Source organism: Rhizobium sp. BK377 (assembly GCF_014193935.1).
Classification (GTDB): Bacteria; Pseudomonadota; Alphaproteobacteria; order Rhizobiales; family Rhizobiaceae; genus Rhizobium.
On the sequence record NZ_JACIAC010000002.1, the window covers coordinates 53731 to 951553 of the forward strand.

At 60.8% G+C, this 897823-nt stretch carries 928 protein-coding genes, 2 tRNA genes, 2 other RNA genes, 13 pseudogenes and 4 riboswitches (2 of these 949 running past the window's edge); of the genes and pseudogenes, 430 read left to right on the forward strand and 515 right to left on the reverse strand.

All coding sequences use genetic code 11. The annotated features are described in order from the left end of the window. A protein-coding gene (locus tag FHT92_RS08815) for a hypothetical protein (protein WP_183823966.1) crosses the window boundary here: on the forward strand, nt 1-574 show its 3' portion. It extends 191 nt beyond the left edge of the window; the window shows 574 of its 765 coding nt (coding positions 192-765); the start codon falls outside the window, past its left edge; it ends in the stop codon at nt 572-574. 21 nt (nt 575-595) lie between these two features. Here FHT92_RS08815 and FHT92_RS08820 read toward each other — a convergent pair whose 3' ends face one another. From FHT92_RS08820 to FHT92_RS08830, 3 genes are all read right to left on the reverse strand, one after another. Then, nucleotides 596-1399, reverse strand: coding sequence for a class I SAM-dependent methyltransferase (locus FHT92_RS08820; protein WP_183823968.1), 804 nt, complete (start codon nt 1397-1399; stop codon nt 596-598). Nucleotides 1400-1481: 82 nt separating this feature from the next. Next, nucleotides 1482-2120, reverse strand: a complete 639-nt coding sequence (locus tag FHT92_RS29720) for a TspO/MBR family protein (RefSeq protein ID WP_312858755.1) — start codon at nt 2118-2120, stop codon at nt 1482-1484. A gap of 96 nt (nt 2121-2216) precedes the next feature. After that, the gene (locus tag FHT92_RS08830; RefSeq protein WP_183823970.1) at nt 2217-3092 is read right to left on the reverse strand and encodes an NmrA/HSCARG family protein; all 876 of its coding nucleotides are present in this window, start codon (nt 3090-3092) and stop codon (nt 2217-2219) included. Between the two features lie 111 nt (nt 3093-3203). Between FHT92_RS08830 and FHT92_RS08835 the strand changes: the two genes are divergently transcribed. The 3 genes from FHT92_RS08835 (at nt 3204) to FHT92_RS08845 (ending at nt 5864) form a co-directional block, all read left to right on the forward strand. Further along, the gene (locus FHT92_RS08835; protein WP_183823972.1) at nt 3204-4121 is read left to right on the forward strand and encodes a LysR family transcriptional regulator; all 918 of its coding nucleotides are present in this window, start codon (nt 3204-3206) and stop codon (nt 4119-4121) included. An 80-nt stretch (nt 4122-4201) separates the two neighbouring features. Beyond that, entirely contained in the window at nt 4202-4960 is a 759-nt protein-coding gene (locus FHT92_RS08840) for an adenylate/guanylate cyclase domain-containing protein (RefSeq protein ID WP_183823974.1), read from the forward strand. Between the two features lie 106 nt (nt 4961-5066). Beyond that, nucleotides 5067-5864: a class I SAM-dependent methyltransferase gene (locus FHT92_RS08845; protein ID WP_183823976.1), complete on the forward strand. Its 798-nt coding sequence runs from the start codon at nt 5067-5069 to the stop codon at nt 5862-5864. A 47-nt stretch (nt 5865-5911) separates the two neighbouring features. Here FHT92_RS08845 and FHT92_RS08850 read toward each other — a convergent pair whose 3' ends face one another. The 3 genes from FHT92_RS08850 to FHT92_RS08860 all read right to left on the reverse strand — a co-directional run bounded on the left by FHT92_RS08850 (nt 5912) and on the right by FHT92_RS08860 (nt 8266). Further along, complete coding sequence (locus tag FHT92_RS08850; RefSeq protein WP_183741766.1) at nt 5912-6256, reverse strand: hypothetical protein; 345 nt, start codon at nt 6254-6256, stop codon at nt 5912-5914. A gap of 183 nt (nt 6257-6439) precedes the next feature. Continuing rightward, entirely contained in the window at nt 6440-7186 is a 747-nt protein-coding gene (locus FHT92_RS08855) for an SDR family oxidoreductase (protein WP_409527152.1), read from the reverse strand. A 180-nt stretch (nt 7187-7366) separates the two neighbouring features. After that, entirely contained in the window at nt 7367-8266 is a 900-nt protein-coding gene (locus tag FHT92_RS08860) for a helix-turn-helix domain-containing protein (RefSeq protein ID WP_183823980.1), read from the reverse strand. A 208-nt stretch (nt 8267-8474) separates the two neighbouring features. Between FHT92_RS08860 and FHT92_RS08865 the strand changes: the two genes are divergently transcribed. Together FHT92_RS08865 and FHT92_RS08870 are read left to right on the forward strand one after the other, a co-directional pair. Further along, nucleotides 8475-8759 carry a hypothetical protein gene (locus tag FHT92_RS08865; protein WP_183823982.1) on the forward strand — a complete coding sequence of 95 codons (285 nt, stop codon included), beginning with the start codon at nt 8475-8477 and terminating at the stop codon, nt 8757-8759. 29 nt (nt 8760-8788) lie between these two features. Next, nucleotides 8789-9184: a hypothetical protein gene (locus FHT92_RS08870; protein ID WP_183823984.1), complete on the forward strand. Its 396-nt coding sequence runs from the start codon at nt 8789-8791 to the stop codon at nt 9182-9184. 155 nt (nt 9185-9339) lie between these two features. On the opposite strand, the gene FHT92_RS08875 is transcribed toward FHT92_RS08870, so the two are convergent. Together FHT92_RS08875 and FHT92_RS08880 are read right to left on the reverse strand one after the other, a co-directional pair. Then, entirely contained in the window at nt 9340-10344 is a 1005-nt protein-coding gene (locus FHT92_RS08875) for a hypothetical protein (protein WP_183823986.1), read from the reverse strand. A gap of 178 nt (nt 10345-10522) precedes the next feature. Beyond that, nucleotides 10523-11560: an MBL fold metallo-hydrolase gene (locus tag FHT92_RS08880; RefSeq protein WP_183823988.1), complete on the reverse strand. Its 1038-nt coding sequence runs from the start codon at nt 11558-11560 to the stop codon at nt 10523-10525. 591 nt (nt 11561-12151) lie between these two features. Between FHT92_RS08880 and FHT92_RS08885 the strand changes: the two genes are divergently transcribed. From FHT92_RS08885 to uvrB, 3 genes are all read left to right on the forward strand, one after another. Next, complete coding sequence (locus FHT92_RS08885; protein ID WP_183823990.1) at nt 12152-12352, forward strand: hypothetical protein; 201 nt, start codon at nt 12152-12154, stop codon at nt 12350-12352. Between the two features lie 373 nt (nt 12353-12725). Then, nucleotides 12726-14516: a glycoside hydrolase family 15 protein gene (locus tag FHT92_RS08890; protein WP_183823992.1), complete on the forward strand. Its 1791-nt coding sequence runs from the start codon at nt 12726-12728 to the stop codon at nt 14514-14516. A gap of 732 nt (nt 14517-15248) precedes the next feature. Further along, nucleotides 15249-18185 (forward strand): excinuclease ABC subunit UvrB, encoded by a 2937-nt coding sequence (uvrB, locus tag FHT92_RS08895; RefSeq protein WP_183823994.1) that lies wholly within the window; start codon nt 15249-15251, stop codon nt 18183-18185. Nucleotides 18186-18216: 31 nt separating this feature from the next. Here uvrB and FHT92_RS08900 read toward each other — a convergent pair. After that, nucleotides 18217-18321: pseudogene (locus FHT92_RS08900) on the reverse strand (GIY-YIG nuclease family protein); the annotation flags it as partial. Nucleotides 18322-18597: 276 nt separating this feature from the next. Here FHT92_RS08900 and FHT92_RS08905 point away from each other — a divergent pair. Together FHT92_RS08905 and FHT92_RS08910 are read left to right on the forward strand one after the other, a co-directional pair. After that, nucleotides 18598-19773 (forward strand): MFS transporter, encoded by a 1176-nt coding sequence (locus FHT92_RS08905; protein ID WP_183823996.1) that lies wholly within the window; start codon nt 18598-18600, stop codon nt 19771-19773. Nucleotides 19774-19823: 50 nt separating this feature from the next. Further along, the gene (locus FHT92_RS08910; RefSeq protein ID WP_183823998.1) at nt 19824-20216 is read left to right on the forward strand and encodes a GNAT family N-acetyltransferase; all 393 of its coding nucleotides are present in this window, start codon (nt 19824-19826) and stop codon (nt 20214-20216) included. A gap of 3 nt (nt 20217-20219) precedes the next feature. Here FHT92_RS08910 and FHT92_RS08915 read toward each other — a convergent pair whose 3' ends face one another. Together FHT92_RS08915 and FHT92_RS08920 are read right to left on the reverse strand one after the other, a co-directional pair. Continuing rightward, nucleotides 20220-20828 (reverse strand): exonuclease domain-containing protein, encoded by a 609-nt coding sequence (locus tag FHT92_RS08915; RefSeq protein ID WP_183824000.1) that lies wholly within the window; start codon nt 20826-20828, stop codon nt 20220-20222. 192 nt (nt 20829-21020) lie between these two features. Beyond that, a complete protein-coding gene (locus FHT92_RS08920) occupies nt 21021-21344 on the reverse strand; it encodes a hypothetical protein (protein WP_183824002.1) in 324 nt (107 codons plus the stop codon). A gap of 292 nt (nt 21345-21636) precedes the next feature. Here FHT92_RS08920 and FHT92_RS29210 point away from each other — a divergent pair. Beyond that, nucleotides 21637-21830: pseudogene (locus FHT92_RS29210) on the forward strand (pyridoxamine 5'-phosphate oxidase family protein); the annotation flags it as partial. A 9-nt stretch (nt 21831-21839) separates the two neighbouring features. Here FHT92_RS29210 and FHT92_RS08925 read toward each other — a convergent pair. After that, nucleotides 21840-22439: a J domain-containing protein gene (locus tag FHT92_RS08925; protein ID WP_183826165.1), complete on the reverse strand. Its 600-nt coding sequence runs from the start codon at nt 22437-22439 to the stop codon at nt 21840-21842. Between the two features lie 843 nt (nt 22440-23282). On the opposite strand from FHT92_RS08925, the gene FHT92_RS08930 reads away from it, so the two are divergent. Further along, complete coding sequence (locus FHT92_RS08930; protein WP_007818490.1) at nt 23283-23495, forward strand: cold-shock protein; 213 nt, start codon at nt 23283-23285, stop codon at nt 23493-23495. Nucleotides 23496-23786: 291 nt separating this feature from the next. On the opposite strand, the gene FHT92_RS08935 is transcribed toward FHT92_RS08930, so the two are convergent. Then, complete coding sequence (locus FHT92_RS08935) at nt 23787-24155, reverse strand: helix-turn-helix domain-containing protein (RefSeq protein ID WP_183824004.1); 369 nt, start codon at nt 24153-24155, stop codon at nt 23787-23789. A gap of 47 nt (nt 24156-24202) precedes the next feature. Between FHT92_RS08935 and FHT92_RS08940 the strand changes: the two genes are divergently transcribed. Then, on the forward strand, nt 24203-25012 hold the full coding sequence (locus FHT92_RS08940) for an SDR family NAD(P)-dependent oxidoreductase (protein WP_183824006.1): 810 nt from the start codon (nt 24203-24205) through the stop codon (nt 25010-25012). Nucleotides 25013-25084: 72 nt separating this feature from the next. Here the strand turns inward: FHT92_RS08940 and FHT92_RS08945 are convergent, their stop codons facing one another. The 6 genes from FHT92_RS08945 to FHT92_RS29215 form a co-directional block, all read right to left on the reverse strand. Next, a complete protein-coding gene (locus FHT92_RS08945; protein WP_183824008.1) occupies nt 25085-25585 on the reverse strand; it encodes a hypothetical protein in 501 nt (166 codons plus the stop codon). Nucleotides 25586-25932: 347 nt separating this feature from the next. After that, nucleotides 25933-26250: a hypothetical protein gene (locus FHT92_RS08950; RefSeq protein WP_183824010.1), complete on the reverse strand. Its 318-nt coding sequence runs from the start codon at nt 26248-26250 to the stop codon at nt 25933-25935. After that, the gene (locus FHT92_RS08955) at nt 26247-26456 is read right to left on the reverse strand and encodes a hypothetical protein (protein WP_183824012.1); all 210 of its coding nucleotides are present in this window, start codon (nt 26454-26456) and stop codon (nt 26247-26249) included. Before FHT92_RS08955 ends, FHT92_RS08950 begins: the two co-directional genes overlap by 4 nt. Before the next feature lie 86 nt (nt 26457-26542). Continuing rightward, nucleotides 26543-27097 (reverse strand): alpha/beta fold hydrolase, encoded by a 555-nt coding sequence (locus FHT92_RS08960; protein WP_183824014.1) that lies wholly within the window; start codon nt 27095-27097, stop codon nt 26543-26545. Nucleotides 27098-27217: 120 nt separating this feature from the next. After that, the gene (locus FHT92_RS08965) at nt 27218-28099 is read right to left on the reverse strand and encodes an NAD(P)/FAD-dependent oxidoreductase (protein WP_246735180.1); all 882 of its coding nucleotides are present in this window, start codon (nt 28097-28099) and stop codon (nt 27218-27220) included. Then, on the reverse strand, nt 28042-28359 hold the full coding sequence (locus FHT92_RS29215; RefSeq protein WP_246735182.1) for an FAD-dependent oxidoreductase: 318 nt from the start codon (nt 28357-28359) through the stop codon (nt 28042-28044). Before FHT92_RS29215 ends, FHT92_RS08965 begins: the two co-directional genes overlap by 58 nt. Nucleotides 28360-28436: 77 nt before the next feature. Between FHT92_RS29215 and FHT92_RS08970 the strand changes: the two genes are divergently transcribed. Then, entirely contained in the window at nt 28437-29153 is a 717-nt protein-coding gene (locus FHT92_RS08970; protein ID WP_183824016.1) for a TetR/AcrR family transcriptional regulator, read from the forward strand. 62 nt (nt 29154-29215) lie between these two features. Here FHT92_RS08970 and FHT92_RS08975 read toward each other — a convergent pair whose 3' ends face one another. The 4 genes from FHT92_RS08975 to FHT92_RS08990 form a co-directional block, all read right to left on the reverse strand. After that, nucleotides 29216-30403: an arabinose transporter gene (locus FHT92_RS08975; protein WP_183824017.1), complete on the reverse strand. Its 1188-nt coding sequence runs from the start codon at nt 30401-30403 to the stop codon at nt 29216-29218. Between the two features lie 202 nt (nt 30404-30605). Further along, a complete protein-coding gene (locus FHT92_RS08980) occupies nt 30606-31088 on the reverse strand; it encodes a GNAT family N-acetyltransferase (RefSeq protein ID WP_183824019.1) in 483 nt (160 codons plus the stop codon). Nucleotides 31089-31320: 232 nt separating this feature from the next. Next, nucleotides 31321-32112: a glycosyltransferase family 25 protein gene (locus FHT92_RS08985; RefSeq protein ID WP_183824021.1), complete on the reverse strand. Its 792-nt coding sequence runs from the start codon at nt 32110-32112 to the stop codon at nt 31321-31323. A gap of 124 nt (nt 32113-32236) precedes the next feature. Then, nucleotides 32237-33022, reverse strand: a complete 786-nt coding sequence (locus FHT92_RS08990; protein WP_183824023.1) for a YdcF family protein — start codon at nt 33020-33022, stop codon at nt 32237-32239. Between FHT92_RS08990 and FHT92_RS08995 the strand changes: the two genes are divergently transcribed. Continuing rightward, complete coding sequence (locus FHT92_RS08995; RefSeq protein WP_183824025.1) at nt 33021-33179, forward strand: hypothetical protein; 159 nt, start codon at nt 33021-33023, stop codon at nt 33177-33179. The genes FHT92_RS08990 and FHT92_RS08995 overlap by 2 nt on opposite strands. A 93-nt stretch (nt 33180-33272) precedes the next feature. After that, complete coding sequence (locus FHT92_RS09000; RefSeq protein ID WP_183824027.1) at nt 33273-35654, forward strand: calcium-binding protein; 2382 nt, start codon at nt 33273-33275, stop codon at nt 35652-35654. Between the two features lie 158 nt (nt 35655-35812). On the opposite strand, the gene FHT92_RS09005 is transcribed toward FHT92_RS09000, so the two are convergent. Then, nucleotides 35813-36976 carry a M20 aminoacylase family protein gene (locus tag FHT92_RS09005; RefSeq protein ID WP_183824029.1) on the reverse strand — a complete coding sequence of 388 codons (1164 nt, stop codon included), beginning with the start codon at nt 36974-36976 and terminating at the stop codon, nt 35813-35815. Between the two features lie 283 nt (nt 36977-37259). Between FHT92_RS09005 and FHT92_RS09010 the strand changes: the two genes are divergently transcribed. Beyond that, nucleotides 37260-38180 (forward strand): ornithine cyclodeaminase family protein, encoded by a 921-nt coding sequence (locus tag FHT92_RS09010; protein ID WP_183826168.1) that lies wholly within the window; start codon nt 37260-37262, stop codon nt 38178-38180. 137 nt (nt 38181-38317) lie between these two features. On the opposite strand, the gene FHT92_RS09015 is transcribed toward FHT92_RS09010, so the two are convergent. After that, entirely contained in the window at nt 38318-38899 is a 582-nt protein-coding gene (locus FHT92_RS09015) for a DUF308 domain-containing protein (protein WP_183824031.1), read from the reverse strand. Nucleotides 38900-39053: 154 nt separating this feature from the next. Here FHT92_RS09015 and FHT92_RS09020 point away from each other — a divergent pair, with 154 nt between their 5' ends. Beyond that, nucleotides 39054-39626, forward strand: coding sequence for a TetR/AcrR family transcriptional regulator (locus tag FHT92_RS09020; protein ID WP_183824033.1), 573 nt, complete (start codon nt 39054-39056; stop codon nt 39624-39626). 86 nt (nt 39627-39712) lie between these two features. On the opposite strand, the gene FHT92_RS09025 is transcribed toward FHT92_RS09020, so the two are convergent. Next, complete coding sequence (locus FHT92_RS09025; protein ID WP_183824035.1) at nt 39713-41473, reverse strand: adenylate/guanylate cyclase domain-containing protein; 1761 nt, start codon at nt 41471-41473, stop codon at nt 39713-39715. Nucleotides 41474-41634: 161 nt separating this feature from the next. Here FHT92_RS09025 and FHT92_RS09030 point away from each other — a divergent pair, with 161 nt between their 5' ends. Further along, the gene (locus FHT92_RS09030) at nt 41635-42765 is read left to right on the forward strand and encodes an aromatic alcohol reductase (RefSeq protein WP_246735184.1); all 1131 of its coding nucleotides are present in this window, start codon (nt 41635-41637) and stop codon (nt 42763-42765) included. A 62-nt stretch (nt 42766-42827) separates the two neighbouring features. Here the strand turns inward: FHT92_RS09030 and FHT92_RS09035 are convergent, their stop codons facing one another. After that, nucleotides 42828-43253, reverse strand: a complete 426-nt coding sequence (locus tag FHT92_RS09035) for a winged helix-turn-helix transcriptional regulator (RefSeq protein ID WP_080801765.1) — start codon at nt 43251-43253, stop codon at nt 42828-42830. A 384-nt stretch (nt 43254-43637) separates the two neighbouring features. Here FHT92_RS09035 and FHT92_RS09040 point away from each other — a divergent pair, with 384 nt between their 5' ends. Next, entirely contained in the window at nt 43638-45524 is a 1887-nt protein-coding gene (locus FHT92_RS09040) for a heavy metal translocating P-type ATPase (RefSeq protein WP_183824037.1), read from the forward strand. Between the two features lie 10 nt (nt 45525-45534). On the opposite strand, the gene FHT92_RS09045 is transcribed toward FHT92_RS09040, so the two are convergent. The 3 genes from FHT92_RS09045 to FHT92_RS09055 all read right to left on the reverse strand — a co-directional run bounded on the left by FHT92_RS09045 (nt 45535) and on the right by FHT92_RS09055 (nt 47593). Beyond that, complete coding sequence (locus tag FHT92_RS09045; protein ID WP_183824039.1) at nt 45535-46011, reverse strand: nucleoside deaminase; 477 nt, start codon at nt 46009-46011, stop codon at nt 45535-45537. Nucleotides 46012-46247: 236 nt separating this feature from the next. Further along, on the reverse strand, nt 46248-47081 hold the full coding sequence (locus tag FHT92_RS09050) for a universal stress protein (RefSeq protein WP_183824041.1): 834 nt from the start codon (nt 47079-47081) through the stop codon (nt 46248-46250). 92 nt (nt 47082-47173) lie between these two features. Further along, a complete protein-coding gene (locus FHT92_RS09055) occupies nt 47174-47593 on the reverse strand; it encodes a hypothetical protein (RefSeq protein ID WP_183824043.1) in 420 nt (139 codons plus the stop codon). Between the two features lie 247 nt (nt 47594-47840). Here FHT92_RS09055 and FHT92_RS09060 point away from each other — a divergent pair, with 247 nt between their 5' ends. Then, entirely contained in the window at nt 47841-48467 is a 627-nt protein-coding gene (locus FHT92_RS09060) for a cysteine hydrolase (RefSeq protein ID WP_183824045.1), read from the forward strand. A 19-nt stretch (nt 48468-48486) separates the two neighbouring features. Here the strand turns inward: FHT92_RS09060 and FHT92_RS09065 are convergent, their stop codons facing one another. The 3 genes from FHT92_RS09065 to FHT92_RS09075 form a co-directional block, all read right to left on the reverse strand. Continuing rightward, nucleotides 48487-50481: an ABC transporter ATP-binding protein/permease gene (locus tag FHT92_RS09065; protein WP_183824047.1), complete on the reverse strand. Its 1995-nt coding sequence runs from the start codon at nt 50479-50481 to the stop codon at nt 48487-48489. Nucleotides 50482-50615: 134 nt separating this feature from the next. After that, entirely contained in the window at nt 50616-50969 is a 354-nt protein-coding gene (locus tag FHT92_RS09070; RefSeq protein WP_183739075.1) for an antibiotic biosynthesis monooxygenase, read from the reverse strand. A 99-nt stretch (nt 50970-51068) separates the two neighbouring features. Further along, nucleotides 51069-52010, reverse strand: a complete 942-nt coding sequence (locus FHT92_RS09075) for a LysR family transcriptional regulator (RefSeq protein WP_183824049.1) — start codon at nt 52008-52010, stop codon at nt 51069-51071. Nucleotides 52011-52138: 128 nt separating this feature from the next. On the opposite strand from FHT92_RS09075, the gene FHT92_RS09080 reads away from it, so the two are divergent. The 5 genes from FHT92_RS09080 to FHT92_RS09100 all read left to right on the forward strand — a co-directional run bounded on the left by FHT92_RS09080 (nt 52139) and on the right by FHT92_RS09100 (nt 56088). Then, entirely contained in the window at nt 52139-52618 is a 480-nt protein-coding gene (locus FHT92_RS09080) for a carboxymuconolactone decarboxylase family protein (protein ID WP_183824051.1), read from the forward strand. Nucleotides 52619-52702: 84 nt separating this feature from the next. After that, nucleotides 52703-53620 carry an MBL fold metallo-hydrolase gene (locus FHT92_RS09085; protein ID WP_409527148.1) on the forward strand — a complete coding sequence of 306 codons (918 nt, stop codon included), beginning with the start codon at nt 52703-52705 and terminating at the stop codon, nt 53618-53620. A gap of 160 nt (nt 53621-53780) precedes the next feature. Continuing rightward, a complete protein-coding gene (locus tag FHT92_RS09090; protein WP_183824055.1) occupies nt 53781-54533 on the forward strand; it encodes an SDR family oxidoreductase in 753 nt (250 codons plus the stop codon). Between the two features lie 62 nt (nt 54534-54595). Further along, complete coding sequence (locus FHT92_RS09095) at nt 54596-55012, forward strand: cupin domain-containing protein (protein ID WP_183739089.1); 417 nt, start codon at nt 54596-54598, stop codon at nt 55010-55012. A 74-nt stretch (nt 55013-55086) separates the two neighbouring features. Further along, nucleotides 55087-56088, forward strand: a complete 1002-nt coding sequence (locus tag FHT92_RS09100; protein ID WP_183824057.1) for a mechanosensitive ion channel family protein — start codon at nt 55087-55089, stop codon at nt 56086-56088. Nucleotides 56089-56095: 7 nt separating this feature from the next. Here FHT92_RS09100 and FHT92_RS09105 read toward each other — a convergent pair whose 3' ends face one another. The 3 genes from FHT92_RS09105 to FHT92_RS09115 all read right to left on the reverse strand — a co-directional run bounded on the left by FHT92_RS09105 (nt 56096) and on the right by FHT92_RS09115 (nt 58383). Further along, entirely contained in the window at nt 56096-56584 is a 489-nt protein-coding gene (locus FHT92_RS09105) for an Rrf2 family transcriptional regulator (protein WP_183824059.1), read from the reverse strand. A gap of 150 nt (nt 56585-56734) precedes the next feature. Further along, nucleotides 56735-57643: an RNA polymerase sigma factor gene (locus tag FHT92_RS09110; RefSeq protein WP_183824061.1), complete on the reverse strand. Its 909-nt coding sequence runs from the start codon at nt 57641-57643 to the stop codon at nt 56735-56737. After that, complete coding sequence (locus FHT92_RS09115) at nt 57640-58383, reverse strand: SDR family NAD(P)-dependent oxidoreductase (protein ID WP_183824063.1); 744 nt, start codon at nt 58381-58383, stop codon at nt 57640-57642. The genes FHT92_RS09110 and FHT92_RS09115 overlap by 4 nt, the downstream gene beginning before the upstream one ends. Nucleotides 58384-58462: 79 nt before the next feature. Here FHT92_RS09115 and FHT92_RS09120 point away from each other — a divergent pair, with 79 nt between their 5' ends. The 3 genes from FHT92_RS09120 (at nt 58463) to FHT92_RS09130 (ending at nt 60297) form a co-directional block, all read left to right on the forward strand. After that, nucleotides 58463-58879 carry a hypothetical protein gene (locus FHT92_RS09120; RefSeq protein ID WP_183824065.1) on the forward strand — a complete coding sequence of 139 codons (417 nt, stop codon included), beginning with the start codon at nt 58463-58465 and terminating at the stop codon, nt 58877-58879. Between the two features lie 39 nt (nt 58880-58918). Beyond that, complete coding sequence (locus FHT92_RS09125; RefSeq protein ID WP_246735185.1) at nt 58919-59884, forward strand: MBL fold metallo-hydrolase; 966 nt, start codon at nt 58919-58921, stop codon at nt 59882-59884. A gap of 62 nt (nt 59885-59946) precedes the next feature. Then, on the forward strand, nt 59947-60297 hold the full coding sequence (locus FHT92_RS09130) for a DUF2200 domain-containing protein (RefSeq protein WP_183824067.1): 351 nt from the start codon (nt 59947-59949) through the stop codon (nt 60295-60297). A 283-nt stretch (nt 60298-60580) separates the two neighbouring features. Here FHT92_RS09130 and FHT92_RS09135 read toward each other — a convergent pair whose 3' ends face one another. Continuing rightward, nucleotides 60581-61198 (reverse strand): TetR/AcrR family transcriptional regulator, encoded by a 618-nt coding sequence (locus tag FHT92_RS09135; protein ID WP_183824069.1) that lies wholly within the window; start codon nt 61196-61198, stop codon nt 60581-60583. Nucleotides 61199-61303: 105 nt separating this feature from the next. Here FHT92_RS09135 and FHT92_RS09140 point away from each other — a divergent pair, with 105 nt between their 5' ends. From FHT92_RS09140 to FHT92_RS09155, 4 genes are all read left to right on the forward strand, one after another. Next, on the forward strand, nt 61304-62380 hold the full coding sequence (locus FHT92_RS09140) for an efflux RND transporter periplasmic adaptor subunit (RefSeq protein WP_183824071.1): 1077 nt from the start codon (nt 61304-61306) through the stop codon (nt 62378-62380). Beyond that, on the forward strand, nt 62377-63447 hold the full coding sequence (locus FHT92_RS09145) for an efflux RND transporter periplasmic adaptor subunit (RefSeq protein WP_183824073.1): 1071 nt from the start codon (nt 62377-62379) through the stop codon (nt 63445-63447). Before FHT92_RS09140 ends, FHT92_RS09145 begins: the two co-directional genes overlap by 4 nt. Nucleotides 63448-63458: 11 nt before the next feature. Further along, nucleotides 63459-66500, forward strand: coding sequence for an efflux RND transporter permease subunit (locus FHT92_RS09150; RefSeq protein ID WP_183824075.1), 3042 nt, complete (start codon nt 63459-63461; stop codon nt 66498-66500). Nucleotides 66501-66668: 168 nt separating this feature from the next. Next, on the forward strand, nt 66669-67853 hold the full coding sequence (locus tag FHT92_RS09155; protein WP_246735191.1) for an alpha/beta hydrolase: 1185 nt from the start codon (nt 66669-66671) through the stop codon (nt 67851-67853). 130 nt (nt 67854-67983) lie between these two features. Here the strand turns inward: FHT92_RS09155 and FHT92_RS09160 are convergent, their stop codons facing one another. Then, nucleotides 67984-68874 (reverse strand): LysR family transcriptional regulator, encoded by an 891-nt coding sequence (locus FHT92_RS09160; RefSeq protein ID WP_183824079.1) that lies wholly within the window; start codon nt 68872-68874, stop codon nt 67984-67986. A 106-nt stretch (nt 68875-68980) separates the two neighbouring features. Between FHT92_RS09160 and FHT92_RS09165 the strand changes: the two genes are divergently transcribed. Beyond that, nucleotides 68981-69454, forward strand: coding sequence for an AtaL-like protein (locus FHT92_RS09165; RefSeq protein WP_183824081.1), 474 nt, complete (start codon nt 68981-68983; stop codon nt 69452-69454). A gap of 66 nt (nt 69455-69520) precedes the next feature. Then, on the forward strand, nt 69521-70174 hold the full coding sequence (locus FHT92_RS09170; protein ID WP_183824083.1) for an NAD(P)-dependent oxidoreductase: 654 nt from the start codon (nt 69521-69523) through the stop codon (nt 70172-70174). Between the two features lie 9 nt (nt 70175-70183). Here FHT92_RS09170 and FHT92_RS09175 read toward each other — a convergent pair whose 3' ends face one another. The 3 genes from FHT92_RS09175 to FHT92_RS09185 are packed head-to-tail and all read right to left on the reverse strand — an operon-like array spanning nt 70184 to nt 72369. Next, nucleotides 70184-71086: a dihydrodipicolinate synthase family protein gene (locus FHT92_RS09175; RefSeq protein WP_183824085.1), complete on the reverse strand. Its 903-nt coding sequence runs from the start codon at nt 71084-71086 to the stop codon at nt 70184-70186. Nucleotides 71087-71099: 13 nt separating this feature from the next. Next, nucleotides 71100-71732 (reverse strand): LysE family translocator, encoded by a 633-nt coding sequence (locus FHT92_RS09180; RefSeq protein WP_183739134.1) that lies wholly within the window; start codon nt 71730-71732, stop codon nt 71100-71102. A 28-nt stretch (nt 71733-71760) separates the two neighbouring features. Further along, entirely contained in the window at nt 71761-72369 is a 609-nt protein-coding gene (locus FHT92_RS09185) for a LysE/ArgO family amino acid transporter (protein WP_183739137.1), read from the reverse strand. A gap of 99 nt (nt 72370-72468) precedes the next feature. On the opposite strand from FHT92_RS09185, the gene FHT92_RS09190 reads away from it, so the two are divergent. From FHT92_RS09190 to FHT92_RS09205, 4 genes and pseudogenes are all read left to right on the forward strand, one after another. After that, nucleotides 72469-73365, forward strand: coding sequence for a LysR family transcriptional regulator ArgP (locus FHT92_RS09190; RefSeq protein WP_183824087.1), 897 nt, complete (start codon nt 72469-72471; stop codon nt 73363-73365). 66 nt (nt 73366-73431) lie between these two features. Then, nucleotides 73432-73851 carry a GNAT family N-acetyltransferase gene (locus FHT92_RS09195; RefSeq protein WP_183824089.1) on the forward strand — a complete coding sequence of 140 codons (420 nt, stop codon included), beginning with the start codon at nt 73432-73434 and terminating at the stop codon, nt 73849-73851. Nucleotides 73852-73883: 32 nt separating this feature from the next. Further along, nucleotides 73884-74678 carry a metallophosphoesterase gene (locus FHT92_RS09200; protein ID WP_183824091.1) on the forward strand — a complete coding sequence of 265 codons (795 nt, stop codon included), beginning with the start codon at nt 73884-73886 and terminating at the stop codon, nt 74676-74678. A gap of 139 nt (nt 74679-74817) precedes the next feature. After that, nucleotides 74818-75276: pseudogene (locus FHT92_RS09205) on the forward strand (transposase); the annotation flags it as partial. Nucleotides 75277-75660: 384 nt separating this feature from the next. Here the strand turns inward: FHT92_RS09205 and FHT92_RS09210 are convergent. The 4 genes from FHT92_RS09210 to FHT92_RS09225 all read right to left on the reverse strand — a co-directional run bounded on the left by FHT92_RS09210 (nt 75661) and on the right by FHT92_RS09225 (nt 78534). Continuing rightward, nucleotides 75661-75894 (reverse strand): DUF2188 domain-containing protein, encoded by a 234-nt coding sequence (locus FHT92_RS09210; RefSeq protein WP_183824093.1) that lies wholly within the window; start codon nt 75892-75894, stop codon nt 75661-75663. Between the two features lie 685 nt (nt 75895-76579). Next, nucleotides 76580-77197 carry a hypothetical protein gene (locus tag FHT92_RS09215; RefSeq protein WP_183824095.1) on the reverse strand — a complete coding sequence of 206 codons (618 nt, stop codon included), beginning with the start codon at nt 77195-77197 and terminating at the stop codon, nt 76580-76582. Between the two features lie 54 nt (nt 77198-77251). Continuing rightward, nucleotides 77252-77524, reverse strand: coding sequence for a hypothetical protein (locus tag FHT92_RS09220; RefSeq protein ID WP_183824097.1), 273 nt, complete (start codon nt 77522-77524; stop codon nt 77252-77254). A 110-nt stretch (nt 77525-77634) separates the two neighbouring features. Next, entirely contained in the window at nt 77635-78534 is a 900-nt protein-coding gene (locus FHT92_RS09225) for a LysR substrate-binding domain-containing protein (RefSeq protein ID WP_183824099.1), read from the reverse strand. Between the two features lie 179 nt (nt 78535-78713). Between FHT92_RS09225 and FHT92_RS09230 the strand changes: the two genes are divergently transcribed. Then, entirely contained in the window at nt 78714-80048 is a 1335-nt protein-coding gene (locus FHT92_RS09230) for an MFS transporter (RefSeq protein WP_183826177.1), read from the forward strand. A gap of 39 nt (nt 80049-80087) precedes the next feature. On the opposite strand, the gene FHT92_RS09235 is transcribed toward FHT92_RS09230, so the two are convergent. Continuing rightward, the gene (locus FHT92_RS09235; RefSeq protein ID WP_183824101.1) at nt 80088-81053 is read right to left on the reverse strand and encodes a LysR family transcriptional regulator; all 966 of its coding nucleotides are present in this window, start codon (nt 81051-81053) and stop codon (nt 80088-80090) included. Between the two features lie 43 nt (nt 81054-81096). Between FHT92_RS09235 and FHT92_RS09240 the strand changes: the two genes are divergently transcribed. Continuing rightward, nucleotides 81097-81687: a DUF4440 domain-containing protein gene (locus FHT92_RS09240; protein ID WP_246735192.1), complete on the forward strand. Its 591-nt coding sequence runs from the start codon at nt 81097-81099 to the stop codon at nt 81685-81687. A 98-nt stretch (nt 81688-81785) separates the two neighbouring features. Here FHT92_RS09240 and FHT92_RS09245 read toward each other — a convergent pair whose 3' ends face one another. Beyond that, nucleotides 81786-82679 carry an alpha/beta fold hydrolase gene (locus FHT92_RS09245; RefSeq protein ID WP_183824103.1) on the reverse strand — a complete coding sequence of 298 codons (894 nt, stop codon included), beginning with the start codon at nt 82677-82679 and terminating at the stop codon, nt 81786-81788. Between the two features lie 77 nt (nt 82680-82756). On the opposite strand from FHT92_RS09245, the gene FHT92_RS09250 reads away from it, so the two are divergent. Beyond that, nucleotides 82757-83353: a TetR/AcrR family transcriptional regulator gene (locus FHT92_RS09250; protein WP_183824105.1), complete on the forward strand. Its 597-nt coding sequence runs from the start codon at nt 82757-82759 to the stop codon at nt 83351-83353. Nucleotides 83354-83387: 34 nt separating this feature from the next. Here the strand turns inward: FHT92_RS09250 and FHT92_RS09255 are convergent, their stop codons facing one another. Then, nucleotides 83388-83552, reverse strand: a complete 165-nt coding sequence (locus tag FHT92_RS09255) for a hypothetical protein (protein WP_183824107.1) — start codon at nt 83550-83552, stop codon at nt 83388-83390. Nucleotides 83553-83589: 37 nt separating this feature from the next. Then, nucleotides 83590-84828: an alpha-D-ribose 1-methylphosphonate 5-triphosphate diphosphatase gene (locus FHT92_RS09260; protein WP_183824109.1), complete on the reverse strand. Its 1239-nt coding sequence runs from the start codon at nt 84826-84828 to the stop codon at nt 83590-83592. A 187-nt stretch (nt 84829-85015) separates the two neighbouring features. Between FHT92_RS09260 and FHT92_RS09265 the strand changes: the two genes are divergently transcribed. Continuing rightward, complete coding sequence (locus FHT92_RS09265; protein ID WP_183824111.1) at nt 85016-86182, forward strand: MFS transporter; 1167 nt, start codon at nt 85016-85018, stop codon at nt 86180-86182. 83 nt (nt 86183-86265) lie between these two features. Then, on the forward strand, nt 86266-87000 hold the full coding sequence (locus FHT92_RS09270) for a phosphotransferase enzyme family protein (protein WP_183824113.1): 735 nt from the start codon (nt 86266-86268) through the stop codon (nt 86998-87000). Between the two features lie 187 nt (nt 87001-87187). Here FHT92_RS09270 and FHT92_RS09275 read toward each other — a convergent pair whose 3' ends face one another. Beyond that, nucleotides 87188-87667 (reverse strand): Lrp/AsnC family transcriptional regulator, encoded by a 480-nt coding sequence (locus tag FHT92_RS09275; RefSeq protein ID WP_183824115.1) that lies wholly within the window; start codon nt 87665-87667, stop codon nt 87188-87190. 84 nt (nt 87668-87751) lie between these two features. Between FHT92_RS09275 and FHT92_RS29220 the strand changes: the two genes are divergently transcribed. From FHT92_RS29220 to FHT92_RS09285, 3 genes are all read left to right on the forward strand, one after another. Continuing rightward, a complete protein-coding gene (locus FHT92_RS29220) occupies nt 87752-88114 on the forward strand; it encodes an EamA family transporter (RefSeq protein WP_246735194.1) in 363 nt (120 codons plus the stop codon). 38 nt (nt 88115-88152) lie between these two features. Then, nucleotides 88153-88698 (forward strand): DMT family transporter, encoded by a 546-nt coding sequence (locus FHT92_RS29225; protein WP_312858756.1) that lies wholly within the window; start codon nt 88153-88155, stop codon nt 88696-88698. A gap of 209 nt (nt 88699-88907) precedes the next feature. Beyond that, nucleotides 88908-91523, forward strand: coding sequence for an autotransporter outer membrane beta-barrel domain-containing protein (locus FHT92_RS09285; RefSeq protein ID WP_246735196.1), 2616 nt, complete (start codon nt 88908-88910; stop codon nt 91521-91523). 404 nt (nt 91524-91927) lie between these two features. On the opposite strand, the gene FHT92_RS09290 is transcribed toward FHT92_RS09285, so the two are convergent. Beyond that, a complete protein-coding gene (locus tag FHT92_RS09290) occupies nt 91928-93409 on the reverse strand; it encodes a PLP-dependent aminotransferase family protein (protein WP_183824117.1) in 1482 nt (493 codons plus the stop codon). A gap of 180 nt (nt 93410-93589) precedes the next feature. Between FHT92_RS09290 and FHT92_RS09295 the strand changes: the two genes are divergently transcribed. Together FHT92_RS09295 and FHT92_RS09300 are read left to right on the forward strand one after the other, a co-directional pair. Beyond that, a complete protein-coding gene (locus tag FHT92_RS09295; protein ID WP_183824119.1) occupies nt 93590-94210 on the forward strand; it encodes a C39 family peptidase in 621 nt (206 codons plus the stop codon). 23 nt (nt 94211-94233) lie between these two features. Next, nucleotides 94234-95301 (forward strand): D-alanine--D-alanine ligase family protein, encoded by a 1068-nt coding sequence (locus FHT92_RS09300; RefSeq protein WP_183824121.1) that lies wholly within the window; start codon nt 94234-94236, stop codon nt 95299-95301. A 783-nt stretch (nt 95302-96084) separates the two neighbouring features. Here the strand turns inward: FHT92_RS09300 and FHT92_RS09305 are convergent. Both FHT92_RS09305 and FHT92_RS09310 read right to left on the reverse strand, forming a co-directional pair. Beyond that, entirely contained in the window at nt 96085-96972 is an 888-nt protein-coding gene (locus tag FHT92_RS09305; RefSeq protein ID WP_183824123.1) for a Hint domain-containing protein, read from the reverse strand. 226 nt (nt 96973-97198) lie between these two features. After that, nucleotides 97199-97393, reverse strand: a complete 195-nt coding sequence (locus FHT92_RS09310; protein WP_183739195.1) for a hypothetical protein — start codon at nt 97391-97393, stop codon at nt 97199-97201. A gap of 59 nt (nt 97394-97452) precedes the next feature. On the opposite strand from FHT92_RS09310, the gene FHT92_RS09315 reads away from it, so the two are divergent. Both FHT92_RS09315 and FHT92_RS09320 read left to right on the forward strand, forming a co-directional pair. Beyond that, nucleotides 97453-97845, forward strand: coding sequence for a hypothetical protein (locus tag FHT92_RS09315; protein ID WP_183739198.1), 393 nt, complete (start codon nt 97453-97455; stop codon nt 97843-97845). A 211-nt stretch (nt 97846-98056) separates the two neighbouring features. Further along, complete coding sequence (locus tag FHT92_RS09320; RefSeq protein WP_183824125.1) at nt 98057-98497, forward strand: hypothetical protein; 441 nt, start codon at nt 98057-98059, stop codon at nt 98495-98497. A gap of 258 nt (nt 98498-98755) precedes the next feature. Here FHT92_RS09320 and FHT92_RS09325 read toward each other — a convergent pair whose 3' ends face one another. Further along, entirely contained in the window at nt 98756-98965 is a 210-nt protein-coding gene (locus FHT92_RS09325) for a hypothetical protein (RefSeq protein ID WP_183824127.1), read from the reverse strand. A 127-nt stretch (nt 98966-99092) separates the two neighbouring features. Here FHT92_RS09325 and FHT92_RS09330 point away from each other — a divergent pair, with 127 nt between their 5' ends. From FHT92_RS09330 to FHT92_RS09340, 3 genes are read left to right on the forward strand one after another with little or no spacing between them, the layout of a single operon-like run. Beyond that, nucleotides 99093-99404 (forward strand): PadR family transcriptional regulator, encoded by a 312-nt coding sequence (locus tag FHT92_RS09330; RefSeq protein WP_183824129.1) that lies wholly within the window; start codon nt 99093-99095, stop codon nt 99402-99404. After that, the gene (chrA, locus tag FHT92_RS09335; protein WP_183824131.1) at nt 99376-100605 is read left to right on the forward strand and encodes a chromate efflux transporter; all 1230 of its coding nucleotides are present in this window, start codon (nt 99376-99378) and stop codon (nt 100603-100605) included. The genes FHT92_RS09330 and chrA overlap by 29 nt, the downstream gene beginning before the upstream one ends. 13 nt (nt 100606-100618) lie before the next feature. Continuing rightward, nucleotides 100619-101002 (forward strand): VOC family protein, encoded by a 384-nt coding sequence (locus tag FHT92_RS09340; protein ID WP_183739212.1) that lies wholly within the window; start codon nt 100619-100621, stop codon nt 101000-101002. 15 nt (nt 101003-101017) lie between these two features. On the opposite strand, the gene FHT92_RS09345 is transcribed toward FHT92_RS09340, so the two are convergent. The 5 genes from FHT92_RS09345 to FHT92_RS09365 all read right to left on the reverse strand — a co-directional run bounded on the left by FHT92_RS09345 (nt 101018) and on the right by FHT92_RS09365 (nt 106239). Continuing rightward, complete coding sequence (locus FHT92_RS09345) at nt 101018-102835, reverse strand: methyl-accepting chemotaxis protein (protein ID WP_183824133.1); 1818 nt, start codon at nt 102833-102835, stop codon at nt 101018-101020. 363 nt (nt 102836-103198) lie between these two features. Then, entirely contained in the window at nt 103199-104428 is a 1230-nt protein-coding gene (locus tag FHT92_RS09350) for an MFS transporter (RefSeq protein WP_183824135.1), read from the reverse strand. Between the two features lie 34 nt (nt 104429-104462). Further along, nucleotides 104463-105221: an alpha/beta hydrolase gene (locus FHT92_RS09355; protein ID WP_183739220.1), complete on the reverse strand. Its 759-nt coding sequence runs from the start codon at nt 105219-105221 to the stop codon at nt 104463-104465. Nucleotides 105222-105239: 18 nt separating this feature from the next. Further along, complete coding sequence (locus FHT92_RS09360) at nt 105240-105536, reverse strand: putative quinol monooxygenase (protein ID WP_183824137.1); 297 nt, start codon at nt 105534-105536, stop codon at nt 105240-105242. 28 nt (nt 105537-105564) lie between these two features. After that, nucleotides 105565-106239, reverse strand: coding sequence for a type 1 glutamine amidotransferase domain-containing protein (locus FHT92_RS09365; protein ID WP_183824139.1), 675 nt, complete (start codon nt 106237-106239; stop codon nt 105565-105567). 573 nt (nt 106240-106812) lie between these two features. Between FHT92_RS09365 and FHT92_RS09370 the strand changes: the two genes are divergently transcribed. After that, nucleotides 106813-109692, forward strand: a complete 2880-nt coding sequence (locus tag FHT92_RS09370; RefSeq protein ID WP_183824141.1) for an ATP-binding protein — start codon at nt 106813-106815, stop codon at nt 109690-109692. A 166-nt stretch (nt 109693-109858) separates the two neighbouring features. On the opposite strand, the gene FHT92_RS09375 is transcribed toward FHT92_RS09370, so the two are convergent. Together FHT92_RS09375 and FHT92_RS09380 are read right to left on the reverse strand one after the other, a co-directional pair. Beyond that, a complete protein-coding gene (locus FHT92_RS09375) occupies nt 109859-110356 on the reverse strand; it encodes an SRPBCC family protein (RefSeq protein WP_183824143.1) in 498 nt (165 codons plus the stop codon). Then, entirely contained in the window at nt 110346-110699 is a 354-nt protein-coding gene (locus tag FHT92_RS09380; RefSeq protein ID WP_183739235.1) for an ArsR/SmtB family transcription factor, read from the reverse strand. Before FHT92_RS09380 ends, FHT92_RS09375 begins: the two co-directional genes overlap by 11 nt. Nucleotides 110700-110987: 288 nt before the next feature. Here FHT92_RS09380 and FHT92_RS09385 point away from each other — a divergent pair, with 288 nt between their 5' ends. The 3 genes from FHT92_RS09385 to FHT92_RS09395 all read left to right on the forward strand — a co-directional run bounded on the left by FHT92_RS09385 (nt 110988) and on the right by FHT92_RS09395 (nt 113043). Continuing rightward, nucleotides 110988-111743 (forward strand): SDR family oxidoreductase, encoded by a 756-nt coding sequence (locus tag FHT92_RS09385; protein WP_183824145.1) that lies wholly within the window; start codon nt 110988-110990, stop codon nt 111741-111743. A 57-nt stretch (nt 111744-111800) separates the two neighbouring features. Further along, entirely contained in the window at nt 111801-112205 is a 405-nt protein-coding gene (locus FHT92_RS09390; protein WP_183824147.1) for a cupin domain-containing protein, read from the forward strand. 109 nt (nt 112206-112314) lie between these two features. Next, the gene (locus FHT92_RS09395) at nt 112315-113043 is read left to right on the forward strand and encodes an SDR family oxidoreductase (RefSeq protein WP_183824149.1); all 729 of its coding nucleotides are present in this window, start codon (nt 112315-112317) and stop codon (nt 113041-113043) included. Between the two features lie 233 nt (nt 113044-113276). Here FHT92_RS09395 and FHT92_RS09400 read toward each other — a convergent pair whose 3' ends face one another. Next, complete coding sequence (locus FHT92_RS09400) at nt 113277-113621, reverse strand: ArsR/SmtB family transcription factor (RefSeq protein ID WP_183824151.1); 345 nt, start codon at nt 113619-113621, stop codon at nt 113277-113279. A gap of 107 nt (nt 113622-113728) precedes the next feature. On the opposite strand from FHT92_RS09400, the gene FHT92_RS09405 reads away from it, so the two are divergent. Further along, on the forward strand, nt 113729-114475 hold the full coding sequence (locus FHT92_RS09405) for a glucose 1-dehydrogenase (RefSeq protein ID WP_183739250.1): 747 nt from the start codon (nt 113729-113731) through the stop codon (nt 114473-114475). A gap of 326 nt (nt 114476-114801) precedes the next feature. Here the strand turns inward: FHT92_RS09405 and FHT92_RS09410 are convergent, their stop codons facing one another. Then, complete coding sequence (locus FHT92_RS09410; protein ID WP_183739253.1) at nt 114802-115173, reverse strand: VOC family protein; 372 nt, start codon at nt 115171-115173, stop codon at nt 114802-114804. A 68-nt stretch (nt 115174-115241) separates the two neighbouring features. On the opposite strand from FHT92_RS09410, the gene FHT92_RS09415 reads away from it, so the two are divergent. Then, complete coding sequence (locus FHT92_RS09415) at nt 115242-115688, forward strand: MarR family winged helix-turn-helix transcriptional regulator (protein ID WP_183739255.1); 447 nt, start codon at nt 115242-115244, stop codon at nt 115686-115688. A 164-nt stretch (nt 115689-115852) separates the two neighbouring features. Here FHT92_RS09415 and FHT92_RS09420 read toward each other — a convergent pair whose 3' ends face one another. Both FHT92_RS09420 and FHT92_RS09425 read right to left on the reverse strand, forming a co-directional pair. After that, complete coding sequence (locus tag FHT92_RS09420) at nt 115853-116308, reverse strand: DUF4168 domain-containing protein (protein WP_183824153.1); 456 nt, start codon at nt 116306-116308, stop codon at nt 115853-115855. A 187-nt stretch (nt 116309-116495) separates the two neighbouring features. Beyond that, the gene (locus FHT92_RS09425) at nt 116496-117644 is read right to left on the reverse strand and encodes a helix-turn-helix domain-containing protein (protein ID WP_183824155.1); all 1149 of its coding nucleotides are present in this window, start codon (nt 117642-117644) and stop codon (nt 116496-116498) included. 645 nt (nt 117645-118289) lie between these two features. Between FHT92_RS09425 and FHT92_RS09430 the strand changes: the two genes are divergently transcribed. Next, nucleotides 118290-118490, forward strand: a complete 201-nt coding sequence (locus tag FHT92_RS09430) for a hypothetical protein (RefSeq protein WP_183739264.1) — start codon at nt 118290-118292, stop codon at nt 118488-118490. A 233-nt stretch (nt 118491-118723) separates the two neighbouring features. Here the strand turns inward: FHT92_RS09430 and FHT92_RS09435 are convergent, their stop codons facing one another. Continuing rightward, the gene (locus FHT92_RS09435) at nt 118724-120598 is read right to left on the reverse strand and encodes a methyl-accepting chemotaxis protein (RefSeq protein WP_183824157.1); all 1875 of its coding nucleotides are present in this window, start codon (nt 120596-120598) and stop codon (nt 118724-118726) included. Between the two features lie 261 nt (nt 120599-120859). Continuing rightward, on the reverse strand, nt 120860-121831 hold the full coding sequence (locus tag FHT92_RS09440; protein WP_183824159.1) for a quinone oxidoreductase: 972 nt from the start codon (nt 121829-121831) through the stop codon (nt 120860-120862). 58 nt (nt 121832-121889) lie between these two features. On the opposite strand from FHT92_RS09440, the gene FHT92_RS09445 reads away from it, so the two are divergent. Continuing rightward, on the forward strand, nt 121890-122792 hold the full coding sequence (locus FHT92_RS09445; RefSeq protein ID WP_183824161.1) for a LysR family transcriptional regulator: 903 nt from the start codon (nt 121890-121892) through the stop codon (nt 122790-122792). Between the two features lie 287 nt (nt 122793-123079). Here the strand turns inward: FHT92_RS09445 and FHT92_RS29725 are convergent, their stop codons facing one another. Continuing rightward, nucleotides 123080-123736 (reverse strand): GNAT family N-acetyltransferase, encoded by a 657-nt coding sequence (locus tag FHT92_RS29725; protein WP_183824163.1) that lies wholly within the window; start codon nt 123734-123736, stop codon nt 123080-123082. A gap of 105 nt (nt 123737-123841) precedes the next feature. Here FHT92_RS29725 and FHT92_RS09455 point away from each other — a divergent pair, with 105 nt between their 5' ends. The 3 genes from FHT92_RS09455 (at nt 123842) to FHT92_RS09465 (ending at nt 125413) form a co-directional block, all read left to right on the forward strand. Next, the gene (locus FHT92_RS09455; RefSeq protein ID WP_183824165.1) at nt 123842-124042 is read left to right on the forward strand and encodes a hypothetical protein; all 201 of its coding nucleotides are present in this window, start codon (nt 123842-123844) and stop codon (nt 124040-124042) included. A gap of 458 nt (nt 124043-124500) precedes the next feature. Further along, nucleotides 124501-124788, forward strand: coding sequence for a PRC-barrel domain-containing protein (locus FHT92_RS09460; protein WP_183824167.1), 288 nt, complete (start codon nt 124501-124503; stop codon nt 124786-124788). 79 nt (nt 124789-124867) lie between these two features. After that, nucleotides 124868-125413: a cupin gene (locus FHT92_RS09465; protein ID WP_183824169.1), complete on the forward strand. Its 546-nt coding sequence runs from the start codon at nt 124868-124870 to the stop codon at nt 125411-125413. Between the two features lie 146 nt (nt 125414-125559). Here FHT92_RS09465 and FHT92_RS09470 read toward each other — a convergent pair whose 3' ends face one another. The 7 genes from FHT92_RS09470 to napE form a co-directional block, all read right to left on the reverse strand. After that, a complete protein-coding gene (locus tag FHT92_RS09470) occupies nt 125560-126537 on the reverse strand; it encodes an alpha/beta fold hydrolase (protein WP_183824171.1) in 978 nt (325 codons plus the stop codon). A 126-nt stretch (nt 126538-126663) separates the two neighbouring features. Then, nucleotides 126664-127371 (reverse strand): cytochrome c3 family protein, encoded by a 708-nt coding sequence (locus FHT92_RS09475; protein ID WP_183824173.1) that lies wholly within the window; start codon nt 127369-127371, stop codon nt 126664-126666. Continuing rightward, nucleotides 127368-127862, reverse strand: a complete 495-nt coding sequence (locus FHT92_RS09480) for a nitrate reductase cytochrome c-type subunit (RefSeq protein ID WP_183824175.1) — start codon at nt 127860-127862, stop codon at nt 127368-127370. Before FHT92_RS09480 ends, FHT92_RS09475 begins: the two co-directional genes overlap by 4 nt. Beyond that, entirely contained in the window at nt 127832-130336 is a 2505-nt protein-coding gene (gene napA / locus FHT92_RS09485; protein WP_183824178.1) for a periplasmic nitrate reductase subunit alpha, read from the reverse strand. Before napA ends, FHT92_RS09480 begins: the two co-directional genes overlap by 31 nt. After that, on the reverse strand, nt 130311-130592 hold the full coding sequence (locus FHT92_RS09490; protein ID WP_183739314.1) for a chaperone NapD: 282 nt from the start codon (nt 130590-130592) through the stop codon (nt 130311-130313). The genes napA and FHT92_RS09490 overlap by 26 nt, the downstream gene beginning before the upstream one ends. Beyond that, entirely contained in the window at nt 130585-131103 is a 519-nt protein-coding gene (gene napF / locus FHT92_RS09495) for a ferredoxin-type protein NapF (protein WP_183824183.1), read from the reverse strand. Before napF ends, FHT92_RS09490 begins: the two co-directional genes overlap by 8 nt. Nucleotides 131104-131112: 9 nt before the next feature. After that, nucleotides 131113-131322: a periplasmic nitrate reductase, NapE protein gene (gene napE, locus FHT92_RS09500; RefSeq protein WP_183824185.1), complete on the reverse strand. Its 210-nt coding sequence runs from the start codon at nt 131320-131322 to the stop codon at nt 131113-131115. Between the two features lie 413 nt (nt 131323-131735). On the opposite strand from napE, the gene FHT92_RS09505 reads away from it, so the two are divergent. Next, the gene (locus FHT92_RS09505) at nt 131736-132392 is read left to right on the forward strand and encodes a glutathione S-transferase family protein (RefSeq protein WP_183824187.1); all 657 of its coding nucleotides are present in this window, start codon (nt 131736-131738) and stop codon (nt 132390-132392) included. 72 nt (nt 132393-132464) lie between these two features. On the opposite strand, the gene FHT92_RS09510 is transcribed toward FHT92_RS09505, so the two are convergent. The 3 genes from FHT92_RS09510 to FHT92_RS09520 form a co-directional block, all read right to left on the reverse strand. After that, nucleotides 132465-133502: a hypothetical protein gene (locus FHT92_RS09510; protein ID WP_183824189.1), complete on the reverse strand. Its 1038-nt coding sequence runs from the start codon at nt 133500-133502 to the stop codon at nt 132465-132467. 3 nt (nt 133503-133505) lie between these two features. Beyond that, nucleotides 133506-134771, reverse strand: coding sequence for a P-loop NTPase fold protein (locus FHT92_RS09515; protein WP_183824192.1), 1266 nt, complete (start codon nt 134769-134771; stop codon nt 133506-133508). 263 nt (nt 134772-135034) lie between these two features. Next, entirely contained in the window at nt 135035-135493 is a 459-nt protein-coding gene (locus tag FHT92_RS09520) for a winged helix-turn-helix transcriptional regulator (RefSeq protein WP_183824195.1), read from the reverse strand. 110 nt (nt 135494-135603) lie between these two features. Between FHT92_RS09520 and FHT92_RS09525 the strand changes: the two genes are divergently transcribed. Next, entirely contained in the window at nt 135604-136350 is a 747-nt protein-coding gene (locus FHT92_RS09525; protein WP_183824198.1) for a hypothetical protein, read from the forward strand. Between the two features lie 8 nt (nt 136351-136358). Here FHT92_RS09525 and FHT92_RS09530 read toward each other — a convergent pair whose 3' ends face one another. From FHT92_RS09530 to FHT92_RS09545, 5 genes and pseudogenes are all read right to left on the reverse strand, one after another. Next, entirely contained in the window at nt 136359-136859 is a 501-nt protein-coding gene (locus FHT92_RS09530; protein ID WP_183824201.1) for a GFA family protein, read from the reverse strand. Nucleotides 136860-137201: 342 nt separating this feature from the next. Further along, nucleotides 137202-137444 (reverse strand): hypothetical protein, encoded by a 243-nt coding sequence (locus FHT92_RS09535; protein WP_183824204.1) that lies wholly within the window; start codon nt 137442-137444, stop codon nt 137202-137204. 9 nt (nt 137445-137453) lie between these two features. Further along, nucleotides 137454-138263 (reverse strand): hypothetical protein, encoded by an 810-nt coding sequence (locus tag FHT92_RS09540; protein ID WP_183824207.1) that lies wholly within the window; start codon nt 138261-138263, stop codon nt 137454-137456. A gap of 426 nt (nt 138264-138689) precedes the next feature. Beyond that, a pseudogene (locus tag FHT92_RS29240) lies at nt 138690-138822 on the reverse strand (DUF4142 domain-containing protein); the annotation flags it as partial. A 179-nt stretch (nt 138823-139001) separates the two neighbouring features. Continuing rightward, nucleotides 139002-139394 carry a helix-turn-helix domain-containing protein gene (locus FHT92_RS09545; RefSeq protein ID WP_183824210.1) on the reverse strand — a complete coding sequence of 131 codons (393 nt, stop codon included), beginning with the start codon at nt 139392-139394 and terminating at the stop codon, nt 139002-139004. An 81-nt stretch (nt 139395-139475) separates the two neighbouring features. Between FHT92_RS09545 and FHT92_RS09550 the strand changes: the two genes are divergently transcribed. Further along, a complete protein-coding gene (locus FHT92_RS09550) occupies nt 139476-140207 on the forward strand; it encodes an SDR family NAD(P)-dependent oxidoreductase (RefSeq protein WP_183824213.1) in 732 nt (243 codons plus the stop codon). A gap of 73 nt (nt 140208-140280) precedes the next feature. Here the strand turns inward: FHT92_RS09550 and FHT92_RS09555 are convergent, their stop codons facing one another. From FHT92_RS09555 to FHT92_RS09565, 3 genes and pseudogenes are all read right to left on the reverse strand, one after another. Further along, nucleotides 140281-140808, reverse strand: coding sequence for a DUF4142 domain-containing protein (locus tag FHT92_RS09555; RefSeq protein WP_183824216.1), 528 nt, complete (start codon nt 140806-140808; stop codon nt 140281-140283). Nucleotides 140809-140873: 65 nt separating this feature from the next. After that, a pseudogene (locus FHT92_RS29730) lies at nt 140874-141319 on the reverse strand (DUF3237 domain-containing protein). Between the two features lie 74 nt (nt 141320-141393). Then, the gene (locus FHT92_RS09565; RefSeq protein ID WP_183824219.1) at nt 141394-142224 is read right to left on the reverse strand and encodes an AraC family transcriptional regulator; all 831 of its coding nucleotides are present in this window, start codon (nt 142222-142224) and stop codon (nt 141394-141396) included. Between the two features lie 73 nt (nt 142225-142297). Here FHT92_RS09565 and FHT92_RS09570 point away from each other — a divergent pair, with 73 nt between their 5' ends. Then, the gene (locus FHT92_RS09570; protein WP_183824222.1) at nt 142298-143239 is read left to right on the forward strand and encodes an NmrA family NAD(P)-binding protein; all 942 of its coding nucleotides are present in this window, start codon (nt 142298-142300) and stop codon (nt 143237-143239) included. A gap of 774 nt (nt 143240-144013) precedes the next feature. Here the strand turns inward: FHT92_RS09570 and FHT92_RS09575 are convergent. Both FHT92_RS09575 and FHT92_RS09580 read right to left on the reverse strand, forming a co-directional pair. Next, a complete protein-coding gene (locus FHT92_RS09575) occupies nt 144014-144418 on the reverse strand; it encodes a PAS domain-containing protein (RefSeq protein ID WP_183824225.1) in 405 nt (134 codons plus the stop codon). Nucleotides 144419-144523: 105 nt separating this feature from the next. Continuing rightward, nucleotides 144524-145243 (reverse strand): YafY family protein, encoded by a 720-nt coding sequence (locus tag FHT92_RS09580; protein ID WP_183824228.1) that lies wholly within the window; start codon nt 145241-145243, stop codon nt 144524-144526. 85 nt (nt 145244-145328) lie between these two features. Between FHT92_RS09580 and FHT92_RS09585 the strand changes: the two genes are divergently transcribed. Next, nucleotides 145329-145760: a RidA family protein gene (locus tag FHT92_RS09585; protein WP_183824231.1), complete on the forward strand. Its 432-nt coding sequence runs from the start codon at nt 145329-145331 to the stop codon at nt 145758-145760. Between the two features lie 57 nt (nt 145761-145817). On the opposite strand, the gene FHT92_RS09590 is transcribed toward FHT92_RS09585, so the two are convergent. After that, nucleotides 145818-146402 (reverse strand): glutathione binding-like protein, encoded by a 585-nt coding sequence (locus FHT92_RS09590; protein WP_183824233.1) that lies wholly within the window; start codon nt 146400-146402, stop codon nt 145818-145820. Between the two features lie 124 nt (nt 146403-146526). On the opposite strand from FHT92_RS09590, the gene FHT92_RS09595 reads away from it, so the two are divergent. Further along, nucleotides 146527-146895, forward strand: coding sequence for a winged helix-turn-helix transcriptional regulator (locus FHT92_RS09595; protein ID WP_183824236.1), 369 nt, complete (start codon nt 146527-146529; stop codon nt 146893-146895). A 97-nt stretch (nt 146896-146992) separates the two neighbouring features. Further along, entirely contained in the window at nt 146993-147877 is an 885-nt protein-coding gene (locus FHT92_RS09600) for a GyrI-like domain-containing protein (RefSeq protein WP_183824238.1), read from the forward strand. A 181-nt stretch (nt 147878-148058) separates the two neighbouring features. On the opposite strand, the gene FHT92_RS09605 is transcribed toward FHT92_RS09600, so the two are convergent. Further along, nucleotides 148059-148730, reverse strand: a complete 672-nt coding sequence (locus FHT92_RS09605) for a glutathione S-transferase family protein (RefSeq protein ID WP_183824241.1) — start codon at nt 148728-148730, stop codon at nt 148059-148061. 146 nt (nt 148731-148876) lie between these two features. Between FHT92_RS09605 and FHT92_RS09610 the strand changes: the two genes are divergently transcribed. Both FHT92_RS09610 and FHT92_RS09615 read left to right on the forward strand, forming a co-directional pair. After that, nucleotides 148877-149788, forward strand: coding sequence for a LysR family transcriptional regulator (locus FHT92_RS09610; protein ID WP_183824244.1), 912 nt, complete (start codon nt 148877-148879; stop codon nt 149786-149788). 195 nt (nt 149789-149983) lie between these two features. Next, the gene (locus tag FHT92_RS09615; protein ID WP_183824247.1) at nt 149984-150175 is read left to right on the forward strand and encodes a DUF6494 family protein; all 192 of its coding nucleotides are present in this window, start codon (nt 149984-149986) and stop codon (nt 150173-150175) included. Nucleotides 150176-150337: 162 nt separating this feature from the next. Here FHT92_RS09615 and FHT92_RS09620 read toward each other — a convergent pair whose 3' ends face one another. Continuing rightward, complete coding sequence (locus FHT92_RS09620) at nt 150338-150865, reverse strand: BA14K family protein (RefSeq protein WP_183824250.1); 528 nt, start codon at nt 150863-150865, stop codon at nt 150338-150340. 395 nt (nt 150866-151260) lie between these two features. Here FHT92_RS09620 and FHT92_RS09625 point away from each other — a divergent pair, with 395 nt between their 5' ends. After that, the gene (locus tag FHT92_RS09625) at nt 151261-152322 is read left to right on the forward strand and encodes a class I SAM-dependent methyltransferase (protein ID WP_183826185.1); all 1062 of its coding nucleotides are present in this window, start codon (nt 151261-151263) and stop codon (nt 152320-152322) included. A 149-nt stretch (nt 152323-152471) separates the two neighbouring features. On the opposite strand, the gene FHT92_RS09630 is transcribed toward FHT92_RS09625, so the two are convergent. Next, entirely contained in the window at nt 152472-153017 is a 546-nt protein-coding gene (locus FHT92_RS09630) for a YcxB family protein (protein WP_183824253.1), read from the reverse strand. A gap of 250 nt (nt 153018-153267) precedes the next feature. On the opposite strand from FHT92_RS09630, the gene FHT92_RS09635 reads away from it, so the two are divergent. After that, nucleotides 153268-153471, forward strand: a complete 204-nt coding sequence (locus tag FHT92_RS09635) for a hypothetical protein (RefSeq protein ID WP_183824256.1) — start codon at nt 153268-153270, stop codon at nt 153469-153471. A gap of 201 nt (nt 153472-153672) precedes the next feature. Here the strand turns inward: FHT92_RS09635 and FHT92_RS09640 are convergent, their stop codons facing one another. The 4 genes from FHT92_RS09640 to FHT92_RS09655 all read right to left on the reverse strand — a co-directional run bounded on the left by FHT92_RS09640 (nt 153673) and on the right by FHT92_RS09655 (nt 154827). Next, a complete protein-coding gene (locus FHT92_RS09640; RefSeq protein WP_183824259.1) occupies nt 153673-153879 on the reverse strand; it encodes a hypothetical protein in 207 nt (68 codons plus the stop codon). 39 nt (nt 153880-153918) lie between these two features. Then, nucleotides 153919-154167: a 30S ribosomal protein S21 gene (gene rpsU / locus FHT92_RS09645; protein ID WP_183739410.1), complete on the reverse strand. Its 249-nt coding sequence runs from the start codon at nt 154165-154167 to the stop codon at nt 153919-153921. Nucleotides 154168-154195: 28 nt separating this feature from the next. Further along, nucleotides 154196-154486: a cold-shock protein gene (locus FHT92_RS09650; RefSeq protein WP_183739429.1), complete on the reverse strand. Its 291-nt coding sequence runs from the start codon at nt 154484-154486 to the stop codon at nt 154196-154198. A gap of 131 nt (nt 154487-154617) precedes the next feature. After that, nucleotides 154618-154827: a cold-shock protein gene (locus FHT92_RS09655; protein WP_183739432.1), complete on the reverse strand. Its 210-nt coding sequence runs from the start codon at nt 154825-154827 to the stop codon at nt 154618-154620. Between the two features lie 347 nt (nt 154828-155174). On the opposite strand from FHT92_RS09655, the gene FHT92_RS09660 reads away from it, so the two are divergent. From FHT92_RS09660 to FHT92_RS09670, 3 genes are all read left to right on the forward strand, one after another. After that, nucleotides 155175-155678: a GNAT family N-acetyltransferase gene (locus tag FHT92_RS09660; RefSeq protein ID WP_183824262.1), complete on the forward strand. Its 504-nt coding sequence runs from the start codon at nt 155175-155177 to the stop codon at nt 155676-155678. 209 nt (nt 155679-155887) lie between these two features. Beyond that, nucleotides 155888-156250 carry a hypothetical protein gene (locus FHT92_RS09665; RefSeq protein WP_183739437.1) on the forward strand — a complete coding sequence of 121 codons (363 nt, stop codon included), beginning with the start codon at nt 155888-155890 and terminating at the stop codon, nt 156248-156250. A 291-nt stretch (nt 156251-156541) separates the two neighbouring features. After that, nucleotides 156542-157342 carry a phosphodiester glycosidase family protein gene (locus FHT92_RS09670; RefSeq protein ID WP_183824265.1) on the forward strand — a complete coding sequence of 267 codons (801 nt, stop codon included), beginning with the start codon at nt 156542-156544 and terminating at the stop codon, nt 157340-157342. A gap of 101 nt (nt 157343-157443) precedes the next feature. Here the strand turns inward: FHT92_RS09670 and FHT92_RS09675 are convergent, their stop codons facing one another. Next, nucleotides 157444-157992: an isochorismatase family protein gene (locus FHT92_RS09675; protein ID WP_183739443.1), complete on the reverse strand. Its 549-nt coding sequence runs from the start codon at nt 157990-157992 to the stop codon at nt 157444-157446. A 382-nt stretch (nt 157993-158374) separates the two neighbouring features. Here FHT92_RS09675 and FHT92_RS09680 point away from each other — a divergent pair, with 382 nt between their 5' ends. Together FHT92_RS09680 and FHT92_RS09685 are read left to right on the forward strand one after the other, a co-directional pair. Next, complete coding sequence (locus FHT92_RS09680; protein WP_183739446.1) at nt 158375-158743, forward strand: oxidoreductase; 369 nt, start codon at nt 158375-158377, stop codon at nt 158741-158743. A 164-nt stretch (nt 158744-158907) separates the two neighbouring features. Further along, a complete protein-coding gene (locus FHT92_RS09685; protein WP_183824268.1) occupies nt 158908-160239 on the forward strand; it encodes an MFS transporter in 1332 nt (443 codons plus the stop codon). A 21-nt stretch (nt 160240-160260) separates the two neighbouring features. Here FHT92_RS09685 and FHT92_RS09690 read toward each other — a convergent pair whose 3' ends face one another. Then, nucleotides 160261-163113: an ATP-binding protein gene (locus FHT92_RS09690; RefSeq protein ID WP_246735200.1), complete on the reverse strand. Its 2853-nt coding sequence runs from the start codon at nt 163111-163113 to the stop codon at nt 160261-160263. Between the two features lie 313 nt (nt 163114-163426). Between FHT92_RS09690 and FHT92_RS09695 the strand changes: the two genes are divergently transcribed. The 4 genes from FHT92_RS09695 (at nt 163427) to FHT92_RS09710 (ending at nt 167757) form a co-directional block, all read left to right on the forward strand. Continuing rightward, nucleotides 163427-163858, forward strand: coding sequence for a heme-binding protein (locus FHT92_RS09695; protein ID WP_183826190.1), 432 nt, complete (start codon nt 163427-163429; stop codon nt 163856-163858). A gap of 12 nt (nt 163859-163870) precedes the next feature. Beyond that, nucleotides 163871-164926, forward strand: coding sequence for an NAD(P)-dependent alcohol dehydrogenase (locus FHT92_RS09700; protein WP_183739452.1), 1056 nt, complete (start codon nt 163871-163873; stop codon nt 164924-164926). A gap of 50 nt (nt 164927-164976) precedes the next feature. Next, entirely contained in the window at nt 164977-166353 is a 1377-nt protein-coding gene (locus FHT92_RS09705) for an aldehyde dehydrogenase family protein (protein WP_183824271.1), read from the forward strand. 495 nt (nt 166354-166848) lie between these two features. After that, nucleotides 166849-167757: an alpha/beta fold hydrolase gene (locus FHT92_RS09710; protein WP_183824275.1), complete on the forward strand. Its 909-nt coding sequence runs from the start codon at nt 166849-166851 to the stop codon at nt 167755-167757. Nucleotides 167758-167763: 6 nt separating this feature from the next. On the opposite strand, the gene FHT92_RS09715 is transcribed toward FHT92_RS09710, so the two are convergent. Genes FHT92_RS09715 through FHT92_RS09730 form a run of 4 tightly spaced genes read right to left on the reverse strand, consistent with a single transcriptional unit; the run spans nt 167764 to nt 169549 of the window. After that, nucleotides 167764-168270 carry a hypothetical protein gene (locus FHT92_RS09715; RefSeq protein WP_183824278.1) on the reverse strand — a complete coding sequence of 169 codons (507 nt, stop codon included), beginning with the start codon at nt 168268-168270 and terminating at the stop codon, nt 167764-167766. Further along, nucleotides 168267-168755 (reverse strand): TspO/MBR family protein, encoded by a 489-nt coding sequence (locus FHT92_RS09720; protein ID WP_183824281.1) that lies wholly within the window; start codon nt 168753-168755, stop codon nt 168267-168269. Before FHT92_RS09720 ends, FHT92_RS09715 begins: the two co-directional genes overlap by 4 nt. Before the next feature lie 54 nt (nt 168756-168809). Beyond that, nucleotides 168810-169034, reverse strand: a complete 225-nt coding sequence (locus tag FHT92_RS09725; protein ID WP_183824284.1) for a DUF378 domain-containing protein — start codon at nt 169032-169034, stop codon at nt 168810-168812. Nucleotides 169035-169063: 29 nt separating this feature from the next. Continuing rightward, nucleotides 169064-169549, reverse strand: coding sequence for a fasciclin domain-containing protein (locus FHT92_RS09730; RefSeq protein WP_183824287.1), 486 nt, complete (start codon nt 169547-169549; stop codon nt 169064-169066). 164 nt (nt 169550-169713) lie between these two features. On the opposite strand from FHT92_RS09730, the gene FHT92_RS09735 reads away from it, so the two are divergent. The 7 genes and pseudogenes from FHT92_RS09735 to FHT92_RS09760 form a co-directional block, all read left to right on the forward strand. Next, entirely contained in the window at nt 169714-170295 is a 582-nt protein-coding gene (locus tag FHT92_RS09735) for a helix-turn-helix domain-containing protein (RefSeq protein ID WP_183824289.1), read from the forward strand. 287 nt (nt 170296-170582) lie between these two features. Beyond that, nucleotides 170583-170843 carry a hypothetical protein gene (locus tag FHT92_RS09740; RefSeq protein ID WP_183824292.1) on the forward strand — a complete coding sequence of 87 codons (261 nt, stop codon included), beginning with the start codon at nt 170583-170585 and terminating at the stop codon, nt 170841-170843. Then, on the forward strand, nt 170840-171322 hold the full coding sequence (locus FHT92_RS09745) for a hypothetical protein (protein WP_183824296.1): 483 nt from the start codon (nt 170840-170842) through the stop codon (nt 171320-171322). Before FHT92_RS09740 ends, FHT92_RS09745 begins: the two co-directional genes overlap by 4 nt. Nucleotides 171323-171337: 15 nt before the next feature. Continuing rightward, entirely contained in the window at nt 171338-172054 is a 717-nt protein-coding gene (locus FHT92_RS09750) for an SOS response-associated peptidase (RefSeq protein WP_183739479.1), read from the forward strand. A 64-nt stretch (nt 172055-172118) separates the two neighbouring features. Next, entirely contained in the window at nt 172119-172397 is a 279-nt protein-coding gene (locus tag FHT92_RS09755; RefSeq protein WP_183824299.1) for a DUF982 domain-containing protein, read from the forward strand. 16 nt (nt 172398-172413) lie between these two features. Continuing rightward, nucleotides 172414-172550, forward strand: a pseudogene (locus FHT92_RS29245) (alpha/beta hydrolase); the annotation flags it as partial. Between the two features lie 129 nt (nt 172551-172679). Next, a pseudogene (locus tag FHT92_RS09760) lies at nt 172680-172811 on the forward strand (helix-turn-helix domain-containing protein); the annotation flags it as partial. 71 nt (nt 172812-172882) lie between these two features. Here FHT92_RS09760 and FHT92_RS09765 read toward each other — a convergent pair. The 7 genes from FHT92_RS09765 to FHT92_RS09795 form a co-directional block, all read right to left on the reverse strand. Then, entirely contained in the window at nt 172883-173968 is a 1086-nt protein-coding gene (locus tag FHT92_RS09765) for a hypothetical protein (RefSeq protein ID WP_183824302.1), read from the reverse strand. A 39-nt stretch (nt 173969-174007) separates the two neighbouring features. After that, nucleotides 174008-174541, reverse strand: coding sequence for an ImmA/IrrE family metallo-endopeptidase (locus FHT92_RS09770; RefSeq protein WP_183824305.1), 534 nt, complete (start codon nt 174539-174541; stop codon nt 174008-174010). Nucleotides 174542-175259: 718 nt separating this feature from the next. Then, entirely contained in the window at nt 175260-176738 is a 1479-nt protein-coding gene (locus FHT92_RS09775; protein WP_183824308.1) for an HlyD family type I secretion periplasmic adaptor subunit, read from the reverse strand. Next, the gene (locus FHT92_RS09780) at nt 176735-178879 is read right to left on the reverse strand and encodes a peptidase domain-containing ABC transporter (RefSeq protein ID WP_183739493.1); all 2145 of its coding nucleotides are present in this window, start codon (nt 178877-178879) and stop codon (nt 176735-176737) included. The genes FHT92_RS09775 and FHT92_RS09780 overlap by 4 nt, the downstream gene beginning before the upstream one ends. A 39-nt stretch (nt 178880-178918) precedes the next feature. Next, entirely contained in the window at nt 178919-179227 is a 309-nt protein-coding gene (locus tag FHT92_RS09785; RefSeq protein WP_183739495.1) for a hypothetical protein, read from the reverse strand. A 21-nt stretch (nt 179228-179248) separates the two neighbouring features. Next, nucleotides 179249-180481, reverse strand: a complete 1233-nt coding sequence (locus FHT92_RS09790) for a GTP-binding protein (protein WP_183824311.1) — start codon at nt 180479-180481, stop codon at nt 179249-179251. 100 nt (nt 180482-180581) lie between these two features. Next, a complete protein-coding gene (locus tag FHT92_RS09795) occupies nt 180582-185906 on the reverse strand; it encodes a DUF4082 domain-containing protein (protein ID WP_183824314.1) in 5325 nt (1774 codons plus the stop codon). Between the two features lie 381 nt (nt 185907-186287). Between FHT92_RS09795 and FHT92_RS09800 the strand changes: the two are divergent. From FHT92_RS09800 to FHT92_RS09810, 3 genes and pseudogenes are all read left to right on the forward strand, one after another. Continuing rightward, nucleotides 186288-186482: pseudogene (locus FHT92_RS09800) on the forward strand (integrase core domain-containing protein); the annotation flags it as partial. After that, nucleotides 186482-186754: a hypothetical protein gene (locus FHT92_RS09805; RefSeq protein WP_183824317.1), complete on the forward strand. Its 273-nt coding sequence runs from the start codon at nt 186482-186484 to the stop codon at nt 186752-186754. The pseudogene FHT92_RS09800 and the gene FHT92_RS09805, both read left to right, overlap by 1 nt. Before the next feature lie 295 nt (nt 186755-187049). Beyond that, on the forward strand, nt 187050-187316 hold the full coding sequence (locus FHT92_RS09810; RefSeq protein ID WP_183824320.1) for a hypothetical protein: 267 nt from the start codon (nt 187050-187052) through the stop codon (nt 187314-187316). 72 nt (nt 187317-187388) lie between these two features. Here FHT92_RS09810 and FHT92_RS09815 read toward each other — a convergent pair whose 3' ends face one another. Beyond that, nucleotides 187389-187919: a dihydrofolate reductase family protein gene (locus tag FHT92_RS09815; protein WP_183824323.1), complete on the reverse strand. Its 531-nt coding sequence runs from the start codon at nt 187917-187919 to the stop codon at nt 187389-187391. A gap of 134 nt (nt 187920-188053) precedes the next feature. Continuing rightward, nucleotides 188054-188284 (reverse strand): hypothetical protein, encoded by a 231-nt coding sequence (locus FHT92_RS09820; protein ID WP_183824326.1) that lies wholly within the window; start codon nt 188282-188284, stop codon nt 188054-188056. Nucleotides 188285-188908: 624 nt separating this feature from the next. Here FHT92_RS09820 and FHT92_RS09825 point away from each other — a divergent pair. From FHT92_RS09825 to FHT92_RS09835, 3 genes are all read left to right on the forward strand, one after another. Beyond that, complete coding sequence (locus FHT92_RS09825) at nt 188909-189376, forward strand: DUF1440 domain-containing protein (RefSeq protein ID WP_246715046.1); 468 nt, start codon at nt 188909-188911, stop codon at nt 189374-189376. 162 nt (nt 189377-189538) lie between these two features. Beyond that, nucleotides 189539-189814 carry a type II toxin-antitoxin system ParD family antitoxin gene (locus FHT92_RS09830; RefSeq protein WP_183824329.1) on the forward strand — a complete coding sequence of 92 codons (276 nt, stop codon included), beginning with the start codon at nt 189539-189541 and terminating at the stop codon, nt 189812-189814. Then, complete coding sequence (locus FHT92_RS09835; RefSeq protein WP_183739514.1) at nt 189801-190145, forward strand: type II toxin-antitoxin system RelE/ParE family toxin; 345 nt, start codon at nt 189801-189803, stop codon at nt 190143-190145. The genes FHT92_RS09830 and FHT92_RS09835 overlap by 14 nt, the downstream gene beginning before the upstream one ends. Nucleotides 190146-190184: 39 nt before the next feature. On the opposite strand, the gene FHT92_RS09840 is transcribed toward FHT92_RS09835, so the two are convergent. From FHT92_RS09840 to FHT92_RS09850, 3 genes are all read right to left on the reverse strand, one after another. Then, nucleotides 190185-190766 (reverse strand): dienelactone hydrolase family protein, encoded by a 582-nt coding sequence (locus FHT92_RS09840; RefSeq protein WP_183824332.1) that lies wholly within the window; start codon nt 190764-190766, stop codon nt 190185-190187. 490 nt (nt 190767-191256) lie between these two features. Further along, nucleotides 191257-191511 (reverse strand): KTSC domain-containing protein, encoded by a 255-nt coding sequence (locus FHT92_RS09845; protein ID WP_183824335.1) that lies wholly within the window; start codon nt 191509-191511, stop codon nt 191257-191259. Between the two features lie 75 nt (nt 191512-191586). After that, nucleotides 191587-191889, reverse strand: coding sequence for a KTSC domain-containing protein (locus FHT92_RS09850; RefSeq protein WP_183824337.1), 303 nt, complete (start codon nt 191887-191889; stop codon nt 191587-191589). Nucleotides 191890-192092: 203 nt separating this feature from the next. On the opposite strand from FHT92_RS09850, the gene FHT92_RS09855 reads away from it, so the two are divergent. The 5 genes from FHT92_RS09855 (at nt 192093) to FHT92_RS09875 (ending at nt 198738) form a co-directional block, all read left to right on the forward strand. Further along, nucleotides 192093-192659: a terminase small subunit gene (locus FHT92_RS09855; RefSeq protein ID WP_183824340.1), complete on the forward strand. Its 567-nt coding sequence runs from the start codon at nt 192093-192095 to the stop codon at nt 192657-192659. Further along, nucleotides 192659-194152, forward strand: coding sequence for a terminase (locus FHT92_RS09860; RefSeq protein ID WP_183824343.1), 1494 nt, complete (start codon nt 192659-192661; stop codon nt 194150-194152). The genes FHT92_RS09855 and FHT92_RS09860 overlap by 1 nt, the downstream gene beginning before the upstream one ends. A gap of 204 nt (nt 194153-194356) precedes the next feature. Beyond that, complete coding sequence (locus tag FHT92_RS09865) at nt 194357-195481, forward strand: AAA family ATPase (protein WP_246735202.1); 1125 nt, start codon at nt 194357-194359, stop codon at nt 195479-195481. Between the two features lie 6 nt (nt 195482-195487). After that, entirely contained in the window at nt 195488-198004 is a 2517-nt protein-coding gene (locus FHT92_RS09870) for a S8 family peptidase (protein WP_183824346.1), read from the forward strand. Nucleotides 198005-198381: 377 nt separating this feature from the next. Beyond that, nucleotides 198382-198738, forward strand: coding sequence for a cupin domain-containing protein (locus tag FHT92_RS09875; RefSeq protein WP_183824349.1), 357 nt, complete (start codon nt 198382-198384; stop codon nt 198736-198738). A 167-nt stretch (nt 198739-198905) separates the two neighbouring features. On the opposite strand, the gene FHT92_RS09880 is transcribed toward FHT92_RS09875, so the two are convergent. Beyond that, a complete protein-coding gene (locus tag FHT92_RS09880; RefSeq protein ID WP_183741794.1) occupies nt 198906-199142 on the reverse strand; it encodes a hypothetical protein in 237 nt (78 codons plus the stop codon). Between the two features lie 408 nt (nt 199143-199550). On the opposite strand from FHT92_RS09880, the gene FHT92_RS09885 reads away from it, so the two are divergent. Both FHT92_RS09885 and FHT92_RS09890 read left to right on the forward strand, forming a co-directional pair. After that, the gene (locus tag FHT92_RS09885) at nt 199551-199871 is read left to right on the forward strand and encodes a hypothetical protein (RefSeq protein WP_183739540.1); all 321 of its coding nucleotides are present in this window, start codon (nt 199551-199553) and stop codon (nt 199869-199871) included. Nucleotides 199872-200045: 174 nt separating this feature from the next. After that, complete coding sequence (locus tag FHT92_RS09890) at nt 200046-200750, forward strand: DUF899 family protein (protein ID WP_210278419.1); 705 nt, start codon at nt 200046-200048, stop codon at nt 200748-200750. A 177-nt stretch (nt 200751-200927) separates the two neighbouring features. Here FHT92_RS09890 and FHT92_RS09895 read toward each other — a convergent pair whose 3' ends face one another. Continuing rightward, a complete protein-coding gene (locus tag FHT92_RS09895; protein ID WP_183739553.1) occupies nt 200928-201665 on the reverse strand; it encodes a response regulator transcription factor in 738 nt (245 codons plus the stop codon). Nucleotides 201666-202404: 739 nt separating this feature from the next. After that, entirely contained in the window at nt 202405-203490 is a 1086-nt protein-coding gene (locus tag FHT92_RS09900) for a hypothetical protein (protein ID WP_183824354.1), read from the reverse strand. Between the two features lie 498 nt (nt 203491-203988). Between FHT92_RS09900 and FHT92_RS09905 the strand changes: the two genes are divergently transcribed. The 6 genes from FHT92_RS09905 (at nt 203989) to FHT92_RS09930 (ending at nt 209036) form a co-directional block, all read left to right on the forward strand. Beyond that, entirely contained in the window at nt 203989-204561 is a 573-nt protein-coding gene (locus FHT92_RS09905) for a PE-PGRS family protein (RefSeq protein WP_183739559.1), read from the forward strand. Between the two features lie 103 nt (nt 204562-204664). Next, nucleotides 204665-206380 (forward strand): type I secretion system permease/ATPase, encoded by a 1716-nt coding sequence (locus FHT92_RS09910; protein WP_183824357.1) that lies wholly within the window; start codon nt 204665-204667, stop codon nt 206378-206380. Between the two features lie 14 nt (nt 206381-206394). Beyond that, on the forward strand, nt 206395-207840 hold the full coding sequence (locus tag FHT92_RS09915) for an HlyD family type I secretion periplasmic adaptor subunit (protein WP_183739565.1): 1446 nt from the start codon (nt 206395-206397) through the stop codon (nt 207838-207840). Between the two features lie 7 nt (nt 207841-207847). Next, a complete protein-coding gene (locus FHT92_RS09920) occupies nt 207848-208120 on the forward strand; it encodes a transposase (protein ID WP_183739568.1) in 273 nt (90 codons plus the stop codon). A gap of 285 nt (nt 208121-208405) precedes the next feature. Next, nucleotides 208406-208633 (forward strand): DUF4160 domain-containing protein, encoded by a 228-nt coding sequence (locus tag FHT92_RS09925; RefSeq protein ID WP_183739571.1) that lies wholly within the window; start codon nt 208406-208408, stop codon nt 208631-208633. Continuing rightward, nucleotides 208626-209036, forward strand: coding sequence for a DUF2442 domain-containing protein (locus tag FHT92_RS09930; protein WP_183739574.1), 411 nt, complete (start codon nt 208626-208628; stop codon nt 209034-209036). Before FHT92_RS09925 ends, FHT92_RS09930 begins: the two co-directional genes overlap by 8 nt. A gap of 431 nt (nt 209037-209467) precedes the next feature. On the opposite strand, the gene FHT92_RS09935 is transcribed toward FHT92_RS09930, so the two are convergent. Continuing rightward, complete coding sequence (locus FHT92_RS09935; RefSeq protein ID WP_312858758.1) at nt 209468-210007, reverse strand: alpha/beta fold hydrolase; 540 nt, start codon at nt 210005-210007, stop codon at nt 209468-209470. 105 nt (nt 210008-210112) lie between these two features. Here FHT92_RS09935 and FHT92_RS09940 point away from each other — a divergent pair, with 105 nt between their 5' ends. Then, a complete protein-coding gene (locus FHT92_RS09940; RefSeq protein ID WP_183824363.1) occupies nt 210113-210589 on the forward strand; it encodes an Lrp/AsnC family transcriptional regulator in 477 nt (158 codons plus the stop codon). A 451-nt stretch (nt 210590-211040) separates the two neighbouring features. On the opposite strand, the gene FHT92_RS09945 is transcribed toward FHT92_RS09940, so the two are convergent. Further along, entirely contained in the window at nt 211041-212348 is a 1308-nt protein-coding gene (locus tag FHT92_RS09945) for a hypothetical protein (RefSeq protein ID WP_183824365.1), read from the reverse strand. A gap of 191 nt (nt 212349-212539) precedes the next feature. Between FHT92_RS09945 and FHT92_RS09950 the strand changes: the two genes are divergently transcribed. Then, a complete protein-coding gene (locus FHT92_RS09950; RefSeq protein WP_183824368.1) occupies nt 212540-213115 on the forward strand; it encodes a transglutaminase-like cysteine peptidase in 576 nt (191 codons plus the stop codon). Between the two features lie 207 nt (nt 213116-213322). Further along, nucleotides 213323-213793 carry a DUF3597 domain-containing protein gene (locus tag FHT92_RS09955; RefSeq protein WP_183824371.1) on the forward strand — a complete coding sequence of 157 codons (471 nt, stop codon included), beginning with the start codon at nt 213323-213325 and terminating at the stop codon, nt 213791-213793. Nucleotides 213794-213810: 17 nt separating this feature from the next. On the opposite strand, the gene FHT92_RS09960 is transcribed toward FHT92_RS09955, so the two are convergent. Next, nucleotides 213811-214107, reverse strand: coding sequence for a YkgJ family cysteine cluster protein (locus FHT92_RS09960; protein WP_183739591.1), 297 nt, complete (start codon nt 214105-214107; stop codon nt 213811-213813). Between the two features lie 242 nt (nt 214108-214349). Between FHT92_RS09960 and FHT92_RS09965 the strand changes: the two genes are divergently transcribed. The 3 genes from FHT92_RS09965 to FHT92_RS09975 all read left to right on the forward strand — a co-directional run bounded on the left by FHT92_RS09965 (nt 214350) and on the right by FHT92_RS09975 (nt 218510). Beyond that, nucleotides 214350-215861, forward strand: coding sequence for an ATPase domain-containing protein (locus FHT92_RS09965; protein ID WP_183824373.1), 1512 nt, complete (start codon nt 214350-214352; stop codon nt 215859-215861). Further along, entirely contained in the window at nt 215845-217902 is a 2058-nt protein-coding gene (locus tag FHT92_RS09970; RefSeq protein ID WP_183824376.1) for a hybrid sensor histidine kinase/response regulator, read from the forward strand. Before FHT92_RS09965 ends, FHT92_RS09970 begins: the two co-directional genes overlap by 17 nt. Nucleotides 217903-217988: 86 nt before the next feature. Further along, nucleotides 217989-218510 (forward strand): hypothetical protein, encoded by a 522-nt coding sequence (locus FHT92_RS09975; RefSeq protein ID WP_183824378.1) that lies wholly within the window; start codon nt 217989-217991, stop codon nt 218508-218510. 85 nt (nt 218511-218595) lie between these two features. Here FHT92_RS09975 and FHT92_RS09980 read toward each other — a convergent pair whose 3' ends face one another. Then, nucleotides 218596-219303, reverse strand: a complete 708-nt coding sequence (locus FHT92_RS09980; RefSeq protein ID WP_183824381.1) for a phosphatase PAP2 family protein — start codon at nt 219301-219303, stop codon at nt 218596-218598. Between the two features lie 235 nt (nt 219304-219538). Next, nucleotides 219539-219991: an Lrp/AsnC family transcriptional regulator gene (locus FHT92_RS09985; RefSeq protein WP_183739606.1), complete on the reverse strand. Its 453-nt coding sequence runs from the start codon at nt 219989-219991 to the stop codon at nt 219539-219541. A gap of 119 nt (nt 219992-220110) precedes the next feature. Between FHT92_RS09985 and FHT92_RS09990 the strand changes: the two genes are divergently transcribed. Further along, nucleotides 220111-221088: a nucleoside recognition domain-containing protein gene (locus tag FHT92_RS09990; RefSeq protein ID WP_183824384.1), complete on the forward strand. Its 978-nt coding sequence runs from the start codon at nt 220111-220113 to the stop codon at nt 221086-221088. Nucleotides 221089-221178: 90 nt separating this feature from the next. Here the strand turns inward: FHT92_RS09990 and FHT92_RS09995 are convergent, their stop codons facing one another. Then, nucleotides 221179-222120, reverse strand: a complete 942-nt coding sequence (locus tag FHT92_RS09995; RefSeq protein WP_183824386.1) for a hypothetical protein — start codon at nt 222118-222120, stop codon at nt 221179-221181. A gap of 248 nt (nt 222121-222368) precedes the next feature. On the opposite strand from FHT92_RS09995, the gene FHT92_RS10000 reads away from it, so the two are divergent. The 3 genes from FHT92_RS10000 (at nt 222369) to FHT92_RS10010 (ending at nt 225325) form a co-directional block, all read left to right on the forward strand. After that, on the forward strand, nt 222369-222575 hold the full coding sequence (locus FHT92_RS10000; RefSeq protein WP_183739613.1) for a hypothetical protein: 207 nt from the start codon (nt 222369-222371) through the stop codon (nt 222573-222575). 218 nt (nt 222576-222793) lie between these two features. Next, nucleotides 222794-224143 (forward strand): chloride channel protein, encoded by a 1350-nt coding sequence (locus FHT92_RS10005; protein WP_183739616.1) that lies wholly within the window; start codon nt 222794-222796, stop codon nt 224141-224143. 315 nt (nt 224144-224458) lie between these two features. Further along, entirely contained in the window at nt 224459-225325 is an 867-nt protein-coding gene (locus tag FHT92_RS10010) for a LysR family transcriptional regulator (protein ID WP_183824387.1), read from the forward strand. Nucleotides 225326-225332: 7 nt separating this feature from the next. Here FHT92_RS10010 and FHT92_RS10015 read toward each other — a convergent pair whose 3' ends face one another. The 3 genes and pseudogenes from FHT92_RS10015 to FHT92_RS10025 all read right to left on the reverse strand — a co-directional run bounded on the left by FHT92_RS10015 (nt 225333) and on the right by FHT92_RS10025 (nt 226726). Continuing rightward, on the reverse strand, nt 225333-225536 hold the full coding sequence (locus tag FHT92_RS10015; RefSeq protein ID WP_183824390.1) for a hypothetical protein: 204 nt from the start codon (nt 225534-225536) through the stop codon (nt 225333-225335). A 97-nt stretch (nt 225537-225633) separates the two neighbouring features. After that, a pseudogene (locus FHT92_RS29250) lies at nt 225634-225759 on the reverse strand (transcriptional regulator); the annotation flags it as partial. Nucleotides 225760-226015: 256 nt separating this feature from the next. Further along, nucleotides 226016-226726, reverse strand: coding sequence for an RNA polymerase sigma factor (locus FHT92_RS10025; RefSeq protein WP_183824393.1), 711 nt, complete (start codon nt 226724-226726; stop codon nt 226016-226018). A 148-nt stretch (nt 226727-226874) separates the two neighbouring features. Between FHT92_RS10025 and FHT92_RS10030 the strand changes: the two genes are divergently transcribed. Together FHT92_RS10030 and FHT92_RS10035 are read left to right on the forward strand one after the other, a co-directional pair. Next, on the forward strand, nt 226875-227396 hold the full coding sequence (locus FHT92_RS10030) for a DUF4142 domain-containing protein (protein WP_183824394.1): 522 nt from the start codon (nt 226875-226877) through the stop codon (nt 227394-227396). A 14-nt stretch (nt 227397-227410) separates the two neighbouring features. Continuing rightward, the gene (locus FHT92_RS10035) at nt 227411-227731 is read left to right on the forward strand and encodes a cupredoxin domain-containing protein (protein WP_183826194.1); all 321 of its coding nucleotides are present in this window, start codon (nt 227411-227413) and stop codon (nt 227729-227731) included. 286 nt (nt 227732-228017) lie between these two features. On the opposite strand, the gene FHT92_RS10040 is transcribed toward FHT92_RS10035, so the two are convergent. Beyond that, the gene (locus FHT92_RS10040; protein WP_183824396.1) at nt 228018-228758 is read right to left on the reverse strand and encodes a phosphatase PAP2 family protein; all 741 of its coding nucleotides are present in this window, start codon (nt 228756-228758) and stop codon (nt 228018-228020) included. A 62-nt stretch (nt 228759-228820) separates the two neighbouring features. On the opposite strand from FHT92_RS10040, the gene FHT92_RS10045 reads away from it, so the two are divergent. The 3 genes from FHT92_RS10045 to FHT92_RS10055 all read left to right on the forward strand — a co-directional run bounded on the left by FHT92_RS10045 (nt 228821) and on the right by FHT92_RS10055 (nt 230923). After that, the gene (locus FHT92_RS10045; protein ID WP_183824401.1) at nt 228821-228964 is read left to right on the forward strand and encodes a hypothetical protein; all 144 of its coding nucleotides are present in this window, start codon (nt 228821-228823) and stop codon (nt 228962-228964) included. A gap of 100 nt (nt 228965-229064) precedes the next feature. Further along, nucleotides 229065-229757: a response regulator gene (locus FHT92_RS10050; RefSeq protein ID WP_183739647.1), complete on the forward strand. Its 693-nt coding sequence runs from the start codon at nt 229065-229067 to the stop codon at nt 229755-229757. Continuing rightward, the gene (locus FHT92_RS10055; protein ID WP_183824407.1) at nt 229754-230923 is read left to right on the forward strand and encodes an ATP-binding protein; all 1170 of its coding nucleotides are present in this window, start codon (nt 229754-229756) and stop codon (nt 230921-230923) included. The genes FHT92_RS10050 and FHT92_RS10055 overlap by 4 nt, the downstream gene beginning before the upstream one ends. A 102-nt stretch (nt 230924-231025) precedes the next feature. On the opposite strand, the gene FHT92_RS10060 is transcribed toward FHT92_RS10055, so the two are convergent. Then, nucleotides 231026-231673, reverse strand: a complete 648-nt coding sequence (locus tag FHT92_RS10060) for a TetR/AcrR family transcriptional regulator (protein ID WP_183824410.1) — start codon at nt 231671-231673, stop codon at nt 231026-231028. Nucleotides 231674-231807: 134 nt separating this feature from the next. Here FHT92_RS10060 and FHT92_RS10065 point away from each other — a divergent pair, with 134 nt between their 5' ends. From FHT92_RS10065 to FHT92_RS10105, 9 genes are all read left to right on the forward strand, one after another. Then, nucleotides 231808-232701: an NAD(P)/FAD-dependent oxidoreductase gene (locus FHT92_RS10065; RefSeq protein WP_183824413.1), complete on the forward strand. Its 894-nt coding sequence runs from the start codon at nt 231808-231810 to the stop codon at nt 232699-232701. Nucleotides 232702-232995: 294 nt separating this feature from the next. Next, nucleotides 232996-233235: a hypothetical protein gene (locus tag FHT92_RS10070; RefSeq protein WP_183739661.1), complete on the forward strand. Its 240-nt coding sequence runs from the start codon at nt 232996-232998 to the stop codon at nt 233233-233235. A gap of 13 nt (nt 233236-233248) precedes the next feature. Further along, complete coding sequence (locus FHT92_RS10075; protein ID WP_183824416.1) at nt 233249-234934, forward strand: portal protein; 1686 nt, start codon at nt 233249-233251, stop codon at nt 234932-234934. Next, nucleotides 234934-235287, forward strand: coding sequence for a hypothetical protein (locus FHT92_RS10080; RefSeq protein WP_183824419.1), 354 nt, complete (start codon nt 234934-234936; stop codon nt 235285-235287). The genes FHT92_RS10075 and FHT92_RS10080 overlap by 1 nt, the downstream gene beginning before the upstream one ends. Then, complete coding sequence (locus FHT92_RS10085) at nt 235271-235966, forward strand: hypothetical protein (RefSeq protein WP_183824421.1); 696 nt, start codon at nt 235271-235273, stop codon at nt 235964-235966. Before FHT92_RS10080 ends, FHT92_RS10085 begins: the two co-directional genes overlap by 17 nt. A gap of 6 nt (nt 235967-235972) precedes the next feature. After that, nucleotides 235973-237007 (forward strand): major capsid protein, encoded by a 1035-nt coding sequence (locus FHT92_RS10090; protein ID WP_018115848.1) that lies wholly within the window; start codon nt 235973-235975, stop codon nt 237005-237007. Between the two features lie 64 nt (nt 237008-237071). After that, on the forward strand, nt 237072-237482 hold the full coding sequence (locus tag FHT92_RS10095; RefSeq protein ID WP_183824424.1) for a Bbp16 family capsid cement protein: 411 nt from the start codon (nt 237072-237074) through the stop codon (nt 237480-237482). Beyond that, on the forward strand, nt 237475-237780 hold the full coding sequence (locus FHT92_RS10100) for a hypothetical protein (RefSeq protein WP_183824427.1): 306 nt from the start codon (nt 237475-237477) through the stop codon (nt 237778-237780). The genes FHT92_RS10095 and FHT92_RS10100 overlap by 8 nt, the downstream gene beginning before the upstream one ends. A 72-nt stretch (nt 237781-237852) precedes the next feature. Beyond that, nucleotides 237853-239499: an SGNH/GDSL hydrolase family protein gene (locus FHT92_RS10105; protein WP_183824430.1), complete on the forward strand. Its 1647-nt coding sequence runs from the start codon at nt 237853-237855 to the stop codon at nt 239497-239499. Between the two features lie 12 nt (nt 239500-239511). Here FHT92_RS10105 and FHT92_RS10110 read toward each other — a convergent pair whose 3' ends face one another. Continuing rightward, complete coding sequence (locus tag FHT92_RS10110) at nt 239512-239811, reverse strand: hypothetical protein (RefSeq protein WP_183739678.1); 300 nt, start codon at nt 239809-239811, stop codon at nt 239512-239514. A gap of 522 nt (nt 239812-240333) precedes the next feature. Here FHT92_RS10110 and FHT92_RS10115 point away from each other — a divergent pair. Then, a complete protein-coding gene (locus FHT92_RS10115) occupies nt 240334-240510 on the forward strand; it encodes a hypothetical protein (protein WP_183824433.1) in 177 nt (58 codons plus the stop codon). A gap of 191 nt (nt 240511-240701) precedes the next feature. Here FHT92_RS10115 and FHT92_RS10120 read toward each other — a convergent pair whose 3' ends face one another. The 3 genes from FHT92_RS10120 to FHT92_RS10130 all read right to left on the reverse strand — a co-directional run bounded on the left by FHT92_RS10120 (nt 240702) and on the right by FHT92_RS10130 (nt 243576). Continuing rightward, a complete protein-coding gene (locus tag FHT92_RS10120) occupies nt 240702-240965 on the reverse strand; it encodes a DUF982 domain-containing protein (protein WP_183824437.1) in 264 nt (87 codons plus the stop codon). A 152-nt stretch (nt 240966-241117) separates the two neighbouring features. Beyond that, nucleotides 241118-242767 carry a calcium-binding protein gene (locus FHT92_RS10125; protein WP_183824440.1) on the reverse strand — a complete coding sequence of 550 codons (1650 nt, stop codon included), beginning with the start codon at nt 242765-242767 and terminating at the stop codon, nt 241118-241120. A gap of 617 nt (nt 242768-243384) precedes the next feature. Further along, nucleotides 243385-243576, reverse strand: coding sequence for a hypothetical protein (locus FHT92_RS10130; protein ID WP_183824443.1), 192 nt, complete (start codon nt 243574-243576; stop codon nt 243385-243387). Between the two features lie 657 nt (nt 243577-244233). On the opposite strand from FHT92_RS10130, the gene FHT92_RS10135 reads away from it, so the two are divergent. From FHT92_RS10135 to FHT92_RS10145, 3 genes are all read left to right on the forward strand, one after another. Further along, entirely contained in the window at nt 244234-245334 is a 1101-nt protein-coding gene (locus tag FHT92_RS10135) for an acyltransferase family protein (RefSeq protein ID WP_183824446.1), read from the forward strand. A gap of 293 nt (nt 245335-245627) precedes the next feature. Then, a complete protein-coding gene (locus FHT92_RS10140; protein WP_183824448.1) occupies nt 245628-247733 on the forward strand; it encodes a calcium-binding protein in 2106 nt (701 codons plus the stop codon). Between the two features lie 194 nt (nt 247734-247927). Continuing rightward, on the forward strand, nt 247928-248110 hold the full coding sequence (locus FHT92_RS10145) for a hypothetical protein (RefSeq protein WP_183824451.1): 183 nt from the start codon (nt 247928-247930) through the stop codon (nt 248108-248110). Nucleotides 248111-248145: 35 nt separating this feature from the next. Here FHT92_RS10145 and FHT92_RS10150 read toward each other — a convergent pair whose 3' ends face one another. The 18 genes from FHT92_RS10150 to FHT92_RS10235 form a co-directional block, all read right to left on the reverse strand. Then, nucleotides 248146-248664, reverse strand: a complete 519-nt coding sequence (locus FHT92_RS10150) for a hypothetical protein (RefSeq protein ID WP_246735204.1) — start codon at nt 248662-248664, stop codon at nt 248146-248148. 227 nt (nt 248665-248891) lie between these two features. Then, nucleotides 248892-249146 (reverse strand): KTSC domain-containing protein, encoded by a 255-nt coding sequence (locus tag FHT92_RS10155; RefSeq protein ID WP_183824456.1) that lies wholly within the window; start codon nt 249144-249146, stop codon nt 248892-248894. Between the two features lie 343 nt (nt 249147-249489). Then, nucleotides 249490-249825 carry a hypothetical protein gene (locus tag FHT92_RS10160; RefSeq protein WP_183739707.1) on the reverse strand — a complete coding sequence of 112 codons (336 nt, stop codon included), beginning with the start codon at nt 249823-249825 and terminating at the stop codon, nt 249490-249492. 1411 nt (nt 249826-251236) lie between these two features. After that, the gene (locus FHT92_RS10165) at nt 251237-252145 is read right to left on the reverse strand and encodes an RDD family protein (protein ID WP_183824459.1); all 909 of its coding nucleotides are present in this window, start codon (nt 252143-252145) and stop codon (nt 251237-251239) included. Next, a complete protein-coding gene (locus FHT92_RS10170) occupies nt 252142-253221 on the reverse strand; it encodes a stage II sporulation protein M (protein ID WP_183824462.1) in 1080 nt (359 codons plus the stop codon). The genes FHT92_RS10165 and FHT92_RS10170 overlap by 4 nt, the downstream gene beginning before the upstream one ends. Next, the gene (locus tag FHT92_RS10175; protein WP_183824465.1) at nt 253218-254525 is read right to left on the reverse strand and encodes a DUF58 domain-containing protein; all 1308 of its coding nucleotides are present in this window, start codon (nt 254523-254525) and stop codon (nt 253218-253220) included. Before FHT92_RS10175 ends, FHT92_RS10170 begins: the two co-directional genes overlap by 4 nt. Next, nucleotides 254526-255482: a MoxR family ATPase gene (locus FHT92_RS10180; protein WP_183739722.1), complete on the reverse strand. Its 957-nt coding sequence runs from the start codon at nt 255480-255482 to the stop codon at nt 254526-254528. It lies immediately after the preceding gene. Beyond that, nucleotides 255469-256743 carry a DUF4350 domain-containing protein gene (locus FHT92_RS10185; protein WP_183824468.1) on the reverse strand — a complete coding sequence of 425 codons (1275 nt, stop codon included), beginning with the start codon at nt 256741-256743 and terminating at the stop codon, nt 255469-255471. The genes FHT92_RS10180 and FHT92_RS10185 overlap by 14 nt, the downstream gene beginning before the upstream one ends. After that, nucleotides 256736-257488, reverse strand: coding sequence for a hypothetical protein (locus FHT92_RS10190; RefSeq protein ID WP_183826196.1), 753 nt, complete (start codon nt 257486-257488; stop codon nt 256736-256738). Before FHT92_RS10190 ends, FHT92_RS10185 begins: the two co-directional genes overlap by 8 nt. Nucleotides 257489-257493: 5 nt before the next feature. Then, nucleotides 257494-257934 carry a DUF805 domain-containing protein gene (locus FHT92_RS10195; protein ID WP_183824471.1) on the reverse strand — a complete coding sequence of 147 codons (441 nt, stop codon included), beginning with the start codon at nt 257932-257934 and terminating at the stop codon, nt 257494-257496. 193 nt (nt 257935-258127) lie between these two features. Next, nucleotides 258128-258577, reverse strand: coding sequence for a DUF805 domain-containing protein (locus FHT92_RS10200; protein ID WP_183739730.1), 450 nt, complete (start codon nt 258575-258577; stop codon nt 258128-258130). A 354-nt stretch (nt 258578-258931) separates the two neighbouring features. Next, complete coding sequence (locus FHT92_RS10205; RefSeq protein WP_183824474.1) at nt 258932-259234, reverse strand: KTSC domain-containing protein; 303 nt, start codon at nt 259232-259234, stop codon at nt 258932-258934. Between the two features lie 179 nt (nt 259235-259413). Continuing rightward, nucleotides 259414-259680 carry a hypothetical protein gene (locus FHT92_RS10210; RefSeq protein ID WP_183739735.1) on the reverse strand — a complete coding sequence of 89 codons (267 nt, stop codon included), beginning with the start codon at nt 259678-259680 and terminating at the stop codon, nt 259414-259416. Between the two features lie 48 nt (nt 259681-259728). Then, entirely contained in the window at nt 259729-259890 is a 162-nt protein-coding gene (locus FHT92_RS10215; protein WP_183824478.1) for a hypothetical protein, read from the reverse strand. A gap of 50 nt (nt 259891-259940) precedes the next feature. Beyond that, nucleotides 259941-260831, reverse strand: a complete 891-nt coding sequence (locus FHT92_RS10220; protein WP_183824481.1) for a DUF1236 domain-containing protein — start codon at nt 260829-260831, stop codon at nt 259941-259943. A gap of 107 nt (nt 260832-260938) precedes the next feature. Beyond that, nucleotides 260939-261337, reverse strand: a complete 399-nt coding sequence (locus FHT92_RS10225) for a DUF1236 domain-containing protein (RefSeq protein WP_183824484.1) — start codon at nt 261335-261337, stop codon at nt 260939-260941. 177 nt (nt 261338-261514) lie between these two features. Next, the gene (locus FHT92_RS10230; protein WP_183824487.1) at nt 261515-262048 is read right to left on the reverse strand and encodes a YegJ family protein; all 534 of its coding nucleotides are present in this window, start codon (nt 262046-262048) and stop codon (nt 261515-261517) included. A gap of 178 nt (nt 262049-262226) precedes the next feature. Further along, on the reverse strand, nt 262227-263633 hold the full coding sequence (locus tag FHT92_RS10235) for an adenylate/guanylate cyclase domain-containing protein (RefSeq protein ID WP_183824489.1): 1407 nt from the start codon (nt 263631-263633) through the stop codon (nt 262227-262229). 307 nt (nt 263634-263940) lie between these two features. Between FHT92_RS10235 and FHT92_RS10240 the strand changes: the two genes are divergently transcribed. Further along, nucleotides 263941-266076, forward strand: coding sequence for a M48 family metallopeptidase (locus FHT92_RS10240; RefSeq protein WP_183824492.1), 2136 nt, complete (start codon nt 263941-263943; stop codon nt 266074-266076). Nucleotides 266077-266125: 49 nt separating this feature from the next. On the opposite strand, the gene FHT92_RS10245 is transcribed toward FHT92_RS10240, so the two are convergent. Beyond that, nucleotides 266126-267343, reverse strand: a complete 1218-nt coding sequence (locus FHT92_RS10245; RefSeq protein WP_183824495.1) for a site-specific DNA-methyltransferase — start codon at nt 267341-267343, stop codon at nt 266126-266128. Continuing rightward, complete coding sequence (locus FHT92_RS10250; protein ID WP_210278420.1) at nt 267333-268157, reverse strand: ApaLI family restriction endonuclease; 825 nt, start codon at nt 268155-268157, stop codon at nt 267333-267335. Before FHT92_RS10250 ends, FHT92_RS10245 begins: the two co-directional genes overlap by 11 nt. A 303-nt stretch (nt 268158-268460) precedes the next feature. Between FHT92_RS10250 and FHT92_RS29840 the strand changes: the two genes are divergently transcribed. Next, complete coding sequence (locus FHT92_RS29840; protein ID WP_409527149.1) at nt 268461-268751, forward strand: hypothetical protein; 291 nt, start codon at nt 268461-268463, stop codon at nt 268749-268751. 33 nt (nt 268752-268784) lie between these two features. Here FHT92_RS29840 and FHT92_RS10260 read toward each other — a convergent pair whose 3' ends face one another. The 6 genes from FHT92_RS10260 to FHT92_RS10285 form a co-directional block, all read right to left on the reverse strand. Beyond that, nucleotides 268785-269240: a DUF4952 domain-containing protein gene (locus FHT92_RS10260; protein ID WP_183824497.1), complete on the reverse strand. Its 456-nt coding sequence runs from the start codon at nt 269238-269240 to the stop codon at nt 268785-268787. A gap of 87 nt (nt 269241-269327) precedes the next feature. Beyond that, nucleotides 269328-269849, reverse strand: a complete 522-nt coding sequence (locus FHT92_RS10265) for a cytochrome P460 family protein (protein ID WP_183824500.1) — start codon at nt 269847-269849, stop codon at nt 269328-269330. 101 nt (nt 269850-269950) lie between these two features. Further along, the gene (locus FHT92_RS10270; protein WP_183739762.1) at nt 269951-270352 is read right to left on the reverse strand and encodes a PleD family two-component system response regulator; all 402 of its coding nucleotides are present in this window, start codon (nt 270350-270352) and stop codon (nt 269951-269953) included. A 9-nt stretch (nt 270353-270361) separates the two neighbouring features. Further along, complete coding sequence (locus FHT92_RS10275; RefSeq protein ID WP_183824503.1) at nt 270362-271999, reverse strand: PAS domain-containing sensor histidine kinase; 1638 nt, start codon at nt 271997-271999, stop codon at nt 270362-270364. A gap of 228 nt (nt 272000-272227) precedes the next feature. Then, complete coding sequence (locus tag FHT92_RS10280; RefSeq protein ID WP_183824506.1) at nt 272228-272665, reverse strand: VOC family protein; 438 nt, start codon at nt 272663-272665, stop codon at nt 272228-272230. A gap of 42 nt (nt 272666-272707) precedes the next feature. Beyond that, nucleotides 272708-273151 carry an SRPBCC family protein gene (locus FHT92_RS10285; protein ID WP_183824508.1) on the reverse strand — a complete coding sequence of 148 codons (444 nt, stop codon included), beginning with the start codon at nt 273149-273151 and terminating at the stop codon, nt 272708-272710. Nucleotides 273152-273376: 225 nt separating this feature from the next. Between FHT92_RS10285 and FHT92_RS10290 the strand changes: the two genes are divergently transcribed. Both FHT92_RS10290 and FHT92_RS10295 read left to right on the forward strand, forming a co-directional pair. Continuing rightward, nucleotides 273377-274693, forward strand: a complete 1317-nt coding sequence (locus FHT92_RS10290; RefSeq protein ID WP_183824512.1) for a hypothetical protein — start codon at nt 273377-273379, stop codon at nt 274691-274693. Further along, on the forward strand, nt 274681-275085 hold the full coding sequence (locus FHT92_RS10295; RefSeq protein ID WP_183824515.1) for an SMI1/KNR4 family protein: 405 nt from the start codon (nt 274681-274683) through the stop codon (nt 275083-275085). The genes FHT92_RS10290 and FHT92_RS10295 overlap by 13 nt, the downstream gene beginning before the upstream one ends. A gap of 398 nt (nt 275086-275483) precedes the next feature. On the opposite strand, the gene FHT92_RS10300 is transcribed toward FHT92_RS10295, so the two are convergent. Then, nucleotides 275484-275915, reverse strand: coding sequence for a helix-turn-helix domain-containing protein (locus tag FHT92_RS10300; RefSeq protein ID WP_183824518.1), 432 nt, complete (start codon nt 275913-275915; stop codon nt 275484-275486). Nucleotides 275916-275984: 69 nt separating this feature from the next. Between FHT92_RS10300 and FHT92_RS10305 the strand changes: the two genes are divergently transcribed. Continuing rightward, nucleotides 275985-277241 (forward strand): MFS transporter, encoded by a 1257-nt coding sequence (locus tag FHT92_RS10305; protein WP_183824521.1) that lies wholly within the window; start codon nt 275985-275987, stop codon nt 277239-277241. A gap of 12 nt (nt 277242-277253) precedes the next feature. On the opposite strand, the gene FHT92_RS29085 is transcribed toward FHT92_RS10305, so the two are convergent. Then, nucleotides 277254-277691 carry a hypothetical protein gene (locus FHT92_RS29085; protein WP_210278421.1) on the reverse strand — a complete coding sequence of 146 codons (438 nt, stop codon included), beginning with the start codon at nt 277689-277691 and terminating at the stop codon, nt 277254-277256. Nucleotides 277692-277850: 159 nt separating this feature from the next. On the opposite strand from FHT92_RS29085, the gene FHT92_RS10315 reads away from it, so the two are divergent. Beyond that, nucleotides 277851-278918, forward strand: coding sequence for a DUF4375 domain-containing protein (locus FHT92_RS10315; protein WP_183824527.1), 1068 nt, complete (start codon nt 277851-277853; stop codon nt 278916-278918). A gap of 54 nt (nt 278919-278972) precedes the next feature. Here FHT92_RS10315 and FHT92_RS10320 read toward each other — a convergent pair whose 3' ends face one another. Beyond that, entirely contained in the window at nt 278973-279299 is a 327-nt protein-coding gene (locus tag FHT92_RS10320) for a hypothetical protein (RefSeq protein ID WP_183824530.1), read from the reverse strand. Between the two features lie 140 nt (nt 279300-279439). Continuing rightward, the gene (locus tag FHT92_RS10325; RefSeq protein ID WP_183824533.1) at nt 279440-280198 is read right to left on the reverse strand and encodes an SDR family oxidoreductase; all 759 of its coding nucleotides are present in this window, start codon (nt 280196-280198) and stop codon (nt 279440-279442) included. Between the two features lie 279 nt (nt 280199-280477). On the opposite strand from FHT92_RS10325, the gene FHT92_RS10330 reads away from it, so the two are divergent. Continuing rightward, nucleotides 280478-281146, forward strand: coding sequence for a hypothetical protein (locus FHT92_RS10330; RefSeq protein ID WP_183824536.1), 669 nt, complete (start codon nt 280478-280480; stop codon nt 281144-281146). A 141-nt stretch (nt 281147-281287) separates the two neighbouring features. On the opposite strand, the gene FHT92_RS10335 is transcribed toward FHT92_RS10330, so the two are convergent. The 4 genes from FHT92_RS10335 to FHT92_RS10345 all read right to left on the reverse strand — a co-directional run bounded on the left by FHT92_RS10335 (nt 281288) and on the right by FHT92_RS10345 (nt 283628). Then, nucleotides 281288-281857 (reverse strand): hypothetical protein, encoded by a 570-nt coding sequence (locus FHT92_RS10335; protein WP_246735209.1) that lies wholly within the window; start codon nt 281855-281857, stop codon nt 281288-281290. Beyond that, entirely contained in the window at nt 281857-282225 is a 369-nt protein-coding gene (locus tag FHT92_RS29255; RefSeq protein WP_246735210.1) for a hypothetical protein, read from the reverse strand. Before FHT92_RS29255 ends, FHT92_RS10335 begins: the two co-directional genes overlap by 1 nt. A gap of 120 nt (nt 282226-282345) precedes the next feature. After that, nucleotides 282346-282777, reverse strand: a complete 432-nt coding sequence (gene crcB / locus FHT92_RS10340; protein WP_183739808.1) for a fluoride efflux transporter CrcB — start codon at nt 282775-282777, stop codon at nt 282346-282348. Between the two features lie 76 nt (nt 282778-282853). Next, nucleotides 282854-282915, reverse strand: a riboswitch (Fluoride riboswitch). Between the two features lie 437 nt (nt 282916-283352). Next, a complete protein-coding gene (locus tag FHT92_RS10345) occupies nt 283353-283628 on the reverse strand; it encodes a DUF4242 domain-containing protein (RefSeq protein WP_183824539.1) in 276 nt (91 codons plus the stop codon). 152 nt (nt 283629-283780) lie between these two features. On the opposite strand from FHT92_RS10345, the gene FHT92_RS29620 reads away from it, so the two are divergent. Continuing rightward, entirely contained in the window at nt 283781-286369 is a 2589-nt protein-coding gene (locus tag FHT92_RS29620) for an ATP-binding protein (protein WP_183824542.1), read from the forward strand. Between the two features lie 145 nt (nt 286370-286514). Here FHT92_RS29620 and FHT92_RS10355 read toward each other — a convergent pair whose 3' ends face one another. Continuing rightward, nucleotides 286515-287432 (reverse strand): LysR family transcriptional regulator, encoded by a 918-nt coding sequence (locus FHT92_RS10355; RefSeq protein ID WP_183824545.1) that lies wholly within the window; start codon nt 287430-287432, stop codon nt 286515-286517. Between the two features lie 117 nt (nt 287433-287549). Between FHT92_RS10355 and FHT92_RS10360 the strand changes: the two genes are divergently transcribed. The 10 genes from FHT92_RS10360 to FHT92_RS10405 all read left to right on the forward strand — a co-directional run bounded on the left by FHT92_RS10360 (nt 287550) and on the right by FHT92_RS10405 (nt 298602). Beyond that, the gene (locus FHT92_RS10360) at nt 287550-288494 is read left to right on the forward strand and encodes an AEC family transporter (RefSeq protein WP_183824548.1); all 945 of its coding nucleotides are present in this window, start codon (nt 287550-287552) and stop codon (nt 288492-288494) included. Between the two features lie 165 nt (nt 288495-288659). Next, nucleotides 288660-288845 (forward strand): hypothetical protein, encoded by a 186-nt coding sequence (locus FHT92_RS10365; protein ID WP_183824551.1) that lies wholly within the window; start codon nt 288660-288662, stop codon nt 288843-288845. Nucleotides 288846-288995: 150 nt separating this feature from the next. After that, nucleotides 288996-289718: a DUF6892 domain-containing protein gene (locus FHT92_RS10370; protein WP_183824554.1), complete on the forward strand. Its 723-nt coding sequence runs from the start codon at nt 288996-288998 to the stop codon at nt 289716-289718. A gap of 349 nt (nt 289719-290067) precedes the next feature. Continuing rightward, nucleotides 290068-290703, forward strand: coding sequence for a hypothetical protein (locus FHT92_RS10375; protein ID WP_183824557.1), 636 nt, complete (start codon nt 290068-290070; stop codon nt 290701-290703). Continuing rightward, a complete protein-coding gene (locus FHT92_RS10380) occupies nt 290696-292789 on the forward strand; it encodes a hypothetical protein (protein ID WP_183824560.1) in 2094 nt (697 codons plus the stop codon). Before FHT92_RS10375 ends, FHT92_RS10380 begins: the two co-directional genes overlap by 8 nt. After that, the gene (locus FHT92_RS10385; protein WP_183824563.1) at nt 292770-293264 is read left to right on the forward strand and encodes a hypothetical protein; all 495 of its coding nucleotides are present in this window, start codon (nt 292770-292772) and stop codon (nt 293262-293264) included. The genes FHT92_RS10380 and FHT92_RS10385 overlap by 20 nt, the downstream gene beginning before the upstream one ends. After that, nucleotides 293257-293769: a hypothetical protein gene (locus tag FHT92_RS10390; protein WP_183824566.1), complete on the forward strand. Its 513-nt coding sequence runs from the start codon at nt 293257-293259 to the stop codon at nt 293767-293769. Before FHT92_RS10385 ends, FHT92_RS10390 begins: the two co-directional genes overlap by 8 nt. 8 nt (nt 293770-293777) lie before the next feature. Then, entirely contained in the window at nt 293778-296306 is a 2529-nt protein-coding gene (locus FHT92_RS10395; protein WP_183824569.1) for a hypothetical protein, read from the forward strand. A gap of 287 nt (nt 296307-296593) precedes the next feature. Further along, entirely contained in the window at nt 296594-298192 is a 1599-nt protein-coding gene (locus FHT92_RS10400; protein ID WP_183824572.1) for a hypothetical protein, read from the forward strand. Beyond that, nucleotides 298189-298602 carry a hypothetical protein gene (locus tag FHT92_RS10405; protein ID WP_183739847.1) on the forward strand — a complete coding sequence of 138 codons (414 nt, stop codon included), beginning with the start codon at nt 298189-298191 and terminating at the stop codon, nt 298600-298602. The genes FHT92_RS10400 and FHT92_RS10405 overlap by 4 nt, the downstream gene beginning before the upstream one ends. A 101-nt stretch (nt 298603-298703) precedes the next feature. Here the strand turns inward: FHT92_RS10405 and FHT92_RS29270 are convergent. Beyond that, a pseudogene (locus FHT92_RS29270) lies at nt 298704-298839 on the reverse strand (glyoxalase); the annotation flags it as partial. Between the two features lie 103 nt (nt 298840-298942). Then, the gene (locus FHT92_RS10410) at nt 298943-299860 is read right to left on the reverse strand and encodes a LysR family transcriptional regulator (protein WP_183824575.1); all 918 of its coding nucleotides are present in this window, start codon (nt 299858-299860) and stop codon (nt 298943-298945) included. 134 nt (nt 299861-299994) lie between these two features. On the opposite strand from FHT92_RS10410, the gene FHT92_RS10415 reads away from it, so the two are divergent. Both FHT92_RS10415 and FHT92_RS10420 read left to right on the forward strand, forming a co-directional pair. Further along, entirely contained in the window at nt 299995-300873 is an 879-nt protein-coding gene (locus FHT92_RS10415; protein ID WP_183824578.1) for an aldo/keto reductase family oxidoreductase, read from the forward strand. 262 nt (nt 300874-301135) lie between these two features. Beyond that, nucleotides 301136-302128, forward strand: a complete 993-nt coding sequence (locus FHT92_RS10420) for a carbon-nitrogen hydrolase family protein (RefSeq protein ID WP_183824581.1) — start codon at nt 301136-301138, stop codon at nt 302126-302128. A gap of 57 nt (nt 302129-302185) precedes the next feature. Here FHT92_RS10420 and FHT92_RS10425 read toward each other — a convergent pair whose 3' ends face one another. From FHT92_RS10425 to FHT92_RS10435, 3 genes are all read right to left on the reverse strand, one after another. Continuing rightward, a complete protein-coding gene (locus FHT92_RS10425; protein ID WP_183824584.1) occupies nt 302186-302428 on the reverse strand; it encodes a hypothetical protein in 243 nt (80 codons plus the stop codon). 95 nt (nt 302429-302523) lie between these two features. Continuing rightward, complete coding sequence (locus FHT92_RS10430; protein WP_183824587.1) at nt 302524-303231, reverse strand: hypothetical protein; 708 nt, start codon at nt 303229-303231, stop codon at nt 302524-302526. Between the two features lie 34 nt (nt 303232-303265). Further along, the gene (locus FHT92_RS10435) at nt 303266-303595 is read right to left on the reverse strand and encodes a hypothetical protein (protein WP_183824590.1); all 330 of its coding nucleotides are present in this window, start codon (nt 303593-303595) and stop codon (nt 303266-303268) included. A 73-nt stretch (nt 303596-303668) separates the two neighbouring features. Between FHT92_RS10435 and FHT92_RS10440 the strand changes: the two genes are divergently transcribed. The 5 genes from FHT92_RS10440 (at nt 303669) to FHT92_RS10460 (ending at nt 311001) form a co-directional block, all read left to right on the forward strand. Beyond that, nucleotides 303669-306122 carry a hypothetical protein gene (locus FHT92_RS10440; RefSeq protein WP_183824593.1) on the forward strand — a complete coding sequence of 818 codons (2454 nt, stop codon included), beginning with the start codon at nt 303669-303671 and terminating at the stop codon, nt 306120-306122. Between the two features lie 23 nt (nt 306123-306145). Next, nucleotides 306146-309991 carry a hypothetical protein gene (locus tag FHT92_RS10445; RefSeq protein WP_183824596.1) on the forward strand — a complete coding sequence of 1282 codons (3846 nt, stop codon included), beginning with the start codon at nt 306146-306148 and terminating at the stop codon, nt 309989-309991. Nucleotides 309992-310046: 55 nt separating this feature from the next. Further along, nucleotides 310047-310298: a hypothetical protein gene (locus FHT92_RS10450; protein ID WP_183739868.1), complete on the forward strand. Its 252-nt coding sequence runs from the start codon at nt 310047-310049 to the stop codon at nt 310296-310298. 107 nt (nt 310299-310405) lie between these two features. Further along, on the forward strand, nt 310406-310609 hold the full coding sequence (locus tag FHT92_RS10455; protein WP_183826201.1) for a hypothetical protein: 204 nt from the start codon (nt 310406-310408) through the stop codon (nt 310607-310609). After that, on the forward strand, nt 310606-311001 hold the full coding sequence (locus tag FHT92_RS10460) for a hypothetical protein (protein ID WP_183824599.1): 396 nt from the start codon (nt 310606-310608) through the stop codon (nt 310999-311001). The genes FHT92_RS10455 and FHT92_RS10460 overlap by 4 nt, the downstream gene beginning before the upstream one ends. Nucleotides 311002-311423: 422 nt before the next feature. On the opposite strand, the gene FHT92_RS10465 is transcribed toward FHT92_RS10460, so the two are convergent. Continuing rightward, complete coding sequence (locus FHT92_RS10465) at nt 311424-311873, reverse strand: DUF2383 domain-containing protein (RefSeq protein ID WP_183824601.1); 450 nt, start codon at nt 311871-311873, stop codon at nt 311424-311426. Between the two features lie 189 nt (nt 311874-312062). On the opposite strand from FHT92_RS10465, the gene FHT92_RS29845 reads away from it, so the two are divergent. From FHT92_RS29845 to FHT92_RS10480, 3 genes are all read left to right on the forward strand, one after another. Beyond that, entirely contained in the window at nt 312063-312797 is a 735-nt protein-coding gene (locus tag FHT92_RS29845) for a hypothetical protein (protein ID WP_409527150.1), read from the forward strand. A 2-nt stretch (nt 312798-312799) separates the two neighbouring features. Further along, nucleotides 312800-314026 (forward strand): HlyD family secretion protein, encoded by a 1227-nt coding sequence (locus tag FHT92_RS10475; protein WP_183739877.1) that lies wholly within the window; start codon nt 312800-312802, stop codon nt 314024-314026. A gap of 125 nt (nt 314027-314151) precedes the next feature. Further along, the gene (locus FHT92_RS10480; protein ID WP_246735213.1) at nt 314152-314460 is read left to right on the forward strand and encodes a hypothetical protein; all 309 of its coding nucleotides are present in this window, start codon (nt 314152-314154) and stop codon (nt 314458-314460) included. Here the strand turns inward: FHT92_RS10480 and FHT92_RS10485 are convergent. Beyond that, the gene (locus FHT92_RS10485) at nt 314421-315350 is read right to left on the reverse strand and encodes a LysR family transcriptional regulator (protein WP_183824606.1); all 930 of its coding nucleotides are present in this window, start codon (nt 315348-315350) and stop codon (nt 314421-314423) included. The two genes, FHT92_RS10480 and FHT92_RS10485, sit on opposite strands and share 40 nt — an antisense overlap. Nucleotides 315351-315485: 135 nt before the next feature. Here FHT92_RS10485 and FHT92_RS10490 point away from each other — a divergent pair, with 135 nt between their 5' ends. Together FHT92_RS10490 and FHT92_RS10495 are read left to right on the forward strand one after the other, a co-directional pair. Further along, nucleotides 315486-316085, forward strand: coding sequence for an NAD(P)-binding domain-containing protein (locus FHT92_RS10490; RefSeq protein ID WP_183824608.1), 600 nt, complete (start codon nt 315486-315488; stop codon nt 316083-316085). Between the two features lie 12 nt (nt 316086-316097). Continuing rightward, nucleotides 316098-316481: a limonene-1,2-epoxide hydrolase family protein gene (locus FHT92_RS10495; RefSeq protein WP_183824612.1), complete on the forward strand. Its 384-nt coding sequence runs from the start codon at nt 316098-316100 to the stop codon at nt 316479-316481. Between the two features lie 39 nt (nt 316482-316520). On the opposite strand, the gene FHT92_RS10500 is transcribed toward FHT92_RS10495, so the two are convergent. Next, the gene (locus tag FHT92_RS10500; RefSeq protein ID WP_183824614.1) at nt 316521-317144 is read right to left on the reverse strand and encodes a LysE family translocator; all 624 of its coding nucleotides are present in this window, start codon (nt 317142-317144) and stop codon (nt 316521-316523) included. 233 nt (nt 317145-317377) lie between these two features. On the opposite strand from FHT92_RS10500, the gene FHT92_RS10505 reads away from it, so the two are divergent. The 6 genes from FHT92_RS10505 (at nt 317378) to FHT92_RS10530 (ending at nt 320283) form a co-directional block, all read left to right on the forward strand. Continuing rightward, on the forward strand, nt 317378-317674 hold the full coding sequence (locus tag FHT92_RS10505) for a hypothetical protein (RefSeq protein WP_183739894.1): 297 nt from the start codon (nt 317378-317380) through the stop codon (nt 317672-317674). A gap of 78 nt (nt 317675-317752) precedes the next feature. Next, entirely contained in the window at nt 317753-317893 is a 141-nt protein-coding gene (locus FHT92_RS10510; RefSeq protein WP_183739897.1) for a hypothetical protein, read from the forward strand. Nucleotides 317894-317956: 63 nt separating this feature from the next. Then, the gene (locus FHT92_RS10515; protein ID WP_183824617.1) at nt 317957-318139 is read left to right on the forward strand and encodes a hypothetical protein; all 183 of its coding nucleotides are present in this window, start codon (nt 317957-317959) and stop codon (nt 318137-318139) included. Between the two features lie 73 nt (nt 318140-318212). Beyond that, nucleotides 318213-318458 carry a hypothetical protein gene (locus tag FHT92_RS10520; RefSeq protein ID WP_183824620.1) on the forward strand — a complete coding sequence of 82 codons (246 nt, stop codon included), beginning with the start codon at nt 318213-318215 and terminating at the stop codon, nt 318456-318458. 48 nt (nt 318459-318506) lie between these two features. Next, the gene (locus FHT92_RS10525; RefSeq protein ID WP_183824623.1) at nt 318507-319454 is read left to right on the forward strand and encodes a transglutaminase family protein; all 948 of its coding nucleotides are present in this window, start codon (nt 318507-318509) and stop codon (nt 319452-319454) included. Nucleotides 319455-319473: 19 nt separating this feature from the next. Next, the gene (locus FHT92_RS10530; protein WP_183824626.1) at nt 319474-320283 is read left to right on the forward strand and encodes a transglutaminase-like domain-containing protein; all 810 of its coding nucleotides are present in this window, start codon (nt 319474-319476) and stop codon (nt 320281-320283) included. Nucleotides 320284-320298: 15 nt separating this feature from the next. Here FHT92_RS10530 and FHT92_RS10535 read toward each other — a convergent pair whose 3' ends face one another. Further along, nucleotides 320299-320931, reverse strand: coding sequence for a CatB-related O-acetyltransferase (locus FHT92_RS10535; protein WP_183824629.1), 633 nt, complete (start codon nt 320929-320931; stop codon nt 320299-320301). Between the two features lie 296 nt (nt 320932-321227). On the opposite strand from FHT92_RS10535, the gene FHT92_RS10540 reads away from it, so the two are divergent. Next, nucleotides 321228-321743: a DUF1269 domain-containing protein gene (locus tag FHT92_RS10540; protein WP_183824632.1), complete on the forward strand. Its 516-nt coding sequence runs from the start codon at nt 321228-321230 to the stop codon at nt 321741-321743. Between the two features lie 76 nt (nt 321744-321819). Here FHT92_RS10540 and FHT92_RS10545 read toward each other — a convergent pair whose 3' ends face one another. From FHT92_RS10545 to FHT92_RS10565, 5 genes are all read right to left on the reverse strand, one after another. Next, complete coding sequence (locus FHT92_RS10545; protein ID WP_183824635.1) at nt 321820-322203, reverse strand: hypothetical protein; 384 nt, start codon at nt 322201-322203, stop codon at nt 321820-321822. Continuing rightward, complete coding sequence (locus tag FHT92_RS10550; RefSeq protein ID WP_183824638.1) at nt 322193-322696, reverse strand: ImmA/IrrE family metallo-endopeptidase; 504 nt, start codon at nt 322694-322696, stop codon at nt 322193-322195. The genes FHT92_RS10545 and FHT92_RS10550 overlap by 11 nt, the downstream gene beginning before the upstream one ends. A 134-nt stretch (nt 322697-322830) precedes the next feature. Continuing rightward, a complete protein-coding gene (locus FHT92_RS10555; protein ID WP_183824641.1) occupies nt 322831-324567 on the reverse strand; it encodes a PAS domain-containing protein in 1737 nt (578 codons plus the stop codon). 219 nt (nt 324568-324786) lie between these two features. Continuing rightward, nucleotides 324787-327897, reverse strand: coding sequence for a DEAD/DEAH box helicase (locus FHT92_RS10560; RefSeq protein WP_210278423.1), 3111 nt, complete (start codon nt 327895-327897; stop codon nt 324787-324789). Between the two features lie 654 nt (nt 327898-328551). Further along, nucleotides 328552-329190, reverse strand: coding sequence for a helix-turn-helix transcriptional regulator (locus tag FHT92_RS10565; RefSeq protein WP_183824648.1), 639 nt, complete (start codon nt 329188-329190; stop codon nt 328552-328554). 284 nt (nt 329191-329474) lie between these two features. On the opposite strand from FHT92_RS10565, the gene FHT92_RS10570 reads away from it, so the two are divergent. The 9 genes from FHT92_RS10570 to FHT92_RS10610 all read left to right on the forward strand — a co-directional run bounded on the left by FHT92_RS10570 (nt 329475) and on the right by FHT92_RS10610 (nt 336171). Next, the gene (locus FHT92_RS10570) at nt 329475-329702 is read left to right on the forward strand and encodes a hypothetical protein (protein ID WP_183824651.1); all 228 of its coding nucleotides are present in this window, start codon (nt 329475-329477) and stop codon (nt 329700-329702) included. Next, the gene (locus tag FHT92_RS10575) at nt 329695-329901 is read left to right on the forward strand and encodes a hypothetical protein (RefSeq protein WP_183824654.1); all 207 of its coding nucleotides are present in this window, start codon (nt 329695-329697) and stop codon (nt 329899-329901) included. Before FHT92_RS10570 ends, FHT92_RS10575 begins: the two co-directional genes overlap by 8 nt. Nucleotides 329902-330003: 102 nt before the next feature. Beyond that, nucleotides 330004-330405, forward strand: coding sequence for a hypothetical protein (locus FHT92_RS10580; RefSeq protein WP_183824657.1), 402 nt, complete (start codon nt 330004-330006; stop codon nt 330403-330405). Between the two features lie 95 nt (nt 330406-330500). Beyond that, nucleotides 330501-333038 (forward strand): CHC2 zinc finger domain-containing protein, encoded by a 2538-nt coding sequence (locus FHT92_RS10585; RefSeq protein WP_183824659.1) that lies wholly within the window; start codon nt 330501-330503, stop codon nt 333036-333038. Nucleotides 333039-333387: 349 nt separating this feature from the next. Beyond that, nucleotides 333388-334179 carry a glycoside hydrolase family 108 protein gene (locus FHT92_RS29625; protein WP_183824662.1) on the forward strand — a complete coding sequence of 264 codons (792 nt, stop codon included), beginning with the start codon at nt 333388-333390 and terminating at the stop codon, nt 334177-334179. A gap of 260 nt (nt 334180-334439) precedes the next feature. After that, the gene (locus FHT92_RS10595; RefSeq protein WP_183824663.1) at nt 334440-334781 is read left to right on the forward strand and encodes a hypothetical protein; all 342 of its coding nucleotides are present in this window, start codon (nt 334440-334442) and stop codon (nt 334779-334781) included. Between the two features lie 247 nt (nt 334782-335028). After that, on the forward strand, nt 335029-335307 hold the full coding sequence (locus FHT92_RS10600; RefSeq protein WP_183824666.1) for a hypothetical protein: 279 nt from the start codon (nt 335029-335031) through the stop codon (nt 335305-335307). Nucleotides 335308-335403: 96 nt separating this feature from the next. Beyond that, the gene (locus FHT92_RS10605; protein ID WP_183739939.1) at nt 335404-335664 is read left to right on the forward strand and encodes a DUF982 domain-containing protein; all 261 of its coding nucleotides are present in this window, start codon (nt 335404-335406) and stop codon (nt 335662-335664) included. A gap of 225 nt (nt 335665-335889) precedes the next feature. Further along, nucleotides 335890-336171, forward strand: a complete 282-nt coding sequence (locus FHT92_RS10610) for a hypothetical protein (RefSeq protein ID WP_183824669.1) — start codon at nt 335890-335892, stop codon at nt 336169-336171. Here the strand turns inward: FHT92_RS10610 and FHT92_RS10615 are convergent. Together FHT92_RS10615 and FHT92_RS10620 are read right to left on the reverse strand one after the other, a co-directional pair. Then, nucleotides 336143-337483: a hypothetical protein gene (locus FHT92_RS10615; RefSeq protein WP_183824672.1), complete on the reverse strand. Its 1341-nt coding sequence runs from the start codon at nt 337481-337483 to the stop codon at nt 336143-336145. The genes FHT92_RS10610 and FHT92_RS10615 overlap by 29 nt on opposite strands. Before the next feature lie 186 nt (nt 337484-337669). Beyond that, complete coding sequence (locus FHT92_RS10620) at nt 337670-337909, reverse strand: hypothetical protein (RefSeq protein WP_246735215.1); 240 nt, start codon at nt 337907-337909, stop codon at nt 337670-337672. 466 nt (nt 337910-338375) lie between these two features. On the opposite strand from FHT92_RS10620, the gene FHT92_RS10625 reads away from it, so the two are divergent. After that, the gene (locus FHT92_RS10625; protein WP_183824674.1) at nt 338376-339086 is read left to right on the forward strand and encodes a collagen-like protein; all 711 of its coding nucleotides are present in this window, start codon (nt 338376-338378) and stop codon (nt 339084-339086) included. A 67-nt stretch (nt 339087-339153) separates the two neighbouring features. Here FHT92_RS10625 and FHT92_RS10630 read toward each other — a convergent pair whose 3' ends face one another. Next, nucleotides 339154-339357: a hypothetical protein gene (locus FHT92_RS10630; protein ID WP_183739944.1), complete on the reverse strand. Its 204-nt coding sequence runs from the start codon at nt 339355-339357 to the stop codon at nt 339154-339156. Between the two features lie 285 nt (nt 339358-339642). On the opposite strand from FHT92_RS10630, the gene dusA reads away from it, so the two are divergent. Beyond that, a complete protein-coding gene (dusA, locus tag FHT92_RS10635) occupies nt 339643-340680 on the forward strand; it encodes a tRNA dihydrouridine(20/20a) synthase DusA (protein WP_183824677.1) in 1038 nt (345 codons plus the stop codon). A 104-nt stretch (nt 340681-340784) separates the two neighbouring features. Next, nucleotides 340785-341303, forward strand: coding sequence for a DUF992 domain-containing protein (locus FHT92_RS10640; protein ID WP_183824680.1), 519 nt, complete (start codon nt 340785-340787; stop codon nt 341301-341303). A 15-nt stretch (nt 341304-341318) separates the two neighbouring features. On the opposite strand, the gene FHT92_RS10645 is transcribed toward FHT92_RS10640, so the two are convergent. Together FHT92_RS10645 and FHT92_RS10650 are read right to left on the reverse strand one after the other, a co-directional pair. Next, nucleotides 341319-342635, reverse strand: coding sequence for an HlyD family type I secretion periplasmic adaptor subunit (locus FHT92_RS10645; protein WP_183824683.1), 1317 nt, complete (start codon nt 342633-342635; stop codon nt 341319-341321). Further along, nucleotides 342628-344319, reverse strand: coding sequence for a peptidase domain-containing ABC transporter (locus FHT92_RS10650; protein ID WP_183824685.1), 1692 nt, complete (start codon nt 344317-344319; stop codon nt 342628-342630). Before FHT92_RS10650 ends, FHT92_RS10645 begins: the two co-directional genes overlap by 8 nt. A gap of 427 nt (nt 344320-344746) precedes the next feature. Between FHT92_RS10650 and FHT92_RS10655 the strand changes: the two genes are divergently transcribed. After that, a complete protein-coding gene (locus FHT92_RS10655) occupies nt 344747-344959 on the forward strand; it encodes a hypothetical protein (protein WP_183739958.1) in 213 nt (70 codons plus the stop codon). 296 nt (nt 344960-345255) lie between these two features. Beyond that, complete coding sequence (locus FHT92_RS10660) at nt 345256-346095, forward strand: SDR family NAD(P)-dependent oxidoreductase (protein WP_183824689.1); 840 nt, start codon at nt 345256-345258, stop codon at nt 346093-346095. Between the two features lie 37 nt (nt 346096-346132). Here FHT92_RS10660 and FHT92_RS10665 read toward each other — a convergent pair whose 3' ends face one another. Continuing rightward, nucleotides 346133-346672, reverse strand: coding sequence for a Pycsar system effector family protein (locus FHT92_RS10665; protein ID WP_183824692.1), 540 nt, complete (start codon nt 346670-346672; stop codon nt 346133-346135). 177 nt (nt 346673-346849) lie between these two features. On the opposite strand from FHT92_RS10665, the gene FHT92_RS10670 reads away from it, so the two are divergent. The 4 genes from FHT92_RS10670 (at nt 346850) to FHT92_RS10685 (ending at nt 354005) form a co-directional block, all read left to right on the forward strand. After that, nucleotides 346850-350569, forward strand: a complete 3720-nt coding sequence (locus tag FHT92_RS10670; RefSeq protein WP_246735216.1) for a FecR domain-containing protein — start codon at nt 346850-346852, stop codon at nt 350567-350569. Between the two features lie 2 nt (nt 350570-350571). After that, complete coding sequence (locus tag FHT92_RS10675; protein WP_210278424.1) at nt 350572-352584, forward strand: adenylate/guanylate cyclase domain-containing protein; 2013 nt, start codon at nt 350572-350574, stop codon at nt 352582-352584. 187 nt (nt 352585-352771) lie between these two features. After that, on the forward strand, nt 352772-353464 hold the full coding sequence (locus tag FHT92_RS10680; RefSeq protein ID WP_183824698.1) for a fumarylacetoacetate hydrolase family protein: 693 nt from the start codon (nt 352772-352774) through the stop codon (nt 353462-353464). A gap of 10 nt (nt 353465-353474) precedes the next feature. After that, nucleotides 353475-354005 (forward strand): gamma carbonic anhydrase family protein, encoded by a 531-nt coding sequence (locus FHT92_RS10685; RefSeq protein WP_183824701.1) that lies wholly within the window; start codon nt 353475-353477, stop codon nt 354003-354005. Between the two features lie 17 nt (nt 354006-354022). Here the strand turns inward: FHT92_RS10685 and FHT92_RS10690 are convergent, their stop codons facing one another. The 8 genes from FHT92_RS10690 to FHT92_RS10725 all read right to left on the reverse strand — a co-directional run bounded on the left by FHT92_RS10690 (nt 354023) and on the right by FHT92_RS10725 (nt 359854). After that, entirely contained in the window at nt 354023-354400 is a 378-nt protein-coding gene (locus FHT92_RS10690; RefSeq protein WP_183824704.1) for a nuclear transport factor 2 family protein, read from the reverse strand. Between the two features lie 79 nt (nt 354401-354479). Further along, entirely contained in the window at nt 354480-356024 is a 1545-nt protein-coding gene (locus tag FHT92_RS10695) for a DHA2 family efflux MFS transporter permease subunit (protein ID WP_183824707.1), read from the reverse strand. Nucleotides 356025-356233: 209 nt separating this feature from the next. Continuing rightward, nucleotides 356234-357427: an arsenite efflux MFS transporter ArsK gene (arsK, locus tag FHT92_RS10700; RefSeq protein WP_183824710.1), complete on the reverse strand. Its 1194-nt coding sequence runs from the start codon at nt 357425-357427 to the stop codon at nt 356234-356236. Further along, nucleotides 357402-357830 carry an arsenate reductase (glutaredoxin) gene (gene arsC / locus FHT92_RS10705; protein ID WP_183824713.1) on the reverse strand — a complete coding sequence of 143 codons (429 nt, stop codon included), beginning with the start codon at nt 357828-357830 and terminating at the stop codon, nt 357402-357404. The genes arsK and arsC overlap by 26 nt, the downstream gene beginning before the upstream one ends. Next, nucleotides 357827-358531: an aquaporin gene (locus tag FHT92_RS10710; protein ID WP_183824716.1), complete on the reverse strand. Its 705-nt coding sequence runs from the start codon at nt 358529-358531 to the stop codon at nt 357827-357829. Before FHT92_RS10710 ends, arsC begins: the two co-directional genes overlap by 4 nt. Continuing rightward, a complete protein-coding gene (gene arsN2 / locus FHT92_RS10715; RefSeq protein ID WP_183824719.1) occupies nt 358528-358971 on the reverse strand; it encodes an arsenic resistance N-acetyltransferase ArsN2 in 444 nt (147 codons plus the stop codon). Before arsN2 ends, FHT92_RS10710 begins: the two co-directional genes overlap by 4 nt. Next, nucleotides 358971-359501: an arsenate reductase ArsC gene (locus tag FHT92_RS10720; RefSeq protein ID WP_183824722.1), complete on the reverse strand. Its 531-nt coding sequence runs from the start codon at nt 359499-359501 to the stop codon at nt 358971-358973. The genes arsN2 and FHT92_RS10720 overlap by 1 nt, the downstream gene beginning before the upstream one ends. After that, complete coding sequence (locus FHT92_RS10725; RefSeq protein WP_183824726.1) at nt 359498-359854, reverse strand: helix-turn-helix transcriptional regulator; 357 nt, start codon at nt 359852-359854, stop codon at nt 359498-359500. Before FHT92_RS10725 ends, FHT92_RS10720 begins: the two co-directional genes overlap by 4 nt. A gap of 42 nt (nt 359855-359896) precedes the next feature. On the opposite strand from FHT92_RS10725, the gene FHT92_RS10730 reads away from it, so the two are divergent. After that, nucleotides 359897-360415 carry a DUF6428 family protein gene (locus tag FHT92_RS10730; RefSeq protein WP_183824729.1) on the forward strand — a complete coding sequence of 173 codons (519 nt, stop codon included), beginning with the start codon at nt 359897-359899 and terminating at the stop codon, nt 360413-360415. Between the two features lie 229 nt (nt 360416-360644). Here FHT92_RS10730 and FHT92_RS10735 read toward each other — a convergent pair whose 3' ends face one another. Further along, nucleotides 360645-361298: a TetR/AcrR family transcriptional regulator gene (locus FHT92_RS10735; RefSeq protein WP_183824732.1), complete on the reverse strand. Its 654-nt coding sequence runs from the start codon at nt 361296-361298 to the stop codon at nt 360645-360647. Between the two features lie 184 nt (nt 361299-361482). On the opposite strand from FHT92_RS10735, the gene FHT92_RS10740 reads away from it, so the two are divergent. The 4 genes from FHT92_RS10740 (at nt 361483) to FHT92_RS10755 (ending at nt 364790) form a co-directional block, all read left to right on the forward strand. Then, nucleotides 361483-362385: an NADP-dependent oxidoreductase gene (locus FHT92_RS10740; RefSeq protein WP_183824733.1), complete on the forward strand. Its 903-nt coding sequence runs from the start codon at nt 361483-361485 to the stop codon at nt 362383-362385. Between the two features lie 23 nt (nt 362386-362408). After that, complete coding sequence (locus tag FHT92_RS10745; protein WP_183824736.1) at nt 362409-363620, forward strand: TCR/Tet family MFS transporter; 1212 nt, start codon at nt 362409-362411, stop codon at nt 363618-363620. An 81-nt stretch (nt 363621-363701) separates the two neighbouring features. Then, nucleotides 363702-364334, forward strand: a complete 633-nt coding sequence (locus tag FHT92_RS10750) for a DapH/DapD/GlmU-related protein (RefSeq protein ID WP_183824739.1) — start codon at nt 363702-363704, stop codon at nt 364332-364334. A 30-nt stretch (nt 364335-364364) separates the two neighbouring features. Next, on the forward strand, nt 364365-364790 hold the full coding sequence (locus tag FHT92_RS10755; RefSeq protein ID WP_183824742.1) for a GFA family protein: 426 nt from the start codon (nt 364365-364367) through the stop codon (nt 364788-364790). A 90-nt stretch (nt 364791-364880) separates the two neighbouring features. Here FHT92_RS10755 and FHT92_RS10760 read toward each other — a convergent pair whose 3' ends face one another. The 3 genes from FHT92_RS10760 to FHT92_RS10770 all read right to left on the reverse strand — a co-directional run bounded on the left by FHT92_RS10760 (nt 364881) and on the right by FHT92_RS10770 (nt 367677). Beyond that, nucleotides 364881-365798 carry a copper uptake system-associated protein gene (locus tag FHT92_RS10760; RefSeq protein WP_183824745.1) on the reverse strand — a complete coding sequence of 306 codons (918 nt, stop codon included), beginning with the start codon at nt 365796-365798 and terminating at the stop codon, nt 364881-364883. Nucleotides 365799-365808: 10 nt separating this feature from the next. Continuing rightward, nucleotides 365809-367182 (reverse strand): PepSY-associated TM helix domain-containing protein, encoded by a 1374-nt coding sequence (locus FHT92_RS10765; RefSeq protein WP_183824747.1) that lies wholly within the window; start codon nt 367180-367182, stop codon nt 365809-365811. Nucleotides 367183-367269: 87 nt separating this feature from the next. Continuing rightward, a complete protein-coding gene (locus FHT92_RS10770; RefSeq protein ID WP_183824750.1) occupies nt 367270-367677 on the reverse strand; it encodes a hypothetical protein in 408 nt (135 codons plus the stop codon). A gap of 167 nt (nt 367678-367844) precedes the next feature. On the opposite strand from FHT92_RS10770, the gene FHT92_RS10775 reads away from it, so the two are divergent. From FHT92_RS10775 to FHT92_RS10785, 3 genes are read left to right on the forward strand one after another with little or no spacing between them, the layout of a single operon-like run. Further along, nucleotides 367845-368159 (forward strand): ArsR/SmtB family transcription factor, encoded by a 315-nt coding sequence (locus tag FHT92_RS10775; protein WP_183824753.1) that lies wholly within the window; start codon nt 367845-367847, stop codon nt 368157-368159. After that, nucleotides 368156-368527, forward strand: coding sequence for an SRPBCC domain-containing protein (locus tag FHT92_RS10780; protein ID WP_183824756.1), 372 nt, complete (start codon nt 368156-368158; stop codon nt 368525-368527). Before FHT92_RS10775 ends, FHT92_RS10780 begins: the two co-directional genes overlap by 4 nt. 47 nt (nt 368528-368574) lie before the next feature. Then, complete coding sequence (locus FHT92_RS10785; protein WP_183824759.1) at nt 368575-369195, forward strand: ATP-dependent Clp protease proteolytic subunit; 621 nt, start codon at nt 368575-368577, stop codon at nt 369193-369195. Nucleotides 369196-369233: 38 nt separating this feature from the next. On the opposite strand, the gene FHT92_RS10790 is transcribed toward FHT92_RS10785, so the two are convergent. Both FHT92_RS10790 and FHT92_RS10795 read right to left on the reverse strand, forming a co-directional pair. After that, nucleotides 369234-369509 (reverse strand): hypothetical protein, encoded by a 276-nt coding sequence (locus FHT92_RS10790; RefSeq protein WP_183824762.1) that lies wholly within the window; start codon nt 369507-369509, stop codon nt 369234-369236. A 173-nt stretch (nt 369510-369682) separates the two neighbouring features. Next, a complete protein-coding gene (locus FHT92_RS10795) occupies nt 369683-369862 on the reverse strand; it encodes a hypothetical protein (protein WP_183741879.1) in 180 nt (59 codons plus the stop codon). Between the two features lie 238 nt (nt 369863-370100). Here FHT92_RS10795 and FHT92_RS10800 point away from each other — a divergent pair, with 238 nt between their 5' ends. Continuing rightward, complete coding sequence (locus FHT92_RS10800) at nt 370101-371018, forward strand: LysR family transcriptional regulator (protein ID WP_183740046.1); 918 nt, start codon at nt 370101-370103, stop codon at nt 371016-371018. On the opposite strand, the gene FHT92_RS10805 is transcribed toward FHT92_RS10800, so the two are convergent. Beyond that, entirely contained in the window at nt 371006-372064 is a 1059-nt protein-coding gene (locus tag FHT92_RS10805) for an NAD(P)-dependent alcohol dehydrogenase (RefSeq protein WP_183824765.1), read from the reverse strand. The two genes, FHT92_RS10800 and FHT92_RS10805, sit on opposite strands and share 13 nt — an antisense overlap. A gap of 295 nt (nt 372065-372359) precedes the next feature. On the opposite strand from FHT92_RS10805, the gene FHT92_RS10810 reads away from it, so the two are divergent. From FHT92_RS10810 to FHT92_RS10825, 4 genes are all read left to right on the forward strand, one after another. Then, nucleotides 372360-373592: a metallochaperone AztD gene (locus tag FHT92_RS10810; RefSeq protein ID WP_183824767.1), complete on the forward strand. Its 1233-nt coding sequence runs from the start codon at nt 372360-372362 to the stop codon at nt 373590-373592. Between the two features lie 56 nt (nt 373593-373648). After that, nucleotides 373649-373899: riboswitch (cobalamin riboswitch) on the forward strand. Nucleotides 373900-374072: 173 nt separating this feature from the next. Further along, a complete protein-coding gene (locus tag FHT92_RS10815) occupies nt 374073-375089 on the forward strand; it encodes an ABC transporter substrate-binding protein (RefSeq protein ID WP_183740056.1) in 1017 nt (338 codons plus the stop codon). Further along, entirely contained in the window at nt 375086-376126 is a 1041-nt protein-coding gene (locus FHT92_RS10820; RefSeq protein WP_183824770.1) for an iron ABC transporter permease, read from the forward strand. Before FHT92_RS10815 ends, FHT92_RS10820 begins: the two co-directional genes overlap by 4 nt. After that, nucleotides 376123-376887 carry an ABC transporter ATP-binding protein gene (locus tag FHT92_RS10825; protein ID WP_183740062.1) on the forward strand — a complete coding sequence of 255 codons (765 nt, stop codon included), beginning with the start codon at nt 376123-376125 and terminating at the stop codon, nt 376885-376887. Before FHT92_RS10820 ends, FHT92_RS10825 begins: the two co-directional genes overlap by 4 nt. Before the next feature lie 100 nt (nt 376888-376987). Here the strand turns inward: FHT92_RS10825 and FHT92_RS10830 are convergent, their stop codons facing one another. Then, complete coding sequence (locus FHT92_RS10830) at nt 376988-377203, reverse strand: hypothetical protein (protein ID WP_183740065.1); 216 nt, start codon at nt 377201-377203, stop codon at nt 376988-376990. Nucleotides 377204-377317: 114 nt separating this feature from the next. Next, nucleotides 377318-378022, reverse strand: a complete 705-nt coding sequence (locus FHT92_RS10835) for an SDR family oxidoreductase (RefSeq protein ID WP_183824773.1) — start codon at nt 378020-378022, stop codon at nt 377318-377320. Nucleotides 378023-378139: 117 nt separating this feature from the next. Between FHT92_RS10835 and gcvA the strand changes: the two genes are divergently transcribed. Together gcvA and FHT92_RS10845 are read left to right on the forward strand one after the other, a co-directional pair. Then, nucleotides 378140-379066: a transcriptional regulator GcvA gene (gene gcvA / locus FHT92_RS10840; RefSeq protein ID WP_183824776.1), complete on the forward strand. Its 927-nt coding sequence runs from the start codon at nt 378140-378142 to the stop codon at nt 379064-379066. A 90-nt stretch (nt 379067-379156) separates the two neighbouring features. Next, a complete protein-coding gene (locus tag FHT92_RS10845) occupies nt 379157-380275 on the forward strand; it encodes a metallophosphoesterase (RefSeq protein ID WP_183824779.1) in 1119 nt (372 codons plus the stop codon). Here FHT92_RS10845 and FHT92_RS10850 read toward each other — a convergent pair. Continuing rightward, nucleotides 380272-381105, reverse strand: a complete 834-nt coding sequence (locus FHT92_RS10850; protein ID WP_183824782.1) for a helix-turn-helix transcriptional regulator — start codon at nt 381103-381105, stop codon at nt 380272-380274. The genes FHT92_RS10845 and FHT92_RS10850 overlap by 4 nt on opposite strands. A 97-nt stretch (nt 381106-381202) precedes the next feature. On the opposite strand from FHT92_RS10850, the gene FHT92_RS10855 reads away from it, so the two are divergent. Further along, nucleotides 381203-382102, forward strand: coding sequence for an SDR family oxidoreductase (locus FHT92_RS10855; protein WP_183824785.1), 900 nt, complete (start codon nt 381203-381205; stop codon nt 382100-382102). Between the two features lie 66 nt (nt 382103-382168). Here the strand turns inward: FHT92_RS10855 and FHT92_RS10860 are convergent, their stop codons facing one another. Further along, nucleotides 382169-382924 (reverse strand): SDR family NAD(P)-dependent oxidoreductase, encoded by a 756-nt coding sequence (locus FHT92_RS10860; protein WP_183824788.1) that lies wholly within the window; start codon nt 382922-382924, stop codon nt 382169-382171. Between the two features lie 159 nt (nt 382925-383083). On the opposite strand from FHT92_RS10860, the gene FHT92_RS10865 reads away from it, so the two are divergent. Next, the gene (locus tag FHT92_RS10865; protein ID WP_183740086.1) at nt 383084-383674 is read left to right on the forward strand and encodes a TetR/AcrR family transcriptional regulator; all 591 of its coding nucleotides are present in this window, start codon (nt 383084-383086) and stop codon (nt 383672-383674) included. A gap of 17 nt (nt 383675-383691) precedes the next feature. Here FHT92_RS10865 and FHT92_RS10870 read toward each other — a convergent pair whose 3' ends face one another. Next, nucleotides 383692-384213: a helix-turn-helix domain-containing protein gene (locus FHT92_RS10870; RefSeq protein ID WP_183824791.1), complete on the reverse strand. Its 522-nt coding sequence runs from the start codon at nt 384211-384213 to the stop codon at nt 383692-383694. A 90-nt stretch (nt 384214-384303) separates the two neighbouring features. Here FHT92_RS10870 and FHT92_RS10875 point away from each other — a divergent pair, with 90 nt between their 5' ends. After that, entirely contained in the window at nt 384304-384945 is a 642-nt protein-coding gene (locus FHT92_RS10875; protein WP_183740093.1) for a dihydrofolate reductase family protein, read from the forward strand. A gap of 8 nt (nt 384946-384953) precedes the next feature. Further along, nucleotides 384954-385610: a glutathione S-transferase family protein gene (locus FHT92_RS10880; RefSeq protein WP_183824794.1), complete on the forward strand. Its 657-nt coding sequence runs from the start codon at nt 384954-384956 to the stop codon at nt 385608-385610. Nucleotides 385611-385646: 36 nt separating this feature from the next. Here the strand turns inward: FHT92_RS10880 and FHT92_RS10885 are convergent, their stop codons facing one another. After that, on the reverse strand, nt 385647-387515 hold the full coding sequence (locus FHT92_RS10885; protein ID WP_409527151.1) for an acetolactate synthase 3 large subunit: 1869 nt from the start codon (nt 387513-387515) through the stop codon (nt 385647-385649). A gap of 47 nt (nt 387516-387562) precedes the next feature. On the opposite strand from FHT92_RS10885, the gene FHT92_RS29090 reads away from it, so the two are divergent. Further along, nucleotides 387563-387868, forward strand: coding sequence for a hypothetical protein (locus FHT92_RS29090; RefSeq protein WP_210278425.1), 306 nt, complete (start codon nt 387563-387565; stop codon nt 387866-387868). On the opposite strand, the gene FHT92_RS10890 is transcribed toward FHT92_RS29090, so the two are convergent. The 3 genes from FHT92_RS10890 to FHT92_RS10900 all read right to left on the reverse strand — a co-directional run bounded on the left by FHT92_RS10890 (nt 387858) and on the right by FHT92_RS10900 (nt 390360). After that, entirely contained in the window at nt 387858-389555 is a 1698-nt protein-coding gene (locus FHT92_RS10890) for an FAD-dependent oxidoreductase (RefSeq protein WP_183824797.1), read from the reverse strand. The two genes, FHT92_RS29090 and FHT92_RS10890, sit on opposite strands and share 11 nt — an antisense overlap. 10 nt (nt 389556-389565) lie before the next feature. After that, nucleotides 389566-389868 carry a UBP-type zinc finger domain-containing protein gene (locus tag FHT92_RS10895; protein WP_183824799.1) on the reverse strand — a complete coding sequence of 101 codons (303 nt, stop codon included), beginning with the start codon at nt 389866-389868 and terminating at the stop codon, nt 389566-389568. Between the two features lie 318 nt (nt 389869-390186). Next, nucleotides 390187-390360, reverse strand: a complete 174-nt coding sequence (locus FHT92_RS10900; RefSeq protein WP_183740111.1) for a hypothetical protein — start codon at nt 390358-390360, stop codon at nt 390187-390189. 549 nt (nt 390361-390909) lie between these two features. Between FHT92_RS10900 and FHT92_RS10905 the strand changes: the two genes are divergently transcribed. After that, complete coding sequence (locus FHT92_RS10905; protein WP_183824802.1) at nt 390910-391701, forward strand: class I SAM-dependent methyltransferase; 792 nt, start codon at nt 390910-390912, stop codon at nt 391699-391701. Between the two features lie 129 nt (nt 391702-391830). Further along, a complete protein-coding gene (locus tag FHT92_RS10910) occupies nt 391831-391992 on the forward strand; it encodes a hypothetical protein (RefSeq protein WP_183740117.1) in 162 nt (53 codons plus the stop codon). A 33-nt stretch (nt 391993-392025) separates the two neighbouring features. On the opposite strand, the gene FHT92_RS10915 is transcribed toward FHT92_RS10910, so the two are convergent. Then, nucleotides 392026-392427, reverse strand: coding sequence for a GFA family protein (locus FHT92_RS10915; protein ID WP_183824804.1), 402 nt, complete (start codon nt 392425-392427; stop codon nt 392026-392028). Nucleotides 392428-392637: 210 nt separating this feature from the next. Here FHT92_RS10915 and FHT92_RS10920 point away from each other — a divergent pair, with 210 nt between their 5' ends. Both FHT92_RS10920 and FHT92_RS10925 read left to right on the forward strand, forming a co-directional pair. Then, a complete protein-coding gene (locus FHT92_RS10920) occupies nt 392638-392877 on the forward strand; it encodes a hypothetical protein (protein ID WP_183824807.1) in 240 nt (79 codons plus the stop codon). Next, entirely contained in the window at nt 392874-393140 is a 267-nt protein-coding gene (locus FHT92_RS10925; RefSeq protein WP_183824810.1) for a hypothetical protein, read from the forward strand. Before FHT92_RS10920 ends, FHT92_RS10925 begins: the two co-directional genes overlap by 4 nt. Before the next feature lie 10 nt (nt 393141-393150). Here FHT92_RS10925 and FHT92_RS10930 read toward each other — a convergent pair whose 3' ends face one another. The 5 genes from FHT92_RS10930 to FHT92_RS10950 form a co-directional block, all read right to left on the reverse strand. Next, entirely contained in the window at nt 393151-394398 is a 1248-nt protein-coding gene (locus FHT92_RS10930; protein ID WP_183824813.1) for a glycosyltransferase, read from the reverse strand. Between the two features lie 148 nt (nt 394399-394546). After that, nucleotides 394547-395311, reverse strand: a complete 765-nt coding sequence (locus FHT92_RS10935) for a sugar phosphate isomerase/epimerase (RefSeq protein ID WP_183824816.1) — start codon at nt 395309-395311, stop codon at nt 394547-394549. A gap of 120 nt (nt 395312-395431) precedes the next feature. Next, entirely contained in the window at nt 395432-396364 is a 933-nt protein-coding gene (locus FHT92_RS10940; protein ID WP_183824819.1) for a glycosyl hydrolase family 43, read from the reverse strand. Beyond that, nucleotides 396342-397484 carry a glycosyltransferase family 4 protein gene (locus FHT92_RS10945; protein ID WP_246735218.1) on the reverse strand — a complete coding sequence of 381 codons (1143 nt, stop codon included), beginning with the start codon at nt 397482-397484 and terminating at the stop codon, nt 396342-396344. The genes FHT92_RS10940 and FHT92_RS10945 overlap by 23 nt, the downstream gene beginning before the upstream one ends. Before the next feature lie 293 nt (nt 397485-397777). After that, nucleotides 397778-398512, reverse strand: a complete 735-nt coding sequence (locus FHT92_RS10950; RefSeq protein ID WP_183824822.1) for a glycosyltransferase family 25 protein — start codon at nt 398510-398512, stop codon at nt 397778-397780. Between the two features lie 272 nt (nt 398513-398784). Here FHT92_RS10950 and FHT92_RS10955 point away from each other — a divergent pair, with 272 nt between their 5' ends. Next, on the forward strand, nt 398785-400128 hold the full coding sequence (locus tag FHT92_RS10955) for an NAD(P)/FAD-dependent oxidoreductase (RefSeq protein ID WP_183824825.1): 1344 nt from the start codon (nt 398785-398787) through the stop codon (nt 400126-400128). Between the two features lie 13 nt (nt 400129-400141). On the opposite strand, the gene FHT92_RS10960 is transcribed toward FHT92_RS10955, so the two are convergent. Further along, nucleotides 400142-400948 (reverse strand): trans-aconitate 2-methyltransferase, encoded by an 807-nt coding sequence (locus FHT92_RS10960; RefSeq protein WP_183824828.1) that lies wholly within the window; start codon nt 400946-400948, stop codon nt 400142-400144. Here FHT92_RS10960 and FHT92_RS10965 point away from each other — a divergent pair. After that, nucleotides 400947-401129, forward strand: coding sequence for a hypothetical protein (locus tag FHT92_RS10965; protein WP_246735220.1), 183 nt, complete (start codon nt 400947-400949; stop codon nt 401127-401129). The two genes, FHT92_RS10960 and FHT92_RS10965, sit on opposite strands and share 2 nt — an antisense overlap. Nucleotides 401130-401143: 14 nt before the next feature. Here FHT92_RS10965 and FHT92_RS10970 read toward each other — a convergent pair whose 3' ends face one another. Further along, nucleotides 401144-401953 (reverse strand): pirin family protein, encoded by an 810-nt coding sequence (locus FHT92_RS10970; protein WP_183824831.1) that lies wholly within the window; start codon nt 401951-401953, stop codon nt 401144-401146. Between the two features lie 142 nt (nt 401954-402095). Between FHT92_RS10970 and FHT92_RS10975 the strand changes: the two genes are divergently transcribed. Further along, nucleotides 402096-402686 carry an SMI1/KNR4 family protein gene (locus tag FHT92_RS10975; protein WP_183824834.1) on the forward strand — a complete coding sequence of 197 codons (591 nt, stop codon included), beginning with the start codon at nt 402096-402098 and terminating at the stop codon, nt 402684-402686. A 45-nt stretch (nt 402687-402731) separates the two neighbouring features. On the opposite strand, the gene FHT92_RS10980 is transcribed toward FHT92_RS10975, so the two are convergent. Beyond that, nucleotides 402732-403259 (reverse strand): AAA family ATPase, encoded by a 528-nt coding sequence (locus FHT92_RS10980; RefSeq protein WP_183824837.1) that lies wholly within the window; start codon nt 403257-403259, stop codon nt 402732-402734. Between the two features lie 178 nt (nt 403260-403437). On the opposite strand from FHT92_RS10980, the gene FHT92_RS10985 reads away from it, so the two are divergent. Further along, nucleotides 403438-404430 (forward strand): SDR family oxidoreductase, encoded by a 993-nt coding sequence (locus tag FHT92_RS10985; protein ID WP_183824840.1) that lies wholly within the window; start codon nt 403438-403440, stop codon nt 404428-404430. Between the two features lie 19 nt (nt 404431-404449). On the opposite strand, the gene FHT92_RS10990 is transcribed toward FHT92_RS10985, so the two are convergent. Next, on the reverse strand, nt 404450-405322 hold the full coding sequence (locus tag FHT92_RS10990) for a LysR family transcriptional regulator (RefSeq protein WP_183824843.1): 873 nt from the start codon (nt 405320-405322) through the stop codon (nt 404450-404452). Between the two features lie 99 nt (nt 405323-405421). On the opposite strand from FHT92_RS10990, the gene FHT92_RS10995 reads away from it, so the two are divergent. The 4 genes from FHT92_RS10995 (at nt 405422) to FHT92_RS11010 (ending at nt 408891) form a co-directional block, all read left to right on the forward strand. Beyond that, nucleotides 405422-405631, forward strand: coding sequence for a DUF1127 domain-containing protein (locus FHT92_RS10995; RefSeq protein ID WP_183824846.1), 210 nt, complete (start codon nt 405422-405424; stop codon nt 405629-405631). A gap of 96 nt (nt 405632-405727) precedes the next feature. After that, complete coding sequence (locus tag FHT92_RS11000) at nt 405728-406207, forward strand: VOC family protein (RefSeq protein WP_183824849.1); 480 nt, start codon at nt 405728-405730, stop codon at nt 406205-406207. 251 nt (nt 406208-406458) lie between these two features. Further along, nucleotides 406459-406878, forward strand: a complete 420-nt coding sequence (locus tag FHT92_RS11005; RefSeq protein ID WP_183824852.1) for a GFA family protein — start codon at nt 406459-406461, stop codon at nt 406876-406878. Nucleotides 406879-407031: 153 nt separating this feature from the next. Further along, complete coding sequence (locus FHT92_RS11010) at nt 407032-408891, forward strand: ABC transporter ATP-binding protein (protein WP_183824855.1); 1860 nt, start codon at nt 407032-407034, stop codon at nt 408889-408891. 188 nt (nt 408892-409079) lie between these two features. On the opposite strand, the gene FHT92_RS11015 is transcribed toward FHT92_RS11010, so the two are convergent. The 3 genes and pseudogenes from FHT92_RS11015 to FHT92_RS11025 all read right to left on the reverse strand — a co-directional run. After that, nucleotides 409080-410000 (reverse strand): hypothetical protein, encoded by a 921-nt coding sequence (locus FHT92_RS11015; RefSeq protein WP_246735222.1) that lies wholly within the window; start codon nt 409998-410000, stop codon nt 409080-409082. A 322-nt stretch (nt 410001-410322) separates the two neighbouring features. Next, nucleotides 410323-410712: a response regulator gene (locus tag FHT92_RS11020; protein WP_210278426.1), complete on the reverse strand. Its 390-nt coding sequence runs from the start codon at nt 410710-410712 to the stop codon at nt 410323-410325. Between the two features lie 19 nt (nt 410713-410731). Then, nucleotides 410732-412300, reverse strand: a pseudogene (locus FHT92_RS11025) (sensor histidine kinase); the annotation flags it as partial. Nucleotides 412301-412329: 29 nt separating this feature from the next. On the opposite strand from FHT92_RS11025, the gene FHT92_RS11030 reads away from it, so the two are divergent. Further along, the gene (locus FHT92_RS11030) at nt 412330-412710 is read left to right on the forward strand and encodes a response regulator (protein WP_183824858.1); all 381 of its coding nucleotides are present in this window, start codon (nt 412330-412332) and stop codon (nt 412708-412710) included. Nucleotides 412711-412747: 37 nt separating this feature from the next. Here the strand turns inward: FHT92_RS11030 and FHT92_RS11035 are convergent, their stop codons facing one another. Next, nucleotides 412748-413536, reverse strand: coding sequence for a class I SAM-dependent methyltransferase (locus FHT92_RS11035; RefSeq protein WP_183824861.1), 789 nt, complete (start codon nt 413534-413536; stop codon nt 412748-412750). Nucleotides 413537-413650: 114 nt separating this feature from the next. Here FHT92_RS11035 and FHT92_RS11040 point away from each other — a divergent pair, with 114 nt between their 5' ends. The 4 genes from FHT92_RS11040 to FHT92_RS11055 all read left to right on the forward strand — a co-directional run bounded on the left by FHT92_RS11040 (nt 413651) and on the right by FHT92_RS11055 (nt 417558). Then, nucleotides 413651-414787 carry an ABC transporter substrate-binding protein gene (locus FHT92_RS11040; protein ID WP_183824864.1) on the forward strand — a complete coding sequence of 379 codons (1137 nt, stop codon included), beginning with the start codon at nt 413651-413653 and terminating at the stop codon, nt 414785-414787. Between the two features lie 5 nt (nt 414788-414792). Then, nucleotides 414793-415863, forward strand: a complete 1071-nt coding sequence (locus tag FHT92_RS11045) for a FecCD family ABC transporter permease (RefSeq protein WP_183824867.1) — start codon at nt 414793-414795, stop codon at nt 415861-415863. After that, nucleotides 415857-416609 carry an ABC transporter ATP-binding protein gene (locus tag FHT92_RS11050; protein ID WP_183824870.1) on the forward strand — a complete coding sequence of 251 codons (753 nt, stop codon included), beginning with the start codon at nt 415857-415859 and terminating at the stop codon, nt 416607-416609. The genes FHT92_RS11045 and FHT92_RS11050 overlap by 7 nt, the downstream gene beginning before the upstream one ends. A gap of 175 nt (nt 416610-416784) precedes the next feature. Further along, nucleotides 416785-417558, forward strand: coding sequence for a hypothetical protein (locus FHT92_RS11055; RefSeq protein WP_183824874.1), 774 nt, complete (start codon nt 416785-416787; stop codon nt 417556-417558). Nucleotides 417559-417831: 273 nt separating this feature from the next. Here the strand turns inward: FHT92_RS11055 and FHT92_RS11060 are convergent, their stop codons facing one another. After that, nucleotides 417832-418599, reverse strand: a complete 768-nt coding sequence (locus FHT92_RS11060; protein WP_183824877.1) for a hypothetical protein — start codon at nt 418597-418599, stop codon at nt 417832-417834. A 518-nt stretch (nt 418600-419117) separates the two neighbouring features. Here FHT92_RS11060 and FHT92_RS29735 point away from each other — a divergent pair. The 8 genes from FHT92_RS29735 to FHT92_RS11105 all read left to right on the forward strand — a co-directional run bounded on the left by FHT92_RS29735 (nt 419118) and on the right by FHT92_RS11105 (nt 423929). Continuing rightward, on the forward strand, nt 419118-419369 hold the full coding sequence (locus FHT92_RS29735; protein WP_183826218.1) for a type II toxin-antitoxin system Phd/YefM family antitoxin: 252 nt from the start codon (nt 419118-419120) through the stop codon (nt 419367-419369). After that, complete coding sequence (locus FHT92_RS11075) at nt 419366-419815, forward strand: type II toxin-antitoxin system VapC family toxin (protein WP_183824879.1); 450 nt, start codon at nt 419366-419368, stop codon at nt 419813-419815. The genes FHT92_RS29735 and FHT92_RS11075 overlap by 4 nt, the downstream gene beginning before the upstream one ends. A 117-nt stretch (nt 419816-419932) precedes the next feature. After that, complete coding sequence (locus FHT92_RS11080; protein WP_183824882.1) at nt 419933-420247, forward strand: DUF2282 domain-containing protein; 315 nt, start codon at nt 419933-419935, stop codon at nt 420245-420247. Between the two features lie 51 nt (nt 420248-420298). Continuing rightward, a complete protein-coding gene (locus tag FHT92_RS11085) occupies nt 420299-421207 on the forward strand; it encodes a DUF692 domain-containing protein (RefSeq protein WP_409527153.1) in 909 nt (302 codons plus the stop codon). Further along, nucleotides 421194-421997, forward strand: a complete 804-nt coding sequence (locus tag FHT92_RS11090; RefSeq protein WP_183824887.1) for a DNA-binding domain-containing protein — start codon at nt 421194-421196, stop codon at nt 421995-421997. Before FHT92_RS11085 ends, FHT92_RS11090 begins: the two co-directional genes overlap by 14 nt. A 13-nt stretch (nt 421998-422010) precedes the next feature. Beyond that, a complete protein-coding gene (locus FHT92_RS11095; RefSeq protein ID WP_183826221.1) occupies nt 422011-422529 on the forward strand; it encodes a DoxX family protein in 519 nt (172 codons plus the stop codon). A 211-nt stretch (nt 422530-422740) separates the two neighbouring features. After that, nucleotides 422741-423307, forward strand: coding sequence for a sigma-70 family RNA polymerase sigma factor (locus FHT92_RS11100; protein WP_183740206.1), 567 nt, complete (start codon nt 422741-422743; stop codon nt 423305-423307). Next, a complete protein-coding gene (locus FHT92_RS11105; RefSeq protein WP_183824890.1) occupies nt 423294-423929 on the forward strand; it encodes an NrsF family protein in 636 nt (211 codons plus the stop codon). Before FHT92_RS11100 ends, FHT92_RS11105 begins: the two co-directional genes overlap by 14 nt. Before the next feature lie 187 nt (nt 423930-424116). Here the strand turns inward: FHT92_RS11105 and FHT92_RS11110 are convergent, their stop codons facing one another. Together FHT92_RS11110 and FHT92_RS11115 are read right to left on the reverse strand one after the other, a co-directional pair. After that, complete coding sequence (locus FHT92_RS11110; RefSeq protein WP_183740212.1) at nt 424117-424347, reverse strand: hypothetical protein; 231 nt, start codon at nt 424345-424347, stop codon at nt 424117-424119. A 133-nt stretch (nt 424348-424480) separates the two neighbouring features. Beyond that, on the reverse strand, nt 424481-424696 hold the full coding sequence (locus FHT92_RS11115) for a hypothetical protein (RefSeq protein WP_183740215.1): 216 nt from the start codon (nt 424694-424696) through the stop codon (nt 424481-424483). A gap of 191 nt (nt 424697-424887) precedes the next feature. Here FHT92_RS11115 and FHT92_RS11120 point away from each other — a divergent pair, with 191 nt between their 5' ends. The 4 genes from FHT92_RS11120 (at nt 424888) to FHT92_RS11135 (ending at nt 428949) form a co-directional block, all read left to right on the forward strand. After that, nucleotides 424888-425088 (forward strand): hypothetical protein, encoded by a 201-nt coding sequence (locus FHT92_RS11120; protein WP_183740218.1) that lies wholly within the window; start codon nt 424888-424890, stop codon nt 425086-425088. 640 nt (nt 425089-425728) lie between these two features. Then, nucleotides 425729-425992, forward strand: a complete 264-nt coding sequence (locus tag FHT92_RS11125) for a DUF982 domain-containing protein (RefSeq protein ID WP_183740220.1) — start codon at nt 425729-425731, stop codon at nt 425990-425992. Nucleotides 425993-426091: 99 nt separating this feature from the next. Then, a complete protein-coding gene (locus tag FHT92_RS11130) occupies nt 426092-427228 on the forward strand; it encodes a hypothetical protein (protein ID WP_183824893.1) in 1137 nt (378 codons plus the stop codon). Between the two features lie 236 nt (nt 427229-427464). After that, nucleotides 427465-428949, forward strand: a complete 1485-nt coding sequence (locus FHT92_RS11135) for a DHA2 family efflux MFS transporter permease subunit (RefSeq protein ID WP_183824896.1) — start codon at nt 427465-427467, stop codon at nt 428947-428949. A 10-nt stretch (nt 428950-428959) separates the two neighbouring features. Here FHT92_RS11135 and FHT92_RS11140 read toward each other — a convergent pair whose 3' ends face one another. Together FHT92_RS11140 and FHT92_RS11145 are read right to left on the reverse strand one after the other, a co-directional pair. Continuing rightward, the gene (locus tag FHT92_RS11140) at nt 428960-429826 is read right to left on the reverse strand and encodes an SDR family oxidoreductase (RefSeq protein ID WP_183824898.1); all 867 of its coding nucleotides are present in this window, start codon (nt 429824-429826) and stop codon (nt 428960-428962) included. A 77-nt stretch (nt 429827-429903) separates the two neighbouring features. Beyond that, nucleotides 429904-430560, reverse strand: a complete 657-nt coding sequence (locus tag FHT92_RS11145) for an O-methyltransferase (RefSeq protein ID WP_183824901.1) — start codon at nt 430558-430560, stop codon at nt 429904-429906. Between the two features lie 91 nt (nt 430561-430651). Here FHT92_RS11145 and FHT92_RS11150 point away from each other — a divergent pair, with 91 nt between their 5' ends. The 5 genes from FHT92_RS11150 to FHT92_RS11170 all read left to right on the forward strand — a co-directional run bounded on the left by FHT92_RS11150 (nt 430652) and on the right by FHT92_RS11170 (nt 435603). Continuing rightward, nucleotides 430652-431293 carry a TetR family transcriptional regulator gene (locus FHT92_RS11150; RefSeq protein ID WP_183824904.1) on the forward strand — a complete coding sequence of 214 codons (642 nt, stop codon included), beginning with the start codon at nt 430652-430654 and terminating at the stop codon, nt 431291-431293. 105 nt (nt 431294-431398) lie between these two features. Continuing rightward, nucleotides 431399-432049: a dihydrofolate reductase family protein gene (locus FHT92_RS11155; RefSeq protein WP_183824907.1), complete on the forward strand. Its 651-nt coding sequence runs from the start codon at nt 431399-431401 to the stop codon at nt 432047-432049. 249 nt (nt 432050-432298) lie between these two features. Next, nucleotides 432299-433783: a murein L,D-transpeptidase gene (locus FHT92_RS11160; RefSeq protein ID WP_183824910.1), complete on the forward strand. Its 1485-nt coding sequence runs from the start codon at nt 432299-432301 to the stop codon at nt 433781-433783. Between the two features lie 278 nt (nt 433784-434061). Further along, nucleotides 434062-434562, forward strand: a complete 501-nt coding sequence (locus FHT92_RS11165) for a DUF4405 domain-containing protein (protein ID WP_183740248.1) — start codon at nt 434062-434064, stop codon at nt 434560-434562. 75 nt (nt 434563-434637) lie between these two features. Continuing rightward, entirely contained in the window at nt 434638-435603 is a 966-nt protein-coding gene (locus tag FHT92_RS11170; RefSeq protein ID WP_183824913.1) for a DMT family transporter, read from the forward strand. A 25-nt stretch (nt 435604-435628) separates the two neighbouring features. Here the strand turns inward: FHT92_RS11170 and FHT92_RS11175 are convergent, their stop codons facing one another. After that, complete coding sequence (locus FHT92_RS11175; protein WP_183740253.1) at nt 435629-436249, reverse strand: TetR/AcrR family transcriptional regulator; 621 nt, start codon at nt 436247-436249, stop codon at nt 435629-435631. A gap of 167 nt (nt 436250-436416) precedes the next feature. Between FHT92_RS11175 and FHT92_RS11180 the strand changes: the two genes are divergently transcribed. Together FHT92_RS11180 and FHT92_RS11185 are read left to right on the forward strand one after the other, a co-directional pair. Beyond that, nucleotides 436417-437448 carry an aldo/keto reductase gene (locus FHT92_RS11180; RefSeq protein WP_183824916.1) on the forward strand — a complete coding sequence of 344 codons (1032 nt, stop codon included), beginning with the start codon at nt 436417-436419 and terminating at the stop codon, nt 437446-437448. Between the two features lie 195 nt (nt 437449-437643). Further along, complete coding sequence (locus FHT92_RS11185; protein ID WP_183824919.1) at nt 437644-437991, forward strand: GFA family protein; 348 nt, start codon at nt 437644-437646, stop codon at nt 437989-437991. A gap of 109 nt (nt 437992-438100) precedes the next feature. On the opposite strand, the gene FHT92_RS11190 is transcribed toward FHT92_RS11185, so the two are convergent. Continuing rightward, the gene (locus FHT92_RS11190) at nt 438101-438841 is read right to left on the reverse strand and encodes a gamma-glutamylcyclotransferase (protein ID WP_183824922.1); all 741 of its coding nucleotides are present in this window, start codon (nt 438839-438841) and stop codon (nt 438101-438103) included. 221 nt (nt 438842-439062) lie between these two features. Between FHT92_RS11190 and FHT92_RS11195 the strand changes: the two genes are divergently transcribed. Further along, complete coding sequence (locus FHT92_RS11195; protein WP_183824925.1) at nt 439063-439809, forward strand: phosphotransferase family protein; 747 nt, start codon at nt 439063-439065, stop codon at nt 439807-439809. A gap of 10 nt (nt 439810-439819) precedes the next feature. On the opposite strand, the gene FHT92_RS11200 is transcribed toward FHT92_RS11195, so the two are convergent. The 3 genes from FHT92_RS11200 to znuC are packed head-to-tail and all read right to left on the reverse strand — an operon-like array spanning nt 439820 to nt 442018. Continuing rightward, nucleotides 439820-440218, reverse strand: a complete 399-nt coding sequence (locus FHT92_RS11200) for a Fur family transcriptional regulator (protein WP_183740267.1) — start codon at nt 440216-440218, stop codon at nt 439820-439822. After that, on the reverse strand, nt 440215-441030 hold the full coding sequence (znuB, locus tag FHT92_RS11205) for a zinc ABC transporter permease subunit ZnuB (protein WP_183824927.1): 816 nt from the start codon (nt 441028-441030) through the stop codon (nt 440215-440217). The genes FHT92_RS11200 and znuB overlap by 4 nt, the downstream gene beginning before the upstream one ends. Then, entirely contained in the window at nt 441023-442018 is a 996-nt protein-coding gene (gene znuC, locus FHT92_RS11210) for a zinc ABC transporter ATP-binding protein ZnuC (RefSeq protein WP_183824929.1), read from the reverse strand. Before znuC ends, znuB begins: the two co-directional genes overlap by 8 nt. A 102-nt stretch (nt 442019-442120) precedes the next feature. Between znuC and FHT92_RS11215 the strand changes: the two genes are divergently transcribed. The 4 genes from FHT92_RS11215 to FHT92_RS11230 all read left to right on the forward strand — a co-directional run bounded on the left by FHT92_RS11215 (nt 442121) and on the right by FHT92_RS11230 (nt 445232). After that, entirely contained in the window at nt 442121-443116 is a 996-nt protein-coding gene (locus tag FHT92_RS11215) for a zinc ABC transporter substrate-binding protein (protein ID WP_183824931.1), read from the forward strand. 187 nt (nt 443117-443303) lie between these two features. Beyond that, on the forward strand, nt 443304-444509 hold the full coding sequence (gene zigA / locus FHT92_RS11220) for a zinc metallochaperone GTPase ZigA (RefSeq protein WP_183824933.1): 1206 nt from the start codon (nt 443304-443306) through the stop codon (nt 444507-444509). Then, the gene (locus FHT92_RS11225; RefSeq protein ID WP_183824935.1) at nt 444506-444694 is read left to right on the forward strand and encodes a hypothetical protein; all 189 of its coding nucleotides are present in this window, start codon (nt 444506-444508) and stop codon (nt 444692-444694) included. The genes zigA and FHT92_RS11225 overlap by 4 nt, the downstream gene beginning before the upstream one ends. 238 nt (nt 444695-444932) lie before the next feature. Continuing rightward, nucleotides 444933-445232 (forward strand): hypothetical protein, encoded by a 300-nt coding sequence (locus FHT92_RS11230; RefSeq protein WP_183824937.1) that lies wholly within the window; start codon nt 444933-444935, stop codon nt 445230-445232. 19 nt (nt 445233-445251) lie between these two features. Here FHT92_RS11230 and FHT92_RS11235 read toward each other — a convergent pair whose 3' ends face one another. Both FHT92_RS11235 and FHT92_RS11240 read right to left on the reverse strand, forming a co-directional pair. Then, entirely contained in the window at nt 445252-446376 is a 1125-nt protein-coding gene (locus FHT92_RS11235) for an HPP family protein (protein ID WP_183824939.1), read from the reverse strand. A gap of 44 nt (nt 446377-446420) precedes the next feature. Then, complete coding sequence (locus tag FHT92_RS11240; protein WP_183824941.1) at nt 446421-447317, reverse strand: LysR substrate-binding domain-containing protein; 897 nt, start codon at nt 447315-447317, stop codon at nt 446421-446423. A gap of 117 nt (nt 447318-447434) precedes the next feature. Between FHT92_RS11240 and FHT92_RS11245 the strand changes: the two genes are divergently transcribed. Then, nucleotides 447435-448106 carry a 5-formyltetrahydrofolate cyclo-ligase gene (locus FHT92_RS11245; protein ID WP_183824944.1) on the forward strand — a complete coding sequence of 224 codons (672 nt, stop codon included), beginning with the start codon at nt 447435-447437 and terminating at the stop codon, nt 448104-448106. A 68-nt stretch (nt 448107-448174) separates the two neighbouring features. On the opposite strand, the gene FHT92_RS11250 is transcribed toward FHT92_RS11245, so the two are convergent. The 11 genes from FHT92_RS11250 to FHT92_RS11300 all read right to left on the reverse strand — a co-directional run bounded on the left by FHT92_RS11250 (nt 448175) and on the right by FHT92_RS11300 (nt 461650). Further along, nucleotides 448175-448507 carry an RcnB family protein gene (locus FHT92_RS11250; RefSeq protein ID WP_183740290.1) on the reverse strand — a complete coding sequence of 111 codons (333 nt, stop codon included), beginning with the start codon at nt 448505-448507 and terminating at the stop codon, nt 448175-448177. A 434-nt stretch (nt 448508-448941) separates the two neighbouring features. Beyond that, nucleotides 448942-449442: a GNAT family N-acetyltransferase gene (locus FHT92_RS11255; protein WP_183824947.1), complete on the reverse strand. Its 501-nt coding sequence runs from the start codon at nt 449440-449442 to the stop codon at nt 448942-448944. A 7-nt stretch (nt 449443-449449) separates the two neighbouring features. Continuing rightward, nucleotides 449450-451063 carry a glycoside hydrolase family 43 protein gene (locus tag FHT92_RS11260; protein WP_183824950.1) on the reverse strand — a complete coding sequence of 538 codons (1614 nt, stop codon included), beginning with the start codon at nt 451061-451063 and terminating at the stop codon, nt 449450-449452. A 219-nt stretch (nt 451064-451282) separates the two neighbouring features. After that, nucleotides 451283-452314: an L-glyceraldehyde 3-phosphate reductase gene (mgrA, locus tag FHT92_RS11265; RefSeq protein ID WP_183824953.1), complete on the reverse strand. Its 1032-nt coding sequence runs from the start codon at nt 452312-452314 to the stop codon at nt 451283-451285. 338 nt (nt 452315-452652) lie between these two features. Next, on the reverse strand, nt 452653-453786 hold the full coding sequence (locus FHT92_RS11270; protein WP_183824956.1) for a Gfo/Idh/MocA family protein: 1134 nt from the start codon (nt 453784-453786) through the stop codon (nt 452653-452655). An 8-nt stretch (nt 453787-453794) separates the two neighbouring features. Beyond that, complete coding sequence (locus FHT92_RS11275; protein WP_007814065.1) at nt 453795-454559, reverse strand: sugar phosphate isomerase/epimerase family protein; 765 nt, start codon at nt 454557-454559, stop codon at nt 453795-453797. A 39-nt stretch (nt 454560-454598) separates the two neighbouring features. Beyond that, nucleotides 454599-457055 (reverse strand): glycosyl hydrolase 2 galactose-binding domain-containing protein, encoded by a 2457-nt coding sequence (locus FHT92_RS11280; RefSeq protein ID WP_183824959.1) that lies wholly within the window; start codon nt 457053-457055, stop codon nt 454599-454601. A gap of 234 nt (nt 457056-457289) precedes the next feature. Continuing rightward, nucleotides 457290-458396 (reverse strand): ABC transporter ATP-binding protein, encoded by a 1107-nt coding sequence (locus tag FHT92_RS11285; RefSeq protein ID WP_183824962.1) that lies wholly within the window; start codon nt 458394-458396, stop codon nt 457290-457292. 4 nt (nt 458397-458400) lie between these two features. Next, nucleotides 458401-459345, reverse strand: coding sequence for a carbohydrate ABC transporter permease (locus FHT92_RS11290; protein ID WP_183824965.1), 945 nt, complete (start codon nt 459343-459345; stop codon nt 458401-458403). Continuing rightward, complete coding sequence (locus FHT92_RS11295) at nt 459338-460243, reverse strand: carbohydrate ABC transporter permease (protein ID WP_183740311.1); 906 nt, start codon at nt 460241-460243, stop codon at nt 459338-459340. The genes FHT92_RS11290 and FHT92_RS11295 overlap by 8 nt, the downstream gene beginning before the upstream one ends. 171 nt (nt 460244-460414) lie before the next feature. Beyond that, a complete protein-coding gene (locus FHT92_RS11300) occupies nt 460415-461650 on the reverse strand; it encodes an ABC transporter substrate-binding protein (protein ID WP_183740314.1) in 1236 nt (411 codons plus the stop codon). A 455-nt stretch (nt 461651-462105) separates the two neighbouring features. Here FHT92_RS11300 and FHT92_RS11305 point away from each other — a divergent pair, with 455 nt between their 5' ends. Both FHT92_RS11305 and FHT92_RS11310 read left to right on the forward strand, forming a co-directional pair. Next, entirely contained in the window at nt 462106-463146 is a 1041-nt protein-coding gene (locus FHT92_RS11305) for a LacI family transcriptional regulator (protein WP_183824968.1), read from the forward strand. 40 nt (nt 463147-463186) lie between these two features. Continuing rightward, nucleotides 463187-463696 carry a GNAT family N-acetyltransferase gene (locus FHT92_RS11310; RefSeq protein WP_183824971.1) on the forward strand — a complete coding sequence of 170 codons (510 nt, stop codon included), beginning with the start codon at nt 463187-463189 and terminating at the stop codon, nt 463694-463696. Between the two features lie 210 nt (nt 463697-463906). On the opposite strand, the gene FHT92_RS11315 is transcribed toward FHT92_RS11310, so the two are convergent. After that, nucleotides 463907-464305, reverse strand: a complete 399-nt coding sequence (locus FHT92_RS11315; protein WP_183824974.1) for a VOC family protein — start codon at nt 464303-464305, stop codon at nt 463907-463909. A gap of 84 nt (nt 464306-464389) precedes the next feature. After that, on the reverse strand, nt 464390-465820 hold the full coding sequence (gene gndA, locus FHT92_RS11320) for an NADP-dependent phosphogluconate dehydrogenase (protein WP_183740326.1): 1431 nt from the start codon (nt 465818-465820) through the stop codon (nt 464390-464392). A 155-nt stretch (nt 465821-465975) separates the two neighbouring features. On the opposite strand from gndA, the gene FHT92_RS11325 reads away from it, so the two are divergent. From FHT92_RS11325 to FHT92_RS11335, 3 genes are all read left to right on the forward strand, one after another. Next, nucleotides 465976-466761: a DUF6597 domain-containing transcriptional factor gene (locus FHT92_RS11325; RefSeq protein ID WP_246735228.1), complete on the forward strand. Its 786-nt coding sequence runs from the start codon at nt 465976-465978 to the stop codon at nt 466759-466761. Between the two features lie 63 nt (nt 466762-466824). Continuing rightward, nucleotides 466825-467223, forward strand: a complete 399-nt coding sequence (locus tag FHT92_RS11330) for an SRPBCC family protein (protein ID WP_183740328.1) — start codon at nt 466825-466827, stop codon at nt 467221-467223. A 1-nt stretch (nt 467224) separates the two neighbouring features. Beyond that, a complete protein-coding gene (locus FHT92_RS11335; RefSeq protein ID WP_183740331.1) occupies nt 467225-467587 on the forward strand; it encodes a VOC family protein in 363 nt (120 codons plus the stop codon). Between the two features lie 2 nt (nt 467588-467589). Here FHT92_RS11335 and FHT92_RS11340 read toward each other — a convergent pair whose 3' ends face one another. From FHT92_RS11340 to FHT92_RS11370, 7 genes are all read right to left on the reverse strand, one after another. After that, on the reverse strand, nt 467590-468288 hold the full coding sequence (locus FHT92_RS11340; protein WP_183826227.1) for a PAS domain-containing protein: 699 nt from the start codon (nt 468286-468288) through the stop codon (nt 467590-467592). A gap of 199 nt (nt 468289-468487) precedes the next feature. Further along, on the reverse strand, nt 468488-469423 hold the full coding sequence (locus tag FHT92_RS11345; RefSeq protein ID WP_183740334.1) for a lipid A biosynthesis lauroyl acyltransferase: 936 nt from the start codon (nt 469421-469423) through the stop codon (nt 468488-468490). Nucleotides 469424-469427: 4 nt separating this feature from the next. After that, entirely contained in the window at nt 469428-470456 is a 1029-nt protein-coding gene (locus tag FHT92_RS11350; protein ID WP_183740337.1) for a zinc-binding dehydrogenase, read from the reverse strand. A gap of 147 nt (nt 470457-470603) precedes the next feature. After that, complete coding sequence (locus FHT92_RS11355) at nt 470604-471890, reverse strand: beta-ketoacyl-ACP synthase (protein ID WP_183824977.1); 1287 nt, start codon at nt 471888-471890, stop codon at nt 470604-470606. A gap of 12 nt (nt 471891-471902) precedes the next feature. Further along, the gene (locus tag FHT92_RS11360) at nt 471903-473108 is read right to left on the reverse strand and encodes a beta-ketoacyl-ACP synthase (protein ID WP_183824980.1); all 1206 of its coding nucleotides are present in this window, start codon (nt 473106-473108) and stop codon (nt 471903-471905) included. Continuing rightward, nucleotides 473109-473603, reverse strand: a complete 495-nt coding sequence (locus tag FHT92_RS11365) for a 3-hydroxyacyl-ACP dehydratase FabZ family protein (protein WP_183824983.1) — start codon at nt 473601-473603, stop codon at nt 473109-473111. A gap of 115 nt (nt 473604-473718) precedes the next feature. Next, nucleotides 473719-473997, reverse strand: coding sequence for an acyl carrier protein (locus tag FHT92_RS11370; RefSeq protein ID WP_007814022.1), 279 nt, complete (start codon nt 473995-473997; stop codon nt 473719-473721). A gap of 395 nt (nt 473998-474392) precedes the next feature. On the opposite strand from FHT92_RS11370, the gene FHT92_RS11375 reads away from it, so the two are divergent. Then, nucleotides 474393-475115, forward strand: a complete 723-nt coding sequence (locus FHT92_RS11375) for a Crp/Fnr family transcriptional regulator (RefSeq protein WP_183824986.1) — start codon at nt 474393-474395, stop codon at nt 475113-475115. 5 nt (nt 475116-475120) lie between these two features. Here the strand turns inward: FHT92_RS11375 and FHT92_RS11380 are convergent, their stop codons facing one another. The 5 genes from FHT92_RS11380 to FHT92_RS11400 form a co-directional block, all read right to left on the reverse strand. Then, nucleotides 475121-475549 carry a L,D-transpeptidase gene (locus FHT92_RS11380; protein WP_183824989.1) on the reverse strand — a complete coding sequence of 143 codons (429 nt, stop codon included), beginning with the start codon at nt 475547-475549 and terminating at the stop codon, nt 475121-475123. Between the two features lie 133 nt (nt 475550-475682). Next, a complete protein-coding gene (locus FHT92_RS11385; RefSeq protein ID WP_183824992.1) occupies nt 475683-477191 on the reverse strand; it encodes a winged helix-turn-helix domain-containing tetratricopeptide repeat protein in 1509 nt (502 codons plus the stop codon). Between the two features lie 68 nt (nt 477192-477259). Next, the gene (locus tag FHT92_RS11390; protein WP_183824995.1) at nt 477260-478171 is read right to left on the reverse strand and encodes an agmatinase; all 912 of its coding nucleotides are present in this window, start codon (nt 478169-478171) and stop codon (nt 477260-477262) included. A 19-nt stretch (nt 478172-478190) separates the two neighbouring features. Next, nucleotides 478191-478613, reverse strand: a complete 423-nt coding sequence (locus FHT92_RS11395; protein ID WP_183824998.1) for an SRPBCC domain-containing protein — start codon at nt 478611-478613, stop codon at nt 478191-478193. Between the two features lie 34 nt (nt 478614-478647). Continuing rightward, nucleotides 478648-478974 carry a helix-turn-helix transcriptional regulator gene (locus FHT92_RS11400; protein ID WP_183825001.1) on the reverse strand — a complete coding sequence of 109 codons (327 nt, stop codon included), beginning with the start codon at nt 478972-478974 and terminating at the stop codon, nt 478648-478650. A gap of 48 nt (nt 478975-479022) precedes the next feature. Between FHT92_RS11400 and FHT92_RS11405 the strand changes: the two genes are divergently transcribed. Both FHT92_RS11405 and FHT92_RS11410 read left to right on the forward strand, forming a co-directional pair. Continuing rightward, nucleotides 479023-479322 carry a hypothetical protein gene (locus FHT92_RS11405; protein WP_183825004.1) on the forward strand — a complete coding sequence of 100 codons (300 nt, stop codon included), beginning with the start codon at nt 479023-479025 and terminating at the stop codon, nt 479320-479322. Between the two features lie 100 nt (nt 479323-479422). Then, nucleotides 479423-480589, forward strand: a complete 1167-nt coding sequence (locus FHT92_RS11410; RefSeq protein WP_183826230.1) for an MFS transporter — start codon at nt 479423-479425, stop codon at nt 480587-480589. On the opposite strand, the gene cbiB is transcribed toward FHT92_RS11410, so the two are convergent. The 6 genes from cbiB to FHT92_RS11440 form a co-directional block, all read right to left on the reverse strand. After that, complete coding sequence (cbiB, locus tag FHT92_RS11415) at nt 480586-481566, reverse strand: adenosylcobinamide-phosphate synthase CbiB (RefSeq protein ID WP_183825007.1); 981 nt, start codon at nt 481564-481566, stop codon at nt 480586-480588. The genes FHT92_RS11410 and cbiB overlap by 4 nt on opposite strands. After that, complete coding sequence (gene cobD, locus FHT92_RS11420; protein WP_183825010.1) at nt 481563-482564, reverse strand: threonine-phosphate decarboxylase CobD; 1002 nt, start codon at nt 482562-482564, stop codon at nt 481563-481565. Before cobD ends, cbiB begins: the two co-directional genes overlap by 4 nt. Then, nucleotides 482561-483868 carry a cobyrinate a,c-diamide synthase gene (locus FHT92_RS11425; protein ID WP_183825013.1) on the reverse strand — a complete coding sequence of 436 codons (1308 nt, stop codon included), beginning with the start codon at nt 483866-483868 and terminating at the stop codon, nt 482561-482563. The genes cobD and FHT92_RS11425 overlap by 4 nt, the downstream gene beginning before the upstream one ends. After that, complete coding sequence (gene cobA / locus FHT92_RS11430; RefSeq protein WP_183825016.1) at nt 483865-484713, reverse strand: uroporphyrinogen-III C-methyltransferase; 849 nt, start codon at nt 484711-484713, stop codon at nt 483865-483867. The genes FHT92_RS11425 and cobA overlap by 4 nt, the downstream gene beginning before the upstream one ends. A 195-nt stretch (nt 484714-484908) precedes the next feature. Beyond that, complete coding sequence (locus FHT92_RS11435; protein ID WP_183825019.1) at nt 484909-485859, reverse strand: nucleoside hydrolase; 951 nt, start codon at nt 485857-485859, stop codon at nt 484909-484911. Nucleotides 485860-486027: 168 nt separating this feature from the next. After that, nucleotides 486028-486447, reverse strand: coding sequence for a cobalamin biosynthesis protein (locus FHT92_RS11440; RefSeq protein ID WP_183825022.1), 420 nt, complete (start codon nt 486445-486447; stop codon nt 486028-486030). Nucleotides 486448-486557: 110 nt separating this feature from the next. Between FHT92_RS11440 and FHT92_RS11445 the strand changes: the two genes are divergently transcribed. Continuing rightward, a complete protein-coding gene (locus tag FHT92_RS11445) occupies nt 486558-487343 on the forward strand; it encodes a TSUP family transporter (protein WP_183740376.1) in 786 nt (261 codons plus the stop codon). Here FHT92_RS11445 and FHT92_RS11450 read toward each other — a convergent pair. The 5 genes from FHT92_RS11450 to cobU form a co-directional block, all read right to left on the reverse strand. Further along, entirely contained in the window at nt 487340-487987 is a 648-nt protein-coding gene (locus FHT92_RS11450; RefSeq protein WP_312858759.1) for an isochorismatase family protein, read from the reverse strand. The genes FHT92_RS11445 and FHT92_RS11450 overlap by 4 nt on opposite strands. A 211-nt stretch (nt 487988-488198) precedes the next feature. Next, the gene (cobO, locus tag FHT92_RS11455) at nt 488199-488831 is read right to left on the reverse strand and encodes a cob(I)yrinic acid a,c-diamide adenosyltransferase (RefSeq protein ID WP_183825025.1); all 633 of its coding nucleotides are present in this window, start codon (nt 488829-488831) and stop codon (nt 488199-488201) included. Continuing rightward, nucleotides 488828-492943 (reverse strand): cobaltochelatase subunit CobN, encoded by a 4116-nt coding sequence (gene cobN / locus FHT92_RS11460; protein ID WP_183825028.1) that lies wholly within the window; start codon nt 492941-492943, stop codon nt 488828-488830. The genes cobO and cobN overlap by 4 nt, the downstream gene beginning before the upstream one ends. A gap of 9 nt (nt 492944-492952) precedes the next feature. Next, nucleotides 492953-493999, reverse strand: coding sequence for a cobalamin biosynthesis protein CobW (gene cobW, locus FHT92_RS11465; protein WP_183825031.1), 1047 nt, complete (start codon nt 493997-493999; stop codon nt 492953-492955). Between the two features lie 4 nt (nt 494000-494003). After that, nucleotides 494004-494513, reverse strand: coding sequence for a bifunctional adenosylcobinamide kinase/adenosylcobinamide-phosphate guanylyltransferase (gene cobU, locus FHT92_RS11470; protein ID WP_183825034.1), 510 nt, complete (start codon nt 494511-494513; stop codon nt 494004-494006). Nucleotides 494514-494863: 350 nt separating this feature from the next. Beyond that, nucleotides 494864-495260: riboswitch (cobalamin riboswitch) on the reverse strand. A 207-nt stretch (nt 495261-495467) separates the two neighbouring features. Between cobU and FHT92_RS11475 the strand changes: the two genes are divergently transcribed. After that, entirely contained in the window at nt 495468-497258 is a 1791-nt protein-coding gene (locus tag FHT92_RS11475; RefSeq protein WP_183826235.1) for a chloride channel protein, read from the forward strand. Here FHT92_RS11475 and FHT92_RS11480 read toward each other — a convergent pair. Together FHT92_RS11480 and FHT92_RS11485 are read right to left on the reverse strand one after the other, a co-directional pair. Beyond that, the gene (locus FHT92_RS11480) at nt 497244-498341 is read right to left on the reverse strand and encodes an adenylate/guanylate cyclase domain-containing protein (protein WP_246735239.1); all 1098 of its coding nucleotides are present in this window, start codon (nt 498339-498341) and stop codon (nt 497244-497246) included. The genes FHT92_RS11475 and FHT92_RS11480 overlap by 15 nt on opposite strands. 241 nt (nt 498342-498582) lie before the next feature. Next, a complete protein-coding gene (locus FHT92_RS11485) occupies nt 498583-498882 on the reverse strand; it encodes a DUF1330 domain-containing protein (protein ID WP_183740391.1) in 300 nt (99 codons plus the stop codon). Nucleotides 498883-498985: 103 nt separating this feature from the next. Here FHT92_RS11485 and FHT92_RS11490 point away from each other — a divergent pair, with 103 nt between their 5' ends. Then, nucleotides 498986-499480, forward strand: coding sequence for a MarR family winged helix-turn-helix transcriptional regulator (locus FHT92_RS11490; RefSeq protein ID WP_183740394.1), 495 nt, complete (start codon nt 498986-498988; stop codon nt 499478-499480). Between the two features lie 42 nt (nt 499481-499522). Here FHT92_RS11490 and FHT92_RS11495 read toward each other — a convergent pair whose 3' ends face one another. Then, nucleotides 499523-500293, reverse strand: a complete 771-nt coding sequence (locus tag FHT92_RS11495) for an SDR family oxidoreductase (RefSeq protein ID WP_183825038.1) — start codon at nt 500291-500293, stop codon at nt 499523-499525. Between the two features lie 102 nt (nt 500294-500395). Then, on the reverse strand, nt 500396-501850 hold the full coding sequence (locus tag FHT92_RS11500) for a cobyric acid synthase (RefSeq protein ID WP_183825041.1): 1455 nt from the start codon (nt 501848-501850) through the stop codon (nt 500396-500398). Between the two features lie 659 nt (nt 501851-502509). Between FHT92_RS11500 and FHT92_RS11505 the strand changes: the two genes are divergently transcribed. Both FHT92_RS11505 and FHT92_RS11510 read left to right on the forward strand, forming a co-directional pair. Further along, a complete protein-coding gene (locus FHT92_RS11505; protein WP_183825044.1) occupies nt 502510-503508 on the forward strand; it encodes a glycine betaine ABC transporter substrate-binding protein in 999 nt (332 codons plus the stop codon). Nucleotides 503509-503541: 33 nt separating this feature from the next. Continuing rightward, complete coding sequence (locus FHT92_RS11510; RefSeq protein WP_183825047.1) at nt 503542-503892, forward strand: hypothetical protein; 351 nt, start codon at nt 503542-503544, stop codon at nt 503890-503892. 6 nt (nt 503893-503898) lie between these two features. Here FHT92_RS11510 and FHT92_RS11515 read toward each other — a convergent pair whose 3' ends face one another. The 3 genes from FHT92_RS11515 to FHT92_RS11525 all read right to left on the reverse strand — a co-directional run bounded on the left by FHT92_RS11515 (nt 503899) and on the right by FHT92_RS11525 (nt 506562). Beyond that, nucleotides 503899-504054: an entericidin gene (locus tag FHT92_RS11515; protein ID WP_183740405.1), complete on the reverse strand. Its 156-nt coding sequence runs from the start codon at nt 504052-504054 to the stop codon at nt 503899-503901. 95 nt (nt 504055-504149) lie between these two features. Further along, a complete protein-coding gene (locus FHT92_RS11520; RefSeq protein WP_183740407.1) occupies nt 504150-505049 on the reverse strand; it encodes a LysR family transcriptional regulator in 900 nt (299 codons plus the stop codon). A gap of 106 nt (nt 505050-505155) precedes the next feature. Then, a complete protein-coding gene (locus FHT92_RS11525; RefSeq protein ID WP_183825050.1) occupies nt 505156-506562 on the reverse strand; it encodes a DUF882 domain-containing protein in 1407 nt (468 codons plus the stop codon). A 289-nt stretch (nt 506563-506851) separates the two neighbouring features. Here FHT92_RS11525 and FHT92_RS11530 point away from each other — a divergent pair, with 289 nt between their 5' ends. The 5 genes from FHT92_RS11530 to FHT92_RS11550 all read left to right on the forward strand — a co-directional run bounded on the left by FHT92_RS11530 (nt 506852) and on the right by FHT92_RS11550 (nt 512226). Continuing rightward, nucleotides 506852-508156 carry a hemolysin family protein gene (locus tag FHT92_RS11530; protein WP_183740412.1) on the forward strand — a complete coding sequence of 435 codons (1305 nt, stop codon included), beginning with the start codon at nt 506852-506854 and terminating at the stop codon, nt 508154-508156. A 144-nt stretch (nt 508157-508300) separates the two neighbouring features. Then, entirely contained in the window at nt 508301-510202 is a 1902-nt protein-coding gene (locus FHT92_RS11535; protein ID WP_183825053.1) for a potassium transporter Kup, read from the forward strand. Between the two features lie 210 nt (nt 510203-510412). Next, nucleotides 510413-510580 carry a hypothetical protein gene (locus FHT92_RS11540; protein ID WP_183740418.1) on the forward strand — a complete coding sequence of 56 codons (168 nt, stop codon included), beginning with the start codon at nt 510413-510415 and terminating at the stop codon, nt 510578-510580. 116 nt (nt 510581-510696) lie between these two features. Then, nucleotides 510697-510900 (forward strand): hypothetical protein, encoded by a 204-nt coding sequence (locus FHT92_RS11545; RefSeq protein WP_183825056.1) that lies wholly within the window; start codon nt 510697-510699, stop codon nt 510898-510900. Between the two features lie 303 nt (nt 510901-511203). Continuing rightward, nucleotides 511204-512226: a GlxA family transcriptional regulator gene (locus tag FHT92_RS11550; protein ID WP_183740424.1), complete on the forward strand. Its 1023-nt coding sequence runs from the start codon at nt 511204-511206 to the stop codon at nt 512224-512226. A gap of 108 nt (nt 512227-512334) precedes the next feature. Here FHT92_RS11550 and FHT92_RS11555 read toward each other — a convergent pair whose 3' ends face one another. The 8 genes from FHT92_RS11555 to FHT92_RS11590 form a co-directional block, all read right to left on the reverse strand. After that, nucleotides 512335-513666 carry a diguanylate cyclase gene (locus tag FHT92_RS11555; protein WP_183740426.1) on the reverse strand — a complete coding sequence of 444 codons (1332 nt, stop codon included), beginning with the start codon at nt 513664-513666 and terminating at the stop codon, nt 512335-512337. A 201-nt stretch (nt 513667-513867) separates the two neighbouring features. After that, nucleotides 513868-514698, reverse strand: a complete 831-nt coding sequence (locus FHT92_RS11560; protein WP_183740429.1) for a response regulator — start codon at nt 514696-514698, stop codon at nt 513868-513870. Nucleotides 514699-514862: 164 nt separating this feature from the next. Further along, a complete protein-coding gene (locus tag FHT92_RS11565; RefSeq protein WP_183825059.1) occupies nt 514863-517376 on the reverse strand; it encodes an FAD-dependent oxidoreductase in 2514 nt (837 codons plus the stop codon). Nucleotides 517377-517611: 235 nt separating this feature from the next. Next, on the reverse strand, nt 517612-517887 hold the full coding sequence (locus tag FHT92_RS11570; protein ID WP_183825062.1) for a hypothetical protein: 276 nt from the start codon (nt 517885-517887) through the stop codon (nt 517612-517614). Nucleotides 517888-517987: 100 nt separating this feature from the next. Next, complete coding sequence (locus FHT92_RS11575; RefSeq protein ID WP_183825065.1) at nt 517988-520606, reverse strand: mechanosensitive ion channel family protein; 2619 nt, start codon at nt 520604-520606, stop codon at nt 517988-517990. Nucleotides 520607-520696: 90 nt separating this feature from the next. After that, on the reverse strand, nt 520697-521254 hold the full coding sequence (locus tag FHT92_RS11580; protein WP_183740437.1) for a DUF924 family protein: 558 nt from the start codon (nt 521252-521254) through the stop codon (nt 520697-520699). A gap of 18 nt (nt 521255-521272) precedes the next feature. After that, nucleotides 521273-522328, reverse strand: a complete 1056-nt coding sequence (locus tag FHT92_RS11585; protein ID WP_183825067.1) for a sensor histidine kinase — start codon at nt 522326-522328, stop codon at nt 521273-521275. Between the two features lie 271 nt (nt 522329-522599). Next, nucleotides 522600-524045 (reverse strand): MFS transporter, encoded by a 1446-nt coding sequence (locus tag FHT92_RS11590; RefSeq protein WP_183825070.1) that lies wholly within the window; start codon nt 524043-524045, stop codon nt 522600-522602. Nucleotides 524046-524401: 356 nt separating this feature from the next. Here FHT92_RS11590 and FHT92_RS11595 point away from each other — a divergent pair, with 356 nt between their 5' ends. Beyond that, nucleotides 524402-525091, forward strand: coding sequence for an isoprenylcysteine carboxylmethyltransferase family protein (locus FHT92_RS11595; RefSeq protein ID WP_183825073.1), 690 nt, complete (start codon nt 524402-524404; stop codon nt 525089-525091). 13 nt (nt 525092-525104) lie between these two features. Here the strand turns inward: FHT92_RS11595 and FHT92_RS11600 are convergent, their stop codons facing one another. The 8 genes from FHT92_RS11600 to FHT92_RS11635 form a co-directional block, all read right to left on the reverse strand. Then, nucleotides 525105-525761 (reverse strand): class I SAM-dependent methyltransferase, encoded by a 657-nt coding sequence (locus FHT92_RS11600; RefSeq protein WP_183825076.1) that lies wholly within the window; start codon nt 525759-525761, stop codon nt 525105-525107. A 225-nt stretch (nt 525762-525986) separates the two neighbouring features. Next, a tRNA-Lys gene (locus FHT92_RS11605) sits at nt 525987-526062 on the reverse strand. A 127-nt stretch (nt 526063-526189) separates the two neighbouring features. Continuing rightward, complete coding sequence (locus tag FHT92_RS11610) at nt 526190-527101, reverse strand: PhzF family phenazine biosynthesis protein (protein ID WP_183825079.1); 912 nt, start codon at nt 527099-527101, stop codon at nt 526190-526192. A gap of 63 nt (nt 527102-527164) precedes the next feature. After that, nucleotides 527165-527911: an NUDIX hydrolase gene (locus FHT92_RS11615; protein WP_183825082.1), complete on the reverse strand. Its 747-nt coding sequence runs from the start codon at nt 527909-527911 to the stop codon at nt 527165-527167. Continuing rightward, on the reverse strand, nt 527908-529017 hold the full coding sequence (locus FHT92_RS11620; protein WP_183825085.1) for an endonuclease/exonuclease/phosphatase family protein: 1110 nt from the start codon (nt 529015-529017) through the stop codon (nt 527908-527910). The genes FHT92_RS11615 and FHT92_RS11620 overlap by 4 nt, the downstream gene beginning before the upstream one ends. 128 nt (nt 529018-529145) lie before the next feature. Then, complete coding sequence (locus tag FHT92_RS11625; protein ID WP_183825088.1) at nt 529146-530165, reverse strand: ABC transporter ATP-binding protein; 1020 nt, start codon at nt 530163-530165, stop codon at nt 529146-529148. Further along, a complete protein-coding gene (locus FHT92_RS11630; protein ID WP_183825090.1) occupies nt 530153-531847 on the reverse strand; it encodes an ABC transporter permease in 1695 nt (564 codons plus the stop codon). Before FHT92_RS11630 ends, FHT92_RS11625 begins: the two co-directional genes overlap by 13 nt. A gap of 7 nt (nt 531848-531854) precedes the next feature. Beyond that, nucleotides 531855-532832, reverse strand: coding sequence for an ABC transporter substrate-binding protein (locus tag FHT92_RS11635; RefSeq protein ID WP_183825093.1), 978 nt, complete (start codon nt 532830-532832; stop codon nt 531855-531857). Between the two features lie 227 nt (nt 532833-533059). On the opposite strand from FHT92_RS11635, the gene FHT92_RS11640 reads away from it, so the two are divergent. The 3 genes from FHT92_RS11640 to FHT92_RS11650 all read left to right on the forward strand — a co-directional run bounded on the left by FHT92_RS11640 (nt 533060) and on the right by FHT92_RS11650 (nt 535713). Further along, nucleotides 533060-534118 carry an aldo/keto reductase gene (locus FHT92_RS11640; protein ID WP_183825096.1) on the forward strand — a complete coding sequence of 353 codons (1059 nt, stop codon included), beginning with the start codon at nt 533060-533062 and terminating at the stop codon, nt 534116-534118. Nucleotides 534119-534209: 91 nt separating this feature from the next. Further along, a complete protein-coding gene (locus FHT92_RS11645; protein ID WP_183825098.1) occupies nt 534210-535253 on the forward strand; it encodes a DUF2278 family protein in 1044 nt (347 codons plus the stop codon). Between the two features lie 208 nt (nt 535254-535461). Beyond that, complete coding sequence (locus FHT92_RS11650) at nt 535462-535713, forward strand: hypothetical protein (RefSeq protein ID WP_183825101.1); 252 nt, start codon at nt 535462-535464, stop codon at nt 535711-535713. Nucleotides 535714-536196: 483 nt separating this feature from the next. Here the strand turns inward: FHT92_RS11650 and FHT92_RS11655 are convergent, their stop codons facing one another. Next, entirely contained in the window at nt 536197-537414 is a 1218-nt protein-coding gene (locus FHT92_RS11655) for a PLP-dependent aminotransferase family protein (RefSeq protein WP_183825103.1), read from the reverse strand. Nucleotides 537415-537725: 311 nt separating this feature from the next. Here FHT92_RS11655 and FHT92_RS11660 point away from each other — a divergent pair, with 311 nt between their 5' ends. The 4 genes from FHT92_RS11660 to FHT92_RS11675 all read left to right on the forward strand — a co-directional run bounded on the left by FHT92_RS11660 (nt 537726) and on the right by FHT92_RS11675 (nt 540161). Further along, nucleotides 537726-538823, forward strand: coding sequence for a branched-chain amino acid aminotransferase (locus FHT92_RS11660; protein WP_183825105.1), 1098 nt, complete (start codon nt 537726-537728; stop codon nt 538821-538823). A gap of 179 nt (nt 538824-539002) precedes the next feature. Then, nucleotides 539003-539212 (forward strand): AbrB/MazE/SpoVT family DNA-binding domain-containing protein, encoded by a 210-nt coding sequence (locus FHT92_RS11665; RefSeq protein ID WP_183740467.1) that lies wholly within the window; start codon nt 539003-539005, stop codon nt 539210-539212. After that, nucleotides 539212-539589: a type II toxin-antitoxin system VapC family toxin gene (locus FHT92_RS11670; protein WP_183825108.1), complete on the forward strand. Its 378-nt coding sequence runs from the start codon at nt 539212-539214 to the stop codon at nt 539587-539589. The genes FHT92_RS11665 and FHT92_RS11670 overlap by 1 nt, the downstream gene beginning before the upstream one ends. Continuing rightward, on the forward strand, nt 539586-540161 hold the full coding sequence (locus FHT92_RS11675; protein ID WP_183825111.1) for a class I SAM-dependent methyltransferase: 576 nt from the start codon (nt 539586-539588) through the stop codon (nt 540159-540161). Before FHT92_RS11670 ends, FHT92_RS11675 begins: the two co-directional genes overlap by 4 nt. A gap of 39 nt (nt 540162-540200) precedes the next feature. Here FHT92_RS11675 and FHT92_RS11680 read toward each other — a convergent pair whose 3' ends face one another. The 3 genes from FHT92_RS11680 to FHT92_RS11690 form a co-directional block, all read right to left on the reverse strand. Then, nucleotides 540201-540965: a hypothetical protein gene (locus tag FHT92_RS11680; RefSeq protein WP_183825113.1), complete on the reverse strand. Its 765-nt coding sequence runs from the start codon at nt 540963-540965 to the stop codon at nt 540201-540203. 98 nt (nt 540966-541063) lie between these two features. Next, nucleotides 541064-542083, reverse strand: coding sequence for a ketol-acid reductoisomerase (gene ilvC / locus FHT92_RS11685; RefSeq protein ID WP_183825116.1), 1020 nt, complete (start codon nt 542081-542083; stop codon nt 541064-541066). A gap of 47 nt (nt 542084-542130) precedes the next feature. Then, nucleotides 542131-542781: a TetR/AcrR family transcriptional regulator C-terminal domain-containing protein gene (locus FHT92_RS11690; RefSeq protein ID WP_183825119.1), complete on the reverse strand. Its 651-nt coding sequence runs from the start codon at nt 542779-542781 to the stop codon at nt 542131-542133. Nucleotides 542782-542954: 173 nt separating this feature from the next. On the opposite strand from FHT92_RS11690, the gene FHT92_RS11695 reads away from it, so the two are divergent. Next, nucleotides 542955-543311: a DUF4087 domain-containing protein gene (locus FHT92_RS11695; RefSeq protein ID WP_183825121.1), complete on the forward strand. Its 357-nt coding sequence runs from the start codon at nt 542955-542957 to the stop codon at nt 543309-543311. A gap of 3 nt (nt 543312-543314) precedes the next feature. On the opposite strand, the gene FHT92_RS11700 is transcribed toward FHT92_RS11695, so the two are convergent. Further along, entirely contained in the window at nt 543315-544223 is a 909-nt protein-coding gene (locus tag FHT92_RS11700) for an AraC family transcriptional regulator (protein ID WP_183825124.1), read from the reverse strand. Between the two features lie 200 nt (nt 544224-544423). Here FHT92_RS11700 and FHT92_RS11705 point away from each other — a divergent pair, with 200 nt between their 5' ends. Next, nucleotides 544424-545470: an NAD(P)-dependent alcohol dehydrogenase gene (locus tag FHT92_RS11705; protein WP_183825127.1), complete on the forward strand. Its 1047-nt coding sequence runs from the start codon at nt 544424-544426 to the stop codon at nt 545468-545470. A gap of 294 nt (nt 545471-545764) precedes the next feature. Here the strand turns inward: FHT92_RS11705 and FHT92_RS11710 are convergent, their stop codons facing one another. Next, nucleotides 545765-547030: an NAD(P)/FAD-dependent oxidoreductase gene (locus FHT92_RS11710; protein ID WP_183825130.1), complete on the reverse strand. Its 1266-nt coding sequence runs from the start codon at nt 547028-547030 to the stop codon at nt 545765-545767. A gap of 176 nt (nt 547031-547206) precedes the next feature. Between FHT92_RS11710 and FHT92_RS11715 the strand changes: the two genes are divergently transcribed. Beyond that, nucleotides 547207-547992, forward strand: a complete 786-nt coding sequence (locus tag FHT92_RS11715) for a phosphotransferase (protein WP_183825132.1) — start codon at nt 547207-547209, stop codon at nt 547990-547992. 9 nt (nt 547993-548001) lie between these two features. On the opposite strand, the gene FHT92_RS11720 is transcribed toward FHT92_RS11715, so the two are convergent. Then, complete coding sequence (locus FHT92_RS11720) at nt 548002-548466, reverse strand: Lrp/AsnC family transcriptional regulator (RefSeq protein ID WP_183825135.1); 465 nt, start codon at nt 548464-548466, stop codon at nt 548002-548004. A gap of 151 nt (nt 548467-548617) precedes the next feature. On the opposite strand from FHT92_RS11720, the gene FHT92_RS11725 reads away from it, so the two are divergent. From FHT92_RS11725 to FHT92_RS11740, 4 genes are all read left to right on the forward strand, one after another. Beyond that, complete coding sequence (locus tag FHT92_RS11725; protein WP_183825138.1) at nt 548618-549340, forward strand: aspartate/glutamate racemase family protein; 723 nt, start codon at nt 548618-548620, stop codon at nt 549338-549340. 62 nt (nt 549341-549402) lie between these two features. Then, nucleotides 549403-550320 carry a bifunctional helix-turn-helix transcriptional regulator/GNAT family N-acetyltransferase gene (locus FHT92_RS11730; protein ID WP_183825141.1) on the forward strand — a complete coding sequence of 306 codons (918 nt, stop codon included), beginning with the start codon at nt 549403-549405 and terminating at the stop codon, nt 550318-550320. A 60-nt stretch (nt 550321-550380) separates the two neighbouring features. Then, a complete protein-coding gene (locus FHT92_RS11735) occupies nt 550381-550995 on the forward strand; it encodes a TetR/AcrR family transcriptional regulator (RefSeq protein ID WP_183825143.1) in 615 nt (204 codons plus the stop codon). A gap of 93 nt (nt 550996-551088) precedes the next feature. Next, nucleotides 551089-552297, forward strand: a complete 1209-nt coding sequence (locus FHT92_RS11740) for an MFS transporter (protein ID WP_183825146.1) — start codon at nt 551089-551091, stop codon at nt 552295-552297. Between the two features lie 35 nt (nt 552298-552332). On the opposite strand, the gene FHT92_RS11745 is transcribed toward FHT92_RS11740, so the two are convergent. Further along, the gene (locus tag FHT92_RS11745; protein WP_183825149.1) at nt 552333-552764 is read right to left on the reverse strand and encodes a helix-turn-helix domain-containing protein; all 432 of its coding nucleotides are present in this window, start codon (nt 552762-552764) and stop codon (nt 552333-552335) included. 119 nt (nt 552765-552883) lie between these two features. On the opposite strand from FHT92_RS11745, the gene FHT92_RS11750 reads away from it, so the two are divergent. Next, complete coding sequence (locus FHT92_RS11750) at nt 552884-553765, forward strand: SDR family oxidoreductase (protein ID WP_183825152.1); 882 nt, start codon at nt 552884-552886, stop codon at nt 553763-553765. A gap of 45 nt (nt 553766-553810) precedes the next feature. Here FHT92_RS11750 and FHT92_RS11755 read toward each other — a convergent pair whose 3' ends face one another. After that, the gene (locus FHT92_RS11755) at nt 553811-554563 is read right to left on the reverse strand and encodes a pyridoxine 5'-phosphate synthase (RefSeq protein ID WP_183740513.1); all 753 of its coding nucleotides are present in this window, start codon (nt 554561-554563) and stop codon (nt 553811-553813) included. A gap of 446 nt (nt 554564-555009) precedes the next feature. Between FHT92_RS11755 and FHT92_RS11760 the strand changes: the two genes are divergently transcribed. Beyond that, complete coding sequence (locus FHT92_RS11760; protein ID WP_183825155.1) at nt 555010-555702, forward strand: MerR family transcriptional regulator; 693 nt, start codon at nt 555010-555012, stop codon at nt 555700-555702. A 57-nt stretch (nt 555703-555759) separates the two neighbouring features. Here the strand turns inward: FHT92_RS11760 and FHT92_RS11765 are convergent, their stop codons facing one another. The 3 genes from FHT92_RS11765 to FHT92_RS11775 form a co-directional block, all read right to left on the reverse strand. Beyond that, nucleotides 555760-556887 carry an ATP-dependent RecD-like DNA helicase gene (locus FHT92_RS11765; RefSeq protein WP_183740518.1) on the reverse strand — a complete coding sequence of 376 codons (1128 nt, stop codon included), beginning with the start codon at nt 556885-556887 and terminating at the stop codon, nt 555760-555762. Nucleotides 556888-557021: 134 nt separating this feature from the next. Further along, entirely contained in the window at nt 557022-557801 is a 780-nt protein-coding gene (locus FHT92_RS11770) for an alpha/beta fold hydrolase (RefSeq protein WP_183825158.1), read from the reverse strand. Between the two features lie 160 nt (nt 557802-557961). Continuing rightward, on the reverse strand, nt 557962-559254 hold the full coding sequence (locus FHT92_RS11775; RefSeq protein WP_246735241.1) for a bifunctional folylpolyglutamate synthase/dihydrofolate synthase: 1293 nt from the start codon (nt 559252-559254) through the stop codon (nt 557962-557964). A 26-nt stretch (nt 559255-559280) separates the two neighbouring features. After that, nucleotides 559281-559361: riboswitch (ZMP/ZTP riboswitch) on the reverse strand. A gap of 170 nt (nt 559362-559531) precedes the next feature. Here FHT92_RS11775 and FHT92_RS11780 point away from each other — a divergent pair. From FHT92_RS11780 to FHT92_RS11795, 4 genes are all read left to right on the forward strand, one after another. Continuing rightward, nucleotides 559532-560563: a sensor domain-containing diguanylate cyclase gene (locus FHT92_RS11780; RefSeq protein WP_183825163.1), complete on the forward strand. Its 1032-nt coding sequence runs from the start codon at nt 559532-559534 to the stop codon at nt 560561-560563. 88 nt (nt 560564-560651) lie between these two features. Then, the gene (locus FHT92_RS11785; protein ID WP_183740531.1) at nt 560652-561032 is read left to right on the forward strand and encodes a hypothetical protein; all 381 of its coding nucleotides are present in this window, start codon (nt 560652-560654) and stop codon (nt 561030-561032) included. 10 nt (nt 561033-561042) lie between these two features. After that, nucleotides 561043-561558, forward strand: a complete 516-nt coding sequence (locus FHT92_RS11790) for an RNA polymerase sigma factor (RefSeq protein ID WP_183825166.1) — start codon at nt 561043-561045, stop codon at nt 561556-561558. Next, a complete protein-coding gene (locus FHT92_RS11795) occupies nt 561555-562337 on the forward strand; it encodes an anti-sigma factor family protein (RefSeq protein WP_183825169.1) in 783 nt (260 codons plus the stop codon). The genes FHT92_RS11790 and FHT92_RS11795 overlap by 4 nt, the downstream gene beginning before the upstream one ends. A 20-nt stretch (nt 562338-562357) precedes the next feature. On the opposite strand, the gene FHT92_RS11800 is transcribed toward FHT92_RS11795, so the two are convergent. The 3 genes from FHT92_RS11800 to nthA are packed head-to-tail and all read right to left on the reverse strand — an operon-like array spanning nt 562358 to nt 564046. Next, nucleotides 562358-562729: a nitrile hydratase accessory protein gene (locus FHT92_RS11800; protein ID WP_183825172.1), complete on the reverse strand. Its 372-nt coding sequence runs from the start codon at nt 562727-562729 to the stop codon at nt 562358-562360. Further along, nucleotides 562716-563375: a nitrile hydratase subunit beta gene (nthB, locus tag FHT92_RS11805; RefSeq protein ID WP_183825175.1), complete on the reverse strand. Its 660-nt coding sequence runs from the start codon at nt 563373-563375 to the stop codon at nt 562716-562718. Before nthB ends, FHT92_RS11800 begins: the two co-directional genes overlap by 14 nt. Further along, nucleotides 563372-564046 (reverse strand): nitrile hydratase subunit alpha, encoded by a 675-nt coding sequence (gene nthA, locus FHT92_RS11810; protein WP_183825178.1) that lies wholly within the window; start codon nt 564044-564046, stop codon nt 563372-563374. Before nthA ends, nthB begins: the two co-directional genes overlap by 4 nt. A gap of 156 nt (nt 564047-564202) precedes the next feature. Here nthA and FHT92_RS11815 point away from each other — a divergent pair, with 156 nt between their 5' ends. Then, on the forward strand, nt 564203-565483 hold the full coding sequence (locus FHT92_RS11815; protein WP_183825181.1) for an SDR family oxidoreductase: 1281 nt from the start codon (nt 564203-564205) through the stop codon (nt 565481-565483). Beyond that, nucleotides 565483-565953, forward strand: coding sequence for a DUF2269 domain-containing protein (locus FHT92_RS11820; protein ID WP_183825184.1), 471 nt, complete (start codon nt 565483-565485; stop codon nt 565951-565953). Before FHT92_RS11815 ends, FHT92_RS11820 begins: the two co-directional genes overlap by 1 nt. On the opposite strand, the gene FHT92_RS11825 is transcribed toward FHT92_RS11820, so the two are convergent. Then, a complete protein-coding gene (locus FHT92_RS11825; RefSeq protein ID WP_183825187.1) occupies nt 565945-566538 on the reverse strand; it encodes a LysE family translocator in 594 nt (197 codons plus the stop codon). The two genes, FHT92_RS11820 and FHT92_RS11825, sit on opposite strands and share 9 nt — an antisense overlap. Before the next feature lie 151 nt (nt 566539-566689). Between FHT92_RS11825 and FHT92_RS11830 the strand changes: the two genes are divergently transcribed. Continuing rightward, nucleotides 566690-567535 carry an aldo/keto reductase gene (locus tag FHT92_RS11830; protein WP_183825190.1) on the forward strand — a complete coding sequence of 282 codons (846 nt, stop codon included), beginning with the start codon at nt 566690-566692 and terminating at the stop codon, nt 567533-567535. Between the two features lie 33 nt (nt 567536-567568). Here FHT92_RS11830 and ilvN read toward each other — a convergent pair whose 3' ends face one another. Both ilvN and FHT92_RS11840 read right to left on the reverse strand, forming a co-directional pair. Then, a complete protein-coding gene (gene ilvN, locus FHT92_RS11835) occupies nt 567569-568141 on the reverse strand; it encodes an acetolactate synthase small subunit (RefSeq protein WP_183825193.1) in 573 nt (190 codons plus the stop codon). Between the two features lie 26 nt (nt 568142-568167). Further along, nucleotides 568168-569961: an acetolactate synthase 3 large subunit gene (locus FHT92_RS11840; RefSeq protein WP_183825196.1), complete on the reverse strand. Its 1794-nt coding sequence runs from the start codon at nt 569959-569961 to the stop codon at nt 568168-568170. Between the two features lie 329 nt (nt 569962-570290). Here FHT92_RS11840 and FHT92_RS11845 point away from each other — a divergent pair, with 329 nt between their 5' ends. Continuing rightward, nucleotides 570291-572318 carry an ATP-binding protein gene (locus tag FHT92_RS11845; protein WP_183825199.1) on the forward strand — a complete coding sequence of 676 codons (2028 nt, stop codon included), beginning with the start codon at nt 570291-570293 and terminating at the stop codon, nt 572316-572318. Between the two features lie 7 nt (nt 572319-572325). Here FHT92_RS11845 and FHT92_RS11850 read toward each other — a convergent pair whose 3' ends face one another. Together FHT92_RS11850 and miaA are read right to left on the reverse strand one after the other, a co-directional pair. Beyond that, the gene (locus tag FHT92_RS11850) at nt 572326-572565 is read right to left on the reverse strand and encodes a hypothetical protein (RefSeq protein ID WP_183825202.1); all 240 of its coding nucleotides are present in this window, start codon (nt 572563-572565) and stop codon (nt 572326-572328) included. Between the two features lie 78 nt (nt 572566-572643). Continuing rightward, nucleotides 572644-573540 (reverse strand): tRNA (adenosine(37)-N6)-dimethylallyltransferase MiaA, encoded by an 897-nt coding sequence (miaA, locus tag FHT92_RS11855; protein WP_183825204.1) that lies wholly within the window; start codon nt 573538-573540, stop codon nt 572644-572646. On the opposite strand from miaA, the gene serB reads away from it, so the two are divergent. Together serB and FHT92_RS11865 are read left to right on the forward strand one after the other, a co-directional pair. Next, a complete protein-coding gene (serB, locus tag FHT92_RS11860) occupies nt 573539-574429 on the forward strand; it encodes a phosphoserine phosphatase SerB (RefSeq protein WP_183825207.1) in 891 nt (296 codons plus the stop codon). The genes miaA and serB overlap by 2 nt on opposite strands. Nucleotides 574430-574464: 35 nt before the next feature. Beyond that, complete coding sequence (locus FHT92_RS11865) at nt 574465-574605, forward strand: hypothetical protein (RefSeq protein WP_183740567.1); 141 nt, start codon at nt 574465-574467, stop codon at nt 574603-574605. A gap of 275 nt (nt 574606-574880) precedes the next feature. Here FHT92_RS11865 and FHT92_RS11870 read toward each other — a convergent pair whose 3' ends face one another. The 6 genes from FHT92_RS11870 to FHT92_RS11895 all read right to left on the reverse strand — a co-directional run bounded on the left by FHT92_RS11870 (nt 574881) and on the right by FHT92_RS11895 (nt 580596). Further along, nucleotides 574881-576626, reverse strand: coding sequence for a Do family serine endopeptidase (locus tag FHT92_RS11870; RefSeq protein WP_183740570.1), 1746 nt, complete (start codon nt 576624-576626; stop codon nt 574881-574883). A gap of 150 nt (nt 576627-576776) precedes the next feature. Beyond that, complete coding sequence (locus tag FHT92_RS11875) at nt 576777-576962, reverse strand: DUF2065 domain-containing protein (RefSeq protein WP_183740573.1); 186 nt, start codon at nt 576960-576962, stop codon at nt 576777-576779. 11 nt (nt 576963-576973) lie between these two features. After that, entirely contained in the window at nt 576974-577927 is a 954-nt protein-coding gene (gene hflC, locus FHT92_RS11880) for a protease modulator HflC (protein ID WP_183740576.1), read from the reverse strand. Nucleotides 577928-577930: 3 nt separating this feature from the next. Further along, the gene (gene hflK, locus FHT92_RS11885; RefSeq protein WP_183825210.1) at nt 577931-579025 is read right to left on the reverse strand and encodes an FtsH protease activity modulator HflK; all 1095 of its coding nucleotides are present in this window, start codon (nt 579023-579025) and stop codon (nt 577931-577933) included. A 146-nt stretch (nt 579026-579171) separates the two neighbouring features. After that, a complete protein-coding gene (locus FHT92_RS11890; RefSeq protein ID WP_183825213.1) occupies nt 579172-579693 on the reverse strand; it encodes a dihydrofolate reductase in 522 nt (173 codons plus the stop codon). 108 nt (nt 579694-579801) lie between these two features. Further along, complete coding sequence (locus tag FHT92_RS11895; RefSeq protein ID WP_183740584.1) at nt 579802-580596, reverse strand: thymidylate synthase; 795 nt, start codon at nt 580594-580596, stop codon at nt 579802-579804. 114 nt (nt 580597-580710) lie between these two features. Here FHT92_RS11895 and ssrA point away from each other — a divergent pair. The 4 genes from ssrA to FHT92_RS11915 all read left to right on the forward strand — a co-directional run bounded on the left by ssrA (nt 580711) and on the right by FHT92_RS11915 (nt 582273). After that, nucleotides 580711-581087, forward strand: a transfer-messenger RNA (tmRNA) gene (ssrA, locus tag FHT92_RS11900). A 131-nt stretch (nt 581088-581218) separates the two neighbouring features. Further along, on the forward strand, nt 581219-581731 hold the full coding sequence (locus FHT92_RS11905; protein ID WP_007814451.1) for an SspB family protein: 513 nt from the start codon (nt 581219-581221) through the stop codon (nt 581729-581731). Between the two features lie 48 nt (nt 581732-581779). Next, a complete protein-coding gene (locus FHT92_RS11910) occupies nt 581780-581968 on the forward strand; it encodes a DUF4169 family protein (RefSeq protein WP_183740587.1) in 189 nt (62 codons plus the stop codon). An 83-nt stretch (nt 581969-582051) separates the two neighbouring features. Then, nucleotides 582052-582273: a ribbon-helix-helix domain-containing protein gene (locus FHT92_RS11915; RefSeq protein WP_183825216.1), complete on the forward strand. Its 222-nt coding sequence runs from the start codon at nt 582052-582054 to the stop codon at nt 582271-582273. Between the two features lie 35 nt (nt 582274-582308). Here FHT92_RS11915 and FHT92_RS11920 read toward each other — a convergent pair whose 3' ends face one another. The 3 genes from FHT92_RS11920 to FHT92_RS11930 form a co-directional block, all read right to left on the reverse strand. Next, a complete protein-coding gene (locus tag FHT92_RS11920; RefSeq protein WP_183825219.1) occupies nt 582309-585992 on the reverse strand; it encodes an AsmA family protein in 3684 nt (1227 codons plus the stop codon). Between the two features lie 78 nt (nt 585993-586070). Further along, nucleotides 586071-587495, reverse strand: coding sequence for an FAD-binding oxidoreductase (locus FHT92_RS11925; protein WP_183740596.1), 1425 nt, complete (start codon nt 587493-587495; stop codon nt 586071-586073). A 100-nt stretch (nt 587496-587595) separates the two neighbouring features. Beyond that, nucleotides 587596-588648 carry an aldo/keto reductase gene (locus tag FHT92_RS11930; RefSeq protein ID WP_183740599.1) on the reverse strand — a complete coding sequence of 351 codons (1053 nt, stop codon included), beginning with the start codon at nt 588646-588648 and terminating at the stop codon, nt 587596-587598. A 94-nt stretch (nt 588649-588742) separates the two neighbouring features. On the opposite strand from FHT92_RS11930, the gene FHT92_RS11935 reads away from it, so the two are divergent. Further along, nucleotides 588743-589645, forward strand: a complete 903-nt coding sequence (locus FHT92_RS11935; protein WP_183825222.1) for a LysR family transcriptional regulator — start codon at nt 588743-588745, stop codon at nt 589643-589645. A 151-nt stretch (nt 589646-589796) separates the two neighbouring features. Then, nucleotides 589797-590891, forward strand: a complete 1095-nt coding sequence (locus FHT92_RS11940; protein ID WP_183826239.1) for an AbrB family transcriptional regulator — start codon at nt 589797-589799, stop codon at nt 590889-590891. A gap of 207 nt (nt 590892-591098) precedes the next feature. Here the strand turns inward: FHT92_RS11940 and FHT92_RS11945 are convergent, their stop codons facing one another. Then, the gene (locus FHT92_RS11945) at nt 591099-592892 is read right to left on the reverse strand and encodes an ABC transporter ATP-binding protein (protein WP_183825225.1); all 1794 of its coding nucleotides are present in this window, start codon (nt 592890-592892) and stop codon (nt 591099-591101) included. 451 nt (nt 592893-593343) lie between these two features. Between FHT92_RS11945 and FHT92_RS11950 the strand changes: the two genes are divergently transcribed. Then, complete coding sequence (locus tag FHT92_RS11950) at nt 593344-594264, forward strand: LysR family transcriptional regulator (protein WP_183740608.1); 921 nt, start codon at nt 593344-593346, stop codon at nt 594262-594264. A gap of 1 nt (nt 594265) precedes the next feature. Here the strand turns inward: FHT92_RS11950 and FHT92_RS11955 are convergent, their stop codons facing one another. Next, on the reverse strand, nt 594266-595219 hold the full coding sequence (locus FHT92_RS11955; RefSeq protein ID WP_183740611.1) for an NmrA/HSCARG family protein: 954 nt from the start codon (nt 595217-595219) through the stop codon (nt 594266-594268). A 161-nt stretch (nt 595220-595380) separates the two neighbouring features. Further along, nucleotides 595381-596358, reverse strand: coding sequence for an AraC family transcriptional regulator (locus FHT92_RS11960; protein ID WP_246735243.1), 978 nt, complete (start codon nt 596356-596358; stop codon nt 595381-595383). A gap of 32 nt (nt 596359-596390) precedes the next feature. Here FHT92_RS11960 and FHT92_RS11965 point away from each other — a divergent pair, with 32 nt between their 5' ends. After that, entirely contained in the window at nt 596391-596798 is a 408-nt protein-coding gene (locus FHT92_RS11965) for a DUF2000 family protein (RefSeq protein WP_183740614.1), read from the forward strand. Nucleotides 596799-596862: 64 nt separating this feature from the next. Here the strand turns inward: FHT92_RS11965 and FHT92_RS11970 are convergent, their stop codons facing one another. Then, a complete protein-coding gene (locus tag FHT92_RS11970; protein WP_183740617.1) occupies nt 596863-597528 on the reverse strand; it encodes an OmpA family protein in 666 nt (221 codons plus the stop codon). Nucleotides 597529-597693: 165 nt separating this feature from the next. Then, nucleotides 597694-598104, reverse strand: a complete 411-nt coding sequence (locus tag FHT92_RS11975) for a winged helix-turn-helix transcriptional regulator (protein WP_183740620.1) — start codon at nt 598102-598104, stop codon at nt 597694-597696. Nucleotides 598105-598181: 77 nt separating this feature from the next. On the opposite strand from FHT92_RS11975, the gene FHT92_RS11980 reads away from it, so the two are divergent. Continuing rightward, on the forward strand, nt 598182-598775 hold the full coding sequence (locus tag FHT92_RS11980) for an NADPH-dependent FMN reductase (protein WP_183825227.1): 594 nt from the start codon (nt 598182-598184) through the stop codon (nt 598773-598775). Between the two features lie 67 nt (nt 598776-598842). Here FHT92_RS11980 and FHT92_RS11985 read toward each other — a convergent pair whose 3' ends face one another. The 5 genes from FHT92_RS11985 to FHT92_RS12005 all read right to left on the reverse strand — a co-directional run bounded on the left by FHT92_RS11985 (nt 598843) and on the right by FHT92_RS12005 (nt 605505). Continuing rightward, the gene (locus FHT92_RS11985) at nt 598843-599841 is read right to left on the reverse strand and encodes a flagellin (protein ID WP_183740626.1); all 999 of its coding nucleotides are present in this window, start codon (nt 599839-599841) and stop codon (nt 598843-598845) included. Between the two features lie 281 nt (nt 599842-600122). Then, a complete protein-coding gene (locus tag FHT92_RS11990; protein WP_183825230.1) occupies nt 600123-603275 on the reverse strand; it encodes an efflux RND transporter permease subunit in 3153 nt (1050 codons plus the stop codon). After that, the gene (locus FHT92_RS11995) at nt 603272-604486 is read right to left on the reverse strand and encodes an efflux RND transporter periplasmic adaptor subunit (RefSeq protein WP_183825233.1); all 1215 of its coding nucleotides are present in this window, start codon (nt 604484-604486) and stop codon (nt 603272-603274) included. The genes FHT92_RS11990 and FHT92_RS11995 overlap by 4 nt, the downstream gene beginning before the upstream one ends. A gap of 247 nt (nt 604487-604733) precedes the next feature. Further along, nucleotides 604734-604874 (reverse strand): AraC family transcriptional regulator, encoded by a 141-nt coding sequence (locus tag FHT92_RS12000; protein WP_246735249.1) that lies wholly within the window; start codon nt 604872-604874, stop codon nt 604734-604736. A 148-nt stretch (nt 604875-605022) separates the two neighbouring features. Continuing rightward, nucleotides 605023-605505 (reverse strand): VOC family protein, encoded by a 483-nt coding sequence (locus tag FHT92_RS12005; protein ID WP_183825236.1) that lies wholly within the window; start codon nt 605503-605505, stop codon nt 605023-605025. Nucleotides 605506-606147: 642 nt separating this feature from the next. On the opposite strand from FHT92_RS12005, the gene FHT92_RS12010 reads away from it, so the two are divergent. The 3 genes from FHT92_RS12010 to FHT92_RS12020 are packed head-to-tail and all read left to right on the forward strand — an operon-like array spanning nt 606148 to nt 608597. Further along, nucleotides 606148-606969 (forward strand): alpha/beta fold hydrolase, encoded by an 822-nt coding sequence (locus FHT92_RS12010; RefSeq protein ID WP_183825239.1) that lies wholly within the window; start codon nt 606148-606150, stop codon nt 606967-606969. Between the two features lie 38 nt (nt 606970-607007). Further along, nucleotides 607008-607889 (forward strand): glyoxalase, encoded by an 882-nt coding sequence (locus tag FHT92_RS12015; RefSeq protein WP_183825242.1) that lies wholly within the window; start codon nt 607008-607010, stop codon nt 607887-607889. A 30-nt stretch (nt 607890-607919) separates the two neighbouring features. Beyond that, a complete protein-coding gene (locus tag FHT92_RS12020) occupies nt 607920-608597 on the forward strand; it encodes a YoaK family protein (protein WP_183825245.1) in 678 nt (225 codons plus the stop codon). A 9-nt stretch (nt 608598-608606) separates the two neighbouring features. On the opposite strand, the gene FHT92_RS12025 is transcribed toward FHT92_RS12020, so the two are convergent. Beyond that, nucleotides 608607-608876, reverse strand: coding sequence for a hypothetical protein (locus tag FHT92_RS12025; RefSeq protein WP_183825248.1), 270 nt, complete (start codon nt 608874-608876; stop codon nt 608607-608609). A gap of 171 nt (nt 608877-609047) precedes the next feature. On the opposite strand from FHT92_RS12025, the gene FHT92_RS12030 reads away from it, so the two are divergent. From FHT92_RS12030 to pncA, 4 genes are all read left to right on the forward strand, one after another. After that, nucleotides 609048-611543 (forward strand): ATP-dependent helicase, encoded by a 2496-nt coding sequence (locus tag FHT92_RS12030; protein ID WP_183825251.1) that lies wholly within the window; start codon nt 609048-609050, stop codon nt 611541-611543. 161 nt (nt 611544-611704) lie between these two features. After that, nucleotides 611705-612199, forward strand: a complete 495-nt coding sequence (locus FHT92_RS12035) for a hypothetical protein (protein WP_183825254.1) — start codon at nt 611705-611707, stop codon at nt 612197-612199. A gap of 196 nt (nt 612200-612395) precedes the next feature. After that, nucleotides 612396-612905, forward strand: a complete 510-nt coding sequence (locus tag FHT92_RS12040; RefSeq protein WP_183825258.1) for a GNAT family N-acetyltransferase — start codon at nt 612396-612398, stop codon at nt 612903-612905. Nucleotides 612906-613111: 206 nt separating this feature from the next. Next, a complete protein-coding gene (pncA, locus tag FHT92_RS12045) occupies nt 613112-613738 on the forward strand; it encodes a bifunctional nicotinamidase/pyrazinamidase (RefSeq protein ID WP_183740660.1) in 627 nt (208 codons plus the stop codon). Here pncA and FHT92_RS12050 read toward each other — a convergent pair whose 3' ends face one another. Further along, nucleotides 613739-613990: a DUF2164 domain-containing protein gene (locus FHT92_RS12050; protein WP_183740663.1), complete on the reverse strand. Its 252-nt coding sequence runs from the start codon at nt 613988-613990 to the stop codon at nt 613739-613741. A gap of 132 nt (nt 613991-614122) precedes the next feature. On the opposite strand from FHT92_RS12050, the gene FHT92_RS12055 reads away from it, so the two are divergent. Further along, nucleotides 614123-614854, forward strand: coding sequence for an AzlC family ABC transporter permease (locus tag FHT92_RS12055; RefSeq protein WP_183825261.1), 732 nt, complete (start codon nt 614123-614125; stop codon nt 614852-614854). Between the two features lies 1 nt (nt 614855). Then, nucleotides 614856-615164, forward strand: a complete 309-nt coding sequence (locus FHT92_RS12060) for an AzlD family protein (RefSeq protein ID WP_183740668.1) — start codon at nt 614856-614858, stop codon at nt 615162-615164. Between the two features lie 23 nt (nt 615165-615187). On the opposite strand, the gene FHT92_RS12065 is transcribed toward FHT92_RS12060, so the two are convergent. After that, nucleotides 615188-617023 carry an aminopeptidase P family protein gene (locus FHT92_RS12065; RefSeq protein WP_183825264.1) on the reverse strand — a complete coding sequence of 612 codons (1836 nt, stop codon included), beginning with the start codon at nt 617021-617023 and terminating at the stop codon, nt 615188-615190. 277 nt (nt 617024-617300) lie between these two features. Between FHT92_RS12065 and FHT92_RS12070 the strand changes: the two genes are divergently transcribed. Then, on the forward strand, nt 617301-617474 hold the full coding sequence (locus tag FHT92_RS12070; protein ID WP_183740674.1) for a hypothetical protein: 174 nt from the start codon (nt 617301-617303) through the stop codon (nt 617472-617474). A gap of 169 nt (nt 617475-617643) precedes the next feature. Here FHT92_RS12070 and FHT92_RS12075 read toward each other — a convergent pair whose 3' ends face one another. Both FHT92_RS12075 and FHT92_RS12080 read right to left on the reverse strand, forming a co-directional pair. Then, nucleotides 617644-618522 carry a 50S ribosomal protein L11 methyltransferase gene (locus tag FHT92_RS12075; protein ID WP_183740677.1) on the reverse strand — a complete coding sequence of 293 codons (879 nt, stop codon included), beginning with the start codon at nt 618520-618522 and terminating at the stop codon, nt 617644-617646. A 59-nt stretch (nt 618523-618581) separates the two neighbouring features. Then, on the reverse strand, nt 618582-619184 hold the full coding sequence (locus FHT92_RS12080; RefSeq protein WP_183825267.1) for an SCO family protein: 603 nt from the start codon (nt 619182-619184) through the stop codon (nt 618582-618584). A 376-nt stretch (nt 619185-619560) separates the two neighbouring features. Here FHT92_RS12080 and FHT92_RS12085 point away from each other — a divergent pair, with 376 nt between their 5' ends. The 3 genes from FHT92_RS12085 to FHT92_RS12095 all read left to right on the forward strand — a co-directional run bounded on the left by FHT92_RS12085 (nt 619561) and on the right by FHT92_RS12095 (nt 623314). Continuing rightward, nucleotides 619561-621528 (forward strand): methyl-accepting chemotaxis protein, encoded by a 1968-nt coding sequence (locus FHT92_RS12085; RefSeq protein ID WP_183740683.1) that lies wholly within the window; start codon nt 619561-619563, stop codon nt 621526-621528. A gap of 2 nt (nt 621529-621530) precedes the next feature. After that, nucleotides 621531-621998, forward strand: a complete 468-nt coding sequence (locus FHT92_RS12090) for a chemotaxis protein CheW (protein WP_112568976.1) — start codon at nt 621531-621533, stop codon at nt 621996-621998. Between the two features lie 161 nt (nt 621999-622159). Next, nucleotides 622160-623314 carry an epoxide hydrolase family protein gene (locus tag FHT92_RS12095; RefSeq protein WP_183825270.1) on the forward strand — a complete coding sequence of 385 codons (1155 nt, stop codon included), beginning with the start codon at nt 622160-622162 and terminating at the stop codon, nt 623312-623314. Here the strand turns inward: FHT92_RS12095 and FHT92_RS12100 are convergent, their stop codons facing one another. Together FHT92_RS12100 and FHT92_RS12105 are read right to left on the reverse strand one after the other, a co-directional pair. Next, entirely contained in the window at nt 623315-623806 is a 492-nt protein-coding gene (locus FHT92_RS12100) for a CreA family protein (protein ID WP_183740688.1), read from the reverse strand. It abuts the gene before it with no gap. A gap of 68 nt (nt 623807-623874) precedes the next feature. Beyond that, nucleotides 623875-624465 (reverse strand): 3'-5' exonuclease, encoded by a 591-nt coding sequence (locus tag FHT92_RS12105; protein WP_183740691.1) that lies wholly within the window; start codon nt 624463-624465, stop codon nt 623875-623877. A gap of 269 nt (nt 624466-624734) precedes the next feature. Between FHT92_RS12105 and FHT92_RS12110 the strand changes: the two genes are divergently transcribed. Continuing rightward, nucleotides 624735-625265 carry a GNAT family N-acetyltransferase gene (locus FHT92_RS12110; protein ID WP_183825273.1) on the forward strand — a complete coding sequence of 177 codons (531 nt, stop codon included), beginning with the start codon at nt 624735-624737 and terminating at the stop codon, nt 625263-625265. 155 nt (nt 625266-625420) lie between these two features. On the opposite strand, the gene ligA is transcribed toward FHT92_RS12110, so the two are convergent. From ligA to aqpZ, 10 genes are all read right to left on the reverse strand, one after another. Further along, nucleotides 625421-627577 (reverse strand): NAD-dependent DNA ligase LigA, encoded by a 2157-nt coding sequence (ligA, locus tag FHT92_RS12115; RefSeq protein WP_183825276.1) that lies wholly within the window; start codon nt 627575-627577, stop codon nt 625421-625423. A 75-nt stretch (nt 627578-627652) separates the two neighbouring features. Further along, nucleotides 627653-628171 (reverse strand): DUF6886 family protein, encoded by a 519-nt coding sequence (locus FHT92_RS12120; RefSeq protein ID WP_183740714.1) that lies wholly within the window; start codon nt 628169-628171, stop codon nt 627653-627655. 71 nt (nt 628172-628242) lie between these two features. Beyond that, nucleotides 628243-629916 carry a DNA repair protein RecN gene (gene recN / locus FHT92_RS12125; RefSeq protein ID WP_183825279.1) on the reverse strand — a complete coding sequence of 558 codons (1674 nt, stop codon included), beginning with the start codon at nt 629914-629916 and terminating at the stop codon, nt 628243-628245. Nucleotides 629917-629921: 5 nt separating this feature from the next. Further along, entirely contained in the window at nt 629922-630791 is an 870-nt protein-coding gene (locus FHT92_RS12130; RefSeq protein ID WP_183740720.1) for an outer membrane protein assembly factor BamD, read from the reverse strand. A gap of 272 nt (nt 630792-631063) precedes the next feature. Then, a complete protein-coding gene (gene lpxC, locus FHT92_RS12135; RefSeq protein ID WP_183740723.1) occupies nt 631064-632020 on the reverse strand; it encodes a UDP-3-O-acyl-N-acetylglucosamine deacetylase in 957 nt (318 codons plus the stop codon). Between the two features lie 260 nt (nt 632021-632280). Further along, complete coding sequence (ftsZ, locus tag FHT92_RS12140; protein ID WP_183740726.1) at nt 632281-634002, reverse strand: cell division protein FtsZ; 1722 nt, start codon at nt 634000-634002, stop codon at nt 632281-632283. Between the two features lie 56 nt (nt 634003-634058). Continuing rightward, complete coding sequence (gene ftsA / locus FHT92_RS12145) at nt 634059-635390, reverse strand: cell division protein FtsA (protein ID WP_183740729.1); 1332 nt, start codon at nt 635388-635390, stop codon at nt 634059-634061. Then, nucleotides 635387-636319: a cell division protein FtsQ/DivIB gene (locus tag FHT92_RS12150; RefSeq protein ID WP_183825281.1), complete on the reverse strand. Its 933-nt coding sequence runs from the start codon at nt 636317-636319 to the stop codon at nt 635387-635389. The genes ftsA and FHT92_RS12150 overlap by 4 nt, the downstream gene beginning before the upstream one ends. Further along, nucleotides 636307-637233, reverse strand: a complete 927-nt coding sequence (locus FHT92_RS12155; protein ID WP_183826240.1) for a D-alanine--D-alanine ligase — start codon at nt 637231-637233, stop codon at nt 636307-636309. The genes FHT92_RS12150 and FHT92_RS12155 overlap by 13 nt, the downstream gene beginning before the upstream one ends. Nucleotides 637234-637508: 275 nt before the next feature. Next, a complete protein-coding gene (gene aqpZ, locus FHT92_RS12160) occupies nt 637509-638195 on the reverse strand; it encodes an aquaporin Z (protein ID WP_183826244.1) in 687 nt (228 codons plus the stop codon). A gap of 286 nt (nt 638196-638481) precedes the next feature. Between aqpZ and FHT92_RS12165 the strand changes: the two genes are divergently transcribed. Together FHT92_RS12165 and FHT92_RS12170 are read left to right on the forward strand one after the other, a co-directional pair. Continuing rightward, nucleotides 638482-639777: an MFS transporter gene (locus FHT92_RS12165; protein ID WP_183825284.1), complete on the forward strand. Its 1296-nt coding sequence runs from the start codon at nt 638482-638484 to the stop codon at nt 639775-639777. 114 nt (nt 639778-639891) lie between these two features. Further along, a complete protein-coding gene (locus FHT92_RS12170; RefSeq protein WP_183825287.1) occupies nt 639892-640821 on the forward strand; it encodes a UDP-glucose 4-epimerase family protein in 930 nt (309 codons plus the stop codon). A 3-nt stretch (nt 640822-640824) separates the two neighbouring features. Here the strand turns inward: FHT92_RS12170 and murB are convergent, their stop codons facing one another. The 17 genes from murB to FHT92_RS12255 form a co-directional block, all read right to left on the reverse strand. Further along, nucleotides 640825-641799, reverse strand: a complete 975-nt coding sequence (murB, locus tag FHT92_RS12175) for a UDP-N-acetylmuramate dehydrogenase (protein WP_183825290.1) — start codon at nt 641797-641799, stop codon at nt 640825-640827. Beyond that, nucleotides 641796-643211, reverse strand: coding sequence for a UDP-N-acetylmuramate--L-alanine ligase (gene murC, locus FHT92_RS12180; RefSeq protein WP_183825293.1), 1416 nt, complete (start codon nt 643209-643211; stop codon nt 641796-641798). Before murC ends, murB begins: the two co-directional genes overlap by 4 nt. Next, nucleotides 643208-644332 carry an undecaprenyldiphospho-muramoylpentapeptide beta-N-acetylglucosaminyltransferase gene (gene murG / locus FHT92_RS12185; RefSeq protein ID WP_183825296.1) on the reverse strand — a complete coding sequence of 375 codons (1125 nt, stop codon included), beginning with the start codon at nt 644330-644332 and terminating at the stop codon, nt 643208-643210. The genes murC and murG overlap by 4 nt, the downstream gene beginning before the upstream one ends. A 7-nt stretch (nt 644333-644339) precedes the next feature. Next, nucleotides 644340-645494 (reverse strand): putative lipid II flippase FtsW, encoded by a 1155-nt coding sequence (gene ftsW / locus FHT92_RS12190; RefSeq protein ID WP_183740751.1) that lies wholly within the window; start codon nt 645492-645494, stop codon nt 644340-644342. Between the two features lies 1 nt (nt 645495). Beyond that, on the reverse strand, nt 645496-646908 hold the full coding sequence (gene murD / locus FHT92_RS12195; protein ID WP_183740754.1) for a UDP-N-acetylmuramoyl-L-alanine--D-glutamate ligase: 1413 nt from the start codon (nt 646906-646908) through the stop codon (nt 645496-645498). A 7-nt stretch (nt 646909-646915) separates the two neighbouring features. Continuing rightward, complete coding sequence (gene mraY / locus FHT92_RS12200) at nt 646916-648016, reverse strand: phospho-N-acetylmuramoyl-pentapeptide-transferase (RefSeq protein ID WP_183740757.1); 1101 nt, start codon at nt 648014-648016, stop codon at nt 646916-646918. A gap of 21 nt (nt 648017-648037) precedes the next feature. Next, nucleotides 648038-649471, reverse strand: coding sequence for a UDP-N-acetylmuramoylalanyl-D-glutamyl-2,6-diaminopimelate--D-alanyl-D-alanine ligase (locus FHT92_RS12205; RefSeq protein WP_183825299.1), 1434 nt, complete (start codon nt 649469-649471; stop codon nt 648038-648040). Next, nucleotides 649468-650928, reverse strand: coding sequence for a UDP-N-acetylmuramoyl-L-alanyl-D-glutamate--2,6-diaminopimelate ligase (locus FHT92_RS12210; protein ID WP_183825302.1), 1461 nt, complete (start codon nt 650926-650928; stop codon nt 649468-649470). Before FHT92_RS12210 ends, FHT92_RS12205 begins: the two co-directional genes overlap by 4 nt. Nucleotides 650929-650992: 64 nt before the next feature. Further along, nucleotides 650993-652741, reverse strand: coding sequence for a peptidoglycan D,D-transpeptidase FtsI family protein (locus FHT92_RS12215; RefSeq protein ID WP_183825305.1), 1749 nt, complete (start codon nt 652739-652741; stop codon nt 650993-650995). Beyond that, a complete protein-coding gene (locus FHT92_RS12220; RefSeq protein ID WP_183740769.1) occupies nt 652741-653178 on the reverse strand; it encodes a hypothetical protein in 438 nt (145 codons plus the stop codon). The genes FHT92_RS12215 and FHT92_RS12220 overlap by 1 nt, the downstream gene beginning before the upstream one ends. Nucleotide 653179: 1 nt before the next feature. Further along, on the reverse strand, nt 653180-654205 hold the full coding sequence (gene rsmH / locus FHT92_RS12225) for a 16S rRNA (cytosine(1402)-N(4))-methyltransferase RsmH (protein WP_183825308.1): 1026 nt from the start codon (nt 654203-654205) through the stop codon (nt 653180-653182). A gap of 17 nt (nt 654206-654222) precedes the next feature. Next, a complete protein-coding gene (gene mraZ / locus FHT92_RS12230) occupies nt 654223-654660 on the reverse strand; it encodes a division/cell wall cluster transcriptional repressor MraZ (protein ID WP_183825310.1) in 438 nt (145 codons plus the stop codon). A 429-nt stretch (nt 654661-655089) separates the two neighbouring features. Further along, nucleotides 655090-655483, reverse strand: an RNA gene (gene rnpB, locus FHT92_RS12235) — RNase P RNA component class A. Nucleotides 655484-655539: 56 nt separating this feature from the next. Continuing rightward, nucleotides 655540-656715 (reverse strand): NAD(P)/FAD-dependent oxidoreductase, encoded by a 1176-nt coding sequence (locus FHT92_RS12240; protein WP_183825313.1) that lies wholly within the window; start codon nt 656713-656715, stop codon nt 655540-655542. An 80-nt stretch (nt 656716-656795) separates the two neighbouring features. Continuing rightward, on the reverse strand, nt 656796-657413 hold the full coding sequence (locus FHT92_RS12245) for a lytic transglycosylase domain-containing protein (RefSeq protein ID WP_183825316.1): 618 nt from the start codon (nt 657411-657413) through the stop codon (nt 656796-656798). A gap of 263 nt (nt 657414-657676) precedes the next feature. Further along, on the reverse strand, nt 657677-658438 hold the full coding sequence (locus FHT92_RS12250) for an N-acetylmuramoyl-L-alanine amidase (protein ID WP_183740782.1): 762 nt from the start codon (nt 658436-658438) through the stop codon (nt 657677-657679). Next, nucleotides 658435-659142, reverse strand: a complete 708-nt coding sequence (locus tag FHT92_RS12255) for a DnaJ family molecular chaperone (RefSeq protein ID WP_183740785.1) — start codon at nt 659140-659142, stop codon at nt 658435-658437. The genes FHT92_RS12250 and FHT92_RS12255 overlap by 4 nt, the downstream gene beginning before the upstream one ends. Nucleotides 659143-659605: 463 nt before the next feature. Here FHT92_RS12255 and FHT92_RS12260 point away from each other — a divergent pair, with 463 nt between their 5' ends. From FHT92_RS12260 to FHT92_RS12270, 3 genes are all read left to right on the forward strand, one after another. Continuing rightward, complete coding sequence (locus FHT92_RS12260; protein WP_183825319.1) at nt 659606-660817, forward strand: pyrophosphate--fructose-6-phosphate 1-phosphotransferase; 1212 nt, start codon at nt 659606-659608, stop codon at nt 660815-660817. A 57-nt stretch (nt 660818-660874) separates the two neighbouring features. Beyond that, nucleotides 660875-661510, forward strand: coding sequence for a LysE family translocator (locus tag FHT92_RS12265; protein ID WP_183825322.1), 636 nt, complete (start codon nt 660875-660877; stop codon nt 661508-661510). A 161-nt stretch (nt 661511-661671) separates the two neighbouring features. Continuing rightward, nucleotides 661672-662640, forward strand: a complete 969-nt coding sequence (locus tag FHT92_RS12270) for a lytic transglycosylase domain-containing protein (protein WP_183825325.1) — start codon at nt 661672-661674, stop codon at nt 662638-662640. Between the two features lie 40 nt (nt 662641-662680). Here the strand turns inward: FHT92_RS12270 and FHT92_RS12275 are convergent, their stop codons facing one another. Further along, complete coding sequence (locus FHT92_RS12275; RefSeq protein ID WP_183825328.1) at nt 662681-664072, reverse strand: serine hydrolase; 1392 nt, start codon at nt 664070-664072, stop codon at nt 662681-662683. Nucleotides 664073-664268: 196 nt separating this feature from the next. Between FHT92_RS12275 and FHT92_RS12280 the strand changes: the two genes are divergently transcribed. The 5 genes from FHT92_RS12280 to FHT92_RS12300 all read left to right on the forward strand — a co-directional run bounded on the left by FHT92_RS12280 (nt 664269) and on the right by FHT92_RS12300 (nt 669408). Then, the gene (locus tag FHT92_RS12280; protein WP_183825331.1) at nt 664269-665513 is read left to right on the forward strand and encodes a DUF3419 family protein; all 1245 of its coding nucleotides are present in this window, start codon (nt 664269-664271) and stop codon (nt 665511-665513) included. A 14-nt stretch (nt 665514-665527) separates the two neighbouring features. Then, nucleotides 665528-666181, forward strand: a complete 654-nt coding sequence (locus FHT92_RS12285; protein ID WP_183826247.1) for a class I SAM-dependent methyltransferase — start codon at nt 665528-665530, stop codon at nt 666179-666181. Between the two features lie 119 nt (nt 666182-666300). Beyond that, nucleotides 666301-667098 carry a GH25 family lysozyme gene (locus FHT92_RS12290; protein WP_183825334.1) on the forward strand — a complete coding sequence of 266 codons (798 nt, stop codon included), beginning with the start codon at nt 666301-666303 and terminating at the stop codon, nt 667096-667098. Nucleotides 667099-667181: 83 nt separating this feature from the next. Further along, nucleotides 667182-668408 carry a lytic murein transglycosylase gene (locus FHT92_RS12295; RefSeq protein ID WP_183825337.1) on the forward strand — a complete coding sequence of 409 codons (1227 nt, stop codon included), beginning with the start codon at nt 667182-667184 and terminating at the stop codon, nt 668406-668408. A gap of 94 nt (nt 668409-668502) precedes the next feature. Continuing rightward, nucleotides 668503-669408, forward strand: coding sequence for a DMT family transporter (locus FHT92_RS12300; RefSeq protein WP_183825340.1), 906 nt, complete (start codon nt 668503-668505; stop codon nt 669406-669408). Nucleotides 669409-669832: 424 nt separating this feature from the next. Here FHT92_RS12300 and metF read toward each other — a convergent pair whose 3' ends face one another. The 4 genes from metF to FHT92_RS12320 form a co-directional block, all read right to left on the reverse strand. After that, entirely contained in the window at nt 669833-670738 is a 906-nt protein-coding gene (gene metF / locus FHT92_RS12305) for a methylenetetrahydrofolate reductase [NAD(P)H] (protein WP_183740811.1), read from the reverse strand. After that, a complete protein-coding gene (locus FHT92_RS12310) occupies nt 670739-671764 on the reverse strand; it encodes a metalloregulator ArsR/SmtB family transcription factor (RefSeq protein WP_183740813.1) in 1026 nt (341 codons plus the stop codon). A 156-nt stretch (nt 671765-671920) separates the two neighbouring features. Continuing rightward, nucleotides 671921-673570 carry an energy-dependent translational throttle protein EttA gene (gene ettA / locus FHT92_RS12315; protein WP_183825343.1) on the reverse strand — a complete coding sequence of 550 codons (1650 nt, stop codon included), beginning with the start codon at nt 673568-673570 and terminating at the stop codon, nt 671921-671923. 108 nt (nt 673571-673678) lie between these two features. Further along, nucleotides 673679-674416: a ribonuclease T2 family protein gene (locus FHT92_RS12320; RefSeq protein ID WP_183740817.1), complete on the reverse strand. Its 738-nt coding sequence runs from the start codon at nt 674414-674416 to the stop codon at nt 673679-673681. A gap of 157 nt (nt 674417-674573) precedes the next feature. On the opposite strand from FHT92_RS12320, the gene FHT92_RS12325 reads away from it, so the two are divergent. Genes FHT92_RS12325 through FHT92_RS12340 form a run of 4 tightly spaced genes read left to right on the forward strand, consistent with a single transcriptional unit; the run spans nt 674574 to nt 679409 of the window. Then, complete coding sequence (locus FHT92_RS12325; RefSeq protein ID WP_183825346.1) at nt 674574-675524, forward strand: alpha/beta fold hydrolase; 951 nt, start codon at nt 674574-674576, stop codon at nt 675522-675524. After that, nucleotides 675521-676477, forward strand: a complete 957-nt coding sequence (locus FHT92_RS12330; protein WP_183740821.1) for a DMT family transporter — start codon at nt 675521-675523, stop codon at nt 676475-676477. Before FHT92_RS12325 ends, FHT92_RS12330 begins: the two co-directional genes overlap by 4 nt. 43 nt (nt 676478-676520) lie before the next feature. Continuing rightward, the gene (locus FHT92_RS12335; RefSeq protein ID WP_183825349.1) at nt 676521-677720 is read left to right on the forward strand and encodes a CaiB/BaiF CoA-transferase family protein; all 1200 of its coding nucleotides are present in this window, start codon (nt 676521-676523) and stop codon (nt 677718-677720) included. Between the two features lie 30 nt (nt 677721-677750). Further along, a complete protein-coding gene (locus tag FHT92_RS12340; RefSeq protein WP_183825351.1) occupies nt 677751-679409 on the forward strand; it encodes a thiamine pyrophosphate-binding protein in 1659 nt (552 codons plus the stop codon). Nucleotides 679410-679468: 59 nt separating this feature from the next. Here the strand turns inward: FHT92_RS12340 and FHT92_RS12345 are convergent, their stop codons facing one another. The 3 genes from FHT92_RS12345 to FHT92_RS12355 all read right to left on the reverse strand — a co-directional run bounded on the left by FHT92_RS12345 (nt 679469) and on the right by FHT92_RS12355 (nt 681144). Further along, nucleotides 679469-679813 (reverse strand): RidA family protein, encoded by a 345-nt coding sequence (locus FHT92_RS12345; RefSeq protein ID WP_183740828.1) that lies wholly within the window; start codon nt 679811-679813, stop codon nt 679469-679471. 70 nt (nt 679814-679883) lie between these two features. After that, on the reverse strand, nt 679884-680222 hold the full coding sequence (locus tag FHT92_RS12350; protein WP_183740831.1) for a TIGR01244 family sulfur transferase: 339 nt from the start codon (nt 680220-680222) through the stop codon (nt 679884-679886). 85 nt (nt 680223-680307) lie between these two features. Further along, on the reverse strand, nt 680308-681144 hold the full coding sequence (locus FHT92_RS12355; protein ID WP_183825354.1) for a DUF4432 family protein: 837 nt from the start codon (nt 681142-681144) through the stop codon (nt 680308-680310). A gap of 252 nt (nt 681145-681396) precedes the next feature. On the opposite strand from FHT92_RS12355, the gene FHT92_RS12360 reads away from it, so the two are divergent. After that, nucleotides 681397-682785 (forward strand): L,D-transpeptidase, encoded by a 1389-nt coding sequence (locus tag FHT92_RS12360; protein WP_183825356.1) that lies wholly within the window; start codon nt 681397-681399, stop codon nt 682783-682785. A 131-nt stretch (nt 682786-682916) separates the two neighbouring features. Here FHT92_RS12360 and FHT92_RS12365 read toward each other — a convergent pair whose 3' ends face one another. The 6 genes from FHT92_RS12365 to FHT92_RS12390 form a co-directional block, all read right to left on the reverse strand. Continuing rightward, nucleotides 682917-683627: a ParA family protein gene (locus FHT92_RS12365; protein WP_183825359.1), complete on the reverse strand. Its 711-nt coding sequence runs from the start codon at nt 683625-683627 to the stop codon at nt 682917-682919. A 247-nt stretch (nt 683628-683874) separates the two neighbouring features. After that, on the reverse strand, nt 683875-685029 hold the full coding sequence (locus tag FHT92_RS12370; protein ID WP_183825362.1) for an iron-containing alcohol dehydrogenase: 1155 nt from the start codon (nt 685027-685029) through the stop codon (nt 683875-683877). Then, nucleotides 685026-686411: an aldehyde dehydrogenase family protein gene (locus FHT92_RS12375; protein ID WP_183825365.1), complete on the reverse strand. Its 1386-nt coding sequence runs from the start codon at nt 686409-686411 to the stop codon at nt 685026-685028. Before FHT92_RS12375 ends, FHT92_RS12370 begins: the two co-directional genes overlap by 4 nt. Nucleotides 686412-686509: 98 nt before the next feature. Next, the gene (locus FHT92_RS12380; protein ID WP_183825368.1) at nt 686510-687874 is read right to left on the reverse strand and encodes a glutamine synthetase family protein; all 1365 of its coding nucleotides are present in this window, start codon (nt 687872-687874) and stop codon (nt 686510-686512) included. 147 nt (nt 687875-688021) lie between these two features. Further along, nucleotides 688022-689569, reverse strand: coding sequence for an amino acid permease (locus FHT92_RS12385; protein ID WP_183825371.1), 1548 nt, complete (start codon nt 689567-689569; stop codon nt 688022-688024). 119 nt (nt 689570-689688) lie between these two features. Beyond that, nucleotides 689689-690459, reverse strand: a complete 771-nt coding sequence (locus FHT92_RS12390) for an N-formylglutamate amidohydrolase (protein WP_183825374.1) — start codon at nt 690457-690459, stop codon at nt 689689-689691. Between the two features lie 176 nt (nt 690460-690635). Between FHT92_RS12390 and FHT92_RS12395 the strand changes: the two genes are divergently transcribed. The 8 genes from FHT92_RS12395 (at nt 690636) to FHT92_RS12430 (ending at nt 698402) form a co-directional block, all read left to right on the forward strand. Then, the gene (locus tag FHT92_RS12395) at nt 690636-691508 is read left to right on the forward strand and encodes a MurR/RpiR family transcriptional regulator (RefSeq protein ID WP_183740857.1); all 873 of its coding nucleotides are present in this window, start codon (nt 690636-690638) and stop codon (nt 691506-691508) included. Between the two features lie 188 nt (nt 691509-691696). After that, nucleotides 691697-692800, forward strand: a complete 1104-nt coding sequence (locus tag FHT92_RS12400; protein WP_183825377.1) for an ABC transporter substrate-binding protein — start codon at nt 691697-691699, stop codon at nt 692798-692800. Between the two features lie 71 nt (nt 692801-692871). Further along, on the forward strand, nt 692872-693765 hold the full coding sequence (locus FHT92_RS12405) for an ABC transporter permease subunit (RefSeq protein WP_183825380.1): 894 nt from the start codon (nt 692872-692874) through the stop codon (nt 693763-693765). Next, on the forward strand, nt 693762-694550 hold the full coding sequence (locus FHT92_RS12410) for an ABC transporter permease (protein ID WP_183825383.1): 789 nt from the start codon (nt 693762-693764) through the stop codon (nt 694548-694550). The genes FHT92_RS12405 and FHT92_RS12410 overlap by 4 nt, the downstream gene beginning before the upstream one ends. Before the next feature lie 12 nt (nt 694551-694562). Beyond that, nucleotides 694563-695624 (forward strand): ABC transporter ATP-binding protein, encoded by a 1062-nt coding sequence (locus FHT92_RS12415; protein WP_183740870.1) that lies wholly within the window; start codon nt 694563-694565, stop codon nt 695622-695624. Between the two features lie 163 nt (nt 695625-695787). Next, nucleotides 695788-697125, forward strand: coding sequence for an MFS transporter (locus FHT92_RS12420; protein WP_183825386.1), 1338 nt, complete (start codon nt 695788-695790; stop codon nt 697123-697125). A gap of 31 nt (nt 697126-697156) precedes the next feature. Continuing rightward, entirely contained in the window at nt 697157-697462 is a 306-nt protein-coding gene (locus FHT92_RS12425; RefSeq protein WP_183825389.1) for an NIPSNAP family protein, read from the forward strand. A gap of 334 nt (nt 697463-697796) precedes the next feature. Beyond that, nucleotides 697797-698402, forward strand: a complete 606-nt coding sequence (locus tag FHT92_RS12430) for a nucleotidyltransferase family protein (protein ID WP_183825392.1) — start codon at nt 697797-697799, stop codon at nt 698400-698402. Between the two features lie 139 nt (nt 698403-698541). Here the strand turns inward: FHT92_RS12430 and FHT92_RS12435 are convergent, their stop codons facing one another. From FHT92_RS12435 to FHT92_RS12455, 5 genes are all read right to left on the reverse strand, one after another. Then, entirely contained in the window at nt 698542-699543 is a 1002-nt protein-coding gene (locus tag FHT92_RS12435) for an ABC transporter ATP-binding protein (protein ID WP_183740881.1), read from the reverse strand. Between the two features lie 10 nt (nt 699544-699553). Beyond that, nucleotides 699554-700621: a Gfo/Idh/MocA family protein gene (locus FHT92_RS12440; RefSeq protein ID WP_183825395.1), complete on the reverse strand. Its 1068-nt coding sequence runs from the start codon at nt 700619-700621 to the stop codon at nt 699554-699556. Further along, nucleotides 700618-701460 (reverse strand): carbohydrate ABC transporter permease, encoded by an 843-nt coding sequence (locus tag FHT92_RS12445; RefSeq protein WP_183825398.1) that lies wholly within the window; start codon nt 701458-701460, stop codon nt 700618-700620. Before FHT92_RS12445 ends, FHT92_RS12440 begins: the two co-directional genes overlap by 4 nt. A gap of 13 nt (nt 701461-701473) precedes the next feature. Continuing rightward, nucleotides 701474-702421 (reverse strand): carbohydrate ABC transporter permease, encoded by a 948-nt coding sequence (locus FHT92_RS12450; protein WP_112541211.1) that lies wholly within the window; start codon nt 702419-702421, stop codon nt 701474-701476. A gap of 215 nt (nt 702422-702636) precedes the next feature. Then, nucleotides 702637-703896 carry an ABC transporter substrate-binding protein gene (locus FHT92_RS12455; RefSeq protein WP_183825401.1) on the reverse strand — a complete coding sequence of 420 codons (1260 nt, stop codon included), beginning with the start codon at nt 703894-703896 and terminating at the stop codon, nt 702637-702639. A gap of 60 nt (nt 703897-703956) precedes the next feature. Between FHT92_RS12455 and FHT92_RS12460 the strand changes: the two genes are divergently transcribed. The 3 genes from FHT92_RS12460 to FHT92_RS12470 all read left to right on the forward strand — a co-directional run bounded on the left by FHT92_RS12460 (nt 703957) and on the right by FHT92_RS12470 (nt 706072). Beyond that, on the forward strand, nt 703957-704301 hold the full coding sequence (locus tag FHT92_RS12460; protein WP_183825404.1) for a hypothetical protein: 345 nt from the start codon (nt 703957-703959) through the stop codon (nt 704299-704301). A gap of 125 nt (nt 704302-704426) precedes the next feature. Next, nucleotides 704427-705311 carry an N-acetylglucosamine kinase gene (locus FHT92_RS12465; RefSeq protein WP_183825408.1) on the forward strand — a complete coding sequence of 295 codons (885 nt, stop codon included), beginning with the start codon at nt 704427-704429 and terminating at the stop codon, nt 705309-705311. After that, on the forward strand, nt 705308-706072 hold the full coding sequence (locus FHT92_RS12470) for a GntR family transcriptional regulator (protein WP_183825411.1): 765 nt from the start codon (nt 705308-705310) through the stop codon (nt 706070-706072). The genes FHT92_RS12465 and FHT92_RS12470 overlap by 4 nt, the downstream gene beginning before the upstream one ends. Before the next feature lie 113 nt (nt 706073-706185). Here the strand turns inward: FHT92_RS12470 and metH are convergent, their stop codons facing one another. After that, nucleotides 706186-709959 (reverse strand): methionine synthase, encoded by a 3774-nt coding sequence (gene metH / locus FHT92_RS12475; protein ID WP_183825414.1) that lies wholly within the window; start codon nt 709957-709959, stop codon nt 706186-706188. Nucleotides 709960-710133: 174 nt separating this feature from the next. Between metH and FHT92_RS12480 the strand changes: the two genes are divergently transcribed. After that, on the forward strand, nt 710134-711378 hold the full coding sequence (locus tag FHT92_RS12480; RefSeq protein ID WP_183825417.1) for an AGE family epimerase/isomerase: 1245 nt from the start codon (nt 710134-710136) through the stop codon (nt 711376-711378). Nucleotides 711379-711388: 10 nt separating this feature from the next. Here the strand turns inward: FHT92_RS12480 and FHT92_RS12485 are convergent, their stop codons facing one another. From FHT92_RS12485 to FHT92_RS12515, 7 genes are all read right to left on the reverse strand, one after another. Beyond that, on the reverse strand, nt 711389-712012 hold the full coding sequence (locus FHT92_RS12485) for a DUF2799 domain-containing protein (RefSeq protein ID WP_183825420.1): 624 nt from the start codon (nt 712010-712012) through the stop codon (nt 711389-711391). Nucleotides 712013-712132: 120 nt separating this feature from the next. Further along, entirely contained in the window at nt 712133-712621 is a 489-nt protein-coding gene (locus tag FHT92_RS12490) for a heme-degrading domain-containing protein (protein ID WP_183740909.1), read from the reverse strand. Nucleotides 712622-712731: 110 nt separating this feature from the next. Next, on the reverse strand, nt 712732-713475 hold the full coding sequence (locus tag FHT92_RS12495; RefSeq protein WP_183825423.1) for an aspartate/glutamate racemase family protein: 744 nt from the start codon (nt 713473-713475) through the stop codon (nt 712732-712734). Nucleotide 713476: 1 nt separating this feature from the next. Further along, the gene (locus FHT92_RS12500) at nt 713477-714298 is read right to left on the reverse strand and encodes an ABC transporter permease (RefSeq protein ID WP_183825426.1); all 822 of its coding nucleotides are present in this window, start codon (nt 714296-714298) and stop codon (nt 713477-713479) included. Nucleotide 714299: 1 nt separating this feature from the next. Continuing rightward, a complete protein-coding gene (locus FHT92_RS12505; RefSeq protein WP_183740918.1) occupies nt 714300-715211 on the reverse strand; it encodes an ABC transporter permease in 912 nt (303 codons plus the stop codon). Nucleotides 715212-715364: 153 nt separating this feature from the next. Further along, nucleotides 715365-716663: a PotD/PotF family extracellular solute-binding protein gene (locus FHT92_RS12510; RefSeq protein WP_183825428.1), complete on the reverse strand. Its 1299-nt coding sequence runs from the start codon at nt 716661-716663 to the stop codon at nt 715365-715367. 29 nt (nt 716664-716692) lie between these two features. Then, nucleotides 716693-717781, reverse strand: coding sequence for an ABC transporter ATP-binding protein (locus FHT92_RS12515; protein ID WP_183825431.1), 1089 nt, complete (start codon nt 717779-717781; stop codon nt 716693-716695). A gap of 267 nt (nt 717782-718048) precedes the next feature. Between FHT92_RS12515 and FHT92_RS12520 the strand changes: the two genes are divergently transcribed. Then, complete coding sequence (locus tag FHT92_RS12520; RefSeq protein WP_183825434.1) at nt 718049-718759, forward strand: GntR family transcriptional regulator; 711 nt, start codon at nt 718049-718051, stop codon at nt 718757-718759. A gap of 4 nt (nt 718760-718763) precedes the next feature. On the opposite strand, the gene FHT92_RS12525 is transcribed toward FHT92_RS12520, so the two are convergent. Together FHT92_RS12525 and FHT92_RS12530 are read right to left on the reverse strand one after the other, a co-directional pair. After that, complete coding sequence (locus FHT92_RS12525; RefSeq protein WP_183825436.1) at nt 718764-719171, reverse strand: DUF4174 domain-containing protein; 408 nt, start codon at nt 719169-719171, stop codon at nt 718764-718766. A 101-nt stretch (nt 719172-719272) separates the two neighbouring features. Then, nucleotides 719273-719656: a hypothetical protein gene (locus FHT92_RS12530; RefSeq protein WP_112564635.1), complete on the reverse strand. Its 384-nt coding sequence runs from the start codon at nt 719654-719656 to the stop codon at nt 719273-719275. Nucleotides 719657-719977: 321 nt separating this feature from the next. Between FHT92_RS12530 and FHT92_RS12535 the strand changes: the two genes are divergently transcribed. The 3 genes from FHT92_RS12535 to FHT92_RS12545 all read left to right on the forward strand — a co-directional run bounded on the left by FHT92_RS12535 (nt 719978) and on the right by FHT92_RS12545 (nt 720875). After that, nucleotides 719978-720184 carry a hypothetical protein gene (locus FHT92_RS12535; protein ID WP_183740935.1) on the forward strand — a complete coding sequence of 69 codons (207 nt, stop codon included), beginning with the start codon at nt 719978-719980 and terminating at the stop codon, nt 720182-720184. Between the two features lie 9 nt (nt 720185-720193). Continuing rightward, nucleotides 720194-720409 carry a hypothetical protein gene (locus FHT92_RS12540; RefSeq protein ID WP_312858760.1) on the forward strand — a complete coding sequence of 72 codons (216 nt, stop codon included), beginning with the start codon at nt 720194-720196 and terminating at the stop codon, nt 720407-720409. Between the two features lie 217 nt (nt 720410-720626). Further along, nucleotides 720627-720875: a DUF2934 domain-containing protein gene (locus FHT92_RS12545; RefSeq protein ID WP_183741840.1), complete on the forward strand. Its 249-nt coding sequence runs from the start codon at nt 720627-720629 to the stop codon at nt 720873-720875. A gap of 9 nt (nt 720876-720884) precedes the next feature. Here FHT92_RS12545 and FHT92_RS12550 read toward each other — a convergent pair whose 3' ends face one another. Continuing rightward, nucleotides 720885-722813 (reverse strand): DUF5054 domain-containing protein, encoded by a 1929-nt coding sequence (locus FHT92_RS12550; protein WP_183825439.1) that lies wholly within the window; start codon nt 722811-722813, stop codon nt 720885-720887. A 612-nt stretch (nt 722814-723425) separates the two neighbouring features. Then, complete coding sequence (locus FHT92_RS12555) at nt 723426-723611, reverse strand: hypothetical protein (protein WP_183740940.1); 186 nt, start codon at nt 723609-723611, stop codon at nt 723426-723428. A gap of 126 nt (nt 723612-723737) precedes the next feature. Here FHT92_RS12555 and FHT92_RS12560 point away from each other — a divergent pair, with 126 nt between their 5' ends. The 4 genes from FHT92_RS12560 to FHT92_RS12575 all read left to right on the forward strand — a co-directional run bounded on the left by FHT92_RS12560 (nt 723738) and on the right by FHT92_RS12575 (nt 726037). Continuing rightward, entirely contained in the window at nt 723738-724463 is a 726-nt protein-coding gene (locus FHT92_RS12560; protein WP_183740943.1) for a LuxR family transcriptional regulator, read from the forward strand. Between the two features lie 247 nt (nt 724464-724710). Beyond that, nucleotides 724711-725376 carry an acyl-homoserine-lactone synthase gene (locus tag FHT92_RS12565; protein ID WP_183825442.1) on the forward strand — a complete coding sequence of 222 codons (666 nt, stop codon included), beginning with the start codon at nt 724711-724713 and terminating at the stop codon, nt 725374-725376. Then, on the forward strand, nt 725373-725564 hold the full coding sequence (locus FHT92_RS12570) for a hypothetical protein (RefSeq protein WP_183740948.1): 192 nt from the start codon (nt 725373-725375) through the stop codon (nt 725562-725564). The genes FHT92_RS12565 and FHT92_RS12570 overlap by 4 nt, the downstream gene beginning before the upstream one ends. A gap of 242 nt (nt 725565-725806) precedes the next feature. Then, complete coding sequence (locus FHT92_RS12575; RefSeq protein ID WP_183740951.1) at nt 725807-726037, forward strand: DUF2934 domain-containing protein; 231 nt, start codon at nt 725807-725809, stop codon at nt 726035-726037. 14 nt (nt 726038-726051) lie between these two features. Here the strand turns inward: FHT92_RS12575 and FHT92_RS12580 are convergent, their stop codons facing one another. Further along, the gene (locus tag FHT92_RS12580) at nt 726052-726420 is read right to left on the reverse strand and encodes a response regulator (RefSeq protein ID WP_183740954.1); all 369 of its coding nucleotides are present in this window, start codon (nt 726418-726420) and stop codon (nt 726052-726054) included. A 191-nt stretch (nt 726421-726611) separates the two neighbouring features. Here FHT92_RS12580 and FHT92_RS12585 point away from each other — a divergent pair. Next, nucleotides 726612-726687, forward strand: a tRNA-Ile gene (locus tag FHT92_RS12585). Between the two features lie 327 nt (nt 726688-727014). Here FHT92_RS12585 and FHT92_RS12590 read toward each other — a convergent pair. The 24 genes and pseudogenes from FHT92_RS12590 to FHT92_RS12705 all read right to left on the reverse strand — a co-directional run bounded on the left by FHT92_RS12590 (nt 727015) and on the right by FHT92_RS12705 (nt 747749). Further along, nucleotides 727015-727692: a hypothetical protein gene (locus tag FHT92_RS12590; protein ID WP_183825445.1), complete on the reverse strand. Its 678-nt coding sequence runs from the start codon at nt 727690-727692 to the stop codon at nt 727015-727017. After that, complete coding sequence (locus FHT92_RS12595; protein ID WP_183826253.1) at nt 727682-728500, reverse strand: DNA adenine methylase; 819 nt, start codon at nt 728498-728500, stop codon at nt 727682-727684. Before FHT92_RS12595 ends, FHT92_RS12590 begins: the two co-directional genes overlap by 11 nt. A 147-nt stretch (nt 728501-728647) precedes the next feature. Next, nucleotides 728648-729661 (reverse strand): phage late control D family protein, encoded by a 1014-nt coding sequence (locus FHT92_RS12600; RefSeq protein ID WP_183825448.1) that lies wholly within the window; start codon nt 729659-729661, stop codon nt 728648-728650. Nucleotides 729662-729663: 2 nt separating this feature from the next. Then, the gene (locus tag FHT92_RS12605) at nt 729664-729885 is read right to left on the reverse strand and encodes a tail protein X (protein WP_183825451.1); all 222 of its coding nucleotides are present in this window, start codon (nt 729883-729885) and stop codon (nt 729664-729666) included. Beyond that, nucleotides 729882-730349, reverse strand: a complete 468-nt coding sequence (locus FHT92_RS12610) for a phage tail protein (RefSeq protein ID WP_183825454.1) — start codon at nt 730347-730349, stop codon at nt 729882-729884. Before FHT92_RS12610 ends, FHT92_RS12605 begins: the two co-directional genes overlap by 4 nt. Nucleotides 730350-731329: 980 nt before the next feature. Next, nucleotides 731330-732460, reverse strand: a pseudogene (locus FHT92_RS29850) (phage tail tape measure protein); the annotation flags it as partial. 159 nt (nt 732461-732619) lie between these two features. Continuing rightward, the gene (locus FHT92_RS12620; protein WP_183825460.1) at nt 732620-733102 is read right to left on the reverse strand and encodes a phage tail assembly protein; all 483 of its coding nucleotides are present in this window, start codon (nt 733100-733102) and stop codon (nt 732620-732622) included. Between the two features lie 97 nt (nt 733103-733199). After that, a complete protein-coding gene (locus FHT92_RS12625) occupies nt 733200-733745 on the reverse strand; it encodes a phage major tail tube protein (RefSeq protein ID WP_183825462.1) in 546 nt (181 codons plus the stop codon). Between the two features lie 10 nt (nt 733746-733755). Beyond that, the gene (locus tag FHT92_RS12630) at nt 733756-735012 is read right to left on the reverse strand and encodes a phage tail sheath subtilisin-like domain-containing protein (RefSeq protein ID WP_183825465.1); all 1257 of its coding nucleotides are present in this window, start codon (nt 735010-735012) and stop codon (nt 733756-733758) included. Nucleotides 735013-735148: 136 nt separating this feature from the next. Further along, on the reverse strand, nt 735149-735577 hold the full coding sequence (locus FHT92_RS12635; protein ID WP_183825468.1) for a hypothetical protein: 429 nt from the start codon (nt 735575-735577) through the stop codon (nt 735149-735151). Between the two features lies 1 nt (nt 735578). Further along, entirely contained in the window at nt 735579-737012 is a 1434-nt protein-coding gene (locus tag FHT92_RS12640) for a hypothetical protein (RefSeq protein ID WP_183825471.1), read from the reverse strand. 9 nt (nt 737013-737021) lie between these two features. Beyond that, complete coding sequence (locus FHT92_RS12645; RefSeq protein ID WP_183825474.1) at nt 737022-740249, reverse strand: DUF4815 domain-containing protein; 3228 nt, start codon at nt 740247-740249, stop codon at nt 737022-737024. After that, nucleotides 740249-741370, reverse strand: coding sequence for a phage tail protein (locus FHT92_RS12650; protein WP_183825476.1), 1122 nt, complete (start codon nt 741368-741370; stop codon nt 740249-740251). Before FHT92_RS12650 ends, FHT92_RS12645 begins: the two co-directional genes overlap by 1 nt. Next, on the reverse strand, nt 741370-742248 hold the full coding sequence (locus FHT92_RS12655; RefSeq protein ID WP_183825479.1) for a baseplate J/gp47 family protein: 879 nt from the start codon (nt 742246-742248) through the stop codon (nt 741370-741372). Before FHT92_RS12655 ends, FHT92_RS12650 begins: the two co-directional genes overlap by 1 nt. Continuing rightward, a complete protein-coding gene (locus tag FHT92_RS12660; protein WP_183825482.1) occupies nt 742245-742649 on the reverse strand; it encodes a GPW/gp25 family protein in 405 nt (134 codons plus the stop codon). Before FHT92_RS12660 ends, FHT92_RS12655 begins: the two co-directional genes overlap by 4 nt. 25 nt (nt 742650-742674) lie before the next feature. Then, nucleotides 742675-742869 (reverse strand): hypothetical protein, encoded by a 195-nt coding sequence (locus FHT92_RS12665; RefSeq protein ID WP_183825485.1) that lies wholly within the window; start codon nt 742867-742869, stop codon nt 742675-742677. Between the two features lie 11 nt (nt 742870-742880). Continuing rightward, nucleotides 742881-743402 (reverse strand): phage baseplate assembly protein V, encoded by a 522-nt coding sequence (locus FHT92_RS12670; RefSeq protein ID WP_183825488.1) that lies wholly within the window; start codon nt 743400-743402, stop codon nt 742881-742883. Further along, nucleotides 743395-744033 (reverse strand): hypothetical protein, encoded by a 639-nt coding sequence (locus tag FHT92_RS12675; RefSeq protein ID WP_183825491.1) that lies wholly within the window; start codon nt 744031-744033, stop codon nt 743395-743397. The genes FHT92_RS12670 and FHT92_RS12675 overlap by 8 nt, the downstream gene beginning before the upstream one ends. After that, nucleotides 744030-744509 (reverse strand): phage virion morphogenesis protein, encoded by a 480-nt coding sequence (locus FHT92_RS12680; RefSeq protein WP_183825494.1) that lies wholly within the window; start codon nt 744507-744509, stop codon nt 744030-744032. Before FHT92_RS12680 ends, FHT92_RS12675 begins: the two co-directional genes overlap by 4 nt. Continuing rightward, the gene (locus tag FHT92_RS12685) at nt 744506-744970 is read right to left on the reverse strand and encodes a gp436 family protein (RefSeq protein ID WP_183825497.1); all 465 of its coding nucleotides are present in this window, start codon (nt 744968-744970) and stop codon (nt 744506-744508) included. The genes FHT92_RS12680 and FHT92_RS12685 overlap by 4 nt, the downstream gene beginning before the upstream one ends. Nucleotides 744971-745035: 65 nt before the next feature. Beyond that, nucleotides 745036-745281, reverse strand: coding sequence for a hypothetical protein (locus FHT92_RS12690; protein WP_183825500.1), 246 nt, complete (start codon nt 745279-745281; stop codon nt 745036-745038). Between the two features lie 109 nt (nt 745282-745390). Beyond that, a complete protein-coding gene (locus FHT92_RS12695) occupies nt 745391-746284 on the reverse strand; it encodes a Mu-like prophage major head subunit gpT family protein (protein ID WP_183825503.1) in 894 nt (297 codons plus the stop codon). A 28-nt stretch (nt 746285-746312) separates the two neighbouring features. Then, nucleotides 746313-746717, reverse strand: a complete 405-nt coding sequence (locus FHT92_RS12700) for a hypothetical protein (protein ID WP_183825506.1) — start codon at nt 746715-746717, stop codon at nt 746313-746315. Nucleotides 746718-746744: 27 nt separating this feature from the next. Then, nucleotides 746745-747749: a phage protease gene (locus tag FHT92_RS12705; RefSeq protein WP_183825509.1), complete on the reverse strand. Its 1005-nt coding sequence runs from the start codon at nt 747747-747749 to the stop codon at nt 746745-746747. A 248-nt stretch (nt 747750-747997) separates the two neighbouring features. Here FHT92_RS12705 and FHT92_RS12710 point away from each other — a divergent pair, with 248 nt between their 5' ends. Continuing rightward, nucleotides 747998-748462, forward strand: coding sequence for a hypothetical protein (locus FHT92_RS12710; RefSeq protein WP_183825512.1), 465 nt, complete (start codon nt 747998-748000; stop codon nt 748460-748462). Here the strand turns inward: FHT92_RS12710 and FHT92_RS12715 are convergent. The 16 genes from FHT92_RS12715 to FHT92_RS12785 all read right to left on the reverse strand — a co-directional run bounded on the left by FHT92_RS12715 (nt 748459) and on the right by FHT92_RS12785 (nt 759180). After that, nucleotides 748459-749151 (reverse strand): adenylate/guanylate cyclase domain-containing protein, encoded by a 693-nt coding sequence (locus FHT92_RS12715; protein ID WP_183825515.1) that lies wholly within the window; start codon nt 749149-749151, stop codon nt 748459-748461. The two genes, FHT92_RS12710 and FHT92_RS12715, sit on opposite strands and share 4 nt — an antisense overlap. Nucleotides 749152-749155: 4 nt before the next feature. Next, nucleotides 749156-750070: a TIR domain-containing protein gene (locus FHT92_RS12720; RefSeq protein ID WP_183825517.1), complete on the reverse strand. Its 915-nt coding sequence runs from the start codon at nt 750068-750070 to the stop codon at nt 749156-749158. Between the two features lie 192 nt (nt 750071-750262). Then, a complete protein-coding gene (locus FHT92_RS12725; RefSeq protein ID WP_183825520.1) occupies nt 750263-751483 on the reverse strand; it encodes a phage minor head protein in 1221 nt (406 codons plus the stop codon). Nucleotides 751484-751485: 2 nt separating this feature from the next. Further along, on the reverse strand, nt 751486-753138 hold the full coding sequence (locus tag FHT92_RS12730; RefSeq protein WP_183825523.1) for a DUF935 domain-containing protein: 1653 nt from the start codon (nt 753136-753138) through the stop codon (nt 751486-751488). Further along, on the reverse strand, nt 753132-754751 hold the full coding sequence (locus tag FHT92_RS12735; protein WP_183825526.1) for a hypothetical protein: 1620 nt from the start codon (nt 754749-754751) through the stop codon (nt 753132-753134). The genes FHT92_RS12730 and FHT92_RS12735 overlap by 7 nt, the downstream gene beginning before the upstream one ends. Further along, nucleotides 754748-755338 carry a phage protein Gp27 family protein gene (locus FHT92_RS12740; protein ID WP_183825529.1) on the reverse strand — a complete coding sequence of 197 codons (591 nt, stop codon included), beginning with the start codon at nt 755336-755338 and terminating at the stop codon, nt 754748-754750. Before FHT92_RS12740 ends, FHT92_RS12735 begins: the two co-directional genes overlap by 4 nt. 1 nt (nt 755339) lies before the next feature. Next, nucleotides 755340-755639, reverse strand: coding sequence for a hypothetical protein (locus tag FHT92_RS12745; protein ID WP_183825532.1), 300 nt, complete (start codon nt 755637-755639; stop codon nt 755340-755342). Further along, nucleotides 755636-756001 carry a hypothetical protein gene (locus FHT92_RS12750; protein WP_183825535.1) on the reverse strand — a complete coding sequence of 122 codons (366 nt, stop codon included), beginning with the start codon at nt 755999-756001 and terminating at the stop codon, nt 755636-755638. The genes FHT92_RS12745 and FHT92_RS12750 overlap by 4 nt, the downstream gene beginning before the upstream one ends. Continuing rightward, nucleotides 756001-756219: a TraR/DksA C4-type zinc finger protein gene (locus tag FHT92_RS12755; RefSeq protein ID WP_183825537.1), complete on the reverse strand. Its 219-nt coding sequence runs from the start codon at nt 756217-756219 to the stop codon at nt 756001-756003. The genes FHT92_RS12750 and FHT92_RS12755 overlap by 1 nt, the downstream gene beginning before the upstream one ends. Next, a complete protein-coding gene (locus FHT92_RS12760; protein WP_183825540.1) occupies nt 756216-756368 on the reverse strand; it encodes a hypothetical protein in 153 nt (50 codons plus the stop codon). The genes FHT92_RS12755 and FHT92_RS12760 overlap by 4 nt, the downstream gene beginning before the upstream one ends. 61 nt (nt 756369-756429) lie before the next feature. Beyond that, nucleotides 756430-756789 carry a hypothetical protein gene (locus FHT92_RS12765; protein ID WP_183825543.1) on the reverse strand — a complete coding sequence of 120 codons (360 nt, stop codon included), beginning with the start codon at nt 756787-756789 and terminating at the stop codon, nt 756430-756432. Beyond that, a complete protein-coding gene (locus FHT92_RS12770) occupies nt 756789-757091 on the reverse strand; it encodes an NAD(P)+ transhydrogenase beta chain (RefSeq protein WP_183825546.1) in 303 nt (100 codons plus the stop codon). Before FHT92_RS12770 ends, FHT92_RS12765 begins: the two co-directional genes overlap by 1 nt. Next, on the reverse strand, nt 757081-757800 hold the full coding sequence (locus tag FHT92_RS12775; RefSeq protein WP_183825549.1) for a TIGR02594 family protein: 720 nt from the start codon (nt 757798-757800) through the stop codon (nt 757081-757083). Before FHT92_RS12775 ends, FHT92_RS12770 begins: the two co-directional genes overlap by 11 nt. A 111-nt stretch (nt 757801-757911) precedes the next feature. Then, the gene (locus FHT92_RS12780; RefSeq protein ID WP_183825552.1) at nt 757912-758307 is read right to left on the reverse strand and encodes a hypothetical protein; all 396 of its coding nucleotides are present in this window, start codon (nt 758305-758307) and stop codon (nt 757912-757914) included. After that, nucleotides 758304-758429: a hypothetical protein gene (locus tag FHT92_RS29630; protein ID WP_281413016.1), complete on the reverse strand. Its 126-nt coding sequence runs from the start codon at nt 758427-758429 to the stop codon at nt 758304-758306. Before FHT92_RS29630 ends, FHT92_RS12780 begins: the two co-directional genes overlap by 4 nt. A 112-nt stretch (nt 758430-758541) precedes the next feature. Next, nucleotides 758542-759180, reverse strand: coding sequence for a gp16 family protein (locus FHT92_RS12785; protein WP_183825556.1), 639 nt, complete (start codon nt 759178-759180; stop codon nt 758542-758544). A 71-nt stretch (nt 759181-759251) separates the two neighbouring features. Here FHT92_RS12785 and FHT92_RS12790 point away from each other — a divergent pair, with 71 nt between their 5' ends. Beyond that, nucleotides 759252-760004, forward strand: a complete 753-nt coding sequence (locus tag FHT92_RS12790) for a hypothetical protein (protein WP_183825559.1) — start codon at nt 759252-759254, stop codon at nt 760002-760004. A gap of 30 nt (nt 760005-760034) precedes the next feature. Here FHT92_RS12790 and FHT92_RS12795 read toward each other — a convergent pair whose 3' ends face one another. The 9 genes from FHT92_RS12795 to FHT92_RS12835 all read right to left on the reverse strand — a co-directional run bounded on the left by FHT92_RS12795 (nt 760035) and on the right by FHT92_RS12835 (nt 766538). Further along, nucleotides 760035-760700, reverse strand: coding sequence for a DUF3164 family protein (locus FHT92_RS12795; protein WP_183825562.1), 666 nt, complete (start codon nt 760698-760700; stop codon nt 760035-760037). Between the two features lie 54 nt (nt 760701-760754). After that, a complete protein-coding gene (locus tag FHT92_RS12800; RefSeq protein ID WP_183825565.1) occupies nt 760755-761024 on the reverse strand; it encodes a hypothetical protein in 270 nt (89 codons plus the stop codon). Then, nucleotides 761021-761314: a hypothetical protein gene (locus FHT92_RS12805; RefSeq protein WP_183825568.1), complete on the reverse strand. Its 294-nt coding sequence runs from the start codon at nt 761312-761314 to the stop codon at nt 761021-761023. The genes FHT92_RS12800 and FHT92_RS12805 overlap by 4 nt, the downstream gene beginning before the upstream one ends. Next, nucleotides 761311-762330, reverse strand: a complete 1020-nt coding sequence (locus FHT92_RS12810) for an AAA family ATPase (protein ID WP_183825571.1) — start codon at nt 762328-762330, stop codon at nt 761311-761313. Before FHT92_RS12810 ends, FHT92_RS12805 begins: the two co-directional genes overlap by 4 nt. A 122-nt stretch (nt 762331-762452) precedes the next feature. Beyond that, nucleotides 762453-764411, reverse strand: coding sequence for a transposase domain-containing protein (locus FHT92_RS12815; protein ID WP_183825574.1), 1959 nt, complete (start codon nt 764409-764411; stop codon nt 762453-762455). 2 nt (nt 764412-764413) lie between these two features. Next, nucleotides 764414-764872 carry a hypothetical protein gene (locus FHT92_RS12820; protein WP_183825577.1) on the reverse strand — a complete coding sequence of 153 codons (459 nt, stop codon included), beginning with the start codon at nt 764870-764872 and terminating at the stop codon, nt 764414-764416. Continuing rightward, nucleotides 764865-765716, reverse strand: coding sequence for a ParB N-terminal domain-containing protein (locus FHT92_RS12825; RefSeq protein WP_183825580.1), 852 nt, complete (start codon nt 765714-765716; stop codon nt 764865-764867). Before FHT92_RS12825 ends, FHT92_RS12820 begins: the two co-directional genes overlap by 8 nt. Continuing rightward, complete coding sequence (locus FHT92_RS12830) at nt 765716-766078, reverse strand: hypothetical protein (protein ID WP_183825583.1); 363 nt, start codon at nt 766076-766078, stop codon at nt 765716-765718. Before FHT92_RS12830 ends, FHT92_RS12825 begins: the two co-directional genes overlap by 1 nt. 127 nt (nt 766079-766205) lie before the next feature. After that, nucleotides 766206-766538 (reverse strand): helix-turn-helix domain-containing protein, encoded by a 333-nt coding sequence (locus FHT92_RS12835; protein WP_009994523.1) that lies wholly within the window; start codon nt 766536-766538, stop codon nt 766206-766208. 95 nt (nt 766539-766633) lie between these two features. On the opposite strand from FHT92_RS12835, the gene FHT92_RS12840 reads away from it, so the two are divergent. Next, nucleotides 766634-767359 carry an XRE family transcriptional regulator gene (locus FHT92_RS12840; RefSeq protein WP_246735252.1) on the forward strand — a complete coding sequence of 242 codons (726 nt, stop codon included), beginning with the start codon at nt 766634-766636 and terminating at the stop codon, nt 767357-767359. A 163-nt stretch (nt 767360-767522) separates the two neighbouring features. Further along, nucleotides 767523-767759 (forward strand): hypothetical protein, encoded by a 237-nt coding sequence (locus tag FHT92_RS12845; protein WP_183825586.1) that lies wholly within the window; start codon nt 767523-767525, stop codon nt 767757-767759. A 248-nt stretch (nt 767760-768007) separates the two neighbouring features. On the opposite strand, the gene FHT92_RS12850 is transcribed toward FHT92_RS12845, so the two are convergent. Continuing rightward, nucleotides 768008-769978, reverse strand: coding sequence for an ATP-dependent endonuclease (locus FHT92_RS12850; protein WP_183825589.1), 1971 nt, complete (start codon nt 769976-769978; stop codon nt 768008-768010). 389 nt (nt 769979-770367) lie between these two features. Here FHT92_RS12850 and FHT92_RS12855 point away from each other — a divergent pair, with 389 nt between their 5' ends. From FHT92_RS12855 to FHT92_RS12865, 3 genes are all read left to right on the forward strand, one after another. Beyond that, nucleotides 770368-770940: a hypothetical protein gene (locus FHT92_RS12855; RefSeq protein WP_183825592.1), complete on the forward strand. Its 573-nt coding sequence runs from the start codon at nt 770368-770370 to the stop codon at nt 770938-770940. Nucleotides 770941-771765: 825 nt separating this feature from the next. Beyond that, entirely contained in the window at nt 771766-772356 is a 591-nt protein-coding gene (locus FHT92_RS12860; protein WP_183825595.1) for an ankyrin repeat domain-containing protein, read from the forward strand. Between the two features lie 30 nt (nt 772357-772386). After that, nucleotides 772387-772899, forward strand: coding sequence for a YHS domain-containing (seleno)protein (locus FHT92_RS12865; protein WP_183825597.1), 513 nt, complete (start codon nt 772387-772389; stop codon nt 772897-772899). A gap of 14 nt (nt 772900-772913) precedes the next feature. Here the strand turns inward: FHT92_RS12865 and FHT92_RS12870 are convergent, their stop codons facing one another. The 3 genes from FHT92_RS12870 to FHT92_RS12880 all read right to left on the reverse strand — a co-directional run bounded on the left by FHT92_RS12870 (nt 772914) and on the right by FHT92_RS12880 (nt 777623). Next, nucleotides 772914-775130 carry an adenylate/guanylate cyclase domain-containing protein gene (locus FHT92_RS12870; protein ID WP_183825600.1) on the reverse strand — a complete coding sequence of 739 codons (2217 nt, stop codon included), beginning with the start codon at nt 775128-775130 and terminating at the stop codon, nt 772914-772916. Between the two features lie 418 nt (nt 775131-775548). Beyond that, complete coding sequence (locus FHT92_RS12875) at nt 775549-776892, reverse strand: O-antigen ligase (protein ID WP_183825603.1); 1344 nt, start codon at nt 776890-776892, stop codon at nt 775549-775551. Further along, nucleotides 776886-777623, reverse strand: coding sequence for a glycosyltransferase family 25 protein (locus FHT92_RS12880; RefSeq protein WP_183740966.1), 738 nt, complete (start codon nt 777621-777623; stop codon nt 776886-776888). The genes FHT92_RS12875 and FHT92_RS12880 overlap by 7 nt, the downstream gene beginning before the upstream one ends. Nucleotides 777624-777852: 229 nt before the next feature. Between FHT92_RS12880 and FHT92_RS12885 the strand changes: the two genes are divergently transcribed. Next, complete coding sequence (locus tag FHT92_RS12885) at nt 777853-778596, forward strand: SIMPL domain-containing protein (protein WP_183825606.1); 744 nt, start codon at nt 777853-777855, stop codon at nt 778594-778596. A gap of 112 nt (nt 778597-778708) precedes the next feature. On the opposite strand, the gene FHT92_RS12890 is transcribed toward FHT92_RS12885, so the two are convergent. The 6 genes from FHT92_RS12890 to FHT92_RS12915 all read right to left on the reverse strand — a co-directional run bounded on the left by FHT92_RS12890 (nt 778709) and on the right by FHT92_RS12915 (nt 782129). After that, nucleotides 778709-779092 (reverse strand): hypothetical protein, encoded by a 384-nt coding sequence (locus FHT92_RS12890; protein ID WP_183825609.1) that lies wholly within the window; start codon nt 779090-779092, stop codon nt 778709-778711. A gap of 148 nt (nt 779093-779240) precedes the next feature. Then, nucleotides 779241-779549 carry a hypothetical protein gene (locus tag FHT92_RS12895; RefSeq protein ID WP_183825612.1) on the reverse strand — a complete coding sequence of 103 codons (309 nt, stop codon included), beginning with the start codon at nt 779547-779549 and terminating at the stop codon, nt 779241-779243. A 122-nt stretch (nt 779550-779671) separates the two neighbouring features. Beyond that, nucleotides 779672-780094, reverse strand: a complete 423-nt coding sequence (locus tag FHT92_RS12900) for a secondary thiamine-phosphate synthase enzyme YjbQ (RefSeq protein WP_183740976.1) — start codon at nt 780092-780094, stop codon at nt 779672-779674. A gap of 72 nt (nt 780095-780166) precedes the next feature. Further along, nucleotides 780167-780520 carry a DUF1428 domain-containing protein gene (locus FHT92_RS12905; RefSeq protein WP_183825616.1) on the reverse strand — a complete coding sequence of 118 codons (354 nt, stop codon included), beginning with the start codon at nt 780518-780520 and terminating at the stop codon, nt 780167-780169. A gap of 121 nt (nt 780521-780641) precedes the next feature. Continuing rightward, nucleotides 780642-781040, reverse strand: a complete 399-nt coding sequence (locus tag FHT92_RS12910; RefSeq protein WP_183825618.1) for a DUF427 domain-containing protein — start codon at nt 781038-781040, stop codon at nt 780642-780644. Between the two features lie 153 nt (nt 781041-781193). Further along, on the reverse strand, nt 781194-782129 hold the full coding sequence (locus FHT92_RS12915) for a phytanoyl-CoA dioxygenase family protein (protein WP_183740985.1): 936 nt from the start codon (nt 782127-782129) through the stop codon (nt 781194-781196). A gap of 134 nt (nt 782130-782263) precedes the next feature. On the opposite strand from FHT92_RS12915, the gene FHT92_RS12920 reads away from it, so the two are divergent. Then, a complete protein-coding gene (locus FHT92_RS12920) occupies nt 782264-783127 on the forward strand; it encodes a helix-turn-helix domain-containing protein (RefSeq protein WP_183825621.1) in 864 nt (287 codons plus the stop codon). Here the strand turns inward: FHT92_RS12920 and FHT92_RS12925 are convergent. The 8 genes from FHT92_RS12925 to rpoD form a co-directional block, all read right to left on the reverse strand. Further along, the gene (locus tag FHT92_RS12925) at nt 783124-784011 is read right to left on the reverse strand and encodes a DMT family transporter (protein ID WP_183825624.1); all 888 of its coding nucleotides are present in this window, start codon (nt 784009-784011) and stop codon (nt 783124-783126) included. The two genes, FHT92_RS12920 and FHT92_RS12925, sit on opposite strands and share 4 nt — an antisense overlap. Before the next feature lie 84 nt (nt 784012-784095). Then, a complete protein-coding gene (locus FHT92_RS12930; RefSeq protein ID WP_183825627.1) occupies nt 784096-784896 on the reverse strand; it encodes an AraC family transcriptional regulator in 801 nt (266 codons plus the stop codon). Nucleotides 784897-784952: 56 nt separating this feature from the next. Then, nucleotides 784953-785750: an APH(3')-II family aminoglycoside O-phosphotransferase gene (locus FHT92_RS12935; RefSeq protein WP_183825630.1), complete on the reverse strand. Its 798-nt coding sequence runs from the start codon at nt 785748-785750 to the stop codon at nt 784953-784955. A 48-nt stretch (nt 785751-785798) separates the two neighbouring features. After that, entirely contained in the window at nt 785799-785960 is a 162-nt protein-coding gene (locus FHT92_RS12940; protein ID WP_183825633.1) for a hypothetical protein, read from the reverse strand. A 105-nt stretch (nt 785961-786065) separates the two neighbouring features. Beyond that, the gene (locus FHT92_RS12945; RefSeq protein WP_210278438.1) at nt 786066-787220 is read right to left on the reverse strand and encodes a DUF930 domain-containing protein; all 1155 of its coding nucleotides are present in this window, start codon (nt 787218-787220) and stop codon (nt 786066-786068) included. Then, entirely contained in the window at nt 787201-787944 is a 744-nt protein-coding gene (locus FHT92_RS12950) for a DUF930 domain-containing protein (RefSeq protein ID WP_183826262.1), read from the reverse strand. The genes FHT92_RS12945 and FHT92_RS12950 overlap by 20 nt, the downstream gene beginning before the upstream one ends. A 108-nt stretch (nt 787945-788052) precedes the next feature. Then, nucleotides 788053-788346: a GYD domain-containing protein gene (locus FHT92_RS12955; protein ID WP_113185697.1), complete on the reverse strand. Its 294-nt coding sequence runs from the start codon at nt 788344-788346 to the stop codon at nt 788053-788055. A gap of 235 nt (nt 788347-788581) precedes the next feature. After that, nucleotides 788582-790636 (reverse strand): RNA polymerase sigma factor RpoD, encoded by a 2055-nt coding sequence (gene rpoD / locus FHT92_RS12960; protein ID WP_183741010.1) that lies wholly within the window; start codon nt 790634-790636, stop codon nt 788582-788584. A 501-nt stretch (nt 790637-791137) separates the two neighbouring features. On the opposite strand from rpoD, the gene FHT92_RS12965 reads away from it, so the two are divergent. Next, the gene (locus FHT92_RS12965; protein WP_183825636.1) at nt 791138-791680 is read left to right on the forward strand and encodes a murein L,D-transpeptidase family protein; all 543 of its coding nucleotides are present in this window, start codon (nt 791138-791140) and stop codon (nt 791678-791680) included. 111 nt (nt 791681-791791) lie between these two features. Here the strand turns inward: FHT92_RS12965 and tdh are convergent, their stop codons facing one another. The 4 genes from tdh to dnaG all read right to left on the reverse strand — a co-directional run bounded on the left by tdh (nt 791792) and on the right by dnaG (nt 798111). Further along, nucleotides 791792-792829: an L-threonine 3-dehydrogenase gene (gene tdh, locus FHT92_RS12970; protein WP_113016541.1), complete on the reverse strand. Its 1038-nt coding sequence runs from the start codon at nt 792827-792829 to the stop codon at nt 791792-791794. Between the two features lie 24 nt (nt 792830-792853). After that, nucleotides 792854-794041: a glycine C-acetyltransferase gene (locus FHT92_RS12975; RefSeq protein WP_183825639.1), complete on the reverse strand. Its 1188-nt coding sequence runs from the start codon at nt 794039-794041 to the stop codon at nt 792854-792856. A gap of 219 nt (nt 794042-794260) precedes the next feature. Next, nucleotides 794261-796123 carry a DNA helicase RecQ gene (gene recQ / locus FHT92_RS12980; RefSeq protein ID WP_183825642.1) on the reverse strand — a complete coding sequence of 621 codons (1863 nt, stop codon included), beginning with the start codon at nt 796121-796123 and terminating at the stop codon, nt 794261-794263. Beyond that, a complete protein-coding gene (gene dnaG / locus FHT92_RS12985) occupies nt 796123-798111 on the reverse strand; it encodes a DNA primase (protein WP_183741019.1) in 1989 nt (662 codons plus the stop codon). Before dnaG ends, recQ begins: the two co-directional genes overlap by 1 nt. A gap of 653 nt (nt 798112-798764) precedes the next feature. Between dnaG and FHT92_RS12990 the strand changes: the two genes are divergently transcribed. Next, entirely contained in the window at nt 798765-799661 is an 897-nt protein-coding gene (locus FHT92_RS12990; protein ID WP_183825645.1) for a hypothetical protein, read from the forward strand. Here the strand turns inward: FHT92_RS12990 and FHT92_RS12995 are convergent. Continuing rightward, a complete protein-coding gene (locus FHT92_RS12995) occupies nt 799642-800094 on the reverse strand; it encodes a GatB/YqeY domain-containing protein (RefSeq protein WP_183825648.1) in 453 nt (150 codons plus the stop codon). The genes FHT92_RS12990 and FHT92_RS12995 overlap by 20 nt on opposite strands. A gap of 270 nt (nt 800095-800364) precedes the next feature. Between FHT92_RS12995 and carA the strand changes: the two genes are divergently transcribed. Continuing rightward, nucleotides 800365-801570: a glutamine-hydrolyzing carbamoyl-phosphate synthase small subunit gene (gene carA, locus FHT92_RS13000; protein ID WP_183826264.1), complete on the forward strand. Its 1206-nt coding sequence runs from the start codon at nt 800365-800367 to the stop codon at nt 801568-801570. 114 nt (nt 801571-801684) lie between these two features. After that, nucleotides 801685-802005: an antibiotic biosynthesis monooxygenase gene (locus tag FHT92_RS13005; RefSeq protein ID WP_183825651.1), complete on the forward strand. Its 321-nt coding sequence runs from the start codon at nt 801685-801687 to the stop codon at nt 802003-802005. 22 nt (nt 802006-802027) lie between these two features. Here FHT92_RS13005 and FHT92_RS13010 read toward each other — a convergent pair whose 3' ends face one another. The 3 genes from FHT92_RS13010 to FHT92_RS13020 all read right to left on the reverse strand — a co-directional run bounded on the left by FHT92_RS13010 (nt 802028) and on the right by FHT92_RS13020 (nt 805859). After that, nucleotides 802028-803431 (reverse strand): MATE family efflux transporter, encoded by a 1404-nt coding sequence (locus FHT92_RS13010; protein ID WP_183825654.1) that lies wholly within the window; start codon nt 803429-803431, stop codon nt 802028-802030. 140 nt (nt 803432-803571) lie between these two features. Continuing rightward, nucleotides 803572-804819: a TCR/Tet family MFS transporter gene (locus FHT92_RS13015; protein WP_183825656.1), complete on the reverse strand. Its 1248-nt coding sequence runs from the start codon at nt 804817-804819 to the stop codon at nt 803572-803574. A 134-nt stretch (nt 804820-804953) separates the two neighbouring features. After that, nucleotides 804954-805859, reverse strand: coding sequence for a LysR family transcriptional regulator (locus tag FHT92_RS13020; protein ID WP_183825659.1), 906 nt, complete (start codon nt 805857-805859; stop codon nt 804954-804956). Nucleotides 805860-805968: 109 nt separating this feature from the next. On the opposite strand from FHT92_RS13020, the gene FHT92_RS13025 reads away from it, so the two are divergent. Next, complete coding sequence (locus FHT92_RS13025; protein ID WP_183741031.1) at nt 805969-806961, forward strand: aldo/keto reductase; 993 nt, start codon at nt 805969-805971, stop codon at nt 806959-806961. Between the two features lie 52 nt (nt 806962-807013). Here FHT92_RS13025 and FHT92_RS13030 read toward each other — a convergent pair whose 3' ends face one another. Beyond that, entirely contained in the window at nt 807014-807955 is a 942-nt protein-coding gene (locus FHT92_RS13030) for a neutral zinc metallopeptidase (protein ID WP_183741033.1), read from the reverse strand. 84 nt (nt 807956-808039) lie between these two features. Next, a complete protein-coding gene (locus FHT92_RS13035; RefSeq protein ID WP_183825662.1) occupies nt 808040-808528 on the reverse strand; it encodes a DUF2306 domain-containing protein in 489 nt (162 codons plus the stop codon). 85 nt (nt 808529-808613) lie between these two features. Between FHT92_RS13035 and FHT92_RS13040 the strand changes: the two genes are divergently transcribed. The 4 genes from FHT92_RS13040 (at nt 808614) to FHT92_RS13055 (ending at nt 815459) form a co-directional block, all read left to right on the forward strand. Then, nucleotides 808614-809384 carry a LytTR family DNA-binding domain-containing protein gene (locus tag FHT92_RS13040; protein ID WP_183825665.1) on the forward strand — a complete coding sequence of 257 codons (771 nt, stop codon included), beginning with the start codon at nt 808614-808616 and terminating at the stop codon, nt 809382-809384. Between the two features lie 77 nt (nt 809385-809461). Then, nucleotides 809462-810529 carry a zinc-dependent alcohol dehydrogenase family protein gene (locus tag FHT92_RS13045; protein WP_183825668.1) on the forward strand — a complete coding sequence of 356 codons (1068 nt, stop codon included), beginning with the start codon at nt 809462-809464 and terminating at the stop codon, nt 810527-810529. A 133-nt stretch (nt 810530-810662) separates the two neighbouring features. After that, nucleotides 810663-814148, forward strand: coding sequence for a carbamoyl-phosphate synthase large subunit (carB, locus tag FHT92_RS13050; protein WP_183825671.1), 3486 nt, complete (start codon nt 810663-810665; stop codon nt 814146-814148). Between the two features lie 120 nt (nt 814149-814268). After that, nucleotides 814269-815459 (forward strand): DUF2235 domain-containing protein, encoded by a 1191-nt coding sequence (locus FHT92_RS13055; RefSeq protein ID WP_183825674.1) that lies wholly within the window; start codon nt 814269-814271, stop codon nt 815457-815459. Nucleotides 815460-815481: 22 nt separating this feature from the next. Here the strand turns inward: FHT92_RS13055 and FHT92_RS13060 are convergent, their stop codons facing one another. Beyond that, the gene (locus tag FHT92_RS13060; RefSeq protein WP_183825677.1) at nt 815482-816927 is read right to left on the reverse strand and encodes a UdgX family uracil-DNA binding protein; all 1446 of its coding nucleotides are present in this window, start codon (nt 816925-816927) and stop codon (nt 815482-815484) included. Continuing rightward, a complete protein-coding gene (locus FHT92_RS13065) occupies nt 816927-818159 on the reverse strand; it encodes a putative DNA modification/repair radical SAM protein (protein WP_183825680.1) in 1233 nt (410 codons plus the stop codon). The genes FHT92_RS13060 and FHT92_RS13065 overlap by 1 nt, the downstream gene beginning before the upstream one ends. Before the next feature lie 249 nt (nt 818160-818408). Here FHT92_RS13065 and greA point away from each other — a divergent pair, with 249 nt between their 5' ends. From greA to FHT92_RS13080, 3 genes are read left to right on the forward strand one after another with little or no spacing between them, the layout of a single operon-like run. Beyond that, nucleotides 818409-818885, forward strand: coding sequence for a transcription elongation factor GreA (gene greA / locus FHT92_RS13070; RefSeq protein ID WP_183731439.1), 477 nt, complete (start codon nt 818409-818411; stop codon nt 818883-818885). 31 nt (nt 818886-818916) lie between these two features. Beyond that, complete coding sequence (locus tag FHT92_RS13075) at nt 818917-819966, forward strand: glycosyltransferase family 4 protein (RefSeq protein ID WP_183741047.1); 1050 nt, start codon at nt 818917-818919, stop codon at nt 819964-819966. Between the two features lie 52 nt (nt 819967-820018). Beyond that, the gene (locus tag FHT92_RS13080) at nt 820019-820813 is read left to right on the forward strand and encodes a hypothetical protein (RefSeq protein WP_183825683.1); all 795 of its coding nucleotides are present in this window, start codon (nt 820019-820021) and stop codon (nt 820811-820813) included. A 58-nt stretch (nt 820814-820871) separates the two neighbouring features. On the opposite strand, the gene FHT92_RS13085 is transcribed toward FHT92_RS13080, so the two are convergent. Further along, nucleotides 820872-821339 carry an Lrp/AsnC family transcriptional regulator gene (locus FHT92_RS13085; RefSeq protein ID WP_183741051.1) on the reverse strand — a complete coding sequence of 156 codons (468 nt, stop codon included), beginning with the start codon at nt 821337-821339 and terminating at the stop codon, nt 820872-820874. 229 nt (nt 821340-821568) lie between these two features. Between FHT92_RS13085 and trxB the strand changes: the two genes are divergently transcribed. The 6 genes from trxB (at nt 821569) to FHT92_RS13115 (ending at nt 827522) form a co-directional block, all read left to right on the forward strand. Next, complete coding sequence (gene trxB / locus FHT92_RS13090) at nt 821569-822543, forward strand: thioredoxin-disulfide reductase (protein WP_183741053.1); 975 nt, start codon at nt 821569-821571, stop codon at nt 822541-822543. A 22-nt stretch (nt 822544-822565) separates the two neighbouring features. Next, the gene (locus FHT92_RS13095) at nt 822566-823462 is read left to right on the forward strand and encodes a LysR family transcriptional regulator VtlR (protein ID WP_183731448.1); all 897 of its coding nucleotides are present in this window, start codon (nt 822566-822568) and stop codon (nt 823460-823462) included. A gap of 576 nt (nt 823463-824038) precedes the next feature. Then, nucleotides 824039-824332, forward strand: a complete 294-nt coding sequence (locus tag FHT92_RS13100) for an ArsR/SmtB family transcription factor (protein WP_007824305.1) — start codon at nt 824039-824041, stop codon at nt 824330-824332. A gap of 2 nt (nt 824333-824334) precedes the next feature. Continuing rightward, on the forward strand, nt 824335-825501 hold the full coding sequence (locus tag FHT92_RS13105) for an MFS transporter (RefSeq protein ID WP_183741055.1): 1167 nt from the start codon (nt 824335-824337) through the stop codon (nt 825499-825501). A gap of 25 nt (nt 825502-825526) precedes the next feature. Next, the gene (locus tag FHT92_RS13110) at nt 825527-826651 is read left to right on the forward strand and encodes an alkene reductase (RefSeq protein WP_183825686.1); all 1125 of its coding nucleotides are present in this window, start codon (nt 825527-825529) and stop codon (nt 826649-826651) included. Between the two features lie 73 nt (nt 826652-826724). Continuing rightward, nucleotides 826725-827522 (forward strand): aminoglycoside phosphotransferase family protein, encoded by a 798-nt coding sequence (locus FHT92_RS13115; RefSeq protein WP_183825689.1) that lies wholly within the window; start codon nt 826725-826727, stop codon nt 827520-827522. Here the strand turns inward: FHT92_RS13115 and FHT92_RS13120 are convergent. Continuing rightward, a complete protein-coding gene (locus tag FHT92_RS13120) occupies nt 827519-828538 on the reverse strand; it encodes an NAD(P)H-binding protein (RefSeq protein WP_183825691.1) in 1020 nt (339 codons plus the stop codon). The two genes, FHT92_RS13115 and FHT92_RS13120, sit on opposite strands and share 4 nt — an antisense overlap. Before the next feature lie 89 nt (nt 828539-828627). On the opposite strand from FHT92_RS13120, the gene FHT92_RS13125 reads away from it, so the two are divergent. After that, nucleotides 828628-829536 (forward strand): LysR family transcriptional regulator, encoded by a 909-nt coding sequence (locus FHT92_RS13125; RefSeq protein ID WP_183741063.1) that lies wholly within the window; start codon nt 828628-828630, stop codon nt 829534-829536. A 36-nt stretch (nt 829537-829572) separates the two neighbouring features. Here the strand turns inward: FHT92_RS13125 and FHT92_RS13130 are convergent, their stop codons facing one another. Continuing rightward, a complete protein-coding gene (locus tag FHT92_RS13130) occupies nt 829573-829854 on the reverse strand; it encodes a DUF2188 domain-containing protein (RefSeq protein WP_183741065.1) in 282 nt (93 codons plus the stop codon). 237 nt (nt 829855-830091) lie between these two features. Here FHT92_RS13130 and FHT92_RS13135 point away from each other — a divergent pair, with 237 nt between their 5' ends. Then, nucleotides 830092-831186, forward strand: coding sequence for a calcium:proton antiporter (locus tag FHT92_RS13135; RefSeq protein WP_183825694.1), 1095 nt, complete (start codon nt 830092-830094; stop codon nt 831184-831186). 120 nt (nt 831187-831306) lie between these two features. Here FHT92_RS13135 and FHT92_RS13140 read toward each other — a convergent pair whose 3' ends face one another. Beyond that, nucleotides 831307-832509 carry a pyridoxal phosphate-dependent aminotransferase gene (locus FHT92_RS13140; protein WP_183825696.1) on the reverse strand — a complete coding sequence of 401 codons (1203 nt, stop codon included), beginning with the start codon at nt 832507-832509 and terminating at the stop codon, nt 831307-831309. A 386-nt stretch (nt 832510-832895) separates the two neighbouring features. Here FHT92_RS13140 and FHT92_RS13145 point away from each other — a divergent pair, with 386 nt between their 5' ends. The 3 genes from FHT92_RS13145 (at nt 832896) to FHT92_RS13155 (ending at nt 834782) form a co-directional block, all read left to right on the forward strand. Beyond that, complete coding sequence (locus tag FHT92_RS13145) at nt 832896-833195, forward strand: hypothetical protein (protein WP_183825699.1); 300 nt, start codon at nt 832896-832898, stop codon at nt 833193-833195. Further along, nucleotides 833185-833517 (forward strand): sortase, encoded by a 333-nt coding sequence (locus FHT92_RS13150; RefSeq protein WP_183741073.1) that lies wholly within the window; start codon nt 833185-833187, stop codon nt 833515-833517. Before FHT92_RS13145 ends, FHT92_RS13150 begins: the two co-directional genes overlap by 11 nt. A 110-nt stretch (nt 833518-833627) precedes the next feature. After that, a complete protein-coding gene (locus FHT92_RS13155; RefSeq protein ID WP_183826268.1) occupies nt 833628-834782 on the forward strand; it encodes a PQQ-dependent sugar dehydrogenase in 1155 nt (384 codons plus the stop codon). Here the strand turns inward: FHT92_RS13155 and FHT92_RS13160 are convergent. Continuing rightward, entirely contained in the window at nt 834779-835228 is a 450-nt protein-coding gene (locus FHT92_RS13160; protein WP_183825702.1) for a hypothetical protein, read from the reverse strand. The two genes, FHT92_RS13155 and FHT92_RS13160, sit on opposite strands and share 4 nt — an antisense overlap. Continuing rightward, nucleotides 835201-835764: a DUF1176 domain-containing protein gene (locus tag FHT92_RS13165; RefSeq protein ID WP_183825705.1), complete on the reverse strand. Its 564-nt coding sequence runs from the start codon at nt 835762-835764 to the stop codon at nt 835201-835203. Before FHT92_RS13165 ends, FHT92_RS13160 begins: the two co-directional genes overlap by 28 nt. Nucleotides 835765-835868: 104 nt before the next feature. Between FHT92_RS13165 and FHT92_RS13170 the strand changes: the two genes are divergently transcribed. The 3 genes from FHT92_RS13170 (at nt 835869) to FHT92_RS13180 (ending at nt 838062) form a co-directional block, all read left to right on the forward strand. Then, entirely contained in the window at nt 835869-836759 is an 891-nt protein-coding gene (locus tag FHT92_RS13170; protein ID WP_183825708.1) for a DMT family transporter, read from the forward strand. Nucleotides 836760-837247: 488 nt separating this feature from the next. After that, nucleotides 837248-837463 carry a cold-shock protein gene (locus FHT92_RS13175; protein WP_007824341.1) on the forward strand — a complete coding sequence of 72 codons (216 nt, stop codon included), beginning with the start codon at nt 837248-837250 and terminating at the stop codon, nt 837461-837463. A gap of 143 nt (nt 837464-837606) precedes the next feature. Further along, entirely contained in the window at nt 837607-838062 is a 456-nt protein-coding gene (locus tag FHT92_RS13180) for a BA14K family protein (protein ID WP_183825711.1), read from the forward strand. A gap of 63 nt (nt 838063-838125) precedes the next feature. Here FHT92_RS13180 and FHT92_RS13185 read toward each other — a convergent pair whose 3' ends face one another. Continuing rightward, on the reverse strand, nt 838126-838998 hold the full coding sequence (locus FHT92_RS13185; RefSeq protein ID WP_183825714.1) for an oxidoreductase: 873 nt from the start codon (nt 838996-838998) through the stop codon (nt 838126-838128). Between the two features lie 98 nt (nt 838999-839096). Here FHT92_RS13185 and FHT92_RS13190 point away from each other — a divergent pair, with 98 nt between their 5' ends. Beyond that, nucleotides 839097-839477 (forward strand): winged helix-turn-helix transcriptional regulator, encoded by a 381-nt coding sequence (locus FHT92_RS13190; protein ID WP_183825717.1) that lies wholly within the window; start codon nt 839097-839099, stop codon nt 839475-839477. Here FHT92_RS13190 and FHT92_RS13195 read toward each other — a convergent pair. The 4 genes from FHT92_RS13195 to FHT92_RS13210 form a co-directional block, all read right to left on the reverse strand. Then, on the reverse strand, nt 839474-840850 hold the full coding sequence (locus tag FHT92_RS13195) for an ATP-binding protein (RefSeq protein WP_183825720.1): 1377 nt from the start codon (nt 840848-840850) through the stop codon (nt 839474-839476). The two genes, FHT92_RS13190 and FHT92_RS13195, sit on opposite strands and share 4 nt — an antisense overlap. A gap of 25 nt (nt 840851-840875) precedes the next feature. Next, nucleotides 840876-841577: a response regulator gene (locus FHT92_RS13200; RefSeq protein ID WP_183741085.1), complete on the reverse strand. Its 702-nt coding sequence runs from the start codon at nt 841575-841577 to the stop codon at nt 840876-840878. Beyond that, nucleotides 841578-842015, reverse strand: a complete 438-nt coding sequence (locus tag FHT92_RS13205) for a MarR family winged helix-turn-helix transcriptional regulator (protein WP_210278483.1) — start codon at nt 842013-842015, stop codon at nt 841578-841580. Between the two features lie 604 nt (nt 842016-842619). Next, nucleotides 842620-843237, reverse strand: coding sequence for a DUF1236 domain-containing protein (locus FHT92_RS13210; RefSeq protein ID WP_183741087.1), 618 nt, complete (start codon nt 843235-843237; stop codon nt 842620-842622). A 279-nt stretch (nt 843238-843516) separates the two neighbouring features. Here FHT92_RS13210 and FHT92_RS13215 point away from each other — a divergent pair, with 279 nt between their 5' ends. Both FHT92_RS13215 and FHT92_RS13220 read left to right on the forward strand, forming a co-directional pair. Beyond that, on the forward strand, nt 843517-844161 hold the full coding sequence (locus FHT92_RS13215; protein WP_183825723.1) for an MBL fold metallo-hydrolase: 645 nt from the start codon (nt 843517-843519) through the stop codon (nt 844159-844161). 2 nt (nt 844162-844163) lie between these two features. Then, nucleotides 844164-844733 (forward strand): DUF1349 domain-containing protein, encoded by a 570-nt coding sequence (locus tag FHT92_RS13220; protein ID WP_183825726.1) that lies wholly within the window; start codon nt 844164-844166, stop codon nt 844731-844733. 95 nt (nt 844734-844828) lie between these two features. On the opposite strand, the gene FHT92_RS13225 is transcribed toward FHT92_RS13220, so the two are convergent. From FHT92_RS13225 to FHT92_RS13240, 4 genes are all read right to left on the reverse strand, one after another. Beyond that, on the reverse strand, nt 844829-845170 hold the full coding sequence (locus FHT92_RS13225) for a tRNA-binding protein (protein WP_183825729.1): 342 nt from the start codon (nt 845168-845170) through the stop codon (nt 844829-844831). 11 nt (nt 845171-845181) lie between these two features. Beyond that, complete coding sequence (proC, locus tag FHT92_RS13230) at nt 845182-846009, reverse strand: pyrroline-5-carboxylate reductase (protein ID WP_183825732.1); 828 nt, start codon at nt 846007-846009, stop codon at nt 845182-845184. Between the two features lies 1 nt (nt 846010). Next, complete coding sequence (locus FHT92_RS13235) at nt 846011-846511, reverse strand: YbjN domain-containing protein (protein ID WP_007824374.1); 501 nt, start codon at nt 846509-846511, stop codon at nt 846011-846013. A gap of 400 nt (nt 846512-846911) precedes the next feature. Beyond that, nucleotides 846912-847172: an accessory factor UbiK family protein gene (locus FHT92_RS13240; RefSeq protein WP_183741092.1), complete on the reverse strand. Its 261-nt coding sequence runs from the start codon at nt 847170-847172 to the stop codon at nt 846912-846914. Between the two features lie 191 nt (nt 847173-847363). Here FHT92_RS13240 and lgt point away from each other — a divergent pair, with 191 nt between their 5' ends. The 6 genes from lgt to FHT92_RS13270 all read left to right on the forward strand — a co-directional run bounded on the left by lgt (nt 847364) and on the right by FHT92_RS13270 (nt 853378). Beyond that, nucleotides 847364-848215, forward strand: coding sequence for a prolipoprotein diacylglyceryl transferase (lgt, locus tag FHT92_RS13245; protein WP_183825735.1), 852 nt, complete (start codon nt 847364-847366; stop codon nt 848213-848215). Between the two features lie 19 nt (nt 848216-848234). Next, nucleotides 848235-849335, forward strand: coding sequence for a class I SAM-dependent methyltransferase (locus FHT92_RS13250; protein WP_183741096.1), 1101 nt, complete (start codon nt 848235-848237; stop codon nt 849333-849335). 104 nt (nt 849336-849439) lie between these two features. Further along, nucleotides 849440-850234, forward strand: a complete 795-nt coding sequence (gene pgeF, locus FHT92_RS13255) for a peptidoglycan editing factor PgeF (protein WP_183825738.1) — start codon at nt 849440-849442, stop codon at nt 850232-850234. 5 nt (nt 850235-850239) lie between these two features. Continuing rightward, entirely contained in the window at nt 850240-851391 is a 1152-nt protein-coding gene (locus FHT92_RS13260) for a Xaa-Pro peptidase family protein (RefSeq protein WP_183741100.1), read from the forward strand. Nucleotides 851392-851494: 103 nt separating this feature from the next. Beyond that, nucleotides 851495-852340 (forward strand): hypothetical protein, encoded by an 846-nt coding sequence (locus tag FHT92_RS13265; RefSeq protein ID WP_183741102.1) that lies wholly within the window; start codon nt 851495-851497, stop codon nt 852338-852340. A gap of 105 nt (nt 852341-852445) precedes the next feature. Further along, nucleotides 852446-853378 carry a ribose-phosphate pyrophosphokinase gene (locus FHT92_RS13270; RefSeq protein WP_183731561.1) on the forward strand — a complete coding sequence of 311 codons (933 nt, stop codon included), beginning with the start codon at nt 852446-852448 and terminating at the stop codon, nt 853376-853378. 239 nt (nt 853379-853617) lie between these two features. Here the strand turns inward: FHT92_RS13270 and FHT92_RS13275 are convergent, their stop codons facing one another. Further along, complete coding sequence (locus FHT92_RS13275; protein ID WP_183825742.1) at nt 853618-855159, reverse strand: hypothetical protein; 1542 nt, start codon at nt 855157-855159, stop codon at nt 853618-853620. A gap of 520 nt (nt 855160-855679) precedes the next feature. Between FHT92_RS13275 and FHT92_RS13280 the strand changes: the two genes are divergently transcribed. Continuing rightward, nucleotides 855680-856291, forward strand: coding sequence for a 50S ribosomal protein L25/general stress protein Ctc (locus FHT92_RS13280; protein WP_183825745.1), 612 nt, complete (start codon nt 855680-855682; stop codon nt 856289-856291). A 98-nt stretch (nt 856292-856389) separates the two neighbouring features. Here FHT92_RS13280 and FHT92_RS29285 read toward each other — a convergent pair whose 3' ends face one another. Next, nucleotides 856390-856605 carry a hypothetical protein gene (locus FHT92_RS29285; protein WP_246735296.1) on the reverse strand — a complete coding sequence of 72 codons (216 nt, stop codon included), beginning with the start codon at nt 856603-856605 and terminating at the stop codon, nt 856390-856392. Here FHT92_RS29285 and FHT92_RS13285 point away from each other — a divergent pair. From FHT92_RS13285 to pth, 3 genes are all read left to right on the forward strand, one after another. Continuing rightward, on the forward strand, nt 856594-858834 hold the full coding sequence (locus tag FHT92_RS13285; protein ID WP_312858765.1) for an EAL domain-containing protein: 2241 nt from the start codon (nt 856594-856596) through the stop codon (nt 858832-858834). The two genes, FHT92_RS29285 and FHT92_RS13285, sit on opposite strands and share 12 nt — an antisense overlap. Before the next feature lie 26 nt (nt 858835-858860). Beyond that, nucleotides 858861-859583, forward strand: a complete 723-nt coding sequence (locus FHT92_RS13290; RefSeq protein WP_183825750.1) for an ABC transporter substrate-binding protein — start codon at nt 858861-858863, stop codon at nt 859581-859583. A gap of 94 nt (nt 859584-859677) precedes the next feature. Continuing rightward, complete coding sequence (gene pth, locus FHT92_RS13295; protein ID WP_183825753.1) at nt 859678-860394, forward strand: aminoacyl-tRNA hydrolase; 717 nt, start codon at nt 859678-859680, stop codon at nt 860392-860394. Between the two features lie 57 nt (nt 860395-860451). On the opposite strand, the gene clpS is transcribed toward pth, so the two are convergent. After that, a complete protein-coding gene (clpS, locus tag FHT92_RS13300) occupies nt 860452-860763 on the reverse strand; it encodes an ATP-dependent Clp protease adapter ClpS (RefSeq protein WP_183741113.1) in 312 nt (103 codons plus the stop codon). Nucleotides 860764-860989: 226 nt separating this feature from the next. On the opposite strand from clpS, the gene ychF reads away from it, so the two are divergent. After that, nucleotides 860990-862093 (forward strand): redox-regulated ATPase YchF, encoded by a 1104-nt coding sequence (ychF, locus tag FHT92_RS13305; protein ID WP_183741115.1) that lies wholly within the window; start codon nt 860990-860992, stop codon nt 862091-862093. A gap of 78 nt (nt 862094-862171) precedes the next feature. On the opposite strand, the pseudogene FHT92_RS13310 reads toward ychF, so the two are convergent. Further along, nucleotides 862172-863241, reverse strand: a pseudogene (locus FHT92_RS13310) (hypothetical protein). 82 nt (nt 863242-863323) lie between these two features. Between FHT92_RS13310 and FHT92_RS13315 the strand changes: the two are divergent. Together FHT92_RS13315 and FHT92_RS13320 are read left to right on the forward strand one after the other, a co-directional pair. After that, on the forward strand, nt 863324-863794 hold the full coding sequence (locus FHT92_RS13315; RefSeq protein ID WP_183741117.1) for a MaoC family dehydratase: 471 nt from the start codon (nt 863324-863326) through the stop codon (nt 863792-863794). Continuing rightward, nucleotides 863791-864258: a MaoC/PaaZ C-terminal domain-containing protein gene (locus FHT92_RS13320; RefSeq protein WP_183825756.1), complete on the forward strand. Its 468-nt coding sequence runs from the start codon at nt 863791-863793 to the stop codon at nt 864256-864258. The genes FHT92_RS13315 and FHT92_RS13320 overlap by 4 nt, the downstream gene beginning before the upstream one ends. Nucleotides 864259-864314: 56 nt before the next feature. Here the strand turns inward: FHT92_RS13320 and FHT92_RS13325 are convergent, their stop codons facing one another. The 4 genes from FHT92_RS13325 to petA all read right to left on the reverse strand — a co-directional run bounded on the left by FHT92_RS13325 (nt 864315) and on the right by petA (nt 867729). Next, nucleotides 864315-864857 (reverse strand): adenine phosphoribosyltransferase, encoded by a 543-nt coding sequence (locus FHT92_RS13325; RefSeq protein ID WP_007824424.1) that lies wholly within the window; start codon nt 864855-864857, stop codon nt 864315-864317. 115 nt (nt 864858-864972) lie between these two features. Next, on the reverse strand, nt 864973-865845 hold the full coding sequence (locus FHT92_RS13330; protein WP_183741121.1) for a cytochrome c1: 873 nt from the start codon (nt 865843-865845) through the stop codon (nt 864973-864975). Between the two features lie 25 nt (nt 865846-865870). Beyond that, nucleotides 865871-867139, reverse strand: a complete 1269-nt coding sequence (locus tag FHT92_RS13335) for a cytochrome b (protein WP_183741123.1) — start codon at nt 867137-867139, stop codon at nt 865871-865873. 14 nt (nt 867140-867153) lie between these two features. Then, nucleotides 867154-867729 (reverse strand): ubiquinol-cytochrome c reductase iron-sulfur subunit, encoded by a 576-nt coding sequence (gene petA, locus FHT92_RS13340; RefSeq protein WP_183825758.1) that lies wholly within the window; start codon nt 867727-867729, stop codon nt 867154-867156. A gap of 287 nt (nt 867730-868016) precedes the next feature. On the opposite strand from petA, the gene FHT92_RS13345 reads away from it, so the two are divergent. Beyond that, nucleotides 868017-868946 (forward strand): endonuclease/exonuclease/phosphatase family protein, encoded by a 930-nt coding sequence (locus FHT92_RS13345; RefSeq protein ID WP_183825761.1) that lies wholly within the window; start codon nt 868017-868019, stop codon nt 868944-868946. Here the strand turns inward: FHT92_RS13345 and FHT92_RS13350 are convergent. Further along, nucleotides 868917-870815, reverse strand: a complete 1899-nt coding sequence (locus FHT92_RS13350; protein WP_183826271.1) for an ABC transporter ATP-binding protein — start codon at nt 870813-870815, stop codon at nt 868917-868919. The genes FHT92_RS13345 and FHT92_RS13350 overlap by 30 nt on opposite strands. 161 nt (nt 870816-870976) lie before the next feature. Here FHT92_RS13350 and FHT92_RS13355 point away from each other — a divergent pair, with 161 nt between their 5' ends. Further along, nucleotides 870977-871228 carry a CopG family ribbon-helix-helix protein gene (locus FHT92_RS13355; RefSeq protein WP_183825764.1) on the forward strand — a complete coding sequence of 84 codons (252 nt, stop codon included), beginning with the start codon at nt 870977-870979 and terminating at the stop codon, nt 871226-871228. A 63-nt stretch (nt 871229-871291) separates the two neighbouring features. On the opposite strand, the gene FHT92_RS13360 is transcribed toward FHT92_RS13355, so the two are convergent. Next, nucleotides 871292-873148, reverse strand: a complete 1857-nt coding sequence (locus FHT92_RS13360; RefSeq protein WP_183741131.1) for an ABC transporter ATP-binding protein — start codon at nt 873146-873148, stop codon at nt 871292-871294. 384 nt (nt 873149-873532) lie between these two features. Between FHT92_RS13360 and FHT92_RS13365 the strand changes: the two genes are divergently transcribed. Beyond that, a complete protein-coding gene (locus FHT92_RS13365) occupies nt 873533-873994 on the forward strand; it encodes a tRNA (cytidine(34)-2'-O)-methyltransferase (RefSeq protein WP_183825767.1) in 462 nt (153 codons plus the stop codon). A gap of 189 nt (nt 873995-874183) precedes the next feature. Beyond that, nucleotides 874184-875830 carry a Na/Pi cotransporter family protein gene (locus FHT92_RS13370; protein WP_183825770.1) on the forward strand — a complete coding sequence of 549 codons (1647 nt, stop codon included), beginning with the start codon at nt 874184-874186 and terminating at the stop codon, nt 875828-875830. Between the two features lie 2 nt (nt 875831-875832). On the opposite strand, the gene FHT92_RS13375 is transcribed toward FHT92_RS13370, so the two are convergent. After that, nucleotides 875833-876093, reverse strand: a complete 261-nt coding sequence (locus tag FHT92_RS13375; RefSeq protein ID WP_183741137.1) for a hypothetical protein — start codon at nt 876091-876093, stop codon at nt 875833-875835. Between the two features lie 133 nt (nt 876094-876226). Here FHT92_RS13375 and hemF point away from each other — a divergent pair, with 133 nt between their 5' ends. The 3 genes from hemF to FHT92_RS13390 all read left to right on the forward strand — a co-directional run bounded on the left by hemF (nt 876227) and on the right by FHT92_RS13390 (nt 877845). Beyond that, complete coding sequence (hemF, locus tag FHT92_RS13380; protein WP_183741138.1) at nt 876227-877138, forward strand: oxygen-dependent coproporphyrinogen oxidase; 912 nt, start codon at nt 876227-876229, stop codon at nt 877136-877138. A gap of 121 nt (nt 877139-877259) precedes the next feature. Continuing rightward, on the forward strand, nt 877260-877535 hold the full coding sequence (locus FHT92_RS13385; RefSeq protein WP_183741140.1) for a hypothetical protein: 276 nt from the start codon (nt 877260-877262) through the stop codon (nt 877533-877535). Nucleotides 877536-877659: 124 nt separating this feature from the next. Continuing rightward, a complete protein-coding gene (locus FHT92_RS13390; RefSeq protein ID WP_183825773.1) occupies nt 877660-877845 on the forward strand; it encodes a DUF1059 domain-containing protein in 186 nt (61 codons plus the stop codon). 2 nt (nt 877846-877847) lie between these two features. Here the strand turns inward: FHT92_RS13390 and FHT92_RS13395 are convergent, their stop codons facing one another. The 3 genes from FHT92_RS13395 to FHT92_RS13405 are packed head-to-tail and all read right to left on the reverse strand — an operon-like array spanning nt 877848 to nt 880371. Further along, nucleotides 877848-879104, reverse strand: a complete 1257-nt coding sequence (locus FHT92_RS13395; RefSeq protein WP_183825776.1) for a CCA tRNA nucleotidyltransferase — start codon at nt 879102-879104, stop codon at nt 877848-877850. Next, a complete protein-coding gene (locus FHT92_RS13400; RefSeq protein WP_183741146.1) occupies nt 879101-879751 on the reverse strand; it encodes a CoA pyrophosphatase in 651 nt (216 codons plus the stop codon). Before FHT92_RS13400 ends, FHT92_RS13395 begins: the two co-directional genes overlap by 4 nt. Further along, nucleotides 879748-880371, reverse strand: coding sequence for a DUF1285 domain-containing protein (locus FHT92_RS13405; RefSeq protein ID WP_183825780.1), 624 nt, complete (start codon nt 880369-880371; stop codon nt 879748-879750). Before FHT92_RS13405 ends, FHT92_RS13400 begins: the two co-directional genes overlap by 4 nt. Nucleotides 880372-880531: 160 nt before the next feature. Between FHT92_RS13405 and FHT92_RS13410 the strand changes: the two genes are divergently transcribed. Genes FHT92_RS13410 through FHT92_RS13430 form a run of 5 tightly spaced genes read left to right on the forward strand, consistent with a single transcriptional unit; the run spans nt 880532 to nt 887786 of the window. Then, nucleotides 880532-881542, forward strand: a complete 1011-nt coding sequence (locus tag FHT92_RS13410) for a MoxR family ATPase (protein ID WP_183825782.1) — start codon at nt 880532-880534, stop codon at nt 881540-881542. 13 nt (nt 881543-881555) lie between these two features. Further along, nucleotides 881556-882476 (forward strand): DUF58 domain-containing protein, encoded by a 921-nt coding sequence (locus tag FHT92_RS13415; RefSeq protein ID WP_183825785.1) that lies wholly within the window; start codon nt 881556-881558, stop codon nt 882474-882476. Beyond that, nucleotides 882473-885292 (forward strand): DUF4159 domain-containing protein, encoded by a 2820-nt coding sequence (locus FHT92_RS13420; RefSeq protein WP_183825788.1) that lies wholly within the window; start codon nt 882473-882475, stop codon nt 885290-885292. The genes FHT92_RS13415 and FHT92_RS13420 overlap by 4 nt, the downstream gene beginning before the upstream one ends. 2 nt (nt 885293-885294) lie before the next feature. Then, the gene (locus tag FHT92_RS13425; RefSeq protein ID WP_183825791.1) at nt 885295-887367 is read left to right on the forward strand and encodes a hypothetical protein; all 2073 of its coding nucleotides are present in this window, start codon (nt 885295-885297) and stop codon (nt 887365-887367) included. A 2-nt stretch (nt 887368-887369) separates the two neighbouring features. Continuing rightward, nucleotides 887370-887786 carry a GNAT family N-acetyltransferase gene (locus FHT92_RS13430; RefSeq protein ID WP_183825793.1) on the forward strand — a complete coding sequence of 139 codons (417 nt, stop codon included), beginning with the start codon at nt 887370-887372 and terminating at the stop codon, nt 887784-887786. 101 nt (nt 887787-887887) lie between these two features. Here FHT92_RS13430 and FHT92_RS13435 read toward each other — a convergent pair whose 3' ends face one another. After that, nucleotides 887888-888439 carry an N-acetyltransferase gene (locus FHT92_RS13435; RefSeq protein ID WP_312858761.1) on the reverse strand — a complete coding sequence of 184 codons (552 nt, stop codon included), beginning with the start codon at nt 888437-888439 and terminating at the stop codon, nt 887888-887890. A 231-nt stretch (nt 888440-888670) separates the two neighbouring features. Between FHT92_RS13435 and FHT92_RS13440 the strand changes: the two genes are divergently transcribed. Beyond that, entirely contained in the window at nt 888671-889660 is a 990-nt protein-coding gene (locus tag FHT92_RS13440; RefSeq protein WP_183825796.1) for a glutathione S-transferase family protein, read from the forward strand. 3 nt (nt 889661-889663) lie between these two features. Here FHT92_RS13440 and FHT92_RS13445 read toward each other — a convergent pair whose 3' ends face one another. Continuing rightward, on the reverse strand, nt 889664-890143 hold the full coding sequence (locus FHT92_RS13445; RefSeq protein ID WP_183825798.1) for an NUDIX domain-containing protein: 480 nt from the start codon (nt 890141-890143) through the stop codon (nt 889664-889666). 68 nt (nt 890144-890211) lie between these two features. Here FHT92_RS13445 and FHT92_RS13450 point away from each other — a divergent pair, with 68 nt between their 5' ends. The 4 genes from FHT92_RS13450 (at nt 890212) to FHT92_RS13465 (ending at nt 893403) form a co-directional block, all read left to right on the forward strand. After that, nucleotides 890212-891120: a metallophosphoesterase family protein gene (locus tag FHT92_RS13450; protein WP_183825801.1), complete on the forward strand. Its 909-nt coding sequence runs from the start codon at nt 890212-890214 to the stop codon at nt 891118-891120. Between the two features lie 159 nt (nt 891121-891279). Further along, the gene (locus FHT92_RS13455; RefSeq protein WP_183741165.1) at nt 891280-891840 is read left to right on the forward strand and encodes a tetratricopeptide repeat protein; all 561 of its coding nucleotides are present in this window, start codon (nt 891280-891282) and stop codon (nt 891838-891840) included. 208 nt (nt 891841-892048) lie between these two features. Beyond that, nucleotides 892049-892561, forward strand: coding sequence for an RNA polymerase sigma factor (locus FHT92_RS13460; protein WP_183825804.1), 513 nt, complete (start codon nt 892049-892051; stop codon nt 892559-892561). A gap of 5 nt (nt 892562-892566) precedes the next feature. Then, a complete protein-coding gene (locus tag FHT92_RS13465; RefSeq protein ID WP_183825807.1) occupies nt 892567-893403 on the forward strand; it encodes an anti-sigma factor in 837 nt (278 codons plus the stop codon). Between the two features lie 101 nt (nt 893404-893504). Here the strand turns inward: FHT92_RS13465 and leuA are convergent, their stop codons facing one another. The 4 genes from leuA to FHT92_RS13480 form a co-directional block, all read right to left on the reverse strand. Next, nucleotides 893505-895229, reverse strand: a complete 1725-nt coding sequence (gene leuA / locus FHT92_RS13470; protein ID WP_183741171.1) for a 2-isopropylmalate synthase — start codon at nt 895227-895229, stop codon at nt 893505-893507. A gap of 157 nt (nt 895230-895386) precedes the next feature. Then, nucleotides 895387-895512, reverse strand: coding sequence for a hypothetical protein (locus FHT92_RS29635; RefSeq protein ID WP_281412829.1), 126 nt, complete (start codon nt 895510-895512; stop codon nt 895387-895389). A 44-nt stretch (nt 895513-895556) separates the two neighbouring features. Further along, nucleotides 895557-896771, reverse strand: a complete 1215-nt coding sequence (locus tag FHT92_RS13475; protein ID WP_183741173.1) for a benzoate/H(+) symporter BenE family transporter — start codon at nt 896769-896771, stop codon at nt 895557-895559. 162 nt (nt 896772-896933) lie between these two features. Next, nucleotides 896934-897521 (reverse strand): ATP-dependent Clp protease proteolytic subunit, encoded by a 588-nt coding sequence (locus tag FHT92_RS13480; protein ID WP_112543526.1) that lies wholly within the window; start codon nt 897519-897521, stop codon nt 896934-896936. A 156-nt stretch (nt 897522-897677) separates the two neighbouring features. Between FHT92_RS13480 and FHT92_RS13485 the strand changes: the two genes are divergently transcribed. Further along, nucleotides 897678-897823, forward strand: the start of a protein-coding gene (locus FHT92_RS13485) for a hypothetical protein (RefSeq protein WP_183741175.1). It continues 565 nt past the right edge of the window; the window shows 146 of its 711 coding nt (coding positions 1-146); its start codon is at nt 897678-897680; its stop codon lies beyond the right edge, outside the window.

The following is an 897823-nucleotide window of genomic DNA, read 5'->3' on the forward strand; positions in this document are numbered from 1 at the left end:
AAGCGACGACCGCTCCGGCTTCTGGGCGATGCTGGCGGGCTGGCTCTTTCCCGACGAGGATCGCGCCGTCTATGCCGAGGGCCTGCGCCGCGGCGGCTTCCTCGTTTCCCTGCAGGTCGACGATGCAAACTATGAGACCGCGCATGATATCCTTGACGACGAAGGCTCGATCGACATGGACGAACGCGCCGCCCACTGGCGGCGCGAAGGCTGGGAAGCCCAGCGCTCCACCGAAGCCCATGACGTCTCGAGCGACGAACGCAACGGTGCGGCGGAAGGCGACATCACCGTATCGGAAGACGCGTTCGCGCCGGATCGGTCTGCAACGGAACGCGCGATGGCATCGTCGACCGTATCGGATGACGCCGCGCCGGCCGCCGACGAACCCGCCGTCTCCAATGACGCTCAGGTTGGCGAGGAAACCGGCGTGCCGAAGATGGCATCCGGCCGCAGCGAGACGCTCGAGGAAAGCGCGAAGAAGATGGAAGCGAAACCTCGTAACGATCAGGCAGGCCAATCGCAATCGCAGAGCAGCAGTGGACAGAGCCAGTCGCAGGGTTTTCGGCGGGAATAGACCACGGCAGCTAGCGCCGGCTCACCCCGGCACCCTGCCCCGGCAGGCCCAGGCCACCGACGCAAACGACCGCGGCCCATCAGGCTCTCCGGCCTCATAAGCATCCCTGACCGCAGCATCGACCCTCCTGCGCATTTCCGCATCCAGCCCTGCCACATATTTGCCGAGCGGGCCTTCGCCGGCAGCGATCGGCGCCCAGTAGTCGGCAAACGAGCCGTAATCCATGCGGATGGTCAGCGAGGTCTCCTCGACATCGACAAGGCCGTTGCCGACAAAGCTCGCCTTCATCTCTCCCGGCTGCGTCATCGGCTGGAAAGAATAGCGGTGGCGCATGGCCCGCGCATTGGCGTCGATCATCACCACCGTATCCCACATCATGCGCATGCCGGACATGCCGCCATAATGATCCCAGACGGCCGCGGCAACGACACCATCGGGACGCACGACCCGCCGCATCTCGGCCACCGCCTTGCCGGCCTCGGGTACGAAATGCAGCACGAGCAGCGAGAGCGCCCGGTCGAAGCTGTTATCCTCGAAGGGCAGCGCGCAGGCATCCGCCTGCCGGATCGTGACGCGCAGATCCGTGTTGCGCCGGTTTGCGGCCTCGACGAAGACAGGCGAAAAATCGATGGCCGAGACCGCCTTGAGACCGGGACTCTGCGCCAGCGTGAAGGTAAGGCTTCCCGTGCCGCAGCCGACATCGAGAACGCTTTCCCCATCCGTAAGCCCGGCGAAATCGATGAGCTGGGGCGCGAGCTTTCTGCTCCAGCGTCCCATCAGCTGCTCGTAACCATCGGCACTTTCGACATTGAAACTCGACGCCATCGCAGTCTCCCCCTCGAAAACGGCACAATGTCCGCCCCATTTTTACGACTGCGTGCCAATCACCGCAAGCAGAACCAAACCCCTAATTCATCGAGACGATCGCCGCATTGAGCGCAGTCGCATACCCGACCCACAGGCCGTAGGGAATGAAAAGCGCCGATGATATCAGGTCCCGCCGCCATGAAAGGCCGATGAAGGCGAGGATCGAGAGCAGCAGGACGATGATGATCGCCAGGCCGAGTGCGGGAAGCTGCAGGCCGAAGAAGGCCGGCGACCAGGCAAAGTTCAGGACAAGCTGCGCGATCCAGGCGATCATCGCAGGCGAAGTCCTGCTCTGCTCGAAGGTCCGCGCGCCTGCTGTGCCGATCAGGACATAGAGGATCGTCCAGGCGGGACCGAACAGCCAGTTCGGCGGCGTGAACCAGGGCTTGGCAAGCGAGTCATACCATTCGCCCGGCATATTGATGAGGCCGATCAGAAGCCCGCCGCCGAGGCTCAGCAAAATGAAAACCAGATAATGATCGAAGCGATGCACCGGAACCCCCGCTTTAAGTGACGGTTGAAGTGGCGTCCGGCCGCCGGTCGTCAAGAGCGGTCTCTTCTTCGCCCTCCGTTTCGCAATCACCCAGCTGCCTCCCGACAGCGCAGGGGTGAGAAGAACGTTGCCACGTGAGCAGAGGCCCGGCCCCACCTCCGTCATGCTCGAGCTTGTCCCGAGCATCTGCAACGCCTTTGCGAATAGGACCAGGATTAGATCCTCGGGACAAGCCCGAGGATGACGGAAGCTGCGGTTGTCACACCTATAAACCTACGCCCCTCACGCCTTGTCGAGCACGCTCCAGTCGTACCCCTTCGCCCAGTCGGCATAGCTGTGCCAGCCGACCTCGGGGAACTCCCGGCGCAGCGCTGCGATATCGGCGGAGTAGCCCGTGCGGTCGAACCATTCATACATCAGCGCCGCATCCTCGCTTTGCTGGCGCATGGCCGCAATCGGCAGCTCCTGGAAACGGATCGGCCGGCCGATTGCCTCGGTGAGAATCCTCGCCTGCTCCTCGCCGGAGAGTTCGTCGCCGGCAATATCGAAACGCTTGCCGAAGACCTGTTCGCGGCGCTCGGCAAGCGCGGCAACGAAATGGCCGATATCGTCGATGGCGATCTGCTGCAGCTTGCGGGCCGGCGGCAGGGCTGCGGCATAGACGCCCTGCTTCAGGCCGCCGATCGCCCAGGGAGCCACGGTATTTTCCATGAAGGCGACCGGGGCGCTGATCGTATAGGGAATGCCGAGCCCGGCGACATGCTGTTCGACCAGATATTTGCTGTCGAAATGCGGAATGCCGGTCTTCCTGTCGGCATCGGCGACCGAGCCATAGATGAGATGGCCGATCCCGGCCTCCCTGGCCGCATCGGCAGCGGCGATCCCCTGACGTGTCTCCGCCTCGACGCCGGCCTCGTAGCTGTTGCCCATCAGGTACATCGTGTCGACGCCCCTGGCGGCCCTGACGACCGACGACTTGTCGTCGAGATCGCCGACGACGACCTCGACACCGTCAGCGGCAAGCCGTTTGGCACTGCCGCTGTCCGGCCGGCGCGTCAGCCCCTTGACGCGGTGGCCGCGTGCGGCGAGCGCACGGGCGACGGCGCCGCCCTGCTGGCCGGTCGCGCCCGATACAAGAATGGTTCTGCTGTCGCTCATGTCTCTGCTCCTTCTATTGCCGATGACAGTTGCTGATGATGCAGATTTAGGATTGTTGCATTGGGTCATAATGGCCTAAAAATGCCAAACATCGTCCCATTCAGAGCAACAATGATCGATCTCAACGATATCGTGATCTTCTCCCGCGTCGTCGAAACCGGCAGCTTCACCGCGGCTGCCCGGCTGCTTTCCATGCCCAAGACGACGGTCAGCCGCCGGGTTGCGGCCCTTGAACGCGACCTCGGCGTGCGCCTCCTGCAGCGCACGACCCGCAGCCTCGGCATGACGGAGGCCGGGAGGCTCTACTATGCGGAGGCGAGCGCGGCGCTCAGGAAGATCGAGGCCGCCAACGTCAGGCTCGCCGAAGCGCAGGCCGAGCCCTCCGGCACGATCCGCATATCGGCTCCCGTCGGCTTCAGCAGCCATTTCCTGCAGGAGGCGATTTTCGAATTCATGGCGACCTATCCGAAAGCCAAGGTCGAGCTGCGGCTGACCGACGAGCGGCTGAACCTCGTCGACAATGGCATAGACCTCGCCTTCCGCACAGGACTGCTGGAGGATTCCACCCTGATTGCCCGCCGCCTCGGCCCCACCTATCGCCTGCTCTGCGCCAGCCCCGCCTATCTCGCCCGCGCCGGCCGGCCTTCCGCACCTGATGATCTCGCAGGCCATGACTGCGTCATCGCCGGGCCATCTGCCGCCCATGCGCAATGGGTGCTGGACGGCCCACAGGGGCCGGAAACGGTGTCCGTATCAGGACGCTTCGCCGCCAACGAGATGCAGGCGGTCATGGAGGCGGCGATCGCCGGCTACGGCATCGCACAGCTGCCTTACGGGGTCGCCTTCGCCTGCATCGCAGATGGAAGGCTGCTGCGCGTGCTCGATGATTATACGACGGCCTCGGGCGGCCTGCATGTGGTCTATCCCAGCAGCAAGCACCTCTCGCCGCTGGTGCGCGCCTTCATCGCGCTCACCGAAAAGCGGCTGCGTGCGGCAGACGCGCGAAATGTCCTGCCGGACAGCGCATAGGCACCCTGCCTCAGCCTGAACAGTTGCCAAAACCGCCCGATAGGCAGAAGCTCCTTTTCTGTCATCGGGAGAATGCGGCAATGGCGATATCAGTGATATCAGGACAGCCGGCACGATCCGGCAGCGCAGGCATCTGCCGCGGCTGCTGGGACCAGATGCTTATGCCGATCCCCTTACGCGGCCCGCTCTCGCTGCCGTTGCGCGCCTTCGGCATTACGCGCAGCAAGATGAACCCCGACATCTGCACGATCTGCGAGCGCTCCTTCCAATATGTGAAGAAGCAGCGCCACATCACCGCAGGCGCCACCATCCTCTTTGCCGATATCCGCGGCTATACCGGCCTGTCGGAACGGATCGGCGCAATCGAGCTCAGCCAGATCGTCAGCCTGTTTCAGGATCGCGCGGCACAGGCGATCTGGGCCAATGACGGCATCGTCAACAAGCAGATGGGCGACGGATTGATGGCGATCTTCAATTTCCCGATCAAGCGCGCCGACCATGCCGCGGCCGCGATCATGGCGGGCAAGGACATCCAGCGCTACTGCGGAGAGGCGCTGGCCGCCCTCGATATCGGCCAGCCGCTCGGCATCGGCGTCGGCATCCACACCGGTGATGTGCAGATCGGCGAATTCTCCAGCTTCCACAGCGATTTCACCGCGATCGGCGGTGTGGTGAACCAGGCGGCCAGACTTGAATCGCAGGCCGCCCCCGGCGAAATCCTCGTCTCGCTGGAAACCACCCTCCAGGCCCCCGAACTGATGGGCGGCACCGAAGCACGATCGCTGTCGCTGAAGGGGATCGAGCAGCCGGTAGAGGCGCGGGTTCTGCGGGTCGTCTGAAGCGAGGGCGTGCCACGTGGCACCCACCGATCGACGCCTCGACCATCCGTGCTATATCTGCCGTCAACCTCTCGCCGCCGAAAACCACAGCAACCGGGGAAGCCCCATGCCATCCACCTTCATCGCCAAGGGCGCCGACGCCTATGAAGCCAGCATGGGCCGCTGGAGCCGCCGCCTTGCAGACCCTTTCCTCGCCTTCGCCGGCGTGCCCAAGACGGGCCGCGTGCTGGACGCCGGCTGCGGCACCGGCAGCCTGACACTGGCGCTATCAGCCCACCCCGAACTCACCGCCATCGAAGCCCTGGATTTCGAGGAAAACTTCGTCGCAGCACTCCGCACCCGCACAGATGACCCGAGGATATCGGCCCGCCAGGGTGACGTCTGCGCCCTGCCCTACGAAGACAAGAGCTTCGACGCCGCCTATTCCCTGCTCGTCCTCCACTTCGTCTCCGACGCCGACAAGGCCATCACCGAAATGCGCCGCGTCCTCAAACCCGGCGCCACCGCAGCCGCCGCCGTCTGGTCCCATGACGGCATGCCGAGCTGGCGCCTCTTCTGGAACACGATCCGCGCCGTCGAACCCGAAGCCGAAGGCAACGGCATACCCTCCGGCCCAAGGCCGATGACGGCGGAGGGTGAGCTGCGGGCGCTGTTTGAGAGCGCCGGCTTTGCCGATGTCACCGAGGCAAGGCTGACGATCATGATGGACTACGCCAATTTCGACGATTTCTACCTGCCGAAGGTTTATGGCCAAGGACGGTTTTCGGCGTTTTTCGAGGCGTTGCCGGAGGCGAGACGGGAGCGGCTGCGGGAGGCGCTGAAGGTAGCTTATCTCGATGGCAGGCCGGAGGATGGACCGCGCGGGTTTGAGAGTGTGGCCTGGGCGGTGCGAGGCAGCGCGTAAGACGGTTTAGCGCCGCCTGCCCGTATTGGTGGCCGAACCCGGCTCTGTCAGTACTTCATGTTCCGCAGCTCAGGAAAATCGTAGTAACGCAGCCGCTCATCGCGGCAGCGGTAGTCATTCTTTGAGACGCCCATGATCATGTTCTGCTTTAAGGTAAGGTCGATATAGGACCAGTTCGGGTTGGCACGCTCCGTCGTCCGCGTGCAATAAGCGTAGACCTGCTTTTCAGGATCGAGCAGCACAACGCTCGAAATCTCAGCCTTCACGAAATATCCCGGTTTGATGGTCCCGCGCAGGGCATCCACATTCTCGCGTTTAACCGAGCTGGACGGAGGACGCTGCGAATCCAAGACAGATTGTGGTGCTGGCGTCTGGCAGCCAGCCAGTGTCATCGCGGCGGCACAGAGAAGTAAAGGCGTCCTTATCAAGTTCAATCTCCAAAAAAAGCAAAGTACAAGGCACACAATATTTCCTACAAATATTACGAGAATAATATCCGCAATACACGGTCATCCACAGCCGATGCCGCGAAGCGACACCGGCTTTATGCAAAGGTCAAGAATGCGCCCGACCAATCACCAAGCCTGCTGCGTCGGCATCACAAACACCTCGGCAATATCCATATGCCTGGGCGACTGCAGCGCAAACAGAACCGTCTCGGCAATATCCTCGGCCTTCAGAAACTCCATCTGCGTCTTCAGGTCTTCCATCTGCTGGCGCACGGCCGGATCTGAGATCTGGTCGTAGAGTTCGGTCTCGACAGCGCCCGGCTGCACGCAGGTCACGCGGATATTGTGCTTCTTGCCAAGCTCCATGCGCATGCCGTCCGACAGCGCCGTGATGGCATGTTTCGTCGCGCAATAAACCGTCAGCCCCACAAAGACCTTGCGGCCGGCAATCGAGGAGGTGTTGACGATATGGCCGGATTTCTGCCGGATCATGTGCGGCAGGACAGCGGCCGTGGTGTTCAGCACGCCCTTGATATTGACGTCCACCATCCGCTGCCATTCATCCACCTTCAGCTCTTCGATATCCGAAAGCGGCATCAGGCCGGCATTGTTGAAGAGAATATCGATACTTCCGAAGGCCTCGGCGAGCCTGGAAACGCCAGCCTCTACGGAGGCGACATCGACGACATCCATTTCCAGCGCGATCGCCTGCCCGCCGGCCCGGCCGATCTGCGAAACAAGTTCTTCCAGCCGCTCAGTGCGACGCGCGGCAAGCCCGACCTTGGCGCCATTGGCTGCAAGCTTGAGTGCCGTGGCAGCGCCGATCCCGCTCGACGCGCCAGTGATGAGAGCGATTTTTCCTTGGATTGACATGGTCATTCCCTTTCATTGCCGTCCCTGAGACGGTTGGTTTCGACGGGAACAAACTAGAAGAACCAGACCGGTCCTTCGCTCGGCCGCTTGCTGAGACTGTCGCGGATTTGCTGCAAACAGGAGCAATGCCAGCAAAACTGCGCAACGGCTTTACGCCCGGAATGCGCAGGACAAAAGGCGCTAGCCGCGATACTCACGCGGGCTGACGCCCACCTGCCGGCGGAACACCTGCGCAAAATGGCTGGGGCTGGAATAGCCGAGATCGAGCGCAATAGAGACGATGCTCTGATCCGTCTCCCGCAGCAGCCGGCGGGCCTCGGCCATCTTGAGCTGGATGAAATAGTCTGACGGCGACCAGCCGGTCGACTGCTTGAAGACGCGGGAGAAATGAAAGGGGCTAAGCTCTGCCTCTGTAGCCAGGCTTTCGAGATTGAACGCCTGATCGAGCCCCGCCTCCATCAAGCGAACCACCCGCTGTAGCTTGAACGCTGGCAACGCCCCGCGCCGGGCGGGCGCCGAGAGATCCCGCTTGCCATAATGCCGCACGAGATGAACGGCGAGCGCCTGCGCAATGCCCTGCACAACCATTTCGCTCGGCCCTGCCGATCCCTTCAATTCCCCAAGGATCATCCCCATCAGCCCCGAAATCCTCTCGTCCCGCTCCCCGGAAATATCCGCCAGCCGAAACCCCTCGCCGCCCCCGGCCCCGAAGACTTCCGCAACCGCCCGCTGGTAGATCGGCAGCCCGAGATAGAGATGCATGACACAAAGCGCCTCCCCGCTGCACGTCTCCCACCGCATCTCATAGGGCGTCTCACTCTGCGTCAGATAGAAATCACCGGCGGAGACCTCGACCGACATCCATTCGCCGCCGATGTCGCGCTCATCGATGCGGGCCGAGCCGGAGACGATCCAGACGAGAAGCGGCTCGGCGACGGCGGGGACGAGGAGATTGGTTTCGAGTGGCTGGTGGGAGAGAAGGTGGACGGAAATGGTGCTCCATGCCGGGCCTTGACTGCGCGCGAGAAGGCGGGCGTGGATGCGCTGGCTGAGGGCTTCGGGGGTGGTTTTTACCGGCATGGGGTTATGGCTTCGGCCACGTCCTAAGAAGGACGAAGCAAACCAACTTCAGTAGCATCACACTAGCACCATCGCAGGTAACGGTCAGCATTACAGCCGCCAATCCACAGACAACTAAAATAATCGCCCAGCCGCCAACAACTAACGATTGAATCTAATTGCAAAACAACCGAATAATTTCCCAAAACACGAGAGAGAGGGGGAACCAATGTCCGTTTACCTTGTGACTTGGGATCTCAATTATCAGAAAGCAAACTATAATCAGGCTCGACAAAACCTAATCGATCATTTGTCGCAGTATGACCACATCAAGGACCCGGGTTTAGATTCCGTTTGGTTCATCAGCTCTTCGGCAACAGCCGATGAACTCCATACCGATATCCAAGACCGTATAGATGCTGACGACACGCTCATGGTGACCAAGCTCGCCAACGGGCAGCATCAAGGTTGGCTCAACAAAGATACATGGACGTGGATCAACGCCCGACTTTGAATATTGCGATCTTAGAAAGGTGAAGAGTAATGGATATAGCAACCGGGTTGTCATTGCTGGCCCAAGCAACTGGTATCGTCAAGGACCTCCGCGAGATCGACAAGAGCTTCGACGCCGCCGCAATTAAGGCGCAGATGGCCGATCTCTACTCCACGCTCGCTGATGTAAAAATTGCGTTGTCTGACGCCCGCGAAACGGTCCACGATCGGGATCAAAAGATCAAAGCATTGGAAGATAGGATCGCTGCACTCACTTCCGGTGAAGCGTGTCCCATCTGCACTACCGGCCGATTAAAGGTTACCGCCTCAAAACCGCATCCAGTTTTCGAATTTGCAGGGGTGTTGGAACGCACTCTGAAATGCGATAGCTGCGGGCATTCCGAGAACCACCTCCATGATCCAAATGGCGTAACCAAGCGCCGCTGAAAATAGAAAATAATCTTTTGATCGAAAGTCCTGTTCGGCAGAAGAATTGCCAATGGAGAAACATCATCTCTTTGCGGAAGAAGCGATTGCCAAGCGTAAAGGCCGGGCGAGGCGCAGAAGCGCGAACAATTCCGTAAATTTCACCGTCAAAACTATCACTTCGTTTTTGGCAGCGCTTCTCCCTTACTTGCCTTCTTCCGACGTATCTTGGCTGAAGATGTCGCACTCGCGTCCTCGAACTCCGTATCGATTTGGACATAGTGAGACGTTTGCCCACCATAAATCGGCTCATGACAAAGCTTATACAAATTATAAAAGACGTCCTTCGGAGACATCAGCAGATGCTGGTTTTTCTCAAGTGCGATCATCTCTGCTTGGGACAAAGATCGAGCCGCAACACTCGCGGTGCCGTCGGGGCCGGTCAGCTTTACATATAGTATCGATCCAATTTGAACGGCGACCTGCTTTTCCGAGGCCGTTGCATTCGCTATCTTTTCCAGCGCCGCGCCAAGTTTCTCGTCTATCTCAGCCTGCGGCTTTCCGAGACCCTGCAACTCAAGAGCTCGCTCCATACGCTCGAGTCGGTTTTGTATTTCGGGCTGAGTGAGGGCGTCTGCCGTCTTTGCAAACCACTTTTTGTACCAAGATCCTTTTTCCTCGGGAAACTCATCAGATTGATAAAGGCCGAGAGAATGAAGCAAACCGGTTACAGCCGTGGTGAACTTCTCTATCGCGCCCTCGCCGCCTTCCGACAGGTATGCACGGACAGGAAGGAAGCGGTTAACGGGGACATTCTCTACATTTATTCCAAACGACATTAACGATAGCCAAGCATGTGTCTCTTGTTGGAGAAGCGCGGTTTCGCCCTTATGTTCGTTAAATACTTTAATCTGCTCTTCAAAATGACTGAGCATTCCTCTCAACTGCTCACCGTCACGGGCAATGTGTTCTGCTGCTTTCTCCGCTCTATCAGCACCGGATACCAGTCGATTTATATGATCAATTATGTCATCGAATTCTCGATCCGGGTAATCATCCAGTAACCAATATTTGAGCCGACTGCCTGGACCCCGCAAATGCGGCCCGGCAACAAGAACAGCGATCAAAGCCTCGATGCGCTCCATACGTTGCCTAAGATTGAAACGATCCCCCGCTACCATTTAGTCTCCTTCGTCCCCTCACCAACAGCAGACAGGGCATGTCTACACGCTTTTGTTGCGCAAACCTTACGTTTCTACAATTGTAGAAACATCTTTTCCCTGCCTTTCTGGAACAGAAGATGCATTGACAGATTGATAGCCGCTGCCGTGATCAGGTTAAAGATGGGATAATTGCTTCTCACTCCCCCACCACCCCACCAGCCTTCTTCCAAGCATCAATCCCACCCTCAATATGACACGCCGTCCCCACCCCCGCATCCTGCGCCGCCTGCACGGCCATCGCTGACCTCTCCCCGAACGCACAGTAAAACAGCACCCTCTTGCCCGTCGCCACCGCCAGCTCATGCAGCATCCCGCCCTCTGACAGGTTCTCCTGCAGATCCGCATAGGGCGCATGCAGTGCGCCCGGGATCACCCCGTGCCGCTCCCGCTCGCTCTTCTCGCGCAGATCGACGATCACCACATCCGCCCGCCCGCGTAGGCCCAGCGCATCCTTCGCGCTCACCGCCCAGCCCTTGCGCGCAATCTCCTCCTGATGCAGCCCGATGTGGATGTTGGCGGGGACGGCGACGTCCATCATTTTCGGATTGGGCAGGTGCAGGTTGTTCATGAGGTCGACATATTCGTCGATCGATTTGACCTGCAGGCGCGGGTTGAAGCGTTTTTCCTCGCCGATGGTGGAGACCGTGTCGCCCTTGTAGTCATGGGCGGGGAAGAGCAGCGTTTCCTCCGGCAGGCGCAGGAGCTTGTTGAAGATCGAGTCATATTGGGCGCGGGGATCGCCGTTCTGGAAATCGGTGCGGCCGGTGCCGCGGATGAGCAGCGTGTCGCCGGTGAAGATGCGGTCGCCCATCAGGTAGGAATAGGAATCGTCCGTATGGCCGGGCGTATAGAGCACGTCGAGGCTGATGCCCTCGATGCCGACGCGGTCGCCTTCGGAAACGCGCATGGCCACGACATCGGCCTTGGTCTGCTCGCCCATCACGGTGATGCAATGCGTCTGGTCGCGCAGCGCGCCGAGGCCGGTAATGTGGTCGGCATGCAGGTGGGTATCGACAGCTTTTACCAGCTTCAGGTCCAGCTCGCGCACGAGCTGCATGTAGCGCTCCACCTTTTCCAGGACGGGATCGATGATCAGAGCCTCGCCGCCGCGCCTGGAGGCGATGAGATAGGTATAGGTGCCGGAGACACTGTCGAAAAGCTGGCGGAAAATCATCTGTCCACTCCATTGCGCCGGCGCCAGCGCTTTCTGGCTCTGAAATCGCCAGCCTCGCCTGCTGCTGTGAACTGCATCGGACGTCTGCCGATGATATCTTCATGCCGGTAAAAGCGGAAGAAGCCGGAGGGGATGAGCGCCATGGTCCGCCCTCGCCCAATGTGAGTAGCTGACGTAAGGCAAGGTACGTTCTCCCCTAAGGTAAGGTCCCGCCGAGACGCTTTTTATTGTGTAAAAATAAAGCAAATGACCGGCGGCAGGCGCCGCCGGTCATTAATTAAGCAATAGCTGAAATAATTCGCCGCGACTCAAAAAGTGAGCTTACGGTTTCGTCATTTCGGCCTACACTGCTCCACGCTGGATGCTGCAAACCAGTGGAGAAGGACTGCCCACCACTCCTGTATCGCAGGCGGCCCTTCTCCTTCCATATCGCAAGCGCCGGCCGGTTTCTATTACATGCGTAACATTGTGCGTCTGCATTTAAGAATTCTCCTTGGCGGGCCAGGGTGCACGATGACGTGATCTTCCGAAAGTTGAAGAACGCAATCTGCGCGCTACAACGTCACCGGGGGGGACGTTTGAGGAATGTCGATGATCAGAGAGAAAATGTCGGCGAGCCAGACGCCGATGCAGGAAGAGGATGTCGCTCTTTGCCAGCGCGTCTATGAGCATATCTGCGCGGCGAGGCAGATCGCCAGCGACGGCGAACGCGAGGAACTGGCCATTCAGATCCTCCATTTCTATCAGCATGGGGTGAAGGATCAGGGGAGCCTGGAGCGGTTGTTGCTGTAGGTGCCTACTGGACAGTCCGAAGGCGTGAGGATGGTCGGCATATTGCTCCGCTACGCTGATTGGCTTTGGGCAGCGCGGCCACCCAATCTCCCTCATTCCTGTGCTTGTCACAGGAATCCAGCAGCCGCGTGTCCACGCGGCGGAAGAGTCTGACGTAAGCGCGTCCCAATCGATGAATGGTTTCCGCAAGCACTCTCGTTCAAGAGTCCTCTCGGCTTGCAGACGCAAGCCGGCTGGATTCCTGTGACAAGCACAGGAATGAGGGAGATTGGGTGGCCGCGCCGCCTTCCCCGCCACACCCCACCGCCCCCGACAGTTGACCTCCCCATATGAGCCCTACCTAAAACCCGGCTGATATGCTCAGGAGGCACAGGTGACGGCACTTATCGAGGATTACGCGCTTATCGGAGATTGCGAAACCGCGGCACTCGTGTCCAGAAACGGCTCGATCGACTGGCTCTGTTTTCCCCGCTTCGATTCTCCCGCCTGCTTCGCCGCCCTGCTCGGCACGCGGGATAACGGTTTCTGGTCGCTCTCGCCCTCGGGCGGCAAATACAGCGTTTCGCGCCGCTATCGCCAGGACACGCTCATTCTCGAGACCGAGTTTCAGACCGAGACGGGCACCGCCGTTCTCACCGATTTCATGCCGCTGCGCGATGGAACGAGCGATCTGATGCGCATCGTCGAAGGCAAGAGCGGCACCGTCGCCTTCGATATGGAGCTCAACCTTCGCTTCGATTACGGGCGAACCGTTCCCTGGGTTACGCATGGCGAAGACGGCGGCATCACCGCCATTGCCGGGCCGGACAGGCTGACGCTGAATTGCGCCGTGCCGCTGGAAGGCCGCGGGCTGAGCACGGTCGGCTCCTTTTCCGTTGAGGCAGGCGAAAGCCAGGTCTTCACCCTCACCTGGTCCCCCTCGCATCTGCCGCCGCCGGCCCGGCGGCAGGTGGAATATGCGCTGCCGGATACGGAGGAATTCTGGCAATCCTTCGCCGGCAAGTGCCCCAAGGTCGGCAAATGGACGGAGCAGGTCAAACGCTCCCTCATCACGCTGAAGGCGCTCACTTACATGCCGACGGGCGGCATCGTCGCTGCCGCGACCACCTCCCTGCCGGAAAAGATCGGCGGGCCGCGCAACTGGGACTATCGCTATTGCTGGCTGCGGGACGCGACGCTGACCCTGCTCGCCCTGATGAAGCTCGGCTATTACGAGGAGGCCCATGCCTGGCGCAACTGGCTGCTGCGCGCCGTCGCCGGCTCGCCGGCGCAGATGCAGATCATGTATGGCGTCGCCGGCGAGCGCAATCTGCTGGAATGGCAGGTGCCCTGGCTGCAGGGCTACGAGGGTTCCGCGCCCGTGCGCATCGGCAATGCCGCCGCCGAACAGGTGCAGCTCGATGTCTATGGCGAAGTGGCCGACGCCATGCTGCAGGCGCGCAAGGGCGGCCTGCCGCCGCATCATCGCACGCGCGAACTGGCGACCGCCATCCTGCCCTTCCTCGCAAAGACCTGGGGCCAGCCCGATGAGGGCATATGGGAGGTGCGCGGCCAGCGCCAGCATTTCACCTATTCCAAGGTCATGGCCTGGGTGGCCTTCGACCGCGCCGTCAAGATCGCCGAGGAGGACAACGAGCCCGAAGCCGCCGCCCGCTGGCGCGCGCTCGCCGATCGCATCCATGCCGAGGTCTGCAGGAAGGCTTTCGATCCAGAACTCGGATGCTTCACCCAGGCCTATGGTTCCAAGGCGATGGATGCCAGCCTGCTGCACCTCGGCATGGTCGGCTTCATCGCGCCTGACGATCCGCGCTATATTGCGACTGTCGAGGCGGTGGAGCGCAAGCTGCGGCGCGACGGCCTGCTGCTGCGCTACGAGACGCAGGAGGTCGACGACGGCCTGCCATCAGGCGAAGGCGCCTTCCTCGCCTGCAGCTTCTGGCTCGTCGACGCCCTTAACATGATCGGCCGTCGCGACGACGCGCTCAGCCTGTTCGAGCGGCTGCTGGCGATTTGCAACGATGTCGGGCTGCTGGCGGAGGAGTATGATCCCGACGCCAGGCGGATGCTCGGGAATTTCCCGCAGGCGTTCAGTCATGTCGGACTGATCAACAGCGCGCTGAACCTGGCGCGGGCCGAGGGGCCGGCGGATCAGCGGTCGGCTTGATGGGGGTGGGTTGGGCTCCGGCGACTCCTCCTCTCCCTCATCAAGTCAGATCAGGAGAGGCTATGCGTTGCGCCCCCTCATCCGCCCTTCGGGCACCTTCTCCCCGCTGGGGAAAGTGCGCTGCAATGCTCCAGCCCAGCAAAGCATTTTATGTTGCGGTAGAACCGCGTCCTGGTTCCCTCTTCTCCCCCTCGGGGAGAAGGTGCCCGAAGGGCGGATGAGGGGGCTCCGGGCACCACCATCTCGCCATCATCCCTATGCTTGTCTTAGGAATGAGGGAGGATAGCGTGCTACGCCGTCTGCTTCGCATAGATCTCGGGATCGAAATCGACGCGCCTGGCCTTACGTCAGGCGTTTTCAGGACGAGTTCTACGCCGCCGCCGATCTCTTTGGGGCACCAGCGCCAACCCCAATCTCCCTCATTCCTGTGCTTGTCAGAGGAATCCGGCCGGCTTGCGTCCGCAAGCCGAGAGGACTCCTTTGAAAACTGTCCGGCATGGAGCGTTTCTTCACAGGCCAATGGCTGATAAGACTCTTCCGCCGCGTGGACACGCGGCTGCTGGATTCCTGTGACAAGCACAGGAATGAGGGAGGTTGGAGTTGGCGCCGGTGCCCAAAGCAAGGTTGGCGCCCATAAAGACACTACTATTCCAAAATCCGAACGATTCATTCGTTTCCCTTTTGTACTCTCAACCCCTTCCATTTCCGCATGACAACAGCCATATTCCGCGCATGGCAAAATCTCCGAAGAAATCTCCCGCCTCGACCGGTTTCGAGGAAGCTCCCCAATCGTCCTTTGAAGGCGCCCCGCTCAGCGGCAGCGTCGCCGACTGGGTGAAGCAGCTTGAGGCGGATGCAGAACAGGCTGGCATCGAGAGCCAGCGCGAAATCGCCTCGAAAGCGGGCAAGCACCGCAAGAAGGTGGAGAACGAGGCGCGCAAGCACACCGAGGCCGTCAGCGTCAACAAGAAGGCGACAGTGAGCAAGACGGCGCGCGGCGTTTCCATCGGCGGTTCGTCAGACCCGAAGACGCGTGCCGCCGCCGGTCTCAATCCGGTCGCCGGTCTCGATATCTCGCTCGAGGATGCCGGCAATCTGGCGCCCGGCGGCGTCACCGCCACGGTCGAGGCGCTGTCGAAGCTGATCGAGAGCGGCAACCCGCTGCACAAGAACGGCAAGATCTGGACGCCGCACCGCCCTGCCCGACCGGATAAATCCGAGGGCGGCATCACCATCCGCATGGCCTCGGAATACCAGCCCGCCGGTGACCAGCCGACGGCGATCCGCGATCTCGTGGGCGGGCTGGAGAGCGGCGAGCGCAGCCAGGTTCTGCTCGGCGTCACCGGCTCGGGCAAGACCTTCACCATGGCCAAGGTGATCGAGGAAACACAGCGCCCGGCGCTGATCCTGGCGCCGAACAAGACGCTGGCCGCCCAGCTCTATTCCGAGTTCAAGAATTTCTTTCCCGACAACGCGGTGGAATATTTCGTTTCCTACTACGATTACTATCAGCCGGAAGCCTATGTGCCGCGCTCCGACACCTATATCGAGAAGGAAAGCTCCATCAACGAGCAGATCGACCGCATGCGCCACTCGGCGACGCGCTCGCTGCTTGAACGCGACGATTGCATCATCGTCGCCTCCGTCTCCTGCATCTACGGTATCGGCTCGGTCGAAACCTATACGGCCATGACCTTCCAGATGAATGTCGGCGACAGGCTGGATCAGCGCCAGCTGCTGGCCGATCTCGTGGCTCAGCAATACAAGCGCCGCGACATGGATTTCCAGCGCGGCTCCTTTCGCGTGCGCGGCGATACCATCGAGATCTTCCCGGCCCACTTGGAAGACGCGGCCTGGCGCATCAGCATGTTCGGCGACGAGATCGACGCCATCACCGAATTCGACCCGCTGACCGGCCAGAAGACCGGCGACCTGAAATCGGTGAAGATCTACGCCAACTCGCACTATGTCACCCCGCGTCCGACGCTGAACGCCGCGATCAAGTCCATCAAGGAGGAGCTGAAGCTTCGCCTCGCCGAGCTGGAAAAGGCCGGCCGCCTGCTGGAGGCCCAGCGCCTGGAACAGCGCACCCGCTACGATATCGAGATGCTGGAAGCGACCGGCTCCTGCCAGGGCATCGAAAACTATTCGCGCTATCTCACCGGCCGCGACCCCGGCGATCCGCCGCCGACGCTGTTCGAATATGTGCCTGACAATGCCATCGTCTTCATCGACGAAAGCCATGTCACCATTCCGCAGATCGGCGGCATGTACCGGGGCGACTTTCGGCGCAAGGCGACGCTGGCCGAATATGGCTTCCGCCTGCCCTCCTGCATGGACAACCGCCCGCTGCGCTTCGAGGAATGGGACGCCATGCGGCCGGACACGATCGCCGTGTCGGCCACGCCGGGCAGCTGGGAAATGGAACAGGCCGGCGGCGTCTTCGCCGAACAGGTCATCCGCCCGACCGGCCTCATCGATCCGCCCGTCGAGGTGCGCTCCGCCCGCAGCCAAGTGGACGACGTGCTCGGCGAAATCCGCGAGACGGCCGCCAAGGGCTATCGCACCCTCTGCACCGTGCTGACCAAGCGCATGGCCGAGGATCTGACCGAATATCTGCATGAACAGGGCGTGCGCGTGCGCTACATGCACTCGGATATCGACACGCTGGAGCGCATCGAGATCATCCGCGACCTGCGCCTCGGCGCATTCGACGTGCTCGTCGGCATCAACCTCCTGCGCGAGGGCCTGGATATTCCCGAATGCGGCTTCGTCGCCATTCTCGATGCCGACAAGGAAGGCTTCCTGCGCTCCGAGACCTCGCTGATTCAGACGATCGGCCGCGCCGCGCGAAACGTCGACGGCAAGGTCATCCTCTATGCCGACAACATCACCGGCTCCATGCAGCGCGCCATGGACGAAACCGCCCGCCGCCGCGAAAAGCAGATGGCCTATAACGAAGAGCACGGCATCACGCCCGAAAGCGTCAAGGCCAAGATCTCCGATATCCTCGACTCCGTCTACGAGCGCGACCACGTCCGCGCCGATATCTCCGGCGCCTCGGGCAAGGGCTTCGCCGATGGCGGCAACCTCGTGGGCAACAACTTGCAGGCCCATCTCAACGCGCTGGAAAAGAGCATGCGCGACGCCGCCGCCGACCTCGACTTCGAAAAGGCCGCCCGCCTGCGCGACGAAATCAAACGCCTCAAGGCCGTCGAACTCGCCGCCATGGACGACCCGCTGGCGAGAGAAGAAGCCAAGGTGATGGAAGGCAAGAGCCGCAACGGCTCCTCCCCTTCTCCGCAGCGGGGAGAAGGTGCCCGCAGGGCGGATGAGGGGGCCCCACCCACCTATTTCGCCAAACCCCACCTCGACGAAATGGGCCGCCACGTCGCCACCCCCGCCGACGGCAAGAGCCTCTTCCGCCGCAATACGCTGGACGAGATGACCGTCGGCCGGACGGAAAAGCCGGTGACGGGGCACGTGCCGGAGAAGCCGGATGCCGCCAAGGGGACGAACCGGTTTTCGCCGTTACTGGAGGGGCAGCCGGAGCGCGATGACATGCGGCCGCTGGTGCGAGGGAAGACGGGTGTCGGGAGTTATGAGGATCCCGGCGAGCAGCGGCGCACGGGGCGGACGAAGAACAAGACCGGGCAGCCGGGGCGGTGAAGATTGAACTGGCCTAAACGGTCCTTACCTGCAGCTCATTTTGATGCTCGAACAGCCGGCCAGCAATGTCGCGCGTCACGCCGGTATAGAGCGTGCCGTTTCTCTGTGACGCGAGGATGTAGACGTAACCCTTCATGATTGAAGAGTGGCGTAAACAGGCATTGTTTTTCAAGAGTCTTTTCGGCTTGCGGACGCAAGCCGGCTGGATTCCTGTGACAAGCACAGGAATGAGGCAGGGGAGAAGCGCCGTCCCTCCAGCGATCACCAACACTCCTGACAGAAACTGTCAGCATACATCCCGCATAATATCCGCTCCGCAGGTTTGCCAACGAACCTCCCACCGCCGGAATCTCCTGCTCATGCCGAGGGAATGGCCGGGCTTCCATTGAGACCCGATCGGAGCAGCCCAGAAATGAAGCCGCACCACCGCATCTTCTTCATCCAGTTTGCCGTCGCCCTTTCGCTCGGCGCCTTCGTCTCGCGCCTGCCCGATCTGCAGCGCAAGTTCGGCGTCAGCGAAGGCGAGCTTGGACTGCTGCTGGCGGTGATGTCGTCGGGCGTGCTCTGCGGGCTGACATTCTCGGTGCGCTTCATCGAGAAGCTCGGGGCGCGAAAAACGGCCTTCATCACCGTCTTCGGCGCGTCGTTCTTCTTCGCCCTCATCCCCTTCATGCCGTCGGCCCTGCCGGCGCTGCCACTGTTCTTCATTGCCGGGCTTTTCACCGGCGCCTTCGAGATCAATGCCAATATCGAAACCGACCGTCATGAGGCATTGCTCGGGTACCGCATCATGAGCCGGGCGCATGGCATGTGGAGCCTCGGTTTCTGCATCACCGCCTTTGTTGCCGCGGGCCTGCGCCAGGCCGGCGTCTCCATCGAGCTGCACAGCGTCCTTGTCCTGCTGACCATCCTGATATCAGGCTCGATCGTCTTTTCCGGCATCAGGACCGCGCCGCCGCGCCACGAGATGGAAACGGAAAAGACGCCGCTCGTCGCCGTTCCCACATCAGGGCTCCTGCCGCTTTGCCTGATCGGCGCCGCCCCGCTTCTGGCCGAAGGCGCAAGCGTCGACTGGTCGGCGATCTATATGCGCGATGTCTTTGCGGCGGCACCCTTCATCGGCGGGCTCAGCGTCACCATCTTCTCGCTCTGCATCGCCATCGGCCGGCTCGGCATGGACCCGATCATCGACCGCTTCAATCCGCGCCCGGTGGCGCTGACGCTGCTGGCGATCGCGGCCGCCGGCCTCGTCATGGTCGCGACCGCCATGCACCCTGTCGTCGCGCTCGTCGGCTTCGGCCTGACGGGCATCGGCTGCTCCTCGGTCTATCCGCTGGCGATCTCGGCGGCCGCCCGGCGGACAGACCGCGCGGCCTCCGTCAATGTCGCAGCGCTCGGGCAGACGACGTTCATCGTCTTCTTCGCCGGGCCGCCGCTGCTCGGCTTCATCGCCGAACATTTCGGCATCCGCTTTTCCTATTGGGCGGTCGTGCCGGTCATCGCCGCCGCGCTTCTGGTCAGCAGGGCGCTTGCGGCACCGGCGGCTTCGATTGCCGCGCAGCCGGAGCCCATGCGGACGCATGGCTAAACGGTGGCATTTTCTGTAGCCTGCATCGCCAGATCAGCCCGGAAACCTCCATGCCAGAACTCCGCATCGACCCCTTCCCCTCGAATAAGGAACTCGCCGAGCTCTGGGCCGCCGCCTGGGATGGCGCCGAGGCGCCGGATTTCACCCGCATCCTGCCGCGCAGTCTCGTCCATCTCGGCGCCTATCACGACGGCCGGCTGATCGGCTTCGTCAATGTCGCCTGGGATGGCGGCATCCATGCCTTCCTCCTCGATACCTCGGTGCATCCGGATCTGCGCCGGCAAGGTATTGCCACACAGCTGGTGAAGGAGGCGACGCGGGTCGCCCGCGAGCGCGGGGCGCAGTGGCTGCATGTCGATTTCGAGCCGCATCTTCGGGGCTTTTACCGCGCCTGCGGCTTCAGGCCGACCGAAGCCGGGCTGATCCGGCTCGTCGAAGTGTGAAGCTCAGGAAAGAAGTGGCCGGTACCCGCCGCCGGGTTCGCGCCGGGTCAGGAAGAAATGCAGGAGGTTGGCGTAGCCGCGGGCATCGTCGATGGCGCGGTGCGTGTGCTCGATATTGCCGAGCCATTCACGCGGATAATGGGCGATATCGCATTCCCAGGGGCTGCGCCCCGTCGCACCCGCCACCAGCGACAGGATGCAGAGCGGCGGATGGCGAAAGAGACGATCGGCGATCCACGGCCCTTCGAGCAGCGGCCGGCCGGTGAAGCGCTTCAGGTAATAATCGAGCCACGGGCCATCGAGCGCCACGGGATGGGCGGCAAAGATCGGCTCGGCCTTGAAGGCTTTCACCCAGGCGACGAAGCGGGTCAGGACCTCGGCCGCAGCGTCGGGCTTTTCAGTCGCGGCCGCAAAGGCTTGCGGATGGGCCTGCCAGAAGGCCGTTGTCACCGGGTCGCGCCCCGCGCCCTCCAGCGGTTGCAGCACAGCCTCGAACTCACCGAGGATCTGCCCGGTTTCGGAAACGGCGACGGAGGCGAAAGACAGCATCGAATGGGCGCCCGGTATCGGGCCATCGAATTCGCAATCGGTGACGATGTAGATATGCGGCACGCGCGGTGTGCTCCTGCTTCAGCGTTGCGGGCAGCATAGCGGGATATTTACGGGTTGCCATGGGGGTTCGGTCCCGCGCTCCATTGCCCCTCAAGCCGCTGCAATAGCGCTCCTTTACCCCACAAGAAAACGCCCGGCCATCGCAAGACGACCGGGCATTTCTCGACCCGCGCCATATTCGGCTTCGGGAGATCAATTATTATGTGACGCGCAGGCTTCGTCCATCGGGGTGGCGTTGCTTGTGCCGCCCTGGGTCTGCAGCTTGCCGGATCCGGTGCCGCTGCTGCTGGCGTGGTCGGGGCAGCGGACCTTGTTGGTCTTCGTGCCCATTTTCGTGCTGCCGGTCTTCATCTTGTCCGTCGCCATCGGCTTCTTGACGGTGGTGCCGGCGCCGCCGCCGGAATCGGTGGTGTTCTTGTCCATCGTGGTGCCGGTCGGGGCCGGATTGGACTGGGCGAAGGCTGATGTGGCCATGCCGAGGGCAAGCAGCGATGCTGCGACGATTTTCATCCGCATTGTCATTCTCCTGACAGGATCAATTACTGACCTCTAGGGAACCGCCGACTGCAGACATTGTTCCCTGTATTTTACCCCATGCGCCCGGCACCCCTTTTCAATCGCTGCGCGAGCACCATCTCAAGCTTCAATCACTCTCTGCCGACAAGATCATTCCAGAGGGGAAAACGGCCCTATAAAGAGGCATGCGGAAACGAGCCGCCACGCCCATCGAAAGACTTCAAGCCCGGAAAACCCCGCCGGGCTTTCTTCTTGAGTGCAAGCTCGCGCTCGGCCATGCCCGCGAGCAGCATCCGTCAACGAGCGCCTTCCCAAACTGGCGATCGTGGTCACGGTGGACGAGGTCTTCATGCATTGCGCCAAGGCATTCCGGCGCTCTCACCTGTGGAGCCCGAGCATCACCAGGATCGCAGGGAGATGCCCTCGCTCGTAAAGATCATTCTGGACGAAACATCAGGCGCGCCGGATGACAAGGATGAGCAGCGGGCCCACCCCCTACTCCGCAGCCTCCCCGCGCTGCGGTTCCACCACGTCCACCTCCTCCACCGGCCCCAGGACTTCCACCTCATACGAATAGCCTTCGAGCATCGTGTAGGTATGCTCGATCGTCTCGATCTGCTTTTCCGTCTTGCGAATGGCCTCGGCGATGGCTTCGCCCCGGGCGCGCAGCATGGAGCCGAGCACGTCGGTTTCCGGGCGGCGGCCGAGGCGGTCTATGTGCTTGCGCACGCGGGCGCGGTGGCGTTCTAGCTCCAGGACGTGGAAGCGGCTTTTGACGATATCGTCGGAGAGTTTGCGGCGCATGGCGGCAACGGGGTCGAAGCTGCCGGGTTCGCGCTCGTCGAGGATCACCTCGTTGACGAGCGATTCCAGCATCAGCACGCCTTCGAGATCCCTGGGGTCGGCGAGCTGCGGATCGTAGCCCGTATCGTCATAGACGCGCCGGCGCACCGGATCCTGCAGGAGTTCGTAGGCGATCTGCAGCCGGTTGAAATGATCGGTGTCGCCGCCGGCATCCGGATGCGCGCCCTTGGCGGCCTTGCGCCAGGCAAGCCTGATCGCCTCGGCATTGGCGTCACGCTCCAGTCCAAGCATGGCATAGGGATCGATCACGCCGGCACTTCCTTCATTCACTGCTTCGTCCCTCCGAGACCTAACCGCAGGCGGACGCCGCATCAAGCCCCGAAACACCCTGCCATAATTGCGGCCGCTCGGGACGAAATTGTGGAACGCGCGGATTTTCCCACAGGTGAAGGGTTCAGGCGATGGGTTTTTCCGGTGTTGTGACTGGGAGAGAATTCAGGTGGCGCTGGCTGTCAGGACGGCCGGTCTGAACCAGCCGGAGCCCCCTCACCCTGCCCTCTCCCACAGTGGAGACGGAGTGTCGCGCCTGCCGCAAATGTCTTCTCCCCATCGGGAGAGGATGCCGGCAGGCAGATGAGGAGCTCCGGGCGCCGACCTCGCTCTCTTCCCACTTGGCAAGGCAAGATTGGAAACCCGCACGCACCATCATCTGCAAGTGGCGCCTCGTCATCCACAAGTTGCATCCTTCACCCTGCCCCACCTTGATACACATCCGCCACTTTCTGCTAACGCCCCGCCAACCATTTGAATAGACATCATTTCCCGCATCGCAAAAGGCCATGCCACAATATTGCCGCTTGCTTTTTGCCCGAAATGCTGGCACGAACTGCAACACTCGGGCATTTCGCATGCCGGTGACTGGACTGAAGTGGTAATGCCTCGTCGGAGCGCCAATTCCGATAGGGCGGTATGGGTGACACCCATGCGCGTAGATGTTCTTTCCCCGTACGTGACGTCTCGACTGACCCTTCGCGTCCGGCTTCCAGGGCCGAAAGCGCGAAAGCTAAAGCCGTCCGCCTCCCCACCGCCGGGGGTGCGGATAAACTAACTACCAATGGGAAAAGGACTATCCCCATGGCCACCAAGGGCACCGTAAAATTCTTCAACCAGGACAAGGGTTTTGGTTTCATCACGCCGGAAGGCGGCGCCAAGGACGTTTTCGTCCACATCTCCGCTCTCCAGGCTTCTGGCATCCAGTCGCTGCGCGAAGGCCAGCAGGTTTCTTTCGACACCGAGCCGGATCGCATGGGCAAGGGCCCGAAGGCTGTCAACATCCAGGCCTTCTGATCTGATTCAGATCTTTCTGCGTTAAGCAGGCGACGGCGCTCCGCAAGGGGCGCCGTTTTTGTTTTCAGATGGTGCGAGAGGTGCTTATCATATTTGCCTCCCCCCGGAGCCCCCTCACCCTAGCCCTCTCCCCGCTGGGTAGAGGGGACGTGGCCTGCGACGCCTTTGAGAGTGCGGAAACGGTGCGGCAAAACCCCTTCTACCCAGCGGGGAGAAGGTGGCCCGAAGGGTCGGATGAGGGGGCCGCCTATTCGACGTGTACGGCTCGAACGCGGATAAGCTAGCCCTCGGTCAGATACCTCGCGAAAATTCCCGCGCCGCCATCAGCACCGGCATCAGCGCCCTTCCCGCCTCGGTCAGCCGATACTCCACACGCGGCGGCTGCTCGCCGTAATCCTGCCGCTCGACGAGCCCGTCCTGCTCCAGCTCCCGCAGATGCTGTGTCAGCATCTTCTGCGAAATGCCCGGCATGTCCCGCTTCAACTGCAGGGTCCGAACCGAGGGCGCGGCAAAGAGCCGGAACAGGATCGGTAATTTCCAGCGCCCGCTGATCATTTTGAGCACCCGCGTCACATGCGCGACGGAACCGTCAGGCCCAAGACAGACGGAGCGATCTTCCTGTCCTACAGGCACTTTTAAGTGCGTAATTGTGTCGAGCATCGTCCTGTTCTTCTGTGCTTCCTCCGCTCCAACATAGGAAGACGGCGATGGATTTGAAACTCGACGGCAAGACGGCGCTCGTCACCGGCAGCAGCAAGGGCATCGGCGAAGCGATCGCCCGAGGGCTCGCCCGCGAGAAAGCCGTTGTCATCGTCCACGGCCGCGACCGGGCCGGGACGGAGCGCGTGGCCCACGAGATCATTGCCGAAGGCGGCCGCGCTCATGCGGTGACCGGCGACCTCACCATCGACGACGAGGTGGAGCGCCTGATCGACGAGGCGCAGGCACTTGCCGGCCGGATCGACATCCTCGTCAACAATGCCGGCGGCTCGGGCGAGCCGGAGGACTGGACAAACACTCGCCCGGCCTCCTGGGCCGCAGCCTACGACCGCAATGTGCTCACCGCCGTTCGCGTCACCACAAGGCTGCTGCCCGACATGCGCAAGGCAGGCTTCGGCCGCGTCGTCAACATCTCCAGCCTCGCCGGGCTGATGCCGCCTGCCGGCAGGCCGGATTATTCCGCCTGCAAATCCGCCATGAACGCCATGACCTCTTCCATGGCCAAGGCGGTGGCGGCCGAGGGCGTGACGGTCAATACGATCTCACCGGGCACGATCCGCAGCGCCCGCCTGGACACTCGCTTCCGCGAGGTGGCGGTCGAACGCGGCGTGGCCCCGGATGCCGCATGGGAGACGATCGAACAGGCGGTGCTGCCGCTTTTCGCCGAGGTGCCGCTTGGCCGCGTGGGGACGCTGGACGAGATCGCCGACGCCGTCTCCTTTCTCGTCAGCCCGCGGGCGGGATATATTACGGGAGTGAATCTCAGGGTCGATGGCGGGATGCTGCCGGCGATTTAGGGTCTGAGGAAGGGCGCAACCGTAGCTCGACCCCGCTGACGAGGACGAAAGCTGGAGGAGCGCGCCCTGCACTCATTCATTCTCGCCGAGACAGCTGCCGATATATTCCCCGCGCTTCCAGAGCAAGGCGCTTCGGACAGCTTCGTATCCTTCAGGTGTCACCGGCCACAGACATAGGATACGATCGGCGAGATCTTCGCCCGGCTGCAGGATCGCCTCGATGGCAGCGGCCTCCCGCGCGGTATCGGCATAATCAGGCATCGCCAGTATTTTGCGGTCCGCCACCCTTGCGGCGTCATGCAGCTTGCGCCGGAGCGCGACCAGCACCGCGTCGTCACCATCATCAGGTGTTTGCTCCATAGCCCCGCCACTCGCCTCGATCTCCGCAAGCAGCAGTTCGAGACTGCGCCCAAGATCCTCGCCAGCCGTCAGCCTCATCTGCCATGCTTCCACCGCCTGCCTGCACCGCGCCCGTTCCCGGCCGATTGCCGAAGCGATCGCCTCCTCTTGGCAGAAGCCGCCTGAAAGCTGCGCGGCCCGCACCAGCACCATCAGGTCTTCAGGAATATCCATCAAGAAAGCCACCCGTTACGCTCAGGAGAGACCGCCATTTTTGGCTGGAAACATGTCACTGCACGGTGAGAGGAGCCCGCGGACACAGCCGATAGCGCTGCGATCCGCCGCAATGGCGCCCCGCATGCGAATGCTTTGACGATGGTGATGTCGCTCCTTTCGAGCGGCCAGGCATGCATACAAATGTCTCCTGTTGGATATCGCTGCCGTCATAGGGTTGTACCTGCCAATGCCTGCAACAATCAAGGAAATTATTCCTATCTTCGATCACGATCCATATCAGAAGGGACTTTTCAGGGACATGGCAAACAAAGATAGGTTTATGTTCCGCACCGGCACACAAGCGCTCAGACCGCCTCGCTGTGACACTCGACGAGTTCGGCCCATTCCATTGCCGCGTGGCGGCCGAGCACCGTCTTGTCATTTTCGATGACGGCGGCGATGCGGCGGAAGAGTTCCTCGGCAAAGGGCGCCGGCCTGCCGGATTCGGCGTTGCCGGACGGACGCAGCATGGTGCCTCCGGCAAGATGGATAGCCTCGATGCTGAACCCTTCATGATCGCCCGAGAGCTCGGCCGAGCCGTAGAGCAGCAGGCCGTTGTCGTTCCGGCCAAGGATAGGGATGACGAGCTCATCGAAATCGAACCGTAGGCTGAAGGCATTCATCGGCCGATGACCTCCTGCTGGAGGCGTTCCGCGCGGATGAGCTGGGCCTCATGGCGGCCCGCCAGCAAGATCACGAAGCCGGCGGCGAGGAGAAGGCCGGCAAGCGGCGGGAGCCCGCCGATGGCATCGGGGCGGCGGACCGCCTGGCTGGATGCAGACGTGCGGAAAGACGCCCCGCTCCTTGCTTTAAAATATCTCGATATCATGCTGCAGCTCCTGCATCGGCTTTGATTTCAGCGATGCGAGAGGATGCGATGCCAATGGTTGAGCGATGGAATGGGCCGGGTTCGGCCTATGCGGCCAGCGAACGTATATCCTTGGCGACGTCGGCGAGATCATTGTCGAGCTGATGATCGCGCCCCGGCAGCGCGCAGACGACCGCATCCGGGATCGCCCTGGCGTAAAGCTCGATATGGGCAAAGGGCACGGTATCGTCTTCACTGCCGTGATAGATGAGCACGGGCAGGCCCTCCGGCAGGCTTTCGGAAAAGTCGTCGCACTCGGCGATCTCATCGCTCTCCCATCCGCCGGCACCCATGAAGGGCGGCGCGATGAGGATGACCGCGCCTGGCTCGAATGCCGGCCAGTCCTCGGCAAGCGTATGCAGAAGCACGGTGCCGCCGAAGGAATGGCCGATCAGGATGGCGCCGTCTTCGAGGGTTTGGAACTCGGCGATGACAGCGGCTTTCCAGGCCTGATAGTGCGGGTTCGCTTCATCGGGCATGCGAGGATAATTGATGGTATAGGCATCGCCGAGTTCTCGCGAGAGACTGTCGACGAGCTTGTTGTCCCACTGGTCATGGGTGGTTTCGCCGGCGCCCTGGATGAAGAGGATCTGTGTTGGCATGGAAGTGTCCCCTGATGTCGCCATCAGGGAGATGGGTCGATGCTGCGGCAGGACAAGACTGACGGTCTCCACCGCGGTGCCGTTTCTCTTTCATGCAGATAACCTGGCCGGACGTTGGTCTCAGGAATTCGGGTTTCCGAGAAGCTTCTGCTCGAAAGCCTCGATCAGCCCGTGGGGAGCCGTTTCGCCGAATAAAAGCATGGTGAGTTTGGAAGCCTCCGCTGCCGCTCTCGTGCTGCGAGCAAAAAGCTCCTTTTCATAGGAAAGCAGCGCCGCGTCGATATCACCAGACGATGCCGCAATCGACTTGCCGAGTTCGGCGCCGTCATAAATCGCGAGATTGGCGCCCTCTCCCGACGGCACCATCAGATGCGCAGCATCGCCGAGAAGGGTGACGCCGGGAACCCGGCTCCATCGATGCGTTTCCGGCAGCGTGTAGATGATACGCGGCACCGGCCCCACGTCGCATCCGGTGATCAGCGCCGTCAGCGACGGAGCCCAGCCCTCGAATTCCGCGGCAATGCGGCTTGTGGCAGATGCCCGGTCGGAGACCTCGATGCTGTCGACCCACGCCTTTGGCCTTTGCAGGGCGATATAGGCGTGCAGCACCCCGTTCGGCTCGCGATGCGCCGTGATGCCCTTGCCGGGCGCGAGCGCGAACATGGAGCCGCCGCCAACAGCCTGCGCGCTGTCGGGGTGACGGACATCGGCATCGTTGAGCCATGTCTCGAAGAAGACCAGCCCGGTATAGGTCGGTGTCGCATCCGAGAGGAGCGGCCGCACTTTCGACCAGGCGCCGTCAGCGCCGATCAGCAGATCGGTCGTCACAAGCTGCCCATCAGCGAATATGAGTTCGTGCCTCCCTTCCCCGAGGGATCGCGCCGACGAGAGCTTGTGGCCCCAGCGCACCGCATCCTCCGGAAGCGACTCCAGCAGAATGCGCCTCAGTTCGCCTCGCTGCACTTCGGGACGCCTGCCCTTCCCGTCATCGGGATTGTCCATGAGAAGCTTCCCGTTCTTGTCGAAGAAGCGGGACTGCTGTCCGCCGGGATGGATGAGGTCAAGGAACTGTTCGTAAGGCCTGCATCCTTCAGGCCGAGCTGGCCGTTGAAATCATGGATGTCGAGCATGCCGCCCTGCGATCTCGCCTCGGGAGAGGCATCGCCCTCATAAACCGCAGCGCGGATGCCGTTGATGTGGAGGACCCGCGCAAGGACGAGGCCGCCGAGGCCGGCACCGATGATGGCAATCGGAATATGCATGTCAGTTCTCCTGAATTATTTAGAATGGAATGTCATTCCATAGTTGGAATGTCGTTCCATCCATGTCAAGGTGAGGCATGAGAAAACCCGATGGAAAGCGAAGACAGGATTCACTCACGAGGGAGCGCGTCGTCGATGCGTCCATCGCCATCCTCGACGAGGGTGGAGAAAAGGGGCTGACTTTCCAGGCCCTTGCGAAAAGACTGAAGACTGGTGCCGGCGCGATCTACTGGCATGTCGAAAACAAGAGCGACCTCCTTGTAGCCGCCTCCGACGCGATCGTTATCAACGTGATCGCCGCGCGTTCGGCCGCCGGATCTCCCGCAGATAAGATCCGCGCCCTCGCCCTCGACCTGTTCGACGCGCTGGACGAGCGTCCATGGCTCGGCTCGGCCTTGGCGCAGGCACCGGGATCGATGCCGACGATCCGCATCCTCGAACATCTTGGCCGGCAGGTTCGGGCGATGGGCGTGCCCCATGAAGATGAGTGGACTGTTGTGGCCGCGCTTCTGAATTACGTGCTCGGCGTGGGGGGCCAGAATGCGGCAAATGCCGAGATGGCGCGAATGCAGCATCTCGAGCGCGACGCATTCCTCGGCGAGATCGCGCTGAGATTATCGGCCCTCGATCCCAAGGATTTCCCCTTCGTGCAGAGCATCGCCCCGAAAGTGCCCGATCATGACGACCGCGCCGACTTCCTGACAGGTATCGACCTCTTTCTTGATGGCATCGCCCGAAGGATCGCCGGCAGCCTTGCGGCTTCGGGCAGCACGGCAGGGAAAGAACAGCCGTAACGGGCAAGAGATGCTGGAGGCGAGGAAACGTCCTCGCCTCCATCAACGGAAAGGCCGCCACATCACCCTGCAGTGACCGCCTTGCTTCTCCGCAACACCACAGCGACGACAAACCCGCAGATTGCCGTCATTCCGCCGACCAGAAACACGCTGCCATAACCAGCCCGGTCCGCCAGCACGCCGGCGAGCGGTCCGGTCAGTCCGTAGGCGAGATCCTGAAAGGCCGAGAAGCCGCCGAGCGCCGTGCCACGCAGATGCGGCGCCACGAGATGCACGACCTCTCTGCCCATGGCGGGAAAGATCATCGAGCAGCCGAGGCCGGTCATGAAGGCGCCGATGAGCGCCACGGTGGGATCGGCCGCCGTCCAGATCAGCAACTGCCCGATCGCCTCGACCGCAAGCGACACCACGGCCACTGCAAGGCCGCCGTAACGATCCGGCAGATGGCCGAAGACGAGGCGCACCAGCACGAAGCCGCAGCCGAATGCAGTCAGCCCGAGGCCGGCATGATCCCAGCCGAGATCGCGGAAATAGAGCGTGAAGAAGGAGCCGATCGCCGCAAAGCCCATGCCCTGCAGGCAGACGATCAACCCATGCAGCCAGATGCGGCCGATGACGGCGGCAAGCGGCGGCCGCTCCCTGCCCGGATGGGCGGCAACGGCCGGCACGCTGCGGATTGCAACAAGCCCCAGCAGGGGCAACACGGCGCTGGCGGCCATCGTCCCGGCAAAGCCGAGATCATCGAGGAGCAGCAGTCCAACAGGCCCGCCAAGCCCGAGCGCCCCGTAGATCGCCGCGCCGATGAGCGCCAGCACGCGGCCGGAACGCTGCGGCCCGACGAGCCCGATGCCCCAGGCGATGACGCCGACGGCGACAAGGCTTTCGCCAAGCCCGATCGAAACCCGTCCGACAACGAGAATGCTGAAGGCCGCAGCCGGCGCCTGCAGCGAAAGCCCGGCGGCAAGCGAGATCAGCGCGCCCGCCACATAGAAGGCGAGGCCACGCTGCACGGCGAGCTTTGCGCCCCTGCTGTCCGACAGCCTGCCGGCATAGCCGCGGGCGAGGATGGTGGCGAGAAAGGCAATGCCGACACCAAGGCCTGCCCAGCCATTGCCGAGGCCAAGCGCACCGGTCGCGAACACGGGCACGACCGGAAGGGCGAAGGCAACACAGAGATAGGAGATGAAGAGGATCGCGGTCAGCAGGTAAAGCCTTGCCTGCTCGCGATCACCGGTAAGACGGAAAGCCATGAAAACCTCCTGGCTGTTCCCTCGTCGACGGGCACAAAAAAACGCACTCCGACCGGCGAGGATCGATAAGTGCGTTGCTTGACGTCAAACGCTTACGGCCAGAGGACTGGCGTGAGTTGGGAAATAGGGGATATGCGGGTGGGTGTCAACGATGGCTGTGCCGCCACACCACACGCTTCGTCCCTCTCCCAGGCGATAGCCACTACCGTCCCGATACGGCCTCTATCAGCGCGCGCCTCATGAAGAGGCTTATGGGTGTCGCCGTATAAGGTGCAAAAGGCTCGCATGGCATGTACCCGCCGCGGCGATACAGCTGTTGTGCTTCGAGGTTGCGCGTTCCAACTTCGAGCAGCATGGTCTGTGAACCGAGCGTCTGGGCCTGGGCTTCCGCTCGCCGAAGCAGTGCCATACCGATACCGCCGCCTCGCACACCGACATCCACGATCATGCGCTTCAGCTCCGTGGTGCCGTCACCTCGCTCAAACAGCACGCAAAGTCCGACCGCCCTGCCGGCGAGGCGCGCGATGAGGACATGCGTGCCCGGTTTTGCCAGCGACTCCGCGGTGATCGGCCGACGATATTCACCCGGATAGAGCGCTGCGGCGACAGAATCCGACTGCGACAGAAGCGCCGAGACTTCGTGCTGCAGCGCAGGTTCGATATTGACGGAAACTTCAGACGTCACGCCAGCACTCGCCTCCTCAACATCAGACGAGCGCAGGTGAATACGGCTGCCGCAGCTTGTCAACAAGCTCGGTATCCAGACCTGAAACGCCGCCCGTATCAGGCCATGAGCGGCGTCACCGCACAACCTCTCCTCCTCATCCCTGTGCTTCTCACAGGAATGAGGGAAGAGAGGGACGCGCCCTTACCGCATCACATGACCTGCACCAGCGGCTGCAGCAGCCCAGCTACGCCTATTTCACCACGCCGGCGTTGAACCTGGAGCGATCGACGAGAACATCCCGCTTCTGCCCCACGAACAGTCCGACAATGAGATTCCTTGCCTTGATGCTTTCGAGCTCAAGCCGGCGCGCGAGCTTGCGCACCTTGCTGAGCGGCAGGAAGACCAGGTCCTTTTCCGGGCGTACGAAATCGGCGCTCTCGGCCTCACCCTCCAGAAACCGCTGCTGGATGACCGGCGCCGGCTCGATCTGGTAGGCGGCAAGCCAGGAGCGGTGCCAGAAATGCGCATCGATCAGCGAATAGGTCGTGGTTTCCGCCAGCATGCGTTTGGCCGCCTCGGGGCCGATGACATAGCCTGCCAGCCCCACGCGGTTCTGATAGACGCGGGTTGCGCCAAAACGGCCGGCCGTGTCCTGCCAGGCGCGCTTGCAGTTGAGGATATGGCGCCTCGGAGCGAATTCGAGGTCGTAGACGCTGTTCCAGGCATCGTTGCGGGCTTCGATAGTGGCGAGAACCGCGGCGATATCGTCTGACAGCACCGCATCGTCTTCGAGGATGAGCATCTTCGCGCCATGCTCTACAACCGCCTGCCAGGCCTTGCGGTGGGACAGGAAGCAGCCGATGTCCTGTCGGCGCGTCGGGCTCGGCCAGTTGCTGGCAGCCGTTTGGCATTCCTCGGTGGTGAGATCGGCAGCTTCGAATGCGTCGAGAAACTCGAAGGACAGGCCATGTGCGGCCATCTGCCGGATCTGGAAGTTCCGCCGAACCTCCTCCGCCTTGCGGCTGATGATCAATATTCTCAAGTAAACTCCCTGGCGCCGAACGTCTGCCATCTCAGCGCAGACATATAGCCATGTTCCGACTTGAGCAAAAGCGGACCGTCGGGGGCGCCACAGCTTTTTCAGAAATTCCTTAAACGCCGCTGGCTCACTGCGGATAAAGGGTCGAGACGCGCCCAGCGAAATAATAGGCGACGATGCCGATCCATTCCCGCAGGCCCGTCGTCAACAGGTCGGCATTGTCGATCGGATGGCCGGCCGACAGCCTCAGACCCTGTTTTCCGGTCGTACGGTAATCGGCGACCCAGGGCGTGACGTTCATGCCGAGATTGCGGAAGATTGCCACCGCCCGCGGCATGTGGAAACCCGATGTCAGGAGCAGGCAGTGGTCGAGGTTCAGCCGCTGCAGGATCGCCCTGGTATTGATGGCGTTCTCATAGGTATCGCGCGACTCCGCATCATATTCGACACGGGCGGGGTCGATATGGAAATCGTCGAACATCCTGCGGATGACAACCGCCTCCTTGACGTTGCCGCCGGTGAGACTGCCATCGCCGCCGGACATGATAATCCTGGCATTGGGATAGACGCCCGCCAGCCGCACCGCTTCGATATAGCGATCGGCTGCGTCATCGAGGTTGTAGCCACCGCGCACGCCATCGACCTTTGTTGCTATCCCGCCGCCGAGCACGATGACGCAGGCCGCATCGGCAGGAGCTGCCGGCCGCGGAAAGCGGTCTTCGAGCTCCTGCACGATCAGCGCGCCCGCGGTCGTGTAGAAGCTCACGAAGACGAGCGCCAGCGACACCAAACCGGCGGCGATGGCGAGGCGCCGGAAGGAAAAGAGCATCAGCAGCACACTGAGCGCCAGCAGAAAGAAAGAGATCGTCACCGGCTGAGAGACGATCCAGAAAATCTTTGCGAAGAAAAACATGAGCGATGTCGAGGTCCTGCTGAAACGCGGCCACGAAAACCTAATCGGGGATTCGGGGCAAGCGGAAGTTGGGCGCGACAGGAGTGATGGAAAAGGATGCGCCCGCCTGATCGCCCCCACCCGTTCTCATTTGAAGATTATCGTTATTGTCGAGTAATATTCAAAAAAGAACGGTATAGTAGCAACATCGGATCTACAGCAACGACGTCATTTTCACAATCACCATCTATCTGTCTGAGGAGGAAGGTAAATGCCGTTTTTGGAATCTCAGGTCAACACGTTCACGGTCAATTTCCAGTACAGTGCTGCGACCACCCAGCTGCCAGGCGGCGGATGGGTGATCACATGGGCCTCGATGCTGGAAGACGGCAGCGGTTCCGGAATCTACCAGCAGGTCTACGACGCGACGGGCGCCCCCGTCGGGCCCGAAACCCGCGTCAACACCATCGTAGAGGGCAACCAGGACATGCCGGCCGTGGCGGTCCTTGCCGATGGCGGCTGGGTGGTGACCTGGGGAGACCAGGGGGTCTCCACGCCCGGAGTCTACCAGCAGGCATTCAACGCGGACGGCACGCCGCGCGGTGGCGAGACCCAGGTCAACACCTATGAGGGCGCGGGACAGGGGGCGCGGTCGGTCATAGGGCTTTCTGACGGAGGCTGGGTCGTCAGCTGGCTGTCGGTAGGCCAGGACGGCTCCGGATACGGGATCTACCAGCAGGCTTTCGCTGCCGACGGCTCCAAGATCGCCGGAGAGACCCGGGTCAACACCTACACCGATGGAAACCAGTGGCCTGGTTCGATGGCGCCGCTCGATGGCGGCGGCTGGGTCGTCACCTGGTCGTCGGCAGGTTTGGACGGTTCCGAGACCGGCATATTGCAGCAGGTCTATAATGCCGATGGCACGCCGCGCGGCGGGGAGACCCTCGTCAATACCTACACCAATTCCTATCAGGGCAGCCCAACCGTGGTGGCACGCGACGGCGGCTGGGTCGTCATCTGGGGATCGAATGGCCAGGATGGCTCGAGCGGCGGGGTCTATCAGCAGGCCTACAATGCCGACGGAACGCGGCTCGGCACGGAGACACGGGTCAACACCACGACCGACGGCAACCAGGGCTACCATGCCTCCGCCGCATTGGACGACGGCGGCTGGGTGGTGATCTGGCTCTCGGGCGATGCCCATATGATGCAGCAGGCCTACAGCGCGAACGGGACACCAAAAGGCGGCGAGACGCAGGTCGATACCGAGGGGACATATGCGTCGAACCAGAAGGTGACGGCGCTGGCCGATGGCGGCTGGGTGGTGACCTGGACGGTGATGGGATTCACCGACACCTACTATCATGTCTATCAGCAGGCGTTTAATGCCGACGGGACGAAAAACGGCGATGAAACGCTCCTCAACACGCTGACCCACACCTACCATGATATACCCCAGGTGGCGGCGCTCGATGACGGCGGCTGGATCGTCACCTGGGCATCCGACAGCGACTACAACGGTCCCTATTCCTATGACTCCGGCATCTATCAGGTCCGCTACGATGCCGACGCCAATGCGGTGGAGCTTCCGAGCCACAGCATCTACGGTACCTATCCCGGCATGAGCCTTTTCGGCACGGCCGGCGACGACGCCATTTATGCAAGCGCCGGCGACGATACGCTCTACGGCTATGCAGGCAATGACCATCTTTCCGGAAGCTCCGGCGACGACAGGATGATCGGCGGCCTCGGCAACGATACCTATAGCGTCGACACCACGGCCGACAGGGTCGTGGAACTGGCCGGAGAAGGCACCGACACCGTCCTGACCGAAGTGAGCTATACGCTTTCGGCCAATGTCGAGAACCTGGCGATGGTCGCCGAGGGCAATCTCTATGCGACCGGCAATGCGCTCGATAACGCCATGACCGGCAATAGCGGCAACAACACGCTGGCCGGCGCTCTAGGAAGCGATACGCTCCACGGCCTCGACGGCAACGACTATCTCGATGGCGGCGCCGGCAACGACAGGCTGTACGGCGGCTCCGGCGACGACATGCTCGCGGGCGGCACCGGCGACGACTTCATGGATGGCGGCGACGGAAACGACAAATACAAGGTCGACAGCGCCGGCGACGTCGTCCACGACACCGGCGACGGCGTCTGGGATCTGATCGATACTATCTATTCTACCGCGCAAGCCTATTCGCTCGCCGGAACGGGCGCTGAGGCTCTGATCCTTCAGGCGGGCGCCGTGATCGGGATCGGCGATGGCGGCAACAACCAGATAGTCGGCAATGCGGCGGCCAATACGCTCGTCAGCGGCGGCGGCAGTGACGGCCTGACCGGCGGCGGCGGTGCCGATACGTTCGTTCTCGCTGCACCCAGCTCTTCGAACTTCGCTTCCATCGCGGATTTCGGCGCGGACGATTTCCTGTCGTTCCGGTCCAGCGCTTTCCAGGGCATGACCGCATCCACCCTGGATTTCCATGTCGGCAAAACCGCCATCGGCGCAGACGCCCAGTTCTACTTCAACACGTCCGACCGCACGCTCTATTGGGACGAGGACGGAACTGGGGAAGACGACGCTGTTGGAATTGCCATGCTCAACGGAGCTTATGTCCTGCAGTCCGGCGATTTCCTGTTTGCGTGAGGGGCGCTGACAACGGAAGGCAGGGTTTTGCGGGCCGCCGTTTATGCGGCCCTTCCTTGTGAAGAGATGGGCGTTTCGGCGCCCGCTCGCCCTGAACACCCATGGCCCGCGCTCGCCGTGCAAGATGGAACGCCGCACACGCCTGGCTGCAATCCCCCCTACCTCCCCCCAAGCTCCTGCCCGACCAGCGACAGCCAATAGCGCACCCCATGGGCGATCGCTTTGTCGTTGAAATCATAGGCCGGATGATGCAAACCCGCACTATCCCCATTGCCGATCAGGATCATCGCGCCGGGCCGCCTCTCCAGCATATAGGAGAAATCCTCTGCTCCCATCGACGGCTCGTATGCCGCATTCACCCGGCCCTCACCGGCAACCCTTGCCGCTGCCGCAACGATCGCTGACGTCCTGCCGGCATCGTTGACCGTGACCGGGTAACCCGGCCGCCAGTCGATCTCGGCCTCCGTCTCGAACAGCTTCGCCGTGCCATGCACGATCTCGCGAAAACGCTGCTCGACGGCCTTCCTCGTGTCCGCCTGCATGGTGCGGATCGTGCCGCCGAGGCGCACGGAGGCGGGAATGACGTTCAGCGCCTTGTCGTTGCCTGCTTCCGAAAAGGTGACGGAGACGACGACCGGATCGAAGGGATCGGTGAAGCGCGAGGCGATCGATTGCAGCGCGGTGACCATATGGGCGCTGACGAGAACAGGATCGCGCGTCATGTTCGGCGAGGCCGCATGCCCGCCCTTGCCGTTGATCGTGATGACGAAGCGGTCGGCACCCGCCATGAACGGGCCTGCGCGCGTGGCAAAGGAACCGATCTCCAACCCAGGCTCGTTATGCATGCCATAGACCTCGTCGATGCCGAAGCGCTCGAGCAGCCCCTCCTCGATCATCACCCGCGCACCGCCGCCGCCTTCCTCCGCCGGCTGGAAGATCAGCACGACCTTGCCGGAGAAATCCCGGTTTTCGACAAGGCACTTGGCGGTGGCAAGCAGCATGGCAGTGTGCCCGTCATGACCGCAGGCATGCATGCGGTTGGCATTTTTGGAAGCATAGGGAAGATTGGTCTGCTCCGACATCGGCAGAGCATCCATGTCGCAGCGCAGCGCGATCGTCTTGCCCGGCCCCTTCGTGCCCTCGATGAGGGCAACGACGCCGGTCTTGGCAAGCCCGGTCGTAACATTCTCGCAGCCGAATTCGGCGAGCTTGCCTGCCACGAAGGCCGCAGTCTCCGGAAGGTCGAAGAGCAGCTCCGGATTCTGATGGATATGCCGACGCCAGCCCTTGGCCTCTTCGGCGACGGCTTCGATGGTGCTCATGATGGTATCCTTGTGATGTGGCCGTGGAGAGCGGCGGCCGAAGGTGGGGTGGCGCGAGACTACCCGCTGCGGGGGCAATTTGCCAACCGGGGAATGGGCTGGATATGGAATGAGATCCGAAATCTCCTCCTCGGTCGGCATCCTCAGAAGTTCCGCACCCTCTTGACCTAAAGTGCACTTAAGGTTGTAGGGAACGGATCGCGGCATGACAAGATACGCGATCAGGATGTCCGCAATACGTAACCTCAAGGGCAATTTCTCTGAATCATCGGAAGGCGCGGTAATGGCCAAACTGCTCGGCGATAGCGACCTCATGGGCCACGACGTGATGGCTAGGGCAATCGATGTCATGGAACTGGCCTTTCGAGCGAGGCTCGATAACAAGATCGTATCGCCGCCAAGGCATCACGTCTCTTTCGGAGAGCATGGCGATCTGGTCTTCACGGTGGGAGGTATCCTTGGGGAGGCTCCACTTGCCGGATTCCGTGTGTACGATACGTTTCAGAATTCGAAGCAGTCTCAAATCGTCGCCGTCTGGTCGGCAAACGAGGGGAGATTGAAGGGCCTGGTTCTTGGGGAACGTCTCGGTGCCGTCAGGACTGGCGCAATTGGCGGCGTGGCGATACGGCATCTGAGCTCACAAAATGCGAAGTCTGTCGCCGTGATCGGTAGCGGCATCCAAGCACGAACTCAGCTTGCTGCGGCCGCGGCAGTCAGAGCGATATCCACTGTTCGTGTGTACAGTCGGGATGTGGTCAACAGAAACGCTTTCGCCCAGGAGATGCAACGCGATCTCAACGTAGAGGTCACGCCTGTCGAGAGTGTTGCGAAGGCGACGATGGATGCCGACATCGTTATCTGCGCGACCTCGAGCCGGACCCCGATATTAAACAGCGCAGATCTGACGCCGGGCGTTCACGTCAACACCATTGGCCCCAAGCTTGTTGGAGAGCACGAAATTGGGCTCGACGTTGCTGATACCGCCAAAATCATAGCCACCGATGCACCTGAACAAGCGCGCGCCTACGCGTCGCCCTTCTTTCTCGCGGGCACGCGACACGAAAACCGAATGATCGATCTTGCTGAGTTGGTTTCCGCGCCCGGAAGGACCCGGTCTTCGCCTGAGGACATCACCCTATTCTGTTCTGTTGGGCTCGCCGGAACCGAAGTTTTGCTGGCATCTGCTCTGCTCGACGCGTCTTGATCTCATAGATATCCGGCTCGAGCGCAGTGGTACCGCGCTGCAATATGCCGAAGCGAACGATGTAATTTTAACTAGACTTTCGAGGCCACACGCCGTGCTGCGTGTGGCCGCTGATAGGATTGGGTTAAATACCGTGCTCAAGGCAGGACTTCACGGCTGCCCTTCCGATACGCTGCAACCGTCATCCACACAGCCGACAGCAGGAAATAGAAGGCACCAAACCCGGCATAGGGGGCGATGTCGAGAATGCTTGGCGCTGCGGTCCCATAGGCCCGGCTGATCATGAAGCCGCCGGCGAGCGTCGATTGCGCGCCGCTGAGGATCATGACCCATTGCGCGCCGTAGATGCGCCAGCGCCGCACGGCCGCCGCAAGCTGCAGCAGGCCGGAGAAGATTGCCCAGACGCCGAAGACGGCGAGCACGGCATAGGGGCTGTTGAGGACGGCGATGATGACGGCAAGCGTGGTGATCGTGCTGACGGCAACGTTGAAGGTCTGGGCGGGGTTCGCCTTCAATCCGCCGTTCGAGCGGGCGTCCACGAGGTTCGCCACCGCATCCCAGGCCGGATAGATGACAAGCAGCACGGAGGCGAGCGCCGATTGGCTTCCCGACAGAGTGGCTGAAAGAATGGCGGCGATGATCCAGCCGATCGAAAACAGCGCGCGGACGAAATAGTAGGACCGCAACCAGCTCGATTGCGCGGAAGATTGGTTCTGCATGACAGGCTCCTTGTTTGTCTTCCTACTAGTAGGTAGATGACTTTGGAGAGTCAATCGCCAAACGCGCCGCTCTCTGCCGTCAGGAACACAAGCACGTGAGCGAGCCCGCAGCGCCCGCTTGACAGCCCTGCCTACCAGAAGATAGGCAAGCTGTATGGAACAGACGACTTCGGAAAAGATCCTCGATATAGCGCAGTCCCTCGTCGTGGCGGGAGGCTATAACGGCTTCAGCTATGCCGATATTTCCGAGGCGGTCGGCATCCGCAAGGCGAGCATCCACCATCACTTCCCAAGCAAGGCCGAACTGATGCAGGTCCTCGTAGACCGCTATACGCAGCGCGCCGAATCCGGCCTGAACGCGCTGCGCGAGCACGTCCCCGGCCCTGTCGAGCAGCTGCAGGCCTATCTGAACTACTGGCAGAAATGCATCCTCGATGCCTCGGAGCCTTTCTGCGTCTGCGCCATGCTCGCCGCCGAAATGCAGATGCTGCCGGAGCCGGTCGCAGCCCACGTGCGCCGGCATTTCGAGAACCTGGCCGCCTGGCTGACATCAGTGCTGAAGGCGGGCGCAGAGCAGAAGCTCTTCCGGCTCGCCAGATCGCCCGAAGAGGAAGCGCAGATCCTGATGGCGTCAGTCCACGGCGCCATGCTGTCGGCCCGCGCGCTAGGCGATCCCAGCCTCTTTGCCGCGGTCGTCGGCCCGCAGCTCGCCAAAATCAAAGCATAGAGCGCTCAAAGCATAGAAGAGACCGCCACGTCATCCCGATGGACCGGGATCGGTAAAGCCCGACGGCATCTGCGCTCTTTCGCTCATCATCTTAACAAGAGTGATTTCTTCCGCGCTGCGGGCTTGCGCGGCATCAACGGCAGGCCGGCATCGCAATTGCGTGTGACCAGCGTTTCGGTGACGGATTCGTCCGCATAGGTCTCCTGCGTCCGAATATAGACCGCCGACAGGCACGGATCGAGGGAAAGGGCCTGCCGAACCAGGAATTCAGCCCTTCCAACGTCGCCGCAGGCCATGCTCGCAGCAACCTGGTAGAGCGACTTTCGCCTGGTCTGGAAGGGCAGCGTCAAGGCGACGCGCATCATCTCTTCGAAACGACCGAGCGCGTAGAGCGCCGCCACCCGTTCTTCGGTGATCCAGACCGGCAGGAAGGGATCGAGCGTCTCGGCACGATCGAGCATTTCGAGGGCGCGCTCGGCTTCTCCGGCATAGACATAGAAGGCCGCGCTGCGGCCGAGAATATAGGCGTCGTTCGGCGCGAGTTCGTGGGCACGAATGTGATGGTAACGCGATGAAATGAAGTCGCCCGATTTCATCTTGATCGCGCCCATTATGCGATGGGCTTCCGGATCGGACGGGTCGAGGGCGAGCGCGTGTGCCACCTGCTGTTCGGCCTTATCGATGTCGAAGCTTGGCAGATTGCTCCACGAGCAGACATGCATTGCGAACGGACGGCCGAAACCGGGGTCGGCCGCCATTGCCCGCTCGAACCAGGTCATCGCTTCATGGATGTGAATATCCGCCACGCCCACCAGGCGGTGATGATCAAGCCCGCGCAGATAATACTCATAGGCCGTCATGTTCTCCGGGCGCTTCAACCGGGCTGCCGCAAGTTCCGATTGCTCGATCCGTCCGGATACGGTTGCTGCAACACGAGCGATGATCTCGTCCAGCACATCGAGCAATTCGCCAAACGGACGCTTGATACGGTCCGACCAGATGACGAGACCCTCTCCGGTCTCGGTCAGCGCGATGTTGACCCTGAGATCATCGCCCACTTGCCGGATCGAGCCGCTGATGACGTAGCCGACGCCGAGAAGGCGGCCGATCTCGACGGGATCCTTTGTCGTCAGCGCGGTCGCCGCCGAGCGGGAACTGACAAACAACCCCTTCAGGCGGCTGAGTTCGAGCGTCAGGTCGTCGGTAATGCCCTCCGCCAGGAAACATTGGTCCGCACCAGCGCCGGGCGCTACGTCGAAGCGCGCTACTGCGATCGAATTGGTCCGGGGAGACTGGGCAGTATTGGGGGCGGATCGCGTCGGCGCGAACTGAAAGACGTGACGGTCTATCAGTTCGGTGACCCGGTAAATCCGGATCGGCTCCAGAATTCCCTTCAGCTGCCGTTCGCCGACATCTTCGAATCCGCAGGGCGAGACCCGCCGGACCTGGTCGTAGAGCAGCCCTGAAACCTCGATTGCGCCGGGCGGCGCAGATGCCTCGATGCGCGCGGCGATATTCACCCCGTCGCCGCGCAGATCGGAGCCCACGACGACGACATCGGCGAGATGGAGGCCAAACCGCATATCGCCGCCGCTCGATCCAGGAAGGGCAGCGATCTCGGCGCGCGCCTCGATGGCGGACCTGAGCGCATTGATGGGGCTGGCGAACTCGGCGAGCAGGCCATCGCCCGCCGTGCCGAAGACTCGGCCATCATGGCGCTGGACAATCATGCGAACGGTATCGAGGACAGCGTCGATCCGGGTAATCGCCCCTTCCTCGTCCGATTCCATCGCGGAGGTGGAGCCGACGAAATCCCCGACCATGATCGTAGCCAGCTTGCGCTGCATTCTCGATCCTCCCCGCGACAGAAGCACGCGATGAGACAATGTAGCACATTTGCGGGCCTGGATGTTCTGCGATTGGCAATGCTGACGATGCGGTAGCAGGCCCGTGCGACATCAGCGGCCGATGGCGCATGGTTGCAATGTATGGAGGAACCGACATCATAATGGCTTCATCGCTGGCAATGCTCATGTCCGCCTTCGGCCCAAAGCGGACAATCGGTGACGTGTCGAAGGATTACCCAACGGAAGCCCGACCTCATTTTCGATATAGTATCACTCATGTACCTTCTTCCATCGATCTTCAAAATCGCCAAGTAGAGGCCTCATTCGATCTGAAAGAGGCTAAAACAATGAATGAACCCGTTTCCGGCGTGAAGTCACGCAACATCCTAGTGCTAGGTGCAGGTGAGCTTGGAATGCCTGTCCTGCGTAATCTGGCTCGTCGCTCGAAGGACATAGAAGGAGCAAAGATAAGCGTCCTACTGCGCGCAAGCGCCGTAAGCTCCGACTCCTCGTCCAAGCAGCGTGATATTGCCGAGATTCGTGATTTAGGCATTGAGATCGTCGTGGGCGATTTGGTGAACAGCTCAATCGAGGAACTGGCATCCTTATTCGCGCAATACGACACAGTCATCGGTTGCACAGGCTATGCAGCGGGGATCAACACCCCGATGAAGCTTGCCAGGGCGGCTTTGCAGTCTGGGGTTCCACGCTATTTCCCGTGGCAGTTCGGTGTCGACTTCGAAGCGATTGGTCGAGGTGGTCCGCAGGATATTTTCGACGCTCAGCTCGATGTGCGTGAACTTTTGCGCTCTCAGGATAAAACCGAATGGGTCATCATCTCTACCGGTATGTTCATGAGTTATCTGTTCGAGCCCGAATTCGGGGTCGTTGATCTGGAAAAAAGCACTGTCAATGCCCTTGGCAGCTTCGATACCGCTGTCACGCTGACGACTCCCGACGACATCGGCGTGCTCACTGCAGAAATTGTCTTCTACGAGCCGACCATTTGCAACGAAATCGTCTTCCTAGCAGGTGATACGGTCACCTATGGCGAGCTCGCGGACAAGCTTGAAGGCGGTTTGAGCAGGCCGTTCAGCCGATCCGAATGGACAGTTCCAGTCCTGATGGAAGAGTTGGCAAAGGACCCGCAGAACATGATGCGCAAGTACCGCGCAGCGTTTGGTATCGGGCGCGGCATGGCATGGAACAAGGCCAGCACCTTCAACGTGCGCGAAGGCATCGAGGTTACGGATGTATCCGATTGGATTAACGCCAATCTTCGCGGCAAGTAAGTAACCCTAAGCACCGGTCCTCATATCTAACGGTCCCAGCGGAGCGGTGCACGCCCTCATCATCAGAACGTCTGCCAGGAAGGCCTTTCTGGCGGACGAGAATCATAATCTTCGCGTGATTTTCTAAAGAGGTCGGAATTCTCCACAACCCATGTCCACAGCGGGATCATGCGGATGAGAAGACCCATACCCAATTCGGTCAGCTCATATTCTACGCGAGGTGGCATCTCAACAAGATCGTGGCGCGTGACGAGGCCATCTCTTTCGAGCTGGCGTAGGGTACGGGTCAGCATCCGTTGGGTCACACCATGCATTCGCCTTCCAATGTCCGCATGTCGAAGCCTGCCATAAACCCCAAGAGTGTGTATCACGCCAAGCGACCACCTATTGCCTGCGTGCGTCAGAACCTCTCGTCTAACCCCATCCTCATCCTCGCGAAGGCCGTCACAGACAGCTTGAGAGTAGTTTAGGATTTCTTCTCTGGTCATTTTCTTGTTTCCGGGAAGCTGCTGTGCATCTTATCAGCACTTTCGAGTGCGCCACACATTTGGTTACGCTCAATCCTTCATGTCAGCAATTGGCGCATGGTTACCATGCCCATCAAGGATTCTGAACCTCGGGATCAATGTCGTTCTGCCAACACGACGGCACAATGCTTGCGCCCAACTCTTCGTGGCGCTTGTTCCACGGCGAGCCGGACCTGCCCTGGTTGGCGACCCGCTCGCGCCAGATATGCCGGCCTTGAGTGAGATCAAGGAGAAATCCTGTGGCTGTGCCAAATTCCTGGCCGCATGACGGGCGCTGGCGACGAGCTCAAGGCATTGATCCTGCGCATCCAAGAGGAAGCCCAAGCGGAAAATGGGAGGCGTGCCATGAGCGTTTTGGACGAGCCGAAGGCTCAGCCCCCAATTGGCGGTTTCGGCAAATTGCGCGCATGGATGCGTGATATCGGCCTGCGCTCGACGATCATGGCGACGGCAGCGGTGTTCGGTCTGGCAGGCGCCTTCATGCTTTTCCTTCTGGATTTCGGTGAGGCAAGCGGTCTGGCTCTTGCCGTAAGCACCAGTATTGCTCTTGCATTCCTGCTGATCGACATCGTTGCCAAGCTCAGAAACAGCGATTTCGGTCTCGACCTGATCGCCGCCCTTGCCATGGGCTCGACCCTCTGGTTCGGCGAATATCTGGCCGGAGCGATCGTCGCGCTGATGTATGCCGGCGGCCAGTTTCTGGAAGCCTATGCGCATCGGCGCGCAGACGAGGGTATGTCGGCTCTCCTGGCGCAAGTGCCGCGAACGGCACTTCGGCTCCTTGAGGACGGGATGGAAGAAGTCCCCATTCCCGACATCGCGGTCGGTGATATCCTGATGATCCGCAGGGGCGATGTGATCCCGGCGGATGGCACGCTGCTCTCGGCTGCCGCATCGGTCGATCAGTCCGTCCTGACCGGCGAAGCCTTCCCGGTTCACATCTTGAAGGGAGCACGGATCGAGAGCGGCGCGACGAACGCGGGAGACGCGATCGAGATTCGCGTTGAAAGCCGCGCCGAGGACAGCACCTATTCCGGCATCGTCAAGCTGGTCGAGGCATCCCGGCGTTCCAAGGCGCGGATAGCGCGGCTGGCCGATCGATATGCGATCGCCTTTCTCCTGCTAACGCTCGCAATCGCGGCCGGTGCTGCCCTCCTGTCCGGTGACATGGCGCGCATCGTTGCGGTTCTCGTCGTGGCGACGCCCTGCCCGCTGATCCTGGCCGTTCCCGTGGCGCTAGCGGCCGGAACCTCGAAGGCGGCCAAGGCGGGCGTGCTGGTGAAGGGCGCAGGGCCGCTGGAGATCCTGGCGGATGCCTCCGTCGCGGTCTTCGACAAGACCGGCACGCTGACGGCGGGCGACCCTGAAGTTGTCTCGATCGAGGGCCCTGAAGACCCGGACAGGATCCTGCGCCTCGCCGCATCGCTGGACCAGGCATCATCGCATGTTGTCGGTCGTGCGATCGTCAGGGAGGCCCAGAGACGCCAGCTGACGCTGTCACGCCCGACGGATGTATCGGAGCTTCCGGGCGCCGGGATTTCCGGGCTTGTCGACGGGATCAAAGTGAGCGTCGGCGGCGACAATTACTTCAAACCGGATGGCGCGTCGTCCCGCCCTTCGGAGAAGAAAGGCAGGATGCAGGCAAAGGTCTTCGTCGATGGCCGGCTTGCAGGCGAGATCGGCTTCGAGGATCGGTTGCGCGGCGATGCCGTCGAACTCGTGGCTAGGCTCCGCAAGCTGGGTTTCGGCCGGATCGTGCTTGCAAGCGGCGACGAGCGCAGCGTCGCCGCCGCCATTGCCGGCTCCCTGTCGCTGGATGCCGTCGAAGCGCGGCTGTCGCCCGTCGAAAAGGTTCAGATCATCGCCAGAGAACGCGCGGCGAGTAAACGCTCGGGCGGCAAGGTCCTCATGGTCGGCGACGGCGTCAACGATGCTCCGGCACTCGCAGCCGCCGATGTCGGCATCGCCGTCGGCGCCACCAATCTTGCGGCCGCCGCCGAAGCCGCCGACATCGTCCTCATCCGCAACGATCTGAACCGGATCGCCTCGGCCATCGAAATCGCCCGACGCTCCCGCGCCATCGCCGTCCAGAGCATCCTCGCCGGCATCGGCCTCTCGCTCGTCGCTATGATCTTCGCCGGTGCCGGCTTCCTGCCGCCGGTTACAGGGGCCATGCTGCAGGAAGTGATCGATGTGGCGGTGATCCTGAACGCGCTACGGGCGCTGCGCTAGATAATGAGCCCTAAGCTTTACCCAGATGTTTCGGCCAGAATTCCTGATGGACTGCGGCGGCTTCCTCTTCGAGATTCGTCGGCCCCTCGACGGTGACGATACGCGCGCCGGTCTGCAGCACCGCCCGGCTCGGCACGTTCAACCCGATCCCGGCAATCTCGCCAAGCCGCACCTCCGAGCACGCAAACACCATGCGCCCGATGCCCGACCAGTAGATCGCCCCGGAGCACATCGCGCACGGCTCCGTACTGGTGTAGAGCGTACAGTCGGCAAGATATGCGGTGTCGTAGTGCTGTGCGGCCAGTTTGATCAGGTTCAGCTCGGCGTGGTTGGTCATATCGCGGCCGGTGAAGACAGTGTTCTCGGCGCGCAAGATGACCGCACCGTCCTTCACCAGCACGGAGCCGAACGGTTCGTCTCCGTGTTCCATCGCGGATTTCGAGAGCGCAATAGCCTCGCGTAAAAACGGCTCATGATTTTCCGTCATCGTCTCCCCCAAGAGCTAGAGCGGGATGATCTTTGCTTGGATCAGAGAGATTGCCAAGGGCTGCAAATCGGATTCAGGTCGGCGATCCGTATCGCCCGCACCCGTGATTGTTCGGCTCCAGCCAATGAGTCCTGAGCCAAGTTCGCCGAGGAGCAGGCAGAAACAGACGACGTCGCCGTCAACCGGATCTCGGATGACGGCGACAAATCTATTGGTTTTTGCGCCCTGCACAGGGCTCAGTGGGCGAGGAACAACGGCAGCTGGCAAGCCTCGATCATCCTTCGGGTCACGCCGCCGAACAGGCTCTGTTGCCATCTCGGATGGTTGTAGGCCCCCATGACGATCAGATCCGCGCCCATATCCATCGCGTGCCTGGTGATGATCTCGTCCGCGCTCTTGCCTTCGCTCGAAAGGCGATCGACCTGGACCTTGACGCCGTGGCGGGCAAGGAAAGCTGCTATGTCGGCGCCCGGTTCTTCGCCGTTCACGCCCATGCGCGCCATCGGATCGACCATGGTCACATGAACGACCTCCGCCTTTTCCAGGAGATCGAGCGACTGGCGGGCGGCCCGCGCTGCCTCATTGCTGGAATCCCAGGCCAACACGACGGCTCTTGGCGATGTGGTTATCCCATGTCGCCTGCGATTGATCAGGATCGGTGTCGGAGCCTGGAAAAGCGCGCCGTCGAAGATCCGCTTTCTAAGACCCGCGTCCTCGGCCGCATCGGATCCCAGAAGCACGAGATCGGCATACAGCGCCCGTTCGGCGATATCCTGGTCGGCCCAGGCAGATTCCGTGTAAAGATCCTGTACCTCGGACGAGAGGTCGTTGCGTGAAAGCACATCCTTGATTTTCAAAGCCGTCGCGGCAAGTTCGTCGATCTCCCGCTGCCTCTCATCCAGCCAGATGGTCGAGACGGCATTGTATTCTCCGAACGACGGGGCCGCGCCGATGGAAACGACGAGCGCGGTCAGATGTGCCCCATGGGCGGCGCAGAAGCTCGTCGCGCTTTTTAGATCCTGCTCGTATCTGTTGCTTTTGAGGATGCTCAGAACTGTTGTGATGGCCATGATGGCTGCCCTCCGTGATGGATATCACGATGGTAGCAATCCGGCTCGATAAGGTCTTTGATATCAGTCAACAACGATCAGGCGCGCTTCTCCTAGCAGCTCGGACGCACCTGTGCGGACGTGTCCGATCCGGGAAGCCCCGCCGACGCGCCGGTTCCGATCATGCCGTTGCAATCGGGCGTGCCGGTGCCCATGCCATTGCCCGTGCCGGACAGCCCGCGTACGGCCGGATTCGTCGTGTTGGGATTGGGCAGGACGTTGACGGTGTTGCCGCCGCCGGTTCCGTTCGGCGATATCGTAGTGCCCGTGCCCGTGCCCGTACCGGTGCCGGAACCCGTGCCTGTGCTGCCGGATGTGCCGGAGCCGATGATACTGCCGCCCGAAGTACCGCCAACACTGCCTGTGCCACTTCCGGCACCGCCTGCGCCGCCGCCGACGCCCGATGACTGCGCCATTGCTGACGTGGCGAAGCCGACAGAAAGGACGGATGCCGTGATGAGCTTCAGAAGCATGAGAAACCTCCGTTTTGCTTCATGGGTCATCAGGCAGAACCTGAGGCTCGGCGCGAGGTTCCCCCTCATCACGATAAGTTTTGATTTCCTCGATACCGCATGGGTTGCCTCGGCGGAATTCCGGTCGACCCTTCGGTAGGATCGGCTGACTACGGCAATCGGATCGCGCAACAACCATTGGGTCGCTGTTCAAACGAACAGCCATGTCTTACTAAGAACAGTGACCATTGTCAGGGACATCTAGCCGATGACGATACCCACGACACTTGCAGACTGGCTTTCGCCCGATCGCGCCGCATTGTTGGTCTACGATATGCAGATCGGCATCGCCCGGCAGGTCCCGGGAGCGGAAGAGACGAGCCGTCGCATCGCTGATATCGTTGCGGCCGCCAGGCGCGCCGGGATGAGAATTGCCTTCTGCCGCCACCTTTCCCTGCCGAAGCCGTGGATGGGGCTGTTTGCGACGCGCATGGCGATGGCATGGCAACGCACCGATGATCCCGAAACTGTAAAGCCCTGGTTCCTGCGCGGCAGCGAAGCGGTTGAGATCGTTCCCGAACTCTATCCGCAGGAGCAGGATTTCGTCTTCGACAAGCTTGGCATGTCGGCCTTCGAGGGAACGCCGCTCGCGCTTGCCATGCGGGATGCCGGCCTTTCGGCATTGGCGATCTGCGGCATTGCGATGGAGATCGGCATCGAGCCGACCTGCCGCCATGCCGCCGACCTCGGCATCGTCCCGATCCTGATCGAAGACGCATGCGGATATGGAGACGCGGAAGCCGCCAGACGTTCCGTCGACTCCCTGCGCTTCATGGGCGACACGATCCTGTCGAATACGCAGGAATTCCTGTCGGCCGTCGCTCGCCCGCAGTAGCGGCTCGGAGATAGCGCCTTCAGCCCTTCTTCCGGGGCACCGCCTTGCCCGAATTCGTGCCGCCGGCCGGCCGGCTGTCCAGAAAGCGGGAGAGCATGTTGCGTTTTCTCTTGCGCGGCATGAGATCGATGTCGCTCACGAGCTTCGCGCCGCCCTCGCGCCGCTCCAGGGTGATCTTGCGGCTGTGGAACACTTCGAGCTCGGCGCGATGCGCCACACTGACGATGGTGACCTTGGGCAATTCCTCGATCACCATCTCCATCATCCTGTCCTGGCTCTTCTCGTCGAGCGCCGAAGTTGCCTCGTCGAGCACGATGATGTCGGGGTTGTGGAGCAGCAGACGCGCGAAGGCGAGCCGCTGTTTTTCGCCGCCCGACAGGATCTGGTCCCACGGCGCCTCTTCCTCGAGCTTCTCGTTCAGATATTCTAGCCCCACCTTCTGAAGGGCCGCCTTGATCTCGTCCAGTGGCCAGCCGTCCGCGGCATTGGGATAGGCGACGGCGCGGCGCAGCGTACCCGAGGGGATATAAGGCCGCTGCGGCAGCATGAACAACCGCCTGTCGGGATGGAAATCGACGCTGCCGTGACCCCACGGCCAGAGACCGGAAATGGCGCGCACCAGCGTGCTCTTGCCCGAGCCGGATTCGCCCGCCACCAGCACCCGCTCGCCGGGTTCGATTTCGACCTGCGTTTCCTTAACAACGGCGGTGCCATCGTCCAGCGACACGGAGAGATCGTTGAGGCTCAGGATCGCCTCGCTCTCTGTTTCACCATGCTGGATGCGCCCCAGCGCATCGCTCTGCTCGGCCCGTTCCAGCCCGTCGAGCGACATCATCAGCGAAGCGACGCGCCGCGCGCAGGCATTCCAGTCGGCAAGTCGCGGGTAGTTGTCGACAAGCCAACCGAAGGCGGTCTGGACGATGGCGAAGGCTGACGCCGCCTGCATCACCTCCCCCAGCGTCATGTTGCCTTCGAGAAATTTCGGCGCGCAGAGCAGCACCGGCACGACGGGCGCAATCAGCATCGATCCATGCGAGACGAAGGTCGTGCGCATATATTGGTGGGACAGCTTCGCCCATTGGCGGAGCACATTGGTAAAAGTCTTGTCGAGGTCGTTGCGCTCTTCCTCCTCGCCGCCGAGAAGCGCGATACTCTCGCCGTTTTCGCGCACATGCGTCAGCGTATAGCGAAACTCGGCTTCCACCTGGTTCTTGACCTCGGAGACCTGGACGAAATGCCGTCCGATCACCGCAATCGTCGTCGAGGTGATGAGCGCGTAGAGCACGGCCGTCACGACGAGAAAGCCCGGAATGGTAATGGACATCCCGCCGATCGGCAGCGTCAGGGCGCCGCCAATCGTCCAGAGAACCACAATGAAGGTCGAAGCCGAGAGAAAGGCCGAGATGACGCCGGCGATGAAATCGACGGGCGATTCCGTGGCGATGCGCAGGTCCTCGGAAATACGCGCCTCCGGGTTCTTATGATCGCCGCCGATGAGGTTCAGCTGATAGTAGCGGCCGTTTGCCAGCCAGCGCGCAATCAGCGCGGTCGCAAGCCACCGGCGCCAGTGTCGCTGGATCATCATGCGGACATAGACCTGGCTGGTGACGAGGACGACACTGCCCGCCACGAGCGGCAGGAAAACGGCGCTCAGATAATAGACGGTGCCGGCATCGTGCCGCTCGATGGCGTCGAATATGCCGCGGTTCCACCTGTTGATCCCGTACTGAAAGCCGACATTCATGCCGATCATGATCAACAGCCCGATCGTGCATGGCCAGGCAAAACCATCGCCCTTGCGGCTCCAGTAGCCCCGCGCACTGATCCAGAATCGCTTCAGCAGATATTTCTTGCGCGCCCGCTCGGCCTCCTCCGGCCTCAGGTCCGGATCGGGTTCGATAACATCTGGCGGTGGCGCGACGTCGACAGTCGATGCCTTCCCCCGGGGTGTCTCCTCGGCACCATCAGGCTTGGCGCCGTCGACCGATGTCGGCTTCAATTTTGCGTCGGTCATGCCAGCGGAAACGGATTACCAACCGAAAGGTTTCACGAGGGGGCCAAGCTTGCTGCTTGCCGGAAATTAATGTCGGGGAGAACCCGACCCAACGACACAATCGGCACGCGAAAATCCGTCATTCGGCGCTTCGATCATGTGGCACTCCCCGTCCGATGGCTCTCGCTGTCAAAACCGTAAGCTCGTTGCACAAGAGCGACGCGAACCTCGTATTTCGAGTACCAGTCTTGGCGACCTCGCCGCTGTGCTTCGACATGATCGATGACGCTCTTCCATGCGCGGATACTGTCTTCATCCTTCCAGTATGAGATCAGTATTCCGAAGCCATCTGCACCGCGAGCGCTTTCGAAGCCGAGATATCCTGGCTGTTGACTGGCAAGTTTGGTCATTGCGTAACCAATCTCGCCATAACCATCGTCCAGACTTGTACGCTGCGAGGTGAAGCTGACCATATAATATGGTGGTTCTGGCAGGGCGGCTATCTGCATGTGATTTCCTCTGTTTTCGACGCAGAAGCTACTTGGGCGATCCATCTTCCGTCAATTTCGGCGGGACCGCTAGCTCTGCTTCGGGTAGAAGGCGGCGTCTTATGCTTTCCCCGCAAGGCAGCGTTCGTTTGGCCCCGAAGCGGATGACGAAGCCATGAACGGATCTTCCCGCATCGCCGCAACGAGATATTCGATGATGGTTCTCACGCGAAGCGGCATGTTGCGCCTGGACGAGTGGACCAGATTGATAGGCAGGCGGGCCGGCGGGAAGTCGGGCACCAGATTGATCAATCGCCCGGCGCAAATGTCCGGTGCGGCCAGGATATGGGAGAGGATAGCGATGCCGGCGCCAGCAAGCGCGGCGCGGTGCACGGCAACGGCATTGTTGACGACGAAACGCGGCGCGACCCGAACCGCGACTTGATCGGACCCATTGGAAAAGAGCCATGAACGGCCATCGCCGCCCCGTCTGTAGCAGATGCAGTCATGGTGACTCAGATCCTCGATCGTCTGGGGAGGACCTCTTTTTTCCAGATAGGCCGATGACGCGACGAGAAAGGCCGTCGTCCAGCCGATCCTGCGGCATATCAAGCTGGAGTCGGAGACGGGGCCAAGGCGCACTTCGAGGTCGATGCCTTCTCCAATCAGATCGGATGGCTCTTCGCGAAATAACAGTTCAACGGAAAGTTCCGGGTGGCGGTCGAGAAGGGCTGCGAGTCGATCGCTCATATAAAGCCCCAACGGTGTAGGCAGGGAGAGGCGTACCTTGCCAGATGCGGTTCCGACCGGACCAGCAGAGTCGCCGAGCGCTTCCACAGCTTCGATAACCCTGAGAGCCATCGGGATCATCCGTTCGCCTTCGGCCGTGAGCGCCAATGCGGTGGTTGAACGGTGCAGAAGACGTGTGTCGAGTTGGGCCTCCAGTGCCGAAACCTGTCGGGAAACCGCAGGCTGCGTAAGCTTGAGATCGATTGCGGCAGCAGAAAACGAGCCTGTCTCTGCAACCCGCAGGAATGTCCGCAAGGCGCAAACGATGTCCATTACCGTCTCCTTCGTTCTCGACATAAGCCTTATGTCCACCACTTGGGTCGGAAGGTCTTTACGCCCGATGAATTACAGATATTATCCATCCTCAAGGATGTCAAATATCCTTAATTCGGAGAGGAACCATGACCCAGCGCCTGAACTACGCCCAGAAATCGCCGGAGCTCCTGAAGAAGCTTTCGGATCTCAGTATCGCCCTGAAGGACAGCGCCATCGAACAAAAGATCAACGATCTCGTGCAAATCCGCGCGTCGCAGATCAACGGCTGCGCCTTCTGTCTCGACATGCATGTCAAGGAAGCCAAAATCCACGGAGAGAGCGAACTCAGGCTCTATCATGTCGCCATCTGGCGGGAATCGAACCTTTTCATTCCCCGTGAGCGCGCGGCCCTCGCTTGGACCGAAGCGGTGACGAAACTGCCGGAAGGCGGCATTCCGGATGAACTCTATGAGCGCGTGCGTGGCCAGCTTTCCGAGAAGGAAATCTCCGACCTGACCTTCTCGATCATGGTCATCAACGCCTGGAACCGCGCCAGCGTCGCCTTCAAGTCAGTCCCCGGTTCGGCGGACAAGCTCTATGGCCTCGACAAGGCCGGCCTCAACTAAGCCCTTCCCGCTGACGACCCATCGAACGACGCGCGCCGCAAAGGCGGACGCGAATGAATGCATCTTTTGACACAGGAGATAAATATGACCCTGCAGAACACTTCTCATCCCGCTAAATCTGGCCCCGAAGAGTTGGTCCCGTCGCGCTACGCGGTGAAGATCGGCGAGATCGACGTGATTGTCGTGAGCGACGGCGTGCTGCCGTTGCCAACCAAGATGCTGGGTTACAATGCCGACCCGACCGAGCACGCGGCCTGGCTGAACGACATGTTCCTGCCACCGGACGCCTTTGACTGGGCGCTGAACGCGGTCGTTGTCCGTAGCGGCGAACAGACCATACTTATCGACGCTGGGCTGGGATTGGACCCGGCGTTGAACCTGCCGCGCGCCGGGCAGCTGATCAAGCGACTGGAGGCTGCCGGCATCGACCTTGGATCCGTGACCGATGTGGTGCTGACCCATATGCACATGGACCACGTTGGCGGGCTGATCGTCGACGGAGTGAAGGAGCGACTGCGTCCAGACCTGCGCATCCATGTGGCGGCTGCCGAGGTCAAGTTCTGGGAGTCCCCTGATTTCACGCACGTAAACATGCCTCCCGGCTTCCCGGATGCGCTTCGGGCAGCCGCCAAGCGGTTCGCGGAAGATTACCGCAGCAATCTGCGGACGTTCGAAGACGAGCACGAGGTAGCTCCCGGCGTAGTCGTCTCTCGAACCGGTGGCCACACACCCGGCCATAGCGTGGTTCGCGTGGCGTCCGGCAAGGACCGGCTGATGTTCGCCGGCGATGCCGTCTTCGCCGTGGGGTTCGAGCACCCTGAATGGTACAACGGCTTCGAACATGACCCGGAAGAAGCGGCTCGCGTTCGTGTTCGTCTTTTGCGGGAGTTGGCGGAGACCGGCGAACTCCTGGTGGCCACCCACATGCCGTTCCCATCCGTCGGCCATGTGGCGGTCGATGGCGACCATTTTCGTTGGGTGCCGGTCTTCTGGGACTACTGAGAGCATAGCGGCTGGGGACAGAGCCGGGCGCGCAGCCTTGGGTCGCCCCGGTTCGGCCGACTAGGCTCGCGGCTTCTACAGGGCCGGCCTCTTCGGCAACAACCCACTGAAAGAATGAATGAACAACGCAGCGCACTGGGCGCCGCGAATGGAGAAGCTCATGAAAATCGTCATCATCGGCGGAACCGGCCTGATCGGCTCGAAGACAGCAGAACGCCTTCGCAGGCAAGGACACGAAGTCATTGCCGCCGCTCCGAACACCGGCGTCAATACGATCACGGGCGAAGGTCTCGCTGACGCCCTCTCTGGCGCCTCCGTCGTCATCGACCTCGCAAACTCGCCGTCCTTCGAGGACAAAGCCGTGCTCGAATTCTTCGAGACGTCGGGCCGCAATCTGATAGCGGCCGAAAAGGCCGCCGGCGTGAAACACCACATCGCCCTTTCCATCATCGGCGTCGATCGCCTGCCCGAGAGCGGCTACATGCGCGCCAAGGTCGCCCAGGAAAAGATCATCAGGGAATCCGGCATTCCCTACACGATCGTCCACTCGACGCAGTTCATGGAATTCCTAGCGGGCATTGCCCAATCCGGCACAGTCGGGAACATGGTGCATCTATCGCCGGCCTATGTGCAGCCAATAGCCTCCGACGATGTCGCCGACAACATGACCGCCGTTGCGAATGACGCGCCGATCGATGGCGTCATCGAAATCTCCGGTCCGGAGCGCTTCCGGCTGAATGAGCTTGTCGCCCGCTACCTGAAGGCGATGGGGGATACGCGCAAGGTCGAGGCAGATGCGGAAGCCCGCTATTTCGGCGCCAAGCTAAAAGACACCTCGCTCGTTTCCGACAACAATCCGCGCCTCGGCCGGATCACCTTCGAGCAGTGGTTCGCAACCTCTGCCCGGAAATGAATGGATAATGGTGTGACGCTCCGTGCGACGCACCGCCTAAATCTCAAGAAAGGAATTTCGAGATGATCAAGCCAATTCTCGCCCTTGCCATGACAGCCCTCTTGTCCACCACGGCCTCCGCCAGTGATGTGGGCGAGAAGAACGCCAAGGTTACGCTCGTTTACGAGCACGAATTGCCGAACGTTCCCGGCAAAAGCATGAAAGGGGTTCTGGTCGAATACGGTCCGGGCGGTTTCTCGGACGGCCACACACATCCGCAATCCGCCTTCATCTACGCGACCGTCCTCGAAGGCGCGATCCGCAGCCAGGTCAATGACGGGCCCGTCACGGTCTACAAGGCCGGCGAAAGTTTTTCGGAACTGCCCGGTGATCGTCACGGCGTCAGCGAAAATGCGAGCAAGACGGAACCGGCAAAGCTGCTCGCGGTCTTCGTGGTCGACACGGCCCAGCAGGAATTGACGTTTCCGATCAAGAAATAAGTGAACAGGCCGCGCAACCTGATCCGGTGCACGGCCATCCTTCGACGCGATCAACCCTATCGGTGAACCCCGCAATGTTTAGCGATGACCACTTCTTGCCGCTGCTTCTGATCAACATCCTGGGGATTGCGGGTATCATCGTATGGCACAGTCAGGGCAGAAGCCGTCAGACAGGCCGCCTGATCGCCCAGATTCTGTTCTTCGCCGGCATGAGTCTCGTGCTCTATATGGGGGGCATCGCTCCGCATAAGCCCGATGACGTCTACACGGAAGGTTTTGCCGCGCTGCTTTCCAAATCTGCCAGAATGCTCTGGTGGACCCATCTCGCGTGGACGATCATCGGCTTCATCCACATCTACGTCAGACTCAATCACAAGCCGCGGGAAGCCCACCTCATCATGGACATAGCTGTCGCCATCATCTATCTCGGCGTGGCGCTGTCGGTCATGGGCTTCGTCTTCGGCATGCCGATCGCCACACTGGTGACGACCTCCGGCGTCGTCGCCGTTATCCTGGGCCTGGCGCTCCAGAATACGCTCGGCGACGTGTTTTCCGGCATCGCTCTGACGCTCGGCAGGGCCTATGCCATCGGTGACTGGGTTGAGCTGAGCAATGGCACCGCAGGTCGTGTCACCGAGACCAACTGGCGCTCCACCAACCTGCTGACCGGCGCGAATAACATCGCAGTACTGCCGAACAGCATGCTGGCGCGACAAGGCTTGACCAGTCTCAGCCGCCCTGACGAGACGCATCAGATCACGTTGTCTGTGCGCTTTGCCGCCGGGCAACGGCCGCGCGTCGTCGAAGACGTCATGCGGTCGGTGTTGCAAGGCAGTACCCTGATCGTCAAGGATCCGCCGCCAGCCGTTGCCCTGAAGACAATCGACGCGATCGCAATCGAGGTGGAACTGCAGTTCCGTGTCGCCAGTCTTGCCATGGGAATCTCCGCCAGGAACGAGCTCATTGAGCTTATCCATGACCAATGCGAGGCAAGCCGTCTTTCGCTGGCCATGCCCGCCGAAAGCCTCGTCTATGCGCCGACCGCAGAGCGGCGAGTCTTCCGCTCCGAGTGCTGAATCAAGCTCATCCCGCGCGCTTTAGAACCCAGTCGAAAGTATCCTTCCAGATGGCCGGAGGCGTTTCCCGCGACAGTATCTCTCCAAGATCCGCCAGCGTGACGCTGCGCAGTTTCTGGCGCCAGGCTTCGTCGGCCTCCCACATGATGCGAGCCACCGCGCAAGGGCTGCTGTCGCAATAGCCTTTAGGACGGCAAGGGTTGTTGGCGCGGATGTTGTCGCAGACAAAGGTCCGCGATTTGCCTTCCACCGCCTCCACTATCTCGAGAAAATTCAATTCCGCCGGCGGTCTTGCCAGGCGATAGCCGCCGGACGGGCCGAGGGTTGAATGAACGAGCCCGGCCTGAGACAGGCTCTGCAGAGCCTTGGACAGGTATTCCTTCGGAAGCCCGTGCAGCTCGGCCAGCGCCTTGGTCGACAGATAGCGCCCATCGGGCAGGCCAGCGAGAATAGCGCAGCAGTGCAGCGCCCATTCAACTTGGCTCTTTAAAATCATTGATCCGTTCCGAGATCGAGAAAATCAGCACATATTATGGATATTAAATATCCCTATATCTGACGTCTGTAAACATCGCGAGCGGAACCCTTCAAGTCAGGACATCTCATCGACCAAGGCCTCTAGCAAGTGCGCCACGATCAATGTCCGTCACCGCGATGCAGCCGGCATGACATCAGCACCTTCAATGACATAGGTCGCATAACGATGGTCGCGGATCAGGCTTATCTTTTGCCCTCGCCATTCGAGCAGCATGAAATAGGAAGGACCGTCAGGCGGTGCGTCTGATACCAACAATATTTCCCGGCCTTCCAGCCAGGCAGGCTCGATCCTGACCGGCGGATATTCGGCATAATAGGTGAAAAATCGGCCGACATCGGCGGCGCCAGAGATTTCCGGCCGCCGCGCCTGACGAAGCCGGACATCGTCGACCAGCAGGCGGCGCAAGGCGTCCCAGTCACGGGCGTTGAAGAGCGTTGCGAAGTTCAGGGCTTCGGGGCTCGGCGGCGGCGCGACCTCGGACCGAACGTCGGAGACGGCGCGCAACCTCGCCCGGCCGCGCGCCAGATGCGCCTTGACGGCATCGACGCTCAATTCTAGCAGCGCTGCGATATCCGCAAGCGACTCTCCGAGTACATCCTTGAGGATGACGGCGCTGCGTTGCGGCACCGGCAATTCTGCAAAATGGCTGAGCGCTATCAGCACCGTGTCCTGCCGGATCAGCGCGTCTTCGGGGCCGACGGCGCCGATATCGGCGAGATCGAAGGCCGTCTCAAGAGGTTCGGCCCGACGCGTGCTGCGCTGGCGCAGGGCATCGATGGCTCTGTTATGGACGATACGAAAGAGCCACGGTCGCAGCGGCGTGTCCGGCGGGATCGAGCCCGCCGTCGCAAAGACCCTGGCGAACGCATCCTGAATCACATCCTCGCCGTCGATGACAGAACCCACCAGACGGGCAGCATAGCGATGCAGTTCGGGGCGAAGCGCATCCGCTTCGCTCGCGAGCGCTGCCAGCAGAATCTTCCTCTTTGCGTCTTCGAGAGCAGCGTCTTCCGTCATTCGATGACCGTCACTCCCGTATCCCCGCGCACGCCGTAGACCATGGCCTCGGCGAGATCAGTCCTGCCGATCAGGTCGGCGACCATATCGCCAAAAGCCCGCGGCGTCATATCCGGCCAGGTCGCGGCCTGTTCGGCAAATGTCCGACCCGCCTTTTGAGCATAAGCCGTAATGCCGGTATCGCCCACCCCGGTTCCGACGAACATCTGCCGGGGGACGATGACCCGGAAGCAAAGGCCGAGGCCGAGTTCGGCCGACAGCGCCTCGGCATATTTCGCAATGAACCACTGCGCGCGCTTGGCGCCCGCATAACCGCCCGAGAGCGGCGACCCCTGCACGGCAGCTCCGCTGGAGACCAGAGCGACAAGCCCGCCCGGCGCCATCGGCAGGGTCAGGGCCGCCTGTACCCAGTGCAGCGCAGCCTTTACGTCCACATTCCAGTTGGTCGTGAATGCCTCCCAGCCGATCCGGTCGATCCGCTCCATCGGCGGTTCCGCACCGGCATTCATGATGACGACATCAGGTTGCGTCTCCTCCATGATCCGCCATGCGGCGTCGACATCGGTCGCATCGGCCGACAGGGCGGTGACGGCCCCTTGCTCGCCCGCCCCCTGCGCGGCATCAGCGTTCCGGGCGACCACGGTGACTTGCGCTGCGCGCGCCACGAATGCTTCGGCGAGCCCCCTCCCCAGGCCTCGGCTCCCGCCGACGACCACAATTCGCTTTCCGTCCAGATCCATCTCTCAGTCCTCATTCGGGTCGGTTCAACCGTTCGACGACGGTCGCAACTACGACGTTCCAGCGAGGCAAAAAGAGTCATTGCCATCTGCGATTTCTGGCGGCCGGTGTTCAAAGATCTGGCTCGGCCGAAATTCGGCGGCGATCGATGACGGCCTTGAACGGAAGCGGCCGTGGATTTCGCTCTCCCGAAACAACGGCATCCGTGAAGGCGCGGATGATTGCGCGCAATTTTCTGATACTATACACTCGCGCGACTGCATTGAGAGCTTCCGTCCGGGGTTTATCATGCGAGGGGAACAACGATCCGATGGGGCATCTGCGGCACCCAGGCGCGACGATGACGACCAGATCGTCCCCATCGCCGGCTCCGCTTTTTCGTCTATCAAGCTGATCAAGAAAAACAGCACGCTCAAACCGTGCAATCGCCTGCTCTACGGCATGTGCTCCACGCATCCCGAAATCATCACCCCAGGCGGGGAAGCGTCTTCATCCTGATCCCTGCAGCCCCGCCGCATTCCGGAAAGGACCTGCCAAATGACCCAGGATTTCAGACTTTCCCGTCGCGGGTTTTGTCTCTGCTGCATGGCTGCCTCGACATTCGCCGTATCGGGAGGCTGGCTCACCCCGAAACAGGTATTCGCGAAGGCTCAGGGCATCGTCGATCTGATCCGCGACGCTGCCGCCAAGGACCCGATCAAGGTCCACAAGGCAAGGGCCGGCATATCGGTCCTCGAAGGATCGGGCGGAAACATCGCCGTCCTGACGGGGGCGGACGGAAAGGTTCTCATCGACGGCGGCATCACCGCGTCCCGGCCGCGGTTACTCGAGGCCCTGGCCGGACTTGGCAAACAGCCGATCAGTCATCTCATCAACACGCACTGGCATTTCGATCATACGGATGGAAACGCATGGCTGAACGCCGAGGGCGCGGCCATCCTGGCGCATGAAAACACCTGCAAACACCTGATGTCGGTCGTGAGGGTCGAAGACTGGGATTACGAATTCCCGCGACCGCCGCTCCCCGCGGTGCCCTCGGAAACCGTCGGCGACGAGATGTCCCTCAAGCTCGACAAAGCCACTCTGATGCTGAAGCATCATCCGAATGCTCACACCGATGGCGACATCTCCGTCACCTTCGGCGAAGCAAACGTCGTCCATGCCGGAGACCTCTACTGGTACGGCATCTATCCCTTCATCGACTATTCGACCGGCGGCGGGATCGACGGGCTGATCAAGGCGGTCGAGGACATCCTGGCAAATGTGGCCAACGACACGATCGTCATCCCCGGTCACGGCCATCCCGTCAGCAACAAAAAGGAACTCACCGAGTACAGGACGATGCTGGTCGAAATCCGCGGGAACGTCGCGAAACTGAAAGAGGCCGGAAAGCCGATCGACGAGGTCATTGCCGCAAAGCCGACAACCGAGTTCGATGCGAAATGGGGGCAGTTCCTTGTCACCCCTGAATTGTTCACGCGCCTCGTCTATCATGGCGTCTGAAAAGATCGCGCAACGGGAAAGCTGGCCGCACGGTCGCGAGATGCACAACGTCAGGAGGAGGCATGACGAAGCATCGTATCTATTCGGTCAGCGTCGCAAGCGTTTACCCCCATTATCTCGCCAAGGCCGAGAAGAAAGGCCGCACCAAAGCGGAGGTCGATGAGATCATCTGCTGGCTGACGGGGCATAGTCCGGAGAGCCTGCGCGATGAGCTGGCGCAGAAAACCAGCTTCGAAGATTTCTTTGCGCAGGCGCCGGCAATGAACCCTTCCCGTTCGCTTATAACAGGCGTCGTCTACGGCGTGCGCGTCGAGGAGATCGAGGAGCCGACCATGCGGGAGATCCGCTACCTGGACAAGCTGGTCGACGAGTTCGCCAAGGGAAAGACGATGGAGAAGATCCTGCGGGCATAGCCGTCGGCCCCGGCCCGCGGCTTCAGTCGACCGCTCCGCATCTCAGATAACGGCGGGGGGAGCCCCCTCGCCTTAACCCTCTCCCCGCTGGGAGGGGACGTAGCATACGACGCCTTGGAGATTGGCGAGACGGTGCAACACCCCCCTTCTCGCCGGCGGGGTCCGAAGGACGGTCGAGACGACCCGTGGCTCGACTCCGGTCAGGTGCCCGAAGGTCGGATGAGGGGCCGCACACGCCGTTTCAGGGCTTGATCACTTCACCACAACTCAACCACGGTGCGGATCAGGCCATCAACCCATGCAGGACGAGATCGATATGGGCTTTCACATAGGCGTCCTTGTCCAGAACTCGCCGCTCGTCGAAGAGCAGCTTGAAGAACAGGAAGGTGATGGCGGGCGCCACGACTGCGTCGGAAAACGCGGCCGGCCCCGAGCGGAATTCGCCGAGCCTTACCCCGTCATCGATGATGGACTGCAATTGCAGGTCGAGAGGATCGATGAATGCCTCGTGGTGTCTATCGACGATATGGGGGAAGCGCGAACCTTCGGCGATGATGAACCGCATCATCTCGCGCAATCTGCGATCGCTGACCATGAGATCGTAGATCTGCTCGATCGTCCTCTGCAGCCGCTCCACGGCGGTGCCCTTCTGCTCGCTTACACGCGCCAGAAAACCTTCCAGCGGCACCGAAATGTGCCTGATCATCGCTTCGAATAGCTGCTCTTTCGTCTCGAAGTAAACATAGACCGTTCCCTTCGTGACCCCCACCCTGGCGGCAATGTCTTCGACACGCGTCGCGACATAACCGCGCTCGACGAACTCTTCGAACGCCGCCTCCAGGATCTCTGCGGGCCGGCGGGCCTTTTGCTCGGCGCGCGTCAACTTCATCGTATCAGGCATGGTTCACCTTGAGCGTTTTTTGTGATCGGGCGTCAAGATAATTTCTATTGACTAACGAGTCAGTCAATATTATCCGTCTGCCGAACCGATGCAAGAGGTCAAATCATGAAAACCGTCCTTGTTGCCGCCTGGCTGGGCGTCAGCGCAGTCGCGCTCGCCTCATGCGAAGAGAAAAGCGCGAGTGAGGCAAAGCCGAAGAATGTGGAAGCTGTCGTGGCCAAGGTCACGCCAACAGTCGAAAACAACGCCATAACAGGCGAAGTCAGCGCACGCGTCGAGAGCGACCTTTCCTTCAGGGTCAGCGGGCGCATTGTCGAGCGTCTCGTCGATGTCGGCTCGTCCGTGAAGGCGGGACAGGTGCTGGCGCGCATGGACGCGGAGGAACAGAAGGCCGATCTCGGAGTCGCCACCGCTAACCTGCAGTCGGCACTTGCCCAGCAGACGCAGGCCCAGCTCGCTTTCGACCGGCAGCAGAACCTCTTCAGGACGCAGGTTGCGACCCGTGCCGCGCTCGATCAGGCCCAGGAAGCGCTGCTGACCGCTCAGGGCGGCGTGAAACTCGCGCAGGCGCAATTCGATACGGCAAAGGACGCCCTCTCCTACACGGAACTGCGCGCCGATGCCGATGGCGTCATTACCGCCAGAAACGCCGAAGTCGGCCAGGTCGCGCAGGCAGCACAGCTCATATTCACGCTTGCGCATGATGGGCCGCGCGATGCCGTCTTCAACGTCTTCGAATCCCTCTATCTCGGCCGCAATCTTGAAAACACCGTTGCCGTCAGCTCCCTTTCGGCTCCATCTCACAAGATAGAAGCTTCCGTGCGCGAGATATCGCCGACGATCGACCCGTCGACCGGAACGATCAGGGTCAAGGTGGGCCTCGAAGCCACACCGGACATGCAGCTTGGCGCTCCCGTCGTCGGCACCTTCCGCTCCAAAGCGCAAAACGCAATCGAATTACCGTGGTCGGCCATGGCCTCGAAGGGCGGCCAGCCGGCCGTCTGGATCGTCGACCCCGCCTCGTCGAGCGTGTCGCTCCGTCCGGTCGATGTTTCCGACTACGAGACCGGCCGCTTTGCCGTGCGCGCGGGTGTCTCGCAGGGCGATATCGTCGTCGTCGACGGCACGAAATTCCTGCGACCGGGCGAGGTCGTCGCATACGGCAAAGGAGCCGCAGAATGAATATCCGTACCACAGCCGGCCTTGCGATCCTCGGGTCACTGCTGCTCGCCTCCTGCCAGAAGCAGGAAGAAGCGCATGCGGAGCCGCCGCGCCCCGTCCTTTCCGTCGTCGTCACGTCGACCGCGGCCTCCGCACTCAGCCTGCCGGGCACGGTCCAGGCCAGGATCGAGACCCAGCTTGCGTTTCGCGTGCTGGGACGGGTCATCGCGCGCAAGGTCAGCGTCGGCGATGTCGTCAGGAAGGGCGATATCATTGCTGCCATCGATCCGCTGGCGCTGGAGCTTGCGGTCAGAAGCTCGCAGTCCGAGCTTTCGAATGCGCAGGCCCAGCTCGCCAATGCCGCCTCCACCGAAGAACGCCAGCGATCTCTGCTCGAGAGCCGGTCGGGAAGCGAAGCGGCCTACGAAGAGGCCGAACTCGGGCGCAAGAGCGCCATCGCAGCGGTCGCCAAGGCGCAGGCCAATCTGGATAAGGCGGAAGAGCAGCTGGGATATGCACAGCTGAGAGCCGAATTCGACGGCGTCGTGACGGCGACTTCGGCCGAAGTGGGCCAGGTCGTGGCCGCGGGGCAAAGCATCGCCACCATCGCCCGCCCCGAACAGAGCGATGCGGTGATCGACATACCGGTCGCAAGCTTCGACGGCCTCAAGGTGGGATCGCCCTTCGAGGTTGCGCTCCAGCTGGACCCGACCATCCGCGCGAGCGGTATCGTCAGGGAGATCGCCCCGGAAGCCGAGGCGACGACGCGCACGCGGCGCACGAAGATAGCGCTCGTCGATCCGCCGGCCGCCTTTCGCCTGGGCTCGGTCGTCACCGCGACCGCAACCGTCAACGCCGAGCCGATGATCCTGCTCCCCTCCTCCTCCGTGCTGCTGAAGGACGGAAAACCTGTTGTCTGGGTGATCGACACCGCCGCCGCCAAAGTTTCCATGCGCCCGATCAGGATCGACGGAGACATCCCCGAAGGAGGCTCCGTTCGCATCGCCGAGGGCGTCAGCCCGGGCGAGCACGTCGTCATCGCCGGCGTTCACAAGCTCGTCGATGGCCAGGCCGTCAGAATAGACTAAGGAAAATCCCCGTGAAAAAATTCAACCTGTCCGACTGGGCGCTCGAACATCGTTCGCTCGTCTGGTACTTCATGATCGTCTTCATTCTGGCCGGCGCGTTTTCCTATATCGGTCTCGGCCGCGAGGAAGATCCCAACTTCACCATCAAGACCATGATCATCCAGGTGCAGTGGCCTGGCGCGTCCGCCGAGGAAGTGACCAAGCAGGTCACCGATCGCGTCGAAAAGAAGCTGGAAGAGCTTGAATCGCTCGATTACGTCAGGAGCGAGACGGTTGCCGGGAAAACCACGATCTTCGTGGAACTGCTGCCGACGACCAAGGCCAAGGATGTGAATGCCATCTGGATGCGCGTGCGCAACATGATCGGCGACATCAAGGGAGATTTCCCGAGCGGCGTCATCGGGCCGTTTTTCAACGATCGCTTCGGAGACGTCTTCGGCAATATCTACGCCTTTACCAGCGATGGGCTGACGCAGCGCCAGCTTCGCGACCTCGTCGAGAACGCGCGCGCAAAGGTGCTGACGGTTGAAAATGTCGGCAAGGTGGACATTATCGGCGCGCAGGATGAGGCGATCTATCTCGAATTCTCGACGCGGAAGATCGCCGCCCTCGGGCTCGACCAGCAAGCCGTCATCGACACGCTGCAGGCGCAGAATGCCGTGACCCAGTCGGGCTTCGTCGATGCCGGTCCCGAGCGCATCGCCCTGCGCGTCAGTGGTCAGTTCACGTCGGAGGAAAGCCTCAAAGCGATCAATCTTCGCGTCAACGACCGCTTCTTCCCGCTGACCGATGTCGCCACGATCAAGCGCGGCTATGTCGATCCGCCCTCCGCGCTGTTCCGCTACAACGGCCAGCCGGCGATCGGGCTCGCGATCGGCATGAAGACGGGTGCAAACCTGCTCGAATTCGGCGAAGCGCTCGACAAGGAGATCGAGCAGGTTAAGGCAGACCTTCCCATCGGTGTGGATGTCGAGCGCGTCTCCGATCAGCCCGCCGTCGTGGACGAGGCCGTGTCCGGCTTCACGCGCGCCCTTTTCGAGGCGATCGTCATCGTGCTTGCGATCAGCTTCATCAGCCTCGGCGTGCGCGCAGGTCTGGTGGTTGCGATCTCCATTCCGCTTGTGCTGGCGATCACCTTCCTCGTCATGGCCTATAGCGGCATTTCCATGCAGCGTATTTCGCTCGGCGCGCTGATCATCGCCCTTGGCCTTCTGGTCGACGACGCAATGATCGCCGTGGAAATGATGGTCGCCCGCCTGGAGGTCGGCGACGACCTCAGAAAGGCGGCGACCTATGTCTACACCTCCACCGCCTTCCCGATGCTGACGGGCACGCTGGTGACGGTCGCGGGCTTCATCCCCGTCGGTCTCAACTCCAGCGCCGCCGGCGAGTTCACCTTCACCCTTTTCGTGGTCATTGCCGTCTCGCTCCTGGTGTCATGGGTCGTCGCGGTCCTGTTCACGCCGCTGCTCGGCGTGACCATCCTTCCAAAGACCATGAAATCGCATCATGAGCAGAAAGGCCGCTTTGCGCGGGTCTTCGCCTGGCTGCTCAGCCTGGCGATGCGCTGGCGCTGGATCACGATTGCCGCCACCGTCGCAGCCTTCGCTCTTTCCATCGGCGGCATGAGCCTGGTGCAGCAACAGTTCTTCCCCTCCTCCGACCGGCCCGAGCTGATCGTCGACTGGAACCTGCCGCAGAACAGCTCCATCTCGGAGACGAACAGGCAGATCGCGAAGTTCGAACGCGAGATGCTGACGGGCAACAAGGATGTCGACCACTGGACGAGCTATGTCGGCCAAGGGGCTCCCCGCTTCATCCTGTCCTTCGATGTGCAGACGCCCGACGTCTCGTTCGGCCAGACCGTGATCGTCACCAAGGGGCTCGACGTTCGCGACAAGCTCAAGAGCGAATTGCAGGACTATCTGACGAAAACCTTCCCCGGAACCGACGCCTTCGTGAAGCTTCTCGACATCGGCCCGCCGGTCGGCAAGCCCGTCCAATATCGCGTCAGTGGGCCTGACATCCAGAAGGTCCGTGATATCGCCCAGCAGCTTGCCGGCATCGTCGGTCCGCATCCGCTGCTGTCAAACATGACCTTCGACTGGAACGAGCCATCACGCGTGGTCAAGGTCGATGTCCTCCAGGACAAGGCACGCCAGCTCGGCGTCTCGTCGCAGGACATTGCAACGGCACTCAACAGCATCGTCGAGGGATCGGCGGCCACGCAGATCAGGGACGACATCTATCTCGTCAACGTGGTCGGCCGCGCCCAGACCTCGGAGCGAGGGTCGATCGAGACGCTGCAGAACCTTCAGCTTGCCGGCGCGAACGGCAATTCCGTGCCCTTGTCCGCGGTTGCGAATTTCCACTACGAACTGGAGCAGCCGACCATATACCGGCGGACACGCACGCCGACCATCACCATCAAGGCCGCCGTCGTCGGACCGACCCAGCCGGCGACGATCGTCGCCGAACTGCAGCCGAAAGTCGACGAATTCCGCAAGAGCCTTCCGAGCGGCTACCGTATCGTCGACGGCGGCTCGGTCGAGGAAAGCGCCAAAGCGCAGGGGCCGATCGTGGCGGTCGCACCGCTGATGCTGTTCATCATGGCGACGATCCTGATGATCCAGCTGCAGAGCTTCAGCAGGCTCTTCCTGGTCTTCGCCGTCGCACCTCTGGCGCTGATCGGCGTCGTCACGGCCCTGTTGCTCAGCAATGCGCCGCTGGGCTTCGTCGCCATCCTCGGTGTCCTGGCGCTGATCGGCATCCTGATCCGCAACTCGGTGATCCTCATCGTCCAGATCGAGCATCTCCGAAGCGAGGGCATGCCACCCTGGCAGGCCGTCATCGAAGCGACTGAGCACAGAATGCGCCCGATCATGCTGACGGCCGCGGCGGCCACACTCGCGCTGATCCCGATCTCCAGGGAGATATTCTGGGGGCCGATGGCCTACGCGATGATGGGCGGCATTGTGGTCGGCACGCTCCTGACGCTGCTCTTCCTGCCGGCTCTCTATGTTGCCTGGTTTCGAATACCCCGCGAAGCCTGACAACGTCGGGCCCGTCCGGATCATTCCGGGCGGGTCATGTCCCACTGACGAGATGAACGGATGCCACAGGTTGGACGAACAGCCTTTGCCGGCAGCAGCTGTCTGATTGCCAGCTTGCCGCGCGCATTGACCTCATTCGCTGTCAAGCGATCGTGCCTTTCAGCCCTGATGGCTCTCTCGGTATTGGGGGGGTGTGCAGGGCGACTGGAGAATGTTCTCCAGCCGCTCGCAACCGCGGGGCCAGGCACGAGCACGGTGGACATGCTGGTGGCAATCACCCGCCAGCCGACCGACAAGCCGGGCGAACTTTACTCCGGCGAGCGGGGAACGGCGATTTCTCTCAACGACATCGTCGTTTCCATTCCTCCGGATCGAAACCGCAAAGTCGGCGAGGTGCAATGGCCCTCGCATGTGCCGGCCGATCCCGAAAAGGAGTTCGCCGTCCTGAAGGTCGGCGAGATGCCGACAGAGCGCAAGATCTTTGAATGGTTCAACAAGAAGCGCAATGCGAAGCGGCAGGTCGTCATTTTCGTGCATGGCTTCAACAATACCTACGCCGATGCCGTCTTTCGCTTCGCGCAGATCACCCATGATTCCGGAACGGATGCTGCCCCGATCCTCTTCACCTGGCCCTCGCGCGCCAATGTCTTCGACTATCTCTACGACAAGGAGAGCACGAATTTCTCACGGCGCGCGCTGGAGGATCTGATCCTGCAGGCTGCCAGAAGCCCTGACGTCGGCGAAGTGACGATTCTTGCTCATTCCATGGGATCCTGGCTGACCGCCGAGGCACTACGCGGGGTTGCCATGCGCAACAAGGCAATCCCGGCCAAAGTGAAGAACGTTATCCTGGCCTCGCCTGACATCGATATCGATGTCTTTCGCCGGCAGATGATCGAGATGGGGCCGCTACGCCCGCATTTCACGATCTTCTCGTCGACGAGGGATAAGGCGCTGCAGGTTTCGCAATGGCTCTCCGGCGGCGTCACGCGCGTCGGCGGCTTCGATTCGACACCCTACGCCGCGGATCTGGATAAGCTCGGAGTGACCGTCATCGATACGAGCGCCGTCAAAGCGGACGACGCCTTGGGCCATAATACCTTCGCCGATAACAGGGACATGGTCCAGTTGCTTGGACGGCGGCTGGCAGGACAGTCTCTGGATACCGGAAAGGCCTCGATCGCGGATGAGGTGGGCATGGCCGCCGTTCGAACGGCCGACCTAGCGGGATCAGCAGCAAAGATTGCGGTCGTCGCTCCGATGTCGATCATCAGCAATGATGCGAAACAGGTCTTGAAACAGCAATTTTCCTCGGGGCCGCAGCCGATCGTCGATGGGAAAATTTCATATTAGCCATGGAGCACCATTTGGCTCCGCTAGCGGCCGACAGCCGGCCTCAGTTTCTCAAGCGCCTCCCGCACCCCGCCCGCGCACCTGCTTCGGAAGGCCGAGCACCGGGCGCGGCAGGCCTTCGAGTGCGCGGTCAGGCGATATAGGCAGCCAGTTCGTCCGGCGTGCCCATCGGAAAAGCCGCTTTCAGATAGTCCAGAAAAGCCGATACGCGCGTGCTCAGCAGCCGCCGCGAAGGATAAAGCGTCCAGAGCGCGATCTCCGGCACGTCAGCATCTCCCCAGTGAACCAGCGTGCCGGCGGCAAGATCGCCACTGACGAGCGAGATCGGAAGGCGGGCAGCACCCACGCCCATGCGCACCGCGTCACGCACCATTGTCAGCGATGACAGCCTGAGCACCGTGTCTACGGCAATGTCCGACCGGCCGCCCGCTTGCCTGACATGCCAGACGGCAGTCTGATCGCCCGCTCCGCGCTCGACGGCCGGAACGGCCGAACCATCTGCGGGCCGCATAAGAGCCGGGTTCGCCACGATCACCAGACGGTCACGCAGGAAGATCCGCCCGACGAGGCTCTCATCCGGATCCGGATTGACCCGGATCACCAGGTCGTAGCCTTCCTCCACCATGTCGACGGCCCGGTCTTCCGTCGTCACCTCGAGCCGCACGTCAGGATAGGCAAGCGCGAAACCGGCGGCGAGCTTCCCCATTGCCGTCTGCGAAAACAGGAGCGGCGCACTGATCCGCAGCCGGCCGCGCGGCTTGTCCGCACCGGAGGCGATCGCCGCCGCCGTCTCGTCGAGCTCGGTCAGCAAAGCTGCGGTGCGCTCGTAAAGCGCCCGCCCCTCCTCCGTCAGCTTCAGGACACGCGCCCCACGCTCGAAGAGACGCAGGTCGAGGCTTGCCTCCAGCTCCGCAACCCGGCGCGAAAGCGTCGCCTTCGGACGTCCGGCGGCACGGGCGGCGCGACCGAACCCGCCATGGCGGGCAACGAGATTGAAATCGGCAAGCGCAAGCAGGTCCATGTGTTCCACCAGTGGGACGAACTGTCCAGATTAACAGTCTACCGGGTCATTTCTGAACCACGCATCTTGAGGATGTCAAGCAACCCAATACGAGAAGAAAAAGACGATGATCTATTCAACTGCGACTGTTCCGGTCAATCCGGAAGGCGAGATCCCGCTTACCCGCGCTGAGGCATGGCAAGGCCTTGTCCTCAAGGCCCGCGACGCCCGCCTGTTTCTGCCGCCCAACCTCTGCACGGCTTGCGACGTGGTGGAAGAAAGCGCCACCCATATCGTGCGCGAGGCGACGATCGCCGGACAGGATCTGCGCGAAATCATCACCTTCGACCCGGAAAGCAAGGTCACCTTCTTTCAGGCAACCGGCCCGCGCGAAGGCGCGATCGTCAACGAACTGTTCGAGGACGAGCAAGGCGCGCTGCAGCTGCGCTTCTATTGCTACCTCGGCCTGCGCGGCAGGGAGCCGAACGGGCCGGAGGAACAGGCCGAACAGGCCTGGATGGATGGCGAGAAGGGCTACAGGAGCGCCCTTCTTTCGACGCTGAAACGCACCCGCGAACTGCTCGCAGCGGGCAATCTCTGATCATCAACCGGAAGCGACGGGACGGCCTGAAATCGGGCGTCCCGCTTTGTGAAAAGGAACGAAGCCATGAGCACTATTGAAACCGATCACCCGAAAATCCTGATCCTCGGCGCGACCGGGCCGACCGGCCGCCTGATCGTCTCTCAGGCGCTGGCGCGCGGCTACGACGTGACCGCGCTCGTGCGCTCGCCCGAGAAGGCAGCTGATCTGAAGGGCGCTAAACTCATCGTCGGAGATGCGCGCGACGAAAAGGTCTTGCGCCAGGCGCTGGAAGGCCGCGACGGCGTCATCAGCGCGCTCGGCACCCCCGCAAGCCCCTTCCGCGAGGTCACGATGCTGTCGACCGCAACGCGCGCACTCGTCAATGCCATGACGGCCGAGCACATCTCCCGCCTCGTCTGCATCACCGGCATCGGCGCGGGCGACAGCGCCGGGCATGGCGGCTTTCTGTTCGACAGGCTGATTTTCCCGCTTCTCCTCAAGAAGGTCTATGCCGACAAGAACCGGCAGGAAGCGATCGTGAGAGACAGCGGCCTCGACTGGACCCTGGTGCGTCCCTCACTTTTGAACAACAAGGCCGGCGATGCACCGGTCCGTGCGCTCACCGACCTCTCCGGTTTCCATGGCGGCAGCATAGCGCGGGCGGCCGTCGCAGCCTTCGTTCTCGACCAGCTGCGTCAGGACCGCTGGCTGCACCAGGCCCCGCTGATCACGCAATGAGCAGCGGCTTTAGCGGCCGACAGCCGCTCCCAGTTTCTCAAGCGCCTCCCGCACCCGCCCACGCGCGGCTTCCGGAAGGCCAAGCACCGGCCGCGGCGGAGCAAACCTGCCGAGGCCGAGGAGATCGGCAAGGCTGTACATGACACGGAAACTGCCGAATTCCTTGAACAGCGCCCAGAGCGGCGCAAAGGCTTCGTCGATGCGCGCCGCCTCTTGTGCATCGCCTGCCTGCGCGGCCCGCGTCAGTTTCAACGCCTCGGCGGGCAGAAGGCCGGCAACCACGCTGTACCAGCCGTCGGCGCCTGCCGTGAGCGCATCGGCAGCACCCCAGTCGCCGCTATAGCCGACCGCGAAACCGTCAGGCGTCACTGCCCGGAGACTTGCGATTTCGGCGGCGAAATCGCCCTTGGCCGGCAGCGGCATCTTCACCGCCTTGGCGGTGCCGAGCTTGGAAAGGCGGGCGATCAGCTCAATACTGAACGTGAATTTCGTCGTGCCCGGATTATTGTAGATGCAGAGCGGCAGCTGGCCGGCATCGGCGACGGCGGCAAAGTGCTCGTAGACTTCGTCATCGGTCAGCGGCGTATAGGAGACCGGCGCCAGCAGCAGGCCGTCCGCCCCGAGCTCCCGCGCATCGCTGGCAAGCGCCTGCGCCTCGTCCGTCCTGAGCGCCCCGACGCCGACTATGACGGGGATCTTGCCGCCGACCGTGGACATGGCCGTTTCCACCGCACGACGCCGCTCTTGGCGCGACAGGAAAGCATAGGCGCCGGTGCTGCCGAGCAGGCCGATGGAATCCGCGCCCGCGGCCTGGATGCGGGCAAGCAGCGTGGCGAGCGCGGCGGCATCGACGACACCCGAAGGATCGGCCGGCGTGATCGGAAAGGCGGAAAGACCATGAAAAAGCGGCATCTGGAATATCCTTTTATGCGCGTGACAGCAGGAGCTTCATGCCGGCCGCCCCGAAGACGAGCGCCAGCGTGCCCTCGATCCAGCGGCGCGCATGGCGATACATGCGCACCATCGGCGCGGTGGAAAAGACCAGCGCATAACCGCAGAAGATCGTGACACTGAGAATGGCGCAGCCCGCAAGGATGATGGCGACCGTCGTCGGCGTCGCGCCGGGACCGAGACCGAGCGTCATGGTCGCGATCCAGCCGAGCAGCGCTTTCGGGTTGGTCAGATGCATCAGCAACCCGCGGCGATAGAGGCTGAAGCCCGAAGCCCTGACGGCATCGAGCGTCCTGCCCTGCTTCTCGTCGGAGGTCATGGCCGATTTGCCGGCCTTGTAGGCGAGGAACATGAGGTAGAGACCGCCGAAGACCTTCAGGATGATGAGCGCCTGGGCATATTGCGCCAGAATGGCCGAGATTCCCGTCGCTGCCATCGAGCCCCAGAAGAGCGAGCCGCTGACGACACCGGCCGCGATCATCAGCGCCGGCTGGCGGCCCTGGTGCATTGCGACGCCCATGATGCGCATGTTGCTGGGACCGGGGCTGGCTGCGGCGATGATATAGGCGGTGAAGACGAGGGCAAGGTGATGCGGATCGAATGACATTCTGATTTTCCTGAAATGCGCGCAGCCGTCACATGCCGTTCAGGAGCTTGAACGCGATCAGCCACATCACGAAGGCGATGACGGTTTCGAGAATGCGCCAGGAAGCCGGCCGTGAAAAGATGGGGCGAAGCCAGGCGGCACCATATCCCAATGAAAAAAAGAACAGGAAGGAACCGGTTACGGCGCCTGCGGCAAAACCCGCCTGATGGCCGGCAAAGCGCGTCGAGACCGTGCCGAGCAGGATCACCGTATCGAGATAGACATGCGGATTGAGCCAGGTCAGTGCCAAGCACATGGCCATGGTCCTGCCGAAGCCCGCCCCCGCCCCGTTTGAAACCTGTAACGCACCCGAAGACCTGACCGCCGAATAGAGGCTTTTTGCCCCATACCAGATGAGGAATGCCGCCCCGCCATACCGCATGAGCGGATCGAGCCAGGGCATGAGATCCACCACCTGTTTCAGGCTGGTGACACCGATGACGATCAGGATCGCATCTGACAATGCGCAGGCGAGGCAGACGGCGAACACATATTCATTGCGCAGGCCCTGGCGCAGGATGAAGGCGTTCTGCGCGCCGATTGCGACGATCAGGCTGAGACCGACGGTCATACCGGTGAAATAGGTCGAGATGTCCATGATATCAGGCGTTTCCGTCGTGGTGTTGAGACGCTCCGTAGACGGATCGACTGGATTAGGCTAATTAATCATCCTTACGTCAATTAAGCGCAGCTTATCATGATCGATTACCCCGCCCTTCGCGTGCTGCTTGCCGTCGTCCAGACCGGAAGTTTCGAGAAGGCCGCCGCCATGTTGAACGTCACGCCGTCGGCCGTCTCGCAGCGCATAAAGCAGCTGGAAGAGCGCCTCGGTGCCGCCCTCGTCGTGCGCGGTACGCCGTGCACGGCAACGGAAAAGGGCGATTGGCTCTGCCGCCACATGGAAAATGTCGGCATGCTGGAAAGCGAATTGCTCGAACACCTGCCGGCGCTGAGCGACCGCGACAGCCCCGAACAGCGCGTCACGCTGCAGATCGCCACCAGCGCCGACAGCCTCGGCACCTGGTTTCTGGAAGCGATGGCGGATTTCTCGAAGGCTTCGAACTATCTGCTGAACATTTCCGTCGACGATCAGGATTACACGGCCGAGTGGCTGGAACGCGGCCGCGTTATCGCCGCCGTCACCAGCATGGAAAAGCCTGTTGCCGGCTGCCGCCGCTATTCACTCGGCGCGCTACGCTACCATGCGACCGCAAGCCCCGACTTCGTCCGCCGCTATTTCCCTGACGGCGTCACCCCGGAAGCGCTCGCCCGCGCCCCGTCACTGATCTTCAACCAGAAGGACCGCCTGCAGGCAGATTGGATCCGCCGCACGCTTTCGACCGACATCAACGTACCCACCCACTGGCTGCCGGCCACGCAGGGCTTTATCGACGCCAGCCTGCTCGGCATGGGCTGGGGCATGAACCCGATCCACCTGACCGAGAACCATATCAAAGCCGGCCGCCTCGTCGAGCTGATCCCCGATACACCTCTGGATGTTGTGCTTTACTGGCAAATCAGCCGCCTTGCCGCCGACCGGCTTGCGGGGCTGACGCAGAAGGTGACCGAGGTGGCGAGGCGGTTGCTGGTGTGAGGGTGACGTCGGGGGTATAAGCGGCGTCTGCTTTGCGCCACAAGCGACTGCGAAAGGGCTGCCGACTTGAAGCTGGTAAAGGTATCGCGTCAATCTGAATGGGAAGCCTATCATCGGATTCGACGGCATGTGCTGTTTGATCTGCGCGGATTGTCTGGGTACGACGATCGACATCCTGATGACCGAAAGCCCGAGCATCTTCCTTTGATTTTTGTCGATGGAAGCGAGCCCGTCGGTGCCGTCCGTCTTGATTTCATGGGGGACGGGAATGGCGTGGTTCGCACGGTCGCAATTGTCGCGGAGCGACAGCGGCAAGGTATCGGCCGAGCGATGATGTCCGCCGTGGAGACGCTCGCCATGGCACGGGAGGTAGTTAGATTAGAAGCCCACGCAGCACCCGATGCAGTGGGTTTCTACTATAAAATTGGCTGGGAAATGGTCGATGCCCATCGGCCTGATCCTCTTATGGCAAAGTTTTTGAGATGACCGCAAAACCGAGAGCGAGAACGGAGCCATCGATGACCGCGAACGCTTCTCTGCACACATTCGCAATCGGCGATGTCCATGGGCGTGCAGACCTGCTGGAGGTGATGCTGTCAGGCATTGCAGGCAAAGCGCGCGACGAGAGGATCGATTACCGGATCGTCTTCCTCGGCGACATCATGGACCGTGGGCCGGAGAGCCGCAAAGCGATGGATCTCGTCATCCGGACGCTGCGCGAAAAACCGGGCTCGAAGCTGATACGCGGCAACCACGACGCCCTCCCCCTTCATATCCTCGACGAGACGGACCCGGCCGTTCAGGCAGATCTCGTCAACCACTGGCTGGACCTCGGAGGCAGCGAGACAATGCTCTCCTACGGCCTGCCCTTTGGGGCAGCCATCACCGCAGACGAGATCCGCAGCAGGTTTGGAGACGAGCGCCTGCAATGCCTGCGCGCGGCCGAGCGCTATGTCGAACTCGACCACCACATCCTCGTCCATGCCGGCCTGAAACCAGGCATCCCCTTGGCCGAGCAAGATGCGCATGCGCTGATGTGGATTCGCGGCGAGTTCCTGAACGCCAGCGCCTCATTCGGCAAGATCGTCGTCCATGGGCACACGATCACCGCAAGCGAACGCGTCGAAATCTTCCCGAACCGGATTGCCGTCGATACCGGCGCCTTCGCGACGAATATCCTGTCTGCGCTTCACATCAGCCCATCCGGCGATGTCGCGGTGCTGCAGGCAACGGAAGTCCTCGCCGGGCCCTGCCGCTTTCAGCAAGGCAGGCCGCTCAGCCGGTCTCATAACGATGCGGACATGCTTTTTTAAGCATAGCGCGTAAAAGTTGTGAAGCGGTTATGCAGCATTACTGCGATAGAATTCTCTTTCCATTTCATAGGAATATAATCCTATAATCATCTTTGACAAACCCAAGTGGACATGAGATAAAGAATCCACGAGTTAGCTTTTGGAACGTGTCACGTCTGTTTTGGCGAGGGAATATTTTCACAGTGAGGCCGCAGCCTTTGAGCATTTGGAAAGCATCTTGTGGCCGGAAGGCCCTGTATGCCCTCACTGTGGAAACTTAGACAAGCATTACAAGCTTGAAGGCGTTCGCTCCAAACCCTCCAAGAAAAGCCCGGAAGGTGTCGAGCGTCACGGCCTTTACAAGTGCGCCGCCTGCCGTAGCCAGTTTACAGTTCGCATCGGTACGATCTTTGAGGAAAGCCACCTGCCTTTGCATAAGTGGCTACAGGCAATCCACCTGATTTGCTCCTCCAAGAAGGGTATGAGCGCAAACCAGTTGCATTGCGTTCTTGAGGTCACACTGAAAACGGCTTGGTTCCTTGGGCATCGCATCCGCGAAGCCATGCGGGAAGGCAACCTAGGCCCGATGGGCGGCAACGGCAACGCCCGCGAGCTGGAAACGGACGACGACGAAGCACGGTTTGATCAGCGGCTAGGCAAGATCGCCAAAGCGGCGATACCTCGAGTTCCTACTGGTTTTAAGCGGGACAAAAACGCCGCTCAGGAAGACTGACAGTTTTCCTTTAACCAGTCGCTCGCCCCGTTCTTCGCCTTTTGCGTTGCCCAGGAGGGCTTTGGTTTCACCCTGTATAACGATGATGGTGTCGTCACTATCAAGCAGATTTTTGACCCAATCCCTAACCTCGCCAGCAGTGTTATTTAAAACGATGCCCCAAACGCTCTCAGCGAGCCTGACGCCGCCGTGTTCGGCCATGCCGTCATACAGTGACTGGTAGTTCCGGCCAGCATGGGTGTCATATGTTATTAGGAAGGTTGCCATTTATCACCCCTTTGGTGGGTATGGGTCATTGCCGTAAGTCCATTCTGTTCTGAACTGATTGTTCTCGCCTTGGACTAGGACTTGGGCGTCGTGACCCTGCTTTCCCGCCTTGTGGGCGGTATCCACAGCCTCTTTGATCGCGGCTTTTTGGGTTTGGTACGGGCCGTAATGCTTATCGTTGTGTTTGATTTTCCACTGTCCCTCATGAAGGACAACGAAATACTGCGCTCGTGCCATTGGAGTTTCCCCTGATAAATAGCGTTGTCGTTACATACCCACCCGAACTCTTGCCCTTCCTGGACGCTGGGGACGTGGTGGAAGTTTATGTTCAAGATACTCTTTCTGGTGACGGCCACTTGCAAACGCGACTTGTATGGTCGTGCGCCAATGAGATGCAACCATTAGACTCAATATACCACAAACTCGCGTGGGTGTGTGAAGTATAATATTTGGAGCAAACCTGTGAACGACTCCTGTCGAGTCCTTCCGGCTTGACTTTCATCTTTCCAGCCGGAAGATCACAATTAAAGCGAGGGGTTATGAGCAAGGTTCTGAGGCTGGTCGGCGTCGCCATCTACTATGCCGCAATTGTCATCTTCAAAACATTCGCGTTCATCGTGAAGGTCATCTCCAATGAAATGCGACGATCGGAGAAACGGCAGCGGGAACGAGAGCGAAGAATAGCGCGCGCCGAAAACGCGGAATTGCGCCGGCTACGGCTGAATACTGCGCGCAGAAACGCAAGTGAAACAAGTGCTTGAATAACGGAAGTCAACCGGCCTTTTATTTATTAATGCGTGGGAGCCGCGGCTGGGGAGCTCGCTACTGATGACAAACCTAGGAGGACAAGCCCCTCCGTTGGCGAGTACCTAAACAGCGATATCCTGCGCCGGTAAGGGTAAGCAAAGATGATCGCATGGCATCAGCGGCGCATAATGTATGTGAGCTCTTCCATCACCTTCTGTGGGTCTGAGCTGATGTCTGAATAGTGATTATCGACAAGTTCCTTCAAATAACGTTGCCCCTCCGGATCGCGAAACGCGATGTGAACCTGCATGAATTCACCGCGAGTCCGTCCGCTCGACCACTCCGACTCGGAAACTACCGCCCTGGCCGCGATTAAATGATCGAAAACACCGATGTCTCCCGGTGATCGAAACCTCCCATCCGGCTGTTGATTGAAAGCGTATAGCAACAGCTGCGCCTCCTTCGGCACCAGGCTCATGTTCTGGCGCAAACGCTGCTTCTCTTCCATCTCAGCTCGGGCCGCTACAACAGCCTTCAATGGATATCGGAGTATGGTGGTTAGGATCTTTGCTATCCAGGCGACCGCGCCGACTAGTAGAAGGCCGAGCGCAAGCACGCACACGATGCGGGTTACGTCATAGGGATAACCACCCAGCGCGGTCTTTTCGATCAATTGATAATAAAACGCCAGCCAAAGCACACCTGTGATTACCAAGGTGGCAACACCAAATCCGAGAGCACGCGATACAATCCGTTCAGCCGCGGATATCCACTCGTTAGGATTATCGATCATAAAGAGACTCGCCCAGTTGTATTTGCTTTTTCTTATCTGCCTATGCTTATTGCGCTAGCTGACGGCTTCGATCAAGTTGCCGCCGTCGATGACGATCATGCCCCGGCAATAGGCCCTCATCCGGTCCTTGATCTTCTTGAAAAACAGCGCCCGCTCCTTGCGCTCCTCCTGCGTCTCGTCCTCGTGATCGTCAGGCGCGTGATCCGTGACCAGCACGAAAGGCCGCCTCTCCTCCAAAAGGGCCTCGATCTGGTCGTTGATGGAGGTTTCTGCATCGGCATCGGTGCGGATGAAGACGACAGGCAGGCGGGAACGATCGAGAAGCATGGGGCAGCGGCCTTTCGAAATGGAAGCAAGTGAGGAGAGACTAGCATTCCGCGCAGGCGCCGGATTTCGCGAAGCTGCCAACAAATGCCTGATATCGGCCAAGTTTTGCGTCAGTTCATTGACTTGAAGGTCTCAAAGATCAGCGCTCTCAGCCAGCGATGAACGGGATCAGCATCCATCCGCGGATGCCACGCCTGGACGATGTCGAAACCCGGCACGGCGACCGGCAGCTCGAAGGTCCTGATCTGGCTTGTTGCGGCGGATCGGCGATAGGAATTCGGGATCGCGCCGATCAGATCGGATGCCGCCGCAACCGCGATGACAGCTGGAAAGCTTGGCACGATCAGTCTGACATCGCGGCAGACGCCGAGTTCGGCGAGCGCCCTGTCGACCGGACCGGTAAAATCCGCGTGCGGTGAAAAGAGCACATGGCCCCAGGCGGCATAGTTTTCGACCGTGATCTCATCCGCATCGAAAATCGGGTGTCCTGCTCTTGCAAGACCCACATACCGGTCTGCGAAAAGCGTCTGGCAACGCAGTTCCCCGCTTTCAGTCGGCAGGACGCCGATATCCAGATCCACGGCCGCGTCTCTCAAGGATTGAACGTCCTTGTCCGATCGCGGCGCAAACCGAAGCCTTATTCCTGGCGCGGCGTTCGCAACGGCAGCGCTCAGGCCCGCGGCAAAGATGAGCACGAATGCCTCATTGGCACGGATGGTGAAATCGCGGCGCACCTCGCGGATTTCCACTGATGACGGCGGGCTGAGCACCGTTTCCACGGCGTCTTTCAACAAATGCACGTCTTCGGCAATCGCCAGGGCATGGGGCGTTGCCACCATCCCGCGCCCCGCCGGCACAAGGATCGGATCGCCGAGCGCCGCCCTCAACCGTGACAGTGTCCGGCTCATGGCTGATGTACTGAGGCCAAGCCGGCGCGCGGCGGCCGATACGCTTCTCTCGCGCAGCAGCGCATCCAGTGCCACCAGGAGATTGAGGTCGAGATCGGACACGGCTCCATTTACTCACGTATGGCGCCTTATGCAACAGTCGTTTGATTTTGTTGCGTCTGGCGCTCGCTGTCAGCAGGGCCTAACTAGTCGGCCATCCGATAACGATTGGGAGTTTCTAAATGTCCCTCGCCTCCACCGCACCGATTTCTCAGGATGGTCCGGCATCGCCTCGGCAGTACATGGCCATCGCACTCATACTTCTCGCAGCAGTTCTCGTCGTTCTCGATGGAGCCATCGCCAACGTCGCCTTGCCGTCGATCGCGCTCTCGCTGCACGTGGAAGCGGGCAGCACCGTATGGGTCGTCTCCGCCTATCAGCTGGCCGTGCTGGTCGCCCTTCTTCCCTGCGGCGCACTCGGGGAAATCTATGGCGCGCGGCGGGTCTTCCTGATCGGCGTCGCACTGTTTACCGCCGCTTCGGCTGCCTGCGCCTTCGCGGGCGACCTCTCCTTGCTGATCCTTGCCCGTTTCGCGCAGGGCCTCGGCGCGGGCGCGATCATGGCGCTCGCCATGATGAACCTGCGCTCGGCCCTGCCGCAGCACATGCTGGGTCCGATCATCGGCGTCAACGCCATGGTCATCGCGATTTCTTCCGCTGCCGGTCCAGGCATTGCCGGCGCCATCCTGTCCGTCACGACCTGGCCCTGGCTCTTTGCGGTCAATATACCGCTCGGCATCGTCGTGCTGCTCAGCGGCGGTCTTTTGGAGAAGATGCGGGGCACGAAGCGAAAGCTGAACGCCAAGGCTTTGCTCGCCAACACGTCGATGTTCATCCTCTTCTTCTGCGGCACCGACCGGATAGCGACTGCGCCGGCAAGCGGCGCGGTGCTCATTGCCGCCTCGATCGCCTGCCTTGTCCTCCTGCTGCGCCTGGAGCGCAACAGCGACGCCCCGATCATTCCGACGGATCTCCTGGCGGCACCTGCGTTCCGCGTGGCGGTCATCGCCTCGGTATCCTGCTTCTGCGGCCAGATGCTGAGCTACATCGCGCTACCCTTTTATCTCCAGCGGACGTTGCACATGGCCCCGGTTCTGGCCGGTCTCTACATGATGCCCTGGCCGGTTGCGACTGCGATCATCGCGCCATTTTCGGGACGTCTGGCAAACCGCGTCAAGACCGCATGGCTTTGCGCGACAGGCGGCGCGCTGCTTTCTGTCGGCCTGCTTGTGGCAGTTCTCGGCCCGCCCGATCCGAGAGGCATCGCGTTTCTGGTCGGCACTGTCATCGCCGGCCTGGGTTTCGGCCTGTTCCAGACGCCGAACAACCGCATTCTACTTCTCTCGGCGCCGAAAGCCAGAAGCGGCGCGGCAGGTGCCATGCAGGGCACCGCACGGCTTCTCGGCCAGACGCTCGGCGGAATCTCCATGTCGCTCATCTTCGCGACATTGCCGCAATCTGCCGCGCTGGAATTTGCGGTCGTCCTGTCGGCCGGCTGTGCGGCAATTGCGAGCCTGGTCAGCCTGAGCCGCGCCCGCTACGAACTGGCAGGACAACAGGGAGAGAGAGGACGATGAGTATCCTGTCCCGGCGCTAAAGCATCCGTTCGTTCCCCGTTAGAACGACCCCGCAGGACCCTCAACCTCACACGCCGACAGCAGCATTCCGAACAACCAGCTCAGCCCGGCATCCAGCATTGCGGCGCGCGGGGCAACGGCGCTCAGCCGGAAACGCGGCAGCGGCAAGGGAGCATCGACCGTCACCAGGCCAAAGCGCGGCGCGTAGAGTGCGGCGAAGCGGCGGGGAACGGCAACCAGCAAGTCGCTCTCGCCGGTGACGGCGAGCGCGAACATGAAGTTCGGCACCGTCAGCGCCATCCGCCTGTTTAAGCCCCGCTGTTCAAGCGCCGTGTCGACGAAACCGTGCGGATCACCCCCAAGTGACACGACCAGATGCCGCATTCCGATATAGCGCTCGAGCGTCGGTTCCTGCGCGAAGGCATGGCCGGCGCGCATGGCGATGACGAAATCCTCTTCGTAGAGCGTCAGACTATGAAAGCGCGCCGGGATGTCACCGGAAGGCACGATCGCAATATCCATGGCGCGGGCTTCGAGATCGGCAAAGGCGTTGCGCCACGCCCGCGCCAGCGCGCTTTCGCCCTGCTCCGGCAGCAGCTGGCGTATGCTGATATCGATCCCAGGCGCCGACTTTTCCAATCCGGCAAGCAGCGCGGACAGGAAGACGGCGGAAACGCCGTCCGGCGCGCCGAGCGTGAACCGGCGGCTCGACCGTGCCGGATCGAAGGGCTCGGCCGTCGAAATCACGCTTCGCACCCTGGCAAGGATTTCGGCAACCGGCGCTGACAGTTCCATCGCCCGGGCCGTCGCCACCACGCCCCTCGGCGTCCTCACGAACAGCGGATCGTGGAGCATGCGCCGCAGGCGGCCGAGCCCGTGGCTGACGGCAGATGGCGAGATATTCAGCCGGTCGGCGGCGCGGCCGACATGGCCCTCCTCGATGACGGCTTCGAAAAGCACGAGGAGATTGAGATCGGCGCGCGAAAGATCAGTTTCATTCAGCATATCGCTGAAATCATATCATTAGCCTCAGCATCAGCAAACTGGCATGTCTGAGGCACGGGGCGTCGCAGCCGCGTTTTCGAACTCCAGCCTTGCAGAGGAGCATGCCATGTCACCGTCTCGCCGATCCCTTCTCGTCGCCGGCCCGGCCGGTCTTGCCGGTCTTGCCTCCCTCGCCGCCGGCGCAGCCAGCAGCCGGGCATCTATGCAGGCGGCCGATCTCGCCCTGATCTCGGAGGAAGCCAATGCCGCGCTGATGCGGGGCGATGTCGCCACCTACCGGATGCTGGTGCCGCGCACCGAGAATTTCACCCTGATGTCACCTTTCGGTGGCCCGCCCTCGCGCGAGGCAGACATTACCGAGAAGACCTGGGATGGCATGAGCCGCTTCTTCAGGAACGGGACGCTGAAACAGGAGCTTATCCAGACCTATGCCGGCACCGATATGATCGTGCTTGTCACCGTCGAGCGCGCCAATGTCGAAGTCGGCGGGCTGCCCGCACAGGACTGGGCGCTGCGTGTCACGCTCGTCTACCAGCGCGAGGGCGGAGAGTGGCGGCTTGCGCACCGCCACGCCGATCCACTGCGCCATGCCATCACCCTGCAGCAATCGGCAGCACTCGGGCGCGGGGCATAGGGGAGCGATCCCCCACCTCCTCATTCCTGTGCTTGTCACAGGAATGAGGAGGTGGGGGCGGGCCGCGCCACCAGCCCTGCCCGCTCCCTATTCCGAATTCATTTGCCTGATACCGCGTCTCTGAACTGCGCCAGATCACTGTTGAAGCGCGGCGCTTCCTCCAAAAATGGCGCATGCCCCGACTTCGCATAGATCTTCGTCTGAACGGCCGGATTAAGCGCCCGCGCTCTTGCGATGCTCGGTTCAACATTGACCAGAACGTCCTTGCCGCCATAGAGCAGCAGGACCGGCACGCGCGCCTTGGGCAGACCCTCTGCGGCGGAAACGGTCATCGAGGGGACGGTCCGCGTCATGATCCACGAGGCCATCGCGGCATTGGATAGCAAGCGTTCGAAGGTTGCCGTGTCGGGCTTCGTGGCAAAACACAGAGCCAGGAAGGTGTTCACCGCATCGAGGTGCTCCTTAAGCTCGTCCGAAGCCATGCCTGCATAGACTTCGGGGTGCGCGGTGATCAGCGCGGCATTGAGCTCGATGACGCCGTCGACATAGACGATCCCGCCAAGGCCGTCGTCTCCGTAGCCGGCAAGATAGTTGGAGATAACCACGCCACCGAGCGACCAGCCGACCAGGACAGGCTTTTTCGCACCCGTCGCCTTCAGGACCGCCGAGAGATCGTCCGCCCAGCGGCGCCCGTCACGATAGGCTTCGGCATCGTCGGGCTTGCCTGACAGGCCATGGCCGCGCATGTCGTAGCTGATCAGCCGGTAGTGCTGCAGTTCGGGGCTGGCGACCTGCATGTCCCAGTTGAGATGGCTGCCGAGCAGGCCATGGATGAAAACGATCGCCGGCCCGGCGGGATCGCCCGACTCCTGCACGGCGATCTCGACGCCGTCAGGCGCCTTCACCGTGTAGTCCCTCTCCGCCGCCATCGCCATGGAAGACAGGCCCAGCAGCAGGACGAAAACCCAAATTGCATGCATTGCTCTTATCATGCCAAAATCCTTATGTTTAGCGATCACTACAAACTAACGGCTTGCTTTTTGCTGTCAAGACGTCTTTAGTGATCACTATGGATAAGGTTGTGAAAACACGGCGCGGCGGTCCGCGAACCTTCGACCGGGACGAGGCGATCGACATCGCCATGCGCCTCTTCTGGAGGCACGGATATGAAGGTGTTTCGCTGAACGACCTGACGGCCGCAATCGGTGTCGCGCCCCCAAGTCTCTATTCGGCTTTCGGCAGCAAGGCGGGGCTCTACCGCGAGACGCTCGATCGCTATCTCGGCCTGCCCCGGGCGTTACAGAACATCAAATCCACCACAACCCTTCAGGAGACGGTCGAAGCCATGCTCCACAAGGCAATCGATGCCGTTACCGACCCCGCGGCGGAGCGCGGCTGCATGATCTCGAGCGGCATGATCCAGTGCGGGCCGGATCATGCGGAACTGGCCCGCGAACTGGCGGAGCGCCGAAACGAGATGCGTGACATGATCGCGGAAACGCTCGGGCGCTGGCTCGATCCGGACCGCGCCATCTCTCTCGCCCGCTATCTCGTCGCCGTCCTGCAGGGACTGTCCATCCAGGCACGCGACGGCGCCTCGCGGCAGGAATTGCGGCAGGTCTCGGACGAGGTGATCGCGGGCGTGAAGGCGCGAGGCTTCGGCTGAAACGGCGCAACTGCCGCAGCGCCGTCAGCGGCCTTCATGTCTCTTTCGCATCCTCGTCGTCAGCCGCTTTCGGCTTGCGGGACGAGCGCAGGTTATCGAAGCCCATATAGTGGTCGGCGTCGGACGTGTTCCATTTGCCGGCCAGATAGATGATCGTTATGGCCACGGCGAAGATGAGCAGGACATAGAGCGCTTCCATATCTTGGATGTAGCGCGCATAGCAGATCTGAATAGGATCAGGCGATCGCCAGTTCCCCGGCGGGTGCCGCGCGATAGGCTTCCCGGCCTGCGACCCAGGTGCGGCGAACGGCGGGGGCTGCACCTTCAGGCCAGTCGACCAGCACGAGATCCGCCCGCTTGCCGGCTTCGATGACGCCGCGATCGGTGAGTCCCGAGGCGCGCGCCGGATTATCAGAGACGAGTGGCCAGAGCGCATGGAGCGGCGCCACGCCATCGGCCTTCAGCCTTGCAAGCCCGAGCAGCATCGCCGGATAGTAATAGTCCGAGGCGAGAATGTCGCAGAGCCCTTCGCGGATCATGTCGGCCGCGCCGATCGAGGCGAGATGGCTGCCGCCGCGCGTCGCGTTCGGTGCGCCGAAGACGATGAAGTCGCCGGCATCGCGCGCAGCCCGCGCCACCCGCCGGTTCATCGGGAATTCGCAGATCCGCGCGCCGCGTTGGCGGAAGAAATCGCGCGTTTCGATCTGGCTGTCGTCATGCGACAGCATCGGCGCGCCCGCGGCCTTTCCAAGTGCTGCCACGTCCTCAATTGCTTCAGGCACCTGCGGCCGGCGCTCCCACATGTTGCGCACCAGCGCCACCATGTCCGGCACCGGGATTTTCGCCCGCTTGGCGCGTTCCGCCATCTTCTCGGCGAAGGCAGGCGTTTCGGGATCGACTGTCGGGAAGGCCGGATCGAGGTCGAACGGCCGCTCCTGCAACGGGATCGACGGATGCAGCATCACCATCGACGTGTGATCATTGAAGGCAATCGACGGCAGGCGCGGGCCGGCAAGCGCCTCGCGGATGAGCTCGACCGCCTCGAAGCAGAAGGTTTCCCAGCGCAGCTGCACGCGATTGTCCACCGTCAGCCGCGGGGTCAGCGCATCGAGAGCGCGCACGATGGCATAACCGGTTTCGACCGAGCGAAGCCCGGGCTCCCAGCTCAGCGTCAGCGCATGATAGGCCGTCGCAATGCCGTTGGCGGCAAGCTGCCGGTCGGTTTCGAGCAGCGCGGCAGGAACCGGCAGCATGGTGCCCGGCCGCGGCATGACCTGCCGCTCGAAGGCATCGCCATGAATGTCCACGAAAGCGGGCCCAAGCAGATGGCCGCGTCCGTCGATGCTTTCGGCCCCGTCGCGCGCGCCGTCTATATTGGTGATCCGGCCGTCTTCGATCCGCACGGAAGCGGTCTCCAGACGGTCGCCGAATACAACGGTTGCGCCCTCGATGATCACGGCCGGATTGTTCTGCATGGTTCTCATCCCAGGAAAAAGAAGAGGCGCGGCAGCCGAGTCACCGGCTGCGCGCCATCAGCCGCTTCTAACCAGCCGACATGACAGATTTGCGACCGTCGCGGAACACCTCCGATCAAATATTTGAATGACAGACATCGACGGGACGCAATTGGTCGCGACCTCTTGCTCTGCTACCAGAGAGCCGATGACCACACGCTCGAAAACCCCACTCCTGTTCGTCCTGATCGCCAGCGGAACCGTTCTCGGCATTGCCGGGACCGACCTGGTGCTTCCGGCCGTCCCAAGCCTGCCGGGGCAGCTTGGCGGAAGCATCGAGATTGCACAGCTCGTGCTTGCGGCTTACGCGTTCGGCACGCTGGTCGGGCTGCTTGCCTTCGGCGAACTGGGCGCGCGGTTCGATCCGCGCAAGCTGCTGATCTGGTCGCTTGTTTTGTTCGGGCTTGCCTCGCTTGCAGCAGCGGAATCTCCTTCGATCGAATGGCTGATTGCCCTGCGTTTTGCCCAGGGCGCCTTCGGCTCCGGCCCTGCCGTCTTCGCGCCCGGCTTCATCCAGGGCCTCTATCCGCACGACAAGGCGGCGGCCGCCATGGGACGGCTCGGTTCCGTTGAGTCCCTGGCGCCGGCGCTGGCCCCGATTGCCGGAGCCTGGCTCTTGGAATTTGGAGGCTGGGAGATTTCCTTCGTGCTGCTGGCGGCGCTTTCGGCGCTGATAGCAGCGGCCGTTTTCCGGCAGCGCGCCCATTTCCCGCGGCCGCGCCAGATGGAAGATCACCACAGCTATCTCTTCATTCTGAAGAATCTCGAATTTCTCTTCTACGCGCTGAGCCAGGCCCTGTCGCTGGGCGCGCTGCTCGTCTTCGTCTTCGGCCTGCCGGCCGTGCTCACCGGCCCGCTCGACAGGGGGATCGAGGACTTCGTCATCCTGCAGGTCTGCGGCATCTCTATGTTCATCCTGGCCGCGAATTCCTCCGCACGGCTGGCCGCTAAATTCGGCACGCTCAAGATAATCCGCACCGGCACGGCGATCATGCCCTGCGCCTTTCTGGCGATCTTCGCCTACGCGCTCACGGGCTCAGGCAGCCTTTACGTCCTCGTGCCGCTCTGGGCGGTCTTGAACCTCGGCTTCGGCATCCGCGGGCCGATCGGCTTCCATCGGGCCATATCGGCTGCCCGCGGCGATCATTCGCGCGCAGCCGCGATCGTTATCGCCGCGATCCTCGGCATAGCGGCACTGGGAACGACCGCCGTCGCCCCATACATCTCCGTCGGTCTCTGGCCGCTTGCGATCGCCGGTGCCGTGATCTCGGCTCTCGCAATGCTGTCACTGGTACCGCTCAAGAGCCTTGATTGAAGGCCGCTCGCGGGAACATCGTGATGTCGTAAACTTTCGCGATGTCTTACGTCATTCAGTCGTTACCGTCAGGGATATCGCCAATGGGATGGGAAGCACTCCGGCAATGGGGTGAAGACGCGGTTCGCATCGAACCGCTTAGGGGTGGAGTTGCCAACGACGTGTGGAGTGTCCGCATCCGCGGGCAGATCGCGGTCGGCCGTCTCGGCTCCAGGACCGACGCCGATCTCGCATGGGAAGCCGCTCTGCTCCAGCATCTCGACCGGGAAGGCATGACCGTTCCAGTGCCGATCCCGACGACTGACGGCCGGCTGTTCGTGGACGGTCTGGTGGTGATGAAATACATGGAGGGCGGACCGCCCGAGACACAGTCCGACTGGCGTCGCGTCGCCGATACACTGCGCGAACTGCACCGGTTGACGCAGGGCTGGCCGCAGCGCCCAGGCTGGAGATCGTCGACCGACCTCCTGCATGCCGAAACCGGCACGAGGATCAACCTTGCCGCAATGCCGCCCGAGGGCGTTGTCCGGTGCCGGGCAGCCTGGGCGCGGCTGGCAGGGCGTCGGACCTGCGTCGTCCACGGCAATCCAAACAGTCCTGGCAACGTCCGCATAACCGCAGATCGGGTCGCGCTGATCGACTGGGACGAGTCGCACGTCGACGTGCCCGACCTCGACCTGGTGCTGCCCGGCAACGCTGCCGGTCTCGACGACGGCGCGCATGACATCGCCGCACAAGCATCAGCCGCATGGGAAGCCGCCATCTGCTGGCAGGACGAGTACGCGGTCAGACGGCTTGCCGAGGTTCGCGCAGTCTGAGCAGCTTCGGCGGATCAACGGGGAGATAGCCCTCCACGGCGGCAGCTTTACCGAGGCACAGATCCAGGTATTGCTGCTGACCAACGCCGTGACGAATGGCTGCGAGTGGGCGGTCGGCTTTCATTCGTTCCTGGCCATTTAGTTGCCGGATGAGAAATCGGCATAGGCCCAGCCTCGTTGCCCCTTCTTACAAAGGCGGCAAGCGCCGCTTGACCGAGGTTCCCTTGATGACCGCCGTGCTCGTGACGGCGTGCTCGGAAAGCGCTTCCAGAACGTCGTCCATCTGTTCGATCGTATGGACCACCAGGCGGGCAAGAAACGGGTCATCGCCTGTGATCTTGTCGCATTCGATAAATTCCGGCCGCTCCTGAATGAGCCGCTCGACCAGGTGCAGCTTGCCGGGGAGCGGTCTGATCCTGACCATCGCCCTTATTTGATAACCGATCGGACGCGTATCCACATCGATGGTGAAGCCCTTTATGACGCCGGCAGCTTCCAGTTGCCGAACGCGCTCGGATACGCTCGGCGCGGACATGCCCACGAGCCGAGCGAGCTCGCTCATTGACAAGCGGGAATCGGAATCGAGCGCGGAAAGGATGCGCGCGTCCGTCGCATCGAGCGTCGACTTTCCGATTTGAAGGTTATGAGGTGCTTTTGCCTTCACCATGGCAGGCAATCTAACTACATTGTCCCAGCATTTCCATAGAAATCGCCCCGGTCGAATGCATGATGGTTTCAACAGGAGACAATCATGCTGCTTGGGATCATCGCCGGCCTGACCACGTGCGCTCTCTGGGGGCTCACCTTCGTCGCTCCGCGTGCCGTTGCGCCTTTTACGCCGTGGGATTTGACCATCGCTCGCTATTGCATCTTCGGTTCGGCCTGCCTGTTGCTCATGGCCGACCGACGATTCCGGCCCGCGGGCATTGCCCCCTCGCGGCTCCTGACCGGGCTGCTGCTCGGCGGAGCGGGATATGTCGGCTATTTCGTCAGCGCCGCCTTCGCGGTTAAGCTCTCAGGTGCAGCGGTGCCGCCTGTTATCGCAGGCACAATGCCGATTTTCTGGCGATCATCGCCAATTTTCGGGATCATTCAGCGCCGTGGCCTTCTCTGACCGTGCCCCTGTGTCTGATTGCCTCCGGCGTGGCGATCGTGAACGTCGCCGCGATAGGCGCGGCCGACCTCGCAGATATGACGTCAGTTCTGCTCGGCATTGTCGCCAGCCTGGCCGCACTGTTGATCTGGATTGCCTACGGGCTTGCAAATGCCGCAGTCATGCGATCGGCAGATCCGCCCGATGGCCTGCAATGGACAGGCATCCAGGGCATTGGCGCGGCGATCGGCAGCCTGCTGCTGCTGCCGTTGGCTTCTTTCGAGCCGGCCGATGCCGCATCCACTTATCGTTTCGTTGCATGGGCATTGGTCATGGGGCTTGCCGGTTCGTGGTTTGCGACCTGGTGCTGGGTCGTCGCTTCCCGTCGCCTGCCGTTGGCGCTCTCGGCCCAGCTCATCGTTGCAGAAACTGTTTTCGGCCTTGCCTATGGCTTCGTGTTCGAGGGCCGGCTTCCACATCCGGCAGAAGCAATCGGGGCGCTTTTGCAGGTCTGCGGCGTCTCTTCCGCCATCGCAGCTTTTAGCAGGAATCGGCCAATGCCAAAGAGTGAGCAGAGCCAGGCATTGCCAGTCACGCAGCGGTGACGGACCGAGAAGTTACCAAAATCCTAACGTGTTGATTTGTAAAGCTGTTACATTTGAAGTTCTTGTTGCCGTCCGGCAACAACCCGTCGTCTTGGACACAATCGGGGTCGCTTTTGTGATAAGCTCATCTTGCGGGACAGGCCGAACCCGCGCACAAAAGCACATCCTTTAATCGTATTTATATTAGCAACAACTTCATGAGAGGCCACATGAGCGTTGTCGGGACTTTTGACAAGGCAAGACTTTTCACGGGCGTTAGCCTCACGGCGCTGATGCTGTGCTATTGCATCTCTTCCCCGGCATGGGCCGGCAGCTATCCCGTAAACAGCGACGCCGCCCTGCGTGCCGCCATCCAGACGGCCAATGCCGATGGCGACGCCAATGCGACGATCGTCATGACGGGCAATTTCTCCATTTCTACGACGGCACTGCCGAACCCGACGAAGCCGATCACGATCGATACCAACGGTTTTGTCCTGACGAACACCTACGATCCGACAGCCGGCACCAGCAGAGGCACGCTCACCATCCAACAATTGGCCGGCGCGAATGTCCCCGTCACGTTCTCGGGCACCTTGGTGGGAGCAAACGCCGGTGCAGCGGCCACGACGGCAGGACAAATCGGCGTCGCCGCTACTGCCACCAAATTCACCAATGATGGATCGATCCGGGGCGGAAATGGCGGTGGCGGCGGCGGTGCCGCAGCTTCAGGCGGCAGTGGCGTGCGTGTGCAGACGGGCTCGTCTCTCACCAATAACGGCACCATCGTGGGCGGCGACAGTACGTCGGCTGGCGGTGGAGCGGGCGTCGCCTACGGCAATGCAGTGGGCGGTCCCAATACCATCCTCAATATGGGGACGATCCGCGGAGGAAACGGGCCGACCAACGGGACTGCAGGCGGGGGTTCCGGCATTCTCGCGCAAGGAGGAAATGCGGGACAGATCGTCAATTCCGGCACGATCGAGGGCGGAACGGGTGCCGCTGCCATCGTGGCGTCGAACGGAATAATAAACCTCGATATCGTCAATAGCGGTACGATCCGGGCAGGCGCCGGCCAGGCGAACGCGATCACCCGGTCACTGGCGGCAACAACGGGCAGGCTGACACTCGAACTGCAACCGGGCTCGGTGATCGAAGGCAATGTCATCGCCGGCGCAGTGCCGACAACAGACGTGCTGCGTCTCGGCGGCACCGGCAGCGACAGTTTCGACATATCGAGGATCGGCGCTGCGGCCCAATACCAGAACTTCGACACGTTCGAAAAAACCGGCAGCAGCACCTGGCTGCTGACGGGCGTCGGCACCGCCACGACCGACTGGACGATCTATGACGGCACGCTGCTCGTCGGCGATCATAGCGCGCCCGCCAGCGTCATCGGCGACATCACCAATTTCGGCACGCTCGGCGGCAGCGGCACGATCTTTGGCGATGTGACGAGTTCCGGCACAGTCGCCCCCGGCAATTCCATCGGTACGCTGACGATATCAGGCAACTATACCGGCAACGGCGGCACGCTTGCGATCGAAAGCGTGCTCGGCGGCGATGCCTCGCCGACCGACCGCCTTGTCGTCACCGGCAACACTGCGGGCATGACCAACGTCAAGGTCACCAATCTCGGCGGCGGCGGAGCGCAGACCGTCGAGGGCATCAAGATCGTCGATGTCGGCGGCACCTCGGCCGGGAGCTTTTCGCTGCTCGGCGACTATGTCTTCCAGGGCGATCAGGCCGTTGTCGGCGGTGCCTACGCTTACCGGCTCTATCAGAACGGTGTGTCCACCCCGGCCGATGGCGACTGGTATCTGCGCTCGGCACTGACCAATCCGGCCACATCAAGCGCACCCACGGCACCGCTCTATCAACCCGGCGTTCCGCTTTACGAAGCCTATCCGCAACTCCTGCTTGCCCTGAACGGACTGTCGACGCTGCAACAGCGCCTCGGCGACCGCTATTGGCATGGAGATAGCGCAGCGGCATTGGCCAAAGGACCAGACAATGTCTGGCTGCGCACCGAGGGCACGCATGCGAGCATAGAGCCCGACAGCAGCACCACCGTCGACAGCTACGACTACAACCTGTTCAAGCTGGAGGGCGGTCTCGACGGCGAGCTCTATCAGGACAAGGCCGGCCGGCTGATCGGCGGCCTGACCGTCCATTACGGCACGATATCAGGCGATATCGACTCCCTCTACGGCAATGGCGATATCGACACGACAGGCTTCGGGCTAGGCGCCACGCTCACCTGGTATGGCGACGACGGCCTCTATGTCGACGCGCAAAGTCACGTCACCTGGTATGACACCGACCTCAAATCCGATCTCGTCGACGGCGCCATGGAAAGCGGCAACAATGGCTTCGGCTATGCGCTGAGCCTGGAGACCGGCAGGCGTTTTGCGGCCTCCGGCCCGTGGTCGATCACGCCGCAGGCCCAGCTCGTCTATTCCTCCGTCGACTTCGACACGTTCAACGACCGCTTCGGCGCACGGGTGTCACTCGATGACGGCGACAGCCTGCTCGGCCGGCTTGGCGTGGCGCTCGACCGCGAGGAAACGATGCAGCGGGCCAATGGCCAGACGGCACTGGCGAAAATCTACGGCATCGCCAATCTCTACGGCGAGTTCCTGGATGGCACGGCGGTCGATGTCTCCGGCACCGGCTTCGAAACGAAGAACGATCCGGTCTGGGCGGGACTGACCCTCGGCGGTTCCTACACCTGGAACGACGATCGCTACTCGCTCTACGGCGAAGTCGCGGCAAAATCCTCGCTGAAGGATTTCGGCGACAGCTATGCGCTCAGCGGCACCGCGGGCTTGCGGGTGAAGTGGTAAGCGTGGCGTCGTCCAGGGGATGGGTTCTTCCTGCCTATCTGGTTTTACTTGCTAGTGGCGCTGGGATGTAGCGGCGGAGGCAGGCTCCTGTTTCGATGCGGCTTCCTGGACGGGGCATTGAGGGCATCGCTCCTCCGTCACCAAGTCAGAAACGAGCAAGTAGTGCGCCCGCGGTCCCTCATCCGGCCCTTTGGGCCACCTCTCCCCGTTGGGTAGAAGGGGGAACTCGCGGCGTAGCTTGCAACGAGAGACGCTTTGAGACAAGCGAGGCGTTGCAACGACACCCCTTCTCCCCTTGGGGAGAAGGTGCCCGAAGGGCGGATGAGGGGCCACGCGCACCGCCTTGCTCGTTTTCTGACTTGGCAAGGAAGGTCGGGGTTTCTGCAGTCACCCTCACCCTCCCGTCAAAACACCCCGCCCCCAAAAACCTCCGCAAGCACCCGCGTCCCCATATCCGCCTCCTCCTCGGAAAGCCCAGAGAACCCGAAGAGCAGCCGCGACCGATCCGTCGAGACCACATTCATGCGCGACAGCGGCATCACCACCACGCCCCTCTTCAGCGCCGCAGCGGAGACGGCGGTATCATCGTCCCAGCTGCCAGTGCTCCTGACCGTGAGATTGATACCCTGATCCGGCAGCAGTACCGCCACATGCTCCGCCAGCCGCTGCTTGAGAAACCCCGCCAGCAGATCGCGCGACGCTCTCAGCCGTTCCCGCAGCCGCCGCAGATGCGCCGGAAAATACCCCTCCTCCAGAAAATCGGCGATCACCCGCTGCTGGAAGCTCGGCGGGCAGCGGTCGACGGCGGGGCGCACGGCGCGGAAGGCGGGCACGAGATCGGCGGGGACGACGAGATAGCCGATGCGCAGGCTCGGCAGCAGCGCCTTGCTGAAGGTGCCGGTGTAGAGAACGCGGTTTGCCTTATCGAGGCCGTGCAGCGAGGCGATCGGGTGGCCCTGGTAGCGGAATTCGCTGTCGTAATCATCCTCGATGATCCAGCAGTCATTCTCTTCGGCATAGGAAAGCAGCCCAAGACGGCGCGAGAGCGAGAGGACGGAACCGACCGGATACTGGTTGGAGGGCGTCACATAGAAGGCGGCGGGCGGCCGCAGCGTGCTGTCGAGCAGCCTGCTGATGTCGATGCCATCGGCATCGACGGGCAGGCCGACGACATCGATGCCGTTCAGGACAAGGCATTGCCGGGCCGGCGGATAGCAGGGATCTTCGACGACGGCCGTATCGCCTGATGTCATCAGCACGCGGAAGGCAAGGTCGAGCGCCTGCTGTGTTCCCGCCGTGATGAAGATCTGGTCGGGGCTGCAGCGTACGCCGCGCGAGACGGCGAGATGCGCGCTGATCGCCGCTCTGAGCCGCAAGTCGCCCTGGATATCGCCATAGCCTTCGAAAGCGTAGTTCATATGCCTGACGGCGATGCGGTTCAAAAGCCGCGCCGTGCGCTCGTCATGGGCGATGCGACCGGTAACGAATGGCAGCGCCTTCTGCGGCTCGAGGCTTGGCCCGCGCGTGAGGATCGAAGTCGCGGCCGCCGACACGCTGCGGCGGACGGGTGGCGCACCCTTCCCGTCAATGTCACCGGTGCGAGACACGCCTTCCGGGATCGTCGACGCGATATAGGTCCCGGAGCCATGGCGGGCGACCGCAAAACCCTCCGACATCAGGATCTCATAGGCTTCCGCGATGACGCCGCGCGAAATGCCCCATTCCGTTGCGGCAATCCGCGTTGAGAGTAGCCGCTGCCCGGCAGCCAGCCGCCCTTGGGTAATGGCATTCCGTAACGAGAGGTAAAGCTGTCGCGGCAAGGGTGCCGATGACGAGGGATCGATATCAGGCTGGAATGTCGCTGATGGTCCTTCGCGTCTTCTCACAATAGTCACCGGCTCTCTCGCAGCCATTCAAGTGGCTCATTCCTGTGGTTCATCGCACTTCACGCAATCCAAGTGGCCCACAGGATCACGGCAAAGTGGCTCTGTAAAATAGAGAAAAATTGCATTTAATGTAAGCCACTTTCTAGCGGGATTCGCCTTGCATTGCCTGACGGAGACGACATGAACCAACGGAGCCTCGACGTGCCCTATTTCAGCCAATGGGAAACGCCCGAGATGACCTTGCCTGTGCTGGCCGAAGGTGCTGCTGCCCTGCACCGCGACCCGCTCTGGAGGAATTCCGGCGCCGAGACGATCGAGGAATATGCGCGCTGGGCGGTGAATATCTGCGGCATGGCCTGCCTGAAGATGATCCTGGCCGCTCGCGGCGAGGCCCATCCGATCCTTTCGCTCGCAAGGGCCTGTACCAGCTATGGCGGCTATGTGATCAACGAGGCGGACGCCTCCATCAAGGGGCTGATCTATGCCCCCTTCGTGACCTTCGTGCGCGAGCGCTTCGGGCTTGCGGCCGACGTGAGGACAGAGGTGCAAGCGGAAACCATTCCCGAACTCCTGGCAGACAAGAGCTTCTTTATCGCCTCCGTCAGCAGCGCCATCCGCTGGCCGGAGCGCGCGCCGCCGGGCAAGGGCGGCCATCTGGTGCTGGTGACGGCGGCCGATGACGAGAGCGTGCGCTTCCACAACCCATCCGGCCATGACCGCGCCAGCCAGGCCGATGTCACCCTGCCGCTTGCCACATTCGACCGCTTCTTCGCCAACAGAGGCATTGCAGTCGGCTTCTAGTTTTTGTTTTCAGGAGAATTTCAATGAGCCCTTCCCCATCCAGGCTGCGCATCGCCGTGCTCTTCGGCGGCCGCTCCAGCGAGCACGATGTTTCCGTCATGTCGGCGACCAATGTGATGCGCGCCCTCGATCCGGAAAAATACGACGCCCTGCCGGTCTTCGTCACCCGCGAAGGCCGCTGGCTGCAGAGCCGCCTGACCGGCGGCGAACTTGAGAAGCCGGAGGCCGGCACCGAACTCTGCCTCGTGCCCGGCGGGCGTGGCCGCCTGCTGGCGATCGCACCGGATGGAAAGATCACTGAGGCGGGCAGAATCGACATCGTCTTCCCGGTGCTGCACGGCCTACATGGGGAAGACGGCGCGGTTCAGGGCCTCTGCCAGGTGGCGCGCGTGCCGCTTGCCGGCTGCGGCATCCTGGGCTCGGCAACGGCGCTCGACAAGGATATCGCCAAGCAGCTCTTGAAGGCCGCCGGCCTGCCAGTCGCGCGCTCGGTAACGCTCGATCAGGCAACGCCGCCGGCACTCGAAACCCTCGAAACCGAACTCGGCCTGCCGCTCTTCATCAAGCCGGCCCGCCAGGGCTCCTCGGTCGGCGTGCGCAAGGTCTCCGGCAGCCAGGAATTCGCCCCGGCTCTGTCAGAGGCTTTCAGCCACGACCGCAAGCTCCTCGCCGAAGAATTCATCGCCGGGCGCGAGATCGAATGCAGCGTGCTGGAAGACGCAAACGGCGGCCTCTTCGTCTCCCGCCCCGGCGAGATCGCGCCCGCCGAAAGCCACGGCTTCTACAGCTACAACGCCAAATATATCGACGAGAATGGCGCGGCCCTGAAAGTGCCCGCCGACCTGCCCGCCGCCGTAGAGGAGAAGATCCGCGCCATGGCCGCCCGCGCCTTCCGCGCGCTCGGCTGCGATGGCATGGCCCGCGTCGATTTCTTCCTGATGGAAGACATGCGCTTCGTCGTCAACGAGGTGAATACCATTCCGGGCTTCACCGATATCAGCATGTATTCCAAGGCGATGGCGGCGAGCGGTGTGGCTTACGCCGAGGTGATCGACCGGTTGGTGGAACATGGGCTGGCGCGAGGGGCGTGAGTTCTGCCTTTTAGAAAAATACCCCTCCCCACAGGTGGGAGGGGCTAACCTGTGGCACCGCCTCGCTCCTCGCGGGTGTAGCCGGACGCGAGAAATCGGAATTTTGACACCAGGTTCCGGAATTTTCAAATCGCGTTGAAAGGCCTTCGAAGTGCTTTAAAACCTTTTGCGTCCCCTCAGAATCTCCCGCTCATCTCCGATGACCTTTCACCGGCACCGTTGTGCAATGAGGAATGCGGCAGCACGGAGACGGGCTGCACAGTTGCTATGTACGCCATCGCACCAACGGCGATCTCCTAGCACATCGGACCTTAGTCCGATTGATGAGCGGATGCCGCCCGCTAAGTCCAATATTTCGGGTTTTAGCGGGACACTATGCCAATTACCGAGTCAGATCGAATTCTATTCAACCGTGTCTGGGCTCTCGGTGCCCAAGCGGTCAAAGACAATCGTATTTCTACGCTGCGGGATGTTACTCTTCATACTCCTACGCTGGAACAATACCAGGATGGCCACGGCCAGCAGATGACTGATATGATCAAGGTCGTTCAGCTAGGAATTTCAAAGCTTCGCAACAGCGGCGCACTCGTCGAATGCGCTGAGCCCAGCATGCCTCCATCCGCGCGTCGCGCCAGCACCAGGTAATCATGATGAGAGCGCGTTACATCCTATTGCTGACTGGTCCGACGAACCGAAAATCAGTCAAAATCCCCTGTCGCTTGTAATTCGCCAAGATCACCTGCCGCTGAAGAGGCAGGGTAAGACGCTCAGCCACTCAGCTTGTCAGAATGACAGCTCTTTCGCTTGCGCATTGATCTTCTCACAGGCATCCCCCAGCGGATCGCGCATCGGCACGAGCGGCGAAACAGCAAGCAGTAGAAGCGCCTTTAAGTGCTTCCAGCCGCCTTCCTCGCCCAGCACCGGGGCATAGGATGTCATCGCGGTGGGTTTCTCGCCATAGATGCGCTTGTACTCCGCGAAATTGGAGAAGGCTTCGTCGCTGTTGTCCAGGAGACGGAAGCTTTCGGCCGCGGCACCTTCGGCGAGGATGGCTTCATGCGTATCAAGCAGGACGGCGTAATATTCGAGCGGCGCGTCGTCGGCCGGAATGACCGGTGCGATGGTCGTGCCGTTCACGAGATGCTTCACGCGGATCAGAACGCCGTTCAGAAGCAGAGCGTGATCCGGCGACAGGTAGAGATCGGAATGTGGCGTGCGGCTATCCAGCGCATGGCGGGAGATCCGGACCGGCACAACGCCTTCAAGCCAGCGCGCGCTGCTCTTCTTAAACGTCTGGCGGCCAACCCATCTGATCGAGCGGACGCTCCCGTCCGGCAGGGCAACGCAATCGCCGATGCGCAGATCCTCGACGGGCTTTTCACCGCAATCCGTAAGGATCGCCGTTCCCCGCAGGAAGCAATTCGCACCGCCGCTACCAGAGGCTCCATCGGGACGACTGCCATGGGTGCCTCCATGTCCGCCCCACCAGCCTCCGTGTCCACCAGATCCGCCCCTCCCCCAACGATGCCCCATCGCACTCGCAGGCGACGAGGAAATTGCCGCTGCCAGAACTGCCAAGCCGGCAATCCTAGCCCCCGCGGCGGCGGTAACACCTAGAAAATGTCTGCGCGCGACATCGCGTGGCAGCTTCGGATCTTCCGTCGATGACATAGCGGGTGTCCTTTTTGAAAACAGTAACACCGACAAATTTTACAATAGGTTCAACGACGGGCAATTTGGCAGAACAGCGGTGGTGTCTACCGAAAAGGAAGGGTGCATTCACCGGACTTTGGTCCGATTGCAGACTTCGGTGCGTGCCCCGTTGCGGCCCGGCCGGCGCCATAAAGTCGGTAGGAATAGGGTGGCTCTCCCCGTCCGGGAGTCGCCTTTTCGACGCTTATTGAGCGTCGGCGATCCGCTTTCTGCGCCGATCACGGCGTTCACGCAGGACCATATGAAGGGCATCGAAAAAAGCACGCGCCTCTACTTTTGTTTTAAAATATTGTTCGGCAGCGTCGAAAAGCTCTCCGAGATCGACATCGGTACGGTCGGCCATCCGCCTTCGGATGAAGACAATAAGCAATTGGTCCATCACACGTCCCCCAGGCCAGCCAAAGCAGAATTGGGTTGCCGCGGCCCGGACCCAAACGAATGTGCCGATTTTTTGTTCCCGCTAGCACGCGCTGGGAACAAAGGGATCGCCCGGCGCCGGCACCACAGGATGAATTCGAGCTGCGGCTTGCCGGTGACGGTGAGCTGTTGCGGGTGGCCCTGCACGATCCGCTGGTCGAGGTGAAACAAAATCCCGACCGCTTTCGCGTTCCACCCGCTGAGAAAGACGACCTGGTCGCCAAACGCCGCCAACAGGCAGCCATTGCGTGGTATCGCCAGGCTACATTGTCCTTCGCAATGCCGGTGACGCTTGTTTCGATCGACGACGACACGTTTATCGAAACTTCGAAGAATCCATGGAGCCAAGTGCCCAGCGATGGCAGCGGGCCTGCGGCTATCAAACGCTATTGGATGAGATGCCCTGAAAACTGACCTGCTGCAATCGTCGCCATTCCAGTCGGAGATCCTGCAGCGGGAACGCAGGATGGGCGGGTCTGCCGTCATCTCCTTGTGCCTGGAAACTGCCTGGGAACTAATGACGGACGGGACTGTTCGAGCTATGACGTTGAGACGACGCTGAGTCCCCGGCTGTCTGGCCCGGCTGACTGGGCAAGCGGCCCTTTTTTTTGAGGAGCCTCTCATCATGAAGATTTCGTCCGGATTTCGTTCGCTCGCCGTTGCCGCCATTGCTGCCGCGGGAGCTAGCTTTGCCAGCGCCGCGCATGCGGACAGCGGTACGATCCGCTTCGCCGTCTACAAGGCCGCCTTCTTCGTCGGCGGCTCCGGAGGCGACGGCACGCTGACCTTCCATGGTCGCCGATACCCAATTTCGATCGGCGGCATCTCGGGCGGTCTCGCCTTCGGTGCTTCCAAGACCTATTTCAAAGGTACCGTGCGCCACATACGCCGCGCCCAGGATGTGACGGGCGTGTACGGCGCAGCGGGCGGTGGTGGCGCGCTCGGCAAAGGAGCCCAGGTGATCGTCATGACCAATGACAAGGGCGCCCAACTCGAATTGACAGGCAAGCAGGTAGGCCTGCAAATCAACGCCGATATCAGCGGTATGAGCATCACGGTGAAGTAAGATCCTCATGCTTGCGCCAGGGACGGTCGTTGCCGAACTGACATCCCTGGCGCGCCCGTTCACGCGGAAGCATCTGCTACGAAGTCCGTGTCATCGTTCGCGGCCACCGCCGGCTTGATCACTCAACCGGGCTCACAGTCGGGATTGGATAATGCCTTACTTCATACTCTTCGATCAGCAGGAGAAGCGCTGCGCATTGCCGACGAGATGATCGTTTAAATCACAGCTCGATCCGAAATGCGGATCGGCGGCACGACCTTATTTCCACGCCGGTTCGTTCTTCTTCTCGTAGTCGCCAAACGCCTTCTTCAACCCGCCCAGCACTTCGGCGGCGGTTTCGAACATGGCCTTCAGCTGCGGTTCGTCGACCTTTTCGATGTCTGCCCGCAAATGATCCATGATTTCCTGAAGGCGCAGCTGCATTTTCTGGGTGTGGTGACGCGGATCGCGATCGGCTTCGCTGACCATTGGTATTCTCCCATGGTTCGTTTCGATGAACCGCCAATCCGTTTGACGGTTGCAGGTCAAACTCTTTGGCTTTAGTCTCGGTTCCCGATATCGCTTTTCGAGAGTGAGGGTTATCGTGTGGTGATCGATGGAACATCAGGATCTTCTTTCCGGCTTTATCCGCCTCCACGTCCTGCATCATGCGGCCGAAGGCGATCTTCATGGTCTGTGGATGATCGAGGAACTCGCTCACCACGGCTACAAGGTCTCGGCCGGGACGCTCTATCCGATGCTGCACGCCATGGAGAAGAAGGGATATCTCACCTCGCGAATGGAGCGGGTGGGCCGGACGCGCCGGCGGATATACAATGCCACGCCCTATGGCGTGGCAGCCCTGAAGATCGCCAGGGAAAGAGCCAGGGAGCTGTTTCGTGAGGTCGTCGGCGCAGGCAATTCATGAAGAGGCGGTCAGCCAGCCGCATGGCACGCCCGGCGAAGTGTTTTTCGCATTCCTGAAGCTCGGGCTCACCTCGTTCGGAGGCCCGATCGCGCATCTCGGCTACTTCCGCGACGAACTGGTCGTTCGCCGCAAATGGATCGACGAGACGGGCTATGGCGATCTCGTGGCGCTCTGTCAGTTCCTTCCCGGTCCCGCCTCGAGCCAGGTCGGCTTTTCCCTCGGCCTTTTGCGCGCAGGCCCCCTCGGCGCATTGGCCGCCTGGGCAGCCTTCACGTTGCCATCCGCAATCCTGCTGGTGATCTTCGCAATGGCGGCGACAGCTTTCGACGGGCCGACGGGAGCCGGCCTGTTGCACGGGCTGAAAATCGTGGCTGTCGCAGTCGTGGCGCAGGCGGTCTGGGGAATGGCCAAAAGCCTGACGCCCGACCGGGAGCGTGCGGGCATCGCGCTCGCAGCCGTCCTCATCGTCACCTTCTCGGCAGGGGCGATCGGGCAGATCGCCGCGATCTCCGTTGGCGCCCTCGCCGGCCTCGCACTTTGCCGCAACGGCCCGGTTACGGGCGAGACGCACCTGTCTTTCCGGGTGTCCCGCTCCTTCGGCACTGCCAGCCTTCTCGCCTTTTTCGTCCTGCTCGGCAGCTTGCCGGTCATCGCCTCGGCATTGGGTTCGCAAGGCCTGTCGCTTTTCGATGCCTTCTACCGCTCGGGCGCACTGGTCTTCGGCGGCGGTCACGTCGTGCTGCCTCTGCTGCAGGCGGAAGTGGTCAATCCCGGCTGGATGTCGAATGATACGTTCCTGGCAGGCTATGGTGCCGCCCAGGCGGTTCCGGGGCCGCTGTTCACCTTCGCCGCCTATCTCGGCGCCGCCATGGGGCCTGCTCCGAACGGTCTTCTCGGCGCAGCCATTGGCCTGATCGCGATCTTTCTGCCCGGCTTCCTGCTGCTGCTCGGCGCCCTGCCCTTCTGGGACAGCTTTCGCAAGCGCCCGACAGCACAGGCTGCGATGCGCGGCGCCAACGCCGCCGTCGTCGGCATTCTCGGGGCGGCTCTCTATAGCCCCGTATGGACGAGCGCCGTTCTTGCGCCGCGCGACTTTTCGCTCGCACTTGCCGGCTTTCTGCTGCTCACCGTCTGGAAAGCCCCGCCATGGATCGTGGTCGTGCTCCTGGCTGCCGCCGCCACGATCCTCGATCTTGTCTGAAGGAGGAATTGCTATGGCCACTGTCAGCGTTCGTTATATCGTCGACGATGTCGACGCCGCGATTGCATTCTACACGCAGTCGCTCGGCTTCGCGCTCACCATGCATCCAGCTCCGAGCTTCGCCATGCTGACCAGAGGCGATCTTCGCCTGCTGGTGAACGGCACGACCGGGCCAGGCGGCGCATCCCAGCCCATGCCGGATGGACGCCGCCCCGAACCCGGCGGCTGGAACCGCATCCAGCTGGAGGTCGACAATATCGAGGACGAGGTCGCACGTCTGAAGGCTTCAGGCGCGAAATTTCGCAACGACATCGTGGCTGGCATGGGCGGCAAGCAGATCCTCGTCGACGACCCTGCGGGCAATCCCGTCGAATTGTTCGAGCCGCCCAAGAAATAAACGAAGCAATTCGGCTCAGGCTGCGCGGTTTGCCGTAACGGCAGGTCCTGCGGCGGCGATCTGGAAGCGCGAAACGATCTCTTCCAGCGCCAGGACCTGCTCGTTGAGCCCCTTGCAGGCCGAGTTGGTTTCCGCCGCCATGGCGGAATTGCGCTGGGTCACTTCGTCCATTGCATGAACGGAGCCGTTGATTTCGCGGATCGCCGAGGACTGCTCGTTCAACGAAGTGACCACCGCCTGGATCAGTTGCCCGACATGCTGCACCTTGGTTTCGATATGGGAGAGCGCTTCGCCGGTACGGTTGACGAGCGCCACGCCCGAGCCGACCTGGTCCGACGATGTCGAGACCAGAACCTTGATCTCCTTGGCGGCATTGGCCGAGCGGGAGGCAAGTTCGCGCACTTCCTGCGCCACGACGGCAAACCCCTTGCCGGCTTCGCCCGCGCGGGCTGCCTCGACGCCGGCATTGAGCGCCAGAAGGTTGGTCTGGAAGGCGATGTCGTCGATGACGTTGATGATCGAGCCGATCTGGTCAGACGAACCCTCGATCCGCTGCATTGCCGCGATTGCCTCGCGCATCAGCTCGGTGCATTGCAGCGCGGCCTTGCTGGTCTCGTCAGTCACTTGGCTCGCTTCGGCCGATTGGGACGAGGAATTGCCGATGGCCGAGGTGATCTCGGTGAGTGCGGCCGATGTCTCTTCGATGGTCGTTGCTTGCTGCTCGGTACGCTTCGACAGCGCCTCCATGGCGCCGGCGATATCATGTGAAGAATGGCGCAGCGTGCTGGTCGCGCCGGAGACGGCGTCGATCGAGCCGGACAGCGTGTCGACACTGGCATTGAAGGCGGCACGGAGCTCTTCGTAGGCGGATGAGAACCTGGCATCGATGTGGAAGCCGAGATTGCCGCGCGACAGTTCATCGAGTGCGCGGGTGAGCGAATGGATCACCTCGTCACGCGCGGCTTCCTCGCCGGCGCGCTCGGCGGCCAACTGGCGTTGGCGGGTAACTTCGGCTTCCTTGGCCTCCGCCTCGCGCAGGTGACCTTCGCGGCGCTCGAGCGAATTGGTACGGAAGACGACGACGGCTTGTGCCATTTGGCCGATCTCATCGCTGCGCTCGGCAAAGGGCACGTCTTCCGAGAAGTCGCCATTGGCAAGGCCGCTCATATAGCGTCTCATGCCATCGATCGGCAGGATGGCGCGGCGGCGGAAGAAATAGAGCCCGGCGAGCAGCAGCAGGAAGGACGCGAGCGAAGCCGCGGCCGCCGCCGAGGTCCATGTCATGATCTCGTCGGCAGCATTCTTCTCCTGCCCCTTGAGATAGGTATCGGAATTGACCACGAGCTTCTCGACCGCATCCTGATGTTCGTGGAACGCGGTCCTGAGCTTCACCATCGGTCCGGTTCCGGCACCATCCTGCTTCGCCTTGAGTGCCGGGATGACGTCCTCTTCCATCACCTTCCAGAAGATGTCGCCCTTGGCCACCACTTCCTTGTTGAGCTCGTCCTTGAGCGGCTGCGGCAGGCCGGTCGTCTGCCAATAGGCGCGGCGATCCTCATAGGCTGCCTTCAGCGTCGCGATCTTGGCGAGATTGGCATCGACAAGATCGGGAAAGTCGTTGGCCTCATGCGACAGCATGTAAGATTCGACCACGAAGAGCGGCGGCGGCAGGATGTCGGCAATCAGGTCTTTACCATAGACGATCTGCTCGTAGATCGGTCCGTTGACCTTGAGCCGTCCAAGGGCTGTCTGCTGCAGCCCGAAGGACGCGAACATGCCGGCGGAGACGGCGATGCCCACGATGGCGAGATTTCTTGCAATGGTGAGCTTCATGATGAATCCCTGAAGATGCGGCACCCGGCGTTACGCGCTCCACCCACCTCCTGAGCGAGCACATCCTCAGACTTTAATATTGCATGGTAAATAAATAGTCTCGAATGCAGATTTATATTTGACGCAAACAAGGCCGAAAATGATATTTGTCAATACCGACAGATCTCGCACCAAAAACAAAATGCATCCGACGCCTTAACGGGAGAAGATCCCACGACTCTATTGTCCCCTTCCAATTTCCAATAGCATACTTCGAGGATGACCATTTGGGCCTGCTTTCAATTTGCTTTCGAGGCCGCAACTTCGAAGGCGGAGGCCACGGGCTCAGGAACTGGCAGGCATAGTCAAGGTCGAAGCCGGCTCTCACGCAGCAGCAAGTTGAGGGGCGCGCGGCAGCGTGATCGCAAAGACGACCAGGCCAAGAAGCGTCAACAGGAACCCGGCCCAGACCGCCGAGAGAAGACCGAACCCTGCCACGATTGCCGCTCCGCCGGCCCAGGCGCCGATGGCGTTGGCAACGTTGAGGGCTGCCAGGTTCATGGCGCCCATCAAGGTCGGTGCTTCCGGCGCAAAGCTTGTCAGCCGCACCTGGATCGTGGGGATAGCAATCATCATCGTAGCGCCGACACCGAAGAGGCCGATCATCAGCAGCGCGACATTTCCTCCTGATGATGCGAGGACTGCCAGTACAATCAGCGCACTCCCGAAGCCGACGACGAGCCCCCGCGAAGGGTGGCTGTCGGCGATCCGTCCACCGATGAGGTTTCCTACCGTCATGCCGATACCGAAGAGGGCCAGCGCCAGCGGGATCCATGCCCTGTCGATGACTGCGACATCGGTGATGAACGGTCCGATGAACGTGTAGACGGCGAAGATGCTTGCGACGCCGAGGGCGGCAACAAGCATCATGATCCAGACGGAGCCTCGGCGGAGCGAACTCAGTTCCTGCGCGATCGGCCCGCCGTCCAGCGCCTCGGTCCGCGGCACCCATGCCCAAAGGGCCAGAAGCGCCAGCACACCGACACCGGCAACGGCGAAATAGGTGTTCCGCCAGCCGAGGTTCTGGCCAAGAAAGGTGGCGAGCGGCGAACCGATAATTGTGGCAACGGTCAGTCCGGTCATGACGAGGGCAAAGGCCTTGCCGCCATGTCCAGGTCCCACGATATAGGAGGCGACGACGGCACCGGCACCGAAATAGGCGCCCTGCGGCATGCCGCTGACGAAGCGGGCGAGCGCGAACATGCCGAGATTGGCTGCAAGCGCGGAGAGCACATTGCCGACGATGAAAAGGCCGAGCAATGCCAGAAGCAGGCTTTTCCGGTTCAGCCGGGCGGCAGCGAGCGTGACAAGCGGGGCACCGATCACCACCCCGAATGCGTAGGCCGTGATGGCATTCGTTGCCGCCGGTATGCTGATTTGAAGGCTTTCGGCAAAGAGCTGCAGGACGCCCATGCTGGCGAATTCGGACGTCCCGATGCAGAAGCTTCCAAGCGCCAGCGCAAACAGCGTCAAACCGCGACGCCGGTGTTGCGCCGCATCTGTGCAATGAATCGCTACCGCCTTGCATTGCGGTTCGAAGGCCTTTTGGAACATCTTCAAACTCCTTTAGGCTGCGGGCCGCAGTGGCCTAGTTCGACGGCGCGGCCGCACTGGTGATGAAGTCCGCCACGTCTTGCGGATGCGAAAGCATCACGGCATGGCTGGACTCGATCTCGACGGTCTTGGCGCCGGCCCGCGCTGCCATGGAGCGCTGCTGGCTGGGCGGGATCATGTGGTCGTTCTTCGTCACCATGAAGTAGGTGGGCTTTTCCTTCCACGCCGGCGCGGTGATTTTGGTCTGCACGGCGCCGAGCCCCCAGGGAACCTGGGATTCGGCCATGAACTTCGTCTTGGCGGGATCGACATCGGCTGCGAAGGATGTGGGGAATTTCGCAAAGTCTACCAGCAGGAACCCGTCGCTCGGCGGAAGCAGCGGCGCCTTGTCTTCGCCCGGCGTCGGCGCCGTGCCGATGTCGTAGACCGACTCGCCGGCTTGAAGCGCGTACGCGGCAAGGTAAACCAGGCTCTTGACCTTTGGCACGCTGCCGGCCTCGGTGATCACCGCCCCGCCATAGGAATGGCCGACAAGGACGACCGGTTTTTTGGCCCGAGCGATGACCTGCCTTGTGGCATCGACGTCACCTTGCAGTGTAATCGTGGGATTCTGGACAGCCAGAACCTCGTAGCCCTCGGCGGAAAGGATGTCATAGACCTGCTGCCAGCCCGAAGCATCGACGAAGGCACCGTGCACGAGCACGATCGACACAGGCTTGTCGGCTGCGTGGCCGGCGACGGCGGAAGCGGCTGTGATCATGACAGTGAGCAATCCTGTTATTGCGCTTTTCATCGCATTCCCTCCAGCGGGTTAATCGACCTCGATCGGGTCAAGGGTAATCGGTGTCCGGTCGGCGAGATCGCCGATCCTGGCGGAATAGTCCTTGAAGTGCGGCGTATCGCGATGCGCGGCGACCGCCGCCTCGTCGACATAAAGCTCATCGAGCACGAAGCGGTCGGGATTGGCCTTGTCTCGCCAGATATCCCACCGCAGATTTCCGGGCTCGGCGCGGCTGTGCACCCGCATTGCGGAAAGAAGCGCTCCGAGTTCGGATGCCTTACCGGGACGCCCGGTCAGAATCCCCACGGTCTTCACGCGCGGGGACATGGTTCATTCCCCTCTTGGATGTGACCCATCACGCCCGATCCTTCAGAGCAGCGAGCAACTCTTTTGCCAGCGGTCCTGCCGAGGCGGGATTCTGGCCGGTGATGAGGCGGCCATCGACGACAACGTGAGGTTCCCAGTTGGACGCAGAGGAATACTCGGCGCCCTCCGCCCTCAATGCGTCCTCGAGTTCGTAGGGCACGTCATCTCGGGCATAGTCATATTCCTCCTTCTTCGAGAAGGAGGTGAGCTTCTTGCCACGCACGAATGGCGTGCCATCACCGAGGTTCACGCCGAGCAACGAGCACGGACCGTGACAAACAGCGCTCACCAGCTTGTCCGTGCTCCAGGCGCGCACGACAGCCCTCTGGACATCAGCGTTGCGCTGGATATCGACCATCGGCCCGAGACCGCCGGGGATCAGGATGGCGTCGTAGTCTGCGGCGTCCACCTCGGCGAGCTTGCGACTGTGATTGAGGCGACGGAAGGCATTGCTCTCGAGAAATCCCTTCTGAGCAGGGTCCTTCTCGTCATACGCGTCATACGGCGTCCATCCGCCTGCGGGAGAGGCAAACTCGATTGCGATCCCGGCCTTGTCGAGCACGTCGAAAGGATGAGCGACCTCGGCGAAAAAGAAGCCGGTCTTGCGACTGTGCGGGCCGATCACGGCTGCGTTGGTCACGATGAAAAGGACATGTTTTGTCATGACTTCCCCCTAATTGAATGACGATGCGTTCAGGATTCGGGCTGCGGTCGTTCCGCAATCCCGTCGCAGTCCCCATGAAGGCGACCTCGCTCGTTTTGAGGTCATGTGCTTTCCTGCGCCTCTGGGCAGCGACGCGTGAAACGGCCTGGCGACAATCCTGTCCCGTTCCGCCTCGCGTCACCGCAGCTAGGCCTTGCCGGACACTTGGTCCCTGCCCCTCACTCGTGCTTGAATGCCAAGTTCACAGCCTGCCCGAGCCCGAGCATCTTCGAGCGCGACAAAGACATCGGCGCCGCCGAATTCTATTACTGGCATCTTAAATACTTGGCCGCCTGGGCAGCCACTGTATTTCTTCCGAGCCAATCAAGGCCACGCCCAGTACGCAGGACTATCAATGCTGGGGGGGGCCGGGATCTTTACTTACGCAGCCAGTCTACATGCGATTGCAATCTGCCGTCGGTTAATTATGGTAAAATCGTGTTGGGAGCCGCTCCGAGCCACGCCAGCTCTTCGATGACGAGGACGGCGAGACTTTCTCTTTGGTTCGGCCGCCTTCGTCGAAGGAAAAAGATCGTGACGAGCGACCTTGCCGAGCAGCTTTCCCGGTCCTTCTCCTTTGGGCCTTTCGTGCTCATTCCCGAGCGCCAGCTGCTTTTGCAAGGCGACGCCCCTGTCCGGATCGGAGGCCGCGCGCTGGACATCCTGACAACCCTCGTCGAGCGCCCGGGCGAACTCGTGAACAAGCGCGAATTGATCGCGCGGGTTTGGCCGAACATCGTCGTCGATGATGGCAACCTCAAGGTCAACATGGCTGCCCTGAGGCGAGCCCTCGGCGATGGTATTGGGACCGCGCAATACATAGCGACTGTCACAGGGCGGGGCTATCGGTTCATTGCGCCGGTTCAGGTCGATGAATCGCCCGTCCTCGCGCCGTCCTCGACGGCGGCGGCGATGCGCAGCCACAATTTGCCGATCGCGACAACGAGGGTCTTCGGGAGAACTGATGCGATTGAGGCCATCAGGCGCGATCTGGATGCCTCCCGGCTGGTGTCCATCGTCGGTGCCGGCGGCGTCGGAAAAACGACGGTTGCGCTGGCCGCCGCCGAGCAGGCGCTCGGGTCTTTCAGGGACGGCGTCTGGCTGATCGATCTGGCGCTGTTGAAGGATTCTTCGCTCGTGCCCAATGCCGTCGCGGCTGCGATCGGTCTGGCAACGCACTCCGCCAACCTGCTCGCTGCGTTGGGCAGCTATCTCCGCGATTGTGAGATGCTCCTCGTGTTCGATAATTGCGAACACATCATCGAGGCGGCAGCCTTCTGTGCGGACCGAATCTTGGCTGAAGCGCCCTGCGTCAGGATCCTCGCTACCAGCCGGGAGCCGCTTGGCGTGAGGGGCGAACGCGTCCGCAGGCTGCCGGGGCTTGGCGCGCCGCCTCCTTCGTCTGATCTGAACGCAGCGGAAGCGCTCAGGTATCCTGCCATTCAACTCTTCGTAGACCGCGCGACCGACAGGCTTGAGTCGTTCGAACTGAGCGACGCCAACGCGCTGACGGTCGCGGAAATCTGCCGGCGGCTCGATGGTCTCGCGCTGGCGATCGAGCTTGCGGCGACGCGTGTCGATTCTTTCGGATTGGACGGACTTTTCGCCCATCTGGACGATCGATTTCGCCTGCTGAGCGGGCATCGCGCCGGCCCCGAGCGCCATCGCACACTGACGGCGGTGATCGAGTGGAGTTACGATCTTCTCTCGCAGAGCGAATGCACAGTCATTCGCCGGCTATCGGTCTTTTCCGGTTCGTTTAGTCTCGATGCGGCCTGCGCCGTCGCCGATGAGGGTCTCGAGCGGGTGCGGATAATCGATGACGTGGCCAGCCTCGTCGCAAAGTCTCTGCTTTCGATGGACGTGGCTGCCGACAAGCTTGCTTATCGCCTCCTGGAGACGACGCGTGCATACTGTCTCGAACGACTGCAATTGAGCGGCGAGGAAGAGCCAGTCCGCCGTCGGCATGCGGAGCATATTTGTGCGGTTCTGGAGCGCGCTGCGAGCGAGTGGGCCTCACGTCCGGCCCCCGATTGGGCACATGCTTATGGAGGCGTCCTCGACGACCTGCGCTCGGCGCTGGACTGGGCCGGAGGCATTGCCGCGGACGGATCGCTGTACGCCCGCCTCTCCGTCGCGGGATGCCTGCTCTGGAACCACTTCTCTCTTACTGAGGAATGCCGCGTTCACGTCTCGCGGGCGCTTGAGGAACTGGACGCAGCCGGGCTTGCCGGGACGGCCGCCGAGATGCAGCTTCAGGTGTCGCTCGCAGGCGTGACAATGTTCATGCGCGGCGCCATATCCCCCGCCATGGACGCTATGCAACGAGCGTTGGAAATTGCAGTTCGGATCGGCGATATCGACCATCAACTCCGTTGCCTGCGGCTGATCGGCACATACCAATTGTTCGGCGGCGAACACGATGCCGGGATTGCGACGCTTGAGACCTTCGTTTCGGTCGCCGCCGGGGCCGACCCTTCCGCGTTGCCGGCGGGCGAAACGCATTTGGCCGTGGCCGACCTTTTCATCGCCCGGTTTGACGGCGCCCGGCAACGCATTGAACGCTTTTATGGAAACTATCTGAAAGATTCCAACGACCCGCGCTTCGCGCGTTTCCTGTACGACAGGAACGTCGATGTCGGCAATATCCTGTCGCATATACAGTGGCTTACGGGTTTACCCGACACAGCCGCGCGCACTGCGGAGGTGACGATCGCGCTCGCGCGAAAGACCGGGCACGAACTTTCGCTGAGCAATGCGCTTGCATGGGCGAGCCTCACCTTCCTTCTGAGCAGGCGCTATCAGGAATGTGGCCGTTTTGCCGCGATGCTCGACGATCAAATCGTCCGGCATGGCATCGTCATCTGGCGGCCGGTCGCCATCTTCTGCCGCGGTGCGGCGGCATGCGCTCAGGACGATACGGCGGCAGAAGGATTGGGGCTGCTCGAGCAAGCTGTCGAGGAGTTTCGCGCCATAAGACATCTGGCAAGGTTCCCCTTCTATCTCGGCGGCTTTGCGGAGGCATTGGCGAAGTATGGCCGCCTGGCGGACGCCGCCGCCACCATCCGGGAAGCGCTCGATTGCGCCTATACGCAGAACGAGCAATGGTGCGTTCCAGAGCTTTTGCGCATCCGGGCCTCCATTCTGAAGGCCGAGGTCCGGCCATACGAGGCGGAGACGCTCCTCATCGAGTCGATGGCGGTGGCCCGGGAAATCGGTGCATTGTCATGGCGATTGCGATCAGCCTGCGATCTCGCAATGCTCTGGCGCGTCCGGTCGCGGGAACATGATGCACGCAAGATGTTGCAACCTGTTTATAACGAATTCACCGAAGGTTTCGAAACGCCCGACCTTGCCGTCGCAGCCGGCCTGCTCGCCTCGTTCGCACAGCTTGGAGATGGCGAGGCGGTCTGACCCTCAACCTCACCCGCGACGGCTCCCCGATCTCCTTCTCCCCCGGGGGAGACGGTGCCCGAAGGGCGGATGAGGGGGCTCCGGGCGCCACGGCCTTCTCAAAACCCTCCTCACCTGAGGTAGTCCGCAGGGCGGGTCGAGCCCAGCGGCGCGACCTTGGACGACGTCAGGCCCCTCCCGCGCCGAGCGCGACGAGAAGCTCGTCCAGTTGCTCGAACTGCTCGGGCAGCCCGCCCTCCGCCCCGGAATTGGCGTCGAACGCTTCCTTCGAGGGATAGAGTTCGTGCAGCACCAGCAGCGTCTTGCCGCCTTTTTCCTCGAAGGTCACCGTGGTGATGGCAGCGTCGTCACTTTCCTCATTCGTCCAGACCAGGCGCGCGTTCGGTATCACTTCGAGATACTTGCCGAAGAATTCCATGGCGCTCGAGGCATCGTGGCCAAACGCAATACGGTAGCCACCTCCGACGCGAACATCCATGCTGCAGGAAAGTATGGGCACGCCGATCGACTTCGGCGCCCACCACCGCATGAAAAGCTCGGGCTTGGTCCACGCCTCGAACACGATATGTACCGGGCCGTTGAAGGTTCTGACAACGACGAGCTCACGCTCGGACGTTCGTTCCACCGTCGTGGGGTTCTTCATAGGGGCAGGCTTACTCTCCATCGTCCTTCTCCTTCTGTTTCAATTCCTCGATAACCTTGTCCAATTCGTCGAAGCGCGCGTCCCAGAGCTGGCGATAGCTCTCGATCCAGGCCGCCTCCTCCTCCAGCCGGCGCGCACCGAGCCTGCAGGTGCGCACGCGCCCGACCTTCTCCGTGGTCACGAGCCCCGCCTGCTCCAGGACGCCGACATGCTTCTTCATGCCCGTCAGCGTCATGTGGAACTTCTCGGCAAGGTCCGTGATCGAAGCGTCCCCACGCCCGAGCCGCACGAGAATGCCGCGCCGGGTGGCGTCCGAGAGCGCGGCGAACGAGGCATCGAGACGAGCTTTTGAATACTGAACCATGTGGTTCAGTTTATAGCGCAAGGATGAGCGACACGCAAGGGGACCGAGCGCTGCAGCGATCTTGCTCGATCGAGCGCCTCTGCACCTGGCCAATTATGGTTGCCCCCGATCTCATATGGGAACAATATACCCCCGCGATGCGAGCCTCCCCTCGGCCGAAGCCGAGCGTGGCGACGACAGTCGATGTGTTTCACTTGATCCAAGCACGGAATTTCTCGCGGCTGTGTCGGCTTTCGCGATCGCAATCTGGAACTCCGGCCCAAGAGGGCCGCGGGAGGAGAACCCATTATGAAAATCGTCCTTATCGGAGGCACCGGCCTCATCGGATCGAAGACCGCAGCGCGTCTGCGCGACAAGGGCCACGAGGTACTGGCCGCATCCCCGAAAACCGGCGTCAACACCATCACCGGGGAAGGATTGGCGAGCGCGCTGGCCGGGGCCGACGTGGTCGTCGATCTCTCAAACTCGCCGTCCTGGGAAGACCAGGCGGTCCTGGACTTTTTCGAGACATCGAGCCGCAATCTGCTCGCCGCAGAACGCGACGCCGGCGTAAAACACCATATCGCTCTCTCCATCGTGGGATCGGAACGGCTGCCGCAGAACGGCTATTTCAGGGCCAAGCTTGCCCAGGAGAGGCTCATCAAGGGATCGTCCATCCCATACACGATCATCCATTCGACCCAGTTCATGGAGTTCCTGAAAGGCATCGCCGACGAAGCCACCGTCGGGACTGTCGCGCGGCTGTCTCCCGCCGCCTTCCAGCCGATAGCCTCTGACGACGTTGCCGACATCGTGGCGGACGTTGCCCTTGCAAGACCGGTCAACGGGATGATCGAAATCGCAGGTCCGGAGCGCTTCCCCATGAACGAGATCATCGGCCGTTACCTGAAGGCGATCCATGATCCGCGCACGGTCGAGGCGGATGTTCACGCGCGCTATTTCGGGTCGGAGCTCGACGACCGCTCGCTCGTACCCGACACGGGTGCGAGGCTCGGCAAGATCGGCTTTGCAGATTGGTTTCGCCTGTCCCAGCAGCCCGGCTAGCCTAAGGCTTGCTACCCCGAAACGTATTTCGCAACTGCAACCAAGAGGGTTACGACAATGAATTCTGCGCTGTCAGCATTGCTGGTCTCAGCCAGCATCTGTCTCTCCGGCACTTTGGCTGTGGCCGCCGACGAGGCTGCAAAAGTAACATCGCTCATGAGCAAAGACCTTCCGGACTATCCGGGCAAGGAGGGGCTTGTGCTTTCGGTCGAATACGGACCGGGAGGCTCCTCGCCGATTCACAAGCATGAGGCGGACGTGTTCGCCTACGTTCTCGAGGGCTCGGTTGTGATGCAGGTCAAAGGAGGAAAGGAGGTTACCTTGTCTCCGGGCGACACGTTCTACGAAGGTCCTTCCGACATTCACCTGATCAGCCGTAACGCGAGCAAGACGAAACCGGCGAAGTTCATCGTCGTGCTGGTCAAGAAAAAGGACGTTCCGGCAGTGATGCCGGTAAAATGACATCAGGCCTCCAAGCGCCGAATTTCGCGGTGTCGGCCGAACTGCCGGCATCGTCCCGACTTTTTGATCGTTGCGATTGAGGATCGCAACGAAGACACGGAGCGGATCGATGAAAGTAACGGTCATGGGAGCAAGCGGGCGCATCGGAACGCGTCTCGTTGAAAGCCTCAGACAGGCGGAGACCGAAGTCGTCCTCGCCTCCCCCACTTTCGGGGTCAACAGCGTGACGAGGGAAGGCCTAAGAACCTCGCTCACGGGAGCGGACGCCGTCATCGACGTCACGAACGCGGCATCGTTCGGAGACGACTCCGCATTGGAGTTCTTCAGGACATCCACCCGAAACCTGCTGGCCGCCGCCGCAGATGCCGAGGTCGGCCACTATCTCGCCCTGTCGGTCGTCGGGACCCCTCGCCTTGTCGAGAGCGACTATTTCCGCGCCAAGATGGTGCAGGAGAACCTCATCAGGGCGGCCCGTCGGCCCTATACGATCGTCCACTCGACGCAGTTCTTCGAGTTCCTCAGCGGCGTGATCGACATGGCGGCGGACGGTGACGGTATCCGGCTTCCTTCCGCCTCCGTGCGGCCCATCGCTGCCGACGATGTTGCCGATGTGCTCACGCGGTTGGCGTTGGAACCTCCGCTGAACGATACGGTGGAAATAGCCGGGCCGGAGCGGTTCGCCCTTGATGAAATCGCCCGCATGCTCGTCGCCGCCAACGAAGACATGCGCCCGGTGATCACCGACGAGACCGCCCGCTACTATGGCGTCGAGCTCAACGACGACACATTGCTGCCGCGTCACCCCGCCCATGTCGGTCCTGTCAGGTTCGCCGACTGACTGAACCGGTCCATGGCCGATTAGGGCTCCAAACCACAGGTTCATCTGCCGGCACGGCCGGCAAACTGGCTGAAGCGCGGGCCCGTCTAACTCAAGGCTGAACGCTGGGTTAGTGGCTTCGTCTACATCGGCCTTGGCTTGACGGCCGCTTTTGCAGGCAATCACAAGAAATAGACCGTCTGACTTGCCTTGAAAGTCGCTTGCGACCGACAGACAGCGACGTGATCAGGCGGTCAGCCTGCGTTCGCGTCCCCCGGCGGTCGCCCATAAGCATTGAGAATGGCCGCGATCAGACCGGGAAAGCGTTGATCCACTTCCTGGCAGCGCGAATGATTGCGCATCTCCACGCCCTGACGCTCGCCGCGGATGAGGCCCGCCTCGCGCAGCACCTTCATATGCTGCGACAGCGATGATTTGGGAATGACGCGCCCGCCGAGATTGGCAAGCGCAGTGCACGTGCCGCTGGAGCCGACGCCCGCGATCTGCGCGAAGATCGCCACACGCTCGGGATCGGAGAGCGCATAGAGGATCGCCTCCGGCTTCAAATCCTCGATGGCTGGGTGAAAGAGCGGTCTCATGAAATTTTATATAGGGCCACTTGATATCTCGATCAACAGTTCCGAATTTCTGAACTACGGAACTAAGCCGTCACTCCCGGCGGCACTCCGGGTCGAAAGGAACTGATATGTCTAAGCTTGCTGGAAAAGTCGCCGTGGTGACAGGGGCCTCCAAGGGGATCGGCGCTGCGATTGCCAAGGCGCTCGCCGCTGAAGGCGCAAAAGTGGTGGTCAACTACGCCTCGAGCAAGGCTGGCGCGGACGCCGTCGTCGAGGCGATCGCTGCCGCCGGCGGCAAGGCTGTCGCGGTCCAGGGAGATGTTTCGAAGGCGGAACAGGCACAGGGGCTGGTCGACGCCGCAATCAGGGAATTCGGCCGCCTCGACGTGCTGGTCAACAATTCCGGCGTCTACGAATTCGCAACAATCGAAGAGATCACCGAGGAACATTATCACCGCCAGTTCAACGTGAACGTGCTCGGACTGCTGCTGACCACTCAGGCCGCCGTCAAGCACATTGGCGAGGGCGGCAGCGTGATCAACATTTCCTCCGTGGTTACCAGCCTCGCCCCGCCCGCCACCGCCGTCTATACCGGCACCAAGGGAGCGGTGGACGCCATCACTGGCGTGCTTGCCAAGGAGCTCGGCCCGCGCAAGATCCGCGTCAACGCCATCCTCCCCGGCATGGTCGAGACCGAAGGCGCGCATACGGCAGGCATCATCGGATCGGATTTCGAGCACACCGCCGTAGCCCAGACGCCGCTTGGGCGCATCGGCCAGCCCGATGACATCGCCAGGATCGCAGTTTTCCTCGCCTCGGAAGATGCCGGCTGGCTGACCGGCGAGCGAGTGACGGCCGCCGGCGGTTTTCACTGATCGTCGATTGATCCTGTGCGTGCTCTTCAAGGGCACGCACCCTGCCCCGTTGCCGCTGCCTGCGATCGCCCACGGCTTGGGTCAGTCCGGAAAGTCTTCCCAGACTTCGGCATAGCCTTGAAGCCGATGCGCTCATCGGTGGCCTTTGCTTTCGGATGATCCCAGGTGTCCGTATGGAGCCACACGCGGTCAGGCCGATGGTTCCATATCGCTCGCAGCGATCAATCCAATAGACAAGGTCCGAGACAACGGCCCTGGATCTCGGGAATGAGGCCCTTCCAGCCGCGATCGTCAGGGTCACATCATCTGTGTGGACACGGCTTCTGTTACCTTGTCGGGACGGTATGGGCAGTGATCGTATAGCCGAATGGATCGACGAAGGCGAAATAGCGTCCGAACGGACCGTCCTTTGGCGGGAAAGCTATCCGCACGTCGCGCTCGCACAGATGAGCGTGCAATTCGTCAGCGTCGTCGCAGCCGAACCAGATCGCGATGCCAACCCCGAGCTTCTCCGTCTCGTCAAACTCCGCGATCGGTGTGCGGACGGCAAATGGGATGGGGTGCGTTTCGAAAACAACCGCGCCCGGAGGGGCTTTTGCAGATGGCGTAAGCCCGACAATCTCTTGATAGAAGCTCCGTGCGGCCTCCAGATCCTTTGTCTGTATTCCGATGAAATCCGGTCCAATGAGGCGAGGCATGAGCGATCTTTCCTTTTTATAGCTGACGCAGTATCGTCAGGGGCCTGATATAATATAAGGACCCTGATATGTCCAGCCTGATTGACCCGCCTGTTGATGATACCTATCGCTCGCTTGGATATGCGCTGAAGCGGGCGCAACAGGCGCTGCGGGGCCATCTCGACACCGAACTTCGAAACATCGGATTGACGACCCCGCAATATTCGGTCCTGGCGGGGCTTGAGGTCAGCGCGGGCCTGTCAAGTGCGGAGCTTGCCCGGCGGGCCTTCGTAACGCCGCAGACGATGCAGTCCATCATAGCGACACTCGAACGCGACGGCCTCATCAAGCGAACGGCCCACCCGGTCCACGGCAGGGTCCTGACGACCGAACTCACGCCGGATGGGCGCTCGGCATTGCGTGCGGCTCATGAGATCGTCGCCAGCGCCGAAGGCCTGGTCCGAGACGCCGTTGCACCCGATGATCCCGGGATCATATATTCGGCCCTGTTGCGGATTGCGGAGGCCATGCCGTGAGCTAAGCAGACGAGTGATGTCGGCGGATCGTCATGATGACCAAAGGCGCAAAGCGCGATACTCAAGCGGCGATCGAGGGAGCCGGGCCAGGATCGCGCTGCCCCTGACCCGGTGATCGCTGTGTAATCCTCTCCGATTTGAGGATTATGCAGAAGTGGGCAGCCTTATTGCTGCTGCTGCTGCTGCGCCGGCGGCGGGGTGCCGATCTTTTCCAGAACCTTCTTGGCGAGAGCCGGGTCGCTCTGTGCGGCCGTCAGGATCGACGAGTATTCCTCGACAGAGATGTCGTTGGAGGCTTCGACGGTGTCGACCATCTGCTTCTTGGCTTCCTCCTGCAGCTTCTGCTTCGCAGCCTCGTCCTTCGTCGCGCCGATCTTGGCCGAATATTCCTTCCTGACCTTGTCGACCTGCAGATAGGCAACGGCAAAGGCCTCGATCTTCTGATCGCTGACGGGCGCGGCTGCACCATTGCCGCCCGCCTGCCCCTGCATCGGCGCCTGGCCCTGTGCCGGTGGCTGCTGTTGCGCCTGGGCCGTGTCCTCGGCGGATGCCGGGCTGAGAGCAAGCAGGCTGAAGACCGCAGCGGTCATCGTTGCGACAGGTGTGTAGCGAGTGATCATAGTCATTCCTTTTTACGTGCATGATGTGATCGGCAGCAGGACCGCCTCGGTCGATCGCTCAGCCGCTGGAGGCCGGCGAGGTCGCAACGATGGACTGTCAAGAGGGCACGATGCGGCGATGGCGGGGCAATTTGCTGACGATTGAGCGGCAGCTTTGTGACCACCGGCATCCCGCCCGGCGCGGATATCAGCCCGCAAGCGTCAGCCAGTCGCCGATCGTTGTGCCATGATGCCGGGTGGAACGCTGAGCCAGAACAGCCGGGCGCTCGGTTGCCACGGTTTTTCGGATTTCACGCGGGCTCAATCCGAATTCGTGGCTGAAAGCGCGGGTAAAATTGGCGGCGACGGCGAAACCGGCCGCCTCCGCAATCTCGGAGATCGGCCTGTTGTCGGCCGGGTTGCTAAGGTCAGCATAGGCCTGCAGCAGTCGCTGTTTGCGGATATAATTCAGCACTCCCCCACTCGCTTCGAATAGTTGGTAGAGCCGCGTGCGCGAGATGCCCAAGGCGCGGCAGATGGCGTCGGGCGTCAAATTGTCTGATTGCAGGTTGAGGTGAATGTAGCGATGCGCCCGCTCCATCACTCCCATGCCGGTCTGCGTTTGACCCGTATCCGACCTTATGGATGAGGCAGCACAGGCAACGACCATATCGGCGATCGTTTGTATGATCCGCGGCACTTCGCCAGCCGTCAGGTTGCTCAGCTTCGTTTCCAGACCGGCGATATAGCTGACGAGCAAGTCGGCCAGGCTGCCGGACAGAAGCGTATTGTTGGCACCCTGGAGGATGCTTGCATCCATGGCCAGCAGTTCATAGGGAAGGAAGACCAGCACGGAGACGCAATCGGTCATCCGCCCCCGATAGGGATACCCGAGAGATCTGAAAAACACCTCGCCGGCACCGGTTTCCGTGACGTGACGGCTGACCTCGGTCCAGATCCGGCCGCTGCGAAGCAGGCCGACGTTCCAATGGTCTATCGGGCTCGAACGGAGCATGGATTGATCGCGGATGTAGCTATGGGCCTCAGTGTGCTGCTGGACGAGGAGCATGTTGCCGAGATGCCAGCCGGTCTGTTCGGCAAGAAACCCGTCGTCGAGGGATTTTCCGTCCGGCAGATGCACATCCACGAGCGGCGCCATATGGGCACGCCAAGCCTGGAACTGGTCTTTCGGCGGCAGATCTTTCGTCGAGAAACGCACCGGCTGCAGCGCAGGCGCAACATCCTGGCGCCGCTCCTTCTCCATGCCCGGCTCGCGCGGCCAGCGCCGCCGCTCCAGGTGGGCCGGCCACCCCTGCCCTGAAGCGGGGTCATCTCCAGATCCGGAATCCGCAGCCATCCAGTCCCTCCAGCGTATCAGCCGACCCAACCGAGCCGTCGGACTTGAGAGTGAACAATCGTCTTTATGGCAAATGGCCGCCCGGAATCCGCTTCAGCCCGGAATCGGCAGGCAGCCACGCCCATAAGTTGTTTATCATATTCTCATTCCAGCAGAAATGTACGGAACGATAATTTTCAGGACGCGCGGATAACGACAATTGCGTCCTATGCCTGTATCTAAATAGGCACGGTTAACTCCTGAACGAAGACGGAAGAAACCGGAATATTTCACCTGCCAGCGCTCCGCAAAGACGGCAGCAATCCCAGGTGAAGCGGCAAAAATTCAAAAAAAACATGAGAATACCGGGAGGTAGTCGTGAACTATCCGAGCAATATTCGTGTGTGTTGGGCATAGGCTTCGGCCTGTTACGAAGACTCTTCGTCCCACATCGGCCGCCGCCGAAAAAGACTTTTTACAACTGGCGGCTTAGGCCTTCTCGTCTCCCAGCTGGGGACGGAGGCGATCGTTGGCGAGGCCAAGTGAGACGAAGCGAGGGGTTGCGCGCAAGTTGAGGCGCCACTGTCGATGCGTATGAGCCCGATGCTTACGCGCAACCCCGTCCTACCGATTTAGAGAACTCTCAGGTGGCAAACGGAGGCTACGATGATCACTACCGACAACCAGAACCACATCGAATTGAAGCCGACTTCGAACTGCAGAAGGGAAGTCGAAATCGCAATGATGGGAATGCTCAGCAATTTGCAGGACCGCGGATGGTCGGCAGCGGAATTGGCGCTGGCGCTCGCGGATGCCTCGGAAGAACTCGTGATGCTGATCGCCAGCAAAACGGTGAGATCGAATTGATCATTGAAGCGGATCATCATGCTTGCGAGCGTGATGAAGCCAAGGAAGCAGACGGCGGGTATGTCGTATCGCGTTGCGATACGACACCGCTGTTCGAGCCGGGCAAAGACGTACTGCCGGATTTCCTGCGACAGGTTCTTCGCCAAGGCCCAAAGCGGCGCTGCCGCCGGCCTGCCGCTATGAGGCGGCTTGACGGGCGGCCACGGAGTCACCGCGTTATTTGTTCACAGGGTTCACCGCTGCGTGACGCGGCGGGCCGCCGCCAAATCGACGATTCCGGTTTCAACTGATCGAGCGTTGCGCCTGTGAACGTCTCCCCTCGAATTGCCCTCCAGCTGAAACTGGTTGACCAGGTCGCGCAGACGGCCGGCTTCCGAAGATAGTGAGGCGACGGCAGCGGTCGATTGTTCGACCATCGCCGCATTCTGCTGTGTCGACTGATCCATCTGGTTGACGGCGGTGTTGATCTCCGCAAGTCCGGTCGACTGTTCACGTGCCGCGGTCGCGATGGCGTCCATGACCTGGTTGATCTGCGCGACATACTCGCCGATCGATTTAAGCGACGTTCCGGTCTGGAGAACGAGTTTCACGCCATTCTCCACTTCAGCCGACGACTGCTGGATGAGGATCTTGATTTCCTTCGCCGCTTGCGCGGCACGCTGCGCAAGCTCCCGGACCTCCTGCGCCACGACGGCGAAACCCTTGCCTGCCTCGCCGGCGCGGGCCGCCTCGACGCCCGCGTTCAATGCGAGAAGGTTCGTCTGGAAGGCGATTTCATCGATCACGCCGATAATGTTCGAAATCTGCTGCGAACTGCCTTCGATGCGGCGCATCGCCTGCTCGGCTTCCGACACTACGCTCGCCGAATGCTGAGCGCTGGCATTGGCTTCCCTTACCACGTGACGGGCTTCCTCGGTCCGCTTGGTCGCGGTCGAGACGGTCGAGGTAATCTCGTCCAGCGCCGCCGCCGTCTCTTCGAGAGAGGCTGCCTGCTGTTCGGTCCGCTTCGACAGATCCTGGGCACCCGATGCGATCTCGCTGGTGCCATTGTCTATGCTGTGCACGGTCTGAAGCACGGCGCCGATCGTTGTTCCCAACTGGCGCAGCGACGCGTTGAAGTCCTCGCGCAACGCTTCGTATTCCGCCGCAAATTGCTCGGAAAGCTGAAAGGATATGTCGCCTGCCGCCAGACGCCGCAGCCCCTCACCCAGCGTCGTCGTTGCGAAACGCAACTGCTCCGCCTCGCGCTCGGCCCGCCGCTGGGCCGCTGCGCGCGCCGCTTCGGCTTCGCTCCGCGTTGCGGCAGCTTCCCTTTCGAGCTTGACGACATTGAGCGCATTCTGCCGGAAGACTTCGACGGCACCTGCCATGTCACCGACTTCGTCGGCACGACCGGCATAGGGGATATCGCTGTCGAGATCTCCGGCAGACAAACGGCCCATCGCGGATGCGATCCTGCGGATCGGAGTGGCAATGCCGAGGATTGCGAACACGATACCGGCCACGGCAATCGTCACCGCAAGCGCCGCGATCACCGCTGTCAGCGTGAAGGCCGAATTCGCCGAGGCACCGCTAGCGTCCACGAAGCCTTCCGCCTGATTGAGGATGAACGCAACGAGATCGGCCACGCGGGCATTCACGACATCGGCCTGCGGCTCCATCGTTTCCTTGAAGAGGCGCGCGGCATCCGACGCCTTGCCGCTGGTCTGCAAGGCGACCATCTCGTCCGCCATGTCGCGGAATTTGGAAATTTCCGGCTTGATCTGATTGATCAGTTCACGCCCCCGCTCGGTGCGAACGCCTTTTTCATAGTCGAGAACGAACTGGTCGACGGAGGTGGCTGCAGCGGCGATCCCTTGCTTGCCGGCGCTCTGGTCTTCGGCTGTCGTATCCAGGAGGAAATCGGCATAAGCCAGCTGCAGTTCGAGGAAACTGCCCTTGATCTCGCGCGCCGTCACGAGCCGCTGCATCCAGAAGTGACCGATCTGCTCCGCATGCGAGCTGATCGTGGAGATCGTGCTCAGCGAAATATAGGATAGGCCGATAACGAAAATGCTGATGATCGACAGCTTCAGAATGAGGGCCTGCTTGATGCTTGGACGTTTCATGCGAGTCTCCTATCGAAGTGACCTGAAATGACCAGCTCGCCGGCCGATATAAAATCTCACATCGCATCGATAATTTAGTATTAACTAAACATCTAATCTGCTCCATTTTCGGATAAGTCGGGGCTGGTTGAAACTTCTGCGATCATTCGATCGCACAGCAATTTCCGGCTCCACAAATGCCGGTATAAACAGCCCCCAGGATGCAGCGGCCGGTAGAAAACCGGCGATGCGCGAATCATCGCATGGGGCACGGTTCACCGATCATGGCAGCAGCAATATGCTCCCGGCCGACCGTCCCGTTTCCATTTCCTCATGCGCCTTGGCAACATCCGCCAGCCCGTATTCCGCAGCGATCTCGCAGACGATGCCGCGCTCCATCGCTGATATCGCAGCCTCCGCGGCCTCGCGGTATCGGCCGGCATCGGCGCACCAGGCCATGATGCTCGGATGCGAGAGCGACTTGCCGGGCCGAAGCTCTTCCACGGCAACGGGCGGAATGGGACCGGCGGCCTGGCCGATGGTGATCGCCGTGCCGAAGGGGCGGACGGAACGGATGCTCTTCAGCAGCATGTCGCCGCCGATGCCGTCATAGGCGATGTCGACGCCGTTGCCGCCGGTCAGCCGCTTCACTTCGGCGACGATATCGGCCCCTCGCCCGATGATCAGGTGATCGGCGCCATAGGAGGTGGCAAGGGCCGCCTTTTCCGGCGAACTGACCGTGCCGATGACGGTGGCGCCAAGCGATTTCGCCCATCGCACCAGGATGCTGCCGAGCCCGCCGGCGGCGGCATGGATCAGCACGGTGCTGCCCTGCCCGACATTGGTGACTTTCCTCAGCAGCATATAGGCCGTCATGCCTTTGAGCAGCGAGCTTGCGGCCACCTTGGCGGAGACCGCATCGGGAAGTGCAATCACCCTTTCCGCCGCAATGACGCGGGTAGACGAATAGGCCCCGGCAGGCGGGCCGCCATAGGCGACGCGATCGCCCGGTTTGAAGCCGGAAACATCGGCACCGACCTCTTCAACCACGCCTGCGGCCTCCACGCCGATGACGGCGGGATAGGATGGCAGCGCGTAGAGCCCCTTGCGGTGATAGACATCGAGGAAATTGGTGCCGACGGCCTGATGGCGGATCTTGATCTCGTCGGCAGCGGGGGACTTTGACGGCTGATCCTGCAGCCGGAACTGGGTGACGTCGCCGGGGGCGTTCAGTAGGACAATCTGGTCGGGCATCGGTCGTTTTCCTCGATGGAGCAACTTGATGCGAGCAAATTAGCCCGTAGCCTTGTGGGTGAAAATTCCCTATTGTCGCACAAGGATTGGGAAGGAATTCACACAAATAGCCAAACTCACACAGATAGATTGGGACGACCTCAGGCATTTCCTGGCGCTGGCGCAGGCGGGCACCTTCCTCGGCGCGGCAAGGCAGATCGGCGTCGAGCACGCCACGATCAGCCGGCGCGTCACCGCGCTGGAGAAAAATCTCGGCCGCAAGCTCGTCGACCGCCGCGGGCGGCGCATCGTGCTGACCGCAGACGGCGAGCAGGTTGGAAGACACGCAGCGCTCGTCGCAGAGCAGACGGCGGTGATCGAGCAGCTCGGCCGCGCAAGCGCCACGGAGACGCGCGGCCATGTGCGGATCAGCGCCCCGCCGGCGCTGTCGAGCGTGCTTCTTGCAAAACCCGTAACCGCCATCCGGCGGGCGCATCCGGGCGTCGAGATCACGCTGGTGGGCGAAAAGCGCCTCGCCTCGCTGAACCGCCGGGAGGCGGATATCGCGGTGCGGCTGTCGCGCCCGGAAGCCGGCGATTATGCCATCACCAAGCTCGGAGAAATCGCCTTCCATCTCTATGCGTCGAGGGACTATCTGGAAACCGTGCCGGAGGCGCAGTGGACCTTCATCGGCTATGACGAGGGCATGAACGCCTCGCCGCAGCAACTGCGCCTCTTCGAACGCGCCGCCGGCCGGCCGATCACCATTCGCTCTTCCGTTCTGGAGTTCCAGGCAGCCGCCGCAAGGCTTGGCGGCGGTGTGGTGCTGCTGCCGGATTTCGCGGTGTCGGATGGCGACGGGCTTCAGCGTATCGAGGATGAAGCCTCTCTAAGGCGGGAAGTATGGCTGGTGGTCCACGCCGAGATCAGCGATGTGCCGGCTGTGAGAGTGGTTATGGAGGCGTTGAAGGGGGCGTTTTGAGATGTAGCAATGGCGTAGGAGGAACCATCCTCATGTCGGATCGCGGCTTGGACACCTGAAAGCCTCGTCAAAACCCCTCCCCAACCCCCCACAAGGGGGAGGGGTTTGGGGCGGGGTGTTAGCGAGGCCAACAGCAGATGCGGCCGCAGCTCAGCTAGCGCAACGAAAGCCCCTGGAAGGGGTTTCGGAAGACCGTAAGCGCTGTCTGCCTCACCTTGATCACACGCGTTGTGCCGTTTCGAAGACTACCGCTGTGACAGATGGCAACAATGCAACATGAGCGGTCGTCAGCGCGGGACGTTATACGGCCGACGCACATACCGTTGGCGGACGACTTCACCCTCTCTCCAGATGCCCCCTGGAATGAAGCCGCAGCGCTCATACAGCCGTCTGGCCGCCCCCGCTCCCGGACTATCTGCGACGAACGTATCCACATGAATAGTAGACTTAGGAGGTGTGGTTGAAATGGCAGCCTCGACAAGCAGCTTGCCAATGCCGAGCCGCTGAAAGTTGGTAGAGACCGCGAGCCAGCGGATGGCATACTCCGTACCGCTACCGCCTATGATAACGCCCCCTAAAAAGCAGCCATCTCCAGCATCGGTTCTTGCGCAATAGGCCAGCCGCTGCGCGATCTTCCGGATAAGAACGTCATCGAAACCGGGCATGGGACCGAACAATGGCACCACTTCGTCAGCCAGCCGAAGCCAAGGCGCTACATCATCATGTTGTGCCAAGCTGATCTGAACTTGCATCCGCTCCTCGCCATGTCCTGAACCAAAAACGCCATAGCAGGCGGATGTTGGCTTGTCCGCTTCGGGCGCAACAGCAGACTTCAGCCAAGTGTTCGCCCCAATGACAAAAACTCGCACCGGCTGTCGAATTCGAGCCCGCTCGCACGTCATCTTGCCAGAGAGGTTACGGAGAACAGCGATGACGATAACCACGACCGCCTTCGAATGCCCCTCGCACTTGCCTTGTTTTCGCCACTACCTTGACATGTGTTATTTACAAAGGCAACCTACTATAGGTAAAGATATGGAGGACAGGCCATGCATGAGATGACCGCATCGGAGATGCTGAGAGATCCGCTGATCCGCCAGCTGCTGCGGGCCGACCGGATCAGCCTTGCCTCTTTCGCCGCGCTGCTCGATGCCGCCGGCCAGCGGCAGGCCCGCCGCGCTGCCGAAAGCGCTCCCCCTCGGCCTGCAACTCCGGAGGCCTGGAGCGGCGAGGTCCTTTCCACCGTTTGATGTTCCCCTGCCCGATCAGGGCTACCTTCGGCCCGCCCTAGCCAGGCGGGCTCTTTTTTGCGCCGTGCGCGGCCGCGCCAGGCCACCCGGGCGCGATGCAGGTCACAAGCGACAGCGCGTCAATGCATGAATTTGCCACGGTCACGACTGAATCTTCACGCGACTTTGCAAAAGATCCATGATCGCCGCGGCCAGAAAATCAGCAACACGACGAATGCGAGCACTTGTGCGCACCCCGAACGAGAAAGTCCGCCCCTATCGAGCCTCTTGGAAGTTGGTTTACTTTGCGTAAGACATCATTTTTTGGGACGCCCTGCAGTCACCATTGGAAGCTGCCGGGCTGAAAGCGGTCAATCCCTGGTCCCCAACATTGCGGCTACAGATAGTGCGGCCTGCCAAGGCTAGGAACAAATGCCAACCGCCGGGGTTCATGCCTCACATGACAAAGGAGGAATCTCATGGACCATAGCAATCATGTTCGGTTGGCAGCGGATGAACTCACGCCAGTAAACCTCGAAGGCGCGACCGTCTATGGAGCCAATGACGAGAAGGTTGGAACGGTGGATCACATTCACGGAACCAGTCTCGCAGTCATAGACGTCGGCGGCTTCCTCGGGATTGGAGCCAAACCCGTCGCCGTCCCATTCAAAGATTTCGATTGGATGAGAGATGAGGACGGCGTCGTGCACGCCGTGACGGGCTGGACCAAGGACCAGCTCGAAGACATGCCCGAACACCGGGATTGAAGCGTCGCCCGGCCCAGGTGCAGGGCTTTCCGCTCCGCCGGATTATTATTCTGTATCTGTTCTTGTAGTGGAGGACGGAATGGAAGCGCAAAAGATGTTTTTTGACAAAAGCGACTGGGTGCCTAACAACCAGACGCTTCCGGTTATCGTCTATCGTGAAATCTTTATCTGCGATGACGGGTGTGAGGAGTTTGCACGCCTATTCACATCGCACGGATGGGAAGGTGTATGGCGCGATGGTGTTTTCGATTATCAGCACTATCACGCAGGCGCTCACGAAGTGCTTGGGATCGGAAGAGGAACGGCCAAACTGCTGATTGGCGGCCCTACCGGTAAGGTGCTCGAGTTGCACGCGGGAGATTGTCTGGCGCTTCCAGCCGGAACGGGACATCAAAACCTTGGCGCGAGCAGCGACTTTCAGGTGGTCGGTGCCTACCCTCCAAGCCAACACCCCGATATTCAGACAAGCGCTGCGACCGCAGAACTCCTCAAAAAGATCGCCGAGGTCGCGTTGCCCGAAACCGATCCGGTGCAAGGCGCCTCCGGCCCGCTGTTCGAGGCTTGGCATCTCGGCGATAAGCAAGAAACCGATCCAGGTTTCGCTTCGGCAGGAAAAATCGGGTGAATGAATTTGACGATATCGCTCTTGTTTGCCTGTCTTGCCAGCGCCCAGGCGGGCCTCTTCGTCCTGCACATTGGCCCGTCAAAGGGAGCCATGGTGTAGAAACGAGTAAGTGAAGTCGATCCGACACTTGCATGGCGAAAAGCCAGTCACCGCCGCATATCCGGCGTCTTGCCCGCAAGATCGCCCGGCGTCTTGCCCGCAAGATCGCCCGGCGTCTTGCCCGCAAGATCGTCCGGCGTCTTGCCTGCAAGATCGCCCGGCGTCTTGCCTGCAAGATCGCCCAGCATCTGCAACGCCAGATCGGGCGCGACATGGTGCGGCATATGGCCGACGCCGTCGAGCAGTTCGATCCTTGCCGCAGAATGCCTCGCCTGTAGCCAGTCGAGATGCCAGCGGGGCTCGATGATCCGGTCCTCGCGCCCGAAGAGGACGGAGAGCGGCAGATCGGCCGGCAGGCTTTCGAGCGGCTGCATATCGCCGTTGAAGGCCCAGAGTTCTTCGGCCATGGCGGCGATCGAGGCGGCATTGACCATATGCATTGCCGGCAGGGTAGAAAGCCACGATGTCACCGGATTGGGATAGGACGAGGCGCGCAGGCCGCGTTCGAGGAAATAGGGCGACCAGCGGGCAATCACATGTTGGCGGATAACCGGGCCGACGAACGGCGCCATGGCGCTGCGCAGCACGATGAACGGCTTGAAGGGAACGGGCCGGCAGCAGGGCGAGATGAGGAACAGGCCCTTGACGAGATCCGGCCGGCGGGCGGCCAGATGCAGCGCCGGCGCGCAGCCGATCGAATGGGCAGCCAGCACGACCTCCTCCAGATCCAACGCCTCCAGGAAGCGCTCCAGCCAGAAGGACTGGCCAAGCGGGCCGCGCTCACCGGCGGGCAGTGCCTGGCTGAAGCCATAACCCGGCCTGTCGGGCGCGATGATGTCGAACCCGCTGCCCGAAAACGGCATCATCACCTCCTCGGCGATACTGCCGCAGCCATGCAGCAGCACGACGGGATTTCCGTCTGCGCTTCCGCTTTCGAGCATATGGATCTGCTCGCGACCGGTTTCGATGATTTTGCCAACCCGTGGAGAGACGGCCGGCGGCGGGAGAGGCTGCCCGTAGATCATGATCGCCCAAACGCGGAGACGCGGAAAACGTTCCCCTCGCGCCCCAAAATCGGCCCGCTTTCAGGCGGTTAGTGCAGCGGACCGCGCATCCCCTGCCCTCAGGGATTCCGGCGAATGCGCCAGCCGTCAGTCCTGGGCGGCCACCGCACCGGTTGCGCCGAGATAGGCCACGAGCATGGCCCGGTCATGCCATCCAATATCCGCAGTCTTGCCCATCAGCTCCGCCGGCACCTTCCAGCCCGGATCGACGCCTTCCATGTTTGGGAGTTCATGGGCGATGCCCTTGTGGCAATCGATGCAGGTCGCCTTGCCCGGCAGCAGGTATCGCGTGTGGATCTCGGCGGCGCGCACGGTCTGTTTCGTCAGGTCCATGGCGCCCATCGAGTGGCAGTTCCGGCATTCCAGGCTGTCATTGGCCTTCAGTCGCGCCCATTCGTGCTCGGCGAGTTCCAGCCGCTTGTCGAGGAATTTTTCGCGCGTGTTGATCGTCCCGAATATCTTGCCCCAGACTTCCTTCGACGCCTGCATCTTGCGCGCGATCTTGTCGGTCCACTGGTGCGGCACATGGCAGTCCGGGCACGTGGCGCGAACGCCCGAGCGGTTCGAGAAGTGAACCGTGCGGCTCAGCTCCTCGTAGACGTTCGTTTTCATTTCATGGCAGCTCGTGCAGAAGGCCTCGGTATTGGTCGTCTCGAGCGCGGTGTTGAACGCGCCCCAGAACATGACGCCGCCGACGAAGCCGCCGAGCGTCAGGAAACCCAGGCTGAGGGTCGCGGCCGGCGTGCTCAGCAAACGCCAGCACCAGAGGACTATCGCCTTTATCCAGCCGATCATTGCTCGCTTCCCGCAGGCTTGAAGCCCAGCTCGCTCATATCCTTGAAGGTGTTCGGCACCAGGGGCTTCGCATCCGCCTGCGGCACGTGGCAGGCGGTGCAGAAATATCGCCGGGGCGAAACGTCGGCCAGCATCTGCCCTTCGCGGGTCATGTAATGGGTGACGCTGATCATCGGCGCGCCGGAGCCTTCGGTCAGCTCGCGCCGATGGCAGGAAAGGCAGCGGTTGGCGTTCACCGTCAGCTGGTAGCCCTCGATCGAATGCGGGATGATCGGCGGCTGGTCCGGATAATTCCGCATCTTCCTGATGTCATCGATGACCCATTTGGGAACCGGCTTCGCCTCCTTGCTCTCCATCGGATTGTCGTTGCCCTGCAACGAGGGCACGACCTGCGCGAGCGTGACGGTACCGGTGAGCATGAGAAAGGCGACGGCCGCGATCGCCCACACGCGCCTCTTGATCAGACGACCGGAAGAATCTTGACTGCGCATTTTTTGAAATCCGTCTGCTTGGAGATGGGGTCGGTGGCGTCGAGCGTGACCTTGTTGATCAGCTGGCTGGCGTCGAACCACGGGACGAAGATCACGCCATGCGGCATGCGGTTGCGCCCGCGAATTTCCACGCGGCTGATGATCTCGCCGCGCCGCGACTGGATGCGCACTTCCGCCCCCTGGTTGATGCCCATCTTCCTGGCGTCGTCGCCGTTCATGAAACAGCGCGCGCCGGGAAAGGCCCGGTAGAGCTCGGGAACACGCATCGTCATCGAACCGGAATGCCAATGTTCGAGAACACGGCCCGTCACCAGCCAGAAATTGAACTCGTCATCGGGCGACTCGGCCGGCGGCTCGTAAGGCACCGCCAGGATGACCGCGCGCCCGTCCTTCTGCCCGTAGAATTTCAGCCCCTCGCCCGGCTTGACATAGGGGTCGTAGCCCTCGCGGTATCGCCACCGCGTCTCCTTGCCGTCGACCACGGGCCAGCGCATGCCGCGCACCTGATGGTACATGTCGTAGGGCGCCAGATCGTGTCCGTGCCCGCGGCCGAAATGGGCATATTCCTCGAACAGCCCCTTCTGGATATAGAAGCCGAAGGCCTTGGCCTCGCGGTTCTCGTAGTCGGGCGAGACGTCCGTCAGCGGGAATTCGTCCACATTGCCGTTCTGGTAGAGCACCTGGTAGAGCGTCTTTCCCTTGTAATCCGGGTTCTTGTCGAGGATATCGGCGGGCCAGACCTCGTCGGTGGTAAAACGCTTGGAGAATTCCACCAGCTGCCAGAGGTCGGAGCGGGCCTCGCCGGGCGCGTTGACCAGCTGGTGCCAGACATGCGTGCGCCGTTCGGCATTGCCGTAGGCGCCCTCCTTCTCCACCCACATGGCGGCCGGCAATATCAGATCGGCGCTCATGGCGGTGACGGTCGGATAGGCGTCCGAGACGACGATGAAATTGTCCGGATTGCGGTATCCCTTATAGGTCTCGTTGCTGGTGTTCGGTGCAGCCTGGACGTTGTTGTTGACCTGCACCCAGTAGAAATTCAGCTTCCCGTCATTGAGCATACGGTCCTGCTCGACGGCGTGATAACCGGGCTTGTCCGGCAACAGCCCGTCCGGCAGCTTCCAGATTTCCTCGGCATGCTTGCGATGCTCGGGATTGGTGACGACCATGTCGGCCGGCAGGCGGTGGGCGAAGGTGCCGACCTCGCGGGCCGTGCCGCAGGCAGACGGCTGCCCCGTCAGCGAAAACGGGCTGTTGCCCGGCTCGGAAATCTTGCCCGTGAGCAGATGCAGGTTATAGACCATCTGGTTGGCCCAGACGCCGCGCACATGCTGGTTGAAGCCCATGGTCCAGAGCGACATGACCTTGGTCTTGGGATCGGCATAGAGTTCCGCGAGCTGTTCCAGGAAGGCGCTGTCGACGCCCGAAAGCTCGACCGCCTTTTCGAGCGTGTATTCCGAGACCATCGCCTTGAAGGCCTCGAAATCGATCGGATCCATCTTGGCGGCGTCGGCCACACCCTTGGCCTTCATTTCCAGCGGGTTGTCGGGACGCAGGCCGTAGCCGATATCGGTCGTCCCCTTCATGAACTTCGTATGCTTGTCGACGAAATCCTTGTTAACGCGGCCGGTCTGGATGATGTGGTTGGCAATGTAGTTGAGGATCGCAAGGTCCGAACCCGGCTTGAAGATCAGGGGTATGTCGGCAAGGTCCATGCTGCGATGCGTGAAGGTGGAGAGCACCGCGACCTTCACATGCTCGTGCCCGAGCCGCCTGTCGGCGACGCGCGTCCAGAGGATCGGATGCATCTCCGCCATGTTCGAACCCCAGAGCACGAAGGCATCGGCGTTTTCGAAATCGTCGTAGCATCCCATCGGCTCGTCCATGCCGAAGGTGCGCATGAAGGCCACCGCCGCCGAAGCCATGCAGTGGCGCGCATTGGGATCAAGATTGTTGGAGCGGAAGCCCGCCCGCATCAGCTTTGTGGCGGCATAGCCTTCGAAGATCGTCCACTGGCCGGAGCCGAACATGCCGAGCGCCGTTGGCCCCTTCTCCTTCAGCACGCGCTTGGCCTGTGCCGCCATCACGTCGAAGGCCTCTTCCCAGGTGACGGGTTCGAACTCACCGTCCTTGGCATAGACGCCATCCCGTTTGCGCAGCAGCGGGCTCGTCAGCCTGTCCTTGCCGTACATGATCTTGGAGAGGAAATAGCCCTTGACGCAGTTGAGGCCGCGGTTGACCTCCGCTTCCATATCGCCATGGGTCGCGACGACCTGGTTCTCCTTCACGCCCACCATGACGCCGCAGCCGGTGCCGCAGAAGCGGCACGGCGCCTTCGACCATTTGATCTCGAGGGCAGCCACCCCGCCGGGCACCGACTGCGCCGAAGCGGGCGCAGCGATGCCGGCGGTCGCAGCCGCGATTGCCGCCGCCTGCGCCTTCAGGAGATCACGCCGCGTGAGTTCGGTCGTCATCGATTGTCTCCTTCATTTCCAATGCCTGTTCGAAAACCATATGGGCGGCGAGCACGCCGTCCATTGCCGAGATGCCGATGAGCGTTTCCCCGAGCACGCCGGAATGCGGCCCCTCGATCACCACGACGATCTTGCCCGGCACCGTCGCGTGAACCTCGACCCCTTCGATAACGGCCAGACGCGCCGCGACATCCTCGGTCAATTCGGGACGCGTGACGACGACGGCGCTGGAGACGTGGTGTCGGGCCTCAGACATGAGCTGCCTCCCGGCGGCGGGGTTTCATCGCAATGGCATCGGCCGGACAGACCGCAATGCAGGCGCCGCATCCCGTACAGGCATGCGCATCGAGCTCGGGAACGAACGGCCCGCCGAGCCGCGGCCAAAACCGGATGGCGCCGGCCGGACAGCTGTTGCGGCAGGCCTGACAATCGACGTAATTATTGGCGAGGCACCCATCACCTATTGCCGCATAATGGGCAAAACCGCCTGCGATGCCGGCAGGGAAAACACTCTCGGGACATCGTTCTGCGCACTGGCCGCAGAAGGTGCATTCTCCCTGCAGGAAATCGACGACAGGAACGCCCGCACGGATCGAGATGATCTTCGTCGGACAGGCATCGACGCAGGCGCCGCAGCCCGAACAGCTTCGAACGGATGTTTCAGTCGCTCCGGGAGGAAAGATCCCCCCGGGAGGAAAGATCCCACCCGGATCGTCCGAGGACCTGCCTGTGAGAAAACCGCGCCGGGTGCGAGCCGTGAGAACCATGGACGATCCTCACTCTGCCGAGCCTGGAGGCGCGGCCTTGACATCATGGGGTCCCGGCGGCCCGTAAACGATCTGATACATCCAGACCGCGAAGCCATAACCGCCGACGACCCCGACAGCGACCACGGGCCAGATCCCGAAGGCGAGCACGGCGAAGGTCAACAGTTCCCGCCTGCGTTTCCGCCTGAACTCTCCAACAGAATCCGTGATTTGAGCCACATCGCCCCCCAGAGTTGCTAAATAAGCTGTCACAACCCTTCATGCATGTCCAGCCGATCTCCATCCGGATCGCGACTTTCGCATGCGATTCGCGATCCGGAGATCGGTATGGGAGGACAGGTATCGCACCCTCGCCCGGCAGTCCTTGACAAAGATCAAGTGGGCGTCGGCGAGATTGAATGCGCCGGACATCCGGCCCGGACGTGCCGGCCCAAAATTGCCGGAACAACGCACACAGCCAACCTTCATTCCCGTGACAGTCGGCAGCGCCCTTTCCGGCACACGACCTGCATGGACCTGGACGCTGGCGCAAACCCGGCCCGGTTGCCGCGCACGGATTATTTCAGGCATCATCTGTCGGCTTCCCGCTCGCCCGTCCGTCTTGAGAGACAGACAGAGCAAGGAGAACGACCATGACGATCACCATTACCGCCTTCGAACGCTCGCCCGACCGCGGCAGGGGCCTGGCGCGCGACATGCGCGTTCGCTGGGCGCTCGAGGAAGCGGGCCAGCCCTATGACGTTCGCCTTGTCTCATTCAAGGCGATGAAGCAGCCCGCTCATCTTGCGCTTCAGCCTTTCGGGCAGATCCCGACCTATGAGGAAGGCGACCTCGCCCTCTTCGAATCCGGCGCGATCGTCCTGCATATCGCCGAGCATTATCAGGGCCTGCTGCCTGACGATCCCAATGCCCGCGCCCGCGCCACCGCCTGGCTCTTTGCCGCCGTCTGCACGATGGAGCCCGTCATTGTCGACCGTGAGACCGCCAGGCTCGAAGAGGGCAAGGAGCCCTGGCACCAGGAGCGCCTGGCCTATGTCCACGATCGCATCCGCAAACGGCTCGGCGAACTCTCCGCCCGCCTTGGCGATGCCGAATGGCTGGATGGCAAATTCAGCGCCGGCGACCTGCAGATGATCTCGGTACTCTTGAGGCTGGAGGGATCGCCCCTGCTGGAGGAATATCAAAACCTCCGCGCCTATATCGCACGCGGCCAGACACGGCCGGCGTACAAGCGCGCTTTCGAGGCGCAGAAGGCGGTGTTTTTGGCCGCATCGGCTGGCGGGCAATAGTCTGATGGCCGATGGGCGGGGAAAGCCTCGGTTTGAGCGGCTGGTCACCGAAGCGTGCTTCTTTCCACTGACCTAGTCATGCGTCAACGCATCCAGGAAACGCCGGGCAAGACGCGACCCCTCTTCATCTTCCGATTTCGCCAACAACTGGGCGCGTTCTTCGAGCTGCCTAAAATCGATGATCCTTTCCCAAGCGTCCCGATCCACCCTCTCATAGTTTCCCTCCGTGGATCGAACATAACTGATCGGGATCTCGAGGAGCAGACGCAGGCCTTCGTTCGTCGCCATCAATTGATCAGTGTAAGCCTTAACCTGATCGGCATACCCACATCCCCACCAATACCAGAGTATATAGTCTGGCCTAATCTGGCTATGCAGCGCACCATTGGCGGCCAGACCTCGAACCCGGTCAAGAAGCAAGTCGCGAAGTTCTTGAGTGGCATTTCCAAGGCTATCCGGTTTGAAACTCGTTCCGGCGGGTTCAACGTCACCGGTTATCGACCGTACCAACTCACAAAGCAGCGATACATCAGTCACGTGCTTGACTACTTCTCTCAGCAATTCCACGCGATCAGTTTGGCTCAGTTCCACCAGGACCTGCCTCAGCATTATCCTGACTAGGTCTTCACTTGAGTGTTCGAATAGTCGGTGGGATTTCCAGCCTTCGTCGCTAAGAAGCAATGAGGCGTTGTCCAGGAGTGCCATCAGCCATTTTTGACGGGTGTCCGGTTTGTTGCGCATCGTGTCTTCGAGAAGCTCAAGGATGACCCGGCGCAGCTTAGGCCGCTCATCTATCGATACCGCGTAAATTCGAGCTTCAAACACTGAGAATGCGATCTCAGGATCGCCCGCCATCAGTTCCTCAGCTTGGGATTTGCTCCAGACAACAGTCTTCGGCGTCAAGAGGAAATATAGACGCGCGAAATCTTTATTTCTAATTCGACGAACACTTGTTGCATTGTCGTTCTCACCAGTGTCGAGCAATTCGGCTTGGAGAAGTTCCTTCCCCCTTGGAAACAGGATCGAGATGGCTGACTTTGCAGCGTCTTCGTTTTTTGCAGCCTTCAAGAGGTCTACAAGCCGCGCCTTTGCTATCTCCCGTTCAGACATCGTCTACATCACCAACTGATCTAGGTTTTGGCGGACCCAATTGTAGATTGACGGTTCGTAGATGCGGATCGTCTCCAGGACGAGCAAGTCGACTGGGTCAGTGTGATCTCCCAACCCAGCACTGGCAACCGAATAGGCATTGATCAGCCTGCGGACATCGCGGGGCGTATTTAGATAATGCCTTAGAACAAGAAGCCAAGCGTAGCTTAACCGGCGTTGGTCGTCCGGCCGTAAGGTGGGCATGATTTCCCGAAGATCAGAATCCAGAAGACGGCTGATGTCGGTCGCATCCAGAGGGGGAAGATGAACTGGGTATTGGATGATTTTCTGAAGAAACTCGTGTCCATCGAGCCGAAGGCCGGTTTTGATCAGTTTGGCAAGCCGTTCCTCGTCATAGCATAGCAAATATATGACGTTGGGCAGATCACCCAGCCCTTTCAAAAGCGACACCATTTCCACCGCCTCCATTGGCGTGAGCCGGTCGAGGTCGTCGATCACCACGACGACCTTTCTCGTTCCGAGCGCTCGGAGCGCCTGCCTAAGTCGATCGCGGACGCTTTCCAGGGTTGGACCGGCGGTTAGCCGTTTGGCCAATTTGTCGGAGATGTCGAGGGTAGATGAGAAAAGGCCACCAAAGGCTCCGCCGGTGATCACATCGGTTGCTGCCCCTGCCAAAGGTACGGCCTGAGCAAGTCGACTTAGTACGGATGCAAATGCCTCTCGGACTTCACTGCCGAGCTTTTCACCGACGGCGCGCGCTAAATCACTGATAAGTGCACTGGCAAGTTCCGGTTTGCCCGGAAATAGCCAGGGCGAAAAGCGCACCACAATATTGCGTGGGTCATTCTCCACCTTCCGCTTCAAGCGCCAATATTCGAGTGCGAGAGCCGCATCCTCCACCGAGCCGCAGGCTTTGAGGAATTCACTATCTCGATGATTGCGTTCCCACAGATCGACGTCAAGGTCGCTGGCAATGAGGGCATCCGTAATTGGCTCCACATGCGCGAACCTCCTCGACATTTCCTCCAAGTCTTGAAGGCTTGGTTCGCCAAGGCCATCGGCACGAACCATTTCTCCGTGCTTTAAGTACCTCAGCGTCAGTTCGACGACACTCGATTTCCCAGCCCCCCAAGCTCCTACAAGGCCGATCACGAAGCCGTCCTTCGCCACCGCCAACTGGTCAATCGACCGCGCGAGTGCTAGCGCGAAATCAGACCGCCCGAGAACATCGTCGTCTGGATGAGAGATCGGGCGGTCGCTGTGACGCATCTTGTGGTATCTACTTAGAGTTTTTCCGCCCGTTACACGACAATTTACAAATGTGGTCAAGTGGATGTTTTCAAGGCATCTTCACTGTCGTCCTGATGGCGAACGGAAGTCATTAAGCACCACGCCGCCGGCGGCGGCATCGCCTCTCTGAGAGCAGCAACTGCTCAACACGCCGGTCCCCGCCAGCGCAGGCTGATATGAGCGGGATGAGACCCTGAACGGAGCGACGTGAAGAACCTCACCGCTTGCCAGGCTCGTCATCCCTATCCGTCAACCGGGACTGCTTCGATACGAAACTGCCGCGGTCCCAGAGATCGCCCGTCCCGGGCCGCAAGCTGAAGCTTCCGCAAGGGCTGCCCGTTCAGGCTGTCCACGACTGCGTAATTGAGTTCTCCTGGCTCAAAGCAATGCTCCTCCCCCCATTGCCAGAGAGCGACAAGGACTACACTGAGATCAAAGCCTTTCGGCGTCAGAAGATAGAGATGGCTGAGTGCGGAGTCAGGGTCCGGCTCCACGGTGAAGATCCCCTCCTCCACGAGCTTTCGCAGGCGAACCGACAAGATGTTCTTCGCGAGCCCGAGGCTCTTCTGAAATTCTGAAAATCGCCGAAGCCCCTTGAATGCCTCCCTGATGATGAGGAGCGACCACCAGTCGCCAACGGCTTGCAGAGAATGCGCGATCCCGCATTGGGCGTTTCCCATATCCGTTCGCTTGCCCTTCATTTTCCGCCTTTCATCCGAATTATGGTTGCAAAGTTAAACCAAATTGGACTAAGTGTCGATAGGTTTCAAAATTAAACCTTTATGATCATCACGAACCGGAGGGTCTTGACGTGACCGACCTATTGGATCTCGCCATTGAAGCGCATGGCGGCCTGCACCGCTGGCAGCGGATCGAACAGTTGTATGCACATATCAAGGTTGGCGGCGCGGTCTGGCATGTGAAAGGCTGGCCGGATGTCTATGCCGATATCCGCACCTCGGTCTCCACCCGTCATCCGCATACCGAATTCACGCCCTTCCTGGAGAAAGGGCAGCATTGCGTCTGGGAGCCGGAGCGGACGGCTATTGTCGCTGATACTGGCGAAGTCATCGAGCAACGCGCAGCACCGCGCTCCTTCTTCGAAGGACACACGATCCCCACGCCCTGGGACCGGCAGCATCTGATCTATTTCACCGGCTATGCCATGTGGACCTATCTGACGACGCCGTTCCTCTTCAAGCTTCCGGGTTTTGAGACGGAGGAGATCGAGCCGTGGCAGGAGGAGGATGAAATCTGGCGCCGGCTGAAGGTAACCTTCCCCTCGACCGTCCCCAGCCATTCCACCGTGCAGACCTTCTATTTCAATGCGGATGGCCTGCTGCGTCGCCATGACTATAGCGTCGACATCATGGGCGGCACCAGGAGCGCCAACTATGCAAGCGACCACAGGAACGTCGACGGCTTGATGATCCCGACGAAGCGCAGGGTTTACGCGACCGACGCGGACAACCGGCCCATTCTCGATCGGGTCGCCGTCTCGATCGATCTGCTCGAAATTGGCATCGAGCCGCGGCCGGCCGCACCGGCAAGCGCCTGATCAGGTGTTCAGCCGTCACGCCCTCTCACCGCCCATGCGTCCGTATCGTGATCGGGGTGCTGGTTGCTGCTCTTCTTGATCGCAGCCGCCCAGTCGGCGCCGTTGGTTTCGGTCGCGCCGGTATTTTCGATGCCCGTGATCGTATCGAACCACGTCACCATGTTCTCGGTGCAGGTATTGGCATGCGGCGGGAAAAGGTTGGGATTATCGAGCGAACCGATCATCAGGTTGGTGCGGCCGTTTTCGAGATGGTGGAAGAACAAGGGCGTGCCGCAATTGGCGCAGAAGCCGCGCTCGACAAGCTCCGAACTCTTCCAGACATCAGGCTTGCCGCGTGTCCAGGTAAGCGCATCATCGGGCGCGGCGACCAGAGCGGCAAAGATATTGCCCGAGGCTTTCTGGCACATGCGGCAATGGCAGAGATGCGAATTGTCGAGCATGGCGGTCGCACGGTAGCGCACCGCGCCGCACTGGCAGCCGCCGCTTACTTTCATCTCGATGCGTTTCAACTTTACGTCTCCCTCAAGCGGCGGTTCTGAGGTTTCTCTTTTAGGTTCACGTCTTTTGATCGTCCAGCCTCCGATAATTGCGCGGCACCGTCGGCAAGCCGGGGTGCCGCGCATCAGCGATCTCATTCGGATGTCTCGCCGTTCAGAATGTGGTGGTTGCGCAGGAGGTCGACCCTCGGGAGCTACGGGCTGGTGCTTCCATGCCCGAAGCTCCGAGGCAAGCCTTTTTGCAGCGGCACTTCAGCCAGGCTCCCCGCTATGAGAAAGGCGTGGCGGGCATGGCGGCAGCGGATGGGGTGAATCGGTGCCTCATCGAGCAAACCGAAGTCTCGTTAGCCTTCATCAACAATCGATCACGGTATATCGGTACGCGCACTGACCATCCGTGCAAAAATAAATACGCTTCCGACCGTTAACACAGGCTCCTTCTGCGCATGCGTCGCCTTCTGTGGTGGCGGTGCAGTTGAGAAATTGGGTTGCCATCCGGTCCGTCCAAAGGTTCTTGTCTACTGCTGGTTCCCTGTGAATGGTGAGCCCCATCTCAATGGCTTCCTGGATATTCTTCGGCATTTTAGTTTTGGCCATCTCTTCCTCCTACTGTGCTCGAACGGCCTGCCCGAATAAGGTTGCACGTCTGATATCTTCGGCGTCTGGAGCGAGTCGGAAGCCGCCGAACTCATCTTTTTCCGCGGGTCCCATCGTAATCGTGATTGCATCAGTTCGGACCCGCGATATGGAAAGCAGAGTAGTGTTGCTGTTGACGTCTCGCCGGGTGAAACTCCAGCTCGGATTCACACCACCGCTAAAACTGGAAACGAACGTTGCCTCGTAGTTAAATGCATTGAAGGGAGAATTGAGTTTTTGCCGATCGATGTTGCCAGGCACACGCGCGAGGAATGCCTTTCGGACTAACCATTCGGAAATGTCGAGATTGCTGTAGACCTGGATTGGTCCGAAGTGCCTGCAGGGGATTATTGCTGCGTCCGCTATGATGTCCGGCACTGACCATGTTACACCGGTAGTTTCCGTCCTTGTCGCATCTGTATTTGAATTTACTCCCACACCCAAAGAAAATACTTCAGGCGGATTCGTGTAGGAGAAGTTGGGGCTCAAACCACCAGTTTCCTTTGCGGTCAGCGTAAACGTTACCTTCGCAGCCCAGCGTTCAAGCCAGTGTGCCCCATAACCCTTGCCAGGGCCGGTGGTCGCGTACTGGTTAAGGACTGATACAACCCCTTCCTTAAGCTGACATTTAACGAGATTAACAAGGGTATTTTCCTTGTCCGTTTGATCGCTCGTATCCTCGAAGATACCGTGCATCGCCGGTATAGCCAGACCAAAACAGCTAGACAACGGCGCGCACAAAAGCATTATCGCGCAAGCGCGATTGAAAAACTCAGACATTTGTTATCCCTCCAAAGTATAAAAACGTTAACACAACGTAAGTTTGTTTCACGAGATATTTTCAATTCAGCTGGCGCTGAAACGCTAGGCGGTGGAGAACTGTTGCGCGAATGCAACCAAAAAGGGATAAGCGACGACTTAAGCAAGATTTGGCAGAGGAGGGAGGTGGGACCATCATCGTCTTTAGAGTCCTGAATTCTCGATCTCGCCAGGCAAAACCGCGACGGCTCGGTGTAGCGGCGTCGGACATCGGCGTGTGGCGGTCCAGCGGCTCAAGGCAGGGATGCGGCGTTCCATGGATCTAGCACCAGCCAATCGATCAGAGGCCCGCCGGGAAACAGGCATTTCCGCGGCAACGGTGCCGCCGTGACCGGGAGCGAAGCGAGACAACGCAGGCTCCACCTCCCGGCCGCCCTCACCCATCCGCTATTTGTTCAAATCCTTCGCCATCTGCAGGTGATGCTCCAGCGCCGGGCCTCTTGGCGGCCCAGGCCTTCAGATCGGCATTGTCGCCTTCGTCGCCATAGCGCTTGAAGAAATCGACGGAATCCTCATGGGCCTATTCCTGAGAATGGACCCGACCACGCCACTCGATGTCGTGCTTCTGCTGGCAGATCAGCCGGCTTGCGGGTCTGATGCAGAAGGTGATCGAGGTGGCGAGGCGTTCGCTGGTGTGACGGCAGCGGACAGCTACAAATCGCGTCCGCTTTGCCGCCACAAGCTGTCATAGCCACAGTGTCAGCGACGATTTCCCGTGTTGTCATAGCGCAGCGTGGCCGCCTCGACCTTATCGCCGTTGGCCGCTGCCCATGAACACAGTGCTTCAAACGGCTGCCGCAGGGAATGGCCGAGTGGAGTAATTGCATATTCCACGCCTATCGGCTGCGTTGGCAGTACGGTTCTCGTCACAAGGCCGTTCCGCTCAAGCCTCTTCAAAGCGTCGGCCAGAGCCTTGTGCGTGATCCCATCGAGACGCCGCTTGATCTCGTTGAAGCGCGAGGGTTTGGGGCAGATCACCGTCAGGATCAGGATCGTCCATTTGTCAGCGATCTTGTCGAGCACCGGGCGAACCCGTGCCATGTCGTCAAAGGCGCACTGAGAAAGTGCTTCCAGGTCAGTATACTCGTCCATATCTAGGCTACTTCAGGTGCGTAATTGATACCAGATATAGGACGTATATCATGGCGAGACCATCAATTGAAAGGATTCACGATGGCTCGAATGAGTAACAAGGTTGCCCTGATCGTCGGGGGCGCCAAGGGTATCGGCTTGGCAATTGCAGAGCGGCTTTCTGCCGAAGGGGCGAAGGTCTTCATTACCAGTCGCAGAAGTGAAGATGCCGAGAAGGCGGCCAAGGCGATCGGCCATGACGCGGTCGGCATTGCCGCCGATGCCAGTGTCCCCGAAGATATGGTGGGGGCTGCCGAAACAGTGCGCAAAGCATTCGGCCGTATTGACGCGCTCGTATTGAATGCGGGCCTTTCCGAACCTGCGCAAATCGCGGACATAACGCCTGAACACTTCGACCGTCACTTCGGCGTCAACGTCCGCGGGATGGTTTTCGGCCTGCAGGCGGCTCTCCCCGCCATGACAGGAGGCGGGTCCGTCGTCCTCGTCGGATCCATTGCCGATAGTGCGGGCTACGCTTCGTACGGAACCTATGCCGCCACCAAAGCAGCCGTTCGTTCCTATGCCCGAACCTGGACGGCAGAACTCGCGCCCAAGGGCATACGCGTCAACGTGGTTGCGCCCGGCCCGACGGATACGGAAATGATGGCTGCGGTTCCGGAAGACATGCGTGCGGCGCTTGTCGCTCCGATCCCGATGGGGCGAATGGCGCGACCTTCGGAAGTGGCTGCGGCCGCCTTGTTCTTGTTGAGCGACGACGCGAGCTACATTGCCGGTGCCGAACTGTGCGTCGACGGCGGCTTGCGGCAGGTCTAAGCTTACGTCGAAACGCTGTACCCGACCTGATCGGGTCGGGCACAGCAAAACGCGCTCGATGACAGACCGGCCTCTACTTGTTCAAATCCTTCGCCATCTGCAGGTGATGCTCCAGCGCCGGGCGCGTCTTGGCGGCCCAGGCCTTCAGGTCCGCATTCTCGCCTTCGTCGCCGTAGCGCTTGAAGAGGTCGACGGCGTCCTCGTGAGCCTCTTCCTGGTCGGAATGATATTGCTTGGTGAAGTCCTCGCCCTGCAGGCTCTTGAGCTTGTCGAGCATCGACTTCTGCCCCGATGTCATCGCCTGCGGGATCGTCGCCTTCACCTTGCCGCCGGAAACCAGCGCCTTCAATTCCTGCGTCGTCTTCTGGTGATCCTTGACCATCTGTTCTGCGAAAGCCTTGGTCGGTGCATCGGCGCGCTCCACCGCAAGCTTGCTGGATTCGATCTCGAACATGTCTGATGTCGCAGCTTCCGCCACGAAATCCTCCGTCTTCGGCGCAACACCGAGGGCGGAATTGACACCGGTTTTTTCTGCCGCCGACTGCGCAAGCACGGGCGATGCGATCAGCACGGCAAGTCCGGCGATGAGGAAAGGCTTCATGATTGTTCTCCTGATTGGGGCGTCATCACGCAACAATTCAGGCGGGTAAAAGTTCCTGTTGTCCGTCATAGAACTTCGAAGACATCGTACTCGACGCCACCTGCACGCCGGCCGCCTTGCGCAACCGCGACAATCTGGTTGAGCCACGCGTGCGGCGGTGCGGCCGTCTCGAAATAGGGTGTCGTTCGCAGATAATATTCCGAGGGATCGACCGCTTCGCCCCTTGCGAGACGCTCGTCGACGACAGGAGAGGAGCGCCTGACGCCGCGGTAGGTCATCAGGATCAGGCCGCCGTCGTCAGCGGTAAGCAGGAGCCGGACATCCTGCTGAAACGTGCCGTCCGCGCGCCCGAGCAGGAGGTCGGACCGATCAGCGGCGACACCTCTCCTTTCAGCCGCTCGCCCCGGAAATGGCCTCCGGAAACGGAAAACACGCGCCGGTTGCCGGCCGGCGTCTGGCCGAGCTCGATTGCCGGACGGGCCGGCCTGGCATTTTGCGTTGATGCGTGCACCCGTCTCGCGCCCCGGCAGCTCTGCGCCTGGCTTCGCGAGCAGGCTCACGTGCCGCTGTCGAGCCAGGCGGACCTTATCGGGCTAAGCCAGCCGGTCGCATTGCGAAGTAGCGCGCCGGTGTCGTCCCGAGCGCCTTCTTGAACATGACGATAAAGGCGGTGACGGACTCGTAGCCGAGGTCGCTCGACACCCTCTGGACCGTGGCGCCGCCGGCGAGTTCGCGCAGCGCGATGACGAGGTGCAGCTGTCGCCGCCAGCGGCCGAAAGTCAGCCCCGTTTCCTGAACCATCAGCCGCTTCAGGGATCGCTCGCTCATGGCGACATGGTCTGCCCATTCCGCGAGGGTCCGGCGGTCGCCCGGCTCCGCCGTCAGGGCGGCGGCGATCGCGGCGATCTTGGGGTGGCTGGATACCGGCAGCTCCAGCCCCTCTTTCGGCATCAGCGCCAGTTCGTCCAGCAAGACCCGCACGAGCCGGCCCACATGATCATCAGACGTATAGCCGCCCGGTTGATCGGCCAGGCGGAGGATCATCTCGCGCAGCATCGGCGAAACGGACAGCGTGCAGCATTCCTGCGGCAGCGCCGCAGCGTCAGGTTCGACGAACAGGTAGGACAGGCGGGCGTTGGAGGTGACCTGGTTGCTGTGCGGCACGCCGCCCGGGATCCAGACCCCGCAGTCCGGCGGGACGATCCAAAGGCCGTTTGCGGCCGTGCAGGTCACCGCCCCATGCAAGGCAAGGATAAGCTGTCCCTGCCGATGCTGGTGGCGCGGCACCTCGGCTTCGTAGTCGCTGAAGTCGACATCCAGGGCGACCGCCGGGCGACCCAACCGGTCGGGATCGGGATCGAAGTCCACGCTGCAGGGGCGCCGCCTCCTGGCGGATTGGCCTGATTTGGAGATCATATGGCATTATCTCCAAATTCGCGTGCAGTGCAATTGGCTACAAGCGGACATCGACAACCCGATGGAGACTATCATGCGAATTGCTGTCGTCGGCGCAACCGGCAGGGTCGGCGCCCAACTCACCCGGAACCTGCTTGGCGCAGGGCATCAGGTAAAGGCCCTGTCGAGGGGCGGTCCAGCCCTGGAGGCACTGGCCGAAATCGGAGCAGAGCCATTCCTCGGAAGTTTTGACACTGGCGCGGGAGAGCTCGACAAGTTCTTTCAGGACGCCGATGCCGCCTTCCTGATGGTCAAGACCGACTGGAACAACCTGCAAGGCCACTATCCCGTGGTTGCCCAGCGCTTCGTCGATGCACTCGGCAATTCCCCGGTCAAACTGGCTGTGAGCCTGTCGGCCATGGGATCGGACGTGAAAGGCAAGACCGGCCATTTTGAATGTTTCTACCATCTGGACCAGAAGCTGAACGAACTTGCCAATATCGACCTGGTCCATCTGCGCGCCGCCTGGTTCATGGAGGATGTGCTGGCGTGGATGGCGCCAGTCGCCAGATATGGTCGGATCGCCTGGTCCTGTAAGCCCGATCTGAAGATGCCCTGGGTGGCGACGGATGACATCGCATTGCTTGCGGCCAAGGAGCTGATCAATCCGACGGGCAGGCACCGGGTGATCCGCGAGGTCGGCTCGGAAGACATCTCGATGAATGAATTGGCCGCGATCATCGGCAAGGAGATCGGCCGGCCGGTAGAGTACCGCTATCTCGAAACAACGCGCAAGGATGTGGAAGCCGAATTTGTGAAGCGCTTCGGAACGCCAGAGAGATGGCACGAAGACACCCTGACTGCCAACGCTTTGAACAATGGCCTGATCCGGTTCCACGGCGACCACGAGGTTCGCCCGCCGATGCCCACCACGATGGAAGCGTTCATCAGGGAGGTCTGGAAGCCGCGGTATCTGGAGGCGGTTGCGGACGAACACCAACCCGAGACATTTCAGATGTGGAGCGCAAAGGGTTAGCTGGATTGCGGCTGAACGCCTGAGCTTCTTCTCGTTCGCGGAGAAGCTCAGTATCGGTCCGCGCAATTCGATGCCGTCAATTCCATTGCTCGTTTTGAGGCAAGCCGTCTGATATGTGGTGATAGTCACCTTATCGGCGACGAAGATGGCCGCTGGTGACAGCCGAAAGCCTCGGAAGACGAAATGCTCCGTTCGATGGCTTTGCTCGGTGTCTCCGCCATCGGGGAGTTGACCCGATCGTATCTGCACCCGGCAGCCCCGGTTGCCATACCAGGCGCCTTGAGCGCTTTTCCGCTGATAGATATGTCGCGAACGTCCTGCAGACCGTCCAAAAACCCGAGCAGCGATAGCGATCTCGTGTGAATCTACCTCAGACCCAAACCGTCAATGAGATCAGCTCTGCCGATGTGAACCAGGGCCGAGATCACCGCGTTCTTTTCGTCCGGCGGAGCTTGCTGAAGCTCAGCGGCGACAGCTTCCAAAACCTCAATATCATCATCCTCCGTGGAGGTCGCTGAACGTCGATCCAAATAGGACGTGGCGATTGCCAGAGCGGCAGCTAGATTATGCATATGCCTCTTTCGATAGAACCCGCCGTGCAGGCCAAGCACGGCTCTCAGTCATAGTCGCAAATATCCCAAAAACGAGGCGCTCGCCTACAACATAAAGCGGGGCCATCGATCTCATCGGCGTTGCGGGTCTGATCGCCGCAGCAAGGGCATGACAGGCTTCCTGCAATTTTTGGTCTGAGCGCGCATTGCCGGCAAAGCCGTCCTAATGCGTCAGCGATCCGTCATGCTCGCGCTCGGCCATCGGCACGACGATGCCGGAATAGAGGATGGGTGATCCGCTCTGATCGCGAAAGGCCCGGCCGAAGGCGGCGACCATCCGGTACCGCCCGTCCCTGCCCTCTACGCGATAGGTGTTCTGCTGTGCGATATCGGCAACGAGCACTTCCGAGATCTTCTTTGCCAGTTGCGGCCGGTCATCGGGATGGACACGCGCAAGATAGTCCTCCAGCGGCAGGCCGCGTACTGTGGCAGCAGCATCGAGGCCGAAAAGCTCGGCAAGCGCGCTGTCGGCGAAGACGAGGTTCCTGACGATATCCCAGGTATAGATCCCTGCATCGCAGGCTGCTTCCTCGAATATCTCGAACGAATGAACGGATTGCCCAGTCATTGCCTGAATGTTCCCGCGATTATTATAGTAGAAACTAAAGGTTTGCCGGATAACTTCAAGGTAGGGTTGACCAAGCTGCGGCGCAGGCTTCGATCTCGATGATTTTCAGCGCGCCATTTCGCTGAAAGGACACACATCATCTTCGAAGGGCACGTGCCTTCGACGAAACTGCGTGCCCTCCACAATCTCCGGCTTGCTGATCCGGTCCATGCGAAAATGGCGGAAATCCGCGCGGGCGGCATCCCAGCCGACGAGATACCAAAGTGGCGGCAGAATGAGCATGGCCTGCGGCTCGATCTCGCGCAGTGTGTCCATCCCCTTGGCGTCACGATAACGGAACCGAAGATGCAGCCGCTGAAGGAAGGCCGTCTCGAAGGCCGGCAGCAGCGCGGAATCGATCGAGCCAATGTCCGAAATATCCTGCCTGGGCGACAATTGCCCGACATAGAGGCAGTCGAGAAGCCGCCGCAGGTCCCGCACCTTGTCTGCCGAAAGTGCCCTTTCGATCTTCGCGAGCCCCGCATCGGCAAGATCAGAGAAAGGAAGGGAGCGGGCCGCGCGCATGGCCGCGACGCTGATCAGGAGCGCAAACACCTCGGTCACGGAGAGCCGGGCCGTGGTCTGCACCGATTCCGGGTCGAGCTGCAGCCCGCCGCCCCGGCCGGATTCGGAGTGGATGAGGAAGCCCTGCTCACGCAGCGCCCCGATGTCACGCAGCACCGTTCGCCTGGAAGCGCCAACTTCCCCCGCCAGGTCATTGACAGTCGAGGTTCCGTTGCGCCGGAGGATCCGCACGATGGCGTCGTGTCTGAGACGGATGTTCATTCTGCGCAGTCCCGCATATTTGGTGCCAAAATTTGGCACCGATTCACTCTAGGCGGGTCATGGCAACTCGACAAGGAGACAGATCATGACGTCCCAGCATCAACGACCCGCCACCTCTGCAACGCCTGTTATCGTGAACCCTTCCCATCTGCACGACCCGACACCGAACGGCTACAGCACGGCAGTCATCACCCCGGCTGCCGGCCGGCTGGCCTTCATCTCGGGCCAAGGCGGACAGGACCGAACCGGCACTCTGTCGCCGGACTTCGCCGCTCAGGTGGAACAAGCCTATGCGAACCTCGCCGCCGTGCTCGCAGCACTTGGCGCCCGCCCGGACCAGGTCGTGAAACTGACGGTCTACGTGGTCGGCCACGATATGTCGAAATTGGGCATACTGACGGAGAATGTAGCACGGATGTTCGGCGATACGCTCCCGGCACAGACGCTGGTTCCGGTGCCGAAGCTCGCCATCGACCCCATGCTCTTCGAGGTTGAGGCTGTGGCTCTCCTGGATTGAGCGCTCGCGAAGAATGGCTGGCCGGCTGCGCACATCCCCGGCCAGCCGGACCACTGCTCAGCCCAGCCCTTCCTCGGCAAGGGCCTGCGTCACTGATGGCAGCGTCCGCATATGCGCGAGGAACCTGCCGAGCGCCTCCGGCAGTTCGACGCCGCTTCTCGGCGCAACCATCAGCACCCAGAACAGGTAGCAGTCGGCAATCGTCATCTCGTCGCTGACGAGGAATTTTTTATCGCCCATCTGATCGGCAAGGATTGCGAAGGCCTGCGCGAGCCTTTCGCGGGCGCGCTCCTTCTCCAGCTCGGAGAAATTCCTGAAGAAGGGATTGTATCGCGAATGGATCTCTGAGGACATGAAGGCAAGCGCCTCGAGCGCACGCCACCGAACGACGCCGTCTTTGGGCAGGAGCTTGCCGCTCTTCTCGGCGATATAGGCGAGGATCACCTGGTTCTCCGTCAGGATCGTTCCGTCCTCCAGCTCGAGCGTCGGAATGTAGCCCTTGGGATTGATCGACAGGAAATCGCGGCCGTCCTGCGTCGTCCTGTCATGGTTGATGGCGATCAGCCTGTAGGAAAGCCCGGTCTCGATGAGCGCGATATGATCGGCCAGGCTGCAGGCGCCGGGATAGTAGAAGAGGTTCATGGTGGTCTCCTGATGGTGACCCATCCCGGCATTACGTCTGCGGGAGAAGGTCTGGAATGTTGACCACAGCCATTTATGGGACCTAAAATTGTCCGTCAAAAGCATATGTTTAGGAGCAGGTCAGATGGATGTGACTGCAAGACCCGCAGCGGCCGACTGCAGGGCTGTCAGCGAGATCCTGAGCCGGGTCGGAGACAAGTGGACGATCCAGGTGGTCGTCGCCCTTCGGCTGGGAGCGCTGCGCTTCAACGGGCTGAAGCGTGAGGTCGGCGGCATTTCGCAGCAGATGCTGACGCGGACGCTGAAGATGCTGGAACGCGACGGCATGATCGAAAGAACCGTTCACGCCAGCACCCCGCCGCAGGTCGAGTACAGGCTGACCCCACTCGGCCATTCCCTGTCCGAAACCGTGCGCCAGCTGGCCGATTGGGCGGCAGCGCATACGGAAAACATCTGGGAAAACCGCCTGCGCTACGACACCGATCACCCATGAGACGATCCGAGCCCCCCGCGAGCTAAAACCGCAAGATCGGTCGAGCGCATCACGCCTGCCCGCGCTTAGTTGGTGCTGCCACGGAGAATACGCAACGATGAAGGCAGCACTTCGAAACTACCATGCCCGGATGCAGCGGGTGCTGGATTACATAGACCGGCATCTGGACGACGATCTGGACCTGGACGCTTTAAGTGCCATCGCAGCCTTCTCGAAATTCCACTTTCACCGGCAGTTCTCGGCCACCTTCGGGTTGTCGGTGCATCGCTATGTCCAGCTCGCCCGTTTAAAGCGCGCTTCGCACCGGCTGGCCGCAAACGCCGGTGAGAGCGTCACCGACATAGCGATGGACGCCGGCTACGGTGCGCCCGATGCCTTCGCCCGCGCCTTTCGGCAACGGTTCGGGCAATCGCCTTCGTCGTTCCGGAAATCGCCCGACTGGGCTCCGTGGCTTGCGGCCTTCGGGCCTCTTGAAAACGCAAGGAGCAAGCTGATGCAGATAATCTACGAAGAAGACGACGTGACGATCCGCGATATGCCCCCGACGCCGGTTGCGATCCTGGAGCATCGGGGCGACAGGGCAAACCTTCGCGCCAGTATCGAGCGCTTCATCGCCTGGCGCAAGGCCGCCGGCCTGTCGCCCGAGACGAGCCCGACCTTCAATATCTTCCGTTCCCCGAGGACGCCTGCGAACCCCGCCGATTACAGCATGGATCTGTGCGTCGGGACCGACAGGCCGATCGATGCCGATGACGAGGTGATGAAATCAGGCCTTATTCCCGGCGGGCGCTGCGCGGTCATCCGCGTTGTCAACGATACTCACAATCTGGAGCCCGCCGCCCTCTACCTCTATCGCGACTGGCTGCCGGCGAGCGGCGAGGAAGCGCGCGATTTCCCGATCTATTGCCAGCGGCATTTCTCCTTCTTCCCTGACGTTCCGGTCCATGAGGTCGTTGTGGAACTGTTTCTGCCGCTGAAATAACGCCTGGAGGGCAGTCGGCCCGCGCAGCAAGCCTTGTGCGTCCGGAAGAACGCACAAGGCTAAGGGACTATCTGTCCAGCCAGGGTCAAAATTGGCTGGCTGCAGAAATAGTCGCGGATGGCGGCCTCCCCGACCGGAGCGCCATTTCCATAGTGCGCTGGCCGGACAGGAGGGCCGAAAATTATAGTTTCACGCCGACGCTCGCGAGGAAGCTTTCCATGCGGTTGTCGACCTCAGCCTTCGTCTCCGCCCACGCCGGGAACGACTGGAGAAGATTGTCGTGCCAGGCGATTAGGTTTGGATAGTCCTTGAACGGAAACTTTGCACGATCGACCTGGGAGAATGGAGCCGCGATATCGATATCGGCAAAGGTCAACGCATTGCCGACCATGAACTTGCGGCCCTTGAGATGCTGGTCGAGGACATCAGCTCCAGCGCGGATCTTGCCCTCGGCAAATGTGATGACGGACTCGTCCTTCGGCACACCCATGACCGTCTTTCCCACGCGCTCGTCGAAGATCGTGGTGGTGAAGGTGCGCCACTGCTCGCCCGACCAGAACATCCACTGAAGCACCTGGAAGCGCTCCTCCTGCGTGGCTCCGGCCAATGGCGAATTCACCTTGGCGGCGAGATACAGATTGATCGCCGAGGCCTCATAGATGATGGTGTCTCCGTCTTCGAGAACCGGCGTCAGACCGTGGGGATTGAGGCGCGATTTGAACTCGTCGGTCCGGCTCTCGCCTTTGAAGAGGTCAACGGTGACGCGTTCGAGTTCAATGCCCATGATCTTCGCAGCCGCATTCACGCGACGCAAGCTGCCCGAGCCGGCATCACCATAGATCTTGATTGTCATAACTATTCCTTTCGCTTCCGGGCCGCGGATCGGCGGCTGGGCGTCAATTCTCATATTCTCTCTGCGAATTGCAGACCGGCTTGACGAATGGCATCTATTCTCTATTGGAATTCATGCTCGTGGCGACGACGCGATGGGAGGGATCGATGGATAAGCTGGGTGCCATGCGAATGTTCGTGCGGGTCGTCGAAAGTGGAAGTTTTTCGCAGGCAGCGCGCGACCTGAGCGTCAGCCAACCGACAGTCAGCAAACAGCTCGCGGCACTCGAAGCGCGGCTCGGGACGCAACTCCTCGCGAGAAATTCGCGCGCCCTCGCCGTGACGCCCGCAGGACAGGAATATTACGAGGCCACTGTCCGTATCCTTCAGGATCTCGATTTCATCGAAGAGAGAGTCCTTGAAGGGCAGTCGGCTCCCTCAGGGCTCGTCCGCGTGACCCTCCCGCCCGCATTCGGGCGGATGTTCGTCATCCCGCGGCTCGCGGATTTCAGGAACCGTTTCCCGGATGTCGCGATCGAGATGGAAGTCTCCGGGCGGCACGTTGGCCTTATCGAGGAAGGAATAGACGTCGCGATCCGGATCGGTCGGCTTTCGGATTCGGCACTCGTCGCCCGCCATATCGGCGACATGCGGATGATAACCCTGGCCTCCGCCGGCTATCTTGCCCAATACGGCACACCGCAAACATTGGACGAACTGCGCACCCACGAGCGTATCGGCTATGTCCATCAGGGAGATATCATCGGCTGGGATTTCCAGGTAGACGGCCGGCAGGTCACGGTCGACGGTGGCGGAGCCTTCCGCACCAACGATGCCGAGCATGTCCGCGGGGCAGTCGTCGCAGGTCTCGGCATCGCCCACCACGCGAGTTGGCTGTTCACGGATGTGCTGGCCTCTGGCGAGGTTGCGCGAATTCTCGGCCAGCATGCGCCGCCGCCCTTTCCGATCAACGCCGTTACCGTTGCCGGACGGCGCATGCCTTCCCGCGTGCGGCAATTCATCGATTTCCTCACAGCGATCTGCGCCGAAGAGCCGGAATTGAGGATCGGCGACGGCTAACCTGTCATATATCGGCAACTGCCTCGCTTGCCGGACGGCGGCTCAGCAAAAGCAGGACGAGGATGGCATTGCAGGAGCAAAGCAGGCAGAGGATCAGCACCGTATTTTTCCATCGCGAGGCGCCCCACCCACCGTCCAGCTTTCCCGATCGCCCGCCTTCCCCTACAATCGGATCCGGACACGGAGGATTTCACCATGAGCGAAGACGCCTTCAATATGTCGATCCGCAAGTTCCTGAAGGAAGTCGGCGTGACCTCGCAGCGCAAGATCGAGGAGACGGTGCGCGACGGGCAGATCGGCGGCAAAAGGCTGAAGGTCCGCATGACGCTGACGGCGGAAGGCGCTGCCCTCCACCACGTGGTGGAAGGCGAGATCGAACTTCCCTAAAGCATGTCGCGCAGAAGTGTGCAGCGGTTTTGCGACAACGACATGCGTAAAACAAAGACCTGAAGCGCAGCGAGCGGATCCGAAAGATCGCGAAGCGCTTTAGGCAGGCGGACGACGCGGCAGAAGCAACGCGCTACGTAAGCTGATCGTCACATGCTGCCATCAAGAGTAAGGCGAGACGCACGCCTGGCGCGGACCGTAATAGGGCTGGAACGTATTGTCGTAAGCCCTGTAGGACCGGTAGCGCGCATAGCACCACCGCACATGCGCATTGCCGCCATAATAGGCGCGGCGGTAAACGCGCGGCGCATAATAGCGTGGCGCGTAGTAGCGTGGCGCATAATAGCCTGGCGCGTAATATCGCGTCGAGCCGTAATAGTACGGACCGTAATAGCCGGAACCGTAGTAGCCACGATCATAATAGTCGGAGCCATAATATCTGGGCTGCGACAGCGCTCCGCCGATGATCAAGCCTGTGGCCAGGCCGCCGAGCGCCCAGCCCCAGCCATCGCCGCCATGGTGGTGATGGTATCCGCCGTGGTAGCCGCCATAATAGCCGCCACGGTAACGCACCGGCTGCGCCTGCAGCGTCTCGACCTGAGGGGCGACAATGGTGGGAAACGCCTCGGCCGGCAGCGCGCTCGTCAGCGCCGACACCAGCGATAGGGCAATGATTGAGAGCCTCTTCATTGGCTTCACCTCCGTCTACATCGCCGCACTTCATTATAGCGCGGAAAAGATCGCATGACACTTAATTTCCAAGCCGGCGACGGTATTCCAGTAGGGCTGTCTGAGAGCGCCGTACGTCCGTTCGGACGCACAAAGGACGCCCTGCACTTTGAAAATTACGCATCAGGCCTTCAGAAAACCGCTTTCGATTTTCGGGCCGATACAGTCGTCGCCATTTCCCCCGCGGCGCACCGCGCTCCTCACCCGCTCCTCTAACCCGAATGCAGCATTGACGGCCTGCCGCTCCGGCATAGAATCGCTTGAGGGTCGATCGCATCGGGCTGGGGCTGGCGCGTCCTGAGGAGGGTGCCATGCAGAAAACCGATAAGCAGAAAACCGATAAGCAGAAATCCGATATGCAACAACCTGACATGCAGAAAGTCGACGCGCTCGTCGGTCGCCTCGTGGGCGATCTCGGCGCCAGCGTGTCTGGCGTTCTCGTCGTGCTCGGCGATCATCTCGGCCTGTTCCGGGCGATGATGGACGGGCGGCCGCGCTCCTCGATGGAGCTGGCGGAAACGACTGGCCTCACCGAGCGCAATGTGCGCGAGTGGCTCGCCGCCATGGCGGCTGCCGATTACATCACCTATCACGAGGCCTCGAACAAGTTCGCCATGACGCCCGAACAGGCGCTGGTTTTCGCTAATGAGGACAGCCCCGCCTTTTTCGGCGGCGCCTTCGAGATCGTGCAGTCCATGTGGATGGACGAGCCGAAGGTAGAGGATGCCTTCCGCACCGGCAGGGGCCTTGGCTGGCATGAGCACAGCACCTGCCTGTTTCGCGGCACCGAGCGCTTCTTCCGGCCGGGCTACAACAGCCATCTCGTGACCGAGTGGATCCCGGCGCTCAAAGGTGTGAAGGAAAAGCTCGAACGCGGCGCGGAAGTCGCCGATGTCGGCTGCGGCCACGGCGCCTCGACGATCCTGATGGCCCAGGCCTTCCCGAAGTCGCATTTCCACGGCTTCGACTATCACGGCCCGTCGATCGAGCGGGCAAAGCGCGCCGCAAAGGAGGCGGGTGTCGACGATCGGGTGACCTTCAGCAAGGCTTCGGCGAAGGAATTCCCCGCCGGCAATTACGATCTCGTCGCCATGTTCGACTGCCTGCACGACATGGGCGACCCTGTCGGCGCCGGCCGCCATATCCGCGAGACCATGGCCAAGGACGGCACCTGGATGATCGTCGAGCCCTTCGCCCATGACGGCCTCAAGGACAATCTGAACCCGGTCGGCCGCGTCTATTACGGCGCCTCCGCAATGATCTGCACGCCCGCCTCCATGGCCCAGGAAGTGGGCCTCGGGCTCGGCGCGCAGGCGGGCGAGATGAAACTGCGCAAGGTGGCGCTGGATGCCGGATATCACCACTTCCGCCGCGCGAGCGAAACGCCGTTCAACATGATCTTCGAGGTGCGGAATTGAACGGATTTGGGTGCCGGACCTGCCGATGGTTTTCCGGTCGGCAGGCGTGACGCGGTCCGCCCCCAGCAGCAGGGCGTTGCATCCTGTGGCCCCCCTCTGTCCTGCCTTACAGAGGGGGCCCCACGACACACGATGAGGCCCCGAAAGCCCTACCCTTCCTGCACTTCCTTACCGACCCGAGCCTCCGCATAGCGGCAGGCGGCATCGAACCTGGCCTCCGGGCCGAAACTGCGCCGTGGCAGAATGAATGCCTCGCGCTTCGAAATTGCCAGGAACAGATAGTCCCGCTCGCGCAGAACCCGCTTTACCGTCGACCACGGCGCTTTCGTATCGGCCACTGTCGAACTGGCTTCCACGACTGCCTCGCTCATCGTCATGGTGACGGTGGCGTCCGCGGAGGCGATCTGCCGGTAATAGAGAAATGCGATCGCCCACGCGAACCAATGGCTGAAAATCGAAAACACCGTGATCGCAACGAAAACTGCCGCCGAAATCAGAACGGATGAAGTGCTGGCGAAGATCGCGCGCGCCATGACGACGGGATCGTAAGTGTCGGTCAAAAAGACGATCAGGCACCAGACGGAAAACAGCCAGAGTGCCAATGTCAGGATGCTGCGTGGCAGTGGACGCCTTGTAAGCGCCCGCGTCATCGCAGCATAGTCCTGAGACGTCATGGTGTAAGTGATCTGGAACATCGGGTCAGCCTGCATCGCCAAGCGTTACCAAAACGCGATCAGTCATGCCAGCAGCACGACAAACCCCGAGATGCGGCAGTGGCGGGCAATCCACCGCCAGACAGAAAAGGCGATCGAGCCACGGGTTTCGACCCGTCCTTCGGCTCGAGGGAGTTAATTCGCAATCTGTTAAGTATTCATCCGAGAACATGCTGCAGAGTGGGAAATATAACCGGTAACGCCAGTTATATTCGTAGTAAAGGATAAGGCCATGACCAAGGTCCTGAATTCACGCGCAATCATTATCTCGGCTGATCGTCTTGACGAGTGCAAGGATTACCTCGGAACCGACTTTCACCAACTGATTGACCATGCTCTGAGCGCCGGCTGGTCCATTGACGAGGTGGTCGTCGCACTCAGCGGCCTTGCAGAGGAAGAGATCTCCGTGCCGGAGCGAGCAGTTACGTTCCATTGAAATCCGCAACCGACCGCCATCATTTAGAAGGCCGGGGCTTGAAACCCCGGCCTTTTCCTGACCTTTGGAAATGTGGCCTGCATGAGATCGTTGCCCCATGAGGTGCAGCGCCATCGCCAAACATAAAAAGCGGCGCCCGGAGAGCACCGCTTCAAAATCATCAACTCACCAACGCCACAGCGAGGCGAGGCCCGAAAGCCCCTACCCCTTCTTCGGCGCCCTGGTCTTCTTTGCCGGTGCTTCCGGCGCAGGCTGGGCGAGCCTCAGCGCGCGCAGCTTTTCCGTCTTCTTTTGCCGGGCGGCGGCTTCGCTTTCGAGGATGCCCCTGGCGATGGACGTCGTCTGCTCGGCCCTCGCCTGTGGCGAAAGCTTTTCAGGCTTGAAGAATGTGTCTTTCGACTCGGCCATGTCTCCTCCTTTTCGTTGGATCCTGAGACCGGGAAAAGATCAGCGGGCGCCGCGGCCCGGCATTACCTTCTTCTTCGGTGCCGGCAGCAGGCCTTCGCGCTGTGCCTGCTTGCGGGCGAGCTTACGGGCGCGGCGAATCGCTTCGCCCTTTTCGCGGGCGCGCTTTTCCGACGGCTTCTCGTAGGCGCTGCGTTCCTTCATTTCACGGAACACGCCTTCGCGCTGCAGCTTCTTCTTGAGCACACGGAGGGCCTGATCGACGTTGTTGTCTCGGACGAGTACCTGCAAGTTTTCTCCTTAATCAGCGTTGCTGCTGCTATTTCCTGATGCGGATCGAATTCGAATTGATCCAGCTCGATGTCGAACTCTCGGAAGCCGCCTGCACTTTGGAGGGCAAGGGAGCCGAAGGCGATGCGAGCACGTCTATATCATCCTGGCGGATGCTGCGCTCGAAATTCTCGTTCTGAAACCGGACGCGATAATGGGTAAAACCCTGCGCGGCCGGCAGAATGGATAGTACGTTGCCCGAACCCGAAGGCTGGGCGTTACCGAGAACGCCATGCTTGAGCATGATGGTGTCACCCGGTCGGTAACGACGGTTTACCATATCGTTCTCCGCAAGAAATCAAAAAACAAAAGGCCGGGACTACTCCCGACCTTCCCCGGCCAGCGAACTGGCCTCAGTCATCGCCTTTGCACGCCAGTACATCCGTGGTCGCGCGAAGCCGTGACAATTCTTTAGGCAGCGCGGAGGTTGTCGGCAGAGCTCTTGCCCGAACGACGGTCCTGCACGATGTCGTAGGTGATCTTCTGTCCGTCCGAGAGCGAGCGCATGCCTGCGCGTTCAACTGCGGAAATGTGGACGAAAACATCCGCGGCGCCGTTATCCGGCTGGATAAAACCGAAACCCTTGGTGGCGTTGAACCACTTGACTGTACCTGTATTCATAACGATCTCCTTTCAAAGCAACCGTTGGATTTCCCGCGATACCCTGCGGGCTTGGGTCGATTATTTGTAAGGAAATCTGACGAGAGCACAGATGGCTGCTCAACGACGTCACAAGCAATGGTCGATATCCGTAATATACGGTCAATTTTAAATTTGGCAACAGACGTAGACGGAAATTCTTCGAACCGTCTGCAGGTTTTTGATGTAAGCGACTGATTTTTATGTGATATTATTGAGGCGGACGGCGAAGGTCCAGCCCACCCGGCATATAGCCTTGCGGCCAGCCGCGATGTAGGAAGGATCTCCGCGCACCCTGCGGGTTTAAGCGAAAGCCACTGGAATCACCCATGCCGACGACGCCGGTTGAACATGCAGTCAAAATCCGCCCAGCCACATCGGCCGACATGGAAATCCTCGGCGGCTTCGGCGCCCTGCTCGTGGCGCTGCATCACGAACTGGACGACAAACGCTTCATCGAAGCGGCCAAGAGCACACCGCTCAGATACGGGCAGTTCCTCCAAAGCCAGCTCGCGCGGCCCGAGGTCATCGTGATCGTCGCCGAAGACGACGGCGGCCTGCTCGGATATGCCTATGCGGCATCCGAAGGCTTCGACTATATGTCGCTGCGCGGGCCGGCCGGCGTCATCCACGATCTCTTCGTCGATCCCGGCCGCCGGCGCGAAGGCGTCGGCAAGATGCTGCTGGAAGCGGCGATGGCAGGATTGAAATCTCTCGGCGCCGAACGTTTCGTGCTGTCGACTGCCCATCGCAACGAGGCCGCCCGCAGCCTCTTTGCCGCCATGGGCTTCCGCCCGACGATGATCGAGATGACGCGCGAGGCGGATGACTGAAGCCGGCTCGAAGCGCGCCGGTATCTTATTACCGAATACCGGCATCCGGGCCGCTTCTCCCTATATGCGCCATCGCGAATAAAACTGTGCAGTGACGTTCTCCTGTCTTGCCCTTGGCCTCTGTTGACGGTTTTTGGGAACTTCCGGCTGCAGGGAGAATTCATAGTATGAGGCACCCCTCGCCCTTGTTCGTACGGCAGGAGTGGACCATGGCAAAGGCAACTGAGTTGAAGACCTTCCGGGCGCTCGCCATCGCGCTCAGCGCCGCCTTGCTTTTCAGCGGCGCCGCCAGATGGCCGGCGCTCCCCAGCTCGGGCTTCCTGACCGGCCGGGGTGCTGCACCCGAGGATGTCGATAACGGAACCGCGATCTTCGCCACCGGGCAGGACGGAAAGCCGCTCGACATCAAGATCCCGCAATACGGCTATTTCCGGCAGGAAGACAAATACGTCATCATCCTGCAGGCCGAGAAATACGACGGCCAAAGCATTATCGGCGCCGAGACGTTCGACGGCGAAAAGGTAGTCGGCCTGCTCGACGAGTTCGATCTCTTGGGCGATCACGGCCGATAGTTTCCGGGCACAGACGCAACGGTCGGGATAGCGCATAAAAAAAGAGGCTCGTCTCGGGAGACGGCCTCAAAGTTGCGTCAAGTTGGCCCAGCTCCACAAGGCCGTCCTCACTCTATCCGTCAGCCGGACAATCGCTACCCCCAATCGGGTGATATCTGGCGGGATTGCGAAGATTTTTTAAGAAAAGTGGAAAGATTTAAGTGGTTTACGTAGCGTGAACCACTATTCCTCGCTCTCGCCTTCTTTCCCGGTCATCAGCGTCGAGCCGTGGGTTACGAGTCAGGAGATGCCATGCTTCGCACCCTATTCACCTTCGCCTTGCTTCTTGCCGGCGCGCTTGCCGCAAGGGCCGAGGCGTCCGACACAGATAGCACGCAACCGCCTGCAGATCCCTGTAAGAGCCAGAGCTTCGAAGGCACTGCCTATATCGTCTGCCCCGTCGATCCGGCAAAGGCGGATCTGCGCCTGTTCTGGAAGGACACCGGGGGCAAGCCCTATCGCAATTTTTCTGAGGTCGCCGAGGCCGTCACCGGTCAGGGACATCGCCTTCTGTTTGCGATGAATGCCGGCATGTATCGCGAGGATTTCACGCCGATGGGGCTTTATGTCGAGGATGGCGAGAAGCTGATAGAGGTAAACAGGGAGGCGCCGCCCAAGGTCTCGGGGCCGGTGCCGAACTTCTTCAAGCAGCCGAACGGCATCTTCTATCTCGACGAGGCCGGCGCTCACATCATCCCGACCGGGGAATTCATGAAGCAGAGCCCGAAACCGCGCCTCGCCACCCAATCCGGCCCGATGCTGGTCATCGCGAGCACGATCAACCCGATCTTCATAGAGGGCTCGACCGACCGCACGCGCCGCAACGGCATCGGCATCTCCTCGGACGGCACGCTGCGCTTCGTCATCAGCGAGGATGGCGTGAACTTCCACGATTTCGCAAGGTTCTTTCGCGACGAGCTGAAATGCGCCGACGCGCTCTTCCTCGACGGCGGAAACGGCACCGGGCTCTACAATCCCGCACGCCGCCGCAACGACACATCCTGGCACGGCGGCTACGGCCCTATCTTCGGGCTGGTGGAGGAGCGGGATTAAAGCAATTTCAGCAAAAGTGCGAAGCGGTTTTGCGTCCGGAATTGCGTGGAAACAAACGCGATTTCAGGAAAATGTGCAGCGGCTTTACGTCAGGAACTGCTTCAGGCCGCCCTGGGGGCGACCAGCTGCCGTGTCTCGACGATCTCGGCGAAATCGGATTCCAGATGCGCCATCGTCACGTCGAAGATTTCTCGGGCCGAAAGGTTGGCATCCGGCAGGTCGAAGCCGAGCACGGCGTCGCTGACGACGCTCATCTTGAAGCCGAGGTCCGAGCCGGCCCGCACGGTGGTATTGACGCAGAAGCCGGCGACTGCGCCGGTCACGAAAAGATGCGTGATCCCGACCTCGTTCAGATAGCCTTCGAGCTCGGTTGAGGCAAAGGCCGAGGAAGTGGACTTGATGAAGACCGGTTCGTTCTCCCGCGCCACGGCGCAGGGCATCGGCTGGTATCCGGGCGCACTTTCATTGAACGCCGAGCTCTCGTCAGCCTCGCGATGGCGGATATGGATGACCGGCCTGCGGTCGGCGCGAAAGGCAGCGGCAAGGGCCGCGATCTTCTCTCCCGCCTCGCCGTTCACACGCTCGCGCCCGGCATCGAGCCGCGCCTGCATGACCATCTGCATGTCGATGATGAGGAGCGCACTCGTCATGGTTGAGTTCCCTTCGGGCTTGTGTCGATATTCGCACAATGTGCCCTGAACTTTACCACCTGCAGCAGGGCAAGTCGCTCCCGAAATCTCATGAGGGGCCTGCGATAATGCAGTCGTGATCGGAGCGGAGGCGACCGCAGAAACCATAGGTTGAGTAACTGAGAGATTGCATAGGTTGCACCGCAAATACCGCCATATCCCAGCCATTGAGCCGAGCGGAGAAACGAGCTTGTCGGTTAAAAACTGCCGCAAGGAGCATCGACATCGCTCTTCTTTTGTACGGCAGCGTAGATTTTGCGCCAGACCGCAAAAAAAGCGGAACATCGGCAACGCCTTCAAGTTGAAGCCTCTGTTACCAACATCTGACAGAAAGGCGAAACCAATGCTTTTGAAAATTCTCGCGACTTCGGCGCTTGCGCTGACACTGGCGACCTCGGCCATGGCACAGTCCTCCGGCACATCCGGCAGCGGTACTTCCGGCAGCGGTACTTCCGGTACGGGCACCACCAATGGCAACAGCAACGGCACCGGCAGCAACATGAACGGCAGCGGCACCAATGGCTCCGGGACGGACACCAATACGACCGGCTCCACCAACAACGCCGGCAATCCGTCCAGCGGCACCAAAACCCCGGGCGCCTCCGGCGGCGACCCGAACGACTGCCAGCGCACGACCAACAGCGGCACAGGCAACCCGGCGCCGACACCTTCGATAAACGCGATCCAGCCGGATGCGGCAAACGCCTGCTGACCCCTGAGACAGCAACCGCCCGGCCCGCAGCGGATGAGCGTCTGCTGGGGGCCGGATCGTGGCGCGGCATGTTGGGGTCCCGAGCGGAGGATTTTATCCGTGGCCGCAGTTTTGGTAAGTTGACTACGCGGCAACCATTGTTGGAACGAGGGGCGGATGAGGTGATGGGGGACGGGCTCAACGATCTCGACCGATCGGTATCAAACCGAGGAGAATCCCATCCTTCGCGCGGAAGCTACACGGTCGCCGTTTTATGCCTGACCCTGATACTGTCGTTCATTGATCGCTTCGTGATCAACCTCGTCGTAGACCCCATTCGCGCCGAGCTGGGGCTTAGCGATCTGGAAATCAGTTTGCTTCAGGGCGCTGGTTTTGCGCTTATATTTGCGCTGGCCGCCCTCCCGGCCGGCCGGCTGGCGGACAGGGTGAACCGACCGAGGTTGATCGCCGCAGGCGTGGTTGTGTGGTCCCTCGCCACGATAGCATGCGGACTTGCGACCGGCTTCTGGAGCTTTTTCGCCGCACGGGTCGCCCTGGGATTTGGGGAAGCGGCCCTCATACCAGCAGCGTCCTCGCTGCTCATCGACAGCTTTTCGGCAGCGCGCCGCGGTACCGCTCTTGGAATATTCTCGCTTGGCTCGACAAGCGGGAGCGGCATTGCATTGATCGTTGGTGGCGCGGTGCTGACTTATCTTGGGACGGACACCGCCGCCGACTTGCCGATCATCGCTTCGCTGGCGCCCTGGCGACAGCTGATGATCATTATGGGTATCCCCGGCTTCTTCTTCGTCGCGCTGCTGTTGTTCATTCCAGAACCGGCCCACGGCAACAGGCTTCCCCCGCCTCCTCTGCAACTTTTGTTGCGCAATCTGTCGGCAGAGCGCGGCCTTGTCCTGCGGCTCTGCTTGGCAAAGGGGGTGATGAGCCTGGCCGACTTCGGCATGGCGGCATGGCTCCCCACCCTCCTCCTGCGGCATTACGCTGCGACGCCGATCGCGGCCGGCGCCACTATCGGGATTGCGACCGCGCTGGCCGGCATCATCGGTTCGATCGGCGGCGGGATGCTGTCCGACTGGAGCGCTCCGCGCTGCAGTATCTCGACACGTGCAAAGCTTATCGCGGGGAGTTATCTGGTTGCTCTGTGCGGCGCCATCTCGATTGGCCTCTGTTCTTCAAGTCTTCAGATCGGCATTGCATTTTCCTTTTGGGTCGCGGGGTCGGTGAGCGGTTCCGTTGTCGGCCGCATTACCATGCAGGAGCGGGTCCCCGGCAATATGCGGGCAACCACGGTCGCGCTTTCGATCACGATTTCGGCGATCGTCGGAATAGCGGCGGGGCCAACTCTCGTGCCGGTCATCGCCGGACGAATGCTGGGAGCCGACAACGCACTGCAATTCGCAATCGTGGTCGTCGGGGTTATTTCCGTGGCGTCGGCTCTGGCCTTGATCGCCCGATCGGCGTCGACGGTATCGGTCGCGTCCGCGGCAGAAGGCTGAACATCTGCATTGTCTGGATTGTCACCCTATCCGGGCATGACCTGATCTCAACGCTTCATGAGCGGCGACAATATCCAGACTGCCGCAGCTGTCGCAACGATCGCTGATTGCCTTCAGCTCGGCCAGCGGCAGCGCAACAGGAGAGCCGATCTGCCTTGCGAGCCTGACGCGGCTTGTTGCAGCGTGCAGTGCAAAACCGAGGGCGCCACTCTTCCGACCAATGTCCATCGCTTCCTGAAAATGCCGCGCCGCTTCCTCCACATCGCCGTCCCGCCAAAATATCAACCCGCGAAGATGCAGGAATTCGGCGTCGCACCATCGGTCTCCTCGCTGCCTGCAATAGTCGACGCCCTCCTCGACGCTCTCTCGAGCAACCGCGACCTGATCGTGCGAAAGTGCCGCATGAGCGAGCATCACATACCGAAGCGGCAAATGAACGAGAAAATTGCACTCACGAATGACGCCGATTGCGTTTTTCATCCGTTGGACCGCCTCCGCGTCTCCGCGCGCGGCATCGATCGCTGCTTGGTGAAAGCGGGCGAACGGCGGCCAGGTATCGATCTGGCGCGACTTCAGGCGCTCCACCAGCATCGTCGCCCGCTCCTGCGCCAAATCAACCCGTCCGCATAACAGGGCGACCGGCGTCGCAGCGAGTGCCAGCGAGTGCGCGCAAGACAGGTCGTGATCCAGGGCCAGCGCGGCGTTCAGTGCTTCCTCCGCAATATCGAGCGCATGCTGATGGCGGCCGACCACCCAGGCCGCCAGCGAAAGATGGTTCCGGAAATTGACGAACCTGTCGATCTGAAACCTCGATGTCTGGCCGCGATTGCCGAAAACTGCATGCTCGCGGGCAAGACGCTCGAGACCCGCGTGCCCGGATTCAATCCTCCCCTGATAGACCTCGCAGGTATAGAACTGCCGATCGGCATTAGGGGCGGCAGAATAATCGTCCACGGACGCCATGAAGCGGCGAAGGTCTGCAATCGTCTCAAGCGCTCTTTGGTGAAAGCCCATGGCGGATTGAACATTTGCGAGGCCGATCTTCGTTCGAAGACAGTGTTCCACGCTTCCGGCCTCCAAAGCGAGCTCGAACCCCTTCTTCCAGGTCGCTTCGAGTTCGTCGCCGAAAGGGTAGCGATAACAGAGATTCCAGCCGTGGGCCGCCACCAGCTTCATGCGGAGCACGAGATGATCGCCAGATAGGGTGTCCAGCGCCGACAGCGCCTTTTCGACGCGTGATCCGCTTTCTGCCATCGTCGAGAATTCGACCCAGAACGGCAAAGCAGCAACCGTCAGCCGTACCCCGAGCTCGGCCTGCCCATCCGAACCATAGGCCCAATCGATCATGCGGCGGAGATCCGCGCTCCAGCCGCCGTAGAGCGCCACCCAGTCTTCACGCGGCCGCCACGTCCATTCCTCTTCTGCCCTTTCGAACAGCGCAAGAATGAAGCGGCCATACGCGATCATGGCCGCCTGCTGCTCGCCCTGCCCTACGAGCCGTTTGTTGGCGAAGGTTCGGGTACTGTCGAGCAGCCGGTACCGGCGACGCCTCCCCGTGTAGTTGACCGACATCATGGACTTGGTCGCGACGGCTTCCAGCCACGCGGCAAGGTCTTCCTCATGCGCCAGGTGCCCGAAGGCGTCGATGACGTCGCCAAGCGCAAAGGTGCCGCCGAAAACGGAAAGGTGACGCAGAAGCCAGGCCTCATTTTCTGAAAGCAGCCGATAACTCCAGTTCAGCGTCGCCGTCAGCGTCTTGTGACGGTCCATGCCGTCTCCGCGCGACGACAGTGCGTCGAAGTCACGTTCGAGCATTTGCAGCAGCCCCGCAGGGCCGTTGGCCGGAAGTTGCGGGGCCGCCAGTTCGATTGCCAGCGCAATGCCGTCGAGACGCCGGCTCAAACTCGTGATCGAAGGGACATCCGCATCCTCCAATCGATAGCCATGCGCCTCCGCGCGCCGGACCAGCAACTCGATCGCCGAAAAGGCCATTGCCGACCCGGTATCGAGAATCGCATCTGCGGGCGGATACTGAAGCGGCGCAAGCCGATGGACAGTCTCGAACCTGCATCTCAACGGCTCGCGGCTTGTCGCGATGATATTCAATCCGTGCAAGGCATGGTTCAGTTGATCTGCCATGCCGGCGACGGCCGCCAGGACGTGCTCGCAATTGTCGAGAACGAGAAGCTGGTTGCGGCCGCGCAGCGCGTCGACGAGACCTTCCACGTCATCGACCGGGTTGCTTACGATGCCGAGCGCACGACTGACGGCCAGGGCGACGAATTGTCCTTTCTCGATCGCCGCCAGATCAACGAAGCACACGGCCTGGCCCTCGTCGTTGGCGATCGCTCTTGCGGCTGCGACGGCTATGCTTGTCTTGCCGACGCCGGCAGGTCCGACCACCGTGAGCAATCGGGTCTGCTGCAACGCCTCGACAATCGCCGCCAACGCATCGGCGCGCCCGACCAGCGGCTTTGACGGCGGCAGCGCCCCGTCAATCTCCCTGATCGACGCGGGAAAGGCGGCCTCCCTCGGCCTCACGACCGTCAGTGATGCAACGAAGCGATATCCGCGACCCGGGACTGTCGCTATGCAGGGAATGTCGATGCCGTTTGTCTGCAGCGCACGGCGCAGGGCGGCGATGTTGACCTTGAGATTGCTTTCGTCGACGAACAGGTTGGGCCACGCCGCTTTAAGAAGTTCGCTCTTGTTGACGACCTGCCCAGGCTGGCGCACGAGCGCATGAAGCAGATCCATCGCGCGCGATCCGAGACGTATCGGAATATCGTCGCAGAGCAGCGATTGGCGAGCGGGCGTGAAACGCCAGTTGCCGAAGCAATATGTCGTGGCATCGATCATATCGGCCTGTTCCATTTCCCCTCCTTTCGCGGCTGCACTTTAAGAGCGCTGTGCCTCGCGGATGCGCGTCCGGACGGCGGCGGCCATCGAATGCATTTCAGGGTTGGTCCCGTCCCGATAGCCTTATACCAGCAGATTTACCTCTTTTAACCAGCTATGCCGGTGCCGCGGTGATATCAAGGTAGCGGGCTGACCGGGTGATAGAGATCCCAAGCGCTCGCGCAGGTTTGCCTTATTCAAGAGGTTCGAGCTTCGGGTGGTCGCTACTGGCCATGGCTGCTCGCGCCCCGAACCCGGAGTGATCCCCGGAGTGATCGAGGAGGCCGCTATGCCCCGCGCACTAAGCACACTGACATTGTCGGACGCCAGGCGGATGATTGACGCGGCAGAAGCAAAGGCGGCCGATCTCGGCATTCCCTACAACATCGCTGTGGTCGACGTCGGCGGCGCGTTGATCGCGTTCGCGCGTCAGGACGGCGCGCTCGAAGGAAGCATCGATCTCGCCATCGGCAAGGCGAAGACCGCACGGATGTTCAACAAGACGACCGAATATCTCGCTGAACTGGCACAGCCCGGAGCGCCGCTGTTCGGGATTGAGCAGAGCAATGCCGGCCATGTGGTGATTTTTGGCGGCGGTCTGCCCGTCACTATCGACGACCAGATCGTCGGCGCCGTCGGCACCAGCGCCGGTTCGGTCGAACAGGACATTGCGGTCGCCGAGGCGGCGGCCGCCGTGATGGCAACAAATCCAAAAGCCTGAAGGAGGCCAGTGATGAGAGCTGCGCGCATTCTTGAATACAAGAAGCCCCTCGTCCTCGAGGACATCAAGGTTCCGGACATTCAGCCCGACGAGGTTCTCGTGAAAGTCGCCGCCTGCGGCATGTGCCGCTCGGACGTGCTGCTGATCGACGGCTTCTTCCAGGGCTACGGCGATATTCCGCCGCCCGTCATTCCCGGTCATGAGATAACGGGCACGGTCGAGAAGATCGGCGGTGTCGTGGCCAAGGCTGCAGGATTGCAGGAAGGCGACCATGTTGTGGTGTCGCCCGGCTGGGGTGATGGCGTTTGCAAGCATTGCCAGGTCGGCAACACGCATATCTGCCCCAATGTCCGCTGGCCGGGCTTTGGTACTTACGGCGGCTTTGCCGAATATATTCCGGTGCCGGCCCGCTATGCGATCAAAGTCGCCAAGCATCTCAAATTCGAGCAGCTTGCACCGCTCACCGACGCCGGTCTGACCCCCTATCGCGGGCTCAAGAAGATCCGCGATGCCGGCGGGCTCGGCCCGGACCGGGTGATCGGCGTCTTCGGCATCGGCGGCCTTGGCGCCTACGCCGTCCAATATGCCAAGCTGCTAGGCGCAGGCGGTCCCGTCGTCGCCGTCGCCAGAAACGAGGAGAAACTCCAGGTCGCGAAGAAATATGGCGCCGACCACATCATCGCGATCGAAGGCAAATCCTCCGAGGAGGTCGGAAAGGAGCTTAAAAAGGCGACCGGCCAGGACAAGTTTGACGCGATCATCGACTGCGCCGGTGCGACCGAGATGATGCAGCTCGCCTTCTCGCGTCTCGCGATCGGCGGGCACTATGCCGATGTCGGCTTCATCGGCGACCGGATCAACGTTCCGCTGTTTCCACGCGTCCACGGCGAGCAGACTTTTCACGGCTCTTTCTGGGGAAACAACGCCGATCTCATCGAAGTCATGGCGCTCGCGGCGGAAGGCAAGATCCAGCACACGATCAAGACGATCTCGTTCAACGATATCAACGAGTACATCGACCTCTTGCGGGACAATAAAGTCATCGGGCGGGCAGTCGTCACCTTCTGACGCATCGAACACGTCGCGCTTGGAGAATAGCACTGTACGGAGGATTACCCATGCTTGAGGTGGTGCAAGCCTATGATCGCGAACATATCGCTGACTTGCCGACCGACGATGCGGCTGCGCTCGAAAGCAAGCTCACCGTTGCCCGCAAACGGTTTGAAGACCGGGGCGGCTGGCTGAAGCCGCACCAGCGAATAGCCGTGCTGCATCGGCTTGCGGATCTCGTTGCTCGGCAGCGCGAGGTCTTCGCGATGCGCATCGCACGTGAAGGGGGAAAGCCCTATACCGATGCGCTGGTTGAGACCGACCGCGCCACCGACGGGATACGCAACGCCGCCGACCTGCTTCGCATCCGCGGCGGTACCGAAATCCCGATGGGGCTGACCCCGGCCAGCGAGGGACGGCGCGCCTGGACGATCCTGGAGCCCATCGGCGTGGTCGCTGCGATCTCGGCGTTCAACCATCCCCTGAACCTCATCGTGCATCAGGTCGCGCCGGCGATCGCCACGGGCTGCCCTGTTATCGTCAAGCCTGCGGCGGCGACGCCGCTTTCCTGCCTGGAACTCGTAAAGCTCGTCCAGGAAGCCGGAATGCCGGAGGGCTGGGTTCAGAGCCTGCTGCCCGAGAGCCGCGATCTCTCCGGCGCCTTTGCGAGCGATCCGCGCGTGGCCTTCCTGAGCTTCATCGGCTCGGCCGCGGTCGGTTGGCGTCTGCGCGCCAATCTGGCGCCGGGAACACGCTGCGCGCTCGAGCATGGCGGCGTGGCGCCGGTGATCGTCGACCGCACCGCCGAGATCGACGCGATCATCGAGCCGCTGGCGAAGGGCGACTACTATCATGCGGGTCAGGTCTGCGTCTCGGTCCAGCGGATCTACGTGCATGAAGCGCTGAAGGATACCTTCGTCGAACGGTTCGCCGAGCGCGTCGGGCGCCTGCGCGTCGGTGACCCTCGCCTTGCCGAGACCGAGGTCGGTCCCCTCATCCAACCGGCTGAAGCCGAACGGGTCGCCACGTGGGTCGAGGAAGCCGCGTCTGGGGGCGCCCGCCTGATCGGAGGCGGACGGCTGAGCGACACGACGCTGGCGCCTGCTATCCTCGTCGATCCGCCCGGCACAGCGAAGGTCTCGCGCGAGGAGGTCTTCGGCCCGGTCACCTGCATTTTCGGTTTTGCCGATCTCGACGATGCCATCCGCGAGGCAAATTCGCTGCCGGTCGCATTTCAGAGCAGTATCTTCACCCGCGATCTCGCCGTCGCACTCGACGCAGCCGAACGTCTCGACGCCTCGGCCGTCATGATCAACGACCACAGCGCCTTCCGCACCGATTGGATGCCTTTCGCCGGGCGAAAGACATCCGGCTACGGGGTCGGCGGCATCCCTTATACCGCCCGCGAGATGACGGCGGAGAAAATGATCGTCTTCAAACGGTGATCGGGACGTATTGGCGCGTTCATTGCTCGTCGCGCGCTTCCGGTCGGCCGCTCAATACCTGCAGGAGAGTGCGTTGGTCGGTCTGAAGCCCTGGCTGCATGCCGGATTTCTCGAATTCCAAGGCTGATACTGGAAATCGGCGCTATTGGTTCTTTGATGCGTCGTGCAGGATAAGGTCAATGTGGCGAAGCCGACAATCAACCCAGCTATCGCAAACGTCCGAAGTCTGGTCATCACGGTCACTTTCTGGCGGCAGCTCGAAACAAGGAATCCATGGCATGATGGCAGTGTCAACGCAGAGCGCAGCCTGATCCGTCAAGAAGCGTGAGCGTCTGCTGCGAGCCGGCCGGGAAACTTCAGCATCATGTGAAACAAATCCGGGAGTTGCACGTTCACACGTGCTGCTTCTAGCGCAGCAGATAACCGGGTTGAGGGAGCACAGGCAACCTTCAGGGGCTGCAACCCGCCGATGGAACCTCCACGCATGAGGCTTGAATGGTCTTTACTCAATCTCTGAAGACAATCCGCGCGGGCGTTCTGGAGATCGCCTATATCGAGGTGGGTCCCGCAGAGGGTTGGCCGGCCGTCCTTTCGCACGGCTTTCCCTATGACGTGAATGCCTATGCGCAGGTCGCACCGATCCTGGCGGCACGCGGGGCAAGGGTGATCGTGCCCTACCTGCGCGGATATGGCCCCACGCGCTTTCTATCGGCAAAAACCATGCGCAGCGGTCAGCAGGCGGCGCTGGGCAAAGACCTGATTTGCCTGCTCGACGCATTGGGCCTGCAGCGCGCCCTCCTTGCAGGGTTCGACTGGGGCGGCCTGGCATCCTGCGTTGCCGCGGCATTGTGGCCGCAGCGGGTCGAGGGACTGGTCTCCTATGCCGGCTATGATGTCATCGACCTCCGCAGGCAGCGCCACGCCTTTGCCCCTTCGCTGGAATGCACGATGTGGTATCAGCACCTCTTCCAGAGCGAACGCGGCCGCGAATGCCTTGAAGACAATCGCCGCGCGCTTTGCCGGATACTGTGGGAGCAATGGTCGCCGCAATGGACGTTTGACGACATCACCTTCGACCGGTCGGCCGCCTCCTTCGAAAATCCCGATTTCGTCGACGTCGTCCTCCATTCCTACCGCTTTGCCTTCGGCACGGAGAGTGGCGATCCCGAGCTTCAGGATCTGGAAGATATCCTGGCAACGAGGCCGCAGATCGCCGTTCCCGCAATCACCCTCGACGGCACGCAGGACCCGCTCAAACCGGGCGGCACCGCCGATCATTCGGTCATGTTCGCCGGGCCTCACCAACACCGGGCCTTTACCTGCGGCCACGCCTTTCCCTTCGAGGCTCCCGAGGCTTTCGCCGAGGCGATCCTCGACCTCCATGAGGTCTCCACGAGCGCGTGAGGCGCGTTAAATCGAACGGCTGTCATAAGCCCAATGCAGCAGGGCCTGGCGTTGACGCGGCCGGCACCAGCAGTCCCCAGGCTCGCAGGCTCGGCGAAGCTGAGCGACATGGCGGCGAATTGCTTTCCAGCGGGCGATCTGCCGCTCGTCCTCGCCTTGCATGCGGCGGCCATGGTAGTAGCGGCAGTACCACTGGAACCAGCCACGCGGATCGTCGGGATGGATCCATCCCTTGGCTCGCCAGACGCTGAGCGGCTGGCTGGCGTCGACACCGAAGCAGTTGATCGACGGATCTTTTCGCAGCGACAGCCGCGCCTGCGCAAACCAGCTGTCTGGGAATTCGTCGCGGCAATCGGTCATGTACTTGCCGCCGAATACGCCGAGCGCAAGCATCTCGGCGGGCGTCAGGTCCGGCTGGAAATCGGGATGAAAGTCACGGCCGATCGGCGCGACGAGAGCATAGCGGTAGCCTTGCTGCATCCGGTCGTTGACGACGATCCACCGGGGTTTCATCGGGCGCCCTGCCACAGGGTTCTGGAACGGTTGCGCCGCCAGATGGACAGATTGAGCGCCGCGGCGAAACTCACCCATGCAAGGTAGGGAACGAGCAGCAGGGCCGCCGCCGCATTCATGGGGTGGAACACTATAATCGTCGCCAGGATCGCAGCCCAAAGCATCATGATTTCCACCACGGCCAGCCCGGGTCGGTGAAGGCCGAAAAAGATCGGCGACCACGCAGCATTGAGCAGAAGCTGGGCTGCATAGACGCCGAGAGGCAGTGCGGCAATGCCGGCCTCTCGCCATACCAGCCAGCCCGACAGCCCGATCGACGCATAGAGAACCGTCCAGACCGGCGCGAACAGCCAATCGGGCGGGCGCCATCCCGGCTTGTCCAGCTGCTTGTACCAGTCGCCCGGCCTGAAGATCACGCCGGTCGCCGCCGCAGCAAAGCTTGCGGCCTCGAAAGCGGCGAACACGAGAAGGGAATGGATGTCCATAGGCGCAAGATGGAGGGAACCGCCGGCGAAGCCAGGCGGTCCCTCCGACATCCCCTATCGGTTCGGCCCGGCAGCGAACTCGCCGGAGCCTATTGCGGAAGACAGCGGGATGACCTGCCAGGCCGCCGATAGCCCGACCAGGACGTAAACGATCCGGGCGAGCGCTGAGCCGGGGCCGAAGATGGCGGCCACGAGGTCAAAGCCGAAAAGCCCGACCAGCCCCCAGTTCAGCCCGCCGACGATGACGAGAATGAGTGTCAGAATGTTGAGGAATTTCATGGTTGTTCTCCAGGTTGAGGGGTAAGCGGTCAGCCTTTCGGAGGCATGAGCACCTTGTCGATGACGTGGATGACCCCGTTTGATGCGGCAATGTCGGCAGCGGTGACGGTGGCGTCGTTGACCTTGACGGTGGAGCCCTTGACGTCGATGTCGATCATCTTGCCATTGACCGACTTCGCCTCATCGATACCGGCCACATCCGCAGCCATCACCTTCCCCGCGACCACATGGTAGGTGAGGATCTCGGTGAGCTTTTGCTTGTTCTCCGGCTTCAGCAGGTTTTCGACCGTGCCGGCCGGCAACTTGGCGAAGGCCTCGTCGGTCGGAGCAAAGACCGTGAAGGGCCCCTTCCCTTTGAGAGTGTCGACCAGGTCTGCCGCTTTGAGCGCGGCAGCCAATGTCTTGAATTGACCGGCCTCCACTGCGGTGTCCACGATGTCCTTTTCGGCGGCGAATGCGCTGATGCTGCTGGCGAGCGTGATCGCTGCGGCAAACAAAAGGCTTTTCACGTTCATGGCATTTTTCTCCTCTCGATACGGGTGCGAGATGCACGCGTGTATTTTCAGTTAGAGAAAATTATTTTTCTTTCCATTCAAATTATCGTGAGAAGAAAAAAGATTATCTTGTGGAGATAATTTCCATTATGGTAGTTTCCCGAAACGAAAAGGAGTTTTGAGAAGTGCTATCCGACACGCTGTCCAACGAGCTCCAGCGCTACGCGATCGGCCCGCGTATCAAGGCGCTGCGCCTGAGAAAAAAGCTGGGGCTGGTGCAATTGGCCGGGCATACGGGGCTCTCGCCTGCCATGCTCTCGAAGATCGAGCGCGGGCAGATGTTTCCGACCTTGCCCACGCTGCTTCGCATCGCCATGGTTTTCGGCGTCGGCCTCGATCATTTCTTCAAAGCCGACAAGGAAGAGCCTCTCATCGCGATCGTGCGAAAGCATGAACGCCTCAAACTTCCGAGCCCTCCGGGCGAGAAACACCCGGCCTTTTTCTTCGAAAGCCTTGACTATCCCGCTTCCGACCGCCGCATGGAAGCATTCTACGCCGAATTCCCGATCGATTCCCCTGCCTCGGAGCCGCATCGACACGGCAACGCGGAATTCCTCTACGTGCTGACCGGCCGGCTGATCATCGACGTGGACGGCAGACAGGCCGCGCTGGACGCGGGAGACGCCGTCTATTTCGACTCCAGCGTTCCCCACAGCTACCGCCGTGAAGGCGAGGAGATTTCAACCGCGCTCGTTGTGACTTCGTGATAGGAGACGCACTTGGCCCTCGTAGGTCGGCTGACCATCGGGCCGCAGCGCGCCCGCCCCTGACGGAAGAGTCGCCGCCGTGGCTTTTCTCGGGACTGCTTTGCGGCGTCCCTCTGTATAAATCAGCAATCGCTTCCTTCAGGTGGCAAAGCCCCTTGACGTTTCTTTAGCACTGCCTCAAATGTTCTCCTTACGTTCCATCAGACGTGCGGCCGTCTCCGATCAATGCGAACAGGGCAGAACAGGAATGAGTGAAAGTGCCGCCGTCAGTGCTTACGATATCTCGAATGCAGAAGGCAGGTTACGACAAGATTGTCGTTGATTGCCGGATATGCCCCCGGCATGGGGAATATGTCATCGCCCGCCTTCTGGAGCAGTGTAGCCCGGATCTGCTCGTTGCCGTTTTCGTGAACCTCGCGTCTGCCGATTGTCGCTACAAGCGCGAGCAAGGTCATCACGAAATCTGCGGCGCCTATTGTGGCGATGCGGATGCCCTGCGAGCCCAAGCCCCGACTAATGGCTATGCGAAGGTCAAGGGCGGCGAATGAAGTTCGTCGATAAGACGCCGACCTTTGAGGATCGCGTGGGTGTGATCTGTGAAGAATGCGAAATCGTGAAATTCTTTCAGCCCGGCGAATTGGAAGCGAGATACCCGGCTGCTGATGGCATGGACAGCGTCAACGTGATGGCGCTGCAACTGTTCGGCTGCGAACGGGTGAAAAACCAATGGTACGACCGCTGCAGAATGCACTTCTATTTCGGCCCGAGAGAATGGGCGCGACGGATGGGATACGTCCATCCCGACGAGTTAAAGGCGGCAGCGGCGCGGCGGACGATCGGCGAGCTTGCCGAATGGGAGCAAATGAAAGCCACCTGCTTGAAATGCAAACACAGCCGCTGGCTCGATCGGTGGGCGCTGCAGAAGCGATATGGCAGGGGGCTTGCGCTTTCGGAGCTTGGCGCGCGCCTGAAATGCAGATGCGGCAGGAGGGGTGCCGAAATCGAAATCGGCTATATGTCTCGATAGGACGGAGGAAATGGCATGTGCGGAAGAGTATTCGTCAGATCCGATCTGGTGACATTGATGCAGGCTTTTGCCTTTGCCGGCCGCGAAGGCGTGCTCGGCATGGCAAACCAGTTTCCGCGCTATAATGGCGCCCCGAGCCTAGAATATCCCATCATCATCATGCAGGCCGATCGCAGCGACAAGATCGGTCCTGTCTTTGAAAGCGCCTATTGGGGGCTCAAACCGGCTTGGTGGAAAGCTGGTATGCCGACGCCGGTCAATGCCCGCTGTGAAGAAGTTGCCAGCAAACCGATGTTCCGGTCGGCCTACCGGTCAACACGCTGTCTCATCCCGATTGATGGTTTTTTCGAATGGCATAAGCTCGATGAAAAGGGAAAGAAAAAGCAGCCCTATGCAATCGCCATGAAGAGCGGCCAGCCCTTTGCGCTCGCCGGCCTTTGGGAGATTTGGCGCGATCGGGAAGCCGATCTGCAGGTTCGAACTTTCACCATCGTTACATGCCCCGCAAACGAGATGATGGCGACAATCCATGACCGGATGCCCGTCATCCTGCATGAAAAGGACTATCAGCGCTGGCTATCCGAAGAGCCGCCGCCGCATGATCTGATGACGCAGTTTCCGAGCGAGCTTATGACCATGTGGCCGATCGGGCCGGGCGTCGGCAATCCGAGAAATGATCGGCCGGATATCATTGAAGAGATCGACCCCGATCCGGAGCCATCTTTCCTCTGATCGGCAGCGGAACGAATCACGGCATCGCCAGTTGAGTCGCAGTTTAATTGCGCGAGGTGCCGAGATGCCCGAGCTATCCCCTGTCCCAATCAAAGAGATATCCGCCCAGATTCACGGCGTCGGCGGCTACAAGACCGTCCATACAGTCGCCGATCTTGCCGGAATTCTCATGTCGAACAACTGGCCGAAGAAGGCGGGCGATCCGTTCTTTCAACGAGCGATCGCCGCATGTCTGACCGCACTGGAGGTACAGGGCCAGGGCGAAAAGGCGCGGAAGGCCTTTGTTGATGCAGCTCGCAAGGCGGGGATTACCGTTCTTCCGGACGATGCGGTGAGGCATTAGCGCACTCCGATGCGCATTCGCAAGCTCCGTGCCGCGTGCGGTCAACCTGCTCAAGAACGGGTCGCTGAAGACCTATCCGGGCTACCCCACGGCATGCTGACCACACATGCAGACGTCCGCAACCCCGACCTGCTCTCGTTCATCAGGGGTTGACGGCATAGACCGGATCGCGGCCTTCATCCAACGTCATCAGGACGATCTGTTGGTGCTGGTACGTGGAGCGTTCCCAGCGTTGCTGTCGTCTTTGAGTTTTATGGCGCTCAGCTCGATGGCAGCTTTTGCGGCATGAGCCGCGCCAGCCTGCACCGCCATTTCGTGGCGCTGGCCGGCCTGAGCTCAGTCCAGTATCAGAAGCAGCTTCGATTGCAGGAGGCGCGACAACTGCTGCTCTCCGGTGAGCGGACGGCTTCGGACGCAACAACGACTCTCTGGTCGGAGGAGGAGCGAAGCCGGAACGCCTCGTTACCTTGAGCAGCGAACGCAAGCTACGAGGTGCTATCGTCACCATCGGCGGGAACAACATTGCTGCTCTCCTCCGGTGAAGGAACCAATTCGCCAAGGAAAGACTTCGCATCATCTAGCGAGTTATCATTCGGCACGTCAGGATCGACGGCGTCAGCGACCTGACGCACGTTTGCATTGTCGATATCAAGGTGCTCTTTAAACGCCGCTTCGTAGCGATGATAACTCTCAGGCCAGCCACTCCCCCAAGCCTCCTGCCCCTCGCCTAGACATGGGCGATCAATGTTGGCCACCTCCATGAACGTTTCCAGGAAGTCACACAATGCGTGAGCCTGGACGTTGGTGTCTCCGGTTAAAGCCGCCTCTCGGCTTTTGAGTTTCGACTTGATTTCGCTGCGTTCTGTGTCGACCGAAATCACGGGGTAAGGAGCGCCGTCGACCACGCCCTTCAAGGCTTCCCGTCCATGATATCCGAAAGCGTGAGGAAATTTCTTCTTGGCAGCGGCCCGCGCGAGCACGTAGCCCAACTGGACCGAGGCCACAAAGCGATCTTCCGAAGCATTTTTCGCGATTCGAAAGCCGGTATCTATCCCTTTTCCGAGAAAATCGAACCTACTAGGTGCATCGTCGGCAGCTCGTTCAAATTCCTCAGTATTTTCACTGGGCATTGCTGCCGCTTCAGACTGGCCGGTAATGGGGTCAGAAGTTACAGCAATACTAATGTTAGGTGCGGGGAATGCCGCCAGCCAGCCAGCACCCTTGAGTCGAAGGGGCTTGTCGTCGGCCTCCAAGCGCTTTGAATACTGTTCCAACGCCTTGAGAAAGGCGGACACAGACGCGGCGGTGTGCTCAACGCTGTTCACGCGGCCACAGAAAATAATCTCATCTCCGATTGTCTTCCAGACCAGAGGTCGATTGCTTGCTTCGCCCAGCAACTCTTCTCCGAACGCCTTTACAACTAACTCGTAAGCGGTGGTGACGGCGAGCGGAAAATCCTTGTAGAAGGTACGGAACTCGTCCACCCACGCCGGCGACGGGCTACCGTTTTGAGGCTCCGAGTGCTTCTTACTGGCTTTGAACGCGGTCGACCCGACCAAGTCGACTGACATGAAAAGGCGCATCCGGTAGTTTGGACAATTCGCCAATTCTTAGACACCCAAGGTGCTTGCGCGAACTTCTGCGGCGCTTTGACTTACCCCAAACAATCTTGCCAAGTCGGTGGCGCTGGCGCCCGTCGCACGGTAATTACGGAAAGGTTCTTCTGGCATCAGAAATGCTGCAGCGAACCAGTTCGCTTCCCACTCTGCTCGTCTCTGTACTTGGTCAGTTTGATCGACTTTGCGTGTCGCAGCCATAGCGATGCCGGGATGGTCGCGCTTCACTTTGGGAAAATGTAAGAACAAGTGCCCAAGCTCATGTGCGATGGTAAAGCGATCACGCTCCGCCGTGGTCACGGTCGGCAGGAATATTTGAAACTCTCCGCTCGGTTGCACAATGATCGACTCGGGGAATTCGTCGCCAGGCTGGACTTCTTCGTGGAACGAAATCCGACCACCCAAGCGCGATACGAATGCTCGCATGTTTTCGCCAATCTCGTACTTCACGTGTTTGGCGACGTCTTCTGCAAATTTGTAAACGGCTGCTTTGCTTGCCCCAAGGGGACTGGGTTTAACAAAAGTCACGCCATCCTCCTCTAGTCTCGATTCGTCTGACAGACACTACATGCAAAAAATATGCACAGGCGACACAAAGGTTTCAATCCTCCATAGCCATGTAACTGCGAATATAGGCATAGGGGATTCCTTCTTGCACCTTGCCCAAGTCCTTCGCCTGCAGTGTTTTCTGGTCCTCACCGCCTGACCTTATCTTCACTTGGTTGAAAGCGCGCCCGCCGGCGGAAAGATGATAGAGCGACAGCTGCTATCGGGAGCTCGCAGAGCTATTTGTAAGACCAAAATGGGGAGGCGCAAGGCAGCCGTATCCTTCGACAGCTTAAAAGTCCGCTTGCGCCAGCGAGTTCGCTTTGGGCACCAACGCCCGCCTCAAACTTCCCTCATCCCTGTGCTTGTCACAGGGATCCAGCCTGCCCAAGTCCTTGGGCAGGAAAGACTTTTCGCTTGAAGCATAGTATGAGTCATTCACCGCGCGGACGCGCGGTGGCTGGATCCCTGTGACAAGCACAGGGATGAGGGAGGGTGGGGCGACGCCTCGCTCCTTCCTTCAACGTTGGAGATCTGGAAGGCGGTGCGGCGGATTTTTGCCTTTTCCGCCGGGGCCGAAGGACGGTCGACACCTGCCCCACCCCCCAAAACAGGTCTGGGGGCAGCGCCGCGGACTGGCACTGCCCCCATCCCCTTGGCGCGTGCAGGAGGCCCCTCGCCTACACCTCGCCGGCGGCCCTCAATTCGGTTCGCGGATCGCGTCGTCCAGCCCGCGCAGGAGCGGGTAGAGGAAATACGAGATCACCGTGCGCTGGCCGACCTTGATTTCGGTCGAGACGGTCATGCCCGGCAGCAGCCTTACCGGCACGTCCGAGGCGTTCAGCCTTGTATCCGCAAGCAGGATGCGAGCCTTGAAGAAGGGTGCGGCCGGCTGGCTGGGCGTGGCGGTTTGTTCCGGCTGCTGGCCGGTCATGAACGTGTCCTGGCTGATCGTGCGGACCTCGCCAGATGCGGTGCCGTATTTCTGGAAGGGATAGGCGTCGAGCTTGATGCGGGCTTGCCTGCCGACGGCGATGCGGCCGATGTCGCGGGTGTTGATCGAGACTTCCGCTTCGAGCGGCACGTTGATCGGCACCAGCGTCACAATCGGTTCGGCCTCGCGCACGACGGAGCCGACCGAGCGCTGGGCGAGATCGAGCACGACGGCATCGGCGGGTGCCGTCAGCGCCACCATGTTGCGGCGCAGCTCCATCTTCTTCAACTCTTCACCGGCCATGTCGCGCTGGCCGCGCAGGTCCACCAGCTGCTCCATCGCGGCGCGGCGGAAATCCTCGATGAAGGCCTGGCGGTCGGCGCGCAGTTTGGCATAGGCATGGGCCGCTTCGTCCGCCTTGCCGCGAACGGCGGTAATATCGGCCTCGACATCGAGGCGGGCGTCACGCGAGCCGAGCATGGTCAGCAGCGAGCCGCTTTCCTTGTCATAGAGCTTCTTCCGCGTCGCCTCGATCTGCGAAAGGTTGTCGCGCCGGTCGTTCAGCACGGCCTCCTGATTGCGGTTTGCCGCAAGCACGGAAGATTGGCCGGCGATCTGCTGCTCGAAATTCTGCATCTGCGCCATGTAGAAGGCGCGCCGCTGGCCGAAGAGCTGCAGCTGCAGCTGCTCGTCCTGCGTGTTGCCGGCGATCTTGGAATAGTCCTCGCCGGTCAGCTCCGCCTCCAGGCGCTTTACCTGCGCGTCGAGGGCGGAGAATTTCGCCTTCAGCTGGCCGACATCGGCCTGGCTGAAGGTGGCGTCGAGGGTGGCCAGCGTCTGGCCGGCATGCACCAGCTCGCCGGCCTTCACGTCGATCGTGCGGATGATCGAGGTTTCGAGCGGCTGGACGACGATGGTCGGCTGGGTGGTGACGAGTTTGCCGGGCGCAATCACCACCTCGTCGATGGAGGAGACGGAGGCCCAGGTGATCGCCGCGCCAAGCAGCGCCGTGACGCAATAAAGCGTCATGCGGGCGACACGCGGCGGCGCGCGTTCCTCGAGCTCGACGGCGTCGGACTGGAACTCGGCGATAACAGGCGGCAGCGGCGGGCGGGCGATGAGCGCATTGCCTCTATCCTGGCCCCTACCCTGACCCTTGTCCTGACCCTTGTCCTGACCCTTATCTTGGTCCTTGTCCGAGGGAACCGGCAAATTTTCGTCTGATTTTCTGACATGCGCGTTCATGCGACCTGCCTCATCTGCTGGGCCCACAGGTGGCGGTAGGTCATGCAGCGCGACACGAGCTGATCGTGCCGGCCGATATCGGCGACCTTGCCGCGATCGATGACGAGAATGGCATCGGCATCGACGAGCGTCGAAAGCCGGTGCGAGACGATGACGACCGTGCGGCCGGCGGCGATTCGGCTGAGATTGTCGCGGATGATCGCCTCGCTGTCCGGGTCGAGCGCGCTCGTCGCCTCGTCGAAGATCAGAAGCTTCGGATCGGTGATCAGCGCGCGGGCGATGGCCAGCCGCTGCTTCTGGCCGCCGGAGAGGTTGGCGGCATTTTCTTCCAGCATCGTGTCGAAGCCGCGCGGCAGGCGCTCGATGAACTCTTCGGCACCGGCGATGCGGGCGACCTGCATGATTTCCTCGATGCTGGCATCGGGCTTGGCGGCAGCGATATTGTCGCGCACCGTGCCGCGAAACAGGAAATTGTCCTGCAGCACGACGCCGATGCTGGTTCTCAGATGCACGAGGTCGATCTCGCGGCTGTCATAGCCGTCCATGCGCACCAGCCCCTCCTGGCTCTGGTAGAGCCCCTGGATGAGCCTTGTGATCGTCGTCTTGCCCGAGCCGCTCTTGCCGACCACGCCGAAGACCGAGCCGGCGGGAATGGCGAAGGAGACGTTGTCGAGCGCGGGTGCGGCATCCGGCGCATAGCGGAAGGAGACCCGGTCGAATTCGATGCGGCCATGCAGGTGCGGGCGCACCCCTCGCCCGCGGCCCGCCTGTTCCGGCCGCTGGTTCATGATCTCGCCGAGCATCCGCACTGAAAGCGCCACTTCCTGATATTCGTGGACCATGGTGACGATCTGCACCAGCGGCCCGGAGACGCGGCCGGCGAGCATGTTGAAGGCGACCAGTGCGCCGATCGTCATGGCGCCCGAGAATACGTCCAGCGCGCCGAGGCCGATGATCGCCACACTCATCAGCTTTTCCAGAAGCCCGGTCATCGACTGGGCGAAGGTCGAGATCTTCTCGACGCGGAAACGCACGGAGATCGACTGGGCCGAATAATCGTCCCACACCTTGCGCTGGCGCGGCTCCAGCGCCAGCGATTTGACGGTGCGCATGCCATGCACGGTTTCCACCAGCAGGGCCTGCCGGTCGCCCTCGGCCTGGTAGAGCGCCTTCAGGCGGCGCTGGAACGGGCCGACGAGCAGCATCACCACGAGGCCGACGAGCGCTGCGAAACCGAGCACCACGAGCGTCAGCTTGACGCTGTAGAGAAGCAGGATCGGCACGAAGACGAAAAGCGACACACCGTCGAGCAGCGTGAGGAACAGGCGGCCGGTCAGGAACTCGCGGATGCGCCCGGTCTGCTGCATATGCTTGACGAGCACGCCGGCAGACGCCTGCTCGAAAAGCGCGATCGGCAGGTTGAGCAGATGGCCGAAGGTACGGGTCGCAACCCGGATGTCGATCCTGTTGGTGGCGTAGAGCAGCAGGTAGCGGCGCAGGAAGCTGAAGGTCGCGTCGAAGATCAGCGCGATCCCGATACCGATCGTCAGCACCGTCAGCGTCGCGTAGCTCTGGTGCACCAGCACCTTGTCGATGACGAGCTGGAAGAAGATCGGCGTCATCAGCCCCAGGCCGTAAAGCACGAAGGCGGCGAGCCCCACATCGCGGAAGAAGCTTTTCTGCTTGAGGATCTCGGGGACGAACCAGCGGAAGCCGAAGGGCCGGTCCTCGTCCGACATGCGATAGTTGCGCTTCAGCAGGATCACCGATCCGAGCCAGGCCTTGGCGAACTGCTCTTCGCTCAGCATCATCACTTCGGCGCGCGAAGCGAGCGGGTCGAGAACCCGGATCCTCTCATCCTCGCCCTCGCCCACGGCGCCGGCGATCACCACCCAGTTGCCGTTGGTCAGCTCCGCCAGCACCGGGAAGGCCTCGCCGAGCTGGAACAGGCTTCGCCAGGTGAGATCGACATGCTTCGCCCTCAGGCCCGCGTCCTTGGCCATGCGCAGCAGTTGGCGCACGGCGACGGGATCGTTGCCGATGGCATAATCGTGCTGCAGCCGCTCAGGAGAAAGATCGACGCCGTGATGGCGCGCGACGAGCGCAAGACAGTGCAGATTCGTATGCAGAAAACCACTCATGGCCCACCCGAAACAAAAGAGACCGAGGATCGACGATGATCAGTTGAAGTTCGGCGAAGCGTTCGAAGCGCTGGCCTGCGCCGCCTGGATATCGGCAGCCGCTGCGGCCGACATGTCGCCGATCCGGCGAACAGCACCCGCCTCGACAAGGCCGCCCAGCGCCTTCTGCATGAGATCGACCGCATTGGCGAAGGCATCGACCGGCAGGATGATGCGCTGGCGGAAGACCGGCTTCGGATTGTTGTTGGCATCGCGGTCGGTGGCCGACAGCGACATCAGGTCGATGCGCACGATCGTGCCGGTGATGGTGATCTCACTGATACCGTCTGCATAAAGTTCGCTGCTCATTGTTCTCTCCTCTGGTTGACGTCAAACTTTTCGGTGCGATGCGTGCGTATCGTGCCGCCATGCCGGAAACGGATCGCGAAGACCGACGGCGATCTCCGGATCGAAACCCGTCTCCTCCCCGGTCAGGCACTCGTCCAATGCGGCGCAGATGGCTTGCCTGTCGAAACCGGACCCGATGAAGACCAGCTCCTGTCGGCGGTCGCCCCAGACCTCGTCCCAATACCTGTCGATCAGCTGGCGGAACTGCGGATGGCGCGGCCATTGCGCCTGCGGCACCGACGCCCACCAGAAGCCTCTGGTGCCGATGCGGCATTGCGTGCCGGCAATCGACAGGAGGCCGATCTCGTCCGGCCGCGTCGCCAGCCAGAAATGCCCCTTCGCCCGGATGATGCCGGGCAACGGCTCATCGAGCACGCGGGCGAGCCGCGCCGGATCGAAGGGCCGGCGGCTGCGATAGACGAAGCTTGCAATGCCGTATTCCTCGGTTTCCGGCACATGGTCGCCCCAGCCGAAAAGCTCCTTGTGCCAGAGCGGATGGCGGGCGGCCTTCGCCTCGGAAAAGAGGCCGGTATCCATGATCGCGGAAAGCGGCACCTGGCCGAAGACCGCCTCGATGACGCGGGCATCCGGATTGAGCGCCGCGATCACCTTGCGAACCTCTGACAGCATGGCGCACGGCACGTCGCCGGCCTTGTTGATGATGACGACATCGGCAAATTCGATCTGCTCGACGAGCAGTTCGACGAGCTTGCGCTCGTCGTCCCCGTCGCGCCGCTCGCCGCGATCGGCCAGGAACTCGGCGCTCCGGTAATCGGCGAGAAGATTGACCGCGTCGACGACGCAGACCATCGTGTCGAGCTTTGCCACGTCGCAAAGGGCCGCCCCGCTCTCGTTGCGGAAGGAGAAGGTGGCGGCCACCGGCAGCGGCTCAGCAATGCCGGTGCCCTCGATCAGCAGATAATCGAAACGGCCGGCGCTAGCCAGCCGGCGAACCTCGCTCAGGAGATCGTCGCGCAGCGTGCAACAGATGCATCCATTGGTGAGCTCCACAAGCGTCTCGTCGGTGCGCGAGAGGTCTGCACCCCCCTCGCGCACGAGATCCGCATCGATGTTGACCTCGCTCATATCGTTGACGATGACAGCAACACGACGACCTTCCCGATTACTCAATACATGATTGAGAACAGTCGTCTTGCCGGCGCCGAGAAACCCGGCGAGGATGGTAACCGGCAATCTGTTGTCTGCACGCATCATCGACATTACTCGTTACACACGCTTGGTCTGACATCCTCGCGGCTTTTGTATTCACGCAATTCCGAACGCAAAAGCGCTGCGCACTTTTGCTGGAATTGCTTCAGGCCGCGAGCTGCGGTTTGAATCCCACATCCACATAGTAATTCGTGCTGTTGTAGCTGCTCGTCGGGAAGAGCCCCGCCGAGCCATAGGCATAGACGCCGTTATTGCCTGATGGCGCCTTCAGGTCCCCGTTCGTCACGTCGCTGCCGAAGTAATTGCCGGTCGCCGAATAGTTGCCATTGGTCGAGTAGGAGACGACGTAGGTCGTATCCGCCTCTATGGCGATCTGCTGGCTGAGTTGGGCGGTCTGCCAGCCGCTCGCCGTCTCGTTGTCGAAAGTGACGCTGCCGAGCAGAGTGCCGGAAGCCGTCCACAGATAGCCGCTGTGCGGGCCCGTATTGTCGGCACCCTTGTAGAAGCGGATCGAGGTGATCCAGCCGGCGGCATCGGCCTGGAATTGCATGCCGAGATTGACCGGCTGGTTGTCGTTGACGGAGATGACGGCGGGAGTCGCGTTTGCCGCAAAGAGGTTCTGCTCCGGCCCTGCCGACGGGTTGTTGATGGTGAGCGCGACCTGGGCCGAGGCCGTGCCGCCCTTGCCGTCCGATATCGCGTAGCTGAAGCTCGCCGAACCCGAATAGCCAGCCGTCGGCGTGAAGGTCACCGTCTGGGCCTGGGCATTCCAGGCGACCGAGCCGTTGACCGCGCCGCTGACGCCGGTGATCGTCAGCGCATCGCCATCGGCATCGCTGTCGTTTGCAAGCAGCGCCGAAGCCTGGATGGTGAGCGGCGTGCCCGTGTTGGTCGTAAAGCCGCTGTCATTGGCGGCGACCGGGACCGCATTCTGCGCCCCCTGCTGATAGAGCACGTCCACCCAGTAATTGCTGGCATTGTAGGAAGAGGTCGGGAACAGGCTGCCGCTGCCATAGGCATAGACGCCGTTGCCGCCGCTGACCGAACTTGCCGGCGCCGTCAGCGCGCCGCTGGTAAGGTCCGTGGTGAAGTAGTTGGCCGTCGCCGAATAGAAGCCGTTGGAATGGTAGCTCGCCACATAGGTGGTGCCGGCGGTGATGCTGACCGGCTGCGAGAAGGAAACCGTCTGCCAGCCGCTCGCCGTCTCGTTGATGAAGCTTGCCTGGGCGAGAAGCTGGCCGCTTGCGGTCCAGAGCGAGCCGACATGCGTGCCGGTATCCTGGGCGCTCTTGTAATAGGTGAGCCCGGTGATCTGGCCGTTGGCCGAGGCGATGAACTTGACGCCGAGCTCGACCGCGTTGGGGTCGTTGGCGGCGGTCACACCCGACGTATCGGCGCCGGTAAACAGGCTCGTCGTCGCCCCGCCGCCCGGCTGCGAATTGACCGTGAGGCTGACGGTGGCCGACGACGTGCCGCCATGCCCGTCCGCGATCGAATAGGTGAAGCTTGCGACACCGGTGTAGCCGGCGTTTGGCGTGAAGGTGACGCTGTTCGTCTGGCTGTTGAAGGTGACCGTGCCGTTCACCCCGCCGGTAGCACCGGTGATCGAGAGCGGATCGCCGTCCACGTCGGTATCGTTGGCAAGCAGGCTTGCCGCGGCAATCGACAGCGCCGTGTTGGAATAGGTCGTATAGCCGTTGTCATTGGCGGCGACCGGCGCCGTGTTCGATGTCGACTGGTTGAAGACGACATCCACCCAATAGTTCGACGACTGATAGCTCGACGTCGGAAATGTCGTGCCCGATCCGTAGGAATAGACACCGTTGGCGCCGGCAAGACCCGTCAGAGCGCCGTTCGTATGGGCAGTGGTGAAATAGCCCGATGTCGCCACATAGCTGCCGGTCGTATGGTAGGAGGCGATATAGGTCGTGCCTGCCGAAATCTGCAGCGGGTTGGAGAACGTCGCGGTCTGCCAGCCGGAGACGGATTCAGTCCCAAAGCTGACCGTGGCAAGCAGCGTGCCGTTCGCCGACCAGATCGAGCCGGTATGCGGCCCCGTATCGCCTGATGCCTTGTAGAAGCGGATGCCTGTGATCGTGCCGCTTGCCGAGGCGGAGAATTTCATGCCGAGTTCCAGCGGCGAATTTTCCTGGACGGCGCCGCCGGTCGGCCCTTCATTGGCGGTAAACAGGCTCTGGCCGGCCGGACCCGGATCGACGGTGAGGCTGACATTGGCCTGATCCGTTCCCCCGCGCCCGTCCGACAGCGTGTAGGAGAAGCTTGCCGGACCGGCATAATTGGCATTGGGCGTGAAGGTGACGGTGCCGGCCTGCTTGTTGAGGGTGACCGTGCCGTTGAGGGCATTGCCGACGGCGCTGATCGTCATCGCATCGCCATTGGCATCGGTATCGTTGGCCAGAAGCGAAGCTATCGAAATCGTCAGCGTGCCGTTGCGCGAAATCGTCAGGCCGCTGTCGTCGCCGGCGACAGGCGCGCTGTTGGGTCCCGCATCGAAGACCACGTCCACCCAGTAGTTGGACCCGCCGGGGTTCTGGCCGGGGAATGTGCCGGCATTGTCGCCATAGGCATAGACGCCGCCGCCATCGACGGCCTTCAGCGCACCGCTGGCATAGGTGCCGGTGAAATAATTGTCGGTGACGGAGTAGTATCCACTCGTGTGATAGGAGGCGACATAGGTCGTGCCGGCCGCGATCTGGACCGGCGAGGAGAACATCACCGTCTGCCAGCCGGAGAGCGATTCACCTGTCGACACGCCCGTTGCCAGCAGCGTCCCGTCGGCCGACCAGAGGCTGACGACATGCTCGCCGGTATTGTAGAAACCCTTGTAGAAGCGGATGCCCTGCACGGATCCTGCCGTCGTTGCCTGGAAGCGCAGGCCGAGCTCGACCGAATCTCGATCGATCGCCACTTCGGTCTCCGGCTTTTCCGCAAGCGTCCAAAGGCCCTGCGTGCTGCCCGGCAGCGTGACGGTGACCTGCTTGCCGGCCGAAGGCGTTTCGAGGTTCACGCTGTCGTCGACGGCGCGCGACATGACCGTATAGGTGCCGCTTGCCTGGACCACCCAGTTATAGCTCCAGCTCTCGCGGCCGGTGGCCTTGAACCAGTGCTGGCCGCCATCGGTGGAGACTTCCACGCCGGCAATGATGCCGCCGCCGAAATCCTGCGCAGTGCCCGTGATCGTCACGTGCTGGCCTTCGACGAAGCTGGCGCCGACGATCGGCGAACTGATCGACGAGGTGGGCTTCAAGAGGTCGGTCGATTGGACCGCGAGGAACAGGCTCGCATCGAGCGTGGTCGGCTGTATCCCCATGTCCGCGAACATGTTGACCATCGCCTGCTGCACGTTGCGATCGGTCGATGTCGTCGGGCCCTGGTGATTGTCGCTGAGGCCCCAGGACCAGAAGACGGTGCCGGCGCCGAAGACGAGCGCGCCGCTTGCCGCCCGGTACATGGTGAGGCTGTGGGTGGCGACGGCCGAACCGACCGTCGTGCCGTAGTCGCGCAGATAGGTTTCCACCGAGATCGACGAAAGCGACAGGTTGACCAGTCCAGCCGGCCGGAAGCCGTTCTCGACATCGGAATCCCACTCATAGCCGAGCAGGTTCTGCACGAGATTGTAGGTATCCCCTTCATTCAGCTGGGAGACTTCGGTATTGCGCCAGAAGCGCAGGTTCGAATAGTCGTAGGGGATGGAGATCGTATCCTGGCGGTAGCCGTCGACGGTAAACATCGTGCCCGTCAGCGAATTTTCCGGCTGCTGCCCCGGATCGGCATAGCGCGGATCGCGCCAGGTGCCGGTGCCGACATTGCTCGGATCGGTGCTCGTGCCCCAGGTCTCCTTGTAGCAGACCATGGTGCGATAGGCCTGGCCGCTGCCGTCGATGCTGCTTTCCCAGCGAACCTTCCAGTAGCACTCGTTGCCACTCCAGAAGGCGAGGTTGACACCGGCATCGCGCGCGGCCTCGACATTGGCGCGCTGTTCGGCAGACCAGTATTCGTCATGGCCGACAGAGAGATAGGCATCGTGGTTGAGCAGCAGGCTGCCGCTGCGCGCCGAATCGACGCCTGAAATATAGGACACGTCGTAGCCGTTCTGCTCCAGCCACGAGATGGCGGAGGATTCGACGCCGAAGATGTAGTCGTGGGTGCCGCCGATCGGGCTCGTATTGGTGATGATCGGGCGGTTGTAGCTGACAGCCGAGGCGCGTCCTATGGCCTGCAGGCCGCAGCTGCAGTTCGGCGGCAGGTAGCCGATCATGTCGGCGGGATCGACCGGCACGTCGCCGTAATAGAGGCTGGCGCCGCCCCAGGCATTATAGGCCTGCCAGGTCGTATCCGAGGTCTGGAAGACGATATCGCTGGTCGAGGCGTCGTCGCGCACGACGAAGGGAATGATGCTGGCATCCTCGACCCCGTCCTCGCGCACCAGCTTGGCGAAATAGACGCCCGAGACGAAATCGGAAGGGATCTGCCAGCTGGCCGACACCGACCAGTTGCCGCAATCGATGAGGCCGAGCGACATGTCGACGATCGGATGCGGCTGGATCTGCGCCGTGGTCAGCTGCTGCTCGATCGAATCCACCTTGCGCGCGCCCATGCCGCCGTAATAGCCCATACGGTAGATATCGATGCGGTAATGGGTGGAATCCGTGGCGATCTTGAAATCGACCGTTCCGCCGATATTGGTGCTGATCTCGGTGGCAAAGCCCTGGATGGTGCCGTTGCCGTCGCCCTCCAGCCCCCATTCGCTGATGGGGTTGCCCTGCTTCAGGTTCTCGAGCGCGATCTTGTTGAGCGTCACCGCCGGAACCGCAGCCGCAGGCGCAGGTGCAGCGAGCTCCACCGATCCCACGGTCGTGTCGGCGGAAACCTCCTGGCTCGGCTGCAGCGAGATGGAGGCGATCGAGGTCTGAAGGAGCAACGACGTCGTGCCGGAACCGGCGGCAGGGTCGGTCGGCGACGTGGTGGTGGTTGCCGTGCCGGTATCGCTGGTAATCCCTGTCAGCGTCGGTGCCGGAGGCAGCGTCGCGGCTTCCTGGTACGGGTCCGGGCCGAGCACTGTCTGCTCTGTTGTTGTTGTGGTTGTCGTGGTGGTCGTCTGCAGCGCCGGAAGAAGCGCCGCCGTCTTTGTGGACGTGGCCTGCGCGCCGCCGTCGCCCGAAGGCGCAGACATCGCCGTCGGCGGCAGCGAGGCCGTCTGCATGCCCCCCGAAGAGACCGACGCAGAAAGCTGCGTGATACTGCCTGTGAAGGAGGACGAGACGACGGCGCCGCCCGGATCGGCAAAGCTGCCCTGACTCGCAAAGCTAAGGGAGCCATCGGCACTCGTGGACGATACGACCGTCGCGCTTCCCAGCACTGCGCTCCAGGCAGACGGTGCTCGACCGATACTCAACGCTCCACCAAATATACTCAGATACTCACGGTTACTAACGCGAATTCTCCGCATAAGCGGCGTCCCCTTCCCGTCCACCAGCTCCCCGGACCGGCCCCCTTCAACCGGCCCGGTGAAGCAGCACTTCAAGTGATGCATTCTGGCAGTTTTCGCGCGGGACCGTACGACAGCAATCCGGGGTATGCGGGTGGTGTCTCCCTACGTCCATATGATGATGCTGCCGTATGCTCGTGGGGCTTGGCGGCGTGTTTGCCTGTGGGAGACGGGATGCCCGTGAGCCTGGGGTGGCGACTTCGTCTTCCGGCTTGCAGCGCGGCCTCTCATCTGACCCTTCGGCCCGTTCGCCCTGCGCTATCGAAGACTTGATGTGATATCACATTCGATATCACAGTAACGCCATGATTGTTGTTGATGCTAACGTCATGGTTCGGCTCTGCGCTCGTCAAGACGTTCAAGCGAGATTACGTCTCCGTCAATGCCGTGCCCGATGCGCAGAGGGTTATCGACCAACTGCCGATTTGGTTCGAGCATTACAATTGCTTTCACCCGCATAAAGCTCTTGGCTACCGCTCGCCAGAAGAGTTCATAGCCGACAAGAAAAACCAACCCCCATTGTCTGGATTAATCTGATGGCAAGAACTGTGACATTGGGTCCTGAATACGATCAGCAGCTACGGGCAACGGTCATGGATGTTATGCGACAGCTCGGTGCTTCCGTCGAAAGTCGGAATCGGTCCGTCGCTGGTTCGCAGGAAATTGAGACAGTTCAGGCGCGATTAGCCGGACAAGAAATCACCATAGAGTCAGAAACCTATATTGGCCTTTCCATCACTGGCGATGAGCACACGATCAATGAAATCTCCGAGCGAGTGAGGCAGGCCACTCAAACTATCCCAACCTGATCCCGTCCGGTATTTTGGGGGCAACTGCACTCGCCGGCGGTGGCTGTGGAGTACGAGGACGTTCTGAAGCAACCAGGTACCCTTGGTGATGAACCATGGATAAGCGAAGACGAGATCGACACTATTTGGATGACCCGAAGGACGACATCTACATTGAGTGTGCGTTGACGGCGGGTGCCACATTCATCGCCAGTAGCGATCGGCACTTTTAACATCCCGCAGTGGGAGCACTCGGCATTTCGGTCATGGAGGCTGGAGATTTTGTGGCGAAACCAGCGAAAAGGAGACGATCGACATGAGTACCTATCCGCTCAGAATTGCAGATCACGTCATGGAAGAAGCTAGGCGAGCAGCGGCGGAAGACAACGTATCGCTGAATCAGTTGCTATCGGCATTCATCGCCGACGGCATCGGTCATCGACGCGCCATCATGAGCCTGAAAAATCGGGCGGCACGAGGGAATGCCGATGCGGCGCTTGCGATCCTTGATCGTACACCTGACGTCGATCCTGATCCCGCTGACGAATTGATCGAGACGCAAGGAGCGTCGCGCCGCCGCTAATCCATCCACGGCACACGGCACGACATCACCGCCTTCGTCGCTATGGCCGCGGCCGCCGGGCTCACGGCTCAATCACGCCGGAACATAGCTCAGCCTGATCACGTCCTCGTCGATGCAATCGCTGCCCACAAGGCGCAGCCGCGGCCGGGGCGCGGTGAAGAATGGCGTGCCGTGGCCGAGCACGACGGGATGGAAGTAGAGCTGGTACTCGTCGATGAGGCCAAGGTCGGTCAGGCTTCGCGCCAGGTCCGATCCGCCAATGCCGATTTCCCCGGTGAGCCGGTCCTTCAGCCCGCGTATGGCAGTTTCGAGGTCTCTCTCGACAAGCGTGGCATTGGGGCCGACTGAGGTCAGCGTGCGCGAGACGACCCACTTCTGCCGGCTCCGCCACGCCGCCGCGAACTCGCCTCCCGCCGGCTCCCAGTCCGCGTGATCTTCGTCCCAATAGCGCATGATCTCGTACATGCGGCGACCGTAGACGATGGCTGCCGCGCCGCGCACGCTCTCGATGAAGTGACGGAAGAGCACGGGACCGGGCGCGAATCCGTCGTGATCTATGTAACCGTCCAGCGACACGTTCAATCCGAACACAAGCTTGGCCATGCGCTCCTCCTCGCGAGACTGCGACCGGTTGCGATATACAATCGGTCACACAATAGCCAAACCAATTTCAATCCGCAATCGGTTTTTCAAGTGCGAATGACATGCGGCGGTCCTCGCCGAGCGTCTCGAAATGCCTAGATATCGCCAAGCCGGAGCTCGATCAGTTCGCGCGCCAGCTCGTAAGTTCCGTTCTCGTCGTCGCCGGAGGCTTCTTCGATGATCTCGGCGGCGGTGCGGTAGACTTCCCGCTCTTCTTCGGGTGAAAGCAGGCCCTTGTTGCCAAGAATCGAGATGAGTGAATTCAAAACGGCGGCAGCCGATAGTGTAATGGCTTCGGATGTGAGACGCGCGGACTCTGGAGACATTTTAGTTCCTCGATCGGTAGAACAACGCTTTAACAATACGTCTCGGCCTGCAACAAGTTCCAAGTCGAAGGCGGGCCGGTAAGCCGGATTGATCTTATCGCGACAACAATATCTGCACCACCCCTGAAGATTGCAAGAATTGAACCGGCTTCTCCGGAAGATTTTCCCGACGGAATCCGTCGTTTCTACCACTCTAACGGGGAGTTTCATTGCCGTGCAATCTTGGTCTGTGCGGAAATGGCACAGTCATCATTGCGACTTGTCCAGCTGCGCACTTGCTCATGAAGAGACGCAAGCCGTTCGGGCTCTCGGGTGGAGGCCCTGATCGGGAATGCCGCACTATCGGCGGCCCTGCCGCCGGCCTCGTACAATCTGGTTATGCGACATCCGAACGATATCGAAAGGCGTCCGCCGAAGGCCCGATTGCGCTATCCTATTGCTACTCCGTCATAATACTAATCTTTGACGTGCAATCGGTGTATAATGACGTCCGGAGCCTGCTAGCGGTACATGCCGGGGTTCCCATGAAATCGAGGATGCGGTCATGCCTCTGGCAGGCGCGCGACTCCGAACTCTACCTGGTTCGGAATTCGCGTGACAACCTTATGCTTATGAGGCAACGCCATGAAACTCCTCCACCACCCAATGCCAACGCTCCTGGATGAACGGGCCGGCCTGATCGCCGGCTTCACAGCCACGGTCGTACTTTCCATCCTGATGATAGCCAAGAGTTCTGCGGGGCTCATGCCGCAGCTCGATCCAATCGCTGACATCGCGCATCTGGCCCGCCTGCCGGAAGGCACGGTCCAGGCCCTGTGGTTCGGGTGGATCGGCCATTTTGCCCTCGGGACAATCATCTGGGGCACCATCTATGCGGCGATGCACGCAGACCTTCCGGGCCTCCCTGTCGTCAGGGGCCTCATTTTCGGAGTCCTGGCCTGGCTCGCGATGATGATCGTCTTCATGCCCATGGCCGGCCACGGCCTGTTTGCGCTCTCTCTCGGGCCTATGGCGATGGTGGCGACACTTGTTCTTCACCTCGTCTACGGTGCGGTTCTGGGCATGACTTACGCCAGAGCTGCGCATGAATAGCATCCGAGGCTGGAAAGGTTGAAAAGGTCGACCCGCACCCCTCAGCGATGAGGGACGCGGGTCTCGGGCGGCCGTCACCTTCAACGACCATCGGACGAGGCCTTCCGGCAGAGCGACAAATATGCTACTGAGTAGCAAACCTCGCTCGATGGAGATAAACCGATGAGTGTCAAATCGTCGATTTCGCTGACCGACCAGCAGGACGCGTTTGCCCGTTCCCTGGTCGAGAGCGGCCGGTATTCCAGCATGAGTGCCGTTCTTCAGCAGGGCCTGGAACTCCTCCGCCAAAAGACGGAAACCGAGACCGTCGAAACCGCAGCGCTTCGCGAGTTGTTCGAGCGGCGTTTGAAAGCTCCTACGATTTCTGCGACCGAAATGGAAAGCCGCGTCGAGACGATGATCGACCGGAAGCGGCGGGCCGTTCGTGTGGACCCTTGAATATTCCGAGGATGTCGAACGTGATTTCGAGTTGATTTTCGATCATCTCTTCGACGCCTATGTCGAACTCGGAGACTCGCCCGACGAAGCTTTGGAGCGTACCGCTGAACGGATACGTAAATTGCGTGCCGAGATCGACCGTCTCGTCGATACGCCTTATATCGGCACATTGCGGCCCGATATTTACCCCGGAATCCGATTTCTTCGACGGGACAAGGCGGCGGTCTGGTTCCTGCCGGTAGAAGATAGTCGCAGGATCATGATTGCCGCAATCTTCTACGGCGCGCAGGACCATATCAGACATATGCTTGCCCGCATGCTGGCGGGATAAGGCCTCGGCAGATCAGGTGCCGGAACGCTCCCGCCTCGATCAAACACGATCCAGGAACGCGAGCACCCTGATGGTCAGCAGCGCGGTCGCATCCGCATCATAGGACGCCAGCGAGCTGTCGGCAAAATAGTGCTGGTCGCCGTGATAGAGGAAAAGCTCGGCGTCCTCGGCCGTCTCCACGATCTCGCGGGCGGCGTCGATATCGCCCTCGCCGACGAAGACCGGGTCCTTGTCCATGCCGTGGATCTGCACCGGAACGCCTTCCGGCCAGGGTCCGAAGGCCCATTCGCCGCTGATCGGCAGGCAGGAGTAGAAAAGCAGGGCTCCGCGGGCGCCTGGCCGTGTCTGCGCGAGCTTCTGCGCCGGCAGCACACCGAACGAGAAGCCGGCATAGACGATCCCGGCAGGCAGGTCGTCAGCAAAGCGGACGCCGCGCTCCCGCATGGCCTCGAATCCGGTCTCGCCGATATAGGCGAGACCCGCATCGATGCTCGGGAATGTGCGTCCGTCGAAGAGGTCAGGCGTGTGCACGATATGGCCGGCGGCCCTGATATTGTCGGCGAAGGCGCGAATGCCGTGGGTGAGCCCCTGCGCGTGGTGAAACAACAAGACCTCGGTCATAGGGAGCCTCCGGATGAGATGGTCTGGCGCGCGTCGGGCCAGTCTACAGAGGGATCGTCTCGCCGGGAAGAGCGCGCGCGCAGGTTCGAAAAGCTCCCGAGCCGCTCATATTCCGCTTCTATTTTCCCTTAACCCATTGTTCCTGAATAAGTATTTTGAACAATGCGGCAAAAGTGGCCAAAATTCCGGCTAAGCCATTGATCCTGAATAAGTGTTCCACTTTCTCCCGAAAATACGCGTAAAGAGATTCAAATCAGGAGGGAACGCCGGATGATCGAGAAAAATATAAAAGTTTTTCCGCTTCTTCTGCGTCACTTATTCAGGATCAATTGGTTAGGCAGCAATGCGCCAGTTATAGTTCAAAAACCATATATAACTATCTGTAATTAAATAATTATTTCAGAAGAGCCGATTCGCCGCCAGCCGGTAGCTTGGCCATGCCGGCAGCAATCGGGCTCGTCGGGCGATCAGCCGCGGCGAGCTGATCCTCTCAGTGATGATGGCTGCGGGAGCGAGACCAGGGAAGGGGAAAGTGCGGATGGGGTTCGCCGTCGGCGCGCGGGAAGGCGTCACGGATGTGCTGGGTATAATACCAGCCGGGCGATGGCGCGGTGACCAGGTTTACGACGACGGCGGGAGGCACGTCGAAATATCGGCGGTGGCCTTTTTGCCGCAACTCGATCTCAAGGACATGCGTCGCCGGATCATAGACGACCTCCTTGATCAACCGTGATGAGAGTTCCATGCTCGCCACCCTGAAACAGGCCCGGAGATGCCGGAAGGGACATCCGGCGGTATCTCGGGACGAATCCCAGAAAGATCAGGACCGCGCCCCGCGCTGTTCGGGGGCACCTGCCCCCCTGCTGTTCCCCGCCCCGATGCCGCCGGCTTCCAGCGCCGGGTTCATCGGCTCGATCTGGGATTCGTAGAAGCTGAGCTTGTCCTCGGCGATGCGCAGGCCGACGATGTGCCCTTCGAGAACATTGACATGCGTGCGCAGGCTGCCGTCGGAAAATTCGACGACCAGTCTGGAGGGTTTTTCGCTGTAGCCGATCCTGCTGATTTCTCTGTCCCGGCGCGCCTTTTCCGCGGTACCGATGGCGTTCTTCAGCTTCTCAAGCATCGGCAAGCTCCTTCTGCCATTGTCTTCCTCGATGAAATCAATCCCCAGGCGGTGCCCTTTCCCATCCGGGACGGATTGGGGCGAACCTCGCCGAGGCAGGAAACGCAAGGCTTCCGAAAAGGTTCCCGCCGGCCGCTCAAATTTTATCCATTCGCCGGGCCAACCATTGCCGCGTTATCTCCTCGGCAAACCGGGGTGAAGACATGAGCGAACTGACGGCGCGCCAGCAGCGCTTTGTGGAAGAATATCTTGTCGATACTGTGGGCGCGCATGCGGCGATCAGGGCTGGCTTTTCGCCGCGAAGGGCCAAGCAGACAGCCTACCGGCTCCTGAAGAAACCTGAAATCGCCGCAGCGATCGCAGAGGCGAAGGCGGAGCGCTCCGAGCGCACGAAAATCGATGCCGACTGGCTGCTGACGCGGCTTGCCGCCGAAGCGGAAGCCGATCTCGGCGATCTCTATGACGAGAACGGCGATTTCAAGCCGATCAAGGAATGGCCCGCCATCTGGCGGCAGGGCCTGGTGACGGATGTCGAGATCTCCGCGCTCTATGAAGGCACCGGCAAGGAGCGCAGAGAGATCGGCCATGTGAAGAAGGTGAAATTCGCCGAGCGGCTGCGCCGGCTGGAGCTGATCGGCAAGCATATCCGCATCAACGCCTTCAAGGAGATCGTCGAGCACAAGGGCCTCGGCGCGCTGGCCGAGCGGCTGGAGCGTGCCCAAAGACGAAACGAGACGCCTGAGGACGGCGAGGCGGAGCAGACCCCGTGATGCCCCGCAAGCCCCTGCCCGCGCCCCATGAAAGCCGCGATCCCAACGACGAGATCATCGAGCTTGCCGCCGCCTGCCGCTTCAGCCCCAAGCGCTGGAGCCGGCTTGCTTGGGACTGGGGCATCGGTGAACTCAAAGGCTATGACGGCCCCCGCCCCTGGCAGGACGAGATCAACGAGGTGATCGGCGCCCATCTCGCCGACCCCGCCACCCGCTATCAGCCGCTGCAGATCGCGGTCGCCTCCGGCCACGGCATCGGCAAATCGGCCGAAATGGGCATGCTGTCGAACTGGGCGATGTCCTGCTTTGCCGATTGCAAGATCGTCACGACCGCCAATACCGAGGGCCAGCTGCGCACCAAGACGGCGCCTGAGATCGGCAAGTGGTTCCGCCTTTCGATCACCGCCCACTGGTTCGATCAACAGGCCATGTCGATCAAGGCGCGCGACCCTGATCGCAGCGAAAGCTGGCGGCAGGATTTCATCTCCTGGAGCGAACACAATACCGAAGCCTTTGCCGGCCTGCACAACAAGGGCCGCATCATCCTCCTGCTCTTCGACGAGGCCTCGAAGATCCATGACAAGGTCTGGGAAGTGGCCGAGGGCGCGCTGACGGACGAGGACACCGTCATCATCTGGATCGTCTTCGGCAACCCGACGAGAAACAGCGGCCGCTTCCGCGAATGTTTCCGCCGCTTCCGCCACCGCTGGGTGGGAAGGCAGATCGACAGCCGCTCGGTGCCCGGCACCAACAAAGAGTTCCTGCAACGTCTCGTGGACGATCACGGCGAAGATAGCGATATCGTCAAGGTGCGCGTGCGCGGCCAGTTTCCGAGCCAGTCCGCCATGCAGTTCATCTCCGCCGACGATGCCGACCGGGCGCGATCCGTGCATCTGCGCCCCGAGCAATATGCCTTCGCCCCCGTCATCATCGGCGTCGACCCGGCCTGGACCGGCGACGACCCGACGGTCATCATGCTGCGCCAGGGCCTTTATTCGAAACGGCTCGCCACCATCCCCCGCAACGACAACGATATCGAGATCGCCAATCTCATCGCCCGGCTGGAGGACGAATATGAGGCCGACGCCGTCTTCGTGGACGCCGGCTACGGCACCGGCATCGTCAGCGCCGGCACGGTGATGGGCCGCTCCTGGCAGCTCGTCTGGTTCGGCTCCACCAAGGTCCTGGACGCCGGCTACTACAATATGCGCGCCTATATCTGGGGCCAGATGAAACGCTGGCTGAAGGCCGGCGGCGCGATCGATCCCGCCAATGAAGTGCTTTATCAGGATCTCGTCGGGCCTGAGACCGTGGCGCGGCTCGACGGCAAGATCCAGCTGGAGAGCAAGGACGACATGAAGGACCGCGGCCTGCCCTCGCCCAACGAGGGCGATGCGCTGGCGCTGACATTCGCGCAGCCGGTGGCGAAGAAGATGCGTCACCGGGCGGGGACAGGGGCGAAGGCGGCGGTGGATTATGATGTTTATGGGTAGTGTGAGATGGTGGGATTCGGCGGCAGGTGCGGCTGGGCGACATGGCAGATCCGCGACAGTAGCGGCCTCGCACTAAGGAACGATCGATGAGCCGACGGCCGAATGGCAGCTTGAAGCTATGGAATTCGGAAAGCTGTCAGTCAGATCTGCGAAAATTCGGGCAGCAGTGGCGTGTTAGCGCCATTTCGCGCGTCCGGAATGTCTATGGTATCGATGAATATTCTGTGGGCCATCGATTCGCCATCGCGGTTGACCTTTTGTTTCCGCAGTTACGATATAGAGTCGCATTGCCTTCAACAGAACCGCCCGGTGACTTGGGAAGCTAAACCGTTGTCCAACACGAAACAAATACTGGCGATGTTGCAGAGTCGCGCCGAGGGTGACGACGAGCAATTCTACTCGATTGCCTTGCAGGTGGCCGCTTCCGAGGCGCGGCAGGGACGCCGTTCCAGTGCCGAAGCGCTTCGTTCCGCCGTCGAAACCGCACGTAAATCACGCAGGGAATCTCCTGTCGCGATCCAGTTCGCCAAGCCGCGCGGCGAGTTGGACGGACTGATTGAGCATCGGGAGCCCCGTTACACTCTAAAAGACGTGGTGCTGGACGAAACACTTCGCGCGCGTCTGGATGAACTGGTGCGTGAGCAGCAAAAGCGGAGCTGGCTGCGCGAGCATGGCAAGACGCCGAATCGCCGTGCGCTATTCATCGGCCCACCCGGCTCCGGCAAGACCATGACTGCCGAGGCGCTGGCAGGGCAACTCCTTCTCCCACTTTTTGTCATCCGGCTGGAAGGCCTGATAACGCGTTTCATGGGCGAAACCGCCGCCAAGCTGCGGCTCGTTTTTGACGAAACAATGAAACGGCGTGGCGTCTATCTATTTGATGAATTCGATGCGGTCGGCGGCAGGCGTAACGCCACAAACGATGTGGCGGAAATGCGACGCGTCCTGAATTCCTTCCTCCAGTATATGGAGGAGGAGAACTCGACCGACAGCCTTATCGTCGGCGCAACAAACCATCCCGACCTGCTGGATAAGGCGCTGTTGCGCCGGTTTGACCTTGTAGTCGCCTTCGACATGCCATCGCAAGCTCAGGTGAAACAGATCATCCTTAGCGCTCTACGCCCGTTCAATGCACCGCGTCTCGCATGGAAAACATTATTTAAGGCCGCGGAAGGACTGAGCCAAGCGGAAATCACGCGCGCGACCGAAGATGCCGTTAAATCGGCTATCCTTAACGAAACCAATGTCGTCACCTCAGACGAACTCGTCCGACGTCTGGACGAACGGAGCGCCATGCAGGAGGCGTTCTCCAACGCTAAGCCGGGCTAATCTGATATGCCAGATTTCGTCCTGCCTCACCTCGACATTTCCAATCGCCGGCAGGCGAGCCTATATAAATCACCACCTCGCAACAAGGGAGGCGGCAGTGCCCCGCGCATACGTGAAGAGCACGGCGCTATGCTCCTCACTCAATTGCGCGCTGCCTTTCAGGAGATGGTGGATGCACCATCGCCAGATGAACGTTTCGAACGATCCGATGGCGCGTACTACGAAATTGAGCTGATCAAGGGATCCAATACCGAAAACCTCGACAAAAAGAACTTTGGCATTCTGTCGGGAGCGGCAAAACGGGACGCCGAAACTAATCGGGTGACTACAGTTCTGTTTGTGCCCGATGACGCATTACCAGTTCTCGAAACTATATTGGAGGACTATCGTACGGGTCCGCTGACAGCGAAAGAGAAGCCTCAGCATAAATCCTACATTGAGCCGATCGAGACGATTAGACGCGCTCGCTTGATGTCCTTCTGGACCGACAACCCTGTTGCACTTCCAGCCGATGCTCAGGCGCGAATCTGGTGGGAAGTCTGGTGTATGAGCGGCTATGAGGACGAAGTGCTTCGGGTGCTCACACGGCTCGAATGCCAAATTGCCGATGAAGACTACCGCCTGAACTTCCCCGAAGCGATCGTTGTGCCGGTCTTTGCTCGCCGAGCAGATATCGAAGTGGCGCTGTTCGCCTGCAAAGGCATCACCGAGCTTCGACGCGGCTCCGACACGCCGTCCTTTTTCACCGAGGAGGAGCGCGAGAACCAACATGACTGGGCGCTGGATTTAGCAGAACGTGTTGCTTGGCCAGTGGCCGATGCGCCCCGCGTCTGCCTGCTCGATACTGGTGTCAACCGCGCCCATGTCCTCATTGAACCCGCCCTAGCCGAAGGTGACATCCTTACAGCAAATCCCGATTGGGTGCCAACCGACAATAAGACAGACAGCCACGGTACTGAGATGGCCGGACTGGCGCTACATGGCGATCTTTTCGCTGCGCTTCAGGATCAGGGCGAGCGACCGCTTCATCACCGGCTGGAATCGGTCCGCATCATGCCCGCAGACGGCTTCCCGCCGAACGACTTGGCGCGGTTAGGCACGATCACCTCCACCGCTGTTGCTCTCGCCGAAATCCAAAACCCCGATTTTCATCGTGTATTCTGCATGGCGATTACAAACGAAAATGTGTCAGGCGAACGCGGTACAAGCTGGAGCGCATCCGTCGATCGCGTCGCCATCGGTAGAATGGAGGGTGACGACACTGACGCCCCACGCCGCCTCTTCCTTATCTCGGCCGGCAACGTGCCAGCCGTCATGAACTTCGCTGATCTTCAGCCCTTTGAGAACTACCCCATCGAAGACCCGGCACAAGCTTGGAATGCGATAACTGTCGGTGGATATACGCAGAAACAGATCATTGATGATGATGGCATGGATGGATATCAACCCATGGCGGCCATGGGCGAGTTGAGCCCCTATTCCCGCAATTCACTGGCATGGGTACAGGGTAAGACGCCGGTCAAACCTGAAATCGTCATGGAGGCCGGCAACCGTGCGAGATCGCCCAACGGAGAGAGCCTCGTTTCCTGCCCTTCGCTAGAGTTGCTGACGACCGGCAGCGAAGCAGACCGTCTGCCCATCGTAAGCTTCGCCGCGACCAGTGCGGCTACGGCGCTTGCCTCCCGCCTTGCCGCCCGCATCAAAGCTGATCATCCCGACTACTGGCCGGAGACCATCCGAGCGTTGATGGTGCACAGTGCGGAATGGACAGAGCCTATGTGGCAGCGTCTTCAGGCTACCGACAGCCTCCGCGAAAAGCAGCGCTTGGCCCGATGCTTCGGCTACGGCGTGCCGTCCTACGAACGCGCGACCCGATCGGCGAACGAGCATCTAGCGCTCGTCGCCCAACAGGTCATCCAGCCCTATAAGAAGAAGGTTAGTATCCAAGAGAATAAGAAATCATCCAGTGTGGGTTTCAACGAATGCCACTATTACCCGCTGCCATGGCCCAAAGCACTTCTGGAGCAATACGCCGACAACAACTTCATTCTGAAGGTGACACTCTCCTATTTCATCGAGCCAAATCCCGGTCGGGCCGCCGCTATTGACCCTCAAAAGTACCAGTCGTTTGGGTTGCGTTTCGATCTCAAACGCTCGCAAGAGACCGAGATCCAATTTCGTACCGGCATTAACGCAGAGGAAACGATGCCCGAAGGGTTGGCTAGCGCCTCGCGGCCGAATGACTCTGGCTGGCAGTTTGGGCCAAGCAGCATTTCGGCTGGTTCAATCCATTGCGACCAATGGATCGGCAGCGGCGCCAGACTGGCCTCGCGCGATCTTATCTGCGTGAAACCAGTGGGCGGCTGGTGGAAAGAAAGGAACCGGGTAGAGATATGCGAGCAGCAGGCGCGTTATGCGTTAATCGTCACGCTGGCCTCGCCGGAGGTTGATATCGATCTCTATACCCCAATTGCCGCAGAAATCACGCCTGAGGTCCCTGTGGGAATCGAACTCGCTGAATGATAACAGAAAGCTACCAGAACACGGCAGAACGTCACCTACCTTTCAAATACAGGGAATGTCCGCTTCTAATTGAAGGTGAAGTTCGCCACTGTGACCACTTAAAGGGCACAGAGCAGAATTAAAACTTCCACAACGAAAAAGTCCGGTTTGGGCCTTCCTCGTACAAAAGCGCCACAAGCGTTCACCCCACGCCTGACATCGAGCGAGACGGCATGGATACCGCATGGTGTCGAACGACTGCGGCGTCGCAGCCGGCCAGAGCCTCAGGCCATCAATGCGCACAAACATTCAAGACCGTGACGCGGCCCCTGTGTTTCTTCCGGTCTCCAAGCCACCGGTGAGCGGCCCTCCGAGTCTATTTGTCAAAGGCGAGAAAAATGAAAACAGTCAATCTCGAAGAGAAGCTCGGCTGCTTCTCAAGTCACTGGGATCCCCACGTCATCGCGGATTACAACGAAAATGACGTGATGGTCGTGAAGTTTCTCGGGGAATATCCCTTTCACAAGCATGAAACGACCGACGATTTCTTCCTCGTGCTCGAAGGCGAAATCGAGATCGATATCGAGGGAGAACCTTCCCGAACCGTCCGCGCCGGCGAACTGTTCATCGTCCCCAGGGGCGTCGTTCACCGGCCGCGCGCAGCAAAGGAAGCCAAGGTCCTGCTGATCGAACCCAAGGGCGAACCCAACTCCGGAAATTCCGACCGAGAGCCTTCTCCGAAACCGCGAATCTGATAGCGGGGCTGGTATCTGGCAGGCCGTTTAATGGAAATGAAGCGGCGTTCTAATGTCGCGCTCTTTCATGGGGCGATTGCCGGAGGCAAGCAGCGTCAAAACGTGACCATCTTGTCTTGCCCACGGCGGTTTGCAGGCCGCGGCCTGCAAGCCATCCCATGAGGCCTTCACTCGGCCGAGAACTTGACCGTCACGCCGCGCTGGCGGAAATAGGCCTGCATCAGCTTCCTGCCGGACCGGTTGTTCTGCACGAGCCTGGCGGGGTCGAAGACGGCCTCTTTCAGACCCGCACGCGCCAAGGCTGCCTTGAGACTGGCGATATGCAGGTCGATATCCTCATTATCGGCCCGCAGTGACTCGTAAATACGGTTCGTCGCATCTGCTACGCTCGGTTCGCTCACTATGACACTCCTGTTGTTATCAGGCTGCCGCTTACCACATTTTTCGGCTTGGCCCTATCGCGGCAAGGATTAGACCAGCGGTTGCAACGGGCTAATCACAATGTACCGTTCTGATTTTATCCACAGTTTTATTCCCGGGCTGCAGGCGTAGAAAATCCCACAGAAGCAGTGATTTCGTGCCGCAAACATCAGGGCTAGCCCAACTGGTCGAATTGCTGCGCTTCAGGCGCGGGCGTCTAATCGTGATGTCGCGGTGGAGAACACAGATGAGACGATCACCGAGGCTGGGGCTCGTCTAGGTGCTGGGTGGCGAGCCCCACTGTTTCGCCGGCCATCTGACGAAGCTGCGTCAGAAAAACACTGCTTCGGGGGGACGCTTAGGGATGAACTCCATCTTCGGAAGGTCCGCCAATGCCGCCCTTGCTAGACGCCGACGACCCGAACAGCCTTGATATTGTCTGCGATGTCATCCTGACAGACTGGTATAATGCCGGAGTAGACACCTTCGATATCAGAGACTTCAGGGAAGAAATGGAAGCGCATTATCAGGAGATGGGCAGGCCCGTCCCCGCAGAAATCGCCGATCCCCAAAAGCTCGTTCCAACGCTGCGGTTGTTGCAGGCGCGCATGCACATCGTCAAGCCGACGCGCATTACCGGCATCGAGTGGCAATTCATACGAAATGGCAATGGTAACGGTAACGGCGATTGGGCGCACCGGGCGCCAAAATAGCGAAACTTTTCTCCTTCCATGCATTTTCGGGTAAAAATTCGAGGGCGATGTCGAAAACCGTCTCCCGCAAACGTCTTTTACACGTTGCGAACGAGGCGATGACCATCGCCGTGCCGGCCGCTCTGAAAGCGAGCAGCGCGGGCCTGAACCATTGCGACCAAAGGGAGCGAGCATATGAACATGACCGAGTTGAAACCGGCGAAGGAGCTGGCCGCGAAGCGTGTGACGAAGTTCGAAAACGAAAGTCGCGCCTATGCGGAGGCGAGAACCGCACTCCTGGCCGAGGAAATCGAGGTGCGTCGTCACCTTACCCGCCTTGCCGAGCAGCGTCGCCGGCTTCCCCCCGGCCCCGTCGTGGCGAAGGACTATCGCTTCAAGGATGAAAACGGCGCCGAAGTCGGTCTTGCCGACCTGTTCGGCGGGCACGATACGTTGGTCACCTATTTCTGGATGTACGGACCGCAGCGTGAACGGCCATGCCCGATGTGCACGAACTTTCTCGGCGGAGTGAATGGAAACGCCGCCGACGTGAAGCAGCGGGTTGCCTTCAAGATTCTGGGGCGCAGTCCAGTGGCGCGGCAGAGGGCGTTCGCACTTGAGCGGGGATGGCGCGACCTCGATTTCGTGCAGACTGTTGGCGATGATTATGCCCGCGACCTCGGTCTTCTCGACGACAGAGGCGGCGAGTCTCCAGCGTTCACCGTCTACCAGAAGAACGGCGACGGCATACACGTCTTCTATAACGCCGAGATGCCCGACGAAGCGGCCGATCCAGGACAGGATCCGCGAGGAGCCGTCGACATCGCGCCGCTCTGGAACATCCTCGACATGACGCCCGCAGGACGCGGCACGGATTGGTATCCCAAGCTGGTCTATTGAGATCGGCTAGCGAAATCGAGCGTCAGCGCCGCGGCGATGGTAACCGCCGCCTCTGACCTACCGATCGTGTATCAGAAGATGGGCAGGTCCGCCTCGACAGATTGCCCATCCCGCGAAGCTCGTTGGAATGCGCCTGGTGGTACTTGCCCGCTAATGCCGCACTTTCGCGCAACCCGCCTAACTCGGCGAGGGGTCAGGCCCGCCGGCAGCTCTTTGAATCAAGCGGGCAACCACTTCGGTACGGTTCTGCGCCTGCAGCTTGCGCATGATGTGCTGCAGATGCATCTTCACCGTATGCCCCGACAAATTCAGTTTTCCTGCGATCACCTTGTTCGAGCAGCCGGACTGCAGCTCTGCCAGCACATCCGCTTCCCGCGGAGTGAAATCGGCGATCGCCAGATATTGCATCCTGTCGTCAAGGCTTTTCTCCGCCTCGCTTCTCGCCGGGCCATGCTCGCCTGAGCCGTTTGCCGCAGCCCCCAGCAGCTGCGGGAAAAATGTGCCTCCTGCCAGAACGAGACGCAGGCCGGCAAGGGCAAGGTCGACGGCGAGTGACGTCGAGAAAAGCCCGCGTATGCCCATCTTGAGCGCCCGGCGGGCTATGTTGACGTCGTCGATGCCTGAGAGCAACGTGACGGCAGCCTCGGGAAAACGTTCGGCAATCGCTGCAAGGTCATCACGCAGGCTGGTACTCTCGATACCCCTGCCCGCCAGATCCAATGCGATCAGCCGCACCTCGGCTCCAAGAGCCCGGTCGAGACTCTCGGCCGAGATCAGATCGATGAAGTTCCACCCGGCGAGTTCATGCTGAAGAAGCTTCACCACGGTGGTGCGTGTCAGTGTAGAATGCCCAATAATGATCACAGTTGGTGCATTGCGCCCCGCACGGCGCTTGGTTTTAACACTGTCGGACACTTGCGTGCTCCCCGGAAGATTTGCAACCCAACAGCTATTCACATTATTCCTGTTCTCGCTTCATGTCATGAGAAAAAACGAGTGTATTGCCCATATCAATAGTCTGATCTCTCATGATAATTCTTATAGTCTATAAGACTTAAACGAGAGACGACTGGGAATGCAGTGCACTTTTTAAAGCTTATCTAGGAGAGCCGCCGCAGCGACTTGTCGTTGCAGTCTTTCCGCTCTTTGTCGAATTCACGTACGGCAAATGGGTCAACAAAGTTTTCAAAGGCACTGAAAAGGCAGGCGATCTTCTTCAGTTCCCTTCGCGCAAGAGTCGTTGCTTGGAACGGCCTGCCGATCGGCCGGGCTTTGTGTCCATATCCCGATCCAAAGCAGAAGCGGACCTCGACGGCAAAACGGCCGATGCGAAAAGCGACCGGGAGCCTGGGATCGATGATAACTCATTATGATTACTGATTAACTAGGGGTTTTGACGGCGCAGGGATACCGGGCGGCAGCGTTTTCGCCGAGGCAGCACCGCGCCGGCACCGCCAAGTGGGAGTCTATCCGATGGAGCTTTTCGGGGAAGTATCAAGCGGTTTTCCGTGCGGGATGCCACGCCTCGTCAGTCATGTCAGGGTTACCCGGGATATCTGCTACACGATAAAGCTCAAGATCGAAGGGCGCTGTCAGGGGCAATTCCGGCAAAACCTGCCTGCCGCTCCTGCATTCCGCCTTGGATGGAAATGCCCTAGCTGTGCATGAAGTCCATGATATCGTCGACGAGAGCCGAATGGGCGGTCGTGAGGTTGCCGTCTCCGCTGTGCCCTCCGATGCCGGCCAATTGGAGCGCGTGCTGGTCGTAGAGAATATGATCGATCTGCTGGGCGTCCGCCGTCCCGCCGGCGGGAACGGCGATGTTGATCGGATGGAAATAGGCGAAATTGACGTCGACCATGCTGCCGGTCGACGATCCGATCCCGCCGCCGCCACCTGCATGATTGCCGGTGAAGATCGTGTCCGACGACAGGTTGAAGCCACCGCCATTGCCGCCGATGCCGGCGATCTGCACGGCACCCTGATCGAAAATGACATTGTTCGTCTGATGCGCCTCAGCCGAGCCGCCTGCGGCGCCGATCGCGATGTTGATCGGCGAGAATATGGCGATACTGACGTCGACCATGCTGCCGACGAAATATCCATTGCCGCCATGGCCGGCATAAAAGTCGCCGGTCAATGTCAGCGACGTTCCCGGGCTCAACGAGTCATGGCCCGCAACGTTGTGGTCTCCGCCCGAGCCGCCCATGCCGCCGATCTGGGTTGCGCCCTGCAGGAACAGGGCGTTGTTCGACTGGTCGGCGTGGGCCGTGGCACCCGGGCCTGCAGCCACGGCCGTATTGACGGGCACAAACAGCGCGGTTTCGGTGCTGACGAGCCCGCCGTAGAAGAGCCCCATGCCGCCGCTGCCGGCATGATTGCCACCCTCGCCGCTGCCGATGACAACATTGCCGCTGCCGCCATTCCCGCCGATCCCGGCCATTTCGGTCGGATGCTGATTGACGAGCGCATCATTGCCCTGGAAGGCGTCGGCAGACGAATGCGGTCCTGCAATAGCGGCATTGGACGGCATGAAGACGGCGAAAGCATTGGCGCTGATCACACCCTCGCTGATGCCGTCACCGCCGCTGCCGGCTGAACTATAAGATGGACCGGAAGCGACATCCAATGGAAGCCAGGTCGGCACCAATGCCAGATGCCCCGCGGCCACATTGGAGACGAGGTTTTGATCGGTGCCCGCCTTGGGCAATTCTTCCAATGAGGGACGAGCTTCCGTCATCACCGTCTCCATTCGCGGCCAACCGCACGGCCACCGGGCGTGCAGCGATATGCAGCCTGAATTGTTCCGGCATTGTGCATCCGAACGCGCAAAAAGCAGAGCCTGCAATTCGTCTACATACCCTCGGCTAGTTCTGTAGCCATTTGGCTGTCATGGCCGCAGCGCCCGTTGTGCGCGTTTGAAAGCACCAAATCCCTCTTTGGATAAAAGGCGCGGCGTGCCTTTTTCGCGGCGAGACACGAGCGTTTTCCGGCCCCGGACAGTATCTCCTTTGCCACGCGCAGCCGCCACTCCAGACACCGATCGAAAGCAACGCCCCGTCTCTCCAAGTATACGCCCAAAGGAACGTCGCCGAATATCCGGCTATCTCAGAGATTAAATCGTGCCACTATTCGCCGGCGGCTGTATTGGCTGGCGGCGGCAGATTGAATACCCACGCCGTAAAGGGGACGCCGTAGAAGAAATCCGGACGAAACCAAGTACCAAGGAGCGATATCAATGCCTATTCCTCAATTATCCGACACGATCTATCTCCATAACCCTGACGCAGGCGACGCCAATGCCGGCAACGGCGGCGATGGCATCAATAATGGCAATATCGACTACAACCCGATTGCCTATGTGAACCCCGTGCAAACGGTTTACGGGGCAGATACCCATCTGCACAACGGCGATCACGTCTGGCAGGGGGCAGATTGGGACGCCGGCGGCGGTGGAGCCGGTGGCTTCAGCCAGGCCCAGAACGGCTTCCTGGCATCGCTCACCAGCGGCGCCGGCGGCGCAGGCGGAGCGGCTCACTCCAACGGCGACCAAGGAAATACGAGCGGCGGCGACACGGCGACCGTGAATGCGGGCACGACCGCAACACAATATACGCAGCTGATGGCCGATCAGCATGCCACCATCCTGGCAGGCGTCGGCGGCAACGGCGGCAACGGGAACAACGCGCTCGGCGGCGACATCTCCTCAGCCGTGGTTCACACCAATCCCGAAACGACGACCGTGAACAATGCGCTCGATCATTTCATAAACGCCTTTGGTCATATCGACGTCAGCCATCTCGGCTCATGAATTCAACCCCTGAGGGTCGCCGGTTTCGGCTGGCGACCCTCCACTATTGCCGACCCTGCAAGCAGCCTCTTCTTGTCAGTATCGAATGCAGCGAGATCTGATAATGGCAACGATTTCGATAAAGCCATCGCGCCCGCAGACACATCTCGTTGTCGCGCTGCGAGCCTGTGCCGGGGCCTTCGGGTTGGTCTTCCTCTATAGCTGCGGCTACAATCTCTTTCTTCTGGCGCCTTCCGTCTATCTCCTGCAGATCTATGACAGGGTCCTGTCGAGCCGAAGCGCCGACACGCTGCTGATGCTGACGATGATCATCGCCGTCGCCGTGCTGGTCGGGTCCATGCTTGACATCGTTCGCAGGGCCGCTCTTTCGCGCATCGGCAGCTGGCTGGACCACAGGCTGCGGCCTATGGTGCTGACGGCATCTTTCGAATATGCCACGCTTGCCGATACCGGATCGGCCACGGAGTGCTACCGCGACCTGGCCTCATTGCGCCAGTTCCTCGATTCACCGGCGAGCTCCCTTTTCTTCGACGTTCCCTGGGCGCCGGTATTCCTGCTCCTGCTCTTTCTCGTTCATCCGCTGCTCGGGACCATCGGTCTCTTGAGCGCAGTTGCGCTTCTCTTGTTTGCCTTCCTGACGGAAGTGGCGACGAAAGAGCCGCTGACCCAGGCCAATTTTGCCCTTTCGAGCAGCTATCTGCGATTTGCGACCGCCCTCAAGAACATCGAGGTGATCAGGGCAATGGGCATGCAGGATGGCGCTGCACAGATCGTCTATCGCGATGCGGAAATGGCAAGAAAGGCACAGGACGTCGCGATGCATCGCACGGAGATCATTCTCGGTTTCTCCAAATCGATCCGCACGCTGGCGCAGATCCTCATGATGGGATCGGCGACATGGCTGGTGCTCGTCAACAGCGGCAGTCCCGGGATCATCTTCGTTTCGAGCCTGCTGCTCGGACGCGGGCTTGCGCCGATCGAGGGCGCAATCGGTGCATGGCGCTCCCTTACCTTTGCGCGCAGCGCCTTCAATCGCCTGAACAGAATGCTGATAACGGTCGCCTCGCAACATGACGGGCGAATGGTGCCGATGCCGGAACCCAATGGCCTCATTCTCGATAATGTCAGCTATATCGTCCCATTCGCCAACCGGCCGATATTGAGCGGCATCACATTGCGCCTGGCACCTGGCGATTGCGTCGCGCTCATCGGTCCGTCGGGATCGGGAAAATCGACACTCGGTCGCGTCATCGCCGGCGTCGTGCCGGCAACGAGCGGATGTGTTCTTCTCGGCGGGGTGGATATCTCGGCCTTGCGCCTTTGCGGGGGGACCCGCCATGTCGGATACCTGCCGCAGGATATCGAACTCTTCGGCGGGGCGATCAAGGATGTGATCGGTCGGCTGGACGGAGGAGATCCCGGCAAGGCGATCGACGCTGCCAAGCTGGTTGGATTGCACGAAGCGATCATGCGGCTGCCCCGCGGCTATGAGACCGATATCGGCGAAGGGGGAAACCTGCTCCTTCGCGCTCAGCGCCAGCAGCTTGGGCTGGCCCGCGCAGCCTACGGAAATCCATCTCTCATCGTTCTCGACGATCCGAATTCGAGCCTGGATTATGACGGCGAACGCATGCTGTTTAAGGCAATCGAGCGCATGAAAGCCAGGGGCATGACCGTCATCATCATAACGCACCGGATGGGGATCCTGCCGGTCACCAACAAGATTGCCATCATGCGCGACGGCATGCTGGCTGCCTTCGGCGACAGCGACCGAATTTACGACACCTATCTTCAACCGCCGTCTCGAACGGGAACATAGGGAAGGACGCTGCCGTGACCCTTGTTCAACTGGACGCAAAGCCGGCGAAATCGTCGAACTGGTCAAGGACGGTCCAGCGCTTCGCCCGGCGCTCGACGGCGAGAGCCGAACGGCAGACGGCTTATTTCCCGGTCATCGATCCGAAACAGCGCGGCCCTGCGCCCCCCTCGCCCATGCCGGGGCTCAGGAGCGTTGTTCGGACCGGCAACCTGCTGATCCTGGTCTTCATCGTGGGATTGGGGATTTGGTCGGCCATAGCGCCGCTGAAAAGCGCTGCGGTCGCATCGGGCGTTATCGAACCGGAAACCAGCCGCAAGACCATTCAGCATCTGGAAGGCGGGATTATCAGACGGATCCTCGTCAGAAACGGCGATACGGTCATGGGCGGGCAGATCGTGATAGAGCTCGACGATACCAAGTCCCGCGCCGAGCGCGACAGCATTCAGGGGCAGCTTTGGGACGCCGAGGGAAGCCGCGCCCGCCTGCTTGCGGAGCAGACGGGCAGCGACCACATTGCCTATCCCGGAGATCTCAGGGCGGCGATGGAGAGATATCCCTCGGTCGGCGCCATTCTGACCGGGCAACAGAAAATATTCGAAGCCCGCCGCCGGGTCATGCAGGCGGAAATCCAGATCGCCAACGAAAAGATCGCGCAGGTGCGGCAGGAAATTGCCGGACTGGGCGCGCAGAAGGCAGCACTCGCCGACAGAGCCGCAATCTCCAGCCAGGAACTGGATCAGGTTAGCGCCCTCAACGCCAAGGGACTGGAGAAGAAGAGCAGGCTTCTCAACCTCCAGCGGGAAAAGGCCGATCTCGACGGCCAGCAGGGTCAGGTAGAGGCGCAGATCTCCCGCGCCTACCAGGTGATCAGCGAGGCACAGGCCGATCTCGCAAAGCTCGAGAGCGACCGGTTGAGCGAAGTCGCCCAAGGCATGCGCGATACGGAAGGCCGGATCATGCAGCTGCGCGAGCGCCTGCGGGCGATCGACGACCAGGTTTCAAGGACCGATATCCGTGCTCCAGAAGACGGAACGATCATGAACCTGCGCGTCCACACGGCCGGCGGGGTGATCGGCGCGGGCGAACCGCTCGTCGATCTCCTGCCGCGCGCCGACCGCCTTATCGTCTCTGCCCATGTCAGGCCTGAGGACATGAACCTCGTCCGTGCCGGGCTCGAAGCACAGGTCCATCTCCTGCCATACAATCAGCGGCGCGTTCCGCTCCTCAAAGGTCGCGTCGAATATGTATCGGCCGACCGTCTCACCGATACGCAGACCGGCCAGCCCTATTTTGCCGCGACGATCCGTGTCACCGACGAGCGGCTGGCGAAAATGAGGGATGTCGAACTGGTCGCGGGCATGCCCGCGCAGATACTGATCGAAACGGGCCAAACCAGCGTGGCGCTTTATGCCGTCAGACCACTCCTCGACAGTTTCAACAGAGCATTTCGCGAGGACTGACCGTGTGATGGGCAAGAGAAAATTCGACGACGACCAGATTACGGGCATTCTCAGGGAACACCAGGCCGGCGTGACGGTGGCCGATGTCTGCCACAGGTACGGCATCAGCGAGCCGACCTTCTATCGGTGGCAATCCCTGCAGTCGGGAAATGTCGGTCTCTCTGCCAAAAAGGTGAGAGCGCTGGAGGAAGAGAACCAGAAGCTCAAGAAGCTGCTGGCCGAAGCCATGCTCTCTGCCGCAACGCTGAGCGAGATGCTGGCGAAGACCTCGAAAGGGTGAGGCTGACTTCCGGATGGAGGTGGCTTGGTGGCGGCCGAAGGGCTGCGGTCCTGACCTTGCACCCTTTGTGCAACTCGATGAAGCCCCACCCCCTCCCCACAGGTGGGAGGGGCTAACCTGCGGCACCGCCTCACCCCTTGTGAACGTCGAAGATTTGAAAAGCGGCTCAGCACGTTAAGCCCCTCCCCCTTGTGGGATCGTCGGCACCATTTTTTGCGCTCGTAAGCTAGCAGTCGAGCGCCTTACGGCTCTTGAAAAACCCAACTTGTTGGGTTATTTTGAAGCATGGTCACCGTTCTCCGCGAAGCAGGAATGCGATTTGTCATTTATACGGATGACCACGAACCGGCGCACACCCATGTCTATGGAGATGGGGAAGCCCGCATCAATATCCTTGATCTCACGGTGTTATCGAACCGGGGAATGAAGAAGCGGGATTTGGGCATCGCCCTTGCCATTGTCCAGGCGAACAGGCGCCTGTTCATCGAGAAATGGGAGAGCATCCATGGGTGAAGTTACCTTTGAAGATCGCCACTACCAAGACGCTACCCTGAAGGGGGAGGCGGAACGCGCCCGCGCGCCGATCCCGGCATCAGTCCGTTTCGATGAAGCATCCGGCCGCATTGTTGTGGATTTCACCAACGGCGCCGCGTTCATGGTGCCTGCCCGATCGATCCAGGGCCTGGAAAATGCCACCGTTGCGCAGTTGGCGGAAGTCGAGCTTCTCGGTGAGACCGGACTGCACTGGGAAAGCCTGGACGTCGATTTTACCATCGCCGGACTGATGAAAGGCCTCTTCGGGACCGCGAAGTTCATGGACGCGCAACGTCGAGGCGGCCAATCCCGATCAGCCGCAAAGGTCGAGGCAAGCCGTGCCAACGGTGCCAAGGGCGGACGCCCCCGGAAGAACGGCTAGGCGCTTGCAGATGGCTGGGCCAAACCCGCGAGCCCGAAGGATCGGCCGAACCAGCTCTTAGCCGGTCTAGCGGCTGATCCCGAAACTGTCGCATAACACCGTCACCGGCAAACCGCCTTCCAGGCCGCTAGAAAACGCATCCGCTCATCCATCGCACAGGTCTCTTTCCACGGCATCGGCAAAGCCCTCCTTTGCCGAGCACAAAACCTATCAATCATGTCGTCAGCCTATACTGTCCAGTATGTAGCCGGTTTGGACCCATCAAAGCCCCTCCCCAACCCCTCCCCACAAGCGGGAGGGGCTAACCTGCGGCACGCCTCACCCCTCATGAACGTCGAAGATTTGCAAAGCGGCTTCAGCACGTTAAGCCCCTCCCGCTTGTGGGGTTGGAAGTGTTTTTGTCTCCGCTTGCTGATTTTGCGTATCCGACCTCAGATGATAGAGGCAGCTGCAAACGCTTTCAGCAATCCCAGCCCCTCGGGCCAGTTCTCCAGGCCGCTCTGCCCGTTGATATGGCCGAAGGCGCCAACGACTTCGAGTCCGCTTGCCCATTGAGCCGCCCTCTCCCGGGCATAGGGGAGCGAGCCATAGGGATCGTCGGTGCTTGCCACGATCAGGGATGGAAAACGAAACCGTTCCTGCGACACGGCCGCAAAGCCCGCCGCCTGTGCGGGGAACGCCGCAGAGGTTGGATCGGGCACGGCCACCAGAAACGCGCCCCTGACCGGCGCCTCCGATAGTCTTTGCCAATGCGCGACCAGCAGGCATGCGAGACTGTGGGCGACCAGGATGGGCGCGGTTTTCGCAGATCGCACGGCCCGTTCCAGCGCCGCGGTCCAGTCGGAAAGATCAGGCTCGTCCCAGCTTGCCGGCGAGAAGCGCCGGATGGACGTGTCGGCCTCCTCCCAGCGCGTTTGCCAATGGGCGTTTCCGGAGTTGCCGATACCCGGCAGATGAATGAATTCGGTCACCGCTTCACCTCTTCGTCGCGTCCTGGCCATTCTGGCTGTTTACAGCCGCGGACGGAATTGGCATTCATCGGAAAAGAGAAGCGAAAACCGATGGATTCAAGGCAGATGGCAAAAGTTCCCGATAGTCGCGCAGCGCTTGATCCGACCGATATCGCCATGATCGAAATTCTTCAGGACGACGGACGGATCAGCGTCTCGGAACTCGGCAGAAAAGTCGGCCTCTCCCAGCCCGCAGCCTCGGAGCGGCTCAAGCGACTTGAGGAGCGCGGCATCGTCACAGGCTACAGGGCGGTCATCGACCCTGCCTCCCTCGGGTTTGGAATGATGGCGGTGATCCGTCTGCGCACGACGCATGAACACATTAAACCGTGTCTGAAGCAGTTTTCCGAGATGCCTGAAATCATCGAGGTTTTGAGGCTAACGGGCGAGGATTGTTTCCACCTTAAAGTCATCGTGCCGTCGCCGGCCGACCTCGAAAGCATCGTCGATTCGATTGCCCGCTACGGTCCCGTCACCACGGCGATCGTCTTACGCAGCGAACGCCCGAAACCCATCGGTCGCGATCTGATCGCGGAACGTTAGCGCCGATCGATGGCTTCGCGATATCCTGCGAGCCGGGAAACCCATGGCGGGCAAATGGCACCGCCCGCGCCGCATAAAAAAGGGCTTCATCGCTGAAGCCCATTTCGCTTGCATATGTCGGCTTGGACCGATCTTTGTTACGCCCCCTCTCCTTCCTCATCTCCGTGTTCCCGGCCCAGCCCGGGTTATCTCACGGAGATCCAGCACGCCCGCTCCCCTCAGGCGCAATGACCCCCTACGCAGTACAAGCGAGCCACGCATCGCGCCTAGGCGTGATGCCTGGATTCCTGTGATTTCCTTCGCGCCAGCACGCGGGCACAGGAATGAGGAAGGAAAGGGAATGCGCCCCTTGATGATGGCAAGAAGTCACCATCGCCGGGCCGCATTTCCAATGCTGCATTTGGAAAAAGGGCTTCGACCCTGAAGCCCTTCCCCGGTTCAGGATGCCGGATCAGCCGGGCTTGTGTCCGCCCTTGCCAGAGCCGCCGTTGCCGGAGCTGCCGCTGCCGGAACTGCCATTGCCGCCACCGTTGTCGGAGCCACCGTTATTGCCGCCGCTGCCCGAGCCGCCGTTGCCGCCACCGTTGTCGGAGCCGCCGCTGTTGCCGCTGCTGCCGGAACCGCCGTTGCCGCCGCCGTTGTCGGAGCCGCCGCTGTTGCCGCTGCTGCCGGAGCCGCCGTTGCCGCCACCGTTGTCCGAGCCGCCGCTATTGCCGCTGCTGCCGGAACCGCCGTTGCCGCCGCCATTGTCGGAGCCGCCGCCATTGCCGCCACTGCCCGATCCGCCGTTGCCGCCGCCGTTGTTGGAGCCACCGCTATTGCCGCTGCTGCCGGAACCGCCGTTGCCGCCGCCGTTGTCGGAGCCACCGCTATTGCCGCTGCTGCCGGAACCGCCGTTGCCGCCGCCGTTGTCGGAGCCACCGCTATTGCCGCCACTGCCCGATCCGCCGTTGCCGCCGCCGTTGTTGGAGCCGCCGCCATTGCCGCCGCTACCCGATCCGCCGTTGCCGCCGCCGTTGTTGGAGCCGCCGCTGTTCGAGCTGTTGCCGCCCTTGTTCGAGCCTTCCTTACCGCCCTTGCCCGGATGGTCGTTGCGCTGGCCCCAGCCCTGACCGCCGTTGTCGCCGTGGCCCTTATCGCCACCATCGCCATGGTGACCGTTGTCGCCGTGATGACCGTTATTGCCGTGGTGGCCGTTATTGCCGTGGTGGCCGTTGTCGCCGTGGTGACCATGATCGCCATGATGGCCGTGGCCATTGCCGCCATGATCGCCGCCGGGGCCGTCGCCATCACCAGGGCCAGAACCACCGGTGTTGCCCGATCCACCGGTGTTGCCGGAGCCGCCAGTGTTGCCAGAGCCGCCGGTGTCGCCCGAACCGCCAGTGTTGCCAGAGCCGCCGGTGTCGCCCGAACCGCCAGTGTTGCCAGAGCCGCCGGTATTGCCCGAACCGCCGCTATTGCCATCATTGCCGCCGGTGTTCTGACCGCCGGAAGAGCCCTGGTTCGACGCCTGTTTGCCAGAATCGGAGCGGTTAGAGCCGGATCGGTTGGAGCCGAAGCGGTTGCCGCTGCTGTCGTTGTTGACCGTGCGGCTGTCATTGTCGGTGCGGATGGATTTCGTCGGCAGGCACAGGCGGGCCTCGATCGTTCCAGGCGCGGCCTTGGCACAGTTGACGACTGCCGGCGCGGCCATCGCGAGGCTGCTGCTGGCCAGAAGGTAAGCAACGGCGACGCTATACTTCGCTGCTTTGCTGATCATCTTTTTTCTCCCTAGGTTAACAACCCGTTAACTGGGAGAATGTTTATATTAGCGAACTGTTAATTCCAAGAATAAACGATGGATTACGGCACAGCTTCTTAACCTATAGTTAATTATGCAAGTAATAAATTTTATTAAAAGTTTTACTGTAAACCATGTTACCTTCCCCGCGCATAATAGAGGGGTGATTCATGCTGCGGCTTTTCTGTGTTGCTTCCCTTGTGTTCTTTTCCTCGCAATTTCAAGCACTTGCCGGGCAGCCTCTGCCGGTCGGCAGGAGCATCGGCGCGCCGGTGGGCTTCGCCTCCGCCTGCGCCAGCTATCGCTGGCTTTGCCACGGGACGGCTGTTCCGGCCCGCACCCGCGGGCCGGCCGATGAGGCGGGCATGCCGCTTCTGCGCAGGGTCACCCGCGCCGTGAACCTCTCCGTCCGCTCGGTGGAGGACCGCTCCGCTGACGACTGGACCCTGCCCGTCGGCGGCCGGGGCGACTGCGAGGATTATGCCCTGCAGAAGATGAAGGACCTGATCGACGCCGGATTCCCGGCAAACCGCCTGGCGCTCTCGGTGGTAATCGGCCCGCATGACGAAAACCACGTCGTGCTGATCGCCCGCCTGGACGATGGCGATTACGTGCTCGACAATCTCAACAACGGGGTAAGACCCTGGCGAGCCACGCCCTATACGTTTCTGGCGACGCAGGATTTCCGCGCCCGCTCAACATGGCGCGTGACGCTGGCCGGACCGCGGGCGAATGAGTTTTCTTGATCGGCTGGGGGCGTAATTATTGACGCCGAGTGCTCGGGTATACAGGACGCAGACGTTTAATACCTGAGAACCGCGTCTCACGCCCCATGATTCCCGTCCGCCACCTTTGCGGATCGCGCCGCCACCCTAGTTCTCTCCCGGTCATCCCTTGGAAACCCGGTTCCAACAGGCGTTTCCAGATCGCAACCACAAGAGGAGGGTTTCCCCGTGGGCGTCTTCGACCGCATCAAGAACGCGATTTTCGGCAAAGCACAGGCAGCACCTGTTCAAGAGCCCGCATCCGCAGCCCCGCAGGCCTCCACTGCGCCCGCAGCATCCCCCGCGCCGGCGACGAAATCCGCGCCGGTGACCGAACCCGCAACCGGCGCGCCGCCGCCGGCCCAATCGAACCCCGCTCAGGCAAGCCCCACCCAGGTTAGCAGTGCCGATATCGAGCAGATCCTCAACGCGGCCGTCAAGAAATCCGGCCAGAAGCTCGACTGGCGCCATTCGATCGTCGACCTCATGAAAGCGCTCGGAATGGATGCCAGCATGGCCGAACGCAAGGAGCTGGCCGGCGAACTCGGTTACACCGGCGACACCAATGACAGCGCGAAGATGAACACCTTCCTCCACAAGGCGCTCATGAAGAAACTGTCGGAAAACGGCGGCAAGGTGCCGGCAGACCTCCTGGATTGAGTGACGGCTGAAAGCGGCTAGGTGAAACCGAACGCTTTGCGCGCCGTCAAACAGGCGTCGTCGCCGGGCAGGCATGCGCGGCAGACATCCGGCCTGATATCGTAGACCATGCACGCGACATGGGAGCCGACCGTGCCTGAGAGCGCACAGCAACGGTCTCCGTCCCAGCGCATGCCTGTCTGGTCTGCCGAAACGAAATGCGCCGGCAGTAGATCGAGGTCGGCGTCGCTCTCGGTCGAAAATCGCGGCCATTCGCTCGAATAGGAACAGCACGCGCCGCAGGCCTGACAGTCTAGGTCTGTTGATAGGGTCATGGGTGGCTCTTAGCACTGTAGCTGCCAAGGATGCAAAGCCGCACCTGAAACGCCGCGCGCAATCTTTGCCGCCAGCCTGCGGTAGGGGAAGGATTGCTGGCCTCCCCAGGTGGAGTTGCTTGAGGAAATCTTACCTTTGGTTGGAATCTTTCGGCTGGCGAGAACTTATTCTTTGTCTCGTGCGTTTGATGTCTCCTTGTCTCGGCAATAACCGGTCCTATTTTTTGAAACCCGGAGGAAGCATGGACGAAACTTTAAGAACGAAGGCGAGAACCGGCATCGCCGGCCTGGACGACATCCTTGCCGGCGGCTTCACACGCAATCACGTATTTCTCCTCGAAGGGTCTCCGGGGACGGGCAAGACGACGATCGCGCTGCAGTTTCTCGTGGAAGGTGCCGCCCTTGGCGAGCGCTGCCTCTACATCAGCCTTTCCGAAACCAGGGAGGAATTATACGAAAGCGCCAGGTCGCACGGCATGGAGATTGGCGAGGAGATCGAGATTTTCGAACTCGTGCCGCCCGAGAGCCTGCTCGATGCCGACCAGCAGCAGAGCCTGCTCTACTCCTCCGATCTCGAACTCGGCGAAACGACGAAGCTGATCTTCGAATCCTTCGAGCGCGTCAGGCCGCAGCGGGTCGTCATCGACAGCCTTTCGGAGATCAGGCTCCTGGCGCAAAGTTCGCTGCGCTATCGCCGGCAGATCCTCGCGCTCAAGCACTTCTTTTCCGGCTCCGATGCGACCGTTCTGCTGCTCGACGACATGACCTCGGACAATCTGGACAAGACCGTCCATAGCGTCGTGCACGGTGTCATCCATCTCGAGCAGCTGGCGCGCAATTACGGGCCTGAGCGCCGGAGGCTGCGGGTCCTCAAATATCGCGGCCAGGCCTTCCGCGGCGGCTATCACGATTTCATCATCAAGACCGGCGGTGTCGCCGTCTTCCCGCGCCTGCGCGCCATCGAGCACAAGACGAGCTTTGCGCGCACGGTACTGAAGAGCGGCATTGGGGAGTTCGACCAGCTTCTCGGCGGCGGCATCGAACGCGGGTCGAGCACGCTCTTGATCGGACCGGCGGGCACGGGCAAGACCCTGTTTGCGCTGCAGTTCGTCGATGCAGCCGTCAAGCGCGGCGAAAAGGCCGCGATATTCATCTTCGACGAGGAGCTGGGCCTGCTGTTTGCTCGTACGAAGCCGATGGGCCTCGATCTTCAGAAGATGAGCGACGACGGAATGATCCACATCGAACAGCTGGATGCCGCCGAACTGTCGCCCGGCGAATTTGCCCAGCGCGTCAGGGAGCGGGTGGCAGACTACGATGCCAAGACCGTCGTCCTCGACAGCGTCAACGGCTACCACGAAGCGATGCCGGAAGAAAACGCCCTCATCCTGCATATGCACGAGCTGCTGCAATATCTGAACCGGCAGGGCGCCAACACTTTCCTGACCGTTGCCCAGCACGGCCTCGTCGGCGATATGAAATCGCCCGTCGATGTGACCTATCTCGCCGATACTGTGATCCTGCTTCGATATTTCGAAGCCCAGGGCATGGTCCGCCGGGCCGTGTCCGTCATCAAGAAGCGGACGGGCAAACACGAGGAAACAATCCGCGAATACAAGATCACCGATGACGGCCTGACCCTCGGCCAGCCGCTCACCGGCTTCCAGGGCATCCTTCGGGGCGTTCCGACGCTCGTCAATGACAGTAAGCCGTTGCTGCTGCAAAACGAACGCGAGGATGGCGACCATTCCTAACCGTGATGCCATTGCCCTGATCCACGCGCCGCTCGGGCGCGATGCGCAGATCGCGGTCGCGCTTCTGGGGGAAGCCGGGATTCCGTCGAAGGCGGCATCCGACCTCACCTCATTCGTCGCCTGCCTCGGCGACGACACTGCGCTTGCCATCATCACCGAGGAGGCGTTGCGCGATGCCGACCTGCGGGCGCTCTCGGCATGGATCGAGGCGCAGCCGAGCTGGTCCGACCTGCCCTTCATCATCCTCACCCACCGCGGCGGCGGCCCGGAGCGTAATCCGGCCGCCGCAAGGCTGTCGGAGGTGCTCGGCAATGTCAGCTTCGTAGAACGCCCGTTCCATGCCACGACCTTCATCAGCGTCGTGCGCTCGGCCCTGCGCGGGCGCAGGCGCCAATATGAAGCCCGGCTGCGCATGGAGGCGCTGGACGAAGGCGAACGCCGCTTGCAGACGGCGCTTGCCGCCGGCCGTCTCGGCGCCTGGGAGCTCGATCTCGCCACCGATATGCTGACGGCCTCGGCCACCTGCAAGGCCATTTTCGGCCACGGCGCCGACGAGGATTTCACCTATCGCGACCTGGTAAAGGCGATCCACCCCGACGACCGCGCCCGGGTGCTGGCCACCTTGCAGAACAGCGTGGAGACGGGATCGGATTATTCCATCGAATACCGGACGGTCTGGAAGGACGGCACCGTCCACTGGGCCGAACTCCACGCCCAGCTTCACCGCGATCGCGCCGGCCGAGGGATAAGGCTCGTCGGCGTCTCGGCGGATATCACCGCCCGGCTGGAGGCCGAGGAGCATCAGCGGCGGCTCAACGAGATCCTGGAGGAACGGGTGGCCGAGCGCACCCGCGAACTCGAACAGGCCCATGCGACGATGATGGCGGAAGTCAGCCAGCGCGAGCGGGCCGAGGAACAGCTTCGCCAGGCCCAGAAGATGGAGGCGATCGGCCAGCTGACGGGCGGCGTGGCGCATGACTTCAACAACCTGCTGATGGCCGTGCTCGGCAATCTGGAACTGCTGCGCAAGCATGTCGGCGACAATGGCAAGGCGATCCGCCTCATCGAAGGCGCATTGCAGGGCGCCCGGCGCGGCGCATCGCTGACCCAGCGGCTGCTGGCATTCGCGCGCCGGCAGGACCTTCAGATCGGCCCCGTCGACATGACCGGCCTCGTCGCGGGAATGGCCGACCTTCTGCAACGCTCCGTCGGCTCCACCGTGACGATCGAAACCGTGATTCCCGAGGAGCTTCCGCCGGTTTCGGCCGATGTCAACCAGATCGAGCTGGCGCTTCTCAATCTCGCCGTCAACGCCCGCGACGCCATGCCCGCTGGCGGCACCATCCGCATAGAGCTGAAGCAGGCCCGCCAGCCTGTTGCCAGCGATGAACTCGCGGTCGGGGATTATGTCGTTCTCTCCGTCGCCGATCAGGGACACGGCATGGACAAGGAGACGCTGCAAAAGGCGATCGAGCCGTTCTTTTCGACCAAGGAACTCGGCAAGGGCACCGGGCTTGGCCTGTCGATGATCCACGGCCTGGCGCTGCAGCTGAACGGCGACCTGAAGCTTGCAAGCGAGCCTGGCAAGGGAACGACGGCGGAGCTGTGGATACCGGTTTCGACCGCGCCCGCTGCCGAGCCGGAGCCCGCCGAAGCTCCGGCGGAGAATGCCGGACCGGCATCCGGCCCGAAACGCATCCTGCTCGTCGACGACGACGTGCTGATCGCCATGAGTTCGGCCGATATGCTGGCGGATCTCGGGCATGAGGTGGTGGAAGCCCATTCCGGCAAGGAAGCGCTCGACTGCCTCGGCCACGACACAGCCTTCGACCTGATGATCACCGATTACTCGATGCCCGGAATGACCGGCGGCGAACTCGCCAGGGCCGCCCGCCAGATCGCCCCGCGCCTGCCCATCCTGATCGCCTCCGGCTATGCCGAACTGCCGCCGGGCCTCGACCTCGATGTCGCAAGGCTCGCAAAACCCTATACCCAGGATCAGCTGGCCCAGCAGATCGGCAAGCTGATGATATCGGGATAGCGCATCTTCCAGCCGAGGAAGGCCATGCCATGCATCCTTTTTCCGCCTCGAACGTTTGAACTGCGTCAGCGAAAGAGGAGACCGAAATGGCGAGCACGACAGGCAGGGACGCCATCGAAGGCATGGACGAGATCAGAGACGCGAGCGAGCCGATGCCAGCCCCCGACGAACGTAAAGAAACCTCCGAACAGGAAAAAGCCGATCAGCACGCGAAGGCTGAGGGTTTTGGGAGTGAGGCGGCCTATGAAGACTATCTGCATGCGGTCGCCGAGGATGCGCCGATCGAGGAGGTCGTCGTCGACATTGAGCGCGCCGCCGCGCGCGAGGAGCTGGAGCGGCAGATCGAGGATGTCCGCTACGAAATCGGCAACCTGCGCGCCCGGCTGCATAATATCCGCCATCAGGCGGGCAGCGTCGTGGAAGAAAACATTCGCTGGGCGGATGCGAGCGCCCATGCGCAGCTTGGGGACTATCCCTGGCTGAAGCTCTCGGGCGCCATGCTGCTGGCCTTCTTTACCGGCAAGGCCCTGCAGCGCCTGCCCTTCGGTTCGCTGATGACGGCGGCCGCACCGCTGCTGATTGCTGCTGCGCGGGAGAGAAGTAGGTAGCGGAAGGGCTGTTCCTGTTCTCTCCGGTCTGATGACGGGTCGGCGCCTCGCCCAAAAGCAGCGCTCTATGTCTTTATCAGCAACCTCACCGCCGCTCGCTCTCCGCCTCGTCGGCCGTGCGCGCGATGAACCGTTTGGAGACCAGCCAGCAGCCGAGCGCCCAGAGCGAGCCGGCGACCCAGCCGGCGAGCACGTCGGTCGGATAATGGACGCCGAGATAGATGCGGCTGAGACCGATGATGACGGCGAGGAAGATGCCAGCCCCCATGACGAAGATGCGCGTGGCGCGGTATTTCTGGGTGCGCGCCAGAAGCACGCCGAGCGTGAGATAGGTGACGGCGGACACCATCGCATGGCCGCTCGGGAAACTGTGATCGCCGACATCGACGAGATGCGGAACGATGTCAGGCCTTGCGCGGGCGACAAGAAGCTTGAGCCCCGTGCTCGCCAGCCAGCCGCTGAAGACCGAGAAGAACAGGAAGACGGCGATTACAATCCTGCGGTCGAGCAGCAGATAGACGGTCGCAAGCAGCGTCAGCAGCGCCAGCACGGTCACCCCTCCGAGGCTGGTGATATCGCCCACCGCATGAGCGAACCATTGCGGGCCGATCGGCTGGCCGAGATCGCCGGGCTGGCGCAGCCACAACAGGACCGCCTGGTCGAAATTCAGCGTCTCGCCCTCCAGCACCTCGCTCGTCAGCCGCTGCAGCAGGAAAAGCCCGCCGGCAAGGCAGGCGAAGGTGATGAGCGTCATCGGCTCATACTGGTTCAGCCAAGTCTTGATACGGTTCATTCTGCTCCTGTCGAATATTTGGTTTCCGGGAGAGCCTCGGCTCGCTGACTTCATCAACTGTGTGCAGCACTTAGGTTTTGCAAGGGGCTCCTCACCTCGGATCCCGCCCTGATATCGCGCACGCCGCGGCCGAGCCGCTGGCGCCGGTGCAGCCGCTCGGGCTGCTGATGCAGGGGAAATAGCTGCGTTGTGCAACTTGCAAAGCCCCTCCCAAACCCCTCCCCAACAAGCCCCGTCAAAGCCTGATCGCCGTCTCCTCTTTCGCCGTGCGGATGACGATCATGGTGAAATAGCGGGCAACGTTGTTTTCGTCGCGGAAAAGGCGTTCGCTGAGCGCGTCGAATTCCTCCATGTCGCGCAGGCGCAGCATCAGCACGACATCGGTCTCACCGGTGACGGAATAGGCCTGCGAGACCGCCTCTTCGGCAACGGCGATGTCGAGAAAACGGCGCATATGCACCTCCCCATGCAGCTTCAGCTCCACGGTCACCAGCGCCTTGATCCCACGTCCGGCCTTTGCCGGATTGAGGATCGCGACGATCCGGTCGATGACACCGGATTTGCGCAGCCGCTGCACGCGGCGCAGGCAGCTGGAGGGGGCCAGGCCCACCTCGTCGGCCAGATCGGCATTGGTGCGCGAAGCGTCGCGCTGCATCAGGTTCAGAAGCTTCCGGTCGATACGATCCATTATAGCAGCATAGCGGCAGGACACGTCTTTGCAATAAAATTGCAAACTGCTGCAATCTTTGACCGCAAATTCGAAGCGAACGGGTCTAGCAGATGGAGACATCGCAAAAGGGGTCTCAAATGCCGTTCCTGTCGTTCATCCGGCGCAACACCGCGCAAACACTTGGCATCTACTGGGTGCTTGTCCGCATCACTGTTCCGATCGCTATCATCACCGAGCTGCTGTCGAGAATAGGAGCAGTCAAGGCGGTCGCGCCGGCCTTTGCACCCATCATGCACCTGGTCGGGCTTCCGCCGGAGCTGGGGCTCGCCTGGCTGACGGGCATGCTGGTCGGCATCTGGGGCGCCGTTCCGTTCCTCTTCACCCTCGTTCCCGTCTCCTCGCTCAGCGTTGCCGACGTCACGGTATTCTCGGCGCTCATTCTCTTCGCCCACGGCCTGCCGATCGAGCAGAAGATCATCCAGAAGGCAGGTCCGGGCATGATCGCGACGACCACGCTGCGGATCGCCGGCGGCCTGCTCTACGCCTTCATGCTGCACCATCTTCTCTCGGCGACGGACTGGCTGTCGGCGCCGGTCGCTCCTGCCTGGCTGCCGATGAGCGCAACGCCCGACTGGGCTGGCTATTTCAGGGGTCTTGCCGAGACCATGGCCTGGATGCTCGTCATCCTGGTCACCCTCTCCTGGGGCCTCGAAATCCTGAAGGCGACCGGGCTCATGGAATTGATGATGAAGGCTCTTTCGCCGGTGCTGCGTCTTGCCGGCATCAACGGCGAAGCCGGACATCTGACCGCTATCGGCCTGTTTCTCGGCATTTCCTACGGCGCCGGCTTGCTGATCCGGGAGGCGCAATCGGGCGCGGTATCGCCGCGCCAGATCTTTCTGTCCTGCGTGTTCATGGGCTTCGCACACAGCGTGATCGAGGATACGATCGTGGTGATGTCGCTCGGCGCAAATCTGCACGGCGTTCTGACCGGACGCCTCGTCTTTGCGGTTGCGGCCTGCGCAGCGATTGCGGCCCTGCTCCGCCGCCTGCCCGACAGGGCATTCTTTGCCCAGATGTTTCGGCCGAGAACTATGGAGGCCGAACGGCGATGATCTTGCGGACGTCTGCCGCAACACTTCGCCGGCGCAATTTCACCGCCAAAGCGCATCATACGGCGCCCGCATCGGGCGCCGTATGAGCAACTAGACCAGCGGCCCGCGACCTACCGCAACCAGATCCTCCTCCTCGTCGCGCTGGCGCCCGCCGAGTGCGGCAGCCGCAGCGGCGATGAAGGCGCCGACGAGCAGCGAGAGCGAGCCGATCAAAGCCGAGGTCGCCGCAGCCTTGCGGGCCTTGTCGGCGGCAGCCTGCGCTGCGACCTTGGCGTCGTCGATCTGCTTCAGCACCGTGTCGACCCTGGTGCGGGCATCGGCTTCGGAAAGCCCGGTGCGGGCCGAAACGATGCCGGCAATATAGGCCTTGTCGCCGTCAGGCACCGAGCCGTTCACGCCCCCCTGCAAGAGGATGCGGGAAATCTCGGCTGCGGCCGCGCCATTATCCGCATTGGCACGGTCGGCGATGTTCTGCGGCCGCAGCAGTGCGTCGGTGAAATAGGCGGTGGGCATGCTTGGGCCAGTCGTATCCGTGTCCGAAGCCGAGGCTGCAGCAGCGCCTCCGGCCACACCGGCGGCCATGGCGGCTTGACCGGCGGCATTTGCCCCAGCGCCGGCAAGCGAGGTCAGCGACGACGCGAGGAAACCGGCGACGAAGACGGTGGCGAGCGCCCAGCTGAGGAAGCCATGCGCGGTATCGCGGAAGAAGACCTCATCCGTGTGGATTGCCGCCCATTTTGTCCTGAGCCGGCCGGTCAGATAGCCGCCGAACGCCGAGGACAGCCATTGCACGACGACCAGCCAGATCGCCGCGGTGACGCCGACGGTTGCCGCCGAACTGCTTTCGCCCGACCAGGGGGACACCATCGTCAGCCCCACGCCGGACCCCAGAAGCAGCAGGATGAGCGTGATGCCCGACGCCGCCACGGCGCCGCCGATGATCGGCCCCCAGGCGATGGCTGATTTCGACGATTCGACCGGCATCACATCCGTGCGTGCGCCGGGCGTAACCCGGTCTTCAGCAAGAGACATGGCAGCCTCCTATCGCATGAACAGAACGAGCAGGATGACGAGCGGCAACGGGATACCCAGAAGCCAGAGAAGAATACCGCGACCCATTTGAAAATCCTCCGTGAATTGAATGTGTTCGCGAGGATCGAACGCCGGCCGATGCTGTTTGTTCCGAGGCCGGATGCGCCGCAATGCATGGCGCTATTCTCAGGCCTCGATGGAACCGGCGAGTCCACCCCGCGTTGCGCTTTCAGAGAAAGGAGCCTTCCATGCCTCGTAAGACAAAACCGCTCGTCGAAGTCGCCGCCAAGACTGAGGACGGCCGCGTGCCGCTCGGCATCATGAACACCAAGCAGGCCCTCGACCTGCCGGAAGAACTGGATGTCGAGATCTCCCATCCGGACAAGGAAGCCGGCGCCACCGATCACTTCATCGACAGGGACGAACTGCGCAAAGTCAGACGCAGACGAGGATAACGAGAGCACGGAGACGGCACGGGCGTTACCTGCCGCCTGCCCCGCCACCGGCCGATATGCAGCTCCTGACGGAAATTCGGGATCCTGGCGAAGAAGGCGGGTTGAGGTTGTGCGGCGGCGGATTGCCGCAAAATGCATCGCCGCTCAATCAGCGGGTGATATCGGGCGGCCTTTGGGTCTATACCGGACTGCCCCCAATCGATCGCCCGAGTCCGCCCATGCCTCTTCCCTATCGCAATTCCAGGCTTCTTCGCCGCTCCCGTGTCATCTGGGGGTCCTTCTCGCTATGGCGGCCGCGGCTGGTGTTCTGGTGCGGAGCGCTGGCGATCGGCCTGGTCAGCGTGGGGTTTGCAAGGCTTGCCGATCTCGCGCAGAAAGCCTTCGCCGGCCTGACGGCGTCGGGCGAATGGTCGTTCCTGCTGCCGCTGATCGTCAGCCCGCTCGGCTTCATGGCCTCGGCCTGGCTTGCAGCCACGTTGTTTCCTAATTCGCAGGGCAGCGGCATTCCCCAGGCGATCGCCGCGCGCCATCTGCGCCATGAGGAAGATCGCACGCGGCTGCTTTCCCTGCGGATCGCTGCCGGCAAGATCGCGCTCACCGTTCTCGGCCTCTTCTGCGGCGCATCGATCGGCCGCGAAGGACCGACGGTACAGGTCGGCGCCTCCATCATGCTGGCGGTCGCGCGGCTTAGCGGCATGGCTCAGGCGCGTGGCCTGATCCTGGCGGGCTCTGCCGCCGGCATCGCCGCGGCCTTCAACACGCCGCTTGCCGGCATCGTCTTCGCCATCGAGGAAATGAGCCGCACCTATGAATCGCGCGCCAACGGCCTGGTGCTGACCGCCGTCATCCTGTCAGGCCTCGCCGCGCTTGGCCTTGCCGGCAGCTACAATTATTTCGGCGAGGCTTCCGTTTCGCCGGCGGGCCTGAGCGACTGGGGCCTGGTGCTCGTCTGCGGCATAGGCGGCGGCGCGCTCGGTGCTGCGTTCAGCGGCTCCGCCCTGCATTTCGGTCAGCGTATCCGCCGCTGGGCGCAGCCGCAGCCCCTCTCCCGCATGGTCGCGCTTGCCGGCATCTGCGGACTGGCGGTGGCCGCCATCGGCATCGCCTCTGGCGGCACGACCTTCGGCACCGGCTATAATCAGGCAAGAGGCGCGGTCGAGGGCCATGCGCTGCCGCTCTTCTTCTTCATCGAAAAGCTGGCGGCCGGTTTCCTGTCGATGCTGTCGGGCATTCCGGGCGGCATCTTCGCCCCATCGCTCGCCGTCGGCGCCGGTTTCGGCAGCACCGTCGGCTCCCTACTCGGCACCAGCATCGCGCTTGCCGCCATCCTCGGCATGACCGGCTATTTCTCCGGCGTCGTGCAGGCGCCGATGACCGCCTTCGTCATCATTCTGGAAATGACCGGCGACCACCAGGCCGTCATCCCCATCATGGCAGTCGCGATGCTCGGCTACATCACCTCCCGCATCCTCTCGCGCGAGCCGCTCTATCACGGCCTCTCCCGCGTCTTCATCGCCGCTGCGGTACGGGCACGGCGGGCGGTGGAGCGGGAAGAGGCCGCCGCCTAGCCGAAACGCGGCTCCACCCCCGCCCTGAACCAGACCGGGCTTCCGCGAGTTCTCCCCGCAACCAATCGGCTTTGTGGGGCCTCTGTGCCATCCACGAAAGAAACGGCAAGGCCCATCTCAGCCCATCCCATTCCGGCGCATCGAGCGGATCGGCGAGCGGGTCTTTCCTCTGCCTGCGGCTGTCCTTGTGAAGCGCGATTGCGAGCATGATCCAGTTGAGAAGCATCGTCCTGCCTCCATCTATGTCAGATGCAACTGACCTAAGGCGCGCTGACCGGCAAAAGTAGACGCGCGGAAGAAAGGGGGTCTTCATCGATGAAAGAGGCAAGCTGGGACGATCTGCAGCTCTTCTTCCATGTCGCGACATCGGGCGGCCTGACGGGGGCTGCGGCACGCACTGGCCTCAGCGCGCCGACCATCGGCCGGCGGATGCTGGCGCTGGAGCGGGCGACCGGGCGCACGCTCTTCAGGCGCGGTCCGACCGGCTATCTCCTGGCCAAGGATGGGGAGACGCTGCTCGAGCGCGTTCTGATCATGCAGGAGGCGGCTGAGACGATCGCCGACTGGCGCGGCGATGTCCTGACCCTGCCGATCGTCTCGACCGGCGCCGATGCCTGGATGTTATGGTTCATCGCCGGTCACCTGCCCGCCGTCTGGCGGCCTGAAGACAGGTTCCGCATGTGCTACAAGGCGCTCGATACCGGCCTCGACCTGACCTATCGCGAGGCGCATCTCGCCATCCTTCACGAACGGCCGGAGCGCGGTAATTTCGCAACCCGCCGCTCCGTCTCCGTCGCCCATGCAGCCTATCAGGCCAGCACCTTCAGCGCCGCCAATCACAACTGGATTTCGCTCGGAACGGAGATTGCGGTGACGCCTGCCGACAAATGGACCTTCGAGCAGCCGGACCACTGGATCACCAGCTGGACCAACACACCGCTGATGCTGCCCCATCTCATCCGCGGCGGCGCCGGCCGCGGCGTCCTGCCCTGCTTCGTGGGCGATGCCGAGCCCGGTCTCGTCCGCGCCGGCCCTGTCATCGACAGCCTCACCTACGACATCTGGATCACCGTGCACGAAGACGAACGCCAGCGGCCGGAAGTGCGCACGGTGATCGACAGGCTCAGCGCACTGTTTGCCGCGCATGCGGATCTGTTTGCCGGCAGATGCGAGCGCGCCTGAAGAGGCGTTACAGGGCCGCGGGTGCTGCTCCATGCCTCGGCCATTGCGGCAGCTGCACGACAGGGTGCGGAACAACCTCGCCTTCGCCCTCGTCGTCGCAGCTCGCCTGCAGTTTCATGGCGCTGCCTTCGATCTGGTCGAGCTGGATTTGCACCTCGTCGAACCGGCCGAGAAGGCGGTGAGTCAGTCTCTTGAATTTGCGTCTGGACATGATGGGCTCCTTTGATCCGGGAACGCCTGTCATCACGGAAAGTTCGATGGCGGAAGCGTTTGTCGTGGCCTTCCGCCAGCCGCGCACATCACGCAGCGGATTGCAGGTTCAGCCAGAAATCCGGCGTCGTGCGAAAGTATTTGGCGAGCCTGAGAGCGGTGTCTGTCGTGACCGGGGGTTGTTCGGCAAGCCGTTTAATCGTTGTGCGGGGAAGATGCAGGCGTCCCTCGCTATTCGGCTCATCGAGGCTATCTCCTCTCGCCGAAAGCTCTTTCCAGAACACGACCATCATTCCCTCAACCCAAACAGGAACGAATCGCATTGCTCGACTGTTATCCGACCAACAATATCAGGATCGGATCGGCCGATGCGAATGCTCATGATGATAATCCTGGCGCTGATGATCGCATCGGTGGTCGGCATATTAGTGGTGAAAATGTTCGACGGCGGCGGCACCAAGAGCGATAAGCCGCCGCCCGTCATTCAGCAGCCGGAGCCGAAGTAGCACCGCGCCGCCTCATCAGCTCGCCCATCACCTTCTCCGTCAGCCGGTCGCATTTCCAGCCGGCGAACGGAAACGCATCTAGCGCGATCGGCCCGATCATTTCGTCGAGCTCACGGCGCAGGAGCGCGCGTGCCCGGTGCAGGCGGCTGCGCACCGTTTCGGGCTTGAGGGATAGCAACTCTGCGGTTTCCTCCACGCTCATTTCCTCGATCACCCGGGCGATGAACACGAGGCGGAATTCCTCCGGCAGCTTGTCGGTTGCCTCTTCCACGAGTTTCAGGATCTGTCGCTGCGCCATTGAGGTCTCGGGGTTGTCGATCGGCGAACCGGTGGGGAAATCGAGAACGCGGCTCTGCATCGGTGCGGAATCGACGGACACTTCGGGCGTGCGGCGCGCCTTGCGCAGCCGGGCGAGCGCCTCGTTCATGACGATGCGCGTCAGCCAGGTGGAAAAGGCGCTGGCGCCCTCGAAATCGCCGAGATGGCGAAACGCCTTGAGATAGGCCTCCTGCAGCGCATCCTCGGCCATCGCATCATCGCGCAGGATACCGCGGGCAATGCGGAACAGCCGCTGGTTATAACGCCGCATGATGGCGCGGAAAGCTTGCGGATCGCGCGCCAGCGCCAGCGCCACCAGTTCGTGATCGTTTCTCTCCGCTGCCGAAATTTCCGCCCGCTGCGCCATGGCTCATCCTTTTTCCGCATTGGATGCCGGGGCAAGGCGAATGTTCCCGGCATCCGGAAAAAACTTTTTGGGGAACGCCCGGCCGCTCCCGGCATCAAAGTCTGCGTAGGAAACATCGACCGGCAGTATTCGCCGGATGGAGGACCAGATGCAGAAACACCTTATCGCCGCGCTCGCCGCGTTCACGCTCTCCGCCCCCGCTGCTTTCGCCGCCGGCGCAGCGCCCACCGACCCACAGATCGCCCATATCGCCTATACGGCCGGCGTCATCGATATCGAGGCAGCCAGGCAGGCGGTCGAAAAATCCGGGGATAAGGAGGTCGTCGCCTTCGCCAAGGATATGATCCGCGACCACGAGGCCGTCAACAAGCAGGCGCTCGATCTCGTCAAGAAGCTCAAGGTGACGCCCGAGGACAATGATACCAGCAAATCGCTGACATCGAATGCCGAAAAGGAGCGGCAGAAACTCTCAAAACTGAAGGGTGCCGCCTTCGACAAGGCCTATGTCGAGAATGAAGTCGCCTACCACAAGGCCGTCAACGACGCCCTTAAGACGACGCTGATCCCGGCCGCGCAGAACCCGGACCTGAAGGCCCTGCTGGAAACCGGCCTGAAGCTTTTCGAAGGCCATGAGCAGCATGCCGAGCATGTTGCCTCGATGCTGAAATGAAGGTCATGAGTGTCATGACCGTGATGGCGATCCTGCCCAAACTCTGCCTTGCGGCCGCCCTCTCCGTCACGGGAACGGCCGCAAGCGCCACCACGATCGAGGTCACCATCGAAAAGCTTGAGTTCAGGCCGGCGGTGGTGACGGCGCGGCCGGGCGATACGATCGTCTGGCGCAACAAGGACGTGATGGATCACACCGCGACATCCAAAGGAAGTTTCGACGTGGTGATCCCGGCGGGCAAGTCGGGCTCGACTGTGGTGAAGGGTGACGGGGCGGTGGATTATTACTGCCGCTACCATCCCAACATGAAGGGACGGATCGAAGTGGGGCGGTAGTGGCTGCCTCACTCCTCATCTTCTTGAGCAAAACAATGAAAGACCGTACCCGAAGCCCCCTCACCCTAACCCTCTCCCCGCTGGGTAGAGGGGACTTGCCACGCGATAGCTTCGAGATTGCCAAGACGGTGCGGCATTCCCTTCTCCCCGGCGGGGAGAAGGTGGCCCGAAGGGTCGGATGAGGGGGCCGCGCGCTCCACTTTCGCGACTTCTCCGGCTCCACTTTCCCCTCACCCATTCACCGTCACGCTCCCACCATCAAAGCCAATCGGCCGGATGGGGGCAATCACGACCAGAGATTTGCTTCCGTATACGCATCCATCCAGCGCCAGACCCAGGCCATGGCGAACATCGTCAGCAACCAGCCAAGCACGACGTCCGAAAGGAAATGAGCGCCGAAAATCACGCGATTGAATGCCACAAACAGGAGGCAAGGCACCAGCACGATCGCGGCCGCCCGCCTGAACTCGGCGGGCACCAGCACCAGCAGCGACAATGATGCCGCGGCTGCGGAAGCCTCGCCGGAAGGGAAGGAGCAGTTGCGGCTGCACGCGGCGGAAAACTGCCATACCGGCGTAAAATCCATGGTCCCGCCGAACTCGACAAGGTCACGAGGCCGTACGCGCCCGATGAGAACCTTGAGCGTCTGGACCGTGAGGAGCGGGCCTGCGGCAAAGCTCAGAAGCACGAACAAAGGCTTCTCGGGCGGGCAGATCCGCATGCGTTCCGGCAGGAGCCTCTGCAGCGCGATCAGCACGATCATCGAACCGATAAGATAGGGCTGTGCGAGGCGGCCTTTATCCCTTACCTCCCGCAGGAACGGATTATCGGCCAGAACGAAAATCCCGCCGCTGGCAAACCAGCGCGAAACCACGAGATCGAGATTGGGAAAGACGATAAAGACGAAACTGACCCAGACGATCGATGTGCCGATGACGGCAAGCGCCCGATCAGCTCCGGATGGCGTTGCCGGCAGGCGCACGCCGCTGGAGGCGGAATTCCAGTAACCAGATACAAATTTTCGCAAGCCGGTATCTCCGAAGGCAGCAGCATCGGCCCGAAAATCGGAATCGATTTTCGGAAAGCCTGATGCGTCAAATCAAAGCGTTAGAGCGTCCGTTGCGCGTCCGAATGGACGCGCGGCGCTCTCGTCGGCGGCAAGCTGGTTTCGAATTGTCAAGAAATGACGAGGAAGAGATCAAGGCGCTGTTGAGAACAGGCTGGCTGACCTGAGAAAGCACGCTTGCAAATTGCAGAAATCTTTCCTGTCCGCGATAGTGGGTGTGCGGCGGCAAAGCCGGCAAAGACAATCGAACAACCGCAGGGCATTGGGGTGGATAACAGTCTCGTTCTGATCGTTGAGGATGAACCGGCAATCGCGCAGATACTGGAAGGGTATTTGTTGCGCGACGGATTCCGTACCGTTCGCGCCGGCGACGGCGAAATCGCGCTTCAACATCATGCCCATCTGAAACCGGATCTTGTGCTGCTTGACGTGCGCCTGCCGAAACTCGACGGTTTCGACGTGCTCGCGCGCCTGCGCCAGACAGGATCGACGCCTGTGATCATGGTGACGGCCGTTGCCGATGACATCGACCGGTTGAGCGGCCTGCGCCTCGGCGCCGACGACTATGTGGTCAAACCCTTCAATCCGCAGGAGGTTGTTGCCCGGGTCAAAGCCGTCCTGCGCCGGACGCAGGGAGACCAGGCCGAGGTCATCAAGCGGTTCGGGGATATAGAGGTCGATTTCGCCAGCTACACGGCGTTTGTGACGAGCGACGGGCGCCGCACGCATCTATCCCTGACGCTCAGCGAATTTCGAATTCTCGCCTACATGATACGCCGTCCGACACAGGCTTTTGCGCGCGCCGATATTCTCGACGCCTGCCTGCCGGAAAGCGATGCTCTGGTGCGCACTGTCGACACGCATATTTCCAACCTTCGGCGCAAACTGGAAGACTTGGGGCAGAACGGCTTCTTTCCTGCGGTGCGGGGAATTGGCTATCGGTTTTCGGATCCAAGATGAGACTATTCAGGCTCCCCTCGCTGCCGCTTGCAACGGTCACCGCTATCATCATCGGCGTAATGCTGCTCCTCAGCGTCGGCATGACCTATCTCGGGGCCATCTGGTATTCCGACTATCTTGAAGACAGCATCATTGAAAACCTGCCATCGAGAGCCGCGGCTGCCTATCGCGATCTGGACAATGGCGTTGTCCCCGACCAGGATTCGCTGAAGCTCCTCCTCGCCAACCTCAATGGGCTGCAGGAAGAACAGACAGATTTCCAGCTCCAGCTCCTGATTCTGACCTGCGGCCTGCTTTCGGCCCTTGTCTGCGCCATTATCGGGATATTCCTGTCGCGACAGATCGCAAGGCCTCTCGCAGAACTCACATCTGCTGCCGACGGCCTGAAATCCGGCGACTTTTCGGTGAGCGTCACGGCCTCGCGCCACGCCACCCGGGAAGTCGCCAGTCTCATGGATACCTTCAACGCGCTCGCGGCCAGCCTGGACAGCATGGAGACAAGACTGCGCTTCAACAACATGGCGGTCGCCCACGAATTGCGCACGCCGCTGACGATCCTGCGGGGTTCGTTGCAGGGCATGCTCGACGGCGTCTTCCCGATGGACCGGAAGATGATCTCCGACCTCCTGCTCCAGGTGGAAGGTCTCGGGAGAGTTGTCGAAGATCTGCGCACCCTGTCGCTGGCGATCGGCCAGAAACTCGTGATGGAGCGTGAACGGACCGACGTGTCGCAGGTGGTAGAAGCGGTACTGACATCGGCCAAACCCATGCTGGAGACCAGCACGCTGACGCTCGAAACCGGCCTGCAACCCGCCTTCATATCGGTGGACTCGCCGCGTATTCGCCAGGCCGTGCTGGCGCTTCTGGAAAATGCCAGCCGCTATGCGGCAGACGGCAATTGGCTGCGCTGCGAAACGGAGCAATTGCCGGATGAGAGCGTCGTCATCCGCTTTCTGGATCGAGGTCCCGGATTTCCTGAAGGCCTGGATGCCGTGGCCACGAACCCATTCTGGCGCGGTGATCCCTCACGCTCTCGCGCAACGGGCGGCACAGGACTGGGACTATCGGTGGTGCAGGCCATCGCGGTTGCCCATGGCGGACATCTTGAATTCGCAAGCCGGGAGGGCGGCGGCGCGATGGTCGCAATCCACCTGCGCCCGGCATAGTGCGCAAGGGTGCGGTTACTCCGCCGGTCAGCCGCTGTCCAACGACGATAGTCGCGCTGATATCAGTTCGAGCATCCAAAATATCATGCGAGTACTTTTAGGCTATCCGCCCGCGCGGTCGTTGCCACCGTGCGCGGCGATGAACATGGCCACGGCCGACCGGCAATAGGATTCGATTTCGTTGGCGTCCTCTGCTCTCGCCTGATCGAAGCGTGCAATGATCAGGAGATCGGATCCTTTGATAAGCGCAGCAAACAAGCGGGCGGACTGAAGTGGATCGGGCACGTTCAGAACCGCCTTCGCGTGCAACTGACGCAACAGCGCCTCGATTTGGGCGACGATATGGGCGGGGCCGGCTTCGTAATGGACCTTGCTCAACGACTTTTGATTTGGGGTGTCGGCCATGACCATGGCTTCGACATTGCGGACGTCTGGACGCAACAGCGTGCGAAGCAGGGATGATCCCACCGCCATGAGCTGATCTTCGGCCGAACCGTCGACGCCTTCGAAAAGGGCTTGTGGTATTAACTGCTGGCAGCGGGCCGCAAACGCCGCGCCAAACAGCGCCTCCTTGTTCTCGAAGTGCCTGTAGATGCTGAGCTTGGAAATCTTCGCCCGCTGGGCGACCTTGTCCAACGTCGTCGCCTGAAAACCCAATTCCGCAAAGAGTTCGCTCGCGGTGTCGACTATCGTTTGGCCAAGCGCCTCGTTGGCGGGCCGGCCGCGCCGGCCCTGGCTGTTTTCGCTCACGATAATTATGATCCTTGACAGTATCTTTATTCCCGAATTACGATACTACGCAGTCTCCAAAATTCCAAGAGTGGATTTTATCGTGTCCTCCAAATCAAGTTTCTCCTTCCATTCACAGCTCGGAGCCCATCCCCATGGATGACGTCATCATCATCGGCGGCAGCTTTGCCGGCCTCGCCGCCGCCCTGCAGCTCGGCCGTGCCCGCCGCAAGGTCACCGTTCTCGATACCGGTCTCCCGCGCAATCGATTCGCCGGCCACTCGCACGGCGTGCTCGGCCACGATCACAAGCCACCATCCGCCATCCTGGCCGAGGCGCGGCAGCAACTCGCGCGCTATCCTGCGATCAAAATGGTCAATGCCCGCGCCGACAGCATCTCCGGTACTATTGACAATTTCTCCGTCCTCACCGGCGAGGGCGAAAGCATTGGCGCGCGGCGCGTGATCTTGAGCTATGGCGTTGTTGACCAGATGCCCGATGTTCCGGGCTATGCCGAGGGTTGGGGCAAATCAATCATCCCGTGCCCCTACTGCGACGGCTTCGAAGTCGCCGGCCAGCATTGGGGGCTCGTCTGGTCCGGCCCGCAGTCAATGAATCAGGTCAGGCTGTTTCACGATTGGACCGATCGGTTGACGGTCTTCGCCGATGGTCACGACGTCACATCCGAAATACGGGCCGATCTTGCGGGCCGCCAAGTACCTCTCGTTGATGGCCGGATCACTGAAATCGCCCATCGCTGGGGTCATAGCGCCACCGTCAAGCTCGATACCGGGCCCGATGTCATCGTCGACATCCTGTTCGCCCATCCGCGCAACAAGCCCTCCGCAAGCCTGCATGACTCACTGGGTCTCGCCACGGTCAACACGCCAACCGGTATCGCCCTCAAGACCGACGAACGCCGCGAAACCAGCACGCCTGGCATCTATGCCGCCGGCGACCTTGCCAACCCCGGAATCCCCTCGGTCACCACCGCGATATGGCAAGGCGCGATGGCGGGCATCTTCGCTCAGCAGTCGATGCTGGTTTGAGAGCACAGATTCCCTTCTCCGGCTGTCGCCGGCTATCATATTCTGGAGGTTGCGGGCCGGTGCCACGGAAAACCGACTGGCACGCCGACCCGCAATGTCCCAGCCACACCTGCACCCGCCTTCGCTGAGGGCCCGGCAGGAGCAGAGGGGGCCACGGTACAGCGCCAGATCCCCGCCCCCATTTCACCTCCTCAACCGTTCATCCGCAACGCTCCCACCATCAAAGCCAAATCGGCCGGATGGAGGGTGATCATCCGCCCCGGCCCACACCGCCACCAGGATCGGATGACCCCAATGTGCATGTTCTCCTCCCCGCCGAAAGCCGAACCGCCGCAGGCGCCGCCTGAATACGCTCAGCAGAAGACGCCAGACTACGCCGCCGCCCAATCGACCGCAGCGCGGCGCGCCTCCGACAAGGTGAAGGGCGCCCCCTCGACCATTCTAACCTCTCCGTCAGGCGCGCCTGTTCTCGCCGATACGCAGACCCCGGCGCTGACGGGCAATACGCTCAAGAAGACGCTGCTCGGGCAATAAGGCGGAGACATCAATGGAAAATCTTCGTCGCGACAACGAGACGCAAATTGCCTATCACCGCCGCCGGCTCGCCGAACTGAAAGAGGTTCGCCAGCCGTGGGAGGCCGAGTGGCGAGCTTTGGCCGAGCATATCGAGCCGACGCGGCTGAGGCTCCACTCCGGCCGGGAAGGCCCGCGCTCGCGTGACAAGATCATCGACAGCACCGGCACCCATGCCTATGAGACGCTGAAATCAGGCATGCATTCGGGGCTGACCTCGCCCGCCCGCCCCTGGTTCCGGCTGACGACCTTCGATCCCGATCTGAAGAAGCAGGATTCCGTCAAAGTCTATCTCGCCGCCGTGCAGGACAAGATGCGCGAGGTCTTTGCCGCCTCCAATCTCTACCGCGCCTTCCATATCGGCTATGGCGATCTCGGCCAGTTCGGGCAATCCGTGGCGATCCTCGTGGAAGACGAGGAGACTGTCATCCGCGTGCAGCAGCTGGTGCATGGCCGCTTCTGGCTCGCGCGGGATCACAAGGGGAAAGCCACGACCCTCTACCGCACCTTCCGCTGGAGCGTGCAGCGCATCATCGAGCGTTTCGGTTATGACAATGTGCCGGAGCGGCTGCGCAGCCTCTATGACTCGTCGAAATACGGCGAATGCTTCGATGTCTATCACGCCATCGAACCGCGCTACGACCGCGATCCCAGACTGATCGACAAGCGCAACAAGGCCTTCCTCTCCAATTACTGGATCGACGAGCTCGGCGGCGATCTGCTGGAAGAAAGCGGCTTCGACAGCAATCCGATCATCGCGCCCGCCTGGGAGCTTTCCGAAGACGATCACTATGCGCTGTCTCCCGGCCAGAAGGCGCTCGGCGATATCAGGATGCTGCAGCTCGAGCAGACGCGGAAGCTGGAGGGGATCGACAAGAAGGTGCGCCCGCCGATGAATGCGCCGACCTCGATGCAGAACAGCCCGGCCTCGCTGCTGCCGGGTGCGGTGAACTACGTGGATGATCCGACCGGCAAAGGGTTCCGGCCGGCGATGGAGGTGAACCTCAGCCTCGCAGAGCTGCGCGAAGATATCCAGGAAGTGCAGAACCGCATCGAAAAGACCTTCTTTGCCGATCTCTTCTTCGCCATCACCAATATGGAAGGTGTGCAGCCGCGCAACCAGTTCGAACTGACCCAGCGCAAGGAAGAGCAGCTCCTGCAGCTCGGCCCCGTCTTGGAAAACGTCTTCGGCGATCAGCTCGGCCCCACCATCGACCGCACCTTCGATATTCTCGCCGCCCGTGACGAGCTGCCCCCGCCTCCGCCGGAGCTGCAGGGCATGGAATTGAAGGTGGAATATATCTCCACGCTCGCCCAGGCGCAGCAGGCGGTCGCGACAGGCGCGATCGAGCGCGGCGTCGCCTTCATGGGCCAGGTCTCGGCAGTCAAGCCGGAAGCGCTCGACAAGCTCGATGTCGACGAGGCGATCGACCTTTATTTCGATGCGATCGGCGCCCCGCCTTCGATGATCCTCGCTGATGACAAGGTGGAGGATCTGCGCTCGCAGCGCGCCCGGCAGATGCAGGCGGCACAGACCGCGCAAATGGCCGCGCAGGTGGCGCCCGCCCTCAATCAGGGCGCCAAGGCCGCACAGGTGCTGGCTGACGCCAATGACAACCCGAACGGCGCGGCGCTACTGCGCCAGCTGGGGCTCGCCTGATGGACCATTTTAAGGATCAACCATCCATCCCCCAAACCATCGGGCGAGACGAAATCACCACGGCGTTTCGCGAGGTCTTCGCCACCGCTTCCGGCAAGCGCGTGCTGTTCTGGATGCTGGAGCAATGCGCGATCTACCAGGAAGCCTATGCGGGAGAGCTCGTCAACGCCACGCATTACACGCTGGGCAAGCAGGGCGCCGGCCGGCGGCTGATCGCCGAGCTCGACCGCATAGACCCGACGCTCTATCCGCGCCTGCTGCTGGCGATCGCGGATCTCAAGGCAAGTGACAAGGCAGCGGCGGCAAGCCGCGCCGCAAGTGAGGAAAGCGAAGACCATGACGTTGATGCTTAAGATCGGTAGGCCGCAGATCGCGATGAGCGCCGAGGGCGCAGGCAGCGGTGGCGGTGAAAGCGCTGCGCCCGAAACCATTCTCTTCCCCGAGGATGCACCATCACCGGATGGCGACACCGGTGGCGATGACCACGCCGAAACCGAAGACCGCGACGCCGGCAAACCTGACGATAGCGCTCACGACGATCCTGATGACCGCGTGCCTGATGATGGCCGCTACCAGCTCACCATGCCCGAGGGCATCGAAGTGGATCAGGAGCTGATTGACGCGCTCGGCCCCGATTTTCACTCCCTCGGCCTGACCAACCGGCAGGCGCAGCAGCTCGCCGATCGCTTCATCGAAATCCAGGGCCGGCGCGGCAAGGCGGCTTCCGAAGCCTGGGCCGGCCGCGTGCAGGGCTGGGCCGACGAAGCCCGCAAGGACCGCGAGATCGGCGGCGCCAAATGGACCGGCACCGTGGGCTCCGCCCAGCGGGCGCTCTCGCGGCTCGGTACGCCGGCGCTGCGCGAGTACCTCAATTCCAGCGGCGGGGGCAACCACCCCGAGATGATCAGAATTTTCGCAAAGGTCGGATCGATGATCCAGGAGGACAACCCACCGAACGGCGGCGCGGGCGGAAACGGCAGGAAAGCCGAAACCGCGCACCTGATGTTTCCCAAAGACGCACCGAAGGGCTGATAAGACATGGCCACCATTGGCAGCTACTACCCCAATCTCGTTGACGCATTCAAAGGCTCTGCCGAAGGCGCCGTCATCGAGCTTCTCTCCCAGCAGAACCCGATCCTCGACGACGCGATGGCCGTCGAGTGCAACATGGATGCCGTGCACCGCCATATGGTGCGCACCGGCCTGCCCTCCGTTTCCTGGGGCCGGCTCTACCAGGGCATCAAGCAATCCAAAGCCACGATGCAGCAGGTGGATGACACGACCGGCTTCGTGCATGCCCGCTCCGAAATCGACATGCGCCTGCTCGATCTCGCACCCGACAAGGCGAAGGCCCGTCTGGTCGACACCATGCCCTTCATCGAGTCCCTGAGCCAGGAAATGGCCTCCGGCCTCTTCTACCATGATACGGCAACGACGCCGGAGAAGTTCAAGGGTCTTTCCGCCCGCTACTCCGCCTATAATCCAAACCTGCCGAATGTCGCCCAGCCGAACATCGCCAACCAGGTGGTCAACGGCGGCGGCACGGGGGCCGACAATACCTCGATCTGGTTCGTCACCTGGGGTGACCACGCCACCCACCTCCTCTACCCGAAGGGCACGAAGGCCGGTGTGAAGATCGACGACAAGGGCGAACAGCGCGTGCTGGATGCCAATGGCGACCCCTACTATGCCAAGGAAACGCTCTATACCTGGCATATCGGCGCGGCCGTGAAGGACTGGCGCTACAACGCTCGCGTCGCCAATATCGACGTCTCCGACATGATGGCCGGCACCGTCGATCTCTGGTCGCTCTTGCGCAAGGGCTACTATCGCCTGCAGTCGCGCCGCCTGAACGCCAAGGCCAGCCGCATCGCCATCTACATGAACAAGGATGTGCTCGAAGTGCTCGACGTGCAGTCCTCGGACCGCGCGCTGACCTCCGACCGACAGAACACCGTGCACCTGACCACGCAGTTCGTCGAAGGCCAGGAAGTGAAGTTCTATCGCGGCATCCCGATCCGCGAGACGGACGCCATCCTCAACACCGAAGCCGCCGTTCCGGCCCTCGCCTGATCGTCTCCCTCAAACCCGCCGTGATGAGCGGCGGGCACCCTCCTTTTAACGAAAGGCATTCGACATGATCTTCGACCGGCAGACGCTGCTTTCGGACGCGCAGGTTATCACCGCGTCAGGCCCCAGCACCAATGTCATCAATCTCGGCCCGATCAAGGCCGGCCTCACCCGCGATATCGGCAAGGGCGAACCGATCCCCTTCCTCATGCAGGTGGTGGAAAGCTTCAACAACCTGACGTCGCTCGCCGTGACCATCCAGACCGACGACAACGAGGCCTTCTCCTCGCCAAAGGCCGTCATCACCACGACCATCAACCTCGCCGATCTCAAGGCAGGCAAGATCATCCCGCCGAGCCATATCCCGCGCGGCACCGACGAGCTCTACCTGCGCCTGCTCTACACCGTGACCGGCACGGCACCGACCACGGGCAAGATCACCGCCGGCTTCACCGCTGGGGTTCCCTCGCATGGTTGATGTCGTCGCCACCGAGCGCGGCTATTTCGGCGGCGCCAGACGCGAACCCGGCGAGCGCTTCAGCCTGCCGGACGCGCTCTGGAAGGACGAGAAACGCCGCCCGACATGGGTGCGGCTCGCCCGATCCGGCGACAAGGCCGGCGTTAAGGCTGAAGCGGAACCGGCGGGTAAAAAGCCGGTCGCCAAGCCCGCCACACCTCCCGAGCCTGATGGTAACGGCGTGCAGGAAGCGCTTGGCGGCCCCGCCCCGGACTGGGTGCCGCCGGAAATCCAGAACTCCTCCCAGCCTGGCGACTGAAAATCCCGGTCGACAGGCCACCTCGGGCGGCTTCGGCCGCTCCTTTTTCTTGTTCAGCGAGGCAGAGCGCCGATGGCTAAACTCTATAGTATGCAGCGCGTCCAGGGCGTCGTCATCGTTGCCGACGGCACGCAGATGTTCAACAACCGCCCGGTCATCGGCATTCGCGATGTAGGCGACGCCATCCTGTTTACCGACAACAGGCCTGTTCTCGGCATCGATATCGTCAGCGATGGCGCGACCATCTATAACGACCTGCCCGTGCTCGGCGCCGTCATGATATCGGACGGGCGCAGCCTCTACGGAAATGCGCCGGTCATTCCCGTGAAGGGTGCGGATGTCGCGGTGCCCCTTCCTGCCCTGCCGCTGCCGGCAGGCGCAAAGGTCATGGGCCTCGGCCACAGCTTCATCGGGCTGGGTGCGCTGCAGACTTATACTGCCGGGCAGACGGCGACGAACGGCCATACCGGCTTCTACGAGAACGGCCGCACGGTCCTCTCCTGGATCAAGGCAGCCGATGGCCGCTTCAATCTCGATATGTTCGCCGAACTCAGCCATCCCTTCTTCGCACCCAGCTCCTTCGCGGCCTTCTCGGGCGCCATGGGCGGAAAATCGGGCGATTGCCTCAACCCTGTGGCTGGTTCGGAAGCGCAGTTCCCCGGCACGCTGGCCCGCACCGATTATGCGCTGAGCCAGAAACCCGACATCGTCTATATCGACATCGGCTACAACGATATCGTTCGCAACAGGACGCTTGCGGCCATCCTCACGGACCTCGACACCCAGATCCGGCGCATCGTTGATGCCGGCGTCTATGTGATCCTGCAGACGCTGAGCTGGACCAGCACGCTCGACGACGATCCGGCCAACGATAACCCGGAATGGCCGGGCATCCTCGCCGGCATCAATGCCTGGATCCTGGATCAGGAAGGCCGCGACGGCGTCGTGCTCTGCAACACGCTTGCGCTCGACGGCCCGGCCTCGGGCATCGCGCCGGCCATGTTCGTCGACGGGCTTCATCCCAAACCGGACCTGATGGCAAAACGAGCAGACATCCTCCTGCCGATCCTCCAAGGCATGGTTGCGGCCGGAGAAACGCGATCGCTCGACCCGCTCGCCGCCTACAACATCTTCCAGCAGAAGGGCACACCCGGAATTGCCGGCACCAAGACCAACGTCACGGGCGACGTCGCCACCGGCATGCGTCTCGTGCGCGGCACCGGCACCTCGACCTATGTCGGCAGCAAGGAAGTGGTGGCCGGCGGAAACGAAAAGCAGGTCATCACCATCACGCCCGTCAACGACGCGCTCGCCGTCCATACCGTAACCTACGGCCTGCCGTCCGCTCTCAGCCTCACAAGTCTCGGGCTGGCAGCCGGCGACTGGCTCGATATCGAAGTCCCGGTCGAGCTGAACGACTGGGCCGGCTGGGACTACCTCGACAGCTCCATCCGCGGCCCGGTCCAGATCGCCAACACGGTGACGGTGACGGGCGGCGCCTGGGCGACGGGCAACTACATCGGCGGGCGCGGACGTTCCCTCATCTGCGGCTCGAAACTCTGGCTGCCGGCCGGGCTGACGATGACGAACCTGCGCCTCGATAACCTGCTGGTCCTGAGGCACTTGTGCAATACGGGCGGGGTCGGGGTGGCCAAGATCGGGGCGCCGGTCATTCGCAAGATCGGCAGTCCAAGGACGGCGTGGGAGTTGGCGGCGTGAGCCGCCTCATCATCAAACGATGCTGGCGGCTCTTTGCAATCTGCGGAATAACTTCACGGCAATCCAGCCCGCGATAACCACGACGATCAAACCCGCGATCGAACAAAGCGCCGGATAAATCATCATGTCGTGAGAGTCGTCGCACTGCTGGGCCAGGCTCTCGGGGCAACCTCGATCCGAATAATCGCCCCATGCCACCAGGCTCAGCAGTCCGAAACCGAGGAAAGACATAAGGCCGAACGTGCCAGCCAAGGCAACGCCAGCTAGGACCGCCGCTTGCATAAGATTGTTCGGGTGCTTGCTTTCACTCATGGATTGTCGGCCGCTTTGCCTGAGCATCCGATAGCTATAGCGATTTTGTCATGTCTGCAAAGCCCAGCACGCCATCGTCGTCTGCTCGCTGTCTGAAGCGGACAAGCGTAAGCCATGCCCCTGCAGAGGGAAACCATGAAGATAACAGCTCTGCTCGGCGAGGAGCGGCGGGATCCGGATTTCAACGTGAAAAGGGCGCCCCCCGGTCAGGGAGGGACACCCTTTTCATGCTGACTCTGAACGCATATTACACCGCTGACTCTGAACGGACAGCTGAACAGAAGGTAGCTGACGGACGGCGATCTGTAATCGGACTAAAGTCCGATGCTTCACAATCCTTTCGTGTGAGGGATCGGTCAGCGAGTTGCGCTTCGGTCGTTATCAGATCGAGTGAAATCATGGCTGTCGCCGTCATCTTCCAGCGAGGACCTTCCTGCCGAACAGCTTCGTAAGCAAGGCCATTGCAGAGGGTCGGCGAACGATCGGCTGCAGGCCTGCTTTCGGACGGGAGCGCGATGTCAGATGGATCTGATCTCCCATGGACCAACCATCGCCTTCCCGAACGTCTGCGCGCCCGGGCGAAATCGTCTCTTTGACGATCTCGTTCGAGAGCGCAATATCGGAAAGCTCGCGCTTATCGGCAGCCGCAGCCTGTATCAACGCGTCTATGTCGTAAACCTGCTGCGCTTCTTCAAATAACTGCTCGATGCCCATTCGACCTGACCCCAGGAAATTTCAACCCAGAGGCAGCGGTATCAGGCTGCAAATTGCACGTAAATCTTGCGACGCTCCAAGTGTCGAGAGAAAGTCCGATTAAGGTCAACCGGTAAGGTTAAAGACCCACTGCGCTCATTGCGGCCGATCGGCAATTGCTGGTGCGCTCCTTGAGGTCAATGAAGAATAGAAAGCGCCGTAATGCCCGCTTCGTCTGCGGCCCGGATGATGGCCGCTCTGAGTTCATCGGCTTCGGCTTTGCCGGTCATCACGTCCAGGCAGGCTTTGACGGCAGACAGGAACTCCTCGCCATCGTCGGATGGCCATTCTCTCATCAGCGCGTTGGCAGCCTCCCCGACCGTTCGGACAATCAGATGTTTGTTCCCGTCCTTGAAGACGAGGATGACCGGATCGAACAATGCCGAAGTGTCCCATTCCATGACGCTTGGTTCCCGACGAACTAACACATCGGTAACCTTGCAAAAGTCATGCCGCTGCACGCCGGGGTTGGAAATTGCCGCTGGCCGCATGGCCGGATGAAAAAACGGCCGGCGAAGGCCGGCCGTCGTCTCACATGCGGTAACTGCGCTCCTCAGACGAGCAGCGAGCTGTTCACCAGGATGTCGGCATTGTCGAAGAATGCCTTGTGCGCGCCGATGAAGGCGATGTCCTGGGCGGCATGGGCGGTGCCGGCGCCATCGGCGTCGTAGGAGAGAACGCCGGTCGCGGCATTGTAGATCAGCTCCGGGCCGGCCTTGGTGCCGGCTGCACCCCACTTGTTGACGATCTCGAAGGACGCGGCGTCGACCACGCCGTTATTGTCGAGATCGAGGCCGGTAAAGGCGCTGCCGAGCGAGATCTTGTCGTTGGCGTCGAAATCCCAGATCGAGTCCTTGTTGGCCGCACCCATCTCGTTGAAATGGAACGTATCGGCGCCACCCTTGCCGTAAAGGCTGTCATTGCCTGCACCGCCGGCGATGACGTTGTTGCCGGCATTGCCGGTAATCGTGTTGGCAAGGCCGTTGCCGATGCCGTTGATGTTTGCGCTGCCGTTCATGCGCAGGTTTTCGACATAGGCATTGTTATTGAGATCGACGCTGACGGTCGCCCAGATCGTATCCGTGCCGCCGCCCGCGACCTCATCGACCACCCGGTCGCCGGCATTGTCGAAGACATAGCCATCGTCACCGGCCGAGCCATGGATCGTGTCTGCACCGCCGCGCCCATCGATCCAGTCATTGCCCGACGCGCCGTAGAACGTGTCCGCGGCCGCCGAACCGGTGATCGTCACACGCTCCACCGAGGTCAGCGAGACGGTCGAATGGTAGCCGTCGGCGCCGAGGATATCGTAGACGACCGCGTTGCCGTTCACCGTTGCGGTAACGGTTTGCGCAAGCGAGAAGTCGAGTGCAGCGTTGTCAGCGCCATCCTGACCATCAAAATATGCCGACTGGCCGTGGTCGAATGCCCATGGATCTTCTCCGCCTCCCAAGCCCTGCTTATACACCAGTGTATCGTCGCCGGTGCCGCCGAAGATCGAATTGCGCGAATGATCGCTGGTGACGAGGAACTTGTCGTCACCATCCCAACCAGAGAGATAGTTGTTCCCGGCGAAGCCATTGAGGGTGTTGTTGCCGTCGCTACCATAAATCCAATTGTCGAGTTCGTTGCCGTAGCCTGACGCATCACCCTCGTAAAGCCAGAGCTCTTCGATGTCGGCGCCGAGAGTGTAGGTCAAAAGCGTTGTCCTAACGCTATCGTGAAGACCAAATTTGCCCCCGAGTTCGATCACCTGATCGCCGACGTTGTCGACGAAATAGGTGTCCGACTCGCCTGCTCCAATCATTGTGTCGGCGCCGGCGCCGGGATTGATGAAGGCGGACATGCCCCAACTTATCTTGATGTAATCATTACCGGCACCCGTGAGGATGTTCGTCGTCTCCGCGTTCGCCACTTCGATGTGATTGTTGCCGTTGCCGCCGTAGATGCTGAGTTGATCGGCGATCAAGCCGTAGGCATTCAGCGGCGTATCGGACGATTGACCGTCAAAAAACGCCTGGTTCATGCCGATGTCGCCCCAGAAATAGAGCCGCCAGTCTCCCGATCCGAGAGTAAGTCCAAGCGAGGTATCGAAAGAACCTATGGCTAGGGAAGTATCGGTAGATCCGCCCGTAAACGTCGTCTCATCGATAAACTGACCGAAGGATTCATCGCCGGTCTGAGTAAAAACAATCGTTCCCATAAATAACCCCACAAAAAATCTGCGCACGCGGGATTTCTTCCACAGCCACAACCAGAAGTCAAAGCTCGAAGTAAGAAATTCTTAACGCTGTTGCTGCGCCGCAATATTTGAAAATATAGTCATATATAACATAGAAGTTGCTGCCCCGCCCTCCCCGGCAGGAAGGCGCGGCGATCCTTCTTGGAGTTCATAAGAAAACAGGAACGCGGCAACGCCTGCAGCACACGGAATCGCGGCGTGACGCCCTGACATTGCCGGCAAACCAACGCGGTTGAAGAACGGCAAAACTGTCACGGTTCATGGCAGCAGATAGCCAGCTCAATGGACGGCAAGATCGGCCGCCGAAAACTTGCCGCTGTCCTTGAATGTGCTCTTCAATCGGGCCAGCGGAGACCGGCGGTCTGACGGCCACCGGCAGGTTGCCGACAGGCTATTGCAAAACCCGCGACGGCATCCTCGGCTTTGTGCCGAGGATCTGCGTCCACCGATTAAATATCTGAAAACAAATGCTTTCTCGTCAAGAGAATTGCAACGGTCAGATGCTCGGCGCAAGGCCGAGCATGACGGATGAGACTTTGTCGACAAACTGGCTGGCGGCCTGACGACCGCCAAGGACTTCAATACTCGATTGAATGCTGCAGCTGCGCGATCGTTTCGGCCAGCAGAATTCTTACTGCTTCCTTGACGTCCTCATTTGTCGTCTGAGGCTTTTCAAGTTTCGTCTGCGCCGCCACGAGCAAGGCAATTCTATCATCTACGTACTGAGGTCCGGGCTTGGAAGAATTGTTGCCCCTATGCATCATGTTCATAATTCGCCCCCTGCGAAAAAGAGTTTAATACGACGGATTATCTTTTCAATCGGAATGCATGTCCTGTCAATTCATGCAGCGCGGAGCGGTTAAATGTTAAGGTTATCAGAAATGTCAATTTTTATACATCCGGCACCAGCAGTGCCGGACAATAAAAACCATCAAAACAGAACCGGCACACTCCCCCGAGACGGCGTCGCTTCGCTGTCCGGAAATACACCCCTCTGGCGCAATAACCAGTAGTGGTAATTTTCCCGCGCGAGTCGAGGGCTCCAACGCGACTTTTTTTGGGTCTATCCCGAATAATGGAAATATCGATCGGTATCCCCAGCGAGCCACACTACCACAGCATGTATTTCTCGAATACTCTCCGAACCTTCACGCAGTATTCGGGCCGGAATGGCGGAAAAAGAGAAATAACCACGCCAAAGTGCGGCGCTCAGGCTCGACTGCGAGCTTGCCAGATGGCTCGATCGTCTGATTTCCTGAAGAAGTTTCCCGTCTCCGCAGATAAGTGAAAGATTGTCATCGCATTCTGACAGAATCAGATATTCCGTCGATAATAATGGTCAAATAAAACGCAGAAGTGCGATAGAGCGTTGCCTATGACAGACCTTTCGTGTACTTCGGCCGCCGGATGAGGATTGGGAGCGACGATTGCGATACCGGCAACTGGATGCGCTGCGAGGAGTCGCGGCCCTGACCGTGGTTTTCCATCACCTATTCATGGCCTTTCCCGGATCAGAGGCGCATGTGAGCGTTTTCGACCTGTCGAGCTGGGCTTTTTGGGAAACGTGGATGAAGTACACTCCGCTCCGAGCCTTTGTGAACGGGCGGCCCGCAGTTGTCCTCTTCTTCGTCCTCAGCGGGTTTGTTCTGGCGGCGAGCTTCGAGAAGCGGGCGCTCCCCTATCAGGATTATCTGATCCGGAGGTTTTGCAGGATCTATTTGCCGTTCGCCATAGCCATCGCCTTCGCGGTTTCCCTCTTCATGCTGTCGCCGCGCGGGCCGATAGCGGGCCTGACCGAATGGTTCAATGCGAGTTCGTGGACCGCTGCGCCAAGTGTCGATGTTGTGGCCGGGCATCTGGCGATGACGGGACGAGAGGCGCATATCCAGCTGAATAACGTCACGTGGAGCCTGATTCACGAACTGAGGATCTCCGCGCTTTTTCCGCTGATCGTTTTGTTGGCGGTATGGAACTGGCGGGTCACCCTTGCTGCGCTCGCATTGCTTTGGCTCGCCAGCGAGGTAGCGGGCGGTTTCGCCGAGGAGGGAAGCATCCTGGCGTCGATCCTCGATACCGGGGGGTACGTTCTCTTCTTCGGTGTCGGCGCGATCTGCTTCTACAACAGGCAGAGGCTCGCCGCGGTCGCGGCCAAGCTGCCGGTCTCCGCCATCTGCGTGGCGGCGCTCGTCGCGATGGCGATCCCGGCGGGTGCTCCGGCTTCCGAACTTCTCTACGGACTGGCTTCGACAGCCTTGATCGGCGCGGCAATCGGCCATCAGAGGATCCAGCCGGTTTTTACCTCCTCTCCTCTTTTGTGGCTGGGCACAATTTCCTACAGCCTCTATCTCTTCCACCTCCCGATAATTCTGTTTGCCCTTCGTCACTGGTACGGGGCGGTCGACAACCGGTTGCTCGTGGTCGGGATCATGGCGACAAGCCTGATGACCGCTCAAATTGCGTACTGGCTGGTCGAGAAGCCATCGGACCAGCTCGGGCGCACCCTGTCCCGCCGGCATAGGCTCGCCTGACACGGCACCGCCCCCTCTCCCTGCTCGTCTAAAAGCTGACGACGACGCCTGACCGGGCATCACTGCCCTGCCAGGTGTGGTTGTTTTCCATGTGCCGCCACATCCCTCAGATCGCCATAATTACGGGATCATCTACCCCAGAGGGACTGAGGCGATGCATTGTGCCGATATCGGCCATCTCGGACGTATCGAAAATACTGCGATATCTACCGGACAATAACTCGCATGGTCCGCCGGCCAATTCCGCTTAGGATAAGGCTCGAATCAGGCGGAACGTTTTTGGAGACCCGCGAATGCCGACGATCACCGGAACGGATGGAAACGATACGCTGACCGGCGGCAATGCCGCCGAAGTCATCGTCGGCCTTGGCGGCGACGATGTCATCTACGGCAATGGCGGCAACGACATTATCGATGGCGGTGCCGGCTCCGACCAGCTCTATGGCGGCGCGGGTGACGACACGATCAAATCATGGCGCCATGAAGGGCCTGACTATATCGACGGCGGCGACGGCATCGATACGCTGGCGCTGAAGCGCAGCTATGAATATGTCGTCGAGCAGATCGATATTTCCACGGCCCAAAAGATAGCCACGCCCCAGGATCTCGGCGAAGGAACCGTCATCGTCAACATGGAGCGCCTGAACATCACGGGCGGATACATGGGCGACCATTTCGTCGGCGGCGCGCTGGGCGACGAGATCCATGGCTGGAACGGCGACGATGCGCTGGAGGGCAACGGCGGCGACGATTACATCGACGGCGGCGCCGGCAATGACGTGCTGATCGGCGGATCGGGCCACAACACATTGATCGGCTACAGCGGCGACGACCAGTTCGTCTCCGCTGTCGATGCCGTCGACACCATCGATGGCGGAGCGGGCAACGACTCCCTTGTGCTGGATCGCCGCGCGGCGACCGTGGACCTGACGTTGGACCTGTCGCTCCCGGCAACCACCGTCCAGGCGCTGGGCGACGGCACGACGATCAGCGGCATCGAGCAGATCGAGCTTCACGGCGGCAGCGGCGCCGATACTGTCACCGGCGGCGCTGGTGACGATGTCTTTACCGGCGCACGCGGCAATGACAGGTTCGATGGCGGCGCAGGCATCGACACGGCCAATTACGCCGGCTCCTTCGCCAAATATGCGATCGACCGGCTGCTCGGCACGGTCTCGAGCGCAGCCGAAGGCACCGACACGCTCGCGCATGTCGAGAAGCTGCATTTCCTCGACGGCATCTATGATTGGGAAACGGGCGTCTTCAAGCCGTTCAACAGCCCTCCCGTCTTGACGGCGGGCGCACCGAGCAACGGCCTCATCGAAGCCGGCCACAGTGGCGCCGGCGTCGATACCGCGAGCCTGCAGCTGACGGCATCCGATCCCGATGCGGGCGATACCATCTCCTACGTCACCGACGGCTGGAGCGATCTCGGCGGCGGGCAATGGAGCCTTTCCGGCATCTACGGCACGGCAATCCTGAACACGGCGAGCGGACAGGTGACCTACCTGCTGGACAATGACCGGCCGGCGACCCAGGCGCTGGCGGAAGGTGCCACTGTTGAGGACACGTTCGACCTGGCGATCCGGGACAGTCACGGGGCGAGCGCCACGCAGAGCATCGGATTCTCGATATCAGGAGCCGACGAGAGCATCGTCGGCGCGACGATCCATGGGACCGAAGGCAATGATTTCATCGTCCCGGGCGCGACCCTCGCCGGCCACCCGCTCGTCACCATCAACGACGACACGATCTATGGCGCCGGCGGCAACGACTATATCGATGGCGGCGCCGGCGCCGACACGATGTTCGGCGGAAGCGGCAACGACACCTATTTCATCAACAATGCCGGCGACCGCGCTGTGGAAACGGCCGACGGCGGCACCGACACGATCCAGGCAACGATCAGCGTCGATCTCCACGACCACGCCTTCGTCGAAAACCTCCGTCTGAAGGAAGGCGCCGGCGCGATCGGCGGCACCGGCAACAGCCTTGCAAACCTCATCACCGGCAATGCCTCGGCCAATGCCATTGCCGGCGGCGCCGGTACCGACAGCCTCTATGGCAAGGGCGGCGCGGACACGTTCTATTTCAACGAAATGGGCGCCGCCAACAAGGATTCCATCTGGGATTTCGATGCCGACGACAAGATCAGGCTCGGCTCCGCCTTCGCCTCCCTCGACAGCAATCATGACGGTATCCTGGACGCGGACGCCTTCATGATCGCCTCCAAATACGGCGCGACAGCCACCGCCGATCACGCCCAGCTCATCTACAATTCCGCAAGCGGCAACCTCTCCTACGACGCCGATGGCACCGGCGGTCAGGCGGCGCAGGACATCGTCTTCCTCGGCGCCGGCAAGGCCTTCTTCGACAACGGCGACATCGTTCTGGCGTGAGATCGGCGGCAAAGCTGCCGGCGGTTGCCGCCGGCGACGGCTGCAGACTGTGACAGCCGTTATATCTTTCGACGGCAAGACCACGTAGGGAAGAGGGTGGACGCCGGTTCGGCGCCGCAAGTCCTTCCTGCTGGTTTGCAGCACGACTGAAGAAAACCTCGATCAGGTGCGAAAGCTTACCTGTGCCAAACCCTATGAGATCGCTGCACTACCTCCTGCTGATCTTCGTTGCGCCGCCCCTCATCGCGCTCGGGCTGATTTTCCTCGTCATTTCCTGGTCCGGGAAAGAGCAGCCGGACCCGCGTCCGACAGGAACGGTCGGCGTGAAAAAAGGCGACAGGATCGGCACGCCGACCGAGCCGCATCCGCCTCGGTGATATCAAGAGTAAGATACGGCCGCACCGCGCGCCGGTCAGGACTTCCGCGCAATCGGCGGCAAGATCACCAAGGGGTTGGCGGGATCGTACCCAATCGCCGGCTTGCCCCCCTTGCCGGCTTTGCCGATCTCCAGCAATCCCGGCGCGAGATGCCCCTGCGGGCCGAAGAGATAGGCGCTTCCCGCGCAGAGATGGGCGAGCGCGCGGTAATCGAAATAGCGGAAGCTGCTGTCGGCCAGGAAGGCCGCCTCGTTATAGGCCTTGCCCTTGATCTCGGCAAAGCGGGTCGCGGTCATATAGGCGTAGAGCGCCTTCTTATCGAGCGAGGCCCCGCTGCAGAGCGTGGCGAGCGTATTGGCGAGCTTGACGACCCGCAATGTCTGCGCATCCGGATTGTCGAGCGGCTTCACCGCCTCTGCGAGGTAATGATTGGTCGCCGGATCGCCGGTCATCGACTTCTTCCAGAAAGCCGGCATTTCTTCGGCCGCAGCGATGCCCGCGCAAGCGATCGTCACGAGTGCCGCAAGCAGGCAGGATCTGAGATGACTGGCCAAAACATTCCCCCAACCGAGCGGCCTGGAGGGCCGTGCCCGCATTCACACGGGCAAAGGACGCTCCAACTCCTCGAATCCACATATCGGGCTTTCCGAAAATCGCTTCCGATCTCGGGCCGATGCCGCAGACTGGCAGAGATTCGCACCACAGCGCAAGATACTGACGCGTCTGCGAGCTGGGCGAAGGCCTAATGAGCGCGGCCGCCATCAGCCGCACTCCGCTGCGATCAGGACAATTGCCCGCGCCGGCCGAAGATCTGCCGCAGGCGCCCGTCCGGCCCGCTCTTTTCGGAACGGGAAAAAACATCCCGGATATGACGCGTATAATACCAACCCGGCGAGGCCGCCGTGATCAGGTTCTCATAGACCACCGGCGGCACATTGAAATACCGGCGCTTCCCCTTGAGACGGATCTCTATATCGAGGACGCCCGTCGAAGGATCGTAGGCGACGGATTTGACGAGTTTTGACGTAAGTTCCATCGTTATTCCCTATGCTGCGTCGCACAAAGGAACCAAGTTCGCAAAAATAGTCAAGCATTTGTAAGGCCTCAGGACACTTTACCTCACATGATTTGCCTTACGTGAATGCTGTTATAGAACGAGCCGCCCGAGGCGGGTTGCCGCTCCGCAGCATCGCGGGCGGGCGTGCGGATTCCATAGGCTTCGACGACCCGCATAGGTTCGGTGACCTCGCCGGGCAGGAGAGACTTCCCCGCCTCAGATGAGTCCTTCACCGCCCGGACGCACGGTGGCTGGATTCCTGTGACAAGCACAGGAATGAGGGAGAGAGGGTGCCGATAGCGTCGCCCCCCACACCCCTCACCTACAACTTACACCCCTTCGACAGCGCCGCGCTCTCCATCGCCGACACTTTCCCCTTCGAGACGGCGACCTCGCCTTCCTTATCCCCACCCGCCACGCTACCGATCGGAACGCCGACCAGGAATACGCCGAAGGCGTCGCCGTTGGCGGCGGAGATCTGCTGTTTGGAGAGGTCGTCGAGCTTCTTCTTTTCCGTGCTGTGCTCCTGGGCGATGCGCGCGCAGCTGAGATTGGTGTAGGCCTGCATAGGGATGTCGGCCTGCACGATGGCGTCGGGTCTTTTCGCGCAGGAGGTGAGTGCTGCGGCAAAAGCCACGCCGAGAATGAGTTTTTTCATGGATGCTCCCCAGTTAGCAGGAGATTCCTAGCATCGCCGCCCGCTTGGCGCGAGTAACGCGCAAGAACAACCACAGAAGAATTCCTGCACACGGCCAGCGTGGCCGGTATAGGCGCCCATGCCCTCCTCGCCCGCCGGCAGAGGAAAAACGATCAGCGAGCGCCCCAAGGGCGAATGACGCGATCGCGTCTCCGTCTAACCCTTTTGGATGAATTGCGAATCGGCCCCACCGCGAGGAAAGTGGATGCGCGGCGGTAGTAGGATTACAGGACCGAACCCGATGCGGGGGGCTTGCCGAGTATTGAGTGGAAGCCCTTCATTTGGGAGGGCGCCGCTTTAAAAGCAGCGAACGGACGATCGATACCTCCTTGCCGCCGAACCGGAACTCCACCGTTTCATGCCGCGATAGCGAACTCTCGCGACCATTGGACGCCTCCGCTGCGCAGCCGCCTGGCATCGGTGACGACGGTGCGGGCGCGGCGATCGACAAGGCCACGGCATTGCTGAAAATGTAGGCTGAGACAGACCGGAATCGTCTGATCCTGCTGAGCGCGGTTGGGCTCGCCACACATTACAGATGCGAGCCCTGTGCCTGCTCAGTCCGCCAAACGCGTTAGGCGGGTGTAATAATCACAGACGGCGTTCAGAGTCGCGTGAAAAGTGTGTGACATGGCTCGCCGCGTCGATTCGTCTCGATCAAGCGCTACTCTCCACGCGAGTGCATCTTGGCGGAGGCGCGTGTCCAAGCCGTGGGGTCAGCCAACACTGTTTCAGCTGCAAGCATCCGCGTCAAAACGTGGGCGCGCTACCGATGCTCTGCGTCCAGCTATGCGGCCGGCGGCGCCTCCCCCCATTGTTTGCCGTATTCGACACCGGTGCGGTCGCAACAGGCAGGAAGGCGCCGCGGGTTACGGGGTTCTTTTTTCCAGCGCCTCTAGGTCACTCGTCGTGAGGACCTGAGGAACGGCTCGCAAGTCGATGGTATGAGGCTCGTTGCCGGGTTGCCAGGAAAACATAATTGCGATCGGCCGCTGGTAGTGCCTCTTGAGGACCCTGGCTGCTTTCTCCTCGAAGCGTTTGCGCTGTTTTAGGCTGTCGGCAACATTCCGCTGCTCATAAATCATACCGGCTCCCCTCCGCTCGCGATTGCCCCCGCGAAAAAGAGTTGAAAAGGGTGCGCCGGGTCAGGGACAGACACCCTTTTCGTGCTGATTCTGAAGGCATCAGCACGAAATTATGTAGCAGACTATATTTCGGCTTCCATCGGACCAAAGTCCGATGCGATGCGGCAAGCGCGCACGACCGCTCCGGCATCGGCCCGAAGTTGATGTCCGGAAGGCTCGATTGCGTCGATTTAGAGAATTGGAGCGCTTTGTGCGGGCGAATGGACTACTTGCAGCCTCTCAGCCACTCAAACAAGCTTCTTCGCCTCTGTTGTCGTATGCTCATGATACTTGTTCTCGCGCAGCGTCCCGAACAGTTTCAGGCTCTCCAGATGCTCGCGCTGCGCCCGGTAGAACGCGTTGAGGAACACCAGCTCCTGGCCGGGCTTCACCGGTTCCTCATAGCGAATCCTTCTGGTGATGGTGCGCACGATCTTGACGATCTCTTCGGTGTTCGGCTTCTTTGTTGTATCGCGCAGCACATCCTCCAGCGTCTGCAGCTCGTATTTGCCGTAGATATCGAGATGCTCGGGCAGGAATTCGAATGCCGGCTGCGACGAAGCCTTGGCAGGAGACGAGAGCGCGAGGTCTGACAGCAGCACGGAGCGCGGATTGTCGACCACCAGCGTGCCGGCGATCATGTCGCCGATGCGTTGCCGGCGGCGGTTGGCGAGCGGAACGATCACCACCACCAGGAGCCAAACGGCCGTCAATACGCCTTCCAGCCCCGACTGTTCGCCGAGCGTGCCCAGAAGCCCCATCGGAGCGAAGATCTCCACCTCTTTCATCAGGTTGCGCGCGGTCACCTGATGCGGCGTCAGGCGTCGGCCATCGACGTTGATGACGCGGATGCCCGTTATCCGTTTTCCGAGCGTGCGCCCGTTCCAGATCAGCTCCGAGAGCACGTAATAGGGTGTTCGCAGCAGAAAGCCCAGCAGGGTGATCAGGACCGTCATGGCGCTCAAGGGCAAGGCCCCCGTGAAGACGACGGCAAGCGCGATAATGACGAAAAGGAGGGTCGTGAAGATGATATCGAGTATCTGCGCGCCTAAACGGGCTCCGATCGAGGCGATCGCGAAACTGATCGGCACGCCCTCCGGCGGAATGAACTGCATGACGCGCTTGCCGTCTGTCATCGTCTGGTCCGGCTGCTTCATCTGACGGCCCCATGCGAAGCCTTGCCTTCGCGCCCTGCAAGCGAGAGCCATGCGACCCAGAAGACACCCATGCCCCAGCCGATGGCGATCCGCCAGACCGGCTCCTGGACGAGCTGGCGCAGGAAGCCTTCGATGAAGGCTGCCGCGACCAGCATCAGGGCCGCAAGGATCGCGAGCTTGACGGCATCATGCCCCTGGTGGCGCAGAGCCTCTTTCCGGGTTCGCGCGCCCGGAAGAAGAACTGCGAGCCCGAGCCCCGCCCCGCCGGCGCAGGCAATCGAGATCGCCGCAAGCTCGGTGACGCCGTGTATGGAAAGCCAGGCGAAGGCATCGTAGCCAAGCCCTTTCTGCCGGAACATCGCGAAGAAGGCGCCGAGCATCAGGCCATTGTAGAAAGTCAGAATGAAGCTCGGCACCGATGCGAAGACGCCGAGCGCAAAGATCAGCACGGCAATCCCCGTATTGTGGGAAAAGAGATAGGCCGAAAAGGCCGCGAGCCCGTCGCTCTCATGCCGTTCATTGCCGTAGATCGTCGAGCGCAGGTAATCGGCCGACGCGTCCGGCGTGCGCAGATCGGCGAGCTCCGACGGCACGAACGTATAGAACCAGCTCGGATCACTGCTGCAGAGCCTGTATCCGGCAAGTGCGCCGAGAACGAGCGCCAGGAAGCCGATGAAGAGAGGCAGGGCCGAGCGCCGCACCGCCTGCGGAATGCCCTTCAGCAGCAGGCGGGAGATCAGCCCGCCGAGGCTTTCCTGCGGCGCATAGACGACGAGATAGGCGCGCGCGCAGAGGCTTTCGAGATAGGCGACCAGCGCCCGATCGAGCGAAATATCGCGCGCGACACTGAGCGAATTCATCGCCTGCCGGTAGCCGGCCGCAAGGTCGCGCACCTCGTTATAGCTGAGTGCAGCAGCCCCACCCTCCTCCGCGCGGCTCACCAGCTGGTCCAGCTGGCGCCAGTGCGCCTCGCGCTCCAGCCGGAAGCGAGCCGAGCGCAGCAGATCGTTCTGCACCCCGCCGGCATGGAGCGTCGCGCCACTATCCATCCTGGGGTCGATGCGCAGATCCGTCATATCATCTCGCGGGATTTGATTTCGATGTAGCGGGCAATGAGATCCGATGTCAGCGCCTCAGGCGTGCTGTCGAGGCAGAGCACGCCGAGACGCGAAAGCTTCTCCATCACGGCCCGCCGCTCCTGCACGATCTGCCGCGCCGCCACCGAGCGGGCGATGGCATCGAGCGTTGTCTCCTCCGGCTCCACCAGCTTTGCCAGCATCGGATCGCGCAAGGCGACGTAAACGATGAAATGGTGCCGCGCGAGCACCTGCATATTCTCGATCATCAGCTCCGCCGTGATGCTGTCGACGAAATCGGAGAATATCACGATCAGCGAGCGCCGCTTGAGGCGGCCGGAAAGATGCGTCAGCCCCAGCGTGTGGTTCGTCTCCTGCGTTTCGTAGGCGAGATCGGCGCAGATCGTCTGCAGACGTGGAAACGCTGCACGCCCCGGCAAGGCAGGCTGGAAGAGGCGCGGACGGCTGTCGAAACTGTAGAAGCCGACGAGATCGCCCGCGAGCCCTCCCGCCCAGCACATGGCGAGCGCCGCATTGATGGCGCGGTCGAGCTTGGTGAAGCCGCCAAGCTGTTCGGCCATCAGCCGCCCGGAATCGACGCAGAGGATGATCTGGTGGTTTTTCTCCGCCCGCATCTCGCGCACCACGAGATTGCGCATGCGCGCCGAGCGCTTCCAGTCGATGCTGCGCGGATCCATGCCGGCGGCAAATTCCCGCAGCTGATGGAATTCCGACCCCTCGCCGCGCAGCCGCAAATCCTTCTGGCCGGCTTCGAGCGGCAGGATCTGCGTCTTGATCGCGCCTGACAGCACCGGCGAGATATCTGGAATGACGGCGATCTCGCGCGCCACCGGCAGGCGTACGATCCTGTCGATAAGCCTGAGGCGCGACGGCCATTTCAGCCAGAGCTCACGAACCGAAAACTGCCCGCGCCGCGTCAGCTGCAGATCGAATGATGCCTTCACCGGCCCGGACTCGGCGCGCTCCATGCGACGCTCGCCGATGACAAGCTCCGGCGCGGCATCAAGTCTGAGATCGATCCCCTCGGGCAGCTTGCCCTTCTGCCTGTTGATGACAACAGTGAAAGAGGCCCTGTGGCCGACAAAACCCTGCGGCGGCAGATCGACATCGACGGCCATCCGGCCCGACAGCGCCGTGAAGACGAGATCGCCCGCCGTAACAACCGCCAGCACCACCCACAGGAAGACGAGCGGCATGCTCATGTCGCGCCACCACACGCTGACGATGACCGTCAGCGCCGCCATGGCAAGAACAAGCGCGATCAGGTGCGAGGACGGCCGCATTTACCGAGGCGCATCCACGCGGTTCCGGAGGCTGCGCAGCACATCGTCAGGCGTGCGCCCGTCGATCTCTGCCGAAGGCGACATCACGATGCGATGGCGCAAGGCCGGTGTCAGCAGCGCCTGCACGTCATCAGGCAGGCCGTAGTCCCGACCCTCGAAGGCAGCCCGCACGCGCACGGCCGCGGCCAGAGCATCGGCAGCACGGGTCGATGCGCCATAGAGAATATCGGCATCGGAGCGCGTCGCGCGCACGAGATCGACGATATAGGTCAGGATCGACTTGTCGAGATGGATCGCATCGATGAGCGCCCGGCCAGCGGCAAGCGCCTCGCTGGTGACCAGCGGCCGGATGCCGGCTTTGCCTATATCTGATTTGAGCGCCTGATCGGCATGGCGCGACAGGATCGAGATCTCCGTCTCGCGATCAGGGAAGTCGACCACCAGCTTGAACAGGAAGCGGTCGAGCTGCGCCTCGGGCAGCGGATAGGTGCCCTGCTGCTCGATCGGGTTCTGCGTGGCGAGCACGAAGAAATCCGGCCCGAGCGGGTAATCGACGCCGTCAAGCGTCACCATCCGCTCGTTCATTGCCTGCAACAGTGCCGATTGCGTCTTCGGCGGCGCGCGGTTGATTTCGTCGGCGAGCAGGATGTCGGTAAAAATCGGCCCCTTGGTGAGGTGGAACTGGTTGGTCTGAAAGTTGAAGAGATTGACGCCGAGCACATCGCCCGGCATCAGGTCCGGCGTGAATTGGATGCGCCGGTAATCGAGCGCCATGGCGGCCGAAACCGAGCGCGCGAGCAGCGTCTTTGCCGTGCCGGGAGGCCCCTCGACGAGGCAGTGCCCGCCCGAGAATATCGAGATCAAGACGAGATCGATGATCGCATCCTGTCCCTGCACCACCTTGCCGATCTCGCCCCTGACAGCGGCGATGAGATTGCGAAATTCACCCAGATCCAAAGTCGACGCCCCCTAGCGATTTCCTGAATGTCTCGAGATTGCGGTGCAGATCCGCAGATTTCATCAAATGCCCACGGTCGATCAGCGCCTGGGCCGACGAATGCAGCGCCTGCGCGTCCACCTGATCGCGGCGTGCCAGGCGTTTGAACAGCCGGTCTATGCCCGCCTCGTTTCCGGCTCCGGGGCCGAAGAGCAGCTGCGCCTTGTCCGCAAGCAGATGGAGCACGAACTGCGATACCATCCGCCCGTCATTGCCCGACAGGCGAAGCAGGCGGGCTGTTGCTTCGATCGCCGCAGATTTCGACAGCTCGATATTCCCCGATGCGTCCTTCAGCGGCGGCCCGAACCGCCAGAACCCGCGCCAGAAGCAGATTGCCACGACAACGAAGAGCGTGCCCCAGATGACGGAGAGCGGATAGGCGAAGAAGCGCTTAAGATCGGAGCTGGAACGCTCATAGGTGCGCCCTTCGTCCACGGGTTTCCTGGCCTCCAGCGGCGCGCCTGCTGTATCCAGATAGACCGGCCGCCTCTCGTCGACACCACGCAATCGCTGGATCAGCGACACTGCAAAAGCTGCGTTCTCGGCGAGAGCCAATCCATGATTGTTCAATAGATCAGGGTCCGACAGCAGATAGACTTGATGATAGTTTTCGCATCGGACGATCAGCGCACCCGTCTGCGTGCCTGCGAGCTCCTTGCAGGCGCTCGGCAGGCTTGCCAAATCGAAAGTCTGCGCCTCATACAAACCGATCCGGGCCGGTTGCCCCCAACTCGTACCCGGATGCGCCTCAGCAAATCCTGGATCGTTCCGATTGAGACGTAAATCTGCAGGCGCGATCCTGCCCAATTCTTCCTGAACCTCTTCGAGAGGCAGCAAATCGGCCTGCCGCGCAATCCCATCCGTCAACAGACGACTGCGCCATTTCGGCATGATGATCAGCGTCGGAAGCCCATAGCGTCGTGATTCGCTTCCCCAACTTTCCGGGCCAGCACTCTTGACGTCCTTGTCTGTACCGGAAGCGGCAGCTTCGTCGTTCTCCAGCGGCAGGGAAAGAACGCGCATGGAGATTTCCGCCCGCGCCCTGACGAAATGCGGATCGGAGCGGATCACGGGAATGCCCTTGGCCTCCAGCCACACCTGCAGCCCCTTGGCTCCGAGCGGCGAGTGATCGAAATCGTTCTCTCGCGGCCGCGCAAAGAGTGCCAGCGCCGCAAGCCCGACCAGAACCAGCAGGATGAGAACGGGCGCGGCATTACGCATGGCTGAGCCTGCCTGTCGACAATAAGGCCCGCGCCGAATTGAGAAGCGTATCGAAATCCCCTTCCTGCAATGGGCGACCGCCATAATGAACGAGTTCCGCCTCGGCCAGCAGGTGTTCCAGCCGCTCGCGGTCGGGCATGGTTGCCGGCAAGCGAGCAAAAACCGCCCGCTCCGTATCCGAGCGGAAAAGCCGCGTTCCCGTCACATCGGCCGCGTGCAGCAGGCAGTGCCGCAGCAGGAGCACTAGCGCCTGCCGGCGATCCGCCATGGCGGCAATGCGCTGTAGGAAATCACCGGGCCTTTCCTCGGTCCCGGCATCCGAAGTACGCCAGCTTTCCGGCGCTTCCCCCTGCCGCTTTTTCACGTCGCGCGGCGCCGACGAGAGCAGCACGCCCCCATTGCCGAAAAACATTGCAAGGCCGATGATGACGACAAGGGCGACGAGCACCAGTACGACCGCAGCGGAACCGCCGACGGCAGGCTCCTGCAGAGAAAACGAACGATTCTCACGCGAAAGCGTCGCGTCCGGCACAGCCTTCCGCGTTTCGGAACCATCACCATAGATGAGCTTGCAGCGTACGCCATTAAGCGCGCATTGCGTGGCATATTCGCTGCTGACGGAGCTGGAAGGCCGGTCGCCCTTCCCGCCCTGCTGACTACTGCTCTCCTGCGCCAGCGCAGGGGAAAGTTGGGCCGAGGCGGCCAGTGACAGGGCCACCAGCAACCCGGCATGACGAATGGCTATGCGGCTCAGGCAAAGACCTCCGCTATCGCTTCGGGATGCAGCGGGTCCGGCCCGAACCTGTTTGGGCCATCCGTGCCACGAAGCACACTGATCACGAAAATCGTCAGGCCAGAAATGACATTAAGATAGGGAACGAAACCGGCGATAAACAGCGCTAGGTACCACCAACCTGAAATGTTCCGATCGTGGAAGCGGCGAACCTGGAGCCCCACCTGCGGCAAAAACATTGCCAGAATAAATATTCCGCCGACGATCGTGATGATAGCAACCGTCACCGCAGGTGCGTCACGGCTACCCGAGGGCGCCAAAATGCTGATGATAAAAATTGCCAGCAGCACCAGCCAATAGAAAAGCTGAAACCACCAGCATTCCGAGCGGGAGGCTCGGCCGGAGAAGGTTGCATATTTCTGCCTGGAAACCGTCCAAACAGCTTCGGTAAACCCCATTGAAATGCCCCCATTGCAGCTTGCTGAATGATTCAAACACTTTAATGACAAAACGTCGGTTAGATCTGAACCCGGCGTGCGGTTCCATCGGCTGTGAGCCGCCCGTCCTGACCGCCTATGATCCGCCTCTGCTCAAGGAAAAATAGAGCCGCGGTGGCCAGCAACGGCGCCACCGGCAGCCCGACATCACACTTTAGGCAAAGACTTCCGCTCTCACTTCCGGACGCAGCGGATCCGGCCCGAACTTGTTCGGGCCGACAGTGCCGGGAAGCACGCTGATCACGAAAATGGCGATGCTCGCGATAAAGCCGACATAGGGAATCAGCCCCAGGATAATCAGCGCGAGATACCACCAGCCGGACATGTTGCGGTCATGGAAGCGGCGGATCTGGACGGCGAGAAACGGAATAATCGTTCCGAGCACAAACAATCCGCCGATAGCGCCGATAGCAATAATCGTTGACGGAACCCCACCCTCGACTCCGCCGGAAGCGGTGGCGACCCCGATAGCCACAACCGCAAACGCAAACGCGACCAGGACATAGAATAGATAAAACCACCAATATTCCGAGCGGGAAGCCCGGCCGGAGAAGGTTGCATATTTCTCTCTCAGAACTGTACGAACAGCTTCAGTAAACCCCATTGAAATGCCCCCATTTCAGCTTGCCGCGCGTGCGGTGACGACTCACCATCATCTTGGAATGACAGTAGTATCCAATGAAAAACAGCTACAATTCAAACGCAGAAATTGCAATAAGCCGGATGGATCGGGCTCGCGATTTAAAAAAGATCATACGGGGAGTTGTAGCGGGGGGCGAAAAGGGTGCTCGAGATCAGGAAGAGACACCCTTTTCATGCTGATTCTGGAGGCATCAGCGTAACGGAAACTAGCGGGCGGATCGCCCTCTTCAATCGGACTAAAGTCCGACCTCCGGAAATGAAGAAAGCCCGCGTAGCCTCCTACGACGAACAAATGAAGAAGTGACCGCGGCGCCGATCACACGGCATTCGCTGCTGCGGCAGTGTTCCGGGGAGCGGAATCCGCCGCCTCATCGCCTGGCGCTATCAACGCCATATTGGATCGAGCGATCTGGCTCTCGTAATAAGCCAGCTTGTCGGCTGCAATCTTGAGCCCGACGATGTGACCCAATGCGACACCGACATGGGTTCGGGTTTCGCCGCTGTGAAATTCCAGGAATAGCGTCGACGTCTCCGTCTCATACGTCAGACGCCGGAATGCTTTCGCCCCGCTATCAGCATCAGTTTTTTTGTTCTTCGAGCTTCTGAGCCACCGAAACATTGTTGCTTTCCCGATTTTGACGCCGGATATTTGCAGTCCTGACGGACGCGACATACAGCTAGCGGAGCGGCAACCGGCGTCAATCGGACCAAAGTCCGGCCCTCCCCGTCTTCGACAGTTCTTTGACGGCGAGCGACCAGGCTGGAAGGTGTGAACCCTCACACCGTCGAACGATCGTTTCAGGTGCGCCGTCTTGCCGGTAGCCGGGTCGCCTGATCTTCGTCGGCTTCACTGAGTTCGCCGCTGTCGCGCAGTTCCGAGATTCCCAGCTGGACGACTTTGATCAAATCCGCCATCCTTTTGCCGTGGCTGTTCTGGTACTCTTCCAGGGTCGGCGTGCTGAGCGTGACATAGGTCAGTTCAGAGATGCGATTGTTCTTCACCGCTTTGGCACCAAGAGCCCAAACCCGGTTGAACAATATTCGGTCTGCTTCTGTAATCGGCATGTCGATTCGCTAGCTGGTCGAGCCCGATATCGGACGGGAGGATATTCGCTATTTACTGCCGGTTTCCGGCTGCTGTATCTGGACGAACACCCTGGCCTGCGGATGAGTTCCCGCGTTGGATATCAGAAGCATGACTATCCCGGCCATCGCCAGCAGAATGGCGATGACGGGCATGGTGAAACTGCCGGTTTTCGGCTCCTGGTAGATCATCCTTCACTCCATCAGAAACCGGCGGCGCGAACGCCGCCGGAGCCGGCCGGTCAGGCCGTGATAATGTAGACGATCGTGTATTCGGTCGGATCCACGATCACGATCCGGCCATCGGCCAGAATGAAGAACCGATAGGATTCATACTGCGGCACGATCTTGACGATGCGCGGCGGAAGCGGCTCCAGCCGTATCTTCTTCGGAATTCTGGTGCCGACCGACACCGTGAAGTCGGTCTCGCGGACCGGCTCGACATGCACTTCCTTGACGACCTGACGGATCTCCGTCTGCTGTTCGACGGAAATATTGACATTCGTCTTGTCTACGGTGGTGGTGGTGTTGTTTTCCGTATTGCTGTTGACGGTCGTGTCGTTGGCCTCGGCATTCGTCTTGCTGTTGGTCTGCGTATTGGTCGAGCTGCCTGATGTAGTGGCGTCCGTGCCCGACTTTTGGGTATCGGTCGTGGACTTTTGTGTGGCCGTGCCGGATTTCTGAGTGTCCGTGCCGGACTTCTGCGTATCGGACGAGGCAGCGCCGCTGTCCTGCGTGCCGGATTTCTGGGTTTCCGTGGTCGTCGGCTTGGCCTTGGCGCCATCCGAAGTCCCCGCCGAAGTACCCGATTGCGTGGAACCGCCGTTTGCCGACCCCGACTTCATCTGCGTCTGGCTCGTGCCGTCCTTCGTGCCGGAGGTCGACCCGTCGGAACCCTGTGCCGGTTGCTGCGCCTCCTGGCCGCCTGTTGCAGCGCCGGAACCGGAAGAGCCACCGCTCGTGGCGTCGCCGGCGCCGGGTTGCTGCTGCGTCTGGCCACCGGACTGCTCGGTCTGGGCAGCACCTTTCTTCTTGATGATTGGCGCTTCCTGCGCCGAGGCGGATAGAAGCGTAATGGGCGAAACGCCGATCGACAGGGCCGTCACCAGAACGGCTAGGGTCTTGCTTTTCATGATAGACTCGCTTTTTTGAGGCCGCACGACGCCTTTGCTGCAGACGTGCGGCGAACTTCAATTTCTCTTGAGGGTGGGCGGACGCGGCTTGGCGCGTCCTGGTCCGGTCAGTTGATGACCTGGATCACCTTGCGTGACGACGGTTCGACGATGACGCGCTCGTCGTTCACGATTGCATAGGAATATTTCGGGTTTTCCGGGACCGGCGTCACGACGACGGTTTCAGGAAGCGGCTGACCGACGACCACCTTTTCCTTGACCACGACGCGGGTCGAAGGCGCCGGCGCTTCGCGGACATAGGTGACGACCTTTTGCGGCGGCGGATCGATCGCCGTGCCGACCACGGCACCGGCAACGCCACCGACGGCAGCACCAACCGGCCCGCCGACGATCGCGCCGGTGACCGCGCCGCCTGCAGCGCCGTTGACAGTGGAAGACTGGGCGAAGGCAACGCCCGACATCAGGGCCGCCGCTGCGGCCGCACCTGCGATAAGCTTGACAAACATATGGATCCTCCTTTCGTTCGACGCGGCCTTCCTGACCGCTGTCAAACCAACGACGGGAGCCCTTGGCTGTTCCCGGCATGCGACCTCAGTCCGGGGTGATACGGACCTTGGTCTGAGGTGGGGGCTTTTAGGTGGGGTATCGGCTGCGTTGGCGCGCAATGCCGAGCTATATCGCGATCAATCGCAGACTATGCCGTATTTAACGCGATACTCTTCCAACTGCTCTTTCGGACCGGCCAATAGCAACGGGCAAACAGTATAATTTCCCTTCACCTGGCCATTCTCGACATAGAGCCAGTCGAAAATATCGGACTTCGTAAACTCGACGCGATCACCCGACTTGATATTGTGGATGTATTCCGGCGTGTCGCCAAGAAGAGCGGTAAAATGATCGCCGGATCGCTGGATTCGAGAGACCCACATGAATTCCACCCCCTGCGCCATCTGATCCGTCGTCAGTGCCACACCCTTAGCCTTGTCTGTGAAACCCAGTTTGACGTTGTAATTTTCGGTTCCCGGCGGCGGATTGCTCAATTTCTCAAGGAAGGCGTCCAGGCCCTTTTGGGATTTCTCGTGAGCTTTGGCCATGGCCGGATCGCCACGTTTGATTATTTGAACGTTTGGATTGTCCTCGGCCAAAGCGAATTCGGTGGGGATGACTTGTATGGACAGGCCAAACACCAGCGAAACTAGGAGAATGCTGCACAACATCCGATAAACCCACGATTGTTGTCCCGTTCGACAGCAACATAGGGGTCTGAGATTGTTTTCCAATATTCGAGCTCGAACATGAAAATCATAAGGGCCGCGTCTTCGCAGGCACGGCATCGTTCAGGCGGGATGGCTCGCCGAGTGCCCCTCCACCTTTCTGACGCCCCTGCACCACCCCTCACGACAGCGCAAATATCCTCACCTCGCGCCCGATGCCATGAAGCTCCTCCATGCGCGACACCGAGCTTACGCCGCCGTCGCGCAGGATCTCCGAAACCTGCTCGTTATCGACCACGGCTTCCGTCGTCAAAATCACATGCGGTTCGGCGAGCTCCTGCACGCGCGAGGCGATGTTGACGGTCTGGCCGAAATAGTCCTGCCGGTCGTTCATGTTGACCGCAAGGCATGGCCCCTCGTGGATGCCGATCTTCAGGAGGAGATCCTCGCTGCCTCGCTCGGCGTTCAGCTGCAGCATCGCTTCGCGCATTCTCAGCGCCGCCGCCACCGCCCTGTCCGGGCTCGGGAATGTCGCCATGACGGCGTCGCCGATGGTCTTGACCACCGCACCCGCCTCGGTGGCGACGATCTCGTGCAGGACGCGGAAATGCGTGCGCACGAGATCGAAAGCGGCGAGATCGCCGACGCGCTCGTAAAGAGCGGTCGAGCCGCGCAAGTCGGTGAAGAGGAAGGTCAGGCTGGTGATCTTCAGGCGCTGGTCGACATCGAGCGTGTCGGTCCGGTAGATATCCCGAAAACTCTGGTTCGTCAGCAGCCGCTTGGCCGTCAGGAAAGGTCGCCTGTGGCCGAGAATATCGTGCAGCTCGTCTCCGGCAATGCAGACATTCGGCAGCACCCGGCGATCGGTATGGTTTTCCAGCGTCAGCCGCAGCGGGCCTGGGCGCAGCGTCAGCGTTTCGTTCGGCGCATGCCCCTGGCTGATGACCATCGAGAGATTCTGGCGTTCATCCGTCGGCAAGCCCTGCACGTCGATGAACTGCGCCGAATGCGTCACCGCATCGAAGATGATGACGAATTGCGGCGGCAGCTGCAGCGAGACAAGAGCTCTCTCGCCCGGCTCTAGTTCGACCTCCTCCAGAAGGACGTGCGCGAACCTTTCTTCCAGATTGTCAGGCAGGTCGACGCCGGTGCTGAAAAAGACCTGGCGGTAGTATTCGAGCGAAGGCAACCGGTCGGGGTCGTGGGCGGCGATCCTGCGCACCCGCGGGCTGACCGTGAACGTGACCTCGACCATCTCGTCGAGGGTCGGCTCGTAGCCGGCCGCGCACAGCGCACAATGATAGGCCTCCCGGTCGACGCTTTTCAGGGTGGCACCACTGTCGAGCACGCCGCCGCATCCGGGGCAAAGCACATTCCAGGTCATCTCGAAGGCGCCTATGCGGGCAGCATGGAGAAAGGCCGCGATCACTTTCTCTTCATCGAGATGATACGCACCAGCGAAGGCGAGCACATTGATGCGGTTGAGTTCTCGATCGGCGCCGTGCCTGACGACATCCTCGATGCGCTCGACCGTCTGCGGGTCGGCCGACTGTCGCAAGGCTGCAAAAAGCACGTCCACTTCGCTCATCGGATCAGTCTCCGTGCACCGAACGGCTGGTAAGGCCGCCTGCAGATGGCCATTATATCACGGAATCTCCTGATAGACATCGGAATGGCCGGATGCCGTGCAGCGCCGGATCGGCCGCTCTTGCGAGCAAGGCCCGCGGAACTGCCCGCGTACCGATCGGGGAGTGCGTGCCTCACCGGCAACAGCGCGCCGATTTTTTTCAAGGTGCAGTTGATCTTAGCCACTCGCCGTACAATTGATACGGCAATATTTGGGGGCCACTTTGCTGGCTGACTTATTGGCTGGACACCCTGGTCAGGGAGGGATGATGCGGAAACTCGAGCTTCCACGGAATGTGAGCCTTGCGGTCTGGCTGGTCCTTGTTCCGGCACTCCTGTTCGGCCTCGGTCTATGGCAGGCCGAGCGGGCAGCGGAGACGCTTGCGCAGTCGAAGGAGTTGTCGGAAGGGCTTACGACGACACTCGCTCAGGTCAGGAAAATTGCCGAAACCGAACCGGGAGCCATGCTGACGTTTCAGGGAGACGCGGGAGCGAAATCGCTCTCCGCGATGGTCGCCGTACCGCAAGTCGCTGCGGCGCTGGAGCGAGCCGAAGAGGATCTCGAGATTTCGTCGATCCGCCGGCCGCTTCCCTGGGGCACGATCGGCGGTGCGATCCTGGCATTCGCAAGCGGCATCCTCGGGCTTGCCACGGCAACCGTCAGCGGCTTGAGGGCGCGGCGATCTCAGGAGCAGCTGGTCAGGAGCTTCGGACGCCTGCGCATCATACTGCCTTTCATCCTTGCGGCGCTCGTCATCGGATTTTGCATCGGCATCGTCTGTGCAGCCGTGTTCGAGGCGATCAGCATGGGCCTCTGGGCGGATTTCTCATCCGGCAGCGCCAAGCTTTTCGCCCTCGCCCTGATGCTCGCCGGTCTTGCCCTCTACAGCGCCTTCCTTGGATTGCGCGGTCTCAAGGATGTCTTTGCGCTTTTCGCGCCGCAGCCGATGGATATTTTCGGGCGCAGGGTGCAGGAGGCCGATGCGCCCGGTCTTTTCCGCTTCGTTCGCGATCTCGCCGACCGGCAGCAGGCCGTGCGGCCGGACACTGTTGTCGTCGGCCTCACCCAGGGGTTCTTCGTCACCGAAAGCGAGCTGCGGCTTTGGCCGGAAAACGAAGTCGTCGCCGGGCGAACGCTCTACCTGCCGACCCCCTATCTCGACCTGCTCGACGAGCCGGAAGTGGCTGCGGTCATCGGCCACGAACTGGCGCATTTTTCCGGCAAGGACACGCTCTACAGCCAAAGGTTCACGCCGATCTATGCCGGCCTCTGGCGATCGCTAACGGCTCTGCAGCGCGGCGACGGCGGCAGCTTCGTCCTCTATCCCGCAGCCCTGCTGGGCTTTCATGCCCTTGAGCAGTTCGACCACGCGGTAAACCATTGGAGCCGCATCCGCGAGTTCGATGCCGACCGGAGCGGCGCGCGCTCCAGCTCCGTCGTCGGCGCGGCCTCTGCCCTCATCCGGACCGGGCTGATCGCCCCTGCCCTCAATCACGTCTTTGGCCTTGCTGCAGAACGGACGCTTTCCGCTGACAATTCCGAGCCCGCGTCCGACCTGGTGGCCGAAACCTCCGATCTCGTTCGCGCCAACGGCTGGTCCGATCCGGTTTCCCTGCTCGAAGACCGGCAGCCGCATCCGACCGATACCCACCCGCCGACCATCCAGCGCATTCAAGCAATGGGGCTGACGGCCGACGAGAGATTGCTCGGCATCGCCACCCGCGCTCCGAAACCAGCCGGTCTCACCTTCGCCTTCGAGCTTTTCTCGGATTGGAAGGCGCTCTGCAGGCAGCTGAGCGGCGATTACCTGAACCACCTGCGCGACCTGCGCTCGGCTCGCAGGCAGACGCTCGAAGCGCTTGCCGCAGCCGCGCCGGGCGAAACCGTTGTCTACGACAACGTCAAGCCGATGATCTGGACGATGGCGATCGTTGCGGCGATCTTCGCAGGATTCGGGCTGATGGTTACGGTCTTTGCGGCGGAGATCGGCTTCGCGCACGATTATTTCGCCAGGGCATTGGTATCCGGTATTGCCGCAGCCGGCGTCGTCATGTGCGGCCTTTACGCGCTCTATCTTCACAGATCGGCGGCGCAGCCCCTCATGATCCTGACGCCGGCGGAGCTGCGGGCCTGGATGCTCGACCGGCCGGTCGCCTGGACTGATATCGACGCCCATAAGGTCTTTGCCTCCAACCGGTTTGCGCTGCGGCTTTTGCTGGCGCCGTCCGCCTCGCTTCCCGCAAAGAAGTGGCGCGCGCTTCACAGCAAGATCGACCGCAAACAACGCATCGTCACGATCGGCGCAATGGGCATCCGCGGCATGAAGGCGGCCGAATTCAGCGCGCTCGTCGAGCGTTACCACAACGCGGCCCACGCGCTGAAGGAGCTTTCCAAGTTCTCTTGAGAGGCGCGTCTGAGGCAAATGAGACGATCAGAGGGTCTTTACCGAAGCTCTATGCAGTTCGGCTCATCGGTATGTCTGATATGTCATCGGCATCAGGCAGATTGACGAGTTCGCTCAGTTGCAGTGCAGGTGAGCGAAGGATGTGAATGTCGCTATCGGTGTAGCCGAAAAGATCGCTTTCCGTCGCGATCAGTACGCCGACCGCGTCGCCTTTACTGCGCACTGTCTTTTTAAGGGCGGAAGCGGCCTCCGCCACGCTTTCCCCCTGGCGTTGGACCCTTACGAAGGCTGCTTTTCCACCAAGCCCGTCTTTCAAGAGACCGTCCGCACCCGTATTGCGCTGAATGCGGGTCACCGCTAGCCCTGCAAGATGTGCTTCAACCCATGGGTCATTGTTCAGGTAGGCCTCAACGCCTTTCCTGAGGAGGGCGGAATCTGTTCTTACCGGTGCTTCCAGCCGCGCCTTGGCCAATGTCGTGGCGTCATTTGATACATCGATGCCAAGGAATCTTCGATTCAGGAGCTTTGCCGCGACCAAGGTTGTCCCGCTCCCGCAGAAAGGATCCAGCACAAGGTCGCCCTCATCGGAGGCTAACGCCACGATGCGTTCCAGGAGCAGAAGAGGCTTTTGGGTGGGATAGCCGGTTCGCTCCCTTGCTTTAGGGTTGAGGAAGGGGATATTCCAGACATCTCCCAGCGGAACGCCTTTTTTGTTGCCGTCAAAAACGATCGAACCATCTTCGCCGGTTGCATAGATCGACTTGCCGCGGTCGTCCCGTGTTCTCTTTTGCAGGATCTGGTCGACATTCGTCGTCGCGCTGTAATCCACGAACGCCGGATTCCACTTAAAATCAGGGCCGTTGCCATAGAAGAGGATGTTCTGGTGTTGCTGGAGCAGCCCTCTTTTTGCATTGGACCAGCGCTTGTAGGCCCATATGATTTCGGACTGAAAGTTCTCCGAGCCGAAAACCAGGTCGAGAGCCTGTCGTGCAATATGGGTGCTGTTGTGATCGCAATGGAAGAATATCGATGCATCAGCTTTCATCGATCGCCTGCAAAGCAACAGCCGCTCGACCAGGAACTCGAAATACTCCGACGAATGTTGCCAGATGTCGTCGAAGGAATAACGTTTTGAGCCGTCGCGAGACGAACTGCTATGTTTTCGTCCGGTGAAGAAAGGCGGATCCAGGTAAACCAGATTCACGGAGTTCGCCGGAATGGTTCGGAGAACCTCGAGGCAATCCCCGTCAAGAACCTCATTTTCCACCGGTTTTCTCCTCCGCGATGCGGCTTATGACCGCTAAGAGATCAACGCCCGTGTACTCTCTGATGAACTTCCAGGCGCTGTCCGCGTAATAGTACTCGCCCTTAAGGCTTATATAGAGATCTTCAAGGACCTGCTGGATTTTTCGAGCCTGGGCACGATTGGGATAATAGAACATCACTCGAACCGGCTTGTAACCGGCGGCGTGGATGACCTTGAGCCGGGTGTGCTCCTTGGTAATATGGTCACCATCGGTGGTTGCATCACGCCACTTGATTTCGATCGCGTCCTTCAGAGGCGTCAGGGAATCGATTTCAAAGGTTTTAGGCCGCAGGCCAAGAGTGTTGTCGATGCGTTTGGAACCAGCTTGAGGGAAACGATACTGGACGCAGAGTTTTGCGGCAGCTTCAAGAAATGACCCCGCATACTTGTAAAGAAATCGGCCCTTGTTCTGATAGACATCGATATCATGGCCTTCAGCGGCCGTAATTCCGAGGACTTGGTAAAGGATATGATGGGATCGATCGTCGTCATCCATCTCCAGGACGCGATCTTCGATTTGCGACTTGAGCCGCCTCTCAAAATCGTCGGACAGCGCCCGAATCTCTTTATATAAAATCATAAACGCCCCTTTTTCGACAAAGGAGCATACTCCAGACTCGCGGTCCAGATTATTCAGCGCCTCTCCCACATCAATATGGATGCACGCAAAGCTAGAGCAATTCCAGCAAAACCGCTGTGGACTTTTGCGGGCACTCCCTCTGTGGGAAAGCGAAGCCAGCGTAACGTGCTGTCCGGTTCGTGAAATCAGCAACAATCAGTTTTGCCCGTCACAATCCCCGACTAGAAATTTGGCTCGAACCGTGAGACTTGACCACGCCGGACAGGAAAAGAGGATAACTAATTGCAGCAGCGAAAGTCATTCAAGGTCGCATTTACTCTCGCAGTCGCCGCATCCCTATGGTGCGCGCCTCCTCTGCAGGCGCAGGAGCCGGCAGGCAGCCTGACATGGTCCAAGGATCCGGCCAGCCATTGCGAATTCGTGTCTCCCGCGTCGCTGACGTCAGGTCCGACCTACTGGATCGGCGCATGCCCTGATAACAAAGCTTTCGGACCCGGAATGCTGCGTCGCCGCGACGGCGATCGCGCCGGACCTGCTTTTTATGGGGACATGCGCGCCGGAGTCCCCGTCATCGGGGTGATCGACGATGAAGGCTATCGGGTCGGCCGCTTCAAGGACGGCGATATCGGCGGCGATGCGGAATTGGAACCGCAGGTCAGGCTCGACGCGTTCCGCGCGGCAGCGAAGGCCGCTCGCGAAGTCGCCGGCTTATACGCCAAGCAGGGGAATGCCGCCTCGTCGCGCCACTATGAGACGGTCGCGCAGCAACTGGATGAGCAGATCGAATGAAGGCCCGGCGCGGACCGCTTCGTGCCGCTTTTGTTACATCTCTTCCGTAAACGTCTCCACCGTGATCGCGAACACGGCGATCCGGTGCCATTCGCTGCGGCGGGAGACAAAGGTTTCCTCCGAGCCCATCGAAATCAGAAAGTCGCGCCCCAATGAATCGCGGAACTGGCTGGCGGGCGAATCCCAGATGCAACAGGAGCGCTTGAGGCGGTTCAAACCCACGGCCTTGATGAGAAAGGCTTCGGTGGAAGCCGCGTACCGGCCGGATAGGCGGTATGTCGCCTGAAGCGGTTTGCCCTGCCGATCCGGCACGTAGCTGCACCCGGCATATTCCACATGAGCGGGCTTCCTGTGCATCTGCGCCAGGAAGTCACCGCAATCCTGCGCCGTCACCTTGGCATCGGGGATGCCGGCGGACGCTGCCATCAGCGGCGTTGCGGCGGCGCCAGCCAGCGACCACATGGCAAAAAGACAAACGGCGAGCTTCATATCCAACCTTAACTGCGCCGCCCGGACGACCCCATGAACGGCATGGGCCTTTATAGCGGACAATCGATTTCAGGACAGACAGGCCAGTCAGGGCGCATACCGGCTGAACACGAAGTCGCGGTCCTTGACGACCGAGTGGCAGGCAAAACACGCTTCGGGCATTGCTGTCGCTGAAGGTTTGCCGTCGTCGAATTCGACATATCCCCAGCCGCCGGTCGAAGCATATTTTTTCGCGTCCTTGATCATGAACTGCACGCCGTTCTTGGGCACCCCGGCAACGAATGACTGGGCTGCGCCAAAGGCTGCCTTGCTTTCTTCCAGCGGGTGATAATCCCAGGCCAGGCGGCCGATGATGGTACCGTCGGGATAGGTGGTGGCCCCTTCCCGGAAGGCTTTGATCGCAATATCATTGCCCAGAATGGCCCTGATATCGTTGAGCTTGCCTTCCTCATGCGCCACGGTGATCAGCGGCCAGTCGCGGTAGCCGGCAGGCAGCTCAGACAGAGCCGGTGCGTGTCCCTCATCGGCCGCCCCGGATGCGGCGGCATTGTAACCGATCAGGCCGGTAACCAGGCCGACGGCCAGCGACACCACGATAATCTGCTTCATCGAAATATTCTCCTGCGATCAGACGACGAAGCGATCCTCGCAGATATTCCGGCAGGCGAAATCATACTTTGATATGGTGGACACCGCCCGCGGCAGGCCGCCTACAGGCCATGCCCCACCCTGCGTTCGTTCTCGATGCGCGTGACACACCCGGAGACCTTTGCCATCAGCAGATCGAAGTCGATCGGCTTGGTAAAATAGGCTTCGGCGCCGGCCTGCAGGCCCGACAGCATGTTGTCACGGTCGGCCAAAGCCGTCAGCATGATGAACGGCGTTCGCGCGAGCTCCGGATAGTTCACCTGTAGTTCGGCCAGAAGCTCATGACCGCTCATCACGGGCATGGAAATATCGCAAATGACGAGATCGGGCCAATGCGAGACGATCATTTCAAGCCCCTCCTGGCCGTTCGAAGCCTGTAAGGTCTTGAAGCCGGCGTCTTCGAGTTCCTCCACCAGGATCTGCCGAAGTTCCGTCTCGTCATCTATGCAGAGTATGCTGATCATTGTTCTCTCTCAGGCTGATTGTTTTTCAATGCATTCGTCGAACGGCAGCTCGACTGTAAAGGTGGTGCCTCGCCCCAGAGTGCTCTCCACGGAAATCGATCCGCCATGCAGTTCGACGATTTCCTTGACGATGTTGAGGCCGATCCCCGTCCCGGCGATCCCAGTGGCGCTGCGGGCGCGGAAATAGGGCTCGAACAGCTTCGGCAGATCATCCGCATCGACGCCTATCCCCGCATCGGTAACGCTGACGCGAACGTGCCTGCCGTCCCTCCAGCCGGTGACGCGGATGTTCGAACCGGCGGGTGAATATTTCACCGCGTTCGACAGCAGATTGGAAAAGACCCGTTCGATTGCGGCCTTGTCGATCATCTGCAGCTCCGGCAGTTCCGCAAGATCGTGGCTGATCGTGTGGCCCTTGCTGATCTCCGCCCGGCTGGCGATACATTGGCGAAGCACCGCGCTCAACGAGCTGGCCTCCTTGTTGATGGCAATGGTTCCCATCTCCAGCCGCCCAGCGGCAAGGATGCTTTCCATCAGTTCGACCATCCGGGCGACGGCCCCTTTGATCTGCGCGGCCTTGTCCTCCAGAAACTGCGGCGTGACCGCCGCCTTTGTCCGCGTGAGCCGCTGAGCCGCTCCGTCGATGACGGCCAGAGGCGTCCGGAACTCGTGCGAGATCATCGCCACGAAGCGGCGCTGCAGGGCGTTGATCTGCCGCTCATGCTGGAGGAGGCGGTCGAGCTCCATATTTTTTTCTTGAACTTCCGCCGTCCTCACCTGCACGACTTTCTCGAGTTCGTCGCGATGCTGGCGCAGCCTGCGCTCGCTGGTTTCGAGCGCCTTGAGAGCCAGCTGTCGGTCGTGGACGTCTTCAAGGAGGCCATACCAGCGAACCACCTTCCCTTCGCCATCGCGTTTGGGCGCGGCACGGTTGCGATACCACCGATACCGCCCTTTGACCGTCCCGATCCGGTAGATCATGTCGAACAGCGCCCCGGTCCCAACCGCCGCCTCCCATGTCTTCACGACATCAGGCAGGTCGTCCGGATGGAGGGTCCTGTGCCAGCCCTGCCCCATCGCCTCATTGACTTCGCGCCCGGAAGCGTCCTGCCAGCCAGGCCCGACCTCGATGACGTTTCCTTCCGCGTCGGCCACCCAGGGCGTCTGGGGATGGAGCTCGATCAGCGACCGGTAATGTTCCTCGCTGGCCTTCAAGACCTGCTCGGCATGACGAAGATCGGTAAGATCGTAGATAACGACGACGACGATCGGCTTCTTCCCCTCGGCCGTGGGAATGAAGGACCGCCGCTTGTGGGTCTGGAACGTGCGGATCGAACCATCCGGCGCCGTGATCTCTTCTTCGATCAGACATGCCTTGCCTGTCGCCAGGACCTGTGCATCCGCTTCCCGCACCCGTGCCGCCTCATCGGCCGGGAGGAAGTCATCGTCGGTGCGGCCGAGGATCTCGTCGAGCTTGAGGCCGAACATCTCGCACGCCTTGCCGTTAATGAACAGAAAGCGCGATTGATCGTCCTTGATGATCGTCGGCCTCGCTGCATCCTCGAACAGGTCTTTCAGGAGATCGGGATGAGGCGTTTGCAGAGCAGGCTCGGCGGAAGAGCAATGATCGACTTTGGAGATGTTCACGACGCACTCTCTCAACTTAATTGAGTGCTAATCTACAACCAGAGCGTTACCGAATACTGAAGCGGGCGGGCTTTGTTTTAGCCATGAAGAAATCCGAGGATAGGGCGATCCGCGTGCTCTTCCCGGCCATGGTTGCTGCACGCAGCCATCTTCGGCAACACGGAGAAGCCGGATCTGGCAGAGTCCAGACCCGGCTTCCTCTTTGGTTTGGATGCGTATTGCCGGATATCAGCGGAGTTCCTCGGCGAGCCCGATGAGAATCCCTTCAGGCCCGCGGATGTAGCAAAGCCGGTACGCGTCCTTGTACTGGACGACTTCGCCCACGAGCTCAGCGCCGTGCATGCGAAGCCTTTCAAGCGTCTCGTCGATGTCATCGACAGCGAACATGACGCGCAGGTAGCCGAGCGCGTTGACCGGGGCGCTCCGGTGATCGGCGACGACATCGGGCGCAAGGAAGCGGGAGAGCTCGATCCGGCTGTGTCCGTCAGGCGTGCGCATCATGGCAATCTCGACATGCTGATTGCCCAGCCCTGTGACACGTCCGGCCCATTCTCCTTCGATCATAGCCCGCCCTTCGAGTTCGAGGCCGAGTTCGCGGAAGAAATCAATCGCTCTTCCGAGGTCTTCGACGACGATTCCGACATTGTCCATTCGCTTGAGCGCCATGTCCGGTCTCCAAGGTGTCGTTGTAATCTACAAGTGTCGGGCTTACTGCTGGATATCGGGCTCGACGAGACGTGCGAGATTGCGCAGCGATTCCTGCCAGCCGAGATAGCAGGCTTCCGGCGGGATGAGATCCGGGACGCCAGCCTGCACGATATCGACTTCGGTGCCGACCGAGACCCTCGTCAGTGTCACGGTGACCTCCATCTGGCCGGGCAGATTGGCGTCGTCGAATTTGTCGGTGTAGCGAAGCTTCTGGCCGGGAACGAGTTCAAGATACTCGCCGCCGAAAGAATGGCTGTGGCCGGTCGTGAAGTTGCGGAAAGACATCCTGTGCGTTCCGCCGACGATCGGCTCCAGATGGTGAACCGTGCAGGTAAAGCCGTTGGGCGGAAGCCATTTGGCCACGGCATCCGCTTCCAGGAAGGCGCGATAGACCTTTTCCGGTGTGGTTGCCAGGACGCGGTGAAGACGAATTGTGCTCGGCATGATGATCCTCCTTCGGATTGAACTTATGCAATGCCTCTAGGACGGGCCAGCTTCTGCCGATCCGACAGCGCGATTGATTTTTTTCTTCTCCCCTGTCGCCGACCATAGAGCGGCCTTCCGAAACAGACGACCGCACAAACATATTCCCAACCTGCCGCCACGTCATTGCCCTGTCTCCAACCCGTCCTATTTCTCGCGCGGGACGATCAGCGAGAGAGGACGCGCATGCCGATAGACAATGCGAAATTGGCGCCGATGCAGCCGGGTGTATCCGTGGAGGAGCTGAAGGCGGCTTTGGGGACGAGCTGGGAGGAGCCGAGCATCCAGGCGGAAGGCCGTCTGCATGTCGAGGAATTCGGCACGCGCATTACCGCCGATGGCAGGCTCGGCGAGGTTTATTTTCGAGCACCCTTCAAGCTTCCCCCTATCCATGGTGTCACGATGGGAATGCCGGCCGACGAGCTGCATCGGCTTTATCCCGGCGCCGAACGCATTTCCGACGAGAGGGAGAAATATGGCTGGACCAACCTGAAGATGCACCTGTCGGATACGCTGGATCTCGGCGTCGCCATCAGGGAGGACGTCGTCAGGATGATCAGCCTCACGGACCCGACAGCGGTCTATCCGGAGCGACCCTATAAATATGCCGATCCCGATCTTACCGAGGCCTATGACCTGACGCTCACCGACCCTGTCAATCTCGCCCGCCGCCCAAAGAATGGCTGGTGCTACGGCCGCCCGCCAGGCATCGATGGCGACAGATGGCCAATCAGCGCTACCAACGGCATGCCGCTTCGCCACGCCTTCACAGTGAAACTGCCGCCGCAATACCGCACGCAGGGTGATGAATACGTAGCGATCTCGCTCTTCGTCGACGAACAATGGGAAACGCCACCGGCAAGCAGGAATGCCGGCGCCGGCGGCGCGCGCCGCGTGGATCCTCACCGCTTCGACATGGAATTCATGGACAACAACTATGTTCTCTTCTGGCTGACGGAGGAGGAGCTTGCAGCTCCGCTCGGCGTCCCACCGGAGATCGAAGGCGCCCCTGTTCCCGGCTGGCTTTCGAAATCGCCGCTCGATTATTTCGGCGAATTCAACCTGCCGAGGACGGCGGCCGAGCAGCAGCCAAAGAACGTCTTTTCGCCCGGCGGACTTGCCGTCAACGAGCTTCTGGCAGCAGCCCGTCCTCAGAACCGCTGGAAGAACCTGCCCGGCCGCGAGGCGCTCGATTACGGCTGGCCGGTCGTGATCACATTGCGCGAGGGCGATCCGAATGTCGGCAGGCCGGCGCGCGAATTCAGCCACGAGAATGAGCTCAGCGGCTATATCGCAGCCTATTCGGAGGAAGGCCAGGAACTGAGGCTGGACCGCTTTCAGGACTGGCACGCCCATCTCGGCGGCACGATGTTTCCGATGCAGGGCTATCCCGATTTCTCGCCCTATTACATCGAGATCTCGGAAATCTTCGGCGGCTTCAATTTTGGCGACGGCGTCGCGCAGATCGACCTCAAGGAGATGAAGCTCGAATGGGCGTGCTGATGCTGGAGAAATTTGGCGACGGCTGCCAATTGCCGGGCGCAAGCCCGGCCGAGATCGCCGCCTGCGAGGCGAAGCTGAAGATCACCCTGCCGGCGGAGATCAAGGCCTTCCTCGCCGAATCCAACGGCTTCAACGGCGAAATCGGCCAGGGCTATCTGGTCCTCTGGAGTGCGGCGGAACTCTCCGGCGCTGACGGCTACGAGATCTTCGAATTCCGCGACGACCAGTTGCTGATCGGCTCGAATGGAGGGCCGACCGCCTATGGTTTCGTCAAGGGCGAGTATATTTCCATTCCCTTCGTCTTTGCCGGAGACTGGGCAAACGAGGTGCGTATTCTCGGCCGCTCCTTCGAGGAATTCATCGCGGCGATCGAGCGCGGCGACGGCTGGTAATGGCCCGTTGCCTGCCGGTCCGGCTTGCGGCTAATCTTGCCTGATGGCGCGAAAGAGAAACCGAGACGTCATCTCCTGGTATGAGGCGCCGACGCCTGATATCTGCCCGCTCTGCGGCCGGGTCGTTCCGGCCGAGCAGCGGGACGAGCATCATCTGGTGCCGAAGAGCCGCGGCGGACGGGAGACGCAGGTCCTGCACCGCATCTGCCATCGCCAGATCCATGCGCAGTTCAGCGAAGCGGAGCTGGAACAGTCCTACTCGACCGTCGAGGCTCTGCTTGCCCATCCCGCCATCCAGACCTTCGTCGCCTGGGGAGGAAGAAGCCGCCGGGATTTTATGATGGCACGCGACGGAGCAAGCGCCGGCGAGAGTGAGCCATACAAGCCGTCGCCCGGCCTTACTGGACCTTGCCTGCCCGCCTGCCCTTGCCCGCGCCCGCTCGCTTGCCCGCAACCTCGACCAGCCGCCGGAAGGTCGGGCATTCCATGTGCGAGGGTGCCGAACATTCGGCGACATGGCGCAGCGTGTCGCTGAGCGCCGTCAGCTCCCGGATCTGGCGATCGATCTCATCGGCCTTCTGATGCAACACGGCGCGCGGCAGTTCCGGAGCGCCGGTCTTGCCGAACATGCCCGATATTTCCTCGAGCGAGAAGCCGGCTGTCTTGCCCATGGCGATCAGCTTCAGCTGCAACAGCACCTCGGGCGGAAACTGGCGGCGCAGCCCATGGCGGAAGACCGAGGTGATGAGCCCGATCTCCTCATAGTAGCGCAGCGCCGAGGGCTTGATTCCGCTTCGCGCGGAGACCTCTCCGATATCCAGAAATTTCATGCTTGACCTCAAGTCGGCTTGAATTCGTAGCCTGCGCTTGAATGACATTTCAAGCAAGAGGACATGGATATGCAACAGGCAGAAATGACAGGATCGGAGCAAACGGAAAGACGGGGCGTGACGCTGACGCTGTCGCTTTCGATGCTGCTCGCCTCGCTCGGCACCAGCATCGCCAACATCACCCTACCCGATCTGGCGAAAGCTTTTTCGGCGCCCTTCGCTGAGGTGCAGGGCGTCGTGGTCAGCTATCTCGCAGCCTTGACGATTTCGGTCGTCATCGCCGGCCGGCTCGGCGATCTCTACGGGCTGAAGCGCATACAGCTTGCGGGCCTTATCCTCTTTGCAATGGCTTCGCTGCTCTCGGCTGCCGCACCCGATTTGCCGCTCCTGATGGCGGCGCGTGCCGTTCAGGGCATCGGTGCTGCCTTCCTGATGACGATCTCGATGGCGCTGATGCGCGAGACCGCAAGCGAGGCGCGCATCGGCCGCGCCATGGGCCTGCTTGGCACGGTTTCCGCGCTCGGCACGGCGCTCGGCCCTTCGCTCGGCGGCGCGCTGATCCCGCTTGCCGGCTGGCGCGGCATCTTCTGGGTGCAGGTGCCGCTGGCGTCACTTGCGCTGATCCTGGCGATCGCGACGCTGCCCGTCGATAGGGCCAGGGGCAAGGTGCGCCCGGCGGGTATGCTTGCCGTGATGGAAAAGCGCCTCCTCCCCAATCTCATCGTCAATATCGTGGTGGCCGCCGTGATGATGACGACGCTGGTGGTCGGTCCCTTCTATCTCGGTCTGGCGCTTGGCCTGACACCCGCAGTCGTCGGCCTCGTCATGTCCGTCGGTCCGGTCATTTCCATCGTCAGCGGCGTGCCCTCAGGCCGGCTGGTCGATGCCTGGGGCGCGCGCGCCGTGCTTTCGATCGGCCTTGCCCTGCTCGCCGCCGGCGCCTTCCTGCTGGCCATCCTCCCGCAGATACTGGATGTCGCGGGCTATATTGCCGCCATCATCGTACTGACGCCCGGCTACCAGCTTTTCCAGGCCGCCAACAATACCGCAGCCCTTGCCGATGTGCCGAAGGAGCGGCGCGGCACAGCTTCCGGCCTGCTCGGCCTGTCGCGCAATATCGGCCTGATGTCGGGCGCATCCCTCATGGGCGCCGTCTTCGCCTACGGCGCCGGCACGGAGGATTTCATCCATGCCGCACCTGAAGCCATCTCGGCCGGTATGCGGCTGACCTTCCTGCTTGCCGGCGGGCTGATGCTATCAGCCATGGCAGTCATCTTCGCGGGCGCCTTCAAACGGACGTCGACCACGACTGCTTCCGGTGGCTGATATCCAGTCACATCACGGCGCACCGCCGGATAACTCTTCAAAAGCTTTGCGCGAGACGTAAACTGTAATGGTCGCGTCGGCAGATGGCGCGAACTCCACGACCGCGGCGACCTTAAAGGTCGTCGTTCTTGGCACAGCACCAAGCGGTGTCCGCGCGCCTTGAGGGTCAATCAGAAGGAACCGATCACCGACCTTGACGGCAAGCGCATCGGCCACCTGCCGGCTGATAACGGCATGACGACCTGCCGCAAAATCGGCTGTCGCCACACCGGTCCGAAGGTTCAAGCTGCGAAGATCATCGGCTTCGATGCCTTGCACCATGACGCCGGTACTCCGATCATTGGCAGCCGCCAAGGCATTGGAGGACTGACTGTCGATCTGCCCAAGGCCAGCGTTCGTGAAAACAAAAACAACTATGATCGCAACGACAAAACCAAGAACATTCTTCATGAGCGCCATCTGTTCAGCCTACTCCAAGCGAAACTTCCCATCATGATGCGGTGCGCCCTTCGGCGGGAGAGGTAGGTGACCTCATTCCCTGCGTGTCCGCCGGGCTTGACCTCTGCAGGTAGTCCGCCAAATCTACCAGCGCCACGGGAAAAAATATCCATGAAATATGCCAGTGTTTTGCTCGCCGCCCTGCTTACCAGTGCGATCGTAGCCACAGCTTCCGCGGCATCCGATCAAACGCAACCGGAGGCGCGCGATTTGCAGGCCCTGACGACCATGTCCACCGAATTCGTCATCGAGACGACCTTCCTGCCGCAGATCATGCGGGTGAAATACGATGACGACAAGGGGCCGATACTGGCCGATATCGGCCGGCTGCAACCTGATGTGCGCAACCTCTTCTGGCTCTCGTATCTGCACTACGTGGCGCCGGGCAGCGGGCTGCACCATTTCTTCACTACGGTCGCCGAGGGGCGCAAGATCACGGAGGAAGCCAAGAAACTGCTGGTCGCGCAGGGCCAGTCCGTGAGCGAGGATACGTTCCACGAGATGACCGCGATGACCGAAAAATCAGATCCGGCACGCAACGCCGATGCCGTGCTGAAAGCGCTGACAGCGGCCGGCCTGACGCGGCAGGCGGAGGCCTTTGCCGCAGAGCGCGATCTCGCGGCCCAAAATGCGGACGCCGATTTTACCGCGCTCGACGCCGCCTTCGGTGAGATGACCGAGCTTCGGGCCGCCATCCGCAACTATGTCGAGCGCACGCCTGTGCTTGTCGAATGGGCCGCCAGGGCGCGCGCCGAGATCGATGACGAAGACCGGCTCAGCTATCTCACGGGAAAACTCAACAAGATGGAGGATGCCGAGATCGATCGCCTTCCGAAAGCGCTGAAGCAGATCTACGTCGTCGATTATTTCAACGCGGAAATGCTGAATGGCGGCGTCCACCAGTTCTTCTTCAATTCGTCCGGCCGTTATGCCCCCGATGTCGCAGTCGCCTTGCGCGAGCTCGGACTGACCAGGCATGCCGATGTTATCGAGCGCGGCATCGACATGTTCAGCAAGCCCTATCCGACCGATACCCAGAAACGGCGGGTATTGAATTTTGCCGGCGAATGGGGGCCCTGGGATGATGCCCTCTCCGCCCTCACCTATGAGGTCGACGACGGAGAAATAACGCCTGCCCTGATCACGCTCGCCAAACGCGAAAACCTGCTGCCGCGATAGGCCGGAAATACTTCGAAGGCTAGCCGCCAATCGTATGGAGTAACGCAGGGCAACTCAGGCAAATACGGTAATGCAGACGGCCGTCCAGATTAACCCCGTCCCGAGTGCCATCGCTCGCCTGGCAACGGCGACCTTGTCTGCCTCATCCTCTGCGACGGGTGTGGTCACAATCCAGGGAACGCAGCCAAGTGCTGCAAATCCGATGACGGCGACGATCATCACAAGATAATCGACAGCACGCCAGCTCCCCTGTTCATAGACCCCCCAGTAACCCAGAAAGGCCATTCCGACCGCAAACATGGTGGCGGACGCAGAGCAAAGCCCTGTAACGGACCCGGTAGGTGCGTGCATGGTGCTTTTTTCACGTGTCTGCGAACTCATGACGCAATATCCACGACGGTTGGTTGTCTCTGCGCAACTATGTCAGGAATCGAGCGCGGCGTGAAGCGCTGGTGACCTTCCGGGACACCATCGAAATTCCCCGCCTCGGGCGGCGCGACCACCGCCCGAGGCCAGTTCTGCTAGAGCAGCCGAACGGACATGCCGCCGTCGACGATCATCGGGCTGCCGGTCATGAAACTCGACTGGTCCGACAGCAGGAAGAGCGCTGCCTGCGCAATTTCCGAGGCAGCGGCCATCCGCTTCATCGGATGCAGGCTCGCGATATAATCGAGGATTTCAGGGTTGTTCTCCCCGCCGGCGGGTGTGATGGTTCCGCCGGGAAGCAGGCTGTTGATCCTGATGCCATCGGCCGCATGATCGGCCGCGACCGATTGCACGAGGCCGATCAGGCCGGCCTTCGACGCCGCATAGGCTCCCATGCCGGGCAAGCCGCCATTGCTGTATCCGACGAAGGACGAGGTGAAGACGATCGAGCCGCTGCGCTGTGCCTTCATCACCGGCAGCTGCGCCTTCAGCGCGAAGAAAGCGCTCGTCAGGTTCGTGGAAATCACCGTCTCCCAATTGGCCGCGCTCATTTCCGCAAACGCGCCCATCTCGCCGACGATGCCGGCATTGTTGAAAGCCCCGTCGAGCCTGCCATAGGCCTCGAGCGCCCGGTCGACCAGCGCCTGCGCGTAAGCTCCATCGCACACATCACCAGCCAGAGACATGGCAGTGCCGCCGCTCTCTTCGATCTCGGAAACCAGCGCCGCAAGGTTCTGCGCGCGCCTCGCCCCAAGCACGAGTTTCGCGCCTCTCGCCGCAAACAGCCGGGCGGCGGCCGCTCCGATGCCGCTGCTTGCGCCGGAGATGATGATGACCTTGTCTTTCAGTTCCATGTCCAAACCTCCTGTTTTGATGGTCGTGGAGGGGTAGGAAATATGAAGACCGGCAGCCACCCGATTCCAGATCGGCCATCTGCCCGCCGGATAAATGGCAAACCGCCGAAACCCGTTAACCATCTACCGCTCTCTAGGACCATAGTCCGGCGGATGCCGGACCTCGGTCCGATGCACGCTCTGCAATTCGCACCTAACATCATGGTCATCCTGATGGCCGCCTTCCCGAGTCGGCGATCCCATGACTTTCGATGAACCTATCCTGCGAAGGAGAGACCAATGCGTATTGCAACTTTTGCGTCCATAACTGCGCTTTCAATGATCATGGCTTCCAGCCCTCTGGCGATCACCGGCTTCGATATTGCCGCCATGGCAAAGGACGGCGGAAACGGCGGCGGCGGCGGAGGTAATGGCGGCGGCAGCGGCGGTGGACACGGCGGCGGCAACGGCAATGGCGGTGGACAAAGCGGCAGCCATGAAAACCACGGCAACCAGGGTGGCAGTTCATTGCGCGACGGCTCGAAGTCCGGCAGTGCGACGAAGGGGAAATCCGGCGAGGCGAAGGGAAAATCTCAGTCAGCGAAAAAGACCACTGACGATAGCAAGCAAAAGAACATTCGCTCCGAGCTTGCGGGCCTGAACTCCCTCAACCGGAGTTACAAGGCCTATATGCACACGTCCGATCCGAAGATGACGGCGATCTCCGCCTACGCCATGGCCTATGCCCAGTTTGAGCTCGATAACGGCATCGAGCCTGCAGCCGACGATCCGGTGCTCGGCGATGCGGCACTGGAAGACGCGCTGGCCGCGGCAACGCGCACCGGCGAAGTGAGCCCGGCAGCCCTCGCCGAGGCCAAGACCATCCTCGGCGTCGGAGACGCCGACGGCAAAATCGACCAAATCCGTGAATCCCTGTCCAATTCCGCCCCGACCTCGACAGGGAATTAACGGCCGCTCGATCCGCCGGGCCGCATACCCGGCGGATCGATTGCACCTCTCGTGGGTTTTCCCACGGGCAGAATAATCTCTTCCCCCCTCATTGCGCCCGTCGCCGCGCGGCCGCCGGCCCCCGGGGAAAGTGTCGATGTCTCAGGAATTATGCAACACCACAGCCACAGCCTCACCTTGTGGGAAGCTGATAACCTCGCCTGGTAAAGGCCAGTCCGCTAAAGCGTCCGGCTCGTCCTCCCCGTCGATAGTGACGGTCGTGAGCCGTGACGCGAGATCGTCTAGCTCTATCCTCGCCTCTTGCGACAACCCGGTTGAAACGGGGGACAGGTTCTTCGATAGACCCCAATAATCCCACGGTTTCAGTTCCAGCTTACGCAGGGCTGCCATTTCTCGAAGCAGGCTTCCGGCGACGAACCACTCTCCCCCAAGGTTGAGACTCGATACGCCAAATCGCGAGGCCATCTCCGCGTCGCCCTTGATCCGAATCCAAGCCTCGCTTGCTGTCAGGAACCGATCGCCTGGCACATCCAAGGTGTCGAAAGACACTCCCCCGATAGCCGCAAACTCTACATCGAGCCGTTTCCAACGCCCACCGTCATGCCATTCGCAAAGCCAATGATCTTCCCAACGGTCGGCCACCAGATAGTCGGCAAACCCCACACGAAGGCGAGCCGGGATGCAGCTCTCACGAAATCTACTAACCGCCATTATAGCGAATCCCGGCATACGCCGCCGACCTTGTGCTGTTGGCAGTCGCCTTCAAGCAAATTGCGTTTTACGGCGACAGACAGAATCTCTTCAACCGAACGAAGCTCCAGATCGGCGGCCTGTTCGGGTTTGAAACCTCGCTCTTCGGACTCCGCCCCGCGAGGATGCTGCATGAATGAACTAATCCATCGAGCAATTGATTTGGGCTCTACGCCACCGCCCATCAATGTTTCGCGATAGGGGCCAGGTTCGGAGTAGACGCTTTGGGAAGCATAGAAGGATTTGCGCATTGCTGTCTCTTTCCAGTTGAGATTGAGACACGACAAGAAGGGCAAATTTTCAAAAATTGTCAATTGCGCGCCTGCCACTGGAAGTTCCGCTCCAGTTAAGGGTGCGCAGCGGCATAGTTCACTCACCTGCCTCGGTGGGGATACTGCCTGAGAAGAATGCCGCCCCTAGATCGTTGGGGGGGGACGAAGCGACTCCCCTTACGCCTGTTCCTCGATCGCCACCTGCGCGACATCAGGCGCGCTGCTGTTGATCCGCGTCGCGATGAAATGGCCGACAGCCACCGCCCCGATGCAGAGCACGACGGACGCTGCCACATTGATGCAAGCCCGCACCACGGCACCTGTTCGCAATAACTCGAGCGTCTGCAGGCTGAAGGAGGAGAAGGTCGTATAGCCGCCGCAGAAGCCGATTATCACGAAGAGACGCATATTGTCGGAAACCGGAAAGCGGCCGTTGGCGAGCGTCAGCGTGCTGAAAAGGCCGATCACCAGCGAGCCTGTAATATTAATAATGATCGTGCCCCAGGGCAGATCGCGGCTGATCGGCATGGCGAGGACCGAGACAGCGTAGCGGGCGAAAGTGCCCAAGGCGCCACCGGCCATAATGATGAGACAGGTATAAAGTGACATACTCGCTCCAAAAATCTCGGGCGGGCAACAAAAAACCCGCCTGCAGCGGGTTCCGGACAGATTCCCACCGCGGTTGAACACGGTAGGAGTCATCAGCCTTTACGGCGGTTTCGGGGGTACTCCATCCCCATTGGCGCGATATATAGCGCAGACTGCGGCAGGGTGGCAAGGGGAAGACGGACGGCTGGGTGGAGTTGTCGCGGCGAAGAGCCTTGGTTAGCTCTGCTATGCTGTGAAGGGTCGACCCAATGTCGTTTCCCCCGTCCCTCTCATTCCTGTGCCCTCGTGTTGGCGCAAGGGAGGATCCAGCAGCGGCGTGTCGACGTGGCGAAAGGCTCACTTGTCCCGGGAGTGGGAATGAGCCTTTCCTGCCCAAGAATTTGGGCAGGCTGGATTCCGGGACACCCCTTGTGCGGACACGAGGGCACAGGAATGAGGAAGGTGTCGGTCGGCCTTTCAGCTCGCTCGCGATTTCGCGAATACCTCCCGTCCCCCATCCCCTCCCGGAACGTATCCGAGGAGGGAACGAGGCAAGCGCCGGCCGCCGCCCCTCGCAAACAGCCGGGCGCGGGTAATCAGGCGCGTGCTGTTTGCGGGCCGATCTCCGAGGCGATCTCGGTGACGAGATCGGCCGGGAAGCCGCCTTCGCGGGCGTGGCGGTAGACGGTTTCGGCGCTGTCGGCCTCATGCACGCAATAGATCTTGTCGCCGGCGACATAGCTGGTGATCCAGTTATAGGGACGGTCGAGACCGGCAACGACCTTGTTGGACGTGGCGGAAATCTCCCGCAACCGCTCGGGCGTGAGCTTGGCTGCGCCGGGAATGTTCCGTTCGATGAGATATTTGGGCATGGCGACCTCCTGTTCGCGTGGCATCGACGGGATGGACGCTACGCCGAAGAGCCTGCCCGCACATCGGGATATCTCCCCATTTTCTTCCTCTCTCCGCCCTATTTGGGCACGCTGCTATTTCCAGCCGCTAGGGATGCTGGCAATAATTTGCCATGCGACTAATCGAGCGCGCCCCCAATCTCGATCATCTGCAGTCGTTGTTGCGCGAAGCCGCCGACGGCCGGGGCCGCCTCGTCCTGCTCGAAGGGGAAGCCGGCGCAGGCAAATCCTCCCTTGCGGCCGCCTTTTCCCGCGCCGTCCCTGCCGAGACACGCGTGCTGTCCGGCGCCTGCGAGAATTTCGGCACGGCCGAGCCGCTCGGTCCCTGGCGCGACATTGCGCGGGAAGCGCGCTGGACGCTGACCAGGGTTTCGGCCGGCAACTGGATTTCCCTCTTTTCCGAAGTGCTCGATCTCCTGATCGCCGATCGCCAGCCGACGCTTCTCGTCATCGAGGATATTCACTGGGCGGATGACGCCACGCTGAACCTGATCCGCTATATCGGCCGGCGCATCCGCAATACCTGCCTGCTCGCGGTCCTGACGGCGCGGAACGACGACACACCGGGCCAGATGCGGCTGAGGCGGCTGCTCGCTGATATTCCGCCGGCCCATTGGCTGAGGATCGACGTGCCGCCGCTTTCTAAGGCCGCCGTGCTGGAGCTTGCGCAGCAGAAAGGTCTCGATGGCGAGGCGATCTTTTCCGCCACCGGCGGCAATGCCTATTTCGTCAGCGAACTCGTCGATGCCGGAAGCCGCGACCGGTTGCCGGCCACCATCCGCGATGCCGTGCTGGCGCGGGCCGATACCCTTTCGGAGGCAGACAGGGAGGTGCTGTATGCAGGCTCCACCTCGCCCGAGGCCTTCGCCCCTGAGCTGATCGACGCGATCTGCGGCGATGCCTCCCGCACGGCACTGGAAGCCTGCACGGCTTGCGGGCTTCTCGTCCCGGCTGGTGACTTGTTCATGTTCCGCCATGAGATCGCGAGACAAGCGATTGAGCAATCGCTGCCGCCGCTTCGCCGCCGGGCGCTGAACGAGCGCGCGCTCGCCTATTTCCGGCAGTGCGGCGATGCCTCCGTGGCGCGCATGGTCCACCATGCCAACGAGGCGCAGGATATAGACGCGATCCTGGAGCTCGCGCCGAAGGCGGCGGCCGAGGCCGGCAGGCTCGGCGCCCACCGGCAGGCGGTGCGCCATTACGAACTGGCGCTTGGCCATGCCGCGGCTTTGGACGATGCCAGGCGCGCCTGCCTTTATGAGAGCTATGCCTTCGAATGCCACCTCACCGGCCAAATGGAACGCGCCATCACTGCACAGACGAACGCGCTCACGCTCTACCGCGCCCTCGGGGATACGAGGCATGTCGGCGACAACATGCGATGGCTGTCGCGGCTGAGCTACCTCGCCGGAGACCGCAAGGGCGCCGATGCCTTTGGGCGCGAGGCAGTCGAGGTGCTGGAGCAGGCAGCCGCCCCCGCCGAGCTCGCCATGGGCTATTCCAACCTGTCGCAGCTCGGCATGCTGGCGGGTGACGCGGAAACCGCCATCCTTTACGGCGAGCGCGCCATCGCGCTGGTGACGACGGAAGATATTGCAAGGCCCGAAGTCCTCTGCCATGCACTGAACAATGTCGGCACCGCCATCTGCTGGCGCGAGCCCGACCGCGCCCGGCAGACGCTCGACGAGGCGCTGGCGATCGCCCTCGACCACGGTTTTCAGGAACACGCGGCCCGTGCCTTCACCAACCGCGCCTGGGTGGAAATCCAGCTGCACGCCACCGCTGCCGCCGAAGATATTCTGGCGCGCGGCATCGCTTACTGCATCGAGCACGACCTCGATACATGGCGCGACTATATGCGCGGCGAGCTTGCCGAACTGCTGACCTTTCTCGGTCGCTGGGACGAGGCAGCGGTGGCGGCGCAAGCGGTGGTCGATAACCAGAATGCCCCGGCCCTGTCGCGATACCCCTCGCTCGTGGCGCTGGCGATCCTGAAAACCCGGCGCGGCGAACCCACAAGCGAGCTGCTGCAGGAAATGGAGAAATTCCTCGCAAACACTTTCGAATTCCAGCGCCTGTCAGCCCATGCCGCGCTGGTGGCCGAGCGCGCCTGGCTTGGCCTTACCGACGGTGATGCGGCACTCGCCGGTCTGCGGCAGGCCTCTTCCCTCTGCAGCGAAGACGCGGCCGGCTCGATGATCGGCTTCTGGGCGCATATTCTTGGCGAGACGGGCTTTGCAGCTGACAGCACGGGAGGCGATGCCGCCGTCACCGCCATGCTCAACGGCCGCTGGCAGGAAGCCGCCGATATCTGGACGGACCGCCGCGCGCCCTATTTCGCCGCCCTTTGCCTGCTCGACGGCGACAGCGACGCGCTCTACCGCGCCCTGACGGCGCTGGAAGCCCTCGGCGCCACCGCCGTCGCCGCCCACGTGAAGGACATGATCCGCAAACGCAGCGGCCGGCTTGCCACGCGCGGCCCGAGGGCAAGCACCCAAGCCAACGCCGCCGGCCTGACGACACGGGAAATGGACGTGCTGCGGCTGATCGACGAAGGCAGGTCGAATGCCGAAATCGGCGCGCGGCTGTTCGTCTCGGCGAAAACGGTGGATCACCACATTTCCTCAATCCTGGCGAAGCTGAACGCGAAATCCAGGGGCCAGGCGGCGGCTGAGGGACGGAGGCTGGGGCTGCTGGGGTAGATTGGGCCTGCCTTATCGTATTGGTAGCTGAAGAAAGTAGATGAAATCCCCTCCCCAACCCATCCCCACAAAGGGGAGAGATCAACCTGGGGCACCGCCTTGCTTGTTCCGAAACGTCGAAGTTCTGGAAAGCCAGTGCGGCAGGTTAAGCCCCTCCCCCTTGTGGGGAGGGGTTTGGGGCGGGGTCTCTGATCGCCCTCGCCGCCACCTCGAACAACTCCGGCACCGCGGGGTTCCTCGCCGTCCGCAAGGCACAGAGCACGACATCGAACCCCGGCGCATCCTCAATCGCCCGCGCAACCACCCCTTCGGCCAGATCGCTGCACAGCGATTGCGGGATCAGCGCCACGCCCAGCCGCTCCTGCACCAGCCGGATGATCGTGTGCTGCAGGCGCGGCTCGAATGCGTAATGCGGGATGACGCCGCCGGCCGCGCAATAGAGACCGATCCCCGAACGCAACGTCGGCGCCACCGTCGCGGGCGCGGCAATCAACTTTTCGCCGGCGAGATCCTGCGGCCCAATGCCTTCGGCCTTAGCCAGCGGATGGCCTGAAGGCACGATCAGGCACAGCCGGTCGCGGGCAAGCAGCAGCGTCCTGAGATGTGACGCCGGGCCGCCGCCGAAGGTGACGGCGGCATCGAGCAAACCCTCTGTCAGCATCTCCTCGATATCGGTGGGTATGCGCTCCTCCAGGATCAGCCGCACATCCGGCCGTGCCTCGGAGTAAAGCCGCACCAGCGCCGGGATAACGCTATGGGCGGCATGCATCATGAAGCCGAGTTTCAGCTCACCCTTCATGCCGCTCGCAACCAGCTGCACATCACGGCAGGCGGCATCGAACCGTTCAAGCACGGCGCGACAATCGGCAAGGAAATGCTGGCCCGCAGGCGTGAGCGCCACATTGCGCGAGTTGCGCTCGACGAGCCTGACGCCAAGCCGCTTTTCGATGGCTGATATCTGCCGGCTGAAGGGCGGTTGGCTCATGTTCACCCGCGCCGCTGCATGGCCGAAATGCAATGTTTCGGCAAGCGCTACGAAATACCGCATATGGCGTGTGTCCATTCGATACTCCAGAGGTATCAATCAGCATCCGAGATGACATTGGATTATCTTGATCGCAAAAGCTAGGCAAGGATCGCTCCCGATCGTGGAGCTCTGCCGAATTGCCCGAGTTGCCCGATGCTGACGAACCTATCGATTGTCCTGCCGATCTTTGCCCTCATCCTCGCCGGCTGGCTTGCCCGAAAGACCGGGGCGCTTGGCGAAAATGCCACGCGCGAGGTCAACCGGCTGGTTGTCTATCTTGCCCTGCCGGCGCTGCTCTTCGACATCATGGCCAATGCCAGACCCGCCGAGATCTGGCAGCCGGGCTTCATTCTCGCCTTCACATCAGGCTGCGCCGTGATCTTCGGTGCCACGCTCTTCTGGCGCGTCGCCAAGGGCCGGCAACTTGCCGATGCGGCGATCGACGGGCTGAACGCGAGCTATGCCAATACCGGCTTCATCGGCTTTCCGCTCGTTCTGTCATTGGTCGGAGACACCGGTATGGCGCCGACATTGATCTCCACAATCCTCACCGTCTGCGTGCTCTTCGCCATCGCCATCATCCTCATTGAAGGCGGGCTGCAATCCGAAACACGGCGACGCGATATCGCCGTCAAGACCGCCCGGTCGCTTGCCAAAAACCCGCTGCTCGTTGCACCCGCCCTTGGCGCGGTGGTCATGGTCTCGGGTGTGGCGCTCCCCGCCCCCATCCATGCCTTCCTGAAGCTTCTCGGCGGCGCCGCCTCGCCCTGCGCGTTGATCGCGCTCGGCCTGTTTCTCGCCGGTACCAAGGCCGGCGAAGCGAGCGCGCGGGCAACAACGACAAGCATTCTCGTCGGCCTGAAGCTGATCGCCCAGCCCGCCGTCACCTGGCTGATCGCTGCACCGCTCCTGAACCTGCCCCCGGCCGCCACCCATACCGCCGTGCTGCTCGCAGCCCTTCCGACCGGCACCGGCCCCTTCATGCTGGCCGAATTCTACGGCCGTGAGGCAAGCGTCACGGGCCGCGTCGTGCTCGCCTCGACAGTGCTTTCGGTGCTGACGATTTCGGCCTATCTGGCAGTGGCGGGGCGGGTATAGGAACTGGCGGCACCTTTCATCCCAGAGCCCAGGAAATCAGCGCAGCAGTTTATCCATATCCCGCCTCTTGAACCGGCGCGGCGCTGCAGCATGTCCTGACTAATCACTTTTCGTTAGTCGCCATTTCACAGCGTGGCGGTATTTTTGTTCAGGGAGGATGCAGCCATGGAACGCGTAGAGCCTGCAGATGTCGAACATGATACCCTGACCAAGGTCTGGTCCGTCACTGAGTTCTGCGCCCGACATCGGATCGACGGCAAGGAGGAGAAGCGGCTGCTGCAGCTCTTCGGCACTTTCGCCACCGCCAGCGAACTTCTGCACAACGCCCGCCGCGAGCCACGTTTCCGATAATCATCCGGCAGCATCAGGCATTCGGGAGCAGGCCGTCATTCCCTTCGGCGTGCAGATTTCACCTGCTGTTATGTGGTAGCCCACCTTTTTTCATCCACCGGCTGCACTAGCTTCTGTCGCGGAGACCCGATCCCCGGTGCATGAGGCGGCATGATCCGAAGACGCAATCCACTGGTCGGCGCAACGGCCGCAACCATGCTTGGCACGGCGAAAGTGACCCGCGCCGCCTTTTATCCCGAACCTTCGGGAGCGCCGGGCGCCCCCTTCGGCGATCCCAATCTCAAGCTCGTCGTCATGTCCGCCATGATGGACAAGGGCATCATCGATCTCGGCACGCGCGAGGAGCTGGCGGAACATGTGCTTGGCCGCCCCGTCGATCTCGACAGGGAAGGATATTATCCGCTTCTGCCGGTGCGCACCTATCTGGAGCGCTATCCGCTGACGCGGGAGATGTTGGACAAGGTGGATACGCTTTATTTCGACGGCGGCAACACGATCTATTCCTATATCTGGAAATTCTGGGGCGGCGAAGATGAGAGCTTCGATGTGACCGACATGTCGGGCATCGCCAATTGCCCCAACATCACCACGCTCGATTTCACCTCGATGGTCCGCCTCGTCGATCTCGAAACACTGAAACCACCGATGAAGCTGCAACATCTCACCCTCGGCGTCGACCTCGCCAACCTGCCCGCGCTGCTCGACATGCCCGATCTGCGCGGCGTGAAGATCTACGACGACGATATCTATCGCGATGTCATGACGCCGGGGAGCCCGGCCCGGCAGGTAATGGAGGGGCTGAAGGCGCGCGGCGTTTCAGTCTTCGTTCACTGGATATCAAGTGATCAGGGAGAGCCGCCGGCCTATCAATGAGCAGGCTAGAACAGGCCGACCAGCCGGGCGGAACTGATCGCAAGGCCGGCGATCGCAACCAGCAGGACGGCGCACATGATGATGAGAAAGACCGGGTTCTTCACTGTTGTTCCTTCGAGGTCGGGCAAGGCTGGGAGGATGCCTAGCAGCCGCTGGAAACAACGACAACCATTCCGCCGAGACCTTGTTTCCCGCCTCTCGATCGCGAACCCGGCTGTGCGGGCTGCATCATCGACACCAATTGCTTTTGCTATTCGCGTTTCGTCACTGCCGAACGGATGAAAGTCTAGCCACTTCACCCCGACAACCATCCACACGCTAGCCCTATTCCAACTCAAGAGGTTGGTTCATGGCTACCGTCGTCTCTATCTGCAATCTCGCCCTTTCCAATATCGGCAAGGACAATATCAACGATCTCACCGAACAGAGCGCGGAAGCGCGCGCCTGCAATCAGTTCTATGCGCAGACCCGCGACGTCCTGTTGCAATCCTTCCCTTGGGCTGCGGCGGGCAAGACGCTGGCGCTCGGCGCGCTGGACAACGACAAGCCCGGCGTCTGGCGTCATTCCTACGCGCGGCCGGCCGATTGCCTGCAGATCCGCTGGATCAGGCCGCGTTATTCCGCTGACGTCGCCGCGCCGCCCGAAGAGCTGCACCCCGATCTCGACGAGGCCGGGCGCGAGCTGCAGTACCCCTATGCGCTGGAGGGCGACCGCCTCTATTGCGATCTCTCGCCGGCCCTGCTGCGCTACACCTTCCGCCTGACCGACCCGAGCAGATATGCTCCGCTCTTCGTCGAGGCGCTTTCCTGGCATCTCGCCGTGCGGCTCGCCATGCCGCTGACGCGCGATCCGAAAATCCGCGCCGATGCGATGGCGATGGCGCAAAACAGCCAGCGGGTGGCCGAGCAGGCTGAGGCCAATCAGATAAGGCACACGAGTGAGAATTTCGTCAGCGAACTGATTGCGGTGCGCACCCATGGCTGATTTCCGCGCCTACCAACCCTCCTTCACCGCCGGCGAACTCTCGCCCGCACTCGGCGCGCGTGTCGATCTCACCAAATATCAGAGCGGTCTGCGCACGGCGCTGAATGTCTTTGTGCATCCGCATGGCGGTGTCTCGAACCGGGCCGGGCTGCAATTCGTTCATGAGATCAAGAATAGTGCGCTCCGCGCACGGCTGATCCGCTTCCAGTTCAATACCGAGCAGACCTATATCCTTGAGTTCGGCGACCGCTATATCCGCATCTTCCGCGATGGCGGGCTGGTACTCTCGGGTGCGGCCCCCTACGAGATTGCGACCGCCTATACGGCTGACGATTTGCAGGATCTCGTCTTCGTGCAGGAGGCGGATGTGCTCTACCTCTGCCACGTCAACCACCCCGTTCGCAAACTCGGGCGGCTGGCCGACGACAATTGGACATTGGTCACCGTCCTGTTCAAGCCGCTGATCAATCCGCCGGCGGGCACACCGACGGTCAGCAAACCCGGCGATACAGCGGGCAAGCCGGGCTATGTGGCAACCACATACCGCTATCGCGTTTCCGCCGTGGCCGACAGCGGCGAGGAAAGCCTGCCGTCCAATGCCGGCGCCGTCGTCAACGATCTCGCCATCCAGGGCGGGATCAACCGTGTCACCTGGGCGGCGGTGTCAGGCGCGGCGCGTTATATCGTCTACCGCGACGACAACGGTATTTTCGGCTATGTCGGCGGCACGACGGGCCTCTCCTTCGATGACGAGAATATCACGCCCGACCTTTCCGACACCCCGCAGAGCGGCCGCAACCCTTTCGATGCGGCAGGCAATTATCCGCGCTGCGTCACCTTTATCGAGCAGCGGCTGGCCTTCGCCTCGACACAGAACGACCCGCAGGCTGTCTGGCTCAGCCAATCCGCCAATTACGAGAATTTCGGCGTCTCCTCGCCCGCCAAGGCAAGCGATGCCGTCACCTTCCGCATCCGCGCAAGGCAGGTGAACGAGATCCGCTCGATGATCTCGGTGCGCGGCCTGCTGCTGCTGACATCAGGCTCCGAATGGATCGTCACCGGCGGCTCGGCAGCGGATGCGATTTCCCCCTCCGCCATCAAGCTCGATAACCAGGGCTATCGTGGGGCCGCCAAGGTGCAGCCGATCGTCGTCGGCAATACGGTGCTTTTTGCCCAGCGCCTCGGCGGCGTGGTGCGCGACTTCTCCTATGACTATACGCAGGACAGCTATGTCGGGAAGGACCTGACCATCCTCGCCCGCCACCTCTTCAAGGGACGCGAGATATCAGCCTGGGATTATGCCCAGGCGCCCGATTCCGTCGTCTGGGTGGTGCTCGACGACGGGGCGTTGGTCTCGCTCACCTACATGAAGGAGCAGGATGTCTGGGCCTGGACGCGCCACGAAAGCGGCGCCGATGCCGTCTTTGAAGATGTCACTGTCATCGAGGAGAACGGTGAGGACGTGCCCTATTTCATCGTTCGCCGCACAATCAATGGCCAGCAGAAACGCTATATCGAGCGGTTACACAGCCGCGCCTTCGAGGATGTGCAGGATGCTTTTTTCGTTGACTGCGGCCTGACCTATTCCGGGCTTCCGGCCACCACGCTGAACGGCCTCGGCTATCTCGAGGGTCAGACGCTCGTGGCGCTCGCAGACGGCAATGTCGTGCGCAACCTGACCGTCACAGGTGGCAGCGTGCGGCTGCAGAACGCCGCCTCGAAAATCCATATCGGCCTGCCGGTGACGGCGGCGATCCAGACGCTCGATCTCGATGTCGGCCAGGTGCAGGGCCTCGGGACTGTGCAGGGCCGCAGCAAATCCGTCTCCGAAGTGACCTTCCGGGTGGAGAATACCCGCGGCATCTTCACCGGGCCACAGGATGGTGCGCGCGAGGACGGCACATTGGTCGAATACAAACAGCGCCGCAACGAGAACTGGAACGAGGCGATCAGCCTCTATACCGGCGACCTGACCATCACTCCCTATTGGGACTGGAACACCAGCGGCGCCATGTGGGTGAAACAGTTCGACCCGCTTCCGATGACGATCCTGTCCATCATGCCGGATGTCACCCTTGGCCGCTGAAATCGCCATCATCGAGGCGCGGGCGAGCCATATACGCCAGATTGCCGGACGCATGCGCCAGGCCGACCGCGATGAGGTCTTCGCCGCTTCCGGGCGCTCACCGCTTTCGGGGCTTTCCGTCTCCTACCGCCACTCTTCCCTTGCCTGGACCGCACTCTTCGATGGCCGGCCGGAGGTGATGTGGGGTGTCGGCGATATCAACATCCTGACCGGCATCGGTGCGCCCTGGCTGCTCGGCACGGACGCCGTGGAGAAGAATTTCCGCAGCTTTCTCAAGATCTCGCGCAATTGGCCGGCTCAACTATTGAGCCGCTACGGCTTGCTTCGAAACTTTGTGGATGCGCGCAACGCGATCTCCCTGCGCTGGCTCGAATGGCTGGGCTTCCAGCTGTTCGAGCCGATCGAGATCAACGGGCATTCATTCCGGCTATTCGAAATGCAGACAGCCCCTAAATCGGGAGAGACGAATGTGTGATCTTGGTCTTGCGCTGACACTGGGCTCGACGCTTCTCGGCGCCGCCGGCCAGGTGCAGCAGGCAAAGGCAACGGCAGAGGCGAACAAATACAACGCCCAGGTCGCCGAAATGAATGCGCAGATCGCCGAGAAACAGGCGAAGGATGCAATTGAGCGCGGCAAGCAGGAAGAGCAGCAGAAGCGCCTGCAGACATCCCAGCTCGAAGGCCGCCAGCGCGCGGCGATGGCCGCAAACGGCGTCGATCTCTCCTTCGGCTCGCCGCTCGATACGATCGTCGACACCGCCAAGATGGGCGAGATCGATGCGCTGAATGTGCGCACCAATGCCTATCGCGAGGCCTACGGCTATAAGGTGCAGGGTACCAATCAGCTCGCGGGCGCTAAACTCGACCGCATGCGCGCCGACGCCGCCGTCAAGGGCGGTTATCTCGATGCAGTGGGAACGATCCTCGGCGGCTCGGGCAAGGTTTACACGCAGGCGAAAACGCTTGGATATATAAAGTGAGGTGAAGAATGCCGACTGTTCCGACCTATCAGGATACGCAGCAGCGCGTAGCACTCCGCCCGGAATATACCGAGGGCTTCACAGTCAGGGCCGATGCGGAGGCCTTCGGCGCCGCCATCGGCAAGGGCATGCAGGGGCTGGCAACCGGCATGGGCACGCTCGGCGAGGCCGTGGTAGAGGTGGAGAAGCTTGACAATGCGAATGCCGCCAAGGATGCGCAGACGAAACTCAATGACTGGCAGCGCGACGGGCTTTACGGCAAGAGCGGCTTCCTGACACTGACCGGCCGCGCCGCCGTGGAAGGCCGCGCCGCCTTCGAAAAGCTGGCCGAGCAGAAGCGCGCCGAATTCGGCAAGGGACTGACGCCGGGTGCTGCCCGCACCTATGAAGAGACCAGCCGCGCCAGCATGAACACGCTCCTGGACAGCACGATCCGCCACACATTCGACCAGCGCAAGGCGTGGTTTGCCGAGACTTCGGCCAACAGCATCAAATCCGCCGGCGCCGGCGCCGTCGCCGTCTACAGCGATCCGGCCAAGGTGGATGTCGAGATCGGCAAGGGTGTAGCCGAGATAGAGCATCAGGGCCATATGCAGGGCTGGAGCCAGGAAAGGCTCGACCAGGAACGCGCCCGGTTCGTCTCCGACACGACGAAGAATGTCGCGCTGCGCATCGCCAATGACAGCGCCATCAAGGCCGAGCAATATGTGAAAGACGCCGGCGACCGTATGCTGCCGGCCGACAGCACCGCCCTGCTGAAATCGCTGCAGCCCGCCGTCACCGAGGAAAAGGCCCGGCAGAACACAGCAGACATCATCGCCGGCCGGCCGCCGACCTATACCGGTGTGCCTGACGCCAATGCCGCTCCCGCAAACGCCGATAGCGGTACAGGCGGCCAGCCGCAGATCGACAGCCCGGTTCAGTCCTCCGCAGCAGGCGCAAGAACCACCGGCCTCGAGACGGATGGTGTCGGCAGCAGAACCGGGGGAACCCGCACACTTGGCGCGCAGCCTTCGACGGGCAAGACAGCAGCCCCGCAGATCGCCCGCTCTCAAACAACTGGCCAGCAACCCGCCGGCCCGCAGGTGTCGACCACTCAGACCCCGCCGCGCCAGCCGAGCGGCCCGGCGGATTTCCGCACCGTTGCCGCCACGCTTACCTTCCCCGGCAAGGTGAAGGACGATCTGGCGGTGGCCAGCTTCGTGAGGAATGCCGCCGGCACCACGGTCGCTCCGTCGCTCCAGCCCTGGTTGACCGATGTCACGGGAGCCGTCCTCGGCACGGCCGCAGGCCCCACCGGAAGCACTGCGGCCGATGCCACAAGCTTCCGCCATTTCGGCCTGCCGACGCAGACACCCCGCCCCGGCGACATCGTCGTGCTCGGCTCGCCTCGAAGCAAAGGTGCCGGGAAGAACGGCGGCAACACCCCGGATGATCGCGAGAAGGGTCAGATCGGCATCTTCCGCGGCTACGACGCTGACGGCAACATCCTCGTGCTCGGCCGCGATCCCAGACGCGCCGGCGAAACCGCGCTGACGGCTCATGCCGCAAACCAGATCATCGGCTTCCGCACATCCGGCACCGTCGACGAGAAAACCATGTCCTTGCCGAATTACAATCCCGAGAGCTTGCGCAGGATCGAAGAAAGCCTGAACAGCATCGCCGACCCCGCCTTGCGCGCCGCCACCGAGGCACAGCTGAACGGCTATACCGTCTCGCTGAAGAAGGCGATCGACGGCCAGCGTGTGCAGGTACAGGAATGGGCCAACAACGAGGTCATCGCCGACCCGACCTTCGACCCGACGAAACTGCCCGTCCACATCCAGCAGGCCATCGGCCCATCCGGCATGCTGGCGCTGCGCGACTACAAGGAAAAGGTCCGCGCCTACGGCCAGCCGGCGACGGACACGCAAACGCTCTATGACCTGCAGACCGAGTTCGCCAGGGATCCGGCGGCCTTCTCGCAGATTGATCTCCTTGGATATCGCTCCAAGCTCTCCGACAAGGACTGGGAAAAGGTCACCGGCTGGCGGCAGATGGCCCTCACCGACCAGCGCCAGGCCCGGCTCGAAAGCCTGGATATCAATAGTGCCTTCGAACTCGCGAAACCTCAGCTGGAATCGCTCGGCTTCTTCGCCCAGGACGGCGGCTTCGCCACCTCCTACAGTGTCCCGCACCGCGTCGCCGAGTTCCGGTTAGCGCTCCTGGATCAGATGGACGTATTCAAGGACAAGAACGACGGCCAGAACCCGACCCAGAGCGACATCCAGAAAATGATCAACCGCCTGCTGTTCCCGATCGTCATCAGCTCGCCGGGCTCATTCGTCACTGGCTGGAATCCCACAAAGGAGCGCGGCCGCCTTTATCAGGCAAACTCGCTTGCCGACGATCAGAGCTACGATATCGCCGTAGAATATCAGGATATTCCACGCGATCTCAGGCAGTCGATCGAGGCGGATTTGACGAAGAAAAACCGCAGGAAGCCGTCTCAGGACGAAATTGTGAATGAGTACGAGACATCCATACTTAATCGCTGAGTGACAGGGAAAACCTGGCGGCGAGAAATCGCAGGCACCCTGGCAAAAGCCTCACTTTCCGACCGACGCCTTCTCGAATTTCCCCTTCAGCCTTACCACTTCATCCGCCGTCCGCCACCGCCAGCCACGCATTGATATAGTGCTGCGGCCCGCAGACATGGCCGTAGCGCCTGCTGTCACAGCCCCGTGACGAGGCAAGACCGTCTCGCCGCTCAAGGCCGATAGTCGCCACGTCAGGCCGACAACCTTCCTGAGCCTATGGTTCAGGAAACCAGAGGTACAATCATATGACCATTTCGAGCGAGATAAACCGATCCGGCCCGTATAATGGGGACGGCGTCACCATGGCTTTCGAATACCAGTTCAAAATCCTGGAGCCCCATCATCTCCAGGTGATCCGGACGGACGCATCTGGCACGGATTCGATCCTGGTACTCGACGCCGACTACACAGTGACCGGCGCTGGCAACGATGGCGGCGGCAGCGCGGTCATCGTGCCGGCTCCGGCGGACGGCACCAGGATAACTCTGCTGCTGGACGTGCCCTTCACTCAGGAAACCGATCTGGAAAACCAAGGCGCCTATTATGCGGAGACAGTCGAGCAGGCGCTTGACCTCGTCGTGATGAGGCTCCAGCAACTCAAGGAGAGAGCGGCCCGTGCAGTCACCATCCCGCCGTCGTTCGATTCAGCAACGATCGACAAGCTGATTGCGGACGTTCTGGCGCTCAGCGGCAAAGGCGATGCGCTGGAGGCCGTCGCCGCCGTCTCGCAATACCTGGAGACTGTGGCTGATATTGCCGATGACATTCCCAATGTTGCCGATCTGACGCAAACTGCCCAGCAAAAAGCCGCTGAAGCGGCTCAGTCGGCGACGGACGCAAATGCCAGCGCTGGCCTTGCGGCCGCCTATGCAACGAATCCGGAAGATACTCCGGTCGCTCGTTCGGGAGGGCTATTTTCAGCCTTTCATTGGTATCGCAAGACGCTCGCGATCTACAACGACGTTGCCAATACCCTTGCCGGCTGGCTTCACGGTGCAGCAGCAAAGACCGACATCGTCGATGCCGACGAATTCGCCATTGCGGACAGTGCGGCAGGCTGGGGTCTAAAGAAGGTTCTGGCAAGTAGTGTTGTCAAATATGTCTGTGTTGCTACCGGACTTGATTTCTTTACAGGATTCATCCCCGCTTATGCCGGCGTTGCGTCCGTAACCATCGCCCCGGGCGTTGGCTGGTTTGGCGGCAAGAAGCATCAGACAACCCTTGTGACGGCAAAAACGCTTGTTCAGCTACTCGATACGGGGGCTGTGCAGGCGTCAAAAACCTATTTCCTGTATGCCATCAGGAATTTATCAGATGGCACCACAGATTTCGTCATGTCGCTGTCGGGATCAGAGGCAGGAGTCACGAAGCCGGCCGGGTGGGAATGCTTGCCCGGGAGCCGCGTCGGCCTCGTCATCACAAACGCATCGGGGAATATCGTTCCGTTCTGGCAAACGGGCAACGAGGTCAAAACCGATACCTATACGTGGTTCACGGCCAACGCCAATGTGCAGGGCTTGGCAATACCGAGCAATATCCCTGTGGGACTGAGTGTAGATGTCTGGGTGCTGATTGACACCGTTGTTGCAAGCACGGGACAAGACTGCCTCGGGATTGTCTCAGATGCCGCTGCTGCCAGCTACACAACCGGTGCTGCCCATCAAGTGCGATGCCGATCGCGCTCAGGCAATGATTATCCCGACCAAAGTGCTGCAGCAGGCAAGGCGCGCAGCAATGTTAATGGTCAGCTCTGGAGGTACGCCGCGGTGACAAGCACCGCCTGTTCTGCCTCCTTCTTGGTATGCGGCTGGCATGATTACACCTGCAAGAGGCTATTTGCATGACCACTGTGTACGTTCGCTACGATGGAGCCGGGACGATCCTCGAAATATTCACCCGTGATCAGCCCAATTTGGATCTCATCGCTCATGACGACCAAGAGCCCGCCATTGCGAAATACCTTCGCGACCCAACGGGATCGGAAGATCGCTTCCCTCCCCTCCGGAAGTGGCAGCTCTGGCTAGCCGCTCTCGAACTCGAACCGCCGATCTTCAAGGCCGATGTCCTCTCGGCCGTCGACCGCTTGTCCGATCTGTCGGCGAAGGACAAGGAAACGGTGCGCATCATGATCGAAGACGCACAGGACTATGCGCGCGAAGATTCGCGCATTGATCTGCTCGCGGTGGCCATGGGCATTCCGCCAAACCAGATGGACGATCTCTGGAGATGGGCGGCACTGATCGAGCCTGCGTGATGTGAGCTATCGTAAAACAGCCGGCGGGCCGGTTTAATCCGGCCCCGCTTGCAATCTCCTCATTGCGGCAGCAGCCTCCCCGGTCTGCTCGGCCATCATAAGGAATAGTCTGCATCGAGGCGCCAGCCGAGCCCGCCATAGAAGGCCTTGGCCCGTCGACATCCGACACGGGCACGACAATGATCTCCAGCTTCATCTCGCTCCTGCCTTGCCGGTCTTATTGCTTGCGTCGCTCATGATCTTCCCCCTCCAATCGTCACTACAACGGTGTTGGTGACGGCGATGCGGCGAAGGCATCGCCCGTCCCACTCTACCACGTTGCGGGCCGAATGATCTCTGCTCACTCTTCCCGCGGCATCGCCTTGATGAAATCGATGAAGGCGCGCAGCGGCGTCGGCACCAGGCGACGGCCGGGATAATAGAGGAAGGGGCCGGAAAAGCTCTCCCACCAGGGCTCCAGCACCGGCTCCAGCGCGCCGCTCTCGAAACAGGGCCTCAGCCAGTCCTCGAAGGTGAAGATGACGCCCGTTCCGGCAACCGCCGCATCTATGGCGAGATCGGTGCCGCCGCCATTCTGGACGATCAGCGGGCTTGGCGGATCGACCTTGACAAACTCGCCGTCGCGCTCGAATTCCCACACCGGGATGGCACGGCCGGCAAAACGCCCGCGGATACAGGCATGGTGGAGGAGATCGCGCGGATGTTCCGGCCGCCCATGTTCGGCGAGATAGGCAGCTGAGGCGCCGCCGGCAAAACGTTGGATGCGCGGGCCGATCGGCACCGCGATCATATCCTGCTCCAGCCGCTCGTCATAGCGGATACCGGCATCGCAGCCGGCGGCGATGATATCGACGAAATTCTCCTCGGTGACGATTTCGAGCCGGATATCCGGGTAGGCTTTCAGAAACGGCGGCACGATGCGCGGCAGCACCAGCCTTGCGGCACTGACGGGCACATTGAGCTTCAGCGTGCCGGCCGGACGATTGCGAAAATCCTTGACGAAATTAAGCGCCGCGTCGATCTCGCTGAAGGCGGGGCCGAGCCGCTCCATCAGCCCGCGACCGGCCTCCGTCGGCACCACGCTGCGTGTCGTACGGTTGAGCAGCCTGACACCAAGCTCCGCCTCCAGCCGGCGCACCGCATCGCTGAGCGCCGATGAGCTCATATGGCCTGCCCGCTCGGCCTCGCGGAAACCGCCGGCTCTCGCTACGGCGACAAAAGCTCTGACATCGCTGATTTCAGGGCCGCCCTGCTTCATATCCCCGCCTCAGATCATTGTCCTTTGTGCCGGACAGCCTGTCCGGATTATAGCCAATTGCCGAAGCAATGTTAGAGGCTTATCTCCGTTCTCACGTCAACGTGGCCTTGCCTTCAAACGGAGATCCAGAATTCATGTCTACTGTCGAAAAATCCGGAACCTTCAAACTCGGCGACCGCATGGTAAAACGGCTCGGCTATGGTGCCATGCAGCTTGCCGGCAAGGGCGTCTTCGGCCCGCCGCGGGATCGAAACGAAGCGATCGCCGTGTTGCGCGAAGCGGTTGAAAGCGGCGTCGACCACATCGACACCAGCGATTTCTACGGCCCGCACGTCACCAACCAGATCATCAGGGAAGCGCTGCACCCCTATGGCGAGGATCTCGTCATCGTCACCAAGGTCGGCGCGCTGCGCGGGGCCGACGCTTCCTGGAATCCCGCCTTCTCGAAGGAAGAGCTGACGGCAGCGATTTACAGCAACCTCAGGAATCTAGGCCTCGACGTCATCGAGGTGGTCAACCTGCGCGCCATGTTCGATGTGCACGGCCCGGCCGAAGGCTCGCTCGAAGCGCCGCTCACGGTTCTCGCCGAGCTGCAGCAGCAGGGCCTGATCAAACATATCGGCCTGTCGAACGCTACGGCAAAACAGGTGGATGACGGCCGCAGGATCACCGAGATCGTCTGCGTCCAGAACCAGTACAACCTCGCCAACCGCGGCGATGATCCGCTGATCGACAAGCTCGCCGCCGAAGGCACCGTCTACGTGCCCTTCTTCCCGCTCGGCGGCTTCTCGCCCCTGCAGTCCTCGACGCTCTCTGATGTCGCTACCCGCTTGGGCGCCACGCCGCTGCAGGTGGCCCTCGCCTGGCTCCTGAAGCGCGCGCCGAACATCCTGCTGATCCCCGGGACCTCCTCGCGCGGCCATCTCAGGGAGAACCTCGCGGTGGCCGACATCGAATTGTCGGCAGACACGATGGCGCAACTCGACGGCATTGCCGCAGCGAAAGGCGCCTGACCCTACGTGAGGAGCCGAAACGCGGCGGATGTTCCGCTGCGTTCGCCGACCCCTTCTTCGCGGCCCTTCCCAGATTGACGAATCGCCACGGCATCGACATCTTTCTTGTCAGGCGTGGCCTGCGCCCAACCTCCAGCGATCCTCCCCGGCAGGGTCTTCAAAACGGAGGCAAAGGGACTTCCGTCTCGGGTTCGAAAACCTAGGTCCGACCGCTCGGGCGTGGTTGCCGGGGAACATGCGTCCGTGACGGAAAGGCCAGACCATGACCCAGAATGGAAATCTCAAACGCAAGGTTCGCGCCCGCGCCGCACGAACCGGCGAATCCTATACTTCAGCCCTCAGCAATATCCGCAAGAAGCCGACGGATGAGCCCGCCGGCGAATCCCTGCGGCTGGCGGTCGCCCAGACTTCGGTCTGCCTGGATCCGCGCGATGCCGCAGCATTCCGCGCCAACGGCGCCGAGACGCGCCACCTAATGCGCCAGGCGAGCAAGGCCGGCGCCCGGCTGATCCACTTCCCGGAGGGAACGCTCTGCTTTCCCAGCAAACGCCTCCTCTCCGAAATCGGCCCCAGGGAGATCGGCGCTGCCGACTGGAGCCGTTACCAATGGGAGGTCCTGTGCGAGGAGCTGGAGGAGACGAGAAAGCACGCAAAGAAGTTGAAGCTCTGGACGGTCTTCGGCGCCCCCCATCGGCTGACCCCGCCGCACCGGCCACATAACAGCCTCTATGTCATTTCCGATCGGGGCGAACTGGTGACGCGTTATGACGAGCGCCTGCTTTCCCACACCAAGATTTCCTTCATGTATTCGCCGGGCAGGATTCCCGTCACCTTTGAGGTGGACGGCATGCGCTTCGGCTGCGCTGCCGGCATAGAGTCGCACTATCACGAGATCTTCACCGAATATGAGCGGCTCGACGTCGATTGCGTGCTCTTCGCCACATCCGGCGAAGTCCCCTCCGCCGCCCCTCCCTTCGCCGCTGAAGTCCTGGGAGTTGCGGCCAGCAACACATTCTGGGTGAGCTACGCCGCCCACGCGCCGCAAAGCGTCATCGCCCCCTGCGGCATCGCCGGCCCCAAGGGCCAGTGGGCAGCTCGTTGCCCTGATGATGGCAGACCCGGCATCGCAATTGCCGAGATCACCACCGACCCGGCCAATCTCGCCCGCCCCTGGCGGCGCAACGCCCGTGGCGATCTCTACCGGCCGCACCAGATCGAGGGGGATCCGAGAAGCGACAGCCGCGAAGCCTTTTGAAACCCATCAACGGACCGGCGGGCGCCCTGCCCGCCGGCGCTCGGTTCCGCCTGCCGATCAGCCATCTGCCGGCGGTGCGGCGGCCTTCGCCCGGCGTCTGTTTCGGTAGAACCAGACGACAAAGGGCGAAGCAATCAGAGCCAGGAAAAAGTTCTGCATCTCCTTGATGATGATCTCACCGCTCGTGACATAGGGGTGCGGAAGGCTGCCCTTGATGAAGAGCACTGCTGCAAGGCCAACGAAGGCGGCCAGCACCGTCAGCAGCCATATGGCAAGCGAAAACAAGAAGCCCGTGGGCAATGCCTCCGCTCCGACAGGCGATTGCAGACGTAAAGAACCAGCAAGACGACGATAATTTCCATGAACCCCATGGTTGCACTCTCCCCAATGTTTCACTAATTGCCATCCGGCGCCTCAGCTTCGCAATTTTCGATGCAATGCCCCGGAAACAGCATCCGTCGCTGCGAGGCCGAAGGCAGAAAACTCACGATCGTCAGCTCATCGAAATAGAGCGATACGGAAATCTCGACTGCACCCGGCGGCAGGCTTCTCAGATAGGCCTTGGCATCAGGGAACGCCGTTTCCGGCGGCAGATCCATTGGAACGATCGTCACCCGCTGCAGATTCGGATTGCCGTCCGCCAGATAACGCGAAAACCTGTTCAACGCCTCCTTGGGACCGAGATCATGAACCGCCTTGACCACATCGATATCCGCGTTCTTGGTCGGGAATTCGACGAGGTTGCTGACACCACCATTGAAAGTCTTCGTTGCTCTGACCGTCGGCCAGAAGGCGTGAGGACCAGACGGCGTGAAGAGGGCGAGATATGCCCTGCCCTCCACCATTCCAATCTCATACTTGCCGACCTGGCCGAGAACCCTTGCCTCGTCAAAGCAGGCGGCCTGTCTTTTGGCATCGCCACAGGCATACCAGCCCTGCCGCGACAGGATGCTCTCGTAGCTGTCTCCCGCCCTGATGCCGAAGAGAAATTCCGGCGGGAAACGGGTGTCCTGACCGGCAACTCCCAAAGCGAAGGAGACGAGAGAGGAAGAGATCGCAATCACGGCCGCGGCCAGCCGATGGCCGAAATTCTTCGAAAACATACTGCCCCCGTTACGCTCACGCTACGCTATTGAGTTAGCCCACGTGAAGGAGCTCGCCCCTGTACTGCGCATAGGATACGGCAAGGACGACGATCATTCCGCTAAGCAGGCCAGCGAATGGCCGTCCAGGCCGGCGTCGGAAGGACCGGACGACTGAGAACACGATCAGGCCCAATATGAATGACGGCGCCGCGCCGCCTATTGTCTCGCCGATAAATCTGGGCAAGCCAGCCGCCGGATAGGCACCAACTGTGATGAACCTTGCGATTTCGCAGACCAGCGCGACCGCAGCCAGGATCGCGATTGCCAATCTGCCGCTATTGCCTCCGGCCGAAGCCCCACGCACATCAGTCTCGTTTGCCATCGGCATTTCCCCCCGATTTATAAAACAACCCTTGCGCACCTAACCCTGTCTCTCGACCGAATGGGAGACAGTCATGGATAGCATGCAGGACAATAACGCCTTGTCGCGGAAGCGGGACCAGCAGGCCGCAGCCACCGCAAGCAGCATTATTCAATCCTCGGATGAAAATCCAGATGAGGTTGCGGAAAATCTTAGTCTCGCGCGTAAGTTATCGGAAACGACCGGAAAAACCGTCCCCCCACAGATGATCACGGGGAATCGCGAGTTTGTTCAGGGAATTATCGACGCCGAACGCAACAGACTGGTTCTGTCGATGTCGCCGCGGACGGCGACCTGGTGCAGCGAGAATCCCACGGCCGCTCTTCTGGCGAAGGATGATGTCTACAACCTATGTTCCTTCGAGGAGATGGCGCAACGGTTCGGCCAGAGGCCAAAGGGTTTCGGTGACGTAAGGCCTACAGCGGAGGGGCCTACCGGCCCCTCTACGATTCCCGGTATGCCGTCTGCTAAACCTCCCGGCCCCGCCTCGGAGCAGCCCGCCCCGTCGTTGGAGCCGGTTGTACCTACAGTCCAACCCGGCAATCCGCCACCCGAAGAAGTCAGCAATCCGCGGCCTGCGTCTCCATCTGCCGGGCCAGCGAGCGCGAACGCTCAATCTCCCGATCCGCGTGAAGTTTCAGTTCAGCCCATCCCGCAGACCGACGCTGCACCTTCGGAAAATATAGCTCTAGGTGCGCAATCTGCCGTTTCGCCCTCTGATCCTCCCGCCGGATCGAGCGAGCAAGTCGGCGAAGACGATCCCCGCGAGAAAACCAGGAAAAAAGATGCGCTGATTGAAAAAATCATCGACGCGAGAGACGCAACCGACGAACAGGCCGACGCGCTGAAACAGGAGCTCTACGCACAGGACGCGCTCGATGCCGCCGACGGCGTATTCTATCTGGACGCGCTTCGCTCGCACGGCACCACGCCGGAGGAAGTCCGCAAGTTGCTGGCATCCTCTTCCAGCGACATCGTCAAAAGAACCGAAGAATTCGGGCAGAACCTGGTGGAGGTACCGAAGGGCGCTGCCAGCGCCGCCGTGACGGCAACGGGCCGTATCGTCGAAGGCACCGGCCAGCTTATGTACATCCCCAAATCGGAGGAGGAGCTCGCCCGCATTGACAGGATTTCCAAAGCAGCAAGCCTTTCAGACAAGGATTATGCCCTGCTGGACATGGAACTTGACAAGCTTTCATGGTTCCAAGCGGCAACTGCAAAAAGAGTCTTGAGGGACGTCCGAGCGGGACGCCTGACCGCCGACCAGGCAAAGGCACGGTTCGACTCCACGTGGGACAATCTTTCCCAGTACCTTCAGACCCAGGGTGCCTACGTCGGAGACTTTGGCGAAACTATTTTTCGCCCGGCAGCTGGGTACGAGAACAGCTGGGGTCGCATGACCGGCGAAATTTTGGGCGCCAATCTTCCCAACATTGTGGCAACCGTAACGATTGGACGCTTCGCCGGTACTGGAGTGGAGTTCCTGCGCGCTGCCGGCGACGGTGCTGCTGCCGCGAGAAAAGCCAATCTCAGCGAAGGTCAGCAGAGCCTCGCGGCGTGGGCTTACGCCCCAACCGCACTTGTCGACAAGATCCCTTTCGACAGAGTGTCGTCGCCAGTCCTGAAGCGCGTGTATTTGAATTCGTTCCTGCAGAAATGGATCGCTGTAGGCTTCAAGGAAGGTGGAGCACAGGCGTCGCAACTCGTCGCACAGAATGCGGCCAAGCACTATTTCATCGATCCGAAGCAGGAGTTCTCCGAGAAAGTTGCTGCCACCTTTGTCGCGGGAGGCGTTGCCGGCATCGGCAAGGAAATCATCCAGGATGCCGCCACTGTGGCTTTGAGGATGCTCACGCGTGGTCGCGGTTCCCTGCACATTTCCGCATCAAAACCCGAAGCGGCGATTCAGGACCGCCAGCAATTTGAAGAACTGGCGACGACAGCAGAGTCGTCTAAATTTCGCCAGCGCGACCCTGAAGGGCATCGAGAGCACACCGCAGAAGTGCTGAAAGACACCAAAGTCGAGCACTTCTACACGTCGCCCGAGAGTGTGGACAACTATGGAAAGGCGACAGGCGCGGATCCGTTCGGGCTGAACGGCACTCCCGCCATGCAGGTGGCAAAGGATACCGGCAGCGATCTGAAGATGCCAACCACCGACTACCTGGCCAAATCCACTCCTTCCAAAGCGGACGCGGACTTCAGGGACAGTATGCGATTCGGCGCCGACGCCCTCAACCATTCCGAAGCCATTGCTTCGCATGTCGGCGTGCCTGCGCCCGGTCTCAATCCGAGAGTTAAGCAGAACGGCCCCTACATCGCCACTGGATACGTGGGCAACCAAAAGGTCGATGACTACGCGGTTTCGCATTCTCGCAATGCCGATCCCACCGCGCAGAAGATGGGGCGCGTCGCGAATTCCGGAAACACGAAGCGCTACCCAGACGGGCTGAGCATCAGGAGCCCCCACCAAACCCGTGACCGCTAGTCGATTTGCCGAGAGGATCCCCATTGAACAATCTGACCGACGTTTCACCCACGAGCGAGGTTCTGTCCGCTCAGCCTTTACCCGATAGCCAGACAGCGGAAGCATATATTCCCACGGCAACCAGCGCTCTCTTTACCCGTCCAAATCGTAATCCGAATTCCGGTCCGCACATTCCGAACGGCGCCGACGGCGTTGCGATCCTCGACATTTTTCGCAAGCCGGATCTCTCTACGGTGCTGCGTGGAACAAGCCGCTACTTCCTTCAAACCATGCAGGACATGGCGGCACACGATATCCCCATCGTGACCGAAGATTTCGCCCATCTCGAAAACTGGTGGCGCGCAAACGCCCGCGCCATCGCAGCCGATTCCGTTCGCGCGGCATCCGGTATCAAAGTCACCGCAAAAGACGTACTCGCCGTCCTCGACCACGACACTACCGGCAGTCTTCATAAAGACGCCGCCATCGACGCCGGCATGCAGTCCCATTTCGCCCGCGCCGCCGAAACCTATCTGATTGAAGCCAAAGCACCCTCACCCGAGATGCGCGGCGTCTTCGAGCAATTCCGCGACTGGTTGCTCTCGATCTACCGCCGCCTCGTCGCCCTCGACATTTCCCTCGCCCCCGACATCGCCGCCATCTTCTTTCGGATGCTCGCCAGCGACACCGCAATCGAGATGGCGGAACAGAATGTCGGCGGCGATGAACCCGTCTTTGCCAATGCGCAAGATGCCGGCCTGACACAGCCGCACTACGATCGGCTGCTGAAACTGCGCGCGCTGGCCTCGCAGGAAGCAAAAGCCCGCCTTCTGCGGCAGATGATGGAGCCTGTACGGCGAGAGGGGCAGAAGGCTTACAAAGCGGAAAAAGCTGCCGTACAGCGCGAGGTCGAAAAAGAGATCGACGCCACCGGCCTCTACCGCGCCACCGAATGGATGGCGAACCGCCGATGGCTCGATGCGCAAACACCGCCACCATCAGGTGACATCCGTTTCGACAAGGCCACGCTCGTGGTGCGCTATGGCGCCGCCATCCTCGAAGCCCTGCCCCGCGGCAAGCACTCCCTCTATGCCGATGACGGCGGACTCGATCCGGATATCGTCGCCGATCTCTTCGACCTCGGCTCCGGCGATGAGCTGGTGGCGGCCATGACGCTGGCCCCGCCTCGCGCGGATGCGATCGCTTTCGAGGTCGACCGCGTGATGCTGCAACGGCACGGCGACATGCTGATCGATGGGTCTGCCGAGAAAAGGGCAATCGCCGCCGTGCATAATGACAGGCGGGCGGAATGGCTGGCGGCCGAATTGCAGGCGATCGTCGAGGCCGCCGGCAGCGGCGAGGCCCTGACGGCGAACGAAGCCAGGGCCTATGCGCTCTCGGCAACCGCGGGGATGGAGGTGGCCGATGCCATGGACGGCGCGCGCTTCCTCGCGGCCGGCAGGCGTACCGCTATCGAGGCTATCAGGCTGGGTAACGAACTGGCGCAGGATGAGGCATGGCGCGAGAGGGCAAGCCGCAAAGCTGCCGGCGATGCAGACGCCGCCCCTCATGGACAGGACGAGCGTATCGCCAGGTTGATCACCGCCAAACGCCGCCAGCTTCTCAATCACGCGATCTATGCGGATAGCCTCGACATTATCGGCGAGGTGGAAAAATTCGAGGCCGAAGCGCAAAGCCTCGTAAGCGGCCCCGCGCGCGAAAGGCTCGCCGCGGCCGTCCTTCGAGACAACGGCCGTATCGATTATGTCGGCGCGATCGACACCCTGCTCGACCGCTACGGTCTCGGAGGGCGGGCGGATCGTCAGACCGGAGGTCAGCCGGGTGGACAGGGTGATCCGCGCATCGCCCTCAGAAACTACATGATGGCCATGAAGGAAGCCGGCAGGGAAAACGAGCTTGCCATTGCCGATAGCGTGCTGATCGCCTCCGGGCGCCAGTCCTACAAGGAGATCACGCTGGAGCGTTTCCGCGCCGTCATGGCGGCGGTGAAGAACCTCGAACATGCCGCAGAGCGCGCCAGCCGGCTGACCAATGCCGATGGCGATGCGGATTATGACGAGATCGTCACCGCGCTCGCCGATGCCATCGGCAAAGCCCCACCACCGGCTGCCTCCGTTTTCCTGGACCTCCCGCACCTCGACCCCGCGCTGGAGGCGAGCACACAGCTACGGCAGATCGGCGGCATTGCATACCAGGCCATCAAGACACCGCTCGATGCGGCCGCAGACCGGCTTGCGTTACGCCGGCAGAAGGCCGCCACCGACCTGCAGGCGCTCTATGATGTCTATTCCCCAGAAGAGATCAGCGAGATGGGCAAGTCCCGTTATATCGCGGCCCTTGGCCAGTCCCTGTCGAAATGGGAGGCGATCGCCATTGCGCTCAATACCGGCAATGAGGCGAACCGCCGGCGCCTGACAGATGCTCGCATCCCCGGCGCGTTCGATGAAGCCGGGCTTGCCGCCGTGCTCGCCTCACTGGATGCGCGCGATGCGGATTTCGTGCAGTCCGTGTGGGATTATCTCGCCGCCTTCCAGCCCGATATCGCCGCGCGCGAAAAGCGTCTGACCGGCGTCGCACCGCGATGGGTCGAACCCACTCCCGTCACCATCGCCGGCAGGGCGCTGAAGGGCGGCTACTACCCGCTGGCCTATGACGGCGCGGATGCGGCGCCGGACCGGGCGCAGGCGCTGGCATCAGGCCGCGTCGCCAAGTCGCAAACCGAGGCCGGCCACGGCCGGTCCCGCACCGATCTCAAGGCCCGGCCGCTCGATCTCGATATCGCCGTGCTGCACCGGCACGTCAATCATCTGCTCTACGATCTCGAATTCTGCGAGCCGCTTGCCAATGCAAGACGCCTGCTGGACGATCCAAGTCTGGGGGATGCCTTCGATCGGACCAAAACCTTCGTTGTCGCGCACCGCCTGAAAGTCTGGCTGGACGAAACCGGCGCGGGCGAACTGCGCGCCGCAGACGGCATCGGCCGCATGGCCCGCCTGACGAAAAAGAACGCCACCGCAACAAGCCTCGCCAAAGATCTCGCGACAGCGTTTTCGCACCGCTACCGGCTGGGCGACATCATCGCCGCAACAGGCAGGGGCGATTTCGCCACGGCACTTCAAAGTGCCTTCCGCCCCGGCATCATCGACCAGGTCACCATCCGCTCATCCCTCATGCTTGGTCGTCAGGCCTTTTCGGATGCCCGAACGGCGTGGAAGACGCTGACCGGCTGGCTTGAGGGGACGCTGCGATACTGTTTCATCGAAATACCGGCCTGGCTCGCGCATTATCACAAGGGGCTCACGCAATTTGGCGGGGATGAAGCGAATGCCATTGCCTATGCCGATACCGCCATGGAGCGGGCGATATTCAACCCGTTCCCGGCCCATGCCGACGGGGACGAAACCCAGCGCCTCTTCAAGGCCCTCGGCGCGCATCTCGCAGAGAAGTTCAGGGCCAGCGCCGCAGGCGTAGATCAAAGCGCTGAAGCCACCGATCAGGATGCCACCGCCCGGCAGAGCATTGCGCTTGCCATGGATATGATCGCGCTCGCCACGACGGACAGGGTGTTTACCGCCGTCCTCGGCGGACACGATCATGACGCGACGTGGCCGGCATATCTGGCAGAGCATACCGGCTATTCAGTCATGGCCGCCCTACCCGAGATCCGCGATACGCAAAGCCCGCCCTCCGGCACGGCGAGCGATGCAAGGGCGCTCGTAAAGGCCATCCGCCCGCCGCGCGGCGATCTTGGCATCGGCAACGAGCATATCACCGAAATCCTCGAAGCCACCGGCCTGTCGGCGGAGTCGCCCGCAGACGCGATGCTCAGCACGGCGAATGCCGGCCTGGCAAAGATCGCGGTGCGGTGATTTTCGCTCTCAACCTTCCGCACCCTATCCATGATGCCAAACAAGGAATGGCATCATGGATGAAACGACCCGCAACGAGCTTGAAAAGCTGCATGGCAGGATCAACGATTTGAAGGAGCGCGTCGTCTCGCTGGAAGCCCAGCAGCCGCATATCAACGCTGCCCTGTTGCGCATCGAAGGCAGCGTCGAAAAACTCGCAAACCGCATTGGCAAGGCGCTCTGGGCGGTCGTCGCCATCGTGCTGACACCGCTTGCCGGGTTGTTGATCAAGGCGATCGTCTCAGGCGCGCTGGCGCGGTTTCTGTAGCTTCGGGCTGAAGCGTGGCGCGGCCTGCGTCCAGAATAGCCGTGATTTCACCCAGACAACTTTCCTCGGCCCATCCTGCCGCCATCCATCACAACAAGGCAGCACACATGACCCTCGTCTTCATCCGCATTCTCTTGCGTTACCTCGCCGCCGCCCTCGTCACCCGGGGGCTGATCGCACCCGATCTCGGCGAGATGATTTCGCGTGATCCCGATGTTGCTATGGCGCTTCAGGTCGCCTCTGGCGCACTCATCGCGGCAACAACCGAAAGCTGGTATTATCTGGCGCACCGCTGCGGATGGGCGAAATGAAGTGGCTGAGCGACCTGCTCTTCGGCGGCATCATCGAGAAATTCACCGGCCCGCTGCTCGCTGCCTATCAGGCAAAACTAGAGGCTGAAACCGATCAGCAGAAGCTTGCTGCCGAAGAAGCGATCAAGGGCATCGAGGCCGCTCGCGATATCGCCGTCGCCGAAACTACCGACCGCTGGAGCGCCACCCGCCTCGGCCGCCTTCTCATCGTCATCCCCTTCGGGCTCTGGTGGGCGGCAATCTACATGGTGCAGATCCTCAATCCCTGGTTTGGCCTCCACCTCGTCGTCGTCGATGTGCCGCCGCGCATCAATGACATGGCGCTGGTGCTGATCCCGGCCATCGTCATCGGCGATGCCGGCGCGCTGCTCGCGCGGCGTCTCAAAAGATAATCAGGACACGCCCTCAACCATCTGCTGCCATCATCATCCCATCAAGAGAGCGCTGGGTTGGGGGCCGAATTCCTCCGGTGACCTTGCGAAACGCCTTCGGCCGGAGCCAGGCGCTCTCTTGATACTTCTTTCATTCTTCGACTGGGAAATGCCGACCCTGACCGGGTTTACCGCCGAACAGTTTAAAGCGATCGCCGAAAAGCTGCCGTGCGAATAATCCGATCATTCACCCTGGCTTTCAACGAGATCGGCACGAGGCGGACAAACCGCCAGCCTCATTCTCCATGACCGTTCGGCTCGGAACGCGAACCCGCTCTTTGCGAAATCCCGTATGGCAGCCTGTTGAGGCCGGCTGCGTGTTCGCATCGATGGATTCGGGAGATTTTCGCGCATCCATCCGTCACATCTAGCCCATGACCGCATCACGCGTTCTTCGCATTCTCCTCCATCCAGGCGCGATGACGCTCCTCATCGAGATGCGCCTTCATGAAGAAGGCTTTCGATGCCGGGATGGCGTCTTCGTGGCGCAAGGCGCGCTGATAGGCAGTGACCGTATCGTCCTCGTTGGTTTTCATCGCCTTCAGGATGGCGCCGTCGCCGATAATATCCGCAAGCGCGATCTTGCCCGTCGTCAGCATCTGCTTCATGTCGCCTTCGGTCGGCGCCTGAATGCCGAGTTCGCGCGCCATTTCCCTGAGCACGTCGAGATGCTGCAGATGATCTGCCTTGAAAGCCGCGATCTGGCCGGCGAACAGCTTGTTGTCGAGGCGCTCGATGCAGGAATCATAGGCCGCAATCGCATCATGTTCGAGATAGATGAGATCCTTGACCAATTCCTTGATGTCCGATTCGTTGCCAACCATTGTCACCATCAGTCGTACTCCTTTGTGCCTGGAAGCAGACAAACACATAGGCGGCACGGTTGTTCCCGCATGGAATTCGCCTTTTTACCGGCTTGGACATGGAGTTTTACGCCCTACTCCCGGTTGCCCACTTCCGTGTCGCCCATAAAGAGCCTAAACTTAAGGCCACACTAAAATGCCTTTCGGGGGGACATGGGCATGGGGAGCAAGACGACAAGGCAGCGCAGCCGCCACTGGAGCGCCGTCGGCGCGACGGCCGCAACAGCATTCCTGGCTGCCCAAACCGCAATGGCAGCCGATGGAGCAGCGGCGCAGCCCTATCACGCCGCCCTGACCAACCATGTGCCGGGCTTCATCACCGCGCCGGGTGAGACCGATTATCTCTTCGTCGCCGTCGTCGTGCTGCTGCTGGTGATCCTTCTCGTCATCGGCAATTTTTACTTCCAGCTCCACGCCGTTCCCGAACGGATCGCCCACCGGGCCAACAAGGGCCAGCTGGAGATCGTCGCGGTGCTGGCGCTGATCTCGCTCTTCACCCACAATCATATCTACTGGATCATCGGCCTGCTGCTCGCCCTCGTGCGCATCCCCGATTTTTCGACGCCGCTCTATTCGATTGCCCGCTCGCTGGCCCGGCTCGCAAGCCGCGATGCCGAAGCCGGCCGCGCCGCCAGCATCTCGCCGGCGGCCACTGTTCCGCCAGTCGCTGAGCGGGCGGCCGGTGCGCCGGTGATCGCGATCCCAGTCGCCAATGCCCCAGTCCCAGATACCCCAGCCGCCAATGCCCCGGTAAAAGGCGCGCCGATCGCCCCGGTGCCGGCCGCCGCTACGCAGCCGCCCCGCCCGGCAAATCTGCTGCATGATGGCGCCAAGCCCGGCGCGCAGACGATCCAGCCGGCCATCAAGACCGGTCCGCGGGGGGAGGATATCTGACCATGCTCGAACTCACGCTCTGCTCGATGCTGACCATCCTTCCCGATTATCTCTACCGACGCTATGTCCAGGACAAGCGTATCGGCCGCGAAATCACGCTCTACAGCATGTGGTACGAGCTGCGCTGGGGCATAACCGCCTGTCTGCTGCTCACCATCTCGCTGATCACCATGATCTTCTATTTCCATCCCTCCACGAAGAGCGTCACTGCCGTCTTCCGCACCGTCACCATACTGCCGGAAGCCATCGGACGGGTCGACGAGGTTTATGTCGGCGTCAACCAGAAAGTCGCAGCCGGCGCGCCGCTCTTCCGCCTCGACGATTCCGCCCAGAAGGCTGCGCTCGATGTGGCGCACAAGCAGATCGCCGAGGTGGAAGCTGAGACCAGGGTGGCGGAAAGCGAGCTTGCCAGCGCCGACGGCGTGATCCGGCAGGCCGAAGGCGCCCTGCAGGTCTCGATCGACGAGCTGCAGATGAAGACCCAGCTTCTGAAGAACGACGCCGTTGCCCGCCGCGAGGTAGACCGGCTCACCAATACGGTCGAAAGCCAGCGCGGCACGGTCAGCGCCGCCTATGCCAACAAGGAAACGCTGCAGACCAAACTCAACGTCCTCCTGCCGGCAAAGAAAGCGAGCGCCGAGGCGGCCTTGGCACAGGCCCAGGTCGAGCTTGACAAGACGGTCGTCAAGGCCGGCGTCAGCGGCACCGTCCAGCAATTCACGCTGCGGCGCGGCGACGTGCTGAACGCCATGTTGCGTCCGGCCGGCATCCTCGTGCCGGAAGAGGCCGGCCGCGGCACGCTGGTTGCCGGTTTCGGCCAGATCGAGGCGCAGGTCATGAAGCCCGGCATGGTGGCCGAAGCCACCTGTGTCGGCAAACCCTTCACCATCATCCCGCTGGTGGTGACAGAGGTGCAGGACGTGATCGCCGCCGGCCAGCTGCGCCCGACAGATCAGCTCGTCGACGTCACGCAGCTGGCAAAACCCGGCACGCTGACGGTCTTCCTGCAGCCCCTCTTCCCCGGCGGCCTCGATGACGTGCCCCCCGGCGGCAGCTGCATCGCCAATGCCTATACCAACAACCACGATGCGCTCGCCGACCCCGGTATAGGCACCTTCAAATGGATCGGTCTCCATGTCATCGATGCGGTCGGCGTGGTGCACGCCATGATCCTGCGTATGCAGGCGCTGTTGCTGCCGGTTCAGACGCTGGTGCTGACGGGGCATTGAGGCCGAATATGGCCCTTATGCTCGGGACAAGCCCGAGCATGACGCCGCGTGGCGGCTGACGCAGCCTTGCGAAACGCTTCCCGCCCCGCCACCTATGGGGTATGCCCTCACCCCTCAAGCATTCCATGAACCCCGCCCCCTTCACCCGCGCCCTTGCCCTTATCCCCGAGGGCTATGGCGAAGGCAGCTTCGAGGGCCGCCGCTGGGGCGCGACCGTCAAGCGCTCGGCCGACGGCAAGCGCATCTGGCTCTATGCCGAGGATCTCGCCGGTACCGATATCGTCAGCTTCAACTTCTATCTCCTGCAGGCGAGCGGCGGCACGCTGAAACCCTGCGAAATGTCGTCGGGAAAGGTCATCGCCTTCGTGCTCGGCTACCAGCCCGACAAGCAGGATCAGCCCAGGCTGCCGGCGAAACGCTCCGCAAGCCGGTGATGCCTAAACTCGTCTATGACGAAATCGATGAATACCCGCGTCTTCAAGGGCAGCAACGTCCTGTTGGCGTAATAGATCGAGATCGGCCCGATATCGCCATACCAGGAAGGGACGAGCCGGATCAGTTCGCCGGTGTCGAGAAAAGGCAGCGCGTCAGGCTTGGAAATCAGCGTGACACCGAGGCCAAGAAGGGCTGCACCCCGCATGGCGGCGGGATCGTTGACGACGATCCTTGGCGTAAGATCGACAGGCTGCTCCTCTCCCGCTGCGTTACGCATCTGCCGTTGCGGAATGCGCCCGGTATTGATCGATTTCATGACGATGCCGTCGAGCCCGGCAAGCCCGGCCGGATCGACCGGCGGCACGCGGCCCTGCATATAGGCGGGTGACGCCACGGCCACGAGATGGGCCGGCGCAAGAGGCCGCGCCACCACGCCCGAGGCAAGCTCGAAACCGCCGCCAATTGCCGCATCGTAACCCTCCCCGATCAGATCCACCTGCCGGTTCTCGAACATCCATTCCGGCCGCACCAGCGGATAGCGTTTCATGAAATCAGGCAGCATCGGCAGGATATAGCCCGTGCCTAAACCCGACGGCAGGCTGACCTTCAGCACGCCCGCCGGCTCCTCCTGCTCTTTGGAGATTTCGGCGATCGCCCCCTGCAGCCCCTCGAGATGGTCGCGCATGGAAAGGAGAAAGCGCTCGCCCGCCTCCGTCAGCGTCAGGCTGCGCGTACTGCGGTGAAAGAGCCGGAGCTTCAGATTGGCTTCGAGCGCCGCGACATTGCGGCTGACCGCCGCCGGCGTCAGCCCGAGCCGCCGCGCCGCCGCCGAAAAGCCGCCAAGCTCGGCGCTGCGCACGAAGGATTCGAGATTTGCCAAACTCTCCATCTCAGAAGCCTCTCCATCGTCACCTTCAAGGAAGACTTGAAACTGATACCAGGCACTCCTGTCTTATCAAAGGGGAATGACGGCGCGATATTGGCGCCATCGAAACCAACGCGACCTTTAAAAAGGAAACTTGTCATGTCCATCGGCATCATCGGCGCCGGCAATATCGGTTCAGCCTTCGCCCGCGCTCTCTCGCGCAACGGCATCGCCGCCACCATCGCCAATAGCCGCGGTCCGGAAACGCTGGCCGAGCTCACCGCAGAACTCGCCCCGCATATCACGGCCGGCACCCTCGAAGAGGCGGCAAAAGCCGATATCGTCCTCATCGCCGTGCCCTGGTCGAAGCTGCCTTCCGCCCTTGCTGGCCTGCCGGAATGGGCCGGCCGCATCGTCATCGACGCCAATAACCCGATCGAGGCACCCCTCTTCAAGCCAGCCGAACTGAACGGCCGCCTCTCCAGTGAAATCGTCGCCGACCTCGTGCCCGGCGCCCGCCTGGTGAAGGCCTTCAATCACCTCTTCGCCAATCTCGTCTCGGCCGACCCGCACGCCGAAGGCGGCAGCCGCGTGCTCTTCTATTCGGGAGACGATGCGCAAGCGAAGGCCGGAGTCGCCGATCTCATCGCCCGCCTCGGCTTTGCCGGCGTCGACCTCGGCTCGCTCAAGGTGGGTGCGGCCCTGACGCAATTCCCCGGTGGCCCGCTGCCGGCCCTGAACCTCGTCAAGTTCGGCTGAAGGAGAAGCACCATGTCACCTCTCGAAACCGCAAAAACCTTCTTCGCCCATTGGAGCGCCAACCGCATCGAGGAGGCGCTCGCAATGCTCGCCGACGACGTGCTCTACGACAACGTGCCCCTGCCCGATATCACCGGCCGCGAAAACGTCCGCAAATTCCACGCCGATTTCGGCATCGGCACCGCCTTCGAGGTGGACTGGCAGGTCACGCAGATCGCCGCGTCAGGCAACGTCGTTCTGAACGAGCGCATCGATATCTTCACCCACGAAAGCGGCGGCCAGATCACCCTGCCGGTCATGGGCACGCTGACGGTGGAGAAGGGCGAAATCACCATCTGGCGCGACTATTTCGATCTCGCGAGCTTCGAACGGCAGCTGGCTGCGATCAAGCGGTAGCAACTCAAAGCTCGGTCACGTCAGCGGACGGGGCGCCGCTTATTGCTGCTGAAACGCCAGCCTCACGCCGAGCGCCATGTAGATCGAGCCGATGACTTTGCCCTGCCAGCGGCCGATCGCCCGGTTCCTGTTGAGCCAGCCACGCACCGAGCCGGCGCCGATCGCGAGCGCCGATGTCACGCAGATGCTGAGCGTCACGAAGATGATGCCGAGCAGCGCGAATTGCCCGATCAACGATCCGCTCTCGGGATGGACGAATTGCGGCAGGAACGCGAGGAAGAAGAGCGCCGTCTTCGGGTTCAGGATCTCCGTGAATATCCCCTGCCGGAAGGCCCTGCCGGGGCTGATCTCAGGCGCAGCCGCCATATCGAGATTGCCGGACTTTTCGATAAAGGCCCGGTATCCGAGATAGATGAGATAGGCGACACCGATATATTTGACCACCTCGAAGGCGAGCGCCGAAGTCGCGAGCAAGGCCGAAAGGCCGAAGGTCGCCATGGTGGAATGGATGAGATCGCCGACCCCGATGCCGAGCCCCGTTGCAATGCCGGCCCGCCTGCCGCCGCTCACCGATCGGGCGAGAACCAGCAGCGTCGCAGGCCCCGGAATCACCATCAGCCCGAGCACGACGAGAACATAGGTCGTCAAAACAGCGATGCTCATCTTCGATTTCCCACCTTCGGTTTCCATGCCTGAAATAGCCGCCGTCAGATTAACGGCTTCGGCCGCCGGTGCGATATTCGAAAAGTTACGTTGCGACAGCAGCCGGGAAACCTATCCTGCGAGAACGTGCTTGCGTAAAGCACGGAATAGGCGCAGCATTCGAGCATCGGCAGCCGCTTCACAGGCGCTACCGGTTTGGGCTTTAGCCCTGGCCCCAACGAAAGGAGGACGCGATGTCTTCCGACTTTTATCCGTCAAGCCTGTCGCGCAATCTCATCCGAACCGGCGCATTCGCCTACCGCGAGAATGTGGCGCTCGGCATTCTCAATCGTGCCGAAGACGCCGCGCGCCAGCAGCGTGATCGTTTCGAAGCCGTCGGAAGTTTTGCCGCCTTTCCCGATTTCAGCCATGGGCCGCAGGCCGGCCGGGGAACAAACGCATGGCCTATCCATTCCCTGGGGCAGTTGCGCCTTTCCACATTGGCAGCCTCTCTGGACAAGCGTTCGGGCATCGGACCCCTGCCCCTTTGATACCGTAGCGACCGCCGGCCAGCCGGCGGCAGGCCGCAATACCTGATCTGTCCCGCATCACCACACCAGGAGGAAACCATGGCCAAGGGTCAAGTGCGCAGCAACAAAGAAGCCCGCAAGCCGAAGAAAGACCGCTCTGCTTCAGCGGCACCTGCTGCCGCACCCGGCGCGCAGGTCAAGATGGCAAGCAGCAATACGGGCAGCGACAAGAAGAAATAACGCTCGCCTGTTCCGGCGCGACGACCTTTCGGCCGTCCGCCCATCGTCCGAGAGGATAACAATATGACCACCGACAAGCGTGCAGCGGAAAATCTCTTCCGCGCACAGCAGCCAGAAAAAGCCTCCGATGCCGAAAAGCTTCAGGATGTTCGCAGGCGGCTGCGCTTGAGACAGCGCGAAACCAGGCAGGACGAACGCCGCCAGCGCCAGAAGACGCGGGCTGGCCAACCCGTCGTTTCATCCTGAAACCGCCGGCCCCGAAGGCCCGGAAGACCCCAGAATGGCTCGGCCATATCAAGGAACGAGCAAGGACGATCACGTGGCAGAATTCAACTATATGACAGAAGCCGGGCTTTACACCGGCAAGACATTGCGTGGCACCCGTGCCCCCCGCTATAAGCGCTTCGAAACCGTCGCAGAAGCGGTGCGCTTTGCCATGGAAGACATGCCGGGCTCGCAATTGCGCGGCTGTGTGCTGGAAGTGAATGAAGCCCGCTTCGACGAAAAGCAAATCCGCATGCTTTACGATGCGCCCGCCTATCCGCTTTCGCGCAGAGAGAAGTGAGGGGCGTCACCCATGGTCAGTGCCGCCTCATGAAAATAGGGAGGCAGGATGACGATTTTCTCCGTCCGCCACATCACGTCCTACCATTACAAAAAGCCGGTGCATTTCGGCCAGCACCGGCTGATGTTCCGCCCCCGCGACAGTTTCGACCAGACGCTTCTGGGCTGCAGTCTCGATGTTTTCCCCGGGCCGGCATCGATCCGCTGGATCCACGATGTCTTCGGCAATTGCATCGCGCTCGTCGAGTTCGCCGCCGCCTCCGCCGAACTGCGCTTCGAATCCGTCATCCGCCTCGATCATACGGCCCAGGTCCCGCTCGATCTCTCGATCGACACCGAGGCGCTGAACTTTCCCTTCGCCTATGACGAGGACGAGGCGGTCGATCTCAAACAGACCATCGTCAGGCACTATCCCGACCCCGCTGACGAGGTCGGCAGATGGGCGCGGCAATTCGTACCCCTGGGCCATCAGGCGCGCACCGGCCATATCCTGATGACGCTCTGCTACGCCATCCACGAGAGCTTCAGCTATGCCAGGCGCTCCGAACATGGCACGCAGCCGCCTCTCACCACGCTGCGGCTGCGCAGCGGCACCTGCCGCGATTTCGCGCTGCTGATGATGGAGGCGACCCGCTCCCTCGGCTTTGCCGCCCGCTTCGTCACCGGCTACGTCTATGTGCCCGATCGCGACGGCTCGGTGACACTCGGCGGCGGCGCGACCCACGCCTGGTGCCAGGTCTATCTGCCGGGTGCGGGCTGGGTGGAGTTCGATCCCACTAACGGCATCGTCGGAAACCGCGACCTGATCCGCGTCGGTGTGGCCCGCGACCCGCGCCAGGCGGTGCCGCTCTCGGGTAGCTATGACGGCGGATCGGGCGATTTCGACAGCATGCGTGTGCAGGTCAACGTCACCACCGAACAGAATATGATGCCGCAAGAGCGAGGTGACGGAACGCCTGGCCCACTTGTGCATTCGCCTGCAGGACGTTTGATTTGACCAAGGGAACCACAATCCCATGAAGATACGTGCAGGCTTTCACATCGGCTATGAATGCAAACACGAAACCCCCATGCTGCTGGTCCTCAACGTCCATCCCTCCCGTCGCGTGGATCTGCTTACCGAACAGGCGCTCGTCTTCGACCGGCCGATCGAGGCCTGGTCCTATACGGACAGCTTCGGCAATACCTGCAGCCGCATCACGGCGCCACCGGGTCTCACGACCATCTCCACCGAATTCGAAATCTATGACAGCGGCCAGCCCGATCCCGTACCCGAAGACGCCCTTCAACACGCCATCAACGATCTGCCTGACGACGTGCTCGTCTACCTGCTCGGCAGCCGCTATTGCGATACCGACAGGCTCGCCGATTTCGCCTGGAAGACCTTCTTCAAGAAGCCGCCCGGCTGGCCGCGCGTCCAGGCGATCCTCGATTTCACCCACAAGCGCATCGCCTTCGATTACCAGAAAGCCGATCCGCTGCGCACCGCCTTCGGCGGTTATACCGACCGATCGGGCGTGTGCCGCGACTACGCCCATCTCGCCGTCACGCTCTGCCGCTGCATGAACATCCCGGCGCGCTACTGCACCGGCTATCTCGGCGATATCGGCGTGCCCAAAGACCCGAACCCGATGGATTTCAGCGCCTGGTTCGAAGTCTATCTCAGCGGCCGCTGGTACACGGCCGACGCCCGCCACAACACGCCCCGCATCGGCCGCATCCTGATGGCGACAGGCCGCGACGCCACCGACGTCGCCATGTCGACGGCCTTCGGCCCCGCGCTGCTCAAACGATTCGAGGTGATCACCGAGGAGGTGCCGGTTTGATCGGCATGGTCGCATTCAGGCCCGCTTCAACGCCGCGAGATCGCCGCTTTCTAGCGCCGGCAGATTGGCCTCGATCTTGTCGATCGGCCAGTCCCACCATGCAAGGTCAAGAATCTCGCTGATGATCTCGACGGGGTAGCGCATACGGATGATGCTCGCCGGATTTCCGCCGACGACCGCATAGGGCGGCACATCGCGGGTGACGACCGAGGAAGCGGCGACGATCGCCCCCGCGCCGATCCTGACGCCAGGCATGATGACGGCGTCATGGCCGATCCAGACATCGTGTTCGACCACGGTATCCTTCACCGGCAGATCCTTGTAGCCGAAGGTTTCCGGCTTGAAGATGCGGAACGGATAGGTGGTGATGCCGCCCATCGGGTGATTGGCCGAACTGGTGATGAAATAGCTGCCGCGGGCAATCTGCACGAACTTGCCGATCGCGAGCTTCTCCCGGCAACCCGGCCCGAGATAGGGTGCCAGGATCTCGGCCGTCTCCTCCAGCTTTCCATAATGCGTGAAATAGCTGTAATCGCCGATCTCCATGCGCGGATGATCGATGACATTCTTCAGGTACACCGTCGTCTTCGAAACCTTGCCATCGGGATAGGTGATGGGAAAGACTGAATTCGCATCGAGAAGCGGCATGGAAAGACCTTTGCGCGGAGTTTTGCGGCAGCAGGTGCTGCGCCGGACGGAATCCAGGAGCAGGATTCCCTATAGCCGATCCATCGGCAGGATCCAAAATCTCTCGCCTTCAACCAATGCCCGCCACCCTTCATCGCCCTCTCACATCCCCGTGCTAGAGCAACTCCCGCAAACGGGGCAACAGTCTTGTGCCCGGAATTGCCTGAACAAAAGCCCCGTCAAATGGCGGCGCCTTATGGACAGAGCGCCGCCGACGCCTATCTGCCGCATCTGTAAATTCAACAGGAGGGAAAGCCATGTCAGAACTCGTGGTGCTTGGTTTCGATACCGCCGATAAGGCGGATGCCGTGCTCAACCGGCTCGTCCAGCTTGAGAAGGAATATCTCGTCGATCTCGAAGATGCCGTCATCGCCGTGCGCGACCCCGCCGGCAAGGTGCGCCTGAAGCAAAGCGTCAATCTGACGGCCGCAGGTGCGGCAAGCGGCGGCCTCTCCGGCGCGCTCTGGGGCTCGCTCGTCGGCCTGCTCTTCCTCAATCCGCTCGCCGGCATGGTCCTCGGCGGCGCCTTCGGCGCAGGCTCCGGCGCGCTTGCGGGCTCGATGACCGATTACGGGATCGACGACGACCTCATCAAGAAACTCGCCGACACCATCCCCGTCAACAGCTCCGCCCTCTTCCTGCTCTTGCGCAAGGTGCAGCCCGAAAAGGTGCTGGCCGAATTCAAGGGCGAACACGCCACCATCCTGCGAACCTCGCTCTCGCCGGAGCAAGAGGAGCAGTTGCGCAAGGCGCTGGCGACGACTGCGGCTTGAGAACTCAGGGTAAAGACGAAAGTGCCGGGCGACAAACTTGCGCCCGGCACATGCAATCAGAGATGCTCGATGATAGCTACTCTTTGAAACTATCAAAAAGAGCCTTCACAGCCACATGCGCCAAGCCGACGATCTGCGCGAGATTCTGTACGAGCAGCAGTGGAAGCAGCCACTCATATTTCGTGAAATCCCATTCTCCGGTTCCAACTTTCACCAGCAGAATTGCCTGAAAAGCAATCAGCCCCCCAATTACGAGCATCATGAAGCGCGACCAATCTCGCTTACTATCATGATGAGAGTTGAAGGCGCGGAGCCTGGCGAAAGCAAGCTCACGCTCGGTTTCCGCCGTTGAATCCTGCTCTGTCGGCGGAGGTGGCTCCGGCCTGTCGGTCGCAACGACCGAGCCCTGCTTTTCGATCTCGGCGAGAACCTCGCTTTTCGTCGGCGTTTCAGTCGACATGCTTGAGGCGGTTCTCCATCATTTCCCGGCTTACGTCGAATACCGAAGCAAGCGCCGACACCGGTGCGCCTCGCACCTGCATCAAAAGATGTCTTGGAACGAGGAGTTCGGACGCAAAAGCGTTTGCTTCCTGCTCGAATGCATTATTGTCTTCAACGCGCTGAAAACGCGGGAGAACCGGATAGGATTCAGGTTTCGCTAGGAAGGCATTTCGATGCAGTACCCAATGCCCCAGCTCATGAGCAATTGTGAAGCGCTGTCTAGCGATAGGGTCGGCCTTGTTTACGTAAATCCGCCTTGCGTTAAAATCCAAGAGACCGGCGACAGACTCGGCGTATTTCCCCATATCCTGGAAAACTACGTTGACTCCGTTTTGCTCGGCCACTTCAGCGACCGGAATTGACGGAGCACTGTAAATTTCAACAAGTTTCCGCGCCTCCGCACGCGCGCCGGAAAACTTAGGGCGAGCCTTGGCGTGCATGGCAAAACTCATGACAAAGCCCTCCTGTTATTCAAACGGAAATTGCCCGGCACCAAACCGGGCTACTGCTGCCTGATATAAGGCAGATTCGGTTGAGCTTCAATTATGGGGCGGGTCGTCCTTGCTACTGGCGTAGGTGAAATCAATCACCCCCGCACCTTAATCACCTCCCCCAACGGTGCCTCCAGCCGAAACTCAAACCCCGCCGCCTCATAGCGCAACTCCGCCTTCCCTTGAAACGAAGCCGGCAGCAGCCTCCCGATCATCCGCGCCCCAAACCCTTCCCTGCTCGGCGCGCTGATCTCGGGCCCGCCGCTCTCGCGCCATTCGAAGGTAAACTGCGGCTCGCCTTCCGCATCGCTCCCGATGCCCCATCTGAGATCCACCACCCCCGTCTCATTGCTCAGCGCCCCGTATTTCAAACTGTTCGTCGCAAGCTCGTGCAGGGTCAGCGTCAGCATCAGCGCCTGTTGCGGCGCAAGGTCGAGATCGGGGCCGGAGATGCGGATGCGCTCGCTGAAATCGCCGACCGAGGTCAGTCCGGCCTGGACGAGGCTGTGCAGGCCAGCATCCGCCCACGCCGTTTCCGTCAGGATATCGGTCGCCCGCCCGAGCGAGATGAGGCGCGCGCTGTAGGTCTCGGCCGCCTCAGTGAGATTGTCGGCCTGACGAAAGGTCTGGTTGGCGATCGATTGCACGAGGCTCAGGACATTCTTCAGCCGGTGGCCGAGCTCGTGGTTCAGCATCTGCTGGCGCTCGCGGGCATTCACGCGCTCGGTCACGTCGGTAGCCATGCCGAACCATTCGGCGATCTCGCCCTTCGCATCGAAGATCGGGATGGCGCGCGCAAAGGTCCAGCCCTCTTTGCCATCGGCCCGGCGCACGCGGTGTTCGAGCTCGAAGGGCCGCCGCTCTCGAATGGCATGGGCAACCGCCGCGCGGATCCGCGCCCGATCCTCGGGAAAGAGATAGTCTTCGATCCAGCGCACCGTCGGCCCCTCGACATCGGAGCCGCGGCCGTCGAGCTGGCGCATCTCCTGCCAGTCCGCGCTCATGCGGTAGACGGCATCGGAACTGGCATTGATCAGTGCGCGCATACGCTCCTCGCTGCGGCGCACCGCCTCCTCCGCCCGCCGCCGCTCGGTGATGTCCTGCATCACGGCAAGCAGCCGCGGCGGCTTCCGGCTAAGGCGGGAGACGAACATTTCCAGCACCATCTCCTGTGGCTTGGACTCCCGTTCGAAGCGGATCGGCTCGCCCGTCTCCAGCACCCGGTCGTAATCGTCGTACCAGTCTTCCACCTCGTTAGGGAAGAACTCGCGGATCGTGCGGCCGGAGAGATCGGCGATGCCGAACATCGCCTGCATCGCCTTGTTCATGGCGATATAGCGATAGTCGCGCCGCCCATCGGCGCCGACAGGCAGCTGCTCGATGATGCAGGCCCCCTCGTCGATGCAATCGAACAGCGCCCGGTATTGCGCCTCGCCTTCGCGCAACGTCGCTTCCGCCTGCTTCCTGTCCTCGATGTCGCGAAAGATGATGGCGACCTGCCGCTCTTCGGCCGCGCCGATGCGGAGGACATGAACCTCGTGCCAGCGCCCGCCGGGCGCATCGGCCTGATACTCGAAGCGAGCGGACTCGCCCGTCAGCGCCACCTTGCCGTAAATATCGAACCATCCCTCATGGCTCGGCGCGAGCTCCCGCATCGTCCGCCCGGCGGCCCGGAGCAGCCCCGTCTGCCGCTCGAAGGCCGGGTTGGTCAGCAGGAAACGACAGTCCCGCACCCGGCCATCGTCGTCGAACAACACCTCGATGGTGCAGAAACCATCATCGATAGCATCGAAGAGAATTCGGTAGTGATGTGCGCTATCGTTCTCTGCCATCCCCGCCCGACCGGAGCCATGTGACTCGGTACCCATCCAACCCGCCTTCGCGGCCGCTCCTATCCCCACCTGCCACAGGCGCATGGCTGGATGCAGATGCATCCGCCGCTGATCGCCCGGGCCTGATTAACGGCCATTCCTGCTGCGTAATTAGCGCTGGGCGGATGATTTCCAAGGGAGGGTCACACGGACGGTACGACTGGGCCAAAGCGGCTTGGGTTAAACCCGCCGCCGGTCCATCTCGGCAACCTCCCGCGCATATCCAACACCTGACCAGGCCCCGTAGGAACCGATCACATAGAGGTTCTGTTTGGCGCGCGAGACTGCGACATTGAAAATATTCGGCGTGCCGGCAGCCCAGGCTCGCGCACCATTTTGTGATGCCTTTGGAGCACCGAGAACGACCATCACGCTCTCGGCCTCACGCCCCTGGACCGTGTGTATGGTGCCGATCCGGTTGTCGGCCCATTTTTTGATATCGGCCCTTAGCGAACCAAACAGCGCCGTCTCGCGCTCGAGGCGACGCCGCAATTCCTGGGCGACGATACGGAATGGCGTAATGATGAAAAGATCCGGGTCCGCTGCCCCGGCCTCGGCGATCTGCTTAAGCAGCCTCACCACGAATTCACCCTCTGCAGGGCACCATTTGGAGTCCGCCTCGCCATCAATATCGAACCAGGCCGATGGACCTATCACTGCACCAACCATGCCGGGGTTACGGGCCGAGGGCGCGTGAACCATCTGCCCATCGTAGGCGATCCGGTTTGAGATTCCGAACATTGGCTCCTGGCAACGGCGATGAACCAACAGCGGAATGCCGACTTTGCGCGGCCCCTGATCGGATCGGAAAGCAGCTTGAAACGCGGAAGAACGATCGGCAAGCGTTTGCGCTGAGGCTTCGGGTGCAGCCCAAAGTGGCTTGTCGATTTTGAAGAACTTGCAGATTTCGGCATTCAAGCGCTCCGGCAATGTAACGACAGGCGGAATCTGAAGCGGATCGCCGACGACGACCGTCCGCCGCGCGCGCATGACCGCGCCGACTGCCGCCTGCGGAAGCGCCTGCCCTGCCTCATCTATCAGCAGCCAGCCGATACTGCCGGCCGGCAGATCGCCCAGCATTCGCTCGACAGATGCGAAGGTCGTTGAAAGGACGGGAATGACCATGAACAAGGTGGACCAGAGCTCTCCCAGAAGTTTGCGCTTTGCATCATCCTGTGGCGGTCCGCCCGAGAAAATGTCCATGAGGACGCTGAGATTATGGAGTACCTTCTGCGCGGCCGCATCGATAAATGCGCGGTGGACGGCAAGGGCGGCGATGAAGAGCTCCTCGCGCTTGCGATGCAGGCTGTCCGGCAGCCACGGGGAAGCCAGGTTCGATGCCTCATGTCCCCTGGCGAAGAAGACAGCATCGACCACCCGGCCCCCGAGCTCCGCCCTGTGCCGCTCGACGCTTCCTGATGTTTCGGCGATGCTTTGCCGCAATGAGGCGATCACTCCTTCAAGTCGGCGAATATCGGCGGTCAGCATATCGAAGCTTGCCGTCGCCCTGTCCGACGCCTCTTTGGCTGCCGAAAATGCACCTCTCGCCAGCGATGCCGCCTCCACTAGAGGCGCATGTGCATAGGACCAGTCTTTCCAGCGCCGTGTGTGGAAAAGGCGAGAGAAAAAGCCCGGTCGCAAAATCAGATGATCGGAGACGTTTCGCTCGCACCGGTCCCTGGTGGCCTGCGTATTTGCCAGATGCATTTCGAGCTTGACCTTATCTGCTTCGGCGCCGGCACGACGTGAGAAGGATTGCTTTAGCGCCCCCTCCTTCCCCGAGAGCTTATCCCGGATATCTGCCAGGTGGAGGCAAAGCTGACGGACGGTTTCAAGCGCCTTCAATTCGACATCGATTTCGCGCTTCAGCCTCAGCAGCTTGTCTCTGGCGCTCCGCCATCTGGTTTTGACGACCTGCGGCGCTGGCGGCTTTTCCGACAGGACGACGGCAGGCGTGCGTCTCTCTATGATCTCCCCGGTCTCGGGATTCTTGATCTCGCGTACCACGGGATCGCCCTTGACCGCCTTCAGATAGAGACGGAAGCCATATTCCTTGTGCCACCAGAATGACTGCTGGAAATTGAATCGGTTCCCTGCATTGCCGAGCACAGCCGCAATCAGGCCCCAGGTCTCGACGGGATCGGGACGATCGTCCTCGTCATCGGCGTCGAATATCCGCGGCCCGTGAACGATATCTGAGATCGATCGGAAATAGCTCAGTTCCTCGACTGACCGTCCCACAGCTTTTGTCGCCGGCAGTTCGCCGCTGACGTTTTCGACTGCCTTGTTGTTGCTTGAGGCCACAAGTACCTCATGGCCTTTGAGGCTTGGGGCAAGAGTATAGAGCTGGAAGAAGCCGTTATCGCCGGCCTTCACCTTTTCGCCCGATGGTGAAAATGCGGTCTCGGGATCGTCGAATGCCGACATCGCCAGCGCCCGATCAAGCACACTGCCGGCTACGATATCGCGAAGAAGCGTGGTCTTGCCCGTGCCCGGAGGACCATTGACGGCGATCATGCCCTCGCCCTTGGCCAGCTCCGCTCGCGCAAGATTCACGGCGGCCTGCTGCAACAGAACAAGCGGATGTCCACCGGGGCTCGGCCAACGCGCCGCCGGCATCATTGCTGGAGCAACAGCCTTTTCCAATGCCTCCCTGTCGGTCAGCAGGTCTGGCGCATCATCAGGTCTTTCCATACCCAGATAGCGCCGCACACCACCAGGCACAGTCCCGTTACCAACAAGGGAGCTGGCACGGGACAGATCGCCGATGAAGAAGGAATTGAGCAGCGAGGCCTCGGGCGCATTCTTGGCCCTGATATGGTGATAGACGCGCAATGCAAATGACGGCGGCTCGATAAGGCTGTCAAGCAGACCAAACTGTTCCACCAGCCAGCGATACGTCCGTTCGATGGTTGCAAGGTCGAGAGGGATCGGAACACCGTCGTCGTCCACACGGCGCACCATTTCGTCCAGTTTTTCGAGGATCTTGCGTTCGACGCCAGGCCAAGCGCCAAGGCTCGAAAGCTTCCGCTTCAAGGCAAGGGGCAGCGCCCAGGCAAAGCTGGATATGGCGATACCATTTTCCTCAACAAGCACACCCTTGCGGTCAACGAGAATAGCTGCAATCGCAGCCTTTTCTCGTAACCGCGCACCGAGTTCCTCATCCTGGCCGAATGCCTTGACCAGCTCTTCGGTAGCCTTGTCCATAGGGATGGAGCCGAGAATGACCTGATAGTAGAGCTGATGTTTCGGTTTTGAGAGCTCACCCCGCTCCCACGGAAGCGGCGACATCTTAAGCTCTGCGACGCGTCTACGTTCGCCCGCGGCCAAATCCTCCGGCCGCCGATAAGTTTGCGGCGATAACGCTTCGAGAGCCGTCCATGCCGCAAGGATCGCTTGCGGTTCATTCGGACCCTTGGGAGGCGGAACTGACGGAAGTTCGCCCAATTCTATCTTTTCAGGTGTAGGCCCTTTTTGACGTGAACTCGCAGCGACACGCGGCGAAAGCGCACTCACGGCTCCGCTGCGATCGCCGGCACTATTATACAGCGGCGGTGTGACCGGGGTGGCGGTGCGTTCGGTTGGGCTTGAGCGGGACCGCGTTGCGGGAATCCGCTTTAAGGCTTCGGCAATCCGTGAACGCAGCCTTTGATTTCGATCTCTAACTTTCCTCTTCCCCAATTCGTAATCGATCGCGTTGAGGATCTTCGATTCTGTCTGATTTCTCTCAAATAGTTCTTCAAGCTGCTCGATAGAGTTCGACAGATAGGGGCGAACGTCCGGCATCGATGCAAGTCCTTCCCATCCGATCGCATACGCATGCCCAGCGAGCAATCATAGCAATCGTATTGCCTCATAGGTTGTTGGAAATGGCCATATCACGAACCAGCTCGTCTCAGGAAGATGCCGCGTAGTCCATCCGTCTGGCTCGGCGCCATCGCCGCTCTAAGGCACCACCGCCAGCACCGGCGTCGCCGTCGTGAGCGCCGCCTCCACGATCCCGCCATCAGAAAGAACCACCCTCGCCTCGCCGGTCTTGCGGGCGCGGTCGAGTTTGGCGAGGATCTGCCTGCCGCCGGCAAGGCCACAGATCGAAAGCGCGCCGATCGCACCGGGCTCGATGCCATCGGCGGGCGGAAAGAAGAACACCGCGTCGTCCCAGATCGACAGCGGACCGGAGGAGGCCCGCACCTCGGCGGCGATGATCCGCCGATTGCGGCTGGCGCCGATCGAAAGCTGCGCCTTGTCGAGCACGGCCTGCGGCAGTGGCTGCGGTTCGGCAAGCGGGCGCACTTCGCCATCCTCGCCGATCACGGCCGAAAGCAGGATCTTCGGCCCCGGCCCGTCGCCTTCACTGGTCGTGCCGGCACGCCCGGCAATCCCCGCATGGTGCATGACCTCGCTCACGGATACGCCGAGGAAGGCGGCGATCTCCACCGCCTCCTCCATCGTCATGCGGCGCTTGCCCGAGAAGGTGCGGGAAACGGCGGAGGCATCCTTGCCGAGATGGCGGGCGAGCGCGCGCAGCGATTGTCCCCTGCCGTCAAGCTGGTTGTGAAACCAGTCGCCATCGATCTCAGCCATCGCGTTCCCCCATCAGCGCCCCATGCACATATGCAGTGTTGCTTATTTGTTGCAAAAAACGCAACGAGGCGCAAGCAACCGCACCGGGCTTTTTAGCCTCAACCTTTGACATGGTTGATCTGCTCAAGTTGCATCGTTACCCGGCCTCCGGCCGGGAAAATGACCCGTCTGGTGTCGAAACATAAAAGATAGGTATTTTTTCCTATTTTGGATTGACGTTGCGATTTCGACAACATAATCTCAACTCCAACAACAAGGGCCGCATCAGATGAGGGAGGATCAGCATGGCTAAGGCGAAGACGCCCTGGCAGAAAGTCGCCGCCAAATTTGCGCTGACGCCTTCCAGGCTCGCAGCCGAACTCCAGCGTCATCGCTCCAAGATCTGCAGGGCGCTCAGGGACGAACACGGCCTGATCAACGGCCGCGACCAGCTGCTGCTCTTGCAGGCGGCAAAACGCTGCGGCGTAACGCTTGCCCCTTCGGACATGACGCCGGAGGAGGAGGATGCGTAAGGAGCCGCTTTCCATGCTGGCGCAATCGGATCTGATCGACACGCTGATCGGGCGCTGCGTCATGCGCGACGGGGCTGCGGCCGGCGAGACGCTGCTCTTCATCGATAGCGAGACCCTTGACGACCTCGTGCATCTCGCCAACCGGCTGCGACGCCTTGCCCTCTTCGAAGACCGCATCCGCGCGATGGCGTCTCAATAGGCATCGGCCGCGCCGAAAACCAATCGGAAAACCAATTCGCCAAATCAGTTCGCCAAATCAATTCGCATTGTCACCAAACTTCCAGATCCAGTGAGGACCGATATGCAGACGATCACCACACGCCCGCCAGCAGCACCCGCGCCCGCCCCGCTCACCATCACCAAGCCTCTGCTCTGCCCCTGCTGCAAGCGGCCGGTCACCACGCCGCAGCCGGAGATCGTCATCGACCGCTACGGCCTGACGCCGATGGAAGGCCGCATCTTCCAGGCGGTCTGGAAGGGCAAGGGCCTCCCCGTCATCACCGAGCGCATCTTCACCGCCATGTATATCGATGATCCCGACGGCGGCCCCTCGCCTGACAAGATGTATCTCGCCTTCAAGGTTGCGCTTTGCCACATGCGGCAGAAGCTCGAAGGCTCCGGTATCGGCATTGCCACTGTCGGCTATCGCCGCGGCTACCGGCTGGTGCTGGAAGGCAAGTTTCCGGCCGCCGCATCCCGCTGAATCTCCGGCACGAATAGGTGAAATGACCATGGCCGCCGCCCGTTCCGCGCCGGCCATGTTGCGATTATAACAACACTCCTTGCAAGAGCCGCAACATGCCTTCAGATGTCGAACGGCTTCGCCGCGATGTGTCGCTGTCCGAGACGGCGGCGCGCTATGGCTGCAGGCTCAAGAGGAACGGGCATGAGCATGTCGCCTGCTGCCCCTTCCACGCCGAGGAGACCCCGTCCTTCACCGTCTTCAGAGGGCAGGACGGCATCGAGCGCTTCCATTGCTTCGGCTGCGGCGCCGGCGGCGATGTCCTGGATTTCGTGCAGCAGATCAGGGGTGTGAATCTCGCGCAAGCCGTCCGTATCCTCGATGGCAACAGCCATCTCGATGGCGGCGATCATATCAGGCCGAACCTGGCCCCGCGCGCGCCGCAGGGGCGCGACCCCTACGAGGGCATCACAGCGCTTGCCCCTCCGTCCGAGCCGGTCAAACCGCGCGCCCGCATCCGCCTCTATAACCCCAAGCGCAAGGGCGACCGCTCCGAATGGGGTTCATTTTCTCCCTCCATGGTCTTTCCCTATCGCCACGCCGACGGCACGCTGATCGGCTATGTGCTGCGCCATGACCTCCCCGATGGCGGCAAGGAAACGCCGATGGTCATGTTCGCCCGCCTGCCCGACGGCAAGGAGAGCTGGTGCCGCTATCCCTTTCCCAAGCCGCGCCCGCTCTATGGCGTAGAAACGCTCGGCAAGACGAAGCAGGTGATCGTCGTCGAGGGCGAAAAATGCCGCGACCGGCTGGCGGCGAAAACGGGCCGTATCGTGCTCTCCTGGGCCGGCGGCACGCAGGGCGTCAAACACACCGACTGGTCGCCGTTATCAGGCCGCGATGTGGTGATCTGGCCTGATTTCGATCCGCCTGGCCTCTCGACGGCAGACGAGATCGCCGCCATCCTCGCAGGCCTCGGCGCCCGCGTCCGGCTGACGGGTTTTGCCGATGCGAGTGCCGCCTCGGATATCGCACACTTCGCCTATTGCGACTGGCAGGCGGGCCGCCTTCCCGGCCGTAGCTGGGATAGTGCCGATGCCGTCGATGCCGGCTGGACGCGCCTCGAGCTCGATGCCTTCATGCGCGCCACCATCCGCCGCCACGTGCCTGCCCCGGTCAAGCCGCCGCCGGCAGCGGAAGAGCAGAACCGGCAGGCGCCGAAGGCCCCGCCGACCGGCGCCGACGGCATAGACCGCATGCCGGAATGGTTTCCGAGCCAGCCCTTCGGCTCCGAAGTCTGGCTGGCGCGCATCTTTGAAGAGCACCTGGCTGAAGCCTGCGGCGGGCGGATCGTCCGCGCCGACGGCAAATTCTGGGCCTATGGCCCCTCCGCCTGGCGCCCCATTCCCGAACAGAAGCTCCGCCTTGCCATGCATGCCTTCGATGCCGTCGGCATCGGCCCGAAGGAAAAGCCGCTGAAGCTCGGCAGGCACATGATCGACGGCATCCTCAACGAGTTCGGCACCCGCACTGCCGATGCCGGTTTCTTCCGCAATCCTGCCATCGGCGTCAACGCGCTGAACTGCACCATCACGCTGGATGAGGCCGGCAAGGTGATCTGCCGCCCGCATGAACCGGATGACCGCTTCCGCTTCACGATATCAGCCGATTACAACCTGCACACCGAAAACACTCCGCCCGAGGGCTCGCTCTTACACAAGCTGCTCCACGGCGCCTTTCAGGGCGATCCCGATGCTGCCCGCAAGATCGACCTCGTCGCCGAAATGCTGGGGGCTGCCGCCTTCGGCCTTGCCACCCGTATCCGCCAGCCGAAGGCCTTCATCCTGCTCGGCGAAACCGCCAGCAACGGCAAATCCACCATCGCCTCGCTCTTTCGCGCGCTCCTGCCCGAAGGCGCCGTCTCCTCCATCTCGCCTGCCTTCTTTAATGACGAGAAGCGCATCATCAATCTTTCCGGCAAGGCGGCGAACGTCGCAGACGAGTTGAGCGCGGCGGCCATATCAGGCGAGGAGTTCAAGGCAGCCGTGACCGGCAACCCGATCGAAGGCCGCAGACTTTACAAGGATGTCGAGAGCTTCATCCCCCGCGCACTCCATTGCTTCACCACCAACACGCTGCCTCGCTTCAACGGCGGTATAGACCGCGGGCTTCGCCGCCGCCTCGTCGTCATCCAGTTCAACCGCAGCATTCCCGAAGACGAGGTCATCCCCGATATCGCCGAGCGTATCGCGAAGGAAGAGCTGGAACTGCTGCTCGGCTTTGCCGTAGCAGGCGCCCGGCGGCTGAAGCGCAACGGCCACTACACCATCCCCGAAAGCTCGAAGGAGGCGCTGAACGCCTGGCTGCTGCTCGATCCACTCAACGAATGGTTCGATATCCGCATCGAGCCCACATCGAACGAACCCGCAGGCGGCTGGCTGCGCACCGTAAAACTCTTCGAGGACTTCCGCAAATGGGCGATCGAACAGGGCTATCGCGAAAGCTTCCTGCCGCCCGTCAACACCTTCTCCCAGCGCCTGAAATCCATGCCCGATGTGCACCTGGTGCGGTTCGCAAGCGGGATGGTGGCGCAAGGCGTGAGGCTGAAGGAAAGCGCGATGAGCGCCGCGGTCAGCTACGCCGATGTGTTCTGAGACACGCGGACAGCGAAAGCGCAGGATAAAGGTCATCCAGCTCGCCATCCTGAAGCTTCGTAACAGAGGCGAACTGCAGGAATCGTAACGAGCTGGCGTGAGTTGCCTCGCCTTGTACCGGCATTTCCGGCGCGGCATTCCACCCTGCGGATATGCCGATAGCCCTAATTGATTAGGTTTCATTCCGGAACGATCTCTCAGGATTATGGTTTTGGTACCGGCCTTCAAAAGCCGGCCGCCGCGCCCCACTCCGTTTTTCCTGTAGCGGAGGCGGCGGTCCCCCTTGTCGTGCAACAGGCACAACCGTTGCCGTTCGATCTTGTCGCGATCCATCAAAAAGGAACGCGGCATGACCAGCACGAATTTCTCCGAATGCCTCTCGATCACGCTTGCATCCGAAGGCGGCCTCTCCCTGGAGCGCACCGATCCCGGCAACTGGACCGGCGGCAGGATCGGCAAGGGCACGCTGAAAGGCACCAAATACGGCATCTCGGCCGCCGCCTTTCCCACCCTCGACATCCGCAGCCTGACGCTCGACGACGTCAAACCCATCTACAAGGCCAGATACTGGGACGAGATCGGCGGCGACACCCTGCCTGCAGGCTTCGACCTCGCCACCTTCGACTACGCCGTCAACTCCGGCCCCGCCCGGGCGCTCCGCGACGCCCAGGCCGTCATCGGCGCCCCCGCCGACGGCAAATCCGGCCCGCTGACCCGCGCCAAAGCCGCAACCGCCGGCACCAGGGAAATCAAGGCCCTTTGCGCCCGCCGCCTGAGCTTCATGCAAAGCCTTGCGATCTGGAAAACCTATGGCAAGGGCTGGTCGGCGCGCGTGGCGAAGATCGAGGCGAAGGCGGTCGCGATGCATCTCCGTGGGCAGCCGAGCGTGGATGCGAAGGCGGCGCTGGCGGATGAGGCAAAGAAGGCCGAGAAGGCGGCCGCAACGCTGCGGAAGGCGGGAGCGGCAATTGCCGTATCGGCGTCGGGCGGGGCCGGAACGGGCGCGGCGCTGCCGGCGGAGCCGAATTTGCTGGTGCTTGGTGGGGTGATGGTGGTGGGGCTTGTGGCGGCGGGCTTGCTGGTGGTGAAGGCGGCAAGAGAGAAGGAACGCGCAGAGGCATACCGGGCGGCCGGGCGGTAAAGACGGAAGCTGATCCTCTCGGGTGTGAACGTCACCGGCTCGCTGAGCAGCCCACAGATCCACTTATCCCAAAGGTGCTTCCGCGAAAGGGTCCGTCGATCGCGACTACGCACACGTCATCCACTCATGAACTTTTCAACCAGCTATAGAAGAAATGAGAAACTGCGAAGAACAGAATTCCCGCGCTACGAGAATCAAAATAAAGGTAGCCCGCCAATCACAGCACAAGAGGGCTGCCAGCAGCATAATGAGGGATAATCATGCGCGCCTATATTGCATTGACATTGATTGCCACCGGATTGCTCACCGGCTGTATGCCGACCGAGAAACAATATGATGCAGCTGTCAGAGTGGCGCGTAGCAGCGAGAGTCAGAGAAACGGGCTTTTGAACGAGTGCATCAGGCAGCTCGGCTTATCCGACACGAAGGCCCGCCATAACGCCGCACTCTTCCTGAACGTGGCAGAGAAGGACGCTCCGAAGATTGCCTGCAGCCGATACACAAATGCGATCGTTTCCGGCGATATAACCTATCGGGACATGCTCGACATCAAGAACCGCCGCTACACCCCCAAGCTGATCAAGATCTTCCAGGGCCGATAGGCCGAGCGCCTGTCACTCCTGCCCTTTCACGCTCGCTGCTTCAGCCGAGAAGCGGGCGTGATTACAGACCCCAGCACCTGGCAACAGAACGCGTCATCGCTTGCATCAGCATGAAACCCTCGGCAACCCCTAACAAGGAAACCTTGCGCGTCCGCACATTGCATTCCTTCGCTTCCTTCCCAGATCACTCATAATGGCTTGTCCGGCGAGCGCGTCGCCACCTGATGCGCACGTCGCAGGGGAACACATGAAAAAGCCGAAGCGGATCGAAGAGATGAATACGATGGAGCGCGCCGATACGCTGCGGCGGCTGAGCCAGACGATGCACTTTTCGGCTGTCGTCGCCAGGCAGGCAGGTGACAGGGCTTGCAAGCAGCTGGAAGAACTGGCCGACAGGCTGCTGCGCGATGGCCCTGCAATATCGGCAGATCGCTCCGAAGTCGCGCTTAACGTCATTGCCGAAGCCATGGATCTGCTCGGGCGCTTCGAGATGAACCATCCGGGCAGCAAGTCGACACTGCATTGACCCCGGCCCCGTGGCCGATCATACCCTTGCCTCCGAACGCGGCCTTTGACGATGAGCGGCAGCAGGCGTTATCTTCTGCCGCAGGAGGATGAGCGCATGAGCAAACGTCGGTGGGAAACGCCTGTCATGGTCGTCTGCAAACGCAGTGGACAGATGCTGTTGGTCGCGACCACCGAGGAAGCGCTGAACATGCTGCTCACAGCCTGGCCGGTCTCGACGGGCAAGGCATTTTTCCGAGCGCTGCAGGCCTGCGCCGATGTCGAATCCGGGCTGCGCACGCCGCACGAAGCCCGCGATTGTTTTATTGCCGCTGCCCGGGAAGCAGAGATTCCGATCGAGGTGGCGCTTACGGGCTGAAAGCGCCCGCGGAATGCAGCCCACTTCCCTAAAGTTTTGAGTGTCCGAATTTTGGTATCGAGACACGACTGCCGATTTTTTAATGAAGATCGGTGACCCCGATATGCGGCGACCCCAAAAAGCGCTCGCCACCTCGTATGACTAAGCGCTTTTTGACCTGACGGAATCTCCCGCCGAGCCGTTACAGCATCGGCGGGAAGATCGGATCGATTTTCGGAAAGCCCGATGCGCGGGTTCAAAGAGTCGAAGCGTTCTTGGCGCGTGCGAATGGACCCACGCCGGTTTTTCGATAACGAGCCGTTTAACAACGCGCTGCGGCCTGCGGCTTTTTACGGCCGCGCCGCCTATCAGGACATGCTCGACATCCAAAATCGCCGCTATACACCCGAAGCTGATCGATATCTTGCAGGGCCGTTAAGGCCGAAGCCGGATGCGTTGGCGCCCGCCATTGCGCAGGGCCGGCGCTGGACAATGCCGCTCAGCCACTCCATGACATTGCAGCTCTAGCCCAGATGCCGCGCTGCGCCTCCGGCACGGGGTCTATCGCGTTGAGCCTCATTGTTATCGAGCAAGCCTCTTCGTCGCTGAGTTCGGAAAGTTTCGTCAGTTTATTCAACTCGTCTACGCTCACGCCCAGGCGCTGCGTGATCATTTGCGCGATGTCCTGAGCGGTCAGCTGAACGGCCGCAGGCGGGCGTGTCTTCCCGTCCTCGTAAGCCAGACGTTTGGCTTCCAGATATCGGAAGTAGCGCTCTTTCACCTGCGGAATGGCCTGCGCGCTCTGCGACACCCTCATGGTCACGAAACCCTTGCAGCCCTGCGGATAGTAACGGGCGAGAGCCTCGTTGAGCTCACCCGCCCTCTTCAAGACATTGATTGCAATTGCATCGCTTGCTCGCGACAGCGCAGGACTGCCGTATTTCGCCACCATGGCAGCTGCTTGCGCTCGCGGATCGATCTTGCCCCCCGAGGCTTCGGCCTTGGCAAACAGCTGCCGCGTTTCAGCTTCGTGATCCATGAAGACTGCGTGAACGAAAGGATTGATGCCGGCGAGAACCTGCATCTCCTTTTCGAAGGGGCCAGCCTTCGTTTCCTGCGCAACCGCGCCCGGCGCGGGCTTCGCAGCTGCAGCGGGCTTCCTCTTTTGCAGGGATGGACCGCTCCCGAGCCACGCCCTCCCCCAATCGCCCTGCAGCTCTTTCGGCAGAGCGCCGACATTGTTGAGCTTCTTTGCGAGAGCGCACATGTCTTGGTCGCTCACGTCGATAGGGGCCGTGTTCGCCTTGAACACCTCGTCCGCCGTCATCCCGAGATACTGCGTCATGATGACGTACCGTTTTTCGAAGGTCATCATTTCCCTATCCGCGCGGAACTTTCCGTCCTGATAGGCATAGGCTTTCGCTCGCAGCTCATCCATGCGCCCGTCCCTGACTTCGGGAACCAAGGCCCAGTTCGGCATATTGCCAGTGAAGAAATACTCACAGCCTTCGGGATATTTTTCGGCCACGATTTCAACAAGTGCAGCAGTCTTGTTCATGGCTGAAATCACGGCACTGTCGCCTGCGCGCGCAAGGGCAGGTGCGCCATATGTCGCGATCACCTGAGCAAGGATGTTCCGCTCCTCATACACATCGGCCCACCCTTCCCCATAGACTTTCCGCGCCACGTCCATGTGATCCTGGTAGATCGCCTGCAGAAGAGGATTGATCCTCCCCATGAACCGAACCACCCCTTCCAGCGGATCCTTATTTGCGTCTTGCGCGAATGCACCTGATGCGAAGAGCGCCATCGCAACCAGCAGCAACAAATTTTTTTTCATGAAAACCCACCCCAAATAGTTGCAAATATCTCTATCTTCGAAATCCTAAGCCGTCCACGGCCTATTCAAAAAACGGTAAAAAATCAGAGGAATACACGTAACGCCAAGCACGCTTCACGCGTATAGCCACCTCAACCGTCCACCCGTCGCCCGATCACGTCAGAACGTTTAATGCTCGCAACCACCTCAGCTATCCAGCTTCAGCGCCAGCTGCTGCCCGCCAAAAACCTTCAGCACATGCTTGTTGATCGGCCGCATCGCCTCGATGCGGCGCTGTTCTTCCCGCCTGCGCGCTTCGTGACGCTCGCGGTCTGCGCGCAGCTGCGCGGCAAAGGCCAGGGCCTTGTCTGCTGCTCCTGAATAACTCGGGCTTGCTGCCATCGAACTCTCCATCAGAACATAGATCAGAATATCATTTGTTCTCATTTTGTTCTCATTTTCGGAGAAGTCAAGAGTATCGTTTGAGAGCAGTATAATGCGTGGAAGTCCGGCGCGGGACGAGCGGTGCCGGCGAAGAGACGGGAAAGCGTCAAACCATTGACCCGGAAGCTTATTCTTTCGTCTGGATCCAGATCACGGCGAAAGACATGAGACCGCAAAGCGTGGCGATCAGAAGCAGGTCGTCCATCGAATTCCTCCTGTTTGTGGCAAAAACGCGGCAGAAGGATTTTGGTTCAATGTATCAAATATTGGAGGCGTTTGTTCGTGCATTCCCAATTAGGCCTTGTCCAGGGAATTACTAAGCGCCGACGGTGCGGAGCGTTCCATAGGACTTAATGGCTGGCCGTCGTCATCCTTTTAAGAAATTTCCAAATAAAGTTGCGCTCTTGCAACTAGACTCTTTCAACTTGCCGTAGCAAGAATTACCTCGTTATATTAACGGAGCATGTGAATGAGCGAGCGTTCTTTACTTGATACTGTAGTTGGCGTTGCCTCGCTTGGGGGCCTTCTTGCCGGCGGCATCTGGTATGCAACAGGCCTTCAAAATCAGTTGGACGACGCTAAGCGAGAAATTACGGACCTCCGTGCGAAACTGGAATCTGTAAGCTCTCAAAACGCTGTGTCCGCCGCGAGAGGACCGAAGGGCGAAAAAGGAGATCCCGGCGATCCCGGTCCGCAGGGACCTCGCGGCGAACGTGGGCCTCAAGGCGAGCAGGGAGGACAAGGCCCTAAAGGTGATCAGGGGTCTTCAGCCTCGCTTTCGCCGGCCCAGATCCAACAAGTCGTGGAACAGGTCATCGCGAAACTGCCCACAAATACAACTGGTGGCAACATGAAAACGGTGGCCTATGCCGACAGCAGCCAGTTGTTCGATCTTTCGCGATGCATTACAGCAGCGCAAGTGAAAACGTCTTTGGCGATCGCCCTCCAAAAGGGATCTGAAATTTGTGACGCGAATGGCTCCCTTCTCCAGAAGGTCACCAAAATAAGACCGGATTCCCGATCAGTAAGTTTCATGGCTCCGGACTGGGGCGGCTGGGATTGCGCACAAGGAAATAGATGCAGCTTTAAATTCGATCCGACTCGTCGTTTCGTGATCGATCGTTTTGGTGACAACAATGGGGAACCTGTCGTGACTCTCCGGTTTCTCACTACCGACTGACAGCCCTGTTCTCCATCCCCCTTCCTACATCTCTCACTCGGGTCTCTTCTCTGCCCAGTGCCTCCGTCTATGCCGGCCTGATGACGGTCATGATGACGATATTGCCGGCTTCGTCCCGGGCGCTGTCCGTCGTCGCGATGACCTTGCCGCCAAATTCCGCCTCGGCTTCGGCGAACGCCTCTTTCACCAGCCGGAGCGTTTCCAGGTAGGCGCTGTTGTCACGCCTCGGCATTTCAAGCAATGCCTTGATCGCTGCGCTATCGTCCGCCATGAGGCTGATCATCCTCTTCTGCTCGATCCTGACATCGAGAATATCAGGATCGTTTCGCGTGCCTTCCCCGAAAACGGAACATGGGTCAAGCGCGGCAGGCCTTCAAGAAGATGACAGCCCCCTCCCTCGAACACCCCATCTCGCTTTATCGCCATGCCTCATGTATAAGCCCTCGTCCCATTGCCACCCCGCTACGGCCTTTCGCCAACCGGCCTTGCAGGATCGGGCCTCTGCCACGACATGAGGCCACGGGACATACGACGGAACGAAAGAAGACTTGAAATCATGACGACGGTAACCACGGCTGCTTCAGAAGGCAACCAGCGCTATTTCAAGGCGCCGGTCTTTGCCGTCGCGCCCATGATCGAGTGGACGGACCGCCATTGCCGTTTCTTCCACCGCCAGATCAGCGGCAACGCTTTGCTCTATACGGAAATGGTCGTCGCCGACGCGATCATCCACGGCCCGCGCGAGCGCCTTCTCTCCTTCGATGGCACCGAACATCCCCTCGCCCTGCAGCTCGGCGGCTCGGACCCGGCAAAGCTTGCCGAGGCCGTGCGCATCGCCGAGCCCTACGGATATGACGAGATCAACCTCAATGTCGGCTGCCCGTCGGATCGCGTCCAATCCGGCACCTTCGGCGCCTGCCTGATGCTCACACCTGAGACCGTTGCCGAATGCGTCGCCGCCATGAAGAAGGTCGCCAAGGTCCCGGTCACGGTCAAATGCCGCATCGGCGTCGATGAGCAGGAGCCGGAAGAGGCCCTGCCCATGCTGATGCGCCAGGTGCTCGACGCCGGCGCCGACGCAATCTGGATCCATGCCCGCAAGGCCTGGCTGAAGGGCCTGAGCCCGAAGGAAAACCGCGAGATCCCGCCGCTCGACTACGAGATCGTCTATCGCATGAAGGCCAGCTTCCCCGATGTCTTCATCGGCATCAATGGCGGCATCCATACGCTGGATGAGGCGCAAGCTCATCTCGCCCATGTCGACGGCGTCATGCTCGGCCGCGCCGCCTATCAGAATGCCGCGATCCTTTCCGATGTCGACCACCGTTTCTACGGCGCACCTGCCGCCAAGCCCGACTGGAACGATCTGCGCGACCGCATGATGGCCTATGCTGCCGGCCATATCGCCAATGGCGGCCGCCTGCAGCATATCGCCCGCCACATGGTCGGTCTCTTCACCGGCCTGCCGGGCGCCCGCCGCTACCGCCAGATCCTGTCGACCGATGCCGCAAAGCCGAATGCCGGCCCGGAAGTGATCGCCGCCGCCTTTGCCGCGGTCGATTTCTTGGGCGCGGCGGAAGCCGTCAGCGCGTGACGGCATAATGGCGCAGGCCGGTGCATTTCCCTTCGACGTCTGAACGAAGTTCTTTTGAACGCGTTTATAACCATCCCCGCGATGGAAGGTGAAAGGAAACGCTCATGAAGAACCTCATGATATTAGCCGCTGCCGCTTCCCTCGGTTTTGTCCCCGTGGCGCAGGCCGCGAGCCAGCATAAGCAACCGAAACACGCTACCCAGCAGGTCGTCAATGAACCGAGGCAACGCCTCGGCACGCTTTCCTGTGAGGTCGCCGGCGGTGCCGGCATGATCATCGGATCGAACAAGGCGATCGATTGCCGCTTCAAGCAGCAAAGCGGCAAGGTGGAGCACTATACCGGCTCGATCGGAAAGCTCGGTCTCGATATCGGCGTTACCGGCAAATCGTACCTCAGCTGGATCGTCGTCAACACGGCGCCTACGCGCGTCGGCGATGGCGCCCTCGCCGGTACCTATGTCGGCGCATCGGCCAGCGCGTCCGTCGGCGTCGGCCTCGGGGCAAATGCCCTGGTGGGCGGGAATTCGAAGAATTTCGCATTGCAGCCGCTCAGCGGCGAAACCGGAACCGGCGTGAATGTGGCCGCAGGCGTTTCCCGCCTCCAGCTGAAGGCAGCGCGCTAGGTCCCGAACGCCGCCTTAGCGTTCGTGCAAGCTATCCTGAAACGTCTTGATGAGCGGAGAAAAGAAATAGCTGATCAGACGTCTCTCGCCGGTGACAATGTCAACGCTCGCGGTCATTCCCGACGCAAGGCGAATAGGCCGGCCATCGATCTGCATGGCCGGTTTGTCGAGTTTCAGGCGAACGGCATAGACCCAGTTCGATTGGTCGGCATTCTGCCGTGCATCGGCCCCCACCCCAGTTACTTCCGCCGCAAGCATCCCGAAACGCTCGGCCGGGAAAGCTGCCAGTTTGACGTAGGCCCGTTGACCTGATCGCAGAAAACCGACGTCACTGTTGTCAAAGAGCGCCTCCAGTTCAAGGGGGGAGTCCTGGGGGACGATCGTCATGGTCGGCGTGCCTTCGTCGAGGAAGCCGCCAATCGTCGAGACGCTTAAGTTTTCGACGATGCCATCCACCGGCGACACCAGCGTCATGTTGGCGAGATTTTGCTTGGCGGCCTTGAGTTCGGCGGCGGCCCGCGCCATCGCAGTCGCTGTATCATTCAGCTGCTTTTGATAGGTCACCAGAGCTGCGGAGATGACTTTCTGGCGCTGCTTGCGGATTTCATCCTTTTCGGCTGCGAGTTGCTGCAGCGTTTTTGAAGCAATGTTGACCTCCCCTTCGACCACGGTCACTTCCCGCAGTCGGTCAAAATAATCTGCCCGGCTGATGACGCCCTGCTTCTCCAGTGCGTCATAGGATTTGAACTTGTCGGCCACGATCCGATAATCGGCATCGGCGTTGGCGAGGCGGGCCTGGCTGACGCTTTCGGCTGATTCAGTCTTGCGCAAGGCGGAATCCAGCTGGGCGACATCGTCGCTGACCGACACAAGGATGGCGCGAACCAAGGCCGACGTAGCATCGGAGGCTGCATAGGGTTGACCAGACAGCCGTCCCAGTCCCGAGGATACGAAGATGGGAGATGCGGGATCCACCTGAGACAACGGCGCCAGGATTGCCTGAGCGGCCAGGTGATCCTGCTCGAGCGCTCGAAGGTTCGCGGTGAGTTGGTCGACGAGGCTACGAGCCTCCGTATCTTCAAGATTGATCAGCGCATCCCCTTGCGAAACCCGCTGGCCTTCACGGACATTGATCGCGGCAACCTTACCCTGAAAACGTGATTGAATGGTCTGCACCCGCGCGACCGGCACGATGCGCCCCTGCCCGGTCGCAATGATCTCGGTCTTGAACAGCACGCTACCGACCACGAACGATACGAACATCAGGAGAAATATCCAGATCGTCAGGCGAAGGGTGGGCGACGGCGCGGAGATGCCGATTGCATCAGGCATGCAACACCTGCAACGGGGAACGAATTGCCGTGCCCATATCGATGACGTTGACATCCTCGCCCAGCAGATCCCGGCGATGGGTGATGACAACAGTCGCGACCGTCTTGCTGACGTTGGCGATCGTGGCGACGACGACGCTCTCCGCCTCATCGTCCAGCGCGCTCGTCGGCTCATCGAGCACGAGGATCGAAGGTTTCGCGAGGAGCGCGCGCGCAATCGACAGCCTCTGCCGCTGGCCGCCCGACAGAAAACTCCCTCGTTCGCCGACCTGCTGCTCGATACCGTTTTCCAGGCTCGCCACAAATTCATCGCTGGCGCTTGCCTGCAGCGCCCATGCGATTTCTTCGGCGGTCGCCGATGGGTTGGCGATCATCAGGTTTTCAAGAATCGAGCCGGAAAACAGCACCGGTTCCTGTGGCACGTAGGACAGGCTCCTGCGCAGGCTGTATGGGTCGAATTGGGAAATATCCCTCCCGTCGACAGCAACGATGCCCGATGCCGGCTGGTAGAGCCCGACCAGGATTTTCCCGATGGTCGACTTGCCGCAGCCCGATGGGCCGACGATGATCGAAGGCCTGTCCGCGGTAATCCTGACCGAATATCCCTTGATGACGAAATGATCCGGCTGGTAGCCGAACCAGATGTCTCTCATCTCAAGTTCGGCAATACCTTGCAGATCGAACGCTGGCTTGGCCGTTTCTTCTTCCGGGGGCTCGTTGATGAGATCCCCGAGGCGATAACGAGCGACCTTCAGGCCGAGCCACTGCTGCCAGATCGTGGACAACGACATGATCGGCCCCGAAACCTTATCGGACAGCATGTGGAACGCGATGAGCTCCCCAAGCGTAATGGTGTTGGCAAAAACCAACTGTGCGCCGAAGAAAATGATCAGGATGTTGGAGGCGCTGCCGAGCACATTCTGGATGGCTCCCGAGCCGATATCCCACTTGATGACTCGAAACCGCTCGGTGAGGCTCGCGATTAACGTTTCCTGCAGCCGGGCGTGCTGGATGCGTTCGCCGGCCATCGCCTTCACGGTGGTGAGATTGCCCAGGATCTCGACGAGCCGGGCCTGGTGAAAGGATTCGGATAGGAAAGCAGTCTGCATGCGGTTGCGCAGGAACGGTCCGAGCGCACCAAAGACAAGCAGTTGCAGCGGCAGCGCAATCACGACGATCAGGGTGAGGAAGGGACTGAGTGCGAGGAGCGCAACGACGTAGATCACGGCAAACAAAGCGTCGACCACAACGCTTGCCACCGTTCCCGTCAGGAAGCCGCGCACCGTGTCGATTTCGCCGATCCGGGCCAAAGTCTCGCCCACCTGCCAGCGTTGCAGGAAGGCGAGCGGCAGATTGAGGACATGCCGGAAGATCCGGTTGGCCAGCTCGGCGGTCAACCGGTTGGCGATGTGGTTGCTGAGATAGGTGGAGAGAGCGTCCAGGATGACCGTAAAGACGGCCGTGGCCGCCAGAATGCCGACGATCAGGACCAGCGACGCCTCGCGCTGGAACGGCAGCACGCGGTCGATCACCGTCTGGAAGACGAACGGCTGCACCAATCCCATTAACCGGATGACCGAGGCGGTCAGCATAACTTCGGCGACGAGAGGCGTATAGGGCAAGGTCGATTTGGCGAACCACGCCAATGAGGCCGGCTCACCGCTGTTGCTTGAGGAAACTGACATGGAAAAGCTGAGAACCGCCCGAATTAAACGCGCCTTTGATTAGCGCAGATAAGCATTGTCCGCAACCTACCCTAGAAAATTCCAGATACCTCAAACTTGCACGCACTTCGGCCACATTATCGAAGGTGAAAACTTCAGCTGAACGCTTCGGCGAACTTCAGAAGGCTGACCTTCCTAGCCGCAAAAAGCATGAAAACCGCGGATGCTCAGTATGGACGGGCACAGTGACTGTCGATCGCTATAGCGATACTCTAATTAAGGATATTGATCTCGCGCCGGCCGCGCAGCCCTCAGCAGCGATACCAGACAGGACATGGAAAAGCTGCTCAGCAAAAAGAATTTTATTGATTAAGTTGTAAAAGCAAGCATATTTCTTGCGCGCAAATCGCGCATCTACAACATATTTACATTTTAAAGGAGAATATCCATGGCTTTCGGTAGCGCTATCGGCAAAGTCTTCCCGGCGATCACATCGATCACGAAAGTGAACCCGAGCCTTTTCACCCCAAAGCTGGGCACCAGTTTCCTCCCAGCCACAAGCAACCCACTGTCAGCGTTGCTCGCGACGGCCTCCAAGAACGCCCTACAGAATCTTACCCCGGCCCAAATCGCCGCCGTACAGGCCCTGCTCAAGAAGTAATGCAATCGGCGGGCGGGCCGTCTATATCTGACGGTCCGCCGGCGGATATCCCTTATGGCAATCCGCAGAAGGAATTATCGGGGTGACGAAACGCTGATCGAAGCGCCGCAGGCCGACCAACTGGTGCCCGCCCTCCCCCGCAAATGTCTCCTCCTGTGCCCCTCCATCGGCGCACTGCTGGCCTTCCCGTCTTCACAATAGCACGGTGGCACCGTATTTTCGTTGTCTCAAGGGCGGCCCAAATCCCCGCTCACCAGTCGCGCCCGTAAATAGCCATCGTATAGGAGTCAGCCAACATGGAAGACGTCGTCGCCTTGGTAACGGGCGCAAGTCGCGGCGTCGGCCGCGGGGTTGCGCTTGCCCTGCTCGCTGAGGGCGCCACAGTGCATGTCACCGGCAGGACGCGTTCGGAGGCGGACGCAAGCGCGGGCAAACGCGCAGGCTCGCTGGACGGGCTTGAACTTGAGGCCGCGACACTGCCCGGACGCCTTATCATTCATCATTGCGACCACAGCAACGACACTGAGAACGAGCGCGTGGCCGAAGAGATCAGAGCCGGCAACAGGCTGGACATTCTGGTCAACAATGCATGGCCCGGCTATGAAAACATGGTCGAGGATGGCGATTTTACCTGGCCCCGCGCCTTCTGGGAGCAGCCGCTCTGGCGGTGGGACGCGATGATGGGCACCGCACTCAGGGCCGCCTTCCTGATGTCGCGTGCGCTGGCACCCGTCATGATCCAGGCGCAGCGCGGCCTGATCGTCAATATCTCATTCTGGGCAGCGCAATTCTACGACGGCAACGCGATCTACGGCACTGCGAAAGCCGCTGCCGACAAGATGGCCGCGGACTTCGCTCATGATCTGCGCCCGCACCATGTCGCCGCTGTCGCCCTCTATCCCGGCCTGGTCCGCACCGAAGCGGTCATGCAGAACGCCGAATATTTCGACCTGTCCAATTCCGAGTCACCGCAATTCATCGGCCACGTCATAGCAGGACTTTGGCGAGACCCGGCGCTGATGTCGAAATCCGGAAAGGTCCTGGTTGCGGCCGAACTCGGCCAGGAATACGATATCACCGACGTCAACGGCTATAAGCCTGTCCCCCTCACAGCGGCGGACTTTGCCAAAAGCTGAAGTCATGCCGGAAGCGACGGCAAACCGGAACGTGGACTTAAGCCGCGACCAGCAGCAGCACATAGGCTACGACCGTCACCATCAGTCCGCGAAAGGCAATCGTCACGAAGCGGTACTTGCTGCAGGCGATATGCGAGAGAATATCGGCATTTTCCACATACTGATCGAAGAGATAGCGCTCGTCGCGGCGGATCGCCGCCTCGAAGAAGGCGTCGCGGTGCCTGGGCCAGGCGCCCCAGAACATCGACGTGGACTTGTCGAGCCGCCGCGGCAATACCACCATGATGGCCGATAGAATCGAAAAGACCGAGGCTGCCGCCAGAAGCCCGGAAAAGAGAATGGCCTGCGGTGTGCCCTGCGCATAGCGCGCAAAGGTGAAGACTGCCCTCACCTCGGCGGAGCTCACAAGAAAGGCGAGCATAAAAGTAAAGATATAAGCTGCCTTCTGATCCGATATCTTGATCTGATCATAGAATACGTCGTTGATTTTCTTGATATGGTCGAAATATTCCAAGCCAATATCCTCGGTCGACGGAGAGCTCGAAGGCAGCTCCGCAAAATTTTCAAACTCGCTCAAGGAAGCCCCACCCCGTAATAGTGTTTCCCTAATAATACACTTGATTGCGAAAGCAAGAACACGTGTGCAGTCAGCTTGACTTTTACACCGCGCTTGGCCAAAGGGGAAAAAGGTGCGGGGGTATCTGAAATGTCGGGGCTGAAGTCTTTTCTGCGCGCAAGTACATCTCTTGCGCTCATGTCAACGTTACTTTCATTTCCGGTTGCGGCCGAGCCGCTGCAGCGCCCGACTCCGGTTGCAGGCTCGGTCATTGCCCGCAAGACCGGTGAGGAAGTGCGCTTCGTCGATGTCAGCAACTGGCGCGTTGTCGATCTCAACCAGGATCTCCTCGATGGCGACGTGTTGCGCACCAATGCCACCGGCCAGCTCGCCATCCTCTTTTCCGATCACACGCAGATCCGCCTCGGCCGCAATTCCGCGCTGCAGGTCAAGAAAATGTCTGCGACGGGCGACACGATCCTCAACCTTCAGTCCGGCACCATCTGGGCGCGCGCCCAGCGCGGCGGCCAGGGCCTGACGGTCGAAACCCCGGCCGCCGCCGCCGCTATCCGCGGCACGGACTGGACCATGACCGTCGAGGGCGCCAAGACCTCGATGATCGTGCTCGAAGGCCGCGTCTCACTCAGCAACCCGCAGGGCAGCGTCGACGTCAACGAAGGCGAAGGCGCCGTCGCCACCATCGGCCAGGCGCCGCACAAGATCATCAGCGTCAATCCTGACGACCGCGAACAGATGCTTTTCTATCTGGACCTGCGCGACGGCTTCGACCTGATGCCGACCTCGCCGCTGCGGGCGGACCGCATGGCGAGCGAGCGCCGCCGCCTGCTGGCTCTGCCGCCGGAGCGCCGCACGACGGAAGACTGGCTGGAACTCGCCGAAGTGCAGAGCGCCTTTGACGGCCGCCAGGCTGCAGCCGCAACATTGAAGAATATCCGCGGCCGCAAGCTGACGGTGGCCCAGCAGGCCCGCGTCGACCTGATCGACGCCACCATTGCCGGTTCGGAAAAGCGCTATGGCGATGCCGCCAGGCTCTTCCAGAAAGCCCTGCCGCATCTCGATCCGACACGCCGCAACATGGCCCAATATGGCGGCTATTTCGCCCGTTCGCTCGCCGATCCTGCCCATTCCGAACCGCTGCCGGCCAACCCCACCGGCCCGTATGGCGCGATGATGGAGGCCTATGCGACAGGCTTCCTGGAAAACCCGCGCGCGGCGATCGAGATCATCAGGAAAGCGGAAAAGCGTTATCCTAATGACGCGACTCTGCCGGCGGTCCGCGCCCAGCTGGCGGAGCTCATCGACGACCGTGAGCAGATGAAGGAAGCGATAGAACGCTCGCTGGCGCTCGACCCCGATCATCCGATGGCGCTCTCCTCCCGTGCGAGCTACAGGGCCACCTACGAGCGCGATGTCAACGGCGCGCTTGCCGATCTCGAACGCGCCATCGCGCTCGCGCCCGGCTACTCGGGCGCGATGAATTCGCTCGGCCTGCTGCAAAGTTCGCGCGATGCCAATGACGAAGCGGAAAAGGCCTTCAAAAAGGCGATCGAGCTCGATCCTCAGGATCCGCTGCTGCACGCCAACCTTGCGATGCTCTATCTCGATCAGTCGCGCATGAAGGAAGCCAAGCGTGAGATTGACACCGCGATCGCGCTCGATCCTTCCTTCGATCTCGCCCTGTTTGCCCGCGGCCGCTACTACCTGCAGTCCGGCGAGCGCGACAGGGCGCTGGAGGACCTGCTCGCCGCCAGCACCGCCAATCCCGCTCATTCGCAGTCCCAGTTCCTGCTTGCAGCCACCCACTACGAAAAGGGCGACCGGCTTCCTGCCGAACAGGCGCTCGACAACGCCAACCGTCTCGACGATGACGATCCGCTTATCTCGTCCTTCCGCACCGCTATCGATATCGACGATTACAATGCCGATGGTGCCATCCGCAACGCGCAGGAATTCCTGCGCCGCTCCCGCGCCCGCGGCGGCGATTACAGCGGGCTCGGCGCCAACGCGAGCGCCGGTTCGACGCTGAATGACGCCTTCCGGCTACAGGGTCTGGATGCCTGGGGCCGCTATTATGGCGATGCCGTCTTCGATCCTTTCAACGGCACCGGTTACATCGACCAGTCGATCAAGGGCAGCATCTTTCCTTTCGTCAACGCAACGAGCTTCAGCGACGACAGCATCAGCCAGTATCGCCTCAATTCATCGACCTACTCATCCTTCATCCAGGGCCTTCTGCTCTCTCCGCACATGCTCTCCGGCCGTTCGCGCTCGGCATCGCTGTTCGATGTACCCTTCATCGAAGGCTCGCTCGGCGGCGGCATCAACAGCGTCGACGGTCATACGCGCCGCATCGGCGAAGCCGAAATCCAGGGCTATTCGAACGCAACCGTTCCAATAAGCTTCCGCGCGGATCTGACCTGGGAAGAGCTGGCGCTGGACGGCGATTACCGCGATTTCGGCGGGTTCGATCTGGACAAGAAACTACTTGCCGGCAATGCCTATCTGACGGCCACACTGACGCCGGATGACCGTATCGTCAGCTTCTTTAATCATGGCAAAGCCTACGGGCCGCTGAATGCCCTGACGACAAGCACGGCATTCACCGATCGCCTGAATGAAGAATTCTTTCTGCCGTTCCTCGGCGGTGTAATACCGACGATGGATTTGCCTCTCTATCAGAACAGACATGATGAGGGTGAGACGACCATTGGCGGCGTCGGCTGGAGCCACACTTTCGGCTATCGGAACGTGCTCAATACAGCACTCCTCTATTCCGAAGGTAAAGCGAAAACCGTCTTCGACCAAACATTTGATGCCTCCGAAGCGACCGGCGCTCCCCCTCCAGATCTATTTCCGTTCATGGAAACGAGCCTGGAGAGCGCATCCAAAACCTACATAGCCGCGATCAGCCACAGCATCGGCGATGACACGCTGACCTGGCGGTACGGTATCGAAGGCGGATGGACCGATAGCAGCAACAAGACAACGATTCATCTCGATACTCTTTTACCAGGCTTCGTGGACGAGCGGACATTTGGCCCACCCGACGAGAGCAGCCGCGTCAATATCGGCCGCGCCTATATCGACCTCCTTCATGAGATCACGCCTGACCTGAAGGGCGAATACGCATTGTTCGCCACGCGACTGGAAGGCGACGATACCGATGTCAGCCGGCTTGAACCGCGTTTCGGCCTTGCCTGGGAACCCGTGCAAAATCAGTGGCTGCGCGCCGCCTTCATGCGCCAGGGCCTCGACACCGGCGTACCATCGCTGGCGCCCGTCGGCATCCTTGGCCTGCAGGCCAACCAATTCTCAGTCGGTGCAGAGGGATACGCCGATACGATTGCCTTGCAATGGGATGCCGAATGGACGGACCGTTTCTTCACGTCGGTCGAATACCAGCATCAGGAATTGCACGATTTCTCGATCGGTCTGCCGGTCACCGGCCTCGCACTCGTCGACAGCCAGACCTACGGGCGCGGCACCATCGATCGCGCCGCCGTTACGGCCAACGTTGCTCTGGGGTCCGGCTTCGGTCTCTCGGCCACTTATGCCTATATGGATTCCGAGAACGAGGATCCGACGACCTTCAACTACCACGGCGATCTGCCTTTCATCCCGCAAAACTCCGGCCAGATCGCGCTGACCTGGGTCAATGAAGCCAAGGTGAAAGCCACTGTTGCTGCAAACTACATCGGCGAACGTACCGGCGATCTGGTCGGCACGAAACTCGACGATTACTGGAGCCTGGATGCCCATCTCATCTGGGAACCTTTCGACAAGCGCATCGCGCTCGAGGCTGCCGCCTACAATCTGCTCGACGAAGATTTTGAGGTTCTGCCCGGCACCCCAGGCTGGGGCCGCGCCTTCAAGGGCAGCCTGAAGATCCGTTTCTGACGATGGCGCGCCCGGCCGCCCTGCGACGCCTTCAGGCAGAACGGCCGCCGGAGCAGAACCGCCCGTCGCAGCGCCCACCCGGTTGGCCCTTCTCCAGCCGCGGCATCCGGCTTCTCGTGCTGGCGCTGGTCACACTGGTAACGATCTCGCTGATCTCCCGCCTGCCCGCCTGGACGCTGACGGAGCTGCGCACCTTCGACTATCTCTCGACGGTCGGTGATCCGACACCACCCGACGGCGGGCCGATCATCGTGGCGATCGATGAGCCCTCACTTGCCGATATCAATGCGCAATGGCCCTGGCCGCGCAGCCTGCATGCCGAACTCGTCAAACAGCTGCGCGCCGCCGGCGCAAAGGCGATCGCCCTCGATATCATCATGGCCGAACCCTCGACGCCCGAGAACGACCAGGCGGTATCATCGGTCGTCGGCGCCGATGTCGTGCTTGCCGGCGACGAAACGCTCATTCAGACGCCGCAGGCCGCTCAGCTGCTGCGCACCACGCCGCTGCCGCAGATGACCGAGGCCGGCGCGCGCACGGGCATCGCCTCCATCACGCTGAATGGCGACGGCGTCTTCCGCAATATTCCGTCTTATGAAGATGGCTTCGCCATGGAGCTTGCGAAGGCTGCGGGCATCAAGACGCCGCACCTGCCGGGAGGTTTCCTCATCCAGTCCTTCGGCCCGGCCCGCAGCTACCCCACCGTCTCCTATTATCAGGCGCTCGACCCGAAGAATTTCCTGCCGCCCGATACCTTCAAGGATCGCGTCGTGCTTGTCGGCCTCAGCCTGCAGAATGCGCCCGAGATCGACCAGGGCGGCGTCGATGCCTATGCCACGCCCTACACCGTCCACACCGGCAAGCTCGTCTCCGGCGTCGAGGTGCAGGCCACCATCTACGACAATATCGTCCATGGCCTGGCGATCACGGAAGCCGGCCTTCCGGTCGTTGCGATCTGCATCCTCATATCAGTCGCTCTTGCTGCCGCCACCGTCTGGAAATCCACGAGCTGGCGCACGCTGGTCGCCACCGCCGCCGCAATCCTCGCCTTTGCGGCCGTCAGCTATGCCGGCATCCGCTTCAGCCATGTCTTCGTCTCGCCGCTTGGGCCGACCGTCGCCTTCGTCGCGGTCGCCTTCGGCCAGGCAGCCTTCGATTATACCGAGGAGCGCCGTCAGAAACGTCAGATCACGCTGGCCTTCGCCCAATATATCTCGCCCGATCTCGTCAAGCGCCTCTCCAACGATCCCTCGCAGCTGAAACTCGGCGGCGAGCGGCGCACGCTGACGGTCTTATTTTCCGATGTGCGCGGCTTCACCACCATCGCCGAAACGATGAAGGACGATCCCGAACAGCTGACGACGCTGATCAACCGCCTGCTGACGCCGCTGTCCGATGTCGTCATGGATCACGGTGGCACGATCGACAAATATATGGGCGATTGCATCATGGCCTTCTGGAATGCGCCGCTCGACGACCCCGATCATGCCCTGCACGCGGTCAAGGCCTCAATTGCCATGCAGGATGCGATCGGCACGCTGAACCGCGAGCTCGAGCGCGAAGCCGCCGCCACAGGCCGGCCGCTGCATATCCTCAAAATGGGCGTCGGCATCAACACCGGCGAATGCATCGTCGGCAACATGGGCTCCACCCGCCGCTTCGACTATTCCTGCCTCGGCGACAGCGTCAACCTCGCCTCCCGCCTCGAAGGCGCTTCGAAGAATTACGGCGTCGCCCTCCTGCTCGGCGAGGAAACCGCCCGCCTCGTCGCCAACAGTTACACCGTGGTCGAGCTCGACCGCATCATCGTCAAGGGCCGCACCGTGCCCTCGCCGGTCTTCACCGTGCTCAACGGCTCCCACCGATCGGCCCTGCCGGATCACAATGCCTTCCTCGAAGCGAAATATGCGGGAACGCTCACCATGACCGACCCTGCCTTCGAAACCCTGCCGAACGCCATTCCGGAGCTGTCGGCCTATTACGCGCTGATGCGCGGCGCTCTCGCAAAGGACTGAGCGGGCCGATACCGCACTTTCCCCTGGGCGGCCCTTTGCGTCTACAGCGCCGCGCGTCTTTTCGGACGCGCAAAGGACGCTGTAGCACTTTGAATTGCTGCATAATTTTATCCTTAAATCGATTCCGATTTAGGGAATTAGGCAGTAGGATGCAGGCAGACTCGTCAATCAGCCAAGAAGTCCCGCCATGTCCCTCCCCGCCACCGTCATCCCCCTGCCGCAGCCCGTTCTCCTGCCCGTCGAAGGCAGCGCAGAAAGCTTCCCGGTCCGCCGTGTCTATTGTGTCGGCCGCAACTATGCCGACCACGCCATCGAAATGGGCCACGACCCGAATCGCGAGCCGCCCTTCTTCTTCCAGAAGAACCCCGACAATCTCTTCGCCGGCCAGGATTTCCCTTATCCGCCACTGTCCAATGACGTCCATTTCGAGGTCGAATGCGTGCTGGCGCTCAAAGCCGGCGGTGCGGACATATCGGCCGAAAAGGCGCTCGACTGCATCTATGGCTATGGCGTCGGCATCGACTTCACTCGCCGCGACCTGCAGGCAGAAGCCAAGAAGCTTGGCCGCCCCTGGGAGCTCGCCAAGGCCTTCGAACATTCGGCGCCTGTCTCCCCCATCGTCCCGGCAAGCCGCCTCGGCCATCCCGTGAGCGGCCGCGTCTGGCTGGACGTCAATGGCGTCAGAAAGCAGGAAGGCGACTTAAACCAGATGATCTGGAAAGTCCCGGAAATCATTGCAGAGCTTTCGAAACTCTTTGTTCTCGCCCCTGGCGATGTCATCATGACCGGCACGCCATCAGGTGTTGCCGCCATCAACAAGGGCGACAGCATCTCCTGCGGCGTCGACGGCATTGCGACGCTCTCGCTGAAAGTGGTCTGAGGAGACGGAAATGGCGATCTATGCACTCGGAGGCTTGCACCCAAAACTGCCACCGCACGGCACCTTCTGGATCGCCCCCGACGCGCATGTGATCGGCGATGTCGAGCTTGCCGAAGAAGTCGGCATCTGGTTCGGCGCGGTGCTGCGCGGCGACAACGAGCCCATCGTCATTGGCAAAGCCACCAACCTGCAGGAAGGCGTCATGGTCCACACCGACCCCGGCTTCCCCACCACGATCGGCGATCACTGCACCATCGGCCACCACGCCATCATCCACGGCTGCACGATCGGCAACAACTCACTCGTCGGCATGGGCGCCACCATCCTGAACGGCGCCAAAATCGGCAACAATTGCCTCGTCGGCGCCAATGCGCTCGTCACCGAAGGCAAGGAATTCCCCGACAATTCCCTGATCGTCGGGTCGCCGGCGAAAGCTATCCGCACGCTGGATGATGAGGCAGCCGCTAAGATCACCCAGTCCGCGAGGAAGTATGTCGGCAACTGGCAGCGCTTTGCGCGGGATCTCAAGCGGATCGATTGACGTCAGCCGGGATCAGCCTACGCTGAATCGCCAATATCGAAGCGAACGATCCTGCCACCTTCCATGCGAAAGACATGCAGCACCGTTTTGTCCTTCAGACCATGGGTCTGCCCCTCCAGCGGGCGGCCGTCGAGATCGAATACCCTCTGGATCACCTCCACCTCCATGACACCCTCCTCCGCCTGCCGAAACGCGACTGGCTCCACATGCGGGCTGATGATCGCCCATTGACGGGTCCAATATTCGCGAACCGCCTCACGCCCATAAACATGCCCGCCCTCCATGCCGTTCGCCCAGGCGACATCATCGGCCAGTGCGGCTAGCACCGCGTCGATATCCCGCGCATTGAAGCGCTCGTAGATGTGCTTCATCAGCTGCATCTGTTTTTCAGACATGCTGTTTTCCTCTCTCCCGATCTGGATAAGATCGCCAGCGCCGACCCTACCCTGTAATTCTCACCCTCTGCGCAGGCCATCATGCGGCTGGCTCCACCTTCTTCGCAAACGGCACCCACAACAGCGCACAGGCCGTCAGCACCGCAACCACTAACCACGCCTCGTTGAGCGCCTGAACGGTGGCCGCCGTCTGCACGAGCGGATCGAGCAGGGATGTCGTATCCGCATCGAACTCTCCCTGATGCCCCGCAACCACCTGCAGCGGCGCACCGATGAAAGCCGCAACGTCCACGTCCCCCGCCTTCAGCCGATCCCACAGGCCCTCACCGAACGGCGCCGAGCGGGTGTAGACGATGGTGTCGATCAGGGCGATGCCGATTGCGCCGCCAAGGTTGCGCATCAGGTTGAACAGGCCGCTGGCGTCGGGAATGCGCTCCGGCGGCAGAGTGCCGAGTGCGAGCCGCGTCGGCGGCAGCAGGCAGAACATGATGGCGATGCCGCGGATGATCTGCGGCCAGAACATCGCGTCATAATCGGTCTGCGGGTCCTGAAAGGCACTCATGCCGATGCCGATGGCAAAGAGCGTGAAGCCGAGAGCAGAGAGCAGCCTTGCATCCATCCGCTTCTCCAGCGCCACTGCGATCGGAGCGGTAACGAGCTGGGCAATGCCCGTCACCAGCATCGTCATGCCGATTTCGAGAGCGTTATGGCCGCGCACGAAAGCCAGAAAGACAGGCATGAGATAGACGGAGCCGAAAAGGCCAATGCCGAGAATGAAGCTCATCGCCGAACCTGCGAGAAAATTCCGGTCACCGAAATTCCGGAGTTCGACCACGGGTATGGCTCGCCTGAGCGACCGCCACGCAAACACGCATCCCGAGACCACCGACAGACTGATGAGCCCGGAGACATAAAGCGAGGTCCAGCCGCTCGTCGGCGCCTCCTTGAGACCGATTTCCAGCGCGGCAAGGCTTGCCGCCATCAAGAGCAGCGACAGGGCATCGAGATGCCAGAGCTCGGAGAGATTGACGCTCTCGCGCGGAAGCGAGCGCATGGCGACGAGTGCTGCGACAATGCCGGGGATGATATTGATCAGAAACAGCCAGTGCCACGAATAGGTCTCGGTCAGCCAGCCGCCGACAACAGGCCCGATCGTCGGCGCAAGCACGGCCAGAACGCCCGCAATCGTCGTGGCAAGCGCCTGCCGCTCATCCGGAAACAGGATGAAAACGGCCGAAAACACCGAGGGGATCAGCGTGCCGCCCGAAAAGCCCTGAACGACCCGCCAGGCGACGAGCCCACCAAAACTGCCGCTTGCCGCACAGCCTGCCGAGGCGATCACGAACAGCGACAGCGACACGACGAACAGCCAGCGCATGGTCAGCAGTCGCGTGAGAAACCCCGTCAGCGGTATCGCCACCACTTCTGCGATGAGATAGGCGGTTTGAACCCAGCTCATCTGGTCCGGATGAATATCGAGCGCCGACTGGATGGTCGGCAGCGAGGTTGCGACGACCTGCACGTCGAGGATCGCCATGAACATGCCCAAACACATCGCCAGAAAGCCGATCCATCTGAGCTGTGATGGAACTGCGGCTAAAACGGGTTCGAACCGGTCGGGCATGGAATAGTCCTAGAGCAGTTCCAGCAAAAGTGCGCAGCAGTCCGGAGTTGCCTGAAAACAAAGAGATAGAGCATCGTTCTCAGCCCTGATCTGCATGCCGGGATCAACACATCGACGACGGACAATAGCAGGGCATGGAGTGGCACACCAAAGTTTAATGGGAGGATTGCGATTGCGGCGATCAAGAGCTGGTGTTCGGCAGATGCCGCTTAACGCGCTGCCGCGATGAGAAGAAACGCAACAATGGCAAGCCCGCCCAGGGCGGCAGTGATGCTGAGCGACGGCGCAATGCCGATAGTCGCCATGCCGAAGGCCAGGACGAAGGGCGCGAGCGCCGAAAGGATCAGCCGCGCCGCCATCATCCTGCCCTGCAATTTGCCGTAGCCGTCGCTGCCGAAGAGCTGTAGCGGCAATGTTCCGCTTGCGATGCTGAGCAGGCCGTTGCCCATGCCGAAGATGATGGCAAAGAGCATCGCCCCCACCACTGATGGCGCAGATAGCAGAAGCACCAGAACGCCGCCGGGGATCAGCACCGCCGCAATCAGCGCCAGCCAGAGCGCCGGCAGGCCCTTGCCGAAGATCATGTTGATCAGCCGGCTGCCGACCTGCGAGGGGCCGAACAGGGTTCCGACCAGAGCCGCGGCGCCGCCGAGCCCGAGACCCGACAGGAGCGGCACCATATGCACCAGCATCGCCGAGCCGACGAGCGACATCAGCGAGAAGCCCATAACCATCAGGCCGAATCCGAGACGGCGGCGCGCCGGCGGCAGAATGCCTTCCACCCGCGGCGCAGCCGGCGATGCCGTTGCCCGGTGCCAGGCTGCACCGCGTGAAAGCCACGCATGAACCGGCACGCAGACGGCCATGTTGAGGACCGCAAAGACCAGATATACGCTCTGCCATGACAGGGCGGCATGCAGCGCCGTGGTGATCGGCCAGAAGATCGTCGAGGCAAAACCGGCGATCAGCGTCAGGTAGGTGATGCTGCGGGAAGCGGCCTGCGGGCGCAGTTGCACGAGTAGCGCGAAGGCAGCCCCATACTGCACGAAGTTCGCGGCAACCTCGATGGCGATGAGGGCGGCGACATAGGACGCCTTGCCCGGCGCATAGGCGCAGGCAACGAGGGCGATTGCGGCAGCGGCCGAGCCCGATGTCATCACCCGCCCTGCCCCGATCCTGTCGATCAGCACGCCGAGCCAGGGCGCCGTCAGGCCGCCGGCCAGAAGCGCAACGGAGAGTGCTCCGAAAGTCCATTCGTTCGACCAGCCGAGTGTGGCCGCCATATCGGGCGCGAGGATGCTGAAACTGTAATAGAGCGTGCCGTAGCCGATGATCTGAGTGACGCCGAGCCCAAGCACGGCAGGGAGCGGTATGCGTTCAGACAAGGCGGTTACCGTCGGCATCGAGAACCTGTTCGCCGTCTTCCTTGGCGAACGGGCCTTTATGCGTATCGGGCAGGATGTCCAGAACCGCTTCCGAGGGCCGCGCGAGGCGGGTGCCGAGCGGCGTGACGACGAAAGGACGGTTGATCAGAATCGGATCCTTGAGCATCGCGTCCAGCAGTTGCTCATCGGTGAGATCAGGGCTGTCGAGGCCGAGCTCCGCATAAGGCGTGCCCTTCTCCCGGATCGCTTCGCGAACGCTCAGACCAGCATCCGCAATCATCTTGATCAGCTGTTCGCGCGACGGCGGATTTTGCAGATATTCGATGACTGATGGCTCGATGCCGGCGTTGCGGATCATCGCCAGCGTGTTGCGCGAGGTGCCGCATTCCGGGTTGTGATAGATCTTGACGTCCATGGTCATGGTGCAGATTCCGTTTCAGCGAAGGGTTCAGGATTACGGGCGTCCATCAGCAGCCATGCGGAAAACATCAGCGCCAGCAATGCGCCGACGACTTCAGCGACGATAAAGCCCGGCAGATCGATCGGGCGGATGCCGGAAAATGTGTGCGTCAGCGATCGGGCGATCGCAACTGCCGGGTTGGCAAACGAGGTCGACGCGGTGAACCAATAGGCGGCGGTGATATAGAGGCCAATCAGCCACGCCACCGCATCGGCGCGGAAGCGCACACCGGCGAAGATAATGAAGACAAGACCGAAGGTTGCCGTCACTTCGGAGAGCCATTGCGCGCCGCCGGTGCGCGCGGTTTCCGAGGCTTGCAGCAGGGGAAGGCCAAACATGGCATGGGCAAGCATCGTCCCGGCAATGCCGCCGATGACTTGCGCGGCGATATAGGCCGGAACGAAAGAGGCAGGCAACTCGCGCCGGAGCGCAAAAACCAGCGACACGACCGGATTGAAATGCGCGCCGGAAACCGGCCCCAGGATGGTGATCAGAACGACGAGGATTGCCCCCGTTGCCAGCGTATTGCCGAGCAGCGCCAGCGCCGTATCGTTCGTCAGGCTATCCGCCATGGTCCCCGATCCGACGACGGTTGCCACCAGCAGCATCGTGCCGAGCGCTTCGGCAGCCACGCGCCGCGAAAGAGGAAATACCGCACTCATGCCGGAAGGCTCCGGACCATCAAGACGGCCGATGCCGGGCAGAGGCTTGCGGCCTGCCGCGTCGTCAGGATGGCGGCCGGCGCTTCATCGCGGGCGATCGGGCGGAAGCCGAGCGACTGGAAGAACGGCGCGGCCGATTCCGTCAGCAGATAGGCAGCATCCGCGCCTTGTCTGCGGGCCTGATCGAGCAGGCCGAGCGTTATGGCATGGCCGAAACCGAAGCCCTGCCGATCGGACAGAACCACGATGGAGCGCAGAAAGGCGGCCTCGCCGTAAAGTTCCAGGCCGCCGAAACCGACCGTCTCGCCACCCTGAGAAAAACGGAAGAAGCTGCGGCCGGCATCCGTCAGGTCATCGACCGGAAGACCGGCGCCGGCGAGTGCCGAACGCAGGCCGTCGTCATTGCCTTCTACTGCCTGTTGATGAAGGGCGACACCCATCAGCTTGCCTTTGGCTGTTTGATGCTTGCGCCTTCCATAGTGCCGATCTGGCGCAGATGCGTTTCAAGCGCCAGCTTGTCGATCGACGTGATCGGCAGGCTAATGAAGGACATGATGCGATTTTTGAGGAAGCGGGCGGCTTGAGCGAAGGCGCGGCCAATTTCCACTTCGCTGCCTTCGACCGCGGCGGGATCTTCGATGCCCCAATGAGCCGTCATCGGGTGGCCGATCCAGACTGGGCAGGCTTCGCCGGCAGCACTGTCGCAGACCGTGAAGATGAAATCCATCTCGGGCGCACCGGCCTCGGCAAATTCGTCCCAGCTCTTCGAGCGGAAGCCCGTTGCGGGATAGCCGAGCGCCTCAAGCTCTTTCAGGGCATGCGGATTGACCTCGCCCTTCGGCTGGCTTCCCGCCGAATAGGCCCTGAAGCGGCCCTTGCCTTCCGCGTTCAAGATCGATTCCGCCAGGATCGAGCGGGCGGAATTGCCCGTGCAGAGAAAGAGCACGTTGTAGACGCGGTCTGTGGTCATCGCAGTTTCTCCTCCACTTTGGGCGTGCAGCAGGCCGCGACCTCTGCGGCGGGCGCACAGATATCCGGATGACCGGAACAGCAGTCTTCCATCAGGAAGCGGACAAGGCCGCCGAGCGCCTCATAATTCGCCGTGTAGATGATCGAACGCGATTCGCGCTGCTGCGCGATCAGGCCGGAGCGTTCCAGTTCCTTCAGATGGAAGGATACGTTCGACGGCGAGACTTCGAGCCTTTCCGCAATCGCGCCGGCGGCCATTCCGTCAGGGCCGGCGACGACAAGCATGCGGATGACCTGCAGCCGGGTTTCCTGCGACAATGCGCCGAATGCGATGAGGGCTTGACGCTGATCCATATTTCAACAATCCTTGAATGATTGAAACGAGGAATAACGCAGATGAACGCGATCGACAACAGCAAAATGCGGAAGGACGATATCGCCCTCGGCGAGCTGATGAGCATCCTCTCCGGCGCCAAGGATTCACCGCTGGTCTTTTACTATGATGGCCTTCCGGTGAAGCCCGGCTATCACGTCACCGAAGTCAAGGCTGGGCAGTTTTCGGCGCTCGACTGCGGCGCCAATCCGGAAGCCTGGAGCGAGATCTTCATTCAGCTTTGGGACATCGAGGAAGGCGACCGCACCCATATGCCGGCCGGCAAGTTCCATGCGATCATCCGCAAGGTCACCGAGCATGTGAAGCTCGACGATACGGCCAAGCTGACATTCGAAGTCAGCGACGGCGTGCAGCCGATGCAGCTTTATTGCGCCGCGATACCGACGCTGCGCGCCGGAGCCCTGCATGTCGAGCTTTCTCCCCGGCCGGCAAGCTGCAAACCGCGGGACCGGTGGCTGGCGGAACAAAGCCAATCGACCTCCTGCTGCGCTCCGACCAGCGCCGCCAGGTGCTGCGGCTGAACGACTGCCGCCGGCCTTAAACGTAGTGTCGGCTACGGCGATAGATCCGTGCGGGAAAATCGCAGATTCCAGGTTTTGCCTCTTGCAATCCGCCCCGCCAAGCATCATATCCCGGCTTCACCTGAAAACGGACTTGCGCTTGGTATCGACGTTGGTCGAGCCGCGTTCGAGCTCCACAGGACAAGGGCGCTCCCCGCAAGGGTCGAGCGCCCTTTTGATTCCCACCAGTTCAGGCGTAAGCCGTGCCCGCCATGGCAGCCTTCACACCCACGCTTCCCTGATCGACGAGCGCGAGAAAGGCGGCCTTCGCCTTGTCCGTATCCCGGTATTCCCGAAAGATCTTGTGCGCCTCGATGAAGGCGACGCTCCAACTCGCAAGCAGCATGGCGGCGGCGAGTTTCGCCTTGGCATCGTCTGCGTCCTGCCCGGCACTTTCGGCAAGGGCCACCGCCAGTTCTCCGGCGATCTCGTCGCGGATCGCCCGCGCCCTCGCCTTCAGCGTCTCGCTGTTCTCCACCGTTTCGATGAAGCCCTGGCTCGCGGTGGAAAATAGCAAATAAGGCGTCTGCTGCCTGACGAGTTGATGCGCGAGCAGGCGTAATGTTTCGATGGGTGAAACACTGCTGTCGCGCTGCCGCAAGGCTTGGCGCAGGGTCTCGCGCGCTTCCTCGTCGCGATCGAAGAACATGTCTTCCTTGCGCGGGAAGTGGTTGAACACAGTCATCCGCCCGACATCGGCAGCGGCCGCGATTTCATCGACCGTCACATTCTCGAAGCCGCGCTCGAAAAACAGCCGGTCGGCGGCAAGCGAGATGGCGCGGCGCGTGGCAAGGCGCTTGCGGGATCTTCGGTCGGAAGGTGCTTCGTCTGATGGCGTCGTCATGACGCTCTCCATAGCAGCGTTTGTGTACTGAGTACATCATTGTTGACAGACGTGACCCAGCATCCTATAACTATACTTAGTACATATTTATATTGAGTACACAATCCGCATCGCTGTGGGCCGGTCGGCGTGCCCGCCACCGCGAGCGGCCGGACTTTGCCTGCATCCGCCGAAAGGAAATTCCATGAAAGCCGTTCAATTCAGCCGTTACGGCGGCCCGGAGGTCATCGAGATCGTCGAGATCGACCCGCCGCGTCCCGGCCCCGGAGAGGTGCGCATCGCGGTGCGTGCCGCCGGCGTCAACCAATCGGACTGGAAGCGCCGCGAAGGCCGATATCGCGAATTCGAGGAGACAATCTTTCCCGCAGGTGTCGGCGTCGAAGCCTCCGGCATCGTCGATGAGGTCGGCCCTTGTGTATCAAGCACTTTCGTCGGGGACGCCGTCTTCGGCTATGGCGAGGCGACGATGGCCGGACACGCCGTCTTGACGCATTGGGTTCACAAGCCCGACGACCTGCCCTTCAAGATCGCCGGGGCCCTTCCCGTCATATCGGAGACGGCATGGCGCAGCTTGGACGAACTCTGCGTAAAATCCGGCCAGACGCTGCTCGTCAACGGCGCGGCCGGCGGCATCGGCTCGGCCGTTATCCAGCTTGCGAGGATCAGGGGCATCACCGTCATCGGCACGGCGAGCCCGCAGAAGCACAACTATCTCAGGGAACTTGGCGCGATCCCGACGACCTATGGACCCGCCCTCACCGAGCGTGTGCGGCAGCTTGCGCCCGATGGCGTCGACGCGGCCATCGATGTCGCCGGCTCCGGCATCATCGCCGAGCTGATCGCCATGACGGGCAACCCCGCCCAGGTCCTCTCCGTCGCCGATTTTTCGGCCGAAGAGTACGGCGCGAAATTCTCCCGCGGTCCGCCCAAAGAGCCGGAGCGGGTGTTCGCTGATGTTGCCCGGCTCTATTCCAAGGGCCTCTTCCGCCTGCACATCGAGCAAAGCTTTCCGCTGGAGAAGACGGCCGAAGCGCAGATCGTAAGCGCCGCCGGGCACGTCACCGGCAAACTCGTCATTTCTCCATGAGCTCCCCAATGAACAAATCCGGCATGAACAAACCGCTCCTCGTCATCTTCGCCGCCATCTGCCTCGATGCCGTCGGCATAGGGCTGATCTTCCCCATTCTTCCCCGCCTCCTTCAGGACGTGATGCAGACGCGGGACATCGCCTTCGATGTCGGCCTCATGACGGCACTCTATGCCGCCATGCAGTTCGTCTTCTCGCCCGTGCTCGGCGCGCTCAGCGACACGATCGGCCGGCGCCCCGTGCTGCTGATCTCGCTTGCCGGCGCCGCGATCAATTACGTCATCATGGCCTTTGCGCCATCCCTCCTTCTGCTTTTGATCGGCCGCGCCATCGCCGGCCTCACCAGCGCCAATATGTCGGTCGCATCGGCCTACATTACCGATATTTCGCCCGCCGATCAGCGCGCCCGCCGCTTCGGCCTGTTCAACGCCATGTTCGGCGCCGGCTTTATCATCGGCCCGGTCCTCGGCGGCCTGCTCGGCGACTATTGGCTGCGCCTGCCCTTCATCGCCGCCGCGGTCCTCAACGCCTGCAACCTGCTGCTCGCCCTCTTCGTCCTGCCGGAGTCTCGCAGACGTGAATCCCCAACATCAGCGCGCCGGAAGATCGATCTCACTGCGCTGAACCCGCTGCGGCCGCTGAAACGGATCGCCTCGATGAAAGGCCTGCTGTCCATCGTATCCGTCTATTTCGTCTTCAGCGCCGCCGGCGAATCCTACGGCACCTGCTGGGCGCTCTGGGGCTTCGATACGTTCGGCTGGAACGGTGTCTCAATCGGCCTGTCGCTCGGCGCCTTCGGCATTTGCCAGACCGTCTGCCAGGCTTTCCTGCCGGGACCGGCGACGCGCCTGCTCGGCGAACGCTGGTCGGTTATCACAGGCATCGCCGCCGCCGTGATCGCCTTGACAGTCATGGCTTTTGCGAACCAGGGCTGGATGATTTTCGCCATCATGCCGGTCTTCACCCTCATCGGCATCGGCAACCCCGCCTTCCAGGCGCTTGCCACAAGGCAGGTCGAACCCGACCGGCAAGGAGAGCTGCAGGGCGTGCTCGCCTCCACGGTCAGCCTCGCCTCCATCGTCGCGCCGCTCGCCTTCTCGACTTTCTATTTCGTCGTGCGAACAAACTGGCCGGGGGGCATCTGGCTCTCGGTGATCGCCCTCTATGCGATTGCGGTGCCGCTGGTTTTCTTGAGCACGAGAACCGGCGAAACTGGAGAAGCCGCAACTGCCTAGGATCGTCACCACTGCCGGTCCTTTTGCGTCACATATCCTTCATTATCAGCGGTTAGGCAGGCCAAAATCCGGAGACTGCCCATGGACACGACCGCACAAGCAAATCGGCCCAAAATCGCCGAGACCATCATCCATCCGACGGCCAGCATAAGAGATTCCGATATAGGCAGATGCTGCGAGATTTTGGCGGACACATCGCTGCACGCGGTCGAGCTCGGAGATTATTCCTACCTGGGTCAACGCTGCATCGCCGGCGATGCGACGATCGGAAAATTCTGCGCTATCGCCGCAGAGGTCAGGATCGGTGCGCCCAATCATCCCATGGATCGCCCGTCCATGCACCGCTTCACCTATTGCCCGGAATATTATTCGGCCGACGCCGTGCGCGACCATGCCTTTTTCGCAGAGCGAAAAGCCGATCGCGCCATCATCGGCAATGATGTCTGGATCGGCCACGGCGTCGTGGTGCTGCCGGGTGTCAGGGTCGGGGATGGCGCCGTGCTTGCGGCCGGCGCCGTCGTCACCAAGGATGTCGCGCCCTATACGATCGTCGGCGGCGTTCCCGCCAAGTTCATTCGCGAGCGGTTCTCGCGACCGGTCGCCGAAAAACTCGCCGCCATCGGCTGGTGGGACTGGCCCTTCGAGACGATCATGGAACGCCTTGGCGATTTTCAGTCCAGCGACATCGAGGCCTTCTGCGAGCGCTGGGCTTAGAGTGTATTTATCGAGAGAGACTGGCGGATCATGATCGACGAAAGACAAGAGCATAATGCAGCCTGCCACTGCGGCAGCGTCAAATTCCGGGTGCGGTTGGCGGACGAATTCAATACGATCCGCCGCTGCAACTGTTCATACTGCCGCATGCGCGGCGCCATCGCCGTCTCGGCGCAGCTCTCGGATATCGAATTTGTCCAGGGCGAAGACAATCTGACGCTTTATCAATTCAATACCCGCACGGCTAAGCATTATTTCTGCAAGACCTGCGGCATCTATACCCATCATCAGCGCCGCTCGAATCCGAGCCTGTTCGGCATCAACGCCGCCTGCATCGAGGGCATCAGCCCCTTTGATTTTCCGGAGGTTCAGGTCATGGATGGTGTCTCCCATCCCTCGGATTCCGGCTCCGGACCCAGGGTCGCCGGCATAGTTCGGTTCGAGCCCACAACTTGAGCGCCCGTCTCTCCCCGCTGAGCAATGCATCGCGGATCTTCGCCAGCGTCGCGCCAAGCGGCAAAACCTGAAATGGCAAGGTGCGCGCGCTCATTGCCCATGCCCCTCATGACCGCCCTGACCGGCATCACCGGCCTCGCCCGCCATCATGACGGTACCCTCGAAGCTCGCAAATAGCGCAAGAACCTTGGGATCAAGCTTGCTTTCGGCCTCGGCCAGATCGGCCGCAAGCGCCTTCGCATGATCAACGGAAAGCCCGGCCTTCTCCAGCGCCGCGGCTTGCCTGATACCATCGCCGCTGCACAGAAAAACACTCCAGCCATGATGGCCCCTCTTCAGCAGTACCCGTCCGCCGCGCCCATCCTGCTGCCAGCCGGCAATCGCCCAGTCATTCTCCACGACCACAGGCAGGATTGTCAGCGGTTTGTCCGGCCGCTCGAACATGGTCTTCAGCGTCTCGGGGATCGTCACTTCGGGTGGCGGTCCGGACATGTCCATTCCTTCCTTTCCGGGCATATTCATCGCCCCATGGTCCATGCCGCCATGGTCCATGCCAGTGGCCCCACCGATATCGTCCAGCGGCCCGGCGATCTTGCCGACGGCGAAATCGACCGTGATCTCACCCGCCTTCTCGAAGCTCAGCACCGCCCGGATCGTCTCGCCCTGTCTAAAGGGCTTTTCCACGTCCTGAAACATCAGGTGGTAATATGGCGCAAGCGTCACCCTCTGCCCGGCCGGGATGGCAAGCCCACCCTTCAGTTCGCGCATGATCATGATGCCATTGTCCATGCTCTTCTGGTGCAACTGCACGGTTTTTGCGCGATCGGAACGTGCGGCAATCAGCCGGTCCGGCTCGCTGCCGCTATTGGTGATAACAAGATAACCATCGCCGACCTTGGCGCCCGGCACCATGGAATGCGAGGCTGCGTGGTCGATGCGGATCGTGTCCTGCGCCACCGCAGCCGTCGCGATCAGCAGACCCACGAAGAGAGAAAATATCGTCTTCATCATCTCCTCCTCACGCAAAGGCGCGCTTCAGCGGCGGCACGAAGCGGATCACCACCTGGTCGAAGGCGATCATCAGCAGGATCGTGAGCCCACTCATGGGAAAGGCGACGGCGAAGACGAGAACGATGATCCAGAGCCCCAGATAGACGGAGCGCTGCGGTGGCATGGGCGGCACGCCGAGCCGGCCAGTCGGCCTTCTCTTCCACCACATGACGATGCCGGTCACGCAGGAGAGGATGATGGCAAGGCACGTCGCCAGCATCAGCAGCTGATTGAAGAGTCCGAATTCCTGCCCCTGATGCACATTGATACCCCATTCGATCGCCCGGCCGAGGAAGGGATATTGCCCGAAGGAGAGGTCGATGAGCGGCTTGCCGGAATATTGATCGATATGAACCGTGCGCTCGTTGGTGAGATCGTCAGGATAGACCGCTGCGGTATAGACACCCGTCTCGCTGCCGGGAATGGCAAGATCGAAGCCCGGCGCCATGCCGAGACCGCGCGCAATCGCCACCGCCTTGTCGAGGCCGACAGGCTTCTTCGACTGCGCCGCCGCAATCTCCGACAGCGGCACCGGCGCCTTCTCGACGATCCAGCCGGCCTTCGGCAGAATGTCCTCCGTCACCTTCTGCGATTTCGGCACGGCATCCCAGAGCTGCACCGGATAGCCGAGATCGTGGCTCGTGAGCCACGCATTGACATTGGCGCCCCAATAGCCCGACCAGGGCATGCCGGTCATCGCCATGAAGAAGATCAGGATGCCGGCAAAGGCACCGGTCACCGCATGCAGATCGCGCCAGAAGACCCGCCGCGAAGGCGTCCCGCGCACGGTCACCACCCCACCCGTCTGCCGCCGCGGCCACCAGAGATAGATGCCGGTTACGGCCAGCACCATGGCAAAGCCGCCCGTGATCTCGATCAGCTTGTTGGGCAAGCCGCCGAACAGCGCAAGGCTGTGGATGCGCTTGACGACATAGTTGAACTCCTCGGTGGAGCCGACCGTATCGAGTACCTTGCCGTCATAGGGATTGACGAAGACCAGCGTCTGGCCGGCATCCGACGACACGGTCACGATCGCTGACCGGTCGAGCCCGGCCGGGTCCTTGTAGGAACTCGCAACCGCATCAGGAACGGCCGCCGCCGCGATATCGGCAATCTTCTGCGGCGACAGCGCCTCGCCCGAGGGCACGACGATGTAACGATAGGCAAAGACCGTATCGTTGATCTCGTCCTTGAAGAGATAAAGCGAACCGGTAACGGCGAGATTGAGCAGAAAGGGAATGGTGAGCAGGCCGGCAAAGAAGTGCCAGCGCCAGATGGCGCGATAGAGCGAAACGCCCGGTACGGCGTTCTCTGCCGCCTCAGTGGCAGTGGTGATAGACATGGAAGTGATCCGAATCCTCGGCCGGCGGCTTCAATGCGGCCCGGCCACGATTGCAAGACGCATCACGGCCTTGGCCGCAATGCGGGTTCAGGCAAGGATCGGATTGGCAGGCGGGGCACGCGGCCCGGTATTCGGCGGGAAAAGCTGGCGATGGAAAGCCTCGACGCGGCGCGGCAATTCCACCGCAACCGTAAAGCCGATGCGCGCACCGGTGACATCGGCAGGCTGCGGCAGCACGACGGCGGCACCGATACGGCAAGCCTCGCACGGGTTGAGATGCGCGATCTTGCCATGCTCCTTGCCACTATCGTCGACAACGGTAACGCAGAGCGTCGGCAGCGTGCCATCGGGCAGCACATATTGGGCAAGGGCCGCAGGGCCCGGAGCATCTTCGGCGACGGCCGGAACCTGATGCGCGAAGCCGACGAAGACGAACGCGATGGCGCACAGAATGCGCACCAGCCATTGCTCGATTCTATCAAGACGACGTTGCATGTCCCCGGCCTCAAGGCCCCTGCCTCAGCATCGAATCCGTGATAGCGGCATCCACGGGAAAGCTCAAGAGCTCGTTCTGATGCCGTTCGGCGGCGTATCACCCAGCGCTCCATTGGCAATCAGCGGGCGCTCTTGCGAATCTCATAAGTCTGCGCTTATGTGTCGTCATGATGGAACACGATATTTTTCGCGCTCTCGCCGACCCGACCCGCCGCACGATCTTCGAGAAGCTGGCGAATGGCAGCATGAATGCCAGCGCCCTGCGCCAGGGAATGGATATCAGCCAGCCGGCCATGTCGCAGCATCTCGCGGTGCTGCGTTCGGCGCGGCTGGTGCGCGAACAGAGAGAGGGCCGTTTCGTGAATTACGAGGTCGATCCGGATGGGCTGACCCTCATCGCAGAATGGCTGGCGAAATACCGCGCCTACTGGCCGGCTCGTATCGACGCTCTCAAGCTATTGCTGAAGGATATGGACCAATGAACGAAGTGAAGGCCCAAGCGCAGGTCGAGCAACAGCAAACCCGTTTCGAACAGAGATACGAGCTGGATGCGCCGCCGGAAAAGGTCTGGCGTGCGATCAGCATCGCCGAATTTCGCGAGAGATGGCTGCCGAAGGAAGCGCTTGCCGATCCGCAGTCGCTCTCCGAGACACCGGGCAAGGAGGTTCGCTACAGATTGCGCGACGACAGCCCGCCCTACCTGGAAAGCATCGTCACCTTCGCGATCGCCGCGAATGCATCGGGCGGAACCAGCCTGCGGATCATCCATGAGCTCACCAGCGCGACATCAGCGCGTCTCCCGAGATCAGTCGCCAACAGCAATAGCCCGACCCTGATGCTCGCCGCCTGACGCGGCAAGCCTTACCCGCCACAGTCCCAAACGATTGGAGTTCGCCGATGCGCGAAGCGATGCAACTCGTCCCTATGGTCGTCGAACAATCCTCGAGAGGGGAACGATCCTTCGACATCTATTCCCGTCTCCTGCGCGAGCGGATCATCTTTCTGAACGGCGAGATCAACGATACGGTCTCCGCCCTCGTCTGCGCTCAGCTTCTGTTCCTCGAAGCCGAAAATCCCAAGAAGCCGATCAATCTCTACATCAACTCGCCGGGCGGCGTCGTCACCAGCGGTTTTGCCATGTACGACACGATGCGCTTCATCCGTGCGCCGGTGCACACGCTCTGCATGGGAACGGCCCGCTCGATGGGCTCTTTCCTGCTGATGGCGGGCCAGCCGGGAGAGCGGTACGCCCTTCCGAATGCCAGCATCCTCATCCACCAGCCCCTCGGCGGCTTCCAGGGCCAGGCGTCCGACATGCTGATCCATGCCGAGGAAATCCGGAAGACGAAGCAGCTCATGACACGGCTCTATGCCGAACATTGCGGCCGTACCTATGACGAATTCGAGCAGGCCATGGATCGCGATCGCTTCATGACGGCGCAGGAAGCGGTCGAATGGGGCCTCATCGACCGCATCCTGCAGGATCGTGAAGAACTGGAGGAGGCGGAGGCGCAATAGTCGCCGGCAGCATCTGTCGTCTCCTCGGACGAAACGGTTCACATGCGATGCGAGAGCTCATCCTGATGCCGTTCGTAGGCGTGCTTTGCCGCAGCCAGCGCCTCATCGACATTGTGCGACCGCCCGGCCAGTGGCGCATCCCCCAGTGTGCCGTCGCCGATCAGCAGGCGCCACCCCCAGGGTTTTGCCGTCGACAGGCTCTCGCCGTCGCTGGCGACGGTTCCGATATATCGGCCTTCGACGGTCAGATGAAAAACATTCGGCTCGCCCGACGGCACAAGCGCGAAATTCGCGGCTTCCTGATGTCCTATCATGGCACTGCTCCAACTGATGATGATCAGCGATCCGAACCGCCTCGCCGCGCCATTATTCTCGAAAACACGTTACCGTGCGGCGACGAGCGCGCCGATTGTGATGACGGCAGCCACGAGTACGATAAGGCCGATATAGATCGAAAGATATTTGACCTGGTATTTCGTTGCCGGCGTCATGGCGCAGCCTCCAGGGGCGTCCCGTCCTCATCGGGGTCGGGTGCCGGCTCGTCACCGCCTTGCTTGTCGGGCATCGGCTCCTTGACGGGCGGAGCGGGTTTCCCCGGCGACGGAACGGGGGCCGACGGATGAGGTTCGGGCGCCAGTATCCTGATCGCTGTAACAGGACTTGTCATGGTCTCGTCCTCCGGCTCGCATGTAGGCTTGCATGATGAGCCCAACGAGGCCGGGCCTGCAATGTTCCCGAGGCGAAGCTTTTCCCACCTTCGGGAAACTTGGCATCGTCATCAGGTTCGGAAACCATTTCGAAAAGAGAAGGCCAGGCAGCACGCATCTTGCGGGTCTCCTCACCCCTGCCCTAGATATGTGAGCAGCAGCCAGCAGTCCTTATCCATTCCTGAAAGCAGATCAGAGATGAAACGCCACGATTTCGATGATCTCGCCGCCTTCGTCATCGTCGCCGAAGAGCGCAGCTTCACCAAAGCCGCTGCCCGACTTGGCATGTCCTCCTCAGGCCTCAGCCACATGATGCGGCAGCTGGAGGAACGGCTCGGCATGCGCCTCCTCGCCCGCACCACCCGCAGTGTCGCCACCACGGAGGCCGGCGAACGCCTGCTTCTCACCCTCCAGCCCGCCTTCGCCGAAATCAGCCGCGGCCTGCAGGAGCTCGGCCATTTCAGGGAGAAACCCTCCGGCACAGTGCGCATCACAGCAGGCAAACATGCCGCCGCCGCGCTCGTCATGCCAATCCTGCCGCAGTTCCACCGCACCTACCCGGATATCCGCGTGGAACTCATCGTCGGCGACCGTTTCGAGGATATCGTCGCGTCTCGCTTCGATGCCGGCATCCGCTTCGGCGAGCGCGTCGACAGGGACATGATCGGGCTCCGCATCGGGCCGGATATCCGCGCGGCCGTCGTCGGCTCGCCCGATTATTTCGCCCGCCATCCCGCACCGAAAACCCCGCGCGATCTCGCCGACCACGACTGTATCACCTACTATATGGCTTCGCTGGCGGGGCCTTATGCCTGGGAGTTCGAGGAGGATGGCCGCGATATCGAGGTGAAGGTGTCAGGCAGCTTCATGGTCAATGATTCCGACATGATGATCGAGGCCGCCCTTTCAGGCTCCGGCCTCGTCTATGTCTTCGAGGATTTCGCCGAGCAGCACATCGCAAGCGGCCGGCTGGTCCGCGTGCTGGAGGAATACTGCAAGCCCTTCTCCGGCTATTCCCTCTATTATCCGAGCCGGCGACAGATGCCGCCGGCCCTTTCGGTGTTCATCGAGGCACTGCGCGCCATCCCGAAAAGACCGGCCACTCAAGCCGCCTGAGCCGCCGGCATCATCGCCATGTCAATGACGAAACGGTAGCGCACGTCGCCGCGCTCCAGCCGCTCGAACGCCTTGGCAATATCGCCCATGGCGATCATCTCGCATTCCGGCAGAATGTTCTTGCGGCCGCAGAAATCCAGCATTTCCTGCGTCTGCCTGATGCCGCCGCTCGGCGTGCCGGCAATGCGCCGGCGGCCGCGGAGGATCAGCAGGTTATTGAACTTCGGCGTATCGACCAGCGAGCCCGCGATGACGAGCGTGCCGTCAGCATCGAGCAGGTTGAGATAGGGGCTGAGGTCGTGCTCGTAAGGCACCGTATCGATGATCACGTCAAAGGCGAATGCGGCAGCCTCGATCTCGGCGACATCGGTCGATAGCAGCACCTTGTCGGCGCCGAGCGCGTACGCCGTGCCGACCTTGCCTTCCGAGCGCGTCAGCACCGTCACATGCGCCCCGAGTGCGGAGGCGAATTTCACAGCCAGATGTCCAAGGCCGCCAAGTCCGATCACACCCACCCGGCTGCCGGGGCCGACATTCCAGGTGCGCAGCGGCGAATATGTGGTGATGCCGGCGCAGAGCAGTGGTCCGACGCGCGACAGATCGAGCCCGTCGGGCACCCGCAGCACGAATTCCTCACGCACGACGATATGATCGGAATAGCCGCCATAGGTGGTCTCGCCGGTTACCCGGTCCTGGCCGTTATAGGTAACAGTGGCGCGCTTGTAGCACATCTGCTCTTCATTACGCCGGCACTGGGCGCATTCCCTGCAGCTGTCGACGATCGTACCGACGGCAACGTTGTCACCCACCTTGAAGCGCGAAATATTGCTGCCGACGGCAGACACGCGCCCGACGATCTCATGACCCGGCACGAGGGGATAGTTGGAAAATCCCCAGTCGTTGCGGGCCATGTGGAGGTCCGTGTGGCAGACGCCGCAATAGAGGATATCGATCGCAACATCTTCGGGACGTAGTTCCCGGCGATCGAAGGAGAATGGTTGCAACGGCGTATTCGCGTCGGTTGCGGCAAATCCTGATGTTCTCAATGGCTTATCCCCTCGAAAGGCTGCTGAAAGCTGATGGCAGCGAAAGCTGCGCAAAGGGGGATATAGCGTCAGGGGATTATCCGAATTAGACGAGGCCGGCGGGATAGGCTTGTGAACTGGGCTCAGTAATCGCTTCTGAGTCCTGCATCGCTATCCCGTCGCCATGAGCAGCCAGCCAGACATCAAACAAGGCTGGCGCCCCAATTTCTCAAAAATCCGACAGCCGGGGCTGGACAAGGCAAATGTAACTTTATAACAACGACTATGTAATGTTATTACATTAAGGAGAGATTTCATGTATCGGGGCCTTTTCGCCATCTCTGCAGTCGCCACCGCGCTCACATCCGCCGTCCTGCCATCGTCGTCCCGCGCTGAAGAGGAACAGCAGGAGAGCTGGCGGCTTTTCGTGGCTGATCACAGCCTGCCGGTCGTGCGCGCCATCGATCTTGCGAGCGGCAGACAGATCGGCCGCTTCGATCTCAAGGGTTATGCCGCCCTGTCGCTGAGCGAGACGGGGCGCACGGTCTTTGCTGTCCAGGGCGAAGAGAATGTCGTTCACGCCATCGAGACCGGCATTGCCCTTTCCGATCATGGAGAGCATCGCGATATCGAGGTGACGCCGCCGAAGCTGGTCGATGCGACCATAAAGGGTGAGAAGCCGGGCCATGTGGTCACACATGGCGATGACGTGGCGATCTTCTATGATCGCACCGACCGCTTCGATCTCTTGAAGGAAGGCAGCCTGCTGCAGGCAAAGCCGGAGCCGAAACCTTTTAATACCATCGCCGCCCATCACGGCGTCGCGGTGCCGATGGGCAATCATCTGCTGGTCTCAGTGCCGAACATGCAGGCCCCGGTCAAGGAGGGCGAGTTGCCGCCGCGCCTTGGCCTGCGGGTGCTCGATCGTGGTGGCCGGCAGATCGGCGATGTCGCGCCCTGCACCGGCCTGCATGGCGAGGCGACCTCTGCCCGCCTCGTCGCCTTCGGTTGCGAGGAAGGCGTACTCATCGCCCGTCCCGGCGGCGCGGAAGGACCCAAACTCGAGATGCTCGCCTACGGCGCATCGCTGACGCAAGGCAAGGTTTCCACCTTGCTCGGCGGCCGCTCCATGCAGTTTTTCCTCGGCAATTACGGGGAGGATAAGGTGGTCCTGATCGATCCTGATAATACGGATGCACCTTATCGCATCATCGACCTTCCAACGCGGCGCGTCGATTTTATGCTCGATCCGGCAAAGTTCCAGAATGCCTATATCCTCACCGAAGATGGCAGGCTGCATCTGCTCGATACGGTAAAGGGCGAGATCGTCAAATCGGAAACCGTCACGGAACCCTACAGCAAGGACGGCCATTGGCGCGATCCGCGTCCTCGGCTGGCCGCGGCCGGCGATGATATCGCCATTACCGATCCTCGCCGCAGCCTGATCCGCCTTGTCAGTAGCAAAACGCTGAAGCAAACGCGCGCGATCCCCGTCGAGGGTCAGCCCTTCGGGCTTGTCGCCGCCGGCGGCTCGGGCGCGAGCCACTAAGCGGCCTCGGACCCGACACACTTCGCATTCCGGCGCTTGACGTCGCCCATCGCGGCGTCATAGACCGGGACGACGGTTCCCCGAAGAGAACTCCGAGGGGAATAATAGGGAACACGGTGAGGACGACCCAAGAGGGACCGAGACCGTGGCTGCCCCCGCAACTGTAAGCGGATTGTCGATCTCGGGGTCGATCGCGACAGCGATCATGCCCTCGGCCTACGGGCCGTGCCACTGCGATTTCGCGGGAAGGCAGATGACCGGCACATATTCGCGAGCCAGGAGACCTGCCGTCGACACGATCCAATCAAGCCGGGCGGGGATGCCCGGACAAGGAGCAGACATGATTGACGCCACCCCTCTCCACCTGCCGCCATCCATCCGTCTCGATTGGAAGATCCGCCGCTAGCTTCTCGCTCGCCGGCTTCGTTCGCGCATTCGCGCCGGCATCCGCCAGCCCTTTTCCTTTGATCGAGAGTTTCCATGCGACAGCTTCTGAAGAGCTTTTCCCTCGCGCTCGCGCTGGCCGGATTTGCTGCGCCCGCACTTGCCGCCACTCGGTATCCCCTCACCCTCGCCAATTGCGGCCGACAGGTCACCTTCGAAAAGGCGCCGGCCAGGATCGTCTCGATCGGCCAGGGCATGACCGAAGTGCTCTTCTCGCTCGGCCTTGCCGACAAGATCGCCGGCACCGCCGTCTGGGTCGGCCCGGTCCTTCCGCAATATGCCGATGTCAACAGCAGGATCAGACGGCTAGCCGATAACGATCCGAGCTTCGAATCCGTCGTCGGCGCAGAGCCCGATCTTGTGGCTGCCGAATTCGAATGGCATGTCGGCGCACAAGGCTCCGTCGGCAAGCCCGAGCAGTTCGCCGATCTCGGCATCAACACCTATATCGCGCCTGCCGATTGCGTCGCCAAGATCAACGCCGATGGCGGCGACGGCGTGCGCAAGGAGCTGTTCACCATGGACCTGATCTATCAGGAGATCGCCGAACTCTCCGAGATCTTCGACGTGAAGGACCGTGGAGACGCACTGATCGCCGACTTGAAGAAGCGCGAGGCCGCGGCCGTTGCCTCCGTTTCAGGCGCTGCGGCCAAGAACCTGCCGGTCGTCTTCTGGTTCTCCAGCAAGGAGGTCAAGGGCGATGCCTTCATCGCCGGCAAGAACAGCGCGCCGGCCTATATCCTGAAGACGCTCGGCGCCAAGAACGTCGTCAGCACGGAAGAGGAATGGCCCCTCGTCGGCTGGGAAACGATTGCGCAGGCCAATCCCGCCGTCATCGTCATCGCCACCATGGACCGCCGCCGCTATGCCGCCGACGACCCGAAGGTGAAGGTCGATTTCCTGGAAAACGATCCGGTCACGAAAGAGCTCGATGCCGTCAGGAACGGGCGCTTCGTCATGATGGACGCCCAGTCGATGAACCCGACGATCCGCACGATCGACGGCATCGAAGTGCTGGCAAAGGGCATCAAGTCCTTCGGTCTGACGCAGTGAGCCAGGCTGCCTCGCCACAGAGACGATGGTGGGCGCTGGCAACTCTCGCCATTGCCGCCTTCCTCCTGCTCGGTATCATGATCAGTCTCGCCGTTTCGATCGGCGAGATATCGATCCCGCTCGCCACCACGGCGAAGGCGGTTTCCAACCGCCTTTTCAGCACGGCATTCGAGCTCAGCCGCATTCATCAGGGCATCGTCTGGGATTACCGCCTCAGCCGCGCGCTGGTGGCGGCGAGCGCCGGTGCGTCGCTGGCGCTCTGCGGCACGGTGCTGCAGGCGCTGCTGCGCAATCCGCTTGCCGAACCCTATGTGCTCGGCATTTCGGCCGGCGCGTCGACGGGGGCCGTCTGCGTGATGATATTAGGCCTCGGTTATGGCATACTCGGCCTGTCGGGCGGCGCCTTCATCGGCGCGGTCGCCGCCTTCCTGCTGGTTGGCGTGCTGGCCGCCGGTGCCGGCGGCACCAGCGAGCGCATCATTCTCTGCGGCGTGGCGGGCTCGCAGCTTTTCAATGCGCTGACCTCCTATATCGTCACCACCTCGGCCAATGCCGAACAGGCCCGCGGCGTGCTCTTCTGGCTCTTGGGGTCGCTCAGCGGCGTGCGCTGGCCGGATGTCTATCTCTCCGTGCCGGTTGCCATGATCGGCTTCATCCTCTGCGTGGCGCATGTACGCGCCCTCGATGCCTTCGCCTTCGGCACGGACGCCGCAGCCGCGCTCGGCGTCCCCGTGCGCCGCGTGCAATTCACCCTGCTCGGCGTCACGGCGGCGATGACCGCCAGCGTGGTCAGCATGGTCGGCTCCATCGGCTTCGTCGGCCTCGTCATTCCCCATGCCGCCCGCTTCCTCGTCGGGCCGGCGCATGGCCGTCTGCTGCCGGCGACCGCGCTTGGCGGCGCGCTCTTCATGGTCGGCGCCGATATCATCTCGCGCATCATCATTCCGCAGCAGATCCTGCCGATCGGCGTCGTCACCGCGCTCTTCGGCGCACCGGCCTTCGCCATCATCCTCTATCGCGTGCGGAGAAGCGCATGAGCATCACCGTCGACAACGTCACCTATGCCGCCGGCAATACCGTCATCGTCAATGGCGTCAGCATATCCGTCGAGAAGGGCAAGGTGCTCGGCCTGCTCGGGCCGAACGGCTCCGGTAAATCCAGCCTGCTTCGCCTGATCTGCCGGCTGCGGCAGGTCAGATCCGGCATCATCCGCCTCGGCGACGACGATGTCTCCGGCCTTTCGCGCGCCGCCCTTGCCCGCCGCATCGCCTTCGTCGAGCAACAGTCGACGACGGATACGCAGATCACCGTGCGCGACGTCGTGCGCCTCGGCCGCACGCCGCATCGCGGCCTCCTCTCCTCCTGGGGCTCCGACGACGATGCCGCCGTTACGGAAGCACTTGCCCGCGTTGACATGGCCGAGCGGGCCGGCCAGCTCTGGCAGACGCTGTCGGGCGGCGAGCGCCAGCGCGTGCATATCGCTAGGGCGCTGGCCCAGAGCCCGAGCGAATTGCTGCTCGACGAGCCGACCAACCACCTCGATATCCAGCATCAGCTCGATATCCTGGCGCTGGTCGCCAAACTCGGCCTCACCTCGATCATCGCGCTCCACGATCTCAATCTGGCGGCGATGTTCTGCGATCACCTGGCCGTGCTGCAGAAGGGCGAGGTCGTGGCCGCAGGCACACCTGAGGAGGTGCTAACCGAAGATCTGATCGCCCGCGTCTTCGGCGTGCGCGCCCATATCGAAAGATCGGCCGTGCATGGCCGCACACATATCCAGTACCGGGTGAGTTGATCCGCGACAACGGGGTGATGCGCTAGCGCATATCGGTCGCCCGGTCGCCTTGTCCGTTCGTTGTGACAGCCGTCTTACAGCGATGCCCCTGCCATCACGCCTACCAGTTCCCAGGATCGGCGGTGTGATCGACAGCGGCGAATTCGTCCGCCTGTGCGCGATCCAGTGTCACAGTTCTCGTCCTCTTCGTCTCGTCCGCGACCAGATAGCGAAGCGGCGCCGCCTCCTTGGCGAGTTCCTGATACAGGAGAAGCGCGGCCTCCTCGGCGGTATCGGCCTCGATCTCTCGCGTGATGGACACAGTGAACTTCTGCATGGCTTCGGGCTTTCTCGATCGTCGCGGGCATGGACGCAATGTCCGCCGCCTGACAATAAGCGCAGAGCCGAATAGTTCAAGCTGCCCCCGCCCTCGACGATCAGCCGTCCGCCCTCAAACCGACCGCATCAACCCGCCATCCACCTTCAGGCTCTGGCCGGTAATATACCCCGCCCCGTCAGACACAAGAAACGCAATCGTCGCGGCCACTTCCGCACTCGTGCCATAGCGTTTCATCGGCACCGCCTCACGCCGTTCCTCCGTCGCCGGCAGGCTGTCGATCCAGCCGGGCAGCACATTGTTCATGCGGATGTTCTCGGCTGCGTAGGTATCGGCAAAGAGTTTGGTATAGGCGGCAAGGCCGGCGCGGAAGACCGCTGAGGTCGGAAACATCGTCGACGGCTCGAACACCCAGGCCGTCGAAATATTGACGATCGCACCCTTCTTCTGGGCCTGCATGATCGGCGTCACCAGCCGCACCGGGCGGATGACGTTCATCAGATAGACGTCCATGCCGGTGCGCCACTGCTCGTCGGTGATCTCGTTCAGCGGTGCGCGCGGCCCATGGCCGGCGCTGTTGACGAGAACGTCGATGCGCCCCCAGGCCGCCATCGCCGCATCGGTGAGCCGCTTCAGATCGTCGTTCGACTGGTTGGAACCGGTGACGCCGACGCCGCCGAGTTCCTTGGCGAGCGCCTCGCCCTTGCCGGAGGAGGACAGGATCGCGACCCTGTATCCATCGGCCGCAAGGCGTCTTGCGCTCTCGGCCCCCATGCCGCTGCCGCCTGCCGTGATAACAGCCACTTTTTCTACTGACATGCCGGTACCCTCCTGAAGCGATATCATTGATTGATCGATGTGTGAGTGCACGATACCATGTCCGTCACGCGAGCGCGAAACAGTTCTCCTCTTTTATGGCAGTAGAAAAACTACTTGATGAGCGATATCCCGGGAAAGCTACCCTCCCTCAATGGCCTCAAAGCTTTCGAAGTCGCGGCGCGCCACCTGAACTTCAGGCTCGCCGCCGAAGAACTCGGCGTCACGCAGGGCGCCGTCGCCCAGCAGGTTCGCGGCCTCGAAGCACAGCTCGGCATGGCCCTGTTCGAGCGGCTGCCGCGCACGCTGGCGCTGACATCGGAGGGCCGACGCTACATTGCCGATATCAGGCGCGCCTTCGAGATCATCGCGAGAGCAACCGACGAGCTGAAGCCGCAGGCGATCAAGCTCACCATCAGCACGACGCCAACCTTCGCATCGAAATGGCTGATCCCGCGCCTGGCGGACTTCACCGTTCTGCATCCCGATCTCGACCTGCATATTCTGGCGACCGAGCGCATCTCGAATTTCGTGGCCGATGGCGTCGATCTCGCCGTCCGCTATGGCCGCCCGCCCTTCGGGCCGGGGCTGAATGCCGAACTCCTGTTCGAACAGGAGGTCATCGCCGTCTGCAGTCCGCTGCTGCTTGCCGGCCGGACTGCACCGCGCACGGCCGAGGATCTCTCGGCTTATCCGCTGCTGCACGATGCCCACAATCTCTGGCCGGAATTCGTCGAGCGCCATCTCGCCGGCGGCAGCAGTCCGTCCTTCAAAGGCATCAGCTTTTCGCAAACCGCGCACGCCATCGAGGCGGCGATCGCCGGACAGGGCATCGTTCTCGCCAACGGCGGCTTCGTCACCGAGGATCTGGCCAAGGGCCGGCTGGTGCGTGTCTTCGAAGCCAGGCTGCGCGGCCCGTCGGACATCTACCTCGTCTGGCCGCGCTACCGGAAATCTCCTGCGCGGGAAACCGTGATCGGCTGGCTGTTCGCCGAAGCGCAGAAAAAGGCTGAGCCGTCGCCCATGGGCCTGGTGTCGCCTGGCTGAAAATAACCAGCCCTTGCGCAGGACGCCGGAGACACCAGATTCAATCTCTTCATTCCCGCCGATAAGCACCGATAATAACAGGCCTATTTAATGTTCCATTTCATTCTCGGCCTTCCCTGGCTGGTCGTCCTCCTCCGCTTCATCCTGCCCCTGCCGTGGATATGGCCTGCCAAGGCCCTGCTGGCCGGAGTCCTCCTCGTCGGCTCCCAGCAGGTCCTGCTGAACCGCATGTCGTCAGGGTCCATCTTCGCGCCCGAATATCCTCGCCCGCTGATTATCGTGCTGAATTTCCTCTTCGGCGCGACACTCCTTCTGGCTGTCTTCCAGATCGCGCTCGATGCCGTCTCGCTTGTCCTTGCCCTCATCGAGGGCCAATTTCCGGCCGTGCCTCCTGAAGTCCGCTATATCATCGGGCTTGCGGCTTTGGGCCTCGCCGCCTTCGGCGTTGCCGGAGCCGTGCGCATTCCGCCGGTGAAAAATGTCGAGATATCAATTCGCGACCTTCCCGAAGCCTTCGACGGCTACCGCCTGCTGCAATTGACCGACCTGCATCTCAGCCGCCTCTTCCCGGCGTCCTGGGCCGAAATCCTCGTCAGGAAGGCCAATGACTTGAAAACCGACCTGATCGTCGTGACCGGCGATTTCATCGACGGCCGTCTGGAAAAACGCCGTGCGGATGTGGCACCGCTCGCAAAGCTCGAGGCGAGCGACGGCGTCTTCGCGATCCCCGGCAATCACGAATATTATTTCGGCTACGACGATTGGATCGAGCACGACGCGAGTCTCGGCATGCGCATGCTGATGAACGAACACGCCGTCATCGAGCGCGGCGCCGATCGGATCGTCATTGCCGGCGTGACCGATCTTGCGGCCTTCGGCAGACCGATGCCCAATCCCGATCTTGCCGCGGCCTTGAAAGACGCCCCGGCCGAAGCTCCGGTCATTCTTCTCGACCATCAGCCGAGAATGGCAATCGAGACCGCCAAGAGAGGCATTGCGCTGCAGCTGTCAGGCCATACCCATGGTGGCATGGTCCTCGGTCTCGATCGTCTGGTCGCCCGTGCCAATAGCGGCTTCGTCTCCGGCCACTACCAGGTTGGTGATATGCAGCTCTATGTCAACAACGGCACCGCGCTGTGGCCGGGCTTCGCGCTCAGGCTCGGCCGGCCCTCAGAGCTAACGGTCTTCACGTTACGGCGAAAAGTCTAATCCCGCTCGGGTCTCGTATCCTTGACCATCAAGCGAATGCGCTCGGCCAGATCAGGATCGACGGGATTATAGACGACCATGTTGAGGTCCGGCCTGCCATCGATGGCAAAACCGGAATATTCAAGCTCGATATCGCCGAGCACGGGATGTTTCAGCCGCTTGGTTCCTTCGCCATGCGCGATCACCTCATTCTCCTCCCAAATCCGCTTGAACTCAGCGCTCGTGCGGCAAAGTTCCTCCACCAGATCTGATATCTCCGAAGTAGCGCCCGCCCGTGCCGCATCTGCCCGGAAGGCTCCGACGACAAAACGCGCCATGGCCTCCCAATCATGCTGAACGTTGCGGACAGCAGGGTTGGAGAACAGGAGACGCAGAACATTCCGATCTCCGGGCGCAAGCTTGCCGTAGTCGGTCATGACAACGGTGGCTGCGCGGTTCCAGGCCACGATATCCCAGGCCGCCGTGCGCACCAGCGCCGGGCTCACTTCGAGCGCATCGATGAGACGCTGCAGCCGAGGGCTGATGCCTTCGATGGCGCGGTAGCGCACCTCCGGCGGCCGGCCGAGACCGAGGATGAAGAGGTGCTCGCGCTCGGGCTCGGTCAGCATCAGGCCGCTCGCGATCCGGTTCAGCACATCAGCCGAAGGTGCGCCACCGCGACCCTGCTCCAGCCATGTGTACCAGGTCGGGCTGATATTGGCGCGCTGCGCCACCTCTTCGCGTCTCAGGCCCGGCGTGCGCCTGCGCCCGGAAAAACCGAAGACCGCCGGATCGAGGCGCGAGCGGCGGTCGCGAAGGAAGGTACCGAGGGCATTGCTGTCGGTGCTCATGCTGTCCCTGTTAGCCATTATAATAGGATAACGTCACTACTTTAACAGCATAAAACATAGCGCAATATTGGGCTTCATCGCAATAAGGAGACACAGCATGCGCATTTTTCTCACCGGCGCCACCGGCTTCATCGGATCCGCCATCCTGCCTGAGCTGCAAAAAGCGGGTCACCATGTCATCGGCATGACCCGCTCGGATGCCGGCGCCAAGATGTTGGAAGCCGCCGGCGCCGAAGTCCACCGCGGGGTGCTGGAAGAGCCCGAGAGCGTGCAAGCCGGCGTCGAAAAGGCCGATGCGGCCATCCACACGGCCTTCGACCATAATTTCTCCCGCTTCGCCGAGAATTGCGAGAAGGACGGCCGCGTCATTGCCGCGATGGGCGAGGCGCTCAAGGGCTCGAACCGCCCCCTCCTCATCACATCAGGCACCGGCATGGGCAATGCTCATTTTGGAGAGCTCGCGAGCGAGGATGTCTTCAACATCGAGCATCCCAACCCGCGCATCGCCTCCGAGCTTGCGGGCAATGCGCTCCTCGACCAAGGCGTCAACGTATCCGTCATGCGCCTTCCCCAGGTCCACAATACGGTCAAGCAGGGCCTCGTCTCGCCGCTCATCGAAATCGCCCGGCAGAAACGCGCCGTCGCCTATGTCGGGCAAGGCCGCAACCGCTTCCCGGCCGGCCACCTGCTGGACGTTGCCCTGCTCTACCGGCTGGCGATCGAAAGAGCCGAGCCCGGCGCCCGCTACAACGCCGTTGCCGAGGAAGGCATCACCACACGCGAGATCGCCGAAGCTCTCGGCCGTGGCCTCAAGCTGCCGGTCGTTTCGGTCGCGCCGGAAAAGGCTGCCGAGCATTTCGGCTGGATGGCGATCTTTGCCGGCCTCGACTTCCCGGCCTCCAGCGAAAAGACCCGCCGGATCCTTGGATGGAATCCTGTTGGTCCCGGCCTGATCGCCGATCTCGATGCGATGGATTACGGCGCCCTGGCAGCCTGAGCGAGCGCACAGGACGGCCCGCCTGCAGAACCTCCCCGGCTCTGCAGGCGGAAGAACTTTTCCGCGTTAGACCTGCAGCCCGCCGGAAATATCGATCACGCCACCGCTGATATAGCCGCCGTGCGGTCCCGCCAGGAAACCGATCGCCGCCGACACCTCTTCAAGCGTCGCAATGCGCCGGATCGGATGCAGGTCCATGATCGCGTCAGGCAGCTTGTCTCGCACATCGGCCGCCATATCGGTCGGCATGATGCCGGGCTGGACGACGTTGACGGTGATGTTACGCCCCCCGAGATCGCGCGCCACACCCTTCGCATAGCCGGCAATCGCCGCCTTGGTCCCCGCATAATCGGCAACGCCCGAAAACGGCACGCGGCTGCCGAGCAGCGAGCCGATGAAGATGATCCGGCCGCCATCCGAAATCGCCTGCGCCGCCGCACGTGTTGTCGCCACCGCACCCATCACGTTGACCTGCCACTGACGGTCGAGATTGACCGTGTCGAGTTCGGGGTCGTCGACCGTCCTGCCCTGCACGGCAATCGCCGCATTGTTGACGAGGATATCGAGCTTGCCGAAATAGGCCAGAACCTTGTCGACCAGCGGTTTGGCCGCCGCCGCATCGGCCTGGTCGCTCTGGATCGCCAGAGCCCGGACACCCTTTGCCCGCAGCGTCTCGACCACCGCTTCCGCCTTCTCGGCCGAATTGACATAGCTGATCGCCACATCCGCCCCCTGATCGGCAAGCGCCGCAGCTGCAGCGGCACCCAGCCCGCGTGAACCACCGGTCACCAAAGCGACCTTTCCTTTCAAAATGTCAGACATATCAGTCCTTTCCATACCCATCGAGGCGTCGCCCGCCTCATTGGCCGGCGGCTCAGGTTTTTTCGTAACGATCGTTACAGTAACGATTGGTATGAAATCTGGACAAAGGCTGTCAAGTGGTTTAATAACGACCATTATGAAATTCATTGAGTCGGTCTGATGGGACGCCATCGCGAATTTGATGTGGAGAAAGCGCTCGATGCCGCGCTTTGCGTCTTCTGGCGCAAGGGCTATGAAGGCGCGTCCTATGCCGACCTGACCGAGGCGACCGGCGTCGAGAGGCCGGCGCTCTATTCCGCCTTCGGCAACAAGGAGGCACTCTTCCGCCAAGTCTTGGATCGCTATTATGAGCGATACGTGGACTATATCCCGAAAGCGCTTGAGATGCCGACATCCAGGGAGGTGGCTGCGTACATGATGTCCGGCGCGATCGACCTCAATACCCGCTATCCCACCCATACCGGCTGCCTCGCCATCAACGGCGTCCTGGCGGGATCGGATGAAGCCGAACCGGTGCGGCAGGCCCTGATTGATTCCCGCGCCGTTGCCGAAATCCAGCTTCGCGAGCGCTTCGAGCGGGCAAAGGCCGAGGGCGACCTGCCGGAGACTGCCAAGCCCGCAGCGCTGGCGGCCTTCCTGCTGGCCGTGCTTCATGGGATGGCGGTACAAGCCAAGGCCGGCTTCAGCCGCGATATGCTGGAGGCCGTTGCCGAGCAGGCGCTTTCAACCTGGCCTTCGAAATCTTCCTGAACTTCAGCAGCCGGAATTCAGTCCGCCGGCGCATCCATCTTCGCCCGCACCGACAGAAACGCCGCCGTCAGCCGCGCTAGCACCGGCGATGTAACCGATCCATTCGCCCCACCGATCGGGTCTTCGATATGGATCCTTCTCAGATCATCCATGAACTCGTCCCAGAGCGGCTGACCGCCCTCTTCCAAGAGTTCGGCGCGGATGCTCAGATCCTCGCTGACCGGCAGATGCCGGCGCCCCCAGGCGCCGATCATCGCAAACATGGGCACGAGCTGGATGGACGCTTCGGTCAGGCTGTAGATCGACTTCTGGCTATGGGAGGGATCATCGAGTTTGCTGATCAACCCGTAGGACATCAGCCGCTTCAGCCGCGCCGCCAGAATATTGGACGCGATCCCCTCTTCCGATTGTGTCAGCAGCTCGCGGAAATGACGGCGATTGCCGAACATGATATCCCTGATGATGACGAGGCTCCATCGGTCGCCCAGCACCTCCATCGTCAGGTTTATCGGGCAGCCCGAGCGTATTTCGATATTCATATCCGACTCCGTGACAAAAACTAGTTGCACTATAGGATTAGTTATGTCACAACTCAACTAGTTTCAAAATGCAATCAGATGGAGGCTGACATGGCACGTATACGCGTAGCTGCATTTTCTCTTTCGATAGATGGTTTCGGCGCCGGCCCCGACCAGAGCATCAACGATCCCCTGGGCAAACGCGGCATGGAACTGCACCAGTGGTTCTTCGGCACCCGCACCTTCCGGACCATGATTGGCAAAGACGGCGGCTCGACCGGCACCGATGAGAAATACGCCTCAGCGGGCAATTCCGGCTTCGGCGCCTTCATCCTCGGCCGCAACATGTTCGGCCCTGTCAGGGGCGAATGGCCGGATGAGGAGTGGAAGGGCTGGTGGGGGCCGAATCCGCCCTATCACGCGCCGACCTTCATCCTCACCCACTATGCTCGTGAGCCCATCGTCATGGAAGGCGGCACCACCTTCCATTTCATCACCGGCGGCATCGAGGAAGCGCTGGAAAAGGCAAAGGTGGCCGCCGGCGACAAGGACGTCAAGATCGGCGGCGGCGTCAGCACTGTGCGTCAATATCTGCAAGCCGGGCTGATCGACGAGATGCATTTCGCCATTTCCCCGGTCGTCCTCGGCAAGGGCGAAGCCATGTTCGAAGGCATCGACCTGCCGTCCCTGGGCTTCTCCGTCAAATCCCACGAGATGACGGAATCGGCCACCCATATCGTCCTTTCGAAGTGAGATTGGCAATGTCCCTGGCAATGTATCTGCACCCGCTCTCCTCCTACTCCCAGAAGGCGAAAACTGCCTTTTACGAGAAGGATCTGCCCTTCGAGGCGAAGCTTCTCGACGGAAGCGAGCCGATCAATTCGGAATTCTCGCGGAAATGGCCGATCAAGCGTTTCCCGGTCCTCGAACACGGTGGCGACTTCATCTTCGAAGCCACGAGCGTCATCGAATATATCGATATGCTTCATCCAGGCGAACAGCCACTCGTTCCGCGCGATGCGGCAACGGCGATCAAAGTGCGCATGTGGGACCGCTTCTTCGACAACTATATGCAATATCCGCAGCAGCGCATGGTCTACGCCGCAATCGGCCGGGAAATGGAGCCTGACGACGGTTATATCCGCTGGCGCCAGGCACTCGAAACCGCCTACGGCATTCTCGATGCGCATATGAGGGGCCGCCAGTGGGTGGCGAGCGAAACCTTCAGCCTCGCAGACTGCTCCGCTGCCCCCGCCATGCTCTATGCCGATTGGGCCCATCCGATCCCCGACCATTTCGAAAATGTCCGCGCCTATCGCGCTCGCTTGCTCGCCCGCCCGAGCTACGCCCGAGCCCTCGACGAGGCCCGCCCCTATCGCCATCTTTATCCGCTGGGCGCACCTCTCGGGCGGGACTGATCGGCCGGCATCAGAAGACATCGGCCAACCCAGATATCAGACAAGCCCTTGACTGAAGCCGAAGCTCGCGTCGGCTTCGTCCTCCACATCCTCGGCAAACAGCATGTCATTATGCGGCCGGCCGCTGCGGACCATCGGATAGACATTTTCGAGTGCCGCAACCCGGCAGTCGAAAAGCACCGGCCGGTCGATGGCGATCATCTCCCTGATCCTGTCGTCGAGCTCATCCGGCCTTTCGCATCTGAGACCAACGGCACCATAAGCTTCCGCAAGCATGACGAAATCAGGCAGCGAAGCCGTATAGGAATGGGCCTGGCGGTTACCATGCAGGATCTGCTGCCATTGCCGAATCATGCCGAGGCGCTCGTTGTTGAGGATGAAGATCTTGACCGGCGCCTGATGCTGCATCGCCGCCGAGAGTTCCTTCAGCGTCATCTGCACCGAGGCATCGCCAACGATGCCGATGACCAGGCGGCCGGGATGGGCGATCTGAGCGCCGATCGCCGCCGGCAACCCGTACCCCATCGTGCCGAGCCCGCCTGATGTCAGCCAGCGGTTCGGCGCCTCGATGCCGAAAAGCTGCGCCGCCCACATCTGATGCTGGCCGACATCCGTCGTGACGATGGGATCGTAGGCCGTCGTCAGCGCATGCAACCGTTCCAGCGCATATTGCGGCATGATCTCGTCGCGGCGCATCTCGTAGGCAAAGGATTTTCGCGCCCTCCACCCTTCGATCTCGGCCCACCAGCCATCCAGCCGCCTTCGCTGAGGTGGAACGGGAAGCGCCCGCCAGGCTTCGATCATCTCCTTAAGCACATCAGCAGCATCCCCTGATATGCCGATATCGACCGGCACGTTCTTGTTGATCGAGGACGGATCGATATCGATATGGATCTTCTTCGATCCGGGCGAAAAGCGATCGGTGCGCGAGGTGACGCGGTCGTCGAAGCGCGCTCCGACCGCGATCATCAGGTCGCAATCGTGCATCGCCATATTCGCCTCGTAGGAACCGTGCATACCCGGCATCTTCAGCCAGTTCGGCCCTGACGCCGGATAGGCGCCAAGCCCCATCAGCGTCGAGGTGATGGGAAAGCCCGTCAGTTCCACCAGCTCGCGCAACAGGCGCGAGGCTTCCGGTCCGGAATTGATGACGCCGCCGCCCGTATAGAGGACCGGCCGCGTGGCCTGCGTCATCAGCGCTACCGCGTCACGGATCGCTTGTCCGTTGCCGTCTGTCTCCGGCCGATGGTTTACCGGTACAGAAACCTCCTCCGGCGCAACATAGAGACCGCTCGCAAACAGCACATCCTTGGGCATATCGACCAGAACCGGCCCCGGCCTTCCCGATGTCGCGATCCTGAAGGCGAGATGGATGGTCTTGGCGAGATCATCGATATGGCTGACGAGGAAATTGTGCTTGGTGCAGGGCCGCGTGATACCGACGGTGTCGCATTCCTGAAAGGCATCCGTGCCGATCAGGCTCGTCGGCACCTGCCCCGTCAGGCAGACGAGCGGAATGGAATCCATCAGCGCGTCCTGCAGCGCCGTCACCGCATTGGTGACACCCGGCCCGGAGGTCACCAGCATGACGCCGGCCTTGCCGGTCGAGCGCGCATAGCCTTCGGCGGCATGTCCGGCACCCTGTTCGTGGCGCACGAGCAGATGCTTGATCTCGTCCTGCTGAAAGATCTCGTCATAGATCGGCAGCACCGCGGCACCGGGATAGCCGAAAATATGCTCGACGCCATTGTCGCGCAGTGCCTGCAGAACGATTTCGCCGCCGTTCATCAGGCGGCCAGAGGGAGTATTCGCTGACGTATCGGAGGAATTTTGGGTAAGGCTAGCCTTATCGCCGGTCATAGCAATGTTCCGTCGTTGATTGGGTGATTGGGTGCGACGGGGCATAAAAAAAGGCCCCGTCAGGGACCTTGTGTTCGGCGCATGGGTGGCTGATGCCGGACGGTTACACCGTCCTGCCCATGCGCGATATCACCACGACGAGAACCATTGCGATTTTCATGGGCGTAAGAGCTAGCCGCAATTTTGCGGTCCGTCAATCATGTCTCTGCGCAAGAAAACCGCCGGGAAACAGCGCTCTGCTCGCTCCGGCAAGCGCCGTTGGGGTGATGTCCTTCAAGCAGACAGATCTGTCAGCACGGGGAACCATAACCCCGCATATACTCGTCAGCACCTGTCTGAATGCCGCCAAAATTCAGCTGCCTGAAGCGATGCCGCCCGAACGCCGGATCATTTCATGATCGCGGCCTGTCTCAGCGCAGCGTGGATGTCGCTCACGACGGCAGCGCCTTCGCCGACGGCTGCGGCAACCCGCTTCGTCGAACCGGCCCGGACATCGCCGATCGCAAAGACGTTCGGCAGGCTGGTTTCCAGTTGCAGGGAGCGCCGTCCGAGTTCCTCTTCGACATCAGGGCCGAAGGCGGTGCCGGTCCTGATGAAGCCCCTGTCGTCCGTCTTGATGCGGCACTTGATCCAATCGGTATTCGGATCGGCGCCGATAAACATGAAGACGCGGCGAAGATCGTAATTTTTCCCGGACTGCTCCCTGATATCGGTGATCGTTGCCCTCAGGCGGCCGTGCTGGTCTTGCGACAGCGCTGTCAGCTCGCATCCCAGATGCATCTCCACGTTCGGCAGCGCCGCTATGCGATCGATGAGGTAGGTCGACATGGTTTCGGTCAGGCTTCGGCGGATCACCAGATGCAGACGTCGGACCCGCGGCGCCAGGAATGCGATCGCCTGGCCGGCGGAATTGCCGCCGCCAACCAGGGCGATATCGTCGTTTTCGCAGAGTTTGGCTTCGATTGCAGATGCCCAATAGGAAATGCCGGCGCCCTCGAAGCGCGCGATGTCGGGAATATCTGGCCTGCGGTACCTGGCGCCCGAGGCGATGACGACGGTTCGTGCCTTGACCGCCCGGTCTCCCTCGAGCCGCAAGACCATCGGACCCGTCCTGCGTTTGCCGGCTGGAGGTGGAACCAGTTCACTGACCTCGAGCGGCAAGGCGATCTCCGCGCCGAATTTGAGCGCCTGATTGAAGGCGCGGCCTGCAAGCGCCTGGCCTGAAATTCCGGTCGGAAAGCCAAGATAATTTTCGATACGGGAGGAACTGCCGGCCTGCCCGCCGATCGAGCGTGCGTCGACGACGATGACGGTGAGCCCCTCCGACGCCGCGTAAACCGCAGCAGCCAGCCCAGATGGACCCGCTCCGACGATCGCCACATCGTAGACGGTTTCCGGATCGAGCTCCGGCATGATGCCCAGGCAGCAGGCGGCTTCGGCGTCGGTCGGATGTTTGAGCACCGTGCCGTTGGGGCAGACCATGAGCGGCAGTTCGCCCGCTAGAATTCCAAGCCTCTCGACCAGGGCGTGGCCTTCGTGATCCAGCGCCGCATCGAGGACGACATGGGGGTAGCCGCTTCGGGTCAGAAAGCCCTGCAGGCGAACGAGGTTGGGCTCACCGGGATTGCCGATCAGAACGGAACCGGCGCCGCCGAAATTGATCAGTTCCACACGCCGCAGGATATAGGCGCGCATGATGATCTCACCGATATCGGCCGATCCTATGATCAGAGCCTTCAGATGCGCGGCGTCGAACGCCAGCGCCACACATCCTTCCGGACCCGCACGTCCGCCCGCAAGCACCGGCCGTCCGGAGAGCTGACTGACCTCTCCCGAAAACTGCCCTGCGCCATGGCTCGTGATCAGCGCTTCCGGCATCGACAATCCGTCGTGCCTGAAGACATCGAGACGGCCGGAGAGGATCAGCCACGCGGGCGAATGCCTGTCACCGACCTGGGACACGATCTCGCCGGGGGCAAAGGTGTGCGGGCCGCTGCTGGCAAAGCGTGCCGCCATTTGAACTTGCGCGGCACTCAGCACCGGAAACATCTGGTAACGGCGGCTTTCGAGGCTGTCGGAGCTCATCTCGGCACGCTCAATAATAGCGCGGGATCGGGCCGCGCTGCGGCGTCTGATCGGGCAGTTCCACCATTATCTCGTCGAAATAGCACCAACCCCAGCCCTCGGGTGGATCGTAACCTTCGATGATGGGATGACCCGTGGCGTGGAAATGCGCCGTCGCATGCTTTCCGATGGACTGGTCGCAGCATCCGACATGGCCGCATTCCCGGCAAAGCCGAAGATGAACCCACTCCTGTCCGTCCTCCAGGCATTCTTCGCAGCCGAGCGTCCTGGGCTCTACGGAACGAACGGTTGCAACATGCTTACATCCCGACATCTCAATCTCCCCTGGTTGCCTGGAGGAACATAGATCATGAGACGCTTTTCTGTATCATACGCAAGTATAGAACCGTGCCTACACCGAAATATCAGGGCAGAGATGGGGCTTGCCATGTAGCCGCGAAGCCGGTTCGTTCAGCTTCCGCTAGAAAATATTGCTGAGTTGTGACCGCGGTCACTATCGGAAACAGCCACTGCTTGTATTTTGCCCTCGCTGGATGCTGCACCTACCAGCTGGAGAAGGGTCGCCGGGACCCTACTTGGTGGCCCTTCTCATTTTCCCGCTGACGATAGGGGTGCGATGGCGACCTCGGAGTCACCGAAACATCTCGCTCTGGCTGCCGATCCTGCCGCCTTTGCGCACTTCGGTGGCCGCATCCGGCCATGCAGGTTGCTTGTCCCCGAGCCAGGACACGATGACCAGAAGCACCGCAGCCACCATCAGCGGCGGGCAAAGGTAAACGATCATGAAGGAATGTAGCGGTCTCACAGTGGCGTTTTCTCTAGTTTCTTATTTTGTCACGGGAGCTATAGAGGCCGTCAAAGCCTGTGTCAGGTCGTCATCATCGGGTGTCGTTAGGGGTCATATCAGCCGGGATGAAGGAAACATTCGAGGCGTGCGATGCATCCAGCTTGAGATAGAGTCCGCGGGCGCTATGGTAGACACCAACCCACATCAACAGACTGAGCTGAAGCGCTATGATAAAAGAGTACACCCGCATAGTTTCCCTTCGGATCAGCTTTTAAAAAGCCAGTATTTCAAGTTTAATCTGCGACTATACACGCAGAATAACTCGTTCTTTTAACAGTTATCACAACGATATTCGATTTACTATTATCTAAAGCATAGCAAAAAAGGCGGAAAAATAGCTCGAATGGGTGAAGTGGGTAATACCAAAAGGGTTATACTTGCCATCCCATCAGCCGGCGGCGTCTCGGTTCTCACGGGTGCGCATTCGTCGTCCGACAGTCATTGAAGAGGCGGCGAACCGGCCTATCCTCCCGCGACGTGAATTGGCAAAGAAAAACGGGAGGCCCGATGACTGACGAAAATCTGCAGGACGTGGCGGCGCGATGGGATGGCAATGCCGATCAATGGACGCATGATGTCCGCAATGGCTACGACATCTATCGCGAGCTTTTCACCTTCCCCGCCTTTGTCGATTTTCTGCCGCCGCTGGCAGGGCTCGATGTGATCGATTTCGGCTGCGGCGAAGGCACCAATACCCGCCGCTTCGCTGAGATGGGTGCGCGCATGACCGGCATCGATGTCTCCGAACGCATGATCGGCCATGCACTCCAGGCCGAAAAGAAACACTCTCTCGGCATCCTCTACAAGGTTGCCTCTTATAGCGCCGATACCGGCTTCGCGGAGGCTTCCTTCGACGCCGTCATCTCCACCATGGCTCTCATGGACGGCCCGGATTTCGAGGCGGCCATGCGGGAGACTTTTCGCCTGCTCCGCCCCGGCGGATTCCTTGCCTTCAGCATACTGCATCCCTGTTTCATCACGCCGGGCCTCGGCTGGCAAAGGAACGAGGCGGGCCTTGCGACCGCCCTTTGCGTCTCGCGCTATTTCGATCGCACGACTTTTACGGAAGAATGGCGTTTCGGCAGCCGGCCGGCCGGCGAGATTGTTGAACCCTTCGCCGTGCCCCGCTTTCCGCGCACATTGGCCGATTACCTGAACGGCATCGTGGCCGCAGGATTCCGCATCGGCAAGATCGGCGAGCCGCAGCCGGGCCCTCAAGCCTGCCAAGCCGACGCCCGCTTTGCCCGGTGGAGGGATCTCGCCGCCTTCCTCCTGCTCGTGATGGCCGAGCGCCCGTAGATCGGCACTCCCCCGGGTGATGCCGTATCCACCGGAAGGTGATTGAACCTTTGGCGATCTGCCTAAGTCACGCGAACGAGCGCATCTTGATCACTGGGCCTGTTTGGGCCGAATGCTTGAGGACATGAAATGCGCGATCTGCTGTCAAACTTCGAAGAAGACCATCGTAGTCTCGGCTATGGTTCTGAGGTTCCAACCTATCGAGAACGTCGGTTCTCATGGCTCCATGCGATCGCGGCGATCTTGATTCTGGGCGCAGCGATCTTCATCGGCGGTCACGGATTGGTTTAGAGCGCCGTACGTCCATTCGGACGGTTGCGGGCGTCAAAACCAGAGATCGCGCACGCATCGCCCCTTTGAGGGCAGGTCCTCGAACGTATCAAGTCCGTCGAAATGATCGATCGGCAGGTCGGAAACGAGATCCGGCGGCGCCAGCCGCATGTTGACGGCCATGCGCTGGCGGCCATCCCTGTCGAGCCTCAAACCGCGCCAGGCGAGCACACAGGCACAGGCGGGGCAGAACAGGATTTCCAGCGACGACGTCTCGCGGCCGGTCCGCGTATAGGAGCCGGTCTCGCCATTCACGGATATCCGTTCGCCCTCGTAATCATAGGCCCAGAGCGCCCCATAGCGCCGGCAGAGCGTGCAGTTGCAGGCGGTAATCGAGCCAGGATCGCCTTCCAGCGTCCAGGCCGCCTTGCCGCAATGACATGAACCGATCAGCATGCACCGTTTCATCCTGCCTGTTCCGATAAGCACACCTTGCTCCATTCCTCTGACGTCTGCAAACGACGAACGATCCGATGTCCCCGCACACAGTGACGGATCGCGGCCCTTGACTCTCGCCAAAATGAGAACATAATAGGAACATTCTTGGCGCTGCGGCCGCCATCCCGACAATCTGGAACTGAAATGCTCTGCAAGGAGAACGAGAACATGCGTCCGCAATTGGCCCCTAAAGTCTCGAATGAAGAGACTGCAAACGAAGACCTGAACTGGGAAGTCGAGGCCGTACTTTCCTGGCATGACGAGGATGCCAAGGCCGCCATCGCCACACTTCTGCAGGACTGCCGCCACCTGCGCAGCCAGCTTGCTCTGGCCGAGAGCGTGATAAGCCGGGGCATGGTGCGCGGCTGGCGGCCATCCTTCGACCGCCCTCCTTTTGAACGCAGATGAAACACCGCCGCAGCATCGATCTCGTCGCCGGCTACGAGGCGGTCGAGATCCACAGGGAGACGCTCGCCACCCTGCCGCAATGGTATGTCATCCACGCGCAATGCCCGGCCTGCTGGCACGAAACGATGATCGACCGGCGTCAGCTTGCCTACCGTTCCGGCAAGGACACGACCCTTGCCAAAATCGGCCTTCACCTGAAATGCAACGGCTGCGGCAACCGCACGGGAAACCAGTTGCTGCTCGGAAAGCTGCCGCGCGATTGACCGCCTTTCGTTACCTGCCGGCCGAGGCAAGCAGCAGCCTTGCCGCCACCATTGCCCCATCGGTGCGGATTTCAGGGGCAAAGGCCGAAGCGCGCTTACAGATCTCCGGCTGTAGCGCTGCTGAAAGCGCACTCGAAAAGCTCTGAAGCGTCGGTGTCGTCCCTTCATGCGCCACGCCGATGCCGAGTGCTGCGACGCGGCCTGCCCAGTAGGGCTGATCGGCTATCTGCGCCACGACCACCTGCGGCACGCCGGCTCGGGCTGCCGCTGCCGTCGTCCCTGCTCCGCCGTGATGGACGACGGCCGCAACCCGCGGAAAGAGTGCCTGATGATTGGCCTCGTCGACGACGAAACAGTCGCTTGCGCCATCATCAGGCACAAGACCGGCCCAGCCTTGCGACAGCACCGCCCGCCGCCCCTGCTCGCGGATAACGGCAACGATCAGGCTGGCAGCATCACGGAGCGCATGCATCGGCATGCTGCCGAAACCGACATAGACGGGCGGATCGCCGGCATCGAGAAAGGCTTCCAGCGCCGATGGCAGCGGCCGGTCATCATCGAGCATCCACGCACCCGTCTGCACCGGGTCGATCAGATCCGTCTCGAGCAAAGGCGCGAGCACCGGATCGGCCGCAAGCAGGGGCCGGCGGGTCAGAACGGAGTCGCGCACATTTTCGACAGGTGCCATGCCCATCGATGTGCGCAGACGATTGAAAGCCCCGCCGAACATCACGTTCTTGGTTTCGATATCATAATCCCAGAGCACGCGGTTATCCGTCACGCCGGGCGGATGCGGCCGGCCGGGAAACGCATGCGGCTTGTGATGTTCGGATGGCAGGAAGATCGGGCAGAAGGCGGCGCCGAAATAGCCGATGCCCGCCCGATCGGCCACGAGCCGCGCCGCCGCCATCGAAGGAAAGAGGCCTGCCGCGACAACGAGATCGCAGCCTTCCGCAGCTGCCGAGAGGGCTTCGACCTGTCCCGCCATGATCCCTGCCGCCCGTTCGGAAATGCCTTCGGCGGAGCGCTCTCGCGTGTCGCCCGCAGCACTCCTCTTCATCACCTCGCTGACCCATTGCCGCACGGGCGCATTGGCTGGCGCCAGCGGCACGCCGAGGCGCTCGAGCAAAGCGGCAAATTCCGCATCCGGCGGCGCGCACGCGATCGCCTCTGCGCCTGTGGTCCTCAAAGCCACCGCCAGCGCCGCCAGCGGCTGCACATCTCCCCGCGACCCGTATGTGGACAGTAGTACACGCATGCTTTTCTCCTGGTGCTGTTGATCAGGATAAGCGTTCTACGCCTCGATCGGGGTCTTGCCGCAAGCCCCCTCTGCGCCATATCTAAAGGCATAGCAGGCAGTGTTATCGTTTCCTGTCCGCAATTCTCCCTTCATCGCGCCACAGGCTTCAGGTCAAAAATCGGCTGAGATAGGCATAGCTGCGCGCCGCAAATTCGAAGGGCCGCCGCGGATTGTCGTGCTCGACGACGAAGAGCCGCACTCCGCTCGTCACCGCCGCCCGCCAGAGCGACGGCCAGAGCAGGACGCCGGAGCCGACATTCGCCCAGCCGTCTTCGTCCGGGTCCGTATCGTCAGGCGCCTGATCCTTCACATGCACTGCAACCAGCACACCGGCATAGCGCCTGATCCATTCGATCGCATTGGGCTGGGCGCGCGCCAGCCAGGCAATATCGGCCTGCCAGGTGAGCGGACTGCCCCTGGCCGCCTCGAACATCAGCTCGAAGCCGTAGCGTCCGCCGATGGTGCGCTCGAAGCCCGCCGTCTTGTTGTGATAGCCGAGAACGATGCCGTCGGCCTTCATCTGCTCCGAGAGAGCGCCGAGCTCGTGGCCCATCCTCTGCCATGCCGCTTGCGTTTCCCTCGCCACCGACGGTGCCGGATGCGGAACGAAGAGCTGCCCGATACCGCATTGCTGGCAGGCCTCGACGAAACGCTGCCGCTCGCTGCGCAGCGCCTCCAGCCCGACATGGGCGGACGGCGCCGCCAGCCCGTTTCCGACCAGCCCGGCCTGCAGGCTATCGGCGTCGCGCAGATGCCCCTCGAGCGGCTCGACCGCGCCAAAACCGGCAGAAGCCGCCTTTTCGAGCTGCGTGCCGAGATTGCCAAGTCCGCGCATCGAAAAGAGCTGCAGCGAAAGCACCGGCTTCGTCATCGCCCATCCCCAGATAATCGTCGCCCTCGCCGGCACGGCATCCCGCGCATTCCTCCTGGCCGAATCCACGTCACAGTGTCGCCCGTGTCGGCGCAGATTGCGAGGGCAAAACGGCCGATGTCACCCCGATGCCGACAAGGCGGGTTTCGGCAGCAGCTTGCGTTTCAGGTTGACGATATGGCGGCCGAAGGATCTGTCGATACGCTTCACGTCGATCAGCGTCAGGTCTCCGCAGGCAGAAAACGTGTGCAGGCCGTCTGGGTAAGCGGCAGTGGCGAGACCGCCCGTCAGCTGCGCCGGCAGATGAGCGCAGCTCACATGCTTCTCGCTGAGGAGGCTGAAGCGCAGGAAGCGCAGGCCGCCGCCATAGGTGACGCTGCAGTCCTGAACCGGCAGGATGATCTGCCCGTCGGCGCCGATAAAGGGCGTGCCGCCCGGCCGGGCGCCGGAGCGATCCACCAGAACCGGATTTTGCGGATGGGTCTTCCACGGTCCGGTCAGGCGATCGGCAAAGGCGATATGCAACTCGCGCTGGTCGCGGGCGCCGGCCCCGACGAGCGTGTAGAACATCCACCACTTGTCCTGATGCTGGATGAGGCAGGCTTCGGCGATGGGCAGATCGGCCAGAAGCACCGTTTCCCGCACCCAATCGTCAGGAAAAGCGCGGGCGCGGTACAGTGCGACCTCCCCCGCCTTATGGCTTTCCGGCATCATCAGCACCTCGCCATCCTGCTCGATGAGGAAAGGATAGGAGAGATGAAAAGGCTTGGTGAGCACCACCGCTCTGCCGCGCCATTGCAGGTCCGGCCCCACCAGTTCGTGGCGCTCGATGAAGCCATGCTTGGTATGGTAGTCATAGGCTTCCACGAAGACGTGCAAGCTGTCGCCCTTCTTCACGGCGAAGGGATCGGCGAGATATCGCCACGGCCCCGGATCGGGCAGCCATGTAATACGGCTGGAACAATCGGCCAAAGTCTCGGCATCGAGCAGCGCCTCGGCGGGCGCCGGCACGATACCCACGTGCCAGAAATCACTTTTGGGTTTCAGACGCATGGATCAACCGCGGCTGATCGTTGTCGGGCGCAGCCTTGACTGCGGCTCCGCGGGCAATTCGGAAATAAAAATCGATAACATTCGCAATACCTGCCGAACGGGAGAAAGGAGCCAAGTCGTAGCCTACGCGCGACAGGCGGACAACAGCCTCTTCCCGCAGCGCATCGGCAAGCGCCGCTGCGAGCTGCTCGACGGAGCCGGGCGCGACCAGCGTCACCGGATGCTCGCGCAGATATTCCGACGGACCTTCGGCGGCCGTGGCGACGATCGGCAACCCCTCCCGCATGGCTTCGAGAATGGCGAGCCCTGCCGATTCCTCGCGTGACGGCGATACGAAGAGATCGAGATTGCGCAGGAAACCCGGTACGTTATTGCAATGACCGAGCAGGCGGATACGGTCGTCGCCCTTGGCAAGCGTTTCCAGCGCGGCGCGATGCGGCCCCTCGCCGGCGATGACGAGAGCCGCATCGTCGGGTGCCGTCTGCCGGAAGGCCGACACCAGTACGTCATATCCCTTGCTGAGATGCAGACGTCCGACACTGCCGACGAGCCGTGTTTCGCGCGGCAGATTGAGCTGCGCCCGCAAATCGAAGCTCACCGCGGATCTGAGTTCAGGCAGCCAGTTGGAAATCAGCGTCGATTGGCCGTCATATGTGCCGAGCCGCGTCGATTGGGCGGTATTGACGCAGATAACGCCGTCCAGGCAGGCATGCTGCCTGGCCTTGTAGCCGACATGCAGGGTTGCGATCCTGGCGACGCCGTCCGGCGCTGCGGCGAGCGCCTTGCAGCCATGGCTGAGATGCCCATGCGCGATCTCGATCCCTGTCCTGTCCATCAGCCGCCGCAGCCTCAGGCCGCGCAGAAACGGGATCGTGAAGCCGTGGAAAACCACCTCTTTCGAGAGTAGGCCGACCATCGGTGATCCCTGTCGCCCGGCAACGTGAACCTCATGCCCAAGAGCAGCCTGCCCATTGGCAAGATCAACGCAGTATCGTTCCGAGCCCGCAACTCTGGAGGAGAACAAGACATGCAGAATTTTTAACTTTTGAGACGCTGCTATATTGGCAGCCGCATAGGCACGCGGGTACAACTCACCCACGAAGTTCTTTCGAGCGCTCATGATACACCTCAGACCGATAGCCGACCGAGTTGAGGTGTTGGGGAAACACTTCTCGATAGGTTCAGTGATGAGTTACAGCCGGGATTTGACGCCAACAAGACTGGCGAACCATACAAATCTGTAAGGTTTCACGCCACAGAACGACCATTTTTGAGGTAACCAGCTGAATTTTCTTCTAAAAATTGCGACAGTATTATGGGCGGCTATAACATCGATCGAAAAGCCAGCTAAAGTGCGACAAAAAGTCTTGAGACGAACCGTGCGGACAAAGCCGGCCCTCATAGTCCGACACCTTATTTTTTCAATGCGTAGTTAATTCTGCGCACCGCCTCGGTGATGCGGATTGCATAGGTCGGCAACCGCCTCCACCAGGGAAATTTGGTTTCCTTGTAGACGGATCGAGTCCCGATATTCGAGCTGCCCTCTTTTACATCGGCCACATTCTTACGGGTCGTGTAGATCCGCGCTCGCGATGCCCAGCCGCGCTCCAGTTCGATATCCCAGGGAAACCGCATGACGCCGATCGTCTTCAGAAGCTTCAGGGCGCCCATCCGCGTCACCGCATAGCAGGCGGCCGATCCTTGCGGACCATGGGTCGCCCGGCCGATCTCGTCGCCGAAAGTCGAGGCGGCGACGGGCCTGAAGCCGACGGTGCGGTGATTGAAGAGCTTGATCACATCGGCGCCGGGTACCGCCGCGAGCGCCGCCTCGGCGCGCGTAACCAAGTCGGCAGACAAAATGACATCGTCCTCGACGACGATGCAGGCAGCCTCGCCCGTTTCGAGAAAGGCTGCGAGCACCTTCAGGTGACTCCGATAACAGCCATATTCGCCCGGCAGCATGGTCCGGCCATTGTTGCGCTGAAAGGCGCGCTCATCACAGGCCGTGCGCTGGTCAGCGGCGACCTCCCGCCCATCGACGCCGGTAATGCGAACGAGGTCGAACTGTAGGGCTTTGGCCTGATCGGAAAGAGCATTCCACCGGTCCTCGGACCGGTCGAGATTGATCACATAAATGCTGATGCTCATCGTCCAACCATGGTTCGCCCTTGCAGCGGGATTACGCCCCCGTCAGAAATGCTCGCCTAGCACTTCCTCCGGCGGCTGCGCAACCTGCCGTCTGCGATGACATCAGCTTGAATTGCCGGCTTAGAGCGCCCTTAGTCCAATCGGACACAAAGGAGGCTCTAATTCTTTGAATCGCGCATCAGGCCTTCCGAAAATCGATTCCGATTTTCCGGCCAATGCTGTAGAGCCTCCAGCACTCCTTGCCTATCGATCAGCCGTTCAGGACACACAGATTGCCCGCCTTCCCCTTCTCCCTAAACGATCCCATCCAGCATCATGGCCCGCTTCCGAAAATCTCCGACGTCGTCATCATCGGCGGCGGCGTTATCGGTGTTTCAGCGGCGCTGTTTCTGGCGAAGCGCAAGATCTCCGTGACGCTCATCGAAAAGGGCCGCATCGCTGCGGAACAGTCCTCCCGCAACTGGGGCTGGATTCGCAAGCAGGGACGCGATGCCGACGAGTTGCCTATCGCTATCGAAGCCTGCCGCCTCTGGCAGGAGCTCGCAGCAGAATGCGGCGAGGATATCGGCCTGAACCGGACGGGCGTCACCTATCTCGCAAACTCCGACAAGCAGATGGCGGGCTTCGAGTCTTTCATGAAGCTCGCGAACGCCTACGACCTCGACACCCGCCTGCTCGACAGCGGGCAGACGGCTTCCCTCTTCAAAGGCATGTCCCGCAGATTTGCGGGCTCGATGACGACACCATCGGACATGCGCGCCGAACCGTGGCTCGCCGTCCCCGCGCTTGCCCGGCTCGCCGCCCGCCTGGGTGTAACAATCATCGAAAACTGCGCGGCGCGAACCCTCGACCTCGCCTCGGGCAAGGTGAGCGGCGTGTGGACCGAGGCAGGCCGCATCGAGACCTCGACCGTGCTCGTCGCAGGCGGCGCCTGGTCGTCGCTCTTCCTCAGAAACCACGGCGTCTCAATCCCCCAGCTCGCTGTCCGCGCCACCGTTGCCGCAACCGAGCCGATGGCCGAGATCCACGCGGGTGCCGCAGCCGGAGCAGACGTCGCCTTCCGCCGCAGGCAGGATGGCGGCTACACGCTGGCGCCGGGAAGCCACCGCCTCTATCTCGGCCCTGATGCCTTCCGCCACGCCACGAAATACCTGCCCGCGCTCATGGCTCACCCCTTCGGCACCCGCTATTCGCTGGCAGCGCCGGAATTCTATCCCGACAGCTGGTCGACGCCGCGCAGCTGGACGGCGGATGCGGAGAGCCCGTTCGAACGGATGCGCGTGCTGAACCCTGCCCCCGAACAATCCAGCCTCGATGCCATCAGCCGCAATTTCAAACGCCTCTTCCCGCAATTTCAAACCGTGCGGCTGAAAGTGACCTGGGCCGGCATGATCGACGCAATGCCCGACATCGTGCCGATCGTCGACCGCGTAGAGGCAGTCACCGGTCTCTTCGTCGCCACAGGCATGAGCGGCCACGGCTTCGGCATCGGTCCCGGAATCGGCCGCGTGGTATCGGACCTCATCCAGGGCAACGCGCCCGGCCATAATCTCAACCGCTTCCGTCTCTCGCGTTTCACAGACGGCAGCCGCATCCGGCCGGGGCCGGCGATTTGAGCGACCTCCAGCCCTATTTCCGCCTCGCGATAAAAACCGATGTCGTCATATTCCTGGTGACGACACCGCCAAAATCGGCCCTTGCAACATCTTCCAGCGCGTCCAGCAGCGCTTCGCGCTTCTCTGCCTCCAATGCCACGACATTCGAATAGGTCGCGTAGAGCCGCCGCACCGCGGGCGGATCAAGCGTCAGCGTCCACTCGACCATGACAGGCAGTTCGCATTGGAATGAAGCCTCCTCAAAATCGCTGATACGGGCCTGGCTATCGAGCCCGTAAGGCGTCTGCACTGTCCCTCCGCCGGACGGGCTTGGACGATGCCCGGCAAAAAGATGCGCGCTCGCCTCATGAAAGGGATCGGGCCGGATATTGTCGCCAAAGACGTTCCAGATCAGAGCCACAGCGCCGCCATCACGAAGCAGCGCATGGATACGCCGCAGCGCCGGAACAGCATCGAGCCAATGAAATGCCGTCGCGCTGACGACGAGATCGAAGGACTGCGGAGCCTCGGCCAGCTCTTCGAAGGTCTGCTCGATCACCTCGAATTCGTCGCGGTGCAGCCGCGCACGCAGGAATTCCGCAAGCCTCCTGTCCGGCTCGACGGCCAGAAGCCGCCGCGGCTCGTGATCCAGAAGATGTTCGGTGGCAAGCCCGGTTCCCGCGCCGATCTCCAGTATCGCGATACCAGATCGCAATCCGGCCCGCTTCCGCAACAGATCCCACACCTGATGCGGATAAGGTGGCCGGGCGGACTGGTAGTTTTCAGGGCTCAGTTCAAAGGCCTGCCGGCCGAATGAACGGGCAAGTATATCGCCGGACATGACGATCTCCGCGCTGATCGGCTTAGATCTATCGTCAAATGTCGCGCTCAACAAGCAACCGGTGGGCGGCTATCTCGGCGGCGCCCTCGTGCGCGTGCTGCCCGCCAACGTGGTCCACTGGTTCGTTATCCTCGCCGGGACAGTCATGACAATCGTCTACGCTGTCAAATATTGGAGCTGAGGCCCGCCCTATCTTCACCTCCCTCGCCACAACCGCTTCAACCCCTGCCACCGTTTCACGAGACGGATCACGACAGGCGGCGGGATCTTCCTATTGTCGGCCACCGTCCCCTGTCGCGTGACGGGCGCTCGATGATCGAGCAGGAAGGCGACCATCACACAGTCGCTCGTCGCCTCTGCCGTCAAACGCTCCTCCGACAGCAGCAGACCTTGCTCGCCTTCGCCAAACGTTTGCCCGGCGGCAAGAACCGCGCCGCTGAACACATAGAAATAGAGGTCGCACCCCTGTTTAAACGGAAATTCCGCCCGCCCGCCGGCCTCCAGCCGAATATCGAAGAAATCGATCCGGTTGCGAACGAAGAACGGCGCATCGCCTCCTTTCGGCCCGACGAGATGCCGCCAGCGATTGGGCGTCATTGCGGGCATCGCCCCATACTGGATGCCGGGTTCGAGATCGACCGCATTAGGCCGCACCAGGATCTGCAGCATGCGCAGCGGCGGATCGGAAGCGAGCGTCTCCTCGGAATGCCAGAAGCCGCGCCCGGCATTCATCACCATCAGATGGTCGCCGTCGCAAACCAGCCGGCCTTTGGACCGGTCTTCGTGGCGCATCACGCCTTCAGGCACCCAGGAGATGATCTCGTCATTGCGATGCTCATGCATGGCGATCAGCCGGCCCGGATGCAGGATGGACTCGACCACCATCGCCAGCGGCCCGTGACCGTGATCGCGAGGCTTCGGATTTACCCATCCCGGCATGTTGATATGCGCAACGAACCCTCCCATGTCGCGCACGACGAAGGTTCGCTCCCCCTTGAGCAGCATCGTGTCCTCCTTGCCTGCAAGCAGTGACGATACCGGCCCATTAGCGCCCCGATACCATCAGAGGTCAACAAAGCGGCCTGCCATTGACCTGTTCCGCCCCGGCCTTAAATGCCTGCGCCGTATCGCAACAAGGAAACCCATCGTGAGCAATGACAACACAATTCCGTTCCGACGCCCTGACGCCCTCGCCAGATTTGCGAAGTCCCGTCTCGTCGCAGCCCGCTATGGCGGCGCGGATGAAGCGCGGCTCTCGGCATTCGAAACGCAGCACGAGGTCAGTCTGTCCGATGGCTATCGCGATTTCCTCATGCGGGAAAACGGCCTTGACTATCACATCCCCCACACCACCATCGCCACCCTGCCCGCAGAGGCGCAGAGCGATGCCTTCGTTCTCTCCGACATCAACACGCTGTTTGGCATCGGCAACGGGCATCCGTATTTCGATCTCGAGGAACTCGCCCCGGACATGGATTTCCACGACTACGGCTTCACCCCGTTCGCCCATGTCATCGGCCTCGGCGGCGACTTTTCCACCCTCGTCGAAATTACCGAAGGCAAACGTACAGGCGCGATCATGTACACCGATGGCGAGCTTTTCCATGGCATGCGCAGCGACGGCATCGCCGGAAAATCCGCTGACGAAGCGATCGATTATTTCATTGATAGCGGCTACTACTATCGGGTCGCGACAAACCTCTCCGACCTCTTCGAAAAATATGCCCGGCTGATCTGAAGCTTCGCATCATCCCCGCAGATACAAAACTCTCGGCGGCCGATATCAGACCTCTCGCGCTTCCCTATATCGGACAGTTTCAAGCTGCGATAGCAACGCGGCAACAGCCTCATCCACGCCCTGCTTCGCAGTGTCGATGACGATGGGACTTTGCTCCCAAGACTCATAATAGTGTGCAGTCACCTCTTCCCAGAGAGGTTTTACCAACCCCGGAACATCGCTTGCCCGCGTTTCCACCCGCCAGCGATGTTCGTTCCGGTCCGAGCAGACGATTTCGATCTCAACGGCCGGCACACCTGATCGCGCTGCGACCGACAGCCAGGCGTCCCGTGTCACTTTCAAAGGATTGACCGAGTCCGCAACGACGATCTTGCCGAGCGTGAGATTGTCTTCGGCGATCCCATATCCGACCATGTAGCCCGCCGGGCCAACCTCCGAGCTCAACATGTCCGAAGCCCGTATGTTCTGTTCGATCGTATCGATACGCAGATGGACGGCCCCAAGCTCCTTCGCCAGGGCACGCGAAATCGTCGTCTTCCCCGAGCCGGGTAAACCGCCGAAAATGATCAGCATGAATAGGCACCTCCCGCTTGCTGATGATGAACCCCGTGAATCCTAGCGGCATTTCCCGATCTTGGAATATGCGGCTGTTTTTTGCCCGCCACGCCGGCCATTTCGCAGGAGACGCGTCTCGCCTTTCGCGCTATGAATCTCGATCACATCCCGCCCCATCCGATACCGAGGTCCCCACATGGCACTGAAAATCCTTTTCATCGGCGGCACCGGCCAGATTTCCTATCCTTGTGTAGAGCGCGCAGTGGCCCAGGGCCATCAGGTCAGTGTCTATAATCGCGGCCTTAGGGGCGATCCGCTGCCCGCCGGCGTCACCTCCATCGTCGGTGAGCTTGGATCATCAGCCTATGCCGATCTTGCCAAGGCCAATTACGATGTCGTCGCCCAGTTCATTGCCTTCACGCCGGATCAGATTGCCCGCGATATCGAGATATTCTCGGGCCATTGCGGCCAGTACATCTTCATCTCGTCGGCCTCGGTCTATGAAAAGCCGGCCCGCCACTATGTGATATCAGAAGAGAAGACACCGGCGATCAACCCCTACTGGCCCTATAGCCAGGCCAAGATCGCCTGCGAGGAACTGCTGAAGAAGTCCGAAAACCTCGCCTGGACGATCGTGCGCCCCAGCCACACCGTCCGCACCGGCCTGCCCATCATGATGGGCGACAGCGACGTCATGGCGCGGCGCATGCTGGACGGCGAACCGACCATCGTCGCCGGCGATGGCCATACGCCCTGGACGCTGACCCGTTCGGTCGATTTCGCCGTGCCCTTCGTCGGCCTCTTCGGCAAGCAGAAGGCGCTGCAGGACATCTTCCACATCACCAACGACCACGCCCATATCTGGGACGACATTCAGAAGACGATCGCCAGATTGCTCGGCGTCGAAGCCAAGATCGTCCACGTGCCGACAGACACGCTCGTCAAGTACAACCCGGAATGGATCGGCCCGCTGACCGGCGACAAGGCCTGGACGGCAATTTTCGATAATTCCAAGGTCAAGAGTGTGGCCGGTGACTTCACCTGCGCCGAAAGCCTTGATGAAATCCTCGCCGAACCGATCATGCATCTCAAGCAGCGTTTCGCCAAAGGACGTCCACCGAAGGGAGAGTTCGACGCTCTGATTGATCGCATCTGCGCCGAACAAAGCGCTCTCGGCGCTGCCGCATGACAGCTTAGGCAAAAGCCCGTTACGCCTCGAAGGCGCGAAGGCACTTCATCACTTCGCGCAGCCCCCGCGTCAGATGTTTGTCGCGGCGGATGACCATGCCGAGTTGGCGCACGAGCGGCGGCTGGACGGGTGATGTCACGAACCGGCCCCGGTCGCGCTTCAGGGCAAGCCCAGGGAGTATCGACCACCCGAGCCCTGCGGCGACCAGCTCCTTGATCGCCTCGACGCTGCCGAACTCCATGGTGGGCTGGCTCCTGATGCCGGCGGTCTCGAACCACTCGTCGGTGGCGCGGCGCGTATTGCCGCCCTCGTAGAGCATCATGATCTTGTCCTTGAAGAAATCAGGCGTGGGGCCACCCTCGGGCATCGCGCTTCCCTTCGGCGCCACGGCGATGAGCTCGTCCTCGTAAAAGGGCTCGATCTCAAGTGAACGCCCGGAGGCCGGCAGCGTCACGACGGCGATGTCGAGCGCGTTGGCTTCGAGATCGCGGATCATCTCATCGGTGTTGCCGACACGAACCACAATCTCCAGACCGGGCATACGTTTCTTGACGGGGGCGATCGCGCGGGGAAGCAGATGGATCGAGGCGGTGCCGCCGCTGCCGATCCGCACGCGCCCCACCGCACCTTGTCGGTAAGGCGTCATCGCCTCCTCGGCGGCCGCGCATTCGCCAAGAATCCGGCGCGCATGAGCCAGCAGTTCGACGCCCGCCGCAGATGGCTGCGCCCGGCGGCCGACCCGCTCGATCAGCCGAACCCCCATCCTCTGTTCCAGAAGCTTCACCTGCAGGCTGATGGCCGGCTGCGTTAGCCCCGCTCTTTCGGCGGCAGCCGTAAAGCTGCCGAGATCGACGACGCTGACGAAGGCGGAGAGCTGGTCGAGATTCAGCATCAGAAGAATTCCTTATGGATTGCATAAGAACCATAAGCTTCCCTACCGGCATACGCCAGTCCATTTTGAGGCGCCCAAGATGAAAGCTGGAGATGCCCGATGACAACGAATTTGGAACTGCCGACAGCCATGAATCGCGCGCCGAGCGGCGGCATCGCGCGGCGCTACCTGATGCGCCTCAACCTTTATTTCAGCAAGCGCCGCGAGCGGCTGATGCTCTCCTGCCTGTCGGACGAGCAGCTCCGCGATATCGGTGTCAGCCCTTCCGAGGCGAGGACCGAGGTCGACAAGTCATGGTTCTGGGGATAGCGGCCACTGGGCTCTAAATGATCCGCCGGGGCTGGAGAAAACCGGTTTGACTCTTATGTCTCTGCCATCAGGGAAAAAACAGCAGAGGAGCGCGCAATGGCAGTAGCAAAGAACACGATCTGCGTCTGGTACGACAAGCACGCCGAGGAAGCTGCCCGCTTTTACGCCGGCGTCTTTCCAGACAGCAAGGTCGGCGCCATCCACCGCGCCCCCGGCGATTTCCCGGACGGCCAGCAGGGCGACGTGCTGGTCGTGGAATTCACGGTTGCCGGCATTCCCTGCATCGGCCTGAATGGCGGCCCTTCGATCAAGCACAGCGAAGCCTTTTCCTTTCAGATCTCGACGGAAAATCAGGAAGAGACCGACCGCTACTGGAACGCAATCGTCGGCAATGGCGGCCAGGAAAGCGAATGCGGCTGGTGCAAGGATAAATGGGGCGTCTCCTGGCAGATCACCCCGCGTGTCCTGATGGAAGCGATACAGGCAGGCGGGGCCGAGGCAAAACGCGCTTTCGACGCGATGATGACGATGCGCAAGATTGACATCGCGGCAATAGAGGCAGCCCGCCGCGGCTGAGGCAGCGGGTTCTGCAACTATGGCAGCCGGCTGGTGTCTGGCGCTCGAACAACAGCCGGGAGTTATTTCCGAGCAGATAATCGCCTTCATAGCTTGTAATGTTCAGCTTGAACTTTCGCGGCACCTCCCAAAATAGCCGCCGCTGATGGCAACCGCCGTCGTTTCAAGGCGAGTGGATTCAATCCGGCACGCCGGCATCTCCCCATAAATCCCGAAATCTTTCCCAAACCTCGCGAAACAGGAGTCTTCCGATGGCCGATGCCCAATGCAGCTGCGGCGCGCTCAGACTGGCGCTGCCGCAAAAACCAAATGTGGTGATCGCCTGTCACTGCATCGAATGCCAGAGACGAACAGGCGCCCCTTTCGGCGCCGGTGCCTTCTATCCGGCCGAAGCCGTCACCATGTCCGGAACGGCCAAGCAATACAGCCGTGACGCGGCAAGCGGCGGAAAGGTGCATTCCTATTTCTGCCCGAACTGCGGCTCATCAGTGTACTGGAAGGCCGACAACCTGCCCTCCATGATCGGTGTGGCTCTAGGAGCCCTGAGCGACGTGAGCCAGTTCCCGGCTCCGGCCAAATCAATCTTCGAGCGGTCGAAGCACAATTGGGTTCAGATCGACAGTGCCGACGAACACTTCCAGCAGGGCAGCGTTGCGCGGCAGTCACATTGAGGCCGCAGGTCCGGAAGCAACCCACGGCCGCTGCCCGCACTTTTCCAAAATTTCTAATTGAGATTGCAGCCGGAAGATGATTCCATACGGTTCGCGTCGCCTTGTATACCCCGCCCTCCTCCGATCTTTGACCCGAGAGGCTTCAAGCCGATTATGTCGATCTCAGATGCGATCTATCGCCCCTTCGAACGCCTGATCCAGCCGCTCGACATCCCCTACCGGCCGCTGCCGTCAAAGGGTCCTGTGACGGTGCTTCTGCACTTCATCTCGATGTTCCGCGGCGTGCTGATTGCGGTGGCCCTTTCCACCATGGCGATCGAGGCCATGAATTTGACGATCGTCTGGGGGCTGTCGGTCATCGTCGACGGCGTGACGCAGCAGGGAGCACGTGCTTTTCTGCAGAGTGAATGGCCGCTGCTGACCTTCTTCGGCCTGCTGCTCTTCCCGGCCATTCCCATCGCCTCGTTCCTCGTCAACACGCTGACCTCGCATACGCTCGGCATCGGCATGCCGGCCGCCATCCAGTGGCAGGGCCACAAGGCAGTGGAGCGGCAGGATCTCGCCTTCTTCCACGATCTCTATGCCGGCCAAGTCGCCTCGCGCCTGACGCAGGTTGCTTCCGCCGTTCAGCAACAGATCATTTCGGCTTTCCAATCCATCCCGCGCTTCCTGATGCAGATGGTGGGCTCTGTCGTCCTGCTGAGCGCGCTGTCCTGGCAACTTGCCCTGCCGGCCATCGTCTGGATCACGCTGAACGTTCTGCTCGCCGTCAGGCTGGCCCCCGTTTTCACCGAGCGCTCACGCCGCTCTGCCAAGCGACGCAGCCTGATTTCCGGCGCCATCACCGATCTCTACGCCAATATGCAGATGGTGAAGCAATTCGCCGCCGAAGACAGCGAGGCGGGCGCTATCCGCGGCATCATCGGCAAGGCGATAAAGGCGCAGCAAAGCGAACAGCGCATCTATCGGACCGCGGAGCTCACCGTCGTCGTCCTCAACATGATGCATTGGCTGGCGATTCTGTCGATCGGCTTTACAGGGCTCGTCGACGGCTTCGTCACGATCGGCGAATTCACTGGTGCCGTCTATGTTCTGACCCGCCTGTCCGGTCACACGTTTACATTTCTGCAGATGGGTTCGCAGATCTTCCAGGCGATCGGCACGATCAAGGACGCCATGCCTGTCATGACGACGCCGCCCACCATCACCGACCGGCCGGATGCGAAAGAGCTTGCGGTGACATCAGGCGAAATCCGTTTCGACCATGTCCGCTTCGCCTACAAATCCGGCAGGTCCGTCATCGACAATCTTTCGCTGACGGTCCGGCCGGGCGAAAAGGTCGGCCTCGTCGGCCTTTCCGGCGCCGGCAAGACGACGCTGGCCAACCTGCTTCTGCGTTTCTACGACATCAAGGATGGCGCTGTCCTCATCGATGGCCAGGATATCCGAACCGTCACTCAATCGAGCCTGCGCCGCGCCATCGGCGTCATCGCTCAGGATGTCGCTCTGCTGCACCGGTCGGTCGGCGACAACATCCGCTACGGCCGGCCGGAGGCCACGCAGGAGGAAATCGAGGCCGTCGCCAAAATGGCGAGCGCCGATCTCTTCATCGCCGATCTCGCCGATAGCGAGGGCCGCAAGGGCTACGAGGCCTATGTCGGCGACCGTGGCATCAAGCTTTCGGGCGGGCAGCGCCAGCGTGTGGCAATCGCCCGCGTGCTCCTTAAGAACGCGCCGATCCTGGTACTCGACGAGGCGACCTCAGCCCTCGACAGTGAATCCGAAGCTGCCATCCAGGAACGGCTTGATCTCGTGATGGAAGGCAAGACGGTCATCGCCATCGCTCATCGTCTCTCGACCATTTCCAGCATGGACCGCATCGTCGTGCTCGACCACGGCCGCATCATCGAGGAGGGCCGGCCGGAGGAACTGATTGAAGGCGACGGGCTCTTCGCGCGCCTGTGGAGGCGGCAGACGGGCGGGTTTATTCCGGAGGAGATTGAAACGGAATAATTGCTCTTTCCAGCAGAAAAGCTGGAGCGCGCGGCCCCCTCACCCTAACCCTTTCCCCGCTGGGTAGAGGGGACGTGCCACACGACACCTTCAAGAGCGTGGAAACGGTGCGGCATATCCCTTCTCCACGCCGGATGTAACCCGAGCAAGCCTTGCGGATGCGACCACGCCAGGAACTGACCCTCTCGTTACTCCCTGGTCGGCTCCGGTACATGACGAGAGGCCCATTCGAACGCTTCGTCGATAGCCGCAAACTTGACCGCCTGCCAATGTCGGTAGTCTCGGATCAGCTTTGCCCCAATCCAGAAATCGCCGCGCTCACCGTCGACATCCCATCCACAAGCATCGAGCAACTGGGCACGGTCGAAAAGGCGCCGCGCATGGGTTCGGGAGATGGCGTAGCGCTTGAAGAAGTCTCCAATGCGCAAAGGGCCGACAGGCATGCGCGCTTCCAGCTCCTTTTCCGGCGATACCCGAGACATCAGGTCATGCAGGATGTTGCTGCCGGAAGCAGTTCGAACGAAAGCGTCTACGCTCTGCGGAGGGCTGGCCCATTCCGGATCGTGAAAGAGGCTCTGGGCCATTCTTGGCTGCGCATACCACAGCAGGCGCCGATCGGCCGATGACCGCGAGAATCGCGTGCCCCGATCGAGCATGTCGAGTGATTTCAGATGTTCATCGAACCATTGGCGGATCAAGGTTTCGGCAGTTTCGGAAATTCTGAGCTGACGAACGCGCCTGTCCCCGCTTTCATGAGTATCCACCAGGAGACCGTAATTGCGCATCTCCGCGAGATGCGCGAACGCCGTGTTTTTGGAGGCAATGTTACTCTCGGCGATGAGGGCCTTCAGCTTGGCGGCAGTAAGGCCCGGATGAGACGGTGACGTGACGCGCTGAAAATGAAAAGCCAGAATGGATTGCGTCAGCAACCATCGTTTCATATCTGCGGTATAGCGCACGATACGAGGCGCGGCATCGTGCATGGCAATGAGCTTCAGCGCAGCATCCTTCAAAGCGAACGGATAAAGACGATTTTCCACAATGGCTTCGACGGTCAAAATCTCCGTCGCATCGGTGGCGCAGCGCATTGCGGTTGATACGGAAGTCAACGGATCTCTCCAGGCAAGTGGTCGGCAACCTCCTGCTGCACTATGTCTGTTAAAATAGAATTGCAACGGGTAGGAAGGGCACCTTGCGCGCCGCATCGGTCCGAGAGCTTGCGGCGACGATGTCGTCGAACCTGCCTGCTTAACCAGGTAGCGCCCGTGGCCCCTCATCCGCCCTTCAGGCCCCTTCTGCCCGCCGGGGAGAAGGGGAGAGAGGCGGTGCGGCATATCCCTTCTTCCTCGGGGAGAAGATGGCGCCGAATGAGGAGGTCACGGACGCATACCTCGCGTATTTTCCTAGATGGTTGGGCAAATCGGGATCTGGTCACGCATCCGATGTTGGCCGTCCGAAAAGGCCATGAGCGATGTTCTCCAGTTCGATCGGTTTGTCGCAGAGAATATAGCCGCCAAACCGCCCCGGAATGACGGATGGATCGTAGGCGGTGGCGAACACGAAGGGTATGCCGAGCTCTTCGAGGCGTTCTGCCACAGGAAATACCATCGTGTCGGATAAGAAAACATCGAGGATGGCGGCATCGATCTGCTGATCTTCGATGAGGGCGAGCGCATGGTCGACGCGCGGTGTCGGACCGATCACGATCGCGCCGAGCTTGACAAGCTCTCTGCGAGCCTCCTCTGCGAGCAGAAATTCATCCTCGACAACGAGCACCCGCTTTCCGACAAAAAGGGAACTGTGGGGAAAGCTGGATGTCAACGGCTCACTCCACCTGTTGCTAATTGAGCGGGAAAGAGAGACTAACGGTCAAACCATCGGGATCGAAATTAGTTTCAACCTGTCCTCCGAGCCGATAGCCGATTTCCCCCTGCATCAGCGACATTCCAAATCCGTCCACCTGCGGTTCCTTGACGGCAGGACCACCGCTTTCGCTCCAGTCGAGGATAAACGAATGATTTTCGAGCTGCCACCGGATATCGATGTGGCCTTCGCCATTGCTCAGGGCTCCGTATTTGGCGGCATTGGTCGCAAGCTCATGGATGACCATCCCCAGCGCAAGCCCGCGTTGTGGATTGAGTTTGTATTCCGGGCCGTCGAGCGTGATCCGTTCGGCGCCGAATGGCGTCAATTCCTGGCTTATCAGCTCCTGCACGGAAGCTTCTTTCCAGTGTTCGCGTGAAAGCAGGCCATAAGTCCGCGACATAGCTTTCAACCGGCCGACGAAAGCTGCGTGAAACGCCTCCGGCGAGGCAGAAGATTCCAGCGTCTGGGTCGCGATGCTGATCGTCACCGCGAGCATGTTCTTGACCCGATGATTGAGCTCCGAGATCAGCACCTTCTGGTGCTGTTCGGCTTCGGCCAGCGTAGTGATGTCGATCAGTGTCACGATCACGCCGTCAATCTTGTTGTTGTCGCCCCGATAAGGAAGAAGGCGCGCCAGAAAATGGTGCCCCTGCTCATCGCGCGGAAGATGACGGTCGCGGCTTTGCCCCGAAGCGAAAACCTCCGCGATATGGTCGTTCAGCTCCGGGTAGTCGATATTGCTGGAGAGTTCGGTCAGCGGCCGGCCGACATCGGATGTGCGCAGCTTGAAGAAATTAGAGGCCGTAGGCGTAAAATTGCGGATGACCAGATTGCGGTCGAGGAAGATCGTCGCGATCTCCGTGGCATCGAACAGGTTTTTGAGATCATTATTGGCCCGATCGAGCTCTTCGACCTTGCTGTTGAGCTCGGCATTGATCGTGTTGAGCTCTTCGTTGAGAGACTGCATCTCCTCCTTGGAGGCCTCGAGTTCCTCGTTGGAGGATTGGGCCTCTTCGTTGACCGATACCAGCTCCTCGTTGGATGACTTCAGTTCTTCGAGCGCTGTCTCATATTCCTCGATCGTCGATTGCAGGCGCTCGCGCGTGTCACGCAGCTCCCGCTCGAGATCGGCAGTCCCTTCCTGGCTTCGCTGGGCGCGTTCGGCTTCAGAGCGCGCCTGGGACGGTCCGAGCGTTTGAAACAGAACGACATAGAGTGCTTCGACCGACCCGCGATTGCCGAGCGGCTCGACTGCCAGCGACACCGGCTGAACGCGGCCGTCATCGTCGTCCACGACGATATTGTCCTTGGTCACACGCTGTCTTGACGATACGCACTCGCGCAAGGCGGCCCTGAGATCGAGCCGCAGATCCCGCCTTGCCATGTTGATCAGCTGGCGACTCGGCGCCCCCTGCGGCACTTCCAGAAACTTGCTCGTGCGTCCTGAGGAATAGACGACATCCCCGTCCGCATTCACCACGACATGAGCGGGTGCGAACGATTCCAGCACCTGCGCCTCGACAGCCTGTCGCAACTGCGCGCCGCCAAGCAGTGATGAGATGGAGCGCTCAGATGGAAGAAAAGCTGGGCCATGTGCTGGTTGTCGAAGACGAATACCTTATAGCGGTCGATCTCGTGGAGGCTCTCGAACAGCACGGGGCAACCATCGTCGGCCCGTTTTCAAGCATCGCGCATGCCAAGGCAGCGATCGAAAGCGCTTCCGAACTTGATGGCGCGGTGATCGATATCAATCTCAGGGGAGAATTGAGCTTTCCGATCGCCGAGATGCTGCGGCAAAGGCACATTCCCTTCATATTTACGAGCGGCTACGACCATCTCGTCATCCCCTCGTCTCTCTCCGAGGTGCCACTGGTGTCGAAGCCCGCCGAACCCGGCGAAATAGCGGGATTGCTTGCGAGCCTCATCAGCAAGGGACATGAGACGCTTCAATGACCACAGACCGCCGGCCCAGCAAGAACCCCAGAGAACCTTAAGCCAGAGGCTTCGTCGCACAGATCGCAAAACGATCCTGCACCATCCGCTCCAGCCCGCGCAGGAAGGGCATCTTGCGCGCCTGCGCCCAGTGAATGTCGGAGAGCTTGCGATCGACGACGATATTGTCGAAGCCCGCCTGCCGCAGCAGTTCGACGATCGCTTCCGCCGGCATCTGGTCCGAGAAGTAGACGCGCGAGCGGATCGCCTGATGGCGGGCCATCATCTCCGGCTTCATATGGCTTGCCGGCGCCTTACCGGTCAGCTTCGTCCAGAGCTTCTGCAGCCCCTTCACCCAGGTTTCCTTGCCCATATTGCCGTCGACGATCAGCACCTTGCCGCCGGGCTTCAGCACGGAGAACCATTCGCGGAAGGCCGAGGGCGGATCGACCAGCGTCCAGACGAGATGCCGGTTGGTGATCACGTCGTAGCTATCCTTGGGTTCCATGGTATTTTCCGCGTCGCCCGAGACGAAACGGATATCGGTGCCGCGCTTTTTCGCCTTGGCGCGCGCCTGCGCCAGCATCGCATCCGACCAGTCGAGCCCGGTCACCTTGAAGCCCGCCCCGTGCATGAGATGAGAGATAACCGCCGTGCCGCAGGCAAGGTCGAGCGCCGCACGTCCCTGCCCCTCGCCGAGATGCTTGCGGATCAGCCGCTGCCAGCCTTTTCGCTCGGCTTCGGAAAAGATTTCGTGGCCGACGCTCTCGTCGAAGGTCGCTGCCCTTTCCGACCAGAAATCCCGGATTTCATCGCGAATGGAATAGTTCGTGTTCATCATATTCATCGTCTGCACCCAACGCCGGACTTACTTTGGAAAAGCTCTAAAACATAAAACTTGATTCCAAAACTCAGTTTTTCTATGCCTCGGGAAATAACCGAGGACGGAGAGACTTTCCAGATGAATTTTATGAAATTGCTTGCACTGGTCGCGGCCGCGGTTGCGGTACTGCTGCCGTTCTCGGTCTTTGCCGATCCTTTCACCATCAAGGATGTCGCCGGCCGCGAGGTCACTTTCGACAAACCGGTCGAACGCGTGATTCTCGGCGAAGGCCGGATGCTCTATGCCATTGCTCCGATCGAGAAGGACGATCCCTTCGCCAAGATCGTCGGCTGGCGCAACGATCTCTGGACCACCGACAAAGACGGCTTCAACGCCTATGTCGAGAAGTTCCCGAAGGGTAAGGACCTGCCCTTTCTCGGCAACCTGACGGACGGCACGCTGCAGACGGAGACCGTCGTCGCTCTCCACCCAGACCTGATGCTGCTGCCAATCGGCAACAAGAAAGCGGCCGACGAGGTGAAGCTCGAGGAGATGCTCAGCAAGATCGGCGTTAAGATCGTCTATATCGATTTCCGCGAACACATCCTCGCCAATACCGAGCCGAGCCTGAAAATCCTCGGCAAGCTCTTCGGCCATGAAGACCGCGCCGAGGCCGTCGCCGCCTACTGGAAAGAGCAGATGGCGCGCGTCACCGACAAGCTGAGGGAAGCCAATCCGAAGAAGCCAAACGTCTTCATGTATCGCGCCGCCGGCCTCGTCGAATGCTGCGGCACCTTCGGTCCTGACAATTTCGGCCTGATGGTGGATTGGGCCGGTGGCCACAATCTCGGCTCCGATTTCCTGCCCGGCTATACCGGCTCGATCAATGCCGAACAGGTCGTCGCCTCCAACCCTGACGTCGTCGTCGTCACCGGCTCGAATTGGAGCCAGACCAAGGACGCCAAGGATTTCGTCAATGTCGGCCCGGCCGCTGCCGGTACGATCGACGACAGCCGCAAGGCGCTCGACGCGCTGGTGCAGAACCCGGCCTTCACCGGCTCCAAGGCCGTTGCCGATGGGAATGTGCATGCGATCTGGCATCAGTTCTACACGAGTCCGTACCAGTTCGTGGCCGTGCAGCAGATGGCCAAGTGGTTCCACCCGGATCTCTTTGCCGATCTCGACCCGGATGCGACCTTCAAGGAATTCCACGAGAAGTTTCTGCCGGTCGCCTATCAGCCGGGTTACTGGGTCGACGCCAAGGCCGGAAAGTAAGCGCCATGGCAGAGATCGCCGCCATGCCGATCGAAGCCGAGGAAGGCAGGGCGCGTTACCGCGCCCTCGCCCGCCGCAAGCTTTTGATCCTCGTTGCCATGACGGCAGCGCTCTGCCTGTCCTTCGCCATCGATCTCGCCTGGGGTCCTGCCCGCTACGGCCTCGGAGAAGTCGTGACCGCCCTCTTCGATCCAGACGCCGTCTCGGCGCAGATCCGTACCGTCGTCTGGGATATCCGCATGCCGGTCGCCGTCATGGCGATCGTCGTCGGCGCCTCGCTCTCGGTTGCCGGAGCCCAGATGCAGACGATCCTTGCCAATCCACTGGCAAGTCCCTTCACGCTCGGCATTTCCGCCGCCGCAAGCTTCGGCGCGGCACTCGCCATCGTCACCAGCGTGCCGATCCTGCCGGTTGCGGCGGGATTATTGGTGCCGGTCAATGCCTTCGTCATGGCGCTCATCGCCACCCTCTTCATCCATTTCATCTCGCAGGCACGCGGCGTGTCCGTGCAAACCGTCGTGTTGCTCGGCATCGCGCTGGTCTTCACCTTCAATGCAGCCCTCGCCTTCCTGCAATATCTCGCTTCCGAACAGGCGCTCTCAGCCGTCGTCTTCTGGACCATGGGCAGCCTGACCAAGGCCACCTGGCCGAAGATCTGGATCACGCTTGCCGTATTGCTGATTTCGCTGCCGCTCTTTGCCCGCCATGCCTGGGCGCTGACCGCGATCCGCCTCGGCGAGGACAAGGCGGCAAGCTTCGGCGTCAATGTCCGCCGCATCCGGCTGGAAACGATGCTGATCATCTCGCTGCTGGCTGCCGTGCCCGTCAGTTTCGTCGGCACGATCGGCTTCGTCGGCCTCGTCGGCCCGCATATCGCCCGCATGATTCTCGGCGAGGACCAGCGTTTCTTCCTGCCCGGCTCGATCCTCTCGGGCGCGCTGCTACTCTCGCTGACCTCTGTCGTCTCGAAGTCGATCATTCCGGGCGTCGTCTTCCCGATCGGCATCATCACCGCGCTCGTCGGCGTGCCCTTCTTCTTCTCGCTCATCCTCTCGAACAGGAGCCGCTCATGGTAGCGCTTCAGCTGCAGTCGGTCGGCGCCTATCACGGTCGCAAGCTCTTCGTCGAAAACGTGACGACGCCGAAGCTGACTGCCGGCGAGCTCGTCGCCGTGATCGGCCCGAATGCCGCCGGCAAGTCCACCCTCTTCAAGCGCATCACCGGCCTCCTGAAAGGGCCCGGAAACGTGCTGGTCGAAGGTGCAAAGACCAGAAACGCCATCAGCTACATGCCGCAGGATACTTCGGCCAATGCGGTGCTGACGGTCTATGAATCGATCCTGCTTGCCCGCAAGCAGGGCCAGTCCTGGGGCGTTGGCGATCAGGATCTGAGACTGATCGACGACGTCATGAAGGCGCTGAACATCGAGGCGATCGCCTTCCGCGACCTTGGCGCCCTCTCCGGCGGCCAGCGCCAGCTCGTCTCCATCGCCCAGGCACTGGTGCGCGAGCCCGAGATCATGCTGATGGACGAGCCGACCAGCGCGCTCGATCTTCACCGCCAGGTGGAAGTGCTCGATTTCATGCAGCGCCAGGCCCGCAAGCGCGGCATGATCGTGCTGATCGCCATCCACGACCTGAACCAGGCGCTACGCTTCGCCGACAAGGTGTTGGTGATCCAGAACGGCCGCATGCTGGCCTGCGGCAAGCCGCGCGAGGTCGTCACCGTCGACATGCTGCGCGAGGTCTACAAAATCCACGCCCGCATCGAGAAATGCTCTATGGACCACGACCACGTCATCGTCGACGGTACGGCGCATTAGGGTGTTCCCAACACCCTGAAGTGAGCACAAAATATCGTCTTGTCGGATTTAATTGTGATTGACGCCCTCAACTAAAACTGGCAGCCACTCCTTCATTTAAGTCGCAACAGGCTCGGGCATACAAGCGACTGATCGGCTGATGAAGAGAGGGGAACAGTATTGGTTGGAGGCACATATGGCATCTAATAGAGCGCGATGGAGTATGGTTGCCGGACTAGTCGCAGCGCTGATTACGACACCAACGCTGGCGATCGACTCTGTAAAGCTACAGTCAATTCGCTCATCGCTGTCTCTGGAGGAAATCGTCGCATTTGCCATGTCGAAATCGACAGCGCCAATTCTCGACATCGACAAAACAATCGAGATCAACATCGTCATCAATGCGAAGGGTATGGAGAGGGGCGATGTTCAAGCTTTGCAGCTCGAGTTTTTGCGCGTGTTTTTTGGGCTAATGGCGTACGCAGACGTGCGTCTCAATTTTGATGCCAGCCAATCGATAAATTATTCAGCTGGAACACCATATGCGCCTTTCGGTGATCAGAACCGGCCTTTAAACACCCAGACCTTCGAAGTGTTCGTTGATCGTGATGCGCTCAAGCTGGCAAAATTAGGGCAGATAACAGTGCACGATATCGACACGCTTCGAAGCAAACCGGACACGTTGGAATGCTACCACGAGCGCCGAAAAGGATATCCGACTATCAACGTAGTGGTCGACCGCGATATTAATCCGGTAGGCTGCCTTTACACAGTCCTGTTGCAGTCGATCGGAATCGAGCTACCTTTCGGCGGGGTTGCAGCAACATATCGCGCCGGGGACCTTCCCGGCTTCAGACGCAATGCCGAAATGGCGGCAGCATATGCCATTCATGAGTGTCGATCTCTCATAGACGAAAAAAATCAGTTCGAAAAATGCGTGAGGGGAGTTTTTGGCAATGGGAAGTTGTGACCGTTACCTTAGACCCGACAATCAAAGTTGGCGTCCCAGTTGCCAATTGGATCCAGTTCGGTCACCGGCGAGTTCAGGGGGAATACTGGGCTCACCTATGTAAGGCTAGGCAATCCAGCGCGAGCCTAATCGCTGCGTTAGGTTAGAGCATCGGGCCGAAAGGTGTAAAGTGGTTTTCGGATAATGCGATGCTTGAACAAAAAACCTAAAGCAGCGGAGATGATTCTGTTTTCCCTTCCGCCGCAATAAGGGCGCGCGCCCAACTTCAGACCATTATCGACCGCGCGGCAGGGTCTGCTCCTGCCGCATCCCATCCACGTCCTGCGCCTGGCGAAGCTCACGTTCCGCACGCTCCTCGGATTCCTCCACTGTGCGGTGATGTCCGGTCTGCATGATATCGTCACGCAGTTCCTGATCGAGCGGCGCTTCGTCATCGAGATCGTAGGCGCGAACGCCGGGCGCGTCCGGATCGAGCCGGCTGGTAACACCTCCGGTCGGCGCGGCCGGACCGGCCGCTCCGGCTGCAAAGACGTCGTCCTGCACAGCGCTTGCCTGCCGGGCACGCTCGGCGTCGTCAGCCTCACGAGCCCGGCTCGCATCATATCGCGATGCCGCGAGGGTTTCGTTCGACTTGTTGATATTCCAGCCTTCTGCGCGCCAGAGGTCGGCACGCTCATCCATGTCGATGCAGCCTTCGTCGTCGAGAATGTCATGAGCGATACCGTAGGTCGCATCGTCAACCTCGACGGAGATCAGAAAGCCGCCACGGCGCAGGCCTTCGGCATAAACCGATCGGTCTTCGTCCGGAAACAGCCAGTCCTCCAGCTTCGACCAGAAACCGCCGCGGTCGTCGCCGGCAACGCCAGCCTTGTCGCCATCGGCTTCATATCCCGGCATTATTCTGACACTGGTGATACCCAGGTTCTTCAGCCGGTCGATTGCGCGATCGGCGTCGTCACGGCTGTCGAAGAAAGCGGTCAGCGTGCTGCGGCCCTCACCGCCTGAAAATTCGGGGGCGCTGTCATTACGAAGATTGCTCATGGGGTTCCTCCTCCAGGTCTTTCCTCTCCGCAAACGGGCGAAGAAGCTTGAGGTTCCAGATGATACCGGAAGCCGTCAAAATGCTACTTAGGCAAGCAATTCGATCCAGGAGAAACCGGACCTCCATCGATATCGATGCCCTCGGCCGCAAGAGCACCGTGCCTGATGATATCAGTGGCTTGACGATCTCCTCCCCTCCGCATGCCGGGTGGTGATCCGGCTGGTATGGCGGGTATAAGTCTCCACGCCCAGAATAACCGGAGCCCCGAATGAAGACCGTCCGCATCGCCGCCGCCCAGACCCTTGAATACCGGGAAAATGTCGAGGCGGCCCTGACATGCGCGCTCGACATGATCCGCCAGGCTGAAGCGGAGGGTGTGCGGCTCCTCTGCTTTCGCCGCCGATCGCTAGGGCGTGGTCGCACTGCTGGATCTCTAACCGGATTGGTTGGATCTCTTGACCTCTTTCGCGGCAACTTCTATTTTGACCACATATGGTCATATCAACCGGAGGCCGCGATGTCGACAATAAGTGTGGCTGATGCCAAGGCCGGTTTTGCCGGTCTGGTGGAAGAAGCAGCAAACGGAGAATTCGTGACGATCACGCGCCACGGCAAACCCGCTGCGGTGCTCGTTTCGGTCGAAGCCGCCGAAGCCGCAAAGAAAGCTCTGAATAAACCTCGGCCAAATTTCGGAGATTTCCTGCTCACCTTTCCCGGTGGCGTTGAGCTGGAACGGAATCCCTCGAAAATGCGAGATGCTGATCTGTGACCGCGTATCTTCTCGATACGAATATCATCAGCAAATTCGCGCCGGACAAGACCCCGCCTTCCGATCCGGTGCGGGCATGGTTCCACGAGCAAGGCGAGGCCGACGCGCTCTTTCTATCCGCCATGTCGGTCGCGGAGATCGAAAAGGGAATGCGAAACCTGCGCCGTCGCGGCGGGGTCGAGCGCGCAAAACGCCTCGCCTCATGGCTGGACTTTATCACTGAGAGTTTCGGCGATCGTCTTCTGCCAATGGATACCGTAGTCGCGCGGATCGCCGGGGCACTGGAAGATGAGGCCGCGAGCCAAGGGCACAATCCCGGCCTTGGCGATATCATTATCGCAGCCACCGCACGTGCCTATGACCTCACCGTAATCACCGAAAACTCCAGGCATTTCCGGCCGCTCAACGTTGCCGTCGATCTTCCGGCGGCGTTCCGGCCGGAATGATCATCAACCCCATCACGCGTTCGTTACCGCCCCGCCTGTAACAACCCGTCCTCCGCTTGCGAATACCCTGACGTGCCCCGCCGAAAACAGGGGCGTTACGAGCAACGGAGATTATCCATGTTGAAGACTTCCATCAGCACCGCCCTTCTTGTCGGCGCAATCACCTCCGCCCTTGCCAGCATGGCAGGCGCCGCCCCGCTGACCAAGGCCGAGGCCGCTGCTGCAACCGCTGCCCACAAGGAGAAGTGCTACGGCGTTGCGCTGAAGGGCCAGAACGATTGCGCTGCCGGCCCGGGCACGACCTGCCAGGGTACCTCGGTCAAGGACTTCCAGGGCAATTCGTGGAAATTCGTCCAGGGCGGAACCTGCGCCAAACTTGATCTGCCCGGCGGCCGTCATGGCTCGCTGAAGCCGCTGGAACGCGACATCTAAGCCGGCACAAAAATCAGGAAAGCGGAGGCGAACATGGCAAACGTCAGCATGATGGCGAACCTTCCCATGGAGACGGAAAGCACCCTCCGCTTTCCGACACTTTCGGTTGCCGGCCTGGCCGGTACCAGCTTCAAGCCGGAGCATCTTGCGGCAATCTCGGCCGTATCGGGCCGGCAGGGCTTCTTCGAAGTCCATGCCGAAAATTATATGGGCGCCGGCGGCCCGCCCCATCGTGCGCTCGAAAGCGTGCGCCGCGACCACCCGATTTCATTGCATGGCGTCTGCATGTCGCTCGGCGGCCCGCAGCCGCTCGACAAGGATCATCTCAGGCGTTTCAAGACCCTCGTCGACCGTTACGAGCCGGCGCTGGTCTCCGAACATCTCGCCTGGTCGACGCATGTCGATACCTATCTGAACGACCTGCTGCCGCTGCCCTATACGGCTCGGACGCTTGCCCATGTCTGCGATCACGTCGATGAGATGCAGAACGCCATTGGCCGGCCGATCCTGCTCGAGAACCCGTCCACCTACGTCCTCTTTTCTGAATCCTCCATGAGCGAGACGGATTTCATCCGCGAGATTTCGCGGCGAACCGGCTGCGGGCTGCTGCTGGACATCAACAACGTCTTCGTCTCCGCCACCAATCACGGCTTTTCGGCGCTGGAATACCTGCGCGATTTCCCGCTCGCCAAAGTCGGCGAGATCCACCTTGCCGGGCATGCAGAACAGGAGGATGACGAGGGCGAACTGCTGCTGATCGACAGTCATGACGGACCGGTCGCCGATGCCGTCTGGCAGCTCTATGAAATCGTCATTGCCAGGTGCGGACCGATTCCGACGCTGATCGAATGGGACAGCAAGATCCCCGACTGGCCGGTGCTGCGCGCCGAGGCGCTGGCCGCGCAGGCAATTCTCGACCGGCATAGCACTGAGAGGGAGACCTCCCATGCGCTCGGCTGACATCCTGCCGATCCGGCAACCCGCGCCCGATTTTGCTGGCCGGTTCTCGGCAGCACTGCTTTCGCCCGATGCCCCGGCCCCTGACCTGGTCACCGGTCCGCGAGGCAAGCGGGCCGAGAAGCGCTACAATGTCTACCGCAACAATGTGACCGTCAGCCTGATTGCGGCGCTGTCGTCGATCTTCCCGGCGGTAGAGCGCATCGCCGGGGCGGATTTCTTCCGAGCCATGGCCCGCTTTCATGTGCGCGAAACACCGCCCGCTTCGCCGCTGCTCTTCGAATACGGCCAGGATTTCCCCGATTTCATCGACCGCTACGAACATGCAGTCGACATGCCCTGGCTCTCGGATGTGGCCCGCATCGAGCGCGCCTGGCTGGACGCTTATCACGCCGCCGATGCGCCCGCCTTGCGCGCCGAAACCCTTGCCGCCATACCCCAGGAGAATCTGGGCGCGGCGACATTCCGGCCGCATCCGGCAACGCGAGTGGTTTCATCTGACCATCCCGCCGTCACCATTTTCGCCATGAACCGCGGCCCGGGACCGGTCAGCCGCGTCGACGATCACCCCGAAGACGGGCTGATCACCCGTCTCGACGACGAGGTCACCGTGCGCCTCCTGCCGCCAGGCGCTGCGGCTTTCTTCAACGCCCTTCTATCAGGCGAATGCCTTGCCGCCGCTGTCGCAGCCGGCCTCGACGCCTGTGCCGCTTTCGATCTCTCTGCTGCCATCGGCGAGATGATCGCATCAGGCGCCTTTTCCGCTATCGAACTGGAGATTTCCAATGTCTGATACGCTTCACTCCATGCCTCACGATGGGCCTCACAACGAGCCCCGCAACGGCGCTCTCTCCCCTCTGGCGAGGCTGGTGGCGACGGCTGACGGACTTGTCCGCGCTGTCGCCCAGCCCGATCTCGTTCAGGCTGTTCTGCGTGTGGCGCTCGCCGTGCCCTTCTGGCGCTCCGGCATCCTGAAATGGGATGGCTTCCTGCAATTGAACGATACGGCGATCGATCTCTTCACCCAGGAATTCATGCTGCATCTGCCCGGCGGCCCCTATCCCTTCCCCGCGCCATCAGTCATGGCCTTCCTCTCCGGCTGTGGCGAGATCATCTTCCCGACGCTCCTCGTCTTCGGTCTGGCCACCCGCTTTGCCGGCCTCGGCCTGCTCTTCATGACTCTCATCGTCGAACTGACTGTTCCCGATGGCTGGCCGATCCACATCACCTGGGCGGCGATGGCACTTGCCATCATGCGCTACGGCCCGGGCCGCCTATCGCTCGACCATCTGATTGCGCGGATGTCAGGCGCTGCCAACAGCTAGAATTCACCGCAGCCTGCACCGACACAAATACCCGTCCGGCTCCGCATTGAGCCGGGCGGCTTTTGCGCTTTGTTGCCGTACTCCTCTTGCCGTCTGCCTGCCGATGCGTTCAATAGGCGCCGACGCCGGCTTTGCCTCACGTACCGCGTCATCAAAATTTTCAGGATGACGGTAACAAACACGTGGCCCCGTGCGTAGAGATGAGTAGCGGATGAAATATTCGGCCCGTGAAGAGGAATGGGCGGCATGGATGCGCGCGGCAATCGCCGGCGACGCGCTGTGCTATGACCGTTTCCTGAAGGCCGTGACACCCTATCTGCGTTCGATCGCGCGCAGGCGCTGCGACCAGTTCGGTGCCCCGCCGAGCGAGGTGGAAGACGTGGTGCAGGAAGTGCTGCTGGCGGTGCATCTGAAGCGCGGGACCTGGGATATCTCGCGGCCGATCGGCCCGTGGCTGTCCACCATCGTGCGCAACAAGCTGATCGACAGCCTGCGCCGCCGTGGCCGCCATGTCAGCGTGCCGATCGAGGATGTGATGGAGACACTGGAGGCCGACCACCAGGAAGACGGCGCTGACCGCATCGACGTCGAACGCATGCTGGACGGTCTGCGCGATCCGCAGCGCGAAATCGTCCGCTCGATCTCGCTCGGTGGCGCCGGTATCCGCGAAACGGCGGAGCGGCTACAGATGACGGAAGGCGCCGTGCGAGTGGCGCTGCACAGGGCGCTCAAAGGATTGGCCGCCCTCTATCGGAGCAACACGCGTGAAAACGGATGACCTGATCAACATGCTGGCAAAAGATGCGCGCGTCCGCCTCCGCTTCGGCCGCGTCTTCCTGATCGCGCTGGTCATCGGTGTGGTGATATCAGCTGCGCTGCTGCTCTCGACTATCGGCATCCGCAAAAACATGGCTGAGATGATCGAGACGCCGCGCGTCCTCTTCAAGCTCGGCATCACCCTGCTGCTCGCCCTTACCGCCACCCGCCTAGCCTTCCGCATCGGCAAGCCCGGCGTCTCGCTGCGCTCTGCGGCCTTGACGCTCACCTTGCCGCTGGCGGTTCTGATTGCAGGCATCGTGACCGAACTTCTCGTCGTGCCGCAGGCAGACTGGGCAAGCCGCATGGAGGGACAGTTCTCCGCCTTCTGTCTGTTCTTCGTGCCGACGCTCTCCATTGCCCCGCTCGCCGCCATCCTCTATTCGATCCGCGAGGGCGCCCCGGAAAATCCGGGCACGGCGGGCGCGGTTGCGGGCCTTGCCGCCGGCGGCATCGCGGCCGCCATCTATGCCTGGCACTGCCCTGACGATAGCCCGCTGTTTCTGGCGACATGGTATTCGATCGGCATTCTCGCCGCGACGGGAGCCGGCTTCCTGCTGGGCCGAAAAATTCTCCGCTGGTAGCAGCGGCGGCAGAAAAATCATCCGGCGCCGGGAACTTTCGGCCTCGATCTCAGTCCGGTACGCGGACCGCACGGCGCACTTTCCTTTGATAGAACCATGCACCACACGATGCGTCGTGCGATCCAGCTGCCATTTCCCAATTTGGCCCGCTTCGGCGGGCCTCTTTCCAGCCCTCAACGGCGACGCTTTAACGTGTCCGCTTGCCTGTCAACACCTGCCAGGCGAGCCGCAACGTATCGAGACGGGAGCGAATGCGCTCCTGTTGCGGGATGGCTAGCCGGTTGCGAAAATCGGCAAGCGCCTGGGCTTCGAGCCTGCTTCCCAATTTTTCCGGCAGATGCGGCACGGGCGCGCCCGTCAGCCGGTCGATAACGGTCCAGTCGTCGTCGTTCCGGCGCTCGATGTCGTAGCGATTCATGATGGTAGGATATCTCTAAATTAGAGGATGCGGACGACAAGAAAAGCGGCTTTCTGATGCACTTGCAATCGCCAAAATGTGAGCAAACGTCAGAAAATACGTTCATGGTCAAAATTGCGTTGCCGACCCGGTGTCACGCGCTCAGTTTCCTCGCTCTGAACCTGTCGAAGCGCTTGCGAACCTTTGCCGGCCTGGCCTTCAGTTCGGCCTTGGCATATTCCAAATCCAGGAGAGGCAGGGGCCGGGCGTTGATCTCGCTGATCTTGGCCCCAAGCGCGGCAAGACCCATCACGATCTCGTCGAACATCCTTGCTTCCCCCTGCCTGGCTTCCTCTTGCCTGGCTTCCATGTGGTCCCTCCTCCACTGCGGTTCCCTCTCGGTCACTACGGTAGCAGTCGATGAAATCTGAGACCAATGCCACATTGGAGCTAGCCCGAATGAACCTCATTTGCCGTCTTTTCGCCATCGCCGCGACATGCATTGATAGCAATACGGATTTATGATGCCGCAAGCGCCGGAAGCAGCCACGGGAGGATACCATGCGCGAGATGACACCATCGGAAATGCTGAAAGACCCGATGATCCGCCAGATGCTACGCGCCGACAGGATCACCCTGGCATCCTTTGCGGCCCTGCTCGACGCCGCCGCCCGTCAGCACGCCCGCCCCGAAAGCGACAAAGCCTTTGCGATGTCGAAGAGGTCGGACAGCTGGAACGTCGATGCGGCGGCCTATATCTGATCAACCGTTTTCCCGATGCCCGTCCGACTCCGGGCACCCCTGAGGCCCGCTCCCAAGTGAGCGGGTCCTTTTTGTTTGCGGAGGCGCAGGCCTTCGATGACCGAATACCTGATAATGAAGGCGGCAGGCCCTCATGCATGCCTGCCGCCTCCCACCTCCGAGCGTCCGCCGCCCAGCGCTCAAGGAGGGAGGGCCACAATAGCTCCGCATTGTGGCCTTTAGGACAGTTTGTCAGGAAGATATTGCCGGTGTCATCGGGCCGCCACATCACCCATCTGGGGCAGCCCGATAGCTTTGGGCATATGTCGTTGAAAGTCTTGGAGGAGATCGGTCCCCCCCTGTGGATAAGCTGTGGAAACATTGTGGATTACAGGCCGGATGCAGGCGCAGGACCGCGTCGGACGTTGCCATTTCGTTCCAAATGCGGTGTTCTAACACTGCCTGCGTCGGCCTCCGCCGCAACTGACGCCGACGCAGCCATAGGGCGCTCCGACTTGAGGTCGTGGAGCGCCCTTTCTTTCTAGCGTGGCAGACATGTCACGCGCTCAAGATTCAGGCAAAGCGCAATTCCGAATTTCATAATTCGCGCGTATAGTGTGTTCAAGGTCTCCAATCTCCGTGCCTTGAGGGGTCGAGGACAATGAACTGGAACACGTCATCGGTATTCGCACCGGTCGGGCTGGTCTTGCGCGGTCGGGAGACGCACACGGTCGTGCGCACGCTTGGCGATGCCGCATACCTGCTGATCCGGGACTGGCCTTTCGACGACGGCGAGGAGTACATGATCGCCGTCAAAGCCTGCATCGATGCCATCTGTGGAGAAGTTGCTCCGGAGCAATTCCGGGAGGCGTTTTTACGCGCCGCCGACGAGGCGGGTATCGCCGCGCTGACCATCGTTCATTGATGGGCGTCCGTTGGGGCAAATGGCGCAGACCGCATTGATTTTCTCGTCAAAACCGTCTTCTGCTCGCGGTATGACACGCGCAGAAAGACATCTGAGGCAATGAAGGCAGCAGTAATGACAGGCGTCATCGCCGGAATGGTCTTCAGCGGGGCTTCCCTCGCGCAGTCAGCCTCCGACACCTCTCCGCCGCTGCCGGACTATGTCGCCACCATGCAATCCCTCGACAAGAATGGCGTGCCGATCGATCCCACAACCACGGTTATCCATCACGACGGCATGTTTCGCAGCGAAACCCGGTGGGATGGGCTGACAAGCTTCGGCTACGGACCGGACAGAAAAGATCCGGTGCTGCGCTGGAGCCGGCAGACGGATGGCGAGATCACGCAGATGGAACTCATCGGTTCAGGTCAGAAGCTGGACGCGACTGTCGCAGACGTCTCCCGACCACTCGCGGAACGGTCAACCGTTGCCGGGCAGGATTGCCTGTGGCGCGAGACTGTGGAAAAGGCGCCGCCGTTGGGCTCGATCGAGCCGGGCGAACTGAACTGCGTCACCGATGATGGCATCGTCATCGAAACGAAGCTTCTGGCCGGTGAGAGTGTCCCGATCTACCATATTCGCCTCGCCAGTCTCGAACGCCGCGCCGTGACATCGTCGGAGCTACGCCCGCCACAGGAGATTTTGAGCCCGGACTTCTGGCTGCGACCGATCCGCAGCCATGAGCCCGACCCTTCCCGGCCCGATTTCGAGATGACGCTCGAGAGCCCGGCTGGAATTAACGTCCGTTTGCTGCGGCATTTTCCCTGGCGCTATGAGGAGAGCCGCGGCAGAGACGGCACGATCCACACGATCATCCAGAACGAGCTCGACGATCAAGGCATCTGGTATCGGCAAAGCAGCGGAGATCGGCGCATAACCGCCTGGCGCTCGTCGGAACGTGACTCTCCCTCCGTGCAAGCCGGCCAGAAAACCGGAAAGGTTTCTCTCGGGAAAACGGACACGATCCTCGGCGAAACATGCGAATGGTTTGATCTGGTCCCGCACGAGATGCACGGCGAAAACCAGGCGTGCCTCACACAGGATGGGATACCATTGAAAGAAGAGGTCAGGATAAAGGTTTCGACCACCTCTTATACGGCAACATCGTTTCGCCGCCGCCCGGTCGACTTCTCGGAAATGCGCCTGCCCCCGACGCTCTTCCCGCCAGCTGAATGGGGGCTTCCGGCGCTACAGTGACGGCGTCAGCGGGAGCGTGGCTTCCCTACTTCCCAGACGCGGCAAGACAGGACCGGATGCGGGCGCAACCCCACACTTTTCCAGACCAAAGTCTTTCATGCACGCCCGCTAAAATCACCTTGCATCCGGCAGACGGCATGAAAACATAGGAAATAGGCATACCCCTTGTCGCAATCGCCAGAGCACTTTCGTCTTAAAGCAGAACCACGTCTTACAGATATGGATACAGGAACACCATGACCAGTGAACCCTTGCTTTCAGAGATCGAAGAACAGGCCGAACTGCCGGTCGAAGACCATAGCGCCCGCAACAGGCTGGTGATAGGCCTGCTGCTTGTCTCCGCCTTCGTGGTCATCCTCAACGAGACCATCATGGGTGTGGCGATCCCGCACCTGATGGCCGATCTCAAGATCCCCGCGAGCTCCGCCCAATGGCTGACCTCGGCCTTCATGCTGACCATGGCCACCGTCATCCCCGTGACAGGTTATCTCCTGCAGCGGCTGAACACGCGACCGGTCTTCATCCTCGCCATGGCGCTCTTTTCCGCCGGCACGCTGGTCTCCGCGCTTGCCCCCGGCTTCCCGATGCTGGTCGTCGGCCGCATCGTCCAGGCCTCGGGCACGGCGATCATGATGCCGCTCTTGATGACCACGATCATGAACCTCGTGCCGCCGCATTCGCGCGGCAAGACGATGGGCAATATCTCGATCGTCATCTCGGTCGCGCCGGCGATCGGCCCGACGATTTCGGGCCTCATCCTCTCCTCGCTCGACTGGCGCTGGCTCTTCCTGCTGGTGCTGCCGATCGCGCTTGCGGCTCTCGCGCTGGGTGCTGCGAAAATCGAGAACGTCACCGTGCCGTCGAAGGCGCCGCTCGATGTTGTCTCGGTCATACTCTCGGCCATCGGCTTCGGCAGTTTCGTCTTCGGCATCAGCGAGCTCGGTGCGCCCGAGACAGGCGCGACGCCGCTCGATCCCCGCGTCATGCTCGTCGCCGGCGCCGCCGTCATCGCCATCTTCGTCTGGCGGCAGATCCATCTTCAGAAGCACGAGAGGGCGCTGCTCGACCTGCGCACTCTGCAGACGAAGACCTTCACGATCGCCGCCGGCATGATGGCGATCCTGATGATGTCGATGTTCGGCGTCTTCATCCTCATACCGATCTACCTTCTGTCCGTGCTTGGCCAAACGACCCTGACGGCCGGCCTGCTGCTTCTGCCTGGCGGCCTAATCATGGGCCTCTGCGCTCCCTTCGTCGGCAGGCTGTTTGACCGCTACGGCCCTGCCCGGCTGGTCATTCCCGGCGCGCTCCTGTTCAGCTCCGTCATGTGGGGTCTGACCTTCCTCACCGTCATGACTCCGATCTGGGTCGTGCTCGGCTTGCACATCGTGATGAGCATCGGCCTTGCCCTGATGTTCACGCCGCTCTTTACCGTCAGCCTCGGCTCCCTGCCGCCGAACCTCTATTCCCACGGCAGCGCCATCATCGGCACCACCCAGCAGGTCGCCGGTGCCGCCGGCACCACGCTCTATGTCGCCATCATGACCTGGCGCGCCGGCATCCTGACTCAAGGGGAAGCAGACGCCGCTACGGCAACCGTCGGCGGCATGCAGTCGGCTTTCCTCGTCGGCGCGATGATTTCGCTGGCGGCCGTGCTGGCATCCTTCTATGTCCGCCGCCCGCCCGGCCAGCCCGAGGGACAGCCGATGGGCGGGCATTGAACGCAAGGAGCTATTGCGCGTAATAGCCAGGCTGGTCGAGATCGTCGAGCAGGCCCCGGCAGGTCGGCTGCCAGCCGAGCAGCCAGCGCGTATAGGCGCTCGACGCCGCCATGTTCGTTGCCGCCATGGTGGCAAACCAGCCGAAATGTTCGCGGGGGCGAGACTCCACCGGCAGGCCGAGCTGGCGCCCGATCACTTCGGCGATCTCCCGGAACGGCACCGCCTCGTCGGCGACAGCATGATAGGCGGCTTCGGTCACGCCGCTTTCGAGCGCCAGGCGATAGAGGCGGGCCGCATCCAGCCGGTGCACGCCCGACCAGCAATTCCTTCCATCGTCAGGATAGGCGGATACGCCAGTTTCCCGGGCAATGCGCACGAGGATCGGGATGAAGCCGTAATCGCCGATGCCGTGCACGCTCGGAGCAAGCCGCATCGTCGCCGCACGGATCCCCTGCCCGGCGAGCACACGGGCGGCGGCTTCCGATTTGCGCGGCGATGCCGGATTCGGCAGGTCCGCTTCCGTGGCACCCCGCGGAAAGCCCAGCAGGCCCGATGTGACGATGAGCGGGCGATCCGACCCGGCAAGCGCGTTCCCGAGCGCATGGATCGCGCGCTCGTCCTGCGCCGCATTGTCGAGAAATTTCGAGAAGTCATGGTTGAAGGCGGTATGGATCACCGCATCGGCCTTGGACGCGGTTTCGGCGAGAAGGTCGAGGTCATCGAGCGATCCCGGAACGAGCTTTGCGCCGATGATCGCGATGGCCTTTGCTTTATCAATCGAGCGGACAAGCCCGCTGACCTTGTGACCGGCGCGGATCAGTTCCTCGACGATAGCGGTGCCGACCCAGCCGGTCGCACCCGTTACGAATACGTGCATTGCTGCGATCTCCATTGCCGCGCTGCCGTCAGGCAGCCCGTGTTGACGTTATTGCGTTGTGCGGGAACTAGTCGAAGTCAGGCCACGCGCATCGACAGTTCGATGTCGTCGGCGAAGGGTGTAGACATGTATCCGCTCGTGGGCGAACGGACATGGTCGAGATATTGGGGGGAGTCATCGGCATCGTCGGCAATGACGAGCGCACCGGGCCGCAGCCGGCTTTCGACCAATGCCAGCACCTCTAGATAGAGCGACTTCGCCCCGTCAAGCAGAAGCAGGTCGATACTGTCAGGAAGATCGCTACTCAATGTCTGGAGCGCATCGCCTTCTCGGATCTCGACGAGATCGGCAAGGCCGGCATCGACGAGGTTCTGGCGAGCCCGCGCAACCTTCGAGACCTCGAACTCGCTGCTGATCAGCCGCCCGCCGCCATTGTCGCGAAGGGCCGCAGCAAGATAGAGCGTCGAAATGCCGAAGGATGTGCCGAACTCGACGATAGTCCTGGCATTGGTGCTGCGCGCCAGCATGTAGAGCAGTTCCCCCGTCTGGCGCGAAACGGGCAGCCACAGATCCTTCAGGCGTCCGTAGAAATCGAGATATTCGGTCTTGCTGTACAGGAGCCGTTCCCGCTCGTCGCGAGAGAGCGCGGCCATGACCGGGCTGGTGGCTCTGTCTGCCTCGGCAAAAAGCTGATCGAGAAGCGGCGAGAGCGGTGCGCTAGTGAGGGTGTTCATCGGAGAAATCCTTCATTTCAGATGGCTTGCCTTCGAAATGAAAATACGAATAATCCGTCGCATTCGCTAATCGCATTTGCGGAACGCCAATATGGCAAATCGTCCAACTAACGGAATTTCTTCAAGAAAATTGCCGAGACAGGCGCGCTCGAACGAGCTCGTAAACGCCATTCTGCAGGCCGCTGTTCAGGTTTTGGCGCAGGAGGGCGCGCAGCGTTTTACGACCGCTCGCGTAGCCGAAAGAGCCGGCGTCAGCGTTGGCTCGCTCTACCAATACTTCCCCAACAAGGCGGCCATCCTGTTCCGACTGCAGAGCGACGAATGGCGGCAAACTTCGAATTTGCTGGGCGAAGTTCTGGGCGACGAGACCCGCCCGCCGCTCGACCGGCTGCGCTCCCTGGTCCACGCCTTCATCCGCTCCGAATGCGAGGAAGCCGCCGTCCGCGTCGCGCTGAACGATGCCGCCCCCCTCTATCGCTACGCCCCCGAAGCGCAGGAGGCTCGGGGCGCCGCCGATGCCATTATCGACCAGTTCATGCGGGAAGCGCTGCCCGATGCCTCGGACGCAATCCGGACCATGGCCGCAGACCTGATCATGACGACGATGAGCACGGTCGGAAAGGAGTTTTCCGAGGCAGCGCATGACGAGAACGAGATCTCAGCCTTCGCGGACGCGATGGCGGACATGTTCTGCGCTTATCTCCGCAGCCTGAACTCACTGTCGAACGGCTAAGTCTCCCACAAATTTTCTTGAGTTTTGTCGGTCTGCCGCCAACCACTTCGTCCTCAGGCCGAGATCCGGCCCTGATGGCGCGGATCACCAAAAGGAGAGACACCCATGAGAAAGATCATCGCCTCCACATTCGTCAGCCTCGACGGCGTTATGCAGGCACCCGGCGGCCCTGACGAAGACCCCGTCAACGGTTTCAAATTCGGCGGCTGGGTCTTCCCCTATGCGGACGAGACGATGGGATCAGTGATCGGCGAGCTCTTCGCAAAGCCGTTTGCACTGCTGCTCGGGCGCAAGACCTACGACATCTTCGCCGCCCATTGGCCCTATCAGGACGATGACATCGCCAGGGTCTTCAATCCCGCCACGAAATATGTCGCGACGCACCGCCCTGAAAGCCTTGCCTGGCAGAATTCACAATCGCTGGGATCCGACATCGTCGCGTCACTGCGCAAGATCAAACAGGAGAACGGGCCTGACCTGCTCATCCAGGGATCGGGCAATCTCATCCAGACCCTGCTTGCCAACGACCTGATCGATGAAATGACCGTGCTGACTTTCCCGCTGATCCTCGGCAAGGGCAAACGGCTGTTCGAGGGGGGCGCAACACCTTGCGCCCTCACGCTCACGAGATCGGCGGTATCGAGCACCGGCATCATCATCGCGACCTATGAGCGCAACGGCGCAGTCCGGACGGGCTCGTTCGCGTCCGATCAACCTTCCGAAGCAGAACTCGAACGCCGCCGGAACTGGAAGTAGCGGTCTCTCACGGTCGCTGCGGCGGGATCGGATTTGTTCCGATCCCGCCGTCGTCACAATGATGTGCTGCAAATATGGATGCTGTCGGAAAAGTGATTTCCTTCCAACGGCTTCTGTCCTCTATGGGCTAGCCAGAATACGCGATGCCCATCTTCTGCCCGAATGTTGGGGTTCTACTCGGACTTCACCCATACGGACTATTGCGGCGTGCCGCGACAGCATATTTTGCCAGGTTTCGAGGACATCAGAATGCCGCTGAAAACATCTTCCCGCTGGATTGTACCGCTCGCCGGTCTGCTGGCGCTCTCGGGAAGTGCAATTGCCGTGCGCGCCGAGCCGCTGCCGGCGCCACCCGTCACGCAGGCAAGCCCGAAGCCCGGCTATACGGTTCCGCCCCGCCGGCCCGCCCATATCGTCCGGCAGGATACGGGCGCGTCGCTGTCGGCGCTCTTTGATTCAGCCAGCGGCAATCAGGCCAAGGTGCTGAACGAAATGGGCGGCCTGACGGTTTCGATGAACAACGACATCGCCGAGGCGGTCGAGGCCTATTACGCCCAGCCGAAGGCAAAGCTCATCTGGGTCGATGGCAAGGGGCCGACCCCCAAGGCCGCGCAGGCGCTCAGCCTCCTGAAACAGGCCGATGACTGGGGATTGAATGCCGGCGACTATGCCGTTGCCCCTCCTCAAAGATCGGACGCGAAGGCGCTGGCCGAGTTCGAAGCCTCTCTCTCGGCCAAGATGCTGATGTTCCTGCAGGATAATTTCCGCGGCCGCATCGATCCCAACAAGCTGTCGAACTATTACGATTTCAAGCGCAAGCCGGTCGATCTGAAGGGCACGATCGCCCAGCTTTCGGCCACGCCGGATCTGATGGTGGTCTTCGACCGTCTCCTGCCGAGCAACCCGAAATTCGCCCAACTCGCCGCCGAACTGCATTACCTGCGCACATCAGGCCAGGGCGGCGATACTGCCGCCAACATCAACAAGGTGATCGTGGCGATGGAGGAAATGCGCTGGCTGCCGCAGGAATTCCCGGAGCGCTACGTTTTCATCAACCAGCCGGCCTATATGGCTTACTATTATGAAAACAGCACGCTGACGCTGTCGATGAAGGCTGTGATCGGCCAGCAGGATCACCAGACGAACTTCTTCGATGCCTCGATCAAGACGGTGGAATTCAACCCCGACTGGGGCGTGCCGCAATCGATCATCCGCAACGAAATGCTGCCGCACCTGAAGCGCGATCCCGCCTATCTGGACAAGGAAGGCTATGTCGTCTCGGTCAAGGGAAAGACCATGCCTTCGGCCAAGGTCGACTGGTCGCAGCCGCTCGAAAATATCGGCGTCGTCCAGCCGCCGGGTGCTGACAATGCGCTCGGCCAGCTGAAGATCCTCTTCCCGAATTCGCACGACATCTACATGCACGACACCCCGGCACGCGGAAAATTCGCCTCGCAGGACCGCATGTTCAGCCATGGCTGCGTGCGCCTGGAAAACCCGAAGGCGATGGCCGCCGCCGTTCTGAAGACCTCGGTCGAGTTCGTCGATCAGCAGATCGCAGCCGGCGGCAAGCAGGACATGCCGGTTCCGGAAGAGGTTCCAGTCTACGTTTCCTATTTCACCGCCTGGCCGACGGACGACGGCGTCATCCACTATTTCGACGATATCTATGGCCGCGACGCGCAGACCTTGTCGGCGATTTCGGCCACGACCGCGAGCCGCGCTCAATCGTAACTCGGCCGGGGGCCGTGCCAGCCCCGCCACTCCGTTGCTAGCTGCCCCTCTGCCAATCCTCTCCTCGTCACCGCCGATAGCGTTCGGCGGGTGACGATACGTGCATTTTACACATATTTATTGACGGCATGTTCTGCCCCTGATATATGTGCATTATACACGCAATGGAGCGAACATGGCAAATCAGATCTCAAGCGGCGCACGAATGTGCGGCGCCGGCGCGGCAGAACCGCGTGCGGCAATCAGGCCGATCGACGCAATCATCGGGAACAGCTCCGATGGCCGCTAGGATCACCACACGCAGTTGGGCGACACCCCTGACGATCGGCTCCTTCCTGCTGATGGCAGGCACAGGCGTCATGATGTTCTTCGAATGGGAACGAGGCCTGATGACCGTCGTCCACCAGTGGTTCTCCTGGTTCTTCGTGACCGGCGCCATCGGCCACATCGTCGCCAACATCAAGCCATTCCAGTCGCATCTGAAGGCGCGCTGGGGCCGCTACAGCATTGCGGTTTTCGCGATCGTGCTTGCCGCATCCTTCTTCAGCTGGGGCCAGATCACCGGACCGCAGCTGGAGCGCCCGATCGAACAGGCGCTTGTCTATGCACCCCTCTCGGCCCTTGCCGATGTCACCGGCCAGTCACAGGCCGATCTCCTGGCCAGGCTCAGGCAGCAGGGCATAGAGGCGGAGGCGCATCAATCCGTCGAAGACCTCGCCCGCCTGCACGGCGTCGATGAGAACCGCGCCCTCGCAATCATCTTCAGCGTGGAAGGATAGGGCCTGCCTCTTACCGCTTATTGCCGACAGTGCCTTCACCTGTGCGGCGCCCGGAAATTGTGGCATAACTGGGCGATGGCAATACATGTCTTGGCAGTCCATCGTGATACTGTCGGGACGGAACAGGCCGCAGGCGGCTCGCTTGCAGGGGCCTATTCCGTAGGCGTGCTCTGCTGGCTCCTGTCAGCCGGCGTCTATATCGCAGCCAAATGGGTCTCCACGGAAATGCCGCCCTGGGCGCTCTGCTTCTGGCGCGTGCTCATCGCCTTCGCGATCCTGCTGCCTATCGTGCGCCACCATTTCGGCGAGATGCTTGCGCTGGTGCGGGCGCGCGGCCTGGAATTGCTTTTCATCGGCGGCATGGGGCTGGCCATCTGTCAGGGCCTGATCTTCGTCGGCCTCGAACATGCCGATGCCACCACGGCCGGCATCATCATCGCGCTGATCCCGATCATCACCATGATCCTTGCTCGCCTGATGCTGTCAGAGCCGATGGGAAGCTGGCAGGTGGCCGGATCGATCCTCGCCTTCCTCGGCATCGTCGCCATCATCATCAAGGGCAGCCCGGCAGCACTTCTGCGCCTCGACTTCAACCCCGGTGAACTCTGGATCGTCGCCGGCGCCTTCTGCTTCAGCCTCTACACGGTGCTGCTGCGTCGCGCGAAATTCGACCTGAACCGCCTTGCCCTGCTCGTCCTGCTGCTCGGTGCTGCGGCGCTGACAGCCCTGCCCTTCTACCTCTATGAGCTCACCGCCGACGAACGCACGACGCTGAATACGAGCGGGCTCATAGCGCTCGCCTATGTCGCAATCCCTGGCGGCGCGCTCATGTATTATCTCTTCAATCGCAGCATCGAGGCGCTCGGGGCCGCCCGCGCCGGCGTGCTCCTCTACATCCAGACGATCTTCATCGCCGTGCTCGCCTATCTGATCCTCGGCGAAAAGCTGCAGACCTATCACCTCGAAGGTGCGGCCCTCATCATCGCCGGGTTGCTGCTGATCATTCTGCTGAAACCGAAGGAAAAGGCAGCGGCAGCCTGAAGACAGGAGGCGAGGAGCAAGACCCTCAGCCCTTCACGCCCGCCCCATAGCGCAGCCCGTCTACCAGCAACGCAATCATCCGCTGCGTCGTCGCCGGATCATCCCCCTGCCCAAGATTGGAAAGCTGTGCGCCGGCACGCAGGAGTTCGCTCGCCTCGACATCGCCGCGTGCGGCTCCGGCGGCAACGGCCCTGTCCAGCAAGCCCTGCAATGCCGGGATCATGCGCTGCTCGAAATAGGCCGGCAGCGCCTGATAGGCCGGGTCGCCGGAATGGAGCGCTGCGGCAAGGCCGCGCTTGGCCATGATGAAATCGGCAAAGCGCTGCATCCAGCGCGACAGCGCCTCGCCCGGCTCATGCTCGGCAGCAAGCGTCACCGCGGCATCGGCGCAGGCATCCACTTCGTTGCGCATCACCGCCTTGATGAGATCGGAGCGCTGCGGAAAATGGCGATAGACCGTGCCGACGCCCACGCCCGCCTTTTCCGCAATTTCGCGCACCGGGGCATCCACGCCTGAAGTCGCAAACACCGCCAGGGCGGCTTTCAGCAGCGAATCCAGGTTGCGCCGCGCATCCGCTCTTACAGGCCTTTCATGGCCGCTATCAGCCTTACGCCCCTCGCCTGGGCTGTCCGTCCCGTCAGTCACATCAACACCCCTTGCAAAACGGAACATTGTTCCGTATAAACGGAACTGCGTTCCGGATGCGCTTTTATACTCTGTTTTCCAGGGCTTTGCCAGCGGCAAAGTCTGCTGACAGGCAGTTCAAGATTCACCTGCTCCTGCGAGCAGTTCAAAATTCGAAGGAAACGAAGATGCAATACCGTCCCCTTGGCCGCACCGGCATCAAGGTCAGCCCCTATTGCCTTGGCGCGATGATGTTTGGCGCCATCGGCAATGCCGATCATGACGATTCCATCCGCATCATTCACAAGGCGTTCGATGCCGGCATCAACTTCATCGATACCGCCGACATGTACAGCCACGGCGAATCCGAGGAGATTGTCGGCAAGGCGCTGAAGGGCCGGCGTGACAATGTCGTGCTCGCTACCAAATGCTTCATCCCGATGGGCCAGGATCCGAACCAGCAGGGCAGCTCGCGCCGCTGGATCTACCGCGCCGTCGAAGATTCGCTGCGCCGCCTGCAGACCGATTATATCGACCTCTTCCAGATGCATCGCCCGGCGCCGGACACTGATATCGAGGAAACGCTCTCGGCCCTTACAGACCTGATGCGCGCCGGAAAGATCCGCGCCATCGGCTCCTCCACCTTCCCCGTCTCCGAGATCATCGAGGCGCAGTGGGTGGCAGAAAAGCGGGGGCTGGCCCGCTTCCGCACCGAACAGCCACCTTACTCCATCCTGCATCGCGGCATCGAACGCGAAGTCCTGCCGACGCTGGAACGCTACGGCATGGGCGCGCTGGTCTGGAGCCCGCTTGCCATGGGCATGCTCACCGGCCGCTACCGCCGCGGTGCGGCCCAGCCCGACAGTACGCGCGTCGCCTATTTCCCCAAGCAGATGTCGAACGAAAACAGCCTTGATGCCGTCGAGCAGCTCATCCCGCTCGCGGAAGGCGCCGGCATCTCGCTCACCCATATGGCGCTTGCCTTCGTCATCGCCCATCCGGGTGTCACGTCGGCGATTCTCGGGCCGCGCACCATGGAACAGCTCGATGATCTCCTGGCCGGCGCGCAGGCGCGTCTGAGCGACGAATTGCTCGACGCCATCGATGCCATTGTGCCGCCCGGCACGGAAACCGGCCCGCTTGAAGCCAATTACCAGCCTCCGGCGATCAAGACCGCGAACCTGCGCCGCCGTCCGCCTGCCGAACGCGCCGCCGGCTGATCTGCGCACCAGCATCGAAGGCTCCGCTATTCCAGCGGAGCCTTCAGCACATCGGAACGGCATCTTCCGGCGGATATCTTTGAAAAATCTCGCCGTTCAACCATTCGTCAACATGTGTTCCGATGATTTCGATGGACCTTGCCGATTCCGCCGTCGTAAGATCGATAGCCGTTGGCCAGCGCGGGATGAGCCCTAATGCCCACTTTTCATGCCAAATGTACCTGCGGCGCCCTTTCCCTGGAACTCGATGGCGATCCTGTGCACAACCACGTATGCACCTGTACACGGTGTCAACGTGCATCCGGCAGCGCACTTGCCCACAACGTGTGGTTCCGTGAGGAAGATGTCCGGATCATTTCTGGAGAATATTCCATATGGTTTCCGGAGGGCGAAACCACACCGGATGTGATGAAAGCTTTTTGTCGGATCTGCGGTGGGGGCGGATTTTCTAAGTCCGGAACGTATTTTCCCGGCACCGTCGTCATCGCTGGGGGCACATTCGCCGATCCATCCTTTCCTGCTCCGGATCATGTCCATTGGTAGGAGGATCGCCCGCAGTGGATCGACCTTGCCGGGACGATCGAGCGTCATGCCGGAAACTGAATTCTCTCGGGATCGCCGACGTCAGCAGCCTGGTGAGAAAAATTGCTTATTAAATGCCAGCGGCAGGCAATTGCTGCAACCGGCGTTGCGCCTCCTCCACCTCGATGGCGAGCTCCTCCAGAAACTCGTCCCACATATCGAGCGCCCGCAAGCCTTCACGGGTGCGAAACAGATAGTCAGCCGAACTGCCGATGCTGCCTGCAGCCGTGGCAAGCCGCTGAACGGTCGTTTCTCTTGAAAGCCCGCCGGCATAGGTATTTGCCAGCGGGTTCATGGTGAAAGCGATGCCGCTTCCAAAACGCGCGCCGTCTTCGTCCAATAGATCGACCCAGCGCGGAATATAGGCCTCGGCCACCATCTCCCGCCGCCACAGCAGCTCGAGTTCGTGCCGGAGATCCTCTTCCTGCAGCCGCAGGGCGACGCCATCGCAGGCTCCGCCCGCATCCAGGCCGAGCACGAGACCCGGATTATCGGGCGAACCCCGCCCGGAAACGGTGGCAAGGCAGAAGGACCGGCGCCAGCCCTCAATGCGGGCTTTGCGGCTTTCGACGCTGAGAATGATCGGATTCCAGATCAGCGAGCCGTAGGCGAAAATCCAGACATCACCTTCCGGCCTCTCGGCGAGTATCGATGCGAGGGATGCCTGTCGCTCCTCATCGCTGAGAAGTTTGAGCGAAGGCGCCTCCCCGGCAATCAGGTTAGCGAATGTGCCGCTCAGCAGCAGCTCGCGCGAAAGGATTTCTTCGCCGCGGCAGGCGATGGCATCGCAGCCTTTATTGTTGACGGTCATGACGCTCCGTTTCCCTGAGCCAGGGATGCCTGTGATGGTTCTTTTCTACTGCCATCATTCATGCCTTACGCGCGGGATAAAGCCGTTTGCCACGGACACACTGTCTCCAATACCGGAACAATCGGGCTTGGAGGACTTTGCCGCGCCCGCGCGGGCACCCTTTCCCTTCCCAAAACCCGCGCCACATCGTTCTGATGAAACCCATGGTGCGGGAGCCCGACATGAGCGAAATCGGCCGTCTGCTCGGCGCCGGCAAGGAAGCGGAAGTCTTTGAACATGGCACGCTGGCGCTGAAGCTCTATAGACCTGGCCGTCCGAAGGCCCCAGCCTTCCGCGAGGCCGCCAATCTGGCGATCGCGGAAAAGCTCTCGCTGCCGGCACCCAGGGTCCACGTCGTCGGCGATTACCACGGTCGCTGGGGCCTGCTGATGGATCGCGTGACCGGCACCAGCCTTGCCGATGAGATGACGCCGGAGCCGCAATTGTCAGCCGTCAAGGAGATGGCAGCGCTCCACCAGCGCCTGCACCGCGAACCCGGCACCGGCCTCCCCTCGCTGAAGGCAAGACTGTCGACCAATATCGAGCGCGCCGAACCTGTGCCACCGGATCTACGCGACCGGCTGCTTCTGGCACTTGCCGCCCTGCCTGATGACGACCGTGTCTGCCACGGCGACTTCCATCCCTGGAATATCATGGGCTCCGGCGATGGCATCGTGATCGTCGACTGGCTGGACGCCTGCAGCGGCAACCCGGCCGCCGATGTCTGCCGCACCTATCTGTTGATGCGGCGCGTCCTTCCGGCAATCGCCGAGGCCTATGTCGTCACCTATGCAAAGACGGCCGGATTGACCCCGGACGAGATCTTCACCTGGCTGCCGGTCATCGCCGCCGCCCGTCTTGCGGAAGGCGTGCCGGAGGAAAACGAGGACCTGCTGCATCTCGCGGCACTCGCCCCGGTCGATGCCTAGGCTGAACGGCTCAGGCCGCGCAAGCCTCGCAGGTGCCGCGGATCTCGATCGTCGTCTTCGCCGGCTTGAACTTCTGGCTGCGCACCCAGCCCATCAGGCGGTGATCCACCTCGTGGTCGTGGAATTCGATCACCTGGCCGCAGCTTTCGCAGATCGCGAAGGCGACGATGCCATGGCTGTGGCAGTCTTCGCCGGGGTGGGCGCAGGCGACGAAGGAATTGATGCTTTCGAGCCGATGTACGACGCCGTATTCGAGCAGCTTTTCCAGCGCCCGATAGACCTGCAGCGGCGCACGAAACCCCTGGTCGCGCAGCTTGTCGAGGATCGTATAGGCGCTGAGCGGCGCCTCGGCCTTTTCGAGGACGTCGAAGACGAGCGCCTGGTTGCGGGTCATTTGCGGTGTGTTCATGAGCCTTGTCCTAGCAGGTCCCTGCGCCCGCGCCAGGCGGGAAGCAGGCTCAGGATGAAAAGAATGAGAGCGGCCACCACGATTGACGGGCCTGATGGCGTGTCATAGGTCAGCGAGCCGAACAGCCCGCCGACGACGGCGACAGCGCCGATCAGCGAGGCAAGCACGGCCATCAGTTCCGGTGTCGAGGAGAAGCGCCGCGCCGCCGCCGCCGGAATGATCAAGAGCGAGGTGATCAGCATGATGCCGACGATCTTCATGGCAATGGCGATGACGACCGCCATCAGGAGCATGAAGAACAGCCGCGCCCGCTCCGGCCTCAGGCCCTCGGCTTCGGCCAGTTCCGGATTGACGGTAGCTGCCAGCAGCGGCCGCCACAGCCAGGCGATCGCCGCCAGCACCAGGATGCCGCCGCCCCAGATCAGCGCGATATCGGTCGTCGACACCGCCAGAATATCGCCGAACAGGAAGGCGATGAGATCGATGCGCACCCAGGTCATGAAGGCGACCATGACGAGGCCGATTGCCAGCGTCGCATGCGAGAGGATGCCGAGCAACGCATCGGCCGAAAGCGCCTGACGCTTCTGCAAAAGGAGCAGCAGGATCGAGACGGTGGCGGCGACAACGAAGACGGCAAGCGTCAGGTTGAGCTCGAAGAGCAGCGACAGCGCCACGCCAAGCAAAGCCGAATGGGCGATCGTATCGCCGAAATAGGCCATGCGCCGCCAGATGATGAAACAGCCGAGGGGGCCGGTCGTCAGCGCAAGACCGACGCCGGCGAGAATGGCACGCACGAAGAAATCGTCAAGCATGACGGTCCTCCCCGCTTTTGGCTCCGCTCTGGAAATGCGTGTGCGTATGGGCGTGCGCTTCTGCATGCGCATGCCCGTGGGACTGATCTCCATCGGCATGAGCGTGAGCATGGGCTTCGGCATGATCGTGCGAATGAGCATGTCCATGATCATGATCGTGGTGGTGCCCATCTTCGGGATGGCAATGATCTGTCACCGAACCGTCTTCATGCAGCACACGCCCGTCCGGCAGGTGTGTATGGTCGTGGTGATGGCTATAGACGGCAAGCGTCTGCGCTGCGCGGCTGCCGAAGAGGCGCACATATTCCGGGCTCTGGCTGACCGTCTGCGGCGTGCCGCGGCAGCAGACATGGCCGTTGAGGCAGATGACCGTATCCGTCTCCGCCATGACGACGTGCAGGTCGTGGGAGATCAAGAGGATACCGCAGCCGGTCGTGTTGCGGATCGATTTGATGAGGTCGTAAAGCGCGATCTCGCCGGCGAAATCGACGCCCTGCACAGGCTCGTCGAGCACAAGAAGATCGGGCTTTCGGGCAATGGCGCGTGCCATCAGCGCCCGCTGGAATTCGCCGCCGGAGAGATGCTGTACCTGCGCATCCAGCATATGCGCCATGCCTGATGCTTCGAGCGCGGCCATGATATCGGCCTCCGGCAATGGCCCGGTCAGCGTCATCAGCCGGCGCACGGAAAGCGGCAACGTCCAGTCCACTGCAAGCTTCTGTGGCACATAGCCGACCTTGAGGCCGGCCTTCTTCGTGACCCTGCCCTCGTCCGGCTTCAGCACGCCGATCGCCGCCTTGGCGCTCGTCGATTTGCCGGAGCCGTTCGGGCCGATCAGCGTGACGATCTCGCCGCGCGAAACGGAGAAATCCACACCGCGCACCAGCCAGCGGCCGCCACGCCGAATGCCGACATTCTCAAGCGAAACCAGCGGTTCGGCCCGGATACCGGCAGAGCTGCCAGCGGGATTATTTGCGGGAGAGAGCATCAAATTTTCCGACAGTGCTGTTGCGTCCTGCTATTGCACACGTTATAGCATAACGCAATTGATGTAATAACATAACAATTGCAATTCAAGCGGAGCATGCTGATGAAACTGGCGATCGGTCTTACCCTCGTAATCCCGGCCTTCCTTTTCGCCGGGTCCCTCCAGGCCGCCGATGCCCCTGTGGTCGTCACCTCGATCAAGCCGGTCCATTCGCTGGTATCGGCCATCATGCAAGGCGTCGGCAAACCGGAGCTGATCGTCGATGGCGCCGCCTCCCCGCATACCTACAATCTGAAACCCTCCAATGCTCGGGCGCTGCAGGAAGCCAAGGTGATCTTCTGGGTCGGCCCCGGCCTTGAAGCCTTCCTCGAAAAGCCGCTGGAATCGCTGGGTTCCGACGCCATTGTCGCGAGGTTGGACGATGCGCCGGGCCTGGTAAAGCTCCCCTTCCGCGAAGGCGGGGCTTTCGAGGCCCATGATGATGGCGATGACCACGACAGCGCTTCCGATGAGGAACATGCCGAGGCCGGCCACGATCACGCCGAGGCTGATCATGACCACGACCACGGTGACCATGGCGCCTTCGACACCCATCTCTGGCTCGATCCGATGAATGCCAAGGCGATGGCCACAGAGATCACCACCACGCTGGTTGCCGCCGATCCTGAGAATGCGCTGACCTACGAGGCCAATGCCAAGGCGCTGGATGACAAGCTCGATGCGCTGGACAAGGAAATCGCCGCAACCGTGTCACCGGTGAAGGACAAGCCCTTCATCGTTTTCCACGATGCCTATCAATATTTTGAGCACCGCTACCATATCCGCGTCGCCGGCTCGATCACCGTTAGCCCCGAGACGATACCAGGTGCCGAGCGCGTCTCGGAGATCCACAAGAAGGTCGGCGATCTCGGCGCCACCTGCGTCTTCGCCGAGCCGCAATTCGAACCGCGCCTCGTCAATGTCGTCATCGAAGGCACCAAGGCGAAATCAGGCGTGCTGGACCCGGAAGCCGCCACCCTGCCCGCCGGCCCCGATCTCTACTTCACCCTCATGCGCGGCATCGCCGACAGCATGAAGAGCTGCCTGGCAAGCGCATAGTCCGAAAATCACAGGCGATTTTCGGCAAGGGCTGCTGCCGATTGACCAACGACAGGGCGACTCAGCGCGCCCTGCCGGACTTGCAGCCCTCCCCGCGAGAGCTGCGGCGAAAGAAGGCGGCGACACCCCGTTCCGCCTTCTTTTGTTAGTCATTTTCGTAATGTTATAACATAATTACGGTAATAACATGGATAAGCGACTTCCCGTTACCGTTCTCTCCGGCTTCCTCGGCGCCGGAAAAACGACGCTTCTCAATCATGTGCTTTCCAACCGCGAGGGCATGCGTGTCGCCGTCATCGTCAACGACATGAGCGAGGTGAATATCGATGCAGCCCTTGTGCGGGATGGCGGCGCCAATCTCTCCCGCACCGAGGAGCAGCTGGTGGAAATGACCAACGGCTGCATCTGTTGCACGCTGCGCGACGACCTCCTCAAGGAGGTGCGCCAGCTCGCCGAACAGGGCCGCTTCGACTACCTGCTGATCGAATCGACAGGCATTGCCGAGCCCCTGCCCGTCGCCACCACCTTCGAATTCCGCGACGAGAATGGGGCAAGCCTCTCCGACATCGCGCGCCTCGATACGATGGTGACCGTCGTCGACGCCGCCAACCTGCTCGCCGACTACGCCTCGTCCGATTTCCTCGCCGACCGCGGCGAAACCGCCGGTGATGGCGACAACAGGACGATTATCGATCTGCTCGTCGAGCAGATCGAATTCGCCGATATCGTTGTGCTGAACAAGATCGGCACGGCGAGCGAAGAGCAACGCGATGCGGCCCGGAAGATCATCACCGGCCTCAACCCGGATGCCCGCATCATCGAGACGGATTTCGGCAAGGTATCGCTGAAGGATGTGCTCGGCACCGGCCGCTTCGATATCGACAAGGCCGAGACCCACCCGCTCTGGTACAAGGAACTCCACGGCTTCAAGGACCATGTGCCGGAAACCGAGGAATACGGCATCCGCTCCTTCGTCTACCGCGAGAGGCGCCCCTTCCACCCCGCAAAACTCCAGGCCTTTCTCGACCGCACCTGGCCGGGCGTGGTGCGCGCCAAGGGCTTCTTCTGGCTCGCCACCCGCCCGAACCATGTCGGCGAGGTCAGCCAGGCGGGCGCCATCGTCCGCACCGGCAAGATGGGCCTCTGGTGGGCGGCAGTCCCGCGCGAGCAATGGCCGCCAGAAGCAGCCTTCCTGCGCGCCATCGGCCCCTACCTCGACCCCGTCTGGGGCGACCGCCGTCAGGAAATCGTCTTCATCGGCGCCGACCCGATGGATGAGGACTGGATCAGGCGAGAGCTCGACGCTTGTCTGATGGAGGTCGACGCCTTCACACCGCAGCGCTGGCGCAACCTGCCCGATCCCTTCGTCAGCTGGAGCCGACAGGCGGCATGAAGGCGACGGCAATCAGACCCTATCGATGCCTGTGCATCGAATGCGAGCCGCTGCCGCCGATCAAAGGGCTGCATCCGCTGACATACGCGGATGAGGCGCAGACGGAAGCACGAAGAACGAAGGGACTTCTTGGCGCCATTGCCGAACTGGTGATGCCGTCGCGGCGGAAGCAGGACGTTGAATAGGTCGCCATGCCGTAGCGCCTGCCGGAACTACGACTCCGGCGGGCGGATCAGGAGATGAATTTTTGCGCAGATCGACCTTATGATCTTTTTTTGATCATCCTCAATTCAATAAATGGGCACAAAGCGCCGAAACCCGGTCCCTTGCCGAACCGACCACGCGCAAATGCGAGGATCGGCTGAAACTCCCGCGACTGGCACACCGCTTGCAACGCTTGCACCGGAAACCATCGGATGCACCATGCCGCCTGTCTTGACCGACCTCCTGCTCTCAGCCACCCTCGCCCTCAGCCTGCGGCGCTTCATCCTCCCCTATATGGTGGAGGATGACATCGTCAGGGTGTCGGCGCCGGTCACGATGGTGGCAAGCGCGGTGTTCCTCGCCGCCCTTGCACTGACCTGTGCCGACAAGAGTTTCTGGAGCGCCGGCGCCACCCTTGCCGGCGGTGCGCTGCTTGCCTTCGTCTTCGGCGACAGATGGCCCAAGCTGGCCGTCACAGCTGCGGCGGCCTGCCTTCTCGCCTATCTCGGCATGCGCTGATCGCTCTGCTGGATCTGTCCTAGGCCGCGACGGCCGCGGGCTTGCCGCCTTTCGGCAAAGCCCGGGCAACGGCGCTCAGCAGGTCCGTCTGTGAAATGAGCCCGACGATACGTCTCTCCTCATCGACGATAATGACGGCATGGGTGCGCCCGTCCGTCAGATCGGGCAGCAGCGCCATCGCAACATCGTCGGCAGACGCGGTCGTTGCCGGCGAGACCAGCCGTTCCACAGCACCCGAGGCAAGCGCAAGCTCCCGCAAGCCGACCGTGCCGATCAGCTTTCCGGCCTCGTCGCGCACCGGCAAAGTGCGGATATTGTGGTTCAGCAGCAGCCACCGCGCCTGCTCGACCGTCGCATCGGCATCGATGGCAATGACGTCGCGCGACATGATGTCGGCGCAGCGGATCTCGGCATTGGAGCGCGCCACTGCCTCGAACTCCACCTGACGCAGCAGCCTGCCAAGGTCGGCGCGATCGATATCGAAGGTCTCGTTAAGTTTGGCGAGGGCTGCATCGATATCTTCTTCCTGGAAGCCGGCGCGCTCCGCCGGCGGCCGGTCTGCCGTCAGATGCGTGTTGACGAGTGCGGCCACCACATGCGGGTAATTGTGCCGCGACAGCTTGTGAAAAACGAGGCCGAGCACCACCAGCAGGCAGGAATTCAGCGCGACAGGCACGAAGGGAAAGAGCATGCCCCAGCTGGCGACGACGGGACCGCCGAGCACCGCCGTCAACGCCGCCGCCCCGCCCGGCGGATGCAGGCAGCGGGTAAAGGACATGGCCGCGATCGCCAGTGACACGCCGACACCTGTCGCAATGATCGGATCACGGATCAGGCTAGCCGCCGCAACCCCCATGATCGCCGATATCGTATTGCCGCCGATGATCGACCAGGGCTGCGCGAGCGGACTGGCCGGCACGGCAAAGAGCAGCACGGCCGAAGCCCCCATCGGCGCCACGATCAGCGGCAGATGCGAACCTTCTCCAAAGAGCGCGCCGCAGAGCAGGCCCGTCAGTGCAATGGAAACCAGCGCGCCGAGACATGCGAGCAGCCGGTCGCGCAGTGTCGCACCGGCGAGAATGGGATGAAACAGCCGCGAGATGGAGGGCCGGCGGGGTGTCTCGTCGGGATTTGACATGCGCATGAAGAACTCTTTGAAGTAGGCTGGGGGCTGGATGGAAGGCGCTGCTATTGCAGCTTGGTAGGCGGATTGCCCGACATGAGCATGATCTGCTCGAAGGCCTGCAACGGATCGGATCGCTGCTCGCGCCTCGAAATCAGCAGCGTATCGACGGGACCGAGCCGGTGGACGGTGACCTCGGCTCTCCACGGCAGCATGTCGAGCACGGAGCGCGGCATGACGCCGACGGCATTGCCGGCGACGACCTGGGCAAGGATCGCGTGATAGGATGTCATTTCCACCGTCGGTAGACTGGCGCCGCCACGGACCCACCGCTCGGCGATCTGGCGGTAGGTACAGCCGGGCTCAAGCGCGGCGAGCGCCGGAAGGCGAATATCCTGAGGTGCTGCGACCGCGGCATGATGAGGCGGCAGCACGAGCAGAAGGTCTTCCTCATAGACGCGCGCAGAATGGAGTTCATCGGCATCGACACCGGCTGACGACAGCCAGCCGGGCTCACCCTGCGGCGTAGCAATCAGCGCGCAATCCAACTCGCCGGACAAAACCGCCTTCGTCAACTCGCGCGTCGCGCCGAGCGTCAGCTTCAGGGCGATCCCGGGATTCTCGTCGTTGAAATGGGCAAGTACGGGCGGCAACCGGCTTGCTGCCGTGCTTTCCATCGTGCCGAGACGTAAGGTCGGCCGCGGGCGGGCACCCTTGAGGGCAAGCTGTGCCTCCCCGGCCAGCGCCATCAGCCGCCGCGCATAGGAAACGAAAAGCTGTCCCTCCGGTGTCAGCGTCATGCGTTTGCCGTCCCGGCTGAAGAGCGCGGCATCCATCTGCCCTTCCAGAGCCTGAATACGGGTCGTGACATTCGACGGCGCACGCGAAAGTCTTTTTGCCGCGCGGGTGACGCTACCCTCTTCGGCAACGACAAGGAAAATTTCCAGGGAAGACAGATCCACATCGATCTCGCTTGATGAACGAACTTGTCTATTATTCCAAATCAGAGAATGATCGCAATCGTCCTATGACCCAAAATCGTCGCTTCGACGAAAAACTTCTTCCGATCGGACCACCGGATGCAGAAAGACCAACCCGACGACTACGCCTCGCCCGCATGCCTGATGCACGAAGTCGACCCCGCCTATATGGGCCTCGAAGAATCATGGGATGTGGTGCGGGAATGGCGCCGCGCTGAGCGCAAGCGGCTGATCGACGCGCGCAAGCTGATAGACTCGGCGGAACGCGAACGGAAGACGGCGCTGATCTCATCGCATCTCGATCGGCTTCTTGCTCCTGTCATCGCGGGAAAATGCGTCAGCGTCTATTGGCCGTTTCAGGGAGAGCCGGATCTGCGTGGCTGGATGACTGCAATCGCCGAGCGCGCGACATGCCTCCTGCCGGTCGTGGCAGAGAAAGCAAAGCCCCTGACATTCAGGACATGGACCCCGGGCGCAAGACTGGAACGCAGCGTGCTCGGCATTCTCATCCCCACCGAAGGCGAAGAGCGGCAGCCCGATATCGTGATCGCCCCTGTCGTCGGCTATGACCGCGGCTGTTATCGCCTCGGTGTCGGCGGCGGTTATTTCGACCGGACGCTGGCGGCGCTCTCCCCCAAGCCGCTCGCAATCGGCATCGGATTTTCGCAGCAGCAGATTCGCACGATCAAGCCGCAGCCGCATGATATCCCGATGGACGCTGTGATCACGGAGGATGGCGCGATCAGGCGCTCCGCTGCTCCGTTCGTCTGACGACAAAGAACGCGACCCTACCCCTTAAGAAAAGAGGCGGCCGAAGCCGCCCCTTTCAGGAGGTGAACTCAGCGGTTGGCAGCGACGATGCTGGAGATCAAGCCGGTGGCGACGCCGACGAGAAGGTAGTCGTTATCGGCCTTCACCCAGTGATAGCCGCGCGGCGGTGGTGCCAGGCGGTAACGCCGGTAGTCGCGGACTTCGCCGTAACGGCCGCGCTCGGCAGCCGACATGCGGTAACCCCTGGACCAATGATGCCGACGGACGACCTTTTTCTCGACGACGACCTTCTTGTGGACGACGACCGGCGGACGGCGATGATCGGCAGCACTCGCCTCCGATGCGACGATCGGCGAGAGCAGGAAAGAGGCGGAAAGAAGAGCTGCAAAAATCTTTTTCATGAGGGCTTCCTTGGGGCTTCCTCGTGTTGAACACGCCCCGAAATTACGTCTTCGAAAATGAACGAATTCTGAAAATAAAATTAAAGATCTGTAATGAAATCGCATACTTATCCGCGATTCCTAATATCCTAGTTTCGAGATAACGGCAGGTGGCAAGATCATGCTGCAAGGAATCACATCTGCGTAATCGGGCGTGATCGGATTGGCATTCTGGGCGGTATTTCGGGGCCAGGAAACCGAGCGCTCGCAATCTCCCCTTCTCCCCATCGGGGAGAAGGTGCCGACAGGCGGATGAGGGGGCAGCGGACTCGGAGCGTGCCGAGCAAAGGCAACAAAACGAAATGAAAGCCCCACCCGGAGCCCCCTCATCCGACCCTTCGGGCCACCTTCTCCCCAATGGGGCGAAGGGGAAACCCAGTCGCACCCAATCACACCTATCGAAAGATCAGCGCCATATTGATCACATCGGTATAGTGCCCATCTACATAGAACGCATCACGGCTCACCCCTTCGCGCACGAAGCCAACCTTCTCATAAAGGCGGATCGCCCGCGCATTATCGTCATGCACGCCGAGTTCGATACGCACCATCCCGGCTTCACGCGCCTGAGCGATAGCCGCCTCGATCAGCCGCTGCCCAAGCCCTCGCCCGCGATGGGCGGGAATGAGGCCCATGCCGAGCGAGGCACAATGGCCCCGCGAAGGAAAGAAATGCCGGCGGATGTCGCACCAGCCGATCACCTCGCCGCCGTCGAGGGCGACGAGATGCACATTGCCCCGGCCGATCGAAGACAGCGCGAATTTGCGCGTCTCTTCCAAGGGCGGGGCCTCGAGCAGGGTCAGATATTTCCGCTCGCGCGCCACCGTATCGAGAGCCCGGTGAAAGCTCTCGATATGTGCTTCGGTCATCGGCTCGATGCGGATATCGTCTGCCATCGTCGGCTCACAGCTCTTCGTAGTTGAACCAATCGAAATCGGCCGTCTTTGCCCGGCCCGATGTATCGAAGGCGAAGACGCCGGCAAAGGCGCCGGTGAACGACCCGTGCTCGCCGCGCCCGCCCTCGTCCGAGACGACGCCGGCATCGAGGACCGGGCCAATCGGCTGCCAGGCACCCTTGCCTTCCGTCTGCCAAAAGAATTGCAGGTCGTTGTCGCGGATTTCCATGGAGAGCTGTACGCGCCCGTCGGCCGGAAGCGCGACGCCGGCCTCGGCGGGAAAACTCAAGCGGCCGTTCGGATAATCGCCATTGCAGGAAAAGATCGTGACGCAACGGCCAAGCTTCTCATGCAGCGTCACGACGACGGCATGGAACTTGTGGCGGTTATAGTAGTGCGTGAGACCGGCCACCTGCTGATAGGTATCCGGAGCGAACTCCACCACCGTCTCCGCACGGAAACTGTGATGTTCCTGGCGACGAGCCACAAGAGCCTGCTCGAACCAGGAGCCGACGCTTTCGCGGCCGATGAGGCGCAGATGGTCAGGGCGCTCCGTCAGGTTGAAGATGCGCTCCGGCTGTGGCGTGCGCAGCCACTGGAAATCATCCGGCAGCTGGCCGCCATCGAAGGAATATTCGCTACGAACAGGTTTTTCCGCCCGCACAGCACCGCCAAGGCCTGGCACCTCGACATCAGGAACCGTCGTGCCGTTTTCGAGATAGAGCCAGTCATCCTCGCGCCAGACGCATTTCTGCAACGCCGTCTCGCGCCCCAGCGTGCAGCGGCGCTTCGGCGGCAGCGGCCGGCCGCAGAGATGGGTATGATAGACCTGCCCGTCAGGCGTTTCGACATATTGCCCATGCCCTGCCCGCTGCAGCGCCGCCTCCGGATTATCCTTCGAGGTGATCAGGTGCCGGTTCGGATGCAGCTCATAGGGGCCGTCGATATTGCGCGAACGCGCCATCGTCACCGCATGGTCGTAACCCGTGCCGCCTTCGGCCGTCGTCAGGTAGTACCAGCCGTTCTTGCGGAAGAGATGCGGTCCCTCGACGAGGCCGAGCGGGCTGCCGGCGAAGATGTTCTTGATCGGGCCTTTCAGCGTCTTCGTCTGCGGATCCCACTCCTGGAGCAGGATGCCGTCGAAAGCCGGCGATTTCGGCGAGCCGCCATAGCTCTCGGTGCGGTGGTTCCACTGCATGTTGACGAACCATTTGCGGCCGTCATCGTCATGGAAGAGCGACGGATCGAAGCCCGAGGAATTGACGTAAACAGGCTCGGACCATTCGCCCTCGATGGTAGACGACGTCACGATGTAATTATGCGCGTCCTTGAAGTTGCCGTCGAAGCGCTTGACGTCGGTATAGACCAGCCAGAACTGCCCGTCGGCATAGGAAAGGCACGGTGCCCAGACGCCACAGCTGTCGGGATTGCCGCGCATGTCGAGCTGCGAAGCCCGCTCCAGCGGCCGGCGAACCAGCTTCCAGTTCACGAGATCCCGCGAATGGTGGATCTGCACGCCCGGATACCATTCGAAGGTGGATGTCGCGATGTAGTAATCGGCGCCGACGCGACAGATGGACGGGTCGGGATTAAATCCGGGCAGTATGGGATTGCGGATCATGGCGGCTCCTCCGAGGGTAAAACTGCGGTACGTACGTCAAATTCTAGTGAGGAGCTCTCCTCCTCCCTCATCTCTGTGCTTGTCACAGAGATCCGGCCCAAGTCCTTGGGCTGAAAGGACTCTTCTCGCCACGCCGACGCGCGGCAGATGAATTCCTGCAACAGGCACAGGAATGAGGGAGTTGGGGCGACTGTGCTGCCCCAAACTCCCTCGCCTAATTTATTCCAGCTCAGCCGACTTGGCCCAGAGATTGATATCGGCCTCCTTGGCATAGACATCGATCTGTTTCAGCTCCTCTGCCGAGAACTCGAGATTATCGAGTGCGGCAACGCAATCGACGATCTGCGAGGAACGGCTGGCGCCGATAAGCGCCGAGGTTACGCGCCCGCCGCGCAGCACCCAGGCGATCGCCATCTGCGCCAGCGTCTGGCCGCGCTGTTCGGCGATCTCGTTGAGTTTCTTGATATTGTCGATGATCTGCGGGCGGATGAAGTCCTTCTTGAGGAAATGGTTCTGCGCCGCGCGGCTGTCGGAGGGTATGCCGCCAAGATACTTCGTCGTCAGCATGCCCTGGGCAAGCGGCGAGAACACGATCGAACCCATGCCGACCTCATCGAGCGTATCGAGCAGCTTATCGTCCTCAACCCAGCGGTTGAGCATGGAATAGCTCGGCTGGTGTATGAGGCACGGTGTGCCGAGGTCCTTCAAAATCGCGGCGGCCTCGCGGGTGCGCTGCGAATTATAGGAGGAAATGCCGACATAAAGCGCGCGGCCGGAGCGCACGATATAGTCGAGCGCGCCGCAGGTCTCTTCCAGCGGCGTTTCCGGGTCGAAACGGTGCGAATAAAAGATATCGACATAGTCGAGGCCCATGCGCTCAAGGCTCTGATCGCAGGAGGCGACGAGATACTTGCGGCTGCCCCATTCGCCGTAAGGACCCGGCCACATGTCGTAACCGGCCTTGGAGGAGATGATCAGCTCGTCGCGCAGGCCGGCGAAATCGGTGCGCAGGATCTCGCCGAACGCCGTCTCGGCGCTGCCGGGAGGCGGGCCGTAATTGTTGGCGAGATCGAAATGGGTGATGCCGAGATCGAAGGCCGTGCGGCACATGTCGACCTTGCGGTCATGCGGGGTGTCGCCGCCGAAATTGTGCCACAGGCCGAGGGAAACGGCCGGCAGCTTCAGGCCGGAACGGCCCGTGCGGTTATACTTCATCTTCGAATAACGGTCTTCGGCCGGTTGCCAGCTCATCTGAGGTCTCCTCAACCTGTAAAAGTGCTTCTCTTTCGTGCCCGCGCGGCTGGCGGTCGAAAGCTTAAAACGTCGCGGCCCGCGTGTCAGGCCGGGCGCGACGGCACTATTGGATCAAGCATGCCGATACGGCAAGCGCGTGGCGCATGTTCTCTATGACTTCACGTACCGACATGGCTTTATGGCAAGTCCCACCCGCGGATGCCGTCATGCTCGGGCTTGTCCCGAGCATCTGCTGCGCCCTCAACAAATGTCAGGCACAAGGCCGAGGATGACGACGCGGCTGTGGCCGTACCGGTTTTCCGGGGCCTGGCGAGGCCTCGGAAAACGCCCTCACCTTACCTCAACAGCGCCTGCGCCTCTTCGATGCCGAGCGCAGCCGGTTGCGTGCAGGTGGTCGTGAGGTTCACGAAACGTCCTTCCGCACCCGACTTCAGGATCGAAGTCATGATGTCGACGCCGTGCAGCGTGCGGTCGAGCGAGCAGCGTGCATCGCGGCCCTCGATCAGCGCCATGGCCATGTCGGCAAGGCCGGCCGTGCGGTAGTTGGCGCGCGGGCCGTTCGGGCTTTCCTGGTTCAATTTGCCGAACGGGTGATCCCAGGCTTCCAGCGCCTTGATGTCCTTGTCACGGCCGCTGGCCTCTACGACCCCGCCGAAGAAGTTCGGATCCGGCACGTAGAGCGAACCGTCCGTGCCGTAGAGCTCCATATTGGCATGGCGGTGCGACCAGACATCCCAGCTTGCCGTCAGCGTGATGGTGGCGCCGGAAACGAATTCCAGCAGCGCCTGGATCGTCGTCGGCGTCTTGACCGGGATGATCTCGCCATTGCGCGGCTGGCTGGTGATCGTGCGGGTTTCCGACGCCATCGAAGTCAGGCCGGCAACGCGCTTCACCGGTCCGACCAGGTTGATCAGGTTGGCGATGTAATACGGCCCCATGTCGAGGATCGGGCCGCCGCCCGGCAGGAAGAAGAAGTCCGGGTTCGGGTGCCACATTTCCATGCCCGGGCCCATGACGTAGCAGGCGCCCGACGTGATGCGGCCGATACCACCGTCATCGACGAACTTGCGAGCGAGCTGATGCGCGCCGCCGAGGAAAGTATCGGGCGCGCAGCCGACGGCGAGCCCCTTCTCCTTGGCGATGCGGCGAAGCTCTTCGCCCTGCTCCAGCGAGAGCACGAGCGGCTTTTCCGAATAGACGTGCTTGCCGGCTTCGAGGGCTGCCTTCGACACCGGATAATGCGCATCCGGGATCGTCAGGTTGACGACGACGTCGATCTCGTCATTGGCGAGAAGCTCTTCGATCGTCTGTGCCGTCACGCCATATTCCTCGGCGCGCTGCTTTGCCGCCTGCGCGTTGATATCGGCGCAGGCCAGCACCTTCAGCCCCTTGAAGAGCGGTGCCAGCGAAAAGTAGGTGGTGGAGATATTGCCGCATCCGATGATGCCGACGCCAAGTTCCTTGGTCATGGTCTGCCTCAGTAGCTCTTGAAGGAAGCGATCGAGCGCGTGATGTTGCGGTCGATATCATTGGGATTGTCGTGCTCGACGACGAAATGCTTCGCCTTGGTCTTTGCCTTGACGACCGGAAGAAGCTTCGCCCAGCCGATCGTGCCGTGGCCGACATCGGCCCAGCCGCCTTCGTCTGTGGCTTCGCCAGCCGGTGCGATATCCTTGACGTGGACGGCGCTGATACGGTCACCAAGCTTTTCGACCCAGGCATAGGGATCGGCGCCGCCGCGGACGACCCAGGCGATATCCGCTTCCCAGGTGATGCCGGGCGCGCCTTCGAAGATGCGCTCGATCGGCAGCGACCCGTCCGAAAGCTTCACGAATTCGAAGTCGTGATTGTGCCAGCCGAACTCATAGCCCGCATCCTTGTAGGGCTTGCTCATTTCCTGCAGGCGCTTGCCGAAAGCGAGCCAGCCGGCTGCATCGGTCGGGCGCTGGTCGGGCATCAAGTGCGGCGCATAGATCGAATCCATGCCGAGGATCTTGGCGATCTGCAGCGACTTCTCGACATTGCCGTCGAGGAAATCGGGGCTGAAATGGCCCGTTGCCATGACAAGGCCGTTCTTGTCGAGATCGGCGCGCAGGCTCTTGAGGCCGGCCTCATCGAGTTCCGCATAGATGCCGCCGAAGCCTTCGACTTCGCCGTAACCGGCCTTGCCGAGCTTTTCGAAGATCGCCGAAAGCGGCGGGAAATTGCGGGCGCTATAAAGCTGATAGCTGAGCTTGGTCATGTCATCCTCCTCGGGCCTCGTGCCCGTTCTCACGTAAGATCAATCTGCCGACTGGCAGGAATGCAGGTCATAGAAGCGGAATTCCGGCAGCTTGCCCTTTTCGAGAGGCTTTGCCGGGGTGAAGGTGATGCGGCGGCTTTCGCCGGCAGCCAGGTCGAAGGCATTGTCGGAATATTTGCCGTCTGTCTCCGTCTCCATCATCACGAAAAGCGCCAGTCCCTTAGCGGTGATATTGATGTCGACCGAACCATTCTCCTCGACGAATTCATGCGTGACCGTCAGGCCCGCCGGCTCCAATTCCAGCGCCTTGTAGGTGCCGTTGACATAATGCCCCTCGCCGCCCATGCCGTTGGACGCGGTGAAGTGCCAGGCAAGCAGCGTGCCCTCGGGTATCTCTGATATGTCGAGCGTTGCAGCGGTACAGGCCGCATCCGGCGCGCACATGGCCTGCACATTCTTCAGATGCTTGCGCTCGCCCTTCATCGTCAGGATGGAGACCGCAAGATCGACGCTGACATCGGCAAGCGTGTCGTTGACCAGCGAGAAGCGGATCGACTTGCCATCCTCCGAGGGGATCGCGGCCACCGCCACCGGCTGGAAGAAGCGTTTGACGAGATAGTGCATCGCCTTCCAGCGACCGCCGTAATCGAGGCTCGACCAGGACGCGACCGGCCAGGTATCGTTGAGCTGCCAGTAGATCGTGCCCATGCAATGGGGCTTCAGCGAGCGCCAGTATTCCACCGCCGTCTTGATCGCGAGACCTTGCTGGATCTGGCTGAGATAGACGAAGTTCGGGAAATCCTTCGGGAAGCGGAAATAGCGGAACATCGTGCCGGCAATGCGCTCGTTGCCACCGGCATTCTTCTGGTGCAGTTCCATGACGGGTGATGCGACGTTCATGTCCTTGGCGTCGGCATAGGTCTTGATGACCGGCAGCGACGTATAGGACTGGAAGCCGAATTCCGAGCAGAAGCGCGGCCTGACCGAGCGGTAATTGTCGAACGACTTGTTCTCGTGCCAGACCGACCAGTAATGCATGTCGCCGGAACCGTCCGCATGCCAGGCATCGCCGTAATCGAGATAGCCGGAAGCCGGGCTCGACGGCCACCAGAGCGCGCCGGGCAACGCCTTCTTCACCGCCACTTCGATGGTGCGGTTCAGGCGGTCGTAGGAAACGAGATAGCGGTCACGATCCTTGCGGGACTCCTCGAACCAGGTGAGCGCGCCGACGAGCTCGTTATCGCCGCACCAGAGCGCGATCGAGGCATGCGAGGAGAGCCGGCGGACCTGATAATCCACTTCGACTGCAACATTCTCGAGGAAGTCCTCGGTCGAGGGATAGAGGTTGCAGGCGAACATGAAGTCCTGCCAGACCATGAGCCCGAGCCGGTCGCAGATATCGTAAAACCAGTCGTGTTCGTAGAAGCCACCGCCCCACACACGGATCATGTTCATGTTGGCGGCCTTGGCCGACTGTAAGAGATCCTCTGTCTTTTCCTCAGAAGATAGCGAGAAGAGCGCATCCGCCGGGATCCAGTTGGCGCCACGGCAGAAGATTTCACGGCCGTTGACCTTGAAGGCGAAGCGGCTGCCGGCAGCATCCGGCGTGGTGATGAGCTCTATGGTGCGCAACCCGATCTGCTTCGTCACGCTGTCGGACGGCAGTTCGACGGTCAGCGTATAAAGCGCCTGCTCGCCGCTGCCCGAGGGCCACCAGAGGCGCGGATTGTCGATCTGGAAAACGTGGTTGACATTTGTCTCGCCGGCACTGACGCCGACATCGAGCCGCACGCGCTCGCCGTCGAGATCGAAATAAAGCTGCGCGATGCCGGGATCCTTGGCAGAAAGCGTCGCCGTGACCTGCAGTTCCACCGAACCGTCGGCATTATGCGTCTGGCGCGTCAGCACATGCTCGATGCGCGCCGTGTCCAGCTTCTTCAGCGCAATCGTGCCGTAAAGGCCGAGGGGCGCAATGGCGATATTCCAGTCCCAGCCGAAATGGCATTGCGGCTTGCGCAGCATGTTGCCGTCGGGGATCGGCGAATTGCCTGTACTGTACGGGATGTAGAACGGTTGCTGCTTCTGCCGCGCAGCACCGACAGCGGGATTGGAGGCAAAGACAATGCGTATGGAATTGTCGCCCGATTTCAACATGCTCGACACGTCGGGTCGGTAGCGGCGGAAGCTGTTATCAGCCTCGAGCGCCAGGAAGCCATTGACGTAGACGCTTGCGACCGTGTCGAGATAGTCGATGTCGAGGTACCAGTCGCCTTCGGCCTCAGGAAGCGTGAAGCTGCGCTCCACCGTCCATTCGCGCTCGGCGACCCACTGCACCTTTTCCTCATTGCGCCCGAAATAGGGATCGGGAATGAGTTCGGCCCGGTGCAGCGCTGTATGCACGTCGCCCGGGAGCGTGATCGCGCATTTCGCTTCGCCGTCCCCGGAAGAGAGTTGCCAGGAGCCAGCTAGGTCAATGGAGGTCGTGGACTGGGTCATTACTTGATCTCGATCTTGGACGAAGGACGGAGCCCTCCTGATGATTGAGCTGGGACAGGGGATGTCCCCGCCGGTGCCGGGCAGAGCCCGCACCCCGCCCCTCCCCGTGGGCCGGGACAGGCCAGTGGGGAGAGGATGGTCTTTTCATTCTGCGTTGCCGCCTGGCCGGCTCGCGTTGGCGGGCTCAGGCGAAAGTGTCACCACCCTCGCCTTCATCCGCCTGTGGTCAAGGCTTCAAATGCGGTTTTCCGTCGTCGCATCGAAAAGTGAAGCGACCGACATGTCAAAATTGAGCTTCACCTTGGCCCCGACATTGAAGCGGCGCGCGCCATTGACGCGGACGGACATCGTGTGGCCCGCATGTTTCAGCCACAGTAGATTATCCGCGCCCATGGGTTCTTCGATGTCGACGGTGGCGTCGTGTTCTTCGCCGCCCGTATTCTCGTTGACCTTGATGTGCTCGGGGCGAACGCCGAGCACCACCTTGCGGCCGGGCTGCAGCGTTTCACCGGCGTCGTAGCCGGCAAGCGAGAAGTTGACGCCGTTGGCCGTAAAGGCCATCCCGTCGCCCGTGCTGACCAGCTCGCCGCGCAGGAAATTCATCGACGGCGAGCCGATGAAGCCGGCAACGAAGAGGTTGCGCGGCCGGTTGTAGATCGTCGTTGGGTCGTCGAGCTGCTGAATGATGCCGCTCTTCATGATGGCGATGCGGTCGGCCAGCGTCAGCGCTTCGATCTGGTCGTGCGTGACATAGATCATCGTGTTCTGCAGCGACTGGTGCAGGCGCTTGATCTCGACGCGCAATTCCGAGCGAAGCTTGGCGTCGAGGTTCGAGAGCGGCTCGTCGAACAGAAAGACATCGACGTCGCGAACCAGGGCACGGCCGATCGCCACACGCTGGCGCTGCCCGCCGGAAAGCTCGGCCGGCTTGCGCTTCAGGAGCGGCTGGATCTGCAGGATCTCCGAAGCACGCGCGACGCGCTTGTCTATCTCGGCCTGCGGCACCTTGGCGACGCGAAGGCCAAAAGAGAGGTTCTTCTCGACGGTCATCTGCGGATAGAGCGCATAGGACTGGAAGACCATGCCGATGCCGCGGTCCTTCGGCTCTTCCCAGGTGACGTTTTTGCCCTTGATGAAGATCTGCCCTTCCGAGGCGTCGAGCAGGCCGGCAATGCAGTTCAGCAGGGTCGACTTGCCGCAGCCGGAGGAGCCGAGCAGCACCAGGAATTCGCCGTCGTTGATGTCGAGGTTCAGGTCCTTGAGCACGCTGACCGAGCCGAAATTCAGCGACAGATCTTTGATGGAGACACTCGAATTGGAGACACTTGAATTCATGTTCATGGGATCAACCCTTCACTGCGCCGGCGGCGATGCCACGGACGAAAAGCCGTCCGGAGACGAAATAGACGATCAGCGGCACCAGCCCGGTGAGGATCGTTGCTGCCATGTTGACGTTGTATTCCTTCACACCCTGGACGGAATTGACGATGTTGTTGAGCTGCACGGTCATCGGATAGGTGTCGGGCCGGGTGAAGACCACGCCGAACAGGAAGTCGTTCCAGATGCCGGTCACCTGCAGGATCATCGCAACGACGAAGATCGGCAGGGACATAGGCAGCATGATCTTCAGGAAGATCTGCCAGAAGCCAGCCCCATCGACGCGCGCCGCCTTGAACAACTCCTCCGGCAGCGAGACGAAATAGTTGCGGAAGAGCAGCGTCAGGATCGGCATGCCGAAGATCGAATGGACGATGACGAGGCCGGTCAGCGTGCCGTAGATGCCGATTTCGCGCAGGATGATGACGATCGGATAGATCATCACCTGATAGGGAATGAACGCGCCGATGATGAGGATCGAAAAGAACAACTCCGATCCTTTGAAGCGCCAGTTTGCCAGGGCATAGCCGTTTACCGAGGCGATGGCGATCGAGATGATCACCGACGGCACGGTAATACGCACCGAATTCCAGAAGCCGCGCGACAGGCCGTCGCAGTTCAGGCCGGTGCAGGCCTCGGCCCAGGCTTTCACCCAGGGCTGGAAAGTGATCTCCATCGGCGGCGAGAAAATGTTGCCGAGACGGATCTCCGGCATGCCCTTCAGCGACGTCACGACCATCACATAGAGCGGAAGCAGATAGTAGAGCGCCGCAACGATCAGCGTACCGTAGAGCATGATGTTGCGTGGCGACAGCGCCGGGCGCGGCTTTGGGCCGCTCGGGCCATCGCCGAGCCTCGACGAGACCGCGTCGATACCGGCGGCAGTGGTGTTGAGAGTTCCAATATTAGCCACGCTTGCGCCCTCCTCCGAATTCCAGATAGGCCCAGGGAACGACGATGATCGCGACGGTAACGAGCATCATTGTCGATGCGGCGAAGCCCTGACCGAGGTTCTGCGCCTGGAACATGTAATCATAGACATATTTTGCCGGCACTTCCGACGAGATACCGGGACCGCCCGATGTCTGCGCCACGACGAGGTCGTAGACCTTGACGATACCGGAAGCGATGATGACGATCGTCGTGATGAAAACCGGCCGCATCATTGGAATGACGACGAGGAGATAGGTCTTCCACATCGGGATTCCGTCGACGCGCGCAGCCTTCCAGATATCCTCGTCGATGCCGCGAAGGCCGGCAAGCATCAGGCACATCACGAGGCCTGTTCCCTGCCACAGCGCCGCGATCAGGATGCCGTAGATGACGATTTCGGGCGTATAGAGCGGATTGAATGTAAAGCTCGTCCAGCCGAGCGAGCGCACCACCGACTGAATGCCGAAATCCGGGTTCAGAACCCACTGCCAGACGAGGCCCGTCACGATGAAGGACAGTGCGAAGGGGTAAAGGAAGATAGTGCGGAAGGTATTTTCGAAACGGATCTTCTGATCCATCAGCGCAGCGAGCACGAAACCGATGACCAGGCTGAAGATCAGGGAGAGAATGCCGTAAACGGCCAGGTTCTCGATCGCCGTCACCCAGCGAGGCGCCGCCCAGAGACGGTGATACTGATCGAGGCCGACGAAACTCAATCGTGGAAGCAGCTTGGAATTGGTGAAGGAATAAACGACCGTCCACAACGTACCGCCGACAAAGATCACCAGCGCTGTCAGGATCATCGGTATGGATGCAATCTTGGCATTGAGATTGCGCAGTAATTTAATTGGCCGGCCTGCTTGCGCTTGCCCCGTCATGAATTCTTCTCCTCAAATCGCAACCGCGACCCGTGGCAGAACGGCGCGGCGCCGTCTGCCGTCCCTGCCCCGGATTTACCGGGACGCTGGAGAGACGCCGCCATCAGGACATTTGTCTGAAAGCGATCCGGCTCTTGTCAAACCGGATCGCAAAGGCAGCGAATCTGTCGATCAGTCAGCCGAAGCGATGATCTCGGCGAAACGCTTCTGAGCGTCTTCCGGCGTCATCGACGGGTTGGCGAAAAATTCGGAGAAGAGGTCTTCCTTCTGCTTCTGGCTGTCGGCCGAAAGCAGCTGGTCGGTGCCTTGGATCACGTTGCCCTTCGCCAGGATATCGAGACCCTTCTTCATGCAATCGTTGGCGGCGGCGAGATCAACGTCGGCACGAACCGGCAGAGAGCCCTTCTTCAAGTTGAACGCGACCTGGGTCTTGGGATCGAGCAGGGTCTTGGCGAGCACGGCCTGAGCCTTGGACTTCTCCTCGTCCTTCAGGAGCGGGAAGTAGAAGGCGTCGCCGCCGGTCGAGATGATCTCGTTCACGCCGAGGCCAGGCAGGCAGGTATAGTCGGTGCCGGCCTTCTGACCTGCAAGTGCGAATTCGCCCTGCGCCCAGTCGCCCATGATCTGGCCGCCGGCCTTGCCCGTGATGACGAGATTGGTGGCCTGGTTCCAGTCCTGAACGTTGCTGCCCTTGGACATGCGGCGTGCATCGTCGGCAGCCTTGAAGACCTTGGCGATCTCAGGACCTGCAGCAGCTTCCGCGTCCTTATCCTTGAAGACCTTGTTGAAGGTATCCTTGCCCGCAATGGCGACCATCAGCACGTCGAAGGCGCCCGCGGCCTGCCAGGGCTGACCGCCGACAGCGAGAGGAATGATGCCTGCCTTTTCGAGAGCCGGAGAAGCAGCGACGAACTCGTCCCAGTTCTTCGGAACTTCGACGCCGGCCTTCTTGAAGGCAGCGTTGGAAAGCCAGAGCCACTGCCATGAGTGGATGTTCACCGGCGCGCAATAGATCTTGCCGTCGATGGTGCAGGAATCGAGCAGGCTCGACGGACGAATGATGTCCTTCCAGTGCTCGGCGGTCGCCACGTCGGTCAGGTCGCGCATCAGACCGGCCTGGACGAGTTCCTCGGCCTGCCGGCCATGGTTGAACTGGGTGGCGCCCATCGGATCGCCGCCGGTGATGCGGCTGATCATGATCGGACGGGCAGTTCCGCCGGAACCGGCAATAGCGCCGTCGACCCAATGGTTGCCGGTGGCGTCGAATGCCTTTGCCAGCTCGGCGACGGCAGCGGATTCGCCGCCCGAAGTCCACCAGTGCGTGACTTCGAGATCGGTAGCGTTGGCGGCGCCGAACGGAAGCGCGACTGAAGCGGCAAGCACGGCCGCCATCATACGGATTTTCATGAGTTCTCCTCCCTCACTGAAACGTTGCCGGAAAAACTTAGAGCAATCGATTTATCAGCGCAACCGCCCGCTGGCAAAATTTTCTGCCAAAGCGGCCTTTACATCTTATGAGAGCAGTCATCAGCTCCGCTCTTACTCCAGAAGAAAAGGATGGGCCGGCGTTTTCGCAAATGCACCACGCAAGCATCCTTTTGATTATGCTGTTTAATTTTTTATTAATCCGATAATTGCGGAGCTTTCGCGTTTCGCAGGCGCAAAAAATCGCGACCTCAACAGGCGATTCAACCAGAGAGGATCACTCTGCAACATCGATCAGAAAAAGCGCTCGACATTTCTACTGTATCGTTACAGATTGTTCCGCTCAGGGAGGAGAGCTTTTTGGGCGGCGGCATACTTACAGTGCGCCCAAAAGCCTCTATAAGGCGAAGCAAATCGCGCGAGGCAGGCCTAGAGGGATGGAAAACAACGGAAATTTCGGCGGAGCCGCATCCGGTTCCATTCCGCGCGAGCGCCCGACATTGAAGACGATCGCCTTCATGACCGGCCTTGGCGTGACGACCGTATCGCGGGCGCTGAAAGATGCACCGGATATCGGCGCTGAAACGAAGGAACGGGTTCGCATGGTCGCCCGCCAGCTGGGCTACCAGCCGAACAGGGCCGGTGTGCGCCTGAGAACCGGTAAGACCAACGTTATTGCGCTGGTACTCAGCATCGACGAGGAGATCATGGGCTTTTCCAGCCAGATGGTCTTCGGCATTTCCGAAGTGCTGACCGGCACGCCCTATCATATCGTCGTCACCCCGCATTCGCACAGCAAGGACCCCATGCTGCCGGTGCGCTACATCCTGGAAACTGGCTCGGCCGACGGCGTCATCATCTCGCGCGTCGAGCCTGACGATCCGCGCGTGCGCCTGCTCGCCGAAAGCGGCATGCCTTTTACCACTCACGGCCGCACCGATGCCGGGCTGGTGCACCCCTACCACGACTTCGACAACGAGGCCTACGCCCATCAGGCCGTGCAGAAGCTGGTCGCCAGGGGCCGCAGGCGCATCGCTCTCCTGCAGCCGCCGAGCAAGCTCACCTATTACACCCACACCCGCATCGGCTTTCAGACCGGCCTGCATGATTGCGGCGCCGAGGAAGTGCCGCTGCGCGTCAATATCGACGCCCCACTCGCCGAAATCCGCGACGCCGTGGAACATCTGATGCGCTCCCCTGGCGCGCCTGACGGCATCGTCTCGTCAGCCGGCAGCGCCACCATCGCCGTCAACGCCGGCATCGAAGCCGCCGGCAAGCGCCTCGGCCACGATGTAGACCTCGTCTCCAAACAATCCGCCCCGATCCTCAACTGGATCCGCCCGGAGATCATCACCGCCTATGAAGACGTCCGCCATGCCGGCCGCGAGATGGCAAAACAGGTGATCGCTCGGATCGATGGCGTGGACGCGGAGCTGCTGCAGAGCATCACCAAGCCGGAATGGCCGGACGGGCGGTAAGCATCCGGGACTGCCGTTATGCTGGCGCGCGGAGAAACGCATGCAGGATATCGAAATACCAACGGAACGCACGGTCCTCCGTTCATTCAGGCAGGAGGATGCCGGCGAGGTCTTTGCCTGTATCTCCCCCGAGATCACCCGCTTCACCGCCTGGGAAGCGCCTGCGAGCGAAGAAGCCTTTGCCGAAATTTGGCAAAACTGGCTGCCTGCAATGGAAGATGGATCGGAACTCACCCTTGTCCCTCGCAGCCGCGAGGATAGCCGCTGCCTCGGCATTCTCGGCGTACACGCTATCAAATCAGATACACCGGAGCTCGGAATCTGGCTACGCCGCGATGTGCATGGCAAACGCTTCGGCAATGAGTTGATCGGCGCTGTAGCGAGATGGGTCAGCAAGACGCAGACGGTGCGTTATTTCGAATATCCGGTGGCCGAGGAAAACATCGCCAGCAGGCGGATTGCCGAAGCCTATGGCGGCGAGGTTAGGGAACACCGCCACAACCGCAAATATGGCTGTGTCGTCTATCACATTCCGCCGATATTGCCATGAACGTGCGTTCTTAGGGTGGTCGTTTGAGTGTGCGGCCCCCTCACCCTAGCCCTCTCCCCGCCGGGTAGAGGGGGCGGAGACGGTGCGGCATATCCCCTTCTCCCTGGGGGCCAGAAGGACCGGGTCGAGACCCGCGGCTCGACCCCGGTCGGGTGGTCCGAAGGATCGGATGAGGGCCTCACCCTCCAGAGCTGGTGAAGCCCACTCCCCTTAAACCGACTGATTAAACACCGCCTCAATCCGATACCCATCCGGATCGATAACAAAGGCTGCAAAATAGTGAGGCCCGTAATGCTGCCTCAGCCCCGGCGCGCCATTGTCGACGCCACCATGCGCAAGCGCCGCCGCATGAAATTCGATCACCGACTGCCTGTCCGGCGCAGCAAAGGCAAGGTGAAAACCGGCACCGGGTGCCGCCTGCCCCGCCTCGACCGCCTTGATCGCCAGCTTGTCACCGCCGCCAGGCAGGCCATAGCCGACAGCCTGTCCGACCTCGCCCGGCCGTAGGTCCTCCCAGACTCTGATATAGCCGAGTGCGCCAAAGGCAGCATCGTAGAATCGCGCAGCCTTTTCGATATCGGCCACCCCGAAGGATGCGTGGTGGAGCATGTCGGAAACCTCCCTTTCGCCTTTGGCACTATAACAAAAAGCCCGGCGCAATGGCCGGGCTCTTCAATTCTATTCCCGCAAACCTCAGAAGGTCGAGGCACCGCTGCCCCAGGGGCCGTGGTGGAAGTCCTTACCGTCGAGGCGGTCGAAGCCGTGGGCGCCGAAGAAGTCGCGCTGCGCCTGGATCAGGTTGGCAGTGCCGCGGCCCTGGCGGTAGGCATCGAAATAGGTGAGCGCCGAAGCCAGCGCCGGAACCGGCAGGCCGGCGGTCATCGCCGCGGTCACGACGCGGCGAAGCGCCGGGATCGATTCCTTGACCATGGCCGAGAAGGCAGGCGTGACGATGAGATTTGCCGCATCGGGCGCGTCAGTGAACGCCTTGGTGATCTCGTCGAGGAACTGCGAGCGGATGATGCAGCCGGCGCGCCAGATCTTCGCAATCGTCGGCATCGGCAGCGACCAGTTGAACTCCTTCGAAGCTTCCGCCATGACGGCAAAACCCTGCGCATAGGCGCCGATCTTGCCGGCAAACAGCGCCAGTTCCAGATCCTTGTTGAATTCAGGGCCATAGGCGATCGGGAAGGCAGCACCGAGATCACCGAAAATCTTTTCGGCGGCGACGCGCTGTTCCTTCATCGACGACAGGCTGCGGGCGGCGACGGCGGCTTCGATGCCGGTTGCCGGAATACCCATGTTCTGCGCTTCGATTGCAGACCACTTGCCGGTGCCCTTCTGGCCCGCCTTGTCGAGGATCATGTCGACCATCGGCGTCTTGGAGATCGGGTCGGTCGCGGCAAGCACCTTCTCGGAAATCTCGATGAGATAGGAGTTCAGGCGGCCCTTGTTCCACTCGCCGAAGATGCCGGAAATCTCCGAAGCGCTCTTGCCGAGTCCGTCGCGCAGGATGCCGTAGATTTCGGCGATCATCTGCATGTCGGCATATTCGATGCCGTTATGGATCGTCTTGACGAAATGGCCGGCGCCGTCATTGCCGAGCCAGGCGACGCAGGGGTCGCCATCATACTTGGCGGCAATCGAGGTCAACACCTTCTCGACGCGCTTCCAGGAATCCTCCGTGCCGCCGACCATGATCGACGGGCCGTGGCGGGCACCTTCCTCACCACCCGAAACACCCATGCCGATGAAGGTCAGGCCGGTATCCTTGAGGCGGCCGAAGCGGGCAACCGTGTCGCGGAAATTGGCGTTGCCGGCATCGATCATGATGTCGTTCTTTTCGAGATGCGGGCGCAGTGCCTCCATCTGCTGGTCCACCGGCTCGCCGGCCTTGATCATGATGATGATCGGGCGTGGCGGGCGGATCGCCTCGACGAATTCCTCGATCGTCTTGCAGGGAATGATCTGCTTCTTGAGATCGCCGGCACTCTCGTAGAATTCATCCGTTTTTTCAGGCGTGCGGTTGAAAACTGCGATCTTGTTGCCCTTTTCCGCAATGTTGAGCGCCAGGTTGGACCCCATGACGGCAAGGCCGATCAGTCCGATTTCTGCCTTTTCCACGACAAACCTCCGATGAGTGAAATGGTGCGATGTTGTGGCACTCTCTCACCCAAACGGCAAGGTCGAAGACCGCGATTCGGATCGAAAAAAGGCTGTCGGAACAGGCTTTCCGAACGGCTTGGCCAGCACCATATGATGGGGTTCGGGAGGCAGGAATGACCGTCGGCACTGCGATGGATAGCAATATCAGGCCGCTGCTCGCAAAGAGAGCCGGGCGCTACCGCGAATATGCGCCCTCACCGGCCCTCGCCCCGCATTTCCGCTGCCTCTGGTCGCATGAGATTCGAACAGCGAGGCCGGTCGCCATCGTGCCTGATGGTTATTGCGACCTGCTTTTCGCAAACGGCCGCCTCTTCGTTGCCGGGCCGGACCGCACCGCCGCATTCCCGCCAATGATGCCTGGGATGAGCATCATCGGCGCACGTTTTGCACCGGGCGCCGGCGCCGCCTGGCTGAAGCTGCCTCTGTCGGAGATCACCGGCCTCTCCATTCCACTGAGCGATCTCGCGCCTGGAAAGGCTGCCCTCCTCGAACAGCGCCTGTCCGACCGTCCCGATCAGGCTACCGCCCTCTCACTCTTCGCTAGCCTGTTGAGTGAACTGGCAAGGGAAGAAGCGGGGCCGGACCCCGAGGCCCGCCTGATCTTTGCCGTTGCAGACCAAGGATCGGGCCGGATCGGCGATCTGCAGCAGAAGCTCGATATTGGCGAACGGCAATTGCGCCGCCGTGCCCACCACCATTTCGGCTATGGTATCAAGACGCTGGAACGCGTCCGCCGGCTGCAGCGTTTCATGGCCTTGTGCCGCGCAGGTGAGACCCTGCCGCTCGCCGCTCTTGCCCTTGAAGCCGGCTTTTCCGACCAGGCCCACATGACGCGCGAGATCGGCGACCTGACGACGCTGACGCCATTGGCCATGGTCGATCAATTGACCGGCCGCTGACCGTTTCGTTCAAGACGGGAAAAACGAGCCTGCTAGTCTGCTACAAAGCAAAGGGACAGACCGATGACCACAATGCCCGCCCGTATCGTCCACACCTCGATCGACAGGGACTGGCGCGATGTCTACGACTTCGCTGGCAAGCCGGAGAACATGCCACTCTGGGCATCCGGCCTTGCCACCGGTCTCAAACCCGATGGCGAGGACTGGATTGCCGACGGCCCGCTCGGCGGCATCCGCGTGAGCTTCGTGCCGCCGAACGAATTCGGCGTCATCGACCATACCGTCACCATTGAATCCGGCCTGCGCGTCTATAACGCGCTGCGCATCGTGCCGAATGGCGATGGCTGCGAGGTGATGTTCACGCTGCTGCGTCTTCCCGGCATGACCGACGAACAGTTTGCCGCCGATGCCGCCCATATCCAGAAGGATCTGGCGACGCTCAAATCGATGATGGAGAAATAAGATGGCCGAGAACACTCCCGAAAATGATCGCCGCATCGACTATATCGAGTTCAATGTCACCGATATCGGCGCGGCAAAAGCCTTCTACGGCGCGGCCTTCGGCTGGCGCTTCACCGATTACGGAGAGAACTACTGCGAGTTCGACGACGGCAGGCTGAAGGGCGGCTTCACCAATCTCGGCCCGGTACGTGCTGCAGGCGGCCCGCTCGTCATCCTCTACGCCGACAAGCTGGAAGACGTGCTCGCAAGCGTCGAAAAGGCCGGCGGCACCATAGCAAAACCAATCACGCCCTTCCCCGGCGGTCGCCGCTTCCATTTTGTCGACAAGGATGGCTACGAACTCGCCGTCTGGAGCAAGAGCTGAGCTCAGGCCGGTGCGTCGACGCCGAGAGTCTGAATGGTGATCAGTGCCCCGATCACCTTCTTCGCCGCATCGCGGAGCGGCACCATGCGGCAGCGGTTGTGCCGCTCGTCCCGCGCGTAGGTGTAATCTGCCGGCGTGCCGTCGAAGCACGCGTCGAGCTTTTCCTTCACCTCGCCGGCAAAGCGCTCCTCGCCGATGAACTCGACAATATGGCGGCCGATGAGTTGCATGGCATTCTTGCCGAGATGGGCGCAATTGACGGGATTGGAGTAGAGGTAGCGGTAATCCTTGGTCAGCACCGCCACGCGGTCAGGCAGCGTCTGCAGTATGGCCGCGTTGAGGAACTGGCCATTATCTGTATCGGGAATATAGGCGGGCGGCTGCCTGAGCTTCATGTCCACCGGCAGCGGCACGCGCCAGTCCGGCGCATGGGCGCCGAAATAGCGGTCGAGCAGATAGGAGAGCACGGCAGCATATTGCGTCACGAAAGCCCCGTCATCCGCATCCTGCGCGATGAGATAGCTTACAAACTGAAGTTGCATATAGATCTCGACGAGGCTCGATGCCCTGCATGCGAGGATTGCCTCGACCAGCGGCTGGATATCGCGATCAAGTGCGGCAACGCGTCCGTCGTCTCCTAGCCTTATTGCTTCCTCGATCTGCACGCAGCGTAAGGAAAACGCTCTGAATAGCTCAAGCAAGATACCCCCCATATCCTTTTCCTGAGAAATGTTCCGAAACCGGTCGAGGCCTACGCTTAATGAAAGATTACGCCTTACGGTAGGCACTTTACGCGCCATAGTAGAGAGGCGTAACATGAACCGTGCTCAGTTTCAACTCAAGCAGACCTGTCGCTTTTCACCGATTACAAATCAGGAGCAAAACCTTACAGGCAGAATCCTACAGATTGACGGAACGTTTGATATCCCAGCGGTCATGGTACCAAAGCCATTGGGCGGGGTTTTCGCGCACCCAGCTTTCAACCTTGTCGTTCATCATCTGTGCCGTGGCGGCAAGATCCAGGTTGCCCTTCTCGTCGCGCGGCATCTCCAGCTTCGGCTCGATCTCCAGCCGGTAGCGATTGCCGGGAAGACGGATGCAGCGGGCCGGATAGACCTCACAATTGAACTGCCGCACCAGCTTCGGCAGCAGCGGATTGGTCTTGGTTTCAAGTCCGAAAAACGTCGTCTTCAACCCTCGGCTGAACTTCTGGTCGACGAGGACCCCAACGCCCTGCTCTGCTTCGAGCTGGCGCGCCAGCGCAAAGGAGGAGCCGGCATGCGAAGGCACGAGCTTGCCCATGCGGCCGCTGCGGAAATCGAAGACCTTCTGCGCTACGTAAGGATTGTTCGGCGGGCGGAAGAGCACGGTCACGCTGAGACCGAAGGCGTTGCCGGCAACCGGTAATAGCTCGAAATTGCCGGTATGGCCGGTAAAAACGATAAAGGGGCGCGGATTGTCGCGAAGGTCCAGGAAGATCGGAATGCCCGAGACTTCTACCCTGCCGGGCTCCGCCCGTTCCGGATCGAAATCGAAGAGCTGGTCCAGAAAGACGTACTCGGCCGCGAGCCGGCCCATATTGCCCCAGCTTTCCAGCGCGATCTCTTCGAGCTCCGCCTCACTTTTCTCGGGGAAAGCTCGACGCAGATTGTAGAGCATCAGCTTGTGGCGCTTCAGCCGCCGGCCGATCTGGCGGGTCATCCAGTCGGCAAAGCGCATGGCGCCATCGGCCGGAAAAAGCTTCAGGAAGTTCAGGAAGCCGAACATCAGCTGCGCCACCAGCCATTGCTGGAAACGCCTGAGCGCCAGAACGATCCGGGTGATGAACAGCTTCACCCGGTCAGTCCATCTTCAGGATGATCTTGCCGAAGATCTGCCGGGATTCCATGCGCTCCAGCGCGCGGTCGATATCGTCGAAGCTGACTTCGGTATCGATGACGGGATGAACGAGGCCGCGGCCCATCTTCTGCATGGCATCCGCCATGTTCTCCATGCGGCAGCCGAAGGAGCCGAAGAGCTTCAACTGCTGCTGGAAGAGCATCATCAGGTTCATCTCGGTCGAAACACCCGAGGTCGAGCCGCAGGTGACGAGACGCCCGCCCCGCTTCATGCAGAGCATGGAGCCGGCCCAGGTATCCTTGCCCACATGTTCGAAGACGACGTCGACGCCCTTCTTCTTGGTGAGCTTGCGCACCACGCCTTCGAAACGATCGGTGCGGTAGTTGACGACGTGATCGGCGCCAAGCGCCTTGGCCTTCTCGATCTTGTCGTCGGAGCCGACGGTAGTGATCACGGTGCAGCCGATCTTCTTGGCAAGCTGGATCGCCGCCGTGCCGATGCCGGAGCCGCCGGCATGCACGAGGATCGTCTCACCGGGTTCCAGCTTGGCATTGTCGAAGAGCATATGCTCGACCGTGCCGAAGGTGACGGGCGCAAGGGCTGCACCGACAGCATCGACGCCGGGAGGCGCGGGAACCAGCAGGCGCGCCGGCAGGTTCACCTTCTCCTGCGCAAAACCATCCAGATGGAAGCCGTGCACGCCGGAAACGTGTTCGCAGAGATTGTCGCGGCCTTCGCGGCATGGGCGGCAGAGGCCGCAGGTGCGCGCGCCGTAGATCGCCACGAGCTGGCCGGGCAGAACATTGGCAACGCCGGGGCCGATCGCCTCGACCACGCCGGAGGCTTCCGCGCCGATGACGAGCGGCATCTTGCGTTTGGCGAAAGCCATGCCGCGCCAGCCCCAGACATCGATGTGGTTCAGCGCCACCGCCTTGACGCGCAGCGTCACTTCACCGGCAGCCGGGGCATCCGGTTCCGGCAGGTCGGTGATCTCAAGCTTGCGGTCATCGATCAGTTGCAGCGCGCGCATGATGTATAGTTCTTTCTTCTACGTGGATCGTCGTCATGCTCGGGTTTGTCCCGAGCATCTGCCAGCGGTTATCGCGTGACGCGGGTAGATCCTCGGGCAAGCCCGAGGACGTCAAAAACCACTTCGTCCCAAAATCAAGGAGGGTCTCTAAGCCGGTTCGAGCGCCATGACAAGGCTGGCGTTCTGTCCGCCGAAGCCGAAAGAGTTGGAAAGCACGGCCGAAACCTGGGCTTCCCGCTTCTTGTTCGGGACGACATCGAGAACGATCGACGGATCCGGATTGTTGTAATTGATCGTCGGCGGCAGCGTGCCAGTCAGCATGGTCTGCAGCGAGAAGACCGCCTCGACGGCGCCGGCTGCCGTCAACGTATGACCGATCATCGACTTGTTGGACGAGACCGGAATGCCAACCAGCTTTTCGCCGAAGACGGCAGACATCGACCCATATTCCATCTTGTCGTTTTCAGGCGTCGAGGTGCCGTGCGCGTTGATATAACCGATATCGTCCTCGCTCATGCCGGCATCCGCAAGGGCTGCGCGGATCGTCGCGATTGCCGGGCCGCCATCGGGCGACGAGCGCGTGCGGTGGAAGCTGTCGGCCTTGTCGCCCGCACCCTTCATGATGCCGAGCACCTTGGCGCCGCGTGCGACAGCCGCCTCCAGCGATTCCAGCACCAGCGTCGCCGCACCCTCGGCGATGACGAAACCGTCGCGATCCTTGCTGAACGGCTTGGAGGCCTTGGTCGGCGGATCGTTCTGGGTAGAGAGAGCCGAGAGGAGCGAGAAGCGGATCAGCGCTTCGGCACTCAGCGAACCGTCGGTCGCAACCGTCAGCGCCCGGTCGGTGCGGCCCTGGCGGATCGCCTCGATGCCGAGCTGGATGGCCGTCACACCCGATGCACAGGCCGTCGATAGCGTGACCGGCAGGCCGCGCGTGCCGAAGCGGTCGGACAAGCGCTCGGAAATCGCGCCGAACAGCGCTGCCTCATGGAAGGCCGGATCAGGACGCTGGCGCATGGCAGCGAGGAACCGCTCATAGGCATCGCCCGGATGGTCGGCGGCCGGCGAACGGTCGGCAAGCTCGAAACGGGCACTCCATTCCGGCTCGATCGGCGGTGCGGCCAGGAACAGCGGACCATTGAAATCGCCGGAAATGCCGGCATCGGCAAGCGCCTCGATGGTCGTCTCACGCGCAAAGGCATAGGAACGCTCGACGGCGTTCGGCACCGGGATATCGATGAAATCGACGGTACCGGCGATGCGCGTCGAGAGACCTTCGGTCGGGAACCGGCTGATCTCGTGGATGCCGGATGTACCGGAGGAAAGAGCCGCCCAATTATCTCTGAGGCCTTGGCCGAGCGAAGTGATGATGCCCATGCCGGTGACCGCGACGATCGGCCGGCCGAGATGATCCTTATAAACGGACGCTGTCATTTCAGTCACTCCTCACGCTTCTGCCGAGAGAACGGCGACGCCTTCGCCGCGCTGATGTCCGACGGTGGTTACGACGGCTGCCTTCGTTCCTGCCTTCATCGGCGCTTCGTTCGCTGCGTCAAAAGGCGGAACCTTGGCCTTGGCGTCGATGGCGAGCGCTGCAAGCACAAGGCCGAGCGTGAACTGCGCCTCGATCGTGTGGCCGGAAACGCCGCCGAAGCCGCGGATAGCAGCACCCGCAAGCTGATGCTCAAGCACTGCCTTTTCGCGGGCGGCAAGCTCATGCATGCCGGTCGAGCCGGAGAAAACAGCCGTGCTCTCGGCCGGCAGATCAGCGGCAGGCTTCAGCAGCCGCTCCATGCGCTTTTCGAAATTGCCGGCGGCGCGATTGCCGCGGTCGCCCTCGACAGCACCGATTGTCGCATAGATATGCGCGCCGCGCTCTTCAGCATGCTTGCGCGATTCCAGCACCAGAAACGCACCGGCCGAACCGGTGATCATGCCACCACCCTCGAGCCCGGAACGCGACCAGAGCGGCGCCCATTCGCCGCGCGTATGGGCGCCGATCGCTTCCGTCAGCAGGATCATGTCCTGGCGTTCTGCCGCAAAGGCGCCGCCGACGAGCGCATGGGTGGATTCACCCGACTTGATGCGCCAGAAGGCTGTCTCGACAGCGGAAACGCCGGACGCTTCCTCGCCCATAAAGGTTCGCGAGGAGCCGGTGACCTTGTGAACGATGGAAATATTGCCGGCGAGCAGGTTGGAAAGCTGCGCGAGGAACAGCGTCGGACGCAGTTCCGTCGTCAGCTTCTCGTTGAGCAGCAGCTCGCGGTCGTTGCGCTTCAGGCCCTCGTCGACGATCAGCGTATCGACATTGATATCGCGCTCGCCGCCGCCGGCCGCCACGATCATGTCCATCGTGCCGCAGGCTTCGAGATCATCCTTGAAGCCGGCATCGTCGAGCGCCAGACCCGCCGCAAAAACGCCGATGCGCTGCCAGTTTTCCATTTGGCGCTGGTCGCCGCGCTTGGCGATCTGCTGCGACCAGTCGATCTCAGGCAGCGGATGGACTGGATAGGGCCTGAACTTCTCGGTTTCGACAATGGTCGCGGGCGCGGCATCGGCCGTCAGCAGCGCAATATGCGCATCCTTGCCCACGCCCTGACAGGTTACGATGCCGACACCGGTGATGACGACGTCATTGGCGGCCTTGCTCATCTATTCACTCCCCTGGGCCTTCGCCCCCTGCGCAGCGATGGCGTCCATCAGGCCCACTTCGCCGGCACGTTTCTTCACGATATCGCCGAGCGGAATTTCGCTGAACGGCATGGTACGCAGCTTGAGCTGCGCGTCGCAGACCTTCTTGCCGCCGCTGGTGATCTTTGCCTTGGTAACGGCAAAACCGGAGCCGTCATGTTCGAGGAAAGCCTCGATGTCGAGCACCGCTTCCGGCTCGACGAAAGTACGCATCTTGGCGCCATCGACCGACATCAGGAAGGGCATGGCCGTAAAATCGGTGGCGGCAAGCACCAGCATGCCGGAAGCCTGCGCCATGGTTTCGATGAGAAGCACACCGGGAACGAGCGGCATGCCCGGAAAATGCCCTTCGAAAACGGGGCTCTTGGCCGGCACAACCGAGCGCGCAACGAGCGTGCGCTTCTCAAGGTCCACCGCCTCGACGCGATCAATCATCTGGAAATATTCCAGCAGCATCAGACTTCTCCGGCGCGACGTGCGAAAAGCCCGTCGGAAGGCCTACTTAGGAACAAAATCGCCCGGCCGCCATATCACTGGCGGCAGGGCGTGAAAAAAACCTGATGACTTGGCGTCAAGCCTTGGCGGCGCGCAGCTCGTCGATCTTGGCGCAGAGGTTCTTCAGTACGAAATATTCTTCGGTGGAAACCTTGCCTTCATTGACTTCCTGCGTCCACTTCTCAAGCGGAATCTTGATGCCGAATTCCTTGTCTATGGCGAAAACGATATCGAGGAAGTCGAGGCTGTCGATACCGAGGTCGTCGATCGTGTGGCTTTCCGGCGTGATCGTTGCGCGATCGATCTCGCTGGTTTCAGCAATGATGTCGGCAACTTTATCGAATGTAGCGGTCACTCGCTCTACCTCTTGGAAATGAAGATTCCCCTCCTCATAGGCAAATCCATTTCAAAAGCCAATGCTTTCGTCCCGGTTGCAGCGCAATTTGGCCCACAGGTGTTGCCTAAACAGCAATGGAATGGCGCCCTTTGGCCTGGCGCAGATGGGCACCGAAGCGCGAGCACCCACCCGGCTAAAGACTTTTCCAGTCTCCGTGACGGCAAAGGCTTTCGGCCAACGGTGCGCTCAGCGCACAGCTGCCGGGAAGGAATTTGATCTGAATCAAATCGGAATCAGGTCGGAATTGATAAACATCAAGATGCAGAAGCAAGAAATCGGGATAGATGACTTTGGAGCCGAAGCGTGACTCAAACGCAGGCACATGGTCGCATCGGGCATCGGGGCATCGGAACGTGGACATCGCGCGCAGTGAAGATCCTGACATAGGTATCCCGGCAACCTGCCGCATCTGCGAGGCACGCCAGGGCGTAGTCTGCGGGGCGCTGGCGGCTGCGCAACTGCGCGAGCTCAGCAGGCACTCGACGCGCCGCAAGGTCGACGCCGGCCGCGAAATCGTCGCGCAGGGCGAAGAAGTCACGTCCTATTCCAACATCATGGATGGCGTGGTGAAGCTCTGCAAGGTCATGCCCGATGGGCGCCAGCAGATCGTCGGCCTGCAATTCGCCCCCGATTTCATCGGCCGCCCCTTCGTGCCTGAGAGCACGCTGTCGGCCGAAGCGGCCACGCCGGCGGAAATCTGCGTCTTTCCCCGCAGCCTGCTCGACCGCATGATCGCGGATACGCCGGAACTGCGGCAGAACCTGCATGCCCAAGCGCTGAAGGAGCTGGACGCGGCGCGGGAATGGATGCTGACACTCGGCCGTCGCACGGCTCAGGAAAAAGTCGCAAGCCTCCTCTATCTCATCGCCACGCATGCCGAGCCGGAAACAACCAGCAGCACGGCCTTCGACCTGCCGCTATCACGCGCAGAGATTGCCGATTTCCTGGGGCTGACGATCGAAACCGTCAGCCGCCAGATGACGAAGCTGCGCAAGCAGGGTGTCATCCGCATCGAGAACAATCGCCATATAGTCGTTCCCGATATGGACGAACTGGAGCGCCTCGTTAGCGCTTGATTTGCTTACTGCGTGATCACCACGCGGGTATTGGCAAGGCCATTTTCCTGCGCCATCGAAAAGAACTGCGCGGCATTATTGGGATCAAGTCGCACGCAGCCATGCGAGGCCGGCGTGCCGAGCCGCTTGCGGTCGAACGTGGCGTGTACGGCATAACCGCCGTTAAAGAACACGGCAAACGGCATCGGCGCATTGTCGTATTTCTTCGACCGGTGATCGCGCGACAACCACTTGGCGCTCCACGAACCGGTCGGCGTAGAATAACCCTTGCGCGCCGTCGAAACCTTCCAGCGATACTTTACCCAACCGTTTTCAGTAACTGTCATCGTCTGCTTGCTGATGCTGATATTGGCAACCAGCGTCGCCGCCTGCGCTGCAGCGGGAGAAATCTGCAGCAACAATACTGCGGTCGCAGCCGCAAAAAACGTCTTCATAGTATCCCCTCTGCCGAACTCTAAAGGCTTTCACGCCCAACAGGAGAAGAGATTAAAACAATACTACCTATTTTTGCTTTAACTCGAATGGTAATCACATTTTTAAAGAGACAGGGCCAATGCGATACTGGCGTCACTCGGGAAACCCGGCTTTGCGGTAGCCGTCCACGAAATGCGCAAGTGTGGCTGTGTCGCGGAACGGCTCCATAGCGACCCAGTGGCTGATCGTGAAATGCGGATTTGCGACGAGGAACAGCTCCGCCTCTGCTCGGGCCTCTTCGAGCCGGCCGAGCTGGGCAAGGCCTGCCGCCAGGAAACGGCGTGAACTCGTGCGATAGGTTTCCTCCCGGCGCAGCGTCTTGACAACGGCTTCGTAGTCGCCGGCGGCATATTGCGCCTGGCCGAGCGTCAGATAATACCAGCTGGCCGGAAATGGATTCAGCCGAAACGCTTTGCCGATATGCTCACGACCCTCGTCGATCCGCCCGGAGAGCACGGCGATATCAGACATGGCCGCCCAGGTATCAGCCTCGTTCGGGTCGAGTTCGATGGCTTTTTCGAATTCCGCGTCGGCCTCCGCGAAGCTGCGCTCATAGGCAAGCAGATAAGCGAGCACCCAGCGGCAGCCGGCATCGTTGGGATCGAGCGCGACGGCCTTGCGCGCCAGCTCCAGGGCAACGCTGCGATTGGCTTCGGTCGGACCGCCGCTATGCACCCATCCCATCCAGTGGTTCAGCGCAAGCCAGCGATGGGCTTCGGCGTAATCAGGATCGAGCGCGATCGCCCGCGTCAGCATCAGTTGCGTTTCCCACGCACTTTGCGGCGCATCATCCATCAGCGTGCGCGCCCGCACGCAGAGATCGTAGGCATCGAGGCTTTTGGGCCGATTGCGCGGCGGCAGCGGGCGCAGCCGGCCGAGCAGCGCCTCGACGATCTTGCCCGTGACCTCGTCCTGAACGGCAAAGATATCCTGGAGGCTGCGATCGAAACGCTCTGCCCAGAGATGATCGCCACTTTCGGCATCGACGAGCCGGGCATTGATACGCACGCGACCGGCCGCCCGTCTGGCACTTCCATCGAGCAGATAGCGTACACCGAGCTCTTGGGCGATATCACGCGCATCCATCGCCTTTCCCTTATAGGTAAAACTCGAGTTGCGGGCGATGACGAAGAGATCAGAGGTCCGGGAAAGATCGGTGATCAGGTCTTCGGTCAGGCCATCCGCAAAGTCCTCCTGCTCCGGATCGCCGCCGACGGTGACGAAGGGCAGCACGGCAATCGAGGGTTTGTCGGGCAGCGCCAAAGCTTTCCGCTTGCCGCTGCCGAGCTGTTTTATAGCGCCGGTGAAGCGATAGCCGATGCGCGGAACCGTGGAGATCCACTCCTCGCCATCCTCGGTCGGCCCCAGCAGCTTCCGCAACTGCGCGATCTGGACGGTAAGATTGCCTTCCTCGACCGCCATGCCCGGCCACGCCGCGTCCATCAGCTCGGTCTTGGCCAGAATTGCGCCGGGCCGCCCGACGAGCGCGGCAAGCAACTTCACCCCACGGTGCCCGACGGCAACGGGGTCGTCGTTCCGAAGAAGCGTCCCCGCCTCCGGATCAAGCACGAACGGACCAAAGGCAAAACGCGCTCCCTGCATGGCGCGCATCCTAGGGGTTTTCATGCCAAGTTGGAACCGCTCCGACTGATGCCATTCGATCTCGGCATTCAATTCTGCCGGACGACGGCGCCGACCGCATTGACGAGCACGCGCGCTGCGGTCAGCGCCGACAGGTCGTCGATATCGGTGGGAGGATAAAACTCGACCAGGTCGAACCCTGCGATCCTCGCCCGCCTGCCAAGGCCGGCGATCAGGTCGATCACCTGTGTATAGGTGAGGCCGCCAGGGACACGCGCCGCCACGCCCGGCATGATGCCGGGATCGATGCTGTCACAATCGAGGGTAACGACGACCCGTGCTCCCTCGGGAATATGCCGGAGAGCGGCTTCGACGCCGGCGGTGTGGATTTCGCGGGCAGTGACAAAGCGGCTGCCATAGTGCTGCGCCGCTTCCACCTCAGCGATGCGCGCGCTGCCAACGCTGCGCAGGCCGGCTTGCACCATACCGGCGACATGCGGCATCTCGCTCGCCCGACGCATCGGACTCGAATAGCCGTAGCGCTCGCCATGCACCTCGTCGCGCCAATCGATATGGGCATCGATCTGCAGAACCCAGACCGGCCCTTGATCCGCGAAGCCGGCAAGGAAGGGAAAGGTCACAGAACAATCGCCCCCGAGCAGGATCGGTACGGCCGATAGCGCCAGGATTTCGCGCGTCTTCGCCTCGATCCGGGCGCGGTTGCCGGCATTGTCATGCATGGTGGTCTCGATCTGACCCGCATCGACGCAGGAAACCGGTCCGCCGGCAAAAAGCGGGCCGCCGAGATCGAAATCCCAGTGCTCGATGAGACCTGCATCCTCCTGGCTAGCAGCGCGGATGGCGCCGGCGGCCGGCGCATAACCGCTGCTGTCCTTGCCGGGATAGGTGCTGCCGTGAGCGGCCGAGAAGATCACCGCTTGTGGCGTACGGCCATCGCCCAGACGATCGGGAAGCCCGAGAAAGGAAGATGAGGCTGTCATGTCCTATTGTCCTGATGAATCACGCCCGTGCCATTGTATCCGTGGCGAGAAAGTCCTCCAGGGCCTTTAGCAATGCCGTCCATCCGTGCTTGCGGCCTTCGGCACCGTCACTCGGAGGAATGACACACATCTGTTCGGTATAGGTCAGTCGGGTGCCCCCGCCATGGTCCGCAAAGACGACGGTGGCAAGTGACACCGAGTGAATTCTCCCATTCAGCGCCATAGAATAGGCGAAGACGATCCGTTCGCGGTCCTTGATCTCGAAATACCGGGTTTCGTTGGTATGAGTGCCCATGTCCGAGACATGCGTGAGATGCTCGGTCCCGCCTGGCCAGAACTCCATTTTGGTCATGCCCTGGCCGAACCACGCTTTCTTCTTTTCGATCAGCGCCCAGGCAGACCAGACATGGTCGCGGCAGTTCGGCAAAAGGCGTTCGATCACTATTGTTTCGTGAACTTGCTTTGGACTTGTCATCTCATTGCTCCTGACCAAGAAACGTTTCCAAGCGATCGAGACGGCCCTCCAAGGCCCGGCGATGCTCGCGCACCCACGCCTCGACCCAACCCAGCGCATCCGGCGCGAGACTGACGGTTCGAACTCTGCCCGATTTGACCGATGTTACGAGCTCGGCCTCTTCGAGAACCCGCAGATGCTTGAGAAAAGAAGGACGCGCCAGATCAAAGGGATCGGACAGCTCAGAGACAGACGCAGGGCCTTTCACAAGTCTTTCCACGACCGCGAGCCGTGTCGGATCGGAAAGAGCGCCAAAGATGCGTGGCAGGTTCGGTTCATACGTAGCCATATGGCTACCTGATCACAGGAAGGCCTCGCTGTCAACATAGGTAGCCAAATGGATAACTTTTCTGCGGCTTTGGAAATCTTTGAGAACTTTTTGGAAGCGCTTAATTACGGCGCCTGCCGCATCCTTCAGACTCCGGGCTCGTCCGAAGTCGAAGATCTTGGGACCTTCAAACCCTGTGGAGGTTATCATGAGCGATTGCTGCACTCTCGCATCCGCTTCGCATCGCAAGCCGTTGCGCCGGCACCAGGGCTTTGTCATTTTGCGAAGCGTGATCGCGCGCTGGTTCTGGCGCATCCGTATCCGCAGCGAGTGGAAGCGAAGGTCGGAGATCAAATCCGTTCCGATTGATGACCTCGGCTTGACGGAACAGCAGCTTGGGGCAGAGAGCGCCAGCTTCTTCTGGCACGTGTGAGGCCATCTTGCCATGACATCGGATCTCCAGCCAGGCATGGCCGCTGAAAGACCGCTGGTCCCTCAGCAGGACCGCATGCCCATGGCCGCGATGGCAGGCATTATCGCGACCGTCACCGTATTTGCGGTGGCGCAGGGGCTCACCTATCCGCTCTTGAGTTTCATCCTTGAGCGGCAAGGCACGGCATCGGGCCTGATCGGCCTGTCGGCGGCGATGACTCCAACAGGTTTCATCGTCTCGGCGCCGTTCATTCCCGCTCTGTCGCGCCGCGTGGGCGCAGCACGGCTGGCGATCTTGTGTTCGATGCTGGCCGCGCTCAGCCTCGCCGCCATTGCCTTGATACAGGATATCTGGGTCTGGATGCCGCTGCGCTTCCTGCTCGGCTTCTTCGCCAACCCGCTTTACGTGATCAGCGAGACCTGGCTGCTCTCGCTCACGCCTGCTGAGCGCCGTGGCCGCATCCTGGGCCTCTATTCCTCGATCGTTTCGACCGGCTTTGCCATCGGCCCGCTCTCGCTCGGCCTTGTCGGCACCGAGAGCTGGCAGCCCTTCCTGATCGGCATCGCCGCTTTCCTTGCCTGCGGCCTGATCGTCCTGGCTGTCGTCAGGCGCCTGCCTCAAATGCCGCATGAAGGCGAGGCAATATCGGTCGGCGGCTTCTTCAAAATGGCGCCGCTCCTGCTGCTCGCGGTCTTCACTGCTGCCACCTTCGAGCAGATCCTGCTCTCCCTGTTTGCAGTCTATGGCGCCGCCCTCGGCAGTGCGGAGGAGCGCATCGCCTCGCTGATCACCTGTTTCATAACAGGCAATGCCGCCCTGCAGATCGTGCTCGGGCGCGCTGCCGAACGGTTCGGCTCGCGGCGGACACTGTTGTTCTGCGTCCTGGCTTACCTGATCGGCTGCCTCCTCCTGCCTGTCGTCTTCGATACCTGGCTGGTCTGGCCGCTGATTTTCCTCTGGGGCGGGGTCTCGTTCGGCATCTATACCATCGCGCTGATCCAGCTCGGCGAGCGTTTCACTGGTTCCGCCCTGATCGCCGGCAACGCCGCCTTCGCCTTCGTCTGGGGCATTGGCGGTATCGCAGGCTCGCCTGCGACGGGTCTGGCGATGCAGATGATAGGGCATCAGGGCCTGCCGCTATCGCTCGGCCTGCTGAGCGGTATGCTGGCGGGCCTGCTGATGACGGCGAGACGGCGGACTTAGAGCAGGCAGACGAAAGCCACGAAGGCAAGCAGCGTCAAGGCCATGCAGCTCGCCTGGAAGACCGAAATCCCATCCTCGACATCGCCTGCCGTCGCCATATCCCGGCCCGTGCCGTTGATCATCGGCTCGCGCACCACCACGCCCGAATAGACACGCGGGCCGGCAAGCTGGAGATCGAGCGCGCCGGCCATGGCCGCTTCCGGGCGGCCGGAATTCGGCGAGCGGTGCAGCTTGCCGTCGCGGATACCGACCTTGAACGCATCACGGAAGGCGGTCGTGCCGCGGCGGATGCCGGCGCCGACGGCGATCAGCGGGATCGAGAGGCGCGCCGCCGGCCAGTTGGCGATATCGTCGAGCCGTGCCGAGGCCCAGCCGAAATCGACGTATTTTTCCGAACGATGACCGATCATCGAATCCGCTGTATTGAGCATCTTATAGAAAAACAGGCCAGGCAGGCCGAAGATCGCAAACCAGAGAGCCGGCGCCACGACGCCATCGGAGAAGTTCTCGGCGAGGCTTTCGATCGCCGCACGGCAGACACCCGGCTCATCCAGCGTTTCCGGATCGCGCCCAACGATGCGCGAGACGGCCTTGCGACCGCCGATAAGGCCTTCGTCCTTCAATGCCGTGGCAACCGCCGCGACATGATCCGACAGGCTCTTTTGCGCCAGAAAAATCGCCACGCAGAAGACTTCCAGCAGAATGCCGACGGGGCCGAAGAGCATGAGGAACCAGTGCAGCACCAGGCCGGTAACGACGGCGAGCGCCGAGAGCACGAGGATTGTGACCACGCCGTTCTGCCGACGCTGCGCCTTGCTCAGGCTGTCGCGGTTGAAATGCTGGTCAAAATAGCCGATCGCCCTGCCGAAGATGGCGACCGGATGCGGAACGCGCAGCCACAGCCATTGCGGATCGCCGATGATGCGGTCAAGCAGCAGCGCCAGAACCAGCACGAGAGAATGTTCATCCAAATTCATCGGTCAAAGCTCCGAAGGGCCGCGGCAAGTCGTGCATCATCAGCAGCGTCAGGCGCAAGGCCGAAGCGCAGCCAATCCGGCGCATAATCGAACCGGCGGACGAGAATATGATGGCGACAGAGTTCAGTGTAAATGTCACCGGCCTTCGCATCGGCAACGAGGGTGAAAAGCGCCGTGCCGCCGGCAGCGGCAAGCCCTGCCTCGGCAAGCACGGCATGCAGGCCCGCCTGGCGCTCGGCAATCGAGCGGGCAATGGCGGAGACATCTGAATTCAGCAGCGAGCCCGCCAGAAACAGCGCCGGCCCCGATACCGCCCAGGGACCGAGCCAGTCCTCGAAATGCTGGAGGATATCGCCCCGTGCAATGGCAAAACCGAGCCTGAGGCCTGCAAGGCCGAAGAACTTGCCGAAGGAACGGAAGATGATCAGGTTCGGAAGATCTGATGCACGCGGCACGAGGCTTGCCTCCGGGCTCGTATCCCCGAAAGCCTCATCTATAACAAGAAAGCCGCCCGTCGCCTTCAACCGATCATGCAGCGCGTCCAGCCTGTCGGAAGAGTGTATGCGGCCATCCGGATTATTCGGATTGACGACGACTGCCAGCCCGTGCTGTGCACCGATGTCATCGATATCCCTGACCGCATCGACCGTGAAACCCGCAACGCTGAAAGCCCGCGCATATTCCCCATAGGTCGGCGACAGGATTGCCACCCGCCTTCCCTGCTGAACGAGCCGCGGCAGAAGCTGAATCACCGATTGCGTGCCGGGAACCGGAAGCGGCAGGATCGCGCCGCTGCGATAGTGATCGCGCGCAGCATATCGCGCCGTCTCGACCAGGTGCCGGTCCGGCAGCCGATGCCACACCCACGCCGGGATATCCGGCAGCGTCACCGGATTGGGATTGATGCCGGTCGAAAGATCCAGCCAATCCTCCGGCCGCCCGCCGAAGCTTGCCACCGCTGCGGTAATGCCGCCGCCATGCACGATCGGCACATTCATGCGGCAGCTCCCGCAAGATCGATCAGATGCATGTAGGAGCCGGCCACCTGCCCGCGCCGCAATCCGGCCAGGCCGAGATCGTTGCCGAGCGCATCCTGCGTGGCGAACATCCGGTCGGCCTCCCCTTCAGAGACGATGGTCGAATAGTGGAATTCATGCGCCGTCATCGGCCTGTCGAAGAAGCCACCTGCGAGCGGCGTCACGCGCCGGTAACCGAGATGCCGCTTGCGCGTCTCATAACTGGTGATGACCGGCAGCAGGCCGAGCATTTCATGGCGCTCGCCTCTCGCGTCGATCAGCCCGTCACCGAGCACCATATAGCCGCCGCATTCGCCGTAGATGCGTACGCCGCGCCCCGCCGCAGCCTTCATGCCCGCTGCAAAATTCTGCGAAGCCGCAAGCTTTCCCGCATGCAGTTCGGGATAGCCGCCCGGCAGATAGATCGCATCGGCAGCCTCCGACGGGGCTTCGTCCGCCAGCGGCGAAAAGAAGGAAATCTCAGCCCCACGCCGCCGCCAACCGAGCAGCATATGCTCGTAGCAGAAGGCAAAGGCGATATCGCGGGCAACGGCAATGTGCGTGCCGAAGGGCATCAGCCGGGCAATATTGGCAGCCGATGGACGGTTCATGCCCTGACGCGCGATGCGCATCAGGAACTCGAAATTGCACTCTTCGGCAACGGCATTCGCCGCATAGTCGATGAACGCATCGAGCGCGCCATGCTCTCCGGCCTGTACCAGCCCCAGATGCCGCTCCGGCAAGGCCAGCATCGCATCCTTGCGGATGACGGCAACGATGGGCATGCGGATCGCTTCCAGCGCCTGGCGCAGCATCGCCTCATGCCGGTCGCTGCCGACCTTGTTGAGGATGACGCCGGCAATGCGCACATCGGCGCGGAAACCGGCAAAGCCGCTGACAAGCGGCGCCACCGATTGCGACAGCCGCGAAGCATCGACGACCAGCACGACCGAAAGCCCGAGCTGGGCCGCAAGATCCGCCGCCGTGCCGCGCCCGTCCGCCGCTCCGTCGAACAGCCCCATCATGCCCTCGATCAGCAACACCCGGTCGCCGGAGCGGTGCAGCGTCGCATTGGCGGAAATCAACTCCGGCCGCATGCCCCAGGGATCGAAATTCAGGCAGAGCGCGCCGCTTGCCGCAGCATGGAAGGCCGGATCAATGTAATCGGGGCCGGCCTTGCCGGGTGCGACGGCCACACCGCGATTGCGCAGCGCCCGCAGCAGCCCGAGCGTCACCGTCGTCTTGCCGGAACCGGAGGATGGTGCGGCGATCAGCAACCCGCTCATGCTGTCTCCCTCCCTTGCCCGCCGGCATGTCTGAAGGGATCCGGCTGCAGGCGGCGGCCGCCGAGCGCGCCAAGCCAGTCGAGCGAGGCGCGCAGCCGCACCACTTCACCGACGACGACGATCGCCGGCGGTTCCAGCCCGGAGGCGGCGACTGCATCGGGGGCTTCACCGAGCGTCGTTTCCAGCACCTGCTGGTCGCCGGTCGCTGCATTGCAAACGAAAGCCACGGGCTCGAAAGCCGAACGGCCCGATGCGATCAGGTTGGCGCTGATCTGGGCGATATGTTTCATCGCCATATACATGACGATGACGGGCGAGCCCTTGCCGATCGCCTCCCAATTGACCGCATCGGGTACGATGCCGGAGGAATCATGGCCGGTGAGAAAGGTCACGGCATGGTTGATTTCACGATGCGTCACCGGAATGCCGGCATAGGCAAGCCCACCGATCCCGGCGGTAATACCCGGCACGATGCGGAACGGTATATTGTGCTCGACCAGCGTCAGCGCCTCTTCCCCACCGCGCCCGAAGACGAAGGGATCGCCACCCTTCAGCCGCAGCACGCGTTTACCGGCCCGCGCCAATTCCACCAGCCGAAGCGAAATATCTCGCTGCTTGGCAGACGGCTTGCCGCCGCGTTTTCCCGCATATTCGAGCTCCGCGCCGGTTCGTGCGAGCTTCAGGCATTCCTCGTTGACCAGCGCATCATGGACGATCACATCGGCTTCCGCGAGCCCCTTGGCAGCCAGCAAAGTGAGCAGGCCCGGATCGCCCGGACCGGCGCCAACAAGCCAGACACTGCCCGGCTCCAACGCCGGCAGATGTGAAAATGCACTATCGATCATTTCGATGATCTAGGCCCGCCCGATCACGAGGTCAACGGCGTCGAGGGCCGAGCACTGGAAGTTGACGAAACTGGATTGAATCAACTCCGCAAGAGCCGGAATCAAGCTTGCAAGCAATCCAGATAAACGATTGGATGGATTCCGGAATTGAAGACGGGCCGGCCGTGGATCGCGCATCCGGCCCGTCTGAGGCAATCAAACGCGCAGAAGCGTATCGCGGATCAGCTCGATCACTTTGTCCGACTCAATGCCAGTGGCAACGATCTGGCTCGGCAGGCCGTCCCAGTCGCCCGGCGGAAAGCGACGGCCATCCGGCTTGATAACCGTCTGGCCATCGGCAATGCCACCGCAGACGACGCGCACAGAGCCCGTGATGGTCTTGAACAATTCCGGGGCCACGACATAGACGCTGGCGCAACTGTCATGAACCATCATGCCGTCTTCGACTGCGTGCTTGTAGAAGTCGATATAGGACTGCGAGAGCGCGTCGAGCTGCTTGACCGCCTTGTCGCCCTTGGCTGCCATGTCGCCGAGATAGCTGCGGCTCATCGTCGTCACCGCGGTCACATCGAGACCGATGGCGACGACCTTCCACGGCGCGGTCAGCACGATATCGGCCGCTTCCGGATCGCCATGAATATTGGCTTCGGCGACCGGCGAAACATTGCCCGGCACATAGAAATTGCCGCCCATGATGACGACGTCCTTCACGAGGCCGGCGATCTCGGGGTCTTCCTTCAGTGCCAGCGCCAAGTTCGTCATGCGGCCGACGGCTACCAGCGTCACCTCGCCCGGATTGGCCCGCACGGTCTCGATGATGAAACGATGCGCCGGGCGCGGATCGACCGGAAGGTCGATAACGTCAGGCACCGGCATGTCACCGAGGCCATTTTCGCCATGCACCATGGTCGGCCAGGGGCGCTCGTGACGGTTGGGATCGACGGTGACGCTTGCGCCCTTGGCGACGGGCGCCGCGATATCCCATTCCTGCTTCAGGAACAGCGCATTGCGCGTCGTCGTCTCGATCGAGGCATTGCCGAAGACAGTGGTGATGCCGATCAGGTCGATCTCCGGATGGCGATGCAGGAAGAGAAGAGCCATTGCGTCGTCGACGCCCGGATCTGTGTCATAAATGACCTTGTGCATATGTATCCTCCAAAGCAATTCCAGCAAAAACCTGCAGCGGTTTTGCGCCCGGAACTGCATGAAAACAAAGAGATAGAGCACATTCGTGATTCAAAAAACGAAGATGCTCCGGATTCGAATCGCTGGGCAGCCGGACGGCGCCGCGAGATGCCGCCACCATAACGCCCGTCAGGCTTTGTGCAACCCGATGCGGGCGACGGCGGCTGTCGCATGCCGAGATTTGATCTTACCGAGCACCAGCTCCGCAGCCTCGCCGATCGCCGCAAGGGCAGCGGCTTCGGCAACGCCATGACAGCCGACGCGGGCAAAGACGATCTCGGAAGGATTTCTCAGCCTCGGCGTCTCCTTCTCCAGCCGCACCGCATCGAAGAACACGACAGGCACGGAAAAATGCGCTGCAACGGCGAGGATCGCCGGCTCTTGCGCGCGGCTATCGATCGAGGCAACAGCCGCAAGCTCAGCCCCGCTGATACCAGCCGCCCTCAACGCCTCGACGGCAAGCGCCATCACCTCGCTATCAGGCGCCCTGCGCTCGCAACCGAGCCCGAGCACATGCCGCCTTGTCTCATCAATGGTGATTTCGCTCATTCCCGTCAGTCGAATGCGCTCCGCTGTGTCCCCGGAGCCATTGCAGCTCAAGGCAGGAAATGCAACAAGGCCGCCGAAATCCCCCCGCATACCTCTCCCGGAATAGCATCTTGCCTGACATTGCCATCCATCTGCTTCTGCTGCTCTGCGCGGCTGCCTTCTTTGCCGGTTTCGTCGATTCCATCGCCGGCGGCGGCGGCCTCATCACCGTCCCCGCTATGCTGATAGCGGGCATCCCGCCGCTGCAGACGCTCGGCACCAACAAGGTGCAATCCCTCTTCGGCGCGGCTTCGGCAACCATCGCCTATGCCCGCAAGGGCCATGTGAAGCTCTCGGAACAATTGCCGATGGCGCTGATGGCGGTCATGGGCGGCGCGCTCGGCGCAGCCCTTGCCACACTCGTTCCCGGTCAGGTGCTGCGGGCGATCATGCCGGTCCTGCTGGTCGCAATCGCCATCTTCTTCGCCGTCAAGCCGAACCTGAATGATTCCGACACGCACCGCCGGATGACACCCTTCCTCTTCGGGCTGACGCTGGTGCCGGTCATCGGCTTCTATGATGGCGTCTTCGGCCCCGGCACCGGCTCCTTCTTCATGCTGGCCTTCGTCACGCTTGCCGGCTTCGGCATGCTGAAGGCAACCGCCCATACCAAGCTTCTCAATCTCGGCTCGAATTTCGGCGCGCTCGTCGTCTTCGCAAGCTTCGGCGCCACGCTCTGGAAGATCGGCCTGCTGATGGGTGCCTGCCAGTTCCTCGGCGCGCAGCTCGGCTCGCGGCTCGCCATGCGCATCGGCGCAAGGCTCATCAAGCCGCTGCTCGTCATCGTCTGCATCGCTTTTGCGATCAAACTTCTGGCCGATCCCGCAAACCCGCTGCGTGTCTGGTTCGGGGTTTAGAACTTGATCTGATCAATCGTGGTCAGCACTGTCTTGGCCGAAACACCCGGCGCATTGGCGAAATGCCAGGCGACATATTGTTCGGCATAAGGGTCGGCCGATGACATGCCATCGACGGGGAGGATGACGTTCATGCCCTTCAGTGCCGCATAGGCTGCCGTATTCAGCACCGCGCCTTCGGATGCCGTGCCGGTCAAGATGACGGTCTTGATGTGCTTTTCGGTCAGGATTTTTTCGAGATCGGTGTTGATGAACTTGTTGGCGCCGGATTGTACGACCGCATCGCCTTTCTTCGGCGCCAGAACGGTGGCGATATCGCCCTTCGTCGCGCCGCCGGTGATGCTGTAGATGACGGGCGAGCCGCTCTTGCGTGCCTCTTCCATCAGCTTTTCCACCTTCGGCAGCGAGGCGATGCAGCGCGGCTTGGTCTTCGTGTTGCACGGCCCCTTGGACGGGTCCTGCGCGCCGTTGAAATCGAGGAGCAGCAGAGCCGTATCTGACGTATCGACGCTGACAAGCTTCAGCGTCGGTGCCGCCGGGGCCTTCACCATGTTCCAGTCGTCGATGATCGTCGCCTGCGCGACAGATGCACCAAACACAGAGATGGCGAATGCGACAACTGTCTCAGGGAAAAAGTTTTTCACTGGTGCCTCCTCCGGGGAAGGGATTACCGCAAATCTCCGGACTCGCCTCACGCCTGTCAAATCACCAAGCCGCGACCTGAACTTGATCCAGACCGACCCGGCTTCCATTACCTCTGGCGTCATTGATAGGCTGCACCGCTTTCGCTGATGATCGTCCTGCCCTGGAATTGACAGGCGATCAAAAAGGAGAAGCCATCTCGTCAACTCGGGATCAGAATTCCACGCCCGGCTGCCCCTTGATGCCGGACCGGAAAGGATGTTTGACAAGCTCCATGTCGGTGACGAGATCGGCAATCTCGATCAACTCTTCCTTGGCGTTGCGGCCGGTCAGCACGACATGCGTCATGTGTGGTTTTTCGGCTTTCAGGAACGCCACCACCTCGTTGATATCGAGATAGTCATAGCGCAGTGCGATGTTGATTTCGTCGAGCAACACCATGGAATTGCGCTCGTCGCGGATCAGTTCCTTGGCCTTTTCCCAGGCCGCACTTGCCGCCGCCACATCACGTGCCCTATCCTGCGTTTCCCAGGTAAAGCCCTCGCCCATCGTGTGGAACTGGCAGATGTCGGAAAAATGCTTTTCGATGAGATCGCGTTCGCCGGTCCACATCGCGCCCTTGATGAACTGCACGACGGCAGACGGCTTGCCGTGGGCAATATGGCGGAAGATCATGCCGAAAGCAGCCGAAGACTTGCCCTTGCCCTTGCCGGTGTGGACGATGATCAGGCCCTTCTCGTCCGTCTTCTTTGCCATGATCTTGTCGCGGGCGGCCTTCTTCTTCGCCATCTTCTCAGCATGGCGGGCGTCGTCCTTTTCGGCTGTCTCTACTGGCTCATCACTCATGGCTGCCTGCTCTTTTCTTGGGTTTCGTTATGTTCACTGAGATCGAATTGCGCTGAGTTGCTGCGCGGCGTCCAGAGCTTGCGGTCGATCGCCTCCACGAGCCGCTCCTTCATCTCGGAAAGGGCGGCCGGGTTCTTCTCGGCCATGAAATCGCGCACCTTGGGGTCGGCGACAAAGGCCTGGTAGACCGCCTCGAAATGATGGTTGCCGACAGCCCCCGTCGTCGCGGCAAAGGCAAAGAGATAATCGACGGTGGCGGCGATCTCGAAAGCGCCCTTGTAGCCGTGGCGCATGACGCCATCGATCCATTTCGGATTGACGACACGCCCACGCACCACGCGCCCGACTTCTTCCTCCAGCGAGCGGATCACAGGCTTTTCCGGCCGCGAATGGTCATTGTGATAGATCGTCGGCAGCACACCGCCAAGCGCTTCGGCCGCAGCCGCCATGCCGCCTTCGAACTGGTAGTAATCGTCGCTGTCGAGCAGGTCGTGCTCGCGATTGTCCTGGTTCTGCACGACCGCCTGAATGGAGCGCAACCGCTCCTCGAAAATTCCGCGCTCGGCCTGTCCCTCCTCGCCCGCGCCATAGGCATAGCTGCCCCAGACGAGGTAGGCTTCCGCGAGATCGGCGCGCCGCTCCCAGCCCTTCTCGTCGATCAGCGCCTGCAAGCCGGCGCCATAGGCGCCGGGCTTGGAACCGAAGATACGATAGCCGGCCCGCTTTGCCGCGGCCTTCTCATCGAGCCCGGCAGCAGTCAGCCGCGCCGCCTCCCCGCGCATACGCTCGGCGATCGGGTTGTCGACGGCATCCTCATCCAGCGCGCCAACGGCTCGGATCGCCTTGTCGAAGAGCGCGATCTGTTCGGGAAAGGCATCACGGAAGAAGCCGGAAATACGCAGCGTCACGTCGACGCGCGGCCGCCGCAGCATAGCGGGCGGGACGATCTCGTAGCCGGTGACGCGCCGCGAGGCCATGTCCCAGACCGGCTTGACGCCGATCAGCGCCAATGCCTGAGCGATATCGTCGCCGCCGGTGCGCATGTTAGAGGTACCCCAGGCCGTCAGGCCGAAGGAAACGGGCCACTCGCCGTGATCCTGCACATAGCGGCGGATCAGCAATTCCGCGGATTTCTTGCCGAGTTCGTAGGCTGCAGGTGTGGGCACCGCACGGCTATCGACGGAGTAGAAATTCCGCCCCGTTGGCAGGACATCCGGCCGCCCGCGCGTCGGTGCGCCGGATGGGCCGGGCGGGACGAATCGGCCGTCGAGGCCACGCAGCAGACTGGTGATTTCGGCCGGGCCGCAGGCGAGGATGGAGGGCTTGAGGCGGGCTTCGATCTCGTCGAGCACGGCTTTGGTCAGGGACCAGAGGGGTGGACAAGCGAGTTCGCCGGAGACGAGCTTGGCGGCGAGCAGTTCGACGCGCTCGACGGTGTCGCCGTTGGTGCGCCAGGGGGCGTCGAGGACATCGGCCAGGATTGGCGGGCGCGAGCCTGTCCAGGGAGCGGCCATATCGCAATCGAGGGGGTCGAAAGAAGCCCCCTCCCCAACCCCTCCCCACAAGGGCGAGGGACTTGCCGCCGCGCTTGCGGCAACCTCAGCAGCCGTATGCGAAATTGAAACGGTGCACCCAGCTAGTCCCTCCCCCTTGTGGGGGTCCGAAGGACGGGTCGAGACCCGTGGCTCGACCTCGGAAACGGTTGGGGAGGTTTTTTTCAACACATCTCCTGCAATCGCCCGCTGCAGGCTCGCATCACCACCCTCACCCAGCCCACGAGGCACCCGCGCCAGCGCCACGGTGAGATCCGTCAGCAATCGCCCTTCCGGCGACACCCCAAACACATGCAACCCGTCGCGGATCTGCATTTCCTTGAGATCGCAAAGATAGGCATCGAGCTTCTTCAGCGCCTCGCCTTCCGCCTCGCCCTTGGAAATCCCCGCATCGCGATCCAGCCCGATATCGGCAACAAGCTCGAGGATCTGCCGCGACAGCAGCCGGATACGCCTGGGATCGCCACCCGACGCCTCGTAATATTCATCGACCAGCGCCTCCAGATCCTTGAGCGGTCCATAGCTCTCGGCCCGCGTCAGCGGTGGTGTCAGATGGTCGATGATAACAGCCGCCGTGCGGCGCTTGGCCTGCGTGCCCTCGCCGGGATCGTTGACGATGAAGGGATAGAGATGCGGCAGCGGCCCGAGGATCGCTTCCGGATAGCAGGCCTCCGACAGCGCCAGCGCCTTGCCCGGCAGCCATTCCAGATTGCCGTGCTTGCCCATGTGGATCACGGCATCCGCACCGAACTCTTCGCGAAGGAAAGCGTAGAAGGCGAAATAGCCGTGCGGCGGCACGAGATCGGGCGAGTGATAGCTCTCCTTCGGATCGATATTGTAGCCGCGCGCCGGCTGGATGCCGATCAGCAAGTCGCCGAACCGCGCAAAAGGCAGGGCGAAAGCGCCATCGCGGACATAGGGATCACTCTCCGGCGCCCCCCAGCGCGCGTTGACTTCATCCTGAATCTGAGCGGGAAGAGATTCCAGGAAATCATTGTATCGACTCAGGGAAAGCGTCTCGCGCACGACCTTGCCGTCAAAGCCGGTATTGGTCGGCCCCGCCATCAGATGCCCTATCAGCGCATCACCATCACAAGGAATATCGGCGACCGGATAACCGGCCCTCTCCATCGCCCGCATCACCTCGATGGTGCCGCCCGGCGTATCCAGGCCGACACCATTGCCGAGCCGTCCGTCGCGGTTCGGATAGTTCGCCATGACGAGCGCAACCCGTCGGCTCTCCGCCGGCGTCTGCCGCAGCCTCGCCCAGTTGGCCGCAAGCGCAGCCACATATTTCATGCGCCCGGCATCCGGCTCACTGGAAACGATATTGGCTTCGACAGCCGCATCGTAGCGCGCGGCTGATTTGAAGGAGACGGCGCGAGACAGCACCCTGCCATCCACCTCCGGCAGGGCGACATTCATACCGAGATCGCGCGCCGACAGTCCCTGCCACGAACCGGCCCAGGCCTCCCGCGACGAGGCGGAAAAGATCGCCTGCAGCACGATGGCATCGTTGGCTTCCAACACCGTTGGCTCGCGATCGGCGCCGGGTGCGGAGACGGCAAAGCCCGTCGTGTTGATGACAACGTCAGGTTTGAGATCGGCGAAGATAGCTTCGAGGATGCCCTGGGAAACGGGGTCCTTGAGGCTGTAGGCAAAGATCGGCAACGGGCGAAGGCCCTGTGCCTGCAGGGTTTCGATCAGGGCCTCGACGGGGCGGGTTTCACCGCTCTGGACGAGGGCGCGGTAGAAGGCGATGGCGACAACAGGTGCTGCCTGTCCCTTCTCCCCAGCGGGGGTCCGGAGGACGGGTCGAGACCCGTGGCTCGACCCCGGCTGGTGGCCCGGAGGGTCGGATGAGGGGGCCACCCCGCAAACATCAACGTCGCGCTCCCACTGCTCACTCCTTGCGTCGCTCGCCCCCCTCATCTGCCCTATCGGGCATCTTCTCCCCGCTGGGGAGAAGAACGAACCAGCAAGCTTCCGCCACTCCTCCACCCCAACAAGCCCCCGCCCCGGCCACCAGATCCCCGCCTTCATCAACGGCGCAGCCGGCGCCGGTTTCTCCGAACCCGAGAGCATCGCCGAAGCATAGGCCAGAAAGCCCCGCGCATTGGCGTCACCGCCCTCGATCAGATATGCCCACAGCGCATTCAGATCCTCGAGCGCCACATTGGAAAACGGCGTCAACCCCGCATCCGGCCGCGCATCCCCCGGCAGCACTGCAATCAGCGCCCCGTTCCGGGCGGCGACCGCATGCAATGCCTCCAGCGCGTAGTGAAAGTAGCTCGCGCCCCCGAGCGCCCGCACGATGATCAGCTTCGCATGCCGCGCCGTCCGATCGACATAGCTATCGACCGACATCGGATGCTTCAGGCTCATCAGGCTCGCAAGCCGCAAGCTATGCCCGCTCGCCCCGCCGGCATGAGCCTCGGCGATCGCCGCAAGCTCAGTATCGGCAGCCGAGAGGAACAGGATATCGCCCGGCGACTGGCCGAGGTCGATGGCCTCATCCCCGTCGCTGATCGTTCCCTGTTGAGCCAGAAGCAGATGCATCGAAACCCCTTAGACCAGCGCCACGATCGCCTTGCGCACAGCGTCCTGATCCATCTCGTGCAGGCCGATGACGACGAGGCGCGTGCTGCGCGCTTCGCCCTGCGCCCAGGCGCGGTCGAAATACTGGTCGATACGGGCACCCACGGCCTGCAGCTGCAGGCGCATCGGCTTACCGGAGACGTCTATGAAGCCCTTGAGGCGCAGCACGTCATGCTCGGCGATGATGCCCTTCAGCTTCTCGACGAAACCTGCAGTATCCGAGACAGCGCCAAGCTCAACCACGAAGCTGTCGAATTCGTCGTGATCATGCGGCTCGCCATCCTCATGTTCCAGCTCATGATGAGATTTGCGGTTGACCACATCACCTTCCGTGCCGATGCCGAGGCCGAGCAGCACGCTTGCCGGCACCTCGCCGTTCTTCGCTTCGATCATGACAGGCTTGCGGGCAATGCGCGAGGCGACTTCGCTCTTCACGCGGCCGAGCCCGTCCGCGTCGATCAAATCGGTCTTGTTGAGCACGATCAGGTCGGCGCAGGTCAGCTGATCCTCGAAAAGTTCCTCGATCGGGCTTTCATGATCGAGCGATTCATCCTCGACACGGCGCGCATCGACGGCATCGTGGTCATCGGCAAAACGACCGGCAGCAACGGCCGCACTATCGACCACGGTGATGACGCCATCGACGGTGACTTCGCTGCGGATATCCGGCCAGTTGAAGGCGGCGACGAGCGGCTGCGGCAGGGCAAGGCCCGAGGTTTCGATGACGATATGGTCGGGGCGCTGATCGCGCTCCAGAAGCTTGGTCATGGTCGGAATGAAATCGTCGGCAACGGTGCAGCAGATGCAGCCATTGGTGAGCTCGATAATATCGTCCTCGGTGCAGTTTTCCGCACCGCAGCCCTTCAGCACGTCGCCATCGACGCCGAGATCGCCGAACTCGTTGATGATCAGCGCGATCTTCTTGCCGCCGGCATTGGTGAGCAGGTTGCGGATCATCGTCGTCTTGCCGGCGCCGAGAAAGCCGGTGATGACGGTTGCGGGGATTTTCTGCTGCATGGAACTAACCCTTCATTTTCAGCGGCAGACCCGCTGCGATAAAATAAACATCCGCGGCCGAAGCCGCGATCATCTGGTGCAGCCGGCCTGCATGGTCGCGAAATTCCCGCGCCATGCGGTTCTCGGGCACAATGCCGAGGCCGACTTCATTGGAAACGATGACGAGCCGCGCCTTAGCATGAGGCAGAAAGCCAGCAAGGGCGGCAGACTGGGCGGTGATATCGCGCCCCTCCATCATCAGATTGGTGAGCCACAGCGTCAGACAATCGACGAGGATGGCCCTGCCCTCCGCGTCGATGGCGGTCAGGCGCTCGGTGAGATCGAGCGGTTCCTCATGCGTCGTCCAGGAGGGGCCGCGATCGGCCCTGTGCTGGTCGATGCGCGCCTGCATCTCGTCGTCCCAGGCGCGGCCGGTGGCGATGTAGTGGCGCTCGAGACCGCTTGCGGTGATGAGATTTTCGGCGAAGCGGGATTTGCCGGAACGGGCGCCGCCGAGGATGAAGGTGGCAGTCATGACGACACCGCCCGTTGAGAATGGGCACGGCCTCCTCTACTTCCCTCATTCCTGTGCTTGTCACAGGAATCCAGCCACGGCGCGTCTGCGCCGTGAATGAATCCATGCCAATGTGAAATGAGTCTAGTGTGTCCAAGGACTTGGCCACGCTGGATTCCTGTGACAAGCACAGGAATGAGGGAGGAGAGGAAAACACGCGCCGGCTGACGTCCAATGACAGGCACCCGGGCTCCATCATTTCGAGCTCCGGGCCGACGATCTCTTATACGCACCACCGGAGGCAGCGCTGAATAACATCCTTCAGCCAAGACAACCTCCGTGCTGGCAGCGGGCAAAACGCCCAATTGGGCATTATGCCCGGCACAGATGGCAGGTCTCCTGGCTCGCAGTTCTCAGCCGCGACAGGGGCAGACCGTTTCCGGTCGCCCCTGATCGTGCCAGCGGATCTGCCTCGCCTTCCCGGCTGCATCTCGTGAAAGGACGGACGATTCGTAGAAAGAGAGGCGTCCTGCCCCGGCTGATCACGATGCATTTCCAGTGGCTTTTCCGGCACTTCTTCCCCCTTGCCCGCTTGCAGAATGCAAGACCGTCAGCGCAGCAGTCGAAATACCGGACGGAAGACCCTGACTGCTCTACAGTCGCGGGGTCGGCTGTGATGAAGGCGCCCTGCTTGGGTCCGCCCCGTCACATTCCCTTTTCATCCGGAAGGCGTGAGGCCGATCCGGAACCATCCATTATGTGGATCCATGGTTAAGCGCGTGCAACCCCCATGTCAATTGCCGCGCAACGTCCCGCTCATGTTCATCTCGACTTACACGACCCACATTGTCGTCTTTAATCAAAGGCTTACGTCACAAAAACTTTACGCCTCCGTCGGTATTTTGCCGCAATTGCCGCCCATGCGGATGCCGGCTCCGCCCTTGACCCCCACTCCTGCCGCCTACTTTCCCCATGATGCTCTCCCGAATGGATATTCGCCGCCTCGGCCCTCTTGGCACAGCCTTCGATCCGGGACGCCTGCGCGCGCTCATTCGCCACAGCGAGGTGGGCATGGTCTTTGCCGGCGCGCTTGTCGGCATCGTATCGGGGCTTGCAGTCACTGCCATGAGCTATGTCTCGGAAGAGATGCACAGCCTGATCTTCGGCATAGACGGCACGACGAGGCTCAGCGCCTCGCAGATCGACAGCAAGTTTCTACTGATGACCGCCCCGGTTGCCGGCGGCATGCTGCTCGGCCTCTTGCTCTTCATTCTCGCCAAATGGCGCAAGAAGCCGATGGTCGACCCGATCGAGGCCAATGCCCTGCACGGCGGCCGCCTCTCGCTGACGGACAGCATCCTCGTCGCCATCCAGAACCTCGTTTCCAACGGCTTCGGCGCATCCGTCGGCCTGGAAGCCGGTTATACGCAGCTTGCGGCCGGCATCGCCTCCAAATTCGGCCTGAAACTGCAGCTGCGCCGCGCTGACATGCGCGTCCTCGTCGGCTGCGGCGCGGCCGGTGCGATTGCTGCCGCCTTCAACGCGCCGCTGACCGGGGCCTTCTACGCCTTCGAGCTGATCATCGGCACCTACACCATCATCTCGCTAACGCCTGTCGTCGTCTCGGCGCTTGTCGCAACCCTTGTTGCGCGCCTTCTTGCCGGCAGCGATTTCATTATCGATGTCGGCAGTTTCGGCGCTGTCCAGCCGGCGGACTACGTGCCGGCCATCGCGCTCGGCGCCTTCTGCGCCGGCGTCGGCATCCTCATCATGCAAGGCGTCTCCTTCGTCGAGGAACTGGCGCGCAAGAGCTCCATCGCACTGCCCTTCCGCCCGGCGCTCGGCGGCATCGTCGTCGGCCTGCTGGCGCTGGTCTCGCCGCAGGTGCTGGCCGCCGGCCACGGCGCGCTGCATCTGAACCTCTCCCACGAGATCACGATTCCTGCTTTGATCGGCCTCTTCCTTCTGAAATCGGTGGCATCCGCCGTCTCCATCGGCTCCGGCTTCAGGGGTGGCCTGTTCTTCGCCTCGCTTTTCATGGGCGCGCTGCTCGGCAAGCTCTTTGCCTATTCCGCCCCCTATTTCGCCGATGCGACGCTGACGCCCGTAATCTATGCCGTGGTCGGCATGAGTTCGCTCGCCGTCGCCGTCATCGGCGGGCCGCTGACAATGACCTTCCTGGCGCTGGAGATCACCGGCGACTTTCCGATCACCGCTCTGGTGCTCGCCGCCGTCATCACCTCCTCGCTCGTGGTGCGCACGACCTTCGGCTACTCCTTCGCCACATGGCGCTTTCACTTGCGCGGCGAAAGCATCCGCAGCGCCCATGATGTCGGCTGGATCCGCAATCTCACCGTCGACAAGCTAATGCGTTCAGACGTGAAGACGGCAAAACTCGGGATAACGCTGGACGCGTTCAAGGAGGCTTTCCCCATCGGCTCGACGCAGCGCGTCATCCTCGTCGATGAGGGTGACAAATATGCCGGCCTCGTGCTCGTGCCGGAAATCTACGCCAACCCCACCAGCGCGCAGGACGAAGCCCAGAATCTCGGCGATTTCATCCGCTATAAGAACGATTTCCTGCAGCCGCAGATGAACGCCAAACAGGCGGCCGCAATCTTCGACAAGACGGAAAGCGAAGCGCTCGCCGTCGTCAACAACCTCATCGAGCGCAAGGTGGTCGGCCAGCTCAGCGAAAGCCACACGCTGCGCCGCTACAGCGAAGAACTCGACCGCCGGCGCCGCGAGGTGTCAGGCGAGATCTGAGGCTTTTGCCACCGATTTTCGAGCGGATGCTACAATCGGATCCGCGAGCTTGAACACGTCGGCCTTCCTCGAAACGCCGCGCAACTCGAACGATCCCAGACGTTCGCAGGCGACACCGCAGGCAGCCGCGAAGCTTTCCGACATCAGAAGCGGCTGGCCGAGTTCGCCGCAGAGCTTCTCGATCCGCGAGGCCTCGTTGACGGCCCTGCCGATCACGGTGAAGTCGAGCCTGCCGCGGGCGCCGATATTTCCGTAAAACACTTCTCCGAGGTGCAGGACGACGTCGACACCGATGTCAGGCCCACCCTTGCCTGTCCGCTCCCGGTTCAGCACCTCGTTGGCCTTCAGCATGTTCCGGGCCGAGGCGAGCGCTGCACGGCAAGCCTTTTCGGGATCATCCCCTTCCCCGCTGCCGATCGGAAAGATCGCCAGCACGCTGTCGCCCATGAATTTGAGGATCTCCCCGGAATTTTCCTCGACATGCCTGCCGATCAACTCGAAATGTGCGTCCAGAACCCCGGCGATTTCGCTCGACTGATAGACCTCGGTCAATGCTGTGAAATTCCGGAGATCCGCAAGCAGGACCGCAGCATTGATGGATCCGCCCTTGCCTCTCTGGGCCTCGCCCGCAAGGATGCGTGCGCTTGTCCTGGCGCCCGTGTAGACAGCCAGAATATCGGCAGCGGTTTTCGATGCAGCCATGCGGTAGCAGGCAAGCCCCAGAGCCGGAATAAGCTCTGCGACGGTCGTCAGCTGCTCGTCGGAAAATCCACCCGATGCGTCGCTGGTCAGCGCCAGGCTGAAGCCGCGCAACGCGACCTCCTTCGGAAACTCGAAAATGCTGACCACGTGATCGGTGGCTCCGGCAAGCGCGAATTCCTTGAGCCGCGGGTACTCGAGCCCCTCTCCGTCCGCCAAATTCCAGCGCCCCTTTCTTTCACCGCGGCTCAGCAGATGGAATGTCGGCGTTCTCTCGAAGTTGCGCTCTTCGATCCCGCCGTGTTCGGAATTTTCGATGGTCGTTGTCCCACCTCGCACGAAATTGGCTGAGACGCCGCGGTACATCGGATGAAGGGACGGCATCGTTATACTGGCCCGCCAGATCGGAAAGCCCTCCGCGATCAGCCGCTCGCACAAGCCTGCAACGAGGTCGCCAATATGCTCGCTCGTGATTCCCTGCTCTATAAGCCAATGAATATGATCGCTAATTTTGGAATCTCCACATGGACCGTCACAATCCTATGATCGCGAAATCGGGCAAATGGGCGGCGTTTCCGAACCGCGCCGCCGCACCGTCAGGAGATCGCCGCGCCGGCTGAAGTTGCTAGCCATCGAGTCCAGCGACGACGACCGCCGGGCAGGCACGCAGAGAATGATACCTGGCATCATCTTCATTCGCCTGTTTTACCTCGTCATACCACTCGCGCGCGATGGAGGCGGTGCGGAATTCGATGATGACGAGCCTGTTCATCTGACGGTCTCCCTGAACCGCCTGGACCTTGCCTCCACAGGATCGGACGTTGCCTCCATGGAACGCCACGTCGGGTGATATGCATGCGAGATAATCATCGATCGCCTGATCTTCGATATCGGGATGGATTTCGAGAATGAAATACGCGCTCATCGATCTCTGCCTCTGACAGGGCCGGACAGCCATGCGAGAGTATCGACATGACGCCGACGATTACTTAGAATATCGAAACAATTAGTTCGGAGATCTAAACGTTTTGCCGCAAAAGTCAACCGGCCGCCTCGCGCGCTACATTCCGACGGTCCAGCTGTTTTCGGCCAGGCTCGTGCTGTTCCATCAGAAGATGGCCGAAAAGGTTGGTTTGACCGGCACCGAATTCAAGTGCTTCCGTCTGCTGGAGCAACTCGGCCCGCTGTCCATGACGGCCCTGTCGCGCGAGGTCGGGTTGAAGGTCGGAACGGTCAGCGGATTGATCGACAAGCTCGAGGCGACCGGCTTCGTCGTCAGGCGACGCGATAAGACGGACAAGCGCCGCCTTGTCCTGGTTGCCTGTCCCGAGGCCTCGGCACGCGCCAGCTCGCTCTATGAGGAGCATGGCGAGGCGATGGCCGCACTGCTGGAGACCTACAGTGAGGCCGAGTTTAATCTGCTGCTGACGTTCCTGACCGATATCGGCAATGTCCTCGCCCGGACCTCATCCGCAACATCGGAAGAACCGCCTCCTGAACCAATCTCCACACGTTCAGAGTAGAAGCAGCACAAATGCCGCTAGGATCGTGGCGGACATTTCCGCTCACATCCTGACCGTCATGCCGCCGTCCACGGTCAGCACATGCCCATTGACGAAGGAGGCAGCACTGCTCGCAAGAAACAGCGCCGCGCCGGCGATCTCATCCGGGCGGCCCCAGCGCTGGACCGGAATGCGCTGGCGCACGAAGGGCATCAGTTCCTCGTTCGCAGCCATAGCGGCATTCGTCTCGGTGGCGAACCAGCCGGGTGCAATCGCGTTGCTGGTGATGCCGTGCGGGCCGAACTCGACCGCCATGCCGCGCATTAGGCCGGTCAGGCCCTGCTTGGCCGCCGGATAGACGCAGTCGCCGGGCATGACGACATGGCCACTGATCGAGGTCACCGCGATCAGGCGGCCATGATTATGCCGCTTCATCAGCGCGGCGGCATCCCGCGAGAGCGTCGTCGCAGCCGCGAGATCGGTGCGCAGCAATTCGATGATGGCATCGTCGTCGAATTCGGCCAGCGGCCGCCTGTCGCGGGCACCGACATTATTGATCAGGATATCGAGACGGCCATGGAGCTTTTCGATGTCGGCCATCAGCCCACGCTGGGCTTCTCGGTCGACGATGTCGAACGCGGCCGCCTGCGCCGTGCCGCCGGCGGCGCGGACCGTCCTTACGGCATCTTCCAGCGTCGCCGCCGTCCGTCCGGTAATGATGACATGCGCGCCGGCCTCGGCAAGTGCGCGTGCCATCTCGAAGCCCAGGCCGCGGCCGCCGCCGGTCACGAGCGCCACCTGGCCCGCCAGTGAAAATCTATCCAGTATGCTCATGGTTTTCATCGCTCTCGACCGGCTGCATCGGAACAATTAATGGACTCAGTCAACTAATTTGGCAATAGGTGAACGACGCTGATGAACGCGCGCACATCCGGCCTAGCCGAGCAGCCCTGCGAGCCAGCACGGGTCGAGATATTGCTCCAGGCCGGTTGCGACCTCGTCGAGCGCCCGGTCGACGCTCTCGCGATAATTGCTGCCTTCGCCTGAGAGGCCAAAGCTCTGAAGCAGCCGGGCGCGGTAGGCGTCGCTGCCGAAGAGGCCGTGCAGATAGGTGCCCATGATACGGCCGTCGGCCGAAACCGCGCCGTCGGCCGATCCATCCACTATCGCCGCCGGCCGCGCGCAATCAGCCCCTTGCGTGACACCGAGGTGGATCTGATAGCCTGACAGCGGCACCTCATATTCCGCCGAATGGGCAGAGCTGTTGCGCACCGTCTTCTCAGGCGCCATTTCCGTCTCGACATCAAGCAGGCCAAGCCCTTCGATCTCTGTCGTCGTACCCTCGATGCCGAGCGGGTCATACACTTTGCGGCCGAGCATCTGGTACCCGCCGCAAATGCCGATCACCCGGCCGCCGCGCTTCACATGGACGGCAAGGTCGCGGTCCCATCCCTGCGCCCTGAGATCGGCAAGATCCGATATGGTCGATTTCGAGCCCGGCAGGATTATGAGCGCGGCATCGGTTGGCAGCCGCTCGCCAGCGCGCACGAAGACGAGCTCGACGCCACGCTCGGCCCGCAGCGGATCGAGATCGTCGAAATTGGCAATGCGCGGCAGTACCGGCACGGCGATCTTCAGCGCCCCTTGCTCGCCCTTCACCAGCCGCTCCAGTACGACGGAATCCTCGGCAGGCAGCCGCCCGGCCGCCTTCAGCCAGGGCACGATGCCGAAGCAGGGCCAGCCGGTGAACTGCCCGATGGATGCAATGCCGTCGTCGAACAGGCTTACATCGCCGCGGAACTTGTTGATGATGTAACCCGAGATCATCTTGCGATCTCCCTCACTGAGGATCGCATGCGTGCCGACCAGCGAAGCGATAACCCCGCCGCGATCGATATCGCCGACGAGGACGACAGGCACATCCGCCCGCGTCGCAAAGCCCATATTGGCGATATCGCCGGCCCTGAGATTGATTTCGGCGGGAGAGCCTGCCCCCTCGACGATGACGAGGTCGGCCCCCTCGGACACCTTGGCGAAACTCTCCAGCACGAAAGAGATGAGCTGCGGCTTCAGCCGCTGGTAGTCGCGCCCCTTTGCCTGCCCGAACACCCTGCCCTGCACGATGATTTGGCTGCCGTTTTCCGACTGAGGCTTCAGGAGCACCGGGTTCATATGCACCGATGATGGCGTACGGGCCGCAAGCGACTGCAGCCATTGCGCCCGCCCGATCTCGCCGCCGTCGTCTGAAACCGCCGCATTGTTCGACATGTTCTGCGGCTTGAAAGGCAACACCTTCAGCCCGCGATTGGCCGCCAGCCGGCAAAGCCCCGCCACCAGCACCGTCTTGCCGACATCCGAGCCGGTTCCCTGCAGCATGATGGCTCTGGTCATTGGCGTCATCCGTGAAGCATTTCCCGCAGGCCTACATGCGGGCCGAGGACGGGTCAACAGAGGCCCGGAAATGCGAAAACCGCGATCAGGCGATAAAGCCCTACGCGGTTTGCCGTAAACGCTGGCGTCTTCACCCCTACACGATGAAGCTCGCGTTTTCCGGGACGCAATACCTGATCCGGAAAAGCAGCGGTTCTCCCCGCTGCGCATCAACAGATAACGGCACATTCTTACCGGATGGTTATTGAAGGCCCAGCCGGATGTGAATTTCGACTTTTTTTGAACTTTTCGAAGCTGCCGCTGATGGAACCGCTTCCAGCCCTCTCCGCAGACATGCATTTCCGCCCAATCGCACCCAAAATGGCCACATCGAGGAATGCCGGCATAAATTATTCAGATTCAATAATTTAGTAAGATTGCAACCTGGAAAAGAGAGTTGATTTCTGGTGGTAAATCCGTAGGTTTGCTCGTGATGAGCCATCGACAGAAATGGCCAGGGACGAGCCGCCGGAAGCCAGACGAACGGCGCCGCAGACGGGAAAACCCGATCGAGCCATATTCCGTCCGGGCGATCGGCAGTTTAAGCGGCGCAGAGATATGCCGGCTAGTTACTCCCGGCGCATGCCGCGGTCGATCATATAAAAATTCGGGGAAGCATAATGAAGGCATTTTTCACGTCATTCATCCTTGCCGCCTGTCTTTATGCCGGTATTGCAGAGGCGCAAGCGGCCGGATGCGGCAAAGTCTCGATCGCCAAGATGAGATGGGGCTCTGCCGCCATTGCCGCGAGCTTCGACAAATACATCCTGGAAAAGGGCTACGGCTGCTCCGTCACCATCGTCGATGGCGACACGCTGCCGACCTTGGCTTCCATGAGCGGCAGCGGCACGCCTGATATCGCCTCGGAATTCTGGGTGAAGGCGGTCAAGCCGCAACTCGACGCCGCCATCAGCGCCGGGCGTTTGGTCAAGGGCGCCGAAATTCTGGCGGATGGCGCGGTCGAAGGCTGGTACATTCCGAAATTCATCGCCGACGCAAATCCGGATATCCTCTCCGTGCAGGACGCGCTGAAGCATCCGGAACTCTTTCCCGATACCTACGACCCTTCGCGCGCCGCTGTCTACAACTGCCCAGAAGCCTGGGCCTGCGAGATCTCGACCGCCAATCTCTTCAGGGCGCTCGATGCCGATAAGCTCGGCTTTACGCTGATCGACAGCAGGACCCCTGACGATTTCGACGATTCCATTGCCCGCGCCTTCCAAAACAAGGTCGGCTGGCTTGGTTACTACTGGTCGCCGACATCAGTCATCGGCAAATACGACATGAAACAGCTGGGCTTCGGTGTGCCGCACGATCAAGCCGAATGGGATGCTTGCACCTCGGTGCCTCATTGCGCCAATCCCAAGCTGAACGCTTACCCGGTGTCGCAGGCCTTTACGCTGATGACCGGGGCTTTCGCCGACCGCGCCGGCCCCGTCATCGCCTACCTGAAAGCCCGCAGCTGGGATAACGAAACCATCAGCCAAGTCCTCGCCTGGCAGGATGAAAATGGCGAGGACAACGAGAATGCGGCCCTCTATTTCCTCGAGAATTACGAGGAACTCTGGAGCCGCTGGATTCCGGCCGATGTAGCCGAAAAGGTCAAGGCCAGTCTATAAGCCTTTCTGACAATAAGGACTGGACGATTCGTTATGACTGGCACGGTGCCCTTTCCCGATCGCGATACTGTCGCGGAAAAACTCGCGGTGCTCTCGGAAACCGACAAATCCTACCTGTCGCTGCTCATGGAAAATCCGATGCAGGACGATAACCTGCTCGCGGGCCTCTATCGGCATCTCGATCTCGCCGCCGCCGCGCGTCTTCTCAACTCGCTGAAGCTCGAAACGCTCGGCAAGTGGATCGGCGAAGCTGCACCGGACCGGCTGCAGATCAGGTTGATGGAAGCAGCACGCTCCAGCCAGCACCCGGCCTATGCCGCATTCCGGACCGGGCTGACCCGATCCGGCGGCCTCGAAAAAGCCTATCCGACTTCAAAAATCTGAAACTAATTATCTTTTCGCTGCGCGGTCGACACTGCGGCCGGCATCCTGCGTGGCGTTGACGGCATTTGCCGTATCCCTGCCCATGCCTTTGATCGTGTTGGCGCAGGAAGAGAGCGCAAGAAGGATCATCAAGGCGGATGCGATTTTACCCGTGGTCGTCATTTGCGAAATCCTTTTGTGAAATCAACCCCGAACGGCTGAAGCCGTCCGGGCGGGATAACGCATTCGTGAGCGAAAAGTTCACCGGCTAACCGAATTCAGGCGGCGGCCGCTTTCGATCTCTCGGCGAAGGATGCCCGGATGCTGTCGGCAACCGTCTCGATCGGCCCCGTCATCTGCGATGCGGTCAAAAGCTGGATGTCGAAAGACCCCAGTTCCGGCAGGCCTTCCTGAATGCCAAGGATCGCCATGTCCTCGCCGATATACGAGAGCGGCAGCGGCGCGATGGCCAGATCGGAGACCACGGCGGCGCGCTGAGCCATCGTGTGGGCGCTGAGATAGGCGACGCGATAGGGCCGCCTGTTGCGCTCGAGCTGGGTGATCGCCTCTTGCCGCCAGATGCAGCCGTCTTCCCAGATCGAAATCGGCAGCGGGTCGCGCCGATGCGCCGAGCCGCATTTGGCGCCAGCCCAGACGAGCCGTTCGCGATAGACGACTTCGCCGTTGGTGGGGAAAGGCCGCGTAGCGCAGTTGATGAGGGCGAGATCGAGACGCTGCTCCTCCATCCGCTTTTTGAGGCCGATGCTCATGTCGATCGTCACGTCGACCATGATGCCCGGATAGGTCTGCGCGAAGCTCTTCAGGACCTGCGGCAGCAGTCGCTCGCCGATATCCTCCGGCGCGCCGAGACGTACCACGCCGCTGAGCTCGGGCATGATGAAGCGCGACACCGCCTCATTGGAAAGCGCCAGGATGTTGCGCGCATAAGACAGCAGCATTTCGCCGTGCTGCGTCAGCGTCACCGAGCGCGCATCGCGGCGAAACAGCATGACGCCCAGCTGCTCTTCGAGCTTCTTGATCTGCATGGAAACGGCTGATGGGGTGCGGAAGACGGCTTCGGCCGCAGTGGAAAAATTACCGGTCTCTGCAATGGCGACGAAGGTGCGCAGCACGTCATTGTCGAGCAGAGGAATGGGACGGCGAAACGGGATGGTCATCGTCACATCTTTCAATTTTTCTGTATGACAGAGGTTATCATCGCATTTGATTGAAAGTCAATCTGCCCCTATTTTTATAGGGCGACTACCACAGAGCTTATTGGATTCAACCCTCGCTGCCGAAACGGCTGGTCATGAAGCCGGTTCCAGCCGCATCTGAGGCAACTGTTCTGCCCTTGCCGACACCCTTTGGATAAGTGTTGCCGATCATAGCAGGCGCCGTAAGTTCAACTGGCGTTTCCGGCGACCGCACCGCCCAGGCAATCAGCGCTCGTGCGGACATCTCGCCGACGCCGCCCGCGACATTTGCCGACGCGGAAACCGGCAACATCGCGATCTGCTCGGCTGTCGGTGCGGGATGGGCCAGCCGGTCGGCGATATCTGAAGTATTGGTGGGCTTGCGACCGACGACGAAGCGCGTGAAATCGGCTGCGGCCGGCTGGACGGATGCCAGTACCGGCGCGACCGCGGGCACGGGTGCGGGCGTCTCGCTCTCCACGGCCTCGATTTCAACAGGCCGCAGCACCGGGAGTGGAACGGTGAGTGACGCAAGATCGGCAAAGGCGCGGTCGGCAACCGCCCTGTCCTCGGGCTTGACAAGTTGCGGCGCCAATCCGATCTCGGCCCGCTTCTGCGGCGTCGGCAGCATGGCTGTGACGAGGCTTCCGGTTACCACCGGATCGGGCGTCTTCGCCGGCAGAGCCGCACGTGCCGCCAGCGCGCTCGATGCCGCTATTGTCGGCGTTGCTGGCGTATCGTCATCCTCATCCTCGCTTGCGGCAATCTCGATCGGTGCGGTGCGGATGCCCCTCTTGCGCTCGGCAAGCGCCACCTGATAGCCCGGCAGCGGCCGCCCGTCCGCCGGCAGGTGGATCGTGTGCCCGTCCGGGAACAGACGCGCAAGCTCCTGGCGCGACATGCGCGGCCAGGCGCGCACATTGCCGACATCGAGATGCACGAAGGGTGAGCCCGATGTCGGATAATAGCCGACGCCGCCGACCTGCATCTGCATGGCAAGCGCGCGCAGCGTCGCAAGCTTGACGCCCGGAATATAGAAATCCATCGCCTTGCCGAGCATGTGCTGGCTGCGCTTGGCGACACCGGTATTGCGCGAGCGGTTGCGCAGCATGTTGTTCGTCGCCGGCGAGCGATAGGCCGAGACGACGTGGATCGCCTCCTTCGCCCCGCTCTTGCGATAGACCTCCCAGACGAGATCGAGCAACCGCGGGTCCATCCTGGCCGGCTCGTTTCGCCGCCAGTCGCGCAGGAATCGGTTGATCTGGTTCAGGCCGCGCTGGTCGAATTTGCCGTTGCGCTTGAAGACGATCGTCGCCCGCTCACCCGTATGCGTGAAGTAGAGTTTCAGTGCCCGGTCTTCGGCCGCCGCCTCGCCCGATCCGGCAATGACTGCAAAAACGAGGGCCGCGGCAATCACCATGCGATGGGCGACGACAGACAAAAACCACACAGAGGCGGTCGTCGGAATGGCGGCGATGGCTTGATGAAGGGACACAGGCTTCGTCCTTGGTGCGAGACACGAAAACATCACAGGCACCGCACAGGCGGGCGGTGTTAAGCCTTCATTATGGTCAACAGATCCTTAAGAGGCGGTTTATGAGCCGCGGATTACATGAGGCGCCGTTTCAGGGGAGATGGTCACGGGCTTCGCCAGCGGCACCGGCTGGGAGGAATCCCGCCATATTTATCTTGCCAACAGCCCATGATCTTCGCTGCGAACCCTCGCAAAGCGAGGCGAGATCGCATAGTTTCGACGCAGCATTATCAGCAAAACAGGCCAAAGTTTGTTTACCGAAATAGCCATCGTCGTCCTTCTCACCATTCTCAACGGCGTCCTTGCAATGTCGGAGCTCGCAATCGTCTCCGCCCGCCCGGCACGCCTCAAGGTCATGGCCGACCAGGGAAGCGGGGGAGCGCGACTGGCTCTGCGCCTGGCTGAAGATCCAGGCCGTTTCCTGTCGACGGTCCAGATCGGCATCACCCTCGTCGGCGTCCTGTCAGGCGCCTTCTCGGGCGCAACGCTCGGCGCGCGATTCTCCGCCTGGCTTCTGGCGCAGGGCATTCCCAATGCCTGGGCAGACGGGCTCGGCGTCGGTACCGTCGTCGTGGCGATCACCTATCTCTCCCTCATCATCGGCGAACTGGTACCTAAGCAGATGGCCCTTCGTGCACCGGAAGCCGTGGCAGCCAGGGTCGCGCCAACGATGACCTACCTGTCGAAAGCGGCCCTGCCCCTCGTCTGGCTGCTCGACGGCTCGGGCAAGCTCATTCTCGCCCTGCTCGGCCAGTCCGGAAAGAATGCCGACGGCGTCACCGACGAGGAAATCAAGACGGTTCTCGCCGAAGCCCAGAGCGCCGGTGTGATCGAAAGCGGCGAATCCGCCATGATCACCGGCGTCATGCGCCTTGCCGACAGAACGGCGCGCGCGCTGATGACGCCGCGGCGCGATGTCGAGCTGATCGATATCGAGGATTCCGCCGAGGAGATCCGCAACACCATCCAATCGACCTCGCGAACGCGACTGCCGGCTCGCAAGGGCAGTTCGGACGAGATTCTCGGCGTCCTCGCCGTCAAGGATTATTACGACGCCCATGCTGCCAGCCGGTCGGTCGACATCATGACGCTGGTGCGGGATGTTCCGATCATCTCGGACCTCGCTCCCGCCTCCTCGGTGATCGAGTCGATCCGTAAGTCGCCGCAGCATATGGTTCTGGTTTTTGACGAATACGGCCACTTCGAGGGTGTGATCACTTCGGGCGACATCCTGGAATCGATCATGGGCGTTTTCGGCGACGCGGCCTCCGGCGAGGAGCCGGCAATCAGGCGGCGCGACGACGGCTCCTACCTGGTTTCCGGATGGACGCCGATCGACGAGTTCTCGGAATTCATGAATTTCCCTGTTGATGACGACGTCGAATATCAAACCGTCGCCGGTCTCGTTCTGGAAGAGCTGAAGCACCTGCCAGAACTGGGGGAGAGCTTTGTCAAGAACGACTGGAAATTCGAGGTGATCGACCTCGACGGGCGGCGCGTCGATAAGGTTCTCGTCAGCGCGCTGTCGAAGAGCGAGGCAAGGGCAGAGAGCTGATCGGCACTGCAGGGCCGCGAGCTAACAGCCAGCAGCAATGCGTGACGCGAGTGCCATTCTCAGGCTGGCGCCCCATATCTTTCGTTCCGAACAGCAATCAAGGCCGAACAGCAATCAAGGCCGAACAACAATCAAGGAACGCCCATGTCCGTCACTACCCACGACGCAAGCCGGTCCCATCAGAGCCAGCAGAAATTTGCTGCCCTGCTGCTCGGGGCGATCGGCGTGGTCTATGGAGATATCGGGACGAGCCCGCTCTATGCCTTCCGCGAAGCGCTTCGGCCCTTCGTCCATGACGGCGTCACGCCAAACGAGGTCATCGGTCTGATCTCGCTGATGATCTGGACACTGACGATCATCGTCACGTTCAAATACGTGCTGTTTCTTCTGAGGGCAGACAACGAGGGCGAAGGCGGAACCCTTTCCCTGCTGGCCCTTCTCATGAAAAAGACCAGCCGGCACGCAACCATCTTTTTCTTCGCGGGCATCATTGGTGCCGCGCTTTTCATCGGCGACGCCATGATCACCCCTGCCCTATCGGTGCTGTCGGCGCTCGAAGGGCTGAAGCTCGTAACACCGGTCTTCACGCCCTATGTCCTGCCGATCGCCATCGCGATCATGCTGCTGCTGTTTTTCGTCCAGTCAGTCGGCACCGCGTCGGTGTCGAAGCTCTTCGGCCCGATAACGCTGCTTTGGTTTCTCGTGATGGGCCTCGGCGGACTTATCCATATCGCCGACGATCCTGCGATCTTCGCAGCGCTCAATCCGCTCTACGCCTTCGACTTCATCACCCATGCGGGCCTCATCGGCCTCGTGGTCCTCGGCGCCGTCTTCCTCACCGTGACGGGGGCGGAGGCGCTTTATGCCGACCTCGGCCATTTCGGCAGGAAACCGATCCAGGCGGCCTGGTTCGCCGTAGTCTTCCCGTCGCTTGCGCTGAACTATCTCGGCCAGGGCGGGCTGGTGCTTGCCAACCCGCAGGCTGCGTCCGATCCGTTCTTTCTGATGTTTCCCGAGTGGGCGATCCTTCCGGTGGTCATCCTTGCCACCGCAGCCACCATCATCGCCAGCCAGGCAGTCATTACCGGAGCGTTCTCCCTTGCCCGTCAGGCGATCCATCTTGGCTTCCTGCCGCGGCTCGAGATCTGCTTCACCTCCGCTTCCAACACCGGCCAGATTTATGTCCCTGCCGTCAACATGGGGCTTCTTTTGGGTGTGCTTGCGCTGATCTTCGCATTCGGCTCCTCCGAGGCGCTTGCCACCGCCTACGGGATTTCGGTCACGGGCGCGATGGTCGTGACGACGATCCTGTCCTTCCAGTTTCTGCGCGTCATCTGGGGATGGAACGTGCTTACGGCCCTGGCGGCACTCCTGCCGCTCCTTCTGCTTGAAAGCATCTTTCTCGGCGCAAATCTCCTGAAGATCCACGACGGCGGCTATGTCCCGGTTCTGATCGCCGGTGGGCTGATGATCATGATGTGGACCTGGAAAAAGGGAACCTTGCTGGTGCGGGAGAAATCCGCAAGGAGCGACGTACCCTTGATGCAGTTCCTCGCGTCGATCGAACGGAAGTCGGATCACGCACCCGTCCAGGTTCCGGGCACCGCAATCTTCCTGACCAGCCTTCCCGACATGACGCCCGGCGTGCTCCTCCACAATCTGAAGCACAACCGCGTCCTCCACCAGCGTAACGTCATCCTCAACGTGAAGACCGCACCGCGCCCCTATGTGGCGGAGACGGACCGGGTGACGATCGAAAGGCTGTCCGAGCGCTTCATCAAGATCCAGCTCCTGTTCGGCTTCATGGAAGATCAGGACGTTTCCAAAGCCCTGCCGCTCTGCCGCAAGGCAGGCTTCGATTTCGAGATCATGTCGACCTCGTTCTACGTCGGCAGGCGCAAGCTCGTCGGCGATCCGAACACCGGCCTTCCTGCCTGGCAGGACCGGCTCTTCATTGCCATGGCCGGCTTCGCCATCGACCCCTCGGACTATTTTCAGCTTCCCAGCAACCGCGTGGTGGAGCTTGGCGAACAGATGGTGATCTGATGGGGCTGCGTGGGCCGTTCACGCTCGTCCATCCATGATACGTCGCAGAACAGGCTCGAAGCGCTGCCAAAGCAGCCTGGAGGCATGATACGCGCGCCCCCATCTTTCAATTTCTCTGAACCTAAGGCCCAGTTCATTTCATTTGTTTGAACTAGCTTCGATACCTATATTGTAGTTGTAACGATGAGGCTGAAGAAAAGGAGGCCGATCATGTTGCAGACAGTAGGCTTCAATATCCTTCAGGCTTTCTTTGCTTTTCGCGCCCGCATGTTTCGGGTGGCGGCACGTGAGCATATCAGGCAGGAAATGAAGCATTATCCGCCGCATCTTGCGGCCGATATCGGCGCCCTGCCCGCTCTCGATGAGCAGCAGCGATAGTTCAAAATCGCTTATGGTACTCATGAAATCTATTCGTTTGAATGATGAGTACCACAAGCGCATATTTCACTTCAAGGATACGGCGATTCCGTATCTAGCAATGAAAGGAAACGGCAATGACCTCGATGACTTACAGAGATGGCGGCAAGGGCCTGTCGTCCTATCACGGACATTCCTCGCTCGGTTCCTATGCCGGCAACCTTGTGCGCGCATGGCGCAGGTGGCAGACGGAACGCCAGATCGAATCCATGCCTCTCGACATCCGCAAGGATATCGGCTGGCCGAGCGCCGATGAGACCGGCAAGGATAGAGCTCATTAAAGATAGGGCTCATGAATGCAATACAATGCAATGAATGCGACATACCTCCCGAGCTAAAAGGCGGTGCCTGTCCCAAGCAGCACCGCCTTTTTCATATCCGCCGCTTGGCCTTTCCCCCGGAAATTTCATAGGACTACAGTGCTGCAGCGACGCCTTTTGCTTCGCTTGCGCCGCAAATCACCTGTGATGTCGCAGATTTGCTCTTCCTAGCCGCATTTATCCATGCCAGTGTCGCTTTTGAAACATCGGAGCGACGCATTCCACGCGACCAATAGGCAGTCGCCCTCGAGCATGGATTTTCTAATGAACAAGATGCAGCTCAAGAAACGTTCCGTAGTCTTCTTCATGGTCCCGCAATTCACCATGCTGCCCTTTGCGGCGGCGGTGGATACCCTGCGAATTGCAAACCGCATGCTCGGCTATCAGGCCTATACGTGGCGCCTGAGCTCGGTCGACGGCGAAAAGGTCTACTCCTCCTGCGGCATCGGCGTGGAGGCCAATTCCTCGCTTGCCGAAGAACGCCGCCATCTCGGCGGCGAAAACCGGCCGGGCATGGTGCTCGTCTGTTCCGGCATCGATGTCGAGACCTTCAACAATAAATCCGTCAATGCCTGGCTGCGCGAATCCTATAATCGCGGCGTCGCCGTCGGTTCTCTCTGTACGGGCGCGCATCTGCTTGCCCAGGCAGGTCTCCTGAACGGCAAGCGCTGCGCGATCCACTGGGAAAACCTGCCGGGTTTCTCCGAAGCCTTCCCGCAGGCCGAGGTCTATGCCGACCTCTACGAAATCGACAACAATCTCTACACCTGCGCGGGCGGCACCGCCTCGCTCGACATGATGCTGAATCTCGTCGGCGAGGATTTCGGCGAAAGCCTCGTCAACCGCATCTGTGAGCAGCACCTGACCGACCGCGTGCGCAATCCGCACGACCGCCAGCGCCTGCCGCTGCGCGCCCGCCTCGGCGTCCAGAACGCCAAGGTGCTGTCGATCATCGAACTGATGGAAGGCAATCTCGCCGAGCCGCTGTCGCTCCTGGAGATCGCCGAAGGGGCCGGCCTGTCGCGCCGCCAGATCGAGCGCCTCTTCCGCCAGGAAATGGGCCGGTCGCCAGCCCGCTACTATCTGGAAATCCGCCTCGACCGCGCCCGCCACCTGCTGGTGCAGTCCTCAATGCCGGTCGTCGAAGTCGCCGTCGCCTGCGGCTTCGTCTCCGCCTCGCACTTCTCCAAGTGTTATCGTGAACTCTACCAGCGCTCGCCGCAGCAGGAGCGCGCCGATCGCAAGATGACCATGGCGACGGCCCGCCAGCAGGCGGTTGCGGCTTGAGCCCTCACTTTCGTCATGCTCGGGCTTGTCCCGAGCATCTGCCGCCGGTCGTGTTTTGACACGTGATTAGATTCTCGCGACAAGCCCGGGATGACGACCGGAGACCTCTTACTGCGCCGCCTCTTCCGTCATCTTGGCATCGGAATAGACCAAATTCCGCCCCTTGTGCTTGGCCATATAAAGGAACTGGTCTGCCGCATTCAGATGGTTCTCGAATGTCTCGTAACCAGCGATCTCGGCAACGCCGATCGATACCGTCACCGACAGTTCCTCATCGTCGGCGGTCACTTTGAGGCGGGAAATATCAGAGCGGATTTCGTCGCAGAGCTTGGTGGCGGCCAGCGAATCCATCTGCGGGAATAGGATTGCGAATTCTTCGCCGCCGAGGCGTGAGAGAAGATTGTCGCTGCCTTCGAAGATCGTCTGCAGCCTGTCCGCGACAGCCTTCAGCACCTTGTCGCCGATTTCATGGCCATAGGTGTCGTTGAGGCGCTTGAAATGGTCGATATCGAGAATGGCCACCGCGCTCGACATTTTCAGTCGCAGGCACTCGTTCACCAGCTTCGGGCCGTTATCGTAGAAATAGCGGCGATTATAGAGTCCGGTCAGGTAATCGCAGGCAGCCGCTGCGCGCAGCTGCTTCATCTGTGTCAGCGTCTCGACATTGTTGGCGATGCGGCACTGCAGCTCTTCGGCCACGAATGGCCGATAGACGAAATCGCTGGCGCCTGCCTTCAGGAAACTTGCCGACAGCATGCGGTCGTTCGAGGAGGAAACGCCGATGACGCGCATCTTGTCCGAACCGAAACGGTGGCGGATGCGCCGCGTCAGTTCATAGCCGCTCATGTCGGGCATGTGATGGTCTGTGACGACCAGTTCGATATCGCTATAGGCTTCCAGTGCCGCAAGCGCCTCGAGGCCGGAATTCGCTTCCACCACCAGATATTGCTGAGCTCGCAGGAGATCGACCAGCACCTGGCGGGCAGACGACACGTCGTCGACGACAAGTACCCGCGTCTTGCGGTTCATGATCGCCCGCCGCACGGTCGCGACCAGATTGTCGAGCGCGAATTCGTTATCCTTCAGCACATAATCGATGACATTGCGCTCGAGGATGCGGGCGCGCGTATTGAGATCGAAGGTCGCGGTGAAGACGATGGTCGGAATATTGTGCTCGATCGTGCAGTCGAGCGCCTCGCCATAGGGCGAATCCGGCAGGTTCAGGTCAACGACAGCCATGCTGCAGCCGTGGCCGTCCTGCGAGAGCGCTTCGCGCAATGCCTTCAGTGAGGAACAGCAGACAACGCTGAGGTTGAGTTCTGTCTGGAACCGATGGCAGAGCACAGCGGAAAACATCCGAGAATCCTCAACCAGAAGTATGCGGATTCCTCCGAACCGAGGACCTGCATTCTCTTGCTGAAAATCCCCCTGGAATGTCACAGCTGCCTACCCCTCCGCACGCGCGAGGGGGCCGACTCGCCCCCTCTTGCCGTGCCGGACGATAGCCGAGGCCTCCCCTTCCGTGAAGAGGCAAATGACGGCAGCAACACCTGCGATTGCAAAAATATGAACTTCCGTCATGTCTTTCAGGTGTGGGCCGCTCACTGAACCGTTTCCCTGCACCCGATCTTTGCGGCAGGGTCAGGCAACAGCCCGTTCCTTGCGCATGGACTGGATCTGCAAAAGCGTATCCAGGTTCTGGTTGACGCGGCAGTAGAACTCTTCGTCGATGAACGGGCGCAGCATGAAATCGTTGCCGCCGGCCTTCAGGAATCGCGCCGAAAGCAATCGGTTGGAAGAGGAAGAAACGCCGATGATGCGCAGCTCATGCGAGCCGATCGTGGCGCGGATGCGGCGCGTCAGCTCGAAACCGTCAATGTCGGGCATGTTGTAGTCGGTAATCATAAGCCCGATATCGCGGTTGGCCTTGAGGATCTCCAGCGCCTTGGCGCCGCTCTCGGCGGTGCTGACGCGGAAATTATAGCGCTTCAGGCGGCTGGACAGCAACGCGCGGGCCGTGGCGCTGTCGTCGACGATCAGCACGTGATGACGATGGTTGGTCAGGAACCGGCAGATCGATTCCGCCAGGAGATCAACGGCAAAGACATTGTCCTTGAGAATGTAGTCGACGATATCCTTGGCGAGCAGCTTATCGCGCATGCCTTCCTGGAAGGTGCCGGTAAAGACGATCGTCGGGATCGACAGATCGACCAGATACTCCAGAGCCTCGCCGTTTTCGGCGCCCGGCAGGTTGATGTTGGAAATCGCCAGCGTGATCGGATCGGAAGACTTGTCGTAGGAAAGCTGCAGATCTTCGAAGGTGCGGCAAATCTCGACCTCAATATCGAAGAGCTCCTTGAGGCGCTTTCCGATCATCGATGTGAAGACGTTTGAATCTTCAGCAAGGATAATCCGTGCACCGGCAAACATTTCTCCGGAATATTGCATCCCCGAAATACCTAGAAACGCCATGGCAAACCTTTAAATGGAATTTTGTCCCCGAACGAAACGGTTACATGAATTCATTTGAACAATTATTAATCGAGCTGCCACAGCCGGCTACGAAAAAGGCGGCCGATGATGCGGCCGCCCTTTTCTTCTTCATATGCTTAAGAAACTAAAACAGATAGCGACGCTCAGGCACGGAGCGCCGCATTCTCCGTGTCGAACGGGCTCTCGCCAACGACGGTTGCATTATAGGTGGTGCCGAGGATCTTGATCTTCAGCCTCGTGCCTTCCTTGGCATAATCGGGCCGCAGCATGGCAAGCGCGAGCGAGCGGTTGATGCGGAAACCGAACGTACCGTTGGTGGCGCGGCCGACGAGCTCGCCCGCCTCGTTGTAGATCGCCTCGGAGCCGCGCGCATCGACATCGTTGCCGGTCTCGACGACGAGCGTGGCGAAGTTCCACTTCAGACCCTTTTCCTTGTAGGAAAGCAGGCCCTCGCGGCCGAGGAATTCCTTCTCCGGCTTGATGAAGCGGTCGAGGCCGGATTCATAGGCGTTATACTCGATCGACATTTCGCGCGGGATCAGTCGGTAGGACTTTTCGACCGACATGGAGAGCATGGCGCGGATGCCGAACGGCTTGATACCGAATTCGGCGCCGGCTTCCATCAGCTTGTCGAAGATGTAGTTCTGCATCTCGATCGGATGATGCAGCTCCCAGCCGAGCTCGCCGACGAAATTGACGCGCAGCGCATGGGCGTTGGCAGCACCGACCGAGATCTCCTTGCCCGAAAGCCACGGGAAATCCTTGTTGTCGAGGCTGGTATGCGTCAGCTTCTTCAGGACATCGCGCGACCTCGGACCTGCAAGCACCAGCACGCCATAGGCCTGGGTGATCGGTGTGAACTTTACGCTGCCGTCTGACGGCAGGAGCTTGCGCATATAGTCGTGGTCATGCGCCTCGTAAGCGCCGGCCGAGACGAGGTAGAACGTGCCGGGCGCGCTTTCATAGACGGTGAATTCCGAGCGCACGCCGCCTTCCTTGGTCAGCATGTGGCAGAGAGCGATGCGCCCGCGCTTCTTCGGGATCGCATTGGCAAAGATCGATTCCAGCCATTCCCGCGCGCCGGGGCCGGTCACAAGTGCCTTGGCGAAGGCCGACATATCCAGCACGCCGACGTTCTTGTGAACGTTCATGACCTCATTGCCGACATGCTCGAAATAGTTCGAGCGGCGGAACGACCATCTCTCCAGAATGCGGCCGTCTTCGGTCGGATCCGAATGATTGTGGTTGGTCAGCACGTCCGCGCCGACGCCGATTTGGTCCTTCGGCAGATCGTAACCTTCGGGCGCAAACCAGTTGGCGCGCTCCCAGCCGTAGACGGAGCCGAAGACGGCGCCGAGCTTCTTCAGGCGGTCATAGACAGGCGTCGTCTTCAGCGGGCGGGCGGCAGCGCGCTCCTCGTCCGGATAGTGCATGGTGAAGACGTTGGCATAGGCCTCCTCGTTCTTGGCGATGAGGTAGCCTTCCTTGGCATAGGGGCCGAAGCGGCGCGGATCGACACCCATCATGTCGACGGTCGGCTCGCCGTCGACGATCCATTCGGCAAGCTGCCAGCCGGCGCCGCCGGCGGCCGTGATGCCGAAAGAATGGCCTTCGTTCAGCCAGAAATTCTTGAGGCCCGGTGCGGGGCCGACGATCGGGTTGCCGTCGGGCGTATAGGCGATGGCGCCGTTGTAAACTTTCTTGATGCCGACTTCGCCGAAGGCCGGCACGCGGGCGATCGCCGTTTCGATATGCGGCATCAACCGGTCGAGCTCTTCCTGGAACAGCTCGTACTCGCTGTCGTCGGAGGGACCGTTGACGTAACAGACCGGCGCGCCCTGCTCATAGGGGCCAAGCAGCAGCCCGCCATTTTCCTCGCGCATGTACCAGGCGCTGTCGGCTTCACGCAGCACGCCCATTTCCGGCAGGCCCTGTGCCTTGCGGGCCAGGATATCGGGATGCGGCTCGGTGACGATATACTGATGCTCGACCGGAATGACCGGGATATTGATGCCGACCATCTCGCCGGTCTTGCGGGCGAAGTTGCCGGTGCAGGAGATCACGTGCTCGGCGGTGATCTCGCCCTTGTCGGTCGTCACCTTCCAAAGCCCATCCGCCTGCTGCTCGATGGCCGTGACCGTCGTGTTACGGTAGATCGTGGCGCCATTATCGCGGGCACCCTTGGCAAGCGCCTGCGTGAGATCCGCAGGCTGAATATAGCCGTCATCGGGATGCTGGATCGCGCCGAGCAGCCCGTCGGTTTCACAGAGCGGCCAGATCTCCTTCACCTGCTCCGGGGTCAGGATGTTGACCTTGACCCCGATCGTCTCGGCAATGCCGGCATAATACATGAATTCGTCCCAGCGATCCCTGGTGCGGGCGAGACGGATGTTGGAGACCTGGCTGAAACCGACATTCATGCCGGTTTCCTCTTGCAGTTCCTGGTAGAAGCGGACGGAGTATTTGTGGATCTGGCCGACCGAGTAGCTCATGTTGAAGAGCGGCAGCAGGCCCGCCGCGTGCCAGGTCGAACCCGACGTCAGCTCCTTGCGCTCGATGAGCACACTGTCGCCCCATCCCTTTTTCGCAAGGTGATAGAGCGTCGAAACACCGACCACGCCGCCGCCGATGACCACTGCCCGCGCATGTGACTTCATGGAGAAATACCCTCTTTTATCTGACATCCGGCAGTCCCTACCGGATGAACTCCCAATATCCGGCGGCTCAAGCCGGACGAACCATTGTCGCGAACTATGCAGCGAGGCCTGCGTCATGAGAGGCCTGTTTACGACATGGGAAAAGCTTGCCGCGACGGGGCGCAAATAGACAAGCGTCAAAACCGCGAGGCTCAAAAATTCCTAAAAATCTATAATGGCCGGGCCGAAGCCGCCGTCACTTGACGACGGCGGAACCCCTGACGATCTCGATCGTCTCGTCGCCGGAAAGCCCTATATGATCGCCATCAGGCGTCGTCATGAAGCAGCCGGAAGGGCAGACGCGTTCGGATGCGCCGGCATCGACGACGACCTCCACACGGTTGCCGCCTTCGGTGACGGTCAGCACCACGGCTGCGTCATCCTTATTGGTGACGGAGGCGGCCAGCGCCAGAGGTGCCGCGGAAAGGAGAAGAAGAAATGCGACTGCGGATCGTGTCACGGTATGCGACATGGGCTGTACGCCCTCCCCTGGAGCGCTCGTCGCGGCACCAGCCGCGATCGATTGCAGAGGTTATAGCGCAAGACCCGTGAATGAGCGCTGAATGACCCGTTCAGCCTTTGAGCTTGCCGTCTGCCGTCTTGCCGCGCAATTGGCGCACCGGCCGCTCGTCTTCAACCGCTTCTATTTCCTTGCCCTCGTCTTCGGTCGTCGCCTCCTCGGGCTCATCAGGCTTTTGGACAAGCACCTTCTCCGCATCCGCATTCGCCTGCCGGTGAATGGTCAGATCGCTCTGCGGCAGCGGGATCTCGATGCCCTCCGCCTTGAAGCGCCTGAGGATCTCGATCCTCAGATTGTTGCGCACCGTCAGGCCGTCGCCCATATCGGCCAGGAAGAAGCGCAGCTCGAAATCGAGCGAATAAGGCCCGAAGCGCAGGAACTCGACATGCGGTTCGGGGTTGCGCAGGATGAGCGGCACGGCCGCCGTCAGCTCCAGCAGAATATCCATCACCTTGCGCGGATCGGCCTCATAGCTGACAGAGACCGGAATTTCCGAACGTCCGAGCTTGTTGCGATGTGTCCAGTTGCCGACGAGCCCGTTGATGAGTTCCGAATTCGGCACGATGATCGACTGCTTGCGGAAGGTCTCGATCTCGGTCGCGCGCACCGAGATGCGCTTGACGATGCCTTCGGCCGTTCCCGAAACGACATGGTCGCCCACCTTGAAGGGGCGTTCGACGAGCAGGATCAGGCCGGAGACGAAATTCGACACGATGTTCTGCAGGCCGAAACCGATACCGACCGACAGCGCCGAGGCGACGAGCGCAAGGTTGGAAAGATCAATGCCCGCCGCCGAGATGCCGAAGATGGCGGCCACGCCGACGCCGAGATAACCGATGCCCGTCTTGACCGAATTGCGCACGCCGAGATCGACATGGCTGCGCGCCATGACATTGCTGTCCAGCCACTTCTGAACCCAGCGCGTCGCGAGATAGCCGCCGGCAAAGAGCAGGATGCCGGTGAAGATACCGAGCAGCGAAATGTTGATGCCGCCGAGCCGCACCTCGGTGAACAGCCGGTAGGCTAGCAACTGCAGGTCCTGCACATGGAAGCCCCAGAGCAGCAGAATCAGCGGAATACCGGTCAACAGTGCCACCGCATAGATCAGCAGGCCGACCACCAGCCCCACCTGATCGATCGCGACAGGCCCGAGTTTGAAACGGGTTTCCAGGAAACGCCCGAGGAATGTATCGGCGAAATTGTCCTGCCGCGACACCGCCTTGCCGAGCAGCAGGCCGATATAAGTGGTCACCACGATGGCACTGGTGATGATGAGCTGGGTGGCGACGAAACGCGCCAGGCCCACGTAACCCGAGAGTGCCGCAAGGATGAGGCCCGCACCGAAGACCCTCAGCAGGATCGCCATGCCGCGCGGCCAGTGGCGGCCCGGCGCATCGGGATCGCCATTCTTCGCCAGCATCGGCTTTCCGAATGACACGGCAATCAGGATGATACCGATGATCAGCGCCGCAAGCAGGCTGCGCACGACGGTCAGGACCAGCGGCGATCCCATCGCCTCGCCGATGGCGCCGAAGAGATAGTCGAGCGCGTTGACGACGGCCATGGCGATCAGGCAGTAGCCGACCGAGCGTGCGCCGAGATTGGAAAGGCGCACCAGCCGCCAGGACGGATCATTCGGGGCAAAGACCGCGTTGACGAAGCGGCCGACGAAATAAACCAGGCCGATAGAGCCGAAGAGCGCGCCGATGACAGGCGTGATATCGCTCCGCAACACGTTGAAGCCATCGAGGAAGATCAGCGACGTCACCAGCAGCGCATCGAGCGAAGCCGTGCGGATCAGCGTCGACCAGAAGGCGAAGGAAAGGCGGCTGATATAGGACGGTTCTTCGATATTGACGTTGCGCCGCAGATACTGGCCGAAAAGTCTGTAACCGCCGGAGAGCAGGATCAAGGCCGTTGCGAGCGACAGGAAGATCGCCGCAAAGAGCGACAGGCTCTTGAACTTCCAGACGAAGGTGATCCAGCTCGAAAATGTCTGGGAGAACTCGCTCGCTTCCCGAACGAAGGCGCTGCTCGCATCGTCGAAAACGGAGAGGGAGATTTCGGTGCGCCGGAACAGCGTCGCAGTGAAGAGCTGGCGGCGCGTCGCCGTGATCACGTTGGAAAGCTTGGTGATTGCGATCGACAGGTTCTCCGCGTCACCCGTCACGGCATTGATCTGCGAGCGCTCCGATGTCAGTGCATTGCGCTCTTCGGTAACGATCTGCGCTTCCGGCGGCTGCCCGTCCTTCGGCGGTTCGCCGAGTTCGGCAAGGCGGCTCTTGATCTGGTCGAAACGTGGGCGCAGGCTGACGGAGGTGGCGATAACGCCGCGGCCGAGTTCATCCGCTTGGCCGGCAAGCTCGACCAGAGCGTCATCATTATCGGCATTCTGCTTGACGCGATCCTGCAGCGAGGCAAGCTGGCTCTTGGCCTTGTCGATATCCTTCAGCGCCTGATCGAGCGCGCTGTTTGCAAGCGGCGGCTCGGCCGGCGTCGTTTGCGCCGGGACTGGCTGAGTTTGAGAAGGTTGAGAAGGCGCCGCCTGCGTCTGGGCCCCGGCCGGAGTCTGCGGGGCCTGTGCGACGGCCGCCTCTCCATCGAGATGCAGGCCGGCAACAGCCAGCGACAGCAGGAGAACGGTGCGAAGCAGCCAGTGTGTCAAGCGCAAGATGTCCCCGCGTGGATTCGTCTCATCAGGTGTTGACTGCTTCTTATAGGAAAGAAAGGCGACAGAAAGGCGGAATTTTCAGGTAACAGTTCAGAAACCGGAGCCTGGAAGCGCCAGATACGCCAGTTCGGCGTCGCTCGACTGCCGCCCGACAATGGCGTTGCGGTGCGGAAAACGCCCATAGGTCGCGATCACATCGCGGTGCCGAACCGCATAGTCACGGAACTCCTCGTCGCCGAGCGCGGTAAAAAGCACCACCGAGCGATCCTGCTCGACGAGATCTTCCGCATGCTCGAACGGCATGTAAAAGAACGCCCGCCGGATGCTCTCGACGGCCTGGTCGGCGCCGGCGGCGAGCGCCATCTTCGCCTCGCGCAGGGCCAATCCGTCGGTCGAAAAGGCAAGCGGTGTCCCCCGATAAATGTTGCGCGGAAACTGGTCGAGCACGATCACGGCGGCAAGCATATTCTCGGGGCTGGAGCGCCACTCCTCGGTGACGCTGCGGGCAAGCGACAGGTGGGTTGCGCGAAACCGCGCCCGGATTTCCTCGTCCAGTTCGGCGGTCGAATTGAACCATTGCTCGCGGCTGCAGCGGACGAACCAGAAATCATAGACTTCGCCGGGTGCGCAGATGATATCCGTGTTCATGATCCCTCCCCGGCCGCCTCAGTTGACGGCAAAAGCGAGTATGGCCCGCGTGCCGCTGTGCTGCCGGTCGTAGACGAGCTCGGCTTTCAGACTGCCGGCCATGGCGTTCAATATCTTCGTGCCGAGACCCGTTCCCTTCGCCGGACCCGAGGGATCAAAACCCTGGCCGGCATCTTCCACGGCGACCCTCAGCCGGTCGGTGTCCTGCTCGACGATAACATTGATTTCGCCGGGGCTGCCGTCCTGATAGGCATATTTGAAGGCGTTGGTGACGAGTTCGCTGACGATCAGGCCGAGCGTGATCACCTTGTCGGTCGCCAGATTGACCGGCTGGGAAGTCAGCACCACGCGATGCGGCCGTTTCTCGTCGCGCATCGAGGCTTCGAGCTCGGTCAGAAGGCTGCTCAGATACTCATCCACCTGCACCGTGCCGACCTGTCGGTTGGTGTAGAGGCGACGGTGGACGCTGGCGATCGCATTGATGCGCATCTGCGTTTCCTGCAGCGCATCGATCGCCACCTGATCGCTGGTCATGGAGGATTGCATGCGGATCAGCGCACCGACGAGGCCGAGGCTGTTGGCGATGCGGTGATTGACTTCGGCAAGCAGCATTTCCGCATGATCGCGTTGCTGGCGGATCACCTCCTGTGCCTGCGCCGTATCGCGGCGGAAGCGCGCCCGCTCCAGCCCCTGTTCGAGGGCAGCGGCCAGAAGATCGAAATAATCGGGCGAAACGCCCTTTAGAACATAATCGTCTGCGCCAGCCTTCAGGGCTGCGACCGCAATGCTCGTATCGCCGGAACCGGTGGCGTAGATAACGGGCGGATGATCGGGAATCGCCACGATGCGCGGCAGGATATCGAGCCCGGTTTCGGCCTTCAGGAAATGATCCAGAACAACGGCATCGATACCGCCCTCGGCAAGCAGCGCAAGGCCGGTCGCTCCGTCACTTGCCCATTCGAGCGTAAAACCGCGACGGCCTAGGTTCTTCTGCATCAGCAGCGCAAGTTCTTCGTCGTCATCGATATAGAGGATACGGATTGCTTCACCCGTATCGCCGCTGGACTCGCTCATTCCGCCTCCGGGCATTTTCCCGCAGCAATACCGGCTGTGAGGCGGCCGAGTCTTTCTGCACGAGACTGTGGTATTGCATCGGCAGGCGTGCGTAAACAGCACCTGTCCTTTGGTATGATGTGACGCCTGATGCCAGGCGGATCGAAGGAGAATGCCATCGAGAATGTCGACCTCTGCCGGCTGCGGCCGGAAGCCCCTCTAAAAATTGCGAACACAGATACTGAAAACCAGCCGCTTAACGCAGGGGAAGGCAAATAGTTCCGACGATAATTCAGCTTTTTTGAAAGCGGCGGTGGTGGGAAACTTCAGCACCCGCATCGGCTGAAAGCCGCAGGAAGCGCAGGCAGGACAAAAATCCGATCATGCCGACCACGAAGAAAGCCCAGCGGAAGTCACCAAGAACAGGGTCCGCAGCCCCCCGAAAGCCCGCGGAAATGTTGAGCACGGCGGCCGCAACAGCAACACCAAGCAGCATGGAAATCTGCTGCAGCATGCTCGACAGCGTCGAGGCCGAACTTCTCTGCGCCGGGCCGATATCGGCAAAGGACAGCGTGTTGAGGGCCGTAAATTCCATCGAGCGGGAAAGCCCGGCAATGAGGAGCAGCGCCGAGATGACGACCTCGGGGGTATCAGGTGTCAGGAAGCCGCAGGCGACGATCGAGCCGGCAGCGATGACGCCGTTGAAGAAGAGCACGTTGCGGAAGCCGAAGAACCGCAGCAGCGGCGTCGTCACCACCTTCATGCCGAGATTGCCGAGGAAATAAATCAGGAGATAGGTGCCGGCGGCAATCGAGCTCAGGCCGAAGCCGAGCTGAAAGAGCAGCGGCAGCAGGAAGGGCGTCGCATTGATCGCCACACGGCAGGCCGTGCCCGCCGAAAGGGTCGTCATCGAGAAGGTCTGCACCTTGAAGGCGGAAAGATCGAGCAGCGGATTTGTAGCCCGCAGGAAGTGCCGCGTCGCCATGACCGAAAGCACGATGCCAGCCGCAAGCAGCACAACGAGGGATACAAAGCCGCTCTTTGCTTTGACTGACAGTTCAAGTGCCGCAAGCAGCAGGGTCAGCCCCGCCGCACTGAGGAAAAAACCCTTGATATCGAGCGGCCCGACCCTTTCCTCGCGCTGCTCCGGCACGAAGCGCAGCACCAGCCCGATGCCGATCAGGCCGATCGGGATATTGATCAGAAAGTTCCAGTGCCAGCTGGCAAAGGTAGTGATGAAGCTGCCAAGCACCGGGCCCACCACGGGTGCGGTCAGCGCCGGCCAGGTAATCAGCGCAATCGCCCGCACCAGTTCGGACTTGCGGGCGTTCTTGAGCACGATGATGCGCCCGACCGGCGTCATCAGCGCGCTGCCCGCACCCTGTACCGCACGGGCAATGACGAATTCGGTGAGGCTTCCCGACAGGCCGCAGAACAGCGATGCCACAGTGAAGACCGCAATCGACACGAGAAAGACGCGCCGCGCCCCAAACCGGTCGCCGAGCCAGCCGGAAAGCGGAATGAAGGCCGACATCGTCAGCATATAGACGGTGATGCCGATGCTCATGGCGACCGGCTGCACACCGAAGCTCGTCGCCATCTGCGGCAGCGAGGTGGTCACGATCGTCCCATCGAGGATCTGCATGAAGAAGGAAACGGCAACGACGAGCGCTACGATCTTCGCCTGGCGGAAACTTGCCGCCGCATCTGTGTTCTCACGCGTCTGAACTGCAGTCATCGATCTGCCAATGCGAATTTCGGGTGCGCGGGAAAAGACGGAAGACCGACAGCCATGTCGCGCGGAGGAATATCCAGCCTGGATACGCTCCTTATCCCCGATCGGAAAGGTCAGATGCCGCCAAGGCCGAAATTTCTGTCACATGTTCCGCAACAATCGATGTCAGCGGCCAACAGCCGTCTCGATTCCCCGCAAGGAAGCATGACCAATCGCCTGAAGGCACACAAGGCAGAGCACCCTGCCCGAAGATCGAAACCTGTGCCGATGATGATGGTTTGATATCATGTGTCTGCTTTGCAGATTCTAAAGGCAAAGCCGCAGAGTGGATTGCGGGAGCACGCCCACGGGGAGACGTCATGGAAAATGGAGCACCCGATCTCGGCCGCAGGGCCGTTGAAGCCAACGCCAAGTTTCTGGTGGCCCTCGCCGTCATGGTTTTCCTGACGGCGGGCACACTCGCCTATTGGCAGGGCTGGCTGTTCCTTGCCAATTTCGCCGCCTGGTCGGCCGGCTCATCGGCCTATTTCTATTATCGAGACCCGGCACTTCTGGAAAAGCGCATGCGCGCCGGCCCGGCCGCAGAAACGGAACCGGTTCAAAAGCGCATCCAGCTCTTCACCGGCGCTGTGATGATCGCCCTGATCGTGGTTTCAGCACTCGATTACCGCTTCGGCTGGTCGACCGTTCCAGTATGGGCAATCATTTTCGGCAATCTGCTGATCTCGACAGGATTCCTGTTCGTCGTCTTCGTCCTCAGGGAAAATACCTTCGCCTCGGCCACCATCCAGGTGTCCGAGGACCAGAAAGTCATCTCCACAGGCCCCTACGCCCTCGTGCGGCACCCCATGTATGCCGCCGTCCTGCCGCTGGCATCAGGCATCCCGCTTGCCCTCAATTCTTGGTGGGGCCTCGTTATCGTGCCGCTGATTTTCATCGGCCTGATCCTGCGCCTGCTCTACGAGGAGCACCATCTGCGCCAGGACCTACCCGGCTACGAGGATTACTGCCGCAACGTGCAATACCGGCTGTTTCCCGGCATTTGGTGAATCGGCTTGAGATTCAAACCGGCTCGTACCGGCTCACCTCCAGCCCCGATCCGATCGGCAGCAGCACACTTGTGATCCCCGGCTTAGCGCGGATGGCCCCCGCATAGACCTTCACGTCTTCAGTCACAGGATAAATCATGTTGTCGGCAACGATGATCGCGCCCGCATTGAGCTTCGGATAGAAGGCCTCGAGGCATGGCAGGTAAAGATCCTTCCAGAGATCGACGAGCACGAAATCCACTTTGCCCCGCAATTCGCGGATCATCGCGACCGCGTCGCCCACCCGGAAATCGATATGTTCGGCAAGACCGGCCTTCTCGGCCATCGTCTGTGCATGGGCGGATTTATAGCCATGCACTTCCATGGTGATCAGCCGCCCGCCGGTCGCACGTGCAGCTTCAGCGAGCCAGATGCCGGAATAGCCGAAGGAGGTGCCAAGCTCGAGAATGGTCGGCGCCGTCAGACTTCTGACAAGAATATTGAGAAACCGCCCCGTCTCCGGGCCAACCGCCCGCATCCGCTGATCCTGCCCGCCATCGCGGCCTCCCGGCGCCTCCTGGCGTGGTGCTCCGCGCTCCTCCTCGATCCGCTGGTGATAGGCACCGAGCACGGTGAGCACCTTCTGATCCAGCCGATATTCGCCGATATTGTTCTGTTTGTCATCGCTCATTGCCATTCCTCCAGGGATAGGCTTGCGACGGTAGATGCCGCAGCAAGGACTTCGCTCCAGCGAGTTAAATACCGGGGGCGTCTTCGGGCAAGTGCAGAATGTTTGGAAGGTGGAAAGCGCTGATTCCCGCAAATGGAGGCGGCGGAATCAAAAAAGCAGAAAAAGCCAGCAAGCCTCTGATATCAAAGGCCTTACTCTGGATTTCGTTCTCTTCAAAGGAGAATTTGGTGGGTGATGTAGGGCTCGAACCTACGACCCGCTGATTAAGAGTCAGCTGCTCTACCAACTGAGCTAATCACCCGTACCGTGCTTGGCTGCGCGGCGTGACGGGGCATATAAATAGGATCGTCCGGCTTGTCTAGCGCCCTGCCGAAAATTCTTTGGTTAATTGCCAAGTTTTTTTGTCAGGTGCTGGAAATCCAATGAAATCAAAGGTCGAGCGTGCCGGCTGCAATCCGCACCGCCTGACCGCCGATCCGGGCATTCGAGATGGCTCCGCCTTCGATATCCATATGCAGGTGGATGAAGGACGGGCGGCCCATTTCCACGCCCTGCTCGATAAGGATCGGGTAGTGCCCGTCCGTCAGCCGGTCGAAATGGTTGATCGCGCCCGAGAGGGCGGCGGCTGCCGAGCCGGTGGCCGGGTCCTCGGAAGTGCCGATGCCGCTTGCAAACATGCGGGCATGGAACTTGGCGACATGGTTTACGCCGCCGCGACAGTAGATATAGGCCGAAGCGAGCGCGCCATCCACGAAGGGCACCGTCTTTTCCCAGAGCTGCGGGTCGAACTCCAGACGCTCCGCCGCGCCGACGTCGTGGACCGGCACCATCAGGAAGGGAACGCCGGCGCTCCAGATCGACGGCACGTGATTCTCGAAGCCGATCTCTGTGGTCTTCAGCGATAGCGCGTCGGCAATGCCGAGCTTGTCGAGCGGCAGCGATATCTGTTGGGATTTGCGTGGCAGGTCGAATTCGGCAAAGCTCGCCTCGCCTTCGCGCAGCCGGACGGCACAACGCACCGGCCCGACATTTTCTTCGAGGACAGAAACGAGGTCGAGCCTTGCAGACCCATGCGCCTTCTCCGCCAGCGCAATCGCCGTACCGACCGTCGGATGGCCTGCAAAGGGGAGTTCACGGCCGGGTGTGAAGATGCGGATACGCGCGGTATAGGCGGGGTTGGCAGCAGGCTGCACGAAAACCGTCTCGGAGAGGTTGGTTTCGCGGGCAATCGCCTGCATCGCCTCGTCATCGAGCCCATCGCCGTCAAAGATCACGGCCAGCGGATTGCCGGCAAGCTTGGTGTCGGTGAACACGTCATAGATGCTGTAGCTCAACGCCACATCGGCCTCCCTGAATCGGTCATCGAGCCGCCAACCTGCCCGACAGAAAAGCCAAGTGCAAGCTTACCTGCTAAAATACCAGTCGATGATAGCCAGCATGGCGACGTTATAAGGCTGCGCGGCCGGATCGGCAGAGCGAATGGCAACCGCCCCGGCAATTTCCTTGTCGTCGGCCACCAGCATGTGGGCGCCGATGAAATCGACCATTTCATCGGCCGTCATATCGAAGCGGAACAACTTGAAGAGCGACACCGAACCTCGCACGTGACCGGCATGCAGCCCCTCGCCCGCAATTGCGTCAGCAAGATCCAGCCCCGTTTCCTCCATCACCTCGCGACGCATGTTGCTGTCGATATCGCAGCGCCCGCCCACCACATCTTCCGGCTCGAGCGAACCGGCTGCGAAATAGACCTGACCGGGATTGGCCGTATGCGCCCCCATCCGAATCGCGACCAGCGCACCATCCGAGGATTCCAGCACCGGATAGGCAAAGAGATGAATGGCGCCCTTCCGCTCCGGCTGCCTGCGCCACCACATGAAAGCCGAGAAGGGAACGATATAGGCTTCGCCTGCAATCCCCGCCTCTGAGAGCTTCAGCCGGTGCTGCAGCACCATGCGACCATCGAAAAGCGCAGGGTTGGCGGCAATTTCGCGCTCCCAGTTCTCGCGGATCACCGATCGGTTGGCGACAAGGAAGGGATGATCGCCGTCCAGCACGCGCAAGTCGGTTCCTGCAACCGAAAATACCGTCCGCTCCGGGGGAAAAGCTGAAAGATCTTCTGAAAATTCCGTTGAAAAGCTCGCGGTCATAAAAGATCCAAGGTCATGACGACTGGGCAGTGGTCGGATGCCTTCGGCCTGTCCCAGCCGGTGCGCGGGTAACGCTCCACCTCTTGCCCCGGCGGGAAGACGGTGCGGTAGGGCTGTCCGTGGCGGATGATTTCGGGGATGCGCTTGGCATTGGCGGCAGCAAGTGCGGGTGACAGCCAGAGATAGTCGAGCTGGCAGAGCCACTGCTCCTCCGGCCCGCGCGCATGATAGAGCGTCCAGCGGTCGAGCGGCTCGCGGCGGCGCACGACATTTTCGGCAAATCCGTCCTGGCTGAAGACATCGAGCGCGCTCTCTGCTTCGTCCTGATGCACGAACCGGTAGCCGGTGCCGCGACGGCCGATAACATCGACCCGCTCCTGATAGTCGTTCATGTCGCCGCAGATGACGAAGTTCTTTTTCGCCGTATGCCCGGTGCCGAATCGGTTTTCGATGATGCGGCGAACGGCGCGCGCCTCCGCCCGGCGGATCGGCAGGGTCGATTGCCGTCCGTCCAGGCCGTCGCGCGGGTTGCCCATCGACTTGAAATGCACGACGTAGAGCGTCAGCGGCACCCCGCCGACCCTCAAATCCAGTTCCAGGCAGTCGCGCTTGAAGATCTTGTCGTCGAGCCGGTTGGTCTTGCCGATCTCCTCGTCGAAGAGAGCGAAATCGCGATAGGTCACCATCGCATGGCTCTTGATGTCCTTCAGTTCGATCTTTTGGCCGTCGCGCGTTTCCTCGCGCATCAACACGGCGACATCGATGCCGCGGCTGTCATTGCCTTCGACCAGGTATTTCTGCCGGTAGCCGTTGCCGACCATGCGGTAGAGATAGCCGTATTCGAAGGCCTGAAGGGCGGCCATACTGTCGATTTCCTGCAGGCAGAGAATATCGGCATCCGCATCTGCAATGGCGAGCGCTGTCATCTGTCTGGTATCATCGGTCGAGGCGATCACCCGTGCCTGCTCGAGCTGCTGGTAGACGCCCTCGTTATTGACCTCGAAGAGCTTGATGACGCGGTCCTGCCGAAGCTGGTTGCGATAGCCCGTGAAATCGAAACGGGTCAGCAGGTTCTCGACATTGAAAGTGGCAAGGCGAAGCGACATCAGGCATTCCCGGTTGGATCGACGCCAATTACTAGAGCAATTCCAGCAAAAGTGTGCAGCGGTTTTGCGTCCGGAATCGCTTGAAAACAGTTAAAGTCGAATAGGCGCTTCGAAAAGCCGTTTGTCCGTCAGAGCCGCCAGCCGGCGCGTATGACGACATGCACTGCCTCATTAGGGACAACAGCCACGCGGCTGTAGGCGCGCAACGCCTGGCCGTTGCCGAGCATTAACTTCACGGCATGACGCTCACCCTCGAAGAGCACGGATTCGACGGTTGCCGGCGCGCCCTCGCCGCCGATGATCACATCTTCCGGCCGCACCAGAATATCGGCGCCGTCGATATTGGCGGCATGTAGCGCGCCCTCCAGCTCGTCCCATTCAAGCTGGCGCTCACTCCCCATGACAGGCAGCGTGACGATCGCGCCGCGGCCGATCAGCCCGCCGACCATGCGTCCTTCCGGCCGCGCATAGATCTCCGCGGGCGGTGCCACCTGCAGCAGCCGTCCTTCGGACATGACGGCGATGTCGGTCGCCAGTGCCATCGCCTCGCTCTGGTCATGCGTCACATAGATCATCGTGGCGCCCGAGCGCTGGTGGAACTCACGGAACGTCTCTTCCATCTCCTGCTTCAGATGCCGGTCGAGGTTGGCGAGCGGCTCGTCGAGCAGCACGACGTCGGGCGATGTCACCAGGCAGCGGGCCAGCGCCACGCGCTGCCGCTGGCCGCCCGAAAGATCGGCCGGCCGCCGCTCGGCATAATCGACGAGGCGCACGGTCGATAGCGCCTCGCGTACTTTCGCCTTGTAGGTCTCACCGGAGATGCCGCGTACCTTCAGCGGATATCCGACATTATCGGCGACACTCATATGTGGCCAGAGCGCGTATGACTGGAAGACCATCGCCATATTGCGCTTTTCCGGCGGCAGTGATTGCGAGGCGTCGGCGAGGAGCCGCTCGCCGAGGTGGATGGAACCGTCGCTCGGCGTCTCGAAGCCGGCAATCATCCGCAGCACCGTGGTCTTGCCGCAGCCGGAGGGGCCGAGCAGAGCCAGAAAACCGCCCTCGCGAACATCCAGCGAAAAGCCGCTGACGGCTGCCCTGCCGGTGCCGAAATCCTTGGCCACCTGATTGAGGATCAGCTTCGCCACGGCACCACTCCCTTGGGCAGATGTTTCGCCAGAAGCTCCAGAAGCAGCATCATGGCGACGACCATGAAGACGACGAGCACGGAGAGAGCCGAAGCAAGATCCGAACTGCCGCTGTCATCGAGATTGTAGATGGCAACGCCGAGCGTCTGCGTGCCCGCCGACCAGAGCAGCGCCGAAATCGTCAACTCGTTGCAGGCAATCAGGAAGACGAGGATGACCGAGGCACCGGCCGCCGGCGCAATCAGCGGCACGATGATATCTTTCAGCCGCCGGAGGAAGCCGGCGCCGGACAGCCTTGCTGCCTCCTCCAGCGCCGGGTCGAGCTGGTGAAAGGCACTGACCACGGGCTTTAGGCTGACGGCGAAGAAGGAGGAGAAATAAGCGATGAGAATGATCCAAACCGTGCCATAGAGCGTCACGTTCAGCACCGGAATCGGTGCGGCGAAGACGAGAATGAAGCACACCGCCATGACGATCCCCGGCAGCGAATAGGGAATTTCGGCAAGGCTGGAGACAATGCGGGACAGCGTATCCTTCCGCCGCGTCAGCGCATAAGCCGCAAGCACTGTCACGAAGAGCAGGCCGACCGCCGCTCCGCTTGCGAGCGACAGCGAATTGACGAAGGCCGTGCGTGTCACCGCCTGCCGGAAGAGGATTTCCTCGAAGGCATGGAACGTCATCGTCTTGAAGGTGAGTGGCACGCCATAGGCCGGCACCAGAGCCCCCGCGACCAGCGCGAAGAAGGGCGCGGCCAGCATGAAGAACAGCACGATCCAGAGCAGCGGTGCGAACACGAGCTTCCATGTGCCAAGCTCGAAGGCGGCCGTGGCACCCGAAAGCCCGATGACGCGATAGTCGCGCCCGCGCAGCGCCCGGTCCTGGATCGCCAGACCCGCGACCGAAATCAGCGCGATGATGGCCGACAGCAGCGCCACATCGCCGAAAGTGCGGCCGGTAAAGGCGGTGAATTTCGAGAAGATCAGCGTCGGCAGCGTGAAGATCGAGGCCGGAATGCCGAGAATGGCCGGAATGCCGAAATTGCCGGTGCAGGAGACAAAGGAGATCGCCGCTCCTGCAATGACGCCCGGCAGCGACAGCGGCAGGATGATGTCCCGGAAGACCCGCAGGCTCGATGCGCCTGACAGCCTCGCCGCCTCAACCCCGTCGCGCGGAAGGGTCATCAGCCCTGCCCTCAGCGCCAGATAGACGAGCGGCGCATGCTGCACACCATAGAGCAGCGCAATGCCGCCGACTGAATAGAGCGGCTGCGGCGATCCCATCGGCGGGGCGATATGCAGCGCCTTCAGAAGCGGGCTGGACGGCCCCGACATCTGCACCCAGGCAAGGGCGGTGACTTGCGGCGGGATCATCATCGGCAGCACGAAGAAGAAACTGAGAGGCCCCTTGGCCGGAATATCCGTCAGTGTCAGCAGATAGGCGAAGGCGCAGCCGATGACGAGCGAGATGAGCGTGCCGAGAACGGCCGTGACAATGGTGTAATAGACCGCCGACCAGACCATCGGGTCCGACAGAACCACCATGACGCCGCCGTTGGCAAAGGCGGAAATGCCGACGATCGCGAGTCGCGCCAGGGGCAGCACGCTGAGGAAGAGAACCACCGAAATAATAAAAGGAAACAGCCAGACGGGCTGGCTGCTCCCTGCACGTACATAACCCTGCATGGATCTATTATTTCGAACCGAAGAGATCCGTAAAGGTCTTCAGGTCCTTGTCGGTATTCTTCAGCGCTTCGGCGGCCTTGATGGGCAGAACCTTGATCGTATCGCGTGCCGGGAAGCCTGCGGGCAGCTTCATGCCGTTACGAGCCGGGATATAGCCGAGCTTCAGGAAGCCTTCCTGGCCCTTTTCGGAGAGAACGTAATCGACGAACTTCTTGGCAGCATCGGCATTCTTGGTGCTGGCGAGAATGCCGACCGGCTCGGTTACGGCAGATACGCCTTCGCTCGGGAAGACGAACTCGACCGGAGCGCCCTTCGCCTTTTCGCGGATCGGCAGGTAATCGACGACCATGCCGTAAGCCTTTTCGCCCGAGGCGACGGACTTCAGCACGACGCCATTGCCGCCGGAGGCGACTGCCCCATTATCGGCGAGCGACTTGTAGAAATCCCAGCCGAGACCTGGAACGGCAGCCAGCGTCTGTGCGTGGATCAGCGCAGCACCTGAAGCGAGCGGGCTCGGCATGGTGACGAGGCCCTTGGCTTCCGGCTTGGCAAGATCCTTCCAGCTCGTCGGCTTCATGGCAGCCGACGTGTTGTACATGATGCCGGTGGTGATCAGCTTGGTGGAATAGTAATAGCCGTCGGCGTCGTAGAGCGCGGCGTCGTACTGGGGTGCTTCCGGCGACTTGTAGGCGAGCAGCTTGCCGTCTTCCTTCAGGCGCTCGAGCGTCACGACATCGGCGATCAGGAGAACGTCGGCAACCGGGTTGCCGGCCTGGATTTCAGCCTGCAGCTTCGCCATGATCTTCGGCGTGCCGTCGCGTACCCAGTCGATCTTGATATCGGGGTTCGCAGCCATGAAGCCGTCGACGGTCGCCTGCGCATCTTCGTTCGGCTGGCTGGTGTAGAGAACGAGATTGGCAGCAGAAGCCGGGATAGCGAAAAGGCCCGCGGCCAGAAGTGCGGCGACAGAAACAAGAGCTTTCATGGAAGGTATCCTCGATGGTGATGCCCCTCCTTATTGGGGGTCTTTTACAGCGATGTGACAGGGCGTCTCAATACCGGCATGGCTCCTTTGCCGAAATTGGTCGGCTGATTATCCTCGCGCGGTAGCGAACGAAGGCGTAAATTCACGCAGGCGTGAACGTTCTGCCGTTTGACGGCGAGATTTACTGCGGTACGTCAATCATGCCATTTTCAGGAGGAGGAATTTCAATGGAATATCGTTTGCTCGGCCGTTCCGGCCTTAAAGTTTCCACCGTGACCATGGGCACGATGACCTTCGGCGGCGTCGGCTGGGCAAAGATGGTCGGCGATCTCGGCGTCCAGGAGGCCCGCCGCATGGTCGATATCTGCCTCGATGCCGGCGTCAACCTGATCGATACGGCCAACGTCTATTCTTCCGGCGAATCCGAGCACATCATCGGCGAAGTGCTCGGCGGCAAGCGCCCTGATGGAGTGCTGCTCGCCACCAAGGCCCGCTTCGGCATGGGCGACGGCCCGAACGACAGCGGCCTGTCGCGCTACCACCTGATCCGCGAATGCGAGGCGAGCCTCAAGCGCATGAAGACCGACGTTATCGACCTCTATCAGGTCCATGAATGGGATGGCCAGACGCCGCTCGAAGAGACGATGGAAGCGCTTGATACGCTGATCAGGCAGGGCAAGGTGCGTTATATCGGCTGCTCGAACTATTCCGGCTGGCACATCATGAAGGCGCTCGGCGTTGCCAATGAACACAAGTACCAGCGCTTCGTCAGCCAACAGATCCACTACACGCTGGAAGCCCGCGACGCCGAATACGAACTGCTGCCGATCTCGATCGATCAGGGCCTCGGCGTGCTCGTCTGGAGCCCGCTCGCCGGCGGCCTGCTCTCGGGCAAACATCGCCGCAATGCGGCTGCTCCCGAAGGCACCCGCCAGTTCGCCGGCTGGACCGAACCGCCGATCCGCGACGAAAACCGCCTCTGGAACATCGTCGAGACGCTCGTGGCGATCGGTCAGGAACGCGGTGTTTCGGCTGCCCAGGTGGCACTCGCCTGGCTAATCGGCCGCAAGGCGGTCACCTCCGTCATCATCGGTGGCCGTACCGAGGCCCAATTCAAGGACAACCTCGCCGCCGCAGACCTGAAGCTCTCAAATGAGGAGCGCAAGCGCCTCGACGACGTCAGCGTGCCGCCGGTCATCTACCCCTACTGGCATCAGCTGAATACGGCAAACGACAGGCTCAGCGAAGCCGACATGGAACTCTTCGCCCCGCATGTGAAGAAGTAAGATTCCAAAGCGTTGCATGGCGGAAAATCAGCGTCACAAAAGATGCATTTCCGCCATGCTATCGTGAACCCTGCCCACCACGAGGTTCGCCATGCTCCGGAATTACAAGGTGCTGAAGGGTACGGCTTCGGCGCTCGCCCTTGACGACGACAACGATCCGCATATCGAAATCCGCATCGAGGCCGATGGCGTCAGCTACCGCATCGCCATGAACGTGCGCTCGAAGGAATCGCCGCACGACTTGCTTTACGCCAATGTCATGAATTTCCAACATGCGGAGCTGACGGCTGAACTTGCCGCCCTGCCGATGGGCCTGACGGATATCCGCGGCGAGCGAAAGGACCTGGCGATCGACTACGTCCGCGGCGGCATGATCGAGCGCGAGGACATGGATGTCGCCCCCTTCCAGGTCGACGGACCGAAGAACGACCTGCGCGATTTCATTGAACCGATCGTGCAGGAAGGCATCGCCGACAAGTCGATCCACTTCTATGCCTTTGGCGAAGCCTGGGGACCGGAGAAGAACAAGCCGGACGAATATTTCGGTTTCGAGCCGGGCAACGGCATCCACGATATCCACATGAACCAGGGTGACAGCGGCAGCTTCAGCGCGACCAGCGGCCCCAATCAGGACGGCGCGCTGCTGATCCACTTTTCGGACGAAGACCATTGGGCAGCGATCTTCCTCGGCTTTCAGTCACAAAACTGGAATACCGACGCCAACACCGGCCATCCGGTCGGCGACAACAGAGGCGGCCAGGGCCGCGGCGAAGGCACCCGCCGCCCGCAGCCGATCGTCGCCTCGTCACTGCGCATCGTCGCCGCCATGATCAATCCGGTGAACCGCCCTGACGGCACCGAGGACGAGACGGTGACACTCATCAATCGCTCGGATGTGGCAATGTCGATCGAAGGCTGGTCGCTGGAAGACGGCGAAGGCCGGCGGCAGAAATTGACGGGCTCGCTCGCCTCGGGCGAATTCCGCACCATCACGCTCGATCCCGAGAATGGCGGCCCGCAGCTTGCCAACAAGGGCGGCGATATCATCCTCATCGATGCCGATGGGGCAATTGCTGATCGGGTCGGTTACGGCAAGAGCGAAACCGCCAACGAAGGCTGGACGACGATCTTCTGATCGCCGCCCCGCATTTAAAGACCCGCCATCAGGTTGACGCAAGTTTGTCATGCATTTATTGCACTTGCGAAATGAGCTGTCAGAGAACACACTGAAGCGAGCGTGAATTAACTTGACAGTTCGCCCCGGCGAAGCATCTCCTAAAATGGGTGCATTATTTACGGATCGGTAAACGGTTCATGTGATGGTGCTTGGGAGGATTTGGAACATGACGACCAAAGCGAAGCTGATAAATATCTCGATAGTGGAAAATCGCGGTCGAGTTTATGCAAGCAGCGAAGACATGCCGGGTCTTTATGTGAGTGGCTACTCAAAAGAGCAGGTCACTCAGGGTTTGCCCGCTGCCATAAAAGCCCTCTTTGCCGCCGAAGGTATCGACGTCATCGTCCGTGAACTTGAATCTGACGAAGTGCAGATGACGGCCCCGTGGGTCGCCGTGCCTCTGTCGGATGCTGCTTAACAAGTCCTAGGAGGGGGATCGACCCCCTCTTTGTCTGCAAAGTTGCATAGTTCGTCGTAACGATCTTCAAAGCGTATCTTCACCGGATCTGCCACCAGTATCGGCGTCCTGTCGGATCGCTGGCAAAGAATCATATCCTCGCCTGCTTTTTGATTTGTTCTCGTTACATGAAAATGGTTTTTTACTGCAGACCAGTATTCATCTTCGGTCATTCCGGCTGCCTTTTTTAGAATGCTGCAGCTCAGTGAAAAATACGGTCCTTGGGAGTAAACCGCAGGGCACTAAGCTTCAGCAATTCAACTACACACGCCCGGCCCACCACCTCGTCAGGCAGAATCTCACAATCGAATCAAATTCGAATCAGATTCACCTGACGAATCAATCCAGAATTCTTTTTAGAGTCCAGCCAAAGTTTTAAAACCTCACAGATTATCGGCGCTGCACCGCAGTAAATGCAACGCCGATATCTACGGACGTATTTATTTAATCGATCTCGCTGGCGATGAGCTTGCCGAGACGGCTGATGCCCTCTTCGATCATCTGCTCGTTGGCGCAGGAGAAGCTGACACGGAACGTATTGGCGCCCGAACCATCGGCAAAGAAGGCCTTGCCCGGAACGAAGGCGACCTTGGCGCTTTCGAGAGACTTGGCGAGCAGCTCGGCGCCGTCCATGCCCTTGGGCAATGTGACCCAGATGAACATGCCGCCTTCCGGCTTCGTCCAGCTCGTGCCTGCAGGCATATACTTTTCAAGGGCGGCCAGCATGCAGTTGCGGCGATGGCTGTAGGCCGCCCTGATCTTGGCGACCTGCGCATCGAAACCGCGCTCGGCAACTTCCGAAATCGCCATCTGGTTGATGCTCGAAGAATGCAGGTCGGCCGCCTGTTTCATCAGCACCAGCTTGCGGATGACGGGCGCATTGGCGACGATGAAGCCGACACGAAGGCCCGGTGCAAGCGTCTTGGAGAAGCTGCCGCAATAGATGGTGCGCGTATCGTTGATATGGCCCTTCCGCGCAATTTCCAGCGCCAGGATCGGCGGGATTGGATCCCCATCATACCGCAGCGACTGATAGGCGGCATCTTCGATGACGGCGATGTCGAGCTCTTCGGCAAGATCGAGAACTTTCTCGCGGCCATCGCGGTCGACGGTCTCGCCGGTCGGGTTGGAAAAATCGGCCGAGAGATAGGCGAATTTCACCTTGCCGCCCTTCTGCGTCGCAGCTTCGCGATAGGAATCCGGCGTGCGGTTGCCGCCCGGCGTCAGTTGATCGTAGGAGGGCTCATAGGCATTGAAGGCCTGCAGCGCGCCGAGATAGGTCGGCCAGGTGACGAGCGCCGTATCGTTTGGCGAAAGAAACAGCTTGCCGAGATAATCGAGGCCCTGCTGCGAACCGGAAACGATGAAGACATTGTCGAGCCCGCAGGGAATGCCGAGACCCGCCATCTGTTTGACCAGCCATTCGCGCAGCGGCTTGTAGCCTTCGGAAACGGAATATTGCAGCGCTGAATTAACGGCCGCGCTGTCAAAAATATCCGCGTAGGCCTGCTTGAATTCCTTGTCTGGAAACAGCGAGGGGTCGGGAATGCCACCGGCAAAGGAGATAATATCCGGCCGGTCGAGAAGTTTCAGAAGCTCGCGGATTTCCGAAGCGCGCATCCTCGTGGAGCGCGTCGCAAACATATTGTCCCAGTTCAGCATGGGGTTTCCTCATATTTTTATAATATCAGCAGCTCACCATGCAGTGGAATTTATGTCAATAATGCTGACCTATTTTCTTGTCACTGTGACAAGTTTGGAGATGTTCCATTCCAAGCCTTCGTACCGATTGGGCTGCCATTCGAGATTCCACGCAATCGAATCGAATGGCCCGCCTCGTGCGTGAACCTTCGCCCCATGACGCGATTATTCCTTTGATCAAAAGCAGAAACCGGCCGATTCAGACCTTTCCAAAACCGGCCCGGCGGCATTAGTGTGCCGGCCATTATTCAATGGACTATCAAGGTGCCAGCATGACCGCGACGTCGACCTCTCCTGAAATCACAATCGAATTCCACAAATCTCCCGTCTCCGACGCCGATCGCATCAAGGCACTGGAAACACCCGGCTTCGGCAAGATCTTCACGGATCACATGGTCCTGGCACGCTGGACCGCCGACAAGGGCTGGCACGATGCGAAGGTGACGCCGCGCCGCCCGCTGGAACTCGATCCTGCCAGTGCCGTGTTGCACTACGCCCAGGAAATCTTCGAAGGCATGAAAGCCTACAAGGCGGACGATGGCCGAATCCTGCTCTTCCGGCCGGAGGAGAACGCCCGCCGTTTCGCGCAGTCGGCCGCCCGCATGGCGATGCCGGCCGTGCCGGAAGAACTCTTCCTGAAAGCGGTCGAGGAACTCGTCCGCGTCGACAAGAACTGGATCCCCTCCGGCGACGCCAGCCTCTACCTTCGCCCCTTCATGTTCGCCAACGAAGCCTTCCTCGGCGTTCGCCCGGCCCAGGAATATATCTTCTGCATCATCGCCTCCCCTGTTGGAGCCTATTTCAAGGGCGGCGCGAAGGCCGTCTCGCTCTGGGTCGAAACCACCTATACCCGCGCAGCAGCCGGCGGCACGGGTGCTGCAAAATGCGGCGGCAATTATGCGGCCAGCCTCGTGGCGCAAGCAGAAGCTGCGAAGAAGGAATGCGATCAGGTCGTCTTCCTTGACGCCGCAGAGCATCGCTGGGTTGAAGAACTCGGCGGCATGAACGTCTTCTTCGTGATGAATGACGGATCGGTCGTCACCCCGCCGCTCGGCGGCACGATCCTGCCTGGTATCACCCGCGCCTCGGTCATCGTACTCGCCAAGGAAAAGGGCCTGCGCGTCGAAGAACGCCCCTACTCCTTCGAGGAATGGCAGGCGGATGCGGCGAGCGGCAAGCTTGTCGAAGCCTTCGCCTGCGGCACCGCCGCGGTGCTCGCCGGCATCGGCCTCGTTCGCCACGCCGGCGGCGAGTTCAAGGTCGGCGACGGCCAGACCGGCAAGCTCACCACAGACCTGCGCCAGCAGCTCGTCAGCCTGCAGAAGGGCGTCACCAACGACGAGCGCGGCTGGACGCGCCGCGTTCTGTGATCTGAACTCCGAGTGTCGGGACCGCCTTGGCAGTCCTGACAGGCAGGTTTTACACAGGGCAAAGCGACAAATTCGAAACCGGGCATCACGCCCGGTTTTTTTGTATCTGAATACGGTTCGTCATTGACTGCCGCCAGTTGAATTCTTACCTTTTGCAGATCGATAGAGGAAAGGTAAGAATGGCAACCGCGACCCTCTCCGCAAAGTTCCAGATCTCCATTCCCAAGGAAGTGCGCGAACAGCAGCACTGGTCCGCAGGTCAGGAGTTCATCTTCATCCCGAAGGGCAAAGGCGTCCTTCTCATCCCTGTCCCTGAACTCGCCGATCTCAGGGGCATGGCCAAAGGTGCGGACCCCAGCAATTACCGCGACAGGAAAGACCGCCTCTGATGCGCGTCGTCGACAGTTCGGCTTGGATCGAATGGCTGACCCAAGGTCCTGCCGCAGATCGCCTGCAAGGCGAAATGCCTGCGCGGACAGAATGCATCGTCCCCACCATCGTCCAGCTCGAGCTCGCCAAATGGCTCGAGCGCGAACGTGGTGAGGATGCCGCCGATTCCTTCTTCGCCTATACCGGCACCTGCATCATAGCACCCCTCGACACGGCACTAGCCCGCCGCGCCGCGGAAGTCTCGGCGAAGCGGAAGCTCGCCCTTGCCGATGCCATAATCTACGCCACCGCCGAACTGCACGATGCCGACGTTCTAACCCTCGACGCCCATTTCAAGGACTTGGACCGCGTCGTTTATATCGAGAAGAAGTCATGACAACCTCTTTCTACGACAACAACGCCGAGACCTACGCGACGCGAGATCGCAAGCCGCCGACGGCCAGACTCGATGCCTTCCTTGCCGCCCTCCCCGAACAGGCACGTATCCTCGAACTCGGCTGCGGCGGTGGACAGGACTGCGCCTACATGCTGTCCAAGGGCTTCGACGTCACGCCGACGGATGGCTCGGCTGCGCTTGCCAGGCGGGCCGAGAAGCTGATCGGCAGGCCGGTGAAAGTCATGCGCTTCGAAGAGCTGTCAACCAGAGAGGAATTCGACGGCGTCTGGGCGGAGGCGAGCCTCCTGCATGCGCCTCGCGCCGATCTCCCGGACATCCTCACTCTCATCCGCAACGCTTTGAAACACGGCGGCGTCTTCCATGCAAGCTTCAAGGCCGGCACGGCAGAAGGCCAAGATGATTTCGGACGCTATTACAACTACCCTTCAAGGGAATGGCTGCAGGAATTGCTTGTTGCCGGCGGCTGGAAGGATGTCTCGATCAGAGAAGCCGATGGCGGTGGTTACGACGGCAAGCCGACCCGCTGGCTGCATCTTGCCGCCCGTAAATAACAAGGCCCGAGCTTGCAACCGGTCTCTCACCGGACGGTGCTATTCTCCACACGCTGCAATTCGCGAAGGCAATCGCCGTAGTTCCGTAATCTCATCAAGCAGACGGTCGATCTGCCACTGCTGCGCTGATGGTATTGCATCCACAAAACCAATCACTGCATCTTCGACAGTGCCGCCGGTCAACCAATCAAGTACGAGGCCGCGCTTTTCGACTGCGATATCCTCCCAGAAGCCGTTGCCTCGGTAGAGACTCTTCAGGTCGGCGCCTGCGAGCTGCAGAAAAGCATTGGGCGTCGGTTGCCGTATCCATAGACCCAGACAAGATTCAAACTGAAGATCGAGCCTTGCCATCGCCAGTATCCAATCCCAGGCGGACGGATCGGAATCGGGATCCAGCAATCTCTTGAAGGCCCAAGCTGCATAGAAAACATTGGCGACCGCTGTCTGCTCGACGACAGGCCACCGCTTCCAATCGCAGAAAGCGAGCTTCGAAGCGATGGCGGGTGGTTCGAAGCCGTAGGAGGCAGGACGGATGAGCGCCAGATGAAGGATGCGAGGCAGGAAATGCTTGAACTCGCCGGCGGAGCCGATAGTCGTCATCGCACTCGCCGCATAGGGTCCAAGCGCTTCAGCGCTCAGCTCCCGCAGCGGCGCCGATTTCAGGTTTGCGAGAATTCTCTCTGGCTCGCGCAGCGGCGAAGCATCGAGAGAATTCGGAAACGGATAATTCCCGAATGCAGAATAGAGAGATTGAACTCCCTGTTCCAGATCCTGCCTCGCAGACATCATGGTTGCTTCAAACACGTCAGCCTCAAGAACAGCGGATCCCAAACGAATACTTCAATAACAAAAAAGGCCGGAGCTTTCGCCCCGGCCCTTCATAATCACAGTCCAAAAACCGCTTAGTTGACCGACTTGTCGACCAGCTTGTTCTTGCCGATCCAAGGCATCATGGCGCGGAGCTTCGTGCCGACTTCCTCGATCTGGTGGCTGTCGTTCAGGCGGCGAATGCCCTTGAAGCGCGAGCCGCCGGCGCGGTATTCCTGCATCCAGTCGGAGGTGAACTTGCCGGTCTGGATGTCCTTGAGGACGCGCTTCATTTCAGCCTTGGTCTCGGCGGTGATGATGCGCGGACCGGAGACATATTCGCCCCACTCGGCCGTGTTGGAGATCGAGTAGTTCATGTTGGCGATGCCGCCTTCATAGATCAGGTCAACGATCAGCTTCACTTCGTGCAGGCACTCGAAATAGGCCATTTCCGGAGCGTAACCTGCTTCAACAAGCGTTTCGAAACCGGCGCGGATAAGCTCTACGAGACCGCCGCAGAGAACGACCTGTTCGCCGAAGAGGTCGGTTTCGCACTCTTCGCGGAAGTTGGTTTCGATAATGCCCGAACGGCCGCCGCCAACGCCGCAGGCGTAGGAGAGAGCGAGCTCAAGCGCATTGCCGGAAGCGTTCTGGTGAACGGCAACGAGGCAGGGAACGCCGCCGCCCTTCTGGTATTCGCCGCGAACCGTGTGGCCAGGGCCCTTCGGAGCGATCATGACGACGTCGACGGAAGCCTTCGGCTCGATGAGGCCGAAGTGAACGTTGAGGCCGTGTGCGAAGGCAATGGCGGCACCGTCACGGATGTTCGGAGCAATGTCGGCTTTGTAGATGTCGGCCTGCAGTTCGTCCGGGGTAGCCATCATCATCAGGTCGGCCCAGGCGGCAGCTTCAGCAACCGTCATGACCTTGAAGCCATCAGCTTCGGCCTTCTTGACGGTCGGCGAACCGGCCTTGAGCGCGATGGCGACGTTCTGGGCGCCGGAATCCTTGAGGTTCAGCGCATGTGCGCGACCCTGCGAACCATAGCCGATGACGGCGACCTTCTTCGACTTGATGAGGTTGAGATCGGCATCACGATCGTAATAGACGCGCATTGAAATTCCTTCCCTTTTGCTTGTCTTGTTGACTGTCAGTAAAGCGGTCAGCCGAGGATCGGCATCTCCGCCAGAACCTTGTCCGTGCCGTAGAGGCGCAGAAAGGCGGTCACCGCCTTCTCCGCCTGACGCGCAGTATCCTTGAGGCCCGGCTCGCCGAGCAGCATGCGCACATGCAGGTCGGAAACAACAAGGCCGTAAAGCGTATGATAGGCTTCGTCGGCATCATGGAAGCGCAGCAGCCCTGCCCTTTTTCCCGCATCGATCAGCGCCATGGCGCGGCGGTCGATCTGCCGGCGGCCGCGTTCGAGCAAGAGCTTGCCGAGCTTGGAGCCGTCGCGGTGGGACTGGCCGATCGCCAGCCGGTTGAGCGCCAGCGACACGTCGCCGGCCAGAACCTCGAGCAGGTCGCGGGCGAATATGACGAGATGGTCGTGCAGGCTTGTATAGGTCAGCCGCTCGCCGCTGCGCTCGAAGGTACGCACCTTGCTCGCCTGATAGGCGATCATCGCCGAGAGCAGACCGTCGCGGTCGCCAAACCATTTATAGAGGCTTTCCTTGGAGCAGTTGGCGGCGCGCGCCACACCCGATGTCGTCAGCGCCTTCTCGCCGCCATCGACGAGAAGCTGCAGCGCCTGCTCCAGAACGGCGTTCTGGCGTGGCGAAAACTCGCTCGGCTCTGCAACATCGACTGACACGGTCTCAACTCCCCATTTACGTACCGTACGGTACGGTTCGTGGTGTTATGCGCCAGATCGCAGGCTCCCGTCAAGAAGCATCAGCAGATTTTTTCATGTCATATGAAACACCGGAATTCGGCTGTTCGAAGGCGGGCAAATAGGTGAGCATTCGGCACCAAGGAGAATCGCCCATGAAGACAATAGCTGTCGTCGCCGCTCTATCGTTAGCCCTCGCCGTTCCGGCTCTTGCTGCGGAGACGCGCTGCGGCTGGATCCAGAACCCCACACCCGCCAACTGGTGGCTGGACGACGCGCAAAACACCTGGACGATCATGACTCAGGGAAGCGGCGACGAGCCCGAGGGCATGGACCTGATCCCCGATATTTCCGAGCATGATTATGTGAAGACCAACGGCAATTACGGCTATGCCTGCGCCTGCATGAGCGTCGAAACCGATGGCAAGGAGCGCATCACCCGCATCCTTTCCTTCCGCCAACTCGCGCTGGCGAAGTGCCGCAACGACAAGGCCCTGAAATTTCCGGGCTGAACCCTACTCCGCTGCCACCGCATCCCGGGCGCCATCGACATCGCGGGCCGGTGACGCACCATAGAGGCGGCTATATTCGCGGCTAAACTGCGACGGGCTCTGGTAGCCGACCCGATGACCGGCTGTGCCGGCATCCAGCCTTTCCACCAGCATCAGCCGGCGCGCCTCGTGCAGGCGAAGCTGCTTCTGGTACTGCATCGGCGTCATCGCCGTCACCGATTTGAAATGGTGATGGAAGGAAGACGCGCTCATGCTGACATGGTCGGCGAGATCCTCGATGCGCAACGGCCGAGCGAAATTCTCCTTCAGCCAGGCCACAGCCCGCGCGATCCTGTTGCTGTGGCTGTCGGCCGTGGCAATATTGATCAGCCGCTCGCCGTCAGGCCCGGTCAGGATCCGATAGAGGATTTCCTGCTCGATCAGCGGCGCCATGGCCGGAATGTCATCTGGACGATCGAGCAAGCGCAACAGGCGCACGGCAGCATCCAGAAGCTCCGGTGGCGCAACATTGACGGTCATGCCGCGCTGCCCGTCGGTATGGGAGGCCGGGTGCGGAATGTCGATACGGCTCAGGAGCTCCAGCAGCATTTCGGAGTCGATCCCGAGCCCAAGACAGAGATGCGGCACGTCGGGGCTTGCCTCGGCAATGCGCCAGGCGACCGGCAGATCGAGCGAGGTCAGGAGATAGTCGCCGGTTCCGTAGCTGATGAACTCATCGCCGAGACGCAGGCTCTTGGCACCCTGCAGCACAAAGGCAAAGCAGGGCTTATAGCTGCTGTGCAGCGGGTCGCTCGGCTTGGAACGGCGGCTGATATGGAGATTGCCGATCGATGTGCGGAACTCGCCATCGCCGGGCGCATAGCGCATCGCGATATCGACGATTTCCTGATAGGGGTTGAAAGGCAATGTCATGCGGCAACTCTTTCTGTCTGGCGCCAGCGATACCGTCTTTATCTAAAGCGCCTTTTCCGTTTCGCAAACAGGTGTCCGGCTCACTTTTGCAGGATCGTGCAAAAAGCTGAGAGTATCGCTCTAACGCTGCTGCGCGGTTCCGGGCGATAGTCCGGTCACCCTCTCACCCACCCCTCCCAAATCGAAAAAGGATGGTTCCCATGCCTATCGCTAGAGGTTATGCCGCGACTGACGCTTCCAAGCCGCTGACGCCTTTCACGTTCGAACGCCGCAATCCGAACCCGGATGACGTCGTCATCGCCATCAAGTTTGCCGGCATCTGCCATTCGGACATCCACACCGTCCGCAACGAATGGAAGAATGCTGTCTATCCGATCGTTCCGGGCCATGAGATCGCCGGCATCGTCACGGCAGTCGGTTCTGAAGTGACCAAGTTCAAGGTCGGCGACCGCGTCGGCGTCGGCTGCTTCGTCGATTCCTGCGTCGGTTGCGCCACCCGCGACGTCGACCGCGAGCAGTACATGCCGGGCCTCGTCGGCACCTACAACGAGTTCGAAGCCGACGGCAAGACCCGCACCCAGGGCGGCTATTCCGACTCGATCGTCGTCAAGGAAGGCTATGTCATGTCCATCCCGGACAACCTTCCGCTGGATGCCTCCGCCCCGTTGCTCTGCGCCGGCATCACGCTCTATTCGCCGCTGCGCCACTGGAATGCCGGCCCCGGCAAGAAGATCGCGATCGTCGGCATGGGCGGTCTCGGCCATATGGGCGTCAAGCTCGGTGCTGCCATGGGTGCCGATATCACCGTGCTCTCGCAGACCCTCTCCAAGAAGGAAGATGGCCTGAAGCTCGGCGCCAAGGAATATTATGCCACCAACGACCCGGAGACCTTCACGAAGCTCCGCGGCGCCTTCGACCTCGTCATCTGCACCGTCAGCGCCGAGATCGACTGGAACGCCTATCTCGGCCTCGTGAAGGTGGACGGCGCCTTCGTCGTCGTCGGCGTTCCGGAAAACGCGATCCCGGTCCACGCCTTCTCGCTGGTTCCCGGCCGCAAGAGCATTTCCGGCTCGATGATCGGCTCGATCAAGGAAACCCAGGAAATGCTCGACTTCTGCGGCGAGCACAACATCGTCTCGGAAATCGAGAAGATCAACATCCAGCAGGTCAACGAAGCCTATGAGCGCGTGCTGAAGAGCGACGTGCGCTACCGCTTCGTCATCGACATCGCCTCGCTGGCAGCCTGATGAAATGAAAAGGGCGACTCCCGGAGTCGCCTCTTAATTTATTGAAAAGGCTTTTCTTTTACTCTTCGTCATCCTCGGCCTTGTGCCGAGGATCTGCCACGTTGCAGATGCTCGGGACAAGCCCGAGCATGACGGAAGGGAAGTCAACGCTCTCCTTTACGGTCGCCGCCGAGTGACGCGCCCCTGGTGCATCTCCCCCAAAAATCAGGCCTGCCTTATCTTCCACCTGATCGTCGCACTCGCCGGATATGCGACATCGACCGTCGAGGTGCTGAAGGCAAAATACGCCTCCAGCTACCCATCGTCACGCATCGTCTCGCGCTGGGTGATCAGCCGGGCGCTATGCTGGCCGCTCATATAGATCCAGAACCAGTTCCAGGCGACGGCAAAACGCGAGCGTGTGCCGATCAGGAAGTAGATATGGGCAAGGCCCCAGATCCACCAGGCGATCCAGCCCTTAAGCTTGAAGCGACCGAAATCGATGATCGCCGCACTCTTGCCGATCGTGGCCAGGCTGCCCTGATGCCAGTATTTGAACGGCCCCGGTGCCGGCTTGCCTGAGACGCGGGCGCGGATAACCTTCGCCACATAGCCGCCCTGCTGCTTGGCCGCCGGCGCAATGCCCGGCACCGGCTTGCCATCGTCACGTATCACCAAGGCCGTATCGCCAATCACGAAGACATCCGGCAGGCCGGGTGCGGTCAAATCCTTTTCGACGATGGTGCGCCCTGCCCTGTCGGCCGGCACTCCGAGCCAGCGCGCCGCATGCGAAGCCTGCACGCCCGCCGCCCAGACGATCGTCCGGCTCGGAATGAAGTTTTCGCCGACGGCGACACCATCAGCCGTGCATTGCGTCACCGGCGTTCCCGTCAGCACCTCGACGCCGAGCTTCTCCAGCGCCTTCTGCGCATAGGCCGAAAGCTCCTCGGCAAAGGCCGGCAGCACGCGCGGACCGGCCTCGATCAGCACGACGCGGGTTTTTCGCGTATCGATATTGCGAAACTCCTTCGGCAGCGTGAAATGCGCAAGCTCGGCGATGATGCCGGCGAGCTCCACCCCGGTCGGACCAGCGCCGACAATGGAGAAGGTCAGATACGCATTTCGCGCGGCCGGATCGCTTTCCACCTCCGCCCGTTCGAAGGCGAGTAGCATGCGGCGGCGAATGGTCGTCGCATCCTCGAGGGTCTTGAGGCCGGGCGCGACCGGCTCCCATTCGTCATGGCCGAAATAGGCGTGCGTGGCACCGGTTGCCAGCACCAGCGTATCGTAATTCAACACCATGCCGCTGCGTAAGGAAACGGTCTTTGCCTGTGCATCGACGCCGTTAACCTCGCCAAGCAGCGTCGTCACCTCGGGCCGGTCGGCATAGAGATGGCGGATCGGCCAGGCGATCTCGGACGTAGACAGGATCGTCGTTGCCACCTGATAGAGAAGCGGCTGAAAGAGATGATGGTTGCGCCGGTCGATCAGCGTGACCTTCACGCCCGCGCCCTTCAATCCATTGACGACCTGCAGCCCGCCGAAACCGCCGCCGATGACGACGACGTGATGTTCGCTCATGACCCTACCCTTTCGTCATTGCGCTGCAACAAATGTCGCCTTTCGAACGAAGGATTCAACCGCCGTTTCGGCATGCCTGCCCTGCATCCAGATCGGCTTTGTTCGCTGCTGATTTGCCCCTTGCGTCAGTCCTGTCCGCACTGTCATCAAAAGCGTTTTGCACGTACATTCCGGGAATGGACGACGAAATCATTTTAGCCGGCGGCGGACGCACTGAAGTTTCTCGACGGGGCAATGTCATTTATCGTGAGAGTGGCCCTTGGTCACCAGTCATAGTTTCGCTGCTGAGGCATCTTGAGCAGGTGGGATTCGCCGCATGTCCCCATGTCGTCGGCACGGGCTTTGACGAGCGGGGTCGTGAAACCCTCTCGTTTATCGAAGGAGAGTTTGTCCATCCTGGGCCTTGGAGCGATGAGGCTCTGCCTCTCCTCGGAAGCATGCTCCGGCAACTCCACGAGGCGACATCTTCGTTCAAAGTCCCTGACAATGCGATCTGGCGCGGGTGGTTTGGTCGTGAGCTCGGAACTGGTCCGCGCGTCATTGGCCACTGCGACACCGGCCCCTGGAATATTGTCTCTCACTCTAACACGCCAATCGCCCTCATCGATTGGGAGGCTGCCGGACCGGTTGGAATAGACACCGAACTAGCGCAAGCCTGCTGGCTGAATGCCCAGCTTTACGATGACGACATAGCGGAAAGAATGAACCTTGGCTCGGCAATGGCAAGAGCGCGGCAGGTTCGATATCTGTTGGACGGTTACGGTTTTTCGAAAAAGCAGCGGGACGGCTTCTTCGGCAAACTGCTTGCATTTGCAATTCACGATGCTGCCGAGCAGGCAAAAGAGGCTCATGTCACGCCGGATACGAAAGGCCCAGAATCTCTATGGGCGATAACATGGCGCACGAGGAGTGCGTCCTGGATGCTACGCAATCGACCAACGCTGGAGGCAGTCTTGTCCTAGTTCGCTTATTCAGTTGGCGTAACCTACGGGTATCGCCGTACCGCTCTTCATAATCTCCATGGAGATCGAGGCGGAGACATCGAAGAGTTCGATGCGGCGCACGATCCGCTTGTAAATGACATCGTAGTGTTCGACGCGCGGCAACACGATCTTGAGAATGTAATCATAGTTGCCAGTCAGCCGGTGCGCCTCGACGATCTCGGGGATATCGCTGATTGCCCGCCGGAAGCTCTCGGTCCACTCGTCGGAATGATGTGCGGTCTTGATGAGCGCAAAGAGTGTGGTCGGCACGCCCATCCGCTCGCGATCCAGCACAACGATGCGCCGCGCTATATGGCCGGTCTCTTCCAGCCGCTGGATGCGCCGCGAACAGGCGGAAACCGAAAGCGCCACCAATTCGGCAAGCTCGGTCACGGAGATGCCCGCATTCTCTTGCAGGATATCGAGAATTCGCCTGTCGCGATCGTCGATCATGAAAAGCCTCACGCTGAAATTTTGCAGAAAAATCGAAAATGGTGCAAAAGCGTAGCACAGAACGATGCAAAAGAACAAACAACGCAAACACACCGCGCCCGATCTGCATCATCATCAGGACATCAGAGAACACTCCAGGGAGCGAGCATCCATGAAAATAGTCGGCCTCATCGGCGGCATGAGCTTTGAAAGTTCGGCAGTCTACTATCGTCTCATCAACGAAATGGTGCGTGAGCGCCTGGGTGGTCTCGCCTCTGCCGAACTGATCATGCATTCGGTGAACTTCGAGGAGATCGTTGCCCTCCAGAAGGCCGGAGCTTGGGATATGGCTGCCTCGCGCCTCGGCGATGTTGCGCTGCGCCTGCAGATTGCCGGAGCCGATTGCGTGCTCATCTGCACCAATACCATGCATCTGATCGCGCCCGAAGTTGCAACACACATCTCCGTGCCGCTGATCCACATTATCGACGAGACCGCCAAGACGATCCATGCAGCAGGCTGCAAGCGCCCGCTGCTGCTCGCCACGCGCTACACGATGGAGCACGGCTTCTATACCGAGCGCATGAAGAGCCTCGGTCTCGACATCATGGTGCCTGACGCAGCCGACCGTACCACCGTTCACGACATCATCTTCAACGAACTCTGCGCCGGCAAGGTGCTCGACAGCTCGCGTGAAAAACTGATGGCCGTGATCGAACGTGCCCGCGCCAATGGCGCCGATAGCATCATCCTCGGCTGCACCGAAATCTGCCTCATCCTCGATCCCGATCATCTGCCCCTGCCCGGTTTCGACACGACGACAATCCATGCCCGCGCCGCCGTCGATTTCGCCTTCGAGGGAGAACTCGCAAACGAAGAAGAAGACGCGGCCTGAGCCATCAATTTAGTTGACTCAGTCAAATAAAAGCAGCAGGGTTTCTGTCAGGAGACCCTGCCATGACCGATATCGCCCTCATCGAATCCGCCCGCGAATTCAATCGCTTCTACACGAACTTCCTCGGCCTTCTGAATAAGGCCTATCTCGATACCCCCTTCACGCTGACCGATGCGCGCGTGCTCTTCGAGATCGGCGCGCACAATGGCGTCAATGCCGGCGCCCTCGCCCGCGACCTGCAGCTCGATCCCGCCTATCTCAGCCGCATCCTCAAGCGCTTTCGCGAAGAAGACTTCATCGAGGCAACGCCCGATCCCGCTGATCAGCGCAGCCAGATTCTCACTGTCACCCCCAGGGGACGTGCCCAGTTCGAAGAGCTTGGCAGCCGCTCCAATGCCCAGATCGCCGCCCGCTTCGATACGCTCGCCGATGGCGAGCCGCAGGCCGCCGTTGCCGCCATGCGAACGATTCGCGCGATCCTCGACCCTCAGGCGAAACCGGCACCCGCCGTCATCCGCCCGCATCGCGCTGGCGATATCGGCTGGATCGTTCAGAGCCAGGGACGTTTCTATGCCGAGGAATATGGCTGGGACCTCCGCTTCGAAGGACTGGTCGCCGACGTCGCGGGCAAGTTCCTCGCCAATTTCGATCCCGAGATGGAATATTGCTGGATCGCCGAGCGCGCCGGCATCAATCTCGGCTCTGTGCTGATCACCAATGGCGGCGATGGCATTGCCAAGCTCCGCCTGCTCTATGTCGACAAGGCCGCCCGCGGTCTCGGCCTTGGCAGGCAACTCGTCGACGAGTGCATCGCCTTCTCCGGTCGCAAGGGGTACCGGCAGATTTCGCTCTGGACCAACGACTTCCTCCACACCGCCCGCGCTATCTATCAGAAGGCCGGCTTCCGGCTTGTCTCCGAAGAGAGACATCGCATGTTCGGCCCGGAAGCGAACGGCCAGACCTGGGTGCTCGACCTCTGATTTTGCTGCGTCTTAGAAATTTTACTTGATTTGGAAACGGTCATTCCCTAATTAGGCGCCATGACCGTTGACACCCTCACGAAAACCCGCAGCCGCGGCCGTCCGCGCGAGTTCGACATGGACGCAGCACTCGATGCTGCGTTGCGCGTCTTCTCCGAGCGCGGCTATCACGCCGCCTCCATCAGCGAACTGACCGAAGCAATGGGCCTTGCCTCCGGCAGCGTCTACAAGGCTTTCAAGGACAAACGCGGCATCTTTCTTGCCGCCTTCAGGCGCTATCGCCAACTCGGCCGCGGCCGGCTGGAGGCGAAGATCGCATCCGTAAAGACGGGCCGCGAAAAGGTCCTCCAGATGGTCCTGTATTATGCCGAGCTTTCCCACGGCGAAGCAGGCCTCAAAGGCTGCCTCGTCGTTGGTGGCGCAAACGACATTTCGCTGCTCGACAAGGAAGCTGCCGAACATGTGGCCGCCGCCTTTTCCGCTGACGAAAAGCTGATGGCCGATCTCATCCGCATCGGCCAGGCCGATGGCACGATCCCGTCAACCGTAAATGCCGATACTACCGCCCTCACATTTCTCTGCCTGACAAAGGGCCTTCGCGTCATCGGGAGGACGGGACGCGGCGAGAAAGAGATGATGGCTGCGGCCGAGGCCGCAATGCGTCTCGTAACTTGATGACAGAAATACCGTCATCCGGTCAGGGATCGGGTGGCGACAGACGAAAAAATTGCATTCAATCCTCCCAATCATTGCCTATTGGAGTTTCTGATGAGCGTTTCAGCCACTACTCGGGATGCGGCCATGCCCCGCGCCCTATCCCCCTGGCTAACCTTCCTTTTTGCAGCCTCCTGCGGCTTCGTCGCCGCCAACCTTTATTACGGCCAGCCGCTGGCGGGCCTCATCAGCGCCGATCTCGGCTTCTCGCCGGCAGCAACCGGCCTGATCGTGACGCTGACGCAGATCGGCTACGGCCTCGGCCTTCTGCTTCTGGTGCCGCTTGCCGACCTCTTTGAAAATCGCCGCCTCATCCTGACGCTGACTGTCGCCTCCGCACTTGCCCTCATCGGCGCGGCCTTTTCCTCCACGCCGGCCATGTTCCTGACGGCCTCGCTCTGCATCGGCCTCGCCTCGGTCGCAGCACAGGTCCTCGTCCCCTTCGCCGCCAGCATGGCGCCGGATGCGACACGCGGCCAGGTCGTCGGCAATGTCATGAGCGGCCTGCTCTGCGGCATCATGCTCGCCCGCCCCTTCGCGAGCCTCGTTGCCGAAACCTCGTCCTGGCATGTGGTCTATTACGTCACCGCCGCCGTCATGATCGCACTCGGCATCGTATTGCGCGTCAACCTGCCGGTCCGCGTTCCCCACACGAAGCTGCGTTATGCTGAGCTGTTGGCCTCCATGGGCCATCTGGCGCTTAATTCGCGGGTGCTGCAACGCCGCGCCCTCTATCAGGCCGGCATGTTCGGCGCCTTCAGCCTGTTCTGGACGACAGCGCCGCTGCTGCTTGCAAGCCCCGCTTTCGGCATATCGCAGAGCGGCATCGCCCTCTTCGCGCTCGCTGGTGCCGCCGGCGCCATCGCCTCGCCGATCGCCGGCCGCCTGGCCGACCGAGGCATGACGAAGATCGCCTCCACGCTCGCCATGCTGCTCGGCATGGGTTCCTTCCTCATCAGCCAGTTCGCCGCCGACGGCTCGCTGACGGCGCTCATCCTGCTGACGGCTGCCGCGATCCTCTTGGATTTCGGCGTGACGACCAATCTCGTCTGCGGCCAGCGCGCCATCTACGGCCTGAGCCCGGAACATCGCGGCCGCCTGAACGGCCTGTTCATGGCGACCTTCTTTACCGGCGGCGCGATCGGTTCGGCACTCGGCGGCTGGGCCTATGCAACCGGTGGATGGACGCTGGCGGCCTGGATCGGCTTCTGCTTCCCGGCACTCGCTTTCCTGTTCTTCCTGACGGAAGGCCGCGGGAAGTAATCATGTCCGGGTCAGGCGGCTCGACCGCCTGCCCCCTACCCCTGCTCGGTATCGAATTGGAGGCGTGCCGCGCGAACCTGGTCATGGTTCGCCTCAGCCCAGTTCAACAACTGTGACAGCGCCGTATAGAGCGATCGCCCAAGTTCCGTCATCCGGTATTCCACACTCGGCGGCTTCGTCGGAAAAACCTCCCGCTCGATATAGCCGTCCCGCTGCAGGTCACGCAGCGACTGGGTCAGCATGCGCTGGGAAATATCGGGGATCATCCGGCGCAACTCGCCGAAACGATAGGGCTGTTTGGCAAGCGCTTCGAGAATCAGCGTCGACCATTTGCCACCGATCTGCTGTAACACATCACGAACCGGGCAATTGGTGAAATCCAGGCTCGCGAGGTCGATCTCGCGCCGTGCACCCAGCCCTTCGGCTTGGTCTGTTCTCGCTTTCAGATTGACGACTGTTCCGGCCATGAGCTGGTTCCCTTTTGGTAACGAACTCCCGAAAAACTGCCTTCTTTACAGTCTCGGGTCAATTCCTATTCTAGTGTTACTCTCTTTTTGAGACTACCTGTCAACCACTAGAGGATACCATGAGCGAAACCATTCTCGTCACCGGCGCTGCAGGCCAGCTCGGCCAGCGTGTCATTCATCACCTGATCGAAAGCTACAAGGTCGCCCCGGCAAACATCGTCGCCGCAACCCGCAGTCCGGAGAAGCTCGCCACCCTCGCCGCCCAGGGTGTGATCACCCGCAAGGCGGATTTCGATGATGCCGCCGGCCTCGAAGCTGCCTTCGCCGGTGTCGACCGCCTGCTGATCATCAGCACTGACGCGCTTGACACACCCGGCAAGCGCCTGACCCAGCACAAGGCAGCCGTCGCTGCTGCTGTGAAGGCCAAGGTGAAGCACATCACTTACACTTCCATGCCGTCACCGGACAATTCGCTCGTCACTTTCGCGCCCGACCATCTGGGCACGGAAAATGCCATCAAGGAAAGCGGCATCCCTTACGCGATCGTCCGCGACGCCTGGTATCACGACAACTACCTGCACGGCATGCCGCACAATCTGCAGACCGGAAAGTGGTTCACCTCAGCAGGTGACGGCAAAATCTCGACAATCTCGCGTGACGACTGCGCGCTCGCCATCGCTTCCGTCCTCGCCGCCGGTACCAACGGCACTTACACGCTGACCGGTAAGCAGTCGCTGACCTCAAAGGAAATCGCCTCAATCGTCACCGAGGCCACCGGCAAGCCGCTGGAAGTCGTACCGGTCAGCGACGAGCAACTCGGCCAGGGCATCCGTGGCGCCGGCCTGCCGGGCTTTGTCGCCGACATGCTGGTTTCCGCCGATGCCAATATACGCGCCGGCAAGTTCGATATCGTCACCGACGATTTCGCCAAGCTGACGGGTAAGCAGCCGCAGTCGCTGAAGGATTACTTCGTCGCCAACAAGGCCGCGCTCACCGCCTGAGCCGGCCTAAAGTCCCGCCCTCGCATCCACCGAGGGCGGGCCTCTTCAGATCTTCTGGCCGCAGGCCCGGCAGAAGCGGCGCACCGTCTCCGCCATGCCATATTCCAACGCATCCGCCGTCAGCCCGTGGCCGATCGAGACTTCGGCGAGATCGGGAATGCGCTTGATCAGCGCAGGCAGATTTGCCACCGTCAGGTCATGGCCGCCATTGACAGCAAGGCCCAGCGCAAGTGCGGCATCCGCCGTCTTGCCGAGCCCTTCGAGGATCGGTCCCACACGTTCCGGCGCATCGTAGCAGCCCCCATAGGGGCCGGTATAAAGCTCGATCCGATCGGCACCCGTCGCCTTCGCGGCCTTCACCGCCTCTGCGTCGCCGTCGCCATCGGCAAAGAGCGAAACACGGCATCCCATTTTCTTCAACCGCGCCACGACATCTGTCAGCAACGCCTGATGCTTGCGGAAATCCCAGCCATGATCGGACGTCGCCTGCGAAGGATCGTCAGGCACCAGTGTCACTTGCTCCGGCTGCGCCCCAGCGCAAAGCTCCAGGAATTCCTCCGTCGGATAGCCCTCGATATTGAATTCGGCTTCCGGAAACTCGTCGTCGATCAGATTGCGGATCACAGGCAGATCGGAAAAGCGGATATGCCGCTGGTCCGGCCGCGGATGCACGGTCAGCCCCGAAGCGCCGGCGGCAAGCGCAACACGCCCAAGCCCTTCCACGCTTGGCCAGGGCAGATCGCGCCGGTTGCGCAGCATGGCGATTGCATTGAGGTTCACGGAGAGTTTGGCGGGCATGGCGATATCCGTCTGGGGTGGAGACTGGCTCTGCTTTTAAGACAAGCCGCCCGCGAACGCCAATGAGATTCGCGCATGCATTCATGCCTGCCCTTGATGGTCGCGCGCGCCACCTCGGTCGACATCATGGGCGTACCGAGAATAGTAACTCCCGTTCCGTCAAAAGATCACTCATCAGCGACGGCGGAACGTGTGGTTCTATTTTACCACACACCAAGCAAGAGGCGGATTGAGATGCCGCAACATTGCTATCCCATTTGAAAACGGTTATTTTTAGCACTTACAAAAGAAACCGTCCGCGCATATTGTGGGCACTGCGTAACGAGTAAGTACGCCGAGTACTGCTTCTTCCAACGATAAGAACGCTAGAGGAAACCCCGCTCGCCGCGCTCCGGAAGCAACTGGCAAAGCCGCATGAGGTGCAACTATCTGCCCCAGGAGGGTTCATGCCAGACGGTTCCAAACGTATGTTTGCTGCCGCCGGTATAGCTTCGGAGGCCCGGTCGAAATACCGGTTCCTGCCTTCGGCTGCTTTGCCGCCGGATATTCCGCAAGGTCCCATTCCCATCGCCGACATGGCAAATGCTTTCGGCGTCACGCACAGGACGCTGCATTTCTACGAAGAGAAGGGCCTAATTTCCGCCAACCGCATCGGCCTGATGCGCGTTTACGATCAGGATGATGTGATGCGCATGGCGGTCATCACCGTCTGCCGCGAAACCGGCATGCCGATTGCCGTCATCCAGGAATTGATGGACGTCTTGCGCAGCGCAGTCTCACAGGAAGAGGCCGAGTCGATCTTCCGCGAGGCCCTTTCCCAGCGCAAGCGCGAGCTGACGGCCGAGATGTCGACCCTGCACCGGCAGTTGCAGCAGGTGAGCGATCTTCTCGATTATGACAGCAGCCTCGATCTACCGCCGATTAATGACAACAGGGATCCTGCGAGCCTGACCGATCAGGAGCGCCAATGCCTGGAGCTGATGGCCGAGGGATATTCGACGCAGCGCATCGCCCGCGCCCTCGACCTCAGACACGAGGAAGCGCGCGCACTCGAAGCCGACATTATCATGAAATTCCATGCCAATAACCGCTTCCAGGCCATCGCCAAGGCGGTTCTCCTCGGCATCGTGCAGGCCTGATTCTGCCCACGCCGGCTGCGGCCGCCACCGCATCTGCACGGCAGTGAACGCCAATCTTCAGCGGACAATCGTCAGCGTTTCTGCTGCCCGTGTAATCGCGGTGTAAAGCCAGCGCTCGCGCGTATCGCGGAAAGCCCAGCTTTCGTCGAACAGCACGACATTGTTCCACTGCGAACCTTGCGCCTTGTGCACGGTCAGCGCATAGCCGTAGTCGAACTCGTCATAGCGCTTGCGCGTGTTCCAGGGAATCTCGCCTTCCACATTCTCGAAGGCTTGCTTCAGGAGCTTGATCTTCGCAGCCCCCCGATCCATGTCGTCATCTTCGGGGCGGACCAGCAGATTGATGCCCGGCTTCGTCGTTTCCTTGGATGAGGTCATGACCTGCCAGAGCGAGCCGTTGAGCAGGCCCTTTGCCGGATCGTTGCGCAGGCAGACCAGCTTGTCGCCGGTCTGCGGATGTTCGGTCGTAAAACCCTTGAGTTCCCGCAGGCGCTGGTTATAGCGCCGCCGCGTCTTGTTTGTGCCAACAAGTACCTGATCGGCATCCATGACGAGCGGTTGCGTCACCTCGTTCTTCGAGATCACCTGCGCCTTGCCGTAGTCGCCATACATGATCTCGTTGCCCTCGCGCACCTGCATGGCAAGCTGGATGATCGGATTGTCGCGCGCCTGCCGGTGGATATCTGTCAACAGATAATCCGGCTCCTGATTGGTGAAATAGCCACCGCCCGACACCGGCGGCAGCTGGCCGGGATCACCGAGCACGAGGATCGGCGTGCCGAAACTCATCAGGTCCTTGCCGAGCGCCTCGTCCACCATCGAGCATTCGTCGACGATGATCAGCGCCGCCTTGGCGACCGGGCTCTGGCGGTTGATGGAAAACATCGGCGCGATCGAAGTCTTGCCGGTTTCCTCATCCTCCACCTCTTCCTCGCCGCGCGGCCGGTAGATCAGCGAATGGATGGTCTTGGCATTCGATGCCCCCCGCGAGCGCAGCACTTGCGCCGCCTTGCCGGTGAAGGCCGCAAACAGCACGTCGCCATCCACATGTTCGGCAAAATGCTTGGCAAGCGTCGTCTTGCCCGTTCCGGCATAGCCGAACAGACGGAAGAGCGGCGACCTGCCCTCCTTCAGCCAATTGGAAACGGCCTTCAGGGCTTCATCCTGTTGAGGGGCGAATTGCATGGAAGCGACTTGGCAGGATTCGCCCGGCATAGGCAAGGCGAAATTCCCTTGATGATGCGTGGATGCGTGCCGGGCCGACGATCCCCGGCCCGCATCGTTTGAAGCTGGCGCCTGCGAGCGAGCTGCGTCGCAGGCTACTTGCTCGTAGCTGCCTCTTCGATCAACTTCGCGACCTTGTCGGGATGAGAGACCATGACGACGTGGGATGCGCCATGCACCACGACCGTATCCTTCGACTTCGCGCGGTCGGCCATCCACTGCAGGGCCTTTGCGGGAATGTTCTTATCCGCATCGCCATAGACGAAATAAGCCGGGATCGTCTTCCACGCTGCCTTGTCGGTAGCTTCGTTCAGCGCCGCGTCGGTGATCGGTCGCTGCGTTGCCGCCATCAGGCGAGCTTCGTCTTTCGGCACGTCGGCTGCGAACTGATCATGGAATTTGGCCTGGTCAATGTAGAGGTCCTTCACGCCTCCGTCCAAGGCGACGGGTTCGGCAAGGGCAGATGCCAAAGTGCCGCCCGGAAATTTGCCGGACAGGGCTGCAGCGGTTTCACCATTGTCGGGTGCAAATGCCGCGACATAGACAAGCGATTTCACATTGGTTGCGGATGAGGCAGCGTCGGTGATCACTGAGCCGCCGTAGGAATGCCCGACCAGGACGACAGGGGTCTTCACGCCCGCAACAACACGCCTGACATAGTCACCATCGGATTTGACGCCGCGAAGCGGATTGGCGATAGCGACCACCGGGTAGCCATCTTTTTCGAGCTTTTTGATGACGCCGTTCCAGCTCGACGCATCGGCGAAAGCGCCATGCACCAGGACCACCGTCGGCTTCGCATCTGCCGAAAACGAGGGAGAAGCCATCGCGGCAATCGCACCGGCAACCAGAGAAATCTTCAGAAAATTACGCATGTTGTGTTTCCTTTCGAGTGCCAACGACGAGACTGATATCGTACAATTTAATTGCGCACAATAGAAATGACTGGCACGAAGGTTTCACTATTCCGTGAGACTGAAATTTCAGGATCGCAAGCCGACCGAGGATAATCGCAATCGGCCCTGTTCCGCGCCGCTAGCCTTCCGCGGCTTCCCCAATGATCCGCTTGCGTAGAACCCCAACGAGATAAAGCGACCCCGTGAGGATCACCCAGGCGCCGGCGGCAGCCCGCTCGAGTGCCTTTTCATAAGCCTTCTGCGGATCCTCGATCACGTCGCTGGAAAGACCGATCTTATCGGCAAGTTTCTGCAATTCGGCAGGCGAGCGGAAACGGTCCGAAACCGAGGTGAAGATCGGCGAGATACCGTAACGGCCCATCACGTCAAGGAGCCCGGCGGCATCCTTATCCGCCGCAATCGCAACGACCGCGATGCCCGGTCCGGTAAACCCCTCCATGCCGGAGAGATCGTCAAGCACGGCTTCGAGATTGAAGGGCACATGCGCCCCGTCGAGCGCGACGGAAACGCCCCTGCCCACGACGGGCACAACGAAGCGCTCCAGCCGCCCCGGCAATTGCGATTCCTGCTCGGCCGCCTTGTCGATCAGCCATCCGCCAACCGTCCGGCCCTCCTGCGCCTCCACGCCGAGTTCGCCCAGCACGTCGAGTGCGGCACCTGCAACGGCGACATTGCGCTCTGCAATCGTCTTCAGCCCGAAAAAATCTGGCCGGATAAGCCGCGCGTTGATATCGACAGCGCGCTTGGCAATCACCACACCCGCCTCGTCATCTGCTTCAAGCGGTGTCACGACGGTTGTGCGCGGCTTGATGATACCGGCCTTTTCGAAGGCAATGGCTGCCCGCGTCTTGCCCAATATCTCCGTATGTTCGAGGCCGATATTGGTGATGATGGAAACATCGCTATCGACGATATTGGTCGAATCCAACCGTCCGCCCAGGCCTGTCTCAACTACTGCCCATTCGATGCCGGCATCGCGGAAGATCAGAAAACCCGCGGCCGTCAGCATGTCAAACCATGTCGCGGCTTCCGCAGCAGTTCCTTCCGACCTCGCCGCCCGCAAGGCATCGAGCGCCAGGAAAAGCGCCTCGGCCAGCACCGCTTCCTCAACCGGACGGCCGTTCACGCTGACGCGCTCGGAAATATGCTCGACATGCGGAGAAGCATAACGCCCGACGGAAATGCCAGCATGGCGCAAGCCGGCTTCCAGCAACGCCGAGGTCGAACTCTTGCCCTTGGTGCCCGCAACATGGATAGAACGGAATGCGCGGTGGGGATTGCCGAGACGGGCCGAGAGATCGAGGATCGGCTCCAGCCCGACACGCATCTCGCCGCGCGGACGCTGCTCCCAGTTTGTAAGCTTATCAAGTTGCGAAAGGGCTTCGATGAGGCGGGGATTCTGGTTCTGCATGGGCATGGCACACGTTACAGGATTTATTTTGGTGCCCAGGCGAGCGGCGGCGGAGACCTGCGCTTCCCGATGGTTCTCCATCTGTCTCGCCAGTCACGCAGGCGGGCGGACACTAGAACCTTTCAGTTGCCTTGCCTAGCCTCGCAAGCGTCATCGGCAGCACTCCGCCGCGACGCCGCCCGCGGCAACTGCCAGTTAACGCTGGCGAATTTTAGCCCTTGCGGAGATTCAGTAGGGCCATTTCTATTCGTTGTCTTTGATAGAGGCGGAGATTCGAATGGGGCAGACTGTCCGGATTCCAGTCAATGAACCGCAGAGGTTGCTTGCCGTGCGCTCGCTGAGCGCCATCAGCAGCAGCCCGACGCCGGAGCTTGCGGCCCTTGCCGAGCTCGCCAAGGATGCGTTCGCGACGCCCTATGCCGCCGTTAACATCGTCGACGAGGACTGGCTGCGCATCGCTAGTGAAGCGGGCATGCAGCTTTCGGAATGCCCGCGCGACCTTTCTTTCTGCACTCGTGTCGTCTTCACAAACGACATGGTCGTCGTTCCCGATCTGGAACAGGATGCGGAACTCAATGCCGCGCCCTATGTGACGGGCCCACCGCATTTCCGGTTTTATGCCGGCGCACCGCTGGAACTGGAAAACGAGCTGGTAATCGGCGCCTTCTGCATCCTCGACCAGAAGCCGCGCCTCTTCACCGAAAAAGAGGCAGCCAATCTCCGCCGTTTCGCCCATGTCGCGAGCGCGCTTCTGCGCCTGCAAAAAGCGAATTTCGTCATGGGCCTTGCCGAAAGCAGCCTGCGCACTGCGGCCATGACCGATCCGCTGACCGGCTTCCTTAACCGATCGGCGCTCGATGCCATCGTCGATCGCGCGCTGGAATCAGCCCTCGCCTCCGGCCAGACATTTGGCGCCCTCTATCTCGACATGGACGGCTTCAAGTCGATCAACGATACGCTCGGCCACCATATCGGCGACGAGGTGCTGCGGGAGGCGGCAAATCGGATCCGTTCGGTCATCCGCTCCAGCGACATCGTCGTGCGCATGGGCGGTGACGAGTTTGCGGTCTTCGTACCGAACCCGCCGAACACCGAAGCGTTGGTCTCCGTCTCCGAACGCCTGCTCTCGGCGTTCCGCAGCCCCTTCACTATCGAGGGAAATATTATCCGGGCCCGCCTGAGTATCGGTGCAGCCCTTGCCCCGCAAGGCGGTGGCCGCCACAGAGACCTGCTGCGCAACGTCGATGGTGCCCTCTATAACGCCAAGGCTGCCGGACGGGACTGCTATGTGGTTTTCAATCCGAACTGACACTTGAAAGAAACGGAATAAAACGGACGCTTGCCGTGTCTCATGTCAGGTATCGCAAACATGCGTGCCTAACCCGAGGAGAGAAACCATGAAGTCCGTGAAATTCCTGTCCGTGCTTGCGCTCGTCGCTGCCACCGCCACTGCAGCCTTTGCAGCCCCGGCCGTCACCACCGTCGAAACGGCCAAGGGCAAGGTTTTGGCCGGCGAAAAGGGCATGACGCTCTATACCTACAAGAAAGACGAAAAGGGCATGACGAACTGCTACGACAAGTGCGCCACCAACTGGCCGCCCTTCCTCGCCGCTAGCGGTGCCAAGGCCGAAGGCGCATACTCGCTCGTCGAACGCAAGGATGGAAAGAAGCAGTGGGCAAAGGACGGCATGCCGCTCTATTACTTTGTGAAGGACACCAAGTCCGGCGATGCCACCGGCGACGGCGTCGGCGGTGTCTGGGATGTCGCCAAGCCCTGATGAGGCTAGCGTGAAGAAGCCTCCACCCGATACGTTCGAGGGCCAGATCCTGGCCCTCCTTCCCTCGCTCCGCCGCTATTCCCGCAGTCTCACCCGCTCAGATGCCGAAGGCGAGGATCTGCTTCAGGATTGCGTGGAAAAGGTTCTGGCCCGGCGCGGCCAGTGGCGCGGCCTCAATTTGCGCGGCTGGGTCCTGACGACGATGACCAACCTCTACCGCAATACCCGCCGTGCAAGCCCCCGCGAGAGGCTGGTCGAACTCGATGCCGCCGAAGAGATAGCCAGCCCGGATGCTCAAGCTGACCCGCTGGAACGCCTGCGGCTCGAACGGGCGCTCGACAGCCTGTCCGAAGAACACCGCTCTGTGCTGATGCTCGTCGTCATCGAAGGCTACAGCTACGGCGAAGTCGCAACCATGCTGGATATCCCGATCGGCACCGTCATGTCGCGCCTGTCGCGCGCCCGCCAGCGCATGAGCGAGCATATGAAAGCCGATAATGTGATTACGCTTCGGAGACCGAAATGAACGAGACCAACCTCACCGTGACCGAAGCGGATCTGCACGCTTACGCCGATGGGCAATTGTCGGAAGCAGCCCGCGCCCGCGTGGAAGCCTATCTCGCCGAAAACCCCGATGAAGCTACCGTTGTCGCCGGCTGGCAGACTCAGAATGCCGGCATCAAATCCCTGTTTGCAGGCTACGAGAAGAGTCGCGACACCGATCTCAAGCTTGTGACAACGGAAGAGCCGGCCTCCCCCTGGAAGATGCACTCCGCATTTGCCGCTGCCGCCGTCGCACTCTTCGCACTCGGAGCCGTCAGCGGCCGATTCATCCCGCCGCTCTTCGAACGTCCGCCACTGCAGGTTGCCGAATCCGAAACCCTGCCGAAACAGGCCGAAACCGCCTTCCTTGTCTATGCCAGCGAAGTGCGCCACCCGGTCGAAGTCTTCGCCAATGAGGAGGCCCATCTTGCCACCTGGCTCGGCAAGCGCCTGGCGATCCCCGACCTCAAGGTGCCGGACCTCAAATCCCTCGGCTTTCACCTGGTCGGCGGCCGCCTCCTGCCAGTCGATGGCAAGCCAGGCGCGATGTTCATGTACGAGGATCAGGCCGGAGAACGCCTGACCGTCATCGTCGGCCGCAACAAGGAAAACAAAACGACGAGCTTCCGCTTCGCCTCCGCCAAGGATGTCGAGACCTTCTACTGGATCGACGGTGAACTCGGCTATGCGGTAACGGGTGAAATCTCTCGCGACATGCTGCGCAAGGTGGCGGAAGAATGTTATCGGCAGTTCCCGTCCTGAAGCGGGAACTGCGGCAGAGCTCAGCGCATCGGATCGTTGACAAGCTCGATCGGCTTGCCATGCGGCGTCGCCTCTGCCGCCCGCTGCCAGCTCTTTTGCAGGTCGAGGATCGCATCGGCATCCGCCACGCCACGCCTGACGATCAGATTGGAAAGTGCTGCCACCCAGCAGTCGAAATAATCGCTGCCATCTTCCGCTCTGCCGTGCCTGAGCAATTCACACGACAAAGTTTCCGCCCATTCGCTCCAGGTAAACAGCCCCCTCTCATGCAGATGCACGGTCATGGCGAAGGCTTCCGCTGCCCAGGGCTCGGGAAAGACCGGATCACCTTCAGGTGACTTCGGCAAACCCGGCGATTGCGCCAGCTCGGATGGTACCTCACACGCGCTCAAGATAGCTCTCCCAGGCATCGATCGAGATCGTCAGCGACGGGTCTGCCCCCTCGCCCCAGATCTCGCCGCCATCGAAGACAACGGTATAGAGCCATTGCGGATTCTCCCCCTTGCCATGCGCATTGTCGTCAGGGAAGACGAAGGAGCCCTGCACCGCTTCGACGACACCGGTCTTGGCCCGCGCATATCGCGGCAGCCGCGTATGGGTGACCGGATTGAAATTCTTCGTCTTGACGGTTTCGCCGACGACGAAGAGCGGCGCCGTCTCGACCGGCCGGTCGCAGGGACCGCCCTTGGCAAGCACGGCCGGCACCATCTCCGCCTTCAGCACCCGCTTCGGCACAGCCCCATCCTGCAGTTTATGGCCGGAGAGCAGCTCTTCGCGCGTCGCAAAACCATGGCGCTCCAGCAGCGTGTCGATGCCGCGGATCCAGATTTCGTAATAGCTCGCCGCAAGGTAATCGGCCGGCGGGATGTTCTCCCGCGCATGACGGCTTTCATCGATCGTCCAGGCGCCGAACGCACCGCAGGAAAGCGTGATGCCGAGCGCCCGCTTTTCCCATTCGTCATGAAAATAGGGTTCGTTCTTTTCGGGCGCAACCGGGCCGAAGCCCATCTGCCCGCCGAGATCGTGCGGACCGTTCACGCCGGCACCCCCAGGCTGCCGGCAGCCGATGCCTCCGGACTATGGGCAATCGCCGTGCCGATCATCGCGTCACGACTGACGAGATCGGCAAGCGCTTCCTGGTCCATGCCTTCGGTATCGTCCGGCCGCTCGGGAATGACGAGATAACGCAGCTCCGCCGTCGAATCCCATACACGGATCTTCTTGCTTTCCGGCAGCGTCAGCCCGAATTCAGCAAGAACACCGCGCGGATCGATGACCGCGCGCGAGCGATAGGCCGGCGCCTTGTACCAGACCGGCGGCAGGCCGAGCACCGACCACGGATAGCAGGAGCAGAGCGTGCAGACGATGAGATTATGCGTGTCGGCCGTGTTGAAGACCGCACGCATATGCTCACCCTGCCGGCCGCTATAGCCAAGGCTGGCAATCGCCGCCGTCGCGTCTCGCTTCAGCCATTCGGCGAAGTCCGGATCGCTCCAAGCCTTCGCAACGACACGCGCACCATTGCGCGGCCCGACCTTCGTCTCATAAGTCTCGACAATCGCATCGATCGCCGCCTGATCGATCAGCCCCTTCTCCGTCAGCAGCGTCTCCAGCGCTTTCACGCGCGCCTGCATGTCGGAATAGTGGTTGTCGTGGTAATTATCGTGGCTATGGCCATGATCGTGGTGATGATCGTCGTGGTCGTGCAAGCTAATGTCCTCCTCCCCTTCTCCCCGGCGAGGGGTCCGAAGGACGGGCTGAGACCTGTGGCTCAACCCGGCTAGTGGCCCGAAGCGTCGGCAATAGTTTTAAACATATGTCACAGAGCCGCCAAGCCTTTAAGCTTTCTGCGCTAGGCTCACCCCATGAACATCCTGATTCTTGGCGCCACAGGCTTTATCGGTTCCGTCATCGCGGCACGCCTTGCCGACGAAGGCCATGTCGTAACGGGGCTCGGTCGCACTCCCGCCCGCGCTGCCCGGAAGCAACCGACAATTCAGTGGCGCCGCGCCGATCTGTCCCGGATGACGCAACCCGATGACTGGCGCGATATCCTCAAAGCGCAGCATGTCGTCGTCAACTGCGCCGGCGCGCTTCAAGACGGCCTCTCAGACGATCTCGCGGCAACGCAGACTGAGGCCATGCTCGGCCTCTATGCCGCAGCAAAACCCTCCTCGATACTCATCGTCCAGATTTCCGCGCAAACGGACCGCGCCGGCGGCAATCTGCCTTTCCTCGCCACCAAACGCGCCGCCGATACCGCCCTTGCATCGTCAGGCTTACCCTATGTGATCCTGCGCCCCTCTCTCGTCCTCGGCCGCAATGCCCATGGCGGCACGGCGCTGTTGCGCACACTCTCAGCCTTCCCCTTCGTTCTGCCGCTCATTCACGCCGACAGCGCCGTCGAGACCGTCGCTGTTGACGATGTCGCCGCTGCCGTCTCGGCCGCAATCTCAGGCTCACTCCCCTCCGGCAGCGATATCGAACTGGCGGCCGAGGAACGGCACACACTCGCGAGCCTCGTCAAACTGCATCGCGCCTGGCTCGGCCTGCCGGATGCTCCGGTCTTGTCCATTCCGCCTCTCCTCGCAAGGCCGGTGACATGGCTTGCCGATATGGCCGGTTATCTCGGCTGGCGTTCGCCGCTCCGCTCCACCGCCATGACCGTCATGTCCGAGGGTGTCAGCATGAACAGCCCGACGCCATCAGGCCACCCAACCTTGTCGGCCGCCCAAACACTTGCCGCCAATCCCTCCGGCGTGCAGGACCTGTGGTTCGCCCGCCTCTATCTCTTAAAGGCGCCCGTCATAATAGGCCTGTCGCTGTTCTGGCTTCTGTCAGGCCTGATCCCGCTTCTGGCGCCGGAACAGGCAGCCGCCCACTTCCTGCCTTTCATGCCCGCCGATGCGGCCATGGTGCTGACGATTCTCACCTGCCTGATCGATATGGCCCTCGGCGCGGCCGTGCTCTTCCGCCCCTTCGCTCACCGCGCCCTTCTCGGCATGATCGCCGTCTCGCTTGCCTATCTCGCCGGCGGTACGGTACTGGAGCCCACGCTCTGGCTCGATCCGCTCGGGCCGCTTGTCAAGATACTGCCGTCGCTGCTCCTGACGCTTACCGCCCTTGCCATTCTGGATGAACGCTGATGCTTGCAGAACTCCTGCTTTTTGCCCATGTCGTCGGAGCGACCGTGCTCTTCGGCACCGGTGCCGGCATCGCCTTCTTCATGGTGATGGCACACCGTACCCGCGACCCGGTACTCATCGCCCATGTCAGCGGCACCGTCGTCATCGCCGATACGATCTTCACGACCACGGCGGCCATTCTCCAGCCGGTGACAGGCTACCTTCTCGCCCGCATCATCGGCTGGGATCTGACGGAAGGTTGGATTGCGCTCTCGCTGGTGCTCTACATCGTGACCGGCATTTTCTGGCTGCCGGTCGTCTGGATCCAGATTCGGCTGCGCAATCTGGCGCGCACCGCTGCCGCCTCGGGCACCGCGCTACCGTCAGCCTATTTCAGCCTCTACCGCATCTGGTTCGCCTTCGGCTTCCCAGCCTTCTTCGCTGTAACGGGCATTCTCTGGCTGATGCTCACAAAGCCGACTCTACTTTAGCATCGGCCAGAGGCTGAGCACGAGCAGCACCGCCATGGTGATATTTAACCATTTTAGCCTGACAGGATCGGACAGCCACTCCCTGAGAGCAGAGCCGAAACCCGCCCAGGTGGAAACGGAGGGCACATTGACCGCCGCAAAGGCAAGGCCGACCAGCAGCACGCTGATCATATAAAGCTGCGGATTCGTGTAGGTCGCCATCGCCGTCACCGCCATCACCCAGGCCTTCGGATTGACCCACTGAAAGGCCGCAGCACCGAGGAACGACATCGGTTTCACGCCGCTCTTGCCTTCGCTCAGCGACCGCGAGTTGGCGATCTTCCAGGCGATCCAGACGAGATAAGTCCCGCCGGCAAACTTCAGCGCCGTATAGACGACCGGCATCGTATGCAGCAATGCGCCCAGCCCAAGCCCGACGCCGAGCAGTAGCGAGAGGAACCCCGCCCCGATGCCAAACATGTGCGGGATCGTGCGGCGGAAGCCGAAATTCACACCCGAGGCAAACAGCATCATATTGTTCGGCCCCGGCGTGATGGAGGTCGTAAAGGCAAAGAGCAGCAGTGCCAGAAACGTATCCAGCGGCATGAAGCCTCCCCAGACTGCACATATTGATAAAGCGGTAGCTCGTTGGAATTCGGTCAGCATAACTGCCCTAAACCCTTGTCACCATAACATGATTGTCATGGTGACAGGATTACCTGATAGTCTGCCAAGCACGCAAAGGACCAGAACCGCCATGGACGATCCGATCCCCACCATCACTTTCCCCGATGGCACCGAAGTCCCAGCGCTTGGCCAGGGCACCTGGGGCATGGGTGAGGATGCCGGGCATGCGGTGCAGGAGATCGCCAGCCTCCGGGCCGGCCTCGATCTCGGCATGACGATGATCGATACCGCCGAAATGTATGGCGATGGCGGCGCCGAGGAAATCGTCGGCCAGGCGATCAAGGGGCGTCGTGACGAGACTTTCATCGTCAGCAAGGTCTATCCCTGGAATGCCAGCCGCAAGGGCACGATTGCATCCTGCGACGGTAGCCTCGAACGCCTCGGCACCGACCGCATCGATCTCTATCTTCTGCATTGGCGCGGCAACTATCCGCTCGCCGAGACTGTGGAAGCCTTCGAGACACTGAAGGCCTCAGGCAAGATCCGTGCCTGGGGCGTCTCCAACTTCGATACGGACGACATGGAGGAGTTGCTTTCCGTACCTGGCGGCAAGAATGTCGCCGCCAATCAGGTGCTCTACAATCTCGCCCGCCGCGGCATCGAATACAACCTGTTGCCCTGGTGCCAGAACCGCAATATTCCGGTTATGGCTTATTCGCCGATCGAACAGGGTCGCATTCTGCACCACCCCGATCTGATCCATATCGCCAAGGCCAATCAGGCCACTCCAGCTCAGCTGGCGCTCGCCTTCCTGCTCGAACGCGACGGCGTCTTCGTCATTCCCAAGACCTCGAATATCGGGCGCGTCCGCGAAAACCGCGACTGCGTCTCTCTCGATATCACCGACGAGGACTGGGAAGCCCTCGACGCCGCCTTCCCGCCGCCGGCAAAGAAAACGCCGCTGGAGATGCTCTGACCACCAGCGGCGCGAACTGATTTACAAGGATGATTACATGCCCTGCGCGCCGCGGTTCATCGCGGCAATGCCGGTGCGGCAGACTTCGATGAGGCCGAGCGGCTTCATGATCGCAATGAACTGGTCGATCTTGGAGGATTTCCCGGTGATCTCCAGGATGAAATGATCGATCGTCGCATCCACCACCTTGGCATGGAAGGCATCGGCAAGGCGAAGCGTTTCGGCGCGGGTTTCACCGCTGCCGATCACCTTCAAGAGCGCCACTTCCCGCTCGATCGGCCGCTCCTGACCGAGCTCGCGGGCGCGCACCGTCAGATCCACCACGCGATGCACGGGCACGATTCGCTCCAGCTGCGCCTTGATCTGCTCCAGCACCTGCGGCGTGCCGCGCGTCACGACGGTAATGCGCGACAGATGCGCCTGATGCTCCGTCTCCGAAACCGTGAGGCTTTCGATATTGTAGCCGCGGCCGGAGAACAGGCCGATGACGCGTGCAAGGACGCCCGGCTCGTTATCGACCAGCACCGAGAGTGTATGGCTCTCGATGGCTGCCGTTTCCGGAGAGATGAAATAGGCAGAGCCGGTGGGTTGAAGGTGTGCGTTCATGATCCTAGGGTTCCTACCTATCTGTTTTATACTAGCTGACGGCCCTTGGCGTCGATCGCATTGGCGACCGCTTCGTCCGTGGCTTCGTCCGGCAGCAGCATTTCATTATGGGCCTTGCCCGAGGGGATCATCGGGAAGCAGTTGGCGAGATTGGCGACGCGGCAATCGAAGATGACCGGCTTCTTGACGTCGATCATCTCCTGGATCGTCGCATCGAGATCATCAGGCTTTTCGCAGCGCAGGCCAACCGCGCCATAGGCTTCGGCGAGCTTCACGAAGTCGGGCATCGCTTCCGTATAGGAATTGGACAGGCGGTTGCCATGCAAGAGCTGCTGCCACTGGCGCACCATGCCCATGTACTGGTTGTTCATGATGAAGATCTTGATCGGCGCATTGTGCTGAATCGCCGCCGACATTTCCTGGATACACATCTGAATCGAGGCATCGCCGGCAATGTCGATGACGAGGCTCTCCGGATGGGCGATCTGCACGCCGAGAGCTGCCGGCAGGCCGTAACCCATCGTGCCAAGGCCACCCGAGGTCATCCAGCGGTTCGGCTGTTCGAAGCCGAAGAACTGCGCCGCCCACATCTGGTGCTGGCCGACTTCGGTCGTGATGTAGGTGTCGCGGTCCTTGGTCAGGGCAAAGAGACGCTCCAGCGCATATTGCGGCATGATCACGTCATTGCTCCTCGTATAGGCGAAGGAGTTGCGTGCGCGCCAGCGGGCAATATCGCCCCACCATGCGTCGAGACGGCTCTTCTCCGGCTTCTTTGGCAGCGCCCGCCACAGGCGGATCATGTCTTCCAGGATGTGGCCGACATCGCCGCGGATGCCGAGATCGACACGAACGTTCTTGTTGATCGAGGACGGATCGATATCGATATGGATCTTCTTGGAATTCGGCGAGAAGGCATTCAGGCGGCCGGTGATGCGGTCGTCGAAACGGGCGCCGATGCAGACCATGACGTCGCAATCATGCATTGCCATGTTGGCTTCGTAGGAGCCGTGCATACCGAGCATCTTCAGCCAGTTCTTGCCGGATGCCGGGTAGGCGCCGAGGCCCATCAACGTCGAGGTGATCGGGAAATCGGTGAGTTCGACCAGCTCGCGCAGCATGCGGGAGGCTTCCGGGCCGGAATTGATGACGCCGCCGCCGGTATAGAAGATCGGCCGGCGAGCATTCGCCATCATCTCGATTGCCGCATGGATCTGGTTCAGATCACCCTGGATCTTCGGCTGATAGCTCTTCTGGATCGCGTGATCGGCCGGCGGCGTATAGGTGCCGGTGGCAAACTGAACGTCCTTCGGAATATCGACGACGACAGGACCCGGACGGCCCGACTGCGCAATACGGAAGGCTTCATGGATGACGGCGGCGAGCTCGTTGACATCCTTGACCAGCCAGTTGTGCTTGGTGCAGGGGCGCGTGATGCCGACGGTGTCACATTCCTGGAAGGCATCCGAACCGATGAGCGAGGTCGGAACCTGGCCAGTCAGGCAGACGAGCGGAATGGAATCCATCAGGGCATCCTGCAGCGGCGTGACGGCGTTGGTAGCGCCCGGGCCAGAGGTCACCAGCATGACGCCGACCTTACCAGTGGAGCGGGCGTAACCTTCGGCCGCATGGCCGGCGCCCTGCTCATGGCGAACGAGGATGTGCTTGACGTCTTCCTGCTGGAAGATCTCGTCATAGATAGGCAGAACAGCGCCGCCGGGATAGCCGAAGATGTGCTCGACGCCATTGTCCTTCAGCGCGCGGAGAACGATTTCCGCTCCCGTCATCCGATTGCTGTCCGCTTGATTATCCGTGCTCGCCATGTGTCTGTTCCGTTTGATGCTGAGGATTTGAGTTTGTGGCCGGAAGCCCTGATTTCGGGCATAAAAAAAGGCCCCTGAGGAGCCTTCGTCTAGCGCATGGGTGGCTATCGCCGGATGGTTACACCATCCTGCCCATGCGCTTTCCCACCACGATAAGAACGTTCGAAATTGTCATGGGCGGAAGTGATAGACAGAAAATTTCGCAGCGTCAACGCATTCGGTAATAAAAAATCGAAAGCCCGGCAATCGCGCCAACCATCCAATTCTGGGGCTGAAGGATTTATTAAAGGATCGATTCTATCCTGTCCGTTAATGCAGGGAGTAACCCTTTGCTCAATAACGACATGAGAACGTCCGGCAGGGCGGGCGAACAGGATCGCCGCGACAGCCTTGCGCCGGGGAATCGATTTCTCGGGCGTGTCGTTGCATGCAGCGGATCGCGTGCCACGATCGCCGCCGTGGCCGAAGCCGGTGGCACCGATCTCACCGAATTATGGTCTGTCGGCCGGCTGATTTCGATCAGCGTCGGGCGCAATCGCGTCGTCGCCCTCGTCTTTTCCATGAATACCGGCAACCAGGGCTGGGGCGAAGGCCAGGACAATGTCTTCCGCATAGAGACGGAATTGCTCGGCGAGGTCCGCGTCGACGAAGACGGCCGCGAGGAATTTTCGACCGGCATTTCCCAGTACCCCTATCTCGGTGCCATCGCCCACCGCATCCGCGCTGCCGACCTGATGCGCATCTACGATGCCGGCAAGGGCGCGACTGCCGTCATCGGCAATCTGACGCAGGATGAAAGCATCGATGCGGCGATCCATGTGCCCTCGATGCTGTCGAAGCACTTTGCCGTGGTCGGTTCCACCGGTGTCGGCAAGTCGACGGCCGTCTCGCTGCTCCTGCACAAGGCGATCGAGGCCGATCCGAAGCTGCGCGTGCTGATCCTCGATCCGCACAACGAGTTCGCCGCCGCCTTCCCCAAACACGCCGTCACCATCGATACCGACACGCTCGACCTGCCCTTCTGGCTGATGCGGCTGGAAGAGTTCGCCGAAGTGGTCTTCCGCGGCCGCCCGCCGGTGCCGGAAGAACTCGACATGCTGCGCGATATCCTGCCGGAGGCCAAACGCGCCTTCCGCGGCAGCGACAGCTCGCTGGTGCGCCGCCAGACGGAAAAGAGCTCGATCACTGCCGACACCCCGGTGCCCTACCGCATCGCCGACCTGCTCGCTCTCATCGACGAGCGCATCGGCCGGCTGGAAGGCCGCAACGAAAAACCGTTCCTGCGCTCCTTGAAGATGCGCATCGTCGCCGCGATCAACGATCCGCGCTACCACTTCATGTTCTCCAACAATACGATCAGCGACACGATCACGGAGACCATCGCGCAGATCTTCCGAATTCCCGGCGACAACCGACCGATCTGCACCTTCCAGCTCGCCGGCATCCCCTCCGAGGTCGTTAACTCCGTAGCGTCGGTACTCTGCCGCATGGCCTTCGAGATCGCGCTCTGGAGCGAAGGCGCCATTCACATGCTGGTCGTCTGCGAAGAGGCGCACCGCTATATACCCTCCGACCCGAATCTCGGTTTCGTTCCGACCCGGCAGGCCATCGCCCGCATCGCCAAGGAGGGCCGCAAATACGGTGTCTCGCTCGGCATCATCACCCAGCGCCCAGGCGAACTCGACCAGACGATCCTGTCGCAGTGCTCGACGCTCTTTGCCATGCGCCTTGCCAACGACCGCGACCAGGAAATTATCCGCTCGGCAATCCCCAACTCCTCGATCTCGACGACGAGCTTCATCTCCTCGATCGGCAATGGGGAAGCCATTGCCTTCGGCGAGGCGATCCGGGTGCCGATGCGCATGCGCTTCCTGCGTGTGGACGAGAACCTGCTGCCGAAGGCCCATAGCGCCACCAGCAAACATGCCGAAGAAGACCCCGACACCGTCGACCTGCGCCGCATCGTGACCCGCATGCGAGCAATCACATCAGGCCCAGATATTTCCACTTTCCAGCAGAGCTATAGCGCCGCAATGGCGGATTACGAGCCGGAAGAGGATTTCGAAGACGAGGACGCCGACCAGCCCAATGCCGCGCCATCAGCACAGGCGCCGCTCGAACCCTATCGCCCCGCGCTGCTGCCGCAGAGCCGCGCGCCGCATCCCGAGCCCCCGCCGCTCTCGCCGCAGACCTCCATCGACGCACGCCTGGAAGCACTGCGCCGCGAAATGCGCCGCGACGAGCAGCAGAGGCCGGCCTTTGGCGAACAGACATCACAGCCCCGCCGCGAGGGCGGCATGTCGCTGCGCGAAAGCATCCTGAAGAAGCCGCTGAGCAGCCTTTACAACAAGGATTGAGTGCGTCTTACGAACGCGGCTGGCGAGTCGCCGCTGCGATTTCGGCGAGATGCCGCTCGATCAGTGCCAGGAAGGCGATGGTGCCGCAGATCAGCGCCGCCGCAACGACGCCGACAATGGCGCCGAGGATCAAACCAATCACCGGCATACCCGTTAGTATCGGGCCGTAAAGCGTGAAATAGGCAAAGATGACGATCGCGATCAGTGCGTTGATGGAAGTGAGTGTTTTGGCCAGAAAATTGTTCATATCGCCCCCCGAAGCCCGTTAGCTATGAGTCGACACGCATTCTAACGGCTTACAGGTCAAAGTGGTGCTGGCGATTTTTCAGGAAGAATGCCTCTCCCAGCTTTTGTCCATCTGATTGCGAAACCAGGTCATCTGCCGCTTGGCATATTGCCGTGTCGCCGTCGCCCCGCGCTCAATCACCTCGGCACGGCTCATTTCGCCCCGCAGCATCGCCGCAATCTGCGATACGCCGATTGCCTTCATGACAGGCATCTCGGCGGGAAGATCGAGCTCCAGCAGCGCCTTCACCTCCTCTTCCGCCCCCTGCTCCAGCATCTTCTCGAAGCGGCCGTTGATGCGCTGATGCAGCACAGCGCGATCCGGCAGCACGACGATCTTGCGCGCCGTCTCGGGATCGACGATGACTGGCCCGGTCTGTCCCTGGAATTCGGCGATCGACCGGCGCGTCGCCTCGAAGACTTCAAGCGCCCGCACGATCCTCTGTCCGTCCTGCGGGTTGAGGCTTTCGGCAACGGCAGGATCGGACTTAGCAAGCTCGGAATGCAGTCGCTCCGGCCCCTCCTGCAGCAGTTGGCCCCGCAGCCGCCGGCGGATCTCGTCCGGGATGGCAGGCATCTCCGAGAGCCCGCCCGTCAGCGCCTTGAAATAAAGCCCGGTGCCGCCGACGAAGACCGGCAACTTTCCTTCGGCACGGATGCGCGGCAGCAATGCCGTCACATCGCGCAGCCAGGCGCCTGTCGAATAGACCTGTCCCGCCGGCACATGGCCGTAAAGATGATGCGGCACGCCATCCATATCCTCTTCGGAGGGCCGCGCCGTCAGCACCCGCAGCGTGTCATAGACCTGCATGCTGTCGGCATTGATCACCACGCCGCCATGCTCTTTGGCCAATTCCACTGCGAGCGCGGACTTGCCGCTGGCAGTCGGCCCGGTTATCAGGATCGCATTCGCAGTGCTCAGAAGGTTTTCCATCATGGCCCTCGTTGCCACGCTTGTTGCCAATCCGTCAAACCCCGTTCTTTCGCCTGACATCGCCGAGCGCGCCGCCGACGCCGTCAAGGCATCGGGGCTCTACTGGCTGGCGGACGGCATTGCCTGCGATATAGTGCTCGCAGACGGCTCTGATGGTCAGGCCGCGGAGGCCAATCTGCTCGCAGTCATCGCCAACAGCCCGATCGATCTCGTCATTCAGGAACAGGAAACCCGCCGCAAGAAGATGCTGATCGCCGATATGGATTCGACCATGATCGGCCAGGAATGCATCGACGAACTCGCTGCCGAAGTCGGCCTCAAGGACAAGGTGGCGGCCATCACCGCCCGCGCCATGAACGGCGAGATCGCCTTCGAACCGGCGTTGCGCGAACGCGTTGCCCTCCTGAAGGGCTTGCCGATCTCCGTTGTCGACGAAGTGATCGCCAAGCGCATTACGCTTACCCCGGGCGGCCTTGAACTAATCGCTACCATGAAGTCGAAAGGCTATTATACCGCCCTCGTCTCCGGTGGGTTCACGGTCTTCACCAACCGCATCGCCGCCACCCTCGGCTTTGACGAAGACCGCGCCAATCTCCTGCTTGAGGAAGACGGCCTCCTCTCCGGCCTCGTCGCGGAACCCATTCTCGGCAAGCAGGCCAAGGTCGATGCGCTGAACGACATTGCCGCCCGCCTCGGCATTTCCCCGCAAGACGCCATCGCCGTCGGCGACGGCGCCAACGATCTTGGAATGCTGCATCTGGCCGGCTCCGGCGTCGCCCTCCACGCCAAGCCGGCTGTCGCCGCCGAAGCTGCCATGCAGATCAACCACGGCGACCTGACGGCGCTGCTTTATATTCAGGGCTACAGGAAGACGGATTTTGTGACGGCCTGAGGGCGGTATCAATACGACATATGGGCAAACGACCTTTGACCGACGAACAGCTCGCCGAACTCCGTGCGCTGGACGCGCTCGCGGATAAGGACATTGATACAAGCGACATTCCTGAAATCCGGAATGATCAATGGCGGCTGGCGCGAAAAGGTAATCCGCACAAACCGGTCAGGTAGATAGTAATCTCCGGACAGTTTTACCCGGCCGCTCAGTATCAAAAGGTAGAGCGACTTACCCTCCCCACCTCATTCCTGTGCCTGTCACAGGAATCCGGCCACCGCGCGTCCGCGCGGTGAGTGACTCACCGGCCTGACAAGAGATGAAAGTCTTTCAGGCCCAAGGACTTGGGTCTGCTGGATCCCTATGACATCCCTTGTCTTGCAAAAGGCACTCGGCTTTCGCCGCGGCTAGTCAGTCACAGCCATCGTGCTCTCTTGGCGTCCGACAGCCCTCACTCCATCGGCACGGCAACAAACCGCAGGTCACCATTCGCCGCGGCAACCATCAGCTGCGCATTGCGCCGGCCTTCCTGCTTCAGCGTCTGCACCTTGGTGGCAACGGCATCCGGCGACTTCATGAATTCCTGCGCCACTTCCACGATCACGTCGCCGGCCTTCAACCCTTTTTCAGCAGCGGCTGAACCCGGGGCAACTTCAGTCACGACGACACCGTCGACGCTTTCGGCAATGCCGAAGGCCTTGCGGGTTTCCGGGCTGAGCAGCGAGAGCGAGAGGCCGAGCACATGCTTTGGCGCAACCTGGCCAGGCGTTGCCTGCCCTTGCTGATCCTGTCCGTTCTGATCTTGCCCTTGACCCTGCTGTTGCGGGTCCTGACCATCAGGCGCGGCCTGCCCCTGATCGCCGTCCTGATCCGGCTCGTCCATATCGCTGTTCTCGCCGGGATCGGGATTGATGACGCCGTCATCACTTGAATTGTCACCGGCAGCCGCTTGGTCGCTATCCTCGAGACGGCCGAGCGTCACCTTGACGGTCTGCTCCTTGCCATCGCGCAGCACGACCACATCGACCTGCTTGCCGACGGAGCTTTCGGCCACCACCCGCGGCAGGTCGCGCATCTCGCTGACGGTTTTGCCGTCGAATTTCAGGATGACATCGCCGGCCTTGATCGAGCCGTCATCGACAGGTCCGCCCTTGATGACCCCGGCAACCAGCGCGCCCTTGGCGCTGTCGAGACCGAGGCTGTCGGCAACCTCATCGGTCACGGGCTGGATGCGCACGCCGAGCCAGCCGCGGCGCGTCTCGCCATATTCGCGAAGCTGATCGACAACGCCGGAGGCGAGCTCCGACGGCACCGCGAAGCCGATGCCGATCGAGCCGCCCGACGGTGAGATGATTGCCGTATTGATGCCGATAACCTCGCCCTTCATGTTGAAGAGCGGACCACCGGAATTGCCCTTATTGATTGCCGCATCCGTCTGGATGAAGTTGTCATAGGGACCGGCATTGATATTGCGGCCACGGCCCGAAATGATGCCGACCGTCACCGATCCGCCGAACCCGAACGGGTTGCCGATTGCCATCACCCAGTCGCCGATCCGCATGACACTGGAATCGCCGAACTTGACGGACTTCAGCGGCTGCTTCGGCTCGACCTTCAACACCGAAAGGTCGGTCTTGGTGTCCGTACCGATCAGCTTGGCCTTCAGCTTCGAGCCGTTGGCGAAATTGATCTCGATATCGTCGGCCCCCTCGATCACGTGGTTGTTCGTGACGATATAGCCGGTCGGATCGATAACAAAGCCGGAGCCGAGCGAGCTGACATTGTGGTTGGGGCCGCGATTGCCCTGCTGCTTGTTGAAGAAATCGTTGAAGAATTCCTGGAAGGGCGAGCCGTCGGGCGCACGCGGCGCCGGGCCTGCGCCCTCGTCATCCTTCACATTCTGCGAGGTCGAAATATTGACGACTGCATCGAGCAATCCCTCGGCGAGATCGGCGACTGAAGCCGGTCCGCTGCTCGGAGCCGTCATCTGTACGGGCGGAGCGGCGGGGGCCACGGCAGCCGGCGAGACCGGCGACGGTTGCGGGGCCGCAGGGGCGGGTGCTGACCGTTCAGGAGTCGCGGGTGCGGGCGCGGCTTGCGCATACGCAAAACCGCTTGCGCCGACATTCGCCAGGAAGGCAGTGCCGGCCAAAAGCGCGAGCGTTCGTCTGAAGGGCGAGCGATTCGTGGGGGCCATCAAGCTTCCTCGTCTGGGATAAAGGCGCACATACACCATCAGCATAAGGCGGAATGATGGAGGGCGAAATCACCTTTTCGAGAAATCCCCCTGCGAATGCGATGAAGAGCCTTTCCTGGTCAGATCGCAGCATTCTGACCAGGAAAGGCTCTAACCTCGCAAAAGCCAGACGGAGGCCACACCGAACGCCATCGCGGCCAAGCCAAAGGCTCGCAGTTGCCGCTCGGGAACGGCAGGAAGCAGCTTCGCCATCTCGATAAGAAAACGAGGGGCCAGTGCATAGACCAGCCCCTCGATGATGAGGAAGAATGCAAGCCCGGTAAGGAAATCCTGCATTCAGTCTGTCGTCAGTTCGCCGGCTGCGCCGGAGCCGCAGGCTGCGCGGAGGCCGGCGGCACAAGGCCACCGGTCTGTGCCGGATTGCCTTCCGCATTTTCGAAGAAGCGGAAGAACTCCGAACTCGGCGAAAGCACTAAGGTCGTATCCTGCGAGGAAAGGGCTGCGGAATAGGCCGCCATCGACCGATAGAAGTCGAAGAAGGCCGGATCCTTGCCGAAGGCTTCGGCGAAGATGCGGTTGCGATCCGCATCCCCTTGGCCGCGCAGGATTTCCGAATCCCGCTGAGCCGCGGCGGTGATCTCGACGACCTGGCGGTCTGCGACGGCCCGGCGACGCTGCCCCTCTTCATTACCCTCGGCGCGGATCCGCTCGGCCTCGGCCAGACGCTCGGAGCGCATGGCGTTGTAGGTGTTCGGAGCCACTTCCGGCGAAAGATCCGTCCGACGGATACGGACGTCATCGATATGCAAGCCGAGATTTTCGGCATCGGCTCGAAGATCGTCGCGGATTTCGAGCATCATCGCCACGCGCTCTTCAGAAAGCGCGGCATTGTAGTCACGCAGGCCATAGACGCGGCGAAGCGAAGAATCGAGCTGCGCACGCAGCCGCGCCTCGGCAGCGTCTCGGTCGCCAGACACCGTTTCGCGGAAACGGCGCACATCCGCAATGTTGTAGATCACGAAGGCGTCGACATCGAAGGTCTGGCCGTCCTGAACCTGAACACGGATATTGTCGAGGTCGAGCCTGAGCGCCCGCTTTTCGACATATTGCACGCGGTCGGCATCCATGAAGCCGAAGGGAAGCTTGAAATAGAGGCCGGGCTCGGTCTTCACGGACTGAATCTGGCCGAAGCGAACGACGATCGCCTGCTCACGCGCGTTGACCACGAAGATCGACGAATAGAGGATGGCGAGAAGGATCGCGAGCGCGATCAGGATAATAGGAAGTCTGTTCGATACCATGGTTCAACCTCCCTGCCGTGCCGGTGCCGCCGGTCGGTTGATCTCGTTGAGCGGCAGGTACGGTACAACGCCCTGCTTGTCGTCGATCACGACCTTCTTGGAGTTCTTCAGAACCTGCTCCATCGTTTCCAGGAACAGGCGCTTGCGCGTCACATCGGGAGCCTTCGAATATTCGTCGTTGATGGCATTGAAGCGTTGGGCCTCACCTTCCGCTTCGTTGACGACGCGGTTCTTATAGGCAGCTGCGTCTTCGCGGATGCGGGCGGCATCGCCTCGCGCCTGGCCGAGCTTCTGGTTGGTGTAGCGGTTGGCGTCTTCGATCGTGCTGTCACGGTCGCGGCCGGCACGCTGCACTTCTTCGAAAGAGTCTGCGACTTCGCGCGGCGGCGCCACATTCTGGATCGTCACACCGGTCACCGTGATGCCGGCGCCGTAGCGGTTCATCGTATCCTGAACGATGTTGAGAACCTGCGTTTCGATCGGCTGGCGATTGCTGCGGAAAGCATCCAGTGCCGGACGACGGCCGACAACTTCACGCATGGCGCTGTCGGAAACCTGCTGCAGCGTCTCGGATGCATTCTCGACGCCGAAAAGATAGGCCTTGGGATCGCTGATCGTATAGAAGACCGCAAACTGCACGTTGATGACGCTCTTGTCGCTCGAAAGCATCAGCCCGCTCGACGAGCCCGCCGTGGTCGCACCGATGTTCAGCTGCTGCACCGTCACCTTGACGGTCTCGACGGTCTCGAGCGGCCAGAAATGGAAATGCAGGCCCGGCATTGAAATTTCTTGTTTGGGATTGCCGAAGCGCAGCTCCACGCCGCGCTCGTCCGGCTGGACGACGTAAATGCACTGGAAGAGCCAGAAGATTGCAATGATCGCGACGATGATCGCAACAACGCCTCCGTTGAAGCCGCCCGGAATGAGCCCGCGCAGCTGATCCTGCCCGCGCCGGATGATGTCTTCCAGATCGGGCGGCCCTCCCTTGCCGCCACCGCCGCGCGGACGGTTCGGCCCCTGCCCCCATGGTCCCTGATTATTATTTCCGCCGCCGCCGCCCCAAGGGCCACCGCCGCCATTCTGATTGCTCCAGGGCATCAAAACCTCGTTGTTGGTTACATCATACACATCCGACCGCCGTGGGGGCTGCCGGCGGATGCGATCCGACCGTTATAGGTATCGCCGCACCGGCTTTCAACGCGGTGTCAGGAACTTGGTCAATATAATTGGAAAATAGTTCCTTTTCAGGCCTCTCGCCGTTCATAAACGACGAACCGGGTGGGATAACTGTCCCTCTCCCCCGAGGGAACATTGAGGCTCTCGGTCGCCACCCAGATTGCAGGATCGATGTCGGGAAAGGACGTGTCGCCATCCACGTCGGCCTCCACATGCGTCACGCACATGCGATCGACGAATGCCATCGCCTGCGCGTAGATCTGGCCGCCGCCGAGGATGGATATCTCGTTTTCGCCCTGATTGCGGGCGAGCTCCTCGGCCGTCTCTATCGCCTCGTCGAGCGAGCGGGCCATATGCACGTCGGGGAGATCGATATCGGCGCCGCGCGAAATCACCACATGCTGGCGCCCCGGCAGCGGCTTGCCGCCGAAGCTCTCGAAGGTCTTGCGGCCGACGACGACAGGCTTGCCTGTGGTCATCGCCTTGAAGCGCTTGAGATCAGTCGAAAGCCGCCAGGGCATGTCGCCGTCGCGGCCGATGATGCCGTTGCGCGCAACGGCGACGAAGATGGTCTTGCGGATGTCGGACATCGGCCTTCCCGGCTTGGAGCATGTCGCGCAGAACTGTGCAGCGGTCTTGCGATAAAACGAAACCAAAACCTAAAGCGTGGCAAGCGACCTGAAAGATCGCGACACGCTTCAGACGGCGATCGGCGCCTTGATATTGGCATCGGCGTCATAGCCAACGAGCTCGAAATCCTCGTAGGCGAAGCCGAAGATATCCTTCACGTCGCGCTTGATCGCCATGCGAGGCAGCGGCTTCGGCTGGCGCCCTAGCTGCAGCTTCGCCTGTTCGAAATGGTTGTGATAGAGATGCGCGTCGCCGAGCGTGTGGACGAACTCGCCGTATTTCAGCCCCGTCACCTGTGCCACCATCATCGTCAGCAGCGCATAGGAGGCGATATTGAAGGGAACGCCGAGGAAGATATCCGCAGAACGCTGGTAGAGCTGGCAGGAAAGCTTGCCATCGCCCACGTAGAACTGGAACAGGCAGTGGCAGGGCGGCAGCGCCATATTGTCCACTTCCGCGGGGTTCCAGGCCGAGACGATGTGACGGCGCGAGTTCGGGTTCTTGATGAGGCCTTTTACGAGATTGTCGATCTGGTCGATATGCCCGCCATCCGGTGCCGGCCAGGAGCGCCACTGCGCGCCGTAGACCGGGCCGAGGTCGCCGTTCTCGTCGGCCCATTCGTCCCAGATGCTGACGCCATTTTCATGCAGGTAGCGGATATTGGTCTCGCCCTTGAGGAACCACAGCAGCTCGTAGATGATCGAGCGCAGATGCAGCTTCTTCGTCGTCAGCACCGGAAAGCCGGCATCGAGATCGAAGCGCATCTGATAACCGAAGACCGAACGCGTGCCGGTGCCCGTGCGGTCGCCACGGTCGGTGCCGTTTTCCATCACATGGCTCAAGAGGTCGAGATATTGCTTCATGGTCGCCACCGATTCCTTTTGCACTTAATTTAAGGGCAAATCGGCCGCAAACCAATGCGTCTTGCTGGCTATCCAAGCAAAATCGCTAATGGGGACGACGCTTTTATGACGTATCCCCTTCCCTTCAGGTCCCAAAAACACTATATCACCCCTGCCGGCTTTCGGGCCGGCTATGGCGATAAACGGGCGGTGGAATAAACCTATTGGACCCGGGGGCGGTACCCGGCGCCTCCACCAAAAACAGGCGGATTTCTCTTTGGGGAACGGCCTGCTTTTGATGGGGGCGAAATAGGATCGACAAGGGTGTAAAGATCGACTTTTCGCTCGGCATGATACCGCCGTTATCGGGTCACAAGTGTAGTTGCAAACGACAACAACGCTAAGGAATACGCTCTCGCTGCCTAATGGCGGTGTGAGAATTCCGACCTAAGTCCTCTAGGTTAGCCCCTTGAGGCGGGGTCCGAAGGCACCTGGCAACAGAAGCCTTCACCTTCTCCCCTTTTTCGACGAAATCATGTATGCTTGATGAACGCATGAATCGGCTTGCGCCTTTCCCAAAGCGCCCGGACGTGCCATACAAGTTCGTGAAAAGACTTCCAAACCGACGAAAGACAGGAAAAGCATGGGGCAGGATCATATCCGCTACGACATTCTGGCACAGGACGCGTTGCGCGGTGTCATCCGCAAGGTCTTGACCGAAGTCGCAACGACGGGCCGACTGCCCGGCGACCATCACTTCTTCATCACGTTTCTCACGGGCGCTCCCGGCGTGCGCATCTCACAGCACCTGAAATCGAAGTATCCCGAGCAGATGACCATCGTCATCCAGCACCAGTTCTGGGAACTGAAGATCACCGAATCCCATTTCGAGATCGGCCTGTCCTTCTCCGATGTGCCGGAAAAGCTCGTCATTCCCTTCAACGCCATCAGAGGCTTCTACGACCCCTCGGTCAATTTCGAGCTGGAATTCGACGTGCCGCTGAGCGACGGCGAGGAACTGCCGGCGGCCGAGATCACCGCCTATCCGGTTGATGCCGTCAAGGCGGAGGACGCGGCCGCAAAGCCTGCAGCAGAAGGCGAGGAAAAGAAACCGGGCTCCGTCGTTTCGCTCGATTCTTTCCGCAAGAAGCAGTAGTGCCGAGGGAGGCGAAGGCCTCCCTTTTTTCATGACGGAGGCAACCGCATGAGCGCCGAAATCGTCAATCTGCGCCAGTTCCGCAAAAAGCAGGCTCGCTCCGAAAAGGAGAAGCAGGCCGAGCAGAACCGCATCTCCCACGGGCGTACCAAGGCTGAAAAGCAATTGACCCGTGCCCTCAACGAGAAGGCCGAAAAGGCGCTCGATCAGGGTCGCATCGAAGACGACAAGACCTGATCGCCTGTGGGTGAAAAGCTTGAGCAATCAGACAGATGCGGTTCCTGACTGAATCGCTTTCTCAACGAAGACGAAGCAGGCCGATGATCCGCAAACATTCGGCGACATTGCATGGGCACCGCACCAGTTTCTCGCTGGAAGATGAATTCTGGACCGAGTTGAAGGCGATTGCCGCAAGTCGCTCCATGCCGCTCGCGGCACTGATATCAGAAATAGACGACGGCCGCACGCCTGACAGCAACCTCTCCTCGGCGCTGCGGCTGCATGTGCTGGCCTGGCTGAAAAGCAGCGTCGCCAGCGCCTGATCACCCCCCGCAAGCCGCCGGATCGACCGTCCTCGTCACTGAGCGCGGACGCCTGGCACTTGATCGAAATTGAGCTGCCCCGGCTGCTCGGCGCGGCGGGCGGCTTCGGCCTCTGCGGCAGCCCTTGCCCGAGCCTCCGCCTCCGCCTTGGCACGTGCTTCTGCTTCAGCCTTGCGCTGCGCAGCCTCCTGCGCCAGCGCTCTCAGCCTCTCCTCCTCCGCCTGCCGCTGCCGCTCGATCTCGGCGGCCTTGACGCGTTCGGCATCATTGTAGCGATAGAGTGCCACTTCGCGCCGCAGCCGCTGCTTTTCCAGAACATTGGCCTGCAACCTTTCCACGCGCCGCCGCTCGCGTTCGAAGGCGCGCAGCGACAGATAGCTGGTGATGTCGGTCACATCCATCGTCTTGCCGGGCGAAGCCAGCAGGCCGGAGAAGTTCAACCGGATACCCGGCTCTGCGCCCGACAGCGCCTCGGTACCGGGATTGAAGCCGATGCCGAGCGTGGCGCTGATGCGCTCCTGCGGCAACTCGATCTGCGCATCAGCGGTCAAATGCGCGAGATCGTTGGCGACACTGACATTCTGAACGCGCAGAGTGCCATCCGTCACGTTGAAAGGAATGTCGAGCGGCGGCAGTTTCGCCTCACCGTTGTTGAGCAGCGTTTCGACGATCGGATGCACCTTGCCGGCATTGACCTGGTCCTGCATCGGATCGGTCGCCGACAGAAGCGGCGCCAGGATCGCAAGGTTCAGCCCGCGAACGCTCGTCTCTCCGAGCCGGATTTCGCCTGAACCATTGAGTGAACTTGCAATCTCCGCAACCGTCTTGCCCGAAGCTTCGAGCGCCAGCGACATGCCGAACTTACCGTTGGCAACCGGTGCGCCGTCGCGCGGCCAGACGACACCACCGAGGTCGGAGTCGGCAAGCACCAGCCGTGACTGCAGGAATCCAGTGCCATTTGCATTGGTGAAGAGCAGGTTGCCTGAGAGCGCGCCGCCATCCCAATTGCCTGCCATGTTATTGAGCTGAAGCTCATCGCCCTTATAGGCAACGTCGGAGGTGAAATCGTTTACCGCCGCATTCAGAAGTCCCGGCCAGAACTGCTTGGCAGTGAGCTTCAGACTGACGTCGAGATCGCGGAAGAGCGGCTGGCCGAGCGCCGTCGTCGTCAACTGGCCGTTGGCCGGGTCGCTGATTTGCCCGAACACCGCCTCGCCGAGCCAACCGAGATCGGCCTTGGAAAGGGTAAGCGCGCCGTTCGCAGCCGTTTTGGCTGCCTTTCGGTCGAATGTAACGGCGCCCGCGAATTCGTTATCGGCCGCATGGCCGTTGATATCCGCAAGCACCACCTTGTCGGCATCGATGGTCGCATTGGTCTGCAACTTGAACGGCAGGCCGGTGCCAAGGTCAGGCAGCGCAATCCCGTTCATGACCAGGTACGGGTCGAGGTCTGCACTTTCGAGCGACACGGCGACGTTGCCGTTCATGAAAGTGCCGGGCCGCACGTCGACCTTGCCGTTTGCCGTAAACGATGTCCGGTCGGTCGCAAAAGTCAGTGCAGCGTCGGCCGGATCGTTGTCGGTCGCCGTCACCTTCAGCGTTAGTCGGCCATTGGCGCCCGCGTCGACTGGCAGCGGATCGAGACCCGCCTGCCCGAACAGGATCGACGGCACGGCATTGTCGAGCGTCGCCTCCAGCGTCGTCGTGCCGTTGCCAGTCAGCGCCAGGAGGTCGGACATGCGGTAATCGAGATTGACGCGGCTGCCGTTCGAAACGCCTGCAAGCGTCACCGAAAGTGCGTTGCCGTCATCGCCGCCGAGCGTCACCGCGCCGCGCAAAGCCGTATTGCCGTACCAGCCGGCGTTGCGCACCAGCCGATCCATCACAGGATGATGCGGCAGGTGCTCGCGCAGCATGGCGAAGAAGGTGCCTGGATCGGCGGCCTTGAAGGTGATCTCGCCGGTGCCCTTATAGTCGAGCAGCGATCCCTCAGCCTTGCCTGTCGCCGTCAGTTCGGCGCCTGCAAGGTTCTTGATCGACAGCCGGTCGACGGAAAGCGCCCCGTCGGCGAGCGTAAAGGTGGTCTCGACATTATCGGCCTGCACGCCGAAGGCCGTGAACTTATCGGCCTTGAGCTGTGCGGCGATCTTGTGATCGAGCACATTGTCGCCGACATCCTGGCCGGTAAATAGGCCGGTCAGGGCTCTCAGCGCATCGAGATCAAGCGAATCGCCGTTGAGCGCAACGGAAAGCGACGGTGTCTGGCCGTTGGTCGTCTGCCGCTCCAGCCGCCCTCTCAGTGTCGCAGCACCTATGGCGATCTCCAGGTTCTCGAAACGTTGCAGATCACGCGTCAGGCTGACATTGGCGGAGAAACCGGCCTGCCGGAGCTGGCGGATCGCCGGATCGACGGAGCCTGACAGCCAGGAGGCGAGCCCGGTCGGCTGATTGGATGCGACCACCATCTGACCGTTGAAGGACGGATCGCCCGTAAGCGTCAGCTTGCCCTTGCCTTCAACCTGCGTGCGGCCGGGCAACGTGCCGATGGCACGGTCGATCATCCAGCCATTACCGGCCGGCTCCAATTCCAGCGCCACGTCGCGAATTGTCGTATCCCCGGCAACGATTGCCGGTAGGCGCACCGTCGCCTTGCCCGGCACCTGCGGGATCGGCACTTGGCCGACAATGTCCAGCAGCGAGTTCAATCGCTGACGTGCCGAAACGGCAGGATCGCGGTTGGTCTTGCCGGCAGAACCCTGATTGCCGATACGGTTCACGTCTATCTGCTGGCCGTCGGCGGTCAGCAGAAATTCCGGCGCGCTGCCGGTATCAAGCGTCGCCTCGCCCGTAATCACATAGGGGTCGTCGGTCGAACCGACTTCCATGCGATATTCGGGAATGCGGATGCGGTCGTTAGTGAGCTCAAAACGCCCCTTGAGGCGCGGCGGCGGCGCCTGCCCCTTTTCGGTTTTAGCCTTGCGGCTTTCGATTGCCGCAGCAAGCGTACCCTGATAATTCGGCCGGCTGTCGACGAGCTTGAGTTCACCATCGAGATCGACGGTGACGGGATGCTTGTCCGGCGCAAGCCGGGTGCGTACATGCAACACACCGCTCTCGTCCGGTTGATTGCTGGAGACGGAGAAGTTGCCATGTTCACCGTCGAGCGCGCCGTCACCCTCGATGCGCCATGGACCTGCAAGGGACTTCGCCGACATTTCGGCATTGAGTCCGGTAACGTTTCGCGACCGGCCGGACTGATCGTCGACAAACTCGATCTCGCCGCCGTTGACATGCACATTTTCCAGAACAACGGTCTTGGCCGGAATTTCCGGCCGGCTGCCGCGCATCCAGTCCAGCGTGCCGTCCTTCAGAAGCCGCAGCCGCACCTTGGGATTGACGACCCGCATGTCGAAGATCAGCGCTTCGCCCGAGAGGAAAGGCGCAAGCTCGGCATCCATGGAGAACTGTTCGACCTGCACCACCGGCGTGCCGTCTTCTTCCTGGCCGACACGGACGTCATGCAGCGTCACCGACGGAAACGGCAGAAGCCGCGCGTCCACAGTGCCGTGCACCGTCACTTTCTTGCCGATGATGCGGCTGGCCTGATCCTCAAAGTTCTTCCGGAAATCCGTCCAGTCGATGAACAGCGGTGCCAGCAGCGCCACGAAGAGCACTACGACGATCACTCCTCCTAGAAAGACGAGGAACCGGCCTACCAAATCAGGGATTCTCCATTCGGGATTCTGTTGCCGACACTAGCGCTATTCATGCAGGGGGCAAGGGCCAAGATCATGAGATTATTCCATTTTCAGCCCCAGATGAAAAATCTTGCCGGGATTGAGGATATTGTCCGGATCGAGCGCACGCTTGATCTGGCGCATCAGATTCACCGTCCCCCCGAGCTCCTCCTCCAGAAACGCCATTTTCCCCTGCCCGATCCCGTGTTCGCCGGTACATGTGCCATCCATTGCCAGCGCCCGGGCATTCAGACGGGCGACGAACTCTTCTGCCGTGGCGATCCCCGCGGCACTCTTGTCGTCGAACAATAGCTGCACATGGAAGTTCCCGTCGCCCGCATGGCCGACGATCGGCGCCAGCAAACCGTTTGCTTCGATATCGGCCTGCGTTTCGGCAACGCAATCCGCAAGCCGCGATATCGGAACACAAACATCGGTCGAAAGTACGGCAAGCCCGGGCGCCAGTGCCCGCACCGACCAATAGGCGTCATGGCGTGCCTTCCAGAGCTTCGTGCGCTCCTCGGGGCTCGCCGCCCACCTGAATTCGCCGCCGCCGCATTCAGCTGCGATCTCGGCAAAGGCGGTCGATTGCAGCGCCACCGCCTCATCCGTGCCGTGGAACTCCAGGAAGAGCGCCGGGCTCTCCTCATAGGGAAGATTGGCATAGGCGATGCTGGCGCGCATCTGCAGCGCATCGACGAGCTCGATACGGGCAACCGGAATACCCATCTGGATCGTCATGATAACGGCGTCGCAGGCCGCCTTCACGCTCGGGAAGGCGCACACGCCCCCGGCGATCTTCTGCGGAATGCCGTGCAGGCGCAGCGTCACCGAGGTCAGGATGCCGAGCGTGCCTTCCGCGCCGACGAAAAGCCGGGTGAGGTCGTAACCGGCCGACGACTTGCGGGCGCGGCGCGCCGTGCGGATTTCCTCGCCCGATGCGGTCACTGCCGTAACGGCAAGCACATTATCTTTCATCGTGCCGTAGCGCACTGCGTTGGTGCCGGAGGCGCGCGTCGAGGTCATTCCGCCGATCGAGGCATTGGCGCCGGGATCGATCGGGAAGAACAGGCCGGTATCGCGCAGATGGGTGTTCAGCGCCTCACGCGTGACGCCCGGTTCGACCGTGCAGTCGAGATCCTCGGGATTGACTTCAAGCACCCGATTCATGCGGCTGAAATCGATGGAAATGCCGCCATTCGGCGCATTGACCTGGCCCTCGAGCGAGGAGCCGGTACCGAAGCCGATAACAGGCACCTTATGATCGGCGCAGACCCGCACCACGGTCTTCACATCGTCGGCGGTCTCGGCAAAGAGCACGCCGTCGGGCAGTTGGGCAGGGATATAGGTGGTCGTGTGCGCGTGCTGGGCGCGAAAAGCCTGGCCGGTCTGGAAACGCTCTCCGAAGCGCTGTTTCAGAATGCCGGTGACGGCCTCGATACCCGCCTCGTTTCGCACCCCAGCCTTCGCGTCGCGCAGTGCCATGCCCTTGATCTCCCTGCATTCCACAGCCTGCTACAGCATCTGTAGCAGGTCGGGTATGAGGCAAGTCAAAGCGGCTGTCCAGCCAAGATTAGGGAAGATTTCATCCCATCCTTGTTGCAGGGACTGCGGGCGGGTTGAGCCGCGCAAAGCCCTCCTGCCGATAATAGGGAAAATACGGATAGGGCGGCATCACGCGGCTGACCGCGTCCAGCCGCTCGATCTGGTCCGGTGTCAGGCTCCAGCCGACGGCACCGAGATTTTGCCTGAGCTGCTCTTCGTTGCGCGCGCCGATGATGACGCTTGAAACGGTCGGCCGGCCGATCAGCCAGTTGATGGCGATCTGCGGCACCGTCCTGCCGGTCTCGGCGGCAATTTCGTCCAGCACGTCGACGATATCGAAGAGCCTTTCGTCATCGACGGGCGGGCCGTATTCCGCTGTCTGGTGCAGGCGACTTCCGGCGGGCAACGCTACGCCGCGGCGGATCTTGCCGGTCAGCCGGCCCCAGGCGAGCGGGCTCCAAACCAATGCTCCCACCCGCTGGTCGGCGGCAAGCGGCATCAGTTCCCATTCGTAATCCCGTCCGGCGAGCGAATAATAGACCTGATGCGCGACATAGCGCGGGTAGCCATAGCGCTCGGAAAGCCCAAGCGATTTCATCAGCTGCCAGCCGGAGAAATTGGAAACGCCGACATAACGGACCTTGCCCGCCGCAACGAGCACATCGAGCGTCGAAAGCACCTCCTCGACCGGCGTCGACGCATCGAAGGCGTGCAATTGCAGAAGATCGATATAGTCGGTACCGAGCCGGCGCAGCGCATCCTCGGTCGCACGGATCAGCCGTGCGCGCGAGGTGCCCCAATCGCCAGGCCCCTCGCCCATCGGCAGCGCCGTCTTGCTCGAGATCAGCACCGTATCGCGCTTTCCGGAGATCGCTTGTCCCAGCACCTCCTCGGAAGCACCGGCCGAATAAACATCCGCCGTGTCGAATAGCGTGACACCGGCCTCCATGCAGATATCCACTATCCGCCGCGCTTCTTGCGCATCCGTTGTGCCCCAAGCCCCGAAGAGCGGCCCGCTGCCGCCGAAAGTGCCGGCCCCGAAGCTCAGCACCGGCACCCTCAAACCCGATGCACCGAGATTTCTGTATTCCATGATCCAATCTCCTATTCTCTCTTCGAGAGATAGACCCGGCCGACACCATGATATAGATTGCCTCAGAGCACATCATCTGTGATTTGAATTCATCGTGAGCCGTCAGGACATCAATCGATCGGGCGAGATGGAAGTCTTCGTCAGCGTCGTCGAACGCGGCGGTTTTTCCGCTGCCGCGCAGGCGCGGCGCATGACGCCATCGGCCGTCAGCAAGCTGGTCGCCCGCCTGGAGACAAGGCTCGGCGCCCGCCTCGTCAACCGCTCGACGCGCAAGCTGCAACTGACGCCCGAGGGCTGCGCCTTCTATGAGCGCAGTGTCGCAATCCTCGCCAATATATCGGAGGCTGAACGTTTCGCCTCGGCGGGAGAACAGGCGGCGGGCCGCATCAGCATCAACACCAGCGGCTCCTTCGGCAATCATGTTCTGGCGCCGCTGATCCCGGCCTTTATGGCCGAGCACCCGGATGTCACCCTCGATATCACCCATACCGACAGGGTGGTCGATCTGCTGGAAGAGCGTGCCGACGTCGCAATCCGCGCCGGCCCGTTGAAGACATCGAGGCTGATCGCCCGCAAGCTCGGCGCTGCCAGGAAGATCATCGTCGCCTCGCCCGATTATCTTGAGCGAAACAGCAAGCCGCGCTCAGCCGCCGACCTGCACAATCATCGCCGCATCGGCTTTTCCTATGCCCGCGCATTGGAAGGCTGGCCGGTCATTGAGGCCGGCGAGACGATCACCATTCCCCTCACCCCCGGCCTGCAGGTCGGCGATGGCGAAGCCATGCGTTACCTCGCACTCTCGGGCGCCGGTCTTGCCCGCATGACCGAATTCACCGTGCGCGCCGATATCGCCGCCGGCCGCCTCGTTCCTGTGCTGGAAAAGCTCAATCCCGGCGATGTCGAAGAGTTCTATGCCGTCTATATCGGCCAGGGCGGACCGCTTCCGGCGCGCGTTCGTGCCCTGCTTGATTTCCTTGCGAAACACATCCGTCTTTAGGAGCACAAAGGCCAGATTCCGCAATTGACCCCTTGACCACCACGCGCCTATATCGGGTCCATGCCTGCCGGCCCTCGCCGCCGGCCTCTTCATATTGCCGGGGCCTCCTCCCACCTCCGCCCTCGGGCTTGCTCCGGTCGAAAGTTCGGGGATCACAGTTTTGGACGCAAGCAGCTTCCATCAGAAAGCAAGCCTGCCCAAATGGGCATTGCTGCTCGCGTTGTCGGCCATATCAGTCCTTTTCCTTGAGCTCTTCGCCCTGCCCGCCTCGCTGCTGATCGGCCCGATGGTCGCGGCCATCGTGCTGGCGCTTACGGTCGGCAAGGGGCAGCTGCACATCCCCTACTGGCCGCTGCAGTTCGGCCAGGTGCTGGTCGGCCTCTTGATGGCGCGCAACATCACGCCCGATATTCTCGGCACCATGGCGAAGGACGCGCCGCTCTTCTTCGTCTTCATCGTCTCGGTGATCGCCATTGCCGCCGGTCTCGGCTGGCTGCTCACGCGCTGGCAGGTATTGCCGGGCACCACCGCCGTCTGGGGCTCCACGCCCGGCGGCGCCTCGGCCATGGTCATCATGTCGGAAGCCTACGGGGCGGACGCTCGCCTCGTTGCCTTCATGCAATATCTGCGCGTCGTCTTCGTCGCAGTCGGCGCGTCCGTCATCTCCCGCCTCTGGGTCGCTGCCGATGGTGAAGCGCCACCGCCGGTCATCTTTTTCCCGCCGGTCGACTGGCCGGCTTTCGCCACGACGGTCGCCTTCGCCGCCCTCTGCTGCTACGGCGTCTTCCGCCTCCGCATCCAGGGCGGCAATATCGTGGTTCCGCTGTTTGCCGGCGCCATACTGCAGGGTTTCGGCATCTTAAAGATCGAACTGCCGACCTGGATCCTGGCGCTCAGCTACGCACTGATCGGCTGGAGCATCGGCCTGCGCTTCACCCGCTCGATCCTCAAACATGCCGCTCGCGCCCTGCCGCGCGTTTCCGCCTCCATCATCATCCTGATGGCGCTCTGCGGCTGCATGGCGTTCGCCCTTCACACATTCGCCGGCATCGACCCGCTGACCGCCTATCTCGCAACCAGCCCAGGCGGCGCGGATTCCGTCGCCATTATCGCCGCCTCGAGCGATGTCGACGTGCCCTTCGTCATGGCCATGCAGACCGGCCGCTTCCTGATCATTTTGCTGATCGGGCCGGCGCTGGCCCGTTTCATCGCCCGCCGCTCCGGGCTTGCGGAAAACGCGGCTTGAGCCTGAAAACCTTCAGCCGGTGTTTTTGATCGCAGCACGGGCCGCAGGCGATCTGCGGCCGCGCCCCGGTCCCCGGCCGGTCCGGCGCCGAGCTATGCCCTGATCGGCCGGAGCACAGGCTTGCGCAAAACCGGCATGGGGCCTGCGCGAAAATGCGTCGAGCAAGCGGAGATGAGCACCGGCGCTTCAGCGCGCCGGTGCTTCGGCTCATGCCACCAGACCCTTGGTCAGTTCGAGCGCCTGCCGCTCGAACAGCCGGCGATAAATGCCGTTGTTCAGCCGGATGAGCGCTTGATGGTCGCCCTCTTCGATGATCATCCCCCTATCGAACACCAGCAGTCGATCCAGCGCCCGCACCGTCGAAAGGCGGTGCGCGATGACAAGCGTCGTGCGGCCGTTCATCAGGCGCTCCATGGCCTGCTGGATCTGCACTTCGCTCTCGCTGTCGAGGCTCGAGGTCGCCTCGTCCAGGATCAGCACGGGCGCATCGGCGAGAAATGCCCGAGCGATGGCGACACGCTGACGCTCGCCGCCCGAGAGCTTGACGCCGCGCTCGCCCACCATCGTCTCATAGCCCTTCGGCAGGTCCATGATGAAGCGATGGGCGCTCGCCTGTTTTGCCGCGTTCTCGATCTCGCGTCTGGAGGCGTTCGGCCGGCCATAGGCGATGTTTTCGGCCAGAGTGCGGTGAAACAGGATGGGCTCCTGCTGCACGATGGCGATCTGGCCACGCAGGCTCGATTGCGTGACCTCGGCGATATCCTGTCCATCAATCCGGATAGCGCCCGAGTTCACGTCATAGAGGCGCTGGATGAGCTTGACGAAGGTTGTCTTGCCCGAGCCGGAATGCCCGACCAGTCCGACCCGCTCCCCCGGCTGGATCGTGACCGAGAAATTCTCATAGAGTGGGGTCGGATGGGCGCCATACTGGAAGGTGACGCGATCGAACACGATCTCGCCCTTGCCGATCGCAATAGGTTTCGCGTTCGGCCTATCCTCGATGCCGAGCGGCGTCTTGTCCAGCAGGACAAGTTCTTCCATGTCGTTGACGGCGCGCTGCAGGTTTCTGATATCTTGCCCGACTGAGCGCAGATAACCCTGAAGAACGAAGAACATCGCCAGCACGAATGTGATGTCGCCGGGCGTCGCCAGCCCCTGCTGCCACATGACGAGGCCGGTACCGAGAATGCCGGCCTGCATGGAGACCATCATGAAGCCCTGAATCGTGCCGTTCAGTGTCCCGCGCCTCCAGGTGCGTCGCGTTCGGCTATCCCACTTGGCAAGCACATGGCGCAAGCGCACTTCTTCGCGGCTTTCGGCACCGAAAGCTTTCACCACCGCGTTGCAGCTGATCGCATCTGCCAGCGCGCCGCCTAGCTTGGTATCCCAGGCATTGGCAAGCTTTGCCGCCGGCGACACGAAGCCCATGGAAAGCGCGACGGTCACGCCGATATAGATCAGCGATCCCAAAGCCACGATCAGCCCCATGACCGGCCAATAACTGCCGAGCACGAGACTGGCGCCCAACAGTATGACGATCGACGGCAGCAAAGCTATCAGCGGCAGGTCATTGAGCGAATCCAGCGCCCACATGCCGCGGGTGATCTTTCGTACCGTAGAGCCGGCAAAACTATTGGCGTGCCAATCAGTCGAGAACCGCTGCACCTTGTGGAAGCCGTTATTGGTCACATCCGCCATGATGCGCAGCGTCAGCCGGATGATCCCGCCGAAGATGAACCAGCGCAATACAACGCTGGTCAGGCCAAGGATCCCGACGATAGCGAAAGCACGAATTGCGTCACCAGCCGCCGCATTGCCGCTGGCAATCGCGTCGACGATCTGGCCGGAAAAAACCGGCACCAGCACTTCGGCCAGCGTGCTGGCAATAACCAGCACGATAATGGTACCCACAAGTGCTGGGCGATGGGTCCACTGACGAAAAACAAAGCCGAGTACGTTGCGATACGCATCGGCACGGAAATCGAGCTTCTTGCGAGCCATTTTAACCAGTCCGACGCCGTACTTCGGCGGCCGGCCCCAAAATCCAGAGTTGAAGAACACAGTCGAAGCGGGAGACAAACTGGTCCCGGCAGATCGAGCGAACTGTGAACGAAATTAAAACCGCTTGTCGCGTTCCCCGGCGGGCCGCGAATTGGAACGACCTAGTGTCGGGTCATTCCGGACGGGAGGACTTCGATGAATGCTGTTGTCATACGACGCCTCCTTTGATTGATCTGCAACGGTAGGACATATGTACCGGACAAGTTCGATCTTGCCAACCGGATATTTTCTACTTTACGGAGAATGATGCGCGAACGACACAACGTCGCGACTCTATCAGCCGCCTTATTTGGGTCCGCTCCTGGAATAAAATGCGTATAGCCGGACGCTTTTTTGGCTTTAGCAGCGTAAATTCTCTAACTGATTTTAATGAACATCATTGTGCTGAAAAATGGATAACACCGGACTGTCTCTCGACAGAATGCGCACCTTTGTTCGCGTTGCCGAACGGGGCAATCTGTCTACGGTGGCGAGGGAGCTCGGCATCGGTCAATCAACCGTGACCCGCCATCTCAAAGAACTTGAAGACGCAGTCGGTGTCCCTCTCCTCAGCCGAACCACGCGTCGCGTGACCCTCACCGACGAGGGCAGCCGCTATTATGGGAACTGCCTTCAGGTATTGCGCCTGGTCGAGCAGGCTACCGAGGAAGCCAGAAACGCCCGTCGGGCTGCCGCAGGCTCGGTCAGGCTTTCGTGTACTGCAGCACTTGGCGTGATGCACATCACGCGGCTCATCTTCGAATTTCAGGACCAGCATCCGGATATCAGCGTCGATCTCAACTTGACCGACGAGCGCATCGACCTGGTTCGCGAAGGCGTTGACGTGGCACTCCGGCTTGGACCTCTCGCCGACAGTTCCATGAAGCTTCATGCGCTTGGAAAAAGCCATCGGCTGATGGTCGGCGCTCCGGCTTATTTCTCCGTCCACGGGCGGCCGGAGCGCCCGGACGATCTCTCGCGACATGAAGCCATCATAATGTCCAATATAGCCGGGAGCGATCAGATCTCTCTGTCCTCCCGCCATGGCGCGAATTTGACGGTTCCGGTCAAGGGGAAGCTGCGCGTCGATCACGGACTTGCGGCGCGTGAAGCCTTGGCCGCAGGACGCGGCATGGGTCCCGCCCACATTTGGCTGGTCAACGATCTCCTGGACAACGGCCGGCTCGAGGCCGTGCTCGAAGACTATCGTCCGTCGCCGGTCCCGCTAAGCCTGCTTATCGTGCCCGAGCGCTCCACCATCGCCCGCGTTCGTCTCCTCACCGACTTTCTTGCCGCCGAGGTATCCAAACTGCCGGGAATCCGGCCATCGTGACTTAGAGCCCGAAAGATCGCTTGTCGCCCCGCCAGCCCGTGGTGCGAAGATACTGCGCCCAATCGAGCGTATCCGGATTCAGGCGACGGCTCCATTCCAGGTCGTGCTCCTTGCCGAAATAACCATATTCGACAGCATACTCGACCATCCCCAGAATCTCTCGCACGAGAAGTTCGTTGGCTGCAAACTCTGGAAAATACTGCAGCAGGCCGTCCCTGGTGAAAGCATTCCGGTATTCTGCCTTGAGGCCGGTTACCTCCCGGAAGGTTTCGACCATCTCGCGCGGAGAGATGATATCGCCGACGATCGGCAGAGTTTTCCCGTTGTAGCGCTCGGGATCTGAGAAAATTTCGAGTACGACCGGCCCAGTTGCCGTGAGCGGATCGACAAAAGGCGCTCGAAAATCTTCGGGAAGATAGATCGGCATCGCGAGCGTGTCACCTTCCATGCGCGGCGGATAATATTCGAGAAGATTCGAGTAAAAGAACGCCAGCATGACGAAGGAATGAGAGATCGACAGACCGCGAATATAGTCTGCAACGTGCGCTTTGTCGGTGAAGTGCGGAGCAAACTTGGTCCCGCCGGTGATGGCGTCGACATTCTCGAGCGTACTGAAAACGATATGTCCGACTCCCGCCTCAACCGCCGCATCCGCCAATTGGCGGCCGATTGGAAACTCTATCGTTGCTGGCGGCATGACAGGCGGCGTCATCAGAAATGCCCCGTCCGCACCTTCGAAGGCGGCAACGAAATCCTTCTGAAACCCAAGCTGGAGCGGCACGTTGACAATTTCAGCTCCAAGTTTCTCCAGACCTAGAGCCTCGGGCGAATCTTTTTTACGGGTTAAGGCGCGTACGCGAAAACGTTCGCTGCGAAGGAGCGTGGCTGCGACGCTGCGACCCTGTTTGCTGGTTGCGCCGGCAATTGCGATAAGTGGCTTATCATTTGCAGACATGGTTGTGCTTGGACCTTTCTCCTGTCCCTGGCTGCGGATTGCAGAGCCAGGCGTCATACTGGAACGAACTTTCGGCTGAGGCCGATAGCTCAGGACCCAGTCAAGTTAGGTCATCAAGCTTTCTTGCTGTAGGCATGCACAATGCATATGATAATGCCGTTTTATGGATAAATGCCCTGGCTGCCCATGCCAATATCAGTCGCTGAACGAGTTGGCCTCTGCCGCGTAAAACGTGTAAGCCCCACCCAACGTCCCGGGGTGATCCCATAGGCCTTTTTGAAATGCCGGATGAAATGCGCCTGGTCGGCAAAGCCGGTAGCCGCCGCCACATCGGCAAGCCCCTCGCCTTCGCCCATCAGCGCCTTCGCCTGCTGCAACCGCCGCATCAGCATGTAACGATGCGGGCTGGTGGCGAAGGCCGTGCGGAAATGCCGTGACAACGTGAAGCGGTCGAGGCCGGTAATGTTCTCCAGCTCGCCAGAGCGCACTGGCCTGAGCGCATGCGCCTCCAAATAATCGCGCGCCGCCCGCACCTGCTTCCAAGCAACCGTGCCCAGAGCGCGACGGCGCACTTGCGCGTGCCGCGAGAGGCCGCCCGCCACGCGGCTCACGAAATCATCGACGAAGAGCTCATCCAGTTCCTGATCGAGTTCGCCGAGGGCAGCGAGCAGCACCTGCGCCAGCGCGCCGTCGGCGATGACCGGCTGATCGACGAAGGGAAGCCCGATCTTCTCTGCCGCCAGACACTCCATCAAGAGCGCAGGCTCCATGTAAAGCATGCGGTAATGAAGGCCTGCCTCGGTCGCTGCCCCGCCGTCATGTTCCTCGTCCGGATGCAAGACGATCACCTGGCCTGGCATGCTGAAGCGCCGCTCGCCGCGATAGGTGAAGGTCTGCACGCCATGAAGCGTGACGCCGAGCGCATAGGTATCGTGCCGATGCGGCTCGAAGACATTACCCGAGAACTGCGCCTCGATACGTTCGATGCCCGGAAAGGCAGGCGCAGTCAGAATGCCGCTGCCCCCGGGCGCGGCCAGCATACCGCTGCCCCCAGGCGCGGACAGCATACCGCTACGCTCCTGCGGCTCGCACAAACGTTCAAGACCCTCAAAGACCTGCGGCGTTAGATCCTGGCTCAACGCGTTTCGATAACCTGATGAAAGAGACTGGAATGTTTGATACCAAAATTGCAATCGTCCTGCGAAACAATCTTGCCGGTTGGCAAAAGCTGAATGTCACGGCCTTCCTGTCGACGGGCATCGCCGGGCAATATCCCGAAATCATCGGCGAGCCCTACAAGGATCGTGCCGGCAATCTCTACAATCCATTATCCATCCAGCCGATCATCGTCTTGTCGGCCGACGAAACGACGATATCGACGATCCACCGACGCACGCTGGAGCGCGAGGTGACTTCCTCGATCTTCATCGAGGAGATGTTTGCAACCGGCCATGATGCGGCCAACCGCGCCGTCTTCGCCGAATACGCCCCCGATGATGCCAAGGTCGTCGGCATTGCGCTGCGGGCCGACAAGAAGATCGTCGACAAGATCACCAAGGGCGCAACGATGCAGCATTGAAGCAAACGGCAGAACGAGAGAGGCCGGGCGATGACCCGGCCTCTTTGTCGCCTGATGCAACCGATCAACCTTGGGTGATCGGCGCGATCTGGATTTCGACGCGGCGGTTCTGCGCGCGGCCCGCTTCGGTCGCATTGGAAGCGATTGGCTGCGACGGACCGTAGCCGACGGCCGAAACGCGGCGCTGGTCGATGCCCTGGCCGCCGAGGTAATCGGCAACGGACAACGCGCGGCGCTGCGACAGATCCTGGTTATGCTGCAGGCTGCCGGTGGAATCCGTATGGCCGTTGATATCGATCAGCGTGCGGTTGAACTTGCGCAGCACGATCGCGACAGAATTCAGCGTCGGATAGAAGCCCGGCTTCACCGCATCCTGGTCGATATCGAAGGTGATGTTCGAGGGCATGTTGAGGATGATGTTGTCGCCCTGACGGGTGACCGAAATGCCGGTACCTTCGAGCTGGGCGCGAAGCTCGGCTTCCTGCTGGTCCATGTAGTTGCCGATCGCGCCGCCGGCGAGCGCGCCAAGGCCGGCGCCGATCAGCGCCGCATTGCGCTTGCCATGGCCGCCGCCGCCGACGGCGACACCGACGAGAGCACCGCCGAGCGCGCCAAGGGCAGCACCGCCGGCGGTATTGGATACCTTCTGCTCGCCAGTATAAGGATCGGTCGTCGTGCAAGCCGAGAGGTAACTCGCCGCAACGGCCAGAAGGATGAATTTCTTGATCATGGACAGGAGGTTCTCCGTTCGAAGCTGGTGCGAGCAGATATTAGGGAATGCGGCAACAAGATGAAGATGTTTACCTGATAAGGCAAATTCCCAATGGGAAACATCGGCCTGTTGCAGACACGCCCCGATATCACCAGCTTTCTTCGCAAAACCGTGGCGCTTCCCTCAGTCGCGCCCGCGGCGTTTGGCATAGGCCACGCGCGCCTCATCCATGCGTGCGGAATTTGCGACGACCCACTCGGCAAGCCCCCGAACCGGGTCCAGGAAGTCCCGGCCGAGATCCGTCAGCGCATATTCGACCTGCGGCGGCGTGGTGGGCGTGACAGTCCGGGAAACGAAACCGTTCTCCTCCAGCTCCCGCAATGTCGATGCCAGTACCTTCTGGCTGATCTCGCCGACTTCACGGCGCAGGGCGTTGAAACGCAGCGGACCGTGACCCAGCACGCGCACCACCAGCAGGCTCCACTTGTCGCTGATGCGCGCCAGCATGCGGCTGATGTGATCGCAGGCGCGGACCTGCTGGCAGCCGTCGACGTCCTCGCAGGGGGCGGTTTCCTCATGGTTATCTGGTTTCAATAAAGTGCCTCCTTGTGCAGCCCCCCGAACCATCCGTAATCTGGTTACTGCTGGAAACCAGCATACAGGAGGTTACTTTGAATTCTAAGCCCCGCATCGCCATTATTATCGGCTCCACCCGCCCGACCCGTTTCGCCGATACCCCGGCACAATGGATATTGAAGCAGGCGCAAGCACGTGATGACATGGACGTAGAGCTGATCGATCTGCGCGATCATCCGCTCCCCTTCTTCGACGAAATGGCATCGAACCTGTGGATGCCGAGCCAGAATCCCGAAGCGGTTCGCTGGCAGGAAACTGTCGGACGCTTCGACGGCTATATCTTCGTGGTCGCCGAATACAACCACTCGATCACGGCAGCCCTCAAGAACGCGCTCGATCAGGCCTATAAGGAATGGAACCGCAAGCCGTTTACTGCCATCGGCTATGGTGGCACGGGCGCCACGCGCGCTGTCGAACATCTGAGAGGCATCGGCGTGGAGCTGCAGATGGTCTCAACCCATGCCGCCGTCCATCTCGGCGGCGGCGACTTCATGGCTGTCCATCCGCATTTCGGCAACAAGCCGATCTCGGAAATCGAGGCGAGCCTGCTGCCCACCGCAAAGACCGCTCTCGACGAACTGGTCTGGTGGGCCAAGGCAACGATGGCCGCCAAGGCAGCCGAAGCCTGAGCATTGCCAAAAGAAAACCGCGCGGCGAGCATGGCTTGCCGCGCGGGCGATATTACAAAAGCCGAAGTTAGAAATTCTGGAAGAGCTGACGAACCGTGTCGTAGGACGCGTTGGCGATATTCAGCGATTGCAGGCCGAGCTGCTGCTGGGTCTGTAATGCCTTGAGCTTGCTCGATTCCTCTTCCATATCGGCATCCACGAGGCGGCCGATGCCTTCGGTGATGTTGTCGGACAGGTTCTTGGCGAATTCGTCCTGCAAGCTGATGCGCTTTTCCAGTGCGCCGAAAGCCGAACCGACGGTCGTCAGCTGCCCGAGCGCGGCGTCGACGACGCTGATCATGTCGTTCAGGTCTTGTTTGCTGGTCGTGGCTGTCAGTCCGATTTCCACCTGGCCGGCTGTATTGCCGTTCTTGCTCTTCGTCAGCACCCAGGTCTGCGCCGTGCCGAGCTCCGTTGCGAAGAAGGCGGAGGTCAGCACGCCATATTCGCCTGTGCCGCCTGCCCGGTCGTCAATCACATAGCGCGCATCCTTGGAGGAGGTCGCGCCGCTCGGCGGGATATCGATATGATAGCTCAACATGCCAACCGATACCGTGCCGTCCGAATTACGGATGAAGGAGGCCGGAATCTGGCGCGGCTTTGTCGGCGTGATGGTATTGTCGAGGATGATCCAGTTGTCGTCGTTGAAGCCTGCGCCCTCGGAAACGCTGCGCAGTTGCGCCTTCAACTGGTCTAGCTCTTCATTGATCTTGGTCTTGTCGACGCCCTGTTCGGTTGCGGCAACAAGTTTTGCCTTGATCTCGGTGACGACGTCGATGACGCTGTCGACACCGGCGGACGCCGTCCCCATGGTGGCGGCAGCCATGCCGAGAGCATCTTGAACCGCAGAAAGTGCCTTGTTGTCGTGACGCGCCGTCGTCGCGACCGACCAATAGGCAGCGTTGTCCCTGGATCTTTCGACACGCAGACCGGTCGTGATATGGTTCTGCGTCACCGTCATGGTCCGATTGATGTCACGCAGCACATGAAGCGCCGCATCCACGGAGGTGCGCTGATAAATACTCACGGTACGAACTCCAAAACACAACAAGACGCAACACAACAGGATGTACCGAAATCAAGCGGACGCTCATGTCTGCCGTCGCTGGAAATCAGCGCAGTGGCCTTCAGAAAAACTGGGGAAGACCGGCCGGTTACTGATCGCGATCATTGCCGGTTATGCTTAAAAAACGGCTAAAGTTCAGAAGTAATTTATCTTATTTCACAAGACTTCATACACCATAAAAACGCCTGCCGGAGAGATCCGGCAGGCGTCTCCGAAAGTATTGAAAAGGCTTGTTCGCCCTCCTACTCGGCAGCCTGAAGCTGCTCCGGATCCGGCTTCGGTCGCGTCGCATGCGTCATTTCTTCGTGCAGGCGCGCTTCCTCATGGGCATGCGGCTTGGCGAAGCGGGCGATCAGGAGATAGGCGACCGGGGTGATGAACAGCGTGACCAGCGTCGCAAAGCCGAGGCCGCCGACGATGACCCAGCCGAGCGCCACGCGCGCTTCCGCACCCGCGCCATGCGCGAAGACCAGGGGAACGCCCCCAAGAATGGTCGCGATCATCGTCATCATGACCGGGCGCAGGCGAAGCGCGCAGGCCTTCTCGATGGAGGAGCGCACATCCTCGCCGCGGTCACGCAGCTGGTTGGCGAATTCCACGATCAGAATACCGTTCTTCGCCATCACGCCGACAAGCAGCACGAGGCCGATCTGGCTGTAGATGTTGAGGCTGGAGCCGGTGATGATGAGTGCAAAGACGGCACAGGCAAGGCCGAGCGGCACCGTCGACATGATGATCAGCGACGACAGCACGCTTTCGAACTGTGCCGCGAGCACCAGAAAGATGATGACGATCGCAAAGCCGAAGGTCAGCGCCATGCCGCTGGAATTCTCCTCCAGCGTCGCAGCTTCTGCGAGCGGCAGCAGGCGCGCGCCGTCCGGCAACAGCGGTGCTGCCATTTGCGTGACATTCTTCACGGCGTCGCCAAGCGACATACCGTCCTTCAGGCCGGCGGTGATCGCCACCGAGGCGAGCTGCTGTTCACGGTTGAGCTGCGGGGCGACCGAGCCTTCCTTCAGCGAAGCGATGACCGACATCGGCACGATCTTGCCGTCGCCGGTCTTCAGGAAGACGTTTTCAAGATCGGTCGGGTCGTCGATCGGCCGCATCGTCGAGGTCAGAAGCACCGGATAGGATTCGCCATTGACGAAGACGTCGACCACCGATCGTCCTTCGAGCAGCGACTGGATGGCGGTCGAAAGGCCGGTGATATCGATACCGAGATCGGAGGCGCGTTCACGATCGATTGCGACGGAGACTTGCGCCTGCGACGGTTCGTTGGTCAGGCGTGGCGTATCGTACTGGCCGCTGGCATCGAGCTGCTGCACGAGCTTGGCGGCCGCCGCCGTCAGCGCCGCGTGATCATTACCAACAAGCGCCATCTGCAGACCGCTGCCGGCGCCGCGAATACGCAGGCTGTTCGACGAGATCGCATTGCCGCGCAGCGCCGGCACCTTTGACGCAGCCTGATTGATGTCGCGGACGATATCGGCCTGCGTACGGTGGCGCTCGCCCCAGGGCGCCAGCGTCAACACCATGAAGCCGCTGTTGGAAGCGCCGCCCTGGCCGGAGATCGAGAAGACGTTCCTGATATCGCCGCTGTCGACGAGCGGCTGCAGGTATTCCTCCACGAGCTGCAGCTTGTCGCGCGTATATTCGAGGCTGGAACCCTGCGGCGTCGTCAGCCGCATCATCACCATGGCGCGGTCTTCTTCCGGCGTCAGTTCGCTCTTGACCGTGCCGAAAGCGACAACGGCTGCGCCGCCGAAGATAAGTGAGAAGACGATGACGACGACAGGCGCGTTCAGGCAGGCATGCAGCGCCAATTTGTAGAGGCCGGCGAAAGCCTCGCCGAAGCGGCCGAGCAATCCATGATCCTCGATCATCGGTTTGGTCAGCATGCGAGAGGCGAGCATCGGGCATAGCGTCAGCGCCACGATCGACGACAAGCCGACCGAGAAGGCAAGCACGAAACCGAATTCGCGGAAAAGACCACCCACCTGCCCCGGTAAGAAGGACAGCGGAATGAAGACGGCGGCAAGTGTGGCCGTTGTCGCGATGACGGCGAAGAAGACTTCGCGCGTGCCGAGCACGGCCGCCGCGCGCGGTCCCATGCCCTCCGAGCGTCGGCGTACGATGTTTTCGAGCACGACGATGGCGTCATCGACCACGAGACCGGTCGCGAGCACGATGGCAAGCAGCGTCAGGATGTTAATCGAGAAGCCGACCATATAGATCGCGGCAAGCGTGCCGATCAGCGCCACCGGCATCGAGACGGACGGGATCAGCGTTGCGCGCCAGTCGCGAAGGAATAGGTAAATGACGACGGTGACGATGACGGCCGAAAGCAGCAGCGCCAGCACCACTTCATGGATCGCGCCCTCGATGAACACGGCGTCGTCGCTGGTGATCGCGATCGTCGTGCCCTTCGGCAGCGTCTTCGAAAGCTGATCGACGGCAGCATGAATGCCGGTGGAAATATTCAGCGTATTGGACTGCGCCTGACGGATGATACCGAGACCGATGCCCGGTTTGCCATTGGAACGCAGCGCCGTCTCGCCGTCACGCGGCCCGAGCGTCACGGTCGCGACATCGCCGAGACGCACATTGTGCTGCAGGATGACGTTCTGGAAATCTTCGGGCGTCTGCAGGCTGGCGGTTGCGCGCACCACGATATCCTGCATCGGGCTCTTCAGCGAACCGGCCGGTACGTCGAGCGCGGCATTGTCGAGCGCCTTGGTGAGATCGCCGATGGTCAGTCCGCGGCTTGCAAGCGCGCCCTGATCGACGTCGACACGGAAGACCTTTTCCTGATCGCCGTATTCTTCAACATCGGCAACGCCATCGACGGAGGCCAGACGGTCGACCACCTCGTTCTCGACGAGGAGCGTCAGATCGTCCATGTTGAGCGTATCCGACGTCACCGCGAGGCGCATGATCGCCGAAGAGTCCGAATCCGCCTTGACGATCTGCGGCGCATCCGCCTCGTCGGGCAGGTTCTGGGCGATGCGGCCGATTGCGTCACGCACGTCATTGGCGGCAACGGCCAGATCGATGGAATCGGAAAATTCCAGCGTGACGCGGCTCTGGCCGAACTGGGAACTGGAAGAGATGGACTTGAGACCGCTGACGCGCGCAACCGCACCTTCGATGACCTTGGTCAGTTCCTGGTCGATCGTCTGCGGCGAAGCGCCGTCGAATGTCGTGCGCACGGTCACGATCGGCCGGTCGACATCGGGCAGCTCGCGCACTTCCACGCCCACATAGGCCGCAAGGCCCGCCACCACCATCAGCGTATTGAAGACCAGCGCCAGGATAGGCCGGCGCACGAAGAGTGCGGTGAAGGTCGCCTTGCCGGATTCCGGTTTGTCCTGGTGGATCTCGGTCACGCTCATTGGGCGGCGACCTTGTCGTTGGCGGCGACATCGGTCGCCGTGCGCACAGCGCCGTTCTCGCGCACGCGCTGCAGGCCCTGGGTGACGATCTGGTCGCCATCCTTCAAGTCAGCCTTGACCAGCACATAGTCCGGATTGCGCTGCACGACCGTGACCCGCACCTTGTGCGACTTGTCGTCGGTCACCCGCCAGACGAAGGAGCCCTGGGCATCCCACTGCACGGAAAGCGGGTTGACGGCCGGATATTTATCGCCGGCAAACTTCATGCTGACCGCAAAGGACATGCCGGCACGCAGTTCGTCGGAGCTGTTGTCGATCCGGCCCCGCAGGCGCAGCGTGCGGCTTGCCGCGTCGATGCGGTTGTCGACCGCCTCAAGCACGCCTGAAAAGACTTTTCCCGGCCGCGCCACGGACGTTGCCTCGACCACCTGGCCGACGGAAACCGTATTGGCAAAACGCTCCGGCACCCAGTAATCGACGAGGATTTCTGTGCGATCGTCCAATGTCACGATCGGCGTCGACGTATTGACATTGTCGCCGATATTGACCGGCACGATGCCGACGATGCCGTCGATGGGGGCCACGATATTACGGCGCTGGAGATTGAGATCGGCTGCCTGCAATTGCAGCCGTGCATTCTGCTCGGCGATCTCGGAATCGAAGACATCCATGCGCGAAACGCTGGACTTGATATTGTGGTAGAGGCTGGATTTCTCGAGCGCGCTGTTCAGTGCCACCTGCGCCTGCCCCTGGGCAATGACCTGCTCCTCGCTGTCGAGCTTGGCGAGAACCTGCCCCTGCTTCACCATATCGCCTGATTTGATCAGGATCTCGCGGATTGTACCCGTCGCCTGCGGCGTGACCGCAACGGAGCGGATCGCATCACCCGTGCCGATCGCATTCAGCCGGTCGTTGACGACGCCCTGTACCACAGCCTGGGTGACGACAAGCACCGCGGCATTACGTCCGCCGCCACCGCCGCCATTGCGGCGGTTCTGCCCCTGTCCCTGCCCTTGCGCTTTGCCGCCTTGAGCCTGCCCCGCGCCGGCATCGGCTGCCTCTTCGCTCTTCGGTGCGATCCTGGAAACGATGCTGTCGGGAATACCGGCATTGCTCATCGTCTCGCCGGCGCCAGGCACAAAATAGACCCACGCGGCAAAGCCGGCGATAATGACGACAAGACAAAGTACAAATTGCTTCCAAAAGGGCATTCACGTCTCCGGAGGGACTCGAGGTTGGCCAGGGTCTGTCGAAAGAGGCGCGCGAGACAAAAGGTCTCACCTGGTGCGACAATATCGCACCTTTCCCCGGCCGGCAGCAAGCACAACCACCCGTCATTACCGATTTGTAATATCAGTGAACTTTGAAAATAACCTGTGCGCTCACTTTTACTTGAATGGTGCTAAAGCACTGCCAACAAAACTGCGCCGCGGTTTTCGGCACGGCACCGCCCATGCTTCAGATTCGTCTCTCCCGTCGCCATGTGCCGGGCGAAACTCCGTGGAGTGCGGTAAAGATAGGCGTCAGATGGCTCTGGTCGGCAAAACCGCAGGCAACCGCGATCTCGGCAATGGAAACGGTGCCGGCAGCATCTGCCACGCTTTCTCTGCCCGATATTCCACCAGCCGGCGGTCTTCCCGATCGAGCTGGCCCTGCCCGCAATCGATCCCGCCCATAGCGGAAGTCGAAAAGAAACGGCAGCCCTTTCGAGGCTGCCGTCCGCTCGCATCGCATCGGTTCCGGAAGATCAGGCGGCTTCCTGAAACGCCTGTTCCAGGGTGGCGACGTCGATCTTGATCATCTTCAGCATCGCCTCAGTCATCTTCTTGGCATTGCCCTTGCGCGTGCCGCTCATCATCTCTGCCAGCGCCTTGGGTACGATCTGCCAGGAAAGACCCCAGCGATCCCTGAGCCAGCCGCAATGTTCGGCTGTTCCGCCATTGGCGAGGAAGCCATCCCAGATGCGGTCGAGTTCCGCCTGATTTTCACAGACGACCTGCACCGAGAAGGCATGGTTGAACTGCTCGAACGGCCCGGCCTGCATGGCGATGAAATTCTGATTGCCGAGCGTGAACTCCACGATCTCGACGCTGCCGGGAGGGCCGCTTGGGGTTTCCGAGGGCACTGTCGTGATATCGCCGATCGAAGAATCGGGCACCAACGAGACATAGAATTCGACCGCTTCGCGAGCGCTTTCGGCAAACCAGAGAAATGAAATGACCTTGACCATGAACTGTCCTCCTTGAGCTGTTGGTCACTATGGCCCTAGGACGCAGGGGCCTGGCCTCTCCCGACAGGGCGTCGCAATTTTTCTCGAATGACGATTTTGAATGTCTCGGGGCCTTCCGCAAAGCTCCGCAGCCGAGACCAATTTTCCCGAAGCGGGTCAGAACCGACAATCGGATTTGCCGTTTGCCAAGGAGGTTCGCCGTCAATTCGCAGCCTCGCCGTTGCGGTGAAGCGACGCCGACCGACGCCAGTCAGCGTCTTTGGCGACGGCCCGGCAGCCCATTTCACGGCCCCACGACCAAGGCCCGCTGAATGTCCAGATATCTCGAAGTCCTGACACCGCGGGACAGACGGTTGAAAACGACGTCCCACCGGGCATGCCCGACTGGTCGCCGGTGCGCAGCTTCTAGGGATACGCCGCCTGGGGGAGAACCCGAAGGAGCGGGCAAGAATGCCTCGGCCTCGTCGGCGGCTTCCTGCTCGTCGCCTGGCTCGATCTCAGGGAAAAGGCATAGGCAACCTACACCAAAGGATCGCTTACACGGCCATTCGAAACATGTTTCCTGATCGCGTCACACACCACGGTGCAGAAAATTGCGCCACCAGGCGAATACCTCCCAACCCCAAACATAGGACAGAGACGATGCCGACGATCACTACAAAGGATGGAACGACGATCTATTATCAGGATTGGGGCAACGGCCAGCCGATCCTCTTCTCCCATGGCTGGCCGCTGTCGGGCGATGCCTGGGAAGTGCAGATGCTTTATTTCGCCCAGCAGGGCTACCGTGTCATCGCCCATGACCGCCGCGGCCATGGCCGCTCCTCTCAGCCGTGGAACGGCAACAATATGGATCAGTATGCCGATGACCTCGCCGAGCTCATCGAGAAGCTCGATCTGAAGAACGTCGTCATGATCGGCCATTCCACCGGTGGCGGCGAAGTAGCCCATTATATCGGCCGCCATGGCACCAGCCGCGTCGCCAAGGTCGTACTCGTCGGCGCCGTTCCGCCGCTGATGCTGAAGACATCAGCCAATCCCGAGGGCACACCGATCGAAGTCTTCGACGGCATCCGCAAGGGCACGGCAGGCGACCGTTCGCAGTTCTATCGCGATCTCACCATGGCTTTCTACGGCTTCAACCGCGATGGCGCCAAGGTCAATGAGGGCCTGCGCGAAACCTTCTGGCTGATGGGCATGGCCGGCGGCATCAAGGGCCATTACGACTGCATTCACGAATTCTCCGAGGTCGACTACAGCGAAGACCTCAAGAAAATCGATGTACCGACGCTCCTCATCCACGGCGACGACGACCAGATCGTGCCGATCAAAGCGGCTGCCGAGAAGGGCATCAAGCTCCTGAAGAACGGTACGCTGAAGGTCTATCCGGGCGCCCCGCATGGTCTCGCCCAGACTGAAGCCGACAAGTTCAACGCCGACGTTCTCGCCTTCATCAAGGCGTAATCCATAAAAGCGGCCGGCCAGGCCGAAGGAGATCATACATGCTTCCTCTATCGTTAGCCCTTGTTGCCCTTCTCGGTCTGGCCGGCTCTCCGGCCTTTGCCGCCTCGCCGCAATTTGGTGTCGGCGCGCAATATGATACGACCCATGTCTATGTCGCCCCTGATGACGTGGACGCCTTCGTCAAAAGCTTCCTCGCCACCTTCGGCGGCACTAGCACCAAGCAGGTAACGGCAACGGTGACGCCGACGCCGAGCAGCACCACGTCGCAGCTCCTGCAGACATCGGTTGGCACCGTCTCGCTCTTCGGCTTCAAGACGCCGATCCCCTACCCGTTTGGCGCCGAACGCACCGGCTACCTCGTTACCGATCTCGACAAGGCCGTAGCCGCCGCCAAGGCTGCCGGCGCCGATGTGATCGTCTCAGCCTTCCCAGACCCGATTGGCCGAGATGCCGTTATCCAGTGGCCGGGCGGCGTCAACATGCAGCTCTACTGGCACACGACCACGCCAAATTATCCGGCCTTCACGACAGTCCCCGAAAACCGGGTCTACGTGTCGGCTGATCGCGCCGCGGCTTTCACCCACGCCTTCCTTGCCTTCTCGCACGGCAAAGTCGTTTCTGATGAAGAGAAGGCGCCGGGTATCGAGATCGGCCTTCCGGATCAGACCTTTCACCGCTTGCGCATCGAATCCGTCTTCGGCCGCATGACCGTACTCGTCACCGACGGCCATCTGCCCTTCCCCTACGGCCGCGAGGTGACCGGTTATGAGACGGCCGATCTTGATGCGACGCTCCAGAAAGCCAGGGAGAGCGGTGCTGAAATCCTCGTGGAGCCCTATCAGTCCGGCGAAAGCCGTGCAGCCATGGTGGAATTTCCGGGCGGCTATATTGCCGAAATCCACGCCGTCGCGGCACACTGACGAACGAATATACAGAGGGGGAATAGACCGATGCGCCCAGCCCTGCCCGTGCTTCTGAGCTTTACCGGTGGTTATGTCGATACAGCAGGCTTCCTGGCACTTGGAGGTCTCTTTCCCGCCCATGTCACCGGCAACTTCGTCACCCTCGGCGCAGCGCTGACCCACGGCACGTCGGGCATCATTGCCAAGCTTCTGGCGCTGCCCGTCTTCTGCCTGACGATCCTCCTGCTGCGATACCTGACCTACAAGGTACTCGCCGGTGACGAGAAGGGCTTGCGCATCCTGCTCGTCATCAAGCTATTATTCCTGATCGCTGGCGGCGCCTGCGCCATCTGGCTTTCGCCCTTCACCAATCCGGATGGCCTGCCGTTGGTCGGAACCGGCATGCTGCTCGTCATCGCCATGGCGGTCCAGAACGCCGCTCACCGCATCCATCTCGGCGCGTCACCGCCGAGCACGCTGATGACCGGCACGACGACGCAGATCATGATCGATCTCGGCGATCTCGCCCATGGCATGTCAGGAGATCAGGCAAGGACAGTGAAAGGCCGCCTGTCGCGCATGCCAATTGCAGTGGCCGCCTTCGCGCTCGGCTGCGGCCTGGCCGCCCTGCTCTTTGCTACCGTCGGCATCTGGTGCCTGGCGCTACCGCCGCTCTTTGCCCTGGTGTCGGTCTGCCTGGCCTTTGCCGGGCCGAAGGCTGCCTGAGAACAGCCCTTAGCCGCTGATGCCGTTGCCGGCGGCCCCAGCCTCAGCCTCGGCAATGCGCAGTCGCAGCGTCGCCTTGCGTGCCCGAATTTCAAGCGAAATGAGTTCGGAAACCGATCCATTACGGCGCAGCAAAGCGATCGTGCTCAACACGGGAGACACAATGGCGGCGAGGACGGTTCCGAGGCCTTCACCACTGTCCGGCAAACCATTCGCCGCGATCAGCGCGACAACAGCGATCAGCAGGATCAGATTGGCAAGAATGGCGATGACGTGCATATGACTCTCCCGATGCTGGCGCGAGACCTTAGTTGAGGCCCAGCAGGACCACAACTCGTGCGCAGACTTCCCAATCGGGCAACCAAGCCTGCTGAGGATAGCGCAGCCGCTGGGAATGAAAGCAGAACATCTTTTCTGGTCTTTCCTTCCCGAATCACTACATTACGCGCCATGAACAACAGTTTCGACGATATGCCCTTCTTCGACGAGGAACCGGGCGATGCGCCGCGCAAGCCGCAACAGCCTGCCGCGCCTGCTGCAAGAGCACCCACTGCCGGCGGCGGCATTGCCGCCCGCGCCATGGCGGCTCGTGACGGCGGCCGCCCCGACTATCTTGGCGGACTCAACCCGGAACAGCGTGAGGCGGTCGAAACGCTAGAAGGCCCGGTCCTGGTGCTCGCCGGCGCCGGCACCGGCAAGACGCGCGTGCTCACCACCCGCATCGCCCATATCCTGTCTACCGGCCGCGCCTTCCCCTCGCAGATCCTCGCCGTGACCTTCACCAACAAGGCCGCCCGCGAGATGAAGGAGCGCATCGCGCTTCTCGTCGGCGGCGCCGTCGAAGGCATGCCCTGGCTCGGCACCTTCCACTCGATCGGCGTCAAGCTTCTGCGCCGCCATGCCGAGCTCGTCGGCCTGCGCTCGGATTTCACTATCCTCGACACCGACGATGTGGTCCGCCTCATCAAGCAGCTGATCCAGGCCGAAGGCCTCGACGACAAGCGCTGGCCGGCCAAACAGTTCGCCGGCATGATCGATACCTGGAAGAACAAGGGCCTCGGCCCTGCCGATATTCCGGAAGGTGACGCGCGCGCCTTCGCCAATGGCCGCGGCCGCGATCTCTACTTTGCTTACCAGAACCGCCTGTCGACGCTGAACGCCTGCGATTTCGGCGACCTGCTGATGCATCCGATCGCAATCTTCCGCAAGCAGCCGGATCTGCTTAAGGAATATCACCAGAGGTTCCGCTACATCCTCGTCGACGAATATCAGGACACCAACACCGCCCAATATATGTGGCTGCGGCTCCTCGCCCAGCGGCCGAAGGGCGAGCCACAGAATGTCTGCTGCGTCGGCGACGACGACCAGTCGATCTATGGCTGGCGCGGCGCCGAAGTGGATAACATCCTCCGTTTCGAGAAGGATTTCCCAGGCGCCAAAGTCATCAAGCTCGAGCGCAACTACCGCTCGACGGCCCATATCCTCGGCGCTGCCGCCCACCTGATCACCCATAATGAAGGCCGCCTCGGCAAGACGCTCTTCACCGATCGCTCCGATCCTGACGATGTCAAGGTGCAGGTGCATGCCTCATGGGATTCCGAGGAAGAGGCGCGCGCCATCGGTGAGGAAATCGAGCGCCTGCAGCGCGGCGATGCCGACGGCAAGAAGCATCTACTGAACGACATGGCGATCCTGGTCCGCGCCTCCTTCCAGATGCGCGAATTCGAAGACCGGTTCGTCACCCTCGGCCTGAACTACCGCGTCATCGGCGGCCCGCGCTTCTACGAGCGCCTCGAAATCCGCGATGCCATGGCCTATTTCCGCCTCGTCGCCCAGCCGGCAGACGACTTGGCTTTCGAGCGCATCATCAACACCCCGAAGCGCGGCCTCGGCGATACGACGGTGCGCGCGCTCCACGATTATGCCCGTGCCCGCGATATCCCGATGCTGGCTGCCGCTGCCGACATGATCGAGACGGACGAGCTGAAACCCAAGGCCCGCAAGGCCCTCTTCGACGTGATTCAATCTTTCCGCCGATGGCAGGAACTGCTTGAAAACACACCGCATACGGAGCTTGCCGAACAGATCCTCGAAGAGTCCGGCTATACCGACATGTGGAAGAACGACAAGACGGCGGAAGCGCCGGGCCGCCTTGAAAACCTCAAGGAACTCATCCGCTCCATGGAAAGCTTCGAATCCATGCGCGGCTTCCTGGAGCATGTCTCCCTTGTCATGGATGCCGAGCAGAACGAGGATCTCGACGCCGTCTCCATCATGACGCTGCATTCGGCCAAGGGCCTGGAATTCGACACCGTTTTCCTGCCCGGCTGGGAGGAAGGCCTCTTCCCGCATCAGCGCTCGCTCGATGAATCCGGCCGCGCCGGCCTCGAGGAAGAACGCCGCCTCGCCTATGTCGGCATCACCCGCGCCAAGCACCGTTGCCACATCTGGTTCGTCTCCAACCGCCGCATCCACGGCCTCTGGCAATCCACCATCCCCTCACGCTTCCTCGACGAACTGCCGGAAACCCATGTGGAAGTGGCCGAGATGGAGCAGAACTACGGTGGCTACGGCCGCGGCGGCGGTTACGGCCAGTCGCGATTCGACAAGGCCGATCCCTTCGCCAATTCCTATTCGACGCCGGGCTGGAAACGCGCCCAGGCCAACAAGACCGACGCCACCCGCGACAACTGGGGCACGCGCTCCGGCCATGCCGTGGAACGCATCGGTTACGGCGAAAGCGGCCCGCGCGGCCGCACCATCGAGGGCGAACTGGTGGCGAAATCCACAGCCACCGAACCCTCACGCTTCGCCCTCGGCGACCGCGTCTTCCACATCAAATTCGGTAACGGCTCCATATCCGGCATCGAAGGCAACAAGCTGACGATCGATTTCGATCGCGCCGGCCAGAAGCGGGTGCTCGACGGATTTGTGGAGCGCGTCTGACCGCTCACCTTCCTTGGCGTGTAGTCGGGAATCACACGCGCAGCCGAACGCGCTTCTCCAGATGACAAAACGCCGCTTTGACCCGACTCGCAAATCAGCCTAGCCCGGTTATTGCCCGCCCATGAAAGGCAGGCTTCACAAGACCTTCAAAGGAGGTTCAAGTGACCAGTATTTCAGCCCTGGGCAGCACGCAGACCCAGTACCAAGCTCCTCTCAATCCTCTCGACAAGAACGGTGACGGCGTCGTCTCAGCGGACGAACTTGCGGCCGCTTCAAAGTCCTCGACGGCGACCAGTTCGTCCACCGGCGATGACGCTTCCTCCGGCTCCGATGTCGTCCAGAAGATCGCAGCCGATATTCTGGCGCTCATGCTCTCGCTTCAGAAGACGGACGACGACAGCAAGGCCGGCACCGATGACAATGGTGATGACTCCAAGGGTGCGCTCGCTGCCCTGGATGCGAATGGCGACGGCAAGTTGACCACATCGGAACTTCTTTCCGCCGACCCGCAGAAGATTGCCGCCGCCGGCGGTGATGATGAAGGCAGCGGCCTGATGGCCAAAGTCCTGACCGACATGCAGACTGCGCTTCGTGCATACCAGACGACTTACGGCAACTCGCCCGTTGCAAACGGCGAGAGCGATCAGACGGCCTGATGCAATGAGGCTCCGCCGGGGGAGCCTCGCTGATTGGGCAACCTCTGCCGGCGGCATCGTCTCTTCCGCGGCACGCCCCTCATCACAGGGCGCCGACTTTCCCATCGGCCTTTCGGGGCACGCGGATACCCTGTAAATGACCTGAAGCTTCAGGCATTCACCTCGGGCTTGACCCTATTTTCCGGCGAGACATCTGATGACGACCATACCGACCCTTCAAACCGAGCGCCTGATCCTGCGGGCTCCCGCAATGGCTGACTGGCCGGACTACCACGCGCTGATGATCTCCGACCGCGCCCTCTATATGGGGGGCCCGCATTCGACCAAGGCTGCTTGGGGCATGTTCTGCCACGATGTCGCGCTCTGGACGCTTGAGGGCCACGGCGCCCTGATGATGGAGGATCGCGCCACAGGACAATGCCTCGGTCAGGTCGGCATCAATCACGGTCCGCTGTTTCCCGAGAAGGAACTGGGCTGGCTCGTCTATCCGCAAGCCGAGGGCAAAGGTTATGCCTATGAAGCCGCCGTTGCCTTGCGGGACTGGGCCTTTGCAGTGTGTGGTCTGAAGACTCTGGTGAGCTATATCGCTCCACCCAATGTGAGATCGATCCGTCTTGCCGAACGGCTGGGCGCCGTGCCGGATGCAATGGCCGCACGCCAGGAGGGTGATGAGGACGACCTGGTCTTCAGGCATCCGGCTCCCTAGCGCATGCATAAATCCTAATATAAAACGCGAAATACTTGCTGCTTTCGCGTATTACGCGAGCAGCAGCAGAAAAATACGTTGATGCAGCCATTTGCCACTCTTGATACGAGAAATAGCACTTGCGCCTTGCCCCCCGGAAATCCACTAGTTGATTGTGCTGGCACCGGTCGGCGTTTTGCTGGGCGGTATGCGTAAGGGATAGCTTAATGAAGGCGTTGCTGCTGGTCGATATTCAGAATGGCTTCTGTCCCGGAGGCAACCTGCCGGTTCTGGATGGCCATGCAGTCGTTCCCGTTGCCAACAGCCTCATCGATAGTGGCAAATACGATCTCATCGTCGCCTCACAGGACTGGCACCCGGCGGACCACGGAAGCTTCGCCTCCTCCCATCCCGGAAAGAACCCTTTCGAGATAGGCGAGCTCTCCGGCAAACCGCAGATGCTGTGGCCGGACCACTGCGTACAGTATACGCGTGACGCCGAACTCCACCCGGAACTCCATTCGGCCCAGATCGACCTCATCCAGCAGAAGGGCGAAAACAGGAACGTCGACAGCTATTCCGCCTTCCGCGACAACGATCAGCATGCCCTGACCGGTCTTGCAGATTTCCTGGTGGAACAGGGCGTCACAGAACTCGATGTCTGCGGGCTGGCAACCGACTATTGTGTAAAATTCTCTGCGCTCGATGCGCTGGAACTGATTCCCGGCGTCAAGGTTCGCTTTGTCAAAGACGCGAGCCGCGGCATCACGCCCGAAGGTGTCGCTGCGGCCATCGACGAGATGCGCGCGAACGGCATAGACATCGTCAACAGCACCGATATTCTGGCCGCCTGATCAGTTGTTCCTCTCGCCTTCGCGCTCCAGGAGATAGATCTCCTCTCCGAAATCCTCCATCTTCTTAAGGAAGGCGGCGTGAGCATCTCTGAGCCCGCGATTATAGAAATAGGGTCCGATCTTCTCGGCGAAGAAGTCGAGCAGGAATTCGGCGGGCAGCACCCCGATCGGGTCGAGTTCGCGGTCAAAATAATGGCGGATGTGCGAAACGATCTCCGCCTTTTCCTCTTTCGTAAATTCGATCTTTTTCATTGTCTCCTCGCCTCGCCGGTAGCGCAAACCGGTAACGCTTCAGCAAAATCGATTGGTGAATCAAGGAAATTCAATTGCCGTAGCATGTGAGACACCATAGAGGGAAATTTCAATTCCAACAGGACCAATCCCATGAAACGCGCCGACTTTGTCGAAGGTTTGCGGGGCGGATTCGCCGTGGCACTCGCTTCTGCTCCCTTCGGAGCGCTGTTCGGCGCCCTTGCCGCCGAGCAGGGTATGTCGCTCACCGAACTCACCTTCATGAGCGCCACCGTCTATGCGGGCGCCAGCCAGATGGTCGGCATCGAACTCTTCGGCCATAATGTCCAGGCTTGGGTGATCGTGCTGTCGATCCTTGCCGTCAACTTCCGCCACGTGCTCTATTCGGCGGCGATCGCCCGTTACATCAGGCATTTCACGCCTGTACAGAAGTTCTTCACCTTCTTCCTTCTGGTCGATCCCCAATTTGCCGAGACCGTCAAGCGTGGCGAAGCAGGGCAGCCGGTTACCTTCACATGGTATCTCGGCTTCGGCATCGTCATCTATATCCCCTGGATCCTCGTCAGCCTCCTCGGCGGCATGGCCGGCTCCTTCATCGGTGATCCCAAAACGCTCGGCCTCGATATCCTGCTGCCGGCTTATTTCCTCGCCATCGTCCTCGGCTTCCGCAAGCGTGACAATTTTCTGGCCGTGGCACTGACGAGCGCTGTCGCCTCCGTCATCGCCTATCATTTCGTGGGCTCCCCCTGGCATGTGAGCCTGGGTGCTGCGGCCGGCATCCTGCTCGCTGCTCTGATGCCCTTGCCCGCTGAGGAGCCGGATCTCGAAGCCGACGCCCTCAACACCGAAAACCACGAGGTCTGAGATGGAATTCGATCTCCACATGGCTCTCGTGATCCTGGCTGCCGCAGCCGCGACCTTCGCGACCCGCATCGGCGGCTACATCATGATCACCCGCATGAAGCGCATCCCGCCGCGCATGGAAGCGGCCTTGAATGCCGTGCCGGCAGCCGTGCTGACGACGCTCGTCGCCCCCGCCTTCTTCATGGGCGGTTGGGATTCGAAACTGGCGCTCGCGGTCGCCCTCGTCATCGGCCTGCGCTTCTCGCACACTTGGATGCTGGTGGCCGCCTGGATCATCGTGATGATCTGGCGGCACACGATCGGTCTCTAAACCGAAGGCCGATATCCGGCCGCTCAGTATTCCAACGGCAGAGTCGCATTCTCCAGCCATGCCTTGACGTCACGGTCATGAATCAGCGGCATCAGCGCCTCGCGCGTTTGGCGGTGGTATTCGTTGAACCAGTGCAGCTCGTCATGCGTCAGCAGTTCAGGAATGACGATGTTGCGATCGATCGGGCAGAAGGTCAGCGTCTCGAAGCCGAGCATCGACATGTCGCCGCCATCGATGGCTTCCGCCTCCCGCACATAGATCAGGTTCTCGATGCGGATGCCGAAATGGCCCGGCCGATAGTAGCCCGGCTCGTTGGAGAGGATCATGCCCGGCAGCAGTTCCTGCGTCGAAAGCCGCGAGATGCGCTGCGGCCCTTCGTGAACAGAGAGATAGGAGCCGACGCCATGGCCCGTGCCATGCGCGAAATCAGCCCCTGCCCGCCATAGCGCGATACGCGCCAGCGGATCGAGGTCGCAGCCGCGCGTACCCTTCGGGAAACGCGCCGTGCTGATCTGGATCATGCCTTTCAGCACCAGCGTGAAGAAGCGTTTGTGTTCCTCGGAAACAATGCCGATACCGACCGTACGAGTGATATCGGTCGTGCCGTTGATATACTGCGCGCCGGAATCGATCAGGAAGAGTTCTCCCGGCTGGATATGCCGGTCGGTCGCCGTCGTCACCCGGTAATGCATGATGGCCGCATGTTCGCCGGCACCCGAAATCGTATCGAAGGAGATATCCTTCAGCGGGTTCTGCATGCTCTCGCCCATTTTCGCGCGAGCCGCCTCCAGCCGTTCGGCCGCGCCGATCTCGGTTATCGTCCCCGGCTTGCTTTGCGACAGCCAGTAAAGGAACTCCACCATGGCCGCACCATCCTGCAGGTGGGCTGCCGCCGAACCATTGATTTCAGTAGTGTTCTTCACCGCCCGCGGCAGCTTTGCCGGATCGGCGCCCTCGACCACTTCGCCGCCCGCCTTGCGGATGATCTCGGCAAGCGCATAGGACGCGATATCGGGATCGATGAGGATACGTCCGCCATCCTTGGCGACTGCAGCTAGCTTCTCATCGAGCAGCGAGGGCGCAAGCTGGACGGCGATCTGCGCGAGATAGGCTTCCGGCTCGATGCCGGTCTTGCGCTTGTCGAGGAAGATCTCCGCCTTGCCGTCGGCATGAATGATGGCGCGCGCCAGCGGATGTGGTGTATGCGGCACGTCGGCGCCGCGGATATTGAAGATCCAGGCGATGGAAGACGGGTCGGCGATCAACACCGCCTTGAGGTTCTTCTTACCGAGATCGGCTGCAATAGTCGCGATCTTGTCTTTGGCGAGGATACCCGCCTGGGCCACGTTCTGTATGGTGACCGCCCCAAGCGGTTCGGCCGGCCGGTCGGCCCACAGCTTGTCGAGCGGATTATGCGGCAGGAAAACAAGCGCGCCGCTGATCTCCGACAGCGCCTTTTCGAGCTTGCGAACGTCCGCACCCGAATGCAGCCACGGATCGATACCGAGCTTCAACCCTTTCTTGCCATGCGCCGGCAGCCAGACATGCGGCGGCTCGTTGACGAGATCACCGCCCGTGAAGACCGAGCCGTCCACCTGTTCAGCTAGCTGAGTGACATAGCGGCCATCGACATAGACGATCGCTTCCGTCCGGGTGATCAGCGCAATACCCGCCGAACCGGTGAAACCAGTCAGCCAGGAGAGCCGCTCTGCGCAGGCCGGCACATATTCGCCGTTGAACTCATCGGCGCGTGGCACGAGGAAAGCGTCGATGCCAAGCGCATCGAAACTGGCGCGCAGTGCGGAAACCCGTTCCCTGCCGAACTGCGGCGTGGAGGTGACTTCGAAAGACTGGAACATGCTGAAAACCCAAATGAATGAAACGAATCCGGTTAATTGGATAGCCGCCATGTTAGCGAATTTTCAATCATTGGGGAGAAAAAGCGACGCGAAGCGGCCGGAAAGGCCGGCCGCCCAATAATTTGGCAGAAATGTGTCTCGCTGTGGGAAACTGGCACGCTTCATGCATTGCACGCATGGCTGCAATGAAACAAACCCTCTGCCACCGCATGTCGGAATAGCTATATACGGCACATCGAACGGTTCACGACGAACCACCAACAAAGGATTTTTTGAAATGACCGCCTCGCTCTCGCGCTTCGCTTACAGCAGCCCGGTACAGGCTGGCGAACGCCAGACTGTGCGTCATATCATCGGCGCCCGCCGCCCGCAGCACGAGGATAGCCTCAAGATGCTTGCAGCAGGCCAGCGTTCCACGCGCCACAGGGGCGCATCGAGCTACGCATTCTGAGCTTAAAGCCTTTCCGATCCTCCTCCCTCCACCGGACAGGCCTATCGGAATGCAGTAGTGCCCGCTTGAGCATCCTCCTCCTTCGAGCTCGCGGGCAAGACCGGATTTAAATGCCGGTCCAAGGCGGTGCCACTGGCACCGCCTTTTTCTTGTTCGGAATTCCCTGAGATTACGGACGATCGAGATGGATCGTCACCCAGCCATTGCGCCATATCGTGCGCACGTGACGAAGCTTCGCGCCACTATAGGCGGCAATCACCTTCCAGCGCTGGCTGGCAAGGATGCCGGACAGGATCACCGATCCTCCGGGCGCCAGATTGGTGACGAGCTGCGGCGCCATTCTGATCAGCGGCCGCGCCAGAATATTGGCGATGATGAGGTCGAAAGGTCCATGCTCGGAAAAAGCGGTCGAATGGAAGCCGGGTGCGGTCACCATGCTGATGCCGCTGGCAATACCATTGCGGCGTACATTCTCGGCCGCGACACGGACAGCGATCGGGTCGATATCCGTTGCAAGCACTGGAATGTTGCGCAGCTTGCGCACCGCAATTGCCAATACGCCGCTGCCCGTGCCGAGATCGAGGGCATTGCGCACCTTCCGTGCCCGAAGCACCCTATCGATCACCTCCAGGCAGCCGGCCGTCGTTCCGTGATGGCCGGTGCCGAAAGCCTGGCCGGCATCGATCTCGATGGCGATATCGCCAATGCGGACCTTGTCGCGATCATGCGAGCCGTGCACAAGAAAGCGCCCTGCCCTTACGGGCCTCAACCCTTCCAGGGATTTTGAAACCCAGTCCACATCAGGGATGACCTCGCGCGACAAAGCGGCATCAGGAAATGCTTGGCTCAGCGCCGCCTCGACGCGAGAGCGCACATCCGCCTCGTCCTCCGCCATCATGTAGACAGAGGCTTCCCAGATATCTTTCTTTTCGTCGATCTCGGTGGTGCCGATGGCAAAATCTTCTTCGCCGAACACCTCGCCCAGAAGGTCGAGGATTTCCTCGGCCTGCTTCTCGGTCGTCGATACGTAAAGGCGGATTTCACTCACGATAAGCAATCTTTCCGGTTGCGCCGCCTGCGACCGGTTGCGATGCGTTCAGCTGCCGGTCATCCCTTGGCGACGAGATTCTCAAGCTTCTTTATCGCCGTATCAGGGTTTTCGCCATAGGAGATCGTTCCCGCAAAGCGCCCGGCCGAATCGAGCAGGAAAACCGAGGCCGTATGGTCCATCGTGTAATCTCCATTCGGATTGTTCTCGTCGACCGGCACCTTCTTGGCATAGACGCGGAAGCCCTTGATGACCTCGGCGATCTTGTCCGGCGGGCCGGAAATGCCGGTAATGCGCTTGGAAACGTTGGAGACGTACTCGTTCATGATTTCGGGCGTATCGCGCTCGGGATCGACCGTGACGAAATAAGCCTGCAGCTTGTTACCCTGTGGATCGACTTTCTCCATCCAGCCGCCGAGCTCGAAGAGTGTCGTCGGACAGACCTCCGGGCAATGCGTGAAGCCGAAGAACAAGGCCGTGGGCTTGCCGCGTAGGGCCTGCTCCGTGATCGGCTGGCCCGTCTGCGATACCAGCGTGAACGGCACGCCGAATGGTCCCTCGGCCACCACTTCCCTCGTCCGGCTCTGATCGAGCGTGAACCAGCCGAGCACGCCGGCAAGCAGCAGCACTGCGATCCAGACGGCGATACGGAAATTCTTCATTGCACGATCCTTTACCAGCGCGGATTCCCCGTCCGCCTCGCCCGTGTGATTATAGTCACCATCGCGAGCGCGCAATTCAAGAATGCGTTTTCTCACCCGTGATTATTTGGCCCGCCTTGATGAATGCCAAATGTGGGCGAACACCTTCAGAAAAAGCCGCACACAAACGAATTATCACGCCTTTCTAACGGCTTGCCCCGAACGCTTCCAAGCGACCCAAGGAAAGACATCGTTAGGAAAGGCTTAATTGCGGATATCTATATTTAGTAATGCATACAGTGCTTCGGCGCTGTTCCGACATGATGTCGGCCGGCATGAACCGGATCAGCATAAAAATCGAGGGAACTGAAAATCGCCTGGGGCGGAGGGTGGCTTTATGACAAATTCGACGGTTCGCAGAAACCTTTCGGTCGGCCAGCGGCTCTGGACGCTCGGCGGGGCTGCTCTCATCGGTTTCGGCTCGATGCTCGGAATCGGTTGGTATGAGAACATGCAGGTCGATACCGGTCTGCGCCGCGCCAGCGAGATCCAGCAGAGCATCGACAGCATCAACGATATGCGCGTCGCCGGCCTGACGCTGGTTCTCGCCGCCATGGACACGATCGTCGACAAGGACGAGAAGACTATCCAGCCCGACCGCCTGAAAGTCGTCGCCGATTCGCTCGCAACCCTCTCCGGCGGCTCGAGGGAAATGGGCATCATCGCTGAGGAGCTGAAGGCCGGCGATCTGCTGAAAAGCTACGATTCGGATGTCGGCGCGCTTCGCCAGGCCATCCAGGTGGACCTCAAGGCGCTCGTCGAACAGGGCGCGTCCGATGCCGAATTCGACAAGATCGACGATCGTATCGACGCTGATGGCGAAAAGCTCGCCGCCACCCTCGACAAGTTCGCCAGTGAAGGGACCGTCGTAGCCCGCCAGCGCGTCGAAAGCGCCGATGAGACCTCTCGCAACTCTCTGATTATCCAGATCGCGCTTGGCGTCATCGCCATTCTCACCATGGCCGCGCTGCAATATATCCATGGCGGCTCCATCCGCCGCGGCATCGTCACCGTGCGCGAAAGCATGCTGCGCATCTTGAACGGCGACCTGACAAGTGACGTCGCCGGCAAAGAACGCGGTGACGAGATCGGCGAAATGGCTCGCGCCGCCGAAAGCTTCCGTCTTGCCGCCATCGAAAAGATCGATTTGGAAACACGCACCGCTGCCGACCGCCAGCGTAGCGATGCCGAGCGCCGCGAGCGCGAATCTGCCAAGCTCGCCGACGCAGAGGCGTTGAGCGCCGCCGTCACGGCTCTCGGACAGGGCCTCACCCGCCTTGCAACCGGCGATCTGACCGCAAGCATCGACCAGCCTTTCCGAGACGAGCTCGAACGGCTGCGTCAGGATTTCAACCAGACAGCCATGCGCCTGCGTCAAGCGATGGGCGATATTGCCCTGAACAGCTCGTCCATCCAGGCAAACAGCCGCCAGATGCGCGCCGCCGCCGACGATCTCGCCAAGCGTACCGAGCAGCAGGCAGCCTCGCTGGAAGAGACGTCAGCAGCCTTGGACGAGATTACCGCCACCGTACGAAACGCCACCAGCCGCGCCGAGGAAGTCGGCAACATGGTCGCCCATACACGCCAGAATACTGAGAAATCCGATGCCATCGTCGGCGATGCGATGGCTGCAATGGAGCGAATCGAAGGCGCCTCTCGCGAGATCGGTACCATCATCAACGTCATCGACGAAATCGCTTTCCAGACGAATCTGCTCGCACTCAACGCCGGCGTCGAAGCGGCGCGGGCCGGCGAAGCCGGCAAGGGTTTTGCGGTCGTGGCGCAGGAAGTGCGCGAACTTGCCGGCCGCGCGGCCGGAGCAGCCAAGGATATCAAGGCCTTGATCAGCAAATCCGGTGCCGAGGTGAAAACCGGCGGCGAACTGGTGACGGCTGCGGGCGAGGCTTTGCGCCAGATCGGCGAAGATGTTCTGCGTATCGACGGCCATGTTAAATCAATCGTAACGTCTGCGCGCGAACAATCAGTCGGACTGAACGAGATCAATACATCAATCAGCCAGATGGATCAGGTGACGCAGAAGAATGCGGCCATGGTGGAAGAAACGAACGCCGCCAGCCACACTCTCGCAACCGATGCGGAAAACCTGACGCAGCTGGTTCGGCAGTTCAATATCGGCGAGGGCATGAGCGCCCGTCAAACGCCGCGAGAAGCCTCCGCAGCCTCGCATCCGAAACCCTCACCCGCACGCAGCCTCATCGGCAAGGTCGCGGGCGCATTCACGGGCGGCGGCGCCGCCAAGACACTCGCCTCCTCTCCGGCCGGAGACAACTGGGAAGAATTTTGACCATGAGCAACGCCATCAAACAGTCGGGCGCCTATCTCGAAATCGTCTCGTTCCACCTGGGAGACCAGGAGTTCTGCATCGATATCATGGCGATCCGCGAAATCCGCGGCTGGGCGCCGGTCACTCCGATGCCGCACACCCCGCCCTACGTCCTCGGCCTCATCAACCTGCGCGGCGCGGTGATCCCCGTCATCGACATGGCTTGCCGTCTCGGCATGAAGATGACGGAGCCGTCGGAGCGCTCTGCCATCATCGTCACCGACATCGCCGGCAAGCTGGTCGGCCTGCTGGTCGAACAGGTTTCCGATATGATGACCATCAAGAGCGAAGACCTGCAGCCGCCGCCGGAAATCATCCCGGAAGCCCAGCGCGCCTTCTGCCGCGGCATCGTTGCACTGGAAAAGACCATGGTCTGCTTCCTCAACCTCGACACCGTCATCGCCGACGAACTGGCCCGCGAAGCTGCCTGAGAACCGTTGATCTGAGATACCAGACCGCCCCGGCGCAGCGCTGCGGGCGGTCTTTGTTTTCCACGATCTCGGCGCATCGTATACGGCCACCGAGTGACTTCCAATTTTCGCGACAGAGACTACTTTGGCCATCGAAACCGTAACCCCGACGGGAAATTTTCGTGGACATCAGGCCCTATAGGATAAGTATCCGCGACGAGCAGATCGACGATCTCCGCCGGCGCTTGCGCGCGACGCGATGGCCTGTAGCGCTCGACCCCGATAGCTGGGAGGACGGAACGAGCCTGGCTTTCCTTCAGGAGCTTCACGCCTATTGGAAAGACCATTTCGACTGGCGCGCGCAGGAGGCGCACCTCAACACGCTTCCCCATTTCATTGCCGAGATCGACGATCTGTCGATCCATTTCATTCATCAGACCGGCAGCGGGCCCTCGCCGCTGCCGCTCGTCATCACCCATGGCTGGCCGGGCTCCTTCTTCGAAATGGAAAGAATCATCCCGATGCTGGCGGATCCCGGCGCCCACGGTGCCGATCCGGCGGATGCATTCCATGTGGTCGTACCATCCCTGCCGGGTTACGGCTTCTCGCAGGCCCCGGGATCAATCGGGATAGGTCCCTATGAAATATCGGGCCTGTGGCTGAAACTGATGCAGGGCTTGGGATATGAAAACTTCTGCCTGCAGGGCGGCGATATCGGCGCGGCCGTCTCCAGCTGGCTCGCCTACAGGTTTCCGGAGAATACCACAGCCCTGCATCTGAACTATATTCCGGGAAGCTTCCGACCGCCGCTTGGCCCGGGGCAGCCGCCCGTCTCCGCCGAGGAACAGGCCTTTCTCGACCGCGCCGCGCAATGGGCCGACAGGGAGGGCGCCTACGCCCACATGCACGGAACGAAACCGCAGACGCTCGCCTATGCGCTGACGGATTCACCCGTTGGTCTCGCTGCCTGGATCGGCGAGAAATTCAGCGCATGGAGCGATGGCGACATCAGGACGACATACTCCTTGGACATCCTGCTGACCGAAATTTCGATCTATTGGTTCAGCGGCACCCTGCATTCATCGCTGAGACTCTACAAGGAGAGCCGAAACCGGCCGATGCATTTCAAGGCGAACGAACGCATACTGCCGCCGCTGGGCCTTGCGCATTTCGCGAAGGAACTGCCCCTGCCGCCGCGCTCCTGGGTCGAACGCGTCTATAATGTCAGACGATGGAGCGAATTGCCGAACGGGGGCCATTTTGCCGCCATGGAGCAGCCAGAACTTTTGGCCGAGGATATCCGAGCCTATTTCCGCCCGTTCAGAACAGGCGGATGATCACTGCGGCTTGCCGTTCTTCCACACCACATCCTGCCCGTAGAGCGGAATGGTCGAAATTGACATCTTCGCCGAGCCATCCGTCACCTGCCGCGAATGGGCGAGATAGATCAGCGTATTGTTGGCCTTATCGTAGATCCGGTTGACGACAAGCGTCTTCCAGATCAGCGACATGCCCTGCCGGAACACTTCGCTGCCATCCTTGGACAGATCGATATTGCCGATCTCGATCGGCCCGGTCTGGCGGCAGGCGATGGAATTGTTGGACGGATCTTCGAACCAGTTGCCGTTCTTGAAGCGGTCGATCAGGCTGCGGTCGAAATAGGTGACATGGCAGGTCACCCCCTTCACCTCGGGGTCCGAGACCGCCTCGACGATGATGTCATTACCGATCCAGTCGACCCCGACCTTGCCGACGACTTCAGCTGAGGTCGCGCCCGCGGAGGCCGCGAGGAATATTGAGCCAAAGAAAAGATTGCGCAAAGCGGACATGACAACTCCCGTGTTGATCCGCAAGCTAAGATAAGAATGGCCTGAATCTTTACAAGAAAACGAAGGCCTCACGCCTTGCGGCAGGTGCAAGGCTCGTAGCCGCCAGCCGTTAGCCTGCCGGGTTTCATGCCAATGACAGCAGGAATGGCGGCAACCGTTGCCGCCTTCACCGCCCTTGCCATCTCGATTGCCGCCGCAGCACAAACGGCGGCATCTTCAGCCGCGTTGTGATGGGCAAAACGCAACCCGAGGTGCTCTGCAATCAGGTTCAGCCGATGCGACAGGAAATGCGGCCAGATGCGCTGCGCCATCTTCAGGCTGCAGAGATAGGTGAGCTCCGGATAGGACTGCCGGTAGAGATCGAGGCTCGCCCGCCAGACACTGAAATCGAAGGCGGCATTGTGGGCGATCATCGTCGCGCCGCTGAAATCCTCAAGGAACTCGTCCATGACCTCGGGGAATTCTGGTGAATCCTCGACGTGCTCGGGGCGAATGCCGTGGATGGCAATATTCATGCCGGAAAAGCGCATGTCCTTCGGGCGAATTAGGCGCTCCTCGACCCGCGTCACCTGCCCGTCCTCGATCCAGGCAAGGCCGACCGAGCAGGCGCTGCCGCGCTGTTCGTTGGCCGTTTCAAAATCGATGGCAATGGTTTTCACGGGGCAATATCCGAATCGTCTGGGCTTATCGGAATAAAGATAGCCGCATCCGAAGGCAAATTCTGACCCGTTGACATCTGCACGCGAATGGCGAAACTTCCATGCACGATCAACTCTGTGGCCCACACCCATCATCTTATCACCACGACCCTTGCAGGGTGCGCGGGAGCGATGGTGCGTCACTAGCAGCCGATCACCCCGAAAACCCTGCCGAGGAAAGCAGGGTTTCGGAAACTCCGCTCTCCTCTTTCACACCCAAGGAGAGCATGATGTCAGTCAATCTGGATACCCCACCCGAAAAGCCTTCTCTGAACGGCCTCAGCGTTCGCGCCCTGTGCGTGAGCGATGCTGAAGCCGTCACCGAATTGATGAACCTGCCGGGCTATCGCGCCGGCACGCTGCGCCCGCCCTTTCAAAGCATCGACGCGGTGCGCAAGCGCATGGAAAACCCCTCGCCCGATGCAATCAATCTCGTCGTCGAACTCGATGGCAAACTTGTTGCCAATGGCGGCATGAACCGCTTCGAAGGACGGCGCCAGCACGCCGCAAGTCTCGGCATGGGCGTCCACGACGATTTCACCGGCCGCGGCATCGGAACCTTCCTGATGGCCGCCATGCTGGATGCCGCCGACAACTGGCACGACATCAAGCGGATAGAGTTGACTGTCTACACGGACAACGACGCCGCCATTCGTCTCTACGAAAAATTCGGATTCGAAAAGGAAGGCCTGCTCAAGTCCTTCGGCTATCGCGCCGGACGATACATCGATGCCTATACGATGGCGCGGTTGCGGGCGTGAAACCTCTCCTCCGTCATGCTCGGGCTTGTCCCGAGCATCTGCTGCCGTTTTGTATGTTGATACGTGGGCAGATCCTCGGGACGAGCCCGAGGATGACTCCAAGTAAAAGGCCGGTCCCGTCAAAACGGAAACCGGACGTCCCGCGCCCGTCTACCTCATCCACCAATCAGCGCCAGCCACTCATCCTCATCCATCGTTTGGACGCCGAGTTCGCGAGCCTTGTCGAGCTTAGAGCCAGCACCGGGGCCGGCAACGACGATATCGGTCTTCTTGGAGACGGACCCTGCCACCTTGGCGCCGAGATTTTCGGCGCGTGCCTTAGCCTCTTCACGGGTGAACTTTTCCAGGGAGCCAGTGAAAACCACCGTCTTGCCAGCAACCGGGCTCCCTGTCGTGACCGGTTGCTCGGCCTCCTGCGGCGTCACTTCGTCGAGCAGGCGGCCGATGACCTCGATATTGCGCGGCTCCTTGTAGAATTCGACGATGGCCCGCGCCACGACCTCGCCAATGCCTTCGATGGTATTGAGATCGTTCCAGGCGTCACCGGAAAGCGTTGCCGCCTCCCTCATGGCCTCCGCAAAGGCTTCGTAAGTATTATAGGAGCGCGCCAGGAGCTTCGCCGTCGTCTCGCCCACATGGCGGATACCGAGCGCATAGATGAAGCGGTGAAGGGCGATGCTGCGTCGGTCATTGATTGCCGTATAAAGCTTGCCCACGCTGACCTTGCCGAAGCCGTCTATATTCTCCAGCTTGGTGATCGACTGCTGCTGACGCTTCTCCAGCGTGAAGATATCGGGCGCCGTGCGGATCTGCAGCGCCGGATCCTCGTTCTCGAAGAAGAAATCAATCTGCTTGGAGCCCAGCCCTTCGATATCGAAGGCATTGCGCGAGACGAAATGCTTCAACTCCTCCGTCGCTTGCGCACGGCAGATGAAACCACCAGTGCAACGGGTGACGGAATCGAGCTTGCCGGTCTTCTCGTGCCTTTCACGCACCGCATGCGAACCGCAGACCGGGCACACCTTCGGAAATTGATAGGGCTGCGCTCCGGCCGGGCGCTTTTCCATGACGACATCGAGCACCTGCGGGATCACGTCACCGGCGCGCTGCACGATGACCGTATCGCCGATGCGGATATCGTGCTCCTCCTCACGGATGCGCTCGCCGCTATTTCCGATGCCCTTGATATAATCCTCGTTGTGCAGCGTCGCATTGGTGACGACGACGCCGCCGACGGTGATCGGCGTCAGCCGCGCAACCGGCGTCAACGCGCCCGTGCGGCCGACCTGAATGTCGATATTCTCGACGGTGGTGAAAGCCTGTTCGGCCGGGAACTTGTGCGCCGTCGCCCAGCGCGGGCTGCGCGAGCGGAAGCCAAGGCGCTGCTGCAGTTCGAGGCTGTCGACCTTATAGACAACACCGTCGATATCGTAATCGAGGTCCGGTCGCTCGAGGCCGATCTCGCTGTAATGGGCAAGGATATCGTCAACCGAATTCAGTCGCTTCATCAGCGGATTGACCGGAAAGCCCCAGCCCTTGAAAGTCTCGACCATACCCATCTGGGTATCGGCAGGCATGTCCGACATCTCGCCCCAGGCATAAGCGAAGAATCTCAGCTTGCGGCTCGCCGTCACTTTCGCGTCGAGCTGGCGCAGCGACCCCGCAGCGGTATTGCGCGGATTGACGTAAGTCTGCTTGCCTTCAGCCTCCATCTGCGCGTTCAGCGCCATGAAGTCGCTCTTGGCCATGTAAACCTCGCCGCGCACTTCCACGACGGATGGAACGCCCTTCGGCAGCTGGTTCGGGATTTCCTTGATGGTGCGGATATTGGCCGTGACATTTTCGCCGGTCGTACCGTCGCCGCGCGTGGCAGCCGTCACCAGTTTGCCGTTCTCATAGCGGATCGACATCGAAAGCCCGTCGATCTTCGGCTCGGCGGTAAAGGCGATCGAATTGTCCGGCAGGCGGCCGAGGAAACGATAGACGCTGGCAACGAAATCGCGCACATCCTCTTGCGAGAACGTGTTGTCGAGCGACAGCATCGGCCGGGAATGGACGACCGGCGCGAACGTGTTGGACGGCTCGGCCCCGACACGGCGCGATGGGCTGTCCTCGCGGATGAGCTCCGGGAACCGCGCCTCGATCGCGTCATTGCGACGCTTCAGCGCGTCATAATCCGCATCCGAAATCTCCGGCTGATCCCTGCCGTGGTAGAGCGCATCATGATGCGCGATTTCCTTGGCCAGCCGCTCCAGTTCGGCAGCGGCATCTTCAAGGGTCAGGTCCTCAACAGCGACGGATTCGGTCGACATGCAGCTTCACTCCAGAGAATCTGCAATCGTTTTTAGAGCAAAATTCCGCGATTGAAATAGCGCCAGCGTTTTGAATTATGGCTGTGCGTTGCGCAGTCTGATGCCGCTGACATGCAATGTGCTGTCTCTCAGGGCCTTCAACGGCGTCAGGCTGTCAACGACACGGAGCTCGATGCCGCGGGGCGCAAATTCGCGATCGAGGCCGGACAGGACGGTGCGGCCAAGCGGCAGAACCGTCCTGCGCGACACCCACATCCCCGCATCCTGCAGATCTTCAAAACCGTCGATCGGCATGTCGTAACGATTGATCGCCTCGGCCCCCAGCCGCGCCAGCCAGCCGCGCTCGATATAGGCGGCACCCCGCCAGTCGCCGAGCAAGCGGCGATCTTCGTCTGACGTCTCGGGCGTCGCCCAGATCAGAATACGCGGACAATCGCGCGGAAAGAGGTACATGAAGTCGTTGTTTTCATCGATCGCCCAGACGAGCGGCCCGTTCAGCCATTCTCGCCCCGGCGGACGACCGGAGGCAATACGCGCCGGGCGCGGCTCGAAAACCGTAATGGCGGGATCGTCGCTGAAATGGAAAAGCGGCATGGATTGCAGCACCTCACCGATGAATGACGCCTGATAGCGCAGTGACCAAGCCTTGTTACCGGCGTGAATGCCTAGGCGTTCCCCGACAACAGACGCGCCGCAGCCGCCCTCGCCTCTTCCGTCACGGAGGCACCGGCAAGCATGCGGGCGATCTCTTCCGTGCGGTCCTTCTGGGCCATTGTGGCGACGCGCGTCGCGATCTTGTCGGTACCGTCGCCGGACGGCCCCTTTGAGATCAGGAGATGCGTGGCGGCCCGTGCCGCCACCTGCGGCGCATGGGTGACGGAGAGAACCTGCACGCGCTCGGAAAGCCGCTTCAGCCGCTGGCCGATCGCGTCCGCCACGGCGCCGCCGACACCGGTGTCGATTTCGTCGAAGACGAGCGTCGGCGCCGAACCGCGGTCGGCAAGCGCCACCTTCAGCGCCAGCAGGAAGCGCGAGAGCTCGCCGCCCGAGGCGACCTTCATGATCGAGCCTGGACGCGTGCCGGGATTGGTCTGGACGTGGAATTCGACGACATCGATGCCCTCGGCCGTCGCCTCCTCCGCATCGGTGGTGATCTCCACCATGAAGCGGGCGCGCTCGAGCTTCAGCGCCGGCAGTTCTGCCATCACAGCCTGCGCCAGCGCATCGCCGGCATGGTGACGCTTCTCCGAAAGCGAGCGCGCCGCCGCATCATAATTCGCCTTGGCGACCCCGACTTCCACTTCGAGCTTGGAAAGCCGCTCCTCGCCGGCATCGAGATCGGCAAGATCGCTGATCATCCGCACGGCAAGAGCGGGAAGCTCGGTGACGGGAACGGAATATTTGCGGGAGGCAGCGCGCAGCGCAAACAGCCGCTCCTCGACACGCTCCAGTTCCTTCGGATCATATTCCGTCTTGCGCAGTGCAGCCTCGACTTCCATCTGCGCGTTGGAAAGCTGGTCCAAAGCGGCGTCGAGCAGCGCTACGGTATCTTCCAGCAGGCCGGGCGCCTCATGGCTCTTGCGCTCCAGACGGCGCACCAGCGAAGCGATATGCGGCACGGGAGAGGCATTGCCGTTCAGGAACTCGGAAGCCTCGGCAATATCGCCGGCGATGCGCTCCGCCTTCATCATCTTCTGGCGCCGGTCGGCAAGCTCATCCTCTTCGCCATCGCGCGGCGAGAGCTTATCGAGCTCTTCGACGGAGGCGCGCAGATAGTCCGCCTCGCGGGCCGCCGCCTCGACCTTCTCGCGGTGCTTCTTCAAGGTGCGCTCGCTATCGCGCCACTGGCGGTAAAGCGCAGCTACGTCCTGCACGTCCTCGCTAATGCCGGCAAAGGCGTCCAGCAGCGTTCTGTGGGCGTTTGTATCGACGAGCGCACGGTCGTCGTGCTGACCGTGGATCTCGACCAGCATCTGGCCCGCCTGGCGCATCAGCTGCACGCTGACGGGCTGGTCATTCACATAGGCCTTGGTGCGCCCGTCTGAGGATTGCTGGCGGCGGAAGATCAGGTCGCCTTCGTCGTCGATGCCGTTCTCGCGCAGAAGCTTCCGGACACCGTGATCCATGCCGACATCGAAGACCGCTGTCACCTGACCCTTGTCCTCGCCATGACGCACGAGAGTGCCATCGCCGCGCCCGCCAAGGGCCAGCGAAAGACTGTCGAGCAGGATGGATTTGCCGGCACCCGTCTCACCCGTCAGCACGGAGAGGCCGGTCTCGAAGGCAAGATCCAGCCGCTCGATCAGAACGATATCGCGGATCGAAAGCTGGATCAGCATTGGCCTCAGGAACCGAGAAGGAGTTTCTTGCCCGCTGCAGCGATCCACGAACCCTTGTTTTCACGCGGCTCCGCGCCACCCGACTGCAGCAGCTTGTAAGAATCAGCATACCACTGGCTGTCGGGATAATTGTGACCGAGAACGGCAGCGGCAGTCTGCGCCTCTTCGACGACGCCCATCGCGTAATAGGCTTCGACGAGACGGGCGAGCGCCTCCTCGACCTGATTCGTGTTCGGATACTTTTCGACGACGATGCGGAAGCGCGAGATCGCGGCGAGATATTCCTTGCGCTCCATATAGTAGCGGCCGACCTGCATCTCCTTGCCGGCGAGCTGGTCGCGCGCAAAACGGATCTTGGCCTGCGCGTCATCGACGTACTCGGAGTCGGGATAATTGTCGACGACGGCCTGCATCGCCTCGATCGTCTTCTGCGCCGCGCGCTGGTCCTGCGTCACGTCGACGATCTGCTTGGAGTAGGTCAGACCCACCAGATACTGCACGTAAGCCGCATCCTTGGACTTCGGATACTGCGCCATATATTTGTTGCCCGATGCAAGCGCGTCGTCAAAGCGGCCCTGGCGGTACTTGACGAAGGTGCTCATCACGAGCGCTTTGCGCGCCCATTCCGAGAAAGGATTCTGCGCATCGATCGCATCGAACTTGCGCGCCGCCTCGGCCATGTTGCCGGCCTTCATGTTGGCAAGGCCTTGAGTGTAAAGCACATCAGGCGGATCGGTTTCGAGGCCGAGCTTGGTGATGTCGATATCAGGGTCCGACTGGCAGCCGGAAATCAAGGCGCCTGCGCTCAGCACCATCACGGATGCGAGCAAAGCGCGCGCTGTCTTCATCATCATGTCAGACCTTGCATAAGCCATTCGAAAGAATCCCACCGCCGCCGTCCACTCCACAGCAGCCACGCCTAGCTGGCGTTTCTAGCCACAAATACCTATCAAGAGCAACGCAATGATCACGCATTAACGCATTTTTGTGGCAGCACCGCCGAGAATGTCGGGCTTTTCACCGGCATTCGAAGCGGCGGCGGCTAAATATATGCCGCAAAACATCTATCGGCGCGCCATCCGCCCTTCCCCATAAAAAAACCGCCTCGGTTAGGAGGCGGCCCTGGCCTTAATTGGTATACTGGAAGTCATGCCGACCAGGGAGCGAACTCCGGAGCGCTGACTGCAATGAATTCGCGAACGGCAACGCGCTGGCGCGGTATCGACGTCTCGACCACTTCATAAGCCGAGGGATCGCTGAGCAGCGCCTTGAGAGCGTTGGCGTTCATCTTGTGGCCGCCGCGGTAAGAACGGTAGCAGCCGATGAACTGTGCGCCGGCAAGCGCCAGATCGCCGACGGCATCGAGCGTCTTGTGACGCACGAACTCGTCCTTGGCATAGCGCAGGCCTTCGACATTGATGACGGTATTGTCGTCGGAAATGACGACCGAGTTCTCGAGCGAGGAGCCGAGAGCATGGCCCGAAGCCCACAGACGCTCGACATCACGCATGAAGCCGAAGGTGCGCGCCCGCGACAGCTCTGCCTTGAAGACGGTGGCGGTAAGATCGCCTTCCCACTTCTGGCGGCCGATCAGCGGGCATTCGAAATCGATCTCGACTTCGAAGCGCGTGCCGTCATAGGGGCGGAACTCGCTCCAGGAACCACCATGCTCGATACGAACGGGCTTGGTGATGCGGATGTAGCGGCGCTTGACGCCGAGGGAAACGAGGCCGACCTGCTCGATGGCTTCTACGAAGGGAACCGAGCTGCCATCCATGATCGGCATTTCGGCGCCGTTGACTTCGATGACCACGTTATCGAGGCCGAGCGCATAGACGGCTGCCATGACATGTTCGATCGTCGCGACGGAATGGGCCGGCGAGAAGCCGAGAACGGTGCAGAGATCGGTATTGCCGACTTGCGAGGAAACAGCCTTCAGTTCGGTAACGTCGCCGTTTTCGTGAACACGCTGGAAAATCACGCCCGTGCCGGCTTCGGCCGGATTGAAGGTGATCGAAACGTCGGCACCCGAATGGACGCCGATGCCCGAAAGTGTCACCGGACGCGATACCGTCGTTTGAAAACCCAGCAAGCCAAGTCCCATAAAATTCTGCCTTTATTCTTCCGTACCCGTTGCTGCCAACCGGCCGGGTCTTTCTTCTATGCTGCCCTAACCGCTCGAAGCGGACTCTTGGGGCAGCTCGCTTGCCTCATACTTACGTGGACCTGCGCTGCAATCCAAATCACTGTTCGTTTCGATTTGTTACGAAATCCGCAGCGGCAAAAGCATTTAGAATTCAAGCATCTAGAAATGCAAACGCCCGGGGTTTCGGTCCCGGGCGTTTTCTGTGGAGAAGTGCTCTCTCAGTTCGACTGACGGCGCAGGAAGGCCGGAATTTCCAGCTGGTCGTCTTCCTGCATCATCCTGGCCTGCGGAACCGCGCGGCCCTGGTCGTCGAGGTTGCCGCGGCGCGGTGCGTAGAGGCTTGCTTCCGGCGACAGCGGACGGCGCTGCTGCGAAGCAGCGGCCGGCGCGGATGTCATTTCCGGAGCGACCTCTTCGTCGCGGCGGCCGAGCGAATTGGTGATTCGCTTGAGCAGGCCCATCGGACCGCGCTCTTCCTGGACGTGGGAGGAAACGGGCTGCGAGCGGTGGTCGATCTCGGCCTGGACGACGGGCGGGAAGTCCTCGACCTTCGGCATGCGGACCTGCTCGGGAGCCTGGCGGATGATCGGTTCCTGGCGGACCGGCTGGTGCATCGGCTGCTGCTGCATGACCGGCTGCGGAGCCGGCTGCTGCATGACGGGAGCCGGCTGAACCGGAGCCTGGCGCATGACCGGGGCAGCTTCCGGCGCAGGAGCGAAGATCTTGCTCTGCGGACGGAAGGTTTCCTGCATCACCGGCTGCTGCAGCGGAGCAGCGGCACGCGGGGCCGGGATTTCCAGTTCGCGTTCCATCGCGACTTCAGCTTCGCGGATGGTCTGCGCAATCTGGTCGGCCTTCGGTGCCTGCATTACCGGAGCAGGCTGAACTGCGGCCGATGCCGGAGCAACGGCCGCGGAGGGGCGGATAGCGGGCTTTGCTGCCGGCTGGAACACGCGGTCGGTGCCCTCACCCATGGCGCGGTCGATGCCGGTGGCGACGACCGAGACGCGGATAATGCCTTCGAGCGATTCGTCGAAGGTTGCTCCGAGGATGATGTTGGCGTCCGGATCAACTTCTTCGCGGATGCGCGTCGCAGCTTCATCGACTTCGAAGAGCGTGAGGTCGCGACCGCCGGTGATGGAGATCAGCAGCCCCTGCGCACCCTTCATCGAGGTTTCGTCGAGCAGCGGGTTGGCGATCGCCGCTTCGGCAGCCTGCATCGCGCGGCCCGAACCGGAGGCTTCGCCCGTACCCATCATCGCACGACCCATCTCGCGCATGACCGAGCGGACATCGGCGAAGTCGAGGTTGATGAGACCTTCCTTGACCATCAGGTCGGTGATGCAAGCAACGCCCGAGTAGAGAACCTGGTCAGCCATGGCGAAGGCGTCGGCGAAGGTCGTCTTATCGTTGGCGATGCGGAAGAGATTCTGGTTCGGAATGACGATGAGCGTATCGACAGACTTCTGCAGTTCCTGAATGCCGGATTCGGCCAGACGCATGCGGCGTCCGCCTTCGAAATGGAACGGCTTGGTGACCACGCCGACGGTCAGGATGCCCTTGTTGCGGGCGGCCTGTGCGACGACGGGAGCAGCACCCGTGCCGGTGCCGCCGCCCATGCCGGCAGTGACGAAGCACATATGCGTGCCGTTCAGGTGATCGATGATCTCGTCGATGCACTCTTCGGCGGCCGCACGGCCGACTTCAGGCTGCGAACCGGCGCCGAGGCCCTCGGTGACGTTGGCGCCGAGCTGGATGACCCGTTCGGCCTTCGTCATGGTCAGCGCCTGGGCATCCGTGTTGGCGACGACGAAGTCGACACCCTGGAGACCGGCCGAGATCATGTTATTGACGGCATTGCCGCCGCCGCCGCCGACGCCGAACACGGTGATGCGCGGCTTCAGCTCGGTGATGTCAGGCTTTTGCAGCTTGATAGTCATGGTACCTGTTCCTTCTCTCTCTGGCCGCATCGCCACGCCGGCCAATTCACTCAATTTCAAAAGCTTTCCTTCAGCCACTGGCCCATGCGGGCGATGCGACTGTTATTACCCCCAAGCGACATGAGCAGGCTGCTCTGTGACGCATGTGTTTCCATGTCCGCCACCTGCGGATAGATCATCAGCCCGACAGCCGTCGAAAAAGCCGGTCCCTTGGCTGCCGTTGGCAGGCCCGAGACGCCCATCGGACGGCCGATGCGGACGTTACGGGCCAGGATGCGCCGTGCCACTTCGGCAAGGCCGGTGAGCTGGCTGGCACCGCCCGTCAGCACGACGCGTTTGCCGACGATCGGGCTGAAGCCTGAACGCTGGATACGGTCGCGGATAAGTTCCATCGTCTCCTCGATGCGAGCAGAAACGATGCGCGACACCAGAGCCCGCGGCACCTGCGACGGCTGATCTCGATCATCCTCGCCGATCGGCGGAATGGAGATCAGCTCACGCTCGTCGGAAGAGTTGGTCAGCGCCGAAGCGTGAACCACCTTCAAACGTTCCGCATCCTCGATGCGGGTGGAAAGGCCGCGTGCGAGGTCGGTCGTCACATGATGTCCGCCGAGGCCGACAGCATCGGTATGAACGAGCTTGCCCTCGGCAAAAACCGAAATCGTCGTCGTGCCGCCGCCCATATCGATGGCCGCACAGCCAAGTTCGACTTCATCGTCGACGAGTGCGGCAAGACCGGATGCATAAGGCGTTGCAACGATTCCTTCCACCGAAAGATGCGCGCGATTGACGCTGAGCTCGAGATTTTTGAGCGCCGAACGTTCCGCGGTCACGACATGCATGTCGACGCCGAGCGCATCGCCATACATCGCCAGCGGATCGCGGATGCCGCGTTCGCCGTCGAGCGAGAAACCAGTCGCCAGCGAATGCAGGACGGCCCGGTCCTGGCGCAGCGACTGCTGGCAGGCGGCCGAAAGCACCTTTTTCAGGTCGTTCAGCTCGACTTCCTGGCCGCCGAGATCGATGGTCGCGGTATAAATGTCGCTGCCGAGACGACCGGCCGTCAGATTGACGATCAGGCTTTCGACGGTGAGGCCCGCCATGCGCTCGGCCGCATCGACGGCAAGACGGATGACGCCTTCCAGCGCGTCGAGATCGGCGATCACGCCGGTCTTGATGCCGCGCGAACGCTGATGGCCGATACCGATGATCTCGATATTATGCGTGCGGCCTGGCAGGATCTGGCTTTCCTCGCGCGGCGTCAGCCGGCCGATCATGCAGACGACCTTGGTCGAACCGATGTCGAGCACCGAAACGATATGGGACCGCTTCGACGAAAGCGGCTTCAGGCGCGGCAATCCAAAATGGGATGAACCGAACAAGCTCATATATTCTGCCCCGCCTTCTTCAAGTCCTTGGTGCGCGTTGCGACCGCTGCCTGCCGGCGGGCAGCCGCCTCCGGCGTCAACTGGATCGTCGTGCGGTCCGGCAGCCTGAGATCGACTGCAGCGATATCGCGCTCCAGAAGCTGTTGTTCCCTATCGAATTTCGAAAGCGTCGCGAGCGCCTGGTCGACATCATCTTCCGGCAGCTTGACGACGACGCCGTTGTCCATATGCAGATCCCACCGGCGGCCGGACACCCAGACATATGCCTTCACGCGGGCCTTGACGTCAGGCCACTTGAAAAACGCATCCTCGATGGACGCAGCAGCCGTTTCGGCATCACGGCCGACGACGAGCGGCAAGGTCGAGAATTTATTGTCCCGAAGCGGCGCGATCACGCTGCCGCTCTTTTCGATCAGCGAAAGCTCCTGCCCGTGCTGCCAAATGGCATAGGCGACGCGCTCCGAGAGCTTCACCTCGATCGTCTTCGGATAGACCTTGCGGACTTCGACATTCTCGACCCACGGAAGACGCGCGATCTTCTGGCGCGCGGCATCAACATCGAGAGCGACGAGCGATGTCGCGCCATCAAGGCCGAGAAGCTGAAGAATCTCGATTTCGGAGGTCTGATTGTTGCCGGAAACCTTCACGTCCTCGATAGCAAAACCGACAGCGCTGGTCGTTGCCTGCGCGACCGCTTCCGTATGGCCGCCGAGTGACATGCCATAGAGACCGGTCGCAGCCAGGAAACCGAGTGCAGAAACCGTGCCCGTGTGTGCGGGGATATGGATGCGCCCGCTACCGAGGCTGACGAAGAAGCGCACGACTCGGCGCAGCGGACGCGGCAGCACGCGACGCTCGTCGGCTTCCGCAATCGGAAGCTCGATGTAACGGCTGGGGCGCCCTATCCTTTTGACCGTCAACGCAAACAAGACGCGTCCTCCACCATCCACCGGAGAAATGCACCAAAGGAATATCCGGCATGGCCGGCCATTTCGGGCACAAGGGAGGTTGGAGTCATGCCTGGCTGGGTATTGACCTCCAGCCAGATGATCTCGCCGTCTTCGGAAAAACGATCGTCGTAACGAAAGTCGGACCGACTGACGCCGCGGCAACCGATTGCTTGATGCGCCCTTAATGCCAATGTTTGTATTTTTTGGTAAATTTTCGGTGAAATTTTAGCCGGCAAGACATGTTTTGAGCCACCCGACGCATACTTGGAGTCGTAATCATAGAAATTGTGGCCCTGTGGTACCACCTCGATGACATCCATGGGTTGATCGCCCATCACACCGCAGGTCAACTCGCGACCGTGGATGTAGCGCTCGACGATGACTTCCTCGCCATAACGCCATTCGTCCGAGCCGATAACCTGTGGCGGATGCGCCTGATCCTCACCGACGATGACGACGCCGAAACTGGAACCTTCGCGCACCGGCTTGACCACATAGGGCGCCTTCATCGGATGCTCCGACGGGAACGAGAAGCGATTCAGAACCTGCGATTCGGCGACCGGAACACCGGCGGCCGCAGCCACACGCTTCGCCCGGCCCTTGTCCATGGCAAGCGCGGAGGCAAGCACACCCGAATGCGTATATGGAATCTGCAGATATTCGAGAATGCCCTGAATGGTGCCGTCCTCGCCGAAAGGCCCATGTAAGGCATTGAAGACAACATCGGGCTTCAGAGCAGAAAGCTTTTCGGAAATGTCGCGCTCGACATCGATGCGCGTCACCTTGAAACCTTCACCTTCGAGAGCATCGGCACACGCCTTCCCCGAGGAAAGGCTGACAGGCCTCTCCGAGGAAAATCCGCCCATCAGGACAGCTACGCGCTCGCGACTCATCAACACCCCCAAAAATAACTTCCACTCTGCCGAACCGAGGCTTGCGCGAAGCTGGTCTGCGCGGTTCGTGGTCTTTGTCTGACTTGGGTGCATTAGAGCATCATTATGGTTAACGAATCGTTTACTTTCGTTAACTCCGCCTTGCCGTATGCTTCATTTTTCTGCCGTTGCGATCCCTCGAATATCGCAGTGAATAAGTCGCAAGCACGATGGAAAACAAAAAAACCGCGCGGAAAAGCCGCGCGGGTTCAATGACATGCACCAATATTCTGCAGTCAGTCCTTATCGCCGAAGAACTTCCAGACCAGGCCGCCGATCGCACCTCCGGCAAGCGGCGCGATCCAGAACAGCCAGAGTTGCTGCAGCGCCCATCCGCCGACGAAAAGCGCCTGTCCGGTCGAACGCGCAGGATTGACGGAGGTGTTCGTAACGGGGATCGAGACGAGATGAATCAGCGTCAACCCGAGGCCGATCGCAAGCGGCGCAAAGCCGGCAGGCACCCTGCTGCTGGTCGATCCCAGGATGATGATCAGGAAGAACATGGTCAGCAGAATTTCGATCAGCAGTGCCGAAAGCAGCGAATAAGCGCCCGGAGAATGTTCGCCATATCCGTTGGCGGCGAACCCGCCGAGATCGAAACCCGCTTTGCCACTGGCGATGAGGTAGAGCGCTGCGGCAGCGGCGATGGCACCGATCACCTGCGCGGTAATATAAGGAATGAGACGCGTCGCGGGAAAACGTCCCGCAACGACAAGGCCGAGAGAGACGGCCGGATTGAAATGGCCGCCGGAAATACCGCCCACGGCATAGGCCATGGTGACGACGGTCAAACCAAAGGCCAGCGCCACGCCGGCAAAGCCGATTCCAAGTTCGGGATACGCGGCCGCCAGCACGGCACTGCCGCATCCGCCGAAGACCAACCAGAACGTACCGAAAAACTCAGCAGCAAGACTTTTTTGCACAAGACGTTTTTGCATATGTGCTTCCATTTCCTCAACTAGAGGGTTTTCCATAAATCGATTGCAATCCGATTCCGGTCAAGATTCGGAACCAACCCACTCAAGCCTGAGGCAAGGCTGAGAAATCGCCACGCTTGGCAGACCGTGCCGCATCGAGGCGACCTCGCCCCATCGGCGGATCATCTCTCTTGTGTCATATTCTTGCGTGTGCGGGCATTTTCTCAGCCTTAAAATTGCGTTAAGAGCGACAGCTCTCAAGCAAATCGATAAAATACTGATTGGAATGAACATGACAGACGCGATCTCCGTATCGCCGAGCCCTTCGAGCAGCACGCAGGTCAATTCCCCCGCACGCGTCCTGATCGCTAGCCTCATCGGCACCACGATCGAATTCTTCGACTTCTACGTCTATGCGACGGCAGCCGTCCTCGTTTTCCCGCACCTCTTCTTTCCGTCGAGCGATCCAACCTCTGCGCTGCTGCAGTCGCTGGTGACCTTCTCGATCGCCTTCTTCGCCCGCCCCTTCGGCGCCGTGGTCTTCGGCCATTTCGGCGATAAGGTCGGCCGCAAGGCGACGCTGGTGGCAGCCCTGATGACCATGGGCCTGTCGACCGTGGTGATCGGTATTCTGCCGGGCTACGATGCGATCGGCATCGCCGCGCCGCTGCTGCTTGCGCTGTGCCGCTTCGGCCAGGGCCTCGGCCTCGGCGGCGAATGGGGCGGCGCGGTGCTGCTCGCGACGGAAAACGCTCCTCCCGGCAAGCGCAGCTGGTACGCCATGTTCCCTCAGCTCGGCGCGCCGATCGGCTTCATCCTTTCCTCCGGCTTCTTCCTGATCCTGGCGGAAACCATGAGCAACGAGGACTTCCTCGCCTATGGCTGGCGCATTCCCTTCATCGCCAGTCTGGCATTGGTCGCCGTCGGTCTCTACGTCCGCTTGAAGATTGCCGAAACGCCGGAGTTCCAGAAGGCCATCGAAAAGCACGAGCGCGTCGCCGTTCCGGTCGCCACCGTCTTCCGCGGTCATCTGCGCAGCCTGATTCTCGGCACGTTCATCGCCGTTGCCACTTTTGTGCTCTTCTACCTGATGACGGTCTTCACGCTGTCCTGGGGCACGACGAAACTCGGCTACACGCGTGAGCAGTTCCTCGTCGTTCAGCTCGTCGGCGTCGTCTTCTTCGGCCTGACGATCCCGCTCTCCGGCTGGCTGTCTGATCGTTACTCGCGTCGCATGATCCTGACACTGACGACGATCGCCATTGCCATCTTCGGCTTCTTCTATGCGAGCCTGCTGACGGCGGGCCTCACAGGCGCCTTCCTGTGCTCGATCATCGGGCTTGGCCTGATGGGCTTCACCTACGGTCCGATCGGCGCAGCGCTCGCAGCCCCCTTCCCGACCATGGTGCGCTACACCGGCGCCTCGATGACCTTCAACCTCGGCGGCATCTTCGGAGCTTCGCTCGCCCCCTATATCGCCACCTGGCTCGCGACCAACTACAGCCTGAACTATGTCGGCTATTACCTCGCCGCCTCGGCTGCGATCTCGCTGATCTGCATCCGGTTATCGGGCCGCGAGGAAGTCTGAACTTCATACTTCCTGAACAAGAAGCCGCGACGCACAACGTCGCGGCTTTTTTTATTGATGCGACCGCCAGTTCCGGTTAGCGAAGACCTCCATGGGCCGAACAGGGAGAAGATCATGCGATGCCTCGTCACCGGCGCAGCCGGCTTCGTCGGCGCTCCCCTTATCGAACGTCTGCGCAAAGAGCGGATTTGCGATGTAACGGTCACGACACGATCCGCGACACCAGCATCCCCGCCGGACATCAGGCATTTCCTTATCGATATCACCGAGAAGACTGATTGGACTGCAGCGATCGAAGGCGTCGATGTCATCGTCCATCTTGCTGCCCGCGTTCATATCATGAATGATCGCTCGGCCGATCCTTTGGCGGATTTCCGCCGGGCCAACACCGCCTCAACACTCAATCTTGCCGAACAGGCAGCCCGAGCCGGCGTGAAGCGCTTCGTCTTCATCAGCACCATCAAGGTCAACGGCGAAGAAACTGATCGGCCGTTTCGGCACGATGATGCGCCGAAGCCGCTCGATCCCTACGGCATTTCCAAATTGGAAAGCGAAATCGGCCTGCGCGAGATCTCCGCCCGTACTGGCATGGATGTCGTCATCATCCGCCCCCCGCTGGTTTATGGCCCCGGCGCGCGCGGTAACTTCGCCCTGCTGGTCGGGCTTGTCCGCAAGAAATTGCCCCTGCCTTTTGCCTCGCTGAAAAACAGTCGCACGCTGGTCGCCGTGCAGAACCTCGTCGATCTCATCATCACCGGCATGCAGCATCCCGCCGCCGCTGGCGAGACCTTTCTCGCGGGAGATGGCGAAGACTTATCGACACCGGGACTAATCGAAGGGATCGCCGCTGGTCTCGGCGTCAAGCCCAAGCTGCTCCCCTTCCCGCCATCGCTGATGCATATGGCGGCCAGGATCATCGGAAAGGAAGCCGTCTACCAGCGCCTCTGCGGCTCGCTGCAGGTCGACATTTCCCACGCACGTGACGTGTTGGGCTGGAAACCCGTCGTCACGCCGCGTGAAGGACTGAGGCTCGCGGTAAAGTAGCGCCTACTCCGTCGTGACGCCCTGGAACGGGCGAACCTCGCGGTCCGGCATGAAAAGGCCGAGACGCTTGATTTCCCATTCGAGCTTGATGCCCGCCGTTTCGAAAACCTTGCGGCGCACTTCTTCACCGAGATATTCGAGATCATAGCCCGTCGCCTGCCCCATGTTGATCATGAAGTTGCAGTGAAGAGACGACATCTGCGCGCTGCCGATGACCAAACCACGGCAGTCCGCCTCGTCGATCAGCTTCCACGCGGAATGACCCTCGGGATTCTTGAAAGTCGAACCACCGGTCTTTTCGCGAATCGGCTGCACCGTCTCGCGGTGATTGCGCACGGCATCCATTTCAGCGCGAATCTTCGCGCGGTCGTCGCGATAGCCCTCGAACAGCACCGACGTGAAGATCAGGTCGTCAGCAGCGTCAGAGTGGCGATAGGAATAGCCCATCTCGGCATTCGACAGCACATGCTTGTTGCCCTTGCGGTCGATTGCCCGCACCTCGATGAGACGATCCTTCGTTTCCGCGCCATTGGCGCCGGCGTTCATGCGCGCAGCACCGCCGATACCGCCTGGAATGCCGTAGTAGAAGGCGAAACCGCCAATGCCATTGTCCATCGCCATGGCGGCAACATGCTTGTCAGGGCAGATGGCACCGGCGAGAATGCGGTTTTCGCCTGCGAGTTCGACAAAGCCGAAGCCCTTGGCCGACAGGCGCAGCACGACTCCCGGAATGCCGCCATCGCGCACCAGAATATTCGAGCCGACGCCCACGACCGTCAGCGGCACTTCATCCGGCAGGATCTTCAGGAAGGCAATCAGATCCTCTTCGTCATGCGGCTGGAACATCAGCTCGGCCAGCCCGCCGGCGCGGAACCAGGTGACGCGGTCCATGGGGGCATCCGGCGTCAGTCGGCCGCGAATGTCCTTTACGCCCTCTCCGAGAGAGGCAAGAAGCTTTTCCCCGTTAACCTGTTTCATGCGGACTTTCCTGAAAGGTCTTGCAACTGCTTCGGCAGCGCTGCTGCCCAATATGTAATGCTACCAGCACCCAGGAGAACCACAAAGTCCCCGGGCTTTGCAATCTCTGCTACCATCTGAGGTAGAGCTTCAGCCGAAGGAAGGAAGCGCGCGTCGCGATGACCACCCGATTTGATGCGGGAAACCAGCGATTCCGAATCCGCACCCTCGATGGCCTCTTCACCTGCAGCGTAGACGGGCGCGATGAAAATACTGTCCGCATCATTAAAGCAGGCGGCAAATTCCTCGAATAGGCTCGACAGGCGGGTATAGCGGTGAGGCTGGTGTACGGCGATGATCCGCCCCTTGCAGGCCTCGCGAGCGGCGCGCAGCACCGCCTTGATCTCGACCGGATGATGGCCGTAGTCGTCGAAGACCTGCACGCCGTTCCATTCGCCCGTCAGCGTGAAGCGACGCTTGACGCCGCCGAAGGAGGCAAGCCCTTTGGCTATATCCTCGCGGGACATGCCGAGCCGGTTGGCGACGGCAATGGCCGCTGTGGCATTCGAGATATTGTGACGGCCGGGCATCGGCATGATGAGATCATCGAGCCTGATGACCTGTCCCGTACGGCGGCGGCGAATTTCGACATCGAAAATCGAGCGCGTGCCGTCGATGCGCACATTCATGAAGCGCACATCGGCCTGCGGGTTTTCGCCGTAGGTGATGACCTTGCGGTCTTCGATACGACTGACCAGGGCCTGAACCTCGGGATGATCGAGGCACATGACACCGAAGCCGTAAAAAGGGACGTTCTCGACGAACTGCCGGAAGGCGGCGCGAACCGCATCGAAATTGCCGTAATGGTCGAGATGCTCAGGATCGATATTGGTCACGACAGCGACGTCGGCGGGCAGCTTCAGGAAGGTGCCGTCGGATTCGTCCGCTTCGACCACCATCCACTCACCCTCGCCCATTCGCGCATTCGTGCCGTAGGCATTGATGATGCCGCCATTGATGACCGTCGGATCCAACCCGCCGGCTTCGAGCAGCGTAGCGACCAGCGAAGTGGTCGTCGTCTTGCCATGCGTGCCGCCGATGGCAATCGCATTGCGGAAGCGCATCAGCTCGGCGAGCATTTCGGCGCGGCGCACGACAGGCAGGAGTTTTTCGCGCGCGGCGATGAGTTCCGGATTGCTCTTCTTGATCGCGGTCGAGACCACGACGACTTCGGCATCGCCGAGGTTTTCCGCCTTGTGGCCTACGAAGACCTCGATGCCCTTGTCGCGCAGGCGCTGCACATTGGCACTGTCGGTCTGATCCGACCCCTGCACCCTGTGGCCGAGATTATGCAGCACCTCGGCGATACCACTCATGCCGATACCGCCAATGCCGATGAAATGGACGAGGCCGATTGCCTTCGGCAGCTTCATGCGCGTGCCCCCTTGAATTCTGCAACTGTCTTGCCGGCGGCAATAGCCTCAACCATGTCGGCAAGCAAGTTCGCTGCGTCAGGTTTTCCCGCAAGCTTGGCGGCAGCCGCCATGCTCGCGAGCTTCTCCGGATCGTTCATCACATGCGTCAGGATGGAAGCGATGCGTTCGGGAGAAAGCTCCGACTGTGCGATCACTTTAGCTCCGCCGGTCGCTGCCAGCGCCGCCGCATTGGCAGCCTGGTCATGGTCGAGCGCATGGGGATAAGGCACGAGCACGGCCGGGCGGCCGATGACGGATATTTCCGAAACCGTCGAGGCTCCGGAGCGGCAGATGACCAGATGCGCCTTGGCAAGGCGCTCCGCCATGTCATTGAAAAACGGCGCGATATCGGCACCCATCTGCAGCTGCGCCACACAACCCCGCACCATCTCCATATCCTCAGGGCGAACCTGCTGTGTCACTTTCAACCGCGTGCGCAGCTCATCATCAAGCAGGCTGATCGCCGTCGGCATCGCCTTGGAGAAATATTGCGCGCCCTGGCTGCCGCCGAAGACCACGAGATTGAAATCCTCGCCCGGATGCGACGGCATGTAAGGCTGTTCGGCCGCGGCAAGGATCGCCGGCCGCACGGGATTGCCGGTTGTAATCGTCTTGTCGGAAAACGTGCCGCCGCTCTCGGGCAGGAAGCCGCCGGCAATCGCCTGGACACGCGGCGCGAGCGCCTTGTTGGCGCGCCCCATCACAGCATTCTGCTCATGCAGCATCGAGGGTACGCCGAGGCGGGTGGCGGCAAGCAACGGCGGCACGGTCGGATAACCGCCGAAGCCGACGACGACAACGGGCTTCAGCCGCTGGATCAGCCGCTTTGCGGCGCGCATTCCGGTCCAGAGCTTCCACAGAGTACGGGCAACGGCCACGGGGTTCTTGGAACCGATCGTTGCCGACGGCACGACATGGATCTCATCGGCCGGAAACTTGCCGGCATAGCGTTCGGCACGACTGTCTGTAACGAGATGCACGGAATAGCCGCGCTCCTTCAGCTTGAAGGCGAGCGCTTCGGCCGGAAAGACGTGACCGCCGGTTCCTCCGGCGGCAAGAAGGACAATGCCCTTGCTCATAATATCCTTACTCCGCCGGCATGCCGTGCGGCACGCGGAAGAGGCTCCGGTCCTGCGCACGTTTTTCCGGTCGGTGGCGCGTCAGCGCCAGAATGAAGCCGGCCGTCACGCAGATCGCCACCATCGACGAACCACCATAGGAAATCAGCGGCAGCGTCATGCCCTTTGCCGGCAGCAGTTCGAGATTGACGCCGATGTTAATAATCGACTGTATGCCCATCTGCAGCACGAGGCCGGCGACGGCAAAGCGATTGAAGTCGTTGCGTTCGCGATAAGCATGCGACAGGCCGCGCAGCACCAGCACCGTGAAGATGGCGACGAGCGCGATGCAGAAGACGATGCCGAATTCCTCGGCCGCAACCGAGAAGATGAAGTCGGTATGGGCGTCCGGGATGATGCGCTTGACGATGCCCTCGCCCGGCCCCTGCCCGAACCAGTCGCCCCGAATGATCGCCTCGCGGGCGGTATCGATCTGGAACGTATCGCCCTCGCCGGTCAGGAACTTGTCGATTCGCCCCGCTACGTGCGGAAAGACATAATACGCCGTCACGAGGCCGCCTGCACCACCGGCGCCGAGCACGATGATCCAGAGCCAGGGCATGCCGGCCATGAAGAACATGCCGCCCCAGACGGCCGTCGTCAGGATCGTCTGGCCAAGGTCGGGTTGCGCCACGAGAAGGGCTGCGACCATGCCGAACAGGATGATAGCAAAAAGGTTGCCCGGGATTTCCGGCTGGCGGGCATGTTCGGAAAAGAGCCAGGCGCAGACGACGACGAAGGCCGGCTTCATAAATTCCGAAGGCTGAATGGAGATACCCGCAAGCGTCACCCAGCGGCGGGATCCCTTGACTTCGATTCCGAAGAATAGCGCCAGAAGCATCATGGCGAGTGCCACGATCAGCAGGATGATCGCGGTGCGCCGCACCTGGCGCGGCGTCAGGAAGGAAAGGCCGAGCATGACCGCAATCGACGGGATCATGAAGGCCGCATGGCGCTTGACGAAGTGGAAAGGCTCCAGGCCGATGCGCTCGGCAACCGCCGGCGACGCCGCAAAGGAGAGCATGAAGCCGATGCCCATCAGGAAGAGGAACAGGGCCAGGAAGAAACGGTCGATGGTCCAGAACCAATCGGCCAATGCTCCACGTTCCGCGCGGCTCACCATGTCATTTATCTCCTGTCGCCGAATTGATCAGCATGGTCACGCCGTCAAGGGCGGCCACATGGCCGACAAAGGCATCGCCCCTGACTTCAAAGTTCTTGTACTGGTCGAAGCTTGCGCAAGCCGGGGATAACATCACGGCCACTTGGCCGGTTTCATCCTTTTCGGCATCAGCTGCGGCATGCGCCACGGCCCGTTCCAGCGTGCCTGATATTTCGTAGGGTGCCGCCTCGCCGAGTGTGGCGGCAAATTCCGCCGCCGCCTCGCCGATCAGGTAGGCCTTGGCGATGCGCGGAAAATAGGGCGCAAGTGTCATGATGCCACCGGCTTTCGACAATCCGCCGGCGATCCAGTAGATCCTGCTGTAGCTCGAAAGTGCCGGAGCCGCAGCATCCGCATTCGTGGCCTTGGAATCGTTGACGAAGACGACATTGCCGCGCTGGCCGACGGGCTGCATGCGGTGCTTGAGACCGGGGAACGATGCCAGCCCCGCACGGATGTCTTCGGCGGAAACGCCGACGGCAAGGCAGGCGGCGACCGCAGCAGCCGCGTTCTGCGCATTATGGCTGCCGCGCAGCGTCTGGATGCCATCGAGATCGACGAAGGGCAGCATCGCCCCGGATGCTGCCTGGATGAGCTTCGTGCCTTCGGCATAAATACCGTCGGCCAGCACATTGCGGCGCGAGATCCTGATAACCTTTACCCCTGCCCGCTCGATGCGGTCGGCAATCAGCGCCGAATGGCTGTCATCGACGCCGACAACAGCAACATCGCTGCCGGCGACCAGCCGTTCCTTGACATCGGCATAATGCTGCATCGTGCCGTGGCGATCGAGATGATCGGGCGTCAGGTTGAGAAGGATGCCGGCGGATGGATTAAGCGTCGGCGCCAGATCGATCTGGTAGGAAGAACATTCAACGACGAAGTAGCGCTCGGCCTTCGGCGGATCGAGCGTCAGCACGGCCGTGCCGATATTGCCCCCGAGCTGCGTGTCACGCCCGCTCGATTTCAGGATATGGGCAATCAGCGCCGTCGTCGTCGATTTGCCGTTGGTCCCCGTGATCGCGACGAAGGGGCAATCGGGAGCATGCGCCCGGCGCTCCCGCACGAAGAGTTCGACATCGCCGACGATATCGACGCCGGCAGCACGCGCGAGGTCGACTGTCCAGTGCGGCTTCGGATGGGTGAGCGGCACGCCGGGCGAAAGCACGAAGAGCGCCTGCGCGCTCCAGTCGATCGTGTGCAGGTCGGCAGTCGCTACACCCTCTGCCGCAGCCTTGGCGACGCTGTCAGGATTGTCGTCCCAGGCCGTAACATCCGCACCTCCGGCGACGAGCGCCTTGGCCGTGGCCAGACCTGAGCCGCCGAGACCGAAGAGAGCAACCTTCTTTCCTGCAAGCGTCGTGACCGGGATCATGACGGCCTCACCGGAGCTTCAGGGTGGAAAGGCCGAGCATGGCGAGGCCGACGGCGATGATCCAGAAGCGGATCACCACCTGGCTTTCCGTCCAACCCTTCTTTTCGAAGTGATGGTGGATCGGCGCCATGAGGAAGACGCGCCGGCCGGTCATCTTGAAAAAGCCGACCTGGATGATGACCGAGAGCGTCTCCATGACGAACAGGCCGCCGACGATCGCCATGACGATCTCATGCTTCGTGGCAACGGCAACCGTGCCGATCGTGCCGCCGAGCGCGAGCGACCCCGTGTCGCCCATGAAGATGGCCGCCGGCGGCGCGTTGAACCACAGGAAACCGAGGCCCGCGCCTATGACGGCGCCGAGGACGACGGCAAGCTCGCCCGTTCCCACTACGAAATTGATCTGCAGGTAATTTGCAAAAACGGCGTTACCGGCAAGATAGGCGATGATGCCGAAGGCGGCCGCGGCGATCATGACCGGCACGATGGCAAGCCCATCGAGGCCGTCGGTCAGGTTCACGGCATTGCCGGCGCCGACGATGACGAAGCCACCGAAGACGACGAACATAATGCCGATATTGATCAGGAAGTCCTTGAAAAAGGGGAATGCGATCGAGGAGCCGAAGGTCGAGCCGGCAGCGCCGGAGGCCAGCGCCGTGCGCATCATGAAATAGACGGCAATACCCGCAATGATAAACTCGATGCCGAGGCGCGCCTTGCCGGAAAAGCCCTTGTGGCTTTGCTTGGTGACCTTGAGATAGTCGTCATAGAAGCCGATCGCGCCGAAGCCGAGCGTCACCAGCAGCGTCGCCACCACGTAGACGTTGGAAAGATCGGCCCAGAGCAACGACGCGCCGACAATGCCGGCCAGGATCATCAGGCCGCCCATGGTCGGCGTTCCCGCCTTCTTGAAATGCGTCTGCGGCCCGTCGGCGCGGATCGGCTGGCCTTTTCCCTGCCGGATGCGCAGCGAATTGATGATGGCAGGTCCGAAGAGGAAGACGATCAGAGCGGAGGTGAAAAGAGCGGCACCAGCTCGGAAGGTAATATACCTGAACAAATTCAGAAATTTGAAATATTCCGACAGTTCGACTAGCCAAATCAGCATTCAAGGCCCCTTTTTACCCGATCATGGTTCGCGTTGCGTGTCTGAAACTGGCGGGTACTTGTCAAGAAGCGCGGCGACAATCTTGCCAAAACCGATCCCCAGAGACGACTTCACCATCAACACGTCGCCAGGTGCGACCGAGTTCAATACGAATTCCAACAATTCTTCCGTCTTCTCGCGATGCTCGACCGCGACGCTATCGGGAAGCGATTCTTTCAGCGTCACCATCTCAGGCCCTGCGAGCCAGACATGTTCGAGACCGGCGGCCAGCAGCGGCCCGGCGAGATCCGCATGGACCTGCTCGGCAAATTCGCCCATCTCCAGCATATCGCCGAGCACCGCGATGCGGCGCCCCCGGCCGGTCGGTTCGGCGCTCGCAAGCAGCGCGATCGCCGCGCGCATGGAGGCAGGGTTGGCGTTGTAGCTCTCATCGATCAGCGTGAAGCTGCCATTGCCGATCGGAAGCCTGTAGCGCTTGCCCCTGCCCTTTTCCGGCTTCAACGTCGCGAGCGCTTCGATTGCCTTATCGAGGCTGGCGCGGACGATTGTCACGACGCCCAATGCAGCGAGCGCATTCTCAGCGATGTGGCGACCCGGTGCGCCGATACGCACTTCCTTGGTATCGCCTGCGACAGTCATCCACAGCGTCGAACTTTCGTCCGAGCCGTTGAACTCAGCGAGGCGGAATTCCGCCTTGGCATGCTGGCCGAAGGAATGGATTTTCGTAATACCGAGCGCCTGGGCGGCCTGTTCCAGGAAATTGAACTGATCGTTGTCGCGGTTGAGAACGACGTCGCCGCCCGGCTCCAGCCCCTCGAAGATTTCCGCCTTGGCGGCGGCGATTTCCTGAACGTTCTGGAAATTGCCGAGATGAGCCGGCGCGATCGTCGTGACGACAGCGACATGCGGTCGGATCATCTTCACGAGCGGCCGGATCTCGTCCGGGTGGTTCATCCCAACCTCGAACACGCCGAAATATGTGTCGATCGGCATACGCGCCAAAGTCAGTGGCACGCCCCAGTGATTGTTGAAGGAAGCAACCGACGCATGCACCTTGCCGGAAGGAGACAGCACCTGGCGCAGCATCTCCTTGGTCGTCGTCTTGCCGACCGAGCCAGTGACGGCGATGATCTTCGCCCGCGAGCGCTCGCGCGATGCCTGTCCCAGCTTACCGAGCGCGGCAAGCACATCCTCGACCACGATCATCGGCACCGTCAGGCGCCCCATGGCCGGCAGGCGGGCCTCGCTGACAACAAGCAGCGACGCGCCGTTTGCCATCGCCATCGAAGCATAATCGTGCCCATCCACGCGGTCGCCCTTGATCGCGAAGAAGGCCTCACCGGGCGCGATCGAGCGGCTGTCGATGGAAATGCCGGTAATGCCCTGCGGCAGCGAGCCGAACGGACGGCCCGCCATCGCGGCGATCATGTCTTCGGTGGTCCAGAGCCAGTTCATGGTACCCGCTCCTCCAAAGCCTTGCGCACTTCGGCGTGATCGGAAAACGGCAGCGTGACGCTGCCGACCGTCTGCCCCTCTTCATGTCCCTTGCCGGCAACGATCAGCGTATCGCCGGACTTCAGCTGCAGAACCGCCTCGCGGATCGCCTTTGCGCGGTCGCCAATCTCGGAAGCGCATGTCGCGGCTGCCATGATCTCGGCGCGGATCGCAGCAGGCTCCTCCGAGCGCGGATTGTCATCGGTGACGATCACGACGTCGGCGAGCCGGCAGGCGATCTCGCCCATGATCGGACGCTTGCCGCGGTCGCGGTCGCCGCCGCAGCCGAACACGACGATAACGCGGCCCGTCGTGAACGGACGCACCGAGTTTAGCACATTTTCCAGCGCGTCCGGCTTATGAGCGTAATCGACATAGGCAAGCGCGCCGTCTTTGGTATGACCGACCAGCTCAAGACGGCCGGAAGCGCCCTGCAGCTTTTCGAGTGCCGCCATGGCGAGTTTTGCCGGCACACCCGTCGACATGGCGAGCGCAGCGGCAACCAGCGCATTGGCGATCTGGAAATCCCCTGCGAGCGGAATATCGACTTCGAAGATCTCACCTTCGGCATGGACTTCCGCGACTTGCTTGTGACGGAAATGCTCGACACGCTTCAACGTCAGATAAGTACCCTTGCGACCGACCGTACGCACATCATGGCCAGCAGTGGCCGCTGCCTTGATCGCCTGCTCCGACCACGGATCGTCGGCGAAGATGACGGCCGGCGAACCCTTCGGCAGCACCCGGTCGAAGAGATGCATTTTGGCGGCCATATAGTCTTCGACCGTCGGATGGTAATCCATATGGTCGCGGCCGAGATTGGTGAAGGCGGCTGCCGCGAGCTTCACGCCATCGAGGCGATACTGGTCGAGCCCGTGGCTGGAAGCCTCCATAGATGCATGCGTGACGCCTTCATCGGCAAGTTCCGCCAGCAGCTCGTGCAGCGATACAGTATCAGGCGTCGTCAGCGAGCCATATTCATTGCGCGTCGGCGAGATGACGCCGGTCGTGCCGATCATCGCAGCCGCATGGCCGGCATGCGCCCAGATCTGCCTGACGAAGGAAGCAACCGAGGTCTTGCCGGCCGTGCCCGTCACCGCAACCATGGTCGCCGGCTGTCGGCCGTAGAAATGCGAAGCGGCAACGGAGAGAAAACGGCGCGGCTCGGAAACGACCAGGACCGGTACGGAGGTCTTGGCTGCATGCGATGCGATAACGGCGGCAGCACCCTTGGCAACTGCATCGGCGATGAAGCCCGCACCATCGGCCTTCGAGCCGGAAATCGCCACGAAAACCATTCCGGGCGCGATCTTCCGGCTGTCGGAAGACAATCCTGATATATCCAGCGCCCCGGCCGGTCCTTCAAGTTCAGCTTTGAGTTCCGGAAACGCATTTCCGGCGAGGTCCCGCAATTTCATCGAATGCACTTCTCTGGTTCAGGTCGACCGCCCCTTACGAATCGACGCCGACATTGATTCACACTCAATAAGACACCAACAAGGCCGAGCCGTCTTCGCCAAATTCCGGCTCGACACCGAGAATGGGTGCTGCACGCCGCACGATGTTCTTGACCATAGGTGCCGCCGTATAGGCGGCGATACGCTGATGCTGCTCACCATCCAGCGGTTCGTCGCAGAATGTCAGCACCACATATTTCGGATTGTCGATCGGGAAAGCCGCAAGAAAAGCGTTGAAATTCAGGTTGCTGGCATAGCGGCCGTTGACGACCTTGTCGGCCGTGCCGGTCTTGCCGCCAACGTGGAAACCCGGCACGTCGGCATTGCGGCCCGACCCCTTCATGCCGTTCAGTTTGAAAAGATAGCGGATGTCGTCGCTGGTGCTCTTCTTGACGACCATCTCGGCGACTTCGTCGGCCTGCTCGCGATTGCGCGGTAAGAATGTCGGTTCGATCAGTTTGCCGCCGTTGATGAGCGCGGCGCCGGCAACAGCCGTCTGCAGCGGCGTGGTGGCCACGCCATGGCCGAAGGAGATCGTGATCGAGTTGATCTTCTTCCAGACGCGTGGCTGGCTCGGCATCTTCACTTCGGGCAGTTCGGTCTGCATCTTGGTGAGCAAGCCGAGGCGCGTCAGATATTCCTTCTGCAGGTCCATGCCGACGAGGTCGATCATCCTCGCCGTGCCAATGTTGGAGGAATATTCGAAGATCTCAGGCACCGTCAGCCAGCGGCGCTGGCCGTGGAAGTCGTGAATGGTGAAGCCGCCGATGCGGATCGGGTTGGTAGCGTCGAAACTGTCCTTCAGCGAAACCTTACCGCTGTCGATCGCCATGGCGGTCGAGAAGGTCTTGAAGGTGGAGCCCATTTCGAACGTGCCGTTCGACATGCGGTTCAGCCAGCCGTCCTTGGAGCCTTCCTGCGGATTGTTCGGATCGAAATCCGGCGCAGACGCCATGGCAACCACCTCGCCCGTATGCGCATCGAGGACGACGGCGCCTGCACCCTTGGCCTTGTAGTTGACGACGGCATTGGCAACGACATCACGCACAATCGACTGCACGCGCAGATCGATCGAAAGGCGCACCGGCTCCAGCGGCTGATTACTCGTCATGCCGACCGAGGCGAGATCGGCGAGCCCCTGGTCGTCGATATATTTTTCCATGCCGGCAACGCCGCGGTTGTCGATATTGACGTAACCGAGGATGTGCGCAGCCGTCGCGCCGCCCGGATAGAACCGGCGCTTTTCCGGACGGAATCCGATGCCGGGAATGCCGAGCGCCAGGATCTGGCTCTGCTGCTTCGGCGTCAACTGGCGACGCAGCCAGGCGAAATGCGAGGTGCGGTTCGAGAGCTTCTTATAAGTGTCCTTGACGTCGAGGTCGGAAAGTACGGTCTGCAGCTTCTCGACGGCCTCGTCAGGATCGACGATCTTGTTCGGCTCGGCAAACAGCGAAACCGTGCGAATGTCGGTCGCCAGCACTTCGCCGTTGCGGTCGATAATATCAGGGCGCGAGGCCATCAGCCGGTCGGGCGGGAGGATGGACGAGACCGATTCCGGCTCCTTCATCGCATATTCGACCATACGGCCGCCGATAATGGCATAGACGACGGTAAAGCCGAAGATGAGCAGTCCGACACGGCTCTTGGCCTGCCCGGACTTGCGTTTGCGCGAACCTTCGATCGCCATGCCCGAGGGGGCGCCGAAACGGCTGTAGACGCCTGCGGAAAAATGCGCCTGGCTCTTCAGCACCATGATGCGGGAAAGAAAGGACATTATTCCACCGCCCCCGTTTCGATCTGATCCGCATCTTCAGCTTCGCGCGGCGCCGGCATCGGGGTCGGCTGACCCTTGGCACCCGTACCGGCTTTAGCACCCGGCTTGGCGCCGGCCTTGGCTTCGGTCAGATCAGGTGGAGGAACTTGCGACTTCAGCATCGGCAGTTCGCGCGCATGGGCAAGCGCGGTCGAATCCGTCGGCTGCAGCTGCAGCTCGCCATTATAGGCGTTGACCAGCCGCTCCAGCCGGTTCGGCTGCGATTGCAGCGCCCAGTCGGCCTTCAGGAGATCGATTGTGTCTTTCTCCAGCTTGATCTCCGCTTCGAGGCGCTGAACCTCCTCGAGCTTCAGCTCGGCGCGGTGCTTGATCGTGTAGGTGACGGCGGCCGCGGCCGTCATAATGCCAATGAGGACAAGATCGAACGTTCGCAGCATATCAAGCTCCAAGCTTTCCGAGGCTGGCAAGATTGGGGAAACCGAAGAGCGACATGTCTTCTGCTTCAGCGGGAGCGGCGGTGCGCTGGCCGGCACGCAGCTTGGCGGAACGAGCGCGCGGATTGGCCTGAGCTTCCTCCTCGCCGGCCGAAACCATCGACTTGCCGACCGGCTCGAAGGTCGCCGCGCGCTCATGCGCGATCGGCAGATGGCGCGAACCCGACGCCTTGCCGGCCCGGTCGGAGAAGAATTTCTTGACGATCCGGTCTTCCAGCGAATGGAAGGTGACGACAACGAGGCGACCGCCGGGCTTCAGCGCCCGCTCGGCGGCAAACAGCGCCTGCGCCAGCTCGCCGAGTTCGTCGTTGACGAAGATGCGCAGCGCCTGGAAGACACGTGTCGCCGGATGGATTTTGTCCTTCATCTTGCGCGGCGTCACCAGCTCGATCAGACCGGCAAGATCGCGCGTCGTCTCGAAGGGCTTTTCGGCACGATGTTTGTCGATGGCGTGCGCGATGCGCGGCGCCTGATTTTCCTCGCCGAGATAATGGAATATCCGGATAAGATCGGCGACCTTGGCACGATTGACGACATCGGCAGCCGAAACACCTGCAGCCGACATGCGCATATCGAGCGGGCCGTTCTTCTGAAAGGAGAAGCCACGCTCGGCCTCGTCGATCTGCATGGAGGAAACGCCGATATCGAGCACAACGCCATCGAGACCGCCTTCCGGCGCATGATCGGCAAGCGCAGAAAACCGCGAATGAATGAGCTTGAGGCGACCGCCATGCTTGGCGACGAACGCCTGGCCTGCAGCAATCGCCGTCGGATCGCGGTCGAGCGCGATCACATCAGCACCGGCATCGAGAATAGCGGAAGTATATCCGCCCGCGCCAAAAGTGCCATCGAGAATGACCTTGCCGGAAGAAGGCTCCAGCGCCGCAAGCACTTCCTTGAGAAGAACCGGAATGTGGCGAACCGGTCCGCCACCGGCTTCAGTTGAACCTCCGCCAGGATTCGCCACCATTCCGTTCCCTCGTTTTCTCAGGAACGCTTGCCCGCCAGCTTGCGCTCCCCTCGTGCCTGCGCCTGCGCGGCCGCGAATGCCTGCGGCTGCCAGAGCTGAAAGTGATCCGCCCGACCCACGAAGGTCACCTCGTCCGAAATACCAGTGAAGTCGCGAATAAAATCCGTGACCATCAACCGCCCCTCGGCGTCGAGCTTCATGAAGACCCCGCCCCCATGAATGAGAAGCGACATCTCGTTTGCATCCGGCGAAAACGGATCCTCCGCCGCAATCTGCCGCTCGAACCTTTCCAGAAGATCCGAGCCGCCGACGCTGATCGCCGGAAACACAAAGTCCTGGAAGCAATAAAGCTCCTGAACGTTGCGCTGCGCCAGCACCGACCGAAACGCCGCCGGCACGGAAACCCGGCCCTTGGTATCGATCCTGTTGGTCGCATTCGAAAGGAAGCGGCTCATGACACGAAACACCCGTTTCCGAAAGAGCCCGGAAAGCATTTTGCCGCCCCAAACCCCCTAAGTCAGGCACAGCTTCGCAAGCCGAAAGAACCAAGGTCCTCCCGACGCTTCCGACCCGGAAGACGCCTTTGCTTTGCGATGGATGGGCAGATGATTGCCCTGATGCAGTGCGCATTTGGGATAGCATGGGACCATATGGGCGTCAATGGGATGAGCCCGTTTTGAGGCGGACACAGTATCAAACATTTATAAGCTGTTAAGTTTAACAAAGGGTTAGGAAAGCGATTCTCCGACACTGCCTGAGGTACCGCCGTCGAACGGGAAAATCGGTCTCGCAAGGCCCGTGAGACCTTGCGTTGGTTTCAGGCATTTCAATGACTTGTCAGGAAAGAGATCGGATTTTGTGGCAGTGGGAACGCCGGGAAGTTAATCGCCAGTTGGCCTGTAAGCCGGGTTCTGTATGGCTCCGGCGAACCGGAACGTGGCAGCCATTCATCTGGGACAGCGCTTGCACGCTGCCTCACGCAACCCACCCGGATGACTGACCCAGAAACAGGCCGGAAGGCTTTCGCCGACCGCGTCATCCCTATTCGGTTTTGCTCCCGGTGGGGTTTACCGTGCCATATCCGTTGCCGGAGATGCGGTGGGCTCTTACCCCACCCTTTCACCCTTACCTGTCAAGACAGGCGGTTTGCTTTCTGTGGCACTTTCCCTGAGGTCGCCCTCGCCGGATGTTATCCGGCACCGTGTTTCCGTGGAGCCCGGACTTTCCTCACCTTACCGCCTTTCGGCATTGGTAAAGCGCGGCTGCCCGGCCAACTGGCAGGGCTCCCTTAAACGAGGAAGACCGCAAAAGCCAACGAAATATGAGGACCGGGCTTAACGGAAATAAGGTGCGAAATCCGTGGCGTAGCCCTGATCCTTGATTCTGCCTGCCAGAATGAGCTCAGCCCCCAGCCTGCCGATCTCGTCGGAGCTCTTGGCGGATGTTCCCATGCAGCCTGTCAGAACAGCGATATGCGGCGACGCGGTATAACCGATCATCGGGTAACGACTCTTGGTGTAGGAGACGGCACAGGATGCACTCGAAATGGACCGCGCCTGAAGTTCCGGCACGATACGTGCAACGATACGCTCGAAGTGTTCGCGGGCAACCTCACGCCCGTCCGTGCGGAACCAGGCACGCATGTCCTTGTCATTGTTCAACACCAGATTGTCCGGATCACCGCCGATCTTCAGATAAAGCCTGCCGTCGGGATAGCGGATCGGCGGCAGCAGGTAGATGGCGATGCCGGGCGCATCGAGGATCAGCGACGGCATCCCGCCAAAGCGATGCGCATCCTCTTCCGCCACTTCGAAAAGGCTCACGGTGCGCCCGTAAACCGTCATATCAACGGATTGCGGCAAGAGATTCTGCGAAATGGAAAAACCGCCGGCCGCAAGCAGCACTTTCTCGGCGCGATAGACCTCGCCGCCCGCCGTTGTGACGACAACCGCCCCGCCCTCCTCCCGCGTCGAGATGACATAATCTCGGATGACGGTCGCCCCCGCCTTTTCAGCAAGCAGCGACTGCGCCTTCACGAGCTTGCGCGGGCTGATATGCCCTGCGCCTTTCGCCCCGAAAATGCCGGCGCTGCCGGAGGGAAACGCGAAATAGGGAAATTGCGACTTCAGCCCGCCCTCATCTAGCGAAACGGTTTCGACTCTGAGCGAGACCGCCGCTTGTCGCGCATCCCTGAGATAATCGCTCCCGGCAGGTGCCACGCCGACGCAGCCCGCTTCCGTGTAGAAATCAATGCCGCTCTCTTTGGCGATCTCGCCATAGCGGGCGATCGAGCGATTGGCGAGCAAGGCCCAGTCGCGATCCGGATCGATGGTCCGGGTGATGCGGCCTTCATCATAATGGCTGGCGAAGACGCCTTCGTGCACCCTACGGTCTTCCGGTTCGTCCGGGCCAATGACGGCGACACCGTCTGTCTGGCGCGCCAGGTATTTTGCGGCCGCTGCACCCATCATGCCGCGGCCGATGACGATGAACCTGAAATCGACTGCCATATCGCACCTCGCTAAAGGCTAGCGATAACATGGCAATCGTACTGAATCATCCAGCTCTTGTCAGAGACAGGCGATTCTGTTCAGAGCATCGCAAGAACCTTGCCGCAATAAGACTTGGAGACCGGATTCATGCGCGTCGCGCCGTGGCCGGCATTGTACTTGAGGATGGTATTGCAGGTCTGTCCGCCACCGAGATCGTGGGCGGCCGCCAGGTACTTCATGCCGTATTTGATGTTGGTTTCCGGATCGAACAGACCCTTGGCACTACCGGAATAGCCCATCATGCGAGCCGTGGCCGGCTTGATCTGCATCAGGCCGATTTCGCCATGGCTGCCGCGCGCCATCGGATTGAAATTGCTTTCGACACGAATGACAGCAGTCGCAAGAGCCACCGGCACATTATATTGCCCGGCATATTTGCTGATGAGTGCGGAATAGGAATTGCCGGAATCATTGGCGACGGGATAGCCACTCTGGCGCTCGACCGTCTTCAGCGGACGCTCTGTTTTCTTCTGCACACGCTGCGCCGTCCTCTGCGGGCGTTCTTTCTTATGCACGCGCTCCGCTGTCTTCTGCAGACGCTCAACTTTCTTCACGGGCGCATCGGCTCGCACGCCCCAGTCATTCGCGAAAGCAAAGCTATTTCCCGCCAGCACCATGCCAACGCATGCTGCAGCAACAACAATCAGTTTTCTCATGTAGTCTTAATCACTCCGACCCAAAGAATTGCCGGACTGCGCGCCTCGCCGTCATGGAGAATTCCTGACCAAGAACTGATCAGGCTTCGCAGCAATTCTTATCGTTTCACATGACGCCTTCGATTTAGCTTGGGAACAACCATCGGCGCCGCTTAGCGGAAGCTCTTAGACCATCGCAATGAGGAGATAATAGGGAAATGATGTGGCAGCGCGGATTTCGCATCCAGACATGGAAAATCGGCAATATCGGAAACTATCACCGGTCAGGAATAACGCGGCAGCGCCGACAGCAGGCGATGCAGCGTATCGATCGTCGAGAAATCGGCAATTCCATCCACTCTTTCCGGGCGGAAATGTCGCTGGAAAGCTTCGACGTCGCCGGCCGTCTTATCAGTGAACTCGCCTGATATTTCAGTGCCGTAGCCATAGAGCGACAGCATGGATTGCAGCGCCTCGATCGGCTGCCCGCAGTCGCCGCGCTGGAAGAAGCGCCCGCCGGTAATAGCGGCCGGTTCCACCCAATGGCCGACACCGGCCTGATGCAGCTCGCGCCAGGGGAATTTTTCGCCCGGATCGACCTTGCGCACCGGAGCAACGTCGGAGTGACCGAGCACCCTTTCAGGCGCGATTGACCAACGATCGCCGCAATCACGACATAATTCGATCACTGCTGAAATCTGCTCTTTCGGGTAGTCCGGAAGCCCGCCCGGATGGCCGGCATTGGCGATTTCGATGCCGATCGACATCGAGTTGATGTCCGTCTCGCCATGCCAGAAACTCTTGCCCGCATGCCATGCGCGGCGGTTTTCCGGCACGAGTTGCACGACCTCACCGTTCGGCTGCACGAAATAATGGCTGGAGACCTGGCTTTCGTCCCGACAGAGCCAGTCGAGCGCTCCTTCCGCGCTCGGCATGCCGGTATAATGAAGCAGGATCATATCGGGTTTGCGACCATCGGCGCGTTCGCCGTGGTTCGGCGAAGGCTGGACGCGTGCTTGTCTGTAATCGGCCTCGAATGAGGTCATGCGGCGCGGCGTTCCTTTTCGATCGCCGCATAAGCGTCGTTCAGCGCTGCCATGCGTTCATTGGCAATCGCATGAAACTCTTCCGGCACGCCACGCGAGATAAGCCGGTCTGGATGATGCTCGCTGACGAGCACATGATAATGGCGGCGAATCGTCGGGAAATCATCTGCCGGCGAAACGCCGAGAACTTTGTACGGGTCCCGCCCATCAGCAACGTGGCGCGCAGCGATCTGATCGAAGCGGGCCTGGCTCATCTGGAAAATCTCGGCGATATGGCGCAAGAAATTCATTTCATTCTCGTGGATCAGCCCGTCCGCCTTTGCGATATGGAACAGACCATCGAGCACATCTTCCAGCACCGGGCAATTGGCGGCGCAGGTCGAGCAGAGTGTGGACAGCTTCGCTGCATAGGCCTCGTAACCTGCAACGTCCTGGCGGGCGAGATTATAGAGGCGCGCGACATTCTTCGCCTCGCTCGGAGGAAACTCGAAGATATCGCGGAAAGCCTGCACTTCTTTCTCGCTTACAATACCGTCTGCCTTCGCCATCTTGGCCGAAAGCGCAATGACAGCCACTGAAAAAGCAACCTTGCGACGCGTCTCCGGATCGCCCTCAAAAACCGTGCGAATAGCCTCGACCACCGCGGAGAGCGCATTGCCCGCGGTATTGCCCATGGCATTCACCAGTTTTTCCCAAAAAGACATCGTCATCTTCTCGCAATGCAGCAAGTTCCAGAAGAACACCTTGACCAAATAATCGTTGCCATTGCAAGGCAGCTATTGATCGCAGGTTCGAAAACAGTTTTCACAATTCGGTAATTGTCGCTGATGCTGCGACCATCCGCCGTGTCCGCCATTGGCCCCATTGTCGGCACAGCGGCCGGCGATTTCCACAACACTTATAGATAGGTTAAATGGCATTGAACCGATTATATCGCTGCTATCAGCACTCGCTCCGGAGAAAGCCGCGTTTTTCGTAAATTCTTTACTTTACAGGTCACTTTCTCTGCCGCATCCATGCGGTACCTGAACCATGTCGCGCAAGACTGTGCAGCGGTTTTGCAATCACGACATCCGGAAAACAAAGACTTAAAGCGGCTTCAGATCTGAGAGATCGCAGCGCGCTTTAATTGTAGGCAGTCGCGCATCGGGCGCCAAAGGAGGGATTATGGCCAAACAAAAAGTCGCAATGCTGACCGCCGGAGGCCTGGCGCCCTGTCTATCATCCGCCGTAGGCGGCCTCATCGAGCGCTATAGCGATGTGGCACCCGATATCGAACTCATCGCCTACAAATCCGGTTATCAGGGCGTTCTGCTCGGTGATAGCGTCGCGATCGATAAGAAGATGCGTGAGAAGGCGCCGCTCCTGCACCGTTATGGCGGCTCGCCGATCGGCAACAGCCGCGTGAAGCTGACCAATGCCGCCGACTGCGTCAAGCGCGGCCTCGTCAAGGAAGGCGAAAATCCGCTCAGGGTCGCCGCAGAACGTCTTGCCAACGACGGCGTCACCGTCCTGCACACAATCGGCGGCGACGACACGAATACGACGGCCGCGGACCTGGCCGCCTATCTCGCGGCAAACGGTTATGATCTTACGGTCGTTGGCCTGCCGAAAACCGTCGACAACGACGTCGTGCCGATCCGTCAGTCGCTCGGAGCCTGGACGGCTGCGGAGGTCGGCGCCCATTTCTTCGACAATGTCAGCAATGAACAGACCGCCGCCCCGCGCACGCTCGTCATTCACGAAGTCATGGGCCGCCACTGCGGCTGGCTGACGGCTGCTACCGCCCGTGCCTATCTCCAGCGCACCAAAGGCAACGAATATGTCGACGGCCTGATGATGAACGCGGGTATGAAGAGCATTGACGCCGTCTACCTGCCGGAAATGGCCTTCGACCTTGATGCTGAAGCCGCGCGCCTGAAGGAGACCATGGACCGCACCGGCCATGCCACGGTCTTCGTATCGGAAGGCGCCTGCCTCGATGCCATCGTCGCCGAGCGCGAAGCCGCCGGCGAGACGGTCAAGCGCGATGCCTTCGGCCATGTGAAGATCGACACGATCAATGTTGGCGCCTGGTTCCAGAAGCAGTTCGCAAGTCTGCTCGATGCCGAACGCTCGCTTGTCCAGAAATCCGGCTATTTCGCCCGCTCCGCACCGGCAAACGGCGAAGATCTGCGCCTGATCCAGAGCATGGTCGACCTCGCCGTTGAAAGCGCTCTCAACAAGGTGTCGGGTGTCACTGGCCATGACGAAGCGCAGAATGGCAAGTTGCGCACAATAGAATTCCCCCGCATCAAGGGTGGCAAGCCGTTTGATCTTTCAACCGGATGGTTCGCTGAAGTAATGAGCCAGATCGGCCAAAAATACAGGTCCGCCTGATTGACGGATGGCTAATATGGTGTCTTTGCTTCTTCTCTAGGAATAGGAGGAGATTCCATGTCGCTTGAAGCCTGGCTCGCCTTTGCGGCCGCATCCGCCATCATGCTCGCCATACCGGGACCGACCATTCTTCTGGTTGTCTCCTATGCGCTTGGTCATGGCCGGAAAACGGCGCTGGCGACCGTTTCAGGCGTGGCGCTCGGCGATTTTACGGCCATGACGGCATCGCTTTTTGGCCTCGGCGCACTGCTTGCCGCATCGGCGACGCTGTTCACCGTGTTGAAATGGATCGGCGGCGCCTACCTGATCTGGCTTGGAATCAAGCTCTGGCGGGCGCCGATCGTCGGCGAACATATTGCTGACAACGACAATCTGCCGGAAGAAAGGTCGCTGCGCATATTCCTTCACGCCTATGTGGTGACGGCACTGAATCCGAAGAGCATCGTATTTTTCGTTGCCTTCGTGCCGCAGTTCCTCAACCCCGCTCTTCCCTTCTTCGATCAGATGCTGATCATGGAAACGACCTTTCTCGTGCTCGCCACCATCAACGCCTCCTGCTACGCGCTCGCTGCCCATGCGGCGCGCGGTCTGATTCGCAAGGCCAATGTGCAGCGCGCGGTCAACCGCACCGGGGGCACCCTGCTCATCGCAGCAGGCGCTGTAACCGCTGGGTATCGCCGTATTGCAGCTTAGAGCCTTTCCCGGTCAGATTGCAGCATTCTGTCGAGAAAGGCTCTAATAATATTCCGTGGTTGCTGGAAAGCCACGAATAGGTTAATGGCTTTCCTCGGGCTTAAGGTATTTGATAACTTTTAAGACGCCGCAGGCGCGGCGCGATTCACGAAAGTGAGAGAATGGTAGCGATCGGATTTTCCGGCCTGAAACGCAGTCTCGTGGTCTCTACCATGCTCTGCGGTGTCATTTCGGGATGCGCGAGCGTGGAATACACCTCTCAGGCGGAACTGACTGCCGCGCAGACCGTGATTCCCATGCCGAAGCCGGGTGAAGACGCAACGCTGGCTGCCGTCCCGACCGCTGAAGGCGCAAACGGCCCGGCCGTTGCCACTCTCAATCCCCAGGCAGCAACCGCCGCACCCGTTCTCACCGCAGCCGCCATGCCGAATGTCGTCTCCCCCGTGCAGCAGCAGGCCGGTGATTTCGCCATGCAGGGCGGTGTCCAGCAGGTTGCGGTCAATGGCTACGCGCCGATCCCGCTGACGCCCGAGATGACGGCGATACAGTCCGTTGTTCCGACGCCACGGCCGGGCTCTCCCGCCAGCCCCTCGACGCAGCTTGCCTTCGCAGCCACGACGCCGCAGAACGGCGCGCTCGCAGCGCTCGCTGCCATCGATTCGACGCCGCGCTTCACTATGGATTACGGCTTCGACGAATCCGGTCCGATCGATCCGCCAACCGCCCCGCCGATGTTCAGCGATAACGACAATGACGACGCGCCGACCGTCGAAAAGAGTCTCGTCAGCAAGCTCATCAGCAAATATTCAAAGCTTTATGAGATTCCGGAATCGCTGCTCCACCGCGTCGTTCATCGCGAGAGCCGCTACAATTCCAAGGCCTACAACAAGCGCGGCTACTTCGGTCTCATGCAGATCAAGTACAACACCGCAAAGTCGATGGGTTACGATGGCAACCCTACCGGCCTCTTCGACGCCGAAACCAATATCAAATATGCAGGCAAGTACCTGCAGGGCGCCTGGCAGGTAGCAGACAAGAAGGAAGACGACGCCGTTCGTCTCTATGCCCGCGGTTACTATTATGACGCTAAGCGCAAGGGCATGACCGACATCGCCCAAGGCAATTACTGATAGTCCAATTACTGATACAAACCATTGTCGATGATAGGCCTCAGCCGGCTTTCGCCGACTGAAGCGCGTGAAGAATTTCCTTCAGCATTATCTGCGGCCTGTAACGCAGCCAGCTCGGCGTCAGTCCCATGCGGACGAAGACCAGGTTGGCCGAGGGAACGATCGCGACCGTCTGACCGTCATGACCCTGCAGCCAGAATGTATCCTGCGGCAGGCCGAACTCAGGGCTCGTGCCGCCGCCCGGCCCTGCAAGCCAGGCTTGGCCTTGCGTATATTGGCCGCCCGAGCTTGCTGTCGGCGTCCGCATCATCGCAACGAAGCCCTCGGGTAGAAGCCTCTGCCCGTTCCACACGCCATCTTGCAGCAGGAACTGGCCGAACCGCGCCCAGTCATGCCCTGTAGCATAGAGATAGGAACTGCCGGCAAACGTACCGTGCTCATCTGCTTCGAAAACGGCGCTCGTCATGCCGAGCGGAGAAAACAGCGCATCGCGGGGATAATCGAAGGCCGCCCGCGGATCGCCGACCTTGTCCATCCAAATACGGGACAGAAGCAAGGCCGTACCGCTGGAATAATGGAAATCCGTACCCGGCACCGCGACGAGAGGCGCGCGCGCCGGCAGGGAAACCATGTCAGGATCGAGATAGAGCATGCGCGTCACATCCGCGACAGCACCATAATCCTCGTTGAAGGCGAGTCCGCTTTCCATGCCGAGCAAGTCGGAGAGCTTGATGTCGCCGCGCGGATCATTCACCCATTGCGGCAGGAGATGCGTGTCATCGAAGGAGATCTTGCCCGACAGCATCAGCCGGCCAATCAGCGCCGCATTGACGGTCTTCGTCATCGACCATCCAACCAGCGGCGTGGCGGCGTTGAAGCCCGGCCCATAGCTTTCGGCAATGATGCGGCCGTCCTGCACGACAACCATCGCCCGCATGGCAGGCCCGGCAAGCTTGGCATCGGCAAGAAGGGCCGCAACCTTGGCGTTGACCGCCGCCGGATCGACCCCTTCGCCGTCCGGCCAGACCGCGTCGTTTTCAGCCACCTGCGGCGCCGGCATCAGCGGCGCGGCCCTTGCGGCGGCATCGAAATCGCCATCAGGCACGCTCGTGCAGCCGAGAGCGCCGCGATAAAGCGCGTAGCTCGGTGCAAACAGGCCCATGAAACGCGAGGTCACCCGCCCGCCGTCACGATCGACCTCGACGCGCATCAGTCTGAGCAACGGGTTTCCAGGCGCTTGGACATCGTCATAAAGCACGGCGTCGGGATCGCGGCCGGCGATGAAGACATTGGAGCAGACGATCTTGGCGGCATAGCCGTTGCCAACCTTCAGGAGCTCCGGGGGGCTTATGGAGAGCCACGCGGCTGCGCCTAAGACAACGAGAATGACGAGCAGGGCCAAGCCCTTGACGATACGCAGAACAACTCGCATGCAATCCTCCACGGAACGGAGAGAAGCAGGAAACGTGGCTGGCGAAAAGAGAGAAGCGAAAAGAAGCGCCTCAATCGACTTCAAATTTTGCGGAGGTCTTCGCCGGCTTCTGCGGAAGGCTTAGCCCACAGGGCTCGTCATCAAACTGTAGCAGAGGCGCGTTACACGCCCTGAACGCTAAAAAGGTGACAGACTCATGTCGGAATTTGCACCGGATACCGGTTTCCGCAAGAACCGGAAACTCAAGACAGCGCTTCTCCGCCACAAGGCTTTTTCCAAGGACGGCTTCTCTGAGCGTCTCTTCGGCCTTCTCTTCTCCGGCCTCGTCTATCCGCAGATATGGGAAGACCCGGATCTCGACATGCAGGCGATGGAGCTGAAGCCCAATCACCGTATCGTCACGATCGGTTCCGGCGGCTGCAACATGCTGGCCTACCTTTCAAAGGCGCCGGCTTCGATCGACGTGGTGGACCTCAATCCACACCACATCGCCCTGAACAGGCTGAAGCTTGCCGCTTTCAAGAACCTGCCAAGCCATTCCGATCTCGTGCGCTTCCTGGCGATGCCGAACGAGAAATCGAACAGCCGGGTTTTCGACCGCTATCTTTCGTCCAATCTCGATGAAACGACCCGCGCTTACTGGAACACCCGCAAGTTCGGCCGCCGGCGCGTCACTGTTTTTGACCGCAATATCTATGAAACCGGCCTGCTCGGCCGCTTCATCGGCGCCGCTCATCTTCTTGCCCGCCTGCATGGCGTGAAGCTGCAGGAAATGACCAAGGCCCGCACGATCCGCGAGCAGCGCCAGTTTTTCGACGATCAGATCGCTCCCCTCTTCGAAAAGCCGGTCGTTCGCTGGATCACCAACCGCAAGAGCTCGCTTTTCGGTCTTGGCATTCCGCCGCAGCAATATGACGAGCTGGCAAGCCTTGCCGCCGACAATTCGATCGCACCGGTTCTCAAGCACCGCCTGGAAAAGCTCGCCTGCCATTTCCCGATGCGCGACAATTACTTCGCCTGGCAGGCTTTTGCGCGCCGCTACGCCGATGGCGACGAAGGCCCGCTGCCGACCTATTTGAAGCCGGAGCACTATGAAGTGATCCGCGCCAATGTCGACCGCGTTAACGTCCACCACGCAAGCTTTACCGAGCTTCTGGCCGGCGAGCCCGCCGCATCGCGCGACCGTTACATCCTGCTCGATGCGCAGGACTGGATGACCGATAAGCAGCTCAACGATGTCTGGCGCGAGATCACCCGCACCGCGCGCGAAGGCGCTCGGGTGATCTTCCGTACGGCAGCCGAAAAGAGCATCATCGAAGGCCGCCTCGCCCCTGAAATTCGCGACCAGTGGCACTATTTCGAAGAGCAGTCGCGTGAGATGACCACCCAGGACCGCTCGGCGATCTACGGCGGCTTCCATATTTACGGGAAGAAGGCGTGAGCAAAGCCAACGAGATGACCGTCAAGAGCGAAGACCATGCCGACCTGATGGACGGCATGTACCGCTACCAGCGCCATTTCTACGACCTGACCCGCAAATATTATCTTCTCGGCCGTGACCGGACGATCCGCAACCTCGACGTCCCTCAGGGCGGCACGCTGCTGGAAGTCGGTTGCGGCACCGGCCGGAACATGGCGCTTGCGCACAAGCACTTCCCGACCGCCAGGCTCTACGGCCTCGATATCTCCCAGGAAATGCTGATTTCCGCTCGCAAGACCTTCGCCACCAAGGCAACGATCCCGGATTTCAGAGTGGCGGATGCCACAGCCTATACGCCGCGCGAATTCGGCATCGCCGGTTTCGACCGCATCCTGATTTCCTACGCGCTGTCGATGATCCCGGATTGGGAACGCGCGGTGGACTCGTCGATTGCAGCACTCAACCCCGGCGGCGAACTCCACATCGTCGATTTCGGCCAGCAGGAGGGCCTGCCCACCTGGTTCCGCACCCTGCTGCAGGCCTGGCTCGCCAAATTTCACGTCACGCCCCGCGCCAATCTGCGCGACGTTCTGGAAGCGCAAGCGACTGAAAACAATGCCAGATTGTCGTTCGAAACGATCGGCGGCGGCTACGCCTGGCGGGCGGCGATCATCAGCAAGCGCTCATAATTCGCTTGTAAATAACCATTTTTTTACGTTGATATCAGAAAAGAGGTTATTCCCTCTGCTGGGCGCGTGTTTTCGAAGGTCAGGCTGTGGGGCAGATCCATCATCACGACGGAACGTTCATGCGTCGGCTTCTGTTTTGCGTCCTGCCGCTTGCCCTGCTGCTCGCCGGTTGCGGCTCCACGGGTTACGATTATCTCGAAACTGCTTCCATAAAGCCTAAGACGCGCTTCAAGGATACCGATCCCCAGGATTTCGGCCCCAAGCAGCCGCAGCAAAACGCAGTCCACGGCATCGATATCTCCAAATGGCAGGGTGATATCGACTGGCAGACGGTGCGCAAATCCGGCGTCGCCTTCGCCTTCATTAAAGCGACCGAAGGCAAGGACAGGATCGATCCGCGCTTTAGCGAATACTGGCGCGAAGCCGCATCCGCCGGCATTCCGCATGCCCCCTACCACTTCTATTATTTCTGCTCCTCCGCCGACGACCAGGCCGACTGGTTCATCCGCAACGTTCCCAGGGAATCCATGCGTCTGCCGCCGGTGCTGGATGTCGAGTGGAACGCAGAATCCAAGACCTGTCGCTTCCGCCCCGACCCGGCGACCGTCCGCTCGGAGATGCAGCGCTTCATGGATCGCCTGGAAGCCTATTACGGCAAGCGGCCGATCATCTATACTTCGGTCGATTTCCATCGCGACAATCTCGCCGGCTACTTCCAGGACTACCATTTCTGGGTCCGCTCGACCGCCAAGCATCCCGATGCGACCTATGCCGACCGCCGATGGGCCTTCTGGCAATATACGTCGACGGGCGTCATCCCCGGCATTCGGGGGCCGACCGATATCAATGTCTTCGCGGGCTCCGCAAAAAACTGGAACAACTGGGTGGCCGACGTTTCCAAGGATAGAAATTCTTAGTAACGTACCCTAATCTTTCTTGCTTCCGTCACATTCCTTTGAGAAAGCGACGGAATTCTATGTCATTTTATGAGGATCGTTTCATGCACCGCCCGCTTAAAGGCCGCTCTGCACTTGCTCTTCTGTTTGCCTGCGCCATTGCAACAGGTGCTGCCGCCCAACAGGCCCCGAATGCGGCAGCTTCGGCCCCGGCAGCCCCCTGCGGCGGCGATCTCTCTGCCTTCCTCGATGGTGTCAAGAAGGACGCTATCGCAGCCGGCGCCAGCGCCGAAGCAGCAGACGAGGCGCTTGCCGGCGCTCAGATCGATCCCAAGGTTCTGAGCCGCGACCGTGCCCAGGGCGTCTTCCGCCAAACTTTTCTGGAATTCTCGCAGCGCACCGTCAGCCAGGCCCGCCTCGACATTGGCCGCCAGAAGATGAAGCAATATGCCGATGTCTTCGCCCGCGCCGAGCAGGAATTCGGTGTCCCCGCCGGCGTCATCACCGCCTTCTGGGCGATGGAAACAGATTTCGGCGCCGTGCAGGGCGATTTCAACACGCGCAACGCGCTGGTGACGCTCTCCCATGACTGCCGCCGCCCGGAACTCTTCCGCCCGCAGCTGATCGCCCTCATCGAGATGGTGCAGCATGGCGACCTCGACCCGCAGACCAACACTGGTGCCTGGGCCGGTGAAATCGGCCAGGTGCAGATGCTGCCGCGCGATATCATCGCCTATGGCATGGATGGCGACGGCGACGGCCATGTGCGCCTCAAGCAGAGCGGCCCGGACGCGATCCTGACGGCTGCCAAGTTCATCCAGCATCTCGGTTTCGAGCGCGGCCAGCCCTGGCTGCAGGAAGTCACCGTGCCAGATAACCTGCCCTGGGAAAAGTCGGGCCTCGGCGGCACGATGACGGCAGGCGAATGGTTCAACCTCGGCGTCAAGCCCCGCGACGGCAACATCGCCTTCGCCAATCTCGAAGGCGATCTCGTGCTGCCGCAGGGCCGCCTCGGACCGGCCTTCATCGCCTATCCCAACTTCAAGATCTATCTCGAATGGAACAAGTCGTTCATCTATACGACCTCCGCCGCCTATTTCGCGACGCGACTCTCTGGCGCTCCGACCTATCAGAAGGGCACGCCTGAGCAGGGCCTTTCCAACGACGAGATGAAACAGCTGCAGACGAAGCTCGACTCGCATGGCCACGATGTCGGCGAGATCGACGGCATCCTCGGCTCCGGCACCCGTATCGCGATCCAGAAGGAACAGCTCCGCCTTGGTATGCCGGCCGACGGCTGGGCGACCCCTGCCCTGCTCAACGCTCTCTGATCCCTTACAATTGCCGTTTCGCTACCCGGCCGCATGAATCGGGTGGCGCCTCCCCGCCGATTGGTTAAACCTGCCGGCAAATGAGAGGATCGGCATGGAACAGAGAATGAGCGCATTGACCTGGGGGCTTCTTGCCCTCCTCGGTCTGATCTGGGGCGGCTCCTTCTTCTTCGCGCGCATCGCCGTTGCCGAGGTGCCGCCGCTTACCCTCGTCTTCCTGCGCCTCTCAATCGCAGCCCTTGCGCTGCATATCTACATCGCCGGCCGCTTCGGCATCTATCCGCTGCTGAAGAGGCGATGGCGTGAATTCCTCATTCTCGGCATCCTCAACAATGCCCTGCCCCATGCGCTGATCTTCTTCGGTCAGACGCGCATCGGCGCGGGCCTTGCCTCCATCCTCAACGCCACGACGCCGATCTGGACGGTGCTGATCGCCAATTATTTGACATCGGACGAAAAACTTTCCTCGGCGAAGATCATTGGCTGCCTCACGGGCCTTCTCGGCACAGTCGTCCTCGTCGGCCCGAGCATTACCAGTAGTCACGACCAGCCCCTCTGGGCGCTCCTCCTGCCCGTCATCGCCGCTGTCTCCTATGGATTTGCGGCGACCTACGGCAAACGGTTCAAGGGCGTGGTGCCACCCGTGATCGCCGCCGGTCAGATGACGGCATCCTCGCTCGTGGCCCTGCCGCTGTCGCTCATCATCGACCGCCCCTGGGCGATTGCCATGCCGTCAATCGATTCCATTGCAGCCATTCTGGCAATTGCCGTACTGTCCACCGCCTTCGGCTATATTCTCTATTTTCGTATTATGGCGGCGGCAGGCGCGACCAACACCTCGCTGGTGACGTTGCTCGTTCCGCCGAGTGCGATCCTGCTTGGCTTCCTCTTTCTCGGCGAGCGGCTGGAAATGACTGACATTGCCGGCATGGCGCTGATCGGCGCTGGGCTCGTCATACTCGACGGCCGCCTTTATCGCCGCTCACGCGCCATAGCCTGAAAGGATTATGCTGCAACGCGCCATTCTTCCACCAAAAGCATGAATCCACACTATCGGTTTGTAACGAATCGTTAAATTTTGAGAGCGAGATTTTCTAAATATATTTCAGTGGCTTGGAGCCTTGCTGAAAGACTTGTCCACCGGCCTCTTCGGCAGCGCAGCACAAGAAGCGCTTCCCAACTAACACATTTCCGACATATTGTTAGCAGGTTAACGCGAGGAGGCAGACATGGGACTTACGCAATCCTTGAATGTCCTGTTGGTCAGTGCAGCGTTCGCTTTCGTCTTGTCCATGCTCTTCATTTGAGCCCAGGCAAAGCGTAAAGACTGAAATACCGAACTCCTGAAACAATCAGCCCCAGCTATTGAAAAGCGCATGTCCCCACCGGACATGCGCTTTTCCCTTGTCTATGGAACGGTAGGATCAGGCGGCCGCACCGGCACTTCTGGCTGTCTGGCGCGAGAAGCCGAGATTATCGAGAACGGCCGAGACCAGCGGCGCGCGGTTCATCGTATAAAGATGGAATTCGTGCAGACCTCGGCGGACGAGATCTTCGATCTGCTCGGCTGCAACATCAGCGGCGATCTTTGCTCGCTCCTCCGGCTTGTCTTCATATCCGGCAAAGCGCTCATCGAGAAAGGACGGGATGACCGTGCCGCAGGCGCCGGCAAAGCGCTTAAGCTGCGTCAGGTTCTGGATCGGCATGATGCCCGGCACAACAGGGATCCTGACACCGGCGGCACGCACCTTTTCGAGATAGCGCTCGAAATTGTCGTTATCGAAGAAAAACTGTGTCAGCGCGCGGTCCGCACCGTTGTCCGCCTTGCGCTTCAGCATGTCGATATCAGCCGCCTGGTCGCGGCTTTCTGGATGCTTTTCCGGATAGGCCGAGACGGAGATCTCGAAATCGCCGATCTCCTTGAGGCCGGCAACCAGTTCAGCGGCGTTGGCGTAACCGCCCGGATGCGGCTGGTATGGCGCACCGACGCCGCCAGGCGCATCACCGCGCAGCGCGACGAAATGCGTGACGCCTGCATTCCGGAAGCTGTCGACCACCTGATGCGTCTCCTCCTTCGTGGCGCTGACGCAGGTCAGATGCGAGGCGGTGGCAAACGGCGTGTCGGCCAGGAAGCGGGTGACTGTCGAGAGCGTCGGCGCCTTCGTGGTGCCGCCGGCGCCATAGGTCACCGAAACGAATTCCGGGTTCCAGTCCTGCAGATCGCGGACAGTGTCCCAGAGCTGGCCCTCCATCTCCTGGGACTTCGGCGGGAAGAACTCGAAGGAGAATATGATATCGCGGCGGGGGGCGTCGTTCTTTTTCTGGGGCATTTATTCTCTCCCGGCAAATGTAGGTACAGCGCCTTCGCTCTCCAGCGAAGCCATGAGGCGCCTCGGATCACGTGCGAGCCAGACGGTGACCGTGAGGCCCTTCTCGCCCTGCTGACCCGGATGAAGGTCGACGACCTGCTCTATATCGAGCCCGGCCCTGCGCACCCAGTCCGACATGGCCTGATGCGAAAAGCCGAGACGGACATGGGCATGTTCGTCGCGAAGATATTCGAGATTGTGCGGCGCCAGATCGATGACAACAAGACGCCCGCCCGGCCGCAGCATGCGCGCGGCCTCGGTAATGGCGATTTCAGGCTGATCGAAGAAGTGCAGCACTTGATGGATCGTCACCAGATCGAAGTCCTGCCCCTCGAACGGCAGGTTCAGGATATCGGCATGTCGCACCGACGCCGTCGTAATATGGGCCTTGTCGAGATTGGCGCGCGCAACACTCAGCATGTCGCGGCTGGCATCCACGCCGATCGCCCGGCGATAACGGCCGGCGAGAAGCTCCAGCATACGGCCGGTGCCGGTGCCGAGGTCGAGCAGGGAATCGATTGGGTTGGCGCCAAGCAGCTTGATGACGGCGGCATCCACCTCCTCGTCTGCGGCATGAAGCCGGCGGAGCTCGTCCCATTCGGCGGCGTTGCGGCTAAAATAGGCCTGGGCGCGTTCAGCGCGCTGGCGCTTGACGGAAGCCAGGCGCTCGCCGTCGCGCTGCACGACCGGATCATTTTCGGAGACATGCTTCAGCAGATTTCGCACGAGCGCGGCAGCCTTGCCTTCATGCGCGAGCCGGAAATAGGCCCAGGCACCCTCCTGATAGCGGTCGATCAGTTCCGCCTCACCAAGCAGCTTCAGGTGCCGGGAGATGCGGGGCTGGGATTGGCCGAGAATTTCGGTAAGATCGGTCACAGTGAGATCACCAGCCGCCAGCAGCGCCAGCAGCCGCAGGCGCGTCGGCTCGCCGGCCGCCTTCAAGACGTCCACCAGCGCATCCAATCCAAGCCTCAAGGGTTCACCCATATCCTACCCAATCAAGATATAAAGATATCTTTATGTGATTTGGATAGCTGAGGCAAGCGACATTTTACTGATTTGCGAACTTGCCTGTGGTGATAACGACAGCAAACATCGAAAAGCCCCGGACCAGCCGGGGCTTCGAAAGGCATGTTAAACCAGTTAGCGCGTCAGGCGCTTATGAGCTTGGCTGCCCGGGTTCAGCGCATCGGGGCCGAGGCGGCGGATCTTGTCCTGCTCGTAATCCTCGAAGTTGCCTTCGAACCATTCGACATGACCCTCGCCTTCGAAAGCGAGGATGTGGGTGGCCAAACGGTCGAGGAACATGCGATCGTGGCTGATGATGATGGCGCAGCCGGCGAAATTTTCGAGCGCGCTTTCGAGCGCACCCAGCGTTTCCGTATCAAGGTCATTGGTCGGTTCGTCGAGCAGCAGAACGTTGCCGCCGGCCTTCAGCATCTTGGCAAGGTGAACGCGATTTCGCTGACCACCCGAAAGGTTGCCGACCTTCTGCTGCTGATCGCCGCCCTTGAAGTTGAAGGCGCCGCAATAAGCGCGCGAGTTCATGTCGAACTTGCCGAGCTTGATGACTTCGGCGCCGCCGGAGATTTCTTCCCAGACGGTCTTGTTGCCGTCGAGTGCATCGCGGCTCTGGTCGACATATCCGAGATGCACGGTCTCGCCGATACGAATCGAACCACTGTCGGGCTTTTCCTGACCGGTGATCATCTTGAACAGTGTCGTCTTGCCGGCGCCGTTCGGGCCGATGATGCCGACGATGCCGCCCGGCGGCAGCTTGATAGACAGATCGTTGATCAGCGTGCGGCCTTCAAAGCCCTTGGTGATGCCTTCCATCTCGATGACCACCTGGCCGAGGCGCTCGCTGACCGGGATGATGATCTGCGCGTCACCAGGACGCTGCTTCTCGGCAGCCTCGACCAGCTGTTCGTAGGACTTGATACGCGCCTTGGACTTGGCCTGACGGGCTTTCGGGCTGGAAGCGATCCATTCCTGTTCGCGGCTGATCGCCTTCTGACGGCCGGCTTCTTCGCGGTTTTCCTGCAGCATGCGCTTGGCCTTCGCCTGCAGGTAGGCCGAATAGTTGCCTTCGTAAGGAATGCCGCGGCCGCGGTCGAGCTCGAGGATCCAGCCGGTGACGTTATCCAGGAAGTAGCGATCGTGGGTGATCATCATCACGGCGCCTGGATAGTCGCGCAGGTGCTTTTCGAGCCAGGCGATGGTTTCGGCGTCCAGATGGTTGGTCGGTTCGTCGAGCAGCAGCAGGTCGGGCTGCGACAGAAGCAGGCGGCAGAGCGCGATACGACGGCGCTCACCACCCGACAGCGTCGTGACATCGGCGTCGCGCGGTGGGCAGCGCAGGGCTTCCATCGCCATCTCGACTTGGCTTTCCAGATCCCATAGGTTCTGGCTGTCGATGATGTCCTGAAGCTTCGCGCCCTCTTCCGCCGTCTCGTCGGAATAGTTCATCATCAACTCGTTGTAGCGATCGACGATTGCCGTCTTGGAGGCAACGCCTTCCATGACGTTTTCGAATACGGTCTTGTTCGGATCCAGCTTCGGCTCCTGTTCCAGGTAACCAACTGTCGCACCCTCAGCGAGCCAGGCTTCGCCGGTATATTCCTTGTCCTGGCCGGCGATGATGCGCAGCACGGTGGACTTACCGGCGCCGTTCGGACCCAGGATACCAATCTTGGCATCGGGATAGAAAGAAAGGTGGATATTCTCGAGGATCTTCTTATTGCCATAGGCCTTGTTGAGGCCGGACATATGATAGATGAACTGGCGTGCCATGCTGGGATGCTCCGGACGGAAACTTGAAATCGTGGCCGCTATGTAGGCGAAACCACGCCCGCGGGCAACGCCGAAACCCTGTTTCGTCAGGATTTCGGCATGTTTCCATCAGAAGCCGGCGGCATCCACAATGCCTTCGTCGCAGCCGAAGGACGTCTGCCCTGCCCCTTGGATGAGGCCACCGAGGCCCTTCTCCTTCGCTTGAGCCGAAACGGCATCCTGCGAAAGCCCGATCGTCAGTTCACTGATCACGCGCTTGTTGCCGACGCGCCGGCAGCTCATCTTCACACGGTCGCTGGCACCAGCGCCGAAGCTCTTGTCGAACGCCGCCTTGATCGCATCTGATTTCAGCGTCTTGCCAACATTGGCGGCAAAGAGGTCGCGCACGGCCGAAGCATTGAGATCGCCCATAAGATAAATGGCGGTGGCGAAATAGTCGTCCGCGCTCATCTTCGTGCAGGTACCGTGCTTGATCCATTCATGCCGCTCGAGCGCCGATTGCGTCCCAGGCATCGCCTTGTCGAGCGCGCTCTTCGTCTCGGTCGAGAGGGTCACCGCCGGCAGGCTCGTCCATTGGCCGTCCTTGTCGGCGGTTTTCTGGTCGGCAGGTACGCCGCAATAATCCTGCCGCATCGGCCACAGGCCATGGAGAGAAAAGTTGGTGGCGTCATAGCGCTCGCCGCTCTGGCTGGCACACTCCGCCTTCTTCTGATTGGTCTGGCAGAACGCTGGCTGCCAGCTCGCCGCAAGAATGAAGCGTGTGCGCCCGCTTTCCTGCGCGGATACGGAACCGGCGGCAGATAACGAGAGGAATAGGATGGAAATCGACAGGAAAAGCTTGCTCATAAACAGCCTCGACAAAAGAACAATACAGGAACAAACAAGCACGAAGCCAACGATTTCGCAACCCTGAATCGCGAAGAAATCAATTTTCGCATGTATGCCGGACCAGGAAATATTGCATTGCTCGGGTATCTGGTCTTTTTGGGCGCAGGAGGAAGGCATGGTTTTCGAGACATTGCGGCTTCAAAGCGCGGAAGCTTCGCTTGCCTATCATCACCAGCGTCCAGAGGGGCACGCGCGGGCTATCCTGATGATTTCGCACGGGCTTGCCGAGCATTCCCGCCGCTATCAGCGCTTTGCTGAAGCCATGGCGGCAGGAGGTTATCACGTCTATGTGCATGATCATCGCGGCCATGGCGAGACAACCGCAGCCGATGCGCCGCTCGGCCGCTTCGCGAGACGGGACGGCATCGACCGTGTCATCAACGATATCGCTGCCATGCACGACTTTGCCACGACCCGCGACCCCGGCCTGCCCGTCATCCTGTTCGGCCATTCGATGGGCGGCCTGATCGCACTCAATGCCGCCGCCGAACTTCCCGGCCGGTTCGCAGCCCTTGCCGTCTGGAATTCGAACTTCGCGGTTGGTCTTTCCGGCCGCGTCGCACAGGCGATCCTGCTTGCCGAGCGCATGCTGAAAGGCTCCGATGTGCCGAGCGACATGCTGCCGAGGCTGACATTTTCCGCCTGGGGCAAATCCATTCCCGATCACCGGACGGGATTCGACTGGCTGTCACACGATCCGGATAAGGTCGATGCCTATATTGCCGATCCGCTCTGTGGCTTCGATGCGTCCATATCGCTCTGGCTCGATGTCTTCGCCCTCACCTTTCGCGGTATCGAGAAAGGGCGGCTCGATATTCTGCCGAAGGACATGCCGATCCATCTGTGCGGCGGTGGCAAGGACCCGGCAACCATCAATGGAAAAGCCGTGCTGTGGTTGTCAAAGCGTTTGAAAAGCCAAGGCTTCTCCCGTATCAGCACCCAGATATATCAGGACATGCGGCATGAAACGCTGAACGAGATCGGCGCGGAAGCGGCAATTGCGGATTTCGCCCACTGGTGCGATGAAGCGATCCGCACGGTCCGGAGCGAAAGGACCCTGAGATGACGAGCACGACTTCCACACGCCATCCCGCTGCCTCCGAGGTGACGCTCGGCCTGCTTTTCATGCTGCTCTCGGTGCTGATCTCGCCGCTGATCGACATCTTCTCGAAGCTCGCGACGGCAACGATCTCGTCGACGGAAGTCGCCGGCTTCCGTTTCGTCATCCAGTCGCTGACCATGCTGCCTTTCGTATTTCTGCGTGGCGCCAGAATCCGGCTTTCGCTGAAGCAGAGCTGCTATCATGCCATCCGCGGTGCGATGGTCACCACGTCGATGATCTGCTTCGTCACGACGCTGAAGGTCATGGCGGTTGCCGATGCGATCGCCATCTTCTTCGTCGAGCCGATCATCCTGACGATCCTTGGCAGCATCTTTCTGAAGGAAACCATCGGCTGGCGGCGCTACAGCGCCTGCGCCGTCGGTTTCCTGGGCGCCATGCTGATTATCCAGCCCAGCTTTGAAGAGGTCGGCTATATTGCCCTGCTGCCCGTCGTCAGCGCCTTCTGCATCGCCGTCTTCGCGCTGATGACGCGGGTGCTCTCGCATCGGGAGGATCCCTGGGCCATGCAGTTCCAGACCGGCCTCTGGGGCATCTTCTTCTGCGCCGTCATCCTGTTCTTCGGCTACGGCAGCGGCTCCGACATCATCGATACGGTAATGCCCGATCTTCCGGCCTTCGGCTACCTGCTCGGTACGGGCATTGCCGCTGCAATAACAGGCATTCTCGCGGCTTACGCCTATCGCGCCGCCCCGGCCTCGACGCTGGCACCATTGCAATATCTTGAAATCGTCTCAGCCACCGTCTTCGCCTGGCTGGTCTTCGCCGATTTCCCTGATGCGTTGAAATGGCTCGGCATCCTCATCGTCATCGCGTCGGGCCTCTATATCATCTGGCGTGAGCGGCGCTTTGCTTCCAAACCCGTATCCGATACATCTGAGGCAACGCGGGCGCCCTAAAATCCGCCGCCCGCACGGAGTTTGCGAGGAACTTGGGAGGAAGATGACGCAAGACGTGAAGAAGAAGCCGCCGCTTGCCGGCATCAGGGTCATCGAGCTTGCGCGCGTGCTGGCCGGCCCATGGGCGGGGCAGATGCTGGCCGATCTCGGCGCCGATGTCATCAAGGTGGAAAACCCTGACGGTGGCGACGACACCAGACACTGGGGACCGCCCTTCGTCGAGGGCGCGGATGGAGAAAACCTCTCTGCCGCCTATTACCACTCGACCAATCGCGGCAAGCGGTCCATCACCGCAGACCTAAAAAGCAAAGAAGGCCAATCGCTGGTGCGCCGCCTCGTCGCCACCGCTGATGTGCTGATCGAGAATTTCAAGCTCGGCGGCCTTGTCAAATTCGGGCTCGATTACGAAAGCCTGAAAGCAATCAATCCGCGTCTCGTCTATTGCTCCATCACCGGCTTCGGCCAGACCGGCCCCTACGCCAGTCTCGCCGGCTACGACTATATCGTCCAGGGCATGTCGGGTTTTATGTCGATAACGGGTGAACCGGATGGACAGCCGATGAAAGCGGGTGTCGCGATTGCCGATATCTTCACCGGCATCTATGCGGTCTCAGCGATCGAAGCCGCCCTCATCCATGCCCTAAAGACGGGCGAAGGCCAGCTGATCGACATGGCGCTGCTCGATGTGCAATCGGCAGTGCTCGCCAACCAGAACATGAATTACCTGGTGTCCGGCCGTGCCCCAGTCCGGCTCGGCAACGCTCACCCGAACATATCGCCGTACGAGGTGGTGCCCACAGCTGATGGTTATCTCATCCTTGCCATCGGCAATGATGGCCAGTTTCGTCGTCTCTGCACGATCCTTGGCCTCGTCATCGGCGATGATGAAAACTTCGCGACCAACAAGGCCCGCGTCGCCAACAGAGACGCAGTTCGTCGGATGGTCTCAACCGAAACGCTGAAATGGCAAAAAGCGGATCTGCTCAAGGCCTGCGAGGACAATGCCGTGCCAGCCGGCGCCATCAATACGATCGAGGAAATGTTTGCCGATCCGCAGGTCAAGGCGCGCGGCCTGCGGGTTGATCTGCCGGATGCGGCGGGCACGATGATCCCCGGCGTGCGTACGCCGGTAGTGCTGTCGGAAACGCCGCTGCGATACGAGCGGCCGAGTCCGCGTCTGGGGGAACACAATGACGAGGTTCTGGCCGAACTTGTACAATGGGAGAGGAAGACATCGCCATGAGAAGGAGGGGGCCATGAGAAGGAGGGAGCCATGAAGAGGACAGGCGGGCAATTGATCGTCGAGGCGCTGAAGGCAAACGGCGTAAAACGTCTCTCCTGTGTACCGGGAGAGAGCTTCCTCGCCGTGCTTGACGCCCTGCATGACACCGATATCGACGTGATCGTCTGCCGTCAGGAAGGCGGAGCCGCGATGATGGCGGATTGTTGGGGCCGGCTGACCGGCGAACCCGGCATCTGCATGGTCACCCGCGGCCCCGGCGCCACCAATGCCTCTGCCGGCCTGCACATTGCCCGGCAGGATTCAATCCCGATGATCCTCTTCATCGGCCAGGTGCAGCGGGATGCGCGCGAGCGCGAAGCCTTCCAGGAGGTCGAGTTCCGCCGCGCCTTCACCGAATTTGCCAAATGGGTCGGCGAGATCGACGATGCCGCCCGCATCCCGGAATTCGTCACCCGCGCTTTCGCGATCGCCACATCAGGCCGCCCCGGCCCGGTCGTGTTGACGTTGCCCGAGGACATGCTGCGCGACGAGGTCGAAGCGCCCCGCGCCAGGCGCTACACCCGCGTCGATGCCCATCCCGGCCGCAGCCAGATCGATGATCTCTACCTGCGCCTGTTGAAGACCGAGCGGCCGATGATCATCCTCGGCGGCACCCGCTGGGATGCCGATGCCGTCGCCGATTTCCAGAGTTTTGCCGAGCGCTTCAGCCTGCCGGTCGGCTGTTCCTTCCGCCGCCAGATGCTGTTCGATCACCTGCACCCCTCCTACGCCGGCGATGTCGGTATCGGCATCAATCCGGCGCTCGCCAAAGAGATCAAGGAAAGCGACCTGCTGATCCTGCTCGGCAGCCGCATGTCGGAAATGCCCTCATCAGGTTATACGCTGCTCGATATCCCCTACCCGGCCCAGTCACTCGTTCACATTCATCCGGATCCGTCGGAACTCGGCCACGTCTACCGCCCCGATCTTGCGATCTGCGCCAGCCCTGCCGATCTCGTCGCAGCGCTTGCCGATCTCGAAGCGCCGGCAGAACCGCGCTGGGCCGAACGCACCGAGCGCATGCATCAGGCTTATCTCGTCTGGTCGAAACCGCCGGCGACAGGGCCTGGCGCGGTGCAGATGGGGCCGATCATGGAATGGCTGGAGGCCAATACGAAGCCGGACACGATCTTTACCAATGGCGCCGGCAACTACGCCACCTGGGTCCATCGCTTCCACCGCTTCCGCCGCTTCAATACCCAAGCCGCCCCAACCTCAGGCTCCATGGGCTACGGTCTGCCGGCCGCGGTTGCCGCCAAGCAGCTTTTTCCAGAAAGGGAGGTCATTTGCTTTGCCGGCGACGGCTGCTTCTTGATGCACGGACAGGAATTTGCGACCGCCGTGCGCTACGACCTGCCGATCATCGCAGTCGTGGTCAACAACGGCATTTACGGCACGATCCGCATGCATCAGGAGCGTGAATATCCAGGTCGCGTCAGCGCCACCGACCTCACCAATCCGGATTTTGCAACCCTTGCCCGCGCTTATGGCGGCCACGGCGAGACGGTGGAAAAGACCGACGAATTCGCTCCGGCCTTCGAGCGGGCGCGCGACAGCGGCAAACCGGCGATCATCGAAATCAAACTCGATCCCGAGGCAATCACGCCAACGCGTACTCTCTCGGAAATCGCCCAAACAAAAAGCCGGTGAATACGTGAACTAACCCAGTTCACACCTCACCGGCTTTGATTGGTCGCTTTTAAGCGCTCTTAGTCGAGAGCGGCCGTGACGATGAACTCGACCTTGTACTTGGGCGCAGCGAGCTTGGCTTCGCTGGTGGCGCGGGCCGGCGGGTTTGCCGGGTCGATCCAGCCTTCCCAGACGGCGTTCATCTCGCCGAAATAGGCGATATCGGAGAGATAGATGATCGTCTGCAGGATCTTCGACTTGTTGCTGCCGGCAGCGGCCAGCAGCCGGTCGACTTCGCCGAGTGCCGACTTGCACTGATCGGTAACGCTTTCGCCTTCGCCGACCTGGCCTGCGAGATAGACCGTGTTGCCGTGGATGACGGCGCCGCTCATGCGGGCGCCGATGTCGATACGCTTGATGCTCATCGTGTTCTCCTGTTCATTAAATGAAAGACGCCGCTTAAGGCGGCGTCATATTGGACCGGGTAAGGCCGGATCAGGCGCGAATGTGGTGCGTCTTCTGATAAATCGCCGTGGAGCGTGCGCCGGAGCGGCAGTAGCCGAGCATCGGGCGTTCGAATTCGTCGAGCGCATCGACCATGCCCTGCACGGCTTCCTCGGTCACGCCCATAGGTCCAACCGGCACATGGGTGATATCGAGACCGATTTCCTTGGCGCGGGCTTCGATGACGGCAAAGGGCGTCTGATCCGGGCTTTCGCCATCCGGACGATGGCAGACGATGGACTTGAAGCCGAGCGCCTTGATCTGGTCGAGATCCTCTACCGAGATCTGGCCGGAAACGGAGTATTCATCGTCGATCTGGCGGATATCCATCGTCTCAATCTCCTCAAAATGGTGGGCTGAAGGTCTACGACGCGTCCTGTCAAGCGTCAACATGTCTTCGCGGAACGCTCCTTCATTAGACGAATGCAAAGCGCAGGCCGTAGCTGCGGCTTTCCCCCGGCTTCAGCCAGTTAAATTCGCCAGCAGCCTCCAGTTCATCGCGCGACACCCAGCGATGCGACACGGGCTCGATCCCGATAATATGCGCCGGCGCCTTCTGGTTCCGCCAGATCTGCAGATGCGGCAGCGTATCGGCGCGGAAGCGCACCCGCAGCGTCTTGCCGTTGATTGCCGCGATCGGCCCGAGCCGGATTTCGGCAAAACCATCCTCTATGGCTGGAGCCTCGACGCAGAAGATGCCGCCCGGCTCCTCACCGAAGGCCCAGGGGAAACCAGCGCCCTCCAGCATCTTTCCTTCGAGCCGCGTTCCCGCGTCCAGCCATTTGCCGCCGATGTTCATATGGTACATCAGAAAGGTCGACACCGTTTGGTCGCCCATATTGACGACGCGGTCCTCGAGCGAAACCTCGCCGCTTGCCCCGTCGATCCGCCACAGCCGCTCGATACGCTGTGGCACCCCCTCGACGGTGGTCACATCAATGTCGGCGCGGCATTCGGCATTACCGTTTTCGAACTTCGTCCAGAACACCTTGGCCGTGTGGCCGGAAGCAGAACCGTGCAGCGGATAGATCTTGCCATCCGTGCCGGGAATTGGTTGCCGATGACGGATATGATCGGGACCGCAAGTAAAAAGGAAGCCTTCGAGCGAATGATCGATTCGCGGATCGCCATCGTCAGGTATGGCGCGCTTGGGCGCGATATCGATGCCCTCGACGACGCAGCCGCCGATATCCAGTACCGATCTTTCATCCAGCATCAGGCGCGGCCCGCGCGCCGCGGCAAATTCGATCATCGCTTGTCCTCCCGGGAATCTTGGCTGCCATAGGGTTAGGTGGTGCCGCCACCCTCGTCAATCGAGGGCGAAACGGCGGCAGACAACAGCGCAGCGGCGACTTCACGGGAACGTCATTTTCGCGCAAGCGTTTAAGAGTAAACGCGAAATACTGCTGTTTTTATCTTTTGTTCAGCACGGCTTAAGAAATTCCACACTAGCGTCAAAATTCGCAGGTGTGTGTCTGCCGAGCCACTGATCGAGGTGTGAGACGTGAATCGCTTTTTGAAATCGGCCCTTTCCCTTTCGGCCATGTTTTTGACGCTCGCTGGCGTCACGCCGCAGGAGGCTGATGCGCAGCAATATGGCCGCAACAGAAGCGATATCGTACTGGTGACCCCGAGCGGCGAAATTCTCGACTACGTCCCGTCGGGCCGCGGCTTCGTCTATGCCCATGATTATCGCGGCAACCGCGTGTTGATCGATCGTTACGGCAATATCGTCGCCACCGAAATGCGCGCCCGCGGCTATTACTCGCCGCGCACCAACCAGGAAGTCTATAACGACGCCGACAGCAACGATCCCTATTACCCTGATGGCAACAGCTACGGCGACACACGCTATTCCGAACGCGGCCCGGTCACCGGCTCCATACCGCAGGATGCTGCCATCGAGCGACGGCAGCTTGAGGATCAACCCTATCCCGGCGACCAGCAGGGTCAGGACGACTACGCAGCGGTAGAGCCCGACCAGCAGTTTCCGCCGGCCGATCAGCCCCGCCAGGCACCGCAGGAACCTGTCATCACGCTCAAGGACAAGTCTAAGCCCGAGATCGTTGCCCTCCAGGTCTTTCTCGATCGCGCCGGCGTTTCGCCCGGCGTCATCGATGGCCATATGGGCTCCAACGTCACCAAGGCCATCTATGCCTATGAGCAGATGACAGGGACCAAACTCGATCCGAACAATACGGATGCGATCCTGGAAGAACTGCGCATGAATGGCGGCCTACCGGTCGTCAACTATACGATCACGGATGCGGATGCGGCCGGTCCCTACGTCGCACAGATCCCGGAAGATTATTCGCAGAAGGCGCTCTTGCCGTCCCTCGCCTACACCTCAGTCACCGAAGCGCTCGCCGAACGTTTCCACATGGACGAGAACTTCCTGAAGGAAATGAACCCAGGCGCTGATTTCACCATTCCGGGCACCGTCATCAAAGTCGTCAATCCCGGCGGGAACAAGGCCGGCACTGTTGCAAAGATCCTCGCCGACAAGGGCCGCAAGCAGGTTTTCGCCTATGACGACGCCGGCAACCTCGTTGCCGCCTACCCCGCCTCGATCGGCTCCACCGACACGCCCTCTCCGTCAGGTACGGTGACAGTCGAGCGCGTCGCCTTCAATCCAGGCTACACCTATAATCCGAAGATCAATTTCCAGCAGGGCGCCAACGACAGGATCCTCGACATCCCGCCAGGCCCGAATGGCCCGGTCGGTACGGTCTGGATGGCGCTTTCCAAGCCCACCTACGGCATTCACGGCACGCCCGACCCCTCCAGGATCGGCCGCACCCAGAGCCATGGCTGCATCCGGCTGACGAACTGGGATGCGACGGAGCTTGCCAAGATGGTGAAACCCGGCGTGACGGTCGAGTTCGTCGATTAACGAAGTCTATTCGCCCGATGTCTCGGCCGCGCGTTATCCCGACTGGAGAGGCAGAGCAGTTCCACCTGCTCGTTATCACAAACAGAAAATGCCCCGACACAGGTCGGGGCATTTTTCATTGAATATTACGATCAGGCAGCGCTGAGCATCGCGTTTGCCAGCCGCACCGCGACCGGGAGCCGGCCCGGCACCTTGCGGGTGATTTCTTCAGCGAAACAGAACGCGTTTTCTCGAGCCTTGTCGAGGTTGCTGACGCGCATCGGGTCCATCGTATGCAGCGTGCCGCCGCAATCGAAGATGTCGCGGAAGGCCGAACGCTCGATGATCGCCGTATCGAGAACCGGCACGTGACGCTCATTCAACAGCGCCTTGACGAGCTGCAGAGCACGGGTGGTGACCATGGAATTGACGCGGGTGAGCACGACCGAATGGCCGATTTTGATACCCGCCTTCTCCTCCAGATACTGCAGAAGTTCGAGAACCTGGGCGCCGCCGCGTGCATCCATGGCGCAGCCCTGGATCGGGATCAGCACATGGTCGGAGAGACCGACGGCCGTTGCCAGCAGCGGATTGCGCGCGCCCGGCAGGTCGATGATGAAGTAATCGGTATTCTGCTTGTTTTCGCTGATGTGCTGCGGCAGCGAGGCGGTCGTTACGAAGTCGATGACGCTGATGTTGGGCACATGGCCGGAGATTTCGTGCCAGCGCGAAATCCAGTGTTGCGGATCGGCATCGAGGATGGTGACCCGGTAGCCCTGACGGGCAAGTTCGGTGGCAAGCAGGAGAACGGCTGTGGTCTTGCCGGCGCCGCCCTTGGTATTTGCGAATGTGATGACTGGCATATTCTTAATCCTCGAAGGGAAATGGCGCGAGCCGGCATCGCTCGTTGTTAATCGCACTGTCGGAGCATCGTGCGGTTAACCCATCCTTTCCAATCGTGGTTAACAAACTGTTAAACGGACCCGCTGAAATTGCGGCCTGCATTTTTCACATCATCAAAAATAAAGATGCCCTAAAACCCGGAAAGCAACAAAAAAGCCCGGAAAACCTCAGTTTTCCGGGCCAGCTATTGGGTCCGCCTTTATCTGTTCAGAAGCAACCTCTGAACAGGGTCTTGGTATTTTCGAGCGTCATTGCAACCGGATTGCCACCAGCACTCGGATCTTCGATCGCCATTGCCGCCAGTTCATCGATCCGGTCGGGGGTGATTCCCATCACCGTCAGATTGTCTGGGACGTTGAGCTCGGAACGCAGCTTCAGCACGTAATCATAAAAACCGTCGAAACCGCCTGAAATTCCGAGATAGGCAGCGGCACGCGCGATCTTCTCTTCGATGGCCGAGCGGTTGAAGCGCAGGACAGCCGGCATTACGACGGCATTGGTCATGCCGTGATGGGTATTGTAAACCGCGCCGATCGGATGCGAGAGCGCATGGATGGCACCGAGCCCCTTCTGGAAGGCGACAGCACCCATGGCAGCTGCCGACATCATGTTGGCGCGGGCTTCGAGATCCGTGCCTTCCTTATAGGCGCGCGGCAGGAATTCCTTGACGAGACGCATGCCTTCCAGCGCGATGCCGGCCGACATCGGGTGATAGAAGGGCGAGGAATAGGCTTCCAGGCAGTGCGCGAAGGCATCCATGCCGGTGCCGGCCGTGATGATCTTCGGCATGCCGACCGTCAGTTCCGGATCGGCGATGACGACGCCCGGCAGGAACTTCGGATGGAAAATGATCTTCTTCACATGCGTCACCGAATTGGTGATGACGCTGGCGCGGCCGACTTCAGAGCCGGTGCCGGCTGTCGTCGGCACGGCAACGATCGGCGCAATACCTTCAACGTTCGCCCGTGTCCACCAGTCGCCAATATCCTCGAAATCCCAAACAGGACGCGTCTGGCCGACCATGAAGGCGACGCATTTGCCGAGATCGAGGCCAGAGCCGCCGCCGAAGGCGACCACGCCGTCATGGCCGCCGTCGCGGAAGGCCTTGATGCCGGCTTCGAGGTTCTTTTCATTCGGGTTCGGATCGACATCAGCGAAGATCGCCCGGCCAAGGCCGGCATCTTCGAGAATATCGAGTGCGTTCTTGGTGATCGCCATTGAGGCGAGGCCGCGGTCGGTGACGAGCAGCGGCTTCTTCATGCCGAGGCTCTTGCAGGCGTCTGCGAGTTCCTTGATGCGTCCGCGGCCGAGCTTTACGGCTGTCGGATAGCTCCAGTTGGCGGTGATGTTGGCGCTGCTCATGCTGTAACCTTCTTGAGATGGTAGGATTTCGGGCGCGTCAGATTGTGGAAGCCGATGATCGACAGCGAGCCACCACGGCCGGTTTCCTTGACGCCGGTCCAGCACAGAGCCGGATCGAGATAGTCAGCACGATTCATGAATACCGTGCCGGTTTCGATTTCGCGGCCAAGCCGCCCTGCCCGCTCCGCATCCTTGGTCCAGAGCGAGGCGGTTAGCCCATACTGACTGTCGTTCATCAGCGCCAGGGCTTCATCGTCGTTCCTGACCTTCATGATGCCGACGGCAGGGCCGAAGGTTTCTTCACGCATGAAGGCCATGGAGTGATCGACATTGACGAGGATCTGCGGGGCGAGATAAGCGCCGCCGTCATCGGCCGGAAAGAGCTTCGGATCGACCAGCGCCTTGGCGCCCTTGGCAACTGCATCGGCGATCTGCTCGCGCACCACCTTGGCGAAACGCTTGTTCGCCATCGGTCCGAGCGATGTTTCCGGATCAAGCGGATTGCCGAGTTTGTAGTTCGACACCCAGGCCACCGACTTTTCGACGAAAGCGTCATAGAGCGATTCATGTACATAGATGCGCTCGATGCCGCAGCAGCACTGGCCGGAATTATAGGTCGCGCCATCCATCAGCGTATCGACGGCAGCGTCGAGATCGGCATCCTCCATCACATAGCCCGGGTCCTTGCCGCCGAGCTCCAAACCAAGACCGGTGAAAGTTCCGGCCGCAGCCCGCTCCATCGAGCGGCCGCCTTCGACCGAACCGGTGAAATTGACGAAGTTGAAACTGCCGGCCGCAATCAGGGCCGAGGTCGTTTCGTGATCGAGGAAGACGTTCTGGAACACATCCTCGGGAATACCTGCCTCGACGAAGGCCTGCACCAGCCGTTCGCCGACCAGCAGCGTCTGCGAGGCATGCTTGAGTACGACGGCGTTGCCCGCCATCAGCGCCGGAGCGATCGTGTTGATCGCCGTCATATAAGGGTAGTTCCACGGCGCGACGACGAAGACGACGCCATGCGCTTCGCGCTCGATACGGCGCTCGAACTTGTCGCTCTCTTCGACGACGAGCGGCGCCAGAGCGTCGGCTGCGATCGAGGCGACATAATTGGAGCGCTCGTTGAAGCCGCGATATTCACCGCCATACTTGACCGGCCGGCCCATCTGCCAAGCAAGCTCGGGCACGACGACATCGGACATCTCGTTGAGACGGGCAACACCCTTCAGCACCAGTTGGACGCGCTCTTCGAGCGGACGCTTGGCCCAAGCCTTCTGTGCCTTGCGCGCACGCGCCACGGCTTCCTTTGCCGCTTCGAACGAAAGCGCCGGACGCTCCGCGTATACAGAGCCGTCAATCGGCGAAATGCATTGGATCATTGTCATGATCTGAATCCTGTTTTCTTCTAACCGCAGAGAAAAACACCTCGACTGGTCCTCCGCAGGAGAATCCAGCCGGAAGACCTTCCGCTTCGGATACGTTCTTAAGCCCTCTCGAAGCCGCGCGCCACTTCCCAATCCGTGATGCGTCGGTCGTATTCTTCCTGCTCCCACTCGGCAGCGCGGGTATAGTGGTCGATGACCTCGTCGCCGAAGGCCGCGCGCAGCATCTCCGATTCCGTCATCGCCTTGGTAGCGGCCCGCAAGGTGCGCGGGATCTCGCGGATGTCCTTGCCGAAATAGGCATCCCCCTCATAGGGCGCTTCCAGTTCCAGCTTCTTTTCGATGCCGTCGATGCCGGCGGCAAGCAGAGCCGCGAAAGCGAGGTAAGGATTGAGATCGGAGCCGCCGACGCGGCATTCGATGCGGATCGCCTTGGTTTCCTCGCCGCAGAGGCGATAGCCCGCCGTGCGGTTGTCCTTGCTCCACACGGCCTTGGTCGGCGCGAAGGTGCCGGCCATGAAGCGCTTGTAGGAGTTGATGTAAGGCGCCAGGAAATAGGTGATTTCGCTCGCGTGGCTGAGCAGGCCGGCAATATAGTTCTGCATCAGCGGTGTCATGCCGTGATGGCCGGCATGGTCGAAGAAGAGTGGCTTTTCTTCCAGACTCCAGAGCGACTGGTGGATATGCGAGGAACTACCGGCGGCATTGTAATGCCACTTGGCGAGGAAGGTGATTGCCTTGCCCTTCGACCAGGCGATTTCCTTGCAGCCGTTCTTGATGATCGCATGCCGGTCGGCCATGGTGAGCGCATCGGCATAACGCACATTGATTTCTTCCTGGCCGGCGGAAGCCTCTCCCTTGGAATTCTCGACCGGGATGCCCGCACCCTGCAGGCCCTTGCGGATCGCCCGCATAACCTCTTCTTCCTTGGTCGTTTGAAAGATGTGGTAGTCTTCATTATAGGCGCTGGCGAGCTTCAGATTGCGATAGCCGGACGCCTGCGCTGCTTCATAACTTTGGTCGAAGAGAAAGAATTCGAGCTCGGAGGCCATGTAGGCCTTCATGCCCATGCCTTCCAGGCGCTTCACCTGCTTCTTCAGGATCGCGCGGGGCGAATGGGCTACTTCCTCATGCGTATGATGGTCGAGTACGTCGCAGAGCACGAGGGCGGTGCCTTCGAGCCAGGGAATGACGCGCAGTGTCGAAAGGTCTGGCTTCATCGTATAATCGCCGTAACCCTTTTCCCAACTGGTCGCCTTGTAACCGGAAACGGTCTCCATCTCCATATCAGTGGCCTGCAGATAGTTGCAGCTATGCGTTTCCTTCCAGGCGCTTTCGAGGAAAAATTCCGCCTGGAAACGCTTGCCCATCAGGCGTCCCTGCATATCCACCTGGCAGGCTAGCACCGTATCGATGCGCCCATCGGCAACGTCCTGTCTGAGATCGTCGAGAGTATAGCTGCTCATGATTCATCCGCCTGAAATTGAAACCGGGAAATCGGGACAACGAAACGGCATGCGACCGCGGGGATCAACACGTTCGATGCCTTTTCGTTGAACCGTGATGGGGCCGCGTGACGCGGCCCCGCCATGTGAGAGGGAAGCCTTGATCTATCAGTGCTCGCCGACAGCCTTTTCGGCCGCTGCGATTTCGGCCTGGCGTCGTGCCACTTCCTCGCCGATCGGCGGACCCTTGAAGCGGCGGCTTTCGAAGCCGAACCAGACGATGCCGGTCAGGATCAGGAAGCCTACCGTCACATAGAGCGCCGGTCCGTTCGGCGGCTGGATGCCGAGGATGAAGATCAGGACCATCGCCAGGATCGAGAGAACCGCGAAGAGCTTGAACATGCCCTCACCGAGGTTCCACGGACCCATCTTGTCCCACTTCGAGGTGCCCCAGGCAAAAAGGCCGAGCGCGATCGGGATCGCGAAGGAGAAGAACAGGAAGATGACCGTGCACGACACGACGATCGTGTAAACCGGCGTTTCGCCGATCGAAACGAGCGACGAGCCCCAGACGAACAGTACCGAGAGGATCGAGCCCGTCCAGATAGCGGCAACCGGCGTGCGGTATTTCGGGCTGACTTTCGAAAGTCCCTTCGAGGCAGGCAGGCCGCCGTCACGCGAGAAGGCGAAGATCATGCGCGAGACCGAGGTAACGGTCGCAAGGCCGCACAGCCACTGGCTGACGAGGATCGCGAGGTAGAGAATGTCCTTCACAATCGCATTGACCTGCGTGTCCATCGCCCAGAAGAACACGTTCCAGCCCTGCTTTGCCGCTTCGTCCATATTCGGCAGCATGAGCACGAAAGCGCACAGCATAATGTAGCCGAAGAGAGCCGACCAGAGCACCGAGGAGACCATGCCGCGCGGGACGGAATGCGCCGCCTTGACGGTTTCTTCCGATGTATGCGCCGAAGCGTCATAGCCGGTGATCGTGTAGATCGGCAGCAGCAGGCCGAGCAGGAACACCCATGTGCCCGAGGTCGCCGGCCAGACATTACCGCCTGCCTCGCCGGAATAATTGGCGAAGGTGAAGAGACGGCCAAACTCATAGGACGGGGCCGAAAGCAGGCACACGGCAGCGAGCGCGATCGCGGTCGCAAAGATCAGATAACCCGAGAAGTCCGTGAGCTTTGCGGTGAGCCCGATGCCCATGTGGTTCACGAGCGCCTGCGCGCCGGTGATGATCACCAGGAAGACGATGCGCACGGTCGTCGTGTCCGTCAGGCCGAGATAGCTCGAGCCGAAGGAGCCCATGAAGAAGTAATAGGTGCCGACGTTAATGGCGCCGAGAACGGTGACGAGGCCGAGCAGGTTAAACCAGGCGGTCAACCAGCCGGTGAAGCGGTTGCCGAGGATCGAGCCCCAGTGATAGAGGCCGCCTGCCGTCGGATAGGCGGAACTGATCTGCGCCATGGCGACGGCGAAGACCAGAGAAACAAAGCAGCCGACCGGCCAGCCGATGCCGATGGCGGCACCACCCGCACCCGCGGTTGCCTGCGCCAGCGAGTTGATGCCGCCGGAGAGGATGCAGATGATCGAGAAGGAAACGGCAAAATTCGAGAACGAGCTCATCCGCCGTTCGAGTTCCTGGGCATAGCCCATGGAATGCAGGATATGCATATCCTGCTTCTTATCACTTTCGGTATAGTCCGACATGACTTCCCCCTGTTGACAATCGTCCGCGGAATTGCGGCCGATCCTGTGCCAATAGTGCCCGTGGCTTTTCGCCTTGCGGGCTGTTCGCAGTTAAACTGCTCCCCGGGGTCTTATTCTTCTCAGGCTTCCAAACTTCTCTGGATGAGCCCTGTTAGATAGTCGGCCACGACCCCTTGGCCGGTATCGTCTGCGATGAGGTCGTTGCGGACCTCGATCATGACATTGCGAAACCCATTGGAAACGCCATGCAGGATCAGCGTGTGCGTCACGCCATCCTCAGGTCCGTAGGGTTCGTTGCGCTCGGTGCGGTAAAGCGGTGCTTCGGCCGCAAACTCCAGCATCCGGTCGGCAAACCGGCTGTCCTCGTCATGGAGGATGCCGAGCTCGACGGCGCGCTGCTTGCCATTATAGACAGGAGTGAAACTGTGGATCGTCACGATGACGCTGTCCTGACCCCTCGCCTGCCGGTCGCGGATCAAGGCACGCACGCCATCGTGGAATGGCAGGTAGAGGGCTTCCGTGCGGGCACGGCGCTCGCTTTCGGTCAAATCCTGGTTACCGGGAATCGTATAAATTTCGCTGATCTCGGGCATGGCGCCCGGCGAGCTCGGCGGCCGGTTGCAGTCATAGATCAGCCGGGAGAAACGTTGATAGATCAGCGTTGAATCGAGAGCAGCCGAAATGGCGCGGGCAACGGCAAGCGCGCCCGGATCCCAGGCGATATGGCTTAAAAGCGCTTCTTCGGACAGGCCGAGATTACCGAAATATTCAGGAAGCGTGCGGGATGCATGCTCGCAGATGATGAGCACGGGACTCTTGCCGTGAACGCGTTCGATTGCAACGCAATCACCGTCCGCTTCGCTGAGAATTCGGGGCTGAACCAGCACCAACCGCACCTCTCCATCGCTTAATAAATTCTTTATAAGAAAAGAATTCTTCAGCTTTACCGCAGTGTCAAGCACACTCTGAAAATTTCTTTTCATGACAGTCATTGACATGGATTGTGACAGCGTTGTTAACTTTCAGTGGGAAAGTGGCATCAGACCATCCCGGGGAGCAAAATCACGTGAGTGTCGCGGCTAAGACCGTTTCGGACGTCATTCATTCGCATCTTGGCGTGCTCACACGCGCCGAAAAGCAGTTGGCCGAAAGCCTGCTCGATAACTACCCCGTCTCCGGCCTCGGCAGCATCACCACGATTGCTGAGAATGCCGGCGTCTCCACGCCGACGGTCGTGCGCATGGTCCAAAAGCTCGGCTATAAGGGCTATCCGGATTTCCAGCAGCATCTGCATCAGGAAGTCGAAGCGACGATTTCCAATCCGATCGCCAAGCACGATCGCTGGGCCCAGAACGCGCCGGGCACACATATATTGAACCGCTTCGCCGATGCCATTATGGGCAATTTGCGTCAAACGCTCACCGATCTCGATACGGCAACCTTTGACGACGTCGCTGCCCTGCTCTCGGACCGCAAACGAACGCTCTATTTCGTCGGCGGACGCATTACCGGCGCACTGGCCGAATACTTCTTTACCCATATGCAGGTCATCCGCCCGAACACGGCGCTGCTCTCGTCCAATTCGTCAAGCTGGCCGCAATACGTCCTTAATATGAATCCGGGCGATCTGCTCATCATCTTCGATATCCGCCGCTACGAGCAGGAGATGGTGAGCCTCGCCACCGCCGCCCGCAAACGCGGAGCCGAAATCATCGTCTTCACAGACCAATGGGCTTCGCCTGCCGCCAAGCTCGCCCGTCACGTCTTTCGCGTGCAGATCGAGGCGCCGTCGGCCTGGGATTCCTCCGTCGTCACACTCTTCATTGTCGAGGCGCTCATCGAGGCGGTGCAGAACTCGACCTGGGACGAGACGAAGGAGCGCATGAAAACGCTGGAAGGCCTGTTCGAACAGACCCGGCTTTTCCGCAAACCCGGTTAGGAGGGACAGCTAAAAAAGGGCAAAAACAAAGACGGATTTCGCGGAATCAGGACAGCCTGTCGCAAATAAAACATCTGCCGCAAGCTCCTGCTATTCATGACGAAATTAACGTCACGCAACTGTCATACAAGCTTCATCTAACGACAGTAACAGCACATCGGACACTGAAAACCCGAAGGAGAACAACAGTGATCTCTAACATTTCTCGACTGCTCTCGCTTTCTACTGCGATGATCGTTGCTTCGACTGCGATCGCAGCAGCTGAGCCGAGCGCTGATCTTATCGCTGCCGCCAAGAAGGAAGGCACGCTGACGACGATCGCTCTCCCACACGACTGGTGCGGCTATGGCGACGTCATTGCCGGCTTCAAGGCCAAGTACGGCCTCGAAGTCAACGAACTGAACCCGGATGCGGGTTCGGGCGACGAAGTCGAAGCCATCAAGGCTAACAAGGGCAACACCGGTCCGCAGGCCCCTGATGTCATCGACGTCGGCCTCTCCTTCGGCCCGTCCGCCAAGAAAGACGGCCTGATCCAGCCTTACAAGGTCTCCACCTGGGATTCTATTCCGGATACCGCCAAGGATCCCGAAGGCTACTGGTATGGCGACTATTACGGCGTTCTGTCGTTCCTTGTGAACAAGGATCTGGTCAAGCAGTCGCCGGCTGATTGGGCTGATCTGAAGAAGAGCGACTATGCGAATACCGTCGCGCTCGCCGGCGATCCCCGCACCGCCAACCAGGCTGTCCAGGGCGTTTATGCGGCCGGTCTTTCCGCTTCCGGCGGTGACGCTGCCAAGGCAGGAGAAGAAGGTCTGAAGTTCTTCGCCGAACTGAACAAGGCCGGCAACTTCGTACCTGTTGTCGGCAAGGCTGCTCCGTTCGCGCAGGGCTCCACGCCGATCATCATCGCCTGGGATTACAACGCGCTCTCCTGGGGTGAAAGCCTGAAGGGCAATCCTCCCTTCGAAGTCGTCGTTCCGAAGACGGGCGTCGTTGCCGGCGTCTACGTCCAGGCCATCTCCGCCTTCGCTCCGCACCCGAACGCCGCCAAGCTCTGGATGGAATACCTCTATTCCGACGAAGGTCAGCTCGGCTGGCTGAAGGGCTATTGCCATCCGATCCGCTTCAACGATCTTGCCAAGAACAACAAGATCCCGAAGGAATTGCTCGACAAGCTGCCGCCGGCGGCAGCCTATGAAAAGGCCGTCTTCCCGACGCTCGAAGAGCAGGCAGCAGGCAAGGAAGCCATCACCAAGAACTGGGATTCCGTCGTCGGCGCCAGCGTCAAGTAACCCCTGATCCTGCCTCCCCGCCTGAAGGCGGGGAGGTTTTCTCACTCCGACGCCCCAGGATGAGCTTTTCCATGAGCACGGTTTCAACGCCTATGGTGAGCACTGCCCCCTTGATCAACAGAGATCGCGTGATCGACTGGCTGGGCATTGCACCCTTCATTATTTTCTCCCTGCTATTTCTGATCATCCCCACGCTTTATCTTGTGGCGGGCGCGTTTCTAACGCCCGAGGGCGACCTTACGCTGAAGAATATCGCCGATCTCTTTACTCCATCCATCATGAGCGCTTACTGGATCAGTATCCGCGTCTCAGTGGCGTCTGCTCTCGGCGGCGCGCTCATCGGCTTCTTCCTCGCCTGGGCCGTCGTGCTCGGTGGCCTGCCCGCCTCCGTGCGCTCGACGCTGCTGACCTTCTCCGGCGTCGCCTCCAATTTCGCCGGCGTGCCGCTCGCCTTCGCCTTTCTGGCAACACTCGGCCGCACCGGCCTTGTGACGGTCCTGCTGCGTGAATATCTTGATTTCAATCTCTACGGCACCGGCTTCAACCTGCTGTCCTTCTTCGGCCTCACCATCACCTACATGTATTTCCAGATCCCGCTGATGGTGCTGATACTGACGCCGGCACTCGACGGTATGAAGAAGGAATGGCGCGAAGCCGCGCAGATTCTCGGCGCTACCAACCGCCAGTACTGGACCATGGTCGCGCTACCGATCCTCTGGCCGAGCCTGCTCGGCACGACGCTGCTGCTCTTTGCCAATGCCTTCGGCGCCATTGCTACCGCCTTTGCACTGACCGGCAGTTCGCTGAACATCGTGCCGATCCTGCTCTATGCGCAGATCCGAGGCGATGTTCTGCACAATGCCAACCTCGGATACGCCATCGCGCTCGGCATGATCGTCATCACCGGCGTCTCCAACGTCCTTTACCTCATGCTGCGCATGCGCGCCGAACGGTGGCAGAAATGAAAGCTCAACGTCTCGGCGCTTGGATCGCCATCATTTTGGGCGCGTCCTATTTTGTCATTCCGTTGATCGGCACCATCGAGTTTTCGTTGCGCATGCGCCGCGGCGAATACAGCTTCGACGCCTATCAATCGGTCTTTTCCGACGCTCAATTCCGTGAGACCTTCGGCTATTCCATGCTGATGGCACTTCTGACTATCGTCTTCGGCATGCTGCTGGTCGTGCCGACGGCCTACTGGGTGCGGCTGCGCCTGCCGCAGATGCGCCCCGTCGTCGAATTCATCACGCTGCTGCCGCTGGTCATTCCGGCAATCGTCATCGTTTTCGGTTACCTGAGGATGTACAACTCGTCGTCCTACCTGCCCCTGACAGGTTCGACGAGCGGTACCAATATCCTGCTGGTCTTCTCCTACATCACGCTGTCGCTGCCCTATATGTACCGTGCCGTCGATACCGCCATGCGCGCCATCGACGTCCGCACGCTGACGGAAGCGGCCGAGAGCCTCGGCGCCCGCTGGACGACCATTCTGTTCAAGTGCATTTTCCCGAATGTCATGAGCGGCGTACTCTCTGGCGCCTTCATAACGCTCGCGATCGTCATGGGTGAATTCACCTTCGCGGCCCTCCTCAATCGCCCAGCCTTCGGTCCCTACCTGCAGCTCGTCGGCGCCAACAAGGCCTATGAGCCTTCGGCGCTCGCCGTCATCGCTTTCTCGATCACTTGGCTCAGCATGGGCCTGCTCAACCTCGTTTCCCGCTTTGGCAAAGCCCGCCCGGCTAAAGCATAAGGTATTTGGCTCATGTCTTTTCTCACACTGACCAACATTCAGAAATCCTTCGGCCAGACCCAGGTCGTGAAGAACTTCAATATGACTATCGAGAAAGGGGAATTCGTTTCCTTCCTCGGACCATCAGGCTGCGGCAAGACAACGGTTCTGCGCATGATCGCCGGCTTCGAAACGCCAACCGGCGGCACTCTGACGATCAATGGCAAGGACCAGCGTCCGCTGAAGCCGAACCAGCGCAACATCGGCATGGTCTTCCAGGCCTACGCCCTCTTCCCGAACATGACGGTGCATGACAATGTCGCCTTTGGCCTGAAAGTCGCGGGCGCTCCCAAACCGGACATCGACAGCAGAGTCAAGGAAATGCTTGGCCTCATCAAGCTCGATCATCTGGCAGACCGCTTCCCCTACCAGATGTCCGGCGGCCAGCAGCAGCGCGTTGCTCTTGCCCGCGCCCTTGCCGTCAAGCCGCAGGTCCTGCTGCTCGACGAACCGCTGTCTGCCCTCGACGCCAAGATCCGCGTTTCGCTGCGCGAGGAAATCCGCCAGATCCAGCAGTCGCTTGGCATCACGACAGTTTTCGTCACGCACGACCAGGAAGAGGCGCTCTCGATCTCCGACCGCATCGTCGTCATGAACGCCGGCAAGGCCGACCAGATCGGTACGCCTTTTGAGATCTACAATACGCCGGCAACGCGCTTCGTCGCTTCCTTCGTCGGCACGTTGAACCTCATCGAGGCCAAGGTCGTCGATCCCGACAGCAATCGGATCCAGATCGGTGATCAGGCTGTGACGCTGAAACAATCTGTCCAGACCTACAAGTCCGGCGATACGGTTCAACTCGCACTCCGTCCCGAAGCCGGTTCGCTTGCCGAAGGCACACACAGCGATACGGCTCTGACCGGTCAGGTCGTCTCCGCCCACTTCCTGGGTTCTGTCATCCGTACCCGAATGAATGTCGGCGGCAACGTCATCTCCTTCGACATGTTCAACAGCCCCGGCGTCACGCCGCCGTCTGCCGGCGAGACCGTGACGCTCCGCTTCATGGCCGCCGACCTTCTCGTCATCCGCGACTGATCGGAAGAAAAACGTTCTTGATGAGGGCGCCGTCAATGCGGCGCCTTTTTCATTCGTAGAAACACTGTCAGCAAACGTGATGGAGCTTTCACCAGAAAGAACTTGAAGTGGCGGGAACCATGCCGCATGGAGCAAACATTCCCGATCCACGAAGTGCCCCATCATGTCATCAGTCGCAGCCTCCGCTCCCCGCAGCCTGACCTCGCAGGATTTCCGCACGCTTGGCCTTTCCGCCCTTGGCGGCGCACTGGAATTCTACGATTTCATCATCTTCGTTTTCTTCGCAGCCGTGATCGGCAAGCTGTTCTTCCCGCCGGAAATGCCGGACTGGCTGGTGACGCTGCAGACCTTTGGAATCTTCGCCGCCGGCTACCTGGTGCGGCCACTCGGTGGCATCGTACTTGCCCATTTCGGCGATCTCTTTGGCCGCAAGAAAGTCTTCGCCTTCTCCATCCTGCTCATGGCACTTTCGACACTCGGCATGGCCGCAATGCCGACCTATGCCTCGATCGGCGTCGCTGCCCCCGTCCTTCTTATCCTGATGCGCATCCTCCAGGGTGCGGCGATCGGTGGCGAGGTTCCAGGCGCCTGGACCTTCGTCGCCGAGCATGTACCCTTCCGTCGCGTCGGCTTTGCCTGCGGCTTTCTCTGCTCGGGCCTCACGCTCGGCATCCTCTTCGGCTCCTTCATCGCCACGATCATCAATACGGTTTTCACGCCTGACGATATCGCCGCCTATGCATGGCGCCTGCCCTTCTTCATCGGCGGCATCTTCGGCCTTGTTGCCGTCTATCTCCGCCAATGGCTGCAGGAAACGCCAATCTTCTCGGAGATGAAACAGAGCCGCTCGCTGGTACCGGAACTGCCGCTGAAGGCTGTGCTGCGTGATTATCCCCGCGGTGTCGTCATCTCCGTCCTGCTGACCTGGATCCTGTCTGCCGGCATCGTGGTGACGACGTTGATGACGGCAACCTTCCTGCAGAAGCAGTATGGCTATACCGCCCAGCAGTCGCTGGCTGCCACCAGCTTCGGTACGCTGTTCCTGATCTTCGGCACGGCGGCAGCCGGCGCCATCGTCGATCGTGTCGGCTCCGGACGCTTCTTCCTGGTCTCGAGCATCTTCTTCGCCATCGCCACCTTCGCCTTCTACAGCTATGCCGCGGTTTCGCTGACGGTTCTCTTCGTACTCTACGCCATCATGGGCCTTGCCGTCGGCATGGTCGGCGCCGTGCCTTACGTCATGGTGCGCGCCTTTCCGGCCCGCGTCCGCTTCAGCGGCCTCTCCTTTTCCTACAATGTCTCCTATGCGATCTTCGGCGGGCTGACGCCGCTTGCCGTCGCCGCCCTGCTGCCGATCAACCCGATGGCGCATGCCTATTATCTGCTGTTCATCGCCGCCCTCACCTTCGGCCTCGGCCTCTACCTTCTAGCCAGGGGAGACAGCATCGAGGCTGAAGTCGGTATTGAGGAATTGACGGAGCGCCTCGCCTCCCGCACCTGAACGAGCAAACCCGCCAAGACAGGATATTTCGATGATTACCTGCTACCTGCGATACGTGATCGACCCCTACAAGCTGGCTGAATTCGAGGAATATGCCCGACTCTGGATCCCGATCGTCAACAGGATGGGCGGCACCCATCACGGCTATTTCCTGCCATCCGAAGGCGCCAACAACATTGCGGTTGCGCTGTTTTCCTTCCCGAGCCTTGCCGCCTATGAGGACTATCGCACCCGGATGACGAGCGACCCGGAATGCCAGGCTGCCTTCGAACTCGACAAGCGTAACCGCAGCATCATCAGCTATGAGCGCAGCTTCATGCGCCCAGTTCTCGGCTGATCACCCTGGAATCAGTCCAGGCATATCAATCCGGCCGATCGGCATAAGACAGCACCATATGATCCTGGTCATGGCGAGCCTGATCATCATCGATGGGCGGCTTTTTCGACGCTGACTTCACCCATCACGTCGCCGAACGAAGGGCCTTGCGCGCTGGCCGAGTCTTGGCAAAGGTGGCATTCAAGCCGATGTTGACGCCGAGCATTTGCAGCACGGCTCTTTCAGGTGAGGCATCTTGCCGGAAACTTCATGAAGCATTTGGCTCCGTCAACTGTCGCTTTAATCAGGATTTTGCGCCGACAGTTTCACGACGCAAATAAGCAAAGGAGGGGCTATGCCGCTTACGGAGCAGCAATTCTTTGAGTCCGTCTTCCGCAACCCTATAAATGCTCAATTGTTGATCCGGTTGCGCGCCCTCCAAATTCCCCAGGGCATTCTCACCGCAGGCTGCCTCGTGCAGACCGTTTGGAATCTGAAGTCGGGGTATGATCCTCAGTACGGGATAAAGGATTACGACATCTTTTACTTCGATGACTCCGACCTATCATGGGATGCCGAAGACGCCGTCATTCGCCAGGTGCAGCAGGCCGTCGCCGATCTACCCGCAAAGGTGGAGATCAAGAATCAGGCCAGGGTCCATCTCTGGTACAAGGATAAGTTTGGAGCGGACTATCCAGCCCTACAGAAGGCGGAGGATGGCATCGACCGTTATCTCACCCTCTGCACAAGGATCGGCATTCGCCTTTGCGACAGCAGCCTTTATGCTCCTGATGGCTTGGGTGATATGTGGAACGGCATCCTGCGCCTGAACCCTCTCAATCCTCAGCACGAATTATATCTGATCAAATGCACCGAATACTTGCAGCGGTGGCCGTGGCTGACGATCGTTGATCGTCAAACCGCGACGGCGATGGACCATAACCAGGACGTTCGCAATTAACGCGTTCCGCTTTATCGTGAAGGTCCTACATACTAGGCGATGCATCGATCAGTTGCCGAAAGTCATGAAGGTCGGCGACTACAATGCCAAGTTGGAGTTGGAAGGCTTTATGCGAACACGTCCTTCATTCCGGCTGCGATCAACGGATCGCCTTATCGTTGGCATCAAAGCGATGGATATGGGTTCCATCCGGCGTCGCATAAACGATCTCATCCGGCTCATATTTGTGCTCGCCGAACAGACGCGCGGTGATGAGTCCGCACTGCTCGGATTCCAGGTAGACGATGGTGTCTGCACCGAGATGCTCGACATGCACGGTCTTCGCCTTCCAGGTGCCGCTGTCGCGCGACAGCGTCAGATGCTCGGGGCGGATGCCGACCGTTTTTGCATTGGCGTCGCCCAGCTTATCGCCGGCGATGAAGTTCATCTGCGGTGAGCCGATGAAGCCGGCGACAAAGACATTCGCCGGGCGATTATAGAGTTCCATCGGCGAGCCGATCTGCTCGATCGCACCGGCATTCAGCACCACGATCTTGTCGGCGAGCGTCATGGCTTCGACCTGGTCGTGGGTGACGTAGATCATGGTTGCCTTGAGGCTACGATGCAGACGAGCAATCTCAAGGCGCGTCTGCACGCGCAACGCCGCATCGAGGTTGGAAAGCGGTTCATCGAACAGGAAGAGCTCGGGCTCGCGCACGATCGCGCGGCCGATCGCAACACGCTGGCGCTGACCGCCCGAAAGCTCGGACGGGCGGCGGGCGAGATACTGTTCCAGCGACAGCATCGAAGAGGCCTTGGAGACGCGCTTTTCGATTTCGTCCCTGGCCGTACCCGCCTGTTTCAGCCCAAGGCCCATATTGTCCTTCACCGTCAGGTGCGGATAGAGCGCGTAAGACTGGAAGACCATGGCGATGCCGCGCTTGGCCGGCGGCGTCAGCGTCTCGTCACGGCCGTTAATGACGACAGCACCCGAGGTGACGTCTTCCAGGCCGGCAATGCTCCGCAGCAGGGTAGATTTCCCGCAGCCTGATGGGCCGACGAAAATGACGAATTCGCCGTCCTTGACCTCAAGGTCGATGCCCTTCAGTACTTCGTGCTTGCCGTAGGCCTTGCGGATGGATTTCAGTTGAAGCGATCCCACTAGTCTTTCCTTATAGTCTAACCGGTCGGCCGGTGCGCACGCTTTCGTCAGCGGCAAGGCAGATGCGCAGTGAGGCCACCGCATCATCCATATGGCGGGTAAGGTCCAGATCCTCGTTGATGGCGCGCAGCACGAAGGCCTGCTCCAGGTCGCAAAGCGCCTGGTGGCCGGGTTCGCCTTCCATCGTCATGTCGTGATCGGGACGGATGAATTTGCCGTCAGGCCCGGTCTCTGCCGCATGCAGGCGGATGACGGAGGTTTTCGTATGCGTGTCGATATCGTCGGACTTCGCATTCGGGTCCATGACGATCGAGACGGCGCCGTTCGGCGACATCACATCCTTCACGAAGAAGGCTGTCTCAGAAATCATCGGCCCCCAGCCGGCCTCGTACCAACCGACGGAACCGTCTTCATAAAGCACCTGCAGATGGCCGTAATTATACATATCGGGCGCGATCTCGTTCGACAGGCGCAGGCCCATGCCACGCACTTCGACTGCCCTGGCATCGGTGATCTGGCACATGACGTCGACATAGTGGACGCCGCAATCGACGATCGGCGAGGTCGTCTGCATCAGCGACTTGTGCGTCGCCCAGGTCGGCCCGCTGGACTGCTGATTGAGGTTCATGCGGAAGACATAGGGACCACCGAGCTTCCGCGCCTCCTCGATCAGCTTCTTCCAGGACGGGTGATGACGCAGGATATAGCCGATCACCAGCTTCTTGCCCGCCTTCTTTGCCGCGGCCACGACGCGCTCCGCATCGGCAACGGTCGTTGCCAGTGGCTTTTCGACGAAGACGTCGCAGCCGGCTTCGAAGGCGGCGACGGCATAATCGGCATGGCTGTCGGAATAAGTATTGATCGAGCAGAGATCCGGCTTCAGCTCGGCAAGCGCCGTCATGAAGTCGGGATGGATAGTGTACTGCTCCAGCTCCGGCGCAAGCTGGCTCGGCTTGGAGCGGTTGACGAGGCCAACGATCTGGTAGCCCGGATTGTTGTGATAGGCGAGCGCATGGCTGCGGCCCATATTGCCGAGGCCGGCAACAAGGACACGGATCGGCTTGTCGGATTGGCTCACTTGACGGCTCCCGAGGTAATGCCGCGGATCAGCTGCCGCGAGAAGATGACGTAGAGAACGAGGATCGGCAGGATCGCCAGCGACAGCGCCGCCAGAACCGCGTTCCAGTTGGTGACGAACTGGCCGATGAAGATCTGCGAGCCGAGCGTCACCGTCTTAGTGGCTTCGGATGGCGCCAGGATCAGCGGGAACCAGAGGTCGTTCCAGATCGGGATCATCGTGAAGACGGCGACAGTCGCCATTGCCGGCCGCACCAGCGGCAGCACGAGGCGGAAGAAGATCGCATATTCCGAGAGCCCGTCGATGCGTCCGGCATTCTTCAGGTCGTCGGACACCGTGCGCATGAATTCCGAGAGAATGAAGATCGCGAGCGGAATACCCTGCGCCGTATAGACGAGGATCAATGCCGTCAGCGTATTGACGAGGCCGGTCGCGACCATGCCCTGCAGGATGGCGACCGTGCCGAGGCGGATCGGGATCATGATGCCGATCGCCATATAGAGACCCATCAGCGTGTTGCCCTTGAAGCGATACTCCGACAGCGCAAAGGCGGCCATCGCGCCGAACAGCAGCACGAGGAAGATCGCAACGATCGTCACGATGAAGCTGTTCTGGAAATAGGTGGCGAAGTCACCCTGCCCCAGCACCGTCTGATAGCCGATCAGGCTGAAGGTGGACGGCGTGGGCACCTGTAGCGGAGAGCGGAAGATCGAATTTCGGTCCTTGAACGAATTGACGATCGTCAGGAACACCGGGAAGATGGCGATCAGCGTGTAGCCGATCAGCGCCAGATGCACGAGGCCGGTGCGGATGGGGGATGTGCGCGCTCTGTTCGACATGGGCTCACACTCCTCAGAACTGGTAGCGGCGCATGCGCCGCTGGATGGCGAAAAGATAGAAGGAGACGCCGGCGAGGATGATCAGGAACATGACCGTCGCGATCGTCGCGCCCATCGAGCGGTCGCCAAGCTGCAGCTGGAAACCGAAGAAGGTACGATAGAGCAGCGTGCCCAGAATATCCGTCGACATGTCAGGGCCGGCAAGCGCACCCTGCACGGTATAGATTAGATCGAACGCGTTGAAATTGCCGACGAAAGTCAGGATCGAGATGATGCCGATCGCCGGCAGGATCAGCGGCAGCTTGATCTTCCAGAACTGCGCCCAGCCGGTAATGCCGTCGCATTCGGCAGCCTCGATCACTTCCTCGGGAATGCTCAGAAGTGCTGCATAGATCAGCATCATCGGGATGCCGATATATTGCCAGTTCGAGATCAGCGACACCGCGATCAGCGCCGGGCCGGACTGGCCGAGCCAGGGTGCGAAGGCCCACTTCAAGCCGACGAGGCTCATCAGCCAGGGTGCGACACCCCAGATCGGCGAAAGGATCAGCTTCCAGATGAAGCCGACAATGACGAAGGAGAGCAGCGTCGGCAGGAAGATAGCAGTGCGGTAGAAGGCAACGAAGCGAAGCCGCGGCGTCGACAGAAGTGCGGCAAGCGCAATCCCGATCGGGTTCTGCACGCACATATGGATGATGAAGAAGATGACGTTGTTGCGCAGCGCATTCCAGAAGTCATGCACCCAGCGGGCATCGCCGAAGAGAACCTTGTAATTGGCAAAGCCAACGAAGGCCGGCGCGCCATCAACCGTATTGTAGAAGGAAAGCCGGAGCGTTTCGATCAGCGGCAGGATCATGATCGCCGTATAGACGATGAAGGCCGGAAGAAGGAAAATTCCGATATGCCAGCGAATGGGACGCTTGATCGGGATCACGTCGACGGCGGTGTCGGCTTCGCTCATGGCTTTTGCCTGTTTTTATTGGCTGGACCATAAGGCGCAGCGCAGGTGAAAATCTTGCCCCTCATTCCCCTCTCCCTCTTCGGAGAGCCGGACCATGCCCATACCTGAAAACCACGGGCCAGGAGGCGGCTGCGAGTCTCCTGCCCCTCGCGGGACAAGATGGCCGGCAGGCCGACAAGGGGCGGTCCAAAAGGCCGCCCCTTATCTTCAAAACCTTACTTGCCCGGCTTGTACCAGCTGTCGAGGCCCTTCTGGAGCTTTTCGGCAGCAGCGGCCGGGGTGTCCGTGCCGTTAATGACGTTAGCCGATTCAACCCAGGTCTCGTTTTCGAGATTCGGCGTACCGCGCGACAGGATCTGATAGGTCGAGCGCACGGTCGACTTATACGGGCCGCGCCAGGAAACGAATTCCTGAGCCAGCGGATCGCTCATCTTGACCGGGTTGGAGTTCAGGCTGAAGAAGCCCGGAAGTGCGTTCGCATAGATGTCTGCGAATTCCGGCGAAGCAACCCAGGTGAGGAACTTTTTGGCTTCTTCCTGATGCGTGCTCTTGGCGTTCAGGGCAACGCCGATATCCGGATGGTCGGAAATGTAGCCCTGGTCGCCGGCCTTCGGAACCGGCGGCGGGAAGGCGCCCATCTTGAACTGAGCCTGCGTGTTGAACAGCGCGATTTCCCACGAACCTGCCGGGTAGATGGCGGCGCGGCCGAGCGTGAAGAGGTTCTGGCTATCGGAGTAGGTCTGGGCTTCGAAACCGTCACCGAGGTAGGGTTTCCACTTGGCAAGTTCTTCGAAGGGCTTGACCCAGGCGGGATCGGTCAGCTTCTGCTTGCCGGCGATCAGCGCTAGGCGGCCCTCTTCACCCTTCCAGTAGTTCGGACCGATGTTCTGGTAGCCCATGGTTGCGGCTTCCCAGAGATCCTTCGTGCCCATGGCGAGCGGAATATAGGTACCGTCAGCCTTGATCTTGTCGAGGGCTGCGAAGAACTCGTCTTCCGTCTTCGGAATAGCGATGCCGAGCTTGTCGAAGGCATCCTTGTTGTAGATGAAGCCGTGAATGACCGAAGCCATCGGCACGCAGAAGGTCGACTTGCCGTCGTCCGTAGACCAGGCAGCCTTGGCGACCGGCGAGAAGTTTTCCATGCCGGACAGGCTGGTGATGTCGACGAGCTGCTTCTTGTTGAAGAGTTCGAGTGAGGCATCGAACGGGCGGCAGGTGATGATGTCTCCTGCAGAACCTGCATCGAGCTTGGCATTCAGCGAAGCGTTGTATTCAGTCGGAGCGGTCGGCGAGAAGACGATCTTGATGCCCGGGTTCTTAGCTTCGAAAGCCGGGATGATCTTTTCCTGCCAGATCTGCAGGTCGTCGTTACGCCAGCTTTCGACGGTGAGCGTTACGTCGGCGGCATGAACGAGGCCGGCTGACGACAGCAGGCTGGAGGCAAGCAGCAAACTTTTCAGAGCAGTGTTTTTCATTTCCCTCTCCTGTTTTACGCGCCGCTAGGCGCTGTTTTCGGTCTGAAACAAGCGGTTGGCGTGCCTGAGGAAACACCCAACGCCCCTTTTAGAGCCGCCAAGACTGGCGGCCCTGAAGCTCTGCCGACACGAAGGACGCTAGCCTCCGGCCGAACGGTGCGCCCTCCCGATACGCTGAACCGGGCGCTTGAAATAAGGGAAAACTTGGAAAGATACCGCACGCCTCCGCGAGCCATTCCGGCTCCTGCGATCACCGTCTGCACCTTTCTCGAAACCTGGCCGGCGCTGTTTTTCTTTGCCGGTTTTCACATGCCTCGATACGCTGTTCCCTTTTCCGGAATTAAGGCCAAAAAAATACCAATTGTCCAGCCAAAATTAACTTCTGAAGCCGAGAAAATTCATTAAAAATTTTTATCGTTTGAAATCAATAAGATAAAAACAGGAAAATTCGCGGTCATTTCTGCTTGGTAAATGGTATTTTTTTGGTATTGTATAAGAAAACATAAGGGAACGGCTTAACCGGAGGTCCAATGACGGAACTTGCAATCGGGATAGATGGTGGCGGAACAAGCTGCCGGGCAGCAGTTGCGGACAGAATGGGCAATGTCATAGGCCTCGGCAAGGCTGGCCCTGCCAACATCCTTTCCGATCTGGAAAACTCTCTCGTCAATATCGTCGAATCCGCGCGCCAGGCGCTGCGTGACGCCGGATTTGGGGATGAAACCGCTTCCACAATCTCTGCAGTCGTGGGCGTTGCCGGCGCCAATGTCGGCGATTACGGCAAGCGCATCGAAAGGGCCTTGCCCTTTGATGACGGCCGGGTTGTCACCGATGCGCTGATATCGTTGCAAGGGGCACTCGGCGATGCCGACGGCATAGTCGGCGCCGTCGGAACCGGCTCCGTCTACAATGCGCGCCGAGAGGCCAAGCTGCACGGCATCGGCGGCTGGGGTTCCATTGTTGGCGATCAGGCAAGCGGCGCACGCCTCGGCCGCGACCTCCTGGAAAGGGCCCTGCTTGCCTATGACAAGGTTCGCGCCACCTCACCGCTGACGGAGAAGATCATGGCCGAATATGGCAATGATCCCGAGCGAGTCGTCGAATTCGCCCATACCGCCCGCCCCCGGGATTTCGCACGATACGCACCGACAGTATTCGAGGCTGCAGAGGCCGGTGATGCGATCGCAATTGAGATCGTCAGGGAGGCGGCAGATGCGATTGATGCGAGCCTCGACGCGCTCTCATGGCCCGAATGCCCGACGATCTGCCTGCTCGGCGGCCTTGCCAGACCCTACCATCCCTGGCTTGCGGATCGGCACAAGACGTTGCTGGCAGAGCCGAAAGCCGATGCACTGCAGGGTGCGGTCGATCTCGCCGTCAAACTGATGAACGACCGGCAGGGAGGTGTGGCATGACCGATGATCTCGCCTCCATTCTGTCTCCCGAGCGCCTGCAGGCCGGCGGCACTGGCCCCCTCTATGTAAAGCTCCGCCGTACTCTGGAAGAGGCCGTTCGCACCGGCACGCTCGCCCATGGCGATGCCCTGCCCCCGGAACGCGACATTGCCGAATTTGCGGCCGTCAGCCGCGTGACCGTGCGCAAGGCGATTGACGAACTGGTAGCCGACGGCCTGCTCGTGCGCCGTCACGGCTCCGGCACCTTCGTCGCCAAGCCGGTGTCCAGGGTCGAACAGCGCCTATCCCAGCTCACCTCCTTTACGGAAGACATGGCCCGGCGCGGCATGACCGCCCGCTCCGAATGGCTGCACAAGGGCGTGCACACACCATCGCCCGACGAGATGATGATCCTCGGCCTCGGCACAGACATCAAGGTTTCACGCCTGTCACGCCTGCGCATCGCCGACGACCAGCCTCTGGCGATCGAACATGCAAGCGTATCGGGCGAATTCCTGCCTGACCCCTCTGCTGTCGCCAATTCGCTCTATGCCGAGCTGGAGCGGCTCGGCGTGCGCCCCGTCCGCGCCGTGCAACGCATATCCGCGACCAACATGAAGGAAGCCGACGCTCAACTGCTCGGTGTGCCCGTCGGCCAGGCCGGACTTTCCATCGAGCGTATTTCCTATCTCGGCTCTGGCCGCGCAGTGGAATTCACTCGCTCGCTTTATCGCGGCGACGCCTATGACTTCGTTGCCGAACTGACGATCGGCGCGACCTGATTTTTCTTCCAATTCAAAAAGATAAAGCCGGAAAGTGAATCACTTCCCGGCTTCATCGTTCATTGAATCAACGACTGAGCACGCCACCTCAAGCGATAGAAAAGACTCCGCAATCAGGCAGCGTCTTCGATCTCTTCATCAGTCTTGCGCGGCACGTAGTTAAGCACCGGTCCGAGCCAACGTTCGACCTCGGTGACATCCATGCCCTTGCGCCTGGCATAATCTTCCACCTGATCGCGCTCCACCTTGGCAACCCCGAAATAGTAGGAGTCGGGGTGGCCGATATAGATGCCGGAAACCGACGAGCCGGGCCACATCGCATAGCTCTCGGTTAGCTTCACACCGGCGGTGTTTTCTGCGTCGAGAAGACCGAACAAGGTCTTCTTCTCAGTGTGATCAGGCTGGGCCGGATAGCCGGGTGCCGGGCGGATGCCGGCGTAGGCCTCGGTAATGAGATCCTCGCTGGAGAGATGCTCGTCCTTGGCATAGCCCCAATATTCGCGACGGACGCGCTCATGCATGCATTCGGCGAAAGCTTCGGCGAAGCGGTCGGCTAGCGCCTTCACCAGAATCGAGGAATAGTCGTCATTCGAGCGCTCGAAGCGCTCTGCGATGGCGATCTCCTCGAAACCGGCGGTCACCACGAAGCCGCCGACATAATCCTGCACGCCGCTGTCCACGGGCGCTACGAAGTCCGACAACGCGACGTTCGGGCGGCCGTCGCGTTTCGAAAGCTGCTGGCGCAGTGTGTAGAACGTTGCCAACTCTTGCCTGCGCGCCTCGTCCTTGAACAGACGGATATCGTCGCCGACGGTACCGGCCGGCCAGAAGCCGATGACGGCACGAGGACGGAACCACTTCTCGTCGATGATCTTCTTCAGCATCGCCTGGGCGTCAGCCCAGAGAGCCCGCGCAGCTTCGCCCTGCTTCTCGTCTTCGAGGATCGCCGGGTAGCGCCCCCGCAACTCCCAGGTCTGGAAGAACGGCGTCCAGTCGATGTACTTGGCAAGTTCGGCCAGATCGTAGTCCTCGAACACCTTGGTTCCGAGGAAGCTCGGCTTGGTCGGCTTATAGGCTGCCCAGTCGACCTTCTGTGCGTTCTCGCGGGCGCGGGCGAGCGGCAGACGCACCTTTTCGGCTTCGCTGCGCGCATGGGCAGCAGCGACCTTGGCATATTCCGCCCTGATATCGTCGATATAACCCTGACGAGTGTCCGGCGACAGCAGCGAGGAGACGACGCCAACGGCGCGGCTGGCATCCGTCACGTAAATCGACTGACCCTTGTTATAGCCGGGATGGATCTTGACGGCCGTATGCACGCGGCTGGTCGTTGCCCCGCCGATCAGCAGGGGAATATCGAAGCCCTCCCGCTCCATTTCGGCCGCTACATGCACCATCTCGTCAAGCGACGGCGTGATAAGGCCGGAAAGACCGATGACATCGACCTTCTCTGCAACAGCCGTCTCCAGGATCTTCGTTGCCGGCACCATCACGCCGAGATCGATGATCTCGTAATTGTTGCAGGCAAGCACGACGCCGACGATGTTCTTGCCGATATCGTGCACGTCGCCCTTGACGGTCGCCATCAGGATCTTGCCGGCAGACTTGCGTTCCTCGCCGCCATTCTGACGCTTTTCCTCTTCCATATAGGGAAGGAGAACGGCTACGGCCTGCTTCATGACGCGGGCGGACTTGACCACCTGCGGCAGGAACATCTTGCCCGAGCCGAAGAGGTCGCCGACGACGTTCATGCCGGCCATCAGCGGACCTTCAATGACATGCAGCGGCCGCGCAGCCTGTTGGCGGGCTTCCTCGGTATCGGCTTCGATATATTCGGTGATACCGTTGACCAGCGCATGTTCGAGACGCTTCTCGACGCTCCATTCGCGCCAGGAGAGATCCTGCACCTTACCTTCCTTGGCGGCGGCGCCGCGGAAGCGTTCGGCAACCTCGAGCAACCGTTCGGTCGCGTCGGCGCGACGGTTCAGCACGACGTCTTCGCAGGCCTCGCGCAGTTCCGGATCGATCTGGTCATAGACGGCCAGTTGGCCGGCATTGACGATGCCCATGTCCATGCCCGCCTGGATGGCGTGGTAGAGGAACACGGCATGCATCGCCTCGCGCACCGGCTCGTTGCCGCGGAAGGAGAAGGAAAGGTTCGAGACGCCGCCGGAGATATGGACGAGCGGCATGGTCTTGCGGATCGTGCGCGTCGCCTCAATGAAGTCGACACCGTAGTTGTTGTGTTCCTCGATGCCGGTCGCGACGGCGAAGATGTTCGGGTCGAAGATGATATCCTCGGGCGGGAAACCGACCTTCTCGGTGAGCAGCTTGTAGGCGCGCGTGCAGATCTCGACCTTGCGTTCGTAGCTGTCCGCCTGCCCCGTCTCGTCGAAGGCCATGACGACGACTGCCGCGCCGTAATTGTGCAGCAGACGCGCCTGGGCGAGGAAATTCTCTTCCCCTTCCTTCAGTGAGATCGAGTTGACGATCGCCTTGCCCTGAACGCGCTTCAGGCCGGATTCGATGATCGAGAACTTCGACGAGTCGATCATCACAGGCACGCGAGCGATATCCGGCTCGGCGGCGATCAGGTTCAGGAACTCGACCATCGCCTTTTCGGAATCGATCAGGCCTTCGTCCATGTTGATGTCGATCACCTGCGCGCCGTTTTCGACCTGGTCGCGGGCGACATCGAGCGCTGCCGTGAAATCGGCATTGGTGATCAGCTTGCGGAACTTGGCCGAACCGGTGACGTTGGTGCGCTCGCCAACATTGACGAAGGGAATATCCTTGGTCAGCTCGAAGGGCTCGAGGCCCGACAGCGACATGAAGGGACGATGCTCAGGGACCGGCCGCGGCTTATACTTCGCCACAGTCTCCGCAATCATCCTGATATGTTCGGGCGTCGAGCCGCAGCAGCCGCCGACGATGTTGACGAGGCCTTCGCGGGCAAAGCTGTCGATCTGCGCCGCCATCAGTTCCGGCGTTTCGTCATACTGGCCAAACTCGTTCGGCAGCCCGGCATTCGGATAGGCGCAGATGAAGGTATCGGCAACGCCCGAAAGCTCCTGCAGATGCGGGCGCATCGCATTGGCGCCGAGCGCGCAGTTGAGGCCGATCGTGAATGGGTTGGCATGGCGCACCGAGTTCCAGAAGGCGCTCGGCGTCTGGCCGGACAACGTGCGGCCCGAGAGATCGGTGATCGTGCCTGAGATCATGACAGGCAGGCGGATGCCCTTCGCCTCGAAACGCTCCTCGCAGGCAAAGATCGCAGCCTTGGCATTCAGCGTATCGAAAATCGTCTCGATCAGGATGATATCAGCGCCGCCATCGATCAGGCCATCGATCTGCTCGGCATAGGCATCACGCAGATCGTCAAAGGTGACGGCGCGGAAACCAGGATTGTTGACGTCGGGCGAGATCGAAGCCGTGCGGTTCGTCGGACCGATGGCGCCGGCAACGAAGCGGCGCTTGCCGTCCTCGCGCTCTGCACGCTGGGCTGCCCGGCGCACGATCTCCGCACCTTCCTTGTTCAGCGCATAGACCTCACCTTCCATCTGGTAATCGGCCTGCGCGATGCGGGTCGAGGAGAAGGTATTGGTCTCAAGAATATCGGCGCCGGCCTTGGCGTAGTTGTAATGGATTTCTTCAATGGCGTCCGGCTGCGACAGGATCAGCAGGTCGTTATTGCCCTTCTGATGGCAGGCACAGCCGATGAAACGCGAACCGCGGAAATGGTCTTCATCGAAGCCCAAACCCTGGATCTGCGTGCCCATGGCACCGTCAAGGACGAGAATGCGTTCGCTGGCTGCCTTCTTCAGCGCCGCGAATACTTCACTGCCATCACGCTTGCCCCCTTCGGGGCCAAAGAGATTATCGAACACGGGAAGGCTCCTTGATATCACAAGATCGAAAACGACCAATCACATAAAGATATCTTTATGTCAACATATGCCTGTTACTTTAGGGACATTACGAGCCTTGGCGGATGACAGACTCGCACGACCTCTATATAGGCGTTTTCCTAAAGGCATTGTGCACGAATTCGGAGGAGTATCATGGCACCTGCACTCGGCAACTGGTCCACTCGTGCCTATCATCGCGGCTGGCTGCTTTCGCAGGCCAACGGTCTCTTCGATTTCTTCCAGCATAATTCCATCAATCCCAAAGGCGGCTTCTACGACCTCGACGACGCTGGCAAGCCGCTCAATGCCGAAGGCCAGGTACGGCCACTCCATATTGCCTCGCGCGCCGTGCACTGCTTCTCGATCGGCACGCTTCTCGGCCGCCCCGGCGCCGCAGATGTCGTCGATCACGGCATGAACTACATCTGGAACCAGCACCGTGACCGCAAGAACGGCGGTTACTTCTGGTCACTGGACAACAACGGTCCTGTTGATTCCAACAAGCAGGGCTACGGTCACGCTTTCGTCCTACTCGCCGCCTCATCGGCCAAAACGATCGGCCATCCGCTCGCCGATGGCATGCTCGCCGATATCACCGAGGTCCTGAACACGAAGTTCTGGGAAACCAAATTCGGTGCTATCGCCGAAGAGTTCACCGCGGACTGGCAACCGCTCGATGGCGGCACCTATCGCGGCCAGAATTCCAATATGCATCTCACCGAAGCGTTGATGGCCGCCTTCGAGGCGACCGGTGACCGCGACTACCTCACCAAGGCCGAAAGCATCGCCGATCTCGTCATCCGCCGTTCGGCCGGTTCCGTCGACTGGCGCGTCGCCGAGCATTTCGATGCCGAATGGAACCTCGATAAGGATTACTATCATCCGAACGAAATGTTCCGCCCCGCCGGCACGACGCCGGGCCACTGGCTGGAATGGACTCGCCTGATCCTGCAGCTCTGGGCGCTCGGGGGCAGGAAGATCGACTGGATGCCGGATGCGGCCAAGGCCCTCTTCGAGCAATCCATGGCTCTCGGCTGGGACAATGATAAGGGCGGCTTCTTCTATACGCTCGACTGGGCCGACAAGCCGGCCAAGCGCAACAAGCTCTGGTGGCCGGCCTGCGAGGGTGCTGCCGCCGCGCACTTCCTCAACGAGCACCTGCCGAGCGACTATCATGAAGAATGCTACCGCAAGATCTGGAACGTGATCGAGCGCAGCTTCATAGACCATGAGAATGGCGGCTGGCACGAGGAACTGACGGAAGACCTCGTTCCCTCGCACTCGCTCTTCCCCGGCAAGGGCGACATCTACCACGCCCTGCAGGCCTGCCTTATCCCGCTCTTCCCAGCGACGGGCAGCCTGACCAAGGGGATCATCGAAGCCGGCGGCAAGCTCTGAGGCGAAAGCCTCAGTAGCCAGGTATGGCCGGCGGCGCTGCGTTCGGATTCTGCTGGAACCACTGCACTTCCGCGCTGGTATCGTCGAGTTGATCCTGAACGTCACGCTGCTCTCTGCGGATGCGGCGCATATCGTCTTCGAGATCGTCCATCCGGCGGCGGATATCGCGCCGGTCTGCATCCGGCGCATCCTTGAGCTTGCGCGACAGGTCGTCGATCTCGGCTTCCTTCGATCCGTAGTCGCTTTGAAGCGAACTCAGACGCGACTGCTGTGAATTCTGGCGATTGCCGAGCATGTAGCCACGCAGAAAACCGGGCGCTGTCTCCGGTGGGCAGACATTGGAATAGCCGTGACCCGCCTGCCCGTGCATCAAGCCGCTCATCGGCGTGCAATAGCGCACCAAGCCTGCCTGATAACCCTGATACCAGATCGTCTGGTCGGGAACGATCTTCACCCGCTCGCAGGATTTGGCATGCGCGGCAAAACGCTCCTGCGGCTCGTATCCGGCAGCGCCGTCGGATTCACCGATCACCCGCCAGTCGGCGGCGACGCATTCTTCCTTCGAGAGCGTATTGCAGGAAGCGAGGAAAAGACTGAAACCAATTGCAAGAAAGGCAAAGAGCAAACGTAACATGATGTCCCGGCAGCAAGTCACTAAACCGGGCGCACCTTATCGTTACGACATGCGACCGTCACCGGGAACGGATCGCGATCTTGGGTTTTTTGTGGCTTCTATTTGTCAAAAATGCGGCAGTCATCTAAGCCGCAGGCTTTCGAGATCCTTTGCCAGGATCAGTGCCAGCGCCTCGACCGCGAGATTGTGGTCGTCGCGCTGCGGCAGGCCGGATACGGTGACGGCGCCGATGCAGCCCGTGCCTCTGACATTGATCGGGAAACTACCGCCATGCGGAGCATAATCCGCCGGCGAGAGCCCGTTATCTTCAACCGTCTTGCCTTCCTTCTGCAGCTTGAGGCCGGAAGCGTAGCTGCTGCGGAAATAGCGGGACACCATATTGCGCTTGCGCCGCACCCAATTGACGTTGTCAGGCGTCACACCAGGCAAGGCCGCGTAGAAGACCGGCATGGAATGCAGCGTGATATCGATCGCGATGCCGAGGCCGCGTTCGGTGGCGAGCTCCTGCAACAGCTTGCCGAGCTGCCATGCAGTCGTCAGATCGAAGGCATCGAAGCTCAACGCCTTTTCCTGTTCCGCAATCCGGATCAGATCCTCGTCGATCGACATGGCACGGCTCTCCTCTCAGCGTGATGATCGGCAGTGACCATTCTCACGCGAGGGGGAAAAGTAAAGTCAAAACTTGGGCCTGTGCACCATCAAGAGCTTCGATGTGATGCTCAGCCGATCGCTCGGCTTGGTGCAAAACCGCTCATCGCGCCCATGAAATGTTTCGGCAGCGGCGAGGCATAGGAGCCGCGCTTGCTGGTCGAAAGACCGAGCGACACGAGCGCTTCCGCCTGCTTGACGGCCGCCGCCACCCCATCGATGACGGGCACGCCATAGTGCTCTTGAAGCTCGCGCGCCAGATCGGTCATGCCGGCGCAGCCAAGCACGATTGCCTCTGCGCCATCCTCCGAAAGCGCTCTCTCGATTTCCGCCTTCAGCTTGCCGATCGCCCCTGAGGCTTCATCCTCCAGCTCCAGCACCGGAATATCCGATGCCCTCACCTTCGCGCGACTACCCATGCCATAACGGCGCACGAGATTGTCGATCAGCACCCGGGACCGCTCCAGTGTCGTCACCACCGTAAAGCGCTGAGCGAGGAAGCCCGCTGTAGCGACAGCGGATTCGCAGAGCCCGAGAACGGGCACGTCAGCGAAGGTGCGTGCCGCATCAAGCCCGGTATCGTCGAAGCAGGCGACAATCGCCGCATCGTAACCGGCCTCCTGCCGTTCCTTCAACTCCATCAGCAGCCCGGGGATGGCGAGCGCGCCGTCGTAGTGCCCCTCGATGGAGACCGGCCCCATGCGCGAGGTGGCGGCGACGATCTCGGTGCCGGCGGCGGCGACCGCACGGGCGGCGGTTGCCGCTTTCTCGGTCATGGAAGCGGTCGTATTGGGATTGACGATCAATATGCGCATGTCAGCGGGTCTTTGCCTGCCGCCGGCCGAGCATCGCCATGATGCCGAGCGCGACGAGAATGATGGTGAAGGAGAAAAGCGTTGTGACCGTGCCGAGCGCATAGAGCACCGGCGTCGTGACGTTGGTAGTCATGCCGTAGATTTCGAGCGGCAGCGTATTGTAGGTGCCTGATGTCATCAGCGTGCGGGCGAATTCGTCGTAGGAGAGCGTGAAACCGAACAGACCGACGCCGATGAGACTTGGGGCGATCATCGGCAGAACGACGTGCCGGAAGGTCTGCCATGACGTCGCGCCGAGATCGCGCGCGGCCTCCTCGTATGCCGGCGAGAAGCGGTTGAAGACGGCAAACATGATCAGCACGCCGAAGGGCAGCGTCCAGGTCAGATGCGCGCCGAAGGCCGAGGAATACCAGGCAGGCCTGAGCCCGCCCTGCTGGAAGACGACGCCAATGCCGAGCGAGATGATGATCGACGGCACGACGAGACTTGCGACCGTCGCGTAAAACAATACCGACGAGCCGCGAAAGCGCCGGCGGAAGGCAAGGCCCGCCATCAGCGAGACGACCACGGTCACCACCATCACCATCAGCCCGAGAATGAAGGAGCGTTGGAAGGAGGCGCCGAAATCGCCGACGGCCTGCTTTTCAAAGAGATTGAAGAACCAGTGCGTCGAAACACCATTCAGCGGGAAGGTCAAACCGCCATCCGGACCCTGGAAGGAGAGGATGACGATCGCCGAAAGCGGCCCATAGAGAAAGAGCACGAAAAGGCAGAAGAAGGCGGCAAGGACGTAGAATTCGAGGGAGCGTTTTTCGCGGTTCATCTCAGAGCTCCTTACGAATGTCGACGACGCGCAGGATCGCCGCGACCATCATCAGCACCACCACCAGCAGAACGACGGCATTGGCAGCGGCGGCTGGATATTGCAGCAGCGACATCTGGTTCTTCATCATCAGAGCCACCGAGGCGCTCTGCCCGCCGGACATAACCTGCACGGTGGAGAAGTCAGCCATGACCAGCGTGACGACGAAGATCGTGCCGATCGCTATGCCGGGCTTGGCAAGCGGGATGACCACATTCCACAAAACCTGCCTGCCGGAAGCACCGGCATCGCGCGCCGCTTCAAAGAGCGAACGGTCGATGCGCATCAGCGTGTTGAAGATCGGTGTCACCATGAAGAGCGTGTAGAGATGCACCATGGCGAGTACCACTGCGAAATCCGAATAGAGCAGCCATTCCACCGGCTGGGGTACGATGCCCATCTGCACCAGCGCCGAATTGACGAGACCGTTGCGGCCGAGCACTGGGATCCATGAGATCATGCGGATGATGTTCGATGTCATGAAGGGCACGGTGCAGACGAGGAAGAGGATCATCTGCGTGGAGGTCTTGCGGATATGGAAGGCCAGGAAATAGGCGACCCAGAAGCCGATAAAGAGCGTCAGGGCCCAGACAATCACGGTGAATTTCAGCGTGTTGAGATAGGTCTTCCAGGTCACCCATGAGCCGAGCGTGTCGGTATAGTTCATGGTCAGGAAGTCGGGATAGAGACCGGCGAAATCATAGTCCCAGAAGCTGACGATAGCGATCATCGCGATCGGCAGGATGAAGAAGAAGCCGAGGATGGCGATCAGCGGCGTGGCCTGCAGATACGAGATCGCCCATGGCGCAAGCCGGAAGGCGCGTTTGGGCGTCTCCGCGGCCGGTATCGTCTGCTCTGAAGCGATCGTGGCCATGCCTGGTCCTTTCCTTCATCGAGGTGAGAAAGGAGAGGTCGATGAAGACCCCTCCCCAACCCTCCCCACAAGGGGGAGGGAGAACGGTGCCGCACCCTCGACAAGTTCCCTCCCCCTTGTGGGGAGGGTTAGGGAGGGGAAAGTCGCGGATACTTAAGCCGCGATGAATTCGTTCCAGCGGCGGACCATGTAGCGGTCCTCGTCCATGACGGAGTTCCAGCACGCCACATGACCCATGCGCTCTTCGAACGAACCGCCATCGCGAATAGCGCCAGCCTTTTCCATGACCTTGCCTTCGGGCGAGAGGATATCGCCCTGTGCCGGCTTACCTTCGATCCAGTAGCCCCATTCGTCTGCCGTCATGAAGTTCTTGGCCGTTTCCATGCAAGCGGAGTAGTAGCCCTGACGGTTGAGGTAGCCGCCGACCCAGCCCGACGTATACCAGTTGATGTATTCATAGGCCGCGTCGAGCTGCGCGCCCTTGAGGTGCGCAGCGAGGCCGAGACCGCCACCCCATGAACGATAGCCTTCCTTGAGCGGCTGATATTTGCAGGCAATGCCCTTGGAGCGGACGGCGGCGACGGCCGGCGACCACATGGACTGGATAACGACTTCGCCCGACGCCATCAGGTTGACCGACTCGTCGAAGCTCTTCCAGAAGGCGCGGAATTGGCCGTCGTGCTTTGCCTTGATCAGGAACTCGATCGTCTTGTCGATCTCCGCCTTGGTCATGTTGCCCTTGTCGGCATATTTGATGTTGCCCAGAGCTTCCATGATCATCGCGGCATCCATGATGCCGATCGACGGGATGTTGAGGATCGAGGTCTTGCCCTTGAACTTCGGATCCATGATGTCAGCCCAGGTGGTGATCTCGCGGCCGACGAGGTCGGGGCGAATGCCGAGCGTATCGGCATTGTAGATCGTTGGCATCATGGTGAAGAGCTCAGTCTCCCCCTTGGCGAAAGTCTTGGCATCCTTGCTTTCGACATAGCCAACGGTGTGCGGCGCCGTGCCCTGGGCAATGACGCTGTCTGGCTTCAGCTTGCCGTTCTTGAAGAGCGGCACGACCTTGTCGTAGTACTTCAGCTTCTTCACATCCATCGGCTGGATGACACCGGCCGGATAGACCTTTTTCAGGATCCAGTATTCGATATCGGCGATATCGTAGCTGTCGGGCTGGGTGACCGCGCGCTGGGCAGCGGCGTCGGAATCCGTCGCGGTCATCTCAAGTGTGATGCCGAGGTCCTGCTTGCACTTCTCGGCGATCGCGTTGATGTTCGAAACGCCGGTGCCGAACTGGCGAAGCGTGATGTTGGACTGCGCCCAGATCGTCGGGAAGCCGGTGATGGCGCCCGAGCCGGCGATGGCGCCGACGGCGGCGGCACCGGTCTTCAGAAGCGAGCGGCGGGAAATTCCCTTTTCCGCCTTGGTGGTTTTCGTTTCAGTCGTCATGGCAGTTCCCCTTTTTTTAGTAGTGAAGTTCATGCGGAAACGCGGCCAAGGAGGACAGCATCCTCCAGAGCCCAACTCAAAGACACCGCATCGCCGACCGAGACCGGGCTGGCGAAGTAATCGCTGTCGCTTGCGATGACGGTGAAATCGTCGCTGCCAGCCCCGAAGACGGTGATCTTCACCGAGGAGCCGCGATATTCGATATTCGAGACGATGCCGTTGAAGCCGAGGGTCCAGTCGGTCGCCACCTGAAGGCGCACGCGGTCGGTGCGGATGCCGATATCGACGGCTTCGCCGACCTCCCTGCCCGTCCCGCGCACGGAAAAACTCTGCCCTTCCGGCACCGTCATGACGATCACGCCATTCTCGCTCGAAATGACACGGCCGGAGAGCACGTTATGATCGCCCATGAAGCGCGCGACGAAGGCTGTCGCCGGCTTTTCGAACACCTGCCGCGGAGAGGCCGCCTGCTCGATCTTGCCGTCATTCATGATGACGATGATGTCGGCGAGCGCCATCGCCTCTTCCTGGCTGTGCGTCACATGCACGAAGGTGATGCCGAGCGTTTTCTGTAGTTTTTTCAGCTCCGCGCGCATACGGATCTTCAGGAAAGGGTCGAGTGCAGACAGCGGCTCGTCGAGCAGCAATGCTTCCGGATCGGTGATCAAGGCACGCGCCAGAGCGACGCGCTGCTGTTGACCGCCGGAAAGCTGCGCCGGCCGCCTGGTGGCATAGGCCTCCATCTGCATCAGCTTCAGCATCTCCAGGGCCTTGGCGCGGCGTTCGTCCTTGTCGACACCTTTCATCTTCAAGCTAAAGGCCACGTTGTCGACGAGATCGAGATGCGGAAACAGCGCATAGGATTGGAACATCATCGCCGTGCCGCGCTTTGCCGGCGGAAAATCGGTGACAACGACATTGCCGAGACGGATATCGCCCGATGAAATCGTTTCGTGGCCCGCGATCATGCGCAGCGTCGAGGTCTTGCCGCAGCCCGAGGGGCCGAGGAAGCAGCAATAGGAACCGGCCGGGATCTTGAGGCTGATGGCATGGACCGCAGTGGTCGCGCCATAGACCTTCGAAACGGATGCTATATCGATCTCTGCCGCTTTCGACATCGTGTCTTCCCCTGTTCGAGAAAGACAATGCATCTGCCGTGCCAATTTGGTGAGCGCATCTTAATCCCTTGCAAATCATGAATTTTTAATAGCATCATCGGGACCGACGAAATCTTGGGCACTTTTCACACTGCACACAAAATGGGCTTTCGTCCTCAATTCGTGCAGAAAATCGTATACAATTTGACCTCTATTTTGAGCGCAAATTCCATTTAACTTTCCAGACGAAGGCGGCTATTGTTTGCTGACATCAAGGAAACCGATTTCATGAAATCCGCCGCCATCGCCATGGGCCAAGACGACATCAGGGATACGGGCGTCCCGCAGATCCGCGATGCAATCAGGGACGCGATCGTCGAGCGACGCCTGTCACCCGGCACGAAACTATCGGAAAGCGATGTCGGTAGTCTCTTCAATGTCAGCCGCACGCTGGCGCGCGCTGCCCTCCAGGCACTTTCTTACGAAGGTCTCGTCAGCGTCGAGAAGAACCGCGGCGCTTTCGTCGCCTATCCTTCCCCCGACGAAGCCCGACAGATCTTTGCCGCCCGGAGGCTCGTCGAGCCCGGCATTCTGAGGGAAGCGGCGGTCCACATCACGCCATCCGATATCCAGCACTTGAAGCAATTGCTTTTGGAAGAAGGCCGGCTGATGGGTGAGCGCGGTCAGACGGCAAGACGAGCCGAGATAAAGGCATCGGGCGATTTCCATCTGACGCTCGCCGCCATCTCGGGCAATGCAATCATGCAGCGCTTCATGGAAGAACTCATCGCCCGCTCATCCCTGGTAATCGCGCTCTACGGGCAGTCGACCGTATCGAGCTGCGGGCATGCCGAACACGGGGATATCATCGAAGCGATCGAAAGCGGGGAACTCGATCGCGCCTGCCATCTGATGCTTCACCATATCGCCCATATCGAGGCTGATCTCGATCTGCGCGAACGCAAGAGCGTTGGGTTGAAAGAAGCATTCGAACTCTGAAAACTCAGTGATGCGGTGATGGGATGTCGGCGGCGCGGCTGATCTCCTCCACACTCATCGGCTGGCTGGAACGCAACTTCACCTTGCCATCGGTGCCAACAAGTACCAGCCCGAATTCGCCGCTCTGTGGCCCCTGAAGCTCATCGCGCAGCTCGTCGGCATCAAGGTCCTTGCCATCCTCGAACATGGAGAATGCGCCGCCGCCGGCGATCGTGAAGACCTCGATATTGTCTTCGATCAGCCGCATCTGCGACTTGCGCAGCAATTCGTCCTGAACGATTGGCCTATCGTCCTCCGCGTCAGCAAAGACGATGAGGACATTCTTTTCGCCGAGGAACTGTTCCAGCGATCGCGGCAGGTGAGCCTCCTGAACGCCCGTTCCCATAATTTCGTGTAGAATGGATCTCAACATGGTGCTCATCCTTCTCTGCCTGTTTCAACGGCTGGAAATGAGCAGGGTTCCACAGAAGGATGGGGAATGGGATCGCGGCCAGCGCCGCGATCCTGAAAGCCCTATTCGCGCGGTTCAGCTTCGGATGCGCGCGTCGAAAGAGCGGCGATGTCAGGCGTACCATTGGCAAGAAGGCGCTTGCGCACCAGAACGCGCATGACGCGCGCCGCCGTGGAGAAAGTCATCTGGTCTAGCGGTCCCTCGCCTTCCCAGGGCTTGGTCAGTCGTTCGGTGACAGCGCCGACGATATTGGCCGGGACGATATCGGTGCATTCGCGCATAGCTTCGAAAACGAAGCTGATGGGAATAACCCTGCCTTCATGGGTGACAATCGGCTCCGTCAGTTCGCTGTCCCATTCCTCGTACGCATAAAGCGCCTCACGGAACAGCTGTTGCAGGGTGAACGGGGCATGTCCGTTGTGAAGTGGCGGCAGTGCATTCATCATGTCTGTCTCCTCTGATGGATTTAGCCAGCTTCCTCAAGACCCGGCCCGGATCGACGCGAAAACGAGAGCTCGACTCCTCCCTCGGACCAGATACACGATTCATTTTATAGAGTAACACAGGCGTGATAAAGCCATTTCTGACCGCCTTGTCTGCAGGCATCTTCTAACCGATTGAAATTTATCGAGACTTGTTGGTATTTTTTTGCTTCTGGGGCCGGCTAAAACGGCGTTTCGCCTCTGAGACGGCATCGACGGGGCGCATTTGGAACCTTTAGCGCGCTAGGCGGTTTTGCCTCGGCAAGCAGTCTGGGGAGATCCGCAATGACGCAAATTCACCAACCTGAACGACGCAGCCGCACCCTTCGCGGCCGCCCCTATAGTCTTCAGGAATTCGCCGCCAAATATGGCCTCAAGAAAGAGCAGGCCGAAAGCCTTTTTACCCGCTTCGGTCCGTCTTCCGTCGAGTTGGACTTGCTGATGGCGGCCAAACGCCGTCCGCCTGTTCTGCCCGATCATATCCACGAGTAGGACAGGACCGTGAACGGTAAAGACAAAATCCGCAAAGACGCAGAAGGACAGTTCGCGCGTTCGCGAGAGGGCCGCCGCAACAGCGGCGTCTCCAGCGCCAAGCCGCGCGACATTACCCATTCCGATGATGCCACCATCCATCGCAAACCGCCCGGCCAAAAGTCGCGAAAAGACTGGAACGTTAACCACGACGAGGCCAACAGCGAGCGGTCACGCTCTGAATGACCGCCCTCTCTGAAGGCAAAATTTCACCGAATATGTCGGGAACACACGTCGGGTGAAATCGTTCTTACACCGAGCATGGCAAGAGGTCATGCCAGCCCATCGAAATGCCGGCACATTGCCGGATTCATCTACAAGATAGGCGTGAGGTATCGTGTTCAGCGGTAGGCCTATCATGTCGATTCCATGGGATAAAGATCGGCTCAAGAAGGATGAAACGATGAGCAACACCTCCCGGCATGACTGGATATGCAAGCGGGCCTACGCGCTTTGGGAAGCGGAAGGCAGACCGCATGGCCGCGACGCTGAGCATTGGCTTCAGGCAACGGCGGAGCGTGACAGGCTGGAACAAACGCGCGCCTCGGCTGATGGCAACGAGGTTCTCGTCAAATTCCGGCCGAAAGTTCCAGAATCTCGCGAGCCCACCGTCCAGATCAGTCAACGCCACAGGCTCCCCCGAGCGGTATGAGGAGGCGAGCTAGTCCAAGCGTATCCGGAAACGGGCGGAAAAATCGCCTTCCCACCACATTGGGAAATTGGTTCCCCACTTGTTATTATGCAGGTTGAAGCGGATCCCTGCTTCAAAATCCGGCAGCTCCTTACAGAACGTCATGAAATCCCAGCTCTGCGGCGCAACCAGCGGCGTGTCGAGGGGCTCGATGAAGAGCGTTCCGGCATTCGCAAGGTCGCCGCGGACGGCGGAGACGGCCTGCAGCTGCGCGCCGCCGGATCTGGCGAAACTGCCGGACCGGTGCCATAATCCCGTCTTCCTGAAAGCCCAGTCCTTTGCGCCCTCGGGTGTGAACGACAGGAAACTTGCCTCCGGCATGCGATTGGCCGGCTTGTAGCGCAGCGAGAGGCGCAACTGCAGGGTACCGCCATCACTCGAAAACTCCACGGCGAGCTGGCGTGGCGCCCCAAACCGCTCGACGGCTTCTGCGGGCATGGACAAGAGAAGCCCGCCGCCGCCCGCATGTTCCAGTCTCGGCATAAAAACCTTCGAAAGCGCCGCACCCGAACGGCCAAGCCCAGGCTTGTCGTGATCGAGCACTGCCCATTCCTGCCGATGCGTCAGATAACTGTCCATATGTCTGGCGACATCGGCGGCGTCGTAGCTCTCATAGCGATAGGCGATCAGCGAACCATTGCGACCGGCAATCCTGCGCCCCAGCGGCGAAGTCACCGCAGCGACATCGCCCGTCACCTCATCGAGCTCGATCGACCAGTCACTGGCACCAAGGCGGGTCTCCCTGCTCGCGCTGCCGACGAGCGCCGGCGCGAAGAGTTCTGCGAGCACCGCCTGCGCCTGCTGCTGGTCGTCGGCATCGAGTTCGGCGACAGCCTGGTCGATATAGCCGCGCTGCTCGTCCCACGACGCCTCGGTATAGGCGAAACGGTAATCCCCTTTGCGGGCCGCTTCAAAATCAGCTTTTGCCCAGGCCTTGTCGTCGCGCAGATAGGATTTGATATCCACCCCGCAGGTATGCTCCGCCACCATGGCGAGCCCGCGGCCGAAAGCGAGCCTGCGCCGATTGAGTCCCTCGCCCGCGAAGCGGTCATAGAGCCGCTGCAGGGCCAGAAATTTCGCCGTCTTCAATGGGTCGGTGGCGCTACCATGAATCCAGCTGTCTCCCAACTCCAGCTCCAGCACCGGAAAACGCTCGCGCTTCTCCCAGAGGATCGCACCATAGTCCTCCAGCGTTGCGGCGCGGATGACCGCTTCAGGCGCGAGGCGGCGCATGTCGCGATAGGCTTCCGCCGTCTGCGGCACGCTCTGCGGGCCGATATTGTCCTGCGTATGTGCAAAGCTCAGCCCGTCGTCGAAACCTTCGGGGAAATAGGTTTCGCCATAGGAGCGCTGGTACATGACGACGACTTCAGCACCCTCAAGCGCGCGCCAGCGGAAGATGTCAGGCACATCTGGCGGCGGCGAGGCCGTATTGACGCCGAGATGCAGGAAGCGGATGCCGGCTTCGGCAAGCAGCGGCACCATGCCGAGCGTGTGACCCGGAACATCGGTCATCTTCGCCGCAATCGTCTGCTTGCCAAAGCGGCGGTCGAGCTCCTGCGAATAGGAAAGACCCGCTCGGAACAGGTCCGGTGACATCAGCTCCGTGTGGGTGGTGAAAGGCAGCCCGTGCCAGCGGATGAGCCCGCGCTCGATTGCCTGTTCCAGTGCCGCGACCTCGGCAGGCGAACGCGAATTCAGATGATCCCAGATCAGCCACGCACCTGTTGTCCAGATGAACTTCGGTTGTTCAGGATTTTCGGCATAGAAATGCGCGCCGGTCTCGATCGCCTGCGGAATGAAGCGCTCGTGATATTGCCGGCGAACCTTCTCCGCATGGTCGGTGAAACCGATATCGAGATGGGTCTTGAAGACCAGGTGCACACGCTTTTCCGTCATCTGCATTCCGCTAGATCAGTTCTGCCATCGCAAGCAGCTTTCATGAGACGCAACGAAAATGATTCTGCGTTCCACACGAAATCCCGATCCTCTCCCAATATGGCACAATGGCATTTTGTGTAACCGTTTCCACAAACAGCTTTGCGCTTCATGGTAACGATCCGTCAAGCATATTTGCTTGAGTGATCCAGAATATGCTGGATATTTCGCCGAGCTGGTCTTTGCCTATCTTGCTTCCGACAGGCAACACAACTTAAGTGACGACAAAATGTGAAAGCGTGTTCACCCGCCATTAACCTGACCGGCCAAGGTGGTTCACGCGCGATACACCTGTCATCTTGCTGCTTTACACGACAAAGCCAGGACTTCCGCTAATGGCCCCCATGATCGAAATCGCCGTTCATGTTCCACGTTCCGATAGGGCGAACGAATTCCCTCCCCCGCGCGAGATTCCGCCGGGAGGTTTTGACACGACAATACCTGGGCGGGCCGCTTTTCCGGCGGTTGCGCGGCATCAAGATGCACCGCGACCTCTCCGGCGCGCACTCGTCGATCGCGGCGACTCCGATTCCAAGGAAGAAATGCGTGACTGACGTAACGATAAAGGAGCGATTATTTCTCTTCGCAGAGCGTCCGGTGAACCTCTGTCCAGAACAAGGCAAGCAACGTATCGCCGCTTCGTTCGGCAACGAGCGCGCGGATCAGCGCCTCGGAGCCAGCCATGTCCTGCCAGCTCGATCTCAGCCCTTTGGCTGCCTGATGGCATTCGGCGATATCGAACGTTCTCTTGCTGTCCATCTGGAGCCTCCCCGGAAAAGGCGCTAACAGACGGATCTGGAAAAGTCATTCCCCGCATATGTGGGGATGCCTTGTATTTTTGACATTCCTCGCGGTAGGATTGAACGGTTTGAGACAGGCGGCACGATGACGGAAAACAGTTATTCCCAAAAGTTCGAACCCGTTTTCGAACAGATCAAGGCTGCGGTCAATGTCGATGCTTCCATCCGCATCTTCCAGGCGGAGTATGCCGTCGACTATGTCACCTATCACCTCGCTCAGACCATAGCGGCAAAGATCGACGCCCCTTTCGTGCGCACCACCTATCCGGATGCCTGGGTCTCGCGCTACCTGCTCAACAGCTATGTGAAGGTCGATCCGATCGTCAAACAGGGCTTCGAGCGCCAGCTGCCCTTCGACTGGAGCGAGGTGGAGCCGACGCCGGAAGCCTATGCCATGCTCGTCGACGCCCAGAAGCACGGGATCGGCGGCAACGGCTATTCCATCCCCGTTGCCGACAAGGCTCAACGCCGCGCGCTGCTGTCGATCAATGCCCGCATGCCGGTCGATGATTGGACCGCTATGGTCAAGCTCTATCGCAATGAATGGATCGAGCTCGCCCATGTCATCCATCGGAAGGCAATCTACGAGCTTCACGGCGAGAACGACCCGGTACCGACGCTTTCTCCGCGCGAAATCGAATGTCTGCATTGGACGGCACTCGGCAAGGACTACAAGGATATCGCCGTCATCCTCGGCATTTCCGAGCATACGACCCGCGATTATCTGAAAACCGCCCGCTTCAAACTCGGCTGCGCCACCATTTCCGCGGCCGCCTCGCGGGCCGTGCAGCTGCGCATCATCAATCCCTAAATTTTTCGTCCCGGCCGGACCGAAACCTCCGCTGGCTAAACGTCGGGCGTACCGGAAGGTATGGCCTTCTCTGATCTTTGCACCTTGACGAAACCCGCTCCGCGGCATGCTTCAAGCTGCCTGGAAAAGGCCCTGATGGATCCCCCCATATGCGGGGGCTCATCTGTAGGCACCCATATGAGGGAATTTCCGACACCGCCGTCCTGAACCATTCTGCCTTCACGAACCAAACACGCTGGAGGGCAAAATGTTCGTTATCATTCAGGCACATGAGTATCAGAAATACGCTTTCATACTCGACCAGATGTTCCGTCTGCGCAAGAAAGTCTTTGCCGATACTCTTGGCTGGAACGTTCCGGTAATCGGCCCCTTCGAGCGCGACAGCTATGACTCGCTATGCCCGGCCTATCTCGTCTGGTGCGACGAAACCCGCACCCGCCTTTACGGGGGCATGCGCCTGATGCCGACGACCGGACCGACCCTCCTCTACGATGTCTTCCGCGAAACCTTCCCGCAGGCAGCCGATCTCGTCGCCCCCGGCATCTGGGAGGGCACCCGCATGTGCATCGACGAGGAAGCAATCTCCGACGATTTTCCCGATATCGACTCCGGCCGCGCCTTCTCGATGCTACTGCTGGCGCTTTGCGAATGCGCCCTCGATCACGGCATCCACACCATGATCTCCAACTACGAACCCCACCTGAAACGCGTCTACAAGCGCGCCGGCGCCGAGGTCGAGGAACTCGGCCGCGCCGATGGCTACGGCAAATATCCGGTCTGCTGCGGCGCCTTTGAAGTTTCCGAGCGTGTGCTCACCAAGATGCGCGCATCCCTCGGCATCGATACCCCCCTCTATACCCGCTACGTCCCGACGCGTTCCGTCGTGACCCAATTCCTGGAGATGGCAGCATGAACCGCGTGAACGAAACCACAGTGCAGAAAGATATCGGTGCGTTGGAACGACATATCCTCGCATCCCGCGATATTGCCACGCAGATGGGAGACCCCTTCCTCTCCTATCTCCTCTCGATGGCTCTTTTCACGATCTATGAGAAGAAGGCGCATCAGGAAAACGATCTGCTGAAGAGCAGCTACAACTAGAGCAATTCGAGCAAAAGTGCTTGAGCATTTTGCGTCCGGAGTTGCGTGAAAACAAATAGATAGAGCATTTTCGTTATTCGAAGAAAAATTGGAAATGCTGTGGCGGCTCCCCCGGGGCCAGCGGCCGGGCTTGAAGCAGACCTCCCTTCAGGCTCGGCTGCGCCTCCCGATCTCAAGCGCCTCGCCGGAACATTCGGCTCCCCAGCCGGTTTTGCGATGACCGAAACCCACGGGAGATAGCCATGACGGAACGAAATGAGGACCGCGTACGCGAGCGCGCCTACGCAATCTGGGAAAAGGAAGGCAGGCCGGAAGGCCAAGATCGGCGCCACTGGAACGAGGCCGAGGCCGAATTGCGCGGCGAAACGACAAAAGTCAACGAACAGGCTCGCAAGCAGATCGAAGAAACCGAAACCGCGACGGGAGCAACCGACGTCCCCATTCCGCCGCCGTCGATGGCGAGCCCCGATTGATGCTCCGCCTGCAGCTACCGCGTCATCGAATCGATCGCCGAGATCAAGGCCTCGTGCTGATAGGGTTTCGGCAGGAAAGTCGTGTTGGCAGGCAACGACATCGGATCGAGCCGCACCATGCCCGAGGTGATGATGATGCCGATATTCGGCCGCATCGCCCTCACCCGCTTGGCGAGCTGGATGCCGTCCATCGAACCGGCCATATTCACGTCGGTGAAGAGGATATCGACATCGTTGCGGGCCTTTAGAAGCACCATTGCCTCGTCCGCGTTCCCAGCCTCGAGCGCCACATGCCCTACGTCTTCGAGCACATCCAGAATATTGAACCTGATCAGCGGTTCGTCCTCGACGATGAGCACCACGGCACCCTGGGAAGCCACCATTCTGCGATTGCCCTCTTCAATCCTGTCTGACAGCAGTAAATGTAGCCCGCGCGCGAAGGTTCCAGAGGGCAGACCGCAAATATGCATCGTCCACAGATGCTTGCGCTCATGGCTTGTGACTGTCCCGGATTTGCGTTAAGCGGACAAAAGCCGCGGGAACCATTGCCCCGGCTGACCGCACCCTGGGTGCCGGGCCTGTAGCTCAATGGTTAGAGCCGGCGGCTCATAACCGCTTGGTTGGGGGTTCGAGTCCCTCCGGGCCCACCATCATCCTAAGATACTTGTAGCCGGACGCGGAAAACCGGAATTTTGACATTAGGTTCCGGAATTTTGAGTTTCACTTTGAAGCGGCCTCAAAGGCTGTTTGAAACCCTTTGTTTCTTCCGCTGGCCTACAGGTCATCGTCGTCATCAGGCTGCTGAGTTGGATCATATTCCAGCGTTGGAAATTGGATCTCATACAGACGATCCCTCATCGAAACTAGGGCGTCCTCAAGACGTCTCCGTAACACCGGAGCATTGTCAAGGGCCTGTAGCCTGGCTTCCAAGGCTTCAATATTGAGCCGAAGAGTAGCTTCGTCTGATGCGCTGTTTGTCATGCACGGGACTCCCTAGCCATGACAACGTTCAGATCAGCAAGTTCGCCCAGCTCCATCAGCCAGCTGGACGGCTCATAGCCCGCCACGCCTCCGAAACCTGTACTTAGCGTCAACAGCCCATAACGGCTGACGCAGGCGGCAAGCGATGCGATCTCGCCGGCCGAATATCCAGCATTGGTCATGGAGCTTATAAGCTGTGGCCACACAGTCGCGTTCTCTCCCTGCTGCGCTTGTTCGTAAATCCTTTGCGCCCGATAGGCCATTCCGAGCATCATGAGTTCGTCGCGAGTCATGCCTTCGAGAACGCCCGCCCATCGCATGAATGTGTCCGCAGATAGCGCTTTATTTCTTTTCAAGCCCGCGATCACCTGTGCAAGGAGCTTAAGATTTTCGTGAGCAGCGCCGATCTCGACGGCCTTCGCAAAGCGAAGGGTTGCAGCGATGAAAGGGTCCATGTCGTCGGCATCAAAATCAACAGGACCGTGACGGCCGGCGGAGATCTCCTCAATGAGCAGATCCCGCGCTTCCGCTCGTTTCTTTTCCTGATACCGGTCAACAAAGTCTGCCAAGACGCTTCCGCCAGGCACTTGAATCGCAGATAGAACTTCAGCTGCTATGGCGACCCCAAACGGCACGCCGCCGCTTGTTGCGATGCTCTTCCTTTTACCGGTCATACGGCCTCTCTATGATGATCAACTCCCGCGCCGGCACACCTTCGCCGCCCGCAATAGAGTATTTAAGGTCGGCTTCAACATGATTGAAGGCGGCAAAGGTTTTGCGGATCTCCGGACCGTCGTTTATCGAAAGAATAAATCGACCTTTAAGCCGCCCTAAACGCTCTGCCATCAGCTCGAACTGCTCCCGGCCAAACAGGCTTTTCCCGTAGTCGCCCTCGCTGCCAAAATATGGCGGATCGAGATAGAACAGCGTCCCCGGCCGATCGTAGCGATCGATGAAGTCCAACCAGTCCAGGTTCTCGATGACAACGCCGGCAAGGCGCTCGTGGACGTCCTCCAATAACGGTCCCAGGCGCGTCAGGTTGAACCGGGCCGAGCCGCTCCGCTGCACGCCGAAATTCTGGCCAGACACTTTTCCGCCGAAGGACAGCTTCTGCAGGTAGATGAAGCGGGCGGCTCTCTCCAGATCGGTCAACGTGGCGGGATCGCATGCCTTCAAGCGTTCGTATTCCCGACGGCTGGTGACCTGGAATTTCAATGTGTCCATGAACTGCGGATAGTGCCGCTGCAGAATGCGGAAGAGATTCACTACCTCGCCGTTACGGTCGTTGATGACCTCGGTCTTAGGCACTCGTGTTCGACGAAAAAAGACGCCGCCCATGCCGACGAAAGGCTCCGCATAGAGTTGATGCGGGATCTCGCCGATCATCTTCACAAGGCGGGGAGCAAGAGCCCTTTTCCCACCGATCCACGCTGCCGGCGGCTGTGTATTGGGGACTTCCCGCCACGTTTCAAGATTCACCATTTCAAACATCTCACGACTCAGTCACGAAGTCCCGGCCCTGCAGGGTACGGGTGCGACGGTTGTGCAAACTTGCCGTTGGACGGGTCTGGTCGCCAAACTGAGGCCCGTCGTTGGAGCGTTTGCGCGCTCCGACCGCCCGATCGGCGGCTACCCCTTACCTGTCTTTCGGTTCGCCAGCTCGATCGCCATTAGCCACCCGCCGCTATCGTCAAAGGTGAACGTGTGATGGATCGACGAGGCCACCAGGTCAGCCGCGTCGCGGCTTGCGCCAAAGCCCGAGAGCTTCACGCGCCCACCGGCCATCGCGTCCAGACTGCCTTCGATGTCGACGCTGCCCGTGACGCTGTCGCGGGCCTGCTCATTGCCCTGGGCCTTTGCCGCGTATTCGGCCTCCTCGCGGCTGCGGGCCGGATGCAGCGATAGGAAACGCGAGGCACTGCCGATCGAGGGGGCTTCAAAGAGCTTTTGAGCGCCTTCCGAGGGATCGAAAAAATTACTCCCGGCACTCGCGTACCGACCTTTGCCTTCAGCCGAAATCTCGCCTCCGAGGACGGAACTATAGGCGATCACAATCACTGGCATGTCTGTGCCGCTCGCCGTCCTGCCGCCGGCGCGTTGTGGCACCAGCATCTTTCCACCAGCGAACTTCAGCGTCCCGCCCAGCTCCTCAGCCAGCTCGTTTGCAAAGCCCGTAAGGGATTGGTTGTAACGAAGACGATATGGGATGCGGATAGCAGCGATCGCAGCGTCGATCACGGCCGTCTTGCCGGAGCGGCCCGCCAGCTTCTGGAAGATTTCCCCGGCGGTCGTCTCCTCGAAATGCTCGCTGTCGGCCGCCTTGTCCGCGTCGATGAAGTCGCTCGCCCTGGCCGTAATAGTCATCGTCCACCCGCCTTCGGCATCGCCAGAAAGGCTGTCGGATTGATAGGTGAAGAGGCCTGCGTCGCGCAGCGCGCTCTCGTCCCATCCATAGAGCAGACGATACCTGGTGCCCTCTGCCGGGCTGCTCGGAAATGGGGCCTGGACGGCAAAAGTGATGTTGATTTCGTCAGCTTCGCCGCCGTCATTGTCCGTGAACTCCACGGAGACTAATGCCTCGTTCCAGCCTGGCACGAGATCTGCACCGCTTTGACCGATGACCTGGACGATTGGCTTTCGCATGGTCACTCCCAGGCCAGAACCTGCGCCACCGTGGGCGCTGGTTTGAAGGTGATCGGAATGGTGATCAACGTCCCGCCAGGCACAAAGCCGGAGGCAGCCAGATCCGCCAGTTCGGGATTGGCACCGAGCAATGCCTCGACGGCACCCTGGTGCTCGGTCTGCAGCGTCTTCTTGGCGATGCGATCGAGACGTTCGCCGGAAAAGGCAACGGTATAGGTCGTCAAAGGAGGCCTCCGAAGCTGGAAATGCTTGAGACGTCAAAGCCGCTGAAATTGGTCGGCATCATCAAGAGGCCGATCGTCACGTCGATCTGCCGACCGACGCCATCAAACGGGTGGAGCTTCTCTTCGTCGGCCTCCAATGTGCTGATGACGCAAAGGCCCGAAACGAGACCCTGAAAGTTGCTGCGCAGCCGGATCAAGGGAACGACAGACTGTCTCTCATGGTGGGCGGTGAGGATGGCGTAGGCATCGAGGCCGCCCATCACATGAGGATAGGTGCGTGCCTCGATCGAAAGGCTGCGCTCGCCGAGGCCAGTCTTCTGATAGAAGATGCCGGAGGCCGTCGGGTGTGCCGGGAACCGCGCCTCGCTTGACGCTGCCAGGCGTTGTGGATTGAGGCCGCCGACCGTGTAAAGCACCGCGCCGCCGATCGAGATCAGTGCGCCGACTGGATTGAAAACGCTCATGCGAGCTTACCTCCGGTATCCGACAGCGAGCGGGCCGAGGCCATTCGGATGGCCCGGTTCTGCTCCCGCTGCGCCCGCATGGCCGCCAGCCTGGCGTTGCCGCCTGGGAAGTATTGCGCAACCTTGACCGAGCTTGGTGTCTGCAAAGCGGACTGTTTGTCCTTTGGCAGAGAGGTCGGCGTCGATGCCGGCGGCATGAAATTCGGTGCGATGGTCGGGCTTACGGTGAAGCCGAGCGCGGCCTTGATCCGATCGGCGATCGACGTGGCTTCCTGCGCTGCCTTCTGCCCTTCGCTCGCCAGGCCCTCATTATAGCCCTTCATGCTTTCCTCGGCGGCCGGCCGCAGGTCGATACCGAGCTGGTCCTTGAGATCGAAGCCAGGCTGCGCGGCGCGACCGAAAAGGAACCGCTGCCAGCCGCTCGGCCCGCGGGCGGCGGCTCGCTCGTCTCTGGCTTCGAGCGAGGAACCGCCGTCAAGCGTGGACATAGCCCCCTTCAGCTCTTCCAGCTGACCTTTCACCTGACCGCGAACCGCGCCCATCATCGGAATGACGCCATCCAGTTTTTCGGGTGGTAGTTTGGAAAGACGTGCCTCTAGGTCGGCGATCCGCTTGCTGAGTTCGAGAGGGCCGAGCTGACGAAGTTGCGTCTGACGATACTCCTCCTCTTGACGCGCGTAGTCGCCGTTAAAGGCGCCGACAACGCGATCCTTGATCGGATCGGTGACAGCCCCATAAATCGCGCCGATCTTATTCCCGGTCGCCGCAGCCGCCGCTTCACGGCGATCGGCTTTTTCCTGTGGCCGATTGCGCACGAAGTCATAGTCGGCGTCGACCGTGCCTCGGCTGTCGCCGACGATCTGTTTGAGAAAGTCGTTGTAAACATCACGCTTGCCGATGAGCGGCGCGAGAGCCTGCTTGGCCTGCATGTCGCCAAACAGCTCGCCGATAGTGAACTCGTTGCCGCCCGAAATCCGCATCACCTCGTCGACCACGTCCATCATGTAGGGCGTACCGTTCTTGATCGACTTGTTCTTCAGCTTTTCGAGATCGACGCCCTTCTCCTGGAAGTTTTTCACCGTGTCCGGCGAGGAGAGTTTGGAGATGATGTTTTCCAGGTTCGTCGCTGCCTGGTCCTGAGTGCCCGCGCCCATGCGAACGACCTGCGCCGCCGCAATTAGCTCTGCCCATCCCTGAAGCCCACTACGACCGGTGCCGCCATACATCGTTGCCAACGCCGGGAAATTCTTCGCCATGGCATCGACTTCGAAGCTGCCGAGCTTCGAGCCCTTCGCCATCATATCGAGCGCTGCCGGAACCTCGCTGTTCTTGACGCCGAGCGCCTGCTGCGAGGCGATCACGGCGGCGGCCATGGTTTCGCCGGTGCTGTCGCCGGCCTTGGCCGCCTTCAGCGTTGGGTCAAGTATCGCTTCCTGCTGGTCGAGGCCGAACCCAGCCGCCGCAAAGGTCTTGCGGGCGTCGTTGACGGCGGTCTGGTCCACGCCGTAGCGAACGGACAGCTTTTCGTTTGAAGCGCCGATCTGCTTGATCGCCTGTGGCGTCCGCATCTCGGCCGTGACCGCGACCGAGGCGATTTCACGATCGAGCTTGCGGGCGCGATCGGCTACCTCTTCCATGCCGCGAATGATGTTGTCGACGGAGGCGAAGGCGACCAGCGCGCCGAAGGCGGCGCCGGCGCTGCTCTTCAGCATATCCATCGTCCGGTTGAGCGCACCGGCCGGCTTGTTGATCCGATCGATCTTGCCGGGATCGACGCCACGGAGGTTGCGGCTCTCGCGCTCCAGGAGCCGGAGATCCTTTTGCGCAGTCTTGGCCGCCGTGCCGAGCGCACGCACCTCCCGTTCGGCCGAATTGGTGCTGACGGCGTTAAGCTTGCGCGCCTCGCGATCGAGATTGCGCACTGCCCGCTCGCTCTGGCCTGCCTCGCGGCGCAGCTCGGCAAGTTCACGCCCCAGCTTGTTGGAGCCCCCGGCTTTGCCGAGTGCGTCTGCCGCCTGCTTGATGTGCTTCAGGTCGCGTTCAGCCTTGGGCGCCTCACGTGACAAGTCGTTTTTCAGTCGAAGGCGCAGCGCGACGTTGATGTCATTCATGCTTCAATCCGCCAAATAGGGCATTGAGCTGGCCGAAGCTTTCGGCATGAACCTGCCTGGCCTCATCGAACCAGAGCAGCAGCTCGTCCCAAAACATGTCCGTCTCCACTTGCCGATGCAGGTAGGCGCCGATGCGGGCGACGTAGCTGCGCCATTGCTTCAGTTCGCCGGCAACGCGTCGTCCGCCTTGAACCTTGGGGGCAAAAAATCGTAGGCCGCCTCGATCACGATCGTGCCGTCCTCGTCGTCCAGGCTGCGCAGCTCAACCTCGGAAAGGCCGGTCATCTCCGCGTAGATCTCCATCAGCATCAATGTCCGCCCACGGCTCTTCTCAAGCAGATCCTGTGCCTCGCCTAGTGTCAGCCTCCGGATAGTGATGGTGGTGATCTCATGGCCCCCAATCGCGACTGGATACTGGAGCGGGATCGACCTTTCGCGCATCTTGCCGAAGTAAGTTGCCGGTTGTGCCTGCACCTCCGGCGCCGGGCTTTCGGCCAAAACGGGCGCAGCCGTAGTGGCGGCCGAATTGTCGAGCTCGGTCCACATGGACTGTGGCGGTAGCGGAATGTTCTCCAGCTTCACGCCCCTGGGATCATTTTTCGACATGGGCGTCTCGATCTGCGCCCGGAGAATATCGTTCATCAAAGCCTCCTCGGGTCAAAGAAGTGGCCGGCCGCCTCGATCGGCGACCGGCCTTCGCCGCGCGCGCCCATATCAGGCGCGCTCCCCTGGTATTTCGTCAGGCCGAAATCAGTCGGTTATGCTCGGCCGTGTAGTTGACGCCGTCGATGATGAGGACGTTGTTCTGCAGGTCGAACTTGTGGACCGTCTTGCCGTTGAAGATGTCGTGGTAGAGCACGATGGTCGACCAGCGCAGGCGGGTTGCGCCGGATGCTTTCAGGCCCTTGACGCCCGGAGGCGTGTATTCGTTGAGCAGGCCCTTGAGGAAGACAACGCGGCCGTTGAGCTTCGGAGCGCCGGCGCCCTGGCTGGTACCGTCCGAGCCGGCCGGGAAGACATCAAGCAAGCTCTCGTAATAGGTGACCGTCGTCCAGTCGCCGGGCTCGCGGCCGAAGCGGCTTCGCAGATCCTCATGGGCTCCGTTGACGGTCATCTCAGCCGTCAGTGGCTGGATCTCGGCTGGCAGCTCCAGTCCGAAATAGCCGCCACCCATGACAAAATTCGACATGTCACGCGAGAGAGCCGGCAGTGTCGTTTCGTCGACGCGCAGGCGCTGGTTGATCTCGCCGCAATACCAGTTGGAACCGTGAATGATGCGGTCCATGGAATTCTCCTTATGCCGTCACGCGGACGTTGTTGAGGCCGAGCTGCGAGAGCGCGGCGGCGATCGCGGACTGAAGCACGTCGAACGCCTCCGGCTGCGGCTCGGTATAGATCTGCAGATCGACCAGATCGGGCGTCTCGGCGAAGCGCATCTTCACGCGCAGCGCACCGGCTTCGAGGATAGTCGCTGGGTTCAGCGACGAGGACCAGAGCAGCTCGTAGTCGATCAGCGCGCCGAGCGTCACAAGGTCGCCCATGAACTGGTCGAGCGCCCGATAGATGAGCGAGACCATGTGCGGGGTGATGTCCTCGGCCATGTACTGGCGCAGCGGCCGGAGGATTGCCTTCTCAACCGCACGGCGGGTGCGGATGCGTTTAATCGAACGCCAGCTTGCCACGGTCGGATCGCTGGCCGTGGTGAAGGGCGCCCACAGCAGGTTCTGCTCGATAATCGTTCCGATGCCGGCCTGGTTGAGATAGTTGGCGTCGGAGGTGATTTCACCGTCCACGTAGCCGACCGGAATGGATGGCCCGAGGATGCCACGCAGCGGGCGGTTCCAGAACGCCTTATAAGGATTGCCGACTTCCTTGTCGCGGCGGATCATCGCTCCAGCAACATGGGGCGACATCGGGCGCACCACATTGCCGCCGCCCAGGTTGACGATCACCTGCGGATAGAGCGCAACGACGTTCAAGGCGGTCGCGAAGTCCGCTGCATAATCGGCCGCGTCTTCGCGACTGGTTGTGGGCGTATCGACGATCACAATGCAGTCGATGAGTTTTGCGGCAACAGCCGACATCGCGACCACGACGGCATTGGCGGCGGCGCCGACGCGCTGCGAGGTGTAACCGGGCGCAATCAAGACACCAGGCTCAAGCCCGAGCTGCGCCTTGGCATCAAGGAAAGCCCACACGCCGGTTTTCAGCGCTGCCGAGCCGCCGATCGAGTTTGTTTCGGCCGCCAGCTTGGCGGCGGGATCAGTCAATATCGAATGCGCGACGCGCAGGAAGACGATGTCCGTGACAATGCCTTCCGAGGCGATCTGGTTGACCGCATCAAGTGCAATGCCTTCGCCGAGCTTGGCAACCTGGACGGCGTCATCCGTCGAGAGGCGCACCAGCGTGCCAACCGGGAAAGCGACATCGTCGGCCGCCGGCGCCGGAAGTGCCATCGCAATGACGGTGCTGTCGCGTGTGTCGATCTTGGCGACGGTCGAGGAGAGATTGGAGAAGACGCGAACGCCGACGAAATCGGTAGTGCCAGCCATTACATGGGCTCTCCTGAAGGGGTTTTAGGTGCGTGAATTGCTTCAGCGCAACCTACCTTCAGGCCCTTGGCCGGCGGGGCTGACAGCTGTCAGCCCGGCTCAAATCGCGTTTGAGAGCCCATAAAAGGCATAGAAATTAGATGTTGGCAACCGGCGTCGAGAGGGACATGGCGTATTCCCAGGCCCCGTTGATGTCGTCGTCCGTCTTGCCAAAGTACGTCGCAATCAAAGCCAGCCAGACGTCATCACGATAGAACATCCTCGCCGACGTCCAGTAGATCGATGCGCGCGTCCGATCAGGTTCTTCCAGCTGTGCGATTGCCGCATCGACCATATCCGGGGTCACGTTCAAGGTTAGCATCCCCAACTTGAAATCGACCGGAAACAACGGATGGAACGGTGAGGCGGTGTCAACGAAAGGAGGGATTTTATTACCTTGCTCTTCCCACTCCGCTATCAACTGCCGATGCCGATTTCCCATATCGTTTGGGACAGTAAGCTCTTCCCCGTCGATAACGCAGGCGATCGATCCCGCCGCGTTGAAGCCCGTAACCCGTTCGATCATTTCAAAGCTCCGCATCCATTTTGATGTTGCCCACCCAGGTGTTCGACGTCGCCGATGTGTTGGAGATGTAAGCTCCGAAGCGCTCTGCTGTGTAGGAGATGGTAGGGCCAGAAAAAGAGCCCGCCGTGCTAATTGTTGAGTGCGATCCAGTTGGGGCTACTCGCATTTGAACCGGAAGTGCGACCGGCTGATAAGGCGAATAGTTGTTGGTGCCGGCGGCATCTACGATATGATCCCGTGTTTGATAGTAACGCTGGCACAACGCGAATTCCTGCCCCTTGTGGCGCGGGGAAAAAGGATCGGCCTCTTTGCTCGCGTCGCCCTCCACGAAGGACAATTGCGAAAGCTCATAGTTGCCGACCTGACGAGGCGTAAGCACCCAACCCAGCTCAACAAAGTCGTTGCCGTTTGAACCGATCGTCTTGCCTGCGATCGACGGGATGGCAAACTGCGCCTTTCTGATCTGCGTCGCGGCATTATAGATCGTGGCAATGTCGAGAGACGAGGCGGCAGTAACAACCGATGCTGATGGCGCGCCACCTGTCCCAAAATTCTGCACGACTTCGCATGCAAGCACCTCGGCGCCAGCCGGCCCGGTCAGATGCGCGCGAGCGGACGCGGCACCATCCAGCGTCTCGACCCCCTCCACACGTTGAGCAACGCGGATGGTTCCCGTGGTGGGAGCCGTAGCGAAAGCCAACCGCATTTTGAACTTCGGCCTCCCAGGCACCGCCGCTTGCCCAAGGATATGAAGCTGGCGACTGACCGTCACCGGCTGATTTGTGGTGTTCGTCACAAGCCAGCGATCGGCGACATAAGCCGATGCGCCGGCGGCGACGACAACCCCTGTCGTTGGCACTGCTACTCTTTGAAAGACGCTGAAGTCGCCATTGATGAGTTTGTTACGAAAGGAAGAAAGCTGGCCACCGTTGACCTTTCGAACGTTGAGGACATCACGGCCGTTCATATCCTGATCGGTCGAGGCAACACGGTCCTGCTTGTCAGCCAACGCAGCCGCCGTCTCGTCGATTGCTTGGGAGAGCGAGGTGAGATCATCGGTCAAGCCGACGATATCACCTTGGGCATGTTGGTGGGCACCGAGAGCAGCGCTCGCCGACGACGGCATCCACTTGCCGTCCGATCCTTTCACCAGGAGATAGTTGAGGGCCGCTTCTGCCGCTCCATCGACGTCAGTCAGATCGTCCAGGCTGAAGGTGCGTGTGGCATCCATCTTGTTGGCAAGAGCGGCCACAAGGCCAACGATATCGCCGATCGCGTGGCCGTGCCCGAGGTTCGATTTGCCCGCGATCTGCTGAACCATGGAAAAGAGGATCAAATCCAGCATGTCCCATGCCAACTGCAGGCGGTAGAATTCCTCGTCGACGTCGGCAGTGTCGATCGGCTTTGGCAGATTGAAATTCGGGGTCGTGTTCATGGTCAGCCCTTAGAGAATGCCGGCGCCAAAATCGCCGATGATGAGCCGGGCTGCCGGGCCGCCCGTGCCGGTCAGCTTCAGCCGGATGTTGATCCCGGTCAGCGGTGTCTTCTCGTACTTACGCTCGGACCAGAGTGGGAACGCGAGCGGGTCGATATCAACCACCGGGACGTCTATGAACGCTCCGCCATCGACCGAGTAGGCCATGGCGATCGTCGCGCCGCCCGGCAAATAGACCTTGAAGTAGTTTGCTACACGAACCGCCTCGCCAAGATCGAAGGCGCGCGTGACGTAGGTCAGTTCCTCGGCGATCTCACCGGCGATCAGTTCGACAGGCGCATAGAGGATCGGTGACAGCTTCTCCGTGCCGGTCAGGATGGCGCGGAGCTGCACGGTCTCAGTGATGTATTCCGTCAGGCTCAAGACCTGCGACGGCAGGAGCTTGTAGATTGTGCCGTTGGGGCGCTCGATCTCGAAGACGACGCTGCAGCCGGCGGAAGGAAGCTCGACGGCCGCCCGCACCTGCAGGTCGGAGCAGTGAACGAGGTCGAAGCTTCCGAGATCGACAGTCTTGGTCGTCACCGGGTACTTCGCTGCGACGACGCGGAAGGTCAGGGCTTCGTCCTGGTGCGCGGTCCAGGTCTGCGCATTGACGGAGGAGAAGCGCGGGCCGGTGACATATGGATGGGCGGTGACCTTCTTCTGTGCTTCGGCATCGAAGCCGCCAAGCTTGGCGATCGAGATCGAATGGTCCTTGTCATTCGTCTTGATGACGAAGGCGTGGCTCCGATCGACGGGCGTCGTCAAAGGCAGGTTGAAGCGTGCCGATTTCCAGCCTTTGACAGCGCCGACCATGGAAATGACTGCCTCGGCAGCGGCATCGGCCGTGGGGTAGCCGTTATCAGTCGAGACCTGGTCGACCAGGAGGTGCTTGGTCTGGTCGCCGATGTTGCAAAGGTGGAAATCGACGCCGATGATCTGACGCGTTTCCGAGACTGCGAAGAGCTGCGCTTGCGGGTCGCTGGACGCAGCACCTCCTCTTCCGCCATTGGAGTTGTTGCCGCTGTTCCAGTTGATCGAGCGGGTAATCTGTGCTCGCGTCCAGTTGTTGATCGTGGTGACACGGCGCATGACGTCGATCTCGACCGTGCCCTGCCCGGTGAACAGCGCCGTTGCCTCGGTACCGCCGCGACCGGTTGCGGCAACGACCTTGCTGCCGGCGGTGACATTCGCCGGGATCACGAATGTACCCGCCACCTTGCCGTTGGCATCGCCGACCTGGACACCCGCCGGCTTTACGTTGATGCCGTCAAAGGTGAGCACGTCGAGGATCTCGCCAACGCCCAGGCCCGAGATCTCAAACGCGACGGGGATCTGGCGTAGGAACTCCAGCTGTTCGACACGCTGGTCGACGAGCTGGTCTGTCGACGAACTGGTTTGCAGTGGGCCACTGTCCCTGCGGACGCCGCGGTTGAATTCGACCGTCTGAGCAGAAAGCCACTCATCGCGGCTTTCCGTCCAGAAGTCGACGGCGGGTGCGAGCTTCAGGCCGCCGGGAAGCGGCTCGAAATTCTGATACGGATTTATCTTTTCGCAGGCCGTCTTCAGCTCCTGTGCGATGACGACCTCCTCCACGTAGTCGAGGGTCACCGCCTGATTGAGATCCGCGTGGTAGAAGGTGGGCGCGATCGACAGCATCAGCATCCCATCGGCAATTGCACCGGATTGCTCGGTACCGCCGTCGCGATAGCTGTCGTCGTTGAACGGATCGACGAACATATTCTTCTTCGAAACAGGCTCTCGCGCATCGATGCCGCTCTTCAGGCGTTCAAGCTGGACCAGGCGGACGAGGTCGAGGAGTTGACTGTTGAAGCGGGCCTGCTCGGCTGCGGACAGGAAACGGACGCCATCGTTGATGCCGTCGACCGAGATGACAGGCGTCGACATCCAGTCGTTGCGGATTTGGCAGAGCTTGAGGACGTCGCCTGGAGCCGCTGGCGGCAGCGGATTGATTTGAGCCGGAAGTCCTTTCAGATAGAGCGGCGAGCCGTCCTGCTGCAGGCAAAGCCGGTCGATGCGCGGCAGCTTCGTCGTGTAGGAGATGATGACCTCGCCGCCCGTCGCGCCGCCGGAGACGGTGAAAGTCTTCGCTGTGCTCGCATCGGCCAGAACGCTGGCGCGATAGCGATAGGTGACCTGGTAGTTTTCGCCGGCTGCCGGCTCGGCTCCTGCCGCCGCCCAATCGATATTTCGGCCAACCAGCGCGTAGTCCGCTGGCGTGGCGTAGATGGTGGCTCCCTTCTTGACCTGGGAGACTGAAAGGACGTTCGCGTCCGGGAGCGCATCGGCGCCGCTGGCAATCGCGCCACGTGTCAGCGTGACGGTCTTTTCCATCGTCAACAGGATATCGTTGATATGGCCGATCGGCGCCTGGTTGACCTCGAACGTAAGAGAGGCGCCGCCCGTATAGATGTGGGTCTCGCCGGGAATGGCGAGTTCATCCCATGCCTCCGGTTCGCTATGACGGAGCGCGGCCAGGCGCGTGCGCTTGTAGCCGTTGATGTTCGCCTCGCCCTGCTCGATCGCGAAGACCTGGGCGCCGGCGTTGGCGCCAAGCGCTGTCACGCGGCAGCCGCTGACGATGTAATTGCCGTTTGGGCGATCATAGGCGGCAAGCGCCTGCATGGCTGGCTCAAGGATCGACGGGCCGGTCTGGTCGAGGATCGTGCCATCCTGCAACGTATAAACCGAGAAAAAGACGCCGGCGCCGGCATCGTCGATATGTGCCCAGGAGATCGAAGCAACTTCCCGGGCGGCACCGGGTTCGCCTTCCGCAAGCGATCCAGGGACGAGGCCAAGAAGCGAAGGATCTTCTTCGCTGGTGACGAAGGTTTTGATCAGGCGCACGCCGATTTCCGTACGGCCCACCATGGGAATGCCGGTCAGGATCTTCGGTTCGACCGGGAATATGTCGCCGGCGACATAGATGCTGCCGTCCGTGAGGGTGACAGTTCCCGCCTCGACGTTGACGATCGCATCGGCGCGGACGATGCGGTTGCCATCTTTGGCAACCAGCGAGCCGAGCCGATCATGACGGCCGCGAATGATGGTCTGCATGTCCTGCAGCTCGGCGCCCTGCAGGAAAGGACGCTCGCCATACCAGACTACGCTTTGCAGCTCGGGATGACCGGCGGCTCGGTCAAAGGCGTTCGGCAGGCCGCTTTCATGTTCGAACATCAAAACCTCACAAGAAATTTGAGTTGCTCGCGCACCGTCGCGCGCAGCGGAAGATTGGAAGGGGCGACCGCGATTGGGTGGCCACCGCTAAGCTCAGAAGCACTTAGCCAGAGCCGGCCTGGCGGCACGCCGTCAACACGCACGGCGCCGATCGTCAGCTCGACGCTCTCGGCCGTGATGCCATCGGCATCTTCGAAATCGGTCATGGCCTCGATGTAGACGCTGGTGCCGCCGGCTGCCGGCTGATAGGTCGCGGCGGCGAATTGATAGACGCCGCCGACCGTCAGATTGACCGGATGAACCGCACGACAGCGGCGATGCCCGATGACGCTGCCGTCGCCGGCCTTCAGCGTTGCATAAACGATCTGGCCGGCGAACCAGGCGGCCATCAGCGATCGGCGCTGTGTCGCGGCATTTTCCGCCCAGGGGAAGGTTGCCGTCTGCCACGGATAGGTCATTTCGGCCCACTTCAGGCCAGTGTCTTCCGGAGGCGCGATCCAATTGCCGATCGCTGTTCCTTCCGCCTCGGTCAGAACGTGATCGACCGATGTCGTTCTGCCAAAGGACCATAGCGTTCCTGCCGAGGTGACCGCGACGCCGCTTTCGCGCTCGAGCAGACATTCCTCCAAACGGCAACCGTCCAGTACGACCGGGCCGGCGTCGCATTGGAAGACGCCGCGACGAAGGTTCGAACGCTTGGGGATCGACAGGGCAGTGATGCCTTCGATGCGCTCCAGGTCAGGATGATCGGCGGCCGGCAAGTCGGGGAAGCGGAGCTGCGTCGAGTTCCAGTAGGCTCGGCCATGCCATTGATCTTCCAAGGTCGCCGTGTAGCCGATCCAGCCGAGGCCTTTCTTGACGGCCGCTAGCGTGCCGCGAAGGCGCTGCCATTTGACGCCCTCACGACCCACTACGAGCGTGTAAAGGTTCGGCACATAGGGCGTCAGCTCGCCGAGCCCGTATTCGTAAATCAGAAAGGGGAGAAAGGACGGTGGCGGCGAAACGAGCTTGGCCGTGCGGATCGCTGCGACGGCGCCAGCCAGGCTGTCCCAACGCGATGCGTAGGAGGCTTCGAGCGCCCTCTCGAAAAGTCCGGAGCTGTTTGGCAGCAACGAGCCCATCAGAAATCGCGCCCTCTCAGCGTGAGGCTAATCGCACCGATGGATACGGCCTCATCAGCCGGTATCGACAGGTCCAACGGTGCGATCGGTTCGACCTTATGGACGCCTTCGATCATCAGCTTCGATACCCACCATGCCTGGACGAAGTCGCGCCCGAGTGATTGGGCTGCGGCCCAGGCTGACCGCAGGGTGGCCTCGGCACGGGTCAAGGTGGCATTGTCTGCGTCCGGAAGCAGCCAGACATTCGCAGCCACATCGACGACACGGCGGACGGCCGAGGCGACGACGATGGTGTCATTGACCATCCGCACATCCTCGGCCTGCAGCGCGGTATCGACCGCCGCTAGGAGAGCTGGACTGGCAGCGCCATCAGGAGCGGTGGAGAAAACGGCAACATGAATGACCGGGCTGCGGCCGATCGTATAGACGATCGCGTCTTCGACATTGATGTCGGCCGACATGGCAACGGATTTGTAGCGCGGTGCGGTTCCACCGGTCGATCGTCCCTGAATGGCCAGAACCACGCGGCTGCAAAGCCGGTCATCATCCTCGCCAGCCAGGCGAACGACATCGTAGAAGGCCGCAAGATGGTCGAGATCGCTTTTGCGCGCGAAGGCGAGCAGATTGGCCTTGATGGCGTCGTTGATGCGCCCGCGAAGCACTACCTCGCGAAAACCCTCCGTTTCGGTGGCGATGACCGCGAGGTCCGTTTCGAGCATCTCGACGTCGTAAGGCGGAAGGTTCAGCCCCGGATTTGCTGCCCGCACGCCCTCCCAAAGCGAAACGAACTTCGCCTTGTACGTCGCGGCGATCGCCGCGTAATCCAGCTCCTCGATGATGGCGGGTGCGGGCAGAGACTTCAGGTCGATCGCGCTCATGCCGATGCTCCCTTGGTGGTCAATGGAATGGGCGGAAGCGTGAGCGCAGCAGCGAGGTCGTAGTTTCCGAAGCGGCCCTCGGGGTAGTAGATCCCGCCGTGGCGCAGACCGAGCATGCCGCCCTCGGTGAGAGAGACGAGCTGCAACTGCGTGATGGAGTATTCCGGTTCCCACCGGGCGGCCGAGGCAACCAACTCATTATATATGAGCAACGCGATCGACGGCGTCAGATCCTCGGACAAGAGGCTGCGCAAGTCGGAGCCAAAAGCGAGGAGCATGGCGCGCTCGTCCAGGCGGGTGCCCCAGATCTTGCCCAGCGACTGCGCCAGGTGCGCCGCGCCCTGCAGGCGTTCGCCCGTCTGAGAGTTGAAACCGTTCCTATATCGAACTACACCAGCCATGCTTCAAACGCCCTTCAAAGGTGGCTCAAGCGTCGCTCGCGACCGGCTTCGGGAGGATGTGCCCGGCGAGCAGCTCGGCGCGCGCCTGGTGCTCGGTCAGCTCGATCTCCTTGCGGTCGCCCACGCGTTCCCCGGCGATGTAGGGCGGTGCCCTCTCGGCAATGACGTAGATCGCCTTATCAGTCGGACTGGTGAGTGCTGCTGCGGTCTTCCTGGCCATGGTCTTTCCTTTCAGGATTCGGGCGGGCCGGTGAGATCGCCGCCCTTCAAAACGTCCGTGTGCTTGTGGTCATGTCCGACGTTGCGGTCGTTGTGGGTGAGGCTTTCACCTTCGATCTTGACCGGCCCCAACAGGCGGATGCCATCCGGCCCCAATTCGATGCGGCCTTTGCCGCGCTCGAAGACGGCCGTGTCATCGGCTTGCGACGGCGCAGCGTGATCGCGGTCGTAGGTTGCAGGGACCGCGATCGAGACTTCGCCGACCGAACCGGAGCTGCTGACAAGGGCCATTTGTTCGCCGATCGCCGGCTGCGAATGCACGCGCATGCCGCCGGCGGCCGGTTCCTGCCAGCGCACCCATGGGCTCAACACCTCGGCGCCGGAGCTGCTGGTGGCGATCACCAGGCGCAGCATTCGCCGATCGGGATCTACGACCTTGACCTTGCCGGAAAGGCGCATCAGCGCCAGGCGGCGTTCGGCGCGATCGAGCTTGATCGCCTGGCGGCGAAATTCGGTGGCGGCCAGATCACGCATCGTCGACCACTCTCGCCGGAAGCCATGGTGCCATGGATTGGATTGAGGCGCCTTCCGCGTACTCGATCGCCCCGTCCTCGATGTCGACCGCGCCGATCGGCTGCGGGAAAATGCCGGCGCCGATATCGACAACCTGCTGCGTCCAGCTCACGGTGTAGTACGCGGTGCCCTGGCTCTGGTCGCGGACGGTGAAGAGCGGCTTCAGTTCCGGCGCCGGCGTCGCCTCCGGCGGCAGGAGACCCTGCCGTCCCCAGGTGGCAACCACCGGGTCGGCGAGGATCTTCAGAAGTTGGCCGCCGATCGCGAAGCCGATGCGCTCCTTTTCGACGCGCTTGCCGTCAACGACGGTGGCTTCGACGACGATATAGGCGGTCCATTCGACCAAGGCCGAATAGGAGCCATCGGCAAGCATGGCCGGACGAATGCGCGACCAGCCAATGCCGACACCAGGCGCTTTCACGACGGTCTTGCCGACCAGCTCGCCGATATCGACCTTGCCGGGATGGCCGACCACGGAAACGCCCTTCAGCAAGCCGTCCAAGGTATCGACGATCGCCACCTGTGTGTCGGCTGTCGGGTCAGCCGCCATGATCTCCTTCAGGGTTGCCGGAGCAATCATGCCTGCTTTCATTGCAAGACTCCGAAAACGCCGGTGACCACGTCGATGATTTCCTGGCGGTTGTCTTCGGACAGGCCAAGGAAGGCGCGGGCGGGAATGGTGACCTTCTTGGCGTGAACGACCTTGCCGCCGATCGAAAAGACGAGGGCCTTGGCATTCTTCGGCACTATCGTCATGCCGTCCTGGTGGACATGCGCCCATTCCCAGGTGGAGCCCCACTCGGCCTCGTCGGCCGACGAGGACCAGGCGATGGATGCAAGAAGATGCTGGCCGGTCTCGACCAGGATCGAGCCACCCTCAAGGTTCTCCTTCCAGGGCGTGCCGTCCGGCGCCGTCTTCTCTTCGGAGATCCGTCGACGCGTCTGGCTCTCGCCAAGCGCGCCGATCGCGCTCATCAGCTCGGAGCCGTCGAAGTCGAAAATCGGCGCGAGCTTTGCCAGCGCCGCGTCGAAATCATCGGCATCGATTACAAGGGAGATACCGCTCATATCCGGCCGAGCCTCTCGCGGGTGAAGACGCGTTCGGGCGCCTCGACGATGACTTCGTTCTGGCCGACGTCGCCGGCGGTATCGGCCGGCGAGCTGCCGGCGCCGGTGTTCGTCGTGGTTAGTGCGCCCTTTCCCGAGGCGATCGCTTCGAGGCGCTTGATGGCCTGGTCGTAGCGCTCCTTAATGTTTTCGGTGGAGCGGCTGAAGGCCAGTGCGATGCGATAGAAGGCGATGTCGATGCAGTAGACCTTGACGACGGCCAGCGAGCTTTCGTCGAGCGCCGCGAGGTCAGCTGCGGAATAGCGGGCCGCGAGGATGGCGCGGATCTCGGTCGTGGCGTCGTCGAGCCCGAGGCCGATACGGACATCGTCGCGCACACCAGTTTGCTCGTCGGCCGCCACCAGGGCGAGGTCGTTTGGAAAGCGGCTTTCCAGATCTGCGATGGTGGCGAAGGCGGGCATGATCTCTCCAGGTACGGTGCGGGGCGGCCAAATCGCCGCCCCGCCGGTTGGTCGTCGCTCGGGGGTTATTGGTTTTCGGTGTCGCCTGCTTCGCCAGGCAGCTCCACTTCGCGCACATCGATCTTGAGCATCGGGTCAGCGCGCCAGGCTTCGACCAACCTCTCGGCATTCTCGCCAAGTTCGGCCTGTGTGAACGTCGTTTCTGCCCTGTCGAAGCTGAAGCCGGCGCGACGACGTGGGCCGGCCGGTGCGGTCACCACGATCACGGACACGCGCTTCGTCTTGGGGGAGATGGTGGGAGCTTTTGCCATGTTCGTCTCCTTGGCGGTTCTTCGAAAAACAGCGATCGCGCTGCTTGTCGAAAAACCGCCGGCGGCTTGAGGAGGAGTGCCGCCGGCGTTCAGTCACTGAAGGCCGGGATTACTGAAGCAGCGGCGCTTCGATGACCTGGACGAGGTTGCGCACGGTGTTCGTCGTCCCGTTGATCTGCTCGGCAAGCAGGATCTCGCGTGCTTCGAAGACGTTGGTGTTGCCGACGATGATGTGCGTGGGCTTGATGCCAAGCAGGCGACCTTCGTCATCCTTGAAGCTGGTCATCGCCTCATAGGCGGCCTTGAGATTGTCGGCGGTCAGCGCAGCCTTGGAAGCAAAGGCCATCTGCCAGAACCCGAAGCCAGCCGCGACGCGGGCATCGGTGCCATAAAGATACTCGTCGCGCATGAAGACGTGATCGGAGGTCTTGCCATCTTCCTTGGCTGTGAAGTTGTAATCGCGGCGCTTCTGGAAGATGAGCGGCTTCAACGGCCGCGACAGATCAACGAGGATCCAGGTCGCGCCTGCGCCGGCCTGCATATTGGAGACGGAGACTTCCGCGCCAGGCTTACCAACCGGATGATCGGTATCGAAGAAGTTCTGGCCGTCATAGCAGGCCGTTGCAAAGGCCGCGTTGATCAGCTCGAAGAGGATCTCGTCGGGATGCGTGGCGGCGGAATTGCCGAGCATTTCGAAACGCGTGCCATACAGGCCGAGCTTGTCGTCCTCGATGTCGTCGCGCTTGACGCCGATCGTTGCCTCGAACTTGCGATTGACGATCGAGTAACCCTTGGCACTGAGGGACTTGATGTGGCGGTCGCCAATCCATTCGCGCAGCTTCGGAATGTCGCCGAGCCAGCCATAGGTCTCCTCTGAGGAGGTGGAAGTCACGACCGTGGCGACGCTCGTGTACATGGCCTTGACGCCGGTAAAGCCCTTCTGGAAGGACGTGTTGAAACCGCGCTGGGCGGCTGCAAGCAGATCAGGAGTGATAACTCGCATCTATGTTTTCCTCTGTGTTGCCTGGACGTCAGTAACCGACGCGCACGAAGACGCCGTCGTTATCGACGTTGATGATCTTGCCGGCGGCCGAGCGGGTGTTTGCGCCGTTGGTTTTTGCGACCGTCTGGTCATCGACGAGGTAGCAGTCCTTGCCGACATCACCGGCGAGGATCGCGTCGGCCGGGAGGTTGAGGAACTTGAATGTTCCGCGCTCGGTCGTGACCTTTTTTGCGCCGTCAGCGCCCGCGTTGGCGACGCCCTGGTCGGCGACGCCGAGAACGATGAGGTTGAGCGCCGTCTTGCCTGGGACAGCCAGGCCGGCTTCCGCGACAACAAGCGCGCCCTGGAAGATCGTGGTCGCGCCCTTGACGGGTGTGGTGGAAAACTTGCCTTCCGTCTGAACGGGCTGGCGGGCCTGTGACATTGCCGTCATTGGATCTCTCTCCGGCGGTTGTTTGAGTTAAGCGGCAGCCGTCAGGCCGTTGGCCTTGCGGTATTCTTCCTCGGTCTGGCCGAGCATCTTCATGACGTCGCGGTCTTCGGCCGAAAGCGTCGTGAGCTGGTCGGCCGGTGTTTTTCCGTCGAGGTGGCTGGCGCCGAGGCCGGCGCCCAGGGTTTCGATCAGCTTCGTGACTTGGGTCAGGCCGTCGTCGGTCGCGCAAAGCGCCTCGTACTGCGGCCGCTGCGCCGGCGTGATCTTCTTCGCCTTCAAGGCGCCTTCGAGAAGCGCGTCGACCTTCTCCTTGCGGGCATTCGCCTTCAGGCCGTTGATTTCGGTGTTGGCGGCGGCCAGGCTGGCAAGCGTCTGCTCATGAACGGCAGGATCGATGCGCTTGGCGAGGTTGCCGATCGCGGCAAGGCAGGATGCCTCGCTGGCTTCAGGGGCGAGATTGAGGGCGGCGGCAATGGCCTTCAGCATGTTGTTCTCCGAGGTTGAGGGAAGAGCCGACGCCACGGCCGGCATGGAAATTCCGGGCGCAGCCACCAGGGCGGCGGAGTGCAGCCAGGTCGCGCGGCCAGCCTCGTCTGTCTTCAGCGAGGGCGAAATGTATCGGTGCGAGCGGGCCGTGAGGATTTCGAGGCCGGTGGCCAGCCAGGCGACGCGACCATAAAGACCGTCAGGCCGCGCCTGCAGCTCTTCGATCCAGGCGACAGCCGGAGCTGCCTCGCCGAACATTGCCTTCTTGACGGTGGCATGATCGAGGTCGAGCGGCACGGATACCTTGTCGGCATTGAAGCGCTCCACCAGAACTTCCGGCTCAACGATGAAACTGCGGCCGTCGCGGCTGGTGAATGCGCCGCGTGGCGTGAGTTTGATCCAGGCCGGGCCGGTGGCCTTGTCGATGGCCTGCGGGTCGCCGGCGAAAACGTCGATCGTCGTGACGCTGGTCATGGCCGTCGCAGCATCCTCGATCGAGGCGGCGAAGCAGGAAATCAGTAGGGTGGCTGCGGTGCGTTTGATCATGAGGCAAAATCTGCCAGATCAAACAGCGGCGGTGGGGCTGACACCTGTCAGCCATGAGATGAAAGCCTCAAGGGCGCTTCCGGCCGCTTCGTTCCCCCACCATACAACGAGCGCTTAAAAATCAAAGCCCTTTCAAAGCCCGTACGCGCGTTTTTCGGGTCGGGTGCGAGTGTCCGGCCGTCCGAGCCCTCTTGCGCGCGTCTGTGGCGATTTCTATGGTCGCGCGAAATGGTGCCTTGGAGGGGTCTATGGGGAAGTTTTGGCTGGCCGTGCTAACAGTCGTCTGCATTGCTTCGACGGCAAATGGCGGTGAACGGCCTTTCGCGGAGGAATGGGAAATCTACCGGGGATTCCTCATCGAGCCGGCGTGCGGCCAGTCGTCTGATAAGGCCAAGTGCGAGGTGGCGCTCGATCGATGGCGGCGAGATTTCCGGTGGGCGACCGATACCAGTTTTCACAATCAGCTTATAGGACAGCGCAACATCGCTTTGTGCCTGGCTTCCAGCTGTGATGGGGTCAAACCAAATCAGCTACTCGCTTGTGCGTGGGCGGAAGTGATCCTGAATTCCGGTGATCCGAAAATCTCCGGTGAAGACGTTGCGTTCAAACAGGATACTTGCGCGTCCCTTTCGGTCGGAGAACGGAAGGTGGCAAGCGCCCAAGCCACGCGACTATTAAATATGCTTACGGGGAGCATTCAAACGGCCCGCTAAAGGCTCCATGTCCATGTCGAGCCGTAGATCGTTTGGTTGTCGTGGGCATCCCATCTATAGCTGTTCCACATGTTTTGGCCGTTTGAGATGCGAGCCGACTCATGCATCCTGTCATAGACATCTTTTGTAATCCACGTCCGGCGCTCCGATTTGATCTCGGTCAGCTTTGCGGCATAGTTAGCAGCTCGGCCAACCCACACGATGTCGTTGTCGCCTCTCACGCCGGTTCTTGCCGCACGGATGGAGCTTGTGTCTACCCCCACCACCTGCCTCACGACATAGTCGGTATCGTATTGTTTCTTTAGCGCAGGGTTGATGACGTTGTGAATCGCCCAATTGATTCTTAGCGCGCATTTAACGGCATTGGTGGATTGGTAGTCGCCTATGAAAACTCCCATGACGCGATCGCCATCGTAGGAAGTTATGACACCATCGTGCGATTTAATAAGTCGGCCAGCACAGTATAAATAGGCTTTATAAATTTCCGCCGCAAACTGCCACCCCCGCGTATCGACCAACGCGGTCGAACCCGACAGGTCCGCATATAAAACGGTAGCGCGATCGAATTGAACAGCGTCATTGGAGTGCTTAAGATCTTCTGGCGCTGGAACAACCTTGCCGTCTCGGGTTGTCCAGGTCTCCTTAAATATAGCAGCAACTTGGGCGTGAAGTTCGTTGGTCAGAGCCATGGGTTTAGCCGTTGTTAGGCCCAAGTATGTTTATGTGATCGCGAAGCTCGTTGCAGGCAGGAGCCAAAAGAGATGATGCATCCTGGCTTTTATCAAAGCGATAGGGGATCGTTGTAATCCCAGCGAGATCACTTGGCAGTTTCAGTTTCTCTTCCCTCGGTTCCATCAAGATTGCCCTGCTCCGCCCTAGTCGGCCCATGAAAAGTCCCAGTTCGAAGATCACGTTGTCTCTCGGAGCGGGCCAATCCTTCCCACGGCTCTCCGTGAGGTCATCAGCATGCGCGATGGCGATGGCAAAATCGGAATCGTCTATCGCTGCTTCGAGAGCTTCAAGCGTATAATTGGCAACCTTGAAAACACCATTCGTCCAAACGGTGACGATAAACGGATCATGTGCAAAGGCATTCTGCACTGCTCGTGCAATCGCGAGCGACTCAGCGGACGAGATAATGAAAACCTTTATTTTTTCACGGTACACGCTAACGAGCCGATTGCGCTCGAGCAGGCGCCTGGCAAGCTCTTGGGCAATAAATTTATAGAGGATAGGATTGCGACTGGCGACGTCTGAGAAATCAGGCTCCGATATTTTCCCAACTATGCCTTCTTCTAGCGCGACGACCGTTGCCGAGCGCTTTTGCGTCGGCTGGATTGCGGCCATTTCTCCAATGTGATCTCCAGGCCCGCGTATTGCTACGCGCTTACCATTAACGATCACCTCGAACGTGCCTGACACAATGAAAAAAACGTCATTTGTGTCTGCGTGTTGCTCAGTCAACAACTCACCGCGCGCGATTTGAAGCCATTCGCACCGTTCAGCAAGTTCTTCGCTGAGCGCAGCATCTCCGCGCACAATCTTCAGCGCCGCAAACGCCTCCAGCCTGAGGCGGCGTCCTTCCTCACCTTCGAATCGCTTGAGCATTAAGTCCCTCATCCAAAATGACGGGATTCAATACTTCAACCTAGAGATGGCGGCAACGCCGTCTATTGTGGGGAGGAGTTGTCAGATCTTGCGATGTCGCCTATTCTACACAGGCGGCAGCGAAGTCCGGTGGCCTTGATGCCCATTGGAGGGAGCCCGGATAGGCCGGGATGCGGTCCCTCCCTGCCGCGTTCATTTTCCAAAAGGCCAGTCTCTCCCGAGACGCTCGAATTCGGCCTTCACTTCCTTGCCACTCTTCTGATGCAGGGAATTGATCCGCAAATACCCGTTTTCCGAAACGCTAACGAAGGCGCGCCAGAACACTTTCCCAAGCATTCGGTAGAGCGTACGGCCACGTTCATTGCCCCTACGATCTGGCGCGATCTCGGCCTGGTCGATGATGTCTGGCAAGAAGGCAAAGTCGTCGATCGACATCTTATGCCGCTTCATACGTTCAGCAACCGCCTCCCCGGTGATCGAAACGACGGGTGATCTGGCGCCGAGATCGTCGGCCAGCCGCTGCGACACCCCGGCGGGCAACCACACTTTCTGCTCCAGGCGCGGCGCGAGCTGCAGATAGGGATCGCGCCAAAGATCGTCGAGGATGCTGGTGGCATCGTCCGCCGAGGCCACTGCGAGCTTCTCTTCCAGGTTCTGGATCAGGGTTGAGGCACGCGCCAGGCCGGCATTGGTCTGCCAGCCGGGATCGATACCTGGCGGAACCATGGTGACTTCGCCGGTGCGGCGATTGCGATGCAGGATGTCGGGACCGAGATCCGGCGGGCTGTCGCGATAGACGACGCCCTCCTGCGGCTCATGGCCGAGCAGACTTGCGGCCTCGCGCGCCGAGATCTGGCGCACCTGGCATTTGCAGCCCCAACCGTTCGGTGGCCAGTGCGTCTTCCAGAAGGGATGATCGACCGGCAGGATGATGCCAACCCATGCGAGGTGCTCCTCCCGAGGATCGGCCGACGTGGTGCGCAGATAGAGGATGTACGGAAGCGCCCGCTTGCTGCGCTGTGCCCGCTCCCACTGACCAGCGGCGCGGGCAGAATTCACGTTCGACCAGAAGATCGTCTTGAGGCGCCGGGTGCGTGAGAAGTCGACCATCCGATCAGGCTGCTCTCCGGTAGGGTCGGCGACCATGCGCGGTCCCCACCAACCTTGCTTGGTCAATTCGGCCTGGATCTCTTCCTTCCAGCTCTCGAAACCTTTACCGGTTCTGATCGCCTCGGCGATGCTGTCGCGGAAGCCCGTCAGCAGCTCGGCCTCGGTCGCCTTGGCGACGGTGAAGGCGTAAGCATGCTCCTCGCCCCATACGTCCAGCCAGGAAAAGGCCGGCTTCAGGGTCTTGCCCTCGAAATAGCCGGTCACTTCCTTGGGGACGTTAAAACCCTTGCGGATCTCCGCCACGTTCAATCCACCGTACCGCCGATGCCGCGCGCGATCGCCGTCAACCTGGCGAGCCGCTCGGCCATCATCGAAGCATCCGGGCCGGCAGTTTCAATGAGCTTCAAAGCCTCTTCGAAGCTCGATGCGGAAGCGAGGATCTCGGCGATCGGCTGCACGATTGGCCGCGCCATCGCCTCCCAATCGTTGGCGGCCGATGCGAACAGGGCGTCCACCTGGTCGAGCGCGTCCGGTTCGCCAGCCTCGGCGGCAAGCAGCGCTGTGCAGGCACCGCAACGGCAGGCGCGGCGATGATCGAAGACGATGGCCGAGAGCGCGGCGGTCTTCGACTTGCGTTCCTCGGTCGCAGGCTGCGTTGCCGCCGGTGCCGACTTCTGGGCTGCGTCCTTCTGATCGGCGGCTTCAGGCGCCTTGCTCGAAACGGTGAGCAGCTCGTCGCCCTCCCCCGGATCGCTAAGCCCGATCTTCTCGCGGATCTCGGCTTGTTTCACGCGCAAGCCGAACGGCATCATCCTGGCCACTGCTTCAGTCAAAGCATTGACGTCTTCAGGGTCGGGAACGAGGAGCTGCGCGACGGGATAATGCTCCTGCGGGCCAAAATTGAGATCGACAAACGGCCGGATCAGGTCGCGATTGGCTGTGTAAGCAAGCTGTTTGCCATCGGCGCGCAGGATGTCGAGGCGGACCTCGTTATGGATCTTCGCCTGGCCGAGAGAGGAACCGTCGTCCGACGTCATCGTCTGGCCAACGACAAGCTTGGAGATCTGCTTGTCGACGTATTCGAGCAGTCCGCCGAAAACGGCCGCGCCGTTGTTCCCGCTGACCTCGTGGAACTCGACGTCCATACCCTGTGGGATGATGGCAGCCGCGTCATTGGCGATCGAGGTAACGGCCTTCAGCAGCGTGCGCTTGTCAGTGGCACTGGCGTTAGCGTTGTACTTTCCAACGCGCAGCGGCATGCCATAGACCTCCGAGAAGGCCGCCCAATCCTGCAGCGTGAATTGCTGGATCAAATAAGCCCAGGCTGCCGGCCGGGCCATGCCCCGCCGCAACGGCAATCCCATCTTGGTGCGCGGCATATGCCGGAGAAACTTCGCCTCGGGAAGCTCCACGCCTTCGATCCAGCCGTCGACGGCGAGCCGCAGCTCACGAAGCTGCAGGCGATCGAGCTGGAAGAACCGCGGATCTCGGGCGATGTACTCCACGGGGCGAAGGGCCTTGCGCTCGTACTCCCACATCATCTCGACGACCGCGTAACCCTTGGAAATGCCGTCGGTCAGATTGCCGAGAGCATCGTCGAAGCCCTCGCCCTGGACGAGTTCGGTCACCGCATCGACGATCTTCGTGTCTGCCTTGCCAGCTTCGATCGTCACGTCGATGCCTTCAAGCGCCAGGCGCCGCGTCTGGAGCTGCGAGGCATAGTGCAGGTATCGCTCCTCCATCTCCTCGGCCAGCGTCAGGTAGTTGCGCGCGTCGCCGCTTGCCGCGTCGCGAAGGATCGAGCCGAGGCGCTCTGGCGTCAGGCCGGAGGCGACACGCTCCTCATGCACACGACGAACGCCGGCTACTGTCGGAACGGCGAGCTCTTCGGAAAGCACCTGGATGACGATCGGCTTTCCATCGGGTCCGAGGATCGATGATGTGCGGGTGCTTACCAATGCCGTCTCCCGTAGTCCTGTCCGTCGTCATCGTCGTCGCCACTGGCGCCGGCGTTGAGCGAGGCGATTGTCATATAATCGTATTCCGTCCACTGCTGACGGCTCGCGTAGTGCGCCAGGGCGAGACCGATGGCGAAGTCGCCGTGGCGTTTTTTTGCGCCCTGGCCAGTGCGCAGGTCCGGCACGCGCGGTACGCCGGCGATGACCTTGATGGTGCGCAAATCCGTCAGATGGTCGTCGTCCTTGATGAGGGCGATCGCGTCGTCCTCGAAGGCGGCCTTCAGCGGCGGCATGTTGAACCGGTACCAGTCCGTCGAGAACTTGATGGCCTCGACAAGGCCGGCGGGATGATCGGCATCACGAAGCCCGAACAGGCGGCCCATGTCTTCAGCGACGGTCCAGCCCATGCCGGTGGCATCGAAGGCAGCGCCGACAAGGCGCGGCGCTCCTTCCAGGATCAGGCGCGTGATCATCTTCTGCTCGTCGCCTGGTACGTTGCGCATCTCGACGGTCAGCTCTTCCGCCCGCTTTAGCAGCCGATCGATCGACAACAGCGACGCCACCGAAAGGTCGGCGACGCGCGCGAAGTCGAAACCGAACGCATGCCGCTTGCCGCGATCGAGGCGGGCGAGCGCCGCCTTCAGATCGACCAATGCGGGCGCGAGAAGGGCCGCGCGATCCAGGCGGTTGAGATGCAGGAAGTTCGTCGGCAGCTCCAGACGGATGATCTTCGCCTCGATCGACATGCGTGCCTCGATCAGCGGTGCGGGCAGCCAGGCGCCGGTTCCGGCGGTCGGGATGCAAAACAGCTCCTCGTCGGCGCCATCGCCATAGAAATCAATGATCTCCTGGCGCCAGGCGGCTTCGCCCTCGGGCGTCCACTCCTTGCCGTTCACTAGGCAGATGCGCTCGTAGAGCCCTTCCTTCAAAGCCTGGTCGAAATCGATCCTGATGTGATCATACTTCGAGCGGCCGGAAAGGATCGCCTGGATCTGCTTGTTGAACTCGTTTTCGGTGCCGTCGTGGGTTGAGCAGACGACGACCTGGCCGCCCCACATAAGGAATGCGAGTGCCGCCTTCAGCAGCTCCGGCAGGCTGTCGACGAAGGCGGCCTCATCGATCATGACGACGCCCTGCTTGCCGCGCAGCGAGCGCGGCGCCGACGAGAGCGCAAGAACTTCAAAGCCCGAGGCGAAGCGAATGCGGAACGCCTGGATCGAGCGCTCGCCTTCCTTGTCGCTATCGTCGAAGAGGAACTCGTCGACGGCCGCCGCCGCGTCCATGTAGGCCCGCGCCCACATCGCGCAAGCGTCGATGAATTCGCGTGTCATCTCCTGGGAATAGGAGATGTACATCACGTCCATGCCGCCGGCCTTCTTCTCGCGGCCGGCGCGCAGCGCGGCATAGGCAGCAAAGCCGAAGGTCAAGCCGATGCGTCGGCTCTTCTCGATGAACAAGACACGGCAGGCAGCGCTTTCGAGCAGCGCGATCGTGCGCGACTGATACGGGAGAAGCGCCTTCGGCAGGCCCAATTCTTTGACGAGGCCCGGCAGAACCTCGGTAGCAGTTCGCCGGGCCTCGGCCCATTGCTCTTCCGTGATCGGAGCGGTCATTCGGCCTTAACCCCGAGGATCTTGGACAGGATTTCCTGCGTCGTCTCGGCCGTGAGCCCCTTCGACTTGGCAACCTGGGAGACCGCCTGCTTTGCATTCTCGGCAAACTCTGCCTCGATCTTCTGGCGGCGGGATGTCGAGATGCCTTGTGCCTGGGCGGCAGCGCGCAGGGCATTTGCAAGCGACATGGCGCCCTTTGGGTCGATACCCGCTTCGCCCTCGGAGGTCAGCACTTCGAAGACGAGGGTCTTGATCGCTTCTGCGGCGATCAAGGTGAGGTTGTCGGAGGCATCGATGTCCCAACTCTTGGCCAGGGTCGCGGCGATTTCGCGCGTCTGATGGAGCCGCTGCGTAAGCGTCGCAAGCTTGATGCTGTGGCGATTGAACGACGAGAAGGAAGGAATGTCGAATTCCAGCTCGCCGCGACGTTCGGCCTTCAGGCCTTCCAGTTGCGAAACAAACTCGGAATAGATGTCCGTCTGCGTTCGCTCACGCTTCTGCAGCTCGCCGGCCGCCCAGGCGACAATCTCGGCGCACTCGCCAGGAAGCTGCTCTATAAGGTTAAGGCGTCCCCGACCTTGCGCCATCTCAGGCTCCGATCTTCGGGCGCTTGACGCCTTCGAGTTCGGTCCTGCGCTCGACATGGTCAACGCCCAGGCGGGTGATCGCGGCCACGACGATGCCGTTGACATCCGTGTTCTTCACGGCGCCGATATCGGCCAGATAACGAAGCTGCTGCCGGATCCAGTCGCGGGACCGATGATGGCCATAAGCGTCGAGGACGTCGGCCAGAAGGCTGTCGTTGAGCCGGCCGTCTGGCTGCTCAGTGAGCGCCCGTAGAATGACCAGGCGCGCGTCAACGGTGACAAAATCATTGTAGTCGCTCATGCCGCCGAACTACCCTTCATCAAAAAATCTTCAACGCGCGCAACTGTGCGCGCCATTCCCTCCTGGCTTGTTTCCATCCGACCGAGCTTGCCTTCGAGCCGCTCGATCGCGATCCGCATCGACATGACGGCCTCGGCGTCTGGAAGATGTTTGATGTCGCTCTCAACACTCTGGACGCGCCTTTCGAGGGCTGAGAGCGTCGCCAGGAATTGTGTCTTCTCGACAGCGTCCTGCTTTCGAAACTCGCTTAGGTCGCTGGCGGTTTTCTTGGCGCCAGAAGAGATCATGTGCCAGATCGACGTACCGACAGAGATGAACAGGGCAAAGAGGCCGAACCAGTCCTTGAGCGGTCCAATTTCCATCAGCGGCGTTCCTTGCTTTTCTCGAACCGTTCCTGGCAGCGGATGCAACGGCGAGCCGAGGGCAGCGCGCGACGCCTAGTCTCGGCGATCTCGCCACCACAATCCTCGCACTCGATATTGCCTTCCAGCTTCAGGGAGGCGGTGGCACGCTTGATCTGCGCCTCGCGCTCTTCCTCGGCGCGGATCTCGGCGAGATCGAAGAGGGCATTGCCATTCATGGCGTTCCCTCCACGGCGGCGACACAGGCCGCCCTGCGCGCTTCACCGATATTGCGGGCCGTGCGATCGTGCGCCCATCCATTCCAGGTTTCGGCCTCGGAGAAGTCGCGGGCGAACTTGGGAGAGAGCGGCGGCGCAGGCTTTTTCACTTCAGGCGGCAGCTCCGTTTTGACAAAACGCGTCACAACGATCGAAGGCTCGGGTTTCGGATCAGTCAGGGAGCAGCTGGACGCGACCAGCGCTAAGACCGCAACTGCCACCATTGGGAAGGGCTTCATTTTGTTTCTCACTGTCTGCGAGCCGCTGTTCGGCCTGGCGAACCTGTTCGCTCGCCGTCGCCTGGATTTTGAGGCTTGCTTTCGTTTGGTCGGCGATCTTGCGGTTCGCCTCGGCATCGGCCTTTTCAAGCTTGGCCTCCCACTTCGCGTTCGCCGCTTCCGTTGCTGCGGCTGCCGCTTGGTCGACCATTGCGTGGATCTCGCGAAGGCTGAGGAGGACGAGGCCGGCGGCGGCGAGAAGCAGCACGCCGGCGATGATGAGGGCGACGATCGGCTTGGTGAGCGTCTCCATCAGCGCACCTCGCCGACGTCAGATCCCGGCTGGTCGCGGGCATCGTAAGGGCGAGGCGGGCCATATGGAGAATTGGCGACCTCGAAATCTCTGGAGCCATAGTGGCGGTGGGTGCCGATGAGGACTGCGATCATGGCGCAAAGGGCGGGCACGAAGACGGGCGCGATCGCAACCGCCTCTTGGGAGCCTCGCATGGCGGCGATAGCGATGCCGACCAGGATGAACCAGGACAGCACGAAGCTGATCCAGTTCCATCGCCTGGTCATCGTGTAGGACGGCTTTCCAGGTGCTTCACGCCTCATTGCGAGAAACCTCGCCTGCGATGTTCACGCGCAAACGGCCGCCAATGGGATCACCGCCGGTTCGCGGCCAGCGGATGCCGACGCAACGATCCTTTGCGACGGGCGAAAGCTTGACACGGTTCGATTGGTTTCCGCCGAGCACCAGGTAATTGTCGTCATCCTCGCCGGCGTAGAGGCCGACGTGGCCGCCGCCGGGCCGCTGAAACACGAGCACGGCACCGACGCACGGCGCCGAAAGCTGCATGCCGAACTTGCTCCATTCGAGGGCACCAAGCGGATTAGCGGGAAGCTTCTCCTGCGGCAGGACGGCGCCGAAGCAGTGCGCCATGAAGAGGCCGCACCAGGGTGTATCGTCGTTCGTGAAAAAGCCGGCGATCCAGCCGCCGAGCGCCTTCGCCCATCCGACGATCGTCGGGTTCGAGCGTGCGCCGGGAACCTCCGTAAGGCCGATGAAGCGGCGTGCTTCCAGCATCCAAACGGGCTCGGCGGGGCGTTTCGGCGCCGGTACGACGTTGACGATACGGCCCTGCGGATTGAGGCGTAGCGCCTCGACCGTCGCCTCGTCGGCCTGGCCGGTAGGCGCTAATCCTTCAGCGGATTGAAACCGCTTCAAGGCTTCGATCGACGCGCGACCGAAGACGTTGTCGACTACCCCATCATAGGAGCCATGAACCCGCAGACGGGTATTAAGCCAGAGATTGAAATCCATATGGCGCCCCAAAACAAAGCGGCCGATCGGCCGCTCAACATGCAATGGGGAGATTTTACGGGAGGCCCTCGCGGGGTAAGGGCTGACACCTGTCAGCCGTGCCGACGTGGGCTAAAAAAGCGAGCCCTGATCGTCGTCGCTCTTCTTCATGCGAAAAATTGTGCGCTCATGCAAGCCCGATATTTGCGCTGCGTCGCGGGCGCTCTTACCGGCACTCAGAGCATTGGCGGCGCGGCGACGAGCCGCCTTCAGCACAGAAGCCGGTCCGAGCGGAATGACTTCGCGCTGGACGCCCTTGAGTTTGCCGTCGGCATCGATAACGGCAAGCCCTTTGCAGATCCGGTCGGCGAGTTCGTGACCGAGCAGCTCGGTCAGCCAGTGACCGTCCTCGGCCCGAGGTGGGATCGAGACGCGAATGCCGCCATGGCTCTGCGCGATCGTCAAGGCGGTCTCGACGTCGGTGATGTCGGCGATATCGGCGAGGATGCCGGGAAGCGAACTGCTCACTGTCGTCCCCCGAGGCCGAGCTGCCGTTCCAGCTGCATCTGCTTGACACGAAGCGCCTTCAGCCGGTTCTCCCGGCCGATCCTGATGCGGGCGTCAACACCGCCCCTTTGAAGCTTCTTCAAAAGCTCCTCACACTGATCTCTAACGGACGCCAACTCGGAGCTCTCGAACAAGGGCATGGCATTGCGCATGATCATGTTCCTTTCAGAGGGGACAACGGGGGGCGGCGGGGAACTACTTCCCCGCCCGGATCTTCTCGCCAAAATGGTTCATGACTGTCTGCCAACCGGAAGGCGTGACCTGCTGAAGGAGAGCGACGCCCGTCAGCTTCAGAACGGCGTCGTCGAAACCCTTTCTGGCCATGAGATCGGCACCAGGGGTCAGGATCCGCCATTGCGCCCAGGCGACCTTGGCGCCATCGGCGGCAAGCCAGTCATAGCCATTGGAGTTGCCGTAGAGGACTTCGGCCTCACGACGGATCCAGCTTTTCAGGGCTTCGATCGCCCGATTGGCATCGTCGGCATGAACGAGGAAGCGAGTATGTTCGATGCCGGTCTGGCGCTTGACGAATGAGATAAGCGCGGCATCGTCGCGATCGCGTACGATCCCGAGGTTCCAAGCGGCGATCCAGAGTGCCTGTAACTTCTTAGCAAACCTGCCGGTCAGCTTCCGGCGACCGTCAGCGCGTCGAGTTGCCGAAGCAGGCGCAAAACCCTCGTTGCGGAAAACAGTCAGCACGCTTTGGCGCTCGTCTTCGCTCATGTCCTTAGCAGATTGTTTGCCCGTGATCCGGGCAAGCTTGGCGCGATAAGTGTCGTCGTCGAGGCCGAGCTGCTTCTTGGCGACATGGATGGCCGCGATCGAGCTTCTCATTTACCAACTCCGCAGCTACCGAATCGACGCGAGCTGAGCGATCCTGCGCTCTCAACCGGAGTGGGAGCCGCATGCGGACTAATCGAACAAAGATTGGATGGGCGATCGCCGTAGCCATCGCCGCGGGAATTGTAATCCCTGTTCTTTGGGGCGAGCCTCGAAGCGTGTCCGGCCAGGATGGCGGCGACTACTGGCGGAACACCATCTATGACTTTCAGACGCTGATTACGGGTCTTGCCGCCGTTCTCGCTGCTGCTTTCACGGTCGGAAAGATGCAGCAGACTATAGATGTCATGGAACGAACGGATCGCGAAAGCGATCGTCGCCATCGAGAGCTCGTCGGGCTCACGCGTCGCCCAGACCGACTGAGGCTGCAACGCGCGGTGTTTCCGCAATTGCAGGATCTTCAAGAGATCAGCAGTCGATTCGTAGATTTCGAAAATATCCGTGAGACGATGAGACCCGACCAAGGAAGTCCAGATCTCTCGTGGCTTAGACAGGTGACCGAACGGCATCGCGTTGATTTCGAGGAGCTCGATAAAATCCTTCATCGCCGACAATTTTTGGATGGCGTCAACCTCTTCGACGGAATGACAACCCGATATCTCGATGAGCTTGAAGCCGCCTGTAAGGCAGCTGTCGGGGCTATCCAAGATCACCAAAGCTACCTGCTCAGCGACGACTACGATGAGGATATGTACTACATCGCGCGAATGGACGATGAGTTTCCTTACGTCGAAAGCGCGATCATCAGGACGGTTCGCTTCCTCCGCGACTTCATTGTCTATCTCGGACAATACGCCGAAGAGGCGGCTGATCTTTAAGTGCGATGTGGACCTGCACATAATCCCACCTCAGACCTTCGCAAGATCAATGGTAATGCTCCGCCACTTCTCCTCGATGGAGCTGCGAGTATAAAACCGGACATATTCCTTGGAGCCCGTCACCCGCATCGCCTCACGGATTGCCCGCATGGCGTCCTGCCAGCGCTCATCCGGGATATCGAGACGCAGCAGCATGAATATCTCCGATCGGTTCACCTGCCCTTCCTTCTCGGTGTTGAAGGCCTTGGTGATGACAGCGCGAATCTCTGGCCGGCTATCCGCCGACCATTCCATCAGGCACTCGTCGAGCAGCTTCTTGGCGGTCTGCAGCTGTGGGCCGAAGTCAACAAAGTCGGAGATCTGCACCTTGACCTGCATCAGGCCGTCGAAGGTCTGATACGTTCGATTTCCCTTTGCACCGCCAATCTTCGAGCCGTATTCCTGGGAGAGGAGCGCATCGAAATCGCCCAGGTCCGTCATGGTGTGGCCACGGAAGCGGGCAATCTGAGCCGACAGCTCCTCGGCAAAGCCGACAATCTTGCGTACGACTTCGTCTTCGAGCTTGTGCTCAGGCTTCACATTTTCCACCGGAACGAGACTGCCCTTGGCATCGCTCATGTAGTTTTTGCCATTGACGACGGTGATGCCGGATGCGGCTTCAGCGTCGTTCTGCTGTTCAATGATTACGCTTTCCATTTGGTAGTTCCTCGAAGTGCGTTTTCGCTCGCGTGTTGGGAATGCAGCCGCGCTCTAAGCGCGGCCACCGTTCGGCGGCTGATTGTTCGGAAAGGCGACGACGTTCGGCCCGACCAGGGCGGGCTGGCGACCAGTAAAGAGCCGCTCCCGCCGTTCGAGCGAGAGCTTTTCTTCCTCAATCTCTTGAGCGAGCGAGATCGCCGTATTCAGGCGGCGAATGAGGTTGCCGACGTCCTCGCTGGTGAAAAACCTGCCGCCGTGCACGCACGGCTTCAGCTCGTCACGGATCTCGACTAGGCAGGTGGATGGCAATAAGCAGCTCATGGCTTTCTCCCGAAATCCGGTCTGATGACGTTTCCGTCGCTGTTCAAAACAAAGGTGGCAGCGGCCTCGGCGGCGAGTTGTTCGACAACCTCCCTGCCCGTCTTGCCGGCCTCGCAAAGCCGGTAGATCTGCACTTCGCGTTCGAGGCTCTGAGCAAGCTTGCCGAGGATCTGGAGGTGTTTCCGAAACGCGACGACGTCGGCGTCCCTCGAACGGTCAGGAGAGACCAGTCCGTCAAACCGCGTCCTTGCGTTGGCAATCTCGGTGCTGAGGATCAACACGGCGCTCATCCGAGATCCTCCACGTCGCGGTTCTTCCAGGCGTCCTGGATATCCTTGAGCGTGACGGTCCGATCATCGGCGAGCGCAATCATGCTTGCGAGCTTCATCGTCTTGTCGATCTGGCCGAGCGCCCCGCCCTTCATGCCGATCCCTGTGAGCAGCTTGACGCTGTCGAGATCGGTCACGTCCCAGGCCCTGATGTAGGCGGCGACGTCTTCCGCATAGGGCTTCTGGCGCTTCAGGTGCTTGCCGATGCGGCGCTTCAGCTGGGCATAGGACTTTCCCGCCGCCTGCTTGGCAAAGCGGGAATAGACCTCTTCGTTGCCGACAAGCGCGATGCCGCACTGGTAGATGTCGGAGAAATGGCGGAGCTGGTTGATGGCGTCGTCGACGAGGTTCTGCGCTTCGTCGATGATCAGCAGGGAACCGCCGCCGATGCGTTGAAGCCTAGCGCCGATCGCACGGGTAAGCTTGGCCGGATTGTTTTCATGAACTTCCAGCTCCGCCGCCAGTTCGACCAGCATCCCGTGAACCGTGCGAGTATGGGGACTAACAGTCGCATGGAAGACATGCGGATGCGTGGCGCGATAGTGCCGGCACGTGGCTGTCTTGCCGAAGCCGGCGCCGACCGTAATCATCACGAGATCGGCCGTCATTTGCGCCCACTGGAGCGTCTGGGCAATTTCCGCTGCAATGCGGGTTTTCACAAACGCCGGCGACGTCGGAATGGCAGGCATGCCGGCAGCTTCAACGACAGCATCCACCCATTGGCGCATTTGCCGGTTCATGTTTTCGAGGCGGCCGAGGTAGGTTCCGGAGAACCACTGGCTGAAGGTGCCCTCCTTCATGGCGCTGCGACGGGTAACTTCGGCCTTGCTCCACGAGTTGGCGATCGCCAGCTCCGCGACCTGCTCGCGGATCGCGCGCCAGTCGTCAATGTCATCGACATGCTTGGAAAGAAAGTCGATCGAGGGTTCGGGCTGTTCCCAGCCTGTCATCCTACTTGTGTCGACGTGTTTGTTCATACTAAGGTTCCTTTGTCTTGCCCTTAGAGGGCTGATTTGGCGGGCGGGGTTAAACCCCGCCCTATTTTTTTGTCGGAACCGGACGCACTACATTTCGGCTCTGCTATTTCCGGTCGGACCGACTACTCTCCCGACCGATCCCCCTTCGGGAATTGGATGACCGCACGCTCGCCCGACACTCGGGACAAGGCTCGGGAAAAACTGTCTTCGAAGGCGCCGTCGTCGGCCGCCGGCTGCTGCTTCAGCGCCAGATTGCCAGTCGAGAGGCGGGTGATTTTGGGACGGATGGGCTCCACCGGCTTTGGCGTTGCGGGCTCGCCTTTCGTGAGAAGCTCGGCGAGCTGCGCTGCCGTGAGGGCTGCGTTCGCGGCTTTTTCGGCGGCGATGGCTTTCTGATAGTCGCGGCGCCTGCGGGCGTGCTGTCGAGCCGCCTCCTGATCGTCGAAGCCGGCGTCGGCGATGCAGGGCGCTTCGCAGATCAAAGTGTTCTTGAGGTCATAGACGCGGATCGAGCCGTGCAGGTTGTCCGGGTCGAAGCGGATCGTGACCTTCTGCCCGGCATACTGGTTGAGTTCGCGGCTCCAATAACGGTTACCGTGATAGTGGATCTCCCCACTGCCCTTCTGTGCCCGGATAACTTCGGAGGCGAGCAGCCAAAGCGACCGTTGCGCCGCTGTCGGCCAACGCACGATCGCGCCGGCGTCTATACTCGCCTGAAACGTCTCGTCGAAGCTGCGGCCTTTGCAGGTCTGCGACTTGCGGCCGGACCGGGCATTGTGCTCGTCGATTTCACGGGCGACATGAGCTCGAAAACCCTCAAGAGGAACCGCACGGCTTCCATAGTTCTCGGGCTTTGCGTCCGGCTTGTTGCCGGTATAAGCGCCCGCACAATACGGGTGCTTTGCGATATTCTCTGCCAAATCTCCCCAGGCGCGCTCGATCGGCTTTGATTGGCCGGAATACGGATTGGTCCAGCGCGGCTCGATGCCGAGAGTGACGAGCAAGCCTTCCGGATCTTCCTCGCGCACCTTGAAGCGGTAGCGGGTCGCGGCGCCGCCGGAGATCCACTTCGAGGCAAAGGATCGGCCGTTATCGAGGTAAATGCGGTCGGGAATGCCGAAGCGTTCGACCATATCGCCGATGACGAGGCGTACCGTTTCCTTGTTTTCGCTATCGGAGATCCGCCACGCGACGATCTTGCCGGAATAGAGGTCCTGGATACCGAGCAGGAACATGCGAACCGGTTGCTCCGACCATGGCACCGAGACGAAGACGTCCAGCTTGTGGCCATCCATGTTGACCATCTGCATCGCGTGCAGGTGCGACCGGGTGCGGCGCTGCGCGGGATAGAGGCCCTTCGACTTTTCCTTGCCTTTGCGCGCCAGCTGCTGGACCGCTGCGGAGACCTCCGCGTCAAGGCGTCGGCGAAGCGACCGCTCGTGCGGTATCGGCGACCATCCCTGCTTTTGCGCGACCTTGATCAGGCGGCGATAGCAGGTGGAGAATTTTGGCGCCTCCGCGCGGAGATAATCCGATGTCAGATATTCCCATGCCTTCGGATGGCACTTCGAGCGGCTCCGCTCATTGGTGTAGTTCGGTGCCAGCGCCGCAAGCCAGTCCTGGCGGTCGATCCCCTCGACCATCCGGCGCCACTCGTAGAGTGCTGACTTTTCGACACCGCCCTTGTTGCAGGCCATGAGGACGGCTGCCTTGGCAGACATGCCGGCGCGCTCAAGCTCATCGGCCATTTGCAGCGTCTTCAAACGGGTTTCACAGATCGTTTTCTGGTGCGATGGCAACGCCTCATAGCGCTGCCAGAGAGCCTTCTTCTCCTGCGCCTTCAGATCCTTGTCGTCACTTGCTGGAGCGGAATGGATGATCAACAAGCGCGTTTGCGCCGTCTGCGGCAGAAGCGAAACGTGATATTCCCATACCGGCTTGGTCTTGCCCTTCACCCGCCGAGCGGTCGCCTCGTTCCCACGCCACTTCGCGCGGGCGAGGTTGTCGAGGCTCTTCTCCGTGCGCGGCAGGTCCGGCAGGTTGGCCGCAATCAACTCGGCTATGGTGTAGAACTGCTTCACGCTTATCGTCCACGTCGCTTGATGTTGATGGGAGTGGATCGGAGCGCCTTCAGCTCCTGGGCGAGCGCCCGCTGCTCCTGTTGCAGCCGGGCAATCTCGGCGAGGCGTGCCTCGTCGCCCTCCAGAATGATCAGGCCATCCTCAGAGACAATCAGATCCCAAAGCCAGAGAGCGCCTGTCGCGCGAACGAACGCCTTGAAGCGGACAAGGCTGATGTCGTGAGAGGCCTTGCTCTCTGCCGTGTAGGCATCGAGCGTCGTCTTGGAGAGGCTTGGCAGGCCGAGATATTGCGCCATGCGAGCTGCGACGACTTCGCGGCTGTGAGGGCATTCCCTGATCGCCTGCGCCATCGCTCGCTTCAGCTTTGCGCGAAACCGCTCGATGTCGATCGTGACTGCGGCCTGACGAACGGGAAAAAGCGGCTGCAGGAAGAAGTCCAGCTGCGCGGGATGCTTACTCATCGCCGGCCTCGCTACGGATTTCTGCCATCAGCGCGTCCGGCTCATCGCCTAAGCCTATATGGGCGAGGAACTGATTGCGGGTCTCCTCACTGGCGTCTTCCCAGGCTGTGACGAGACGAGACAGCAGGGTCGCCTGCTCGATCTGCGCCTTCGGGAGCTTCGGCGCAGGATCGACCAGTGCGAGCGCCTTTTTCAGATCCGGCTCGGCCCGAAAAGCGATCGCCGCCTGCCGCTGCTTTTGCGGTTCCATCTTGGCGATCTTCAACAGGGCAGATTGATTGTCGGCGACCGGAGTACCGCGAACTGCCGCGCGAACATCGGGGTGGACGTTCTGTGCAATCTTGTTGAGATACTCAACAGCACGCCTGGAGATACCCATGCGATCGGCGACATGCTTGGAGAAACTTCCAGCTTCCGCCTCGTCCGAAAGTAATTGCGCAAGGTTTGCGCGATTTCCGGGTCGGCCTGCTTCGACCTTCCCGTACTTGCCTTCCCAAACGTCGCGGTAGGTCTGCACGAACACGGCGCGATCCAGCACCGATAGCTCGTTGCGAAAGAGGTTTTCCGTGATCTCGATGAGCTGGGCTTCGGCCTTGTCGCCCTCGACGATCATCGCGTCGATTTCGGCCTCTTCGTTGATCTGCTCTGCCCGGATGCGATGGGCGCCAGCGACAAGAGTGTACTTGCCGCCCTTCGCATTGGGCGTGCTGCGAACAGTGATGGGGTTGATCAGACCATACTCGACGATGCTCTGAGCGATTGCGATCGCATGCTCTTCTTCGACAGCGCGCAGCCGCTCTGGAATGACGATGTCTGAAATCAGGATGCGCTTAAACTCGGCCATTATGCGACTTCTTCTTCTGCTGTGGTTTGAAGGGTGATGAGCGCGCGGGCACGCAGTGCCATCGTCTTGTAGTGAGCGGCAAAACGCAGGCTTCCGAGGCGGGCATCGACCGTGCGGAGCGCGCGGTTGATCGCTTCGCGAGAACGGTTCTCGGCCTCGACAACGCGCCGCTTCGGCCACTTCAATTCCGTAACCATCAGGTGCATCACGACCTGGCGCGCGAGGGCCGCATCGAACCAGTCGTGCGGAGGGTCGACGATTTCGCCGACCGCAAGGTGCGGAAAGCCTTCGCGGACTGCCGCAAAACAGGCGTGAAGGTGGGCATCGTAAAGCGCGTTCTGGTCGAAGACGTTCAAGCTCATGGCATCACACTCGCGACCAGAGCCGCTGCCGCCGCCGTCAGGCCTGCAAAAGTCACGCCGAAAATCAGGACCAGATTTGCAATCTCGCAAACCGGGGAACGTGAGGGAATGAAGGGGTTGCGCATGTCTACGCCGCCGTGCCGTTTTGGCGTTGTGCCATCGTGGCCGGACGCTCATAGTTCTCGCGGGGTTGAGGGGATTTCCGCAGACCGGAGGCGTGGTAACGCGACCGCCACAGCAAATGTGGCCTTGTACCGAGAGCTGCAGCGATCGCCCTCTCCCCAGCCGCATTAGGCTCCCGGAGCGTCGTTCCAGCCGTTCCACGCGGGAGCTGATAGGTGCGATCGATATCGAGAAGAGAAAGGCCGGCGGTAAAAAGCCGACCTTTGATCGCTGTCATCTCAGCAATCTTGTCGATCGCCTTCCTGGTCTTCTTGTCCGCCTGCTGGGGCCGGTGCATAGTGGATCCTCGATGTGATGAGGGAGGCCCTGGCCGGCCTCCCTTTTCATGGGTGATTTGGTCCGTATTTATGGAGAGGATAGCAGTCTTCTGCCATGTGGCAAGCAGATTTCTGCCTGCTCCGCAGAAATCTGCAAGGAAGCATGGGCGATTTAGGCACAAGGATCCGCGAAGCCGCTGCATTGATAGGCGGTTTGGATAAACTGGAAGCAGAACTGTCAGGGGTAAGTAGACGAACCTTGTCCGACTATGTGTCAGGAAAAAGCGAGCCAAAGGCCTCGACGATCATCGAAATCGCTCAAGCCACGGGCGTTTCCGTCGCCTGGTTGATGGGCGAGGACGACCGAGGTGATGCTTCTAGCAAAAATCTGCCAGCCGAGGTGAACGAAACCATAGTGCGGCTGCCAAGGTTTGATGCACGGGCCTCTGCAGGGCGGGGCCTGGTACCAGTCAATGAGATGCCAGTCGGAGAAGTGGCGTTCGCCCGCGACTTCCTGCGTAACCTCGGCGCCAACCCGGACTATTGCTACATCTTGGAAGCTCGCGGCGACTCCATGTGGCCGACGATACCGGACGGCGCACTGCTCATCGCCGACGCCTCAAAGACTGAGGTCGACGATGGACGCATCTACCATTTCAATGTGATGGATCGAGCCCTCGTGAAACGTGCTCGATGGTCCTTAGACGGAAAGCTCTACCTCACCTCTGACAACATCGCCGCTGGGTATCCATCGGAGGAATTTACTGCCGATCGCATCGACGAGCTGCGCGTCGGTGGGCGCATCATGTTCACTGGCCATGCACCCATGCCCGTCCGTTAATCCACCGGTTATCCACAGGTCGGGCGGGTGTCGATTTCGAGGTGCTACAAAGCCTGGCAGCAGCTATATCCACACTCCCCGCCGGATGGGTAAATCTCCGATTGACTTTGCAACTTATGCGAACAAAATAAGAACATCGGTTTAAAAAAGAAAGGATTTGCCGATGTCATTGTGTGAGAAATTTATCGTTATGCCATTTAAGAAAGTGCGCGGGAACATTGCCCCAGGCGAGATGCGGCAGGCGTCAAACTCCGCAGCTGCAGAACGGCTCGCCGGCGCGATGGCGGATAGGTTCGTTGGTGTCGCTGCTTATGCAGTGATGGTCGACATGGAAAGCGGCGATATGACCAGCCCGCGCGTGCTATGCCAATACGGCGAGATTGCAGATATCGCAGCCTGAGTAGGCACATATGCCGATTGCTGACCGAAGGCGTGAAAACGCCCTCGGAAAAAGCTGGAAATGGCTAGCCAATCGATCGATTGCCAAGCTTGCCAGCCCTTCTTCCTGTACAACCGCTATCGGCTCGAGGCGGACGTCAAGCAGGATTGACTAAGTGACAGAATTGAGGTCGTGAGTTGCATGTCCGCTGGTACCTCAAAAGTCGTGCAAGCCGACTCCAGAGCGCACCGAGAATGTGGCAACTGCTGCTAATTACACAACAGCCCGTTCAGATGCTTGAACGCCGCCTCAAACCGATCCTTGGTCTCATCCGACACCTTCGGCCAAAGTGTGGCTAGCTGCTCGGTGAAGTAGCGCGCGGGCCTGTAGTGGCCGAAGGAACCGGACTTCATGGGGTTGTCGGCCAGCCAAGCGTCAATCGCCCGAAGCGTCCGCGGCACATTCTGGTTGAGCTTCGCAAGCGTGATCTTCGACGCAAGCTGCTTGCCGTACTCGCCGTTGACCAGTTCTAGGTAGAACGATCGATCAAACATGTCCTCCACATCAGCTTCAGCAGTGCCGGTGAAGTCCGCGTAGGTCGACACCCGCTTCTTGGTGAGCAGGTTCTTCTTGTACAGGTCTTCAATTATTCGTTTGTCGCTGTTCTGAATGTCCAATAGCGTAGCAACCTTGATCCCCTTCTGCGATCCGAGAAGCGCCACGAAAGTGGGCACCTTCCCGCTGCCACCGACAGGCGTGATGACCCAATCCTCAGACAACCCCTCGCGGCCTTCACGGGCCAATTGGGCTGCCACCCCCCGCAGGTAAAGCATGTCGGCGACTCCCTCTACGATGAGCGAGTTTGGCCCTATGAACAGGGTCTGCTGGATTTCGTAGCCAAGCGCACCCTGCAAGGGGAACAAGCTGTCGTCGGTGGCGTCGAACACGTTGGCCAGCACCTTTGTGCCGTCCTCCTCCCTGGGCAGCGCCTCCGGGGCGTCGATGCCTAGATCCTGTACAATCCGGACACGCTCGAACTTGGTGGGATCGATCATAAACGGCGAGTGCGTGGTGTACAGGAGTTGGTGGCCAGACAACTCCGCATCGAAATAGCGCAGCAGGTCCGCCTGCGCGCGACCATGCAAAGACAGACCAGGCTCATCCAACAGCAGGATGACGTTCTGCTTCTGGCGTTTCACATCCTCGTACCAGGCCAAAAACGAGAAGAACCACACAAAACCCCGTGACCGATTGCTCAGCGGCGTCGTGGCCCAGTGCACGGAATCATACACTTCGCCCCACACGTTGACCCCTTGCTGCATCCCGTCAGGGTCTCCGGCTTTGGCGTCACGCACGTCGAAGCGCATCTGTATGTGCTTGTTCTGAGACCAGTACTTGACGATACGCTGAGTGAGATGGTTCCCGGCACCTTGCAGCTTATTCTTCAGTTCCACCGTGTTGTTGGTGGCCACGAGCTTGCGGTGGTCGAGGCGCGCCAGATTGATGAGGCCGATGAGCGGGTAGTCCGAACCCAAAAGCTCGTCATCGTCCTCGCGCGCGATGAGGGCGTCAAGGTTGGCCTGTCCCTCCATCTGGTAATATTCATCGAAGTAGAGGAACTTGGGCGCGCGGGGCCAGATCAAGTTATTGTAGATGTAAGAGCGAACATTGCCGCTCTTGATGACCTTAGCGACCAGAGCTTTAAGCGCCGTGACAGCTTCAGTAGCTTCTGTCCCGTCGAGCGTCGCCGCAAATGCCTGCCAGCTTGGCGCTTCAAGGAGCTTGGTCTTTAGGTCATCAGTCAAGGCTGAGTTGTCAGCGAGGTGCTTCCTTGCCGCAGCCTCATCGCAAGCCAGGAAACCCATGCTGCTGTTCTTGCCGTAGTAGCAATCACGCGTAAATGTCGGGCCCGTAAACGCCTTTGGTCCGAAGACCTCCGATATTGCGTCGAAGTCATCCTGTTCGAGTTCATAAGTGCAACTGACTACCACAGCCTTCTCGCGCTCGCCACTTTCGACCGCGTGTAGGTAATCCTCCACTTCCCGCTTCGGATAGTCGTAGGTCTCGTCGAAAACGGCGTCCTTTGGTCGAATCGGGTTGGTGCGATAAAGGGCCGTCAGAACAGTAGTCTTCCCCGCCTCGTTCTTTCCCACAAAGCAGGTAGTCTGGTCATCTACCTTAATGGGGCCGGTGTCCCAAATGCTACGGAACTCGCGGACCCTGTATTCCTTCAGCTTCATCTCAAACCACCCTGTCGCTCGACTTCAAGGAACGTCTCCCTCAGATCGTTGAGGTATAGCCATGAAATGGTCTGAGACCTTTCTCAGAACCTCGTAGTCTATATCGCCCAAGCCTTTTATATGGACGGCAAGCGAAGCTGCCATACCGATCAACTGAAGCTGGTCGAACTCTGTAACTCTTACCGAAGACAGGCCGGTGTGAAGATCGTACGCGAATTCAGCTGTTTCTTTAGTCATGGCAAGTGGTTGCGACTCACAGTTATATTTCCTACGCGGGGATCATACAGCTCAGGCTTGCGGAGTAAATTAACGAATAACAACTTCCTGGGGTTTTCAATTCTTGAACGGTATTTTATTCACAAAATTCAGGCTGATTGTTTTGAGGCGTTATGGACAGTTCGATTAAGCCAGAAAATTCGCAGCTCCCAAAGTTCTTGGCGATTCCAGTAGTTTCATTGTTATTGCTCGGCTGTGTTTCGTCGTTTGCCTTAGTGGGCTTCAATTTCATACCGTCTGCCGAGTGGATGGCAGAGACAAACCTTCTGCGAATTATCGCGGGCTTCTTGTATGCGGCACTTTTGGTCTGGGTCGCCTGGAGAGGTGGCAAACAAATGAGTGAACTGAAGCGCGTCATCGCTGTCGCAGTCAGCCCGTTTGCCGGTTATTTTATGGGTAGCAGCCTTCTGTTCATTTGGCCGTTGCTGCTCCCACTGATCTCAGGCCATGAAGTTGCGCTTCCGTTTACGGTACTGCGAGCAACTGATCTTGGTGGAAAGAACTGCCACTCTCCGGTCGTATTGGAAGACATGCCCTATCTTATCGGCCGAGTGTGTCACGTCCCCGAGAGTATCAGATCGAGCCTTTCACAGGGCAGCCACATCGTCGTACGGGGTTGGGGTACGCGTTTCGGCGTGTACGCGCGTGACTTGAGCCTGGCAAGCCTGAAAGGACCTCGCTTTTAGTCAAGGGCGTCGTCCGAAAGCGGCGTCCGGCATAACGATTAGGGAAATTCTCGCGTGGAAATCTTATTGGAGCGGATTCCGCTTATCTCTTTGATATTTCTTTCTATTTTATCCCTTCTGAAAATATCCTCTCCCATGTGGAAATCTTCTTTTGTTGCACGCACCTTTTTTGCCGACAAATGTGACTGATCGCGTAAAAGCCAAAGATGACGAAAGCCTTGATCCATAGGGGTTTGAAGAGGATTTGAGGACCACTGCTGCGCTTTTCGAAGAGACCTCGAAGAATTCGGACCACGCAGCCCCTGTTGCGCCAAATGATAGATAATTTCCGTTTCGCGCTGACAAAGATAGGTCTCCCCGTGATCGCGCCTTTGGCTCACAGCCCCTGATTTTTAGGCTGTTCGCGCAGCTTCCCGGCAAATCCCGGACAATCCCACATTTTCCGGATATAGGTGTCAGACAACAATACTGAATGTAGCCGGACGCGAGTGTAGCCAGACGCGAAAATCCGGAATTTTGACACGGGATTCCGGAATTTTAGAATTGGCGCCAATCGTTCGAAGGGACGTTAAACCGCCTTTGACGAAGAGAGGCCTCAAGCGTCTTTTTCCGCGAAAGGAGCGCCCTCATGATTTGAAGACCTCCCGAGGTGGCGTATGCGGATCTCTTTTCTTGCGCATAACATCTCGAGTGTCACCGTGGACAGCTGCCGTGTTTCCGAGCCTGCCGATAGCATCGCCATTCATTGCCGCCCCCGCATATTCATGATAGCTTAACTACGCGTTCGCGCTTGTGAAGCCAGTAATGGCAAGACGGGGGTGCGCGATGAATGTCTTTTGGATCAGCTTCATCTGCTTAGGCCTTGGGATTTCCGCGGCTTCCGCGGGCCCACTGCACGACGCCGCGCGCGACGGCAATGTCGAGCGCGTCAAGCAACTTGCGGATCAGGGCGCAAACCTCTCCGAACCCGATGACACCGGCGAACCGGCGCTGCTGATTGCCGCGCTGTCCGGCAAGGCCGATGTCGTCACCCTTCTTCTTGATCGCGGCTGCGACATCGAAATCCGCAACAAGGGTGGGCTGACGGCTCTGCATGCGGCGGCCTATGGCGGCCATCTCGATATCGTGGAACTGCTGGTGGCGAGAGGCGCCTCCGTCAACGATCACGAGAACTTTTACAATATGACGCCGCTGCATGCGGCGGCCGAGGAAGGCCATGCCGATGTCATTGCTTTCCTGCTTGCGCAGAAGGCCGATATCGAGCCGAAGGAAAGAAACGGCTACACGCCGGTGACCCAGGCAGGATGGCGATCGCACTGGGACGCCGTCACTCTTTTGTTGAAAGCAGGCGCCGCCTGTCAGGGAGCCGACCTCACCGGTCAGTGGCTCTATGACGAATGCACGAAGCGAAAATGAGCGTGCGCGCCTGAAAACGGGAGCATTGAAATGTCTCACTGGAATGGATTTGTGAAGGCCGCAGCGATAGGCGGCCTTGCCGTCCTGCTGTTGGCAAACGAGGCCACAGCGGAAGACTTCGTCAATACGGGCTATTTCGGGGATGTGGCGATCAAGGGCTACGACCCGGTCGCCTATTTCACGGATGATAAGGCCGTGGAAGGATCGCCCCAATATTCCCATCACTGGCTGGGCGCCACCTGGTATTTCGCCAGCGCCGAGCATCGTGACATGTTCGTCAAGGACCCCGGAAAATATGCCCCGCAATATGGCGGCTACTGCGCCGATGGCGTGTCGTTCGGAACGGTGACCACCAATATCGATCCGAATGCCTGGCGGATCATCGATGGCAAGCTCTATATCAGCTATGATCCGGGTGCGGCCGAAGGGCTGGTGAAGAACCCGACGAAGGTGGTCGACTCCAAAAAGCACTGGTCGGAAGTGCAGAACATCCTGATCTCGGAGAAGGCACAGAAAGACTGGCAGCATCCCTCTGCCCAATAGCTGCCAGTCGGCCGTCAGCCCCCGATCGAGAAGAATTTCAACGCCTGCGGCGTGACATGCACATATATCGCGCCGGGCTCGTCGGCAGCGCGATTGCGATAGACGTTGCCGCAGACCATCCTGTCGAGGAAATAGCCCGGGAATTTCTCGCAGAGCCAGTCTCCCCTGATCTCGACGGTGCCGGTAATATTCGTATTGGCGCTGCGATAGGCGGTATTGCCCGCTTTGTCGAAGAACTGGACGAATTGCGTGCCGTTGCGATGCTTGCCGGTCCAGGTCTTGTCGCTGATGAGATCGCGCAACTGCTCGCCGGTGATCTGATCGGCCTTCTCGCCCTGAAATCCAAAGGGCCATTCGGGAATTCCCGCTTTCTGCAGCCTGCTCAAATGCAGGTTCAGATCGTCCTTGCGCCAGTAGTCGTAGAGATAGCTGTAATAGGTCAGATTGCTTTCGGGAAAGAGCGTCAGCAGCTTCGTCTTCTCCTGCAGGCTGCGTTTCTTGTCGCCGTCCTCGATATAGGCTGCGGTCAGGAATTCGCGCGCAGCCTCCGCATTGGGAAGCGCGTCGCGGGCCGCCTCCATCAGCGAAATCGACCGGTCGTCATCGCCGATGATGTAGAAGACGATACCCGCCAGCAATTGGAAGCCGGGAGATGGCGAAGGATCGAAGCGCAGCGCCTTTTCCATCTCGGTGGTTGCCTGGTCATGATTGCCGATATGAGCGAGCACGAGGGCCAGATTGCCATTGGCTTCAGCGTCGCTCGGCTGCGCCTGCACGGCACGGTTTGCCGATATCAGCGCCTCCGTCTGGCGCCCGTCGACCAGTTGCAGGAGGGCAAGGACCGTATGCGCCCGCGCATTGTTCGGATCGATCTTCAATGCCTGCCCTGCCGCGTCATAGGCGATCTTGCGGGCCACTGCCGCCGACCAGAGGATATTGTAGTCGTTGCGCCAGACATCGACGGCGATGCGCGCGATCCCCGCATGCGCATCGGCAAAGTTCGGATCGAGGTCGATCGCCTTCTGATAATAGGACAGCGCCTCGCGGTAGGTCCCCACGTCTCCATAGGTGAGGCCTGCCTGCTCGGCGCGCATGTAATAGTCGTAGGCTTCGAGATTCTCCGTCGGGATCTGCGCCAGCTGCGTGCGCTCGCCCTCACTGAGCCTGATGGCAAGTGCTGCAATGATCTTGCTGATGACATCATCCTGGACCGCGAAGAGATCGGCATATTCGCGGTCGTAGCGCTCGGCCCAGAGGGAAAGGCCGCTCAGCGCATCGATCAGTTTGACATTGATGCGCAATCGCGAGCCTGCGCGCTGCAGCGTCCCTTCAAGGACGTAGTGAACACCGAGCTCGGCCGCCACATCCTGTATCTTGCCGCCATCATCGCGCACCGCAAAGACGGAATGGCGCGCGATGACGAAGAGGCCGGAGACTTTCGACAGTTCCGTAATCAGATCATCGGTCAGGCCTTCTGCAAGATGATCGTGCTGCACGTCGCCGCTGACATTGATGAATGGCAATACGGCGACGGACGGCTTGTCCGGCAAAGGATAGGCAAAGCGTTGGGTCAACGACGGGTTTTCGAGCAGCGCCCACGGCTGCCACCACAGCGCCGCCCCGGCCAGAATGAGCAGGATGGCAGCCGCAGCCATTGCCGCGACGCGCCGGCGGCTGAAATACTTTCGCAAATTGCTGAACTTCCTTGCTGCCGCCGGATCGAACACGACGCGGTAGACGCGCACGGGCTCAGCGATGCTTTTGACCCTTTGCTCGCCGAGCGAAACGAAACCGACATCGAGCTTCGATTTCACCTGGTCGTAGGCTGGCCCGGAGATCGCGATCCCGCCGGGCTCGGCGAGCGCCTGCATACGGTCGGCGAGATTAACGCCATCACCGTGGATATCTGTCCCCTCGACGATAATGTCACCCAGGTTGATGCCGATGCGAAAAGCCAGACGAAAATCGGCTGGTATCTCCGCATTGTGCTTCGCCTTCAGCTTCTGCACGTCCACCGCGCAGCGCATGGCCTCGACCACACTGTGAAATTCGACCAGCAGACCGTCGCCCATGGTTTTGACCAGCCGCCCGCTATGCTCGGCTATCAGGGGCTCGACGATTTCCCTCATGTCTGCCTGGAACCGTAGACGCGTTCCCTCTTCATCGACCTGGCTTAACCGGCCATAGCCCACGACATCGGCAATCAGCACGGCTGCAAGGCGGCGCTCCATGTCAGTCTCTTCCCCCGAAAGGACGACAGCAGCATCTTACAGCACCGCTATGGCCGATACCATCGACGACGAAAGGCTGTGAATCTGCGCCTTTGTCATGTCACTGTCATATTCTGCATAGGTGGCATGCCAAAATGCCCATTGTTGCAGCGCCGCGCACAAATTACATGCTCGCCGGCTAACAAAAATAACAAAAGTGAACTTTGCTATGCACTTGATTTTCAAACGCCGCAAAAGCGGCCTCATGCGACGGATCGTCAACAGCTTCGATTCTGCCCAGCAGCGCTATCGTGATGCGCGCGAGGCAAGGAAGACCGCGGTCCACCCCTCGTTTCTGGACGATTTCGGCATCTGACAACGCGAGTGCTCCAGCTTAAGGAGCGCTCGGCAACCCCTTGGGCCGGGTCTCATCGCCCCCTCAGGCAGCCTTCTGATCTCCAGATACCATGCCGGTATCCTGCCTGATCTCTCCCTTCTTCAACATGATCCCACAGGCAAACGCGACGGCGGAAAACATGAAGAAGAACGATTCGCCGATTGCCAGCCGGTTGTTGGAGTTGGACAGGATCGTTCCAAGGAAGAATAGCGTCACCATACTATAGGCCAGCAGGACGCTGAGGCTAATCAGCCTGGCTCTCCACGCGGCAAAAACTCGGCTGTACATGCCTGTTGCCAATATGGCGAAAACGATGATGCCGAACAGCCCGTGACGGACGAGCATCTCGAAATAGCCATTATGGAGCAGCGTATAGGGCACGCCGGCATAGGTGGTCGAGCTCCAAAGTGTGAGCCAGTGATTGCCTGCACCGAAGAGGGGCGCCTGAGCAATTACTTCCGAAGCATTCGCCCAGAGCTGCAGCCGCTCGCTCATCGATTCCGGCGTATCTTTTGACGCGATCGCAGCAACCACAGCATTCCACATGCCATGCGCAGAGATATCAGTCTCGATCCGCGCGGTGGCCTCGTAGGTCGGACCAGCAAACCTCCAGATATCATCGCCGCCGACAAAAAGCGCTGCTGCGAGGAGAGCGACGACGACAGCCCCTACCAGCGCGGCCCGGCGTCTGTTTGCATAAAGCAGCAGCGAGGCCAGCATGAGAGGTCCGACGAGGACGAGGCTCAGCCAGACCCCTTTCGCCTTGGAGCCGTAAATGTTGAAAAGGCAGAGCGCGATGATGAGCGTCGCGACGGCAATGATCCAGCTGCCGGAACGGCGCTCGAGCTTGCCGGTCTCCCAGGCATGCAACAGCCAGTAGAAGGCACCGATCATCAAGAAGCCGCAGCCGATCGCACCATGGATCAGGTTGTTATGGAAGAGCGGCGAAATACGGTCGTCGCCTGCAAGAATCAGCCGGTAGTCGGTGGAGATCAGCAAGGCGGCAAGGGCGATCGAGAAATAGATCGCAAACACCGTTTCGATATGTTTCCGGCTGGAATAAAGTGCGATGCCGACAGCGGGGAAAAACAGCGGAAAGGCGTAAAGCCAGTCGGACGCACCCTTCTCACCGTCGACAACAAGTCCAAAGAGGAAGCGCAGCAGCGCGTAGGCGCCCCAGGCAAGGCAGGCATTGGCGAGCCAGTCTCGCCTCAGCAGCCAAAGATTTGGCTTGAACCAGACAAAGGTCGCCCCGATCAGCAACAGCGCCGCATAGCGATAGCTGTCGCTCTCCAGAATGGGAGCCGAAATCAGCAGCAGCCACAGGATGACGAGGACGGGCTTGAGACGGGAGGGCGTGGCAATCGGCTCTTCGCTCGCTACCATAGAGAATACTGCACCCTTCTAGCATAGTCGGCGGCGCGAAGCAGATGCGTGACGGAGCGGCGTATTCCCTTGAATTTCTGCCGCCTGTAGTCGAGCTTCGTCGCAATCGCCGTTTCGTGGCTGTTCGGCCCTAGCTCTATCAGATTGTTCTTGACCGTAAAGGTATTAACCTCGGTCGACCACCCGCGCTCTAATGCCACATCGAAGGGATAGACCATGACGTTCATGGTCCTCAGAAGCTTCTTGGCGCCGGATCGGGTGACCAGATAGCAGGCGGCCGAACCTTGCGGCCCATGGATGCAGCGGCCGATGGCATCGCCGAATTTCGTCGTCGCCTTCTGCATGAAGCCCTTGGACCGGTGGTTGAGCAACTTGACCAGTTCGGCTTTCGGAATCGCGGCAAGCACAGCCTCTGCACGTTCTATCAGATCGGCCTTTAGTTCAACGTCATCTTCCATGATGATCGCCGCATCGTTGCTGCTGTCGAGAAACTCGGTGAGCGCCTTGACGTGACTGCGATAGCAGCCGTGCTCGCCCGGCAAATAGTTCCTGCCATTGCGAAGAAGGAATTGCCGCTTGTTGATGTCAGCCTTGTCGTGCGGCTGGATCTGCGAGCCATCCACCCCGGATATCCTGACGACGTCGAGCGCCAGTGAATTGGCTTTCCGCGAAAGCCCTTCCCAGCGAGCGATGGAGCGATTCAGGTTGATGACATAGGCACCGATTTTCATAAAAGCGAAACTTCAGCGTGAGACAGGAATGCGGTTCTTTATAAGTCGAGGCTTAACCGCGGGCAACATCCGCACGCCCAGATTACCTACCACGCGTTGATTACCCCCTACACTCTTTAGTCGAAAGCAATCATCGTGATAAAGCAATTCTCATATCGATTCCTGCCGCAATAGCTTCACAATCCGCAGACACAAAGCTCTCAGGGACGCAAACAGCCGAGGAATAAACATGGCGCCGAACTACACCAAGACTGCCCTTCTGACAGCCTTTCTGAGCGTACCGCTTGCGGCATCCGCTCCGCTTCTGGCGCAGGAGAATCGGCCGCGCGAAGCGGTCATCACCGTATCAGGAGAGGGCGAATCGGCATTGGCTCCCGATATGGCCGTCGTCAATCTCGCAGTGATCAAACAGGCAAAGACCGCGCGCGAAGCGCTCGACGAAAACAACAAGGCGATGAGCGAGGTGCTGACCGCACTGAAGAAGAGCGGCATTGCCGACCGCGACCTGCAGACCTCGGGCTTTTCGATCCAGCCGCAGTACAACTACCCGCAGCCGGTCGATAACCAGCCGCAGCCGCCGCAGCTGATCGGCTATCAGACCAGCAATTCGGTCACCGTTCGCGTCCGCGACCTGTCCAAACTAGGCGAGATCATGGACCAGTCCGTCACGCTCGGCATCAACCAGGGCGGCGATATCCAGTTCACCAACGACAAGCCGGAAGCAGCCTTGGAGGCAGCCCGCAAGAACGCTGTCGCCAATGCGATCAAGAAGGCGAAGACATTGAGCGAAGCCGCCGGCGTGAAGGTCGGCCGCGTCGTCGAGATCAGCGAGAATGTCGTGCGCCCGATGCCGCAGCCGGTCTACCGCGCCGCAATGATGAAGGAAGCCTCCGATGTCGCCGCCGTTCCCGTTCAGGGCGGCGAGAACAGCTATAATGTCACCGTCAGCGTGACTTTCGCAATCGAGCAATAACCTTCGCAGGGCGCTTCGGCGCCCTGCCCCGACGGGAAGGCCGCTCAAAAGAAAACCGCCCTGCTGTCTGCAAGGGCGGTTTTTTATGCGATGGACGATCGTGCGCCTGGTATCAGCGGCGCAGGAGCGGGCAACCGCGAACGTTGCCGAAGGTCATCTCGCTCGGGCCGCGGCGGCTCCAGCCCTGCACGATAACGCGGCGCGGGGTGATATCGACGACGCGCGTGCGGCGCAGGCCGTAATCCTCGGCGATGTTTTCCGCCATGCGCGGATCGCAGCCGCCACGCGGTGGGCGCCCGTAGCCCGGTGGGGGTAGAGGCGGACGGCCATAACCCGGCGGCGGTGGTGGCGGACGGCGCCAGTCCGGCGGAGGCGGACCACGGTCCGGTTCGCCGATAATGATATTCACCTGGGCTGCAGCCGGCGCAATGGTGCCGACCAGCGCAGCAGCGGAAAGAAGGGCGGCAAGCCCCGCCTTCGCCAGAAACTGCATCATGAAAAGATCCTCGTGGTTGGTAGCCGCGGGCAACTGCCGGAGCTGTTCCGGAATCACTTACACACAGTTACGAGAGAACACAGGCGAAAGCGTCGCGGTCAAGGCAAAACGGCCGGAGCGCGAGTTTTCCGGGCTCCGGCTGAACGAATTAGCGATACATGAGCGGGCAGCCGCGCACATTGGCGAAGGTCATGCGGTCCCAGCCACGGCGGTCGCGGCCGGCAACGACGACACGGCGGGGCGTGATCCTGGAAATGCGCACGTCTCGCAGGCCGGAATAGCGGGCCTTGCGAATGGCCTGCATTGGCGAGCAGCCACGAACCGGCGGGCGGTGATAATACTGCGCCTTGACAACGAAATCCGTCTGGGGCGCAGCGAAAGCGGCGGAGCCAGCAAGCGGAATGGAACTCAAAGCGAGCAGTGCGGCAAGCGAAGCCTTGGCAAGGAAATGCGACATTGGGTTTGTCTCCTCGTAGTGTTTCCTCGATCTCCCGTTTGGGATTGTCGCAAGACTAAACGCACGAAGCTGAATGCCGTTCGAACCATCCATTCAGTTGGCATTCACAAGGCGTAATGATCTCACGGACTCAAATGCAGCACCACATCGCGCCGGTGCGGACGGTCACGGTGCTCGAAGAGATAGATGCCTTGCCAGGTGCCAAGTACCAATCGACCGCGACTGATGGGAATGCTGATCGAAACCTGGGTAAGTGCCGCCTTGATATGAGCAGGCATATCGTCCGGTCCCTCTGTCGTATGCACGACCCACTGCATTGATGGATCGGATGATGGCGGCACGAGGCGACGGAAAAAGCTGTTGAGATCCGTCTTCACATCGGGATCCGCATTTTCCTGAATGAGCAGCGAACAGGAGGTATGGCGCACGAAAACTGTCAGCAGCCCCTCCTCCATGCCGGATTGTCGCACGAAGGCTCGGGCTTGATCGGTGAATTCGTAGAGGCCTTGACCACGGGTGGAAAGCGTTACTATTGTCTGGGGCAAGGCGGTCTCCGTCGCGGATTGTCTCACGCGAGGTGGCGCGCCTTGCCCTTGAAGTCAATGGCGGGTCCAATGCTAAAGCCGCAGCAACTCCTCAAAGCCGCCATAGATCATGCGCTTGCCGTCAAATGGCATCTGCCACTTGTCGCTGGAAAGGCGCGAGTCGGCCATAACCTTGGCATTGATCTCGTCGCGCTGCTGTTTCGATTTGTAGAGGATCCAGGAAAAGACCACCACCTCATCATCCTTGGCCATGACGGCACGCGGAAACGAGGTCAATTCGCCGTAGGGCACGTCATTGCCGAGGCACTCGACATATTCGAGCGCGCCATATTCCTTCCAGATCGACCCGGCATAGGCGGAGAATTCCTTGTAGGCAGCGACATTTCCGCGGGGAACGGCGACGATGAAACCATCAACGTAGGACATTGCACTTCTCCTCTCGTGTTAACGTCCGAAGGACGTTCGACGCTGGCCACATCCGACATTGCCGCGTCAATTAACGCCCGCGGCCGATGCCGCGAGGAGACGAGAGCCCTCGGCTGTGCCCTTAGAACTGCCCTACTTCGGGCGACGACAGCTCTTCGATGGAATCGATCCTGTCAGGATAAAAGGCCAGATGGTCCTTGATGTTGGCAACGGCAGGATGGGGTGTCTCATAGGTCCAGATCGCATTCTTCGAACGCTCGCCGCCATCGGGAATGCTATAGTAGGAGGCATCCCCCTTGTAGGGGCAATGGCTCGTGTGGTCGGTTCGCTCCAGCAGCGACATGTCCACATCCTTGCGTGGAATATACTGCACCGGCGGGTAGGAAGCCTCGCGAAGCGTCAGCGCATCATGCGTATCGGCAATCACGCGGTCGCCGAGCTTGACGACGACACGGGAGGGATTGTGTTCGACGGTGATCGGATGATCCGGCCCGGGAATCTTGATCGGCTTGCCTGACATGGATGTCATCTCCGGATTGAGTTCGCTCCGAAAGAGATAGGGTACGCAGGCGAGCAACCCAAGGGGGCGGCGTATTTCATGAGCCCGCAGATGCGGCGCTTAGGAAAGAGCCGCGGAGGCGTCCACCTCCACGGCTCGTGATCTGCTATCCGCTTACCAGCGGTCGAGGCCGAGCAGCTTGCGGCCGAGCGGCGTCAGCTCGGCAGTCTTGGCATTATGCTTTTCCCACTCCCGCGGGTCACCAGGGAAGGCATCACGTTTCGGATGGTCGAGTTCCCGCCATAGGCGGATGCGCTCTTCGCGCTCTTCGGCATTGTCGTATTCGGCCGGGTGCATGGAGATATATTGCGCCATGCGCACACGGTTCTCCGCATGGTTCGGGCGAACGCCATGGGCAAGCAGCGAATTGAAGATCATCAGATCGCCCGGCTCCATGTCAATATTGACGACGGAAAGCCCGGTCATATCGGGATGCATCGGGTCACGATCCTCGGGCTGCGTCTTCACCCATTCCTCGAAATGTTCGAAAAGATAGGGCACGCACTGGAAGCCGCCGACATCGCCGTCCTGCTTCTTGAGGCTCAGCACGCCCTGCACGCCGATCGGCAGCGGCCGGATGGACGTATCGACATCCCAGTGGATGAAGCCGTTCGGATTGCCCTTGACCTTCTTCGGCGGGTTGAGATTGGCGCGGTCGATCGTCACCCACAGGTCTTCGCGGTCCCAGATATCGACGAAGACGTCGTAGACGCGCTTCTCCATCCGGTTATCCCAGAGCGCCTGGTGATTGTAGATCTCCAGCATGCCGGTATTGTTAAGCTCCTTCATCTTGTGCTCACGGCGCTGCGGCGCATACCAAGTTGAAGCGTCGTTCGGATCCTTCTCGTCAAAACGCCAGAGCACCTCCACAAGCCGCTCGACATTCGCTGCAGGAACGGCCTGGCGAACGATGACATAGCCCTTCGTCGTCCAGTGCTGCCAGTCCGCTTCCGAGAGCACCCGCAGCGGCAGTCTCTTCTTGATGTCCTTGAGCTGGGTGGTAACCGACGAAGCCGTCGGATGAGCGTCGCGTTTCACTGCCAGTTCCATGAGATCCTCCCGTCATTGATGCATTCCTGTTGTTTCAGGCAATGGAGGGAGTGTAGCGGCCCATCGCAGCTCATGTTGTGCCAGCTTGGCAAATTATGATACTATTCTAGCGTCAATTATCTGAAAGGCGCTTGATGAGGCCGTATCTCGAAATCCTGCCACGTCACGCCGACAGCTCTTGGAGCATGCTGAACCGGCGGCTGGATGACGCGATCCCCTTCCAGTGGCACCACCATCCCGAATTCGAGCTGACACTCACGTTGAACTCCATCGGCCAGCGTTTCATCGGTGACCATACCGGAGAGTATGAGAACGGCGACCTCGTCCTCGTCGGCCCAAACCTGCCGCACACCTGGGTATCGCGTGCGAAATATAACGAGGCAAACCCGCATGTCGCCCTCGTGCTCTGGTTCCACCCGGACTGGATACAGAAGATGACATCAGGGGCCGTCGAGCTTCGCCCGGTCGAGGCGATGCTTGCTCGCGCCGATCGCGGCCTTCATTTCTCAAAGGAAGCCGCCGCAGCCGTCCGCAACAATATCGAAGCGATCTTTACAAAGCCGCCCGCCGAACGGCTGCTCTCGCTCTTCGGCATCCTCGGCGCCCTCGCCGGCGACCGGCAGGCATCGGCTTTGGCCAGCACACCCGGCCAGAGCCGGGAATTGCAGGAGAGCCGTGAGCGCATCGACCGTGTCCTCACCCATCTGCATCTGCATTATGCCCGCACGGTCGCACTGGAAGAACTCGCCGATATAGCCGCGCTCAGCGTCTCCGGCCTGCACCGGCTCTTCCGCCGCCATACCGGCACCACCGTATCGGACTATCTGATCCGCATGCGCATCGGTGATGCCTGCGCCCGCCTTTCGGCCACGGCCCAGCCGATCGGCCATATCGCCGATGCCGTCGGCTATGGTTCGCTTGCCAATTTCAACAGGCAATTCAGGACGCAGACCGGAATGACGCCACGGGAATATCGCAACGTCTTCCGCCCCGCTTAAACCTTGGCCGTTCGCCGCAGGCTGGTGAGGCCAAGGCCTATGACCGCCGCCAGAACGCAGGCGATCCCGAAAATCTGGTTGGAACCGACCGCTTCTCCAAGGACCAGGAAGGCAAAAATGACGGCTGTTGCCGGCGCAACAGCCGTAAAGAGAGAGGCCTCCGCACCGCTGACGCGCTCCGCTCCCGCATACCAGAGAATGAAACCGCCGACAGTCGGCACCAACGCGTAATAGACGACCGCAACCAGTGCGGGTTGCGAAGCGATGCCGATATCATGATGCTCAAACAAGGCGGGCACACCCGCAACGACGAAGCCGATGGCCGTCATCAGCGCCGACTGCGTCAATGGCAGGATCGAGGTGCCAAGCCGCTTGTTGAGCAGGATGAACAGCCCCTCGCAAACGACCGCGCCGAAAATCAGCATGTCACCGACAAGAGAGCCGCTGCCGGCAGCCGGCGAAAAAGCAATAGAAAAGACGCCGGCCGCCGCCAGTCCGATTGCCAGAAGCAGGAAGCGTTGCGGCCGCTCGCCGAGCACGAGGATGGAGATCGCCGCTGACACGACCGGCAGCGTGCCGATGATGACGCCGGCATTGGCCGCCGATGTCAGCGATAGGCCCGAAATTAACAGCGTCGTATAGCCGACGCTTCCGGCACCAGCCTGCGTGACAAGGATCATCCAGTCCCGCCCGGAAAGCCGCGGCAGCCGCGACCCTGTCAAGTGCATCAGAAAGAGGAAAAAGGGAAAAGCCGCCGCAAAACGCAGGGCCGTCGCCGTAAAAGGCGGCAATCCTGAAGCAATGACCTTGCTGGCGACAACGGTACTGCCGACCGTCGTCATGGCCAATGTGAGATAGATATAACCTGGAAATTCCCTGCTCATCTGCCGCTCCTTTCGAGACAGGGCAAGCAAACAGGCTGAGAGGCCAAGGGTCTTGAACGAAATTGCAAGTGAACAGGCAAGCGATCAGGAATGCCCGCGTGCATAGGTGCCGGGCGTCAGGCCATAACGCGAAACGAAGGCGCGCGTCATATGGCTCTGGTCGGCGAAGCCGCTTTCGGCTGCAGCCTCCGCCAGTGCCGCACCACCAGCAATCAGCCGTCGGGCAAGATGAACGCGGGCCTGAACGAGATAGGCATGAGGCGTGAAACCCGTTGCCCTGGCAAAGGCGCGCAGCACTTGAAACCGGCTGAGACCGCTCTCCCGTGCCAGATCGGAAAGCGAGATCTCGGCGGCCGGATCATCATCGATCATGTTGCGGGCATGAACAATGGAATGCGGTGCCATAGCCTGCCCCTCCCGCATCGCGGTTTCCCGCAGGGCATCGGCAATGACCGACAGAAGCAGCTCTTCGCAGCGCATCCGTTCCCCATCGCCGGTCACAGCGGAAAACAGCACGCGAAATCGATCGGCGAGCAGGCCGTCGTGAATGACAGGGCGCGGAATTTCCGAGCGATTGGCCTCGCCTCCTCCAACCTCTCGCGTAAGACCCTCCATCACAGCAGGATCGAAATAGAGAATGCTCCATGAGCGCGCCTCGCCGATCGGCACCCCGTCATGGACCTCGTTCGGATTGACGGTGATAAGATCGCCGGCCTCCGCCTCTACCAGGCCGCGCCCGCTCAGCGATCTTTGAGCCCCGGAAAAGATGAGACCGATGCCGAACTGCTCATGCGTGTGGCGCGCGAAACGATGGCCTGATGTCGCCACCACAGCTTCCACGCCGGGCACGGACGAGCGCAACATTCTGAACTGACTGGCGGCCATGGCAAACTCCTTCGCGATCGACTGTGCCAGCCGACGGCGAACTGAGCAAGGGAGCGCTAAAAGAACTCATCGAGAAGCCGATAATACTCGATCCTCTTGGGATCGATGATCGACAGGCCATAAGCATTGAGAAACAGCCGCACGAATTCCTTGCCGAAATTATAGGTGATGCTGTGGCAGGCAAGCGCGATATCCTGGTAGCGATCGGCGACACCAAGGCGGCAGCAATCGATATAACCGGCAAAGCGCCCATTCGCTGCCATGAAGTTCGGCAGGCAAGCGTCGCCATGCGCAACGACGAGATTTTCGCTTTGCGGCCGCAGCCGCTGCAATTCGCCGAAGAGGAAAAAGGCGCTTTTGCCAAGCCGCTCTTCGTCGAAATCCGTCTCATCGACGACGCCGGCCCGCATGCGTATTTCAGCGGCCGCGAGGCGCTTGTCCAATCGATGATCGAAAGGACACACCCCGATATCTAGGTTGTGGAGGGTGCTGAGCGCGGAGGCGAGTATCTCGACGCGCTCCTCCGGTAACAGCGCCGCAGCAGTAACGAGATCGGCGCCCGGCAGTGCCGTCATCAGGAGAAAACTGCGTTCGCCATCGCTTTCATGGGCAATGACTTCGGGGCAATCGAGGCCCCGGCTGCGAAGCCAGACAAGTCTCTCGGCTTCATCGGCAAGCTCGCAAAACGGCCCCTCCTCCTCGACCTTCAGGTACAGCCCGGGTCGCTTCTCGCCTTCCAGGCGGAAAACGCAAGCTGAGGAACGGCCGAGCGCATCGCGCCGCCATTCATAGCCGCCGAGATGGCTTCGGAGGGAAACCGGAAGCCTGCCATCCTCCTGAAGCGGAACGACCATGACAATCCTGTTATGGGAAGAAGCTCTGCCTGAGCCGGTGTGGACACCTTAATGGAAGGTTTCGGCCGGTGCACTTTCCAGAAGAATTTCGAAAGCTTCTTCCAGGGCCGCGACCAGAATATCGGTCAGCTCGTCTGCCTTATTTTCCAGAAACATAAGGCTGATAGCTTCTTCCTGACGCTCGAAGAAGTGCTCGATCTCGTTCGACATATCATGTGTCCCTTCTCTACCGTACCATAACGGCCATGGGGAAACGATAGAGATGGTTCCTTGCGTGTGGCTTGTTCCAGGGCGAGACGCGATCAAAGATGACGACTAATCACGAATATCGTATTTCCCATACTGGCTGCGAGGGATCAGCGCGCCTACCTCGTGGGCAAACGAAACGACCTTCGTCGCATCGGTATCCACCTCACAACGGAAACGAACATGATACCAGCCTTTGGCTGTGCCAAAGGCTGCGTCGTCAATATCGAGCAGGTTTCCTGCACGCAACCCGTATTGGGGCAATGCGTAGGGCCGATAACTCGGAGAACCATAAGCAAGCTGCGCTCGAAGCTCGCTGGCACAAAGAACGGCCACTCTCTTGTTTCGTGGAAGACCCTCAATTGCAGCCTGCGCAATAGAGTTTCCGTCCTCTGTGGACGAAAACAGCGTCTTGGCGTTCGTCAGGTCATTGTTCTTCGCCACCTCTTTGGGCTTCTCAGGGGTTTTCTGCTCCGGCGGCTTGGCCTGTTCGATACTCACTACTGCTTTATCGGACATATCCGCTGGCGATCCGTTCGGCTCCGGAGAAGCATCAGCCACTGCCACCTCGGGAAGCTTTACATCATCCGGCACAGGCTTTGATGGAGGGGTCTCGGCTTTAAGTTTTTCCATAACTGCCTCTGAGGGCATTTGCTCCGGCGCAACATCGTGCGGCGGAGGCGTTGTTGCCGGCTTTGCGTCACCTTCGGACGAATTGCCCGTCAACGATTTTTTTGGGCCGCTGTTCCTGTTGTCAAACTCCTTAACGTTCAGCATGGGCGGCATAGGTGGCGGCTTCGCTTGCTTCGCCATTTCTGCGGTCGGCGGAGGTGATTGCGGCGGCGGTGGGGGCGGCTCAGCCTTCGCCTGCTCCTTGGGCCTCTCTTCCTCTTTCGGCTTTTCCTCCGGCTTCTTCTCCTCCGGCGGCGGGACGAGCTCGACCTTCACGCTCTCTTCCTCGGCGGGTTGCGCCTGGATCTTCGGAAGGCCGAATATGAGGAGCGCGACGATGGGCACATGCACCAGCACGGACGCGATAACACCCCAGCGAGCGCGGGGCTCCTGGTGTTCCGTCTCGTGGTCGGTATCTGCCGGTTCGACTTGTTCTTCCGTCACAGCAGCGATGTGGCCTCTAAAACCGGCAGCATCAAGCCATAAATCAAAAAAACCTTGTGATGATGGCCTTCGTGACCATAGGACGGGCTCACTGATCGGCCTCGCCATCCTCGGCCACCAGATTGTATTCCTGCCACAGGTCCTTCGGAATGGCATCGCCAATCGCAAAGGCAAAGGCGGTGACAGTCTTCCCCTGAGGATCCACCTCGCAATGGAAACGGATATTGAACCAGTTCCGCTTGCTCCGGAAAGCCCCGCCATCCACCTCGACGCTGTTGCCCCTCACCTTCTCCGGCTTCATGGCGTAGGGCGCGACAAGATCGGGCGCCGATCCCGGGCGGAAACGACTGACCTGTTCCAGCGCTTCGAGGTTGCAGAGCTGCAGATTGCGCTCCCCGCCGGACAGCGTGCCAAGCAGCTGACGTGCCGTGCGACTGCGTGGGCTGGCGAGTGTTTTTGCAGAAAAGAGTTCCGCTGCCTGCCTCAACGGTGGTGGACCCGATACCGTTGGCTTCGGCAGCGCAGGCGGGAGCGGCGGCATCTCTCTGGATGCCGTCTCAGGCGCCAGCGGTACCATCTCCCTGCCCGCCGAGCTTCCGCTGTCTCCATGACTTTGCAGCGGCGAGAGGACCGCAGGCGGCGGAACCTGGATTGCAGCAGCAGCCGACGGCGTCACGACTTCAACGTCGATGCTCTCTTCCTGTGGCGTCCTAATCGGCTGCACATCGGGCAGAAAAGCCAGCAGGAGCAAGCCGATGACCAGATGCAGCACGAGCGACGCCGGCAATGCCGGATCGAACTTTCCTCTCTGCAACAGGCCGGCATGTTCCATCGGCAAGGCAAATCCATGCTCTGGGTTCAAGGCGCAGCGACACTGCCAGCACCGCGGAACAACCGCAACGCCGCATCCGGCTCGTCACCAATTATCGGCCATTCTGCTTTATGAGAGCGACCCGATGATGTCGCGATAATTCACTTCCGAAAATGCCTTCAGGGTTTTCGTGCGCACATTGCCGGCCATGGCGAGCGTCAGCGTGAAGCGCGCCATCACGCGATCATCAGGCGCTTCGCAGATGGCTGCCATGTCGTATTCGCCCATGGTGAGATAGAATTTGTCGAAGGAACCGCCCATGCTGCCAAGCATGTTCCTTGCTGCATCAAGCCGCTTGGCAGAGTCCTTCACGCTCCGGATGCCCTGATCGGTCCAGTTTATCAGCAGAATGTAGGTCGTCATGCTGCACCTCCTGGCGGAGGCTACGGTCACGCGGCGTATGATACCGCTCGCACGCCGCGACCGCTCTCTTCCCCGCGGCCGAATTATAAGCCTGTCACTCCATGGGGACAAGCAATGCGGGAACCATCAATCGGGCTAAATATACTCCAATGGGCTAATCCGCTGAGCCCTCCCGGGCAAAGAAAAACCCGGCCAGCAAGCTGACCGGGTTCTGACTTCAATCGTCGTCGGCGCCTCAGCTGTCGAGGAACGAGCGCAGCTTTCTGGAGCGGCTCGGATGCTTGAGCTTGCGCAGCGCCTTCGCCTCGATCTGGCGGATACGTTCGCGGGTGACCGAGAACTGCTGGCCGACTTCTTCGAGCGTGTGGTCGGTGTTCATGCCGATGCCGAAGCGCATGCGCAGCACACGCTCTTCGCGCGGCGTAAGCGATGCCAGAACGCGGGTCGTCGTCTCGCGCAGGTTCGCCTGGATGGCGGCGTCGATCGGCAGCAGCGCGTTCTTGTCTTCGATGAAATCGCCGAGATGCGAATCCTCTTCGTCGCCCACGGGGGTTTCGAGCGAGATCGGCTCCTTGGCGATCTTCAGGACCTTGCGGACCTTTTCGAGCGGCATGGCAAGCTTTTCGGCCAGTTCTTCCGGCGTCGGCTCGCGGCCGATCTCATGCAGCATCTGGCGCGAGGTACGGACGATCTTGTTGATCGTTTCGATCATGTGCACCGGAATACGGATCGTGCGGGCCTGGTCGGCGATCGAGCGGGTGATCGCCTGACGGATCCACCACGTCGCATAGGTCGAGAACTTGTAACCGCGGCGGTATTCGAACTTGTCGACCGCCTTCATCAGGCCGATATTGCCTTCCTGAATGAGGTCGAGGAACTGCAGACCGCGGTTCGTGTACTTCTTGGCGATGGAGATGACGAGGCGAAGGTTCGCTTCGACCATTTCCTTCTTGGCGATGCGCGCTTCGCGCTCGCCCTTCTGCACCATGTGCACGATGCGGCGGAATTCGGAGATCGAAATGCCGGTTTCCGTCGCGAGATTCTGAATCTCCTGGCGGATGTCGCGGATCGTCGTGTTCTCGCTCTTGGCGAATTCCTTCCAGCCGCGAGCGGCCAGATTGCCGATCGACTTCATCCAGTTCGGGTCGAGCTCGGCGCCCTGATACTGTTCCAGGAACGAGTCGCGCTTGACGCCATAGGATTCGGCCAGACGCAACAGACGGCCTTCGTTGGAAACGAGGCGCTTGTTGATGTCGTAAAGCTGCTCGACCAGCGCATCGATGCGGTTCTGGTTGAGTGACAGCGACTTGACGGCCTTGATGAGCTCGTCCTTGAGCTCCTTGTAGCGGCGCTCTTGGGCGGAAGACAGCGTGCCGGTGGCGGCAAGGCGCTGCTCGACCTGCTGGTCCTGCAGCTTGCGCAGCTTCTTATAGGTCTCGGCGATGATGTCGAGCGTTTCCATGACCTGCGGGCGAAGCTCGGCTTCCATCGCGGCGAGAGAGAGGTTGGATTCGTCCTCGTCCTCTTCTTCCTCTTCCGGAGGCATGCCTTCGCCGCCGACATCGGTAATGTCGTCGTCACCGGAGCGAGCGCGCCGGGTCTTTTCCTTTTCCTCGGCAGCCTTGCGGTCGGCCTCGATCTTCTCGGGGCTCTGGAATTGCGGGGCAGCCTTGGCTTCCGGACCGGAATAGGTCGTTTCGAGATCGATGATCTCGCGCAGCAGCGTGGTGCCTTCGTTCAGCTCGTCGCGCCAGATGATCAGCGCCTGGAACGTCAGCGGGCTCTCGCAGAGGCCTGCGATCATCGTTTCGCGGCCAGCCTCGATGCGCTTTGCGATGGCAATTTCGCCTTCGCGCGACAGAAGCTCGACGGAACCCATTTCGCGCAGATACATGCGCACAGGGTCGTCGGTACGGTCGGTCGGCTCCTTCTTCTTGGCGGTCGCAAGCGCGGTGCCGCCGGAAGGCGCGAGTTCGCCGCCCTCGCTCTCGTCATTGTCGGAGCTGTCGTCGTCGTCGCCGCCGGAAGCGCCGGCTTCCTCGGCCTCTTCGTCCTCGATGACATTGATGCCCATATCCGACAGCATCGACATCGTGTCTTCGATCTGTTCGGACGTCACTTCTTCGGAAGGCAGGACCGCATTCAGCTCGTCCATCGTCACATAGCCGCGCTTCTTGGCGGCCTTGATCATCTTCTTGACCGCGTCATCGGAAAGATCGAGAAGAGGGCCGTCGCTTGCGCCGTCGCGTTCGACTTCCGCTTCTTCGTTCTCTTTGACCTTCGTTGCCATTTATATCGTCGCCTTCCTGACGCTATTCATACTCGCTGTAGTGAATGGCCGTCTCGTGGCCCGGCGCGTGCGTGCACACCGGCCTCGAATCACCTATACCCACCTAACGGGATGACATTTAAAGCCTGATTAACCACGATCGCCGGCATCGGACAGCAAAACTTCATTGCTATTGGATTTCCGGTCATGGTTGTGCGATCCGCCTTGACCCAGTTCACCGCTCAAGTCGAATGGTGATTCCCACAAAATTTGTTCTCGTCAAGCTTTTCCAGAAAAAAAGCCACCGAAAACCCGGAAAAAGCCTTATCCACAGGCTTTGAACCGCGCCAGCGATTGCGAAGCTTATCTAGTATGTCACCACCAAAAGACAAGGGCCTTTGTACAAACAGTAGCAGAACAGCAACTCGCGCCAGCCGTATGCCATAGATTCTTCGCAAATCGCCAACATGAGTTGTGAAAAAGAGGCATGCACAATTATTGGCAACCCGAGCGGCAAGGACTATGACGAGAAGCAAGTTGATACTTGTAGCCGCCATCGGCGTCAGCGTTCTCGCTTATACGAAAGTGACGGCCAGGATCGGCTCGGGGTCACCGCCTCCGGATGCACCCTTGGAACAACAAGCCAACCTCATTCGCGTTTATAAATCCGAACGCCGCATGGTCCTCCTCCAAGGCGATACTCCTCTTTCGATATATCGGATTTCTCTTGGAAGTGCCGCTAATGAGGGCCCAAAGCAGCGGGAAGGCGACGAGAAGACACCGGAAGGCCGATATGAAATCGACTGGCGAAACCCACGGTCTATGGCGCATCTCAGTTTACACATTTCCTATCCCAGCCCGACCGATCGGCAGAATGCCGAATTGAAGGGCTATCCCCCCGGCGGTGATATCATGATCCATGGGCTTCCCAATGGTTGGGGCTTCCTTCAGGACATTCATCGACTTTGGGATTGGACGGATGGGTGTATCGCTGTAACCGATGCGGAAATGCGCGATATCTGGGCGCGCGTTCCCGATCATACCCCGATAGAGATCGTGCCCTAAATTACGCGCTAGCGTGACACAGGCGTTCGCAGTCAGAGTCGATAGATCGAGCGCCAGCGCAGATCGACGGACGCTATCTCCACACCGTTCGGCGCCGTCGCTTCGGCCCCCTCACATCCAGTCCATCACGACCTTGCCGGAATTTCCCGAACGCATCGCCTCGAAACCATCGCGGAATTCGTCGATCTTGATGCGATGCGTAATGACCGGCGAAAGATCGAGGCCGCCCTGCACGAAAGCGATCATCTTGTACCAGGTCTCGAACATCTCGCGGCCATAGATGCCCTTGAGATTCAGCATCTTGAAGATGACCTTGTTCCAGTCGATCTCGAAACCGGCCGGCGCAATGCCGAGGATGGCGATCTTGCCGCCATTGTTCATCTTGTCGATCATGTCGCGGAAGGCGGGTGCCGCACCCGACATTTCGAGGCCGACATCGAAGCCCTCGGTCATGCCGATCGCCTTCATCACATCGGCAAGGTTTTCCTTGGATGCATCGACGACATAATCGATGCCAAGTTTGCGGGCGAGATCGAGCCGGTTCGGATTGATGTCGGTAATGACGACCTTGCGCGCACCGGAGCGCTTGGCAACGAGCGCGCCCATGATGCCGATCGGTCCTGCACCCGTCACAAGCACGTCTTCGCCGACGAGATCGAAGGAGAGCGCGGTATGGACGGCATTGCCGAACGGATCGAAGATCGCCGCGATTTCATCCGGAATATCATCCGGGATCGGTACCACATTAGCTTCCGGTATGCAGACGAACTCCCCGAAGGAGCCCGGGCGGTTGACGCCAACGCCGAGCGTGTTGCGGCAGAGATGCCCCCTGCCCGCGCGGCAGTTGCGGCACTTGCCGCAGACGATATGCCCTTCGCCCGAGACACGTTCGCCGACATGATATTTGGTGACGGCCGAGCCGATCTCGGCGATCTCGCCGCAGAACTCATGACCGACGACCATCGGCACCGGAATGGTCTTCTGCGCCCATTGATCCCAGTTCCAGATATGCACATCCGTGCCGCAGATCGCCGATTTTTTCACCCGGATCAGCACGTCGTTCGGGCCGACCTCCGGCACCGGCACATTCTCCATCCAGAGGCCAACTTCCGGCTTCGCCTTGACCAGCGCTTTCATCATGTTGGACATGATCTTTTCTCTCCTCAAGGGCTCTCAAATCACGCCGAGTTCGCGGCCCGCTTCGGCAAAGACGGCGATCGCCCGTTCCACGTCCGCTTTCGAATGCGCAGCCGACATCTGCGTGCGGATGCGCGCCTGACCCTTCGGCACGACGGGGAAGGAGAAGCCGATAACATAGACGCCCTTCTTCAGCATCAGTGCGGCCATATCCTGCGCAAGCTTCGCATCGCCCAGCATGACCGGGATGATCGCATGTCCCTCGCCTGCCAGCGTGAAGCCGAGCTTGATCATTTCGGAGCGGAAAAGCGATGCATTGGCCGTCAGCCGCTCACGCAGCGCGTCGCCATTGTCGATCAGGTCGAAGACCTTCAGCGAGGCGGCGGCAATGACAGGCGCCAGCGTATTGGAGAAGAGATAGGGGCGCGAACGCTGCCGCAGCCATTCGACGATCTCTTCCTTGCCCGAGGTGTAACCGCCGGACGCGCCGCCGAGCGCCTTGCCGAGCGTGCCGGTGATGATATCGATCCGGCCTTCGACGCCGCAATATTCCGGCGAGCCGCGGCCATGCTTGCCGACGAAACCGACGGCATGGCTGTCATCCACCATGACCATTGCGCCATATTTTTCGGCAAGATCGCAGACACCCTGCAGATTGGCGATGATGCCGTCCATGGAGAAGACACCATCCGTCGCGATCATCTTGAAGCGGCTGCCTTCCGCCTTCTTCAGCTCCTCTTCAAGCGCCGCCATGTCATTGTTGGCATAACGGAAACGCTTGGCCTTGGAGAGGCGCACGCCATCGATGATCGACGCATGGTTCAGCGCATCGGAAATGATCGCATCCTCTTCGGATAGCAGCGTCTCGAACAGGCCGCCATTGGCATCGAAGCAGGAGGAATAGAGGATCGTGTCTTCCATGCCGAGGAAGGAGGAGATGCGCGCCTCGAGCTGCTTGTGCTCTTCCTGCGTTCCACAGATAAAACGCACCGAGGCCATGCCATAACCATAACGATCGAGCGCCTTCTTGCCGGCATCCGCCAGCTCTTCGTTGTCGGCCAGGCCGAGATAGTTGTTGGCACAGAAATTCAGCACGCGCTCACCGGAGGCAACGGCGATTTCGCCGGCCTGCTTGGAGGTGATCACACGTTCGGACTTATAGAGGCCGGCATCCTTCAGCGCGGCCAGTTCGCCGCGCAGATGCGAGAGGAAATTCGAGGTCATTATAGGCCCTTCTCTTGATGTTTCCCGTTGAGCGTCGGTTAGCACATCGCCATCGGCTTGTCTTGCTCAACGCTCAACCGTGACAAGCAGAAAGGTCGGCCGGTCAAGCTCCTCGGACCATTCGGGATGCTCGATCAGATCCTGCTCGCTCGGACCCCGCCATCATCCCAGAAATATGGCGTCCTGACGTAGAAAGGCGAAAGCCGGCCGGCACGGGCGTTACTCGTCGTGCGAAAGAATGATATCGAGGAAGGCGTCGCCGTAGCGCTCGAGCTTCGACTGGCCGACGCCGGAAATGCCGAGCAGTTCCTTACGGCTGCGCGGCCGCTCGGTGGCGAAGGCGATCAGTGTTGTGTCGGGGAACACCACATAGGGCGGCACGCCGAGCGACTTGGCAATCGACATACGCTCGGTTCTCAGCGCTTCGAAGAGCGAACCATCCGCCCCCGAAAGCCCGGTCCTGCGCTCCGCGCGCTCGGTTTTCTTTGCTCTGCGCTCGGAAGGAGCACGATCCTTGCGGAAGAACACCTCGCGTTCACGCTTGAAGACGGCACGCGCCTCCGGCTCCAGCTTCAGGGCACCGAACGCTTCATGATCGACGCGGATCAGCCCCATCGCCATCAGCTGGCGGTAGACGGATTGCCAAGTGCGGACGGGAATATCTTTGCCGACACCAAAAACGGGCATATCGACATGGCGAAAACGTTCCGTCTTCTCGTTGACGTTGCCTATCAACACATCGATGACGTGGCCGGCACCAAAACGCTCACCGGTACGATAGACAGCCGCCAGTGCCTTAATCGCCGCTTCCGTCCCATCCCAGGTCTCGACCGGTTTCAGGCAGGTATCGCAACTGCCGCATTTGCCGTCGTGTGCTTCGCCGAAATGCGCCAAAATCGCCTGCCGCCGGCAGGAGGCTGTCTCGCAGATCGCCAGCAGCGCATTGAGCTTGCCGCGCTCGATACGCTTGATATCGTCGGCCGCATTGCCCTCGTCGATCATCCGCCGGCGCTGGATCACATCGGCCATGCCATAGGCCATCCACACCTCGGACGGCAGACCGTCACGCCCGGCACGACCCGTCTCCTGATAATAGGCCTCGACCGAACCCGGCAGATCGAGATGGGCGACATAACGCACATTCGGTTTGTCGATGCCCATGCCGAAGGCGACGGTTGCCACAAGGCAAAGCTCTTCTTCCTTGAGGAAAGCATCCTGGTTGGCATCACGCAGCGCCCGATCCATGCCGGCATGATAGGGCAGCGCCCTGATACCCTGCGTGTTCAGCCAGTCGGCCGTCTCTTCCACCTTGGCGCGCGACAGGCAGTAGACGATGCCGCTATTGCCTTTGTGGCCGGACAGGAAGCGCAGGAGCTGCTGGCGCGGCTGATCCCGTTCGACGATCTCATAGGAAATATTCGGCCGGTCGAAACTCGTCGTGAAGACCGAGGCATTGTCGAGCATCAGGCGCTCAATAATGTCTTCGCGTGTATGCGGATCGGCGGTGGCCGTCAGCGCGATGCGCGGCACGCCAGGATATTGTTCCGAGAGCTTGCCGAGTTCGCGATATTCCGGCCGGAAATCATGGCCCCATTGCGAAACGCAGTGCGCTTCGTCGATAGCGAATAGCGCAACCCTGGCATTGCCGATCAGCTCCCGGAACCCATCCATCAGGATGCGCTCGGGCGTCACATAAAGCAGATCAAGTTCGCCGGAAGAAACGCCGCGACGGATCGCGACATATTCTTCACGCGAAATGGAGGAGTTCAGCGCCGCGGCCCGAATTCCAAGCTGCTTCATCGCCTCAACCTGATCACGCATCAGCGCAATCAGCGGCGAGACGACGATACCGAGGCCGGCACGGCAAAGGGCGGGAATCTGGAAGCAGAGCGACTTGCCGGCGCCGGTCGGAAACAGCACCACGGCATCGCCGCCGGCAACGACATGCTCCACAACTTCCTGCTGCCGGCCGCGAAAAGCGGAATAGCCATAAACGCGCTTCAGCACATCGAGCGGCTGGGTACCCGCAAACAGCGCGTCGGACGCGGAAAAGGACGGTTCGTCGTGTTCGGCCTGCGACATCAGTGGCTCGCAGCGCCCTTGACGCGGCCGGAGAGCACACCGAAGCCATCGATAATTGCTTCCTGGTTTTCGAGCCGCAACGCCTCGTATTGCACTTCCTGCGACGCGCGCATCAGCCGATCGATCTCGGCATCATCACCGGCCTCCGTCGCCTGCGCGATATCGCGCTCCAGCTCGATCTTCTGCCAGCGCAGGTCCTTTGCGCGCTTATGAAAGGCAAGCGCCTGACGATAGCCTTCGCGGGCATCCTCCATCGCCGCCTCCTCGGTGGCCGTCCAGAGCCGGGCGTTGCGCACCTGCTGATCGAGGCTCTTGAGCAACGGACCGAAACCGGCAACATCGAGGCATTCCAGCAGATAGTCGCGCGTCAGATGCGGTCCGGCGACGACTGCCGCCGCACCAAGCATTTCGGACCAGAGCTTCTGCAAGTCGCGATTGTCGTATTCTATGGAAGCGATTTCGTCGTAATCGTCGAGCATCAAGGCGGGATGGTTGACGACGGTCAGGGCCAGCACGCATTCTCTCAGCGCCGTATTGCCCTGGTGACCCCGCACGAGGCCCGAACGGGTCAGGCGATCCGATGCGGCAACGGGGGTTCGAGGCCCTGCGGGAGCGCCGCCCTTCTGGCCGCGGAAATTGCCACTACCGGTGCTGCCGCCGAAATTGCGTCGCTCGCCGCCGCTACGATTCTGGAACTGCGGTTGGAAGAAACTGTTCAACTTGTCGCGCATATCCCGCTGGTAATGGCGCCGCACATTCTCGTCGGCGATGACGGCAACGAGCTGCCTCAGTCGTGCTTCCAGTTCAGCGCGCGCTTCCGGCGTATCGAACTTGCCGGCTCTCACCTCGCGATCCCAGAGCATTTCCGAGAGCGGCTTGGCCTGTGCCATGACCCTGTCGAAAGGTGCCCTGCCCTCGTGCTTCACGAGGTCATCAGGATCCTTGCCATCGGGCAGCAACGCGAAACGCACGCTGCGCCCCGGCTTCAGGTGCGGCAGCGCCAGATCAGCGGCGCGGTTGGCGGCACGGATGCCGGCGCCGTCGCCATCGAAGCAGAGTACCGGCTGCGATGTCATCTTCCACAGCAGATCAAGCTGGTTTTCAGTCAGCGCCGTGCCGAGCGGCGCGACGGCGTTTTCGACGCCTGCCTGATGCAGCGCGATGACATCCATATAGCCTTCGACGGCAATGATCGTGCCTTCGCCATTCGCGCCCTGCAGCGAACGGCGTGCGCGCGCGAAATTGTAGAGAACATTGCCCTTGTGGAAGAGCTCGGTCTCATTGGAATTGAGATATTTCGCCGGCGCATCCGGCGACATGGCGCGGCCGCCGAAGGCGATGACCTTTTCGCGGGAGGAAAGGATCGGGAACATGATGCGGTCGCGGAACCGGTCATAGGAAACCGGCACGTTTTCATGCACCACTAGTCCGCAAGCCTCGATCTGCTCTTTGCTGACACCCTTGCCAGCCAAGAATTCTTTCAGCGCATTGCGGCTGTCGGGCGCAAAACCGAGCCTGAAGGTCTCGATCGTCCGCCCCGTCAGACCGCGATCGCGCAAATAGGCGCGCGCTCTGGCCCCATTTGCCGTCTGCAACTGATCCTGGAAGAACTGCGTCGCCATTTCCATGACGTCGAGCAGCGACGTGCGCTCCTTCTCGCGCTTTTCCATCTGCGGATCGGCAATCGGCATCGGCACGCCGGCCATGTCGGCGATCGTCTGCACGGCTTCGGGGAAGCTCAGGCCTTCGAGCTCGGTCAGGAAGCGGAAATGGTCGCCGGTCACGCCGCAACCGAAGCAATGGTAGCGGCCCTTGCGGTCCTCGCAATGGAAGCTCGGCGACTTCTCGCCGTGGAAGGGGCAGCAGGCCCAATAGTCGCCGCGCGACACGTTGGTCTTGCGCTTGTCCCAGCTCACGCGCCGCGCAATCACGTTCGAAATGGGAACGCGGTCGCGGATATCGTCCAGGAAGGTGGGGGAAAAGCGCATCTCTACCTCTTGCAGCACTTCCATATAAGCAGCTTTGATCCGCTGCGCCACGAAACTTCTGCCATAAATCCCGCTTTTCACAGGGTGGGAAACACTGTCACAAACATCCACCGAAGCCACTCAACAATGCGTTATCTGACCCTGACAGAGGGTGCGACATTTTTGACATTTCCCAATTTCCCGCAGGTCGGCGATCCCCGTTCCGCGGAAAGCGGTTTCAAAAAAGAAGATGTAAAAATAACCGGTTAAAAGGATTGCGTCCGCTTTTCCGGACTGCACGGCTGAACTCAACATTCATAACAAAGAAGGCCGAATCCGGGATTATTATATTTTTGTAATTTGAATAAGCAGAGGGCTGGCCATAAGCTCGATGTCAACAAAGCGATCCCCACGCGAGGCACCATCCCTACCCCCGGCGCCGCCTCGCAAGGGTGCCTTTGCAAATACCCGCCGGCTTGGGTTTCGACCCTGTGTCGCTGACGGAAGCAAAGAGCAAGAAGGCAGGAGCGCCCCCAGCTCCTGCCTTCTTAATTTTTAGGCTATACGCAGCCATTCTATTGAGCTTTACCTTACCAATTAACCCCTGAAACACAAAAGCATTGACACTTCCGATAGGCGTGGCAAATGAATCCACGAAACTCCTGGACAGCGTCATGGCCTATACCGCAGAAAATCTTGCAGCCGACGATAATTTTCTTGCTGCAATTCTTCATTGTGCCAATCAAATGCTCGCGATTTATCGCGATAGCCCGCGTATTGCATCGATATTCGCCGCGCAGCAGCGCTGGCTGATGGCGCATACCGGTTTCGCTCTCTATTACGGCTATCCTGGCGATGAGAGACGAGGCCTCTATTCCGGCCGCTTCATCGATTTCGTCATCCAGAACAAGATCGCCAGCCGCAACACGGCAGCTGCCTTCGTGCAGGAGATGCTGGCCTACCGGTTTCTGCGTCCCATTCGGGGCGACGACAAACGCACCCGCTTCCTCGAGCCGACGGAAACGGCCGAGCAGCATTTTGCCAAATGGCTGGTCGCCCACCTGATGATTCTGGATAGCCTCGACGGCGGCCGCCGCGCGGAAAATCTGACGACTGATCCCACATTGATCGCCCGCCTGCAGCCGCTCATCGCCAAGAAGATTATCGAGACCGAAGCCGTGCGCGATCCCGGCGCCACCTTCAACCTCTTCAACTGGGCCAATTCCGGCGGCCTTGTGATGGATTACCTGATTTCGCGCCTGCCCGGCTTTCCACATTTTGCCGACCGCGTCGTCGTCGGTCCGCTGTCGCTGCGCGAGATTCGCGATCAGTTCATGATTTCCAATACGCACCTGAAACGCCTGCTCACACAGGCGGCCGACATGGGAAGCGTGGGATGGACCGAGCCGCCGAGAAAGGGCGATTTCTGGCTTTCCCGCGGTTTCGTGCTCGAATATTGGAATTATCAGGCGGCGAAATTCGCCATCATCGATTCAGCCGCCGAAGCCGTGCTTGGGCCTGCGGTCGAAGAACAACCGCAGGCAAGGCGCCTTATTTCAAGAGCTCTTTGACCGTGCCGGAAGCCTTGGCAAAGTCCATCTGGCCGGCATAACGCTCTTTGAGAGCAGCCATGATTTTGCCCATGTCCTTCGGGCCTTCGGCGCCGACTTCCCTGATGATGGCTGCAATATTGGCGCGCACTTCATCATCCGAAAGCTGCTTGGGCAGGAAATCCTGGATGACGGCAATTTCAGCGCGTTCCTTCGCTGCCAGCTCCGGACGGGCATTTTCCTCGTAAATCTTCGCCGACTCATCGCGCTGCTTCACCATCTTGGCGAGGATCTGCAACACCTCCTCATCGCCAGCCTCTTCCTTACCGGCGCCGCGATTGGCGATGTCACGATCCTTGATCGCGGCCTGGATGAGGCGGATGGTGCCGAGACGGTCCATCTTCTTTGCCTTCATGGCCTCTTTGAGCTCAGTGGCGAGTTGATCGCGCAGCATGTCGTTACTCCTTTTAAATGGCGCTTTCATAAACCAGGCTGATGCATGGGATCAAATAAATTGCGAGAATCGCGGCAATATCGGCAGGAAAAGTGCCGCAATCTGCAGTACAAAGATTGACCTAGGCAGAGAGCGTGGCTATCTACCGCCACCTGCACCAAAATTCGTGATCAGGCGTCAAACGCGGCCAAAGCCGCGCGCCTGCACCTGCGAGATCAAATGGCCGGCTCGCGTTGCCAGAACGCCAAGCCCGCCGGAAACGGGATGAAGATGACCGCGACAGCACCCTGGACAACCGAAAAGCCGACCGCCCTGCTCGTTCTTGCCGATGGCACCGTCATCGAAGGCAAGGGTATCGGCGCAACCGGCAAGATCCAGGCGGAGGCCGTCTTCAATACGGCACTGACCGGCTACGAGGAAATCCTCACCGACCCCTCCTATCTCGGCCAGATCGTCACCTTCACCTTCCCGCATATCGGCAATATCGGCACCAACGAAGAAGATATCGAAGATCTCACACCGGCAGCGCGCCACGGCGCAGTCGGCGTCATCTTCAAGGCCGATATCACCGAACCTTCGAACTACCGTGCCGCCAAGCATCTTGACGCCTGGCTGAAGGCCCGCGGCATCATCGGCCTCTGCGGCATCGACACCCGCGCACTGACCGCCTGGATCCGCGAAAACGGGTCGCCGAACGCTGTCATCGCTCACGACCCCTCCGGCAATTTCGATATCGAAGCGCTGAAGGCAGAAGCCAAGGCCTGGAGTGGCCTCGAAGGCCTCGACCTCGCCAAGGTCGCATCATCAGGCCAGTCCTCGCAGTGGTCGCAGACCCCTTGGGTCTGGAACGAGGGCTATGGCGAACTCGGCGCTGCCGACACGAAGTATCATGTCGTCTGCCTGGATTACGGCGTCAAGCGCAACATCCTGCGCCTCTTCGCTGGCCTCGACTGCAAGGTCACGGTCATGCCGGCAACGACGAGCGCTGAGGACGTGCTCGCCTTGCAGCCGGATGGCATCTTCCTGTCGAACGGCCCGGGCGACCCGGCCGCCACAGGCGAATATGCCGTGCCGGTCATCAAGGAACTGATCGGCACCGATATCCCGGTCTTCGGCATCTGCCTCGGCCACCAGATGCTCGGCCTCGCACTCGGCGCCAAGACCGAAAAGATGCATCAGGGCCATCACGGCGCCAACCATCCGGTCAAGGATCACACGACCGGCAAGGTCGAGATCGTCTCCATGAACCACGGCTTCGCGGTCGACACGAAGTCGCTGCCCGAAGGCGTTGAAGAGACTCACGTATCGCTGTTCGACGGCACCAATTGCGGCCTGCGCGTTCTCGGCAAGCCGGTCTTCTCTGTCCAGCATCACCCAGAAGCCTCCCCCGGCCCGCAGGACAGCCACTACCTCTTCCGCCGCTTCGTCAACATGGTACGCGAGAAGAAGGGCGAACCGGCACTCGCCGAACGTTGATACCGGATCAAGGCTCGTCCAGGCGGGCCTTTTTCTTTGCCCGCATGTTGACCTCAACTTAACTTGAGGAATTACAGAACTGCCTGCAACACATCAGATGCAGGAGAAGACTGGATGAGCGGAGCTTTCTACAGGATAGACAAATTCGTCGTGCCGGCTGCGGCGCGCGAGGAATTTCTCGTCAATGTCATGATGACCCACAAGGTGCTGGAGGCACAGGAGGGCTTCATCAATCATACAGTGCTGGAACAGGTTGCCGGTCCCGGCGAATTCAATTTCGTGACGGTTGCCGAATGGGAAAACGCCGATGTCGTCGAACGCGTACGGGCGGTCGTTGCCGCAGCCCACAAGGCCGCCAATTTCGACCCTCAGGAAATGTTCGCTCGCCTCGGAATTCGCGCCGATATCGCCAGCTATAAGCCCGTTGCGGCCTGACAGCTGAGATATGACGGCCGGCTTAAATCCCGGCCGTCGCGCCCTCTCGGCGAACGAGAATGTAGAAGCGGGCGCAGAGCATGGCGGCAGCCGCAGCCAGCCCGACGAGAAAACCATACCAGATTCCAAGCCCGCCGAAGCCGAGCGGGAAGGCAAAGGCCCAGGCGAGGAAGAAGCCGATTGGCCAATAGGCGATCAGCGCCATGACCATCGGCACGCGCGCATCCTTCAGTCCACGCAGCAATCCGCTTGCGATTGCCTGCAGGCCGTCGACGAACTGGAAGAGACCGGCGATGACGATCAGCGGACCGGCATAGGCCAGCACTTCGGGTGCCTCCGGCAGGCTGACATCAAGGAAGAGCCGCGCCAGGACCTGCGGTATGGCAGCAAAGATGATGCTGCCGATGATGGACGCAGCGGCAGCAATGATGAGCACCGTGATGGCCGCCCTCACCAGCCCGGCATGATCGCCCTGCCCGTGCGCGACGCCGACACGAACGGTTGCCGCCTGGCCGAGACCGAGCGGGATCATGAAGGCCATCGACGCCCATTGCAGGGCGATACCATGCGCGGCAAGCTCGATGGTGCCGATATGCCCCATCAGCAGCGAGGCTGCCGTGAAGAGACTGACTTCGGCGAGGATGGTGATGCTGATCGGCAGGCCGAGGCGGACGACCTCGAAGAAGGCATGCCAGTCCGGCTTCCAGAAGCGCACGAAGATCTCATAGCGCCGCGTCTCCTCCCTGCCCTGCACATAGGAGAGGATGAAGAGGAAGCCCGCAGTCTGCACCGCGACGGACACGATCGCAGCACCTTCAAGGCCCATGACCGGAAAGCCGAAATGGCCGAGCACGAGGATATAGGCGCCGATCGCATTCAGCACCAGCATGGCAATGGTGACCTGGAGAATGACGCCAGCCTTGCCAATGGCGCTGACGAGCCCGCGCATGACGTTGTAAAGCAGACCGGGCAGCACACTGAACTGACCGATGATGATATAACCGTGGGCAAGCTTCGCCACTTCAGGCTTCTGCCCAAAGTACCGCAGGATTGCCTCGGAATTATAGAAGGCCGGCTGCATCAGCAGCCAATAGCAGATGACAACCCAGATCCCCATGCGCAGCGACCGGCGCACGCTCACGACATCGCCGCGGCCGTAGGCTTGAGCCACCATCGGGATGACGGCAATCGCAAAGCCCGAACCGAAAATCAGGATCGTGAACAGGAACTGGGCGGAAAGCACCATGGCAGCAAGATGCTCGGCTCCGAGCTGACCGACGATCATCACATCGGTCATTCCGATGCCGAATTGTGCAAGCTGGGCGCCGATCAACGGCACGCCGAGCATCAGCGTAGCGCGAAAATGCGCAGACCAGCGGTTGTCGTTTGCATGCGCGACGGCGCGCACGTCGATCGGCGTGTCCATGACACTATTCCTGAAATTGAATCGTTAAGGGCCGCAGCGCGGCAAAATATCATGTGGGCTTAGAGCAAAGCGGCACAAAGAACCACCCCAGAACAGGCAGATGCTGAAAAATTCATCACGGCTTCACTGTTTTTGATGGATCACTCCGCCGCGTTGAAAGCTTGTGCCGGCGCTTTCGATGTCGTCACGCGCGTCAGAAATACAACCGCAGCAACGAGGATGAAGAACGCTGCCAGCAGATAAGGCGCGCCGGCAAAGGTGATCGGCGCATCCGGCTTGGTGAAATAGCCGAACATCTGCGTGAAGATCAGCGGACCGATGATCGTGGTAATGCTGCTGATGCTGGTGAGCGCGCCCTGCAGCTCACCCTGTGCGGATGGCGGCACCTTGCCGGCGGCGATGCTGCGCAGCGGCGGATCGGCAACATTCTCCATGACCGTCAATACGATCACGGTATAGACGACCCAGCCCTCCCAGGCCAAAGCATAACCTGAAAGCGCCACCATCGAGAAACAGAGGCCGAGCACCGCCGTCTTCCATTCACCGAGAACAGGCACGACACGCGGCAGGACGAGCCCCATGACGAGAGCCGCACCGATACCGTAGATGCCGAGCGACAGGCCGATCTGTCCTTCGCTCCAGCCGTAGCGGAAGGTCGAGACGAAGGACCAGACCGACGGATAGACGGCATGAGCGAGGAAGAACAGAAACATCACCAGGCAAACCCAGCCGATACCGGGATAATGCCGCATTTGCCGCAGAGCGCCGAGCGGGTTTGCGCGCTTCCATTCGAAAGTGCGACGGTTTTTCGCTTCGAGCGTTTCGGGCAGCAGGAAACAGGCGGCAACAAAATTGATGAAGGAAAGCGCCGCCGCGCCGAAGAACGGCACGCGCGGTCCAAATTCGCCAAGGAAGCCGCCGATGACGGGACCGACCGTGAAACCGACACCGAAGGCGATGCCGATGAGGCCGAAATTCTTGGCGCGGTTCTCTTCATTGCTGATGTCGGCAATGTAAGCCGAGCAGGTGGCGAAGCTGCCGCCGCTGATGCCGGCAAGCACGCGGCCGACGAAGAGCATCCAGTAGCTGGTGGCGATGGCGCAGATGAAATTGTCGAACGCGAAGGTCAGCACCGAGAGCAGCAGGATCGGACGGCGCCCGAAACGGTCGCTCAAGTTTCCGAGCAGCGGCGCAAACAGGAACTGCATCAGCGAATAGATCAGCATCAGCCAGCCGCCATCGACAGCCGCATCGCTGACCGTGCCGCCCGTCAGTTCCTCCAGGTAAACAGGCAGCACCGGCATGATGATGGCGATGCCGATAATATCAAGAAAGAGAATGATGAAGACCAGGAAAAGGCCGCGGCGAACGAATTTCGGATCAAGCATGACACATCTCTACAGCTGATATTTTCTGGAAAGACGAGCTTGTCGCCGAATAAATGACATAGCCGATCGGAATGACCGAAACAATACGTGAACATTTCAATATTCTTGATGGAGAGGCCGCCAAAACTGATGGCTCAGGCGTTCTTTCGTTGCTCCATCCGCACAAAATCGACAAAGGCCCGCAACGGCGCGGGCATATGGCGGCGGCTCTGATAGTAAAGAAACGGGCCGGAAAATTCGCTGTCCCACTCGCTGAGGATCCGCACCAGCCGGCCTTCCGCAATCCCCGGCGCAAGCAGCTCTTCAAAGGTACGGATGACGCCAAGACCGGCAAGCGTGGCTTCGATTTCCATCTCCACCGCATTGGCGATGATGGGGCCGGACGGCGTAATCACGAGCACTTCACCATCTCGTTCGAATTCCCAGGCAAGCGTAGCGCCGCTGATGAAGCGATGCCGGATGCAGCTATGCTCCAGCAGATCTCTCGGATGCTGCGGCACGCCCCGCTTTTCCAGATAGGCGGGAGCAGCCGCCGTCACATAGCGCTGCCGGCGCGGGCCGATCGGCACGGCGATCATGTCGCGCTCCAGCCGCTCGTCATAGCGAATGCCGGCGTCGAAGCCGGCGGCCAGCACGTCGATGAATGTATCTTCGCCAATAATCTCCAGCGTGATCTGCGGATGGAGCGCCAGAAACCGCGCGGCGAGATGCGCCATGAAAAGCTTCAGGACGATACTCGGCACGTTGAGCCTGAGCGTGCCCACCGGACTGTCGCGAAAACTATCGAGCTGACCGAGCGCGGCGGCCACTTCCGAAAGGGCCGGTGAAAGCTTGTCGAGCAATCGCTGGCCCGCCGCCGTCGGCGTGACGGAGCGCGTCGTCCGATTGAGAAGCCTGACCCCGAGCCGCTCTTCGAGGCGCCGCAGGGAATCACTCAGCGACGACGCGGAAACCCCGCGCTTGCGGGCTGCGGAGCGGAAACTGCGTTCTCTTGCAATTGCGGCAAAGGCATCCAGATCACTGAGGGGAAGGTCATCCATTGTGCATTTTCCCGTACGGCCTGTTCGAGACTATCCGGATTATCGCACAAACTTGAGCGCGATAAAACAGCATCCGAAGACGGCATCGCCGCCGCTGAAGGAGAAAAAAATGCAGATTCATCGTTTGGGAAAAACCGGCCCAGAAGTCTCGGCTATCGGCCTCGGCTGCATGGGCATGTCGGGCATGTACGGCCCGTCCGACCGTGCTGAAAGCATTGCGACCATCCATGCCGCGCTCGACGCCGGCGTCAACCTGCTCGACACAGGCGACTTCTACGGCATGGGCCACAATGAAATGCTGATCGGCGAGGCGCTCAAGGGCCGCAAGCGCGAAGACGCGATCATCAGCGTCAAGTTCGGCGCGTTGCGCGATCCCTCCAATGGCTGGAACGGCTACGACGCGCGGCCCATCGCCGTGAAGAACTTCCTTGCCTATACGCTGCAGCGCCTAGGCGTCGACTATATCGACATCTACCGCCCTGCCCGTCTCGATCCAAACGTGCCGATCGAGGACACGGTCGGCGCGATCTCCGATCTCATCAAGGCCGGCTACGTCCGCCATGTCGGCCTCTCCGAGGTCGGCGCCGATACGATCCGCCGGGCTGCGGCCGTCGCACCGATTGCCGACCTGCAGATCGAATATTCACTGATCTCACGCGGCATCGAGGATGAGATCCTGCCGACAACCCGCGAACTCGGCATTTCCATCACAGCCTATGGGGTGCTGTCGCGCGGCCTCATCAGCGGCCACTGGCAGAAAGGCCAGCAGGGCGCAGGCGATTTCCGCGCCGTCAGCCCGCGCTTCCAGGAAGGCAATATCGATGAAAACCTTGCCCTGGTCGAAGAACTCCGGAAAATCGCGACCATCAAGGGCGCCTCGGTCGCGCAGGTCGCGATCGCCTGGGTAGCAGCTCAGGGGACGGATATCGTGCCGTTGGTCGGCGCCCGCCGTCGCGATCGGCTGACGGAAGCGCTCGGCTCCCGCGCGGTGGAGCTCACCGCAGACGATCTCTCCGCGATCGAACGCGCCGTGCCAAAAGGGGCTGCGAAGGGTGCCCGTTATCCAGAAGCCCAACTCAAGCACATGGACAGCGAAAAGTAAGCTACCCCGCATACCGGTACCCTGCCTTCAGAAAAGGTGCCGGATATTTCGATCAGATCGGGTTGGAGAAGGTATCGCAGGCCGAAAGCTGCCCGCTGTCGAAGCCACGCTTGAACCAGCGCATGCGCTGCGCCGACGTGCCGTGGTTGAAACTCTCCGGCACGACATAGCCCTGCGAACGCTTCTGCAGCGTATCGTCGCCGATCTGCTGCGCAGCGTTCAGCGCCTCCTCGAGATCGCCGGCGTCGAGAATACCCTTCTGCTGTGTAAACTTGCCCCAGATGCCGGCAAAGCAATCCGCCTGCAGCTCGACGCGGACCGACATCTTATTCGCGTCCGCCTCGCTCATGCGCTGGCGAGCCTCATTGAACTTCGGCAGGATGCCGAGCAGGTTCTGCACATGATGGCCGACCTCATGGGCGATCACATACGCTTCGGCGAAATCGCCTGAAGCGCCGAACCGATCGGAAAGCTCCTGGAAGAAGGCCGTGTCGAGATAGACCTTGTGGTCTCCGGGGCAGTAGAAGGGGCCGGTCGCAGCCGACGCAAATCCGCAGGCCGACTGCGTCTGGCCGGAGAAGAGAACGAGGCGCGGCTCCTCGTAATCCTTGCCCTGAGACTGGAAGATGCCGTGCCAGGTATCTTCGGTTTCGGCGAGAACCGTGCGCACGAAGGCAGTCATCTCATCATTGGCGGGAGCCTGCGGGGAGGAGTCACTCTGCGAATAACCGGAGCCGCCAGCGCCATCCATTGAGCCGCCGCCCTCCATCACCTGCAGCAGGTCGACGCCCATCGCCTTGAAGATCAGGTAGATGACGACGAGAAAGATGATCGTGCCGATGCTGAGCCCGCCGCCACGGCGACCAACGCCGCCACCCGACGGAAAATTGAAGCCGCCGCCACGGCCGAATGGATTACGTCCCCCCAAGCCACCGGACGGATCGCTACGACGATCCTCGATATTGTCGGACTGACGCCGGCCTTTCCATTCCATGTTCGATCTCCCCGGCGATGCGCTCATGCATGCTCTCAGGAGTCAGTTATATATCCGCCGCAAAGACGAATTCCAGCCGCTTCCTCACGCAACCCGGCTGCGGCGCGGACGAAACCCGATGGCCGCGCCGATCGCAGCGGTGACCAGCCCGAGCGGTGCCAGGGCCAGCCAGCTATTGCCAGAGAACGTGACCGCATGCATCAGCCGGCCCGGCAGCAATGTCGCAAGGCCTGCAACGACGATGCCGCCGAAATACATGCCCGATACGATCCGCCGATGGGTGCGGATATCATGACGCCGGGCAGCGAGAATTGCTCGCCAGCTTCCGGCGAGCACGAAGACAGAAAGAAGATGGGTTGGGCTGAAGCCATAGACGAGATTGATCTCGTGGATGAAGAAGCTCGACAGCGCCGTCACCACCATCAGCGCCATCCAGATCTTGCCAAGCAGACGGTGCCGCGGCGTGCCCTTCGGCCATGCAAGCAGATGGGCGCCGAGGATAGCCGCCGGCACGACGGCGGCAACGTGGATGTGAATGGCGACGGGGGCATTAAGCAGAGGTTCCAGGGTCATGAGCGGCTCCGGTTGAATTCGTCCTCTGTTTCCAGCATGACTGCATTCCTCTCAACAAACATGGCGTAGACGGCGGGAAAACTTCGTGGATCACCCATCCTTGCAATCCACGCTTCGCGAATTGCAGGTCTTCTGGCGCGCGCCGCGTTTCTGGGGAACCTTCCTCGCCGTCGTCCTGATCTTCGCGATCACCGGCCCCTATGGCACGATGGAAAGCATGGCAGTCGGCAAGCGCTTCGCCTACTGGCTGATCCTGCACGCCGTCGCCTGGTCGATTGCCATCCTGTTTTCAGTTCTCGCCGATGCGCTGCTGCGCAAAGTGCTGGATCGCATGTTCTGGCGCATGATGATCGGCTCGCTGGTCGCAGCCCTGCCGACCGGCTTTGCCATCGGCTTCATCGACTATGCCTTCAGCGGCAATTCGGCCGCGCTTGGCGGCGGCCTCGCAAGGGCGCTCTTCGCGCTGCCGCTCTGCGCCCTCTTCTGCTTTCTGACCTATCTCGCCATGCATCGCCAGATTGAGCAGGCAACGGCGCAAACACCGCCGGCGACCTCGATCCTCGACCGGCTGAAGCCGCAGAACCGCGGCGCCCTGCTGCGTCTATCCGTGCAAGATCACTATACCGAGGTCGTCACCAGCCGCGGCCGCGAGCTGGTGCTGTTGCGTTTTTCCGACGCGCTGCGCGAGATCAGCGGGACACCGGGCCTCCAGGTGCACAGGTCACATTGGGTGGCCGACGCCCATGTCGAAGCCCTGAAACGCGATAACGGCAGGATCTTCATCCTCGCACGCGACGGCACGCAGATTCCGGTCAGCCGGAGTTTTGCCGAGGAAGCCCGTCGGCGCTTCGGCTGAAGAAATGCCGGCAAATGCTTGACGCGACTCCTGCTTTCCCGCTTCCTGACGATGAGGAGACCTGGAGGAGAATGCCGATGAAAGCCGTGCGCCTGGAAGCGACCGGAAAGCTGTTTCTGCGCGAGGTGGAAAAGCCCGTTCCCGGACCGGGCGACCTGCTGGTGCGCGTCGAAGCCTGCGGCATCTGCGGCACCGACCGACATCTGTTCCTCGGCGAGTTCCCCTCCCATCCACCGGTGACCCTTGGCCACGAATTCGCCGGCATCATCGAAACAGTCGGCCCCGAGGTCAGCGGCTTCCGCCCCGGCATGCGCGTTACGGGTGATCCCAACATCGCCTGCGGCCGCTGCGAAGAATGCCACAATGGCCGGGTCAATCTTTGTCGAAACCTGCAGGCGATCGGCATCCATAAAGACGGCGGTTTTGCCGACTATGTCATCCTGCCGCACAAACAGGCCTTCGCCCTGCCGCCTGGCCTCGATCCGCTGCACGGCGCGTTTTGCGAGCCGCTAGCTTGCTGCCTCCACGGCGTCGATCTCGCCACTATTAAGACCGGCGCTTCCGTCATCGTGCTCGGCGGCGGTGTAATCGGCCTTCTCACCGTCCAGCTTGCCCGGCTTGCCGGCGCAACACGTATTCTCCTCGTCACCCGCAATGCCGAGAAACGCGCGCTTGCCGAAACACTCGGTGCCACCGCGACTTTCGATCCGTCACACGCGGATGTCGTCAGCAGCATTACCGGCGATCAAGGTTTGCTGCCCGGCGGCGCCGACGTCGTCTTTGAATGTGCTGGCGTGCTGGAAACGATGATGCAGGCGCCGAAGCTCGCAAGGCGTGGCGGCACTGCCGTCATCCTCGGCGTCATGCCGCAAGGCGCAAAGATAGAAATCGAACCCTTTGACCTGCTGTTTCGCGAAGTGAACCTTATCAGCTCTTTCCTCAACCCATTCACACACGGGCGCGCAGCCGACCTCATCGCCTCAGGCGCAATCAAGGTGGAGCAGCTGATTTCGCGTCGGATCACACTCGAACAGGCACCGGAAGCCATCGCCAATCCGGCGCTTGGCGGCGAGATTCGCACGCTCGTCGTGCCCGATGGGCAATTGGCTTCCAAAGGACGGTCCGAATTCCTGTCGATTCCGTGATTTATGGGGTTCCGTTTGCAAAAACATTTGCCTATAAGCCGCTTCTAGCCTGAAAAGACCCTCAATGCGCGACCCGACCCGGTGACCTCCCACCCTGGCCGGCTTTTTGCGCAGCTAGAAATGGATATCGCCCATGCCGAAGCGCCAAGACATCAAATCGATCCTCATCATCGGCGCGGGACCGATCGTCATTGGCCAGGCTTGCGAATTCGACTATTCCGGCACCCAGGCCTGCAAGGCGCTGAAGGAGGAAGGCTACCGCGTCATCCTCGTCAACTCCAACCCGGCCACGATCATGACCGACCCGGGTCTCGCCGATGCAACCTATGTCGAGCCGATCACGCCTGAAGTCGTCGCCAAGATCATCGCCAAGGAACGCCCCGACGCGCTGCTGCCGACCATGGGCGGCCAGACGGCGCTGAACACCGCTCTCTCGCTGAAGCGCATGGGCGTGCTCGATCGCTACAATGTAGAGATGATCGGCGCCAAGCCTGCCGCCATCGACATGGCTGAGGACCGCGCGCTGTTCCGCGAGGCGATGGCCCGCATCGGCCTTGAAACGCCGCGCTCGATGCTGGCAAACGCCACCGACATCAAGGACGCCGACCGCAAGACGCATGAAGCCGAGCGCGCCAAGCTGCGCGAAAGCCTTTCCGGCGCCGATCTCGACAAGGCGCTCGACGAACTGGAAAACCAGTGGAACCTCGGCGAGAGCGACCGCAAGCAGCGCTATATGAGCCATGCCATGGCAATCGCCGCCCAGGCAATTGACCATGTCGGCCTGCCCGCCATCATCCGCCCGTCCTTCACGCTCGGCGGCACCGGCGGCGGCATTGCCTATAACCGCTCGGAATTCTTCGAAATCGTCGGCAGCGGCCTCGATGCCTCGCCAACCACCGAAGTGCTGGTCGAAGAATCCGTCCTCGGCTGGAAGGAGTATGAGATGGAGGTCGTCCGCGACAAGGCGGATAACTGCATCATCATCTGCTCCATCGAAAACATCGATCCGATGGGCGTCCATACCGGCGACTCGATCACCGTTGCTCCGGCGCTGACGCTGACGGACAAGGAATACCAGATCATGCGCAACGCCTCGATCGCGGTGCTGCGCGAGATCGGCGTCGAAACTGGCGGTTCGAACGTGCAGTTCGCCGTCAATCCGAAGGACGGCCGCCTCGTCGTCATCGAAATGAACCCGCGCGTTTCGCGCTCCTCGGCGCTCGCCTCCAAGGCTACTGGGTTCCCGATTGCCAAGATCGCCGCCAAGCTCGCCATCGGCTATACGCTCGACGAACTCGAGAACGACATTACCGGCGGCGCGACCCCTGCCTCGTTCGAACCGTCGATCGACTATGTCGTCACCAAGATCCCGCGTTTCGCCTTCGAGAAATTCCCCGGCGCTTCCCCGGTTCTGACCACAGCCATGAAGTCGGTCGGCGAAGTCATGGCGATCGGCCGTACCTTTGCAGAATCGTTGCAGAAGGCTCTGCGCGGCCTGGAAACCGGTCTGACCGGCCTCGACGAAATCGAGATCCCCGATGCCGAAGAAGGTGAATCCAGCCTGAATGCCATCCGCGCCGCGATCGGCACGCCGACGCCGGATCGCCTGCGCATGGTCGCCCAGGCGCTGCGCATGGGCCTGACCATCGAGGAAGTGCACGAAGGCTGCAAGATCGACCCTTGGTTCATCGCCCAGCTGAAGAACATCGTCGACATGGAAGCCCGCATCCGTGAACACGGCCTGCCGACCGACGAGACCAACCTTCGCATGCTGAAGGCCATGGGCTTCTCCGATGCCCGCCTCGCCACGCTGACCGGCAAGCGCCCGAAGGAAGTGGCAGAGCTGCGCAACAGCCTGAACGTCCGCCCGGTCTTCAAGCGCATCGATACCTGTGCTGCCGAATTCGCCTCGCCGACCGCCTATATGTACTCGACCTATGAGACGCCTTTCGTCGGCACCGCCCGCTCCGAAGCGCTGGTCTCCGATCGCAAGAAGGTCGTCATCCTCGGCGGTGGCCCGAACCGTATCGGCCAGGGTATCGAATTCGACTATTGCTGCTGCCACGCCGCCTTCGCGCTGAAGGATGCCGGCTATGAAGCAATCATGATCAACTGCAACCCGGAAACGGTCTCGACCGATTACGACACGTCCGATCGCCTCTATTTCGAGCCACTGACGGCCGAAGATGTGATCGAAATCCTGCGCGCTGAGCAGGAAAAGGGCAAAGTCGTCGGCGTCATCGTCCAGTTCGGCGGCCAGACCCCGCTGAAGCTCGCTGAAGCGCTGGAAAAGAACGGCATCCCGATCCTCGGAACAGCACCCGACGCAATCGACCTTGCCGAAGACCGCGACCGCTTCCAGAAGCTTCTGATGAAGCTCGACCTCAACCAGCCGAACAACGGCATCGCCTATTCCGTCGAGCAGGCCCGCCTGGTCGCTGCCGAAATCGGCTTCCCGCTGGTCGTTCGCCCGTCCTACGTGCTCGGCGGCCGCGCTATGCAGATCATCCATGCTGAGAGCCAGCTGCAGAACTATCTGCTCGACACGGTTCCGGAACTGGTGCCCGAGGACATCAAGGCGCGCTACCCGAACGACAAGACCGGCCAGATCAACACGCTGCTCGGCAAGAACCCTCTTCTTTTCGACAGCTATCTGACCAATGCCATCGAAGTCGACGTCGATTGCCTCTCCGACGGTACTGACGTCTATGTCGCCGGCATCATGGAGCATATCGAAGAGGCCGGTATCCATTCAGGCGACAGCGCCTGCTCGCTGCCGCCACGCACGCTGTCGCGCGAGATGCTCGATGAGCTGGAGCGTCAGGCCAAAGCCATGGCGAAAGCGCTCAACGTCGGCGGCTTGATGAACGTGCAGTTCGCCATCAAGGATGACACCGTCTACGTACTCGAAGTCAACCCGCGCGCTTCGCGCACGGTACCCTTCGTCGCCAAGACCATCGGCGCGCCGATCGCCAAGATCGCCGCCCGCGTCATGGCCGGTGAGAAGCTTGATGCGACCTTCACAGCCTATGGCGAAAAGCCCGATCCGCGCGCTTTGAAGCATATCGCCGTCAAGGAAGCCGTCTTCCCCTTCGCCCGCTTCCCGGGCGTCGATACGCTGCTCGGCCCGGAAATGCGCTCCACCGGCGAAGTCATCGGCCTCGACAGCGATTTCGCGCTGGCCTTCGCAAAGTCGCAGCTCGGCGCCGGCGTCGAACTGCCGCGTGAAGGCACGGTCTTCGTATCCGTGCGCGATGCCGACAAGCCACGCGTTCTGCCGGCGATCCGAATCCTGGTCGAGCAAGGCTTCAAGGTGCTGGCAACCGGCGGCACGGCCCGCTTCCTCGCCGAAAACGGCATTGAGGCGACCAAGATCAACAAGGTTCTCGAGGGACGTCCGCATATCGAGGACGCCATCCGCAACCGCCAGGTCCAGCTCGTGATCAACACGACCGACGGCAACAAGGCGATCTCGGACTCCAAATCGCTGCGCCGCGCCACCCTCATGCAGAAGGTGCCCTACTACACCACGATGGCCGGCGCCGAAGCCGCCGCTCAGGCCATCAAGGCGCTCAAGGCCGGCAATCTCGAAGTCCGCCCGCTGCAAAGCTACTTCTGATCCTGCGAAGAGGCATCGCCTCTTCGCCTTCGCCTCCTCGGCCCCGCCAAAACTGCGACCTCAAATTGCAGACGTGGATACTTGATGTTAGCCTGCTTCCGGTCGTATCGGGGAAGCAGCATGTCGAAGAACATCGTCATTCTGTTCGACGGCACGTCGAACGAGATAACTGCAGACCGCACCAATATTTTGCGTCTGTTCGGAACACTGAAGCGCTCCGACGACCAGATCGTCTATTATGACCCCGGCGTCGGCACGCTGGGAGCAGCAGATGCCTGGTCGTCCTTTTATCGCCAATCTATCGAGGTCTGGGGCCTTGCGACTGGTTGGGGTCTCGATGAAAATGTCAAAGATGCCTACCGTTTCCTCGTCGAAAATTATGATTCCGGCACCCCCGACGATCACGGAGGCCATCCCGACAGGGATCGCATCTATATTTTCGGCTTCAGCCGCGGCGCCTATACGGCCCGCGTTCTCGCAGGTTTCATTCATGCCTTCGGGCTATGCAGCAGATATCACCTGAACCTGCTCGATTACGCTTACAGAACCTATAAGGGCATTCCCGAACAGGAGCAGCGCGCCGATGGCGGGGATCCCTCATCAGCCTTCAAGAGCATGCGGCTCTACGAGCGTATGCTGCGCAACGACCGACCGCCGATCAAGCTGCTTGGTCTCTTCGACACCGTCGCCTCTGTCATCGAAAAGGGCAAAGGACGCATTCAGTTCAAGACCCATCCCTTCACCCGCAAGAATCCGAGCGTCGAATATGTACGCCATGCCATGGCGATAGACGAGCGAAGAACTATGTTCCAGCCGGAATTGTGGACGCCGGATCAGGACTACCGCGGCAATCCCTTCAAGCCCGCAACCGCAAAACAGGACTTTAAGGAGGTCTGGTTTGCCGGTGTCCACGGCGATATCGGCGGCGGTTACCCGGAGGCTGAAAGCGCCCAGATCAAGATACCGCTCGACTGGATGATCCGCGAAACGGGGCCGGCAGGCCTGCTCTATGTTTCGCGCACGATCAATAACATCGTCCTTGGCAAGAACGACAAGTATTATGTCGAGCTCAACGCGGCCGCATCGCTGCATGACTCGATGAGCGCAGGCTGGAAACTGCTCGAATATATTCCGCGGCGCGTGCCGGAAAATTCCTGGCGCAGGCGTGGCGATAGAGGCGGCGTTTATCTTCCGCGCGAAGACAGGCGCTTCATCCCCGATGGCGCAAATCTGCATGAATCCGTGAGGGTGCGCATGGTGACCGGATATAATCCACCGAACCTGCCGAAAGATCCGGTCTTCGTTCACTGACGCATTGAATCGAATTCTGCGCTCAGGCAGCCAGGCCCTTGATCAGATTCATATCTTGCCGGAATCGGGCGAGCTCCCGCGCTTTCCGCTCCTCGTCCGGAATTCGCAGCAGATAGGACGGATGCACCGTCACGAAGAGCACCCGCCCCTCCTCCATCGCAATCGGACGTCCACGCAGATCCTCCAGCTTCTGCTTCTCGCCGGTCAGCGAATAGAGCGCCGTCGCCCCCATCGCTACGATCACTTTCGGTTTGATGAGATCGAGCTCCAGCTTCAGCCACCAGCGGCACTGCTGCACCTCGCCGAGATTGGGTCTCTGGTGGATGCGCCGCTTGCCGCGCGGCTCGTATTTGAAATGCTTGACGGCATTGGTGACATAAAGCCTCGATCGGTCGATGCCGGCTTGTGCGATCGCGTCGTCGAAAACCTTTCCGGCAGGGCCGACGAAGGGTCGACCTGCAAGATCCTCCTGATCGCCCGGCTGCTCGCCGACGAACATGATCTTCGCATCAACAGGGCCTTCGCCGAAGACGGTCTGCGTCGCCCTCGCATGCAGCGGACATTGACTGCAGACGGCTGCGTCCTCTCGCAACGCCTCCAGCGTCCCGGCAGGAGCCATTTCCGGGACCGGCATGCGGGCGGCGGCCTCCTGGATCCTGTTGTGATAGGGAAGCGGCATCGTCGCCCCGCGCTCGGCCATAGCGAGCACTTTCGCTTCGGCATCGGCAATCAGGCCGGGAATGAGATCGGCTTCCGGCAGGTTTTTCCAGTATTTCTTCGGCATCTCCGCCTGCATGGCCTTCACCTTCAATCGTGCCGGATTAAAGATGTTGGCATAGTAAGTACGCCAGAGATCGTCGGCCGCATCGCTGATATCGGGCTTCTCGCAGGGTGCGTTGCTGATAGTCAGCCGCTCGCCGTTCCAGGCAGCCGACCCCTTCGGCGTCGCGATCAGCCAGTCCATGTCGGTGAAGCGGCGCTGGAAGAAGGGCGCCTTGCGCGCGACGACGTAATGATCCGGCTCGAACCAGGCAATGAATTTCCGGCGTCCGCCCGCTGGAGCAGCCACTTCCTTGAAGCGCACGAAAGCCGTCATCTTGTGGGCGTCACGATACACGCTCTTCTGCATCAACCGGGCACGCGAGACTTCCTCATCCGAGGACAGATCCAACAGATGCCGGTTCTCTTGTATTCGCCAAAGCAGGCTATAGAGCAATGAAAACCGCTTCGGGTCGCTATGGCAGATCACCGCCTCGGCCAGCGTCATGAAAGCCGGCGGTACAGTCATCGGCTTGCTGTTGGCTGGCGGATCGGGCGGCAGCGCGTCCCGCTGGAAGGCGAAGCCGGGCTCGTTGCTCTTTTCATGCCAGTCGATTTCGTGAGGCAGAATTCCAGCCGCGGCAAAGGCGCGGGCGGCCTTGCGCCACTCCTCGAAATTACCTCTGCCCTCCAGCACGACCCGGCGCATCACAGCAATGACAATTGTTCAGGTTGCGGTTCGAACATAGCACGCAGGTCCGGCCGATCGACGAGCCGATGCGGCGTCCAGCCCTCTGCGGTAATGAAGGCCTGTACCTTGCGGATCGACACACCAAGACGCGGCAAATCCTCGATCCGCAGGCGCCGCTGCCGCCGCTCGGCCAGAATCGCCTTCACCGTCTTGGTGCCGAGCCCAGGCACGCGTAAGAGCTTTTCGCGATCGGCGCGGTTCACATCGACGGGAAAATCGCCGCGATGGCCAAGCGCCCAGGCGAGCTTTGGATCGAGATTGAGATCCAGCATGCCACCCTGCTGCGTCGAAGTGATTTCATCAATGCCGAAACCGTAGAAGCGATAGAGCCAGTCGGCCTGATAGAGCCGGTGCTCGCGCATCAGCGGCGGCTTGATGAGCGGCAGGTTTTTCGAACTGTCGGGGATCGGGCTGAAGGCGGAATAATAGACGCGCTTCAGACCGTAGCTGCTGTAGAGCTGGCCGCTGGTCGACAGGATCGTCGCGTCATTGGCCCCATCCGCACCGACGATCATCTGCGTGCTCTGGCCGGCCGGCACGAAGCGTTCGCGCCGTTTGGTCTGCAGTGTCGGCTCTTCCGCCGCCTCGATCTTCAGCCTGAGATGGCCCATCGAGCGGCGGATACCGGCCGGTTTCTTCTCCGGCGCAAAACGGCTGATGCCGCTATCGGTCGGCAGTTCGATGTTGAGCGACAGCCGATCGGCATAGAGCCCCGCCTCGTCGATCAGGTGTGATGATGCCTCCGGAATGGATTTCAGATGGATATAACCACGGAAACCATGCGTGACGCGAAGTTCCCGCACGATGCGCACCATTTCCTCCATCGTGTGGTCGGACGAACGGATGATGCCCGAGGAAAGAAACAGGCCCTCGATATAGTTGCGCCGATAGAATTCGAGCGTCAGCCAGACGACTTCTTCCGGCGTGAAACGAGCGCGCTCTACATTGCTCGACGATCTGTTGATGCAATAGGCACAGTCGTAAATGCAGAAGTTGGTGAGTAGAATCTTCAGCAGAGAAATGCATCGTCCATCCGGCGCATAGGCGTGACAAATGCCGGAGCCCTCGGTCGAACCGAGCCCGCCAGAGCCTGCCGAATCCCGTTTGACCGTCCCGCTGGAGGCACAGGATGCATCATATTTGGCGGCGTCGGAGAGGATCGCCAATCGTTCTCTGAGCGACTTCTTCATTATCATGTTCACTAAATGTTCATGTCGGCGAAATCAAGACGAAGAAAAGGGCGACACACAACTCCCCTTCAAAAGCAGGCACTTCTGCTGAAGGTAAAAAGGGTCGGTACGAATTTTATGGAAATTGCGCGTCTCGATCTGCTATAAGCAACGAATTAGGATTGTAACACGGTTCCGAAGTTCCCCTTCGGGACCTGTTTTCTTTTGTGTCTGCGCGAACTGCAGATGCGGGGAGAGAAGGACGAAAACATGGTTGATAAGGTACCGATGACACAGGGTGGTTTCGTCAAGCTGCAGGAAGAACTGCGCTGGCGCCAGCAGGAGGAGCGCCCACGAATCATCGAGGCAATTGCCGAAGCGCGCGCCCATGGCGACCTTTCGGAAAATGCCGAGTACCACGCTGCCAAGGAAGCGCAAAGCCACAATGAAGGCCGCATCACCGAGCTCGAAGACCTGACGGCCCGTGCCGAAATCATCGACCTCTCCAAAATGTCTGGCGACAAGATCAAGTTCGGCGCCAAGGTGAAGCTGATCGACGAGGACACCGAAGAGGAAAAGACCTACCAGATCGTCGGCGATCAGGAAGCCGACGTAAAGCAGGGCCGCATCTCCATCTCCTCCCCGATCGCCCGCGCGCTAATCGGCAAGGAAGTCGGCGACTCCATCGAGGTCAACGCGCCCGGCGGTTCGAAGGCTTACGAAATCCTCTCGGTTTCCTGGGGCTGATCGCCCGCGCCTTTCTTCGCACGAGCAGCCAGTGCCGGATATCAGTGACGTCGAGATCATCGCGCCCAACCTGAAACGCCGGCTCTCCGGCGTCACGTCGACGATCGTCCAGCTCATCCCCTGCCAGATCCGGCTGGGGATCCGGATCGCGGCCCTCGGCCCTGGCCTGCCGCCAGAACTTCCCCGTTTGAAATGGCCGCAACTATCAGGCCTCTGGCGTCCGCCGGCCGGACGGCGCCATCGCGTCTGGCACGCACGACGCAACAATGAAATGGCGGCTGGCATTCTGATGCGCCACGTGCTGCGCATTCCGCTGAAGCTCGTCTTCACCTCCGCCGCCCAGCGCCGTCACACTTCCTACACTCGCTGGCTGATCCGCCAGATGGACGCCGTCATCGCCACCAGCAGCCGTTCCGGCTCCTTTCTCAAGGTGCCGCATACGGTTATCCAACATGGTGTCGATCTTACGCTCTTCCATCCGCCGAAAGGACCTGACGACACGATCGCCGCGACCGGCCTGCATGGCCGCCATCTCGTCGGCTGCTTCGGCCGCGTGCGCCATCAGAAGGGCACGGACCTTTTCGTCCAGGCGATGATTGCGCTGTTGCCGCAACATCCGGACTGGACAGCGGTCATTTCCGGCCGCGTCACCCCGGAACACGTCGCATTCGCCGACAAGCTGAAGGCCGATATCGCCGCAGCCGGCTTGACCGACCGCATCGTCTTCATCGGAGAGGTGCCTGACATCAAGGTCTGGTATCGCCGCCTGACGCTCTATGTCGCCCCATCCCGCAACGAGGGCTTCGGCCTGACGCCGCTGGAGGCCATGGCTTCGAAGACACCGGTCGTGGCATCCGACGCCGGTGCTTACGCAGAAATGATCGTGCCCGGAGAAAACGGCGTCATCGTGCCACCAGGCGATGGCGATGCGTTGACGGCAGCCATCGCCACCTATCTTGCCGATCCTGCCCTCGCCATCGCGCAGGGCGAAACAGCGCTGGCTCACGTGCGGGAAAATTTCGCGCTGGAAAAGGAAGCGACAGCGATCAATAGGATTTACCAGCAACTTCTCGGCGCGTAAGCCGTTCGTCAGACTATGGCAACGGGCATATCAGGGAGGTAGAGACACCTAGATGTCGACCGCAAAAGATAACGAAAACCTGGTCAACGTGCTCTGCATGAAATGGGGGACGCTTTACGGTGCCGAATACGTCAACAATCTCTACCGCGGCGTCAAACGACACCTGAAGCGGCCGCATCGCTTTGTCTGCTTCACCGACAATACCGCCGGTCTCGACGAGGGTATCGAAACCTTCCCCCTGCCCGAACTCGGCCTGCCCGCCGGCTCCAGGGATCGCCGCTGGCAGAAGCTTGCGCTTTTCCGCCGCGAGCTTGCCGATCTCAAGGGCATCGCCCTCTTCCTCGATCTCGACCTCGTCATCGTCGATGATCTGGAGCCGCTCTTCCAGCACCCCGGCAAGTTCCTCATCATCCGTGACGACGATCTCTTCCGCACAAAGCCGCTGCGCAAACTCAACCCAGCCCGCGATAAGTTCCTGGCGTCGGTCGGCAACAGCTCCGTCTTCCGCTACGAAATCGGCGCCCATGCCTATATTCTCGACACCTATCTCGCCGATCCGGCGGCCGCCATGTCGAAATATGAGATCTCACAGCAGTTCCAAAGCGCACAGCTCGAAGCGCATGGAAACCTGCAATACTGGCCGCGCGAATGGTGCGTGAGCTTCAAGAATGCCTGCGTGCCCCGCCACATCAGGAGCTTCTGGCGCGATCCAAAGCTGCCGCCGGACGCCAAGATCGTCGTCTTTGCCGGCAGCCCGAAAATGAGCGAGGTTTTTGAAGGCGGCGGACAGAAATGGTATCGCCGCATCGGCAATACCGATTGGCTGAGCAAGGCCTGGCGCGGGTAAACCGTCTCAATCCGCATTCGGGACGGAAAACGGCTTCGCACTTTTCCTGGAAATGCTTCTACAGTTCAACGAGCCCGAGCTTCTTCACCTGCCGGATCGTCAGCATGGTGCGAACGGTATCGACGTGCTCGTTGGCAGTCAGCACTTCGATGACGAAGTCCTGGAAACGGGTGAGGTTTTGGGCCACGCAATGCAGCAGAAAATCGCTGTCGCCGGAAACCATCCAGGCCTGACGCACGAGCGGCCACTCGGAGGTGGCGGAGGCAAAGGCCTTCAGATTGGCTTCGGACTGATGCTTGAGGCCGACCATGCAGAATGCGACCAGATCAAGCCCAAGCTTCGGGCTGTTCAGCATCGCGTGATATCCTTCGATAATGCCGGCCTCTTCGAGCTTGCGTACCCGGCGCAGGCAGGGCGGCGCTGAAATTCCCACCCGGTCGGCAAGTTCCACATTGGTCATGCGGCCGTCCGACTGCAGTTCCCGCAATATCTTTATGTCGATAACGTCAAGTTCAGCGCGAACCACGCTTAGGCCTTTCTTTAATTCCTCGCGCGCAGCTTCTATATAAAGCCACGGAATACGCAAGAAAGTTTCAGCCCGATGACGGAATCTTGCACAGCGCCTGCATTTGCCTTGTTGGTAATGCAAGGCTGCCCTTGAATAAAAGCATTGGTCGTTCATAAATGGCGCAGGGATTGCGAAACGGCCTTAATCGCCTCTTAGCCGCCGCATCCTGCTATCGAAAGGAAATTCCATGTCTGCCCGCCATACCAAGGTGCTCATTATCGGTTCCGGACCTGCCGGCTATACGGCAGCGGTCTATGCCGCGCGCGCCATGCTGAAACCGGTTTTGATCGCCGGTCTGGAACAAGGCGGCCAGCTCATGATCACCACCGATGTCGAGAACTATCCGGGCTTTGCCGATCCTATACAGGGGCCCTGGCTGATGGATCAGATGCTGCAGCAGGCTCAGCATGTCGGCGCCGAAATCGTCAACGACCTCGTGACGGAAGTCGACCTCAACCAGCGCCCCTTCGTTGCCCGCACTGATAGCGGCCAGGTCTGGACTGCCGATACGCTTGTTATCGCGACCGGCGCCAAGGCCAAGTGGCTCGGCATCGAAAGCGAGCAGCATTTCCAGGGTTTCGGCGTGTCCGCCTGCGCCACCTGCGACGGCTTCTTCTATCGCAACAAGGATGTGATCGTGGTCGGTGGCGGCAACAGCGCCGTCGAAGAGGCACTTTATCTCTCGAACATCGCGAAGTCGGTCACTGTCGTGCACCGCCGCGACAGCTTCCGCGCAGAAAAAATCCTGCAGGAACGTCTCTTCTCCAAGGAAAATGTCAAGATTCTCTGGAATACCGAGGTCGCCGAGATCACGGGCACGCCGGCAAAGCCCCCCATGCCGCCGTCCGTATCCGGTGCTCGTCTGCGCGACACCCGCACCGGCGCCGTCACCGAGGTCACCATTGACGGCGTCTTCGTGGCGATCGGTCACGCGCCGGCAACCGAGCTCTTCAAAGGCAAGCTGAAGCTGAAGGACAATGGCTATCTCTGGACCGCACCGGATTCGACCGCGACCAGCGTTGAGGGGGTCTATGCCGCAGGCGATGTGACTGACGATACGTTCCGCCAGGCGATCACCGCCGCAGGGATGGGATGCATGGCCGCCCTCGAGGCAGAACGTTATCTGACGGGCCACATGCCCGTTGCCGTAGCAGCGGAGTAACAGTGGCATGAGGGGTGGGGGAATGCCATTGGACTGGGACAAGCTGCGTATTTTCCACGCAGCTGCCGAAGCCGGATCGTTTACGCATGCGGCCGACAAGCTGCATCTGTCCCAGTCGGCTATTAGTCGTCAGGTCAGCGCGCTTGAGCAGGATGTGGGCACCAAGCTGTTCCATCGCCATGCGCGTGGCCTGATCCTCACCGAACAGGGCGAGCTCCTTTACCGCACGGCCCATGACGTGCTGCTGAAGCTCGAAACCGTGAAGATGCAACTGACCGAGACGACAGAAACGCCGTCCGGCAAGCTGCGCGTCACCACGACAGTCGGCCTCGGCCAGGGATGGCTGACCGACAAGATCCAGGAATTCCTGCAGCTTTATCCTGACGTCCAGATCCAGCTCATCCTCGACAACGAGGAAGTGGATGTGAACATGCGTCATGCCGATTGCGCCATTCGCCTTCGCCAGCCGCAGCAGTCCGATCTCATCCAGCGCAAGCTCTTCACCGTGCATATGCACGTCTATGCGGCCCCATCCTACATCAACCGTCATGGCGAGCCGCAGAAGATCGAGGATCTCGACAATCATCGCATCATCACCTTCGGCGAACCGGCGCCAAATTATCTGCTTGACGTCAACTGGCTGGAAATCGCCGGCCGCTCGTCGGACAATAAGCGCATTCCGCATCTGCAGATCAACAGCCAGACCTCAATTAAACGCGCCTGCCTGCTCGGCATCGGCATCGCCTGCCTGCCGGATTATATCGTCGGCCGCGACCCAGGTCTTATCCAGCTGGCAATCAACGCAGACGTCCCTTCGTTCGACACCTATTTCTGCTATCCTGATGAGATCAAGAACGCCGCCAAGCTGAAGGCCTTCCGCGATTTCATCGTCAGCAAGGCACGCAACTGGAACTTTTGATTTCCACTTTTATGGAAGGAATTTCAAATCATGCAACCCACGCATGACTGACATGCACAAAAATGGGTTGTTGTTTGCTCATTAAAGCACCATATCGCTCACAGCTGATGCACACGGTGGCTTTTCCTCCCAGTTCCACCGCATTAGCTGTTCCCCTCTGGAGGTTTTTGACCTTCACACTTATAAGGGCCCTGGTTTTCCGGTGGCCCTCTTTTTTTGCCCGATTTTTGCTTTTTGCCTCAATTTTTCTCGGCGGATACCGCAGTGCGGAAAAATTTTGTGCAGCGCATAGCTGACATGCACAAAAGACTATTGAAAGCTGCACAAAGAAGCACCATATCGCTCATAGCCGATGCATTTCGTGGCTTCTCTCCCAGTGCCACAGCGTTGGCTGTTCCCCTCTGGAGGTTTTTGACCTTCACACTTAAAAGGGCCCTGGTTTTCCGGTGGCCCTCTTTTTTTGCTTAAAATTTAAGCGAGCCGGGAAAATCGTCCGCTCACGCCTCCGTGATTTGCATATCGAAAATCGTCGATCCATATATCGAGAAAATCCGATTTATAGTTCGATAAACGACGATGGACAAAGACGAGATTCTCAAGGCTCTGGCCAACCCTGCCCGGATGGACATCCTCAACTGGTTGAAGAACCCGGAAGAACACTTTCCGACGCAGGAGCACCCGTTTGAAATGGGCGTCTGCGCCAGCCAATTCGAACGCTGCGGCCTTTCCCAGTCCACAGTTTCCGCCCATCTTGGTACCCTTCACCGCGCCGGGCTCGTTACCAGCAAGCGGGTCGGCCAGTGGATCTTCTACAAGCGCAATGAAGAAACGATCGCTGCCTTCCTCCAACAGTTAAAGCAGGATCTGTAGCCATGCCCCTAGCCCTGCTCGTTCTCGCCCTAAGTTCCTTCGCGATAGGCACCACCGAATTCGTTATCATGGGCCTTCTGCCCGAAGTCGCCGCCGACCTCTCTGTCACGATCCCCGAGGCCGGCTGGCTGGTAACGGGTTATGCGCTGGCTGTCGCCCTCGGCGCCCCCGTCATGGCCGTCTCCACTGCCAAGCTGAAGCGCCGCTCGGCGCTCGTCATGCTGATGGCCTTCTTCATCGCCGGCAACCTGCTCTGCGCCATCGCACCCAACTACTGGGTGCTGATGATTGCCCGCATCGTCACCGCCCTCTGCCACGGCGCCTTCTTCGGCATCGGCTCGGTCGTCGCCGCCAATCTCGTCGGCGAAGACCGCAAGGCCCGCGCCGTCGCCCTGATGTTTACCGGCCTGACGCTCGCAAACGTGCTCGGCGTGCCCCTCGGCACTGCCATCGGCCAGGCCTTCGGCTGGCGCTCCACCTTCTGGGTCGTTACCGCAATCGGCATCCTCACCATTGCCGGCCTGATCGCCATCTTGCCGAAAGACAAGAAGGAAGAGCAGAGCAGCATCCTGCGTGAAATTGCAGCCTTGCGAAACGTCCGCCTCTGGATGGCGCTCTCGGTCACCATCTTCTTCTCGGCCTCGATGTTCACGCTTTTCACCTATATCGCCCCACTGCTACGCGACATAACGGGTGTCTCGCCGCAAGGCGTGACCTGGACGCTGTTCCTGATCGGTGTCGGCCTCACGGTCGGAAACCTCATCGGCGGCAAACTCGCCGACTGGCGCCTCGGCACAGCTCTTGCCGCCATCTTCGCCGCAATCGCACTGACCTCGGCGATCTTCTTCTATACGAGCCGCTTCGTCGTCCCCGCCGAAATCACCCTCTTCCTGTGGGCCGCCGCCACTTTCGCCGCGGTTCCCGCCCTGCAGGTCGGCGTCGTCGGCTTCGGAAAGGGTGCGCCGAACCTCGTCTCGACCATCAATATCGGCGCCTTCAACACCGGCAATGCGCTGGGCGCCTGGGTCGGTGGCATGGTCATCGATGCCGGGTTCAACCTTGACCGCGTTCCCCTCGCCGCTGCAGCCATGGCTCTCATCGGTCTTGTGGCCACGGCACTCACCTATCTCTCCGGCCGGGAGCAAGCCGCCTCCGCTGCCGCCGAGTGATCCCCCCAAGCAGAAAGGACCTTCCATGGCCAAGCTTTTCCAGCCGACACAGGTCGGTGACATTGCCCTCAAGAACCATATCGTCATGGCGCCCCTCACCCGTAACCGTTCGCCGGGCGCAATCCCGAACGATCTCAACGTCGAATATTATCGCCAACGCGCCACGGCCGGCCTCATCATCACCGAAGCGACCGCCATCACGCATCAGGGCCAGGGTTATGCCGACGTTCCCGGCCTCTACAGCAAGGAAGCCCTTGATGGCTGGAAACGCGTGACGGACGCCGTTCATGCCGAAGGCGGCAAGATCGTCGTGCAAATGTGGCATGTCGGCCGTATTTCCCACACCGCGCTGCAGCCGAACGGCGGCAAGCCGGTCTCATCGACCAACCGGATCGCGAAGGCCAAGACCTACCTCGTCAACGCTGACGGCACCGGCGCCTTTACCGACACTTCCGAGCCCCGCGCACTCGAAGCCTCCGAAATCCCCGGCATTATCGAGGATTACCGCAAGGCTGCCCGTGCTGCGATCGATGCCGGCTTCGACGGTGTCGAAATCCACGCCGCCAACGGCTATCTACTCGACCAGTTCATGCGCGACGGCGTCAACGACCGCACCGATGAATATGGCGGCCCGATCGAAAACCGCACCCGTTTCACCTTCCAGGTCGTCGAAGCCGTGACCAGGGAAATCGGCGCCCGCCGCACCGCAATCCGCATTTCGCCGGTCACCCCCTCGGGCGAATCCTACGATTCCAACCCGCAGGCGCTCTTCACGCATGTTGTCGAAGGCCTCGCCAAGTACGACCTCGCCTATATCCACATCGTCGAAGGTCAGACCGGCGGCGAGCGTGACTATCGCCAGGGCGACAATCCGCCCTTCGATTACAAGGCGCTGCGCACTGCCTATGAGAAGGCCGGCGGCAAGGCTGCCTGGATGGTCAACAACGGCTATAATAGAGACATGGCGATCGAAACCGTCGAAAACGGCACGGCCGATCTTGTTGCCTTCGGCAAGCCCTTCATCTCCAATCCCGATCTCGTCGAACGCCTTGCAAAGAACCTGCCGCTCAACACGCCGGACCAGTCCACCTTCTACGGTGGGGGCGCAAACGGCTACGTCGATTATCCGGCACTCGAAAAGGTCGCCTGATCGTCATCGATAAACGGAAATCCCGCCATCCCGCGGGATTTCCATTTCCGGACATTGCCGCTAGCATACGCCCATGTTCTCGCCCTATCTCGAACGCTGGTCGTTAACATCAGACGGCGAACCTATCATCACCCACTCAAGCCGTCTCCTGCCGGTCACCTGGAAGGGAAAGCCCGCCATGCTGAAGGTTGCGACCGACAGCAGCGAGCGCGAAGGCGCTTTGCTGATGAAGTGGTGGAATGGCGATGGCGCAGCCCAGGTCTATGCGCAAGAAGATGACGCTGTGCTTCTGGAGCGAGCAGTGGACAAATATTCGCTGCTGGAAATGGCGCTGAACGGCCAGGACGATGAGGCAAGCCGCATCATGGTGCAGACGGCGGCGAGGCTGCATGCCCCGCGCCCCGCTCCTCTTCACGATTCCCCAACGCTCGAATGCTGGTTTCGCAGTCTTGAGCCGGCAGCGCGCGCCCATGGCGGCACTTTTGTCGATAGTTGGAAGATCGCGAGCGATTTGCTCGCGGCGCCACAGCAGCTCAGCATCCTCCACGGCGACATACACCACCGCAACATCCTCGACTTCGGCGACCGCGGCTGGCTCGCAATCGATCCGAAGGGGATCTATGGCGAGCGTGGCTATGACTTTGCCAATATCTTCGCCAATGAAGAACTGCCGACGACGACGGATCCCAAACGCCTCCAGCGTCAGCTTCCGATCGTTTCCAAGGAAGCAGATATCGAGCCGTCAAGGCTGTTGAAATGGATCGCGGCCTATTCCGGCCTCTCCGCCGCCTGGTTTCTTGAAGATGGCGACCATGTCTCCGCGGAAAAGCCTCTGACGGTCGCCCGCATCGCGCTCTCGGAACTTGCCTAGCGCGCCTTTTCCGCCTTCGCGAGAGGCACTGTCGTCTCACGCATCTCCGGCAGCGAGCCCTGCGCAATCAAAGTCGTGCGTACGGCTTCGTCGATAGGCGTATGCGGCTCGGTTCCGAGTTCGGTCACCAACCCGTCATTCTTCATGCGCAGCGGCGTTTTCCAGAGATAGCGCATCTCCTTCATCTCCCGCATCAACGTCATGAAAGGAGCAAGCAACGGCACGATGAACCAGGGGAAACGGCCGATCTTCGCCTTGCCGCCGGTAACACGCCGGACTGCCTCAGCCATCTGCCGGCCATCGCCATCCCAGAAACCGTTCATGTGATAGCACGCGAAAGCCGGCAGCCGCTCGGCCCGCTCGATGAGCTGCACCATGGTCTCGGCGACATCGGGCAAATAGGCCCAATGGTGCCCGATACCCGGCAGCGCCGGATTCCTGATCGTACCAACTGGCTTGCCCGGCGTGGCGAAAGCGGCTGAGAACCAGCTATTGCTGGTGGCGCCTGGTCCGAAGAAATCGCCTGCGCGGACGACGATAACGTCGGTTCCGGTTTCGGAAACAGCCTTCAGACGCTTCTCCATCTCGACACGGATCTTGCCCTTTTTCGTCACCGGATGCTGCGGAGTATCTTCCGTCACGACTGGAAAGACATCCGGACCGAAATTATAGACAGTGCCCGGCAGCAGGATGCGTGCCCCGGCGGCGCGGGCCGCGGCGATCGTATTGTCCAGCATCGGCAGAACCAGCTTCTCCCAGTCGCGATAGCCGGGAGGATTGACGGCATGAACGATGAGTGCAGCACCTTCCGCCGCCTTGCGAACATCAGCCGGATTCATCGCGTCGCCCTGCACCCACTCGAAGCCCTGCCCGCTGGCAGATGCCTTGGCGGCATTGCGGTTGAGCGCCCTGATCGTCCAGCCGCGTGCCTGCAGCTTGCGGGCAACCGCGCCGCCGATGCCGCCAGTTGCACCGAGAACGAGCGCCAATTTCTTATCCTGATATTCGCTGCTCATGATCATCTCCTTGTTCGACGAGACGACTATGTCTTGAGCCAAGGGTAAACAAAATTGACGAAGTATGTACAGCTGCTATACATAAATACATGAACGTTGAACCGTGCTGGGATTTCTACCGTTCGTTCCTTACCGTGCTGCGGCACGGATCGCTCTCGGCCGCCGCCCGCGAACTCGGCCTGACACAGCCGACGGTCGGCCGCCATATCGATGCCCTGGAAGAGGCTGTCGGCGCCGAGCTTTTCACCCGCTCGTCAAACGGCCTGCTGCCGACCGATATCGCGCTCGATCTCCAGCCCTATGCCGAAACGCTGGCAACGACGGCCGCCGCGCTTCTGCGCACGGCATCCAGCCGGCGCGACAAGGTGGAAGGCACCGTGCGCATCAGCGCCAGCGAAGTGATCGGCATCGAAGTGCTGCCTCCGATCATCGCCGATCTGCAGGAAGCCTACCCACTACTGCAGGTGGAGCTGTCGGCCTCCGACACGCTGGAAGATCTCATGAACCGGGAGGCCGATATTGCCGTGCGCATGGCCGAGCCGCAGCAAGACGCACTGCTGGTACGGCGCATCGGCGATATTCCGCTCGGCTTCCACGCGCATCGCCGCTATCTGGAACGCCACGGCACGCCGCAGACCATGGCGGAGCTTTCCGGTCATCGCATTATCGGCTTCGACCGGCAGACCGCCTATATCCGCATGATGCGCAGGCTGTATCCGGCAGTTGACGAACTCACAGCTTCCTTCCGCACCAGCAATCATCTCGCCCATCTGGCCGGCATCCGTGCCGGCATAGGCATCGGAATCTGCCAGACGGGGCTTGCCCGCCCGGGCTCTGATCTCGTCCATATTCTGGCGGATGAATTCGATATCCCTCTCGGCACATGGGTCGCGATGCACGAGAGCCTCAAGACCTCCCCGCGCTGCCGTGTCACCTTTGACGCTCTGGTCAAAGGTCTGCTGAATTATATCAAGTCATGCAAGGAAACGCGCGCCTGACGACGCGCTGAAAGACTTCAGGAAATCGGCTGGAGATCACGGCTCTGGGGAAACTTCGGGCGAATGGCCCTTGGTAAAGCCGTCCACGACCTCAGTCTCGGGGCGATCGCCACCTTCGGCATATTCCTCGTGCCACTTACCCTGGGCATCCTGCCAGCTGATCTCAGCGGAATCACCGCCGACCTGCTGCTCGGCCGCAACAATGCGGGCCGCTTCAAGCGCTTCGGAATGGCTCGGAAATGCCTCGGAATAGACGTCCCCAAGCTTGTAGGCCCAGCCGCCGTCATGCGGTACGACTTCGTAGACCACCTTGACCATGCGTTGTCTCCTCTTCTTCTCGCCACGCATCCGTAGGCTCCGGATCATGTCCGGTCCAGCGCGGGCCGCTTGAGAAGATTTCGAGGACGCCGCGATCTGGGTTCCGGCTGCCGTATGAAAAGCAGTATTTCATTAATCGTCACAGACTGCAAATTTCATCAGTGGGGAGTCTGCTTGCATAGAAAAATCACCGGCTTAGACTCGCCGAGGGAATCAAAATCGGCGCTGGTGGTAGAGATGGCATTGCATCTTAAGGAAGAGAAATTCTTGATTGTGGCGGTCGTCGTCGCCGTCATCGCCTATTGGCTGGAACATTCAGTCGTGGAAGCGGGCCGGGGCGTAGCGCTTGTCGCAGCCGCCGCTCTGATTGTGACCATCGTATTCGCCTCCATGCGTGTCGCCCATCACGCGGAACTGCTGGCCCTTAAGGTCGGCGATCCCTACGGCACGATGATCCTGACGCTCTCCGCTGTTGCTGTGGAAGTCATTATCCTCGCCATCATGATGAGCGGCGAGGAGACATCGCCGACGCTGGTGCGCGACACGATCTATTCGGCTCTCATGCTCGACATCAACGGCATCCTCGGTCTAGCCGCCCTACTCGGCGGCCTGAAGCATGGCGAGCAGCCCTATAACGACAATTCCGGCAAGACCTATGGCGTGATGATCCTGACCGCCATGGGCATCTCAATGATCGTTCCGGAATTCGTGCCCGGCAATAAATGGCACTATTATTCCGGCTTCACCATCATCGCCATGATCGCGCTCTACGGCCTTTTCCTGCGCATGCAGGTCGGCCAGCACAGCTATTTCTTCTCCTACAGCTATCCGCGCTCGGAGAGACAGAAGGAACATCCCGACGAACATCACGAGGAGGGATCGGTCTCAACCTCGATCGCAATCATCCTCATCGGCGTCGTCATCATCGGTGCGCTCGCCGAATTTATGTCGGGCTTCATGAGCGAAGGCCTGCGCGACAGCGGCGCTCCCGTGGCCGTGACCGCGATCGTGGTGGCCGCCATCTCCGCCGCACCGGAAATCCTGACCGCTCTGAGGGCGGCTTTGCGCAACCGCATGCAGGCAACCGTCAACATCGCTATGGGTGCCTCCCTTTCGACGGTCATTCTGACGGTGCCGGTCATGGAGGGTATCGCGCTCTATACCGGCCAGCCCTTCATCATGGCGATGTCGCCGGTCCAGACGGTCATGGTCATGGTTACGCTAATTGCAGCAGCCATCAATCTCAACGACGGTGAAACGAATGCCATCGAAGGCATGACGCATTTCATCCTTTTCGCCACCTTCATCATGCTGACGGCGATCGGGCTTTGAATCTGAAATCAGCAACTTGGCGGCAAAAGCAGAATCGTTTTCGAAGCACGTTCAAGTGAAAAACCAAGCAACAAAAAAGCCCGCCATCTCTGGCGGGCGTATCTGGGCGGATGTTGCCGATTACTTGCAGGCTGCGCAGAAGCGCTGGATGCGGCGGCAAGCTTCCTCGAGCAGTTCTTCCGACGTCGCATAGGAGATGCGGAAGTTCGGGCCGAGGCCGAAGGCCGAGCCGTGAACGACGGCAACGCCTTCCGATTCCAGCAGTTCGGAAACGAAATCCTCGTCGGTCTCGATGACCTTGCCGGACGGGGCTGTCTTGCCGATGAGACCGGCGCAGGATGGATAGACGTAGAAGGCGCCTTCCGGCACCGGGCAGACGATGCCCTTGGCCTGGTTCAGCATGGAAACGACGAGGTCACGGCGGCCTTCGAAGATCTTCTTGTTCTCCGGGATGAAGTCCTGCGTGCCGTTCAGCGCTTCGACTGCTGCCCATTGGGCGATCGAGGTCGCACCCGATGTCTGCTGCCCTTGGATCATGTCCATCGCCTTGATCAGCTGGATCGGGCCTGCTGCATAGCCGATACGCCAGCCGGTCATCGCATAGGCTTTGGAGACGCCGTTCATCGTCAACGTGCGGTCGTAGAGCTTCGGCTCGACTTCGACGGGCGTGACGAATTTGAAGTCGCCATAAGTCAGATGCTCGTACATGTCGTCCGTCAGAACCCAGACATGCGGATACTTCATCAGCACGTCGGTCAGCGCCTTCAGCTCGTCATGCGTATAGGCAGCGCCTGTCGGGTTGGACGGCGAGTTGAAGATGAACCACTTGGTCTTCGGCGTGATCGCCTTTTCGAGATCGGCGGCCTGGAGCTTGAAATTATGCTCCTGGGTAGCCGAAACGAAAACCGGTGTGCCGCCGCACAGCGCCACCATCTCGGGATAGGACACCCAGTAAGGCGCCGGGATCACGACTTCATCGCCGGGGTTCAGCGTCGCCATGAAGGCGTTGAACAGGATCTGCTTGCCGCCCGTGCCGACAATCGTCTGCTCCCAGGAATACTCCAGACCGTTCTCGCGCTTGAATTTGGCGGCAATTGCCTTACGCAACTCGGGGATACCGGATACCGGCGTGTATTTCGTCTCGCCGCGATTGATCGCGTCGATAGCGGCTTTCTTGATATTCTCGGGCGTATCGAAATCGGGCTCACCGGCGCCGAGACCAATCACGTCGCGTCCTTTGGCTTTCAGTTCGCGCGCTTTCTGAGAAACGGCGATGGTGGCTGAAGGCTTCACGCGGGAAAGGGCATCGGCAAGGAAGGCCATGATATCGGTCCTACAAGGTTGAAACGGGCAGAAGGCCGGGACCGGAGTTCTGCGCTAAGCTCTATGTCCAATGTATGACAGCATTTCAAGCGCAAAGGCATGATGGCGGCGATGATTCTTATTGATCAATTGCCGCATCTGCGTCTGGAAATTTTGAACCGAGGTTCGAAGGGACGCCGCAGGCGGCAGCCCCGGGCTCGCAAGAAGTTGAATCAGTTTCTGAAGCCGGCCCTGTTTTATTCCTTAAAATCAAGGCTATCGCCCGTTTACCATTTGCCACGAATAAGCCGCAACAAATGCCGCGGCATGCCGTAATTCGGTCGTGAGAGCGCCGAGATCAAACCGCTACTCTGTCACCATCCGACATTGGTTATTGAGGGCATGCCATGTTTCTGGAAGACGAGCGCGCAGCGGGACGCCTGCGCGCAAGCCGGGTTTCTCTGTCGCTGATGGTGGCGGTCATCGCATTTGCAAGCTGCGTCGTGGCGATGTTCTGCCTCTTTTCGCCTGCCGAAGCAGGACCGGCCATGGCTTCCGGTTCCCTCCACGTTTCCTATGCCGACCAGAAGATTAGCGATGGCGTAGCGGTGCTTGTTGCCGCGTTCGTCGCCGCAAACGGACTTGCCATCTGGCTGCGTCGCATCAAGGGCCTCGTCCTCTCGGGAGGCCGGCGCGATGTCCGCTAAGCCGCAACATTCCGGCTGGAGCGAGAAACCCGATACGTTCGAGCCGCTGCCGACCTATATGGAACTGGCCATGGCCGCCGCTTCTGCCCACGAGGCACCGCCTGCACCGCCGAGACCTCGCCTCCCCGGGCTTTCGATCGTCGAAAAACTGGTCGCCGTCGGTATCGTTTGCCTCGCCTTCTACGGCATGGCGCTGATCGGCTGTGGGCTTTTCCTGAAAGCGGAAGCAAAGCGCACCGGCTTCATCACACAGCGGATGATGAGTGCGGAGCTACAGGATGCCGATTTCGACATCCGCTTCCCTCCCCGCATAATCAACTGACCTGCTCTCGTTCAACCCGAGAACACAAAACCGTTATGGAGCGCCGATTACGGTTGAAGCGCTCCATGCCTCGCGCCACCTTTCCCCTCAAACTGACGACGGGGATTATGATGGACGCCATTTCGACTTTCCGTTTCGCCGCGTTGCTTGCAGGGGTCGCTGCTTTTGCAGGTCCAGTCCTTGCCCAGACCGGTGACATCGTCAGGACGCAGGAAGTTTCGGTTCGTGTCGAGAAACTAGCCGAAGGGCTGGAGCATCCCTGGGCAGTCGAGGTCCTGCCTGACGGTGGCTATATCGTCACGGAGCGGCCGGGGCGGCTGCGCATCATCCGCGACGGCAAGGTTTCCGATCCGATCGATGGCGTGCCAAAGGTGAGCGCCCGCGGCCAGGGCGGCCTGATGGATGTCGCGCTTGCCCCTGATTTCGCCACCAGCCGAAAGCTCTATCTGACCGCCGCAACCGCCAGCGACCGGGGCTCCGGCACCGAGGCTTTCAGCGCCACGCTGTCCTCGGATGAAAAGACCCTCGAAAACGTCACGCCAATTTTCACCATGCGGGACTTTACCCGCGGCAACATCCAGTACGGCTCTCGCATCGCGATTGCCCCAGACGGCTCGTTGTTCATCAGCATCGGCGACCGCGGTGACCGCAACCGCTCTCAAGATTGGAAAGATGATGCCGGCTCCATCATCCACCTTAATGCCGATGGCAGCATTCCCGCCGACAATCCCTTCAAGAATAGCAGCAAAGCCCTGCCGGAGATCTGGTCCAAGGGTCATCGCAACCCGCAGGGCATCACCTTCGATACTGCCGACGGCAAGCTCTACACCGTCGAACATGGCGCAAAGGGTGGTGACGAGATCAACAATCCCGAACCCGGCAAGAATTACGGCTGGCCTGTTATCACCTATGGCCGCGACTATTCCGGTGCCAAGATCGGCGAAGGAACGGCCAAGGAGGGCCTGGAACAGCCCCTGCACTACTGGGACCCGTCGATCGCTCCGGGCGCTCTCGTCGTTTATCGCGGCAAGATGTTTCCGGAATGGAACGGCGATTTCATCGTCGCCGCCCTGAAGTTCCAGTTGCTGTCGCGCATGCAGCGGGATGCAAGCGGCGCCTTTACCGCTGAGGAGCGTATGTTTGAGGGCGACTACGGCCGCATCCGCGATGTGATCGTGGCTCCCGATGGCGCATTGCTGATGGTCACCGACGAGAATGACGGCGAATTGCTTCGGGTTTCCCGCGCCGAAAACCGGGCCGGCTAAAGCGAGTTCCGCAATTCCCTGCGGATCATGAATTTCAGCCCCGACCATAAATCGTCGATGGCGCAGACTTTGACGTCGACGAGACCTGTCGGCAACAGGATCTCTCTTAATGCATCCTCGGTGAGGCTGGTCGGCAACTTTGAACTCTTTTTCGGCCAAGATATCCAGACCATGCCATCGGGCCTGACCACGCGGATTAGCGCCCCCATCATCTCTTCCAACGCCACACGACGTGTTTCGAAGACGTGGATATAATCGAATTGCCGGTCAGAAGCCGTCGGCAAGACCCGTTCGACCGCAGCAAAACCCTCGAACTCGCCGATCTCGGCCAGCCCATCGGGAACATTCAGGAGCAAGGCCGCCTGTCCTGGTTTAAGCCCCAGCTTCCTTGTGAGCGGCGTGCCGGTATATCCTGCCGTCATTGGCGCTTCCACACGAGCGGCCATGTTGCCGGACCGCCATCAGCCCTGGCATCGCATTCCTCCTTGATGCGCACTTCCTCAAGAACAAGGAAATCCGCGTTATCAGGCTCGGCTATACGCCACACATAATAGCTGCCGCAATCACCCATGCCGCGTCCCTTTGCGAAGGAGGTGAAACGCCTCTCCGTCGCATCGTAGCGGATGTTGAAAGCCGTATCACCCGTCGTTTCCGAGAACTTCAGCGGAAAGACCGTTCGAGAAATATGGTTACCGTAGCCGCCATAGATTGCGAAAGGCATGTTGTAGGCGCCGGCCTGGCCACAAGGTACGATGATTAGCCTCTTCCCGGTCTGACCGGTCACTTCGAGGGCGTCGCCATAGGCAAGCCGCTGCTCTTCGATGTGGCAGTCGCCGTCATCAGGCTCGATATCCGCCCGGACCACATCAGGCAGATCGGCAAAGCGTGTAATCGGCCGGACGGATGATGAAGCCTCGGCCGAAGCGGCCCAAGGCCCTGCCAGAACAGCTGCCGTAACGGTCGCAATCATTTGCTGCTTCATCCATGTCTCCGAACCATTTAAGGAATTCTCATCCTTGTCGAAAAGAGATGCGCCTGCTAACCCGGCAGCATACTCTTAAATGCTTCCCAAACATTGAGGGCGAGATGACGCGCGTTCAGGCGAACCTCCTTCTATTGCTCGCAGCCGCTATCTGGGGCGGCGGCTTCGTCGCACAGTCGACGGCAATGAAGGCGATCGGCCCCTTCTGGTTCATCGGTCTGCGCTTCGCCATCGCCGCACTTGCCACCCTGCCTTTCACGCTCATCGAAGCGCGCAAGGCGAAGGTCGCAACCAGCCGCCGTCATCTTGGCCTCTATTTGATGATCGGCCTTGCGCTCTTCGGCGGCGCGTCCACGCAACAGATCGGCCTGCAGACGACGACCGTCACCAATTCCAGCTTCATCACCGGGCTCTATGTAATCTTTGTGCCGTTGATCGCCGTCTTCTTCCTGCGCCGCTCGCCGCACTGGATCATCTGGCCGGGCGCCATCATGGCCGTGTCAGGCATTTACATGCTGTCGGGCGGCCAGCTTTCGGCTCTGACGGTGGGGGATCTTCTGACGGTCGTATGCGCCATCTTCTGGTCGGTGCAGATCACGCTTGCCGGAACGACGGTCGGCGAAACGGGTCGGCCGCTTGCGCTGTCCAACGCCCAGTTTGCGGTGTCGGCCGTTTGTGCGCTGATCATCGCCGCCATTTCCGAACCAGTCAGCTTGTCAGATATCCGCGCGGCTACACCCGAGATCCTCTATGTCGGCATCTTCTCCTCGGGCGTCGCCTTCGTGTTGCAGGTGGTCGCCCAGCGCTACACTACGCCGTCGCAGGCAGCGATCTTCCTCTCCGCCGAAGCTCTGTTCGGCGCAACCCTCGCCGCGCTTCTTTTGGGTGAGAGCATGCCGCCGCTCGGCTATATCGGTTGTGCGCTGATGTTTATCGCTATGCTTGTAGTCGAGCTCGTGCCCGAAATGACCCGCCGCCGCTCGGAGATGGCCTGAACACGCGTCCATTTATGGGGCATTTAGTGCCGTCTGAAAATTTTTTTAAGCGAGCGGCAAGACGCGCTATCGTTGCATTTTTGGTAAAATCTGCCCGGAACTTATATTGCAGACGATATAAAACGTTAATCATTTGCTCTCGCCGGCGGATTTTTTGCATTTTTGCGAAAACAGGCCACATTTGCGGGTGTGTTCTAAGGGACACGTTAAAAAACTTTTGCTTGCCAAAATCCTTCAAACGCAGCACTCTTCGCGCGTTCGGGCATTTTGCGAGCATGGGAAGTCCTTAAGAATTTGCGAGCCGGAAACGCTAATATTCCGGTCAGCCGGTCCCAAAAAACAGCAGGCGTTAAGCCTGTCTGGAACCGGCGGAGGTAGAGGGGACCTTTTTCTCACATTTCAAGATCTGCCTGCCAGCGTCTTCGCGAGAAGGCAATAGCGTAATGCTGCCCGTGTGGATGGCGGGCGGAGACAAAAGGACCTGAGGCATGGCCGAGACTGGCACTGTAAAATTCTTCAATACCGACAAGGGCTTCGGCTTTATCAAGCCGGACAAGGGCGGCGCCGATATCTTCGTTCACATTTCTGCCGTTCAGGCTTCCGGCCTGGCCGGTCTGACGGAAAACCAGAAAGTAAGCTTCGACACAGAGCCGGATCGCCGTGGCAAGGGCCCGAAGGCCGTCAATCTGCAGATTTCAGGCTGAACCCTCGCATAGGCGTGGAATCGAGTTGAAGCCCGGCAGCCATGCCGGGTTTTGTCGTTCAGACTCCATTCAGCATGACGCCGCTAGTTTCAGAACCATAGAGAAGGGACCGCTTCCGGTTCCCGATACTGGGATTTTACGCGATGAACAGGCTTGCAAAGACCATTCTTCTGACCGCAACTGCCGCTGCCTTGACCCTCTCGGCCATCGGCGAAGCTTCGGCTGGCGACCGTTACTGGCGTCACGGCCATGACCACGGCAACGATGCACTGGTCGGCGGTGCTGTCGGCCTTGCTACCGGCCTGATCGTCGGCTCTGCCATCGCCAATGCCAATAACGGCCCGGTCTACGAAGAGCGCCGCTACATCGACCCGCCGGTCTATGAACCGGAATATGCTCCGCCGCCGGTCTACCGCGCGCGTCCGGTCTATTCCGAGCCGGTCTATGGCCGCCCGGTCTATGGTCGCTCCGTCGGCGCCATGGAACCCTGGAGCGCTCAGTGGCAGCGCTATTGCTCCTACCGCTATCGCAGCTTCGATCCGCAGAGCGGCACTTATGTCGGCAATGACGGTCGTGAGCACTTCTGCGTCGCAAGCTGATCGGCTGAAGATGTTTTGACGAAAAGCGCCGCCATAGTGCGGCGCTTTTCTTTTGGCCACACCTCAGCCGGCCTTCTTCTCCCAGGGCATGGGCCTGGCACCTCCGCCCTGTTCGAAATCGGTCGACTGGCTGACGACACGCCAGGTGCGATCGGCCTCCATTCGCGCCGCATCCGCCCTTTCCACCGCGGCGGCCGCATCGCTGCCGAGCAGCAATCGTAGCGGCGGCGTATCGAGCGAAGCGATATGCAGCACCGCGGCGGCCGCCCTGGCCGGATCGCCGGGCTGGCGGCCATTATAATTGCGCTGATATTCCGCCATGGCACCGACCGTTGCGGCATATTCCGGGCGGCCTTCATAGATCGCCGTCGATGAACCGGCGAAATCCGTGCGGAAGCCACCGGGCTCGATCACCGTCACCTTGATGCCGAGTGGCCCGACCTCTTTGGATAGCACCTCGGAAAAGCCCTCGACACCCCATTTGGCCGCCGCATAGGGCGCTCGCCCCACAGGACCGATCCTGCCGCCGACGGAGGAGAACTGGATAATGTGCCCTGTCCCCTGCCCGCGCATGATCGGGATAGCCGCCTTGCTCATGATGATAGTGCCGAAGAGGTTGGTCTCGATCTGCGCCCGGAAATCCGCAAGGCTCGTATCCTCGATCGGTGCTACATTACCGTAACCGGCATTGTTGACCAGCACATCAAGCCGGCCGAATGTTTCGACCGCGCTCTTCACAGCCGCTTCCGCCGCCGCCTCGTCGGTCACATCGAGCGCCAGGGCGCGAACGCGCGAGCCATACGCATCAACAAGATCGGCAAGCTGGGCGGGATCGCGCGCTGTCGCGACCAGTTTGTCGCCGGCCTCAAGCACGGCATTGGCGAGCGCGCGGCCGAGGCCACGCGAACTTCCGGTAATCAACCAAACCTTTGACATGGGAAACCTCCTTTTCGGTTCTCAATCCATTTAGGATCTATTGTTTCCTTTAGAAAGAAGGTACCTAATGGATCTATACAAACCTGAAGGTAACTGTAATGAAAGACGACATCTTTGATTTCTGTCGTAACATGAGCGATGAGCAGGATGCGCGAGCCCGGCAGATGCTGGAACGTGCCGCTGCAAAATGGCCGCTACGCGTCCTGCACGTGCTTTCGGAAGCGAACGGGCCTCTACGCTTTTCAAGAGTGCTGGAGCGAGTGGAGGATATCAGCCAGAAGGTGCTGACACAGACATTGCGCACGCTCGAAAGCGACGGCCTCGTCATCCGCACGCTCTATCCGCAGGTGCCACCACGCGTGGAATACGAACTGACACCGCTCGGCCGCGAACTGCTGACGCAGGTCGTCTCTCTGTGGCGCTGGATCGTCATCCACCTGAATGAATTTGACGCCGCCAAACCGGCTGCAAAAAGCTAGGCCGGAAGACGCACCGTCGCTCTCAGCCCGCCAAGCGGACTGTCACCAAGCGTGATATTGCCGCCGTGGCTGCGCGCGATATCCCTCACGATGGCAAGCCCGAGACCGGTGCCCGAAGCATCGAGATTGCGTGCGCTATCCAGCCGGAAGAATGGCTTGAACACATCCTCCCGGTACTTCTCCGGAATGCCGGGACCATTGTCATCGAAGACGATCGTCAGCCATTTCGCACCATGCTTGGCCTCGATATGGAGCGCGTCGGCGTAACGCCTTGCATTAGAGGCGAGATTGGTCACAAGTCGCAAGAAGGCATTCGGGCGCACCGAGATATGGTCCTCGCCCTCGATGGAATAGGTCAGCACCTTGCCATGCAACTCGAAATCGGCCTCGAGTTTTTCGAAGACCTCGCTGAGCTTCAGCTCACCGACATCCTCCTCCACCTCACCCTTGGCAAAGGCCATGTAGGCCTCCAGCATGGTCTGCATATCGTTGACGTCTTCGTTGAGGCCGGCAAGATCGGGATTGTCGCCGACGAGCGCTAACTGCAGCTTGAAGCGGGTCAGGATGGTTCTGAGATCGTGGCTGACGCCTGAGAGCATCGCCGTGCGCTGCTCCATCTGCCGCTCGATGCGCTCTCGCATGAGGATGAAGGCGAGACCGGCACGCCGCACCTCATCAGCCCCACGCGGGTAGAAATTGTCCGCCTTCTGCCCTTTGCCGAAGTTTTCCGCCGCCCGCGCCAGATTGAGGATCGGCCGGATCTGTCCGCGCAGGAACAGGATTGAGATCGCGATCAGCACGAGTGACGCGCCAACCATCCAGAGAATGAAGATATGCGTGTTCGATGCATAGGCCTGACTGCGTTTTGTAATCACGCGCAGGATGCGGTTGTCGAGCTTAATGCGAATCTCGATGAGGTTGGAATTGCCGACCGTATCGATCCAGAACGGCCGGCGGATTTCATCGGTGATCTCGTCGCTCAGAATGCCGTCGAGAATCGAGAAGAATGGCTTTTCGCGCGGCGGCGGCAGATCTCCATCCGGTTCAATCGAAATCTGCAGGTTGAGCTGGTCGCGGGCAATGCGGGTTATATCGCTATAATCGGCATCGTGCGGAAAGGTGTCGATAACCTCGATGATGGCTGCGATGTCACGGGTCACGCCGAGCGACAGCCGCTCCGTCACCATCTGCCAGTGACGCTCCATAAAGACCGCTGCGACGACCGACTGCAGAAGCACCATCGGAATGATGATGATGAGCAGCGAACGCGTATAGAGGCCTGTCGGCAATCGCCGGCGCAGCCAGCGCACGAACCAGCGCCAGCCGGGTGCAGGAGAGCGGTCTTCCCGCCGCAAGCTGTCGAATGTCACCATGTGCGCCGGTCCCGAACCCGTCGTTTTAGTCGATGCTCAGCCTGTATCCTATACCGCGCACTGTCTGCAGCCAGACCGGATTGGCAGGATCATCCTCGATCTTGCGGCGTAGACGGTTGATCTGGACGTCAATGGTACGTTCGCCGACTTCCGCATCGTCTCCGATCAACTCGTGCCGCGGGATCGTGTCGCCGGCCCGGCGGGCAAAAAGCAGCATGATTTCCTGTTCGCGGTCCGTCAGGCGGATGACTTCGGCCGCCTTCTTCAGCTCCTTGCGCGTCAGCGAGAAAGTATAGGGGCCGAACATGACCTGCTCGATTTTCGGCGTATCGCCGCCGCTATTGCGTCGCAGGATATTGTTGATGCGCAGAACGAGTTCGCGCGGATCGAAAGGCTTGGGAAGATAATCGTCGGCGCCGGCTTCAAGCCCGGCAATACGGCTGTCGGATTCGGCAAGCGCCGTCAGCATGATGATCGGCACGTTCTTCACGGCCCTCAGCCCACGCGTCACCTCGATGCCTGATTCGCCCGGCATCATCACGTCCATGATGATGAGGTCGAAATCGAGCCCCGCCAGCTTGCGCTGTGCCTCCGCCCCGTCAGAGGCAATGGTCACGCGAAAACCGTTTTCCGTCAGATAACGGTTCAGCAACGCGCGGATACGGGTATCGTCGTCGACGACGAGAAGATGCGCCGCGTCATCGGAAATGCCTGTCTTGACCGCCATTCAATCCGCCTTCTGTCTGTCTCGCATGCCTCTGAGGAATGCCTTTACGCCCTCTCGCGCCTCCGGGGTAGCGCCCTCGAATGCCCGTTCAATACGGCGTGATTGCGGCTCGGCGAGCGCCAGTGCCAGCTCCCTGCCCGATTTGGTGGGATAGAGCTTGCGCTGTCGGCGATCCTCCGGGCCTGCCACCTGCCGAATATAGCCTGAATCGATCAGTTGTTTCAGCACTCTTGCAAGGCTCTGCTTGGTGATCTTCAGCGTATCGAGCAGATCGGCGACCGTCATGCCCGGATTTCGGTTGACAAAATGAACGACGCGGTGATGCGCCCGCCCAAAACCACTCTTTTCAAGAATGGCGTCAGGATCGGACACGAAGTCACGGTAAGCGAAGAAGAACAGCTCGATGATCTCGAAATCGATGATCCCGACATCCTCCATCGGCGTGGCCAGCGGTTCAGGTTTTCCTGCTTTCGAGCTGGTCTCTCGTGGCACTCGGCATTTCCTCTCTCTTGGCGCGAGCCTTGCGAAGTCTTCGCAAAATATGTCGGTTTTGGTGACCTATTTTTGCGTCGCCGCTAGCTTCCCCGAAAGTTGCCGGCCCCGTGCGGACTGTTCTTTCCCTGGAAACTAAAGCCCGTCCGGCAAATCTCCAACGCAACGCGCAATTTCCCCTTGTGTCAGTGGATAGAACGTAATGGGGACAACAATCAACAGACATGGCGCAAACGCGCCGGAGGAGGCAAGAATGACTTCAATTCTCGGAAGCTTGTACGGCCGATCGCATGATGCGCGGCAGTGAGATGATGAACGTTTCCGCCCGGCAACGCGGTGATCGCCTTAGACAATAATGGCGCCATTCACGCGCCAACCCGGATTGCTTCCTGAACGGCATCACCTGCCGGACGGTGATTGAACCCGCCAAACGCAGTATCATCGAAGTCGTCGAACAAACACTCTTCGCGGAAGAGCGGAGCAGCTTTTCCAGACGCTGCCAGACCGACTTGACGGACAAAGGCGGCTGCATGCCGCCTTTCCTATGAGCTTATTGGTAGACATAGACGATGCGGCGCGTGCCCGGGTCGACCAGCACCGGTCGATCGTTGATTCGGACATAGCGATATTCGTAATCCGGAATCGTCTGGAACGTCACGTCGGCGGGCACTTCGGCACCGACGACCACGTCACCGCTAAGCCGCACGGCCTGCGCCGGCGTTGTGTCGATATAGGTGCGAACTTCCTCTGGCGGCGTAATCGCCTCGACCGAGCCGACCGGACCGATCAGCTCATCACCCGGTGCGGGCATCGGCTCTGCCGGCACGACGCTGGAGGTCGTCTCATAGGTCACCACAGGCACGCCGAGATCGGCGCGATGCTGCTCGACGATGACGGGCGAGCCGCCCTGATTGACCTGCAGATATTCGGCATAGACCCAGCCCCGCACGCCGTTTACGTCGACCCGGCACCAGCGGCTACCTTCGATGCAGCCATCGAGCACGGCAGTCGAGCCGCGGGTGGCAAGACCGACGGAAGGATATTGCGGGCCGGGACCGGAGCGGATGTTCAAGTCGTTGATCGACGTCGCCACCATCTCCGCCTGAGCGAGCCCGGCACTCGCAGCCAGAAGGGCGCCGGCCAGCAGAAGGTTTCTCTTCAAGGTCATTGTAAGGTCTCCTTGTTGCGATGGGCTGACAACGCACGGGTTGCGTGGTTGTTCCGCCGCGGCCGGCGCAGCTGAAGAATGGCATAAGGAAGGCCTAAGCAAGCACCTGAAATCGCTTCAGAAATTCGCTTCAACACAGTGCCGCATCGCTCTCCGGAAGCCGATAAATTCCTGTTGCAGCCTGTCTTTTCCGCGTGAGCTGACCGAAAATTCCGGCTGCCTTCGGCTGCGTTTGCGCCTATAGAGACAGGCAATTGAAAGACGCGAAGCGAGGCATTCATGGGCATGCTCCAGGCCGGCATCATTCCGGTGACACCCTTCCAGCAGAACTGCACCATTCTCTTCGACCCCGATACAAAGGAAGGCGTGGTCGTCGATCCGGGCGGTGACGTGCCTGTTATCGCAAGCGTGATCGAAGAACATGGTCTCAAGATCAAGGAAATCTGGCTCACCCACGGCCATCTCGATCACGCCGGCGGCGCCAAGGAGCTGAAGGAAAAGCTCGGGGTCGATATCGTGGGCCCGCATGAAGACGACCTGCCGCTCCTGCAGCGCATCGAAACTCAGGCCGAGAAATATGGCATTGGCGGCCTGCAGAATGTCACGCCCGACCGCTGGCTGAGGGATGGAGACAAGATCTCTTTCGGCTCTCACGAATTCGAGGTCTATCACACGCCGGGCCATGCGCCGGGCCACGTCATCTATTTCAACCGCTCCCAGAAGTTCGCCCATCTCGGCGATGTGCTCTTCAACGGTTCGATCGGCCGCACTGACCTGCCCGGCGGCAACCATCGCCAGCTTCTCGATTCCATCAGGGACAAGGTGCTGCCGCTCGGCGACGATGTCGGCTTCATCTGTGGCCACGGCCCCGGCAGCCGCATCGGTGACGAACGCCGTGAAAACCCGTTTCTGCGGGAGATTTGAACATGAAACATATGAGCTGGCTGAACCCGCCGCCCTTCTTCGAGGAGCGTGACGGCGCGCTCCATGTCCGTTCCGGCGAAAAGACCGATTTCTGGCAGGGCACCTATTACGGCTTCCATCGCGACGATGGTCACTTCCTGCATGAAATCCGCAAGGATGACTTCACCGCCGAGGTTACCTTCTCCGGAAATTATGAAGCGCTCTACGATCAGGCCGGGCTGATGATCCGCGCTGATGAGAAGCATTGGGTGAAATGCGGCATCGAATATACCGATGGGGCGAGGCATTTCAGCGCCGTAGTTACCAACGGCAATTCCGACTGGTCGGCCTTCCGCATCGGCCATGACTTCGATGCCATCTCGGTCCGCGCCACTCGCAACGGCGACGCCCTGTTCATTCAGTCCAGTACGGACACTATGGACGAATGGCGCATGGCCCGCCTCGCCTGGTTCGATCCAGCTTTCGAAGAGGTGCTGGTCGGCCCCGTCTTCTGCTCACCGCAACGCGCCGGCTTCGAAGCCGTCTTCCACGATTTCACGGTAAGCGACCCGCTCTCACGCGACATTCACTGAGCTTGCCGCAAAGTCAGCTGAAAATGCGCTTCGCGCTTCGGCGAAGACCAGATCATTTATGCAATTGCAAAACGCTTATGACTGGTCTGGCCGGCCTACATCAGCTTCTGGCCGTTCGGCACCGGCCGCTCGACGGCCGCAAGCACGATATCGCCCTTCTCATCGGCAAAACCGAGCGTCAGCACTTCCGAGCGGAACGGCCCGATCTGGCGCGGCGGAAAGTTGACGACGGCGAGCACTTGTCGCCCGACAAGCCGTTCCGGCGAATAATGAACCGTGATCTGCGCCGAAGATTTTTTGACGCCGATCCCGGAGCCGAAATCGATGAGAAGCTTGATCGCCGGCTTTCGCGCCTCCGGAAAGGGATTTGCCTCGATGATCGTGCCAACACGGATATCGACGCGCTCAAAATCGGCAAAGGCAATCTCTTCGGCCATAACAGTCTCTCTCAGCCGGCAAGCTCTTCGGCACGCTTGCGGGCAGCCGCGAGCGCCTCGTCGAATAGCGGCTGCATGCCATCTTCAGCCATCAATACGGAAAGTGCAGCAGCGGTTGTGCCGCCCGGCGAGGTGACGTTCTGGCGCAGGCGCGCAGCGTCGTCGGGGGACTGGTGCAGCAACTCACCAGCCCCCGCGACTGTTTCCCGCGCAAGGCGCATGGCAAGGTCCGCCTGCAGGCCGAGTTTACGGCCTGCCTCTGCCATACACTCGACGAGATAGAACACATAAGCAGGCCCGCTGCCTGAGAGCGCCGTTACGGAATCGATATCGGATTCGGCAGGCACCCACTCGACAGGACCGGAGACACGAAGAAGGGCATTGACGCCGTCGCGCTGTTCGGCGCTGACACGCGCATTGGCGAAAGCGCCGGTTACGCCGCGCCCGACCATGGCAGGTGTGTTCGGCATGGCGCGCACCATAGCGGCCTCGCCGAGATGCTTTTCCAGGAAGGCGAGCGTCTTGCCGGCAGCGACCGAAACCACCACCGTCTGAGCACCGACGACGCTTTTAACAGCCGGAAGTACGGCTTCCATCACCTGCGGCTTCACTGCAAGAAACAGGACACCGGCTTTGAGATTGGCAGGAATGGCTGTGACATGCGTGGCGCCGGCATCGGCAATGGTCGATATCATCGCCGGCGACGGACCGGGATCGACAACGATGACGGCAGAACCCGGAACTCCGCTCTTCAGCCAGCCGGAGAGCATGGCGCCCCCCATATTGCCGGCCCCGACGAGAACGACCGGATTGACGGCGGAAAAGGCACTCGCAGGCATGTTAAGCCTCGCCGACTGTTTCAAAAAGCACTGCTTCCATCGCCTTGTTGGCTTCCATGCCGGACCATACGACGAACTGGAAAGCCTGATAATACGCCTCGCAGGTGTCGAGTGCACTCGAAAGCAGCACCTCGACCTGACGGTTGGTGGGCTCGGCACCGCCGGCAAGCAGCAGAGACTGGCGGAAGATGACGACATCTTCCTGCCGCCACAGGTCGAAATGTCCCATCAGCACCTGGCCGTTGATCGCCGAGAGCAGCTTCACCACCTCGTTGACCCTGATTTCAGGAACCTTGATATCGAAGGCGCAGCCGAGATGCAGCGCTTCGAATTCCTCCATCCATGAGAAGGAAACGTGATAGTCGGCCCAGCGGCCCTCGACCGTCATCGCGATCTCGTCTTCGCCGGAGCGCTCGAATGCCCAGTCATTGTTTGACGCCACGTACTCGATCATGTCGACCGGGTTCGACTGGCGTTCGACTTCCAATTCCATAAGGCTCATGCAGCACCTTCTTGACCGGAATGAATGCGGCCCAACTTCGTGAACGAACACAAAACAAGACACACGCAACACCGGAAACCACCACTGGGATGATCGCTGAACCGCTGCCAGACTGACGCAGTGAACTTGCCTGGCGCTTACCAATTCGCTTCGAATCATCATTTAAAATCAGTGTATAATGACCCTCGCGGCCTGCCAGCCCCTTTCACGGAAATTTGGCGGGCCAGCTGTGGAAAGCACTTATGGAATCAGATTCAGCGGGGGAGGTAAAAGACTCTGCCCATTGGCTTTTTTGGCAGTGTCCACAGGTGGAAAATCACACCGGATTTTTTATTGGAAGGTGCGGCATGTAACATAAGGGCCACGCCGCACCTTATACAGCATCTTATCTAAGGCGGACTTACTTGCCTTCTGCTGCAAGCCTGGCTTCGAGCGTAGCGACACGGGCGGCGAGCGCCTCGTTCTCGTCACGGGCCTTGATCGCCATTTCGCGCACGGCTTCGAATTCCTCGCGCTTGACGACATCCATGCTGTTCAACCAGCGCTCGGCGTGAGCGTTGAAGGCAGTCTCGATCTCCTTGCGCACGCCCTGCGCAGCACCTGCGGCATCGGTCATCAGCTTGGCGAATTCATCCATGATGCGGTTTGTTCCGGTCGTCATGGCGTATTTCTCCCTTCGCACGACGTGAATGTAGGCCTTATGGCCTCTGAAAATGGAGGTAGGGCTTCGCCGTCGAGGATGCAAGCGCTTTGCACGGGATAAGGCCGTTCGCATGAGGCATAGCGAACAATGCACTTGACCGTCAGAGATCGCGGAGCCATGTTCCGCGCATCTCAACGGGTGAGAAAACCTTGCCGATAGCCGCTGATCTTCTTGCTATAATGCCTTTCCCTAATATCGACCCGATCGCTTTTTCGATCGGCCCGCTGGCGATTCACTGGTACGGGCTGGCTTATGTGGCTGGCATCCTGCTTGGCTGGGCCTATGCCCGCCGCATTGCTGCAAACGATGCGCTCTGGCCGGACAATACCTCGCCCATATCAAGAGCCCAGCTCGACGACTTCGTCGTCTGGGCAGCACTTGGCATCGTTCTCGGCGGTCGCATCGGCTACATCCTTTTCTATGATATCGGCGCCATCATCGAAAATCCGATCCGAGCCGTGCAGATTTGGAACGGCGGCATGTCCTTCCATGGCGGCCTGACCGGCACGACGATCGCCATGATCCTCTTTGCCCGCCGCAACCGCATCCCCGTCTGGAACCTCTTCGATATCGTTGCGACGGTGGTGCCCTGCGGCCTATTCTTCGGCCGTATCGCCAATTTCATCAACGGCGAACTCTGGGGCCGGCTGACGGATGTGCCCTGGGCAGTCGTCTTCCCGACTGGCGGCCCCTTCGCCCGCCATCCGAGCCAGCTCTACGAAGCCGGCCTCGAAGGCATCGTTCTGCTCCTCGTCCTTGCCGCCCTTGTATATGGCGCCAAGGCGCTGAAAAGCCCCGGCCTCATCACCGGCGTCTTCATCTTCGGCTATGCACTCTCGCGCATCTTCGTGGAATATTTCCGCGAGCCGGATAAGCAACTAGGCTATCTCCTCGGAACGAACTGGCTGACGATGGGAATGGTCCTGTCCTCCCCGATGATCCTACTCGGCCTTTGGGCGATCTTCCGCGCCCGCCGACAGACTGCTGCCGTGCAGCATTAAAGCTACCGGAACTGCTGCCATGACCACCGCTTTGGGCGAAAAGATCAAGTCGATCATCCAGGCAAACGGGCCGATCAGTGTCACTGACTATTTCTCGCTGTGCCTTGCCGATCCCGAACACGGCTATTACCGCACCCGTGAGCCCTTCGGCCGTTCGGGCGATTTCGTCACGGCACCTGAAGTGAGTCAACTCTTCGGCGAAATGATCGGCGTCTTCGTCGTTCACGCCTGGCAGCGCCATTCAACGCCATCCGGCGTTCGCTTGGTCGAGATCGGCCCAGGCCGCGGCACGATGATGTCCGATATGCTGCGGGTAATCTCGCGCATCGCCCCGCCGCTCTTCGATAACATGACGATCCATCTCGTCGAGACCAGCGAACGCCTGCGCGATGTCCAGCTCCAGACGCTCGAAGCCTACGAAGGCAAGGTCAGCTGGCATGACGGCTTTGACGAAGTGCCGCCGGGCTTCACGCTGATCGTCGCCAACGAACTCTTCGATGCGATCCCGATCCGCCAGTTCGTTCGCACGCCGACCGGCTTTCGCGAGCGCTTGGTCGGCCTCGACGCCGATGGCGAACTGACCTTTGCGGCGGGTGTCGCCGGCGTCGATCCGGCGCTGCTGCCTGGGCCTGCACAGAACGTGCCTGTCGGGACGCTGTTCGAGATTTCGCCTGCGCGCCAGGCAGTCATGAGTGCCATCTGCGAAAGGCTGCGGGCTTTTAGCGGCACGGCGCTCGCCATAGACTACGGGCATCTCGTCACCGGCTTCGGCGACACGCTGCAGGCCGTGCGAATGCACGAATTCGATCCGCCACTCGCCCATCCCGGCGAAGCAGACCTCACAAGCCATGTCGATTTCCAGCAGCTGGCGGAGACGGCAGCCTCCACCGGTGTGCATATTAATGGCGCACTGCACCAGGGCGACTTCCTGACCGGCCTCGGCATTCTCGAGCGCGCCGCAGCCCTCGGCCGCGACCGGGAACCGCACACACAGCAGATCATCCGGAGCGCCGTCGATCGGCTTGCCGGTGCGGGTGAAGGCCGCATGGGCGAACTCTTCAAGGTGCTCGCCGTCTCCTATCCGGCGATCGACCTGATGCCGTTCCGTCCGGTGGATTGACAGCCAGCGTTGCGCTCGCCAACATCCGCTGCAAAATGACACCGCTTCGCCGGATGAGATCCGGCCAGGATAACATCGATCCCTTTCCCAAAACGGAATATCACATGACAGACGCGGCCTCTCCAGCACCGATCGAAAGCGCGCTGCTGAACGAAGCGGCCGGCGGTACGATCCGCCACGGTTATTTCACTCGCGCAGGCGGCGTCTCCCAAGGTATCTATCGCGGCCTCAATGTCGGCCTCGGCTCGCATGACGAGCGCGACAATGTGCAGGAGAACCGCAGGCGTGTCGCCGCCTGGTTCGATCTGCCGGTCGAGCGGCTTGCGACCGTCCATCAGGTCCATTCGCCCGACGTCGTAACCGTCGGACCGGACTATGACGGCGATCGGCCGCAGGCAGATGCCATGGTCACGGCAACACCCGGCATCGCGCTTGGGGTACTTGCAGCCGATTGCGGCCCGATTCTGTTCGCCGACCCTGAAAACCGTGTCATCGGTGCCGCGCATGCCGGTTGGAAGGGCGCGCTGACCGGCGTGCTTGAAAACACCATCGATGCCATGGAGGCTCTTGGTGCTGACAGGGATAATATCGTCGCCTGCCTCGGCCCCTCGATCAGCCAGGCGAGTTATGAGGTCGGCCCGGAATTCGTCGAACGCTTCCTTGCATATGATCCGGCCTATGAGCGTTACTTCATCCCCTCCCCAACGGCGGGTCACGCCATGTTCGACCTGCCGGGACTGACCGTCGAGCGACTGAAAAACGCGAGCGTGCGCGCCGAAAGTCTCGGTCTCTGCACTTATCCCGATAGCGAGCGCTTTTTTTCCTATCGGCGGACCACACATAAAAAGGAGCCGGATTACGGCCGCCAGATTTCGGCGATCAGCATCAGGGAGATGTAAGCAGCATGGCACTTCATTTCGAACGGGCTGAATTCGCAAGCCGGCTTGCCCGCCTGACGGACAAGATGAAGGAAGAAAAGCTCGACGCCCTGCTGCTGTTCGCGCAGGAGAGCATGTACTGGCTGACCGGCTACGACACGTTCGGCTATTGCTTCTTCCAGACCCTCGTCGTCAAGGCTGACGGCACGATGGCGCTGATTACCCGCTCGGCCGACCTGCGTCAGGCCCGGCACACCTCGGTTATCGAGGACATCCATGTCTGGGTCGACCGCGTCAATGCCGACCCGACGATGGACCTCAAGAACCTGCTCGTCGAAATGGACCTGCTCGGCAGCCGTATCGGCGTCGAATATGATACGCATGGAATGACCGGCCGCGTTGCCCGATTGCTCGACTCGCAGCTGACGACTTTCGGTCAGATCATCGACGCCTCCTACCTCGTCAGCAACCTGCGCCTCATCAAGAGCCCGACCGAGATCGCCTACGTCGAGCGCGCCGCCCTGCTGGCAGACGATGCGCTGGACGCCGCGATCCGTCTGACAAAACCTGGCGCCGACGAGGCCGATATTCTTGCAGCCATGCAGGCTGCGATCTTCACAGGTGGCGGCGACTATCCGGCCAATGAATTCATCATCGGTTCGGGTGCCGACGCCCTGCTCTGCCGCTACAAGGCCGGCCGCCGCAAGCTCGACGCCAGCGACCAGCTGACGCTCGAATGGGCCGGTGTTTACGCACATTATCACGCAGCCATGATGCGTACGATCGTCACCGGCGAGCCGACGCACCGCCACCGAGAACTCTACAATGCCTGCCTCGAAACGATCCAGGCGATTGAGACCGTGCTGAAGCCCGGCCATACCTTCGGCGATGTTTTCGACATGCATGCCAGAATCATGGACGAGCGCGGCCTCGCCCGTCATCGCCTGAATGCCTGCGGCTACTCGCTCGGCGCGCGCTTCTCGCCATCCTGGATGGAGCACCAGATGTTCCATGCGGGCAATCCACAGCCGATCGAGCCGAGCATGTCGCTCTTCGTGCACATGATCATCGCCGATTCCGACACAGGCACAGCCATGACCCTCGGGCAGACCTATCTGACGACAGGTGAAGCCCCGCGTGCACTTTCGCGCCATCCGCTGGATTTCATCGGGGTCTAAACCTCTGCAATCACCGGCAAGAATCCGGAATTGACAGACAGGTCCCCCCACCCCCATAAATTCGCACGGGGCTGATGTTGACGTGGGAAGGACGAACCGAGGGATGACGCGAGTTGCGACTGCGCCCACGCTCCTGATATGTCTTGCCTTGCTTTCTGCTTGCAACACGACTGATGCACTGACGCTCACGCCGCCGATGGAAATCGGCGACTCCTCGATGAATCAGCGCTCCTCCACACCGGTGACGCAGAGCGAAGCCGAACGTATGGCTGGAGCGCCGCAACAGACCTTCCCGGCGGCACCTCGTCGGAACGGCTACACGCCAGCCTACAGCCAGCAGACCTATCCAACCCAGCCGAACTACCAACCGCAGGCCTACCGGCCCGGCACCGGCGCTCCGCCGACGACCATGCAGGCCCAGGCCGAAGCGCTATCCCGTGACGGCTCTTCGCCCGCCGCCTCCGGACCGATCGAAGGCCAGTCGCTCGCACCGCCTTCTTCCGCCGCTGAGCAACCGGCGCCGCAGCAGCCGACGCTGACAGCGGCGCTTGATCCCACAGTTTCCTCATCGACCTCGGTACGCGGTAATACCGTGCGCTTCCTGCCCATCATTGGAGCTCCGGTACAGGCCGTCACCCCGCTTTCCCGTCAGCTTGGCGCGGAGGCCCGCGCTCATGGCCTTGCCATCAAGAGCTCCAACGACACCAGCAGTGACTATATTCTGAAGGGCTACCTCTCCGCTTTCAGCGATGAGGGCAAGGTCACCGTGGTCTATGTCTGGGACGTGCTTGATAATGCCGGCGCCCGGTTGCACCGCATTCAGGGACAGGAAAGCGTGCCGACGGCGGCGACCGATCCCTGGGCCGGCGTGCCCGCCTCCGTGATGCAGCAGATTGCTTCAAAGACGATCACCGAATTCACATCCTGGCGGCAAAGCCAGGGCGGTTAGTCACAAGCTTTTTATAAATATAAAAGTATGTGACGCCTTAGCCCTTGCATTCACCGGGAAGCTGGCTAAAAAGCGCGGCTATCAGCGCATAACAGGCGGACCAAGATGAAGGTTTTCGCAGGCAATTCGAACCGGCAACTCGCCGAAGCGATCTGCAACTATCTCAATGTTCCCTTAGGGAAAGCCAGTGTCCGAAGGTTTGCCGATCAGGAAATCTTCGTGGAGATCCAGGAAAATGTGCGCGGTGAGGATGTTTTCCTCGTTCAGCCGACCGCCTTTCCCGCCAACGACCACCTGATGGAACTCCTGATCATGATCGACGCCATGCGTCGCTCGTCAGCCCGCCGCATCACGGCCGTCCTCCCCTATTTCGGTTATGCCCGCCAGGACCGCCGCGCCTCCGGCCGCACGCCGATCTCCGCCAAGCTGGTCGCAAACCTGATCACCGAAGCTGGCGCCGACCGCGTGATGACGCTCGATCTCCACGCCGGACAGATTCAGGGCTTCTTCGATATACCAACAGACAACCTCTTCGCCCTGCCCGTGCTGACCCGCGACATCAAGAGCCACTACGATCTCAGCAACGTCATGGTCGTCTCGCCTGACGTCGGCGGCGTGGTGCGCGCCCGCGCGCTCGCCAAACGGCTGGACTGTCTTCTGGCCATCGTCGACAAGCGTCGCGATCGGCCGGGTGAATCCGAAGTCATGAACATCATCGGCGACGTCACCGGCAAGGACTGCCTGCTGATCGACGATATCGTCGATTCCGGCGGCACGCTCTGCAATGCCGCCGACGCCATGCTTGCCAAGGGCGCCTCCAGCGTCACGGCCTACATCACCCACGGCGTTCTCTCCGGCGGCGCCGTCACCCGCGTTACCTCCTCGAAACTGCGCGAACTCGTCATCACGGATTCGATCCAGCCGACCACGGCCGTCCTTTCGGCCCACAATATCCGCGTCGTCACGACAGCGCCGCTGATCGGCGAAGCCATCAGCCGCACGGCCCAGGAAGAGTCCGTCTCGAGTCTCTTCGACTAAAAGAGCCGGCATCCCGACCGGCTCTTTTGTTTCGGCTTGTATGCTTGTTACTGCCCGGTTTCACTCGGCCCTATCAAGGGCCGATTATTGACGGTCACAGAATCATCTGGACGTTGAACAACGGCCCACAATGAACGGCCGTCTCCCTCTTAAGCAAAGCCGAGTGAACCTTCGGTGCCGGATGAAAAAAGCCGGCACGGGGCCGGCTTCTTTCATTTTCAGATTGCAACCCAAAGGCCTTATTGCGGCTGTGCCGGTTCCTGACCTTGTTCCTGCTCCTGCTCGGGTTCCTGTCCCTGATCCTCGCTCTGATCAGGTTCTTCGGCATCCGGCCCCTTGATCTGCTGGCCATTGATCGCCACGGAACCGTCGCCGGCAACGCTGATATCCCAGCGCGAGCGGCCATCCGGGTCTGTCTTGGCGAAGCCTTTGGCCATCATCATGCCGAAGGAGACCTGCTGGAGGTTCGGATCGCTCTTGGCAAGTTCCTGAATGGCTGCGATCGACTTGTCGAGATCACGCGCCAGGACCGAAGCCTGAACCGAATAGTCCTTCTGCGTATCGACGCGGCCCTGCAGCTTGCCGGTGACGTCGATATCGTAGACGTCGGAAACCGCGGTAAACTTCGGCAGGTCTACGACGAGGACACCATCATGGAAAAGCTTTTCGGCCGCCTGCTTGCCGCTTTCCTCCGAATTACTGCCGGCCGAGAAATCGATCTTCATGAACTCGTCGCCGAAAGCGGCAAAATCCATGTCGGGAACGGCGATCTGCATATCGATGCTCTTCGGCAGGAAGGCGTGGTAGCTCGCCGGCACGACAGGGGTGTCGAGCGTCACGTCGGCAGCGCTCATGCCGAAAGCAAACCGGACGGCGTCGCTCGGCCCGGCGATGGAGAAATTATAGCCGAAGGCCTTGGCGCCACCGCTACCTGCGGCTGTACCGACCATCAGGTTGTTTGCGGTGATCGATTCATCGATCGAGGAAAATAGCGGGAAGGACGCCTTGAGGACTGATTTCAGCTTTTCGCCGTCCTCCTTGCTGAGTTCCTTCTCATCTACATGGTCCAGAATGAAAAAGACGATATCGCGGATTTCCTTCGCCGGCAGGCTGGCGACATTGGCATTGAAGTCTATCGAATCCGCCTTGATGTTGACCGGCGGCATCTGCGGGCTGGTTACCGTCTCCGACAGCTTGGAAAGCGAGCCATTAGCCTTGAAATCGAGACGACCGTTGCCGCTGGCGCTGTCAGTCGAATTGAGCCGATAGTCCATGCCCGCAAATGTCGCTTCGACCTGGTCCATTTCGGACTTTGACGTAACGCGGATGTCAGTGGCCTTGAAATTGCCGGAGCGCAGATAGGCGATCGCAGGATCGAAGACACCATCATAGACCATCGAGGCAATCGAATAGGTAAAGTCCGTGGCTTTGTCATCCGGCCCCTTGAAGTTGCCGGAGATATTGAAACTGTTATTGCCTTCAAGTTTCCACAGACCGCTGTCGAGCGGCGTGGCAAAAACCGACCATGGCGTTAAGCCATTCACCACGACCTTGGTCGGATCCACCTTGCCGAGCAGCTTTGCAAGATCATAAATGATCTCGTAGCGGTTGCCCGCCGGATTGACGGTTACAAAACCGCTCTTTGCAAAATCGTCAGGCAACACTTTCGTCAGGCTGTCGCGAAGCTTATTCGCTCCATCCTGATTGATCTCGCCTCCTTGCGCTGCCCCGAACAGCGATAGGGCAACAAGGCTCGTTGTCGTGACAAGTTTCAGACGCATTCACACTCTCCTCAGCCGCTTTGAATGCGGCCATAGGAAGATCGGATATCTTCCGGTGTCAACCCGGCACGTTTGGGCAAATGTTATTTTGCGATCACGGCCGGAAGAGTGCGGATACCCTGTCGAGCACTACCGCACACGCCCTGGATCCCGATCTCGCTCCGCATCAGGCCGCAGTGCTGAGCGTGACCGGTTGCCGTTCCATTCGCGCCAGGCGACAGGAATAGTACCATGAGCCTCGTCGCAGCCCACCGTTGCAGCTAAAATGGAACCTTCTGTTCGACTTCGGAAGGGCGCAGCACCGACGAAGCGCGATCGGCGGATGCGGCCAAGCCCACTCGTCCTCTCGACAGAACCCGTCACCGCTTGCGTTTGCGCGACACTTATATTATAGGCCACGCGTCCGCGTAGACACCCTTGGAGGCAACGCGGATGAGGACGGGCCTGCCCGCCTCCGGTCCGACGGCACAAGGCTTACAGCCCGCTGCGGGCTCTCCAAATAACCTCGAAAGGACTAGCCATGAGCCACGAAACGTACGAGCTCAAGGCCGAGGCGCGCGAACGGGTTGGTAAGGGGTCCGCCCGTGAACTCCGCCGCAACGGCTTTATTCCCGCTGTCATCTATGGTGACAAGCAGGCCCCGATTTCCATCGCTATCAACACCAATGAGGTGACGAAGCGCATTCATGCCGGTGGCTTCATGACCACCGTTGCGACTATCGACGTCGGCGGCAAGAAGTACCAGGTTCTGCCGAAGGACTACCAGCTCGATCCGGTCCGCGACTTCACGATGCATGTCGATTTCCTGCGCGTATCCGGCAACACCCAGGTTACCGTTGAAATCCCGGTTCACTTCGTCAATGAAGAAAAGTCCCCGGGCCTCAAGGTCGGCGGCGTTCTGAACATCGTTCGCCACGAAGTCGAAGTTCACTGCCCGGCAAACGCGATCCCGGAATTCTTCACGGTTGACCTTTCCGGCCACAAGATCGGCGACAGCATCCATATTTCCGAAGTCACTCTGCCGAAGGGCGTGACCCCGGTTATCGCTGACCGCGACTTCACCATCGCAACGATCATCGCTCCGGCTGCCGGCGTCGACGAAGCCGCTGCCGAAGGCGAAGCAGAAGCCTGATCGCTTCTACCAATTTGTAAAGCATAAGGCCCGCTTTCCGTGAGGGAAGCGGGCTTTTTCATTGCCGAAAAGGCCCATTTCAGCAACATTTAACACATTCATGGAAGCATGCTCCGGCTGGTCGCGAAGTTCCCGCCCTGCTGCGTGACCGCAGAATATTCCGACCCCGTGGAGCAAACGGAACCATGAATAATTCCGTTGAGAACAGATTTTTTGCGATTGTTTGCGGCGCGCTGCTTGTTTTTGTAGCTCCCCTTTTTGTTCTTTTTCTTTTCCTTTCTTCCGAGCGCGCTGACAAGGAAATACGCGATCATATTTCCGTTCTTCTTGTGGCCAATGCCCAGGCGCTCGCCAAGCCGCTTTGGGATCTTGATGCCGATAGCGTAACCCAGATCAGCGCGACGGTCGTTTCGCAGGGTGCCATCGTCAAGGTGGAAGTCCGCGACCAGTCTGGCCAGCTCGACGTCAGCCAGTCGACCATTCCGAGGTCCTTCGATGGCAAGCTGGTTCAGGTTTCCCGCGCCATCATCTACAACACCGTCGATGGGCCGAAAAACCTCGGCAGCATTTCCGTCTTCTATCCGGCACTCGGCCTGTTTTCCGGCCTGAAGCAGGAAGAGGTCGTCTTCATCTCGATCTTCATTTTCGCGGTGCTGGCCGTTTTCGCGACCGCGCTCATCGGCAACCGCATCTTCGTTATCCAGCCGCTGATGCGCCTGACGGCTGCGATCGAGGCGACACGCCAACTCGGCTCCCGCCACCATGTCGACTGGCAGTCGAACGACGAAATGGGCCGCCTTGCCGAAAGCTTCAACGAAATGCAGACGAAGCTTGAAAACGAGGAAACCGAGCTGAAGTTCGCACATCGCCGCGCCACCGACATCTATAACCTGACGCCCGCCATGCTCTTCTCCCTCGATGAAGAAGACCGCATCACCGCCGTCAGCGACTACTGGCTGTTTGCGACCGGCTATCACCGCGCCGCCGTCATCGGCCGGAATTTCTCCGATCTCGTCACGCCCTTCACCCGCGACAAGTTCATCAAGCGCAAAAGCCAGCGTGAGAAAGGCACTGGCGATGTCACCGTCAAGTTCGTCTGTATGGACGGCCGCATCATGGATGTCCTGATAATGGAGTCGGCGCTGACGACCCAGGGACAGGAAGGTAAGTCGCTCTCCGTCATGACCGACGTGACGGAGCTGAAGGCCTCTGAAGACCGCAACCATCGCCAGGCGATCACGGACCACCTGACCGGCCTGTTGAACCGTCAAGGCTTTGAAGCCGTGCTCGACAGCAAGATCGCAGCAGCCGATGCCGCCAATCAGGAACTCGCCTGCCTCTTCGTCGACCTCGACCGCTTCAAGTGGATCAACGACAATATGGGCCACGCCGCAGGCGACGCGGCCCTCATCGAACTCGTCGAGCGGCTGAAGACATTGCTTGCTCCCTCCGATGAAGCTGCCCGTCTCGGCGGCGATGAATTTGCCATCTTGCTGCCCGCCAAGAATGCCGAAAAGCGCGCCCGCGCCATGTGCGACCAGATCGCCTCGATCTTCGAGACCCCTTTCGGCCCGGACATGCATCTCAGCGCCTCTGTCGGCATCGCCATCTATCCTCGCCACGCTGCGACAGCAGCAGAACTGCTGCAGAAGTCCGACATGGCCATGTACGCCAAGAAGCGCGACGGCAAGAACGGCGCACAGATCTTCGATAGCAGCATGCTAGACCACGCCCGCCGCCGCGCCGAGATCGAAGCGCATATCGAAGCCGGCCTCGCCGACGACTGGTTCGAGGCCTATCTGCAGCCGATTGTGAACCTGAACGGCCGCGGTATTGCCGGGTTCGAAGCGCTGATGCGCCTCAACCATCCGCAGAAAGGTCTCATGCCGCCGGCCGAGATCATCAGCGTAGCCGAAGAGACTGCCAAGATCGTCCGCGTCGGTAACGTCATCATGGAAAAGGCGATCGCCAATCTGGCGAAGATTTCCCGTCTGCCTGGCATGCAGGACACCTATCTCGCCATCAATTTTTCGCCGCTGCAGTTCGAACCTGCGCTCGCCGCCCGCCTTGCCGCCATTCTCGGCCGCCATGGTATCCTGCCGGATCGTATCGTGGTCGAAATCACGGAGGCTGTGCTGATGCACGACAACCCGCAGATCCGCATGATCGTGACGGAGATGCGCCGTTTCGGCTGCCGCATCGCGCTTGACGATTTCGGCACCGGCTACTCTTCGCTGAGCTATCTCAATCGCTTTCCGGTCGACATCATCAAGATCGACCAGTCCTTCGTCCGCGCCATCAACGATGCTGACGATGACGTACGCCAGAAAAGCCGCATGCTGATCGAAGGCATCACCACACTGTCGCACAAGATGAACTGCACCGTCATCGCCGAAGGCATCGAGACGGAGGAGGAATGCGGCACGCTGCACCAGATGGGGCTCGACTATGGTCAGGGCTATCTGTTCCACCGTCCGCAGAACGCTGCCAAGCTGATCGAGGAACTGAGCGACTCGCTTTCGGATGTGGCGCGCGCTTCATGAACTGACGGGATATGGGAGGTATCGTGATGAAAAAGCTGTTGCTTCTTGCATTTCTTGCCCTGCCCTGCTTTGCCGCTTCTGCCTCGGCCCAGGCGGTAAGTCTGTTGACCGAAGAATATGCCCCGTTCAACTACCGCGATGGAAAGGTCATCAAGGGCGCGACCGTCGAACAGGTCGAGAAGGTGATGGCCGACATCAATGTCGACTATAGGCTCGATGTAATGCCTTGGGCACGCGCGTTCAGTCTCGCACGCACGACGCCGATGACCTGCGTTTTCGCGACCGCTCATAACGCCGCACGTGACGGCTTGTTCAAATGGGTCGAGCCGCTTCTCGTCGACCGCAACATCCTGATTACCCGCAGAGGATCAGGCGTCTCGGCCGCCAATCTTGAAGACGCCAGGAAATACGTCATCGGCACGCAGCGCGACGACTATACGGAAGTGACGCTGAAGGAGAAGGGCTTTACCAAGCTCGACCTCGCCAGCGATTTCAACGCCACGCTGCGCAAGCTGCTTGGCGGGCGCATCGACATGATGCCGATCTCCGAACTTTATTTCGACAAGCTGAAGGCCGACCAGCCGCTGGAAATGGTAACCGTGCTCTCCTCCCAGCCGATGGGTATTGCCTGCGAGAAGAATTTCCCGGACGATCTTCTGGCCCGCATGCAGGCCTCGCTGGACAAGCTGATCGCCAGCGGCGAACAGAAACAGATCTTCCTGAAATATGGTCTGCATCTGCTGAAATGATCGGCCGCCTGCCGTTCACGCCCGCCTTTGCCACTTGACTTTGCCGCCATTTCGCGGTGGTGAACGCCAACAGCTCTTGCAAGGAAGACAGGCCATGCTGATCATCGCGGGTCTCGGCAATCCCGGCGCGAAATATGCCGGCAACCGGCACAATATCGGCTTCATGGCGGTGGATGCCATCTACCGCCGTCACAGCTTTTCGCCCTGGTCGAAAAAGTTCAAGGCCGAGATTTCCGAAGGGGAGCTGGCGGGTGAGAAGGTGCTGCTGATCAAGCCACAGACTTTCATGAACCTGTCGGGCGAAGCGGTCGGCGAAGCCATGCGCTTCTATAAGCTCCAGCCTTCCGATCTCGTGGTGATCTATGACGAACTCGATCTTCCGGCCGGCAAGGCGCGGCTGAAGACTGGCGGCGGCCATGGCGGCCACAACGGCATCAAATCGCTCGACGCCCATTGCGGCAAGGAATACCGTCGCCTGCGCCTCGGTATCGGTCATCCCGGCGTTAAGGAACTGGTGCATAATCATGTGCTCGGCGATTTCGCCAAGGTCGACAGCGACTGGCTGGAGCCGCTGCTTGACACGCTCGCCGACAATGCCGAGATGCTGGTCCGCAAAGAGGATTCCCAGCTGATGAACAAGATCGCGCTGGCGCTCGGCGGCAAGCCGGAAGAGGAAAAGCCGAAGCCGGAGAAGAAGCCAGTGGGAAAATCCCATATCCATCAGGCCCGCAATCAGAGCCAGCAGAAGCTTCCGGCGATCGGCCCCATGGCCGAGATGCTCAAGAAGATGTTCAGCAACAAGGACGACTGAATGCGATGGCGGCATATCCGCCGGCCGTCTTGAGAATATGCGCTATTCCTCGGGCCTCTATTCTTCAGGCTCGGTCGTGAACATCAGCGGAAAGCCCATCTCCTTGGCAAGGTCGATGGCTTCCTTGGCCTTTGTCTCGGCAATATCCTTGGCACAGACCACGACCACGCAAGAGCCGAGCTTGTGTGCCGTCATCATCACGCGGTAGCCGGCTTCCTCGCTCATGCGGAAGACGACTTTGAGCACCACGATGACGAATTCGCGCGGCGTATAATCATCATTGACGAGAATGACCTTGTAAAGCTTCGGCTTGTCCAGCTTGGGCTTCACCCTGGTCTTGGGTTTTAAGGCGACGTCGTTGTCAACCATCGGAAATCCGCCCGTTGATGACATGGGAAGGGGTTTCGATCTAACTAAGCTTTTTAGATTGCAGAATTTCGACACCTGGTGCCGGGAAAATCCCACGAGGTAAGAATAAGTCTGCCAAGCGCTGACGGCAAGGGAGCGGCGAGAAAAGCGCTCAAAGACTTGACCGCTCCCCTCCTTTATCCCATAGCCACGGCCAAGGATTTCTTGAGAACAGCAGGTTTCAGCCATGGGCTTCAAATGCGGTATCGTCGGTCTGCCGAATGTCGGCAAGTCGACCCTCTTCAATGCGCTCACCAAGACGGCGGCAGCACAGGCGGCGAACTATCCCTTCTGCACGATCGAACCGAACACCGGCGAAGTGGCCGTTCCCGATGAACGCATGAGGAAGCTTGCCAACATCGCGAAGTCCAAGGAGATCATTCCGACCCGCATCAACTTCGTCGATATTGCCGGCCTCGTGCGCGGCGCATCCAAGGGTGAAGGTCTCGGCAACCAGTTCCTCGCCAATATCCGCGAAGTCGATGCCATCGTGCATGTGCTGCGTTGCTTCGAAGACGGCGACATCACCCACGTGGAAGGCCGCATCGATCCCGTTGCCGACGCCGATACGATCGAGACCGAACTGATGCTCGCCGATCTCGAGAGCCTGGAGCGCCGCACGGAACAGACGCGCAAGCGCGCCACCGGCAAGGACAAGGAGTCGATGGCGATGTTGCCGATCATGGAAGCCTCGCTCGCCCTGTTGCGAGAAGGCAAGCCGGTCCGCACCCTCCTTGCAAAGCTCGATGCCGAAGAGACCGGCATTCTGAAGGGCTTGAACCTTCTGACATCGCACCCGGTTCTCTATGTCTGCAACGTCGCCGAAGGCGATGCCGCGACCGGCAACAAATATACCGAGGCCGTCGCCGCGATGGCCAAGGCTCAGGGTGCCGAAACCGTCACCATCTCGGCCGCGATCGAATCCGAAGTCGCCCAGCTTCCGGATGAGGAAGCCAAGGAATTCCTCTCGGCTCTCGGCCTTGACGAAGCAGGCCTCGACCGCCTGATCCGCGCCGGCTACAAACTGCTCCACCTCATCACCTATTTCACCGTCGGCCCGAAGGAAACGCGCGCCTGGACGATCGAACGCGGCACCAAGGCGCCGCAGGCTGCCGGCGTCATCCACTCGGATTTCGAACGCGGCTTCATCCGCGCCAACACCATCGCCTATGACGACTACATCCAGTTCGGCGGCGAAGTCGGCGCCAAGGAAGCCGGCAAGGCACGTGACGAAGGCAAGGAATATGTCGTCCAGGACGGCGACGTCATCCACTTCCGCTTCAATACCTGATGCATAAGCATGTCGCGCAACGCCTGCAGCGTTTTTGCGATAAGGACATGTGTCAAAAAGAAAAACCAAAGCTGCCGCTCAGCCGGGCGGTAGCCTCCCTACCACGCCTGACGGCAAGGCGCGCAGCACGATGCGCCGAAGCGGCATCCAGCCCGTACCGATGACGAGCACGATCACGCCGACGATAATGAGCGTTCCGAAAATATAGGTATCGACGGTCGCATTCCCCTGCCGGAATATCCCATAGATCGCTAGTCCCAGCGTCAGCAGGCCTGATGTCACGAAAGCGCGCCGATCGATGATCAGGCCGATCAGCATCAGCAGTGCGACGATTACGACGACAACGGGCGTCTTGAAGGAATTCGCGTCCATGATATCTAGCCAGCCGCCATCGAGTGAAAGCAAGATCCGGATGCTGTAAAGCAGGGCCGGCGCCGCGACGAGATGAAGCCAGAAGGCGACATCCGATCGCGTCGTGCGGCGAAACCTGTCGCTGAGATCGAAGCCGAGCGCGGCCACGAACAAGCCGACGGCGCAGGCAAACAGGATGACCGACACGAGAGTCGGATGGTTGAGGATGAAGGCATCGTCGTCGCTCGCCCATTGCAGTAGGCGGAAGACAAGCGCGAGGATGAGGGCCAGCCCGGAGAAGATGGAAAGTGCAAGCGCAAGCGGCACACGGTAGCGCAGATAGAAAGCCCCGTGATGACGGGAAATGCGACGATGAACCTATCGATGCCATCGCCTGTCAGCCACAGATCGGCGTTGGAGGGATAGATCGACAGCATCATCCGGAAGGTCCAGAAAAAAACCGCCAGCGTCAGCACGACAGCCGGCAGTGCGAGGCGCTGGCGCTTCACGAGGATTTCTGCGAGCACGAGGATTGCCGGCAGCACTGCATAGAGTGAGGCAAGCCCCCAGAGACCCGCCAGCACAATCAGGATGCCGATGGTGATAAGGACGTCGTGAAAGCCCCGCACGAAGCGCGGCGTCTCTGTATCCGACCATGCCGGCTCCAAAGGCCCAGCCGCATGCGCGTCGACGACGACACCGCGTGCTGCCAGGAACGGCACCAGCCGCTCGCCGGCCTCGGCGGTAATCAGCCCCTCGCGCGCCGCCTCATCGAGTATCGACCTTAGTTCAGCCATGCTGGTTCGTTCCCACGGAATCATTTGAGCCCGCGGGGATGCTATTGTAAGCAATGAGGCCTGCCGATGATGAGGAACCCTAATGCCTGCAGAAAAGCTCGCCTATGAGGATTTTCAGCCCGGCCGGCGTTTTCCGCTCGGCCCGAAAGCAGTGACGGCAGCAGAAATCATCGAATTCGCCTCAGAGTTCGACCCGCAGCCCATGCATCTGGACGAGGCCGCGGGCCGTGCCAGCATCCTTGGCGGCCTTGCCGCTTCCGGTTGGCACACCTCGGCAATGTTCATGCGCATGATGGCCGATAGCTATGTGTTGAATTCTCTCTGTGAAGGTGCACCCGGCGTCGATTTCATGGAGTGGCGCAAGCCGGTGCTGGCAGGCGACACGCTTTCCGGCCATTCGACGGTGCTGGAGGCGCGTGCCCTTCGCTCACGTCCGGGCCTCGGCATCGTCAAGTTTCGCCACGAGGTGGAAAACCAGCGCGGCGAACCGGTCTGCCTGTCGGAAAATTCCGTCATCTTCGGCATGCGTGGCGGCCCGGAGGCCACCGCATGAGAATGACCGAACTCTACGCAGTCGGTGAGAAGAGCGAGATCGGCACCTATGTCTTCACCGAGGAAAAGATCCTCAGCTTCGCCCGGAAATACGATCCGCAGCGCTTTCATACCGACAAGGACGCGGCCATGGACACCATGTTCGGCGGGCTCTGCGCCTCCGGATGGCATACGACAGCCGCCTGGATGCAGTGTTTCCTCAAATACTGGATGGCGGAGATCAGCCGGCTGAAGAGAGAGAGCCTGGAGCCGCCGAACCTCGGCCCCTCACCCGGCTTCCAGAAGCTGCAATGGCTGAAACCGGTCTTTGTCGACGAGACGATCAGCTATTCCGTGACCTTTCTCTCTGGCCGCCCGCTTGCGTCGCGGCCGGGCTGGCATGTGAACAGCATCCTCTGCGAAGGCGTCAATCAGGACGGTATTCCGGTCATCCGCTTCGAAAGCAGCGTGCTCGAATTCGAGTAATGCGGCAGAAGCAATTCCAGCAGACGCCTGCAACGGCCCTGCTGGAATTGTCATGCTCAATGGCCGGCGAATTCTACGAGCGTGTGCACGTCGACACCGAGGTCTTCGAGCTTCTTGCGGCCGCCGAGATCCGGCAAGTCGATGACGAAGCAGGCGCCGACCACTTCCGCGCCGATCTGGCGGAGAAGCTGGGTCGCGCCCACGGCCGTGCCCCCCGTTGCGATCAGATCGTCAACGAGGATCACCTTCTCTCCCGGCTGGACGGCATCGCGGTGCATCTCCATTTCGTCCACGCCATATTCCAGGCTGTAGGCGATGCGCACCGTGTCATGCGGCAGCTTGCCCTTCTTGCGGATCGGCACGAAGCCCGACGACAGCTGATGCGCGACCGCGCCGCCAAGGATGAAGCCACGCGCTTCCATGCCGGCGATCTTGTCGACTTTCAGACCAGCATAGGGCTGCACTAGCTCATCAACCGCGCGACGGAAGGCACGCGGATTGCCGAGCAGCGTCGTGATGTCGCGAAAGATGATGCCGGGCTTTGGGTAATCCGGAATGGAGCGGATGCTGGCTGCAAGCTCCGAAAGCGTGTTGTTCATCGAAAATCCGTATCTGCGAGGGGCACAAAACGCCCGCACACTATCAATTGCGCAGGGTCAAACCAAACAAAAAAGGCGGCTGAAAAGCCGCCTTTCCGATGAGATTGGATATCTCTCAGTGGTCGGTGCGCGCATAGACCGAACGCTTGGTCAGATAGATCAGCACAGTGAAGATCAACAGGAAGACCATGACCATGAAGCCGGTACGCTTGCGCTCTTCGAGGTGCGGCTCGGACGCCCACATCAGGAACGACGAGACGTCCTTGGCATACTGATCGACCGTCTGCGGCGAGCCATCGTCATAAGTAACCTGATCGTTGGAGAGCGGCTTCGGCATGGCGAAGGCAGCCGCCGCATGGAAATACGGGTTGTAATGCGCACCAGCCGGAACCTGGAAGCCAGCCGGTGGCTCTTCATAGCCGGTCAGCAGCGAGTAGATATAATCCGGGCCGCTTTCCTGGTACTGGGTGAAGATATCGAAGACGAACTGCGGGAAACCGCGCTCGACTTCGCGTGCCTTGGCGAGCAGCGACATATCCGGGGGAGCTGCGCCGTTGTTGGCAGCAGCGGCAGCTTCCGCGTTCGGATAGGGCGACGGGAAGTGGTCGGACGGAACCGCCTTGCGGGTAAACATCTCACCGCTGGCATCCGGACCGTCCTGAACTTCGTAGTTGGCCGCAAAGGTCTTCACCTGCGCATCCGAATAGCCGAGCTCGCTCAGCATGCGGAAGGGTACGAGGTTCATCGAGTGGCAGGCGGAACAGACTTCCGTGTAGACCTTCAGGCCACGCTGGAGCTGGCCCTTGTCGTAGTGGCCGAACGGACCCGCGAAGGTCCAGTCGATTTCCTTGGGTTCCTTCAGCGGATAATGCGGCGTAGCACTTTCCTCATGGTGAGCGGCCGGAGCCGCTGCCTCCTGAGCAAAAGCCACACCAGCAACACCGGCTGTGACAGCGAGCGACACTATGCTTGCAACAAGCTTTTTCATGTTTCTATTCCTTCCCGTCGCTCGCTCAGGCCTTGACCGCAGCAATCTTGTTGCGCTTTTCGAGCACCGCTTCAGTGATCGAGTTCGGGATGCGGCGCGGTGTCTCCACCAGACCGAGAACCGGCATCGCGACCAGGAAGAAGGCGAAGTAGAGCAGCGTGCAGAACTGCGAGATCATCGTGTAGATGCCTTCCGCAGGCTGCGAGCCGAGCCAGCCGAGGATGATCGCGTTGATCACGAACAGCCAGTAGAACAGCTTGAACCACGGACGATAGACCGCCGAACGGACCTTCGAAGTGTCGAGCCAGGGCAGGAAGAAAAGCACGATGATCGCGCCGAACATGACGAGGACACCGCCGAGCTTGGAATCGATCGGGCCGACATTGAAGGTGATCGAACGCAGCATGGCGTAGAACGGCAGGAAGTACCATTCCGGAACGATGTGAGCCGGGGTCTTCAGCGGGTCGGCCGGAATGTAGTTGTCGGCGTGGCCGAGATAGTTCGGCAGGTAGAAGACGAAATAGGCATAGACGATCAGGAAGACCGAGACGCCGAGTGCATCCTTGAGCGTCGCGTAGGGCGTGAAACGAACCGTGTCCGTCTTGGTTTTGACCTCGACGCCCGTCGGGTTCGTCTGACCGGTAACATGCAGAGCCCAGATGTGCAGGACGACGACGCCGGCGATCATGAAGGGCAGCAGGTAGTGCAGCGAGAAGAACCGGTTCAGGGTCGGCTGATCGACGGCGAAGCCGCCGAGCAGGAACTGCTGAACCCATTCGCCGACCAGCGGAAAGGCCGAAAAGAAGCCTGTGATGACGGTCGCACCCCAGAAGGACATCTGCCCCCAGGGCAGAACGTAGCCCATGAAGCCTGTCGCCATCATCAGCAGATAGATGACGACGCCAAGAATCCATAGTATTTCGCGCGGCGCCTTGTACGAGCCGTAGTAGAGGCCGCGTGCGATGTGTAGATAAACGGCAACGAAGAAGAAGGAGGCGCCGTTAGCGTGTAGGTAGCGCAGCAGCCAGCCGTGATTGACGTCACGCATGATCTTTTCAACCGAGTTGAAGGCGATCGTCGTGTCAGCGGCGTAATGCATGGCAAGCACGACGCCCGTCAGGATCTGCACGATCAGCATGACGCTGAGCATAGCGCCGAAAGTGTAGGCGTAGTTGAGATTCCTCGGAACCGGATAGGCAACAAAACTGTCATAGATCATGCGCGGCAGTGGAAGGCGCGCATCGACCCATTTCTCCAGGCCGGTTGATGGCTCGTAGCTGGAATGGCCACTCATAAATCAGTCTCCCCTCAACCGATCTTGATCTTGGTATCGGACACGAATGAAAAGGTCGGGATCGCCAGGTTCTGCGGCGCCGGACCTTTACGGATGCGGCCGGCCGTATCGTAGACCGAGCCATGGCAGGGACAGAACCAACCATTATATTCGCCGGCCTGACCGAGCGGGACGCAGCCGAGATGGGTGCAGGTGCCGATCATGACGATCCAGTTTTCCTTATCCTTGCCGCCCGAGCGGTCAACGCCCGTTGCCGGAGCGTCGGCAGGAAGGTTTGCATTACGGGCGATCGGGTCCTTGAGGTCCGACAGCTGGACATCGGCCGCAGCCTTCACCTCTTCCGGCGTACGGTTGCGGATGAAGATCGGCTTGCCGCGCCACTTGACCGTCAGCGACATGCCGGGTTCGAGGCTCGCGACATCCACTTCGATGGAAGCAAGCGCCAGCGTCGATGCATCCGGGCGCATCTGGTCGATGAACGGCCAGGCAACCGCAACGGCGCCGACCACACCGGCCATACCGGTGGTGAGATAAAGGAAATCACGGCGAGTGGGCTCTGAGGCCTCGCTTGTCGTTACGTGTTCGCTCACGGCTTAACCATCCTCTGCGCAATTGTCGCGGAACTCCGCCCTGCCCCTCCAGAGGCGGCGAATCTACATGAACATATTTCCGACATAGATTCCCCACCAATCCGGCGCGTTCTATGCTTGATCGCAAATTATGTCCAGCCTTGACAAGGGGACGAGGGCACAATGTCGCGGGAAATTTCAGTGAATTTTTTAAGGCAATCACTGGCTTGCAACTTTGCTGCGTTGCAACAAACGAGGGGCCGTGATAGGCGCTGGTGAGTTTGGCATACGAATTTGGATTTGCGCCGATGAGGCAAACTGTTTTCTGCGTATTGAGCGTCCTCATCACCATTGTCCTGGCCCTTGTCTCACTCCGTTATCTTACCGATTTCTGGCTGCTTTCGCTCGTTTACAGCTTCCAGATTCATCTCGGCATCCTCTGCGCCATCGGCGCTGTCGTTGCCCTGTTCGTCAAGCGGCACTGGTACGGTTTTCTAATGCTGGTGGCAGCAATCCTCCTGACCATCCACGGCGTCATCATGCTGCGTGAATTCGCAGGCAAACCGCCGGCCGACGATACTCCTCGCCTTTTCCGGCTGATGTCCTTCAATATCGAGAATGACAATTTTGAAAACGGCGGACGGATTGCCGACGCCATACTGGCTTCAGGCGCCGATGTGGTCGATATTATGGAGGCCGAGCCGGTCTTTGCGCAGTTACCACGACTTCAGCAACTCTATCCCTACCGGATCGGCTGCGATGCGAGTGAGAAATGCGATACGCTTGTGCTGTCGAAACGTCCCTTTGTCCGGCAGGAAACCCGCGACATCGGCGAGCTTTGGAAACAGCGGCTCGTTTCGATTTCGATCGACTTCGATGGAACGCCTGTCGATCTCCTGTTCCCCCATCTCTCCAAACCATATTTTGATGATTTTCAGGCCGACGAGCTTGAGGATCTCACGGCTTTTATGAAGCCTCATACAGGTGCACTGGTGGTTGCCGGAGATTTCAATTCCTCGATCCTGGCACCGACTATCCAGCATTTTTTGCGCGGGACGGGACTAACGACAGATTTCCCGGAACCCACCACCTGGCCAGTCAGCGCCGGCTCCTTCGGCATCAGCATCGACCATATCTTCGCAAGACCACCGCTGCTCATCCGCGCAACGAGCCGGCTGGAAGACAGCTTCGGCTCGAACCACTACGGCTTAGTCAGCGATTTCGTTCGCGAATACTGAGCGCGTATTGTCATCACCGGAAGCAAGGAAGCCGCCGGACTGGCGTGCCCAGAGATCGGCATAAAGCCCACCCTGCTTCAGAAGCGCATCATGCGTGCCTTCTTCGATGATCTTGCCGCGGTCGATCACGACAAGCCTGTCGAGCGCGGCGATCGTCGAAAGCCGGTGGGCAATCGCAAGCACCGTCTTGCCTTCCATCACGCGGTTCAAATTTGACTGGATCGCCTCTTCCACTTCTGAATCAAGCGCCGACGTCGCCTCGTCGAGAACGAGGATCGGTGCATCCTTCAGCAACACACGCGCAATAGCGATACGCTGGCGCTGACCGCCAGAGAGCTTGACTCCGCGCTCGCCGACATGCGCGTCAAAACCCTTGCGACCCTGCTGGTCTCGCAGTCGCTCGATGAAATCGAGCGCCTCGGCGCGGCTGGCCGCCTCGATAAGGCGCTCCTCGCCAGCATCTGGCCTGCCGAAGAGGATATTATCACGCACGGAGCGATGCAGCAGCGACGTATCCTGGCTGACCATGCCGATCTGCATGCGTAATGATTCCTGGGTGACGGCGGCGATATTCTGCCCGTCGATCAAAATGCGCCCGCCTTCGAGATCGTAGAGACGCAGGAGAATATTCACGAGCGTCGACTTGCCGGCACCGGAGCGGCCGATGATACCGACCTTTTCGCCAGGATGGATCGTCAGCGAGAAATTGTCGATGACCGCATTCTCCTTGCCGTAGTGGAAGGAAACATTCTCGAAACGTATACCCGGCTGCTTGATGACGAGTGCCTTCGCATCAGGGCGGTTGACGAGATGCAGCGGTTGGGAAATCAGCTCGGCCGCATTCTGAATGGTGCCGAGATTGCGCATGATGCCGTTAAACTGGGTCATCAATCGGCCGAGAAGGAAGTTCAGCCTGAGAACCAGCGTCAGCGAAAAGGCGACCCCACCCGAGCTGATCAATCCGCGCAGCCACAAATCGACGCTGAGGCCGGCCATGGCGACGATCATCAGACCTGAGAGCAGTGCCATAGACGCACGCACACCCGTAATAAAGCGTGTGAACTGCAGCACCGTTTCCTGATAGGCATTGAAGCCGTCAAGCATGTAGCGGTCGCTCTCCTCGTCGCGAGCAAAGAGCTTCAGCGTCTGGATATTGCTGTAGGCATCGACGATGCGGCCATTAAGCAGCGAGGCTGCTTCCGCGGTTTCACGCGAGTGATAGCGGATGCGCGGCACGAAGTAGCGGGCTAGCACGCTGAAAGCAACCAGCCAGAAGAGAACCACCGCCGCCAGCGAGAAATCGAGCCGTCCGACGAGAACGAGCGTGGTGACGGCATAAATGCCGACGAACCAGACGCTTTCCATCAGCGATGTCACGAGATCGCCCGTCGCCTGCCCCGCAGACCAGACCTTGGTAACGATGCGGCCGGAAAAATCGCTCTGGAAGAAGGTAAGCGACTGGCGCGACACATGCAGATAGGACTGCCAGCGCGCCAGATTGTAAAAACCCGGCGTGATCACCTGCTGGTCGATCAGCGCAATCAGGAAGGCGACGACGAAACGGACAATGCCGATCAGCGCCAGCATGCCGAAAATCTCGCCGCCATGAGCGGCCAGAAGTGTGCTCCAGCCGACTCCGGGCTTGATCGTACTGAGAATATCGACGAGCCGTCCCACGAACCAGAAGAGGGCTGCTTCGATTGCCGCTGACATGCCGCCGAGCACCAGCATGGCGACAAACGGCCACTTGGCCTGACCGATATAGAACCAGATGAATGCAAGTGTATTACGCGGCGGCTGAAGATTGTCGCGGGCGCGGAAGGGATCTATCCAGGTTTCGAACAGGCGAAGGATCGGAGTAAGCAGCATCACCGCGATATAGGCCCGTTCGCAATAGCGGCAAAGAGGATTGGGGCGGGCACAACCTTATATTTTGGTAATCATCGGTAATATCAGCGTCATCTCCATTGATACGGGTGGAAGCGGCCACGATCTCATGCCATGATCGTGCCTTACCGGAGACTGCGGATATGGAAACGAAAACGCTCAATGCGCATCTTCCGCTTCCCCTTGCGGAAAAGCTCGACGCCCTGGCGGACGCGCTGGATGTGCCGCGCGACAGCATCGTGACGGAAGCGATAGCGAACTGGATTGAGCGCGAGGAGCGGCAGCGCATCTTCACGCTGCAATCGCTTGCTTCGAGCTCGATCATGGTCGTGGAACACCATCGCGTCATCGACTGGGCCGACAGCCTCTGCGCCGACCGGGTCCGCTCGCTATAAGCGAGCAACTGCAATTCTTCAGTGAGACAAAAGCCCTTCCCGCAGCAGCGGGAAGGGCTTTTTTTACTGGGCTGCGACCTCGGCGTCTTCTTCGTGATCGGCGAGGAAGCCCCCGGACTGGCGGGTCCAGAGGTCGGCATAAATGCCGCCGCGGCTCACCAGTTCGCCATGGGTGCCGCTTTCGATTATACGGCCCTTGTCCATTACGATAAGCCGGTCCATCTCGGTCAACGTCGACAGGCGGTGAGCGATAGCGATAACAGTCTTGCCTTCCATCAGTGCGAAGAGGTTTTCCTGGATCGCCGCTTCCACTTCGGAATCGAGCGCCGAGGTCGCCTCATCGAGCACCAGGATCGGCGCGTCCTTCAGGAAGACACGGGCGATCGCGATACGCTGGCGCTGGCCGCCGGAGAGCTTCACGCCGCGCTCGCCGACCTGCGCATCGAGTCCCTTGCGGCCGTGCATGTCGACAAGCCCTTCGATGAACTCCCAGGCATTCGCCCGTCTTGCCGCCTCGATGACGTCCTCATCGGTCGCATCGGGACGCCCATAGGCGATATTGTCGCGGATGGAGCGATGCAACAGCGACGTATCCTGCGTCACGACACCGATCAGCGAGCGAAGGCTATCCTGCGAAACCTCGGAAATATCCTGGCCGTCGATGGTGATGCGCCCGGCCTCCAGATCGTAGAAACGCAGGAGAAGATTCATCAGCGTCGTCTTGCCGGCGCCGGAGCGACCGACCAGGCCAACTTTCTCACCGGCCGTGATATCGAGCGACAGATTGTCGATGATGCCCTTGCCCTTGCCATAGTGGAAGCCGATGCGTTCGTAGTGGATCGCACCCTTCTTCGCCGTCAGCGCAGGCGCGCCCGGCTTGTCGACAATATCGTGCTGCTTCGACATCATCTCCATGCCGTCATAGACGGTGCCGATGTTCTCGAAGAGCGCCGAGACTTCCCACATGATCCACTGCGACATGCCGTTGACGCGCATCGCAAGGCCGATAGCGATTGAAATCGCACCGACCGAGATCGTGCCGTTCAGCCAGAGCCAAATGGATAGGCTCGAAATGATGAACAGTGAGACGCAGTTGTTCAGGTAGACGCTCATATGGAAGAGCGTAACCTTGCGCATTTGCCTGTGCACCGTGTCCAGGAAGCCCTCCATGCTCTCCTTGGCATAGACCTCTTCACGGCCTGCATGGGAGAACAGCTTCACGGTGGCAATGTTTGTGTAGCTATCTACTACGCGGCCTGTCATCAGCGAGCGCGCATCCGCCTGCTGTGCCGCAATCTTGCGAAGCCGCGGCACGAAATAGGCGACGATGCCTATATAGATGCCTAGCCAGGCGAGGATCGGCAGCATCAGCCGCCAGTCGGCAGCGGCGATGATGACGATCATCGACAGAAAGTAGGTCACGACATAGACGAAGACGTCGAGGATCTTCATGACCGTTTCGCGCACGGCAAGCGAGGTCTGCATGACCTTTGTGGCAACGCGTCCGGCAAACTCGTTGGCAAAGAAGGTCATGCTGTGGCGCAGCAGGAAGCGGTGCATCTGCCAGCGCGCGATCATCGGATAATTACCGAGCATCATCTGGTGCATGATGAGCGAATCGAGACCGGCAATGACCGGCAGTCCGATCAGCACCAGCGCACCCATCCAGATCAGCTTGTGACCCTCATTTTGCAGGAAGGTCGCCTTATCGGCATTCGTCAACCAGTCGACGATATCGCCAAGGAACTGGAAGAGCGCCACTTCACCGACTGCGATCAGTCCCGTGAGGAAGGCCATGAGCGCAAGCCATCCCGCCGCCGGCTTACTATAGTGCCAGCAGAACGCGAAAAGACCCTTCGGGGGAGCGATCGGCTCCTCGCTCGGATAGGGATTAAGTCGCCGCTCGAACCAGTCAAACATGAAATCGCTCCAGAACGTCCGCGTTCCGGCCCCGGCTTTGCGCTCTTGCGGCGCACGAAAGCACATATGGGAACCGGAGGCTCAAGGGGCGAGGCCATAAGGGCCGCGCAATTATTCAAAATGGGCAATTAGGGGAAAGAAAGCGCCTTATATGCGCCAGATCGCCAAGCGTGGCATCACGGGCGGGAGACGCATCAGCACAAATGTATCCATGTCGGCGCTCCCTGTTGGCGATTGAAGATATGCACCGATAACGCGAAAATGCTTAAATTTCCAGCCCCGACAACCCGGAAAGCGACCATCGAACGGTCGAAAAGTGGTCTGTTGCCTCAAAATCACAGTTCGGATAGGCCAAGTACGTATCATCTCGACGGACAATGTCCCATGGCAGACCTCAGACTGGCCCTCTATCAACCCGATATTCCAGGCAATACCGGAACGATCCTGCGCCTTGCCGCCTGCCTGGGCTTTGCGGTCGACATCATCGAGCCCGCCGGTTTCGACATTTCCGATCGAAATCTGAAGCGCGCGGGCATGGATTATCTGGCCAACGCCGACCTCACCCGACATATCAGTTGGGAACGCTTCGAGGAATGGCGTGCAACCACTGGCCGCCGCCTGATACTCGGCACGACAAAAGCATCGCAGCGCTACACGGATTTCGCCTTCCGACCCGACGATGTCCTGCTCTTCGGCCGCGAAAGCGCCGGCGTACCCGATCATGTGCATGACCGCGCCGACGGACGCATCGTGATCCCGATGGTGGAAGGCCAGCGTTCGATCAACCTTGCCGTCTCCGCCGCGATGGTCACGGGCGAGGCAATGCGGCAGACCCTCTGGTCGTAAATCGGCATCAATGCCGATCCTTGGCGGCATCTACGTCGCAACCGACGCTATGAATCAACGTAAAAGCGCCTATATTACTTAGCCAGGCAATCAACGAATCTGCTGATGCAGTGAGATTCCAATCATTTACTCGACTGCGGAAATGTAGCTCCGAGCAGACTTTCTCAAGAAGAAGAAAAAGACGACGCCATGGAATCCACGATCGTGATGATCAACCTGTTCGGCGCGATTGCGCTGCTGCTCTTCGGCCTTGCGCAGGTAAAGGACGGCGTCACGCGTGCCTTCGGCGCACGCCTGAGGACCGGGCTTGCGACAGGCACGGCGAACGGATCGCGCTCGATCCTCTCAGGTTTCCTGGCAACCGTCGCCCTGCAGAGTTCGACTGCGACCACCCTGATGACGGCCTCGTTTGTGGAACGCGACCTCATCAAGCCGCGCATGGCCCAGATCGTGCTGCTCGGCGCCAATGTCGGGACCGCCGTCACCGCCTGGATAGTCGCTACCGGCATCGAGTGGCTTTCGCCGCTTCTCATCCTTGGCGGCATCGTGCTCTATCGCGGAAAGTCCAGCGCTCGCCACGGCGGCGGCGCGGCGATGATCGGCATCGGCCTGATGCTGCTCTCCCTGCATCTGCTCGGCAATGCGACGGAGCCCATGCGCACGTCGCCGGCACTGGCTGCCTTCGTCGGTCTGCTCGGCGATGCCTGGCCGGTCGCTCTGGGTCTTTCTGCAGCGCTCGCCTTCATCTCGTCGTCGAGTCTTGCGGTCGTCGTTCTGATCCTGTCGCTGGCTTCGACGGGCATCCTATCACCGGAACTGATCATCGTTCTCGTTCTCGGCGCCAATCTCGGCGGCGCGATTCCGCCGGTTGTCGCCACCCTCTCCGGCCCTGCCTCGGTGAGACGCGTCACGCTCGGCAATCTCGTTGTCCGCACCGCGGGCTGCCTGATTGCGCTGCCGCTTGCCGCCTATGCGGTGCCCCTGCTCCAAACGCTGCCCTTCGGCCCCGCCAAGCTGCCAGTCGATACGCATCTGATCTTCAACATCCTTCTTGCCGCCGTGGCCTGGCCTTTTTCGCGGATGTTGGCCGCTTTTACTGCCCGCCTCGTTCCCGATGACCTGCAGCTGGATCAGGGTCCCAAGTTTCTCGATATGCAGGAGCTGTCGACGCCCGTCGTGGCCCTTGCCAGCGCAACGCGCGAAGTGCTCGGCGTCGGCGATCTGATCGAGCGCATGCTCCTGCGCGCTTCCGATGCCTTCGAACATAATGACATGTCCAAGCTCGCCGAAATCCCTGCGCTCGAAAAACGCGTCGATCTGCTGCAGCAGGAGGTGAAGGTCTATCTCTCCAAGCTCGGCCGCAGCGGCCTCAGCGACGACAATGCCCGCCGCTCTATCGTTATCATCGACTACGCGATCAATCTCGAGCACATGGGTGACATCATCGAGAAAGGCTTGCTGGAGCAGGTCGGCAAGAAGGTCTCGCTCGGCCTGAAATTTTCCGAAGACGGCTACAGGGAATTGCGCAAACTGTTTGATCTGACGATCGACAATCTGCGCGTCGCCCAGACGATCTTCGTCACCCGCGACTTCAATCTCGCCCGGCAGATGATGGAGGTGAAGGTGGAGGTCCGCCGAATGGAAAAGCAATCGGCCGAGAGGCATCTGGAGCGCCTGCGCGACGGGCGTGCCGACAGCCTTCAGACGAGTTCGCTGCATCTCGATATGTTGCGCGATCTGAAGCGTATCAATGCGCACATCGTCTCAGTGGCGCATCCGATCCTCGACGAAAGCGGCCTTCTGATCGAAAGCCGCCTGCGTGGTGCAGCCGAATAGGTTCAATCGGCGGATGGCAAGCGACGCATGGTGAACTCGATCTCGTCGCCTTCCAGCTGGCGCCAGCTTTCCACTTCGGTCCAATAGGCAGCTTTCGGATATTCGTCGAACCATTCGCGCGCCTTGGCGCGGGCTTCCAAAAGCCCCATCCGGTACGTTTCGCGGACAAAGTGGTCTCGCTCGCGGGCGGACGTCTCTGCCCGATGCTTTGCAATTCTGCGCTTCAAGCCTTCTAAGGGCGGAGGCCCCGGGATTTTCGCCATAAACCTACCTCTAAATGAAAAGTAGTATCGAAATCCGCCCTTTGCGAGTCGAATCTTGCAGGAGCCTTCGACTGCTGGCTAGCTTCTGCTGCACCTGCTAAAGCGGGATTGTAATCAACAAAGAGCGAATCGCATGGAAAGACCGGAACTGCCGATCGGCCTGCCCGAAGACATAGGGGACAAGAAAGCTGCTGCCCGTACATGGTTTGAGGGGTTGCGGGACACGATCTGTGCGTCCTTCGAAGCGCTGGAAGATGAACTCGAAGGTCCCCTCTCCGATCAGGAGCCTGGCCGCTTCGTCGCCAAGGACTGGTCGCGCGAAAACGGAGCGGGCGGCGGTGGCCGTATGTCGATCATGGAAGGCCGCGTCTTCGAGAAAGTCGGCGTCCACACGTCCACCGTCCATGGCGAGTTCGCGCCCGACTTCCGGTCGCAGATACCCGGCGCCAGCGAGGATCCGCGCTTCTGGGCATCGGGGATTTCGCTGATCGCCCATCCGGTTAATCCCAATGTGCCGGCCGTTCACATGAACACCCGTATGGTCGTCACCACCAGCCGCTGGTTCGGCGGTGGTGCCGACCTGACGCCGATGCTTGCTCGCCGCCGTACGCAGGAGGATGAGGACACGCAACTCTTCCACAAGGCCATGGAAATCACTTGCCGCAACCATGCAGTCGCCGATTACGATGCCTACAAGAAATGGTGCGACGATTATTTCTTCCTCAAGCACCGCAACGAGGCGCGAGGTGTTGGTGGGATTTTTTACGACTGGCTGCATTCCGCAGAGAAAGCCGGCGGCTGGAATGCCGATTTCGCCTTCACCCGCGATGTCGGTCGCGCCTTTGCGATGGTTTACCCGAGGATCGTCCGCTCAAACTTCAACAAGGAGTGGACGGAGGCCGACCGTGACGAACAATTGATCCGCCGTGGTCGCTATGTCGAGTTTAATCTGCTCTACGACCGGGGAACGATCTTCGGCCTGAAAACCGGCGGCAACGTCGAATCAATTCTATCATCCTTGCCACCCGTCGTGCGCTGGCCCTAAACTGCGGGTGCCTGCTGATAAATTTGAAATACTATTCCGGTAAAATTGCGTTGAAGGGCCTTCATCAGAACTGAGTACGTCCTAAATAGTCACTGTGCGTTACAATCGGAGGAGGATTGTCATGACGGTACAAAGTGGCTTGCCTGCGTCTGCAGGCATTCAGGAAACGCCCCGTGCAATCGACACGCCCGAGTTCCTGAAGCGCATCGCCGAAAATTTGAGAGCAAGAAGCGGCTCTGATCTGCCGCTCTCCTGCTTTATCGAGCAGGTGAAATTGCAGCTCGCAGGCGGCAAGACTCCGGAAGAGCTTCAAGAGCAGGCAACTGGGGCTGCCAACAGCAATAGGCCCGCGCAGCTTTCGGACACCTATATGGCCTGGGCAATGCCCCACCAATAAACAGAACCTGTCGGCCGACGTCCGAGTCGGCCGAAGCTTTCTCCCCCGGAACCTTCTCCGTTGCCGCACATTCCTCAAGCGCGCGAAAGCGCGATGGTTTGCATTTCAGAGACAGGAGAAGACCATGCGACTTTACGAATGCGGTACACTCGTCCCCGGATGCGATTGGCATACCAGGGCCGATAATGACGCTGAAGTCGTTCGCCGCGCCGTCGAACATATGAAAAGTGCCCACGGCGAAACGATCATTCGCGAAAACATGGTGGACAATATCAAGGCCCGCATCCGCGACGAAGCGAACGCGGCCTGATCTCAGCCTCTAATCTCCGAAAGCCGGGCGAGCAAAGCCGCCCGGTCAGAGACAAAATTCTCTTCTACCCACTGGTTTTCCAAGGTCGATAGGATTTCACCGACCTTCGGACCGGGCTGTAGACCCGTGGCCATCACATCCGCGCCATTCAAGGGAAATTGCGGCTTCTTCCAGATGCGAGCATGATCCAGAAGCTTTGAAAGCCGCGCCGAACGGCTCATCTCATCGAAACTGCCATTCTCTGCCTTGCCCCGAGCAACGCCGAGCGCCAGTTTCAGCCGCACGATGATGCCGTCCACGCCGTTTCTGTAGAGCAGCTTCTCGAAGGCGGCAGCGGAAATCTCATCATTGACTGGAGCGGCTTTTGCCCAAGCCCTGAAATAGGCAGCTTCTGCATTCGAAAATTTCAGCCGCGCTGCCAATTCCTCCAGCCGCACCGGATCGGGTGGGATAATCGAGGCAAGCCGAAGCAAGGGATCAGGTGCCCAGCCAAGCGCCTTCTCGGTCGAAACGAGCGCCGGAATGGCGTCGATGCCCCATTTTTCCGTTTCCGGCAGGATTTCCGAGAGAACGGCAACCTGCCGCATCCAGAGAAGCGCCCGGCCTGGATCTTCCGCCGACAGGAGCTTTCTGAGCTCCGACCAGACACGTTCGGCCGACAGCGTTTTCAGCTTCGAACGCGCAGCGGATGACGCTCTCAGCCCTTCCGCATCGGGCCGTCCGGAACCGTACCAGGCGAAGAAACGAAAGAAGCGCAGAATGCGCAGATAATCCTCGGCGATCCGCGTCGCGGCATTGCCGATGAAGCGGATATTGCGCTTCTCGATATCATCGAGCCCGCCGACGAGATCGATCACCTCGCCCGCAGCATTTGCGTAAAGCGCATTGATGGTCAGGTCGCGCCGTTCCGCATCCGATTGCCAATCCGCGCTGAAGGCCACCTTGGCGCGACGCCCGTCCGTTTCCACATCGGTACGCAACGTCGTCACTTCGAAGGGGCGGCCATCGATGACGAGCGTCACCGTTCCGTGATCAATGCCGGTCGGCACCGCCTTGATGCCGGCAGCAGCGGCCCGCTCCAGGACGGCTTCCGGCAGCAGCGTGGTTGCGATATCGATATCGGCGACCGCAAGCTCCATCAGGCTGTTGCGCACCGCGCCACCGACCACACGCCCTTCCCCGCCATCGGCGTTGAGCAGCGCAAAGACCCGGCCGAGTGCCGGATCCTGAAACCATGCCTGGTCGGCCACAGAGGTCATGCATAGAGCCTTTCATAGAGCGTGCGGACAATGCCCGCGGTGATGCCCCAGATCATCCTCGTTTCATAGGGCATGCGGTAGAAATGCCGGTCGATACCATCAACCACGCGCTTGTCCCTGTTGTGATTGGCCGGATTCATCAGGAAGGAAAGCGGCACCTCGAAAACGTCGTCCACTTCGATCGGATTGAGGCGCAGGGAAAAACCGCGTCGCACAACGCCGAGTACAGGCGTGATGCGGAACCCGGTGGATGACAGATAGTTCGGCAGCCGGCCGACTGTTTCGACAAAGCCACCGCCAAGGCCGATCTCCTCTTCGGTTTCGCGGATCGCCGCCATCTCGGGCGAGGCATCCTCGGGATCGATTGAACCACCGGGAAAGGCGATCTGGCCGGAATGCTTGCGAAGCGTCGACGTCCGCTTGGTGAAAATCACCTTCGCATCATCGCCATCATCAACCACGGGCACCAGCACGGCCGCATCACGGAGCTTCAAGCTCTCGGCCAGCGCAACGATATCGGGATTGAGCACATGGTCGCCGTGGTCGCGCCAGGCATGGTCGATGGGTGCGCCGACCTGGTTGAGCGCGCGGCGCCGGAACTCGGCAGCCGAAAACAGGGGGTAGGTCTTGCTGATCGCTTCGCTCATCGGGAGGCTGCTTCCAGTTCGTCGGCCGGCATGATCGGAAAAATCTCGCCGCCAGAGCGAACGACGAACATCTCCCGGCCGGCGAGCTCCAACACCTCACCGAACTCGATCATTTCATACATCACGGCGCGGGACACGAGGGCTTCAAGCCGGCCCCGCACATGCAAATAGGGCTTTAGTTCGCTGTCCTTCCCATGACCCGGAAAGCGCAGAGGATGATCCTTGCCGGCCTCTATGACATCGCCGACATTGGTGCGGAAGGTCAGAATCTGCTGGCCATCCCGCTCGCTCACATTCATCTCGACAGCGATAAAGGGGGCGTCAATGACTTTGATGCCGACCTTTTCCACAGGAGTTACGAGATAGGTTTTCCCGTCTTCGTCCTTCCTCAAAACGGTCGAAAAGAGCTCGACCAGGGGCAGCCGGCCGATCGGCGTACCCATGTAGAACCACGTGCCATCCGCCCGAATTTCCATGTCGATATCGCCGCAAAAAGGCGGATTCCATTTCTCGACGGGCGGCAAGCCGCGCTTTTTACCGGATTTCGCTTCGGAAGCGCGCGAAATCAGCGCGGCGAGCCCCGCTGCATCCGCCGTATGCCTCATTTCCTCGGCTGCCATTCTTCCGTCCCGGTTTGCTCTTAACAAAATAAAGTCACGAGATAGTCATTTGGAACAAACTTGTCAGCCCGCAACATCTTCATAACTGTATCGGGTATGAGGCACGCCTATTAAAGTCAGACGATTCGCAGCCGAACGATTTCAGCCGTTGGAGATGCCCGTGGGTATGATCAAGACCGAAGCCAGCCTCGATGAACAGGCGATTGTCGCCGCCGCAGAAAGAGCGCTATCCGATATCGCCGCCATCCGCACGGAAGTTTCCAAGGTCATCTTCGGTCAGGAAAGCGTGGTTGAAAACACACTTCTCGCCGTCCTCTCCGGTGGTCACGCCCTCCTCGTCGGCGTTCCCGGCCTTGCCAAGACGAGGCTCGTGACGACGCTTGGCGAAGTCCTCGGACTTGCTGCAAACCGCATCCAGTTCACCCCCGACCTGATGCCATCTGATATCCTTGGCTCTGAAGTGATGGACCAGGACGACAGTGGCCGCCGCTCCTTCCGTTTCGTCAAGGGTCCGGTCTTCGCCCAGCTTCTGATGGCTGACGAAATCAACCGCGCCTCGCCGCGCACCCAGTCTGCTCTGCTGCAGGCGATGCAGGAATATCATATCACCATTGCCGGCCAGCGTTATGACCTGCCCTCGCCCTTCCACGTTCTGGCAACGCAGAACCCGCTGGAACAGGAAGGCACCTATCCGCTTCCCGAAGCCCAGCTCGACCGTTTCCTTCTGCAGGTCGATGTCAACTATCCCGAACTTGCCGCCGAACGCCAGATCCTGCTGGAGACCACAGGTCTCACGGAAGCCAAGCCGGTACCGGTCATCAATGCGGCACGTCTCATAGAAATCCAGACGCTCGTGCGCCAGATGCCGGTCAGCGACACGGTCGTCGATGCTATCCTCTCGCTGGTTCGCTCCGCCCGTCCGGGTCAGGGCAATGCTTCCACCGACAAGCATGTCGCCTGGGGCCCCGGCCCGCGCGCCGGCCAGGCGATGATGCTCTGCGCCCGCGCCCGCGCGCTCTACGAAGGCCGTCTGGCCCCCTCGCTCGACGATATCTACGCTCTGGCCGAGCCCGTTCTCGAGCACCGCATGGCACTGACCTTCGCAGCCCGTGCCGAAGGCATGTCGGTGCGCGACGTGATTGCCGGACTGGTCAAGCAGGCAAAGGCATAAGGAAGCGCAGCGCGTGGCATCCATCGGACAGATCGTCGACCCGACGTCAGGCAATGATGCCCTTTCCCGCGCAAGGCAGCGGGCTGCCCTCGTGCCGGATTGCCTGGTTGAAGCCAAGCGCATTGCCAACACCGTGATTGCCGGCTGGCATGGCCGCCGCAAGCGCGGCATCGGCGAGAATTTTTGGCAGTTCCGCCCCTATAGCGAAGGGGAAAGCCTGTCGCGCATCGACTGGCGCCGCTCCGCCCGCGACGACCATACTTATGTGCGCGACCGCGAGTGGGAAGCCGCGCACACAATCTGGCTTTGGGCCGACATGTCGCCCTCGATGATGTACAAGTCGAGTTATGGCAGCGTGTCCAAGGAAAGTCGGGCGCTGGTCATCATGCTGGCGCTTGCCGAGATTCTCGCCCGCTCCGGCGAGCGCATCGGCTGCCCCGGGGTGATGGAGCCGATCTCAGCCCGCAATGCTGCCGAGAGACTCGCAGCTGCCCTGATGCACACGCCGCTGACCGGCGGCCTGCCGGAGACCGTGATGGTGCGCGGCTGGAGCGATCTCATCCTCATCGGCGATTTTCTCGATGACGCGCCCGCCATCATGGCCCGCCTCGGTCCGCTCGCCCGCCGCGGCCTCCGCGGCCACGTGGTCGAGATTGCCGATCCCGCCGAGGAAATCTTCCCCTATAACGGCCGCACCGAATTCACCGATCCCGAGACCGGCGATAGGCTGACATCAGGCCGGGCAGAAAGCCTGCGTGAGGCCTATCGCAACGCCTATTTGGCCCGACGCGAAAATCTCGGTCGGTCGCTGCGCCATCTCGGCTGGACCTTCGTTAGCCACCGCACCGATCACTTGGCATCCGAAGCGCTAGTCGCTGTCCACATGTATCTTTCCGGCATGCCGGCAAAGGCAACGCACGGAGGACAGCTTTGAGCGCGCTTCCCTTCGCCTTCGCCTATCCCGCGATCCTTGGTGCGCTTCTTGCCCTTCCCGTCATCTGGTGGCTGTTGCGGCTAACCCCGCCGCGCCCGCAAGCGGAGGTCTTCCCCCCGCTGAAAATTCTCGCAACCGTGTTGAAGCGCGAGGAAACGCCGGCACAAAGCCCCTGGTGGCTCACGCTGTTGCGCATGCTTCTGGCCACCGCCATCATCTTTGCGATTGCCGATCCGGTCTTCAATCCACGCACCGGCTCGCTTGCATCAGGGGGCCCGCTCGTCCTCTTCGTCGATAATAGCTGGGCTTCGGCACCCGATTGGGAGCGCCGTGTTCAGACGGCCGATGCACTGATCGACGATGCCGAATCCGCCGGTGCTGTCGTCTCTATCGCATTCACCGCCGATCCGACCAATGATGCGACACCCGGCACTGCCTCCGCCGCTCGCGAAAAGCTGCGTGCCGCCGAGCCAAAGCCGCTCGTGCCGGATCGCCAGCGAGCTTTCGAGGCCCTGCGCTCGGCTCTAAACGGCACGCATCCAGGCACTCTCGCCTTCCTCACCGATGGTGCGGCAAGTAGCGAAAACGACGCTACCGTCCGTCAACTCTCCGATCTCCAGCCCGCCGAACTGCGCGTGATCGAAGGCGATACACCTCAGACGATAGCAATCTCCGGCGCCACCAATACGGCCGATGCAATGACGGTCAAGGTGACTCGGCTCAGCCCCGCTGGCGCGGTATCCGTCCCGCTCAACGCACAGGATGCGCAGGGCCGCGTGATCGCCACCGGCAGGGCTGACTTCGCCCCCGGCCAGACCACCGTCAATGCCGGCATTTCGGCCCCCTTCGAGATGCGCAACGATTTTGCCCGCGTCAGCATCAATACCGGCGCCACCGCAGGTGCCGTGCATCTGCTCGACGATGCATTCAAGCGTCGCAGGGTCGTCCTTCTGTCAGGCGAAAGCGGTGATGAATTCCAGCCGCTGCTGTCTCCGCTCTACTACATCCAGAGAGCGCTTGAGCCCTATGCGGACCTCGTGCGGCCGACCGATGCCAATCTTTCCGTCGCGATCCCGAAACTGCTCGCCAATAATCCTTCTGTCATCATCATGGCCGATATCGGCCGCCTTCCGGAGGATACCTACGCACCCTTGCAACGCTGGATATCGAATGGCGGCATGCTGCTGCGCTTTGCCGGCCCGCGCCTGGCCGCGGCACCTGCCGAAGATCCGCTGATCCCTGTCACCCTGCGCCAGGGCGAACGCGCGCTTGGCGGCAGCCTGTCCTGGAGTGAGCCGCAGGCACTTGCCGAATTCCCTGGGTTCAGCCCGTTTGCCGGCATACCGCGTCCGACCGACGTGACGGTCAACCGCCAGGTGCTGGCAGAGCCGACACCCGATCTTGCTGAGCGCACATGGGCAAGCCTCGCCGATGGTACGCCACTCGTGACCATGAACAAGATGAATGCCGGCCAGATCGTGCTCTTCCATGTGAGCGCCGAGGCGACCTGGTCGAACCTGCCGATTTCCGGCACCTTCGTCGAAATGCTGCGCCACCTCATCCAGATCTCGCGCTCCGGCGGGGTAACCTCGGAATCATCAGGCAGTGCGCGTGTTGCCGAAACCTTGCCGCCCTTCCGCATGCTGACCGCCAAAGGCATCCTGGTCACCGAGACCGGCAATGCCCGTCCGCTGATCCCGAACGCCAAGGCGGCACCCATTGCCAATTTCGACAACCCACCCGGCCTCTATGGCTCCGAAGACGGCTTCACCGCGCTGAACGTTCTGCCCAACAATGCCGAGCTGAAACCGATCGACATTGATGGCGCCAATGTCGTGCGCGCCGGCCTTGTCGGGGGCGAAAGCTGGTCGGCCAAGCCCTTGCTCTTCTTCATCGCCTTCCTGCTGCTTCTGGCCGATAGCCTGATCGTGCTCTTCATGAACGGTGCCTTCTCCCGCCTGCGCCCGCGCGCTCGAGCTGCGGCGACGATCGCCGCGGTACTTGCGGCCGGCCTGATGCTGCGACCGGATCTCCTGCATGCCAACGACGGCCAGCCGGGCGACGACATCATCATGCAGCGGCTGGACAATACTCATCTCGCCTATGTCGTGACCGGCGAGCAGGAGGTAGACAATATTTCTGAAGAGGGGCTCAATGGCCTTACGAGATTCCTGACCTACCGTACCACGCTGGAGCCGTCCCCGCCCGTTGGCATTGATCTGAATAAGGACGAGCTATCCTTCTACCCGATCATCTACTGGCCGATTTCGGCGGACGCACCGATGCCGTCCAACGCCGCCATCAGCCGTATCGACGCCTACATGCGCAACGGCGGAACGGTGCTTTTCGATACACGCGACCAGTTCGATTCTCTCGAAGGCGGCACCGATACGACCGCCAACGGTCAGCGCCTGCAGCAGATCCTCGCCAACCTGGATATTCCGCCGCTGGAACCCGTTCCGCACGACCACGTGCTGACCAAGTCCTTCTATCTGCTGTCCAGCTTCCCCGGCCGCTACGCCGGCAGCCCGCTCTGGATCGAAGCTCGCCAGGGCGCCCAGAATCAGAACAATGCCAACAGGCCGGCCGCTGCCGCAGACGGCGTCTCGCCGATCCTGATTACCGCCAACGATTTTGCCGGCGCATGGGCCGTTGACGACAATGACACGCCGCTGCTGCCGACTGTGCCGCCGGATGAGACGCAGCGCGAATATGCCTTCCGCGCCGGCGTCAACATCATGATGTACATGCTGACCGGCAATTACAAGACAGATCAGGTTCACGTACCCGACCTGCTCGAACGGCTGGGGCAGTGATAATGACGCTCGATTATTCGCCCTTCCTGCCTTGGTCCCTTTTGGCGATACTGACCGGCGTCGTCCTCCTGATCGCCGTATTCGCGATCTGGCGCGGCATACGCGGCGCGTGGATCCGCACGCTTGCGGCGTTGGCGCTACTGGCGGCACTTGCCAATCCGGTACTGCTGCAGGAAGACCGCGACGAGCTTTCGACCATCGTCCCCGTTATCGTCGATCGCAGCCAGAGCCAGCAGACGGCCGACCGCATGACGATGACGGATGATGCGCTGGCGTCCTTGAAAACCCAACTCGCCCGCTTTCCGCAAATCGAGCCTCGTTTCGTGGACGTGAACGAGGACCGCAATTCCGATGTGCCGTCCACACGTCTCTTCGATGCGCTCTCGGCGTCGATCGCCGATGTGCCGCCTTCGCGCGTCGGCGGCGCGATCATGCTGACGGATGGCGAGGTGCATGATGTGCCGGGCGTCAATCAGGCGCTGGGGTTCGACGCGCCGATCCACGGCCTCATCACCGGCAAGCCGAACGAGGTCGACCGCCGCATCGAGGTCATCAAGGCGCCCCGCTTCGGCATCGTCAACGAGGAGCAGCAGCTCGTGCTGCGCGTCTTCGACGACGGCCCGAGCCCCGGCGGCATGGCGAATGTGACGGTGCGCCTCAACGGTGACGAGATAGCCACCCTGCAGGCGACGCCGGGCCAGGATACGCCCTTCTCCTTCAAGGTGACCCGCGGCGGCCCAAATGTCCTGGAATTCTCCGTCGCTGCCATTCCCGGCGAAGTGACGGATGCCAACAACCGCGCCGTGCACATCATCGATGGCATCCGTCAGAACCTGCGCGTTCTCCTGGTCTCGGGTGAACCGCACGCTGGCGAGCGCGCCTGGCGCAACCTTCTGAAGTCCGACGCCTCTGTCGATCTCGTGCATTTCACCATCCTGCGCCCGCCGGAAAAGCAGGACGGCACGCCGATCAACGAACTGTCGCTGATTGCATTCCCAACCCGAGAGCTCTTCGTTGACAAGATCAAGGATTTCGACCTCATCATCTTCGACCGCTATCAGGATCGCGCCAATGTGCTGCCGATGCTCTATTACGACAACATCGCGCAATATGTGGAAAATGGCGGCGCATTGCTGATCGCTGCTGGCCCTGAACATGCAAGCCCGGAGTCGATCGCTATGACCCCGCTTGCCTCCGTACTGCCGGCAGAGCCGACCGGCCGGATGATCGAGCAAGCCTTCTATCCCCGTCTTTCCGAACAGGGCCGTAAACATCCCGTCACTCGCGGCCTCGACGGTTCCGGTGACGAGCCGCCGCATTGGGGTCGCTGGTTCCGCAGCGTCGATGTCGAGCGGCCGCAGGGCCAGACCGTCATGGTCGGCGCCGACAACCATCCGCTGCTGGTGCTCAACCGCGCCGGCCAGGGCCGTGTCGCCATGCTGCTCTCCGATCAGGGCTGGCTCTGGGCGCGTGGCTTCGAGGGTGGCGGCCCGCACGTCTCGCTCTATCGCCGCATCGCCCACTGGCTAATGAAGGAACCGGCACTGGAGGAAGAGGCGCTGACGGCACGCACCTCCGGCCGCACGCTGGAAATCACCCGCCAGACGATTGGCGATGCCCCGGGAGATGCGATCGTCCGCTACCCCTCGGGCAAGACCGAGAACCTGCCGCTGACGCAGACCGAGCCCGGCCTCTACAAGGCCGAAAAGCGCATGGACGAAATCGGCCTTTTCGAAATCCGCAATGGCGACCTGACGACGCTCGCCCATGTCGGCGCCGTCGATGCCCCGGAATTCAAGGCGATGATCTCGACGACGGCGGCTTTGAAACCGATCACCGACAAGAGCCGCGGCCTTGTGACCCGTGTCGTCAACAATGCCGGCGCCATCAGTGTCCCGCCGATCCTTCCGGTGCGGGGCCAGGTGCGTGTGGCCGACAATGAGCGCATGGCGATCCGCATGACCAATGAGACCGTTCTGAAGGGTATCAACACCTTGCCGCTCTTTGCAGGCTTCGCAGGTGTCGGAATTCTGCTTCTGGCCTTTGGCGCCATGTGGTGGCGCGAAGGACGATAACGATGCCGGAATTCGAGCTCACCGCTTCCCCTTCACCGGAAGAGCTCGCCGTCATCACCGATGGCCTGACGGCTTTCAACACCGAGGATGTCGGCCCGTCCGAGCGGCAGGCGCTTGCCGTTCTGATCCGCGATACCGACGGCAAGGTTTCCGGCGGCCTGTCCGGCTACACTGCTTGGGGCTGGCTCTTCGTACAGTTGCTCTACATTCCCGATACGCTGCGCGGCAGCGGCATGGCCGGCAAGATCCTTGCAAAGGCGGAAGAAGAAGCTGCTGCCCGCGGCTGCCGCGGCGCCTGGATCGATACGTTCAATCCGAATGCGCTCGGCGCGTACAAACGTCAGGGCTATGAAATCTTTGGTGAACTGCCGGATTTCCCCGAAGGCAGGACGCGGACCTTCCTCAAGAAGATGCTCTGACAAGAGCAATTCCAGCAAAAGTGCGCAGCGGTTTTGCCTCCGGAATTGCGTAAAGCAAAGAGATAGAGCGTTTCCGTTATTCTAAGGAGAAGGGAAACACTCTATCGCCGCCAGGCGATCGTGCCTTTCAGCCGCGCATGCGTATCTTCGGCGATCGGGACGACGAGCACACGGCTCGGATCGACGGGACTGGGAAAAGTCAGCGCTCCATAGGCGACCTTCTCGAAGCCAAGTGGGCCGTAATAGGGCGGATCGCCGACGAGAATGACGGCTTCCGAACCCTTGCGTTTGGCGGCCTCGACGGCGATACGCACCAGTTCCCGGCCAATGCCCCTGCTCTTGTGCGACGGCCGCACTGCAAGCGGCCCCAGAAGATGGCCCTTCACCGTCCCCGCCAGGACCGGCGTCATCCGCACCGAAGCGATCGTCTCGCCGTCATCTGCGCAGACGAAGGAGAGCGACAGGTCATGCGGTCCCTGCTCGCGAATACGAGCGGCCGCGCGTGCGTGCCGGCCGGGGCCGAATGCTTCTTCGTTGATGTGTTCGATTGCAGCGTCGTGAGACGCGTCCTCAGTGAGGTAGACGAGATCGTGCTTGTACATGAGCATGGGAACAGAGACCGGATAGACGCAGATATATGGGTTCGCGAACACGCCGTCAGGCGTTCGGGAGCATCAGCGTCGTCGCAGGCCTCTGAGAATAGACATCAAGCAGGATTCCAGAATTTGTGAGGAAGGCGGATAGCAGGAAAAATTTCTGTCGTCCATTGCAAAATTCGGTCAAGAATTGGGTGATCAAGACGCAGTGTTCAATCTTTGCCGACCTGCAAAACGCAGCGCACTGCAATATCTATGCTGCAACAACCAATTTCAGAGGTAGAAAACATGGGCATGCTGGTGGACGGCGTCTGGCATGACGTCTGGTACGATACGAAGGAAACGAAGGGTCATTTCAAGCGTCAGCCCTCGCAGTTCCGCAGCTGGATCACGGCCGATGGAGAGGCCGGCCCCAGCGGCAAAGGCGGCTTCAAGGCAGAAGCGGGTCGCTATCACCTCTATGTCTCGCTCGCCTGTCCTTGGGCGCATCGCACGCTGATCTTCCGCAAGCTGAAGAAGCTCGAAGATCTGATTTCCGTTTCCGTCGTCGATCCGCTGATGGTGGAAAACGGCTGGGAGTTCAAGGTCGGTTACGGCTCCACCGGCGACCATCTCTTTGGCTCCAGATTCCTCTGGGAAATCTACGCCAAGGCCGATCCGCACTATTCCGGCCGCGTCACTGTCCCTGTTCTCTGGGACAAGCAAACCGGCACGATCGTCAACAACGAGTCGGCCGAAATCATCCGCATGTTCAACAGCGCCTTCAATCAACTGACGGGCTCAACAGCGGACTATTACCCGGAAGACCTTCGGGCAGATATCGATGCGCTGAACGATGTGGTCTATGACACCGTCAACAACGGCGTCTACAAGTCAGGCTTTGCCACCACGCAAGCAGCTTACGAGGAAAATGTCATCAAGCTCTTCGAAACGCTGGACAGGCTCGATGAGCGCCTCGGCAAGGGCCGTTACCTTTTCGGCGATCGCCAGACCGAAGCCGACTGGCGGCTCTTTACGACGCTCGTACGCTTCGATCCGGTTTATGTCGGCCACTTCAAATGCAATATCCGCCGCATTGAGGACTACCGTAACCTGCCGGCCTATCTGCGTGACCTCTATCAGACCCCCGGAATTGCCGACACAGTGAACCTGCGGCACATCAAGGAACACTATTACCGAAGCCACAAGACCATCAACCCGACCGGCATCGTGCCCGTTGGTCCGGCGCTCGATCTCGACCGGCCGCATGGTCGTGACAAACTTGCAGCCGCGGCCTGAGCTTCACCAGTAATGCGCCGGCTCCGCCTCGCCGCGGAGTTCGGCCAGTCTCCTATGCGTCGCTTCAGTCGTCCCCGCCGGCAGATTGTCGATTTCGAAAAAGCCGCTCTCGGCAATTTCCCAGTCCGGCAGTCGCGGCGCGGTCTGTTCCACCGTGGCGCGGTAGAAGACCACATGATCGCGCCGGGTGATATTCGTGTTGAAATAGACGTGAAAGAGCTGCGGCTTGCCCAAGATCCTGAGGTTGCCTTCCTCCCGCAGCTCCTTGATGAGCGCCTCTTCTGCCGTCTCGTTTCGTTCCAGCCCGCCGCCTGGCATATGCCATCCGCCTGTATAGCCGTGACGAACGAGAAAGAGGCGCCCTTGCTCGTCGAAACAGGCTGCACGCACCCCCATCGTCATACCGCGCGCGACGGAAAAATACACGTGCAGCAATCGCACCAACACTTTCATGTGAAGGGGCCAGGTTTGTTTGTCTGCCATGGGCTCTTTCATATTCTCATCGCGGGGATGTGTTTGAATTGTAAATAAGCTGGTCTATGTGTCGTTGCATGTTCAAGCTCGCGCATATCTCCGACGTCCATCTCGGACCCCTGCCCCGCCTCTCCATTCACGAACTTTTCTCAAAACGTATTACGGGCTTTGTGAACTGGCACCGCAACCGGCGCAAGCATCTTTTCGGCAGCACGCTCGATCTCCTGCTGGAGGATATCCGCTCCCACAAGGCAGACCACCTGGCGGTGACCGGCGACCTCGTCAACCTCGCAAGCGGCATCGAGATCCGGAGCGCGGCAGCCTGGCTGCGCGAACTCGGCGATCCCGCTGCTACATCGGTCGTCCCTGGCAACCACGATGCCTATGTGCCGGGCGCCTATGAGAAGTCGATGCGCGCCTGGTACGACTATGTGCGCGGCGACCTCGCTCCGCCGCAATGGGAAGAAGACCGGCACATATTCCCTTACCTTCGCATCCGCGACAAGGTCGCGATCGTCGGCTGCTCGACTGCAGTTGCAACTCCGCCATTCGCGGCCTCCGGCTTCTTCGGCGCGCGTCAGGCGCGCGATACGGTCAATATGCTGCGCGCTGCCGGCGAGGCCGGTCTGTTCCGTGTCGTCATGATCCACCATCCGCCGATCCGCGGTGCGACCTCCTTCTACAAACGCATGATCGGCATCCGCCGTTTCGCGGCCGTCGTTTCGACCGGCGGAGCCGAGCTCGTGCTGCACGGCCACACCCATCTCAACACCCTCTACTGGCTGCGCGGACAGACAGGCCAGGTGCCCGTCGTCGGCATCGCCTCGGCCTCGCAAGGACCGGGTGGCATCAAGCCGCGCGCCGCCTACAATCTCTTTTCCATTTCCGGTTCTCCTGGTGCCTGGGAAGTGAAGGGCCAGCGCTTCAGCATAAACGATATGGGCGACGGCATGATGCTGGAAAGCACTGATATTTTCGGAGTTTGAAGGCGATTGCGGAATCAATTCCGGAAGCCGTTGAATCAAGCTGTGAAGAGCGTTCGCCGGTGTCGCGACAGAGGCAATAAAGGCCGCCGGGGCTCTTGGTATTTTTAAGCGTCGGCGTACAATTCAGCAACCGCAGCGTTTCAAAACGGAGTACGCCCGATGACTGCTTCTCTTCATCGCCTGTGCAGATTTTCGCTTGTTTCCGTCTTTGCTCTCGGCCTCGCTACGTCCGCTTTCGCGGTCGGCGGCGGGAACGATGACACCTCGCCGCCGCAGAAGACCCAAACGACCAAGACCTGCACTAAGGGCAAGGTATGGGATGCCAAGAAGAAGGAATGCGTCGATCCGAAGAAGCAGAGCTTCAATGATGACGATCTCTACAAATTCGCCCGCGAATTCGCCTATGCCGGCCAGTATGAGAACGCCATCACGGTGCTCAGTCTCGTCAAAAACCAGAACGATCCACGCATCCTGAACTATCTTGGCTATGCCAACCGCAAGGCTGGCCGCATGGAGCTCGGCATGTCCTACTACAAGAAGGCGCTGCAGCAGGATGAGAACTACATCCTCGCCCGCTCCTATATGGGCATGGCGCTTGTCGAGCAGGGAGACATTCAGGGCGCCCGCGTCCAGCTCGTCGAGATTCGCGATCGCGGCGGCGAAAATACCTGGGCCTATCGCGCTCTGCTGCAGAGCCTGAACGGCTACAGGACATATTGAGGCAAGCTCCGCGGGGTATGGTACGGAAATCCCTTGGGATGGGATGGATGAATTGAACCCCGCGCTTGCGAAATACAGGCGACTTGTTCCATAAAGCCGCCTGCATGGCCGGGATGAGTACGGTGGCTTCGCACTCGTCGGGCAAGGCCCGCATGTGAAGCTGGCCCATATTCGATGCTGGCCAATGTGAATGCTTCTTGGAAAGACCATGCGCCAACCCGCAACCACCACCGATATCCGGCGTGATCTCGTCGGTCTCCTGCCCCGCCTCCGCCGCTTTGCCATTACGCTTGCGGGAGAGACGGCTGCGGCCGATGAGCTGGTTCAGTCGGTCTGTCTGCGCGCCATTTCCAAAGGGCATCAGTGGAACGGCGAAGGCCGGCTGGAAAGCTGGATCTATACGCTGGCCCGACAGCAATGGAGTGAAGACAGCCGCAAGCGCAAGCCGCGTCCGGCCGCACGAGGTAATGTGACGGATATCCGTGACGCCATTCGCGACCGCGCGGCCGTCGTCGATACCGACGCCCTGCACCGCATGCTTGCCGAAATGCCCGAGGGCGTGGCCAGCATTTTCGTGCTGATCGACGTGGAAGGCCATAGCTATCAGCAGGCTGCCGAAATCATGGGCGTTGCAATCGGCAGCATTGCCGGTCAGCTTGCCACCGCACGACTCCATTTCGCCGCATTGTCCGGTCACAATCCGCCCGTCCACAGGTACTGACTGATTTGCTCGATTTCAAAAAACAGCCGCTCGAAGCCCAGCTTGCCGCCCTCCTCGACGGCGAAACCACACCGGAACAGAAGCTGGAGCTGGAAAGCCGGCTGGCAACGGATGAAAACGCTCGCAAACTCTACGACAAGCTCCGACACGGCGTCGATTTCGGCCGCCGCAAGCTGGACGACATGCTGAAGGAACCTGTTCCGCTGGCGCTTGTGCGCTCCATCAAGAGCACGCAGCCGCCGAAGACGCCGATCGCCCAGCGCAACGCCCGCCCGCAGCTGAAGCTCGCGCCGAACGGCCGCCAGGCGCTTGCAGCAGCCCTCATTCTCTTCGTCGTCGGCGGTGGCATCGGCTACTTCATCGGTAATGCGCCAGATACGGATGACGCTACACCGGTCGCAGCGGCTCAGATCAACACCAATGACTGGCTGGGTGACGTCACCGCCTTTCAGCGGCTTCTCGTGCGCCAGCCGCGTCACCTCGTCGAAGTACCAGCCTCACAGTCAGAGGAAATCTCCTCCTGGCTGACGGCCGCGATCGGTGTGCCATTCCGCGTGCCGAACCTTTCGGCAGAATCCTGGACCTTTCAGGGCGCGCGTGTGATCCTTGGTGACAGCCGCCCTGTCGGCCAGCTCGTCTATTCCAATGCCGACGGCGATATCATCTCGATCTGTTTCCGCAAGGATGCGCAGCAACCGGAAACGGAAGACTTCAAGGAAACGATCCGCGACGAGATCGGCCTCGTAACCTGGCACAATGCCGGCACGTCCTATGTGCTGGCAGGCCCCTCCGCCGAAGCCACGCTCAGCCAACTCGCCATGGAAATCGCCGCCGCCATCTGAACCCGTTAGGTCGTGTGAAAGCTGGGGGCGAGCTCAATGAGCTCGCCGATTGCATCATCAGGCCGCGTCGCCCTGCAGTGATCGCGGCCTGAGCAGAATTGTCAGGCCTTGCCGGCTTTCACGTCGAGCACGCGGTTGGCAGCGGAGACGATCGCTTCGAGCGATGCGGCCACGATATTGGTGTTGATGCCGGCACCAAAGAGCTTGCCACCCGGATAGGACGTCTCGACGTAAGAGATAGCAGCGGCATTGGAGCCGTGCTGCAGCGAATGCTCCGAGTAGTCTTCGACCGACATGGCGATGCCGAGATAATGCGACAGCGCATTGATGAAGCCGTCGATCGGACCGTTGCCGCGGCCTTCGATGCGCTTGATCTCGCCATTATCGGTAATCTCGGCCGCGATGATCCGCTGTCCCTTGTGCTCTGTATCCGGATAGGTGTGGTGATCGACGAACTTCAGGCGCGCGCCCGGCTGGGTCACGTAACGCTCGATGAAACGATCATGGATACGCTTTGACGGAAGCTCCTTGCCTTCTTCATCGGTAATGCGCTGGATGTCTTCCCGGAATTCGACCTGCAGGTTGCGCGGCAGGTTGAGCCCGTAGTCCTGCTGCAGGATATAGGCGATGCCGCCCTTGCCGGACTGCGAATTGATGCGGATGATCGCCTCGTAGGAGCGGCCGACGTCGCGCGGGTCGATCGGCAGGTACGGCACTTCCCAGACTGGATGGTTGGCAACCTGCGCTGCCTTCATGCCCTTGTTGATCGCATCCTGATGCGAACCGGAGAAGGCTGTGTAGACCAGTTCGCCCACATACGGGTGGCGTTCGGCGATCGCCATCTGGTTCGAATATTCGAACACTTCCTTGATGCGCTCGATATTGGAGCAGTCTATCTGTGGATCGACACCCTGCGTGAACATGTTGAGCGCCATGGTGACGACATCGACATTGCCGGTGCGCTCGCCATTGCCGAACAGCGTGCCCTCGACGCGGTCGGCACCCGCCAGCAGAGCGAGCTCGGCAGCAGCGATACCGGTGCCGCGGTCATTATGCGGATGCAGCGAGATGATCAGGTTCTCACGGTTGTCGAGATTGCGGCACATCCACTCGATCTGGTCGGCATAGACGTTCGGCGTCGCCATCTCTACCGTCGAGGGCAGGTTGATGATGAGCTTGTTGTCGGGCGTCGGCTTCATCACCTCGATGACGGCGTTGCAGATTTCCAACGCCACATCCAGCTCGGTGCCGGTGAAACTTTCCGGAGAATATTCGAAACGATAGCCGCCTCCGGCCTTGGCCGCCATGTCGCTTATCATCTTGGCGGCATCGACAGCAATCTGCTTGATACCTTGCACATCCTTGGCGAAGACCACGCGGCGCTGCAATTCGCTCGTGGAATTGTAGAAGTGCACGATCGGCCGGTTGGCGCCTTCCAGCGCCTCGAAGGTGCGGGTGATCAGCTCGGGCCGGCATTGAACCAGCACCTGCAGCGATACGTCGTCGGGCACATTGCCCTCTTCGACGCACCAGCGGGCGAAATCGAAGTCGGTCTGCGAGGCGGACGGGAAACCGATCTCGATTTCCTTGAAGCCCATTTCCAGGAGCAAGTGGAACATGCGCGCCTTGCGATCATGGCCCATCGGATCGACGAGCGCCTGGTTGCCGTCGCGCAGGTCGACGGAGCACCAGATCGGCGCCTTGGAAATGGTCTTGGTCGGCCAGGTGCGGTCGGGAATGTTCACCTGCGGATAGGGCCGGTATTTGACGGCGGCGTCGGGCATGCCTTTGGCGCCTGCGGAGGATCGGCGGGTGGTCGTGTCCATTGTCTTGTCTCCTCGTCCCGGCATTTGCCTCGCGTCTTAGCCGATCATATCAGGCTTGGCGACTGCAAATGCGGACCTTTGATCGGTCGTTTGGTCAATTTTGAAAGTGAGTCGCGAGGAGCGATGGCCGGGCGGGCTTTCGGCCGCCGGGCGCTCCTCAAAGGACCCGGCAACCGCGCGTAAGGCCGAGGAGAAGAAGCGAGGTCAGGGCGCGCGTATTGTCACGCAGAGCCGTGCGGCCGCGTGCAATCGTGTCGGAAATCCGTGCGCTTTTGCTCTTCATGTCCGCGCTTATAGCCGCCGCCGGAAAATCCGGCAACCCCTCACCTATTTTTTCCTCGCCTGCACGATACGGGACAGCGCCAGCATCAGCCCGCCAGCGATCAGCCCCCAGAAGGCGCCGGATATGCCGCCGAAGGAAACGCCCGACGCAGTGACGAGGAAGGTGATTGCCGCCGCCTCACGCGATTCCGGTGCCTGGAAAGCCGCCATGGCTGAACTGGAGAAGGCGCCGACAAGTGCCAAACCGGCCACGGCCTCGATCAGGATCGGTGGCGCCAGCGCGACAAAGGCGGTCACCGCTCCGGCAAGCAGGCCGAAAATAACATAGCCGACGCCCGAGATCAGCGCCGCCCAATACCGCCGCGAGGGATCGGCATGCGCGTCCTGCCCGGCACACATCGCTGCCGTGATCGCCGCCAGGTTGACTGCATGGCCGCCAAAAGGCGCCGCCAGAAGCGAGAAGACGCCGGTCACGGCAAAGAGCGGCCCCGGCATCGGATCATAGTGATTGACCTTCAGCACCGCGATGCCAGGAATATTCTGCGACGCCATGGTCACGATGAAGAGCGGCAGGGCAATCGATACGAAACCGGCAAGATTGAAAACCGGATGCACGATATCGATGACCGGCACCAGCGACTGCTCGAGCGACGACAGGGCGCCCGCGGGAATATCGACACCGAAGGCCAGTACCAGCGCGAAAGCCACCAGCGCCGCCGGTACCGCCCAAAGGCGCTTGAAGGCGCCGACCACGATCCAAGTCAGAATGATTGGCAGACCGAGCAGCGGATTGAAAGCGACGGCCTTGACCGGCGCAAAACAAAGGCCGAGCAGCACGCCCGACAGCATTGCATTGGCAAGCGGCGCAGGGATGGCGGCAACCGCCCGTCCGAGGGGCTTGAACAGCCCGGCAACAACGATCAATACGCCGCAAAGAATGAACGCGCCGACCGCTGCATTGAAGCCACCATCAATCGTTCCGATGCTCGCAAGGAGCGCAGCCCCAGGGGTCGACCAGGCGATACTGACCGGCAGACGCGTAACGGCACTGAGTACGACAGCGCAAAGCCCCATCGAGATCGACAATGCCATCAGCCCCGAAGCCGCCTGCGCATCCGTCGCACCCACCACCTGAAGCCCATGCAACACGACGGCAAAGGAACTGGTAAACCCGACGAAAGCCGTCAGAAGCCCCATGAACAGGCTCTGTACGGAGAAATCTTTGAGCATGGTGCGACTCCGGCTGCGAAGATTGCGCATGGAGCAGCATAAGCGAAGTACGCGCAAGCCGGATTGCCCCTGGAAATGATCGCTTACGTGGCAATCCCACGAGATTGCATGACAGCATGCCGGCAGACATGGAAACGCCCCGACTGCGGATCGCAAACGGGGCGTCAATTCAAGGCAGAATCAGCAAAAAAATCAGATTTCGCTCTGCGAGGTCACGACGCGAGCGACGAGACCATAGGCAACGGCGTCTTCAGCCGAGAGCCAGTAATCGCGGTCGATATCCTTGGCGATCTTTTCTTCCGACTGGCCGGTTGCCTTCGAGAAGATCTTGATCAGGCGCTCGTTCATCTTGATGATCTCGCGTGCCTGGATCTCGATATCCGAAGCCATGCCGCGGGTGCCGCCGGACGGCTGGTGCAGCAGGAAGCGGGTGTTCGGCAGGCAAATGCGGCGTTCCTTCGGAGCCGCGGCGTAGATGAGCGCGCCGGCCGAGGCAACCCAGCCCGTACCGATCATCCAGACCTTCGGCTTGATGAACTTGATCATGTCGTGAATGGAATCGCCGGATTCGACGTGGCCGCCAGGCGAATTCACATAGATACGAATGTCTTCGTCATTGGCAGCGGCGAGGGCCACGAGCTGGGTGCAGACCTTCTGCGCCAATTCCTGCGTGATCGGTCCGTAGATGAAGATCGAACGCGACTTGAAAAGGTTCGCCTCCGTTTCCTTGCCGAGCGGCAGTTCCTTCGTCTTGTCGTCCTGTTCTTCTTCGTCGTTCATTCGAACCTCTCTCGTCCAATGCGGTTCCTCGCACATAGTGCGACTCAATGCGTAAAACAATGCGGGAAAAAGAGGAAGGCCAGAACCGGTGAAGATATTCTTATGACAAACGGACGATATCATCGCATCCTCTGAAAAGCCCGGGAGAAACAAAAAATGGCCTCCTCCTTTCTGCGTGCTGCCATCAGCAATAATGCATTCTGGTGCGATGCCGTCTGCAAGGCATTGGGCTCGCCTGGTGAGTTTACGGCGACACTCTGGTTTCATCGCCGAGGCACGCCTCCCTTCTATCCCGATGCGGT

Bases quoted from the DNA above. Each gene is read 5' to 3' on its own strand.
- FHT92_RS10640 (WP_183824680.1), top strand. From the start codon at position 340,785: ATGAAGAACCTCATGATATTAGCCGCTGCCGCTTCCCTCGGTTTTGTC.
- FHT92_RS09085 (WP_409527148.1), top strand. From the start codon at position 52,703: ATGACCCTGCAGAACACTTCTCATCCCGCTAAATCTGGCCCCGAAGAG.
- FHT92_RS13430 (WP_183825793.1), top strand. From the start codon at position 887,370: ATGCCGGAATTCGAGCTCACCGCTTCCCCTTCACCGGAAGAGCTCGCC.
- FHT92_RS09690 (WP_246735200.1), bottom strand. From the start codon at position 163,113: ATGGAACAGGCCGATATGATCGATGCCACGACATATTGCTTCGGCAAC.
- FHT92_RS09275 (WP_183824115.1), bottom strand. From the start codon at position 87,667: ATGGTGAAGGCAAAAGCACCTCATAACCTTCAAATCGGAAAGTCGACG.
- mraY (WP_183740757.1), bottom strand. From the start codon at position 648,016: ATGCTGATTTGGCTAGTCGAACTGTCGGAATATTTCAAATTTCTGAAT.
- FHT92_RS12070 (WP_183740674.1), top strand. From the start codon at position 617,301: ATGACCGCCTCGCTCTCGCGCTTCGCTTACAGCAGCCCGGTACAGGCT.
- FHT92_RS12100 (WP_183740688.1), bottom strand. From the start codon at position 623,806: ATGTCCGCTTTGCGCAATCTTTTCTTTGGCTCAATATTCCTCGCGGCC.
- FHT92_RS12945 (WP_210278438.1), bottom strand. From the start codon at position 787,220: ATGGCGAGGCCGATCAGTGAGCCCGTCCTATGGTCACGAAGGCCATCA.
- FHT92_RS12325 (WP_183825346.1), top strand. From the start codon at position 674,574: ATGGTTTTCGAGACATTGCGGCTTCAAAGCGCGGAAGCTTCGCTTGCC.
- FHT92_RS09055 (WP_183824043.1), bottom strand. From the start codon at position 47,593: ATGCTTCTGAAGCTCATCACGGCATCCGTCCTTTCTGTCGGCTTCGCC.
- FHT92_RS11110 (WP_183740212.1), bottom strand. From the start codon at position 424,347: ATGAATCGCTACGACATCGAGCGCCGGAACGACGACGACTGGACCGTT.
- FHT92_RS11115 (WP_183740215.1), bottom strand. From the start codon at position 424,696: ATGGAAGCCAGGCAAGAGGAAGCCAGGCAGGGGGAAGCAAGGATGTTC.
- FHT92_RS10475 (WP_183739877.1), top strand. From the start codon at position 312,800: ATGCTCGAACTCACGCTCTGCTCGATGCTGACCATCCTTCCCGATTAT.
- FHT92_RS09580 (WP_183824228.1), bottom strand. From the start codon at position 145,243: ATGAACATCCGTCTCAGACACGACGCCATCGTGCGGATCCTCCGGCGC.
- FHT92_RS12415 (WP_183740870.1), top strand. From the start codon at position 694,563: ATGTCTTTTCTCACACTGACCAACATTCAGAAATCCTTCGGCCAGACC.
- ftsW (WP_183740751.1), bottom strand. From the start codon at position 645,494: ATGGTGAGCCGCGCGGAACGTGGAGCATTGGCCGATTGGTTCTGGACC.
- FHT92_RS10095 (WP_183824424.1), top strand. From the start codon at position 237,072: ATGATCTTCGACCGGCAGACGCTGCTTTCGGACGCGCAGGTTATCACC.
- FHT92_RS10785 (WP_183824759.1), top strand. From the start codon at position 368,575: ATGCGCGAAGCGATGCAACTCGTCCCTATGGTCGTCGAACAATCCTCG.
- pth (WP_183825753.1), top strand. From the start codon at position 859,678: ATGCTGATCATCGCGGGTCTCGGCAATCCCGGCGCGAAATATGCCGGC.
- FHT92_RS10695 (WP_183824707.1), bottom strand. From the start codon at position 356,024: ATGCCCGACCGGTTCGAACCCGTTTTAGCCGCAGTTCCATCACAGCTC.
- FHT92_RS10535 (WP_183824629.1), bottom strand. From the start codon at position 320,931: ATGCCGCTTCTCGATGCGAATTCAGTCTTTCCCATCACCTATCCCGAT.
- FHT92_RS08965 (WP_246735180.1), bottom strand. From the start codon at position 28,099: ATGGACAATCCCGATGACGGGAAGGGCAGGCGTCCCGAAGTGCAGCGA.
- FHT92_RS12420 (WP_183825386.1), top strand. From the start codon at position 695,788: ATGTCATCAGTCGCAGCCTCCGCTCCCCGCAGCCTGACCTCGCAGGAT.
- FHT92_RS09600 (WP_183824238.1), top strand. From the start codon at position 146,993: ATGAAGGCAGCACTTCGAAACTACCATGCCCGGATGCAGCGGGTGCTG.
- FHT92_RS08850 (WP_183741766.1), bottom strand. From the start codon at position 6,256: ATGACACTGGCTGGCTGCCAGACGCCAGCACCACAATCTGTCTTGGAT.
- FHT92_RS13035 (WP_183825662.1), bottom strand. From the start codon at position 808,528: ATGACCCTGGAACCTCTGCTTAATGCCCCCGTCGCCATTCACATCCAC.
- FHT92_RS09330 (WP_183824129.1), top strand. From the start codon at position 99,093: ATGGAACATCAGGATCTTCTTTCCGGCTTTATCCGCCTCCACGTCCTG.
- FHT92_RS09295 (WP_183824119.1), top strand. From the start codon at position 93,590: ATGAACCAACGGAGCCTCGACGTGCCCTATTTCAGCCAATGGGAAACG.
- FHT92_RS11045 (WP_183824867.1), top strand. From the start codon at position 414,793: ATGGCAGAGATCGCCGCCATGCCGATCGAAGCCGAGGAAGGCAGGGCG.
- FHT92_RS09190 (WP_183824087.1), top strand. From the start codon at position 72,469: ATGATCGATTACCCCGCCCTTCGCGTGCTGCTTGCCGTCGTCCAGACC.
- FHT92_RS11315 (WP_183824974.1), bottom strand. From the start codon at position 464,305: ATGCTCCACCACGCATCCTTCGGGGTGGCCGATATCGAAAAGGCTGCG.
- FHT92_RS10910 (WP_183740117.1), top strand. From the start codon at position 391,831: ATGCGCGATCTGCTGTCAAACTTCGAAGAAGACCATCGTAGTCTCGGC.
- FHT92_RS11005 (WP_183824852.1), top strand. From the start codon at position 406,459: ATGGCCGATGCCCAATGCAGCTGCGGCGCGCTCAGACTGGCGCTGCCG.
- FHT92_RS12785 (WP_183825556.1), bottom strand. From the start codon at position 759,180: ATGAGAAGCTCGATCGCGGCCATCCATGTCGCCAAGAAGCAGCTCGGC.
- FHT92_RS12905 (WP_183825616.1), bottom strand. From the start codon at position 780,520: ATGTCCTACGTTGATGGTTTCATCGTCGCCGTTCCCCGCGGAAATGTC.
- FHT92_RS10960 (WP_183824828.1), bottom strand. From the start codon at position 400,948: ATGTCCGGCGATATACTTGCCCGTTCATTCGGCCGGCAGGCCTTTGAA.
- FHT92_RS12490 (WP_183740909.1), bottom strand. From the start codon at position 712,621: ATGTCGATCGACGAGGATCTGATCCGGATTGCGGAACAGGAAAAGGCG.
- FHT92_RS13360 (WP_183741131.1), bottom strand. From the start codon at position 873,148: ATGTTTGACTGGTTCGAGCGGCGACTTAATCCCTATCCGAGCGAGGAG.
- FHT92_RS12685 (WP_183825497.1), bottom strand. From the start codon at position 744,970: ATGCCCGCCTTCGCCACCATCGCAGATCTGGAAAGCCGCTTTCCAAAC.
- FHT92_RS13330 (WP_183741121.1), bottom strand. From the start codon at position 865,845: ATGAAAAAGCTTGTTGCAAGCATAGTGTCGCTCGCTGTCACAGCCGGT.
- FHT92_RS12680 (WP_183825494.1), bottom strand. From the start codon at position 744,509: ATGAGCGGTATCTCCCTTGTAATCGATGCCGATGATTTCGACGCGGCG.
- FHT92_RS13055 (WP_183825674.1), top strand. From the start codon at position 814,269: ATGTCGAAGAACATCGTCATTCTGTTCGACGGCACGTCGAACGAGATA.
- FHT92_RS12630 (WP_183825465.1), bottom strand. From the start codon at position 735,012: ATGGCTGGCACTACCGATTTCGTCGGCGTTCGCGTCTTCTCCAATCTC.
- FHT92_RS10920 (WP_183824807.1), top strand. From the start codon at position 392,638: ATGCGTCCGCAATTGGCCCCTAAAGTCTCGAATGAAGAGACTGCAAAC.
- FHT92_RS10885 (WP_409527151.1), bottom strand. From the start codon at position 387,515: ATGCCCCGTCGCACCCAATCACCCAATCAACGACGGAACATTGCTATG.
- dusA (WP_183824677.1), top strand. From the start codon at position 339,643: ATGACGACGGTAACCACGGCTGCTTCAGAAGGCAACCAGCGCTATTTC.
- FHT92_RS11335 (WP_183740331.1), top strand. From the start codon at position 467,225: ATGGCCGAGAACACTCCCGAAAATGATCGCCGCATCGACTATATCGAG.
- lpxC (WP_183740723.1), bottom strand. From the start codon at position 632,020: ATGGGACTTGGCTTGCTGGGTTTTCAAACGACGGTATCGCGTCCGGTG.
- FHT92_RS10105 (WP_183824430.1), top strand. From the start codon at position 237,853: ATGGCTAAACTCTATAGTATGCAGCGCGTCCAGGGCGTCGTCATCGTT.
- FHT92_RS12800 (WP_183825565.1), bottom strand. From the start codon at position 761,024: ATGAGCTGCTTATTGCCATCCACCTGCCTAGTCGAGATCCGTGACGAG.
- FHT92_RS11510 (WP_183825047.1), top strand. From the start codon at position 503,542: ATGACTGGCACGGTGCCCTTTCCCGATCGCGATACTGTCGCGGAAAAA.
- FHT92_RS10055 (WP_183824407.1), top strand. From the start codon at position 229,754: ATGAGACTATTCAGGCTCCCCTCGCTGCCGCTTGCAACGGTCACCGCT.
- FHT92_RS09010 (WP_183826168.1), top strand. From the start codon at position 37,260: ATGGCCAAACTGCTCGGCGATAGCGACCTCATGGGCCACGACGTGATG.
- proC (WP_183825732.1), bottom strand. From the start codon at position 846,009: ATGCCTGCGAGTGCCTTTTCCGCCGTCAATCCGGTCGTTCTCGTCGGG.
- FHT92_RS13320 (WP_183825756.1), top strand. From the start codon at position 863,791: ATGAGAATGACCGAACTCTACGCAGTCGGTGAGAAGAGCGAGATCGGC.
- FHT92_RS10495 (WP_183824612.1), top strand. From the start codon at position 316,098: ATGTCACCTCTCGAAACCGCAAAAACCTTCTTCGCCCATTGGAGCGCC.
- FHT92_RS11540 (WP_183740418.1), top strand. From the start codon at position 510,413: ATGTTGCAGACAGTAGGCTTCAATATCCTTCAGGCTTTCTTTGCTTTT.
- FHT92_RS11930 (WP_183740599.1), bottom strand. From the start codon at position 588,648: ATGGAATACAGAAATCTCGGTGCATCGGGTTTGAGGGTGCCGGTGCTG.
- FHT92_RS08875 (WP_183823986.1), bottom strand. From the start codon at position 10,344: ATGGTAGCGGGGGATCGTTTCAATCTTAGGCAACGTATGGAGCGCATC.
- FHT92_RS12825 (WP_183825580.1), bottom strand. From the start codon at position 765,716: ATGGCCGAGTTTAAGCGCATCCTGATTTCAGACATCGTCATTCCAGAG.
- FHT92_RS11155 (WP_183824907.1), top strand. From the start codon at position 431,399: ATGAGAAAGATCATCGCCTCCACATTCGTCAGCCTCGACGGCGTTATG.
- FHT92_RS12655 (WP_183825479.1), bottom strand. From the start codon at position 742,248: ATGAGCGCGATCGACCTGAAGTCTCTGCCCGCACCCGCCATCATCGAG.
- FHT92_RS10215 (WP_183824478.1), bottom strand. From the start codon at position 259,890: ATGATCTACCAGGAGCCGAAAACCGGCAGTTTCACCATGCCCGTCATC.
- FHT92_RS09725 (WP_183824284.1), bottom strand. From the start codon at position 169,034: ATGAAATTCCTCAACATTCTGACACTCATTCTCGTCATCGTCGGCGGG.
- FHT92_RS11745 (WP_183825149.1), bottom strand. From the start codon at position 552,764: ATGGCCGGAACAGTCGTCAATCTGAAAGCGAGAACAGACCAAGCCGAA.
- FHT92_RS09890 (WP_210278419.1), top strand. From the start codon at position 200,046: ATGAACATGACCGAGTTGAAACCGGCGAAGGAGCTGGCCGCGAAGCGT.
- FHT92_RS09780 (WP_183739493.1), bottom strand. From the start codon at position 178,879: ATGAGTGGTTTTCTGCATACGAATCTGCACTGTCTTGCGCTCGTCGCG.
- FHT92_RS10680 (WP_183824698.1), top strand. From the start codon at position 352,772: ATGTCCCTCCCCGCCACCGTCATCCCCCTGCCGCAGCCCGTTCTCCTG.
- FHT92_RS11130 (WP_183824893.1), top strand. From the start codon at position 426,092: ATGAAGGCAGCAGTAATGACAGGCGTCATCGCCGGAATGGTCTTCAGC.
- FHT92_RS11235 (WP_183824939.1), bottom strand. From the start codon at position 446,376: ATGCGCATGTCAAATCCCGACGAGACACCCCGCCGGCCCTCCATCTCG.
- FHT92_RS13185 (WP_183825714.1), bottom strand. From the start codon at position 838,998: ATGTCAAAGGTTTGGTTGATTACCGGAAGTTCGCGTGGCCTCGGCCGC.
- FHT92_RS11535 (WP_183825053.1), top strand. From the start codon at position 508,301: ATGTCCGTCACTACCCACGACGCAAGCCGGTCCCATCAGAGCCAGCAG.
- FHT92_RS12170 (WP_183825287.1), top strand. From the start codon at position 639,892: ATGCGATGCCTCGTCACCGGCGCAGCCGGCTTCGTCGGCGCTCCCCTT.
- FHT92_RS12165 (WP_183825284.1), top strand. From the start codon at position 638,482: ATGACAGACGCGATCTCCGTATCGCCGAGCCCTTCGAGCAGCACGCAG.
- FHT92_RS12895 (WP_183825612.1), bottom strand. From the start codon at position 779,549: ATGTCGCATTTCCTTGCCAAGGCTTCGCTTGCCGCACTGCTCGCTTTG.
- FHT92_RS10230 (WP_183824487.1), bottom strand. From the start codon at position 262,048: ATGTTGTGCAGCATTCTCCTAGTTTCGCTGGTGTTTGGCCTGTCCATA.
- FHT92_RS12530 (WP_112564635.1), bottom strand. From the start codon at position 719,656: ATGATGAATGCACTGCCGCCACTTCACAACGGACATGCCCCGTTCACC.
- FHT92_RS09285 (WP_246735196.1), top strand. From the start codon at position 88,908: ATGAGCGTTGTCGGGACTTTTGACAAGGCAAGACTTTTCACGGGCGTT.
- FHT92_RS10780 (WP_183824756.1), top strand. From the start codon at position 368,156: ATGAACGAAGTGAAGGCCCAAGCGCAGGTCGAGCAACAGCAAACCCGT.
- FHT92_RS12790 (WP_183825559.1), top strand. From the start codon at position 759,252: ATGCGGACTAATCGAACAAAGATTGGATGGGCGATCGCCGTAGCCATC.
- FHT92_RS11740 (WP_183825146.1), top strand. From the start codon at position 551,089: ATGAGCGTTTCAGCCACTACTCGGGATGCGGCCATGCCCCGCGCCCTA.
- FHT92_RS12590 (WP_183825445.1), bottom strand. From the start codon at position 727,692: ATGACCGGTAAAAGGAAGAGCATCGCAACAAGCGGCGGCGTGCCGTTT.
- FHT92_RS09920 (WP_183739568.1), top strand. From the start codon at position 207,848: ATGGGCAAGAGAAAATTCGACGACGACCAGATTACGGGCATTCTCAGG.
- FHT92_RS10610 (WP_183824669.1), top strand. From the start codon at position 335,890: ATGCGCGGGTTCAAAGAGTCGAAGCGTTCTTGGCGCGTGCGAATGGAC.
- FHT92_RS09980 (WP_183824381.1), bottom strand. From the start codon at position 219,303: ATGAACCGTATCAAGACTTGGCTGAACCAGTATGAGCCGATGACGCTC.
- FHT92_RS09415 (WP_183739255.1), top strand. From the start codon at position 115,242: ATGTCCAGCCTGATTGACCCGCCTGTTGATGATACCTATCGCTCGCTT.
- FHT92_RS12295 (WP_183825337.1), top strand. From the start codon at position 667,182: ATGCACCGCCCGCTTAAAGGCCGCTCTGCACTTGCTCTTCTGTTTGCC.
- FHT92_RS11710 (WP_183825130.1), bottom strand. From the start codon at position 547,030: ATGAGCGAACATCACGTCGTCGTCATCGGCGGCGGTTTCGGCGGGCTG.
- FHT92_RS12775 (WP_183825549.1), bottom strand. From the start codon at position 757,800: ATGGATTTCAATCTCTGGCTTAATACCCGTCTGCGGGTTCATGGCTCC.
- FHT92_RS09790 (WP_183824311.1), bottom strand. From the start codon at position 180,481: ATGATGCGTGCAGACAACAGATTGCCGGTTACCATCCTCGCCGGGTTT.
- FHT92_RS13015 (WP_183825656.1), bottom strand. From the start codon at position 804,819: ATGCTTGATCCGAAATTCGTTCGCCGCGGCCTTTTCCTGGTCTTCATC.
- FHT92_RS12990 (WP_183825645.1), top strand. From the start codon at position 798,765: ATGGCCTATACCGCAGAAAATCTTGCAGCCGACGATAATTTTCTTGCT.
- FHT92_RS11355 (WP_183824977.1), bottom strand. From the start codon at position 471,890: ATGACAGCGTCCGTTTATAAGGATCATCTCGGCCGGCCGATCGTCGCG.
- FHT92_RS10395 (WP_183824569.1), top strand. From the start codon at position 293,778: ATGCCGACTGTTCCGACCTATCAGGATACGCAGCAGCGCGTAGCACTC.
- FHT92_RS09340 (WP_183739212.1), top strand. From the start codon at position 100,619: ATGGCCACTGTCAGCGTTCGTTATATCGTCGACGATGTCGACGCCGCG.
- dnaG (WP_183741019.1), bottom strand. From the start codon at position 798,111: ATGCGCTTTTCCCCCACCTTCCTGGACGATATCCGCGACCGCGTTCCC.
- FHT92_RS12890 (WP_183825609.1), bottom strand. From the start codon at position 779,092: ATGATGCAGTTTCTGGCGAAGGCGGGGCTTGCCGCCCTTCTTTCCGCT.
- FHT92_RS11185 (WP_183824919.1), top strand. From the start codon at position 437,644: ATGCCCACTTTTCATGCCAAATGTACCTGCGGCGCCCTTTCCCTGGAA.
- FHT92_RS12215 (WP_183825305.1), bottom strand. From the start codon at position 652,741: ATGTCCTTTCTTTCCCGCATCATGGTGCTGAAGAGCCAGGCGCATTTT.
- FHT92_RS11705 (WP_183825127.1), top strand. From the start codon at position 544,424: ATGCCTATCGCTAGAGGTTATGCCGCGACTGACGCTTCCAAGCCGCTG.
- FHT92_RS09180 (WP_183739134.1), bottom strand. From the start codon at position 71,732: ATGTCATTCGATCCGCATCACCTTGCCCTCGTCTTCACCGCCTATATC.
- FHT92_RS09515 (WP_183824192.1), bottom strand. From the start codon at position 134,771: ATGCGTCACAGCGACCGCCCGATCTCTCATCCAGACGACGATGTTCTC.
- FHT92_RS11515 (WP_183740405.1), bottom strand. From the start codon at position 504,054: ATGACGACCACGGGTAAAATCGCATCCGCCTTGATGATCCTTCTTGCG.
- FHT92_RS12515 (WP_183825431.1), bottom strand. From the start codon at position 717,781: ATGTCGAAAGCGGCAGAGATCGATATAGCATCCGTTTCGAAGGTCTAT.
- FHT92_RS11815 (WP_183825181.1), top strand. From the start codon at position 564,203: ATGAACATCCTGATTCTTGGCGCCACAGGCTTTATCGGTTCCGTCATC.
- FHT92_RS11010 (WP_183824855.1), top strand. From the start codon at position 407,032: ATGTCGATCTCAGATGCGATCTATCGCCCCTTCGAACGCCTGATCCAG.
- FHT92_RS10615 (WP_183824672.1), bottom strand. From the start codon at position 337,483: ATGAAAAAAAATTTGTTGCTGCTGGTTGCGATGGCGCTCTTCGCATCA.
- crcB (WP_183739808.1), bottom strand. From the start codon at position 282,777: ATGTCACTTTATACCTGTCTCATCATTATGGCCGGTGGCGCCTTGGGC.
- FHT92_RS10480 (WP_246735213.1), top strand. From the start codon at position 314,152: ATGAACCCCGCCCCCTTCACCCGCGCCCTTGCCCTTATCCCCGAGGGC.
- FHT92_RS11895 (WP_183740584.1), bottom strand. From the start codon at position 580,596: ATGAAGCAATATCTCGACCTCTTGAGCCATGTGATGGAAAACGGCACC.
- FHT92_RS11590 (WP_183825070.1), bottom strand. From the start codon at position 524,045: ATGACTGCAGTTCAGACGCGTGAGAACACAGATGCGGCGGCAAGTTTC.
- FHT92_RS09490 (WP_183739314.1), bottom strand. From the start codon at position 130,592: ATGTCTGAGGCCCGACACCACGTCTCCAGCGCCGTCGTCGTCACGCGT.
- FHT92_RS11350 (WP_183740337.1), bottom strand. From the start codon at position 470,456: ATGCGCGCGCTGCAACTGATCGATGACCGCAAGCTTGAGATCACCGAC.
- FHT92_RS12810 (WP_183825571.1), bottom strand. From the start codon at position 762,330: ATGAACAAACACGTCGACACAAGTAGGATGACAGGCTGGGAACAGCCC.
- FHT92_RS11795 (WP_183825169.1), top strand. From the start codon at position 561,555: ATGAACGAGACCAACCTCACCGTGACCGAAGCGGATCTGCACGCTTAC.
- FHT92_RS09805 (WP_183824317.1), top strand. From the start codon at position 186,482: ATGGCAAGAACTGTGACATTGGGTCCTGAATACGATCAGCAGCTACGG.
- FHT92_RS09685 (WP_183824268.1), top strand. From the start codon at position 158,908: ATGGGGGACGGGCTCAACGATCTCGACCGATCGGTATCAAACCGAGGA.
- FHT92_RS10335 (WP_246735209.1), bottom strand. From the start codon at position 281,857: ATGGCGGTTAGTAGATTTCGTGAGAGCTGCATCCCGGCTCGCCTTCGT.
- FHT92_RS09440 (WP_183824159.1), bottom strand. From the start codon at position 121,831: ATGCCCGACCAGATTGTCCTACTGAACGCCCCCGGCGACGTCACCCAG.
- FHT92_RS10410 (WP_183824575.1), bottom strand. From the start codon at position 299,860: ATGAAGCAGGGCGGCCCTGAAATCAGCGATGTCAGAGCTTTTGTCGCC.
- FHT92_RS09030 (WP_246735184.1), top strand. From the start codon at position 41,635: ATGGCTTCATCGCTGGCAATGCTCATGTCCGCCTTCGGCCCAAAGCGG.
- FHT92_RS12015 (WP_183825242.1), top strand. From the start codon at position 607,008: ATGCTTCCTCTATCGTTAGCCCTTGTTGCCCTTCTCGGTCTGGCCGGC.
- FHT92_RS12695 (WP_183825503.1), bottom strand. From the start codon at position 746,284: ATGCGAGTTATCACTCCTGATCTGCTTGCAGCCGCCCAGCGCGGTTTC.
- FHT92_RS09140 (WP_183824071.1), top strand. From the start codon at position 61,304: ATGAAAACCGTCCTTGTTGCCGCCTGGCTGGGCGTCAGCGCAGTCGCG.
- FHT92_RS11310 (WP_183824971.1), top strand. From the start codon at position 463,187: ATGCAGGATATCGAAATACCAACGGAACGCACGGTCCTCCGTTCATTC.
- FHT92_RS13205 (WP_210278483.1), bottom strand. From the start codon at position 842,015: ATGGAGGATGTCGGGATCATCGATTTCGAGATCATCGAGCTGTTCTTC.
- FHT92_RS13355 (WP_183825764.1), top strand. From the start codon at position 870,977: ATGGAAACGAAAACGCTCAATGCGCATCTTCCGCTTCCCCTTGCGGAA.
- FHT92_RS12860 (WP_183825595.1), top strand. From the start codon at position 771,766: ATGAATGTCTTTTGGATCAGCTTCATCTGCTTAGGCCTTGGGATTTCC.
- FHT92_RS10505 (WP_183739894.1), top strand. From the start codon at position 317,378: ATGTCTTCCGACTTTTATCCGTCAAGCCTGTCGCGCAATCTCATCCGA.
- rsmH (WP_183825308.1), bottom strand. From the start codon at position 654,205: ATGGTGGCGAATCCTGGCGGAGGTTCAACTGAAGCCGGTGGCGGACCG.
- FHT92_RS09620 (WP_183824250.1), bottom strand. From the start codon at position 150,865: ATGAAGAGGCTCTCAATCATTGCCCTATCGCTGGTGTCGGCGCTGACG.
- FHT92_RS10415 (WP_183824578.1), top strand. From the start codon at position 299,995: ATGTCTACTGTCGAAAAATCCGGAACCTTCAAACTCGGCGACCGCATG.
- FHT92_RS10850 (WP_183824782.1), bottom strand. From the start codon at position 381,105: ATGAGCACCGACAGCAATGCCCTCGGTACCTTCCTTCGCGACCGCCGC.
- FHT92_RS10575 (WP_183824654.1), top strand. From the start codon at position 329,695: ATGCGTAAGGAGCCGCTTTCCATGCTGGCGCAATCGGATCTGATCGAC.
- FHT92_RS11275 (WP_007814065.1), bottom strand. From the start codon at position 454,559: ATGACCAAGCTCAGCTATCAGCTTTATAGCGCCCGCAATTTCCCGCCG.
- FHT92_RS12385 (WP_183825371.1), bottom strand. From the start codon at position 689,569: ATGTCGGACTATACCGAAAGTGATAAGAAGCAGGATATGCATATCCTG.
- FHT92_RS12510 (WP_183825428.1), bottom strand. From the start codon at position 716,663: ATGACGACTGAAACGAAAACCACCAAGGCGGAAAAGGGAATTTCCCGC.
- FHT92_RS09360 (WP_183824137.1), bottom strand. From the start codon at position 105,536: ATGTCCCCGCGCGTGAAGACCGTGGGGATTCTGACCGGGCGTCCCGGT.
- FHT92_RS11270 (WP_183824956.1), bottom strand. From the start codon at position 453,786: ATGACCAAGGAACTTGGCGTCGGCATCATCGGATGCGGCAATATCTCC.
- FHT92_RS12665 (WP_183825485.1), bottom strand. From the start codon at position 742,869: ATGGCCAGGAAGACCGCAGCAGCACTCACCAGTCCGACTGATAAGGCG.
- FHT92_RS10320 (WP_183824530.1), bottom strand. From the start codon at position 279,299: ATGAGTTCGCAGACACGTGAAAAAAGCACCATGCACGCACCTACCGGG.
- FHT92_RS11280 (WP_183824959.1), bottom strand. From the start codon at position 457,055: ATGACCCAGTCCACGACCTCCATTGACCTAGCTGGCTCCTGGCAACTC.
- FHT92_RS13195 (WP_183825720.1), bottom strand. From the start codon at position 840,850: ATGGTGACATTCGACAGCTTGCGGCGGGAAGACCGCTCTCCTGCACCC.
- FHT92_RS09365 (WP_183824139.1), bottom strand. From the start codon at position 106,239: ATGACAAAACATGTCCTTTTCATCGTGACCAACGCAGCCGTGATCGGC.
- FHT92_RS12005 (WP_183825236.1), bottom strand. From the start codon at position 605,505: ATGGTCAAGGTCATTTCATTTCTCTGGTTTGCCGAAAGCGCTCGCGAA.
- FHT92_RS11850 (WP_183825202.1), bottom strand. From the start codon at position 572,565: ATGAACAATTTTCTGGCCAAAACACTCACTTCCATCAACGCACTGATC.
- FHT92_RS13025 (WP_183741031.1), top strand. From the start codon at position 805,969: ATGCAGATTCATCGTTTGGGAAAAACCGGCCCAGAAGTCTCGGCTATC.
- FHT92_RS12670 (WP_183825488.1), bottom strand. From the start codon at position 743,402: ATGCGTGATCTGGCCGCCACCGAATTTCGCCGCCAGGCGATCAAGCTC.
- FHT92_RS12220 (WP_183740769.1), bottom strand. From the start codon at position 653,178: ATGCTGCGAACGTTCGATCTTGTCCTCATTGGCATTATGACGGCCGCG.
- FHT92_RS11095 (WP_183826221.1), top strand. From the start codon at position 422,011: ATGCCTCACGATGGGCCTCACAACGAGCCCCGCAACGGCGCTCTCTCC.
- FHT92_RS11085 (WP_409527153.1), top strand. From the start codon at position 420,299: ATGGCGAACCTTCCCATGGAGACGGAAAGCACCCTCCGCTTTCCGACA.
- FHT92_RS12245 (WP_183825316.1), bottom strand. From the start codon at position 657,413: ATGAGAAAACTGATTGTTGTTGCTGCAGCATGCGTTGGCATGGTGCTG.
- FHT92_RS11410 (WP_183826230.1), top strand. From the start codon at position 479,423: ATGGCCGCTGAAAGACCGCTGGTCCCTCAGCAGGACCGCATGCCCATG.
- ilvC (WP_183825116.1), bottom strand. From the start codon at position 542,083: ATGCGCGTCTATTACGATCGTGATGCCGATCTCAACCTCATCAAGTCG.
- FHT92_RS10555 (WP_183824641.1), bottom strand. From the start codon at position 324,567: ATGGCAGAGAACGATAGCGCACATCACTACCGAATTCTCTTCGATGCT.
- FHT92_RS09145 (WP_183824073.1), top strand. From the start codon at position 62,377: ATGAATATCCGTACCACAGCCGGCCTTGCGATCCTCGGGTCACTGCTG.
- FHT92_RS10965 (WP_246735220.1), top strand. From the start codon at position 400,947: ATGACGATCTCCGCGCTGATCGGCTTAGATCTATCGTCAAATGTCGCG.
- FHT92_RS10065 (WP_183824413.1), top strand. From the start codon at position 231,808: ATGGATGACGTCATCATCATCGGCGGCAGCTTTGCCGGCCTCGCCGCC.
- FHT92_RS13270 (WP_183731561.1), top strand. From the start codon at position 852,446: ATGAAGGTTTTCGCAGGCAATTCGAACCGGCAACTCGCCGAAGCGATC.
- FHT92_RS11215 (WP_183824931.1), top strand. From the start codon at position 442,121: ATGAAACTGGCGATCGGTCTTACCCTCGTAATCCCGGCCTTCCTTTTC.
- FHT92_RS10825 (WP_183740062.1), top strand. From the start codon at position 376,123: ATGAGCATCACCGTCGACAACGTCACCTATGCCGCCGGCAATACCGTC.
- FHT92_RS10775 (WP_183824753.1), top strand. From the start codon at position 367,845: ATGATGGAACACGATATTTTTCGCGCTCTCGCCGACCCGACCCGCCGC.
- FHT92_RS10985 (WP_183824840.1), top strand. From the start codon at position 403,438: ATGGCACTGAAAATCCTTTTCATCGGCGGCACCGGCCAGATTTCCTAT.
- FHT92_RS29625 (WP_183824662.1), top strand. From the start codon at position 333,388: ATGACCAGCACGAATTTCTCCGAATGCCTCTCGATCACGCTTGCATCC.
- FHT92_RS10290 (WP_183824512.1), top strand. From the start codon at position 273,377: ATGCCGATAGACAATGCGAAATTGGCGCCGATGCAGCCGGGTGTATCC.
- murB (WP_183825290.1), bottom strand. From the start codon at position 641,799: ATGAAACAGGTTAACGGGGAAAAGCTTCTTGCCTCTCTCGGAGAGGGC.
- FHT92_RS11295 (WP_183740311.1), bottom strand. From the start codon at position 460,243: ATGACGGGGCAAGCGCAAGCAGGCCGGCCAATTAAATTACTGCGCAAT.
- FHT92_RS11305 (WP_183824968.1), top strand. From the start codon at position 462,106: ATGGAAAACAACGGAAATTTCGGCGGAGCCGCATCCGGTTCCATTCCG.
- FHT92_RS12600 (WP_183825448.1), bottom strand. From the start codon at position 729,661: ATGCGAAAGCCAATCGTCCAGGTCATCGGTCAAAGCGGTGCAGATCTC.
- FHT92_RS11405 (WP_183825004.1), top strand. From the start codon at position 479,023: ATGGATAACTTTTCTGCGGCTTTGGAAATCTTTGAGAACTTTTTGGAA.
- FHT92_RS09670 (WP_183824265.1), top strand. From the start codon at position 156,542: ATGCTTCGCACCCTATTCACCTTCGCCTTGCTTCTTGCCGGCGCGCTT.
- FHT92_RS11425 (WP_183825013.1), bottom strand. From the start codon at position 483,868: ATGAGCGGGTTGCTGATCGCCGCACCATCCTCCGGTTCCGGCAAGACG.
- FHT92_RS12555 (WP_183740940.1), bottom strand. From the start codon at position 723,611: ATGGACAGCAAGAGAACGTTCGATATCGCCGAATGCCATCAGGCAGCC.
- FHT92_RS11250 (WP_183740290.1), bottom strand. From the start codon at position 448,507: ATGAAAAAGATTTTTGCAGCTCTTCTTTCCGCCTCTTTCCTGCTCTCG.
- FHT92_RS10365 (WP_183824551.1), top strand. From the start codon at position 288,660: ATGGAACGCGTAGAGCCTGCAGATGTCGAACATGATACCCTGACCAAG.
- FHT92_RS11000 (WP_183824849.1), top strand. From the start codon at position 405,728: ATGGCAGTAGCAAAGAACACGATCTGCGTCTGGTACGACAAGCACGCC.
- FHT92_RS12690 (WP_183825500.1), bottom strand. From the start codon at position 745,281: ATGGCAAAAGCTCCCACCATCTCCCCCAAGACGAAGCGCGTGTCCGTG.
- FHT92_RS12720 (WP_183825517.1), bottom strand. From the start codon at position 750,070: ATGCTCAAGCGATTCGAAGGTGAGGAAGGACGCCGCCTCAGGCTGGAG.
- murD (WP_183740754.1), bottom strand. From the start codon at position 646,908: ATGATCCCGGTCACGACGCTTGCAGGAAAGAAGGTTGCTCTCTTCGGT.
- FHT92_RS09155 (WP_246735191.1), top strand. From the start codon at position 66,669: ATGGCTCTCTCGGTATTGGGGGGGTGTGCAGGGCGACTGGAGAATGTT.
- FHT92_RS11670 (WP_183825108.1), top strand. From the start codon at position 539,212: ATGCGCGTCGTCGACAGTTCGGCTTGGATCGAATGGCTGACCCAAGGT.
- FHT92_RS10875 (WP_183740093.1), top strand. From the start codon at position 384,304: ATGGCACGTATACGCGTAGCTGCATTTTCTCTTTCGATAGATGGTTTC.
- FHT92_RS10295 (WP_183824515.1), top strand. From the start codon at position 274,681: ATGGGCGTGCTGATGCTGGAGAAATTTGGCGACGGCTGCCAATTGCCG.
- FHT92_RS10390 (WP_183824566.1), top strand. From the start codon at position 293,257: ATGTGTGATCTTGGTCTTGCGCTGACACTGGGCTCGACGCTTCTCGGC.
- napA (WP_183824178.1), bottom strand. From the start codon at position 130,336: ATGACGACCGAACTCACGCGGCGTGATCTCCTGAAGGCGCAGGCGGCG.
- FHT92_RS10385 (WP_183824563.1), top strand. From the start codon at position 292,770: ATGTCACCCTTGGCCGCTGAAATCGCCATCATCGAGGCGCGGGCGAGC.
- FHT92_RS11120 (WP_183740218.1), top strand. From the start codon at position 424,888: ATGCGCGAGATGACACCATCGGAAATGCTGAAAGACCCGATGATCCGC.
- cobA (WP_183825016.1), bottom strand. From the start codon at position 484,713: ATGATCGATAGTGCATTTTCACATCTGCCGGCGTTGGAGCCGGGCAGT.
- FHT92_RS10690 (WP_183824704.1), bottom strand. From the start codon at position 354,400: ATGTCTGAAAAACAGATGCAGCTGATGAAGCACATCTACGAGCGCTTC.
- FHT92_RS09555 (WP_183824216.1), bottom strand. From the start codon at position 140,808: ATGAAGCCTTTCCTCATCGCCGGACTTGCCGTGCTGATCGCATCGCCC.
- FHT92_RS09470 (WP_183824171.1), bottom strand. From the start codon at position 126,537: ATGATCTACGGGCAGCCTCTCCCGCCGCCGGCCGTCTCTCCACGGGTT.
- leuA (WP_183741171.1), bottom strand. From the start codon at position 895,229: ATGGACACGACCACCCGCCGATCCTCCGCAGGCGCCAAAGGCATGCCC.
- FHT92_RS10925 (WP_183824810.1), top strand. From the start codon at position 392,874: ATGAAACACCGCCGCAGCATCGATCTCGTCGCCGGCTACGAGGCGGTC.
- FHT92_RS12345 (WP_183740828.1), bottom strand. From the start codon at position 679,813: ATGAGCATCAAGCGTATCGACATCGGCGCCCGCATGAGCGGCGCCGTC.
- arsK (WP_183824710.1), bottom strand. From the start codon at position 357,427: ATGCCGACGGTAACCGCCTTGTCTGAACGCATACCGCTCCCTGCCGTG.
- napF (WP_183824183.1), bottom strand. From the start codon at position 131,103: ATGGTTCTCACGGCTCGCACCCGGCGCGGTTTTCTCACAGGCAGGTCC.
- FHT92_RS10655 (WP_183739958.1), top strand. From the start codon at position 344,747: ATGGCTTTCGGTAGCGCTATCGGCAAAGTCTTCCCGGCGATCACATCG.
- FHT92_RS12275 (WP_183825328.1), bottom strand. From the start codon at position 664,072: ATGCGAGTTGTTCTGCGTATCGTCAAGGGCTTGGCCCTGCTCGTCATT.
- FHT92_RS13280 (WP_183825745.1), top strand. From the start codon at position 855,680: ATGAGCCACGAAACGTACGAGCTCAAGGCCGAGGCGCGCGAACGGGTT.
- FHT92_RS10585 (WP_183824659.1), top strand. From the start codon at position 330,501: ATGCCTTCAGATGTCGAACGGCTTCGCCGCGATGTGTCGCTGTCCGAG.
- FHT92_RS10650 (WP_183824685.1), bottom strand. From the start codon at position 344,319: ATGTCAGTTTCCTCAAGCAACAGCGGTGAGCCGGCCTCATTGGCGTGG.
- FHT92_RS13250 (WP_183741096.1), top strand. From the start codon at position 848,235: ATGACCACCGCTTTGGGCGAAAAGATCAAGTCGATCATCCAGGCAAAC.
- FHT92_RS12240 (WP_183825313.1), bottom strand. From the start codon at position 656,715: ATGGCAGTCGATTTCAGGTTCATCGTCATCGGCCGCGGCATGATGGGT.
- FHT92_RS12580 (WP_183740954.1), bottom strand. From the start codon at position 726,420: ATGGTGGCTTCCCAGGGTGCCGTGGTGCTCATCGTCGAGGACGAACCG.
- FHT92_RS12020 (WP_183825245.1), top strand. From the start codon at position 607,920: ATGCGCCCAGCCCTGCCCGTGCTTCTGAGCTTTACCGGTGGTTATGTC.
- FHT92_RS13475 (WP_183741173.1), bottom strand. From the start codon at position 896,771: ATGCGCAATCTTCGCAGCCGGAGTCGCACCATGCTCAAAGATTTCTCC.
- FHT92_RS09945 (WP_183824365.1), bottom strand. From the start codon at position 212,348: ATGATCAGCAAAGCAGCGAAGTATAGCGTCGCCGTTGCTTACCTTCTG.
- FHT92_RS10895 (WP_183824799.1), bottom strand. From the start codon at position 389,868: ATGTCGGGATGTAAGCATGTTGCAACCGTTCGTTCCGTAGAGCCCAGG.
- FHT92_RS10305 (WP_183824521.1), top strand. From the start codon at position 275,985: ATGCAACAGGCAGAAATGACAGGATCGGAGCAAACGGAAAGACGGGGC.
- FHT92_RS13180 (WP_183825711.1), top strand. From the start codon at position 837,607: ATGAACAGGCTTGCAAAGACCATTCTTCTGACCGCAACTGCCGCTGCC.
- FHT92_RS08910 (WP_183823998.1), top strand. From the start codon at position 19,824: ATGCCAGAACTCCGCATCGACCCCTTCCCCTCGAATAAGGAACTCGCC.
- FHT92_RS13290 (WP_183825750.1), top strand. From the start codon at position 858,861: ATGAAAAAGCTGTTGCTTCTTGCATTTCTTGCCCTGCCCTGCTTTGCC.
- FHT92_RS10090 (WP_018115848.1), top strand. From the start codon at position 235,973: ATGGCCACCATTGGCAGCTACTACCCCAATCTCGTTGACGCATTCAAA.
- FHT92_RS12030 (WP_183825251.1), top strand. From the start codon at position 609,048: ATGAACAACAGTTTCGACGATATGCCCTTCTTCGACGAGGAACCGGGC.
- FHT92_RS11765 (WP_183740518.1), bottom strand. From the start codon at position 556,887: ATGCAATTCGCCCCTCAACAGGATGAAGCCCTGAAGGCCGTTTCCAAT.
- FHT92_RS09730 (WP_183824287.1), bottom strand. From the start codon at position 169,549: ATGAACGTGAAAAGCCTTTTGTTTGCCGCAGCGATCACGCTCGCCAGC.
- FHT92_RS11255 (WP_183824947.1), bottom strand. From the start codon at position 449,442: ATGGCAGACGATATCCGCATCGAGCCGATGACCGAAGCACATATCGAG.
- FHT92_RS09695 (WP_183826190.1), top strand. From the start codon at position 163,427: ATGCCCCGCGCACTAAGCACACTGACATTGTCGGACGCCAGGCGGATG.
- FHT92_RS09245 (WP_183824103.1), bottom strand. From the start codon at position 82,679: ATGATAAGAGCAATGCATGCAATTTGGGTTTTCGTCCTGCTGCTGGGC.
- FHT92_RS12835 (WP_009994523.1), bottom strand. From the start codon at position 766,538: ATGCACCGGCCCCAGCAGGCGGACAAGAAGACCAGGAAGGCGATCGAC.
- FHT92_RS10600 (WP_183824666.1), top strand. From the start codon at position 335,029: ATGAAAAAGCCGAAGCGGATCGAAGAGATGAATACGATGGAGCGCGCC.
- ilvN (WP_183825193.1), bottom strand. From the start codon at position 568,141: ATGAACGCACACCTTCAACCCACCGGCTCTGCCTATTTCATCTCTCCG.
- FHT92_RS12380 (WP_183825368.1), bottom strand. From the start codon at position 687,874: ATGAGCAGCTATACTCTCGACGATCTCAGACAGGACGTTGCCGATGGG.
- FHT92_RS12795 (WP_183825562.1), bottom strand. From the start codon at position 760,700: ATGGAAAGCGTAATCATTGAACAGCAGAACGACGCTGAAGCCGCATCC.
- FHT92_RS09095 (WP_183739089.1), top strand. From the start codon at position 54,596: ATGATCAAGCCAATTCTCGCCCTTGCCATGACAGCCCTCTTGTCCACC.
- FHT92_RS10995 (WP_183824846.1), top strand. From the start codon at position 405,422: ATGACAACGAATTTGGAACTGCCGACAGCCATGAATCGCGCGCCGAGC.
- FHT92_RS09320 (WP_183824125.1), top strand. From the start codon at position 98,057: ATGAAGATTTCGTCCGGATTTCGTTCGCTCGCCGTTGCCGCCATTGCT.
- FHT92_RS10730 (WP_183824729.1), top strand. From the start codon at position 359,897: ATGAACGCGATCGACAACAGCAAAATGCGGAAGGACGATATCGCCCTC.
- FHT92_RS10530 (WP_183824626.1), top strand. From the start codon at position 319,474: ATGAAGATACGTGCAGGCTTTCACATCGGCTATGAATGCAAACACGAA.
- FHT92_RS12770 (WP_183825546.1), bottom strand. From the start codon at position 757,091: ATGAGGCGTGAAGCACCTGGAAAGCCGTCCTACACGATGACCAGGCGA.
- FHT92_RS09650 (WP_183739429.1), bottom strand. From the start codon at position 154,486: ATGGTAAACCGTCGTTACCGACCGGGTGACACCATCATGCTCAAGCAT.
- FHT92_RS11770 (WP_183825158.1), bottom strand. From the start codon at position 557,801: ATGCGTAATTTTCTGAAGATTTCTCTGGTTGCCGGTGCGATTGCCGCG.
- FHT92_RS09070 (WP_183739075.1), bottom strand. From the start codon at position 50,969: ATGCAGATAGCCGCCCTGCCAGAACCACCATATTATATGGTCAGCTTC.
- FHT92_RS11585 (WP_183825067.1), bottom strand. From the start codon at position 522,328: ATGAGCGAGTCCAGCGGCGATACGGGTGAAGCAATCCGTATCCTCTAT.
- FHT92_RS13235 (WP_007824374.1), bottom strand. From the start codon at position 846,511: ATGAGCCTTATGGAATTGGAAGTCGAACGCCAGTCGAACCCGGTCGAC.
- FHT92_RS09000 (WP_183824027.1), top strand. From the start codon at position 33,273: ATGCCGTTTTTGGAATCTCAGGTCAACACGTTCACGGTCAATTTCCAG.
- FHT92_RS11195 (WP_183824925.1), top strand. From the start codon at position 439,063: ATGAGCGAAATCGGCCGTCTGCTCGGCGCCGGCAAGGAAGCGGAAGTC.
- FHT92_RS10940 (WP_183824819.1), bottom strand. From the start codon at position 396,364: ATGCGTCTGAAACCCAAAAGTGATTTCTGGCACGTGGGTATCGTGCCG.
- FHT92_RS09755 (WP_183824299.1), top strand. From the start codon at position 172,119: ATGCCCGAGCTATCCCCTGTCCCAATCAAAGAGATATCCGCCCAGATT.
- FHT92_RS12445 (WP_183825398.1), bottom strand. From the start codon at position 701,460: ATGTCGAACAGAGCGCGCACATCCCCCATCCGCACCGGCCTCGTGCAT.
- FHT92_RS08860 (WP_183823980.1), bottom strand. From the start codon at position 8,266: ATGCCGGTAAAAACCACCCCCGAAGCCCTCAGCCAGCGCATCCACGCC.
- FHT92_RS12050 (WP_183740663.1), bottom strand. From the start codon at position 613,990: ATGAAAAAGATCGAATTTACGAAAGAGGAAAAGGCGGAGATCGTTTCG.
- FHT92_RS12645 (WP_183825474.1), bottom strand. From the start codon at position 740,249: ATGTTCGAACATGAAAGCGGCCTGCCGAACGCCTTTGACCGAGCCGCC.
- FHT92_RS11905 (WP_007814451.1), top strand. From the start codon at position 581,219: ATGGGGCAGGATCATATCCGCTACGACATTCTGGCACAGGACGCGTTG.
- FHT92_RS13155 (WP_183826268.1), top strand. From the start codon at position 833,628: ATGGACGCCATTTCGACTTTCCGTTTCGCCGCGTTGCTTGCAGGGGTC.
- FHT92_RS09995 (WP_183824386.1), bottom strand. From the start codon at position 222,120: ATGTCTCTTGCTGAAGACCGGGTTACGCCCGGCGCACGCACGGATGTG.
- FHT92_RS08990 (WP_183824023.1), bottom strand. From the start codon at position 33,022: ATGTTTTTCTTCGCAAAGATTTTCTGGATCGTCTCTCAGCCGGTGACG.
- FHT92_RS09810 (WP_183824320.1), top strand. From the start codon at position 187,050: ATGAGTACCTATCCGCTCAGAATTGCAGATCACGTCATGGAAGAAGCT.
- FHT92_RS11950 (WP_183740608.1), top strand. From the start codon at position 593,344: ATGGATAACACCGGACTGTCTCTCGACAGAATGCGCACCTTTGTTCGC.
- FHT92_RS10435 (WP_183824590.1), bottom strand. From the start codon at position 303,595: ATGGCAAACGAGACTGATGTGCGTGGGGCTTCGGCCGGAGGCAATAGC.
- ftsA (WP_183740729.1), bottom strand. From the start codon at position 635,390: ATGAGCTTGTTCGGTTCATCCCATTTTGGATTGCCGCGCCTGAAGCCG.
- FHT92_RS12055 (WP_183825261.1), top strand. From the start codon at position 614,123: ATGAAACGCGCCGACTTTGTCGAAGGTTTGCGGGGCGGATTCGCCGTG.
- FHT92_RS12640 (WP_183825471.1), bottom strand. From the start codon at position 737,012: ATGAACACGACCCCGAATTTCAATCTGCCAAAGCCGATCGACACTGCC.
- FHT92_RS09110 (WP_183824061.1), bottom strand. From the start codon at position 57,643: ATGACGGAAGACGCTGCTCTCGAAGACGCAAAGAGGAAGATTCTGCTG.
- FHT92_RS08995 (WP_183824025.1), top strand. From the start codon at position 33,021: ATGAGCGATGTCGAGGTCCTGCTGAAACGCGGCCACGAAAACCTAATC.
- FHT92_RS09060 (WP_183824045.1), top strand. From the start codon at position 47,841: ATGACGATACCCACGACACTTGCAGACTGGCTTTCGCCCGATCGCGCC.
- FHT92_RS13200 (WP_183741085.1), bottom strand. From the start codon at position 841,577: ATGGCGGTCAAGACAGGCATTTCCGATGACGCGGCGCATCTTCTCGTC.
- FHT92_RS10370 (WP_183824554.1), top strand. From the start codon at position 288,996: ATGATCCGAAGACGCAATCCACTGGTCGGCGCAACGGCCGCAACCATG.
- metF (WP_183740811.1), bottom strand. From the start codon at position 670,738: ATGCCCCAGAAAAAGAACGACGCCCCCCGCCGCGATATCATATTCTCC.
- FHT92_RS11140 (WP_183824898.1), bottom strand. From the start codon at position 429,826: ATGCACGTATTCGTAACGGGTGCGACCGGCTGGGTCGGCACCGCTATC.
- FHT92_RS10835 (WP_183824773.1), bottom strand. From the start codon at position 378,022: ATGTCAGTAGAAAAAGTGGCTGTTATCACGGCAGGCGGCAGCGGCATG.
- FHT92_RS11550 (WP_183740424.1), top strand. From the start codon at position 511,204: ATGAACAAGATGCAGCTCAAGAAACGTTCCGTAGTCTTCTTCATGGTC.
- FHT92_RS13260 (WP_183741100.1), top strand. From the start codon at position 850,240: ATGGCACTTCATTTCGAACGGGCTGAATTCGCAAGCCGGCTTGCCCGC.
- FHT92_RS10220 (WP_183824481.1), bottom strand. From the start codon at position 260,831: ATGAAAAGCAAGACCCTAGCCGTTCTGGTGACGGCCCTGTCGATCGGC.
- FHT92_RS11060 (WP_183824877.1), bottom strand. From the start codon at position 418,599: ATGAGCAATCTTCGTAATGACAGCGCCCCCGAATTTTCAGGCGGTGAG.
- FHT92_RS10075 (WP_183824416.1), top strand. From the start codon at position 233,249: ATGGAAAATCTTCGTCGCGACAACGAGACGCAAATTGCCTATCACCGC.
- FHT92_RS10210 (WP_183739735.1), bottom strand. From the start codon at position 259,680: ATGCCGATTACAGAAGCAGACCGAATATTGTTCAACCGGGTTTGGGCT.
- FHT92_RS10755 (WP_183824742.1), top strand. From the start codon at position 364,365: ATGATCGACGAAAGACAAGAGCATAATGCAGCCTGCCACTGCGGCAGC.
- FHT92_RS10620 (WP_246735215.1), bottom strand. From the start codon at position 337,909: ATGAGAACAAATGATATTCTGATCTATGTTCTGATGGAGAGTTCGATG.
- FHT92_RS09910 (WP_183824357.1), top strand. From the start codon at position 204,665: ATGGCAACGATTTCGATAAAGCCATCGCGCCCGCAGACACATCTCGTT.
- FHT92_RS08955 (WP_183824012.1), bottom strand. From the start codon at position 26,456: ATGATATCGAGATATTTTAAAGCAAGGAGCGGGGCGTCTTTCCGCACG.
- FHT92_RS11360 (WP_183824980.1), bottom strand. From the start codon at position 473,108: ATGAGCAAGGCCGCCAATGACGTCGTCATCACCGGTGTCGGCATCGTA.
- FHT92_RS10460 (WP_183824599.1), top strand. From the start codon at position 310,606: ATGAAGTGGCTGAGCGACCTGCTCTTCGGCGGCATCATCGAGAAATTC.
- pncA (WP_183740660.1), top strand. From the start codon at position 613,112: ATGAAGGCGTTGCTGCTGGTCGATATTCAGAATGGCTTCTGTCCCGGA.
- FHT92_RS11995 (WP_183825233.1), bottom strand. From the start codon at position 604,486: ATGCCCTTTTGGAAGCAATTTGTACTTTGTCTTGTCGTCATTATCGCC.
- FHT92_RS09745 (WP_183824296.1), top strand. From the start codon at position 170,840: ATGAAGTTCGTCGATAAGACGCCGACCTTTGAGGATCGCGTGGGTGTG.
- FHT92_RS09465 (WP_183824169.1), top strand. From the start codon at position 124,868: ATGGAAGCGCAAAAGATGTTTTTTGACAAAAGCGACTGGGTGCCTAAC.
- rpoD (WP_183741010.1), bottom strand. From the start codon at position 790,636: ATGGCAACGAAGGTCAAAGAGAACGAAGAAGCGGAAGTCGAACGCGAC.
- FHT92_RS13400 (WP_183741146.1), bottom strand. From the start codon at position 879,751: ATGAGCGAAGCGATCAGCAAGACCTACCCCCTGTTTTCGGCTGCCGAG.
- trxB (WP_183741053.1), top strand. From the start codon at position 821,569: ATGTCTGCCCGCCATACCAAGGTGCTCATTATCGGTTCCGGACCTGCC.
- znuC (WP_183824929.1), bottom strand. From the start codon at position 442,018: ATGCTCTCTCCCGCAAATAATCCCGCTGGCAGCTCTGCCGGTATCCGG.
- FHT92_RS09860 (WP_183824343.1), top strand. From the start codon at position 192,659: ATGCCCCGCAAGCCCCTGCCCGCGCCCCATGAAAGCCGCGATCCCAAC.
- FHT92_RS11730 (WP_183825141.1), top strand. From the start codon at position 549,403: ATGACCGATATCGCCCTCATCGAATCCGCCCGCGAATTCAATCGCTTC.
- FHT92_RS12995 (WP_183825648.1), bottom strand. From the start codon at position 800,094: ATGCTGCGCGATCAACTCGCCACTGAGCTCAAAGAGGCCATGAAGGCA.
- FHT92_RS09250 (WP_183824105.1), top strand. From the start codon at position 82,757: ATGGATAAGGTTGTGAAAACACGGCGCGGCGGTCCGCGAACCTTCGAC.
- FHT92_RS11500 (WP_183825041.1), bottom strand. From the start codon at position 501,850: ATGACCAGAGCCATCATGCTGCAGGGAACCGGCTCGGATGTCGGCAAG.
- FHT92_RS12090 (WP_112568976.1), top strand. From the start codon at position 621,531: ATGAGCAACGCCATCAAACAGTCGGGCGCCTATCTCGAAATCGTCTCG.
- FHT92_RS09260 (WP_183824109.1), bottom strand. From the start codon at position 84,828: ATGCAGAACAATCCGGCCGTGATCATCGAGGGCGCAACCGTTGTATTC.
- FHT92_RS10830 (WP_183740065.1), bottom strand. From the start codon at position 377,203: ATGCAGAAGTTCACTGTGTCCATCACGCGAGAGATCGAGGCCGATACC.
- FHT92_RS10205 (WP_183824474.1), bottom strand. From the start codon at position 259,234: ATGTTTCGGTGGCTCAGAAGCTCGAAGAACAAAAAAACTGATGCTGAT.
- FHT92_RS08845 (WP_183823976.1), top strand. From the start codon at position 5,067: ATGCCATCCACCTTCATCGCCAAGGGCGCCGACGCCTATGAAGCCAGC.
- FHT92_RS08870 (WP_183823984.1), top strand. From the start codon at position 8,789: ATGGATATAGCAACCGGGTTGTCATTGCTGGCCCAAGCAACTGGTATC.
- FHT92_RS12750 (WP_183825535.1), bottom strand. From the start codon at position 756,001: ATGGAAATTGGACCGCTCAAGGACTGGTTCGGCCTCTTTGCCCTGTTC.
- FHT92_RS12335 (WP_183825349.1), top strand. From the start codon at position 676,521: ATGACGCAAGACGTGAAGAAGAAGCCGCCGCTTGCCGGCATCAGGGTC.
- FHT92_RS11165 (WP_183740248.1), top strand. From the start codon at position 434,062: ATGGCCGCTAGGATCACCACACGCAGTTGGGCGACACCCCTGACGATC.
- FHT92_RS12455 (WP_183825401.1), bottom strand. From the start codon at position 703,896: ATGAAAAACACTGCTCTGAAAAGTTTGCTGCTTGCCTCCAGCCTGCTG.
- FHT92_RS11435 (WP_183825019.1), bottom strand. From the start codon at position 485,859: ATGCACAAGGTCATTTATGACACAGATCCGGGCGTCGACGACGCAATG.
- FHT92_RS10630 (WP_183739944.1), bottom strand. From the start codon at position 339,357: ATGGCGGACGATAGCGCAGCGATCAAGGCATTGCTTGAAATGCCGAGG.
- FHT92_RS13105 (WP_183741055.1), top strand. From the start codon at position 824,335: ATGCCCCTAGCCCTGCTCGTTCTCGCCCTAAGTTCCTTCGCGATAGGC.
- FHT92_RS11910 (WP_183740587.1), top strand. From the start codon at position 581,780: ATGAGCGCCGAAATCGTCAATCTGCGCCAGTTCCGCAAAAAGCAGGCT.
- FHT92_RS10455 (WP_183826201.1), top strand. From the start codon at position 310,406: ATGACCCTCGTCTTCATCCGCATTCTCTTGCGTTACCTCGCCGCCGCC.
- FHT92_RS12310 (WP_183740813.1), bottom strand. From the start codon at position 671,764: ATGGGTGAACCCTTGAGGCTTGGATTGGATGCGCTGGTGGACGTCTTG.
- FHT92_RS11285 (WP_183824962.1), bottom strand. From the start codon at position 458,396: ATGAACATGAATTCAAGTGTCTCCAATTCGAGTGTCTCCATCAAAGAT.
- FHT92_RS12975 (WP_183825639.1), bottom strand. From the start codon at position 794,041: ATGACCTCGAATTTCCTCTCGCATCTGCGCGGCGAACTGGCCGCGCTG.
- FHT92_RS12010 (WP_183825239.1), top strand. From the start codon at position 606,148: ATGCCGACGATCACTACAAAGGATGGAACGACGATCTATTATCAGGAT.
- recN (WP_183825279.1), bottom strand. From the start codon at position 629,916: ATGCTGATCCAGCTTTCGATCCGCGATATCGTTCTGATCGAGCGGCTG.
- FHT92_RS12205 (WP_183825299.1), bottom strand. From the start codon at position 649,471: ATGAACTGGCTCTGGACCACCGAAGACATGATCGCCGCGATGGCGGGC.
- FHT92_RS08865 (WP_183823982.1), top strand. From the start codon at position 8,475: ATGTCCGTTTACCTTGTGACTTGGGATCTCAATTATCAGAAAGCAAAC.
- FHT92_RS10140 (WP_183824448.1), top strand. From the start codon at position 245,628: ATGCCGACGATCACCGGAACGGATGGAAACGATACGCTGACCGGCGGC.
- FHT92_RS12710 (WP_183825512.1), top strand. From the start codon at position 747,998: ATGGGGAAGTTTTGGCTGGCCGTGCTAACAGTCGTCTGCATTGCTTCG.
- FHT92_RS09475 (WP_183824173.1), bottom strand. From the start codon at position 127,371: ATGATCGGCTGGATAAAGGCGATAGTCCTCTGGTGCTGGCGTTTGCTG.
- FHT92_RS10795 (WP_183741879.1), bottom strand. From the start codon at position 369,862: ATGACAAGTCCTGTTACAGCGATCAGGATACTGGCGCCCGAACCTCAT.
- FHT92_RS09675 (WP_183739443.1), bottom strand. From the start codon at position 157,992: ATGACGAGTGCGCTCCTCATCATCGACATGCAGATGGTCATGCAGGCG.
- FHT92_RS09390 (WP_183824147.1), top strand. From the start codon at position 111,801: ATGAATTCTGCGCTGTCAGCATTGCTGGTCTCAGCCAGCATCTGTCTC.
- FHT92_RS09385 (WP_183824145.1), top strand. From the start codon at position 110,988: ATGAAAATCGTCCTTATCGGAGGCACCGGCCTCATCGGATCGAAGACC.
- FHT92_RS10315 (WP_183824527.1), top strand. From the start codon at position 277,851: ATGAAATATGCCAGTGTTTTGCTCGCCGCCCTGCTTACCAGTGCGATC.
- FHT92_RS09130 (WP_183824067.1), top strand. From the start codon at position 59,947: ATGACGAAGCATCGTATCTATTCGGTCAGCGTCGCAAGCGTTTACCCC.
- FHT92_RS12650 (WP_183825476.1), bottom strand. From the start codon at position 741,370: ATGGGCTCGTTGCTGCCAAACAGCTCCGGACTTTTCGAGAGGGCGCTC.
- FHT92_RS12065 (WP_183825264.1), bottom strand. From the start codon at position 617,023: ATGTTCCAGTCTTTCGAAGTCACCTCCACGCCGCAGTTCGGCAGGGAA.
- FHT92_RS08940 (WP_183824006.1), top strand. From the start codon at position 24,203: ATGGATTTGAAACTCGACGGCAAGACGGCGCTCGTCACCGGCAGCAGC.
- FHT92_RS09170 (WP_183824083.1), top strand. From the start codon at position 69,521: ATGAGCACTATTGAAACCGATCACCCGAAAATCCTGATCCTCGGCGCG.
- FHT92_RS11135 (WP_183824896.1), top strand. From the start codon at position 427,465: ATGACCAGTGAACCCTTGCTTTCAGAGATCGAAGAACAGGCCGAACTG.
- FHT92_RS10100 (WP_183824427.1), top strand. From the start codon at position 237,475: ATGGTTGATGTCGTCGCCACCGAGCGCGGCTATTTCGGCGGCGCCAGA.
- FHT92_RS13140 (WP_183825696.1), bottom strand. From the start codon at position 832,509: ATGGCCTTCCTTGCCGATGCCCTTTCCCGCGTGAAGCCTTCAGCCACC.
- FHT92_RS10945 (WP_246735218.1), bottom strand. From the start codon at position 397,484: ATGAGCGCTCGAAAGAACTTCGTGGGTGAGTTGTACCCGCGTGCCTAT.
- FHT92_RS09750 (WP_183739479.1), top strand. From the start codon at position 171,338: ATGTGCGGAAGAGTATTCGTCAGATCCGATCTGGTGACATTGATGCAG.
- FHT92_RS10855 (WP_183824785.1), top strand. From the start codon at position 381,203: ATGCGCATTTTTCTCACCGGCGCCACCGGCTTCATCGGATCCGCCATC.
- FHT92_RS10005 (WP_183739616.1), top strand. From the start codon at position 222,794: ATGCCTCTTCCCTATCGCAATTCCAGGCTTCTTCGCCGCTCCCGTGTC.
- FHT92_RS09655 (WP_183739432.1), bottom strand. From the start codon at position 154,827: ATGAATACAGGTACAGTCAAGTGGTTCAACGCCACCAAGGGTTTCGGT.
- FHT92_RS10260 (WP_183824497.1), bottom strand. From the start codon at position 269,240: ATGAAGCTCGCCGTTTGTCTTTTTGCCATGTGGTCGCTGGCTGGCGCC.
- FHT92_RS11755 (WP_183740513.1), bottom strand. From the start codon at position 554,563: ATGCCCGCCAAACTCTCCGTGAACCTCAATGCAATCGCCATGCTGCGC.
- FHT92_RS09940 (WP_183824363.1), top strand. From the start codon at position 210,113: ATGGCAAAAGTTCCCGATAGTCGCGCAGCGCTTGATCCGACCGATATC.
- FHT92_RS11090 (WP_183824887.1), top strand. From the start codon at position 421,194: ATGCGCTCGGCTGACATCCTGCCGATCCGGCAACCCGCGCCCGATTTT.
- gcvA (WP_183824776.1), top strand. From the start codon at position 378,140: ATGAGCGATATCCCGGGAAAGCTACCCTCCCTCAATGGCCTCAAAGCT.
- FHT92_RS11545 (WP_183825056.1), top strand. From the start codon at position 510,697: ATGACCTCGATGACTTACAGAGATGGCGGCAAGGGCCTGTCGTCCTAT.
- FHT92_RS09400 (WP_183824151.1), bottom strand. From the start codon at position 113,621: ATGAGACCGCTCTTTCACCCAGCCATCGAGGATTTGAAGCCGGAGGCG.
- FHT92_RS12265 (WP_183825322.1), top strand. From the start codon at position 660,875: ATGTCGCTTGAAGCCTGGCTCGCCTTTGCGGCCGCATCCGCCATCATG.
- FHT92_RS10930 (WP_183824813.1), bottom strand. From the start codon at position 394,398: ATGCGTGTACTACTGTCCACATACGGGTCGCGGGGAGATGTGCAGCCG.
- FHT92_RS10560 (WP_210278423.1), bottom strand. From the start codon at position 327,897: ATGTCGCCGCTTCCGTGGGAGCGGGGTGAGCTCTCAAAACCGAAACAT.
- FHT92_RS09605 (WP_183824241.1), bottom strand. From the start codon at position 148,730: ATGACAATCAAGATCTATGGTGATGCCGGCTCGGGCAGCTTGCGTCGC.
- FHT92_RS12935 (WP_183825630.1), bottom strand. From the start codon at position 785,750: ATGGTCGTTCCGCTTCAGGAGGATGGCAGGCTTCCGGTTTCCCTCCGA.
- FHT92_RS29845 (WP_409527150.1), top strand. From the start codon at position 312,063: ATGGGGAGCAAGACGACAAGGCAGCGCAGCCGCCACTGGAGCGCCGTC.
- FHT92_RS10950 (WP_183824822.1), bottom strand. From the start codon at position 398,512: ATGAGCATCAGCATTTATGTGATCAATCTCGACCGGTCCGAGGACCGG.
- FHT92_RS10545 (WP_183824635.1), bottom strand. From the start codon at position 322,203: ATGTCGACTGAAACGCCGACGAAAAGCGAGGTTCTCGCCGAGATCGAA.
- FHT92_RS12525 (WP_183825436.1), bottom strand. From the start codon at position 719,171: ATGTTGAGATCCATTCTACACGAAATTATGGGAACGGGCGTTCAGGAG.
- FHT92_RS09705 (WP_183824271.1), top strand. From the start codon at position 164,977: ATGCTTGAGGTGGTGCAAGCCTATGATCGCGAACATATCGCTGACTTG.
- FHT92_RS09005 (WP_183824029.1), bottom strand. From the start codon at position 36,976: ATGAGCACCATCGAAGCCGTCGCCGAAGAGGCCAAGGGCTGGCGTCGG.
- FHT92_RS10845 (WP_183824779.1), top strand. From the start codon at position 379,157: ATGTTCCATTTCATTCTCGGCCTTCCCTGGCTGGTCGTCCTCCTCCGC.
- cobU (WP_183825034.1), bottom strand. From the start codon at position 494,513: ATGACTGCCACCTTCATCCTCGGCGGCGCCCGTTCCGGCAAATCCCGC.
- FHT92_RS12625 (WP_183825462.1), bottom strand. From the start codon at position 733,745: ATGGACCGCATCATTCACGGTTCCAACTGGTATTGCGGCGAGATCAAC.
- FHT92_RS12765 (WP_183825543.1), bottom strand. From the start codon at position 756,789: ATGGAGACGCTCACCAAGCCGATCGTCGCCCTCATCATCGCCGGCGTG.
- FHT92_RS09870 (WP_183824346.1), top strand. From the start codon at position 195,488: ATGCCAGATTTCGTCCTGCCTCACCTCGACATTTCCAATCGCCGGCAG.
- FHT92_RS09635 (WP_183824256.1), top strand. From the start codon at position 153,268: ATGACCAAGGTCCTGAATTCACGCGCAATCATTATCTCGGCTGATCGT.
- FHT92_RS13065 (WP_183825680.1), bottom strand. From the start codon at position 818,159: ATGAAGAAGTCGCTCAGAGAACGATTGGCGATCCTCTCCGACGCCGCC.
- FHT92_RS13455 (WP_183741165.1), top strand. From the start codon at position 891,280: ATGACTGCTTCTCTTCATCGCCTGTGCAGATTTTCGCTTGTTTCCGTC.
- FHT92_RS09350 (WP_183824135.1), bottom strand. From the start codon at position 104,428: ATGTTCCAAAAGGCCTTCGAACCGCAATGCAAGGCGGTAGCGATTCAT.
- FHT92_RS11495 (WP_183825038.1), bottom strand. From the start codon at position 500,293: ATGAGCATACTGGATAGATTTTCACTGGCGGGCCAGGTGGCGCTCGTG.
- FHT92_RS09115 (WP_183824063.1), bottom strand. From the start codon at position 58,383: ATGGATCTGGACGGAAAGCGAATTGTGGTCGTCGGCGGGAGCCGAGGC.
- FHT92_RS09375 (WP_183824143.1), bottom strand. From the start codon at position 110,356: ATGGAGAGTAAGCCTGCCCCTATGAAGAACCCCACGACGGTGGAACGA.
- FHT92_RS10125 (WP_183824440.1), bottom strand. From the start codon at position 242,767: ATGGGAACGATTGTTTTTACTCAGACCGGCGATGAATCCTTCGGTCAG.
- FHT92_RS09825 (WP_246715046.1), top strand. From the start codon at position 188,909: ATGAAACTCCTCCACCACCCAATGCCAACGCTCCTGGATGAACGGGCC.
- FHT92_RS08975 (WP_183824017.1), bottom strand. From the start codon at position 30,403: ATGGCTTTCCGTCTTACCGGTGATCGCGAGCAGGCAAGGCTTTACCTG.
- FHT92_RS10225 (WP_183824484.1), bottom strand. From the start codon at position 261,337: ATGTTTGTCAAGCTTATCGCAGGTGCGGCCGCAGCGGCGGCCCTGATG.
- FHT92_RS29085 (WP_210278421.1), bottom strand. From the start codon at position 277,691: ATGAAGAATGTTCTTGGTTTTGTCGTTGCGATCATAGTTGTTTTTGTT.
- FHT92_RS12965 (WP_183825636.1), top strand. From the start codon at position 791,138: ATGACGAGAAGCAAGTTGATACTTGTAGCCGCCATCGGCGTCAGCGTT.
- FHT92_RS10380 (WP_183824560.1), top strand. From the start codon at position 290,696: ATGGCTGATTTCCGCGCCTACCAACCCTCCTTCACCGCCGGCGAACTC.
- FHT92_RS10970 (WP_183824831.1), bottom strand. From the start codon at position 401,953: ATGCTGCTCAAGGGGGAGCGAACCTTCGTCGTGCGCGACATGGGAGGG.
- FHT92_RS11560 (WP_183740429.1), bottom strand. From the start codon at position 514,698: ATGGCGTTTCTAGGTATTTCGGGGATGCAATATTCCGGAGAAATGTTT.
- FHT92_RS10030 (WP_183824394.1), top strand. From the start codon at position 226,875: ATGCAGAAACACCTTATCGCCGCGCTCGCCGCGTTCACGCTCTCCGCC.
- FHT92_RS11230 (WP_183824937.1), top strand. From the start codon at position 444,933: ATGCCGCCTGTCTTGACCGACCTCCTGCTCTCAGCCACCCTCGCCCTC.
- FHT92_RS09795 (WP_183824314.1), bottom strand. From the start codon at position 185,906: ATGCGGAGAATTCGCGTTAGTAACCGTGAGTATCTGAGTATATTTGGT.
- FHT92_RS13425 (WP_183825791.1), top strand. From the start codon at position 885,295: ATGACGCTCGATTATTCGCCCTTCCTGCCTTGGTCCCTTTTGGCGATA.
- FHT92_RS12830 (WP_183825583.1), bottom strand. From the start codon at position 766,078: ATGAGCTTGAACGTCTTCGACCAGAACGCGCTTTACGATGCCCACCTT.
- FHT92_RS29620 (WP_183824542.1), top strand. From the start codon at position 283,781: ATGCGACTAATCGAGCGCGCCCCCAATCTCGATCATCTGCAGTCGTTG.
- FHT92_RS12060 (WP_183740668.1), top strand. From the start codon at position 614,856: ATGGAATTCGATCTCCACATGGCTCTCGTGATCCTGGCTGCCGCAGCC.
- FHT92_RS12025 (WP_183825248.1), bottom strand. From the start codon at position 608,876: ATGCACGTCATCGCCATTCTTGCCAATCTGATCCTGCTGATCGCTGTT.
- FHT92_RS10285 (WP_183824508.1), bottom strand. From the start codon at position 273,151: ATGCCGAGCACAATTCGTCTTCACCGCGTCCTGGCAACCACACCGGAA.
- FHT92_RS11570 (WP_183825062.1), bottom strand. From the start codon at position 517,887: ATGTCGCATACCGTGACACGATCCGCAGTCGCATTTCTTCTTCTCCTT.
- FHT92_RS09075 (WP_183824049.1), bottom strand. From the start codon at position 52,010: ATGGACATCGTTTGCGCCTTGCGGACATTCCTGCGGGTTGCAGAGACA.
- FHT92_RS11720 (WP_183825135.1), bottom strand. From the start codon at position 548,466: ATGATCGACGATCGCGACAGGCGAATTCTCGATATCCTGCAAGAGAAT.
- FHT92_RS13010 (WP_183825654.1), bottom strand. From the start codon at position 803,431: ATGGACACGCCGATCGACGTGCGCGCCGTCGCGCATGCAAACGACAAC.
- FHT92_RS09540 (WP_183824207.1), bottom strand. From the start codon at position 138,263: ATGTCTGAGTTTTTCAATCGCGCTTGCGCGATAATGCTTTTGTGCGCG.
- FHT92_RS10625 (WP_183824674.1), top strand. From the start codon at position 338,376: ATGAGCGAGCGTTCTTTACTTGATACTGTAGTTGGCGTTGCCTCGCTT.
- FHT92_RS11225 (WP_183824935.1), top strand. From the start codon at position 444,506: ATGAAGGCGACGGCAATCAGACCCTATCGATGCCTGTGCATCGAATGC.
- FHT92_RS10605 (WP_183739939.1), top strand. From the start codon at position 335,404: ATGAGCAAACGTCGGTGGGAAACGCCTGTCATGGTCGTCTGCAAACGC.
- FHT92_RS09405 (WP_183739250.1), top strand. From the start codon at position 113,729: ATGTCTAAGCTTGCTGGAAAAGTCGCCGTGGTGACAGGGGCCTCCAAG.
- FHT92_RS08970 (WP_183824016.1), top strand. From the start codon at position 28,437: ATGAGAAAACCCGATGGAAAGCGAAGACAGGATTCACTCACGAGGGAG.
- cobD (WP_183825010.1), bottom strand. From the start codon at position 482,564: ATGAATGTGCCGATCGTGCATGGCGGCGGCATTACCGCAGCGGTGGCA.
- FHT92_RS13045 (WP_183825668.1), top strand. From the start codon at position 809,462: ATGAAAGCCGTGCGCCTGGAAGCGACCGGAAAGCTGTTTCTGCGCGAG.
- FHT92_RS10280 (WP_183824506.1), bottom strand. From the start codon at position 272,665: ATGGCGCTCAAGCGAATGGACAATGTCGGAATCGTCGTCGAAGACCTC.
- FHT92_RS10800 (WP_183740046.1), top strand. From the start codon at position 370,101: ATGAAACGCCACGATTTCGATGATCTCGCCGCCTTCGTCATCGTCGCC.
- FHT92_RS11645 (WP_183825098.1), top strand. From the start codon at position 534,210: ATGCTCCGGAATTACAAGGTGCTGAAGGGTACGGCTTCGGCGCTCGCC.
- FHT92_RS10485 (WP_183824606.1), bottom strand. From the start codon at position 315,350: ATGGAGAGTTTGGCAAATCTCGAATCCTTCGTGCGCAGCGCCGAGCTT.
- FHT92_RS10235 (WP_183824489.1), bottom strand. From the start codon at position 263,633: ATGAGCGAAGTGGACGTGCTTTTTGCAGCCTTGCGACAGTCGGCCGAC.
- FHT92_RS09480 (WP_183824175.1), bottom strand. From the start codon at position 127,862: ATGCGCAGTCAAGATTCTTCCGGTCGTCTGATCAAGAGGCGCGTGTGG.
- FHT92_RS12280 (WP_183825331.1), top strand. From the start codon at position 664,269: ATGTCGGAATTTGCACCGGATACCGGTTTCCGCAAGAACCGGAAACTC.
- FHT92_RS09065 (WP_183824047.1), bottom strand. From the start codon at position 50,481: ATGACCGACGCAAAATTGAAGCCGACATCGGTCGACGGCGCCAAGCCT.
- FHT92_RS11780 (WP_183825163.1), top strand. From the start codon at position 559,532: ATGGGGCAGACTGTCCGGATTCCAGTCAATGAACCGCAGAGGTTGCTT.
- FHT92_RS13225 (WP_183825729.1), bottom strand. From the start codon at position 845,170: ATGGCCGAAGAGATTGCCTTTGCCGATTTTGAGCGCGTCGATATCCGT.
- FHT92_RS11170 (WP_183824913.1), top strand. From the start codon at position 434,638: ATGGCAATACATGTCTTGGCAGTCCATCGTGATACTGTCGGGACGGAA.
- FHT92_RS10710 (WP_183824716.1), bottom strand. From the start codon at position 358,531: ATGAGTGCGGTATTTCCTCTTTCGCGGCGCGTGGCTGCCGAAGCGCTC.
- FHT92_RS11145 (WP_183824901.1), bottom strand. From the start codon at position 430,560: ATGAACACCCTCACTAGCGCACCGCTCTCGCCGCTTCTCGATCAGCTT.
- FHT92_RS10660 (WP_183824689.1), top strand. From the start codon at position 345,256: ATGGAAGACGTCGTCGCCTTGGTAACGGGCGCAAGTCGCGGCGTCGGC.
- FHT92_RS09510 (WP_183824189.1), bottom strand. From the start codon at position 133,502: ATGTCTGAACGGGAGATAGCAAAGGCGCGGCTTGTAGACCTCTTGAAG.
- FHT92_RS10500 (WP_183824614.1), bottom strand. From the start codon at position 317,144: ATGAGCATCGCTGTTTTGACGACCTATGTTCTCGTCGTGCTCGGGCTG.
- ettA (WP_183825343.1), bottom strand. From the start codon at position 673,570: ATGGCACGCCAGTTCATCTATCATATGTCCGGCCTCAACAAGGCCTAT.
- FHT92_RS09410 (WP_183739253.1), bottom strand. From the start codon at position 115,173: ATGCCTCGCCTCATTGGACCGGATTTCATCGGAATACAGACAAAGGAT.
- FHT92_RS12370 (WP_183825362.1), bottom strand. From the start codon at position 685,029: ATGAGCAGCGCCAACATCACCGCCAACTGGAGCTATCCGACAGCCGTA.
- FHT92_RS13130 (WP_183741065.1), bottom strand. From the start codon at position 829,854: ATGGTCAAGGTGGTCTACGAAGTCGTACCGCATGACGGCGGCTGGGCC.
- FHT92_RS09665 (WP_183739437.1), top strand. From the start codon at position 155,888: ATGGCAAAGGCAACTGAGTTGAAGACCTTCCGGGCGCTCGCCATCGCG.
- FHT92_RS09505 (WP_183824187.1), top strand. From the start codon at position 131,736: ATGACGATCACCATTACCGCCTTCGAACGCTCGCCCGACCGCGGCAGG.
- FHT92_RS09300 (WP_183824121.1), top strand. From the start codon at position 94,234: ATGAGCCCTTCCCCATCCAGGCTGCGCATCGCCGTGCTCTTCGGCGGC.
- FHT92_RS13120 (WP_183825691.1), bottom strand. From the start codon at position 828,538: ATGAGCAGCGAATATCAGGATAAGAAATTGGCGCTCGTTCTCGGTGCA.
- FHT92_RS09710 (WP_183824275.1), top strand. From the start codon at position 166,849: ATGGTCTTTACTCAATCTCTGAAGACAATCCGCGCGGGCGTTCTGGAG.
- ychF (WP_183741115.1), top strand. From the start codon at position 860,990: ATGGGCTTCAAATGCGGTATCGTCGGTCTGCCGAATGTCGGCAAGTCG.
- FHT92_RS12915 (WP_183740985.1), bottom strand. From the start codon at position 782,129: ATGGAACTGGCAGTGAAACGCGACGCTCATCCGACGGCTTCGTCGGTT.
- FHT92_RS10165 (WP_183824459.1), bottom strand. From the start codon at position 252,145: ATGAAGCAGCCGGACCAGACGATGACAGACGGCAAGCGCGTCATGCAG.
- FHT92_RS09425 (WP_183824155.1), bottom strand. From the start codon at position 117,644: ATGGCTGCGGATTCCGGATCTGGAGATGACCCCGCTTCAGGGCAGGGG.
- FHT92_RS09885 (WP_183739540.1), top strand. From the start codon at position 199,551: ATGCCGCCCTTGCTAGACGCCGACGACCCGAACAGCCTTGATATTGTC.
- FHT92_RS12250 (WP_183740782.1), bottom strand. From the start codon at position 658,438: ATGACCTCATTCGAGGCCGATTACAGACAAGCACGCGTCCAGCCTTCG.
- FHT92_RS11190 (WP_183824922.1), bottom strand. From the start codon at position 438,841: ATGACCGTCAACAATAAAGGCTGCGATGCCATCGCCTGCCGCGGCGAA.
- FHT92_RS11825 (WP_183825187.1), bottom strand. From the start codon at position 566,538: ATGCCGCTGGATACGTTTCTGGCACTGCTGCTCTTTGCCTTTACGACC.
- FHT92_RS12740 (WP_183825529.1), bottom strand. From the start codon at position 755,338: ATGGCGCAAGGTCGGGGACGCCTTAACCTTATAGAGCAGCTTCCTGGC.
- FHT92_RS13365 (WP_183825767.1), top strand. From the start codon at position 873,533: ATGGCAGACCTCAGACTGGCCCTCTATCAACCCGATATTCCAGGCAAT.
- FHT92_RS09325 (WP_183824127.1), bottom strand. From the start codon at position 98,965: ATGGTCAGCGAAGCCGATCGCGATCCGCGTCACCACACCCAGAAAATG.
- FHT92_RS12855 (WP_183825592.1), top strand. From the start codon at position 770,368: ATGGACAGTTCGATTAAGCCAGAAAATTCGCAGCTCCCAAAGTTCTTG.
- FHT92_RS10525 (WP_183824623.1), top strand. From the start codon at position 318,507: ATGACGATTTTCTCCGTCCGCCACATCACGTCCTACCATTACAAAAAG.
- FHT92_RS09975 (WP_183824378.1), top strand. From the start codon at position 217,989: ATGGCGAGCACGACAGGCAGGGACGCCATCGAAGGCATGGACGAGATC.
- FHT92_RS12465 (WP_183825408.1), top strand. From the start codon at position 704,427: ATGACGGAACTTGCAATCGGGATAGATGGTGGCGGAACAAGCTGCCGG.
- FHT92_RS13125 (WP_183741063.1), top strand. From the start codon at position 828,628: ATGAACGTTGAACCGTGCTGGGATTTCTACCGTTCGTTCCTTACCGTG.
- FHT92_RS10035 (WP_183826194.1), top strand. From the start codon at position 227,411: ATGACCGTGATGGCGATCCTGCCCAAACTCTGCCTTGCGGCCGCCCTC.
- FHT92_RS12270 (WP_183825325.1), top strand. From the start codon at position 661,672: ATGGTAGCGATCGGATTTTCCGGCCTGAAACGCAGTCTCGTGGTCTCT.
- carB (WP_183825671.1), top strand. From the start codon at position 810,663: ATGCCGAAGCGCCAAGACATCAAATCGATCCTCATCATCGGCGCGGGA.
- FHT92_RS09815 (WP_183824323.1), bottom strand. From the start codon at position 187,919: ATGGCCAAGCTTGTGTTCGGATTGAACGTGTCGCTGGACGGTTACATA.
- FHT92_RS13445 (WP_183825798.1), bottom strand. From the start codon at position 890,143: ATGGCAGACAAACAAACCTGGCCCCTTCACATGAAAGTGTTGGTGCGA.
- hemF (WP_183741138.1), top strand. From the start codon at position 876,227: ATGGAAAGACCGGAACTGCCGATCGGCCTGCCCGAAGACATAGGGGAC.
- FHT92_RS12570 (WP_183740948.1), top strand. From the start codon at position 725,373: ATGAACCGCGTGAACGAAACCACAGTGCAGAAAGATATCGGTGCGTTG.
- FHT92_RS11055 (WP_183824874.1), top strand. From the start codon at position 416,785: ATGGCATCTAATAGAGCGCGATGGAGTATGGTTGCCGGACTAGTCGCA.
- FHT92_RS13215 (WP_183825723.1), top strand. From the start codon at position 843,517: ATGGGCATGCTCCAGGCCGGCATCATTCCGGTGACACCCTTCCAGCAG.
- FHT92_RS11655 (WP_183825103.1), bottom strand. From the start codon at position 537,414: ATGCTGAACTGGGACAATATGTTTGCGACGCGCTCCACGAGGATGCGC.
- pgeF (WP_183825738.1), top strand. From the start codon at position 849,440: ATGACAGACGCGGCCTCTCCAGCACCGATCGAAAGCGCGCTGCTGAAC.
- FHT92_RS11385 (WP_183824992.1), bottom strand. From the start codon at position 477,191: ATGCAGGGAGCGCGTTTTGCCTTTGGTCCGTTCGTGCTTGATCCGGAG.
- FHT92_RS13095 (WP_183731448.1), top strand. From the start codon at position 822,566: ATGCCATTGGACTGGGACAAGCTGCGTATTTTCCACGCAGCTGCCGAA.
- FHT92_RS09240 (WP_246735192.1), top strand. From the start codon at position 81,097: ATGTCTGAGGCACGGGGCGTCGCAGCCGCGTTTTCGAACTCCAGCCTT.
- FHT92_RS12880 (WP_183740966.1), bottom strand. From the start codon at position 777,623: ATGAAAATCGGTGCCTATGTCATCAACCTGAATCGCTCCATCGCTCGC.
- FHT92_RS11750 (WP_183825152.1), top strand. From the start codon at position 552,884: ATGAGCGAAACCATTCTCGTCACCGGCGCTGCAGGCCAGCTCGGCCAG.
- FHT92_RS13370 (WP_183825770.1), top strand. From the start codon at position 874,184: ATGGAATCCACGATCGTGATGATCAACCTGTTCGGCGCGATTGCGCTG.
- FHT92_RS08905 (WP_183823996.1), top strand. From the start codon at position 18,598: ATGAAGCCGCACCACCGCATCTTCTTCATCCAGTTTGCCGTCGCCCTT.
- FHT92_RS11390 (WP_183824995.1), bottom strand. From the start codon at position 478,171: ATGACAGCCTCATCTTCCTTTCTCGGGCTTCCCGATCGTCTGGGCGAT.
- FHT92_RS11970 (WP_183740617.1), bottom strand. From the start codon at position 597,528: ATGATCAAGAAATTCATCCTTCTGGCCGTTGCGGCGAGTTACCTCTCG.
- FHT92_RS13460 (WP_183825804.1), top strand. From the start codon at position 892,049: ATGCGCCAACCCGCAACCACCACCGATATCCGGCGTGATCTCGTCGGT.
- FHT92_RS13345 (WP_183825761.1), top strand. From the start codon at position 868,017: ATGAGGCAAACTGTTTTCTGCGTATTGAGCGTCCTCATCACCATTGTC.
- FHT92_RS09875 (WP_183824349.1), top strand. From the start codon at position 198,382: ATGAAAACAGTCAATCTCGAAGAGAAGCTCGGCTGCTTCTCAAGTCAC.
- FHT92_RS12575 (WP_183740951.1), top strand. From the start codon at position 725,807: ATGACGGAACGAAATGAGGACCGCGTACGCGAGCGCGCCTACGCAATC.
- FHT92_RS12745 (WP_183825532.1), bottom strand. From the start codon at position 755,639: ATGAGCGACTACAATGATTTTGTCACCGTTGACGCGCGCCTGGTCATT.
- FHT92_RS12550 (WP_183825439.1), bottom strand. From the start codon at position 722,813: ATGACGGAAAAGCGTGTGCACCTGGTCTTCAAGACCCATCTCGATATC.
- FHT92_RS12955 (WP_113185697.1), bottom strand. From the start codon at position 788,346: ATGACGACCTACATTCTGCTGATAAACTGGACCGATCAGGGCATCCGG.
- FHT92_RS12870 (WP_183825600.1), bottom strand. From the start codon at position 775,130: ATGGAGCGCCGCCTTGCAGCCGTGCTGATTGCCGATGTCGTGGGCTAT.
- FHT92_RS12470 (WP_183825411.1), top strand. From the start codon at position 705,308: ATGACCGATGATCTCGCCTCCATTCTGTCTCCCGAGCGCCTGCAGGCC.
- FHT92_RS11580 (WP_183740437.1), bottom strand. From the start codon at position 521,254: ATGAACACGGATATCATCTGCGCACCCGGCGAAGTCTATGATTTCTGG.
- FHT92_RS12735 (WP_183825526.1), bottom strand. From the start codon at position 754,751: ATGACCGCTCCGATCACGGAAGAGCAATGGGCCGAGGCCCGGCGAACT.
- FHT92_RS10025 (WP_183824393.1), bottom strand. From the start codon at position 226,726: ATGGCGCAGCGGGCGGAAATTTCGGCAGCGGAGAGAAACGATCACGAA.
- FHT92_RS10735 (WP_183824732.1), bottom strand. From the start codon at position 361,298: ATGACGACGCCATCAGACGAAGCACCTTCCGACCGAAGATCCCGCAAG.
- FHT92_RS13335 (WP_183741123.1), bottom strand. From the start codon at position 867,139: ATGAGTGGCCATTCCAGCTACGAGCCATCAACCGGCCTGGAGAAATGG.
- FHT92_RS12375 (WP_183825365.1), bottom strand. From the start codon at position 686,411: ATGACAATGATCCAATGCATTTCGCCGATTGACGGCTCTGTATACGCG.
- FHT92_RS10675 (WP_210278424.1), top strand. From the start codon at position 350,572: ATGGCGCGCCCGGCCGCCCTGCGACGCCTTCAGGCAGAACGGCCGCCG.
- FHT92_RS09420 (WP_183824153.1), bottom strand. From the start codon at position 116,308: ATGATCACTCGCTACACACCTGTCGCAACGATGACCGCTGCGGTCTTC.
- FHT92_RS13350 (WP_183826271.1), bottom strand. From the start codon at position 870,815: ATGCTGCTTACTCCGATCCTTCGCCTGTTCGAAACCTGGATAGATCCC.
- FHT92_RS29735 (WP_183826218.1), top strand. From the start codon at position 419,118: ATGTCGACAATAAGTGTGGCTGATGCCAAGGCCGGTTTTGCCGGTCTG.
- FHT92_RS09715 (WP_183824278.1), bottom strand. From the start codon at position 168,270: ATGAAACCCCGGTGGATCGTCGTCAACGACCGGATGCAGCAAGGCTAC.
- FHT92_RS10270 (WP_183739762.1), bottom strand. From the start codon at position 270,352: ATGATCAGCATACTCTGCATAGATGACGAGACGGAACTTCGGCAGATC.
- FHT92_RS13275 (WP_183825742.1), bottom strand. From the start codon at position 855,159: ATGCGTCTGAAACTTGTCACGACAACGAGCCTTGTTGCCCTATCGCTG.
- FHT92_RS09175 (WP_183824085.1), bottom strand. From the start codon at position 71,086: ATGCCGCTTTTTCATGGTCTTTCCGCCTTTCCGATCACGCCGGCCGAT.
- FHT92_RS12255 (WP_183740785.1), bottom strand. From the start codon at position 659,142: ATGTCTTTTTGGGAAAAACTGGTGAATGCCATGGGCAATACCGCGGGC.
- FHT92_RS12805 (WP_183825568.1), bottom strand. From the start codon at position 761,314: ATGAGCGCCGTGTTGATCCTCAGCACCGAGATTGCCAACGCAAGGACG.
- FHT92_RS12110 (WP_183825273.1), top strand. From the start codon at position 624,735: ATGTCAGTCAATCTGGATACCCCACCCGAAAAGCCTTCTCTGAACGGC.
- FHT92_RS10145 (WP_183824451.1), top strand. From the start codon at position 247,928: ATGAGATCGCTGCACTACCTCCTGCTGATCTTCGTTGCGCCGCCCCTC.
- FHT92_RS09545 (WP_183824210.1), bottom strand. From the start codon at position 139,394: ATGGACGAGTATACTGACCTGGAAGCACTTTCTCAGTGCGCCTTTGAC.
- FHT92_RS13240 (WP_183741092.1), bottom strand. From the start codon at position 847,172: ATGACGACCGGAACAAACCGCATCATGGATGAATTCGCCAAGCTGATG.
- FHT92_RS11300 (WP_183740314.1), bottom strand. From the start codon at position 461,650: ATGAAAATCCGTATGATGGCGGCCGTGCTTGCCGCTTCAGTCGCGCTT.
- FHT92_RS13480 (WP_112543526.1), bottom strand. From the start codon at position 897,521: ATGAACGACGAAGAAGAACAGGACGACAAGACGAAGGAACTGCCGCTC.
- FHT92_RS11100 (WP_183740206.1), top strand. From the start codon at position 422,741: ATGAAATATTCGGCCCGTGAAGAGGAATGGGCGGCATGGATGCGCGCG.
- FHT92_RS09355 (WP_183739220.1), bottom strand. From the start codon at position 105,221: ATGAAAAGCGCAATAACAGGATTGCTCACTGTCATGATCACAGCCGCT.
- miaA (WP_183825204.1), bottom strand. From the start codon at position 573,540: ATGATGGAAAACCTTCTGAGCACTGCGAATGCGATCCTGATAACCGGG.
- FHT92_RS09535 (WP_183824204.1), bottom strand. From the start codon at position 137,444: ATGGCCAAAACTAAAATGCCGAAGAATATCCAGGAAGCCATTGAGATG.
- FHT92_RS12300 (WP_183825340.1), top strand. From the start codon at position 668,503: ATGGAACAGAGAATGAGCGCATTGACCTGGGGGCTTCTTGCCCTCCTC.
- FHT92_RS12845 (WP_183825586.1), top strand. From the start codon at position 767,523: ATGTCATTGTGTGAGAAATTTATCGTTATGCCATTTAAGAAAGTGCGC.
- FHT92_RS10000 (WP_183739613.1), top strand. From the start codon at position 222,369: ATGCCTCGTAAGACAAAACCGCTCGTCGAAGTCGCCGCCAAGACTGAG.
- FHT92_RS11245 (WP_183824944.1), top strand. From the start codon at position 447,435: ATGCAGAAAGACCAACCCGACGACTACGCCTCGCCCGCATGCCTGATG.
- FHT92_RS11870 (WP_183740570.1), bottom strand. From the start codon at position 576,626: ATGGCCCCCACGAATCGCTCGCCCTTCAGACGAACGCTCGCGCTTTTG.
- FHT92_RS12355 (WP_183825354.1), bottom strand. From the start codon at position 681,144: ATGATCGAATTTGCCGCGGCGCGCGGGCCGCGCCTGATGCTGGATGAA.
- FHT92_RS09270 (WP_183824113.1), top strand. From the start codon at position 86,266: ATGGGATGGGAAGCACTCCGGCAATGGGGTGAAGACGCGGTTCGCATC.
- FHT92_RS11965 (WP_183740614.1), top strand. From the start codon at position 596,391: ATGTTTGATACCAAAATTGCAATCGTCCTGCGAAACAATCTTGCCGGT.
- FHT92_RS12080 (WP_183825267.1), bottom strand. From the start codon at position 619,184: ATGAAGAATTTCCGTATCGCCGTCTGGATCGCAGTGCTGCTGCTTGCC.
- FHT92_RS11695 (WP_183825121.1), top strand. From the start codon at position 542,955: ATGAAGACAATAGCTGTCGTCGCCGCTCTATCGTTAGCCCTCGCCGTT.
- FHT92_RS13060 (WP_183825677.1), bottom strand. From the start codon at position 816,927: ATGCGCCGGGTCGTGCTGGAGGGCAGAGGTAATTTCGAGGAGTGGCGC.
- FHT92_RS12930 (WP_183825627.1), bottom strand. From the start codon at position 784,896: ATGGCCGCCAGTCAGTTCAGAATGTTGCGCTCGTCCGTGCCCGGCGTG.
- FHT92_RS13315 (WP_183741117.1), top strand. From the start codon at position 863,324: ATGCCTGCAGAAAAGCTCGCCTATGAGGATTTTCAGCCCGGCCGGCGT.
- FHT92_RS08820 (WP_183823968.1), bottom strand. From the start codon at position 1,399: ATGGCGTCGAGTTTCAATGTCGAAAGTGCCGATGGTTACGAGCAGCTG.
- FHT92_RS09100 (WP_183824057.1), top strand. From the start codon at position 55,087: ATGTTTAGCGATGACCACTTCTTGCCGCTGCTTCTGATCAACATCCTG.
- FHT92_RS09435 (WP_183824157.1), bottom strand. From the start codon at position 120,598: ATGAAACGTCCAAGCATCAAGCAGGCCCTCATTCTGAAGCTGTCGATC.
- FHT92_RS10490 (WP_183824608.1), top strand. From the start codon at position 315,486: ATGTCCATCGGCATCATCGGCGCCGGCAATATCGGTTCAGCCTTCGCC.
- FHT92_RS09700 (WP_183739452.1), top strand. From the start codon at position 163,871: ATGAGAGCTGCGCGCATTCTTGAATACAAGAAGCCCCTCGTCCTCGAG.
- FHT92_RS09255 (WP_183824107.1), bottom strand. From the start codon at position 83,552: ATGGAAGCGCTCTATGTCCTGCTCATCTTCGCCGTGGCCATAACGATC.
- FHT92_RS09640 (WP_183824259.1), bottom strand. From the start codon at position 153,879: ATGGCCGAGTCGAAAGACACATTCTTCAAGCCTGAAAAGCTTTCGCCA.
- FHT92_RS09160 (WP_183824079.1), bottom strand. From the start codon at position 68,874: ATGGACCTGCTTGCGCTTGCCGATTTCAATCTCGTTGCCCGCCATGGC.
- FHT92_RS12545 (WP_183741840.1), top strand. From the start codon at position 720,627: ATGAGCAACACCTCCCGGCATGACTGGATATGCAAGCGGGCCTACGCG.
- FHT92_RS11735 (WP_183825143.1), top strand. From the start codon at position 550,381: ATGACCGTTGACACCCTCACGAAAACCCGCAGCCGCGGCCGTCCGCGC.
- FHT92_RS10360 (WP_183824548.1), top strand. From the start codon at position 287,550: ATGCTGACGAACCTATCGATTGTCCTGCCGATCTTTGCCCTCATCCTC.
- murG (WP_183825296.1), bottom strand. From the start codon at position 644,332: ATGAGCAAGGGCATTGTCCTTCTTGCCGCCGGAGGAACCGGCGGTCAC.
- FHT92_RS13325 (WP_007824424.1), bottom strand. From the start codon at position 864,857: ATGAACAACACGCTTTCGGAGCTTGCAGCCAGCATCCGCTCCATTCCG.
- FHT92_RS13160 (WP_183825702.1), bottom strand. From the start codon at position 835,228: ATGGCCGCTCGTGTGGAAGCGCCAATGACGGCAGGATATACCGGCACG.
- FHT92_RS13020 (WP_183825659.1), bottom strand. From the start codon at position 805,859: ATGGATGACCTTCCCCTCAGTGATCTGGATGCCTTTGCCGCAATTGCA.
- FHT92_RS09660 (WP_183824262.1), top strand. From the start codon at position 155,175: ATGCCGACGACGCCGGTTGAACATGCAGTCAAAATCCGCCCAGCCACA.
- FHT92_RS08835 (WP_183823972.1), top strand. From the start codon at position 3,204: ATGATCGATCTCAACGATATCGTGATCTTCTCCCGCGTCGTCGAAACC.
- mraZ (WP_183825310.1), bottom strand. From the start codon at position 654,660: ATGAGCCGCTTCCTTTCGAATGCGACCAACAGGATCGATACCAAGGGC.
- FHT92_RS12840 (WP_246735252.1), top strand. From the start codon at position 766,634: ATGTGGCAAGCAGATTTCTGCCTGCTCCGCAGAAATCTGCAAGGAAGC.
- FHT92_RS12485 (WP_183825420.1), bottom strand. From the start codon at position 712,012: ATGTTACGTTTGCTCTTTGCCTTTCTTGCAATTGGTTTCAGTCTTTTC.
- FHT92_RS08945 (WP_183824008.1), bottom strand. From the start codon at position 25,585: ATGGATATTCCTGAAGACCTGATGGTGCTGGTGCGGGCCGCGCAGCTT.
- FHT92_RS13165 (WP_183825705.1), bottom strand. From the start codon at position 835,764: ATGAAGCAGCAAATGATTGCGACCGTTACGGCAGCTGTTCTGGCAGGG.
- FHT92_RS10725 (WP_183824726.1), bottom strand. From the start codon at position 359,854: ATGGATCAGCGTCAAGCCCTCATCGCATTCGGCGCATTGTCGCAGGAA.
- FHT92_RS12505 (WP_183740918.1), bottom strand. From the start codon at position 715,211: ATGGCCACGATCGCTTCAGAGCAGACGATACCGGCCGCGGAGACGCCC.
- FHT92_RS10935 (WP_183824816.1), bottom strand. From the start codon at position 395,311: ATGACGAAGCCGGTGCTTTCGCTGCAGCTCTTTTCGATGCGCGGACTT.
- FHT92_RS13115 (WP_183825689.1), top strand. From the start codon at position 826,725: ATGTTCTCGCCCTATCTCGAACGCTGGTCGTTAACATCAGACGGCGAA.
- FHT92_RS11890 (WP_183825213.1), bottom strand. From the start codon at position 579,693: ATGTCCGACATCCGCAAGACCATCTTCGTCGCCGTTGCGCGCAACGGC.
- FHT92_RS11660 (WP_183825105.1), top strand. From the start codon at position 537,726: ATGACCGCGACGTCGACCTCTCCTGAAATCACAATCGAATTCCACAAA.
- clpS (WP_183741113.1), bottom strand. From the start codon at position 860,763: ATGGTTGACAACGACGTCGCCTTAAAACCCAAGACCAGGGTGAAGCCC.
- mgrA (WP_183824953.1), bottom strand. From the start codon at position 452,314: ATGAGCTGGCAACCGGCCGAAGACCGTTATTCGAAGATGAAGTATAAC.
- FHT92_RS09765 (WP_183824302.1), bottom strand. From the start codon at position 173,968: ATGTCAGTCGACTTGGTCGGGTCGACCGCGTTCAAAGCCAGTAAGAAG.
- FHT92_RS09990 (WP_183824384.1), top strand. From the start codon at position 220,111: ATGCCGTTCCTGTCGTTCATCCGGCGCAACACCGCGCAAACACTTGGC.
- FHT92_RS11830 (WP_183825190.1), top strand. From the start codon at position 566,690: ATGGACGATCCGATCCCCACCATCACTTTCCCCGATGGCACCGAAGTC.
- FHT92_RS10440 (WP_183824593.1), top strand. From the start codon at position 303,669: ATGGATAGCATGCAGGACAATAACGCCTTGTCGCGGAAGCGGGACCAG.
- FHT92_RS13385 (WP_183741140.1), top strand. From the start codon at position 877,260: ATGACGGTACAAAGTGGCTTGCCTGCGTCTGCAGGCATTCAGGAAACG.
- FHT92_RS12120 (WP_183740714.1), bottom strand. From the start codon at position 628,171: ATGCCGCTTTTCCATTTCAGCGACGATCCCGCCATTACGGTTTTCGAG.
- FHT92_RS09565 (WP_183824219.1), bottom strand. From the start codon at position 142,224: ATGATCTCCAAATCAGGCCAATCCGCCAGGAGGCGGCGCCCCTGCAGC.
- FHT92_RS11080 (WP_183824882.1), top strand. From the start codon at position 419,933: ATGTTGAAGACTTCCATCAGCACCGCCCTTCTTGTCGGCGCAATCACC.
- FHT92_RS09850 (WP_183824337.1), bottom strand. From the start codon at position 191,889: ATGCTTGAGAAGCTGAAGAACGCCATCGGTACCGCGGAAAAGGCGCGC.
- FHT92_RS12290 (WP_183825334.1), top strand. From the start codon at position 666,301: ATGCGTCGGCTTCTGTTTTGCGTCCTGCCGCTTGCCCTGCTGCTCGCC.
- murC (WP_183825293.1), bottom strand. From the start codon at position 643,211: ATGAAGCTGCCGAAGGCAATCGGCCTCGTCCATTTCATCGGCATTGGC.
- FHT92_RS13405 (WP_183825780.1), bottom strand. From the start codon at position 880,371: ATGGCAGCCGAGGAAATGAGGCATACGGCGGATGCAGCGGGGCTCGCC.
- FHT92_RS10510 (WP_183739897.1), top strand. From the start codon at position 317,753: ATGGCCAAGGGTCAAGTGCGCAGCAACAAAGAAGCCCGCAAGCCGAAG.
- FHT92_RS10745 (WP_183824736.1), top strand. From the start codon at position 362,409: ATGAACAAACCGCTCCTCGTCATCTTCGCCGCCATCTGCCTCGATGCC.
- FHT92_RS10170 (WP_183824462.1), bottom strand. From the start codon at position 253,221: ATGACGGATCTGCGCATCGACCCCAGGATGGATAGTGGCGCGACGCTC.
- FHT92_RS09310 (WP_183739195.1), bottom strand. From the start codon at position 97,393: ATGGACCAATTGCTTATTGTCTTCATCCGAAGGCGGATGGCCGACCGT.
- FHT92_RS09210 (WP_183824093.1), bottom strand. From the start codon at position 75,894: ATGGCACGAGCGCAGTATTTCGTTGTCCTTCATGAGGGACAGTGGAAA.
- ligA (WP_183825276.1), bottom strand. From the start codon at position 627,577: ATGTCGACCGAATCCGTCGCTGTTGAGGACCTGACCCTTGAAGATGCC.
- FHT92_RS10240 (WP_183824492.1), top strand. From the start codon at position 263,941: ATGCGGAAACTCGAGCTTCCACGGAATGTGAGCCTTGCGGTCTGGCTG.
- FHT92_RS12660 (WP_183825482.1), bottom strand. From the start codon at position 742,649: ATGGCTGGTGTAGTTCGATATAGGAACGGTTTCAACTCTCAGACGGGC.
- cbiB (WP_183825007.1), bottom strand. From the start codon at position 481,566: ATGAATTTGGATGAACATTCTCTCGTGCTGGTTCTGGCGCTGCTGCTT.
- FHT92_RS10325 (WP_183824533.1), bottom strand. From the start codon at position 280,198: ATGGAACTGAAAGACAAGGTCATCATCATCTCCGGCGCAAGCAGCGGC.
- FHT92_RS10870 (WP_183824791.1), bottom strand. From the start codon at position 384,213: ATGAATATCGAAATACGCTCGGGCTGCCCGATAAACCTGACGATGGAG.
- FHT92_RS13390 (WP_183825773.1), top strand. From the start codon at position 877,660: ATGCGACTTTACGAATGCGGTACACTCGTCCCCGGATGCGATTGGCAT.
- FHT92_RS10465 (WP_183824601.1), bottom strand. From the start codon at position 311,873: ATGGTGACAATGGTTGGCAACGAATCGGACATCAAGGAATTGGTCAAG.
- FHT92_RS13170 (WP_183825708.1), top strand. From the start codon at position 835,869: ATGACGCGCGTTCAGGCGAACCTCCTTCTATTGCTCGCAGCCGCTATC.
- FHT92_RS10740 (WP_183824733.1), top strand. From the start codon at position 361,483: ATGAAAGCCGTTCAATTCAGCCGTTACGGCGGCCCGGAGGTCATCGAG.
- greA (WP_183731439.1), top strand. From the start codon at position 818,409: ATGGTTGATAAGGTACCGATGACACAGGGTGGTTTCGTCAAGCTGCAG.
- FHT92_RS09820 (WP_183824326.1), bottom strand. From the start codon at position 188,284: ATGTCTCCAGAGTCCGCGCGTCTCACATCCGAAGCCATTACACTATCG.
- FHT92_RS12595 (WP_183826253.1), bottom strand. From the start codon at position 728,500: ATGGTGAATCTTGAAACGTGGCGGGAAGTCCCCAATACACAGCCGCCG.
- FHT92_RS12820 (WP_183825577.1), bottom strand. From the start codon at position 764,872: ATGAGTAAGCATCCCGCGCAGCTGGACTTCTTCCTGCAGCCGCTTTTT.
- FHT92_RS29840 (WP_409527149.1), top strand. From the start codon at position 268,461: ATGCTGCGTCGCCGCGACGGCGATCGCGCCGGACCTGCTTTTTATGGG.
- FHT92_RS11150 (WP_183824904.1), top strand. From the start codon at position 430,652: ATGGCAAATCGTCCAACTAACGGAATTTCTTCAAGAAAATTGCCGAGA.
- FHT92_RS09315 (WP_183739198.1), top strand. From the start codon at position 97,453: ATGTGCCGATTTTTTGTTCCCGCTAGCACGCGCTGGGAACAAAGGGAT.
- FHT92_RS08920 (WP_183824002.1), bottom strand. From the start codon at position 21,344: ATGCGGATGAAAATCGTCGCAGCATCGCTGCTTGCCCTCGGCATGGCC.
- hflK (WP_183825210.1), bottom strand. From the start codon at position 579,025: ATGCCCTGGAGCAATCAGAATGGCGGCGGTGGCCCTTGGGGCGGCGGC.
- FHT92_RS09050 (WP_183824041.1), bottom strand. From the start codon at position 47,081: ATGGCCATCACAACAGTTCTGAGCATCCTCAAAAGCAACAGATACGAG.
- FHT92_RS11635 (WP_183825093.1), bottom strand. From the start codon at position 532,832: ATGAAAGCTCTTGTTTCTGTCGCCGCACTTCTGGCCGCGGGCCTTTTC.
- FHT92_RS12425 (WP_183825389.1), top strand. From the start codon at position 697,157: ATGATTACCTGCTACCTGCGATACGTGATCGACCCCTACAAGCTGGCT.
- FHT92_RS09265 (WP_183824111.1), top strand. From the start codon at position 85,016: ATGACCACACGCTCGAAAACCCCACTCCTGTTCGTCCTGATCGCCAGC.
- FHT92_RS09590 (WP_183824233.1), bottom strand. From the start codon at position 146,402: ATGAACCTCTTCTACTATCCCGGCGCCTGCAGCCTGGCCGATCATATC.
- FHT92_RS11990 (WP_183825230.1), bottom strand. From the start codon at position 603,275: ATGAGCGTGACCGAGATCCACCAGGACAAACCGGAATCCGGCAAGGCG.
- FHT92_RS10400 (WP_183824572.1), top strand. From the start codon at position 296,594: ATGACCATTTCGAGCGAGATAAACCGATCCGGCCCGTATAATGGGGAC.
- FHT92_RS13440 (WP_183825796.1), top strand. From the start codon at position 888,671: ATGGGCATGCTGGTGGACGGCGTCTGGCATGACGTCTGGTACGATACG.
- FHT92_RS12675 (WP_183825491.1), bottom strand. From the start codon at position 744,033: ATGAAAGCAGGCATGATTGCTCCGGCAACCCTGAAGGAGATCATGGCG.
- zigA (WP_183824933.1), top strand. From the start codon at position 443,304: ATGGATAAGCGACTTCCCGTTACCGTTCTCTCCGGCTTCCTCGGCGCC.
- FHT92_RS09775 (WP_183824308.1), bottom strand. From the start codon at position 176,738: ATGAACGCGCATGTCAGAAAATCAGACGAAAATTTGCCGGTTCCCTCG.
- FHT92_RS12755 (WP_183825537.1), bottom strand. From the start codon at position 756,219: ATGAATGGCAATGCCCTCTTCGATCTCGCCGAGATCCGCGCCGAGGAA.
- FHT92_RS12520 (WP_183825434.1), top strand. From the start codon at position 718,049: ATGAAATCCGCCGCCATCGCCATGGGCCAAGACGACATCAGGGATACG.
- ftsZ (WP_183740726.1), bottom strand. From the start codon at position 634,002: ATGACTATCAAGCTGCAAAAGCCTGACATCACCGAGCTGAAGCCGCGC.
- FHT92_RS13150 (WP_183741073.1), top strand. From the start codon at position 833,185: ATGTCCGCTAAGCCGCAACATTCCGGCTGGAGCGAGAAACCCGATACG.
- FHT92_RS10330 (WP_183824536.1), top strand. From the start codon at position 280,478: ATGCGTATTGCAACTTTTGCGTCCATAACTGCGCTTTCAATGATCATG.
- FHT92_RS12620 (WP_183825460.1), bottom strand. From the start codon at position 733,102: ATGAACGATATTCTCCGGGCGCAGATCGAGACGCCCATGTCGAAAAAT.
- FHT92_RS29635 (WP_281412829.1), bottom strand. From the start codon at position 895,512: ATGAAGAGCAAAAGCGCACGGATTTCCGACACGATTGCACGCGGCCGC.
- serB (WP_183825207.1), top strand. From the start codon at position 573,539: ATGGCCCTCGTTGCCACGCTTGTTGCCAATCCGTCAAACCCCGTTCTT.
- FHT92_RS12350 (WP_183740831.1), bottom strand. From the start codon at position 680,222: ATGGATATCCGCCAGATCGACGATGAATACTCCGTTTCCGGCCAGATC.
- FHT92_RS11715 (WP_183825132.1), top strand. From the start codon at position 547,207: ATGGACGACGAAATCATTTTAGCCGGCGGCGGACGCACTGAAGTTTCT.
- FHT92_RS11125 (WP_183740220.1), top strand. From the start codon at position 425,729: ATGAACTGGAACACGTCATCGGTATTCGCACCGGTCGGGCTGGTCTTG.
- FHT92_RS11480 (WP_246735239.1), bottom strand. From the start codon at position 498,341: ATGCCGTCCCTTCATCCGATGTACCGCGGCGTCTCAGCCAATTTCGTG.
- FHT92_RS09135 (WP_183824069.1), bottom strand. From the start codon at position 61,198: ATGCCTGATACGATGAAGTTGACGCGCGCCGAGCAAAAGGCCCGCCGG.
- FHT92_RS09985 (WP_183739606.1), bottom strand. From the start codon at position 219,991: ATGGATCGTATCGACCGGAAGCTTCTGAACCTGATGCAGCGCGACGCT.
- FHT92_RS12365 (WP_183825359.1), bottom strand. From the start codon at position 683,627: ATGCCAGTCATCACATTCGCAAATACCAAGGGCGGCGCCGGCAAGACC.
- FHT92_RS09080 (WP_183824051.1), top strand. From the start codon at position 52,139: ATGACCCAGCGCCTGAACTACGCCCAGAAATCGCCGGAGCTCCTGAAG.
- FHT92_RS13395 (WP_183825776.1), bottom strand. From the start codon at position 879,104: ATGACCTCTGTGGCCGACCAGGCATGGTTTCAGGATCCGGCACTCGGC.
- FHT92_RS13210 (WP_183741087.1), bottom strand. From the start codon at position 843,237: ATGACCTTGAAGAGAAACCTTCTGCTGGCCGGCGCCCTTCTGGCTGCG.
- FHT92_RS08855 (WP_409527152.1), bottom strand. From the start codon at position 7,186: ATGTCAATCCAAGGAAAAATCGCTCTCATCACTGGCGCGTCGAGCGGG.
- FHT92_RS08950 (WP_183824010.1), bottom strand. From the start codon at position 26,250: ATGAATGCCTTCAGCCTACGGTTCGATTTCGATGAGCTCGTCATCCCT.
- FHT92_RS09970 (WP_183824376.1), top strand. From the start codon at position 215,845: ATGGCGACCATTCCTAACCGTGATGCCATTGCCCTGATCCACGCGCCG.
- FHT92_RS11785 (WP_183740531.1), top strand. From the start codon at position 560,652: ATGAAGTCCGTGAAATTCCTGTCCGTGCTTGCGCTCGTCGCTGCCACC.
- FHT92_RS13145 (WP_183825699.1), top strand. From the start codon at position 832,896: ATGTTTCTGGAAGACGAGCGCGCAGCGGGACGCCTGCGCGCAAGCCGG.
- FHT92_RS09380 (WP_183739235.1), bottom strand. From the start codon at position 110,699: ATGGTTCAGTATTCAAAAGCTCGTCTCGATGCCTCGTTCGCCGCGCTC.
- FHT92_RS12320 (WP_183740817.1), bottom strand. From the start codon at position 674,416: ATGAGCAAGCTTTTCCTGTCGATTTCCATCCTATTCCTCTCGTTATCT.
- FHT92_RS10810 (WP_183824767.1), top strand. From the start codon at position 372,360: ATGTATCGGGGCCTTTTCGCCATCTCTGCAGTCGCCACCGCGCTCACA.
- FHT92_RS10760 (WP_183824745.1), bottom strand. From the start codon at position 365,798: ATGAAGACGATATTTTCTCTCTTCGTGGGTCTGCTGATCGCGACGGCT.
- FHT92_RS08925 (WP_183826165.1), bottom strand. From the start codon at position 22,439: ATGCTTGGACTGGAGCGTGACGCCAATGCCGAGGCGATCAGGCTTGCC.
- FHT92_RS10185 (WP_183824468.1), bottom strand. From the start codon at position 256,743: ATGCGTAATGCCGCGCCCGTTCTCATCCTGCTGGTTCTGGTCGGGCTT.
- FHT92_RS10880 (WP_183824794.1), top strand. From the start codon at position 384,954: ATGTCCCTGGCAATGTATCTGCACCCGCTCTCCTCCTACTCCCAGAAG.
- FHT92_RS08885 (WP_183823990.1), top strand. From the start codon at position 12,152: ATGATCAGAGAGAAAATGTCGGCGAGCCAGACGCCGATGCAGGAAGAG.
- FHT92_RS12565 (WP_183825442.1), top strand. From the start codon at position 724,711: ATGTTCGTTATCATTCAGGCACATGAGTATCAGAAATACGCTTTCATA.
- FHT92_RS10355 (WP_183824545.1), bottom strand. From the start codon at position 287,432: ATGGACACACGCCATATGCGGTATTTCGTAGCGCTTGCCGAAACATTG.
- FHT92_RS13110 (WP_183825686.1), top strand. From the start codon at position 825,527: ATGGCCAAGCTTTTCCAGCCGACACAGGTCGGTGACATTGCCCTCAAG.
- FHT92_RS13450 (WP_183825801.1), top strand. From the start codon at position 890,212: ATGTTCAAGCTCGCGCATATCTCCGACGTCCATCTCGGACCCCTGCCC.
- FHT92_RS12635 (WP_183825468.1), bottom strand. From the start codon at position 735,577: ATGATCGAACGGGTTACGGGCTTCAACGCGGCGGGATCGATCGCCTGC.
- FHT92_RS12940 (WP_183825633.1), bottom strand. From the start codon at position 785,960: ATGTCGAACGAGATCGAGCACTTCTTCGAGCGTCAGGAAGAAGCTATC.
- FHT92_RS11440 (WP_183825022.1), bottom strand. From the start codon at position 486,447: ATGAGCGAAATCACCATTGATGAGACAAGGCGGCATGTGCTCGGGCTC.
- recQ (WP_183825642.1), bottom strand. From the start codon at position 796,123: ATGTCGCAGGCCGAACACGACGAACCGTCCTTTTCCGCGTCCGACGCG.
- FHT92_RS10915 (WP_183824804.1), bottom strand. From the start codon at position 392,427: ATGCTGATCGGTTCATGTCATTGCGGCAAGGCGGCCTGGACGCTGGAA.
- FHT92_RS10375 (WP_183824557.1), top strand. From the start codon at position 290,068: ATGGCTACCGTCGTCTCTATCTGCAATCTCGCCCTTTCCAATATCGGC.
- FHT92_RS11380 (WP_183824989.1), bottom strand. From the start codon at position 475,549: ATGAAGACGTTTTTTGCGGCTGCGACCGCAGTATTGTTGCTGCAGATT.
- FHT92_RS12865 (WP_183825597.1), top strand. From the start codon at position 772,387: ATGTCTCACTGGAATGGATTTGTGAAGGCCGCAGCGATAGGCGGCCTT.
- FHT92_RS11955 (WP_183740611.1), bottom strand. From the start codon at position 595,219: ATGTCTGCAAATGATAAGCCACTTATCGCAATTGCCGGCGCAACCAGC.
- FHT92_RS10815 (WP_183740056.1), top strand. From the start codon at position 374,073: ATGCGACAGCTTCTGAAGAGCTTTTCCCTCGCGCTCGCGCTGGCCGGA.
- FHT92_RS12885 (WP_183825606.1), top strand. From the start codon at position 777,853: ATGGCGCCGAACTACACCAAGACTGCCCTTCTGACAGCCTTTCTGAGC.
- FHT92_RS11820 (WP_183825184.1), top strand. From the start codon at position 565,483: ATGCTTGCAGAACTCCTGCTTTTTGCCCATGTCGTCGGAGCGACCGTG.
- FHT92_RS12430 (WP_183825392.1), top strand. From the start codon at position 697,797: ATGCCGCTTACGGAGCAGCAATTCTTTGAGTCCGTCTTCCGCAACCCT.
- FHT92_RS10010 (WP_183824387.1), top strand. From the start codon at position 224,459: ATGAAAGAGGCAAGCTGGGACGATCTGCAGCTCTTCTTCCATGTCGCG.
- FHT92_RS09570 (WP_183824222.1), top strand. From the start codon at position 142,298: ATGCGAATTGCTGTCGTCGGCGCAACCGGCAGGGTCGGCGCCCAACTC.
- FHT92_RS09550 (WP_183824213.1), top strand. From the start codon at position 139,476: ATGGCTCGAATGAGTAACAAGGTTGCCCTGATCGTCGGGGGCGCCAAG.
- FHT92_RS12950 (WP_183826262.1), bottom strand. From the start codon at position 787,944: ATGGAACATGCCGGCCTGTTGCAGAGAGGAAAGTTCGATCCGGCATTG.
- FHT92_RS10080 (WP_183824419.1), top strand. From the start codon at position 234,934: ATGGACCATTTTAAGGATCAACCATCCATCCCCCAAACCATCGGGCGA.
- FHT92_RS09595 (WP_183824236.1), top strand. From the start codon at position 146,527: ATGGATGTGACTGCAAGACCCGCAGCGGCCGACTGCAGGGCTGTCAGC.
- FHT92_RS11700 (WP_183825124.1), bottom strand. From the start codon at position 544,223: ATGACATTGCCTTTCAACCCCTATCAGGAAATCGTCGATATCGCGATG.
- FHT92_RS10980 (WP_183824837.1), bottom strand. From the start codon at position 403,259: ATGCTGATCATTTTCGGCGGTTTACCCGGCTCGGGGAAGACGACGATT.
- FHT92_RS11030 (WP_183824858.1), top strand. From the start codon at position 412,330: ATGGAAGAAAAGCTGGGCCATGTGCTGGTTGTCGAAGACGAATACCTT.
- FHT92_RS09625 (WP_183826185.1), top strand. From the start codon at position 151,261: ATGCAACAACCTGACATGCAGAAAGTCGACGCGCTCGTCGGTCGCCTC.
- FHT92_RS11875 (WP_183740573.1), bottom strand. From the start codon at position 576,962: ATGCAGGATTTCCTTACCGGGCTTGCATTCTTCCTCATCATCGAGGGG.
- tdh (WP_113016541.1), bottom strand. From the start codon at position 792,829: ATGTCCAACATGATGAAAGCGCTGGTCAAGGCGAAGCCGGAAGTTGGC.
- FHT92_RS10540 (WP_183824632.1), top strand. From the start codon at position 321,228: ATGTCAGAACTCGTGGTGCTTGGTTTCGATACCGCCGATAAGGCGGAT.
- FHT92_RS09520 (WP_183824195.1), bottom strand. From the start codon at position 135,493: ATGAAGGGCAAGCGAACGGATATGGGAAACGCCCAATGCGGGATCGCG.
- FHT92_RS11365 (WP_183824983.1), bottom strand. From the start codon at position 473,603: ATGCTGCTGGAATATTTCCAGATGATTGATCGCGTCGAGGCGGTGGAC.
- FHT92_RS10130 (WP_183824443.1), bottom strand. From the start codon at position 243,576: ATGAACATGATGCATAGGGGCAACAATTCTTCCAAGCCCGGACCTCAG.
- FHT92_RS13265 (WP_183741102.1), top strand. From the start codon at position 851,495: ATGACGCGAGTTGCGACTGCGCCCACGCTCCTGATATGTCTTGCCTTG.
- FHT92_RS09040 (WP_183824037.1), top strand. From the start codon at position 43,638: ATGAGCGTTTTGGACGAGCCGAAGGCTCAGCCCCCAATTGGCGGTTTC.
- FHT92_RS10200 (WP_183739730.1), bottom strand. From the start codon at position 258,577: ATGGGGTTTACTGAAGCTGTTCGTACAGTTCTGAGAGAGAAATATGCA.
- FHT92_RS09930 (WP_183739574.1), top strand. From the start codon at position 208,626: ATGGGTGAAGTTACCTTTGAAGATCGCCACTACCAAGACGCTACCCTG.
- FHT92_RS09220 (WP_183824097.1), bottom strand. From the start codon at position 77,524: ATGCTTCTCGATCGTTCCCGCCTGCCTGTCGTCTTCATCCGCACCGAT.
- FHT92_RS09720 (WP_183824281.1), bottom strand. From the start codon at position 168,755: ATGGACATCCATTCCCTTCTCGTGTTCGCCGCTTTCGAGGCCGCAAGC.
- FHT92_RS09025 (WP_183824035.1), bottom strand. From the start codon at position 41,473: ATGCAGCGCAAGCTGGCTACGATCATGGTCGGGGATTTCGTCGGCTCC.
- FHT92_RS13375 (WP_183741137.1), bottom strand. From the start codon at position 876,093: ATGGCGAAAATCCCGGGGCCTCCGCCCTTAGAAGGCTTGAAGCGCAGA.
- FHT92_RS12405 (WP_183825380.1), top strand. From the start codon at position 692,872: ATGAGCACGGTTTCAACGCCTATGGTGAGCACTGCCCCCTTGATCAAC.
- FHT92_RS08930 (WP_007818490.1), top strand. From the start codon at position 23,283: ATGGCCACCAAGGGCACCGTAAAATTCTTCAACCAGGACAAGGGTTTT.
- FHT92_RS09165 (WP_183824081.1), top strand. From the start codon at position 68,981: ATGATCTATTCAACTGCGACTGTTCCGGTCAATCCGGAAGGCGAGATC.
- FHT92_RS12210 (WP_183825302.1), bottom strand. From the start codon at position 650,928: ATGAAATTGCGGGACCTCGCCGGAAATGCGTTTCCGGAACTCAAAGCT.
- FHT92_RS11565 (WP_183825059.1), bottom strand. From the start codon at position 517,376: ATGAAGTCACATGCGCGGGCAGTGGTCATCGGCGGCGGCGTGGTCGGT.
- cobN (WP_183825028.1), bottom strand. From the start codon at position 492,943: ATGCATCTGCTTCTGGCTCAACAGGGAACGATCAGCGACGGGGATGAG.
- FHT92_RS09125 (WP_246735185.1), top strand. From the start codon at position 58,919: ATGACCCAGGATTTCAGACTTTCCCGTCGCGGGTTTTGTCTCTGCTGC.
- FHT92_RS10515 (WP_183824617.1), top strand. From the start codon at position 317,957: ATGACCACCGACAAGCGTGCAGCGGAAAATCTCTTCCGCGCACAGCAG.
- FHT92_RS12910 (WP_183825618.1), bottom strand. From the start codon at position 781,040: ATGTCAGGCAAGCCGATCAAGATTCCCGGGCCGGATCATCCGATCACC.
- FHT92_RS10990 (WP_183824843.1), bottom strand. From the start codon at position 405,322: ATGCTGAATCTCGACCAGCTCTCCGCCTTCGTCAGCGTCGTCGATCTC.
- FHT92_RS11615 (WP_183825082.1), bottom strand. From the start codon at position 527,911: ATGACCGCGAGCTTTTCAACGGAATTTTCAGAAGATCTTTCAGCTTTT.
- FHT92_RS13190 (WP_183825717.1), top strand. From the start codon at position 839,097: ATGAAAGACGACATCTTTGATTTCTGTCGTAACATGAGCGATGAGCAG.
- FHT92_RS10120 (WP_183824437.1), bottom strand. From the start codon at position 240,965: ATGGAATGGGACACTTCGGCATTGTTCGATCCGGTCATCCTCGTCTTC.
- FHT92_RS12340 (WP_183825351.1), top strand. From the start codon at position 677,751: ATGAAGAGGACAGGCGGGCAATTGATCGTCGAGGCGCTGAAGGCAAAC.
- FHT92_RS09105 (WP_183824059.1), bottom strand. From the start codon at position 56,584: ATGATTTTAAAGAGCCAAGTTGAATGGGCGCTGCACTGCTGCGCTATT.
- FHT92_RS10430 (WP_183824587.1), bottom strand. From the start codon at position 303,231: ATGTTTTCGAAGAATTTCGGCCATCGGCTGGCCGCGGCCGTGATTGCG.
- cobO (WP_183825025.1), bottom strand. From the start codon at position 488,831: ATGAGTGATGAGCCAGTAGAGACAGCCGAAAAGGACGACGCCCGCCAT.
- FHT92_RS12130 (WP_183740720.1), bottom strand. From the start codon at position 630,791: ATGGCTTATGCAAGGTCTGACATGATGATGAAGACAGCGCGCGCTTTG.
- FHT92_RS11600 (WP_183825076.1), bottom strand. From the start codon at position 525,761: ATGAGCGATGACAAACAGAACAATATCGGCGAATATCGGCTGGATCAG.
- FHT92_RS11475 (WP_183826235.1), top strand. From the start codon at position 495,468: ATGCTCTCCCGAATGGATATTCGCCGCCTCGGCCCTCTTGGCACAGCC.
- FHT92_RS13175 (WP_007824341.1), top strand. From the start codon at position 837,248: ATGGCCGAGACTGGCACTGTAAAATTCTTCAATACCGACAAGGGCTTC.
- FHT92_RS09845 (WP_183824335.1), bottom strand. From the start codon at position 191,511: ATGGAACTCTCATCACGGTTGATCAAGGAGGTCGTCTATGATCCGGCG.
- FHT92_RS12155 (WP_183826240.1), bottom strand. From the start codon at position 637,233: ATGAGTCGCGAGCGCGTAGCTGTCCTGATGGGCGGATTTTCCTCGGAG.
- FHT92_RS11260 (WP_183824950.1), bottom strand. From the start codon at position 451,063: ATGATCCGCAATCCCATACTGCCCGGATTTAATCCCGACCCGTCCATC.
- arsN2 (WP_183824719.1), bottom strand. From the start codon at position 358,971: ATGGGTGTCGCCCTTCATCAACAGGCAGTAGAAGGCAATGACGACGGC.
- FHT92_RS10300 (WP_183824518.1), bottom strand. From the start codon at position 275,915: ATGAAATTTCTGGATATCGGAGAGGTCTCCGCGCGAAGCGGAATCAAG.
- FHT92_RS10765 (WP_183824747.1), bottom strand. From the start codon at position 367,182: ATGTCTATCACCACTGCCACTGAGGCGGCAGAGAACGCCGTACCGGGC.
- FHT92_RS09015 (WP_183824031.1), bottom strand. From the start codon at position 38,899: ATGCAGAACCAATCTTCCGCGCAATCGAGCTGGTTGCGGTCCTACTAT.
- FHT92_RS09965 (WP_183824373.1), top strand. From the start codon at position 214,350: ATGGACGAAACTTTAAGAACGAAGGCGAGAACCGGCATCGCCGGCCTG.
- FHT92_RS12925 (WP_183825624.1), bottom strand. From the start codon at position 784,011: ATGAGCAGGGAATTTCCAGGTTATATCTATCTCACATTGGCCATGACG.
- FHT92_RS11050 (WP_183824870.1), top strand. From the start codon at position 415,857: ATGGTAGCGCTTCAGCTGCAGTCGGTCGGCGCCTATCACGGTCGCAAG.
- FHT92_RS11180 (WP_183824916.1), top strand. From the start codon at position 436,417: ATGCAATACCGTCCCCTTGGCCGCACCGGCATCAAGGTCAGCCCCTAT.
- FHT92_RS12850 (WP_183825589.1), bottom strand. From the start codon at position 769,978: ATGAAGCTGAAGGAATACAGGGTCCGCGAGTTCCGTAGCATTTGGGAC.
- FHT92_RS08880 (WP_183823988.1), bottom strand. From the start codon at position 11,560: ATGATTTTCCGCCAGCTTTTCGACAGTGTCTCCGGCACCTATACCTAT.
- FHT92_RS09045 (WP_183824039.1), bottom strand. From the start codon at position 46,011: ATGACGGAAAATCATGAGCCGTTTTTACGCGAGGCTATTGCGCTCTCG.
- FHT92_RS09430 (WP_183739264.1), top strand. From the start codon at position 118,290: ATGATCACTACCGACAACCAGAACCACATCGAATTGAAGCCGACTTCG.
- FHT92_RS09785 (WP_183739495.1), bottom strand. From the start codon at position 179,227: ATGAGCAGCGAACTTTATGCAGACGGTATCAGTGAGATCACCATCACC.
- FHT92_RS09630 (WP_183824253.1), bottom strand. From the start codon at position 153,017: ATGTTCCAGATCACTTACACCATGACGTCTCAGGACTATGCTGCGATG.
- FHT92_RS09215 (WP_183824095.1), bottom strand. From the start codon at position 77,197: ATGATCGATAATCCTAACGAGTGGATATCCGCGGCTGAACGGATTGTA.
- FHT92_RS08830 (WP_183823970.1), bottom strand. From the start codon at position 3,092: ATGAGCGACAGCAGAACCATTCTTGTATCGGGCGCGACCGGCCAGCAG.
- FHT92_RS09610 (WP_183824244.1), top strand. From the start codon at position 148,877: ATGGATAAGCTGGGTGCCATGCGAATGTTCGTGCGGGTCGTCGAAAGT.
- FHT92_RS10580 (WP_183824657.1), top strand. From the start codon at position 330,004: ATGCAGACGATCACCACACGCCCGCCAGCAGCACCCGCGCCCGCCCCG.
- FHT92_RS10015 (WP_183824390.1), bottom strand. From the start codon at position 225,536: ATGTCCAGACGCAAATTCAAGAGACTGACTCACCGCCTTCTCGGCCGG.
- FHT92_RS11505 (WP_183825044.1), top strand. From the start codon at position 502,510: ATGAAGGCATTTTTCACGTCATTCATCCTTGCCGCCTGTCTTTATGCC.
- FHT92_RS10405 (WP_183739847.1), top strand. From the start codon at position 298,189: ATGACCACTGTGTACGTTCGCTACGATGGAGCCGGGACGATCCTCGAA.
- cobW (WP_183825031.1), bottom strand. From the start codon at position 493,999: ATGCAGCAGAAAATCCCCGCAACCGTCATCACCGGCTTTCTCGGCGCC.
- FHT92_RS13080 (WP_183825683.1), top strand. From the start codon at position 820,019: ATGTCGACCGCAAAAGATAACGAAAACCTGGTCAACGTGCTCTGCATG.
- FHT92_RS09185 (WP_183739137.1), bottom strand. From the start codon at position 72,369: ATGGACATCTCGACCTATTTCACCGGTATGACCGTCGGTCTCAGCCTG.
- FHT92_RS13030 (WP_183741033.1), bottom strand. From the start codon at position 807,955: ATGGAATGGAAAGGCCGGCGTCAGTCCGACAATATCGAGGATCGTCGT.
- FHT92_RS12260 (WP_183825319.1), top strand. From the start codon at position 659,606: ATGGCCAAACAAAAAGTCGCAATGCTGACCGCCGGAGGCCTGGCGCCC.
- FHT92_RS11915 (WP_183825216.1), top strand. From the start codon at position 582,052: ATGATCCGCAAACATTCGGCGACATTGCATGGGCACCGCACCAGTTTC.
- FHT92_RS10420 (WP_183824581.1), top strand. From the start codon at position 301,136: ATGACCCAGAATGGAAATCTCAAACGCAAGGTTCGCGCCCGCGCCGCA.
- FHT92_RS09855 (WP_183824340.1), top strand. From the start codon at position 192,093: ATGAGCGAACTGACGGCGCGCCAGCAGCGCTTTGTGGAAGAATATCTT.
- FHT92_RS09905 (WP_183739559.1), top strand. From the start codon at position 203,989: ATGCCTATTCCTCAATTATCCGACACGATCTATCTCCATAACCCTGAC.
- FHT92_RS09840 (WP_183824332.1), bottom strand. From the start codon at position 190,766: ATGACCGAGGTCTTGTTGTTTCACCACGCGCAGGGGCTCACCCACGGC.
- FHT92_RS29285 (WP_246735296.1), bottom strand. From the start codon at position 856,605: ATGATCGCGTATTTCCTTGTCAGCGCGCTCGGAAGAAAGGAAAAGAAA.
- FHT92_RS10550 (WP_183824638.1), bottom strand. From the start codon at position 322,696: ATGAGTTTTGCCATGCACGCCAAGGCTCGCCCTAAGTTTTCCGGCGCG.
- FHT92_RS08840 (WP_183823974.1), top strand. From the start codon at position 4,202: ATGGCGATATCAGTGATATCAGGACAGCCGGCACGATCCGGCAGCGCA.
- FHT92_RS10265 (WP_183824500.1), bottom strand. From the start codon at position 269,849: ATGAAGCAGATTATCGTGGTGTCGCTGGCCGTCGGCCTGGTTACCGGC.
- FHT92_RS10070 (WP_183739661.1), top strand. From the start codon at position 232,996: ATGTGCATGTTCTCCTCCCCGCCGAAAGCCGAACCGCCGCAGGCGCCG.
- FHT92_RS11520 (WP_183740407.1), bottom strand. From the start codon at position 505,049: ATGACCATCCCGTTTCGCCGTCCCATTCCTCTGCTCGACAATGACGTG.
- FHT92_RS12495 (WP_183825423.1), bottom strand. From the start codon at position 713,475: ATGCGCATATTGATCGTCAATCCCAATACGACCGCTTCCATGACCGAG.
- FHT92_RS10565 (WP_183824648.1), bottom strand. From the start codon at position 329,190: ATGGCTGAGATCGATGGCGACTGGTTTCACAACCAGCTTGACGGCAGG.
- FHT92_RS10860 (WP_183824788.1), bottom strand. From the start codon at position 382,924: ATGTCTGACATTTTGAAAGGAAAGGTCGCTTTGGTGACCGGTGGTTCA.
- FHT92_RS09200 (WP_183824091.1), top strand. From the start codon at position 73,884: ATGACCGCGAACGCTTCTCTGCACACATTCGCAATCGGCGATGTCCAT.
- carA (WP_183826264.1), top strand. From the start codon at position 800,365: ATGACCGCGACAGCACCCTGGACAACCGAAAAGCCGACCGCCCTGCTC.
- FHT92_RS08960 (WP_183824014.1), bottom strand. From the start codon at position 27,097: ATGCCAACACAGATCCTCTTCATCCAGGGCGCCGGCGAAACCACCCAT.
- FHT92_RS11160 (WP_183824910.1), top strand. From the start codon at position 432,299: ATGCCGCTGAAAACATCTTCCCGCTGGATTGTACCGCTCGCCGGTCTG.
- FHT92_RS11640 (WP_183825096.1), top strand. From the start codon at position 533,060: ATGGAATATCGTTTGCTCGGCCGTTCCGGCCTTAAAGTTTCCACCGTG.
- FHT92_RS11760 (WP_183825155.1), top strand. From the start codon at position 555,010: ATGCCAGACGGTTCCAAACGTATGTTTGCTGCCGCCGGTATAGCTTCG.
- FHT92_RS09230 (WP_183826177.1), top strand. From the start codon at position 78,714: ATGGCCATCGCACTCATACTTCTCGCAGCAGTTCTCGTCGTTCTCGAT.
- FHT92_RS11620 (WP_183825085.1), bottom strand. From the start codon at position 529,017: ATGTCGCTTCGCCTTGCCACTTTCAATGTCGAGAACCTGCTGACCCGT.
- FHT92_RS10595 (WP_183824663.1), top strand. From the start codon at position 334,440: ATGCGCGCCTATATTGCATTGACATTGATTGCCACCGGATTGCTCACC.
- FHT92_RS11630 (WP_183825090.1), bottom strand. From the start codon at position 531,847: ATGCAGGGTTATGTACGTGCAGGGAGCAGCCAGCCCGTCTGGCTGTTT.
- FHT92_RS11330 (WP_183740328.1), top strand. From the start codon at position 466,825: ATGACCACAATGCCCGCCCGTATCGTCCACACCTCGATCGACAGGGAC.
- FHT92_RS11035 (WP_183824861.1), bottom strand. From the start codon at position 413,536: ATGAATATGATGAACACGAACTATTCCATTCGCGATGAAATCCGGGAT.
- FHT92_RS10195 (WP_183824471.1), bottom strand. From the start codon at position 257,934: ATGGGGTTTACCGAAGCTGTTTGGACGGTTTCCAGGCAGAAATATGCA.
- FHT92_RS09020 (WP_183824033.1), top strand. From the start codon at position 39,054: ATGGAACAGACGACTTCGGAAAAGATCCTCGATATAGCGCAGTCCCTC.
- FHT92_RS29220 (WP_246735194.1), top strand. From the start codon at position 87,752: ATGCTGCTTGGGATCATCGCCGGCCTGACCACGTGCGCTCTCTGGGGG.
- FHT92_RS10175 (WP_183824465.1), bottom strand. From the start codon at position 254,525: ATGCGGCCGTCCTCGCACCTGATCGCGCTTGTTCTTGCCATGGCGGCG.
- FHT92_RS09585 (WP_183824231.1), top strand. From the start codon at position 145,329: ATGACGTCCCAGCATCAACGACCCGCCACCTCTGCAACGCCTGTTATC.
- FHT92_RS11200 (WP_183740267.1), bottom strand. From the start codon at position 440,218: ATGAACACACCGCAAATGACCCGCAACCAGGCGCTCGTCTTCGACGTC.
- FHT92_RS09830 (WP_183824329.1), top strand. From the start codon at position 189,539: ATGAGTGTCAAATCGTCGATTTCGCTGACCGACCAGCAGGACGCGTTT.
- FHT92_RS12285 (WP_183826247.1), top strand. From the start codon at position 665,528: ATGACCGTCAAGAGCGAAGACCATGCCGACCTGATGGACGGCATGTAC.
- FHT92_RS10685 (WP_183824701.1), top strand. From the start codon at position 353,475: ATGGCGATCTATGCACTCGGAGGCTTGCACCCAAAACTGCCACCGCAC.
- FHT92_RS29720 (WP_312858755.1), bottom strand. From the start codon at position 2,120: ATGCTCGGGACAAGCTCGAGCATGACGGAGGTGGGGCCGGGCCTCTGC.
- FHT92_RS12700 (WP_183825506.1), bottom strand. From the start codon at position 746,717: ATGACGGCAATGTCACAGGCCCGCCAGCCCGTTCAGACGGAAGGCAAG.
- FHT92_RS09575 (WP_183824225.1), bottom strand. From the start codon at position 144,418: ATGACTGGGCAATCCGTTCATTCGTTCGAGATATTCGAGGAAGCAGCC.
- FHT92_RS11595 (WP_183825073.1), top strand. From the start codon at position 524,402: ATGGAAAATGGAGCACCCGATCTCGGCCGCAGGGCCGTTGAAGCCAAC.
- FHT92_RS11400 (WP_183825001.1), bottom strand. From the start codon at position 478,974: ATGGCTACGTATGAACCGAACCTGCCACGCATCTTTGGCGCTCTTTCC.
- FHT92_RS10790 (WP_183824762.1), bottom strand. From the start codon at position 369,509: ATGATAGGACATCAGGAAGCCGCGAATTTCGCGCTTGTGCCGTCGGGC.
- FHT92_RS12610 (WP_183825454.1), bottom strand. From the start codon at position 730,349: ATGAGCGTTTTCAATCCAGTCGGCGCACTGATCTCGATCGGCGGCGCG.
- FHT92_RS11485 (WP_183740391.1), bottom strand. From the start codon at position 498,882: ATGAGCGCGTATTTCATTCTCGAAATCCATCCCGATATCGAAGATCAG.
- FHT92_RS12330 (WP_183740821.1), top strand. From the start codon at position 675,521: ATGACGAGCACGACTTCCACACGCCATCCCGCTGCCTCCGAGGTGACG.
- FHT92_RS09680 (WP_183739446.1), top strand. From the start codon at position 158,375: ATGCTTTTGAAAATTCTCGCGACTTCGGCGCTTGCGCTGACACTGGCG.
- FHT92_RS10890 (WP_183824797.1), bottom strand. From the start codon at position 389,555: ATGAGCTCCGACAGCCTCGAAAGCCGCCGTTACCAGATGTTTCCGGTG.
- FHT92_RS09455 (WP_183824165.1), top strand. From the start codon at position 123,842: ATGCATGAGATGACCGCATCGGAGATGCTGAGAGATCCGCTGATCCGC.
- FHT92_RS10865 (WP_183740086.1), top strand. From the start codon at position 383,084: ATGGGACGCCATCGCGAATTTGATGTGGAGAAAGCGCTCGATGCCGCG.
- FHT92_RS11040 (WP_183824864.1), top strand. From the start codon at position 413,651: ATGAATTTTATGAAATTGCTTGCACTGGTCGCGGCCGCGGTTGCGGTA.
- FHT92_RS12705 (WP_183825509.1), bottom strand. From the start codon at position 747,749: ATGATCAAACGCACCGCAGCCACCCTACTGATTTCCTGCTTCGCCGCC.
- FHT92_RS10160 (WP_183739707.1), bottom strand. From the start codon at position 249,825: ATGAAAAAACTCATTCTCGGCGTGGCTTTTGCCGCAGCACTCACCTCC.
- FHT92_RS11650 (WP_183825101.1), top strand. From the start codon at position 535,462: ATGACGACCAAAGCGAAGCTGATAAATATCTCGATAGTGGAAAATCGC.
- FHT92_RS09960 (WP_183739591.1), bottom strand. From the start codon at position 214,107: ATGACCCTATCAACAGACCTAGACTGTCAGGCCTGCGGCGCGTGCTGT.
- FHT92_RS13005 (WP_183825651.1), top strand. From the start codon at position 801,685: ATGAGCGGAGCTTTCTACAGGATAGACAAATTCGTCGTGCCGGCTGCG.
- FHT92_RS10155 (WP_183824456.1), bottom strand. From the start codon at position 249,146: ATGGAACTTACGTCAAAACTCGTCAAATCCGTCGCCTACGATCCTTCG.
- znuB (WP_183824927.1), bottom strand. From the start codon at position 441,030: ATGCTTGACGATTTCTTCGTGCGTGCCATTCTCGCCGGCGTCGGTCTT.
- FHT92_RS29215 (WP_246735182.1), bottom strand. From the start codon at position 28,359: ATGCATATTCCGATTGCCATCATCGGTGCCGGCCTCGGCGGCCTCGTC.
- arsC (WP_183824713.1), bottom strand. From the start codon at position 357,830: ATGACCATGGACGTCAAGATCTATCACAACCCGGAATGCGGCACCTCG.
- FHT92_RS12480 (WP_183825417.1), top strand. From the start codon at position 710,134: ATGGCACCTGCACTCGGCAACTGGTCCACTCGTGCCTATCATCGCGGC.
- FHT92_RS12715 (WP_183825515.1), bottom strand. From the start codon at position 749,151: ATGGCTCTGACCAACGAACTTCACGCCCAAGTTGCTGCTATATTTAAG.
- FHT92_RS11840 (WP_183825196.1), bottom strand. From the start codon at position 569,961: ATGGCGAGCACGGATAATCAAGCGGACAGCAATCGGATGACGGGAGCG.
- FHT92_RS10115 (WP_183824433.1), top strand. From the start codon at position 240,334: ATGGATCTGATCTCCCATGGACCAACCATCGCCTTCCCGAACGTCTGC.
- FHT92_RS12040 (WP_183825258.1), top strand. From the start codon at position 612,396: ATGACGACCATACCGACCCTTCAAACCGAGCGCCTGATCCTGCGGGCT.
- FHT92_RS10770 (WP_183824750.1), bottom strand. From the start codon at position 367,677: ATGCAACGTCGTCTTGATAGAATCGAGCAATGGCTGGTGCGCATTCTG.
- FHT92_RS11675 (WP_183825111.1), top strand. From the start codon at position 539,586: ATGACAACCTCTTTCTACGACAACAACGCCGAGACCTACGCGACGCGA.
- FHT92_RS11945 (WP_183825225.1), bottom strand. From the start codon at position 592,892: ATGGCTCGCAAGAAGCTCGATTTCCGTGCCGATGCGTATCGCAACGTA.
- FHT92_RS12450 (WP_112541211.1), bottom strand. From the start codon at position 702,421: ATGAGCGAAGCCGACACCGCCGTCGACGTGATCCCGATCAAGCGTCCC.
- FHT92_RS10085 (WP_183824421.1), top strand. From the start codon at position 235,271: ATGACGTTGATGCTTAAGATCGGTAGGCCGCAGATCGCGATGAGCGCC.
- FHT92_RS09740 (WP_183824292.1), top strand. From the start codon at position 170,583: ATGCAGAAGGCAGGTTACGACAAGATTGTCGTTGATTGCCGGATATGC.
- FHT92_RS09395 (WP_183824149.1), top strand. From the start codon at position 112,315: ATGAAAGTAACGGTCATGGGAGCAAGCGGGCGCATCGGAACGCGTCTC.
- FHT92_RS09865 (WP_246735202.1), top strand. From the start codon at position 194,357: ATGGTATCGATGAATATTCTGTGGGCCATCGATTCGCCATCGCGGTTG.
- FHT92_RS10110 (WP_183739678.1), bottom strand. From the start codon at position 239,811: ATGAGTGAAAGCAAGCACCCGAACAATCTTATGCAAGCGGCGGTCCTA.
- FHT92_RS09615 (WP_183824247.1), top strand. From the start codon at position 149,984: ATGAGCGAAGACGCCTTCAATATGTCGATCCGCAAGTTCCTGAAGGAA.
- FHT92_RS10720 (WP_183824722.1), bottom strand. From the start codon at position 359,501: ATGACCACAGACCGCGTCTACAACGTGCTCTTTCTCTGCACGGGCAAT.
- FHT92_RS12410 (WP_183825383.1), top strand. From the start codon at position 693,762: ATGAAAGCTCAACGTCTCGGCGCTTGGATCGCCATCATTTTGGGCGCG.
- FHT92_RS13100 (WP_007824305.1), top strand. From the start codon at position 824,039: ATGGACAAAGACGAGATTCTCAAGGCTCTGGCCAACCCTGCCCGGATG.
- FHT92_RS10570 (WP_183824651.1), top strand. From the start codon at position 329,475: ATGGCTAAGGCGAAGACGCCCTGGCAGAAAGTCGCCGCCAAATTTGCG.
- FHT92_RS12920 (WP_183825621.1), top strand. From the start codon at position 782,264: ATGAGGCCGTATCTCGAAATCCTGCCACGTCACGCCGACAGCTCTTGG.
- FHT92_RS12500 (WP_183825426.1), bottom strand. From the start codon at position 714,298: ATGAACCGCGAAAAACGCTCCCTCGAATTCTACGTCCTTGCCGCCTTC.
- FHT92_RS09235 (WP_183824101.1), bottom strand. From the start codon at position 81,053: ATGCTGAATGAAACTGATCTTTCGCGCGCCGATCTCAATCTCCTCGTG.
- FHT92_RS09305 (WP_183824123.1), bottom strand. From the start codon at position 96,972: ATGTCATCGACGGAAGATCCGAAGCTGCCACGCGATGTCGCGCGCAGA.
- FHT92_RS12085 (WP_183740683.1), top strand. From the start codon at position 619,561: ATGACAAATTCGACGGTTCGCAGAAACCTTTCGGTCGGCCAGCGGCTC.
- FHT92_RS08935 (WP_183824004.1), bottom strand. From the start codon at position 24,155: ATGCTCGACACAATTACGCACTTAAAAGTGCCTGTAGGACAGGAAGAT.
- FHT92_RS09925 (WP_183739571.1), top strand. From the start codon at position 208,406: ATGGTCACCGTTCTCCGCGAAGCAGGAATGCGATTTGTCATTTATACG.
- hflC (WP_183740576.1), bottom strand. From the start codon at position 577,927: ATGGTATCGAACAGACTTCCTATTATCCTGATCGCGCTCGCGATCCTT.
- FHT92_RS10045 (WP_183824401.1), top strand. From the start codon at position 228,821: ATGCGTCAAATCAAAGCGTTAGAGCGTCCGTTGCGCGTCCGAATGGAC.
- FHT92_RS09345 (WP_183824133.1), bottom strand. From the start codon at position 102,835: ATGAAGCTCACCATTGCAAGAAATCTCGCCATCGTGGGCATCGCCGTC.
- FHT92_RS13135 (WP_183825694.1), top strand. From the start codon at position 830,092: ATGGCATTGCATCTTAAGGAAGAGAAATTCTTGATTGTGGCGGTCGTC.
- FHT92_RS12535 (WP_183740935.1), top strand. From the start codon at position 719,978: ATGACGCAAATTCACCAACCTGAACGACGCAGCCGCACCCTTCGCGGC.
- FHT92_RS11725 (WP_183825138.1), top strand. From the start codon at position 548,618: ATGAAAATAGTCGGCCTCATCGGCGGCATGAGCTTTGAAAGTTCGGCA.
- FHT92_RS10645 (WP_183824683.1), bottom strand. From the start codon at position 342,635: ATGCCTGATGCAATCGGCATCTCCGCGCCGTCGCCCACCCTTCGCCTG.
- FHT92_RS09900 (WP_183824354.1), bottom strand. From the start codon at position 203,490: ATGACGGAAGCTCGTCCCTCATTGGAAGAATTGCCCAAGGCGGGCACC.
- FHT92_RS29090 (WP_210278425.1), top strand. From the start codon at position 387,563: ATGCCGGACGGTTACACCGTCCTGCCCATGCGCGATATCACCACGACG.
- FHT92_RS10450 (WP_183739868.1), top strand. From the start codon at position 310,047: ATGGATGAAACGACCCGCAACGAGCTTGAAAAGCTGCATGGCAGGATC.
- FHT92_RS11325 (WP_246735228.1), top strand. From the start codon at position 465,976: ATGACCGTCGGCACTGCGATGGATAGCAATATCAGGCCGCTGCTCGCA.
- FHT92_RS12875 (WP_183825603.1), bottom strand. From the start codon at position 776,892: ATGGTAGCGAGCGAAGAGCCGATTGCCACGCCCTCCCGTCTCAAGCCC.
- uvrB (WP_183823994.1), top strand. From the start codon at position 15,249: ATGGCAAAATCTCCGAAGAAATCTCCCGCCTCGACCGGTTTCGAGGAA.
- FHT92_RS10345 (WP_183824539.1), bottom strand. From the start codon at position 283,628: ATGCCCAAATATCTCATCGAACGGAACATTCCCGGCGCAGCCAAGCTC.
- FHT92_RS10750 (WP_183824739.1), top strand. From the start codon at position 363,702: ATGGACACGACCGCACAAGCAAATCGGCCCAAAATCGCCGAGACCATC.
- FHT92_RS10905 (WP_183824802.1), top strand. From the start codon at position 390,910: ATGACTGACGAAAATCTGCAGGACGTGGCGGCGCGATGGGATGGCAAT.
- FHT92_RS13220 (WP_183825726.1), top strand. From the start codon at position 844,164: ATGAAACATATGAGCTGGCTGAACCCGCCGCCCTTCTTCGAGGAGCGT.
- FHT92_RS09950 (WP_183824368.1), top strand. From the start codon at position 212,540: ATGCTGCGGCTTTTCTGTGTTGCTTCCCTTGTGTTCTTTTCCTCGCAA.
- FHT92_RS11665 (WP_183740467.1), top strand. From the start codon at position 539,003: ATGGCAACCGCGACCCTCTCCGCAAAGTTCCAGATCTCCATTCCCAAG.
- FHT92_RS12560 (WP_183740943.1), top strand. From the start codon at position 723,738: ATGACGGAAAACAGTTATTCCCAAAAGTTCGAACCCGTTTTCGAACAG.
- FHT92_RS09460 (WP_183824167.1), top strand. From the start codon at position 124,501: ATGGACCATAGCAATCATGTTCGGTTGGCAGCGGATGAACTCACGCCA.
- FHT92_RS09035 (WP_080801765.1), bottom strand. From the start codon at position 43,253: ATGACCAGAGAAGAAATCCTAAACTACTCTCAAGCTGTCTGTGACGGC.
- FHT92_RS11775 (WP_246735241.1), bottom strand. From the start codon at position 559,254: ATGCAGAACCAGAATCCCCGCCTCATCGAAGCCCTTTCGCAACTTGAT.
- FHT92_RS11925 (WP_183740596.1), bottom strand. From the start codon at position 587,495: ATGGCACTGCGCGACGCGAAGGCTGGGGTGCGAAACGAGGCGGGTATC.
- FHT92_RS09090 (WP_183824055.1), top strand. From the start codon at position 53,781: ATGAAAATCGTCATCATCGGCGGAACCGGCCTGATCGGCTCGAAGACA.
- FHT92_RS10670 (WP_246735216.1), top strand. From the start codon at position 346,850: ATGTCAACGTTACTTTCATTTCCGGTTGCGGCCGAGCCGCTGCAGCGC.